Here is a 922,746-nt window from a genome sequence, read left to right on the forward strand (position 1 = left end):
GCTACTGGGACACCGACGGCGGCCACCAGCCGGACGGGGCCGGCCGGGCCGCCAACGAGCTGACCATCACCGACTGGGACGCCGCCTCCAAGCAGCCCATCTTCAAGACGGCGGCGGCACGCATTACCCGGGTTTCCGGCGGTGACGGGCCGTCCCCGGCGCCCACCACCACTGCGTCGGCCCCGGCCGGGGACTTCCCGGAAGAGGCCAGGACCAAAGGCATTGCCTCCGCCCTGGCGGACGAAGCCATGGACACGGCAGGAGGGGCACGATGAAGTTCGGGCTTGTACTTGAGGAAATGCACCGCTCCGAAAATGACCTGGCGCACCACCTGCTGACCATCTCGGAGCGGCACAAAGTGGACCATGAGATCTACCACCTGGCCCGGGACCTGGCGCGCTGGTCACAGCAGCATGTGCGGGATATCGCCGCGATCGCCGGGAACTACGGCCAGGACCTGGATCCGGAGCCGCGCGGCGAAGCAGGGCTCATGGAAACCCTCCGCGAAAAGGGCAGCGAGATGGTGGGCCGCCGCCCGGAAACCGGGATGCTGCTGCTGCGGGACCTCCGGGAGCTGTACCTGAAGGCCTGCGGCGTCTCCGCCGACTGGGAACTGCTGGCCCAGGCTGCCCAGGGAATGAAGGACAAAGACCTCCTGGCCCTGGCCGAAAAATGCCACCCCCAGACCATCCGGCAAATGAAGTGGGCCAACGGCAAACTGAAGGAATCCGCCACCCAGGTCCTGGTCAGCTGAAAGGCCCGGGACCGGGGGTTACCCGGCGATGCGGGCTTCCTGCAGGTGCGCCACCAGGGCCTGCATCTGCTGGGCGGTCCAGGGCAGGGCCTTACTTAGTGCCGCGCTGTTCTCGTTCCACATGGCTCGGGCTGCCTCCTTGGTGCCCTCGCTGCTGTGGAAGCGGGAGCCCAGTTCGTCCCAGCGGCGCACCAGGTCCCTGGCCTCGGGGCTGTTGGCGGGGATCCCGGCGTCGATCTGGCACAGTCCCTCCTCAACCATGCCGGCCCACTCGGTCCGTGCGTCCTCCGTGGCCTGCCGGCCCAGTTGGGTGCGCCGCTGGGCGAGTTCCCGGCGCTGATCTTCGGTGAAGTAGTTCTCAAACATGCTCATGCTTTCCAATACGGTTACGAAGTAGGCGGGGGCGGCGTCCCCGTCGTGGTTGATTCGGTCCAACAGCTCCCTGATGGTCCGCTGGAGCTGCTCCAGTTGCCGGGCCTGCCTGCCCAGGGCGTCCAGCTGGCGCTGCAGCAGCTGACGCATGGACTCCGGACCCCCGCCGGACTGGTCCAGTACGGCGGCGATCCCGCCCAGCGGCACGCCGAGGCTGCGCAATGTCCGGATGCCGTAGAGGCGCTGGAGGTCCTGCCTTGTGTAGCGGCGGTGGCCTGCCGTGGTCCGGACGCTTGCCTGGAGCAGCCCGATGCTGTCGTAGTGGTGCAGGGTCCTGACGGTGACGCCGGTCGCTGCGGCCAGCTCGCCAATGCTCCAGCAGTGTTCGTCCGAATGGTCCATATCCCCACCGTAGGACCTGACGCTGCGTCAGGTTCAAGTCCTCGCCTTTACCGTTTTCAACCCGGTGTCGGATGCTTCCCAAACGGGTTTCATTCAGTGAAACCGGCGGCGCGTCCGGACCCTCCCATGGCCCAGAGTTAAGTCCATGAAGGCGGACGCCGGTATTGGTCCGCTCCCAGCAACACAGGACAGAAACGGCGCGGCACACATGGAGTCAACGATGACGGCACTGCGGATCCAGCGGGGGATCGAGTTCGCCCGTCCACAGAATGCCGGGCCGCTGCTGCTGGACCTCTACCTCCCCGGCTCCCCGGCTGAGGGCCAGGACCAGGACGGCCGGCCTGCCGTGATCCATTTCCATGGAGGCGGCTGGCGGATGGGGGAGCGGTCCTCGCTTGGGCCGGGCGTGGACGGCTTTGGCCTGGGCCCCATCGAACAGCTTGCGGACGCCGGGTTCGTGGTGGCCTCCGCCGACTACCGGCTGACGGGCGTTGCCACTTTTCCCGCCCAGCTGCATGACGCCAAGGCGGCCGTCCGCTGGCTCCGCACCCACTCCGCTGAGTACGGGGTGGATCCGCGCCGGATCTACGCCTGGGGCGATTCGGCAGGCGGCCACCTTGCCGCCCTCCTCGGCCTGACCGCCGGAGCCGCGGAATTCGCTGACCCGGAGGGCTCCCTGGAGGCTGACGGGGACGACTATGTTGCGGCGGTTGTGGCCTGGTACCCGCCGACAGACCTGGAACGGATGGGTGAGCAGGCCAGGCCGGACGCCATTGCCCGCGCCGATGACCCCGGCTCCCGTGAGGCGCTGCTGCTCGGCGCCCAGCCGGCCGCCGCCCCGGACAAGGCCAGGGCGGCCAGCCCCCTTACCTACGTGCATCCGGACGCGCCGCCCTTCCTCCTCATCCACGGAACGGCGGACCGGTTCGTCCCCGTGGAGCAGTCCACCGGCCTGGCCGAGGCGCTGGAAGGTGCCGGTGCCGCCGTCGAACTTCTCCTGCTGGAGGACGCGGACCATATGTGGCAACTGCCGGACGGCAGCAGCGCCGCGGCGGGGCAGGCAGCCGCCGCCACCATCGATTTCCTTTGCCGCCAGGCAAAGCAGCACTGATCATCACTTCCTCCGGAGCATGCGCCCCGGAACAGACCGAAAGGCCCCTCCATGCAGTTCATTGGCATCACGCACAACGGCGAACCCTGGGCGGCAGCGCTCGCCGGCTCGCGCATCCTCCCGCTCGCTGCCGTCGCCGATTTCTGGGCGGACGCGGAGGGCTGGCAGGACAAGGCAACAACCCTGGTGGCCGGCACGGCACAGCATGACGCGTCCGACGTCGGCGCCTGGCTGGAGCGGGGCAGCGTCACCGAAGTGCCGCTGGTCCCGGCCTCCGCGCGGGTCATCTGCGTGGGCCTGAACTACAAGGCGCACGTGGCGGAAGGCAGCTTCAAGGACCAGGAGCTGCCGCCCTACCCCACCCTTTTTGCGCGCTGGACGGCGTCCCTGTCCGTGGGCAACGTCCCGGTTCCCGTCCCCGCAGGCGAGGCGGGGCTGGACTGGGAGGGGGAGGTGGCCGCGTACATCGGCCGGCGCGTGGAGTCCGCGGACGAGGACACCGCTGCCGACGCCGTTTTTGGCTACTCCACCTTCAACGACATCACCTCCCGCAAGGCCCAGAAACTCACGTCGCAGTGGACCCTGGGCAAGAACGGCGACTTCAGCGGCCCTCTAGGCCCCCTGGTCAGCCGGGATGAAGTGGGCGACCTGCGGGACGGACTGCAGGTCCGCACCCTCGTAAACGGCATCGAAGCCCAGAACGGCAACACCCGCGACATGATCTTCTCCGTCCCGGCCATCATCGCGCTCATCAGCCAAACCTTCACGTTGCACCCCGGCGACGTCATTGCCACCGGAACCCCGGAAGGCGTGGGGTATGCCCGCACCCCGCAGTGGCTGCTGCAGCCCGGCGATACCGTCGAGGTGGAAATCGAGAAGCTCGGCACCCTCACCACGCCGGTGGGCGATCTTTCCCTCCGGAGCCGTGCCTGATGAGCACGTTCCAGAACGCCAAGTCCGCGGAGATCCCTGCGGAGGTACGGGTCCTGGTCTCCGGCGGCGGCCCCAGCGGGCTGTTCCTGGCCCTGGACCTCGCCTCCCGCGGCGTCCCCAGCACCGTCATCGACCCGCGGACCACCGTTGACCCCACCCGGCCCCGGGCCAAAACCACCAACGCCCGCACCATGACGCACCTGCGCCGGCTGGGCCTGGCGGACGCACTCCGGAAGGCTTCACCGCTGCCGGTGGACTATGCCCAGGACGTCATCTTCTGCACCGGACTGACCGGCCCATCGGCCCATGAACTGCGCAGGTTCCGCAACGCCTTCCAGCTGGTTCCCGGCACCTACGGGCCCCAGCCGGAGTGCGGCCAGCAGGTCCCGCAGCCGGTCCTCGAGGAGGTGCTCCGCGCCGCCGTTGCGGACAACCCGCTGGTCACGTTCGTGACCGGATGGGCCGTCCAGCAGGTGCGGGGGCCGGGCATTGCAGGAGGCGACGCCGGCCTTCCGGGCGCTGGTCCTGACGCCGGCACTCATGGGGAGGCAGCCACGGCGCCGTACGCCGTCGTCGTCTCCGACGCCGCAGGCGAGCGCCGCACCATCCGCGCAGGCTATGTGATTGGAGCCGACGGCGGGTCCTCCGCGGTGCGCCGCAGCCTGGGCATCCGCCTGGAGGGCGGCTCCGCGGCCCTGTCCAACATCAGCATCCTGTTCCGCTCGCAGTCTCTGGCCTCCGCCGTTTCGCTGGATCCCGCCGTGCAGTACTGGGTGGTGGGGTCGGAGACCTCGGGGATGGTGGGGCCCATGGACCTTGCCGAGACCTGGTGGGCAATTGTCCAGGGCGTTGATCCTGCCGTCACCGTCACTGCCGGCGATGCTGCCGCGATGGTCCGGTCCCTCGTGGGTGTTGACGTGGACGTCGAGGTGATGGCCACCGATCCCTGGACCGCCCGCATGCTGCTGGCCCCGGGGTACAGCCGCGGGAGCGTCCTCCTGGTGGGCGATGCAGCGCACCTCAACCCGCCCTGGGGCGGCCACGGCTTCAACACCTGCATCGGTGACGCCGCCAACCTGGCCTGGAAGCTCGCCGCCGTTATCAACGGCTGGGCCGGCCCCAGCCTCCTGGCCAGTTACGGGGATGAACGCCGGCCGGTGGCGGCCCGTACTATCCGCGACGCCGCGGAGAACGGCAAGGCCCTGGCCTACCACTTTGCTGATCCGGACCTTGCGCTCGCCGGTCCTGCCGGTGATGCCGCGCGCCGGGCCGCCCACGACGCCCTCGCCGTCAAGCAGAGCGAGTTCGACTCACTGGGCCTGGTGCTTGGCTACGCCTACGCCGGCTCGCCCGTGGTGGTGCCGGACGGTTCCTCCCTCCCCGCGGAGGACCCCATCCACTACGTCCCGTCCGCGGTTCCCGGGGCCCTGCTGCCGCATGCCTGGCTGGCGGACGGCACGTCGCTGTACAGCCAGTTGGGAAGCGGATTCACGCTGCTGGCCGACGCCGGCGCGCTGGGCGGGGTGCCGGCGGCGACAGTGTTCGAGCCGGTGCTGGCGGCCGCTGCCCGGCAGGGCATCCCGGTGACCGTCACCGCCGTCGGACCCTCCGTTGAAGGAACGGCGTTGTCGGCGGTGTGGGGCGCCGAGTCCGTGTTGGTCCGCCCGGACCAGCACGTGGCCTGGCGGGGCAACTCCGCCGCCGCTGCGGCTGATGCCCTTGCTGCCGCCGCGGGCTGGGCCAGGCATCCCCTGGACCGCTTTCCCGAACCATCAGCTTCCCTTGAGAACACCAGGAGTCCCCGTGTCGATGCCGTCATTCCGTGATTACCTGTTTGCCCCCGACCACCCGCGCGTGGCGGTCATCCGGGGCCTGAACGCCCGCGAGTACGCAGAAGCAGCCAAGAGCGACCCGTTCGCCGGGCCCATGATCGAAGGCTGGCAGAAGCTGTACCCGCAGCCCTTCACCGGCATCACCAGCGATGGCGTACGCCGCGAAGGCTTGTATCCGCTGGTACCGGCGCGGCCCGGGGAGGAAGGGCCCACTGCGGAGATGGTGGCCGCGGCCCGCAAGCTGCTCGGCGCGGTCACTCCTGGCCAGGCCCGGAAACTCAGCTACGCCGTGGAAGCGCCGGAATGGCAAAGCTGGGCCAATCCTGAATTCATGCAGCACGACACCGGGCTGCGCCTGGACGAAGTGGAGCTTCCTGTCCGCGACGCTGTGCTGGGGGTGGTGGAGGCGTCCCTAAGCCCGGCCGGTTTTGAGCTGGTGCGGAACCTGATGCGCATCAACGGATTCCTTGGCGACCTGGTGGAGCTGCCGCTGTTGATGAACGAATTCAGCTACAACTTCGCGCTGTACGGGGAACCGTCCGAGAGTGAACCGTGGGGGTGGCAGCTCTTTGGCCACCACGCGGCGCTGAACTGCCTGGTGGCGGGGACGCAGCTGGTGATTTCGCCCGTGTTCATGGGCGCGGAGCCGGACATGATCGACGCCGGCCCGCACCGTGGCGTGAAGGTGTTCAAGGAGCGCATCGCGCTGGCCCGGCAGTTGATGGGTGCGCTGCCTTCAGAGCTTCGCGCCGGGGCTGTTGTGTACGGGTCGATGGTGGACCCGGCCATGCCCGAAGGCCGCCTCCACCCCGGCGACGAACGGCACCTGGGCGGCTGCTTCCAGGACAACCGGGTGATCCCTTACGAGGGCATCCCGGTGGCTGACATGCCTGCCGATGCGCGGAAGCTGCTGGACGCGGTGGTGGATGACTTCATCGCCTACCTGCCGGACGGACCCCGTGCCGCCCGCCGTCGGGAAATCCGGGAGCACTACGGGGAATCCTTCTTCAGCTGGATCGGTGGCTGGGAAGGGGAGGAAGCCTTCTATTTCCGGCTGCAGAGCCCGGTGGTGGTGCTGGAACTGGACCATCACACCGGAGTGTTCCTCAGCAACGACCAGCCCGCCCCGTTCCACATGCACACCGTGGTCCGCACCCCCAACGGCAACGACTACGGCCGCGAACTGGTGAAGCAAGCCACCTCCTAACCCCCTCCCATCGATTGCTGAGTAACTGTCGTTTTCGGGTCCGATAACGGCAGCTACTCAGCAATGGATTAGGTATTAGGTCCGGCCCTACTGTTTCCCGTATTTGCGGTGCACGGCCTGCTTGCTTACGCCCAGGCACAGGGCGATCGCTTCCCAGGACAGGCCAGCCTGCCGTGCACGCCGGACCAGGGATGCCTCGGCCCGGCCCACCTCTTTTTGCAGTTCGGCCACCGCATACAGGGCCTCCGCGGGCCCTTTCCCGTCCATTGATCCCACCAGTGTCTTCATCCGCTCCACCTCCATGCCGTCAACATTAGTTGACGTCCAAATGGCCCGTCAACAGATGTTGACGGGCCATTTCTGTCCGGCGGTTTGGTCCCGGATTTCCTTTCGGAAGCCCGGGCCTTCGCGTTGAATGAAGATCTCATCGAGTGCTCCGTAACTGCCGTTATCAGCGCTCAAAAGGGCAGGTACGGAGCAATCGATGGGGTGTATGGCCGGGCTACGGGATGTCGAGTGCGGCGCGGCGCTGCGGCGGCGGGCCCACCACTGTCAGGTCCATCTCGGCCTGGGCGCGGCCGAAGCCTTCCATGTCCATGTAGGGTTCGCCGCCTTCGGTGTACATGTAGTCCTCAGTGGGCTGGTTGAAATACTCGAAGAACCCGTTGAAAACAGACGGGGTCAGGAAGCCCACCATCTGGGTGTTGTGGGCGTCGAACGCGAAGGAGTGGATAGTCCCGGCGGGGGCGTGGACAAAGTCGCCCTTGGTCAGGAGCATCTCGCGGCCGTTGGCGTAGAGCCACATGCGGCCCTCGGTGCAAAGGAAGTTTTCGGTGTGCTGCGAATGGAAATGCAGCGGAATGTAGGGGGACTTGGCTCCCTTGGTGTGCACGGCAAAGTAGTTGGAGTCCGTGTTCGCAGGGCGGGACAGGTACGTGAACATTGTCTGGTAGCTGACCAGCCGCTCACCCTCCCCGGCACTCAGGAAGTAGGGGCTCTGGGCAGGCGGAAGGCCGGCGTCGTGCTTGAACGACGGCGCCACGCGCTCCACATCCGGGAACGTGATGCCGAACTCGGCACCCACCTCGGCCTGCTCCTGCAGGCTGGCCTGGTGTCCGGCGCGCACCGGCGGGACGTGCGAACCGATGGGCGTGCCCAGGCGCTCGTAGTACTTTTCCCCGCCGCCGGGCGTCATCCAGTTCAGGAAGCGGGTGTAATGGCTGGCCATCCGGTAGGCGTGCGGGGTGTTCGGCGGGATGACCACCGAGTCGCCCGGGGTGAGGATCCTGCTCTCGCCGGGCAGCCAGACGTGCAGGATCCCGTCGAAGACGTAAAGGGTCTTGTGCTCGATGCTGTGGCTGACGAAGGGGGACTGCGCCCCTATGCCGCCGGAGATGTAGGCCGCGCTGAAGATGCCGCCCGTATCGGCGGCGCGGGCGATGACCGTCACCAGCTGGCCGTTGATTTCGTACCGTGCGCCCTCGCCCGACGCCATGTAGTACGGGACCGCCTCTCCGGGCAGCGCGTTGGCCGCCGGGAGCTGCTTGTTCATTTCCTCAACGCTGAGGGACATGGTTTCCTTCTTTCCAGTCGGCCGGCCTTTGCCGGAGCGTGACCTACATCATGGCTGCCCATCGCTCCGGCCACGAGTGGTGATTCCAATGGTTGAAATCCAAACGCGGCTGGCCGTCGTCCCCCTGCTAGCCCTCACATTCCTTGCAGTACTTCCTGCCATCCTTCTCCCGGGCCAACTGGCTGCGGTGGTGGACCAGGAAGCAGGACATGCAGGTGAACTCGTCTGCCTGCACCGGGACCACTTGGATGAGGAGTTCCTCGTTGGAGAGGTCCGCGCCGGGCAGCTCGAAGCTGTCCGCCAGGTCCGTTTCGTCCATGTCGGGAGCAGCCTCCCGGCGGGCGGACTTGTCGGACTTCAGCTCCTCCAGTGCCACGTTCGGCTCTTCCTCGGGCGTCACCCGCGGAGCGTCGTAGTCAACTGACATGTGGTGTGTTCTCCTGTCCAGCTGCTGTTGTCCAGATTGTTCCGGACAGATCGACAACGCCGGACGCGGGCAACAAATTCCCGTGCCGGGCTGGACGCCGGCGATAGGCTCCGGCAAGCGGTGCGGCCGTTGGTTCCGGGCCGATGGTGTTCATGCGGAAGGATTGTCGCGCAGCGCCAGGGCGGCCTGGACCATTGCGGCGTGGGTCAGGCACTGCGGATAGTTGCCCAGGAAGGCGCCGGAGGCCGGGTCCACTTCTTCACTGAAGAGGCCCAGCGGGGACGCCAGGTTCAGCAGCGCGCCGAAGGTTTCCAGTGCCTCCTTTGTCTGGCCAGTCGTGGCCAGCGCTTGCACCAGCCAAAATGAACAGGGCTGGAAGGCACCCTCGCCGCCCTCCAGCCCGTCCTGGCCGGGCGGGTACCGGTACAGCAGGGGCCCGCCGGCGCCCAGTTCCTTCCACACTTCGTCAATGGTTCGCCGGACCACCTCGGATGCGGGGTCCTCCAGCCCAATCAACGGAAGGACCAGCAGGGCGGCGTCGAGATCCTTGGATCCGTAGGTCCGCGTGTAGCAGTTCCGGTCCGGGTCCACTCCTTTGCTCCGGATCTCAGTCCCAAGCTCGTCCAGGGCGGACTGCCAGCGCCGCCGTTGGCGGTTGCCCAGGCGGTGCGTGGCGCCAATCCGCAACGCCCGGTCCAGCGCGAGCCAGGCCATGAGTTTGGAGTGGACGTGGTGGGCCGCGTCGGCCCGGATCTCCCAGATCCCCGCATCCGGCGCGGACCAGGTGTCCGCCACCATGTCCGCGAACCCGCGCATGGCCCGCCACGTCTCCGAATACAGCCCATGGCCGCCGTCAACGAGCACCCAGGCTGCGTCCAGCACCCAGCCATAGCCGTCAAGCTGGTGCTGCCCGGCCGCGCCATTGCCCGTCCGCACCGGCACGCTGCCTGCATATCCCGGCCACCCGCGTAGAACCCGCTCCCGCGGCACGCGGCCGCCGGACAGCGTGAGCAGGGCCGGGAGCCTGGGCCGCTGGAGCCGGCTGGCATGCAGCAGCCACCCCAGGAACCCCAGGGCTTCGTTCGTTTTCCCCGCGTGCAGGAATGCGGCCACGCCGATGCTGGCGTCCCGCGGCCACGCGAACCGGTAATCCCAGTTCCGGATACCGCCCGGATTCTCGGGCAGTGATGTGGTGGGGGCCGCCACCGGTGCACCTGACGGCGAATAGGTCAGCAGCCGCAGGGTCAACAGGCTCCGCAGTACCTGTGGACGGAAGGGGATGCCGCCGTCCACCTCCGCGGCCCAGTCCTCCCACCGCCGCTCGTCATTGCACGCCAGATTCCAGGCCGCTTCCGGATCCACGTGGATGAGCGGTTCCCCATAGGCGACGGCGAGGACAAGCGTCACCGGCCGCCCGGGGTGCACCACCACCGCCTGCTGGTCGCCGGCCGGCAGCGGGCATCCCTCGCTGAAGCCCAGCGACACCGCAAGCGGACCCCATTCACACACCAGGTCCTGGCCGCGCCTGCTGACGCGCGGCCGGCGGTGATTCTCGCCGAGCCGGGGTGTGAAGCGGACGACGGCGGCGACCGGACCACCACGCGCGCTCAGCCGCCGGACGAAGAGCGTGGTGGGCAGGAGCGCGCCGGACACCTCCGCAACCATGGCCTCGGTCAACGTCAGCTGGCCACCACCGGAGGACCATGTTGTTTCGAGCGTGGCGGTGTTGCCGCGGTAGCGCCTGCTTTCAAGGTGTGCAGCTCCGGCAGGCCCGGCCACGAACTGGCCCGCCTCCCGTCCGCCGAGCAGGGCACCGAAGATTGGCTCGCCGTCGAACTTGGGGGCGCACATCCAATCCACTGACCCCGTGGAGGAGACCAAGGCTGCGGTCCGGGTATCACCGAGCAGGCCGTAGTCGCCGATCGGCGGGGGCTGCCAGGAATCCGCAGGGAAGGGTGCGACGGCGGCGCGCGGCTCAGGAGTCGCGTGCAGCCCGGGTGTGGCCGGCTTCGGTCCGGGTGCGGTTTTCACAATGCCCTCAGCAGGAGGCCAAGCACGGCGCCGTACGCAACGTGGGCGAGGATCGCCATGGCCGGGGTTTGGATGCCGTAGTTCAGGCCCAGCAGGCCCGGCGGTTCCAGCACCGCTGTGCTGGAGGGGCCCGCCCGGGTGGAAGCCATCCTTGGATGAACGCCGGGCAGCAGCGGCAGGATGACCGTCAATGCCACCCCCACGTGGAGCAGTCCCAACAGTGCGCCGATCCACCAGGTGGCCCTGCCCAGGAGTGCGAAAACCGCGGCATACCCCAGGGCGAAGACCTGGCCCACCGCGAGATGGATGAAGAAGCCGGCAACCCGGGCCCGGTCGGGATCAGGCGTCACCAGGCTGCCCAGCACCAGCGGCAGGTCCAGCCGGGTCAGGCCGGCCATCTGGGCCGCAATCATGATGAGCGTCAGGAGGGCGGTTGCCAGGAGGCCGAAGAGCCCCCAACCTTGCCAGTCCATCTCACACCGCCCAACCGTGTAGCCGCTGGGCCGGGGAGCTGCTTCCGCCGGAGGGGAAGCGAAGTTCTCTTTGATTGAGCATCGGTGCCTCGCTCTAAAAATAAGTATCTTGAATTTAGAACCGGCAGGCCAAAGTGTCAAGTAGGTATACTAGGTTACCTACCGATGCCGTAAGGAGCCCCAATGACCCTTTCAAGCCCTGCATCGCCGGGCCGCCGTCCTGCCCGCGAACTGCTGCTTGAGGCGGCCGCACGCCTTTTCTATGCGAATGGCGTGGCTGCCACGGGCATCGATGCGATCACCGCGGAAGCGGGAGTGGCTAAGAAGAGCCTTTACAACAACTTCAGGTCAAAGGCGGATTTGATGGCCGCATACCTCGAAGCCCGGCACGGGGAATGGCTGGGGCTTTACCGCAACCGGCTGGAAGCGGCCGGCACTCCGCGGGAAGAGGTCCTGGCCGTCTTCGACGCCTACCTGGACCACGCCAACTTCGCCTACCAGAACGGTTTCAGGGGCTGCGGGCTGCTCAATGCCGCGGCGGAACTGCCGGCCGGGGATCCCGGCAGGGCTGCCGTGCGGCGCCACAAGGAACAGGTTCAGGAGCTCCTGTCGAAGCACGTGGCCGCGCTGTTGCCGGGCCGGGAAGAGCAGGCTCCTGGTCTTGCTGCACATTTGGCTTTCCTGCTTGAGGGAGCCATGGCCAGGGCGGGTCTCGAAGGAAACGATGCACCGCTGCGGGATGCCCGGTCCATCGCCACGCAACTCCTGGATGCCCTGTGAACTACACGCCTCACCACCAGCAGGCCCGGCGTTGGGGAGCGTTGTCCGTCGTGGCAGCATCGATCCTCTGGGGGACCACCGGAACGGCGGCCACCTTCGCGCCGGCAGTGAGCCCGCTGGCCATTGGCGCCGTGGCCATGGGGCTGGGCGGACTGCTGCAGGCGGTGTACGCCGCGCGCCATATCGGCGCCCAGTGGGGCAGGCTTCATGCGCGGTGGCGCCTGGTGTTGCTCGGCGCGACGGCGGTGGCTGTCTACCCTCTGGCCTTCTACAGTTCCATGCACCTTTCCGGAGTGGCCGTGGGAACCGTGGTCTCCATCGGTTCGGCGCCGGTGGCCGCGGCCCTTATTGAACGTTTCGCCGATGGAAAGCTGCTAAGCAGGCAATGGATTTTGGGGGCGATGGTTGGAATCGGCGGAGCCGCCCTGCTGTCCCTTGCCGGACATTCGCCAGCGCCCAACGAGCCGGGCCCCGGACCGGATTCCTGGACCTCGACGGCGGGAATCCTCCTGGGCCTGCTGGCCGGAACCACGTATGCCCTGTATTCCTGGGCGGCCCATCGCCTGACCGGCCAAGGTGTCACCTCCCGGGCCGCCATGGGGGCCGTCTTCGGGCTCGGCGGCATCCTCCTGATGCCGGTGCTTGCCGCGACGGGCGGCCCGCTGCTGGAGTCCTGGCAGGCCGCTGGTGTGGGCACTTATATGGCCGTGGTGCCGATGTTTGCCGGGTATCTGCTGTTTGGCTGGGGGTTGGCCCGGGTGGGGGCGAGCACGGCCACCGGCATCTCCCTGCTCGAAACCGTGGTAGCAGCCGTCCTGGCCGTATTCGTGGTGGGCGAACGGCTCCCGGCACTTGCCTGGCTTGGCGCCGCCGTCGTCCTGGCTAGCCTGTTCATCCTGACGCCGCGGCGGCAACCCGGGGCAGCAGAAGGGCGCCGCGCAGGCGCAACAGCTGCGCCAAGCGCACCACCACCCAGGTAATTAACCGGTGATTTGCCGGCCCCCGCTCCGGGCCAGCAGCGTGGGACCGAGCAGCAGGCAGGCACCCAGCCCCAGCAACAGAACCCCCAGCACCACCGCGCCGGGAGCCGGCAGCCCGGCCCCTGCAATGATGAGCACCAGGCCGACCAGCGCCGCAGCCGTCCCCGGGAACAGCCCGGGGGGGAAACGGCGCGCCGGATAGCCGGACAGCAGTTCCATGGCCAGATGCGGATCGTCCGCGATCAGCCCCAGTTCCAGCTCCTTGAGCAGGCGTCGCTCCTCATCGGACATTGGCATGGCGGGCCCCTGTTTCCTTGGGCAGCGGTATCGGTATCGACCGTAGGAGTCTTCTACCGGTTAGTCAATAGTCCCGGGCGCAGGGCTGGAAGCGACCTACCGCCGTCGCAATTCCGCGAACTCGATGGACGGGACAATGGCGCCCGCGTCCCTTTCCACGAAGTTGATTCCCGGCGGCACCAGCTCATCGATGGCGTCCAGTACGGTCTCGCCCAGCTGGACATCCGCCGCACGCAGGTACGCCTGGAGGTGCTCGCTGCTGCGCGGGCCGATGATCACGCTGCTGATGGCGGGATGGGTCAGGGCAAAGCCCACGGCCAGGTCCACCAGGGACAGCTCCAGCTTGTCCGCCAGCCGGGCGAGCGAGTCAGCGGCAAGCAGCTTCCGCTCACTCGAGGGCCCGGAGATGTCGTAGCGGCCGGGCAGTGTGTGCACCCGGGTGGGCGGCTTGCCTGATTCGAGGACAAAGCTGCCGGACAGCCAGCCGCCAGCCAGCGGACCGTAGGCGAGCACGCCAAGGCCGTACTGCTGGGCGATTGGCAGGACGTCCCGTTCATTGCCACGGACCAGCATGCTGTACGGAACCTGGTTGCCCAGCGGCGGGATCAGGTGGTTCGTGGTAGCGAGCCACTGCGCCTCCACGAGCTGCGCCGGCGTGAATACCGAGGTGCCGTAATACAGGATCTTGCCTTGGCGGATCAGGTCGTTAAGGGTGGTGATGGTCTCCAGGACGTCCGTGTTGTAGTCCGGCCGGTGCGCTTGGTACAAGTCGATGCGGTCTGTCTGCAGCCGTCGGAGGCTGCCCTCGACGGCCTGCATGATCCAGCGCCGGGAGTTCCCGGAGTGTGCCGGATTGGGACTCATCTGGCCGTGGAACTTGGTGGCCAGGAAGACGTCGTCCCGGCGGCCGCGCAACGCGCGGCCCACCACCTGCTCGGACTCGCCCTGGGAGTAGACGTCAGCGGTGTCAATTGCCGTGATGCCGGCATCCAGGGCCGCATGGATGATGCGGATGCTTTCATCCGCACCGGTGGGGGCGCCCTGGGAGCTTCCGTTCCCCTCGCCGAAATTCATGGTGCCAAGGGTGAGGGGACTGATGGGGGTTCCCGACCGTCCGAACACCCGCAGTTCACTCAGGCTCATCTGCGGTTTCCTCCATTCAGTTGCCGTGCCTTGGATCGTCATGAGGCTACACAGCTGGGAGGGAGCACCGCAGATTTCCGCCTTAGTCCTTCTCTTTTCGTCGCACAGAGTAACCGGGGCCAGCGGGGATGACGTTTTGTGGCGCGCAAACGGCCGGGCATCATGCCTATATTGGGGGATGGGAACCATCAAGAGTGACGACCAGTTCGTCCAGCTGCACGACCTCATCATCGGCAGCAGCAACGTGGCTGACTTCCTGACGGAGCTGTCCACTTTTGCGGCTTCCACACTCAGCGATGACGCAGGCGCGCCCATCGAGTGCGGGGTGACCCTCCGGCGCCGCAAACGCAATGTCACCATTGCCGGCAGCAGTGAACGCGCGGTGGTCCTGGACAAGCTGGAGCAGGCCCTGGGGGAGGGCCCGTGCCTCGCGGCGCTGGAGGTCATGAGGCCCATGGTCCTGTCCAACGTGGAGACTGATAACCGCTGGCCCAACTACCAGAAAGTCCTGGCCGAGAATGGCTGCGGCAGCGTCCTGGGCGTCCCCCTTGCCCTGGACGAGCACCAGTCCGCGGCGTTGAACTTCTTTGCCGCGGAGCCGGACGTCTTTGCTCCCGACACCGTCCACCGGGCTGAAGCGTTTGCCGATCTCGCATCCCGCGCACTGCGGCTGGCGCTGCGGATTGCCGATACCCAGAACCTCGCGGATGACCTAAGGGCGGCCATGGCGAGCCGTACCACCATAGACCTTGCCTGCGGCGTGATCATGGGCCAGAACCGGTGCAGCCAGGACGAGGCCATGGCCCTGCTCACCAAGGCGTCGAGCCACCGGAACCAGAAGCTGCGGGACGTTGCCGCCGGGATCCTGGGCCGGGTCAGTGACGGGGCAGTGAGCACGCACTTCGATCCGTAGGCCGTGCCCGGGACCTGTCAAGACCCGCCCGCGTGCAGTCCGGGTTTCGCCTCCGCGCCGCCCTGCAATAATCTGAACCAACGGTTGTGCACGGGGGTGTCGGCGCCCGGTACAACAGCAGCACTGTAAGTTCCGGGACCATCACAGACGAGGCGGACGCCCATGACGGCTTCAGACCAACAGCATGCAGAACGGCCAACCACCACGGCAGGGCCTCCAGCCACTGCCCCTGGGCCGGTCGATCCGCACCTGCTGCAGCGGCTGGCGGACGCGCACGGCGTGGGCACGTCCTTTCAGGGCTGGGACGGGCTTCCGCACGCCGTTGCCCAGGAGACGCTGATCAAGGTGCTGGCCGCCCTCGGCGTTGAGGCGCACACCAACGGGCACGTCGAGGCTGCCCTTGCGGAAGCGGAACTGGCGCCGTGGCGGCGGATGCTGCCGCCCGCCGTCGTTATCAAACAGGGCGAGCCGGCCCAGGTGCCGGTCCACGTCCGTGACGGTGCCACTGCGCGCCTTGCCGTCAGCCTGGAAGGGGGAGCCGGGGAGCGGGCGGCGGTCCAGCAGGATCTCTGGGTCCAGCCCAAGGAGGTCGACGGCGTGTCCATGGGACGTGCCACATTCTCCCTTCCCGAGGACCTTCCTTTGGGCTGGCACACCCTGCACGCGGAGTCGGAAGGTGCCACCGCCACCGCCACCCTGGTAGTGACGCCGGCACGGCTGGCCACGGCAAAGCCGCTGGAGGAACGCCGCGGCTGGGGGCTGGCCACGCAGCTGTATTCGGTCCGCTCAAAGCGGTCGTGGGGCATCGGCGACTTTGCGGACCTGGCCGATCTGGCCGCCATCAGCGGCGCACGGGGCGCCGATTACGTACTGGTGAACCCGCTGCACGCGGCTGAGCCCGTTCCGCCGGTCCAGCCTTCGCCCTATTCGCCGTCCACCCGCCGTTTCTTCAACCCGCTGTACATCCGCGTTGAGGCCATTCCTGAGCTCGCTTACCTGAAGCCGCGCAGGCGCGCCGCCGTGGAGAAGCTTCGCGACGAAGTGTCCGGCCTGAACAGGGAGGGCGCCCGCCTGGACCGCGACGCCGTTTATGCCGCGAAGCTGCAGGCACTGGAAATGCTCTACCACACGCGCCGTTCACCCGCCCGGCAGGCCGCCTTCGACGAGTTCTGCCGCGTTTCCGGCAGCGGCCTGGAGGACTTCGCGCTGTGGTCGGCCATCCGCGAGGACCTGGCGCCGGACGATCCGCTCTGGAAAGACCCCGCCTACGCCATCGGAACCCCGGAAGCGGAAGCCCTCCGCACCAAGCTGGCGGACCGGATCGGATTCCACCGCTGGCTGCAGTGGATCTGCGACGAACAGCTGGAAAACGCACAGCGGGCTGCCCTGCGGTCGGGCATGCGGATGGGCGTGGTGCACGACCTCGCGGTGGGCGTGGACCACAGCAGCGCCGACGCTTGGACGCTGCGCGGCGTGCTGACCCCCAACACCAGCGTGGGGGCCCCGCCGGACATGTACAACCAGCAGGGCCAGGACTGGGGACAGCCGCCGTGGCACCCCGCCCGGCTGGCCGAGGCGGGATACGAACCGTTCCGCAACATGCTGGCCAACGTGCTCCGGCATGCCGGCGGCATCCGTGTGGACCACATCCTGGGCCTGTTCCGGCTGTGGTGGATTCCCATGGGGAATGCTCCGGGGGACGGCGCGTACGTCCGCTACGACCACGAGGCATTGATCGGCATCCTCGCCCTTGAGGCGCACCGTGCCGGCGCCGTGGTGATCGGGGAGGACCTGGGCACCTTCGAGCCATGGGTGCGTGACTACCTTGCGGCCCGCGGGATCCTTGGCACGTCCATCCTTTGGTTTGAGTACGACGGCGATTCGCCCCTTGCGCCGGAAAAGTACCGCACGCAGGCACTCGCCAGCGTCAACACCCACGACCTCCCGCCCACCGCCGGTTACCTCGCCGGAGACCACGTGGGGCTGCGGAGCCGGCTGGGCCTGCTGGAGCGGTCCGAGCAGGAGGAGCGGGCGGAGCACAACGCGTCCCTGGAGAAGATGTTCGCACTGCTGCGTGAACGAGGTTACCTCTCCGAAGGCGCGGCCGGTGGTGCTCAGGGGCAGGCATCGGAGGAGCACACCATCGAGGCGCTGCACCTCCTGCTGGCCCAGGCGCCGTCGGTACTGCTCGGCGTGGCCCTGGTAGATGCGGTGGGGGAGCGGCGGGTCCAGAACCAGCCCGGAACCACGGAGGCCCTCTACCCCAACTGGCAGGTGCCGTTGGGCGGCCCGGACGGCAAGCCCGTCTACCTCGATGACCTTCCCGGGAACAAGCGGTTCAACTCGCTGCTTGCGGCGGTGGAGGGAGCCCTGCACGGCTCCTAAGCGGGAAATGGAAGCAACCAGGCCCCGCCGCTTTGGTAAGCGGCGGGGCCTGTTGCTTTTTGCTTGCCTTATATCGGAGGGTGAACCTAACCCGCCGTGATCACGTGGGTGAAGTGGTCGTAACGGAAGGTGACCGGGCCGCCGTCGTGCTCAAACACGATGTTGGCCCCCGGCGTTGCCCCACCGGCCCCGTAACTGACGTCCCACGATTTATTGAGGGCCGCCTTGAACTCGTAGCTTCCCGCCGGCAGGTCCGGAACGGAGAGCTTCCACACGAGGTCGGCCGGGTCCAGCACCAGCTGCGCCTGGCCACAGGCAGGCTCCCAGTCCGAGGTGCAGCCCAGCTCGCTGTCCATGCTCCCGGCAGCGGCCACCGCGGCCGGCTGCTGTGAGGCATAGACGGCGCTCAGCAGGTGCGTGCTGTTGTCGTAGCGGAAGGTCACAGGCCCGCCGGGGTGGTCCAGCACGATGTTCTGCCCGTTCAGCTGGCCGTCGGCGCCGTAGTTTTCGTCCCAGCCGCCGTTGAGTGCCGCCTTGTACTCGTACTTGCCGGCCGGGAGGTCTACGGTCAGCCGCCAGATGCGGTCAGCTGGATCCAGGGTCATCCGTGCCTTGCTGCAGCCAGGATCCCAATCTGCGCTGCAGCCCATTGCCTGGTTCAGGGACCCGGCCACCGTGACGGAGTCGGGCTGCGGGGCCTGCCCAACCGTGACGGTCCTGGTGTCGCTGGTGACGTTGAAACCCGGGCCGGCCATCGTTGCGCGGTACTGGACCTTGGTGCCGTCGGCCAGGGCGGAGACGTCGTCAGTTGCGGAGTAGACGGGCGACGACGAGTCGGTGCCCACCGCGGTCCAGCCGCCGCCGCCAACACTGCGTTCGAAGGACACCACGTGGCTGGCCTTTTCCGGATCAGCTGTGGCGCTGAGCTCAACCTTGCCTTCCACGCTGCTGCCCTCGGCGGGCTTTTGCAGGGTGACGACGGGTGCGGGAACGCTTGCTGATCGGCTTTGGCTGGTGGCGGCATGCCCACCGTTGTCCAGCACGGTGGCGCGGTACTCCAGCGGCGTGCCGGCGTCCAGCGCCGCAACGTCGTGGAACACCTGGTACGGCGCGGTGTCGTCCGTGCCGATGGGCTGCCACTGGCCGCCGGCCGTCTTCGCCTCAAAGGTGACCTCGTAGAACGAAGCACCGTCGACGTCGGCCGTTACGTTGATGCGTCCGTTGTCATCCGGTGCGGCGGCCGGCTGCTGGAGGGCGACGGCGGGAGCCTCCTTGGAGTGCGGGATCCGTCCCGAGGATTCGTAGACGACGGCGGAGAGCGGCGGGACGGTCACGGTCAGTTTGGCGTCGTCCGAGGTTTTGGCTTCGTCGACGCCCTCGCCGTAAATTCGCGTGTAGCTGCGCTTGGCGATGTAGGTGGGGACCTCCGCTGTCTGCGGCTGGGCGCTGTTGTTCAGGGCCACCACGTATTCGCGCTGGTCCTGCCCGTCGGTGCGGGAGAAGGCGTAGATGCCGGGCCCGTCGGAGGCGTAGCGGTGCTGGTGCGCCCCGTTCCGAAGTGCCGGGTGCTCCTTGGTAAGGGCGGCCAGTTCACCGATCTTGGCGTAGAGGGGGTGGCCCGGGTTGAAGTTGTCGGTGGCGTGGGTGGCGTCCGTGCCCAGCAGGTCGTCGTCCAGGTACTCCGGCACCTTGCTGGCGAAGAGCGTCTGGCGAGCGTCCTGGTCGCCGCCGGGGCCGGTAAAGCCCTGTTCGTCACCGTAGTAGACCACCGGGTTGCCGCGGGAGAAGTACATCAATTCGTGCGCCAGTCCATCGCGGGCCACCTTCTCGGCGTCGCTTGCGGCCGGGTTGTCCTGGGCGATGAAGCTGCCGATGCGGCCCATGTCGTGGTTGCCCAGGAAGGTGGGCAGCTCGTAGACGTTGGAGTCGGCGTCGGTGTACCAGTCGTCGCCGGCGAAGAAGGCCTGCAGCGCCTTGGCGTCCTGGCTCTTGGAAGCAAAGTTGCGGGCAGCATCCTGGAAGGGGAAATCCAGCACGGCCTGCATCTTATTGCGGGTGGTGAACTGCGACGTGAAGCTCTTGGTGGTGTCAAAGACTTCGCCGAACATGAAGAACTCGTCCTTGCCGTGTTCCTTGGCATAGTTGAGGACATTTGGGCCGAACTCCTGCCAGAACTCGTCATTCACGTGCTTCATGGTGTCGATCCGGAAACCGTCCACGCCAAAGTCGCCGATCCAGGACTTGTAGATGTCCTCCATGCCGTGCACCACCTTGGGGTTCTCGGTGAAGAGGTCATCAAGGCCGAAGAAGTCGCCGTACATGGAGTCTTCACCGGTGAAGGTGGTGTCGCCGCGGTTGTGGTAGAGCGTGGGGTCGTTCAGCCAGGCAGGGACCTTGAGGTTTTCTTCACCGGGGGCCAGGAGTGGCTTGTAAGGGAATGATGTGTTCGCGTCCAGCTTGGGGAAGGTTCCGGTGCCGGCGTAGTCGCGGTCATCGAATGCTTCGCCCGAGGCCGTCTTGTAGGGGAAGGCGTCCTTGGAGGCGTAGCCTTTACGGGCGCCCTCCTGGTAGCCGATAACGTCCGCCGTGTGGTTGGTGATGATGTCGAAGTACACCTTCATGCCGCGGGCGTGGGCCTCCTGGATCAGGGCTTTGAGCTCGTCGTTGGTGCCCAGGTGCGGATCGATCTGGGTGAAGTCGGTGACCCAGTAGCCGTGGTAGCCGGCTGACTTGTCCTCCGGCTGTACAGCCTTGTTCTTGAAGCTGGGGGTCAACCAAATGGATGTGGTGCCCAGGCCCTGGATGTAGTCAATCTTGTTGCGCAGGCCGGCCAGGTCGCCGCCGTTGTAGAAGCCCTTCTTTTCGGGGTCGAATCCGGAGACCATCGGGTCAGGCCCCAGGCCGCCCTGGTCATTGGCGGTGCTGCCGTTGCTGAAGCGGTCTGCCATGACGAAGTAGAAGTTCTCGTCCGTGACGGGACCGCGGAGCGAATGGAGTGCGGAGGAGGAGCCCTGGCCTCGGCTGCCGGGATTCTTTGGATCCTTAAGGCCCACCCCGGCATGGGCCGGGAGGACTGCCGCCGAAACTGCCACGGCGGCTGCCAGAAGGCCGGCTGCGGACCTGGCCGCGACGGCGTGGCCAGAGGTTGATCGACGGGCTGTGGGGTGGAGTTTTCCTGCGGGCTTTGGCCGCAGTTGGGCGCGTGGGGGCGCGCCTGGAGGGGTGCGGAATAACAAGGGTGAGACCTTCCTGGGAAGCAGCGCTGCTGTACAGGCTTGCCGTTGACAAGGGATGCGGCAGGAGGGTTCGAAGGTCAGCATGCTGATCTGTGAACCAAGTCACAACTGTAAGCGCTTGCACTGAATTACTCCAGTGTTTGTGGGAGCGCCGTCTTGTGTCGGGGCTCCAGCCCTCGCAGGAAGTCCCGGGTGTGTTTACGGTCAGCCGGCGGACACCAGGGCAGTGGGGGATGGGGTGCCCAGATTATGAAGCCTCGGGCCGGGGAGCCCCGTGACGGGATCCACCTCAAACGTGGCGATGTTGTCCGATTTCTCGTGGCCCACATGCAGCCAGCTTCCGCGGACCAGGTGGTGCCGCGGCCAGTCCCCACCGCTGTCGAAGTCCTTGACGGGGATCAGTTCGGTGCCGCCTGCTGCTACTTCCAGGACGCTGATGATGTTGGACCCGCGGACGCCGGCGTAGGCGAAGTTCCCCTGCGGGCCAAGGCAGATTTCGGCGGCGGAATCACCGTCCTGGCTCCCGCCGGCGGTGGCGGGTCCGCGGAATACCAGCTCGTAGGTACCGGCTTCGGGCCGGACCACGAAGACCTCCACGGAGTACTCCGACACGATGAAGACGTTGCCCGTAGGGTGCTCCACCATATGCCGGGGACCGCTGCCGTAGGGAAGGATCACCTCGTGGTCAGCCACCAGCCCCCTGCCCGGCTCATAGTTCCAAATTCGAAGGGTGTCATGGCCCAGGTCCGTGGTCATGACCCGCCCGTCACGCAGCATCAGGCTGGCATGGGCACGGCTTTGCCTGGGGCTGCCGGGAGAAAGGCTGGCGTGGGAGTCAACCGACGGTGCGGTGGGAAACCGCCCGGCCAGGCCGCCGTCGTCATTCAGCTCGTAGAGCAGGACCTGCCCGTCGCCCCAGCACGCAGCGGTGGCAAACCGGCCGCGCGGGTCCACGGCCACATGGCAGGTGGCCTCTCCGGCCGGTTCGGGTGCCCCAAACGGTTCCAGCGCAGAGTCGCCCCGGCGGCGGTAGGCCTGGACCTTTTTGCGCTGCTCCGCTGCCGCATATACCAGCGGCAGTGTCGGGTGGACGGCCAGGAACGACGGCGACTGCGCCTCGGCTGCGGTGCCCAGCCATTCAAGGCTTCCGTCCTGGTGCTCCCGGACAGCGCCGATGCCCTTGGCGCGGCCGCCGCCGTCGGGGGTGTAGGTGCCGATCCAAAGAATGTCGCTGGCTGTGCCCATGGTCATGATTCCATCCTGCCAAGAATTGCTGCTCATTCCCGTGCATAACGCCACCTATTAGCATGGGATTTCCAGCAACGGACGAAGGAGGCGGGCCCATGGCCGCGGTAACAGCAGTGGGTGTCCACGCCCGGCGCCGTCGCGAGAGCGTGACCTAGCAAACATGGGGATGCCCACCAGCGCAACGGAGGGCGTTGCCGTGCCACGTCCTGAATCACGGGCTGTTCGCGGTCCCTCACCGTCTCCCGGTTCTTCCCAATCAAGGGGCTTCGACGGCGTTGTCTCGGCCCTAAGGTCGGCGGGCTGCGTCTTCGCCGAGGAAGAGGCCCGCCTGCTGCTCGCCGAAGCCTCAACTCCCGCTGACCTTGACCGGAACGTCCAGCGCCGTGTGGCAGGCGTCCCCCTGGAACTCATCCTGGGCTGGGCCGAATTTGCCGGCCGCCGCATTTTGGTGGAACCGAATGTCTTCGTCCCTCGCCGCCGTACCGAGCTCCTGGTCAGTGAAGCCCTGGCGCTGCTGCCGGAGTGGCCCCGGCAGGCACCCGCCGCTGTCGTTGACCTCTGTTGCGGGTCCGGAGCCGTGGGAGCGGCCGTCATTCATCAGGCACCGTGGGTGGAACTGCATGCCGCGGACATTGAACCTGCGGCTGTTCGGTGTGCCCGCCGAAACGTTGGGCCAATGGGCGGTCAGGTGCATGCAGGGGACCTGTTCGATGCCCTGCCGCCGGAGCTGCGCGGCCGGGTCCGGGTGCTGGTGGTCAACGCTCCGTACGTGCCCACAGAAGCTATCCGCACCATGCCGCCCGAGGCGCGCCTTTACGAACCTTTTGCCTCCCTCGACGGCGGTGCTGATGGCCTGGACTTCCACCGCCGTGTTGCTGCCGGAAGCCCCGGATGGCTGGCCCCCGGTGGTCATCTGCTCATTGAAACCAGCAAGCGGCAGGCAGCCGGTACATCCGCGATCCTCGCCGCCGCCGGTTTCGACACATGGACGGTCCGTTCAGAGGAAGTGGACGGCACCGTGGTGGTCGGGCGCGCTGTGGCAGGGGACCCGCGGGCATAGGCATCCTGCCCGGCTTTGTCAGTCCCGGCTCCTTGAACCGGATAGTGATTCGGCGCAGGACGAACCTGAATGGCGGTCTATCGGAAAACGCGGTCCGGCAACTGTTCAGCACCCTTGCCTCATCCGCTTGCCTGCAGGTTTGCGGGTGGTGGGGGGTGGGGGTGGTTTGAAGTAGTGGTTTTGTTGTGGTGTTTGGGTGGGGTCGATGTGGGGTGGGGGTATGAAGATGGGTGTGCCGTTGGTGGTGGTGGTTTTCCATTGTTCTTTGTGGATGAGGTGGTGGTGGTGGCTGCAGAGCAGGACGCCGTTTCCGGTGGTGGTGGGTCCGCGGTGTGACCAGTAGGTGATGTGGTGGGCTTCGCACCAGGGTGCGGGGGTGGTGCAGTTGGGGAAGGCGCAGCCTTGGTCGCGGGCGGTGAGGGCGGTTCGTTGGGCTGGGGTGAAGAGGCGGGTTTTGCGGCCGAGGTCGAGGATTTCGCCGCCGGTGCCCAGGAGTGCGGGGATGATGTCGGCGTCGCAGGCGATTTTGCGCAGGGTGGCTGCGGCGACGGGGCCGGTGAACGCGAAGGTCCCGGTGCCGGTTTCTGTGGCCGCCCCTGTCCCGGTGTCTGCGTTTGTGTCTGTCTTGAAGAGGTCCTGGTAGTGGATGGTGGCGATGATTTGGGGGCGGTTGCCGCCGGTGGTGGGCAGGGTGTTGGTGGCGAGGGCGGTTTTGGCGGCGGTGATGATGCCGTCGAGTTGTTTTTGGGCGCGGGTGCGCCGGTCCAGGTCAATCTGGGCGGTGTGTTCGGCTGGGGTGTTCGCCGTTGGGCTGTCCCCGGTGCCCGTGCCTGTGCCTGCGGTGCTGCCGTTTCCGGTGCTGGTGTCGGGGGTGGTGGTGCGGGGGTTGGTGGCGGTGTTCATGACGGTGAGGAGGTGTTCGTATTGGTCGGTGGTGGCGAAGATTTCGACGTGGTGCAGGCCGTGGCGGGGTTTGCGGATGAAGGCGCCTTGGGTGTGGCGGAGGGCTTCTTCGGTGGGTTCGGTGCCGTCGGCGTCGATGGTGTCGGTCCAGCGTTGGGCCAGGCGGGTGAGGAAGTCGGGGTCGGTGGTGGTGGCGGCGTGGGTGAGGTGGTGTTCGATCCGGTCCAGGGTGTCCGGGTTGGTGTGGTGCTGGAGCCGGTCCAGGGTGGCGGTGATGAGGGTCGCGGCGTGCGAGGACGCCGCCGGTGCCTGGGGGTTGGCGTCCGATCGCGGGCCCGGGGTGAGGGCGGCGGCGAGGTGTGGGCGGGCTGGTGGGAGTGGTTCGCCGGTGAGGGTGGTGCCGGGGAGGACCTGCCGGGCGAGGGTGAGGCGGCGGCGGGCTTCGCGGATGGGGATCCGCAGGCGGAGGCGGAGGAACTCTGCGGTGTTCCGGCAGCCGTCGTCGGCCGGAGACGCCGCGGGGTGGCCGGGTGCAGCGGCTGGCCCGGGCCGGGAGGGCGATCCGGGCCACTCGGCGTCGGTTTCGCGCACAGCTGTTGGGCCGGTCTTCAGGGTTTCGGCACCGTTGGCGTCCCATCCGGTGATCCAGCCCCGGGCCCGGCTGCCGCGGGTCTTGGCCGTGGCGGTGTCGTTGATGGCCTGGGTGCGGGTCCGGTCCACGGCGCCGGCCGAGAGGATCTGCAGGTATTCCGCGGTGCGGACCAGCTCTTCAACCGCGTCGGCGAAGTCGGCGGCCTCGACATAGGAGGCGGCGGCCAGCACGTCGGGGGCGGCCAGGGCAGCGGCCGCAAGCCGCGCACCCAGTCCGTCCAACAAATTACGTGCAACAGGTGCCACGTCCCGTCCAACAGGTGCCGCGGCAGCCGGGAGACCATGGGATGGCCGTGCGGGCTCCTCGCCGGTGACTGCAACCTGCCGGGGGACTGCCTGAAGGTGGGCCGGGCGCGGCAGCCAACTGCCGGCGTCGTCCGCCTGCCCAAGATCTTCCCCGATGGCCTCCATAACCCAACTCTGCCAGCCACCACCGACAAAGAAGAGACCCCAAAACCCCTATGTGGAAAACCCGGGCTGGTGTTGTTTCAAGGCCAGTTAAACGTTACCGGCCGCCGCGTCCCCCAAGGATCGCGACGGCCGGCAAGGCGATTCAGTTGTAGCACAAAGCCTGCATCCCGCTGTGTCAAACGCAGCTCCCCGCGTAATGATCAGGGCGAGAGCAATGATCAGGCCTTGGTGCCGGTCCCGTCGGAGGTGCCAAGGTTGGTGGTCTCCGGGTGGGTGCTGTGCGCGGGGATATGGTCCTCACCCGCGCTGTTGGCGTCGCCCGCCTCGGGGGCGACTGTGGACGGGGTACTGGAAGTACCGGCAGTCCCTGACGTCTGGCCTCCACCGGAGCTGCCGTCCCGGTGCATCGCCGAGCCAATGACCGTGCCTGCGCGGCGTGCGGCTTCGGTCAACTGGTCCGCCACCTCGGGGGCCTTTTCCTTGATGGTCTCCGTAGCCACGGATACCTTGTCCTGGACAGGCTTGCTGTCCCAGATGCCGGCGGCGCGGGCCTTTAGCTTGTCATAGGCCGCACGGCCTGAGCGCGAGCCGAGGACATAGCCGACGGCAACGCCGACACCCAAAAGAAGCTTGTTTTTCACGATGAACTCCTGCTCTGCGAGAAGGTTGTCAGTTCCGGCCGGCGTAGAGGGCGCCCTTTGCCGGAGAAAATGAAAGCCGGCCTGGGGATGGTGTCCCCAGGCCGGCCTCCTGGCATGCCCGTACAGTTATCCGCGGGCGCTTCGCTTGGTGACCATGCCGTAGATGGCAAGGACGATCAGCGAGCCGACGATTGCCAGCAGCCACGTCTGGATTGAGAAGAACTCCTGCAGTCCACTGCCGAAGATCAACCCGCCCAGCCAGCCGCCGAGGAAAGCGCCAACGACGCCCAGGATCAGAGTGATGACCCAGCCGCCACCCTGCCTGCCCGGGAGGATCGCCTTAGCGATCGCACCAGCAATAAGTCCGAGAATCAGAAATGCAATAAATCCCATTTGTTGCTCTCTTCCTAAGTAAAGGAGGCCTCCAGGTTCCGGAGGCACTTCATCCTTCTGCCCCAATAGTAATCATGCTTACTATCTTTTTGCCAACCCCGTTTTGAGAAAAAAGTCCTGTTCAGGCAGGTTTCAGTGCCCTGTTATGTCTGAATCGTTGCCGGCGTTGGGACCCTCGTCCAGGACCGATAATTCCGCTAGATCCTGCGGGTCCAGGGCGAAATCGAACACGTCCAGGTTCTCCGCCATCCGCTCCGGTGAAGCCGTCTTTGGAATCGTTACCAATCCGTTTTGTATGTGCCACCGCAGGACCAGTTGGCCAGGGGTTTTCCCATGCTTTTCCGCCAATTGGGCAAGGAGGGGAGCACTTAATAAACCTGCACCGGATCCGCCAAGCGGACTGTAGGACTCCGTGACGATCCCGTGCCGTTCGTGGAATTCCCGCTCGGCGGACCGGGTAATTGCAGGGCTGAGCTGGATTTGGTTAACGGCCGGCACCACATCAGTCTCAGCCAACAACCGTTCCAGGTGGGCCGGCTTGAAGTTGGATACCCCGATGGACCGGACTTTTCCCTCAGCCTGCAGCCGTTCAAACGTCCGCCAGGTGGAGATGTACTGGTCCCGTCCCGGGAGCGGCCAGTGGATCAGGAGCAGGTCCACATAATCCAAGCCCAGCCGCTTCAGTGAGCCCTCCAAGCCCGCCACTGCACGGTCGTCGCCCTGGAACTCACCGTCCAGCTTGGTGGTGATGAAAAGCTCGCTCCGGTCCACGCCGCTGGCGCGGATTCCGTTCCCTACGCCGCGTTCGTTGCCGTACTTCACGGCGGTATCGATGTGCCGGTACCCGGCTTCCACGGCTTGGACGACGGCGGCAGCCACCTGTTCGTCGTCCAGAGGCCAGGTGCCAAGCCCCAGCTGGGAAATTCTGTTGCCGTCATTGAGTTCGATGAGCGGTGCAAGTGTCATGCCATCAGTCTCCCTTTTATCGGCCGTCCCTGCCCTCACTGGCCTGGATTCGAGAAGGCCCGGAGGATGTTGCCGGCGTTGTAGTCCAACGCCACCCGGGCCGTACTTGATACCGTATCCGGCCCCTTCTGCTGGGCAAGGAAGTCTGCAAACCTCCGCATGGCCTGGCCTGCCTTGGCCGGGTCGCCGTCCTGGACCGCCTTCGCTGCCTGCTGAATACTGGCGTCGAGCTGGGCCCCCACGGGTCCCGCCACATCCCCGGAGTCCACCAGGTCCGAAAGGATGTCCTGTAGTGCCTTGAGGCTGCCCGGCAGCCACGCGGCCCGCAGGGGTACGTTGCCGAAGGTCATGTCGGAGGCAAGGTAGAAGTCGGTGTAGGCAGGCTGGTTGTAGGCCGTGTTCTGGCGGGCAACCTCGGCGCGGTACTGCGGATCGTGCATCAAGGTGTAGAGCTTGTGGTTGGTGACCTCCGTGCTCAGGTAGATCCGGAGCGCTGAGCTGTCGGCCGTCCGGACCACCATCTCCTCGCGCCAGTCACCCAGGATGTCCGCCACCAGGCTGGGAGTGCCCTTGGTGCTGTTGTTGGTGCGGGTGCCGTCCGCCGTGAGCAGCCGCCCGCGCTTCCAGTCATCGATGGTGGGGGTCTGGTCGCCGGAGCCATTGATGATCTGCGTGGTCATGTCCGCGGCCCACTTGATGCTCATGTTGGTTCCGGGGGCGCTGCTGGAAAGCTTGCGGCCGTCCGCGGACTGCATGCCGATGGCCCAGTTCTCGATGCCGGGAACGGACGGATCCACGTCGCCGATCATGCCTCGGCCGGTGTCCTTGCCCGAGTAGGCGCCGAACAGTACCTCCCCGGTGGCGGCGTCCCGCATCGCGTAGCCGTACGGGGCATAGGCGGCCCCTTCATGCACGGTGAAGATCTCCTTGCCGGGGCGCGCCGGGTCGATGTCCGCCACATGCATGGCATCGCCATGTCCCAGCCGCGCCTCCCCGCCGGGAGCGGCGCTGCCGGTGGGCAGCGTGTCGAACGACGTGTACAGGACTGATCCGTCGTCGTCGAGCGTTGCCGATCCGTAGACGATCTCCTGCTTTCCGTCACCGTCCACGTCGGAGGCACTCAACGAGTGGAAGCCCTGGGTGGTGAGCTTGCCGTAGGTGGGGTCCGTGCCGTCGCGGCCGTGCGGGGAGTCGTTGAAGGGGTTGGTCATAGGCGTCCAGCCGGAGTCCACGTTCCAGACCGGCGACAGGTTGGTCCCGTCCCAGGTGTAGGTGGCCAAGGTGGTGCGGGTGTAGTAGCCGCGGGCGAAAACGGCTGCGGGCTTTTTGCCATCGAGGTAGGCGACGCCGGCCAGGAACCTGTCCACGCGGTTGCCCGGCTCGATCCGTGCCATGGCGTAATCGCCCCACATCAGGCCGTCGTCCGTCCGGCCCGGCATATAGGCCACCGTCTTCAGCTCCTTGCCCGTGCCGCCCTCGAAGACCGTCAGGTACTCGGGCCCGGAAACTATGAAGCCTTCAAACGCGCGCAGGTTGTTGCGGGCGCTGCGCGACGGGGCGTAGACGTCCATGAAGTAGTCGGTGAGTGCTTCGGCGTCGGGCTGGGACAACGGGTACTTGTACTTGGGCGCGATGCCGAACGCTTCCTCAAGGGTGGCGGGCCAGTGGCCGGCCTTCACCTCGGGGTGCTCTGTCCAGCCTTGGAAGGTCTTCACCATGTGCCGGTAGTAGTCGGCGGCGCTCATGCGGTAGTCGTCAGCGTTGGAGTAGCCGGCGTCGATATCGGACTGGAGCAGCGAGATGAAGGAACTCGCCGCCACGCTGCCGTCGGCGTTGAAGCTGGTGCTCATGGTCCCCGGCGCCGTCTTCATCATCATCTCTGCCCGGCCGTCGCCGTCGAAGTCGTTGACCAGCATTTGGGTGTAGTGGGCGCCGGAACGGATGTTGACGCCCAGGTCGATGCGGCTGAGGAGGGTGCCGTCCGCCTTGTAGGTGTCCACGTAGGTGTTGCCCGTGTAGCCCACCTGTGAGACGTCCTTGGAGTTGTTGGGGTCCCACTTGACGATGAATTCGTATTGGCCATCGCCGTCAACATCGCCCACGGAGGTGTCGTTGGCGGAGTAGGTGTAGGCCTGGCCTGCGGGGGTCACGCCGTCCGCCGGCTTCTTGAGCGGGATGTCCTTGAAGTTGCTGCCCCAGGGGGTGGCGGCTGCGCTGCGGTCCACTTCAGCGCCCCCGACGACGGCGCGCACCTGGTAGGCCGAGGCGGCCGTTCCGGTACGGTCCAGGAAGTTGGTGCTGTCCGTGACGGTGGCCAGCTTTTGCCCGTCGCGGTACACAGTGAAATCGGTGCCGGTGAGGCCGGTGGCGGAGGACCCGGTGGCTTCGTTGCCCAGCAGGCGCCAGCTGAGGACAACGCCCTCCGAGGTGCCGGCGGCCACCAGCCCCCGGTCCAGGTGGTCCAGTTGAATGCCGGGGTTCCCGGGCTTGGGGGAGGGTCCGACGGCGGAGGCCGGGGCGGCGAGGCAGCCCACCGTCAGTGCCAGGCCGGCGCCGACCGAAAGAAGGCGTATGGGGGTGAGGCGGGGATTCATCAGTGAATCCTTTCAATTTTGAGACCGGAAAACGCTTCCCCAGCAATCTAGGCCTGGGGGAGGGGCGAAGGCAACCCTTGTATTCCTGACCCGGTCAGGGTATTTAGAACGTTGTAGAAGCGGCAAGCCGATGCCCGCCAAGCATGCTTGGCGGGCATCGATGCGGAGCCCTGCCGCGAGGCGCCGGCCTTGCCCTGTCCCGCCTCGACCCGCCCTGGCCTGCCTCGACCCGCCCTGGCCTGACCTGACCGGCCTTGATATACCCGAATGCCCTAGGCGGGGTCGCCGGCCAGCTTCCGCTTCAGGATCTTCCCACTGGGTCCCAACGGTAGTTCGGAAAGGATCCTGACCACCCGCGGGTACTTGTAGGCCGCGAGCTGGTTGCTGGCGAAGTCCACTAACTCGGTTTCACTGACGGTTGCGCCGGCGTCCAGCACGATCGCGGCCGCAATTTCCTGCCCGTGGACCTCGTCGGGGATGCCGTAGACGGCGGCGCTCACCACTGCCGGGTGGGTCAGCAGGACTTCCTCCACTTCCCGGGGGTAGACGTTGTAGCCGTTGCGGATGATCATGTCCTTCTTGCGGTCCACGATGGTGAGGTAGCCGTCGTCGTCCTTTGTTCCCAGGTCTCCGGTGCGGAACCAGCCGTCCACCACGGCCTCCGCGGTGGCCTCGGGCCGGTTGAGGTAGCCCTTCATCAGCAGGTGTCCGCGGACGACGAGTTCACCGAGTTCGCCGTTGGGCAGCAGCTCGATGGCCTCCACCGTCTCCGGGCGGGCGATTTCGATATCCACGCCCCAGATGGGGACCCCAATGGTGCCGGGCCGGGGTGCGGTGCCCACGTGGTTGAAGGAGGCCACCGGCGAGGTCTCGGTCAGGCCGTAGCCTTCGTGGATCTCCACACCGAAAACGTCCCGGAACCTGTCCATGACGGCCAGCGGCAGGGATGCGCCGCCGGAGATGCCGTACCGGAGCGCGCCCGGACGGTCCGGTACCGTCTTCGCAGCTTCCAGAAGCGCCACATACATGGTGGGCACCCCCAGGAAGATGTTGACCTTATGCCGCGCCAGCAGCCTCAGCGCGTCCTCGCCGTTGAACCGCGGCATTAGGACGATGGTGGCTCCGGCACGCAGGCCCGTATTGAGGACCACCGTCTGGCCAAAGGTGTGGAAGAGCGGCAGCCCGCCGAACAGGACGTCGCCTGGCCGGAAGTCCATCACGCTGGTCAGCAGCACGCTTGTCTGTTCCACCAGTGAGAAGTGCGTGCCCAGCGCTCCCTTCGGTTTGCCGGTGGTGCCCGAGGTGTAGAGGATGGTGGCCGTATCCGAGGGGCGGCACGGTTCATACGTCCGGATGGGTTCGACGGCGGCTGCTTCCGCTTCCAGCCGGGGGAACCCGCCGTCGTCGGGAGCCATTACCGTCAGGACGCCGGTTCCGTTGGCCGCGGCGCCTGCAGCGCCCTCCGTGAGCAGGGGAGCGGCGCAGACCAGCAGCCTTGCGCCGCTGTCCTGCAGGACGTATTCGATTTCGCGGGCCTTCAGCAGGGCGTGAACGGGGACCACGATGGCGCCGAGCGACAGGATGGCGTAGTACACCCGGGCGAAGTCCGGGACATTGGGGATCAGGACGGCGACGGCGTCCCCCGGGCCAATGCCGCGGGCCCGCAGCGCACCGGCATAAGCACGGGTCTGGGCCCAGAGGTCGGCGTAGCTGACCTGGTCCTCACCCACCACGAGGGCGATGCTGTTTGGAGTCCTTTTGGCTGATTCGGCCAGGACGGCTGCGACGGAGATGGTGGCGAAGCCGTCGGCGGAGGGGTTGTTGGTCATGGCCTGCTTCTTCGTTGGGGTGGTCATGCTGTGAGGATGAGGGCGTCGCCCTGGCCGCCGCCGCCGCAAAGGGCCACGACGCCGGTGCCGCCGCCGCGGCGTTTCAGCGCAAGCGCCTGGTGCAGCACCAGGCGGGCACCCGAGGCGCCCACGGGGTGGCCCAGGGCAATGGCCCCGCCGTCGGCGTTCACGGCCTCTGTATCGATGCCGAGGTCGTTGGCGGAATGGATGAGGACCGAGGCGAAGGCTTCGTTGATTTCCACCAGGTCCAGTTCCTGCACCGTGAGCCCCTGGTCCTTCAGCGCGCGCTCGATGGCACGGGCCGGCTGGGAATGGAGGGATCCGTCCGGTCCCGCCGTCTGCCCGTGGGCGCCGATCTCGGCGATCCACTCCAGCCCTGCCGCTTCGGCCGCCGCCTTGCTCGCGATGACCAGCGCCGCGGCGCCGTCGGAGAGGGGCGACGCCGAGCCGGCGGTGATGGTGGCAGTCTCCTCCCTGGAGAATGCCGGCCGGAGCTGCGCCAGGGATTCGGCCGTGGTTTCCGGGCGGATGCCCTCGTCGTGCTCAATGGTCAGCGCCGGGCCCTTGCGCTGCGGCACCTGGATCGGCGCGATCTCCTCGGCCAGAACCCCGGCGGCCCGGGCTGCTTCGGCGCGCTGGTGCGAGCGGGCCGCCACGGCGTCTTGTTCGGCGCGGCTGATCCCGCGCTGGGCGTTGCCGGCGTCTGTGGCCTCGCCCATGAGCTTGCCGCTCACCGGGTCCTGGAGTCCGTCGTGGTTCAGGGAATCGAGCATGGGAGCATCGCCGATGACGACGCCGGCGCGAAGCCCGGGGACCAGGTGCGGTGCGTTGGTCATCGACTCCTGGCCGGCGGCCACAATGAAATCCGCTTCCCCGGTTCGGATCATCCGGGCGGCGTCGATCACGGCAGTCAGCCCGGACAGGCAGAGTTTGTTGATGGTGATGGTGGGGACATCCCAGCCGATGCCCGCGGCCAGGCTGGCCTGGCGTGCGGGCCCCTGCCCGGCGCCGGCCTGGATGACCTGCCCCACGATTACGGCGCCGATTTGTTCTGGCGCCACGCCGGTCCGTTCCAGGGCCGCCCGGATGGCATGGGCGCCGAGCTGGCTGGAGGAGAAGGGCGTGAGGCCGCCGCGGAACCGGCCGAACGGCGTGCGGGCGCCGCCCAGGATGACGGGGATGTTGGCGTTCTGGTTCAAGAACAGTCCTTTCAGGGATGACGGGCGGCGGAAGCCACGCGGTAGGTTTCAGGCGAACGCTGACATGCCGGTGATGCCCCGGCCGATGATCAGGGCCTGCATGGTCTCGGTGCCTTCATAGGTGTGGATGGCTTCGATGTCGGCCAGGTGCCGGGCCACGCGGTTCTCCAGCAGGATGCCGTTGCCGCCCAGAAGGTCACGTGCATTGGACGCAATGCCCCGGGCGGTCCGGGTGCAGGTGTACTTGGCCAGCGACGCCTGCTCCGGAGCAAGCATTCCGGCTTCATCGAGCCGGGTCATCTGCACCACCATCAGTTGCATGGTGGCCAGCTCGCTGAGCATGCGGGCCAGCCGTTCCTGGACGATCTGGGAGGCGGCCAGGGGCCGGCCAAACTGCTTGCGCTGCTTGGCGTACTGGACGGCGGTTTCGTAGCAGGCGGTGGCATGGCCGACGGCGGACCAAGCGACACCCAACCGGGTCGCCAGCAGGACACGGGCGGTGTCCTTGAAGGTTCGGGCGCCCGGGAGGACGCTTGCTTCCGGGACAAAGACATCCTCCAGCCGGATGTGGGCCTGCCAAATGGCGCGCAGGGCCAGTTTGCCCTCGATCCTGGTGGCGGTGTAGCCGGGGGAGTCCTGCGGAACCAGGTAGCCGTGGACCTGGCCGTCGTCGCCCCGCGCCCACACAATGCTGACGCCGCCAACGGAGCCGTTGCCGATCCATTTCTTTTCGCCGTTCAGCAGGTAGCCGCCGTCAGTACGGGTTGCCGTGCTTTCCAGGGCCACCGAGTCTGAGCCGTGGGTGGGCTCTGTCAGAGCGAAGGCGGCGTATTCGGTGCCGCCGGCGATCGCGGGCAGCCAGCGCTCCCGCTGCTCAGCGGATCCACATTCCGCCACGGAGCGCAGGGCCAGGCCGCCCTGGACCGCGATCATGGTTGCCACGGAGCCGTCGCCGCGGCTGATTTCCATGTTCACCAGCCCGGCGGCCATGCTGCTCATCGGAGCGTAACCGTCCACTGGCACGCCATCGCGCAGCAGGTCCAGTTCGCCAAGGCGGCGGAGCAGATGCAGTGGGTACTCGCCGCGTTCCCAGTAACCATCGATGACCGGGAGGACCTCCTCCTGTACGAAGCGGCGGGCCCGGTCCCAGTACATGCGGTCCTCATGGCTGATGCCGGTCAGGACGGACGCGGGGTCGGTGCCGAGGGCCTCGGTCAGGAAATAGTCCGGCTCCACGGTGCCGGCAGGAAAGCCCGCAGGGCTTTCGGTGCGGGCGGGCACCTGGGTGGGCGACGTCGTCGTCATGTATCTGCATCCTCTAAATCAGCGGCGGTGGAACTGATGTGGCTTCCGCCACACCGACACTAAGGATGCATTGAAACGCAGTTCCACGTCAAGAAACTCAGTGTCACCGGCGGGTTAGGGGAGGGCGTCCAGGACTGCCTGGGCGATCGCTTCCCTGCCTGCCTGGCCCGGAAGGACGGTCACGACGACGGTCGGCGCAGGTTGGGCGGTGGCGGCGCCACCAAGGAGTGCGGGCCTGAACGTTTCCGCCAGCGCCCGGAGTTCGGCTGCGAGGGCGGGAGCCCTTTTCCGGTCCCCATCCCCGGTTTCGCCGGCACCGGGCGCCCGCAGCCACTGCCGCAGGAAGGCGTTATGCACCGCCACCACGGCCGCGGCGAAGGCCACGGCCTTGTACCCGCCCGGCCCGTCCTGGGGCAGCTTGTCATTGAGGTACTGCAGGAAGGCCCGCTCGTACCGGTGCGACGTGACCAGTTCCCGGTCCCGAAGGGCCGGAACCGCCTGCAGCAGTTCGTACCGGGCCAGGGACGTTTCGCGGTTCCGCAGGTGGTGCTCGAAGACCAGCAGTGCTGCATCGGCGACGGCGGCCAGGGGTTCCAGCCTCGATTCCGCAAGCCGGTCATTCACCTGGCGCAGGATCCGTTCATGATCGGCGAAGACCACGTCCTCCTTTGACCCGAACCGCCGGAAAAACGTGCTGCGGCTCATGCCCGAGACTTCAGCCAGTTCCTCAACGGATGTTGCATCGAAACCCTGCCTGGCCAGGAGCCCGATGGCGGCGGCCACAGGCTTATCGGCGGACTGTTCGGAAGGGGGCAACGTCATGCGCCGAAATTAGCACAGCCGGCAAGTAGCGCCGGCCCGCCGCTGGATGCGGCAGGCCGGCGCCACCGGCTCAGGCTCCCTGGCGGGACCAGCTGGTGAGTTTGTCCGAGAGCTGCATGTAGGCCTCGTTCACCTGCTGCAGCTCCGGGTGGCTGTCATACCACTCGACGATTTCCCGGGCGCCGTCCGCGAACGGGATGGTGGCGGTGTAGTCCGGGACCAGGGACTTGATCTTGGTGTTGTCGAAAACCACCGAATGGGACCTGTCGCCCAGGAGGTTGGAGCCCAGTTCCTGGTCGTGGGCGGCGATGGTTTCAGAGGCCACGTGCACCAGTTCCGGCTCCCGGACTCCGGCTGCTCGGGCGAAGAGCGCGTAGATCTGGTTCCAGGGCAGGTACTCGTCGGAGGTGATGGTGTAGCTCTCGCCCACCGCCTGCGGCCGTCCCAGTACGCCGACGAATGCCTTGGCGAAGTCCCTGCTGTGGGTCAGCGTCCACAGTGAGGTGCCGTCGCCATGGACCATGACCGGAAGGCCGTTGCGCATCCGGTGGATGTCCGTCCAGCCGCCCACCATTGCAATCTTGGTGCGGTCGTAGGTGTGCGACGGGCGGATGACGGTCAGGGGGAAGTCCTGCTCCCGGTAGGCCAGGAACAGCAGTTCCTCGCATGCGATCTTGTCCCGGGAGTACTGCCAGAACGGATTCTTCAGCGGCGTCGACTCCCGGATGGGAAGCCTGGTGGGCGGCTTCTGGTAGGCGGAGGCGGAGCTGATGAAGACGAACTGCCCGGTCCGTTCCCGGAAGAGCTCCATGCTTGTTTGCGCCTGGTCCGGAGTGTAGGAGATGAAGTCCGCGACGGCGTCGAACTCCCTCCCGCCCAGGACTTCCCGGACCGAGGCCGCATCCCGGACGTCCGCGTGCAGCACTTCTGTCCCGTCCGGGACCGGCCTGCTGGACTGGCCTCGGTTCAGGATGGTCAGCCGGTGGCCCAGCGCGACGGCGCGTTCGGCTGCCGCCGCGCTGATGACCCCGGTGCCGCCGATGAAGAGGATGCTCCGGGATGCCACGGTATCGCCCACGGGTGGGGTTACCACGCGTAGTCCTCCGGTGCCGTGCGGTGTCCCGGGAAGATGTCGTCCAGCCGCTTGAGGGCGTCGTCGTCGAGGGAGACGTCCAGGGCGCGGATGGCGGCGTCCAGCTGTTCCTGCGTGCGCGGGCCCACGATCGGTGCGGTTACGGCGGGCTGGTGCAGGAGCCAGGCAAGGGCAACGTCGCCGGGCTCGTGGCCCAGTTCGTCGGCGAAGTCCTCGTACTGGCGGATCTGGTCTTCGTGCTTCTTCAGCGTCTCCGCGGCGCGGCCCTCGGTGCGCCGCACGCCTTCACGCTCCTTCTTCAGCACCCCGCCCAGCAGCCCGCCCTGCAGCGGCGACCAGGGGATCAGGCCAAGGCCGTACTGCTGTGCCGCCGGGATGACTTCCAGCTCCACCTGGCGCATGAACAGGTTGTAGATGGACTGCTCGCTGACCAGGCCGGTGTAGTTCCGCCGCCGGGCCGCTTCCTGCGCCTGGGCGATGTGCCAGCCGGCAAAGTTGCTGCTGCCCGAATACAGGATCTTGCCCTGCTGCACGGCCACCTCGATGGCCTGCCAGATCTCGTCCCACGGGGTATCGCGGTCGATGTGGTGGAACTGGTACACATCGATATAGTCCGTCTTCAGGCGCTTGAGGCTCGCGTCCAGTGCCCGGCGGATGTTGAGTGCCGAGAGCTTGGATTCGTTGGGCCGGTCCGTCATGGTGCCGTAGAGCTTGGTGGCCAGTACGGTGTGTTCGCGGCGCTCGCCGCCCTTGGCGAACCAGCGGCCGATGATTTCCTCAGTCCAGCCGCGGTGGTCCACGCCGCCATAGACGTTGGCGGTGTCGAAAAAGTTGATGCCGGCCTCGTGGGCCGAGTCCATGATGCCGTGGGCGTCCGCCTCCTCCGTCTGGGGGCCGAAGTTCATGGTGCCCAGGCAGAGGCGGGAAACTTTCAGGCCGGAACGGCCCAGGTGGGTGTACTGCATGGAAAATCCTTTCGGTGGTGGAGCTTGTCGGAACCTACATCTGGGTGAATGCGGCGACGGCGGGATCGGAGCCAATGCGGGCGCCGGACTCCAGTGCGGTGATGGCGGCAAGTTCGTCCTGGGAAAGCTTCAGGGACGATGCTGCGAAGTTTTCCCGGATCCGGTCCGGGTTGGCCGACTTGGGGATGACGATGTTTCCGTTGGCCAGGTGCCAGGCGAGCACCACCTGGGCGGTGCTGGCGTTGTGGGCGTTGGCGATTGCCGTGACGGCGTTTCCGTTCAGGTCCCCGCCCTGCCCCAGCGGGCTGTAGGCCTCCACCGCGATGCCCAGGTCCCGGCATTTCGCCGCGAGGTCCGCCTGCTGGTAGCTGGGGTGCAGCTCGATCTGGTTGACGGCCGGAACGGTTTCCGCCGACTCAAGGAGGGTGTCCAAGTGGTCGGAGAGGAAGTTGGAGACGCCGATGGCGCGGATTTCCTTGTTTTCGTACAGCCGCTCCATCTCCTTCCAGGCCTGGATGAAGAGCCCTTGCGAGGGGACCGGCCAGTGGATGAGGTAGAGGTCGATGAAGTCCAGGCCCAGTGCCTTGCGGCTGTTCTGGAATGCTTCCTGCGCGCGGCCCTGCTCGCCGTTCCGGAGCTTCGTGGTGATGAAGATTTCCTCGCGTGCTATTCCGGTGGCGGCCAGGGCTGCGCCCACGCCTGCCTCGTTCCGGTAGGCTGCGGCGGTGTCAATGTGGCGGTATCCCGCTTCCAAAGCGTCCTCCACGGTCCGCTGGGTTTCTTCCGGCGGGACCTGGAAAACGCCGAAGCCAAGCTGCGGGATCGTGACGCCGTTGTTGAGTGTCAGCTCTGACATGGGTGTGCTCCTTGGAACGATATGGGATGGAACGTGGTGCTTAAGTGCCGGCTGCTCGACGGAATGAGAAAGCGGTTTCCGCCGGCTCACTCCTGAGCCTATGCACTTTCCGCCGCCAAGTCAGCAAACAAGGCTGTTCCTGTTTTTCCTAGGACTGCCAGTCCTACCTTCGTTGTAGAGCAGGACACTCATCGCAGGCAGAATGGTTTCCATGGGTCAAAGCGCAGAGTTCGGAAAATTCCTCAAGGCCATGCGGTCGCGCTTGAGCCCGGAGGTCGCAGGAACGGGTCCCAGCACGGGGGCCCGGCGGGTTCCGGGGCTGCGCCGGGAGGAAGTGGCGCGCCTTGCCGGTGTCAGCACCGATTACTACGTCCGGCTTGAGCAAGGGCGGAACATCCACCCCTCGCGGACCGTGCTGGACGCGGTGGCCCGGGCGCTGCGGTTGGACAGCAGCGAACACGCGCACATGTTGGACCTGCTCGAGAACTGCGCCGGTGCTCCCCGCGAGCCCGGCAGCAATGCGGCCCAGGGGGTCCGCCCGGCCCTCCGGCAGCTCCTCGACGCAGTGGGGGAGGTGCCCGCGATGGTGCTGGGCCGGCGCAGCGACGTCCTGGCGGGCAACAGGATGGCATTCCTGCTGTTCACGGATTTCCCGGCGCTGCCGCCCGCCGAGCGGAACCTCACCCGCTGGACCATCCTGGACCCTGCAGCCCGGGAACTGTTCAGGGACTGGAAGACGGTGGCCGCCGAAGCCGCGGGATCCCTCCGGCTGGACGTGGGGCGGCACCCCAATGATCCGCAGGCCAACCATCTGGTGGGTGAGCTGGCGGTCCACAGCGAACATTTCCGCCAGTGGTGGGCCGGGCACCGGGTGGCCACCCGATCGGCCGGCACCGTCCGGCTTCACCATCCCGCGGTGGGGGACCTGGAACTGAACTTTGAAAACCTCGTCCTGCCGGAGGACCCGGACCAGACGCTGAGGGTGTACTCCGCGCGGCCGGGATCGCCGTCGTCGGACGCCCTTGCCCTGCTGGGCAGCCTCGGTGCGGTGCCGGACGCCGGCTTGGAGCACGGCGACACCGTGGTGGTCGAACGCGGTGAAGCGGGCTGACGCCGCGCTGCTGCTGTTCATTCGTCCAGGGAAGGGCGTTTATTCTGGCCAGCCGCCCATTGGCCGCTGACCAGGCGTTTCCTAGGGTGGGAGTACACGTTTTCCCTGCCCAGTCTTAATCACCAGGATGGTCTCAACGATGAAACGCATCGCCCTGCTGAAGGAGCGCCAGGCGTCAGCCGGCGCCGCCTCCACCGCCACCGGCTCGCACTGCCCGGCTTCCGGCCTCTGGAGCCCGGACCTCGATCCGCACACGGTTCTTTCCTTCTTCGAAGGGCATGTCTTCCCCGCGTTCGACGGCGTCCCCACCGTGTGGCGCCGCCGCAGCCCGGGCACGGCAAACTAGGACAATCAGCGCGCAATAAAACAGGTCGTGAAGCCAAAGGCTTCACGACCTGTTGTGTTTGGCTGGATCAGCCCTGCTCTTCCAAGCGGAACCCGATCTTGATGGTGACCTGCCAGTCTGCGATCTTCCCGTCCTCCAGGTGGCCGCGGACCTCCTTGACCTCGAACCAGTCGAGGTTTCGCAGGGTCTGGGATGCCTTGGCAATGCCGTTCCGGACGGCGTCGTCCACGCCCTGGGTGGAGGTGCCGACAATTTCAGAAATGCTGTACGTGTGGTTGGACAAGTTCGCTCCTCGTGGTCATCGTTGCCCCCGGTTGCGGGCCGTCCCTGAAGCCTAGTGGGACCACTGGAGCGTTGAACAGGCCCAGTCCGCGCGCCGGCTACTTGGCTTCCAGCACCAGCTGCTTGAGGTCGTCGAGGGTTTGCTGCATGTGGGCGTCCATGGCCTGGCGCGCCCGGGCGGCGTCGCGGGACTGCAGGGCCTCGGCAATGTTCCGGTGATGGCCGATGGCGTGCTCCTGGATTGCCGGAACGGCAGAAGTCTCAGCCCTGCGCTTTTCCAGCACCCGGTGCAGGGGCTCGAACAGGACCGAAACGAAGACGTTCCCGGATGCACGCAGGATGACGTCGTGGAAAGCCAGGTCCGCCTCCACGAAGGCTGCCACATCGTTGATGCTGTGGGCCGCCTTCATCGCCGCGACGTAATTGAAGAGAGCTTCGATGTCCTCCTCCGCGATCCGTCCGGCGGCAAGCTCACAGGCCCCCGTTTCCAGCATCCGGCGGAGCTCGATGAGCTGGATGGAGGCGTCTGCGTCGTTCTTTCCCTCGGCCGCGGCCCGGAGCACTGCTTCCAGCGAAGCCCAGCTGCTCAGCGGGTTGACGAAGGTCCCCCGGCCGCGCTCCACACTCAGGATGCGCTGGGCCTGCAGCGTCTTCATCGCTTCGCGGACCGTCATGCGGCTGACCTCGTGGCGTGCGCTCAGTTCATGCTCACCCGGAACGGTGGAGCCGGGCGGAAACTCGCCTTCGATGATGCGGTCCAGCAGCTCGTCGGCCACTACGCCTACCAGTGACTTCCTTGCCAATGTTGCCCCCGATCCCTGTTCCAGGCCGTCGCCTGGCGGATATGTCAGACAAGTCTACTTGCGCGTCCGTATGCTCTGTGCCACACTAACTTTCAAATGCAAGATGTCAGACATCTTACAGTTATCTACACATCAGGATCCGCACGCCCGGATCCATACACAACGGAGTGCACTGTGACGCTTGAAGCAGACGTTCTGGCCGCCTATCCGGCAGACATGGAAATCCCCGCCGGGCTGGTTGCCGGCGCGCTGGCCGCTTCCAACGCGGAGGTGCCCCGTGTCCTGGTAGTGCTCGACGACGACCCCACCGGCACCCAGTCCGTGGCGGATCTGCCCGTGCTCACCCGCTGGGACGTGGCGGACTTCGCCTGGGCCTTTAGCCAGGGCAAGCCCGCCGTGTACGTCCTGACCAACACCCGCAGCCTGGACCCCGCAGAGGCCGCCGCCCGCAATGAGGAAGTGGTCCGGAACGCCCTGGCCGCCGCAGGATCACCCAGGAAGCTCCGCCTGGGCTTCGTCAGCCGCAGCGACTCCACGCTCCGCGGCCACTTCCCGCTGGAACCGGACGTCATCGCAGCCACCGTCGCAGAGGTCAGTGGGGAAAAGACCGACGGCGTGGTCCTGGTGCCGGCATTTCCCGACGCCGGCCGCGTCACCATTGGCGGCGTGCACTACATGCGCGGCACCGGCGATGCCCAGGGCAGCCTGGTCCCCGTTTCCGAGACTGAGTTCGCCAAGGACGCTTCCTTCGGTTTCAGCACCTCGGTCATGGCGGACTACGTGGCAGAGAAGTCGCAGGGCAGGTTCCCCGCCGACTCCGTGATTGTCCTGGACCTGAACATCATCCGGGCCGGCGCTTCGGCCCAGGATCCGGCCATTTCCGCCAAGGCCATTGCCGACGCCATCGAGCCGGCCACCGACTCCACGCCCATCGTGGCCGACATCGTCACGGAGAACGACTTCCGCGCCCTGGCCCTGGGACTGGACGAAGCGGAACGCCGCGGCAAGAAGCTCCTGTACCGCGTGGGTCCGCCTTTTGTCCGCGGCCGCATTGGTCAGGAAGTCCGCACCGCGCTGACCGCCGAAGAGGCATATGAGGGCAATACCCCGTCGGAGGCGGGCGGCCTGATCGTGGTGGGCTCGCACGTCGGCGTCACCACGCGGCAGCTCAACGTCCTCACGGCGGAACACAACTCCGCCCGCATTATCGAGATCGACGTCGAGAAGCTCCTTGGTGGCGAGCAGGACGCCAAGGCGCACCTGGACCAGACCGTGGACGCCGTCGTCGATGCCCTCCGCGCCGGTGACGTCATCGTTCACACCAGCCGCCTGCTCATCAAGACGGACGACCCCGCCGAAAGCCTGCGGATCGCACGGACCGTGTCTGCCGCCGTCGTGAACGTGGTCAACCGGACCCTGAAGATCTTCCCGCCGCGCTTTGTCATCGCCAAGGGCGGCATCACCTCCTCCGACGTGGCAGCCCACGGCCTGGAAATCCGCCACGCCATTGTCCGCGGCCCCATGCTGCCCGGCATCGTCAGCCTCTGGGAGCCGGTTGACGGACCCGCCAAGGGCATCCCGTACATCGTGTTCGCCGGGAACGTGGGCGACGACGATTCCCTGGCGCAGGTCACCCGCAAACTCAGCAACACTTTCTGAGCCCACTGGCTCCCAACAAGCCCCGCAAAAATTCAACGGAGAACACCATGACCAGCAACTACACCGTCACCGTCCTGGGCCTTGGCGCCATGGGCCTGCCCATGGCCACCCGGCTGGCATCCCAGCTGACCGTCCACGGCTTCGACATTGCCGAGCCGCGCCTGGAACTCGCCCGGGAAGCCGGGATCGCCACCTTCACCACGGCACGCGAAGCCGCCAAGGGCGCCAACGCCGTCCTCCTGGCCGTCCGCAACGGCGAGCAGCTCAACGACGTCCTCTTCGGCGAGAACGGCGTGGCCCCGGTTCTCGAGCCCGGCGCCGTCGTTATCCTGGGCAGCACCGTGGGCACGGACGCCATTCCCGCCACCGTGGCCAGGCTTGCCGAATACGGCGTGGACCTGGTGGACGCCCCGCTCTCCGGCGGCCCCAAGCGCGCCGGCGAAGGTGACCTGCTGATCGTCGTCGGCGCTTCTCCGGAAGCGCGCGAAAAGGCCGCCCCCGCACTGGAGCTCCTGGCTTCCACCCTGACGGTGGTGGGCGACAACCCCGGCGACGGCCAGGCCCTGAAAACCGTCAACCAGCTGCTGTGCGGCGTCCACATCGCCGCCGCAGCCGAGGCCCTGGCCCTGGCCGACGCCCTGGGCCTCGACCAGGCCAAGACCCTTGCCGCCCTGGAAGCGGGTGCGGCAGGTTCCTTCATGCTCTCCAACCGCGGCCCCCGCATCCTGGAGGCCTATGACGAGGAAGGCGCCGAGGTCCTGTCCCGCCTGGACATTTTCGTCAAGGACATGGGCATCGTAGGCAAGGCCGCCCGTGCCGCCGGCCTGGCAGCCCCCGTTGCCGCCGCCGCCGAACAGCTCTACCTCCTGGGCCAGGCCCAGGGCCTCGCGGCCGCCGATGACTCCGCCGTCATCAAGGTGGTCGCGCCCACTAAGCGCACCAAGTAACCACTGCCGCGCTGGCCACCCCCCCCACCGGTGCGACGACGGCGGTCCCCCCTCCGCCGTCGTCGTACCTCCCAGCGTTGCCGGGTCCGTTCCGCAACGTTTGTTCCACCCCTCACCATGCCCTGATGCCGACCTGCCCCGGGACCGGCACGTCAAAGGAGACACCTCCCCGTGAACCACCTGATGAGTCCGCTGATACAGCGGGCGGCCGACGCCCCGGCCATCAAACCAGCCGCTGAGCTGGGCACCCCGGTACTGCTCACCATCGCGGCGGTGGGCATTGCCATCCTGCTGGTGATGATCATCCGCTTCAAGATCCAGGCCTTCGTGGCGCTGCTCACCGTCAGCATCCTGGTGGCCGTGGCTGCCACCATTCCGCTGCAGCACATCTTCACCGTGGTGTCCGGCGGCGTAGGCAGCACCATGGGCAAGGTGGCCATCCTGATTGCGCTCGGCGCCGTGCTGGGCCGGATGATCGAGGTGTCCGGCGGCGTCCAGTCCCTCGCGGACCACTTCACCCGCAAGCTCGGAGCCAGGCGCGTGGCCGTAGCGCTCACCGCCGTCGGCTTCCTGGTGGCCATCCCCGTCTTCTTCGAGGTGGGCATCATCGTGCTGGTGCCCATCGTGTACGCCTTCGCCAAGATCGCCAAGGTCCACCCCATCAAGTTCGGCCTTCCCATGGCCGGCATCATGCTCGCCATCCACGTGGCCGTCCCGCCGCACCCGGGCATCGTTGCAGGCGCCGGCGTACTTGGCGCCGACATTGGGCTCATCGCCCTGATGTCCCTGCTGATCTGCATCCCGCTGGGCTTCCTGTCCTACTGGGTCGCCTCGATCATGAACCGCAAGGAATATGAGCTGCTGCCCGCCGTAAAGACCCAGGTGGAGGAGTTCGGCTCCGACTCACTGGTCAAGGTAGGCCATGACGGACCCGGTGCCGCCGCCATCGCACCGCCGCGGCCGGGCCTGATCATCTTCCTGATCGCCGCACCGATCGTGCAGATCCTCCTGGGCACCGCCGGCACCCTCATCCTCCCCAAGTCCCACCCGCTGTACGGCCTTGCAGCCTTCGTCGGCAACCCCTTCCTTGCACTGCTGGTGGCCGTGGCGCTGTCCTTCTTCCTGCTGGCGGTCCGCCGCGGCTGGTCCTTCAAGGAAACCGGTGAAATCTTCGAAGGCTCGCTGCCGCCCATCGCCTCCATCCTGATGGTGGTGGCCGCTGGCGGCGTGTTCGGCAACGTCCTGCAGGTTTCCGGTATCGGTTCCGCGCTCTCCAAGACCCTGGACACGCTCGGCGTGCCCCTGCTGCTCCTTGGCTTCATCATCTCCCTGGCACTGCGCGCTGCCCAGGGTTCGGCCACCGTGGCCATCGTGACAACCACCGGCCTGCTCTCCGCAGCGGTCAGCGGCGGAGGCTACAGCCCCGCGCAGATTGCCGTGATTGTCATCGCCATCGGCTTCGGCGCCCTGGGCCTGTCCCACGTGACCGACGCCGGGTTCTGGGTTGTGGTCCGCTACTACGGACTCACGGTTTCCGACGGATTGAAGACCTGGACGGTCCTGACCACCGTCCTGGGCCTGGCCGGCTTCGCGCTGACCTTCGTTGCCTGGATCCTGGTGGGAGGCCTGGGCGTCTAATGCGTACCCGACTGGACCACCTGGTCACCTCCGCCCTGCAGCAGGGCTCCGCGGTGCCCGCCTTCACCTGCTACGACTTCACCACCGCGCTGGCCATGGTGGGCGCCGCCGAGGAATCCGGGCGGGGCGTGATCCTGCTGGTGGCACCCAAGACCGCCGCCACCGCCAACGGCCTGCGGCTCATCGCGGCACTGCGCGGCCTGGCCGACGCTGCCACGGTGCCCGTGGCGGTGCAGCTCGACCACGCGTCCGACCTCAACGTCATGGCCGACGCCGTGGCGGCAGGCGCGGATTCCGTCCTGGCTGACGGTTCCTCGCTCCCTTACGAGGAGAACATCGAACTGGTCCAGGCGGCCCGCGCCCTGCTGGGCGCCGAGGTAGTGCTGGAAGCCGAACTGGGCGGCCTGGCAGGGGACGAGGACCGTGCCTTTTCCGCCGACCAGCCGGCCGGCCAGGCCGGCGTGGACGTGGCCGGCCTGACCGACTCCGCGCAGGTGGAGGACTTCGTGTCCCGCACCGGCGCGGAACTGCTGGCAGTGGCCGTGGGCAACGTCCACGGCAAGTACAAGGGCGAGCCGCGGCTGCGCTGGGACGTACTGCAGGACATTGCCGCGCGGGTGCACATTCCCCTGGTCCTGCACGGTGCCTCCGGCATCCCCGCAACGGAACTCGTCAAGGCCGCGGCCATGAACGTTGGCAAGGTCAACTTCAATACAGAACTGCGAACCGGGGTGCTGGCCACCCTCCAGGACCAGCTTCCCGGCCACCGCGCGGACGGCGAGAACCTGCAGGGCCTGCTGGCCACCTGGAACCAGTCCGCCAAGGGCTTTGCCGCCACCACGCTGGCCACGCTGGCACGGTAACGTCTCAAGAAACACCACGGGAAGCCGCACCGCAAGCCGCACAAGAAGCCTCATAGACGGGAGGCCAGGATCAAGCAGCCAGTCCTGGCCTCCTTCCCGTTGACGGGTTTCCGCCGCTCTTATGCCTTTCCCGGAGGCTAGGATCAAGCAATGACCCTGGCCTCCCTTCTTTTTGCCTTCCTTGCCGGCGCGCTGCACGTCTTCATCTTCACCCTGGAGTCGCTCACCTGGACCCGGCCCGCCACGTGGAAGCGCTTCGGGGTTGCTTCCCAGTCCGATGCCGAGACCACACGGTCCCTGGCCTACAACCAGGGCTTCTACAACCTGTTCCTGGCCACCGGGGCTTTCATCGGCGCAGGGCTCGTGGCGTTGGGTGGCGAGGGGTCCGCCCAGGCCGTGGCAGGCTGGACCCTCATCTTCAGCTGCTGCGGATCCATGCTGCTGGCGGCCGCCGTCCTGGCCTTCACCGGACGAAAGTACCTCCGCGCCGCCATAACCCAGGGCATCACGCCCCTGATCGCCGTCGTGCTGGGACTGCTGGCAATACTGCCGTAGGAAGATCCGCAACCGGCCAAAGTCCTTAATCCACACCGGCGCCTGGGGGCACAATGGTGCCATGGGCAGCGTCGAGCCTTTGTAGGGTCCCATGCGAAGCACCGGCACGCGGGGGACAGGAAGCGGGGCGGACACGGCAAGCCGTGATCCGGTGATCGATATTGTCCGGTTCATCTGCCTGGTCCTGGTGGTGGTGGGGCACTCCACGATGGTCAGCCCGGTCCTGCACCCAGACGGGACCGTGACAACCGAAAACACCTTGGCCGAACAGGACTGGTTCGAACCCGTCATCTGGATCTTCATGGTCATGCCCCTGTTCTTCGTCACCGGCGGCATCACCGGCCTGCAGTCCTGGCGCCGGCTCAAGGCAAGCGGCGGGACCGGGGCGCAGTTCATCCGCGCGCGCCTCCTGCGCCTGGTCCGCCCGGCCGCCGCCCTGCTGGCAACCATGGTGGCCGGCCTGTCCGTGGCCGCAGCGCTCGGCGTGGACCGGCAGGTGGTCCAGCTTGTTGCCACCGGGGCGGGCATGCCACTGTGGTTTCTTGCGGCCTACCTTGCAGCGCAGCTGAACATTCCGGTCCTGGCAGCGCTCCATGACCGCGCACCCTGGCTGACCCTCGGCCTGCTTACCGGGCTGGTGATTGCCGTGGACTGTCTCCGCGGTACCGTGCCGGACCTGGCCAACGCGAACCTGGTCTTCGTGTGGTGCGCAGTCCAGCAACTGGGTTTCCTTGCCGCGGACGGGCAACTTTCCCGCCTCTCCCGCTCCGGGCTGCTGGGCATCGCGGTGGCGGCACACCTGCTGCTGGGACTCGTGACCGGACTTGGCCTGTACCGCGGCAACATGCTGGTCAACCTCAACCCGCCCAACCTGTCCCTGGTGCTCCTGGGCGTTTCGCAGCTGGCGGCGATGGAACTTGCGCGGCCCGTCCTGGCGCCGCTGGCCGGCATCCGCTGGATCAGCCGGCTCCTGCAGGTGGCCGGCGCCCGGTCCCTGACGGTCTACCTGTGGCACCTGCCGCTGCTGGCGGCCATGTCCGGATTGCTGCTCCTGGCACCGATCGCCAAACCAGCATCGGGTACGCCCGAATGGTGGTGGTCACGTCCACTGGTGGTCCTCGCGCTGGTCTTCCTGCTTCTGCCGGTGGCCGCAGCCTTTGGCCGCCTGGAGGAACGGACGACGGCGCTCCAGGCTTTCCGCTGCAGGCCCGCCGTGGCGGGGACCGCCGTCGTAGTGGTCTTCATTCCCGTGGCGGACGCCGCGCTCAGCGGCCTGTCGTTGGGGCTGCTGGCAGCCGGCGCCCTGTGTTTTTGCGTGGCGATCCTTCTGCTGGGCGGACTGCCGCTGCCGCGGCGCGGTGCTGTCCGCAGGGGCCGGAAGCGGGGGCCGGGGAAGAGGGGCCCAAGGGGCATTGCCAGCGGCGTGAAGTAGTGCCAGTGTCGAACCATGACCGAGAACACCGCGTCCGCAGAGGACACCTTCACCGCCAATGTCTCGCTGCTGCGCAATGACGAACAGCAACGGTATGAGCTCCTGGTGGATGGCAGGTTGGCTGTCCAGGCCTTTTTCCGCGACCTTCCCGGGCACATTGATTTCACCCACACCGAGACCGGCGAGGACTTTGAAGGCCAGGGCCTGGGCAAGGTCCTGGCGCATTTTGCCCTGGATGATGTGGTGGCCACGGGAAAGCGGATCATCCCGCACTGCCCGTTCATTTCCAGCTACCTCCGCAAGCATGAGGGCTACGGCCAGTTCGTCGACTGGCCCGAACGCTGACCCCTCCTGGCCACACCTGGTGGTTATTCCCCGGCCTGCACCGGGTACAGCCTGCATACGTGCGCGTGTGTAAAAGGCATATGCAGCTGGCCGGGAAGGGCAATGTGGCGGGAAACCAGGAAACCATTTTCGATGTGGCGGTCATTGGCGGGGGACCGGCGGGCCTAAGCGCGGGCACCGCCTTGGCGCGGGCGCTGCGTTCCGTGGTGGTGATCGACGGCGGCGAGCAGAGGAACCTGGGGGCGGAAAGTGTCCACGGCTTCCTGAGCCGGGAGGGGATGCATCCCCGGGACCTTCTGGCGGCAGGCAGGGAGGAACTGGCCAGGTACGGCGGGACGATGGCTTCCGGGTTTGTCAGATCGGCCAGCCGGGACGGGGATCGGTTCGTGCTGGCTTTGGGGGACGGCTCCACCCGGGTTGCCCGGCGCCTGCTGATCGCATCAGGAATCATGGATGAGCTTCCCGACCTGCCAGGCGTAGCCGACCGCTGGGGACGGGACGTGCTGTATTGCCCCTACTGCCACGGATGGGAAATCCGGAACCAAAGAATCGGAGTCCTGGCGGCCGATTCCCATTCCGTCATGCAGGCCCTGACGTTCCGGCAGTGGAGTCCGGACGTGACGCTCCTGCTCAACGACGCCCTGGAACTCAGCCCGGGCCAGGAGGAACAACTCGCTGCGCGGTCCGTCCGCGTGGTGGAGGGAAAGGTCCGGGCGCTGGAGGTCCGCGATGACCGGCTTACGGGCGCCTCCCGGGATGCGGGCCGGACGGTGCCCCTTGATGTCCTGGTGGTCAGTCCGGCCACCACGAGTAAAGCCAACATGCTTCAGCGGCTGGGACTGGAACCGGCCGCCCTGCCGGATGGTCCGGGGAGCCGCCTGGAGACCGACGAAAGCGGCCGGACGTCATGCCCGGGAGTGTGGGCCGCGGGCAATGCTACAGATGTTTCCGCCCAGGTCATGACGGCGGCCGCAGCGGGGCTTCGCGCGGCGGAGGCCATCAACGCGGACCTGGTCCTGGCCGACACCCGGCACGCGGTTGAGGCTGCCCGCGTTCCAGCTGGGCAGTAACCGCGGCGCTGCCTAGCTTGCGAGGGCCTGGTCGGTGACCGGCATGGCGGCGCCGGGGTCATCAATGGTGAAGCCGCAGGCGCACCGGTAGGTGACCACGCTCTCCGGGACGGACCCTGGCCGCAGGGCAACCACTGAGTTTCCGTCAACGTAGACGGGCTCTCGGACAGGCATTTCGCCGTGGTCTACAAGCTGCATCGGCATGCGGCAGTGCATGCGTGAATTCAGGGTCATCAGCAGCCCTGCGTCCACGGGTACGGTGGCGGTCATGAGCTGCTCGCCAGCTGCCTCGCTACGTTCCCCAAACGCCGTCAGCTGGTTTTCCATTGCGGTGGTCATTATGTTCTTCCTTGGGCTTCTTTCACGGAGCCGCCGGCTTTGGCAGCCCCGCCGCGAACTGCTTGCGGAGGTTCATCTACGTCATAAGCAAAGCATGCTTACTAATTAATGCACAAGTCAGGATGGGCGGGAGTGCCTGCACTGCGCGGCCGTCTCTCTGGCTAGGCTTGCAGCATGACGCCATCGAGTTCGCGCACCACAGCACTTGTCACCGGGGCCAGCGCAGGGCTGGGCCATGAATTCGCAAAGCAGCTTGCGGCCCAGGGGCATGACCTGGTCCTGGTGGCGCGCAACGCGTCCCGGCTGGCGGAAACAGCGGAGGACCTCCGGCGCCGCTACGGCATCATGGCTGAGGTGCTCCCCGCAGACCTGACGGACGACGACGACGTCGCCGCCGTCGTCGAACGCCTGGAAGACACCAGCCGGCCGGTGGGGATCCTGGTCAACAACGCAGGGATCGGGCTGCTGCACAACTTTGAGGACAACCACGCGCCGGAGGAGAAGAAGCACCTGAAGCTGCACGCGGAAACGTCCATGGTCCTGACCCACGCGGCGCTGAAGGGCATGCTGGAGCGCGGGGAGGGACGGATCATCAATGTGGCCAGTGTGGCCGCGTTCCTGCCCCGCGGCACCTATTCCGCGGCCAAGGCCTGGCTGGTCAGTTTCAGCCGGTGGGCGAACCTGGCCTACCGCACGCGGGGCGTCAAGGTCACGGCCGTCTGCCCCGGCTTCACCCACACGGAGTTCCACGACCGGATGGGGATGGACAAGTCCGTGGCGCCGTCGTGGACTTGGCTGCGCGCCGAGCGGGTGGTCAGTGAAGGCCTGGCGGACAACGAGCGCGGCAAGGCGGTGTCCATCCCGTCCAAGCGCTACAAGGTGCTGGCGGCGGTGGCCAAGGTGGCTCCGGCGCGGCTAATGGCTGGGCCGGCGCGGAAGCCGAAGTAGGCCCGGGAGCGGAGTCCGGGTGCGGGCTCCCGGCCGGCGGACAGCCACCACCACCAGGATCCCCAACAGAGCACCCACCAGGGTTTCCACCGCGCGCTCCAGGATCAGGACCTGCGGTTCGGTGGGGGCGGCCAGCTGCGTCATCAGCAGGATGACCGGCGTAAACCAGACCATGGCCAGGCCATAGTGCCGGGTCATGAACAGCTCGGTGGCGAACTGGAAAAGGATGACCAGGAGGGCCAGCACCGTGGCCTGGTGCACCGGCTCCTGAAATGCCGGATAGAGGGCGGCCAGTGCCCAGGGCCCCGGCAGGATTACGACGGCGGTAACCACCAGGCCCAGGAGCGTCCCCACGATGCGGTGGATACCCCGCCGGACGCTGCTGGGCAGGTCGGCGCCGGCGAGCGGTACGGCGGCTGCCGCCATGGCCCAGTGCGGGTGGCCGCTGCCGCTTAGGACACCCACTGTTCCGGCAGCACCCACGGCCAGGACGTACCGGGCGGCGTGGACGCTCAGTTCCCGCTGCCCTGCGGCCGAACGGGACGGCACGTTCCTGGTGGCCCCGGCTTCCCATGCCCTTTGCCGCACCCAGCCGCTGAAGCCGATGAGGATGGAGAATGCTGATGATGCCGCGGCGATAAGCAGCGCGGCATACCAGGGGACTGTGGTGGGAACGGAGGCACACGCCCCAAGGGCCAGGATTCCGAAGAAGGGCCCGTTCGGTTTCAGCCGTACGCGGTCCGAGTACACGGAGCCCACTCCGGCCAGGATGGCCTCCACCGCCACCAGCCACCACGAGTGGATGTGGTTGATGGACAGCGTCACGCCCACAGCCACGCCACTGAGCAGCACCAGGGCACCCTGCCCCTGGTGGCGGAGCCGCAGCTGGTGCGGTTCCAAGCGGCCGTACATGCCGGTCAATGCGCCGAACACGGCGTAGATGATGAGGTCGGTCCGCCCGGCGGCCAGCAGGAGCAGCGAGGGGGCGGCAACGCTGAGGGCCACGCGCAGTGCGGCAAGGTGGTCATTGGTGGCAGGCTCCAGCCGGTGGAGTGCGCGCACCTGTGCCACTACGCGCTTCATGTCCGGCGACACCTGTCCTGTCTTGTTGTCCTGCGGCGGCCCGAAGGCCTTTGGGAACGTATCACCGGCATGCGGCAGAGTCATACTGCCGGCAGTCACAATAGGAAATCCGCAGGCACGCAAAGGCCCGTCCCTGTGCTTCCCCCAAGGAAGCACAGGGACGGGCCTGTGAGCGTGGGCTACAAGAGTGCCCGGGTGGCCGGCTGGAGGCTAGGCTCCCGCCGGAACCCCGCGGTGTGCCTGGGTGTCCAGGGCGTCCTGGGTTTCGAACGGCAGTTCGTCCAGGTTGATCAGCGGGTTTTCATCCTGGGTGGCCACCAGTTCCCTTGCCTCTGCCTGCGTGTCCACGCTGGGCATGGATCCCGGCAGGGGGCGGTTGGCCGATTCCTTCAGGAAGTAGATGGCGATGGCGCCCACGAGGGAGGTGGCCATGAGGTAGTAGGCGGGCATCATGTCGTTGCCCGTGGCGCTGATCAGGGCTGCCACGATGAACGGTGTGGTCCCGCCGAAGATGGCCACGGCGAAGTTGTAGGCAATGCCCATGGCTCCGTAGCGGCTGGATGTGGGGAACTGGGCCGGGAGCGCCGAGGCCAGGTTGGCCACATAAAACGTCACCGGGAAGGCGATCAGGGCCAGCCCGGCAAGGGTGGACCAAATCTGACCAATGCCGATCAGCATGAAGGCGGGCAGAGCCAGCACGATGGTGCTCACGGCGCCGATCCAGAGCACGGGGCGGCGGCCGATCCGGTCTGACAGCTTGCCGGTCAGCGGAATGCACAGGCTCATGACCACCAGCACCGGAATGGTGAGCAGGGTGCCGTGGACTTCGTCGTAGCCCTTGGACTCCGTCAGGTAAGTGGGCATGTAGGAGGTGAGGGCGTAACCGGCCGTGTTGGCGGCGGCCACCACCACCATGGCAACGACGATGGGGCGCCAGTAGGCCTTGACGATTCCCACCGGTCCCTTGGCCGTGGCAGTATCACCAGCGGATGCGTTCTTGGCGATCTCTTCCTGGGCATCAAGGGTTGCCTGGAACTGCGGCGATTCCTCGATCTTGCTCCGGAAGTAGACGGCGATCAGGCCCAGCGGGCCTGCCACCAGGAACGGGATGCGCCATCCCCAGTCCTCCATGGTGTCCTGGCCGAGCGTCAGCTGCAGGACGGAGACCAGGGCGGCGCCAATGGCGAAGCCCAGGTAACTGCCCAGGTCCAGGAAGCTGGCAAAGAAGCCGCGGCGCTTGTCGGCCGCGTATTCGCTCACGAACGTGGTGGCACCGGCGTACTCGCCACCGGTGGAAAAGCCCTGGACCACCTTGAGGAGCACCAGCAGTGCGGCAGCCCACAGTCCGATCTGTGCGTACCCGGGCAGGAGGCCGACGGCGAAGGTGCTTGCCGCCATGATCATCAGCGTGGTGGCCAGGATCTTTTGGCGTCCCACCTTGTCGCCCAGCCAGCCGAAGATCACGCCGCCCAGGGGGCGGGCGATGAAGGTGGCGGCAAAGGTTCCCAGCAGGAACAGCGTCTGGGTGGTGGGATCGGATTCCGGAAGGAACACCGGGCCCATGGTGGTGATGAGGTAGCCGAAGACGCCTACGTCGTACCACTCCATGGTGTTGCCAACGATGGTTCCGCCGAGTGCCTTTTTGAGCATGGGCTGGTCCACCACGTTGACATCGGATTCCTTGAGCCGGCGGCGTGGCAACAGCCTGGGCTTCTTGGCGGCCACGGGGGCTGCCGGGTCTGTTCCGCGGGCGTTCCTGGCGCCTGCTGGAGAGTCGGTCCTGCTTCGGTCTGTGGGCATTTGGGCAACTCCTATGGAGGTCATTTGCTTGCGACTTGTAGCTGCCCCGCTCTGGGCAGGCCTTCAATTTTACGTGATGCCTGTAGCGCGCGGACAGTTCGATGGCGTAGAGTGCGCCCTTTTGGGCCGCTTCAGGGGTGGTTTCCACAATTTTTTGTGCCGCCGTTTCCCGCGCCATTACTGGGAAGCACGCTGCTCAACGGCGGCGTTACCAAAAATTTTCCGCCGGGAACCGTTTTAGGGCCCATTTCTTGGTGATCGCGGCCGCGAAAGTGATTGGGGCCACCGTCCCTGGAGGGGGTTCACAGGACCTCCTGGCGTGCCTATGGTGGAGCGATGAAGACACCTCTTTCCGGGCAGTAGTCCGCGCGCGCCCGGACGCTTTCGTTGGCGTTTCGATTCAAGGAAGAACGAAGGAAAGAAGGGAAGAACCACAATGGGTGAAGAGTCCAACCAGTTCCACATCAACCCTGAGGTGGCGGATCACATTGCGGCTGCCATGGATGCGCCGACGGCGCCGGGCCCTGCGGCCATGGGCGCCCCCCTCGGGCAGCAAAGCGGCTGGCCGGACGGCTACGGAAAGCGGCGGCATCCCAAGGACCGGGCCGCGGGCCACGGCCGGATGGGACATGAAGCGGCCGTGACCGCCGTCCACCGCACCGGCCGGCCGCAGATGCCGCACTCCTCGTAGCCGGTACCGAAAACACGTAGCCGGCACCTAAAACCCGTCCACACACAAATTACCTGGCGCCCCACAATGTTGCAGGTGCCAGGTAATTTGTGCGTCGTGGGGTTACCTGCGCATCTAAAAACGCCGGTCAGCCTTCCCTGACCACCTCGGACGGGTCCTTGTCCACCCGCCAGCCGCGCCAGCGGGGATGCCGCAACCTCCCGGGCCCGGTCCACTCGCTGTAGGTCACCTCGCCGACAAGCTCGGGCGACACCCAGTGGGCGTCTGCAGCATCGGGGCGGGGGACTTCATGGAAGGGTGAGGTTTCCCGGCCAAGCCGCTCCAACGTTTGCCGCAGTTCCGTAAGCTCCCGCATACTGAAGCCGCTGCCGACGCGGCCCACGTACTGCAGCTTGCCGCCGTCGGGAATGCCCACCAGCAGCGACCCCACCGTGTCCTGCCGCCCGCCCTTTCCTGGCCGCCAGCCGCCCACCACCACTTCCTGGGTCTGCTCCGTCTTGAGCTTGATCCACGTCCGGGTGCGCTGGCCGCTCACATAGCGGCTGTCCGTCCGCTTGGCCATGATCCCTTCCAGGCCAAGTTCCTGCGCGCTCTCCAGGAGAAGCTTCACGGGTTCGTCCAGCACGACGGACAGGTCCACCGGGCAGCCGGACGGGCGGAAGAACTCCTCCAGCCGCCGCCGGCGGGTGCTAAGCGGCAGGCGCCGAAGATCTTCCCCATCGTCGAACAACAGGTCGAACAGCATCAGCTGGACCGGGATGGCGGTGCGTGCCTTGGCGACGTCGGCGGCCCGGGTCAGTTTCATCCGGCCCTGCAGCAGGCCAAAGTCCGGCTTCCCGCCGGGCCCGACGGCGATGATCTCGCCGTCCGCCACGAACGGATGCTCCGGCCAGCAGGCCCGGTCCGTGAACTCCGGATAGGTTCGGGTGACGTCGTTGCCGTTGCGGGAAAAGATCCGCACCTTCTCCCGGTCCGCCACCAGGATGGCCCGGACCCCGTCCCATTTGAGCTCGTACTGCCAGCTGCTGCCCTGCAGGTCGGCGGCGTCCCCGGACGTTGCCATCATCGGTTGATACTCCAGTGGCTCGGCAACGGTGGCGGCGGCGGAGCCGGCCGGCTCCCTAAGGCTGGCTCCGGGTGCAGCCGCCCCACCGCCGTCGTCCTCTTCCCGCTCTTCCGCTGCCGGTGCCCGCGTCGCGGCGGGAGCTGCCTGCCGCCGTCGTCCCCCTTGATGCTCCTGGTCCATCAGGTGGATGAGCCACTGGCCCTCGGCGTCCTTGCCCTGTCCGCGCCCCGTGTGGATGAGCGCGATCTTCCTGCTGCCGCCCAGCCCCCCGCCGTCGGAGCCGCTCAAGGTGACGATGACTTCCTTGCCGTTGATCCACTTGTGCAGCTCGTAGGTGCCGGTGTCCCAGATGGTCATGACACCCGCCCCGTACTGGCCCTTGGGAATGGTGCCGTGGAACGTGAGGTAGTCCATGGGGTGGTCCTCGGTCTGGACCGCCAGGTGGTTTTTCGTGCCTGACTCCGGAATTCCCTTGGGCAGCGCCCACGACACCAGGACGCCCTCGTGTTCCAGCCGGAGGTCGTAGTGCAGCCGGCTGGCGTGGTGCTCCTGGATCACAAAGCTGTTGCCGCCGGACGCGATGCCTGCGAACGGCTCGGGCGTTGCCTTGGGATCGCGCATCGCGCGGTACTTGCCCAGGCGCGGATCGCCGTCGTGGGGTGCTTCCCCCTGGCCGTGGCGAGCGTCCTGACCACCCTCCTGAGCGCTCTCCCCGGCGCCCGCCGCAGCACCGGCCGCAGCGTTGACGACGGCGGCGAAAAGGTCCTTGCCGTCCTGCACCCGCCGCAGGACCTCGTGGTAGTCCAGGTGCTTGAGCCCGGGAAATTCGATTTCCCGCCAGGTCCGCGGTGCGGCCACCAGCGGCGTGGGCCTTCCCCGCAGTGAGTAGGGGACAATGGTGGTTTTCGCTGCGTTGTTCTGGCTCCAGTCCACCAGCACCTTGCCCTTGCGGAGCGACTTCTTCATGTCGCTGACGGCGAGGTCCGGGTGGTCGGCCTCCAGCGCCCTAGCCAGTTCCCGGGCGAAGGCCGAGATCTGCTCCGAGGTCTGCGTACCATCCAGTGCCGCGTAAAGGTGGATGCCCTTGCTGCCGCTGGTCACCGGCACCGGGTCCAGGCCCACATCCTCCAGGATGGACCGCGCCAGGAGGGCCACTTCGCGGCATTCCGGCAGGCCGGCCCCCTCACCGGGGTCCAGGTCCAGCACCAGCCGGTCCGGATTCAGTTGGTTCCCGTGCGAATCCACCCGCCACTGCGGCACATGGATTTCGAGCGAGTTGATCTGGCCGAACCAGGTCAGCGTGGCGGCGTCATTGACCATGGGGTAGTGGATGGTCCGGTCCTTGTGCGTGATGGCCGCCCGCGGCAGCCAGCCCGGGGCTGAGTCCTCCAGGTCCTTCTGGAAGAACACCTCACCCGGCTTGTCCGCCGTCCCCACCCCGTTGACCCACCGCTTGCGGGTGGCCGGACGGTTGGCCGCCGCCGGAATCAGGACGTGGGCCACCGCAGCGTAGTAGGCCAGCACGTCCGCCTTGGTGGTGGCGGTCTCCGGATAGATGATTTTGTCCAGGTTGGTCAGGGTCAATTCGCGTCCCGCAACCCGGACACGTTCCCTACTGGCGGCCATGGGGCTTCACCTCCGGCCCGCTCTGATGTTGACTGTATGAATGAGAGCCATCTGGAAAGGTGCCATCGCGTTCGGGCTGGTCAACGTGCCAGTGAAGGTCTACAGCGCCACTGAAGATCATGACATCAGTCTGCACCAGGTTCACAATGCCGACGGCGGCAGGATCCGTTACCAGCGCCGTTGCGAGGTGTGCGGCGAGGTGGTGGACTACTCGGACATCGAGAAGGCGTTCGAGGAGGACGGCCGCACGGTGGTCCTGTCCAAGGACGAGCTCAAGTCCATTCCCGCGGAGAACAGCCACGAAATCGAAGTGGTGCAGTTCGTCCCGTCGGAGCAGCTTGAACCCATGATGTTCGAGAAGAGCTATTACCTGGAACCGGACTCCAAGTCGCCCAAGGCCTACGTGCTGCTTAGGCGGGCGCTCGAGGACACGGACCGGGTGGCCATCGTCCAGTTCGCACTGCGGGAGAAGACCCGGTTGGGGGCGCTGCGGATCAAGGACGACGTGCTGGTGCTGCAGTCCCTCCTTTGGCCCGATGAGGTGCGGGAGGCGAACTTCCCGTCCCTGGAAGCGTCCATCAAGATTTCTTCCCAGGAGCGGGACATGTCAGCGGCCCTGGTGGAATCCATGGCTGCCGACTTCGACCCCACCTCCTTCACCGACGAGTACCAGGTGCAGCTCCGCCAGCTCATCGACGCCAAGCTCGAGCAGGGCGAATCGCTGGACACGGAGGAAACCTTCGGCGTCGAAGCCGGCGAAGGCGGGAAGGGCGAGGTCATCGACCTCATGGAGGCCCTCAAACGGAGCCTGGACAGGAAGCGCGGCGGCGGGGAGGCCGCCTCCAGCGGGAATTCCGACGACGAAGCGGACACCGGGGACGAGGAAGCGGAGGCGGCCAAACCTGCGCGAAAGTCTTCCGCTACCAAGGCATCGGGCACCAAGACTGCCGCATCAAAATCGACGGCTTCCAAGACAACAACCTCAAAAGTAACGGCGTCCAAGTCGGCCGCAGCCAAATCAACGGCCGCCAAATCAACTGCTTCCAAAGCGGCGGACACCAAGTCCGCTGGAACAAAGTCCACGGCAGCCAAGTCCACGGGTACCAAGACGGCAGAAAAGCCTGCTGCCAAGACCACCAGGGCCCGCAAGCCCGCCTGACCCTGGTGTTTCACGGCGTCGGTGCCTTTACACCGGCCGGTATCGCGTCCACAATGAGTCGCATCGCAGCCTCCGCTGTGCCAAACAGTGTGCTGCCGCTCATTTGAACGGACACGTAGAGGGGCACGGACATGGACAACCAGACCGACTTAGTGGACGCTGACCGGGAGCTCAAGAAGAAGCACCGGGCCATGTGGGCGTCAGGGGATTACCCGGCCCTCGCCGACGAGATGCTCCTGGAACTGGGCGCCGTCCTGGTCGAAGCCTGCGGCATCAGGTCCCGTCAGCGTGTACTGGACGTCGCGGCCGGAACCGGCAACGCCGCCATCCCGGCAGCAATGATGGGCGCCAAGGTGGTGGCCAGTGACCTCACCCCCGAGCTGTTCGAGGCAGGGCGCCGGGAGGCCGCAAACCGCGGCGTCAGCCTGGAGTGGCAGGAAGGGGACGCCGAGGCCCTGCCATTCGGCGATGCGGAGTTCGACGTCGTGATGTCCTGCATTGGTGTCATGTTCGCACCGCACCACCAGGCGGCCGCCGACGAACTGCTCCGGGTGTCCAAGCCGGGCGGTTCCGTAGGGCTGCTGTGCTGGACGCCGGAAGGATTCATCGGCCGGATGTTTGCAGTCCTGAAGCCGTTCGCTCCACCGCCCCCGCCGGGCGCGCAGCCGGCGCCTCTGTGGGGGAGTGAGGAGCATATCCGCGAACTTTTGGGTGACAGGGTCACAGGGATCCATACCCGGAAGCAGAACCTGGCCGTCAGGAGCTTCCACCAGCCTGCGGACTTCGTCAGGTACTTCAAGTCCCACTACGGCCCCATCATCTCCGTCTACAAATCACTCGGCGAGGACCAGGACAAGGTCAAGGCACTGGACCAGGCCCTTACGGAACTGGCTGATTCCTTCGGCGACGCCCACGGCGATGTCCCCTTCCAAATGGAATGGGAGTACCTGATTTTTACGGCCAAGAAGGCTTGAGCGATGGCGGAAGACCACGTGGCAACATCCGCCACCACCATCAACGCAGGTCCCGGACGCGTGTGGAAGGTGATTACGGACCCGGCTGCCGTCAGGGAGTTCATGTTCGGGGCCACGCTGGAGACAGACTGGAACGTTGGAAGCCCCATCACCTGGCAGGGCGAGTGGGAGGGAAAGGCCTACCAGGACAAGGGCGAAATCCTGGCGGTGGAGCCGGGACGGAAACTGGTGCACACCCACTTCAGCCCGCTGTCCGGCCAGGAGGACAAACCGGAGAACTACCACACGCTCGAATGGACCCTTGAGGCTCAGGGCGGCGCCACCCGGCTGACCTTGGCCCAGGACAACAACCCCAGCGAAGAAGCCGCCGCGCATTCGAAAGCCATGTGGGACAAGCTCCTGGCCGGCGTCAAAGCACTCGCCGAGAGCGGTTGAACTCCGCCAGCCCGCCCAACGCTTAAATGCCAAGCGGCCGCCGTCGGGCTTCCTCCTAATGGTGAAAGCCCGACGGCGGCCGCCTGCGTTGTGCTGCCGTCAGACAGCGTGGCTGCTACTCGGCGTCGTGGTCCGTTTCCAGGATCTGCACCAGGTGGTTGAGCGCATCGTCTGCGCCGGCACCTTCGGCGCGGAGCACCACAACGTCGCCGTGTGAAGCGCCCAGGCTCATGAGGGACAGGATGCTGGCGGCGTCCATGGCCTCGTCGGCCGGTTCGCCTTCACGGGCGATGGTGATGTCCAGGTCGTACTCGCCGGCTGCCTCCGCGAAGATGGCGGCGGGGCGGGCGTGCAGGCCCACGCGGCTGGCGACGGTTGCGGTGCGTTCTGGCATTGTTGCTCCTTTGTCTTTCGGCCCGCTGACGGTTCAGCGGCCGGTGAGGTTTGTGGCTATGCCGGCTCAGACGGTTACGGGAACCGGTTCAACCGTATCAACGGTCTTCTTGGCTGCCCAGCGCTTCAGGGCCACCACTGCCACCGCGCTGACCACGGTGCCGGCGATGATCGAGATCACGAACATCAACAGGTTGCCAATGGCGAAGAAGACGAAGATCCCGCCGTGCGGTGCCTGGGACGTCACGTTGAAGGCCATGGTGAGTGCGCCGGTGAGTGCGCCGCCCAGCATGCTCGCGGGGATGACGCGCAGGGGATCGGCCGCGGCGAACGGGATGGCGCCTTCGGAGATGAAGGAGGCACCCAGCAGCCACGCAGCCTTGCCGTTCTCACGTTCAGCCAGGCTGAAGAGCTTCTTGTCCAGGACCGTGGCCAGTGCCATGGCCAGCGGCGGGACCATGCCCGCGGCCATCACGGTGGCCATGATCTGCCATGGTGCCTGGTTGGCTGCGCTGCCTGCGCTCAGGCCGGCCACGGCGAAGGCGTAGGCCACCTTGTTGACGGGACCACCGAGGTCGAAGCACATCATCAGGCCAAGGATGATTCCCAGGACGACGGCGGAAGCGCCGGTCATGCCGGACAGCCAGTTGTTGAGCGCCGTGGTGAGTCCGGCGATGGGGCCGCCGAGCACCAGGAACATCAAACCGGAGGCAACGATCGAAGCGAGCAGCGGAATGATCACCACGGGCATCAGGCCGCGGAGCCAGCGGGGCACCTGCCAGGTTCCGATCAGGTGCGCAACGTAGCCGGCGAGGAGGCCGCCTACGATGCCGCCGAGGAAGCCGGCACCCATGAATCCGGAAACTGCGCCGGCAACGAAGCCCGGTGCAATGCCGGGGCGGTCAGCGATCGCGTAGGCGATGTAGCCGGCCAACGCAGGAACCAGGAATCCCATGGACAGCGCGCCGATTTTGAACAGGACGGCGCCGAGGTAAATGGCGAGGCCGCCCTCGGGAAGGTTGCCAAAGTTGTTCGCCAACACCACCTTGTCTGCCACGGTGGTGATGTTGTAGCCGCCCAGGAGGAAGCCCAGCGCAATCAGCAGGCCGCCGCCGGCAACGAACGGGATCATGTAGCTGACACCGGTGAGCAGCGCCTTCTTGAGCTTCTGGCCGATGTGCTCGCCCTTTTCTTCTGCCTCGTGCTCGGCCTGCTCTTCGGCACCGAAGTGAGCCACGCGGTGGGCGTTGGGGTTGTCAGCCGCGGCAAGTGCTTCCTGGACCATCTTTGCCGGCTCGTCGATGCCGCGCTTGACCGGAGCGTTGATGACGGGCTTGCCTGCGAAGCGTTCCTTGCCGCGCACGTCCACGTCCACAGCGAAGATCACTGCGTCCGCTGCTGCGATAACCGCCGGGTCCAGTGGTTTGGCACCGGAGGAACCCTGGGTTTCCACCTGAAGGTCAACACCCATTTCCTTGGCCGCAGCCACCAGCGAATCCGCGGCCATGTAGGTGTGGGCAATGCCGGTGGGGCACGCAGTAACGGCTACCAGGCGCTTGGGCCCGCGGCCCGCGCTTGAACCGGTCGAGGCCTCCCCGGCGACAGGGGCAGCGGATGAACCCGCTGCGCCTGCCGCGCCAACGCTGGCGCCAACCGGGACTGCGTCAGCCGGAGCGGCTGCGGCATGCGCGGCCGGCTTGTCCGCCAGGGCACCGTCGACGAGAGCCACAATTTCGGCCTCCGAGGAGGCGTTGCGGAGGGCCGCGGTGAAGTCCTTCTTGATGAGGGAGCGGGCCAGCTTGGAGAGCAGCTTCAGGTGCTCCTGGTCCGCCCCGTCCGGAGCGGCGATGAAGAACACCAGGTCGGCGGGACCGTCCTTGGCGCCGAAGTCCACCTTCGGGTTCAGCCGGGCCATGGCCAGGGTGGGTACGGTGACTGCGGCAGAGCGGCAGTGCGGGATGGCGATGCCGCCGGGAATCCCGGTGGCGGTCTTCTGCTCGCGGGCGAAGGCATCGGCGAAGAGGCCTTCAACTTCTGACGCGCGTCCGGTGGCAGCTACCTTGCTTGCCAGATGCCGGATCACCGCTTCGGGGGCATTGCCCAGGTTCTGGTCGAGCTCGACCAGTTCCGTGGTGATGAGCTGGGTCACTGTCAATCCTTTCGAAGGGCCGTGATGGTTACGGCGTCCGGGGTTGTTTGGTTTACTGCCGGAACCGTGGAACCCGGCAGGGAGGCAGCGGCGGCACCGTGGGCCACCGCCTGGCGAAGGCAGTCGGCCGGGGCGGCGCCCCGGCCGTGGGCAAGCAGGTAGCCGGCAAGTGCGGAGTCGCCCGCGCCGACCGTGCTGACCGCGGCGACCGGCGGGTGCGTGGCCAGCCACGCGCCGTCGGCCGTTACAAGGACAGCTCCCTTGGAACCGAGAGTTGCCAGCACAGCACCCACACCGGAACGTACGACGGCTGCTGCGGCGGCTGCGGCAGCAGCCGGGTCCGCTTCCAGTTCGTCACCGGAGGCCGGGGTGAAACCGGCGGCTGCGGCCAGCTCCGCCAGTTCCTCGGCATTGGGCTTGAGCAGGTCCGGTTTCCCGGAACCTGTGGTTGTTCCGCCGCCGGCGCCTGTTCCGTCGTCGGGGGTTCCGGCGTCAGTCAGTGCGGCGGCGAGGGGCGCCCCGGAGGAGTCGACGGCGATCAGCGGCGCAGTTCCGTTGCCCGCCTCCCGGATCCGCCGGGCCACCGTGGCGTAGAAGTTGTCCGGGAATCCAGGCGGCAGGGAGCCGGCAAGGACCACCCAGCCGGCACCGCGTGAGCTTTCCAGCAGCAGCTTGATAAGCGCTTCCTGCTGGTCGGCGGCCAGGACGGGGCCGGGTTCGTTGATCTTGGTGGTGACGCCGCCGGGCTCGGTGAGTGCCACGTTGGTGCGCAGCGGCTCATCGATGGGAAGCGACACGAAGGGAACTGCGCTTTCACGCAGGCCGGCAAGGACGGGATCGCTGTCCGCCCCGGGAAGGACGGCGAGCGACTCCAGGCCGGACGCCACCAGGGCGCGGGAGACGTTGACGCCCTTGCCGCCGGATTCCTGGCGGACAGAGACGGCGCGCTGCACCTCACCGCGCTGCAGTGGGCCGGGGAGGGCCACGGTGCGGTCAAGGCTGGGGTTGGCCGTGAACGTGATGATCATGCGACCACCACGTCTACGCCGGCATCTTCCAGGGCGGCTGCTAGTTCAGGTCCGGGTTCACTGTCTGTGATCAAGGTGTCCAGATCTTTCAGGGAGGCGAACTGGACCAGGGTTTCCGTGTCCAGCTTGGAGGAGTCGGCCAGCACCACAATGCGGCGTGCCGACTGGACGAAGGCTGCCTTGACGGCGGCTTCTTCAGGATCGGGAGTGCTGACACCAAATGTGGCGTGGATGCCATTGGTGCCAATGAACGCTATGTCCGGGCGGATGCGGCCGGCGGCGCTCACGGTCGCCTGCCCCACTGCCACCTGGGTGATGCCGCGGACCCGGCCGCCAAGGATCTGCAGGGCAACGCCGGGAACATTCGAGAGCTTGCTGGCGATGGGTACCGCGTGGGTGATGACCACCAGTTCGTGGTGGGGCCCGTTCCCGTCGGAGGGTTCGACGGCGGTGCGCCGCGCCAGCATGTCAGCCAGCACTTCGGTGGTGGTGCCGCCGTCCATGAGGACACTGGCCGGCGAGTTCCGGGGGATCAGGGCGAGGGCAGCTTCAGCGATCCGGATCTTTTGGTCAGGCCGCTGGATGGCCCGTTCAGTGATGCTTTCCTCGGTGGTGCTGAAGCGATCCGCCGCCACCGCGCCGCCGTGGACGCGGCGGACGGTGCCCGCGTTTTCCAGGGCGGCAAGGTCCCTGCGGACTGTTTCAGTGGTGATGCTGAAGCGCTCAGCAAGCAGGGTCACGCTGACCCTGCCACTGCCGGCTACAAGCTCGGCAATCTTGTGCTGGCGCTCTTCGGCGAACACGTACCCTCCGTTGCGTAGGTCCTGGTGTTTCGGGTGCCCGGTAGATTCCCCGGGCTTTGGCGTGACTGGCATCACATCGATGTTGAGTTACTTGACTTTATCTTTGCTTCTGTTGGTTTGTCAATGGAAACCAACATGAAACAAAATTTTGCTCCTGGTGGTCCTGTCCGGGGAAAGCTAAAGCCGGGCTGGACAGGTTCTGTCCAGCCCGGCTTGCCGGGTTTTCATTGGGGCGCTCTCCGGGATCCCCGTCCCGTTTATGCCTCTGTCAGACGCCGCCGTCGCGGCTTTCGTGGCGGGTAATGCGCTCGCCGGTATTGGGATCCACCACTGAGCGGGACTCACTCACGCGGCGGCTGCGCCCGGGGGAAGCGAGGATGAGCGAAGCGATCAGCCCAATCACGCCCACGGCCATGAGGATGTAGCCCACCAACTGCTGGTCCACGAACGGGATCAGCCCGGGAGCAACGGCCCAGGCAAGGATGGCGCCGAGGGCGATGAGGAAGATTGACGAGCCGATTCTCATGACTTGCTCCTTATGGCCGCGTTTGCGGCGCTTGTTGGGCGTTACGGGACCTGCGTACACTGCCAGAGCTAAGCCTGCTGTCTGTTAAGCGTCACGCTACCCCGCCGCGATACGGGATTCAATGACCTGGCCGGGGCGGCGCGCCCGGCGTTTAGGCTGGTCAAGTGGAAACAGTTGTATGGTCCAAGTCGGAAGGCCAACGCGCCGGCACGCCCTTGCTGGTGATGATGCATGGGTATGGGACGGACGAGTCGCGGATGGTGCGCCTTTTCGAATACCTCCCGCAGGAGTTCACCTTCGCCGCCCTGCGCGCGCCCATGCCCATCGGCGACCACTGGGGCTGGTTCCTCCTCGACTACTTCCTGGCCAACGACTTCGCTGACGTCATCTCGGCCGCCAATGCCGTGCAGGCCTGGATCAACTCGGTCAAGGACCGGCACACCAGCGTCAGCTTGATGGGGTACTCCCAGGGCATGGCCATGGCCAGCACGCTGCTGAGGTTGCACCCTGACGACTACAAGGCCGTCGTGGGACTGTCCGGCTTCGTGCTCAACAACGAGCTCCTCTCCGTGATGGATTCCTTCGAAACCAAACCGCCGTTCTTTTGGGGCCGGGACAAGGCGGATCTGGTCATCAACGAGGACGCCGTTGCGTACACCGCTGAATGGCTCGAAAAGAATACCCAGCTGACGGCCCGGACCTACCCGGGGATGGGGCATGCCATGTCCAAGGCCGAAATGGTGGACGTCAGCGCCTTCCTGCGCCATTACGTGCTGGCCTGACCCGCAGGCGGTTGTTAAGACAGCCAAAAAACATTTGCAAGTCAAATTTGCAAGCGCTTACACTCGTCTACGGCCATAGTCGGTCCTGCAGTGGGCGGACAGGAAGCGATGCTGTGCGCATGCCGCGCCAGCAGCACCTCCTGCAGGCCGCCCCGGCAGGACCGGCAGTCCGTAAACCGAGAGGACACCGCACTGCCGATGACATCACAAACTGCAGCTGGCACCGCCGCCTGGACCGGCGCGGCAGCAATCCTGTTTGACCTGGACGGGGTGCTCACGCCTACGGCCACCGTCCATGAGCGTGCCTGGCAGGAACTGTTCGACGGCTACCTTGCCTCGCAGCCGGGCGTCGCCGGTTACAGCGAAAGCGACTACTTCGACCATATCGACGGCAAGCCCCGCTTCGATGGAGTACGCGACTTCCTGTCCTCCCGCGGGCTCACGCTCCCGGAGGGTCCGCTGGATGACGACCCCGTCAACGACACCGTCCAGGGCCTTGGCAACCGGAAGAACGCGATCTTCAACGACATCGTGAGCACCGGCGTGGAACCGTTCGAAGGCTCGGTGCGCTTCCTCCAAGCCGCGTTGGAACGCGGACTCAAGGTCGCCGTCGTCTCCTCCTCCCGCAATGCCCCCGCCGTCCTGGCGGCCGCCGGACTCAGCCGCCACTTCACCGTCGTGGTGGACGGGGTGGTGGCCGCGGAACAGGGCCTTCCCGGCAAGCCAAGCCCGGCCACCTACGAATACGCGGCCAAGCTGCTGGACCTGTCCAGCTCGGAGTGCGTGGTGGTGGAAGACGCCGTGTCAGGTGTGCAGGCCGGACACGCCGGATCCTTCCACTCGGTCATTGGCGTGGACCGGGGCGCCGGACGGCAGACGCTGCTCGACGCCGGAGCCACCCTGGTGGTCAACGACCTTCAGGAACTCATCCCCTAAAAAGCCCCGGACCCCCGTTGCCTTCCCCGGGCAACCCTGCTGCTTCCCTGGCAGCACCAATCCCAGTACCGCTCTTCCCCGAATACACCGTGCCGGCCTGCCCGGCAGCACGGCAACGCCAAAAGGACCCCGACCATGGCACTCATCTCCGCGGACCGCGAACGGTTCCCCGACACCCCCTGGCAGCTCGTTGAAACGCGCTACGAAACCGACAACGCGGGAACACTCGAGACCCTGTTTGCGCTGGGAAACGGGCACCTTGGCATCCGGGGTGCCCATTGGGCCGCGGCCGACGCCGCACTGCCGGGCAGTTTCATCAACGGGCTGCACGAAATCTGGGACATCAAGCACGCGGAAAACGCGTTTGGGTTCGCCCGGACGGGCCAGCGCATCCTGTACATCCCGGATGCCAACAATTTCACCGTGGTAGTGGACGGCGAAAGCCTCAGCCTGGCCGAATCCGAGGTCCTGGACTACCGGCGCACCATCGACTTCTGCACTGGCATCTATGAATGCCGCGTCACCTGGCAATGCCGGTCCGGCGCCTCGGTGACCACCACGGAACAACGGGCGGTGGGCTTCGCCTCCCGCGGCAGCCTTGGCATCTCCCTGGAAGTTGCCACGGACCGGCAGGTCTCCCTGGACGTCATCTCCTCGGTCATCAACCGCCAGGACCAGCCGGTGGAAGACCACTCAGTGCATGATCCGCGCCGCGCCGGCCGCCACGCCGGGCGGGTGCTGCTGCCCCTGCGGCTTGACGGCGGCGACGGCTCCCTGCGCCTGTCATGGGAGGCATCAGAATCCAAGCAGCGCGTGGGGATAGCGGTTGACCACTGGACCTCCGCCGGGCACCAGCCGTTCGAGACCCTGGTGGACCAGGACGACAGCAGCGTCCGGTATGTCCTGGCCGTGGATGCCGGTGAACCGTTCCGGCTGGAAAAGAGCGTCAGCTACGCGGCCGGCCGCACGGTGCAGGAGCCGGACGTCGATGCAGCCGCGGTGGCGGAAGAGAAACTTCGTCCCGTGAACGAGATCTTTGCCGAGAGCGAGGCCCACTTCCGCAGCTACTGGGCAACGTCGGACATTCAGGTTGAGGGAGGCCGGCCGGGACTGCAGCAGGCCATCCGGTGGAACCTGTTCCAGCTGGCGCAGGCAACGGCCCGCGCCGATGTTGCCGGCATTCCCGCCAAGGGTGTGACGGGCTCGGGCTACGAGGGGCACTACTTCTGGGACCAGGAAGTGTACCTGCTGCCGTACCTGACCTACACGAATCCCGACGGCGCCCGGCAGGTCCTGGAGTTCCGCCACGGCATGCTTCCCGAAGCCAAGATCCGGGCCAAGGAGCTGAGCGTTGACGGCGCCCTTTTCCCGTGGCGGACCATCAACGGGCTCGAGGCCAGCGCCTACTACGCTGCCGGCACGGCCCAGTTCCACATCGCGGCCGCGATCGCCTTTGCCACCAACAGGTACCTGTGGGCCACCGGCGACTCCGCCTTCCGGGAGGGAATGGGCGCTGAGCTGCTGATCGAAACCGCCCGGATGTGGATCTCGCTGGGCTTCTTCGGCAAGGACGGGCTCTTCCACATCCACGGTGTCACGGGCCCGGATGAATACACCGCCGTGGTGAACGACAACCTGTATACGAACGTGATGGCCCGCTTCAACCTGCGCGCGGCCGCCGCGCTTGAGCACGCCGAAATCACGCACGAGGAGCGGCAGCTGTGGGAGGCCGCCGCCAGCCGGATGCAGCTGCCGTACGACGAGCGGATGCAGGTGCACTCCCAGGACAATGACTTCATGACCCTGGAGGCCTGGGACTGGACCACGCCGCGGTCCAAATACCCCTTGCTCCTGCACTTCCACCCGCTGGTGATCTACCGCCACCAGGTCCTAAAACAGGCGGACACCGTCCTGGCCATGTTCCTGCAGTGGCAGGATTTCACCGCGGAGGAAAAGCAGCGAGCCTTCGACTTCTACGATCCCATCACCACCGGCGACTCCACCCTGTCCGCCTGCGTCCAGGGGATCATGGCGGCGGAGGTGGGCTATTCCAAGGAAGCCCTGGACCACTTCACCAACGCCGTCTTCATCGACCTGGACGACACCCACGGCAACACCATCGACGGCGTGCACATCGCCTCCACCGGGGGCGTATGGAGTTCGTTGGTCTGCGGCTTTGCGGGGCTGCGTGACCAGGGCCCGGTCCCGTTCTTCGATCCCCGCCTCCCCGCGGAGTGGGACGCGCTGGCCTTCCACCTGAAGATCCGCGGCCGCCTGCTGCTGGTCCGGCTTTCGGCCGACGCCATCACGCTCGCCGTCCAGGAAGGCGGGCCGCTGGAGCTCGACGTCCGCGGCCAGCGGGTTACCGTGGCGGGCCAGCCCGTGCAAGTCCACCTGGAGCGCGTCCCGGAGCCGGAGCCTACGGTCTTCCCCAGCGGCCTGCCCACGGCGAGCATTCCCGTGGTGCGCGGCAACAGCTGAGCGGTTTGCCAGGCTGGGAGGACGCGTTCGACGGCGGGCCGGCAGGAACTTCCGCCGGCCCGCCTTAGCCTCCTGCCGCCGTCGTGCATTCCTCCGCTCTCAGCCAGCCAGAAGGGTGGCGGCTTCCTGGCGGGTGGTGCCGGAGTCCTGGATTCCGTCGGCGATGTGGGCGAGTTCGGCGGGGATGTCCCGGCCTTTTTCCCGCATGGCGGTGGCCCAGAGCCGGCCGGCGCGGTAGGAGGAGCGGACCAGCGGCCCGGACATGACGCCGAGGAAGCCGATTTCCTGGGCTTCGTGCTGGAGGTCCACGAATTCCTGGGGTTTGACCCAGCGGTCCACGGGCAGGTGCCGTTCGGACGGGCGGAGGTATTGGGTGATGGTGATCAGGTCGCAGCCGGCGGCGTGGAGGTCGCGGAGGGCCTCTGAAATTTCTTCGCGGGTTTCGCCCATGCCCAGGATGAGGTTGGACTTGGTGACCATGCCCAGGTTCCGGCCCTGGGTGATGACGTCCAGGGACCGTTCGTAGCGGAACGCGGGGCGGATCCGCTTGAAGATCCGGGGTACGGTTTCGACGTTGTGCGCGAAGACCTCGGGGGCGGAGTCGCAGATCGCCTTGATGTGGTCGGGGTTGCCGGAGAAGTCCGGGATGAGCAGTTCCACGCCGGTGCCGGGGTTCAGTTCGTGGATTTTGCGGACGGTTTCGGCGTAGAGCCAGACGCCTTCGTCTTCCAGGTCGTCGCGGGCCACGCCGGTGACGGTGGCGTAGCGCAGGGCCATGGACTGGACAGAGCGGGCCACCTTGGTGGGTTCGAACATGTCCACGGGCGAGGGTTTGCCGGTGTCGATCTGGCAGAAGTCGCAGCGGCGGGTGCATTCGGAGCCGCCGATCAGGAAGGTGGCTTCCTTGTCTTCCCAGCATTCGAAGATGTTGGGGCAGCCGGCTTCTTCGCAGACGGTGTGCAGGCCTTCCTTTTTCACCAGGTTCTTCAGCCCGACGAACTCCGGACCCATCTGGACCTTGGCCTTGATCCATTCCGGTTTGCGTTCCACCGGGACCGCAGCGTTGCGCTGCTCGATCCGCAGCATCTTCCGGCCTTCAGGTGCCAATGTCATGGTTGTTTCCTTTGTTTGATCTGGGGCTCTTGCCGGGCGGGGTTGGTGGTGGTCAGCATTCGACGACGTTGACGGCGAGGCCGCCCATGGCGGTTTCCTTGTATTTGGAGGACATGTCCTTGCCGGTTTCGCGCATGGTGATGATGACTTCGTCCAGCGAGACGCGGTGGGTGCCGTCGCCCCAGAGCGCCATTTTCGCGGCGTTGATCGCTTTCGCGGCGGCGATCGCGTTCCGTTCGATGCAGGGGACCTGGACCAGCCCGCCGATCGGGTCGCAGGTCAGGCCCAGGTTGTGTTCCATCGCGATCTCCGCGGCGTTCTCCACCTGCGCCGGGGTCCCGCCCATCACCTCGGCCAGGCCCGCGGCGGCCATCGAGGACGCCGAACCCACCTCGCCCTGGCAGCCGACCTCGGCCCCGGAAATGGAGGCCTGTTCCTTGTAGAGCACCCCGACCGCGCCGGCGCCGAGCAGGAACCGCACCACCACATCGTCCCGGTCGGCCTGGCTGGCCTGGTCCATGCCCGGGGCGAAGTGCAGCGCGTAGAACAGCACCGCGGGAATGATCCCGGCCGCCCCGTTGGTGGGGGCGGTGACCACCCGGCCGCCGGAGGCGTTCTCCTCGTTCACCGCCAACGCCACCAAGTTAACCCACTCCTGCCAATACCTGGGGTCGAAGCGGACCGCGTCCCAGTCCGCCTCCTGGCCGCTGTGCTGTTCCTCGTCCTGGGTGTGCGCGGATTCCTTCTTGAGCCGGTCGTACCAGTCAGGGGCGCGGCGGCGGACCTTCAACCCGCCCGGCAGCACCCCTTCGCGCTTCAGCGAGGTGGCCACGCAGTTTTCCATCACCGACCAGATCTGCAGCAGCCCCTCCCGGATCTGCTCCTCATCCCGGGAGGCTTTTTCGTTCACGAGCATGACATCGGCGATGCCCAGCCCGGTCACCGCGCAGTGCTCCAGCAGTTCCGCGGCGGTCCGGAACGGCAGCGGCAGCTCCTGTTTGGACGCGTCCAGTTCCTGCTGCGCCGCGTCCTCCTCACCCTCCCGGACAATGAACCCGCCACCGACCGAGAAGAACGTCGCCGCATGCAACACCGAACCTTCCGCGTCAGAGACCGTGAACGTCATCCCGTTCGTGTGCCGCGGCAACACCGTCAACGGCCGCAGCACCATGTCCTTCACCCCATACGGCAACGGCACCGCACCGGCCAGGTTCAACGTCCCGGTCTCCGCGATCGAGGCCAGCCGCTCCTCCACCTCATCCGGCAGGATCAGCTCCGGATGAAACCCCTCCAACCCCAGCAGGACCGCCGTCATCGTCCCGTGCCCGTGCCCCGTCGCGGCCAACGACCCATACAAATCCACCCGCAACGACCCCACCCCAGCCAGCACCCCCGAGGCCTTGAGTTCCTCAGCGAACACCGCAGCAGCCCGCATCGGCCCCACAGTATGAGAAGACGAAGGGCCAATACCGATCGAAAAGAGATCAAAGACTCCGACTGCCATAACTAAATCCTTACTGAAACTGTGGTGAGGTGCGTGGCTGGTTTGGGCTGGAGCGGGCAGGACATCCTCTGCGTGCCCGGGGCCCACGCCGTCCGGGTTCCCTGGCCGAGCTTGCGAGGCTAGGGGGACGGTGGGGAGCACGCTGCCGGATACCCCGCCCACTCCGAGGGCACGTCACCTAAGCGACAGGACCAGCAGCGACGACTTACTGGACAGGCATGCAAGCACGTCCAGGACACGGGTTGGGCGGAGCAGGAAAACACACGCACGTGGTCCGCGGCCGACCGTAGCCTGTACTGCACCCCTTCGTCGCTCGCCTTGGTGACTGCCCCACGCCCCATCGGGTGCGGCCTCCGGCAGCATGCGTCTAAGGGAGCGTCACGTCCGCTTAGCGGGCGTCAACGCGACCGAGCATGCAGAGGAGGCCGGACCCGACGGGCAAAGGTGGCCACGGCCGAAAAACTCAGGCGAGGGGCGCGATGCCCGGGTAGAGCGGGTGGGCCTTCGCCAACTCCTCGACGCGGTGACCGAGCCCGGAAAGGTCCGCGTCGGCGTCGGCAATCAATGCCTCGGCGATGATGTCCGCAACCTCGCGGAAGGCATCTTCGCCGAAGCCGCGGGTGGCCAGGGCGGGGGTGCCGATACGGAGGCCGGAGGTGACCATCGGCGGGCGTGGGTCGAAGGGAACGGCGTTGCGGTTGACGGTGATGTCGATGGCGGCGAGCCGGTCTTCGGCCTGCTGTCCGTCGAGGTCGCAGTTCCGCAGGTCGACGAGGACCAGGTGCACATCCGTGCCGCCGGAGACAACGCTGATGCCTTTGGCCGTGACGTCGGGCTGGACCAGCCGTTCTGCCAGGATGCGGGCACCGGAGAGGACGCGTTCCTGCCGTTCGCGGAACTCTTCGGATGCGGCGATCTTGAACGCCACGGCCTTGCCCGCGATCACGTGTTCCAGGGGGCCGCCCTGCTGGCCGGGGAACACAGCCGAGTTGATCTTCTTGGCGATGTCGGCGTCGTTGGTCAGGATGATGCCGCCGCGCGGACCGGCGAGGGTCTTGTGCGTGGTGGATGTGGTGACGTGCGCGTGCGGGACAGGGGACGGGTGCAGGCCCGCGGCCACCAGGCCGGCGAAGTGCGCCATGTCCACCATGAGGTAGGCGCCCACGGAATCAGCGATGCGGCGGAACTCGGCGAAGTCGAGCTGCCGGGCGTAGGCGGACCAGCCGGCAACGATCAGCTGCGGCTTGTGCTCCTGGGCCAGGCGCTCCACTTCAGCCATGTCCACCGTGTGGGTGTCCTCGCGGACGCCGTAGGGCACCACGTTGTAGAGCTTGCCGGAGAAGTTGATCCGCATGCCGTGCGTGAGGTGGCCGCCGTGGGCCAGGTTGAGGCCCATGATGGTGTCGCCGGGCTTGATTAGTGCGTGCATCACCGAGGCGTTGGCCTGCGCGCCGGAGTGCGGCTGGACATTCGCGAAGCCGGCCCCGAACAGGGCCTTCAGCCGGTCAATGGCAAGCTGCTCGATCACGTCGACGTGCTCGCAGCCGCCGTAGTAGCGCTTGCCAGGATAGCCTTCGGCGTACTTGTTGGTCAGCACCGAGCCCTGCGCCTGCATTACTGCTGCGGCAGTGTGGTTCTCGGAAGCGATCATCTCCAGGCCATCGCGCTGCCGGCCCAGTTCGTCGTCGATCTTTGCCGCAATCTCCGGATCCAGATTGGCGAGGTCGGCGTTCAGGCTGGGCGAGACTACCTGCTCAAAGGCGACGGTCCCCGCCGCTGCAGCCCCGCTCACAGCTCGCCGCCGTTCGCTGCTGCGTACTCCGCGGCCGACATCAGCGGGCCTTCCTCGGTAACGGCCACCTTGAAGAGCCACCCGGCGCCGTAGGGGTCGCTGTTGATCAGGGCGGGGTCCGAGACCACGCCGTCATTGATCTCGATGACCTCACCGGTTACCGGGGCATAGAGGTCGGAGACGGATTTGGTGGATTCCACCTCGCCGCAGGTATCGCCGGCCGTCACCGTGGAGCCGACCTCGGGAAGGTCAACGTACACGATGTCACCCAGGGCATCGGCAGCCACGGCGGAAATCCCGATCCCTGCAGGGCCGGATCCGTCAACCGCAACCCACTCGTGTTCGGCGGAGTACTTCAGTTCAGAAACAACTTTGCTCATGATTCTTCCTTACGTTTGAAAACTGTTGGATTACTTTTGGCGCTTGTAGAACGGGAGGTTGACGACTTCGAAGCGCTCGGGCTTGCCGCGGAGGTCGATGTCCAGGACGGTGCCGGCTTCAGCGAATTCGACGTCGACGTAGGCCATGGCAACGGGGTAGCCGAGGGTGGGGGAGGGCTGGCCGGAGGTCACTTCGCCCACCAGGCTGCCATCCTTGAGGACGGGGTAGTGGGCACGTGCGGCGCGGCGGCCGGTGCCCTTGAGGCCCACCAGCTTCTGCCCGATGGTTGAACCGACTCCGGCAGCCCTGATGGCGGCCAGTGCTTCCCTGCCCACGAAGTCGCTCTCCTTTGCCAGCGACACCACGGGGCCCAAACCGGCAGCGTAGGCGTTGACGTGGCGGGAGAGCTCGTTGCCGTAGAGCGGCATGCCTGCCTCGAGGCGGAGGGAGTCGCGGCAAGCCAGTCCGGCGGGGACCAGGCCGGAGCCGTCGCCGGCTTCAAGCAGTGCTTCCCACAGGGCGGGTGCGTCCACGTTGGGAACGTAGATTTCGAAGCCGTCCTCGCCCGTGTAGCCGGTCCGCGCCACGAGCAGGTCCTGCCCGTTAAGTTCCACCTCGACGGCGGCGTAGTACTTCAACTCCCGGACCAGTGCGTGCTGTTCGGCCGCGACCAGCTTCAGGAGGATCGCCTCGGAATTCGGTCCCTGCACGGCAATAAGCGAGGTCTCAGCGGAGGCGTCCTGCACAGTGACGTCGAAGTTGGCGGAGCGCTCCAGGAGTTCCTTCGCCACAACAGCCGCGTTGCCAGCGTTGGGAACCACCAGGAAGACGTCGGTGCCATCCTGTGCGGCGGGGCGGCGGTAGGTGATGAGGTCATCGATGATGCCGCCGTCGGCGTCGCAGATCAGCGAGTATTTCGCTTTTCCGATCGCCACCGCTGACAGTTTGCCGGCCAAGGCATAGTCCAGGAACGCGGCGGCATCGGGCCCGGTCACCCAGACCTCACCCATGTGGGAAAGGTCGAACAGGCCGGCCGCGCTGCGCACGGCATGGTGTTCGGCCAGCTCCGAGCTGTACTTGAGCGGCATCTGCCACCCGCCGAAGTCGGTGAAGGAGGCTCCGGCCTTCTTGTGCTGCTCAAAGAGAGCGGTGTAATTCTCAGTCATTGGAAGTCCTTAGTTCTCAAATTCGGCTGTGCTGTCCTCAAACGCTTCGAGGGGCGGGCAGGAGCAGATCAGGTTCCGGTCGCCGGCGGCGCCGTCGATCCTGCCCACTGGCGGGAAGTACTTGTCTTGGCGCAGCGAGGCAACGGGGAAGACGGCCTGCTCGCGCGGGTAGGCGCGGTCCCAGTCGGAGCTGACGACGGCGGCTGCCGTGTGGGGTGCGTTGCGCACCGGTGATGCCTCCAGGGTGAAGTCGCCGCTGGCTACCTGCTGGATCTCGCCGTGGATGGTAATCATGGCCTCGATGAAGCGGTCGATCTCCGCCAGGTCCTCGGACTCGGTGGGCTCCACCATCAGGGTGCCCGCAACCGGGAAGGCCAGGGTGGGGGCGTGGAAGCCGAAGTCGATGAGGCGCTTGGCCACATCCTCCGCGGTAACGCCGGTCTTCGCGGTGAGTTCGCGCAGGTCCAGGATGCACTCGTGGGCCACCAAACCGCCCTCGCCCGTGTACAGGACCGGGAAGTATTCGTTCAGGCGGGACGCGACGTAGTTCGCTGCCAGCAGTGCGGACTTGGTGGCCTCGGTCAGGCCATCGCCGCCCATCAGCTTCACGTAGGCCCAGGAAATGGGCAGGACACCGGCGGAACCAAAGCGCGAAGCGGAGATCGCGACGCCATGGCCGGCCTCGTGGGCGGCCTTGTTGGCATCGCCCGGCATGAACGGTGCCAGGTGGGCCTTGGCAGCCACAGGCCCGACGCCCGGTCCGCCACCGCCGTGCGGGATGCAGAAGGTCTTGTGCAGGTTCAGGTGCGACACGTCGCCCCCGAACTGGCCCGGCTGCGCCAGGCCGACCAGGGCGTTCAGGTTGGCGCCGTCAACGTACACCTGGCCGCCGGCAGCATGCACGGCGTCGCAGACCTCGCGGACGTCGGAATCGTACACACCGTGGGTGGAGGGGTAGGTAATCATGATGGCCGAGAGGACGTCCTTGTTGGCTTCGATCTTCGCCTGCAGGTCCGCGTGGTCTATCGTCCCGTCAGCGGCGGTGGCGACAACGACGACCTTCATCCCGGCGAGGACTGCGGAGGCCGCGTTGGTGCCGTGCGCCGAGGCAGGGATGAGGCAGACGTTGCGCTGCTGCTCGCCGCGGGAGTGGTGATAGCCGCGGATCGCCAACAGGCCTGCGAGCTCGCCCTGGGAGCCGGCGTTGGGCTGGATGGACACCTGGTCGTAGCCGGTGATCTCGGCGAGGTCGGCTTCCAGTCCGGAAATCAGTTCACGCCAGCCTTCAGTCTGGGAGTCCGGGGCGAACGGGTGGATCGAGGCGAACTCCGGCCAGGAGATGGCTTCCATCTCGGCCGTGGCGTTCAGCTTCATGGTGCAGGATCCCAGCGGGATCATGGTGCGGTCCAGCGCCAGGTCCCGGTCAGAGAGCTTGCGGATGTAGCGCAGGAGCTGGGTTTCCGAGCGGTGGGTGTTGAACACAGGGTGCTGCAGGTAATCGGAGGTGCGCAGCAGAGACCCGGGCAACTCGAAACCCTGGGCGTCACCCACGGGACCGGCACCAAAGGCGACGGCGACGGCGGACAGGGTTGCCGCCGTCGTCGTTTCATCAACGGAGACGCCTACCGTGTCCGCGTCGATGAAGCGCAGGTTGATGCCGCGGGCTTCGGCTGCGGTGATCACCTTGGCGGCCTTGCCGGGAACGCGGACCGTAAGGGTATCGAAAAAGGAGGCACTGACCAGTTCGCGGCCCATGGAGGTGAGCGCGGTGGCCAGGACGCGGGCCTTGCCGTGGACCGCTTCGGCGATTGCCTTCAGCCCGTCCGGGCCGTGGTACACCGCGTAGAAGGAGGACACGATGGCCAGCAGCGCCTGGGCGGTGCAGATGTTGGAGGTGGCCTTCTCGCGGCGGATGTGCTGCTCGCGGGTCTGCAGGGCCAGACGGTAGGCGGGGGCGCCGGCGTTGTCCCTGGACACGCCCACAATCCTGCCGGGCAGGGTCCGTTCCATGCCCTTGCGGACAGCCATGTAAGCGGCGTGCGGCCCCCCAAAGAACAACGGCACGCCAAAACGCTGGGTGGAACCGACGGCGATGTCGGCGCCCTGCTCGCCCGGAGGGGTGATGAGGGTGAGGGCCAAAAGGTCCGCGGCCACGGTCACCAGCGCACCGCGGTCCTTGGCCTCGGCGATGACGGCGGACTGGTCCCAGACCCGGCCGGAGACACCGGGCTGCTGCAGCACCACCCCGTTGATGGCACCGTCAGGCAGTCCCTTGGACAATTCGGCGATTTCCACCTCGAAGCCGAGCGCCTCCGCACGGCCCAGCACGATGGCGATGGTCTGGGGGAGGCAATCGGCGTCGAGCACCGTCCTGCCGTCCTTGGCATCCTTGTTCTTGTTGGCCCTGCGCATCAGCAGCACGGCCTCAGCCACCGCCGTCGCCTCGTCGAGGAGGGAGGCGTTTGCCACGGGGAGGGCTGTCAGGTCCTGCACCATGGTCTGGAAGTTCAGCAGCGCCTCCAGCCGGCCCTGGGAAATCTCCGGCTGGTACGGGGTGTAAGCGGTGTACCAGGCCGGGGATTCAAGGATGTTGCGGCGGATCACCGGAGGCGTGACGGTGTCGTAGTAGCCCTGGCCGATCAGCTGGACCGCGGTCTTGTTCCGGCCGGCGATCCGGCGGAGTTCGGCCAGGACCTCCACCTCGCTGAGGGCGTCGGTCAGCCTGAGGGCAGTGTCCTGACGGATGGATGCGGGGACAGCCATGTCAACGAGGCCATCCACGCTGTCATAGCCCACGGCCTTGAGCATGGTGTCGACGTCGGCTTGGCGGCGCGCGCCGATATGGCGGTCAACAAACGATGTTGGATGCGGATGAATCGTCATGAGGAACTCCAGTTCTGGCCGGCCGAAGGTGGCACGGCGTGGGATGGGTTCCTCCCCGCTCTGTATTGGACCTGAGAGATTCCGCGTTGCCTGCTCTTGGCAGGGGGCCGCTTGCACCGTCGGTGAACCAGGCAGAAGCCCGGTTGCTTTCCAGAGTCGCCTCGCCATGACGGTACGTGGGCCTGAGAGATTCCTGGGGAGGATTTGCTCCTACGGCGCCTGCCCGGTGTTTCGCGGGAGGACTCTCCCGTCACAGCTCGAAAGGCTTATTAAAATGTGGGTGATTCGGCTCACAAGGTATCGGGATTAGCTGCCGGTGGCAAATCGGACGGCTGCCACAGGCGGATGCATCCGGCCCGTGACGCCCTTCTGTCCCGCTTGTGTCGGAGCAGGTTTGACTTTCGATGGTGACGGACACCACACTGAACCCCGGGATTGGCACCGCCGGTGGCCGGCTCAACGTATCCGGAGCGGCCCACCAGCCGGCGTCCATCCCAATGCATGACCCGCCGCGGCCCCCAGGGCTGCGGCTTCCAACTGAACACGCCTTCGACCTGCGGCGGGAGAGCCCTGCCCGGTACATTCAGCAGGCGCCGTAGGAGCAAACCCTCCCCAGGAAACTCTCAGGCCCACGTACCGCCGCGGACAGGCAACTCTGGAAAGCAGCCAGGCAAGTCCTGGCTCACCGACGGTGCAAGCGGCATGGGCTGCGGAAACTCTCAGGTTCACTACAGAGCGGGGAGGAATCAAATCTTTTGCGGTACCCAAGTGCCGCTTTATCGATGGAGTTCCTCATGGCGATTCATCCCCCCACGTCCAACGGCGAACCTGCGCGCAACGAAGCCGTAAACACGCCCGCCCGCAGCGAGCCACCCCACCTTGAACGGCAGCTCAGCAACCGCCACATCCAGCTCATCGCCATCGGCGGAGCGATCGGCACCGGCCTCTTCATGGGCTCCGGCAAGACCATCTCCGCCGCCGGCCCCTCCGTGATCTTCGTGTACATGATCATCGGCTTCATGCTCTTCTTCGTCATGCGGGCCATGGGCGAACTGCTGTTGAGCAACCTGAACTACAAGTCCTTCAGTGACTTTGCCGCCGACCTCCTGGGGCCGTGGGCCGGCTTCTTCACCGGCTGGACCTACTGGTTCTGCTGGGTGATCACCGGAATCGCGGACGTGATCGCGATTGCCGGCTACTCCAAGGAGCTCTGGCCGGGGCTTCCGCTGTGGATCCCGGGCCTGGCCACGGTGGGCATCCTGCTCCTGCTGAACCTCGCCACTGTCAAGGCTTTCGGCGAGACCGAGTTCTGGTTCGCCCTCATCAAGATCATCGCCATCGCTGCCCTCATCATCGTGGGCCTCTTCATGATTTTCACCGGGTTCCAGAGCGACGCGGGCACGGCAAGCTTCACCAACCTGTGGAGCCATGGCGGGTTCTTCCCCAACGAGTTCATGGGCTTCGTGGCCGGATTCCAGATCGCCGTGTTCGCCTTCGTGGGCATTGAGCTGGTGGGCACCACGGCAGCCGAGGCCAAGAACCCCGAGCGCACGCTGCCCAAGGCCATCAACGCCATCCCTGTCCGCGTGCTGCTGTTCTACGTCGGCGCGCTGGTCATCCTGATGGCGGTCACCCCGTGGACCCAGTTCGCCGCGGGCCACAGCCCCTTCATCGGCATGTTCTCCCTGGCCGGCCTCGGCGCCGCGGCCACAGTGGTCAACCTGGTGGTCCTCACCTCGGCCATGTCCTCCGCGAACTCCGGCATCTACTCCACCTCCCGCATGGTCTTCGGACTGGCCCAGGAAGGCGACGCCCCCGGCATGTTCGGCCGCCTGTCCACGAGGAAGGTGCCCAGCAACGCGCTGTTCCTGTCCTGCGTCCTGCTGCTGTCCGGCGTCGTACTCATGTATGCCGGCCAGGACGTTGGCAAGGCCTTCGAAATGGTGACCACCGTGTCCGCCGTCTGCTTCGTCTTCGTCTGGTCGATCATCCTGGCCAGCTACATCTCCTTCCGCCGCCGCCGGCCGCATCTGCACGCGGCGTCCAAGTTCAAGATGCCCGGTGGCATCCCCGCCGTGTGGGTGGTTTACGTGTTCTTCGCCTTCGTCCTGTGGGCCCTGACCACCCAGCCCGACACCCTCGTTGCACTGCTGGTGACCCCCATCTGGTTTGTCGTCCTTGGCGTGGCGTGGGCCATCCTGCGGCGCCGTCCCGCCCACCTGGCCCGCTTCGAGGTCTTCCAGGCTGAACTTCGGGCCGACCAGGCTGCCGCCGGGCACAACGGCGGCGTGGATTCCGGCGCGGCAGGGCATGATGTCCAGGAGGCCAGGAAGTAACGGCCGTCGGCGGGTTGCGGCGCAGGCGCTTGGCTTCAGTTGCCGAATCCTGCCGCCGCAGCCCGCCAGTCGTGAGCTGCAGACCGAAAAGTTCAGCATGCTTAGTGTTTGTCCACATAGGATGGAAAGAGCACGGCAGCCTACCCGCTGCAGGTCGATTTGAATGAAGGTGACCATGGCCCGGCGCAGCAACCCCGCAGTACGTATCGCACAGGAAACCGCCCACAGTGCAATGTTCGATTCCGAGGGCAAGCCAAAGCCCGGGGTCCACAACATGCTCCTGAAGGCGGTACAGATTCAGCGGCCCCTGGTGGTTGGCTACATCCGCCGGCTCCAGAAGAAGCATCCACGGGCCACCGCTGCCCAGCTGGCGGACATCGCAGAGCGCGACTACCTGCGTGCGGTCGCCGGCGGGGGTGCCTTGGTGGGTGCAACCGCCGTCGTCCCCGGTGTTGGAACCGTGGCGTCGCTGGGACTTTCCGCCGCCGCCACCGTCGGTTTCCTGGAAGCAACGGCCCTCTACGCCACCTCGCTGGCTGAACTCCACGGCATTCGCCTCACCAATCCGGAGAAGGCCGGCACCATGGTCATGGCCATCATGCTTGGCGAGGAGGGGACCGCCCTGCTGGGCACGCTCAGCGGCCAGGCATCCGGCGGCCCCAACAACACGTGGGGCAATGCACTCTCGAAGTCCATGGTGGTGCCCGGGTTCGGCAGCGTCCGGAAGCGGATCCAGCATGCCTTCCTCAAAAACCTGCTTAAGCGCCAGGGAACTGCGCTGTTCGGCAGGGCCCTCCCGTTCGGAATAGGTGCCGTGGTGGGTGGAGCCGGTAACCTCGTGATGGGCCGTGCGGTGGCCAAGAATGCCCGGGAAGCGTTCGGGCCAATGCCGGACACCATTCCCGGGGAGCTGACTGCCGCCGCCGGGCCGGACAACCTGACGCTGGAAGGCAACACATTTGGATCTCAACGCTGACGTAGGCCAATCATTCGGCCCCTGGACCACCGGCGGTGATCCGGCGATGTTCCAGCTGGCCACCAGCGTCAACGTAGCCTGTGGCCTCCACGCTGGCGACCCCGTCACCATGCTGGACAGCTGCAGGGCGGCATACGAACTTGATGTCACCGTCGGTGCGCACCTGGGCTACCGGGACCTGGCCGGCTATGGGCAGCGCTCGCTGGGGATGAGCTTCGATGAACTTTTCGGCGACGTGCTGTACCAGCTGGGGGCGCTCGACGGCGTCGCGCACGCCGTGGGTGCCTCCGTGGACTACGTGAAGCTGCACGGAGCGCTGTACGGCACCACAATTCATGACGCCGAGCAGGCCTCCGCCGTAGTCGCGGCGGTAAACGCTTACGATCCAGGCCTCCCGTTCCTGGGCCTCCCGGGCTCGGAGCTCCTGAAGCAGGCCAAGGAAGCAGGGCACCCGGTATTCGTCGAGGCCTTCGCGGACCGCGCCTACCTCGCCGATGGCACCGTGGTGCCGCTCTCCGAGGAAAATGCAGTCCTTCACGACGTCGATGCAGTGGTTGAGCGGGCTATCCGCCTGGCCACGCAAGGCGAAGTGGTGGCTGCGGACGGCACGGTGGTAGCGCTCCGGCCCGGCTCACTGCGTCTTCAGGGCGGGAGCCCCGCGGCGGTAGAGATGGCGGCCAGGATCAGGGCAGGACTCGAAGCTTGCGGCGTAGGACTGGAGTCTTTCGCATAGAGGCCTGGACTCCTTCGCGTAAGGGCTAGCGCACGAGCACAGGCCAGCCTCAGCCGGACAGTACGAATGGTTTGGTGAAGAACTCCGCCCAAACCGGATCCTCCGGCGAGAGGTCGTTGAGGTCTATGAGTTGGTCGTCGTCTGGTTCCCACTGCGGAAGGTCTTCAGGGCTGGCATCCAAGCACAGGCGTTCACCCGGCATGAGCCATTGCGGCCACTGGGTCGGGTTGGGGTCGGGGTGTTCGGGTTTGTAGTGGCGGCCTGTTGGTGAGGTCCAGCCGGGCGGTGAGTTTTCCGTTGCGGCGTCCGGGACCCATGGCCGGGCGTGCTTGAGCCGGTGGTGTTTTGGGCAGAGTTGTCCCAGGTTCCGGACGTCTGTTCTGCCGCCGTGTTTCCAGGCGGTGAGGTGGTCGGTGTCATTGTCCGGGGTGCGGTTGCTGCAGCCGGGGAAGGTGCATTTTCCGTCGCGCATCCGGATCCACTGTTTGATGGTTTCCGTGAGCCGGTAGCGGGTGCGGCCGATCTCCAGCGGGGCCCCGTCGCGGGGGTCGACCAGGACCCGGTAGAACGATTCCGCCCCGTCCGTGACGAGTTTGCGTGCCATCGATGCCGGGATGGGGCCGTGGCCGTCCAGCTCTGCGGGTTCGTCCGTGACACTGAGCAGGGAGAACACTGGCACCATGACCAGGACGTCGGCCCGCGGGGTGGGGACTCGTCCAACATCACTATTGCTCCCCGCAGCGCTCCCGGTACCGGAAACGCTGCCTGCGCCTGTTCCCGCAGCATCACCCGTCCTCCCGGCCGCCTCACCCGCAGCAGCCTCACGCGCAGGCGTTCCGGTCCCGAGGAGCAGGGATGCTGCGATGTCTGGGCGGAGCTGGGTGAGGGTGCGGGGTTCGTTGGGGCCTTGGAGGCCGCGGGCGGTGGCGGTGGTGCGGTTCCAGATCGCCGAGGCGGTGTCGCCGGGGAGGCGGAGCGCGATCCAGGCCATGCCGTCGCGGTCCGGGGTGTATTCCATCCGCCGGTCCGCGACGCCTTTGGCGTGGCGCTTCTGCAGGCTTTCGGGGTGGTGGCGTTCGCGCCACGTGCGGACTTTGACCCGGAATCGCGATGGCACGAGTTCACCGGGGGCGGCCCCGCGGGCCGGCTTGGAGGCGTCGGGGTCGAAGAAGTGCGCCACCAGGGCGGCGGCGCCGTCGGGGGTGAGGCCTTCGGTTTCGTCGGCAACAATCCTGGCGTGCTGCCAGGACAGGGCCCCGGCGGCCAAAGCGTCCATCACCGGCGGCAGGGAACAGGCCCGCCGGGACTGCTCCACGAACGCCCCGGCCGCGCCTGAGCTGATGGTCAGAACCCCGGCGATCTCCTCCACCGCTGACATCTCCGCATAGGTGCATTCGTGCATCGGCGCGTCGGGGGCAAGCATTGCGTGCTGGATCTCAACGGCCTCGGCAACATCAACGGCCTTGACCGCGGCGAGCTGCGCCTCCAGCCGCTTCACCACCTCCAGCCGGGTCAGCCGGAGCTCGTACCGCCGCTGCAACACATCCACATCAGCCCCAATACCAACCCCGGCAGCCAGGAAATTATCCTCACAGTCCAGCGCATCGAGGGCAGCAACAGAGGAGTGAACCCCCTCCAAAACCACCCCGCCACCGCTGCTGATTTCCATACGAACATCATCCATCGAGGCACTGACATTCGAAGCGGCGGCTAACGTTCCTGAGTCACACCGCTGGACCGAGACCGCTCATCGCGAAGGGATTTACCCAAAGACCAGGTGCGCCACCGTGAAGATCGCCAGGCCGGCCAGCGACCCCACCACGGTGCCGTTGATGCGGATGAACTGCAGGTCCTTGCCTACCTGGAGCTCGATTTTCTGGGACGTTTCTTCGGCATCCCAGCGTGCCACGGTGTCCGTGATGACCCCGGCGATGTCCGAACGGTAGGTCCGGACCAGGTACCCAGCAGCGTCGCCGATCCAGGCGTTGACCTTCCCGGCCAGTTCCGGGTCCTCAACCAGCCGCGACCCGAAATCGCGCACCGCTGCCTTGAATTTGATGGTGAGTTCGCTGTCCGGATCGTCTACGGCGCCCAGCAGGGCGTTCTTGACCGTGCCCCACGTGCGGGAGGCGAGTTCACGGACCTCCGGGTCACCCAGGACCTGTGCCTTGATGTCTTCGGCGCGCGCAATCATCGCGGGATCATGCTGGAGGTCCTGGGCCAGGTCGTTGAGGTACTTGTCGATCGACTGCCGCACCTGGTGCCGGGGGTCAGCCTGGACGGCCCGCACAAACTTCAGGATCTCGATATAGACCTTGTCGCCCACCAGCCCGTCCACGAACTGCGGAACCCAGGTGGGGGAGCGGTCAGACACCAGGTGGGTGACCGTGTCGTGGTTGTCGTCCACCCAGTCCGCTGCCCGGTCCACCAGCAGGTCCACCAGAGTGTGGTGATGCCCGTCATGGAAGATGCGCTCCGCAAGCCTTCCCACCGGAGGTCCCCACGGCGGTGTGAGCAGGTGCTTGCGCACCATGCCCTCGATAACGGCCTGGACGTCGTCGTCATTCAACACCTTGAAAGCACCGCGGATGACGGCAGCGCCCTCCTTGGCCACCCGGTCCGCACCGCCGGGGGCGGCCAGCCATTCACCTGCCCGGCGTGCAATGTTGACGCTCGCCAGCTTGTCCTGGACTACCTGCTCAGAGAGGAAATTGGTCTCCACGAACTCGCCCAGCGAGGCGCCGATCTGGTCCTTCCGGCGGGGGATGATGGCGGTGTGGGGGATCTTGATGCCCATCGGGTACTTGAACAGGGCCGTCACGGCGAACCAGTCTGCCAGTGCACCCACCATGCCGCCCTCGGCCGCCGCACGCACGTACTGCAGCCACGGATATTCCTTCTGCAGCGCGAACGCAAAGACAAAGACCACGGCCATGGCAATCAGCAGGCTCAGCGCCAGCAGCTTCATCTTCCGCAGCGCTGCCGCCTTTTCGGCGTCGCCGGCACCGGGTTGGCGGCGTACGACGGCGCCTGCCGCCTGGGTGCCCGGCCGCACCTGCTGCGGGGTTTCGGTGGGGGATTCCTGCGTGGTTGGCCCAGTAGTTGCCTCAGAGTTCACCTGCATGTGCCAAGCCTAGCCCCGAAGGCGGGGGCCGGTCGGCTACCGTGTGTCCATGACAACTGACGAGTCAGTGCCGCACCGGCCGCTGGTCTTTGCCCACCGTGGTTCGAGCGGCGCCTACGCCGAACACACCAGAGCCGCTTACTTGCAGGCTTTGGCTGACGGCGCCGACGGGGTTGAATGCGATGTGCACCTCACCCGGGACCAGCACGTGGTCCTGCTCCACGACGCCAACCTGGACCGCACCTCGGACGGGACGGGCCCGGTGGCCGAACGGACCCTGCGCGAGCTGCACCAGCTGGATTTCTCCTCCTGGAAGGGTGTCCGCATCCCCGAAGCGTACGGGGCGCGTTCAGAGCAGCTCCTCACCCTCCCGGAACTGCTGGACATCCTCAGGGGTGCGGGCCGTCCGGTACAACTCGCCATCGAGCTCAAGCATCCCAGCGCCTACCAGCTCAAACTTGAGGACCGCGTGCTGGAGGTGCTCCGCAGCGAGGGCTGGAACCCGCAAAGCTCCACCGTGGACAACGTGGCCGTGACCTTCATGAGTTTCAGCCCGGATTCGGTCCGCCATCTGCTCCGCTCCGTGCCACCCCAGTACATTTGCCAGCTGGTGGACGATCTCACCATCCACGAGATCCGCGGCGGACTGGGCGTGGGGCCAATTGCCGGCGGCGCCATCGCCAACTTCATGAAGGCCACGCAGATGGAGGGCGAGCGGATCCTGGATGACCGGGAGGTGGGCATGGCCGGCCCCGGGATCGACTACGTCAGGGAGCGGCCCGCCACCGTGCGCCGCTGGCTGGACTCCGGCCGGCGTTTCCGTGTGTGGACCGTGGACAGCCCGGAGGACGTGGCGCTCTGCCAGGAACTGGGCATCCACGAGATCACCACCAACGTGCCGGGCCGTGTCCTGGACCAGCTCCACGCGGCCTCGACCCAGGGAAAGTAGCGCGGAGATGGTGGCCGCCGGCCGGGACTGGCCAAGGCCGTATTCGTCCAGCCCGCATTTACCGGGCGGATATTCCCCGCGCCGCTGGTGGGCCGGGCCGCTCGACGTCGAAGGCCTTGCCCTGCACTCCGTGGCAGCCGCGGCGGAGGCGCTGAATCAGTACGCGCGCACCCCTGGCCGGTTCAGCACCACATCCGGGCTGGCCGCGGCTGCCTTTGATTCCTTCGGCCACCTGCGGATTGCCGGGCGGAAACCGCAGGGCTTCGCGCCCCTGTCGGGCTTCCGGCAGACAAGCGATGGCTGGATCAGGCTCCACGCGAACTACCCGCACCACGAGCAGAGGCTGCTGCAGGCGCTGGATACCAGTTCTGCGGAAGGAGCTGGACACGCCCTTCGTTCCATGACGGCGCTGGAGGCCGAGACCGCCATCCAGGGCCAGGGCGGTATCGCTGCGGCCGTCAGGACGCGCGGAGAATGGCTGGGCTCGGAGATGGGCCAGGCGGCGGGCGAGGGGCCGTGGGTTGCGGTGGAACTGTCCGACGGCAGCACAGCCGGTTGGGGGCTGCAGGAGTTCGCAGCGGCCACCGGCGGGACAGGCGACGGCAAGGACAGAGGCAAGGGCGAAGAACGCAAGGGTGACGACGGCGGCAACGGCCTGCCACTCGAGGGGCTGCGGGTCCTGGACCTGACCCGGGTGATCGCAGGGCCGGTGGCCACCCGCCTGCTGGCGGCACTCGGAGCCGACGTCCTGCGGATCGATCCGCCGGCCTTCCCTGAAATCGAAGACCAGTTCGTGGACACGGCCTTTGGCAAGCGCAGCGCGGAGGCCGATCTGGGGCTCCCGAAGAACCAGCGCAGCCTCCAGCAGCTCCTGGCCGGCGCCGACGTCCTGGTCACCGGCTACCGGCACGGCGCCCTGGACCGGTTTGGCCTCAACCCGCGTGACCTGCTGGCATCGCATCCCGGGCTGGCGGTGGTCACCCTCGACAGCTGGGGGAGCGCAGGGCCATGGAGCGGTATGAGGGGTTTTGACAGCATCGTCCAGGCAGCCTGCGGAATCGCACATATCTACGGAAAGGAGAATGACGACGGCGGGTGGCACCCGGGTGCCCTGCCTGTCCAGGCGCTGGACCACGCCACAGGGTACGGGGTGGCTGCCACTGCCGTCCGGCTTCTGGACGGACGCCGGGAGACGGGGGTGGGCGGCTCCGCGCGCCTGTCGCTGGCCCGTACCGCCGAGGAACTGTTTGCCCTGCCTGCCAACAAAGAAAGCCCAGGGGAAGTGCCCGCGCCCCGCTACATGTCCATGGACAGCACGTATGGGGAGCTCCGTTATGTAGGTCCGCCGTTGCTGGCAGGGGGCCGGACGATGGATTACCTGTCCCCGCCGCCCCCGTACGGAAGTTCAACGCCCACTTGGGTGTAAGGGCTGCAAAGCCGCCTCCCGCCGTCGCCCGTTTTGCCTCAAATGGCGGGTTTCCAGCCACCGCTGTGGCTGTGATTGAGTGGTTCCATGTCTTTTCCCTGGTCCGGCCCTGCTGGAAACGGCCTGCCCGCCCCGAACTTGTCTCTGCACGGCCCAGCCATTCAGGGCCTGTCCGCAGCCGCCATGGGAGCCCTGCTGCTGGCCAGTGCCGGCAAGCATTTCAGGGACCCCGGCTTTTACCGCGACGTGGTTCCGGAATACCTCTGCCGCCCGGATCCGGAACCCGGCGGGGATCAAAGCGCCGGGGCCAATCATCCACTGGCCATCCTGTCCCGGGACGAATGGATCGCCGTGAGCGGCATGCTGGAGCTGGCAGCCGCCGTCGGCATCCTCCTCCCGCCTACCCGAAAACTGACTGCCACCGCCCTCACCGCGATGTTCACCGCATTCCTGGCCGGGCACATCGATGCCCTGAGGAAGGCCTACGGCCCGCAGGGGACACCCCTCCGGCGGAAGATCCACAGTGCCAGGCTGCCCCTCCAGGCGCCGCTGATCCTCTGGGCCTGGAGCCTGCGGAAGCCTGTACAGCCCGCACCCCAACTGGGCGGCGTGGTGTGAAACTGCTGGCTTCGCCCGCGGTCAGGGTGGGCATCTCCATCAGCATCGCCACCGGCCTCTACGGGGTGTCCTTCGGGGCGCTCGCAGTGACTTCAGGGCTCGACATCTGGCAGACCATGGCCCTGAGCCTGCTCCTCTTCAGCGGCGGTTCGCAGTTCGCGTTCATCGGCGTGGTGGCGGGCGGAGGTTCCGGCATCGCCGCCATGAGCGCCGCAACCCTTTTGGGCATGCGCAACGGCATCTACGGCATGCAGCTGAACGCCCTGCTGCGCCCCACCGGCTGGCGCAAGTACGTGGGCGCGCAGCTGACCATCGACGAATCGACGGCCACCAGCACGGGCCAAACGGACCCGGCCGAGCAGCAGCGCGGATTCTGGACCGCCGGCGTTGGTGTCTACGTGCTGTGGAACCTCTTTACGGCGGTGGGTGCGCTCGCCGGGAGCGGGTTGGGCGATCCCAAGCAGTGGGGACTCGATGGCGCCGCTGTTGCCGCTTTCCTGGCATTGCTCTGGCCGCGCCTCAAGGGCCGGGAGCCCATCGCCATCGCGGTGGTGTGTGCCGCGGCCACCGTTGTGGCCGTTCCCTTCGTGCCGGCGGGGGTGCCCATCCTGGTGGCCGCCCTGGTGGCAGCGTTGGTTGGCTGGTTCAGCCACGGGCGCCGCGATGAAGGCCTTGAGCCGGACATCGAGCCCTACGGCGGGCATCACTCCGGCGGTCATTCGGGCCATCATCACCAGGACGAAACCGGGGCGCGTCCCGGTGCGGAGCGGGCAGAAGGCAAGGATCCGGGGGCAGGCGCATGAGCCTGTGGTTCTGGCTGTTTCTTGCCTGCGCGCTTGCCTATGCATGGAAAATTGTGGGGTACTTCGTGCCCGCCAGGTTCCTTGAGGACCCCCGAACATCACGGATCGCAGGGACCATGACCATCGGCCTGCTTGCCTCCCTGACCGTGGTGAACGCTGTGGTGTCGGGCCAGGGGCTCGCCGCAGACGCCAGGCTCGGCGCGCTTGCCGCGGCCGGAATCGCACTGATATTCCGTGCGCCCTTCCTGGTGGTGGTCATCGCCGGCGCCGGCGCCGCGGCGCTGCTGAGGGCCCTCGGCTGGAACTGATACAGCCTGCAACTGCAGGTATTGGTGACGTGGATCACGTGCCGGTCCACATGGCGGTTGTAGTATGAAAATGGCTTATGCAATTGGCCATGGCATTCCTATGAACGGCCACCATGGAAAATCAGCTGCATCCTGCAGGAGGCTTGGCGGGCAGGCCCCGCCACAAGGACGCCCGACGTCGGGCAGGCCTCCCAGCTAAACGCTTCTTCAAACGCTTTTCCGGGCTTTCGGACGTACCGGAAGAGGACCTGGAAATTCTCTGCCGAAGGCTCCGGGAGGCATTCGACCTGGACCCGTCGTCGTCCGTTCCGGCCTTGCAGGCCTTGGTGCGCCAGGAAATCCGCAAGCGGGCGGACGCAGGGAACACCTAGCGGCCCAGCATTCCAGGTGCCATGTGTGGTGGACTGGAGGAGATGCAGCCCACACCAGGCGGCCCCCAAAGGAGGAATCGAGATGGACGAACAGTCGCGGCCTGTCGAGCCGCAGGACGGCCAAGGCACCGAGGAGACCGGAGAGCGCGCTACCGAAGCGCACGGCACCGGAGTACCTGGCGCAGAGCAGACCGGGAAGCATCGGGTCGCCTACCTGGACCCCCGGGGCTCCGAATCAACGCGTGAACTGCGGGACACCGCACGTCGGCGCCGGGATGCCGAGGAGAAACTCCAGCAGCACTTGATGGAGGCCAAGCACCACGTCCCCAACGAGTTCCATGAGCACCACGGCCACGAAGAACATGGCCACGAAGAGCATGGCCACGAACATGAGGGGCACGGGCAACAGGCCACTGAACAGGCCCAGCCTGACACTCAGGATAGTACCCGGGGCGGAGAGACCGGGGAAAACTCCTGACAGCCGGGCAGCGCCGGCCGGCTGTCAGGGGGTCATAAAGCGTTAGCTAAGCTACGCCGTGGGCGGCGCCGCCAGGAGAGACGGACCTGCGGCAGCTTTCTTCTACGCCCATCTCGTACCACACCTGAGCTCCGAACTCGGGCTCAGGGGTATCAAGGTTCTGGTAAAGGGCGTCAAGCAATTGGACGAGTTCCCCGGTTGTCAGCGTAGGCAGGACTTCCTCCGGCCCCCGGGGATCATTGAGGTACTGGAGTAGTTTTGAGCTGTTCATCGCAGCGTGGCCATTGCAGGGCGGATACGCACGAAATTATGCATGGTTCGGCTCCATCTCGGAATATTCGAGGCTGGCTGCCTAACCCCGCTCTGAGTTTATTGCACCTGCTGTGTGCCGACAATGGGGCCGGCCGGAGTCCCGGCTGCTGCAGCCGGGACGGGCACCAGTACGGGAAGCGGGCGTAAAGGACGGACCGTGCGGATGGCGTCCTCGACCAGCGCCAGCGGGCGGCGCCATGCGTCAGAGCCCGGTTCCATCGTGTCCACTACGCCAATGAGCATGGCGAGCAGCCGGAACATGTCCGTCATGGAGATGTCCGGGCGCAGGCTTCCCTGGCCTTGCCCGCGGACCAAAAGGACACTGATTGAATCCATCAGGGATCCGGTGATTCCCGTGAGGAGTTCGCGGCGCCCGGCCACCGCGCAGAGCAGGTTGGCGTCGTCGCTTGCGGCAGCCATCAGGGCCTCGAGAACGCGCAGCAGGCCGGCAGCGGCATCGATGTCGGCCAGGGCGTCGTCCATGACGGGGTCCACGGTAAGCCGGAGCTGCCGGTTCAGTGCTGCCAGGACCAGTTCTTCCTTGTCTGCAAAGTTGCGGAACAGCGTTGCCGGGCCCACGCCCGCCGTGGTGGCAATGGTCTGGAGCGGTACTTCCGGACCGAATTCACGGAAACACTGGCGCGCCGCCGTGATGATCTTGTCCACGTTCCGCGCTGCGTCTGCGCGGAGGGGCTTTCGGGCGACTGCGAGGCTCATGCCCAAAAGGGTAGCAACGGAGCCCCGGGCCAACACCGTTACCGCGGGGTAGGCGCTTATGTGACGACGGGCAGCCGGACCGGCCCCTGCGCACCTCCCGAGCCGCATGCGAAACTGGGAGGCATGTTGCTTGCATTTTCTGTTGCTCCCTCAGGCGTTCCCAGCGAAGGTTCCCGACCCAACGATGCGTCCGTCCACGACGCCGTTGCAGCCGCCGTGAAGATCGTCCGTGAGTCCGGGCTGCCCAACCAGACGGATTCCATGTTCACCACCATCGAGGGTGAGTGGGATGAAGTGTTCGACGTCGTAAAGCGCGCCACCGAGGCAGTGGGCCGCTACGGCAGCCGCGTCTCACTGGTGATCAAGGCCGACATCAGGCCGGGATACAGCGGTGAGCTGACGGCAAAAGTGGACCGCCTCGAAAACGCGTTGGTACAGGAGTCCTGAGTCTGCGTGGCGGGGTTGAAGCGGACCGGCTGAAGTGTCTGGACCGCCGGAACGCCGCGTGCCAAACTGTGCCCATGTTCGAGCACAAACCCCGGCCGGAGTGGATTGCCACTGAGGAGTTCTTGTCCCGCACGGTGGTGCACCCGGATGATGCCGTCCAGCAGGCCATCCACACTGCGGCTGACGCCGGGATGCCCGCTATCGAGGTGGCGCCGAACGCCGGCAAGCTCCTGAAGCTGCTGGTCCAGCTGTCCGGCGCCCGCCGCATCCTGGAGATCGGGACCCTGGCAGGCTACAGCACCATCTGGATGGGCCGCGGGCTTCCGCACAACGGCAAGCTTGTCACGTGCGAATACCTTCCCCAGCACGCAGAGGTGGCGTGGGCCAACATCGACGCTGCCGGCTTGGGTGAAAGGGTGGAGATCCGCCTGGGCCCTGCGCTGGAAACCCTGGCTGCCCTCGAGGAGGAGGACAGGGAACCGTTCGACTTCATCTTCATCGACGCCGACAAGCAAAACAACAGCCGCTACCTTGACTGGGCGGTCAGGCTGGGCAGGCCGGGTGCCGTGGTGGTCCTGGACAACACGGTCTGGGAAGGCGCCGTCCTGGATCCGGACATGGACCCGGTCAACGCGCCGGGCATTATCGACGCTCTCAAGCTGCTCGGCGACCACCCGCGGCTGGACGCCACCGTTATCCAGACCGTCGGCTCCAAGGGCTGGGACGGGTTCGCCCTGGCGCGCATCACGTGAGGCGCCAGGAACTTTATACAAGAAAGGTGGAGCTGTTGCCTTTCGGCAACAGCTCCACCTTTTTTCGTCTTAGTCCAGGCTAAAGCGTTCTGCACTCCGGCCAGCCGGCTTGGCCGGTCCTGGCCTCGGATGCAGGCGGTTAGACCAAGTCCGGAGCGCTGGCCACGATGTAGTCCGCCGCAGCAGGTCCGGTCATGGAAAGGTTATTGCTGTCCGGGTTGATTCCGGCGTCCTGCATGGCCTCCCAAAGGGCGGCCGGTTGCTGGAGTTCTGCCTTCTGCAGAAGACACCAGCTGGTGTAGAGGCCGTATAGCTCGTCGCGTCCGAGGCCCAGTCCGGGCTCCCTGTCCGGGACAACTGCTTCGGCAAGAAACTGTTCAAAATGGGTAGCAGGCATGTCCGCTCATAAGGGTCGACCGTAATGCCGCCGTCTGCTTCAGCGGACCTGCCGGTCTCCAAAGGATTCCGGCGAGGTATTCAAGAAAGTATTGCAGTTCTCCGTATTTTGTCCAGTTACGGGCGGAAACGGGGGAGATTGAGGGGGGCCGACGGCGACTGGGGGGACTGGCCTCGGTCTCAGAAGAGGCCATCTCACCGCCGACCCCGCATTGCCCCGGGAGATATAAAACCCGGGAAACCTCAACAGGACCTTCAAGATGAATTTTCCTCCATCCTGAAGGTCCTGCCTAGTCCCACTTACGGCAAAGCCTGCACCCGCCGGCTAAGCCCTCCCACTTGGCCGGCCGCCGTCGTCGGTTTCTCCGTTGCCCGCACGGTGCTGGACCTTCTCGCGGACACGGTCGCGGTGGGGCTCACGTTGACCGCCGCCGTTCTGCCCGTCGCCGTTCTGCCCTTGGCCGGCAAACTGCCCGTCCTGGCTTTCGCCGTCGCCCTGGCCGTTCTCCGAGGCGTACTTCTCCCGGAGTTCACGGCCGTGCTTGATGTCTTCCTCGATCTGCTGCTGCAGCTTTTCGCTCTTCTTGGTATCCCGTGGCGGCAGCTGGAGGGTTTCCTCCGCCTCGATGCCCGCCTGGAGTTGACGGCCGCGCTCCACTTCGGCGTCGAACTCAGCGCCAAAGAGCAGGGACATGTTCAGGATCCAGAGCCACAGCAGCATGATGATCACGCTGCCCAGCGCGCCGTACGTCTTGTTGTAGTTGCCGAAGTTGCCGACGTAGAAGCCGAAGCCCAGCGATGCGATCAGGAACACGAACAGCGCGATCCCGGAACCCATGCTCATCCAGCGGAATTTAGGCTGCTTGACGTTGGGCGTGGCGTAGTACAGGACGGCAATGATGGCGATGATCAGGACGATCATGACCGGCCACTTGGCGATGTTCCAGACCATGAGGAAGGGACCGCTGAGGCCGATCAGGCCGCCCACCGCCTCGGATACCGGGCCACTGAGGACCAGCATGCCGGCCAACAGCGCCACGATGACCACGGCGAGGAGCGTGACGGCCAGCATGGTGCCGCGGAGCTTCACGAAGGCGCGCCCCTCATCCACCTCGTAAACCCGGTTCATGGCCCGGCCGAAGGCACCCACGTAGCCGGATGCGGACCACAGGGCGGTGACAAGGCCGATTACCAGGGTGAACCCGGCCGCGGGGGCACTGGTCAGTTCAGAGATCGGGCCGCTGATCGTATTGACGGTTTCGGCAGGAGCGAAGCCACTGACGATTTTCAGGAGCGCGTCGGTGGTCTTCTGCGGGTCACCAAAGAGTCCTATCAAGGACACAAGTGCCAGGATGGCCGGGAACAGCGACAGGACCGCGTAATACGTCAGTGCCGCCGCGAGGTCCGGGCACTGGTCCTTATTAAACTCCCGCAAGGTCCTCTTGAGGATGTATTTCCAGGACGGCTTGTTCAGGTCCTTGGGGCTGCCGGGTTTCCTTGCGTCATTTGGATCCGGAGCCTGGCCCGCCTTGGCCGTGCTGGTCTCGGAGCTGTCGTGAGTGGCCATGGGGCGTCCTCTCAATAAAGGTGCGAAGCGAACAGGCCGGCCCGCGGGTGGCGGTGCCGGCCTGTCGAACAGAACTGTTGCCTTGCGGAGCCGCGATGGGCAGGTTAGGTGTTTTGGACGTTGTCTTTGGCGTCGGTGGCGCGGTCCTTGACGTCGGCTGCGGCCGTTTGGCCTTCGGCTTTGACGTTTTGGGCGGCGTCGGTGGCGGTTGCCTTGACGTTTTCCATGGCTTCCTGGGCTGGTTCCTTCAGGTCCTGGGCCATGTTCTTGGCGGCGTCGGTGACCTGGGTGGCCAGGGGCTGGGCTGCGGTTTTGAGTTGGTCCGCGGCTTCGCGTTCCTTCTGGCTTGCCGGGATCAGCGAGGAGACCAGCATGCCGGCGCCGAACGCGATCAGCCCGGCGGCCAGGGGGTTGCCGGCGGTTTTGGCTTTGACTTGGTCCGGGGCTGCGGAGACGGCCTGGCCGGCGTCGCTGAGTTTGGCCGAGACGGTGTCCTGTGCCTGGTGCAGGCTGTCGCCGGCGGAGTGCATGGCGTTGGTGGTGTGTCCGGCGCCGGTGGAGGTGGTGTCGTGGACCTTGGTGGTGGCGGTGTCTGCTGCTCCCATGATTTTCTCCTTCACCCCGGTCACGGCGTCTTTTACTTTGTCGGTTTGGCGGTGGACGATGTTGGACGGGGTGACTTTGTCCGCTACGGCGTCCACGTTGGTGCCCAGCCGTGCCCGGGTGGCTTCTATGTCTGCGCGGATGACGTCAGGGTTTTCGCTCATCGGTTTACCTCACCTGGTTTTAGGGTTGGGGGAATTTCTGAGAGGGTTTCCCCGGTTTGGGGCATGCCCTTGATCTGCTTGAGTTCCTTGCGGCCGATGGAGGCCAGGACCGCGGCGATGATGGCCCAGACCACGGCGACGATCAGCGCGGACCAGCCCAGGGGCATGATGGCGCCGAGGGCCCACATCAGGGCCAGGGACAGGAAGAGCAGGACGAAGTGGCCGCCCACGCCGGCGCCGGCGAGCATGCCGGCGCCTTTCCCTGCCCGGGAGGTGGATTGCTTGAGTTCGGCCTTGGCCAGTTCCACTTCCTGACGCATCAGGGTGGACAGGTCCCGGGTCACATCCCCCAGCAACTCACCCAGGGATGCGTTGTCGGCTTTCATATGCGCCTCACTCGGCGGCATCTCCGGAATCTGGCTACTCATCACAGACCACCCGTCTGGCCACCCCGGGTGCGGTCCTGGGTGAGGGGGTCGTTGGCCATGGGATCGTCGGCGAGTGCGCGGTCACGCAGCGGGTCGTCGGACAGCTGGTTCCCGGACCAGGGCTCCTCCACCAGCTGCGGGCTGTCGAGGCCGCTGGCCGGACCCGCTGCTTCGGGATAGCTGCTGCCCGGCGCACCACCGTCGTACCCTGCGGTCGTGGTGGCCGGGCCGGGGAGCTGGACCGGCGGCGGGGGCACAGTTCCACCGGCAACGGGGGTTGTCTGGCTGTACTGGTCACCGTAGGGGGTTCCGGAGTACTGGCCGGAGAGACCCGCCCTGGAGCCGGTAGAGGTACTGGAGGATGAGCCGGGGGCGCCTGCGGTGAGGCCGCGGGTGAGGCGTCCGGCCAGGACGCCGGCGCCGGCGGCGAGGAGCAGGAACGTTCCGGGCCGGTTGCGGGCGAACCGCTGGACCTCGTTCAGGAGGTCACCCGGCTCCCGGTTCTCCAGCCAGGAAGCCATGGAGGACGTGCGCTCGGCCGCCTGCCGGACGAGGTCGCTGGCCATGCCCTGCTGGTCAGGTGAGCTGGCCATGCTGTGCAGCTGGCTGGAAATGTTCCGAATGCCCTCGGCGGCCTTCTGCTGCTGCGTGCCGGCCTGGCTGGTCAGGCCAGACTTCGCCTGGTGGAGCAGGTCCTGGGCATTGGCCTTGGCTTCGTGGGCCACGTTCGCGGCCTCGCCCTTGGCCGTCTGGGCCACATTCTGCGCGGACCCGGCGGCAGTGCGGGCAACGTCGGCTGCTTCTTCCTTGGCAGCCTCTTTGCGCGAGGATCCAGAGGTTTCGTCGGTCGTGGCGTAGCCGGTTCCGGCCTCGCCCGTGTAGGGGCCGGCGGTTGACGGGAAGGTAGCGGCCTCCCGCTCACCCGGGATTCCTGTACTGCCCGGAGGAGTCGTGTAAGCGGGGTCCTCGGGCCATTGGTTCTCTGTCATCTTCGCTCTCTCTTTCCAAGAAGGCCGGTTGTTGATCAAGAACCAGCAATACTGGCCGTAAAATGATAAGCATGGTTACTAATAAAAAGTAAGTACCCTTGCTAAGCGAGTTATAACCGTTCCAAAAATGTCAGCCGGAATGGCGAGGGCCTGCCCGGTCACAACGAAGTGGAAAGTGGTGGGAAACATGGATACAGCTCCATGGGTATGGGTGATAGTTGCCATTGTTGTGGTGGCGCTGATTGTGGTGCTTCTTCTGGCCGGCGGAAAGCGCCGCAAGGCCATGCAGCAGAAACGCGACCAGGAGCACCGGGAAAAGGCCGCCGAGATCCGGCGTGAAGCCGAGAACATGGAAATCGATGCCCGCGAGCGCGAGGCCAAGGCCATCCGTGCGCGTGCTGATGCGGAGCAGGCGCAGGTTGACGCTGCCCGCCTTCGGCAGGAGGCCGAGCAGCGGGCCAATGAGGCCCAGTCCCTGCGGGGTGATGTTGCCAGCCGCGCCCGGAAAGCGGATGAACTGGATCCTGACGTAGGAAGGGATGGCAGCCGGCGGGACCGTGTTGAGGGCAATGATGGACGGCCGGTGCAGCATCGTGACGCCGGCCATGACGGCCGTGGACCTGCCGACGCGGGACAGGGTAACCATGGAAGCCATGACACTGTTACCGGCGGCACCAGGACGGATATGCCTGCTGACATGACGGAAGCCGAATCCGGGCGGCGGCGCAACCGCGACGCGAAAGACACCGCGACGGGAAATACAGGCACCTCCGCGGAGCATGATGTCCGCGGGGAGGAAAATCCGCGCATCTGAGGCCGGTGCGAAGACGGCCCACATGCCGGCACTTCCCGGGCGATACAGCGGCCGGGTTTGTGCCGGCTGCAGGAGCTGCGGGAGCTAGGGCCGCCGCGGTTTGAGGACGGGGGATGGCTTTATGCCTTCCCCCGTTCCCATGCCCGCGAGAAGTTCCTTGACCGCGTCCACCGATGACACCCGTGGTTCCCATCCGAGGATCCGTTGTGCGCGGCTGGTATCCATGATGGGCGCGCCTGCCGCCATCTCCACCCATCCGGAGTCCGTGGGCTGGATGCGTGCACGCCAGGTGAGGTCCACCACGGCGTGAAGCAGCCGCATGGGAATGGGGAGGATTCTCTTGGCGCCCAGGATGCGGGCCAGTTCCTGGGGGTTCAATACCGGCTCGGCGGCGATATTGAAGGCACCGCTGGCCCGCTGGTCCACCACCCGCCAGTAGGCCTCTGCCACGTCGTCCGCGTGGACCGCCTGGAAGATCAGGTTATTCGGAGCCGGCAACAGCGGAACCCAGGGTTTCCGCGGTACCAGCCGCGGAAATATGTTTCCCAGGAAATACCTTCCGACTTCACTTCCCGCCTTGCCCTGGAAAATGAGCGCCGGCCGGAGCCTGGCAACGGAAATTTCCGGTTCCGCGGCCGCGAACTGGTCAAGGAGCTTTTCCTGCTCGGCCTTGTGGCGGCTGTAGTGCGAGCCGGCCATTCCTGTTGCCGGCCAGGACTCATCCCTGCGCTGGTCCTTGTCCGCCTTGCTGTAGGCGCCAACGGAAGACGCGCACACCACCTGCTTCACGCCGGTTTTTGCTGCAGCTTCCAGGACATTTTTCGTGCCGGTGACATTGGTCCGGTGCAGGAGCGGGAGGTTGTGGTTCGGTTGGATTTGCCACGCCAGGTGGACCACCGAGTCCACCCCTTCCAGTGCTTTCTCCAGCGCCGGCCTGTCCTGGTCCAGGCCCACATCGAGGGTGTGCCATTCCACGCCGGCATAAGGCTCCCGGGACGTGTAGGGCAACCTGCGGCTGATCCCCACCAATTGCAGGCTGCCTGGCTTTTGGGTGAGGTGGCCCTGCAGGTTGCGCAGCAGTGCTGTTCCCGCATTTCCGCTGGCCCCGGTGATGGCAATGCGCATGGCAACGACTCCTTAGCAGGTTTGGGCTGGTTGCGGCCCTACATGACGAGCGTATAGCGGAGAAGCATTGTTTTATAAGCAACCTTATGATTTCCTACTTCTAAGTCTTGCCGCAGGCTTTCGGAACCAGACCGAGGGAAACCAACACTCATGCCCGAATCCTTTGCCGCATTTGCCGTGGACGCTTCACCCGTCCACGGCCAACAGTCCCAGCCGGCACAACAACCAACTCCTCCCGCCACCTCAGGAAGGCTGCGGGAAACGTTCGAAAACGACTTGGTCCTACGGTACCTGGACCTCGCCGAAGCCCTCGCTGCCCGCTTTGAGGCCCGCGGCCGGGAGCGGGCGGACCTGAACCAGGTGGCCTATCTGGGCCTGGTGAAGGCCGCCCGCGGCTTCGACCAAGCCAAGGGCGAGAGCTTCCCCGCCTACGCCGCGCCCACCATCACCGGCGAACTCAAGAGGTACCTGCGCGACCGGACCTGGGTTGTACGCCCGCCGCGCCATATCCAGGACCTGAGGACCCGGCTTTTCCGGGCAGAGCCGGAGTTGACCCAGGCGCTGGGACGGAACCCGAGTGTTGCCGAACTGGCAGGGGAGCTGGGAACTGATCCGGGGGAGGTGCAGGAGGCCATCTCGGCATCCAGCAGCATGCACCCGGATTCCCTTGACGCAGTGAACCCTAATTCCGATGCTCCGTCCATCGGCGAGATCCTTGCCTGCCCTGACACACCCCTGGAACGGCTCGAGGAACTGGCCTGCCTGCGTGACGCCATGCAGGACCTGGACGATTCGGACAGGGAGCTTTTGTACCGGCGCTATTTCTGTGAGGAGACGCAGGTGCAGCTGGGCAAGCGGCTGGGAATGTCCCAGATGCAGGTGTCCCGCCGCCTGGCCAAGGTGCTGGTGGAGCTTCAGCGGCGCCTTGAAGCCAGCGCCCAGTTCGGTGCGGAGGAAGACACCGCGGGCGGTGGGGTGTCGTCCCGGGTTGTGCACGCAGACCGGTCAGCCAACCAGGTTGCGTCCTTCCGCGAGGCCAGGAACGGGCACGCCGGTGTGGGTGCCGGCCGCCGCCTGGGCGGTACCAGGACCAGGTAAGGCCAGCCCCGCCCGGGCAATGGACGACGGCGGGCGGCAGCTTCCGGAGGCACGTGATCGCCGGGAGCGCAGAGGGGCTGCTGAGGGCCCCGGGAGGAGTATCTGCACCAGCCGAATTCCTATCTTGCCTGTTCAACCGGCCAAAAGAACCCGGTCCTGCTGCTGAAAAAGCCTGCGGCCCTGTTTAGGAGCAGCAGCAGGAGGGAACGGTTCGTTTATGGGAAGCTCTGAAACCTCCAAGCTCCGGGCTGTCCTGTTCGACCGGGACGGGACCCTGGTGGTCGATGTGCCCTACAACGGGGACCCCGGCAAAGTGCGGCCGATGGCCGGCGCCAAGGCAGTACTGGACGACCTGCGGGCGGCCGGCATCGCCACCGGCGTGGTCAGTAACCAGTCGGGCATTGCGCGCGGGCTGATCACGGCAGCGGACGTGGCAAAAGTCAACGCCCGGGTGGAAGAACTGCTCGGTCCTTTCGACGTGTGGGAAGTGTGCCCGCATGCCGAGCAGGACGGCTGTGCCTGCCGCAAACCCGCCCCGGGAATGGTCCACAGCGCCTGCCGCAAACTGGGCATCCATGCGTCCGAAGCCGCCCTGATCGGGGACATCGGCGCCGACGTGGGTGCTGCCGAGGCGGCCGGTGCCACCGGCGTCCTGGTTCCCACACCCGTGACCCGTGCCGAGGAAGTGGCTGCGGCGCGGCTGGTGGCCCCGGACCTGGCGTCCGCCGTCGGCCTGCTGCAGGGGACGCCCTGATGGGGAGCGTCCTGGTGGCCCGGCTGGACAGCATGGGCGACGTCCTGCTGTCAGGCCCTGCCGTGCGGGCGGTAGCCAACGGCCGGGCCCAATATGGCGGCAGCACCAACCATGTGGTGATGCTGTGCGGCCGCCAAGGTGAAGCGGCCGCGGCGCTGCTCCCGGGCGTGGCCGAGGTTTACAGCTGGGACAGCCCCTGGATCATGAACCCGGCGCCCAAAATGACTGGGCCGCACGCCGACCGGCTGATCGAATACGTCCGTAATTCCCGGATCACCGAAGCTGTCATCCTCACGTCCTTCCACCAGTCGCCGCTGCCGCTGGCCCTGCTGCTGCGGCTGGCGGGCGTGGAGCGCATCACCGGCGCCTCCACCGACTACGCCGGCTCCCTGCTGGATGTGCGCCTCAAACCGGGTGAGGACTTCCCTGAAGACCAGCCTGAGGCGGAGCGGGCACTGGGCATTGCCGGGGCGGCGGGCTTCCGGCTTCCCGCCGGCGACGACGGGAAGCTGCACGTGAAGTCCGTTCCGGACGTAACAGGCCTGGTAGGTGAGGAACCCTATGTTGTGGTCCACCCCGGAGCCGCCGTCCCTGCCAGGGCCTGGCCCCCGCTGCACCATGCCGCCGCCGTCGAACTCCTCCAGGGCGCAGGCTACCGGGTGGTGGTGACCGGCGGTCCCGGCGAAAAGTCGCTGACCGCCACGGTGGCCGGCCCCTCGGCCCTGGACCTGGGCGGGCGTACCGACCTCTCCACCATGGCGGGCGTCATGGCCGGCGCCGATGCCGTGGTCAGCGGCAACACCGGACCGGCCCACTTGGCTGCCGCGGTGGGAACACCGGTGGCGTGCCTGTTCTCGCCCGTGGTCCCGGCCATCCGCTGGGCCCCTTATGGCGTACCCCTGGAACTCCTCGGGGACCAGAACGCGCCCTGCCGCATGTCCCGCGCCAGGGTTTGCCCCGTGCCGGGCCACCCCTGCCTCGACTCGGTATCGCCGGAGGAAGTGGTGGCAGCGGTGGAACGCCTGATCAGCGGAGTGAGCTCCTTCAGCACCCACGTCAGTACCCGTAGAAAGGCCCGCAACAGATGAGAATCCTGCTCTGGCATGTCCACGGTTCCTGGACGGACGCCTTTGTCCGAGGCCGTCATGAGTACCTGCTTCCCGTCCTGCCTGGAGGTGGCGCCTGGGGGCTGGGCCGCGCCGGCAGGGACTGGCCTGAATCAGTGCGGGAGGTGGACCTGGCGACGCTCGACCCCGAGGCGGTGGACGCCGTGGTCCTCCAGCGCCCGGAAGAGATCGACGAAGTGCTCCGAACCCTGGGACGGATGCCCGGCGCCGACCTTCCGGCGGTGTTCGTGGAGCACAACACGCCCAAAGGCAATTTCCCCAACACCAGCCACCCGCTCGCGGACCAAAGCAGCATCCCCGTGGTCCACGTAACCCACTTCAACAGGCTGGCGTGGGACAACGGCTCCGCTCCCACCACCGTGATCGAGCACGGAATCCCGGACCCCGGACAGCTCTACACCGGCGAGCTGCCCGAACTGGGGGTAGTGGTCAACGAACCGGTGCGCCGCGGCCGGGTAACAGGAACAGACCTGCTGCCGGCCTTCGCATCCGTGGCACCCCTGCAGGTGTTCGGCATGAAGACGGAGGGTCTGGCCGCAGCCACCGGAATCGAGGCTTCCCGCGTGACGTCCCGGGGCGACCTGAAAACCCGGGAACTGCACCGGGAACTTGCGCGCTGCCGGGTCTACGTCCACCCCATGCGCTGGACCTCGCTGGGACTGTCCCTGCTCGAAGCCATGCACCTGGGCATGCCGGTGGTGGTGCTTGCCACCACTGAGGCCCCACGGGCGGTGCCGCAGGAAGCGGGCGCTGTCTCCGCCGACGTCGACGAACTGCTCCGCTGCGCCGCGCGGCTGGTGGCCGATCCGGAGGAAGCACGACGGCGGGGAGTTGCCGCCAGGGAGGCGGCGCTGGAGCGATACGGCCTGGGCAAGTTCCAGGACCGGTGGGACGGGCTGCTGGCGGACCTGCGGATCCGGCCGCGGCACCCCGTCAACGAGCGGCCGGACGAGAAGATCCTCGTTCCGGCGCGGGAGAGGAAGACACCATGAAGATCGCCATGATTTCCGAACACGCCAGTCCGCTGGCGGCATTGGGCGGGGTAGATGCCGGCGGGCAGAACGTTCACGTTGCCGCGCTGTCCGAGGCCCTTGCCAAGCGCGGCCACCATGTCACCGTCTACACCCGCAGGGACGCAACGGAGCTCCCCGCACGGGTCCGGGTGGGGAGGCGCCTCGAAGTGGTCCATGTGGACGCCGGGCCCGCCCGGCACGTGCCCAAGGACGAGCTGCTGCCCTATATGGGCGAACTCGCTGACGGCGTGGCCAGGGACTGGGGGCACCGGCCGCCGGACGTGGTGCACGGCCACTTCTGGATGTCCGGCCTCGCTGCCCTGGACGCGGCCAGGCGCCCCGACACGGGGTACCGCGTGCCCATGCTGCAGACGTTCCACGCGCTGGGCACCGTCAAGCGGCGGCACCAGGGCGCCGAGGACACCAGCCCCGAGGCGCGCCGCTGGCTGGAACCCGGAGTGGGCCGCTCTGCCGACCGGATCATCGCCACCTGTTCCGACGAGGTCTTCGAGCTGAAAGCGATGGGCATCGCCACCGGCAAGATCTCCATTGCGCCCTGCGGCGTGGACCTGGGCTTCTTCTCGGCGGAGGGCCCGGCGGCACCGAGGAAGCGCCGCTACCGCATCCTGTCGGTGGGGCGGCTGGTGCCACGCAAAGGCGTGGACCTGGTGATCCGCGCGCTCCCGTACCTCAAGGCGGCAGGATTCGACGACGTCGAACTCCTGATCGTGGGCGGCGGCGGAGACGCCAACGTGATGCACGCGGACCCCGAAATCCGCCGGCTGCTGGACCTCGCCGCCCAGCTTGGCGTGTCTGAACAGGTGACCCTGCAGGGGCAGGTATCCCGGGCGGAGATGCCGGGCATCTTCCGCAGCGCCGATGCCGTGGTGTGCGCACCCTGGTACGAGCCGTTCGGCATCGTTCCGTTGGAGGCCATGGCATGCGGCATCCCCGTGGTGGCAGCAGCGGTTGGCGGGCTCCGGGACACGGTGGTGGACCACACCACGGGCCTGCACGTCCCGCCGCGGGACCCGGAGGCCATCGCATCGGCCCTGTCACTGCTGCTGGAAAACCCTGCCCTTCGAACAAAACTCGGCCAGGCCGGAGAGCGCCGCGCCCGCACCCGGTACTCCTGGGACCGGGTGGCAGCGGAAACCGAAAAGGCATACCAGCTGGCCATTGCCGGCGCCCCGGCCGGCGCTTCGGCCGGCACTGTACCTATGGAAGGAGCCGCACTGTGACTGCCGAATCATCCTTGCGTGAATCGTCCCTGCGCGAAGCGTCCCTGCGACAGGCAGACCTCCGCACCCTGACTGCAGCCCCGTCGCTACCCGCAGTGCTCCCCGGCGCCACCTTCGTGGATGCGGCCAGCGCCGACGCCGTGCGCACCCACTTGGACAACGTGGTTCCTGCCTTGGATTCGCTTCGCAGCCAGTCCGGCCGGCTGGCCGCCTGGGGCGTGGAGCTGGCGGCGCGCCTGCTCCGGGGGCAGCGGTTGCTGGCAGCCGGCAACGGCGGCTCAGCCGCGGAGGCCCAGCACCTCACCGCCGAGCTGGTGGGCCGGTTCGACAGCGAGCGGGTTCCGTTCTCCGCCATCTCCCTGCATGCCGAATCGTCGGCGGTCACCGCGATCGCCAACGACTACGGCTACGACGAGGTCTTCGCCCGGCAGGTCCGGGCCCATGCCCGTTCCGGCGACGTGCTGATGCTGCTGTCCACCAGCGGCAAGAGCCCCAACCTGCTGCGCGCCGCGGAAACGGCGTCCCGGCTCAACGTGACCACCTGGGCGCTCACCGGTTGCGGACCGAACCCGCTGGCGGAGGCCTGCGATGAGGCTGTCATGATTGACGCCCTCAACGCCAACGCCCAGGAAGGGCACCTGATCGCCCTGCATGCCATCTGCCGAGCCTTCGACCTTGAAGTTGCGCGCCACACCCCGGCCGTTGTCCCCGGCTTCCCGAGAGGGGGCCGGCCATGAGGATCGTGGTTGTGGGCGACGTGATGCTCGACGTCGACCTTTCCGGTGAGGCCACCCGGCTGAGCCCGGACGCCCCCGTACCCGTGGTGGACGTTTCCGGCGTGCGCCGCCGTGCCGGCGGCGCAGGCCTGGTGGCGCGCATGCTGGCCCAGGACGGCTGGCCCGTCACCCTGGTGACAGTCCTGGGCAATGACGACGCCGGAAGCCAGTTGCGTGCGCACCTCGCCGGGGTGCGGCTCGTCGCAGGGACCAGCGGCTATCCATCGCCGGTCAAGACCAGGGTCCGGGCGGGTTCGCATCCGGTGGTCCGCTTTGACCAGGGCTGTGAAAAGACGCCGGTTCCGGATGTCAGCCCCGCCATGCTCCGCGCCGTGGAACATGCCGGTGTGGTCATCGTTGCAGACTACGGCAGGGGACTGGCTGCCAACCCGCAGCTGCGGGACGTGCTGGCCCGGCTCGCCGGTGAGGTGCCGATTATCTGGGACCCGCACCCCTCGGGGCCGGAGCCCGTGCCCGGTGTGGCCGTCGTGACTCCGAACATCTCCGAAGCCACCAAGGCCGTGCAGGCTGGTCCCGGAAGCGCGGCTGGCTCGGCGGACGCCGTGGCGGAAATCCTGCTCCAGCGGTGGCGCAGCCAGGCTGTGCTGGTGACCAAGGGCGAGGAAGGGGCGGTCCTGTTGCGGCAGGGGGACACCGCTGCCCGTGCCGTTCCTGCGCCCCGCGTGGAGGCGGGTGATCCGTGCGGGGCAGGCGACCGCCTGGCAGCCAGCCTGGCCGTGCACCTTCTCGCCGGCCGGGACCTGCCCGACGCGGCGGCCTTGGCAGTGCATGACGCCGCGGATTTCCTGGCAGCCGGCGGAGTCTCGGCCCTGCCGGACACTGCAGATGCTGCCGCCGGGCATTCGGCGCCGGCCGCGGGCAGGCGGACCACCGAACCGCTGCTGCTGGCCCGCTCGGTGCGCGAAAGCGGCGGAAAGGTTGTCGCCACCGGCGGCTGCTTCGACCTGATCCATGCCGGTCACATCCGGTCCCTCACGGCAGCCCGCGAGCTGGGGGACTGCCTGATCGTGTGCCTCAACTCCGACGACTCGGTGCGGCGGCTCAAGGGGCCGGAGCGTCCCATCATCGGCCAGCACGACCGGGCGGAGCTGCTCCTGGCAATGGAATGCGTGGACGCGGTGATGGTCTTCGACGAGGATACCCCCGAGGCCGCGCTGGACCGGCTTCGTCCCGACATCTGGGTCAAGGGCGGCGACTACAAGGGATCCCGGCTGCCGGAAGCGGACCTGGTGGAAAGCTGGGGCGGCCGTTGCCTCACCGTCCCCTTCCACCCCGCCCGCTCCACCACGGGCCTGGCGGACGCCCTCGCCAAGGTCAGCTGAACCGCCCCTGCCCGTTGATTTGTTTGCCCCATTTGACTTGTTTTCCCTCTTGAAAGGAACACCATGACTGCAGAAGCAACTGCAACCGCAACCACCACCCCCGGCCGCGTCCTGGTTACCGGAGGTGCCTCCGGACTCGGAGCCGCCGTCGTCGACGCCGTCCTCCGCGCAGGCGGTACCCCGGTGGTCCTGGACCGCGACATCAGCAGCGTCTCCGGCGTGAAGGCGTTCGAGGTGGACGTAGCGGACCGCGCGGCCGTGGAGGAGGCAGTCCGTGAAGCCGCGGAGACCTTGGGCGGCCTGGACGCGGTGGTTACGGCCGCTGGCATCGACCGCTGCGGCAAGCTCGCCGACGTCGAGGCGACCGAATGGGAAAAGGTCATCGGGGTGAACCTGATGGGCACCGTTTCCGTGGTGCGCGCCGCCCTGCCCTACCTCAAGGAAACCCACGGCCGCGTGGTGACGGTGGCGTCCACCCTGGGCAAGCGCGCCGTGGCTGATGCCACGGCCTACTGCGCCTCCAAATTCGGTGTGGTGGGGTTCAGCCACGCACTGGCCGCGGAAACCGGCGGCGAAATCGGCGTCACCACCATGATCCCCGGCGGCATGAAGACCAGGTTCTTCGACGACCGCACCGAACAGTACAAGCCGCAGGACGATTCCCGGCTCAACGACCCCGCCAACACTGCGCAGGCCATCCTGTTCGCCCTTAACCAGCCCACCGGCTGCGAGGTCCGCGAAATGTTGATCTGCCACGAGGAAGAGGGCTCCTGGCCCTAAGCCGTCACCGGCCGCAACACCCTTGACGGCTGTAGCCGAACCAGCAACGTTACGACATATCCAGCACTTGAAAGGCGGGAGGAACACCATGCCCACCACAGCCACTGAAACAACCGCAGGCAACCAGACAGCCGAGGGCTCCGGCATCACCATCCAGGATCCGCGCACCGGGGAAGTGCTTTGGACGGTGCCCGAAGCGGGGCCGGAGGCAGTCAGCCATGCCGTCAGCGTGGCGCGCGGTGAGGCAGCGGGCTGGGCGGCAACCGCACCTGCCGGGCGGGGCGCAGCCCTCAAGGCGGCCGCCAAAGCCCTGGAGGCAGCGGCCCAGGAGCTCGCGGGGCTGAACGCCAGCGAAACCGGCCGCCCGAAGGACGAGGCCCTGGCAGGTATCGCCGCCGGTGTTTCCACCCTGGAGCAGTACGCGGAACTGGGTCCGGTCCACCGCGGCCACAGCCTCCGCGGCAACCGGCTGGCCTCCGACTACACCCGGGCCGAACCCAGGGGCGTGGCCGTCCTGCTGACGCCGTGGAACGATCCGGTGGCCGTGGCCTGCGGGCTGATCGGCGCCGCACTGGTCACGGGCAACACCGTCATCCACAAGCCCAGCGAGCGCTGCCCCCGGCTGGGGGAGGCGCTGGGCGAGGTCCTGGCACCGGCGTTTCCAGCCGGCGTGTTCCAGACCATCTCCGGCGGTGCCGATGTGGGTGCGTCGCTGTCGCAGGCTGAGGTGGACGTGATCGCCCATGTGGGATCCAGTGCCTCCGGTGCCCGGATCGCGCGGGCCGCTGCGCTCACGGGTGCGCACGTGCTCAGGGAAAACGGCGGCAACGATCCCCTGCTGGTGGACCGCGACGTGGACCCCGGGTGGGCCGCGCAGCAGGCTGCCATCGGAGCTTTCAGCAACAGCGGCCAGATTTGCACGTCCGTGGAACGGATCTACGTGCACAAGGACATCGCCGCCGAGTTCTGCAAGGCACTGGAGGCGGAGGCCGCACTCCGGAACAACAGCGGCAGCGTGGCGCCGCTGGTTGACCTGCGGATGCGCGACGCCGTCCATGCCCACGTCACCGAGGCACTGGCCCAGGGGGCGCGGACGGTTGAGGGCGGTGTGCTTCCGGACGGACCGGGCTCGTTCTACCCGGCTACTGTCCTGCTGGACTGCACCGAAACCATGCAGGTCATGACCGAGGAAACGTTCGGACCCGTGGCTCCGGTGCAGGTGGTGGACACGTTCGACGACGGCCTGCGCCTGGCGTGCAGCGGCAGGTACGGACTGGCTGCCACCGTCCTGAGCGGCAATATCGCGCACATCCAGCAGGCAGTGGCCGCGCTCCCGGTGGGGACCGTCAAGGTGAACGCGGTGTTCGGCGGTGCCCCCGGCGGCGCAGCCCAGCCCCGCGGCGAGAGCGGCGCCGGGTTCGGCTACGGGCCCGAACTCCTGGACGAGTTCAGCCAGGTCAAGGTGGTGCACATTGCGGCGCCGCCCGCGGCCGGCTCCGGGGATGGCGCGGATTCCATCAGCAGTGAAGGACAGGACCTGCCATGAGTGAGTCCCCCGAGTCAATCGACCTTTCCACCCAGCGGGCGCTGTCAGACTGGCTCCCCGGCCGGCTCGCCGCGGAACAGCCCTCCATCCTGGTCATCGGCGACGTGATGCTCGATGGCTGGTGGAGCGGCAGCATCGAGCGGCTCTGCCGGGAAGCCCCGGCCCCCGTGGTGGACATCCAGTCCCGCGAATCCGTTCCCGGCGGCGCAGCCAACACCGCCATGAACCTCGCCGCCCTGGGAGCGAAGGTGTCGGTGGCAGGAATCGTCGGCTCCGACGACGCCGGCGAGGACCTCCGCGGACAGCTTGCCGCCGCCGGCATCGATGTCCAGCACCTGCACACCCACCCGGACATGGTGACCACCACCAAGATCCGGATCAGCAGCGGCGGGCAGGTGATGCTGCGCCTCGATGACGCGGCCAGGACCGTCCCGGCCGGCGCGCTGGCCGCGCTGGCCGCATCGGTGCGTGCCGCCGTCGAACGCCAGGACGCAGTGCTGGTGTGCGACTACGGAACCGGCGTGGTGGCGGACCCTGTCCGCACGGCACTTGCCGGCGTCCTCGGACCTGACGCTGCCGGCGGGAACCGTCCTTTGGTGGTGGTTGACGCCCACGATCCGCGGCCCTGGGCAGCAGTGCGGCCCGATCTGGTGACCCCGAATGCGCAGGAAACTGCCCGGCTCCTGGACCGGAAACTGCCGGAAGGGCAGGAACGGGTGGAGGCCGTGGCCGCGGAGTCTGCGGCACTGTTGCAGGAAACCGGTGCGCGGGCCGTGGTGGTCACCCTGGACCGGGACGGAACCGTGCTGTTGATGCCCGACGGCGTGCGGCACCGGACGTGGGCGCGGCCGGCCGCTGAGAAGCAGGCGTCCGGGGCAGGGGACACCTTCGTGGCTGCCCTCACCCTGGCCCGTGCCGCCGGGCTGCCGCTGACCGCCAGCCTGGACCTGGCCCAGTCGGCCGCGGACGTGGTGGTCCACCAGCCAGGCACCTCCGTGTGCAGCACCGCCCAGCTCAGCCGGTACCTGGAGGCCTTCGCTGATACCGCGTTGACCGGGGACGAGCTGGAGCGGCAGATCGAGGTGCACCGCGCGCAGGGGCAGCGGATCGTGCTGACCAACGGCTGCTTCGACGTGCTGCACAGCGGCCACACCAGGTACCTCAACCAGGCCAAGCAGCTGGGCGACATCCTGGTGGTGGCGCTGAACAGCGATGATTCGGTGCGCAGGCTCAAGGGCCCGGGCAGGCCCATTAACAACATGGCGGACCGGGCAGCAGTGGTGGCCGCGCTGAGTTGCGTGGATTACGTGACGGTGTTCGACACCCCCACGGCCACCCCGCTCATCAGGCGTCTCCGGCCCGAGGTCTACGCCAAGGGCGGGGACTACACGCCCGAGATGCTGGCGGAGACCCCGGCGGTGGAGGAGTACGGCGGCCGGGTAGCCATCCTCGACTACGTCGCTGAACGGTCCACCACCGCGGTGGTGAAACGGATCCGCGACGGCGAAGGAGCAGTGCCCACCAACTAAGGTTGAAGCATGACTGAAGCGCGGCACGGGTAATGGCAAAACGCGGAAGGTCAGGCGGCCGGAACAGCATCCGTTCGGTGGCAGGTGTGGTGGACGTGCCCGCCGGCTCCCGCCAAAGTGGACCGGTGGAGGGCGTCTACTACATAGACACCGGTGACTGCGAGCTGGTGGCGGACCAGGACAACTCCACCGGCTGGCTCCTGAAGATCAACGGGGTCATGAGCTCGCACATCGACCTCGCCGATCCGTTGTTCCTGGACTTCGAGTACATGCGGTGGATGGCGGCGCTCGTCGAGTCCCGCTGGCCGCCGTCGGACGCGTCGTCGGCAAAGCTGCGCGGGCTGCACCTGGGTGGCGGCGCCTGCTCCATGGCACGCTACTTCGCCGCAGCATACCCGGACGCACGCCAGGTGGTGGTGGAACTGGACGGGAAGCTCGCCGAGTACGTCCGCAACTGGTTCGACCTTCCCAAGGCGCCCCTGCTCCGGATCCGGGTGGGCGAGGCCCGGGCCGTGACGGAGACCCTGACGGCGCACACCCGCGATTTCATCGTCCGGGACGTTTTTGCCGGCGCCCACACCCCGCGACCGCTGACCACCGCCGAATTCAACCGGCACGTCAAACGGGTCCTTGCCCCGGGCGGCCTGTACGTGGCCAATTCCGGTGACGCCCCAGACCTCCGGAACGCCCGGGAGGACGCTGCCACCATCGCGGCCGAGTTCAGGCACACGGTGATCATCGCCGACCCGGCCATGCTGAAGGGCCGGCGGTACGGAAATATGGTGATGGCGGGCAGCGACGAGCCGATCGGTGACGACCCCCAGCTCAGGCGCCGGCTGCTAGGCGGTGCGGTGCCGGCGCACCTCTGGGACGATGCCCAGGTCCGGGCCTTCGCCGCCGGGGCACCAGTCCGCCACGACCCGCCGTCACCCCCGTCGACTGCTGAGTAATTGACCCTTCTATGGTTCGTCAAGCCTGGGAGGCGCTGGGTGTGGCGGCGTTGAGGGTGCGGTAGATACGTCGGGCGAGGTAGCGTTTCACGCAGCGGCGGATTTCCCTTTTGGTGCGTCCTTCGGTTTGTCGTTTGGTGACGTAGTTGCTGGTCTCGGTGTCGAACGTCATTCTGCTGAGGGCGACCATGTGCAGTGCCCTGTTCAGGGTTCGGTCACCGCCGCGGTTGAGTCTGTGCCGGACGGTGTTCCCGGAGGAGGCTGGGATCGGGCTGGCCCCGGCTAGCGAGGCGAAGGCGGCTTCGGACCGGACCCGGCCGTGGTGTGACCAGGCGGTGAGGCAGATGGCGGCGGTGACGGGGCCGAAGCCGGTTTCCTGGAGCAAGGGTGCGGCTTCGCTCACTTCCACCAGTTCGGTGATCCGGTCGTTGTTGGTTTTGATCTCCGCGTCGAGCTCGCCGATCCGCTTGGCGAGCCGGACTGCTTCTGAGCGGGCGATCGACAGTGCCAGTGGTTCTTCACGGGCGCGCCAGCGGCAGACTTCACGGATCTGGGTTCCCGTGAGGGGTTTGCGGGCGTCAAGGCCAAGGTCGTTGACCCGGGCCAGCGCTGTTAGGGCGTTCACGGCCCGGGTGCGCTCGGTCGTCATCGACTCCCGCGCGGTGACCAGGACCCGCAAGGCGGCCCGGATACCTTCGTTCAGTCGTGGCCTGCGCAACTGATCCGTTTCCAACGGCAGGACGGCCGCGGCGATCCGGTGGGCATCCAACAGGTCGGATTTGCCAACCCCGTGATGGGACCGGGCATCCATCCTCGGTGCTTCGGCGACGTCGTAGCCGGCGGCGCCTGCAGCTCCGGCGAGGAGGGCACCATAGGACGCGGCTCCCTCGATCACCCACAAGGTGGCCAGGTCAGCTCCGATGTGACGTGCCACCCAGGCCAGGGCGCGGTTGATCCCAGCGCTGGTGGTCGGGAAGTCCCGGGTTTGAAGCAGTTCCCCGGTTGTGGTGGTGATGATCGCGTAGACATGGTTTTTGGCGTGGGTATCGACGCCGACGACAAACGGGTGCGAATGCGTAACGATAGACATAGCGGTTCTGGCATCTTCCTCTAGACCGGATAGGGTCAGGCCGCGTTCGGCCGGTACCAGTCCGGGTAGAGGTCACTTCGGAACAGCACTGTGACGAGCCACGCCCCCTTAGAGGGGCCGGGCAACCTTCTGATCAAGTCACCGAGGTGGGCCGGGCAGGTGCCGGCCGTCCACCCCAGCGGACGGACAAGTCAATTGAAAGGCACCCACAAGGGGGCCAATCGTTTTGTGAGTCACGACCACAGGGCGGAACGGCCAACACCTACTCTGCCAGCCAGTCCCGGACCAGCCACCCCAATCCTCACAGTCGTATTGGGCGGGCGGATTCATACGGTCATTGCAACGAATCCGTGAAGGGGTGTTGCGATGCCGGCGGGGCACGTATTTGGGGATGAGGTCAGGGACGGGTTTTTTGCCTTGCTGCGGCAGGGTATGTCGATCAGTGAGGCGTGCCGCGTGTCGGGCCTGTGGTCGTCAACGGTGCTGCATTGGGTCCGGAAGATGGGCCCTGTGGAGATGTCCAGAGGTAATCGTGGAGGACCAGCAGGCGCACCGTTTCCAGACGGCGTCCCTGGTTCAGGCAGATTGAGTCTGTCCGAGCGGGCGGTGATCATGGTGCGCCTGCGAGATGGCTGGTCCTACTCGGCGATTGGCAGGGAACTAGGCCGGGACCGGTCGGTGATCTGGCGCGAGGCCAAGCGGAACTGCTGCGAGGACGGCACTTACCAGTCAGACGTGGCGCAGCTAAAGGCCGGGCAGATCGCCCGCCGGCCCAGGGAACACAAACTCGCCCACAAACCGCTGGCCCGGTTCGTGGAGTCCGCCATGGACGAGGGCTGGTCCCCGCAGCTGTGCTCGCTGGTCCTGGCCAGTGCTTTCCCGGACGATAAGAGGATGCAGATCAGCCACGAGACGATCTATCAGGCCATTTACGTCCAGGGCCGCGGCCATGTCCGCCAAGACCTGTACCGGCAGTTGAGCACCGGTCGGGCCAAACGGGTCGCCGACGGACGCGGCCGGGGCCGGAACAACAGCCCATTCAAGGACGCGCTGAAAATCTCCGAACGCCCGGCTGAAGCCGCCGACCGGGCCGTACCCGGTCACTGGGAATGCGATCTGATCCTCGGCTCGGTCGCCAGCAACTCAGCGATCGGAACCTGCGTTGAACGCTCCACCCGCTACACCATGCTGCTTCACCTGCCCGATGGCCACAGTGCAGACGAGGTCGCGAAGGCCATGATCAACGCGTTCGGCGAACTGCCCGCGGACCTGCGCAAAACCCTGACCTACGACCGCGGCGTCGAGATGGCCCGCTACGCCCAAATCCAGATCGCGATCGATACGGACATCTACTTCTGCGACCCGCACTCACCTTGGCAACGAGGAACCAACGAGAACACCAACCGGCTCCTGCGGCACTGGTTCGCTAAAAGCACCGACCTGTCCGTCCACACAGCCAAGGACCTCAAAAGGGTTCAGGACAGCCTGAACAACCGGCCACGCCCCACCCTCGGCCTCGCAACACCCAAGCAGAAATTCAACGAACTCCTCCTCGCCGCCGCAGCCTAACCGTTGCAACGACCACTTGACTTTCCAGCGCTGAAAACGCCGTTTACTCAGCAATCGATGAAGCTTTGCCTTTTTCCCAGGAGCGCTTCACGGTGCTCCGCCATGCGTTCCCGGAGGGCCTGCACGACGGCGGCCACGGCAGGGCGGCGCAGCGAATCCGGGCGCAGGACCAGCCAGTAGGGGAGGAGCTCGCCGATCTTGTCGGGCAGCAGCCGGACCAGGTCATCGTGCAGGTCCGCCATGAAGCAGGGCAGGAACCCAACGCCCGCCCCGGCCCTGGTGGCCTCCACGTGGACGAACACGTTGGTGGAGGTGAGGCCGTCCCGCATGGCCGGAACCAGCCGCCGCGGCGCATCAAGGTCGTCCACCTGCAGCATTGAATCCACGAAATAGACCAGCGGGTGCGTATTGAGTTCGGCCACGGTGGTCGGCGTCCCGTGCTCCGCAAGGTAGGCGCGGGAGGCATACATCCCCAGGCGGTATTCGCCCAGCCGGATGGCCTCCGCACGGTGCACCTGCGGCTCGCCCACCACCACCTCGATGTCCAGCCCGGACCGCTGCTGCAGGGCGCGGCGGGTCATGGTCACTACCTCCACGCTCAGGCCCGGATGGTCCCGGCGCAGGCGCGCCACGGCCGGGGCGGCAATATAGGCGCTGAAGCCGTCCGTCGCCGTCATTCGCACGACGCCGGTAATCGGGTCGGGTGCCTGGCCCGCCGGTCCCAGCGTGCCCAGCACCTCCTCCACCTGCTCCGCCGCCCGCACGGCCCGTTCGCCCAGCTCCGTCAGTTCCCAGCCGCCGGCGGCCCGGGACAGTACCCGGCCGCCGAGCGCTTTCTCCAGGGCGGCGATCCTGCGGGAAACCGTGGTGTGGTTCAAGCCCAGCGCCTGCGCCGCCGTCGTGAACTTTGCGGAGCGTGAAACCGCAAGGAGGACCAGGAGGTCATCAGGATTGGCATTCATATCTGCAATTGTGCACAGGTTTGGTGCCGCATTGGGCATTGAAGTGCCCCGATTGTGCAGCAATACTCATCTGAGTCACTTGTGCTGGAGATCACAGCGCGTGTCAATGTGGACACTAGGAGAAACCATGAGCGTAGAGCAGCGTCCGGCCAACGAGGCCGGGCATGCACCCAAAGGATCAGGACTGAAGAAAATCGTTGCCGCCTCCATGGTGGGGACGGTGGTGGAGTGGTACGAGTTCTTCCTTTACGCCACCGCCGCCACCCTGGTCTTCGGCAAGTACTTCTTCCCCGCCACCGGCAATGAGCTGGACGGGATCATCCAGGCCTTCCTCACCTACGCCGTGGGCTTCATCGCGCGGCCGCTCGGTGGCATTGTCTTTGGCCAGATCGGCGACAAGCTTGGCCGCAAGCCCACCCTGCAGCTCACCATCGTGATCATCGGCGTGTCCACGTTCCTGATGGGCTGCCTCCCCGGCTTCGCGGACATCGGCTACCTGGCTCCCGCGCTGCTGGTGTTCCTGCGGTTCATCCAGGGCTTCGCGCTGGGCGGCGAATGGGGCGGTGCGGTCCTCCTCGTGGCCGAGCACAGCCCGAACAAGACCCGCGCGTTCTGGTCCAGCTGGCCCCAGGCCGCCGTTCCGGTGGGCAACCTGCTGGCCACCCTGGTGCTGTACATCATGTCCACCACCCTCACCAGCGAAGCCTTCCTTGGCTGGGGCTGGCGCGTGGCCTTCTGGCTCTCCGCCGTGATCGTCTTCGTGGGCTACTACATCCGCACCAACGTCAGCGAAGCACCCATCTTCCTCGAAGCCAAGGAACTGGTGGACAAGGAACAGGCCGTCAGCTACGGCGTGTTCGAGGTGCTCCGCAAGTACCCCAAGGGCATCTTCCAGGCCATGGGCCTGCGGTTCGCGGAGAACATCATGTACTACCTGGTGGTCAGCTTCGCCATTGTCTACCTCAAGAGCGTGCACAAATACGACACCTCATCGCTGCTGCTTGCACTGCTGATCGCGCACGTCATCCATTTCGCCGTCATCCCCCAGTACGGCCGCCTGGCGGACCGGATCGGCCGCAAGCCCGTCTACCTGGCCGGCGCCATCCTGGGTGCCACCTGGCCGTTCTTCGCCTTCCCCATGTTCGACACTCGGAACGCAGTGGTCATCGTCCTTGCCGTCACCATCGGCCTGTGCCTGCACGGCCTGATGTATGCAGGGCAGCCGGCCATCATGGCCGAGATGTTCCCCACCCGCATGCGGTACTCCGGCGCCTCCCTCGGTTCCCAGGTCACCTCCATCTTCGCCGGCTCGCTGGCGCCGCTGCTGGCCACCCAGTGGCTCAAGGACACCGGCTCCTGGGTGCCAACCGCCATCTACCTGGTGGTGGCCTGCGCCATCACCTGCGTGGCCGTCCTGAGCCTGAAGGAAACCAAGGGCATCGCCCTGGAGGACGTGGACAAGGAAGACGCCGCCCGCGAGGGACTGCTCAGCGCCACGCACCGCTGAGCCGCTGCTGGACTGGCACGGCCGGGCATGGCCGTGCCGCCTCCTAAATTATTGAGCTGATGGACCGTTCGGGCGCACAAAGGAGAACTGCCATGGACAACACGTTGAATGGACGCAAGGCGCTGGTCACCGGGGGTGCCAGCGGAATCGGCGCTGCGTGCGTGCGCGCGCTTGCCGCGCGGGGAGCGAAAGTGGTGGTGGCCGACGTCGACTCCGCCGCTGCGGCGACGCTCGCCGATGAGGTGGGCGGCACCGCATGGAGTGTAGACCTGCTGGACGTTGACGCCCTGTCCACCCTCAGCCTGGACTGCGACATCCTGGTGAACAATGCCGGGATCCAGCGCATTAGCCCCATTGAGGAGTTCGATCCCGCGGAGTTCCGCAGGATCATCACCCTGATGCTGGAGGCCCCGTTCCTGTTGATCCGGGCGGCACTGCCGCACATGTATGCCAACAAGTTCGGGCGCATCATCAATGTCTCCTCAGTGCACGGTATCCGTGCCTCCCCGTTCAAGAGCGCGTATGTCTCCGCCAAGCATGGCCTGGAAGGGCTGAGCAAGGTGACGGCGCTGGAGGGCGGGGAGCACGGTGTCACTTCGAACTGCGTGAACCCCGGGTACGTGCGCACGCCGCTGGTGGAAAAGCAGCTCGCGGACCAGGCCCAGGTGCACGGCATTCCCGAATCCGAGGTCCTGGCCAAGGTGATGCTCACTGAGTCCGCCATCAAGCGCCTGGTGGAGCCGGAAGAGGTTGCCTCCCTGGTGTCCTGGCTCGCTTCCGCGGACGCGGGCATGGTCACCGGCGCCAGCTACACCATGGATGGGGGCTGGTCCGCGCGGTAGGCCCACCTGGACCGGCCCCCGGCAGCCTCAATCCAGGGGTTTGACCAGCCTGTGGTCGAAGAAGAAAACGCCGTAGGTGGTCTTCACCCCCACCGAACGCCGGTCCCGCCATACGACGACCCCTTCGCGCCTGCCGCTGAAGGGGTCGTCGCCGATGACAGTGTCACCCACGCGGTAAGGGCACCGCGGGCTGAAGGTGTCCAGCGTCCGGCGCAGGGCCCGGGCCAGGGCATCGCCGACGCTGAGCGGCTGGCCCAAATGCGAAAGATCCGGTGCGTAGTCGTCCCTGGCCATGTGACCAACTCCTCCAGGCGGCAGCCTGCCGCCCGCTAACGGTGGTGGTTGGCCGGAACGCTCCCAGCGGAGGATGGTCCTCCCATTCCGGCCGCCACCGTATGCCCACGCTAGGCGCTAATCACACCAGCAACATCAGTAACAGGTACTCGAGTTTTCGGAGGGGCATTACTTGCTCCCTGGAACTCCGTTGATGATCTCCTCGGCGTTGTCGAATGCCCATGCCACGAGCGGCACCAGGAGGGCGCTCAATTCGTAGCCCCGCTCCGTGAGGCTGTAATCCACCCGGGGCGGGATGACCGGTTGGGCCTTCCGGCTCACCAGGCCGTCACGCTCCAGCGTCTTCAACGTCTGGGCCAGCATTTTTTCGCTGATGCCCTCGGCCCGCCGCCGCAGGTCGCTCCACCGCTGGTCACCCTCGGACAGCGCGATCAGGATCAGGACGCCCCATTTGCTGGTGATGTGGTCCAGCAGGGTCCGGCTGGGGCACCCGGCCGGGAACACGCCGTCGGCAAAGGCCTGGGGGAGGGGGGCCGCGTGTGCCGCTGTTTCCATGTGCACAAGCTTACCAAAAGTACTGTTACTTACCCTTAGGTCAGTACCTTACCTCAAAGTGCGTACTCTCCTTCGGGAAGTTCTGCCGTCCGGCCATGGTTGTGCCCTTCGACAGAGTAAAACCCCCGAAAGGAACCATCGTGAGCATTGTTGTGACAGGCGCCACCGGACAGCTGGGCCGCCACGTTCTTGAAGCCCTCCTGGAACAGGGGGTACCGGCTGAGGATATCGTGGCTGCCGGCCGGTCGGTGGAAAAGCTGGCGGACTTCGCAGCACGCGGGGTACGCGTGCAGCAGATGGACTACGCCGATGCCGGTTCCGTGGCCGCCGCCCTGAGCGGCGCCAAGCGGGTGCTGCTGATCTCCGGCAGCGAAGTGGGACAGCGGGTGGAACAGCACCGCACCGTGATTGATGCCGCCAAGGCCGAAGGCGTGGAGCTGCTGGCCTACACCAGCATCGCCAATGCGGACACCACGTCCATGAAACTGGCCGGCGAACACAAGGCCACGCAGGCACTGCTGCGTGAATCCGGTGTCCCCTTCGTCCTGCTGCGCAACGGCTGGTACCTGGAAAACTACACGGAGCAGCTGCCGGGGACGCTCGCGCAGGGCGCGCTCGCGGGCAGTGCCGGGGAGGGCAAGATCAGCGGCGCCGCACGGGCCGACTACGCCCATGCCGCCGCCGCGGTCCTGGTGGCCGATGACCAGGCGGGCAGGGTCTACGAGCTCGGCGGCGATGAGGCGTTCAGCATGGCGGACCTCGCCTCCGAGATCAGCGCGGCCACCGGAAAGACCATCAGCTACAACGACCTGCCCGCGGACGACTACGTTGGCCTGCTCACCGGCGTTGGCGTGCCGGAGGCGTTCGCAGAGATCCTTGCTGATTCCGATCTCGGCATTGCGCGCGGTGACCTCCTGGTCAGCACCGGCGATCTCCGGAAGCTCATTGGGCGTCCGACGACGTCCCTCCGCCAGGCGGTCCGGTCTGCCGCCGCTTCGGTATAAGGCCGGAAGACAAAGGTGCCCGGCCCCTTGCGGGGCCGGGCACCTTTTGCGCCGCGGGACGTGCCTACCCGCCGTCGCGGGCAGTCCTGACCACCGGCAGCGGTGACGTCTGGTCCTCAAGGTGGGCCCGTCGTCGGCCGTCACCTTTGATCCACAGGCGATATGCCACCACCAGCAGTCCCAGCCAGGCGGCACCCACGTACAGGGCAATCCGGGTGTCCTCGAAGGCGCCCAGGACGGCGATCACGAGCACCATGAACGCGATGGTGAGGACCGACGCGGCAGGCCACCACGGGGAAGGGAATTCCGACGCCGGCAGGCCGCCGCGGGCGATTTCCCGCTTCATCGCGACATGGGAGGCGAGGATCATCACCCAAACCCACACCGTGGCGAAGGTGGCAATCGAGGCGATCACCAGGAAGACATCCTCCGGAATGACGGCGTTGAGGACCACGCCCACCAGGAGGATTCCCGCCATCATGACCACGGTCATCCAGGGGACGCCGTGCCGGGAGACCTTGCCGAAGGCGGCCGGCGCGTGGCCCTGGTTGGAGAGTCCGAAGAGGATCCGGCCGGCGCCGAAGATGTCGCTGTTGATGGCGGAGAGCGCGGCGGTAATCACCACGGCGTTCAGGATGTGCGGGGCCGCGGGAATGCCCAGCCCGCTGAAAATCTGGACGAAGGGACTGCCGTTGCTGCCGATCTGGTCCCACGGGAAGAGGCTCATCAGGACTCCCAGGGTGAGGACGTAGAACAGCAGGACGCGCACGGGGACGGTGTTGACTGCCTTGGGGATGACCTTCTTGGGATCGGCGGCCTCACCGGCGGTGATGCCGAGGGTCTCGATCCCGCCGAAGGCGAACATGACCACGGCGAAGGAAGCGAGCAGCCCTTCAAAGCCGAACGGGAGGAACCCGCCATGTTCCACGAGGTTGCCCAGGCCGGGGGCGACGGTTGAACCGCCGGCCTGGAAGCCGAAGACGATGATGGCAGCGCCGCCGGCGATCATGGCAATGATGGCCGCGACCTTGATGAACGAAAACCAGAACTCGAGTTCGCCGAAGACCTTGACGCTCAGCAGGTTAAGCCCGGCCAGGAAGAAGATGATCGCCAGGATCCAGATCCACCGGTCCACCTGCGGGAACCAGAAGCCCATGTAGATGCTGAAGGCGGTGACATCCGCGATGGCTACGATGGCCATTTCGAACACGTAGGTCCAGCCGGTGATGAAGCCTGCCAGCGGGCCGAGGTAGCGGCTGGCGTACTGGCCGAAGGAGCCGGAGACCGGGTGCCGGACGGCCATTTCGCCCAAGGCCCGCATCACCATGAAGACCGCGGCGCCGCCGATGATGTAGGCCAGCAGGACGGCCGGGCCGGCTTTCTGGATGGCGGAGGCGGAGCCATAGAAGAGACCGGTGCCGATGGCCGATCCCAGGGCCATGAAGCGGATGTGCCGCACGTTCAGGCCCCTGTTGAGGACGTGTCCGACGACGGCCGTTGGGTTGTGCTGTTCCGCCGCGGTTTCGTTCCGGGTTGGGGTTGGAGCTGGTTGCATGCAAATACCTTCTCGTCATTGGGAGGGGAGCCGCTAACCAGCAGACCATTTTCGGATGCACCGTGATGAGGCTCACGGCGGGTTGGTGTCTTTCATTCCAGACGGACAGCTTCTTTTCCCGACCGCCCCGCACACCCCTTGACTCGACTCCGGCTATTCCATACCGTGAGGGGCCGCCGGAAACCGGGCGGATGCACTGCTTGGCGTTGTGCCCCGTACCAGCAGCCCGAAGGAGACCGATGATGAAAGCAATGGTGCAGGACGTCTATGGATCGGCAGACGTGCTGGAGCTGCGGGACATCGCCCGGCCCGAGCCCGGCGACGGTGAGGTGCTGATCCGGGTGCGGGCAGCGGGTGTGGACCAGGGCGTGTGGCACCTGATGACCGGGCTGCCGTACCTGGTCCGGCTTCTCGGCTACGGCCTGAAGAAGCCGAAAGTTCCCGTCCGCGGCCGGGAAGTGGCCGGTGTTGTGGAAGCCGCGGGGCCCGGGGTGGCCCGCTTTTCTCCCGGGGACGAGGTGTTCGGGACCTGCGACGGATCCTTTGCCGAGTACGTCTGCGCCAAAGAGGACAAGGTGGCCCGCAAGCCTTCCGCTCTCTCCTTTGAAGAAGCGGCGGCTTCGCCAATCTCCGGCGTCACCGCCCTGCAGGCCGTCCGCGACGCCGGCCAGGTCACCGTAGGCCAGAAGGTACTGATCCTTGGCGCGGGCGGGGGAGTGGGCTCCTTTGCAGTCCAGCTGGCCAAGGCCTTTGGAGCAGAGGTGACAGGCGTGTGCAGCACCGGCAAGGTTGAGCTGGTGCGTTCCCTCGGGGCGGACGCCGTCGTGGACTACACCAAGACGTATATCGCGGACGCCGGAAAGGTATACGACCTTATCCTGGACGCGGCCGGCAACCGGCCGCTGTCTTTCCTGCGCCGGTTGCTCGCACCCAGGGGCACCCTGGTGATCATTGGCGGCGAAGGCGGCGGCAAGCTGACCGGAGGATTTGAGCGGTCCCTTGTTGCCCCACTGGTCTCCCTGTTTTCCGGCCGGACGTTCAAGGGGCTTGTGGCAAAGGAAACGCACCTGGATCTGGAGTCTCTTGCATCGCTGATGGAAGCCGGCGGCGTCAAGCCCGCGGTGGACAAAGTCTTCCCCCTTGCCGAAGCGCCGGCGGCCATTCGGTACCTCCATGAGGGGCGGGCACGCGGCAAAGTTGTGCTTAGGGTCTGAGCGGGCCTGGTGATTCGCATAGCCCCGAAGGCAGGACGATGAGGGGTCTGGTATTTCAGACAGTGGGAGCCTTTGGGCGGACTTTGAAAGCCGGGGGAGGGTGCAAGCTTAAGTACGGGATACCGGACATTGCTACCCAGAAAGAACCTTCCAGGCCATGAGCACTGCACTAAGCACGGACAGCCAGGTGCCACGCGCCGCGGCCAAGGCGTCCTCAAAAGTTCCTGCCGCCGAGAACACGCTGCGCATCCTTAAACTGCTGGCTTCGCGGCGTGGCCCCATGGCGGCATCCCAGATCGCGTCCAGCCTCGACCTGCCCAGGTCCAGCGTCTACCACCTGCTGGGGGTTATGGAGGCCAATGGCTTCGTCCTCCATCTCCATGAGGAGCAGCGGTACGGGCTGGGCATCAGCGCGTTCGAACTCAGTTCGGCGTACTCCAGGCAGGAACCGCTGTCCCGGCTGGGACGTCCCCTGCTGGCCGGTTTGGTGGACACCATCGGCGAGAGTGCACACCTTGCCGTCCTGCATGGCCGCGACGTCCTGTACATCGTGGAGGAGCGGGCCAAGAACCGTCCTTCCCTCGTGACGGACGTTGGCGTCCGGCTTCCCAGCCACCTCACTGCCAGCGGCCGTGCCATCCTGGCAGCGTTGCCCAAATCGCAGGTGCGCGCCCTGTACCCGAATGCGGCCGCCTTCACCGCCCGGCACGAGGTGGAGGGCGCCATCATGAAGTATTCCGCGCTGTCCTCCCACCTCGACCAGGTGAGGCAGCGCGGATATGCCACCGAACACGGCGAGGTGACCCCCGGCTTCGGCTCCATTGCCGCCGCGGTCACCGACCATTTGGGCTGGCCCACCGCCGCCGTTGCAGTCACCTTCCTGGAGGACAAACTGCCGAATGACCAGTGGCCGGTGCTGGCCGCCCGCGTTCAGAAAGTGGCCGACGAACTCTCCGTCCGAATCCACGGCCGCCCGGGAAAATAACCCTCGTTGCTCCATCACTTACGGCTGCTAAAACCCCGGAATGGGAGCCATAAGTGATAGAGCAACCTGGCCAGCAGAGCTTGTCTGGAGTTCCGGACAGCACCCTCTTGAAAGCCCTGTCAAGCCCCTTCTCCAGGCGCTTTAGTTGTTTCAGAACTTCTTCGAAACCTCAGACACCAAGATAAGGAGCCCATCATGGCACCCGCCGATTTCACCACCGGTGCCCGCCCGGTCAAAGCAGCCCGCGGCACCGAGCTCACCGCCAAGTCCTGGCAGACCGAAGCGCCGCTGCGCATGCTGATGAACAACCTGGACCCGGAGGTGGCCGAGCGCCCCGACGACCTGGTGGTCTACGGCGGCACCGGCCGGGCCGTCCGCTCCTGGGCCGCCTTTGATGCCATAACCCGCACCCTGGAAACCATGGAAAAGGACGAAACCCTCCTGGTCCAGTCCGGCAAGCCGGTGGGGGTGTTCCGCACCAACGAGTGGGCTCCCCGCGTCCTGCTGGCCAACTCGAACCTGGTGGGCGACTGGGCGAACTGGCCCGAATTCCGCCGTCTCGAGGCCGAGGGCCTGATGATGTACGGCCAGATGACCGCCGGTTCCTGGATCTACATCGGCACGCAGGGCATCCTGCAGGGGACCTTCGAAACCTTCGCCGCGATCGCCCGCAAGCTCACCGGGGACGACAACGGCACCCTCGCCGGCACCCTCACCTTGACCGGCGGCTGCGGCGGCATGGGCGGCGCCCAGCCGCTCGCCGTCACCCTGAACGACGGCGCCTGCCTGATTGTCGACGTCGACGAAACCCGGCTGCGCCGCCGCGCCGGCAAACGCTACCTGGATGAGGTGGAAACCGACCTCGACGCCGCCATCGCCAAGGTGCTCAAGGCCAAGGAGGAGCGCCGCGGCTGGTCAGTGGGCTACGTGGGCAACGCCGCCGAAGTCTTCCCCGAGATCCTGCGCCGCCACAAGGCCGGCGAACTGACCGTGGACATCGTCACGGACCAGACCTCCGCCCACGACCCCCTGTCCTACCTGCCTGAGGGCATTTCGGTGCAGGAGTGGCACCGCGAAGCCGAGGCCGATCCTGAAGGTTTCACCAAGAAGGCCCAGGCGTCCATGGCCCGGCACGTGCAGGCAATGGTGGAATTCCAGGATGCCGGCGCCGAGGTGTTCGACTACGGCAACTCGATCCGCGACGAAGCCCGCAAGGGCGGCTACAGCAGGGCCTTCGAATTCCCGGGCTTCGTTCCGGCCTACATCCGGCCCCTGTTCTGCGAAGGGCTTGGCCCGTTCCGCTGGGTTGCCCTGTCCGGCGACCCGGAAGACATCCGCGTCACGGACGAGGCCATCAAGGAGCTCTTCCCGGAAAACAAGCACCTGCACCGCTGGATCGATGCCGCCCAGGAACGCGTCGAGTTCGAAGGCCTGCCGGCACGCATCTGCTGGCTCGGCTACGGTGAGCGCGCCAAGGCCGGCCTGCTGTTCAACCAGCTCGTGAAGGACGGCAAGGTCAAGGCCCCCATCGTCATCGGCCGCGACCACCTGGACTCGGGCTCGGTCGCCTCGCCGTACCGCGAAACCGAAGCCATGCAGGACGGCTCGGACGCCATCGCCGACTGGCCCATGCTCAACGCCCTGCTGAACACCGCCTCCGGTGCCACCTGGGTGTCCCTGCACCACGGCGGCGGCGTGGGCATCGGCCGGTCCATCCACGCCGGCCAGGTATCCGTGGCTGACGGCACCGACCTCGCCGCCCGGAAACTCGAACGCCTCCTCACCAACGACCCCGGCATGGGTGTTATCCGCCACGCCGACGCCGGCTACGAGCGCGCCCTCGACGTCGCCAAAGAGCGCGGCGTCCGCATCCCCATGAACGAGAACCGCTAACCGCCACCCCGCTAACCCCGGCCCACCCCCTCATCGATTGCTCCGTACTTGTCGTTTAGAGCCTCCAAAACGACAAGTACCGAGCAGTCGATGGGAACCCCACCACAAGGAACTTTCCATGACCGTCCCCACGAACTCCCTAACCTCGCAAGCTCGGCCAGGGAACCCTGTCCGCGTGGGCCCAACTCACGAACCGCTGACCGTCGCCCTTGGCTCCGTCGGCGTCACGCCTGAGGATGTGCTCGCCGTCGCGCGCCACAACGCCAAGGTGGGCATCTCCCCGGACGCCCTGGACACCGTCGCCAGGGTCCGCGCCCACATCGACGGCCTCGCTTCCAGCGACGTCCCTGCCTACGGCATCTCCACCGGTTTCGGCGCCCTGGCCAACCGCCACATCCCCAACGAACTGCGCACGCAGCTCCAGAAAAGCCTGATCCGCAGCCACGCCGCGGGCATGGGACCGGCGGTTGAACGTGAAGTGGTCCGCTGCATCATGTTCCTGCGCGCCAAGACCCTGGCCTCCGGCCGCACCGGTGTCCGCCCCGTGGTCCTGCAGACCATGGTGGACGTCCTCAACGCCGGCATCACCCCGGTGGTCCGCGAGTTCGGCTCGCTCGGCTGCTCCGGTGACCTGGCACCGCTGTCCCACTGCGCCCTGGTCCTGATGGGCGAAGGGGAGGCGGAAGGGCCCGACGGCGTGACATACGGCGGGCGGGGAGAGCGGACTGTCGCTGAGCTGCTGGCAGAACACGGCATCGAGCCGGTTACGCTGGCCGAAAAGGAAGGCCTGGCACTGGTCAACGGCACCGAGGGCATGCTGGGCATGCTCCTGATGGCCATCGCAGACCTTCGCCAACTGCTGACGACGGCGGACATCACCGCCGCGCTCAGCGTCGAGGCGCTGCTGGGCACCGACCAGGTATTCCTGCCCGAGCTGCACGCCGCGCTTCGGCCGCACCCCGGCCAGGCCGCCAGTGCGGACAACATGCTGCGGGTGCTGTCCGATTCACCCATCGTCGCTTCCCACCGGGTGGGGGATTCCCGGGTTCAGGATGCATACTCACTGCGCTGCGCCCCGCAGGTTGCCGGTGCCGTCCGCGACACTGTTGACCACGCCGAACTGGTGGCCACGCGGGAACTGGCTGCAGCGATCGACAACCCCGTGGTCCTTCCCGACGGCCGCGTCAGCTCCAACGGCAACTTCCACGGCGCGCCCGTGGCTTACGTCCTGGACTACCTGGCCATCGCGGTGGCGGACCTCAGCTCCATCGCCGAACGCCGCACCGACCGCATGCTGGATCCTGCCCGTTCGCATGGCCTGCCGGCTTTCCTCGCGGCTGACCCCGGCGTGGACTCCGGGCTGATGATCGCCCAATACACGCAGGCCGGCCTGGTCTCGGACAACAAGCGGCTTGCCGTTCCGGCGTCCGTGGACTCGATCCCGAGTTCGGCCATGCAGGAGGACCACGTATCCATGGGCTGGCACGCGGCACGGAAGCTCCGCAAGGCTGTGGAGAACCTCCGCCGGGTCCTGGCCATCGAACTGGTCACCTCGGCCCGCGCGCTGGACATCCGCACGCAGCTCTCCGGTGGGGTCCTGACGCCCGGGCCTGCGGGTGCCGCTGTGGTGGCCGCGCTCCGCGAGGTGGTGGAGGGACCGGGGACGGACAGGTTCCTGTCGCCGGAACTGGAAGCGGCGGACCGCCTGGTGGCCTCCGGTAACGTCCTTCGGGCGGCTGAATCCGCCGTCGGGCCGCTCGCCTGACAGCGAAGAATCTTCAGCGCTTTTGGACTGTTGGTCCAAAAGGTGGAATTTCCGGCGCCACGGCCCACCGTGGCGCCGGGAGTGTAGTAGAACTGAAGATGTAGTGAAAGTCACATCAAAGAGGCTGTGGCAGCAGAACGATACAAAGGGGTAGAAGTTCAAATGAAAGCACGTGGGGCAGTCCTGTCGAAGCGAAATGCCCATTCCGCCGTGGTTTCGGACTGGAGGTCCCTCCAGCCCGGCGATCACGTCGAGATCATCAAGCAGGCACATGTTGTAGCCGCCGGGGAGGTGGAGGAAGTGTCCCAGAGCGGCAACGTTCTGTGGCTTGTGCCGGCCGGTCCCACCGAAAAGCAGCTCTTTTTGAAGTCTGACGGGGTGCAGGTCCGCCGCGGCTAGCGGTCCCGCCAGCAGCAAAAAATCCCCGCTCCGCCGTACGGCAGAGCGGGGATTTTTCGTTGCCGGACACCCTGACGGCTGCAGCCGTGGGTGAGGCCGTGGCGGGCGGGTCAGGCGGCGAAGGATTCGTACGTTTCGCCGAAAGGCACTGATGCATCCAGGGCTACCGTGTAGCGTCCCGGGTGCAGCCGGGTGACGCGGATGCCGCACTCGGCATCCTTTGCCGCCACCTCAATCATCTCGGCCACCGCTTCTTCCAGTCCTGCATGGACCTCGCTGGCGCTGGAGAACTCCAGGCTGATGGACCGGACGGCAGGTCCTTCGGTGGGCTCGGCAGCGGCGGGGATCCGCTCCAAAGTGGCTGTAGTCATTACTGAACTTTCTGTGTTTCGTGCCGGGGTGGCTCCACCATTCTACCGACTGCTCCTGCCAGATGTCAGATGACTGTCCTTTTGAGGGCGGAGGAGAGCAGTCATAAAGCGTCCGTTAGCGGCACCTGCCGACTATCAACGACCATGGAAAAGCGGGCCCGCAAGGCCCCGGAAGCACCCCGACCGATACAGCTGGAGGAGAATTCGGTATGAAGATCATGCGCCTTGGCGAAAGCGGCAGAGAACAGCCTGCCGTGCTGGTGTCTTCGGCGGACGGAACCAACCGGTACTTCAGCCTGCTGCCCCTGACCGCGGATGTGGATGGAGCGTTCCTTGGCGCGGGCGGACTGGGCAGGGTGCGCAAAGCACTGGAGGCCGGGGAACTGCCGGCCCTGGAAGGCGCGGCTGCGCTCCGGGTTGGTTCCCCCGTAGCCCGGCCCGGCTCGGTGGTGGGCATCGGGATGAACTATGCCGCCCATGCCGCGGAGTCAGGGGCCGAGCCGCCCGCCATTCCCGTCGTCTTCCTCAAGCCCAGCAATACCGTCACGGGCCCCTGTGATCCCGCCCCGTTGCCGCCCCGCTCCACACACTACGACTGGGAAGTGGAACTGGGCATCGTGATCGGCAGGGAAGCCAGCTACCTCGGCTCGGTGGAAGAAGCCGCGGGATGCATTGCCGGGTATGTCACGGCCAACGACTTGTCTGAGCGGGAATACCAGTTGCCCGGAGCGGCCGGGCAATGGACCAAGGGCAAGTCCCTTCCCGGGTCAACGCCCCTGGGGCCCTGGCTGGTTCCGGCTGACGGGATCGACGGCGGCAACCTGCGGCTGCGCAGTTGGGTGAATGGTGAGCCGCGCCAGGATTCCTCGTCCTCGGAGCTTATCTTTGATGCGCCCACGCTGGTCCACCACTGCAGCCAGTACATGCGGCTGGAACCGGGCGACGTGATCCTCACCGGAACGCCCCAGGGGGTGGCCCTCAGCGGCCGCTTCCCCTACCTTCAGCCGGGCGACGTAGTGGAGGTGGAGGTGGAGGGACTGGGCCGCCAGCGCCAGGAGTTGTTCCGGGCACCGGCGGCCGTTTCGGCCTAACCCGCTTTGACGGCCAGGACCGGGCAGTCCGCCTCCAGCAGGATGCGCTGGGACGTGCTGCCCATGATCAGCTTGCCCACGGGCGTGCGGCGGCGCAGGCCGATCACGATCAGGTCGGCGTTGTGTTCCTCGGCGGCGTCCAGCACCTCAGCCGCGGCATCGTGGCCGCGGACCGGCCGCTTGATCACGTACTCGATGCCCTGGCCGGCCAGCCGCTGCTCGATGTCCTGGATTTCGCCGTCCGGGGCAAAGCGGCTGTCCACCGTGGACTCACCCTTGGAGGAGTTGATCAGCACCAGTGTGCTGTTGCTCTTCCGGGCTTCGGTGATGGCCTGGGTCAGGGCAGCTTCGCCCTCGGGGGTCGGGACGTATCCCACAACGACGGTCATGGTGTCTCCTTAGTTTCTGCTCGATGTGGGTAGGTTGGCTTGCCGGGAGGCTCGCCTGCTCAGTCGCTGTAGTCCGCCGCGCCCGAATTGGCGGGAACCAGCGGCTTGCGCTCCGGACTGCTGCGCCGGAACAGCTTGTAGGCGAAGGGCCAAAGCAGGATGAGGCCAATGATGACATAGATGCCGACGGCGATCGGCTCGCTGAAGAGCCCTGCCGGGTCACCCGCGCTCAGCTGCAGCGTCTTGCGGAGCTGCCCTTCGATCCGCGGCCCCAGGATGACGCCGAGGATCAGCGGCAGGACGGGAAGCCCGAAGCGCCGCATCATGAACCCGAGTGCGCCCAGGACCAGCAGGATCACCAGGTCGAACGCCTGCAGGTTTACCGAGTAGGCGCCCAGCGTGGCGAAGAACAGGATGCCCGCGTACAGGTACGGCCGGGGCAGCTGCAGGAGTTTCGCCCACATCGGTGCCAGCGGCAGGTTGATCAGGAGCAGCAGCAGGTTGCCGATGAAGAGGCTGGCGATCAGCGCCCACACCAGGGGGCCCTGGCTTTCGAAGAGCTGCGGACCCGGCTGGATTCCGTACGAGGTGAAGGCAGCCAGCATGACGGCGGCTGTGGCGTTGGTGGGCAGGCCCAGGGCCAGCATGGGGGTCAGGGTGCCGGCGGCCGCAGCGTTGTTGGCTGCTTCCGGGCCGGCTACACCTTCGATGGCACCCTTGCCGAACTCTTCCGGGTGCTTGCTCAGCCGCTTTTCGGTGACGTAGGAGAGGAAGGTGGGGATCTCGGCGCCGCCTGCCGGCAGTGCGCCGAACGGGAAGCCGAAGGCGGTACCGCGCAGCCACGGCTTCCAGGAGCGCTTCCAGTCGGATTTGCCCATCCAGGGCTGGCCCACGGGAATGGCATGCAGGGGGGTGCGGCGCAGGTGGGCGGCGACCCAGAGGGCCTCGCCCACGGCGAAGATGGCCACGGCCACCACAACAATGTCCAGGCCGTCCGCGAGGAGCGGCTGGCCGAAGGTCAGGCGGCGCTGGCCGGTCACGGAGTCCATGCCCACCAGGCCGATGGCCAGGCCGAGGCCCAGGGAGGCAAAACCGCGCAGCCGCGACGAGCCGAGCACGGCCGTGACGGCCAGGAGGGCCAAAACCATGATGGCGAAGTAGCTGGGCGCGCCGAGGCTCACGGCGAACTTCACCACGATCGGTGCGCAGACGGCCAGCAGCGCCGTGCCGATGGTGCCGGCGACGAACGAGCCGATTGCCGCCGTCGCAAGCGCCTGCGCGGCCCGGCCCGCCTTGGCCATCTTGTTGCCCTCGATGGCGGTGACCACGGAGGACGATTCGCCGGGGGTGTTGAGGAGGATCGAGGTGGTGGAACCGCCGTACATGCCGCCGTAGTAGATGCCGGCGAACATGATGAAGGCGCTGGTGGGTTCCAGGGCGTAGGTAACGGGAAGCAGCAGGGCTACGGTCATTGCCGGGCCCAGGCCGGGGAGGACGCCGACGGCGGTGCCCAGAATGACGCCGATGACGGCGTACAGGAAATTCATGGGGGTCAGGGCGGTGGCGAAGCCGTCCATCAGGGAGGACCAGACGTCCATTTAGAGGATTCCTTCCAGGAGGCCGGCCGGCAGCGCGATGCCCAGGCCGAGGTAGAAGCCGTAGAAGGTCAGCAGGGACAAGGCCACGGAGATCAGCCCGTCCCGGACGTAGCGGCGGCTGCCGAGGGCCAGGACGCTGCCCCAGAACAGGATGGTTCCGGAGATCACCCAGCCGGCCCAGTCGATCAGCAGGATGTTCAGGATAAAGGCGCCGGCCAGCGGCAGGATGGTCTTCCAGTCGGCGGGGTGCGTGAGGTCGACGTCTTCGCCGCCCTCAGCCTCGCCCTGGCCGCCACGGAGGACGTTGACGGCCAGCAGCACGGCGCAAACCACCAGCAGCCCGGCCACGATGAACGGCACGGTCTTGGGGCCGACCGGATCGGACTTCGAATACGGGGTTACCAGGCCGTTGGCGTCCAGGAAGACCAGGACGCCGGCCGCCCCGAGCAGGAGTGCAACTCCCAGCTCGGAGCGGCCTTTGAGGCCTGTGGTCAGGGAGGTCACGCCAACCCAAGCTTGGTGAGGACGTCCGCCACCCGCTTGTCCTGCTCGGTGAGGAAGGTCTTGAACTGGTCACCGGTGATGAAGGCATCGGTCCAGCCGTGGGTCTTCAGCGCTTCCTTCCAGCCGGCCGTGCCGTGCATCTTCTCCAGGGCCGCGATCAGGGAAGCCTTGTCCTTGTCGCTGATTCCGGGAGGGGCCACGACGCCGCGCCAGTTGGTGAACACCAGGTCGATGTTGGATTCCTTCAGCGTGGGTGCGTCCACGCCTTCCAGGCGCTTCTCGCCGGAGGTGGCCAGGACGCGGACCTCACCGGATTCGATCTGCTTCAGGTACTCGCCGGCGCCGGACGCGGCGAAGCCAAGCTTGTTGCCCAGGATGGCGGGCAGGAGGTCGCCGCCGCCGTCGTAGGAGACAAAGTTGACCTTGGTGGCGTCGATGCCCACGGCACCGGCCAACTGCATCGGCAGCAGGTGGTCGGGGCCGCCGGGGGAGGAGCCGCCGCCGACGGCGATGGAACCCGGATCGGCCTTCCAGGCCTTCACCAGGTCATCGATGGTCTTGTACGGGGAGTCCTTGCCCACCATGATGGCGCCGGGCTCTTCGATAAGCCGGGCAAGGGGAGTGGTGTCGGTCAGCTTGGACTCGGACTTGTTGGTGTAGCTGGCGCCCACCACGCCCAGGCCCATGAGCATGGCCAGGTCGCCGTTGCCCTTTTCGTTGACGACGCGGGCCAGGCCAACGGTGCCGCCGGCGCCTGCGAGGTTGAAGACCTCCGTGTTGGTGGAGATCTTCTCGTCGTCGAGGACCTTTGCGGCGGCGCGGGCGGTGGTGTCATATCCGCCGCCGGGGGTATTGGGGACCATGATCTGCAGGCCGGTGATGGGCCCGGCGGCGGCGCCGGAGCTTTCGGCACCGGTGGAGCTCTTGCTGGTGGCACCGCAACCGGTGGCCATCAGGGCGATGCCGGCGGCAACGGCGGCAATTCGCAATGCGCGGATCTGGCGCATGGGTTCCTCTTCTCTCAACACAAATCTGATCAGCAGCGGCTGACTTGTGGTTTCGATGCTAGGGGCGTCCGTGACCGGGATCACTCTTGTGTACGCAGAGAAAGTTGTGTTCATTGCGTTCACGTTTCCAAAACCCCACAACGGCCCTGCCCCGGGCTTTGGGATATAGTTCCCGGTACCACCCCCGGCCCCGCGCCGCGTACTTTCGCGCGCCTGAGGGCCAGCCACACCGCCGGAACAAACCCGGCCCGCCAGCAAACACCAGGAAGCCCATTGTGACTCGACGACGAGGAATGTCCCTCGCGGGGCAGTACCTTCTGCTGCAGTTGCTCATTGTCCTGGCCGTCCTGGTGGGCGTCGTGGCCATTTCCCTGGCCCAGTCCGCTGCGGCCTTTGAACGGATCGAAGGCAGGCGTGCCCTGTCCGCCGCGGAGGCGCTGGGCGGCAATCCGATCGTCCGCGAGCTCCTGCCGAACACGGAACCCCGGGGCGGCGCGGTGCTCCCGGCAGTGGCGGAATCGGTGCGGATCGTGTCCGGCTCATCCCGGGTGGCCCTGGCAAAACTGGACCGGACCGTGGTAGCTTCCTCGGACCCCAGCCTGCTGGGCGAGCCGCTGGAACTCGGCGCCAGCAGGGTGATGGAAGGCAGGGCCTGGACCGGAGTGGTGGGCGGGACGCCCGCCCCGCTGCTGTCCGCCCACGTTCCTGTCCTGGACGACACCGGCCGGATGATCGGCATCGCCTCCATCAGCCGCAACTATCCCACCGTGCTCGAGCGGCTGGGCGATGCCGTCCCCAATCTCCTCACCTACCTCGGCGTTGCGAGCGTCCTGGGCATCGCCGGGTCCCTGCTGCTGTCACGGCGGGTCAAGCGGCAGACCCTGGGGATGGAACCGAGCGAGATCACCAGCCTGGTCGAAAACCGCGAAGCCATGCTGCACGGGCTCAAGGAGGGCGTGGTGGCGCTGGACCTGCACGAGCGGATCACCGTGGCCAACCACAGTGCGCGCGCCCTGCTGGGCCTCCCGCCTGACTGTGTGGGCAAGCGGGTGGCGGGCCTCGCCGTCGAACCCGCCCTCAAGGAAGTCCTCACCCGTGACCAGCCCGGGCCGGACCAGTTGGTGCTCGTGGGGGACCGGCTGGTGGTGATGAACCGGGTGCCCATCCAGTCCAGGGGCAAGGTGATTGGCTCGGTAACAACGCTTCGCGACCGCACGGAGCTCTCCGAACTGGAGCAGGAACTTGGCACCACCCGCACCGCCACGGACACCCTGCGGGCCCAGGCACATGAGTTCGCCAACCAGTTGCACGTCATCTCCGGCCTGATCCAGATCGGAGAGTACGATTCCGTGGTCCAGTTCGTCAACGGAGCCACCGTGGACCGGACCCGGCTCAACGATGAAGTGACCGGCCGGATCAAGGATCCCGCGCTCGCTGCCCTGCTGATTGCCAAGTCGAGCCTCGCCACCGAGCACGGCGTTGCCCTGCAGCTGGACCCCGACTCCGCGCTGGACAAGGTGGACGACGAGCTGTCCCGGGACCTCACCACGGTGGTGGGGAACCTGGTGGACAACGCGTTCGACGCCGTCACCGGGCTTCCGCAGGCAGCCGTCAGGGTGCTGGTGGAGGGCAAGGCCGGAAAAGACGTTGTGGTGACAGTGCGGGACAACGGCCCCGGCGTTCCCGGCGGCTCCACGGACCACATCTTCCGCCAGGGCTTCACCACCAAGGAACCCGGACCGGCTGGCAGCCGCGGCTTTGGGCTGGCGCTGTCCCGGGTGGTGTGCCGCCGGAGTGGCGGGAACCTGACGGTGGCCAACGATAATGGGGCTGTCTTTACCGCCGTGCTGAAACAAGGGAGTACCCAGCCATGATCAAGGTCCTGATCGTCGATGACGATTTCATGGTGGCCAAGGTGCATGCCGGCTTTATCCAGCGCACGCCCGGATTCACGGTGGTGGGTGCCGCGCACACCGGGGCCCAGGCCGTTGCGGAGACCGAACGGCTCCAGCCGGACCTGGTGCTGCTGGACATCCATCTGCCGGACATCAATGGCCTGGACCTGATGGGTCGCCTGCGCGCTGTGGCCCCGGAGCTGGACGTGCTGGTCATCAGTGCCGCACGGGAGGTGGAAACCGTGCGGAAGGCGCTGCGGGGCGGCATTGTCCATTACCTGATCAAGCCTTTTTCGCAGACAGACCTGCAGGAGCGGCTGGAGCACTACCGCAACGCTTACCAGAGCCTGGATGCCTCAAAGGACGTGGCCGAACAATCGGACGTCAACCGCGTGTTCGGCCTTGACCGCAGCGAACGGCCACTGCCCAAGGGCTGCAGCATTGAGACGCTGCGGCTGGTGGAGGCGGCGGTCAACGCCGCCGACGGTGACGTCTCGGCCGCCGAAGTAGCCCAGGAGCTGGGGACCTCCCGCGTCAGCGCCCGCCGCTATCTGGAGTACCTGCATGACGAGGGCACGCTGGACGTGCGGCTCAAGTACGGCGTGGGACGGCCCGAACGGCGGTACGTCCTGAAGGGGGCCTGAGGCCAGCTGCGGCTATTTCAGCGCAGGAGGGTGTTGATCAGCCGTGCAGCGGTTTTGGCGGTCCGGCCATCCACGTCGTACGCAGGGTTCAGCTCCGCCACGTCCAGGTGCAGGAGCTTCCCGCTCAGCGCCACCTGCCGGCAGGCCGCCGAGATGACGGGCAGCGGCACGCCGTAGGCTGCGGGCGCGCTCACTCCTGGCGCCACCGCGGCGGGCAGCACGTCCAGGTCGATGGTCAGGTACAGCACGTCGATGTCCGCCAGGAACGCGGCCACGAAGTCCCGGACCCGGTCCGCGCCGCAGTCCTCGTCCAGCAGGTACCGGACCCCCAGCTTGTCCGCGGTGTCGAACAGGACCCGGGTGTTGTTCGGCTCCGAGATTCCGACGACGGCGTACCGGAATCCGCGCCCGGCGTCCGCTTCAGCACGGGCCATCTGCAGGAACGGGGTCCCCGAACTGGGCACAGGCTCGTCGCGGAGATCGAAGTGGGCGTCCAGGTTCAGGACGCCAAGGCGCTGCCCGTCCCGGATGGCCGCTGATCCGCTGACGCCAAGGTAACTCGCGTAGGCGGTTTCATGGCCGCCGCCCAGGACAACGGTCTGGTGGCCGGCGTCGAGCAGGCCTGCCACCGCCCGGCCAAGCCGTTCCTGCCCGGATTCCAGGTCCTCACCGGATACCGTGACATCGCCGACGTCAGCCACCGGACGGTCCAGGTGGAAAGCCAGCGGGCCCAGCGCCTTCCGCAGGGCTGCGGGGGCGGCCGACGCGCCGGTGCGGCCCTTGTTCCGGCGTACCCCCTCGTCGCTGGCGAAGCCCAGCAGGGCCACGGGCCTGCCGCCTGCCGCCCCCTCAACGTCAGCGCCCGCGGTTCCCGGCGTGGTGTTACCCGACTGGTTCACGGCCTGCCACCATCGGCGGTGGCCGGGGCCGTCGCCGTCGAACCTCCCTGTCCAGGGCTGGGGCGGGACATCGACGGCGGGGAGCTGGAGGGACATGCCTCAAGCTCACCGCATACGGGACACGAAAACCAGCAACGCCGCCGTCGTCCTGTCCGGGATCCAAGAACCCGTGCGCCGGGGAGATGTCTGGTGCAGGGGATATGGTGAGAGCAGTCCGCCCATCGAAGCGTGGCGTGTCCGCTTCAGGATCCGCGCAACCATTCCAGGCTGGAGAGCCTTTCCCCATGTTTGAAGCCCCAGACATCCTTTTTGCCGCAGCCGGCCTGGCCGTCTTCATCGCCGCGGTCCTGCCCAAGCTGCTGCGCGATATGCCCTTGTCCATGCCGATGGTCTTCCTGGGCGCCGGCATGGGAGCGTTCGCGCTGATTCCCTCGCTGCCGGACCTTGACCCGGTGGAACACGGCGACTTTGTCATGCACCTCGCGGAAATCTGCGTGATCATCTCGCTGATGGGAGCAGGGTTGGCCCTCGACCGCCCGGTGGGACGCAAGCGGTGGTCCACCACATGGCGGCTCCTGGGGATCGCCATGCCGCTGTGCATCCTGGCCCTGACCCTGCTGGGCATGTGGTTCCTGGGCCTGGGCCTCGGCGCGGCACTGCTGGTAGGCGCGAGTCTTGCCCCCACGGACCCCGTCCTGGCATCCGAAGTCCAGGTGGGAGAACCGGCGGACCAGGACGAGCACACTGACAAGGAAGATGAAGTCCGGTTCGGCCTCACCTCCGAGGCCGGGCTCAATGACGGCCTGGCGTTCCCGTTCGTATACCTCGCCATTGCCATCAGCATCGCCGGCGCAAACCCCGCTGAGTGGTTCGGCGAATGGTTCGGGATGGATGTGCTGTGGCGGCTGGCCGTCGGGCTGCTGGCGGGCTTCCTCACCGGCAAGCTGCTCGCCAGGGTGTTCTTCTCCGCGCGGGCGGAAAGCCTGAGGTTGTCCAACCATTCGGAAGGTTTCGTGGCCCTGGCGGCGACGTTCCTGGCCTACGGCCTGACGGAGATGGTGGAGGGCTACGGGTTCATTGCGGTGTTCGTCTGTGCCGTGACCATCCGGACCGCTGAACGCACCCACGGCTACCACCGGGTGCTGCACTCCTACGTGGAGCAGCTGGAGCGGCTCCTGACCGTGGTGATCCTGGTCCTGCTCGGCGGCGCCATCGCCCGTGGGCTGCTCGCCGGGATCGGGCTGGTGGAGGTGCTGGTGGCGCTGGCGTTCCTGCTGCTGGTCAGGCCGCTGGCCGGGTGGCTGGGCCTGCTGGGCGGCAAGACCGGTCCGCGGGAACGCGTGGCACTCTCATTTTTCGGCATCCGCGGAATCGGGTCGTTGTACTACCTGGCCTACGCGTTGGGGGAAGGCCGTTTCGCGGACCAGGCACACTGGCTCTGGTCCTTCATTGGACTGGTGGTGGCCCTGTCCATCGTGATCCACGGCGCCACCACCTCGCCGCTCATGAACCGGCTGGACCGGCTGCGCCAACGGAAGGCCCTGGCGGTGTCCGGCGACGAGGGTCTCGCACCGAACACCCCGGTATAAACAACAGGGCCGGCGCGGCATCTGCCGCACCAGCCCTGTGTCCATACCGGGGGAGTTACATGCCCAGTGCGGCCTCGATGGGGCCGATGGCGAAGAACAACGCGAACGCCGCTGCCACGGCCCACATCAGCGGGTGGATGTCCTTGACCCTGCCCTGGACAGTGCGGATCAGTACGTAGGCGATGAACCCTGCGCCCAGGCCGTTGGCGATGGAGTAGGTGAACGGCATCAGGGTGAACGTCAGGAACGCCGGGATGGCGATGCCCCAGTCCTGCCAGTCGATCTTGCCCACCTGGGACACCATCATGAAGCCCACCACCACCAGGGCCGGGGCCACGGCCTCGAAGGGCACCAGGTTGATCAGCGGGGTGAAGAACATGGCTACCAGGAACAGCAGCCCGGTAACGATCGAGGCGACGCCGGTGCGGGCGCCTTCGCCAATGCCGGCGCCGGCTTCCACGTAGATCTGGTTGGAGGAAACGGACGCGCCGCCGCCGATGATGGCGCCCAGTGCGTCCACCTGGAGCACGCGGTCGACGTCGGGAATGTTGCCGTGCTCGTCCACCGTGCCGGCCTCGTTGGCCAGGCCCACCATGGTGCCCATGGCGTCGAAGAAGATGCTGAGCAGGATGACGAAGGCCAGCAGCGTCGCGGCCACGAAGCCGAGGTGCTCGAAGGCGCCGAACGGGTTGGCCTTGCCGATCAGCGAGAGGTCAGGAGCAGCCCAGCCGGAGAACGCCGGCGCCACGAGGGACCAGCCCTGGGGGTTGAAGGTCTTGCCGTCGAAGCTGGGCCCGATGTGCAGGGTCATCTCAAGGATCACGGACAGCACGGTGGCGGTGATGATGCCGATCAGGATGGCGCCCTTGACCTTGCGCACCACCAGGGCGATGGTCAGGATCAGGCCGAAAACGAAAACGGCCGTCGGCCAGCCCAGCAGCTTGCCTTCAAAACCCAGTCCGACGGGCACCGTGGTGCCTGCAACGTCAGGGATGCGTCGCACGAATCCGGCGTTGACCAGCCCGATCAGGGCGATGAACAGGCCGATGCCCACCACGATTGCGGTCTTGAGGCCGTCCGGCACGGCCTTGAAGACGGCGGTGCGGAAACCGGTGAGGACCAGGATCAGCATGGTGAGGCCGGAGAGGACCACAAGGCCCATCATGTCCGGCCAGGTGAGTCCCGGATTTGTGGCCACGGTGACGGCCACGAAGGCATTCACGCCCAGGCCGGTGGCCAGGGCGAACGGGTGCCGGCCCCAGGCGCCCATGAGAATGGTCAGGATGCCCGCCACGAACGCGGTGACGGCGGCCACCGCGGTGAAGCCCAGCGTGGTGCCGTTCGAGTCCGGACCGGACAGGATCAGTGGGTTCAGCACCACGATGTAGCTCATGGCGAAGAATGTGGCGAACCCGCCCCGGATCTCGCGGGAAAGGTTGGAACCGCGCTCGGTCACCCTGAAATACCGGTCCAGGGCAGAGCCTTGCTTAAGCATTAGTCCTCCGGGGAAGTGTGTGGGAATACCTGCATCCTAAGGGTGCGGCAGGGAGTGGGCCTGCAAATGCGCCTAGTCTGTAAGGAAGCCAACACCAGGAGCCCCAATATGCGCCACGTCCGCCGCCGGTTGCCGGGCCTTGTGCCCGGTTTCCTTGTCCTCGCCCTTGTCCTCGCCGCCGCACTGTTGGGTTTGGCTGGGCCGGCCTCGGCCCATGATGCTGCCGAGTCCACCAGTCCCGCCCAGGGCGCCGCGCTGGCGGCACCGCCCGCCGAGGTCTCCGTGACCTTCAGCAGCAAGCCGCTGGGTATCGGCTCGTCCTTCTCGGTCAAGGATGCCGGCGGCACCGAATGGGCGGACGGGGCGGTGCGGATTGTGGACAACGTGGCCACGCAAAAGCTGCGGCCGGGCGGGCCCGCAGGGAAGTACACCGTGGCATGGCGTGTGGTCGGCTCGGACTCACACCCCATCGAGGGCACGTTCACCTTCACTGCGGCGTCCGGCGCCGCCGCGCCGGCAACGTCCGGAACGTCCCCGGTGGGAAGCCCGACGGCGGCGGGTGCGGTTCCAGGTATGGGGACGGCACAGCCCGGGATAACGGAGGAACCATCCGGGCCCGCCAATGCGGGCGAGCCCTTCCAGTGGAGCATTGTGCTTTTTGCAGTCGTCGTCGTGGGGCTGTTGGTGGCCCTGGGTGTCCTGGCCCGGCGCCGGCTCGGCGTTGACGGGGACGCGGGGGATGACGGGGATACCGCTGAGGACGGGCGGGGGTAGCCCGGACCGGCCGGTCCGGGCGGGTCCGGCCGGGCGGGCACCGGGAAGGCGGTCAGCAGGTCAGCACCGCAAAGCTTCCCGTTGCCGGGAAGGCGCCGCCGGATGAATGGGCGCTGTCCGGATTGACCTTGGCGGAGATGGCCTGGCCCACCGTCTTGGCCTGGCGCAGGACCTCTTTGGGTGACGGCGTGATCAGCTCGCCCACACCCACCAGGTAGATGCCGATGGCGCGCATGGCCGCTGCCACGTTGCGGCCAACGGCAATCCCGAAGTCACTGAGCATGCGCCGCAGCTGGCTGTGCGCGCACCTGGTCAGGACAATGTGGTCGGCCACCAGGATGCCCGTGGGAGTGTGCACCTGCCACTGCGGAGCGGTGCCGTGCGCGGGGTCTTCCAGCATGGTCAGCTGGACCGCCCGGGTTGTGTTCCGGACGTCCACGCTGTGGCTTGCCGCGTAATTTCGGAGGTGGCGCAGGATCTCGTTGCGCTCCCGGAGAGTGTCGCTGTCCGCCGCATCGCAGCGCTGCAGTGACGAGGTGTTTGCGGGTTGGCCGGCGCCCAGGATGTCCAGTCCGTCCACCACGATGGAGTCCACGCCGTGGCGGCGCAGCTCTGCGGCCACGGCCAGCCCGGACAGGCCGGTGCCAATGATCACAGTGGTGGTCTGTTCGGTCCCGGCATCCGCGGGCATGCTTGACACCACAGTTTCCCTCCTTTGAAGCTTTCGGCAGGTGCCGGCATCCTCGCCGGCCCGCGTCCCGTTACCCCCAAGTACGGCCGCAGCGCGTGGCCGGGACAGTTTGCACAGAAAGTTGCAGTTGGCGTCCCGGACCAACAATGTCCTGAAGACTACAGAACAAATGCGGCCGTGGATAGCCCACTGAAGAAAACATTCCCGATGACGTGAAGGCGCTTTCCGAGCCGGGCGGGAGGGGCTGTGGATAACCCCTCCTTACCGCTCCTGAACAGGCTTGCTAAGCCTTGGAGGACGGAGAATAGTGGGAAACAGGAACGGCCCTTTTCCTGCCCGTGCCGTTGGGCGTCGGGGTGCGCGGGGAGCGGTCCGTTGTCTGGCAGAATAGCCGCAACATCAGGCGTATCGCGAGGAGGCGGCCCCCATGGGCTCACGAGAGTTGCACCCGGACCCGGCCCGGGACGGTGGTGGTGCTTCTGCCGCTCCGCACGGCATCGTGGTGGGCGTCGACGGTTCGGACCATGGCCAGTGCGCCTTGGTATGGGCCGCACGGGAAGCCCAGCGCCGGCGTCGTCCGCTCCACATCGTCACCGCCTATTCCGTGCCGATCTTCGCCGCCTCTGGACTGGACGGTGGCTATGCCACGGTGGACGATTCCGTCATCCGTGAGGGTGCCGAAGCCATCGCCAAGCAGGCTGTGGAGAAAGTCTCCGCCTACGACATCGACGTCAGTTCCGCCGTGGAGAACGGCGACGCCGCAGGAGTACTGCTCGAAATCTCCGAAACCGCCGAACTCCTGGTGGTGGGCACCCGCGGCCGCGGCGGCTTCGTGGGCCGCCTGCTGGGATCGGTCAGCAGCGCTCTGCCTGCCCATGCAAAATGCCCTACGGTAACGGTGCCGCTGTTTTGTTCGGACCGGCTCGGCGAAAGCACGGAGGACCGCCGCGTAAAGGCAGAGCAGGCCAAGTCCGGCCACAGGCCGGTGGAGAACGTGGTGGTGGTGGGCGTCGACGGCTCCGAGCAGGCACGCGTTGCGGTCCTTGAGGCAGCCGACCAGGCCGAACGGCTCGGTGCCTCGCTCCGCGTGATCTGCGCCGTCCCCCAGTACAGCGGCTCCCTGGCATGGGTTCCCGCACCCATGGACCGGAAAGCGTTGTTTGACGACATCCGGGTCACCCTGGAAGCGGGCATGGCGTGGCTCCGCAGCCACTACTCCCACCTGCAGGCCGGCTACGAACTCAGGGACGGTTCGCCGGTGGACGTGCTCGTGGAGGAGAGCCGGCACGTGGAGCTGGTAGTGGTGGGTACCCGCGGCCGTGGCGGCTTCACCGGAATGCTCCTGGGCTCAACATCCGACGGCGTGCTCCACCACGCCAAGGGTCCGGTCATGGTGGTCCCGGACCGTGAGGACCCCCGCCTGGCGGACCGTGCGCGGTTTGGTCCCATCCTGGGCGACGCCGCCTAGCCGGCACCGGCCAGGCAGCAAGGCATCACCGGGATACCGGCCCCTCGGATAAGGCATCTGGGACATGGAGCAGCCAGGGTTGCGGACAGCCGCCACCGGCACGGATGCCGGGCTGGTCCTGGATCTGCGCCGGCTCAATGCCGGAATGCTGGCTCTCGCGGGCGCCAAGGCGGCCAACCTCGGAGAGCTGTTGTCCGCCGGATTGCCGGTCCCGGAGGGTTTCTGCCTCACCACTGACGCATACCGGCAGGCAGTCGGGGTCGCCGGTTCCCTGCCACCCGCGCTGGCCGCGGTTTACGCGGCCTTGTCGGACCCGGCGCCGGCCGCTCGACGGGACGCAGCGCAGACGGGCGCTGCCGAACCGCCCGACATAGCCGGGCTGGCTGGAGCGGCACGTGCCGCTATCCGGGCAATTCCTCTTCCACCGGCAGTTTCGCGGGCAGTGGAAGAGGCCTACGCAGCCCTCGGCCCGGATGTACCGGTGGCGGTCAGGTCATCGGCCACGGCAGAAGACCTGCCATTCGCCAGCTTCGCCGGGCAGCAGGACACCTACCTCAACGTCATCGGAGTGCCCGCCCTGCTTGAAGCCGTCCGTGATTGCTGGGCGTCGCTGTGGACGGACCGGGCAACCGCCTACCGGGCAAGCCTTGGCATCGATCCGGCAGGCGTGGCGCTCGCGGTGGTGGTCCAGCGGATGGTGGACGCTGACGCCGCCGGCGTCATGTTCACGGCGAACCCCCTGACCGGCCGCAGGCGGCAGGTTGTCATCGACGCCAGTCCCGGGCTGGGTGAGGCCGTTGTCTCAGGTGCCGTCAATCCGGACCACTTCGTGGTGGACGCACTGAGCGGCAAGGTCCTGGAGCGGAAGCTGGGCGATAAGGGCGTGCAGGTGCGGCCCCTGCCCAGCGGTGGGACGCAGACCCGAAATGTTTCCGCGGCCGGCAGCACTGCCTGCCTGACGGACCGGCAAATCGCAGGGCTGGCACGCCTCGGCCTGCAGGCCGAGGACCATTTCGGGGCCCCGCAGGACACGGAGTGGGCCATCGACCGTTCCGGGTGCCTGTGGCTCACGCAGTCCAGGCCGATCACCACGTTGTACCCAGTCCCGAAGAGCAACGGCGCCGCCGGCAGGACCCCGGAGGGCCGGTCCGCCACCCGGGGGACCAGGGCCTATCTCTGCTTCAGCCTGGCCCAGGGGCTTACCCGGCCGCTTACGCCCATGGGCCTTGCAGCGCTTCGCCTCATCGCCTCCTCCACCGCCACAGCTGCCGGCTTCCCCGTTCCTGATCCCCGGGGCGGGCCATCCCCCTACGCGGAAGCCGGGCAGCGGATCTACATCGACTTCACCACTCCCATCCGCAGCACCGTGGGCCGCCGCCTCGTTCCCCGGGTTTTCGACATCATGGAGGCCCGGACCGCAACGGTCATGCGGCAACTGTTCGAAGACCCCGCCTTTTCGGTGACCAGGAAGACGCCCTTCGGGCTGCTGCGGCACGTTGCCCCGGCAGCCGCCCGCGCCAAGGTTCCCGCCGCATTCCTTCGGGCGCTCTTCCGGCCAGCGGCAGCCCTCCGGCGGCTGGACCGCTTCACGCAGGACTTCGAGGCCTCGCTGCGTTCCGGTGACGTTCAGGGAGCGGTGGCACGCCTTGACCACGCCGAGTTCCTCCTGGGGCAGCGCCTGTTTCCGATCGTTCCGGCCATTCTTCCCCTCCCTGCCGTGGGTTTTGCGATGCTGGGCATTGCGGGAAAGCTCCTGGGCGGAAATGCCTGGGAAGAACTGCAGCCCGTGATCCGTGGCCTGCCCAACAACGTCACCACTGAAATGGACCTGGAACTGTGGCATCTTGCCAAGGAAATCCGGGAAGACCGTGAATCACGCACCGCGCTGATAATGGGTGACCCCAGTGTCCTGGCCGCCGCGTTCCAGGGCGGGCAACTGCCGGCACGCCTCGAAGCGGGCCTGGCCCGGTTCCTGGACAGGTACGGCCACCGGGCAGTGGGCGAAATAGACGTCGGCCTGCCGCGGTGGTCGGAGGAACCGGCGCACATCCTGGGGATCCTTGCCAACTACCTTCGGCTGGAGGACCCGGTCCTGGCACCCGATGCCCAGTTCAGCAAGGCCATCGAAGATGCGGAAGCGCAGGTGGACAGGCTCGTTGCCCGCGCCGCCGCCCGTGGCTGGATCAGGGGAAGGCTGGTGCGTGCCGCACTGCAACGGGCACGGCTGTTCGCCGGCCTGCGCGAGCTGCCAAAATACGAGCTGGTTGCGGGCCTTGCGGAAGTCCGCCGGCAGCTGCTGGTAGTGGGCAGTGAGCTGGCGCAGGCGGGCGCCATCGAACGGCAGGACGACGTGTTCTTCCTGGACTTCATTGAAGCCAGGCAGGCATTATCCGGGACCGCAATGTCCGGGCCCTCCACGGCCAGCGGAGCGCCCAGCCGGGACCTCCGGGCGCTCGTGGCCGGCCGCCGCCAGGATTATGCCCAGGAGCTCAGGCGCCGGCACATTCCCCGGGTGCTGCTCTCGGATGGGACCGAACCCGAAGCGGTGCGGTCCGGCGTCGGGATGTCAGCTGAAGGCACGCTCACCGGCAGCCCTGCCTCGGCGGGAACCGTGACTGCTGCGGCACGCGTCATCCTGGATCCCGTCGGAGCCCGCCTTGAGCCGGGCGAAATCCTGGTTGCCCCGTCAACAGACCCCGGCTGGACTCCGCTGTTCCTGACTGCGGGAGGCCTGGTGATGGAGATGGGCGGAGCCAATTCACACGGCGCCGTGGTTGCCAGGGAATACGGCATCCCTGCGGTAGTCGGGGTTGCAGACGCCACCGGCTTGATCAGCACCGGCCAAAAAATAACGGTCGACGGCGGTGCGGGCACCGTGGTGCCGGAGCAACCAGGGCCCGCGGTGCAGGACGGGGACGCTGCGGATGGCCCCTATCCACCTGCACCGGCGTAGTCTTTACCTATGGGCTCCAACACGCTGGATTCCAGCGGACGATCGCAGGAAGAACGGTCATGGCGGAACGGCACGGACGGCCGCCGGGTGTGGCTGCGGTGGTTGCCCGCCGTCGCGGCCCCGCTGGTGATCGCTGCCGGCGCCCTGGCTGGCTCCCTTCCGGCCGGTGCCAGCAACCCGCTCCCGGCCAAGACGCCCGCGCAGGTCCTGGAACTGGCGGCAAGCCACCAGGTGCACTCGTTCTCCGGGACGGTGGAACAGTCCGCTGAGCTGGGACTTCCAGAGCTGCCGGCAACCGGCAAGCCATCCGCTCCTGCCGCTGCCGGGAGCGCCGCCTCCGTCATTGAGCTGCTGTCAGGCAAGCACACTGCGCGCGTCTACCTTGACGGCAAGGACAATGCCCGCGTGCAGGTGATGGACCAATTGGCTGAACGGGACGTAGTCCGCCACGGCAGCGACGTCTGGTTGTATTCGTCCAAAGACAACACGGCCGCCCATTTGACCCTGCCGGAGCATGCCAAGGACCCGTCGCGTTCCGACGCGCACCAGATGGCGGGCGGAATGCCCACGCCGGCAGAACTGGCGCAAAAATTCCTTGCCAAGGTTGACCCCACCACGGCCGTTTCGGTGGGACCGGACGTTTCCGTTGCCGGACGCGCCGCCTACAACCTGCTGATTGAACCGCGTACTGACGCCACCCTGGTAGGCAAGGTGGCCATCGCCGTCGATGGTCAAAACGGGATGCCGCTATCCGTCCAGGTGACCGCACGCGGGGCGGACACTCCCGCGTTCCGCTCAGGTTTCACCAGCCTCTCGCTGGACGCCCCGGATCAGTCCGTGTTCAACTTTGCCCCGCCCCCGGGCAGCACGGTCAAGGAACTTCCCGTTCTGGACAAGTCCCGTGACGCCCCGGATATGCACAGTCCGGGCGGCATGCATCCAGACGCCAGGAAGGACGTTTCCGTGACCGGTACCGGCTGGGAGACCGTGCTGGGCACAGCCCGTGGGTCCGCTGCGGCAGCGGAATCGTTGCTGCAGGACCCGCTGCTGTCCCAGGCCGCCGTCGCCGTCCCCGGCGGCCGGCTGCTCTCCACCGCCCTGCTCAACGTCCTGGTCACGAACGACGGACGGATCTTCGCCGGAATGGTGCCGCCGGAGAGGCTGCAGGCCGCAGCAGCAGCGGCCCAATAAGTGTTGGACGGACGGGGGAGCGTTGCCGGGACGGGGGCCGGCCCGGTGAACGCCGGCCTGGCTATCGAGACCCGCGGGCTCAGCAAGCACTTTGGCAGGCAGGCCGCCGTCGACCGTGTGGACCTTGCCGTCCCGCATGGTACTGTCTTCGGCTTCCTGGGGCCCAATGGCTCCGGCAAGACCACCACCATCCGCATGCTGCTCGGCCTGGCTGCCGCGTCCGAGGGAACGGTGAACCTGCTCGGACAGGAGATGCCCGGCAAGCTCCATGACGTGCTTCCGCGCGTGGGCGCGCTGGTGGAAGGCCCCGCGTTCTACCCCTTTCTGTCCGGCGCCGCCAACCTGCACCGGCTCGACGCCGCAAGCCCGCACACCATCCCCGGCACACGCAGGAGGCGGGTGCAGCAGGCGCTGGAGCGGGTGGGCCTGGAGCACGCGGCCGGGAAGCGGGTGCACGCATACTCCCTTGGAATGAAGCAGCGGCTGGGCATTGCCAATGCGTTGCTCTCGCCACGGGACCTGCTGGTCCTGGATGAGCCCACCAACGGGCTGGATCCGCAAGGCACCCGGGAAGTCCGCAACCTGGTGCGATCGCTGGCGCATGAAGGCACCACTGTCTTTGTGTCCAGCCACCTGCTGGCCGAAGTGGACCAGATGTGCACCCACGCTGCCGTCATGAGCGCCGGAAAGCTCGTGGCGCAGGGGCCCCTTGCCGAGCTGCGGCAGGCCGGGAGCACCCGGCTCCGGCTGGTGACGCCAGACGCCGGCGCAGCCCGCCAGGTTCTGGCGCGGCTGGGGATCGTACCGGAACCTGCCCAGGCTGAACCCGGGCAGGGTGAACCGGCGCAGCCGGGGGGCGGGACAGTCCTGGCGGCGCTGCCAATTGGCGCCCAGTCCCCGGCAGTGCTTCCCGAGGACGTCGTGGCGCACCTGGTCAAGGCCGGCGTCCGCGTCCGGGGATTCGCCGTCGAGCGTGAAAGCCTTGAGGACCGCTTTGTTGCCCTGACGGGGGAAGGATTCGACGTTGCCCAGTAGTGTGCCCGCGAATATTCCGAAGGCTGCCGGAACTGCCCTTCCGGCCGCGACGCCACGCAGCTCGGGATTGTCCCTCCTGGCGTCCGAACTCAAGGTCCTGTTCGGCCGGCGGCGGACGTGGGCGCTGCTCCTGGCGCTCGCCGCCATCCCGGTCCTGATTGCCGTTGCAGTGAAGGTATCGTCCGCGGTCCCGCCCGGAAGGGGCCCAGCCTTCCTTGACCGGATCACCCAGAACGGCCTGTTCGTGGCCTTTACCGCCATGCTGGTCTCCGTGCCGCTGTTCATGCCGCTCACCATAGGTGTGGTTGCGGGGGACACGATCGCCGGGGAGGCAAGCCTGGGCACCCTGCGGTACCTGCTGGTGGCGCCGGCCGGACGGGTCCGGCTCCTCCTGGTCAAGTACGCGGGCGCGCTGGCCTTCTGCATCGCCGCTCCGTTGACCGTTGGCCTCGCGGGCGCCGCCATTGGCGCGGCCCTTTTCCCGGTGGGTCCCGTGACGCTGCTCTCCGGCGGGGTGGTCCAGCCGTCCGAAGCCGCCCTGCGCACAGTGCTGATCGCTGCCTACCTGGCGGTGTCACTCGCCGGGCTTTCGGCCATCGGGCTGTTCCTGTCCACCCTCACGGTGGTGCCGGTGGGAGCGATGGCCGCTACGGTGGTGGTTTCGGTGGTGTCCCAGGTCGCGGACCAGCTGCCGCAGCTGGAGTGGCTGCATCCGTGGCTCTTCAGCCACTACTGGCTTGGTTTTGGCGACATGCTGCGCCAGCCCCTGGTGTGGGATTCCTTCGCCAGCAACGCCCTCCTGCAAACCGGCTATGTGGCGGTGTTCGGGGCGCTCGCCTACGGCCGGTTCGTCACCAAGGACATCTTGAGCTGACGACGGCGGCGCGAACCGTTAGGCCTTTCAGGCAGGACCTGCAATGGGTAAGGTCAGCCGTGCCGCTCAGTAGCGGGCCGCATAGGGGTAGAGGTCCATTCCCACCATGGAGCTGATGGTGGAAACGGTAATGCCCTCCTGCGGGTTGAGTGCCTGCACTACCTGGCCGTTCCCCAGGTAGATGGCCACGTGGTAGAAATTCGGCGCCGAACCCCACACGAGCAGGTCGCCGCGGCGCGCCTGCGAAAGGGGGACGTGGACCGGGGCGGCGGCATATTGCTGTGAAGCCGTGCGGGGGAGGTACTTGCCGGCTGCCGCGAACGCGTTCTGCACCAGCCCGGAGCAGTCAAAGCCGTAAGGGCCGGTACCGCCCCATTGGTAGAAGTACGGGGCCCCCACCTTTCCCAACGCGACGGAGATGGCTGCCTCGTAGGTGCCTGATCCGGTGGATGGCGCGGGTGCGGGCGCGGGTGCGGGTGCCGGGGCCGGCGCGGGTGCAGGCGCGGGGGCAGGTGCAACCGGCGCTGGAGGAGCCGGTGCTGCGGGTGCAGGAGCAACGGGCGCCGGAGCAGCCGGTGCGGGTGCAGGGGCAGCTGGTGCCGGCGCGGGGGCAACGGGCGCGGGAACAACGGGTGCAGGAGCGGCCGGTGCCGTGTCCTGTCCACGGCTGTTCTGGCCCGCTGCCTGGTTCTGCACGGTCTGGTTCTGTGCAGACTGGTTCCGGCTTGCCTGGTCTTGCGCCGCCTTGTCCTGTGCGGCCTTGTCGGCGGCGGCGGACAGGGCGGCCAGGCGTGCCTCCTCGCGCTGCCTCTCCAGTGCATCAACGCGCGCCGATTCCAGCGCCACGGTGGTGTTGCGGAGCTGTGCCAGTTGGTCCACCAGGATGGTCCGCTGCGCTTTCGCGTCTGCCACGGCCTTGGCCTGCGCGGCGTTGGCCTGTTCCGCCTGGGACTTGCGTTGTTCCGCCGTCTTTGCGGCGTCGTCGGCCGCTTTGGTGGCGTCGTCGGCAGCTGCGGTCAGGGAACGGTAAGCGGTGGCCGCGGTGTCGGCGGCTTCAAAGGCGCGGCTGCGGCTGGCTGAAAGGGCCTCGAGCGTGGCTGCCTGCTGGAGGCTTTCCCCGCCGCTGGCAAGGGTCCCGAGGGTGGGGTTCAGGCCGCCGTTGCGGTACAGGTCCCCGGCAAGCTGCCCCACCTGCTTCCGCGCCTTGTCCTGCTGTTCACGGGCGGACGAGGCCCTGGCAGAGGCAACGGATGCCGCTTCCGTCCTTTGCTGCAGCTCAACCAGCGCCTCGCTGTACGAATTATTGGCCTGCATGGCCACGGCGAACGCTGCCTGCTGGGCGGTGGATGCGTCGGCAAGGATGCGCTCAATCGCAGTGACCTGGTCCGCCGTCGCGGCCTCGCTGGCCTTTGCTGCAGCGATGTCCTCCGGCGAAGGGATGTCCGGCGAGGCGGAGACGGCCAGCGGGGCAGATGGCGCCGGTACAGCGGCTGCCGGCGTTGCCACGGATGCAAAAAGGACGACGGCGGCGCACAGCACGGCCGTCCTGCGGCCGGATCCGGATAATGCCATCTGCAGAGACCTCGCAACGGTAAGGCCGGGAGTGAGTTTCTGGATGCGGCATGACGATGCCCCTCAGCTGCTCCCCAGCAGTCCGAGGTTACGTGACCATCTGCACATTAGCAACAGCAGTCACATCAATAACATAAACCACAACAGTGTCATTAGGAGGAGGCCCGAGGGTGTGTCATGGTCAGGCGTGCTGGTGTGCCTCATGCTCGGAGTGGCTGGCAGGTTCAAGCTGGAAGGTGCAGTGGTCGGTATCGAAATGGGAGCCCAGGCAGGTGATGAGCTTGTCCAGCAGCTGGTCGGCACCCCGTGCGTTAAGCACTCCGTCCTCCACCACAACGTGGGCCGAGAACACGGGGACGCCGGAGGTGATGGTCCAGATATGGATGTCATGCACGTCCGTGACGCCGGGAACTGACAGGATGTGTTCGCGGATCATCTGAACCTCCACGCCTTTGGGGCTGGCTTCCAGCAGCACATCAACTACATCGCGCAGCAGGCTCCAGGCCCGCGGCAGGATCATCAGGGCGATCAGGACGGAGGCAATGGTGTCCGCTGCCTGGAACCCAGTCAGCATGATCACTGCCGCCGCGATGATGACGGCCACCGAACCGAGGAGGTCGCCCAGTACCTCCAGGTAGGCACCGCGCACATTCAGGCTCTCATCCTGTGCCGTGCGCAGGATGACGAGCGACACCAAGTTGGCCACGGCGCCCAGGATGGCGGCAAAAAGCATGATGTCCGTCTGCACTTCCGGCGGTGCACCGAACCGGCGGACCGCTTCGGTGAAGATGACCACGGAGATCACGATCAGGATCAGTGCATTGGCCAGGGCCGCGAGGACCTCCGCGCGCTGGTAGCCGTACGTCCGCTGGGCGCTTGCCGGGCGGCCCGCAATCCAGGAGGCGAGGAGGGCGATGGTGACACCTGCCGCGTCCGACAGCATATGTCCTGCGTCTGCGAGCAGCGAGAGTGATCCGGACAGTACAGCCCCGATGATCTGGATGACCACCACGCCAAGCGTGATCCCCAAGACGGCCACGAGGCGTTTCCGGTGCCGCCCGGTGGCGGTTCCGTGGCTGTGGCTGTGGTCATGTCCCATGCCTACAAGGCTAGCCCCAGCCCAGCTCGTGCAGCCGGTCATCCGAGATGCCGAAGTGGTGGGCGATCTCGTGCACCACGGTGACGGCCACCTCATGGACCACGTCGTCCCTGGATTCGCAGACCCCAAGGATCGGTTCGCGGAAGATTGTTATCCGGTCCGGCAGGGAACCGGCCTCCCACCAGGAATCACGTTCCGTCAGCGGGACTCCTTCGTACAGTCCCAGCAGCACCGTGTCCGGGTCTTCGCCCGGGCCCGGCACGTAGTCGTCGTCGATGAACACGGCCACATTGTCCATGGCCCGTGCCAGTCGGTCCGGAATGCTGTTGAGGGCATCCTGGACGGCGGCCTCGAACTCGTCAGGCGACATGGTGAACCCGGATGGCTCACCCGGACCGGAGGGCAGAATCGGAAGCCCCGGCGGAAGGCTGGCTGGCATACACCCGACTCTAGCGCCGAAGCGGCCGTTGCCGTCCGCGGACCCGGGTCCGGCGCCGGGTGAGCCCCACTCCCGCCAGGCACACCAGGCCGCCAACCAGTCCCCAGACGGTGGGGATCTCGCCAAGCAGGAGCCATGAGATGAAAACCGTGGTGCCGGGGACCAGGTACGTGGTGGCGGCCAGCTTCCCTGCGTCCACCAGGGACAACGCATATGCCCAGGTGGTGAAGGCGATGGCGGTGGGGAAAACACCCAGGTACACCAGCCCCAGCGTGGCCTGTGCGGGGGCTGCCTGCACTTCGGACGCCAGTTGGCCGGCGAAGGGCAGGCAGCACAAGGCTCCCACCACGATGCCAAACCAGGTTGCCTGCGCGGCCGGGAACTTCCGGACCACCGGCTTCTGGATGATGACGCTGACTGCGGCGAGCACCGCGGCAAGGAGGCAAAGCGCCACGCCGGCCAGGTCCGCCGTCGAACTTTCCCCGGAACGTGGCTGCCCGGAGCCGAGGGCGATCAGCGCGACACCCGCGAATGCCACGGTGCTGCCGATGAGCAGCCAGCGTGGGAAGCCTTCCTTGAGGAAGATGCCGGCCATGATTGCCACCAGGATGGGGTTGACATTGATCAGCAGGGCACTGGTACCGGCATCGAGGATGTGCTCGGCGGCGTTCAGGGCCACGTTGTAGCCTCCGAACCACATCACGCCATAGGCGAGGATGGGCAGCCATTCCCGTCCCCGCGGCAATACCCGGCTCTTGAGCAGTTGCGGCACCACCAGGAAGGCCAGCACGACGGCGGCAATCGCCAGCCTGCCCAGTGTCAGGGAGCCGGGGGAGAAATGGGGGCCAATGGCCCGGATTCCAACGAACGCCGACGCCCACAGAACCACCGTGACCACCATGGCGGCCGCGCCAAGGGCCGTCACGGGCTTCAGCGGTGCAGGGGCGGTGGTCAGCGGTTCATGGGGGCTGGTCGGCGGCATGAGACAAATGTACGGCGGCAATGAGTCGCGGGCTGGCGGAAATCGGCCACGCCGGTGTCCTCGGCTAGGATGCCCACTATGTCCTCCCCCCAGGCTCCTGCCCGTAATACCCCGCGCCTTGTCAGGAAAACCATCTGGATCCTGCTGGCCGTCATCGTGGTGTGCGGCGTCGCCTGGTACGCACTCTTCACCGCCACCAAACCCCGGCAGGCCGCAGCCCCGGCCGCCGGGATGGAACAGTTGGTCCGGGCGGACAGCCACATGCTCACCACGCCACGTGAGGAAAAGGCGCAGTTGGTGGAGTTCCTGGATTTTGAGTGCCCGTCCTGCGGCGCCATCCATCCCTTCGTGGAGGAGCTCAAAGCCGAGTTCGGTGACAGGATTACTTTCGTCAACAGGTACTTTCCGTTGTCTGCCCACCCCAATTCAGGCCAGGCGGCGCTGGCAGCGGAAGCTGCCGCTCAACAAGGCCAGTACCAGCAGATGGCAGGGAAACTGTTCGACAACCAGGCCCAGTGGGCCGGAAACCAGCAATCCCAGGCGCCCCTGTTCCGGACCTATGCCGGGCAACTGGGCCTCAACCTCGAAAAGTTCGATGCCGCCGTCGCCGATCGGAAAACCGAAGAACGCATCCTGGCCGATATCGCCGACGGCAATGCCCTGGGCGTCAGTGGCACGCCCACCTTCTTCCTCAACGGCGAGAAACTGGCACTGAGCACCAAGGCGGACTTCCGGCAGAAGCTGGCCGACGCCGTCAAGTAGCCTGCGCTCCCCGGAGGATCCCGGGGACCGCCCACGCCGCCGGCCCTAGCCCTTGCCCGCCCAGGCAAGCAGTTCTTCCACCGGCCAGGTGGTGATGATCCGTTCGGCCGGCACGCCGTTGCGGGCCGCCCGTTCGGCGCCGTACTGCAGGAAATCCAGCTGCCCGGGTGCGTGGGCGTCGCTGTCGATCGAGAACAGGCAGCCGGCCTCCAGTGCCAGCTGGATCAGGGCATCGGGTGGGTCCTGGCGTTCGGGCCGCGAGTTGATTTCCACCGCCACGTGATGCTCGGCGCAGGCTGCGAACACCTCCTTCGCATCGAATTCGGACGGCGGCCGGGTTCCGCGTGAGCCCTCCACCAGCCGGCCGGTGCAGTGGCCCAGGACGTTGGTGTGCGGGTCCTGGATGCCGCCGAGCATCCGGGCGGTCATGGTCTTCCTGTCGGCGCGCAGTTTTGAATGGACGCTGGCCACCACGATGTCCAGGCGGTCCAGCAGTTCCGGTTCCTGGTCCAGTTGGCCGGACTCCAGGATGTCCACTTCGATTCCCGTCAGGAGCCTGGTGCCCCCGCCGTTGCCGTTGACCGCTGCCACCACGTCCAGCTGGTCCTTCAGGCGCTCGGCCGACAGCCCGTTGGCGATGGTGAGGTTGGGGGAGTGGTCCGTCAGGGCCAGGTACTCCCGGCCCAGCACCTCCGCCGCAGCCACCATCAGCTCAATGGGGGAGCCGCCGTCGGACCATTCGCTGTGGCTGTGCAGGTCCCCCCTCAGCGCCTCGCGGATCTCCGTGCCCCCGGAGGCCAGCGGCGTGGCACCCTTCTCCCGGAGGTCCGCCAGGTAATCGGGGACCTGGCCGTCCACCGCCTGCCTGATCACCGCGTAGGTGCGGTCGCCGATGCCCTTCATGGACTTCAGCCGCCCGGTCCGGGCCCTGTTGGCCACTTCATCAGGGCCAAGCGGGCTGATGGCGGCCGCTGCTTTGCGGAAGGCCTGGACCTTGAAGGTGGCGGCGCGTCCGCGCTCCAGCCAGAAAGCAATCTCGTTGAGCGCTGCGACGGCATCCATCCGTCCATCTTGGCCTGTACGGCGGCCAAACGGCGGTTTTTCGCCGATTTTGGATAATTCCTAATGAGGCCCTATAGTTTTAGAGTCCAGTTCGGAGAAACGCAAAGGACAAAGACGGAAAGCCTTGCTTGACGCCTTTTATTTTGTTCCGAACGGGTTCTGGCCCCCATCGTCTAGCGGCCTAGGACACCGCCCTTTCACGGCGGCGGCACGGGTTCGAATCCCGTTGGGGGTACGCAAGGAACTGGTCAAGCAGGCTGAAAAAGTCTGGTAGGCTGGAAGCCTTGAAAAAAGCGGTAGAGATACTGCAAAAGCAAGAAACGCAAGGCCCTGTAGCGCAGTTGGTTAGCGCGCCGCCCTGTCACGGCGGAGGTCGCGGGTTCAAGTCCCGTCAGGGTCGCTCTGATTGTTGGAAGAAATTCCGGCTGTCATGGTGACTAGTCACCTAGGCTCTGTAGCTCAGTTGGTAGAGCGTTCGACTGAAAATCGAAAGGTCACCGGATCGACGCCGGTCGGAGCCACCACTGGGAAGCATCAGCTCTTCGGAACTGGTGCTTTTCTTCATTTAACCCCTCTTCATCGACTGCTCCGTAGGTGTCGTTTTCGGGGTCCTAAACGACACCTACGGAGCAACCGATGGGCGTCTTCCGGGTCAGCCGGCCATTCGCCGCCGTCGAGGCATGCGCCGGCACTGCCCAGGGAATGAGGACCTGAAGCGCGAGGGCTTACAACGGGCCCCGTTCGTGCTGCGCGGCGCGGTAGCTGTGACCGCGGCGACAACGGCGCTCCCACTCAAGATTTCTCTGGGGGGCCCATGAAACATTTGATATTTGCCAAACCGATGTGGCACGTGCGCGCGTTGGGTTGCGTAAGCGCTTGCACTCTACTCGGCAGTAGCCGGATTCGGCCGGTGAAACAGGGTTTGAACTGCCTGCGGCGCCCCGTCTAGCGTGGAACGCGGCGGAGGGGAAGCATGCTTTCCATCTGCCACCAGGGCCGCACCCAGGCCCTGATACCCCAACACAACGGCGTCCCTGATGACGCCTGCGGTGTTGCCGGGTCCGCGGTTGTTTCGGGGTATGGGCATACGCCCGTCTTCCACGAACAGTTACAACTCCGCGAGAAGAGCAAGAAATGCACAAGCACCCCCAACACCGGCTGCTGCGGTGGCGCCCCGCCGCCGCGGCGCTGGCGGCAGCCGTTGCGGCCTCGGCCTTCCTGGCCGTCCCCTCGGCCCAGGCCAACGAGCCCTCCGACCCGCCCGCCGTCCAGCAGATGCCGGCCCCCACCCCAGGCTTCCCCCTGCCGACGCAGCACACCCAGCAGGCCCTCGACCCGGCGTCGAACTTCACCTCCAAGTGGACCCGCGCGGACGCCAAGCAGATCATGGCGCAGAGCGACGAGTCGGTCTCCCCGGGCACGAACTCCATGAGCCAGGACGTCACCATGCCGGAAATCCCGGAGGATTTCCCCACCATGAACGACGACGTCTGGGTCTGGGACACCTGGTCCCTGACGGACGAGAACGCCAACCAGATCAGCTACAAGGGCTGGGACGTCATCTTCTCCCTGGTCGCTGACCGCCATGCCGGCTACGGCTTCGACCAGCGCCACTGGAACGCCAGGATCGGCTACTTCTTCCGGAAGACCAATGCGGACCCGGCTAAGGACAAGTGGAACTACGGCGGCCACCTGTTCCTGGACAACACCTCGATCGGCAACACCGAGTGGTCCGGGTCGACCCGCCTCATGCAGGGCAACCACGTAAACGTCTTCTACACGGCCACCACCTTCTACGACGTGGCTGAGCGGAACGCGGGCGGCGGCGGGATTGCTCCCGACGCAGCCATCGCCAAGGCCCTGGGCAACATCCACGCGGACCAGAACGGCGTCACGTTCGACGGCTTCCAGCACACCAAACTGCTGGAGCCGGACGGAAAGATGTACCAGACCAAGGCGCAGAACCCCGGCTTCGCTTTCCGCGACCCCTACACCTTCGCCGACCCGGCCCATCCGGGCAAGACCTTCATGGTGTTCGAAGGCAACACCGGCGGCAACCGCGGCGACTACCAGTGCAAGGGCGAGGACCTCGGCTACCAGCCGGGCGACCCCCACGCCGAAAACGTCAACGACGTCCAGAACAGCGGCGCGTACTACCAGACCGCAAACGTGGGCCTGGCCGTGGCGGACAACAAGGACCTCACCAAGTGGTCCTTCCTGCCGCCCATCCTCTCCGCCAACTGCGTGAACGACCAGACGGAGCGCCCGCAGATCTTCATCCAAAATGAGGGCGGCAAGAACAAGTACTACCTGTTCACCATCAGCCACCAGTTCACCTATGCAGCCGGCATGCGCGGTCCCGACGGCATCTACGGCTTCGTGGGCGATGGTGTCCGCTCCGACTACCAGCCCATGAACAACAGCGGCCTGGCGCTGGGGTCCCCAACGGACCTCAACCTTCCCGCCAATGCCCCGGAGAGCCCGTCCGCCAAGCAGAACGGCCGGCAGTTCCAGGCATATTCTCACTACGTCCAGCCCGGCGGCCTGGTGCAGTCCTTCATCGACAACGTCAACGGCGTCCGCGGCGGTTCCTTGTCACCGACGGTGAAGATCAACTTCCGGGACGTCGTATCCCAGGTGGACAGGAGCTTTGGCCGGAATGGCCTCGGCCCGTTCGGCTACCTGCCCACCAACGTCAGGGTTGGCGGTGAGGGCCTCTACAAGTAGGCCCGCACCGCACCCGCCGCTCCACGCGGCACTGATTCAGGCGGGGAGTCCTTTAGGGCTCCCCGCCTGTTCCTTCTAACCGGGTTGTTCCCCGCCGGGACGTCCCAATTCCCTGGCGGCGGCCCGCGGACTTTCCAGCCCATCTGCCGCGGGCTGGGGATAGGGTGGAAACAACAGAAGGGGGAGTGCCTGATGGAATACCAGAACCCACAACCCGTGGTGCCAAACCGTCCCGTCGCAAGCCCGGCGCAGGGTCCGGGCCGGACGGTAATTTCAGAGACTGCCGTGGCAAAGGTGGCGGGAATCGCCGCGCGTTCGGTTCCCGGCGTCTACTCCCTGGGTTCGGGCCCGTCCCGTGCCCTGGGCGCCATCCGCGACGCTGTGGGAAGTTCCGACCACGCTGCCGGCGTCCACGCGGAAGTGGGCGAAACGCAGGTAGCTGTTGATATCACCCTGGTGGCAAGTTACGGCACACCGCTTCATGCACTTGCCAATGATGTCCGGGCCGCTGTTTACCGCGCCGTCGAGGAACTGGTGGGGCTGCAGGTCATCGAAGTAAATGTGGAGATCACAGACGTCTACGTGCCGCCGCCGGTCAAGACCACGGCGCCCGCTGCACCTGAACGGGAGGCGCTGCTGTGAACCTCACCGTTGCGGGCACCGCTATGGGCGCCTTCGTGGCCTTCATGTCCCTGCAGTTCGGCCTGTGGGGCTTCCTTGTCTCCCTGCTTTTCATGGCCATCGGAGCGCTCCTGGGCCGTGCCGCCGAAGGGAAGCTTGACCTGCGCGGCGTGTTCGATGCCGTCACCGGCCGGCGCTCGTCCTCATGAGCTCGCCCGCGCCCGTTGTGCGTGGGCAGGCGCTCAGCGGCCATAACCGGATCAGCACCCAGGCCCTGACAAGCCTTGCCAGAGCTGCCGCGGCCCAGGCCCTCGGCGTGGACGCCGAGGACGTGCGGGCGGACTGGACGGACGACGACGGCCTGCTGGCTTTGTCCCTCGTCAGCCCCATCAGCGTCCCGCCGTTGCAGTCCGTGGTACTGGATCCGGCAAGGGTGGAGGCGTTCGGCGGGTCCATCTGGGACCGCACTGTCAGGGCCAAGGCAAGCATCCTGGCCACGGTCTCGGCATTAAGCGGTTCCCGGCTGAGCCGTGTGGACATCCGCATCAGCGGGGCAAGGATCAGCACAGGAGGACGGGTGCAGTGAGCAGCACAGTGGAAGACCGCCGGGCGGACAGCGCACAGGGCAGAAGCAATGGGCCGGACATGCGCAGGATCGTCCACCGCGAGACCCATTCCGCGCGGGCCGCGGTGTCCGTTGTTGCCGCTGTCCTAGTCCTGGTGCTGGCCGCATACGGTGTCCTCGAATCGGGAGTCCACGCCGTGGGTCAGCCGGCCTGGCTGATTGAGCCCCAGGTGGCGGCCCAGCGCATCGTGGATCTTCCTGCCGGAACCTCACCGCTGTTGCTTGCCGCGCTCGGTGCAGTGCTGGCAATGGTGGGCCTGATCTTCCTTCTTAACGGCATCCTCCCGGGAAAGCGGGCCCGCCATCTCCTCACCGGCGCACGTGGGGAGAGGCTCCCGGCCGTGGTGGTGGACGACGAGGTAATAGCGTCCTCCCTCGCCCGCCGCGCCAGGCTCGCCGCCAACGTCACTCCCGAACAGGTCATGGTGGTGGTTTCCCAGCGGCAGGTGCTGGTCAACGTCCGGCCCACCTCCGGTGTTCCCGTGGACCAGGACAGGGTGCTTGAAGCCGTCCGCGACGAACTGGACCAGATGCTGCTGGAACCTGCACCGGTTCCCCGCGTCAATGTCACTGCTTCCGGGGTGATCGGAGCATGAACAGCACGCCCGCGCTGCTCAACCGCATCCTGCTCACCGTGCTGGGCCTGATCCTGCTGGGGGTGGGCGTCCTTCTGGTGCTGCTGGCCACCCTTCCTCCGGTGGCTTCCTGGTGGCACTCCTGGTCCGCCGGGGCGTGGAGCGGCATTAACCGGCTCTTCGACTCGACCCGGTTCCCCGGCCGGCCGGAAAGCTGGCTGTGGATCGTGGCCGCACTGGCGCTCCTGGCACTGATGGGGCTGATGGTTGCCTGGATTGCGCAGCAAGGAAAAGGGCGGTCAAACCTGCTGGCCGCCGAATACGATCCCGGCGACACCCCGGGCGATGTCCGGATTGGCGGCGGGGTAGCGGAGCAGGCGTTGCGGCAGGCCCTCGAGGGACGGCCGGACCTTGCCGGTGCAACCGTGACCACCTACGACGTGAAAGGTTCGCTGGCGTTGAAGGTACGCCTGCTGCCGCGCCAAGGGGTGGCCCCACACCTGCTCGCAGCCGAGGTCGCTGGGCTGCTGGCCGCCCTGGAAACTGTCGTGGGCAAGGAGACCCCCGTCCTCATCCACATCGGGGCAGGGGCGCGGACCCGCTTCGGCCGCGCCGAGCGGGTCCGCTGAAGCCTTTTTGCCGCTACACCCTCTGCAGGTACACGGTGCAGTCCACGGGGACCTCCCGCATTCCGGCCCAGTCTTCGGCAGGTCCAGGGCCGCTGGACAGCACCACGGCGTAACCTTCGGGCACGGGGGCTGAGGCGAAGCCCATGTTGGACAGCACCACCACCTGGCCGTTCCGGAAGGCCAGCAGCCCGCTGTCCGGCGCGTGCCCGTCAGTCCACTCCACGCTGCCGCGGCCCAGCTGCCGGGCTGACCTGAAGGCCAGCGCGGCCCGGTATAGCTCCAGCGTTGAGCCCTCCTCGCCGTCCTGCTGGTCGGCGGCCAGGGGACCGAAACTTTCCGGCTGGGGGAGCCACGGTGCGGGAACGTCCCCGGACAGATCTTCAGAGAAACCGAAACCGGGTTGGTCCGCAGCCCACGGCAGCGGGACGCGGCAGCCGTCCCGGCCGATCTCGGCACCCTGGGTGCGGAAAAAGGTTGGGTCCTGCCTGGCGGAGTCGGGAAGGGTCGTGTGCTCCGGAAGGCCCAGTTCCTCGCCCTGGTAAAGGTAGGCCGACCCCGGAAGAGCCAGCGCAACCAGCGTGGCCGCCCGTGCCCGGGCAAGGCCCAGGGCCGGATCGGGTTGTTCGTCTCCAGCGCCGATGCCCTTGGGGAACGTGGTGGGATCCTTAAGCCCAAAGCGCGTGCTGTGCCGGACTGTGTCGTGGTTGCTGAGGACCCAGGTGCATGGCGCCCCCACGGATGCTGCCGCTGCCAGGGATGCCTCGATGGCCTCAGCCATGCGTTCGGCGTCCCAACCGGCCAGCAGGAAATCGAAGTTGAAGGCCTGCTGCATCTCATCGGGCCGGACATACCTGGCCAGCCGCTCGGCCGGTTCCACCCAGGCCTCGGCCACCATCATCCGGTCCCCGCCGTATTCTGCCAGGACCCGGTTCCAGTCGCGGTAGATGGCATGGACGCCGTCCTGGTCGAAGAACGGTGACGGCGGATACATCGGGGAGACAGCCCGGTGCGGTTCCTCGGCGTCGGTGTGGGCGTGTGGAGCATCGCCGGGCAAGTGGCTCTCCCGGCGCAGAGCGGAAGTTCCTTCCACCATCGCAGCTGCTCCCTCCCAATCCGGAAGTCCTGCCTCCTTGACCAGGCCGTGGGCAACGTCCACACGGAAGCCGTCCGCGCCGCGGTCCAGCCAGAAGCGCAGTACCGAACGCATCTCCTCGTGTACTTCCGGGTTCTCCCAGTTCAGGTCCGGCTGCTTGGTGTCGAAGAGGTGCAGGTACCACTGGCCGGGAGATCCGTCCGCCCCGGTCACGCGGCTCCAGGCGGGCCCGCCAAAAATGGATGTCCAGTTGTTGGGTGCCCGCCTTCCGTCACCGGATCCCGGCACCTCATCCTTGCCTTCGCGGAAGATGTAGCGGTCACGTGCAGGACTTCCCGGCGCTGCCGCCAGCGCTTCCCGGAACCAGGCATGCTCGTCCGAAGTGTGGTTGGGCACCAAGTCAACGATGACCTTCAGTCCGCGGCGGTGAGCTTCCTGCAACATGGCGTCGAAGTCCGCCAGCGAACCGAATAGCGGGTCCACCTGCCGGTAGTCCGCAACGTCGTAGCCGCCGTCGGCCTGCGGCGACTTATAGAACGGCGACAGCCAGATGGCGTCCACGCCCAGCCCTTCGAGATAGGGTAGCCGGTCCCGGACGCCGCGCAGGTCGCCCATTCCATCACCGTTGCCGTCGGCAAAGGAGCGGGGGTAGATCTGGTAGACAACGGCGTCGGCCCACCAGGGTGATGGTGTTGGGCGGGGCGCCGGAACGGATGTATCGGGCATTTGGTTCCCCTCTGGTAACTTTTTGATGTAAACGCTTGCATTCCCGGCAGCAACCTTACTAGTGTGATGGTCACCACATCAACCTCACCTAGCAAGCGCACTGTCGACTTACTTGTCACTCAGCGAGGAGCTTCAAGCTAATGAAAACCCCGAGATTCCTGCTTCCGGCTGCCACTGCCGGCATTCTGGCCCTTACGTTGTCCGCCTGCGGCGGTGGAGGTGGAGGTGGCACCACGGGCGGTGGTGGCAGCGATGCTGACGCCAACCTCGACGGCCGCGGCCCCATCACCTACGTCCAGGGCAAGGACAACAACAATGTTGTGCGCCCCTTCATTGAGAAGTGGAACGCGGCGCACCCTGATGAAAAGGTCACGTTCAAAGAGCAGACCGACCAGGCCGACCAGCAGCACGACGACCTCGTCCAGCATTTCCAGGCCAAGCAGTCCGACTATGACGTGGTCAGCGTCGACGTTGTGTGGACGGCCGAGTTTGCAGCCAAGGGGTGGCTGCAGCCGCTGAAGGACAAGATGGCCATCGACACTTCCAAGATGCTCAAGGCGCCGGTGGAAGCAGCATCCTATAAGGGCACGCTCTACGCTGCACCCAAGGATTCCGACGGCGGCATCCTCTTCTACCGCAAGGACCTGGTCCCCAACCCGCCCAAGACCTGGGACGAGATGATGGGAATGTGCTCCATCGCCAAGCAGAACAACATGGGCTGCTATGCGGGGCAGTACAGCAAGTATGAGGGCCTCACGGTGAATGCTTCCGAGGCCATCAACTCTGCCGGCGGTTCCGTCCTGGGCAAGGACGGCAAGCCGAACCTGAACACGCCGGAAGCCAAGGCCGGCCTGGAGAACCTGGCCAAGGCATACGCGGACGGCAACATCCCCAAGGAAGCCATCACCTTCAAGGAAGAGGACAGCCGCCAGGCTTTCCAGAGCGGCAAGCTGCTGTTCCTGCGCAACTGGCCCTACGTCTACAGCCTGATGAGCACTGAAGGCTCGTCTGCCGTAAAGGACAAGTTCGGCATGGCGCCCCTGCCAGGCAAGAATGGCCCCGGTGCTTCCGCCCTTGGCGGGCATAACGCAGCCATCAGTGTGTATTCCAAGAACAAGGCCACGGCCTTGGATTTCATCAAGTTCATCGAGACCGAGGAAAACCAGAAGTTCTTTGCGAACCAGGCCTCGCTTGCTCCGATCCTGACGTCACTGTACGAAGACCAGGCACTCGTGGCCAAGCTGCCTTATCTGTCTGTTCTCCAGACCTCGATCCAGAACGCAGTACCGCGTCCCGTGACGCCGTTCTACCCGGCAGTCACCAAGGCAATCCAAGAGAACGCATACCCGGCCATCAAGGGAGAAAAGTCAGTGGAAAGCGCGCTTACTGATATGCAGAAGTCCATCGAATCCGCTGGTGCGGGACAGTAGTTCTGCCATGGCAACCGAACTAGGCCCGACGCCGGTTAAGAAGCCGGCGTCGGGCGGTACCCCCGTCCATCAGGCGCCCAAGGGCGTAGGGGAGGACAATAGGATTGCAAGCCAGGGCCGGTGGGCATCCTGGCTCCTGGCCCCCACCATCGTCGCGCTGGGCGTAGTGATCATTTACCCCATCATCAGCGCCATCGTCATGTCCTTCCAGAAGGACGCCGGCCTGGATCCCGCCACCGGCCTCTTCACCGCCGGCGGCTCGGCGGGCATCCAGAACTACGTGAACTGGCTGGCGCAGCAGTGCTCGGCGCCGGGCGGCGGAACCGTAGCCTGCCCGCCGGGCACACTGGGCGGCCAGTTCTGGTCCGCCACCGCCACCACGTTCTTCTTCACGATCGTGACGGTAACGCTGGAGACCGTCCTGGGCTTCTGGATGGCCATGATCATGGCCCGCACGTTCCGCGGACGCAGCCTGGTCCGTGCCGCCGTACTGGTGCCCTGGGCCATCCCCACGGCCGTGACGGCCAAGCTGTGGTTCTTTATCTTCGCCTTCGAAGGCATTGCCAACAAGCTGTTCAACACCACCATCCTGTGGACAGGCAGTGAGTGGCCTGCCAAATGGGCTGTCATCATCGCGGACGTCTGGAAGACCACGCCGTTCATGGCACTGCTGATCCTGGCCGGCCTGCAGATGATTCCGGCGGAAGTCTACGAAGCAGCGAAAGTGGACGGCACCACTGCCTGGCAGCGGTTCCGCCTGATCACCCTGCCGCTGGTCAAGCCGGCGCTGATGGTGGCAATCCTGTTCCGTACCCTGGACGCACTGCGCATGTTCGACCTGCCCTACATCCTCACCGGCGGTGCGAACAACACCACCACCTTGTCCATCCTGGTGATTAACCAGATCAGGCAAGGGTTCAATTCGGCCGCCGCGCTGTCCACCATCACCTTCATCATCATCTTCCTCGTCGCCTTCATCTTCGTCCGCTTCCTCGGCGCCAACGTGGTTGAGCAGAGCGGCGCCACCGGAAAGGGGAAGAAATGACCACGGCAACAGCAGACGCCTCTGCCCTGCGGGCACGGCAGGACAAGGGCCGCAAAACTGCGCAGAACCGCGAGAAGTGGGCGCAGGGGCGCACCTACATCAGCGCCGCCGTCATCCTGATCTGGTGCCTGGCGCCGGCGTACTGGATGGTAGTCACGGCGTTCCGTGAGGTGGGCTTCACCTACGACACCTCGATCCTGCCCACCCACGTAACCCTGGACAACTTCAATACAGCCTTTGATACGTCCTTCGGCAACAGGTTCGGCCAGGCACTGCTGAACAGTGTTTTCATCGGCGGGGTGGTTACGGCCATCTCGCTGCTGATCGGCGTATTCGCGGCCTACGCCTTGGCCCGGCTGAACTTCCGGGGCAAGTTCCTGGTACTCGGCTTCATCCTGGGAGCGTCCATGTTCCCCGGCGTCGCCCTGATCACCCCGCTCTTCCAGCTTTTCACCAACATCGGCTGGATGGGCAGCTACCAGGCTCTGATCATCCCCAACATCTCCTTCGTCCTCCCGCTGACGGTCTACACCATGACCTCGTTCTTCCGGGAAATGCCGTGGGAACTGGAGGAATCGGCGCGCGTTGACGGCTGCACCCAGGGCCAGGCCTTCCGCAAGGTCATCATGCCCCTGGCAGCACCGGCGATCTTCACCACGGCCATCCTGGCCTTCATTTCCTCATGGAATGAGTTCCTGATCGCCAGCCAGCTGTCCAGCGACGCAACCCAGCCGGTGACGGTGGCCATCGCCAACTTCGCCGGTGCCCAGCCCAACCAGATCCCGTACACGGCCATCATGGCCGCGGGCACCATCGTCACCATCCCGCTGGTGATCCTGGTGCTGGTGTTCCAGCGCAAGATTGTCGCCGGCCTGACCGCTGGTGCAGTCAAGTGACACACAACGGTTCCCGCCCCCGCACAACGGGGGCGGGAAACCGCAGCAAGCTGGTCCGCTCGGGCGAGGACTTCGACATCATCATCGGCTTCCTTGCGTTCTGGGCACTGGTCCTCCTGGTGGCCACCGTGTGGATGGAAGTCACGGCCCAACCCGCCCTCGGCTGGGCCCTGGGCCTATTGGCAACACTGCTGGCGCTGTACGGAATGATTCGGCTGCGCCGAAAGCTTCCCGCCCGCAGATAGGGCGGACGGCGGCGGCTCCACGCTGCTGTCATCTTTGCCCGGGTTATCACCGCCTGGCCGCAGAGTGGGAAGATTCATGGCCGGGGGTAAACGCAGGGCTATCCGGCCCTACGCCGAAAAGGAGTTAAAGAGGGGGACACGGTGGCACGGACAACGGAAAGGTCCCAGCGGGGCGGCCATAACGGTGTCAGCATCGAGGACGTGGCGGCAGCCGCCGGAGTCTCAACAGCCACTGTCTCCCGTGCCGTCCGCGGACTGCCACGGGTCTCGCCGGCCACCCGGGAAAAGATCCTGGAGGTGGCCGGGAACCTGGGCTACGTCGCCTCCTCCTCCGCCTCCGGATTGGCCACGGGCCGGACCAAGACCATCGGCGTACTGGCTCCGTTCGTCAGCCGCTGGTTCTTCTCCAAAGCCATCGAGGGCGCTGACCGGGAGCTGCATGCCCGGCACTACAACCTCTCCCTCTTCAACCTCGGCGGTCACGGCAGCAACCGTGAACGGCTCTTCAGCAAGACCATGGTCTACAAGCAAATCGATGCCCTGCTGGTGTTGTGTATGGCGCTCAGCCACGAAGAGATCGAGCACCTGCAGAAGATTGACATCCCGCTGGTTGTTGTTGGCGGCCATGTTGAGGAATGCCCCTACATCGGGATCGACGATTACGCCGCCGCCTCCACCGCCGTCAGGCACCTGATCGACCTGGGCCACCGGGACATTGCCCTGCTGCATGGCGACGACGAGACCGACCTGAACTTCGACGTCCCCCGGGTGCGCATCCTGGCGTTCCAGGACGTAATGGCCGCAGCCGGGCTGCCCACCCGGCCGGAATGGGACGAGTGGGGGGACTTCACCGTGCGCAGCGGCCAGGAGGCCTTCCGCCGCCTGTGGTCCCGTCCCGGCCAAAAGCCCACAGCAATCTTCTGCGCCTCGGACGAGATGGCCATGGGCGTCATCTTCGAGGCCAACCGCGTCGGCGTCAACGTGCCCGGCGAACTGTCAGTGGTGGGCATCGACAACCACGACTTCGCCGACGCCATGGGCCTGACCACAGTTGGGCAACGCCCCGACGAGCAGGCTGAGCTGGCCACCAAGATGCTGCTTGACGAACTGGACGGTGAGACCGGAGCTGTCCATTCCACCGTCGCGCCCCATGAGCTGATCATCCGGCGCACCACCGCACCCCCAAAGAACTGAAGCGCCAGGAACTGACGACGGGTCAGGACGCGCGGGCCAGCTGCCGGATGGGGATCCAGCGGGAGGCGAGCCTGCGGTAGGCCGCCGCGGCCCCGGTCATGTCACCCTCCGCGAGGCACTCGATGCCCAGCCGGATGTCCATGGGCGATTCGTCAGGGTAGACCTTGTCCGCCACGGCCCCGTAGTCCAGTTCCACCATGGAGTTCACGTGGAACTGCTCAAGCCATTCCGTCAGCTGCGCCAGGTCATCAAGCATGTCCAGGTCCGGGGCGGCGAGTGCCAGGTTGGCCACCGCGTAGCGGGCCCGCTCCAGGGCATCGGTGATGGGTGCCCAGACCCGCACGGTGAGAATCCGTCCCGCGGCTTCAACCACATCCTTGCGGTCCGATTCCATGAACAGTGAGAACCAGCTGAATGGGATTCCCCAGGTGGATGCCCTGGTGTGCACCCGGATTGATCCGTCCCGGGCCTTCACTTGGTCAATCCGCTCCTGGTGCCGGTCACGCTGCTCCTCCGGGATCAGCAGCTCGGCCAGCGGGCCGTGGATTCCCTCCATCAGGGCGTTGGCCGCCAGCCCGGCGCGGAGGACCAACTGGCTGGGGCAGTAGAGGAGGACAGGCTCGGTGTCCGCGGCAGCACCGTCGTCGAACGTTCCGCCATCCGGGGCCGGCACGGTGGTGACGCGCACCAGGTCCGTGCGCCCCGTGGGGAAGGGGTCGCCACCGGAGCGGGTGATGCGCCCCAGCGAGGCCAGCAGCTCAGCGTTTTCGACGGCGGCACGCGACATGGCATGAGCCCCGGCTGCCTGGATGGCCGGGCGTTGTTCCTCCGGGAAGGCTTCCAGGGGTTCGTAGACGCGCAGGGTTGAGGAAAAAGGCAGGCCGGCCTGGCCCCGGTAGAGGTTTCCCGTCATGACGGTCTCCTTGAATGGGTCCAGGTTGCAGTCATCAGTCCGCCAGTTCCACCAGCACGGGAGCGTGGTCTGAGGCGCCCTTGCCCTTGCGTTCCTCGCGGTCGATCGAGGCGCCGGTGACGCGTGCGGCAAGGGCGGGGGAGGCCAGGATGAAGTCGATCCGCATGCCTTCCTTCTTGGGGAACCGCAGCTGTGTGTAGTCCCAGTACGTGTAGACGCCGGGGCCGGGGGTGTAGGGGCGCACAACATCGGTGTAGCCGGCTGCTTCGAAGGCGTGGAACGCCTCGCGCTCTGACGGGCTGACGTGCGTGGCCCGGTTCCTGATGAACAGGTCGATGTCCCAGACGTCATCGTCGAAGGGGGCGATGTTCCAGTCGCCCATCAACGCCACCTGCGCCTGCGGGTTGTCCGTGACCAGCGACTGGGCGTGCGTCTTGAGGCTTTCCAGCCACTTGAGCTTGTACGGCATGTGCTCGTCGTCAAGGGACCGGCCGTTGGGGACGTAAAGGCTCCAAATGCGGATACCGCCGCAGGTGGCAGCCATGGCCCGGGCTTCCTGCACGGGATCCTTGCCCGCCTTGCCGAAGGAAGGCTGGTCCAGGAACGTCCGCTCCACGTCCTCAAGGCCCACGCGGGAGGCGATGGCGACGCCGTTCCACTGGTTCACCCCGAAGTGGGCCACCTCGTAGCCCATCCGTTCAAAGAGCTCCCACGGGAAGTTGTCGTCCTTGCACTTGGTCTCCTGGATCGCCAGGACGTCGCAGTCGTTGCGCTGGAGCCAGGCTTCAACGCGGTCGGCGCGGGCACGGAGCGAATTCACATTCCAGGTAGCTATCTTCACGGTTCCTAACTTACCTTGGCGGCCGCACGCCGGGTAAAGCCTGGGCGCGCCGGCACCCGCGATCCGCCGCGGTTGGTTCCCGGCAGGAAGGGACGGGTATATTCGCAACAGAATGACCTGGATCACGCATCCGGCCACCATGCGAAGGAGCACCCCGCCGATGACCGAAGCCAAGGACAGCACAACGGACAGCGCGGCAGGGAACGGCGGCGCCGACGTACTTTTTGAATGCCGCGGCCGGCTGGGCGTGATCACCCTCAATCGGCCACGCGCCGTCAACGCACTCACCGCCGGCATGGTGGACCTGCTCCTGCGGCAGCTCACCGCGTGGGCAGGGGAGGACGACGTGGCTGCCGTCCTGGTGCAGGGCGCCGGGGAGCGGGGCCTGTGCGCGGGCGGAGACATCGTGGCCATCTACCAGGACATGCTGCACGGCGGAAACGGAACGGCTCATTTCTGGCAGACCGAATACCGCGTGAACTCGTTGATTGCCCGCTACCCCAAGCCGTACGTGGCCCTCATGGACGGGCTGGTCCTGGGCGGCGGGGTGGGGATTTCGGCGCACGGGAACGTCCGAGTGGTCACCGAGCGGACCAGGATGGGGATGCCGGAAACCACCATTGGCTTTGCGCCCGACGTCGGCGGGACCTTCCTCCTTGCACGTGCACCAGGCGAATCCGGAACCCATGCCGGCCTGACAGGAGCACACTTGGGAGCGGGGGATGCCTTGTTCCTGGGCCTTGCGGACCATTATGTCCCATCGGACGCGCTGCCCCGCCTCGTGGCTGCGCTGGAGCATGAAAGTCCGGACGCCGCCGTCGGCCGCTTTGCCGAACAGCCCCCGGCCTCGGTACTGGCCGGGCAGCGGGACTGGATCGATGCCTGCTACGCCTCCGACGACGCAGGGGAAATCGTCGCCCGGCTCCGGTCCTGGACCGGGCCGGGGCAGCAGGAAGCCCTTGAAGCCGCTGCCGCGATCGAAGCGAAGTCGCCTACCTCGGTCAAGGTCACCCTGGCGTCCCTGCGCCGCGCCGCGGCCATGACCCTGGACGAAACCCTGGCCCAGGAGTACCGGGCGGGCATCCGCTTCCTTGCCGGCCCTGATTTCCGTGAAGGAATCCGCGCCCAAGTGGTGGACAAGGACAGGAACCCGCAATGGAGACCCGGCACGCTGGCAGAGGTGCTTCCCCGCCACGTGGACAGGTTCTTTGAGCCCCTGGACGGCGGGGAACTGGATTTGCATCCACAGACTGGACCGCACTCCCTGCCTGAACTGGACTCGCGGCCTGACGTGCAGGTAAAGGAGGCCGGCCATGCCTGAAAAGAGCAGTGTAGCCTTCCTGGGCCTTGGACACATGGGCGGTCCCATGGCCCTGAACCTGGTCCGCGCCGGTTACCGGGTGGCTGGCTTTGATGTGGTGCCCGAAGCCCTCCAAGCGGCCCGCGCCCTGGGTATTCCGGTGGCAGGGAACGCCCTGGATGCGGTTGACGGTGCCGACGTGGTCCTCACCATGTTTCCCAGCGGCCGCCACGTCCTGGATGCCTACCTGGGCGGCCCTGACGGACCCGGGCTGCTGGGTGCGGCGTCCCTTGGAACGATGTTCCTTGACTGCTCCACCATCAATGTGGACGAGGCCCGGGAGGCCGCCCGGCTGGCCATTGAGGCCGGCCACCGTTCGATTGATGCCCCCGTTTCCGGCGGCGTGGTGGGGGCTGAGGCGGGCACGTTGACGTTCATGGCCGGCGGCGAAGGGGCTGATTTTGAGGCTGTGTTGCCGCTCCTGGAGGTCATGGGCAAGCGGGTGGTGCATTGCGGCGGACATGGAGCCGGCCAGGCTGCCAAGATCTGCAACAACCTCATCCTGGGCGTCTCCATGATCGCGGTCAGCGAGGCTTTCGTGCTCGGTGAAGAGCTGGGCCTGACCCACCAGGCCCTGTTCGACGTCGCATCCGCCGCCTCCGGCCAGTGCTGGGCGCTGACCACCAACTGCCCGGTCCCCGGACCGGTTCCCACCAGCCCTGCCAACAGGGACTACCAGCCAGGCTTCGCCGCAGCGCTCATGGCCAAGGACCTTAATCTCGCCGTCAACGCCCTGGACAGCACGGGGGTGGCGGGAGAGATGGGAGCGCTGGCCGCCCGCATCTACGGTAGGTTTGCCGCGGAAGGCGGGGCCGGCCGCGACTTCTCGGCCATCATCACGGACATCCGCGATTCATCCAGGCGCCATGCCCCTGGACAGCATGGCCCGGGGCAGCACGACGGCGGGGACCCGGTGGGGGAGCGCGCCGGCACCCAGTTGCCGGACCGGCGCCGCACTACAACAGCACACGACGACGGGAGCCCCGAATGACGGAGTACGCCAATATTCTGGTGGAGCAGCAGGGGAGGGTGGGGCTGGTGACCCTCAACAGGCCCTCTGCATTAAATGCGCTGAACAAGGCCACCATGGAGGAGTTTGTCGCGGCCGTGACCGCCATGGATTCCGATCCTGGAATCGGGGCCGTGGTGATCACCGGCTCCGGCAAGGCCTTCGCAGCGGGAGCCGACATCAAGGAGATGGCGGACCAGGGCTACATGGACATGTACACGGCGGACTGGTTCCGGGGCTGGGAGGACTTCACGCGGCTGCGCATTCCCACCATCGCGGCGGTGTCCGGGTTTGCCCTGGGCGGCGGCTGCGAACTGGCCATGATGTGCGACCTCATCATCGCTGGAGACAACGCCAAATTCGGGCAGCCGGAGATTAACCTTGGCGTGCTTCCCGGCATGGGCGGCTCGCAGCGGCTCACCCGTGCAATAGGCAAGGCAAAGGCGATGGATCTGATCCTGACCGGCAGGTTCATCGGCGCGGAGGAAGCGGACCGGTGCGGCCTGGTGTCCCGGGTTGTGCCGGCCGAGGACGTGATGAGTGAGGCCATCAAGGCCGCAGAAGTGATCGCGTCCAAGTCCAAACCGGTCACCATGGCGGCGAAAGAGGCGGTCAACGCCGCCTTCGAAACCGGGCTGGCCCAGGGGGTGGTGTTCGAACGGCGGCTGTTCCACTCCCTGTTCGCCTCCGAGGACCAGAAGGAAGGCATGGCGGCGTTCACGGGAAAGCGCCAACCGGAATTCAAGCACCGGTAACCCCGGTGCCGTTGCCGGTGCGCTGTCCGGCCGGCTGCCCGGTCGGCCGAATGCACCCGCACGGCACGCCGCCGACGGCCCGTAAGGTAGAGAAGACGGGCCGCTGCGCGGCCAAGGCATGCAGGCGGATGGGATGGGCGTATGTGGACAATCATGACCGGTGCAGCCAGCCCCACAGAGGGACTCACTGGAATCGTCGGCTTCGCGGCGAGGGCCATCGACACCCTCGGTGAGTGGGGCGTTGGCGGGTTTACACTTGCCGAAACGGTGGTGCCTCCCATCCCCAGCGAGGTGATCCTCCCCTTGGCGGGCTACCTCGCCAAACAGGGCTCCCTGAACCTCATCCTCGTCTTCGCCACCAGCACCCTCGGCGCATACCTGGGCGCGCTGCTGCTCTATTGGCTCGGCGCCAAACTGGGGCTCGAACGGTCCATCCGGTGGTTGTCCAAACTGCCCTTGGTTGACCGCGAAGACTTCGAGCACGCGGCAGGCTGGTTCCGCCGCCACGGCAGGTCATCCATCTTCTTTGGCCGCCTGTTGCCCGGCGTCCGCAGCCTCATTTCGCTGCCCGCCGGGGCGGCGGCCATGCCGCTGGCCACCTTCAGCCTCTTCACGCTTGCCGGGAGCGGGCTGTGGAATGGCGCCCTCATCGGCCTCGGCTACCTCCTGGGCACCCAGTACCGGCTCATCGAGGAGTACTCCCGCTTCCTGAACTACGCCGTCTACGCCGCACTGGCCGTTGCCGTGGTGTTGCTCGTCATCCGCCGGACCAGGCGGGCTAAGCAGGCCAAGGCTGACCGGGCCGGCGCCAGCCGCTGACTACCAGCCACCCAGTCCCTGCCACAGCAAGCTTCCCGCGCTGGAAACCGGGCCGCCGGAACCTTGTCCCGGAGCGTGCCTCCCGATACCATCGCACTGGTAAGCATACTTAGTGTTTTTGTTGGCGCCCCCAAGGAGCGCGGGACGGAGGCGGCATGCGGGTCAAGAAAGCAGTCGTGGTCATCACCGGAGCGTCAAGTGGCATCGGCCGTGCCGCGGCGCTCGAATTCGCGAACAAAAGTGCCCGCCTGGTCCTTGCCGCCCGCAGCGCCGGTGCGCTGGAAAGCCTGGTGCACGAGGTGCGGAAGCGGGGAGGAAAGGCCGTCGCGGTCCCCACGGATGTGACGGACGCCGAAAACATGGACGCCCTGGCGGCCCGTGCAGTGGAGGAGTTCGGGCACCTCGACGTATGGGTGAACAACGCCGCCATCGGCCTCTTCGGCCGGATCACTGACGTTCCCCTGGCGGACCTTCGGCGCGTCCTGGACGTAAACATCGGTGGATACGTCAACGGAGCACGGGCCGCCCTGCCGCGGTTCCGGGCCCAGGGTTCCGGAGTCCTGATCAACGTCGGATCCATTGTGGGTGAGGTCTCCCAGCCCTACACCGCGGCCTACTCCATGTCCAAGGCTGCGGTCCGTGCCCTCAGCGTGAGCATCCGTTCCGAGCTGCAGCTGGACGGCATCCGGAAGGTGAAGGTCTGCACCGTTTTGCCGGCGGCCATTGACACTCCTTTCTTTCAGCACGCCGCCAATTACACGGGACGAAAAGTGGTGGCCATGCCGCCGGTCTACACCCCGGAACGGGTGGCCCGAACCATCGTCAGCCTTGCAGCCAAACCACGCCGCGAAGCCGTGGTGGGTCCTGCCGGCCGGCTGCTGGTCCTTCAGCACAAGGTCACGCCGGCAAAAGTGGAGGCGGCCATGGCGGTGCAGGTGGAGAAAACCCACTTGTCGCGGAAGAAGCCTGCCGCGGCCTCGACGGGAACCCTCTATGAGCCATCGGGCCATACGCGCAAAGCCGCGGTCAGCGGTGGCTGGAACGGCGGACGGCGGACGGGGCGGCGCAGGATGGTTGCTGCCACGGCGGCGGCCGGGGCTGCCGCCGTGCTGTGGAAGCGCAGCCGCTGACACTGACGCCGCCGCAGCCTCCGCCCTAGAGGGACTTCTCCACGAAACTGCGAAGCGCAGCCCGGACGAAGCCAGCCCCTTCCACTCCGCCGTAATTGGCGGCGAAGCGGGGGTCGTCCACGTACATGTCGGCCAGCCCCAGCACATATGCCTTGGTGCTGCCGGAGTGGTCGGCTGCGGGAGTACCGGGAATGGACTTCAGCCACTCGACGTGCCGGGCTGCCAGCTCGCGGGCTTCCGGACCGTCCGCAGCAACTCCGGAGCGGGCTGCAGCCTGCCAGTCCCGGCCAAGAGCCTCCACCCTGGACTTCCATTCCCGCTTTTCGTCCGCCGGCATGCCGCGCCACCACGCGTCGGATGTTGCGTAGGCGTCCTTGCCCCACCGTTGCTCCACCTCCTCCTTGTACTGGGTGTGGTCGAAGCCCTCGAACATGTCCTCTGCCATCAGTTGGCCTCCTGCCCTTACTGTTTCGATTGTTTGCCGCACCGACCGGATTTGCCGTGCCAGCCGCTGCTGCTCCTGGCCAAGCCACTCGAGATGGCGGGTGAGCGCGGTGACCGGATCGGCCTGGCGGTGGAAGACGTCCGCGATGGCCGGCAGGCCCAGCCCCAGCTCCCGCAGCAAGAGAATGCGCTGGAGCTGAAGGAGGGCGGCGCCGTCGTAATAGCGGTAACCGTTGTTGCCCACCCGGCTGGGCTTCAGCAACCCGATGTCGTCATAGTGGCGCAGCGTGCGGCTGGTGGTGCCGGCAATCCTGGCGACGTCCTGGATGGACCAGTCCCTTCCGCCCGTTGCGGGGATTTCTTCCATGCTCCGAGCCTAGGGTTTGACGTTGCGTCAAGGTCAAGGCCAAAGTCGTGGTTAAGGGAGCCGGGCTGTCAGCGCGCCTGAGGCCTGCGCGGAGAGCGCCGCCGGGCCTGGGCCACCAGCCTCGTGAAAGCGAAGACGAAGACAGCCTCGAACACCAGCATGAGCCCGGTCAGCAGCCACTGCTGCCGGCTGATGAAGACGATGCATCCGGTCAGGGCCAATATGGTTCCCAGCGCCAGCGCGTAAACCGCAAAACCGACGGCCACCTTGGCGCTGCGTACCCCAGTGCGGAAGCCAAAACCGTGCGGCTCCCCACCGGGTTGGCCCGGCACACGGTCCGGCGCCGCGGGTCCAAGGGCGTCAAACTCGTCCCAAGGATCCCTGTCCTGGTCCTGTCCGGTCATGGATCAATTATCCCAAAGAGAAAACCGAGGTGCGCTGAACCACAAAATCAGCGGCACCCAAATCAGCAGCCCACAAAACAGCGGCCCCTCCACCTGGGTGGAGGGGCCGCTGGATGGGGTCCCGGCAGTTGCCGGAGGCCGCCGAAGACTTAGAGCGGGCGGATGTTCTCTGCCTGCGGACCCTTGGGGCCCTGGGTCACATCGAATTCGACCTTCTGGTTCTCGTCCAGGGAGCGGTATCCGCTGGAGGCGATTGCCGAGTAGTGGGCGAAAACGTCAGCGGACCCGTCATCGGGGGCAATGAAGCCAAAACCCTTTTCGGCGTTGAACCATTTAACTGTGCCTGTTGCCATGGCTGCATTCCTTCATGTGACTCTGATTCTCTCCCCGGGTTATCCGCCCAGAGTTGCGGAGAACGTCCCCCGCAGTCCCCAACGTACGGGTCCCGGCGCCGTGGTGCAAGGGTAATGGCCATAAAGCGCCGTTACCGCATCCCCTCGCGCCGGATTGCAGTGGCAATCGCGGCCGCCCGGGTGTCCACTCCGAGCTTGGCGTAGATGTGCGCCAGGTGGGTTTTGACGGTGGCCTCGGAGATGAAGAGCCGCCGCCCGAGTTCGCGGTTGCTTAGCCCCTCCGTGAGCAGACTGAGCAGTTCGGCCTCCCGGGGTGTGAGGACCTCGTCCGGGTTGCGCAGCTGCTGGAACAGCCGCGAGGCCACCGGCGGGCTCATGACACTCCTGCCCTGTACGGCGCCCCGGATGGCGGCAAAAATCTCTTCCGGGGCGGCATCCTTCAAGAGGTAACCCATGGCCCCGGAGTCCACTGCCCGGACAATATCGGCATCTGAGTCGTAGGTGGTGAAAACCAGGATCGCCTGCCGGCTGTTGAGGTCCCGGATCCGCCTGATGGCTTCGATTCCATCCATGCCCGGGCCCATGGCAAGGTCCATCACCACCACCGCCGGGGAGTGGGCGCGCACCAGCTCCAACGCCTCACCGCCCGATGCTGCCTCGGCTACGACCTCCATGTCAGGCTGCGTTCCCAACAACGCGCGTAGTCCGCTCCGAACCACCAGGTGGTCGTCCACCAGCAGGACTGTAATGCCGCTCATTTACCGCCCTCCAACGGCAGTTGCGCCGCCACGATGGTCCCCTCACCGGGAGCGCTTTGCACCGAGAAAACGCCACTCAGCTGCTCCACCCGCTGCCGCATGGCCCGCAGGCCGTACCCTCCGGCGGCCGACGGCGGAACTGCCGCCGCAGGGTCAAAGCCGGTACCGTCGTCGTAAATGTCCAAGGTGACGGCGTCCGGAAGGAAGCCCACCGTCAGGGCAGCGACCGAAGCTGAAGCATGCTGCGCGATGTTGGAGGCCGCGCTTTGCACCACCCGCAGCAGGGCGTGCCGGACCTCCGGCGGGACCGCCACCGGCCCGCCCGTCACCGTGAGGGTGGCTCCCGGCACATACTGCCTGGCGGCAAGCAGCAGCGCCTCCGGCAACGGCGTCGATTCCAGCCCGGGGGAGGCAAGCTCGTGGACCAGGCTCCGGGTTTCCGCCAGGTTGATGCGGAGCAGGTCAGTGGCCTGATGAAGATCCTCCCGGGCTGCGGCGCCCGGCCACGCGCGGCCCGCGGCTTCGAGCAGGAGCAGGCTGCTGGCGAGTCCCTGGGTCACGGTGTCGTGGATTTCACGGGACACCCGCTCCCGCTCGGCGGTGGTGCCCGCACGGCGTTCACTGGCTGCCAGCTGGCCCTGGGCAAGCGAAACCTCCGCGTGCAGGCGGCGCTGCTCCTCGGCGTCGTGCTCTATGCGGTCGTAGATGAGCGTCAGCATGATGCCCACCGCCACAGGTCCCAGCAGCATGGCCACGTCTGTGCCGTTGCCCAGCCGGAACAGTCCGGCGGCGGTCGCCAGGGTGATGGTACCCGCCAGGATGTAGGACGCGGCACCGCGCAGCGCACTCCTGCACAGGAAGAACAGGGCAAAGGAACACCACGCGAAGCTCGGTGCTGCCACCACCAGGACCGCCCAGACCGCCACCAGCGCAACCATCCAGGGGGCAGGATGCCGGTCCCGCAGCGGGAGCAGGGCCACGACGGCGTACAGCAGGCAGGCGGCGGCGGCGAGTCCCAGGACCATGAGGTTGTCCGCCGGCGAGTGCCTCAGGACGTACCGCACCACCGATGCCACCAGGAGCACTGCGAAGCCGAGATGGACTGCGGCCTCGATGCTGCCCAGGCGTTCCTTCGGGGTGGGTGCCGCCGGACGGGACCCGGTGGTGTTGCCGTCAGCAGCAACGGCGGCTGCGGCGCCGGTGGTTGGGGTGGTATCTCTGCCAGGCATGCGGGGTCCGGATCTCATGGTGGGATTCACTGCCTTCCATGCTAGGGCTCCGGGGCCGTCCGATCCCTCAACCTTTTGGCTGATACGGCTGGCCTTTCGGGCCAGCCAGGGACAGACGAACGCCCGATGCCGCGCCAACCGTGGCCCGGAAGGATGGAAACCGGCAACGAAGACCACCCAACCCAAGGAATGCATCATGAAGAAGTCCCACAAAGTACTCGCCGCGGCAGCAGCCGGAGCAATCCTGGTGACGGCGGGAGGCACCGCAGCCGCCAACGCCGGTACTGGCCGTGTCAGCGGCTCTGAAGCACCCGCCGTCGTACCAGCCGTAGATGTCCAGCCGGCGCCGGAGACGGTGGTGCAGCAGAACCGCATCTCTGCCACAGCTTCCGCCCAGGCTGTCTCAGCGGCGCTCGCCAAGTGCCAGGCGGACAAACTGCCGTTCGTCACCGTTGCACTCGTTGACCGCTTTGGCACCGTCCAGGCACTGCTGCGGGGAGACAACGCCGCCGCCCACACCATCGAGGCCGCCAAGCAAAAGGCCTACACCGCCGCAGCTTTCGGCACCCCCACCAGCGAGCTGGCCAAGCGCGTCAACGGCAACGGCCCCTCGATCGCGGACCTGCCAGGCACCCTGTTCCTGGCGGGCGGTGTCCCGCTGAAGGTCAACGGCGTTTCCGTGGCTGGCATCGGTGTGGGCGGCGCGCCCGACGGTGCCCTGGACGAAGCCTGCGCCACCGCCGGCGCCGAGGCCATCGCCGCTGCCGGAACTGCAAAGTAGGCTGCGCTTATGGGGCGGAACCGCACTGGGGCATTCATCATGACCGGCATGGGCATGGCCATGTTCCTGGCCGGGTGCCAGGCCAATCCAGGTAAACCTCAAGAAGTGGACTCTCCGCCGCCCGTCGTCTCTGTCAGTCCCGGTGGCCCGGACACCGCCTCGCCATCAGGTGGCCGCGCTTCCTCCGAGCCGGCTCCCGCCACAGCCACTGCTGCCCTTTCAGCCGCTGAACAGGCGCAGCTCGACCAGGACTTGATCAAGGCAGCGAAGGCCAACAACGCACCCTTGGTGGCCCAACTCATCAGCCGCGGAGGGAACGTCAACGCCAAGGACTCCATCCAGGATTCGGCGTTCCTGTACGCCGGTGCCGAAGGCTTCAATGAGGTGCTGCAGCTCACGCTGGCCGCCGGGGCGGACGTGGCCGCCACTAACCGCTACGGCGGCACCGCCCTGATCCCCGCCAGCGAGCACGGGCACGTGGAGACGGCCAGGATGCTCATTGCCGCCGGCGTCCCCGTCAACCACGTGAACAACCTGGGCTGGACGGCCATGCAGGAGGCCGTGCTGCTCAACAACGGCGGCCCCCGCCAGCAGGAGGTGGTGCGGCTCCTCCTGGAAGCCGGGGCGGACCCGGCCATCCGCGATCCGGAAGGGCGGACGGCCCTGCAGAACGCGGAGCGGCTCGGTTTCAAGGAGCTCGCGGCGGTGATCCGGGGCGCCGCCTAACGTGTCCGGACCCCATCGGCCGTCGTGGGGCACTTTGGCACGGACACGCCGTCGTTATTGCCCAGAAGGGCCGCTGGCGGCGCCAAAGTGCCCGACGACCGCGGATCCCACCGCAGGATGCTAGACGGCTTCGAGGATGCTGACGTAGTTGGCGATGCCCACGCCGCCCATGTTCTGTATGGCTGCCCGGCGCGGGGCGGCCAGCTGCATGTCCCCGGCCGTCCCGGTCAGCTGCATGGCTGCCAGGACGTGCTGGGAAACACCGGTGGCGCCTACCGGGTGGCCCTTGGACTTGAGTCCGCCGGAGACGTTGACCGGCAGCTTTCCGTCCTTGTGGACCCAGCCTTCGCTGAGGGCGCGGGAGCCCTGGCCGGGTTGGGTCAGGCCCATGGCCTCGTACATGAGCAGCTCGGCGATGGTGAAGCAGTCATGGACTTCGGCCAGGTCCAGGTCCTCGATCCCGACGCCGGCCATGGCCAGGGCGCGCTGCCACGAGACCCGGGTTGCCTCGAAGGCGGTAGGGTCGCGGCGGTCGGTGGGGAAGAAGTCGTTGGCCTGGCCGAAGCCGGCCAGGCGCACCGGATCCGTGGCGCCACCGGTAGGTGAAACGGACAGCACGACGGCGGCTGCCCCGTCGGAGACAGGGGAACAGTCCGTGCGGCGCAGGGGATCAGCCACCAGCGGGTTCTTGTCCGAGACGGTTTGGCAGAACTCCTCGCCGAGGTCCTTGCGGAGCTGGGCGTACGGGTTGTCCACGCCATTGCGGTGGTTCTTCGCTGCGATGGTGCCCAGCACGTCGCCCAGCTTCCCGCCGGCGTCGTAGCGTTTGGCGTAGTGCTTCGCCACCTCGGCGAAGAGCCCGGTGAAGCCGGTGGTGGAAGGCTTCCCGGCCATGTCATAGTCCGCGCCCAGCAGTCCGGCGCCCACCACATCCGCTCCGGCATGGGTCATCTTCTCGGCACCGATCACCAGGACAGTCCTGGCGGTGCCGGCCAGCAATGACTTGGTGCCCTGCTGGAAGGCCGCGGAACCGGAGGCACAGGCGTTCTCAACGCGGGTGGAGGGCACATTGGCCAGGTCGGGGGAGACCTGCAGTGCCAGGGAAGAGGGAAACGCCAGCGGCATCATGCCGGAGTTGAACTGGCCCACGTAGATTTCGTCGACCTGGCCGGGCTCGATGCCGGCGGTGGTGATTGCGTCCGTGGCCACCTGGACAATGAGGGATTCCAGGGTATCGTCGCTGAGTTTCCCGAATTTGCTGTGCCCCCAGCCGGTAATCAGGACATCCTTGCCGAACTGTTCCTTCAGGCTCATGCCGCCACTTCTCCATTCTCGAGCCGGACCTGGAAGTCGGCTTCGGTCTTCTCCCGGATCTCCGCCACGGTGACCCCCGGTGCCAGCCGGGTCAGCGTGAGCTGCCGCCCGCCGTCGTCCGTCTTTTCAAGGTCAAAGACCGCAAGGTCGCTGATGATCCGGTCCACGCAGCTGAGCCCGGTCAGCGGGAGGGTGCATTCGCGGACGATCTTGGCGGTGCCGTCCTTGGCGTTGTGTTCGGTGAGGACCACCACCCGCGGGGTCCCGGCGACGAGGTCCATTGCGCCGCCCATGCCCTTGACCATCTTCCCGGGGATGGTCCAGTTGGCCAGGTCCCCGCTGCCGGAAACCTGCATGGCTCCCAGGATGGCCACCTTGACGTGGCCGCCGCGGATCATCCCAAAGGAGGTGGCGGAGTCGAAGATGCTGCCGCCGGGCAGTACCGTCACGGTCTGCTTGCCGGCATTGATGAGGTCGGCATCCTCTTCGCCCTCATACGGGAAAGGGCCCATGCCCAGCAGCCCGTTCTCGCTCTGCAGGACCACCCGCACGCCGTCGGGCAGGTTGTTGGCCACCAGCGTGGGGATGCCGATCCCCAGGTTCACGTAGTCGCCGTCGTTCAATTCTTCGGCCGCGATCGCAGCCATTTCATCCCTGGTCCATCCCATGGGGTTCTCCTTTAGTGGTCTTGGCTGTACTTAGTTGGGCGGACGGCGCCCGGTTGCAGTCAGGCAGAGACCAAGCCGGCGCGCTGCCTGACGGTCCGCTGCTCGATGTCCTTGACCCGGTCCGTGGCCTGCACCAGCCGCTGGACAAAGACGCCGGGGGTCACAATGTGGTTCGGGTCCAGGTGGCCGGGCTCCACGATCACTTCCGCCTCGGCGATGGTCAGCTTCCCGGTGGTGGCCACCACAGGGTTGAAGTTCCGGGCGGTGTAGCGGTAAATGAGGTTGCCGTCCGTGTCCGCGGTGTGCGCGTGGACCAGTGCGACGTCGGCCCGGATGGCGCGCTCCTGGACGTAGGTTTCGCCGTCGAACACCTCATGCGGCTTGCCATCGGCAACCAGGGTGCCCACGCCGGTCTTCGTGTAGAAAGCCGGGATTCCGGCGCCGCCAGCGCGAAGCCGCTCAGCCAGCGTGCCCTGCGGGGTGAATTCCACCTCAAGCCTGCCGGCAAGGTACTGCTCCGCGAACAGCTTGTTCTCACCGACGTAGGATGCGATCACTTTGCGCACCTGGCCGGCCTCGATCAGGATGCCCAGCCCTTTGCCGTCCACACCCATGTTGTTGGACACCACGGTGAGGTCCCGGACGCCGGAACCACGAACGGCTTCAATCAGGTCGGCCGGAATGCCGCTCAGGCCAAACCCTCCTACGGCGAGGGTCATGCCGTCCTGCAGGGCCCCTTCCAGGGCGGCGGCGGCAGAAGCCTGGAGTTTCTTCATGTCGTCTCCTCGTTGAGCGCGGCGGTGTCCACTAAGTGGATACCGGGGATCTGAATTTGGAGACTACGGGCGCTTGCTTTCGTCTGTCAAGGATCCGCAATAGCTCATTTACAGTGTGGACAGTACGATTGCAGGTATCCATATTGTGGACGTTAGGGAGGGTTTATGGCGGCTATGCCGGTGCAGGGCGCGCAGGTGGTTACGCGGATCGCCGGGCTGATGAGGCTGGTGGGCCGGAGCGCGGAGGGGATGCCGCTGGTGGGGCTCGTGCGGGAGTCGGGCCTTACCCGTCCCACGGTCCACCGGCTCCTGACATCCCTTGCCGCGGAAGGCCTGCTGGACCATGAGCCTGTCACGGGCAACTGGGTGCTGGGCCCGGAAATCCTGCTCATGGGTTCGGTGGCTTCGGCGCGGTTCCCCATGGAGGACATCGCCCGGCCCAGCCTCCGGCGGCTGGCCCAGGCCACCGGCGAGAGCGCCTTCTTCTCCATCCGCCGCGGCGCCGGGACGGTCTGCCTGCTGCGTGAGGAGGGAAGCTTTCCTGTCCGCTCCTTCGTCCTGCACGAGGGTGTCCGGTTCCCGCTGGGGGTCGCATCGGCCGGGACCGCCATCATGGCCTTCCTTCCCGAAAGCGAGCAGGAGGAGTTGCTGGGCCGCTGGAGCGGACACGCAGGAGAGTTTGCCGGGAACCACAGGCCCGGACTGGTGCGGGAGAACCTGGCCCGCACCCGGCTGGCCGGCTATTCGGTGAACCCCGGGCTGGTCCTGGAGGGAAGCTGGGGGATGGGTGCCGCGGTGTTCGACCGCTCCGGGAAACCTGCCTGGGCGCTGTCGTTGACGGGCATTGAGCCGCGCTTCAAGCCGGAACGGCAGGAGGAACTGGGCGGCCTCCTCATGGCGGAGGCGCACCGGATCACGCAGCAGCTTGGCGGCGGTCGGCGGGCCCGCTGAGTCTCCAAGGCAACGGCGGGGAACGACGACGGCGGGCGGCGCCTTTTCGGTGCCGCCTGCCGTCGTGCTCCCCAAGGGTGGGGATTCAGCGAGGCTGCCTAGAGTCCGGCGCGGGGCTCCTCCGGGCCCTCGTGCTTCCACCAGGTGTCAAAGATGGTCACCGGCACGGTGCGCTTATGGCGGGTCCGGAGGTATTTCTGCTCGATCGATTCGGCAACCGCCTCCGGAACCTCCCGGCCTTCGAGGTAGTCGTCGATCTGGTCGTAGCTGAGGCCCAGCTCGTCCTCGTCCGTGCGGCCGGGCCGGTCATCGAGCAGGTCGGCGGTGGGCACTTTTTCCCAGACGCGGGCGGGCGCTCCCAGTTCAGCCAGCAAGGCCCGGTTCTGCCGCTTGTTCAGGCCGAACAGGGGCAGGATGTCCGCGCCGCCGTCGCCATACTTGGTGAAGAAGCCGGTGACGGACTCGGCGCCATGGTCCGTGCCGAGCACCAGGTAGTTGAATTCGCCAGCCAATGCATACTGGGCGATCATGCGGGTGCGTGCCTTGGTGTTGCCTTTGTGGAAGTCGGAGATCTCCGAGCCCACGGTCTTTTCAAACTCGTCTTCAAAACCGTCAACCGCAGCGGAAATGTCGAACGTCCATTCCGTCTTGGCCTTGATGAAGTCCAGCGCTGCCTGGGCGTCTTCCTCGTCATGCTGCACGCCGTACGGCAGGCGGACGGCCACGAAATTGGCCTCCACGCCCTCGGCCTCAAGCTCATCCACCGCCAGCTGTGCCAGCTTTCCGGCCAAGGAGGAATCCAGGCCGCCGGAGATGCCCAGGACAAAGCCCTTGGTGTGGGTTGCCTTCAGGTATTCCTTGAGGAACGTGACGCGTTTGCGCACCTCCCCTGCGGGATCGATCCGGGGCTGAACGCCCATTTCTTCAATGATCTTGGCCTGGAGTTCGCGCATGTGGTCCAGCCTAGCCAGCGCAGTCAACAACCCTCAACTGTTCCGGGCGGCCCGTCCGGGGCGTAGCGTGAACGCATGGAGCGGACAGGGTGTGCCGTGGTGGGCGGGGGCCCGGCGGGAATGATGCTGGGGCTTTTGCTGGCGCGCGCCGGGGTGCACGTGACGGTCCTGGAGAAGCACCGCGACTTCCTGCGCGATTTCCGCGGCGACACGGTACATGCCTCCACCATCCGCCTGATCGACGAACTTGGCCTGGGAGCCGGGTTCCGCAGCCTGCCGCAGAGCCGGCTGACCAACGTGGCGGTCCCGGTCCCGGGGGCCGGGCTGGTCACCCTGGCGGCCTTCGACTCTTTGAAACCCCCATACAACTACGTGGCCATGATGCCCCAATGGGACTTCCTGGATTTCCTCGCGTCCGCTGCCGCTGCGGAACCGACGTTTACGCTCCTCATGGAGAGCGGGGCCACCGGCCTGGAGTTCGACGGCGGCCGGGTCACCGGCGTGCGGTACCGCGCCGCCGACGGGGCCGAACACGTCCTCCATGCAGACACCGTGGTGGCCGCGGACGGCCGGCATTCAGTGCTGCGCCAGGCCGCGGGAATGCGCACGAGGGAGTTCCCGGTGCCGTTCGACACCTGGTGGTTCAGGCTCCCGCGCCGCGGTTCAGAGCAGGGCGAAGTGGCGGGTGTGGTTCCCTCACTGGGTGACCGGGATGCCATGATTGCCCTCAACCGCACTGACTACTACCAGCTGGGGTACCTCGCTCCCAAGGGCTCGGATGCCACGATCCGGGCCGGCGGCGTGGAACGGTTCCGGCAGCGCGTGGCGGCACTTCGTCCGGACCTCGCCGACCGCGTTGACTCGATCCGCAGCCTGGATGACCTGCATTGGCTGGACGTCAAACTGAACCGCCTGCGGCGCTGGTATATCGACGGTTTCCTGTGCATCGGGGACGCCGCCCATGCGATGTCACCGGCCGGGGGCGTGGGCATCAACCTGGCCATCCAGGACGCAGTGGCCGCCGCGGAACGGCTTGCACCGGACCTGCGCCGGGGCCGGGTGCGGACCCGGACCCTTGCCGCGATCCAGCGCCGCCGCAGCATGCCCACGGTGATGGTCCAGACCGTGCAGCGGGTCATGCACCGGGTGGTGTTCGTTCCGCTCTTCGCGGGGAGGTTGTCCGGTGGGGTCCTGGGCCGCGATCATGCCCGCACCGCGCTCTCGATCCAGCGGCTGGCCTTCTTCGTCCTGCGCCACAACCCGGTGGTCAAGCGCGTCCTGCCGCGCGTCATCGCCTTCGGGCCGCGCCCCGAACATGCACCGGGCTTTGCCCGCCCGCTGACCGTCAACCCACCCACTAAACTTGAGCCCATGACTTCGCCCACTGACACTGCGGTCGACACCGCAGCTGCCCGCGCCCGCCTGCTCGAACTCATCAAGGAACTCGCCGTGGTCCGCGGCAAGGTGATCCTCTCGAGCGGAGCCGAGGCTGACTACTACATCGACCTCCGCCGCATCACCCTGCACCACGAGGCGTCCAAGCTGGTGGGCCAGGTAATGCTCGCACTGGCGGACGACGCCGGGATCGACTTTGAGTGCGCGGGCGGACTGACCATGGGCGCCGACCCCGTTGGCACCGCCGTGATGCATGCTGCCGCTGATGCCGGCCGGGCCGTTGACGCCTTCGTGGTCCGCAAGGCCCAGAAGTCGTACGGCATGGGCCGGCAGGTGGAGGGCCCGTCGGTCGAGGGGCGCAAGGTCCTGGTCCTGGAGGATACCTCCACGACCGGCGGTTCTGCGCTGACCGCAGTGGAAGGCGTCCGGAAAGCCGGCGGCAACGTGGTGGCGGTGGCCGTCATCGTGGACCGTGATACCGGCGCCAAGGAAAAAATCGAAGCCGAAACAGGCGTTCCGTACCTGTTCGCGTTCGGCAAGGACGAGCTGGGACTGGCTTAGTCCTGCAGGGCCCCCGGGCAGGAGTCCGGGGGCGGCAAGAGGATGGCAGTTGGCCGGGCTGTTGGCGCTGTTTTATGATATGCGGTAACACTTTTTAGTTGCTTGGAGACCCCGCACCTTGCTCCCCCCACAACAGCCTTTGAGCGCAACCGACCAGGTCCAGAACCTCATCCTGGAAAGCGCCGACTTCGAGGACTTCCTCAACGAACTGGCCCGTTTCTCCGCCCACCAGATGGCCGGCGACGGCGACGACGCCCTGTGCGGCATCACCCTGCTGCGCGACCGCAAGGCGGCCACCATCGGCTGGAGCAGCGACTCCGCCCGGGAAGTGGACGAAATCCAGTATTCGCTGTCCCAGGGCCCCTGCCTTACGGCCGCTGAGGAGGAACGTGAAGTCCACGTTCCCGACCTCCTGGAGGAGAACCGGTGGGGGCCCGATTACGCCACAGCCGTCGCGTCCCACGGGCTGCGCTCGGTGCTCTCCCTCCCGTTCACCCTGCAGGGCGAGGCCAAGGCGGCCCTGAACCTCTATTCCGATGTTCCCCGTAAATTCGAGGGGAACGCCGCGGCCAGGGCAAGGGACTTCACCCGCGAGATTTCACAGGCCCTGCGCCTTGCCGTCCGGTTCTCACTGCATGCCGACAGCGCGTCAAACCTCCGGGCCACCCTGGAGTCCCGCACCATCATTGACATCGCCGTTGGCATTGTCATGGCACAAAACCGCTGCAGCCAGCAGGCTGCCGTCCAAATCCTCACCGAGGCGTCCAGCAACAGCAACACCAAGCTGCGGGACATCGCCAAAACCCTGGTGGATTCGGTGGGCGGCACCGGTGCCCGGACGCACTACGAGGAACCGGGCAAGGTAAGCCAGGGCACACGCTCCTAAGGGACGGGTTGTGCGGGGGCTCCCGTGAAGGTTACGCTTGCGGAGGTTGAGCCGTCGGCCATAGACCTCTTTTGGAGTACCTATGGACCGAGCATTAGAAGCAGTTGTTAACTATGATGTCCCCGCAGACGTTGTCCGGATTGAAGTCCGGGGCAGCCTGACGTGCGGTTCCCGCCCCCACCTGATCCACATCATCCGCCGTGTCCGGCGAATGGGCATCCGCTGCCACATTTGCGTCGACCTGTCGCAGGCCGAACTTGTGGAGTCCTCCGCCCTGGCCGGACTGCGCAGTGACCTGAACGTTCTGGACGCCAACACCCTGGCCGGTGGCAGCGCCGGGGTTTCCCTCCAGCTGACACCCCTTGCCCGCACCGCTTCCTTGGGCGGTCCCTCCAGTGACCAGCCGCTGCCCATGGACGATGACATCCGGGAACTGTTCCCTGGCGGCCGCTTCGCCGGTGAGTATCCGCACCTGCCCGTCATGTGGATCGAGGAGCTGTACGGCCGGCCACTCACGGAATATTCGAATGACGAGCTCCTTGCGGCCAGTGACGCGCTCTTCGCGCTGCTCGACAGCCCGCAGACCCAGGACAGCGCGGACCTGCTGGGCCGCTATAACGACATCGGACTCGAAATCCACCGCCGCCAGCAGGAACCGTCAGCCCCCCTCCCCGCCACGGAAGGCCAGGCAGCCAGCTGACCCCTGCGTCACCCAAGGGTTGAACCCGCCCGTTGCGGAGGCACGTTTGGGTGGGCTTACGGTAGGAGTGTGCCGTATGAGGGGGAGGTCAGTCCGCAGAGCCGGCGTGGGGTATCCGGTGCCCGGCTGCTGTCGGAGGCGGCTGCCCTTAAACGCTTCTCACGCCGCACGTTCCTGGCTGGCGCGGGGGCATCGGGGCTGCTCGCTGCCGACATGCTGGTGACCCGCGAGGTCCAGTCCCAGCGCCGCAGCACCAGGATCCTCAGCATTGCCGACGACTTTGCCGACGCCTACTACCCGGATGCCAGCTGGTTCCTGTTCCCGGGGTACAAGACAAGCTGGGAAGAGGCCCAATGGATCCTCAACACCATGCGCGGGGCGCTGAACAAGCGCGCCCGGCTCGCCGCCGTCGGATATTCCAACCTGGGGCTGAACATCGCCGAGGTGGTCAACGCGATCACCGACTACATCACCGCTGAGAAGATCACCAAGCTGTTCTTCTACGGGCACAGCTTTGGCGGGATGCTCGCCACCCAGGTGGCCGCCCGTCTGCTTGCCCTGACGGGAGTCCAGGTGCAGTTCATCCTCCTGGACTCCAGTCCCTACAGTGCCCACGACGTCCTGGACCAGAGCTGGTTCGACGGCGTGGTGTTTCTTTACGAACGCGGCGTCAGGTTCCCGTCCACGCTGCGCGGCGGGTACGAGCTGGGGGAGCGCATCATCCACAAGGACGAACGGAGCTGGCGCCAGATCCTGGACCAGACGCTGGAGCAGCTGTCCCCGATCGCCCCTTCAAATGTGCTGGTTCAGACGGAGTCCGCGTACATCTACCACTTCGAGGGACGCCAATTTGCCGGGAAGCTGGGGACGGCAAAGATGGCCTACATCGGCAACCCCAAGGACAAAACAGTCGATTACGAAACCGCGGCGGAAACCTGGGCGGTGGTGTTCAAGGACAACATGGTCTCCAGCAACCTGCAGACAACCGGTGCGGCGCCTGCCCACGCCAGCCCCGGCTGGAATCCGCAGATCTACCGGCCCCTGGTGGCGGAACTGCTGGACGGTTTCTTCCCGCTGCCCCGGGGCGGTTCCCGGGTGAGCATCTTCTAGATCTGGTTTTTCAGGTCCGCCACGGAGTTCAGCACCTGGTTTGGCCGGAACGGATACGCGGCAATGTCGTCCTTGTGCGTGATGCCGCTGAGGACCAGGACGGTGTGCAGTCCCGCCTCCATGCCGGCGATGATGTCCGTGTCCATGCGGTCGCCGATCATGGCGGTGGTCTCGGAATGCGCATCGATCTGGTTCATGGCGGAACGGAACATCATGGGATTCGGCTTGCCCACGATGTACGGCTCGCGTCCGGTGGCCTTTGTGATCAGCGCCGCGATGGCTCCGGTGGCCGGCATGGGGCCATCCTTCGAGGGGCCGGTGGCATCCGGGTTGGTGGCGATGAACCGGGCACCGGCAAGGATCAGGCGGATGGCCGTGGTGATGGCCTCAAAGGAGTACGTACGCGTCTCGCCAAGCACCACGAAGTCCGGGTTCTGGTCGGTGAGGATGAAGCCGGCCTCGTGCAGCGCCGTCGTCAGCCCTGCCTCGCCGATGGTGTAGGCGCGGTTCCCGGACTCCGAGCGCACCTGGTCCTTGAGGAACTGGGCCGTGGCCAGCGCGGAGGTCCAGATGTTCTCCTCAGGAATCTCCAGGCCGGAGGACCGCAGCCGGGCGGCAAGGTCGCGGGGGGTGAAGATGGAGTTGTTGGTCAGTACCAGAAAGCGCTTGGACGTATCCACCCACCGCTGGATCAGCTCTGCGGCGCCGGGGATCGGCTGGTTCTCGTGGACCAGGACGCCGTCCATGTCCGTCAGCCAGCACTCAATCTCCTGGCCGCTGCGGTAAACCGCGGGGTTTCCTGCTACCTGGTCTTCTTCTGCCACGACTACCTCCACCGGTGATGAATGCTCCAGTGGTCCAGTCTAGTGTTGAGGGGTGAACCAGACGCCCGGCCTGCCAGACGAACCCCGCCACGAGCCCGGGGAGGCCGAACCCGCAAAGGCGGAGGTCGGGGTCGGGCCCTGGGAGGGGGAAATGCCCCAAGGCGACCACTGGGACCCCGACCTCCTGGCCGACGGCGACCGGCGCAATGTCCTGGACAAGTACCGCTACTGGAAGCACGAGGCGATCGTGGCGGAGCTGGACTCCCGGCGGCACAACTTCCACGTGGCCATCGAGAACTGGCAGCACGACCTGAATATCGGCACGGTGGTGCGCACCGCCAATGCCTTCCTCGCCAAAGAGGTGCACATCATCGGCCGACGGCGGTGGAACCGGCGCGGCGCCATGGTCACCGACCGCTACCAGCACGTCCGCCACCACCCCACCGTTGAGGACTTCGTCCAGTGGGCGCAGGGGGAGGGGCTGGCGATCATCGGCATCGACATCTTCCCGGATTCGGTCCCGCTGGAGACGTACGAGCTGCCGCGCGACTGCGTGCTGGTGTTCGGGCAGGAAGGCCCCGGCCTGACTCCGGAAGTCCACCAGGCCGCCGCCGCCACCCTGTCCATCGAGCAGTTCGGCTCCACCCGCTCCATCAACGCGGCCTCCGCGGCCGCCATCGCCATGCACGCCTGGATCCGCCGGCACGTGTTCAACCAGCACGTCTGAGTGTTACTGCGCGGTGACCCGAAACACCCTCCCGCCCCGGGAATGGCTAGGATGGTGCCTAGCCGTAAGCGGTCTACTTGAGGGTCTTCCACCCACAGACGAAACTCAGCAGAGGAGCCAGCATGCCCATTGCAACCCCAGAGATCTACTCCGAAATGATCGACCGCGCGAAGGCGGGCGGCTTCGCATACCCGGCCGTGAACGTCACGTCCTCGCAGACGCTGAACGCAGCGCTCCGCGGGTTCGCCGAGGCGGAGTCTGACGGCATCGTCCAGGTTTCCACCGGTGGCGCCGCCTACTGGTCCGGCGCATCCACCAAGGACATGGTTGCCGGTTCCCTGGGCTTCGCAGCGTTCGCCCGTGAAGTGGCCAAGAACTACGGCGTCAACGTCGCCCTGCACACGGACCACTGCCCCAAGGACAAGCTGGACGGTTTCGTCCTGCCCCTGCTCGAGGCTTCCGAGGCTGAGGTCAAGGCCGGCCGCAACCCGCTGTTCAACTCCCACATGTGGGACGGCTCGGCAGAGACCCTGCAGGAGAACCTGAAGATCGCTCGCGACCTGCTGGCCCGCACCGCCGCCGCCAAGATGATCCTCGAGGTGGAGATCGGCACCGTCGGCGGCGAAGAGGACGGCGTTGAGAACGCCATCAATGACAAGCTGTACACCACGGTGGAAGACGCCCTGGCCACCATCGACGCCCTCGGCTCCGGCGAGAACGGCCGCTACATCACGGCCCTGACCTTCGGCAACGTCCACGGCGTCTACAAGCCCGGCGGCGTCAAGCTCCGCCCGGAGATCCTCAAGGACATCCAGGCCCAGGTGGGCTCGAAGATCGGCAAGGACAACCCGTTCGACCTGGTGTTCCACGGCGGCTCCGGCTCCTCCGACCAGGAAATCGCCGACGCCGTCTCCTTCGGCGTGATCAAGATGAACATCGACACGGACACCCAGTACGCCTACACGCGTCCCGTGGCCGACCACATGTTCAAGAACTACGACGGCGTCCTGAAGGTGGACGGCGAAGTGGGCAACAAGAAGACCTACGACCCCCGCGTGTGGGGCGCTTCCGCCGAAGCCGGCCTGGCAGCCCGCGTGGTGGAAGCCACCAAGCAGCTCGGTTCGGCCGGAAAGACCTTCTAAATGTCGGACGAGTTCCGCCGGAACCTGATGGGGCCGGAGCCCACGCTCCTGCCCGCCGAAACCGAGGTGTACGGACAGCTCGCGGCCGGTCACGAGGCCCTGGACCTGGTGGAAAAGCACCCCACGTCCTCGCTTTTGTGGGCCGTCCTGGCCGAGGAGGCATGGACAGAGGGCCGCACCATCGATTCCTACGCCTACGCCCGGGTGGGTTACCACCGTGGACTGGACGCGCTGCGCCGCAACGGCTGGCGGGGTGTGGGCCCCATCCCCTGGGAGCATGAGCCGAACCGCGGTTTCCTGCGGGCCCTCTACTCCCTGGGCAGGGCCTCGGCGGCCATCGGCGAGGCTGACGAGCCGGAGCGGATCGAGAAGTTCCTGAACGACTCCGACCCCACGGCGAAGGCAGCCATCGAGGGCAAGTAGCCCTGGGCGCTTAGACGACGACGGCGGGTGGCCACCTTTCTTGAAAGGTGGCCACCCGCCGTCGTCTGTTTGAAGCTGTTTGCTTAAGCTTTGGCGATACCCGTGCGGGCCATGGCGTCTGCGTAAGCCGCGCGCATGTCTTCCAGGTACTCCTCCTGGCGTGCCGGGGAACCGGCGAAGGCGCGGCCGCTCAGGGAGCGGACCTTGTAGGTCTTCAGGCCGCGGCGCCAGAGCAGGGGCACTTCGGTCTTCAGCAGGAGGTTGGCCAGGCGGTTGGCCTCCGTGCCGTGCGCCACGATCACCGAGGCGCGGGGGACCAGGGCCAGGAACTTCAGCAGGGGCTTCAGGCCTGCCTGGATCTGGTCCGGAGTGAACTTTCCGTTGGCTTCGCCCGGAAGGTGCCAAGGGTGGACGTTCCACGGCATGACGAACTCGGGGCGCAGGCCCAGCTTCCACTGGATCCCCAGCATCCGGGTAGCGGCATCCTGGTCTCCGGCCGTGATGAACCCTGACGGATCCGTCTCACCGATGTTGGAGAACAGGCTGATGATGCGGGTTTCCTCCACATCGTGCATCGGGTCCACATAGGGCACCACGGTTCCGGGCTTGGCCTCCTGCAGGGAATCGCACAGCTCGTTGACGGCGGCAACGCTGGGTTCGTAGCGGCGGCTCATGAGCTGTTCGTGGAATGTTTCGGGTGCCAGGGCTGTCATGAAGTGCTGGTTCTCCTGCGGGGATTGATATTGCTTCCACCGGCGAAAATGGGCGCACGGCGGCGCGGATCATCAACGGTGGTTAGTTGGGGTGGGCCGATTCCTGGTCGGCCTTTGCCAGTTTACCAAGCCTGGGGAAACGAAACGCCGGGCGCCTTCCACCAATGGAAGGCGCTGCCCGGTATTTTCGCTGCTCACAGGTGTGCTTTCAGGTTTTGTCCAGCGTATTGACAGTTTTCGTTAGGCTTGCTTGGCTGGGTGTCACATGCCGCCGCCGTGATGAAGCGGCTGGGCGGTACCCGAAGCACTCGAAAGAGGTAACGCACTGTGACGAAATCCTTCAGGATCCTTGCCGTAACCGGAGCCTTGGCGCTCGCCGTCGTGGCAGGCCCGGCGCCGCTGGCCAATGCCGTGGGCGAAGGGCCCACCTACGACGGCAATGGCCAGATCACCACGTCGAAGCTGGCCACCTATGACCAGCTGGTCTCGTTCCTGAAGGACCAGGACGCACGCCAGCCGGCCATGGAGCTGGAGGTCATCGGCCAGACCGTCAAGGGCCGCGACATCCACCTGGTGAAGTACATCTCGGATCCGGCCAAGCCCACCATCCTGTACCTCACCCAACAGCACGGCAATGAACAGCTCACCACCGAAGGTGCCATGGAGTTCATCAAGCACCTGGGGACGGGAAAGTCTGCAGGCATCCTGGACGGCGTGAACATCCTGATCGTGCCCATGCTCAATGCGGACGGCGCCATGGGGGACGTCAACTTCTCCCTGGAGGACTATCTGGCCAAGGGGGACCGGCACCTCACCCGCTACAACGCAGAGGGTGTGGACCTGAACCGGGACCACGTGGCCAAGATCCAGCCGGAAACCCAGGCGCTGCACAACAACGTGATGCGCAAGTACCGCATCGACTACATGATCGACCTGCACCACCAGGGCACCCGGGCCGAGCGCGACGGAAAGCTGGTCTCCGGCTCCATCCTGTATCCCACCACCCCGAACGCCGACCCCGCCGTCGTGGAGAAATCCAAGCAGCTCGGCGCCGTGGTCTTCAACAATGTCGACTCCACCGGCTGGGGCCACCTGGGCAAGTACCAGGGCGGCAGTGCCGAGACCATCAGCCGCAACGGCCTTTCGGTGGAATACGGAATTGCCACCCTGCTCTTCGAGATGCGCGGCATGTCGGACCACTACGTGGACGGCTATGCGCTGGGGCAGCGGAGCAACGGCTACCTGATCCAGCAGACGGTCACCACGCTGACCTCCACTGCCGCGGCCATCGCGGATGGATCAATTGCCGACGCCGACACCTCCTTCTGGGACACGCTTGCCGAGCAGACGTCCCGGCCTGCAGGGGAAGCCGAAGACGAGTAACAGCCCGGCGCCGCCGCGGCCCTTTCTTCAGCAAGGGCCGCGGCGGGCCCCAACCGTGGACAAAGTGTCCCATCGGCTAAACTTGGGTGGTAAGAGCCCCGGAACTCTTGCTTCGCCGTGCCGCCCCGCGGACCAGCGAAGACCGGTCGATTCGGGGCATTCTCATGAACGGTGCAGCATGGGCCCCGCCACCAGGTGGCAGGACCCGGGCAGCCCGAACGAATGGGGGAGGATCCCATGCCAGCAATTGTGATCGTAGGAGCCCAGTGGGGCGACGAAGGAAAAGGCAAGGCCACCGACCTTCTGGGCGGCCGCGTTGACTACGTCGTCAAGCCCAACGGCGGCAACAACGCCGGGCACACCGTCGTCGTAGGCGGTGAAAAGTACGAACTCAAGCTGCTGCCGGCAGGCATCCTCAGCCCCAACGCTGTTCCCATTATCGGCAACGGCTGCGTGGTGAACCTCGAGGCCCTCTTCCAGGAAATCGACGGGCTCCAGGCCCGCGGCGCCGACACCTCAAAGCTTCGCGTTTCCGCCAACGCCCACCTGGTGGCCCCGTACCACCAGGTCCTGGACAAAGTGACGGAGCGCTTCCTGGGCAGCCGCGCCATCGGAACCACCGGCCGCGGCATTGGCCCCGCCTACATGGACAAGGTGGCCCGCCTGGGCATCCGCGTCCAGGACGTCTTTGACGAGTCCATCCTCCGCCAGAAGGTGGAAGGCTCGCTGCGCCAGAAGAACGAACTGCTGGTCAAGGTCTACAACCGCCGCGGCGTGGTGGTGGACGAGATCGTGGAGTACTTCCTGTCCTTCGCGGACCGGCTCCGCCCGCTGGTCATCGACAGCACCCTGGTCCTGAACACCGCCTTGGACGAGGGCAAGGTAGTGCTCATGGAAGGCGGCCAAGCGACGTTCCTGGACGTGGACCACGGCACCTACCCGTTCGTCACCTCCTCCAACCCCACCGCCGGCGGTGCGTCAGTGGGCTCCGGCATCGGCCCCACCCGCATTTCGCGCTCGATCGGCATCATCAAGGCCTACACCACCCGCGTTGGCGCCGGACCGTTCCCCACGGAACTGTTCGACGAGATGGGCGTCTACCTGCAGAAGACCGGCGGCGAATTCGGCGTCAACACTGGCCGACCGCGCCGCTGCGGCTGGTACGACGCCGTGCTGGCCCGCCATGCTTCACGTGTGAACGGTTTCACGGACTACTTCGTCACCAAACTGGACGTGCTCACCGGCATCGAACAGATTCCCGTGTGCGTGGCCTACGACGTGGACGGCGTACGGCACGACGAAATGCCCATGACGCAGACCGAGTTCCACCACGCCAAGCCCATCTTCGAGTACTTCGAGGGCTGGACCGAGGACATCACCGGCGCCCGCACCCTGGCAGACCTGCCGGAGAACGCCCGGAACTACGTGCTGGCGCTGGAGAAGCTCTCCGGAACCCGCTTCTCCGCCATCGGCGTGGGCCCGGACCGGGACCAGACCATCGTGGTGAACGACCTCATCAACGACTGACACGCCCCTCCAGGGCAGGATGACGACGGCGGCAGGCCACCTTTGCAGGTGGCCTGCCGTTTGCGCGTCATGGGTTGTTCCTGGCGGGTGGTAAGCAATTTACACAGGCTTAACGCGCACGGTCTTGTGAGGCTGCACGCGCACCGGTGAGACTCGTTAGTACCCCTGGTGCCCAAGGAAAGACCGTCATGGCCGGAAAATTTGAAGCATTTATCGACGCTGATTCCTTCTTCCGGTTCCGGCTCCTGGCCCCGGATGGCGCAGTGGTGGCTGTCTCCGGGCCGTACCAGGACAAGCAGGCCCTCGCGGCCGGCATCGCTGCTGTCCGCGAGTGTGCCGGCACCGGTTTGGTCACGGACCTCTGTCCCGCAGGGGCCGCGGCGCGTCCCGCAACCGTGCCCGTTGCCACTGCTGCCGCCGCTTCCGCGGAGCGGCCCGCCGCCGTCGTACCCGTATGCAGCGAGGAGCGCATGCCCGCGAGATTGAACCCGTTCGCGCTGGCAAAGGCACCGCGCCGGCAGGCGACGCTGCCCCGGTGGACCAGGGCCGCTGCCCGCTGACAGCCGCGGAACAAACCATAAGAATTTTTTTTGATATCGCGTAACCCTTTCGGGGTGCGCAGCGATTACCCCTATGAAGTGCCGGTCTGGAACCTGTCCCCCATCACGTTCCAGACCGGCTCTTTTGTCTTTCCGCTCAACCGGCAGCAGAGGCCGGACCCGGTAACGGCGCGTTTGCCCGGCGTCGTGGCGGTTCCGGCAGCGGTAGTTACTGAAGGGTAAAGTAGGGGCAGCGTTCCGGATGTGCTGAGCGCCTGCCTTGCCAACCCCCTCCTTGACGGAAAGCACTACGTCAGTGACTGATGCACAGACAGATGAGGCTCCGGACCAGCCAGCTCCCGGGACCCCTGCCTTCAACGTCGTCTACAAGACATACGCGTCGCAGGTACTGGGCTACCTCACCGCCCGGGGAGTAGAGGATCCGGAGGCGGCCATGCAGGAAGTGTTTCTTTCAGTCCTGCCCCGGCTCGACGCTGTGCACGGAGGAGATGCCGGGCTGCGCACTTTCATCTTTTCGGTTGCCCATGCACGGATGGTGGACGACCACCGCCGCCAAAGCCGAAGCCCCGTCAAGCTTCCGTTCGAGCCCGAGCTTGACCAGCGCCAGGACAGCTCAGCGGAAAGACAAGCCCTGCAGCGCATCTCACCCCAGGAAATCCTCGGGCTGCTGGACGCCCTGCCCCAGGACCAGCGGGAAGTGCTGTCGCTGCGCCTGGTGGGCGGCCTGACGGTGGAACAGACAGCGGAGACCATCAATAAGAGCGCCGGCGCCGTGAAGCAGCTCCAGCGGCGCGCATTGCTGAAACTCCGGGAACTTGCGGCAGTGAGGGAGTATTTCACGCCATGACATCCGCTTCGGACAACCTCGTCACGCTCGTTGACGATATGCTCCAGGACGCCGGCCTGGGCCGGGACGCGGAACTTCGGGACGCCCTGGTCACGCTGGGTACCCTGGCTTCGCTGCCCGCTCCGGCACCTACCGGGGAGCTCGCGGTGCTGATTGCCGCCGGCAGTGCGCCAAAGGAGGCTGCTTCCGATGGGCGCTCCGCTGAAGAGCCGGGTGATGCACCGTCCGAGGACCAGCCGGACCATGACGATTCGGCCGATGACCAGCCGTCCGATGACCGGCCGGACGATGAACTCGCGCGTCGCCGTCGCCGGCACCGCCCCACAGCGCTGGGCCTGGTCCTGGTGGCCGGGATGGGGCTGGGTGTTGGGGGAGTAGCCGCCAGCACTACTGCACCCGGAAACAGCGCCATTGGGCACCTGCTGGAGGATTGGACGCCGTGGGTCAACCCCGACGCCGGCCCGCCAGCCGCCGCCCCAGGCAATCCCGCGGCAGAGGTGGACGCGCATGCGGACGTTATCGCCACCGCCTCAACCCCGGCCCCGGGCGGGGCTGCGCTGCCGGGAAGAAGCGCGTTCCGCCTCCTGCACGGTCATGCCGGCCTGGCCGGTTACACGGGCCCGCCGGCCTGCCTGGGCCCGGTGGTGCACGACGCCGGCATGGGATCCGGGAAGTGCTTGGCCGGGCCCGCTTGGGCTGCTGAATTGGCCGGAACCGGCGGCAGCAAGGATGGCGGTGGAGCGGCTGCGACCGCAGGAACACCGTCGGGCCCGGCTGCGGACGCCTCCGGCAAGGATGGGGTGCCGGCGCCGGATGCTGCGGCCGGCGGTGCGGAGCCAGCCGGGGAGGCGCCGGCCGGGGCGGCCCGGAATGCGGCAGGCTCCGCGGGGGCTGGAGACACCGTGCCGGGCAAAGGCCAGGGCGCAAGCCAGGGAAACAACCAGAAGCCGGCGCCCCCGGCAAAATAGCTGACAGACACCAAAGCGGGCCCGTCCAACGGGCCCGCTTTGGTGTTGTCAGGCGGAAACAGTCAGGACAGGACCTGCCGCTTCGAGGAAATGACCCCGGTATCGAACCCGGCCAGGTGGAGGCCGCCGTGGAAGCGGGCGTGCTCGATCTTCACGCAGCGGTCCATCACCACCTTGAGCCCGGCGGCTTCCGCGTCCGCGGCCACGCCTTCATGCCAGGACCCCAGCTGCAGCCACAGCGTCTTGGCTCCCGCAGCCACTGCCTCCGCAAGCACGCCGGGCAGGTCGTCGTGCTTGCGGAACACGTCCACGATGTCCGGGCTCTCCGGCAGGTCCGCAAGCGAGGCGTAGGTGGGCTGGCCCAGGATTTCCTTGACCACCGGGTTGACGAAGTACACCTTGTAGCGGGTGGAGGACAGCAGGTAGGTGGCCACGAAGTAGCTGGCCCGCGACGGTTTGTCTGACGCGCCAACAATCGCAATCGACTTCGCCTGCCGGAGCAGGGCCAGCCGCTCCGGTGCTGACGGGCCGGACCACGTACGTTCAGCGGTGCTCATGCGTTTGCTCCGATCGTGCAGGCGTCTGCAGGTTCTTCATTGAAGGGTTCCGGCGCGGCCGCCACCGCCGACGCCTCGGTCAGCGCCTGGTCCAGGTCCCACAGGATATCTTCGATGTCCTCGAGGCCCACCGAAATGCGGACCAGGTCCTCCGGCACGCCCGCCGATTCGAGCTGGGCGGGGCTCAGCTGCTGGTGCGTGGTGGAGCCCGGGTGGATCACCAGGGTCCGCGAGTCACCCACGTTGGCCAGGTGCGAGGCCAGCTGCAGCGACTCAATGAACTTCCGGCCCGCGGCCCGTCCGCCCTTCACCCCGAAGGAGAAGACCGATCCCGGGCCCAGCGGCAGGTACTTCCGTGCCCGTTCGAAGTGCGGGTGCGAGGGCAGACCGGAGTAGTTCACGTACGCCACCCGGTCATCGTTCTCCAGCCATTCGGCCACGGCCTGCGCGTTCTTCAGGTGCTCATCAAGCCGCTGGGGCAGCGTTTCCACACCCTGGAGGAGCTGGAACGCCGACTGCGGGGACAGGGCCGGTCCGATGTCGCGCAGCTGTTCACTGCGGAGCTTGGTCAGGAAGCCGTACTCGCCGAAGTTGCCCCACCAGGAGACGTTGCCGTAGGAAGCCACGGGCTCGGTCATGGTGGGGAACTTGCCGTTGCCCCAGTTGAACCGGCCGCTTTCCACCACCACGCCGCCCAGGGTGGTGCCGTGGCCGCCCAGGAATTTCGTGGCGGAGTGGATCACGATGTCGGCGCCGTGCTCGATGGGGCGCACGAGGTACGGCGTGCTCAAGGTGGCGTCCACCACCAGGGGGATCCCGGCGTCGTGCGCCACCTTCGCCAGCCCCGCCAGGTCCTGGACCTCCGAGGACGGGTTGGCCACCACCTCCACGAAGATCGCCTTGGTGTTCTCCCGGACCGCCGCGGCATAGTCAGCGGGGTCGGTACCGGGCACGAACGTGGTATCCACGCCAAAGCGGCGCAGGGTCACGTCCAACTGCGTCACCGTGCCGCCGTACAGCTGGGAGGCTGCCACGATGTGGTCCCCGGCCTGGGTCAGCGCGGCGAAAGTGATGAACTCGGCAGCCATGCCCGACGAGGTTGCAACAGCGCCGATGCCGCCTTCGAGGGATGCGATGCGCTCCTCGAAGGCCGCGACCGTGGGGTTGCCGATGCGGGAGTAGATGTTGCCGTACTTCTGCAGGGCGAACAGGTTGGCGGCGTCGTCAGTGTCCTTGAAGACGAAGGACGTGGTCTGGTAGATGGGGACGGCGCGGGCGCCGTGTTCGGCGTCGGGGGTGCCGCCGGCGTGCAGCGCGCGGGTACGGAACCCGAAGGTGCGGTCAGCCATCAGACAGCCACCGCCTGTGCGACGGGAGTGCTGGACAGGTCCAGTTCGGTCCCGTTCTTCCGGGCCAGGTCCGCCTCCAGTTCGCGCACGATCGGCAGGATGTCCTGGCCGAAGGCCGCCACCTCCTCCTGGAAGTGCAGGTAGCAGGTCAGGAACAGGTTCACGCCGAGCTTCTTGTACTCCACGATGCGTTCGGCGATCTGCTCCGGCGTGCCGATCAGCTGCGTCTTGAAGCCGTCGTTGTATTGGATCAGGTCCTCGAAGGTGGAGTCTGCCCACATGCCCTTGCCGTCCTTGGTGGCGGCGCCGGCTTCCTGGACAGCGTCCCGGAAACCCTGGACAGCTGGCTTGTGTGCCTTCTCCACGATCTCGCGCAGCGTGTCACGGGCTTCCTTCTCTGAATCCCTGGCGATGACGAAGCCGTTGAGGCCGAACCGGGGTGCGGCCAAGGCGCCTTCGGTGCCACGCCGGGTTTCGCCGGCGGCGGCCACCACGCCCGCGATGTTTTCCTTGAAGCCTTCCAGGTCCTTGCCGTTGGAAAAGTACCAGTCGGCTACGCGGCCGGCCGTGGCCTGGGCCGCCGTCGAATTTCCGCCGAAGAAGATTTCGGGGTGGGCGCGGCCGGGAACGTCAACCGGCGCCGGGTTCAGCGTGAAGTCGGTGATGTTGTAGTACTTGCCGGACTGGCTGTACTCCTTTTCGGTCCACAGACCGCGCAGGACGTTGATGAACTCCTCGGTGCGGACATAGCGCTCATCGTGTTCCAGCCATTCCAGGCCGAAGTTGGTGAACTCGCTCTTCAGCCAGCCGGAGACGATGTTGACGGCGGCGCGGCCGTTGGAAATGTGGTCAGCGGTGATGATGTACTTGGCCAGCACGCCGGGGTGCCACATGCCGGGGTGGACGGCAGCGATCACCTTCAACCGTTCGGTGGCGGCCAGCAGGGCCAGGCTGAACGAGGTGGCCTCGTGCTGCTTGTCCGCTCCGTAGGAGGCAGCGTAGCGGGTTTGGGTCAGGGCGTACTCGAAGCCTGAGTCCTCGGCGATCCGGGCGAGCTTCTTGTTGTAGTCGAAGTCCCAGCCGGTGCGCTGTTCGATGGTGGACACCACCAGGCCGCCGGAGACGTTCGGAACCCAGTACGCGAACTTGAGGGGTTCGGAGAGTCGGGCGACGTTGCTGATCTCGGTCATGAATTTTCCTTTGCTAGGGTCCGCTGGTGCAGGACGTGCTGGATGCCTGCGATCGCCGGTTCGTTCTGGAGTGAGGTGGTATCGCCCAGCGCGGTACCTTCGAACAGTTGGGTGAGCAGGCGGCGCATGATCTTGCCGCTGCGCGTCTTGGGAACATCGGGGACCACGACGACGTCGCGTGGCTTGGCGATGGGCCCGATCTCCCTGGCCACGTGGTTCCGGAGCTCTTGGGCCACGTCCGCGGCAAGGCGGGCTTCAGCGCCGGTTTTCAGGACGACGAAGGACACCACCGCGTGGCCGGTTTTCGGGTCCGGGACCGGACAGACCCCGGCTTCCACCACCTCCGGGTGGGACACCAGCGCTGACTCGATCTCGATGGTGGAGAGCAGGTGGCCGGAGACGTTGAGGGTGTCGTCCACCCTGCCCAGGATCCAGATGTCGCCGTCGGCGTCGTACTTGGCGCCGTCGCCGGCCAGGAACCAGCCGCGGTCCGCGTACTTGCTCCAGTAGGAATCGAAGTAGCGGCGCGGGTTGCCCCAGACGGTGCGCGCGATGGCGGGCCCGGGGGAGTCAACCACGATGTTTCCCTGAACGCCGGGCGCAACTTTATTGCCGCCGTCGTCCACGATCCTGGTGCTGACCCCCGGCAGCGAACGCGCGGCACAGCCGGGCTTGAAGCTGGTGTCCGTGGGGGCGGGGGAGAGGATGGTGGCGCCGGTCTCGGACTGCCACCACGTGTCCACGACGGGGGCGCTGCCGGCGCCCACGTTCTCCCGCAGCCAGCGCCAGGCTTCCGGATTGACGGCCTCGCCCACTGTGCCCAGCAGGCGGATGGAGGAGAGGTTGTAGGTATCCGGCACGCCGTCCGGGAACCAGCCCATGAGGGAACGGACCAGGGTAGGCGCGGTGTAGTACTGCGTCACGCCGTAGCGTTCGATGATTTCGAAGTGCCGCCCCGGGTGCGGGGTGTTCGGGGTGCCCTCGAAGATCACCTGGGTCACGCCGTTGGAGAGCGGGCCGTAGATCTCGTAGGTGTGCGCCGTGACCCAGGCGAGGTCAGCGGTGCACCAGTGCACGTCCTGGTCCCGGAAGGCCGGATCCGGGTTGCTGAACAGGTGCTCGAAGCTCCAGGACGCCTGCGTCAGGTAGCCGCCGGAGGTGTGCACCAGGCCTTTGGGCTTGCCGGTGGTGCCGGAGGTGTACATGATAAACAGCGGCGTTTCGGCGTCGAACGCTTCGGGCTGGTGCACGTCCGCGGCATTGTCGACGACGTCGTGCCACCACACATCGCGGCCTTCCGTCATGTGGACGGCCGCCAATTCATCAGCTGGCGTGGTGCGGTTGACCACCAGGACATGCTCGATGGCGTTGTCACCGGCCACTGCCGCGTCCGCGTTGTCCTTCACGGGGACGGCCACGCCGCGGCGGAACTGGCCGTCCGTGGTGACCAGGAGCTTGGCGCCGGTGTCCTCCACCCGGAACTTCAGCGCCTCCGCGGAGAAGCCGCCGAACACCAGCGAGTGGATGGCGCCGATGCGGGCCACTGCGAGGGTGATGATGACCGTTTCGGGGATGACCGGGAGGTAGATGACCACGCGGTCGCCCTTGCTGATGCCCAGGGCCAGGAGGGCGTTGGCTGCCTTGGACACTTCGCGCTGGAGTTCGGCGTAGGTAATGGATTTCCGGTCGCCCGGCTCGCCCTCGAAGTGGAGGGCCACCTTCTGTCCGCGGCCGGCGGCGACATGGCGGTCAACGCAGTTGGCGGCCACGTTGAGTTTCCCGCCCTCAAACCAGGTGATCTCCGGGCCGCGGCCGGCCTCCGGGTCCGCCGGGACCCAGCCGTGCGCGGTGTGCCAGGGCGTGTCCCAGTCCAGGCGCAGCGCCTGCTGCTCCCAAAAGACGACGTTGTCCCGGCGCACGCCCGCGTTCAGGTCAAAGGTTTCGGTGGTGCTCAGGCCCATCGTTTCACCGCCCATTTTTCGGCCAGCCCCAGCAGGGCGTCGGTAATTTTTCCAATCACGGCCAGCATCACGATGGCCAGGAGCAACCGGTCCGTGCGGCCGTTGTTCTGCGAGTCGATCAGCAGGAAGCCCAGCCCCATTGAGGAAGCGATCAGTTCCGCCGCCACCAGGAACAGCCAGGCCTGGGCCAGCGCCAGGCGCAGCCCTGAGAACACTGCGGGAACGACGGCGGGCAGCTGCACGGTGGTCAGGAGGCGGACGCCTTTCAACCCGAAGGCGCGTGCGGCTTCCACCAGGTTGCGGTCCACATGGCGCAGCGCCAGGGACACCGTGGTGAATACCGGGAAGAACGCGCCGATGATGATGAGCGTTGCCTTGGAGTCCTCGCCGATCTTCATCCACAGGATCAGCAGCGGCACCCAGGCCAGGGACGGCACGGCGCGCAGCGCACCGATGGTGGGCGCCAGCAGTGCGTCGGCGAGTTTGGACAGTCCCACGCCGGCACCCAGGACCAGGCCAAGGGCGGCGCCCACCAGGAATCCGATCAGGACCCGCTGGGTGGAGATGGCGATGTGGATGCCCAGTTCGCCGCGTTCCACGAGTTCGCCGGCCGCGGCCAGCACCATGGCGGGCGGAGGCAGCTGGACTACCGTGAACAGGCCGCTGGAGGAAGCTGCCTGCCAGGCGACCAGGAGGGCAGCCGGGATGATCAAGCCAAGGGGCAGACGCGCCCAGTTCCTGGTGCGGACTCCGGCGGGAGACCATCCCGTTGCCGGAGCGGGTGCCGGTACGGCACCCGCCTGGGCTGCGTCTGCCGTTGTTGCGGGGGCGGCTGCAGCACGCCCGTCCGCAACACTGTTGCCGGTGATCTTTGGCTCTCCTGGGTGGGTCATCAGGAGGCCTTAATGGCTGACGGATCAGCCTTCTTCACCAGCGAGTCGTCGAGAAGGGAGGCCACGGCGTCGTCAATCTGCTTCTGCGTCTTCACGTCACCGGTTTCCACGAAGGTGGGCCCGATCTTCTCCAGTACTTTGCGCTGCGCGTCCCCCGGTGCCGGATCGACGTCCAGGTTGCTGCGTTCCAGCACCACGGTCTTAGCGACGGCGGGGTCCAGGCCGGCGGCGTCGGCCAGGATCTGCGCGGTCTGGTCCGGGTTCTGTGCTGCCCAGGCGCGGGCCTTTTCATAGGCGTTCACCACTGCCTGGGCCAGTTCAGGCTTGTTCTTCAGGAACGGTTCCGTGGCGTTGAGGAAGCCGTAGGTGTTGAAGTCCAGGTTGCGATAAAAGAGTTTGGCGCCCTTCTGCTCAGCCCCGGCCATGATCGGATCCAGCCCGGACCAGGCCTGGACTGAGCCGTTTTCCAGGGCGGTGCGGCCGTCCGCGTGCTGCAGGTTCTGGACCGTCACGTCACCGGGCTTCAACCCCGCCTGCTCCAGTGCCTGCAGCAGGAAGAAATAGGGGTCGGTGCCCTTGGTGGCGGCTACGGACTTGCCCTTGAGGTCGGCCACGGAGGTGATGTCCGAGCCGGCGGGCGCCACCAGGGCCGACCACTCGGGCTGGGAATAGATGTCGATGGTCTTGATTTCCGAGCCGTTGGCGCGGGCCAACAGGGCTGCGGACCCGGCGGTGGAACCCACGTCGATGGCGCCGGAGCGCAGGGCCTCATTGGCCTTGTTGGACCCGGCGGACTGCACCCAGTTCACCGTCACGCCCTGGTCTTTGAGGCTGGCCTCCAGCCACCCCTGCTTCTTGATCACCAGGCTCAGCGGGTTGTAGGTGGCGAAGTCGATGTTGAGTGTGCCGCCCTTGCTGCTGCCGGCCGCGGCTGCGCTGCCGGAGGAACCTTCCCCTGCAACGCAGCCCGTGAGTGCCAGGACCGCGGAAGCGGCAAGGGCTGCTGCGCCAAGGACGGAACGGCGGGTGATGGGCAATGCGTGCGGCATGGGTTTCCTTTGAAAGCGGGGATGGAACGGTATGAAACAGGGGGAGGCCAGGCTGGTGTTGCCGGCCTGAAGATGGGTCCGACGGCGGCCCGGGCCAACAGGGCGGGTTACGGCAATGGGAGGGGAGCCGGCGGCGTGCCTGTCAGTGGCTTGGCCGTCAGCGGGATTAGTGCCCGTCCACGCCGAGCGTTTCCAGCAGGGAAGCCCGCATGAGGGCGAGTTCGGCTGAGGCGCGCCCCCGGGGACGGCTGCCGGGCACCTCAACAGTCCTGGCGATCGATGCGCCCTCTCCGGCGGCATCAGCCCCAAGCACGATGATGCGGTCTGCCAGCTGAAGGGCTTCATCCACGTCGTGAGTGACCAGCAGGACGGTGGTGGGCTCTGCCCGGTGGATATCCAGGAGCAGGTCCTGCATCTTGATCCGGGTAAGGGCGTCGAGGGCACCGAAGGGCTCATCGAGCAACAGGACGCCCGGGTTCCGGGCCAGCGCCCGCGCCAGTGACGCACGCTGCGCCATCCCGCCCGACACCTCGCGGGGGCGGTGCTTGGCGAAGTTTTCCAGCCCCACTAGTTCCAGCAGCCGGGCCACCTTGGCTTTGCCCTCCTTTGCACTGCATCCGGCCGGCAGCCCGATGGCCACGTTGGCCTGCAGCGTGTGCCAGGGCAGGAGCCGGGGTTCCTGGAATGCGAAGGCGCACCGCGGGTCGATGCCGTGCACGGGGGTGTCCTCGATGACGACGGAGCCGGCGCTGGGGTGGTCCAGGCCGGCCGTGGCGCGCAGGAGCGTGGATTTTCCGCAGCCGGAGGGTCCCAGGATGGCGAGTACTTCGCCGGCTGCAACATCAAAGGTCACGTCCCGCAGGACGGTCCGGGCTGCGGAGCCGGTGCCGAACGTGCGGCGCAGGCCCCGGAAGGACACCGGAAGGGCAGGGGCATGGGCGGAGGTGGCGGCGCCGGCCCCGGCAGGCGGGGGCGACAAAACTGCAGTCATAGGATCACTCCATCGGTCCTGGCAGTAGCACCCTACGGAGGCAGCCTTCGCCGGAGTGGTCAGCTCCGGACGCCTGTGGCTGGAATCCTTGCTATCACCGGGGCTGTTGGGGAGCGTCCGGCGACCAGGGTTGCTGCGGCGTCATCGATCCAGGTCTCTCGGCCGCTCGGGATGGTCAAAGACCACTACACAGCAATGAATCTGCGAGAGCAAACTCTCGCTGGAGCTGCGTAATATTCGTTCACACCTCCTTCTGCTTCTAGTCATCGTTCTTTTATTCGATGAATGCCTGCTGCTTGGGCGGAAGCGTAGTCTGTTGCGATGGGCCACACGAACGATCCTGCAGTCATCGAACGCCTTCTGCGAACCAAGGGCCGCTGGGCAATCGTCGGACTCACCACCAATGAGTGGCGCTCCGCCTATGATGTGTCGCTGATGATCCGTGACCGGCTCGGCATGGAAATCATCCCCGTCAACCTGCCCGGCGACCCCGTCCACGGCGAAACCGGCTACCGCACCCTCGGGGACATCCCGCCGGAAAAGCAGCCCATCGACGTCGTGGATTGCTTTGTGAACTCGCAGAAGGTGGGCAGCGTGGTGGACCAGGCCATCGCCGTGGGGGCGAAAGCGGTGTGGCTGCAGTTGGGGGTCCTCGACGAGGCGGCCGCGGAACGCGCCAAGGCTGCCGGTTTGGATGTGGTGATGAACGCCTGCCCCGCGCAGCTCGCCTGGAAATACAACCTTTAACGCTTCATCAGGTCCGGATAGTGCCGTTCGGTCACGTCCGGGTGGGCCCGCATCCGGCCCTTGAGCATGTTGAGGCCGAAGGATGCCAGGAGCGGGTTATCCGGATCGTCCGTGATGCCCCGGGCTGCCGCCTTCAGTTCCGGAGCCAGCGGGACCGGTTCGATGACCGCGTCAAGCCGGGGCGACCAGAAGAACGGCACCGAGTAACGGTCGACGCCGGGCGGCGGCGCCTGGACGCGGTGGATGGTGGCTGCGAGGTATCCCTCCGTGGCAACTTCAAGCATCTCGCCAAGGTTCACCACCAGCGCTCCCGGAAGGGGCTCCACAGGCAGCCACTCGCTGGTGCCGGGCGGCAGCACTTCCAGGCCGCCCACGTCGTCCTGCAGCAGGAGGGTCACGAAGCCGTAGTCCGCGTGCGAGCCCACACCCTGGTCTCCGGCCGCCTCCACTACGCCGCCCACGTAGTGCACCAGCTTGCCCATCCAGGCCGGTGAATCCCGGAAGGGTTCGTCGAAGTAGTCTTCGGGCAGCTGCAGCGAAACGGCGATGGCCCTCAACAGTTCCATGCCCACCCCGGACATCAGCTCCGCCCATTCCATGGCAGCAGGCCTCAGTTCGGGGAAGGCTTCATCAGGCCAAAGGTTGGGGCCCTGCAGGAGCCAGTAGGGCTGTTCGTCCGGATAGTCCTTCACCGGCTGGAGCTCCGGTGAATAGTCGATCTGCTCACGGGCGTCCGCACGGCCCTGGGTGACCTCCGTGCCCATGCGCGTGTACCCACGGAAGTGGGGGGACAGGCGGTTGTCCAGCTTCATCCGCTCCTCAAGCGGAAGGTCAAAGAAGCGGCGGATGGTATCCAAAAGCTGTTCGGCCTGGCCCGGCCGGCCACCGTAGCCTGTCACCTGGAAGAACCCGACGTCATGGGTGGCGTGCCGCAGCTGTTCGATGAATTCCTGGCTGAAGGTGCCGTATGGCTGCCGTGCGGAACTTAGATCCAGAACAGGTATGGCTCCCTGGTCGTGTGACATCCTCGCAGACTAGCACCGCGCAGGTCCGCTTTATAGGCTTCCCTTATGGACCCAAGTGCGCTGCGGGAGATCTGCCTTTCGTTTCCGGGAGCTTATGAGGATTTTCCGTTCGGGCCGGAGACCTCGGTGTTCAAGGTACGGGCGCACGTTGCCGGCGGAGCCCGCCACGAGGCCAAGTTGTTTGCCTTGTCCTCCATGGACGAACGCGACTTTTACGTGAACCTGAAGTGCGAACCGGCCCTGGCCGTGCAACTGCGCGCGGTGCACCCTGCGATCACCGGAGCATGGCACATGAACAAGACCCACTGGAATGGCGTGCGCCTCGACGGCTCGCTGCCGGACGGGATGGTCCGTGACATGGTGGAGGACTCGTACGACCTGGTGGTGTCAGGCTTGAGCCGGAAGCAGCAGGAGCAACTGGGGTGGGCACGCCTCGAAAGGGCAGGCGGCAATGACTGACGCGGGAAAGCTCAACTATCCGGGAATCGGCGGCACGGAGCACGGCAGCGCCCCGCAGGGGTATGGCCACGTCCTGGAGGAAGCGCGCCTTGGCGCCGGACTGGACGTCTACCGGCGGGTGGCGGACGGCATCCTCGGCTGGGAACTGCAGCGGCGGGCAGGGCTGCGTGTCCGCGCCGATTCGCCGAGGGCAGTGCCGGGGGCGCACGTGGTGAGCGGATTCGGCGTCGGACCCTTCCGCCTGCCCGCGCCCTGCCAGGTGGTGTGGGCACGGGAGCCGGCGCCGGAGGGTGTTCCCCAGTCCGCCGGTTTTGGTTACGGGACCCTGCCGGGGCATCCTGCCCTGGGGGAGGAATCCTTCGAAGTGGAGATCAACAGCCACGGGGAGGTGTGGCTGAGGATCCGCGCCTTCAGCAAGCCTGCCAACTGGTTCTATGCCGCCGGCGGCATAGTCACCCGCGCGGCGCAGCGCTACGTTACTTCCCGGTACATTGAAGGGGCACGCAGTCTCGCCGCGGAAGGAACGTCCCAGTGATTTTTATCGTCGTCAAGTTCAAGGTCAAGCCTGAATGGTCGGAGCGCTGGCTCGATCTGGTGGGGGACTTCACCCGGGCCACGCGCGGGGAGCCGGGCAACCTGTGGTTCGACTGGTCCCGCAGCGTGGATGATCCCAACGAGTTCGTCCTGGTGGAGGCGTTCAAGGACGACGCCGCAGGGGACCACGTCAACAGCGGGCACTTCAAGAAGGCCATGGCCGACATGCCGCAGGCGCTCGCCGAAACGCCCCGGATCATCAGCCGCCAGCTCGACGGCGAAGGCTGGGACCTGATGGGCGAGCTCACCATCTAACCCCATCGATTGCTCCGTACCTGTCGTTCTGGCCGTCCTAAACGGCAGGTACGGAGCACTCGATAGCATGAGACATGTGGATTGGGTGGAGTGAGTTCGACATCCTCCTGGGCGACGTGCACAGCCTGAAGGAGAAACGCTCGGTAGTGCGGCCCCTCCTGGCTGAGCTCAAACGCCGCTTTGAGGTCTCCGTGGCCGAGGTGGGGGACCACAGCCAGTACCGGCGTACCCAGCTCGGTGTTGGGCTGGTGGCAGCCGACCGCCGGCACCTCGTGGAGGTGCTGGCCGCTGTCGAACGCTTCGTGGCGGGCAGGCCGGAGATCGAACTGCTCAGCGTCCGCCAGCGCGAGCTTCACAGCGAGGACTAACCCTTATCGACTGCTGAGCAGCTGTCGTTTTCATGCCGCAAAAAGACATCTGCTCAGCAATCGATGAGGGGTGTGGATAACTTCTGCGGTCTTTGCCCGGTTTTGGTCTTATTGACCGATGAAGACCCCACGCTCATTACCGGATGAACTCCGCGGCCGTCCCTTCACCCTCGTTGACGCCTCGCTCGCCGGAATATCGCCGCGTCGCTGGCGGCACGGTTCCTTGGAGCGCTTCGGCCGAGGCATCAGGATGGAAGGCGCGACGGCGGCACTTCCCTTAAGCGTGCGGGTCCGGCCTTTTATCGAAGTCAACGAGCGATGCGCCGCATCGCATTTAACCGCCGCGGAGCTCATTGGCCTGCCGCAGCGCCGGCAGACCGAAAGCCCCGAGGTCTACCACCTCATCCGACCCGAAGGCGCAGCACATCTTGCGCGCCCGTACGTCATCGTCCACCGGATGAAGCTCTTCGACGACGAGGTGATGTTGGTGGACGGACTTCCCGTCACCACCCCTGAGCGCACCTGGCTGGACATGGCGGAAATACTGTCCGTGGATGAAATCGTGGCCATGGGGGACTCCTGTGTACGAGTGCCCAGGCCGGAGCTCGAGGGCCGGGACATGCCGCTCTGCTCCATCGCGGATCTTGAGCGGGTGATCGAGCGGCACAAAGGCAAGCGGGGACTCCGCAAGGCCAAAGAGGCCCTAGAGCTCGTCCGGGTGGGGGCCGATTCGCCGCAGGAGACGTTGCTGCGGCTCGCCTTGGTTCGGGCGGGCCTGCCCGAACCGGAACTGAATGTGCCCATCGTTTCTGGGGATGGGGTACGCCATCATGAGCCGGACCTGAGCTACCGGAAGTACCGCATCGGCATCGAGTACGAAGGAGAACACCACGGCGAAGAGGGGCAGATTGTGCGGGACATCGACCGGTCAGAGCGCTATGCCGCCCTCGGCTGGACCGAAGTCCGGATCTCCAAGCGCCACATGCTCAACGACGCCAAGCCCGCCGTCGTCAAAATCCGGACGGCTTTGATTCAGGCGGGGTGGCGAAAAGGCCGTTAACCATCGAATGCTCCGCACTTGTCGTTCTGAGAGGTCAAAACGACAGGTACGGAGCAATCGATGGGTGGGCCCACGCCGCGAGGGTGGTGGTGGGGATCAGCCGAAGTATTTCGGCAGCGTCCCTTCGTGGGCTTCGCGGAGGGCGTCCAGGGACAGGGCCTCCACGCCGTTGATTTCCAGTTTGCCGCTGGCTGCATCCACCACGCCGATGCGGGTGTGGGCGAAGCCGCGGGCAGTGCACATGTCCGTGAAGCGGACCTCCTCGGAGCGCGGGACGCCCACAACGGCGCGGCCCTGCGACTCGGAGAAGAGCGCCGTGAACAGGTCCACGCCGTCCCGGTCCATGACATCCTGCAGCGCGATGCGGGCACCCACGCCGTAGCGCAGCGAGGACTCCACCAGCGCGGCCGCGAGGCCGCCTTCGGAGAGGTCGTGCGCGGAGTCGATCATGCCGTCGCGGGATGCGTTGATCAGGATCTCACCCAGCGCGCGTTCGGCTTCGAGGTCCACCTGGGGCGGCTGGCCGCCCAAGTGTCCGCGCATGTTGGCCCATTCGGAACCGTCCAGCTCGGCATCCGTGGTGCCCAGGAGGTAGATGGCCTGGCCGTCCTCACGCCAGCCCGACGGCGTGCGGCGCGCGACGTCGTCGAGCTTGCCCAGGACCGCCACCACGGGGGAGGGGTGGATCGGCGTGGTGCCCGTCTGGTTGTAGAGCGAGACGTTGCCGCCGGTGACCGGGATGCCCAGCACCATGCAGGCGTCGGACAGGCCGCGGATGGCCTCCGCGAGCTGCCACATGACGTCCGGATCCTCGGGGGAGCCGAAGTTCAGGCAGTCGCTGACAGCCATGGGGATGGCGCCTGCGGTGGCGACGTTGCGGTAGGCCTCGGCCAGTGCCAGCTGTGCGCCGTGGTACGGATCGAGGTAGGTGTAGCGGCCATTGGCGTCCGTGGCCAGGGCAACGCCCAGCCCGGTTTCCTCGTCCACGCGGACCACGCCGGCGTCGTCCGGGAATGCCATGGAGGTATTGCCGCCCACGTACCGGTCGTACTGGTTGGTGATCCAGGACTTGGAGCACATGTTCGGCGATGCCACGAGTTCAGTCACAGCGGCAGCGAGCTCAGCCGGAGCGGCCGGACGCCCGGCATCCTGGACGGACCCGGTGAAGGTGTCAGCCTGGACGGAATCCTGCCACTCGGGACGGGCAAACGGGCGGTCGTAGACCGGACCGTCGTGCGCCACGGTGCGGGGATCGACGTCGACAATCACGTCGCCTTCCCAGGTGATGATCAGGCGGCCGGTGTCAGTGACCTCGCCGAGCCAGGAGTACTCCACGGCCCACTTGTCCATCACGGCCTCGAACGCTTCCACGTTCTCCGGCGTGACAACGGCCATCATGCGTTCCTGCGACTCGGACATCAGGATTTCGCCCGGTGTCAGGGTGGGGTCGCGCAGCAGGACGGAGGTGAGCTCAACCTGCATGCCGCCGTCGCCGTTGGAGGCGAGCTCGGACGTGGCACAGGAGATGCCTGCCGCGCCGAGGTCCTGGATGCCTTCCACCAGCGACCCCTTGAAGAGCTCGAGGCAGCATTCGATGAGGACCTTCTCGGCGAACGGGTCGCCCACCTGGACGGCGGGGCGCTTGGAGGGCTTGGTGTCGTCGAAGGACTCGGAGGCCAGCACCGAGGCGCCGCCGATGCCGTCGCCGCCGGTACGCGCACCGAACAGGACCACTTTGTTGCCCTTGCCGGAGGCGTTGGCCAGGCGGATGTCCTCGTGGCGCATGACGCCGACAGCCAGGGCGTTGACCAGCGGGTTGCCCTGGTAGACGGAGTCGAACACCATCTCGCCGCCGATGTTCGGCAGGCCCAGCGAGTTGCCGTAGCCACCGATGCCTGCAACGGCGCCGTGCATGACGCGGGCGGTGTCCGGGTGGTCGATGGCGCCGAAGCGCAGCGGGTCCATCACGGCCACGGGGCGGGCGCCCATCGAGATGATGTCCCGGACAATGCCGCCAATGCCGGTTGCCGCACCCTGGTAGGGCTCAACGAACGACGGCGAGTTGTGCGATTCGATCTTGAAGGTCACGGCCCAGCCGTCCCCCAGGTTGGTCACGCCGGCGTTTTCGCCGATGCCCACCAGCATGTCCTTCTTCATTTCCTCGGTGACCTTCTGGCCGAACTGGCGCAGGTGGTTCTTGGAGGACTTGTAGGAGCAGTGCTCGCTCCACATGACGGAGTACATGGCCAGCTCGGCGCCGGTGGGGCGGCGGCCCAGGACCTTGACGATCTCGTCGAACTCGTTCTGCTTCAGGCCGAGCTCGGCCCAGGGCAGTTCGGTGTCCGGGGTCTTCGCCGCGTGCTCGACGGTGTCGATGTTGAACTTCTTGGTGGTTTCCGTGGTCACTTGTCGCCTCCCACAATGTTGTTCAGTACGGAGGTGAAGAAACCCAGTCCGTCGGTGTCGGAACCGCCGATGCCGTCCAGCGATTCGGGGCCGAAGCCGGGTTCCACGGCGTGCTCCGGGTGCGGCATGAGGCCCACCACGTTGCCGGCGGCGTTGGAGATGCCGGCGATGTCGCGGCGGGAACCGTTGGGGTTGAAGCCGACGTAGCGGAACACCACGCGGCCCTCTGCCTCCAGGGCGTCAAGGGTCTTCTCGTCCGCGATGTACTGGCCGTCCTGGTTCTTCAGCGGGATGGTGATCTCCTGTCCCGCCTGGTAGTCCAGCGTCCACGCCGTGTTGCTGTTCTCGACGCGCAGCACCTGGTCGCGGCAAAGGAACTTCAGGTGGTCGTTCTTGATCATCGAACCGGGCAGCAGGTGCGATTCGGTGAGGATCTGGAAGCCGTTGCAGATGCCCAGGACGGGCAGCTTGGCGTCGGAGTTGGCGGCGTCGATGATCTTGGACATCAGCGGCGCAAAGCGGGCAATGGCACCGGCGCGCAGGTAGTCGCCGTAGGAGAAACCGCCGGGGATGACGACGGCGTCCACGTCACCGAGTTCGCTGTCACCATGCCAGAGCTCGACGGCGGTGCCGCCGGCGAGGCGGACGGCGCGGGCAGCGTCGCGGTCGTCAAGAGTGCCGGGGAAGGTGACGACGCCGATCCGGGCGCCGGCGAGGCGCGGCTCCGCGGCGACGGCGACGGCTTCGCCGATCAGGGGAAGTTCAGTCATGTCAGGCCTCGACGACCTCGACGTTGACGACGTCCTCGATCACCGGGTTGGACAGGAGGGTCGCTGCGGCATCACGGGCCTGGGCCAGGATATCCTCGGTCACCTCGCCGTCGACCGTCAGTTCAAAACGCTTGCCCTGGCGGACAGAGCTGAAACTGGTGAAGCCCAGGCGGGGGAGAGCACCGACAATAGCCTTCCCCTGCGGGTCCAGAATCTCGGGCTTGGGCATGACGTCAACAACGATCCGGGGCATCCGGCAACTCCTGTGCGTGAGCTTGGGTAAGGGCGCAGCGGAGTGGTGCCGTCTCACGCCGTACCGGGGTGTTGGGGACAGGTGGTCACCTGCATTGGTTCACCATGAGGTCGGGCGCTCCGCGAGCTTGCCCTATCATTCTACCGGGCCGGGCGCACCCCTTTGCATTCGGCGGTTTTGGGCAGCGGGAAGGCCGGTAAGGACCGGGACCCGGGGACGCTGTTGGCGGGGTTCTGGAGTTGCCGGAGGGCCTTCACTAGGATTGCTGGATGGCTGAGAATTCGAAGTCCGTGCTGTTGCCCGTGGTTGCTGCGGCGGTGTTCGCCGGCCTGGGCAGAATGGTGTTTCAGAAAATAAAGGCGGACCGCATGGCCCGCGAGACACGGGTGACCGGCCCCGTGGACGAAAAGACCAGGCAGTGGATCAGCGACGTGGTGCGTACTCCCCGCCAGTAGCAGCTCCCGCCATCCTGACTCCTTGCCAGGGCGTCCTTCAGGGCGCCCTATTCCGTGCCCGTTTCGATGCCTTGCGTGCCCGCAGCCCACCGGTTTGACAAGCGAAAATTTCCCGGATGTGCCCTATGTCATATCGCGCTCTCAGTCTGTACTCTGTGAACAGTCTGGTCTCAGCAAATTACAAAACCTGTAATTCCCTCTGCAGTTCCAGTCGTCAGGGCTGCCCACCAAGGCTGGGCGGTACATCGTGAAAGGGTTGCACGTGAAATCAACTGGAAAGAGCCCCTCGCGGGCTGGGGGACTCCGGAAGGCGGCCGCGCTGGCTGTCGGGTTGCCCCTTCTCCTTAGCTCCCTGGCAGTGGGTCCCGCGTCCGCGGCACCCGGCGGCCAGGGTGCGGAGAACGCCTCCTCCACCGCAAAGGACACTCAATTCAAGGACGGCCGGTACATCGTGGTACTCGCTGGTCCCGCTGCTGCGGCGTACGAAGGGGGAGTTGCCGGACTGGGAGCCACGAAGCCACAGCAGGGCAGGAAGCTCGACGCCGGCAGTCCCAACTACCAGGCCTACGATGCCCACCTGCGCAAGCAGCAGCGTGACGTCGCAGCGGCCCAGGGCATCAGCCCCGCCAAGCAGTACACCGCGGCCCTGAACGGGTTCACTGCCCAGTTGACCGCGACGCAGGCGGCAGCCCTGTCCAAGGACAGCCGCGTCCTGGTGGTGGCGCCCGACGTCGAAAACAAGCCTGACTACACCACCACGGACTTCCTCAAACTCACCGGTCCGGACGGCGCGTGGGCCAAGCAGTTCGGTGGGCAGGCCAATGCCGGCAAGGGCGTTGTTGTAGGCGTCATCGACTCCGGTTACGCCCCGGACAACCCATTCCTGCAGGGCGAACCGGTGAAGCCGCTGAAGGGTGATCCCCAGGTGGGCGTTCCCTACCGCACCGGCGACGGCAGGATTGCCATGCTCAAGGCGGACGGCAGCACCTTCGAAGGCGAATGCCAAAAAGGCCAGGGCACCGGAGCCTCATTTGACGGCTCGCTCTGCAATTCGAAGGTCATCGGTGCCCGCTACTTCGCCGATTCCTTCCTGCAGTACGTCGCACCCGGCAACCGGGCACCGCAAGAGCAGATTTCCCCGGTGGATGTTGGCAGCCACGGCACCCACACCGCCACCACGGCAGCCGGCAACGCCAACGTCGAGCAGGTGATCGACGGAGCCAGCTTCGGAAAGAGCTCCGGCGTTGCCCCTGCCGCCAAAGTCTCTGTGTACAAAATCTGCTGGGAGGACACCAACCCGGACACCGGCGGCTGCTACTCCTCAGCCTCAGTTGAAGCCGTGGACGCAGCCATCAAGGACGGCGTCGATGTCCTGAACTACTCCATCTCCGGCAACAACAACAGCACCACCGACCCCGTGGCGCTGGCATTCCTCAACGCTGCCGCCGCCGGTGTCTTCGTTTCGGCCTCGGCCGGCAACTCCGGTCCTGCAGCCTCCACCGTGAACCATGCCTCACCCTGGCTGACCACGGTGGCTGCTTCCACCTTCCCCAGCGACCTGGTGGGAACCGTCAAGGTCTCCGACGGATCGCTGTACCGGGGTGCTTCCATCATGAAGTCCGAAGTGGCGGACAAGCCCGCCGTCCTCGCTGCGGCCGCCGCAGCCCCGGGCGCTGCCAACCCCAACCTTTGCGGCCCGGGTACCCTCGATGCCGCGAAGGTGGCCGGCAAGGTTGTGGTCTGCGACCGCGGCGTCATCGACCGGACCGCCAAGAGCCAGGAAGTCCTGGACAAGGGCGGTGTGGGCATGATCCTGGTGAACCTCACCAGCAGCTCGGAGGACGCCGACAACCACGTTGTCCCCACCGTCCACGTCAACGCCCCCAATAGCCTGGAACTGAAGTCCAAGCTGGAAGCCAACCCGGCGCTCACTGTCAGCCTGGTCAAGGGCGACCTGACCGGCCTGCCTCCGGCCGCGGCACCGCAGATCGCAGGGTTCTCTTCCCGCGGCCCCACCCTGGCATCCGGCGGTGACCTGCTCAAGCCTGATATTTCCGCTCCGGGCGTCAATGTCCTGGCGGGTGTCTCCACGATCGGCAACGACGGTGACCAGTTCGGATTCATGTCCGGCACCTCCATGGCCGCACCGCACATCGCCGGTTTCGCTGCCCTGGTCCTCAGCAAGCAGCCCAAGTGGACCCCTGCGATGGTGAAGTCCGCCATGATGACTACCGCCTACCCGCTGGTCAATGCCGATGGTTCGCCCAACACCGACCCGTTCCAGGGCGGAGCCGGCCACATTGATTCCACCCGCGTCCTTGATCCCGGACTGGTTTACGACTCGGGAATCCAGGATTGGCTGGGCTTCCTGAACGGCCAGGGTGTTGAAACGGGTGCCCCGCAGGCGGGCAGCATTGCCGCCCGCGACCTCAACCTGCCTTCCATCGCGCTGGGCAGCCTGGTGGGAGAAGTACAGGTGAAGCGCAAGGTCACTGCACTGGTGCCGGGGATGTACCACCCCGAGGTGAACATGCCGGGCTTCAACGTCAACGTCGAACCCAAGGCGCTGAATTTCGCCAAGGCCGGCCAGACGCGTGAAGTGACCGTCACCATCCGGAACGCCAGCGCACCGGTGGGCAAGTTCAGCACGGGAAGCCTCACTTGGAAGGGGCCCCGGACGGTGACGTCACCCATCGCCGTCCGGCCGGTTGATGCCCAGATTGCCCCGTCGTTCTCCTTCAGCTCGGCCACAGGCACCGGCAGCGGCTCCATGGAGCTCGTTTCCGGCTCCGACAGCCCTATCGCTGTCGGCGTGGAGGGCCTGGCGCCGCTGAGCCAGACCGCCATCACCAAGACCCCGGGCGAGTACTCACCCACGAACGACGCGCACAACGCCGTGCTCCAGGTCAAGGTGCCGGCCGGTGCCTCGTTTGCGCGGCTGGGTATCCAGGCGCAGTCGAACGACGTCGACTGGGACATGGTGGTTTACGCACCGAACGCGTCGGGCGGGCTGACCCCCACCCAGGTGGCGACGGCATCGGCCAGTGAATTCCTGGACCTGGAATCGCCGCGGGCCGGCACCTACTATGTGGTGGCCAATCTGTACGCCACGCCGGACAACGGCCCGGCCACCGCTTCGGTCCAGGCTGTGACCTTCGCCGGCGACGCGGGCAACCTTACCGTGGACCCCAACCCCATCGTGGCGCCGAATGGAACCGCCACCTCGGCGACGCTGAGCTGGGCGGGACTCCAGGAGGGGTCCTATCTCTCCCGGTTGAGCCTTGGCAGCAACGGCATCAAAACCTGGGTGAACGTTCAGGTGGGTCAGGGACCGGCCCCCGCTCCGGCCGACGCTCCGCAGCTTGACCTGGCCCAGGCGGTACCCGGAACCTGACCGGGAAAGCATGGGGGGAGGTCCCGGGCGGTCATCAGGCCGCCCGGGACCTTTTTCCGTTCCTGCCCCGGAAGGCCAGGCAATGCAAAAGCTAGGTGGCCGTACCGCCCAGCAGAGGGCCCATGGCCTTCCACCGTGCGATCTCGCATCCGTCGGTGCGGGTGAAGGTCGAGTTGACGGGGCGGCCATGGAAGGTGCCGGTAACCACCGCAACCTGCGGGCCGCCGTACTGCTGGGTGCACAGTTTGGGCGGGCCCGGTTTCGGGAAAAAGATGTCCTCACCGAACCGCTCCAAGGCGGCCAGGGCGGCCCCGGGCCCGGGAAGTGTGGTTCCGGCGGCGGGAGTGCCGTCCGCGGCCACAAGCCGGAACACATGCTCAGGCCCGTCGGGGTCCTCCCGGATCGTGATGGTCAGGTCGATCACTGTGGCACCCGGTCTGCCAGGGCCCCGAGTTCCGCGGCAAGGCGCTCCCGGAGGATCCCCGCTTCCGAGGCGAATGCCCGCTGGTGCTCGACATAAGCTGCCTTGCCCTGGGGCGTCTCGATGGGGATGGCGGGGTAGCCCCAATCGGCGAGGTCGTAAGGGGAGGCCTGCATATCCATTGCCCTGATCCGCCAGGAGAGTTCAAAGCAGTCCATGACCAGTTCGCTGGACAGCGCCGGCAGCAGCTTGTACGCCCACTTGTAAAGGTCCATGTTGGCGTGCAGGCAGCCCGGCTGCTCCAGGTGGCGCTGCGTGTCCCTGCTGGGGGAGTGCTCGTTGAGTGGGATGGCGTCCGGGGTGTAGAAGCGGAACGCGTCGAAATGGGTACAGCGGATCCTGTTGTCCTCCACCACCCGGTCCGTGCCGGCCGCTCCCAGGCGCAGCTGCAGATACTCGTGGCGTAGGTCGAACTTGTCCTGGCGGTACACCATGGCCCACTCGTGGAGGCCAAAGCAGCCGAACTGCGCCGGCCTGGCCGCCGTCCCGCGGAGGATGATACCGGCGAAGTCCATGGCCTCCTTGCGGTCGGCAAGGAAGGCGGGCCGGTCGAAGGTGACCGCGGTGCTTCCCGCAGCCAGCCCCAGGGAGGCAAGTTCGCCGTCGTCGAGCATCCGGTAGTGCTTCCACCCCAGTCGGGCGGCTGCCTGTCCGCCTGTGAGGACCGCTCCGGCACCGGGGTGCCAGCGCTTCAGCTGGCCTGGCTTCTGGGTGTAATAGGTGAAGAGGAAGTCCTCCACCGGGTGTTTCTGCCCCGCCGAGCGCCGGGCCAGGTAGGGGTCGGCGTAGCGGCTGACGCGCCGGATGTGGGCTTCTTCCCGCGCCAACGCGTCCTCCGCCGCCAGGGGCTTAAGAGGCTCCACCGGCAGCACCCAGCACATCCTTGGCAGCATCCCAGGCGCTGATTTCGCATCCGTTGCTCCGCGCAAAGGAGGATTCCACCGCTACACCGTCCACCATGCCCGTGACCGCGGCTTTTTGTGGGCCCCCGTACTGCTGGGTGCACGGCCGGGACGTTCCGGGCTCCGTTGGTGACAGGATGCCCGGGTTGGCCTTCAGGGCTGCGCAGGCCGCGGCCGCGTTGGGGTGGCTGCTTTCCGCGGCCGGGGTGCCGGAGGCGCAGACCAGCGTGTAATCGAGTTCGGCCGCGCCCTGGGACGGCACCACCGTGATGGCGAGTTCCGCGTTTCCCTGCCCGGGGCCGGCACTTGGCTGCGACGTGGCGGGAGCGGGTGCCGCTACCGAGGTTTCGGTGTCGGGGGAGGGAGTGGCAGAGGCGGCAGGTGAACTTCCTGTGGATGAGGAAGGAGGCGCAGTTGAGGCCGATGCGCCATTGTCAGGAGTGCCGCTGCAACCGGAAATCAGCCCGGCGCCAACCGCCAGGACCGCTGCGAGCATGCGGAAATTACGCATCGGGCTTCCTCTCCTTGGTCCAGTTATTCTAGTCGCTTGTGCCGCTGGCAACAGGCCGGGGCTGGTTCTGGTCCTGGCCGCCGCTCACTGGGACGTGGCGGCGATCAGGCCCATCATGGTTGCGTGCAGCTCCGTGACCTGGTCCCGGGTCAGCCCCAGCCGATCCATCATGGTCCCCGGCACCTGCAGGGCCTGCTGCCGTAATGCCGCACCTTTGGGCGTCAGTTCGACGGCGAGTGCACGCTCGTTTCCGTCCGCGCGGCGCCGCGTGATCAACTCCGCTGCCTCCAGTCTGCGGAGCAGCGGGGATATGGTGGCCGGCTCCTGGGCGAGGGACTCGCTGATGTTCCGCACCGTCCGCGGGCTGTCTTCCCACAGGCAGAGCATCACCAGGTACTGCGGATGGGTGAGGTTGAGTTTCTCAAGCACCGGCTTATAGGCCCCCACCACGCTTCGGGCAGCGACTGTAAGGGCAAAGCAGAGCTGGTGTTCCAGCAGCAGGTCTTCGTCCTGGACTTCACCCGGCTCTGCTGCGGCAGGCCCCGCCTTGTCCGTTTCTGCTGTCGTGGTGCGCATGCGTCCTCCCATTGTTAGTGCACTAATTATTAGTGTACATTTGTTGCAGGTTGACGGTGAGTGGAAGGAACTTCTTCATGGGCAGGGACAAGTCCGCGGACAAGGGCAACGCCTCCCAGCGCTTCATGCGCGCCACAGGAAAGCTGCGCGCTGTTTTCGGCCCCGCAAGCCGCACCGCCCTGGGGCACGATATGACCGAAGAGAACCGCAGGCTGCTGGCACAGCGCCAGGCCGAAACCCAGCAGTGGGAAACCATCACCAGGCCGGACGGCAGCACCTATGTGGTGCCACGCAACCCCGAAGACCGCTCGCTGCGCTAGGAGTTTCCTTCCGCCGCACACCGGCGCCTTTTTCCTTCTGCGGGCTTAAGATAAGGGCACTGGCTCCTGCCGGAGCCACGTGCGCTTTCGCCCGAGCAATCGGGAAGGGGGTGGAAAACAGTGGCACATGTGATTGATAGTTTCATGGGCCTGACTGAGCGGCTCCGCTTCTTCTTCGGTCCTGCCACCCGATTGGACGCTGATACGCCCGTGGTGCACAAACACGATGAATTCGAACAGGCCTCCGAAGAGGACCTCTCGCATTTCGTGGTCGAGACCGACTCAACCGGCCATCACTACGCGGTGCGCCGCGAAGACCTGGAACGTGAAGGCTGATCCTTCCCAGGCGCACCCTAAACCAGGAAAGCCGGGCTGCCCTTCCCCGGAGGGAAAGGCAGCCCGGCTTTTTGATGCGCCTAGCGGCCGGTGCCGCCGTAGACGGTCGCTTCGCTTTCGGTGTCCAGGTCGAACGCCTTGTGGATCACGCGCACGGCCTCATCCAGCAGGTCGGCGTGCGTCACCACGGAGATGCGGATCTCGGAGGTGGAGATCATGTTGATGTTGATGCCGGCGTCGGACAGCGCCTTGAAGAAGGTGGCGGAGACTCCCGGGTGGGAACGCATTCCGGCGCCGATCAGGGAGAGCTTGCCAATCTGCTCGTTGTATTCGATGGTCTCGAAGCCAATTTGGTCCTGGGCTGCATGAAGGGCGGCCAAGGCGTCTGCGCCTTCGACGATGGGCAGGGTGAAGGAGATGTCGGTCTTGCCCGTGCCGTGGGTGGAAACGTTCTGGACGATCATGTCGATGTTGGAGTGTGCGTCGGCGATGACCTGGAAGATCGCGGCGGCCTTGCCGGGGATGTCCGGGACGCCGACCACGGTGACCTTCGCTTCGGAACGGTCATGCGCAACGCCGGAGATGATTGGCTGCTCCAAGGCAACTCCCTCTTGAGTGGTGATCTTGTCGTCGGCGCTGGGGATGACCCAGGTGCCTTCATGCTGGCTGAATGAGGAACGGACGTGCAGGGGGACGCCGAACCGGCGGGCGTATTCCACGCAGCGCAGGTGGAGGATCTTGGCCCCTGATGCGGCGAGTTCCAGCATCTCTTCGCTGGAGATGGTGTCGATCTTCTGGGCTGACGGCACCACGCGCGGATCGGCGGTGAAGATGCCGTCCACGTCGGTGTAGATCTCGCAGACGTCGGCCTCGAGGGCTGCCGCCAGCGCCACTGCCGTGGTGTCAGAACCGCCGCGGCCCAACGTGGTGATTTCGTTGGTGGTCCGGCTCATGCCTTGGAAGCCCGCCACGATAGCGATGTTGCCCTTGTCCAGGGCGGTGCGGATGCGGTGCGGGTCGACGTCGATAATCCGGGCCTTGCCGTGGATACCGTCGGTGATCATGCCTGCCTGCGATCCGGTAAAGGACTGGGCGGAGGCGCCGAGCTTGTTGATGGCCATGGCCAGCAGAGCCATGGAAATACGCTCACCGGCCGAAAGGAGCATGTCCATTTCGCGGGCGGGGGCGGAGTCGGTCACCTGCGCAGCAAGGTCCAGGAGCTCATCGGTGGTGTCGCCCATGGCCGAGACCACCACTACAACCTCGTTGCCGGCTTCCTGGGCATCAACCACCCGCTTTGCCACGCGCTTGATCCCGTCAGCGTCTGCCACCGAGGAGCCCCCGAATTTCTGCACGATGAGCTGTTTGGTCACCGCGCCGGCGGCGGGGGCGGCCTGCGGCTGCGTTGCGTTGTGCACTTCGGTAGTGGGCGTACTCATGCGCGTACCTTCATTGGATCAATTGGAGTTCTGGAGGCCAGGCAGCCTGACGCCGGGACGGCGCGACTTTCCTCCGACAGTTTATCGCCGTGCCCGGAGCGGCGTTGAATTGTGACCACATACCGGCCATGGACCTATGGACAGACCGGCCGGGGCGGACCACGATTGGACCAGTTGCCCGGCCCCCGGCAGCAGCACGGACCGGTGCAGGCCCAGGGCCAGGTCCAGTGCTTTGGAGACATGGAGGATTCCGTGGTGGCCGACGACCCGAAGCCTGCTGCAGGGTTGCACCAGGAGCCGGTTTTCGAACCGATCGGCCCGGGAACGGATAATGACGCCCGCGCGGCTGGCCCCCATGAGGATGCGGATACCGGTCTGCACGGGTTTCCGCGTGCTCGCTTTGCCAGGGCAAACCTGGATCGGGTGCTGGCCGACTGGCTGGCCGGCATTAGGACAATCCGGTTCTGGTTCAGTGTCGCAGCCGCGGTCTTGGGTACCTGGGCTGCTACCGGCGCGGTGGTCCTGCTGGCGCCCTCGGGTGGCGAGGGAAGTCCACTGGTCCAACCCCTGCTGGTCTACTCCCTTGCCTCAGCCCTGATGCCGGCCACCGCCGCATTCCTGGCTGTTATCTGGGGCGTGCATGCGGAGGGCCGATTCCGGGCCAGGCCAGGGCGTCCAGGAGGTTCTCTCCTTAATCCGGTGCTGGCCACCGCCTTGAGGGGGATGGCCTTGGGAGCTCTTGTCTTGGGTGTACTGCTGGTGCAGGCCTGGATTGCGGGGGCCCCAGGCACCGTGGCGGCTGTGTCGGCCGGCATCGTCCTGGTGGAGTGCCTGGTGTTTGGCGCCATCGGGGCGGGGCTTTCGGCGTGGGCTGGAGGACGGCGGCTGGCGCCTGCCACCGGATGGATGCTGTGCATTGCCTTTGTGGCGGGAGCCCCGGCTGCGGCCATCGCATTGCTGCCCCTGGTCCGGGCGGAGGAACCGGTCACGGTGGCGCTCAATGTCGAATGGGCGCCCGACGGAACCCGCCTGGCGTTTCGATGCTCCGAAATCGACGGCGGGGTCAGTGAGATATACCACACCGAGCGTCTGATGTGGCTCCCGGCGCTGAGCCCGCCCGTACTGTTCCTGATGCTGGGCGCGGAGGTAGACAAGGCCGGCCACGTCCTGGGGTGGGTGCCTGCAGCACTTCAGGAAGCCGCGGACGCCAGGCAGGTGCCGTGCGTGCAGGGGCAGCCGCGGAGCCGGGACGAGCCCCGCATGCCCATGGCCTTGGTAGGGTTCCTTGGCCAGGCCGCGGTAGCCGGCGCCATCGTGGCAGGGGGATACCGCAGAAAACGGAACCTTGACATGGCGCGGGACGATCCGGCCCGAATAAGCCCGAGAGCTTAGGTCCGGGACGCGTCAGCCCAGGGCGTTGCGCCGGCCCTCGAAGGCACGGCCCAGGGTGACTTCGTCCGCGTACTCCAGGTCACCGCCCACGGGGAGTCCGGAGGCAAGGCGGGTCACGGCGATGCCGATCGTCTTGAGCATGCGGGCCAGGTAGGTGGCCGTTGCCTCACCCTCCAGGTTGGGGTCGGTGGCGATGATCACTTCCTGGATTTCGCCGTCGTTCAACCGCGTGAGCAGCTCACGGATCCGCAGCTGTTCCGGTCCCACACCGGCAATGGGATTGATGGCGCCGCCCAGCACGTGGTACCGCCCGCGGAAGGAACGCGTGCGTTCCACGGCCAGGACATCCTTGGATTCCTCCACCACGCAGATGACCGCAGGATCGCGGCGCGGGTCACGGCAGATGTTGCACAGCTCCTGCTCGGTGACGTTGCCGCAGACAGTGCAGAACTTCACCCGTTCCTTGACCGTGGTGATGGCTTCCACCAGCCGTTTCATGTCCTGGGGGTCGGCCTCAAGGATGTGGAACGCCAGCCGCTGCGCGGACTTGGGGCCCACCCCCGGAAGGCGTCCGAGCTCATCGATCAGCTCCTGGACAGCACCTTCGTACACGTTTCCCTCTTTAGCTTGGAGTGGATGGCGGGTGGAACAAAAAGTTGGTCATGCTGCCGGTGCTGCCTTGCGGCCATCAATAGCGTGGCGTGACCGGGCTTCCGTCCAGGGACCGCTCCTCGATCAATTTTCCGCCCAGGATGCGTTCCACGGCGGCCCGGCCGAACACGCCCGATTCTTCGATGGTCTCATCGTCAGCGCTTGGCACGTCCTGGACGAAGGTGCCCGGCGCGGCGGCGGCCCTGGCCGGTGCCTTGGCCCGTCCGGCCTCAGCTTCGGGACTGTTGGAGAGCCGCTGGTAAAGGCTTTGCCGCGATTCCGTTCGTCCGGCTGCCGGTGCAGGTGCCGATGCCTGTGACGGCATCGCGGGCCGTGAGGGCGCAACGGTGGGCTGGGAAACCGGGGTGGGTGCAATCTGGGCCGGCACCGTCATCGAGGGGGCAACCGTGGCGGGTGCGGCGGAGGCCATGGCGAACTCGGGCACAGGCGTGCGGTCAGGGGATGGCACCTGGTACGTTCCCGCCGGTGCTCCGTGATCCGGACTCGAAGCCGCGATGGACGCCGCGGCCGGCCCCCAACCCGACACTGCTGCCGCAGCAGCCGTTGCTGCCGGTGCAACGGGAATTGAGGGTGGCACCTGGGCTGTCGCCGGGGGGTAATGCGGGACATCGGCCTGCGTCCCAATGTGGTCAGGCACGGACCCGGGGGTGGATGTGGCGCCGACGTTGCTCTTGTCTCCAACCACCCACACCCCGGGGGCCTGTTCCACAGCCCGTGTCCAGGGATCGTGGGCGACCGCATTCTGGCTCACCGGCTGGGGCGCGCTGCCCGTGCCGGAACCGCCGGTTGGTGTCTCCTGGGGGTGCGCGGCTGCCTCACTGCGGGAGCCGGAGGCTTCCGTGCGGGTGCCCATCACCGGGGATGATGGCGCTGTCCTGTTGCCGGGACGCGTGGCGGGCTCCCAGTCCATGGGAGGCTCCTCCTCCAGCGGGGGAGCGTCCTCGTCCCGCGGGGGACCCCAGTCGTCATCGGAGTACGAGTAGTCGCCGCCGGCTGACGGGTACGCGGACAGGCTGGCGTTGGCGCCGGAGCCGGAGCCGGAGCCCGGGGTTTCCGTGCCCTGGGCTCCGGGCGGGACAGAATTTGTGTCCTGGCGGCCGTCCGGGTTGGCGCCATGTGCCGGACGTAACGCTGGAGAGGCGGCTCGCGCGCGGGTTCCCTCCGGTGCAGCCGCGGGGCTGGCAGCAACAGCAGTGCTGCCGGAACTTCCGCCGGCAGTTGAGCCGTGGACCGAGGTGTTGCTCCGGGCAGCAGCGGCCCGCTCAGGGTTTCCATCCGCGGGCGCCGCGGAGCCAACACCGGCCGCGGGAGCCGGTGCCGGCGGGGCTGGTTGAGCGGGGGCAGGAGCAAGCCCCCAGGCAACGTCAGCTGACGTGGCCTGAACCACCGGGCTGACGGGCACTTTTGGGTTTGGCTCAGAGCTCGCTTGGGTGGCGCCGCCGGCAACCGCGTTTATCTGGCAGTCGATGCCAACGGTCTTGTGGATGGCCTGGCGCAGGTTGTCCGAGTGGTCCGCCCTGCCGAAGGCTCCGGCCAGTCCCTGGGTAGTGAAGGACAAAGTCACAACGCTGCCATCGAAGGCGCTGACCTGCGCATTGGGTTCAACGAGTGCCCAGGTACTGCGCTTGATTTTGGACAGTGCCTGCAGGACGTCTGGCCAAGCCCGGCGGAGCACCTCCACGTCGCCCATGGCCGGGGGAGCGGCAGGGGCGGACGTGGCGGGCGCTTCCTGCTGTGCCGATGGCGCCCCTGCCTGAGCAACTGCCTGCGTGCCGGGGAACGGGCGGCTGGCCTGGTCTTGGCTGGCTGCCTGGTTGCCGGGTACCTGGTGGCCAGGGGCCTGCTCGCCGGGCATCTGCCGGGTTGGTACGCGGGGGCCGGGCGCCTGGCGTGTTTCCTGTGCCGGCTGCATGGCTGCCTGGCCGGAAGCCCGCCGGTCTTCCTGGAACTGCGGTGCTGCACCAGCTTGCTGTGCCCCATTGCCTTGCCGCGCTGCCTGGCCGGGGCTGGCAACTGCGGGGCCCTCTGATGCCCGGGCGCGCGCGGCGTCCTCCACAGGCCAGTCGTTGGTGCTTACCCGCGGTGGTGTCAGCGGGCTTCGAGGAGCATCGGCGGGAGGCTGGGAGGGCGCGGCTTCTGCCGGCGCTGACCCTGCAGCGGCAGGCCGGGCGGATGCGGGCTGGGACGGCTGCTCCGGCGCCGCCTGCGCGGAAGGGCCGGCCGCCGCAGTCACACGCGACACGGGCGAGGAGGGTTCGCTTGATGTGGCTTCGGGGACGTCGGCACGCGCGGCTGCCGGCGCTGCCTGGGCAACTGGAGCGGTGACGTCATTCCCTGTGTAGTTGAGGCGCCGCTCCACACGGTCGATCCGGGCGGCGATGCCGCGCTCATTCTGTTCCGAGCTGGGCAGCAGGATCCGCGCGCACAGCAGCTCCAGGTGCAGCCGGGGGGACGTGGCTCCGGTCATTTCGGTCAGGGCCGTATTGGTGACATCCGCGGCGCGGGAAAGTTCCGCGGCGCCAAGGTTGTGGGCCTGGTTCTGCAGGCGGGCGATCTGGTCCGCTGGCATTCCGCGCAGGATGGCGTGCGCGCTTTCGGGCATGGCCTGGACGATGATCAGGTCCCGGAAGCGCTCCAGCAGGTCTTCCACGAACCGGCGGGGATCGTGGCCGGTCTGGATGACACGGTCCACGGCACGGAAGACCGTGGCGGCGTCGGAGGCGGCTACGGCCTCCACGACGTCGTCCAGCAGTGAGGCGTGGGTGTAGCCCAGCAGGGCGACGGCGAGCTCATAGTCCAGTCCGTTGGGACCGGCACCGGCCATGAGCTGATCCAGGACGGAAAGCGAATCACGGACGGAACCGCCGCCAGCCCTGATGACCAGCGACAGCACGCCAGGGGCGACAGGGACGTTTTCCTGGCGGCACAGGAGCTCGAGGTAAGCCATCAGCGGCTCCGGCGGCACCAGCCGGAACGGGTAATGGTGGGTCCGGGAACGGATGGTTCCAATGACCTTGTCCGGCTCCGTGGTGGCGAAGATGAACTTGATGTGTTCCGGCGGTTCCTCCACGATCTTCAGCAGGGCGTTGAACCCGGCGGAAGTCACCATGTGGGCTTCGTCGATGATGAAGATTTTGTAGCGGTCCCGCACCGGGGCGTAGGTGGCGCGCTCGCGGAGGTCGCGTGCGTCGTCAACACCGCCGTGGCTTGCGGCGTCAATCTCGATGACGTCAAGGGAACCCGAACCGCCACGTGCCAGCTCGACACAGCTGGGGCAGGTACCACAAGGGGTGTCCGTGGGGCCCTGGGCGCAGTTCAGGCAGCGGGCAAGGATGCGCGCGGACGTGGTCTTGCCGCAGCCTCTGGGGCCGGAAAAAAGGTAGGCGTGGTTGACGCGGTTCTTCCGCAAAGCCGTCATCAGCGGCTCGGTGACATGCTCCTGGCCAATAACGTCAGCGAACGAGTCGGGACGGTATCTGCGGTACAGGGCGGTAGTAACTGTCACAGAGAAAACCCTACCAATCCGGGCTGACATCACGCCGCCCTGTGGGGGAATAGTAAAGACCCCCCATGCACCCGCCAGAGCCCGTCTACCCTTGCTACCTTCCGGTCCTGGGGGAGTTCAACAGGATGACGCCACATGAGGGGCCGTCAGATACTTTACCCGAACATTGGGCTCGACTCGAATCGGCCCCCGCTCCCTTCCCGGACCCCCGGTCCAGGGGTGCCGCAGTGCCGAAAGGCCATTCAGATCGCCGATTTCATTGCTTATCCCGGCGCCAGCCGCGATCATGGATATGTACACCGATTGGGGCAATCTCAAGGTTGTGAGCTGCGTGGCCTGGTGGACGGGACGGACCCGGCAGCTCAACGGTGCAACAGGGAATGGGCGCATTGGGGGCGTCCATTTTCAGGTTAAAGCGCCATGTGGGTGCCGCCGAACGGCCTGCATGGAGCGCGGAAGTCCTGCCCCTGAGCAGCCCAATTGGGCGATGGGGAAAAGTTCAGGTAATCTAATACCTGCTTTTGATTCAGAAGCAGTTGGAGAATTCGCCTAGCGGCCTATGGCGCACGCCTGGAACGCGTGTTGGGTTAACGCCCTCGGGGGTTCAAATCCCCCATTCTCCGCCGGTTAAGAACCCGGCCCCGGTACTCCGGGGCCGGGTTCTTGCGTTTTCGCCATGACGGGCCGCGGCCCAGGGGGCGGTTAGGCCATATCTGCCACAGGTTCTCCAATCCGCCTCAGGCGCTCCCTCGCTGCCAGTTCGCTGGGTCCCATCCGACGGCGGGGTCCGCCCAGGGCGAGATGGACGACGCCGAGCACCACCTTTGTGGCCAGTTTCACGGGCAGGGGAAAGGGGCCCAGCCGTGGAACGGAAAGCCCGAGCATCGCGCGGTACCGGGGTTCCAGGCTGTAGACGGCAGCTGCAAACAGGATCCGGTAACCGGGCTTTAGCAGGGGATGCAGCGGAGCGTTGCGGATGAACTGAACGGTTTCCTTCACCCTGGCGTCCGACCGCAGCGCGCCCTGTGTGTACCACTGGTCCAGCTGGCTGCGCATCTCCGCTTCGGACAGCGGCGCGTTGTCCACTCCCATCAGCCGCCCGGCCTGTGCCCACTCCCTGACGTAGGCATCCGGGCCACCGGGAATGGGTCTGCCCCAAATCTTGTGGGCCGCGAGGAAGCCGTCCGTAAAGGCGATGTGAATCCAGCCGGCCAGTGCGGGATCGTTGGCACTGTAGGTACGGATGCCGCCGTCGTTGTCCTGGTAATCGCCCTGGACAGGCTCGTGCAGGCGCCGGACGCGGCGCGTTGCCTCCTCCGCGGCTGCCGTTGACCCGTATGTCACCGTGAAGATCCACCGGATGGTGTTGGCCAGCCGCCGCAGGGGATCCTCCCGGAAGTTGGAGTGTTCGTGCACTCCCGCCAGGGCGCCCGGATGGAGCGACTGCATGAGGAGCGTGCGGATTCCGCCAACGATCGGCGTCATGGAGCCGTGCACTGCCCACACGGCGGAACCGGGCAGGTGGTAGCCGGCGTCCTCACCGTCCGCCAGCCGCAGCGACCATTCGGGTGGGGCATCAGCCTTCCCGGAGAAGGTCTTTTTGACTTCGTCCTGCCAGATACGAAGGACATTGCGCATAAAACATTGTTGCCCATTTCAGCGAAGGTGCCCGTATCCACCGCCTGAACAGCGGAAACTCCCACCCCCTAATGCCCGCAAAAAACCCGCAAACTGCCCCTATGGGGTTTCCACCCCTGCGGCGCTGTGGTCCCATGGGACATACCGTCGAGACAACGTGCGGCAGGCCACGTCGTGGAGTCAGTCAATTGGGCAAGAATTCAGTGCCCGGCTACAGGAAGCCGGACCAGCGCAGCTTTCCCCCCGTTGCCCGCGCCGTGGCCGCTGCAGGGGTGCTGGCGGCCTCCGTTTGTGCCGTAAACCTTTCTGCCGGCTCCGCTGAGCGGGTGCAGTTGGCGGGAGCAGTTGCCGGGACCGGCGCCCAGGGTGCAGCTGTTCCCGGTGGTACCTCCGCGGGGGACAACCCCCGGGAAGCGCGCAGGGAACCGGCCCAGCCCGCGTCTGACCAGGTGGGCGCAGGTGTCGTTCCGCCGGCCATCCTGTCCAATCCGCTGGTGACCCTTGCCTTCCCGCACACTTCAATAGGGGGTGCCGTCCAAGGTGCTGACGGGGCGCTGACTGTAGGCCCCGCAGGCATGGGCAGGCCCGGAGCCGGCTTTCTCATGGCCCCGCTTCAACTTCTCAATCCGAGTTCGCCGTTCGGTTTCCGGGTCAGTCCCATCAGCGGGACCGCCGGTGATTTCCACCTGGGCCAGGATTATGCAGCGGCTTGCGGCACCCCCGTGCACGCAGCTGATGCCGGTGTTGTGCGCGCTGCCGGGTGGCATCCCTGGGGTGGCGGCAACCGCGTGGAAGTCGATCACGGCGATGGACTCATCACCACCTACAACCACCTAGAGTCCATCGGCGTCAGTTTGGGCGACACCGTCCAGGCGGGCCAGGTCATCGCGCGTGTTGGTACCACCGGCTGGTCCACGGGCTGCCACCTGCATTTCGAGGCCATCCTGGACGGTCGCTATATCAACCCGCTCAGATGGAGCTTCCTCCAGCTCCGCGACGTGAACTGGGCACTTCCTGCCGGCATGGTTTCCTACGCACCCGGCCAGACGCCGGCCGGCGGCAGGATCACCTGGACCATCCCCCTCAAAGTGGACACAGGCGATGGGTTCCCTGCAGCCGGGCTGCTGGCCCCGCCCTTCCCGCCACGCCTGCCGCTTGCTCCGGCACCTGCCCCGTCGGAGGCAACGGGTGTGGTGCTTCCGCCCCCTGATGTGCAATTGATGACGACGGCCCCGACATCCGCTGAATCTTCGGGAAGTGCCGCGTCGCCGCCGCCCACGGACCCTGCGCAGAGCCCGACCCCCAGCGATGCGACGCCGACTCCCACCGATACGGCGACTCCGGCTCCGTCTGGTTCTGGTACTGCGACGCCGTCGCCGACCGCCGCGGATACCGTGACTCCGGCGCCGTCTGGTTCTGGAACTGCTGCGCCGTCACCAACTGATTCTGGTACTGCGACACCGACGCCCACGGACCCTAGTCCGACCCCGACACCGTCGCCGACTGATTCTGGTACTGCTGCCCCGTCGCCTACTGATTCTGGAACTGCAACGCCATCGCCCACCGGTCCGTCGCCGAATGCTCCGGCACCGACTCCGACTGAACCTGAACCTGAACCTACTCCGGCGTCGAGCGAACCGTTGCCCCCAGCGACTGAACCACTGCCGAGCGCCCCGGTGGCCACAACGCCGGCCCCGCCACCTGCGATCGTTGCGCCTGCGCCCGCCCCGACCGTGGTTGAGCCTGCGCCCGTGCCCGCGCCGACCGTGGTTGAGCCTGCGCCTGCGCCCGCCCCGACGACTCCGGCTCCGCCTCCGGTGGTTGAGCCTGCACCCCCTGCCGCGCTGCCGCCCGCGGAACCCGAGCCCACGCCAACCGCGACGCCAACCGCAGCGGCATCGACGCCGCCGGCCTAGGAAATCTCCACCCGGGACCCGTCCACCGGGGCATTGGCGACGAACAGTCCACATGAACAACCTTCCGCAGACCCGGAGGCCGGGGCCGCTGTACCAAATCCCCCTGGTCCTTAACGACGGCGCCAGGACAGATTTCGGCCGGTTCAGGAGAAAGGCGGTATTGGTGGTCAACGTCGCCTCCAACTGCGGCTTCACTCCCCAGTACGCCGGGCTGGAAGCCCTCTACGGTAAATTCCAGGACCGCGGATTCGAGGTCCTGGGCGTTCCCTGCAACCAATTCGCGGGGCAGGAGCCGGGCAGTGACAGCGACATCGTGGAATTCTGCGAGCGGAACTTCGGCGTGACCTTTCCGCTCACCGTCAAGTCCGACGTCCGCGGCAGGAACCAGCATCCGCTGTACACGGAGCTCACCAAGTTCAAAACCGGGCTGCTGCCCGGGCTGGTGAAGTGGAATTTCGAGAAGTTCCTGGTCAACCGTGACGGCGAGGTGGTGGCCCGGTTCGCCCCCACGGTTGAACCGGATTCCGCCGAGGTCATCGACGCGGTGGAGCGGGCGCTCGGCTAAACGGGGCTTTGGGCCGAATTGGACCTGCAAAAGCGCAGGTCTTTCAACTTTTTCCACATCAGCTACGGCGATTCACCCCAAGTTTGCCAAATGTCTGATTGGATAAATATTACTGAAGGGTACAAGGGAAGAACGGCTTCCCACCGACCATAGAGGTAGCAATGGAGCACATCGAGGCCGAACATCCCCGGCCACGCCACTTCCTACTCCACCTGAGCGATCCCCACCTGCTGGGGGGTCCGGACCCCCTCTACGGAACCGTTGACAGCGAAGCCAGGCTTATTCAGCTCTTCGACGAAGTCAAGGCGTCAGGGGCCCGGCCTGAGGCAGTCATCTTCACCGGCGACCTCGCCGACAAAGGCGATCCCCGGGCCTACGTGAAACTGCGGGCCATCGTGGAGCCTGCCTGCAGGGAGCTCGGAGCCCAGGTCATTTGGGCCATGGGCAACCACGACAACCGGGCCAACTTCCGGAAGGGCCTGCTGGACCAGCCCGGCAGCGACGAGCCGGTGGACCACAGCTACTTCATCAACGGGCTGCGCGTGATCACCCTGGACACCACCGTTCCTGGTTTCCACCACGGCGAACTGAGTGCCGCCCAGCTGGACTGGCTGGCCCGGCAGCTGGAAACCCCTGCGCCGGACGGCACCATCCTGGCCCTCCACCATCCTCCGGTCCCGTCCGTGCTGGACCTTTCCGTGCTGGTGGAACTGCGCGACCAGGCGTCGTTGGCGGCAGTGGTCCGCAACTCGGACGTCCGCACCATCCTGGCCGGCCACCTTCACTACTCCACCACGGCCAGCTTCGCCGGCGTTCCCGTCTCGGTCGCTTCCGCCACGTGCTACACCCAGGACCTGAACGTGCCTGCGGGAGGAACCCGCGGACAGGACGCCGGCCAATCCTTCAACCTGGTGCACGTCTACGAGCACACGATCGTGCACTCCGTGGTCCCGCTGGGCAGTTCACCAACAGTGGGGGAGTACGTCTCACCCGAGGAGACTGCCCGGCGCCTGGAGGCTGCGGGAGTCCGGATCCCGGAGACCACCAAGCAGCGCGCCAACGCCAAATTCGGAGTGTCCCCCGGGCGGTGAACACGGGCAGTCGGTGAACACAGGCAGGCGGTGGAGACAGCCGGCCGGTGAGTACAGGCTGCCAGTGCAGCCTGTACTGGGGCTACTTCTCCCAGGGCGCCTTGATGGGGAAATACCTTTCCAGGAAGTCCGTCACTACTTCGGCCCGCTCGTCGGCGCTGACCTCCGGAAAGCTGCCGTCGTTGAGGCAGAAGAAGTCCATGTTCCGCTTGGCGAGCAGCTTGGGCAGGTACTTCAGCCCTGACCGCATGGTGGTGTCCACGTAGCGCACCTTGGCAGCCGTCTGCGTGACAGCCCGGCCCATGAGCAGTGCGTAGTAGTGGTAGAACGAGTTGGTCACAGAGATGTTGTCCGCTGCACGGAACCGGCTGGCCGCCGTCTTGTGGAACTCCGCCGGGAACTCCTCCTCCATCTGGGCCACCACGCTGCGCCGCAGGGGTGCCGCGGTGTGCTCCAGGTGGCGCGTCGTGATCCGGCCGAACCGGTTCCACAGGAGCTTCCGGTTCACGCGGGCGGCGTTTTCGAACCCGCTGCGCTCCGCGGCGTTCTCGCCCAGGCCGATCCTGGTTTCCGCCTCGATGAACTTGGTGATGCCACCGGGGGTGAAGAACATGTCGGGTCCCACGGAGCGGCCAAAGAACATGTCGTCATTGGAGTAGAGGAAGTGTTCGGACAGCCCTTCAATGTGGTGGAGCTGGCATTCCACGGCCTGTGAATTGTGGGTGGGCAGCACGGAGGGGTCGGCGAAGAACTCCTCGCTGCGCACGATCGTGACCGCCGGGTGTTCTGCCAGCCAGGCAGGGGCGGGGGAGTCCGTGGCAATGAAGATGCGGCGGATCCAGGGCGCAAACATGTACACGGACCGCAGCGCGTACTTCAGTTCGTTGATCTGCCGGAAGCGGGCTTCGTGGTCGTCGCCTTCGCCCAGTACAACACCCTGCTGCTGGGCGCGGCGGGCCGCGATGTATTCCGGCGAGCTCCCATCGACCCAGGAGAAGACGATGTCGATGTCGAAGCTGATGTCGCTTGCGTGGTCGGCAAACATGTTCTCGATGGTGGGCCACGTGTGGCCGTAGCGTTCCACGGTGCCGCGGACCGCGTCCTGGCGGAGCAGGGTCCTGCGGGTCAGGGAGTTTTCGATGGGAAGGGTGAGTTCCTCGCCCTCGAAGGACCACAGTTCGATCTGCACGCCGGCAGAGGCGCCGAATTCGAAGCCGCCCACCGGCTCCACCCGGGGCCGGTACAGGCGGAAGATGCGGCCCTGCCGGTTGGGTGAGAGCTCACCGTCGGCCACCAGGACGGACGTCTTCTTCTTGGCGTCCACGGTCATGGAATAGAAGGGTTCGTCGCGGCAGGCCTCCACCAGGGCGGCACGGAGCTTTTTCCGGTCCTGCCAGTCGAGGGCCAGGACGGGCCGATCATTGTTGCCGCGGACCAAGAGGTAAGCAAGGCCGGCGTTGGCCAGGACATTGCGCAGGAACAGCAGGTCCTCCACCATGGCCTGGTAGGGGGTCCTGGTGTCATTGATCAGGGCATAGCGGCCCTTGTGCCGGATGACGTCAGGCCGGTGCCTGAGCCGCTGCTCCGCCGCCGCCGAGGTGATCTCGGCGTGAAATTGTTCCTCCATGGACGCCTGGCCGCCGTAGTAGACCTCGTCCTGGACCGGTGCTTCTGTAATGGTTGTCTCCGAGCTGGTGGAAGTGGGCATTCTTACCTGCATGATAGTCCTGCCGGAGTAACGGAAGGTTTCGGGGCGCTGTTGGGCGCCATGGTGAACGCCCGACGGCGGCCCGGCAGGGGCTCAGGCGTCCAGCGCCTCACGCCAGCTGCGCAGGAAGGCGCCGCCGGCGTCGTCGTGGATTACTGTCGCGTCCAGCCCCAGGTCCGCTGCGGTCAGCACCGGATACGGCTTGGCCGGCACGCCGTCCGCCGGCCGCACGTCCACATGCTTCACCTGGTGGTCGTTGTGGTGCAGCCAGTCCGCCATGGCGTAATCGGTGCGGGAGTCGCCCACCGTCCGCCAGGCCTGCGGCGTGATCCCCTGGGCTGCCAGCAGCTCCACCGCCCGGCTGGCGCCAAGGTCCTTCCCCAGCCGCACCGATTCGATGTCAGTGGAGATAATGGTGGGGTCCACCCGGTAGTCCACCTCGTCGTCGGAATTCGGTGCGTGATGGTCCAGCCGGACCACTCCCAGCCCGTGGCGGCCCATGAGCTCCATGGCCTCGGCGTCGAACAGCTTCTGCTCTGCCAGGTAATCGGCACTGGGCACATCGATGTGCTGCTCCACGGACACCATGGCCCGCTTGGTTTCATCGAAGAACATGTGGGCCGCGTAGTCCTCTGCCACCAGCCGGCGGACGTCGTCGCCGTAGGCCGCCGGAACGGCAAGCTCCCGGTCCACGTGGATGGGGCCGGGGCCGGCAGCGGTGTAGCTGAACCAGACCGCGCCCTTTTCGCAGACGGCGTGGATGATGGTTCCTGCCGGAATGCCGGCCGCGATCATTGGTTCCATGACCTGCTCGCGGATGAAGGCGTCGGAGCGGCCGGTGTTGAAGATGACGGGGATCCCCGCGGCTGCCAGGGCCACCAGGTCAAGGATGATGTCCGGCTTGACGTCCCGCGTCACGGGGCTGGCCACCGGCCCGTCCACGTCAAGCAGGAGCGCCAGCGGCGGTGCGGACGGCAGGCGGATTCCGGGCACGGGCAGGGCAGGGGACTCGGATGCTGTCATGGCTCCATTCTGTCAGCAGGAGCGGCCCGGCCCGGCCTGCGCACTTGGCGCATGACCCATGGTCACTGTTTGGCTACAACCTGGCGCCGGTCCGCCCTGCCACTTTCGCTGGGGCAGCGCGGTGCCTACTGTGGCATGGTGATATTCAAAGCTGTGGGCGAGGGCCGCCCTTACCCCGACCATGGTTACAGCACCCCCAAACAGTGGGCGTCGCTGCCGCCGCGACCGGTCCGGCTGGACGAACTGGTAACCACCAAGCGGACCCTTGACCTGGAAGCGCTGCTGGCGGAGGATTCCACGTTTTTCGGTGACCTGTTCCCGCATGTGGTGCAGTACCAGGGGACCCTTTACCTGGAGGACGGCCTGCACCGCGCGGTCCGGACGGCCCTGCACCAGCGCACTGCGATCCACGCCCGGGTCCTGGTGCTCGATGGCTAGGAAGCGGCCGAAGGACCCCGGTGTCCTGCACGGCCACCATGTAGTTTCCGGTCCCGAGCTGCGCGCCGCCATGGAAGCGGCTGCCGATGCCGATGAGACCGCCCGGGTCCGCCGCCGCGTGCTGCACGGGGTGGTGCTGGTCCTCCTGACGGGACTGATCGCCGCAGGCATCATCGTTGCGCTGGCCATCATCAACGGCCGGCTGCGGATTCCCGCCGCCGAGCCGGCCCCAACACCGGTGTCATCCTGCCCGGCCTCGATGTTCGACTACACGCCCAACGAGAAGATCAACCTCAACGTCTACAACTCCACCAGCAGGCCCGGGCTGGCCCGCACCGTTGCGGACGACCTCCTGGCACGGAAGTTCGTGGTGGGAAACGTCTCGAACATTAACGCGGGGTACCGCGGGGTGGCGGCCGTGGTGTCAGGGTCAGCCGGACAAGCCGCGGCATTTACCGTGCAGCGCAATGTGCAGGGGTCTGACTACTTCCAGGACGGCAGGACCGATGCCAGCGTGGACCTGATCCTGGCTCAGGACTACAAGGCTCTCGTCCCGCCGGACCTGGTGGACCAGACGCCCGGAAAGCTCAGCTGCCCGCGGGAAAGCCGGCGCACAGCGGACACCGAGAAACTGCCCGTGACCCCTGCGGCTGCCTCCGCGCCCTGACGCTTACTCAGCCGGCCACCGCGGGAAGCTGTGCCACGCGGATGGGCCGCCCGTCGTCGTCGAACCGTGCACCCGCGCCCAACTGGATGAAGCGCACCGTCCTGGCGACGCGGGCCTCCAGCTCGGCAGGCTCATCGCTGCCCCGCGCCGCGCTGGAGGAGAGGGTGCCCAGGATCAACTGGGACTGCTGGCCCACGTCCGCCACGGGCAGGTAGCCCTGCTCCATGCCGTCACGCAGGATGCCCTGCAGCAGGACGCTGAGCTCACCGACGTGGTCGGAGAGCTTGGCAAAGGACGACGGCGACAGCACCGCCCCCATGGCAGGTCCGGGCGGGAGGTGGCGGCGGCTGAGGTCAACCACCTGGGCGCGGACGTACAAGGCCAGCCGCTCCACCGGGTTCTCCAGGCGGGCCAGCGACTCGCGCAGGTCGGAAAGGAACTTTTCGGTCTCATCCAGCGCATAGGAGATGAGGAGTTCCTCGATGTCCGCGTAGTAGTTGTAGACCGCGGTGCGGCCAATTCCGGCGTGCCGGGCCACGTCGGTCATGGTCAGCCCTGGAAGGCCATGGGTGAAGAGAAGTTCGCCGAAGGCGGTGAGGATGCGGCGCTGGGTCTCCGCTCGTTGTTCCGCGTTGCTGGCCGCTGAAATCCTGGGCATACAGACACTTTACCGCGATGTGTCAGTAAAAGATGCTACAGCGCACAGCCGTCGGGGCCGCACGCCTCCCCGTCGGCGGAATTGACCAGGACCAGCGGGTTGGCGTCCTGCCAGGCCTGGTTCAAGGCGGCCGTGAACGTCCCGGTGGGCTGGGCGCCGGAGAGTCCGAACTTGCGGTCGATCACGAAGAACGGGACGCCGCTGATGCCCAGTCCCCGGGCCTCCTGGATGTCGAACCGGACCTGGTCCGTGTACTTGTCGGTAGTGAAGAGTTCATCCACCTCGTTGGCAGGCAGCCCAAGTTCCCCGCCAAGGGAGGACAGGTAGTCCCGGCTGCCGATGTCCTTGCCGTGCTCGAAGTGGTCGCTGAGCAGGCGCTCCTTGGCTGCATCCTGCCTGCCGTGCGCCGCGGCAAGGTGGATCAGGCGGTGGGCGGTGAAACTGTTGGCCACCACTACTTTGTCGAAGTGGTAGTCCAGGCCCTCGTCCTTTGCCTGCTGCGCCACGTGCTCGAACATCTGTGAGACCTGCCCGGCCGGCATGCCCTTGCGGCTGCTCAGGTACTCCAGTTCGGTCCCGTCGTAGTGTTCCGGAAGCGTGGGATCCAGCTGGTAGCTCCGCCACACCACCTCAACGGCATCACGGTGCGGGAATGCTGCGAGGGCCGCCTCGAACCGGCGCTTGCCAATGAAACACCACGGGCAGGCGACGTCTGACCAGATCTCAATCTTCATGCCTTGCACAACCTGCCTGGCCGGGTCCGGATTCCTTTGGTGCGCCATGACATCCATCACATCCGGGTCTTGTTGCGGGGGCCCATCGCGGGTAATAGTCGGATCAGAGGTCAAACAGTAGGCCCTTCGAATCGAACTGCGCTGCCGCGGGACACGAGCCCGGGTGGTGTGTTCCTGCCCGGCCAGCTGGGGAGCCCGGCCTGTAAAACCTGGGAGGCCAGGAATGCGGATTGGACTTGTTACGGGACCGTGGATTCCGGTCCCACCGGCAACATACGGGGGAACCGAAAGAGTAGTGGACACCCTGGCCAGGGGCTTTGCCGCCGCCGGCCACGAGGTGCTGCTGGCGGCGCCGGCAGACAGCACCTGCCCGGTACAGCTCGTTCCCGGTATGAGGCCCACCGACTACGAGGGACTGGGCACCACGCTCGCGGAACTCAGCCATGTGGCCAGGGCCTATGACGGGCTCCAGGACGTGGACATCATCCACGACCACACGTTGGCGGGACCCCTCTACCTGCACCAGCCGGCCGGCGTGCCCCTGGCCACCACCATCCATGGCCCTATCCACGCCGAGGCCGCGGACATCTACCGGGCCGTGGCACGGAAGGGCGCTGTCATCGCCATCTCAAGGGACCAGGCGTCGCACGCTCCCGATGTTCCCGTCACACGGGTAATCCACCACGGCATGGACCTCTCGAAGGTTCCGGTGGGAACCGGGAAGGGCGGCTACCTGTGCTTCGTCGGCCGGTCGTGCCCCGACAAGGGACTGCTTGAAGCCATTACCATCGCCCGGCAGGCCGGGATGCACCTGAAAATCGCTGTCAAAATGCGGGAGCCGGACGAGGTCCGCTACTTCCGGGAAGTCATTGAACCCATGCTGGGCCCCAACGAGGACTTCGTGGGGGAGGTGGACGACGCCAGGAAATACCGGCTGATGGGCGAAGCACTGGCCTTCCTGAATCCCATCCAGTGGTCCGAACCGTTCGGACTGGTGATGATTGAAGCCCTGGCTACAGGGACACCGGTGGTGGGGACATCCATTGGTTCCGCCCCGGAAATCGTTGACCATGGGCGCACCGGATTCCTGGGAGGCACCGCTGAACTGGCGGGCCTGGTTCCGGCAGCAGCCGCGCTGGACAGGGCCGTTTGCCGCAAGGACGTGGAGGAGAGGTTCAGCGCGGAACGGATGGTTGCGGAGCATCTTGAACTTTATGCCGACCTTATCGAAGGCAGGATTCGTCCAGGGGTTCCGCAGGATTCCCGGGTGTACCAGAATCGATAGGGACCATGCTGCTTCTCCCGACCCCCCGGGGGCAGCCCCTCAGGAGGGAGCCCTTCCATGACCGCCTGGAATGAAGACAACGAAGCCTCCGGTTCCGACGTGGGCGCCGTTACCGTCCTGGAGGGTTCTTCGTTTTGTATTTCCGCCGGAACCGGTGACATCAGTCCGGACGCCGGGACGAACGGGGTGTTCTTCCAGGACACCCGGATCATCTCCCGCTGGGTGCTGCGCATCAACGGGTCGCTGCGGGAGCCGTTGTCAGCCCAGCGGCCCCAACCGTTCGAGGCAACCTTCGTTGGCCGTGCCACCTGGCCGGGCGGCCGGTTCGACAGCCCCCTGGTGGTTCGTCAGGTCCGCCACATTGGACCGGGCCTGCAGGACGACATCACGCTGCAGAATTACGCGGCTGAGGACGTCGAGTGCGACATTGAACTCCTGGTCGATGCGGACCAGGCTGACCTGTTCGAGGTGAAGGGCGGGCGCACTACGGGCCCGGACGACACCACCCGCACCGTGGTGGATGGAAAGCTCATTATTGAAGCTTCCCGGCATGGCCAGCAGCGGGGTTCCGCCATCGGTGCACGGGGTGCGGAAGTGGGCACGGATGGCCTGCGTTTTCGAATCACCGTTCCGGCCAGGGGCAAATGGGCCACCAGCGTGATCGTGGTGCCGCTGGTGAACGGGGAAGCCCCGGAGAAGCCCTTCAAGGAAGGCCAGCTTCCGCACCACCGCGAGGGCGTGCGGCGGCACCTGGCCTGGGAGGAGAATCTTCCGCGGATCAGCATCGAGGACTCCAGCTTCCAGAACGTGCTCAACCGGAGCCAGAGTGATCTTGGTGCCCTGCGGATCTTCGATGCGCATCATCCCGACCGGGCCGCGGTTGCCGCCGGTGCCCCCTGGTTCATGGCGTTGTTCGGACGGGATTCGCTGCTGACGTCCTATATGAGCCTGATGGTCAACCCCAACCTGGCGCTGGGCACGCTGCAGACCCTGGCCGGAATCCAGGGAAAGAAAGTGGACCCCGATTCCGAGGAGGAACCCGGCCGCATTCCGCACGAGGTCAGGCTTGGTGTCACCGCCGGGCTGTCGCTGGGCGGCACGGCCTATTACGGGACAGCGGACGCAACGCCTCTTTTCGTGTCCACCCTGGGCGAGTTGAGCCGGTGGGGGTTGTCCCGGGATGCGATCCAGCCGCTGCTGGCGCACGCGGACCGGGCGCTGGAATGGATCGAGAAGTACGGCGACCGCGACGGCGACGGCTTTGTGGAATACCAGCGGCCCAACGACCATGGCCTGGTTAACCAGGGCTGGAAGGACTCCTGGGACGGGATCAACTTCGCTGACGGCACCATTGCGGAAGCACCAATCGCACTCTGCGAGGTCCAGGCCTATGTCTACTCCGCGTACCTTGGCAGGTCCTTGCTGGCTCACTGGAGCGGGGATTCTGGCCTGGAACAGCATTGGGCCGGGAAGGCGGCGGCCTTCAAGGAGGAGTTCAACAAGAGGTTCTGGCTGCCGGACAAGGGCTATTTCGCGGTGGCGCTGGACAAGGACAAGCGGCACGTTGATGCGCTGACTTCCAACATTGGGCATTGCCTGTGGACCGGCATCGTGGACGAAGACAAAGCGGAGTCCGTCATGGAGAACCTGATGTCCCCGCAGATGTTCACCGGCTGGGGCATCCGGACCCTGGCGTCCGACATGGGCGCCTACAACCCGGTCAGCTACCACAATGGCTCGGTATGGCCGCACGATACGGCGCTGGTGGCCACCGGCCTGATGCGGTACGGGTTCGTGGACGAGGCCAAACGGGTGGCCCTGGGCGTCCTCGATGCTGCCGAACATTTCGACGGCCGGTTGCCGGAGCTGTTCTGTGGGTTTGACCGGGGCGAGTTCCCCGGGCCTGTTCCCTATCCCACCGCGTGCTCACCGCAGGCCTGGGCGGCGGCGGCGCCGGTGCAGCTGGCGCGGATCCTGCTGCGCTTCGACCCCGTCTTTACCCGCGGGGTAGTGCACCTGGCACCGATCCTGCCGGAGACCGTGGGAAGTTTCCGGGCGGAGAACGTCCTGCTGGATACCAGCCGCGTGACCATTAGCGCCGCCGGATCCACCGGCACCATTGACGGCCTTCCGCCGGGGCTGAAGCTCCTGGCCGAACCGCGGCCGCCGCTTGCCTACCCCGTGGAAGGAGTGGCGGCCGGCATGGACGTGCGCAGGCTGCACTGATGGCGGCGCCGCTGTTGCCTGTGGCCGGAAAGCGGTGGACCGCCTACGGCAGGGGGCGCTCCAGCACGAAGTCGTGTTCCACCGTGCTGCCCAGCCGGAAGGACTTGGTCCCCACCTTCCGGAAGCCTGATTTGTCGTAGAAGCGGATGGCACGGGCATTCTGGCTGTTGACCCCCAGCCAGGCTCCGGCGCCGCCCAGGGCTGCCGCTGCCTGCAGGCTTGCGTGCATCAGTTCAGCGGCGGCGCCCAGCCCGTGATAGTCGGGATGGACATAGCATTTGCTGATCTCCACGGACGGCAGCAGGGTCAGGACTGAGGTTACGTCCGGATCCGCCGCGGGCCGGTCCACCAGCAGGCTGTAGCCGTTAAGCTGCCCGTCCGCGTCGATGACCAGGATGGTGGTGTCCGGGTCCGCGAGGTACTCCTCAAAGTGGTCCTCGCTGAGGGTGTCGGCCAGGTGGGCGGCAATGTCGGCAGGCGACGACGACGGCGGGCAGGCCAGCGGAAAGGTGACGGCCGCCAGCGCGGCCAGTGCGCCGGCGTCGTCCGTTGTCGCTGTACGGATGGTGTGGGTCATGCGTGCTTCCAGGTCAGGCGCTGATGGTTCGGATGGGGGAGCCGGCGAGCCAGGCGGTGATGTCTTCAAGGGCGCAGCCGTAGAACTGCCGGTAGCTTTCCTGGGTGACGTAGCCCAGGTGGGGCGAAAGGACGGTGTTCGGTGCGGCCAGCAGCGGATGCCCTGCCTGCAGCGGCTCCTGGTCGAAGACGTCCAGGGCGGCTCCGCGGATCCATCCCTGGTTGAGCGCCTTGACCAGGGCCTCCTGGTCAACCAAGGGCCCGCGGGCGGTGTTCACCAGGATGCCTTCCGGGCCCAGCAGCCGCAGCTCGGCCTCGCCCACGGTGTTCTCCGACCGCGGGGAGAGCCGCAGGTGGAGGGTGGCGACGTCCGCGACCGTGAAGAGCTCCTCCTTGGACACCAGCCGGGCACCGGCTTCCGCGGCAGCGCCGGCTGTGAGGTTTTGGCTCCACGCCACGACGTCCATTCCGAACGCCTGTGCGTACGCGGCCACCCGCCGGCCGATCTTGCCAAGACCCACGATGCCCAGGGTTTTTCCGGCCAGCTCCACTCCCACCGTTGACTGCCACGTGCCGGCCCGGAGGGAGTTTTCCTCCGCCGGGAGGTGCCGGGCAATGGCCAGGAGCAGGGCCCAGGTCAGTTCCGGCGCGGCCGTGGGTGAGCCAGGCGTGCCGCACACCGTCACCCCGTGCTCGGCTGCTGCGGCAACGTCGATCGAGGCGTTGGCCATGCCGGTTGTGACCAGCAGCTCAAGCGCCGGCAGCTTCTCGAAGACCTCCCGCGGGAACGCCGTCCGCTCGCGCATGGCGATGACCATGGTGGTGTCCGCCAGAGCAGCCACCAGCGCAGCTGGCGACGTAAAGGGCTCGCGGTAGGACGTGACCGTGACACCTTCGGCCTCCAGGGCCGCGAAGTCGGCGAACCCGTGGGACACGTCCTGGTAGTCGTCGAGGATGGCAAGGCGGTGCGTCATGGCTGTCCTTCGCGGTGTCCTGTGTCCGTGGGTCACGTTCATCGTATGGCAGGGGCGGCGGACAGGGAGCCTGAAACTCCCGCCGCGCCGGTCGTGATAGCAATGGGAGTGATGAACTCACCTCTCTTTCCCGGCCGGTCTTCGTGAGCGGACGTCAATTGGCCCGCCTTCCCAGCAGTTGGATCCTTCTGGCCTGCATAGGGCTGTTGGCACTGAACCTGCGGGGGCCATTCGTGGCAGTGGCCCCCGTGGTTGGCCTGATGCAGGCCGACCTGGGGTTTTCGCCTGTTGTCCTGGGGCTGCTCACCAGCATTCCCGTGCTCTGTTTTTCGCTCGCGGCTCCGCTGGCGTCCCTGGCAGCCAGGAAGTTCGGAGCAGAGTTCGCGGTGACCCTGACCATCCTGGGCGTGCTGGCCGGGGTGCTGGTCCGATCCGCGGGCGGTCCCGGGCTGGTGGTAATTGGCACGGTGGTGATCGGGCTGGCCATCACCGTGGGGAACATCGCTGTTCCCCTCATCATCCGGCGCGACTTCTCACCCCGGCGCCAGGGCGCGGCCATGGGGATCTACACAGCCGCCCTGAACATCGGCTCGTTCGTGACCTCCGTGGTCACCGCACCGCTGGCCGAAGCCGTTGGTTGGCGGACCGCCCTGGCATCGGTGGGGGTGCTGGCGGGTGCTGCGATCATCTTCTGGATCCTGGCGGTGGGGCCACGGACCGCGTTCCTGCCGGAACCCGACGGAGACGGCGATGAAATCCGGCAGGCCGCGGTCCAGGGTTCGGCGGGGATAACCGCCGGGCTTACCGCCGGATTCGCCGGGCAGGCATTTTCCTACTACGCGGTGACGGCCTGGCTGCCGAGCTACCTCAACGACGAGCTGGGGATGTCAGCTTCCGCGGCAGGTGCCGGTTCCTCGCTCTTCCAGATCCTCGCGATTGTGGGCGGACTGGGCGTGCCGCTGGTGGCCCGCTCCATGAGTACAACGGCGGTGGCGGTCACCTTGGGAGTGCTGTGGACAACTGTCCCGGCGGGCCTGCTCCTGGCGCCCGGGTGGTGGTGGCTGTGGTCGGCCTTTGGTGGCATTGCCCAAGGGGGCGGCATCACCCTGATCTTCATCGCGATCATCAAGCTTGCCCGCGACCAGGCGTCAGCGGGGCGCATGTCCGCCACCGTCCAAGGGGTAGGCTACTGCTTCGCTGCCGTGGCCCCGCCGCTGGTCGGCTTCGTCCATGACGTTTCAGGGTCCTGGACCGCGCCCCTGCTGCTGGTCCTGGTTTCGGTGCTCACCTTCTTCGCCGCCACCACCCTGTCCGTGCGGAAGGTGCCCAAAGGTCGCTAAGGGGCCTCCCGCCGTCGAGCTTTACCCGCCCGTTAGGACGCCCGCTCACTTTCCTGACGAAAGTGAGCGGGCGTTCCGAGCTTTGCCGCATCAAATGAGCGGGCGTTTGATGGTGCTCCGTCGCCGGGCCGGCGCCCCGGATTTCGGGGGGCCTGTTGCGGAGGGCGTGCCGGCCCGGCGGACGGAAATTTACTGCGGGTCAGGCCGCAGCCAGTTCCTCCACGGTGGCCTTCTCGCGGGCCTCGGTGAGGTAGCGGGCGTAGGCGGGGAGGGTGAGGAAGGACGGGAACTCGCGGGCGAGGGTGACCTCCTCGAAGATGTCCCGGGCGTCCTCGAACCGGTCGCCGTCGAAGCGCTCCAGCCGTGCGAATTCCTCGTCCAGGAGTTCCTCGACCCACTCGTGGCTGATGATCTCGCCGTGGTCCGTGATGGCCCGGGCGTAGATCCACTGCCACAGCTGGGACCTGGAGATCTCGGCGGTGGCGGCGTCCTCCATCAGGTTGTGGATGGCTACCGCGCCGTTGCCGCGCAGCCAGGACTCGATGTAGCGGATGCCCACTTCGATGTTGTTCCGGATGCCCTGTTCGGTAATGGTGCCGGTGGTGGCGGCAACGTCGATCAGGGCGCGGTCATCGGGAGTGACGTCCTCGCGGAGGCGGTCCAGCTGGTTGGGCTTGCTGCCCAGGGCGCCGTCGAACACCTCGCGGCAGACGGGCACCAGGTCGGGGTGGGCCACCCATGAGCCGTCGAAGCCGTCGTTGGCCTCGCGGGTCTTGTCCGCGCGGACCTTCTCGAGGGCGTTGGCGTTGGCCTCGGGGTCCTTGCGGTTGGGAACGGCTGCGGCCATGCCGCCGATGGCCATGGCGCCGCGCTTGTGGCAGGCCCGGACGAGTTGTTCGGTGTAGGCACGCATGAACGGCTGGGTCATGGTCACCTGGCCGCGGTCCGGCAGGACGAAGCGGGGCCCGCGGGTGCGGAAGTTCTTGATCAGGGAGAAGATGTAGTCCCAGCGGCCCGCGTTCAGGCCTGAGGCGTGGTCGCGCAGTTCGTAGAGGATCTCCTCCATTTCGAAGGCCGCGGTGATGGTCTCGATGAGCACCGTGGCGCGGATGGTGCCCTGGGGGATGCCCAGCAGGTCCTGGGCGAGGATGAAGATGTCGTTCCAGAGCCGGGCTTCGAGGTGGTTCTCGATCTTGGGCAGGTAGAAGTACGGGCCCTTGCCCTGTGCCAGGAGGCGGCGGGCGTTGTGGAAGAAGAACAGGCCGAAGTCCACAATCCCGCCGGCGATGGGGGTGCCGTCGATGAGCATGTGCTTCTCCGGCAGGTGCCAGCCGCGGGGGCGCACCACGATGGTGGGCAGTTCCCCGGCGGGGCGGAGCTTGTATTCCTTGCCCTCTTCGGAAGTGAAGTCGATCCGGCGCTCCAGGGCGTCGGTGAGGTTCAGCTGGCCCTTGATGACGTTGCGCCACGTGGGGGTGGAGGAATCCTCCATGTCCGCCAGCCACACCTTGGCACCGGAGTTCAGCGCGTTGATGGTCATCTTCTTGTCCACCGGACCAGTGATTTCAACGCGGCGGTCCTCGAGGCCGGGGGCCGGGGGAGCGACCCGCCAGGACGGGTCATTCCGGATCTCCTCGGTCTCCCGCAGGAAACGGGGATCCTGGCCCGCGGCGATGTCAGCCCGCCTGGTCCGCCGTGCCTGCAGCAGTTCCTGCCGACGCTCAGCGGTGGCCCGGTGAAGCTTGGCGATGAACGCCAGCGCATCCGGCGTCAGCACCTCGTCCTGCCGACAAATCGGCTGCGCGGTCAGGGTAATGCCATTGATCGTGAAGCTGTCAGTAAAGCTGTTCATCTGAAGTCTCCTTAAAGACAAAAGGGAAGTTCGACGGCGGGTGGTGACGTACCTGAAGAGGCGGTGAACCGGACATCCGGCAGCGTGCGTAAAAGGGGCCCCAAAGCCGCCTCGCCGAGCGCAAGCGAGGCAAAGGCGGCTTTGGGGAATAGCACGCAGAGGATCGTCCGGTTTGCCGACGGACGCAAGCGCCGCCGTCGGTGGAAGTTAGTGGAACTGGCCCTCTTCGGTCGATCCGACCAGTGCGAGGGTAGAGGCGTTGGGGTTGAGCGCCGTGGAGATGGTGTCGAAGTAGCCGGTGCCGACTTCGCGCTGGTGCTTGGTGGCGGTGTAGCCGCGGGATTCGGAGGCGAATTCCTTTTCCTGGAGCTCGACGTAGGCGCTCATGCCTTCACGGGCGTAGCCATGGGCGAGGTCGAACATCGAGTAGTTCAGGGCGTGGAAGCCGGCCAGGGTGATGAACTGGAAGGTGAAGCCCATGGCACCGAGTTCACGCTGGAACTTGGCGATGGTGGCGTCGTCCAGGTGCTTGCGCCAGTTGAACGACGGGGAGCAGTTGTAGGAGAGCATCTGGTCCGGGAACTCGGCCTTGACGGATTCGGCGAACTTGCGGGCGAGTTCCAGGTCCGGGGTGCCCGTCTCCATCCAGATCAGGTCCGAGTAAGGAGCGTAGGCCTTGGCGCGGGCGATGCAGGGTTCGATGCCGTTGCGGACCTTGTAGAAGCCTTCGGCGGTGCGCTCACCGGTGATGAATTCCTGGTCGCGTTCGTCCACGTCCGAGGTGATCAGGGTGGCTGCCTCGGCGTCCGTGCGGGCAATCACGACCGTGGGGGTACCGGCGACGTCGGCTGCCAGGCGGGCGGCGTTCAGGGTCCTCACGTGCTGCTGGGTGGGGATCAGGACCTTGCCGCCGAGGTGGCCGCACTTCTTTTCCGAGGCGAGCTGGTCTTCCCAGTGAACACCGGAGGCGCCGGCCTGGATCATGGATTTCATGAGCTCGTAGGCGTTCAGCGGGCCGCCGAACCCGGCCTCTGCGTCGGCAACGATCGGGACCAGCCAGTCTTCGACGCTCTGGATGCCCTCGGAGAATTCAATCTGGTCGGCCCGGAGCAGGGCGTTGTTGATGCGGCGGACTACGGTGGGAACCGAGTTGGCCGGGTAGAGGGACTGGTCCGGGTAGGTGTGGCCGGAGTTGTTGGCGTCTGCGGCGACCTGCCAGCCGGAGAGGTAGATGGCGCGCAGGCCGGCTTTGACCTGCTGCACGGCCTGGTTGCCGGTGAGGGCGCCCAGGGCGTTGGTGTACTTGCCTTCCTTGTGCTCTTCGGTGAGCTGCTTCCACAGCTTCTCCGAGCCGCGGCGGGCGAGCGTGTGTTCTTCGGAGACGCGGCCGCGGAGGCGGACGACGTCGGAAGCTGAGTAGTCCCGGGTCACACCTTCCCAGCGGGGGTTGGCGGCCCACTCGAGCTCCAGGGCGGCGGCCTGCTGTTCGGGCGTCTGCTGGGTGGGCTCAAATGCTGCAGTCATCGTTGATCTCCTTGATTGAGCTCCGGAGGGAGTAGGTGGGAACCGCGTCGTTGAGGTTCCCACCGGCTTTTCCGGTGCGGTGTTTCTTTCCGTAGCCACTACTTTTCAGCACTTTCAACCCCCTTTCTAGATAAAAACACTGGAAAGAAATGCACTTCTTCACGTATCCTTCAGAAATGCCACCTTCAAGCTGGAACAGGGACGTTTCCCAGCCGCCCTCCACCGCCGCAGCCGAACTGGACGTCATCGCCTTGGGCCGCCGCGTCCGCCATCTGCGCAAACAGGCTGGGCTGACGCTCGATGGCCTCAGCGCCGCCGTCGGGACCGCTCCAAGCCAGCTCAGCCTGATCGAAAACGGCAAACGTGAGCCCAAGCTGACCCTGCTCCAGCACCTTGCGGGGGCGCTCAACGTCAGCATTGACCAGTTGCTTGGCGCCGAGCCGCCAAGCCGGCGCGCGGCCCTGGAAATCGAGCTGGAGCGTTACCAGCGCGGCCCGCTCTACGAATCCCTGGACCTGCCCAAAATCCGCATCAGTTCGCGGCTTCCGCTGGATGTGCTGGAGGCCCAGGTGGGGCTGCTGCATGAGCTCGAACGGAAGATGAACGAGCAGGTGGCCACCCCTGAGGAAGCCCGCCGCGCCAATGGTGAACTGCGGGCCATGATGCGGGAGCGGGGGAACTACTTTCCGGAGTACGAGGCCGAGGCCCAGAATGTCCTCAAGGAGGTGGGATACACCACGGGTCCACTCAGCCAGCATGTCATCGCGGACATCGCTGCGCACCTTGGGTTCACCCTCCACCACGTGGGTGATTTGCCGCATTCCACCCGTTCCGTGACTGATTTGAAGAACCGCAGAATTTACCTGACGCAGAGCCAGCGGCAGGACCACGACCCCCGCTCGGTGCTGCTGCAGGCCCTGGGCCACTACGTCCTGGGCCACGAGACGCCCAAGAACTACGGCGACTTCCTGGCCCAGCGGGTGGCCACCAACTATTTCGCCGCCGCCCTGCTCCTGCCAGAGCAGGCCACCGTGGAATTTCTGCAGAAAGCCAAAGCTGCCAAGGAAATCGCGGTGGAGGACATCCGGGACGCCTTCGCCGTTTCCTACGAGACCGCCGCACACCGCTTCACCAACCTGGCCACCAAACATCTGGGCATCACCACGCATTTCCAGAAGACACACCAGAGCGGCATCATCTACAAGGCCTATGAGAACGACGGCGTGAATTTTCCCCAGGACCACACCGGCGCCATCGAGGGGCAGCCGTCCTGTAAGGCATGGACCTCCCGGGCCGTGTTCGACGTTCCGGACAAGTTCAGCGCCTACAGCCAGTACACGGATACGCCGTCGGGCACCTACTGGTGCACCGCCCGCACGGAACGGTCTGCCAGCGGGGAGTTCTCCCTGAGCATCGGGGTGCCGTACCAGCACGTGAAGTGGTTCCGCGGGCGGGAGACCACCGCCCGGGCCACGTCCAACTGCCCGGATCCCACCTGCTGCAAGCGGCCGCCTGCCACACTGGCCAGCGAGTGGGCCGGCAACGCCTGGCCCTCGGCCCGGGCGCATTCGCATCTCCTGGCCGCCATGCCGCCCGGCGCGTTCCCAGGCGTGGACGAAACCGAGGTGTACAGCTTCCTGCAGGCCCACTCAGGGAGCTAGGCATGGCATGGCAGCGTCGCCACTCTGGGTCCTCCTAATGCTTGGGGGAAGCCCGTAATCATGTCTTCGAAGATCGCAGCGCGGAGAATGGCCTGGGCCTCTGCATACGAAGCCGAGCTGCCGGACCAGCGCTTCGTATCCCTGAGGAATCGAAAGAAGTCATAGACGTTCGTGGCAATCAGAACGGCACACTTTTGGTGGACCGCAAAGAGCGCCGCCATCATCTCGAGCAACCATTCAGGATCCATCGCGGTTACCGTGGGCGGTCGCAGCCTTGAAGCCCCATAGGCGTTGTAGAACCCTGTCAGCTGTTCAAGAACGAGCTTGAAATCGCATGTGCCCTCATGCTCTCGATACCACTGCTGGAAAGCGGGCAGCAACGCGTCCAGCTCTTGTGTTACAGCGCCACGCGCCAGCAAATTGATCCGGTTTTCGTCCTCGTTTTCTTTTCTTGTCCGGTTGGTACCTGCCATTGCTCTGCGTTGCTCCCTGGCCACCTTGATCCTCACCTTGTTTGCTGTTGCGGATAAGACCAAACGGTAAGGAGGAAGCATCCCGGACTACTACGCCCCGAGAACCGTATGTGGAAAGCGCCGGAAGCGCACTCGGGGCCTCATTCGATCCCCGCTCAGATCTTGGCTTTATTCCAGACGCGCCGGCTCACTTTCTTTCCGAAAGTGAGCGGGCCCTTGGGTTGGAGTCGCCAGAGGTGAGCGGGCGTTTGGGAATTTGGTGCCAAAGGTGAGCGGGCGTCGGATCAGCCGTGCAGCGCCCGGTACGCGTCCGCCGCAGCCGGATGCAGGGGGACGCCGGCGGTATTGATGAGGCTTTCCGCGCTGAGGAACTGCACACCCAGGCTGGACTGCGGGATCAGCTCGGCGGCGGAGTGCACCAGCAACTGCACCGTCCGCTCCACCGTGGCGTTGTCCAGGTCCCTGCGGCACAGGAGCAGGTTGGGAGCACCCACCGTCCATACCGCGGGCACCCCTGGATAGCTTCCCTCCGGAATGAGCACGCGGTCGTAGATGCCGCCGTACCGCCGGCGCAGTTCCGGCAGCAGTCCAGACAGGTCCAGGAGGGCCAGTGCCACGTCCTGTTGGGCAGCGGCGATGGCCGCGGTGGGAACTCCGCCTGACCAGAACAGGGCGTCCACCGTCTCCGCTTTGAGCGCGGCGATGCCATCGTTCAGGCCAAGGTTTTCGACGGCGGCGGTTCCGGCCGGAGGCGCAGCGGCACCTTCGGAGGTGGCCAGTCCCGCCGCCTCGAACAGCCGTGGCGTGGTCAGCGACGTGCCGGATCCGGGCTGGCCCACGGCGACCCGGCGTCCGGCCAGCCCGGAGATGTCCCGGATGCCACTGTCCTTCCGGACCACGCAGTGGACGTAGTTTTCGTACACCTTGCCGATCGCGGCGATCTCCGCTGCGTCCCCTCCCGGCTGGTCGGTGGCGGCATCCGCAAGTGCCACGGCAAAGGCAGCCCGCCCGGCCCGCAGTTCCGCGATGTTGTCCAGGCTTCCTCCCGTGGCCACGGCCCTGGCATGGTTCGCCAGTCCGTGGCGTTCCAGCGCTGAGGCCAGGAGCGTTGAGAACTCGAGGTAGAAGCCGCCCGGTTCGCCGCCGGCAACGATCAGGGTCTCCGGCCGGGCTCCGCTGGTACAGGCAGCGAGGGCAGACGGCAGGCATGCGGAGAGCCCGACGGCGAGGGCTGACTTGAGCACGGACCGTCGCGGCCGGAGGGCGGCTGGACCGCCCGGGGCACCTGAACCCGTTGGGGCGCCGGGTTCACGCACGGGCACCATCCCTGCCGGAGCCGGCTGCCAGTTCGGCGGCCGCTGGCACCGGAAACTCGATCCGGGCCGCCAGTCCGTGCGGGGCCGCTTCGGCCAGAACCAGGCGGCCCCCGTTCGCGGCGGCAAGCTCACCCACGATGGTCATGCCCAGTCCGGTCCCCGGAACAGCGGAGTGCTGAGGGGACCGCCAAAACCTGGTGGCAGCCAAGGCGCGCTCGGAATCGGAAAGCCCCGGACCGTCGTCGGAAATTTCCACCACCACCTTGTCCCGTTCCGTCCGCACCGCAGCTGCAACGGTGGCATCCGGCGCGTATTTGATGGCGTTGTTGAGGAGTTCATCTGCCATCTGGGCCAGCTCTGCAGGGTGGCAGGCAACCAGCGCCGGCGGCTGAGGCGGCGGAGCAAGGACCAGCCGGCATCCGGACTGTTCCGCCAGCGGCGCTGCCCGCTCCAGCTCACCCTGGAGGATGGGGAACGGGTCCACCGGTGGGGCAGGCGCACGGCCTGCGGGACTGCCGGAAGCCCGCAGGTAACCTTCGGACGCCCGGTGTTCCGCGGCCGCGAGCTTCAGTACCCCATCCAGGATCTCCTCCACCCGCTCGAGCTCTGCCAGGGCCTTCTCGGCGGCATCGTGTTCCCGGGCTGTCTTCAGCTCAAGCTGGAGCAGGTCCAGCCGCAGCCGGAGCGCCGCCACCGGGTTCCGCAGCTGGTGGGACGCGTCAGCGATCAGCTGCCGCTGCGCCGCCATGCTGGCGCTGACGGTCCGTGCCATGGCCGTGAAGGACCGGCTCAGTTCCCGCAGTTCAGGTGGGCCATCCTCCGGGAGGCGTCCCGCCTGCCCGGTCCGCTCCAGCTGGTGCACGGCCGAATCAAGCCGCAGGACCGGGCGCAGAACCCATCCGGTGACCCGGGCGGCCCCCACCAAAAGGACGGCGGCCAGTGCAAGGGCAGCGATAGCCACTGCAAGCCACCGCTCCCGGAGTTTCTGCTGCGCCGTTGCGGCGTCTACGTCCAGGACCACGGCGCCCAGAACCTGGCTGGCGCTGCCGAAGGGCCGGAAGATGACCCGGGAATTGGAGCCAAAAGGCTCCAGTGGTTCCAGGGATGTGTTGCTCACGTTCAGCCGGCCAAGGGACAGGGCATCCTGCACCCCTGGCTGCCCTGCATCAAGGCCGCCGGAAGCCAGGGTCTGCTGCTGCACCCGCACCACGATTCCCTCGCCGTAGAGCCCCGAGTAGGTGTCCATCTCCCGCTGCAGCCGCACCGTATCGCCGTCGCCCGCGGCGTCAAAGGCCACCTGTGCCAGCCGGTTCAGGGACGCTGCCCGGTTGATCTGCAGTTCCTGGGTCAGTTCCCGGGAGGCCGAACCCAGGATGGTCCCTGAAATGAGGAAGACCACCGCCAGGCAGAGCACGCTGAGGATACCCAGGACCCTCAGCCTCATGGGGAAGCCGCCTCCACCCGGTATCCCACGCCGCGCACATTGATGATGAAACCGGGCTTCTGCAGTTTCGCCCGCAACCCGGTGAGGTGCACGTCCAGGGACCGGGAGGAGGCCAGGAACGCGTCACCCCACAGGGCGTCCAGGATCTGCTCGCGCGTCACCACGGAGCCCGCATGCCGTGCCAGCAGGGCCAGGAGTTCGAACTCCGTGGCGGTCAGGGGGAGGGGGAGGGCTGCCCTGGAAGCGGTGCGCCGGTTGAGGTCGATCACCAGGTCGTCCAGGACAATAACGTCCTCCTGCGGTGTCCCGCGGCCCCGTCCCGCCCGCCGCGTCACCGCTTCAATCCGGGCCAGCAGTTCCACCAGCTTTACGGGTTTGACCAGGTAGTCGTCGGCGCCGGAGCGGAGCCCGAGCACCACGCTGCGTTCGTCGTCGCGGGCGGTCAGGATCAGGATGGGGACATCGGTGACCTGCCGCAGCTTGCGCAGCACCTCCAGCCCATCCATGTCCGGCAGCCCAAGGTCCAGGAGGATCACCTGGAAGTTCCGGTGCGAGAGCAGCGCGTCCACGCCCCGGGACAGCCGCTGCGGGTGGTGCCCGGCGCTTTCCACGGCGGCGGCCAGGGCGCCGGCCATGGCGTCGTCGTCTTCGACGATCAGCACGTCCATGGCCATCTTCCTTGCTGTTGTGCGGTGTCCGTTTCACGCCCGCTTGGTGAGATTACCCCGTGGCGGCCCAATTTGCCCGGCCGCAGCCGGCAGAACCAGCGGGGCCCGTCGCCGAATCCTAAGGAAGTGTTAGGAAATGCCCCGCCGCGTTGGTTGTGCGGTGGATCACCCATACCTTGGATGAGGCCCTCCGGCGTTGGAGGCCGAAGTCACCACAAGGAGAAACTCACCGATGAGCACCCAACATACCGCGCCCCGCACGGAGGCAGCCCAGACCCGTCGGGCGGTGGGCAACATCCTCAAAGGCTCGGCCGGCAACCTCGTGGAGTGGTACGACCTCTACGTCTACACGGTTTTCGCCGCCTACTTCCAGGCCCACTTCTTCAACTCCAAGGACGAGCTGCAGGCCGGCCTGGAAGCGATGGCCGTCTTCTCGACGTCGTTCCTGATGCGCCCCATCGGAGCCTGGTTCTTCGGCCGGTACGCGGACCGCAAGGGCCGCAAGGCTGCGCTGACGCTCAGCGTCACCCTGATGTCCGCCGGCTCCTTCGCCATCGCCATCCTGCCCACGCAGCAGCAAATCGGCCTGTGGGCCATGATCCTGCTGGTCATCGTCCGCGTGATCCAGGGCTTCTCCGTCGGCGGCGAGTACGGCACCAGTGCCACCTACATGTCCGAGGCAGCAACCAGCAAGCGCCGCGGCTTCTTCTCCAGCTTCCAGTACGTCACCCTGATCGGCGGCCAGATGATGGCGCTGCTGGTCCTGGTGATCCTGCAGAACGCCATGCCAAAGGCTGACCTGGGCGAGTGGGGCTGGCGGATCCCGTTCGCCATCGGCGGCGTGGCTGCCCTGGTGGTGCTGTGGCTGCGCCGCTCCATGGAGGAGACTGTCTCGGCCGAACAGATCGAGGCGGCCAAGACCCCTGCAGTGGCCGGCCAGGCCCAGCCCGGGACCATGAAGCTGCTGTTCACCAGCTACTGGAAGCCGCTGATGGTCTGCATCGGCATTACGCTGGGCGGCACCGTGGCCTTCTACACCTACACCAACTTCATCCTGAAGTTCATGAACGATACCTCCGGCATCGCCAAGACCGACACCTCCGTGATCAACTTCTGGGCCCTGTTCATCTTCATGCTGCTGCAGCCCGTCTACGGCATCATCTCGGACAAGGTGGGCCGCAAGCCCCTGCTGCTCTGGTTCGGCATCACAGGCGTGCTGTTCACCTGGCCGCTGCTGTCCACGCTGGCCGGCACCAAGGATCCGTTCACCGCGTTCCTGCTCATGATGGGCGGCCTGCTGATCGTGGGCGGCTACACCTCCATCAACGCCCTGGTGAAGGCTGAGCTCTTCCCGGCCTCCATCCGTGCCCTGGGCGTGGGCCTGGGCTACGCGATCGCCAACTCGCTCTTCGGCGGCACCGTGCCGCTGATCGGCGCCGCCTTCCAGAAGGCGGAACGCGAGGACCTGTTCTTCACCTACGTCACGGTGGCCATCGCCATCTCGCTGCTGGTCTACATCTTCGCGCTGAAGAACAAGAAGGCAACCCACCTGGACGACGAACAGGGCCACGCCTGGGACCAGGCACCTGCTGCAGGCGGCAAAGACAAGGATGCCCTCGGCGTGTAGCGCCCGGCAGGAACCAGGGCGCTTGTTACCAAAGGAGGCGTACGACGGCGGCTGCCCGGCCGCCGTCGTACGCCTCCTTTTGTGCCCGGTCCACATGGCCGCCTCTGCCGGGCGGACTATATTGGCCCTGTCAGAACACCACCACAATCGCGGGAGTCTGCACCCATGGCCAAGGAACTTGCCACCCAGCTCATCGAACAACTCAAGGCTGCCGGGGTGCAGCGGATCTACGGGATTGTCGGTGACAGCCTCAACCCGATCGTGGACGCGGTCCGCCAGACGGGAGGCTCGGCGAAGGGCGGCATCGACTGGATCCACGTCCGCCATGAGGAAGCCGCCGCCTTTGCTGCCGCGGCCGAAGCCCAGCTCACCGGCAAGCTCGCCGTGTGCGCCGGTTCCTGCGGCCCCGGCAACCTGCACCTGATCAACGGCCTGTACGACGCCAACCGCAGCGGCGCTCCGGTGCTGGCCATCGCCTCGCACATTCCCAGCAAGCAGATCGGCAGCACCTTCTTCCAGGAGACCCACCCGGACCGGCTGTTCAATGAATGCTCGGTCTATTCGGAACTGGTCAGCACGGCCGAGCAGGCGCCGCGCGTGATGCACAGCGCCATCCAGCACGCGCTGGGACTGGGGGGAGTCGCCGTCGTGACCCTTCCCGGTGACATCGCCGGGCTGGAGGCAACGGCACCCACGCCGCTTCCGGCCACGTTCCGCCCTGCCGCGCTGGTCCCGGACCCGGCAAGCGTGCAGGCCCTGGCGGACGCCATCAACGACGCAGGGAAGGTGGCCATCTTTGCCGGCGCCGGCGTGGAAGGCGCGCACGCGGAACTGATGGCGCTCGCCGAGCTGGCGAAGGCGCCCGTGGGGCACTCGCTGCGGGGCAAGGACTTTGTCCAGTACAACAACCCGTTCGATATCGGCATGACCGGCCTGCTGGGGTACGGCGCCGCCGCCGAGGGGATCGAGGACGCCGACCTGCTGATCCTGCTTGGCACGGACTTCCCGTACGACCAGTTCCTGCCGGACACCAGGACCGCCCAGGTGGACCGCGCGGCGCAGCGGCTGGGCCGCCGGACCGATGTCGACATCGCTGTCCACGGCGACGTCCTTCCCACCCTGCGCGCGCTGCTGCCGCTGGTGAAGGCCAAGAAGAGCCGCCGGTTCCTGGACCAGATGCTGAAGAAGCACGACCGGCTGATGAACAAGGCCGTGGGCGCCTACACCCGCAAAGTGGAGAAGAAGCAACCCATCCACCCGGAGTATGCGGCCTCGCTGCTGGACCAGGTGGCCGCTGAAGATGCCATCTTCACAGCGGACACTGGCATGTGCAATGTCTGGACGGCGCGCTACATCAACCCGCTGGGCACCCGGCGGCTGATCGGGTCCTTCCTGCACGGCTCCATGGCGAATGCCCTGCCGCACGCCATCGGCGCGCAACTGGCGTTCCCGGGGCGCCAGGTCATCTCGGTGTCCGGGGACGGCGGGCTATCCATGCTGCTGGGCGAGCTCATCACAGCGGCAGCCTACAAGCTGCCGGTCAACGTGGTGGTCTTCAACAACTCCACCCTGGGCATGGTCAAACTCGAGATGCTGGTGGACGGGCTGCCCGACTTCGGCGTGGACGTGCCGGACGCCAATTACGCTGCCGTGGCGCAGGCCCTGGGCTTCCACGCGGTCCGGGTCACCGATCCCACACAGATCGAGGCCGCCTACCGGGAAGCCTTCGCGCACCCGGGTCCGTCGCTGGTGGAACTGATCACCGATCCCAAGGCGCTGTCCATTCCGCCCAAGATCTCCGGCTCGCAGGTCATCGGGTTCGCCACGGCCATGTCCAAGGTGGTCCTCAACCGTGGAGCGGGCGAGGCCGTGAGCATGGCCCGCTCCAACCTCCGCAACATCCCCCGGCGGTAGGCGCCTCCAAACCCGCCATCAGATATTGCCCCTAAATCCGGAACGCCTCTGCAGCAACTGCAGAGGCGTTCCGGATTTAAGTGCGAAAAATGATGGGGCGTTGGGCTGGCTTAGCGGGCGCCGCCCTGCCAGAGGGCGTCGAAGGGGGCGCCGGAGGCAACGCGGTTGCGGATGCCGGCGGTGACGAATTCCTTGGCGGTCCGTGCCGCCTCCAGCGGGCTGGCGCCCTTGGCCAGTTCGGCGGTGACGGCGGCCGCGAGGGAGCAGCCGGCGCCGGACACGGCAACCTCGCCCACCTTCGGGGCGCTCAGGACTTCCAGGGTCTCACCGTCGTAGAAAACGTCGACGGCGTCCCGGCCTTCCAGCCGCACCCCGCCCTTGGCCAGCACAGCCGCGCCGCTGAGCTCATGGATGCGGACGGCGGCGGCCTTGAGGGACTCAACGTCGGTGATCTCCAGCCCGGACAGGGATTCCGCCTCGAAGTGGTTGGGCGTGACGAACGTGGCAAGCGGCAGGATCTGTGCCTTCAGGGCCTGGTCGGTGTCCAGCGCGTGGCCGGGCTCCTGGCCCTTGCAGATCAGCACCGGATCCAGGACCACGTTGGCAAAGCTGTTCTCCTGCAGGGCGCCGGCCACCGTGCTGATCGTCGCCGGGCTGCCCAGCATGCCGATCTTCACCGTGTCCAAAGCGGACGGCGCGCCCGATCCCGGACCGTACGCCGCCGTCGTGGCCTCCAGCTGGTCCGCAATCACCTGCTGGTCCACCGGCACGAAGCGGTGGTTCCAGCTGTCCTTCGGGTCGAAGGAGACAATGCAGGTGAGGTTGGCGATGCCGAAGACACCCAGTTCCTGGAAGGTCTTCAGGTCCGCCTGGGCCCCGGCGCCACCCGTGGCTTCAGAGCCTGCGATGGTGAGGACGACGGCGGGACCGTCGGCGGACAGCGTTGCGTCAGGGGAAGCGGAAGTCATGCACCCATCCTGCCATCGGTCGTCGAACGGTTTCCATGTGGTGAAGTACAGCGGAAGGCGCGGGCAAGTGTTCAGGGCCACAAAGCCGGGCGCTTTCCGGCGGGTTCGACGACGGGCCGCCGGCTCAGGCCTTCAGGGCCCCGTCCAGCAAGGCCCGCAGTTCCTTGAAGTGCCGCTCGGTGGCATCAGGGTGGAAGGCTGAGGTGTCGGCCATGGTGTAGCCGTGCGGCGCGCCTTCGTAGATGACGTTGGAGGCTTCAAGCCCGGCAGCCTGCAGCGCTTCGCCCAGCCGGGCGACGGCGTCGGGGGCCATGCTCCGGTCATGGTCCGCATGGCCAAAGACGAAACGGGCCCGCGCATTCGTCAGGCCCAGGTGCGGGCTGTCCGGCTCGTCAGTGGCCAGGCCCCCACCGTGGAAGCCGCCGCAGGCTGCCACCACGCCGGGGTGGGACGTGGCGGTGCGGACGGCGAGCCGGGCACCCATGCAGTAGCCCACGGTGCCGATGGGGCCGGGCGCCACGCCGTCGAGCGCCACCAGCGCCGAAACCCAGGCATCGATGTCCGGCAGCGCCTTGTCCGAGGTCAGGCGGCCAACACGCGGGAAGGCGGCCTTACCCGCGGCTTCGCGGCCTTCCTGGCTGGACATGTCCCCGGTGGGAGCGAGTTCCGCGGCCGTTCCTTCACGGTAGAAGACGTTGGGTGCCAGCACCACGTAGCCCCAGTCGGCGATGCGCTGGGCCATCTCCTGGATGCGGGGGCGCAGGCCGAAGGCATCCATGTAGAGGATGACGCCGGGAAACGGACCGGTTCCGGTGGAGGGGCGGGCCACCAGGGCCTCTGCGGTGCCTTCTGAGGCAGGGATTTCGATGGGCATCCGCCCACCCTACCGGAGCTTCCAGGCGCACAGCCTAGGAGTAGTACCGGCCCAGGGTTTCTGCCTTGAAATCGAAGAAGGTGCCGGACTCGATGGCCAGCCGGGCGTCGTCCACCATCTTCACCACGAACCGCTCGTTGTGGATGGAGATCAGGGTGGCGGACAGCATCTCCTTGGCCTTGAACAGGTGGTGGATGTACGCCCGGGAGTAGTTGGCGCAGGCGTAGCAGTCGCAGCCGTCCTGCAGCGGCCCGAAGTCGCGTTTGTACTTGGCGCCGGAGAGGTTGAACCGGCCGTAGGGGGTGTAGAACGCGGAGTTCCGGGCCACCCGGGTGGGGGAGACGCAGTCAAAGGTGTCGGCGCCGTTTTCGATGGCCGTGAAGATGTCGTCCGGCTCGGAAATGCCCAACAGGTGGCGGGGCTTGTCCTCCGGCAGCTCCTCGTTGCACCACCTGACGATGGTGCCCAGGTTCTCCTTCTCCAGCGCGCCGCCGATGCCAAAGCCGTCGAACGGCATGGCGCCCAGGTCCCGGCAGGCCTTCCGGCGCAGGTCCTCGTACTGGGCGCCCTGGATCACGCCGAACAATGCCTGGTACGGCTTCCCCGCCCGTTCCTCCGTGAGGCGGAAGTGCTCCGCGATGCACCGCTCCGCCCACAGCCGCGTGCGCTCCAGCGATTCCTCCTGGTACCCGCGGGAGTTCTGCAGCGTGGTGAGCTCGTCGAACGCGAACATGATGTCGGCGCCGATCCGGTGCTGGACCTGCATGGAGATCTCGGGGGAAAACCGGTGGCGGTCCCCGTTGAGGTGGCTCTTGAACCACACGCCGTCGTCGTCGATGTGCGCCAGGCGTTCCTTGCCCGGCGCCACGGCGTCGTCGGGCCCGGGCGCGCCGGCGGCGGCAACAGTCTTCATGTCGATGACCTTCTTGAACCCCGAGCCCAGGCTCATCACCTGGAAACCGCCGGAGTCCGTGAAGGTGGGCCCGGACCAGTTCATGAAGGCCCCCAGGCCGCCGGCTTCATCCAGGATGTCCGCGCCGGGCTGGAGGTACAGGTGGTAGGCGTTGGCCAGCAGCGCCTGGGCGCCCAGGTCCGCCATGGATTCCGGCAGGACCGCCTTCACCGTGGCCTTGGTTCCGACGGCGATGAACGCCGGGGTCTGGATCTCACCATGCGGCGTGGAGATGGTGCCTGTACGCCCCAGGAATTCCCCGCCGTTGTCGCCCGCCTGCGCCCCGGTGGGCGGGCAGGTTTCCGCCAGGCGCGTGCCTACCGTGTAGGAAAACTGTGACCGGGTATCAGGCAGGGCGAAGGCGGGGTTGGCTGGCACCGTACCAGTGTGCCAGCAATTGGCGCCGCCTCAAGAAACCGGGGCCGGCAATGCACCTGCCGCAAAAATTAGCAGACGGCCTCAGCTGACCGGATCCGAGTCCCGGTAGTTCCGGGAACGCCAGGAGTCCCAGGCGGACCGGGTGGCCTCGAGCTTGCCTGCGCCCAGGTCGTAGGTGGAGGCGATGACCAGCGAGCCTTCGCCCTCCGCCCGGATGTCCTTGATGGCGGGGTGGTCGGCCACCACCAGCAGTCCCTCGCCGTGCTCTGCATAGCTGTGCACCGTGAGGCCCACCTGGTGGCTGGTCCGGTACCAGACCTTGCCGCTGATCTCCTCGCCGGTGTCCAGTGTTACCTGGTACGGTTCGCCCGGGGCAGGGAGATCGGCCAGCCCGAGCTTTTCGATCGCGGAGCCCTCTCCCTCCGTCAGGTGCAGGAACAGGGTGTGCCGCTTGCCGTGCGGGTGGCGTTCCAGGGCGAAGCGGAGCTGCTGCAGGAAGGTCAGCCAGCCCTGCGTGATGTCCTCGTCCCAGGCAGCCCACTCGGAGTCGTGGTCCATGGCCCCGCGCGTCACGCTGACCCGGGTTCCGCCGGCTTCCGGGTGGAGCTCAAAGGTGTCCCCGCCGTGGACGGTGAGGCGGGCATGGTCCGCGGATTCCTCCACGTCGCCGGAGAAGTAGATCTCCTTGATCTCGGACTCCAGGTCCTCGGCCTGCCAGCCGTGCCACTGGGCCACCTTGGACGGTTCACGCAGCATGGTCCAGACCTGCGGCGCGTCGGCGTTGATCACTACGCTGAGATTGTTGGTCATAGCCCCGAATGTACAACTCCGGCTACGCCCCGGGTAGGGGCAATTTCCCCCGCCCGGACGCCGCTCCAGCGACTAGGAGCGCACGGCCTCCAGCTCGTTGCTGATCCGTCGTTCCAGCTCGGACATCCCGATGGTTTCCGAACCGCCGTGCGCCCGCAGGAACAACAGGGATTCGAGCCTCAGCAGCCGCCATTCACGCTCGGCGTCGTGGTTGGAGTTGTCGATGGAGCGGAAGATTTCCTTGTCGTACAGGTTGGGCTCGTTAAGTGAGCGCTGGCGCACCTTGGCCGCCATGCGCGCCTTGAACGGGTCCGTTTCCTGGTTCTCAGGGGTGCGGATCAGCTTTTCGTAGACCTCGGCGCGCGCGTTCTGGCCGTCCTGCCGGCAGATGTAGCTGGCCAGGGCAAGGGAGGCCTCCACGGAGGTCCACCGGCCGGGGTTCCCGTCGTACGGCAGCACGGTGAGGAGGTCGGCCACGGCCAGGGCCCCGTCGGCGTCCTTGAGCGTGATGAACAGTTCGTGGGCCAGGTCGCTGAGGTCCTTCAGGCAGCTTCCGGACTTGAAATTGACGCCCTTGGACAGACGGTCGGCCAGGAGCAGGACGCCCTCCGCATCCGGATGCGCCTCGGCGGCGGCTTCCACCACGGATTCGGGGGTGCCGGCGGGCGCCGGGATGAGCGCGAGTTCCTCCTCGCCGGGCCCGGTCACCGCAGGCGGCACCGGCGGCAGGGGAGGGACGACGACGGCGGGCGCCACATTTATGGGTCCCGTCCCGCCGCCGGACTGCTCCTGCCGGCCATCGTTGGGTGCGGCGGCCTCCAGCGGCGTGGCCTCCGGAAGGTTGGCCGGCAGCGGAAGCTGGGTGACGTCGTCGGGCATTCCGTCCACCACGGTGACCATGGTGCCGATGGCCACCCGCAGCGTCCCGCCCCCGGAGAGGCTCGCCAGCACCAGTGCCGGGGAGCCGAAATCGTCACGCTCAAGCTCCACCTGGTCGATTTCGGCGGTGCGGTGGCCGTCCGGAAGGAGGATGTGGGTGCCGGTGGTCAGAGATCCAGCCTGCTGTTCACGGTGGTGCCTGGCGGCTGGTGATTCGGTCATGGGAGTCCTTAAGTTCTCTTGCGGTCCGCCCTACAGTCTACAAAGGCGGGCGCCTAAAACCGGGGACCCCCACGTCCCGGCGGGGTTGTCAGAAGCCCACACCTGCGAACGCCAGGGCCTGGCGGATGAGGCCGCCGCGGCCGCCCACGAATTCCATCTGGACGCCCGGGCTGAGGACTTCCTCCGGAGTCATCCACGTCAGTTCCAGGGCGTCCTGGCGGGGCTCGCATTCGCCCGTAACCGGGATGACGTAGGCCAGGGACACGGCGTGTTGCCGCTCGTCCGTGAATCCGGTCTGGGACGGCGCCGGGAAGTATTCGGCCACCGTGAACGGCACGGGACTGAGCGGCAGCTGCGGAAACGCCAGGGGGCCCAGGTCCTTCTCCATGTGACGCAGCAGTGCGGCCCGGATGGTTTCGCGGTAGATGACCCGGCCGGAGACCAGCGAGCGCACCATGGTCCCGTCGGCGTCGGCCTGCAACAGCGTGCCCACCTCGTTGACGTATCCCAGCGGATCCAGCCTCACCGGCACTGCCTCCACGTACACCATGGGCAGCCGCCCCCGCGCCTCAAAGAGGTCTTCTTCGGAGAGCCAGCCGGGATTCGGGTCAGGTGTGCGCACGTTCATGCTTAAGTTCTACCCCATGGGGCGCCGCTGGGAGATCCAAAGCGTGGCGGGCGCGTTGGGGCTGCCCGCGTCCGGATTGGCCACGTGGAGGGTGCTGCCAAAGGCCTCCTCGGTGAGGCTGGCGGCGAAACCAGCTCCGGTGAGCCGCTCCTGCAGCGGTTCCAGGCCGCCGTCGTACTCGAAGCCCAGGCCTGAGCGCGGGGTCCCCGATGCTGGCCGTACCAAGAGAATCCCGCCGTTCTTGGCCGTGAAGTCGGCGGTTTCGTCGTTGTCCGGCACAGGGCGCGGGCGCGCGCCGACGTGCAGCAGGGTGCGGACGGCAGCCTCGGGTTCGGCGGTGTACCAGACGGCGGCGACCGCCAGCGCGGGATCGGCATCGGCGCACTGGGCGCCGTGGAGGGCTTTGTCCGCCAGGAAGCTGAACCCGTCCGGCGCAGTGATCCGGCAGGCCTGGCCGTGGTCCGCCGTGACAAGTTCCGCCGGCTGCGCTGCCTGTGTCCCGTCTTCCCGTGTCCCGTCCTCCTGCGCCGACAGGTTGGTGCGGCGGGCGAACTCCGCCACGTCGCCCACCTCCACGGCAAACACGGTGCGGCCGTCCTGGCCCGACCCGGCGTCAGCGCCGTGCAAAGCCAGGCGGCCGGAGGCGGAGTCGAAGACCTGCCACCCGCCGTCGTCCTCTGTCTGGACCATTCCCAGGGCGGTGAGGAACTGCTTCCAGGACTCAATGCGGGAGGTGAAGTGGACGGGACGGACTCGAAGCATGGCATTGTCCTTGGTCAGAAATGGTGTGTGCTGCTGTATGGCCATGATGCCACCGGACGCGCCGGCGCACACGGGGCTTGTGGCAGGGGATTGCACGGGCAGAATTGGGCCATGGCCGATGACCTTGAGGAACTGCTGGTACCTGACGCTGCTGCCTGGCGCGCCTGGCTGGAGGAAAATCACAAAACCAGCCCGGGCGTGTGGCTGGTCCTGCACAAGAAGGGCGGCACCGTCACCGCCCTCGACTACCCGGCCGCGCTGGATGAGGCCCTCTGCTTTGGCTGGATTGACGGGCAGCTGCGGCGCCGGGACGCGGAAAGCTCCTTCCAGCGGATGACGCCGCGGCGTCCACGCAGCGTCTGGTCCGCCCGGAACGTGGGGCACATCGCCCGCCTGGAAGAGGCGGGAAAGATGACCGACGCCGGCAGGGCGGCCGTCGAGGCGGCCAAGGCTGACGGCCGCTGGGATGCGGCCTACGGCGGGCAGGCAGACCTGGAAGTTCCGGCGGACCTTGCCGCCGCCATCGCCGCGAACCCCGCGGCCCAGGCGATGTTCGACGTCCTGACCAAAACCAACCTGTTCGCCCTGGTCTACCGGACCAACTCCGCCAAGCAGGCAGCCACCCGGGAGCGCCGGATCGCCGGGTTTGTGGACATGCTGGCCCGGGGCGAAACCCCGTTTCCGCAGAAGAAGCGTCCTGCCGGCCAGGACTAACAGCGGCTGCATGACGCCGCGGGATTCGGTTCCCGGCGGCCGGGCCGGTAGGATTGACGGCTTACTTGCGCTGGTGCCGTTCCCCGAACCCGGGGGACGGCACCTGTGCGTTCAGCGACGGATCGACACAACCATGCCTCCCACCTTTTTCCGAACCGTTCCAGGCGCCCTTCGGCGCCGGGGCCTCCTCTGGGTCGCGGCAGCCGTGGCCGTGCTGGTGGTGGCCGGCGCGCTGGTGCTGGCAGGAAATGACCGGCGTGGCGACGGCCGGCCGGGAGCCGGGGAATCTACTGCCGCGCCCACGGGGGCTGCCCCGGCTGAGGACCCCGGCTACCGCCCTGCCTACCACCTCACCCCGGACCAGCGCTGGATGAACGATCCCCAGCGGCCCTTCCTGCTGGACGGCGTCTGGCATAACTACTACCTCTACAACGCTGACTACCCGGAGGGGAACGGGACCGAGTGGTTCCACGCCACCAGCACGGACCTGGTGCACTGGAAGAACGAGGGCGTGGCCATCCAGAAGTTCCGTAACGGCCTGGGTGACATCGAGACCGGCTCCGCGGTGGTGGACACGGAGGGAACGGCCGGCTTTGGCAAGGGGGCGGTGGTCGCGGTCCTCACCCAGCAGGATGACGGCATCCAGCGCCAGTCCCTGTTCTACTCCACCGACAAGGGCTACAGCTTCCAGGCCTATGGGCAGAACCCGGTGATGGAGAATCCCGGCGCGGAACACTGGCGGGATCCGCGCATCATCCGGGACGACGCCACCAACCAGTGGCTGATGCTGCTTGCCGAGGGATCCAAGATTGGCTTCTACACGTCAAAGGACCTTAAGCAGTGGACGTACGTGTCGGGTTTCCAGCAGGACGGGCTGGGCATCCTTGAGTGCCCGGACTTCTTCCAGATGGACGTCGACGGCGATCCCGCCAAACGCACCTGGGTGCTGGCGGCCAGTGCCAACGGCTCGGCAGAGGGCCGCACCACCGGGCTGGCCTACTGGACCGGCAGGTTTGACGGCAAGGCCTTCACGGCGGATGGGGGCCATCATTGGCTCGACGGCGGCCCGGACTTCTACGCGGCCGTCACCTGGGATGATCCACGGCTTGGCGACGGCCGGCGGAAAGCTTCCCGGCACGCCATCGGCTGGATGAACAACTGGGCCTACGCCCGGCAGCTTCCCACCGAGAGTTGGTTCGGTTCCGCCTCGCTGGTGCGCGACATCCGGCTGGTATCCGACGGCGGCCGCCCGGCTTTGGCGTCATCGCCCACCAGCGGGCTCAAGGCCTTGGAGGGGGAACCGACCCGGGTGCCGGCCGGCAGCCTCAGGAACGGACAGCCACTGCCGGTTCCGGGCAGCGGCGCGTTCAAGGTGGACGTCGAGCTGGAAGAACCCGGAAACGGCACCGGCGAAGCCCGGCTGCTCCTGCAAAGCGGCGGGACCACCTACGCCACCATGGGCTACGACTTCCGGGACGGCCGGGCGTTTGTGGCCCGCGACGGCGATGCGGTGGCAGGCGGCCAACGCAAGGCTGGAGGTCCGGAAGTGGCCGGCGAGTACCGTAAGGCGCGTTCCGTCGAGGCAAGGGCCGCCAGGGACACCGTGCGCCTCACGGCCTACGTGGACCGCTCCTCCGTCGAGGTCTTCGTGGACGGGCAGACCCTGACCGCCCTGGTGTTCCCGCCGGCGGGACACCGGGAGGCCCGGCTGGCAGCCGACGGCCCGGTCTCGCTCAGGACCGGCACCGTCACCCCGCTGGCCGGCATCCGCTAGGTTCCGGCCGGGGCGTTGCGGGCGGAAAGTGACGCGGTGAGGGCCGCGGCGGCCTCCAGCGTCATCCACGCCTGCAGCTGCGTGGAAAGTTCGACGACGGCTCCCGGCGGGTACGTCGCAGCGGCAGGCTGGGCGGCGTGCAGCGAGAAGATGCTCCTGCCCACCAGCCTTGACCGGCCTTCCTTCGGTTCCACGGGGCGCCGGCCGGACCAGAACGCCTCCGCGGTGTCCGTGACCAGCCGGGCAGCCGTGGCCCGGGTTTCCTGCGGCAGCCGGGTGTCGGCTGCCGCGAGTGCCAGGTAGCGGCAGAGGATCCCGGTGAACAGGCCGCCGTCGCCCGTTCCTTCACAGCGAAGAACGGTACTGCCCGGAGCCGCGAGTCTCGTGTTGACCGCGTCCACCAGCACGGCAGCCCGGGCCAGGTTCTTCTCCCCGCCCAGTTCCAGGAGGGCGCCCAACACCGGACCCTGGTTGTAGGTGTACACCGCGCGTTCCAGCACCACCTCGCCCGCGGGGTTCAGGCGGGCGCCGTCCAGGTACAGGCCCTGGTCCTGGTCGAAGAGGGTGGCGTCCAGCCAGTCCAGCAGCGCCTGTGCCTTGCCGTGCTGCCCGGTACGGGCATAGAACAGCGACACCGGGGCCGTGGCCGGAGTGTTCTTGAAGTCCCGCTTCTTGCTCCAGAAGGCACCTCCGCCCAGGTCATCGGTGCATGCGGCATCGAACTGCAGCGCCAGCGACGCGCGGACGGTGGCGTTACGGCGGCGGCCCGGGCGCCGCGTCTCCTCAGCCAGCCTGTCCAGCCGCAGCGTTGCCAGCGCCAGCCAGGCCATGTCGTCGTAGTAATTGTTGACGAAGGTCAGGGCGTTGCGGAGCCGCATTCCGGTGACCAGCCGTGAGGCCAGGCGCCCGGCGCTGGGCCGGTCCGGGCCGTTGAACCGGGCTGCGGGGGTGGCCCCGCCGCCCAGCTCCCGCCGGCCGGTGTCCACCAGGCAGTCCACATAATGGGCCTGCCACCAGTAGTGCCAGGGGAGGACCAGCGATGCGGCAGGCCGGACCCGCCGGAGCGCTGCGAACAACCATCCCCGCCGCCCGCCTGGTTCCTGGCCCAGCCCCGCGCCGGGCTGAGCCTGCCCCGCCGGGTGCGTGCCCTGCCACAGTACGGCGCCCAGGTGGGTTCCGGGCAGGAACAGCAGTTTCCGGCCGAACAGCGCGGTCACCGACCGGGCCGCGTCGTCCGCCCTGTCCTGCCAGGTGGTCAAGGTGGTGCTGCTGGAAGTCATGCCGTCCACCCTAACCGTGGCACCACGGCCCGGGTGCCGCCTGAAGCCCGGGGGCGTGCGGCAGCGCCTAATTTCAGTTAACATGCATTAACTGTTGCTCGAGGTCGCGCCGCGGCACGGGGACACGCATCAAGGAGGATGGATGGACATCAAAGGCAGCGTCGCACTGGTGACAGGCGGTGCCTCCGGGCTGGGAGCAGCCACAGCGCAGAGGTTGTTCGACGACGGCGCGTCCGTAGTGCTCGTTGACCTCCCTTCCTCCAACGGGCAGGCAGCGGCGGACGAACTCAACGGCCGTGCCCAAGCCGGCCAGGCCGCCGCCTTTGCCCCCGCCGACGTGACCAGCGAGGCTGACGTGCGGGCCGCCGTCGGGACCGCTGCAGGGATGGGGCCGCTCCGGATCGTGGTGAACTGCGCCGGGATTGCCACCCCGGGCAAGGTGCTGGGACGCGACGGCGTGCTGCCCCTGGAAGCATTCAGCCGCGTCATCCAGGTGAACCTGATCGGCACCTTCAACGTCCTGCGGCTGGCCGCCGAAACGATGGTGGCCACCGAGCCGGCGGTCACTGACCTGGGTGGCCCGGAGCGCGGCGTCATCATCAACACCGCCTCCGTTGCCGCCTTTGAGGGGCAGATCGGCCAGCCCGCGTACTCCGCTTCCAAGGGGGCAGTGGCCGCCATGACGCTGCCCATCGCCCGGGAGCTGGCACGCTCGCTGGTCCGCGTGGTCACCATTGCGCCGGGAATCTTCGAGACGCCCATGATGGCCGGTTTGCCACAGGAGGCGCAGGACTCGCTGGGCGCCCAGGTTCCGCATCCGTCCCGGCTGGGCAAGCCGGCCGAGTACGCCAACCTGGTGGCGCACATCGTGGACAACGCCATGTTGAACGGCGAAACCATCCGCCTTGACGGCGCCATCCGGATGGGGCCGAAATGAGCGCGGCGGACGTGTCACAGCTGCCGCAGGCCGACTTCTTCGCCGTCGAGTCACTCCTGGGCCAGGCCGAGCGGAACAAGCTGGCCGAACTGCGGGACTTCCTGGCAGCCGAGGTGGCACCGCACGCCGCCGACTGGTGGAACAAGGCGGAGTTTCCCGCCCACATCCTGCCCAAGCTGGCCGCGCTGGAACTGAGCACGCCCGCCCACCGCGGCTACAGCCACCTGTTCGCGGGGCTGGTCATCGCGGAGATAACGCGCGTGGACACGTCCCTCGCCACGTTCTTCCTGGTCCACCACGATCTCTTCGTCGAGTCCCTGCATACCTTCGGCAGCGGGGACCAGAAGCAGCGGCTGCTGGCTGACGCCTCGGAGCTGCGCACCACGGGCGCCTTTGCCCTCACTGAGCCCCTGCACGGCTCGGATGTGGCGGGCGGGATGGAGACGCGGGCCCGGCGGATCTCCTCCAGCACCGGGGATGCGGACGACGACGGCGACACCTGGGTGCTCAACGGTGCCAAGCGGTGGATCGGCAACGGGACTTTCTGCGACTACATGCTGGTGTGGGCACGGGACGAGGCGGACGGTGCCGTGCGGGGCTTCATCGTGGATGCCACCCTGCCGGGGGTCAGCCGGAGCAGGATCGAGAACAAGATTGCCCTGCGCACGGTCCAGAACGCGGACATCGTGTTCCATGACGTCCGGGTAGCGGAGGCGGACCGGTTCAGCGGGATCAGCAGCTTCGAGGACACCAAGGAACTGCTGCGCAGCTCCCGGATCATGGTGGCCTGGCAGACGGTGGGCCAGCAGTTGGCGGCGTTCGACGTGGCCAGGCGGTACGCCGTGGAACGCGAGCAGTTCGGCCGGCCGCTGGCACACTTCCAGCTGATCCAGCAGCAGCTGGTGACCATGCTGGGCAACGCCGTGGCCAGCATGGCCATGATGGCCGGGATTGCCAGGCTCCAGGACCAGGGCGCGGCCGACATGGCGCAGGTGGCTCTGGCCAAGTCCTACCTCAGTGCGCGGATGCGTGAGACGGTGGCGCTGGGCCGGTCCATCCTGGGCGGAAACGGCATCGTCACCGATTACCGGATGGCCAAGATCTTCGCCGACGCCGAGGCCATCTACACCTACGAGGGATCGTTCGAGGTGAACACCCTGATTGTGGGCCGCGCCATTACCGGTATCTCGGCCATCTCCTAAGCGGGGTACGGCTGCTTCTCGCCCGCCTCCACCCTGATGTCCAGGCTGTTGTTCCGTACCGGCATGGGGCAGGTGCCGTAGGGGGTGAAGGCGCTGGGGTAGTTGATGGCCCGGTTGAAGTCCAGCACCACCGAGCCGTCCGGGCGGGGCCTGGGGAGCGAGAGCTTCCGCCAGTCGTCGGTGGTGTCGCCGTTGGTCTCGTCATGGAACGTGACGGTCAGGGCGCCGAGTTTCTCTTCCTCCGCCTGGAGCCGGAATTCATGGGGGCTGCCGGGGAGGCGGAAAACGACCTCGCCCACGCTGCGGTGCACGCCGTCCACCAACGGATTCGCGGTGCCGATCGGTACGTCCGCCGGCACCGGGTAGGGCTCAAAGCGGCCCGTCACCTCCCAGTCGGGGTTGTAGGGATAGGTGGGCACGCCGTCGAAGTCCGTGAAAACCGGCGACGACGAGTCCCGGGTGCGGATGGCGTACCGCCCGCCGCGCATGGCCAGTTCCACCACCACCCGGTTCCCGTTGGGCCCGCCGAACTGCACCCACATCAGCGACTCCTCGTCGGCCAGGACCGCGGAAATGGTGCCGTCCACCCTTTCCCCGGTCTCCACCAGCGTGAGCCCGTCCGATGCCGCGGCGGTGAGGAACGCCGTCGTGCCCGCGCCGTCCGTGGACCACAGGCCCGGGGCCAGGTCGACGGCGGCGGGGGAGTCTTCGAGCCACTGGAAGGAGGTGAGGGTGAGCCAACCGTGCGGCGTTGCAAGGGCTTTGTCGCGGTTGGTGCGGAAACGCTGCCAGCGTTCCATCCTGGCGGTTGACGTGGCGGCGGCTGGGGTGGTGGCCATGGTTCCTTCCGGTTGCGTCTGCCCCCGCTACAACCCCCGCCGCATGCTGCTTGTTCCCGCCGGCTGGGAGAGTAGCGTTCTGTCATGAAGATCGCAGTTCTTGGCACAGGCACTGTAGGGCGGGCGCTGTCGGCAGCGTTCAACAGGCTGGGACACGAGGTTGTCCTGGGTACGCGCGACCCCGGGGAAACCGCCGCCCGCACCACCCCGGATGCCATGGGCGGCCCGCCCTTCAATGAGTGGCTGGCAGGACACCGCGGCATCAGGCTGGCGACGTTCGCGGAAGCGGCAGGCGACAGCGAGGTGGTGGTCAACGCAACGAACGGGGCGGCGTCCCTGGCGGCGCTGGCAGCGGCCGGCGAGGCGCGGCTGGCAGGAAAGATCCTGGTGGACGTGTCGAACCCGCTGGACTTTTCGCAGGGCAGGCCGCCGGTGCTGAATCCAGTGAACACGGAGAGCCTGGCCGAGCGCATCCAGCGGGCGTTTCCCGAAGCCCGCGTGGTGAAGACGCTGAACACCATGAACGCCGGGCTGATGGTGGAACCCCGCAGGCTCGCCGACGGAGAGCACTCCGTGTTCGTCTCCGGGGACGACGCCGGGGCCAAGAAGGTGGTCACCGGACTGCTGGCGGAACTGGGCCACCGGGACGTCATCGACCTCGGTGACATCACCTCCGCCCGCGGCGCCGAGATGGTGCTGCCGCTCTGGTTGCGGCTCTTTGGCGCGCTGGGAACCCCGGACTTCAACTTCAAAGTGGTCCGCCGGGGTTGAATGGGTGAGTGGACATCCTTGAAGGAGTAAACCGGGAATGGCTGGCCGCACTGACCTGGCTGGCGGCGCTGCTCGCCGGCGCGGGGGTGCTGCTCTGGCGACGCCGGCGTGCGGACCTCGCCGCGCTCACCGCCGTCGCCGTCTTCATGGCAGCAAACGTGGGCGCCGGCATCTATGTCCTGAACCACCTGGCGGACGGGCGCTGGGGCGGGGACGCGCAGGCGAGGCTCGTCCCGCCGTCGCTGTCCGGAACCCCGGTGGTGGGCCAGTTCCTGGCGCCGCTCGACGGAGCCATGGCAGGCATGGCGGGCGGAGTCAACGACTTCATCGACTTCCGCGCCGCGCTGCCTGTGGCGCTGGACTTCTTCGCAGCCGCCGGCTGGGCCCTGGCCGTTTCGGTGCCGGTGGCGCTGGCAGCCGCCGCCGTCCAGGCGGGAAGGGCCCGCCGCCGGAACGCTGATGGCTGCCTGGCGCACCGAGGTGGCGCAACTCCGTGCCGAGCTTGACGGCGTCAAACGCCACGTAGGGTACCGCGACATCTTTTGAGACGGATTCCACTGCTGCACCGCGCCGGGGGTAGCATCTTTAGCTAGTAACGTGGCTCACAGTATCCAGCGCAGTGTACGAGCCAAGTCCAAAACCCTCGAAAGATTGCGTCAATGGCACACACTGCAACAGCGCCCGAAACAGATCTCGCCTCCGAACTGCGCGCGGACGTCCGGCGCGTCTCCACCCTGCTGGGGGAATCACTGGTCCGCCAGCACGGACCGGAACTCCTGGACCTCGTGGAGCAGGTCCGGCTCCTGACCAAGGAATCCAAGGAAGCGGCCCGTGGCGGTGCGCATGCCACCGGTCCATGGAGCGCGCACGACGTCGTTGCCCAAGTCCGTGAACTCCTCGGCTCGCTGCCCATCGAGCAGGCAACGGACCTGGTGCGCGCCTTCGCGTTCTACTTCCACCTGGCCAACGCCGCCGAACAGGTCCACCGGGTCCGCGGCCTGCGGACCCGCGCCGAAAAGGACGGCTGGCTGGCCAAGACCGTGGCGGACATCGCCGCCCAGGCCGGCCCCGAAGTCCTGCAGGAAGTGGTCAACGGGCTGGACGTGCGCCCCATTTTCACGGCACACCCCACCGAGGCCTCCCGCCGCTCCGTCCTGGACAAGATCCGCAAGCTCTCCGACGTCCTGTCCCAGCCCACCGCCGAAGGGTCAACCGCCCGGCGCCGGCAGGACCGGCAGCTGGCCGAGATCATCGACCAGATGTGGCAGACCGACGAACTGCGCCAGGTCCGGCCCACGCCGGTCGATGAAGCCAGGAACGCCATCTACTACCTGGGCGGCATCCTCACCGACGCGATGCCCGAAATGCTCACCGAGCTCTCCGAACTCCTGGGCGAGCACGGCGTCACCCTGGCCTCCAAGGACGCCCCCATCCGGTTCGGCTCCTGGATCGGCGGCGACCGCGACGGCAACCCGAATGTCACAGCCGCCGTGACCCGCGAGATCCTGCAGATCCAGAACCAGAGCGCCATCCGCATCAGCATCGGCATGATCGACGAACTCATCTCCATCCTGTCCAACTCCACAGCGCTGGCAGGCGCGGATGAGGCATTGCTCGAGTCCATCGATGAGGACCTGAAGAAGCTGCCCGGCCTGGACAAGCGGGTCCTGGAACTGAACGCCCATGAGCCGTACCGGCTGAAGCTCACCTGCATCAAGGCCAAGCTCATCAACACCGGCAAGCGCGTTGCCGCGAACTCCAACCACGAGCACGGCCGCGATTACAGCGGCACCGATGAACTCATGGCGGACCTGCAACTGCTGGAACTGTCGCTGCGCAACCACTCCGCTGCCCTGGCCGCGGACGGCGCCCTGGCCCGCGTCCGCCGCGCCATCGCCTCCTTCGGCCTGCACCTGGCCACCCTGGACATCCGCGAACACGCGGACCACCACCACGACGCCGTGGGGCAGCTGATGGACCGAATCGGCGGCCCCGGGCTGCGCTACGCCGAGCTGAGCCGTAAGGAGCGCTTCGAGGTGCTGGGCTCCGAACTGGCCTCCCGCCGCCCGCTGTCCGGCCACCCGATCAAGCTCGACGGCGCCGCCGACGGCACCTACGACGTGTTCCGGGAAATCCGGCGGGCCCTGCGCATGTACGGCCCGGACGTCATCGAGACCTACATCATCTCCATGACCCGCGGCGCCGACGACGTCCTGGCCGCCGCCGTCCTGGCCCGTGAAGCCGGCCTGGTGAACCTCTTCGGTGACAAGCCCTACGCCAAGCTCGGCTTCGCGCCGCTGCTGGAGACGGTGGAGGAGCTGCGGGCCTCGGCCGAGATCGTCGACCAGCTGCTGTCCGACCCCTCCTACCGTGAACTGGTGCGGCTGCGCGGCGACATCCAGGAAGTGATGCTGGGCTACTCGGACTCCAACAAGGAATCCGGCGTGATGACCAGCCAGTGGGAGATCCACAAGACCCAGCGCAAGCTGCGGGATGTGGCGGCGAAGCACGGAGTGCGCGTTCGCCTGTTCCACGGCCGCGGCGGCTCCGTTGGCCGTGGCGGCGGGCCCACCTATGACGCCATCCTGGCCCAGCCCAACGGCGTCCTGGAAGGCGAAATCAAGTTCACCGAGCAGGGCGAAGTCATCTCGGACAAGTACTCCCTGCCGGAGCTTGCCCGCGAAAACCTGGAGCTTTCGCTGGCCGCGGTGCTGCAGGGTTCGGCCCTGCACCGCGATCCGCGGACCTCCGAGGACCAGCGGGAACGGTACGGGCACGTCATGGAGGCCATCTCGGACGCCGCCTTTGAGCGCTACCGCAAGCTGATCGACCACCCGGACCTGCCCGCCTACTTCATGGCCTCCACCCCGGTCGAGCAGCTGGGCTCCCTCAACATCGGCTCCCGTCCGTCCAAGCGCCCGGACTCCGGCGCCGGGCTGGGCGGCCTGCGCGCCATCCCGTGGGTCTTTGGCTGGACCCAGTCGCGGCAGATCGTGCCCGGCTGGTTCGGTGTGGGCTCCGGGCTCAAGGCCGCCCGTGAGGCCGGACATTCCGCCCAGCTGGTGGAGATGATGGACCACTGGCATTTCTTCCGCTCCGTGCTGTCCAACGTGGAAATGACGCTCGCCAAGACAGACATGGACATCGCGGGCTACTACGTGGCCACCCTGGTCCCGGAGGAGCTGCACCACCTGTTCCGGGCCATCCGGGAAGAGTATGAGCTCACTGTGGCCGAGGTCCGGAAGCTGACCGGCGAGAACCTGCTCCTGGACGCACAGCCCACGCTGAAGCGATCCCTGGAAATCCGCGACCAGTACCTGGACCCCATCAGCTACCTCCAGGTGGAACTCCTGCGCCGCATCCGCACCGAGGCCGAAATCAGCGGAGCCGAAATTGACGAGCGCCTCCAGCGGGCCATGCTGATCACCGTCAACGGCGTGGCGGCCGGCCTCCGCAACACCGGCTAAAACCCCCTTCGTTGCCCCATCACTTATGGTCCCTAACCGGCGGGAATAGGGACCATAAGTGATGGAGCATCCGGCGGTTTGGATAGGGTTGGAGGCATGCCTTCCTTCCAGACCCGCCTCAAGATCACCGGGCTGCGGCCGGGCAATCCGCCCGAGGCTGTGATGGACGCGGCCGTCGAGGCGCTGGGCACCCGCCACCACGTGGAGGCACACCAGCTCCAGATCGCCGGCGGCGTGCCGCAGCTGAACCTGCGCTTCCTCGTCGAAGCCAGCGAGTACAGCGGCGAGAACCGCCAGGCATTGGAGTCGGCAGCCATGATGCGCGACGCCGTCGAACGCGTTGCGCTGACAGGCTCGCTCAGCGTGCTGCGGCGCAGCCGCGGCAAGTGGCTGCCCGTCTAGCCTGCGCCGGGGAGGGAATCGGGTTCATCCACCACCGGTGACCGGTTCCCGCGCCGCCGGGTGACGATGATGCCCACCACGGCGCCGATCACCAGGCCCACGGCCACGCCGATCAGCGAGCTGGCCCAGAACGGCAGCTTGGTGGCTGATCCCGTGAAGTAGCCAAGCCCCACCAGCCAGCACGCCCACAGGACCGCGCCCAATCCGGCACAGAGGCTGAAACCGCGGACGGAGACGTTGGCGATGCCGGAGGCGGCCGACGTGGCCAGCCTGCCGCCCGGGATGAACCGGGCCCCGATGATGGTGCCGTAGGTGGACGAACGGCCTGCCTTGGCCAGTGCCGCATGGATACCGGAATGGACGCGGCGGCCCCATTTCCAGCGGTCCAGCACGTGGCTCAGCCGCCGCCGGAAGAGGTGGAACACCACCATGTCGCCCAGCCAGGACGCCAGGGCGGCGAGGATGAGGACCAGGAACACGTTGGCCCGTCCGTCCGCGGACAGCGCGCCGCCGGTGATCACCACCATTTCCGACGGGATGGGCGGAAAAATGGCATCGCCGAGGACCACCGGGATGACCCAGAAATAGAGGGCCGTCCCCCAGCTGTCAACGCTGCCGAAGTCCATTGCCTCAACGTACCGCACTTGGGAAACTGGCCGCATGCGGGTTGCGGTTCTGCAGGGTGACATTACGGAGCGGCGCGTTGACGTGCTGGTGAACGCCGCAAATGCGTCGCTGTTGGGCGGCGGGGGAGTGGACGGCGCTTTGCACCGGGCGGCCGGGCCGGAGCTGCTGGCCGCGTGCCGGGAACTGCGGGCAACGCAGCTGCCCCATGGCCTCCAGACCGGGGCCGCCGTGGCAACACCGGCTTTCCGGCTGCCTGCCCGCTGGGTGATCCACACGGTGGGACCCAACCGCCACGCGGGCCAAACCAACCGCGCGCTCCTGGTGTCCTGCTTCAGCGAAAGCCTGCGGCTGGCAGACAGTCTGGCGGCGGGAACGCTTGCCTTTCCGGCGGTGGGAGCCGGTGCCTACGGCTGGCAGGCTGCGGCGGTGGCGCAAGCAGCGCTGGACGCGGTTGTGGGCTTCCGGGCGTCGCATCCGGCGAGCGGGCTGGAGTTGGTGGAGTTCGTACTGCACACCGGGGAGGCGGAGGCAGTGTTCAGGGACGTGCTGGAGCCGCTTCGCTGAGTTCCAGGCTGCTGCGGTACTCCACCGGTCTGCCGGAGACCGGATCCACGAACCGGATGCCGCGGGCCAGGAGCTGCAGGGGTTTGGCGTAGTTGTCCGGTGCCTTGTCCAGCAGGTCGGGGTAGAAGGCGTCGTTCACGATTCCCAGACCCAGCGAGGCCATATGAACCCGGAGCTGGTGGGTCTTTCCTGTGTGCGGTTCCAGCCGGTACCTGGCCAGGCGCTGCCCGGCGTTGTCGGCACCTGCCGCAGGCCCGCCGTCGAACGTTTCGAGCCGCTCAATCCTGGTTTCCGCGTTGGGCTCGCCGTCAATGACCTCGGCCAGCAGATAGCTGCGGGACTTGGTCATCCGGTTGCGGACCACCACGGGAAATTCGACGGCGGGGTACCCCGGCGCGGGCTCGGCGGCCGACACGCACTCGTACTCCTTCTGCACCTGCCGTTTCTCGAACAACACCTGGTACCTGCCGCGGGTGGCCGGGTTGGTGGAGAAGAGCAGGACGCCCGCGGTCATCCGGTCCAGCCGGTGCATGGGGATCAGGTCCGGCAGGCCCAGCTGGTTCCGCAGCCGAACCAGGGCCGACTCCTGGATGTAGGTGCCGCCCGGCGTGGTGGGCAGGAAGTGGGGCTTGTCCACCACCAGCAGGTGTCCGTCCTGGTGGAGGATGCTGATGTCCACGGGCAGCCGCGTCTCCGGCGGCAGGGTGCGGTAGTACCAGATGAAGGTGTGGTCTTCGAGCTTGGTGTGCCGGTTTAGGGGTACGCCGCCCTCGCCAACGATCTCGCCGGCGTCGAACCTGTCCTCGATGCCCTGCGGATCGATGTGCCCCCAGCGGTGCATCATGTAGTCCATTGCGGTGTCCCACGGCCCCTCTTCCGGGAGGCGCAGGCGGGTGGCGTTGACGCCGTCGCGCACGGGGAGGGGGGATTGCATCACCGGTCCATTCTACCGGCGCCTGTGTGGGCGGCTCCCAACAGGTGTTGCAGCCGCCGAATCGTGGGAAGCGTCCAGCTTGCCGGAATGTTCCGGCGGTCCCCGGCCCTTTCCGGCGGCTCCGCTTCCGACAATAAAAAAGTTCTTGACAATAAAAGTTGTCGGTTGCGACACTGGAGGCATGCAGGACATCGCAGTCATCGAGGACCCGGCCGCAGCCGAGGTATCGCTGGATCCCATCCGCACCCGGATCCTGCGGGAGCTGGTCCAGCCGGCCTCCGCCACGCAGTTGGCGGTCCGGCTGGGACTGCCCCGGCAGAAGGTGAACTACCACCTCAAGGCGCTGGAACGGCATGGGCTGGTGGAGTTGGTGGAGGAACGCCGCAAGGGCAACGTCACAGAGCGGGTCCTGCAGGCCACGGCAGCCTCCTACCTCATCTCACCCTCAGCGCTGAACGACGTTTCCCCGGATCCGCGCCGGTTCGCCGACCGCTTCTCCGCCTTCTGGCTGCTGGCGCTCGCGGGCCGGATGGTGCAGGAGGTGGGGAAGCTGATTGCCGGCGCCACCGCTGCCCGGCAGAAGCTGGCCACCTTCGCCATCGACGGCGAGATCACCTTCCGCACCGCCGCCGACCGGGCAGCCTTTGCCGAGGAGCTCGGCACTGAGGTCACCCGGCTGGTGGACAAGTATCACGACGGCGGGGCGTCACCGAAGGGGCGGCGGCACCGGCTCGTCGTGGCGCTGCACCCTGCACTCAAAGAGACCAGTGCCTTCGAGGCAACCGATGAATCCCATCCAGGCAACGAATCCCATCCAGGCAAGGAGCAGGACAAATGACCGACAACCGCAACTTCGAAATCGTCTACGACACGGAGCTCCCCGGCACTCCCGAGCGCGTCTGGGAAGCGGTAACCAATGGGACGCCCGCGTGGATGTTCCCCACGGACCAGTGGCCGGACGTCAAGACCGTGGAGGAGTACCCGAACCACCTGGTCTCCCGGATGGACGGGCCAGACGGCTGGTTCAACCAGCTGGAACACGTGCTGGAACCGCTCGACGGCGGCAGGGCCCGGCTGCGCTACGTCCACAGCGGCATTTTCGCGGACAACTGGGACCAGCAGTACGACGGCGCGAGCCGCCACACCGAGTTCTACCTGCACACGCTGGGCCAATATCTGCAGTACTTCGACGGCAGGCCGGTGGTGTTTACGGACATCCAGGCGCCGTCGGCCTCCCAGGCCCCGGACGGCTTCATGCGGCTCCGCGAAGCATTGGGCGTCAGTTCGGCCATGCAGGGGGCTCAGGTGGAGGCGGAGCTCGACGGCGTAGGCCGGCTTGCAGGCAAGGTGGACTTCTCGAACGAGCACTTCATGGGTCTGCGCAGTGCGGACGCCCTCTACCGGTTCTTCGGCCGCAACGCTTTCGGAGCCCCTGTGGGCATGACCGTCCACGACTTCAGCGGCGCCGGTGATTCCGAAACCACGGCCAAGGCCTGGGGCGGCTTCCTGGAGCGGGTTTACGCGTAAAGCGCCCTGGAGTGCAGCGACGCACAAAATACTTATCGACTCGGTAAATACCTGGCGTGGTGGATATATCACCCGCGTCAGGTATTTTGCATGCCGCGCTCGAATATGCGCCTCGAAAAGCGGTGGCGTCAGGCGGCCCAGCCGCGGGCTATCGCGTCCAGGGCGGAGTTGTAGGCGCCGGACCAGTCGGCGTCCGGCGGACCTACCTGCGCCAGTTCGAGGCTCACAAGCCCGTGCACCTGGCCCCATATGGCGATGGCGACCACTTCCACAGGTTCACTCCTCAGTGTGCCCGCGTCTTGGGCCGCGGCCACGGCCTCCATCAGGGGATCCATCGCGCCCGCAGTGACTTCAGGGCTCGGCTCGCAATCCACGTAGGCGGCAAGGGCTCCGCCGAACATCAGCCGGTAGAGCGCCCTGTGCTTCAGTGCCCATGTCCGGTAGGCAGCCCCAAGTCCCTGCAGCCCATCCGGGGCTGCCGCCAGTTGCGAGTCCCGGAAGGAGCGGAAACCATCCTCCACTACGGCAGTGAGGAGCTGGGACTTGCCGCCGAAGAGGGAGTAGACGGCGGTGGTGGACGTTCCCGCGGCAGACGCCACATCCCGCAAAGTCACCTTGGCCGGCCCGTCCCGGTCTACCAGCTCGGCGGTCGTCACGAGCAGTTCCTGCCGCAGGGAATCGTTATGGATCACAGGTCTTGCCATGCCCTCCATTGTTTCATAACCTTGTTTCGTAACGTCGTTACAAAACTTCTTTGCCACAACCCAAGGAGCTTCCCATGGCGCAAAGTGTCTTTCCCGGCCGCTACACGGCCGATCCTGGCCGCCACTCAGTGACGGTCTTCCTGATCGGCATGCGGGCCAACAGGTGGTGGAAGCTGTGGACGGTCGGCAAGGTGGCAAGTGCCATGCCCCGGATGCTCCAGCACCTGGCCGGGGACCCGGCGTCGGGAATGCTGGGGTACCAGCAGTGGTTCGGCCGGACCACCATGCTGCTCAGTTATTGGGAAAGCCCGGAACACCTGCGGAAATTCGCCGCCGACCGGGAATCCCCCCACCTTGAACCCTGGCGGCGGTTCATGAGAGAGACTGCCGGAAGCGGAGATGTCGGCGTGTGGCACGAGACCTACCAGGTGCCTGTTGCCGGAATTGAAGTTATTTACAACGGGATGCCGCTCTTTGGCCTGGCCAAAGCGACGGCCCATGTTCGGGTGGGAGCCGGGACCAATACTGCCAAGCAACGGATGGGCAGGTTTGGCAGGCACCCGGCACCGGTCAGGCAATAGCCACGTCCGGGGCCTTCCTGAGGCTCCGGCGCAGTTGCGGGGCGGCGTCGAGCCGGTCCTGTGCAGAACGCAAGGCCAGCACTGCGGTTTCCAGCTTTTCCGGCGGCAGCGTAAACGGCAGGCGGAGATACCGTTCGAACGCACCGCCGATTCCAAACCGTGGCCCCGCCGCCAGCCGGATGCCGAAGTCCGGAGCAATGACCGTCAGGGCGGTGCTGGTGGGGCCGGGCAACCGGCACCACGCGGACAGGCCCCCTGACGGGTAGAGGGTTTCCCATGCCGGGAGGTGGCATGCGAGGAGTTCCAGCAGGACTGCCCGGTTCTCCCGGAGCCCAGCGAGGCGGGCCGGGAGCGGTTCGTCCAGGGCGCGGACCAGGTGGGCTGCCGCAAGCTGCTCCATGACGGGGCCGCCCAGGTCCAGGGATGTACGGGCGGCTGCAAACCGCTGGATCATGTCCCCTGACGCACGGATCCAGCCGGTCCGCAGGCCGCCCCAATGGGACTTGCTGAGCGTACCGATGGTCACCACTGCAGGACTGAACGCCGCCACCGGAGTTGTGGGAGCGCCGTCGAGGTTCAGTTCCCGCAGGGTCTCGTCCACCACCAGGATGGTACCGGCCACAGCAGCCGCCTTCACCAGCTCGCGGCGCTGGCTGTCCGGCATGAGCTGGCCGGTGGGGTTGTGGAAGTCCGGCACCACATAGGCCATTTTGGGCCGCTGCTGCACTAGTGCGGCCTTGAGCCCCTGCATGTCCCAGGCCACGGTGGCCAGGTTGCCTGTCCTGCTGGAGCCTGCGGGTTGGAGGACGTGGGTGGGTGTGAATGCCACGGGTACTGCACGGCACCCCGCAGCACGGATGGCATCCAGCGCGTTCGGGTAGCTCGGATGTTCCACCAGCACCTTGTCCTGCCGGCTGGTCAGGGCGCGAAGGATGATGTTCAGGGCGTGCTGCGCCCCGGAGGTCACCAGTACCTGGTCTGCCGTGGTGGGCACGCCCGCAGCCGTGTAGCGTGCCGCGACTGCTTCGCGCAGGGGGAGCAGGCCCATGGCGTCGTAACCGAACCCGGGCAGCAGCGCCGGAAGTTCGGTCAGGGCCGCCGCGAAGGCCCGGTGGACCAATTCACCACTGGCGGGCAGGGATGAATAAGCCAAGTCGATCAAACCCTCCGGCGCTGCCAATCCGGGTGCTGCCAGCCCGGGTGCTGCCAGTCCCACCGCGCCGGGGCCCGGCGCGTCGGCTACTTCTGCCGCCTTTCCCTGCCGGGACCGCCCCGGGTTGCCATTCAGTGGGCCACGAAGCACCATGGTGCCCGCCGCCGTCGTGCGTGGAATCCTGGTGCGGCTCCTGCTACCCTGTCCGCCGCTTAGGAAGCCCTGTTCGCGGAGTTGGCCATAGGCCGCCGTCACCGTGGTCCGGCTGACGCCCAGGGCTGCGGAAAGGGCACGTTCGCTGGGCAGCGCCGTGTCCAGGGCTACCCGGCCGTCCAGCACCAGGAGACGGACGACGTCGGCGAGCTCCCGGTAGGCGGGCGACGTCCCGGGATTCCAGGTGCCAAGGAGGCGCGCAAGTGCCGATGCGGTGAGGGAAGACATCAGGCCAGTATCTCAAACTGGCTATGTATTCCAATGCCAGTTGCGTGGAAAGGTTGGCTGCATGATGACCCGCAGACTCCTCCAGCTCTTCACCGGCCTTGCCATGTACGGCATCTCGCTCGCCATGTTCATCCGTGCGGGCCTTGGCCTGGATCCCTGGGATGTGTTCCACCAGGGCCTGGCCAACCGGACCGGCCTAAGCATCGGCGTGGTGGTCATCATTGTGAGTTTCCTGGTCTTGCTGCTGTGGATCCCGCTGCGGCAGTGGCCAGGTTTCGGAACGTTGTGCAACGCGGTGCTCGTGGGAGTGTTTGCGGATGTTGGACTGGCGCTTATCCCGGCCGTGTCCCAGATCGCAGGCCAGTTTGCGCTCCTGGGCGGCGCCATTGTGCTTAATGGCATCGCCTCCGCATGCTACATCGGGGCGCGTTTCGGACCAGGGGCGCGGGACGGGCTGATGACCGGGCTGGCCCGGCGCACCGGGTGGTCAGTCCGGCTGTCCCGCACGCTCATTGAGGTGTGCGTCCTGGCCATCGGCTGGCTGCTGGGTGGTTCGGTGGGCCTGGGCACCGTGGCCTACGCCCTGGCCATCGGTCCTTTGGTCCATGTGCTGCTGCCGCGCTTCATGGTTCCCGCTTCCCCGCTGAAGACCGCCGCCGGGGCCACTGCCGTCAAGGCTCCGGAACACTGTGCCTGAACAAGCCTGTGCCTGAACAGGTCAAACACTGAACAGGTCAAGCCCTGAACGGATCTGGCCCTGAACGGATCTGGCCCTGAACGGATCTGGCCCTGAACGGATCAAGCCGGCGCGGGCTGGCACTTCGGGCAGAAATAGATGTCGCGTTCCTCCTCGCCGTTCGGTTTGCCCAAAAGTCCGCACTGGATGGGGGTGCCGCATTTCAGGCACGGCTGGCGCTCCCGGCCGTACACCCAGTAGCCGGGCCTGCCCGCCATCCTGCCCACCGGCATGCCGCGGGCGTTGAGGATGGTCACGCGGCGCCCGGGCCCAAGGTTGACCTCCAAAAGCTGTTTGGCGTCGCTCATCAGGGTCCGCACGTCCGTGACCCCGGAAACAGGAGTAGCGGGATGGACTGCGGACAGGAAACATGCCTCGCAACGGTAAATGTTGCCGATGCCCGCGAGGTTCCGCTGGTCCAGGAGCGCAACTCCCACCGGCACCTCGGGCTGGGAGCGGACCCGGCGTTCCGCCTCGTCAAGGTCCCAGTCCGGGCCCAGGAGGTCCGGCCCGAGGAATCCCACGATGGAGTCCTCGTTGGCGGTAGGCACCACTTCCACAATGCCCAGGGAGAAGCCGACGGCGTCGGCCGCGGCGGTGCGCAGCACGCACCGGGCGGTGAAACCGGGCTTCCGCCACCGTCCGCCGGGCGGATAGACCTGCCAGGCGCCTTCCATCTTCAGATGTGAGTGGATGGTCAGCCTCTTGTCCTCCGGGCTGACCACCCGCATCAGCAGGTGCTTGCCCCGGGGGATTACCTCGTCAACGGTCCAGCCGGCCAGGTTCAGCGTGGCGAACCGGGGCACCCGGAAATCGGATGCCAGCAACGTCTGTCCGGCCAGGGCCTGATGCAGCTGGCGGGCGGCCCGCCAGACGGAATCGCCCTCAGGCACGGATCCTCAATCCCTTCGGAGTGGAGTAGGCGCCGGCGGCGCTGAGGGCCGCAGCGACCGGGGTGTCCAGGATGCCCTGCCCGTTCACTTTCTCCATGATCAGCTTGTCCACGGCTCCCCGGGTCACAACACCCGCCAGCGCCGCCCCCGCAGCGGCGAGGACGGCCTCGTCATCACTGAACGACAGCAGTGTCTTTCCGCCCCGCTCCACATAGAGGACCAACGCACCGTCCACCAGGACAACCAGCGCACCGGCTTTCCTGCCCGGGCGGTGACCCGTTCCGGCGTCGTCCTGCAGTGCGGGCCAGGGGAGGGCCGCACCATAGGGGTTGGCGGGATCGGTGGCGGCGAGTGCCAGGGCCACCGGTTCCGCCTTGGCCAGTTGCGTGTCTTCCGAGTAGGAGCGCAGCCGGTCCACGGTGGCGGGAACGGCGAACTGGGCGGCGCCCAGGTGTTCGATGAAGTAACCGCGGCGGCAGCGGCCGGCCTCCTCCAGCCGGGCCAGCACCTTGTACATGAGGCCGAAGCCGCCCAGGATCTGTTCGGCCATGACAGAGCCCCTGGTGACCACGCCGTAGCGGTCCAGCAGGAGTTCCGCGGTGGCCCTGGCATGGATGGTGGGATCGAGTTCAGGTTCCGGGAGCGCGGACCAGCGGCCTGCGGCAGTGGGCGGGGCGGCGGCACCCTGCGGTCCGTACCTGCCCCCGGCCAGTCCCGGGGACCCCATCAGGCCGGTGCCGTGGGAACGTCCCAGCCGGCTCAGACGCGGCGCCCGGGCACGCGGTGCCCGGGCCACCTGCCGGTGGGCCGTGTGGCCCCCGGCGATCAAGGACCGCACCGGGGCGAAAGTGTCCCCGGTGATCCTGCCGGCCCACGCGAGGTCCCACAGCGCAGCCACCACTTCCTGGTCCCCCAGCACGGCGTCCATGCCGCCCGCCACTTCGGTCAGCTGGCGGAAGAAATACCCGCCGCCGTTGTTGCGCAGGTGGTCCAGGAGCCGCTGGCCGGCGTCCCCCGGTTCGAACCCGGGCGCGGGGTTGAGCGTCAGTTCCACCGAATCCGCCAGGTGCAGGCTGATCCAGCCGTCGTTTCCGGGAAGCGCTCCAGCCCCGGACCAGATCACTTCACCTGCGGCCATCAGTTCATCCAGCATGGCGGGCTGGTAGTTGGAGACCCTGGTGGCCAGCACCAGGGGTTCCCAGGCCGAGGCAGGAACGGGCACCCCGGAGAGCTGGTCGATGGCGGTGATGATGCCGTCCAGGCCGCGCAGCGAAGGCTGGCCGCGGCCGCCGCCGGGAGTCCGGACATGCTGCCACGCCGGCAGGAAACGTCCATAGGCGGCGGCATCCACCGGTTCCACTTCTGCCCGCAGCGCGGCCAGGGAACGACGGCGGAGCTTGCGCAGCACCTCGGCGTCGCACCATTCGCTGGAAACAATGTGCGGAACATCGGAGGTAGGAGAGACGGCTGCAGGTCCATCCGCTGGAAGTGGTCCGCCCGGTTGTCCGGCATCAAGCGACGCGTCCCCGTCACCGTTGGAATCCGGCTCTGCGGCCTCCGGCGGTGCGGCATGCGGCCGGAACTCACCCTCCACCACACGTCCATCCGCTGCCAGGCGTTTCAGGGCCGTACCCACCACGGCCACACCGAGGCCCAGTCGGGCGGCAGCCTCGGCTGCGGTAAAGGGCCCATGTGTCCGCGCATACCGGGAAACGAGATCGCCCAGGGGATCGGACACTGGCTCGATGAAAGCCAGCGGAACTCCCATGGGCAGGGGAACACCAATGGCGTCGCGGAGGCGGGCTGCGTCCTCCACCGCGGCGAAGCGTTCCACGCCGCCGATGTTCACTTTGATGGCGCGGTTGGCGCGCTGAAGCGCGGCCAGGTGCGCCACCGCCTCTTCCACGGTGGCGGCAGGCTCGACCGGCGCGGTTTCATCGGGCCCGGCCTCCACGGCCCCATGCGCGAGATCCTGCCCAACTCCACCGGCATCGTGCCCAACCACCGCCGCACCCTGGAGCCGTGCCGCCGTCTCCTCGGGCGCGAGCGGGCCCAGCAACCGCAGGAGGTCGGCGACTCCTTCCATCCCCCGTGCGCGCCGGTCCGGCGCCAGGCGCTGCAGTTCGCGTTCGGTGGCCTCGATAACCTTGGCGTCCAGGAGCTCGCGCAGCTCCACCCGGCCCAGCAACTCGTTCAGGAGGGTGGAGTCCAGGGCCAGGGCGGCGGCCCGCCGCTCCGCGAGCGGGGAGTCGCCCTCGTAGAGGAACTGCGCCACATAGCCGAAGAGGAGGGACTTGGCGAACGGCGAGGGCTGCTGGGTGGTGGTCTGGACAATCCGCAGTTCCCGCCGTTCCACGGACGCGGCAATGTCCTTCAACGCAGGCAGGTCGTAGACGTCCTGCAGGCATTCGCGCACCGTTTCCAGCACGATGGGAAACGTGGGGTACTTCCTGGCCACGTCCAGCAGCTGTGCCGACCGCTGGCGCTGCTGCCACAGCGGCTGGCGTTTGCCGGGGGTCTGTCGGGGCAGCAGGAGCGCGCGGGCTGCGCACTCCCGGAACCGTGAGGCGAACAGGGCACTGCCGCCCACCTCGGCCGTGACGATCTGCTCAAGTTCCTCGGGATCGAAGAGGAACAGCTCGGCGCCGGGCGGCTCGTCCTCCATCATGGGCACCCGCAGCACGATGCCGTCGTCGGCTGCCATGGCGGAGCCGTCCAGCCCGTAGCGCTGGTGCAGCCGTTGCCCCACGGCAAGGGCCCACGGCGCGTGCACCGGCATACCGAACGGACTGTGCAGGATGACCCGCCAGTCGCCCAGTTCGTCATGGAACCGCTCCACAACCAGTGTGGTGTCACTGGGCACCACCTCCGTGGCCTGCTTCTGCTCGCTGAGGTACTGGATAAGGTTGTTCGCGGCGAATTCATCCAGGCCGCTGGCCTTGCAGCGCTCGGTGGCAGGCCCGGCGTCGGACGCGGACAGTTCACGCACGAAGGCGCCCAGCGCGCGGCCCAGGTCCACGGGCCGGCCCAGCGAATCGCCCTTCCAGAACGGCAGCTTGCCGGGCTGCCCGAACGCGGGGGACACCAGGACGCGGTCGTGGGTGATGTCCTCGATCTTCCAGCTGGTGGCACCCAAGGCAAAGACGTCCCCCACCCGGGACTCGTAGACCATTTCTTCGTCCAGCTCGCCCACCCGCCGGCCGCCCTTCGGCGCGCGTGCCGGTTTGCCGTCCTCCGAGGGGGAGGCGGAGCCCTCCTGTTCGGTGCCGATGATGTAGACGCCGAACAGGCCGCGGTCCGGGATGGTGCCCCCGGATGTGACCGCAAGGCGTTGGGCCCCGGGCCGTCCCTCGATGGTGCCGGCATTTCGGTCCCAGATGATGCGGGGCCGGAGTTCGGCGAATTCGTCTGACGGGTACCGCCCCGCCAGGAGGTCGAGGGTGGCTTCGAACGCTGACCGCGGAAGCGAGGCAAATGGTGCGGAGCGCCGGACGGTGCTGAACCATTCCTCCACATCGATCCTGCCCAGGGCGGTTGCGGCCACGGTCTGCTGGGCCAGGATGTCCAGCGGGTTGGCCGGGATGCTGAGCCGCTCGATCTTGCCGCCCAGCATCCGCTCGACCGTGATGGCCGTGTGGACCAGGTCCGCCCGGTGCTTGGGGAAAAGGACGCCCTGGGAAATCTCGCCCACCTGGTGCCCGGCGCGGCCCACCCGCTGCAGCCCACTGGCCACGGATGGCGGCGATTCCACCTGCACCACCAGGTCCACGGCGCCCATGTCGATGCCCAGCTCCAGGGACGAGGTGGCAACGACGCACCGCAGCCGCCCGGATTTAAGGTCGTCCTCGATCAGGGCACGCTGGTCCTTGGACACCGAGCCATGGTGGGCCCGGGCCAGCACCGGATCGGCGCCGGCGGAGCTCCCGGCCTGCGCCATCATGTGTGCAGGGGTGGCGGTGGAAGCGGGAATGCCCGACGCCGGTCCCCCTGGCGTGCCGGCTGCGCCTATCTGCCCTTCCGGGCCCGGGTCATCCCAGCCTCCGCCCACGGCAATCAGTTGGCGTTCGGCGTAGATCTCGTTGAGGCGTGCAGTGAGGCGTTCGGCGAGCCGCCGGGAGTTGGCGAAGACGATGGTGGACTGGTTGGCCAGCACCAGGTCCACGATCTTTTCCTCCACATGCGGCCAGATGGACGCCTGCGGCTGCAGCCCGGACGCGGGGCCGGAATCAAACGCCCCGGCCGCTCCCTGCAGGTCCGACATGTCCTCCACCGGCACCGACACAGTGAGGTCCCAGTTCTTCCTGGCTGGCGGCGCCACGATCTCGACGGGGGCCGAACCGGCAAGGAACTGGGCCACGAGTTCCCGGGGCTCCACCGTGGCGGAAAGCCCGATGCGCTGCGCGGGTTTGGGCAGCAGCGCGTCCAGCCGCTCCAGGGACACGGCAAGGTGGGCCCCGCGCTTGGTGCCGGCCACCGCGTGGACCTCGTCAATGATGATGGTGTCCACCTCGGCCAGGGTTTCGCGGGCCTTCGAGGTGAGCATGAGGAACAGGGACTCGGGGGTAGTGATGAGGATGTCCGGCGGGTTGGTCAGCAACGCGCGGCGGTCGTTGGCGGGAGTGTCCCCGGACCGGACTCCCACCGTGATCAGCGGCGCGGGAAGTTCCAGCCGCTTTGCCGTCTGGGTGATGCCGATCAGTGGGGAGCGCAGGTTCCGTTCCACGTCGACGCCGAGGGCCTTGAGGGGCGAAATGTAGAGGACACGGGTCTTGCGTTTGGGCGCCCGGACCCGCCTGCCTTTCACCGGTGCCTCAGCAGCGGCGGGGTCAGGGGCGTGGGATGCCGAGACCAGTAGCCTGTCCAGGGCCCAGAGGAAGGCTGCGAGGGTCTTTCCCGAACCGGTTGGGGCCACCACCAGCGCATGCGACCCCGAGGAGATGGCGTTCCAGGCGCCTGCCTGCGCAGGTGTGGGCGCCGAAAACGCGCCCAGGAACCAGTCCCTGGTGGGCCGGCTGAATTGGCCCATTGAGGCGGCCGCGCCGGAGACACTGCTGCCGGCAGGACGCTGTTCCTGGTTCATGCCTCCATCATGCCCCAAGGCACTGACAGTGAACTCCCGGATGGCCTGTTCACGCAGGCGGAGCTTCCGGCAGGTCCCTGGTGGCGGGGCCCTCGAGCAGCTTGCCCTGGTTGGTGAAGCGCGAACCATGCAGGGGGCAGTCCCACGACTGTTCGTTGTCATTCCAGTGCAGGATGCCGCCCATGTGGGTGCAGACTGCCGAGAGCCGGCACGTGGTTCCGGCCACAGTGGATACAGCCACGGGCAGGTTGCCCTCGCGGTAGACCTTGCCCTGGCCTTCGGCCGGGACTCCGGCAGCTGCGGAGCCCACAGGAACAGGTGGTGTCGGTACGGCACCCTCGGAAGCCGGAACAGCGGATCCACCCGCGCCCCGTTTCAGGCCATCAAACTTCCGGCCCTCGGTGGTCACCTTCCCCCAGTCCGAAGCCAACCGTGCAGCCACTCCGGCATTGAGAGCCACGGCGGACAACGCACCTGACGGGGATGTGACGCGGTGGTGGATGGTGTCCGCCCAGGGCACCTGCCCGCCCAGGATGTCCGCTGAAATGCCCAGCGCGGCAGCGACGGCGTTGGTCATTCCCCATTTGTTGTAGCCGGTGCCGAAGTAGATCTGGCCCTTTCCGCGCGGGAGTTTGCCGAAGAAGGGCATGAGGTTGGTGGGCAGGTAATCCTGCGCGGACCACGTGTGCGTGGCGACTGCACCGGGGTAATGCCCGCCCGCCCACTCAAGCAGGCCGGAAAGGTGCGCCTTTTCCGAATCCGTCCGGCCCACCTGATGCCCGTGCCCGCCCACGAGCAGCACGTTCCTGCCGTCCACCCCGTAGTCGCGAAGGGAGTGGGTGGGCTGTTCAACCGAGATGTACATGCCCCGCGGAGGCGCTTGGTCCTCCTGCAGCTCAAGGGCCGCCGCGTAGGATCGGCTCGGCTTCAGCTTGGCGAAATACAGGCCGCGGTCCAGGACGGGGATGCCCGTGGCAAGGACCACCTTGTCCGCCCTGACGCTGCCGTGGTCGGTCTTGACTGCGGAGGGCGCATCGCCGGTCACGTCCCTGAGCCGCACGCCGCTGACGATACGGCCGCCACGGCTGCGGATATCAGCCACCAGTGCGTCCAGGACCTCCAGGGGGTTGATCTGGGCCTGGTCCCTCAGCCGCACCGCGCCGTGGACGGGGAACGGCAAACCGGCGTCGCGCACGTAATCCACATCCAGCCCGGCAGTGGTGGCGGCGCTGACTTCTTCACGCAGCTTCTTCGTGCCTTGCGCCGATGAGGCGTAGGTGTAGGCGTCGCGGCGCTGGAAGGGCACGTTGTGTTCCTCCAGGTAGCGCAGCAGCCACGCCTGGCCTTCCCGGTTCCCGTCCACGTACGCCTGCACCTGCTTCTGCGAATACTGGCGTGCGAGCTGGGACAGGAACGTTCCTTGCAGCAAGGTCACCTTGGCGGTGGTGTTGCCGGTTGTCACGGCCCCTGGAAAGCGGGCTTCCAGCACCAGGACGCTTTGTCCGGACCGGGCCAGCAGCAGTGCGGTGACCAGGCCCGTGAGGCCGGCGCCCGCCACCACCGTGTCATACCTGGTGTCCGGTTCGAACGGATCAGAAATGAAGGGTTCCCTGCGGTCCAGCCAAATCGACGTCATGCCAGTCCAACCTGCCTACGCTCCACGGCCCTCGCAGGCCAGTTTGTGATGGGTCTGTTATCAGCCTCTACTATCCGCTGCGGATTTGCTAAGTATACTTACGATGTCGGGGATTAAGTATATGGTCAGGCACTATCGGTCACGCTTCGCCCGGCAGTTAGAAACGTCAACGACACAAGCAGGAGAAATCATGACAACCATGAATTCCGGCGGTCGCACTGTAGGCCGGACCAACATCCAAAAAGCCACCCTTGCCGTAGGTGTGGTCTTCCTCCTGGTAGGGGTCCTGGGGTTCATCCCCGGCATCACTTCCAACTACGACTCCCTGGGGTTCGCGGGGCACGGATCCGGGGCGATGCTGCTGGGCCTCTTCCAGGTATCGATCCTGCACAACATCGTCCACCTGCTGTTCGGCGCCGCAGGCATTGCCATGGCCCGCAGCGTGCCCGGCTCAAAGAACTACCTGGTGGTGGGCGGCGCCATCTACTTGGTGCTGTGGCTCTACGGCCTGCTCATCGGCCAGGACACTGCTGCCAACTTCGTCCCGGTCAACACGGCGGACAACTGGCTGCACTTCGTCCTCGGTGTTGCCATGATCGGCCTGGGCGTGGCCCTGTCCCGCGGCACGGCAGGCGCCGGCCGCACCACCACGGCCACCAGGTAACAACCAAAGGCGGTAACACTGCCGAGGGGCAGCCGGCGGGAATGTTCGACGGCGGTCCGGAAGTATGAAGGCGGCCCGGCTTGATTGCCGGGCCGCCTTTGGCCGTCCAAGGTTGTCTTCGTTGGGTCAGGCGGGCTGGAACGCACCAATGCTGAGCAGGGTGATGTTTGCGTTGCTGCAGGCGCGCGTTGGCTGTGGGATGAACAATGACTCGGTCTCCTCGGGCGGATAGATCCGGTATCCGGCCGCATCGACCGGGGAGCAGTCCATGTAGTTGCCTGCCTGGGTGTAACGCAGCACAGCAGTGCCGGTCTGGCCCGGGGCCAGCAGGACGTCGACGACGCCGGCGGAATCATCCCGTGTTGCCGGGGCGCCAATGGGGGCGCCGGCGGCGTCTGCCACCAGGGAGACGCCCGGGTAACCCCTGAGGATGCAGGGCTCGGAGCCTTTGTTGGTGAGGTTGAGCTTCATGTAGACACTGCCGGCAGCGCCGCCGCCGGAGGCGTCGGTTGCCGCCGTGAGCCCGGCCGCTTTACAGAGGGTGGGGGTGCCGGCAGGGGTGGTGCCCGGAGCGGGGGAAGCAGGCGTCGACGTGGCCGGCGCCGAAGAGGCCGGAGGCGGCGTTGACGCGGTTGGCGACGGGGACTGGCTGGCCTGCCCGGTGGCGGGCGACGTCGTTGTCTGGGACTGCGGCTGGCTTGGACCGCACGCGGTGAGCAGCAGCGCTGCCGCTGCGGCCGCCGTCGTCATGGCAAACCCCTGGGAAATTTTCTGAGACCTCATGGCACCACCTTCGCGGTACCCGTTGCCCGCGTCAACGATGCCACCGGCAGTAGACGCAATTTGATGCCCGGATCGTGATGATCCCGGCATCAGACATGCCCGCAATGGGACCTGCGCGGCCATTTCGCCGGCCGGGCTGTCCCCCCGGCCCTCAGTCAGTCTCCGGCCCGCTGCAGTAGGGGCAATCGTCGGGGCAGTCCGTCATGCCGGCACCCCTGCCAGGTCGAAGCCGTCGGCGATATGGAACAGCCGCCGGCCGCCCGCCGGCGCAGTCACCCACACCACGTCGCCGTCGTCGGTCCGGGCATCCACCAGCCCGCTGAACGCGGTGTATCCATTGCTTCGGAGCTCCACTGCGTCGCCGATGTCGACGTTGTCCCAGCGGACGGGGCTTTTTACGCGGCTCGTCATTGAAGTCACGGTTCTTCCTTTGGGGAGAATGGGCCAGGCAGCCACTGCCGCCCGGTGATGCCATCAAACAGCCCGGCGAGGGTCCGGCTCAATGGAGGAATGGCCACCCGTCCCGGAACTGCTTTGTGCAGCCCTCCAGCAGGGTCCTTGTGCCGGCGTGGAACGGCAGGGTTAGACTGCCTGCGTACGTGTTGGCGATCGAAGGAGAAGTTCATGGACTACACCGGAAGCCAGTCGGAAAAGGCGGTTCCCGCCGGTGAACTGGGCCGCAGCCACATCGGGCAGACAATCAGCTTCCAGCCGAACGAGTTCACAGTCGTCTTCGGCAAGCTCGCCGGCATCGCGCGGACTGAGGCCATGGTCTACCTGTCCCTGACAGGGGTGGGAAGCGGCACCCACCTGAAGGATGAATACGACCTTCCCCTGACCCATGAGGTCTACGTGCCGGTGGACGTCATTTCCAACGCGGAATCCACCATCAAGGACCTGTTTGGGAAGGTCCAGGAGAACCTCCGCGGAGCCGGCCACAAGGGCGGCGAGGACCGGACGGACCGGCTCTAAGCCGCCCCGAACCTTAAGGACGTGGACGACGGCGGGAGGTCCCGCCGTCGTCCACGTCACCGGGGGTACCGCCCGGCCCGGCATCTGTTAGTCCTAGTACGCCTTGACTCGCTGCTCCACCACGAGGTGGATGAGGGCGAACACGCCGTCCCGGTCGATCGCTGCCAGGGCGGAATCCAGTGCGGCCGGGACGTCCCGGTCCTCGGTTACCGTGACTCCGAACCCGCCGAAAGCCCTGGCCATCAGCGCAAAATCGGGGTTTTTCAGCTGGGTGCCCGACACGCGCTGCGGGTAGTGCCGCTCCTGATGGGTGCGGATGGTGCCGTACTCCTGGTTGTCCATGACCACCACCAGCGGGGTGGCGCCGTACTGGGCAGCCGTTGCCAGCTCCTGCCCGTTCATGAGGAACTCGCCGTCCCCGGCGATGGTAACCACGCGCCGTCGCGGTTCGGCCAGGGACGCAGCGATGGCCGAGGGGACGGAGTACCCCATGGAACCGTTCCGCGCGCTGATCATGGACGCGTAGCGGCGGGTGGGGAAATACCGGTGCGCCCAGTTGGTGTGTTCACCTGCACCAAAAGTCACCATTGCGTCCTCCGGCAGCCGTGGGACGAGATTGGCCATCAGGGTGTCCATCCGCGCCTGTCCTGCCGCCGGCGCAGCGGGAGGAAGCGCGGCAAATCGCTCCTGCTCAGCGCGCATCCGGCCCGTCCAGGCCTTCCACTCTTCCTTCACGGGCAGGCTGATGTCGGCCAGGCCGCGCACGAACGCTTCCGGCTTGGCCAGGATCTGCCGCGACACCGGGCCGGACCTTCCGCGGAGCGACGGGTCCACGCTGACCAGGAAATTCTCCTTGTTCCAGTCCTGCCTGCAGACGAAACCGTCCGTGATGACGTCCCCCGGCACCGTTCCCACGAAGACCAGGAGGTCGGTCTCCTCCAGCAGGTCATAGGTGGGGCGGGGACGGCCGTAGCCGATGGGGCCCACATAGGAGGGCGAATCGAAGGGCACCGTACCCTGCGTCCGCCATTCCGCCGCGGCCGGGATGTGGTGCCGTTCCAGCCATCCGGTGAGCTGGTCCGCGGCCTCCTGGGTCCAGTCATTGCCGCCGGTGACGAAAAGGGGCTTGCTGGATTCAGCCAGCGCCGCTTCCAGCGCTGCTGCATCCGTGCTGGCCATGCCGCCGGCGGCAACGGGAATGGCAGGGTGCAGGGCGGGGCTCACCTGCTGCCGGATGATGTCCTCGGGCAGGCCCACCACCACGGGCCCGGGCCGCCCGCTCATGGCCGCGAACATCGCTTCCGCCACGATCTCGGATGCCCGCTCCGGGTGGTCAAGGACCATCACACGCTTGGCTCCGGTGTCGAACCAGGACTTGATGTCGAATTCCTGGAAGGCCTCGCGGTCCCGGTGGGCGAACGGGATCAGCCCCACGAACAGCAGCATGGGAGTGGAATCCTGCCACGCGGTGTGCAGTCCCACGTGGGCATTGGCGGCACCGGGCCCCCGGGTCACCATCGCCACCCCGGGACGCTGGTTCAGCTTCCCGTCGGCTTCCGCCATGTAGGCGGCGCCGCCTTCATGGCGGCAGACGATGGTTTCGATCGTCGAGTTGTGCAGGCCGTCCAGCACGTCCAGGAAGCTCTCGCCGGGAACCACGTAGGTGCGCTCCACGCCGTGCGCCACCAGCGAATCAACGATCATGTGCCCCGCGGATTTCAGGGCGGGCACCGCGGCGTCCCGGTGATGGACGACGGCGGCGGGCCGGGTAGGGGAGGAGGTCAGGGTGGGCTGCGGCTCTGGTGTCATGTTCTTTCTTTAGCTCGGAGGGTGGCGGAAGCGCCGGGGTCAGGAAATGGGCGTGCGGTTGGCGATGACGGGGGACTTCCCGGTGTAGCCGTCGCGGGTTTCGGCGATGTCGCGGATGCGTTGGCGGCAGGCGTACCAGCCGATGACCATGAGGATGGAGGCGATGGCGGTGACGAGCATGGTCAGGGGTGAGTCGATGAAGACCATGATGAGGACGCTGATGAGGAAGAGGAGGGAGAGGTAGCCGGTGTAAGGGGCGCCGAACATGCGGAAGGAGGGGCGGGTGACCCAGCCTTTGTCGGCCCAGCGTTTGAGTTGGATTTGGCAGAGGACGATGGTGGCCCAGGTCATGATGATGCCGACGGAGGCGATGTTCAGGACGATTTCGAAGGCTTCGGCGGGGACGAGGTAGTTCAGGGGGACGCCGAGGAGGGAGACGACGGCGGTGATGGCGATGCCGCCGTAGGGGACGCCTGCTTTGTTCATGCGGGAGGCGAAGCGCGGGGCGGAGCCGTTGACGGACATGGAGCGCAGGATCCGGCCGGTGGAGTAGAGCCCGGCGTTGAGGGAGGACAGGGCGGCGGTGAGGACCACGAGGTTCATGATGACGTCTACGCCCTGGACGCCGATGGAGCCGAAGAAGGTCACGAAGGGGCTGACGCCTTTTTGGTAGGAGGTGAAGGGCAGCAGCAGGGCCAGGAGGATGACGGAGCCGACGTAGAACACGGCGATGCGGAAGACCACGGAGTTGATGGCTTTGGGCATGATTTTTTCGGGGTTTTCGGTTTCGCCGGCGGCGGTGCCGACGAGTTCGATGGAGGCGTAGGCGAACAGGACGCCCTGCATGAGGATGATCATGGGGAGCAGGCCGTTGGGGAAGATTCCGCCGTTGTCGTTCAGGAGGCTGATGCCGACCTGTTGGCCGTCCACGGGGGTGCCGAAGATGACGAAGTAGGTGCCGATGATGAGGAAGGCGACGAGGGCGGCGACCTTGATCAGGGCGAACCAGAATTCCATTTCGCCGAAGACCTTGACCGAGACGAGGTTCAGGGCGAGGACGACGATGAGGGCGGTCAGTGCCCAGGCCCACTGCGGGACGTCGGCCATCCAGGGGATGTAGTTGCCGAAGAAGTGCATGTAGAGGGCGGCGGCGGTGATGTCCACGATGGTGGTGGTGGCCCAGTTGATCCAGTAGAACCAGCCGGAGACGAACGCGGCTTTTTCGCCGAAGAATTCCCGGGCGTAGGAGACGAACGAGCCGGAGGAGGGCCGGTGCAGGACCAGTTCGCCCAGGGCGCGCAGGATCAGGAACGCGAAGAACCCGCAGACCGCGTACGCGATGACGAGGGACGGGCCGGCCGCGTTGAGCCGGCCGCCGGCGCCCAGGAACAGGCCGGTGCCGATCGCACCGCCGATCGCGATCATCTGGATCTGCCGGGGCTTGAGGTTCTTGTGGTAACCCTTGTCCTCCGCGTGCAGGGAGGTCTCGGACGCATGCGTGTGACCACCATCAATAATGTGGTCGAAACCAACCTCGTCATTGGGGTTGTTGGGCATGGGTATTTCCTTTCGATCCGGGGGAGATCTGATGGGGTGGGAAAATCTAGAAAACGGACCAGCCGGTGCGGTCCGAGAGGTCGGCAAGGGCTGCCGTGCCGGCGAGGGAATTGCCCTTCGCATCCAGGCGGGGGCTCCACACACAGATGGCGCACTGGCCCGGCACGATGACCAGGATCCCGCCGCCCACCCCGCTCTTGCCGGGCAGGCCCACGCGGTAGGCGAATTCGCCGGCGGCGTCGTACATGCCGCAGGTCAGCATGATGGAGCCGATCCTCTTGGCCTCGCTTGGCGACAACACCGTGCCGGAGGTCCCCTGGCCGTCATTGGCAAGGAACAGGCCGGCCTTGGCCAACTCGGTGCAGGTCATCATGATGGAACACTGGCGGACATAGTTTTCCACCACTGATTCCGCGGGCCGGCAGAGGTTTCCGAAGTCCTTCAGGAAGTGGGCCAGGGCCAGGTTGCGGCTGCTGCCGGCCAATTCACCGGCGGCCGCAGCCTCGTCAATGAACGGCCCGGACTGTCCCTGCTTCCCTGTGAGTCCCTGCCGGCCCGCTTGTTCGGTGAGGAACCGCAGGAGGTGCGCAGCGGCGTCGGGCGTCCCTTCCATCAGGTGGTCGGTGACCACCAGTGCGCCGGCATTGATGAAGGGGTTGCGGGGGATGCCGTGTTCGGCTTCGAGCTGGACCAGGGAGTTGAAGGCGGTCCCGGACGGTTCGCGCAGCACCCGTGACCACAGGCGGGCCGATCCGCCGCCCTGCAGCGCCATGGCAAGGGTGAATACCTTGGAGATGCTCTGGATGGAAAAGGGGACGTCCGCGTCGCCGGAGCAAAAGACGTCACCGGTGGTGGTGGCGACGGCGATTCCAAACCGGTTGAAGGGAACCTTGGCCAGGAAGGGGATATTGCGGGGTACTGCACCCGTCTCCTTCCGCGGCCGGTGATGCCGGACGATGTCCTCGAGGAGGACGTCCAGGGGTGGTGCGCCGAGCGTGGTGGTCATTTCCTGCCTGAAGTGTCGTAGGAGGTGGAGGCCCACTCCTGGAGGTGGAGCAGTGCCACCAGGGAGTCCCTGGGACTGCTGAAGTTGAGGCCGGTCACGCGGGTGGCTTTGGCTACCCGGTAGTACACGGTGTTCTTGTGCAGGTTCATCCGCCTGGCGCATTCGGCGACGTCGAAGGACGCGTCGAAATACGCGCGGAGGGTCTCGGCGAGTTCGGCGTCTTCCTGCAGGAGTGTTGCCAGGCTGCGGTGGCGGAAGGGGGACGAGTGGAAGTTCCGTACCGCCTCGCGGTAGAGGATCTCGGCTTCGAAATCTCCTACCGAGGCAACCGTGCCGGATTCCGCGGTGCCCACGCAGGCCAACAGCGCCTCCGTAATCCGGGTCACCGTGTGGAGGGACAACAGGTCCGGCGCCAGGGGGCCGACGGCTGCGAAGGGACTGATGCCGAGGTGTTTGCCCGCATCCCGGACGATCGCTTCGGCCAGCGACCGCAGCCCCGATTCCGCGGTGCTTGACTGCAGGTCGGGCACGATGATGGCGGTGTCACCGTTGAACTGGCCCACGACGGCGGTGGGCTTGTACGCGGCCGCGTGGATGGAGGCGAGGTTGGCAAGTTCCCCGTGCTTGAGCGCTGCGTCATCGGCACGCGAGTCGGCATCGGACATGCCGATGAGGATGAGCGCGGCCGGCCTTTCCGAAGGGATCTTTCCGCTGTGCGCGCTGGCGGCGGCCTCCGCGGGGCCGGACAGGATCCGCACAACCCGGTCCTCCCGCATATGGACGGACTGCTGGTTCCGGTAGCGGATCAATTCGGCGGAAACGCGGGCCGCGGAGCCCGTAAGGACGTATTCAACATCCGGCCCAAAGCCGCCGCCGGTCTCCTGGAGCCAGATGTAGCCCATGATCCGCTCACCCGCGAAGAGCGCGATGGCAACCCGTTCCCGCAGCCCGTCCTGGGGCCTGGCGGGCATGCGGACCGGCTGGCGGGTGCGGTGGAGTTCCCGGTAGGCACCGAGGTCCTTGAGCAGCAGTTCATACTTGCGGGGGCCGCGGCGGGCCAGGATGGACGCCTTCCGGAGTTCATCAATGTCGTTGGTGACGGTGGAATAGGCCAGGACCTTGTTGGCCGCATCCTCGATGAGCACGTGGCTGGACGTGAGCCGGGCCGTGGTCTGGGCGATCGCGAAGAGGTCTTCCTCGAGCAGCGTCAACACTTCGCTCTGGTAGCTGCGCGGCTGGATCCGGTCCTTGGCAATGGACAGCAGGCGGTCCCAGTCTGCCGCCGGGTCCACCAGCAGCAGCCCGGACCCGGCTGCGCGGAGGAGTTCCTCCGCTTCTGCGAGGTCTTCACGCTGGCCCTTCACGGCGACCACCGGGGGCGGATCCTTCAGGAGGCGCCGGAGGGCAGGCAGTGCAGAACGTCCACGGACCCCGATGAGCAGGACAAAGGCTTTGGCGGGCTCGATCGCTTCGTCGTCCGCGTCCACAATCAGGAACCGCTCGATGGCCGGCGCCGTAGGGGCAGGCCGGAGGATGAGGCTGGCGAAGCCAAGGGGAAGATCCGAGAGGATGTCCTCCACCGTAACCGCGGCCATGGCATTTCCTTTTGTGTTGATCCCAGCGGACGGCTCTGTCCGGTCACATCATGCTATCCAGCCTCAAGGCGCACGATTATGGAATTCATTCCAAGCCCGCCGACATGTTTTTGGTTTCCGGTCCATGGAAGGAGGGGGCCCTATAAGGCGCTGCCGGGGCCCCGCCAGGAAAAGTTGTTCAACAATACCTTGCCAAGATTGTTCAACAACCTGTATCGTCGCTGGGGACGATAATTGTGACTACGGTCACCCAAGGCAATGGATGGAACCATGGCAGCAGAACCTGGCATCAAACTGAACCTAAGCACGTCCGCCCGCCGCACAGCGCTCCTTGGCGCCATGTTCCTCATGGCCACCAGTGCCATCGGACCGGGCTTCATCACCCAGACCACGGTGTTCACCGCCCAGATCGGGGCCGCGTTCGCGTTCGCGATCCTGGCCTCGATCCTGATCGATGTGGCCGTGCAAATGAATGTCTGGCGCGTCATCGGCGTCACCGGGCTCCGGGCCCAGGAACTTGGCAACAAGGTCCTTCCCGGCATCGGCTGGCTTCTCTCCGGCCTGGTGTTCCTTGGCGGGGTGGTCTTCAATATCGGCAACATTGCCGGCACCGGCCTCGGAGCCAACGCCATGATGGGTGTGGATCCGAAGGTGGGCGGCATTGTCTCGGCCGTGGTCGCCATCCTGGTCTTCCTCAGCAAGAAAGCCGGCATGGCACTGGACCGGATCGTGGTGCTGCTGGGCGCCGTCATGATCCTGCTGATGATCTACGTGGCCATCGTCGCCGCCCCGCCCCTGGGAGAGGCGCTGAAGAACACGTTCCTTCCCGAAAAGGTGGACTTCCTCATCATTACCACCTTGGTGGGCGGCACCGTGGGCGGCTACATCACCTACGCCGGTGCCCACCGCATGCTCGACTCCGGCGCCACCGGCATCCGGCACGTCAAGGAGATCACCCGCAGCTCCGTCCTGGGCATCCTGACCACCGGCCTGATGCGCGTGCTGCTCTTCCTGGCCATCCTCGGCGTCGTGGCCGGCGGGACCGTCCTCACCAGCAGCAACATGGCGGCCGAAGCCTTCGGCGCGGCAGCCGGTGAAATCGGCCTCCGGATGTTCGGTGTGGTCCTTTGGGCCGCCGCCATCACCTCGGTGATCGGCGCAGCCTTCACCTCCGTCTCCTTCATCACCTCCTCCCGCACGCCCGAGCGCAAGCGGAACCTCATCACCGTCGCATTCATTGCCGGCTGCGCCATCGTGTACTTCTTCCTCGGCCAGGCGCCCCAGCAGCTGCTGATCTTCGCCGGCGCCTTCAACGGACTGATCCTGCCGGTAGGCTTTGCGGTCCTGCTCTGGGTGGCCTGGCGCCGCCGCGACCTGATGCACGGCTACGCCTACCCCAAGTGGCTGCTCCTGGTCGGTACCGCCGCATGGCTCCTCACCGTGTTCCTCGGCTGGACCTCGCTCATGGGACTGGCAAAGCTGTGGGCATGATGGACCGCCCCAGCATCCTCCCCGCCGCAGCACGCGAAGCCTTCCGAGGCGGCCTGGTGGAACCGACGTCGGGCTGGTCCCGCGGGTACGCGCAGGCGAACGTGCTTGCCATTCCGCGGGACCACGCCTTCGATTTCCTGCTGTTCGCCCAGCGCAATCCCAAGCCGTGCCCCATCCTGGGCGTCCTCGAGCCCGGCGAGACCAGCGGCCCGCTGCTGGCAGGCGGGGACATCCGCACGGACGTGGCGAAGTACACGGTGTACCGCGACGGGGAGAAAGTGGATGAGCCCACCAACATCACAGACTACTGGCGTGATGACCTGGTGACGTTCCTGATCGGCTGTTCCTTCACCTTCGAGGCAGCCCTGCAGGACGGCGGCATAGGCATAGCCCACATCGAGCAGGGCGTGAACGTGCCGATGTACCGCACCAGCCGCCAGTGTGCCCCCGCCGGCACCATGTCCGGTCCGTTGGTGGTCTCCATGCGCCCCGTCCCCGCCTCGCAGGTGGCCGACGCGGTCCGCATCACCTCCCGCTACCCGGCCGTGCACGGCGCGCCCGTCCACGTGGGCAACCCGCACGAACTGGGCATCAGCGACCTGGCCCGGCCGGACTTCGGGGATGCCGTGACTGTCCCGGATGGGCACATTCCGGTGTTCTGGGCCTGCGGCGTCACCCCGCAGGCTGCCGTGATGCAGTCACGCCCGCCGCTGGCCATCGGCCACGCCCCTGGCCACATGCTCATCACCGACGCGAGGGACAGCGACTACCTGGTTCCGTGAACCCGCGACTAAAGAAGCCGGGAGGAGCCCGCACCAACCGGTGCGGGCTCCTCCCGGCTTTAACAGCCTCCGGTCAGTGCCCCGGGCCGGCCAAGTGGCCCAGCAGTTCGGCCTCGGCGGCGTCGAGGTAGGTGCGCAGCCCGGCGGCAGCTTCCTCCCGTTCGCCTGCCCGGAGCCGCTTCACGAGCTCCACATTGCGCTCCACATAGTGGCTGTGGAAGTCGGGGGCCGAGGCCATGGCATAAAAGACAAGCCGCATCTCGGCGAGCACGCGGTCCATCAGTTCCTGCAGGGTGCCGCTTCCCGTCAGGCCCACTACCGCCCGGTGGAGGGCCTGGTTGGCGTCTGCCATATCCATGACGGAACCGGCATTCCGGGCCGCCTGGGCGCGCTGGACGATGGCTTCCATCTCATCCAGGATCTGCGGCGAGAGCTCGCCCCAGAGCACGGCGGCGGGTTCGATGGTTCGGCGGATGCGGTAGATTTCCCGCACCTCCTCCGCGCCCGGCGACGCGACAAAGACGCCCCGGTTGGGAATATGGGTGACGATTGACTCGCCGGCAAGGATGGTGAAGGCCTGCCGCAGGGTGTTGCGGGAGACGCCCAGCGAGGTGGACAGGGATTGTTCGGACAGCTTGGACCCGGGGGTCAGCTCGCCCGCAGCGATGCGCCTGCGCAGAACGGACGCGATCCATGCCGTGGTGTGCGCGTGTTCCGCCGCACCGTGTGTCCCGCTGTCCATGTCCGTTCCCCCGCTTTCGTCAACATCCGATGTTAGCTGACCGTCCCCAGCACCTCGCCACGGACAACGACGGCCCCCGGCGCCTGTTCGCCGCGGCGGAAGGTGCCGGCCGCGGAAGAGGCAACAACGGTCTCCATTTTCATCGCCTCAACGACGGCGAGCGGCTGGTCGGCGCCAACTTCGGCGCCGTCGTCGGCCAGCCACTTGACCAGGTTGCCGCCCATGGGCGCCGTCACCTTGCCGTTGGCCGCGTCACTGCCATGGCCGGCGGCCTCGCCTGCGCCGGCCGAAACAGCTCCGGCCCCTCCGTGCATGAGTGCGGCATAAACCTCTGCGGGCAGTCCCAGCTGGACAGCCTTGCCGTCGATTTCCACGGTAAGGGTTTCGCGCCGCGCCACGGGTCCCGCAACGCCGCTCTTCAGCGAGGCCGCCAACCGGCCGGAGAACTCTGATTCGATCCAGGTGGTGTAGACGCCCAGCCGGTCCGGTGCCGTGAAATCCGGGTCCCGCACCACGGCGCGGTGGAACGGGACCACCGTGGGCACGCCTTCGATCCGCAGTTCGTCCAGGGCGGCACGGGCACGGCGCAGCGCCTGCGCCCGGTCCTCGCCGCGGACGATCAGCTTGGCCATCAGGGAGTCGTACTCGGCAGGGACGACCGAGCCGGAACGGACCCCGGAGTCCACGCGGATGCCGGGGCCGGTGGGTGCTTCGAACACGTCCACGGGGCCGGGGGAGGGCAGGAAGCCACGGCCGGCGTCCTCGGCGTTCAACCGGAACTCGATGGCGTGGCCGGTGGGCTCTGGATCCTCGGTGATGGAGAGCGGCAGCCCGGCAGCAATCCGGAACTGTTCGCGCACCAGATCGATGCCGGAGGTTTCCTCGGTAACCGGGTGCTCCACCTGGAGGCGGGTATTGACCTCGAGGAAGGAGATGACGCCGTCAGGTGCCACCAGGTACTCCACGGTGCCTGCTCCGGTGTAGCCGGCTTCCCGGCAGATGGCGCGGGCGGATTCGTGGATGCGGCTGCGCTGCTTCGGCGTGAGGAACGGTGCGGGTGCTTCCTCCACCAGCTTCTGGTTGCGCCGCTGGAGGGAGCAGTCACGGGTGCCCACCACCACCACATTTCCGTGCGTGTCCGCGATGACCTGGGCTTCGACGTGGCGGGGCCGGTCCAGGAAGCGTTCCACGAAGCATTCGCCGCGGCCGAACGCCACGGTCGCCTCACGCACCGCCGATTCGAAGGCATCGTCGATGTCCTCCATCCGGTAGGCGATCTTCAGGCCGCGGCCGCCGCCGCCGAAGGCCGCCTTGATGGCCACCGGAACGCCGTACTCCGCGGCGAACGCGCGGACCTCGTCCGCGTTAGCGGCAGGCCCGTCCGAGCCGGGCACCAGCGGGGCGCCGGCCCGGACGGCAATGTCCCGCGCCGTCACCTTGTTGCCCAGGCTCCGGATGGCTTCCGGTGACGGGCCCACCCAGGTGAGTCCGGCGTCGAGCACTGCCTGCGCGAAGTCGGCGTTCTCGGACAGGAAGCCGTAGCCGGGGTGGACGGCGTCGGCACCGGCGCGGGCCGCGACGGCAAGGAGCTTTTCGATGTTCAGGTACGTCTCCGAACTGGCGGAGCCGTTCAATCCGTAGGCCTCGTCGCTGAGGCGCACGTGCAGGGCGTCGGCGTCGGGATCCGAGTAGACGGCAACGGATGCCAGGCCTGCATCAGCGCAGGCGCGGGCGACGCGGACGGCGATCTCACCGCGGTTGGCGATCAGGACTTTTTTCATGGCTGCTTCTTTCACAGGCTGTTTGTGGCAGGCGTGGGAGTGGTGGGTTCTGGCTGCTGCAGGGCCCCGGGCCCGAGCGGCTCCATGGTTCCCGGATCCACGGCCTGGAACCGGATGAGGGCACCGGGCGGGAGCTGCGCCGCCACCGGCAGGTCTTCCGGAACGACGACGGCGATCACCGGGTAGCCGCCGGTCACGGGGTGGTCGGCAAGGAAAAGGACGGGAAGGCCCGACGGCGGTACCTGCAGTGAGCCGGCTACCACGCCTTCGCTGGGCAGTTCCTCCGGCCGCGAGCGTTCCAGCGGCATCCCTCCGGCTGTTGTGTCCAGCCGTACGCCGATGCGGTTGGATTCGGCGGTGGCGGTCCAATCCTGCCCGGTCAAAGCCTGGAGGGACTGCGGGGTGAACCAGTCATCGCGGGGCCCGGGGGTGACCCGAAGCACCACGGTGGCATTGCCGGCCCCGCCCCCGCTGAGGGCCGGATGCAGGGTGGGCGGTTCGGGCTGGCCCACCACGCGGCCCTGGTCTGCCGGGCCGATGGGCAGCACGGTTCCGGCGGCCAGCGGAGCCGGTCCGATCCCGGACATCAGATCGGTGGACCGGCTGCCAAGCACTGGAGGCACGTCGATTCCGCCGCGGACGGCAAGGTAGGTGCGCAGGCCTGCGTCGGGGGTGCCGAGGTGGAGGCTGTCGCCGTCGTGCAGTGGGAAGGGGGCGTACATCGGGGCCGGGCGGCTGCTGCCGCCGGAGCGGATTTCGGCCCCTGCGGGGGCGCCGGTGAGCGCGGCCGTCAGTTCACCGCGAGCCTGTACCGACAGGCCGCCCAGGACGGTTTCGAGCACGGCGTCGCCCGGCGGGTTTCCCACCAGCCGGTTCGCCTGGCGGGCGCCCGCGGCGTCGGCAGCGCCTGCAGGGGAGACACCCAGGTCGCCATAGCCGGGGCGGCCAAGGTCCTGGATGAGAGACTGCGGGCCGGGCGTGATGATCTCGATGGCGGGGCCGGAGGCCCGCGCGCCGGCAGGGGTGTCCTGCTGTCCGGCGGGTTCGGTGATTTCCACGACTTCCCGCACTGCGACATACCGGACGGTGCTGCCGGGCCGGAGGAGGGCTGGCTGTTCACGGCCCAGGTCCCACATCCGCGCTGCGGTGCGGCCGATCAGCTGCCAGCCGCCAGGGGAGCGCCGCGGGTAGACGGCGGAGAAGTTGCCGGCCAGGGCCACGGATCCGGCGGGAACGGCGGTCCTTGGCGAGCTGCGCCGCGGAACGTTCAATGCATCGTGCTCGCCTACCAGGTAGGCGAAGCCGGGGGCGAACCCGCCGAACGCCGCTGTCCACAGCTGCCCGGTGTGGGCGGCGATCACGCCGTCGGCGCCCAGCCCGGTCAGCCTGCCAACGTCGGCGAGGTCGTCGCCGTCGTACACCACCTCAATCCTGACGGGCTCGGAACCGGTGTGGCCCACCGCCGCCGCGTCCCTGTCCAGCATGGCGACGGCGGCATGGGCCGCCTGTGCCGACGCGCGGGAGTCGAAGACGGCCAGGACGGTCCGTGCGGCGGCCAGGACATCCACCTGGCCGGGCAGGGGCGCCTCCTGCAACCGGGCGTGGACGGTCAGAACCGTGTCCAGGGAGTCGAGTTCGAGGAGGAGGGCGCGCGGGCCGGCCCAGCGGATGTGGAGGGGGCTCACACGAAGCTCCGGATTTCCACGCCGGCGGCTTCCAGTTCCCGCCGGACGGCGGCGGCCATGGACACGGCGCCGGCGGTGTCACCGTGAAGGCAGATGCTCTCCGCTTCCGCCTTGATGGTGGACCCGTCCCGGGCGATGATGGTCCCCGCCGTGGCAAGCCGGACCATGTTGGCGGCGACGGCGTCTTCGTCGTGGAGGACGGCGCCGGCCTCGCGCCGGGAAACCAGGGTGCCGTCGGGGTTGTAGGCGCGGTCGGCGAAGGCTTCGGCCACGCCGCGGAGCCCGGCGGCTTCGGCTCGGGCCAGTGCCACGGAGCCGGGGAGCAGGAGCAGCGGCAGGTCGCCGCCGAACGCCTTGACCGCGTCGACGACGGCCTGGGCATGCGTTTCGTGGGTCACGATGGTGTTGTAGAGGGCGCCGTGCGGCTTGACGTACTGGATGCGGCCGCCGGCGGAGGTGGCCAGTGCGCTGAGGGCGCCCAGCTGGTAGAGCACGTCATCCGCCAGTTCCGTGGCGGAGCAGTCCAGGAACCGGCGGCCGAACCCGGCAAGGTCGCGGTAGCCCACGTGTGCACCGATGACGACGCCGGCCGCGACGGCATCCCGGCACGTGCGGGCGATGGTGGAGGGGTCCCCGGCGTGGAAGCCGCAGGCGACGTTGGCGCTGGAGACTGAGCGGAAGATTGCTGCGTCATCGCCCATGGTCCAGTTGCCGAAGGATTCCCCGACGTCGCTGTTGAGGTCAATGAAGGCCATAGTGATTCTCGTCTCGTTGAAGTGGTCTCTCTAGGATGCACGAGAATCAAGGATTGTTCAACAATCTTGGGGTGACGATTTTGCCTAAAAAGAAGCCCGGGGCCGCGCGTCGGACGGCCCCGGGCGTTGAACCGCCGGACGAAAGGCTAGATCCAGGCAGGCGCCGGCGGCGCAGGGGTGACCAGTCCGCCGTGGCGCTTTGCCGTGGTTCCGTCCGTGCCGCGGCCGGTGGCCCACTGCGCGACGGCCGGCAGGGAGCCGGAAACGACCGTGGGTGAGGCGGCGGCCGTGTCACCGTAGGTGAGCGGCCGCGCATGGCCGGTGACCTCCACTACCAGGTCCTTGTCCGTCCCGCGGGCGTGCCAGGCACCGGTGATGTCGGCCAGGAGCCGTTCCAGGACCAGTGCGGGGATGTCCTTGAACGTGGCCCCGTTGTCCAGGTCCACCGCGTGCACCCACACTTCGCGGGTGCGCATCCACACTGTTTCCTCCGCCGGGACAATGCGCCCCTGGGCGGTCTTGATCTTGTGGTGCCAGTTGTCGGCGGGCAGGTCGCGCCATTCCACGTTCAGGTGCACGGCGGAGTGGTCGAACAGGTTCCGGAGTGCGATGGGACTCAGGGTGGCGCCGAAGTCGATCTCGTGGTTGCGGACCTCGACGGAGGGGTACATGGGTGTCTCCACTCCAGTGGCTGCCCACTCCACCAGGCGGGCGATGGCACGGGCGTTGTAGCCCACGTGGGCTACAACGTGGCGGCGGCTCCAGCCCGGCAGCAGCGAGTCCCCGTCGAGTTCCGCGTCGGTGAGCTCGTTGAGCTTGCGGGCAAAGAACGCGGTGCCGCGCCGTGCCTGCAGCAGCCCGTCGAGCAGGACGGGATCGGTGGCCTGGTCGTGGCGGGCAACCATCAGGCTTCCTTGACCACGCGGTTCGTCAGCTGGCCCAGGCCCTCAATGGTGGTCACCAGGACCTGGCCCTCCTGCAGGTAGCGCTTGGGGTCCTGCGCGTGGCCCACGCCGCCGGGGGTGCCGGTGGCAATGACGTCGCCTGGGTTGAGGGTGATGATCGTGGAGATATAGGAGACCAGGAACTCGGGGGTGAACACCAGGTCCGAGGTGGGGGTGCTCTGCTGGACTTCACCGTCCACGGCCGAGGTCATCAGCGGTCCGGCAGTGAACTCGTCCTGGGTGACCAGGGCCGGGCCGAACGGGGTGGACTTCTCCCAGGTCTTGCCCTGCAGCCACTGAATGGTGCGGAACTGGTAGTCACGCATGCTGATGTCGTTCAGCACGGAGTAGCCGGCGATGTACCCGGCAGCCTCTGCCTCCGGGATGCGGCGGCCGGACTTGCCGATCACCACGGCGAGCTCCGCTTCCCAGTCCACCGTGTCCGATTCCTGCGGCAGCGCGAGGTCGTCGTTGGGGCCGATCAGGGATTCGGCGTACTTGGCGAACAGGGTGGGGTGCTCCGGGACTTCGCGGCCCATCTCCTTGATGTGATTGCGGTAGTTGTGGCCCACGCAGATGATCTTGCCGGGGGCCGGCACGACGGCGGCGAGGTCGGCGCCGTCGAGCGCGTGCGTTGCGCCGTGGGCTTCCTTGGCCGTGGTTTCCCAGTGGGGGTCCTTCAGCAGGGCCCCGACGTCGGAGAAGCCCGGGATCTCGGTGAGGGTGTCACCGTCCTGGCGGACCGCCGTCGTGCTCTTGCCGTTGCCTGTGTCTGCGGAATTCAGGCGGAGGGTGAGGAGTTTCATTACTTGGTGCGTCCTTAGATGTAGGTGCGGTTGAAGTTCAAGCGCTCAAAGATGGGTGCGTCGCTGAACCGGAAGAGGTCAAACTCTGATTCGGCCTGCAGGGACCAGGCGGCCCAGGACGGCACCACGAAGAGGTCGCCCTTGGCCAGGACCTTCGTTTCGCCGTTGAGGGTCACGGTGCCGGTGCCTTCGAAGACCTGCCAGACGCTGGAGCCCACCTCGCGGACGGTCTCGGTCCAGGTGCCGGCGCGCAGCCGGTGGAACTCGGCCCGGATGGTGGGCATAACGTCCCCGCCCGTGGTGGGGTTGGTGTAGCGGACCGCGGCATGGCCCTGGGAGACCGTGGCCGGGTGGCCCTCGTCCTCGAGGAGCAGCTGTTCGCGCAGGGCGGCGTCGGTGTACTTCCACCGGTACGCGGCGATGGGGGAGTTGGTGGTGTCATCCAGCCCGGAGAGCGGGCGCAGGCCCGGGTGGGCCCAGAGCCGCTCGGAGCGGGAGATGTCCGGGGTGGCCTCGTCGGTGACGCGCTCGGTGCCGAACTCAAAGAAGCCGGCGTCGGCGTAGTGCACGAACGGAATGTCCAGCCCGTCAATCCATGCCATGGGCTCATCGGTGTCGTTGTGGTGGCCGTGGAAGTTCCAGCCAGGGGTGAGCAGGAAGTCGCCGCGGGACATCCGGACGGGGTCCCCGTTCACCACGGTCCACACGCCCTCGCCCTCAACCACGAAGCGGAAGGCATTCTGCGAGTGCCGGTGCTCCGGGGCTGTCTCGCGGCCGCCCAGGTACTGGATGGCTGCCCACAGCGTGGGGGTGGCGTAGGGGGTGCCGGCCAGGCCCGGGTTGGCCAGCGCGATGGCGCGGCGTTCCCCGCCGCGGCCCACCGGCACCAGGTCGCCGGCGCGGGCGGCCAGGGGGTACAGGTCATCCCACCGCCAGACGTGCGGCACTGCCCTGGGGGACGGGACCATAGGCATCAGGTCCGCGATCTCCGTCCACAGCGGAATCAGGTTCTCTTTATCGAAATCCCGGTACAGCTGCTCCAGCTGGGCAGCCTCCTCCGGGGTGGGCTCGGGAACATGGTGTTCCTGCGCTACGGACTCGTGCGTTTGGTTTTCAGCGCTGATCGACACTGGCCTTCTCCTTGCGTGCGGACTGACTGCGACGTGGATTCGACCCTAGGGAAGATGTGCTGTGATCCCCAGCATATTCTGGCTGCCAGAATTCCTTCCGGCGCCGCTGCCGGCCCTGCTCAGGCGCCCTCTGCGCCGTCCGCCGGATTGGCGGCGATATCTATTTCCAGCTGCCGCCGGGTTTCCATCATGACGCCCACCAGTCCGGCATCGAACAGCGGCCGGAACCGTGCCACCGGAGTGGCCACGCTCAGGGCGCCTACCACCATGCCCTTGCCGTTGTGCAGGGCCATCCCGAAGGCGCTGATGCCCTCCTCGGTGCCTTCGAAGTTGGCGGCAAACCCGTTCGCGCGCACGGACTCCAGCTCGCGCAGGAAGGCCGGATACTCGGAGTCCGGAATGTAGTCGCCGCCCAGCTCCGCATTGGGGCTGCGGAACAGCTGCTCCAGCACGGCGGGATCCAGTTCGGCCAGGATGGCTTTGCCGCCCGAGGCTTTGTGGGCAGGGAGCAGGGTGCCCTGGCGGTCTCCTACGCGCAGGATGTTGGTGCTCTCCACCGTGTCCAGGAAGCGGACCTTGGTGCCCACCCGGATCATGAGGTTGACGGTCTCGTTGGTGCGGGCGCAGAGCAGTTCCATGTGCGGCCGCGAGATGTCCCGCAGCTTCCGCGTCCAGCTGAAGCCCGCCGGGCCCGCCCCCATCGCCGGACCGGGGACATACCGGCGGGTTTCGTCCTGGACCGCAAAGCCGCGGTACACCAGCATGGCCAGGAGCCGGTGGGCGGTGGACGGTGCCACGTCCAGTTCCTCTGCCGCGTCCTTGAGCCGCAGGCTGCCAACGTCCCGGAGGAGCTGGAGGAGCTGCAGGGCGTTGTCCACCGCTTCGATGGAATAGGTGGGCTTCCGCCGGGCCGGAAGATTCTGCATGACAGAATCTTATGGGCGGAGTGCTATGACTGCCAGCACAGTGGTGGGATGAATCACACAACTTCCGCTGCAGCGCCGCAGCGCACGGCCGCCCCCGCTCCGGGCGCAGGCCGTTCCGGGTTCCCCCGGCGTTCCGTGCTCGCCGTCCTGGTGTGCTGGCTGCTGGTCGTTTTCGACGGCTACGACCTGATCGTCTACGGCACCGTCCAGGGCTCGCTCATCAACGACACCGGCTGGGGCCTCACCAAGGCCACGGCCGGAACCATTGGGTCCATGGCCTTCGTCGGCATGATGATCGGGGCGGTCTTCGCCGGCCGCATGTCCGATACCTGGGGCCGGCGGCGCACCATTATCGGCTGCGCCGTCGTCTTCTCCGTCTTCACCATTCTCTGCGCGTTCGCGCCCAACGCGCCGGTCTTCGGCGGCCTTCGCCTGCTGGCCGGCATCGGACTGGGCGGCCTGGTGCCCTCAGCCAATGCCCTCGTGGCCGAACTGGTGCCGGAAAAATGGCGGTCCACCATCGCCACCCTGATGATGTCCGGCGTTCCCATCGGCGGCTCCCTCGCCGCACTGGTGGGTATCCCGCTGATTCCGGCCTTCGGCTGGCCCGTCATGTTCCTGGTCGCCGTCGTCGCCCTGGTGGTGGTGATCCCGTTGGGCCTTCGCTTCCTGCCGGAAACCCTGGCACCCAATCCTGGCGCAGAAGCCGGAGGCACAGCCAAGGCCTCAGTGGGATTCGGCTCGCTGCTGCGGGCGCCCTACCTTGGCATCAGTGTCCTGTTTGCCATCGGCACCCTGGTGACCCTGTTCGCTTGGTACGGGTTGGGCACCTGGCTGCCCAACCTCATGCAGCTGGCCGGCTACAACCTGGGCTCCGCCCTGACCTTCGCGCTGGCGCTCAACCTGGGTGCCGTTGCCGGTTCGGTGCTGACCGCATGGGCCGGCACCAGGTTCGGTCCCATCCCCACGGCCATCGCGGCAGCCGCCGTGGCCGCCGCCGCCCTGGTGGTCCTGGTGACCGGGCCGCCCGTCGCCGTCGTCTATTTTATGCTGGTGCTTGCCGGCGTCGGAACGCACGGCACCCAGTGCCTCATCATCTCCGCCGTGGCCAGCCACTATCCGGCGCACCTCCGCGGTACGGCACTGGGCTGGGCGCTTGGCGTGGGCCGGATCGGCGCCGTGGCCGCACCGCAGGCCGGCGGGCTCCTGCTCGCTGCGGGCCTGGGCGTCAATTCAAACTTCCTGGCGTTTGCCGGAGCAGCGGCCGCGGCAGCAGTCCTGATCGCGGCAGTCGGCATCAAAATCAAGAAATCAACAGCAGTAGGAGTTTCCAATGTCTAACGTCAAAGAGTCCACCGACGTCCTCGTGGTGGGCGGCGGCATGGCCGGACTTGCCGGAGCCCTGGCGCTCCGCGAAAACGGCGCCGACGTCACCTTGGTCGAAGTGGCGCCGGCCTTCGGTGAAGTGGGTGCCGGCCTGCAGATGGCCCCCAACGCTTCCCGCGTCCTCAAGCGCTGGGGCCTGCTTGAGAAGGCACTGGAAATCGGCGTCCAGCCCAAGCACCTGGTGTTCCGTGACGCTGTCACCGGCGAGGAACTGACCCGCCAGACCCTGGGCGGGGAGTTCGAGGAACGCTACGGCGCCCCCTATGTGGTCATCCACCGCAGCGACCTGCATCGGATCCTGCTGGAGGCCTGCCAGGAAGCCGGCGTCACGCTGGTGAACGACGTCCTGATGCAGAAGGTGGAAACCGACGGCGACCGGGCCCGCGCCTACACCGCCAAGGGTGAGGTCTTCGAAGCCGACGCCATCCTGGCGGCCGACGGCCTGAAGTCCACCCTCCGTGGCACAGTTGCCAACGACGGTCCGGTCAACTCCGCCTACGTGGCGTACCGCGGCACCGTGCCCATCACGGAGGAGACCCCCGCGGCTGACCTGGAAGACGTGATCGTCTACCTCGGCCCGAACTGCCACCTGGTCCAGTACCCGCTCCGCAAAGGCCAGCTGCTCAACACCGTGGCAGTGTTCAAGTCCCCGTCGTTCGAACGCGGCGAAGAGCAGTACGGCGGCGTGGACGAACTCCAGGCGGCTTACAAGGACTGCGTCCCCGCCGTGCAGGAAGCCCTGAAGAACCTGGCCACGGGCATCCGCTGGCCCATGTATGACCGCAACCCCATCGGGAACTGGGTTTCCGGCCGCATGGCCCTGATCGGCGACGCGGCCCACCCCATGCTGCAGTACCTGGCCCAAGGGGCCTGCCAGGCCTTGGAGGACGCCGCGGTGCTCCAGGACGTGGCGCGCAACAACGTCTTCACCCCCGAGGGGATCGACGCCGGCGCCTGGGAGGCGGCCTTCCGAGAGTTCAATGAAGCCCGTGCCGCCCGCACGGCCCGCGTGCAGCGGACCGCCCGGATCTGGGGCGAGTCCTGGCACGTGGACGGCGTGGCCCGCGTCCTGCGGAACATGCTGTTCAAGAGCCGCGGTGACAACAACTTCCAGTACAACGACTGGCTGTACGGCCGCAACGAGCCCGGCGTTCCGGCAGAGGTTCCGGCCGGGGCCAAGCTGGTGGAAGCCTAAGCACCGCTTTCCAAAGGCGGGCGTACGACGGCGGGTGGCTCCCGCCGTCGTACGCCCGCCTTTGGTCTGGGCTGCCTAACACAATCCATTGCTCCGTATCCGTCCTTTTGACGCCTGAAAACGGCAGATACGGAGCATTCGATTCCTCTAGTGGGGCGCGGGGCCGGTGGACTCACGGATGGTCAGGTGGGTGGGCATGACGGCCAGCTGGCGGCTGGCGCTTCCCGACAGCGGGTTGAGCTGGGCCAGCAGCATGGACACCGCCACCCTCCCGGCCTGTTCAATGGGGCTGGAGATGGTGGTCAGGGGCGGGTTGCAGAAGTCGGCGCCGAAGATGTCGTCCGATCCGATGATGCTGATGTCTGCTGGCACCCGGATGCCGCGCGCCTGCAGGCGCTGGAGCATTCCGATAGCCAGCAGGTCGTTGAAGACGATGCAGGCCGTGGCCCCCGTCCTGACCGCCGCGTCCGCCGCGGCGGCCCCTGAGGTCGTCTTCGGGGTGTAGGGGCCGATCCGGTGGACCTCCATGCCCCGCCTTGTGGCGTCTTCCTCGAAGACCTTCCATCGCGCCTGGTTTGACCATGACGTGGGCGGCCCGGCGACATAGCAGACTCTGTGGTGGCCCAGGGAGGCCAGGTGCTCCAGGGCCTGGATGATGGCGGACGGCGTATCGATCATCACCGTGGGGGCGCTGGTGGAGGCCCGGTTGAAGGTGACCAGGGGCTGGGTCCGGGAGACCTCTGCCAGTTGGGCGTCCGTCAGGCGCGAGGCGGCAAGGATGAAGCCGTCCGCGGATTTGCGCATCTTGTGCAGCGCATCCAGTTCCATCTCGCTTGATTCCTCGGTGTCCACCAGGAGCTGGGTCACGCCAGCGGCCTTGAGCTGGTGCTGGGTGCCGCGGATGATGTCGAAGTAGAACGGGTTGGTGATGTCAGGCACCAGCACGGCTACTGCGTTGGTCCGGCCGGAACTGAGCCCGCGCGCCTGCGAACTTGGCACGTAGTTCAGTTCCGCTGCCGCCTCTTCAATGCGGACGCGCGTGCGGGGATTGACCCGGTCCGGTCGGGCAAGGGCCCGTGACACGGTGGACGTTGCCACCCCGGCCAGTTCGGCAACGTCGCGGATGGTGGGCGGGCGGTCCCGCCGGGCATCCCTTTTGGGCGCGTCCTGGGCGGTGTCTGTAGTCCCTGAATCAGCCACGGCAGTGGGCCTTTCCTTGCTGGCTGGACGAACCGCCATCCCCAGTTTCCTGCCGGCGTGCCCTGTCTTTTACTGCATCCATCTGAGCACTTATGGCAACTTTTGGCAACCGCTTGCCACGTGCTTGCCATCTTCCTAGACTGGCTTTCGAGTCGCCTGCAGTGATTTCCGCCACAGGACGGATGTGGCCATGTGGGTGTCCTAGAGGAGAAAAACAATGAGGTTTAAATCGACTACTGGGCTTGCGGCGATTGTTACGGCTGCAGCACTCGCCCTGACCGCTTGCGGTTCAGGTTCCGGGGATGGCGGGGGAGGTTCCACGAATGCGGACGGCAAAGTGGACGGGACGGGCAAAACGCTCAACGTCCTGGTAGGCGTCCTTCCCCAGTACCCCGAACAGCAGAAGCAGTGGCAGAGCGATATCGCTGCCAAGTTCAAGGCTGAAACCGGGGCCGACGTGAAGTTCGAAACCTTCGCTTCGGCCAATGATGAACTCACGCGAATCCAGACCTCCGTGGTCTCCGGGCAGGGGCCGGACGTCTACGGACTGGGCACCACGTTCACCCCCACCGCGTACGCCACCAAGGCATTCGTCACCCTCTCGGATGACGACTGGAAGAAGGTTGGCGGCAAGGACCGCTTCAACCAGGCTGCACTCGGTATTTCCGGACCGGACAAGGACCACTTGGCCGGCATCCCCTTCGTCAGCCGTCCGTTCGTCATGGCGTACAACAAGGACCTCCTCGCCGCCGCAGGCATCGACAAGCCCGCAACCAGCTGGGACGAACTTGCCGCCCAGGCCAAGAAGATGACCAAGGACGGCACCTATGGCATCGCTACCGGCTACAAGGACAACTTCGATCCCTGGAAGTTCATCTGGGCCATGTCCGTCCAGGCAGGCAACCCGTTGGTGGACGGCAACAAGCTGAAGATGGACGACCCCGCCGTCAAGAAGGCCTACGAGACCTACTTCGGCTGGCTGACCAACGACAAGGTGGTTGACCCCGCTGCAGTGGGCTGGAGCAACAGCAACGCCGTGGCGGCCTTCGCCAGCGGCAAGGCCGGCTACCTGATGATGACCACGTCCAGCTCCATCCCAACCCTGGACAAATCGGAAGTTGCCGGCAAGTACCAATACACCCTGATGCCCACCATCGCGCCAGGTGAGACGCAATCCAAGTCCGACGGCGACGCCGCCAGCATCCTTTCAGGCGACAACCTGGTGGTGGCTGACTACTCCAAGCAGAAGGACCTGGCATTCGCCTACATCAAGCTGATTACTTCCAAGGACGAGCAGCTGAACTACCAGAAGACCTTCGGTGATTTCCCGGCCAACGCCGAGGCCCTCGCCACCCTCACTGACGCCAAGCTCAAGCCGCTCGCTGAGGCTGCCGCAAAGTCCAAGGCCACCCCCTTCACCGGTGCCTGGGGCGACATCCAGCTCGCCCTGCTCAACGTCACCGTCCAGTCCGTCCCGGACCTGGCCGCCGGCAAGGTGGACGAGGCCGCCCTCGAACAAAGGATCAAGGACGCCCAGAACAAGGGCCAGGCTTCCCTGGACCGGGCCTCCAAAGGATAGTTCCGATGTCAACTGACGCCTCTCATGAAGTCCGGCCTGCGGCGGATTCCGCCGCAGGCCGGGCGGCCCGGACTGCCGATGCAGCCGGCCATAGCCCCGAGCACCACGGCGGTCCCCGCCGCAAAGGCCTGAGCGAACGCAACCGGCCGCTGTGGATGCTCATCCCCGGCGGGGCCCTGATGATCATCATCATCGTGGTCCCGCTCCTGCTGGGCATCTACATGTCCGCCCTGAACCTGGACCAGTACACGCTGCGGAAATGGATCAGCGCACCATTCATCGGAGTGGAAAACTTCGTTGAAGCCGTCACCAGTTCGCCGTTGCTGCACGCAGTATGGCTCAGTGTCAGCTACTCGCTCCTGGCCATGGTGGTGACGCTGCCGCTGGGCATCGCTGCCGCCATCGCAACCCAGAACGCCTTCAAGGGCCGCGCCGTCATCCGGTCGGTCTTCCTGATCCCCTACGTCCTCCCGTCCTTCGTGGTGGCCACCGTCTGGCGGACCATCCTCCAGCCGGGCGGCATTATGGACGAGGCCCTGGGAACCGTGGGAATCAATGTTGGGCTGTGGCTGAACGGGCCGCAGACCTTCTGGACGCTGGTCCTGGTCCAGATCTGGGCGTCCTGGCCGTTCATCTACCTGCTGGCGCTGTCCGGCCTGCAGTCCGTTGACCATGAGGTGCATGAGGCCTCGGCCCTGGACGGCGCGCTGTGGTGGAACAAGCTGCGTTACGTGGTGTTCCCCTACCTGAAGGGCCCGCTGGCGCTGGCCTTCCTGATCGGGATGCTGCACCACATCAACAACTTCACCCTCCCGTACGTGCTGTTCGGCGTTCCGGCGCCGGCCGACGTCGAGGTCCTGCCCATCCTGACCTACGTCACCAGCTTCCAGAGCTTCCGGTTTGGCCTGAGCGCCGCGATGGCCTTCATCTCCCTGGTGCTCATCGCCATCCCGCTGTTCGTCTACCTGCGTGCCGTCAAGCTTGACGACGCCGAAACACCAGGAGGCAAGAAATGACCACCACGACAGCCACACGGCAGAGTGCGGCCACGGCCCACGTCGACCGTCCCGGCTCGCACCGGCAACACGAGGTCCTGCGCCTTCTTCCCACCCCTTTGCTGATCTTCGTCCTGGTCTTCCTGGGCGCCCTTGTCCTGACTCCTGTGCTGTATATCTTCCTGGCCTCGGTGAACTCGGACATCGGCGTGGCCAACGGGGAGTTCTGGCCGTCCACGGTCACGCTCGAGAACTACTCGAAGATCTGGACCAGCGTGGGCCTGGCCACCGGCCTGACCAACAGCGTCCTGGTGGCCGGGGCAACCGCGGTGGTTTCGGCGGCGATGTCCATCTCCACGGCGTTCGTCCTGGTCCGCTACAGCTTCCGCGGACGGCTGACCATCCTCCGCGGACTGCTGGCACTGCAGTCCGTCCCCGGCACCCTCATGGTGCTGCCGGTCTTCGTCCTGTTTTCCTCGGCCTCGACCTATCTGGGAATCCAGGTCATTGGGACCCAGTGGGGCCTGTTCGTCACTTACCTGACGTTCGCCATGCCGTTCTCCACGTGGGTGATGGTCACCTACCTCCGCGGGCTCCCCAAGGAGCTTGAAGAGGCAGCAAGGATCGACGGCGCGTCCCACCTTGGCGTGCTGTTCCGGATCATCCTGCCGCTGAGCTGGCCCGGCATCGTTGTTTCCGGCATCTTCGCCTTCCTGCTTGGCTGGAACGACGTGCTGTTCGCCTCGGTGATGACGCGTCCGGAAAGCCAGACCGCCGCCGTCGCGCTTCAAATCTTCGGCGCTTCCCAGGAAGGCGGCGCCATTCCCTACTACGGCCAGATGATGGCGGCGGCGCTGGTGTGTGCCGCTCCCGTGGTCATTCTTTACCTGATTTTCCAGCGTTACCTAGTAGGCGGGCTGACCGCCGGAGGAGTTAAATAACCATGGTTTCGACCAACCAGGTCACCTGGCAGCTGTCAGGCTTTGGCGACGAGATCGACGACGACCCAGCGGTCCAGATCGCAGTGCTGCAGGCGCTCGGCGCCAACCACATCGAAGTCCGCAGCGCCTGGGGCACCAACATCGTGGACCTCAGCGATGAGCAGTTGCAGGCATTGGCGTCACTGCTGAACGAGAAGGGCATGAAGGCCTCAGCCATCGCTTCCCCCATCGGGAAGGTGGACGTCAGCCTTCCCGTGGAACACGAGGTTGAGCGGCTGCGCCGGGCGGTCAACGCCGCCAAGGTGCTGGACGCCAGGTACATCCGCATCTTCTCCTTTTACTACGGCGAGTCCGTGCAGGTGGACAGCATCCGCGACGCCGTCATGGAACGGATGCGGGCGCTCGCCGACGTGGCGGAGGAAGCCGGCGTGATCCTGCTGCACGAGAACGAGAAGGACATCTTCGGCGACGTTCCCGATCGCGTCCTGGACATCATCGAGACCGTCAACTCGCCGTCGCTGAAGGTGGCGTGGGATGCCGCGAACTTCGTCCAGGTGGGAGTCAAGCCCTTTGACGAGGGGTACGCGAAGCTGCGTCCGCACCTGGAGTACCTGCAGGTCAAGGACGCCTTGTTCGAAAACGGCCACGTGGTGCCGGCCGGGGAAGGGGACGGGGACGTGCTCCGCACCGTGGAGGCCCTCAAAGCCGACGGCTACCAGGGCTTCGCCTCCCTGGAGCCGCACCTCGCCGGCGCCCACGGCCTGGGCGGCTTCTCCGGCCCCACCGCCTTCGGCATTGCAGCACGCGCCTTCGCAAAAGTCACAGCAGAAGCAGGAGTCCAGACCGCATGAGCACCTTGAACGTAGCCATCACCGGGTGCGGCGTCATTGGCCGCACCCACGCCGTAGCCCTCCGCGAGTTCCCGGACGTACGCATCGTGGCGCTGGTGGACGCCATTCCCGAGGCGGCCGAAGCGCTCGCCGGGTTCATAGAGAAACAGGGCGGGCAGCGGCCGCCGCAGTACAGCACGCTGGCGGACGCCTTCGCGGCGGAGGACATCGACCTCGTGGCGCTGGCAACGCCCAGCGGCCTGCACATCCAGCAGGGTCTGGAAGTCCTGGCCGCCGGCAAGCACGTGGTCATTGAAAAGCCCTTGGACGTTGACCTCACGCGGGCCCAGGAAATCGAAGCCGCGGCAAAGGAAGCCGCTGGCAAGGGGATCGTGGCCTCCGTTATCAGCCAGCACCGGTTTGACCAGTCAAGCGTGGCCGTTGCCGATGCCATCGCGAAGGGCCGCTTCGGCAGGCTGACGTCTGCCATCGCTTCCGTGGCCTGGTGGCGCAGCCAGGGGTACTACGACTCCGGCGACTGGCGCGGCACGTGGGCCATGGACGGCGGCGGTGCCCTGATGAACCAGGGTGTCCACACAGTGGACCTGCTGCTGTGGTTCATGGGGCGTCCCGTGGAGATCCACGCCCACACCGCCAGGCTGGCCCACGAACGGATCGAGGTGGAAGACACCGCCGTTGCCACCGTCACCTTCGAAAACGGGGGCCTGGCCGTGCTGCACGCCACCACTGCCGCCTACCCCGGTCTGACCGTCCGTGTGCAGCTCATGGGATCCGAAGGATCAGCCGTGGTGGACAACGACCGGTTGCAGTACTTCCACAGCAAGGACGCCGGCGGCGAATCCGCGGACATGGGCCTCCAGGGCGGGGGCAACCAGGCCGAGGAAGAACTGGCCAAGTACCCCGAGGAGGACTACAAAGCCGCCGACCCCACCACGTACCCCGCGGGGCACGTCCGGCAGTACCGGGACATCCTGGCCGCCATCGCAGCAGGGCGGCAGCCCGGTGTCACGGTCAGTGACGCCGTCAACGCGCTCGCCGCCGTGCGTTCCGTCTACGTATCCGCCACCCTCGGCCAGCCCGTCCTTTTCGACGACGTCCTGGCGGGCAAGTACAACGACCTCGAAGTCCGCACCGGAACCGCGGCAGAAAGCGCCTGAGGCTATGAAGTTTTCAGTATTTACCGCATCAACCCCCGAATGGACTCCCGAAGAAGCAGTGCAGCACCTGACTGAGCAGGGCTGGGACGGCGTGGAGTGGCGGATCACCGACCAGGCCGGTGCCCCCGAGCCGGGATTCTGGGCCGGCAACAAGGCCACCGTCCCGCTCACCGGCATGGAAGACCACCTGGACCGCATCGCCTCCCTTACATCCGGCGCCGGCCTGGAGTTCTCCGGCGTCGGCGGATACGCCCGGTGCGACAACCATGAGGATGTTGACCGCATGCTGGCCGCCACCGCCAGGCTGGGCGCCGGCCAGGTCCGGGTGACCACACCGCCCCTGGGAACCGCGGCATGGGGAAACGAGCCTGCCAGCGGGACGCCCTACCCGGAGCTCTTTGCCAGCGCGCGCCGTGATTTCGAGTGGATCGCCGAACGGGCCGCCCACCATGGGGTGAAGGCCCTCGTGGAACTGCACCACCGCACCATCACAGCGTCGGCCTCGTCCGCGCTGCGGCTGCTGGACGGCCTGGATCCGCGGCACGTGGGCGTGATCCATGACCTGGGCAACCTGCTGATCGAGGGACAGGAGGACTACCTCCCGGCGTTCCAGCTCCTGGGCGACTACCTGGCCCATGTCCACGTGAAGAACGCGGTCTGGGTCAACAGCGGCGAAACCGATGAGTCCGGCGCGGCCGTCTTCCGGAACGAGTGGGCTCCGCTGCGTTCGGGCCAGGGCAGCGTGCTGCAGTACTTCAAGGCACTCGCGGCCTTTGGCTACGACGGGTGGGTGACCGTGGAGGACTTCTCCACCGAACTCCCGCTGGCGGAACGGACGGCGGGGAACCTTGACTACCTCCGCTCCACGGCGGCCCTGGCGGGGCTGTCCGTCCCTGCAGGGAGGCGTTGACCGATGGGAACGCCGATAGCGGACCACCCTGACCGGCTCCTGCCGGCCGATCCCGGTGTCCGGGACATCGCACGCTCGCTCTTCAAAACGGTGGAAGGGCTGCCCATCATTTCCCCGCACGGGCACGTGGACGCTGCCGTCATCGAGCGGAATACGCCCTTTCCGGACCCGGCTGCCCTGCTGGTCACCCCGGACCACTACGTCACCCGGCTGATCCACGCCGGCGGTGTGCCGATGGACCAGCTGGGGCTGGGCAGCCAGCCAACCGATTCGCGGCAGGTGTGGCGGCGCTTCTGTGAGGCCTGGCCTGCCTTTGAAGGAACGGCATCGGGCTACTGGATCCGGCAGGAGTTCGCCCACGTGTTCGGCCTGGCAGAGGAACCGTCCGCGGAGAACGCGGACCGGCTGTACGACGCTCTGCAGGCCAAACTTTCGGAACCGGGCTTCCGGCCGCGCGAGCTGTTCAAGGAATTCAACATCGAGGTGCTGGCCACCACCGATGATCCGCTGGACACACTGGACAGCCACGCATCGCTGCACGCCGACCCCGCGTTCGCCGCGCGCGTGTTGCCCACCTTCCGGCCCGACCAGTACCTGAACATGGCGCATCCGGCGTGGCAAGACAACGTGGAACGTCTCGTCGACTCGGCCGGCGAGGGCGCTTCCGGGTATGCCGGCTACATCAGGGCACTTGAGGCCCGGCGCCGGCACTTCGTGGAGCGCGGCGCGGTCTCGGCCGACCACGGCGTCTTCACGCCTGCCACCCTGAAGCTGGACGACGCCGAGGCGGAGCGGCTTTTCGAGCGGGGGCGGGCGGGCCAGGCAAGTGGTGCTGACCGGGACGCCTTCGAGGCGCACATGATCTACCAGATGGCGCGGATGTCGGTGGAGGACGGGCTGGTGATGACTATCCATCCCGGGTCCTTCCGGAACCACCACGCACCCACGTTCGATGCGTTCGGTGCGGATACCGGCCACGACATCCCGGTGGCGGTCAACTACACCGAGGCCGTCCGGCCGCTGCTCCAGGATTTCGGGACCGCCAAGGACTTCCACCTGGTGCTGTTCACGCTCGACGAGACGGTCTTTTCCCGCGAACTTGCCCCGCTGGCCGGTTTCTACCCGTCGGTGTACCTGGGGGCGCCGTGGTGGTTCCTCGATGCCCCGGATGCGATGCTGCGCTTCCGGTCGGCGGTGACGGAGACGGCTGGCTTCTCGCGGTCCTCGGGCTTCATTGATGACACCCGTGCGTTCTGCTCCATCCCGGCCCGCCACGACACCGCCCGGCGAATCGAGGCGTCCTTCCTGGCCCGGCTGGTTGCTGAACACCGGGTCACCGAGGAACGGGCGCATGAACTGATCGTGGACATCGTGGACGCCTCGCCCCGGCGGGTGTTCAAGCTGTGAATGCGGCCCCGCCTGTCCCGGACCCTGTTCCTGCCCTGAACCCTGTTCCTGCGCTGGACCGGAGCCTGAAGCCGCTGCCCAAGGCCCCGGTGCGCATTGTCCACCTGGGCCTGGGAGCCTTCCACCGGTCCCACCAGGCCTGGTACACCCAGCATGCGCCGGACGCGGCCGAGTGGGGGATCGCGGCGTTCACCGGACGCCGGCCGGATGCCGCGGAGGCGCTCACCGCCCAGGACTGCCTTTACACCCTTGTGGAGAGGTCCGCCGGCGGGGACAGCTTCGAAGTGATCGGCAGCATTGTTGAAGCCGTGGATGGGGCCGACGTCGCCCGGCTCTGCCAGCTCGTCGCCGCCCCGGAAACTGCGGTCGTCACGCTGACCATCACCGAGGCCGCCTACGGCTTGGCGGCGGATGGAACGTTCGACGCCGATGCGCCGGGTGTGGCGGATGACCTCCGCGCGCTGTCGGCAGCGGCGGCCGGGGAGACTTCCACTTCCGGGGAGCCTTCCGCGCCCGGTGGGACTGCTGCTTCCGGCGAGGCAAGGGTGCCCGGCACTCCGTTGGGACGCCTGGTGTGGGCCCTGGCAGCCCGGAAAGACAGCGGCGCCGGACCGATCGCCGTCGTCAGCTGTGACAACCTTTCGGCCAATGGTGACGTTGCCCGCCGTGGCGTCCTGGGCATGGCCGCAGCCTGGGGCCAGGACCTGGTGGAGTGGATCGCGGCGAATGTCAGCTTCGTCAGCACCTCCGTGGACCGGATCACCCCCCGGACCACGGACGCGGACATGGCGGAAGTGGCGGAGCAATGCGGTTACCGTGACAGCTCGCCGGTGGTTGCCGAGCCGTTCCGGAACTGGGTGCTCAGCGGCGATTTCCCGGCGGGAAGGCCGCGCTGGGAAGATGCCGGCGCCGTGGTGGTTGATGAGATCGAGCCCTACGAAAACCGGAAACTGTGGCTCCTCAACGGTTCACATTCAATCCTGGCGTATGCCGGTCAGCTGCGGGGGCACGCCACTGTGGCCGAAGCCCTGGCCGACCCACTGTGCCGGAAGGCAGTGGAAGATTTTTGGGACGAGGCCGCCAACCACCTGCGCGCCGAGGGCCTGGACATCCCCGGGTACCGGCAGGCGCTGCTTGAGCGTTTTGGAAACGCCCGGATCGCCCACCGGCTTGCCCAGATCGCTGCCGATGCCACCACAAAACTGCGGATGCGCGCCGTACCTGTCCTGGCAGCCGAACGCGCCGAAGGCCGCAGCGGTTCCGGCGCAGCCCTGATGCTGGCCGCCTGGATCGACTACGTGGCCGCGGCCGGGGAATTCCAGGATCCGCTGGCCGGAGAGATCCGGGCGTCCGCTGCCCTTGAGGGCACAGAACGGGTCCAGGCCCTGCTCCGTCTGGTCAATGCCGGCATCGCTGAGGACACGGACATAGTTTCCCTGGTCCACAGGCTGTGCGGGTCCTTTTCCGCAACAACTGCGGCCTCCGCCGCCCACACGCATACCTGACCCTGCTTTTTGAACCCCGCTTACTTGAATCCTGCTTTTTACTTCCGGAAGGAACAGTTAATTCCCATGAAGATCGTTGCCGCCGATGTGTTTGTGACCAGTCCGTCCCGGAACTTCGTGACCCTCCGGATCACCACGGAGGATGGTGTGACCGGTATTGGTGATGCCACGTTGAACGGGCGTGAGCTGGCTGTTGCGGCGTATTTGAAGGAGCATGTGGCGCAGCTGTTGATCGGCAAGGATCCGCACCGGATCGAGGATACGTGGCAGTTCCTGTACCGCTCTTCGTATTGGCGGCGGGGTCCGGTGACGATGGCGGCGATCGCTGCGGTGGATATGGCGTTGTGGGATATCAAGGGCAAGCTGGCGGGGATGCCGGTGTACCAGTTGCTGGGTGGGGCGTCGCGGAACGGGTTGCGGGCGTACGGGCACGCGTCCGGGGCTGATATTCCGTCGTTGTTTGATTCGGTGCGGGAGCACCTGGAGCTGGGCTATAAGTCGATCCGGATCCAGACGGCGGTGCCGGGGATCAAGGCGGTGTACGGTGTTGCGGCGCAGGCACAGGCGTCGGGGGAGCGGTATGACTATGAGCCGGCCGGGCGGGGTGCGTTCCCGGTGGAGGAGGACTGGGACACCCGGGCGTACCTGCGGCACTTGCCGACCGTGTTTGAGGCGGTGCGGAATGAGTTTGGGCCGGAGATCCCGTTGCTGCATGACGGGCATCACCGGATGACGCCGATCCAGGCCGCGAAGCTGGGCAAGGCGTTGGAGCCGTATGACTTGTTCTGGTTGGAGGACTGCACGCCGGCGGAGAACCAGGAGGGCCTGCGCCTGGTGCGGCAGCACACCACCACGCCGCTGGCGATCGGGGAGATCTTCAACACCGTGTATGACTTCCAGACGCTGATCAAGGAACAGCTGATCGATTACGTCCGTGCCGCGTCCACGCACTTTGGCGGCATTTCGCCGTTGAAGAAGGTGATGGATTTCGCCGCGCAGTACCAGATCAAGTCCGGCTTCCACGGGCCGACGGATATTTCCCCGGTGGGCTTCGCGGCGCAGCTGCATGTCGGGTTGGCGATCCATAACTACGGGATCCAGGAATACATGCAGCACTCGGACAAGACCAACGAGGTCTTCGAGCAGTCCATGACGTTCACCGACGGGTACCTGCACCCGGGCGACAAGCCGGGCATTGGCGTCGAATTCAACGAAGAAGCCGCCGCAGCCTATCCCTACCAGCAGGCCTACCTGCCCTACAACCGCCTCGTCGACGGCACCGTCCACGACTGGTAAGGAACAAACAATGACCAAGCACCGCATCATCGTCATGGGCGTTTCCGGCTGCGGCAAGACCACCATCGGCGACCTCGTGGCCCGTGAGCTGGGTGTCCCGTTCCTGGACGGCGACTCCCTCCACCCGGTGGAGAACGTGGCCAAGATGGCGGCCGGGACACCGCTGACGGATGAGGACCGCTGGCCCTGGCTCGCCACGGTGGGGACCGAGCTGGCAAAGGCCGGTGACGGCGGACTGGTCCTGGCGTGCTCCGCATTGCGCCGCAGCTACCGTGACGCTATCCGGAAACAGGCGCCGGACACCATCTTCCTGCACCTGAAAGGCAGCAAGGAGGTCCTCAAGGCGCGGACGGAAGGCCGCACCGGGCACTTCATGCCACCGGCACTGCTCGAATCCCAGCTCGCCACCCTGGAACCACTGCAGGAGGACGAACGCGGCGTGGTGGTGGACATTGCCGCGCCCGTCGCAGAAGTGGTGGCCGAGGCACTCAAGGGGATCGCCGCCGTCGTACGTCCTGCCAATGCCGCGCCGGGCACCCGGCCGCGGCAGTTCGACGTCGACCTTGCGGCCGCGCCGTTCAATCTCGACGCCGACGCGATCGCCTGGGTGGAGGGCACCCTTGGTGCCATGACGCTCGAGGAAAAGATCGGGCAGCTGTTCATCAACCACAACAACGACTATTCACCCGAATACCTCGATGGTGTGCTGGAGAACTACCACGTGGGCGGCATGCGGTACCGGCCGGGTCCTTCCGCTGCCGTGCAGGAACACATACGTTACGCACAGTCCAAGTCCCGCATTCCGCTGCTGATTGCGTCCAACCCGGAGATGGGCGGCGCCGGCAGCTGCGACGACGGCACGTTTGTGTCCACGCACCTCCAGGCGGGTTCTCACCCGGACAAGTCCATTGCCCGGCAGATGGGCCAGGTGGCTGGGGTGGAGACCGCGGCGCTGGGGTGCAACTGGGCGTTCGCGCCGATCGTGGACATCCACTACAACTGGCGGAACACCGTCATTTCCACGCGGTCCTTTGGAAACACGCCGGAGATTGTGGTGGAGCGCGCCAAGGAGTATTTCGACGGCATCAGCGAATCCCCCACCGCCTGTGCCATGAAGCACTTCCCCGGCGACGGAATCGATGAGCGGGACCAGCACGTGGTCACGTCCTACAACACCCTTGGCTACGAGGAATGGAACCGGACCTACGGGCACGTGTACCGGGAGATGATTGCCCACGGCGTGCAATCCATCATGGTGGGCCACATTGGTGCGCCTAAGGTGTCCCGGCATTTCCGGCCGGACCTTTCCGATGCCGAAATTCTGCCGGCCACTCTGTCCCCGGAGCTCCTGCAGGACCTGCTGCGCGGTGAGCTTGGCTTCAACGGCCTGGTCCTCACCGACGCCTCGCAGATGGTGGGCCTGACGCAGGCGATGAGGCGCAGGGACCTGGTCCCGGCCACCATTGCCGCCGGCTGCGACATGTTCCTGTTTTTCCGGAACCCGTCCGAGGACTTCCAGTACATGCTGGACGGGTACAAGTCCGGGGTCATCACCGAGCAGAGGCTTCATGATGCGCTGCGCCGGATTCTTGGGCTGAAGGCGTCTTTGGGGCTGCACCTGAAATCTGCGGACCAGCTGGTACCGCCTGCCGGGGCGCTGGCCGTGATTGTGAGTGCCGAACACCGTGCCATCGCCGCGGAGATCGCGGACAAGACCGTGACGCTGGTCAAGGACACGGCCGGGAACCTGCCCATCACGCCGGCCACGCATCCCCGGATCCGGTTGTACGGGATCTCCGGCGGGGCCGACTTCACCCGCTCTGACCCATTGGCCTACCTGGAGGTGGTGAAGGAGGAACTGGAAGCTGCCGGATTCGAGGTGTTCTTGTTCCGGACGGCTGAACAGCGCGAGGCGGCGGGGGAAAAGGGGGTGAACTTCATGTCCATCATCTCCGAGGAAGCCACCGGCGACTACGCCGGGAAGTACGACGCCGCGTTTGTCTTTGCCAACGTGAAGGGCTTCGCGCAGGAGGCAGCCATCCGGATCAAGTGGTCCTCGCCGATGGCGGCGGAAATCCCGTGGTACGTGACGGAGGTGCCCACGGTGTTCGTGTCCCTGAACCAGCCGAACCACCTGATCGACGTGCCGATGGTTAAGACGGCCATCCACGCCCATGCGGGCACCCGGGAAGCCATCCGGGCGGCCGTGGAGAAGATCCAGGGCAAGTCCGAATTCCAGGGCACGTTCAACGAGAACGTATTTTGCGGGTCATTCGACACCCGGCTGTAGGAAAGAACCGAAGGAGGCGCCACCGCAGCAGCGGTGGCGCCTCCTTCGTTCGCAGTCCTGGGAGCGCTTAGGCGTCCTCGCGGTCCGGGTTCTCCAGGCGGAAGAAGTTGGACTGGTTTCCATCAGTCCGTTGCTCCTGGTAGATGAAATTGAGGCGGCGCTCGTCAAAGGTTTTGAACCATTCTTCCCAGCTGACTTCGCGCAGGTTGCTGTCCTTGTCCCGGAAATCGATGCGCAGGACGCCAAGGTGGTCGCCATGTTCTGTGCCTTCAACTGTTGCAGGCACGCCGCCGCGTTCTTCGGCCCACTGCCTGATCACCTCGTGGTGGGTGGTTGCCAGGCTTCGGCCCTCGCGTTCGGGCTCTTCATCGGTGGAGGTGATTTCCTGTGAGTACTTCAGCGATTTGGAGGAGTCGTCGCCGTAGCGGACCTTGCCGCCGTCGGGGCCGGCGCCCAGGTCCTGTGCGTCTTCCGTGTCTTCTGATTGGTTGCCGCCGCCTTTACCCTGGCTGTGGTCCCCGCCTTCCTGCCGGGCCTTGGCAACCTCCTTCACCAGCTCTTCCTTGCGCAGGCCGGACGTGCCAGGGATGTTCTCCGCCTTGGCCTCGTTGCGGAGTTCGTCCACCTTCATGTTGCGCAGTTCCGTTTCACTCACATCAGGGGTATTCGGCGTCTGGTTACCAGGCTTCTCACTCATGGCAGGTCCTCCTTGTGTTGAGCTGTTCGGCAGAATCGACAAATGATAAGGCTGCTTACTTTTCTAGCCGCTGCCGGATGATGCGTCAAGCACAGGCGCCCGGTGACAGATGCTCCACACATCCCGGCTCGGTCCGGTGCATGGGCACCCGCGTATTGTGAAGCAGTGAACTTTTCCTGCAAAATTTCTGAGGACGTTGTGCTCCGGCCCGTTGAGCAGGCGGATGCCGGGGCGCTGGCGGCGGCCTTTCAAGCGAACCGCTCACATCTCGCCCCATGGGAGCCGGTCCGGCCTGCGGAGTTTTACACCGTCCAGGGCCAGCAGGGACTGGTTGAACGACGGCGGGCTGAACTGGATTCGGGCACGGCACTTCCCATGGTGCTGGCGCGGGACGACGGCATCGTCGGGCTGCTGACCCTGAGCTCGATCGTGCGCGGTGCATTCCAGAACGCGCACCTGGGCTACTGGATCTCCCACGCATTTCAGGGCGCAGGGCTCATGACAGCGGCTGTGGGTGCCGCCGTCAATATCGCCGCAACTGGCCTCGGCCTCCACAGGCTCGAGGCCGCAACCCTGGTGCACAACACAGCATCGCGGCGGGTGCTGGAAAAGAACGGGTTTGAGGCCTATGGCATGGCGGCCGCCTACCTCCGGATAGCGGGCCAATGGCAGGACCACCGGATGTATCAGCGGATTCTCCAAGGCAATTGAACACCATTGCGGACTGCTCGGTGATGACGTTACGGGTCCTAAGATCAGGCGGCCGTTTCCTTCGACTGCTGATGGAAACGTCCGAGCCGCTGGAGGTACAGATACATCCCGAGGAAAGTGATGGCCCCCAAAACCGCGCCACCCCAGATTGCTATCGCCACAACGCTGATGGCCACCCCGTACATTGCGGTTAAGGCCAGCCAGTAGTTCCTGACGATGTTGTTGTCCATCAGCATCCTCATCTAAAGGGGCAAGTGGTTCACGCTATTCCTCCTGCCGGGCCCACGTATAGGGGTTTGGTTCGTGCCCGCCGCGCCGGCCTTGCTCAAACCCCTGTTGCCACGCCTTCCCAACCGCGGACACCAGGTCAGCCAGCAAGGGATAGTAGGGATGGTCAGGGCCGATGTAGATCATTTCGTCGGCGGCTCGGTCCACGGCGGCGCGGACCTGGTTCTCTGCAGCAGTACCGGCCATGGTGCCGCCTTCCTCCACGAAACTCCTGTGTCCGAATCGAAGGTAACGCCGAACCGCGGGAAGTGTCCACGGGTACTGGCCATTGGCCCCGTCTAGAAAGACAAGGAACCGCCTTACCACCCGAACAGGGCAGCGGACGAGGCCAGGGCAGGATCAAGCATGAGGAGAAGCGCCGGCTGGCGTAGGCTCGGGCTATGTCACAACTTGGGGGAGTACGACACTGTCGTCTGTGGGCCGTTCCGGCGGCCATGGCTCTGCTTGGCGCCACAGTGGCGGGCTGCGAATACCAGGATCGGTCCACGCCAGCTGCAGGCGCCACGCCTTCGGCGCCTGAAACGAACCCCTTGGCGGGGCCGCCCACGAAGCCTGCCGAGGTGGCAGCTCTCGAACAGGGCAACCGGACGAAGCTGGACGAGGTACTTGGTGTTCCGGTCTCGGACACCTACCTGGATGTAACGGAAGCAATCAGTGGCAGGATGACTTCCTTTCTCACGCGGGCATCCCTGCCCGCATCAGGCACCTATGTCATCACCACAGCCTGCATCGGCACCACTAACGCCAGACTGGTCCTCAGCCAGCGAAAACCCGGGAACGCAAGCGGTCAGGTTGACTTTTCCGAGGCGTTCGCGTGCGCCGAGCCTTCCAGCAGGACTCTTGACCTGCACGGCGGTGATGTCACTGTCGACGTCATCAACCTCAGCCCGGATGGATCCACTTGGGGGACCGGTGCCTTCGCCAATGTCCGCATCACTTCTTGGAAGCCCTAAGAAGGAAACCCGTAGCAGCCGCGCAGCAGGAGGCGTGCTGTAGACAAGCAGTTGACATGCAAGCGGTTAGGGGACAGGTGAAGTTCATGTCTGAAACGACCCGTCGGTGGGTGGGGATAAGCGCCTGGATCCTGCTCGTGCTCACCTCGATGATCGTAATCGGCTACGGCATCGTGCACGCCGGAATCTGGCTCTGGATGCCGACGCCGGCCGAGCAGGAGGCGTCCTGGATCGGCAGCCTCTACATCTTCTTTGGTTGGCTGCTGTCCATTGGGGCCTCCGTCTGGTCACATCTCCGAGGCAATCCGGTGTGGGTGAGCATCTGTGTCGCACTGCCAGGGTTTCTCGTCGGCTGGGCAGACCTCGTCAGCCCATACACCCTCCTGCGCTTCCTGGCCGCCGTCGTGGCGTTCCCGCTGGCCATCGGTGGTGTCGCCGAGGTCATTTGGGCCCGCGGCCACCGGCAGCGGGGATAGGAAAGGAAAAGCCGTGGCACACCTTGTCGAGCATCTTGACCAGGATCTGGACTCCATCTCCAAGGTAGGTGCGGAACGGCCCGAGCGGGGGAGCTTCGTCGAGGACCCCGGGGCGCGCCACCTCAGGCAGGTAGTGGTTGGACCCAGGCTACGGGAGCGGCAGGATTTGAAGGTGCTGGCGGATGAGCGGCGCTGCCCAGGAGGCCTCGTCGGTCTCGCGGTCGACGCCTTTGGGTTACCGTCATGATTGGGGGGGTAAGGCTTCGGAGAATCGGGACGGCATGGACAGCGCGAACAAAGTGGACATCAAAGGCAAAGGCACCATGGAGTTGTCCGGCGGAGTTCTTTACGTGCGCTGGAAGCCAGGGGCATACATAGGCGTCGACGTAGCCAGGGCAGGCATCGCAGCCATTTCCACCCTCGGCCAGGGTGCCAGGTTGCCGATGCTGGTCGAAATCCAGGGTGTGACTCACTCCGCGGCTGCTCGAAAAGTCTTTCCCGACTCGTCCAGCGTCTCGCGCATGGCGCTCTTGGGTTCCTCTCCCGTTGACCGGGTGGTCGCCATGTTCCGCCTGCCCCTGTTGCCGGCCGGGTTCCCGATCAGGTACTTCACATCCGAAGACAAGGCACTGGCGTGGCTGCTTGAGTCATCGGAGGAGTCAGACGCGACGAAAAGCATCTATTAGCCTGCTCTATCAGGTAAGCGGACTGACGCTACGTCCGTGCCGCCATCACGTCAGGTTTTCGGGCCTCCACACCGGCGCTCCTGACATCGGCTGCGGTCGCGGCCAGGAATACCAGGCCGATCGCCGCTCCTAAGGGTGCGTACCGGAGGTCCATGATTGGATGTCGCCAATGACCCTCCCGGCTGAACCGGGTCCTGCTACCGCCTGCTGCGGTCCAGGAGCCACGATGCGTCCACGTCCGCCGGCGGTCGCCGGTGAAGTTTTTTGATCAGGATGGAGAAGGGCAGGAGCAGCAGTTGCAGCACTCCGGCGACGACCAGCAGCGCAAGGAACAAGATGATGTCCGGGAGGTATAGGAGGAAGATGCCTGCCGCAGCGGCGAAGTAACCGAAGGTGTACCCGAGGATCGTCCCGGTATCCATGTCTGCTCCAAGGAACGGCCACCGTCGAAGGGTGGGTGCTATTGAATTGGTGGCTGCCCGGTCTCTTACCGGGCCTCGTCAGTGCGACGGGGGTCTCCTCGTCAGCCAGGGGCCTTTTTGATGCGCAACCTGCGTCGTCTTCGGGACGGGGCTTGATCGGTCACGGGCCGGGCCCTTCGCCAGGCCCTATGGGGGCGATCGCTGGTGGGGGGGGAGGCGGTAGGGCCGATGCCACCCTTGAGGACCCTCTCCTACGACGCCTCATCTCCAAAACAACGAGAAGGGTCAAGCCGATCCAGGCGAAGGCGGCAACGAATATCAGGACTACCGATTGAGGCGTGCTCACGACGGCGTTCCTTGCCGCGCGGCGCTGAACAGCTGAAGATTAGGAGCTGGGGGATGGATGGACATGATGTCCCGGCTTTCCGCGGCTACCGCTTCGGCCGGCTTCACAACCAATGAGTAAACTATCCGCCTGTCACGGCAGCTGAGCAAGACGTAACGAATTTGAAGCAACTGCAGTGCGGGTGGAGGCGGAAAGGGTGCGCCCCGTTCGCTGAGCGCACCCTTTTCGATTCCCCTCGCACCGGATCCCCATCCGACTGAGCCCATCATAAGCATGCTTAGCATTGCATGCGCAAGCCCATCGAGTATTTGGTGACGTACTGCGCGTGCCGGGTCTCAGAGAGGGGGTCGCCTGGATTGAATCCTTTGTCGCGTGCATCTGGCCGAACCTGACCGGTTCGCAGAACATGTCGCCGAATTTGTGAACTCGGTCCGGTGTTACTGCTGCCTTATCGCTGAACCATTCCAGGCAAGGAAAAAGGCTCTGATTCCCTCAGTTATAAGGGAATCAGAGCCTTCCTCATCAGCGGTGACGGTGGGATTTGAACCCACGTTGGCTTTTACACCAAACAACATTTCGAGTGTTGCACCTTCGGCCGCTCGGACACGTCACCAACCTCAATAGGGTACCGGAGCATGGCCCGCATCCCCAAAACGGGGGCCATGCCGGTGCCGTCCGCTGGATCATTCAAAGGCCCGCTGCCTTCGGGACGCGATGGAGGCAGTTCATCAATGTCAGACCCCCTTGTCATGATGGGTTTATGGGGAAAGCGGCGGTGGTGAGGGCGTTTGAGGACATCAAGGCTGCCCTCGCTGTGCTTGATGCGGAAGTTGATGGGGCGGGGTCGTTGCCGTTTTCGTTGACTGATCCGTTGGCGGGGTTGGCGGATGGGTGCCTGGATATTCTGGCCGGTGCACGGGAGGTCGAGGCGGGGATCGCGGGGCTAAAGGCGAAGGCCGCGGTGCGGTACGCGGACAGCGCCTGGGCTGTTGCGGGGCCGGGGATGCTGGTGGTGGCGCAGGAGATGGCGGTCGCGGCGGAGATCGGGTGCGTGCTGGCGTTGGGTCCGCGGGCTGCGGGGTCTTTCCTTGCCACGTCCCACGCCGTGACCGTCAGGTTGCCGCGGACCCTGGAGGCTTTGCGGGCCGGGGTGATCTCATGGCAGCACGCCGTGGCCATGGCCGATGAGACGGCAGGTCTTGATGCTGCGGGGGCGGCGGCGTTGGAGGCGCATTTCCTGGATCCTGACGCACTTGACGCGGCCCGGGGGTGCCCGGTGGGGCAGATGCCGGCGCACCGGTTTAGGGTCAAGGCCCGGCTCTGGCGGGAACGCCACCACGCCGAAAGCATCGAGAAGCGCCATGCCAAGGGGGTGGCGGACCGGCGGGTGGAGTTCCGGCCGGACCAGGATGGGATGGCCTGGCTCAGCGCGTGCCTGCCCGCGGACCAGGCCTTGGCGGGCTGGAACCGGCTCACCGCTGTTGCCCGTGGGATGCAGGGCCCTAACGAGTCCCGCACCATGCCCCAGTTGCGTGCCGATACCTTTGCCGAAGCGATCCTGAGTGGTGGGCTGGGCGCGGGCGGTGACAGCAGTGGCAACATGAGCGGGAGCGGTGCCAGAATGACGGGTGACGTCGCGGATAGCATCGTCGCGGCCGGTGGCGGCGACGGTGGGAGTGACGGCGCCGGGCGGGAACACCTGTCGACGCACATCCAGGCGCAGGTTCTGGTGACGGTTCCGGTGTTCGCGCTGCTTGGGTTGACGGAGGAGCCGGCGGTCCTGGACGGGTATGGGCCGATCCCGGCGTCGATGGCCCGGCGGCTTGTCGCGGACGGCGCCGATTCGTTCCACCGGGTCCTGGTGGACCCGCGCGACGGTGCACCGCTGGAGATCGGCAGGACCAGCTACCGAATCACGAAAGCGATGCGGGCCTGGTTGAGGATGCGGGATGGCAAGTGCCCGTTCCCCGGTTGCAGCAACAACTCGCTGGACAACGAGGCCGACCACATCCTCGCCTGGCACAAAGGCGGCACCACCGGCATCAGCAATTTGGGACAGCCCTGCCCCAAGCACCATCGGCTCCGGCACACCACCGGATGGACACCCACCTCGGCCGGCAAGACCGAACCACCGGGCTGGACCTCACCCACCGGTCGCCGCTACGCCAGCGAACATCAGGACTGGGAACCACCACACTGGCCTCCCGGGTTCCTGCCCGGCCAACGAAGCCTCCTCGAAGAAGCACTCGTTCAGTACCTCGCCTCATGAGCCGAAGCTGCCGGAATGCGGAGTGCTAATCCGTTTGCGTGACATGTCGACCTGCCCGCCTAACCGCCTGCCCGGCCGGCGCGGGCGGCAGCCGGTCGCTGCACGGCGTCAGCGCAGGCCACGACACCCCGACACCCCGCCACCCGCCGTCCGACTTTCCCCGTCCACGCACGTCCGGTTAGATTCATCAGCAAGATGACAAATTCACAGACTCCAATCCACGCAACCGCATACTGGACCACTGCCAGGGAACACGGCGAGCTCAGGGCCGAAGAGGTGCCCGCACCGGGACCAGGCGAAGCACTGGTGCGGGCCCTGTACTCCGGCATCAGCAAGGGCACCGAAATGGTGGTCCATGCGGGAGCCGTGCCGCCGCGCGTTGCCGAAGAGATGCGCGCCCCACACCAGGAAGGAAAGTTTCCCGGGCCCGTGAAGTTCGGATACCTCTCCATGGGAGTGGTGGAGGAAGGACCCCAGGAGTGGAAGGGCCAGCGCGTCTTTTGCCTGAACCCGCATCAGGACCTTTACGTGGTCCCGGTCGCGTCCCTGACCAGGATTCCCGACGACGTTCCATCCCAGCGCGCTGTCCTCACCGGCACGGTGGAAACGGCAGTTAATGGCCTGTGGGAAGCGGGACCGCGGCTGGGTGACCGGATTGCCGTCGTCGGCGCCGGCCTGGTGGGCGGCATGGTGGCGACGCTGCTGCGCACCTTCCCGTTGCAGCGCCTGCAGCTGGTGGACCTCGACCCCGGCCGGAAGCAGCTCGCGGACACTCTGGGCGTGGACTTCGCGCATCCGGATGATGCTTTGGCGGACTGCGACATCGTGTTCCACTGCTCGGCATCGCAGGAAGGCCTGGCGCGCAGCCTGCAGCTCGCCGGCGATGAAGGCGAGGTCATCGAAATGTCCTGGTACGCCAACCGTGAGGTCACTGTGCCGCTGGGAGAGGATTTCCACGCGAGGCGGCTGTCCATCAGGGCGAGCCAGGTGGGGATGGTCTCACGTGCACGCAGACACCGCCGCACCAATGCGGACCGCCTGGACCTTTCCGTATCGCTGCTCAAGGACCCCGTCTTCGACGCGTTCCTGACCGGATCGTCCCCGTTCGAGGACTTGCCAAAGGTGGTCCAGAGCCTTGCAGACGGCAGCCTGGAAGCCCTGTGCCACGTCGTCGAGTACCCCTCCGGTGCTCCCGAGCCCGCACCAGCCGCCCACAACCCGGAAAACTCGAGGTAACCCATGTTCAGCCTGACCATCCGCCGCCACTTCATGATCGCCCACAGCCTTCCCCGTGAAGCTTTCGGACCCGCGCAGGGCCTGCACGGCGCAACCTTCGTCGCCGAGGTGGCCTTCCGCCGCCGCGCCCTGAACGCCGACGCGATCGTCCTGGACATCGGCGCCGCCGGAACCATCATCGAGGAAGTGCTCGCCGGCCTGAACTACCGCAACCTGGACGAGCACCCGGACTTCGAAGGCAAGCTCAGCACCACGGAAGCCTTGGCCGAGTACATTGCACAGAAGGTGGCCGCACAGATCAAGGACACCGACGACGGCCGCGAACTCGCAGGAATCGACGTCACCCTGCGCGAGAATCCGGACGCCTGGGCCACCTACTCCCTGGACCTCAGCGCCTAGCCATGCGCCCCATCCGGCTGCTGGTCCCCGGCAACATCCGCCACAGCTCAGGCGGCAACGTCTACAACGCGCGCCTCGTTGCCGGGTTGCAGGAACGTGGGTCCCAAGTCGAAGTGGTCGCCGTGGAGGGCAGCTGGCCGGACGCCGGTGCGAAGGACCGGCGCCGGCTGGGCACCTTTCTCGGGGCATGGGGGCCAGGGGAGGGCCCGGGGGAGGCAGTGACCATCGTGGATGGGCTGGTTGCCGTGGGTGCCCCGGATGAAATGGAATTCGCGGCAAAGGCTCGTCGGGAAACATGGGTCTTGGTGCATATGCCTGTTGAGGAAAGTTCCGGAACTGCAGCACTGGAACGTGAAGCCAGGGCTCTCCGCGCGGCAACAGGCGTGGTCTGCACCAGCAGTTCTTCAGCAACGCTCCTCCTGGACAGGGGGCTTTCGCGGGCGGACGTTGTCCTTCCGGGAGTCAGTCCCGCACCGCAGGCACACGGATCGTCGCCCCCGCATGTGGCGGTGGTCGCCGCGCTGCTGCCTAACAAGGACCAGTTGCTGACGGTGGAGGCGCTGGCCCAAATCCAGGACCTTGCCTGGACGGCATCGCTCGTGGGCTCAGACCAGGCGGACCCGGACTACGCGCAGCAGGTCCGGGCTGCCATCACGGCCAACGGGCTCAGCAGGCGAGTCCAGCTCACCGGCGAGCTCAGCGGCGAAGCCCTTGAGGCTGAATGGGCGCGCACGGACCTGACTTTGCTGGTTTCACGGGTGGAAGCGTTCGGCATGGCCGTCACCGAGTCCCTTGCCCATGGCATCCCCGTCCTGGTTCGCCAAGGGACAGGGGCGGTGGAGGCGCTGGGGATGGCCGGACTGGCAACGGACGACGGCGAATCCCGCCTCCCGGGGGCAGCGCTTTCACTTCCGGCCGGGGGACAGGAGAGTCCCGGCCGGCTGGCCGACGCCCTTCGCGGGTGGTTGGTGGACGCAAGGACGCGCGACAACTGGAGGACAGCTGCGGTTGATGCCCGGACCAGGCTGCCGGCATGGAGCAAAACGGCGCAGGACGTGCTGGCCCTCCTCCAGGGACGCAACGAAGAAAAAGAGCGGCAACAGAACTAGCGGATGCTCCGGTGCGCCGCGAAAAACTCCCGCAGCACCAAGGCGCATTCTTCTTCGCGGACCCCGGGATACACCTCAACCCAGTGGTTGAGCCGGCGCTCCCGGAGGATATCGAATACGGATCCCGCGGCACCGGCCTTCTCGTCCCAGGCCCCAAAAACAACCCGGGGGATCCGGGCCAGGACAATCGCGCCCGCACACATGGCGCAGGGTTCCAGGGTGACCACCAGCGTGCAGTCGGACAACCGCCAGCCGTCGCCCCTGCCGCCGTCGAGCCGTGCCCTCTCCTTCAACCGCGCGGCAGCCTCCCTGATGGCCACCACCTCGGCGTGGGCTGTGGGGTCGCCCAGCTCCTCCCGCTGGTTCCGTCCGGAACCCAGCACATCGCCGTCGGGCCCTATGACCACGGCGCCGATGGGCACATCCTCCGTAGCCAGCGCGCGGCGGGCCTCCGCAAGGGCAAGGCCCATCCAGGCGTCATGTTTCTTTTCGGGCAACCGCATGGCTCAATGATAGTTTCGGGGTTAGTCAGGTTACTTGCCGATGCCGGGAGGCACCATGGACACTCTGAGGGACCGCCTAGGTACGTGGTTCAAACCGTACGCGGCGCTGATCCTCACCATTCTGGTGGGCGGTGTGGTCATCGTGTCCCTGGCGCTGCTTGGGTCCGAGGTCTACGACGACGTGGTGGACTCCGCCGGGCTGGCCAACCTGGACAAACCTGCCCTGTCGTTCGCCGAGACCCTGCGCAGCCCCTGGCTCGACGCGCTTGTCACGGGGTTCACCAACATCGGTGGCGGCATCGGAATGCCGATCCTTGCCAGCATCCTCACGGCATGGCTGACCTTCCTCAGCCGGAACTGGCGTCCCCTGGTGCTGATCGGCGGTGCAGCCGCAGCCTCCGTCAGCGCCACAACCTTTGGCAAGAAGCTGGTGGGCCGTACCCGCCCGGACCACGCGGACGCCGTTCCCCCGTACGAGGATTCGCCCTCCTTCCCCAGCGGCCACACCCTGAACACCACCGTGGTGATCAGCCTGGTGATTTACCTCATCTGCCTTCAGTTCCATACGATGCGGGTCCGCGTCACTGCCATCACCGCCGGTTCCCTCTTCATCATCGCCATGGGACTGAGCCGGGTCTTCCTGGGCCACCACTGGCTGACGGACGTCATGGCCGGGTGGATCCTGGGACTGGCCTGGGTGGCCATCGTCATCCTGGCCCACAGGCTGTTCCACCTGGTCCGCAGGCGCGAACACATCGGCGCAGCGCCGTCGTTCGACCGTCCGATTGTCCGCGACGTGGTGGCCGAGGAACTGCACGACGGCGGATCTTCCAGACGTGGGAAGGACAGCGGCGGGTGATAGTTTTGGGGGATGCGCACTCTCGTTGTTGACCACCCCCTGGTCGCCCACAAGCTCACCGTCCTGCGGGACAAGAACACGCCGTCGCCGGTCTTCCGCCAGCTGACGGAAGAGCTGGTGACCCTGCTGGCGTACGAAGCGACGCGGGAGGTCCGCACGGAGCCCGTCACCATCCAAACGCCGGTCAGCACCACCATCGGCACCGCGTTCACCAAGCCCACCCCGCTGGTGGTTCCCATCCTCCGCGCGGGTTTGGGCATGCTGGAGGGCATGACCAAGCTCGTTCCCACCGCTGAGGTGGGCTTCCTGGGCATGGCCCGGGACGAGGAAACGCTGGACATCATCACCTACGCAGAGCGCCTGCCGGAGGACCTCACCGGCCGCCAGGTCTTCGTCCTGGACCCCATGCTGGCCACCGGCGGAACCCTGCGCGAAGCCATCAAGTTCCTGTTCAAGCGCGGCGCCTCCGACGTCACCTGCATCTGCCTGCTGGCCGCCCCCGAGGGCCTGGCCCGGCTGGAAGAGGAACTGTCAGGGGCCAACGTGCACATCGTCCTGGCCTCCATCGACGAGAAGCTCAACGAGAAGTCCTACATCGTTCCCGGCCTGGGCGACGCCGGCGACCGCCTCTACGGCATCGCCGGGTAGATTTCACCCTTTTTCAAAAGAGTTCCCGCCGCTAGCCTGTGCGGATGGACTGGAAACTCGAGCTTGTCTTTCTCCCCGTGTCCGACGTTGACCGCGCCAAGGACTTCTACGTCAATAAAGTGGGCTTTAACGCCGATTTCGACGAGCGGCCCTCGGACTCCATCCGCTTCGTGCAGCTGACGCCGCCCGGTTCGGCCTGCTCCATCTGCATCGGCGAAGGCCTCACCGACGCCCCTCCCGGCACCGGTTCCAACCTGCAGCTGGTGGTCAACGACATCAAAGCCGCCCATGACCACCTGAAGAACAACGGCGTGGATGTCAGCGACGTGGACGTGCAGGATTGGGGTCACTTCGTCTACTTCGCCGACCCCGACGGAAACAAGTGGGCTGTCCAGTACATCCCGTGGCGGAACACCGGACAGGACGCCGGTTAACCACAAACGCGGGCCGCATCATGAAGATGCGGGCCCGCGGTTGAAGGTGGCTTGCCTAGTACCAGTTGTGCGCCAGGTGGAAGTTCAGCGCGCCGCAAGGCGACTGGTAGCGCTCCTGGATGTAATTCAGGCCCCAGTTGATCTGCGTGCGGTAGTTGGTGAGGTAGTCCGGGCCGGAGCTGGCCATCTTCTCGGCAGGCAGGGACTGGACAATGCCGTATGCCCCGCTGCTGGCATTGGTGGCCGTGGTGGTCCAGTCCGATTCCTTGGTCCACAGCGTCTGCAGGCACTGCATCTGGTCCGGTGCCCAGCCAAAGGTCCCCAGCTGGCTGGCGGCGTAGGCTTGGGCCCCGGCGGGATCGTTGACCGCGACGGCGGGAGCCGGCTCGGGTGCGCGGGCGGGCTCGGGAGCTGGCGCCGGGGCAGGGGCGGGCGCTTCGGGCGCGGCCGGTGCTGCAGCGGGGGCCGGTTCCGCTGCCTGCGGTGCCATGCTGATGGCGGCGGGAGCCGGGCTGGCCGCCGGGTTGGAACGGATTTCGCTCTTCTCGATGCTCATTTGAGCGTCTGACGCTGTAGTGGAAGAGTTCGACCCGGTGGATGACACCGGAGTCATACTGCTGGTGGCCTGTCCTGCCGCGCCAACCCCCACCAGCACCGCACAGGATGCTGCAAGGACGGCCGCGCGCTGGCCCAGGGTGGTCTTCTTTGCCTGCTGCTTGGCCCGGTGTTTAGCCTTTGCCTGCAGCAGACGTGCTTCTGCCGTGTTCTTGGACATGATTGATCGCCTCTCACACCTGCGGAGTTAGCTGTCGGGTTCGGATGAGGGCATCCGGCCGTACGGAAAGATCACGTACTGGCTTAACCCCAAGGGCATTCAGTGCCCGGGACGGTGGGTCCCCCGCCTCTGCCGTAGCTCAATCGGAATCCGGGGAAGCGGCAGAGCTTGGCGTCAACCCGGGATATGCGGCCCGAACGGGGACCGCACCCAATCGACGGTACAGGAAGAACACGCCAAAGTCACATTTAGGTAACGGAAGTCACGAGGCACAGCGCGTCGAATTGCGGGACCTGCCGTGGGCTATGGCAGTTTGGCGGCTCACCAATACCAGACCGTTACCAGGCCAATGGTGTCCTACCGGGTGAGTTGGTACACGGTGGAGTTACCTACGGACTGGGCCTGGAAGTTGTCCTGGACCCACGCAGCAACCTCGGAGTTGCCGCTGCGGCCGCCCATGCCGCCCCCGCCCATACCGCCGCCTTCGATGAAGTAGCCGATCTCTCCTTTGGCCACCATGGCCTGGAACCCGGCGAGCGTGGGGTATGGGTCGCCGCCGTTCCAGCCGCCCAGGGAAATGACGTCCGTGTTGGTGGCGAGTTCCAGGTTGGCTGCCTGGCTGGCGCCGGACACAATCGCCGACCATTTTGTGGTGGTACCCGCCAGAAGTGCCGTCACTGCGGCATCTGCCGTTCCTTCACCCGGGCCGCCGGATCCATCCGTGGCACCGCCGGGGCCAGTTGCACCGTCGAAACCACGGGAGGGATCAAGCCCGCCAGCGCCTGGGGCAGAGTCCATAGCGGCGGCATCCCTGCCGCCTGCCCGGTTGCCGCCCAGCCCCGCGGCCCGGCTCCCGAAGCCAGCCGCCGACGAACCCGCGGGCCCCGACGTCGGAATGGAGCCTGAGTGTGCAGAGGCAGCGGTGGCGAGTGTCCACGCGCCGGTTCCGAGTCCTCCGGCCAGGAGGGATACGACGACGACGGCGGCCGCGCCGGCCCGCCGGAACCATCCGGAGGTGCCCAGTGCGTCGAGGCGGAGGAGGATTGCGGCGGCCGCCAGGACACCCAGGGCGATGATGGTGACGCGAAGCCAGGGGAGCCATGACGCGTCGCGGCCCAGCAGGACGGCGGACCAGATGGAGGTGCCAAGGATGGCGGCGGCCAGGACGGTCCGGGCCGGCCAGTAATCCCGGCCGCGCCACAGTTCCACGCTGCCGATGCCCACCAGCGCTGCGACCGCCGGTGCCAGTGCTACCGAGTAGTACGGGTGGACGATGCCGCTCATGAAGCTGAAGACGCCCGCGGTGACCAGGAGCCAGCCGCCCCACAGGATCAGCGCGGCACGGCCCGGGGAGGTCCTGACTTCGCGGCGCGTGAACCACAAGCACGCCACCAGCAGGACCAGGGCGGCAGGCAGCAGCCAGGACACTTCGCCGCCAAAGCTGGTGCCGAACATCCGCAGCAGGCCCGCAGCCCCGCCGAACCCGGCGTTCCCGCCGCCTAAGCGGCCTCCGGGTCCGCCGGCGTCCCCGGCTCCGCCGTCGGGCATGCCTTCGCCGGAACCGGTGATGCGGGCCAGTCCGTTGTAGCCGAAGGTCAGTTCCAGGAAGCTGTTGGTGCTGGATCCTGCCATGTACGGTCGCTCGGAGGCCGGCGTCAGCTGGAAAAGGGCGATGTAGCCGCCGGCAACCACGACGATCCCTCCCAAGGCGCCCAGCAGGTGCGCCAGCCGGCGTCCGGTCGACGTGGGGGCGGCCCAAAGATAGGCGAGTCCCAGCGCCGGGACGATCAGGAAACCCTGCAGCATCTTGGTGAGGAACGCCAGGCCAATCACGGCCCCCGCAGCGACAAGCCACGTCCATCCCGCCCGCTCGATGGCGCGGGTGGTGAAGTAGGCGGCGAGCACCCGGCACAGCGTGAGCATGGCGTCCGGGTTGTTGAACTTGAACATGAGCGCAGCCACCGGCGTCAGCGCCAGGGCGCCGCCGGCGAGCAGGCCCGCAGCCGGTCCGGAAACGCGCTTTACGGCCAGGTAGAGAAAGCCGACGGCGGCCACCCCCATGAGTGCCTCCGGCACCAGCATGCTCAGCGGCGAGAATCCGAAGATGCGCCCTGCAAGGGCGGGGATCCAGAGTGCTGCCGGCGGCTTGTCGACGGTGATGGCGTTGCCGGCGTCGAGCGGGCCGAAGAGGAACGCGGTCCAGTCCTTGGTGCCGGCCTGGATGGCTGCCGCATAGAACGGGTTTCCGTAACCGGTTGCTGCCAGGTTCCAGAGGTACAGGACCGCCGTGGCCACCAGAAGCCCTGCGGCGGACGGCCGTACCCAACGGGGCTGGGCACCGAATATGTAGCGGCTCCAGCGGGATCCCGGCACAGCCGACCCGGTCATGGACACCGCTTGTCCGGATGACGAGGGTTGCCGGCCTGCGGCTGAACCGGCGTCCGCGGGGGAGACGGTGCAGGTCATGATGCTGCCGTTTATCTCGAAGGCGTGGTGTCTTTCGTGGCCCTGTTGCTGAGGTTGCCGCGGAACACCCACAGCCGGAACAGCAGGAACCGGGCCGCCGTCGCCGCAAGGTTCGCCGCCACAACGGTGAGGATTTCCACCCACCGGTCGGGCGCCGTCGTCCGGTGGACCAGGGCGAGTGCCCCGGAGGTGAGCAGCAGGCCGATGCCGAACACGATCAGCCCCTCGAAGTGGTGCCGGATCGGGTTGCCGCCCTGGATTTCGAACGTGAAACGCCTGTTGGCGCCGGTGTTGGCCACGGCGGTGACCAGCAGCGCCAGGAAGTTGGCCAACTGCGGGTCCATGAAGCCCCGGCAGGACACGAAGATCAGCAGGTAGGCCAGGGTTGAGGCGGCGCCGATGGCGGCGAAACGGATCAGCTGGCCAAAGAGGCTGCTGCCACGTGTCTGCTCGGCCGCCCGTGACGACGCCGGAACCGGGCCCCGTGCCAGGGCCGCCCGCAGCTCCGGCACCGGGATGCGGCCCAAGACCAGGTCACGGGTGAGCCGGGCCATTCCCCGGACGTCGGAAAGTGCCGTGCGGACCACATCCACACTGGAGTCTGGATCGTCAATCCAGTCGACGGGGACTTCGTGGACGCGCAGGCCGCAGCGTTCGGCGAGGACCAAAAGCTCAGTATCGAAGAACCAGGAGGTGTCCACGGTGTATGGCAGGATCTGCTGGGCGACGTCCGTGCGGATGGCCTTGAACCCGCACTGTGCGTCGCTGAACCGGGCGCCCATGAAGGAGTGCAGCATCAGGTGGTAGCTGCGTGAAATGAACTCCCGCTTGGGCCCGCGGACCACACGGGAGCTGCGGGTCAGCCGGGTGCCGATGGCCAGATCCGAGTGCCCGGAAATCAGGGGCGCCAGCAGCGGGGGCAGGGCGGCGAGGTCGGTGGAGAGGTCCACGTCCATGTAGGCCAGGACCGGTGACGGGGAGGCCAGCCACACTGTGCGCAGGGCATTCCCGCGGCCCTTCCCGTCGAGGTGGACCACGACGAGCTCGGGAAACTCCCGGGCCAGCCGCTCAGCGATCTTCAGGGTTCCGTCCGTGCTGGCATTGTCCGCCACGGTGATCCGGAAGCTGTGGGGGAAGGTGTCGACCAGGTGCGCGTGGAGCCTGCGGAGGCATTCCTCAAGGTCTCGTTCCTCGTTGAAGACGGGAACGGTGACATCGAGGACGGGGACGGCGGTGCGGGTGTCCACGGCGGCCCGCCGCGCGGAATGCGCCCGGGACGGAAGGCCCGGCGACGCCACCGCGGCGTCCTGCAAGGTTCCTGAAGTGGAGTCGGTGAGCGTCATGCATCAAGAGTGGCGCCGCCGGATTTGAGGGCTTTAGGCGCAACCTGTGACGTGCCTGTGTAGTCTTGCCCCGCCGCCGCTATCAGGGCGTGGCGGGGCCCGCAGCGGGAAGGCGGACGGCGAACTCGGTCCTGCCCGGCCGGGACACCAGTTCCACGGTGCCGCCGTGGGCCATGGCGATCGACTCGACGATTGACAGGCCCAGGCCGGACGAGCCCTCGGAGCCGGAGCGGGCGGCGTCAGCCCGGGTGAAGCGCGAAAAGATGCTGCCTTGGAATTCGGCGGGGATGCCGGGCCCGTCATCGGTGACCGTGACCACCACGCTCCCGTCTGCGGAGCGCATCAAGCCGGTGGCCACGGTGGTCCCGGCCGGGGTGTGCTTCCGGGCATTGGAAAGCAGGTTGGCCAGCACCTGGTGCAGTTGGGTGGTGTCCCCACGGACCGTGACCGGTTCGTCGGGCAGCTGCAGCTGCCAGGTGTGGTCCGGGGCCATGACCTTTTCGTCACTGACGGTTTCGATCACCAGCTGGGTAAGGTCCACATCGGTGGTCTCGGTTGCCTTGCCTTCATCCAGCCGGGCCAGCAGGAGGAGGTCCTCCACCAGCGCAGTCATGCGTTCCGACTGGCTCTGCACCCGCCCCAGCGACTTCCGGCCGTCCTCGGTGAGGGTCTCGGTCATGCGCATCAGCTCGGTGTACCCGCGGATGGCGGTCAGCGGCGTCCTAAGCTCGTGCGAGGCGTCGGCAACAAACTGGCGCACCTTCATCTCGCTGCGCTGCCGGGCTTCGAGCGCCCTGGAAACGTTGTCCAGCATCAGGTTCAGGGCGTGGCCCACGCTGCCCACTTCCGTGTTGGGATGGGCGGCCGACGGCGGCACTCGGACGGCGAGCGCCACCTCGCCGGCGTCGAGGGGCAGCTTGGAAACCTTGGTGGCGACGTCGGACAGCTGTTCCAAGGGGCGCATGGTCCGGCGGATCAACGCGGTGCCAACCAGGCCGATCAGGACCAGCCCGCCCAGCGAGACCAGCACCATGGTGAGCACCAGTGAGGCTTCGGTGGCTTTCTTCGTGGCCAACGGAAGGCCGGTGATCACCACGTCGCCGTACGGCGTCTCGGTGGCCATCAGCCGGTAATCGCCGTTGGACAGCTGGCGGTCCACCGGCACGCCGTTATGGGGAAGCGCCTGCAGGGCCGCCACATCCGAGGAAGTCAGGGCCGTGCGGGTGGCGTCGGAGGACAGGAAGCCTGCCTCCCGGCTGATCTGGCCGTTGATCACGCGTGCGTTGAGCGTGCCCACGCTTTGGCCGCGCGCATCGAGCGGGTCAGGCCGCCCGGAAGGGTTGCCTTCCGGCGGCCGCCCGCGGGAAGCCTGCATCAGCTGGTTGTCCAGCTGGTTGGTGAGGACCACGTCCATGGAGGCGTAGCTGACCACGCCGATGGCGCCCGAGATGGCGACCAGCAGGGCCATGGACAGCAGGATCAGGCGGGTGCGGAGGTGCCAGGTGGAGGGGTTGAACCAGGACCGGCCGGTGGGCCGGGGGACACCGGAAAGAGACACGCGTTTCCTTTGGCTAGTCTGCAGGCTTGATGACGTAGCCCGCCCCGCGCACGGTGTGGATCATCGGCGGATGATTGGCTTCGATCTTCTTGCGCAGGTAGGAAATGTACAGTTCCACGATGTTCGCCTGGCCGCCGAAGTCGTAATCCCACACATGGTCCAGGATCTGGGCCTTGCTGACCACGCGCTTGGGATTCTCCATCAGGTAGCGGAGCAGCTCGAACTGGGTTGCCGTCAGCTGGATCCCTTCCCCGGCACGGGTAACTTCCCGGGTATCCACATTGAGCACCAGGTCGCCCACCACCAGTTCGGCGGTATCCATGGCGGCCACTCCGGAACGCTGGACCAGGCGGTGCAGGCGCAGCAGGACTTCCTCCATGCTGAAGGGTTTGGTGACGTAGTCGTCCCCGCCCGCGGCCAGTCCCACGATGCGGTCCTGGACGTCGTCCTTGGCTGTCAGGAAGAGCGCAGGCACCTCCGGCGCAAAGGCGCGGATCCTGCCCAGCAGCTCCACGCCGTCGAACCCCGGCAGCATGACGTCCAGCACCAGGACATCCGGATGGAAGTCCTTGGCTAGCTTCACGGCAGCGGGTCCGTCCGCGGCCACGGCCACAGACCAGCCCGCCATGCGCAGGCCCATGCTCATGAGTTCGGACAGGCTCGGTTCGTCATCCACCACCAGGGCACGGATAGGGGAGCCGTCCGGGTGGGTGAGCTGGGGAAGGTTGTTGGTCATGGAGTGCGGGGATGCCATGGGACAACTCTCCGATCTGTCGGTTTGCCAAGGCTTTGCCATTGCTGTGTTCCAGCTGTGAGGTCCAGCCTAGCCACCGGGGACGGAGGCAGCCGCTGGGCCTGCCCCCGCGGGCCCGGCAGGTCACAGGCTGGCTTGGCCTGCCGCACAGCCCCTGCACAGCCTGGCGGCAGAGCTTGTGGGGACAACAGCATCACCACCATCAGTTCCGACCTTTTGGAGAAAGCCATGGATCAGCAAGACGACCACGCCGTACCCCCGGCCTCCGGGCAAAAGAACCAGCCGGCTCCTGTCTGGGGCGGAGCAGCTGACGGCGCCACCGGCCCTGACAATGCCGCAGGGTGGGGCACGACGCCGACAGACGGCCAGGTGCCCAACGCCGGCACGGGCTGGGGCGCACCACAGCAGTACCCCGCCGGCGCTTCCTCCCGTTCCGGGAAAGGGAACTGGACGGCGAAGAAAGGTGTACTGGTGGGCGGCGTGGCGGTGGTTGTGGCTGCCGCAGCCGGTGCCGGTGCATACGCGGCCGGAAACGGGACGGCTGCTGCTTCCACGAACAACGGCGTGGGCACCGGTGCCACCGGCCAGTCCGGAACGGGAGGGCAAAGCGGCATGACCGGGCAGGGCGGCATGACGGGGCCGGGCGGCCAAGGCGGCGTGGACGGCGGCATGGCCGGCGGCACGGGGATGGACGGTGGCCCGGGGGCCTGGGGGATGGGTTCGGCGGCTCTGAACGCAGCCGTCCATTCCAATACGTGGTTCTCCAGGACTCAAGCTATGTGGCCATGGCCGGCCAGACAGGCACCGTCACGGAGGTCTCCGCCACCTCCCTGACCGTCAAAAGCGAGGACGGCTTTTCCCGGACCTATGCGGTGGGTTCCGATGTGCAGGTGATGCAGGGAATGCGGCAGCGGGGCAGCGGGACCGCTTCCAGTTCGCTCAGCCTGTCCACCGTGACCACCGGAGCCACCGTCCGCGTGACAGCGCTGAGGGATTCGGACACCTACACTGCGCAGACCATCCAACTGGCAACGGCCGGTTCCGGCACAGTCCCGGCCCCGGGCACCAGCAGCAACTGACACGCACAGCCAATGCTTGTGCCCCCTGCGATGGGCAGCGCAGGCCGTTCAAACCCAAAAAATCGGCAGAGGACGGGACGTCGGCTGGACAGGAAGGGTCCCTGTCCGGCCGATTCTATGTCAAACGGTTGAATTTCGGCGCAATTCGAAAAATTGAGGTTTCAGCAAAGAAAGTTCGGGGATTGAGGAGATGCAAGCCCCTTTTCCGGATAAGCAGCAAAGAAATTTCACTCTTCCGAAATAGTGATCTGCGGCACAATTCCACGTTTTGTCTCACGATGCGGACGATCCGGTCCATTGTTACTTGCAAGTTCGCATTGTTACGCTGCACACTTCCAATGTGAACAAGAACTCAACAGCACCTGCAGCCGCAGAATATTGGCCCAGCACATCAGCTGCTGCCGACATGCGCTGTTGTCGAATGCACGCCTGACCTTCCCACCCACCGAAGTTCTTAGGCATTCGCCCCCAAGCCCAGCGTCGGGCGCCCCTCCCCGGTCCGCTGACGGGGAAGCCAGCATTCGAGCCGCGAAGACGGCCATTCACATTGAGGTAACCACACATGTCAGTTGCATCCGGATACGTCCACATCTCAGTCCGTAACGCCGCCAAGGCAGGACAGCCCTCCGGTCTTCGTCCCGGCTTCGCTCCCCGCCCGTCGCTTGCTCCCTCCACGTCCGGCAGCAGCTTCCCCGGCCAGGGTTTCGCCCCGCAGGGATACAACCCCAACTCCTACGGCCAGCTCCGTGCCGTGCACCCCGCAGAGTCCGCACCCGTTACCGCCCCTACCCCTGTGGTGGCCGGTCCAAACGCAGTCCGCCCGGTAGCCAACGAGAACGTGGCCCGCGGCTTCGTCCTCTACATGGGCATCGACGAGGAGACCGCAGCAGCAGCCGGAACCTCCATCGCCAAGCTCGCACAGGAAATCCGTGCCTACGCCCAGTCGCTGGTCTCCGGCGCCGAGAGCTACGCCGCCGTGGCAGTAGCCCCCGCCGGCACCCCCGGTTCCGCTCTCGACGTCGTCCGTTCCACCTTCGGCGACCCCACCGTCAACTCCCGCCAGCGCACCGAAACCCCGCGCGCTGCCCAGCCGCAGGAACCGCGCCCCTCCGGCGTGCTCATCGACCTCGCCCGGCGCGAAGTCCACCTCGACGGCGAATCCCTGAACCTGACCTTCAAGGAGTTCGAGCTCCTCAACTACCTCGTCGAAAACGGCACCCGCACCGTTGGCCGCGACGAGCTCCTCGAAGGACTCTGGCGCAACGCCGAAGAAGTGCCCAACGAGCGCACCATCGACGTCCACATCCGCCGCCTCCGCTCCAAGCTCGGCCGCCTCGCCAATACCGTCCGCACCGTCCGCGGCCAGGGCTACCGGTTCTACGAGCACCCGGAAGTTGTTGTCTGGGCCGCTCCGGAGTACTCGATCTAGTCTTGATCTTCGGTCGAAAGGCGCCTGCCCCCCTGGTGGGCGCCTTCGCTTTCGCGAGGCATCCTTCGGCGCCTGCGCTCGTTCCGCCCCACCGCCTCCCTCGCCTCGCAAGCTCGGCCAGGGAACCCGGGCGGCGTGGGCCCAGCCATAACGGCGCTGTCGGGACATCCCGCCTTTCAACGTCGGGGCTCTCCGGGCGCTGTGCCTACGCGGCTGCACGTTCCTCGTGTCACTGTGGGCACGTTTTCGGGCTGTTGTCTGCTGCCGGGGTCCGGGATTCCGCCAATTTTGTTTTTGCTGGTGCCTAAAGCGTGCTTGGCGTGACGTTCTCCGGCCAAGGAACTGTGCGCTTCCTCGTGCTTTTGCTGGCGCTAGGCTTGGGCCATGAGTTCGCACCATGTCCGACGCCTTGTGATCATGCGGCACGCCAAGGCCGACTGGCCCGGCGGGGTGGCCGACCATGAGCGGCCACTCGAAGAGCGCGGGCACCGGGAAGCGCCGCTGGCCGGGCGCTGGCTGCTCAAGCACAACATCATCCCGGACTTCATCCTGTGCTCCAGCGCCCTGCGCACCCGTCAGACCTGCACCTGGGTCTGCTCCGAACTCGGCGACAAGGCCCCCACCCCCAAGCTCGAAGACGGACTCTATGCGGCGTCGGCCCTCCGGATGCTCACCGTGGTCAACCACGTGCCGGACACCGTGACCACGCTGATGCTGATCGCGCACCTGCCCGGCGTGCAGGACCTGGTTATGCACCTGGCCTCTCGCGATTCCGACCACGACGCCTACATGGACGCCGCCACCCGCTTTCCCACCAATGCGCTCACGGTCCTGGAGACGGAGAAACCGTGGGCGGAACTCGACGGCCAGGATGCCCGGATCATGCGGTTCGCGGTGCCCCGGGGCCACTAGATACAGGCCCACTAGACAGAGCCGCACTGGCGCCCGTCCCACCGGTCCCGGTCCCACTGCCCGCGATCTCCCGCAGAAGTCCCGCCACGTGCCTGATGCCGGGGCTGGCCGTCATGGTCCTGCGGTGGACGAGTCCCACTTGCCGCGCCTGGACCGGATTGACCACTGGAATGGCGACGACGTCCGGAGGCAGCGCCGGGCGGCCCAGGCGCGGCACGAGCGCTACAGCCACCCCCTGCTCCACGAAAGCGATATGCGTCGCAAAATCGGGGTCGTAAACCCTGATGTCGGGGACGCGTCCCAGGTCGGCGAAGATCCGCAGCAGGGCTTCGTTGCAGATCGCTCCTGCCGGCGTGCTGATCCACCGCTCGTCCACGAGCTGTGCGGGTTCAACCTCCGGCTGCTGGGCGAGCGGATGCCCGCTGTGGACCAGGACGTCCGCCACGTCCTCGCACAGCCACTCCAGCGTGAGGTGCTCCGGGATGACCAACGGCACGGAATTCCAGTTGTGCACCAGGCCCAGGTCTGCTTCGCCGTTGGCGACCCTGGCCACGGCCTCGCGCGGGTCCTCGGCCAGGACGGAAATATCCAGCGCTGCCCCCGATTGCCCAACCTGGGCCAATAGGGGGCCCACTAACCCCCGGCAGGCAGTGGAAAAGGAAACCACCCGCAGGCTGCCGCTGGGCTTGGCAGGGTCGGCCATCAGCGTGGACTCCAGCTCCTCCAGCTCCGCGAGGATGCGCCGCCCATAAGCAGCCAGGGCCAGTCCGCGCTCGGTCAGCAGGACTCCGCGGCCCCGGCGTTCCAGGACAGCGAAGCCGCCCTCTTTCTCCAGCTTCTTCACCTGCTGGGAGACGGCTGACGGGCTGAACCCCATGGCTTCCGCGGCGGCAATGACGGTGCCGTGCTGCTCAATGGCCGCGAGCGCCCGCAAGGACCCTATGTCGATCATGAAGCAAAGGTACATGATTGAACGCCGAATAAGGCGCTGGTGCTTCATTTGCCGCTCTGCCAGAGTAGGAGCGTGAGCTTCCGCGATTCCCTCCTTGCCCTTCTCGTCGCCCTGCTGTGGGGCCTGAACTTTGTGGCCATCGACATCGGACTCCACGCGGGCGGCCAGAACTTTCCACCCCTGTTGTTCGTTGCGCTCCGCTTCGTCCTGGTGGTTGTCCCCTGGATCTTCTTCGTCAGGAAACCGGAGGTGGGCTGGAAGGCCATTGTCGGCGTCGGACTTTTCATGAGTGCCGGCCAGTTCGGCCTCCTCTACCTGGCCATGGCGCTCGGCATGCCGGCGGGTCTCGCGTCGCTGGTCCTGCAGGCGCAGGTGCTGCTGACCGTCCTGCTTGCCGCTGTGTTCCTGAACGAACGGCCAGCCATGCGCCAGCTGGCAGGTGTTGGGCTGGGCGTTGCAGGACTCGCCCTGGTGGCCGTGGGGCGCAGCGCGGTGGCACCGCTCCTGCCGCTGGTCATCGTCCTGGCGGCAGCGCTGTCCTGGGCGGCCGGAAACGTCATCGCCCGGAAGGCCAGGGCCGCCTCAGGCCTGGGGCTGGTGGTCTGGTCGGGCGCCGTGGTGCCGCTCCCGCTGGGAGCATTGTCGGTGCTGGTTGACGGGCCGGGCCAGGTCTGGACCTCGCTGTCCACTGTCCAGATGCCCACCATGCTCAGCGCCCTGTACACCGCTGTTTTCGCCTCGCTGGTGGGCTACGGAATCTGGAACCGGCTCCTGGCCAGCCACCCGTCGTCGGCCGTTGTTCCGTTTACCCTGCTGGTCCCGGTGGTGGGAATGAGCGCTGCCTGGCTGGTCCTCGCGGAAGTGCCGTCGCCAACGGAACTGGCGGGCGGGCTGCTCCTCCTGGGCGGCGTGGCGACGGCGGTGCTCACCGGGGCAGGAGCGCGGCGTCAGCGGCGGGAGGCCGAGCCGCTGCCGGACCTGGGGGCCGGCCGGGCTGAGGGTGGAGCGGACGACGGCGGGCGCTTGGCCGGCGGGGAGCCGGCGGGCGGGGTGCGGGTGACGGAAGTCCGTTGACGGACTGCGGCTTGGCTGCCCGGGCGCGGGGCGGCAGTGCGCGCCGGCCGCGGACTCCCGCGCCGTGCGGCGGAAGGCCGGCGGCCCGCCGCGCTCCCTCCCCGTCCCGGCCACACGGCACCCAGGAAGAGGATCCCGAAGGTTCCGGCCAGCGCACAGGCGGCACCGAGGAAATAGTTGTCGGGGTCGTCGGTGGGGAGTGGGGTGCCCAGGAAGGAGGACTGGCCGTCGAACGCGAGCTCCCATGTGCTGAGGAACGCCAGGGAAAAGCCGAGGGCAAGGGCAGTCCCGGCGCCGGCGGCCAGCAGGGCAAACCGCCGCCGTCGGAACAGGATCTCGGCAAGCGCTGCGAGGTAGGCCAGGCCCAGCACGCCGAGGAACGCCATGAACACCGGCTCGGCCAGTGTCATCGCCGTAAGGACCAGCAGCCCTGCTGCGACGATGCCGCAGATTACCGCGAACTTCCCGCTCTTCCCCGTATGGCGCATGTGCTCCATCATCCCCGAGAAGCAGGTCCCTTGAGGACGTAGCCGCGCATGATGGCCATGATTGCTGCAACGCTCTGGTCACGTGTGCGCTCGGGGTTGTAGGTCTGCCGGTCCAGGCCCACCACGAAGCAGGCACCGAAGATGGCGGTCTCCAGGCTTCCCCTGGACACTGAACCGTCCACGGGGTAGGCCTCGGCCACACGTTCCACGGCCTGGCCGATCACTTCCAGGAGCTCGCCGCGCAGGACCGAGAAGGTGCCCTGCCACTCGCTGGGAATCCGCCAGTTCTCGCTGACCCACAGGCGGGCAAACGACGGGTACTCGGCCATGAAATCCATGGCCTGGCCAATCATCGCTTCCATGCCCAGCAAGGGGTCACGGCCGGTGCCTTCGCTGTCGGCGGCCTCGAGCAGCTGCGCCTTGAGGATGTCCACCCCATGCCGCAGCAGCTGCGCGATCAGCTCCGACTTGCTGCCGAAGTTGTAGTAGACGGTGCCCTTGGAAACGCCGGCAGCAGCAGCGATCTCGTCCACCGTGACGCTTGCCGCCCCGCGCTCGCCGATCAGCTCCATGGAGGCGTCGAAGAGTTTCTGGCGGGTGGCGTTCGTGCGGGCGGGCCGGAGCCCTTTGGCAGCGGCCGTGGGTTCGGTGCTCATACCGCGATCTCCGGTTTCAGTGTCTTGAGGTTCCAGTATTTGTTCTTGCGAACCGCGAGCGTGGACATGGCCGCGCCCAGCACCGTGTAGCCCAGCAGCCCCGCCAGGGTGGGGACAATCATGGACAGGTCGCCGCCGTAGATCAGGTGCCGCATCCCGGTCACCACGTACCCCATGGGCAGGACCTGGTGCACCACGTGCAGCGGCTGCGGCGTGGTCTGCCACGGGAACGTGCCGCCGGAGGACACCAGCTGCAGGACCAGCAGGATGAGCACCACCAGCTTGCCTGGCGAGCCCAGCAGCGCCACCACGCCCTGGATGAGCGCGCTGAAGGCCATGGCGGCAGCCATCATGAACAGCCACATCAGGATCGGGTGCGCCGGGTTCAGCCCCAGCGCCACGTCCACCACCAGGGTCAGCAGCGATGCCTGCACCACTGAAACCAGCAGGAAGGGCAGCCACCCGCCCAGGGCGATCTTCCACGACGGCGCATTGGAGGCCAATGCCCGCTGCGTAATGGGGCGCATGGCCTGGACCAGCATGAAGATCCCAATCCAGAGGGCGAGCGTGAGGAAGAACGGGGCCAGGCCGGCGCCGTAGGATCCGGCTTTGGCCTGCGACACGTTGCTCACGGCCACGGGATCGGCCATGACCTGGGACAGGTTGCTCTTCTGGGCGTCGTCTGGGTTGGGGACCTGGCCGGCGCCCTTCCCGATTTCATCGGCGAGCGTGCGGGAGCCCGAGGCGGCCTGGCCCGCGCCATCGGCAACCTGGGCCGCTCCGGCATCCACTTTGTGTGCGCCGTCCGCCAGGGCGGCGGCCCCGTCGACGGCGGACTGCTCACCGGCTGCCAGCGCGGCGGCGCCCGTGTGCAGCTGGTCAGCCCCTGCCGAGGCCTGTGCGATAGCGTCCTTCAGGGCGGGCATCCCTGCAGCCAGCTGGGCCGCGCCGACACTGACTGCTTCAGAACCGTTGGCCAGCTGCTGGACCTGGGCCGCATCCGTCTGGATTTTGCTCTTGGCGCCTGCCACCGGACTGGATGCCGCGGCGGCGTCGAAATCGGCAAGGACCTTGTCCGCCTGCTCCTGGGTCAGGACGCCCGAAGCGACCAGCCTGCTGTTGGACTCCGCAACCCTGGAGCGGAGTCCTTGGTCCGCTGCGTCCAACTGTGCCGCCACGTCCTGGATCTTCGCGTTCAACTGGGCGTTCCCGGCAGCCACCTGGGCGGCACCGGACGCGAGCGTCTGGGTATCCGTGGGCAGGGTGGCCGTCTTGTCCTTCAGGACTGACAGGCCGCTGCTGAGCTGCCCGGCGCCGTCGGTCAGTTGGTTGGCGCCGTCGCGCAGCTTCAGCTGGCCGGCGTACAGCTGGTCCGCCCCGCTGCTCAAGGCCGCAGTCCCTTCGTGGAGGGTGAGGGTTCCGTCCCTGAGGGTGGCCACACCGTCGGCCAGCTGGGAGGCGCCGTCCGCGGCCTGGACCATCTTGCCGTGGATGGTGCCGAAGCCTGTGAGCAGCTGGTTGGCGGTTTCCTCACCCACTTCCTTGGCAACGGTGGAGTGCACGGCAGTGGTCAGCTTGTCCACGATGGTGCTCAGGAGGTAGTTGTTGGCATCGTTCGTGGTCACGTTCAGCATGGCCTGGCTGGCGGAGTCGAAGCTGCCGGGCGAAACCAGGTTGGCTGAAAAGTCCTTGGGGATCTTCAGCGCGAAGGCGTACTGCCCGCTGCTCACTCCGGCATCAGCTTCCGTGGAGCTGGCCACGGGCACCCAATGGAAGACGTTGCCTTCCACCAGGCTGTCCGCCACCTTGGCCCCCGCCTCCAGCCGGGTGCCGTCGGCTGTGGTTGCGCCCGAATCCTCCACCACAAGGGCGGCGTCCAGGTTGTTGAGGTGCCCGTACGGATCCCAGTTGGCGTAGAGGTATACCGCGCCGTAGAGCAGCGGGACCATGGTCAGCGCCAGGATGGTCAGCTTGGGCAGCAGCCCGCCGGTCATGCGCTTGAGTTCGGAGCGGGCCAGCCGCAGGACAGTCACTTGGCAACCTCGGTTTCGAGTGGGGTTTCCTGGTTTTCGGGGGTTTCCGCGTCGTCCGGTTCCGCCCTGGCTTCCGCGGCCGGTGCCGCTTCCGGTGCCGCATTCCCGATCACAGCAGCCGGCCCGTCCCACGAGCCGGGGACGGCACTGACTGCCGCCACGACGGCGAGTGGACGCCCGGCGTCGTACGCCAACTCCTGCAGGCGCGGCAGCCAGGTGAGCTCATCGCCGCTGTGGCGGTCCGGGGAGTCAACCACCAGCAGGTCCGTGCGGGGGTTGGCCAGGGCCAGCGCCGTCAGCAGCTCCAGCCGCCGCTGCGGTTCCAGCTGTTCTGTCCACAACCCCGCGATGTCCTCGAACCGGTTGACCTTGAGCCACGGGCCGCTGAGCAGCGCCCCGCGGTAGCGGCGGGGTATCAGGGCCAGGTCCTCGGTTACCAGGTCGCGGACGCTGAGGTGTTCCTCAGGTTCGTTAACGCCGGGGGAGTCCACCAGCGCTGCCGCCACGCGGAGGTGCTTGATCCGCGTGCTGTTGTCCCAGCTCACTTGTCCACCTGAAGCCTTCATCCTCCCGCTGAGCAGGAGGGACAGGGCGGTGCGCTGGTCCTGGCGGTCGCCGGCAACGAGCAGCAGTTCACCGCGGCCCACGGCCAGTGAGGTGGGCGGAAGCAGCGGGTCCCGGCGTCCTTTGGCGTGGAGCTGGTGTGCTGAGAGCAAGGCATGCCTTTCACAGAAATGGTCTGCATCAAGGCTAACCGAACTGACTGGTCAGTTCAAATAAGAATCAGAGCCCATACTTTTCCAGCAGCCGGAGCCACACCTCGCTGATGGTGGGGTAGGAGGGGACGGCATGCCAGAGGCGCTCCAGCGGCACCTCGCCCACCACGGCGATGGTGGCCGCATGCAGCAGTTCCGCCACATCCGGCCCGGCGAACGTGGCACCAAGAAGGACCTTGCGGTCCTCATCAACCACCAGCTGGGCCCAGCCTTCATAGTTCTCCGAGTGGAGGGAGGATCCAGCCACTTGGATCGGCAGCTCCACGGAGGACGCGTTGTACCCGTCCTTCCTGGCCGCCTGCAGCGTGCGTCCGACGCTGGCCAGCTCCGGGTCCGTGAAGACGACGCTGGGCACGGCATGCTGATTGGCCGTCTGGGCATAGCGGGACCAGTCATCGGGGGTTCCCTTGAGCTCACCGTTGGCCCGCGCCGTGATGGCGGCGCCGGTGGCGCGGGCCTCGTACTTGCCCTGATGGGTAAAGAGGTTCTTGCCCGCGGCGTCCCCCACTGCGTAGAGCCAGGCGTCCTCTCCAGGGGTTCCCTGGACCAGCCCTGATGTGTCCGTTGTAAGGGAAAGGTGCCCGGAATCATCCGGCTCGAAGCCCAGGCTCTCCAGGCCCAGGCCTTCCAGGGCCGGATGCCTGCCCGTGGAAACCAGGACCTTCTCCGCCGTGACGTCGGTTCCGTCGCTGAGGCTGACGGTGAGGGTGCCGTCGTCGTTCTCCCGGATGCGTTCCGTGGCGGTGTTCAAGCGAAGCTCCACCCCGTCCGCGCGAAGTCCTGCCGCAACCAGTGCGGAGGCTTCCGGCGGAAATTTGCCCAGCAGTCCACTGCGCGCCACCAGGGTGACGCTCGAACCCAGCCGGGCGAAAGCCTGGGCCAGTTCAGCGCCGGCCACCCCGCCGCCCAACACCGTCAGGCGCTCCGGGACCTCACCCGCCGATGTGGCTTCGCGGGTTCCCCATACCTGTACATCCTGCATGCCCTCAATGGGTGGGGTGTTGGGGGTTGAGCCCGTGGCGAGTACCACGGCATGCCGCGCCCTTAGCAGGTGCCGGTTTCCGTCCAGTCCTGCCACCTCCACGGCCTTGGGTCCTGTCAGCCACGCGTGGCCGCGCACCAGGTCAATGCCTGTGTCCTCCACCCAGGAGACCTGGCTGTCATCCTGCCAGTTGGAGGTGAAATAGTTACGGCGTTCCAGGACGGCGGCGGTGTCGAGGGTGCGGGTGACTGCCTCCTTGGCGCCCGGCGTCGTCTGTGCCCCGTGTAGAGCGGTGCCGGGTCGAAGGAGTGCCTTCGACGGCATGCATGCCCAATAGGAGCATTCACCGCCCACCAGTTCCGCTTCCACGAGCACGGCGGTAAGCCCGCCCTCCACGACGCGGCCTGCCGCGTTTTCCCCTACGGCGCCTGCGCCGATGACAACAACATCAAATTCGCGCTCAGTGGCGTCGGGCATCATGTGCACAGCCTAGCCGGGGGACGATGGGGTTGGCGGCACAAAAAAGGTCCGCACCGGCGAACCGGTGCGGACCTTGTTGGTGCGCCCAAAGGGATTCGAACCCCTGACCTTCTGTTCCGTAGACAGACGCTCTATCCAGCTGAGCTATGGGCGCATTCCGTGTCCCGGGAGAAGAACCGCACTCCCCGAACCTCGAATTACTTTACGCGAGGGTTGGCCGGGATGCCAAATCGAAAGGACTGTAATCTCGGCAACTAGACCGGTATAGGTGACCTTTGTCACTTAATCGGCCGTTTCGCCGCAATAATTCCTTGATTTTCCGCGGAATTCACTTTTGGTGACGGCAGATGTCAGTCAAGCTCCCCAAAAACTCCACTGGTCCGGACCATAGCATTTAGCTCACACCGATGAACCCGAGGAAGGGAACTGCAATGGGCGATCTGGCGCAGAAGCCGCTGCTTGAGAAAGCACCCACCACACATGCCGGCCTGCTGGCATGGGTCGAAGAGGTTGCTGAGCTTACGCAGCCGGACCGCATTTACTGGGTTGACGGGTGCGAAGAGGAATACACCCGCCTTACCGACGAGCTAGTTGCTGCCGGAACCCTGACCCGTCTCAACCAGGATCTCTTCCCGAACTCCTTCGCCGCGTTCTCGGATCCCGCTGACGTTGCGCGCGTTGAGGAACAGACCTTCATCTGCTCGGAAAACAAGCGTGACGCCGGGTTCACCAATAACTGGATGGAACCGCGGGAGATGAAGGACAAGCTGCGCGGCCTGTTCGCCGGTTCCATGCGCGGCCGCACCATGTATGTCATCCCGTTCGTCATGGGCCACCTGGACGCGGAGGACCCCAAGTTCGGCGTGGAGATCACCGACAGCGCCTACGTTGTTGCCTCCATGCGCATCATGGCAAACATTGGCACCGAGGTCCTGGACAAGATCACGGCCACCAACGCCTTCTTTGTTCCCGCCCTGCACTCGCTCGGCGCCCCGCTGGCCCCGGGCCAGGAGGACGTGGCATGGCCCTGCAACCCGGACAAGTGGATTGTCCACTTCCCCGAAGAGCGGTCCATCTGGTCCTTTGGCTCCGGTTACGGCGGCAACGCCCTGCTCGGAAAGAAGTGCTACGCCCTGCGCATCGCCTCGGTCATGGCGCGCGACGAAGGCTGGCTGGCGGAGCACATGCTCATCCTCAAGCTCACCTCGCCGGAGAAGAAGTCGTACTACATGTCCGCAGCCTTCCCCTCGGCCTGCGGCAAGACCAACCTTGCCCTGCTCGACCCCACCATCGAAGGCTGGGAAGTCGAAACCCTTGGCGATGACATCACCTGGATGCGCATCGGCAAGGAAGGCGAACTGCGCGCCACCAACCCGGAGGCCGGCCTCTTCGGCGTAGCCCCCGGCACCGGCTGGGGCACCAACCCCAACGCCATGCGCGCCATTGCCAAGGGCCACAGCATCTTCACCAACGTGGCCTTGACCGACGACGGCGGTGTCTGGTGGGAGGGCATGACGGATGAAGTTCCGGCCCACCTGACCGACTGGGAGGGCAACTCCTGGACCCTCGATTCGGGCCGTCCCGCCGCCCACCCGAACTCCAGGTTCTGCACCCCCATCTCGCAGGTGGACATGCTCGCTGAGGAGTACTACAGCCCCGAAGGCGTGGAGCTCTCAGCCATCCTGTTCGGCGGCCGCCGCAAGACCACCGTTCCGCTGGTCACCCAGGCGCGCAGCTGGACCAACGGCATTTTCATGGGTTCCACCCTGTCCTCCGAGACGACGGCCGCTGCTGCCGGGCAGGTCGGCGTGCTCCGCCGCGACCCTATGGCCATGCTGCCCTTCATCGGCTACGACGCCGGTGACTACCTGAAGCACTGGATCAGTGTCTCCGGAAAGGCCAATCCCGAACGCCTGCCGCACATCTTCCTGGTGAACTGGTTCCGCCGCACCGCCGACGGTGACTTTGCATGGCCTGGCTTTGGCGACAACGCCCGGGTCCTGAAGTGGGCCATCGAGCGCCTCGAGGGCAAGGCAGACGCCGTCGAAACCCCCATAGGCTTCGTTCCGGCCGGACACTCACTGGACCTCACCGGCCTTGACCTCACCCACGCCCACGTCGAGGACGCCGTCCGGGTTGACCGCGAGGAATGGGACACCGAGCTGGCCTCCATCGAGGATTGGTACGCAAAGTTCGGCGATTCACTGCCGGATGCCCTGCGCGCGGAGCTCGACTCCCTGAAGGAACGCATGGCCAAGCATTAGCCCCTGGTTAAAGCAACGACGGCGGCCCGCACCTTTTCGAAAAGGTGCGGGGCCGCCGTTTTTCCATCCATCGATTGCTCCCCACCGTTGTCGTTTTCAGGCTTCAAAACGACAAGTACGTGGGCCCACGCCGGCCGGGTTCCCTGGCCGAGCTTGCGAGGCCAGGGGGCCGGTGGGGAGCAATGGAATCAGCTGGCGAGCCAGATGTCCGGGCCGAAGACCTCGTAGTGGATCTTGGTGGCCGGGATGCCGGCGTTGATGGCTTCGTTGCGGATGTTCTTCATGAACGGCAGGGGACCGCACAGGTAGAGGGAGGCGTCGGCCGGAAGGTCCACTTCACGCAGGGTCATGAATCCCTCCTTGGCGCCGTCCACCGGCTTCTCGAGCCAGAGCTGCAGTTCGGCACCGTCAAGGCGTTCGACGTCGTCCGTCATCTGGCTGCGCAGGGCCCAGCTGTCCAGGGTGCTTTCGGCGTGCAGCACCAGGACCTGGCGGTCGGAGCCGGACTCGGCGAGCGAGCGGAGGATGGAGGCGGTGGGGGTGCAGCCGATGCCGGCGGAGGCGAGGACCACCGGGCCGTCGTCCTCCTTCAGGGTGATCTCGCCGTAGGGGTTGGAGATTTCGACGACGTCGCCCACCTGGACAGTGTTGTGCAGGACCGGGGAGACCTCGCCGCCGTCGTCCAGCTTGGTGGTGAAGGTGCGGCTGGTGCCCGCATCCCCGGAAAGGGAGTACTGCCGGACCTGGCGCAGGCCATCCGCGACGGCCACCTTCACGCTGATGTACTGGCCGGGAAGGGCCGGGGTTACAGGGGTGTCGTCGGCGGGCTCCAGCGTGAAGGTCATGGAACCGGTTCCTGCCGGTTCCTTGGCTGCCACGCGCCAGGGCATCCACATCCTGTCATTGGCCTGTGCGGCGTAGAGGCCCTTTTCAAGCTTGATCAGGGCGTCCGCCATCAGCCAGTACACCTCGGTCCAGGCTTCGGCGATCTCGGGCGTGATGACCTCGGCCAGGTCTTCGGCGATCGCCGCGAAGAGGTGCTCGTAGACCACCTGGTACTGCGGTTCGGTGATGCCCAGGGAGGCGTGCCGGTGCGCGATGCGCGAAAGGACGGTTTCCGGCAGGGTGCCCGGGTTGTTGACCAGGTGGGTGGCGAAGGCGGCGATGCTCCCGGCCAGGGCCTGCTGCTGGTTGCCTGAGCGCTGGTTGGAGCGGCTGAACAGGCCATCCATCAGTTCAGGGTGCGCCGCGAACAGGCGGGCGTAGAAGTTGGGGGTGATGGATCCGATCCTGGAACCGACCAGCGGCAGGGTGGCCTCAATGACGGGGCGGGACTTGTCCGAGAGCATCTGAACTCCTGAGGTTATGGCCGGGGCCTTCGTCCGGCCGGATGAAAACTCATATTTCAAATACAAGTATTTCTGCCTCAGTTCTACACCTTGTAGAAGTTTGAAATCAAACCGGGAGCCGGCACCCGGATGGCAAGGTCAAAGCCCTGGACGCAGGCCGATCATCTGGAAGACCGGCGCCATCTGCCGCTCCTGCGGGAGGTCCGCGATGACCACGGAGTCCAGTTCCGCATAGAAGGCCTCGCGGGCGCGGGCGAGCGCGCCGCGGAGTTTGCACTCGTTGATGAGGGGGCAGTTCCCGCCGGGCGCCACGCAATCAGCAGGGTCAGTGCGGGTATCAAGTTGCCGCAGGATCTGGCCCACGGTCGCGATGCGGCCAGCATGGCTGAGCCGCGAACCGCCGGAGCGGCCGCGGACAACCTCAATGAGCCCCATGCTCCGCAGCTTCGCCATGGCCTTGCTGACGTGGTTGTAGGGTGTTCCCACGGAGTCCGCGATGCTCTGGGTGGTGAGCAGCGTACCGTCCGGAACGGCTGCGAGCACCATGAGTGCGCGCAGGCTGACGTCGGCGAAGGCATTGATCTTCATGGCTGCAGTCCGGTCTAGTCCACCCAGATCGCTGGTTCGCTGGCGTCCGCGCCCAGCTCGCCGAATTCCCAGGACTGGGTGGTTGCATTGGCGGAGTACGGCAGCACCGCGGCAAACAGGGAACCGTCCCGGTGCTCGGCAGCCACGTGGATGGCGTCCGAATCCTCCTCCACCAGCAGGATGTCGCAGACCACGGCGGCGGCGCGGAAGTCGTCCCGGTTCTGGCGGAGGAGGGCCTGCAGGTCGTGGATCATGGCATCGGCGTCGAAGTCCCCGTCGCTGCCTTCCGTGGCATCCGCCGGGGAAACGGCAACCAGCCGCACCTCGCCGTCGTTCTGGACCGTCAGGGCAAAGGGCAGGAAACCGCCGTTGCGCTGGAGCTGCTCCTGGGCCGCGCTGACGCCCGTGCCCAGGAGGTTTTCCAGGTCGGTTGCCGTGGCCTCGGAAACGGAATCGCGCCAGCCTTCCTGCCCGCTGTTTCCGTCCGCTGCCTGCCCGGTGTGGTCTGCCATCCGCTGTTAGGCCCGCACCAGGGACAGGACGCGGTCGCGGATGCGTTCCATGGTGGCCCGGTCCGTGGCCTCGGCGTTGAGCCGCAGGAACGGTTCGGTGTTGGAGGGGCGCAGGTTGAACCAGTAGCTGCCGTCATTGGCCGTGAAGGTGCTGCCGTCCAGGTTGTCGATGGTGAGGTCCTCATCCGCGAAGGCCTGGCGCACCCGCTCCACCGCTGCCGGCTTGTCCTCCACCTCAGAGTTGATTTCGCCGGAGCTGATGTAGGGCTCGTATTCGCGGGCCAGGTCGGAGAGCGGGCCGTCCTGCTCGCCCAGGGCTGCCAGGACGTGCATGGCTGCCAGCATGCCGGTGTCGGCGTTCCAGAAGTCGCGGAAGTAGAAGTGGGCGGAGTGCTCGCCGCCGAACACCGCGCCTTCCTTTGCCATGACTGCCTTGATGAAGGAGTGGCCCACGCGCGTGCGGACGGCGCGTCCGCCGTCGTGTTCCACCAGTTCCGCAACGGCGCGGGAGGTCAGCAGGTTGTGGATGATGGCGGGCTTTTCCTCGCCCTGGGCCTTGGCTCGGGCGATCTCGCGGCGCGCCACCATGCCGGTAATGGCCGACGGCGACACGGGCTCGCCCTTCTCGTCGATGACAAAGCAGCGGTCGGCGTCGCCGTCGAAGGCCAGTCCGATGTCCGCGCCGTGTTCGGTCACGGCGGCCTGCAGGTCGCGGAGGTTTTCCGGCTCCAGCGGGTTGGCCGGGTGGTTGGGGAATGAACCGTCCAGCTCGAAATACAGGGGGACGATGTCGAATGGCAGCTTGGGCAGCAGCGCGTCGCCCAGGACGGCCGGGGTGGTCAGGCCGGCCATGCCGTTGCCGGCGTCCACCACAACCTTCAGCGGGCGGGAGGCAGAAAGGTCAACGAGCTTGCGGAGGTACTCGGAGTAGTCCTTGAGTACGTCGCGGACGCTGATGAGGCCCCTGGTGCCGGTTGCCGGGATGGACCCCGAGTTGAGGTACTGCTCCGCGAGGGCCTGGATCTCCTTGAGGCCGGTTTCAGAGGAAATGGGGACAGCACCCGCCTTCGCCATCTTGATGCCGTTGTACTCGGCGGGGTTGTGGCTGGCGGTGAAGGTGGCCCCGGCGCGGTTGAGGAACCCGCAGGCAAAGTAGAGCTCATCGGTGGAGATCAGGTCCAGCAGCTCCACATTCGCGCCGCGGGCTGCTGCCCCGTTGGCGAAGGCCTTGGAGAACTCCGGGGAGGAAGGACGCATGTCCCCGCCCACTACGATCGTCTGGCCTTCAAGCTGCAGGACATCCACGAACGCGGCCCCCACGGCTTCGACGATTTCGGCAGTGATCGACTCGCCTACAATCCCACGGACGTCGTAGGCCTTGAAGGATGCCGAAAGGTCAAATGTCGCTGTCTGTTCGCTAGTCACGGGCTTTATCTTACGTGGGCAGCGCGGGCGGCCAATGTGGTTGGGGGAGCTCTTTCGTAACAGGTCCGCCCTTAGGGGCCGCTTTCCACATAGCAGCCGGCCGCTGTGCAGGGTGTCGGAGGGTGCTGGGATACTGAATCAATGGCCGATAACAAGTACACGTCCCCAGTTTCCGCTACCGCCGTTGCAGACATGGCAGGTCCCGGCGCACCCGGCACCGCCACCCACGCCGAGGCGCTGGAGGTCCTGCGCGGCCTGGTGGGGCACCCGGACGCGGTCTTCCACGACGGGCAGTTTGAAGCCATTGAGGCATTGGTCGACGGCGGGCGGCGGGCTTTGGTGGTCCAGCGCACCGGCTGGGGCAAGTCGGCCGTGTACTTTGTGGCATCCCTGTTGCTGCGGCGCAGGGGCGCCGGGCCCACGCTGATCGTCTCGCCGCTGCTCGCCCTGATGCGGGACCAGGTGGCCGCCGCCGCCCGCGCCGGGGTGCGCGCCGTGGCCATCAACTCCGCCAACCAGCTGGAGTGGGACAGCGTCCGTGAACAGCTGGCCGCCGATGAGGTGGACGTGCTCCTGGTTTCCCCGGAACGGCTGACCAATCCCGCGTTCCGGGAAACCCAGCTGCCCGAATTGATCCGGCGGACGGGCCTGCTGGTCATCGATGAAGCCCACTGTATTTCCGACTGGGGCCACGACTTCCGCCCCGACTACCGGCGGATCGCGGACCTCATCACACGGCTGCCGGATTCGGTCCCGGTCCTGGCCACCACCGCCACTGCCAACTCGCGTGTGGTGCACGATATCGAAGAGCAGCTCGGCGCCGGGGTCCTGACCATCCGCGGTTCGCTGGGCCGCGACTCGCTCCGGCTTGGCGTCCTGTCGCTCCCCGACTCCAAAGAGCGGCTGGGCTGGCTCTTGACCCACCTGGCGGATCTGCCGGGCAGCGGGATTATTTACACCCTTACCGTTTCCGCGGCCGAGGACACTGCCCGCCTGTTGTCCGAAGCAGGTCACAATGTGCTGGCCTACACCGGGCGGACCGATCCCGCGGACCGTGAGCGGGCCGAGCAGCTGCTGAAGGACAACCAGGTCAAGGCGCTGGTGGCCACGTCCGCCCTGGGGATGGGCTTCGACAAGCCCGATCTTGGTTTCGTGGTCCACCTCGGGGCGCCGTCCTCGCCCGTGGCCTACTACCAGCAGGTGGGGCGTGCCGGCCGTGGTGCTGCCAACGCTGACGTCCTGCTGCTCCCCGGCGCGGAGGACCGGGAGATCTGGCAGTATTTCGCCACCGCGTCCATGCCCTCGGAGGAAAAGGCCGCGGCGGTGCTGACTGCTTTGGCCGAGGCCGGAGCTGCCCTGTCCACGGTGGCACTGGAAGCAAGGGTGGATCTTCGCCGCACACCGCTTGAGCTCCTGCTCAAGGTGCTGTCCGTGGACGGAGCTGTGGAGCGGGTGGGTGGTGGCTGGCGGTCCACCGGCCAGCCGTGGGTTTACGATGCCGAACGCTACCGCCGGATTGCCGAGGCGCGGGTGGACGAGCAGGACTCCATGGTGATCTACCAGGACACCGCAGGCTGCCGGATGGAGTACATCACCTCGGTCCTGGATGATGAGACGGCCCGTCCGTGCGGGCGGTGCGACAACTGCGCGGGCCGGTGGTTCCCGGCGGAGGTGGCAGCCGATGCCACAGCGGCGGCCAGCCAAACCCTGAGCCGCGCCGGCGGCGTCCTTGAACCGCGGCTTCAGTGGCCCAGCGGCATGGACCGGCTGGGAGTGCCGGTGAAAGGAAAACTCAAGGCCGGAGAGGGCCTCTCGGAGGGGCGTGTCCTGGCCCGGCTGACGGACCTCGGATGGGGCGGCGCTTTGCGGGAGCTGTTTGCCGCCGGTGCGGAGGACCGTCCGGTGGACCCCGGGATGCTCCAGGCATGCGTGCAGGTGCTGCGCGAATGGGGAACCGGCGACAGCCGGACCCCTGGGTGGAGCGGAGCGGGCAGGCCGGCCGCCATCGTGGGGGTGCCGTCCCGCAGCAAACCGCAGCTGGTGGGTTCGCTGGCGCGGGGAATTTCCGATATCGGGCGGATCCCCTATCTCGGTGAGCTGCAGCTGGCACACGGAGGCCCCACCGGCGGCCGCGGCGGAAACAGCGCCTACCGGCTGGCGGGAGTATGGGACCGGCTGGTGGTGGGACCCGAGCTTGAAGCCGCCCTGCAGTCCGTCCAGGGCCAGACAGTCATGCTGATTGATGACCTGGCCGACAGCCGGTGGACCCTTACCGTCGCCGGGCGCGCCCTTCGGCTTGCCGGGGCGGGACCGGTGCTTCCCCTGGTTCTGGCCCAGGCCGGCTGACGGCAGCCCCTGCATGGCGGGGGAGCAGGAGGCTGTCCGCGGTACTGGCCAGCATCAGGACCGCCATCGCCACGAATGCGCCCCGGAAGGGCCCGGCCTGGTCCTGTGGCGCGAGGGACAGCCCGTCGAAAGTCCGGATGAGCAGGGCCGCCACCGCGATACCCGAGCCCGTGCCGAGTTGAACCAGTGTGGCGGAAACAGTGTTGGCGGAGGTCAGCTGTGCCGGCGGGATATCGGCATACTGCACGGAGGCATAAGCCGAGAAGCCGATGGAGCGGAAGGCTCCGCTGCACACCAGCAGAACCACCATCAACGCTTCAGGGGTCTCCGGTGTGAGGAGGGCGCAGAGAGCGAAGGTGACGGCGGACCCCAGCGAGGCGAACACCAGCATCGCCTTGAAACCGAACTTCCGGATCAGCGGGGTGGTGGCCGGTTTGATCCCGATGTTCCCAATGAACACGGCTGCCACCAGGGCGCCGGCATGCAGCGGAGACCAGCCGAACCCGGTCTGGAGCATCAGCGGAAGAAGGAACGGGACCGAACTGATGGTCACCCGGTACACGAACCCGCCCGTGGCCATCGCCCGGAAGGTCCGGGTACGGAAGACCTGCAGGTTGAACAGCGGATGCGGCGTCCGCCGCATCCAGAACACGGCTCCGGCCAGTGCCGCAATTCCGGCAGCGGCACTGATTCCGGCCCAGGGGAGGTCCGGAAGGCTGCTGGCCAGCTCCAGGCCGGCCACCAGGGCACCCACCCCCACGGTGGTCAGGACCATCCCGGGCCAGTCGAGCCGCCGGCCGGAATCCCCGGGTGCTGCTGGGACCAGGCGCAGGGCGGCGAGGAACGCGGCGGCACCCAGGGGGAGGTTCACCAGGAAGATCCAGTGCCAGGAAAGGTACGTGGTGAGCGCCCCACCTACCAGCGGTGCCAGGACCGGCGCCAGGAGCCCGGGCCACACCAGGAAGGCGGTGGCGCGCAACAACTCAGATTTCGGGGTTCCGCGCAGGACCACCAGGGTCCCCACTGGAACCATCATGGCCCCGCCAACGCCCTGGGCGACCCGGCTTAGCGTCAGCGTGGCCAGGTCCTGGCTAAGGGCGCAGGCCAGGGAAGCGAGCGTAAAGACGGCGATGGCCGCGCAGAAGATCCGCCTTGCGCCGAACCGCTCCGCCAGCCAGCCGCTGATGGGAATGCCGACGGCTACCGTCAACAGGTACGCGGTCATGGTGATGTTGACGTCAGCGGCGGCAACGGCCAAATCAGCCGAAATGCTGGGGATGGCCGTGGTGAGGACTGTGCCGTCCAGGAATTCCATGAAAAACGTTGCCGCCACGAGAAGTGCCAGTCGTGGGTTCCATGCCGCCCGGGCGACGTCCGGTTGGTGTGAGTTGCTGCGTGCCGCCATGGGCCAATCCTGCCACTGCGGTGGAGGCAGGCGCCTTCCCCGTCCGCTGTCCGGACAGCGCGTTCCCGCGGGAGGCGAAAGCCGCGCCCACGCTTTCAGAAGCTTGTCCGCGCATCCGAACCTATAACGCTCTGATCCGCGAACGGGCTTATGGCCGGCCGCGGGGCACCGGGAAACGCAAAAGGCCCCGGTCCAGTGGACCGGGGCCAAACGCGGAGACGGGGGGATTTGAACCCCCGGTCGAGTTTAACCCCGACCCTTCATTAGCAGTGAAGTCCATTCGGCCGCTCTGGCACGTCTCCAATTGCTATTCCTAGCCCACCAAGGATACGCAGATCCGGCCATGCAGTGCAAAACGGTCACTGCCAAAGCCCTGGGACGCCGGCCGCGATCCGGGCAGCTTACGGGAAACGCTGCACGGGGCGCACCATGCGGATCTCCGGCAGGTCCTCCCAGTCCGGCAGGATGTCCCGGGCGCCATCGGGTTCAAAGCCGAAACGGCGGTAGAAACCGATGGCGCGGCCGTTCCCGGCGGCCACCCACAGGCTTGCCGCCTCGGTGCCGAGGGCCGCCGTGAGCAGGCGCCGGCCCAGCCCAAGGCCCTGGTGTGACGCCAGCAGGTACAACCCCCACAGTTCCAGGTCACCCGAGGACGGCGGCGGGTGCCCTTCGGGGGAACCGGGAGCCGGCAGGAGCCGTGCACCCGCGAACCCGACCACCGTCGCGCCGTCGCAGGCCACCCACACCTCGGCAGGTTCGGGCCGGCCCAGCAGGTGCCGCCAGAGCCGCAGCCTGTCTGCCGGATCCACTGCAGCGAGGAAAGCATCGGACAGCATGCCCCGGTAGGTTTCCTGCCAGCAGCGGACGTGCACCTGGGCCAGCTGTTCGATGTCCCCGGCGCCAGCCGGGCGGACGGCCACCCCGGATTCCAGAGCGGTCAGCCTGCCAGCGCCTTCCACAGGAAGTGCTGGCTGCGGGCCTGGAGCGCGGCGGCCTGACGGTTGTCCGAGGCGCCGGCGTGTCCGCCTTCCAACGCTTCGTGGAACCACACGTTGGGAATGCCCATGGCCAGCATCCGGGCTGCCATCTTGCGCGCCTGCACCGGGCCCACCCGGTCGTCCGATGTTGCAGTCCAGATGAAGGTCTCCGGGTACTCCACCGCGTCCTTGAGCAGGTGGTAGGGCGAGAAGGTCCTGAGGTACTCCCACTGTTCGGGGACGTCCGGGTCCCCGTACTCGGCAATCCAGGAATGCCCGGCGGAGAGCTTGGTGTACCGGCGCATGTCCAGCAGGGGCACACCGCAGGAGACGGCCCGGAACAGTTCGGGGTAGCGGGTGAGCATGTTTCCCACCAGGAGGCCCCCGTTGGAGCCGCCCACGCAGCCGAGCCGCCGGGGAGATGTGACGCCGCGCGAGATGAGGTCCCGGGCCACGGCGGCGAAGTCCTCGTAGGCCCGGTGCCGGTTTTCCTTCAGCGCGGCCCGGTGCCATGCCGGCCCGTACTCGCCGCCGCCACGGATGTTCGCCACCACATACACTCCGCCGCGGGAGTGGGGTGCCTTCTCGCGGCTTCCGTACGACACCGTGGTCCGCCGCTCCAGCCACGCCCGGCCCACCGTGCCGCTGTAGGCGGGCGTCCGGGAAACCTCAAACCCGCCGTAGCCGGACAGCTGGGTGGGGTTCTGCCCGTCCAAAGCCAGCCCGCGCGGAGCTATCTGGAAGTACGGGACCCGGGTGCCGTCGTCGGACACGGCAAAGTGCTGCTCCACCTCATAGTCACTGTCGGCAAAGAACGACGGCGAGGTCTTAATGGTGGCATGACGGCTCACCACGCCGGACGTCCCGGCGTCGTCATGCCCGTCCCCGGCCCTTTCAAGGGTGCCGCGCATGAGGGTGGTGGGGGTGGTGAAGCCGGTGACCACGAGCCAGAAGTCGTCGCCGGCGCCGCCGTCGGCCGGTCCCTCGTCCTCGTCGTCCACGGCGTAGGCGTTCACGTCATGCAGCGGCGGGCAGGCATCAAGGAGGCTGGCCGCCCAGCCGCCGTCCGCGTGGCCGGTGGGCCGGGATGGGTCCAGCACCCGGATTTCCGAGGAAACGTTCCTGAGGAGGTTGAGCAGCAGGAAGTTCCTGGTCCAGCTCCAGGACTGAAGCGACGTGTGGTCATCCGGAGTGAACAGCACAGTGAGCCGCCGGCCACCGGCGAGGTAGTCCTCGAAGTTGGCGGCGAGGAGCGATCCTGACGGGTAGGTGGTGCCGCCCAGGACCCAGTCCTGCTGCGGACGGAAGAGCAACCATTCCCGGTGCGCGCTGATGTTGACGTCGGTGGGCACATCAATCTGCACCCAGTCACCGTCCCGCAGCACAAAGTTGGTCCGGTTGAAGAAGTCTATGTAGTCCACGGCGAAGGTGCGCTCAAATCCGGGTGTGGAATCGTGCGCCGCAAACGCCATCATGTGGTCTTCCGGCACCTCGAACAGGCGCGGGGCCGCGGACAGGGAGTCACCGCGCTTCAGGGTCACCGCCGTGCGGGCATAGGAGGATGCAGTTTTGGGCAGGCCCTCTGCGGTGGAGGACACCAGGAGCGTATCGGCGTCCAGCCATGACACGTTGCCCTTCGCGGTGGGCAGGTCGAACCCGCCCCGGGCGGGATCAACGAAGCCGCGCGCCTCGACGTCGAACTCACGGTAGCGGTTGGCGTCGCCGCCGTCGGGGGAGAGGGCAAGCAGCGCCAGGCGGTAGGGCTGGCCGGCCGCGGGGCGCAGGAACGTGGCCCCGTGGAACACCCACTCTTCGCCTTCGGCCCGGGACAGTTCGTCAACATCCAGCAGGACGTCCCATTCGGGGGAGTCGGTGAGGTAGCTCTCCCAGGTGGTGCGCCGCCAGAGGCCCTTGGGGTTCCGGCTGTCCTTCCAGAAGTTGTAGTACGAGTCGCCGCGCTTGCCCACCATGGCGATCCGGTCCGTGGAGTCCAGGACCTCCAGGATGCTGTTCTCCAGTTCGGCGTAGCCGGAGTCCTCCAGCAGGTCCTCGGTCCGGGAATTCTGCTCCCTGACCCAGGCCAGCTGTTCCTCGCCATAGATGTCCTCCAGCCACACATTTTCGTCGACGGGCACCGGTGCCGTTCCCTGCGGTGCGGTGCCGGGGGTGTCCTGGCCGGGACCGGGAAGGGACGCTTGATCAGCTGCTGTGGTGGTCATGTGGCCCATCCAAACAACATCCCCCAAGGCTGGCAAGTCAAGCGGCCGCGGCATACTCCGCTTCCAACCCGTACGCTGGATGCCGTGGAATTATCGCAGAGCAACCGGGCCGTCATCATCGGCGGCGGCCCCCGTGGCACCAGCGTGCTGGAGCGGCTGCTCGCCCACACCGCCGCAGCGGGCGCCTCCGTGCGGCTGCACATCGACGTGGTCGACCCCTACCCGGCAGGCCCCGGACACGTGTGGCAGCCCGGTCAGTCCCGGCTGTTCCTCATGAACACCCAGTCGTTCTACCCCACCCTGATCCCGCAGGACCCGTCGCTGCCCGCACCGGTTGCCGGCACCACGTTCGACCAGTGGCGGGCGCAGCAGCAGCGGGACCCGCTGCCGGCCCTCACCGGCGAGGAACGGGCGGAACTGGCGGTGCTCGAGTCGAACGACTTTCCCAGCCGTGCCCTGTACGGACGCTACCTTCAGTGCGCGCTGGAGGAACTGCTGGGCAACGCTCCCGACGGCGTCACGGTCGAATTCCACGAAACGTTCGCACAGTCGGTGCGTCCCGTGGGGGACGGAAGGTTCGACGTCGGCCTGGCCACCGGAGCGACGCTGCGGGCCAACGCCGTGGTGCTGGCCCTGGGGCACATCCCGTCGCGGCTGAATCCGGAACAGCGCGAGCTGCAGGCCGCAGCCTCGCAGCTGGGTCTGCAGTACTTTCCCCCTGCCGTGCCCGCGGACGTGGACTGGTCCCGGATCCCCGCGGGCGAGCCCGTCCTGGTGCGCGGCATGGGCCTGAACTTCTTTGACACGATGGGGCAGCTCACCGAAGGCCGCGGCGGAAAATTCGTGTCCACGGGCAGCCGCCTCGAGTATGAACCGTCCGGCCAGGAACCCCGGATCATTGCTGCTTCCCGGCGCGGGACCCCCTACCGCGCCAAAGCAGCACTCGACGGCTACTACGCCAGGTCCGTCACGCTCCGCTACCTCACGGAGGCTGCCTTGGAGCGGCTGGCGAAGGCGGGAATCCGGCCCTCGTTCGACCACGACCTGTGGCCGCTGCTGCACCGCGACGCCATCTGGGCCTACTACTCGACGCTCGTGCGCTCGCAGCCGGCCGCGGTCCCGGATGCGAAGGCCTTCCTCGCGGCGCTGGAGGAAGCCCTGCAGCCGCACGCGCACAGCGCCGCCAAATGGGAAGACAACGTGGAGAGCGTCCTGGCCGTCCACGTCGGTCCCCGGCACCGCCTGGACCTGCCGGGCCTGGCGGCCCCGCTGGCCGGCCGGTCGTTCGCGTCCCGTCGCGAGCATGACGCAGCAGTGGTGGAATTCCTGCTGGACGATGCGCGCCGTTCAGCCCTCGGCGAGGACGACCCCGTCAAAATGGCCATCGCCGCGCTGCACCACGGGCGGGCCGTCCTCAAAACGGCAGTGGCCGACGGCGGCATCACCGACGAGTCCTGGGTCGCCGGGCTGCGTGGCTGGTTTGAGTCCTTCGTGGAGGGCCTCGCCAGCGGGCCGCCGGCGCTGCGCGCCGAGCAGCTCGCTGCGCTGGCCAGGGCCGGCGTGGTCAGCTTTGTTGGGCCGGACCCCAAATTCGGTGTGGACCGGAAGTCCGCGATGTTCACTGCTTCCTCGCCGTGGGTTGCGGGTCCCCCGATAATGGCACGGACCATGGTGGAGGCCCTTGCCCCTGGCAACCGGGTGTCGGCCAACGATTCGCCGGTCCTGGAACAGTTGCTGTCCGATGGGCTGGTGCGGCCCCGGCTCATGATGGCCGCGGAAGGTGCTCCGGTCGAGTCCACCGGCCTGGACGTGCAGCCCCACCCGTACCGCCCGGTTGCGGCCAACGGGTCGGTGACGGAAAACCTGTACGTGCTGGGGCTCCAGTTGTCCTCCACGCAATGGGGCACCGCCATCGCGGCCGAAGCCCTCCAACCGGGCAGCCCCGCCTACCGCAGCGGCCAGCGAACCCTCCGGGATGCCGACGAGATCGCGGCGGCCATCCTCAACAGGGCTTAAATGCCGATGCGCCATCACTTGTGGTCCCTAAACCGGCGGAATAGGGACCAGAAGTGATGGCGCATCTGGAGGTTAGCCCCGCAGGCAGGCGCGGTAGGCGGCCATGGCCTGCCCGTAGTTCGCCTGGCCCTTCAGATCGGCCGGGCGGGTGGGCTTGACCGGCGGCACGCACACCGGCTGCGACGGGGTATCGGCTCCCACCAGGACGGCGACGTTCACCACGGTGCCGGACTCGACGGCGGTGAGCACCAGTGTGGCCCCGCCCTCCGCTGCCCCGGCCGGGACTGCCAGGTTCACCGTGGCCGCCCCGGAGGCGACCGGAACGGTGCCCAGCTGGGTCACGGTCCCGGCGGAGTCCGTGAACGAAGCCTCGAGGGCCGTGTTCACCGGGCTGCCGAGCGAGGTCAGGTCCAGTTTGGACACTGCCGCCGTGACCGGTTCGCCGGGCTTGACCCCAGCGGCGGTGGTGCTGGTGACTGCCACGGAGCGGCGGGCGAAGTCCGGGGAAACGGGGCTGCTCTTCTGGAGGTACCCGATCCAGGCATCCCGGTCCACCAGCCCGGAATCGCGGGTGTTGGTGCCCTCGGTGAAGATCCGGAAGTTGTCGCCGCCGGTTGCCAGGAAGCTGAACGTGCCCACCCGGTAGGACCTGGCCGGGTCCAGCAGTTCACCGTTCACCCGAACCGAGGTGATGCGGTCCCCGGCTGCGCGGGCGGCGTCATAGGTGTAGTTCACGTTTTTTGACAGGCCCAGCTGCAGGTACGCGCGGCTGGGAACCGTGCCGTCCGGGTTGGTCTGCCACTGCTGTTCCAGCAGGGTCTTGAACTGGGCGCCGGTCAGGGACGTGGTCCACAGGTTGTTCACGAACGGCAGCACCGCATTGGCCTCGGCGTAGGTGATGGTGCCGTCCGGAGCGTAGTACAGCTCGTTGCGCAGGCCGCCGGGATTGACGACGCCGATCTCCGCCCCGCCGAGGTCGGCGGGCTTGAGCGAATCAAGCAGGGAGTCGGCCACCAGGTTGCCCAGAGTCGATTCGCTGCCACGGTCATCGCGCTTGGCTGTTCCGGAGGCATCGGTGGTGAACGCGGTGGTGATGTCCTTGGTGACCGAGCCGATGGGCTGGTTGCCAACAACAGCGGCGTCCGCCAGGGCTTTCTTGACGATGGTGTCGACGGTGGCCACGCGCGGGTACGCGGCGACCAGGCCAGCAGCAGCATCCGTGGTCCGTTTGACGTTACCGGCCTTGTACGCCGTCACCTCCTTGCTGGCGGTGTCCACGGTCAGCTGGATCTGGCCCACGTTCTCGCCGTAGTTTCCGGTCTGCACAATCGGCCGGGTCTTGCCCGCCACACCGGGAACGGGTGCGTCCCAGGCGTATTCCTTGTGCGTGTGGCCGGTGAAGATCGCATCCACCTCGGGAGACGTTTCGGTGACCAGCTTCGCGAAAGGCCCGCCGGCTGCCACTTCCTGCTCCAGTGTGGCGCCTTCCACCACACCCGAGCCGGCGCCGTCGTGATCCTCCACGATGATCACGTCGGCCAGCTTGTCCGCCGTGATCTTTGCGGCCACCCGGTTGATGGCATCCACCGGGTCCCCGAAGTCGAGGTCGGCGATGCCGGCCGGTGTGACCAGGGACGGGACCTCCTGGGTGACGGTGCCGATTACGGCGACCGTGATGCCGTTCAGGTCCAGCACCGTGTACTCGGGCAGCACCGGTTCGGTGGTGCCCTTCCTGTAGACGTTCGCACCCAGGTAGGGGAACTTGGCGTTGGTGCCATCCGCGACGACGCGGTCCCGCAGGTCCGCCCAGCCGCCGTCGAACTCGTGGTTGCCCACGGCAGACGCCTTCAGTTCCAGTGCATTGAGTACATCGATGGTGGGCTGGTCCTTGGCAACTGCCGAGGCGAACAGGGAAGCGCCAATGTTGTCACCGGCGGACAGGAACGCGGTGGCGCCGGGGGCGGCCGCGGCCCGCAACTTCTCGATGGTGCCGGCGAACTGGACCGTGTTGGTGTCGATCCTGCCGTGGAAGTCGTTGATGTTCAGGAGGTTGAGGTCAACGGTGGCAGGTGTGGACGCCAGGTTCAGGCCGACCACCACGGGGTCGTGGTCGCTGGCACGGAACTGGTCCGGGGCGTAGTAGTTGGTGATGTTGTTGTTGTAGCGGCTGTATTCCAGCGCCACGGATTCCACGGAGTTGATGTTCCAGATGTCGGCCCCGGTGACCACGGCATTGGCTGCCGGAGAGGCAAGGATGTGGTCCAGGGACCCCACCAGGCCGCCGAACAGGTAGGAGTGCTTGGCTGAGCCGTCGGCGTTGCGGGCCTTGTCGTCCTGGTTGACATAGCCCGCGGCGGTCAGGACGTTGATCGGGTCTTCTTTGCCGTAGGAGTTGAAGTCGCCGGCCAGGAACACCTTGTCGGTGCCCTTGGACTTCTGCAGTTCGTCGGAGAAGGCAAGCAGGGACTGCGCCTGCGCAGTGCGGGCAAGGTTCGAGGCGCCCTGGCCCTTGTCGGTGTCGTCCGGGGTAGCAGCCGAGCCCTTGGACTTGAAGTGGTTGGCGATGGCGATGAATTCGGTGCCGGCTCCGCCGCCCACAGGCTTGAAGACCTGGGCCAACGGCTTGCGGGCGCTCGCAAAGGCCACGGTGTCGTTGTGGATGATGGATTCACCTACGGGTTCGGCCACGGCCTTCTTGAAAATGAACGCGGTGCGGATCATGTCCTCGTCAGCCAGCGGCGGAGCGTTGGCGGGGGAGCGGACGTAGTCCCAGATACCGGGGCTGGGGATGTTGAGGGCTTCCACCAGCCTGGCCAGGGCATCGTCCCGGTTCTTGCCGAACTGCGCGGAGTTCTCGACTTCCATCAGGGTCACCACGTCGGCGCCGGACTTGGTGATGGCGGAGACGATCTTGTCCTGCTGGCGCTGGAAGTTCTCGGCGTTGGCAGCCCCGCGGGCGTCACAGCCGCCGCGGACCGTGATCGGGTTGCCGTCGCGGTCCTCATGGAACGTGCACCCGGACAACGTGTCGCCCGTGGTGGGGAAGTAGTTCAGGACGTTGAAGGACGCAATCTTTACGTTGCCGCCCACCGGCGCGGGAGCCTCAGTGCGGGTGGCTCCGAAGGTGGCCGGCTGGACCGTAGCCTTGTTGGCTTCGGTGAGGTGGGTCAGCGGCTGGAGCTTCCAGGAGTTGTTGGCGTAGCCCAGCACCACGTTGGTGTTGAAGGTAGCCGGGGAGCCCACGCGGACGGGGTCTGCAGTTGTGAGGTACGGAAGCACCTCGGCCTTGGTGGTGGCGTCCTTGAGGAAGTTGGTGCTGGACCCGTCATCGAGCTTGATGCCCCGGGCAGCATTGTCCGCGACGACGGCGGCGTACTCAGGTGAGCCGTACGGCGCCACGGCGGTGGGCTGCACCAAGGGAGTGGTTCCGCCGGCCAGGCCGATCTCGCCGTACTGGTTCAGGCTGTAATTGTCGCTTACGGTCAGAGGTCCCTGGGGTGCCAGGAGCATGCCCTCCAGCGACTCACGGAAGGCCTCGGTGGCGGGCAGGGTGAAGAGTGCCGGCTTGACTTCGGGAGCCGCGTCGCTGAGCTTGGTGAGCCCGGATTCGGCTGTGACGTTGAGTTGGGTCATGCCGTAGTACTCGGCCACCGTGCCGGTTACCTGGACGTAGTCGCCGGCCTGCACTGAGGCCACCGTGGCGGGGGAATAGACGAAGATTCCGTCGGAGGCTGAGTGGTTGGCGGCCGTCAGGTCCCCGCCGGTGCCGGGGGTTTGGAGGTAGTAGCCGTTGAGCCCGCCCGTGGGGAAGGCCGCTGTGACTTTGCCCATGGTGGTGACAGTGGCGCCGGCCAGGGGGCTCTCCGTTCCGGTGCCCTGGATTTCCGCGATGGCCTTGGCCACAGGGTCGGGGGTGGGGACCGGCGTCGGATCCGGAGCGGTGCCGCCGGAGGAAGCCGGCGTGATGGCGGTGTTGAGCGTGAAGTCTGCGGCGTTGCTGTTGCTGTCCGCGCCCGCTGTCCGGTTGAGGCTCTTCACGTCCGTGTTTGATGAAGGTGCCGCGGCGGCCCGGGTCTCGAAGGTGTTGGAGGTGCCGTAGTCCAGGAGGTCGGCCACGCCAGCCGTTTCCACCACGGAGCCGGTGGGGAGGCCGACGGCGGTGGGCTGTTTGGCGAGCACGATGGTGCCGCTGCTGCCGCTGAAGTTCAGGGCGCCGGCAACGAGGTCCGGCGCCGGCAGGTCGGCGCCGTTGGTGCCGTTGCTGCTGCCCTGTACCAGGTAGTAGCCCTTGGCGGGAATCGAACCTGACAGGGCGGCCACCCCCGTTGGAGCCGCGGTGCCGGTGCCGGAACGGTACTGCACGGACCAGCCGTCCAGGGAAACAGGAGCGTCGGAGCTGTTGTACAGCTCCACGAATTTGTTCTTGTAGGCGGCGCCGGTGTTGCCGCCGCTCAAGTAGGCCTCGTTGATGACAACGGGGGAGGTGCCGGCCGCGGCAGAGACCTCCGCGGCCGCCGGGACAGCTGTCAGCGGGGCTGCGATGAGCCCCGCTGACAACGCTGTGCCCAGCGCTAACTTCCAAGGTGTTTGATGCATCCGCTCTTACTTTCATTGAGGTGTCCCCGGTGGGGGACCCGGTGGAGTGCGTCCGGCTGTGCCAATCGGACTGGGCCCGGATCCTGCTCCTGGTCAAGTGGGTGTCCGGCACATGACAACAGCACTGAATGAACGCAGGGTGGATGGAGCGTGCATTCGGCGGGACGTTCCCCAGCGGAGCGGCCCGCTCTCCGGCCCGGATCCTGCCTGGCCCGAACAGGAGGTGCTGTTGGCGGGAGTGATGGCGCCGGCAAACCCCAGGTGTGCCGGCAATCACAAACGATACCCGCGGGTAGCTTTCGGTCCAGGGTTTGGCAGCGGATTAATCCAAAGAATTTACGCGCCTGCAACAGGCGCGGACCGGAAGTTCAGGACCCGGGAAGTTAAAGCAGGAAACCCCTGGCGGCCGTTGCCGGCTGCCAGGGGTTTCTTCCGCGGAAGGTAAGAGATTCGAACTCTTGGTACGGGGTTACCGCACACTGGTTTTCAAGACCAGCTCCTTCGGCCGCTCGGACAACCTTCCTCAGCTAGTAGTGTTTCATAGGCACTTGCCTGCAACAAAACAGGCCGGGGTTGGTGACCGGTGCACACTGGTTGCAGCCAGGATTTGAGTCAGGAACGGGAGAGGTCCATGAAAGCCGTCTACATATCGGAACCGGGCGGCCCGGAAGTGCTGGAAGTCCGGGACGTGGATGCCCCGGTGCCCGGCCAGGGCGAGGTGCTCATTGATGTGGTGGCCGCGGGCCTGAACCGGGCTGATGTCCAGCAGCGCAGGGGTTTCTACCCGCCGCCGCCCGGAGCCTCCGAAATCCCCGGCCTGGAAGTGTCGGGCCGGATCGCAGGCTTTGGCCCCGGTGTCAGCAAGCCCTTCTCGCTGGGGGACAAGGTGGTGGCCCTGCTGGCCGGCGGCGGCTACGCCCAGCAGGTGGCGGTTCCGGCCGAACAGGTCCTGCGGGTGCCGCAAGGGGTGGACCTGGTCACCGCGGCGTCGCTGCCGGAGGTGGCCGCAACGGTCTACTCCAACCTGATCATGACCGCGCAGCTGCAGGCTGGTGAAACTGTCCTCATCCACGGGGCTACCGGCGGGATCGGCACCATGGCCATCCAGCTTGCCAAGGCCTTCGGTGCCAGGGTGGCCACCACGGCCGGCACGGAGGAAAAGGTCAGCACTGCCAAGGCCTTCCTTGGAGCTGACATTGCCATCAATTACGCCGAAGAGGACTTCCCGGAAAGTCTTCGGCGGCAGAATGACGGCAAGGGGGCGGACGTCATCCTGGACGTGGTGGGTGCCAAGTACCTGCAGCAGAACGTGGATGCCTTGGCAGACTACGGGCGCTTGGTGGTGATCGGCCTGCAGGGTGGCACCAAGGGTGAGCTGGACCTTGGCCTGTTGCTGAAGAAGCGCGCGGCCGTGGTGGCCACCGCCCTGCGGCCCCGGCCCGTGGCCGAAAAGGGCGCCATCATGACTGCTGTCCGGGATGCTGTCTGGCCGCTGGTGGCCGATGGCAGGATCCGCCCGCTGGTTGCCAAGACGTTCCCGCTGGACCAGGTGGCCGCGGCGCACCGCTATTTCGACAGCGGCGACCACGTGGGCAAAGTCCTTCTGGTCACGTAGCACCGCGTTACATACCGGGTATTGCCTTCAGGTGCCATCCGCATTAGGCTCCCTATACGCGGTATGCACGGGTCTTGGGGGACTGTGCATACCGGTATTGACCAGCCCGGGGGAGCACAATGTCCATTCGTCACAGCCTCCTCGCCCTGCTGCAGGACCAGCCGCGTTACGGCTACCAGCTGCGGGTCGAGTTCGAGAACCGCACCGGAGCCACGTGGCCCCTGAACATCGGGCAGGTGTACACCACGCTTGACCGGCTGGAGCGCGACGCCCTGGTGGCGAAGGAGGGCGACGACGGCGAAGGTCACGTCGTGTACAGCATCACCCCCGCCGGCAAGGCCGAGGTGCGGAGTTGGTTTGCCGCCCCCGTGGAGCGGAACAACCCGCCGCGCAACGAGCTTGCCATCAAGCTTGCGCTCGCCGTCACCCTGCCCGGTGTGGATGTCCAGGCCATCATCCAAGCGCAGCGTGTGGCGTCAATCAGGGCGCTCCAGGACTACACCAAGGCGCGCCGCGACACGGCCGGCAATCAGCGGGCCACGGACACCGCCTGGCTGCTGGTCCTCGATTCGCTGATCTTCCAGACCGAAGCGGAAGTCCGCTGGCTGGACCTCTGCGAGGCAAGGATGGTCCAGCAGGCCCAGGCCACTGCGGCGGGTGGAGCACGGAAAACGTCCAGCGGGGCCACCGAAGACGCCCCGCTCAATGCGGACAGCCGCCGGTGAGCGTGCAGGGTCAGCAGCAGGTCCTTGAACTCGCCAAGGTGGACAGGACCTTCGGGGAAGGCGCGACGGCGGTCGCCGCACTACGCGACGTTGACCTCGCCATCACAGCAGGGGAGTTCGTGGCCGTCATGGGCCCCTCGGGCTCCGGCAAGTCCTCCCTGCTGGCTCTCGCCGGCGGACTGGACCAGCCGACGTCGGGCGCTGTCTATGTGGAGTCCACGCCCCTGGCAGGGCTGGGACTGAACGAACTGGCCCGCTTGCGCCGCCGCGCCGTCGGATATGTCTTCCAGGACTTCAACCTGGTCCCCACACTGACTGCCGCGGAAAACGTGGCGCTGCCGCTGGAACTGGACGGAATATCCACCAGGAAAGCGCACCGGCAGGCGGCCGATGCGCTCCGGCAGGTAGGAATTCTGGAACTGGCAGACCGGTTCATGGACCAGATGTCCGGCGGCCAGCAGCAGCGCGTGGCCATTGCCCGGGCCATCGTGGGCCAGCGGCGCCTGATCCTGGCGGACGAACCCACCGGTGCCTTGGACTCCACCACGGGCCAAGGGGTCATGGAGGTGCTGCGCGCCAGGGCCGACGCCGGTGCAGCCGTCATGCTCGTAACCCACGAACCCAGGCACGCCGCCTGGGCGGACAGGGTGGTCTTCCTTCGCGACGGACGCATCATCGACCAGGCCGCCGCTATGCACGACCCAGCCATGCTCCTGACGCAGGGCGGACTCTGATGCCCCTGGACCTCGCTCCGGTGCTGCAAGGGCGCCGGAGCAGCTACCGGGTTGCCCTGCGGCTGGCACGCCGCGACATCGCACGGCACAAGGGACGGTCGCTCCTCATCGTCCTGCTGATCATGCTGCCCGTGGCCGGAATGACCGGCGCCGCCACCCTCTACCAGAGCTCGCAGCGGACACCGGACGAAATAGTCCGTTACGAACTGGGCAGCACCCAGGCCAGGTTCAGCGCCCTGCCGGTGCCTAGTGCCGATTCCCTTCAGGACCCGCTCAACGACGCCATGGTCGCTTCCAGCACGGGCCGCTATGATCCGGAGTTCCACGCGACCGACCCCCGCGATATGCTTCCCGCCGGCTACGACGTCCTGCTGCGACGCGAACTGCCGCTGACCACTGGAGTAGGGGATGCCCTGGTCGCCCTCCAAGGCGTTGAGGTGGACGCGCTCCACCAGGCCTTCACCGGCAAGTTCACCCTCCTGGAGGGGCGGGCCCCGCGCGGCGGGGCGGAGGTGTTGGCGTCAGCCGGGCTGATGGCGCGTTTCCACCTCGCTTTGGGGCAGGAATTTACGACGTCGGCAGGAACGTTTGTGCCGGTGGGAACCCTTCGCGACGCCGGCGCCGTGGACAGCAATAGCATTCTGTACCTGAAGGCCAGCCAGGTCCCCGCGGACCTTGCCCGGGGACCGCAGACCCACCAGTCCGTGTCGTACTACCTGGTGGGTCCGGAGCCGGTCACCTGGCGGCAGATCAAGGCGGCCAACAGCAAGGGGGTGGGCGTCCTCTCACGCAGCGTGGTGCTGAACCCGCCGTCCCTTCCGGAGCACGCGGTTCCCGGTTCCCTGCCGCGGGACGATTCCTCCGCCCTGGTGGCGGTCTACGCCACCTTCGGTCTGGTCGGCTCCCTGGCCCTGCTGGAAGTCGGTTTGCTCGCCGGGGCTGCCTTCGCTGTCGGAGCAAAGCGCCAGGTGCGTGAACTTGCGCTGCTGGCGTCCGCCGGGGCGGAAAGTTCCACCATCGGCGCCGTGGTCACGGCGGGTGGCTTGTGGCTAGGCGGCATCGCAGTTGCCGTGGGAGTCGCGGTGGGGCTGGGAGCCGCTGCCGGCACCGTCCACGTGGTCCGTTCCACCGGCTCTGTCCGGCTGGCCGGCCTGCATCCGGACTTCCCGCTGACCGGGGTGGCCGTGGCCATGGGGCTGGCGGCCTGTATCCTCGCGGCGATGGTGCCCGCGCGCCAGGTGTCCCGGCAGGCGGTGCTGGGCGCACTCAAATCCGGCCGGGCGCCGGCACCAAGGGGACGGCGCGCAACACTGGCGGGCGTCGCCACGCTGATGCTCGCAGTTGTGCTGCTGGCAGCCGGCCGGCTGCTGGGCATGTCCACCACCGACCCTGACCGGCAGGCGGAGCTGCTGCCGCTTGCGGTCACGATGCTGACTATTGGCGCGGTGCTGGCGGTAGTCGGCCTGGTGCTGCTGACCGGCTGGCTGATCCAGTGGCTCACCTCACGGACCCACCGGTTGTCCCTGTCCCTTCGCCTGACCGCGCGCGACTCGGCCCGGAACCGCGGGCGCAGCGTTCCCGCCGTCGCCGCCGTCCTTGCTGCTGCCGCGCTCGCCAGTGCCGCGCTGGTGCTGTCCGCCAGCCAGCAGGCGGGACAGCGGGAATCGCATTACTGGGGCGCGCTGGAAAACCAGGCGTATCTTCCTCTGGTGGTGGATTCACCGGTGTCGTCTGATGGCAGCAGGCCACCGTCGCGGCAAATCGATGCGGAGGAACTGTCCACGGCCCTCTCCGTTGCCCTGGAGACGGTGGAATGGACACGGGTGATGATGGCCCCGGAAAGCCTGCGCACCTGCTCGGACGGGCCCGCTGACCTTACGGTGCCTGCCCGGACGGCAACCTCCAACTGCCTCATGTACTCGTTGGCAAAGCCTGCAGCCAACCAGTGCCCGCGGACACCACAGGGAAGGATGGTGGATGCCGGTGACTGGCGCTGCCGCGGGGCTCTCGTGGGTGACCAGCCGTCCGACCGGGCCATCCTGGTGGGCGGCGCGGACGACATCCGGGCAGTACTGGGCCGTTCCCCCTCCGAGGAGGCACTGGCCGTGCTGGGCGCCGGCGGGATGGTGGTGACCAACCCGGTGTTCGTCGGTGACGGAAGGGTGCTGCTGGAGGGGAAGGATGTGCGGACGCAGGTGCCGTCGGCGTCGGGCCAGGCCTCCGTCCACGCAACGGTCAGGAGTGACTCCCTCCCAGCGGCAGTGCTTGAACCGGCCGTCCCCGTTCCCTATTACGGCGTTGTCTCACAGGAAACTGCCGCGCGCCTGGACCTGGGCGCGGCACCGGCCGGATTGTTGGTGCAGTTGGCGGGCTACCCTTCTGACGCGGAAGCAGACGCGGCCACCGCTGCTGCGGCGGCGGTCTACGGGCAACCCGGCATCCCTTTCCAGGCAGAGCCGGGAATTTCCCAGGGCACCCAATGGGCCATCTGGTCCATTGTCGCCGTGGCCGCACTCATCACGTTCAGCGCAGCAGGCATCACCACCGGCCTGTCCTTGGCCGACGCCCGCGCCGACCATGCCACACTTGCCGGGGTGGGCGCCTCGCCACGGCTCCGCAAGGCGTTGGCCGGGTCCCAGGCCCTCTTTACCAGCGGTATCGGTATTGTCCTGGGAGCGTTGGCGGGATCGGTGCCTGCCGTCCTGCTTGTCCTGTCCACGGACATGCGGACAGCCCTGGAGGTTCCGTGGCTGCACCTGCTTGCCCTCGTGCTGGCTGTACCGGCGACGGGTGCGGTGCTTGCCTGGGCCTTCACCCGCTCCGGTCTCCCCCTGTCCCGGCGCAATTTGGCCTGACGGAGCCTGGCCCCGCGGCATTAGGACACATAGTTGGGTCTTTTTGATCGCTGGGATCAGGCCTACGGTGGGTTCCGGGAGCTGCCCGCCGGGTAGCGGAACTTACGGAGGAACCTCATGACAACACATGTTGCCGACTGCAGTGTTACCCGTTGTTCATTCAACGACCACGAAGGCTGCACCGCGCACGCCATCACTGTTGGCGGAAGCCAGGACCATGCATCCTGCGCCACGTTCATCGAGACCGGCATCCACGGCGGCCTGCCCAAGGTCCTGGCCGATGTGGGAGCGTGCCAGCGCGCCGAGTGCGTCCACAACGATCACCTGATGTGCAATGCCCCGGAGGTGCACGTGGGGCCCGGCGCCGACAACGCCGACTGCCTCACCTACTCCCACGCCTGACTGCCCCTGCCCCCGCAAGCTTGGAGGCTCCTGCCCGGAACACCGGACGGGAGCCTCCGCTGCGCCGCCTGCCCGCCGCCGCCCGCCGTCGTCCACGTGATCCTGCTCATTCGCCGCCTGGTCGCCGCCGCTCGCCGCACGGGCCGGCGCCGCGCCGCTGTCGGGCGTTCCCGGCATGTTACCCCTTGGTAGGGTTCCCAGTAGCAAAAGTGGGAAATCTCTCTCAAGGAGGAGACATGGCCGAAGCGCCTGACCAGCGGAAGAACGGATCCCGGGCGGAGGGCGGACTGGCGACGGACCCGGATCTTCCCCCACCCGCCGTGGACGAGGCACGGCTTGAAGCCGAGGACCGGAGGTGGACGCCGGGCAAGATCGCCCTCTGGGCCGCGATCGCACTCCTGGGCGGGGTCGCATGGTTCATGCTGGCGATCGTCCGCGGGGAAACCGTCAATGCCATCTGGTTCGTCTTTGCCTCCGTGTGCACCTACCTGATCGGGTACCGCTTCTACTCCAAGGTGATCGAGCGCTACATCACCAGGCCTGACGACCGCCGCGCCACGCCTGCCGAATACAAAGCCGACGGCAAGGACTACGTCCGTACGGACCGCAACGTCCTGTTCGGCCACCACTTCGCCGCCATCGCCGGCGCCGGCCCGCTGGTGGGCCCGATCATCGCTGCCCAGATGGGATACCTCCCCGGCACCATCTGGATCATCCTCGGCGTCGTCCTCGCCGGCGCGGTCCAGGACTACCTGGTCATGTTCTTCTCCATGCGCCGCGGCGGCCGCTCCCTCGGCCAGATGGCCCGCGAGGAACTCGGCGTCATCGGCGGCACTGCCGCCCTCATCGCCACCCTGCTGATCATGGTGATCATCGTGGCCATCCTGGCGCTCGTCGTCGTCAACGCCCTGGGTGAAAGCCCGTGGGGTGTGTTCTCCGTGGGAATGACCATCCCCATCGCCCTGTTCATGGGCGTCTACCTCCGCTTTTTGCGCCCCGGCAAGGTCATGGAAGTCTCGATCATCGGCTTCGTCCTCCTCATGGCGGCCATCATCGGCGGCGGCCTGGTGGCCCAGACGGAATGGGGCGCCACGGTGTTCCACCTGGACAAAGTGACCATTGCCTGGGGCCTCCTCATCTACGGCTTCATCGCAGCGGTCCTGCCCGTGTGGTTGCTGCTGGCCCCGCGCGACTACCTCTCCACGTTCATGAAGATCGGCGTCATCGTGATGCTGGCGCTGGCCATCATCGTGGTCCGGCCCGAAGTCAGCGTCCCGGCCTTCAGCGAATTCGCCGGCCGCGAGAACGGACCGGTGTTGTCCGGCGCCCTGTTCCCCTTCCTGTTCGTCACCATCGCCTGCGGCGCGCTCTCCGGTTTCCATGCCCTGATTTCCTCCGGCACCACCCCCAAGCTGGTGGAAAAGGAACGGCAGACCCGGTACATCGGCTACGGCGGAATGCTCATGGAATCCTTCGTGGCCATCATGGCGCTGGTGGCAGCCATCTCGATCGACCGCGGCCTCTACTTCGCCATGAACGCCCCCGCAGCCCTGACGGGCGGGACCGTGGAAACGGCAGCAACCTGGGTCAACAGCCTGGGCCTGAGCGGCGTCAACATCACCCCCGGCCTGCTCAGCGAAACGGCGGCAAACGTTGGCGAGCAGAGCATCGTCTCCCGCACGGGCGGCGCACCCACGCTGGCCGTGGGACTGGCGCACATCATGCAGCAGTTCATCGGCGGGACGGCCATGATGGCGTTCTGGTACCACTTCGCCATCATGTTCGAGGCACTCTTCATCCTCACCGCCGTGGACGCCGGCACGCGCGTTGCCCGTTTCATGCTGCAGGACTCAATCGGCAACTTCGTCCCCAAGTTCAAGGAAGCCTCCTGGCGCCCGGGAGCCTGGCTCTGCACGGCCATCATGGTGGCTGCCTGGGGCGCGGTGCTGCTGATGGGCGTTACCGATCCGCTGGGCGGCATCAACACCCTGTTCCCGCTGTTCGGTATCGCCAACCAGCTGCTGGCCGCCATCGCGCTGGCTGTATGCCTGGCGATCGTCGCCAAGCGCGGCACCTTCAAGTACCTGTGGGTCGTTGCCCTGCCGCTGACCTTCGCCGCCGTGGTCACCATCACTGCCAGCTTCCAGAAGATCTTCTCGCCCGTCCCCGCCGTGGGGTACTTCGCCAACAACGCCGCCTTCAGCAAGGCGCTGGCCGACGGCAAGAAGGAGTTCGGCACCGCCAAGACCGTGGCCGCCATGGAAGCCGTGGTCCGCAACACCGCCATCCAGGGCTGGCTGTCCGTGATCTTCGTGGTGCTCACCATCATCGTGATCGCGACGGCGGTGCTCGCCACCGTCAAGGCGTTCCGTGACAGGGCGGCCGGGAGAGCCACCACGGACAACGAGGACCCGGCCGTTCCGTCGCGGGTCTTCGCCCCCGCCGGGCTGGTGCCGACAACGGCCGAACGGGAACTGGCAGCCGAATGGGAAAGGGTGCCCGCAGACGCACGGCTTGAACGGGCCGGGCACTGATGAGCGCCGGCATGGCCCTGGTGGCCAATGGATTCCGCGGCTTCGCCCGTTACCTGGGCGGAGTCATGGGCGCGGACGCTTATTCCAAGTACCTGGAACACCACAGGGCGGCCGGGCACCAGGAAACACCCCTCACGGAACGCGAGTTCTGGCGGGACCGCACGGATCGCCAGGACGCCAACCCGCAGGGGAGGTGCTGCTGATTGAGCCGGCAGCGGACAAGCCCGCCACAGGCCTTCATGCGTGGACCCCGGGCGGATGGGCCGTGAGAGTATGAACGCATGAGCGATCCCAATGACACTCAGGCACCTGAGGACCTCCCGGTAGAAGGCACTCCCGTTGACGACACCCAGGACCCCGTGCAGGTTCCGTCCGCCGCCGATGGCAAGCCCAGGGGCAGCAGCCTGCAGGACCTCGTGGACGAGCCGGCCAAGGTGATGCGGATCGGCACCATGATCCGGCAACTGCTGGAAGAGGTGAAGTCCGCGCCGCTGGACGATGCTGCCAGGGGCAGGCTGGCGGCCATCCACGCGCGCTCCATCAAGGAGTTGGAGGACGGGCTTGCGCCCGAGCTGGTGGCGGAACTGGACAGGATCAACCTGCCGTTCTCCAACGAGGCCACCCCCTCTGATGCCGAGCTCCGGATCGCCCAGGCCCAGCTGGTGGGCTGGCTGGAGGGCCTGTTCCACGGGATCCAGACCGCCATCGCCGCACAGAACGCCGCCCGCGAACATGCCGCAGCGCAGCTGCAGCTTCGCCAATTGCCGCCGGGCACCATGATTGCCCCGGGCGTCGTGATTGGCGAAAACGGTGAGCCGCAGCGTGCCCCGGCCGGGGCCCGCCCGGGTCCGCAGGCGCGGCCCGGCCAGCGTGAGGACCCGGACCACGGTCCGGGGCAGTACCTGTAGGTTCCGCTTGGGCCTTTTCAGCGCTGCCCGACAGGGGCGCAAAGATGACGCGGAATTGGGCAAGGGGCTGTGGCGCCGCGCGCACGACCGCTTCCAACGGGGACTTGACCGCTTCCACCAGGTGCTCGAGGGCGTGGAGGACGACCAGCTGTACGGCGAACTGCTGGAGATCGCCAACGAACTGGCTGCGGTCCTGCAGCGCGTCCGGGGGGTGTGCATGGAGGCACAGCGGCGTGCGCCCAGCGAGGGCCTGGACATACCGGCAGGCCTGGCGGACGTGCACCGGTCCCTGTCCAAGGCAGGCAATTCGCTCGCGACCACCGCGGAAGCGGCGGCTATGCTTCGGCTCGCTGTGGGCCCGGTGCCGGTGGGTGCCGCGTCGGTGCGGCGCCGGGCTGAAGCCGTCTTTCAGCAGGTGGACGACGCCGAGAGGCGGCTTCGCGGGGACTAGCTGGGCCGGTGCCACGAAAATATTCCCGCTTGGGCAGGAGAATTTTGCGGTTAAGCGGGTGGCTTACATTGACCGAAACGGGGGCGTGGCCGGGGGGACGTTTGGCAGGATGAGGGAATGACTTCTTCACCTACCTTGACTTTCAACGACGGAAACACGATCCCCCAGCTCGGCTACGGTGTGTGGCAGGTTGAGGACGACGTGGCTGAAAAGGTTGTCCGCCAGGCGTTCGAAGCCGGCTTCCGCCACATCGACACCGCGAAGATTTACGGCAACGAGGCGGGCGTGGGCCGTGCCATCGCCAGCTCCGGCCTGTCACCTGAGCAGATTTTCATCACCACCAAGCTGTGGAACGCGGACCAGGGGTACGAGTCCACCCTCGCCGCTTTCGAGGATTCCATGGCCAGGCTTGGCCTCGAAACGCTTGATCTCTACCTGATCCACTGGATGCAGCCCAAGCAGGACAAGTACGTCGACACCTGGAAGGCGCTGATCGAACTCCAGAAGCGCGGCCGGGTCAAGTCCATCGGCGTCTCCAACTTCACCGCCGAGGGCCTGCAGCGCCTGATCGACGAAACCGGAGTGGTCCCGGCCATCCACCAGATCGAGCTGCACCCCTACTTCAACCAGCGCGAACTACGGGACTTCGGAGCCGAAAAGGGCATCCTGACCCAGGCCTGGTCCCCGCTGGGCCAGGGCGGGGAACTGCTGGAGGACCCTGTTGTCGCCTCGATCGCTGCGAAGCACCAAACCACCCCTGCCCAGGTGGTCATCGCATGGCACCTCGCCATCGGCAACGTGGTCATCCCCAAGTCCGTCACCGAGTCCCGCATCAAGGAGAACTTCGCGGCACTTCAGGTTTCCCTGGACGCTGAGGACGTTGAAGCCATCAACAACCTGGACCGGACCGCCAGCGGCGAAGGCCGCATCGGCCCTGATCCCGCGGTCTCCGACTTCGCGTAACCCGCGACGGCGGCACCGGCCCAACAGGCCGGGGAATCCGCCAACCATCGTCAGCCCGTGCTGCCGGCAACCGCCGGGCAGCGCGGGCTGACGCCTTTAACGTCGATGGTGCGGAACAGTAGCTGCTGGCCCGGGCCTTTCCCGGCGGCGGTCAGGCAGCGATCTGGACGTGCTCTACTGTGACGGCGTCCACCATGGCCCAGCTGTCTTCGCCATGGCAGTGGCGGCACGCGAAGCGTTCGGCCTCTTCAAGCGATTCAAAGACCTCTGAACGCGTGCGGCCGCAGTCGGCGTCAAAGTACGTTACGTGAAATTCCTGTACAGCGTGGGTTTCCATAAATCCAGTGTGCAACCAGGGTCTGACATTCCCAGGAACCAGCGCGCCGCGTGTTGCAGGGACCTGCCACGGCGGCGGGTCTGGCGGCGCACCTGGAGGGTCAGTTGGTCCCTGAATCCGGGATGGCTTCCGGCGTCGGCCGCACCTTCAGCGCGAGTCCGGCCAGCGACAGCATTGCCAGTCCGCACCAGGTGAGGGTCCCGGTCCAGATCTCGGGCTGGAAGCTGAGAGTCCCGTCATGCAGTGCCACAGCGGCGAAATACGGGGCCCAAAAGACGACCGGTGCCAGGCCTGCCGCGGTCATGAGCCGCGCGGGCCGGTCCGGGGCAGGACGCACTGCTGCCCACACCAATCCCACGAGTACGGCACCGGCGAGGGCCGCCGGAATGAACCAGGCATCCCGCAGGGCCACCATGATCTGCAGGACTGCGGAGGGAACCAGCGCCATCGCCGCAGGCACCACGGCCGGCAACCGCCACCGCAGTGACAGCAACAGGACGGGAACGAAGAGCACCACGGTCGAGACAAGGAATGAGGCCAGGGAAACCATGATGCTCGACGACGTCGGAACCGTCACCGCCGGCAGGGTCCCGGCGGCGCTGGAGTATGTCTGGATGAGGCCATGGCGGGCAAAGACCGCAAACTCCTGCAGGATGAACGCCGCCACCATGCCGGCCAGCATGGCGCTCACGAACGCCGGCACCAGTTGCGGCCAGGCACGGTCAGGAGAGTGCCATGCTGCCGAGAAAGGGGCGCCCAGGATGAGGAAGGCGCCGGTGGCGAGTCCCAGATGGGACGGGCTGAACAGTGCGCTGATGTTCTGCTCGATGCCGAACAGCGAATGCCAGGCAAAGTCGCCCATCCCCGACGCCAGGAAGAGCATGACGCCGGCCGCCGCAGCGCCGTAGCCGGCGGGGATTGCATCCTGCCATCGGGTCCCGGGGGCGTGCCGGCGCCAGGTCAGGGCGGCGATCCAGACGGCGCAGGCCGCGAAGCCCGAGTAGAGGATGGCGTGCCACGGTGTGAAGAACGTCTCCAGGCCGCGGAGGTTGTTTGTGGGCCCAGCCGTCGACGTAGGTGCCGGTAATCAGCCAGACACCGGCCGCGAGGGTGACGGCGTCTTCCGCGGCCGTCGTGGGGCGGTGAACTGCTACCGGTGGAATCGCAAAGGCATGTGCTGCTGCGGCGTCCATGGCTCCAGAGTAGGTCCTGCCGGCACCCGGGGCGAGGGGACTTCCACAATACGTTGCCGCCTCTCAGCTGCTGGCCAGGCGGAGGACGCGTTCCTGCGCCAGCATGGCAGTACGGCTGGCCTTGCCGGCCGCCCGCACCGCCTGTTTCGCCTCCGCCGAAGTGGCGGCAAGCCCCTTGCGGGAGCGTTCCAGGCTTTCCTCGGCGGCCTTGAGCCGGGTTCGAAGTTCAGCCGTTTCCTGCTGCAGTTCCGCGGTTTCCGCCCGCATCCGTTCCTCCTGCACCTGCAGGTCACGTGCCAGCCGGGAGGCTTCCTCCTCGGTCGCCTGGGCCTCGGCCAGCGCGGCCCTGGCCCTTTCCAGCGCCGGCAGCGACGCCGGCCGCGGTGTCTGTCGCACTGCCTCAAGCCGGGGTTTGGCGCGCGGTGGCTGCGACGCCTGCTCCGCCGTCGTCCGTGTCTTTGCCGCTGGTGCCTTTGCTGCCTTCGCCGCTGTTCCCTTCACCGCAGGCGGGGGAGGGCCGGCACGGTTGCCGGCGGGCGCTGCCGGGAGCAAACCGGGGAGGGCCACTGCCCCGTCCAGGTCCACGTCGTTGATGCCGTCGGCGGTCAGCACTTTCAGCAGCCGGCCACTGCCCACGGCAGCCGCAGCACGCTCGTCTGCCGTCATAGCGCGCAGGGTCTCCTCAACGTCGGCGGCGATGGCGTCGCTGATGGAGCGGCCCTGTTCTTGGGCAACAGACCGGGCAACGTCGACGGCGTCAGCCAGCACGGAGCGGCGCTCCCGCCCCAGTTCCCGGAGGGCAGGCGCATCCAGCGACTCCTGGGCCGCCCGCATGCGCTCCCCAAGCCCGCCCAGGCCAGCCAGCACGTCCGGCCGGAACCGGGCGAGCATGTTGACTGCCCACGCGGCCACGGATGGTTTGGGCAGGGCCCGGACCGCTGCTGCCAGCTCCTTGTCCCGGCGCGCAACGTCCTTTGCCGCTGCGGTCCGGGCCGCAACGAAGTCGTCCAGCGGCCCGCCGTACAGCCTGTCAGCAATGTCCGCCAGGGCTTCGTCTTCCATGCCGCCATCTTAGGTGCCGTGCTGCGGCCGGCCGGCCGGTCACCCGTCCGGCTCGGCGGACAGGACGCCTGCCGCCTGCAGTGGCAACGGCACCCTGTTGTTCATCGCCCCGTAGGGGTATGTTGCACGAATGGACGATTCATACCAGGTCATCGTGGTTGGCGGCGGCTTCGCCGGAAAGACGGCGGCTGAGGAGCTGGGCCGCAAGGGCGTCCGGGTGCTGTTGCTCGATGCCAACAATTACCAGCAATTCCAGCCGCTCCTCTACCAGGTGGCGGCCTCCCAGATAGGCGTCTCGGCGGTTACCCGGCCGCTCCGCTCCGAATTCCGCAAGATCAATAACGTGCGGGTCCTGACGGCGGAAGTGACCTCGATCGACGCGGCCAACCGCGCCGTCACCACCGCAGACGGCTCAAGCTACCGGGCCAGGATCCTGGTCATCGCCACCGGGGCCGTGCCGAACTTCTTCAACACCCCGGGCGCTGAAGAGCACGCCTACCCGCTGTACTCGGTGGCGGATGCAACGCGGCTCAGTGCTGCCATCACCGCCGTTTTGGACGAAGCCGACCGCGAGCCGGCGGCAGCGGAAGCCGACGTGATTGTGGTGGGCGGTGGTCCCACCGGTGTGGAGACTGCCGGCGCCTTGGCGGAAAACGTCAAGTACATTCTGCCCAAGTACTTCACGCCGGGACTGGCCGCCCGGTGCCATGTCCACCTGGTGGATATGGTTCCGAACGTGCTTGCCGCCTTTTCGGAGAAATCGCAGGCGTACGCCCGCGACCGCCTGACCAAGCTGGGCGTGCAGTTGCACATGGGGCAGGCAGTCGGCGACGTGCGTCCCGACGGCGTGAGCCTCAAGGATGGCACCGTCATTCCTGGCCGCATTGTGGTGTGGGCCGGTGGCCTGCAGGCCGGCCGGATCATCACGGAGTCCGGCCTGAAGCAGGGCAGGGGCGGCAGGGTGGACGTGCAGCCCGACCTGACAGTCCCCGACTTCGAGGGGGTGTATGTGCTGGGGGACTCTGCCAACATCACCGATGCCGCAGGAAACAAATTGCCGCAGCTGGGTTCGGTCGCACAACAGTCAGGCAAATGGGCGGCCCGCAACATCCATGCTGACCTTACCGGGGGCGTGCGGCAGCCCTTCCGCTACGTGGACAAGGGCTATATGGCCATGGTGGGCCGCGGGGCAGCCGTGGCGGAGCTGGGGCCCCGGCGCCTGCAACTGCAGGGACCCCTGGCATTCGTGTCGTGGCTGGCGGTCCACCTCGCCCTGCTGCCCGGATTCCAGCAGAAGGTCAGGGCGCTGTTCTCGTGGGCCAACGGCTATGTCACCCACAGTCCCGCGCAGGTCGTGGTGGGCAGACCGGACTAGGTTCGCCGCGCGGATCTGGGTGTCTCGCCCCCGACCCCCGGTCATTGTTGGCCAAGCCGGGCCGCCGCCGTCGTCAGCTTTTTGTGAAACTCAGGAGGCGGCCCGCCACGGTCCAACCGGATGCCTCGTAGCGGTCAGCGACGTCCGGGTCCACCACCATGTGCAGGTACTCGGCGCCATGGAGGAATGCCTCCTCAGCCATGGCCGCAAGCAGGCCCTGTTCGAAGGCCGCCTGCTGCGGACCGTCCGGGAGTTCCGTGATGGCCACCGCCGCGAAGTCGTCCCGCACCTGGATGCGGCCCCTCGCCGCGGGGCGGTCAAAGACAGTAATTTCGACGGCGTCGTAGGTCTCCATGGGTGCCAGGGCCACCTGGGAGTTTTCCGGCAGTTGCACCGCTGTGTTCAGTTCGGCGGTCGGAGCCATGAGCAGGACCCGCTCCGAAACCCGGTTGAGCCCGTCCGGGTCGCCAATGGCCTCAGCCTCGGAGCAGACCAGGGTGAGGCGCGCGCCGGCCCCGCCCACCGGTTTGGTGGCCAGCTCCTCGGTGGCAGGACCTGGCCAGGCCGCCACGTACTCCTGTCCCCCGGCCGTTTGTCCTTCGCCCATCTGCCCATTGCCCGCCTGCCCGGCATCCCCGACGACGAAGCCTCCATTAACGGGCTCCGCCGTGCGCTCCTGAAGATCGGCCCAAGCCGGGACCCAGCCGATGGTGGGGGTGCTGCGCTGTTCCGGCATGGCGGGTTCCTCACGTTCGGCGCCGGCTTACTGGTTTAGCCGTACGCTGCTGGGCAGGGCTTCCTTGTCAACGTATCGGATCGACGGGGACCCCGCCAGCCGGCGTTGTGTTCATTCTCAGGGCAGATGGGTGAAGGACAATCCGGCCGCCAGGAGCTTGTCCAGCGACTGCTTCATGCCATCCGCCGTTCCACCGTTGGGGTGGTTGCCGTGGCAGATGACCACGTCACCTGCCTGTGCCCTTCCCACCTCTTTGGCTACGACGGCGGCAGGATAGGTTGCGCCGCCGTCGCCATTGATGCTGAATCCCGCAGGCTTCACACCCAAGGCGTTCAGGATGTCTACGGCGACATCGTCCATGTAGGCGGTGCCGGGGCGAAAGTACCGGGGACGCTTGCCCGTGATTCCGCAAAAAGGGCCTTGGCATCACTTATCAGCCGTGCCGTGAGCGTGCCTTGCCCTTAGGCAGTACCACCCGCTTAACCAGCGAAAAACCCCGGAAACCCCTAAAAGAAGGGCTGTCCGGGGTTTATCCCGAGCTTCCTATCAGAATCGAACTGATGACCTTTTCATTACGAGTGAAACGCTCTACCGACTGAGCTAAGGAAGCACCGCATGAAATCCCCGGCGGAACCGGGCGCTTCATGCAAGAGTCAACTGTAATAGAGTCGCGCCGCCGCGGTCAAAATGGCCGGGCAAGGGCTTCTGCGATCCTCAACACACCGTGTTGTCGGCCGGCAGTTTGCCGCTGACCAGATAGTTGTCCACCGAATCCTCCAGGCAGCTGTTGGCCCGGCCGTAGGCGGTGTGCCCTTCGCCCCTCCACGTCAGCAGGGAAGCGTTCCCCAGCTGCTTGCGCAGCGACGCGGCCCAGTCAACGGGCGTGGCGGGGTCGCCCGTGGTGCCGATGACCACAATGGGGGAGTCACCGCTGTATTCCACCGCGGCCGGCGTACGCACGTTCTTGTAGGGCCACTCAGCGCATGTGACCCCGCCGTACGCGAAGAAGTAGCCCAGGGTGGGGGAGTCCTGTTCCAGCCGCTTCTCCTCCGCGCGCATGCCTTCGGTGTCCGAAACCATGGGGTAGTCCAGGCAGTTGATCGCGTTGAAGGCGAACGTCGAATTGGACGTGTAGGAACCATCGGGGGAACGGTCGGCCCCGAGGTCGGCAAGCCGAAGCATGAGGCTGACGTCGCCGGACACGGCAGCTTCCAGGGCCTGGGTTAGGGCCGGCCAGCTTTGGTCGTTGTAAAGCGGGGTAATCAGGCCGCTCACCAGCGTGGTGCCATTCACCAGCCGGCCGTCCTTGGCAGTGCGGGGTGTCTGCTGTACGGAATTGATGAGGTCCCGGATCTGCTGTACGCCGGAGTCGACGTCGCCGCCGAGGGGGCACTTGCCCTGCCTCTGGCAACTGGCTACGTAGCTGTGCAGGGCTTTTTCGAAGGCGCGCGCCTGGCCGCTGGTCAAGTCCTCATTGCTGATTGATGGATCGAGGGCGCCGTCGAGGACCATCCGGCCCACATTGTCCGGGAACAGCGAGGCATAGGTGGAGCCGAGGAAGGTGCCGTAGGAGTATCCCAGGTAGTTCAGCTTGGAGTCGTTGACGACGGCGCGGAGCACGTCCAGGTCCTTCGCGGAGCTGACGGTATCGATGTGCGCCAAAACCGGGCCTGTCTGTGCCGCGCACTGGTCGGCGATGGCCTTGGTGTCAGCCAGTGCCTCCGCCAGCCCGGCGTCGGTTTCATACGAGTAGGTCTTGGCACGCGCGGCGTCACGTTCCGCGTCCGTCAGGCAGGTGACCGGGGCGGAGCGCTTCACGCCGCGCGGATCGAAGCCCACCAGGTCGTAGGCGTTGCGGACAGCCGCTGAAAAATGTGTCCCGGCAGCATCTTTCACAAAGTCGTACCCGGAGGCCCCGGGGCCGCCGGGATTAACCAGGAGGCTGCCGGTCTTCTTTCCTGTGCTGCCGGCCCGGAGCGCTGCAATCTGGATGGTATCCCCGCCTGGATTGCCGTAATCCATGGGCACGGTCACTTTGGCGCACTGGAATTCCCCTTCGCAGGGCTGCCACACGACTTCCTGCGAGTAGAACTTCTCCAGCCCGGCAGGAGCCGACGCCACGATTGAGGGGTCGGCCTTGGCGGTGGCAGCCTCCGGCGGGTTCTTGTCGCCGCCATTAAGGAGACTGCATGAGGCCAGAACCATCGCCAGGGCCATTGCGCCGGCGGCGCGGACGGCGACACCGATGGACCTGTGGCGTGCGGGCAGGGGGCGGGCAGTCATCGGGTCTCCTTGGAGGGCTGGATCAGGCTGGCAGCCATGGACTCAATGGTCAGCAGCGGGGCAACGTTGGTGGTGGTGATGCGTTCACGGGCTTTGTTGATGGCATCCATTCGCGCCAGCGTGGCTTCCGAAGTGGAGCGGGCGGCAAAGTCTTCCAGCTCACTTCTCAGCTCAACGTTGACCAACTCCACGGCGTTCCCAAGCTGGATGATCAGGACGTCCCGGTAAAAGGACAACAAGTCCGTCAGCGTCCGGTCCAGGGAGTCCGTAATGGATCTCTTGGCCCGCCGTTTCTGGTCGTCTTCAAGCTGTTTGAGCTGGCTGCGCATGGCCGGGGGGAGGGTTCCTGATTCCGGTGCGCCCAGGGTCGCCAGGAGGGCAGCCTTCTCCGCCGCATCCCTCTCCTCGTTGGAGCTGTTGGCTTCTGCCGTGGCGATCTTGACCAGCTTGTCCGCCATCATGACCGCAGCAGTTACACCGCGCAGCCCAAGCGGAAAGCGGACTGTCTCCAGGCGGCGCTCCCGTGCGGCGGGATCCCTGGCGAGTCGCCGGGCAATGCCCACATGGCTCTGGGCAGCACGGGCGGCCTGCTCAGCAAGGGCAGGGTCCACGCCGTCGCGCCGGACCAACAGCGCTGCCACGTCCGAGGCAGGCGGCAGCCGCAAGGCAACGCTGCGGCAGCGGGAACGGATGGTGACCAGGACATCGGCGGGGGAGGGTGCGCAGAGCATCCACACGGTCCGCGGTGTGGGTTCCTCGATGGCCTTGAGGAGCACGTTGGTGGTCCGCTCGGCCATGCGGTCGGCGTCCTCCACCACGATGATCCGCCAGCGCCCGGACGATGGCCGGTTGCCCGCGGTCGCCACCAGTTCGCGGGCCTCGTCAATGGTGATGGTGACCTTCTCGGTGCGCACGAACGTCACGTCCGAATGGGTCTCACCCAGGATGGTGTGGCAGGCCTGGCACTGCCCGCAGCCACGCAGGCCCACGTCCTCCTGGTCACAGTTCAAGGCGGCAGCGAATGCCTTGGCGGCGTTGGACCGGCCGGACCCCGGCGGACCGGTGAACAGCCACGCGTGCGTCAGGCCTTCGCCGCTTGCGGCGTGGCGCAATTGTTCGACGACGGCGGGCTGGCCCTGGAGGTCATCCCAGACGGTCATGAGGCACCGCCGTCCGTGGCCGCTGCCGGGGCGGGAACGGCCAGGAGCGTATCCACCCGGGCGAGGATCTGCCCCGCCAGCTCATCCACCGGCAGGTGGGCCGGGAGGACCAGGTACCGCTCCGGGCGGCCGGCGGCGAGGCTGAGGAAAGCTTCCCGGATCCTGGTGTGGAACTCGTCGGCCTCGGATTCCAGGCGGTCTTCCGCTGCCTGGCCGGCAGTGCGGCGCCGGCGGCCAAGTTGGGGGTCTACGTCCAAGAGGACAGTGAGGTGGGGCTGGAGGCCCGAGGTGGCCCACTCATTGAGGGAACGTACCGCCTCCAGGCCCAGGTTGCGGCCGGCCCCTTGGTAGGCCACGGAGGAGTCGATGTACCGGTCCGTCAGCACGATCTCACCGCGGCTCAGAGCCGGGCGGATGACCTGGCTGGCGTGGGCGGCACGGGAAGCGGCAAATATGAGGGCTTCCGTGTGGGCATCGATGTCGCCGTTGCCGTGGTCCAGCACCAGCGACCGCAGCTTCTCGCCCACCGGGGTGCCGCCGGGTTCACGGGTGCGCAGCACGGTGTAGCCACGGGACTCCAGTGCCGCCGCAAGCCTGGCCGCCTGGGTGGACTTGCCGGCACCATCGCCGCCTTCGAAAGCGATGAATGCGCCGGCCCTCTGTTTATTCACTTCTCAAGCCTACCGAGGCGTGCCGACATTTCCCGACCCGGAACTGCCTGGAAGGCGGCTGCCATGTGAACGGCGCCAGTCCACAAAGCGACACCGCTTTCCGGCGGATCCGGGAGGAACAGTACGCTTTTCACCATGAGTCTTTCCGAGCATCAGGCCGCTTCCCTTTCACCCGAGACCGTGGTGGTGGCGTCAGGGCGGCCGCCGCGGGAAAGGGACCAGCCGGTTAATCCTCCCATTACCCTTTCCTCCACCTACTTCGGCACCGGCCCCCTGGGGGACGGGGACCGGGGTTACGGCCGCTACTCCAATCCCACCTGGGATCCGTTCGAGGAGGCGCTCGGCCAGCTTGAAGGATCCGCTCTTCCCGGCCTGCTCTACGCATCGGGGCTGGCGGCGGTCAGTTCGGCGCTGTCCCTTATTCCCGCCGGGGGCGTGCTGGTCATGCCCAACCACAGCTACTCCGGTTCGCTGGTGATGGCCTCGGAACTCGCCGAAAAGGGCTTCATCGAACTCCGGACCGTTGACATCGCGGACACCGGTGCGGTGAAGGACGCCCTGGCGCCGAGAGGCCCGTCGTCGAAAGCCGCGGCCATGCTGTGGCTGGAAAGCCCTACCAACCCCATGCTGGGGATCGCGGACATGTCCGCCGTCGCGGAGGCCGCCCACGCTGTCGGGGCAATCGTTGTCACGGACAACACCTTCTCCACGCCCCTGGTGCAGCAGCCCCTGCTGCTCGGATCCGACGTCGTCCTCCACTCGGTGACCAAGTACCTCGCCGGGCACTCCGACGTCGTTCTTGGTGCGCTGGTCACCTCCAACCCGGCCATCCGTTCATCGCTGCTCCACCACCGCATCATCCACGGCGCCATCGCCGGTCCCTTCGAAGCCTGGCTCGCACTGAGGGGCCTGCGGACCCTCGCGTTGCGCGTGGAACGGTCGCAGGAGTCGGCGATGGTCCTCGCGGAACGGCTCGCCGGGCACCCCCGCATTGAATCCATCCGGTTCCCCGGCCTCGACACCGATCCCGGGCACGCCCGGGCCAAAGCGCAAATGAAGGGGTTCGGCTCCATCATCTGCATCCAGGTGGCACCCGCGGCGGGCCTGGGCGGTGCCGACGCCGCGGACAAACTGGTGGAGGCGCTGGAGCTCTGGCTGCCTGCCACGTCCCTGGGCGGGGTGGAATCCCTGATCGAACGCCGGCGCCGGCACGCAGCCGAACCCGCAAGCGTGCCGGAGAACCTGGTCCGGCTCAGTGTCGGCGTGGAAAACGTCGAGGACCTCTGGGCCGACCTGAAACAGGCGCTGGACACGCTGGAGGGCTAGGCTGGGCTTGTGGACGGTCGAATAATCATCGCGTACGTAGAGCAGGCAGTGTTCTTTATTCTTGGCCTGGTGGCGCTGGGGCTTGAACTGTGGGCGTTCGTCGACTGCGCCCGGCACCGGGCCAACGCCTTCGAAGCCACGGGCAAGCGGACCAAGACGTTCTGGCTTGCTTTGACCGGTGGCGCGCTGCTGGTGGGCATCATCTCGCTGTTCGGTGCCGGCGGCGGCATCATCAGCACCCTGGGCCTCTTCGGGCTCGCTGCAGTGGTGGCCGCCTCCGTCTACCTGGCCGACGTCCGCCCCGCGGTAAAGGACGCCGGCCGCGGCGGCAGCCGCAACATGGGCCCCTACGGCCCCTGGTGATCAGCGCTTAACCCGGCTCCCTAACCCAGCGGGGCCACCGCCTCCCAGTCCACCGTGAGTTCGCCCAGCCGCCACCGGGCCGGTCCATCCTGGAGCGGCCATCCGGCGTCGCGCACGCTCTGGCACATCCCCACCCAGCGCTGCCTGTTGCCAAACGAGGCAAGAGGTGCACTTTCAAGCCACGCCCGGTCCATCGCCTGCATGAAGGCATGAACCTGCTCGCCTGGGACGTTGCGGTGGATCAATACCTTGGGAAGCCGTTCGGCCACGTCCGAGGGCAGGTCAAGGCTGCCGAAGCGCACGGAGATGCTGAGGGACAACGGACGCTGTTGGTCCAGCGCCACCCAGGTCACGCGCCGCCCAATCTCGTCGCACGTGCCGTCAACGAAGATGCCGTCCGGCGACAATCTGTCCTGCACCAGCCGCCAGATGCCCTGGACATCGGCTTCCTCGTACTGGCGCAGGACATTAAAGGCGCGGACCAGGACCGGACGGCCTGGAACAGGGAGTTCAAAGCCGCCCACGTGGAAGGACAGCCCGGGCCGCTGCAGGGGAAGCGCAGCGCGGACGCGCCCGGGTTCGATTTCGATCCCGCAGACCCGCACGTCCGGCCGGACGGCAGCGAGCCTTTCATGGAGTTCGACGGCGGTGGCAGGGGTTGCGCCGTAGCCCAGGTCGACGACGAGGGGGTCGGCCGCGGACCGCAGGCGCCAGGCCTGCGGTCCGGTCAGCCAGCGGTCCACGCGGCGCATCCGGTTGGGATTGGTGGTGCCGCGGGTGACGTTGCCCACCGGACGGCCCTGCCGGGCGCCGGGCGTCCTGCCGGAAAGTTGCGGGGCGTTCACCCGTTCAGCCTTTTGAACCACCGCACAACCCTATCCCCGCCGCTTGGGGAGGCGGGCGTACGGCAGCCGGCCTTGTAACGCTGGGCGGGCGGCAACACTGCTCGGCTAGGATGAAAATCATGACTTACAAGCTGATTCTGCTGCGCCACGGCCACAGCGAATGGAACGCCAAGAACCTGTTCACCGGCTGGGTGGACGTTGACCTGAACGATCAGGGCCGCGCGGAAGCAGCGCGTGGCGGTGAGCTGCTGGTGGAGAACAACATTCTCCCGGACGTGCTCTACACCTCCCTGCTGAAGCGGGCCATCAACACCGCGAACATCGCCCTGGACAAGGCCGACCGCGGCTGGATTCCGGTCAAGCGCGACTGGCGCCTCAACGAACGCCACTACGGCGCGCTGCAGGGCAAGGACAAGGCCCAGACCCTGGCCGAATACGGCGAAGAGCAGTTTATGGAATGGCGCCGTTCCTACGACACCCCGCCGCCGCCCCTGGATGACGACTCCGAGTTCTCCCAGGCCCACGACCCCCGGTACGCGGACCTCGGCGACGCCCTGCCGCGCACTGAATGCCTCAAGGATGTCCTGGTGCGGCTCCTGCCCTACTGGGAATCGGACATCAAGGAAGACCTCAAGGCCGGCAAGACGGTCCTGGTCACCGCGCACGGCAACTCTCTCCGTGCCCTGGTCAAGCACCTTGACGGCATCAGCGATGAAGCCATCGCAGGCCTGAACATCCCCACCGGCATCCCGCTGGTCTACGAACTGGACGAGGACTTCCAGCCGGTCAAGCCCGGTGGAACCTACCTTGACCCCGAGGCTGCCGAAGAGGCCATCCTGGCCGTCGCCAACCAGGGCAAGAAGTAGGACTTCGCGGTTCTTCGCCGGGTGCTCGGTCGTTCGCCCCAACGTCTCCCTGACCTCGCAAGCTCGGGCAGGGAACCCTGACGTCGTGGGCCCACCCTTAGACGCACTCCGGCCGAAGAACGCGCTGCGTCAAAGGTGAAACGACGACGGCGGGCTGGTCACCTAAGTGGCCAGCCCGCCGTCGTATGTACCGCTTATACGCTCTTGATGCCTCAGCTGTGCTCGGTGGCGTTCGGCTGCCATGCCCCGGTGACCAGGTAGGTCACCTTCTGGGCGACGGAGACGCCGTGGTCGGCGAAGCGCTCGAAGTAGCGGCTGGCGAGGGCGACGTCTACGGTGGTGGCGGGGGATTCGTTCCAGTCAGGGGCAGCAATTGCCTTGAAGACGCTCAGGTGCAGGTCATTGATGGCCGTGTTGGCCTTGAGGATATCCCTGGCCACCTCAAGGTCGCGGCTCTCCAGCAGGACCGTCAGCTTGTCGGCGATCTCCTGGTCGAGTTCGGCCATCCGGTTGAAGGTCTCCCTCATGGACTCCGGAATCACCGTGGACGGGTACCGGAGACGGGCCAGCTGGGCGATGTGGCGGGCCAGGTCACCCATCCGCTCGAGGGATGCGCTCATCCGGAGCGAACCGACGATCATGCGCAGGTCGCTGGCGACGGGACCCTGCAACGCCAGAATGTCGATGGCCCGCTCATCGAGGCTGTTCTGCAGGAAGTCGATGCGCGCGTCCGCGGCGATGACATCCTGCGCGAGATCGACGTCCGCTACCTGGAATGAGGTAGTGGCCTTGTTGATCGCTTCGCTGACCAGCCGGGAGATCTCCACCAGCTGGTCACCGACCTGGGTGAGCTCTTCCTGAAAAACCTTACGCACGTAGGCGTCCTTTCCTTGGAACTCCCGCGGCCGCTCCAGGGCAGCAGGAATCGTGTCGCCATGAGGCGCTCTGACCACCAACTCTGTCACCGCCGGGTAAACGATTATGCCCCCATAGATGAACGTTAGTTGAACCGTTTGCCGGATGGGCCTGAAGGCGGCAGGGGGTTGAAGGCGAGAGCATAAAGTGGAGCTGTGGATCCTATGCTCATTGGTCTGGTAGCCGGTCTTGTCGGCCTGGCGCTTGGCACGTTCGGCGTGCTCGCCTACCGGGTCAGCGAGAAGCAGCGCGAGCTGCTCGATGTCGACGCCGGGGAGCTGGCGCTGCCGGCCGGCGCAGCGGAAGTGCTCGCCGTCGTCGGACGTGCCTTCGTGGTGCTGGATGACGTGGACGGCGTGGTCCGTGCCAGCCCCGCCGCATACGCCTACGGCCTGGTCCGCGGGCACACCGTGGTGCACAAGGAACTCCTGGACATGACGGCCGGAGTCCGGAGGGACGGCGTCATCCTGGAAAAGCAGCTCGAACTCCCGCGCGGGCCGCTGGGCAAGGGAACCATCATCGTCCAGGTCCGTGCCGCCATGCTCGGCGAGGAATACATCCTGCTCCTGGCCGATGACCGGACGGAAATAACCCGCACCGAAGAGATCCGCAACGACTTCGTCGCAAACGTATCGCACGAACTGAAAACCCCCGTGGGTGCCATCTCCCTGCTGGCAGAGGCGCTGGAATCCTCCGCCGACGACGAAGAAGCCGTCCGCCGCTTCGCCAAGCGCATGCACAAGGAATCGGCCCGCCTTGCTGCCCTGGTCCAGGACATCATCGAACTTTCCCGCCTGCAGGGCGCCAGCGTGACGCAGGAGGGCGGCCCGGTGGACATCAACGCCGTCATCACCGAGGCCGTGGACCGGTCGCAGCTTCCCGCGGAGAGCAAGAACATCAGCATTGTGGTGGGCGGCCGCGCCGACGGCAAGGTCTTCGGCGACCAGGACCTGCTGGTGACGGCGCTGCGGAACCTTATCGACAATGCCATCCGCTATTCGCCAGCCAACACCCGGGTGGGGATCGGTGTCCGTTCCCGGGAAGGCCTGGTTTCGATTTCCGTCACGGACCAGGGGGACGGGCTGAGCCCCGAGGACCAGGAACGCGTCTTTGAACGCTTCTACCGCGTGGACGCCGCCCGGTCCCGCCACACCGGCGGCACCGGCCTGGGCCTGAGCATCGTGAAGCACGTGGCATCGAACCACGGCGGCGAAGTGACCCTGTGGTCCCAGCCCGGGCAGGGGTCCACCTTCACCCTCCGGCTGCCCGAGATGGAAGGCCAGGACGACGAGACCGTGCCGGCCGCAACGGAAGCACCGGCGTTGGCGCCGGAGAAGCTAACTCTCACTCAAGTACCCCGCGCCGCCGGCGCAACAGAACGAGGAGCCAGCGCTTGAGCAGGATTTTGATTGTCGAGGACGAGGAGTCGTTCAGCGACCCCTTGTCCTATTTGCTGGGCAAAGAAGGGTTCGAGGTTGAGGTGGTGGACAACGGCCTTGACGCCATCACCGAATTCGACCGCAACGGCGCCGACCTGGTCCTGCTTGACCTGCAGCTGCCCGGGCTCTCCGGCACCGAGGTGTGCCGCCAGCTCCGCCAGCGCTCCAGCGTTCCCGTCATCATGCTGACGGCCAAGGACTCGGAAATCGACAAAGTGGTGGGCCTGGAGCTCGGTGCGGACGACTATGTCACCAAGCCCTACTCCTCACGGGAGCTGGTGGCCCGTGTCAGGGCAGTACTGCGCCGCCAGGGCGAGCCGGAGGAACTGATCTCCGCAACCGTCCAGGCGGGTCCGGTCCGCATGGACATCGAACGGCATGTGGTCAGCGTGGACGGAGAGCAGGTCCTGCTTCCCTTGAAGGAGTTCGAGCTCCTGGAGATGCTCCTGCGCAACTCGGGCAGGGTACTGACCCGCGGCCAGCTGATCGACCGGGTATGGGGCTCCGACTACGTGGGCGACACCAAGACCCTGGACGTTCACGTGAAGCGGCTCCGCGGCAAGATCGAACCGGACCCCTCCGCACCGCGCTACCTGGTGACCGTCCGCGGCCTCGGGTACAAATTCGAGCCGTAGGCCGAGCCGGGACAAGCCCGGAAGGCATAACAAAAGGGAGGGCCTGGATGGCCCTCCCTTTCGTTATGCCTGCTTCGGGCGGCGACCCGCTGTTCGCCTAGCGGCTGGTGGCGGTTGCCGTAGCGCTCGGGGTGGCGCTGGCTGATGAGCCGGCCCCGGCGGAAGCGCTCGGGGTGGCGCTGGCTGAGGAGCCCGCGCTGGGGCTCGCGGACGACGAGGATGTCGCCGAGGAGCTCGGGGTAGGCACGTAGTCCTTGTATTCCGCCAAGGTGGCGTCCAGGACGGGAACCTTCACCGTATTGCTGACGTTGGTGCCGTTCTCGCTGATCTTGACGTCCACCAGGGAGCCGGGCTTGCCGCCGGTGGTGCTCAGGATGGCCTCGTCGGAGTCCTCGTTCAGGAGCGTGTACGAGTTGGCCTTCACGGGCACCTCGGTCTGTGAACCCTTGGCGCCGTTGACCGTGAGCTTCACGTCCTTGGAGGAGGAGTTGTAGACGGCGCCGATGAGGCGGCCGGGCTGGTCCTCGCCCGCGGAAACAATCAGGATGTTCCGCAGCTGGAGGGGACCAAGGTCTGCGCGAATGCCGTCTGAGGCGGAGTACTGGTGGCTGGTCTGCTGGGGTGTGATGTAACCGCAGCCTGCGGTCAGCAGGCTGGCGCCAAGGGCAGCAGCCGTCAGTGCCAGTTTGCCGCGCTGGGCCCGGTTCATCGCAGTGGAACGCACGTCACGTACTCCTCAAGAATTTTGAAGTCTTTTTCAGCCATAGCCTATCCGCAATGAGGGGCAAACGAGGATTCGGCAGTGTCACATCTGCCGTGGGAGCGCTCACGCGATGCACTAATCTTGCCATCCGTCAAGGGGGCGGAGGGGGTTGATTGGGCCCATTTTCCGCGTATTTTCGCGGTTGGAAGCCCTTTCTCCGGCCGGTCATATGCCTGAATCGTGATAAACTGGTCTGCGGGAAAGGGGAAATGTCCACATGGTATTTGAGGTCGGCGAGACAGTAGTTTACCCTCACCACGGTGCTGCGAAGATTGAAGAAATCAAGATGCGCACCATCAAGGGCGAAGAGAAGATGTATCTCAAGCTCAAGGTGGCTCAGGGTGATCTGACCATTGAAGTTCCAGCAGAGAACGTTGACCTTGTTGGGGTCCGGGACGTAGTGGGCAAGGAAGGCCTGGAGCACGTGTTTGATGTGCTCCGCGCCGAGTTCACCGAAGAGCCCACCAACTGGTCACGCAGGTACAAGGCAAATCTGGAGAAGCTTGCTTCCGGTGACGTCATCAAGGTGGCAGAGGTTGTTCGCGACCTGTGGCGCCGGGATCACGACCGGGGCCTTTCCGCAGGCGAGAAGCGAATGCTGGCCAAGGCCCGTCAGATTCTGATTTCAGAACTGGCGCTGGCTGAAAAGACCGACGAGGAGAAGGCTGCAAGCGTTCTCGACGAGGTCCTGGCTTCCTAAGAATTTAGCCCCGGCGGCACGCAAGTGCCGCCGGGGCTTCTTTTTTGCGCCCTTCCGGCGGTGCCCTGGGCACCTGACCGAAGTGGCGGCGTCGTAGGCTTGTCCGCATGAGTGATTCATCCACGCGCCTGGTCACCGCCGTCATCCTTGTAGCCGCCGGTTCCGGGCAGCGCCTAGGCTACGGCATGCCCAAGGCGGCTGTGCCGCTCGGCGGCGAGCCCATCCTGATGCATGCCCTCCGGGGAATCGTCGCGTCAGGAGTGGCCAGCCAGGTGTGCGTGGCACTGCCCGCCGGGGACCAGGGCCTGCGCCAGTTGTGTGACAGTTTCCGTGGCGAGCTTGCCGACGGCGGCCCGCTCCTGACGATTGTCGACGGCGGATCCACCCGGGCTGATTCCGTCCGGGCCGGGATCGAGGCGCTGATGGACGGCATCGAGGCGGTCCTGGTCCACGATGCCGCCCGCGCACTGACGCCCGAATCCGTCTTCCACCGCGTATCCGATGCCCTTGCCGCCGGTGCTGCCGCCGTCATTCCCGCAGTCCCGGTAGTGGACACGGTCAAGACCGTGGCCGCCACCACCGGCGGGGACACTGCCTTTGCGCCGGAGGTTGTCACGGGGACGGCCCGCCGTGAGGAGCTGAGGGCTGTGCAGACGCCCCAGGGTTTCACGATCAGGACCCTGTTACAGGCCCACCAGGCCGCACAAGCGCTGGATCAGCAGCAGTCCGCGGCCGTGACCGACGACGCCATGCTGGTGGAGATGCTCGGCACACCCGTCCATGCCGTCCGCGGCTCAACACAGTCCCTCAAGATCACCACACCCCTGGACCTGATCTTCGCCGAAGGACTCCTGGAAGGTCCGCTCGGAGCCCGGTGGGTGGAAGGATGAGCGCGGACATGGTCCTGCCGCGCACCGGAGTGGGAATCGACGTCCATGCCTACGCGCCGGAAGACTCACCCCGCCCGCTCTGGCTGGGCGGACTCCTTTGGCCCGGCGAACGCGGCCTGGCGGGACACTCTGACGGTGACGCCGTGGCCCACGCTGCCGCGGACGCCCTGTTCTCTGCCGCCGGCATCGGCGACCTTGGCACCCACTTCGGTACCGACCGCCCCGAGTTCGCCGGCGCGTCCGGCGCCACCCTTCTTGCGGAAGCTGCGCGGATCGTCCGGGCCGCGGGTTTCGAGATCGGCAATGTTGCGGTGCAGTTCGTAGCCAACCGGCCCAAGTTCGGGCCGCGGCGGGAAGAGTCCCAGAAGGTCCTCAGCGAAGCCGCCGGCGCCCACGTGGGTGTCACGGCCACCACCAGCGACGGCCTGGGATTCACCGGACGCGGAGAGGGTATTTCCGCGGTGGCCACCGCACTGGTGTACCCGCAGCAGCCCCAAGCCATCAGCTAGTCTGGAGCGGTGACCCTGCGCTTCTATGACACCGCCTCCGCCGAAGTCCGGAACTTCGTCCCCATCGTCGACGGCAAGGTCAGCCTCTACTACTGCGGTGCCACCGTCCAGGGCATGCCGCACGTGGGCCACATCCGCTCCGCCATCGCCTTCGACCAGCTCACCCGCTGGCTCGAGTACCGTGGCCTGCGCGTCACGGTGGTCCGCAACGTCACGGACATCGACGACAAGATCCTTGCCAAATCTGAGGCATCCTTCGCGCCGGACTTCAGCCCAGAGGCAGGCGAAGTGCCACGCGAGGAGTGGTGGGCGCTGGCGTACCGCTACGAGCAGGAATTCCTGAAGGCCTACGACACCCTGGGCGTCTCGCGGCCCACCTATGAACCCCGGGCCACCGGACACATTCCCGAGATGCATGCCCTGATCCAGCAGCTCATCGAGCGCGGCCACGCCTACCCCGCCCTGGACGATTCGGGGGACGTGTATTTCGATGTCCGTTCGTGGGACAAGTACGGCGCCCTGACCCGGCAGAACATCGACGACATGCAGGCAGCGCCCGACGCCGATCCCCGCGGCAAGAAGGACCCCCGCGACTTTGCGCTGTGGAAGGGCTCCAAAGAAGGGGAACCGGCCACCGCCAGCTGGGCTTCGCCCTGGGGAGCCGGCCGGCCCGGCTGGCACCTTGAGTGCTCCGCCATGGTCACCAAGTACCTGGGCACCGCGTTCGACATCCACGGCGGCGGCCTGGACCTGCGCTTCCCGCACCACGAAAACGAGATGGCCCAGTCACAGGCGGCGGGCCACCCGTTCGCCAACTTCTGGATGCACAACGGCATGGTGACCTACCAGGGCGAAAAGATGTCCAAGTCCATCGGCAACACCATCAGCCCGGCAGAAATGCTGGAACTGGCATCCCCCCGGGTGGTGCGCTACTACCTGGGCCAGGCACACTACCGCTCCGTCCTGGACTACCGGCCCACCTCCCTGCAGGAGGCTGCGGCCGCCGTCGAACGCATTGACGGGTTCCTTGCCAAGGCCGGTGCCCGGTTCGGCGGCGACGCGGGAGCCATGGACGGCAACCACGGCTCCTCTTCCCCGGCCATGAACGCATTTTGCGAAGCCATGGACGATGACCTCAACGTCCCGCGCGCCCTGGCCGCACTCCACGAGACAGTCCGCGCGGGCAACACGGCCCTTGCCGAGGGCGACGACGACCCTGCCCGGAACGCGATGCACGCCGTCGTCCTGATGACCGGAGTCCTGGGGCTGAACGCCGTCGAAGGTTCCGCCGCGGCGTCAACCCGTGAGGCCGAAGCCTTGAGCGTGCTGGTCGAAGCGCAGCTTGCCGCCCGCGCTGCTGCCCGGGCTGGAAAGGACTGGGCAGCGTCCGACGCCATCCGGGACACCCTCAACCAGGCCGGCGTCGTGGTGGAGGACGGCCCTGACGGCGCCACCTGGAGCCTCAAGCGGGACTGATCCGCCGGACCGCCTGAGCTCCGCCAATGGCCGGGGCCTGCCGATTTTTCTTCGGTCAGTAGACTGGTATGCAGACTCAGTCAACACAATCAAGGGTGGAACATCATGGCCAACAATGGTCGCCGATCGGTTAAAGCGAAGAAGGGCCCAACCATCGGAACCGGTGGCCATGGCCGCAAGGCCCTGGAGGGCAAGGGCCCCACGCCCAAAGCCGAGGACCGTCCCTACCACAAGGCGCACAAAGCCAAGCAGCTTTCCGAGCGGTCCGCCGCCAAGCGCGGAACCGGTGCCCGCAGCGCGGGCGCGGCGAAGTCCGGGCCCAAGGGCCGTGCCACCGAGGAAGTGGTGACCGGGCGCAACTCTGTGGTTGAAGCGCTCCGCGCCGGCATCCCCGCCAAAGCCCTGCACGTTGCCATCCGCATCGAGATGGACGACCGCGTCAAGGAATCCCTGAAGCTCGCCGCCGAACGCGGCATCCCGCTGATGGAAACGGGCAAACCCGAACTGGACCGGATGACGGATGACGCCGTCCACCAGGGGCTGGTGCTGCAGATTCCGCCTTACGAGTACCAGGACGCCTACGAACTGGCCGAGGAAACCGTGGAAAAGTGGAAGAAGGGGCACGTCAAGAATGCGCCGCTTTTTGTTGCACTGGACGGCATCACCGACCCCCGGAACCTGGGCGCCATCATCCGCTCCGTCTCCGCCTTCAGCGGCCACGGCGTCATTGTGCCTGAACGCCGCTCCGTGGGTGTCACCGCAGCGGCCTGGAAGACCAGTGCCGGTGCTGCCGTCCGCGTGCCGGTGGCCCGCGCCTCCAACCTGAACAACGCCCTGAAGCAGTTCAAGAACATGGGCATCTTCGTATTGGGGCTCGACGGCGACGGCGACGTCTCGCTGCCTGACCTCACCCTGGCCACCGAACCCGTCTGCATCGTGGTGGGCTCCGAGGGGAAGGGCCTGAGCCGCCTAGTCCGCGAGAACTGCGACCAGATCGTCTCCATCCCCATCGATTCCGCCATGGAGTCACTCAACGCTTCAATGGCCGTGGGCATCTCGCTGTACGAGGTCTCCCGGCAGCGCGCAGCAGGGTAAGCCTCCAGGCCCGGGCATTCCCGGGTTGGTTACCCGGCGCCGCAGCGGCGAACGGGCAGGTCAGGTGCCGCTGGCGGCTACTATTTAGGTGATGGTCATGCCGCTCTTCGACACTGCTTCCGCCATGGACGCCTCCTCGGCCGTTCCCCTTGGTGTCAGCGTTCCGCGCGCTGATTCCGGCGGTACCCGGCACCACGCCGGCGCGCGGGCCAACGTCGCTTGCCTGGCTCCCGGGGTGTCCAGCCTGGACATCGTTTACTGCCCTCCCGGGGGCCGGTGGCGGGTCCAGACGTTGCCCAATGTGACCCGGGGCGTCCATCACGGCATTGTGGAGGACCTGCCGTACGGATCCCGCTACGGCTTCCGTCCCACTACGGACGGCCATTCACTGCCTCCGGGGGCCGCCTCGGTCAACGGGAACGGTTCCGTTAGGCAGCCCCTGCTCCTGGACCCTTATGGCCGGGCGGTGGACCAGCACGACGGCTTCCTCACCAGCGTACGGACTGCCGCCGATTTCGACTGGGGGACGGACGAACGCCTGCGCCTTCCCTGGCGGAACACCATCGTTTACGAAGCGCATGTCCGCGGCCAGAGCATGCTCCACCCCGATGTTCCGGAAGAGCTCAGGGGCACCTACGCCGGCCTGGCCCACCCCGCCGTGGTGGAGCACCTGACCAGCCTGGGCATCACATCCGTCCAGCTCCTGCCCGTGCACTTCCACATCGATGAGCCGCACCTGCAGGACCTCGGCCTGGCCAACTACTGGGGGTACAACACCGCCGCGTTCTTCGCCCTGCACCCGGGTTATGCCACCAGGGCGGCACGGGAGGAAGGCCCCCAGGCCGTCCAGGACGAGTTCAAGGCCATGGTCAAGGCACTCCACGCTGCCGGACTCGAGGTCATCCTGGACGTCGTTTACAACCACACCGCCGAAGGCGGGCCCGATGGTCCGGTCCTGAGCTTCCGGGGCCTGGGGGAGGACACGTACTACCGGGTGGACGGCCACGGCAAGTACATCGACACCACCGGCTGCGGCAACTCGCTCAACTTCGCGGACCCGCGCGTGGTCCAGCTGGTGACCGATTCGCTGAGGTACTGGGTGGACGAGTTCCACATCGACGGCTTCCGGTTCGACCTCGCCGTCACGCTTTGCAGGGACGCCGCCAATGAGTTCGACCCCGAACATCCCTTCCTCACGGCCGTCGCCGCCGACCCCGTGCTGTCCGAGGTCAAGCTGATCGCCGAGCCCTGGGACATTGGCTATGGAGGCTGGCAGACCGGCCGGTTCCCGCCCGGATGGGTGGACTGGAACGACCACTTCCGCGACGCCGTCCGTACCTTCTGGCTGGCAGACCGTGGGGCCATCGATTCCGGCGGCCACGGCGGGACCATGGCCAAACTCGCTGATGCCCTTTCCGGTTCCGCCAGCCTCTTCCAGGCGTCCGGACGCTCGCGGCTGGCATCGGTCAACTTCGTCACCGCCCACGACGGCTTCACCATGAACGACCTTGTGTCCTACGACCGAAAGCACAACGAGGCCAACGGCGAAGAGAACAGGGACGGGCACGGGGACAACCGCAGCTACAACCATGGCGTGGAGGGTCCCACCGAGAACGGCGTGATCCTGGAAAGACGGGCACAGTCGCGGCGGAACCTCATGGCGTCATTGATGGTTTCACTGGGCGTTCCCATGATCACCGCCGGCGACGAGCTGGCCAGGACACAGCAGGGGAACAACAACGCCTACTGCCAGGACAATGCCATTAACTGGCTTGACTGGACCATGACGCCGGAGGCGCACGAAATGCTGCGGAGCACCAAACGGTACATCCGCTTGCGCAAGGAGTTCCTGGCCGCCCAGCCGCATGACTTCCCCGTCCGGGACGAACAGTCTTACCTTTACTGGTTCGACCAGGATGGCCAGCCCATGTCCGCCGAAGGCTGGAACGATCCGCATCACAGGGTCATGCAGCTCCTGCTCGGGGACGACGAAGGTGACCTGGCCGGCCTGGTGGTGGTCAACGGCAGCGCGTCGGACGTGTTGGTCACCCTGCCGGATGCCGGGAGGAAAGTTCCAAGCCTGTTCGAGCTTCGGCTGACCACCTCGCCGCGCCACAAGCAGCGGCAAGGCATCCAGGTGGCTTCGGGGGAAACCGACCTTGCCGAGGCCAACTCCATCAGCATTTACCGCACGTAGGCCATCAATGCGCAACCGCTCTGTCCTTCCCCTGCTCCTGGCCGCCCTGGTGGTGCTGGCCTTGGTGGCGTTCGGCGGCGCCGGCCTCCTGGGCCAGCAGACGGAACGCACGACGCCGGAAACGGCTTCCAGCCCCAGCAGCTCCACGCCGGGTGGAACGGCCGCGTCCGCGGCAGCGAAGCAGTCCCCGCCACAGCGGAGCGCCAACCCGTCCGGCCTGCCGGAGATCCGCGAATCGGCCCTCCCCGCGGAGGGCCGCCGGGTGCTGGGTCTGATCCGGGCGGGCGGCCCGTTCCGGTACAGCCAGGATGACCAGGTGTTCGGCAACTTTGAGCGGGTCCTGCCCGTCCGGAACCGCGGCTACTACCGCGAGTACACCGTTCCTACTCCCGGGGAAGCAGACCGGGGCGCGCGGCGCATCGTGGCCGGCGACGGCGGGGAGAAATATTACACCAGTGACCACTACGCAACGTTCAAGTACATAGCGGAAGGCAACTAGCACAACCATGAGAATCTTCTCCGGCGACACCTGGACCCTGGAAGAACTGCAGGAACAGGTGGCCGACGCCGGCCGGCGCAGCGTGGTGGTCCCTCCCGCGGACAGCAAACGCGCTGTCCTGGAAACCTTCGGTGAGGTCCTGGACTTTCCCGAACACTACGGCGTGAACCTGGATGCACTGAACGATTCGCTCCACGACTTCGCGGACAGCATCACCGACAACGGCAACCCGCCCATCACGGTCCTGTGGCAGGTGGCGGCCCCGTTCCGCAGCGACAGGTCGTTCGGCATCATCTGCGAAATCCTGCAGGACGCCGAACGGTACGCGGGCAAGGACCTTGCCGTTACCGCCGTGCTGCTCTGAAGCCGGCCTGCGGCCCTAACGCCGTCCCCGGCTTCCGCGCCTAGCCCTCGCGGCGTTCCTCGTGCGAGAGGTAGGTGTCCAGCAGCGCCGAGGCCCGGCCGCCGTCGTCCTCCGCCGCCAGTCCCTTGCGCATGCTTTCCGCCTTCTGGCGCCCGGCCGGGAACGGCGGAAGCAACGGGATCTCGGGGTCGGTCAGGACCTCGATCACCACGGGGCAGTCCGCTGCAAACGCCTGGTCCCAGGCGTCTGCGATCCGCTCCGGGTCCTCCACCCGGATGCCCTTCAGCCCCAGCAGGTCCGCGTAGCCGGCGAACGGAAAATCGGGCAGTTCCTGGCTGGCGGCAAAGCGTGGTTCGGCCTCCGACTCACGCTGCTCCCACGTGACTTCGGTGAGCTCCCGGTTGTTGAAGACGCACACGACGAACCTCGGATCCTGCCAGTCGCGCCAGCGGTGCGCCACCGTGACCAGTTCGGCGGTGCCCAGCATCTGCATGGCACCGTCTCCGGCCAGGGCCACCAGGGGACGGTCCGGATGCGCCAGCTTGGCGGCAAGTCCGTACGGGATGGCGCAGCCCATGCTGGCCAGCGTCCCGGACAGATGTGCCGGGACGCCCTGGGGCAGCATCAGTTGCCGGGCGTACCAGTAGACGCAGCTTCCGACGTCGACACTCAGCTGGGCGTTCTCCGGCAGCCTGCCGTTGAGCTCCCGGACCACGCGTTCGGGATTGACAGGGCTGGCGGGCACGGCGGCCCGGTCTGCCGAGAGTATCCGCCAGCGGCTGACTTCCTCCTCCACAACTGAACGCCATGGGGTGTTCTGGCGATGTTCCAGCCGTTGATTCAAAGCTTCCAGTGCAGACGCGGCATCTCCCGCCAGGCCAACCTCCACGGGATACCGGTTGCCGATCTTCTTCTCATCGATGTCGATCTGCACGGCGCGGGCAGCCCCGGGGGGCGGGTAGAACTCCGTCCAGGGGTCATTGGACCCCACGATGAGGAGCGCGTCGCAGTTACCCAGCAGGTGGGCGCTCGCCGTGGTGCCAAGGTGGCCCATGGTTCCCACCGCAAAGGGCAGGTTCTCATCAAAATATGGCTTCCCCAGCAGGCTCGTGGCGATGCCTGCCCCAAGCTTTTCCGCTACGGCCACCACTTCCCCGGCGGCATGCCTGGCGCCCTGGCCCACCAGGAGGGCCACCCGCTCCGCAGAATTCAGGAGGGCGGCTGCGGCGGCCAGGTCCTCCTCCCGCGGGGTCTTGGCTGCAGCACTCCAGGAGGGGGCAGTGACCACGATGCCGTGCTGCTGTTCCAGCTGCGGGGCGGGAGCGGACTGCACGTCGTGCGGAATGATGACCACGCAGGGGGAGGAGGTGGCCTTCGCCGTCCGGAAGGCACGGTCCAGGACCATGGGCACCTGCTCCGGTGCGCTGACCTGCTGCACGAACTGCGACGCGACGTCCTTGAACAACGCCATGAGGTCGATTTCCTGCATGTAGGCCGAACCCAGCACCGTGCGGCTCTGCTGTCCCACGATGGCCACCACCGGCACGCCGTCCAGCTTTGCGTCATACAGGCCGTTGAGCAGGTGGACCGCGCCGGGGCCCTGGGTGGAGGTCACCACCCCCACACCGCCGGTGTACTTGGCGTGGCCCACGGCCATGAAGGCCGCGGACTCCTCGTGCCGGGCCTGGACGAACTCCATCTGCCCGTCGGTCCGGCGCAGGGCGCCCATGAATCCGTTGATGCCGTCCCCGCTGTAGCCGAAGACCCGGCCAACACCCCATGTGGTGAGGCGCTCCACGATGACATCGGCCACTGTACGTTCGGTCATTGAGCCCTCCTGCGTCGGGTTGGTTCCGTGCCTGCGAGGAGCCTTACCCATCCGGCAAAGGGGCTAAGCGTTGACGATCAGTCCCAGTTCCGCTTTCGAGGCCAGGGCTTCATGCCGGGGCAGGACGCGGACCGTGTATCCGAACGGTCCCGAGCGGTCGATGACAAGCGAACCGCTGAACAGGTGCCGGCCGCTGCCCAGGTCCTCCTTCACCTGCAGTTCCATCATGGTGATGTCAGCAAGGGCGTCATTTTCCTCCGCCCGGCCGTAGGCCACTTCCACGGAGACGTCGTCGGGGGTCAGCGCGTTCAGGGCCACGTAGGCGTTGACCTGGAGGGTATCGCCGATCTGGGGGTCCTCCGATACGCCCACCGAGTCCACGTGCTCCACGTGCACCTGGGGCCAGGCGCCGCGGACCTTCGCGGACCAGGATGCCAGGGCACGGGCCTGGGCGAACGAGTTGGCGGTGGCGCTGCGGCCGGCCTCCGCGGCGGGGCGGTACAGGATGTTCACGTAGTCACGGAGCATTCGCTCCGCGGACACGGCCGGGCCCAGGTGGGACAGGGTGTGCTTGATCATGGACACCCAGTGCGTGGGGACCGTCTCGCTCCTGGTGGTCGAGGGCCCCGCAGCTCCTGCCCCTTCGGACACCGTGCTCCCGTAGAAGCGCGGCGCCACCTGTGTTTCCAGCAGTTCGTACAGGGCCGCGGCCTCGATGTCGTCGCGTTCCTCGGGGGAGGCGTCATTGTTGGCCGTGGGGATCGCCCAGCCGTTCTCGCCGTCGTACATCTCATCCCACCAGCCGTCCAGGACGGACAGGTTCAGGGATCCGTTCAGCGCCGCCTTCATGCCGGACGTCCCGCAGGCCTCCAGCGGCCGCAGCGGGTTGTTCAGCCAGACGTCGCAGCCAGGGAACAGGGTCCTGGCCATGGCGATGTCGTAGTTGGGCAGGAACGCGATGCGGTGCCGCACCTCGGGATCGTCAGTGAAGCGCACCAGGTCCTGGATCATCTTCTTGCCGGCATCATCGGCGGGGTGGGACTTTCCGGCGATGACCAGCTGGATGGGGTGCTCCTTGTGCAGGAGCAGTGCCTTGAGCCGCGCCGGCTCGCGCAGCATCAGCGTGAGCCGCTTGTACGTGGGCACGCGGCGGGCAAACCCGATGGTCAGCACATCCGGGTCCAGGACGTTATCCGTCCAGCCAAGCTCGGCGTCGGCCGCGCCGCGCTTTTTCCAGGCTGCGCGCAGCCTGCGGCGGACGTCCTCCACCAGGGCAGCCCGCATCTCCCGGCGCAAAGCCCACACATCGGCGTCGCTGACGTTGTAGGCCAGGTCCCATTTGCCCAGCGCTTCCGCCTCGCTGCCGAACTGGTCACGGGCCAGCTTGGAAATGCGGCTGTCCACCCAGGTGGGCACGTGCACGCCGTTGGTCACGGAGGTAATGGGCACCTCGGAGTGGTCGAAGCCCGGCCACAGGGCGGAGAACATGCCGCGGGACACCTCACCGTGGAGCTTGGCCACGCCATTGGCGCGCTGGGCCAGGCGCAGGCCCATCACCGCCATGTTGAACACCGCAGGGTTGCCGTCCGCGTAGTTTTCGCGGCCCAGTTCCAGGATCCGGTCCACCGGGACCGCGGGCGCCAGCCCGGCCTGGAAGAAGTGGCTGATCTGGTTGATTTCGAACCTGTCAATGCCGGCAGGGACGGGGGTATGGGTAGTGAAAACCGTGGAGGCGCGCCCGGCGGCCAGCGCTTCGTCGAACGTCAGCGCCTGCTCCCCGGACATCAGTTCCTGGATGCGTTCGATCCCGAGGAACCCCGCGTGCCCTTCGTTGGTGTGGAACACCTCGGGTGCGGCGCAGCCCGTCAGCTTCTGGAAGGCGCGCAGGGCCTTGACCCCGCCCATGCCCAGCAGCAGCTCCTGCTGCAGCCGGTGGTCGCCGCCGCCGCCGTACAGCCGGTCCGTGATGCTGCGGGCGGCGTCGTCGTTGCCCGGCACGTTGGAGTCCAGCAGGAGCAGGGGAACGCGTCCGACGTCGGCACGCCAGATATGTGCCAGCAGTCGCCGTCCGTTGGGGAGGGGGAGGGAGATCTGCAGGGCTTTGCCGTTACCGTCAGGGGAAGGTTCGCGGAGCAGCGTCAGGGGCAGCCCGTCCGGATCGAGGACGGGATAGGTCTCCTGCTGCCAGGCATCGCGCGACAGTGACTGCTTGAAATAGCCGGCCTGGTACAGCAGGCCCACCCCGATCAGGGGAACACCCAGGTCGGAGGCAGCCTTCAGGTGGTCACCGGCCAGGATGCCCAGGCCGCCCGAATACTGCGGCAGGACCTCGGTGATGCCGAACTCGGGGGAGAAGTAGGCAATGGAAGCCGGGGCCTCCGGGCCCAGGCCCTGGTACCAGCGCGGCTCCTCAAGGTACCGGTCAAGGTCCTCCTCCGCAGCACGCACCCGGTCCACCACCGACTGGTCCGCGGCGAGCTGCTGGAATTCCTCGCGGCTGACCATCCCCAGGAAACCCACGGGGTCCTGCCCGCTTTCCTCCCACAGCCGCGGGTTCAGCCCGGCGAAAAGTTCCCGGGTGGGACGGTGCCAGGACCACCGCAAATTGCTGGCCAGCCGGGCCAGTGGCCTGATCGGCTCGGGGAGGACTGTACGGACCGTAAACCTGCGGATTGCCTTCACCTGCGTCACACTAACCGACAACATGCGCGGCTGGAACCAGCTTTCGGTTTCTTTTGGGTAAATGACAGGGGCATGAAGAAATTACGCCACGGCACAAGGAATTTAGTGAGCACGCTTAGCAATCCTGGCCATTTCTCGCTAACGTCGAGCCTGTGACGACTAACTCAGGAACCAGTGCCGCATCCACCAAAATGCCCCAGCGCCGCATCACCGAGGGCCTGCGGTTCGGGCGTTTTCCCATCACCGCCGTGCAGCCTGTCGTCGAGGACGGCAAGTTTCCGGCCAAAGCCCTGCCCGGCGAGTCCATTGTGGTGGGTGCCACCGCCTTCCGGGAAGGGCACGACCAGCTCGGCGTCAGCGCCGTACTCCTGGATCCCTCCGGCGCAGAGCGCCAGCGCGTGCGGCTTGCGCCGCCCCGCGGGGAACGCGGAATGGGAACGGACCGCTGGGAAGGCGTGCTCACGCCGTCGGAAACCGGAAACTGGTCCTTTGTGATCGAAGCCTGGCACGACCGCTACGGCACCTGGCACCACAACGCGGAGGTGAAGATCGACGCCGGGATCGACGTCGAACTCATGCTCGCCGAAGGTGCCAAACTGCTGGGCGAAGCGTCCGCGGAAGACTTCCGCGACGAAGTTGACCGGGCCGCCCTGCGGCATGCTTCCGGCGTCCTGGCCGACCAGTCCCGCAGCACCGAGGAACGGTTGGGCGCCGGGTTCAGCCAGGAAATCGCAGACATCGTGGCACGCCAGCCCATCCGGGAACTGGTCACGGTTTCCGAGAAGTATCCGCTGCTGGTGGAGCGGGACAGGGCCGGCCGCGGCGCCTGGTACGAGTTCTTCCCCCGCTCCGAAGGCGCGGTCAAGGATCACAACACAGGGGAGTGGACGTCCGGAAACTTCCGGACCGCGGCACAGCGGCTCGACGCCGTGGCCGCCATGGGCTTCGACGTCCTGTACATGCCGCCCATCCATCCCATCGGCGTCCAGCACCGCAAGGGACCGAACAACACCCTGGTCGCCGGGCCCAACGACCCCGGCTCACCCTGGGCCATCGGAGCCAAGGAGGGTGGCCACGATGCCATCCATCCCGACCTCGGTTCCTTCGAGGACTTCGACGCCTTCGTGGCGCGGGCCAACGAACTGGGCCTGGAAGTCGCCCTGGACCTTGCGCTCCAAGCGGCCCCGGACCACCCCTGGGTGCAGTCCCACCCGGAATGGTTCACCACCAGGGTGGACGGCAGCATTGCCTATGCCGAAAACCCGCCAAAGAAGTACCAGGACATATATCCGCTCAATTTCGATAATGACCCCGAAGGGCTTTCCCAGGAAATTCTGCGGATTGTCCTCTTATGGGTCAGCCACGGCGTAAAGATTTTCCGGGTGGATAACCCGCACACCAAACCGGTGTGGTTCTGGGAATGGCTTATTGCCGAAGTGAATAAAACAGAGCCCGGCGTGGTGTTCCTCGCCGAAGCGTTCACCCGTCCTGCCATGATGCACGCACTGGGCCGCGCCGGCTTCCAGCAGTCCTACACCTACTTCACCTGGCGCAACACCAAGAAGGAGATCGAGGCCTACTTCGACGAAGTCAGCCACGAATCCCCGGCGTTCTTCCGCCCCAACTTCTTCGTCAACACCCCGGACATCCTCACCGAGTACCTGCAGTACGGCGGGCCGGCGGCGTTCCGGATCCGGGCTGTCCTTGCCTCCACCGGAAGCCCGCTCTGGGGCGTCTATGCAGGTTACGAACTGTACGAGCACGTCGCCCGGCCCGGTGCCGAGGAGTACATCGACAACGAGAAGTTCGAGTACAAGGCCCGCGACTGGGATGCGGCCGCGGAATCGGGGCGCTCGCTGGCGCCGTACATCACCCGGCTCAACCACATCCGGCGTGACCACCCTGCGCTGCTGGACCTGCAGAACCTGACGGTCCACCAAAGCACCGACGAGTCCACCGTGGTCTACTCCAAGCACAAGACCCTTCCGGACGGGTCCAAGGACACCATCATCGTGGTGGTCAACGTGGACCCCCATGTCACCAAGGAATGCAGTGTGGTCCTGGACCTGGCAGCCCTGGAGCTGGACCCGCAGGACCGCACACCGGGCGGCGGCTTCTACGTGGACGACCTGATCTCCGGCCAAAGCTGGGAGTGGGGCGAGTACAACTACGTGCGGCTTGACCCGCACGTGGAACCGGCCCACATCCTGAGCGTGAGGAGAATGCATTCGTGAATTTCAATCCGCAAAGTTCCGGCCACTTCACCCCAAAGAGCACGTTCGAGCTAAATGCGCCTGGCCTCCAGCATGACCCGCTGTGGTACCGCAAGGCCGTGTTCTATGAAGTGCTTGTCAGGGCCTTTGCGGATGCCAACGGCGATGGGTCCGGGGATTTCTCCGGACTCATCGACCGGCTGGACTACCTGCAGTGGCTGGGCGTGGACTGCCTGTGGCTGCCCCCGTTCTTCCAGTCACCGCTGCGAGACGGCGGCTACGACATTTCCGACTACAACTCGGTCCTGGACGAATTCGGCACGATCAGCGATTTCAAGCGGCTGGTGGCAGAAGCCCACGCCCGCGGCGTCCGGGTCATCATCGACCTGCCGTTGAACCACACCTCGGACCAGCACCCCTGGTTCCAGGAGTCACGGAAAGATCCTGACGGCCCCTTCGGGGACTTCTACGTCTGGAGCGACACGGACGAGAAGTACCAGGACGCGCGCATCATCTTCGTGGACACCGAGGAATCCAACTGGACCTTCGATCCCATCCGGCGGCAGTTCTTCTGGCACCGTTTCTTCAGCCACCAGCCGGACCTGAACTTCGAAAACCCCAAGGTCATCGAGGCGCTCTTTGATGTGGTCCGGTTCTGGCTGGACCAGGGCATTGACGGGTTCCGCGCGGACGCCATCCCGTACCTCTACGAGGAGGAAGGGACCAACTGCGAGAACCTTCCGGCAACCCACGAGTTCCTCCGGCGGCTCCGCACCATGGTGGACGAAAGCTACCCCGGGCGCGTCATCATCGCTGAGGCCAACCAGCCGCCCAACGAAGTGGTGGAGTACTTCGGCACCGAGGACGAACCTGAATGCCACATGGCGTTCCACTTCCCCATCATGCCGCGCCTCTATTACGCACTGCGGGACCAGAAGGCCGCGCCCATCATCGAAACCATGCGCGACACCCCGGACATCCCGGAGGGCGCACAGTGGGGCACGTTCCTGCGCAACCACGACGAGCTGACCCTTGAAATGGTCACGGCGGACGAGCGCGCCGCCATGCTGGGCTGGTACGCCCCGGATCCGAGAATGCGCGCGAATATCGGCATCCGGCGCAGGCTGGCTCCGCTGCTGGATAACTCGCGGGCCGAGATTGAGTTGATCAATGCCCTCCTGCTCTCGCTCCCGGGCAGCCCGTTCCTGTACTACGGGGACGAGATCGGCATGGGGGACAACATTTGGCTTGAGGACCGCGACGCCGTCCGGACCCCCATGCAGTGGAACCCGGACCGGAATGCAGGTTTCTCCAGCGCGGACCCCGGCAAGCTGTACCTGCCGCCCATCCAATCACTGGTCTACAACTACAGCATGGCCAATGTCGAAGCCGAGGCCGCCCATTCCGGCTCCCTGCTTCGCTGGACCCGGCAGATCCTCAGCGTCCGCAAGAACCACCCCGCGTTCGGGCTGGGCGGATTCAAGCACGTCGAGGCAGACCACGACGCCGTCGTGGCCTACCTTCGTGTACTGCCGGACAGCAACCCGGCGGGAGTCGACGGCGAGACCGTCCTGTGCGCCTTCAACCTCTCCCAGCACCCCGTCGCAGCCACCCTGCGCATCCCCGAATATGCCGGGCGCGGGTTGCGCGACGTCTTCGGTGGACAGATCTTCCCCGGCATCGGCGATGACGGAACCCTCACCCTGACCATCGGAAGCCACGATTTCTTCTGGCTCCGAATGCGCTCGGCGGGATCCAATCCGTCATCGCCCTACACCCAGGCCATGCCCATCCTGTCGATAGAGAACTGAGATGAACCAGCCAATCCTCACTCCTGCCCTCACCGCGCTGCTCAAGGAATGGCTGCCGCAGCAGCGGTGGTTCCCCGTCAAAACCCCGGATTTCACCATCTCCCAGGCCGGCAGCCTGGGGCTGGAGGACCCCAGCGGGCACGCCGCGCTGGCCGTGTTCCTCCTCAACGTCACCGTTGAGGGGCCCGACGGCGGCCCGCGCACCGCCGTGGTCCAGGTCCCCTTGAGCTTCCGGCCGGCACCGGCCGGCGGCATGGAACGCGCGCTGATGGGCGAAGCCGCCGGAATGGATCCCACCCGCCCCTGGGTCTACGACGCCGTGCACGATCCCGACTTCGTGGGCGCGTGGCTCGAGCTCATCCGGGAAGAGTCAAAGGCCACCAGCGGCACTGCCACTGGATTCCGGGTGGAGGGGCCTCACCGTCTGCCCACGGCCAAGGGCGTGGTGAAGGTGCTCTCCGGCGAGCAGTCCAATAGCTCCGTCATTGTGGACGACGGCGAATCGGCTGCCATGGTGAAATTCTTCCGGGTCCTGTCGGACGGGACCAACCCGGAAATCGAAGTGGGCGCAGCCTTGACCAAGGCCGGCACCGCGGAAGTCCCCGCCACCCTGGGCTGGGTTCGCGGCGAATGGCTCGGGAAGCCCGGCGACGCCGGAGAGGGCAGCCGTTACGTCCAGGGCGAGCTTGCCGTGGCCCACGAATTCCTCGCCGGCGGCCGTGACGCCTGGCGGCTGGCGGTGGACGCGGCCCGCTCCGGCACCGACTTCACGGCAGAAGCCCGCGCCCTGGGGGCGGCCACCGCCACAGTGCACAAGCGCATGGCGGAGGCACTGGGGCAATCAGCCGAGCCTGAACCCGGCAAGGCGCCCGGACCTGCTGTTGCCCAGCGCGTCCGGACTGCCTGGGCGGAAGCCCATGCCGCCGTCGGACCTTACGACGACGCCCTGGACGCTCTGCTGGCCGACGTCGACAAGGTTCCGGCCGGGCCCCTGCAGCGGATCCACGGCGACCTGCACCTTGGCCAGATCCTCCTTGTGACCGGGCAGTCCGGCGACGAGTCGCGCTGGGCCATCCTGGACTTCGAAGGCGAGCCGCTGCGGCCCATCGCCGAACGGAACGTCCCGGATGTACCCCTGCGCGACGTGGTAGGAATGCTCCGGTCCTTCGACTACGCGGCCGGAGCAGCGCAGCGCGAGCAGGAAGGTGCCCAGGTCCACGACAGCTGGGTTGATGATTGTTCCGACGCCTTCCTTGCCGGCTACGCAGGGGTCATTCCCGGCACGGTGGACCGGTCCTCGCCCCTGTTTGTGGCATTGTGGCTGGACAAGGCGCTGTACGAAGTTGTTTATGAAATGCGAAACAGGCCCGACTGGCTGGCGATTCCAGTGAACGCCTCCAGACGGCTCCTAAGCGGTAACGGCGCCGGCGAACACGCCGGCGCAGCATCGGAAGGTAACAAAATGACAGGCTCAGCACGAACTGACCGCCCGGGGGTGCCGCTGCACGTGGATGAAGGCACCCTGGGCAGGATCGCGAACGGTGAACACCACGCCCCCCACTCCGTCCTGGGTGCGCACCTGGACGATTACGGGCACGTCACCATCCGCACGGTGAAGCATCTGGCCGAAGCAATCACGGTGGTCACCCAGGCCGGTGAAGTGCCCATGCAGCACGAGGCCCACGGCGTATGGGTAGCGGTCCTGGAGCCGCTGGAACACGGCCACGTACCCGACTACCGGCTCACCGTCACTTACCCGGGCAAGGACCCGGTGACCGTTGATGAGCCATACCGCTACCTGCCCACGGTAGGCGAAGTGGACCTGCACCTCATCGGCGAAGGCCGGCACGAGAAGCTGTGGCAGGTGCTCGGAGCCCACGTCCGTCACTACAAGTCATCGCTCGGGGACGTCAACGGCGTGTCCTTCGCCGTCTGGGCCCCCAACGCCCAGGCTGTCCGCGTCAAGGGCGATTTCAACGCCTGGGACGGACGGGAAAACTCCATGCGGTCACTGGGTTCCTCCGGCGTCTGGGAAGTCTTCATCCCCGGCGTTCCGGCAGGCGCCTGCTACAAGTACGAGATCCTGACGCGCGGCGGCTACTGGGTTGAAAAAGCCGATCCGCTGGCGTTCGGTACGGAAGTTCCCCCGTTGACGGCCTCCAGGGTGGTGGAACCGTCCTACGCTTTCAAGGACGACGAGTGGATGGAAGCGCGGGCCAAGCGGGACCCGCACAACTCGGCCATGAGCGTCTACGAAGTACACCTCGGATCCTGGCGCCTGGGCCTTGGCTACCGGGAACTCGCCAAGGAACTCGTTGACTACGTCAAGTGGCTCGGGTTCACGCACGTGGAATTCATGCCTGTGGCGGAGCACCCGTTCGGCGGTTCCTGGGGTTACCAGGTCACGTCCTACTTCGCCCCGACGTCCAGGTTCGGGCATCCTGACGAATTCCGTTACCTGGTGGACGCCCTCCACCAGGCGGGCATCGGCGTGCTGCTGGACTGGGTTCCCGCACACTTCCCCAAGGATTCCTGGGCGCTGGCCCAGTTCGACGGCGAGCCGCTCTACGAGCACGCGGACCCCAACCTTGGCGAGCACCCTGACTGGGGCACCCTGATCTTCGACTTCGGCCGCACCGAGGTCCGGAACTTCCTGGTGGCCAACGCCCTCTACTGGCTGGAGGAGTTCCACATTGACGGCCTGCGCGTGGACGCGGTGGCCTCCATGCTCTACCTTGACTACTCGCGGCAGGAAGGCCAGTGGCGGCCCAACCGCTTCGGCGGCCGGGAGAACCTCGAGGCCATTTCCTTCCTGCAGGAAGTCAATGCCACCGTCTACAAGACGCACCCCGGCGCCGTCATGATTGCGGAAGAGTCAACGGCTTTCCCGGGCGTCACCGCTCCCACCAGCCATGGCGGCCTTGGTTTCGGCCTGAAGTGGAACATGGGCTGGATGCACGACTCCCTGAAGTACATTTCGGAGGACCCGTACAACCGCAAGTGGCACCACGGAACGGTCACGTTCTCCCTGGTCTACGCCTTCACCGAGAACTTCCTGCTGCCGATCAGCCACGACGAGGTTGTCCACGGCAAGGGCTCCATGCTCCGCAAGATGCCCGGTGACCGCTGGCAGCAGCTGGCTAACCTCCGCGCCTTCTTTGCCTACCAGTGGGCGCATCCGGGCAAGCAGCTCATCTTCATGGGAACCGAGTTTGGCCAGGAAGCCGAGTGGTCCGAGCAGCACGGCCTGGACTGGTGGCTCGCGGACATCCCGGCCCACCGTGGACTGCAGCTGCTGACCAAGGACCTGAACGAGCTGTACGCCGCAACGCCTGCCCTCTACACCCAGGACAATGTTCCTGCCGGGTTCCAGTGGATCAACGGGGGAGACTCCGACCGGAACGTGCTGTCCTTCATCAGGCGGGACACCGAAGGCAATCCGATTGTCTGCGCCATCAACTTCTCCGGTTCGCCGCACGTCGGCTACACACTGGGCGTTCCCCTGGCAGGCGCGTGGACCGAGGTCCTGAACACGGACCACACCACCTACGGTGGATCCGGGGTTCTGAACAGTGGAGAGCTGAAGGCCACGAACGAAGGGCAGGATGGCCAGCCGGCCACATTGAGTGTCACGCTGCCCCCGCTTGGAGCGTCCTACTTCAAACCCGCTACCTCGTCCGCCAGCTGAGCCCGGCTCATGCGTTGTCCCGGTAGGGACTGAGAACGAAAGGCCCGGGATCCGCGCGATTCCGGGCTTTTCGGGCCTAGGTGGGAGGCCTCCTGACGGCGGACTGGCGATCCAGGATGAGTGGTGGTAGAGTTTATTTCCGCGCTGCTCCACGGAGTCAGACGGAAAACCGAACCCCCCGAAGCTTACGCTGAGGATGGTCGCGGAAACCGGTTTGACACGCAGGAGGTCAGCGGGTAAGTTTGGAAAGTTGCTCCGGAGCGATCCTGAACGGAATGTTTGGGTGGTGCCGGGTGTGTCTGTTGTTTGAGAACTCAATAGTGTGCCAAGTTTGTTGATACCGATTTTTTATGAATTGGTTGAATTTGCTGTGCCGCCACCCCGTGGTTGGCATGGTTTTTACAGCTGGTTTCAAATTTTGTGCAGCCGTGGTCGCCGTTATTTCCGGTGGTTGTGGTTGTGTCTGTTTTACTTCAACGGAGAGTTTGATCCTGGCTCAGGATGAACGCTGGCGGCGTGCTTAACACATGCAAGTCGAACGATGAAGGGAGCTTGCTCCTGGATTAGTGGCGAACGGGTGAGTAACACGTGAGTAACCTGCCCTTGACTCTGGGATAAGCCTGGGAAACTGGGTCTAATACCGGATATGACTGACTATCGCATGGTGGTTGGTGGAAAGCTTTTGTGGTTTTGGATGGACTCGCGGCCTATCAGCTTGTTGGTGGGGTAATGGCCTACCAAGGCGACGACGGGTAGCCGGCCTGAGAGGGTGACCGGCCACACTGGGACTGAGACACGGCCCAGACTCCTACGGGAGGCAGCAGTGGGGAATATTGCACAATGGGCGCAAGCCTGATGCAGCGACGCCGCGTGAGGGATGACGGCCTTCGGGTTGTAAACCTCTTTCAGTAGGGAAGAAGCGAAAGTGACGGTACCTGCAGAAGAAGCGCCGGCTAACTACGTGCCAGCAGCCGCGGTAATACGTAGGGCGCAAGCGTTATCCGGAATTATTGGGCGTAAAGAGCTCGTAGGCGGTTTGTCGCGTCTGCCGTGAAAGTCCGGGGCTCAACTCCGGATCTGCGGTGGGTACGGGCAGACTAGAGTGATGTAGGGGAGACTGGAATTCCTGGTGTAGCGGTGAAATGCGCAGATATCAGGAGGAACACCGATGGCGAAGGCAGGTCTCTGGGCATTAACTGACGCTGAGGAGCGAAAGCATGGGGAGCGAACAGGATTAGATACCCTGGTAGTCCATGCCGTAAACGTTGGGCACTAGGTGTGGGGGACATTCCACGTTTTCCGCGCCGTAGCTAACGCATTAAGTGCCCCGCCTGGGGAGTACGGCCGCAAGGCTAAAACTCAAAGGAATTGACGGGGGCCCGCACAAGCGGCGGAGCATGCGGATTAATTCGATGCAACGCGAAGAACCTTACCAAGGCTTGACATGAACCGGTAAGACCTGGAAACAGGTCCCCCGCTTGCGGTCGGTTTACAGGTGGTGCATGGTTGTCGTCAGCTCGTGTCGTGAGATGTTGGGTTAAGTCCCGCAACGAGCGCAACCCTCGTTCTATGTTGCCAGCACGTGATGGTGGGGACTCATAGGAGACTGCCGGGGTCAACTCGGAGGAAGGTGGGGACGACGTCAAATCATCATGCCCCTTATGTCTTGGGCTTCACGCATGCTACAATGGCCGGTACAAAGGGTTGCGATACTGTGAGGTGGAGCTAATCCCAAAAAGCCGGTCTCAGTTCGGATTGGGGTCTGCAACTCGACCCCATGAAGTCGGAGTCGCTAGTAATCGCAGATCAGCAACGCTGCGGTGAATACGTTCCCGGGCCTTGTACACACCGCCCGTCAAGTCACGAAAGTTGGTAACACCCGAAGCCGGTGGCCTAACCCCTTGTGGGAGGGAGCTGTCGAAGGTGGGACTGGCGATTGGGACTAAGTCGTAACAAGGTAGCCGTACCGGAAGGTGCGGCTGGATCACCTCCTTTCTAAGGAGCACCTACAAATCGTTCATGCCGCGTATGTGGTGGTGGGGGTTTGTCAGGAAGCAAAGCCCGTTGCGCAGACGCAAGTTCTGCGGCGGGTGCTCATGGGTGGAATATCAACAAATAGCGGCCGCGTTGTTTTCTTCTTGTCCTAGTACGAGCCAGTGATGGTTCTGGAACGGTGGGTGGGGGACGGGGTGGTTTAGTGTTTGGCACACTGTTGGGTCCTGAGGCAACAGGGCCGCGGGTCTTTTGGCTTGTGGGTTTGTTTGTTTCTGGTTTCCCTGCCATGACGCCTCCGCGCATGCTGGCTCCCTTTTGGGGGTTGTGTGTGGGGGTGTGTGGTGTGGGGTTGTTGTTTGAGAACTACATAGTGGACGCGAGCATCTTGTATAAGAAGCAATTTCCAAGATAATGAACCTGGATCTGGCTGTGTTGTTGATGCCCTTTTGGGGTGTTGGGAGCGTGGTTGGTTTTCATGGTTCTCTCGAGTGTTTTTTGTTTTTGATCTTTGTGGTCAAGTTTTTAAGAGCACACGGTGGATGCCTTGGCATTAGGAGCCGAAGAAGGACGTAGGAATCTGCGATAAGCCTGGGGGAGTCGATAACCGGACTGTGATCCCAGGGTGTCCGAATGGGGAAACCCCGCCAAGCGCGCGAGTGACTTGGTGACCCGTACCTGAACACATAGGGTGCGTGGGGGGAACGCGGGGAAGTGAAACATCTCAGTACCCGCAGGAAGAGAAAACAATAGTGATTCCGTTAGTAGTGGCGAGCGAACGCGGATCAGGCTAAACCGTTCCATGTGTGATAGCCGGCGGGCGTTGCATGGTCGGGGTTGTGGGACTTTCCGTACCAGTTCTGCCGGGCTGGTGGGGTGTGATGTGCGCGCATAGGTGAACGGTTTTGAAAGGCCGGCCAGAGAGGGTGTTAGTCCCGTAACCGTAATGTGTTTGTACCGCCTGTGAGAGTATCCCAAGTAGTACGGGGCCCGAGAAATCCCGTGCGAATCTGTCAGGACCACCTGATAAGCCTAAATACTCCCTAATGACCGATAGCGGACCAGTACCGTGAGGGAAAGGTGAAAAGTACCCCGGGAGGGGAGTGAAACAGTACCTGAAACCGTGTGCTTACAATCCGTCGGAGCCAGTCTGATTCTGGTGACGGCGTGCCTTTTGAAGAATGAGCCTGCGAGTTAGTGTTACGTCGCGAGGTTAACCCGTGTGGGGCAGCCGTAGCGAAAGCGAGTCTGAATAGGGCGTTGCAGTGGCGTGATCTAGACCCGAAGCGAAGTGATCTACCCATGGCCAGGTTGAAGCGACGGTAAGACGTCGTGGAGGACCGAACCCACTTCAGTTGAAAATGGAGGGGATGAGCTGTGGGTAGGGGTGAAAGGCCAATCAAACTTCGTGATAGCTGGTTCTCCCCGAAATGCATTTAGGTGCAGCGTTGCGTGTTTCTTGCTGGAGGTAGAGCTACTGGATGGCTAATGGGCCCTACAAGGTTACTGACGTCAGCCAAACTCCGAATGCCGGTAAGTGAGAGCGCAGCAGTGAGACTGTGGGGGATAAGCTTCATAGTCGAGAGGGAAACAGCCCAGACCACCAACTAAGGCCCCTAAGCGTGTGCTAAGTGGGAAAGGATGTGGAGTTGCCCAGACAACCAGGAGGTTGGCTTAGAAGCAGCCACCCTTAAAAGAGTGCGTAATAGCTCACTGGTCAAGTGATTCCGCGCCGACAATGTAGCGGGGCTCAAGTACACCGCCGAAGTTGTGGATTTCGGATTTTAGCTAAGCTGCTTCCTTGTGGAGTTAGTTCAGGCGTCCGGAGTGGTAGGGGAGCGTCGTGTGGGCGGTGAAGTCGCGGTGTAAACCAGCGGTGGAGCCTACACGAGTGAGAATGCAGGCATGAGTAGCGAAAGACGGGTGAGAAACCCGTCCGCCGAATGATCAAGGGTTCCAGGGTCAAGCTAATCTGCCCTGGGTAAGTCGGGACCTAAGGCGAGGCCGACAGGCGTAGTCGATGGACAACGGGTTGATATTCCCGTACCGGCGAAAAACCGCCCATGCTGAGCGGGGGATACTAACTGCCCGAAACCTGCCCGATCACCCTTGTGGTGTGAGGGTTTTGGTGGAGCGCAGGACCTGATCCCGGGAGGCAAGCGTATTAACAGGTGTGACGCAGGAAGGTAGCCGAGCCGGGCGATGGTTGTCCCGGTCTAAGGATGTAGGGCGAGTGGTAGGCAAATCCGCCACTCACGAAGCCTGAGATCTGATGGGACCCCCGTTTGGGGGGATTTGGTGATCCTATGCTGCCGAGAAAAGCATCGACGCGAGGTTTTAGCCGCCCGTACCCCAAACCGACACAGGTGATCAGGTAGAGAATACCAAGGCGATCGAGAGAATTATGGTTAAGGAACTCGGCAAAATGCCCCCGTAACTTCGGGAGAAGGGGGGCCCCAACCTTGAACGGTACTAGCGACCGGGAGGGGATCGGGGCCGCAGAGACCAGGGGGAAGCGACTGTTTACTAAAAACACAGGTCCGTGCGAAGTCGCAAGACGATGTATACGGACTGACTCCTGCCCGGTGCTGGAAGGTTAAGAGGACCGGTTAGCCGCAAGGCGAAGCTGAGAATTTAAGCCCCAGTAAACGGCGGTGGTAACTATAACCATCCTAAGGTAGCGAAATTCCTTGTCGGGTAAGTTCCGACCTGCACGAATGGAGTAACGACTTCCCCGCTGTCTCAACCATAAACTCGGCGAAATTGCAGTACGAGTAAAGATGCTCGTTACGCGCAGCAGGACGGAAAGACCCCGAGACCTTTACTATAGTTTGGTATTGGTGTTCGGAGTGGCTTGTGTAGGATAGGTGGGAGACGTTGAAGCCCGGACGCCAGTTCGGGTGGAGTCATCGTTGAAATACCACTCTGGTCACTTTGGACATCTAACTTCGGCCCGTAATCCGGGTCAGGGACAGTGCCTGATGGGTAGTTTAACTGGGGCGGTTGCCTCCTAAAAAGTAACGGAGGCGCCCAAAGGTTCCCTCAGCCTGGTTGGCAATCAGGTGTCGAGTGTAAGTGCACAAGGGAGCTTGACTGTGAGAGAGACATCTCGAGCAGGGACGAAAGTCGGGACTAGTGATCCGGCGGTACATTGTGGAATGGCCGTCGCTCAACGGATAAAAGGTACCTCGGGGATAACAGGCTGATCTTGCCCAAGAGTCCATATCGACGGCATGGTTTGGCACCTCGATGTCGGCTCGTCGCATCCTGGGGCTGGAGTAGGTCCCAAGGGTTGGGCTGTTCGCCCATTAAAGCGGTACGCGAGCTGGGTTTAGAACGTCGTGAGACAGTTCGGTCCCTATCCGCTGCGCGCGCAGGAAATTTGAGAAGGGCTGTCCTTAGTACGAGAGGACCGGGACGGACGAACCTCTGGTGTGTCAGTTGTACTGCCAAGTGCACCGCTGATTAGCTACGTTCGGATGGGATAACCGCTGAAAGCATCTAAGCGGGAAGCTCGCTTCAAGATGAGATTTCCATACACCCTCGGGTGTGAGAGGCCCCCAGCCAGACCACTGGGTTGATAGGCCGGATGTGGAAGCGAGGACTAACGACTCGTGAAGCTGACCGGTACTAATAGGCCAACAACTTACACCACACAGATATATACAAACTCTGCTTGCGTCCACTATGTGGTTCCCAACCAACAACCCCCAACACCAGGGGAATGGTTGCACGGAACCAACACAACTGAATAACAACACCACAATGTTGTAACCACACAAGTCTTCCCACACCACCCCCCACGGGTTGGTGACGGGTACAAGGGTTACGGCGGTCATAGCGTGGGGGAAACGCCCGGTCCCATTCCGAACCCGGAAGCTAAGACCCACAGCGCCGATGGTACTGCACCCGGGAGGGTGTGGGAGAGTAGGTCACCGCCGGACACACATTGAGTAGGACCCTGACAAAGGAATGTCAGGGTCCTACTGCTTTAACCACTCGTTTTACTACTTGGCTGTGAGCACCCAGCCCCTCCTCCTGGTTCGCGTGCCGCCCTCCGCAGGATTGCGCGGGTAAAGTATTTCCCCATGAGCAGCATCTTTAGCCACGCACAGGATTCTTTTGATGACGCCGGACAGCGGGCAACTGATCCCTTGGAACCGGTGGTGAACACCGTCGTTGTCCCCGGCCCCGTCGCGCGGGCTTTTGCCGGCTTTACGGACCACGCCCACTTGTGGTGGCCCTTGGAGCAGCATGGCGTGTACGGCGCCGGCTCATATGTCGAGTTTGAAGAGAACCTGATCCTCGAAACTGCAGATGACGGCCGCACCAGTATCTGGGGAACCCTTGATGACTGGCAGCCGCCCCTGTCGTTCCACGCCAGCTGGCATCCCGGGACTACGGCGCTGTGGTCTACTGAGCTCCTGGTGGTATTCCGCGCCGTCGACGCGGGAACTGAGGTCCGGGTATTCCATGAAGGGTGGGAGGGCGCCGAGGACCCTGCTGCCGCGCGCCAAGAGTACGTGGAGGCCTGGCCGCTGATCCTGGACAGGTATGCACGCTTCATGGGAGCGGAGGACACCCCGGATGACTCCGTGCGGTAACGGTTGACCTAACCCCGGTGCGCGGCTGTGTCCGGCGGTACTGCGGTGCTGCTCCTGATCACAAACTTTGTCGGATATTCCTGGTCCCGCTCTCCATCCCCTGCCGGGCCGCCGTCGGACTCTCCGCCGGGGCCGTCCAGCAAGGCCAACGCTGTGGCAGCCGCCAGCCTTCCCTGGCCCTTCGGATCCTGGCTGATGGTGGTCAGGCCGAACGTTTCTGCAAGTTCGTGCCCGTCAATGCCCACGACGGAAAGATCCCGCGGCACCTGAAGGCCGAAGTCCCTTGCGGCGAGCATGATGCCCACGGCCATCTCGTCGGAAGCCGCAAAAACGGCGGTGGGACGTTCAGCGGACGTCCCCAGCAGCCGGCGGCCCGCTGCATATGCACCTTGGATGGTGAAGTCGGCCCTGGCCTGCCACTCGTGGCGCAGCGGCAGGCCCGCGGCTTCCATTGCCGCAGCAAAGCCCTTTTGACGGAGCTGCGGAAGATTGAAATCGCGGTTCAGTGCCGCGTCCCCCGTGACATGGGCGATCCGGGTATGGCCCAGCCCAATCAGGTGCCGGGTGGCCATCATGGCCAGGCCCTCGTCATCGATTCTTATGGTGGAGGCGCCGCGCAGCGCCCCTCCGATGCCCACAATGGGACGGTGCACGGCAAGCAACTGGCCGATTTCTTCCTCGCTGAGCACCAGTGCCACCGCAATCACCGCATCCAGGCGTTTCCGCAGCAGGAAGTCGTTCAGGATGCTGCTGCGGTGCTCCGGCTGCTCGCCCACGTTGTACAGCGTCAGGTCGTAGCCTGCATCCAGGAGGGTTTCCGAAACGCCCTCAAGGACTGAGGAAAAGTACCAGCGCTGGACGTTCGGCACCACCAGCCCGATATTGTGGTTCCGCCCCGAAGCGAGGCTGGACGCGTGGTATGACGGGACGAACCCCAGTTCCCGTGCTGCCTCCTGGGCAAGGCGGCGGCTCCTGGACGAGACGTTGGACTTGCCGCTGAGCGCCCTGGAGACGGTGGCTACCGACAGGCCTGCCCGGCTGGCAACTTCTTTGATGCCCGCCATTGTCAGTCTGCTGCAGGAATACTGATCCAGGCTGTTTCGCCCGAGGCCAGGAGTCCTTCCGTGCCTGACAGGTTACTGCGGACAAGGACGCGGCCCGCGGGAATCTCCAGCGGCTCGTGGTTCAGGTTCATAAGCACCAGCGTAGTGCCGTTCACATACCCCAGCGAGGACCCGGTGCACCAGTATTCTGCCCAGGACAGCGAGCCCCTGCCCAGGTCCAGGTCCCGGCGGCAGGCCAGGGCGGTGCGGTAGAGGGAGAGGTGCGACGACGGCGACTCCGCCTGCAGGTCCCGCGCCAGGCCGCCAAACGAGGCAGGAATGGGCAGCCAGGGATCGCTGCCCGAGCTGAAGCCCAAGTGCTTGTCTCCGGCCCGCCAAGGCAGCGGCACCCGGCAGCCGTCACGGCCAAGCCGCTGACCCCCGGTCCGCGCGAAGGTGGGGTCCTGGCGCAGGTGGCCGGGGATGTCGATGCCGTCCGGCAGCCCAAGCTCCTCGCCCTGGTAGAGATAGGCGGCGCCGGGCAGGCCCAGCATGAACAGCGAAGCGGCAGCTGCGCGGCGCCGGCCCAGTTCCTCATCCGGCTGGGGATCGGCCACCCCGATGCCGTCGCCGTCGCGGGGGCCATGGCCGTTATAGCCAAACCGGCTGGCATGGCGGACAACGTCATGGTTTGAGAGTACCCAGGTGCTCGGGGCGCCCACGCCGTCCAGGACGGTCAGGGAATCCGTGATGACCGAGCGCAGCCGGTATACGTCCAGCCCGGCATGGAGGTAAGGGAAGTTGAACGCCTGGTGCATCTCATCCGGCCGCACCCAGTGGGCCAGCCGGAGGAGGTCCACGCTTGCCTCGGCGCAGAGGATGCGGTCCGGGCCGTACTCGTCCAGGATCAGCCGCCAGTTACGGTAAATGTCATGGACGGCGGGCTGGCCGAACATTGGTGCCTCGTGGCCTGGGTACCCGTCGCTGCTGCCGCCATCGGCACGGCCACCCCAGGCGGGCAGGCCGGGGGCCTTCACCAGGGCGTGGGCTACGTCCACCCGGAAACCGGAGACGCCCCGGTCCAGCCAGAAACGAAGCACGCGCTCGAACTCGGCGTGGACGGCCGGGTTGTCCCAGTTAAAGTCCGGCTGCGAAGAATCGAAGAGGTGCAGGTACCACTGCCCCGGCCGGCCATCCGTGCCTGCTACCCGCGTCCAGGCGGGTCCGCCGAAGTGGGACTGCCAGTTGTTCGGCGGTTCCTGCCCGTCGGGGCCGGTTCCGTCGCGGAAGATGAACATGTCCCGCTCCGGGCTTCCTGCCGGCGCGGCAACGGCTGCCTGGAACGCGGGATGCTGGTCGGAGCAGTGGTTGGGCACCAGGTCCACAATCACCCGCAGGCCCAGCCGGTGCGATTCAGCCATCATGACGTCGAAGTCACCGAGCGTTCCGAAAATCGGATCCACGTCGCAGTAGTCGCTGACGTCGTAGCCTGCGTCGCGCTGGGGGGAACGGTAGAAGGGTGAGAGCCAAACGGCATCGACACCCAGGTCTGCAAGGTGCGGCAGTTCCTCGGTGATTCCCGCAAGGTCTCCCACGCCGTCGCCGTTCAGGTCCCGGAACGACCGGGGATACACCTGGTAGATCACTGCGGAGCGCCACCAGCCGGGGGCATTGTCGGCAGCATGGATGAGCGTCAGGGGACCGGCAGCAGTGGAAGTGGCCTGGGTCACAGTATCGACAGACATGAGAGTCAGCATAGCGTTGGCGGCGCCTTAATGGAAACGCTTCCATTCAGCGTTACGGACATAGCTCCGCCGCCTTCCTGGTGAGGAAGTCAGCGAACTGGAAGCGGTTGCAGGAAAGGGCATCCAGGGGTCCAGCGGGCAGCACGTCCTAAACTGGGGAGATATGTCCGACGACGGGTGGAGGCTTTGTGGGAAGCATCGTTGATGAGCTGGATGCCATCCTGGCGCAGGGGCAGGTGGACGTCGGCGAGGTCTCGCTCCGGCGGTACGCCATCGACCAGGCACCAGTCGTCGATTTCCAGCTTCCCCTGGCGGTAGTGTTCCCGGAATCAGTTGCCGACGTCCAGGCAGTGGTAAAGGCCTGTGCCGGCAGTGGTGTGGCAATTGTCGCCCGGGGCGCAGGCACTGGAGTATCCGGCGGGGCCCATGCCACCAGGAACTGCATCATCCTCTCGCTGGAGCGGATGAACCGGATCCTCGCCTTGAATCCCGACGACGAGACTGCCGTGGTGGAGCCCGGAGTGGTCAATGCCGTCCTCAATGAGGCCGTTGCAGCGCATGGGCTCATGTACGCTCCGGATCCGGCCAGTTTCCGAAGCTCCACCCTCGGCGGCAACGTCGCCACCAACGCCGGCGGCCTGCGCTGTGCCAAATATGGGGTCACCAGGGATTCGGTCCTGGCGCTGGACGTCGTCCTGGCCGACGGATCCCTCATCCACACAGGCCACCAAACCTTCAAAGGCGTGGCGGGCTACGACCTCACGGGCCTTTTCGTGGGGTCTGAAGGAACCCTGGGCGTCGTCGTCGGAATTACCGTGCGGCTGAAGTACCTGCCCCGGGAAGTCCACACCGTGGCCGCCTTCTACCCGGACTTCAGGAGCGCCGCAGCAGGGGTCCTGGCCGTAGGCAAGGCGCGGGTCCAGCCCGCCATCATGGAACTGCTCGACGGCGGCACCCTGGCCCAGCTGGACGACATCCACGGCTCCGACCTCACCTCCCGCGGAAGATCATTGCTGCTGATCCAGACGGACGGGTTCGGGGCCGCCGCCGAGGCGGAGGTGGTGCGCCAGGTCCTCCGTGAAGGCGGGGCAACTGTCAGCACGGAGGCAAGTGCCGAGGCGGAGAGGCTGGTGGAACTCCGCCGGCACAGCAGGGGGACAGAGGTGGACGACGAATACCGCGTCGGCGAGGATGTGGCTGTTCCCCGGTCCCGGCTGGTGGACTACGTCGCGGAGCTCGAAGCCATGGCCGCCAGGCAGCAGGTGCACCTCAAGGTGGTGGCCCACGCCGGTGACGGCAACCTCCACCCCACCTTCTGGATCGACCGGCAGGGGGCAAGCGTGGACTCCGCGGCGATGCAGCGGCTGCAGGTGGCGCTGGACGAGTCCATCACCGCGGCCCTGGCCATGGGCGGCACCATCACCGGCGAGCATGGTGTGGGGCAGTACAAGCTCCGGTGGCTGGGCCAGGAGCAGCCGGAACCGGTCCGGGAACTCCAGCGCAGGATCAAGGACCTGTTTGATCCTGCGGGAATCCTCAACCCCGGTAAGGCGATCTAGGACTTAGTCGTCCGAGTCCGGATACTCGTCCGCGGATTCATCAGCACCGTAGCGGGACTCCTCGTTCTCCACCTCAAGGATCTTCAGCAGTTCGGTGTCCGGGTTCAGCATGATCGCGGCTTCATCCCGCCGGTGCCGGAGGATGGAATCGATGTAGGACTGCACGGCCTCCGCCAGCGGAATGTGGCGCTCCTGCTTCTCGGACATGTACCAGCGGTGTTCAAGGACCTCGTGGACCACCTCTGCGTGTTCCAGCTTGCCGGACAGGTCGCGGGGGATCGCGCGCACGATCGGTTCGAAGATCTGGCTGACCCACAGGTGGGCGCTGTATTCCTCATCCATTTCCGGGTTGTTGTCCGCGCGGAAGGAGTCCATGTCGTTCAGGAGGCGGCGGGCCTGGTTCTCCTGGGCATCCAGGCCGGTGAGGCGCAGCAGCCGCCGCTGGTGGTGCCCCGCGTCCACCACCTTGGGCTGGAGCTGGATGGTGGAGCCGTTCTGCGTGGTCTTGATGGCGTATTCCTCGACGTCGAAGCCGAGCTCGTTCAGGCGGCGGATACGGGCACTCACCCGCCAGCGCTCGCCCAGTTCGAAGGATTCCTTCTCGGTCAGCTCGGCCCACAGCCGCCGGTAGCTGTCCATGATCAGCTCACTGGTGGCCACCGGGTCCACCTTCTCCTCGATGAGCCCGCCGTCCAGGAGGTCCATCAGCTCACCGGCGATGTTCACGCGGGCAATTTCCAGGTCGTATTCGCGCTGGCCCGTGGAGAGGTCAGGGTAGAGCTCACCCGTTTCGGCGTCCACCAGATACGCGGCGAACGCTCCGGCGTCACGGCGGAACAGGGTGTTGGAAAGCGAGACGTCGCCCCAGTAGAACCCGATCAGGTGCAGCCGCACCATGAGGAGAGCCTGGGCGTCGATCAGGCGGGTGAGGGTGTCCTTGCGCAGCATCTGGGAAAAGAGCGCGCGGTACGGCATGGAAAATTTCAGGTGCCGGGTTACCAGGACGGGGTTCAGCGGGCGCCCGTCCGGGGTGGTGCGGCCGGTGATCACGGCTACGGGCTCCACGCAGGGCACGTCCAGCCGTGCCAGCTTGCGCAGCATGTGGTACTCGTGGCGGGCCACGTGTTCGGACGTTTCCTTGATGGCAATCACCGAGCCGCCAAGGTGGGCGAAGCGCACGATGTGCCGGGAGATGCCGCGGGGGAGTGCCGCCAGGTATTGGGCCGGCCACTCTTCGAGTGCAATGTGCCAGGGCAGGTCCAGCAGCTCGGGATCAGCTGCTGCTGCCGTGATGCTCAATGATGAGGCTACCGAGGCTGCCTTGTTGTCATCGGCGCTGGCGGCCACGAACCGCGGCAGCTTACCCACCTGGGCGTAGTCGGTGGGTTCGTCGTGCCACTGCGCGCTGTGTTCCTCGGTCATGGGCTCAATTCTTCCGTAGATGGGCGCGGCCAGCTAATTCTCCTGCAGGCACGGTTAAACGCCGACGGCGGCCGTCCGGTAAGGAGGGCCGCCGTCGGTACTGCGGTTGGGGTGCCGGTGGCGATCAGTCGCCCAGGCGCAGGCCGGTCTTGGTGTCGAACAGGTGCACGTGGCCCGACTGCGGACGGACGTAGATGACCTCGCCCTTCATCGGGGGGCGGCGGCCGTCGACGCGTGCCACGATGTCGTGGTCCTTGCCGTCCAGGGTGGTGTGGCCGTAGACGTAGGCGTCGGCGCCGAGTTCTTCGACGACGTCAACCTCAACCTTCAGGCCTTCACCGTGCGGAGCGGTCTCCAGGTCTTCGGGGCGGCTGCCCAGCGTGACCGTGGAGCCGTGTGCCTCTTCGAGGACGTCGCGCGGCACCGGGTAGACGGTACCGCCGAACTGGACGCCGCCGTCGACGACGGGAAGTTCCAGCAGGTTCATGGCGGGGGAGCCGATGAAGCCTGCAACGAAGACGTTCTTCGGGCGGTCGTAGAGGTTGCGCGGGGTGTCAACCTGCTGCAGCAGGCCGTCCTTCAGCACGGCGACGCGGTCGCCCATGGTCATGGCCTCGACCTGGTCGTGTGTCACGTAAACGGTGGTGACGCCCAGCCGGCGGGTCAGGGATGCGATCTGGGTGCGGGTCTGGACACGGAGCTTGGCGTCCAGGTTGGACAGCGGCTCGTCCATGAGGAAGACCTGGGGGTTACGGACGATTGCGCGGCCCATGGCAACACGCTGGCGCTGGCCGCCGGAGAGTGCCTTCGGCTTGCGGTCCAGGTACTGCTCGAGGTCCAGGAGCTTGGCGGCTTCACGGACGCGCTCGGCGCGCTCTTCCTTGGAGACCCCGGCGATCTTCAGGGCGAAGCCCATGTTGTCGGCCACAGTCATGTGCGGGTACAACGCGTAGTTCTGGAAAACCATCGCGATGTCGCGGTCCTTCGGCGGAACATCGGTGACGTCGCGGTCGCCGATCAGGATCCGGCCTGCGTTGACGTCCTCGAGGCCTGCGAGCATCCGCAGGGAGGTGGACTTGCCGCAACCGGAGGGTCCAACGAGGACCAGGAATTCGCCATCGGCGATGTCGATGTTGAGCTTATCGACGGCGGGCTTATCTGTGCCCGGGTACAGACGCGTAGCGTTATCAAAAGTAACTGTAGCCACAGTTATCAATCCCTTCACCGGCAGGTACGTGCCGGACGATCCGTTGTGAATGGTTCATGTTTATTCAGTTGTGTTCCCACAAAATGCTCCGCGGCTAAGCGCGGAGCACCACGTGACGCCGCACGGTTGTTGTGCGCCACATCACACCCAAGAGTATGCCAGAAGTTGCTTCTTTTATCGCAAATGTTACGAATGTCACATGTGCTGCCGGCCACGGCTACCCGGAAGCTGCCTGGGGGTCTTCCTCGGCGACGGCGAGACTCCGCTCCTGGAGCAGGGTCTCCAGCAGCTCTGCGATGTGGACAGGCGCCTCCACCCGGTATTGGGCCTGGGTAAAATCGAGACCCACCTTGACCCCCACATCGCCTGGTTCGAGCCGGCCGAACGCGTCCTCGTCCGTGACGTCGTCACCGGCAAACAGCACGGCTGTGGCCCCGGTGGCCTGCCGCAGGAAGGTGACGCCTTCGCCCTTGGACGCATTGACCACTGAGGTCTCCAGGACGCGCTTGCCCTCCTTCAGGAAGACACCCTTGCGGTCCTGGAGCACGGACCGGGCTGCTGACACCGCGTCCCCGGCCACGTCGTCTCCAGCCTGGCGGGTGTGCAGGACGACGCCGGCGGGCTTGTATTCGAGCGACGTGCCCGGCGCCTCCGCCACGATCGCCGCCAATTCGGCCCGCACCTCTTCAAGGAGCGCTTTCTGGCCGTCATCCAGCGCCAGTTCGGTGGAACCCGGTCCCAGCCAGGCTTCGGCGCCGTGGCTGCCAATCAGCAGGGTATCCACTGGCGGGGAAGCAACCTCCCGCAGGCTGGCGAGGGCGCGGCCCGAGATGAGTGCCGTCGTCGTGCGGGGAAGCACGGCGAGCCCTGCGAACGCCGCGGCCGTGCGTGGAAGCGGCCGTGCATCCTGGGCGCGGTCCACGATAGGCGCCATGGTGCCATCAAAATCCATGGCCACGAGCAGGTGCTCCGTCGCGGCGATCCGGTGCAGCGCTTCCCGGAGTTCCGGGGTGAGCGCCAGCGATGCCTTGGTGCGGCCGTCAGGAGTCATCGCGGACCACTTTCTCGTCCAGGGCACGCAGGAAGTCGGCAGACCAATGGTCCACGTCGTGGTCCAGGATCTGCCGGCGCATGGACCGCATGCGCCGGGATGCTTCGCGCGGGTTGAGCTCGACGGCGGTCATGATGGCGTTCTTGAGGCCTGCGATGTCGTGCGGGTTGATCAGCAGCGCCTGCTTGAGCTGGTCCGCGGCGCCGGCGAACTCGCTCAGGACCAGCGCGCCATCATTGTTGTTGCGTGCGGTGACATACTCCTTGGCCACCAGGTTCATCCCGTCCCGCAGCGCGGTGACCAGCATGACATCCGCAGCCAGGTACAGCGCCACCATCTCCTCTACGGGGTAGCTGTGGTGCAGGTAGCGGACGGCGGTGTTTTCCAGGGTGTCGTAGGTGCCGTTGATGTGGCCTACGGTTCCTTCCACCTCCTCGCGCAGGAGCCGGTACTGCTCCACCCGCTCCCGGCTGGGGGAGGCCACCTGGATGAGGGTCGCATCGCCCACCGTGAGGCGGCCGTCCGCCAGGAGCTCCTCAAAAGCCTTCAGCCGGTGGCGGATGCCCTTGGTGTAATCCAGCCGGTCCACCCCGAGCAGGATGGTCTTGGGGTTGCCCAGGTCCTGACGGATCTGCCGGGCGCGTTCGATGATGTCGGGCCTGGCCGCAAGTTCGCTGATCTGCTTGACGTCGATCGAGATGGGGAAGGCCTGCGCCCGGGCGATGTGCGTGATCCGGCCGTCATGGCCCTTGACGTGCACCTGCTGCTGCTTAACGCTGGCGCCCAGGAACCGGCGCGCGGAACGCATGAAGTTTCCCGCGTCGCTGGGCCGCTGGAAGCCCACCAGGTCTGCGCCGAGAAGGCCGTCGATGATGGCCTGGCGCCAGGGGAGCTGGGCAAAAATCTCCGGCGGCGGGAACGGGATGTGGTTGAAGAACCCGATCCGGAGGTCCGGCCGGGCTTCGCGGAGCATCCGGGGGACCAGCTGCAGCTGGTAGTCCTGGACCCAGACGGTGGCGCCCTGGTCCGCGTGGTGCGCGACGGCGTCGGCGAACCTGCGGTTGACCTTGCGGTAGGCGTCCCACCAGGTCCGGTGGAATTCCGGCGGAGCGATGACGTCGTGGTACAGCGGCCACAGCGTGGCGTTGGAGAAGCCCTCGTAGTACAGCTCCACATCGTCCGTGCTGAGCTGGACGGGGACAAGGTCCATTCCGCCATGGCTGAATGGCTTCACGGTCTCGTCCGGTGCCCCGTGCCAGCCAACCCACGCGCCGTCGGTCTTGGTCATCATCGGGGCCAGCGCAGTCACCAGGCCGCCGGGGGACCTGCGCCAGCCTGATTCGTCGTCAGGGCCGTCGCCTGCTGCAACCCGGTCGACGGGCAGCCTGTTGGAGACCACCATGAAGTCATACTTGGTGTGGCCCGCGTGGCCGGAACCGGAACTGCCGGCTGTTGCTTTGCCTGCGGGTTTTTCCTGGACGGGTGTTTGCATTGCTGCCCCCTGGGGTTGCTTGTGCCTCTAAGCCACCCTAGCCGGACGGAATCATCGGGGCTATTCGTCCGTTGGTCAACCCGAAGGAATAGTTGAACCCGCAAGCTCTCAGCTTTCTCCCCTAAAATGTTGGAGGTGCCACGAAGTGGTCCCCCTACGTCGACCGACCCAAGGAACTCATGAGCCCCGCAAACGAAGTACGTAAGTCCAAGGCTGAGCGAACCGCGGAGGCGCGCGAAAAGGCGCGCCTGATCCGCGAAGCGCAGCTAAAGAAGGACAAGCGCAACAAGCTGCTGATCGGCTGGGGCATCGTGGCGGCAGTCGTGGCCATCCTGGTGGTGGTGGCCCTGGTGGTGACGAACAGCCTCAAGCAGAACGCCCCGGTTGCGGACCAGGGCCCCACTCCGGCCAACGCCAACGTGCATGGCGGCGTCACCCTGCTGGCCAACACAAACGTGGCCAAGTCGGAGCCGGCCACTGTGGACGCCGCCTCCCTGGGGGAGGCCCCGAAGACTCCGCCGGCCGAGGTAGTGGCGCCCGGGGCGCAAGCGGAGGCCGGCAAGCCGGTCAAGGTAGTCCTGTACATCGACTTCATCTGCCCCATCTGCAAGAACTTCGAGACCCAGTACAACGAGCAGCTCACGTCGCTGCGCAACGAAGGCAAGATCACCGTTGAGTACCGGGCCCTCGGCTTCCTGGACAGCCGGTCCACCACCAACTATTCGTCCCGGGCCGCCAACGCAGCAGCCTGTGTGGTCAACGAATCCCCGGAAAAGTACTCAGACTTCGTCAACGAACTGTTCGCCAAGCAGCCGGCGGAGGGCACCGCGGGTCTTTCCGACAACGACCTGAAGAAGATGGCGTCCGACATGGGCGTCAAGATCGACTCCTGCGTGGATGACAAGACCTACCGCCCGTTCGTGAAGTTCACCACGAAGGAAGCGTCGGCCATCGGGGTCACCGGCACGCCCACCGTGTTCGTGGACGGCAAGCAGTGGGGCAAGGGGGACAGCGCCCAGACGCCGTTCCCGGACTTCCTGCAGGCAGCCATCGCCGCCAAGGGCTAAGGACCACCAGACAGGGCAGGGGCCCGTCCCGGAGCGTTTCCGGGGCGGGCCCCTGCCGCTTCCGCAGCCCGTACCGCCGCGTTTTTACGCCCGGCGGGAGTTGGGCTAACCTTATCTAGCGCCTTCACGGCGCACGCCCGCAGGGGCGCGCCTCCTTAGCTCAGTTGGCCAGAGCACCGCTCTTGTAAAGCGGGGGTCGTCGGTTCGAATCCGACAGGGGGCTCCATACAACGTCCGGGTTTAAGCTGGATCCATCCAAGTAATCAGCGTGCTGACTAAAGGAGGATGGGTGCCATGCCCAAGACCGGCAAGAACGATCACGCCCGCAAGGAAGAACTTCCTTCCACTCTTCAGCGTTCAGAGCAAAAGGCGCAGGACACCTTCGCCAAGACCTACGATTCCGCCCTTGAGTCGTACGACCAGGACGAGCAACGGGCGGCCCGCGCAGCATACGCATCCCTGAAGCACAGCTACGAGAAGGTGGGCGACCACTGGGAGCCCAAGGAAAAACGCGGACCGTCGGACAAGCGGGCGGAACAGGGCCTCCGCTCCTCCGAACCCACCGCCGGCGGTGTCGATGCCAACGCATCCAAGGACCACCTCTACAAACTGGCCAGGGAACTGGACGTCAAGGGCCGCTCGAAGATGGACAAGGACGAGCTGGTGAAGGCCATTCAGAAGGCCAACGACGCAGCCACCCGCAAAGCCCGCAGCAAATAGCCTGCGCTCTTGCCGTCCCGCCGTCCAAGGTGTCGAATCAGAGGACACGTCCGGTCGGGTGGCGATGATGCCAGGAGGTTCCAATGTCGGTGAAGAGCACCAAGGAGTCAGCGCGGGCGGCAGGCGGCAGGAACGGGCCTGAATCAAAGCGGGCTGACCAAGCCACCGGCATCGCAGCCCAGGACCCGGCGCGGATCCGGAACGTGGCCCTGGTGGGTCACTCCGGCGCCGGGAAAACAATGCTGATCGAGGCCCTCCTGGCGGCCAACGGCATGATCACCCGGAAAGGCTCCATCGCCGATGGATCCACGGTGAGCGACTCGGACCCCGCCGCGGTGCACCAGCAGAGGTCCGTCACGCTGTCCCTGGTGCCCCTGATGCTGGATGACGTCAAGGTGAACCTCCTGGACACGCCCGGCTACCCTGATTTCATTGGTGAGCTTCGTGCGGGCCTGCGCGCCTCCGACGCCGCGCTCTTTGTCGTCTCCGCCGTGGACGGAATCGACGCCACCACCACCGCGCTCTGGGGCGAGTGCGGGCACATGCAGCTGCCACGCGCCGTCGTAATCACCCGGATGGACCACCCGCGGGCAGATTACGACGGCGCCCTGGCCGCCTGCCGCAAAGCGTTCGGCGACGGCGTGCTGCCGCTGTGCGTCCCGGTGCGGACAGGGGAGGAGGCCGCCGGCCCGCTGTCCCTGCTTGACCTGCTGCCGCAGGAGGTGACGGACTACGCCTCCGGAGATACAACCCCTGAGGTCCGGCCTGCAACGCCGGATGAATGTGCGGCTGCCGGTCCGGCCAGGGGCGACCTGATTGAGGGCATCATCGCCGAAAGCGAAGACGAGACGCTGATGGACCGCTACCTGGAAGGCGAGGACATCGATACGGAGGTGCTGGCAGCCGACCTGGAAACCGCCGTCGCCCGCGGCTCGTTCTTTCCCGTGCTGCCCACATCCGCCGTCACCGGGCTGGGCACCGCTGAACTGCTGGACCTGCTGGTCCGCGCCTTTCCACCGCCGGGGGAACGCAGCCTGCCGGACAGCACGGATCTCGCGGGGGAACCTGCCGGAAGCCTTTCCTGCGATCCGTCCGGCCCGCTCGCCGCCGAAGTGGTGCGCACTTCCAACGATCCCTTCCTGGGCCGCATCTGCCTGGTGCGGGTTTTCTCCGGGACGCTCCGGGATGACTCTCCGGTCCATGTGGGTGGCCACGGCCTGGCGGACCGGGGCCACCAGGACCATGACACCGATGAACGGGTGACCCACATTTACTCACCGCTGGGTGCCGCCCTTCGGCCCGTTCCCTTCTGCGTGGCGGGGGACATGTGCGCGCTGGCAAAGCTGGGCAGCGCCGAAACAGGGGACACCATTTCCGCCCGGGAAAACCCGTTGCTGCTCGCCACCTGGGAGATGCCGGAGCCGCTGCTGCCGGTTGCCGTGGAAGCCGATTCCCGCAGTGATGAGGACGCATTGGCCCGCAGCCTGGGCCGTATCGCGGCAGGGGATCCCACGCTGCGCGTGGACAGGAACGCCGAAACGCACCAGCTGGTGCTGTGGTGCATGGGCGAAGCGCATGCGGAGGTAGTCCTGGACAGGCTGCGGGACCAGGGCGTGAAACTGCACAGCGTGGACGTGGTGACGCCGCTGCGTGAAACCTTTGCGGGCGCCGCCGCCGGCCACGGCCGCCACGTCAAACAGTCCGGCGGCCACGGCCAGTACGCCGTGTGCGACATCGAGGTGGAACCGCTGGAGCGCGGCGGCGGGTTCGAGTTCGTGGACAAGACGGTGGGCGGTGTCATCCCCGGAACGTTCATCCCGTCGATCGAGAAGGGGGTCCGGGCCCAAATGGAGAAAGGCGTTTCAGCCGGCTTCCCCGTGGTTGACCTGCGGGTGACCCTGGTGGGCGGCAAGGCCCACAGTGTGGATTCGTCGGATGCGGCGTTCCAGGCGGCCGGTGCCCTGGCACTCCGGGAGGCCGCGGCGGCGGGGAAGATCCAGCTGCTGGAACCGGTGTCCTCCGTCTCCATCACCGTGGCCGACGAACACGTGGGGACGGTGATGAGCGACTTGTCCGGCCGGCGGGGACGCCTCACCGGCACCACCTCCTCCGGCGGGGGGCTCACCGAGATCAGCGCCGAAGTCCCGGACCAGGAACTCCTGCGGTATGCGGTTGAACTGCGGGCCCTGACGGCCGGCACCGGGCGCTTCCGCCGCCAGTACCTGCGCCATGACCCCGTGCCCCCGAACTACAGCCCGTCCTGAGCCCGCCGTGGGAACAGGCATCAAGAGCGCCGTCCGCCGGTGAACGCTGCAGCACGGAAGATTCAGACCGTCTACCTGACGCTGACGTTGGGCAACACCCTTGCGGCATCGTTCATTTGGGGGATCAACACGCTGTTCCTGCTCGACGCCGGGCTGACCAACCTGGAGGCCTTTGCCGCGAATGCCTTCTTCACGGCCGGGATGGTGCTTTTCGAGGTGCCCACCGGGGTGGTGGCGGACAGCTGGGGGCGGCGTGCATCCTTCCTGCTGGGGACCGTGACCCTGGCCGCCTCCACCTACCTCTATTACCTGCTGTGGCAGTTGTCCGCGCCGTTCTGGTGGTGGGCCGCGGTGTCGGCGCTGCTGGGACTTGGATTCACCTTTTTCTCGGGGGCAGTGGAAGCCTGGCTGGTGGACGCCCTGCACTTTTCCGGTTACGACGGCGGGCTGGAAGCTGTCCTGGGCCGCGGCCAGATGGTCTCCGGCATCGCCATGCTGGCCGGTTCAGTGGCCGGCGGCGTGATCGCGCAGGCAACAAACCTGGGCGTACCGTTCCTGCTGCGCGTTGGGGTGCTGGTGGCCATGTTCGCGGTGGCCTTCCTGCTCATGCACGACGTCGGCTTCATACCGGAGCGTTCGGCCCACCCCGTCCAGGCCACCCGGGCGGTCCTCAAGGCCTCGCTGGACGGCGGCCTTCGGAACCCGCCGGTGAGGTACATGATGCTGGCCGCCCCGTTCACCGAAGGCGTGGGGTTCTATGTTTTCTATGCCCTCCAGCCCTACCTGCTGCAGCTGTTCGGCGATCCCAAGGCCTACGCCATCGCAGGCCTGGCAGCGGCCATCGTTGCGGGCTCGGAGATCGCAGGCGGCTGGCTGGCCCCGCTGGTCCGCAAACTGGTCCGCCGCCGAACCACCGTGCTGATCGCTTCAACCGTCACCAGTTCCGTGGTCCTGGTGGTGCTGCTGGCCACCAGCATCTTCTGGCTGGCCCTGGTGCTCCTGGCACTCTGGGCCGTGGTGGGGTCCGCCGGCACCCCGGTGCGCCAGGCCTACCTGAATGACATGATCGGTTCGAAGCAGCGGGCGACCGTCCTGAGTTTCGCCTCGCTGATGGGCTCCAGCGGGGGAGTGGTGGTGCAGCCGGTGCTCGGCAGGTCGGCCGACGTCTTCGGATATCCCGCGTCACTGGCACTGGGCGGCGTGGTGCAGTTGCTGGCGGCACCCTTCATCCTCCTCAGCCGGCGCCGGCGCTCGCCGGCGGATGTTGCCACGGGACTGGCCGCAACGCCGTAAAGAGCCAGGACGCACGTGAAGGCCCTTGGCCCCGAAATTAATCCGGGTCCAAGGGCCTTCAAAGCGCGTCCTACTTAACGCCTGCCTCCACCGTTTCGCTGGCAGCCGGCGTCGGCTTTTCCTCCGCGGGCGGGGGTGTGGTCTTCAGCTTGAACCGCTTGCCAAGGTCCCCGCCGCCTCCGCTGCGGTTCTTGTTGAAGATATCGAACCCGACGGCGACAAGGAGGACCAGGCCCTTGATGAGCTGCTGGTAATCGGTGCCCAGGCCCAGGATGGACATACCGTTGTTGAGCACCCCCATGATCAGGCCACCGATCATGGCTCCCGCCACCGTTCCGATGCCGCCGGTGACTGCGGCGCCGCCGATGAAGGCCGCGGCGATGGAGTCCAGTTCGAAGCCCGTACCACCGGCGGGCTGCGCCGAGTTGAGCCGGGCGGTGAAGACAAGGCCCGCCAGCGCGGAGAGCACTCCCATGTTCACGAAGAGCCGGAACGTGACGGCCTTGGTCTTGATGCCCGACAGTTCAGCCGCATGCAGGTTGCCGCCGATGGCGTAGGTGTGCCGGCCGAAGACGCTGTTGTTCATCAGGGCGGTGTAGGCGATCACCAGCACGGCCAGGACCACCAGGACGATCGGCGTGCCACGGTAGGAGGCCAGCAGGAAGGTGATGATGAGCATAAGCAGGGCCGTGAACGTGGTCTTGATGATGAACCAGACCAGGGGCTCGCTTTCGAGGTCGAACTTCCTGCGGATCCTTCGCTCCTTGAAGGCCTGGATCAGCAGGGCCGCCGTGGCCCCGACGCCCAGGATGACAGTGAGCCATTCCAGGACGGACGTGCCGCCGGAGATGTCGGGAAGGAAGCCGCCGCCCAGGGCCCGCAGCTCGGCGGGGAAGGGGGTGATCTGCTGGTTCTTGAGGGTGATCAGCGTCAGCCCGCGGAAGATCAGCATGCCCGCCAGCGTGACGATGAAGGCGGGGATCCCCACGTAGGCGATCCAGTACCCCTGCCAGGCGCCTACAAGGGCGCCGACCAGCAGGCAGGCAGGGATTGCCGCCCACCAGGGCCAGCCCCAGTGGACGATCATGACGCCGGCCACGGCGCCGATAAACCCGGCGACGGACCCGACGGAAAGGTCGATGTGCCCGGCGATGATCACCATCACCATGCCGATGGCCAGGATGAGGATGTAACTGTTCTGGACCACCAGGTTGGTCACGTTCTGCGGTTCCAGCAGGATTCCGCCGGTCAGCCCCTGGAACAGCAGGACGATCAGGATCAGGGCAACGAAGATGCCAACCTGGCGGAGGCGGCTTGTGAGGAATCCGAGCGATTCTCGTAAGGCGGACATTTCGCTATTCCTTCTCTTTGGTCATGTAGTGCATCAGGGTTTCCTGGGTGGCCTCGGCAATGGGCACTTCACCGGTGATGTGGCCGGCGGCGAGCGTGTAGATGCGGTCGCAGATGCCCAGGAGCTCGGGAAGTTCCGAGGAAATGACGATTACGGCTTTTCCTTCGGCCGCGAGTTTGGCGATGATCGTGTAGATCTCGTACTTGGCGCCGACATCGATGCCGCGGGTGGGTTCATCGAGGATGAGCACGTCGGGGTCAGAGAACATCCACTTGCTCAGCACCACCTTCTGCTGGTTTCCGCCGGAGAGCTTCCCGGTGATGGCGGCCACCGAGGGCGCCTTGATGTTCATGCTCTTCCGGTAGCCGTTGGCCACCACGGTCTCCTGGTTCTTGTCCACGAAGCCGCGTTTGGCGAGCTTGCGCAGCGCTGCCAGGGAGATATTGCGCTTGATGTCCTCGATGAGGTTCAGGCCGTAATGCTTGCGGTCCTCGGTGGCGTAGGCAATGCCATGCCTGATGGCGTCCGAGACCGTGGCGGTGTTGATTTCCTCGCCGTACTTGTAGACCTTGCCGGACGTGGCGGTGCCGTAGGTGCGGCCGAAGACGCTCATGGCAAGTTCCGTGCGCCCGGCGCCCATCAGTCCGGCAAGTCCCACCACCTCGCCTTTCATGACATGGAGGTTGGCGTTCCTCACCACCATGCGGCTGTGGTCCTGGGGGTGCCGGACAGACCAGTCTTCGATCCGGAGGACCTCTTCGCCGATGTTCGGCTCGCGGTCCGGGTACAGGCTCTCCAGGTCCCGGCCCACCATGCCCCGGATAATCCGTTCCTGGGTGATCTGGCCTTCATCGAGCCGGAGGGTCTCAATGGTCTTGCCGTCGCGGATGATGGTGACGGCGTCGGCCACCTTGCGGATTTCATTGAGTTTGTGGCTGATGATGATGCTGGTGACCCCTTGGCCCTTCAAGTGGAGGATCAGGTCCAGCAGGTGGCCGGAATCCTCATCGTTGAGGGCGGCCGTTGGCTCGTCCAGGATGAGCAGCTTCACTTCCTTGGACAGCGCCTTGGCGATTTCCACGAGCTGCTGCTTGCCCACGCTGATGTGCTGCACGGGGGTGACAGGGTTTTCGTCGAGGCCCACGCGGGCCAGCAGCTTTGCGGCCTCCAGGTTGGTCTTACGCCAGTCCACCCACCCGTTGGTGGCCTGTTCGTTGCCAAGGTAGATGTTCTCGGCGATGGAGAGGAACGGGCTCAGCGCCAGTTCCTGGTGGATGATCACAATGCCCCGCTTCTCGCTGTCCGAGATGCTGGCGAAATTGCAGGGTTCATTTTCGAAGAGGATTTCCCCGTCGAAGGTGTTGTGTGGATAGACGCCGGACAACACTTTCATGAGCGTTGATTTGCCGGCTCCGTTCTCACCGCAGATGGCGTGGACCTCTCCACGGTTCACATCCAGTGTGACGTCCTGCAGCGCTTTCACGCCGGGGAACGTCTTGGTGATTCCTCGCATTTGAAGAATGGGTGTGTTCATCGTCAATTCCCACTGACTGGTCGAAGCTTGGCCTTCCTGCTGGTGCAGGAGGCTGCGGGCGGGGCTGTGGCCGGATGGAGGTCCGGCCACAGCCCGCGGACGTTGACTACTTGACGTCGGAGTCCTTGTAGTAACCCGAGTCGATCAGTTCCTTCTTGTAGTTGTCCTTGGTGATGATCACGGACTTCAGCAGGAATGCCGGGACAACCTTGACCTTGTTGTTGTAGGTCTTGGTGTCGTTGGTTTCAGGTTCCTGGCCTTTGAGGACGGCGTCAACCATCTTGACAGCCTGCGCGCCGAGCTGGCGGGTGTCCTTGAAGATGGTGGAGTACTGCTCGCCGGCGATGATGGACTTCACGGAGCCCTTTTCGGCGTCCTGTCCGGTGACCACCGGCAGGCTTCCCTTGGCGTAGCCGCCGGTGCTGGTGAGGGCGGAGATGATGCCGATCGACAGTCCGTCGTACGGCGAAAGGACGCCGTTCAGCTTGGTGCCCGAGCTGTAGGCGGAGGTGATGATATCCTCCATGCGCTTCTGTGCCACGGGTGCCTGCCAGCGAAGGATGGCCGCCTGCTCAAACTTGGTCTGGCCGCTGGGAACCTTCAGGGTGCCGGCATCCATGTACGGCTTGAGGGTGTCCATGGCACCGGTCCAGAAGAAGTTGGCGTTGTTGTCGTCCGGGCTTCCGGCGAAAAGTTCGATGTTGAAGGGCCCCTTGCCCTCCACCTTCTTGCCGCTCGCATCCACCAGGCCCAGGCCCGTCAGCAGCGAGGTAGCCTGCTGGACGCCCACGGTGTAGTTGTCGAAGGTGGTGTAGTAGTCCACGTTGGCGGTGCCGTTGATCAGGCGGTCGTAGGCAACCACCTTCACGTTCTGCTCCTTGGCCTTTGCCAGGACGTCGGTCAGCGTGGTGCCGTCAATGGCAGCGATGATCAGGGCCTTGGCGCCCTTGGTCAGCATGTTTTCGATCTGCGAGACCTGTGTTGGAATGTCGTCATTGGCGAACTGGAGGTCCGTCTTGTAGCCGAGGTCCTTCAGGGACTTCTCAACGTTGGCGCCGTCGGCAATCCACCGTTCGGATGTCTGGGTGGGCATCGAAATGCCAACCAGCGAGTCGGCCGGCTTCGCCGCGCCGCTGGATTCACTGGTTCCGCCACGGGAGCCACAACCGGTAGCCCCCACGGTCAGGGCGAGGACAAGGGCCACCGCGCCCATGAGTTTTTTGATTCTCACCATTATCTCCTTCCGCGGCAGCATTGCCGCGAAGTGTTGTTGGACGGGGAAGCGGCGACGCTTCCGGTCCTGGCCACATTGTTGATGTGTCGGTTCAATATAGACTGATTTGTGAACGCTAACAAGAGCATCCTCCCAGAATCCCGAAACTCTTTCGACTTCATTGACTTCTGCTTTGTTAGCGTTCACACTTGCTGCAGCACTTAGCTTGACCCTGACCCTACAAAACCCGGTAATGAGGCCCTTGCCTCCCGGATGGAGGCAACCCCATGCCAGATGCGTTGTTCACTTCCAGTTCCGAGCCCCGCCACGACCACTGCGTCATTGGGGTGGACTACGGAACGCTCTCAGGCCGCGCCGTGGTGGTACGCGTCCGCGACGGCAAGGAGCTTGGCAGCGCCGTCCACGAGTATCCCCATGCAGTGGTGACCGGCTCCCTGCCCAAAGACGTGGCGGGCGACGACGGGGCACGGCTTCCCGGGGAATGGGCACTTCAGGTGCCCAACGACTACCGGGACGTCCTGCGCAACGCGGTCCCGGCCGCGGTGGCGGACGCTGGGATCGACCCGGCCGCCGTCGTCGGCATTGCAACCGACTTCACCGCCTGCACCATGGTGCCGGTCAAAGCTGACGGCACGCCCCTGAACGAACTGCCTGGCTATGCCAACCGCCCGCACGCCTATGTAAAGCTCTGGCGGCACCACGCCGCCCAGGGGCAGGCGGACCGGATCAACCGGCTGGCGGCCGAACGGGGCGAAGACTGGCTTCCGCGGTACGGGGGCCTGATCTCCTCCGAGTGGGAATTCGCCAAAGGCCTGCAGCTCCTGGAAGAGGACCCGGACGCCTACGCCGAAATGGACCACTGGGTGGAGGCGGCCGACTGGATCGTCTGGCAGCTGTGCGGCCGTTACGTCCGCAACGCCTGCACGGCCGGCTACAAGGGCATCTACCAGGACGGGCGGTACCCATCGGAGGAGTTCCTGTCCGCCCTGAACCCGGACTTCAAGGACTTTGTCAGCTCCAAACTCGAGCACACCATCGGACGGCTGGGCGACGCCGCCGGCACCCTGACGTCGGAGGCGGCGGCCTGGACCGGCCTTCCGGAGGGCATCGCCGTGGCCGTGGGAAACGTTGACGCCCACGTCACGGCACCGGCTGCGAAGGCAGTGGAGTCCGGCCAGCTGGTGGCCATCATGGGCACCTCCACCTGCCATGTCATGAACGGCACCGAACTGCATGAAGTACCGGGCATGTGCGGGGCTGTTGACGGCGGCATCGTACCCGGGCTGTGGGGTTATGAGGCAGGGCAGTCCGGCGTGGGGGACATCTTCGGCTGGTTCACCAAGTACGGCGTCCCGCCGGAATACCATCAGGCGGCCCGGGAAGCCGGAATGGGTATCCACGAGTACCTCACCGGCCTGGCGTCGCGGCAGGCCATCGGGGAGCACGGCCTGATTGCGCTTGACTGGCACTCGGGCAACCGCTCAGTCCTGGTGGACCACGAGCTGTCCGGCATCGTGGTGGGCCAGACCCTCGCCACCAGGCCCGAGGACACCTACCGGGCCCTGCTTGAAGCCACCGCGTTCGGTACCCGCACCATTGTTGACGCATTCCGTAACGCCGGCGTTCCGGTCAAGGAATTCATCGTGGCCGGCGGCCTGCTGAAGAACAGGCTCCTGATGCAGATTTACGCTGACGCCACCGGCCTGCAGTTGTCCACCATCGGCTCTGAGCAGGGTCCGGCCCTGGGGTCGGCCATCCACGCGGCCGTTGCCGCCGGTGAATACGCGGACATCCGCGAAGCTGCTGCAGCCATGGGCGCCGAACCCGGCGAGGTCTACACCCCGATCCCGGAAAACGTTGCTGCCTACGACGAGCTGTTCCAGGAGTACAAGGCCCTGCACGACTACTTCGGCCGCGGCGGCAATGACGTGATGCACCGGCTTAAGGCCATCCAGCGCAGAGCTGCCCGGACCGTCCTTCCCGGCACCGGCGCCGGTTCTGCAGCCGAAACGGCCGTGGAGGTGTCCGCATGAGCACCGATGCAGGAATCCTGGAGACCATTGCCCGGGTCCGCGAGGAAGTGTGTGCGCTGCATGCCGAGCTGACCCGCTACGAACTGGTGGTATGGACGGCGGGCAACGTCTCGGCCCGCGTGCCGGGCACCGACCTGATGGTCATCAAGCCTTCCGGCGTCTCCTACCAGGACCTGACTCCCGAGCAGATGATCGTCACCGACCTCCACGGCACTCCCGTGCGGGGCACCAACGTCGGTGGCGGCGGCACTGTCGATTGGGGCAATCCGGCGCTGTCGCCGTCGTCGGACACCGCCGCGCACGCCTACGTGTACCGCCACATGCCTGAGGTGGGCGGGGTGGTGCACACGCACTCCACCTACGCCACCGCGTGGGCTGCCCGGGGCGAGGCCATCCCGTGCGTGCTGACCATGATGGGCGATGAGTTCGGCGGCTCCATCCCCGTGGGCCCGTTCGCGCTGATCGGGGACGACTCGATCGGCCACGGCATCGTGGAAACGCTTAAGAACTCCAATTCCCCGGCGGTCCTGATGCAGAACCACGGCCCGTTCACCATCGGCAAGGACGCCCGGTCCGCCGTGAAAGCGGCCGTGATGTGTGAGGAAGTGGCCCGCACCGTCCACATCTCACGGCAGCTCGGTGAACCGCTGCCCATCGACCAGGGCTCCATCGACTCCCTCTACGCCCGCTACCAGAACGTCTACGGCCAGTAACGCCGTCACCCAATAACTTCCAGGAGAATCCATGAGCACCGCAGCAAACACCTCCCTCGACGGCTACGAGGTCTGGTTCCTCACCGGCAGCCAGCACCTGTACGGGGAGGAAGTCCTCAAACAGGTTGCCGCCCAGTCGCAGGAGATCGCCAACCAGCTCAACGCCAGTTCCGCCGTCCCGGTAAAGATCGTCTGGAAGCCGGTCCTCACCGATTCTGACGCCATCCGCCGCACCGCCCTTGAGGCCAACTCGGATGATTCCGTCGTCGGCGTCACCGCCTGGATGCACACGTTCAGCCCGGCCAAGATGTGGATCCAGGGCCTGGACCTGCTGCGCAAGCCCCTGCTGCACCTGCACACCCAGGCCAACCGCGACCTGCCGTGGGCGGACATCGACTTCGACTTCATGAACCTGAACCAGGCCGCGCACGGCGACCGCGAGTTCGGATACATCCAGTCCCGCCTGGGCATCGCCCGGAAGACCGTCGTGGGGCACGTCTCCAACCCCGAGGTGGCACGCCAGGTGGGTTCCTGGCAGCGCGCCGCCGCCGGCTGGGCCGCCGTGCGGACCCTGAAGCTGACCCGCTTCGGAGACAACATGCGCAACGTGGCCGTCACCGAAGGCGACAAGACCGAAGCGGAGCTGCGCTTCGGCGTCGCGGTCAACACCTGGTCCGTCAACGAACTCGCGGACGCCGTGCACGGCGCGGCAGAGTCCGACGTCGACGCCCTGGTGGCCGAATATGAGGACCTTTACGACGTGGTGCCGGAGCTCCGCGCAGGCGCGGACAGGCACGATTCGCTGCGGTACGGCGCCCGGATTGAACTGGGCCTGCGCAGCTTCCTGGAGGGCAACGGCTCTGCCGCGTTCACCACCTCCTTCGAGGACCTCGGTGCCCTGCGCCAGCTTCCGGGCCTGGCGGTGCAGCGTCTCATGGCCGCCGGCTACGGGTTCGGCGCCGAAGGCGACTGGAAGACCGCCATCCTGGTCCGCGCTGCCAAGGTGATGGGCGCAGGCCTGCCCGGCGGCGCCTCCCTCATGGAGGACTACACCTACCACCTGGAACCCGGGTCCGAAAAGATCCTGGGCGCCCACATGCTGGAGGTCTGCCCCTCCCTCACGGCATCCAAGCCCCGCCTGGAAATCCACCCGCTGGGCATCGGCGGCAAGGAGGACCCGGTCCGCCTGGTGTTCGACGCCGACGCCTCCCCGGGCGTCGTCGTCGCCCTGTCCGACATGCGGGACCGTTTCCGCCTGGTGGCCAACGCCGTGGACGTCGTTCCCCTGGACCAGCCGCTGCCCAACCTGCCCGTTGCCCGCGCCCTCTGGGAGCCCAAGCCGGACTTCGCCACCTCCGCCGCCGCCTGGCTCACCGCCGGCGCTGCCCACCACACCGTGCTCTCCACCCAGGTGGGCATGGACGTGTTCGAGGACTTCGCGGAAATTGCCCGGACGGAGCTGCTCACGATTGACGAGGGCACCACCATCCGGCAGTTCAAGAAGGACCTGAACTGGAACGCCGCCTACTACAAACTCGCCGGCGGGATCTGACTCCGTGGCACGGCTGAGCTCCTGGCCCCCGCCAATGGCAAGAACCTCGTGACGCCCGGCAAGCCGGTACGGCTGCCGAGGCTTGAGGACGTGGCGGAGCTGGCCGGGGTCTCACACCAGACGGTGTCACGCGTGGTCAACAGCCACCCCAATGTGAGCGCCGGGACACGGGAAAAGGTGGAAGCGGCCATTGCCCGGCTGGGCTACCGCCGCAACACCGCCGCCCGGAGCCTGGTCACCCGGCGCTCACAGACCATCGGCGTCCTGGGCAGCGAACTTTCACAGTACGGGCCCGCCAATACGATGCTGGGAGTGGAACGCGCTGCGCGGGACGCAGGGTATTTCGTCAGCGTTGCTGCCTTGCGGGAGGTCAGCCGGGACACCATCCTGGACGCCGTCAGGCACTTCCTGGACCAGTCGGTGGACGGCATCGTGGTGATCGTTCCGCACCTTCAGACGCTGGCCGCGCTGGCCGAACTTCCCATCGGCGTGCCGGTGGTGGCCGTGGGACCGGAGGGGAATGACGCAGTTGGCGGCGTCAGGGTGGACCAGCGCCGCGGAGCCGAACTGGCGGTGTGGCACCTGATAGGGCAGGGGCACGTCCGGATCGGTCACGTCGCGGGGCCGCAGGACTGGATTGATGCCGTGGCCCGCGCTGACGGCTGGCGGTCCACCCTGGCGTCGGCCGGGCTCGATGCGGACCTGATGATCGAGGGTGACTGGAGCGCCGGCAGCGGCTATGAAATCGGGCGGCGGATTGCGGCCACCCGCCGGGCCACCGCCATCTTTGTTGGCAACGACCAGATGGCCCTGGGGGTGCTGCGCGCCCTGACAGAGGCCGGCATCAGGGTGCCGCAGGACGTGTCCGTCGTGGGCTTCGATGACCAGCCCGAGGCCGGCTACTTCAGTCCGCCGCTGACGGTGATCCGGCAGGACTTTGAAGAACTGGGCCGGCGGTGCATGCAGATGATGCTTACCGCATTCGATGGCGCAGGCGGACCACGGACGCTGGTGGTGCAGCCGGAACTGGTCCTGCGCAGCAGCACGGCGCCGCCGGCCTGACGAATCCACGTGGACAACCTGCCCGGAAGTCCGGCCGCCAGCTGATTTAATCCGGGGGAGACCGCGCCGAAACGTGGCCACAACAATCGCTGCGTAGGTTTCAGGGCATGATGGCTGACCTGCTCATCCGGCTCCGCGACTGGCTGCTGGATACGTTCACGTACGATTCCGAATCGGCGGCCGCCGGCGCCATGGCTGATGCCACCCGGTGGGGCTGGCTCCCGGCTCTGAGCGGGGTGTCCGCAGGCGCGGACCAGGCCCGGTCCGAGCACGCCCGGTCAGAGCATGCTGAACAGCGGGTGGAAGCGGCATGATGTCTGCTTAGCCACACTATTGCGCCGGTAGCGGGAGAATGCCCTAAACTGCTGCACTGAGGTGCCTGAAATGGCGCTGCGCAGCAACGAAAGTGAACACGTTATGGCTACCGATTACGATGCTCCACGCAAGCAGGAAGAAGAGTCGCCCGCCGACTCTCTCGAGGCCCTCCAGGCGTCACGGAGCGGCAACGCGCAGACCGCTGTCATCGATGTCGAGGAGAACGACACCGCTGAGGGTATCGACCTGCCCGGCGCGGACCTGTCCAACGAGGAACTGACGGTCATTGTGGTTCCCGAACAGTCCGATGAGTTCACCTGCTCGTCGTGCTTCCTGGTCCGCCACCGCTCACAGGTTGCCCGCGAAAAGGACGGCCTGAAGTACTGCCGCGACTGCGAAGGCTGAATTTCTCCTGATCTTTTTTGCCGGCGCCGGCCACCTCCCCGAGGTGGCCGGCGCTGCTTTGTCCCCGGACGCCGTCGTTATCAAAATGCTCACTCGTTTCCCGGACCGAACACTCCTACGCTGGAAGCATCCAATGGCCTTCTTTTCCGGATGGCACCGCAATGAAAAAGTTCTTTATCTGGCTCGCAGCCATCGTTATGGCTGCTGCGCTGGGAATCGTGGTTTCAGCGCCCGCCTCGGCAACAACGCCGTATTGCGGGCTCACGTGGGGTTCGCTGATGAAACAGGACACCAGCATGGGCACCGCGCCCGTCACCAACGTGCGGACGGGACAGCACTACTGCTTCGACCGGCTGGTGGTCGACCTCGGCGGCGGCACGGCCCCCGGTTACACAGTCCGCTACGTTCCGGGCATCGTCCAGGACGGCTCCGGTTTCCCGGTGCCGGTCCGGGGCAATGCAAAGCTGCAGGTGACCATCAATGCCTCGTCCATGGACAGCAACGGCAAGTCCACCTACAATTCGGCCGACGCGGCAGAACTTGCCAACGTGGCTGGCTACCAGACATTCCGCCAGGTAGCTTCCGCCGGTGGGTTCGAGGGCTACACCAGTCTCGGCCTGGGCGTCCGTGCCCGTCTTCCGTTCCGGGTGTTCACCCTGGACGGACCGGGTTCCGGTCACCGCCTGGTGGTGGACGTGGCGCACTTCTGGTGACAAGCCGCCGTCGTAATGCAAAGGTGCCGTGCCCCTGATTGGGGCACGGCACCTTTTTGCGGTGGGACCTACTCCGGGACCACCAGCGCGGGGGTGTCCTGCTTCAGGGTTTCGCCGCGGAAGAAGCCGGGGTGGGTGCGGGACATGACCAGCATGACCACGGCGCCCAGGGCCAGGATGCCGACGCCCAGGATGAACACCAGGCCCACGCCGAAGACCTCGGAACCGCTGCCGAACTCCGGTGCCAGGCTGTCAACGGCGGTTTGGGCGAACACCACGAACAGCCCCACGCCGCCCACGACAGGGCAAACCAGCCGCAGGACCAAGTGGCGCATGCTGTTGAACAGGCTGTGGCGGAAGTACCAGGTGCAGGCCAGCGCGGTGAGGCCGTAGTAGAAGCAAATCATCAGGCCCAGGGCCAGGATGGTGTCATTCAGGACGTTTTCGCTGACCACGTGCATCACTGCGTAGAACCCTGCGGACATCACACCGGCTGCGATGGTGGCGAAGCCCGGGGTGGCGAACTTCCTGCTGATGCGGCTGAACGGTTCCGGCAGGGCGCCGTAGTGCGCCATGGCCAGCAGGCTCCGGGACGGGGACATGAACGTGGACTGGAGGGAGGCCGCTGAGCTGGAGAGCACGGCGAGGGACATCAGGATGGCGAAGGGGCCCATGATGGGGGAGGCCAGGGCCGTGAAGATGTTTTCGTGGTTTTCGGCGTTGTTCAGGCCGTTGCCGGTATCCCCGACGCCGGCGAACATCATGGTGGCGATGCTGACCAGCAGGTAGATGGCCAGGACGATGACGGCGGTCAAGGTGCCGGCCACGCCGGCGGTCTTCTTGCCGTTGGCCGTTTCCTCGTTGACGGTGAGGCAGACGTCCCAGCCCCAGTACACGAAGATCGACAGGGAGATGCCCGCGGCGATCTGGCCGAATGTCTCGATTTTGGTGACGTCGAACCAGTCCCAGCTGAACGGGATTGCCGTTTCGGAGGTGGACCAGTTGGCGAAGGCCATGGCGACGAACAGGCCCAGTACCAGCAGCTGGAAGCCCACCAGGCTGTACTGAACCATCTTGGTGGTGTGCAGGCCGCGATAGCTGACCCAAACGGCCAGCGCCACGAACACGAAGCAGGTGAGGACGTTCAACGCTTTGTTGTCGGCCAGGTCCGCCAGTTCCGGGGAGCCGGTGAGCTGGGACAGGAAGAGGTAGAAGAAGTCGACGGCGACGCCGGCCAGGTTGGAGAGCACAATGATGTTGGCGGCCAGCAGGCCCCACCCGCCCATCCAGCCGATCCAGGGCCCGAATGCTTTGGTCACCCAGGTGAAGGTTGTGCCGCTGTCCGGGGAGTCGGCGTTGAGCTCCCGATATGCGAGCGAGACCAGGATCATGGGGATGAACCCGATCAGGAAGATGACTGGCAGCTGGAGCCCGGCTTCATTGACGGTGGGTCCGAGTGCGCTGGTGAGGGTATAGGCGGGGGCGATGGTTGAAATCCCGAGGACGACGACGGCAAGAAGCCCGAGCTGCCCGCCCTTGAGTCCCTTGGCGCTGACGCCGTCCGCGGAGGGTGCGTGGGCGTGCGGCCCGGGTTTGGCGGTACTGGTGCGGATTATCTCTGTCATGGCACCACTTTCTGGAAGGGGATGAGACGGAAGTCACTATATGAATGGCGTTCATTTAGTATGGGGGTGCGGGTCGTGTGATGCAAGACGCAATATGAATCGCGTTCGTTTATGACTGCCTGCCTGAAATTAGTAAGCTCACTGAGAAATTGCCGCAGGCCCTGCCGCCACGTGGCGGGCGGCTGGTAGCGTCGGCCGTATTGGACCACTTGAGGAGGATGCATGAAAGCTTCACCGACACTGACCAACAACCTGCAGGCTGTCCTGGCGGACCTGATCGAACTCCACGTTCAGGGCAAGCAGGCGCACTGGAACATCGTGGGCACCAACTTCCGCGACCTTCACCTGCAGCTCGACGAAATCGTGGACGCTGCCCGCCAGTTCGCCGACGACACTGCCGAGCGCATGCGTGCCCTGCACGCGCTCCCGGACGGCCGCAGCTCCACGGTTGCCGAAACCACCAGCCTGGCCCAGTTCCCTGACGGGCTGATCAGCACCACGGATGCCATTGAGCGGATCGTTGCCGCCATGGAGGCCGCCGTGGGCACCATGCGCAAAGTGCATGACGAGGTGGATGAGGAGGATCCCACCTCCGCCGACCTCCTCCATGAGTTCATTGCCCGGCTGGAGCAGTTTGCGTGGATGGTGCAGGCTGAGAACATGAAGCCCACCGCCAAGGTAACCGCCGCCGACTCCAAGTAGCGGGATCAGCGGGCAGCCGGCTGCCATTTCAAAGGGCGCCCGGCGCCGGGGTATTCCCTCGGCGCCGGGCGCCTTTGTGCAGCCGACACGGCACACCCTCGGCTGCTAGGCCGCTTTCGGCACTTTCCGCAGCACGACGGCGGCCAGGACTGCCGCCGTAGCCATCAGTACCAACCCAATCGCCGCAGTGATGTGGACGCCGGAATCAAACGCTGCCGCCGCAGCTTCGCGGACGGCTTCCGACACTGATTCGGGCACCAGGTTTGCCGCTTCAATTGCGCCGGCGAGCGTTTCACGGGCATTGTGCAGGGTGGATCCGGGCAGCATGCCGTCAAGTCCCGCGGGCAGCCGCAGGTTCTGCTGGTAGGACGCGGTCAGGATGGAGCCCAGCACTGCGGTCCCCAGCAGCGAGCCCACCTCGTAGCCTGTCTCCGAGATCGCCGCGGCAGCACCTGACTTCTCCGGCGGGGCGGACCCGAGGATGAGGTCGTTGGAGATGGTTTCGGCCGTGCCCACGCCCAGTGCCAGGACCAGGAGCGCCGCCAGCAGCAGCGAGGGTCCGCCGTCGTGGTTCCCGAACGCCACTATCGTGTAGCCCGCAGCGCTGAAGGCCAGTCCCGCCGCCACCACGTAGCCGGGACGGACCTTGCGGACCAGCGGCACCACCACCAGCCCGGCCACCACCGTGGCGGCCAGTGCCGGGATCATGGCAACGCCCGCCGCGGACGGGGTCATGCCCTCGAGGAGCTGGAGGTGCTGGGCAAGGAACAGGATGAACCCGTTGAAGGAGAACAGGGCAAGGATGTTGGCGCTGATGGCCATGCTGAACACCCTGTTCCGGAACAGTGACATATCCAGCAGCGGGTGCTTCAGCCGGTGCTGCCGCCGCACGAACACGGTCCCCATCGCCAGGCCGAAGGCGATTGCGCCCAGCCCTGCAGTCCCCGGGCCTTCGGTGGCAACTGCCTTGATTCCGTAGACAACGGGCACCATGACCAGCATGGAGAGCACGATGCTGGGGATGTCCACCTTGCCGGGCGCCGGATCCTTCGATTCGGGGATGACGGCCGGGCCAAAGGCCAGAAGGGGGAGCATGAGCGGGACCGCCACCAGGAAGACGGCGCCCCACCAGAAGTGCTCCACCAGCCATCCGCCGACGATCGGACCCAGCGCCGCGCCGCCGGAGAAGCCGGCAGCCCAGATGGCCACGGCCAGCCTCCGGCGGTTGGGCTCCGGGAAGATGTTGCGGATCAGCGACAGCGTGGAAGGCATCAGCATGGCCCCGAAGAACCCCAGGGCGGCGCGGCCGGCGATAAGCCACTCCGGCGCCGGTGCAAAAGCGGTGGCAACGGACAGTCCGGCGAAGCCGATGCTGCCAAGGATCAGCAGCCTCCGCCGCCCGATCCGATCGCCCAGGCTACCCATCGATACCAGCAGCCCGGCGAGTACCAGTGGGTAGGCGTCAACGATCCACAGCAGCTGCACGCCGCTGGGTTCCAAGGCGCGTGCGATGGCGGGCAGTGCGAACGTCAGCGCCGTGTTGTCCACCGCCACCAGCAGTACCGGGAACATCAGCAGCCCCAGCGCCAGCCAGTCCCGCCACGGGGAGCGAGTGGAGGTGCTGGGCGCCTGCGGGGACGCGGAACTCTTGATGGAAGCGGTCATGGGAATAACTATACCGTCCAGACGGTATAGTTTGGAATGGTAGGAATTTCCGTTTTCCTGCCTGGTGGAAGGCATGATGGAAGGCATGCCCCGAAAGCCTGTTGCCCGTGACGCGGTCCTTGACGCCTTCGAGTCCCTGCTGATCGAAGTGGGGGAGCGCGCGGCCACCCTTGATGCCGTGGCCCGCAAGGCGGGGGTGTCCAAAGGCGGCCTCCTTTACCACTTTCCCAACAAGGAAGCGCTCATCGCCGTGCTGCTTGACCGGCTGGAGGGCCTCGCCCGGGAAGACGCCGACGCGATGGCTGCTGCCGCTGAAGGCGCCGCGGCATACTTCATCCGTTCCTCCGTCTGGGCCGATACTCGGCTGGACCGCGCCATCGTGGCCGCCACCCGGCTTGCAGAGGTGGCCCACGAAGAGACAAGGCGCCGGTTCGCGGCCATCCAGCAGCGCTGGCTGGACGAGATAGCTGCCGACGTTGGGCCGGGCCTGGCCAAGGCAGTCCTCTACATGGGGGACGGCCTGTACTTCAACGCCATGCTGTCCGTTGCCCCCGCCCCGGCAGGGGGAGCGGCCGCCGACGTGGAGGAACTCCTGGCCGCTTTGGAGCGGCTCCGGAGGTAGTTCCGGTCATTTGCCGCGAGGGGCTGCGGCGTAGGACAATAGAGAGTTGTGAGGGCTGTCACCGGCCTTCATGGTTCGACAAATGAATAGCCTTTGATCTGCGGCGGGAGAGTTCTGCCGGAAGTACAGGCAGGCGCCGTTGGAGCAAATCCTCCCCAGGAATCTCGCAGGCCCCTGTACCGCCGCGGCGAGGCACCTCTGGAAAGCAGCAGGCAGTCCACCACCCTTTGGGAATGCAAGGACTGTTGTGCTCACCGACGGTGCAAGCGGGTCCTGTCCAGGCAGGCAACGCGGAAACTCTCAGGTCCAATACAGAGCGGGGAGGGACCCGAATAGCTGTGGCGTACCCTTCGCCGCCTGAGTAAATGGAGTTCCTTCGTGTCGGTTACCCCAGCCTCCACCACTTTCGTAGACCGCCATATCGGCGCGCGCCGCCAGGCCGACGTCGACACCATGCTCAAAGCCGTAGGCTACGACTCGGTCGACTCCCTGGTTGATACGGCCGTTCCCAAGGTCATCCGCCAGGACACCGCGCTTCGCCTGCAGGACGCCCTCAGTGAGGTTGAAGTCCTCACCGAGCTGCGGAAGCTGGCCGCGAAGAACAAGACGGCCGTGCAGCTGATCGGCCAGGGCTACTCCGATACCGTGACTCCGCCGGTGATCCGCCGCAACATCCTCGAGTCCCCGGCCTGGTACACCGCCTACACCCCTTACCAGCCCGAGATTTCCCAGGGCCGGCTTGAGGCCCTGCTGAACTTCCAGACCATGGTGCAGGACCTCGTCGGGCTGCCCATTGCCAACGCATCGCTGCTCGACGAAGCAACCGCGGTGGCTGAGGCCGTGCTGCTGATGCGCCGCGCCAACAAGGCCAAGCCCGCGGCCGACGGCAAGACCGTCCTGGACATCGACGTGCTCCCGCAGACCATCGCCATCGTCAAGGGCCGTGCAGAAGCGCTCGGCTTCGAGGTGGAGGTGGCCGATCTCTCCAAGGGCCTGCCCGACGGTGACATCAACGGCGTGGTGCTGCAGCAGCCCGGCGCTTCCGGCCGGGTCTGGGACCAGTCCGCCGTCATCGCCGCTGCGAAGGAGCGTGGCGCGCTGGTTACCGTGGCCGCGGACCTGCTGGCACTTACGCTCATTACCCCGCCGGGCGAGCAGGGCGCGGACATCGCGGTCGGCTCAGCCCAGCGCTTTGGTGTTCCGCTGTTCTTCGGCGGCCCGCACGCTGCCTACATGGCTGTCCGCAAGGGCCTGGAGCGCTCGCTTCCCGGCCGCCTGGTGGGCGTGTCCAAGGACGACGCCGGCGTTCCCGCCTACCGTCTGGCCCTGCAGACCCGCGAGCAGCACATCCGCCGCGAGAAGGCCACGTCCAACATCTGCACCGCCCAGGCGCTCTTGGCCATCGTGTCCTCCTTCTATGCGGTGTATCACGGCCCGGACGGACTGAAGGCGATCGCCGAAACGGCGCATGGCCACGCCCGTGCCCTGGCGGCCTCGCTTGCCGCTGCCGGCGTTGACGTTCTGCACAAGAGCTTTTTCGACACCCTGACCGTCCGGGTGCCCGGACGGGCTGCCGGCATCATTGCCGACGCCGAGGCGCGGGGCATCAACCTGCGCAGCGTCGACGCCGATACCGTCGGCATCGCCCTCGATGAAACCACGACCCCGGCCATTGTCGCCCAGGTGGCCGATGTCTTTGGCGCCAAGGTTGCCGACGACCAGGGTGAGGACCAGGGCTTCGGTCTGGAGGCCGCCGTCGAGCGTTCCTCCGACTTCCTGCAGCACCCTGTGTTCAACACCCACCGGTCCGAAACCCAGCTGCTGCGTTACATCCGCCGCCTGTCCGATCGGGACTTGGCGCTGGACCGCACCATGATCCCGCTGGGCTCGTGCACCATGAAGCTGAACGCCACCGCGGAGATGGAGGCCATCTCCTGGCCGGAGTTCGCTTCCATCCACCCGTTCGCCCCGGACTCCCAGACTGAAGGCTGGCGTGAACTCATTGCCGACCTTGAGGCGGACCTGACCACGATCACCGGCTACGACCAGGTGTCCATCCAGCCCAACGCCGGCTCCCAAGGCGAGCTCGCAGGCCTGCTGGCCATCCGCGGCTACCACCACTCCCGCGGCGACCAGCAGCGCAACATCTGCCTGATTCCCGCCTCGGCACACGGCACCAACGCCGCGTCCGCCGTGCTCGCGGGAATGAAGGTGGTCGTTGTCGCCACCGCCGCTGACGGGACGATCGACCACGATGACCTCACAGCCAAGATCGAGGCCCACAAGGATGTCCTGTCCTGCATCATGATCACCTACCCGTCCACCCACGGGGTGTATGACGGGGACGTCCGTGAGGTCTGCGATGCCGTGCATGCTGCAGGCGGCCAGGTCTACATCGACGGGGCCAACCTGAACGCCCTCGTGGGGCTTGCGCAGCCGGGCCAGTTCGGCGGCGACGTGTCGCACCTGAACCTGCACAAGACCTTCTGCATCCCGCACGGCGGCGGCGGCCCCGGCGTCGGACCGGTTGCCGCCAAGGCCCACCTGGCCCCGTTCATGCCCGGCGATGCGAACAAGGCCGCCCACGAGGACGGGCATGGAGTTGCGATTTCCGCGTCCCGGTTCGGCTCGGCGGGCGTGCTGCCCATTTCCTGGGCCTACGTGAAGTTGATGGGCGGCGAGGGCCTGACCGAGGCCACCAAGTCCGCGCTGCTGGCAGCGAACTACGTCGCCTCCCGCCTGAACGAATACTTCCCGGTTCTGTACACGGGAGAGGGCGGATTGGTGGCCCACGAATGCATCCTTGACCTGCGCGAACTCACGGCGAAGACCGGCGTTACCGCGGAGGATGTGGCCAAGCGGCTGATCGACTTCGGCTTCCACGCCCCTACCCTTTCGTTCCCGGTGGCGGGCACCCTGATGGTGGAGCCCACCGAGTCCGAGGACCTGGCGGAGATCGACCGCTTCATCGAGGCCATGGTCAGCATCCGCAAGGAAATCGACCAGGTAGCCAACGGCGACTTTGCCGTGGCGGACTCACCCTTACGCCGCGCACCCCACACGGCGGCCGCCGTCGTCAGCTCTGACTGGGACCGCGCGTACCCCCGTGAGCAGGCCGCCTTCCCTGCCCACCACAAGCAGGACAAGTACTTCCCGCCAGTGGGCAGGATCGACGGCGCCGCCGGCGACCGGAACCTGATCTGCTCCTGCCCGCCGCTGGAAGACTTCGAAAACTAAGGACCGGCACCAATGACCGAGAAATACACCGCGCTTTACGACGAGCACAAAAAGCTCGGCGCATCCTTTACGGACTTCGGCGGCTGGCAGATGCCGCTCAAGTACAGCTCTGAACTTGCCGAGCACCACGCCGTCCGCAACGCTGCCGGCCTGTTCGACCTCTCCCACATGGGCGAGGTCTGGGTGACCGGCCCGGATGCGGCCGCCTTCCTGGACTACGCCCTGGTGGGAAAGATCTCCGCCATGGCCGTGGGCAAGGCCAAGTACTCGCTGATCTGCAACGAGGACGGCGGCATTATCGACGACCTCATCACCTACCGCCGCCCGGCGGCTGCGGGTACCGCACAAGGCAGTACCGACGTCTTCCTGGTTGTCCCCAACGCTGGCAACGCCGCCGTAGTGGCCGCAGCCCTGCAGGAACGGGCCGCGGGGTTCGATGTTGTGGTGGATGATGCCTCAGCCCGCACTTCCCTGATCGCCGTCCAGGGTCCCAAAGCCCAGGAACTCCTGCTGCGCCTGGTTCCGGCCGCGCAACACTCCCTGGTGACGGAGCTGAAGTACTACGCCGCGGTCGCCGTCCCGCTCCTGGTAGGTGGCACCGGCAAAGAACTGCTGCTTGCGCGCACCGGGTATACCGGTGAAGACGGGTTCGAGATCTTCGTGGACAACGACGATGCGCCCGCGCTGTGGCAGTCGCTGATCGCCATCGCCGACGACGGGGAACTGATCCCGGCAGGCCTCGCCTCCCGCGACTCCCTCCGCCTCGAAGCAGGAATGCCGCTGTACGGCAACGAACTGTCGCTGCAGGGCGACCCGTTCGCCGCCGGCCTGGGCGCCGTCGTCGCACTCTCCAAGGAAGGCGACTTCGTTGGCAAAGCCGCCCTGGCAGCCATGAAGGAAGCCGGCGCCGGCAGCACCTCCGGACGCCGCCTCGTGGGGCTCAAAGGCCAGGGCCGCCGCGCCGGCCGCGCGCACTACCCCGTCCTCAAGGACGGCACCACCGTCGGCGAAGTCACCTCCGGCCAGCCCTCGCCCACCCTCGGCTACCCCATCGCCATGGCCTACGTCGACGTCGAACACTCGGCCCCCGGCACGGCCCTCGACGTGGACCTGCGCGGCAAGGCCGAACCGTTCGAAGTCGTCACCCTCCCGTTCTACAAGCGACTCAAGTAGTCCTTCGTGCCGTGACGTGCCGTGGCTGGCTCCGGGGCCGACGGACCGGACATTTTCACGCGTGCTGCTCCTTCGTCGCTTTGACGCACGCTTTCGAAAAGTCCGGCTCCGCTGGCCCCTCGTGCCAAAGTGCGGTGGTGCGGGGAAGACAGCAGGGCGTAGAGGAAGCGGGTGGCGGCGGACTATGTACGTTTTCCTGTCCGGGCAACCCGTGTCCTGTGCGTACTTGCCTGCTTGTCCTGTCGCTTTGGTGACGTCCGTTGGCGACTGGGCGGATCCGGAGACGTGCGTCTAAGGGAGCGTCACGTCCGCTTAGCGGGCGTTTTCGCGACCGAGCACGCGGAGGAATTCGGCCAGCCGCACCCAGCCCGGCCACCGCGTCACGTCCGCTCAGCGGCGTTTTCGCGACCGAGCACGCAGAGGATGTCCTGCCCGCTCCACCCAAACCACCCGTTTTAGTTAGGAACCAATCCCATGGCTGTTGGCGTTTTTGATCTCTTTTCGATCGGTATTGGGCCGTCGAGTTCGCATACTGTGGGGCCGATGCGGGCTGCTGCGGTGTTCGCTGAGGAACTCAAGGCCTCGGGGGTGCTGGCTGGGGTGGGGGCGTTGCGGGTGGACCTGTATGGGTCGCTGGCCGCGACGGGGCACGGGCACGGGACGATGACTGCGGTCCTGCTGGGGTTGGAGGGGTTCCATCCGGAGCTGATCCTGCCGGAGGAGGTGGAGGAGCGGCTGGCCTCGATCGCGGAGACCGGGACGTTGAACCTGGCCGGTGCGGTGCCGTTGCCGTATGGGGTGAAGGACATGGTGCTGCGGCCGTTGACGGTGTTGCCGCGGCACACGAACGGGATGACGTTCACCGTCTCCGGCGCGGAAGGTTCGGTGCTGCATGCGGCCACGTTCTTCTCGGTCGGTGGAGGGTTCATCGTCCGGGAGGGTGAGGAGGACGCGGCGCAGCAGGAACTGGACGCGTCCAAACAGGAACTGCCGCTGCCGTTCCGGACCGCCGCGGAACTGCTGGAGCACTGCGCGGTGACCGGGCTGGGCATCGCCGATGTCATGCTCGTGAACGAAAAAGCCTCCCGGGATGAGGAGCAGATCCGGGAGGGGCTGCTGCAGATCTGGTCGGTGATGGAAAACTGCGTGGCCACCTCGCTGAAGCGCGAAGGGGTGCTGCCGGGCGGGTTGAAGGTCCGCCGCCGCGCCCCTGACTGGTACGACCGGCTCAAGAAGGAATCCGCGCACACCCAGGACGAGGAACAGCACAGCGGCCAGGAGGCGGACTGGGACGCGGTCCGTTTCGATCCCCGGTATTGGCAGGAGTGGGTTAACTTGGTGGCGTTGGCGGTGAACGAGGAGAACGCCTCCGGCGGCCGGGTGGTCACCGCCCCGACCAACGGGGCGGCCGGGATCATTCCCGCGGTGCTGTTCTACGCGCTGCACTTCGCTCCGGGCATGGACCAGGCCAGCCAGGCCGACCGGGACGATGTGGTGGTGCGGTTCCTGCTCGCCGCCGGCGCGGTCGGGGTGCTCTACAAGGAACAGGCCTCCATTTCCGGGGCCGAGGTGGGCTGCCAGGGCGAGGTGGGATCAGCGTCGTCGATGGCCGCCGCGGGCCTGGCCGAGGTGATGGGCGGGACCCCGGCGCAGGTGGAGAACGCCGCGGAGATCGCGATGGAACACAACCTGGGCCTGACCTGTGACCCGATCGGCGGGCTGGTCCAGGTCCCCTGCATCGAACGGAACGCGATCGCCGCCGCGAAAGCGATCAACGCCGCGAAAATGGCGCTCTGGGGCGACGGCACCCACCGCGTCTCGCTGGACGAAGTCATCATCACCATGCGCGAAACCGGCAAGGACATGTCCTCCAAATACAAGGAAACCGCCATGGGCGGCCTCGCCGTCAACGTCGTCGAATGCTGACCACCACCAACCCAGCCCGGCGCCGCAGCTGACCGGTGTCCCGGCGCTAGTTATGCACTGCCGCCCACCAGTTCAGGCTGGCTGCGAACACCAGCCATGACACGTAGGGCAGCAGGAGCAGTCCGGCCGTCCGGCTGATGGGGCCGAAAAACAGGACCGTTACCGCGACAGCGGCAATCAGGGCAAGGATGATGACCAGCCCCAGCCACAATGCCGGCGTGCCGAGGGCGGGGTAGAGGGCAAAGAACGCCGGGGTCCATGCGAGGTTGAGGACCAGCTGGATGGCGTAGGCGGTCATCGCCGGCCGTGTCCTGTTGGTCCGCTTGCGCCATACCAGCCAGGCGGCCACGGCCATTGCCGTATAGAGGATGGTCCAGACGGGACCAAACACGCCGTTGGGAGGGGACCATGGTGCCTTGTCGGCGGTGGCGTACCAGCCCGTGACATTGGCCGCAGAAGCGAGCCCTCCCAGCGCCGCCACCAACAGGGAGGCCACCAGGAATCCGATGAGCGCTGCCACCTGGACTCCAGCGCTGTAGGGCTGCCTGCCGGTTCCCATGCGAGTTGTGGTTTCTTCCCTATCCGGCCTCATGCCTCAACCCTTGTTGAAGGCGAACATTGCCGTCAAGCCGGCGCCGGGCAACGCGGAAGGCACGCTGTCCCGCCATGCGGGGAAAAGCCGGAAGCACATCAGGCTTTAGACTTGAGGCTGCATGTCCGCACGCATCCAGAAGTACAGAAACCGCGCACAGACCCGATTGGACAAGGCCCCCTTGCGACAACTCAACGCACGTTTTGCCACCGCCGAGGAAATCGAAAACTGGGACAAGCACGTCACGGCCAACCCGAACGGCGGCAATATGCTGCAGTCCGCAGCCTATGCATCGGTCAAGAATGGAAGTGGCTGGAAGGTCCGGTTCCTGGTGTTGGAAGGCGACGGAAACGCCAGCTACAACCTGGTGCTGGAGAAGAGCTTCCCCGTCCTGGGACGGTTGTGGTACCTGATCAAGGGCCCTGACCTGGCGGCTGCAGCGGACCTTGGAGCCGCCCTTGAAGCCTGTGCATCCTTTGTCCGCAGCAGCAAGCTGAACGTCTTCACCATCAAAGTGGAGCCGGACATTGTCGATTCCGACGAGGCACAGAAGGAACTGCGCGACGCCGGCCTAGTCAAGGCACCCAATATCCAGTCCAACGACTCCACGGCCCTGCTGGACATCTCGGGCTCCGAGGAGGAAGTCTTCAAAGCTATCTCCTCGCGCGCCCGCAACGCCGTCCGGCGCGCCGAGCGCGAGGGCTGCCAAGTGGTCCGGCAGGAACAGGGACCTGAAACCTACCGCGCCCTGTACGACCTGATGGCCAACACAGTCAACGCCAAGGGATCCATGCCCCTGCGCAGCTACGACTACTACGCACGGTTCTGGGACGAGTTCTGCAACCGGGGCCAGGGGAATTTCTTCTTCACCTACGAGGACGGAAAGCCCAGCGTTGGCGCATTCGTCATCAACTACGGTGCCAAGGCGACCTACAAGGACGGCGGTTCCACCCAGAACCGCAAGCAGTACGGGGACTCGCACCTGGTGCAGTGGGCCGCCATCCGGCGCATGCAGGAACTCGGCTGCACGGAATACGACTTCTGCGGAACCCCGCCGGCCGCGCGCATCAAGGACAAGACCCACAACCTGTACGGAATGGGCATGTTCAAGACCAGCTTCACCAAGACAGTCACCGACTTCGTGGGCTGCCACGACTACGTCCTGTCCCCGCTGCGGCACCGGCTCTGGGTCAAGGGCGGCGAAAAGGTCTTCCGCCGCATCGAAACCGCACGGACCGGCCGGCAGTTCTACTGACCTGCCGCCGCCGCACCCCACAGCCAACGCGACCCCAAAGGTCCGCCCGACCCCGTGCGGCCCTGCCCCCGAACACCTCCCGTCCAGCGCGTGCCCGCCAGGCCGCGACGAGTCCAGAAGAAGGTCACCCCTTGAATCCAGTTTCCGCCGCTACCGGGCTTGAATACGCCAACCTCAGCGACGCCGAATTTGAGGCCTTCGCCCTGAAGCACCCGCAGAACAGCTTCCTGCAGTCTGTCGATTTTGCCCGTTTCCAGCGCTCCCGCGGCCAGCAGGTGGAACTCTTCGGGGTCCGGCGCAACGGGGAACTCCTGGCGGCGGGGAAGCTCAACTACACCACTACGCGCCTCGGCTACACCGTCTGCGAATGCGCCAAGGGTCCCCTCATGGACTACACGGACCGTGAACAGGTAAGTGCCGTCGTCGAAGTTCTCCGCAAGCACGCGGCAGGCCGCAAGGCCGCCGAACTGCGGATCTCGCCGAATATCCGTTACATCGCCCGCGACGCCGACGGCGTCGAACACCCTGACATCGAGGACAACCGGCCGCTGGTGGCCGGCCTGGAACGGCTGGGATTCCGGCACCAGGGCCTGGACATGAACTTTGTCAACGTCAACTGGATGTTCATCAAGAACCTGGTGGGCATCCAGGACGCCGAAGAACTGATCATGAGCACCAGTTACCGGACCCGCAAAGCCATCCGTAAGGCGGAAAAGAACGGCGTCTTCCTGGAACAGGCCACCCTGGAAACCCTGGATGATTTCTACGGCGCCCTGAGCCGGGCCGGTGACGAAAAAGGATTCGTCTACCGTGAACGCGAATACTATGAACACCTGCTCCGCACCACCTCTGCGGAATTCACCAAGCTGATGATGGCCAAGATCGACATCCCGGCCTACCGGAAATCCATTACTGAGCGCCTGGCCACGGAGTCAGCCACCGCCGCAGATCTCCGCCGTGAAGTGGAGGAGACGGGCAGCAAGAAGAAGGCCAACCGCCTCAAAGTGGTCCAGGACTTGGTGGACAGCTACGAGCGCAGCCTGAAGGACATCGAAAGGTTCCCCGATTCCGTGGGGACCGCCACCGTGGCAGCCATCCACTTCGTCTGTTACGGGGACGAGGTGGTGTGCGTCATCGGCGGCACCGTGCAGGACTACATCTACTTCAATGGCGCCACCTCCCTGTACTGGGGAATGATGCTGCATGCGCTCGAGAAGGGATACCCCAGGTACAACTTCTACGGCACCTTCGGCATCTCCGGCCAGGACGAGGAAGGCCACGGCGGCTACGAATTCAAGAAGGGATTCGGCGGGGAAGTGGTCCAGCTGGTGGGCGACTTCGTCCTGCCGGTGCGGCCGGCCGTCTTCCACGCCAACCGGCTTGCCAGGTCCGCCGCGGCGGCTGCCCGCACGCTGCTGGGCAAGCTGCCTTCGAAGCGTGCAGCCTGACCGTCCATAAACCGCGTACAGGGAGGAAACGGGCATGACCGACCGGCCCCCACGGCCAGGCCACAGGCCGAAGACTGACGGCCTGCCCAAGACTGAATCGCTAACCCCTGCGCAGCTTCGCCAGGACGCAGCCGCCAAGAGGATGCTGCGCCGCCTGGTGCAGGGGGAGAACCCGCCAACGGCACCGTTGAGCATCGTGGACCGGCTGGCGGGCAGCCCGTATGCCAACCCCACCATCCAGGTGGGCGGCGTGGACACGTCCGCCCGGAAGACCCTGGACTTCGCCCTGCACCTGGCCGAGACCATGTTCCGGTACGGTGCCGGCGCCCTGGAGGTGGAGACCAGCATCATCGCCGTCACCGCGGCGCTGGGGCTGAAGAACATCGAGGTGGACATCACCAACCAGTCCGTGGGCATCAATTACGCGCCCAAGGACCAAACGCCCATCGCCTTGCTGCGGGTGGTGCGGTCCTGGACCAACAACTATGCCGGCCTGGCCAAGGTGCACCAGCTGGTCACGGACATCGTGGCCGGCGGCGTGGGCCGTGACGAAGCGATCCGCCGGCTCAACGAGGCCATCACCAGCCCCAAACCGTACCCGCGCTGGATGGTCACGGTGGCGTTCGGCATCTTCGCGGCCGTGTTCGTCGGCGTTCTGGGCGGCGGTCCCGTGTCCTCGGCAGTGGCGTTCGCGGCCAATATCGGCATCAGCCTGCTGGCCCGGCAACTCGGGCGCTGGCGGGTGCCGGACTTCTTCATCACCGCCAGTTGCTCCTTCGTGGTCACCATGCTGGCGCTGCTGCTCTGGCAGTTCGGCCTCACCGCGTCGCCGTCCATCGTGGTGGTGGGCGGCATCCTGCTGCTCCTGCCCACCGGACGCCTGGTGTCCTCTGTGCAGGACGCCATCAACGGCTTCCCGGTGACGGCGGCCGGACGGTTCCTGTCCACCCTGCTGACGTTCGGCGCGATCGTTGCAGGAATTGCTGTGGCCTTCGTGGTGGGGGAGTTGACCGGGCTGCAGCGCATCGACGTCACGCAGACCTTCCCGCCCGCCTACGATCTGTGGGTCCTCATCATCTTCGTGGCCACCGCAGTGATGGCCATCGGCATCACGGAACAGACCACCTGGAAGCTCCTGCTGCCCACGGCAGGCGTCGGCGTAGCGGGCTACCTTGTGCTGCTCGGCTGCGGCCTGCTCGGCATCGGCGACCGTTTCGCCCCCGCCATTGCCGCCGTCGTCATTGGCCTGCTGGCCAGGGTGGTGGCGCTGCGGATGGGGGCGCCCCAGCTCGTGGTGGCAGTTCCCGCCGCCCTGATCCTGCTGCCGGGCCTCACAATATTCCGTTCCATGTATGTCTTGACCGTCGAGGAGTCCGAAATCCTGGCCGGCGCGGGAGGAATGCTCAGTGCCGGGGCCATCGTGCTGGGAACGGCAGGGGGAATCGTCCTGGGTGACGTGCTGGCCCGTCCGCTGACCCGCAGCCTGGCGAGCAACGAGCGGCGCCGGGCCCGCCGCCGCTAGCTGCCGCCGCCGGTCCCCTAGATCTGGCCGACGGGAAGCTTCTTCTCGGCCTGGAATACATCCTCTACCCGGCCCTGCGCCCAGTATCCAGAGAGGGACACCTGCCGGCGCTCCAGGCCGCGCTGCTTGAAGAAGACTTCGCGGAGGGACTTCATGTAGCCGCGTTCGCCATGCGCAAACACATCCACAGTGCCGCCGGGCCACTCGGCCTCCGCCACTGCCTTGAGCAGCAGGTCGCTGGAACCTGCCGGAGTCCCGTTGCGGACCAGCCAGGTGATGTCCAGCCCGCCAGGAGCGGAGATGGGTTGGATGTCGGCCTCGGAACCAACCTCAAGGAAGGCAAGGCCGGTTGCGTCTGCCGGCAGCGCCTCGATGCAGGCGGCGATGGCCGGCAGCGCCGCTTCATCTCCGGCGAACAGGTACCAGTCGGCGTCCGGGTTGGGGTTGTAGGCCCCGCCGGGGCCTGTGAAGATGAGGGTCTCGCCAGGCTGGGCCGCGGCCGCCCAGGGACCAGCCAGGCCTTCGTCGCCATGGACTACAAAGTCGATGGCAAGCTCCCGGGCCTCCGGATCAACCCACCGCAGCGTGTAGGTGCGGGTGAACGGCCACTGTTCGCGCGGCATCGTTTCCCGGACAGCCCACAGGTCCAGCGGGGAGGGGTAATCCACGCCGGGCTGGGGGAAGACGATCTTCACATACCTGTCCACGAAGCCGTTGTTGGTGAAGTCGCTGAAGCCCTCGCCGCCGGCCACGATCCGGACCATGTGCGGGGACAGTTGCTCCTTGCGCAGCACGGTCAGGTTGACCTGGGGACGGCTCTTCTTCGTGGCGCTGGTGGCGGCAGGGACGGTGCTCATAAGGTAAGCCTAAGCTAGGGCGACGGCGGGAGCTCCCAGGTTACGGTCGACGCACCTTGTTCACGCAGCAGCTGGTTGACGCGGCTGAACGGCCGGGAGCCAAAGAACCCGCGGGAGGCGGACAGGGGGCTTGGGTGGGGACTGGCGACGGCGGGGGCACCGGCCAGGAGCGGCCGGACGCCCTCGGCCTCCTTGCCCCACAACACCGCCACGAGGGGCATCCTGGACCCGTCCGGGGCCCGGCGGCCGGCGAGCGCGGTGACTGCCGCCGTCGTAATCTCCTCCCAGCCCTTGCCCCGGTGGGACCCCGCGGCTCCTGCCCTGACCGTGAGCACGCGGTTCAGGAGCAGCACGCCCTGGTCCGTCCACGCCGACAGGTCGCCATGGGCGCGTGGCGGAACTCCGAGGTCCGATTCGAGCTCACGGTAGATGTTCACGAGGCTGCGGGGGAGGGGGCGCGTGCGCGGGTCGACGGAAAACGACAGCCCCACGGCGTGTCCCGGGGTGGGGTACGGATCCTGCCCAACAATGAGGACCTTCACCCGGTCAAGCGGCTGGCGGAAGGCGCGCAGGACGTTCGACGGCGGCGGCAGGAGTTGGTGCCCCGCCGCCTCTTCAGCGGCCAGGAAGGCCAGGACCGACCGGAGCCTGCCTTCCACTCCCTGCAGGGCTGCCGCCCAGTCCGGAGCCATCAGCTCTGCCAGGGGCAGGGCGGCCAGGTCAGCGAAGCGGATTCCGTCCGCCCGGTCCTGCTCCAGCTCGAAGAGCGCGTCCGATTCAAACATCGTTCCATTCTTGCAGGCCTCCTTGCAGGCGCTCGGCCCAAGCCCTCCCGCCGGCACCATCGGCTGCCCGCACGTGCGCAAATGACACTCGTGTTGTTCCACCGGTACCATGGGGGTGAGACATTACCGTAACCAGCGAAGGAGTGTGCCGTGGCGGAACCGGCCCGGGAACATCTGCCGGAGCAGGATCCACGGAAGTCCCTCCTGGCGGATTTCACCCTCCGTGAGTCCTCCCTCTCAGAGCGGGAACAGCAGATGCTGGCCCTGGAACGGCAGTGGTGGAAGTACGCAGGGGCCAAGGAACAGGCCATCCGCGACCTCTTCGACCTCTCCGCGACGCATTACTACCAGCTCCTCAACGCACTGATCGACCGCGAGGATGCCCTGGCCCACGATCCCATGCTGGTGAAGAGATTGCGTAGACTACGTACGTCGCGCCATCGCGCGCGCACTGCCCGGCGCCTGGGATCAGACGCTTAACACGCCCCAGGCCGGGAGAACCGCCGCAATCAACAAGGATGTCCTTCCACCATGACCAGATACGCCCGCGATGAATTCGACAAGGTCCCGGAGGCCGCGTCGCGACAAGGTGTCCACCGGACGGCTTCGGCCCCGTCACGGGTACGGCTGTGGCCCATCCTGGCGGTGGGAATGGCGGCCCTGGCCATTGGGCTGGTGTCCTTCCTGATCCTTCCCAAGCTGGGGCTCAACGCCACGGTCAGCCAAGCCTCGGCAAACGTGGAGGCATCACCGCTGGCCGGCACCGGAACCACCCCACCGTCCACGCAGGCATCCGCTCCCCCTGCCGCGACCGGGCCGTCTGCCTCGTCCGTGCAAACCCCGAGCAGCGACCCCGAGCCCCTGGCGAGCCCTTCTGCCACTCCCCAGGCCGCCGTCGACAGGACCCAGGCCGTTGCCGTCTATAACGCAGCAGGGACGGCAGGGCTGGCCAGCCGGGTGGGCGGAACGGTCCAAGCGGACGGGTGGCGCCTGGGCCAGGTAGGCAACTGGTCCGGAGCCCCCCAGAAATCCTCCGTGATCTTTTACTCCGGCCCCCAGCAGCTGGCCAGCGCGCAGGCCCTTGCTGAGCTGCTCAACATCCCCACCGTGGTGAGCAGCACCGAATTCCAGGTGCCGCTGGTGGTAGTGCTCGGCCCCGGGTACCGGTAACCGCACCCTCTCCCGTCACACCTGCATAACGTTCCTGGTTCCGGGCAGGCCGCTGTCAGGGTCGGGCTGCGGGGATTGGCTAGAGTGATTTCCAGGCCAGGGCCTGCCCGGCTTGACGCCCCACGGTCCGGTCCCGCCCGGCCCCCAACGGAAAGAGTTGTTCATCATGGCACTGGGAACCGTCAAGTGGTTCAACGCTGAGAAGGGCTATGGCTTCATCACCGTTGACGGCTCCGGTGACGACGTCTTTGTCCACTGGTCCGCGATTCAGGGGGAGGGCTACCGTGCCCTCGATGAGGGACAGCGGGTGCAGCTGGACCTCGGTGAGGGCGAAAAGGGCCCGCAGGCGGAAAACGTCCGGCCCGCCCAGTGACCCGGTTGTACCGTTCCACAGTCCGCGTCCGCCCGGCGCTGGCCGTTTCCCTGGGAGCCGTCCTGGCGGTCACGGCATGCTCGGGGGCCGGCGGCAACGCCCGGGTGGACACACCGGAAGCCTCCGGAGACGGTGTGCTCCGGGTTGGCCTGATCCTGGACAACACCGGGAACAACGCCTTCCTTAATGCGCCCCAGCTGGCCGCCGCCAAGCTGGCCATTCAGGAGATCAACGCCGCGGGCGGACACAAAGGCCGTCCGGTGGAGCTGCTCCCGGCGCATCCGGACCATGAAGCCGCAGGGCAGGCGAAGGACCTCGCGGCTGCCAAAGCGGATGTGGTCATTGGACCGACAGATTCCAGCCACGCGACCGCCGCTGTGGACGTCCTGTCCCGTGCGCACATACCCCTCATCTCGCCGGCCAACACCGCTGCCGCCCTCTCCGGAATCGCCAGCGGAGGCTACTACTTCCGCACCGCTGCCGCTGACGTCGCACAAGGACCCGTGCTCGCCAAACTCGCCAGGGACGCCGGGGCCGCCACCATCAGCGTGCTGCACCAGGAAGGCGCCTACGGCAAGGACCTCTCGGCTGCCGTCACGGAGGCTGCCCAACAAGCCGGCCTCACGGTCCTGCCCGGGGCCGGCTTCAAGCCAGGCGACCCCGCCCAGGCCGCGCGCTCCACCGCCAAGGCCAACCCGGACGCCGTCGTCCTCATTGCCCGGGAAGGTGCACAGGGGGCATTGGCCGAGCTGAACAATTCCGGCCTCAACGGTTCGAGAATCATCCTCAGCGACGGCGGCTTCGCCCGCTACGGATCCGGGCTCGCCTCCCGGGTCCTGGACGGAGCCCGCGCCGTCGTCCCCGGCCAGCTGCCCACTGCCGCCTTCCAGGGGAGACTCCTGGGCGTGGATCCTTCCCTGAAGGACGTTTCCTATGCTGCTGAAACCTACGACGCCGTAACGCTGGCGGCACTGGCTGCTGCCAGGGCCCAGGACGACGCGGGGCGCTCCATCGCCGCCAACCTGATCCCGGTATCGGGCGGAACTGCACCTGCGGGCGGTGGCAGTGCAGGTGCATCGCCGCCGGCCCCGTGCCTGACATACAAGGAGTGCCTGGGCGGGCTGGCTGCCAGCAAGGACATCAATTACGACGGGGAATCGGGGTCAGTTGCCTTCGATTCCAACGGGGATATCACCAGCGCCGTTTTCTCCGTCTATAAATACGGCCCGGACAACAACCCCAGCCCCACAGGCCGGGAGACGGCCGGGCGCGCCGGCTGATCGCCCTGGGCGAAGCGGCTCCCTTCACCCGTCTCTGCGGCGTCTTTTCGCTTGCACTCTCACCTGGGGAGTGCTAATTATTGAGTTAGCACTCTGACGTACCGACTGCTAAAGCAAAGCCTGGTTCCGGCCGGCAGCGCCTGGCAACCGGTCGAGGAGCGAAAGAAACACCTCACTTCAGTGAGATCCCCACCCGGAGGCATACAGAGGCCGCCGCCAAAGGATCGTCCGTCGCGGGCACTGCAGCGGAGGTTCATTCTTAACGACTGTCCCGAAAGGACTACTGCCGTTATGGCCAAGATCATTGCATTTGATGAAGAGGCACGCCGCGGCCTTGAGCGTGGCCTGAACACCCTCGCCGACGCCGTTAAGGTCACCCTCGGCCCGCGGGGACGCAACGTCGTCCTCGAAAAGAAGTGGGGCGCCCCCACGATCACCAACGATGGTGTTTCCATCGCCAAGGAGATCGAGCTGGACGATCCTTACGAGAAGATCGGCGCCGAGCTGGTCAAGGAAGTTGCCAAGAAGACCGACGACGTTGCCGGTGACGGCACCACCACGGCTACCGTGCTGGCACAGGCCCTGGTCAAGGAAGGCCTGCGCAACGTTGCCGCCGGCGCCGACCCGCTGTCCCTCAAGCGCGGCATCGAGAAGGCCGTTGACGCCGTCACCGCCGAGCTGCTGAACTCCGCCAAGGAAATCGAAACCAAGGAAGAGATCGCGGCCACCGCCTCCATCTCTGCCGGTGACGACGAAATTGGTGCGCTCATCGCCGAAGCCCTGGACAAGGTGGGCAAGGAAGGCGTCATCACCGTCGAGGAGTCCAACACCTTCGGCCTGGAGCTCGAGCTCACCGAAGGCATGCGCTTCGACAAGGGCTACATTTCCGCCTACTTCGTCACGGACACCGAGCGCCAGGAAACGGTCCTCGAGGATCCGTACATCCTGATCGTCAACTCCAAGATCTCCAACGTCAAGGAACTGGTTGCTGTCCTGGAAAAGGTCATGCAGTCCAACAAGCCGCTGCTGATCATCGCGGAGGACATCGAGGGCGAGGCCCTGGCCACCCTGATCGTCAACAAGATCCGTGGCACTTTCAAGTCCGTCGCCGTCAAGGCTCCGGGCTTCGGTGACCGCCGGAAGGCCCAGCTGGCTGACATTGCCGTCCTCACCGGCGGCCAGGTCATTTCCGAAGAGGTTGGACTCAAGCTGGAGAACGCCGGCCTGGAGCTCCTGGGCCAGGCCCGCAAGGTTGTTGTCACCAAGGACGAGACCACCATCGTCGAAGGTGCCGGCGACGCCGACCAGATCGCCGGCCGCGTTTCCCAGATCCGCGCCGAGATCGAGAACTCGGACTCCGACTACGACCGCGAGAAGCTGCAGGAACGCCTGGCCAAGCTGGCCGGCGGCGTTGCAGTCATCAAGGCCGGTGCCGCCACCGAAGTTGAGCTCAAGGAACGCAAGCACCGCATCGAGGACGCAGTCCGCAACGCCAAGGCTGCAGTTGAGGAAGGCATCGTTGCCGGTGGCGGCGTGGCCCTGATCCAGGCCGGTGCCAAGGCGTTCGCCAACCTGCAGCTGTCCGGTGACGAAGCAACCGGCGCCAACATCGTCCGTGTTGCCATCGACGCTCCGCTGAAGCAGATCGCCTTCAACGCGGGCCTCGAGCCCGGCGTGGTTGTGGACAAGGTCCGCGGGCTCCCCGCAGGCCACGGCCTCAACGCAGCAACCGGCGAGTACGTCGACCTGCTGGCTGCCGGCGTCAACGATCCCGTCAAGGTAACCCGCTCTGCCCTGCAGAACGCGGCTTCCATCGCCGGCCTGTTCCTCACCACCGAAGCAGTGGTGGCTGACAAGCCGGAGAAGAACGCTGCCCCCGCAGGCGGAGACGACATGGGCGGCATGGGTGGCATGGGCGGCTTCTAAGCCTTCCTGCCGGGACCTGTCCCGCTAAACAAAATGCGGCCCCCTCGTTCGCGAGGGGGCCGCATTCTTGTGTCCGGTGGGATTACTTCCGGGCCGAGTCCAGCATTCCTTGGACTTCCTTCTTGAAGGCTTCCGCCGCAGCCTGGGGAGTCATCCGGTCATACAGCACTTCATCCGTGTACCGCTTGATGACGTTCTGGACACTGCCCGCACCCACTGGCGGGACCGGCGGTGCCTCCTTGATGTCCGGCGCGATGTCCTTCAGGAATCCAACCACGGTGGTGTCGGCCGGCTTGAGTTGCGGAGTGATGCCGGCAACGATCTCCGAATTCGTGGGGACGCCCCTGTCCGTCATCAGGATGGCGCCCGCCTCGGGGCTGTTGGTGAGGTAGTTGATGAACTCGGCAGCCTGCTGGGGATGCTTTGAGCGGGAGGAAGCTGACCAGAACATGGTGGGCTTGTAGTACATGCCGTTGCCGGCCGAGGTGCCGCCGACGCTGGGGGCCCGCAGCATCTTGATGCTGCTGCCGGTGGTGGCTTGAAGCGAACCAAGCTGGTTGGTCCACCACCAGGCCATGCCCACCCGGTTCGTTCCAAACAGGCTTTCCTCCAGGCCGGCGCCTGCGTCCTCGGTGGCCACGGTGGCCGGCGGGCTGGCCTTGGAGTCGCGTTGTTCCTTGAGCCGTTCCCAGAAGGATGCCGCAGTGGCGGTCTCAAAGTCGAGCTTGCCGTCCGCCGAGTACAGGTTCTCCCCGTGCTGGCGGAGCCAGATGATCAGGTCCGCTTCGTTGCTCCCATAAGCGGCCCCGTAGCTCTTTCCGTCTCCTGCGGCGCTGATCTTCGCCGCCGTCTCCACGAAGTCTTTCCACGTCCACGTCTTGTCGTCCGGAACAGGCACTCCCGCGTCCTGGAACACCTTGGTGTTGGCCATGATGACGTAGGCGTTCTGGCCTGTGCTCAGGCCGTACTGGGCGCCGTCGTACTGGCCGGAGGCCAGTGCTTCCTTGTCGAGTTTTGAGGTATCGATGCCGTTCTGCTTGGACAGGTCCAGCAGCGCTCCGCGCCCGCCGTACTCGGCGATGTATTTCTGGTCCATCTGGATGACGTCCGGCGCATCATTGGCGGCAGTTTTCGTTGCGAGCTTGTCCCAGTAGCTGGACCATTCGCCCGGTTCCGCCTTGATCTTGATGTTGGGGTGCGATGCTTCAAAGGCCGCGATGACCTTGTCCGTCTGTGAGTTCAGGTATTCATTTCCCCACCAGGCGAACCGCAGGGTGACCTGGCCGTTGTCGCCTGACCCGCCGGGGGCTCCGCAGCCCGTGGCCAGGATGGAAAGGGCCAGTGCGGCGGCACCCAGCTGGAAGCGGCGCCGGCTTACGGCTGGAGTCGTCATTGATGTTCCTTCCGGATTGGCTCCTCCTGGGCGGGGCAGCAACCGCCGCTAACCCACTTGCGCGAGAAACCGTTTTCTTAACTAGTGCTGTGATTGTTTCGCGCGATCGCCGCTCGAGTCAAGAACTTTCGGTAAACGTTTTCCCATCGCTTCGACCGGCCACGCCTGTTTGCCGCTTTCCTCGCCCTTGGCCTGGCCCCGCCCTGCACGCCCCGCTCAAGTGTGCAACGGCGCGGTTGAACGCCCATGATGCCCCCCGCCAATGGCATTCCGTTGTCGGTGGCTTCTGGCAGGATGGATTGGTGACGATTACTGCAGCGGCTGATGGTTCGGCCTTGGGAAATCCCGGTCCGGCCGGTTGGGCCTGGTACGTGAATGACGATTGCTGGCGGGCCGGCGGCTGGCCGCACGGCACCAACAACCAGGGCGAGCTGATGGCTGTCCTGGATCTCCTGCGGGCCACCGCGCATCTGCCTGGGGAGGACCTGCGCATCCTTTGCGACAGCCAGTATGTCATCAACTCAATTACCAAGTGGATGCCGGGCTGGAAGCGCAAGGGCTGGCGCAAGGCCGATGGCAAGCCCGTCCTGAACGTGGAACTCCTGAAGGAACTCGACCGAGAACTGGCCGGCCGGACCTACACGTTTGAGTGGGTCAAGGGCCACGCCGGACATGAGCTGAACGAGGCCGCCGACGAACGGGCCAGGGCCGCGGCGACCGCGTACCAGCAGGGAGTGGCAGCGAGGTCCGGCCCCGGTTTCCCCGGCGGGCACCATCCGGGCACACACCAGGCCGCTTCCGGGCGAAGCGCGAATGCCCATTCATCCTCGGGCAGGGCGTCGCAGCCCGCCACCCTGGGCATCCCTTCCGCAACCTTTAACATCCCGGCCAGCGCGTCTGCACGCCGGGCAGCCGGAGCCGGCGCCAGCGCACCTGTGGCGGGGGGCGGCCAGCCCCGGATTACCCCTGAACCGGTCACTGCCTTCGATGAACTTGACCTGTTCAGCGAACTGGACAGCGAGGCCCTTGAAGAGGCCGAGGCAACGCAGCAGGCCGGCTCCATCCCGCCCGAGGCGCTGGTGGAGGAGCTCGAACGCGAGCTGCTGGGCCCACTGGTCCGGGGGGATATTGGCCGGACCGCTGTCCTGCTGCACCCGGACTTCATGGAGATCGGCAGCTCTGGAAGGGTCTGGACCCGGGACGCCATGATGATGGCCCTCGAAGAGGACCCAGGGGAACGGACCGACATCGAGATTCTGGGCGCTGACCGCATCGGTGCCGGCGCCGTCCTCCTGACGTACCGGAGTTTCGCCCGCTCCGGCACCACGCTGCGCAGCTCGCTGTGGGTCCTGGACGGCGACCGGTGGCGGCTGCGGTTCCATCAGGGAACGCCGGAAGCCTAAGGCCCCTCCGGCTGGGGGGACTGTCAGCTGAACCGCTGCGTGTTTCCCTGCTCGGCTTGGGCATACGTGGCGGCGGCAGAGGCCAGGGCCGCGTTGATGGACGCCAGCGACGCCTCCACCCGGCCTTGGGTGATGGTCCATTCGGTGACGAGCGCCTGGAAGCTGGTGGCCGCGGAACCGCGCCAGGAACCCTGCAGTTCGTCGAGGCCGCGCTTCATTGTCTGCACGTCCGCACTGATCCGGTCCACGGTTGCCTGGACGTTGGCGGACTTCAGCTGCAGTAATTCGGTGTCGACGGAAATGATGCTCATGGCTGTCCCTTTCGAACGGCGGGCTGAACGCCCGCGCCCGGCGGATCCGGGCTGCTGGGACGAGCCTACGGAGCATGGGCAGGAGGCAGCCATGGGCGGCAGGCTATATGTGGATAACCGATCCGCCGCTGGCTTCGGCAGCGGCAGCAACGTCCTGCGCGTCCGCGCCGTCGGTGCCGGCTGCATCCTCACGCCGCGGAAGGCTGACCACCAGCGTGGCGCCGCCGCCGTCGGTCCTTTCCACCCTTACCGACCCGCCGTGTGATCCCACGATCGCCGCCACGATGGCAAGCCCAAGGCCGCTGCCGCCCGTCTCCCTGGTCCGGGACGTGTCAGCCCGGTAGAAGCGTTCAAAGACCTTGGCGGCGTCCTCTTCCGAAATGCCCGGACCATGGTCCCGCACTTCGATGACCGAGCGTTCCCCGCCGTCGGTCCTGCGGACCCCAACGGCGAGTTCGATGGGGCTGGCCTCCGGGGAGTAGCGCAGCGCGTTGCCCACGAGGTTGCCCACTACCTGGCGCAGCTTGGCCTCGTCCCCAAGCACGGGGGCCGGTGCCGCTGGTCCGCCGTCGAGCCCGGTGAGCGAAATCAGCCGGGACCGGTCACTGGCCTGGGTGTCAACCACTGCGTCGTGTGCAATGAGCTGAAGGTCCACAGGCTTCTGCTGCAGCGGCCGCTGTTCATCGAGGCGGGCCAGCAGGAGCAGGTCCTCCACCATGGACCCCATGCGTTTGGCTTCGCTTTCTATCCTGCCCATGGCTGTGGCAACGTCTTCATCTGTGGCCAGGGCGCCATGGCGGTACAGCTCCGAGAATCCCCGGATGGTGACCAGGGGAGTGCGCAGCTCGTGGGAGGCGTCAGCGGCGAAGCGGCGCATCCGTGCTTCGGAGGCAGTCCTGGCAGCGAACGCGGTCTCGATGTGCGCCAGCATGGCATTCAGCGAACTGCTCAGCCTGCCAAGCTCGGTAGCCGGGTTCTCCACCTCCACACGGCGGGAGAGGTCGCCGGCGGCAATCGCAGCCGCCGTTTTCTCCACGCGGGCCAGCGGCCGGAAGGACCGCGACACGGTCCAGCTGGCAATCAGCGAGGCCAGCAGCAGCGTCAACAGGCCCACGCCGGTGACTACCAGGGTGGCATGCTTGAGGACATCGTCAACGCTCTCCAGGGGCAGTCCGATGACCACCACGGCGGTGGTCTGGCCGTTCTGGACGGTCACTGCAACCACCCGCCAGTTTTCCCCGTCAGTCCCGCGTACCTGGAAGGGAACCAGCCCGCGGGCCTGTGCCTGCTCCACGGTGATGGCGCTGATGTCGGGGTGGTCGGCGGGATCCCCGCCGAACGTGTACGGCTCCTCACCCGGGGCGAAGAGCATCAGCGAATAGTCGGTGGGAATGGAACTGGGCGCCTGCAGCTGGGTGAACGAGCGTTGTTTCCGGGCAGAGTCGACGGCGGCATTCAGCTTGTCGTCCACCTGGCCTTGGAGATAGCTGTGCAGCAGCGTCAGCGTGACCGCCCCGGTTACCGTCAGGGCCACGATCAGCAGGGCCATGATCATGGCCACCAGCTGGGACCTGAGCGAGGCCGACTTCCACCGCTTAAGCAAGATCAGCGCTTTTCAGCCGTCCGCAGCACGTAGCCCACGCCGCGCTTGGTCTGGATGAGGGCAGGCGCCTCCGGGTCGATGTCCACTTTCCGCCGGAGGTAGGAGATGTAGGACTCCACGATGGAGGCGTCGCCGTTAAAGTTGTACTCCCAGACGTGGTCCAGGATCTGCGACTTGGACAGGACCCGGTTGGGGTTGAGCATGAGGTAGCGCAGCAGCTTGAATTCGGTGGGGGAGAGTTCGATGACGGTACCCCCGCGCCGCACCTCGTGGGCGTCGTCGTCGAGTTCCAGGTCGTCGACCCGGATCACCGCGTCATCGTCCAGGAGGGGCTGCGTCCGGCGGAGCACGGCGCGGATCCGCGCCACCACTTCGTCGAGGCTAAATGGTTTGGTCACGTAGTCGTCGCCGCCTACCGTAAGCCCGGTGACTTTGTCCTCGGTGTCGTCTTTCGCTGTGAGGAAGAGGACAGGGAAGTGCTTTCCGGAGGCACGGAGCCGGCGGGTGACGGTGAACCCATCCATGTCCGGGAGCATGACGTCCAGTACGGCCAGGTCAGGGGCGTGGGTATCGGCTGCGGCCAGGGCGTCGCGCCCGTTCGCAGCGGAGACCACCTCGAAGCCGGCGAACCGCAATGAGGTGGAGAGGAGCTCCCGGATGTTGGGTTCATCATCGACGACGAGCAGCCTGGCTTCTGGACCGTTCTTGTTCATGCTCCCATCATGCTCCCAGTGTCTGGGAGTTGTCTGGATATTCGTTGTGAGCATGATGGGCGGGCGCCTGCCCTTACCAGTCCATGGTTCCAGGGTCTCCCTTGAAGGGCCCCACCACGCGGCTGGTGATCCAGCCGCCGTAGAAGCGGCCGGGCTGCGCCCGCACCCGTTCGCCGTCCACTTCGCAGTAGTCCATCCTTCCCGGGTAGACGGCAACCCGGTCAGCGAGCACCTCAAACCCGGAGGCCGGCTGGGGATACGACCAGGCAGCGCCCTCCGCCTCTTTCCCGCCGCCGCGCACGGTCAGGTAGTCCGCCGCGCCCTTGAATTCGCAGAAGCTGCTGCCCGCAGCGGGCTCCAGCGCGCCGGGGACAAATGCAGACTGCCGGACGTAGTACACCGGCGGATGGCTGGTCTCAAGAACGCGGAGGGAATCGGTGGTGTCAAGGATTACCTCGCCGCCGAGGACGATGCGTACCCGTTCCGTGCTCGGTTCGATCCGCGGCGGACGGGGATAGTCCCAGGCGGACTCCTGGCCGGGTCCGGGCACATCGGGAATGATTCGTGGACTCATGCTTCCAGTGTGCGTCCCGGACCGCTGTTGCGCACGCTTGCGCTCGCGGGAACCCAATTCTCGGCAAGAACGTTCCGCGCCCCGCGTCTTCCGCAGCCATGTCCCCGGGAATACAGTGATGCTTGCCGGGCGGTCAAGCCGGCACCAGCGTTCCAACGGATCACCTGTTGCTGCCTGTACCTCTGCCGGTGACCCTGCGCCAACCACGGTAGTTACCCGATTGTTCCTGGCCCATCGAAGGGGATAGACCATCATGACTGACCTGAGTGCTTCTGAAAACGCAACTGCCAACGAACGCAGCATCCGTGACTGGGCAGACCTTGCCGAGGAGATGTGGTCCTATCTCACCGGCAAAGGTGCTGCGATCAATTACCAGTTCATCGATATGACGGTGGAAGTTCCACGGGACATTGGCCCTGATGCGCCGCGTGCCACCTGGAAGCTCAACGGCAGCCTGCGCGTCACCACCAGTGACAGGGATGCCGCCGGGTCGGACGCGAACCGCGGCTGACGGACATGCCGGAGTACCGTCTGGACCTTGACCTGGACTTCTCATACACGGACGGGGCCGGCGCTGTCACAACGGGCAGCGCCAAGGCTGCCGGGACCGAAGTAACGGTGTCCCTGGCGGGCCTGGCACCCTTGACCGGCGGTGGGCTGCCCTCCCTGGAGGAGATCAAACCGCTGGCAGAGCTGCTGGCCGGCAAAGGGGTCAGCATCACCGTGGCCGGCCCTGACGGAAACATCCTCAGCCTGGGCAAGGTGGACGGCCCTGCCTCACAGCGGCTGATTACGCGTTCGCCCCACATCAAGCTCGGGAAGCTCGGCTCCCTGCTGCCGCTGGTCCGGCAGGGCAGGCGGAAGCCCAAGGGCATGCCGCTGTTGCCGCCGTCCACACCCCTGCCGCTGGTGCCTACCGTCCAGCGGAAGATCAAGCGCCGCATCACCACCACCCACTACGCCAGGGGCGGTGGCCGGCCGCGGCTGATCTTTGTCCAGGACGCCGCGACCTGGACCGGACAGATTCCGCGGGAGGTGACCCTGACGGCAGACGTTACAACGATCGGTAGCGGCGCGGGGGCGGATGTGCGGCTGGACGGCCTGGAGGAGCTGCACGCCGAGATCAGGCACGACGGGCAGGACGAATATGTCCTGGTGCCAAACGGGCCCGTGAGCGGCAGCGTCTCCCGGACCGGGCCATCTGTCCTGCGGACTGGGGCAAGGATCCAGATGGGGCAGTGGTGCCTGGCCTTTTTCCGGGAGGAGTTTGCGGACCACGGCCGTCCCTACGGCGGCCGCAGCGGCGGGGAGCTGGCCTACGAACGTCCGCAGCTCGACCCCAGGACAGGCACCATGGAGCGGGACAGTTCCGAGGGCGTGACGTGAACGGCGTGCGGGGCGGCTACTCCGCCGCGTGCACGTCCTTGGCGTCCATGATCCGGTAGGCATACCCCTGTTCGGCCAGGAACCGCTGGCGTTTAGCGGCGAAGTCCTGGTCCAGGGTGTCGCGTGCCACCAGCGAGTAGAAGCGTGCCGCCCGGCCGTCTTTCTTGGGCCGCAGCAGCCGCCCCAGCCTTTGCGCCTCCTCCTGGCGGGAGCCAAAGGAGCCGGAGACCTGGATGGCCACCGAGGCCTCCGGCAGGTCGATGGAGAAGTTGGCCACCTTGGACACCACAAGGGTCTGCAGTTCCCCGGCGCGGAACGCGTCAAAAAGTTTCTGCCGTACCTTGACGGAGGTATCGCCCTTGATCACCGGTGCCTGCAGGCGCTCGCCGAGGTCGTCCAGCTGGTCGATGTACTGGCCGATCACCAGCAGCTGCTCTCCGGCGTGCCGTGCCACCAGCTGCTCCACCACCTGCGTCTTGGATTCGGAGGTGGCGCACAGCCGGTACTTGTCGGCGTCGTCGGCCATGGCGTAGGCAACGCGTTCGTCCTTTGGCAGGTCGACGCGGACCTCCACACAGTCGGCAGGCGCGATGTAGCCCTGGGATTCGATGTCCTTCCAGGGCGCGTCGTACCGCTTGGGCCCGATCAGGCTGAACACCTCGCCCTCGCGCCCGTCCTCCCGCACCAGCGTGGCGGTCAGCCCAAGGCGGCGGCGGGCCTGCAGGTCCGCCGTCATCCTGAAGATCGGTGCCGGCAGCAGGTGGACCTCGTCGTAGATGATCAGTCCCCAGTCATGGCCGTCCACCAGCTCCAGGTGGGGGTAGATGCCGCCGCGCTTGGTGGTCAGTACCTGGTAGGTGGCGATGGTCACCGGCCGGACCTCTTTCAGGGCTCCGGAGTATTCGCCCACTTCCTCCTCCGTGAGGGAGGTGCGCCGCAGCAGTTCGTCCTTCCACTGCCGGGCGGCGACGGTGTTGGTGACCAGGATCAGAGTGGTGGTGGACCCGGTGGCCATGGCGGCAGCCCCCACCAGCGTCTTGCCGGCGCCGCAGGGCAGCACCACTACGCCGCTGCCGCCCGCCCAGAAGTTTTCGCTGGCCAGGCGCTGGTACGGGCGCAGTTCCCAGCCGTCCTCGTTGAGCGAGATCAGGTGCGGCGTGCCGTCCACGTAGCCGGCCAGGTCCTCTGCCGGCCAGCCGAGCTTCAGCAGCAGCTGCTTGAGCTGCCCGCGCTGGGAGGCGTGCACAACCACCGTCTCGCCGTCGATCCTCGGGCCCAGCAGCGGCGCAATCTTCTTGGCACGGATCACTTCCTCCAGGACCGGATAATCGTCCGTCCGCATGACCAGTCCGTGGCGCGGGTCCTTTTCGAGGCGCAGCCGGCCGTACCGGGACATGGTTTCCTCCACGTCGATCAGCAGCGAGTGTGGAACCGGAAAGCGCGAGTACTTCAGGAGCGCGTCCAGCACCTTTTCCGCGTCCAGTCCGGCGGCACGGGCGTTCCACAGTCCCAATGGGGTCAACCGGTAGCTGTGCATGTGCTCGGGCGCCCGCTCCAGCTCCGCGAATGGCGCGATGGCGTGCCGGGCCTCGGTGGCCAGCTCATGGTCCACCTCGAGGAGGATGGTCTTATCGCTTTGGACGATCAGGGGTCCGTCGGTCACGCGGGGAATCCTTTACTGGCGCAGTTCCTCTGCGGCCTCAATGTCGATGATGCGGTGGACGGACAGGACCCGTTCGGTGTCCTTGGCAGGATCGAACACGCGGACCCGGCCCCCGCTTACAGAGAGCGGAACAACAACTTCCAGGCTGGCATTCCCCAGGTTGTCCACCACATTCATGTTGATCCGTTGCTTCAGCCGGATGGCCCGTTGCAGCGCTTCAAGCCCCAGCTGGGTGGCTGCCTCGCCGTCCGCGGCGCCGGAGTGGTGTCCGACGGCGGGGCCGGCCTGCCGCAGGACGTCCAGCTGGGCTTCGACCTCCTCCGCCGCCGGCGCAATCCCCGGAGCGCTGTAGACAGGACGGGGGCTTTCCTGCGCTGCGGCAGCCCGGCGCAAGTGCGCGGCGGGTTCGGTCCCGTCGATGGACGGGGAGAGGCCTAGGTTCTTGAGTGCGGCGGCCAGTTCGCGCGGCGGTGCCGATGACGTCAGGACCGTGGGGGAAAGCCTGGCCAGGCCAAGCTGCGCCGCCTTGGGTCCTGCCAGCAACTCCCGGAGTGCGGCTTCATCATCGCTCTGGATGAAGCTTGCGGCCTGGCCCACCCGAAGGCTGCCGTGCCGGGAAGCGGTGTCCTCCACCAGGTACTCCAGCGGCTGGGGAACAGCGGTGGCGGAGTGTTCCCGCAGGAATGCCAGCAGGCCGGCGGCGTCGTAGCCCTCGTCGAGTGCGCGTTTGATGGACGTCGCCGAGAACCGGTAGATGGTGGCCGGCCCCCGCCCCTCGGCATCGGCCATGACCAGGAGTTTTTCGGTCAGGGCGGGAGCGAGGTAGCCGGGCGCCACAGCGGTGAGGTCGGCCTGCAGCAGCACGTGGTTCAGGGCCGCCGGGAGGTGTTCACCCAGGATGGCCAGGGCGGCATCGGGGTCGTCTTCGGCGAAGGCGCTCCCTAATTGGCTCAGGGCCCCCGATCCCACCAGGCCCAGCAGCTCCGCCTCGGCGAGCACCCCGCGGATGAGGGAACTGAACCGCCGGGCCATCCGCGGCTGTGACCATTCCGCACGCTCCAGGACCGCAGCGGCGTCAAGGACGGGCACGGCACCGTCCGGCTCTTCGGCTTCGAGGGTGAGTTCGTGCAGGATCTCCAGGATGCGCTTGCGGACCACGGGCGCGTCAGGCCGCTGCGCCCCGGCGGACAATGCCGCGATGGTGGTTCCTGCTGCGCCCCGGGACGGGGCCCCCGGCGCCGTGTTCACGGGCTGGCCCACCATGGAGGGCACGCGCTCGCTGGCCAGCCAGGCGTTCACCAGCCACAGCCACTGTTCCTGCCGCGGCAGCACCAGCCACTCCAGCTGCGGCGGCTGCACCCATGACGACGAGTCGACGTCGAGGCGGATCAGCCCTGCCAGGCCGCACAGCTCCAGCAGCCGGCCGGCTGCGTCCTGGTCAATGCGCAGCTGGTCGGACAGCCGGCGCATCTCGCGGACCCCCACGCCTCCGCTGCGCAGCGTGGACAGCGGGGTTTCCCTGACGGCATGCAGCAGTTCGGAGACCAGTCGCAGGGTTTCCGAGATGGCGCTGAGCGCTGCGTTCCTGCGCAGCGCCGCGGTGGTCCGGCCCAGCTCCGGAACCGGCGGTGACAGGGTGAAGTCGTTGATGATTGCGCCGCCGCGCAGGGCCAGCCCCACGCTGTGCGGCAGCTCCACGTGGGCGGCGTCCAGCGGAACCAGCAGCCCGCGCGCAAGGAGCCAGTCAACGGGCCCGACGTCGGCACCCTCCGTGGTGACCGATGCCTTCCGTTGCGCCTGGGGGACGGCACCCATGGCCCAGTTGCGGAACCGGGCGAGCAGCGCCGTCGTCCGTTCCGGAGCGTTGGCGAGGATGTCCCGCAGTGCCTCGGGGGAGGAGGTCCAGTGCTGGAGCGCAAGGGCCGCCTCCATGGGCGTGGTGGCATCGTGGATGGCAAAGCCGCTGCGGTGCAGCTCGGATACCAGCTGGACCACACGTTGGGCGAAGGCAGGCTGAAGGCGGACCAGTTCCGTGTAGCTGCGGCCCAACCCGGCGGGATAGATTCCCACCACATCCTTGAGGGAACCGACGGGAAGGTAGAAGTGTTGCGCGGCAGCCTGGGGCGGGGTGCCGTGCGGGGGAATGGCAGGGTGTGCCAGGGCAAGTTCCTGCAGGGTCGCCATGATTTGTTCGACGACGGCCAGCGACGCACCCCGCACCAGCTGGTGCAGGTGCTCGGTCGAGGCGCTGTGGCCGGTATCTGTGTTGGTGCACAGGTGGAGGGTCTCGAGGACCTGCATCTGCGGCCGGTTGAGGCGCTCCAGGGCGCGCTGCACGCTGACTCGTGAACTGGCCCGGGCCGCCAGCGCGGCGAAGTCCGGAACAGGCGGGGAAATGAGGTCCGGCCGCGCGGCGAACAACGCGCGCAACGAGTCGTTGCTGCGCGCCTCCAGGTCCTTGCCGAGCGCACGAATGAGGGACATTAGTTCAACGTTACCGCGGCTCCCGCTTCCCCGCCCGGCGCCGGGCGGCAACCCCGTCCAGGACCAGCAGGAGCATCAGGATGAAGGCGACCGGGAGGCCGTACAGGGCCGAGTAGGTGACCCATGCCGGGGCGACGGAGTTCCCGAAGGCCAGCGCCATGACCGTCCCCACGGCGACGAGGGAAAGCACGGCAATAACTGCGGCGAGGACCATCAACGGCCGCCGGTAACGCGATGGAGTCATGGACGTAACCGTACAGCGGCCGGGCCGCCGCCCGTGAAAGCCGTGGAGCTTGCGCCTGGGGCGGAACGGTGCGGCCGGAAGCATGATTAGGGCATGCGGCAGGATAACCTTGAAGGATACAGACCAACACGGTTTGCGCTGGCCATACCCTGAACCCGCACGACAATGCGGACGCGGTGGCAGCGGGCCGTGTCTCATGACAGCAGAACGAAGAAGGTTGATTACGTGCCTACCGGCAAGGTCAAGTGGTATGACAAGGACAAGGGCTTTGGCTTCCTCGCAGGCGAAGACGGCCAGGAGGTCTTCCTGCCCAAGTCGTCACTGCCCGAGGGAGTGACGGAACTGAAGGCGGGCACCCGGGTGGAATTCGGGGTGGCGGACGGCCGCAAGGGCGCCCAGGCCCTGGGACTGCGGGTGCTGGACAAGACACCGTCCATCGCCAAGGCCAAGCGCCCAAGTGCGAAGGACCTCGCCCCGCTGGTGCAGGACCTCGTGACCGTCCTGGACAACCTGTCCGGCACCCTGTCCAAGGGCAAGTACCCGGACGGCAACAAGGGCAAGGCCATTGCTGCCGCCCTGCGCAAGGTCGCCGACGAGCTGGACGTTTAGGCGCCCATGGACCCCCAATCTGAACAGCCGGGCACGCCAGTGCAGGAGCAGGCTGCCAAGACTCCGCCCAAGCGCAAGGCAGGCGTGCCCGTGTGGCGTACGGGCAAGCCCGATGCTTTCCTGGCCGCGGCGGTGGACACTGCCCGGACCGCAGTGGAAGGCATCACCCCGGCCGGCACCATAGGGGCGCACCTGGCAGCCAAGAGCGAGGGCGACCGGTTGGTCACGCACCTGTTCGAGTCCCGGCTGCCCGGTTACGTGGGCTGGCAGTGGTACGCGGTGCTGACCCGCAACTCGCGCTCCAAGGCTGTCACGGTCAACGAGTTGGGCCTGCTGCCGTCCGAGGAGTCCATCCTGGCGCCGGAGTGGGTGCCGTGGGCCGAACGTGTCCGTCCCGAGGACGAGCAGCAGCAGGAGCCTGAGCAGCAGGAGCCCGAACAGCAGGAGCCAGGGCAGGAGACTCCGGAAGAGCTTCCGGCAGGGCAGCAGGAACCTGGCGGCCAAGGGCCTGACGACGACGGCGGCGGGCCTGGCGGCGTCGCGGAGCATGGCGATGTCGCGGAGCCTGGCGATGTCGCGGAGCCTGGCGACGAAGCAAGGACTTCCTGACCACAAACAAACGGCGCCGCCCGGGAAAACCCGGGCGGCGCCGTCGTGCATTAACTTTGGTTACTTGCGCAGCTGGCCCACCACGTAGTCGATGCTGGCCAGCAGCGCCGAGACGTCGCTGGGCTCGATGGCCACGAAGGTGGCGATGCGCAGCTGGTTGCGGCCCAGCTTCCGGTACGGCTCGGTGTCCACAATGCCGTTGGCGCGGAGGACCTTGGCCACGGTGGCAGCGTCAACCGACTCGTCGAAGTCGATCGTGGCGATGACGTTGGAGCGCTCCTCCGGATTGGTCACAAACGGGGTGGCGAACTCCGAGGCGTCGGCCCAGCTGTAGATACGGCCGGCGGAATCGGCGGTCCGCTTGGAGGCGAAGTCGAGGCCGCCGTTGGAGTTCAGCCACTGAACCTGGGCATCCAGGGTTACCAGCGTGGACAGCGACGGCGTGTTGTACGTCTGGTTCACGCGGGAGTTGTCGATGGCGGTCTGCAGGTCCAGGAAGTCCGGGATCCAGCGGCCGCCGGCCTTGATGGCGGCGGCACGTTCCAGCGCCGCGGGGGAGAACAGGCCCAGCCAGAGGCCGCCGTCGGAGGCAAAGTTCTTCTGGGGGGCAAAGTAGTAGACATCACTTTGGGCGACGTCCACGTCCAGCCCGCCGGCCGCGGACGTGGCGTCCACGAGGACCAGCGATTCCTCGTCCGCCCCGGGCACCCGCTGGACGGGGGCTGCAACACCTGTGGAGGTTTCGTTCTGCGGCCAGGCATAAACGTCCACGCCGGCCTCGGCCTGGGCTGCGGGCCGGGTTCCGGGCTCGGACTTGATGATGGAGGAGGCTTCGAGGAAGGGTGCCTTGTTGGTGGCGGCGGCAAACTTGGAACCGAACTCACCGAAGGACAGGTGCTGGGCCTTCTTCTCCACGAGGCCGAAGCTGGCAACGTCCCAGAAAGCGGTGGAGCCGCCCACGCCGAGGACCACCTCGTAGCCGTCCGGAGCCCGGAAGAACTGGCTCAGCCCTTCCCGGACCGACTTGACCAGGTTCTTGACCGGCGCCTGCCGGTGTGAGGTGCCAAGGATCGTCCTGGAAGCCGCTGCCAGCGCGTCGATCTGTTCCTGCCGGACCTTTGACGGACCGGCCCCGAACCGCCCGTCCTGGGGCAGGAGGTTGGCGGGGATCGTGATGCTGGTGTCGCTCACAGGTGCTCCAATTCGGCGGGGACGAAAGCTATGGTCCGGAAGGGCGGGCAGTGGTGGCCGGCAGGGCGCGCGGTGGCTGGGCTGCCGGCTACTCCCATTCTGCCTGAACCGCCGCCGGGGGCGGGAGCCGGGTACGTCATAGTCCGGACAGTGAGACGTGCCCGTCCCGCCCAGCCCTTGGGGCGCAGCTATTCGGACAAAGTCAAAATAGGCTAAGCTTTCCCCCGGACTATTTCGCGGGAAGAGGCGATACGGTGGGACAACGCAAGGTACTGCGCTCGAGGAGCTGAGCTGGATGACGGATCTGATCGACACTACGGAGATGTACCTCAGGACCATCCTGGAGCTTGAGGAAGAAAACATCGTTGCCCTCAGGGCCCGTATCGCCGAACGCCTGCGCCACTCGGGGCCCACCGTCTCCCAGACCATCGGCCGCATGGAGCGGGACGGGCTCGTCGTTGTCTCCGGTGACCGCCACCTGGAACTCACGGATACAGGCCGCAAGCGCGCCACGGAGGTCATGCGCAAGCACCGGCTGGCCGAACGCCTGCTGGCAGATGTCATCGGCCTGGACTGGGCCTACGTCCATGACGAAGCCTGCCGCTGGGAACACGTCATGAGCGAGCGGGTGGAGCGGCGCATCTACGAAATGCTGGGCCACCCCACCGAGTCGCCCTACGGCAATCCCATTCCCGGCCTTGCTGCGCTTGGAGGCCAGGCGGGCCGCGGCTTTGCCGACGGCGCCATCAGCCTGGTGGAAGCAATGAAGAACTACGGGCCCGCCTCGGGCGTGACCATCAGCCGTCTGGCGGAGCCAATCCAGGTGGAACCGGAACTGCTGGCCCAGTTGGATGAGGGCGGGATCCGGCCCGGTGCTGCGGTGACGCTGGAACGCGTGGGCGAGTACATTTCCGTCCGGGTCGCGGGGATCGAAGGGGCGCTGGAGCTGCCGCCCGAGGTTGCTGCCCACGTCTTCGTTGCCATCAACCAGGACTGATCGGGCACTTTCCATACCCCAGACAGGCACGTCCACGCAAAGGTAACGGAATTGTTACCTAGGGACTTAAGCCCCTATAGTGGAACCAAGCGTTGATACATAAGCGTTACCTGACCCGGAGCCGAGCTCTGCCAGCGGGCCAGGTGAACGAGTTCGTTACTGGCAGAGGCGGGGGAACCACAAGCGGCAGCGGGGGACTGCCTTGGGGTGAAGTCCGTCAGCAGCAAGCCTCTCCAGTGAAGGATTCTTCCGGGAATACCCCTGCGCAGAAGCTTGCCTACGGCGGACCGGGTCTTTGAACTCTCTGACCCGAATCCGACAGCTAACTCCGCAGGCTTCTTCCAGAGAGGAACCCTTCTTGACCATGCAGACCCCACGGGGCCGCCGACGCGCGGCCGGCCCCCCTTCGGCACCCCGGGCTGCCGAAGTCGTCGCAGCGGAGCGCCCCCGCGACCTGCATCGCGACGCGCGCCGCCGCCGGGGTCCCTTCCGGCAGATGACGGAGTTTGCCGCCGCCAGCGGCATCGGCCAAAAAGCCGGTATGGCCCTTGCCGCAACGGGCCTGGTGCTGACGGTTACGGTGCCCGCCACGAGTCCCGTCATGGCCACGGACGCCGCCGGCAGTACCCCCATGGCTGCTTCCGCCGTCAGCCCGCAGCCTCAGATTTCCGCTGATATCGGAGCCCAGGTCGACTTCAGCCGCTCCGCGGTGGTGACGCAGGCGGACCCGGACGGGAAGCTGAAGCAGCTCCTGAGCGCGCAGTCCGCCGGCTCCGTCACGCGTGCCGCTTCGGCCGGCACCCTGGCTGCACCCCTCGGGTCCCTCGCCACCGCTTCCCCCTTCGGTTACCGGGTCAGTCCCATCACCGGAGGTTCCGGAGACTTCCACAGGGGCCAGGACTTCGTGGCGCAGTGCGGCACCTCGGTCCTGGCGGCCGCAACAGGGACGGTCACCTTCGCGGGCTGGCACCCGTTCGGCGGCGGAAACCGGGTGGTCATCGACCATGGCAATGGGCTGGAAACCACCTACAACCACCTCTCGTCCTTCAGCGTCAAAGTCGGCCAGACCGTCTCCCGCGGGGATGTCGTGGCACTGAGCGGCACCACCGGCGCGTCCACCGGCTGCCACCTGCACTTCGAGGTCCAGGTCAATGGCGAAGTGGTCGATCCAATGGGCTGGCTGTAACCGAATGATTGCTCACTCTCAGATCGTCGTGACTCGTCGTGACCTGAATGTGACATTGAAACAAAACTGCTGTACCGTCTAACTCGCGTCAACTTTTCCGAAGTTGACGCTCTTGAGTGGATTGCCTAACTCTGCCACCGCTCAAGGTCCGTTCGCATTTCATCGTCTGGCAGGGGCGGGGGAACCAATTTTGGCCTTCATTTCCAGAAGGCCTTGGGGTTAAGACACAAAGCTTCCCAGGAAGCAGCGTGGCCGGGTGACTCCCATCCGAATCCGACAGCTCACCTCGCAGGCATTGGGAGAGGCTACTTCGTGTCTTCACGCCATCATTCTGCGCGCCACCGTGCGCAAACGGTTCGCACCAACCCGCTGGACGCCATGTCCAAGGCTGTCACTGCAAATGCCGGGACCGTAGGCCGCCAGGCTGCCGTTGTGGCAGCGGCTTCGGGCCTCATCCTGAGCATGGGCCTGCCCGCCACGGCAGCTGACACCACTGCCGGTGTCTCTGCCTCCACCGAGTCCGGTTCGGCCCAGACGGCACTCGCCGTCACCGCTGCCCCCACGGCCACGGTGTCCTTCGAGCGTCCGGTCGTCAAGACCACCGCCGCTCCCAAGGTTGAAGCGCTACGTACCCAGTCCACGGCAGCAGCCAACCGCGCGGCCAACACCGCCACTGCAGGCCAGGAGGCGTCCCCGGCCGCAAAGGCGGAAGAGTCCGTATCCGCTGCGGCAACCTCGGGCATTGCCGCTATCGCCTACACCGGCATCGGCCACTCCTACGTGTGGGGCGGCACCAGCCCCGTCACCGGCTGGGACTGCTCCGGTTTCGTGCAGTGGGTTTACGCCCAGGCCGGAATCAGCATCCCCCGCACCAACGCGTGGAGCATCATGACCCCCACCTCCGCACCGCAGCCGGGTGACCTGGTTGTCCAGAACGGTGGCGCGCACGTCGGCATCTACGTCGGTAACGGCATGATGATCAGCGCCCTCAACCCCTCGCAGGGCACGCTGCTCCACTCGCCCGCGGCCACCGGTTCCTCCACGTACTACCACTACAGCAAATAGTTCTTGGGCTTCACGCTCCAGGGGCTTTTTCTTTGCCCAAAGCTTCTTCGCTAAAAACCACATCCCCGTTCGGGACGCGCCGGCGTACCCCCAAGATGCCGGCGCGTCCAACACCCTTCGCCTGCCCACCTGCGGTTCGAGGGAAAACGAAAGAGAGAACTGATGACGACTCGTGCCACCGCACGGCATCGCGCCGAGGTCACCAAAACCAACTCAATCGCTGTCATTGCCAAGGCTGTCAGCGACAACGCAGGCGGCATGGGCCGCCAGGCTGCGGTCATCGCTGCCGCTTCCGGCCTGGTCCTGACCTCCGGCATCGCTGCCAACGCTGCCGACGCCAACGTCAAGCGTGATTCCGCGCCGGCCTCCGCGCTGGAAGTTGGATCCGCCGTTGACGCCCCGATTTCCGCGGCTTCCACCATCTCCATCAGCTACGAGAAGCCTGCCGTGACCACCACGCCGGCTCCCGTCGTCGAGCCTGAGCCCGAGGTCGAGGTGCAGGAAGCCGCTCCCGCTCCTGCCGCGCAGCCCGCTGCTGCCCCCAAAGTCACGGCCAAGGTTGCCACCGCCGCCGCTCCTGCCGCTCCCGCAGCCCAGGCATCCGCCAGTGGTAAGGGTGCCGCCATCCTCTCCGCCGCGTACGCACAGCTCGGCGTGATGCAGGACTGCACCATGCTGGTCACCAACTCGCTGGCCGCCGTCGGAATCCACTTCCACGACTGGCCCGCCGGCTACCTGTCCCTGGGCCGCACCGTCAGTGCAGCCGAGGCGCAGCCGGGCGACCTGATTTACTACGCTGACGGCGGCGCGGGCATGGCCCACATTGCTGTCTACGCCGGAAACGGCATGGCCGTCCACGGCGGCTACAACGGAAACCAGACGGTGGTCTTCAGCGCAAACGTTGGGTCCGGCCCCGTCTTCATCCGCGTCAACTAGGCATTCCGGCGCTGGCGTGAACGGCCGCCAGCCTCAAAATGTCCCAAAGACCCCCGCCCATGAGGTGGGGGTCTTTGGTGTTTAAGTGGGGTGCCGCCGCCGGGGCGGACGCCTCCTGACGTGTCAGCCGCTGGTTGGCTCCCGGGCGGAGATTACCTGATTCTGCATTTCTTTGTTTACTCTTGTGATGTCGATCCATAGCCCGGACATGCCGAGGGCAGCCGGCCCTCGTGCCCCTGACGGGTGCGGCCGTGAAGAGGTAAGTGCATGCGCACTCTCGTTCTGAATGCTGGATATGAACCGCTGGCGGTTATTACTTTCCGCCGGGCGCTGGTGCTTGTGCTGACAGGCAAGGCCAGTGTGGTGGCCGAAGGGGACGACCCCGTGGTGGGCCCCACCGACGTCCTGGGGCGCCCGTCCGTGATCCTCCTCAACCGCTACATCCGACCCCGGTACAACCATTCCACTGCCGTCAGCCGCAGGGGAGTGCTCCGGCGCGATGGGCATAAATGCGCCTACTGCGGGAAGGCTGCGCACACCATTGACCACGTGCATCCGAAATCCAGGGGCGGGGCAGATTCGTGGGAGAACCTGGTGGCCGCCTGCCTGAGGTGCAACAACGTCAAAGGAGACCACACTCCCGCCGAGATGGGATGGACCCTGCGGTTCGTGCCGGCACCTCCGCATGGAACCATCTGGCAGATCAAGGAGCTGGAGAAACCCACACCGGCGTGGGATCCCTTCCTGCTTCCGGAACGCGCTGCCTGACCCGCTGCTCCGGCAGCGACCTGTCTGCGGCGTGACTTGTCGTTTCGCCCTGACCTCTCAGGCCGCCCTGATCCCACGTGCTGCCGGCCGGCACGCGGGTAGTTAGGCTGGGGGAGTGGAAGTGAAGAGCCCTGCCTTTGACGCCCTGGTCCTGGCCGGCGGGAGGTCATCACGGCTGGGAGGCATGCCCAAGCAGTCGCTGGTCTTCCAGGGCCAAACCCTCCTGGAACGGGCTGTGGCTGCTGCCGCGGGGCCCGGGCTTACTGTCGTCGTGGGCGACGCGGAGTTCCTGCCGCAGCGGCCATCGGCCGCGCAACCCCTGCCGGCCTTGCCTGCCAATCTTCTGACCTGCCGGGAGGAACCCCGCTTCGCCGGTCCCGCGGCTGCCATCGCCGCCGGTCTGGAGGCGCTGGCGGCCCACCACGCCCGGACGGGCGACGGCGGCGGGCTGCCCTACACCCTGGTGCTGGCCTGCGATATGCCGTTGGCATCCCAAGCGGTGGCCGTGCTGCAGGACGCATTGGGCGCCTCCATCGAAACGGCGTCCGGAGGTGTCATGGCCTGTGCCGAAGACGGCAGGGCCCAGCCGCTGGCAGGTTTTTACCGCACGTCTGAGTTAACTAAAGCCTGTAAGACCCTTGCGGCCCGCGACGCGTTGGTCAACGGCTCTGTCAGGGCGCTCCTTGCTAGTCTGGACGTGCAGCTTGTCACAGTCCCTGCCGGGTCCACCGCCGACGTGGATACCTGGGATGACGTTGCCGCGCTGGGGATTGCCGCCGGGAACCAGCGTGATGGCCAGGACCGGCATTCGGGCGAGCAAACGTGGGAGGCAATTCGTGAAGAGCCAGGACGAAACGCTGGAAGAGTGGTGCAGGGCCCTTCTCCAGGCGTACAAGCTTGAGGATGTCCAGGTGGATGTCAACGCGGTGCTGGCGCTTGCCGGTGTTGCCGCCCATGCTGTAGTCCGTCCGGCTGCCCCGCTCACCACTTTTATCGCCGGATTCGCAGCAGGCCTGGCTGCCGCTCCCGGCAGGGAAATGGATGCCGAAGCAATGGACGCGGCATTGGCCGTTGCCCGCACGCTGGCAAAGGACTACGAGGCTGAGGCCGCCGCCGGGACTCCCGGCGAATGACTGCAGAACCCCAGGGCGATCCTGATGCGCCACCTGGCAGTGACATGGATATCCCGGCCGGCAAAACCGAACCGGCAGCGACTGAACCCGGTACCGCTGAAGCCGGTATGACTGAACCCGGTACCGCTGAACCAGGCACCGGAGGATCCGGGGCTCCGGATGTCCGGTCGGCTGAAGAAGGACATGCGGACCATCACCATCTGGCCCATACCTGGGAAGAAGCACGGCGGGCTGCGTTCGATGCCGCAACACCGATTCCCCCGGGGCCGGTGCCCCTGCGGATCGCCTTGGGCCGCAAACTCGACCGCGACATCGTTGCCCTCCAGGACATGCCCCACTACGCCTCATCAGCCATGGACGGCTGGGTGGTCAACGGAAGCGGCCCCTGGATACCGGTGGAGCCCGGCACCCGGCTGGCGCCGCACCAGGCCAGCCCCATCGCCACGGGCGGGCTGATCCCCGCCGGCGGCAAGGCGGTTCTTCGCACCGAGAACGCGGTCCTTGGCCAGGATGATGAAGGACTTCCTGTCCTGATGACCGGAGGCAAGGCCCGGCCCGGCGAACCCCGCGCCGGGGAGCATATCAGGAAGGCCGGGGAGGAAGCCCTGGAGGGGGACGTCCTGGTCAAAGCGGGGGTGGAGCTGAATCCGGCCCACCTGGCACTGGCCGCCTTGGCCGGCTACGACGAACTGCAGGTCCAGGGCAAGCCCGTGGTGCGCCTGGTGTTGACCGGGTCCGAGGTGGTGGAACACGGTACGCCGGCTCCCGGCCAGGTGCGCGACACCTTCGGTCCGCAAATGCCGGACGTCGTTTCAACGCTGGGGGGCATCCCCGGCGGGCAGCAGCGGATCGGCGACTCGTACGACGAATGGCTGGCGGCGCTTGAGGACGTGCTGCCGGAGGTGCCGGGCGCGCCGGACCTGCCGGCCGACGTCGTCATTACGACCGGGGGCACCGGGCGCTCGGGAACGGATCATCTCCGGCGGGCGGTGGCCGAACTCGGCGGCCGCCTCATTATCGATGGCGTGGCCATGCGGCCGGGCCACCCCGCGGTCCTCGCCGAACTGCCGGACGGACGCTTTGTCCTGGGGCTGCCGGGCAACCCGTTGGCGGCAATGATGGCGCTCTCCACCGTGGGTGCACCGCTGCTGGCAGCGCTGGGGCACCGCGCCATGCCGGCGGTGGAGGAGGTGCCCTGCGGGACGATGATCGAGCCGGATCCCGGCCGTACCCGCCTGATGCCGTTCCGGTTGCTGTATGGCATGGCGTCCCCGGCACAACATACGGGCCCGGGGATGATGCGGGGACTGGCCGCTGCCGACGGTGTGCTGGTAGTGCCCCCGCATGGCGTGCAGCTTGGGGAGCCGGTGCCGGCATTCGCCCTGCCGTGGGGGCCGCCCATACCCCGCGTCCAGGAGGGCCGGGTTAAAACCAAACCGCGCAGCAACGCACGTGGCGCCCAGCCCAAGGGCAAACCGGCAGCGAGTGGACCCGTGGACTGGAGCGCGCTCTTGGGCTGAGGCGGGTGCTGTTGGTGCCATGATGGAGTAATGAACAGGCAGGGTGGAACATGGGACGAGTAACCCAGCGCCGCAAAGTGCACAAGTATGTTTTGGACGGTTCGCCGAAGGCCCTGGAATACCCGGTCCGGCATCGCGAGGACGTCCTCGCCGTCGAGGAGCCGCTGGAAATCCGGCTGGGCAGCCTTTCCTATTCGGTCACCATGCGGACTCCGGGGGACGACTTTGACCTGGTGGCCGGGTTCCTGGTCTCCGAGGGCGTCATCTGGGCTCCCGAGCAGCTGGTCTCGCTCCGCTTTTGTGCCGGCGAGGACGAGAACGGCGTCCAGACATTCAACGTAGTGGAAGCCCAGCTGCGGCCGGACGTCCCGCTTCCCGACACAGGCCGCAAGGTCTACACATCCAGCTCCTGCGGCATCTGTGGAACCGACTCCATCGAGGCCGTGCAGAAGTCCTCCCACTTCAGCCCGCGGGCGGACCCGTTGACCGTGGATGCCAAAGTCCTGGCCGCCCTCCCGGGGCTGTTGCGGAAGTCCCAGCGCGTCTTCGAGGACACCGGCGGCGTGCATGCGGCTGGCCTGTTCAGGATTGGGGACGACGGCGACCCGCAGCTCCTGTGCCTGCGCGAGGATGTTGGACGGCACAACGCCGTGGACAAAGTGGTGGGTTGGGCACTGCGCGAGGGCCTGCTGCCGCTGACCGGCACAGTCCTTCAGGTATCCGGCAGGGCATCCTTTGAACTGGTCCAGAAAGCGTCCCTTGCGGGAATTCCCGTCCTGGCCGCTGTCAGTGCCCCCTCCAGCCTTGCGGTGGAGCTGGCGGAGGCGAACGGGCTGACTTTGGCGGGTTTCAGCCGGGAAACCAGTTTCAATGTCTACGCCGGGGACGCGCGAATCCTGCGCCCCGCGCCCGCCGTGCCCATTGCCTAGGCCGTCTCTGCCGGGATGGCCAGTGCCTGCCCTGGAAGGGGGGTTGGTTGAGGTGCTCCCAGCGGGTAGATTTGTCCATCGAATGGACGCGATGATCCAGCCACGAGCCTAAAGAGGATTCATATTGCATGACGACCGCAGGATCACGGAAGTCCGCATGGCCAGGTTTGTGCGCGAGCGCATCGCCCCTGCCGTGTACAGCCGGACAGTTCCGCTTGCCCTGAGCAGCTGGGAAGTCCCCGGCGAACCGGTTCCCGCGCTCGAAGCAATGCGGCAGGAGTTCCAGCCGCAGGAGCACGGCGCCGCGTGGGGCCGGCCCTGGGGCACCACGTGGCTGCGGCTGCAAGGGGAGGTACCGGACTCCTGGGGCGGCGGGCCGGACACCACCGTTGAGGTGGTGGTGGATCTTGGGTTCACCACCGAAGCGCCCGGGTTCCAGTGCGAGGGCATTGCCTGGCGGCCGGATGGGACCATTATCAAGGCCATCTCACCCCGTAACCAGTACATTCCGCTGAAGCTGCTGGGCGGCGGCATGGCGGTGGACTTCTACGTGGAGGCGGCAGCGAACCCGGACATGGCGCAGGGCTGGACCTTCGCCGCCACCCCGCTGGGCGACAGGGCGACGGCCGGGGAAGCGCCGCAGTACCGGCTGGGGAACATCGCCATCGCTGAACTTAACCAGTGTGTCTGGGAACTCCAGCAGGACGTGTGGACGTTGGCCGGCCTGATGGAGCAGCTCCCGCTGGAGCTTCCCCGCCGGCATGAGATCCTCCGGGCCCTAGAACGCATGATGGATGTGATGGACCCGGACGACGTTGCCGGCACCGCCGCGGCAGGGCGGGAAGCTCTCGCCGAGGTCCTGGCCCGGCCCGCGTACGCGTCCGCGCACCAACTGGTGGCCACGGGGCATGCGCACATCGACTCGGCGTGGCTCTGGCCGGTCCGCGAGACCATGCGCAAATGCGCCCGGACGTTCTCCAATGTGGTGGCACTGATGGATGAAGACCCCAATTTCGTCTTCTCGTGCTCCTCAGCCCAGCAGCTGGCGTGGATTAAGGAGTTGTATCCGGAGCTGTTCAGCAGGATCCGGGAAAAGGTGCGGGCGGGCCAGTTCGTCCCCGTCGGCGGCATGTGGGTGGAATCGGATACCAACATGCCCGGCGGCGAAGCCATGGCGCGTCAGTTCGTGGAGGGCAAGGGCTTTTTCCTGGCGGAATTCGGCATTGAATGCAGGGAGGCGTGGCTGCCGGACTCCTTCGGATACAGTGCGGCACTGCCGCAGATCGTGAAAGCCGCGGGCAGCCGGTGGTTCCTCACCCAGAAGATCTCCTGGAACCAGACAAACAGGATGCCGCACCACACCTTCAACTGGGAAGGGATCGATGGCACCCGGCTGTTCACCCATTTTCCCCCGGTGGACACCTACAACTCGGACCTGAGCGGCAGGGACCTGGCCCACGCCGAGCGGAACTACCGGGACCACGGCCGGGGGAACGTGTCACTGGTGCCGTTCGGTTATGGCGACGGCGGAGGCGGACCCACCCGTGAAATGCTTGCGGCGGCTGCCCGGACCGCTGACCTGGAGGGATCACCCAAAGTCAGGATCGGCTCCGCGGAGAGTTTCTTCCGGCAGGCCGAGGACGACTACCCGGCCCTGCCCGTGTGGGTGGGTGAGATGTACCTGGAGCTGCACCGGGGCACCTACACCAGCCAGGCCAGGACCAAGAAAGGCAACCGGCGCAGCGAGCACCTGCTGCGTGAAGCGGAGTTGTGGTGCTCCACGGCTGCGGTCCGTGCGGGCGGCGCTTTCGATTATCCGGAGGCAGAGCTTAAGCGCCTCTGGCAACTGGTGCTGCTGCAGCAGTTCCACGACATCCTTCCCGGCAGCTCCATCGCCTGGGTCCACCAGGACGCCGAGCGGAACTACCAGGCCATCGAAACCGCACTCGAAGCGATCATCAGCCAAGCTGCTGCGGCCATGCTGGGCCCGGGTGACCGGCAGTTCGTCCTCAACGCGGCACCGCATGAGCGGAACGGGGTGCCTGCACTGGCTGCAGGTGAAGCCTTGGCGGTCCGGGACCCGGTGCAGGCCACAGCCCACAACGGCGGCTACATCCTGGACAACGGAGTAATCCGGGCCGTGGTGGACGCCGACGGGCTCCTTGCTTCCCTGCGCGACCATGCCAGCGGCCGCGAGGCCATCGCGCCCGGCCAGCGTGGCAACCTGCTGGAGCTTCACCGCGACACCCCCAACGAGTGGGATGCCTGGGACATTGACGAGTTCTACCGGCGCAACGTCACACCGCTGGTCCACGCGGAGTCAGTCCGGCTGTCCGGTGAGGGCGGCAGTGCCGTGGTGGTGGTGGAACGGCTGGCAGGCAACTCCCCGCTGATCCAGCGAATCACGCTGGCCCCCGGCAGCCCGTCGTTGGAAATCACCACTTCCGTGGACTGGCAGGAGCGCGAAAAGCTTCTGAAACTCGGGTTTTCCCTCGATGTGCGGGCAGACCGTTCCGCCGCTGAAACCCAGTTTGGCCACGTCTTCCGGCCCACCCACACCAACACCTCGTGGGAAGCCGCGAAGTTCGAAATCTGTGCCCATCGGTGGATCCACGTAGGTGAACCCGGGTACGGCGTGGCGGTGGCAAACGCATCCACCTACGGCCATGACGTGGGCAGGACCATCCGGGAATCCGACGGCGGGACCACCACCACCGTGCGCCTGTCCCTGCTGCGGGCGCCGAAGTTCCCCGACCCCGATGCCGACCGCGGCCACCACGAGCTGACAGTCACCATCCGGCCGGGTGCTGACATTGCCGCCGCCGTCCAGGAAGGGTACCGAACCAACCTGGCGCCGCGGCTGGCCGGGGGTGGCTCCGCGGTGGAGCCGCTCTTCTCCGTCAACAACCCCGCCCTTGTCATTGAAGCCGTGAAGCTCGCCCAGGACGGATCGGGCGATGTGGTGGTCCGGCTTTATGAGTCGCTGGGCGAACGGTCCGCCGGAACCCTCACAGCCAACTTCCCAATGAAGGGCGCGGTGCCGACGGATCTCCTGGAGCGTCCCACCGACGCGCCCGGAATTGTTCCTGCGGACAACGGCGCCCAGCTCACGCTCCGGCCGTTCCAGCTGGTGACGATGAGGTTTACCCGGAAATAGTCTGGGGCCGGGGCAGCGGTTAGAGGCCTTAAATAGGCTGAGTGGGGGCGGTCCCCAACGATCCGCCACCACTCATCCCCCCAATGTGTGCAAAGGCCCCCGGGGCGGCCAGCGCCTTGAATTTATCCCCGTTCGAAAACGCTCGGGCGGCCCCGCCTTCACACATTCATGATTGTTTCACATTCTAATGATTTTGTGAAAGTCGGCGGAAGGTTACATTTCGGTAGATGTCCTGCGGTGTTGTGCGGTCCGGACATTGACGATCCTTGCCACCCAGATCAAGGCCAGCCCAACGACGAAGCACAGCACGGCCGTGTAGTTGATGAGGAACTCTATCTGGCCCAGGGCGGGTGGGATAAGGGGGAAGGACAGGCTCAGTCCCGTGGCTACGGCGCCGAGCCCCAGCAGCCCGGCGGCAACCCGGATCAGGACCGGCAGCCGGCTGGCGACGGCCCGTACCATGGCCGGCAGCAGGGCCAGCGTGATGTAGGCAGGGTAAGCCCGGCCGGCGGCCCCGTAATACTCGAGCAAGGCAGAGTTCCAGGGGTCAGTAGGCACCACCCCTGTGAGGCCGGCCGATGACCCGCTGGTGCCCATCATGAAGAACAGTGCCACCATGACAACAGAGATGACCACGAGGACCGAAACCCCGGTGCGCCCGGTGATGAGCCTGTACGCATCTTTTGCGCCGAAGCCCCTGGAAATCCGGATGCCCATGAAGAAGATGGCGCCAAAGATGACGAAGCGCAGCAGCAGGTTGGCCAGGTTGATCCCGCCCAACGCCTGGTCGATGACGATGTAGGGCTCCTGGATGCTTAGCAGGATGGCCAGCGTCATCAACGCGAAAATGCCAAAGAGGGAGCGGTTCTCACCCCGGAGGGTGCTGGGGATGCGGGCCGCCGCAATAAGGGCACATATCGCCAGCGTGGTCCACTGCAGTGTCGCGATCATCCGAGGTTCTCCCAAATTTTTTCTGTCTGCGCTTGGTCCTGCTCCTGGCGGCGCAGCACTTTGCCCATCGCCTGAAGCCGGTCTCCAGCAAGGGCTGTAAGTTCGCCATCCGAGAGGCTGTCCAGCGCCGCCTGCCGGGCACCGGGAGGCCAACCGGCCTCCTCCTCCGTAATGATTCCGGTGGCCACCAGCCCGCCTGCCGGCCCCACTCCGGCTGCCAGCGCGGTGGCGACGGCGAGCTCGGGGGACAGCCGGTTGGCGGTCAATTGGGCGGAATAATTTTGCGGTGCCACTCCTGTGGAGGCCGAAACGCGGTGCCGCACCTCGCCGTCGTCTATGGCATCCACCCAGTTCTTCACGGAGGTGGCGTGCGGGGCATGACTGAGGGCCGGAGCGGCTGCTCCCAAAGCCGCGTCCATGGCCGGACGGGCCAGCAGCGCCCGGAGAAGGTCCGGGGTGGAAACCTGGCTGACCAGCTCGCTTCTGGTGGGTGGGCGCTGCGGCCCCGCCAAGGCGGTGTAGGCGTCAAATCCGGCCAGTGCGGCGACGGGGTTGATCTTGTACGCGCGGCTGATGCTGACCACTGTGCTCACGGAAACCTTGCCCCGGACCAGCTGCTGCGCCAGCGTGGTCCGCTTGATTCCGGAGACCCTGCAGACGTCTGCAGTGCTGGCATCGGGCGCGATGCCTTGCAGCCAGCGCTGGAACGCCTTGGCGGAAAGGGTCATGGAGGGCTCTCTGCAGAACGGGTGGTGCGCACGATTTTACCGTGCCGCCGGCCCCGTGCCGTGACGGACGATTTTGCCCATTGAGTCGGTTCGTCTATAGTTGATGGTCGAGCCCGCTGGTCCGTACACCCCCCAAGTCCGGACCAGCGGGTTCTTCTATGTCCTGCAGCCCCAGCGGCGCCGCGGCCCGGTTTACGCCGCATCTGCCGGCCGCCGACGGCTGTCCGGGCAGCGGCGAAAGGACGAATCGATGACTGCAACCCTTGTTGCCAAAGACATCTCAGGTGGCCATGGCCACCGTGTGCTCTTTTCCGGGCTCTCGCTGACGGTGGCACCCGGCGACGTGGTGGGCGTCGTGGGAGCCAACGGCGCCGGGAAATCAACGCTGTTGCGCCTCCTCTCCGGCGTCGACCAGCCGCAGCAGGGCACGGTGAGCCTTGCCCCGTCCGACGCCTTCGTTGGCTGGCTGCCACAGGAGCACGAGCGGGTTGCCGGCGAAACAGTGGCGGCCTACATTGCCCGCCGGACCGGCTGCACGGAAGCCACCCTGGAGATGGAGTCCACGGCGGAAGCGCTGGGTTCCGGCGCACCGGGAGCTGACGATGCCTACGCCCGTGCCTTCGACCGGTGGATGGCCTCCGGCGCCGCCGACCTGGATGACCGCATCCCGGCCGTGCTTGCAAACCTGGGGCTGGACGCCGGCTCCGAAGCGCTGATGACGGGACTTTCCGGCGGCCAGGCCGCCCGGGTGGCCCTGGCTGCCCTCCTGCTGAGCCGCTTCGACGTGGTGTTGCTGGACGAGCCCACCAACGATCTTGACCTTGCGGGCCTGGCCATGCTGGAGGGCTTTGTGAACGGGCTGCGCGGCGGAGTGGTGCTGGTCAGCCACGACCGCGAATTCCTGGCCCGCTGCGTGACCCGGGTGGTTGAGCTGGATCTGGCCCAGAACAGTGTGGCCGTTTACGACGGCGGCTACGACGCCTTCCTCGAGGAACGCGCAGTGGCGCGGCGGCACGCACGCGAAAAGTACGAGGATTTCGCCGCCACCAAGTCGGACCTGGTGTCCCGCGCACGGACCCAGCGTGAGTGGAGCTCACAGGGTGTCCGGAACGCCATGAAGAAGAACCCCGACAATGACAAAATCCGGCGCGCGGCCAGCACCGAGTCCTCCGAAAAGCAGGCGCAGAAGGTCCGGCAGATGGAGTCCCGGATCGCCAGGCTGGATGTCGTGGAGGAGCCCCGGAAGGAATGGCAGCTCCAATTCAGCATCGGCCAGGCACCACGCTCCAGCGCCGTCGTCGCCACCCTGCGCAACGCCGTGGCACGCCAGGGTGAGTTCACGCTGGGACCTGTCAACCTCCAGCTCAACGGCGGCGAACGCGTAGGCATTACGGGCCCGAACGGAGCTGGCAAGTCCACCCTGCTGCGGCTGCTGCTGGGCACCCAGGCGCCGGACGACGGCGATGCCTCCATGGGTGCCAACGTGGCCGTAGGCGAGATAGACCAGGCCCGCGGGCTGCTCGACGGTGCCCTGCCGTTGGGCGACGCGGTCGAAGCAGTTTTGGCGGATTGGAACAGCGCCGATGTCCGCACCCTCCTGGCCAAATTCGGCCTTAAGGCGGACCACACGTCGCGGACCGTGGATTCGCTGTCGCCGGGGGAGCGGACGCGGACAGCCCTGGCGCTGCTCCAGGCGCGCGGCGTGAACCTGCTGGTGCTGGACGAACCCACCAACCACCTCGACCTGCCGGCCATTGAGCAGCTCGAAGAGGCCCTGGAAAGCTACGACGGAGCGCTGCTGCTGGTCACCCACGACCGCCGGCTGCTCGAAAATGTCCGACTCGACTACCGGTGGCATCTGGAAAACGGCACGGTCCAGGAGCTCCACCACACTGCAAGCCAGGAGAAATAACCATGAGCATGGACCGCGTGGCATGGAGCTCGCTCTACAACATCAGCACCGCCAAGAGCGGCTCCAAGCCGTTCTCCAAGGAAACCCTGAAGCGGGTGCTGGCCTTCGCCGCTCCCCACAAGGGCAAGCTCATCGCCTTTGTGCTCTCCTCCATCGCAGCGGCCTTCCTGGCCGTCGCCACCCCGGTGCTCGCCGGGCAGGTGGTTGACGCCATCATCGACAAGGCTGCCGCCAGCACGGTGATCTGGCTGGCCGTGCTGATCGCCATCGTGGCCGTGGGCGAAGCGGGAGTGGGGCTGCTGACCCGCTGGCTGTCCTCCACCATCGGCGAAGGCGTCATCGTGGACCTGCGCACCCGGGTGTTCGACCATGTGCAGCGCATGCCCATTGCCTTCTTCACCCGCACCCGGACGGGAGCGCTGGTCAGCCGCCTCAATAATGACGTCATCGGGGCACAGTCCGCTTTTGCCGGCACCCTCTCCGGCGTGGTGAGCAACTCCGTGGCGCTGGCCCTGACCCTAATCGTGATGCTCAACAAGTCCTGGCTGGTCACCGTGCTCGCCATGGTCCTTCTGCCGATCTTCCTGATCCCTGCCCGGCGCATGGGCTCCAAACTGGCGGACCTGCGCCGCGAAGCTGCCGCGCACAACGCCGCCATGGGCACCCAGATGACGGAGCGGTTCTCCGCGCCCGGCGCCACGCTGGTGAAGCTGTTCGGCCGCCCGGATGAGGAATCCCGCGAGTTCGCTGCCCGCGCGGGCCGCGTCCGCGACATCGGCGTCCGCATGGCGATGCTGCAGTTCACGTTTGTGACCGCCCTGACGCTGGTGTCCGCGCTCGCACTGGCGCTGGTCTACGGCCTGGGCGGCTGGCTCGCGCTGGGCGGCCAGTTGGCGCCAGGGGACGTGGTGGTCCTGGCACTGCTGCTCACCCGCCTCTACGCTCCGCTCACGGCATTGTCCAACGCCCGGGTGGAAGTCATGAGCGCCCTGGTCAGCTTTGAACGCGTCTTTGAAATCCTGGACCTGCAGCCGCTGATCCAGCAGAAGCCGGACGCAGTGCCGGTACCGGCCGGTCCGGTGTCGGTGGAGTTCGACGACGTCCGCTTCGCTTATCCCTCCGCGGACAAGGTCTCCCTGGCCTCGCTGGAGGAAGTGTCCACCCTGGATACCCGCGGCGGCGAGGAGGTTCTGCACGGCGTCAGTTTCCGGGTGGAGCCCGGCCAGACGGTTGCCCTGGTTGGTTCCTCCGGCGCCGGCAAGTCCACCATTGCCCAGCTGCTGTCGCGGCTGTACGACGTCGACTCCGGGGCCGTGCGGCTTGGCGGTACCGCTCCGGGGACCGGGCTGGACGTCCGCGATGCCACCTTTGATTCACTGCGCGACACCTTGGGCATGGTGACCCAGGACGGCCACCTGTTCCACGAAACCATCGCGTCCAACCTTCGGCTAGCCAAGCCCGGCGCAAGCGAAGAAGACATGTGGGACGTCCTGCGCCAGGCCCGGCTGGAGACCATGATCAGGTCCCTGCCCGACGGGCTGGAAACGGTGGTGGGGGAGCGCGGCTATCGGCTTTCCGGCGGCGAACGCCAACGGCTGACCATCGCCCGGCTCCTCATCGCCCAGCCCCGCGTCGTCATCCTCGATGAGGCCACCGCCGCGCTGGACTCAACAAACGAAGCCGCCGTGCAGGCAGCCCTGGGGGCGGCACTCGAGGGGCGGACCGCCGTCGTCATTGCCCACCGGCTGTCTACCGTCCGGGCGGCCGACGCCATCCTGGTGGTGGAGGGCGGCCGGATCGTGGAACGCGGCACCCACACCGAACTGTTGGCGGCCGGCGGCCGCTACGCCGAGCTCTACCGGACGCAGTTCGCGGAGGCCACCGCCGTGGCGCAGGAGTCCGTCCCCGAGTTCTAGGGCTTCCGGGGTCCGGCGCTGTTTCTCAGACTGCCCGTGCCGCCAGGAGCGGAAGGATGTGGTCCGTCAGCAGCGGGGCAAGGTCCTGGGGGAGGGGCGCGCCCGCCGGCCCGCTGATATCCAGCCAGCGGACCTCGGCGATTTCCGCCGCGGGCGTGGCCTGCCAGGTGCCCGGGGCGAGGAACACGGTGGCTTCGATGTCGGTGGCGGCCTCGTTCGCGGCGTCCGCGATCCAGACACCCATCAGTTCAAGCTCCTCGGGGTGGACCATGATGCCCACTTCCTCGGCAAGCTCGCGGGCGGCGGCCTGCACGGCCGTTTCGCCCGGCTCCGGTTTGCCACCTGGGTGCATGAACATGGCGGTTCCGCGCTTCCGCACGGTCAGCAGCCGCCCGGCTTCATCGAACACACAGACGGCGGAAACCACAATCCGGTCCTTCATGCGGAAATCCTTTCCAAGTGCGAGACCAGCAGCAGGTCCTTGCGGGGGCCGGTCACATCCCAGCTGTAACTGAACTGGTCAGGCCCCTGGCGGGTGTAGGACACGCGGTAGGTATCCGGATCGCACCAGTGGGTGTCCAGGCTGGAGTCGGGGGTGAAGCTCATGCGGTGGAACGGCCTGCCGTCGGGGAAGAACACGTCCAGCGCGTCGGGCCGCGGCGCGGGTTTCAGGACGTACTCCCGCGAGGCGGGGCCGGTGAAAGAAGGCCAGCGCATGGTTCCTTCCTCGCGAAGGGCCAGGCCGCCGTCGTCCACTGAAGTGAAAATGACGACGCCGGAAAAGGTTCCCTGGGTGCCATCCGACCTGTCCAGCAGGTCCCGCTCCACCCGCCAGCGGCCTGACTGCCGGGGCGGTGCCGGCTGGCCGGCTGCGTTGCCGGCGGGGCTGCCGAGGAGGTAATCGCGGAGGCTGGGCTCCGGGGAACGGGAGTTCAAGTGCCCTCGATTGGAATCGAACCAACGACACCGGCTTTAGGAGAGCCGTGCTCTATCCACTGAGCTACGAGGGCGGGCATCCGGTGGTTCGGGTTCGGCGGGGCCGGTCCGTCCGGACACGGTTACAAGCATACAAGGTGCGGGGCCGTACTACGCTCAAGGCATGAGTCCAGCCCCCACTGCCGCTCCCACTGCCTTCATTCCGAATGTAGCCTCCACCCGCCAGTACATCGGGGCCTGGGCCATCCTGAGCGTGCTGCAGTACTTCGCCGCGGAGGCCGCCGTGGCCCTGGCCTGGGCGGGACCCCGTCCCTACGACCTGCGCACCGGGTACATCAGCGACCTGGGCGCCCTCCACTGCGGGACATTCTCCGGCCGGGACGTCTGCTCCCCGTTGAACTGGCTGATGAATGCCTCGTTCGTGGTCCAGGGGCTCGGGATGCTGGTGGGGGCGTTGCTGCTGACGTCGGGGCTGCTGCGCGTGGCCGCCCGGCCCGGTATCCGGATCAACTGGGGCCGGAAGGAACCGTGGCTCGCGGCCGCGGCGGTCCGGCTGCTCACGGGAGCCGCGGGCGCCGGAACGGTGGTGGTGGGCCTGGTGCCCGAAGACGTTGGCTCCCCATGGCACTACTGGGGCGCGGTCACGTACTTCCTGACCGGCGGCGCTGCCCTGCTGGTGCTCGGCCTGCTCTGGCTCCGCAAAACCGGCATGGCATGGTTCATCCTGGCATGCGGCGTGGTGTCACTGGCGGCGGTGGCGACCGGCGGCCTGACGCACATGATGGTTCCGGAGCCCGGCACACTGGAACGGCTGATGGGATATCCCGTGACGGTCGGCATGGCCGCCTCGGGGCTGGTCATTGCCCAGCGGGTACACCGGCACCGGAAGGAACGGCGGGCTGCTGCCAGCCGGGTAACTGCCGCCTAGGCCTCGTTCCGCATCCGCCTGTTCAGGAAGACCGCCGCGGCCCCGGCCAGGAGGCTCAACACCAAAAGCACCCAGCCGGCAACGGTGAGGCCGGACGCCATGGCAACCTGGCCGCCGTCGGGACCTTCCGACGCCAGCATGGCGTCAATCGCCACGTTCCCCCACAACCGGACCACCACGAACAGCATGGGCACGGCCCACAGCGCCCAGCGCAGAGCCTTCCGCGCCACGTTGGTCCCAATGAGCAGCAGCCAGGTGAACCCGAAGATCAGCGGGAAGAGGGTGCCGGCGGTCTTGTGGACGTAGTTCAGCTGGCCCAGGGCGTCGCCGTTCATCTCCCCCTGCAGGCGGCCGATGTAGGCGGGGTCGAACCCGCCGATGAGCGAATCCGGCATGGCCAGGCCCTTGGTGAGTTGCGTGAGCTGGTCCAGGGTCAGCAGGTGCAGGTACCAGAAGAGGAACAGGCTGGCCACGACGCCCGCAATGACGATCAGGTTGCTGTTGCCCTGCGCCTTCTCCGGCGTCCGGTTGGTGGTGGGGTTGACCACCGGTGGCAGTTGGTGTTGCGGTACAACCGCTTTGGCGCCGTGCTTCTTGATCCGCTGGGCAGGGGTTTTGGCCATGGCACCATTATCCCGCCCCATAAACTGAAGCCATGACCACTGGCCGACACAGCGCAGCTGTTCTTGACCCCTCACTGGACGACTATGAACTGGCGGCGGCGCTGGTGCGTGAAGCCGGGCAGTTGGCGCTCCTCATGCGCATGGCCGGCCTGCAGTCGGAACAAAAAACCTCCGTCTCGGACGTGGTGACCGCGGCGGACCACGCCGCCGAGGCCTACGTGCTGGAACAGTTGCAGCGCTGCCGGCCGGAGGACGGCATCCTGGGGGAGGAAGGCGCCTCCGTCCAGGGAACCAGCGGCCGCACCTGGGTGATCGACCCCGTGGACGGCACCTACAACTTCCTGCACGGCTCCACCTACTGGTGCTCCGCCATCGCCCTCAAGGACCGGGACGACGCAGTGCTGGGCGCCATCTTCCAGCCGGAGGAGGACAAGCTGTGGCTGGGCGGCCGTGACCGGCCCGCCACGCTGAACGGCGACCTCCTCACCGTTTTCAGCGACGACGGCGGCAAACGCAACGCCACCAGTGTCGCCGAACTTGGAGCGGCCACCTACATCCACCCCACCTGGCTTATGGACCCGATGTGCGCCATGCCCTGGCACGCCGCCGCCACCTCCGCGGCGTCCCTCCGCATGCTGGGCTCCGGGTCCTGCGACCTGGGCCGCGTTGCGGACGGACAGCTGGGATGCTGGTTCCAGCACAGCTGCCCCGAATGGGATTGGCTGCCGGGCAAGGCGATCGTCCGTGCCGCCGGCGGCGCCGTGGACACGGTCCGGGTCAACGGCCTGGAGTGGTTCCTGGCAGGAGGAACGACGGCGGTGCAGCAGTTGCGTGCGGCGCTCCAGTCAGGCTCGGTGGCCTGAGGCGCTGCCTCCACAGGTTCCCCGCGCAGGGAAGTAATCCACAGGCTGGAAGGCGTTGTCGGTCCCACCGCCTAGACTTGTATGCACCATGGATATGTTGTTTGACCCGTACTCTGACGGACCGTTCAAGGCCGCTCCTGCCGCCGCCGCCCGCACCAGGACGGGGCCTGAGGGCGTTGCCACCACGGCCGGGCCCGGCGGAATGCCGGGCAACGGCGGCCTGCAGCACCGGAACAATCCGGACCAGGACAACGGGGGCTGGAACCACGGGGACAGGCACGACGCCGGACGCCACCACAGCCGCCGCCCGGACGCCGCCCAGCTGCTGGAGGGACTGAACCCGCAGCAGGAGGAAGCGGTCAAGCACGCCGGGTCGGCGCTGCTGATCGTCGCCGGTGCAGGTTCCGGCAAGACCCGCGTGCTCAGCAACAGGATCGCCTACCTGATCGCCACCGGCCGTGCCCACCACGGCGAAATCCTGGCCATCACCTTCACCAACAAGGCGGCCGCGGAAATGCGGGAGCGCATCGAGGCCTTGGTGGGCGGGCGCGCCAAGATCATGTGGATCTCCACGTTCCACTCGTCCTGCGTGCGGATCCTGCGGCAGGAAGCGGCCAACGTCGGCCTGAAATCAAACTTCTCCATCTACGACTCCGCCGACTCCCTGCGGCTGGTCACGCAGGTGTCCAAGGCCCTTGACCTGGACCCCAAGAAGTTTGCCCCCAAGGCCATCCAGCACAAGATCTCGGCGTTGAAGAACGAACTCATTGACGCCGATTCCTTTGCCTCGGCGGCCAACTACAACGACCCCTTTGAACACGCGGTGGCGGACGTCTACAAGGGCTACACCCAGCGCCTCCGGCAGGCCAACGCCATGGACTTCGACGACCTCATCGCCGAAACCGTCTACATGTTCCGCGCCTTCCCCGCGCTTGCCGAGTCCTACCGCCGCCGGTTCCGGCACGTCCTGGTGGACGAATACCAGGACACCAACCACGCCCAGTACGCCCTGGTGCGGGAAATCGTGGGGGAAGGACCGGGTTCGTCGGAACTTACCGTGGTGGGTGACTCCGACCAGTCCATCTACGCCTTCCGCGGAGCGGACATCCGGAACATCGTGGAGTTCGAAAAGGACTACCCGGAAGCCCGCACCATCAAGCTGGAGCAGAACTACCGCTCCACCCAAAACATCCTGAGCGCCGCCAACTCAGTCATTTCGCGGAACCCCAACCGGCCGGAAAAACGGCTGTGGACCGCCGAGGGCGAAGGCCACAAGATCATCGGCTACGTCGGCGAAAACGAACACGACGAAGCGCAGTTCATCGCCAAGGAAATCGACCGGCTCCAGGACGAAGACAACCTGCGGCCGGGCGATGTCGCCATCTTCTACCGGACCAACGCCCAGTCCCGCTCCATCGAAGACGTCCTGGTTCGCGTGGGCCTGCCGTACAAGGTGGTGGGCGGCACCCGCTTTTACGAGCGGAAGGAAATCAAGGACGCCCTGGCGTACCTGCGCGTCCTGGTGAACCCGGATGACGACGTCAACCTCCGCCGGGTGCTGAATGAGCCCAAGCGAGGCATCGGCGACCGTGCCGAAGGCGCCGTCGCAGCCCTGGCCCAGCGCGAGCGGACGTCGTTCATGGAAGCCGCCCGCCGCGCCGACCAGGCACCCGGCATGGCCACCCGGTCCGTCAACGCAGTCCTGGGCTTTGTGAAAATGCTGGACGACCTCGCCGAGGTAGCCTCCGGATCCGGAGCCGCCGCCGCACTGGAAGCCGTCCTGGAACAGACCGGCTACCTTGCCGCACTGCGCTCCAGCACGGACCCGCAGGACGAATCCCGCGTGGAGAACCTGGCCGAACTCGTGGCCGTGGTGCGCGAGTACGAGCAGGAGAACCCGGAGGGCAGCCTCGGCGCGTTCCTGGAACAGGTGTCCCTGGTGGCCGATGCCGACCAGATCCCGGATGCTCCCGGCGCGGATATTGACGCCGCCGTGGCAGAGGCCAAACGGTTGGGCGTGGTGACCCTCATGACCCTGCACACGGCCAAGGGCCTGGAATTCCCCGTGGTCTTCCTTACCGGCATGGAGCACGGACTCTTCCCGCACCAGCGCTCCGCCACTGACCCCAAGGAACTGGCCGAGGAACGGCGCCTGGCCTATGTGGGGCTGACCCGTGCCCGCAAGCGGTTGTACGTAACCCGGTCCGAGGTACGCAGCATGTGGGGCCAGAGCCAGTACAACCCCGCCAGCCAGTTCCTGGAGGAAATCCCGGCCGAGCTCCTGGAATGGAAACGGGAAGGAACCAGCAGGCAGGCCGGCGGTTGGGGCGGCGGCTCCATCGGATCCGGCCGCTACAGCGGCTCCTTCTGGGGTGCCGGCACCGCCCGCGGCGCGGCCGCGGACTCCTCCGCCGGGTTCAACGCCGACGTTCCGGCGTTCATCGCCAAGAACCGGGTGCAGCCGCAGAAGGAAATCATCGCCGTCAGCGTGGGGGACAAGGTCAACCACACCAGCTTCGGCAATGGAACCGTCCTGGCGCTTGAAGGCGCGGGGGACAAGACCGTAGCCAAGGTGAAGTTCGACGTTGGGGAGAAGCGCCTGCTGCTCCGGTATGCGCCGCTGACCAAGCTGGACGCCTAAGCCGGCCGGCGGCGGGCATAATGGAGCCCATGCGACGCACAGTATGGGGGATGCTCGCCGCCCTTTTCCTTGCCACCGCCGTGACCGTTACGGGGTGCAGCGTGACCACCGAGGACCCCTCCTATATTCCGCCGGCGCCGCTGCCTCCCTTGGAGCAGCTGGAAAAGGCGCCCCTGGCCGATCCAAAGAACTTCTCCAGTGGAGGGGACGTCCTGTCCTTCATCACCGCGGACCGGACCATTTCCTGCTCACTGACGTCCGCGCGCGGGGAACATGTGAACCTGCCGTACGAACAAAACGGCTACAGCGATGCTGCCAACAACAAGCTGCCCATTGTCCCGGTGGCCCACTGCGGGCTTGTCACCTATCAGCCTCCCCAACCCGGCGACGTCAAGGATGACTGTGCCGGCACCCACCTTGGTTACCTGGGCGGTGTGGCCCTGCTGGCGCCGGACACTGCACGCTACGGGGAATGCCGCTCCGGCGTCACTCCGATGGAGGCGGCCTACGGGCCCGGGGGGACCAAGGCCGGTCCGCTGACTCAGCTGACTGTGCTGGCGGACGGGCAGAACCTCGAACGCAACGGCTTGCGCTGTTCGGCCTACAACGGCGGCGTGGCATGTGGAAATGTCTCCGCCGGCGTCGGATTCTTCATTTCCCCCGAACGTTACGAACTGGTCCCGGCCCCCGCCATAAGCAGCGCATCCCCGCAGGCAGAAGGCCCAAAAACCCCGTAAATCCGCGGTTTTTCTACGCTCCATAGAATAGTGTGCTTACTCACATAAGAGGTAGTCTGGGACGGCCCGGTCCCTCCAAAGGACTAGAGTTCCCCATGGAGCATCACGCCGCGTGGCTCGTTTCCAAACAGGCCGCCGGTGCGTGCAATCCGCAGCCCGGTCATTGTCCTATTCGATGGTGTCCGGCTGTATAGAAACTACTTCGACGTAGAAGGACACTAAACCGTGGACCTGTTTGAATACCAGGCGCGCGATATGTTCGAGGCGCACGGTGTACCCGTGCTTGCCGGCATCGTGGCGTACACCCCAGAAGAAGCAAAGGCAGCTGCCGAGAAGATCGGCGGCGTAACCGTTGTCAAGGCACAGGTCAAGGCAGGCGGCCGCGGCAAGGCCGGCGGCGTGAAGGTGGCAAAGTCCGCCGACGAGGCGTTTGAGCATGCCACCAACATCCTGGGCATGGACATCAAGGGCCACACCGTCAACAAGGTGATGATCGCCCAGGGTGCCGACATCGCGGAGGAGTACTACTTCTCCGTTCTGCTGGACCGGGCCAACCGCAACTACCTGGCCATGTGCTCTGTTGAGGGCGGCATGGAAATCGAACAGCTCGCCGTCGAACGCCCCGAAGCGCTGGCAAAGATCGCCATCGACCCCGCCGTGGGCATCGACCAGGCCAAGGCTGACGAAATCGTCGCAGCCGCCGGCTTCGCCGAGGAACTCCGCGGCCAGGTGGCAGGCGTCATCCTGAAGCTCTGGGACGTCTTCAAGAAGGAAGACGCCACCCTGGTGGAGGTCAACCCGCTGGTCAAGACCGGCAACGGTGACATCCTGGCCCTCGACGGCAAGGTTTCCCTCGACGAGAACGCCGACTTCCGGCACCCGAAGCACGCGCAACTCGAGGACAAGGACGCTGCAGACCCGCTTGAGGCCAAGGCAAAGGCGCAGGACCTCAACTACGTCAAGCTCGACGGCGAAGTAGGCATCATCGGCAATGGCGCCGGCCTGGTCATGTCCACGCTCGACGTCGTCGCCTACGCCGGTGAAAACCACGGCAACGTCAAGCCCGCCAACTTCCTGGACATCGGCGGCGGAGCCTCCGCAGAGGTCATGGCCGCAGGCCTGGACGTCATCCTGGGCGACGAGCAGGTCAAGTCCGTCTTCGTCAACGTCTTCGGCGGCATCACCGCCTGCGACGCCGTTGCCAAGGGCATCGTCGGTGCACTCGCCGAACTCGGCCACTCCGCGAACAAGCCGCTGGTAGTCCGCCTCGACGGCAACAACGTCGAGGAAGGCCGCCGCATCCTCACCGAGGCCAACCACCCGCTGGTTACCCTGGCCGCCACCATGGACGAGGGCGCCGACAAGGCCGCCGAGCTCGCCAACGCAGCGAAGTAAAGGGACGCACCATGTCTATTTATCTGAACAAGGACTCCAAGGTCATCGTCCAGGGCATCACCGGCGGCGAAGGCACCAAGCACACCGCCCTGATGCTCAAGGCCGGCACCAACATTGTTGGCGGCGTGAACGCCCGCAAGGCCGGCACCACGGTCCTGCACGGCGACAACGAAATCAGCGTCTTCGGCACCGTCAAGGAAGCCATGGCTGAAACCGGCGCCGACGTCTCCATCGTCTTCGTGCCGCCGGCATTCACCAAGAACGCTGTGGTTGAAGCCATCGAGGCCGGCATCGGCCTTGTGGTTGTCATCACCGAAGGCGTTCCGGTCCAGGATTCCGCCGAGTTCTGGGCACTGGCCCAGTCCAAGGTTGACGCCGACGGCAACCAGGTCACCCGCATCATCGGCCCGAACTGCCCCGGCATCATCACTCCGGGCGAGGCACTGGTGGGCATCACGCCGAACAACATCACGGGCAAGGGCCCCATCGGCTTGGTTTCCAAGTCCGGAACCCTGACCTACCAGATGATGTACGAACTGCGCGACCTGGGCTTCTCCACCGCCATCGGCATCGGCGGCGACCCCGTCATCGGCACCACCCACATCGACGCCCTGGCTGCGTTCGAGGCTGACCCCGAGACCAAGGCGATCGTGATGATCGGTGAAATCGGCGGTGACGCCGAAGAGCGTGCAGCTGACTTCATCAAGGCCAACGTCACCAAGCCGGTTGTTGGCTACGTGGCAGGCTTCACGGCTCCCGAAGGCAAGACCATGGGCCACGCGGGTGCCATCGTCTCCGGCTCCGCCGGTACCGCACAGGCCAAGAAGGAAGCCCTCGAGGCCGCCGGCGTCAAGGTCGGCAAGACGCCGTCCGAGACCGCCAAGCTGCTCCGCGAGGTCTACGCAGCCCTCTAGCAGTACTGCACAACGCGGGGTCACCCCCGCCCGGTCCGCTCAACGGACCGGCAAGGGGTGGCCCCGCGTTTGCTGTTTAACGAACTTCCTTGTTTAACGAATGACGGCGGCCGGGCAACGGGTGCCCCGGTGCGTCGAGTAATGTTGAGGAAGGTAAATCAGGGGCGCCCAGGGCGCGCAGGCAGGGGAAAGACGGATGGCAGAGAAGCGACCCACCCTGGTCGACGCCGTCGTGGACAAGGTCCTTGAGCACATCCTCAGTGGCGAGATCAAGGCCGACGACGCCCTGCCGCCGGAGGCTGATATCGCCAAGGAGTCCGGCGTCAGCAGGCTGACGGCCCGCGAAGCCATGAAAGTGCTGAAGGCGCAGGACGTCGTGTACGTAAAGCGCGGCCTGGGCACCTTCGTCAACCCGCCCGAGCGCTGGACGGGACTGGACGCCATTATGCGCTCAGCTTCCCGGGGAGTGGCCTCGGACCAGGTGGCGCTTCGTTTGCTCGAAGTCCGCCGCATGGTGGAGACCGGCGCGGCGGAACTCGCTGCCTCCCGCCACCGGCCGGCTGACCTCGCCGCACTGCAGGACAGCGTGGAGCAGATGGAAGCGGCGCATCACGCCGGCGACGTGGACGCGCTGACCGTGGCTGACATCGCCTTCCACGACACCGTCCTGCGCGCATCCGGCAACCCGTTCGTGCCGGCCCTGCTTGGCCAGCTGTCCACCTTGCTTTACGCGATGCGGCGCGAAACCTCAGCGTTCCCTGACGTGCAGCGCCACGCCATCCACCATCACAAGATGGTCCTGGCCGCCATTGCCGCCGGGGACCCGGCCACCGCCCGCTCCACCATGGACGCGCACATCACCCAGACTTTCGAGGACTACGAGCGCTACCTCGCCGTGTCCAGCCCCACCGGAGCAAGTGCCCGCTAGGCCTGTCTGAACCTCTTCCAACTGGGTATTTTCCTGCTATCGGCATGCCGTCCGGTCGCGTCGGCACTCGTGTTTGACGCTCCCGGTCCCTGTGATTAGAATCTCATACAGACATCAGACATCTGATATCAGTTTTCCCCAAAAAAATGCCGCCAGCCAAAGGAGTCGTTATGCGCGCGCATTCCCCTTTCGAGGGTTTCCTCACCGCACTGGGAGGCCGGCGATGACCTCCCGCGCCACTGCCCCCGCCCTCAGCGAGTTGGGCGAGACCACCCTCCGCAAGGTCCGCCGGAGGCTTATGCCCCTGATCGTCCTGCTGTACTTCATCGCCTACCTGGACCGGAACAATGTGGGCTTCGCAAAGCTCGGCATGCAGGGGGACATCGGCCTGACCGAAGCCGCCTACGGCCTGGGCGCCGGCATCTTCTTCCTCGGCTATGCGCTGCTGGAGATTCCGTCCAACGGCGGCATGTACCGCTATGGGGCCCGGAAGTGGATCGCCCGGATCCTGATCAGCTGGGGCATTTTTGCCACGGCCATGTTCCTGGTGAACGGTGAAGCCACCTTCTACATCATCCGGTTCCTGCTTGGAGCCGCCGAGGCCGGCTTCTTCCCCGCCATCCTCTTCTACCTGACCCTGTGGTTCCCCGCAGCGCAGCGGGTGACGGTGCTGGGTATCTTCATCCTGGCCCAGCCCATCTCCAACGCCCTCGGCGCACCCGTGTCCGGCATGCTCCTGAACCTGGAAGGCGTGGCAGGCCTGCACGGCTGGCAGTGGCTGTACATCCTTGAAGGCATTCCCGCCATCCTGCTGGGCATCATCACCCCCTTCGTCATGACGGACCGGCCCGAACACGCCAAGTGGCTCAAGCCGGAAGAACGTGAGTGGCTCTCCACCACGATGGCCGCCGAACTCGCCCACAAGCAGAAGTCCGGCAACCACAACTTCCTTGCCGGCCTGAAAGACCCCCGCACCATCGCCTACTCGGCGCTGTACTTCGGCCTGGTCTGCGGCATCTACGGCCTGGGGCTCTGGCTGCCCACCATCGTCAAGGCGCTGGGCAAGTTCGACTCGACCCAGGTGGGCTTCATCGTCTTCATCCCGTACGCCATCGCAGCGGTGTTCGTCTACTTCTGGAGCAAGCGCTCGGACCGGACCGGCAACCGCGTATGGCATGCCAGCATGAGCATGGTGCTCGCCGCCGTCGGCCTCCTGGGCGCAGGCTTCCTGCTGCCGGTCAACGCCGTGCTGGCCATGGTGTTCCTGACCCTCGCGGCCATGGGCATCTACTCCGCCATCGCACCGTTCCTCGCCATGCCCTCCGCAGCCCTCACCGGTGCTGCTGCTGCTGCCGGGCTTGCCATGGTCAACTCCCTTGGCAACCTGGGTGGCTTCGTGGCGCCCTATATCGTGGGCATCCTCAAGGACGCCACCGGAAACAGCCAGAGCGGGCTGGTGTTCCTGGCCGCCTGCCTCGCCATAACCGCTGCAGCCACCTACCTTTACGCACGCAAACGGCCGGAAGGTGTCTCCGCCCCCGGGGCCACAATTCCTGCCGCCGAAACACACTAGGACACACCAATGACTACACAGCACACCTTTCCCGCAGAACGCACCGCGGTCCTGACCGGGGCTGCATCGGCCCGCGGGATCGGCCGGGCAACCGCAGACCGGCTGGCCAGCGAAGGCTGGTCCATCGCCATCCTGGACATCAACGACGAAGATGCCAAGGCGGCGGCGGCAGAAATCGGTGCCAACCGCGCCGTCAAGGCCATCGGCGTAGGTGCCGACGTCTCTGACGAGGCATCCGTGGACCGCGCCATTACAGAGATCGAGCAGGCGCTTCCGCCCATCGTCGGACTGGTCAACCTTGCGGGCATCAGTTCGCCCACCACCTTCATGGAAACCACGGTGGCGGAATGGGACAAGGTCTTCGCCATCAACATGCGCGGCACCTTCATCGTTTCCCAACGGGTCCTCAAGGGCATGATCGAGCGCGAACTCGGGAGGATCGTCAGCATCTCCTCCATCTCAGCCCAGCGCGGCGGCGGCACCTACTCCAAGGTGGCCTACAGTGCGTCGAAAGCCGGCATCCTGGGCTTCACCCGTGCCCTGGCCCGCGAGGTGGGCGGGCACAACATCACCGTGAACGCCATTGCCCCAGGTCCGATCGACACGGACATCATGGGCGGCACGCTGACAGACGAGCGCAAGGCCCAGATGTCCGAGGGGATCATGATGGGCCGGGTGGGAACCCGTGAGGAAGTAGCCGCGCTGATCGCGTTCCTGCTTGGCGAGGATGCCGGTTACATCACCGCCGCCACGTACGACATCAACGGCGGCCTGCAGGTTTCCTGACCCCCGTTTCCTGCTGGTGCCGTGCAGCCGCCCGGCCGCACGGCACCAGCAGGCGTGCCCGGGACCACCACACCCACGCGCTCCCGCGCATCTTCCGGCTATAGGATTTCTACATGGCAACCAAGAACCAGGCCTCCGGCGGCGTGAGCAGGCAGGTCCTCGCCGACCACGTGTATGAAGCGCTTCTTGTTGCCCTGATGGACGGCCGGCTGGAAGCCGGCACCCCGGTCAGCATCGACGGGATGGCCCGGGAACTGGACGTTTCCCCGACACCGGTGCGCGAGGCGCTCGCCCGGCTGGAAGCGACCGGGATGGTGCGCAGGGCCGCCCTGCGCGGTTACCGCGTGGCCCCGCTGTTCTCCCCGGAGGAACTTGCCGATCTCATGGACGCCCGCCTGGTCATCGAACCGGCCAATGCTTTCATGGCCTGCAAACATGCGGACCCGCAACTGACAGGGCAACTGGAGCAGGCCATCGAGGACCTGAAGGCAGCGCCGCGCGGGCCGTCCTTCGCGGAGTTCCGCGCCTACTGGGAAGCCGACGAACGCTTCCACCGGCTTATCGCCGAGTCCGCGGACAACCAGTTCCTGCTGTCTGCCTACAACGCCTTGGGCGGCCAGGTGCAGCGCTTCCGCTTCTTCGGCGGCCTGGGCGTGACGGATGCCGACTATGCCATCTCCGAGCACACCGAAATCCTCAAGGCCTTCGAAGCCGGCGACGCCGAGCTTGCCCGGCAAAAGATGATCGACCACATTGAAGGGGTCAAGCAGCGCTCGCAGCACGACAGCGAAGTGCGCAGCTAGCACGTCCCTCAGGCCCCTGTAGGCCCTCCCTGCACAAGCTCCCGCAAGGGAGCAACAAACACCCCCTTGACAGGACCCACGTAAAGCGTAGATCCTATAGGAAATGCGATTCTAGATCTGGAGTGACAATGCCGTACACCGCTGAAAACTGGCCCATCGCCGCTGCCCTGCTGCAGTTCCCGGGAACCAAACCCGACGGAACCTCTATCCAGGATGCCCCTGCCAGTGACTGGCAGCAGGTCTTCGAAGAAGTGGCAGACGCCGGCTTCACCAACGCCGACCTCACCGATAGCTGGGTGCGCCCCGGCGATCTCTCAACCGCCCGGCTGGACGAACTGAAGGCGGCCGCCACCGCCGCCGGTCTGGGGCTTCCCTCCATCTCCGCCATCCGCCGCAGCGTGATCGAAGAAGGCAAGTGGGAGGAAAACCTGGCCTACACGCACCGGACCCTCGAGGCCGCCGCCCAGCTCGGTTGCGAGGTGGTCTCGATCGGCCTGCACCAGGCCATCACACCGGAGCAGCAGAAGCAGCTCTGGTTCTGGACCGTCGAGGGCCACAAGGACCCGGCAGGGGACAAGGAAACCTGGAACAACGCCGTCACCCGCATCCGCGAAGTGGGCAAGCACGCCGCGGAACTGGGGCTCCTGGTCTCGCTGGAGATGTACGAGGACACCTACCTTGGCACCGCAGACTCCTCGGTCCAGCTGGTCCAGGACATCGACCTGCCCAACGTTGGCTTGAATCCGGACCTGGGAAACCTGATCCGCCTGCACCGCCCCATCGAGGACTGGCGCGAGCTGGTCCACAAGACGCTGCCCTACTCCAACTACTGGCACGTCAAGAACTACATCCGTGACGAGGACCAGGCCCGCGACCACTATGTTGCAATGCCGGCGCCCATGGAGTCCGGCCTCATCAGCTACCGCGAGGCCTTCCAGTTCGCCATCTCGGTGGGCTTCCAGGGCATCATCTGCACCGAACACTATGGGGGCGACGGCCTCAGCGTTACGGCCGCCAACCAGGACTACCTGCGCCGGCAGGTCCTCCCGAAGCGGGACAGCTACGCACTGGGCACCAGCCTGGTGGCCCAGGGCCGGCAGACGCCGGCGGCCGTTCCGGCACGCTAGCACCGGCAGGCATCCCAACCGACCCAACGGGTTCAACGAGGAATCATGACAAAAATATTTGACGATCCAGCGCAGTTCGCTGACGACGCCCTCGACGGCTTCGTTGCAGCCAACCGCCAGTACGTGGCCCGGGTGGACGGCGGCGTTGTCCGCTCCACCGAATCACCCGAGGGCCAGGTGGCAGTGGTCATCGGCGGCGGTTCCGGCCACTATCCGGCCTTCGCCGGCCTGGTTGGCGCCGGGCTTGCCGCCGGAAGCGCCTGCGGCAACATGTTTGCTTCCCCCTCCGCCGGGCAGGTGTACCGGGTGGCCAAAGCCTCCCAAACCGGCGGCGGTGTCCTGCTCAGCTACGGCAACTACGCCGGCGACGTGCTCCACTTCGGCCAGGCGCAGGAGAAGCTGAACGCTGAAGGCATCGAAACCCGCACCGTGCTGGTAACCGATGACATCGCCAGTGCGCCCCTCGAAGAAATCGGCAAGCGCCGCGGCATCGCCGGTGACCTTACCGTCTTCAAGGTGGCCGGCGCGGCCGCAGAGGCCGGGCTGGACCTGGACGAGGTGGAGAGGCTCGCCATCAAGGCCAACCACCGCACCCGCTCCCTCGGCGTGGCCTTCGCCGGCTGCACACTCCCCGGCGCAAGCGAGCCCCTCTTCACCGTGCCGGAAGGCATGATGTCGGTGGGACTGGGCATCCACGGCGAACCCGGGATCTCCGAGCAGCCCCTGCCCAGCGCCAGCGAACTGGCCAAACTGCTGGTGGACGGTCTGTTGAAGGACAAACCGGACGCCGCAGGCCAACGCGTGGTACCCATCCTCAACGGACTGGGAACGGTCAAGTATGACGAGCTCTTCCTGCTGTTCGGAAAGGTCGAAGCCCTGCTCTCCGCAGCCGGACTGGACATCGTGGAGCCTGAGTGCGGTGAACTGGTGACCAGCCTGGACATGTCCGGCCTGTCCCTGACGCTGTTCTGGCTGGATGAGGAACTGGAGAAGTTCTGGGCCGCGCCGGCTGACACCCCTGCCTTCCGCAAGGGTAATCTTGCCCAGCGCCGGGCACGTTCGGTGGAGTCCCTGGCTGAGGCTGCCACGGCGCCTGCGCTGGCCGCCACCGCCGCCTCCACTGCCTTGGCCGCCACCGCCGTGGACGCTCTGAAGGAGGCGCGCGCCGTCGTCGTCGAACACGAGGAGGCACTCGGAAAGCTGGATGCCATCGCCGGGGACGGCGACCACGGCATCGGCATGCGGCGCGGCGTGGACGCGGCCGTTGCTGCAGCGGAGAAGTCCCACGCAGGCGGCGCCGGCCTGGAGGAAGTCCTCGCGGCGGCGGGGGAGCAGTGGGCCGAGCGCGCCGGCGGTACCTCCGGGGCCCTTTGGGGCGCGGCCGTCACCGCCGTTGGCAGGACCCTTGGCAGCAAGGACGCCTATACCGCCGCTGACGCAGCGGCGGCCGTCAACGCCCTCCGCGATGCCATCATCACCCTGGGCAAGGCGGAAGCGGGAGACAAGACCATGGTGGACGCGCTCCTTCCGTTCGCTGAGACCTTCACCAAGGCAATTGACGACGGCGGCAGCTTGGCCGGCAGCCTGCGTGCGGCAGCGGAAGCTGCCGCCAAGGCCGCTGACGCGACTGCCGACCTCAGCCCGAAGAAAGGCCGTGCCCGGCCGCTCGCCGAAAAGAGCCTCGGCCACCCGGATCCCGGCGCCGTCTCGTTCGGCCTTATCGCCCGCAGGGTGGCGGACTACGCCGCCACCATCGAAAGCTCCTAAGGAGAATCGCATGACTGAGCAAACCCAGCCAGGCTGGCGCATCGTCGTCGGCAACGACGAAGCCGGCGTCGAATACAAGAACGCCCTGCGCGAGATGCTTGAGGCGGACCCCCGCGTTGCGTCGGTGGAGGACGTAGGAGTCGGCGCCGACGACTCCACGGCCTACCCGCACTTGGCCGTCGCCGCAGCCCGTAAGGTGGCCGCCGGCGAAGCGGACCGCGCGCTGTTGATCTGCGGCACCGGCCTGGGCGTGGCCATTTCGGCCAACAAGGTACCGGGCATCCGGGCGGTCACGGCCCACGACAGCTACTCCGTGGAACGCTCCGTGCTGTCCAACAACGCGCAGGTGCTGACCATGGGCCAGCGCGTCATCGGCCTGGAACTGGCCAAGAAGCTGGTGGGCGAGTGGCTCAACTACCGCTTCGATGAAAACTCCGCATCCGCGGCAAAAGTAGACGCCATCTGCTCCTATGAGGGCGCGTCGGAAGGACTTGAAACCAAATGAGCACCCGTAACATCGCCGTCGTCGGCTCCGGCTACATGGGCGGCGGAATCGCCCAGGTCCTGGCACTCGCCGGAGCCCGCGTGGCACTGGCGGACGTCTCCGCCGAAATCGCCCAGAGCAACTACGAGCGCCTGCTGAAGGAATCCGACGAGTTCGTCGCGGCCGGCCTGTTCCCTGCGAACGCCACCGACCTGCTCAAGGAAAACCTCTGGGCAGCCAAGGACATCGAAGAAGCCGTGGCCGGCGCCGAGTACATCGAGGAGGCAGTGCCGGAGGTCCTGGAGATCAAGCACGCCACCCTGGGCAGGATCAGCGCCGCCGCCCGCCCCGATGCCATCATCGGCTCCAACACCTCCACCATCTCCATCGCCAAGCTGGCCGAGGTGGTGGACAACCCGGAGCGCTTCCTGGGCGTCCACTTCTCCAACCCGGCCCCGTTCATCCCCGGCGTGGAAGTCATCCCGCACGAAGGAACTTCCGAGGCAACGGTCCAGGCCGCCCGCACCATCGTGGGGGAGACCGGCAAGGAAACAGCCACCGTCAAGGACGTCACCGGCTTCGTGCTGAACCGGCTCCAGTACGCCCTCTTCCACGAAGCCGCACAGGTGGTGGAGGAAGGCATCGCCACCGCGGAGGACGTGGATACCCTGGTGCGCACCACCTTCGGCTTCCGGCTGCCCTTCTTCGGGCCGTTCGCGATCGCCGACATGGCAGGCCTGGACGTGTACGCCTTCTGCTATAAGTCCCTGCAGACCGGCTTCCCGGAGCGGTTCGCCACCCCCAAGATCCTGCAGGACAAGGTCGACGCCGGCCAGCTGGGCACCAAGACCGGCTCCGGCTTCCTGGACGTCCCGGCTGACCGGACCGCTGCCCTTGTTGCCTACCGGAACAAGGCATACGTCGCCATGCAAAAGCTCATCGAGGACCTGGGCCCCGCCCCGCTGTCCTAGCCAGACCACCGCACGGTAAAGGCGCCGCCCCAGGCGGCGCCTTTACCGCGACCGAAACCTGCCTCACCGGAAGGAACAATCCATGACAGCATTTCCCGCAGACCGCACGGTGATCGTCACCGGGGCAGTCTCAGAGCGAGGCATCGGCCGGGCCACCGCAGACTACCTTGCCGAACGTGGGTGGAACATCGGCGTGATCGACCTCGATGACGCTGCCTGCAAGGCAGTCGCCAAGGAGTTGGCGGAAAAGCACGGCGTCAAAGCCCACGGGGCCGGCGCCAATATCGGCGACGAGGCTTCCGTACGTGCCGCCATCGACGAGATCGAGGCAGAACTGCCCCAGCTCGTGGCCCTTGCCAACATCGCCGGCGTCAGCTCTCCGGTTCCCTACCTTGAACTCGACGGCGCCGAGTGGGACCGCGTGATCAACATCAACATGAACGGTGTCCACTACGCCACCCGCCGGGCAGCTGAATCCATGGTGAAGAACCGGCTGGGGCGGATCGTGAACATCTCCTCGGTCTCCGCCCAGCGCGGCGGCGGAACCTTCAGCAAGACCCCGTACTCCGTGGCCAAGGCCGGCGTCATCGGCCTGACCCGCGCCACCGCCCGTGAACTGGGGGAGTACGACATCACCGTCAACGCCATCTCACCCGGTCCCATCGACACCGACATCATGGGCGGCACCCTCAGCGAGGAACGCAAGGATGAGCTCGTCAAGGACCTGGTGGTGAACCGGGTGGGCACCACTCGAGACGTCGCCGCAGCCATCTCATTCCTGATCGGCGAGGATGCCGGCTATATCTCCGGCCAGACGCTGAACGTCGACGGCGGCCTGTACATGCACTGACGGCACCCCTACCGGGTGCCACCGCAAGACCCGCGGGCCGCCGGCCCGCGGACAACACCAACCCACCACTCGAAGGAGAGTGTTGTGTCCGAAACCACCGCAACATCCAAGGAACTTCTGGCCCGCCCGGTCCTGAAGTCCGCGATCTTCAAGGCGGCCCGCCGGCTCATGCCGATGCTGGTCATCCTGTATGTCGTTTCGTTCCTGGACCGCACCAACGTCGGCTTCGCAGAGGCCGCGCTGGGAGCGGACAAGGGGGTGTCCGCCGCGGCCTTCGCCCTGGGCGCAGGCATCTTCTTCATCGGCTACGCGATCTTCGAGATCCCCAGCAACCTGCTGCTCAAGAAGGTCGGCGCCAAGATCTGGCTGGCACGCATCGCCATCACGTGGGGCATCGTTTCGGCATGCTTCGCTTTTGTGCAGGGCGAGACGTCGTTCGTGATCCTGCGTTTCCTCCTCGGCGTGACCGAAGCAGGGCTGTTCCCCGGCGTGATCATGTACCTCGCCGAGTGGTTCCCCAACAAGGTGCGCGTGCAGATGTTCGCCATCTTCTACCTGGCACAGCCGTTCTCCCAGATGATCGGCAACCCGCTGTCCGGCTGGCTGATCAACATCGGCGACCAGGTGCCCGGCCTGCGCGGCTGGCAGGTCATGTTCTTCGTCGAAGGCCTCCTGGCCGTCCTTGCCGGCATCGCAGCGTTCTTCTTCCTGATCAACGGTCCGGAGAAGGCCAAGTTCCTCAACAAGGAAGAGAAGTACGCGCTGAAGGAAGTCATGGCGCTTGAAGACACCATCAAGGACGAAACCGGGCCCCGCGGCATCCTGGCCGCCATGCGCAACGGCCGCGTCTGGTATTTCACCGCCATCTACTTCTGCCTGCAGATCGCCGTCTACGGCGTGACGTTCTTCCTGCCGCAGCAGGTGTCCTCCCTGACCGGGCAGAAGGTTGGACTGGCCGTCGGCCTGCTGATCGCGGTCCCGTGGTTCTTCGGCATCTTCTCCTGCTACTTCATCGGAAAAGCCGCAGATACCGTGGCCAAGCGCCGCAAGTTCGGCACCATCCTGTTCATCTCAACAGGCCTGTGCATCTTCGGGTCGGCCTGGGCAGGCACCAACCACCAGCCGGTCATCGGCATGATCTTCATTACCCTGGCGGTGTGCAGCTTCCTGGCCGTTGGCCCGGTGGTCTGGTCCTATCCGACCGCGTTCCTCGCCGGATCGGCCGCCGCAGCCGGCATCGGCCTGATCAACTCCCTTGGCAACCTGGGTGGCTTCGTGGCCCCGATCCTGCGGACCGCGGTCAACGAGGCCACGCAATCGCCCACCGGATCCATGGGCGTCTACGCCCTGGGCGTCCTGCCCTTCGTGGCCGCTGCGATGATGTTCGCCACCAAGCGGTTCAAGAACAAGGCCGACGACCTGCTCGACTGAGCACGTCACCCCTCTCCACAAAGGAAAGCCATGAGCACCTCCGGCAGCAGCACAGGGAACGGCACCCTCTACATCGGTGTCAGCACCAAGATGTACCTGGGATACCAGGCAAGCCTGCGCTGGCTGTCGGAGGTCCGCTCTGTTGTCGACGACAGGCCCGGACTGGGCACGAATTCCGCCAAGGATTCCGCGGTCCGGGTCTTCGTCATCCCATCCTTTCCGGTCCTGGAGCCTGCCGCGCGGATCCTGGCCGGCTCGCCCGTCCTGCTGGGAGCGCAGAACTGCGCCTGGGGCGACGGGCCCCTGACCGGGGAAGTCAGTCCCGGAATGCTGGCCGAACTGGGCGTTTCGCTCGTCGAAATCGGCCACGCGGAACGTCGCAAATTCTTTGCCGAGGATGATGCCGTGGTGGCACGCAAGGTGCGCGCCGCCGTCGGCCATTCCCTCACCCCGCTGCTCTGCATCGGCGAGGCGGACAAGCTCGACGCCGGCGCTGCCGCCGCCTTCTGCGTGCAGCAGGTCCGCGCCGCCACGGACGGCGACCCCGCCCTGCTCAGCAGCCTGCTCCTGGCGTACGAGCCGGTCTGGGCCATCGGTGCGCAGGAACCCGCCCCGCCGGAGCACGTCAACGCCGTCCTGGCCCACATCCGTGCCGAGCTGGGCAGGGACTGCCCCCTTATATACGGCGGCAGCGCCGGCCCGGGCCTGCTTCCACTGTTGCCCGCGGCGGATGGACTCTTCCTGGGCCGCTTCGCGCACGACGCCGCCAACCTGGGCCGCGTACTGGACGAAGCCCTCGCCCTTGCCCAGACCCGCGGCTCAGACGCGCGCGCCTGCCAGTAATTCCTCGAGCCGCTCGTAGCCTTCAGACATTCCGCCCTCCATGCCCGACTGCGCCATGCCGTCGCGCGCCTCCTGGCTGGGGTACACCGAGTGCCCCCGCAGCCGGGTCCGTCCATTGCCCAGGTCTTCAAACGTCATGAACTCCAGGCTGACGATGTCCGGGTAACCGCCGAACTCAAACGTCTGCAGGGCGAACTCGTTCTCGCGCACCGTATGGAAGATGCCACGGAACTCGTAGGCCACCCCGTCCGGTCCCGTATGCAGGTAGCTGTAGCTGCCGCCCGTGCGGAAGTCGTAGTGGTCGATCGCCATCTTCATGCCCCGCGGGCCCAGCCACTGGACAATGAGGTCCGGCTCTTTGTGCGCGCGGAACACATCCGCGACCGGGAAATCGAACTCGCGCTCAAAATCGATGAAGGGGACGCCCTCGGGAACGCTGAGTTTCAGGGAATTGCTCATCATGACTCCTTGGATGATTCATCGCCGCTGTCCGCGGTGTTTGATTTGAGTACGGCATCCAGGCTGCGGAACTGCCCTTCACGCACCAACCGGTAGCGGTCGATCCATGCGGTCAGCGCCTCAAGCCGCGCCGGGTTCAGGTGGACGGGCCTGCGCTGCGCGTCCCTGCTTCGGGTCACCAGTTCCGCCTGCTCGAGCACCTGGATATGTTTCGAAACCGCCTGCTTGGAGATTTCGAACGGTTCTGCCAATTCGTTCACTGTTGCCGGGCCCCGGCTGAGCCGTGCAATGATGCTCCTTCGCACGGGATCTGCCAAGGCCATGAAGGCCGAGTCCAAGGCCGCACTTTCAGAGTTCATCGTTACCCGTTTCTAGCCAACCTTTCGGTTTATCAAGCAGATGATTGTCTAAGGATAGTCCCCTCCATGTGCCGCTTCAAGACCTAAAGCCCTTGTCTCGTGGATTCTCAGTTTGTTAGTATGTCAGCACAAACTATGTGAAGGAGAAGTTCCATGCCATTGGTTCGCATCGACGTTAATGAAGGGCGCAGCGCGGAGGACCTGCAGCAGCTCAGCCGCGGAATCCACGACGCGATCCTTGCCGAGTACGGCATTCCGGAGCGGGACTACTTCCACATCCTGACCGAGCACCCGCAGGGCCAGATATTCGCCCAGGATGCCGGACTGGGGTTTGAGCGCACCGGGGGAGTTGTGATGATCCAGATCTTCACCCAGGGCGGGCGTTCGCAGGAGGCCAAGCAGCGGCTCTTCGCGGCGGTGGCCGAAAAGCTTGCGGCAGTTGGCGTGGCCGGGGAGGACGTCTTCATTGGCTATGTCGAAAACACGGCCGGTGACTGGTCCTTCGGCTTTGGCCGCGCGCAGTACGTAACGGGCGAATTGGCCGTTCCGAGGAAGTAGAAGAAGCGCCCATTCGTTGGGGGGTGGGCGTATCGCAAATCTCGTTGTAAGTATGTCAGTACAAACTTTTGACAGGACATTCGATCTAGGGCAAAGTAGTGCCTGTGGCCCACACCACGGCCTGCCAGTCCCGGAACTCCTGCCCCTCAAAGGATTCGAGTTCCACACCAGAAAGGTCCACGATTCACGTGACCCACGAGCTTCTTACGATCGGGCGCATCAGCGTTGATATCTACCCGAACGACATCGGGGTTGGCCTGGAGGACGTTAATTCCTTCGGCAAATACCTTGGCGGTTCGCCCTCCAACGTCGCCGTTGCAGCAGCCCGCCACGGACGCCGCACCGGCGTCATCACCCGCACCGGGGATGATCCGTTCGGCACCTACCTGCACCGCGAACTGCACAAGTTCAACGTCGATGACACCTACGTCACGCCGGTCAAGGACTGGCCCACCGCGGTGACCTTCTGCGCCATCAAGCCAGCCACGGACGAGTTTCCGCTGTACTTCTACGGCCGGTTCCCCACCGCGCCGGACCTGCAGATCGAGGCCGGGGAACTGGACCTCGACGCCATCCGCGGAGCCGGGATCTTCTGGTCCACCGTCACGGGCCTGTGCCAGGAACCCTCCCGCAGCGCCCACATCGCCGCCCACCAGGCCCGTCCCCGCACCGGCCTGGCCGAGGGGCAGTTCACTATCCTGGACCTGGACTACCGGCCCATGTTCTGGGCATCGGAAGAGGAGGCCCGCACCGAGGTCGCCAAGATCCTGCCGCACGTTACCGTTGCCATCGGCAACGACAAGGAATGCGCCGTGGCCGTAGGCGAAGGCACCCCGGATGAGCAGGCAGACCGGCTCCTGGCAGCCGGCGTGGAAATCGCCGTCGTCAAGCTTGGCGCGGAAGGCGTGATGGCCAAGACCCGCACCGAACGCGTGGTCTCCGCTCCCGTCCCGGTGGAAACCCTGAACGGCCTGGGTGCCGGCGACTCCTTCGGCGGCGCCTTCTGCCACGGGCTGCTGTCGGGGTGGCCGCTGGCACAGGTCCTGGACTACGCCAACGCCGCCGGCGCCATTGTGGCTTCCCGCCTTTCCTGCGCCGATGCCATGCCGACGCCGGATGAGGTCACCTCGCTGCTGGCCGAACGCGGCCGCGCGGTTCCCGGCGCCTCGATTCCCGAAGGAGCAGCACTGTGACCCTCACTCCGTTAGCGTCGAACAACGCACTGGACGACGATCCGCGCCGCTATGAGCACCTGAGCACCATCCGCCTGGAAGACCCGGATGCCGTGGCCCGTGCCGCCAAGTCCCGCAGGCGCCACCCCGGCCTGAAGTCGGGCCGGCAGAACTTCATCGTCGCCGCAGACCACCCCGCCCGCGGCGCCCTTGCCGTCGGCAGCGACCCCGTGGCCATGGCCGACCGGCGTCAGCTACTGGACCGGCTGCAAATCGCCCTGGCCAACCCCGCCGTTGACGGTGTCCTGGCGTCCCCGGACATCATGGACGACCTGCTGCTGCTGGGCGCCCTGGACGGCAAGCTGGTGTTCGGTTCGATGAACCGCGGCGGCCTGTCCGGGCTGGTCAACGAGTTCGACGACCGCTTCACCGGCCACACCGCAGCAGCGCTGGAGGCTCTGGGAGCTGACGGTGGCAAGATGCTGACCCGCATCTGCCTGGGCGACCCCGACACCGTGGCCACGCTGGAAGCGACCGCGAAGGCCATTGATTCGCTGGCGGAGCGGAAGCTGATCGCCATGGTGGAACCGTTCCTCTCTGTCCGCGAGAACGGTAAAGTCCGCAACGACCTGTCCACCAACGCCGTGATCAAGTCCATCGCGATCGCCGAAGGCCTGGGTTCCACCAGCGCCTACACCTGGATGAAGCTTCCCGTGGTAGCCGAAATGGAACGCGTCATGGCCGCCACCACCATGCCCACCGTCCTGCTGGGCGGGGACCCGGACGGCACCCAGGACGAGGTCTTCGCGTCCTGGCAGGCCGCACTGGCTCTGCCCGGCGTCCAGGGCCTCACGGTTGGCCGGACGCTGCTTTACCCGGCAGACGGGGATGTCGCGGGCGCCGTCGCCAGCGCCGCCTCGCTGCTGCACCACACCACTGAAATCCCGGAGAACTAGCCATGGGCACAACAACAGGAACGCGCAGGATGACGGTGGCGCAGGCCGTCGTCGAATACCTTTCCAAGCAGTACACGGTTGACTCGGTCAACGGCGTTGAGTACCGCGAACGGCTCATTCCGGGCACGTTCGGTATTTTCGGGCACGGCAACGTGGCCGGTGTGGGCCAGGCCCTGAAGCAGTACCAACAGCTGGACCCGGCCATCATGCCGTACTACCAGGGCCGGAACGAGCAGGCCCAGGTCCACCAGGCCGTCGGGTACGCCCGGCACACCCGCCGCCGCCAGACGTTCGCGGTCAGCACCTCGATCGGCCCGGGCTCCTCGAACCTGCTGACCGGTGCCGCGCTGGCCACGACCAACCGGCTTCCGGTGCTGCTGCTGCCGAGTGACACGTTCGCCACCCGAGCTGCAGACCCCGTGCTGCAGCAGCTGGAACAGCCCTACGCCTACGACCTCACGGTCAACGACGCGTTCCGGCCGCTGTCCAAGTTCTTCGACCGCGTCACCCGCCCCGAGCAGCTGTTCTCCGCGTTCCACCACGGCCTGCGGGTCCTCACCGACCCTGCCGAGACCGGTGCCGTGACCATCTCGCTGCCGCAGGACGTCCAGGCCGAGGCCTTCGACGTCCCGGCGGAATTCCTGGCCGAGCGCGAGTGGCGGATCCGCCGCCCGGAGGCTGACGATGACGACATTGCCCGCGCCGCGGCCGCTATCCGGGCTGCCAAGCGCCCGCTGATCATCGCCGGCGGCGGCGTCCTTTACGCCTATGCCAATGACGAACTCGCGAAGTTCGTGGAGCTGACCGGCATCCCGGTGGGCAACACCCAGGCCGGCGTCGGCGTCCTGCCCTGGGACCACCAGCACTCACTGGGTGCCATCGGCTCCACAGGCACGACGGCGGCCAACGCCATCGCAGCTGAGGCGGACCTGATCATCGGCATCGGCACGCGCTACGAGGACTTCACCACCGCGTCCCGGACCGCCTTCCAGAACCCTGACGTGCGCTTCATTAACGTCAACGTGGCCCCGATCGATGCCTACAAGCACGGCACCACGCTCCCGATCGTGGCCGATGCCCGCAAGGCACTGGTGAAGCTCAACGCAGCACTGGGCGGCTACCGGGTAGGCGCCGACCTGGAACAGAAGGTCGCGGCCGAGAAGAAGCGCTGGAACGACACGGTGGACGAGGCGTTCGACACCCGCTACACCCCGCTGCCCGCCCAGAATGAGATCATCGGCGCCACCAACCGGGCCATGGACCCGCGCGACGTTGTCATCTGCGCGGCCGGGTCCCTGCCCGGGGACCTGCACAAGATGTGGCGCGTCCGGGACCCGTTCGGCTACCACGTCGAATACGCCTACTCCTGCATGGGCTACGAGATCCCCGGCGGCCTGGGCGTCAAGCGTGCAGCGCTTGCAGAAGCGGCGGAAAGTACGACGGCGGGCGGCGAGGGCCGCGCTGACGTCCGTGACGTCGTCGTCATGGTGGGGGACGGCTCCTATCTGATGATGCACACCGAACTGGTCACCGCCGTCGCCGAACGCATCAAGCTGATCGTGGTCCTGATCCAGAACCACGGCTACGCCTCCATCGGCTCCCTCTCCGAATCCCTCGGCTCACAGCGGTTCGGCACCCAGTACCGGGCATTGAACGAGGAACAGCACAGCTTCGACGAAGGCGAGACCCTGCCCGTGGACCTGGCCCTGAACGCCGAGTCCCTGGGCGTGAAGGTCATCCGGATCGAGCCGGGGGAGAAGGTCATCGCCGAACTTGAGCAGGCCATCCGCGATGCCAAGGCCGCTCCCGAGCGCAGCGGACCCATCCTGATCCACGTCGAATCCGACCCGCTGCTGGACGCACCGTCCTCCGAGTCCTGGTGGGACGTCCCCGTCTCCCAGGTCTCCGAACTCGACTCCACCAAGCAGGCCTTCCAGACCTACGTCGACCACAAGTCACGCCAGCGCAAACTGCTCGGCTGACGCCTGCTCCCTCCAAGACCCACCACTCAAGGAAGAGTCCCATGACTGCCACCACCACTGAAACTGTCATCAACCACTTCATCAACGGCGCGGAGACCGCCGGCGAGGGTGAGCGCACCACCCCCGTATACAACCCCGCCACCGGTGCCGTGTCCGCCACGCTGCGCCTGGCCAACCGTGCCGACCTTGAGGCCACTGTCGCGGCCGCCCGCAAGGCCGCCGATACTTGGGGGGACATCTCCCTGGCCAAGCGCACCGCGGTGCTGTTCAAATTCCGCGAACTGGTCGCCTCCCACGTCGAGGAGCTGGCGCAGCTGGTCACGGCCGAGCATGGCAAGGTCATCTCCGACGCCAAGGGCGAAATCGGCCGTGGCCTGGAAGTCATCGAGTACGCCTGCGGCATCCCCACGCTGCTCAAGGGCGACTACTCGGACCAGGTCTCCACCGGCATCGATGTGTTCAACTTCCGCGAACCCCTCGGTGTGGTGGCCGGCATCACCCCGTTCAATTTCCCGGTGATGGTGCCGCTGTGGATGGCGCCGATGGCGATCGCCACCGGCAACGCGTTCATCCTCAAGCCCTCCGAACGCGACCCCTCAGCCTCGCTGCTGCTGGCCAAGCTCTGGAAGGAAGCCGGCCTGCCCGATGGCGTGTTCCAGGTCCTGCACGGCGACAAGGAAACCGTGGACGGCCTGCTGACCCACCCGGATGTGGACGGCATCTCCTTCGTCGGGTCCACCCCGATCGCCCAGTACGTCCACGAGACCGCCACCAAGCACGGCAAGCGGGTCCAGGCCCTGGGCGGGGCGAAGAACCACGCCATCGTGATGCCCGACGCCGACCTGGACAACACCGCCGACCACCTCGCCGCCGCCGCCTTCGGTTCCGCCGGTGAACGCTGCATGGCGATCTCCGTCGCCGTGGCCGTCGGGGACGCAGCCGACCTCATCGTCAAGAAGGTCGAAGAGCGCGCCCTGGCCGTCAAGGTCAAGAACGGTACCGAACCCGACGCCGAAATGGGTCCGGTCATCACCCCGGCCTCCAAGGAACGAATCGTACGGATCGTCACCGAAGCCGAAGCTGCCGGCGCCGCCATGGTGGTGGACGGCCGCGACCTGGTGGTCCCTGGCCACGAAGACGGCTTCTGGGTAGGCCCCACCGTGATCGACCACGTCAAGACCGAAATGACGGCCTACACCGAAGAAATCTTCGGGCCGGTCCTCGTTGTGGTCCGCGTTGACACCCTCGAAGACGGCATCAGGCTGATCAACGCCAACCCCTACGGCAACGGCACCGCCATCTTTACCTCCTCCGGTGCCGCCGCGCGCAAGTTCCAGCGCTCCGTGACCGTCGGCATGATCGGCATCAACGTGCCCCTGCCCGTCCCGGTGGCCTACCACTCCTTCGGCGGCTGGAAGGCATCCCTCTTCGGTGACAAGCACATCTATGGCCCCGAAGGCGTATCCTTCTACACCCGCGGCAAGGTGGTCACCTCCCGCTGGCCCGAAACCCACCACGCCTCCGGCGCCTCCTACAACTTCCCCTCCAACTGATCCCCACTACCACCACCATCGATTGCTCCGTACATGTCGTTTTGAACGACCAAAACGACACCTGCGGAGCAATCGATGCAAAGGAACAGACAATGACTGAGAACAAGCTGATCATCGGCACGGCGCCGGACTCCTGGGGCGTCTGGTTCGCAGACGATCCCAAGCAGACCCCGTGGGAACGGTTCCTCGACGAAGTGGCCGAGTCCGGCTATAAGTGGATCGAGCTGGGCCCGTACGGTTACCTTCCGAACGATCCCACGCGCTTGGCGGAGGAACTCAAGCAGCGCGACCTCAAGGTCACCGCCGGTACCGTGTTCACTGCCTTCCACCGCGGGCTGGACCAGTGGGAAACCGCCTGGGAGCCGGCCCGCAAGGTGGCCGAGCTCACCGCGGCCATGGGCGGCGAGCACATCGTGGTCATCCCGGCCATGTGGCGCGACGACGTCACCGGCGAAGCCGTGGAAAGCGGTACGCTGAGCGAGAAGGCCTGGAGCGACCTGTTCGCCGGCCACAACCGTCTGGGCAAGACCCTGCTGGAGGACTTCGGCCTCAAGCAGCAGTTCCACTCCCACGCCGACTCCCACGTCGGCGCGCAGCAGGACATCGAAACGCTGCTGGCCGCCACTGACCCGCAGTACCTGAACCTCTGCCTCGACACGGGGCACGCCGAGTACTGCGGCGCCTCCAGCCTGGACCTGATCAAGAACTACCCGGACCGGATCGGCTACCTGCACCTGAAGCAGATCAACCCGGACATCCTCAAGAAGGTCAACGAGGAAAACATGACCTGGGCCGCGGCCAACCTGGCCGGCGTCATGACCGAACCGCCCAACGGCCTGCCAGACCTGCGCGCGGTCATCGAAGCCGTGGAAGCCCTGAACCGGCCGATCTTCGGCATCGTGGAGCAGGACATGTATCCGGTGGCCTTCGACGTGCCGATGCCCATCGCCAAGCGCACCCGCAATTACCTGCTGTCCTGCGGCTCCCGCACAGCCGTAAGCTAACCTCCGCCACACACCAAAGGACGAAAACAATGACTGAAAACCTCCGCGTCGCCGTCATCGGCGCAGGCCGCATGGGTGCGGACCACATCCAGCGCCTCAACAAGCGCATCCACGGAGCTGAAGTTGCCGCCGTCGTCGACGTCGACCTCGCCCGCGCCCAGGCCGCCATCGAAGGCATCCCCGGCGCCGTGGCCCTGGGCGACGCAGACGAAGCCCTGAAGAATGGCGACGTCAACGCGGTCCTGATCGCCACCCCCGGCTTCCTGCACGAGGACATCCTGCTCAAGGCGATCGCCAAGGACATCCCGATCCTCTGCGAAAAGCCGCTCACCCCGGACGCCGAGTCCTCCTGGAAGATCGTCCAGGCAGAGGTGGCGCTGGGCCACAAGCGGATCCAGGTGGGCTTCATGCGCCGCTTCGACGCCGAATATGCCTCGCTGGGCAAGATCATCCGCGACCACGAGCTGGGTGAACTGCTGATGCTGCACCACCAGCACCGCAACCCGAGCACCCCCGAGGGCTTCACGAATGAGATGCTCATCAACGACTCCGTGGTCCACGAGTTCGACGCCATCCGGTTCTTCACCGGCGAGGAAATCACCAGCATCCAGGTCCGCCTGGGCAAGGCCACCCGGAACGCCCCGAATGGCCAGCACGACCCCCAGCACGTCCTGCTGGAGACCGAATCGGGCGTCCTGGCCGATGTTGAAATCTACGTCAACGCCAAGTTCGGCTACGAGGTTGCCACCCAGGCCTCCTTCGAGGACGGCATCGTCAGCATCGGCGGCGACAAGGGACCCTACACCCGCAGCGCCGGCCACTGGGGCGGCAATGTCACCCCCGGCTTCGAGGAGCGCTTTGGCGCAGCGTACGACGTCGAAATCCAGTCGTGGGTGGACGCGGCACTTAAGGGCGAAATCGGTGGCCCCTCCGCCTGGGACGGGTACGCCACCGCAGCGTGCTGCGAAGCAGGCGTCGAAGCGCAGAAGAACGGCGAAAAGGTCGCCGTGAAGCTGGCCGCAAAACCCGACCTCTACAAGTAGGACAGGAGAAGGGGACGGAGCCATTTCCGTCCCCTTTCCATTCCCCTGACTGATCCACAATGGAGTGTTTTTCGTGAAAATCGCACTTGACCCCACCCCGTTCCACCACTCGCACAGCCTGCTGGAGTTCCCCAAGGCGGTGGCGGACCTTGGCTACAAGTACATGCAGATGACCCCGCACGCGGACTTCATCCCTTTCTTCAACCACCCCAAAGCGGATGATGAACTGGTGGGCCAGCTGAAGAAGGCCTGCCGCGACGCCGGAATCGAGATCGCTTCCGTCCTGCCGGTGCTCCGCTGGTCGGGCCCCGACGAGGATGCACGCGAAGCAGCCGTCCGCTACTGGAAGCGTGCCATCCAGATCACCGTGGACCTGGGCGTCAGCACCATGAACACGGAGTTCAGCGGCCGGCCGGAAAAGGCGGAGGAGTCCGAGCGGGCGTTCTACCGTTCCATGGAGGAACTGCTGCCCATCATCGAGCGTGAGGGCATCGACCTGCTGATCGACCCCCACCCCGACGACTTCGTGGAAGAGGGTCTTGCCGCCATCCGCGTGATCCGCGGCGTTAACTCGAAGAATGTGGGCATGGTCTACGTGGCCTCACACAGCTTCCACATGAAGAACTCGCCGCTGGACATTATGAGGGCCGCGGGGGACAAGCTGCGCCTGGTCCACGTGGCCGACACCATGGACCACCACGCGTCCCACGGCCTGCGGTACATCACCAACCCGCCGGGCAACCCCGTCCGCGTTCACCAGCACTTGAAGATCGGCGACGGCGACGTCAACTGGGACGAGTTCTTCGGCGGCCTGAAGGAGATCGGCTTCCTGGACCGGGAGAATACTGTGACGGTCTCCAGCGTCTTTGCCGAAAACGAACATGCCGAGGAGGTCTCCCGCTACCAACTGGAGACCATGAAGCAGTACGTCCAAAAGGTCACCGTATGAGTTCGCCTGTTTCCGGTGAAGCAGCCGCAAAGCAGCCCGGCAACCACCAGCGCGCGCTGCGGACCGTCACCATCATCTCCACGTTCGGCGGGCTGCTGTTCGGCTACGACACCGGCGTGATCAACGGCGCCCTGCCGTACATGCAGGAAGACCTGGGCCTCACGCCGCTGACCGAGGGCCTGGTCACCTCGTCCCTGCTGTTCGGTGCCGCCTTTGGCGCCCTATTCGGCGGACGCCTGGCGGACCGCAACGGCCGGCGCAAGATGATCATGGTGCTGGCCATCGTCTTCCTGCTGGGCACGCTGGGCTGCACGTTTGCACCCAGCACCGAAGTGATGATCGCCGCCCGGTTCGTCCTGGGGCTCGCGGTGGGCGGTGCATCTGTCACGGTTCCCGTGTACCTGGCAGAGGTATCGCCAAGCAACCGGCGCGGCCGGATCGTCACGCAGAACGAGCTCATGATCGTCACCGGTCAGCTACTCGCCTTCATCTTCAACGCCTACCTGGGCAACTCGTTCGGCGAGTCCCACGGAATCTGGCGCTGGATGCTGGTCATCGCCACCCTGCCGGCCATCGCACTCTGGATCGGGATGAACTTCATGCCCGAGAGCCCCCGCTGGCTGGCCTCCATTGGCAGCTTCGGCGAGACCCTCAGCGTGCTGCAGCGGATCCGGTCGCAGGAGGAAGCGCGGAGGGAGTTCGAAGAAGTCAAAGCCATGGCGGTGGAGGACTACAAGTCCAAGATGGGCTCCTGGAAGGACCTGGGCATCCCATGGCTCCGCAGGATCTTCTTCGTGGGCCTGGGCCTTGCGGTGATCCAGCAGATCACCGGCGTGAACTCGATCATGTACTACGGAACGCAGATCCTGTCGCAGTCCGGCTTCGGCCGGGAGGCGGCGTTGACCGCCAACATCGCCAACGGCGCCATCTCGGTCCTGGCCACGTTCGTCGGGATCTGGCTGCTGGGCAAGGTGGGCCGGCGCAGGATGCTCATCACCGGCCAGGTGGGAACCACGACGGCGCTGCTGCTCATTGGCCTCTTCTCCCTGATCCTGCCCGAAGGGTCAGCACGAGGATTCGTCATCCTGTCGCTCACCGTGACGTTCCTGGCCTTCCAGCAGGGTGCCATCTCCCCGGTGACATGGCTGATGCTCTCGGAGATCTTCCCGTTGAAGATCCGTGGTCTGGGCATGGGCGCCTCCGCGTTCCTGCTGTGGATTGTGAACTTCCTGATCGGCTTCGGGTTCCCGCAGCTGCTGGCGGCCATCGGGATCTCCAACACGTTCTTCGTGTTCGCCGTGCTGGGTGTTGGCGCCATCGCCTTTGCCGCCAGGTACGTGCCCGAGACCAAGGACAAGAGCCTTGAGGACCTGGAGCACTACTTCAAGAACGTGGCCGGCAGCAAAGCTGAGGCGGCCGCGGCAAAGGCTTCCTGACGCACCAGAACCACCCGTTCAACAGCAGCGCCCCCTTGAGCATCGTCAAGGGGGCGCTGCTGTTCCTGCACTGCTGCCTTACGTGCGGGCATGCAGCCGCGGCAGGGCATCCACCAGCGGTGCCAGCTCCGGAATGGCCCTGGCTTCATCGAGGGCGCGCTCCAGCGTTGCGTCGTGGACAGGCCGAGCATCCGCCAGCAGGGTGCTTCCGCTGGGCGTGAGCTCGGTGTAGATACCCCGCCGGTCGTCGTCGCACAGGATCCTGGTCAGGAGGCCGCGGTCCTCCATCCGGTTCACCAGTCGCGTGGTGGCACTGGGACTCAGCGCAGTGGCACGCGCCAGCTGCTGCATCCGCATGTGCCAGCCGTCCTGCCGGCTGAGGGCGTCCAGCACTGTGTACTCCACCACGGAGAGCTTCGACTTTGCCTGGAGGGAGCGTTCCAGTTCGTTCTCGATCAGCCCGTGCAGGGCCGCCAGGGTGCGCCAGCCCTGGGAGCGGACCTCGACGGCGTCGTCCTTGATGCCCATGGTTTGCTCCTTACGGAATGGCCCGGCAGGAGGGCCAACGGTAGCTGCGGTCAGAGATAGTTGCTTGCGCGGCATATTTGCATGTGCAACAATAAATACCGCGCTTGCAAATATCTTAGGCGCCTTCCCCAGAGGGAACAACCACACGTACAGCTCAAAGGAGCATTCGCATGCCTGTTGGCCTGATCACACTCGCCCTTGGCGGGTTTGGCATAGGACTCACTGAATTCGTCATCGCGGGCCTCCTGCCGCAGGTGGCGGCCGACTTTGGCGTCACCGAAGCGGAGGCCGGCTGGTTCATTTCCGGCTACGCGCTCTCCGTGGTGGTGGGCGCGTTGGGCCTCACGGCCGCCGTGACGCGCTTCCAGCGCAAGCCGGTCCTGGCCGCCCTGTTGGTCCTGTTCATCGCCGGAAACCTGCTCTCCGCCACGGCGGACGGTTACTGGTCCATGATGCTGGGCCGGGTTGTTGCCGCCCTCTCGCACGGCGCCTTCTTCGGAATCGGAGCCGTGGTGGCTGCCGGTATGGTCCCGCCGAGCAAGAAGGCAGGAGCCATCGCGCTCATGTTCACCGGACTGACCGCAGCCAACGTCCTGGGCGTGCCGTTCGGGACGCTGCTGGGCCAGGCCGCCGGCTGGCGTGCCACCTTCTGGGCCATCACTGTCATCGGCGTGGCCGCGCTCGCCGGGATCCTGGCGCTCGTTCCCAAGGCGGCGGGTGAAGCGGAAGAGGCAGCCAGCCTCCGCACCGAGCTCCGCGCCTTCCGCTCCGGCCAGGTGTGGCTTTCCATCGTGGTGACCATCCTGGGCTTCGGCGGCATGTTCGGCGCGTTCACCTACATCGCGTACGCCCTGACCGAAGTCTCCGGGTTCGCGGCGTCCACCGTGCCGTGGCTGCTCATCGTCTTCGGCGCCGGCCTCTTCGCGGGCAACACCCTGGGCGGCAAGGCCGCAGACCGCAACGTGGACCGGACGCTCCTGGTGGTGCTCGCCGCGCTGGCCGTGGTCATGGTGGCATTCGCCCTGACCGCCGCCAACCCCGTCCTGACAATCGTGTCCCTGGTCCTCATGGGAGGCTTCGGCTTCGCCACCGTGCCGGGACTGCAGATGCGCGTGATGAAGTACGCCTCCGGGGCTCCCACCCTGGCCTCCGGCGCCAACATCGGTGCCTTCAACGTGGGCAACGCCCTGGGCGCGTGGCTGGGCGGGGTCACCATTACTGCCGGCCTCGGCTACACGTCACCCATCTGGGCCGGCGCGGTGATTACCCTTGCAGGCCTGGCGGTCATGGCGTTCGCCGCCGCAGGCGCCAGGCGGAAGGAGCAGCGCCGGGAGGGCCAGGCGCCAGCGGCCGTGGTGGAGTTGGCCAGCCGCTAGGCAGTGGGGCCGGAGGAGCGGCGCACCATCAGGGCGGGTTCGAGTTTCCGGGTGGTGGCCGGTCCTGCCGTACCCGCGATCCTGTCCAGCATGGCTTGTGCGGCCAGGCGGCCCAGCTGGCCGGCGTGCTGGTCAATGGACGTCAGGCCAATCAGGGGGGAGGCCGCCACTTCGATGTTGTCGCAGCCGACGATTGCCACGTCGCCCGGGACGGACAGTCCGTGCGACGCCAGGGCCTCCATGATTCCGATGGCGGTGAGGTCGTTGTGCGCAAAGACTGCCGTGGGGAGGATGCCGCCCGAGTCCAGGAACTGCTCCATCACGGCCCGGCCGCCGCGTTCGGTCATGTCGCTGTGGACCAGCTGGGGCTCCAGGCCGAACTGCCCCATGGCGTGCAGGTAGCCTTCCCGCCTGGCGGTGTAGGGGAGCCAGTCCGAGATGTCCACGTGTGCAATCCGCCGGTGCCCCAGTCCGTACAGGTGCTCCACGGCAAGTGCTCCGGAACGGAAGTCGTCCGTCAAGACGGAATCCACGCCGTCGACCTCCATCTCCCGGGTGATGACGACGGCGGGTGTTCCGCGCAGTGCCGCAGCCAGCTCTGCCGAGGTGCCCGTGTAGCCGGCCAGGAGGACACCGTCCACGCGCAGGTCCACGAAGGACCGGACGGCCTCCAGTTCCGTTCCCGGATCAGCGGAGCCGACGGCGACCATCACCTGGTTGCCGCTTCCCGCCAGGCCTTCGGTGATGCCGTCATAGATGTCCGCGAAGACCGAGTTGTGCAGGTCGAGGAAGAGGACTCCGATGGTGTTGGTCCGGTGGCTGGCCAACCGGCTGGCCAGCCTGTTGGGGGAGTAGCCCAGGGCGGCGGCTGCTTCCAGCACGGCCGTCCGCTTGGCGGGAGAAACCTTTGGGGAATCCCGCATCACCAGGGACACCAGGGCGCGGCTCACTCCGGCGTCCCGTGCCACATCCTCCATGGTCACGGACCGCGGCGCAGGAGATGTCTGTTTCACAAGACTCCACTATGCCAGCCTGCCGCCCCTTGCCGGGCGAGGTTCCTTACGAGCCGAACGGCAGCCGCGGGTCGATGTTCTGGCTCTCCCAGGTCTGCCGCACCCAGCCGTGGTGCGGATCGTCGCTGATCAGCCACTCCCGCACGGGGCCGGGGCCGGCCATGACATTCAGGTAGTACATGTCGTAGCCGGGCGCGGCCATGGCGGGACCGTGCCAGCCATAGGGAACCAGGACGACGTCGCCGGTGCGCACTTCCGCCGAAACATCGATGGGGCGCTCGTCCGAGGCGTAGACGCGCTGGTAGCCGATGGCGTCGGCGTCGGAGGGGGCGCCTGATCCTGCGGCTGCCTGCGTCTCGAAGTAGTAGATCTCTTCGAGGGAGGTCTCGCCGTCCTTCTCCTCATCATGCTTGTGCGGCGGGTAGGAGGACCAGTTCCCGGCAGGGGTGAGGACCTCGCACACAATGAAGCGGTCCGCCTCGAGTGCTGCAGGTGTACCGAAGTTGTGGACCTGGCGTGAGCAGTTGCCGGCGCCGCGCAGTTCCACCGGTGTTTCGGCCGCCGTCACGAGCCGGGTGGGGTAAGCGGCCTTGGCGGGTGCCGTGGCCACGGCGACGCGGCCGCCGTCGGCCGAGCTGATGCTCACGGCACGGCCCGTGCCTGAGTAGAGCACGTCGGAGGGCCCGGAAAACACCGAGGGCCGGCCGTTCAACGGATAGTTGGTGCCGTCAACGGTGACGGTGAAGGACCCGTTGAGGGGCACCACGATCCGTTCCTCGTCCGCGGCGGGGAGTTCGACGGCGGCGCCGGCAGGCACGCTGGCCACCTTCAGGCCGGTGTGTGCCCAGCCGTCCACGGTGAAGGAGGAATCGGAAGTTCCGATTGAGACGTCCCATTTGCTGTCGGCGGCAGTGCCCAGGGGGTAGACCCAGTTGGTCATGGAGTTGGCTCCTTGGATTATCGCTGTACGAGTGTCATTTCAAAGCTGTAGGAATCGGCGCGGTACACATGGTGGCCCGTTTCCACCCGGCGCCCGGTATCGTCCACGGCGGTGCGTTCCATGGTGACCAGCGCCGATCCTGCCGGGGTGTCCAGCATGGAGGCCTGGTAGTCATTGGCCGTCATGGCGCCGATGCGTTGCGTGGCCAGCCGGAAGTTCACGCCGCCGCGGCGGAGGATCGAGTACAGGCCCTCGGCACCCAGCATCGCCTCGTCCATCTCGGCGATGTCGTCGCGAACCCAGTTCTCCATCAGGGCGAGCGGTTTGCCGCCCACTTTCCGCAGTCGAGTGAAGTGGTACACCTTGGAGCCCGCGGGAAGCTGGAGCGTGGCCAGCGTGGGGTCGTCCGCTTCCAGGTGCGAGAAGCTCAGGACTTCCGTGGTGGGTTTCTTGCCGTTGTTGGTGAGGTCGTCGTAGAGGCTGGACAGTTCGAGTGGCCGGCGCACCTGGCTGGAGACCACCTGCGTTCCCACGCCCCGTTTGCGCACCAGCAGGCCGGAGCGGACCAGCTCGTCCATGGCCTTGCGCATGGTGGGCCGGGAAAGGTTCAGCTGGGCGGCAAGGTCGATTTCGTTGTCCAGCCGGCTGCCCGGTTCAAGCACGCCACTGTAGATCGCAGCCTCGATGCCCTGAACCACCTGATGGTACAACGGCACGGGGGAGGAGCGGTCGATGCTGAGTCCCAGGTTGTTCGCCACAGTGCATTTCCTCATACGTCGGTGTCAGCACCTTGATCTGCTCTCGACGCCGGCGCTGGCGGGCCTCTTCGGCACTTATATGTCCGCTTGATAGGACATACTTTCTCCCTTGATCGTAGCAGGTGGGTCTCGCCGGTCAAGGGATTTTGGCGGCACTCGGTCGGGCGGAACCGAGAAAATCTTTGTGCTGACATTAGGACGTTCTATTGACGCTGGGCGTTAGAGCGCTCTAACGTTAGTGCCACGCATCACATTCCTGACCGGCCTTCCGGTCCCCGAGAGAATCTGAGAGGCAACAATGCTGTTGCAGAAACAAACGATGGCCGCACCAGGCACCCAGCGCCGCGGCTACCTGGCCCGGCTCACCGTCATCTCCACCCTGGGCGGCCTGCTCTTCGGTTACGACACCGGCGTCATCTCCGGCGCCCTGCTGTACATGAACGACTCCCTCAACATGACCGCCGTCGAGGAAGCAACTGTGGTGAGCGCACTGCTGTTCCCGGGTGCCGCCGTCGGCGCCCTCACCGGCGGCCGCATGGCCGACAAACTGGGCCGCCGCGGCTCCCTGCTGGTCTGCGCCCTGCTGTTCCTGCTCGGCGCCATCGGCTGCGCCATCGCTCCCAACGTGACCTTCATGGTCGCTGCCCGCATCGTGCTGGGCCTGGGCGTCGGTGCCGCCGCCGTGACCTGCCCGCTGTACCTGGCCGAAATGGCACCGGCCCACCTCCGTGGCCGAATGGTGACTATCAATGAGCTCATGATCGTGACCGGCCAGATGCTCGCCTTCGCCATCAACGCCCTCCTGGATGCCCTGATCCACGACAACGAGGTCTGGCGCACCATGCTGGGCATCGCCTCAATCCCGGCACTCGCCCTGCTCGCCGGCATGCTGATGCTGCCTGAATCGCCGCGCTGGTACGCCATCCGTGGCCGCCTTGAGGACAGCCGCCGCGTCCTGAACCTCAGCCGCAGCCCACAGGAAGCGGCTGCCGAATTCGAGGAGATCGCCCGGGCGGCACGCACCGCCAAGGAAGAACGGGGCCACGCGCTGCGGGACCTGAAGAACAACCCCTGGATGCGCCGCCTGCTGTGGATCGGCATCGGGCTGGCCACCGTCCAGCAGGCCACCGGCATCAATACTGTGAACTACTACGCTCCCACCATCCTGGAAAAGAGCGGGCTGGGCGTCAGCGCTTCGCTCGTGGCCACCATCGGCGTCGGCGTCACCTCCGTGCTGATGACCATCCTGGGCATCTGGCTGCTCGGCTTCGTTGGCCGCCGCAGGATGCTGGTGATCGGCTTCTCCGGAGTGGTTGGTTCCCAGGCCCTGCTGGCCGTCGTCTTCCTCCTGCCGCAGTCGGACCTGGCCAGCTACACCGTCCTGGCGGCCATGATGCTGTTCGTCGCCTTCGTCCAGTGCTTCATCGGCACCTGCGTGTGGCTCCTGCTCTCGGAAATGTTCCCGCTGGCCATCCGCGGCTTTGCGATGGGAATCGCGGTCTTCGCCCTGTGGACCGTGAACGCCGCCATTTCGTTCCTCTTCCCCATCGTGGTCAACGCCCTGGGCTCCACTGGCACCTTCGGCCTGTTTGTCCTGGTCAACCTCGCCTCCCTGGCGTTCGTCATCAAGTTCGTTCCGGAGACCAAGGGCCATTCGCTCGAGGACCTGGAAGCGCACTTCCGTGACGGCGCCGTGCCGGCCAGGCTCCCGGCCTAGGCAGGCAGCGCTTCCCGGCAGCCGCTGACCTACGCGGGGCTGGACCCGGCAATTTTCCGTCATTGACGAAAAGGGCAGGGTCCGGTCCCGCGTTTGCTTTCGGTGGCCTAGGCTGGCTCCATGATGTGGACTGTGAGGCAGCAGCCGTGAATTACGCCGGTAGCCTTGGTCCCCGTCCCCGCACCCTCGAAGTTCAGGACCTGGCGAGCTTCGACCGCCTGGTGGCCGGGGGTGCGGTCAATCTGCACGGCTGGCATGCGCAGTCCCTGGACCTGCGGGGCCGGTCCGCCGCACTGAAAAGCGTCAGCGTCGAAGGCGCCATGTTCCTTGGCTGCCTCTTTGATGACGGCATGGAGACCAACCTGCGCAGCCGCGGTGCCCTGATCTTTCCACGGCTTGATGGCGTCCCCTTCGACCCCTACCGGGCCTCGCTGTACTCACCGGCCGAACTGTATGCCGGACTTGCCAGGTCCCCGTACGAGGAACTGCCGGATGCCCGCATCTACCACTGGAGCATCCAGCCGGGGCAGCGGCACCGCGTGGACGCCACCCTGGCCTCTGCCCTGCACGACCATGCGATCGGGGACGCCCTGGAGGAACTGACACGGTCAGCGGCGTGGACCCGCCGGTCCATCGTCGGCGTCATGGGTGGCCATGCGGCGCCCAGGGGAAGCCGGGAGTTTGCGGACGCGGCGCGGCTCGGAAAGCTGCTGGCCCTTGAGGGCTATTCGGTGGCCACCGGCGGCGGCCCCGGTGCCATGGAGGCGGCAAACCTGGGTGCTTACCTGTGCCAGGCGTCCGACGGCGACCTGCAGGCGGCGCTTGCCACGCTCGCGGAGGTCCCGGGGTTCCGGCCGTCCGTGTCGGCGTGGGCGCGGGCGGCGGCTGCCGTCGTCGAATGCCATCCGGACGGGACTCCGTCGCTCGGGATCCCCACTTGGTTTTACGGGCATGAGCCGCCCAACTACTTTGCCACGCACATCGCCAAATACTTCGCCAACGCCATCCGCGAAGCCATCCTGCTGGAACTGTGCCACGGCGGAATCGTCTTCCTGCCGGGGGCGGCCGGAACTGTCCAGGAGATCTTCCAGGACGCGTGCGAGAACTACTACGGCGCCCGCGAAAAGGTGGCCCCCATGGTCCTGGTGGGTCGGCACCACTGGGAGCAGGAGTACCCGGCCTGGCCCATGCTGCGCAGCCTTGCCGCCGGGCGGCCCATGGCGGACTACATCTTCCTGGTGGATACGGTGGACCAGGCCGTGGAGGTCCTCCGGGGCTGAGCGTTATCCGACTGCTGTGCCGAAGAGCAGGCCCAGCAGGTAGGTGATGGCGGCGGCGCCCAGGCCGATGGCGAGCTGCCGCAGGCCACGGGTCAACGGGGACGTGCCGGACAGCAGGCCCACGGCGGCACCGGTGGCCAGCAGGGCAACACCGACCAGGACCCCGGCCACCACCAGCGCGGCGACCCCGGTCAGGCCGAACAGGAACGGCAGGATGGGCACGATGGCGCCGGAGGCGAAGAAGCAGAAGCTGGACAGCGCCGCGCCCCAGGCCGTCCCCACTGCCTCGTGCTGGTCCTCTTCCTCCGGCAGGTCCGGCTGCAGGGACAGGCTGGGGTCGCAGTCGCAGGACAGCAGCCCCATCCGCTCGGCCACTCTGTGTTCCGCCGCCTCACGGGACATGCCGCGGGCCAGGTACACCAGGAGGAGTTCGTTGTGTTCAAGGTCCAGCTTGGGTGCGGCGGCCAGGGTGATCTGCGTGGGTCGGGTGGCGGCCAGCAGTTCGCGCTGGGAACGGACGGAGATGAATTCGCCGGCGCCCATGGACATGGCACCCGCCAGGAGCCCGGCGATGCCGCTCAGCAGCACTACGGTGCTGGCAACACCGGACGCCGCCATGCCCATCACCAGGGAGAGGTTGCTGACCAGGCCGTCGTTAGCGCCGAAGACAGCTGCGCGGAACGTGCCGGCCAAACGGTTGCGGCCGCGGGTGGCCAGGCCCCGCACCACTTCTTCATGGATCTGCTCATCGGCAGCCATGGCCGGAGTGGCGTTGGGGTCCTTGGCGTACGGGGACCGGCCTTCGGCGCGCTGGGCGAGGGCCAGCACAAACACGGAGCCGAAGTGCCGCGCCAGGAACCCCAGGAAACGGCTTCGCGCGGAGGCTCTTTTTGGTTTGCCCGCATGGTCCCCCAGCAGGGCCAGCCAGTGGGCCTCGTGCCGGCCTTCAGCCTCCGCCAGGGCCAGGAGGATGGCCCGTTCTTCGCCCTCGCGGTTCTGGGCGAGGTCCCGGTAGACCGCGGCTTCCGCACGCTCATCGGCCAAGTACTGGCGCCACCGTTTGATGTTCGACGGCGAGGGCTGGCTTTGCGGGGTGTGGGCGGCCTCCGGCGGGGTGGCATGGGAATTGGGACGGGCGTGCTGCGACACTGGTAACTCCTGGGCTGGAAAGGGCATGTTTTTCGCGCCTTTGCCCTGCCAGCGTACTGCGAAATTCCGCGGTTTTTTGGCTGGCAAACCTCGCTGGGAAGTTTCGGTTCGCCGTAAAACTTCGGCTTACGGCGCCGTCATTCAATGCTCTTCCAGGCGCCGCGGCGTCTATTGACCCGTCCACCCGGCCGGTGTTGTGATGAAGGTGTGGCGCAGGCTGCGCCCTACCTGAAAGAGCACGTCAGGCGAATATACGGAGGTTGAATCATGAGCACCACCGGACAGCACCCGGACATGCCGCACCTGGACGCCGTCGAAGCGGACCCCGCCTACGATTACGCCGAGGATGCACCGGTAGACGATGCGGACTGGGACGCGGAGGACGGGTTGATTGACGAGGAAGAACCGGTGGTCCAGCCGCAGCCGGTAGTCATCGATGCCGAGGACCGTGAGGTCCCGCTGGACGACGACGAGCCCCGCGACACAGGCGAGTAGGACTTACGGCGGCGGCGCCTCCTTTTCGCTTCACGGTGAAAGGAGGCGCCGCCGTCGTGCTTAATGCTTTTGCAGCTTTGCGCTTGTGCAGGGTCAGCGGCCGGCCAGGACGTCCTCGGGCGCTTCCTCCGCCTCCTGCCCGGCAACGCGCAGCTGCCAGGCGCGCATCACCGCGGGATCCGTGGGGCGGCTGAGCAGCGAGGCTGCGATGTAGACGACCGCGGAGGCGATCAGGCCGTAGTAGATGGGCTCGTTGGCGTAGATGCCGTCCAGCGGCGCCTCGGCGTTCACTTCCAGGATGATCATGGTTCCCAGGGTCACCACTGATCCGACGGCCATGGAGGCCGCGGCCGCCACGCCGGTGCCGCGCTTCCACACCAGGCCGCCGAGGATGGCCACCAGCAGGCCGCCCACCAAGATGTCGTAGGCGATGGTCAGCGCAGCCACCACGTCCTTGGTGATGATGGCGATGACGATGGCCACGATGCCCAGTGCCAGGACCCAGAGGCGGTTGGCCTTGACGTCATGCTCCGGGTTCTCCGTTTCGCCGGTGTTGATGTCCTTGCCGAACCAGCCGGCGACGAACGGCAGCACGTCGGCGCGGGCAACGGTGGCGGCGGCGATGAGGGCGCCGGATGCCGTGGACATCATGGCTGCCACCGCCGCGGCCAGGACCAGCCCGCCGATGCCGACGGGGAGCAGGTTCTGGGCCACTTCGGCGTAGACGTCGTCCTTGGTGGCAATCTTGACGTTGGACAGGGCCACGTTGGCCGCCATCCCGATCAGCGCGCCGGCCACACCGTAGACGATGCAGTAGATGCCGGCGGTGGCGCCGCCCCAGCGGGCCACCTTGGGCGTCTTGGCCGTGAACACCCGCTGCCAGATGTCCTGGCCGATCAGCAGGCCCAGGGTGTAGACCACGAAGTAGGTGATGATGGTCTGGACGCCGATGCCGTCCATCTGGAAGAAGCTGGCATCCACACGGCTGCGGATGCCGTCCAGGCCGCCGGCGGCGTTCAGGGTGAACGGGAGCATGAGGAAGAAGATGCCCACCGTCTTGATGACGAACTGGACCTGGTCGGCAAGGGTGATGGACCACATGCCGCCGATGGTGGAGTACACCAGGACGATGGCGCCGCCGATGGCGATGGCCAGTGCCCGGTCCAGGCCGAACAGCACGACGAAGATGGTGGCGTAGGCGCCCGTTGAGGTGGCGCACAGCATCAGCGTGTAGGCGAGCATGACGATGCCCGAGGCTTCGGTGGCCTTGCTCCCGTAGCGGAGGGTGAGCATCTGGGACACTGTGTAGATCTTCAGCTTCTGGATGGTCCCGGCAAAGAGCAGGCTCAGCAGCAGGACGCCGGCGCCAATCGCCACCACCAGCCACATGCCGGAGATGCCGAACTTATAGCCAAGCCCCACGCCGCCCACGGTGGAAGCCCCGCCCAGGACGACGGCGGCCATGGTGCCGGTGTAAAGGAACGGTCCCAGGCGGCGGCCGGCAACGAGGAAATCACTGTTGTTCCTGGTGCGGGATTTGCCCCACCAGCCGAAGGCCAGCATTGCGAGCAGATACACCACCACGATGGCGATGTTGATGGAACTTGCATCCATAGTTGGCTCCTTGGAGCTGTTGGGGGTGTGGTGCCGGGGGCGAACGGCGCCCGGCACCGCCGTGGACGAACGAAGAGGGGATTCTGCTTTTCACCTATAGGCAACAGGAGTTTCACAGATTAGGGTGTGACGGCCGCAACAGTCAAGGGGCGGGGATACCGGCGGCCGCTCCCGTGTGGCATGGGCGTGTCACAAAAGCGCCGCCGATTAGTATGGCTCGAGAGTGGAGCCGGACTGCCGGCCATGAAAGGTTCGTAGATGAAGGCACTGCCAGTTGAGCCCAGCAACGTCCCTGTTGCCATCGGCTCCAGGATCCGGGCCGCCCGGCAGTCCCAACGGCTCACCATCGAGCAGGTTGCCGACGCCACCGGCCTGACCAAAGGCTTCCTCAGCCGGGTGGAGCGGGACCTCACCTCCCCGTCGGTCGCCTCCCTTGTAACGCTCTGCCAAGTGCTGTCCATTTCCATCGGTGATCTTTTTGCGGCGCCGGAAACCCACCTGACCAAGCGGAACGATGGCCCGCGGATTTCGCTTGGCGGCCAGGGCATCGTGGAGCGGCTCCTGACGGCACGCTCGGAACGCCGCGTCCAGATTATCCAGGCCGTGATCGAGCCCCATGGCCGCGGCGAGTCCGAGCTCTACGCAGTGGACTGCGACGTGGATGTGCTGCATGTGATCAAGGGGTCCATCAAGCTGATCCTCACCAACGAGGAATACGAACTCAATACCGGCGACACCGTGACCTTCCCGGGCCGCGAGCCGCATACCTGGGTCAATCCCACGGACAAGCCGGCTGAGGTGCTCTGGGTCCTGGTCCCCGCCGCCAGCCGCTAACTGTGCATTCCTCCCCGGTTACTTTCCGCGGCCTGCGGCGGTCTCCGCCCTTTCCGGGGAGGTTGTCCCCCACGCGTGCCCAGGGGCCGGGGTAACTGGGCTGGAATGGACACCCGTCAGGAAGCCGGCCTGCGGCGGTCCGCCAATACTGCCCTGATGTCATCCAGCACCTGCTGTTGGTTGAACCAGATGTGCTCCGGCATATTGCGCAGGACGGCAAAGCCCTTAACCGTTGATGAATTATTCCGGTCCCTGTCCCTGAACATGTCAGCCCTTTGTGAGTGGAATGCGAAGCCATCGATTTCGACAATGAGGAAGCCGTCCAGCAGGAAGTCCACCCTCCCAATGCCCGGCAGAAACACTTGTGCCTCGTAGGAAATCCCGTTCGTGCGGAACAGGTGCTGCGCATCGACCTCAACCATGGACTCGGCGCGCAGGTCGAGTTCCCGCAGCATCCGAAGCGCCGTGCCCGAGCGATCCGCGCGCAGTTGCTCCGCCAAAAGTTCCCGCGGCACGCCGTGCAGACGGATGGCCGAGGTTGCCAGTGCGGTGGAGGCCGGAGGGGTAAGGCAACCCAACGCATGCAGTGCGACATCTTCGACCGCTGCTACTGGCGACCAGGCTTGCCCTTGGAACCTGACGGTGCGGTGACGGACGAAACCGGTTCCGTGGCCATGGTTGCAGGCCAGATGAAGCCGCGTTGGCGGTCTTCTTAGCCAGAGACCGTAATGGGAGGCCGCGCTCGCGCAGCTGAGCCGGCCATTGTGCTCGATTGCAGCCCGAAAGTCCTCGTCGCAGCCCGGCAGCACAAAGAGCCCGCGCTTGGGTTGGGTTGCACCGACTTCCTTGAGCCGCAACAGGTCCCGCCTGGAGAATCCGGCGTCGAGGAGTTGGGCCGACCGGGCAACCCCGCCAGCCTTGTGAAGATACTCAAGAATTTCCACGCCGCCATTTGATCTCCCCGGTCGGCGTAGCGGAAGCCCACGGTCGCCCTAAGTGGACAAGCCCGGGGCTGTGGCGTGGGCTCCTTCCCGGTTGCCTGCCGAGCCCGCATTTCCTTGCAGCGCGAAGTCCCGGAATCGCGGGGGATAAGACGCAGACCAAGTGTGCGCAGCGGGAGTAACTGGGCAGGAATGTGCGGGCCAACGATGCTAAGTAAACACCTGGTGCCTCATAGAAAACAGGGGTGTATGATTGCAGTCACACCAGTCCCCTCAACTCCTCGAAGGAGAGGCCTCCATTGGAAGAGCTGCGCATTGAAGCCAACGGCAACCTTGGCCCCATCGATTCATCCCGGATTCCCCGTTACGCCGGGACTGCCACCTATGCCCGCCTTCCCCGCCTTGACCAGGTTGAAAAAGCCGATGTGACTGTGGTGGGCGTGCCCTTCGACTCCGGCGTTTCCTACCGGCCGGGAGCCCGCTTCGGCGCCAACCATGTTCGCGAGGCCAGCAGGCTGCTGCGCCCCTACAATCCCGCCTGGGACGTCAGCCCGTTCGAAAACATCCAGGTGGCCGACGCTGGGGACATGGCCGTCAACCCGTTCCACATCAATGAAGCCATCGAGACCATCCAGCAGAACGCGCTGGACCTCACCGCCGCCGGGAGCAAACTGCTGACCCTCGGCGGGGACCACACCATCGCGCTGCCGCTGCTTCGGGCCGCTGCCGAGCGCGCCGGCGGACCCATCGCCATGCTCCACTTCGATGCCCACCTGGACACCTGGGACACCTACTTCGGCGCCGAATACACCCATGGCACGCCCTTTCGCCGCGCAGTGGAGGAGGGCATCCTGGACACCGAGGCCATCAGCCACATCGGCACCCGCGGCCCGCTCTATGGCAAGAAGGATCTCGACGACGACCACCGTTTCGGCTTCGGCATCGTCACCTCCGCGGACGTCTACTACCAGGGCGTGCTGGAAACCGTAGCCAAGGTCCGCGACCGGATCGGCGACCGGCCGCTCTACATCTCGGTGGACATCGATGTCCTGGATCCGGCCCACGCACCGGGCACCGGCACCCCGGAAGCCGGCGGCATCACCAGCCGCGAACTGCTCGAAATCATCCGGGGCTTCCGCGGGATGAACCTGGTGGGCGCCGACGTCGTCGAAGTCGCCCCCGCCTACGACCACGCCGACATGACCGGTGTCGCTGCGAGCCATGTCGCCTACGAACTGGTGACTCTCATGGCTGACAACGCGGTGCCGGGGAGCCGCTTTGGCGCCGAGACCGGCTACCAGGCACAGGCCCTTGGCCAGGAAGCCCGCCGCCCCGCAGGTTTCGCAGGCGTCACCACGGAGTAGGCGGTGAGCGAATTGGGCGTGCCCGCCGAAGGGCAGGGGAGCGGTGTACGTAATGGCGGGGACCTCGTCGTCGAGACCCTCGAAGCGCTGGGCGCGAAGACCGTGTTTGGCATCCCGGGCCAGCATGCCCTGGGACTGTTCGATGCGATGGGCCGGGGCAATCTGCACTTCGTCTCCTCCCGGATCGAGAACAATTCAGCCTTTGCCGCCGACGGATACTCCCGCGCCACCGGGGAAGTGGGCGTGCTGTTCCTGTCCACCGGGCCCGGCGCGCTGACCTCCCTGGCAGGCCTGCAGGAGGCGTACGCCACGGGTGTGCCCATGGTGGTGGTGGCCAGCCAGATTCCACTGGAGGGTCTGGGTGCCCGGCGCAAGGGAATGCTGCACCAGCTTGATGACCAGAAGGCGTCTGCGGCGAACGTGACCAAGAGCCAGCGCTTGATCCAGCACGCCTCGGGCATCCCGTCCGCCATCCAGGATGCCTGGACTGAGGCTATCTCCTCACCGCAGGGTCCGGTGTGGCTGGAGATCCCGCAAAACGTGCTGCTGGACCCCATCATGGTGCCTCCGGTGGAGGATGCCTTGGCCGAGGCGGCGGACAACCCGCCCCGGATCGAACTGGTGCGGGAGGCCGTCAAGTGGCTGGAGACAGCCAAGCGCCCGGCCATCATCGCCGGCGGCGGAACCCGCCGCGGCAAGGCGGAGAAGTCCCTGCTGTCCATCGCGGAGAAACTGCGCGCCCCGGTGATCTGTACCCCGGGCGGCAATGGTGCGTTCCCCTGGAACCACGAGCTGTCGCTGCAGGCGTGGATCGAGGACCGCTACATGACCGACGTCCTGGAGGACGCCGACGTCCTGGTGGTGGTCGGCTCCTCCCTGGGCGAGGTGACCTCCAACTACTTCACCTTTGAACCGCGCGGGCGGATCATCCAGATCGACGCCGAGCCGCGGGTCCTCGAGTCCAACCGGCCCGGCCTGGGTATCCGTGCCGACGCTGGCCAGGCGCTCGCAGCCCTGGACGAGGCACTGCAGTCCGGCAGGACCACAAGTCCTGACTGGCATGGTTCCACTCCCGAAGGGCTGGTCAAGGAGTCCCTCGCCAAGGTCCGCGCCCGGCTGGAATCGCAGGACTTGGCCAAGGAGCTGAAGTTCATGGCCGACATCCGCGAGGCCGTCCCCGCGGACATGCAGACGTTCTGGGACATGACCATCGCCGCCTACTGGGGCTGGTCCTGCTGGGACGCCCGTGAAGGTCAGTTCCACTCCGCGCAGGGCGCCGGCGGCCTGGGCTTCGCGTTTCCCGGTGCCATCGGAGCGGCCGTGGGACTGGAAACCACGGGCAGGCCCGGACGCGTCCTGGCCGTCTCCGGCGACGGCTCGTCGATGTACTCCATTGCCGAGCTGGCCACCGCGAAGCAGCACAACGTTCCGGTCACATGGCTGATCGTGGACGACGGCGGCTACGGCATCCTGCGCGAATACATGGTGGGTGCGTTCGGCATGGCAACGGCCACCGAACTGGCCCGCCCGGACTTCGTCAAGCTTGCCGAATCGTTCGGCGTGCCCGCCACCAGGGTTGCGCCGGAGGATGTGGGGGACGCGCTTAAGGCCGGCTTCGCTGCGGACGGGCCCAACGTCGTCGTGGTTGAAACCCTCCTGAAGATGTTCGCCCCCACCCACGTGGACGTTTGAACGCACCCTCGGCCAGCAACGCTCCCTCACCTCCCGGTTCGCCCGGTGAAGTGGGGGAGCGCTGTTGTAAAGGCACTTCCCCAACAACTTCGTTTCCCTAAGCAACCTTTTTCCGATACAGTTGCTTGCAGCAACTAATTCTTTAGGAGGATCATGTCTGTCGCACCGGCCACCGCAGCCGACCTCGTCAGCCATATCTATGACCTCCAGCGTGCACTGCGCTGCGTCACTATGGCCAACATCAAGGGCCAGGACACCGGCATCGCCCTCCAGGGCGTGCTCAGGTTCATCGGCGAAGGGGAGACCCGGGCCGCGCACCTGGCCGAGCGCCTTGGGGTCAGTCCTCCGGTGCTCAGCCGGCACGTGGCTGAGCTGGCGGACGCGGGCCTGGTGGTCCGCACTCCGGACCCGCACGACGGCAGGGCGCAGCTGCTGGCACTCTCCCCGCGGGGGCAGGAAAAGCTCGCAGAGGTGGTGCAGCACCGGACGGAGACGCTCCAGGCGTACCTCGCCGACTGGAACGAGGACGACGCCGCTGCAACAGCCGCGATGTTGAGCAAGCTCACCTCATCCTTGAAGAATTCCATCCGGGCAAGGGCGGCCGGAACCATCACTGAACACGAAAAGCAGGAGTCCATCAATGGCTAACGTCACCGCCGCCGCGGACCAGGAACAGGAGCGCCAGCGCCAGCGCAGCGCCAAACAGGAGTCGCGGCAATCCAAGCGCCACGAACCCGGCGCAGTCATGAACCACCGGCAGATCATGGAGGCCCTCACCGGTCTTCTCGCTGCCTTCTTCACGGCCATCCTCAGCAGCACCATCGTGGCCAACGCGCTGCCAACCATCATGTCCGAGCTCAAGGGCACCCAGACGGACTTCGCGTGGGTCATCACGGCCGCGCTGCTGGCCAACGCAGCCACCACCCCCATCTGGGGCAAGCTCGCCGACCTTTTCGACAAGAAGGTCCTGGTCCAGCTGAGCATCGTGATCTTCGTGGCCGGCTCGGTGATGGCAGGCTTCTCCGAGAATATTCCGTTCCTGCTGACCGCCCGCGTGATCCAGGGTATCGCCATGGGTGGGCTCACTGCCCTGGCGCAGGCAATCATCGGCTCCATCATCCCGCCGCGCGAACGCGGCAAGTACTCCGGCTACATGGGCGCCGTCATGGCGGTCGGCACTGCCGGCGGTCCGCTGCTCGGCGGCTTCATTGTCGACAGCTCGCTCGGCTGGCGCTGGACGTTCTTCGTCTGCGTGCCGCTCGCCGTCGTCGCCCTCATCCTGCTCCAGGTGACGCTCAAGGTTCCGCACGTCAAGCGCCCGGCCAAGATCGACTGGCTCGGTGCCATACTGCTCACCTCAGGCGTCAGCCTGCTCCTGGTCTGGGTCTCCTTCGCCGGCAAGGCCGACTACTACGACTGGTGGTCCTGGCAGTCCGCGGTGATGGTGGGCGGCGGCGTCCTGCTGCTCGCACTGCTGGTGCTGGTTGAATCGAAGGTGTCGCAGCCGATCATCCCGCTGAAGATCATCTCCGAGCGCACCACGGCCCTGGCCATCGTGGCTTCCGTGGCCGTCGGCGTGGCAATGTTCGGCTCCTCCACCTTCCTGGGCCAGTACTACCAGGTGGCCCGCGGCGCCACGCCCACCGAGGCCGGCCTGCTGACCCTGCCCATGATCGCCGGCAACCTGGTGGGTTCGGTGGTGTCCGGCCAGCTGATCAGCCGCTACGGCAAGTGGAAGCGCTTCCTGATCGGCGGCACCATCCTGCTGATCGGCGGCCTGGCACTCGCCGGAACCATGGACCACACCACCGAACTCTGGCTGACCGGCCTCTACACCGGCATCTTCGGCATCGGCCTGGGCATGCTGATGCAGAACCTGGTCCTGGCCGTCCAGAACACGGTCCAGGCAAAGGACATCGGCTCGGCCAGTGCCTCCGTTGCCTTCTTCCGCTCCGTGGGCGGCGCGATCGGCGTGTCCGTCCTGGGCGCTGTCATGGCCAACCACGTCAAGGACCTTGCCACCGACGGGCTTTCGAAGCTTGGCATCCAGGCTTCCGGCAACAGCGGTGCCACCCTGGACCTCAAGGACCTGCCCGTGCCGGTGGCGGACGTCATGCGCGCCGCCTACGGTGACGCCACAGCCGGGATCTTCATGATCTCCGCCATCGTGAGCGCGGTGGCCCTCCTCGCCGTGATCTTCATCAAGGAAGTACCGCTGCGCAAGACCGTGGACATCACCCCTGAGGCCACGCTGCAGGCGAACGCCGCCGGCGAAGCGGGAATGACCGCGATGACCGGCCAGCTGCCCATGGTCTCTCCCGGTGCGAACGGCAACGCCGCAGCCGGGAGCGCGATGCCCGCCAGGAGTGCCGCGCGTGCAGGCACTGCCGGTGCACCGGCAAAGATGTACGACGGCGGTGCTGCCGCTGCCGCCGCGGCGTCCGGCCGGGTGGCTACGGAGGACTTCGAGGAAGCCTTTGCCCAGAGCTTCCGTTCCGATGGGCTCGACCTGGGATCCGTTGACGCGGGCTCCGTTGACGCCCTCTCCGCCGGGACCGTCGACAAGGCTGCCGACGCCGTGGCCAGCGCCGCTGCCACACTCCAGAAACTGCAGGACACCCAGCACCTGCTGGCCCGCCAGCAGGTGGAACTGGGCGGCCTGGTGCTGGACATCCAGGAGCAGCTGCGCTCCCAGCAGGAGGTGGCAGCCCAACAGGCAGCCACGGCCGCGGAGCTGAGTAGGCTCCAGCGCAAACTGCTGAAGGAGCGGAAGGTCCAGGCGGCTGCCGCGCTGTACCTTGCAGGGCGCGGCAAGCACAGTGCTGCAGCTCCGTCCGCTGCCGCTCCGTCTGCCAATGCCCCATCCGCGGGCGCCGGTTCGGAACAGGGCCGCGCGCAGTAGCCTCTCCCTGCCGGAGCCGCCTGACCCCGCGAAGGCAATACCGAAGCCGCAGCCCGCACCGGGAAAACACTCCCGGTGCGGGCTGCGGCTTTTACCGCTGCTGCCGGCCCGGGACCCATCCGCGCAGGGGTTCCGTCCGGAAAAGTAGCATCCAAAGGGACCCAATGTCGGTGGGCGTCACTAGAGTTGGGTCCATGCTCCTCACCCTGATACGGCGCTACTCCAAACCGTATTTTCCCTACATCCTTGCTGTGGTCATTTTCCAGCTCGCATCCACGATCGCCGCCCTCTACCTGCCCAGCCTGAACGCGCAGATCATCGATGAAGGGGTGGCCCGCGGGGACACCGATTTCATCTGGCGCACCGGCGCTGTGATGCTCCTCGTGGCGTTCGCCCAGGTGGCTGCGGCCATCGCCGGCGTCTACTTCGGCTCCAGGACGGCGATGGCGGTGGGCCGCGACCTGCGCCGCGCTGTATTCCGGAAAGTCACCAGCTTCTCCGCCAAGGACGTCAACGCCTTCGGGGCACCCACGCTGATAACCCGCGGCACCAATGATGTCCAGCAGGTGCAGATGCTCCTGCTGATGGGGTTGAACTTCATGGTTGCCACCCCCATCATGTGCATCGGTGGCATCATCATGGCGCTCCGCGAGGACATCAATCTGTCCTGGCTGGTGTGGGTGTCCGTCCCGCTGCTGGCCGTGGTGGTGGGATACCTAGTGGTCCGGCTCATGCCGCTGTTCCGTTCCATGCAGCGGAAGATCGACCGGATCAACGCCGTCCTGCGTGAACAGATCATCGGTATCCGGGTGGTCCGGGCCTTCGTCCGCGAACCGTATGAGACGGACCGGTTCGGCGGCGCCAACAAGGAGCTCACGGACGTCTCGCTGCGCATCGGCGCCCTGTTCGTCCTGATGTTCCCGGCCATCAGCATGATCCTGCATCTGTCCACTGCCGCGGTGCTCTGGTTTGGCGGTCAGCGGGTGGACGCCGGTGCCATGCAGGTGGGGTCGTTGACCGCGTTCCTGCAGTACCTGCTGCAAATCCTGATGGCCGTCATGATGGGCACGTTCATGGCCATGATGATTCCGCGTGCCTCAGTCTGCGCGGACCGCATCGGCGAGGTGCTCGGCGTCGAACCTTCCATCCACGACCCCCTGCGTCCGGTGGCGCCGGCCGCCCTGGAAGGTGTGGTCGAATACCGCAACGTCACCTTCGCTTACCCGGGCGCCGAGTCACCCGTGCTCAGCAACATCAGCTTCACTGCCCGCCCGGGACAAACCATCGCGATCATCGGGTCCACGGGTGCCGGCAAAACCTCCCTGCTGTCCCTCCTGCCGCGGTTGTACGACCCCGCAGAAGGCCAGGTGCTGCTGGACGGCGTCCCGGTGGACAGGCTCGACCGCGCGGAGATCACCAAACGCGTCGCCCTGGTGCCGCAGCGTCCCTACCTGTTCTCCGGCACCATCGAGCACAACCTCCGATTCGGCAAGACCGAGGCAACGGACCAGGAACTGTGGGATGCGCTGCGGGTAGCCCAGGGTGAATCATTTGTCCGGGAAAAGAAGAACGGGCTCGATTCCCGGATCTCCCAGGGCGGCACCAACGTTTCCGGCGGCCAGCGCCAGCGTCTGTGCATCGCCCGCGCGCTGGTGACCAAACCGCGCGTCTACCTGTTCGACGACTCCTTCTCCGCCCTGGATGTTGCCACAGACGCCCGGCTCCGTGCCGCCCTCAAGCGCACCACCTCGGACGCCACCGTGATCATCGTGGCCCAGCGGATCTCCACCATTACAGAGGCCGACCAGATCCTGGTGCTGGACAACGGGCGGATCGTGGACCGCGGCACGCATGAGGAACTCCTGGAAACCTCGCCCACCTACCAGGAAATCGTCGAATCCCAGCTAAGCGTGGAGGAAGTGGCATGACCCCGCGGAAGAAAGACTCCACCCCAGTGGAAGAGATGCCACTGTCCGCCCAGGCACCTGCAGGGGAGGCGCAACCTGGTGCCGTGCAGCCGGAGGATGACGACTTCTTCGAGGAGGAGTTCACGCCCTCCGAAGCGGACGGGGACATGTTCGGCGGCATGCCTGCCAAGAAAGCCGCGCATTTCTGGCCTTCCGCCAAACGGCTCATGGGCCTGCTCAAGCCGGAAGCGGTGGGCATCTACGCCGTGGTGGGCCTGGTAGTCATTTCCGTGGTCCTGAACGTGATCGCCCCCAGGATCCTGGGCCAGGCCATGGACGTCATCTTCGCAGGGGTGGTGGGCAAACAGTTGCCCGCGGGAGCAAGCAAGGAACAGTTCGTGTCCGGCCTGCGCCAGCAGGGGCAGGACAACTTCGCGGACATGGTGTCCCGCATGGAACTGGTGCCAGGTACCGGCATCAACTTCGACAAGCTAAGCATGCTCATCGCCATCGTCCTGCTCATGTACTTCGTTTCGAACATCTTCATGTGGCTGCAAGGGTACGTGCTGAACCGGATCGTCATGAAGGTCATCCGGCGGCTGCGTGACGATACCGAGAGCAAGCTGAACCGGCTGCCGCTGAACTACTTCGACACGCGGCAGCGCGGCGACGTGCTCTCCCGGGTGACCAACGACGTCGACAACATCCAGCAGGCGCTCCAGCAGGCCTTTGCCCAGCTGGTCAACTCTGTGCTGACAGTGGTGGGCATTGTGATCATGATGTTCATCGTCTCCTGGCAGCTGGCGCTGATTGCCCTGGTCGCCCTTCCGCTGTCCGGCGTGGCCGCGGGCCTGATCGGGGTCCGGAGCCAGAAGCTCTTCGCAGCCCAGTGGAAGAACACCGGCTCACTGAACGGCCAGATCGAGGAGTCCTTCTCCGGGCACGACCTGGTCCGCGTCTTTGGCCGTGATGCGGACATGCTGGCCCGGTTCGAGGAACGCAACGAAGCCCTGTACAAAGCAAGCTTCGGAGCACAGTTCGTGTCCGGGATCATCTTCCCGGTCATGCAGTTCGTCTCCTACCTCAGCTACGTGGGCATCGCCGTGGTGGGTGGCCTGCGCGTGGCATCCGGTGCCATGTCCCTGGGCGATGCCACCGCCTTCATCCAGTACTCCCGGGAGTTCACCCAGCCGCTGGGCCAGATGGCGGGCATGGCCAACATGCTCCAGTCCGGTGTTGCGTCCTCCGAGCGCGTGTTCGAATTCCTGGACGCCGACGAACAGGACGCCGAAACAGCCACCGAACACTTGCCGGCCAAGACCGACGGGCACGTGGACTTCCAGAACGTCACGTTCAGCTACACGGAGGACAGGAAGCTCATCGAGAACCTGTCCTTCACGGCCGAACCGGGTAACACCGTGGCGATCGTGGGCCCCACCGGCGCCGGCAAGACCACGCTGGTAAACCTCGTCATGCGGTTCTACGAGCTCAACTCCGGCTCCATCATGCTCGATGGGGTGGACATCACCCACCTCAGCCGCTCGGAGCTGCGATCCAAGGTGGGTATGGTCCTGCAGGACGCGTGGCTGTTTGGCGGCTCCATCTACGACAACATCCGCTACGGCAACCTCGACGCCACCCACCAACAGGTGATGGCCGCCGCGAAGGCCACCTTCGTGGACCGATTCGTCCGGGCGCTGCCCGAGGGCTACAACACCGTGATCGATGAAGAAGGCAACAACGTCAGTGCCGGGGAGAAACAGCTCATCACCATTGCCCGGGCGTTCGTGGCAAATCCCTCGCTGCTGATCCTGGATGAAGCTACCAGCTCCGTGGATACCCGCACCGAACTCCTGGTGCAGAAGGCCATGGCGGCGCTCCGCTCGGACCGGACAAGCTTCGTGATCGCGCACCGGCTGTCAACCATCCGCGATGCCGATACCATCCTGGTCATGGAGAACGGACAAATCGTGGAACAGGGCAACCACCAGGTGCTGCTTGAAGCCGGAGGCGCTTACCACCGCCTCTACATGTCGCAGTTCGCGGGTGCGGACGCCGGGGAAGTACCCGTGGATGATTCGACGGCGGTGCACAGCTGAGCGCGCAGCAGGCCCAGGCAGCCCAGCGGCTGCAGCGGCAGGACGATGGACAGGAAACCGCGGAGGGCTCCGGGCAGCATGGCGGCGGTCGGATTGAGGTCCTGGTGCCCATGCGCTGGGGCGACATGGACGCCTACGGCCATATCAACAATGTGCAGATCGTGCGGATGCTGGAGGAGGCGCGGATCGCCGCCTTCGGGCCGCCCCGGGGCGCCGGCCTCCCCGGAGTTGAGCCCCCGGTATCGCTGTTCAACGACGTTCCGGAGGGAACCCTGGCGCTGGTGGTGGACCATAAGATCCGCTACGTCCGGACGCTGGAGTACCGCAACATTCCGGCGGTGGTGCAGGTCTGGATTGGTGCCGTCAAGGGGGCCAGCTTCGACATCCACTACCTGCTCCAGGACCCGGTCACCCGGGAGGACTGTGTGAAAGCGAGCAGCCACCTGGCGTTCGTCGACGAAGCCACCGGCCGCGTGCAACGGCTCACCCAGGAACAGAAGGACCGGATGGCCCCCTACAGGCAGTAAGCCTCTGGACAGGGGTGCACTGGACGCACTGGACTGGAACAACCACGAACTGGAACCACCACAGAACTGGAACCACCACCCACTCGAAAGGAAAGCCCGATGGCCAGGAACAAGATCAGTGCCGGCAGGAAGAAGAAGACCTGGAAGGAAATGTCCCCGTCCGGCAAGGCGGGAATCATCATCACGGCGGTCGTCCAGATGTCCCTGTTGGTTGCCGCCCAGCGGGACATCTCGCGCAGGCCTGCTGAGCTGATCAACGGGCCCAAGGCCGCGTGGCGGGCAGCGTCCTTCATCAATTTCATTGGCCCCATGGGGTACTTCGTCTTCGGCAGGAAGCGAGAGGCCACGGGCCAGTAACCCTGGTTTGGCGTAAGGCGGCCGGTCGCGTGGAGCGGCCGCCCAGTTGAACCCTGTAAATTTGAGGGCATGACCCCCACTGCCACTGTTGCCATGACCCGCGCCCTCGGCATCTCCAAGGAGATAGAGGATGCGGCGTGGTTTGTGCTGGGACCGGGTCTCCAGGGGAAGGCTTCACCCCTGGACGGCCGCACCAGGACATGGTCGGTTCCGGCGGCCGCGGAGTTGCTTGACCGGCTGGACCGGGGCATCGCTGACTCCAAGGCCCCCATGATGACCAACCTCCGCGAAAACCTGGAGGGCGCCACCCGCGGGGCCAAGCAGTTGGCCGTGGAACTGCTTTTCCTGCAGTCACTTCCGCTGGCCCACGAGGTGAAGTCTCTCAAGGTCAAGCGCGCCCGCGTGGCCGAGGCCGCCGGGTGGCTGGAGCCGCCGCTGGAACTTCCCGATGAGTTGTATGCGGGCATGACGGACCACGGCGTGATCCGCGACCGGACCGCTGAATTCAACTGGACCATCTGGGACCACCTCAAGTGGCTGTGCCGGTTTGTGCAGAACGTGGCGCAGCGGCCTGCAGGCGTGGTGCAGGCCGCCATCAAGGATCCCCAGCAGTTCCACCTCCTCGCGGCCTCCACCCCGGACGACCAGCCCGCCATTCGCCGCAGCATCGAGTTCCTCGCCTGGCCCAGCTACTTCGAGCCGGTGGTGGCGGACGTGGAGCGGCAGGAAATCCGGGACGCGTTCGCCTCGCTGGTGGGCGGGGCCAAGGGCGACAGCGAAGAGGACATCACCGCGGACATCCACCGCATCCGGCTGCACTTGGACGAGCAGGCCGGTCAGCGCATCGACTGGTACTCCCGGCAACTGGTCAGCCAGTGGCGCAAAGTGGGCGACCCCGGCCGCCGCGCCTGGCTGTTGCGGACGCACAGCGACCACGGCGAGCTGCTCACGGCCTGGCACAGCGAGGAAAAAGTGACCCTCGACGTCGAACATCTCCGACACCTGGGTCCCGGCGTCACCGCCGGCCTGGTCCAGCACGCCGTGGACGAGGACTACAAGCACCTTGGCTACGTGGAGCGCGAGGACACCAAGACGGCGGTGTTTGCCTTCCTGACCGTCATGAAGCCCGGCGACCTGGTGCTCTACCAGCACGCCGGCAGCGTCCGGCTGGGCGGTGTGCTGGGGGAGCCCGAGTACAACGATGACAACCGCCGGCTCCGGCGCAAGGTGCGCTGGTTCGACGACGGGCACACCACCACCAGCCTTCCGCGGCACGTCCAGCGCCAGCTCGCCACCCCCGGCATCGTGGTGGACGTGACCCGCGTGGTCCAGGCGCTGCAGGCGCTGCTGCCGGCCGAGGCGGAAACCGAGCCCGACGGCGACGCTGACGCTGCCGCCGTCGTCATCCCTGTCCAGGAGGGCTTCCGCCCGCTGACGCAGGAGTTTGCGGCGTCGCTGCATATGGAGCTGGAACCGCTCCAGGAGATCGCCGACCTGCTGGAGGAGAACCGCCAGCTGGTCCTGTACGGGCCTCCGGGGACCGGCAAGACTTACCTGGCCAAGCACCTCGCCGCGGAACTGGCGGAGGACAGCACTGACGAGCGCGTCAAGCTGGTGCAGTTCCACCCGTCCTATGCCTATGAGGACTTTTTCGAGGGCTATCGGCCGGACAAGACGGACGAGGGCCAGGTGTCCTTCAAACTGGTGGCCGGCCCGCTGCGGCGCCTGGCGGAGGAGGCCGCCAAGCCGGGCAACGAGAAGAAGCCCTACTTCCTGATCATCGACGAGATGAACCGCGCCAACCTGGCCAAGGTGTTCGGCGAGCTGTACTTCCTGCTGGAATACCGCGACGACCGGATCTACCTGCAGTACAGCCCCAACGAACCGTTCACGCTGCCGGACAACCTTTACATCATCGGCACCATGAACACCGCGGACCGCTCCATCGCCATGATGGATGCCGCCATCCGTCGGCGTTTCTCCTTCATCGAGCTGCACCCGCAGACTGAGCCCGTGAAAGGCTCCCTGCTCCGGTTCCTGCAGGCCAGGGAGCTGGACACCACTCCGGCGTTGCTGCTGGACGCGTTGAACGAGGCCATTGACGAGTGGGACCGCGACCTGATGATCGGGCCGTCCTACTTCATGAAGCCGGCGGCCCAGACCACGGCCGGGCTGCGGCGGATCTGGAAGTACGAGCTGATGCCGCTGCTGGAGGAGCACTACCACGGCCAACTCACGCGGGCGCAGCTGGAGGAGCGCTTCGGGCTGGACCAGCTGCTGGGACGCGTTGCGGCGCGCTGACCCCCGGGCGTCCGTGCGGCACCTGGTCCTGGACGAGCTCTCCGGCGGCCTGGTGGAGCGGCTGGACGCCCCGAGCGCTTCCTTCCTGAACTCCAGCGGCCTGGCCAAGGCGTCCCCCATGGGCCTGGGGCTGTACCGGATTGAACCAGTGGGCAAGGTTGGCTCCGTGCGGACACCCACAGTCCAGCTGGACGTCCGGCCCAAGGACCGGCTGGGACTCAGCCGGCTCCTGTTCCTGCTCAGCTACGCGGGGGAGCAGGGCTTCCGGCCGGACCTGGTGGCAGCTGACGAGGACCTGGACCTGTGGAGCGCCCTGGCCGAATCGCTGGCGCAGCTGGCCGAGCGGGCGCTGGGCCGCGGCGTCCTGCAGGGCTACCTCACCGTGGATGAGTCATTGAGGACGGTCAAGGGCAGGATCCGGATTTCGGACCAGATCTCCCGCCGTCCCGGGATGCTTGTCCCCTTGGAGGTCTCCTACGACGAGTTCACCGAGGACATCGCGGAAAACCGGATCCTGCGCGCCGCGCTGGAGCGGATGGGGCAGGTGCCGGGGGTCCGGCCCCAGGTGCTGGGCCGGCTGCGGCAATTGAAGGGAAAGCTCGACGCCGTTACGCGCCTTCCTGCCGGAGCGACGGTGCCGCCGTGGAAGCCCACCAGGATGAACCTGCGGTATCACGCCGTGTTGCGCCTGGCAGAGCTGATCCTGCGGAATGCATCCGCCGAAGCCGGGGAGGGTAAGCATCAGACGGCCTCGTTCGTGGTGGACATGGCCCAGGTGTTCGAGGACTTCGTGGGGACGGCCCTGCGCGCGGCGATGGCCGCCTATCCGGGAGAACTACGTCTCCGGTACAACGCCCTCCTCAGTGAGGCGGTGCGCGATTCGGACCGCCTGTCCGTGCGGCCGGACGCGGTCCACATGCTCGGTGGCCGGCCGGTGGTGGCCTACAACGCCAAGTACCGCGCCGCCTCGGATTCCGGTGCTTCCCTCACCGCCGACCACTACCAAATGCTGGCGCACTGCACCGCGCTGGCGGTACCCACCGCCTGGCTCGTCTACGCGGGCAGGGGCGACATAAAACTCCGCCGCATCCTGAACACCGACATCGACATCGTGGAGTTCCCGCTGGATCTCAGCCAGCCGCCGTCGGCCATCCTGGCCTCCGTCCGGGAACTCGCCCGCCAGTCCTGGGGCGAAGTGGTCCGTCAAGCCCGGAAAGACTGACGCATCCGGCCGCCCGTCGCCGTCGTCCTTTCACACCGGCCTTTCACACCGGCACCCGGAACGTAAACGTCGTTCCTTCGCCCAGGGTACTGTCGACGCCGATGGTGCCGCCGTGTGCCTCGACGATTGCCTTGCTGATGGGCAGGCCCAGTCCCACGCCGGGGATGGCGGTGCGGCGGACACTGCTGGTGCGGAAGAATTTGGCGAACACCTCGGAGGAGTCCTCCGGGCTCATGCCCATGCCGGTGTCGCTGACGCGGCAGGCCAGGTGCCCGTCCTCCTGGGCCAGCGACACCACCACCTCACCGCCGTCCGGTGAGTACTTGATGGCGTTGGACACCAGGTTGTCCAGGACCTGGGAGATCCGTGCGCTGTCCACGTGGGCTTCCAGGCGGTTGGGCGTTTCGGCCCGCAGTTCAACCCCGGCGACGGCTGCCCGCGGCAGGGCCGAGGACACGCTGCTGCGCACCAGTTCGGCCACATCCACGGCGTGGGGCGTGACGACCAACTGGCCGTTCCGGCTGGACAGCAGGTCCGAAACCAGGGTCAGGAGCCGGTCGGAGTTCCGACGGATGATCTCCAGCATGTCCCGCTGGGGCCCTTCCGGGTCCTCGGCGAGCAGGATCTCCACGTACCCAAGGATGGAGGTCAACGGTGTGCGGAATTCATGGGAGACGCTCGAGACGAAGTCGTCCTTGGCGGTGAGGGCGTTCACCAGGTCCGTCACGTCGCTGAAGACGATCACGGAACCGGCGAAGTTGCCGTCGGAATCCTTCATGGCGCGCGCCGTGGTCACCAGGGCCCGCTGGTCCTTCCCCTCACCCAGCCAGACCAGGTAATCGGTGAAGGTTTCGCCCAGGACAGCCCGGCGCACCGGCCGCTCCTCCACGGGAACCAGGGTCTTCCGGTCCGGGCCATAAACCAGCAGCTGTGACTCGTTGGGGTCGGCTATATCCTTGGGCCGGGCCAGTTCGTGGTTGGCGCGCTGCTTCCGGTTCATCAGGATGTCATGGCCGTCCGCGTCAACAGCCAGCACGCCAAGGTGCACGGTTTCCAGCACGGTGTTCAGCAGTGACTCCTGGCGTTTGCTCACGCGCAGGTTGGCCCGTAGCTGCTCGTCCTTTTCCTCCAGTTGGCTCTGCTGGCGCATCATGCTCAGGGTCAGGACGCTCACGGAGACGCCGATCCCCAGCATCATGACCGGCAGCAGGAGCGACCGGGCGAAGTCCTGCGGCGTGTAGGTCCCCTTCAGGAGCAGCGGCACCCAGATGATGGCCAGGGGTCCCAGAAAGGAGAGCCACAAGGCAGCCCGCGGGTAGTAACTGGATGTGCAGAGCCATATCACCGGGAACACGGCCAGCAGGCTGATGCCCGCCAAGCTTTCCTGGCCGCCTTCCCGTCCAGCTGCGATGGAAAAGAAGTCCAGCAGCGGGATGGCCAGGAAGCTGGTGTAGGGCAGCCGCTCCCATGGGATGAGGTAGCAAAGCGCCATGAGAGCCAGCTGCGAGATGAGGAAGGTGACGAACAGCGGGTTGTCCATGGTGTCCGGGAAGAAACCCCACACCAGCAGGGCAGTCAGGATGGTGGTCACGAACAACGGCATTTGGCTCAAGGCCACCCGGTCCGTCAATCGGTATTCATGAAAGGGGCGCTTGAAAAACCGCAGCCGTCCGGAGGACCAGGCTGTGGGGTTGCTCATGGCGTGGAAGACGCGGTTGTCGGGGTGTGCAAGGCCATAGCAGCAGGATATCGGCAGCCAGCTATACTTCTGACGTTGGCACTGAGGGGGCTCTATGAGTGAGGCACGTGTGGGTCTGGTCATCGAGGATGACCACGACATTCGGGAACTGGTTCGCACTGTGCTGACCCAGGCTGGCTTTGACGTGAGTGTCGCCAGCGGCGGCGCGGAGGGCGTCCTGATGGCCAAGAGCCTGAATCCTGATGTCATCACCCTGGACCTGGGGCTGCCGGACATCGATGGTTTCGAGGTTTCGCGACAGATCCGCGAGTTTTCCGATGCTTACATCGTGATGCTCACGGCGCGTGCCGAGGAACTGGACACGCTGATCGGGCTTGAATCGGGTGCGGATGACTACCTCACCAAACCGTTCCGGCCGCGGGAACTGCGGGCCCGGGTTGCGGCCATGATGCGGCGGCCGCGCTCCGTTCCCGACCCCGGCGAGGTTGCGGTGGACGCTTCTTCCCCGGACGGCTCTGCCCATCCCGAGCGCGGAAACTTCAGCCACAACGGCCTGGAGCTCAGCTACGCCTCCCGCACTGTGGCCGTCGACGGCCAAGAGATGAACCTGACCCGCACGGAGTTCGAACTCCTGTACGCGCTCCTGGAAGCCGGCCGGACAGTCCGGACCAAGTCGGACCTTGTGCGGCGCCTCCGCGACGAGGATTACGACGTCGGCAGTTACATCAGCGAGGCAGACGAACGTTCCGTGGAGGTCCACATGGGAAACCTGCGCAAAAAGCTGGGCGATTCGCCGCAGCATCCGCGGTGGCTGCAGACTGTCCGTGGGGTGGGTTACCGCTTGGCGCCGGGGCAGCACTGAGCCTGCAGCCGGTGCGTGGTTTGCCTGCTGCACTGGGTGATGGGCCGCAGGTAGGTGGCCGCCAGCCTGGGCAGTGCCATCGACATGTCAGCGTGGCGCGCCTGGGCCCGGATCTCGTTCTCCAACTCCAGGGCAAGTCCGGCAAGCCGCTCTGCTCCCACCATTTGGCTTGAGGTTTTCAAGCTGAGGACGGCGTCCATGGACCCGTCCAGGTCTCCCGTGGTCAGGGCCAGCCGCAACTTTCCCAGCCGTTGTGGCAGGTACTCGATGAAGTTCCCTACGAAGACCAGGGTGTATCCTTCTTCCTCCTCGAGTTCTTCCCGCAACCGGTCCAGGACGGACTGGTCAACCAGCGGCTTGGGCGCATCATCTGACGTGCTCATGACACTCCTTTCTGCTGGAATTGCGGACCCGGGAAGCACGGCGGCTAGGTGGAGGTGCTTCGTCTTTTCAGGTTAGGACCGTTCCCCTGAGCCTGCAGAAGACCCGGCAAGAATTGTGGTTTTCTTGATGGGGCCAGCAGCTTCTGCCCATACAGCAGTTAGTGGCTTCCTCAGGAAGCGTGCCTCATCCGGCGGCTTCGAGGAAGTCCACCAACTGGGTTTCGAGGGCAGACCGGTCCTTAAGTTCGCATTCCCAAACCGTGAGTACTTTCCAGCCGGCGTCTTCGAGCTGGCGGCGCTGGCCTTCGTCGCGCTCGCGAGTCCTGGTGCGCTTGGCGGCCCAGAAGTCGGCGTTGGCTTTCGGCGCGTGCAGTCCCACCCTGCAGTCATGGAAATGCCAGAAGCAGCCGTTCACAAAGATCACCTTGTGCCGGGCAGCAAAGACGAGGTCTGGATTGCCTGGCAGTTTTGTGCTGCCGGATTTGCCGTGCAGGCGGTAGCGATAGCCCTTGGCGTGCAGGAGGCGGCGGACCAGCAACTCAGGTTTGGTGTTCTTGCCGCGGATCCGGGACATGTTCCAGCTGCGCTGCTCTGGGGTGAGCTTGTCTGCAGTGGGCCGGTCCGCCATCCTTCCAGTCTAGGAGGGCCTAGATCTCCCGTTCGGGCTGTTCGCCGAACACGAAGTGCCGACCGCTGACGGACTTCGGTTCTATCTCCACGTAGAAGTCCTTGAGTGTTGGAACCCAGGTCTTCAATCCGAGTTGCTCAATGGCTGCGAGCTCATCCGAATTGCTGAGGACCCGTGCTGTCCCCCTGAGGACCACGGACCAGGCCTCCTGCGACAGGATGCCGTCCGTCTCGAACAGCACCTGGGCATTGATGGTGAGCTGCGCGAGTTTGTTTCCCGGAGCCGTTCGAAGATAAAGCTTCCGGTTCGAGGTCACATAGTTCACGGGGAAGATGTCCGGTTCCCCTGCAACAGAAACCACCAGCCGCCCGTGCTGCGTTGCGGCCAACAGACGCCACGACTGCTCATCATCGAGTTCCAGGACGGGATTGCCGTCCGCGTGTTCAAACATCATGCGGTCATTCTTCTACTAAGGGTAGAAATACGCCAGAGGCTTTGTACCCCACCTCCCGCCTCTTTGTGACAGGCCGTCAAGGCTTAACACTTCGGAAACAGGCCTGTGACCGTGCTGTCTTTCCCGCTGGATAGCGTCGCACGCAGGGCCGTGACGGCATCATGCAAACGAAAGCGAGGCACCCAAATGGGCAGCGACTTGGATTCAACGCAATTACTGGAACCGGAGGCACCCGCCGGTGCCGCCGTCGTCGGACGTTCTCCGGCAAGCACGACGGCGGGCACTACCGCCGCGCTCAACGCCACCAAGGAAAGCCTGGAGGACTACACCCTGCGGTTCGCGCCGCGCTCCTACCGCAAGTGGAGCGCCGGGGTGGTGGCCACCAGTGCGCTGGGCGGCATCGCCTACCTGGCGGACTTCTCGATCGGCGCGAACATCGGCATCGCGTACGGCACGGTCAACGCAATCCTGGGAATCCTGGTGGCCGCCGTCGTCATCTTCGCCACCGGATTTCCCCTGGCCTATTACGCCGCCCGGTACAACATCGACCTGGACCTGATTACCCGGGGATCCGGCTTCGGCTACTACGGCTCGGTGGTCACGAACGTTATTTTCGCGACCTTTACCTTCATCTTCTTTGCGCTGGAGGGCTCCATTATGGCGCAGGGGCTGGAGCTGGGGCTCGGCATCCCGCAGTGGCTGGGGTACGCAGCCTCCACAGTCATCATCATTCCGTTGGTGATTTACGGGATGAACACCCTGGCCAAGCTGCAGGTGTGGACCACCCCGCTGTGGCTGCTGCTCATGGTGGTTCCCGTGGGCTACCTGCTTGTTTCGCACCCGGAGAGCATCGACAGCTTCTTCGCGTACACGGGTGCGTCCGGCGACGGTGGGCCGAACCTGGCATCCGTCATGCTGGCCGCCGGCGTGTGCCTGTCCCTCATGGCGCAGATCGCCGAGCAGATCGACTACCTCCGGTTCATGCCGCCGCGCACCGACGCGAATAAGGGTGCCTGGTGGCGCGCAGTGATCCTCGCGGGCCCGGGCTGGGTGATTTTTGGTGCGATCAAGCAGATTGTGGGCCTGTTTATCGCCATCTACCTGATCGCCACGCTGGATCCCGCCGCCTCAGCTACTGCCAATGAGCCCGTGCACCAGTTCCTGGGCGTCTACCAGGAGATGATGCCTGCCTGGCTGGCCATGACGCTGGCCGTGGTGCTGGTGGTCATCTCGCAGATCAAGATCAACGTCACCAACGCCTATTCGGGCTCCCTGGCGTGGACAAACTCGTTCACCCGCATCACCAAGACGTACCCGGGCCGGATGGTGTTCGTCGTAGTGAACCTGCTGATCGCGCTGGTCCTGATGGAAGCCAACATGTTCGATTTCCTCAACACCATCCTCGGGTTTTACGCCAACTGCGCCATGGCCTGGGTAGTCACGGTGGCGTCCGACATTGCCATCAACAAGTACCTGCTCAAGATCTCGCCGAAGGTGCCGGAGTTCCGCCGCGGCATGCTGTACGCAGTGAATCCGGTTGGATTCGTGTCCATGCTGGTGTCCGCCGGGGTTTCGATTGCCGTGTTCTTTGGGGCGTTCGGTGCCGCCATCCAGCCGTACTCGCCGATCTTCGCGGTGGGCCTGGCACTGGTGCTGCCGCCAGTGCTTGCCGTGGTAACCCGTGGCCGGTTCTACCTGCGGCGTTTTGACGACGGGATCGACCTGCCAATGTTCGACGCCGACGGGAACCCGAGCGACGCCAAGTTCCTGTGCCACGTGACAGGGCTGGAATTTGAGCGGCCGGACATGGTGCGTTCCGCGCAGGACGGGCCCGACGGCGGCATCCAGTATGTTTCTTCGCTCGCCTTGTCTACGGACAAGACGGGGGAGTTGGTGCTGCCGGCCCAGAAGTAGGGAGGCTGGTTCTGGGTGGTCATCTTATGAGGGAAGCCGGTGCCTTGGTATGCGCCGGCTTCCTTTGTGACTTCGTCTGTTGCATTTCGGGGTGGTAGAACCGGGAGCGAGTTATGCCTGTGGATAAGTTTAATCGCCGTGGTGTGACGTGGGCTACCCTTAACTCACTGTTCGGAGCAAGCCGTCTTGAAACTACTGGGGGAATAGCGGCCCATGACATCACAGAACTTCTTTTCGTCCCGCGCTGTGCGGTCTGGGGCAGCAGCGCTTGTCATTGGTTTTGCGGTGGTTTTGTCCGGCTGCAATTCCGGTGGCTCTCCCGGGGCCGGCGGCACGTCATCCCCCGTGGCGGCCGAGACGCCCACGGCCAGTGCCACACCAACCCCCACGCCCACACCCAGCGCCATCTACAAGCCCGCCGACGCGTCAGGCCCGGCCCAAAACGTGCCCGTTCCCGTGCTGCCCGAAGTGGCCAAGACGGAGACGAAGGAAGGTGCAGAGGCTTTTACGAAGTATTGGTTCTCCGTTCTCAGTTATGCATATGAAACCGGTGACCTTGGCCTATTCGAGAGTATCGCCCCAAATCCGTGCGAAGCCTGCCAGAAGGTCAGCAAAGTGATTAAAGATTGGCACTCGGAAGGTCGGTGGTTGGTCGGCGGGACGTTATCGACACCAGTCACAAATTCAACCTTCACTAAAGGTCAGAATGCGACGTACCAAGTCGCAGTGCAGGTTCATCAAGAGCCCCTGTCGTACATGAGAGCTGACGGAACTGTGGCGCGGACAGACCCCCAAGCCCCAGATCAAGGCAACCTGCTCATCCTTACTTATGGTGAGGATGGATGGTCGGTGGTCGAGCTCGGAAGCATAGCTGGATAGCAAATGTTCCTTCTGCGGCTGCTCTCTCTCCTATTCGTGGTCGTCATGACTGTTGGATCTACTGCTGGGGCAGCCCGGGCGGAGGGCGCTGACGATCCAGAATTTGGTGGTGCTTGGAGTCCCGGTCTCACTATGGGGGCTCACACTTGGGACCCCGAACGAAATGAGTTCGTCCCGGCGGACCCGATGGTGCCCTCAAACGACCCCAACGAGTACAAGTACGAGCTCCAATGCCACCTCGGCGGAGGGGATTTCGACACTCCGTGCCTTGCCCGCCAGCTCGACTGCAAGGACCGGGAGGACGGCGCCAAGGGCATTCCGGTCATGTGGCTGTCGCGGCCAAGAGGCGTACCAGGCGCGGTTTGGGCGCACCACTCGGGACCCACCTGCCTTTACGATCCCAAGCCCGAGGATCTCCTGCCCCGGATCGCCGCCGATATCCAGCGGCAGTTCCAGAACCTGCCGGTCAGTGCGGGGAAGGTCGTGGCGCAGCCCAGCCCCAATACCTTGAGAGGCGCTGAGACCAACTTCTACGCGGAAGCGGCGGAACAGCAGTTCGACATCACCATGTTCGGCCAACAGGTTCACGTTGTGGCAACGCCGGTCCAGTACACCTGGAATTACGGGGACGGCACGGTCTTCGGACCGCAACCGTCGATGGGTGGAGCATTGCCCCAGGACCGGTGGGGCGAGAAGACCCGGACCAGCCACGCATACGCATCCACCGGTGACTTCCAAGTGGTGCTGACGACGTCGTTCCAAGGCACCTATTCGGTGAACTCCGGCCCGCCCCTTCCAATCCCCGGCCAGGGCCAGTTCAGCGCCCCGCCGCAAGGCATCAGCGTCTGGCGGTCGCTCACCCGCAACTACGCGGACGATTGCAACGCCAATCCCCGGGGGCAGGGGTGTCCGGGTGCCGGAGCACCGCGCTAGGGCGGGAGTGAAAAGACAGCACTCTGTGATCCCCGTCGCACCAGCAAAAGTTCGGAATAGTTGCACGCGCCCCACAGTTGGCATAGGCAGTACGTCTTCAGCCTTCGAAAGGAACTGCGCATGCTGTTTTCCCCTCTCACCCTCGGCGAACTGGAACTTCCCAACCGGCTGGTGATGGCACCCCTCACCCGCCTCCGCGCTGGTGAGAAGGGCGTCCCGGGCCCGCTCGTCGTCGAGCACTACCGCCAGCGCGCGTCCCTTGGCCTCATCGTCAGCGAGGGCATTTACCCCACCCCCGTGGGCCAGGCTTACCCCGGACAGCCTGGGATCGTCACTCAGGAGCAGGTGGCCGGGTGGAAGAAGGTTACTGACGCAGTCCACGCCGAAGGCGGCCGCATGTTCGCCCAGATCATGCATGGCGGCCGGGTTTCCCACCCGGACATCATCGGTGGGCTTCCCGTCGTAGGTCCCAGCGCCGTAGCAATTGACGGTGTTGTCCGGACGCCGGCCGGCAAACAGCAGTACCCGGTGCCGCATGCACTCACCACGGACGAGCTCCCCATGGTCATCCAGGAAATCGTCAACGCCTCCCTGAATGCCATGGAGGCAGGGTTCGACGGCGTGGAGCTGCACTCGGCCAACGGCTACCTGCTGCACGAATTCCTGGCGCCAAACTCCAACATCCGGACGGACAGCTACGGCGGATCGCCCCAGAACCGTGCCCGCTTTGTCATCGAAACCATCAATGCCGTGGTTGCAGCCCTTGGCGCGAACCGGGTGGGCCTGCGCATTTCCCCAGAGCACAACGTCCAGGGCATTGCCGAGACGGATGCCGCGGATGTTCGTGCCACTTACGAGGTCCTCGTGGACAGCATCGCGGCGCTCAACCTGGCATACCTGAGCATCCTGCACCACGAACCTGCCGGTGAACTCGTCCAGGACCTTCGCGCACGCTTCGGCGGCACCTTCCTGGTCAACACCGGCTTCGGCGTGATCACCACAAGGGAAGAAGCCGTGAGCCTGGTGGCCGAGGGCCACGCGGACGCTGTGGTGGTTGGCCGCCCCGCAATCGCCAACCCGGACCTCGCCCGCCGTTGGAAGGAAAGCCTTCCGCTGAACGAGCCCGACGCCTCCACGTTCTACGCAGAGGGCGCCACCGGTTACACGGATTACCCGGTGTACCAGGGCTAAGAGGCTGATCAGCCACTTTGAACAAAACGACGACGGCGGCGCCCATCATGGGTGCCGCCGTCGTTGGCTGTCTGGGGTGCTGGTCCCGGGCAGCGGCGCCGTGGAGGCCATCCGACGGCCTCCCGGCTGAAGACTTATGTGGCCCGCCGGACTCCATCGGATGCCGGCGGTGATCAGATGCTACTCCATCGAATGGACTCTTACCAGAGCCATTTTTGCCATGCGGAAAACGGGCTAAAGCACCGCTTCGCGGCCGGTGCCTTCCTTCATCACCAAGCGTCCGTCCTCGATGGACACCAGCACGCTTTTGGGCCTGCCGCTGACCTTGGTGATGGCTTTCAGGCCACGGTTGGTGACCTCGACACCAACCTGGGCACCTTTGGCCGGCAGCTCTACGGAGACCTCTGATGCGATGCCGAGAAGCGGATTCGTGGAGATGCCCAAATCCCTCCGCACTGCCTTCCCGTTCACGGTTACGGTGATGTTCGCCTCGTCGAACCCGTCCTGGAACACAACCAGCAATTCCCGCATGGTGGCCTCTTCCTCGAGCATGGGTGCCAGTGATGGCAAGTCCACTACAGCACTTTGCGCGCCCCAGGGGAATAGCTGCTGTTCCCGGCGGCACCTCCGCGGGCTTGGTGGCGGTGGAGCCCCGCAGGCCCGTAAGGCAAGATGTTCTGGTGACTCAACTGCCAGCATCTTCCCCCGCGTCCGCCCGCTCCAGCGCATCAGAGCCCGACGCGATCTTTGCCCAGATCGCTGCCGAGCTGGGGGTCAAAGCCTGGCAGGTGAAGGCCGCCGTTGAGTTGCTCGACGGCGGGTCCACAGTTCCGTTCATCGCCCGGTACCGCAAGGAGGCCACCGGGACACTGGATGACACCCAACTGCGCGACCTCGACGAGCGGCTCCGCTACCTCCGTGAGCTGGCGGACCGCCGTCGTGCAGTCCTCGAAGCGATCGAGGCGCAGGGCCAGCTGACATCGGAACTGCGCACGGCAATCCTGGCAGCGGATACCAAGTCGCGGCTGGAGGACATCTACCTGCCGTTCAAGTCGAAGCGGCGCACCAAGGCCCAGATTGCCCGGGAAGCAGGCCTGGAGCCGCTCGCCGACACGCTCGTGAAGCGGCCGGATCTGGATCCCGAACGGGAAGCCGCGAAGTACCTCAACAGCGGGCATGCCATCGATGATGCCGCCGCCGCTCTCGCAGGTGCCAGGGCGATCCTGGTGGAGCGGGTGGCGCAGGATCCCGACCTCGCCGCGAATCTGCGGGACCGGCTGTGGAGCCAGGGCCGGATGGTGTCCCGCGTCAAGAAGGGCAAAGAGGCGGAGGGCCAGAAATTCGCGGACTACTTTGAGTTCGCCCAGGCGCCCGACAGGATGCCGTCCCACCGGATCCTTGCGCTGTTCCGCGGGGAGAAGGACGGGATGCTTGAGCTGGACCTCGCCGAAGCCGACCCGTCGGACGACGCCGCCCTTTCCGCCGCCCGCGCCCGCTACGAGTCCGCGGTGGCAAAGTTCCTCGGTGTCGCCGACCGCGGCCGGCCCGCCGACGCCTGGCTGATGCAGACCGCGCAGGTGGCCTGGCGCTCCCGCGTGCTGTCCCGCCTGACCTCTGACCTTCGCGCAAGATTGTTCTCCGCGGCGGAAGACGAAGCCGTCCGGGTCTTCGCCGCCAACCTCCGCGACGTCCTGCTGGCCGCCCCCGCCGGAAATCGCGCCACGCTGGGGCTTGATCCCGGACTGCTGACCGGGGTCAAAGTCGCCGTGGTGGACGGCACCGGCAAGGTGGTGGCCACTGACACGGTCTATCCCCACGCACCCGTGCGGAAGTGGGACGACGCCCTGGCCACCCTGGTGGGTTTGGCGCGGCAGCACGCCGTCGAACTCATCGCTATCGGCAACGGAACGGCGTCGCGTGAAACGGACAAACTGGCAGCCGAACTGATCAAGCTCCTTCCCGGCGTCGACCGGAAACCGCAGAAACTCGTGGTATCCGAGGCCGGCGCGTCCGTCTACTCTGCCTCCGCCCTCGCCGCGGCGGAACTGCCGGGAATGGACGTTTCACTCCGGGGCGCCGTCTCGATTGCCCGCCGACTGCAGGACCCGCTCGCCGAACTCGTGAAGATCGACCCCAAATCCATCGGCGTGGGCCAGTACCAGCACGACGTGACGGCATCGAAGCTGGACCGGAGCCTTGACGCCGTGGTGGAAGACTGCGTGAACGCCGTGGGTGTCGACGTCAACACGGCGTCGCCCGCGCTGCTGAGCCGGGTTGCCGGCGTCGGGCCTTTGCTGAGTGAAAACATCGTGGCCTACCGGAACGAACACGGGCCCTTCAAGAAACGGTCGGACCTCAAGAAGGTACCGCGGCTGGGTGCCAAGGCGTTTGAGCAGTGCGCCGGCTTCCTGAGGATCACCGGGGGAGCGGAGCCGCTGGACGCGTCGAGCGTGCACCCGGAGGCGTACGCCGTGGCGCGGAAGATCCTGGTGGCCGCCGGTTCCGCCCCCGCGTCCTCCCTGGACCCGCAAAAGTTCGTTGACGATATCTTCGGTCTGCCGACAGTCAGGGACATCCTCGCCGAGCTGGACAAACCCGGGCGCGACCCCCGGCCCGCCTTTGCCGCCGCCACCTACTCGGAGGGGATCGAAAAGATCGCCGACCTGGTGCCGGGCATGATTCTCGAGGGAACCGTGACCAACGTTGCGGCATTCGGTGCGTTCGTGGACGTCGGGGTCCACCAGGACGGCCTGGTCCACGTCTCCGCCCTGGCCAACCGCTTTGTGTCCGATCCGCGTGAAGTGGTGAAGTCCGGGCAGGTGGTCCGGGTGAAGGTCCTGGAGGCTGATCCGGAGCGGAAGCGGATTTCGCTGACGCTAAGGCTCGACGACGAACCGGCCGGCGGCGGTGCAGGTTCCGGACGGCGCGATTCAGCGCAGCCGGGCCCCGGGAAGCCGGGCGGGAAGGACAACCGCGGGGGAGCAGGCGGAGGAAAAGACGAGCGCAGCGGGCGCCCGGAACGGCAACAGCCGGGGAAGCAGCCATCGGGCAGGACCGGCGGCAGTGGCCGCCCCACTCCTCCAGCCCAGCCGGCCAACACGGCAATGGCTGAGGCGCTCAGGAAGGCCGGGCTGGGCAAGTAGCCCTCCGGGTCCTTTGGCAGCGGCCGATTTTCTGCAAGGGTGGAGTATGACCTACTTCCTGGAATACACCGTTCCTACTGCCCCCGGTGATACCGAATTCGAGTTCCCGCATGACGAGATCAACTCAGGCACCACGGTCCCGCTGACCCAGACAGGCGCCGACGTGGTGCACACTCCCGACCTCCCGGCCCGCACCGGAATTATTGGGGCCACCGTTCCGGAGGCCAAGCTTGAGGCTGAGCAGCTGATTACCCACAGCCGCGCCTCGGAAGCATCCCTGTACTTTGACCCGTCGAACTCGCTGCAGGCGGGTGTGGGCACGCTGGTGAGCACTTTCAGTGAAGGCCGCGGCTGGCAGGACGTCTAGCCTCAGGCGTTCAGCCTGGATTTTGGCGTTCAGGCAGTGCCGCTGATCAGGCGTGGCCGCCCGAATCGCGTGCGTACTCCCGGCGAAAAGAGGACAGACTCCGGCGAACCGCTAACGGTGATGCCTGCCGCCTTGATCAACCCGTCCTTGAGCTCGTGGACCTCCGCACCGAAGAGCGGCCATGCCTGATGGCTGTTTGGTATGTAGGCGCTCCTGCCAAAGAAGCGGCCGTGCATGCCGAACCTGGCAGTCAGAAAGACGGATAGGGGATCACTTGCGGCCGTACGAAGCCTGGGAACTACCGTGAAGTCGCTTCGTGCTGCTGTGGAACCAAACCGACGCACGGAATAGCCCACAGGGAATTCGTCCGTGATGGAAGCAGCCTCCGCCCCGCCGTTCTCATGCTGCCGGCCGCTACCGCCGGGAAAGGGCGGCCATTGCCGAATGCGCGACCATACGTAGGGAATTTCCACCGCCCGCGTAGCCAGAACGACCGGCAGCCGGTCCGCATCCAGGCTCAGGAACACCACGCCGCGGGTGCCGTTTGGTTCCCGTGAGTAAAGCCGCACGTTGACCTCGTTGAAGCTTCCCAAATAGGGAATGCCCGGGCCTCGTCCAATTCCGGCCTGCTCCATGCGAAAGCCGATCAGTCCCACCCATGAACTGCCGTCAAACACATCCGGCCGTACCCCGTCAGGCATGAAAGCCGCTGCCTCTTCCACCGGGATGCGCCAGTGGAGGAAAACGGCGTCAAGCCACCGCTGGTCGGAGAACACCGGCGCGGGAAGTTCCGGCGGCCGCGGCCACGCTGCTGCCGCATTCAAATGTTCAGTCAAGGTCCGTCTGCTCCTTCGCTCGGCCCACCAAGCTTAACGGGCATTGCCGCCGCCAACGGCGGCTGAGCGGTACTTACTCCTTCGACGCGGCCACATGTCCCTGCCGGAGGGACATGTGGCGCTCTGGAGTCCTCTTCGTCGCATCGTTCATCCGCTTCCCTGGGGGTTTGCGGGTGGTGGGGGTGGTTTGAAGTAGTGGTTTTGTTGTGGTGTTTGGGTGGGGTCGATGTGGGGTGGGGGTATGAAGATGGGTGTGTGCCGTTGGTGGTGGTGATTTTCCATTGTTCTTTGTGGATGAGGTGGTGGTGGTGGCTGCAGAGCAGGACGCCGTTTCCGGTGGTGGTGGGTCCGCGGTGTGACCAGTAGGTGATGTGGTGGGCTTCGCACCAGGGTGCGGGGATGGTGCAGTTGGGGAAGGCGCAGCCTTGGTCGCGGGCGGTGAGGGCGGTTCGTTGGGCTGGGGTGAAGAGGCGGGTTTTGCGGCCGAGGTCGAGGATTTCGCCGCCGGTGCCCAGGAGTGCGGGGATGATGTCGGCGTCGCAGGCGATTTTGCGCAGGGTGGCCGCGGCGACGGGGCCGGTGAACATGAAAGTGCCTGTCCCTGTTCCCGGCCGGGTTTCTAGCTGTACCCCTGTTGTTGATTCTGTTCTTCCAGAGGTGCTGAGGGTTTCGGGGAAGAGGTCCTGGTAGTGGATGGTGGCGATGATCTGGGGGCGGTTGCCGCCGGTGGTGGGCAGGGTGTTGGTGGCGAGGGCGGTTTTGGCGGCGGTGATGATGCCGTCGAGTTGTTTTTGGGCGCGGGTGCGCCGGTCCAGGTCAATCTGGGCGGTGTGTTCGGTTGCGGTGTTCGCCGTTGGGCTGTCCCCGGTGCCCGTGCCTGTGCCTGCGGTGCTGCCGTTTCCGGTGCTGGTGTCGGGGGTGGTGGTGCGGGGGTTGGTGGCGGTGTTCATGACGGTGAGGAGGTGTTCGTATTGGTCGGTGGTGGCGAAGATTTCGACGTGGTGCAGGCCGTGGCGGGGTTTGCGGATGAAGGCGCCTTGGGTGTGGCGGAGGGCTTCTTCGGTGGGTTCGGTGCCGTCGGCGTCGATGGTGTCGGTCCAGCGTTGGGCCAGGCGGGTGAGGAAGTCGGGGTCGGTGGTGGTGGCGGCGTGGGTGAGGTGGTGTTCGATCCGGTCCAGGGTGTCCGGGTTGGTGTGGTGCTGGAGCCGGTCCAGGGTGGCGGTGATGAGGGTCGCGGCGTGCGAGGACGCCGCCGGTGCCTGGGGGTTGGCGTCCGATCGCGGGCCCGGGGTGAGGGCGGCGGCGAGGTGTGGGCGGGCTGGTGGGAGTGGTTCGCCGGTGAGGGTGGTGCCGGGGAGGACCTGCCGGGCGAGGGTGAGGCGGCGGCGGGCTTCGCGGATGGGGATCCGCAGGCGGAGGCGGAGGAACTCTGCGGTGTTCCGGCAGCCGTCGTCGGCCGGAGACGCCGCGAGGCGGCCGGGTGCAGCGGCTGGCCCGGGCCGGGAGGGCGATCCGGGCCACTCGGCGTCGGTTTCGCGCACAGCTGTTGGGCCGGTCTTCAGGGTTTCGGCACCGTTGGCGTCCCATCCGGTGATCCAGCCCCGGGCCCGGCTGCCGCGGGTCTTGGCCGTGGCGGTGTCGTTGATGGCCTGGGTGCGGGTCCGGTCCACGGCGCCGGCCGAGAGGATCTGCAGGTATTCCGCGGTGCGGACCAGCTCTTCAACCGCGTCGGCGAAGTCGGCGGCCTCGACATAGGAGGCGGCGGCCAGCACGTCGGGGGCGGCCAGGGCAGCGGCCGCAAGCCGCGCACCCAGTCCGTCCAACAAATTACGTGCAACAGGTGCCACGTCCCGTCCAACAGGTGCCGCGGCAGCCGGGAGACCATGGGATGGCCGTGCGGGCTCCTCGCCGGTGACTGCAACCTGCCGGGGGACTGCCTGAAGGTGGGCCGGGCGCGGCAGCCAACTGCCGGCGTCGTCCGCCTGCCCAAGATCTTCCCCGATGGCCTCCATAACCCAACTCTGCCAGCCACCACCGACAAAGAAGAGACCCCAGAACCCCTATGTGGAAAACCCGGACAGCCGCGCTTATCCCCCTGGAACGGTGGCACCGGAACGGGCCGGGGCGGCCTCCTTTTGCCAAGGCCAGCGTCCCGTGATTTCAAGTTCCAGGGAGAAGCTGAGGAACGTCCTGATGAGCACGATGACGGCCAGCACCCCCACGCTGGTGAACGTGGGCGTGACGGCAACGGTGCGGATAATGTCGGCGGCGACGAGCAGTTCGAGGCCCAGCAGGATGGACCGGCCCAGCAACTGCCGGTAGGACCGGTAGAAGCTTAACTTTTCGGCGCCTTGTGGGAGCTGCCGCGGCTGATGTCCACGGATGGCCAACGGGAGGGAAACCACAGCTCCAATCACCATCACTGCTACTCCAGCGAAGTCGACCAGTTGCCCAACCGTCTCAATGACCTGCCGAAAATCCATGCCCCGCCTTACCTCGGGCCAGGCGTCCCGCCGCCAACCTGGCTGTGACCATTTGGACGGCGGCACCCGTTATGGATGGCGGATGCCGTTCCCCGCCATGACGTCCTTGTACCCTTCCCTGAACGTGGGAAACGTGAAGGTAAACCCCGTGCTTCGCAGCAGGTCGTTGCGGCAGCGTTTGTTGCCTCCGCGTGCGGGGCCAGCATCACCCACAGGGGGTTTCGGCAGGCCAAGGTCGGCGGCAAGGAAGCGCAATACGGATCCCAGATCGGCGGGCTCATTGTCCACTCCGACATAAGCAGGCGCGGGTGAATCTGCCATTGTGGCGAGGTGCACGATGGCCGCCGCGGCATCGTCACGATGGATCCGGTTGGTGTAGCGCACGTCTTCAGGGACGACTGCAGTGCCTGTTTTCACCTGATCGATCAACCGCGTCCGGCCCGGCCCGTAAATTCCGCCAAGCCTGAGTGCGGTGGCGGCGGTGCCCGTTCCTGCAAGCCTGGCATGGAGCAAGTCCTCGGCTTCCACCAGCACCCTGCCCGAGAAGCCGCCCGGATCCGGCTGCGTCGATTCATCCACCCAGCCCCCATCTGCGTTGCCGTAGATGGCCGTCGAGGAAACAAAGATGACCCGGTCGGGCCGCACGCCGTCACGCTCAAGCGCGTCCAGGACGTTTTCCACTCCGCGTACATACGCTGCGCGGTATGCCTCCTCGGAGGGGGAATCGGCAGCGACGGCAATGACGACGGCGGTGGTGTCCGCAGGGACCGGCGGCAGGTCAGGCGAGCCCAAGTCCGCCGCGGCACCTTCGATCGCTGCCGGCAGTTTTGCGGGGGACCGGCGCCATCCCACCACCCGATGCCCCAACCCGGCGAACCTGAGCCCCGCCTCCGTGCCCAGGTCCCCGCACCCCGCCATAAGAATCGTCATGGCCTACGGTGCCTCCACCGGGAAGAAGACACGGGGGTCCTGCAAGAGTGCGGGGTAGGCGAATGCGGAACGGTCGATGATCTCCGTGACCTCGAAGTTCCTGCCGAACCGGCCGTCGTCGAGGGTAATGGGACGCCCCACCACCTGCCCCACCGCGAACCTGGCCCCGTTCTCGAACGGAACCGCAACCGGCGTCTTCCCCGGGAGGGTCCGGAAGGCCTCCTCCTGCGCCTGGCGCTTGCGGGTGGGCTTCTTCTGCTGCGGCTTGGGCGGCGCCTTCTTCGGCGCCCGGGACGGCCGGCGTGAGCCGTCGTCCACATAGACGGGGGAGTAGTCGTCATCTCCGGCGGACATGGCGGCCGCGGCAGCAGCGCTCCTGTTCACCGGCGGAAGCGCCACTGTGCTGAGCCGCTGCGGGTCGACGTCGTCATGCGGGTCCCTGAGGATCCACAGAATGTCTCCTTCCGGCTCCTGCGGCAGGAATTCGTGCCGGGGCTCGGGCCAGACGTAGTCCATCTCCGGAACGGCGTCGGGGAAGAGGGAGGCGTAGAACTTCGGTTCCTTGTGCACCAGCTTGGAACGGTGGCTCAGGTGGAAGTCGGGGTCCCCGAGCCATGGCGGCAGGATGATCCTGTCCGCGTAGTCCGGATGGGCCGCCTGGGGTGCGAACTCGGCGATGTTGGCGCGGGTGTTGTCAGGGTGTCCACGCTCGATCCACTCGTCCGCCATGGCCAGTCCATACATGGTGAGGGCCGGCACGTGGCCCATCCACATGCGGATCGCGGGGTGGCTCTGCCAGCCGTAGTCCGGAATCACCAGCGCCCGGAGCGTTTGCAGTGCTTCGACCCGCTGCTTACCCAGCCGTGCGGTGTCAAGGGCTTTGGCGCTTTGGCGGAAGTCGGGGTAAGGGAGGAAGGTTTGCATTCATTCAGTCTGACGGTCCCCGGCGGAAGTGCCAATTGCTGTGCCGGCTGCCACAGCATTGGGTGCGTTCTGTCCAAATAGTGGACACATGCATACGGCGTCCAGGTTGAACCACTAAGATCACCGCAACCCCAACCGCGTTTCGGAAGCTCTCTCATGACATCTACACCTGACAAAGCCGTCACCCACGCCCGCACCGCCCTGCCCCGTTACGGGCAGTTGCTGGGCCCGGAAGCCCAGGGAATCCTGGTCCTCGACGAGTTCACCATCGATCCCGCCGCCGCGCGCAAGGACCAGCACCGGTTCCGCGACGGCATGGCCGCCGTCGCCAGGACGGTCCGGCGGATTGCCGCGCTTCGAGTGGTTATTGCGCTCGTGGCCATCGGCAACCTGCCGCTGTTCCTGCTGTCCAGTGGCTGGTGGATCTATGGAGTTTCGCTCACCCTTGTTGTTGCGGTCCACGCGGCGGTGACGCTGCTCAACCGGCACGAGCCGCGTCTCAAGCAGCGTTCTGCCCTGGAACTGCACATGCACCGCGAACGCAGCGCCAACTACCGCAAGATGCGCGACGCCGTGAAGTACATGATCGACACCCCCACCCGCATGAACGAACACCTCTACCTGGAGTTGCTCGCCGTCAAACGGGTCGCCCTGAACCTGGCGCACGGCACGGTTGCCCTGCTGGATACCAGCGACGACTCCGCCTGGAAGGTGCGGATCGTCCGGGAACTGCCGGCCAGCTGAGCGCCTCTTCACTGCTGCTGCGGCGGCGGGCTGAGCATTAAAGAACGACGCCGGCACATCCCTTGTGGGGGTGTGCCGGCGTCGTTTTTGGTCAACGGAATTTGTCTATCGCCGACCTGTCTGTGTTGCCTTCAAAGAGGCGGGGCGGCCAGGGCCGCCGGTGATGCTGCCGAGGCTGTTACGCGGGAAGCTGGATGACCTGTCCCTCGAACACGAGGTTCGGGTCCGTGATGGTGTCCAGGTTGGCGTCGGCAAGGTGCTGCCAGCCGCCCTGGATGCCCAGCTTCTGGGCAACAATGCTCAAGGTGTCCCCGGCCTGCAGGGTGTAGGTCTCACCGCTCAGGGCAACGGACGTTGCGTGCCGCGGTGCCTGCTGGACCGGAGCGCTTTGGACAGGTGCGCTCTGAACCTGGACGCTTTGCACCGGAGCAGCCTGGACCGGGGCGGCCTGGACTGGCGCACTCTGGACTGGAGCGCCGCCGCCACCGCTCAGGCCGAGCTGTGAGGAGCAGGACGGCCAGGCGCCCCAGCCCTGGGAGGCCTGCACCCGCTCGGCCACCGCGATCTGCTGTTCACGGCTGGCGTTCTCCGGCGAACCGGTTCCGCCGTAGGCGGCCCAGGTGCTGGGGGTGAACTGCAGGCCGCCGGAGAAGCCGTTGCCGGTGTTGATCGACCAGTTGCCGCCGCTCTCGCACTGCGCGAGTGCGTCCCAGGTGGATGTGGGGGTGGCTGCGTTGGCCGCCGTGGCTGAAAGTGCCAAACCTGCCGCGGAGACGGCGGCCAGGGTGACTCCGCGGCGTGCGGCAGTACGGAATTTGGTGTTTTTCATGATGGTGATGCTCCTGAAGGCCACCAGCGCTGGTTCCGTCCCCGGAGATCGTCGCGCCACTGCCCGCCTCTGACGAATAGAGGTCACTGTCGGTGGCTGCCGCTGGGCAGTTCTGGTGGAGGCAGCACCGGGCAATCAAAGAGCCCGCTGAACGGGCATACATTTCACGCTAGGACATCGCGGGGGCGTTATCAAATCGAGATTCCAGCGGGTGTGTCGGATTGTGGTCCTGGCATCCGCCGGGCCAAGCGCTGCTAAGGCCCTGAAATGCCGGGAAGGCGCGAAACCGGGAGGGGCACTATTCTGACCGGATGGACAACTTTGCCGGCGGCAGCATCATGCCCGAAACCGAAACGGACCCAGCGGAACCCGTAGCCCCTGCCATGCCCCTCCCTGTGGCAGAACTGCACCTGCACATCGAAGGCACGCTGCAGCCCGAGCTCATCTTCACCTTGGCCGAACGCAACGGCATTGAGCTGCCGTACTCGGGACTGGACGAACTCCGCGATAAGTATGAGTTCACGGACCTGCAGTCCTTCCTGGACCTCTACTACGCCAATATGGCGGTGCTGCGGACCGAGCAGGACTTCGCTGACATGACTCGGGCATACCTGGAGCGGGCTGCTGCCGCCGGGGTCCGGCACGCGGAAATCATGATGGACCCGCAGGCGCACCTCTCCCGCGGCATTCCCCTGGAAGCGTGCGTCAACGGTGTCGCTTCGGTGCTGGCAACGTCGGAGGAGGAGTACGGCATCTCCACCCTCCTGATTGCGGCCTTCCTGCGCGATCTGCCGGAAGACTCGGCCCTGGAAGTACTGGACCGGCTGCTGGCCATGGAAGCACCCATCGGTGCCATTGGCCTGGACTCGGCCGAAGTGGGGAATCCTCCATCCAAGTTCGAGCGGCTGTATGCGACGGCGCGTGAAGCAGGCCTGCGGTTGACGGCGCACGCGGGGGAGGAGGGCCCGGCGTCGTACATCATCGAAGCCCTGGACCTTCTGGGCGTGGAGCGGATTGACCATGGAATCCGCTGCATGGACGATCCCGACCTTGTGGAGCGCCTCGTGGACGCCCGCATTCCCCTGACGGTCTGCCCCCTCTCCAACGTCCGGCTCCGCGCGGTGGACACCCTGGCCGACCACCCGTTGCCGGCGATGCTGGCTGCGGGGCTGAATGTTTCGGTCAACTCGGACGATCCTGCCTACTTTGGCGGTTATGTGGACGACAACTTCGCGCAGCTGACGTCGGTGTTTGACCTCTCCGATTTCGACAAGGCCCGCCTGGCAGCGAACTCCATCCATTCCTCCTTCGCATCCGAGGAGCGGAAGGCGGAACTGCTGGCGGAATTGAACGGCAGGGAAGTGTCCGACTGACCGCCGCTGTGTCGGGGGCAACAGCCGGGCTTTCGGCCCGGTAAACTAAGTGCCGCAGGCGTGTCTGGGGAGTGCAAGGCAGCACCCATGTCAGCGCTTGAGGGTTATGCAGACGGCCCTTACCCGAGACCTCCGCCTCACTTGCGGCGCTATCCGCTTCATAGTCGGTCACGACACGCAGAGTTAACCAATTAAAGTCGCGCGATTTAATGGGCTGTTGGCAAGATGCCTAAGACCGATCGCTTTTATATAAGGGGAATCATGGCCAAGTCCACCGCAGAAAACACCTACCTTCGACTCAAGACCGTGCTGGATGTCCTGACCGAAGGCGTGTGGTCCGGCGATGCACTGAACGCAGGCCAGGTCCTGGCGGAAGCAACGGCCCGCGTGCCGTTCAACGAGCACGAGTCCGAACTCCTCAGCGGCGGCATCCCGCGCGGGCACAAGACCCTCACCTCGGCCACTGCCAAGCTTGTCAAGGCAGGCTGGCTGGTCAAGGGCCGGTCCGGCTGGACCATCACCGAGGACGGCATGCGCGCCACAGTTGCTTTCCCTGATGCTGATTCCTTCGCAGCAGCGCTCGACGCCGGCACGCCCGTTCCTGCCGACACTCCCGTTCCCACGGCTCCCGAAGGTTTTGTCCGCCCGGTTTCCGCCGCCGCGGCAACGCTGCAGGTTCCGGCCAAGGAGGAGGCTCCGAAGAAGACCGCCAAGAAGGCGCCTGCGAAGAAGGCAGCGTCGGCTGTGGGCAAGGCAGCCAAGGCTATCGAAGACGCCGTCGAGCCTGTGGTGAAGGCGGTCCGCAAGGGCAAGGCCTCGGCCAAGGACAAGACTGAAGCGGCGCCCGCTGCGGCTGCCGCCGAAACCTCCGGCGCCACCGAGCCGTTCGAAGGCCCCGACGTCGAAACCCTTCCGCAGCCCGAAGCTGTGGCCGTGGCCGGTGACTTCAACACCATCCTGGGTGCGCCCGAGAACTGGGCACCGCAGTACGACGAAGCGCAGATGGAGTTCGACTTCCTGGACCAGCTGTGGAAGAAGAGTGCTGAGCTTCCCGCCGGCTTCTACACCTTCAAGATCGCCCTGAACCGGTCCTGGACGGAGAACTACGGCGCTTTCGGCGTGTTCGATGGCCCCAACCACGAACTCCACCACGGCGGCGGCACTGTGACCATCCGCTACAACCACGCCACCCGCGACATCACCATCAACTAACGGATTGCCCTCCCGCCCAACTGGGTAGCAGTAAATGTCGTTTTGGAGGCTCAAAGCGACACTTGCTGCTACCCAGTTGGGAGGGGGGCGTCAGGTGCGGGAGGAGCATTATGGGCAGGCATGAACGCCCTGCGCGCGATGAGCCGGGTCAGGAAGCGGTGCGGCTGGACGCCCGCGTGTCCGGGATGGTGCAGGCTGTGGGCTTCCGCTTCTGGACAGTGGGCCAGGCTGAGGAACTTGGATTGTCGGGCGAGGTGAGGAACCTCGACGACGGTTCGGTTTCGGTCGTCGCCGAGGGGCCGGAGCCGAAGGTGCGCCAACTTCTGGAGTGGCTCAACTCCGGCCGCACACCGGGCCGCGTGGACGACGTGGAAGCCTCGATGTCCGAGGCCTCAGGGACATTCCGCGGCTTCCGGGCGCACTGAAACTCTGCCGGCCGTCCTGAGGCTTATTTCCCCTCTATTCCCGCGGACTCAATCCGATAAAGGCCCCCAATTCCTCCAAGGCGGCAGGCTTGTGTGGCATGTAGCTTGTGAGTTCGGGGGAGCGGATGATGACGGCCCGCCACTGGCCTCGGGATACCGCCACGTTGATGCGGTTCCGGTTCAGCAGGAACTCCGCACCGCGGGGAGCCTCTGATACCGCCGAACATGCCATGGAAACCAGCACCACCGCCGCTTCCTGGCCTTGGAATTTGTCCACGGTGCCCACTCGGACATCGGACAGTCCTGCCTCTGCCAGGTACGTGCGGATCAGGTGGACCTGGGCATTATAGGCGGCCACCACCAGCAGGTCCTGTTGCTCCAGGGGGTGGGCGTCGCTGTCCGGACCACAGGTCCATTTCAAGCCCAGGTGGCGGCGGACCTGGTGAACCACTTCCCCGGCTTCTTCCTTCGATGCGGTGGTGTTGCCGCTGTGGTTGACGAAGACTGTCTCCACCCCGGGGGGAAGGACCTCCAGTTCACGGAGGGACGCGGCAGGAGCTGACTTCAGCTTTCCTTCGTAGCTGAGGTTCGACACCGCCCGGCACAGCTCCGGATGCATCCGCCAGGTATCGGCCAGGAAGTAGCCCAGGTTCGCGGGCAGGGTAGCGTGTCCGGCCGCGAGCCAGCCGAGGGCGGACTCATCCACCGGTTCCGGGTGCGCGCCCTGGGTGACCTGCGGGAGCTGCTGGGGGTCACCCAGCAGGAGCAGCCGGCCGCTGGCACGGCTGACCGCAAGGGTGTTGGCCAGGCAGAACTGGCCCGCCTCGTCAATGACCAGGAGATCAAGGGACCCGGCGGGGACTTCCTTGCCGGTCATGGTCCACGCTGTGCCGCCCACCAGGCATCCGCCGGGTGATGCCAGCAGGCGGGACACGTCGCCTTCGGAAGTGAGGCTCCAGGGAACCGGATGAGGAGCGGCCAGTTTCTTGCCCACCACCTCCGGGTCCACTCCGCCGGTCTCGATGGCCCGGCAAAGCAGGTTTTCCACCACGTTGTGGGACTGGGCCACCACGCCGATCTTCCAGCCCTCAGCCACCAGCCTGCCAATGACGTGGGCCCCCACGTAGGTCTTGCCCGTCCCCGGCGGACCTTGGACGGCGAGGTAGGAATGGTCCAAATCCCGCAAGGACTGGGTAATGGCTCCGGCGTAGTCGGCGGCGCCATCGTCCCCATGCTGGACCTCTGCCGGCCCTGGCAGCGAGCGGAACCGCGGCGGCAGCTTGCGCAGGATGTCCAGGCCAGGCTGCGCCGGGAGGGACGGCACGGAGGAACCAACCGCGCAGGCTATTTCCGCGATGGCCGCTTCAATGCTGGCAGTCCCCAGAGGCTGGTCCTCCGTGAGTGCCACCGGCAGGTGCGGGTAGGCACGGACCTTTCCGGACTCCCGCTCCGCAATCGTGACGAAGTGCTCAGGGCCGTCCGGCGCCGCCTCCAGGTCACTGATCCTGGTACCGAAAGAATAGGCCCGTGTCCCGGGCGCAGCCTCCGGAGCGGTCATGCCATCAGGTCCCGGGGCGTCGTACAGCCGGCACCAGCTGGAGTCAGCCCGGAAATCGGAGCCCTCTGTCATGGTGCCCCGCAGCCTCAGGACGCGGGTTTGCATCCGTTCCCGGGGCTTGGCCAACGCCCAATCGGACACCACTTCCGCTGACGACACAACGAACACGTTCCGCTGGTCGGACCAGTTGTCCAGCGGTGCCTCGACCCGGTCGAAGTGCTGCCACCAGAACTGCTTGCGCTCACGCCGGTGGTATCCGGTGGCGGCCGCCACCATGGCGATGGCGCGCTCGTCATCAGTCCAGGGGCGGTCGTCCGGCAGGCCGGCAAGATACCCGCGGAGCCTGCTTTCCTCCGGCGTCTCCTCGGCAGGGTTTGCATCATCCGAGTCGGTTGCTGCCGGAGCCGGAACGTGGGCTGGCTGCGGAGCAGCATCACGGGGATCTGCAGCCTCGGCTCCGCCACCCTGCCTGCCACCGGCTCCCAACTGGAGCAACCAGTCCCGCAGCCGCAGGGTGGAGAGGCAGTCGTACTGGTTGTAGTCGGAAATCGAGTTAAGGATCCTGTCGGCTTCGTCCTGACGCCCCTCGTCGCGTGCGGCGCAGTAGGAGGCATAGGCCACCACGGAAGCACCAGCATCCTTGACGTCACCGGAGCGGAGGTTGTCTCCCATGTACAGCGGTTCCAGCTTCTTGATGGAGTACGACGCTTCCGAGATCCGGAGGGAATGCCGCACCGTTGCGTACAGGTCCACCAGCAGCCCCTGTCGGAGCCAGTCATCAACCGTGTCCTCGCCGGCCTGGTGCACGAGGGAGAGATTCCGCAGCGCCGTCTTTTCGTATGGGGCGTAGTGGTACACGTGCATGTCCGGATACCGGGCACGCCGCTTCTCCACGTAGTCCAGGAAGTCCAGGAAGGCGCGGCGTTCCCCGGAACGGGAGTGTGCCCAGAATGGGCGGAACACCGGCTCGCTTTCCGTTCCCGCAACCGGCGCCTCGACCACGCCGAAGAGGTATTCAATGCCCCAGGCGCCTGTGGCGGGTTCCTGCCACAGCGGATCGCCCTCGAAGTCGAAGAAGATGTCCCCGGCACTGGGTGCAGGCAACGATCCGATGGTGTGGTCAGGCAGGACCGTGTAGGAGACCGTGTGCGGCAGGCCATCCTTGGTAAACGTCCGCGAGCCGGCCGGCTGCTCCAGGCCCAGCTGCATCCGTGCCTGCGCCCGGAGCCGGACCACTGAGTTCCTGGCCTCGCCGGCCGGCATGGCCGCGAGTTCATCGATGGTGGTGATGTTTGCGTCATGGAGTTTCCGCCGCTGGACCACGGACATGCCCGCAACCATCAGCAGGTCCCGGTGGAGCTGCACCTGCTCCGCACAATAGTCGCAGCGCCCGCAATGCACGATGCCGTCCTGCTGCCACTGCACAGGGACGTCAGCGGCCCTGTGGCCGGCTGTGAGTTGGCGGAAGCGCCGCCGTCGCTCGCGGAAGACGGGCAGCAGGTCCGGCAGGGAATGGCTGCTCCGCAGCCAGTCGTCGCCGAGGCGGGTGCCGAGCACCAGCGTGACGACGGGCGAGGGATCCAGCCCCATCCCGAGGAGCTGGTCGCCGTAGGCCGCAAGCTGCAGTAATGCGCCTACCTTTGCGTGCCGGGCGAGCTTGGTGTCCCAAACCTCGTAACGGCCCGGACTCCCGGTACCCGCGGCCTCGTTGACCAGGAAATCGGCGTAGCCCAGGAATTCGCCGTCGAAGAAGGTGGCCTGGAATACGACGTCCGCTCCGGATCTTAGGGCGAGTTCGGTCTCTGCGTGTTTGGCCTGCAGCTCGCCACGCAGGTTGTCGCCGCGCTCCAGCGAGTAGACGCCCGACCCGCGGCTGGCATCCCATTCGCCGTACTTGGCCACCAGGCTTGCGAGCACGGTCTGCTCGTGCCGATCGCCCAGCTCACCGGCACGCCTCTGCATCTCATCAGCGGGGAACTCTGCCTTGGGAGCGCGTCCCAGCTTTTCGTCCAGGATGCGGAGCGTGCGGTATTCACACTCGGATGCAGCAACAAGGTCGCTGGCTGAGAAGACCAGGTCCGGCGGCGCAGCGGATCCGTCATGACCAACGGCAGCGTCCAGCAGAAACACGGGGCCTCCCCAACTGTTTGCAGGCCCGGAGACGATTCCCCTGGCCTTTAATCAAACCTAGCAAGAGGGACTGACAAACAGGCGGGCCAGCCGGTCAGCCCTCGGCGGCAGCAGCCCGGACCTGGGCCTTGTCGTGTTCGGCATGGGCGTTGCGCAGCAGCTCCATGAACTCGGTTTCGTTGCGGACCAGCCGCTTGTACTTCTCGGGAAGTTTGCGGATCTGGGCCTCTTCGCGGCACATCCGCGCGAAGATCTTGTCGCGTTCGGCCATGTCCGTTTCGTAGTTGAGGTCCAGGTATTCGGTGGCGTGGCGCCGCGCCCCGGACACGGCGTTCTTGGCTTTGCCTTTGGGACTGAAGATGGACGCCAGGATTGTCATCACCAGGACACCCAGGATGACGCCCAGCGAGACGCCGGTGCTGACCTCCACCACGTTGACGTGCTTGCCGTCATTGATGAAGGGAAGGGTGTTCTCGTGCAGGGCGTGCAGGATGAGCTTCACGCCGATGAAGCCCAGGATGACCGCCAAACCGTAGGAGAGGAAGATCAGCCGGTCCAGCAGGCCGTCGATCAGGAAGAACAGCTGGCGCAGGCCCATCAACGAGAACGCGGTGGCGGTGAACACGATGAACACGTTCTGGGTGAGGCCGAAGATCGCCGGGATGGAGTCCAGGGCGAACAGGATGTCCGTGCCGCCGATGGCCACCATCACCAGCAGCATTGGGGTCAGGACCCGTTTGCCGTTCTCCACCGTGAAGAGCTTGTCGCCGTCGTAGTGTTCCGACGCCGGCAGGAACTTCTTGGCGAGCCGGACCACCAGGCCTTCAGAGTCGTCGTCGTGGTTGTCCGGCTTGAGCAGGTTGCCCGCGGTGACCAGCAGGATGAGCCCGAAGATGTAGAACACCCAGGCGAAACTGTTGATCAGTGCCGCGCCCAGGAAGATGAACGCCGTGCGGGCGATCAGCGAGAAGACGATGCCGAACAGCAGCACCTTTTGCTGGTCCGCGCGGGGCACTTTGAAGCTGGCCATGATGATGAGGAAGACGAAGAGGTTGTCCACCGACAACGCCTTCTCCGTCACGTAGCCTGCGAAGTATTCGGTGCCCATCTCGGGTCCGCCGAACAGCAGTACCGCCAGCCCGAACAGCACCGCAATGCCCACGTAGATGGCGGACCAGGTGGCGGATTCCTTCAGGGAAGGGGTGTGGGCCTTCCGGACGTGGAAGAAGAAATCGAAGGCCAGCAGCCCCACGATTCCCGCGATGGTCAGGGTCCAGACATAAGCAGGTACTTCCACGCGGCGGGCCTTTCGTCGGAGGGTCCCTCCAGCGTACCTAAGCGGGCTTCAGGAGTTCATTCTCCACAACGGCGGACCGGGACAGCGTTTTGTACCCCTCCTGTTCAAAGAGCACCGTGATGACATCGTCCTCGTGCCGCATCACCAGGCCGGGGCCCCACTCCTTGTGGACCACCGCGGACTGCAGCGGGAATGGTTCGTCGGCGGCGGAAGCCGGCCCGCCGCCGTCGGACGCCTTGCCTGGCTGCTCCACGTCCCCTGCAGCGGCCGCAGCAGCGCACCCGTCACAGTTTCCGCAGGGCTCCGGCAGGTCCTCGCCGGAGTAACCCAGCAGGAACTGCCGCCGGCAGCCGTCCGTCTCCGCGTAGGCGCGCATCATGGTGAGCCGGGACTGGTCCACGCGCTGCCGGGCCTCGGCGAGTTCGACGGCGTCGCCCACCAGTGTGGGCAGCTTGGCTTTGGAGGTCAGCCGGATTCCGCGCTTGCCCGTGGTGACGGCGCCAATTTCCTCCAACTGGTTGATGAGTCCGGTGATGCGGCGGGCGGGTAACCCGGTCAGCTCTGCCAACGACGCCTTGGGTGCGGGAGCCTTGGCGGTCTTGAGGATCTTCAGCACAGCCATCAGCGAATCCGTGTCGGGGGAGTGGGTGCTGAAGAACTTCCGAAGCCCCAGGTCCTCGGAGCGGTAATGCAGCACGGCGGATGCGGGTTCGCCGTCCCTGCCTGCCCGTCCGATCTCCTGGTAGTAGGAGTCCAGGGATTCCGGGATGTCCGCATGCACCACAAACCGGACGTTCGGCTTGTCGATGCCCATGCCGAATGCGGTGGTGGCGACCACGACGTCCAGTTTGTCGGCCAGGAACAGCTCGTGGATGTGTTCCCGGTCCTTGGCGGAACGGCCTGCATGGTAGGCCTCAGCGCGCAGCCCCTCCTTTTCCAGCTTGGCCGCGTACTTCTCCGTGTCCTTCCGGGTGGCCGCATAGAGCAGGCACTGCCCCTCCCCAGCCAGGTCCGCCACCTGGGCAAGCACCGCCTTGCGCTTGCCCTTGTCCTCGTGGTGCCGGACCACGTCCAGGCTGATGTTGGGCCGGTCGAAGCCGTGGACCAGGACCAGGGGGGCCTCCATGCCCAGCCGCTCCACGATCTCGTCCCTGACCGGCGGGGAGGCAGTGGCGGTCAAGGCAGCCACGGGCGGGTTCCCCAGCTGCTCCCGGACATTGCCCAGGGCCAGGTAATCGGGGCGGAAGTCGTGGCCCCAGGACGAAACGCAATGGGCCTCGTCCACCACGAACAGCGAGATGTCCAGGGCTTTGATCCGGTCCACGGTGGCCTGCTTGGCCAGCTGCTCCGGCGCGAGGAAGAGAAACACGGTCCTGCCGTCCTCAACGGCCTGCCATGAGGCCTCGACGTCGGTGTCGCTGTGCGAGGAGTTGATGGCCACCGCCGCATCCGGCCCCAGGACCTGGACCAGCCCGTCAAGCTGGTCCTCCTGCAAGGCTATAAGCGGTGAAACAACGACGGCGGGACGTCCCGTGGTCCTGTGCAGGTGCAGGGCGGCGATTTGGTAGATGGCGGACTTGCCGTATCCGGTGGGCATGACGGCCAGGACATCGCGGCCGTCCGAAAGGGCCGCCATACCGGCTAGTTGGCCGTCCCGCAGGTGGGGCAGCGAGAAGGGAGATTCAGCAAGGGCACGAAGGGCTGGTTCGTCGGACATGAAAAGTGGCTCCGCACAGACGCAATCTGGGGCCGCTTGCTTCAGCCGTAGGAACCACCCTACGCCAGCCCTGCCCCGCCGTCGCAACCTCCTGCGTTGGCAACTCCCTGCCATGTGGACTTTTCCCCTCGGCATGCGACGGGGATTTGTCCATAAGGCGGGGATAGGGCGCCTGGGTGCGTTTGGCAGAACAGCGGGCGCGGGTTGTGCAGCGCAGGCCACAATAGCGCTTTCCCCTATGGAATGCTCCCCTAAACAAGGGGCTTCCTACCCCTAGACCACTGTCAGGGCCCCTCCCTAGACTGGGCGGATCCCCACCCGGGAACCGGTACCTGACCGCGCTAAATCTCCAAGACCCATGGGCCAGCACTGTTCCCACGCGGGATGTCTCACCTACCCAGATCACGGCCGTCCCACCGGACGCCTGACTACAGGAGCGATAGATGACAGGGAACAAAGCCGTTGCCTACAAAGAAGCCGGCAAGGTGGAAGTAATCGATATTGACTATCCGACGTTTGAGCTCAAGGACGGGCCAGGCGTCAACCCCGCGAATGTGGGACGCCCGGTCAACCATGGAGTGATTCTCAAAACGGTGGCCACCAACATCTGCGGCTCGGACCAGCACATGGTCCGCGGACGCACCACGGCCCCGCCCAACCTGGTGCTGGGCCACGAAATCACCGGCGAAGTGGTGGAAGTGGGCCGGGACGTCGAGTTCATCAAGGTGGGCGACCTCTGCTCGGTGCCGTTTAATATCGCCTGCGGCCGCTGCCGGAACTGCAAGGAGCGCAAGACCGGCATTTGCCTGAATGTCAATCCCGCCCGGCCCGGCGCCGCCTACGGCTACGTGGACATGGGCGGCTGGGTTGGCGGCCAGGCCAACTACGTCCTGGTTCCGTACGCCGACTGGAACCTGCTGAAATTCCCGGACAAGGACCGGGCCATGGAGAAGATCATGGACCTGGCCATGCTCTCCGACATCTTCCCCACCGGGTTCCACGGCGCCACCACCGCGGGCGTGGGCGTCGGCTCCACCGTCTACATTGCCGGAGCAGGTCCCGTGGGCCTGGCAGCGGCGACCAGTGCACATCTGCTGGGTGCCGCCGTCGTGATTGTCGGCGACATGAACGAAGACCGCCTGGCGCGTGCACGCGGTTTTGGCTGCGAAACCGTGGACCTGACCCAGGGCGAGCCGAAGGACCAGATTGAGCAGATCCTTGGCGTGCCCGAAGTTGACTGCGCCGTTGACGCGGTGGGCTTCGAAGCGCGGGGCCACGGCAAGGGCGCGCAGGAAGCACCCGCAACCGTGCTGAACACCCTGATGGACATCACCGCGGCGGGCGGTGCCCTGGGAATCCCCGGACTGTACGTGACCGGTGACCCGGGCGGCATTGACGAGGCGGCACAGAAGGGATCGTTGAGCCTGAGCCTTGGTACCGGTTGGGCAAAGTCGCTGAGCTTCACCACCGGCCAGTGTCCGGTCATGAAGTACAACCGGCAGCTGATGATGGCCATCCTCAATGACAAGGTCAGCATCGCCAAGAACGTCAACGCCAAGGCCATCCCCTTGGAGGAGGCGCCCCAGGGCTACGCGGAGTTCGACGCCGGCGCAGCCACCAAGTACGTCCTGAACCCGAACGGCTACTTGAGCTGACGGGTCGGCGGGCGGGGATGCCACCAAGGACCCCTTGCTTGCGGAAATAAGTGCTGCCCGGGCCGGGTTAGGCTTTGCACGGGCAGCACAAACCCGCAAACGAAGGAGTTTCCCTTGAATGACATCACCGTCCGCCACAACCCGGGACGCGAACGTTTCGAGATCCTCGACGCCGGCAACGTCATTGGCAAGGCGGCGTACAAGGAGTACGACGGCGGGGAGTCGCCTCAGCGGATCTTCTACCACACGGTGATCAACGAGGAATACGGCGGGCAGGGCCTGGCCGGCGTACTGGCCACGGCTGCGCTGAACAGGACGGTGGCCGCCGGGAGCGGCATCATTCCGGTGTGCCCGTTCATCAAGAAGTTCCTGGCCAAACACCCCGAATATTCGGCCAGCGCAGTGCCCGTGGCACCGGCCCACCTGGAATTCCTGGACGCAGCGCTGGCTGCCCGAACCCGCGGCTAGGCGAACCTTAAAACAGGGGTATGGAACACTCCGCCAGCCTTCAGGAAGCTCCCAACGTCCGGTGATTTAATCAGCATCTGTCAGCGAGGTTCATTGCCGCGCTGACGGTGTTTTGATTGCCGAGGCGGGACAGGAGCCCTTGTATGTCCGTGCACCCCGTGGTGCCCAAGCCAGGCCGCGGTGCTCCCTCGCCGCCGCCGGGCACGCCGTCCTCCGGCGGGCCGTCTTCCAGCAGGAAACGGGGCCATAGACGGCTGCTGGTTCTGGCCCTTGTGGTGGTGCTGGTCATTGTCGGCACCATTACCCTGGCCGTGGTCCGGTCCGTGCCGCCCACGGGCGCAGTGGTTCCCACCCAGCCGGCCATCCCCGCGTCACCGGTGGCGGCAGCTCCGCCGTCGTTGCAGGACAGCGTGGACGACATCCTCAGTGAGGCGGACGAGTACCGGATCGGGCTGGCGCTCGCGGACGTGTCCGGTGGCGCGGAACGGACGTTCGGCGACGGGGACACATTCACGGCTGCCAGCACGGCCAAGATCCTCACCGCCGCCGCCTACTACCACCTCGTGGAAAACGGGCAGGCGAGCCTGGATGACGCGATGGGTGACTACGACGCCGCGTTCCAGCTCAAGGCCATGGTCAATGACAGCAACAACGACTCTTGGCTGCTGCTGATGGACGCCGTGGGCTACCCGGAGTTGATCGCCTACGCGGACTCCATCGGCGTCACTTATGACCCTGAACAAAATCTCCTGACCGCGGCCGATATGGCCCTGATCCTGAAGAAGCTCTATGCGGGAGAGCTCCTGGACAAGGACAACACGACGGAGCTGCTCAGCTACATGCGGGACACGAACAACGAAGACCTCATTCCGGCCGGCTCAAGATCCGGCGTGGACGTTCACCACAAGTACGGGGAAGTGTCCGGGGAACTGCACGACGCCGCACTCCTGAGCTACCGCGGCTCGACGTTCGCGCTGGTCATCTACACGGAGAACCCTGACGGCGCGCCGGATGACGGCCAGGCCCAAGTGATCCGGGACCTGACCCGCGCCGTGGAGGACGCACTGTTCCCGGTGGTGCCGGCGGGCAAGTAGCGCCCGCCACACCAAAGCAGGAAGCCCGCCAGGTCGCCCCGGGCGGAAGCTTTAGGCCAGACTGTTACCGTGAGCAACAACCCCCGGACTGCCCTGGCCGTCGCCGGCCTCAGCCTGGGCACGGCACTGAACCCGCTGAACTCCTCCATGATCGCCGTGGCCCTGGTAGTGCTGCGCGCCGACTTCGGGCTCGACGTCGCCGCCGTGACCTGGGTGGTGACCTCCTTCTACCTTGCCTCCGCAGCCGGGCAGCCGGTAATGGGCAGGCTGGCCGACCGGTTCGGGCCGCGGCGGATGTTCATGCTGGGGATGGGGCTGGTGGCCGTCACCTGTGCCCTGGCTCCGCTGGCCCCGAACTTCGCGCTGCTCTGCGTGGCGCGGGCGGTGATGGCGCTGGGAACAGCCACCGCATATCCCAGCGCCGTGGTGATGGTGGGCGCCCTCGCGCATCAGGCCAAGGTGGATTCGGCCCGGCCGCTGGGCCGGCTGCAGATGGCCAACACGTCCGCAGCCGCCGTGGGCCCGGTGGTCGGCGGCCTGCTGGTGGGATTCGTGGGCTGGGAGTCGCTGTTCCTGATCAACGTCCCGCTGGCGCTCGCGGCATTGCTGATCGTGCGCAAGGCCGCGCCGCCGGACAAGGTCCGGGAACGGGGCAGCGTCGCGGAACTGGTGCGGGACTCCGACGTCCCAGGCATCGCCGGGTTCATCGGTGCGCTCCTGCTGGTCATGATGGCGGCCCTGAACGTGGCCCCGGACTACCGCTGGTTGATGCTGGCCGGCGGGACCGTCACCGGGGCACTGTTTGCCTGGCGGGAGCTGCGGTTCGCCAAACCCTTCCTGGACCTGCGGCTGCTGGGCCGGAACAGGCCGCTGATGCTGGTGTACCTGGCCTTCGCGGTGTTCAGCAGCGTCTACTACTTCGTCTTCTTCGGCCTCCCGCAGCTGCTGCAGGAAGCCGGCGGCTACGATCCCGGCGTAGTGGGCCTGCTGATGCTGCCCCTGGCGGGCATGTCCGTGGTGGCCACGCCGTGGGCAGTCTCCGCCATGGGAAGGTTCGGCGTCCGGCGGGTGCTGCTTGCCGGCGTCGTCCTTTTGACTGTGGTGGCGGCACTCATGTGGCTGCTAACCGGCACGCTGGCCATCCCTTTCGTGGTGGTCCTGACAGCCCTCATGGGCATCCCGTACGGCACGGTCAGCATCGCCTCCAACCAGGGCATGTTCGTGTCCACGCGGCCCCAGGACCGCGGGGTGGCTGCCGGGATCTACCAGACCTGCCGCTACGTGGGCGCGATTACCGCCACTGTGATGATCGGTGTTTTTGCGTCCGGCGGGGTGCACCAGGACAGCTGGATGCGGATGGTCCTGGCCATGCTGGTGCTCTGTGCCGTGACATTCGGAATCTCTGTGTTCTGGCGGCCGCAGAAAGTGTAGGCGTGCTCCCCGCGAAGCGTCGGGGAAACCCCTATAAAGCGTGCGGTGGGCGTGCCATGCTGGCCGAATGGGAAACATGATGGCTCTGGGTAACGCTGAAACGTCCGTCCAGGCGTACGTCAGTGAACCGGCCGGCACTCCCAAGGGCGGGCTGGTGGTGGTCCATGAAGTGTGGGGCCTGGTCCGGCACACCAAGGATGTGGCGGACCGTTTCGCAGCTGAAGGCTATGTGGCAGTAGCCACGGACCTGCTGTCCGGGGTCGGGGGCGTGCCCGATCTCAGCGGGGAACTGCAGGAGGCCGCCTTCGATCCCCAGCAACGCAGCAATGCCCAGCCGCGCCTGCGGAAGCACATGGCGCCGATGCGCTCGCCGGAGTACGCCAAGCACGCCGTGGCCGCCCTCCGTGTGTGTTTCGACCATCTGGAAGGCGTGCCGGGACTGGCGGGGCGGGTGGCCGCCACGGGCTTCTGCCTGGGCGGCACCTACACCTTTTCACTGGCCGTCGCCGAACCCAGGCTCCGGGCCGCCGTTCCCTTCTACGGCCACGCAGAGTTCAAGGATGCCGAGCTGCGAGCCATCAACTGCCCGGTCCTGGCCTTCTATGGGGAGCAGGACAGCGCGCTCATGGAGGAACTGCCCGGGCTCAAGCATCGGATGCGGGCCGCCGGCGTGGATTTCGAAGCGGCGGTGTATCCCGGAACCGGCCACGCCTTTTTCAATGACACCAACAGGTACACCTACAACGCTGAGGCCGCCGAAGACTCCTGGCGGCGTACCCTCGCATTCCTCGAGCGGAGCCTCAGCGCGTAGGTTACCGCCGGATCTTCAGCTGCAATGGCCTGTCTCGCGCGGCGTCAGCGCCGGATCCATACAGCGTTGTCCGGCTGCAGCCAGCCGTCGTGTTCCAGCGGAAATGCGCTGAAAAGGACGACGCCGGCCGGCAGCTTCACCGGTTCACTGCCCATGGCAAGCGCCACAAGGAAGCCGGGGCTGCGTTCGCAGGTCAGCAGGTTCCCTGCCTCCACCCGCCAGGTGCCGCCGTCGTCCGCCTCAGCCTCAGCCGGGCGGGCCGGCAACGGGTGTGACCCTGACCCGGGCGATCCGCAACCGGTCCATGCTGAGGACGGTCAGGACGTATCCGGGGATCTGCACCCGGTCACCTGCCTTCGGCAGCCGGCCCAGGCGGTCCAACATGAACCCCGCCACCGTTTCGTAGTGGCCCTCAGGGAGCGCGATACCGGCGGCGGCCTTGAACTCCTGCAGGATCAGGCCGCCGTCCACATCGATGGTTCCGTTGGCCACATTGACCCGGTCCTCGTGCTCGGCACCGGTGTCGTATTCGTCGTAGATCTCGCCCACCAGTTCCTCCACCAGGTCCTCGAGGGTGACGACGCCATCGGTGCCGCCGTATTCATCCACCACCAGGGCGATGTGCTGGTTGGTCTTGCGCATCCGGGAAAGCGACGGGAGCACGCGGTTGGTCCCGGGCAGCGGCAGGATCTCCCGCGCGATGTCCCTTACAGGTGCCTGGTCCTGTGCTTCGTCCCGGGGCATCAGGTCGCGGATGTGCACGAAGCCCAGGACGTCGTCAGGGCTCCGCCCGATGACCGGGAAGCGCGAATACGGTCCGTCCCGGACCATCCTGCGGGCCTCGGCAATGGTCAGCGCGCCGTCGATGAAGGTCACCTCCGTGCGCGGCCGCATCACCTCCTGCAGCGTCCGGTCCCCGGCGCCGAACACATCGGCCAGGATGGTGCGGCTGTTCTCTTCGAGGAGTTCGTTCTCCGCCACCAGGTCCCAAAGTTCCTCGGAACTGATGCCTTCCCGTTTGATGCGCGGGTCGCCGCCAAAGAGCCTGACCACCGCGTCTGTCGACACGGAGAGGAGCCAAATGACCGGCCGCATGGCACCCGAGAGGGCAATCAGCGGCGGGGCCAGGATCCTGGTGAAGGCAACAGGCCTTTGCAGCGCAAGTCTCTTGGGGGCGAGCTCGCCCAGAACCAGGGAAAGATAAGCAACCAGCAAGGTCATGCCGACGACGGACACGGGCCCAGCCGCCGCGCCCAACCCGATGGCTTCGAGGAGGGGCACGACGGCCGGCGCGATCGCCGAGGCGCCATAGGCTGCCGAGAAAAAACCGGACAGGGTCACGCCAATCTGCACGGTGGAGAGGAAGCGGTTGGGGTTGCGGGCAAGGGCGGCCGTCCGGGCGCCGGTGTCCCCGGATCTCTCGATGCGGCGCACCTGGCTCTCGCGCAGCGATACCAGCGCCATCTCCGCCGCCGCGAACACCCCGCCCAGCAGCACGAAACCGAGAACCAAAGCGATATTAACCAGGGCGCCGCTGTCCATGGGACGACCTTACCCAGCCGCGGAACCGCTTGCGCGTTCTGGGCCCGGCGTCAGGAGGCTACGGAGCGGGGCCGGAGCCGGAGCGCCTGCATGCCGCCGTCGACAGCCAGGTCCACGCCCGTAGTTGACCCGGCGAGCGGGCTGGCTAAGTAGGTGATGGCTGCAGCGACCTCCTCCGGGCATACCAGCCGGCCGTGCGGCTGGCGGGCCTCGAGCGCGGCACGCTCAGCTTGGGGGTCTGCCGCCGTGGACAGCAGCCGGCCGATCCACGGAGTGTCAGCGGTGCCGGGGTTTACGCAGTTGACCCTGATCCCTTCCTGGAGGTGGTCGGCAGCCATGGCCAGGGTGAGTGACAGCACGGCGCCCTTGGTGGCGCTATAAAGGGCCCGCTGCGGGATCCCTGCGGTGGCCGCCACGGAGCAGGTGTTGACGATGGCAGCATGCGCCGACTGCCGCAGGTATGGCAGGGCGGCCCGTGAGACGCGGACCATTCCCAGCACATTGATATCGAACACCCGGTGCCACTCGTCGTCGTCGTTGGATTCAATGGTGCCCTGCGCACCCACGCCGGCGTTGTTGGCCAGGATGTCGATCCCGCCCAGTTGCCCCGCAGCCTCTTCCACAGCCTGCCGGACCGAGGCGTCGTCGGAGACGTCGCAGTGGAGTGCCGTGAGCCCTTCCGGCGCCTGTTCGGGGCGGAGGTCCAGAACGGCGACGGCGGCGCCGCGCTCCTGCAGCAGCTGGGCCGTTGCGGCCCCTATTCCGGAGGCTCCTCCGGTGACGATTGCCTTAAGTCCCGCAAACTCCATTGTTTGGTCCTTTCGTGGTTGGGCTGGCTAGCCCTGGAAGAATTCCTGGCGCTGGCGGCCGAGTCCGGCTACTTCAATTTCGACGACGTCCCCGGCCTTCAGGTAGGGGAAGCGCCCGGACAGGGCCACGCCCTCCGGAGTGCCGGTGCAGATCAGGTCTCCCGGCTCAAGGACCAGGAACTGGCTGAGGTCGTAGATCACCTGGTCCACCCCAAAGATCAGGTCGCGGGTGGAGGAGTCCTGGCGGATGTCGCCGTTGACCCAGCTCCGCAGCTGCAGGTCGCCGGCTTCCACTTCGTCCGGGGTTACCAGATACGGGCCGGTGGGGCAGAACCCGGCGCAGCTCTTTCCTTTGGACCACTGGCCGCCGGATACCTCCAGCTGGAAGGTGCGTTCGGAGAGGTCGTTGACGGTGGCATAGCCGGCGATGTGGTCGCGGGCCTGTTCGGGGGATTCCAGGTAGGAAGCCCGCCGTCCAATGACCACGCCGAGCTCCACCTCCCAGTCCGTCTTGGTGGAACCGCGGGGGATCGCCACTGCATCGAACGGGCCGGCCACGGTGTTGGGGGCCTTGTGGAAGATGATGGGTACTGATGGGGGAGCGGACCCTGACTCGGCGGCGTGTGCCGCGTAGTTCATGCCCACGCAGATGACCGATGACGGCCTGGCGATCGGGGCGCCGATCCGGGCACCCTCAACGTCAATCTCTGCCAGTTCCCCCGCCGCAAGGGCCGCCGCTGCCCGCCCCGGCCCGTCGGACTCCCAGAAACCGGCGTCGATGTCCGCCGCCACCTGTTCCAGGGAGTAGTACTTCTTTTCGTGCAGCAGGACTGGTATTTCCTTGCCCGGTTCTCCGATGCGTGCAAATTGCATGGTTCTTCTTTCGTGAATTGGGGTGTTGGCCTTCGGAAGTTAGATGATGAGGCCGCGGTGGCGCAGGTCATCCCAGAGCTGGTCCGGGACGGCCTTCGATGCCAAATCGAGGTTTTGCTTGACCTGTTCCGGCGTTCGCATGCCCAGGACCACGCTTGTCACGGCGGGGTGTAGGTACGGGTACTGGAGGGCGGCCGCGGGGAGTGTGGTTCCGTGTGATTCGCAGATGTCCGCGAGCAGGTTGGCGCGGTCCAGAAGCTCCTGCGGGGCTGGTGCATAGTTGTAGGTGGCGTCGCGGGCCGGACGGTCCTTGGAGAGCAGGCCGGAGTTGAAGACCCCGACGTTTACCACTCCCACTTCCCGCTCAAGGCACGCCGGCAGCAGTTCCTGCGCTGCTCCCTGTTCCAGCAGCGTGTACCGGCCGGCCAGCATGATCACATCGATGTCTGTTTCCGTGACGAAACGGGCGAGCATTTCGGATTGGTTCATGCCCGCGCCCCACGCGCCGATGACGCCCTCATCCCTGAGGGCGGACAGAGTGGGTGCGGCGCCGTTGACGGCTTCGGTCCAGTAGTCGTCCGGGTCATGAATGTAGACGACGTCGATCCGGTCAGTCCCGAGCCGCTGGAGGCTTTCCTCGATGGAGCGCAGCACTCCGTCCCGGGAGTAGTCGCGGACCCGGGCCAGGTTGTCGGGAACGTCGAACCCCTCGCTGTCCTTTCCATTAGGGGACGGATTGGGCCGCAGCAGGCGCCCCACCTTGGTGCTGAGCACGTAGCTGCTGCGGTCCTGGCCAGCGAGGGCTTTTCCCAGACGGTGTTCGGAAAGTCCCAGCCCGTAGTGCGGTGCTGTGTCGAAGTACCGGACACCACCCTCCCAGGCTGTTTCGACGGCTTCGACCGCCTCCTGTTCCGGCACTTGCCGGTACAGGTTGCCGATGGGGGCGCCCCCGAACCCGAGGACGGGCAGACGCACCGCAGTGCCGGGGATGGTGCGGGTTTCTGTTTGCATGGTTAGTCCTTCTCCTCTTCCTGGTTCGCGGGACCTCGGACAGCCTCCAGCCGGTAAACGCGAACTGCGGTTCCATGTGCCACGGACTCGCGCTCGCTTGCTGACGCGCCGGTCATCGCCTGCTCCACCGTTGTGATCCAGTCCTGGTACCCGGCCGGTTCCGTGAGCGAGACGGGCCAGTCGCTGCCGATCATGCACCGCCCGGCGCCAAAGAGGTTCAGGGTTTCCCGGATGAAAGGCAGGGCCTGCGGCGCAAATGGACGCGTCGGGTCGGCTTCCGCGCCCGCCCCCGAGATCTTTACGACGACGTTGGGCTGCCTGGCCAGTGCACGCATCGCGGTGCTCCAGTCGCTGAGTTCACCGGCAGCAATGGGTGGCTTGCCCATGTGGTCCAGGACGATGTCCAGCTCCGGTACCAGGGCAGCAAACTCTGCAAGCTCCAAAAGTTGGGACGAGCGGATGCAGGCGTCAAAGGTAAATCCAACCTTTCCTGCCTGGCGCGCTCCGGCAATTGTTTCCGGTGCCAGCATGAAACCTGCCTCCCTGTCCTGGAACAGCTCGCGCACCCCGCGGACCAGGGGCCGCTGACGCAGCTCGTCAAGGTCATGGGACACACTGTCCCCGCGGCTGATGGGGGCGAAAGCCACAACCGCCGCCAACTCGGGCCAGTCGGCCGCCAGGCCGGCCACCCAGTCAACTTCCCCCAGAGCCTGGTCATCACGGCAATCGGCCTGCACAAAGACGGACCGTGTCCCGGGCGGGTGCGGAAGTTGGTGTGGAAGGAATGGCCGGTTCATCCCGGGAACGCCGTTCAACCAGTCGTAGCGGAGCACGGCCGGGTCCCAGACATGGACGTGTGAGTCTACTAACTGAAGCAACTGCCGGCCCTCATGCCGCTCCATCGGGCCGGACCCCAATGGTCAGCAGCAGGTTCGCGTAGTGCCGGGTGTCCCCACTGGCGATGACGACGGCGACGTTCGGCGACCGCGCGGCGTCGTAAAAGTCGAAGCGCTGGTGGGAAGTGATGGGAACCCGTGCACCCAGTGCGCTTTCGTAGCCTTTGACTGCCTCTGTCCAGTTTCCGTCCGGGGGTGCCATGACCGCGGCGGCTTCGAGCGGAACGGCGTCGATCAGTACTTCCAGGATCTGGTCGATGGTCAACAGGCCAGGCCTCAGGTTCAGGGATATCCGCCGGGCAGCTGCAGGGGCGCCGGTATTGTGCGGGTAGTTGGCATCCGCCAGGAGGATCTGCGAACCGTGCCCGGATTCGGCGAGGGCCGCCAGCAGGCCCGGGTGGGTGAGCGTGTAGTTGATCATGCCTTTTCCCCTACCCTTTTCCTGGACTGCCCTGCTGTTCATCTGATGTATTTTGAAGTATTCGATGAGATTATAGGCAGAAGCAGGTTCTTCCAAGTGATACATCTGATGAAAGCCAAATATGCTCGTCGGAGTACTAGGAAAGGCGGCTGCCGTGAGTAACGGCAATTCCATTGGGTCGATGTCCCAGACAGACGTCGTGATTTCAGGCGTGAAACAGATGCTGTCCTCCCGGCGGCTGCGGCCGGGCGACCGGTTGCCCATTGAGAAGGACCTGGCAGCGGAATTGCAGGTTTCCCGGGGCTCCCTTCGGGAAGGCGTGCGCGCACTGTCCACCATGGGCATCCTGGAAACCAGGCAGGGTGCCGGCACCTTCGTAACCCGACTGGAGCCGTCCGCCCTGCTGTCCGCTATGGAATTCTGGGTAGGCCTGCAGGATGGAGAGCGGGCGAATCAGGTGCATACAGTCCGCCGGGCCCTTGAAACGGAAGCGGCAGCGGCGGCGGCGGTGTGTATCGACAGCTCCCAGCTTGATCAGGCCGAAAATATCTTGGGGCGGGCGAACGCTGCCATCCAGGCCTCACCCATCGACCATGCCGGCGCCATGCAGTGTGACATCGAATTCCACCGGCTCATCGCGGAGGCTTCAAGGAACCACGTGCTGTCAGCGCTGATCGAGACTGTATCCACGAACACGATTCGCGGCCGGATGTGGCGGTCCATCCATGACAATGAAGGCCTGGCGGACACGCATCGGGAGCATCTGGGAATCCTGGAAGCGCTGCGGCAGCATGACGCCGACAGGGCCAGGACCCGCATGGCAAACCACCTCTATGCGGTGGAGGACTACATCTCGGCCCTCCCTGATCACACATCATCCTTCAGTGGTCCTTCCACCGTGCGGAACGCTTCGAACCAAGAATTGGAGTGATCTAATGACCGAGCCGTTGGCCACCCCCGAAGAATGGAGCAAGTTGTCCCGGCCCGTTCCGGAATGGTTCCAGAACGCCCCCTTCGGCATCTTCATCCACTGGGGCGCCTACTCCGTTCCCGCCTGGGGCGAACCCATCGGCGCCCTCGGCACCATCGAGGACCGCGAATGGTTCACCCACAACCCCTATGCAGAGTGGTACTACAACACCATCCGCATTGACGGCAGCCCGGCCCAGCAGCACCACCGGGACGTGTTCGGCGGCGAGGACTACGATGCCTTCCTGGACCAGTGGAAGGCAGAACAGTTCGATCCGGCGGAGTGGGTAGAGCTGTTCAAATTCGCCGGGGCCGATTACGTGGTGCCCACTACCAAGCACCATGACGGCATCGCGCTCTGGGATGCTCCGGGAACAGGGGAGCGCAACACCGTCCACCGCGGACCCCGCAGGGACCTCATCGGAGAGATCGCCCAGGCCGTCAAGGATAAAGGCATAAAGCTGGGCCTGTACTATTCCGGCGGCCTGGACTGGCATGTGCGCCCCTTCCCGCCGCACACCACCAGCGAAAGTGTCCACGACACTTCCCGCCCAAAGGACGCCGGCTACGCCGAATACGCCTACAATCATGTGGCCGACCTGGTGGACAAGTACCGGCCCGATGTCCTGTGGAACGACATTGAATGGCCCGACGCCGGCAAGCATTTCGGCGAGCATGGACTCGGAACCCTCTTTGAACAGTTCTACGCAGCGGTTCCGGACGGCGTGGTGAACGACCGGTGGGGCGCCACCCACAAGGACTACGCCACCAGCGAGTACGAAGCGGCCAGGGAGTCCGAGTCTGAGTCCGAGTGGGAGAACTGCAGGGGCATCGGATTCTCCTTCGGCTACAACCAGGTGGAAGGTCCCGAGCAGTCACTGTCCGGAAGCCAGTTGGCCCGGCACCTGACGGACGTCGTTTCCCGTGGCGGCCACTTCCTGCTGAATGTTGGGCCGCGGGCGGACGGAACCATCCCCGAGATCCAGCGCCAGGCCCTGACCGACCTTGGCCACTGGATGGCAACCGCAAAGCAGTACCTCGTGGGTGCCCGCCCGCTGGCATCGGGCGCAACGGAAGGCCAGGGCGATACCTGGGTCCGCTGGGTTGAGCGTGGTTCTGAGGTGGTTGCCTTTGTTGATTCGCTCAGCGAGGGGCATGAAGCCGTGCTGAGGCTCAGCGGGGAGGGGCTGTCAGCAGCCGAAGCGTCTGTCGAGGGCGCCGGGGGCAGCCTGGACCTTGACGGCCAGGAACTGAAGGTGACTCTGGACGCGGCCCGCCCGGGGCCGGTCATCGTCCGCATTCCGCGCCGATAGTCCCACCAAAGGTTCGACGGCGGCGGGCAGCACGCGCCGCCGTCGAACCTTTGATGGAGGAGCTTTAGGTGTACAGAAGTGAGCCGGGCGTGGTGAGCTTTTCGCCGGTTTCCAGCCAGGTTTTCAGGCCGGAGAGGATCATCGGCCAGCCGCCGTAGAGCTGTTCATTGGCGCCCTCGCGCAGGTCGCTGTGGGTGACGGTGAGGTGGCAGGAATCGCCTACCGGTTCGATCTCCCAGGTGATGGTGGACGTACCCTCGGCCTTGACGTCCTCGCCCCACAGCGCGCGCATGGACTGGACGAGCCGCCGCGGCGGATCGACCTCAAGGTTTTCGCCTTCGCCCAGCAGGTCTCCGGCCTTGGGATTGCCCATCTCGAAATGCCCGCCGGGGACCCAGTCGGATGTGATGGTGTTCCCGAACTGGTACTTGCTGCGGATATCGCTGTCCGTGATGGCTTCCCAGAGCCGTTCGGGCGTGGTCTTGATGTAAATCTCGAAGATCTTTTCCATGGGACTTTCCAATCTGGATTTGAGGTCGCTGAGGGCAGCGGCCCATGGTTCTGCATATTTGCTGACCCAGCGGTCGTGGACCAGGCGGATGGGGACTGGATTCAGGAAGTGCAGCTTTTCCCGGCCCCGACGGCGGGGTACCACCAGGCCTGCGTCCTCCAGGATGCGGAGGTGCTTGGCGATCCCAAAGCGGGTCATGTCGAACCGTGCTTCAAGGGCGCTCAGGGTTTGGCCGTCCTCGCGGAACAGTTCATCGAGCAGGTCCCGGCGGGTGGGGTCGGAGAGTGCCTTGAACACGTCGTCCATGACAGCAATGGTAGGTGACTAAATGGTCACATATCAAGGGGTTGCCGCCGTCCGATCAGTTGCGTGACGCGAGGTTCCTGTCCCGCTCCTCGAAAACCTCCTCGCCCGGCCCGGTGAACGCCCGCGACCGCTCCACTGCCTCGATGGAGCCGGTGAACAACTGCGATCCGTGTGGATCTGCGGGCGGATGCGCGCCGTCGGCAGAGGGCGAACCCAGCCCGCGCAATGGTGCCCTGCGACGGTTGGCGGTGCCGGCGTCGTCCGTTGCCTGCTCCCAGCGCTGGTGGGGGAGGGCTTCCGGATGGTGCTGCTGCAGGAACGTGACCATGGTTTCGCGGACCAGACAGCGCAGGTCGAAGAGCGCGGCACTGTCCGCCGCGCTGATCAGGATCCGGACGCGGACAAAACCGCCCGTGGCGTCGGTGATCTGCAGGACGCCCACCCGTTCGTCCCACAGGTCGGTACCGGCCAGGACGCGGCGCAATTCGGTACGCATGTCCTCCACCGGGGCGCGCCAGTCGAGGTCGAACTCCACCGTGCCCATCACCTCGGACTGGCGGCGGGTCCAGTTCTCGAAGGGAGTGGTGGTGAAATAGGTGGACGGCAGGATGAGGCGGCGGTCATCCCAGAGATGCACCACCACGTAGGTAAGGGTGATCTCCTCGATCCGGCCCCACTCCTTCTGCACCACCACCACGTCATCCACCCGGATGGCATCGGTGAACGCCAGCTGCATGCCGGCGAAGACGTTCACCAGGGACGTCTGCGCGGCGAGGCCGGCAACGATGGAGATCACGCCGGCTGACGCCAGCAGTCCGGCGCCCAGTGCCTGGATGGCCGGGAAGGTCAGCATCGCGGTGCCGGCGGCGAGCACCACCACTAGCGCCACGGCGATCCGGCGGGCCAGGATCATCTGCGTGCGCAGCCGCCGTGCCCGCCGGTTGTCCGCCACGTCCACGCTGTGCCGGGTCAGCACCACGGCTTCCACGATGAGCAGTACTGCGATGGCCAACCAGGCCACCGCACCTATGAGGGCAATCAACAGGAAATGGTCGACGCCGGCGTGCCAGCTTTCGTGGTCAGCCGTCAGCCCCAGCGCGGTACGGACGCCCGCCAGGCAGAGTGCCAGGCGCAGCGGCCGGCGCGCCACCCGGGAGGTTGCCTGCAGCTCTGGCCGTTTCCGGTTCAGCCTCAGGACGACCTTGCGGAGCAGCCAGGACAGCGCCAGTCCGGCCACGACGGCAAGGATAGTGGCGATGAAGGGCAGGGCGGGATTCAGGACGTCTAGCATTCCTTAACCTTTACCAAGCCTGTTACCGGCCTTCGAAATCGGTGGACTGTGGCGTGGCGCCAAACCCTGTCGCCAAGGTTGCCGCTGGTGGGTAGCCTTGGGCCCATGCAGAAGATATCGATCGATGCACTGGCCCGGCAGCAGCTCGAGGCCGCCATCGGCTCCACCAACGGCAGGGCTGCGGACACAGTGTACGGCGGCCACGAGAAGATTCTTCGCCAGACGGTGATGGCCATGACGGCCGGAACCCAACTGAGTGAGCACCAGAATCCGGGGGACGCCACCGTGTTCGTGATCCAGGGCTGCGTTAGCCTTCGCGCCGGCGGGGAATCCTGGCAGGGCAAGGTGGGCGACCTGCTCATCGTCCCGCCCGGCCTGCACAGTCTTCACGCGGAGGAGGATTCCACCTTCCTGTTCACGGTGGCCAAGTACCGCGACTAAGTCCCATCGATTGCTCCGCAACGGTCGTTTTGAGCCCTGAAAACGACAGGTATGGAGCACTCGATGGTGTTCGGCGCATAAAGTTCGACGGCGGCCGCCGGCTTTCGTTCCGAAGTCCCGCGGTCGTTCTGGATGCCTGCGGATCAGCGTGCCGTGCTTGGCTTGGCCTTGGAGGTGGGAGGCGCCGAGTGTGTGTCCGGCCGGTCTGCCGTCCCTTTGCCGCCGGCCTTTGGTTCGGTGGCATCGATGGCGGGGGCGGTGGCCCCGCCTGCCTCAGGAGGAGCGGCACTGCCGCGTGGTCCTGCGGCCCTGGCACCGGACCCAGCCTCGCTGCCAACATCTGCCGGCACGCGTGTCGTGTCACTCAACGGAACCTCCGGTGCATCCGCGCCCCGCTCGTGTAGATCCCGCTGTTCGGCAGTAAACGGGGTGGCGGACTGAGCGGGTTCCGAAGGAGGAGCAGGCAAAGGCTCACGGATCAGCGCAGCAGGGGGCATGTCTGATGCAGGAGCGGAAACGACAGCGGTCCCGGGCGTTGGTGCGCCGGTGGAAAGCGTGGGGGCAGGAGTCGCAGGGGCCGGAGGCGAGAACCACTCAATGACGGCTCGGATGCTTTCCCCACCTTCACGGCGGACGTTTTCGTTTCCTGCCGCGGCGCCGCCGGCAATACTGAAGGAAGCGGCGACTGCCAGTGTCGTGAAGACAACGTGCTTCCTCTTCCGTGGTTTGCCCGGTTCCAAACCGACCACGTCAGCCGTTTTGGACTCTCCCAAAAGCGCTGCAAGCTCGGCTGACGGAGTAGGGACTTCGGAAACCCTGAGCGCCCGCAGCTGCAGCAACGCCTTCCGAAGTCCCGGATCATCCTGGACGCCGGCCTCGGCCAGCAGCGCCTCGACGGATTGTTCGTCGCTGAGCCTGCGCTTCTGCCGGGCCTTGTCTTCAGTCGTCATTACCGGTCCTCCCGTAATGGGGTACAGAGCTTGCGTAGGCGGCAGAGGGCCCGGCGCTGCAGTTGTTTGATGGCACCCGGGGTCTTGCCCATGATCTCCGCCGTCGTCTCAACCGAAAGGTCCGCCACGATCCTCAGCGTGATCACATCCTGTTGGTCCTGCTGCAAGTCACTCAGCAAGGCTTTGACGTTGCCCGAGCTTTCCACCACCAGCAGGTCGTCCTCGGCCGAACTGCTGCAGCGGGGGTCCTGATCGGGGTCATAGTCGGTGGTGTGTGGCGTCTTCAGCCTGCGCCGGTGCTCGTCAACGTAGCGTGCATGGGCGATGGAGAAGACCAGGGACTTGACGCCCTTCATCCCGCCGCGCACGTCCCCAAGCTGCGGAACGAGGGCCAGGAAGACCTCCTGGGTCAGGCCCTCGGGGTCCTCAACGCCCCGTGAGCGCAGGTAGCTGAGCACCCCGGGCGAGAATTCGCGGTAGGCAGCACAAAAGATGCTGTCGTCCGTCTCTCCGGACGGCCCTGCCCCGTGCTCAATCCTTTGCATCCGCCCCCCCCTGCGGCAGACTTCCCTGCAACACTCTCCAGATTGGCTGCTGCGCCGGGAGGGTGAGCCCGCCCCGGCGCAGCCGAACCATACGACAGCTACCGCTGGCCGTTGTTGGAGTGCTTGGCGCCGTTACCGGCCTGGTGCCCGGCGCCGTCGAAGGAGGCTGCGCCCTGACGCTGCTCCTTTACCGGCTGCTGTTGCTGGTCCTGCCCTGTCATGGCAGGCGAGTCGCCGCTTTCAGCGTCCTCAATGTCCGGAGCCGCAACAGCGGCGCAGTAAGCGCCGACGCCATCCTCCCCGCCGGCAGCCTGGACCAGGGCGGTGTAGGCCGTGGACGTGGTGCTCAATCCGCCGTTGGTAAAGGCATTGCACAAACCGAAGGCCGCAGGGCCGGTGGCGTCAGGTCCCGCGGCCGTGGACGTAGGCGACGGCTCGGGGTCAGCCGTTTCCGTGGGAGCAGGTTCTGGTGACTCCGTTTCTGTTTCCGTTGGCGTAGGTTCCGGCGCTTCCGTCTCCGTTTCCGTTGGCGTCGGCTCCGGCGCCTCGGTTTCGGTTTCCGTAGGAGTTGGCTCGGGGGATTCGGTTTCCGTTGCCGTGGGGCTTGGCGACGGCGATTCCGTTTCTGCAAGGACGGACGGTGTGTCGGGCAGCGACTCGGCCATGGCGGCCACGCCCGTACCGCCAACCGCCAAGGCTCCTGCTGCAAGGACAGTCATGGCGAGCTTGTTACCCGAGAAAGTGAAGAAAGACATAAGACCCTCCGTTGACGAATTTTATGGATTGCGATCAACTGCGCGGGTTGCCCCGCACTTAGTGGATCGAAACACAGGTCACAAAGGTTACGGGTTTGCGAAAAACTTTTGACTAACTTGTCATCCCAGCGCCCATCGATTGCTCCGCAGATGCCGTTTTGTGCCGTGAAAGCGGCATCTACGGAGCAATCGATGCAGGAATTAAGCCCGGTCCTTGACGCTTTCCTTGATGGGCCGCGGCTCCAGCCAGATGCGTTCGCGGGGGCCCGGCGGGTAGGCGTACCGCTTCCCGGCGAGGGTAATCACAAACGCGGCAACCACGGGTACCGCGGCCGCTGCCGGGACCAGCAGCGGGCCGCCCACCACCAGCGCCGCGGAACCGTACAGCGCACCGATGGTGATGCCCAGCTGGATGGTCAGGACGGTGAGCCCGTTCGCAGCCTCGCTGTACTCGCCGCCGGCCCGGAGGATCGCCGACTGGTTGTAAATCCCGATCGCGCCCAGGCCGGCCCCCCAAATGGTCATCAGGACCAGGGCCAGGGGCAGGTTCCCCACCGCGAAAGGCAGGAGGAACATCGATGCGGCGATGGCCGCCGTCGTGATCAGCAACGAACGGCGCGGCCGGGAATCCACGGTGAGTCCCGCAATCCAAATGCCCAGCAATCCGGACCCTCCCAGCACCGTGAGGGAGAGGCTGATGGAGTAATCCGGCAATGCCGCCTGGCGGATGAAGGGGGCGATGTAAGTGAACAGCGCGAAGTGGGCCAGGACCAGCAGCGGCCAGGCAACCGCCACTGATTTCACGCCCGGCTGGCCGATGGCCTTGCGCAGGGACGGCCGGGCGGCATCGGAAATACGCCGGACGCGGGGGAGCAGCCAGAACGCAAGCACGGTCAGGACCACGCCGAACCCGGCCAGCACCAGGAACGCTGCGCGCCAGCCCAGGAATCCGCCCAGTGCTGTACCCACGGGGGCGCCGATGGCCAGGCCCAGGCTGTTGCCGCTGAACACGATCGCCAGGGCCTTGCCCACCTTGTCTGCCGGGACCACTCGGGATACGAACGGCGCCATGGTGGTCCACAGCAGCCCATGCGCCAGGCCGCCTACCAACCGCGCGATCATCGCCGCGGTGAAATCCGGTGCCAGGCCCACCATGGCATTACTCAGTGCGAAGGTCAGGACCAGCCCCACCAGCAGGGCGTGCCGGGGAATCTTTCCCAACAGGCGGGCCGCCGGAACCACCGTGACAACGATGACGGCGGCGTAGGCGGCGGCAAGGTAGCCGGCCACCGGCTCGGAGACCCCCAGCCCGGTGCTGATCTGGGGCAGCAGGCCGGACGGCAGGAGTTCGGTGGTGATGGCAGTAAAAGCGATGGTGGCAAGGACCATCATGGCGGCATACGGAAAACGGGCAGGCACGGGCGCGGAAGTCGCGGAGGACATGGGGGTGTGGATCCATTCAAGGGGGAGGGGCGGAATGCGGCGCTGCTCGCCTGACAATTCCTCCCTTAAATTTACCGGATCGAAGGGCCTGTCACGGACATGACACAGTGCGCCGCTCCTGCTGTGCGGAGCCACCACACGGTCCCCGAACCGCCCCTCGCAAAGGATGCCTTACCGGCGGCCGAAGTCGGTGTCCGTGTACGAACCTGGCCGGACGGAATCAGCGGCCTGCCGGTTCCGTTGCCTTCAAGGTCTCGTTAAGGCGCGCGTCCAGCAGGCCTGCTGCGACTGCGGGGGCCAGGCCGGGCGCCAGCGGAAGGCGCGGGACCACAAGGCAGTGCCAGAGGTGGTAGATGTCCGCCTTGCCCGACCACACGGTGGACGTGACATTGCCATGCTCGTCGAGTTCCTGCTTCCAGGAACCATGCTCGTAGTCGATGAACCAATCGCGAGCGTGGTCCCAGATCCGCTCGTACCAGTCCGCATACTTCTTCTCCCCGGTGGCGATATACAGCGCTGCCGCACCTCCGATGGCCTCCGCGGGAACCCAGCGGATGCGGGTGGTGACCACCGGCTTGCCTTCCCAGTCCACCGTGTACACAAAACCGGGATTGCCGTCCGGCTGCCAGGCGTCGCGGATGGCGGCGTCGAACAGACCCCGGGCGTCGTCGAGCAGCCAGGCGGGGACGTCCAGGCCGCGGGCTTCGAGTCCGGCCCGGAGGTGGAGGAGCAGACGGGCCCATTCCACCCAGTGGCCGGGGGTTCCGCCGTATGCACGAAACTGGCTTGCCCGGTCGTCAGTGTTGTATTCCGGCATCGGGTTCCACTCGGGGTCGAAGTGCTCGAATACCCGGTAGTTGTTGTTGCGCGCAAATTTGTGGATGAGCACCTCGGCGATGTGCAGGGCCCGTTCCAGCCATCGGTTCTCCCCGGTTACGTCGGCGACGATCAGGTAGGCCTCGACCGAGTGCATGCTCGCGTTGCCGCCACGGTAGGCCTCGGTTTCCGTGAACTCCCGGTTCCACGAGTCGAAGCACATGTTCGCCTCGTGGTCCCAGAACTTCGTGTCGGCTATCCGGAGCGCCTCGTCCAGTAATTGGCGGGCCCCCGGCCGCCCTGCGGCTACGGCACTGGCAGCGGCGAGGAGTACGAAGGAGTGCTGGTAGCCGGACTTCGTATCGTTCACGGGACTGTTCCCGTCCACCTCGGCGTACCAGCCCCCGAACTCATCATCGTGGAGGGGGCCGTTGAGCGCTGCGATGCCGTGGTCCACAAGCAGTGCAGCGCCAGGCCGTCCCATCAGTGCGGCCACAGCGAAACTGTGCGTCATCCGGGCGGTGATCCAAAGATGGGTGGGCTTATCCGCGAACACTTTGCCGTAGTTATCCAGCCAGCCGAATCCCGTGGGGACCTTGGAAGCCTCGGCGAAGTTAATCAGCCGGTCGGTTTCGGCCTCGAGCCATCGTGCGTGGGCGGCATTGTCGAGCCACGTCATGTTGTTTCCTCTTTCTTTGCAGGTGCGGATGTTGGGCGGGTGCAGCAATTTTCAGCCAACGGCGTCGAGCACGCCGCGGATGATGGTGGCGGCCGCTCCCAGGTACGCCAGGACGATCAGCAGGATCTGTGCGGCGCGGGCGGGAACGTGTTTGGAGGCAAGATCGCCGAGCACAAGGCCAGCCAGGCAGGCGACGGCCACGGCCACCCACATGGCCAACGGCAGCACGGGGAACGAGGCAGGTGCCGTGATCGCCTTGGAGATCAGGGAGAACGTGCCGATGGTGAAGAAGTACGGCTGCATGGTGGCGGCGAATGATTTGTGCTGCCAGCGGGTGGCGATGGAGTACATGCTGACGGCCGGGCCGCCCACGCCCGCCGCCGTGTTCATGAACCCGCTCAGGCTGCCGGCGGTCAGCAGGTAGCGGCGGTGAGCGGGCAGGGTGGCGGACTTGAGGACCAGCAGGACGGTCAGGCCGACGGCGAGGATCACGCCGATGGAGATCTCAAGGACCGCAGGTGGGATGAAACGGATCAGGATGGCCGCCGGAACGATGCCCAAGAGTGCCGAGGCCGTCAGCGCTCCATAGCGCTTCCAGTCGATGTCCCGCACCACCCGGAAGATGATGGCCCCCGCGGTGACGGCGCCGCACACGTTCACCAGCACCACCCCCTCCACCGGGCCCAGCAGAAGGACCAGGAAGGGCGCGGCCACCAAGGCGAACCCCATGCCCGTGACGCGCTGCATCCCGGCACCCATGACGACGGCGCCCAGCACCAGCCCGGTGGTCAGCACCTAGGGCCTCCAGGCCACGTACTGGACCTCCTCGAACTCCTCGAGGCCCAAACTTGATCCTTCCCGGCCCAGGCCGGACTGCTTGGCCCCGCCCATGGGGGCGAAGGCGACAGAGGGCAGGGGATCGTTGACCCCCACAATGCCGGCTTCGAGGCGTTCGGGGATATCCCAGCCGCGCTTGGGGCTGCTGCTCCATACGTAGGCGGCCAGGCCCATCTCGGTGGCGTTGGCCTTGCGAACGGCGTCCTCTTCCGAGGAAAAAGTGACGACGCCGGCCGCCGGGCCGAACACTTCCTCGGTCACCAGTGGTGCGTCGTCGGGGACGTCCGTGAGCAGCGTGGGTGCCATGAAGGCGCCCTGCCCGGGGACATCGGTCCGCTGCGTGACGCGCCGGGCGCCTCGGCTGAGGGCGTCATCCACCAGCGCCTGCACCGCGGACACCCTTTCGGCGTCGATCACGGGACCGAGGTCCGGAACCGGTGCGCCGTCGTCGGGAACTCCATGCCCAACGGTCATCGCATCAAAGCGGGCGCCCAGCTTCCGGGCGAACTCCGCGGCGATGCTGTCCTGGACCAGGAACCGGTTGGCGGCCACGCAGGACTGGCCGGTGTTGCGGAGCCGGCCCAGCACGGCACCTTCGACCGCGGCGTCCAGGTCGGCGTCCTCGAACACGATGAAAGGTGCGTTGCCACCCAGTTCCAGCAGCGGCCGGACCACGCGCTGGGAAGCCGAAACCATGATCTGCCGCCCCACCCCGGTGGAACCGGTGAAACTGACCGCCCTGACCGCCGGGTGGGACATCAGGGCCCCGGTGATTTCGCGGGAGGGCCCATGGACCAGGTTGACCACCCCGGCGGGGAAGCCGGCGTCATGCAGGACCTCGAAGAGTCCAGTGGCAGCCAACGGGGCCTTTTCGGAGACCCTGCCCACCACCGTGCAGCCAGCCGCGAGCATCGCAGCCAGCTTCCGGGCCTGGATGGACACCGGGAAGTTCCAGGGCGTGAGGCTCAGGGCCACGCCGATGGGCCTGCGGCTGCTGAGATGGCGGCGGCCCTGGAGCTCGGGCGGGCTGACGGTGCCGGTGGCACGGCGCGCTTCCTCGGCAAACCAGCGGAAGTACTCCACCGAGAAGTCCACCTCGCCCTGTGCTTCGGGCAGCCGCTTGCCCGCCTCGAGCGCCAGGGTGTGTGCGAGTTCGTCGCGGCGTTCGGCCAGGAGGTCGGCGGCGTTGCGCAGCAGGTCTGCCCGGTGCCGGACCGTGGTGCGGGACCAGGAACCAAAAGCCTCGGCGGCGGCGTCCGCGGCTCTGGTGGCGTCTTCGGCCCCGCCCCAGGCCACCTCGCCTACGGTGCTGCCGTTGCCCGGGTCAATCACGTCCTTGGTGGTTCTGGCGGCGTGCCATGTGCCGTTCACGAGGTGCCGGGCTGATTTGAGGTTCACTGGGTGCCTTTCGTTGGCTGGAAATTGTACGCCGGGCGCAAAGCCAGGCGCCGTCGTCGTACTCATCCCTTACTCGCGCCTGCGGTGATGCCGGCCACGAAGTAGCGCTGGAGGAAGACGTAGGCCACCACCACGGGCAGGGACGCCAGGATGACGCCGGCGAACAGCAGCGGGTAGTTGGTCTGGAACTCGCCCTGGAAGCTCAACAGCGCCAGCGGCAGGGTGCGGTTGCCGGGGGTTTGGATGAACAGCAGCGGGTACAGCAGTTCGTTCCAGTGGATGACGAACAGGAAGATCGCGGCGGCGGCGATGGAGGGGGCGGACAGCGGCAAGGCGATGGAGGCGTAGGTCTTCCACGGCCCGCTGCCGTCGATGGAGGATGCTTCATAGAGTTCCTTGGGCAGGGTCCGCATGAACCCGCCCAGGATGAACACGGCGATGGGAAGCGTGGACACCAGGTTGGCCAGGATCAGGCCGCCCAGGTTGTCCAGCAGGCCCAGCCGGCCGAAGAGCACGTACAGCGGCACCATGTTGGCCTGCGCCGGGATGGCCATGCCCAGCACCAAAAAGCCGAAGATGGCCCAGGACATGAACCCCTTCAATCGGGACACTCCATAGCCGGCCAGGCTGGCCAGGAACAGGGTCAGTGGCACGGAGATGCCGGTGACGATGACGCTGTTGACGAAGGACGAGCCCAGGTTCTGGCCGCCTACCACTTCGGCAAAGTTATCGGCGGAGGGGGAGTGGGGCAGGCTGAAAGGCCCGGCGAACAGTTCCTGCGTGGTCTTGAAACTGCCGAAGGCCACTACGGTAAGCGGAACGATGATGATGACCGCATAGATGGCCAGGATGGCGCGGCGGCTTAGCGAGGTGAGCATGCTGCTATTCCCCCTTCGGGGTCAGCCGGAGCAGGCGGCGCTGAAGCCACGTGACCAGGGCGATCATCGCCATGAAGATGATCGACTGGGCGGCGGCGTAGCCGAACTCCGAGTTGGCAAAGGTGCTGTAAATGCGGGTGGACAAGATGTCCAGCGAGCTCTTGGGCGGGTTGCCCGCGATGCCCAGGATCAGGTCGAACGCCTTGAACGACTGCACGGTGGTATAGGCCACCACAATGGAGGTGGCGGGGGCCACGAACGGCCAAGTAATGGACTTGAACTGCTGCCACTTGTTGGCCCCGTCCATTTCCGCTGCTTCATAGAGTTCCCGCGGGATGGCCTGCAGCCCGGCGATGTAGACCACCATCATCTGGCCCGAGTGGAACCACACCTGGGTGACAGCCACCCAATAGAGGGCCTGCGCGTCGTTGCCGAGGTAGGCGCCGCCGTCCACCCCAACGGTTCGAAGGACAGAATTGGCCAGCCCGAAGTTGGGGTCGTAGATGAACTTCCAGATGAAGGCCACCGATACGGAGGACAGGATGGTGGGGAAGAAGAACAGGGCACGGAGCAGGATGCTGCCCCGCGAATTCTTCGTCAGGAGCAGGGCGAGGATCAGCGAGAAGAACGTCTGCGCGATCACCACCAGCAGCACGAACTTCAGGTTGTTGGTCAGGGCGTTGGTGAACAGCGAGTCGTTGGTGAACGCGCGGATGAAGTTGTCCAGGCCCACGTAGTTGAATGCCGCGGAGAAGCCGTTCCAGTCGGTGATGGCGTATTGGAAGGCCTGCAGCGTGGGCATCACCAGGAAGAACGCAATGACGGCGACGGCGGGGAGCGGGAACAGGTACAGTGCCGGATTCACCCGGGTGGGGGAGCGGCGGCGCACCTTGGGAGCGTTCGCGGCGGCCTGACTGTCCGGTGCCTTGTGCTTGGCGGCGGTTCCGGGATGGATGCTCATAGCCGTTCGTCAACAATCTTCTGGGCGGCAGCGGCTGCCTGCTCAGGGCTGGTGCCCGAGATGACGGCGGTGGCGCTGGCTTCCACCGCGTTGCGGACATCGAGGTTGTTGAACTGGAAGCGGGCTGCGAGCGCCGTCTTCTTCTGCAGCCAGGGGCTCAGCCGCTTCAGGTCCGGGTTGGTGTACTCCACCTTGTCCACGGACACGTGCTGGGCTGTCTGGTTGGCGTAGTAGCCGGCGTTCTCCGGCTCGGAGAGGAAATCGATCCAGGCTGCCGCGGCGGCCTGGTTCTTGCTGGCCGAGTTGACGCCCAGGATGAAGGTGGCGTTGTAGGCGCCCTCATACTTGCCGTTGCCGTCCGAGGTGGTGTTGGGGAACACCAGGTCGATGGGGAACTTGGCGCCGAGTCCGCGGACCGCGGCGAGGTGGTACGAGCCGGTGGCCAGCATGGCGGCCTTGCCCTGGGAGAACAGGTTCTGTGCCGGCTCCACCGCGGTGCCCGTGGCGTTGGGCTGCACGAAGGGCGTCAGGTCCTTGTACTGGTTGAGCATCTTGATGAACCAGTCGTCGGTGCACTTGAGCTTGCCCTGTTCAATCTGCGCGCACATGTCGTCAACGGGGGCGTTGTTGGCAATCATGCAGTTGAACAGCTGGCCGCCGTTGCCCACATCGCCGCCCGGCCAGGAGATGGGGATGACGCCGGCGGAGGCCAGCTTTTCGCACATCCCCAGGAAGGCGTCCCAGTTCTTCGGGGCGGTCTCCGCCCCGGCCTTGTCGAAAATGTCGAGGTTGGCCATGGGCATGGGGAAGACCACCTGGTAGGGCAGGCCTAGCTGGCTGTCGCCGTTCTGGCCGGCCGACAGCAGCCCCTTCTGGTAGTTCTTCACTGCCTGGCTGTCTTTCAGCTCAGTGTAGATCCCGGCTTCGGTGAAGTTCTTGAACTGGGCGCCGCGGAAGGTGGCGAAGGCGTCGCCGATGGAGCCGCCGCGCAGCTTCTGCAGGGCCTGGGCGTTGTAGTCGTTGGAGGTGGAGATGTCCTGGGCGATCTCCATGCCGTCGTGCTTTGCCACGAAGCGCTTGATGAGCTCGTCAAACACGGCTTTGTCCTCGCCGCGCCAGTGCGCGAAGGAGACCTTGCCGGTGATCGCGCCCGTTGATGGGGCGGCCGGTCCGCTGGCGCCTCCGGGTGCGGTGGAACCGCCTGGCCCGGCGCACGCCGCCGCGGTGGCGCCGAAGCCCAGGGCGCCGAGAATGGCCATGGCCTGCCTGCGTGAAATCTGACTCACAATAATCTCCTCGTTGAGTGTTTGCTGTGCCTTGTTTGCTTGCTACAGAGAGGGGTTGCCCCGGCTACGTTTCGGCGCTCCAACCGCGCCTAGGCGTGGGTCCGTTGGCTGGAAACGACGTCGTCCACCACGGCGCAGAGGCGCTGCAGCCGCCGGACGGCGTCCGTGGAAAGGGATTCGACGACGTCGGGGGCTCCAATGCAGGAGGCCCACACGGCGCGTCCGGAGAGGAAGCCGCTGGCGCCTTCCAGGCAGGCCCAGCGGACGGCGTCGGGGAAGACGTCTTCGGGGACACCCGAGGACAGGACCACCCAAGGCCCGTCGATGGCCTTGGTCAGTTCGGCGCACGCGGCCCGGACCTCGGCTTCGGAGGCCTGGCCCTTGAAGGGGACCTCTGCCTTGTAGAGGTCGGCGCCCAGGCTGCCGAGTTCCTTGGCAGCGGCGAGGATGCCGGCGTTCCAGTCGAAGTCGCCGCCAGCAAGGGGCTTGCGGGAGACGGGTTCGATGATGCTGATCAGTCCGGCGGACCGGCAGCTCTCCACGAATTCGCGGACCATGGACACCCGGCCCTCGGCGGGCTCGTCGGGGCGGTAGAGCACCAGCAGCTTGAGGGCCTTGGCGCCGAGGGCCTTGTACTTGTGCGGCTCCACCAGGGGGTCGATGGTCACTTCGCCCACCAGCTCGTCGTGCGCGGACTCGAAGTGGTCCGCCGAGGCGATGAGTCCGCAGCCGGGGTCCACGACGCCGGCCTCGATGGCCTGGTCAAGGGCAAACTGCCGGTCGATGAGGATTCCCGAGGCATAGGGGCTGAGGATCCGGGCGGCCTCCAGCTTGAAGTCCTGCAGGTCCTGGTCGGTAACGGGCTTGTCCGTGTGCTCGGCGAACATGTTGCGCATGGCTTCGCGCTGGTCCACCGCGAGCATCGCGAAGGCGCCTGAGGGGCGCTGCAGGGGGGAAAGGTCGGTGTGGCTCATGGGCTGCTTCTTTCAGCTGGCTGGTGATATGGCTAGGCAGGTTGGTTGGTGGCAAGTTCGGAGGTGACGGCCTGGTGCGGGATGGCTGAGCGGCCGTCCAGCCCGGCGCAGGATGCGGCGGCGGTGCGGCCGGCGAACGCGGCGGCGTCCACCAGCGGGAGCCCGGCCGCGACGGCGGCGAGGAGCGCCCCGTGGTACACGTCGCCGGCGCCCAGGGTGGAAACGATCTCTGCCGGCGTGGCCGGCACGTGGACCGGTTCACCGCCGCGTTCCATAACCCAGGCACCTTCGGAGCCGGCGGTGGCGACGACGGCGGCGGCGCCGTCGTCGAGCGCTTTGCCCAGGAGGGCCTCGGGGGAGAGGTCCGCCCCGTACTCTGCCTGGAGCCTTTCGATGGTGGGTACATACAATGCGACGCCCCGGGGGCTGAAGGCGGGAATCGGGTTGCCCGCGTCAACACTGATGTTCAGGGTCGCAGGGTTGAAGCCGGGCACCGAGGCGACGGCATTCCAGCCCAGGTGGTCCGTGTGGACCCAGGCCGCAGACTGCAGCAGCTCTGTAAAGCGGCTGGCGGCGGGAAAGGTGACGGGCGGCACCGGCCGGGTGACGATGGCCCGGCTTTCGGTGGCCCGGCTGACGATGATCACGCTGGCGCCGGTCTTGACGCCGGGATCGCGGATGACGGCGGAGGTGTCCACGCCCTCGGCCTCAAGGCCGTGGATGATGCGGTCACCCTCCTCGTCGGTGCCCAAGACGCCTGCAAAGGCGGTCTTGGCTCCGGCCCGGGCGGCTGCGACGGCTGCAGTAGCAGCGGGGCCGCCGCCGGCCGTCGCAAAGTCGGTGGCAACCGTGCGGCTGTCCGCGGCGGGGTAATCCTGCACCAGGGCAATGGAGTCAAGAGTGGCGCATCCTACAAAGAGCAGGGTTCCAGTTGACGGTTGGGGCACGTTCCACCTCGTTGTAGTTCCGGCTGGTACTGAAGAAATATACACACGCTATGTTGGAAAAACAACACTTTCGGTATAGTTGTGTTTGGGACGCAACGCCGCGGTCCCGCCCCCTCAACGTAGAGAAACGGAGCAGCTCAATGTCATTGCCTACTGCGGAATCACCCCGGATCATCCGGTACGGCCTTATCGGAGCCGGCCACATGGCCCGCGAACACGTCCGGAACCTTGCACTGATTCCGGGCAGCCTTATCACCGCAGTCTCTGACCCCACGCCGGCATCGCTCGAAGAGACGGTGAAGGAGATCGGCTATGAGGCGAAGACCTTCCCTTCCCACCAGGAACTGCTGGCTTCAGGCCTGGTGGATGCCCTGGTCATCGCCAGCCCCAACGACACGCACCTGGGCATCCTGAAGGACATCTTCGCCAGCGGCGCCAACCTGCCCGTGCTCGTGGAAAAGCCTGTGTGCACCAGCGCGGAGCAGGCGGACGAGCTGGAGGTCCTCGCCGCCAACTACTCGGCTCCGGTATGGGTAGCCATGGAGTACCGCTACATGCCGCCGGTGCAGGAGATCATCCAGGCAGCGCACGGCGGCAAGCTTGGGACTATCCGCATGCTCTCCATCGTGGAGCACCGCTTCCCGTTCCTGCACAAGGTGGACGCATGGAACCGCTTCGCCGAACGCACCGGCGGCACGCTGGTGGAAAAATGCTGCCATTTCTTCGACCTGATGCGGCTGATCCTGCAGGACGAACCCGTCCGCGTCTACGCCAGCGGTGGCCACGACGTGAACCACATGGACGAGGTGTACGACGGCCGGGTGTCTGACATGGTGGACAACGCGTACGTGATCGTCGACTTCAAGGGCGGCCGCCGGGCCATGCTGGAGCTGTCCATGTTCGCCGAAGGATCCAAGTTCCAGGAACGGATCTCCATCGTGGGTGACGCTGCCAAGATTGAAACCCTCATCCCGGTAGCCGCCAACCACTGGATTCCCGGAGATGAGGCTGAGGCGACTGTTGAATTCAGCCCACGGTCCCCGCTGGGCCCCGAAAAGCATGAGGTTCCGGTCGATGAGGCTGTCCTGGCGGCCGGCGCGCACCACGGCTCCACCTACTATGAGCACCTGGGCTTCCGGAAGGCCATCCTCGGTGAAGGTCCGGTGGAGGTCACTGTGGCGGACGGCCTGCAGTCCGTTCGGATGGGCCTCGCTGCCGAACGTTCTATTACGGAGGGCCGCCCCGTTGAGCTTGGTAATGCCGCCGTCGGGGTACGTTCATAAGAAGATACGTGTTGGAATTGCAACATCCCGCCAGGCTCCTGCCCGGCGCATTGGGGAGGGAGAACGGCCGATGAGTACCGCACATGAAGAGGCGCCGCTGACACCCCGCCAGCGCACCATCCTGGACGAGCTGGGCCGGAGGGGGTTCATTTCGACGAACGACCTGGCGGAGACATTTGCCGTTTCCGACATGACCGTGCGGAGGGACACCCGCGTCTTGTCCAGGCGTGGACTGGCGCGGGTGGTCCACGGTGGCGTTAGTGCCGTGGACGGGCATGGGCAGAACGCAAACTTCGCGGCGCGCGTCCGTGAGGACGCCGACGCGAAGCTGCGGGTGGCCCGCGCCTGTCTATCGCTGGTCGGCGAGCGGGATGCCATCATCCTCGATGCCGGCACCACCACCTACCAGATCGCGCAGGAACTCCCCACGTCCTTCACCGGCACCATCATCACGCACTCCGCGCCCGCCATTCAGCGCTGCCTGCAGCTGACGGCGGCACGCACCATCTGCCTGGGTGGGGAGTTGCTGCTTGACAGTCAGGCATTCAACGGCCCCATGACCATCAGCGCCGCCGCCGGGCTGCGTGCCAAGACAGCCTTCATCGGAGTCAGCGGCATCCATGACGAGGCCTTCTACATTGAGCGCGATGTCGAGCGCGCCACTAAGATCGCCCTTATGAATTCAGCGGAACAGGTGGTGGTGGTGGCAACCCACCAGAAGATGCTGCGGTACGCACTGGCGCGGCTGGAGGGTTTCGACGCCGTGGACATCCTGGTGACGGATGCGCCGCCGCCGCAGGAAATCGAGAATGCCTTGAGGGCCGCCAACGTCAAGCTGATGGTGGCCGCATGACCACCCGCCTGCGCGTCTGCCTGCCCGCCCAGAATCTGCTGGACGCACTGGCGCCGATGGACGACGTCGACTTTGTCCTCTGGGACCTGACCGGGCCGGCGCCGGAAGGCCGGCTGGACCTGCTGGTCCCCGGCTACATGGGCAAACCGACGGCGCTCGCCGCGCTGGAGGGCGTCGACGTCGGGCTGGTGCAGAGCCAGTCCATCGGGTACGACGGCGTTGCCTCGGTGTTGCCGCCAGGCGTCACCTTCGCCAACGCGGCGGGAGTCCATGAGACGTCGACGGCGGAACTCGCCGTGGGCATGATGATCGCCGCCCAGCGTGGCATTCCGGACTTTGTCCGTAACCAGGAGGCTGGTGCCTGGGACAACAGCCAGCGGCCCAGCCTCGCCGACCGGCGCGTGCTGCTGGTGGGTTACGGCGGAGTGGGCAAGGCCATCGAGGCCCGGCTCCTGCCGTTCGAAACCGAGGTCACCCGGATGGCCAGCCGCGCCCGGGACGATGAGCGCGGCACCATCCTCGGGATTGACTCGCTCTACGAGCAGCTGCCGCTCCACGAGATTGTAGTGGTCAGCGTCCCCCTGAGCGAAGACACCCAGCAGTTGGTGGACGCGAAGTTCCTGGCCGCCATGCCGGACGGCGCCCTGCTGGTCAATATGGCCCGCGGTCCGGTAGCGGACACCGGGGCGGTGCTGGCCGAGACGTCAAGCGGGCGCCTCCGGGCGGCGCTGGACGTCACCGATCCGGAACCGCTGCCCGCTGACCATCCCTTGTGGATAACCCCCGGCGTGCTTATCACCCCGCACGTGGGCGGTGCCAGCTCGGCCATGTTCCCCCGGATGGTCCGGCTGCTCCGGAAGCAGATCGGTCTGCTGCTGGAGGGCAAGGACCCGGTGAACGTGGTCCTTCCTTAACCGCTGCGGCTCCGGCCCCTATGCTTGGCCCATGTCCACATTTGAAGTCCGCCGCAGTACCGTCATCCCTGCCGCCGCCGAAGAGGTCTTTCCGCTGGTCAACAACTTCCACGAATGGACCGCATGGTCCCCATGGGAAACGATCGACCCCGGCATGAGCCGCCGCTACTTCGGCAGTGACTCCGGTGCGGGGGCAGGGTACGAATGGAGCGGCAACCGCAAGGCGGGCAGCGGCACCATGGAGATCGAGGAGTCCCTGCCTTCGAGCCTGGTCCGGATCCGGCTGCAGTTCACCAGGCCCTTCAAGGCACTGAATCCCACCACGTTCAGCTTCACCCCTGTCCAGGGCGGCACCGAGGTGACTTGGCGGATGACCGGGGAGAACAAGGGCATGGGCAGGGTGTTCGCGCTGTTCATGGACATGGACAAGATGGTGGGTGGCGACTTCGAGCGGGGACTCGCAGCGTTGGCTTCCACCGTTGCGGCACGGAAGAGCTGAGGCGTCCAGGTGGGCGCTGTGGACCAGGCGCTGTCCCAGGTTGAGGAACCGGACCGCAGCTGCCTGCAGCACGTGGTGGAGCTTGCGCGGTCCCTGGCGCCCGACGCCACGGAGGGCATGAGCTACGGCATGCCCGCCCTCAAGCTCGACGAAAAACCACTGGTGGCCGCCATAGCCACGGCAAAGCACCTCTCGATCTTTCCGTTCTCCTCCGCCGTGGTGGAGGCGGTGGCGGACCGGCTCGAGGGGTACTCGCTGTCCAAGGGAACCATCCGCTTCACCGCGGACCACCCCGTGCCCGACGACGTGCTGGCGGACATCGTCCGGCTGCGGATCGCCGAAATCCGGAAGTAGCAGTGCTGCAGGCGGGACCTATGGTCCTTCCCGCGCGTTGCCCGCGTGCCTAGCCTGTTGCCATGGCTGACACTCTCGCGTCCCTTGCAGACTCCTTCAAGAACATGGGCGTTGCCCGCGCATACGGCCCGCCAGTGAACCTGGGCGGGGAGGACATCGTGCCTGTCGCACTGGTGTCCTTCGGCTTCGGCGGCGGTATGGAGTCGGACCAGGGCGCATCCGGCGGCGGGGGCGGCGGCTTTGTGGTGCCGCTGGGGGTGTACCGGACGGTTAATGGACGCGCTGCTTTCCGCCCCAACACCATCGCCATGCTGGTGTTACTCGTCCCCTTGGTCTCTGTCGCCGGTGGGGCGATGCGCAAAGCGGTGCTGGCCGCCCGGAAATAGGCCGCCGCCACGTGCCCGGCGGCGGTCAAAAATTCCCCTATATCGCCCCGGCGCATTCGGTTCCATAATGGCCTCGTAGACTTCGGGAACCTCCCGCCGCTGTCCTGTGCCACGGCGGAAGCAGGGGTTCCAGGCGGCCGCCCCGGCAATCGGCGGGAAGGACGGCCACGAGGCCCGGCGGGGCACGGCCGGACTGTTTCAGGGGGAGAGCAACGCCATTAACGCACAAGGAGAGTCCGTCATGCTCAAGGATCTGCAAGTCATGCCTGTACTGCCCGCAAAGGACATTGACAGGGCAAGGGAGTTCTACAGGGACAAGCTGGGCCTCGAACCCACCCAAACCATTGACAACGACAACCTGGTTTACCAGTGCGGCAACGGCACCGGGTTCCTGCTTTACCGGACGGACAATGCCGGTTCGGCCAAGAACACGCAGATGGGCTGGGGAGCCGAAGACGTGGAACGGGAAGTGGAAGAGCTGCGGAGCCGCGGCGTCGTCTTTGAAGAGTACGACATGCCGGGGCTCAAAACCGAGAACGGCATCGCGACCATGGAAGGCATGGGGAAGGGTGCGTGGTTCCTCGACAGCGAGGGCAACATCCTGAACATTTCCTCCATCCCCGTCACGTAGCCGACCACCGACAACAGGCGCATACTCGAACACCTGGCAGCACAGCCAGAAGGACGACGCCGGCACTTGCCGCCTAAAGCACCCGCACCCGGGTGCCCGGCAGCGGCAGGCCGGCGCCGCCGTCGTAAGCGGGCTTAAGGAAGGCGACGGGCATGGGTGCGGAAGACGTGGCCCCGGAGACTAAAGGCGTCTCGGTGGAGTTGCTGGCGACCGTTGACCTTGCCGGCGAAATCGAAGGAATGGAAGGCCGGCAATTGCGGATGCGGATGGTCACGATCGAGCCCGGCGGGGTCTTCGGTCCACTGCATGACCACGCGGGGCGGCCCGGCACTGTGTACATCCTGCAGGGATCCATCACCGACCACCGCGCTGGCGAGGCCCGGGAATACGGGCCCGGAGTGGGCTGGCCCGAGGACCGGAACACCAACCACTGGTTGGAGAACAGGGGAACGGTTCCGGCGGTGGAAATCTCCGTGGACATCGTCAACAAGCCTCCGTCATAAATCCACGGGTTGTAGAAACCGGTGGCCTAACGGCTTTGTTCTGGGTATCTTGTCCATACCCGTGGTTGAGCAGTCAGCTGGCAAGTTACTCATGGGAGCTGATGATGGACGCCGCTGCTGACCGACCACCTGCCGGAACCATTCGTGCCGGCGCCCACGCACAGGGCAGGGTATTCCATGCCTTCCGCCGCTGGCCGCTCGTTCCGGCCGCCGATCTGCTCCTGCTGCGGCACGCACTCGAAGACTGCGATGTCTCCCTGGAACCGGACCAGTCCTACGCCCTCCGATGCCTCGTTGAGGACGAGCTCATGCGCCGCTCGGCGCTTCCGCCCGCCCCAGGCGACTAGACCGCCGTGGGCCGGCGACGCGTGATGTTGGGGGACCGGCCCACGGCCAAAACAGGGAGCCAGGAGCCCGCCGCACGTCAGACGGCGGGCTCGCGGCGTCCCAGCGCCATCCGCAGCGCGCCCAGGAGGGTGAGCCGGTTCCGCCTGGTGACCGCAATAACCGCCGCTATGCCGGCGAGCAGCACCACGAGTCCACCGCAGGCCACGGACCAGCGGGCGCCGAACTCGCTTCCGATCCAACCGACCAGCGGCGAACCCAGGGCGGTGCCGCCCTGCAGGATGGCCAGGTACAGGGCCAGCACGCGCCCGCGGAACTCTGGCTCCACGGACAATTGGATGCTGGTGTTGCAGCTGTTCAGGAAGGTGATGGATGCCAGCCCTACGGGAATGAGGATGGTGGCGTAGACCCAGAAAGACGGGGCCACGCTGCCCAGGACCGTGAAAATACCCAGCCCCAGCGCGCCGCCCAGCAGGAACCTCAGCCGCGGACGGGACCGGCGTGCCGCCAGGAGGGCCCCGGCCAGCGTTCCCACCGCCATGATTGACCCCAGAAGCCCGAATTCGCTGGGGCCCATGCGGAACTCGGTGGTGGCCATCAGGGAGTTGATGACGGGGAAGTTCATGCCGAATGCGCCCAGGATGCCCACCAGGACCATGATCAGCATCAGGTCCGGCCGGCGGCGCACATACCGGACACCCTCGGCCACCTGGTGCTTGTTCCGGTCGCCTTTTGCGGGCGGGGCGGGTTGGCTGACGCGGATCCGGAACAGCGAGACCAGGACTGCCGCGAAGCTCGCCGCGTTCAGCAGGAACACCGGGCCGGTACCCACCCAGGCGATAAGTACCCCGGCAATGGCGGGGCCGGTGAGCCGGGCGGTGTTGAAGGATGCAGAGTTCAATGCCACCGCGTTGGAGATGTTCTCCTGCCCCACCAGTTCCGAGACAAAGGCCTGGCGTGCGGGCGCGTCCACCGCACTGGCGACGCCCAGGCAGAAGGCCGCCACGTACGCGTGCCACAGTTGGGCGGACCCGGTGACCACCAGGAGGCCGATGGCGAGGCCGGTGAACGCCATGGCCAGCTGCGTCCACATGAGGATGATGCGCTTCCTGTACCGGTCGGCGAGTACACCGCCGTAGGGGCCGAACAGCAGCATGGGCAGGAACTGCAGGCCCGTGGTGAGGCCGACGGCGGCGCCGGAGTGGTCGGTGAGGACGGTCAGGACCAGCCAGTCCTGGGCCACGCGCTGCATCCAGGTGCCGATGTTGGAGACGATCGCGCCGCCGGCCCAGATGCGGTAGTTGGGGTTTTCGAGGGCCCGGAACATCGCACTCATTTGCCGCTCATTTCCTGCATGATGCGGGCCGCCCGGCTGAGGGTGAGCCGGTCTTCCTCGCTGAGCCCGGCCACGCGCTGGGCCAGCCAGGCCGTGCGCTGGTTGCGCGCTTCGGCGAGGACCGCCCTTCCCGCATCGGTGATGTCCACGCGGACCTGCCGGCCGTCGTCGGGATCGGCGCTTCTGGTAACAAAGCCCTGGTCGGCGATCGCGTTGACGATCCTTGTCATGGACGGCGCCTGGACATGTTCACTTTCCGCAAGTGCCCGCAAGGTGCTGGGGCCGCTGCCGTTCAGCAAGGCCAGAACGGTGTACTGGCCCGGAGTGATGATGTCACCGGTTGCTTCCACACGGAGCCTGCGGGAAGTACGCATCACGGCGGTGCGGAGATCGATGGCGAGGGTGTCCGGGGCGGTGGGGTCTGCAGCTGTCTTGTTCTTCGTTTGGGTAGGGGACATGTATGCGGGTGCGCCTCCTGCTGACGTTCCTTAGCAGTGCTAATTAGTTCTGCTAACTATTATGGTCCGCTTGCTTATCATTGGGCAACAGTCGGTGGAGTGGGTTCGGCAACATCTTCCGTGAGCCGCGGGGGTGATGGCCGTGCCCCCGGCTCTGGCCACTCAGGCTTCGCGGGCGTAGGCTCTGTCCACCATGACCGAGCAGCAGCCCTATGAGTTGATCCGGCGCTATCCGCATTTCGAACTGCGCCGGTATCCGGATTACGCCGTGGCCGAAGTGACGGTCACGGCGGACTTTGACCGCGCCGGCAACGCCGCCTTCCGGCATCTTTTCAACTACATCAGCGGCAACAATGCTGCCCGGCAGAAGCTGGCCATGACCGCCCCGGTGCTCCAGGAGCCGGGACCACAGAAGCTGGCCATGACCGCCCCGGTGATCCAGAGCGGCCCGCTGCCCGGGTCCTCGGCGCCCGCCGAATTTTCGGTGGCCTTCGTTCTTCCGGCTGGAGTGACTGCCGAAACTGCTCCACTACCTACGGATCCCAGGGTCAGGGTACGTGCTGTGCCTGGTTCCCTTGCCGCAGTGCTGGGTTTCTCCGGCAGCGGGTCCGCAGCGGCCTTCCAGAAGCGCAACGAGGGACTGCAAGCGGCGCTCACCCTGGCCGGGCTGACGCCTGCTGGTGCGCCGAGGTTCGCCCGTTTCGACCCGCCGTTCAAGCCGTGGTTCCTGCGGCACAACGAAGTGCTCCAGGATGTGCTCGAACCTGAACCGGGTGGAGCGGCGTCGCGCTTCTAGGCGGAAATAGCAGGGCCCCTTCATCCCACCCCAATCCGATACTTTCCTTATGCTCCGGAAAGATCGGCGGCAGGACAGGTCTGCGCGTAACGTCAGCATTCCCATTCAGGGTCCTTTGATGCCGTCTTTCTGCGCCTTCGTCTGCCGCGGCCTGCGCTTAGGAGTCTTCTCCCACTTCCTTTTTCCTGTTGTTATTGCTGAAACTTTACGATAGTTTCTCACTGTGATGCAGGTCGCACTGGTGGGAGTCCGCGGCCAACATGCCAACCAAAGGACGATGATGACCAGCGAGCACAGCATGAGTACCTCGGAACACCGCCTCAAACACCTGCACCAACGGCTGGGCGGCATCGCCTATGGGGGCGACTACAACCCCGAACAGTGGCCCCGCGAGGTGTGGGACGAGGATGTCCGCCTCATGAAGGAAGCGGGCGTCAACCTGGTCACGCTGGCCGTCTTTTCCTGGAGCCGTCTTGAAACGGAGGACGGCGTCTACGACTTCGGCTGGCTGGACGAGATCATGGACCTGCTGCATGCGAACGGGATCGGCGTGGACCTGGCCACTCCGGACGCCGTCCCGCCGGCCTGGCTGATCACCCGGCACCCGGACATCCTGCCGGTCCTGGCGGACGGTTCCACTTTTGGTTTCGGCTCCCGGCAGCACTTCGACGTCTCCCACCCTGTCTATCGGGAAAAGTCCCTGGCCATGGCGGAGAAGATGGGGGAGCGCTACGCTGCCCACCCGGCCCTGTGCATGTGGCATGTCAACAATGAATACGGGCCGGTGTCCTACGGCCCGCACGCAGACCGTGCCTTCCGGTCATGGCTGCAGGCAAAATACGGGGACCTGGAAAACCTGAACCGCGCCTGGAGCACCGATGTATGGGGCCAGCGCTACTCCGACTGGTCACAGGTCAACGCCCCTGCCCAGCCCCGCACCTGGTCCAACCCGTCCCGCCGCCTGGATTACCACCGCTTCACCTCGGACAGCATGCTGGAGCACTACAAGGCCGAACGGGACATCCTGCGCCGGTACACTCCGGACCTGCCGATCGTCACCAACTTCATGCGCTTCTACAAGAACAACGATTACTGGGCCTGGGCTGCCGAGGAAGACGCCGCGGCCCTGGACATCTATCCGGACCCACGCGAAGAAGACGCCCACGTGGCTGCGGCCCTGAACTTCGACCTGATGCGTTCCCTTCGCCGCGGCCAGCCCTGGCTGGTGATGGAGCAGGCCACCGGGGCAGTCAGCCAATGGCCGGTCAATGTCTCCAAACTCCCCGGCAAGATGCGGCTGGGTTCCTACCAGGCCATCGCCCAGGGGGCTGATTCCATTCTTTTCTTCCAGTGGCGCCAGGCCAGTGGCGGCACCGAACGCTTCCACTCGGGCATGGTCAACCACGCCGGACCCAATACCCGCATCTTCCGGGAAGTGTGCGAACTGGGTCAGGAACTCAAGGGCCTGGGCGGCATCACAGGGACCCGCTCCAGCGCCAAGGTGGCCATTGTCTTCGACTGGGACTGTTGGTGGGCCCTGGAATTGGGTAATTCCCCGCGCTCTGACCTGAACTACACCCAGGAAGTCCTCCGCCTTTACCGGCCCTTCTTCGACGCCAATATTCCCGTGGACTTCGTGGACACCAAGAGCGACCTCAGCCAGTACAGCCTGGTGGTCCTGCCGGCGTCGTACCTGCTGACCGACGAGTCTGCGAACCGGTTCGAGGACTACGTTGCCGGCGGCGGCCATCTGGTGGCCAGCTACCTCTCCGGCATTGTGGACCCGGACAACGCCATCCGCCTGGGTGGCTACCCCGGGGCGCTGCGCAACGTCCTGGGGGCCTGGAGTGAGGAGATGCATCCGCTCTCCGGTGAGGGCGAGGCAGTCAAGCTTTCAACAACCGACGGCGGCACGGCCTCAGCGGATTACTGGACCGAGCACCTGCACACCACCACGGCGGACGTAATAGCGAGCTATGCCTCCGGCCGGCTGGACGGCTCGCCCGCTGTCACACGTAACGGCTTCGGCGCCGGTACGGCCCTGTACCTCTCAGCCCGCGTGGACTGCACCTTCCTGGCGGAACTGCTCGACGCCGAATGCAGCGCCGCGGGGATCCGTCCCGAACTGGACGCGCCGCTGGGAGTGCAGGCCCGCCGTCGTGCCGGCAACGGACGCAGCTACCTGCTGGTCCTGAACCACAACGACGCACCCGCCAGGGTGGACGTGAAGTCAGGTGGCAGAGACCGGCTCACCGGAGCGGACATCACCGGCACAGTGGAACTCGCCGCCAACGGCGTCCTGGTGCTGGAGGAAAAACCCATAAACGACGCAACCGCAGGAACGGGCCGGTAGGAGGCAGTCATGGCCATGCGATTGGAAGTACCTCCCGAGGCGGCCTCCGCGGACGCCGACGCGGGAACCGACAAACCGCGGAACAAACCCGGCGGCTGGAAGCTGGCCATCAAACGGGACTGGCGGCTCTACACCCTGGTGCTGCTGCCGCTGGCCTACTTCGCCGTCTTCCGGTACCTGCCCATGGCCGGCAACGTGATCGCTTTCCGGCAGTTCCAGCCCGGCGGGAGCATCTTCGGTGAGAAATGGGTGGGCCTGAAATACGTCACCCTGTTCATCAATGATCCCAGCTTCTGGCAGGCATTCCAGAACACCATCATCCTGGGTGTGTTGACGCTGCTGTTCTGCTTTCCCATGCCCATAATTTTCGCGCTGATGCTCAACGAACTGCGCTCGCAGAAGTTCAAGAAGTTCGTCCAGACCGTGGCGTACCTGCCGCACTTCATGTCCGTGGTGATCATTGCCGGCATGATCCTGCAGAACTTCTCCATGACGGGCACGGTGAACCAGATCGCCAACACGGTGTTCGGCACCACGGTGAACTTCACCCAGGACGCCGCCTGGTTCCGGCCCATGTACATCAGCTCGGAGGTTTGGCAGACCATGGGCTGGGGCGCCATCCTCTACCTGGCGGCCCTTACCCGGGTGGACGAGTCCCTGTATGAGGCGGCCCGGATTGACGGCGCGAACCGCTGGCAGCAGACCTGGCATGTGACCCTGCCTGCCATCCGGCCCACCATCATTACCCTGCTGATCCTTAACATCGGCACGTTCATGGCTGTGGGTTTCGAGAAGATCCTGCTCATCTACAACCCGCTGAACTACGAGACCTCCGACGTCATCTCCACCTACCTGTACCGGGTGGGCCTGGAATCCAGCAACTTCAGCTATGCAGCGGCGATCGGCATGTTCGAATCCGTCATCGGCCTCACGCTGATTCTCTCCGCCAACGCCATTTCCAAGCGGGTCGCAGGAACGAGCCTCTGGTGAAGGGGGCAACTGTGAAAGGGACTGCCGTGAAAGCAACCGGCGTGAAAGCAGCACCAAAGGACACCGGTGTCCTGATTAAGGACATGAAGGTTTCACGAAGCATGCAGGTGTTCCGCGTGGTGAACCTGGCCTTCCTGCTGGTGGTGGTGTTCCTGACCGTGTATCCGTTCCTGAACATCCTGGCGCAGAGCTTCTCCAGCGAGGGGTTCATCAACGCCGGCCAGGTCAACCTGTTCCCCATGGGCTTTAACACCGAGACGTACCAGCTGATCCTGGCCGACTCGACGTTCTGGCGGAACTACGGCAACACGGTCCTGTACACGGTGGTGGCAACAGCCATCTCGATGGTGCTCACCACCAGCTTCGCCTACGCCATTGCCAAGAAGGACCTGAAGGGCCGCAGCGTGTTCATCGGCATCGCAGTGTTCACCATGTTCTTCAACGGCGGACTGATCCCCAACTATGTGCTCATCACCTCGCTGGGAATGCGGGACACCCTCTGGGCCGTGGTGCTGCCCAATGCCATCAGCGTCTTCAACCTGCTCATCATGAAGTCCTTCTTCGAGAACATGCCGCGGGAACTGGAGGAAGCGGCGGCCATTGACGGCCTCACCCAGTACGGCGTGCTTTTCAAGGTGGTCCTGCCCCTGAGCAAGGCCATCGTTGCCACCATGGTCCTGTTTTACGCCGTAGCCAACTGGAACTCCTGGTTCCAAGCGTTCCTTTACCTGGACAACCCGGACCTGTTCCCGGTAACCATCTACCTCCGAAACATGATTGCCGGCGTCACCACGGCAGGCTCTGCCGGCGGTACCGCCGAGAACGTGGGCCAGATCGCCGCGAACATCCAGTCGGTCACCATCGTCCTGACCGTCATCCCCATCCTTTGCGTCTACCCGTTTGTCCAGAAGTACTTCTTTTCGGGCGTCATGCTCGGCTCCGTCAAGGAATAACCCGTTATGAAAGGAAAACCCATGATCCGCAGACGAGATTTCCTCGGCCTGTCCGCGCTCGCAGCCTTCGGCCTGGTGATGGCGGGGTGTGACTCCGATTCCGGCAGCAAGGCCGACACCTCCAAGGCCCGCAATGGCGCGATGGACAGCTTTGGGCTGGGGGATACGTTCAAGGCGACGACCCCGCTGAGCTTCACCTTTCTGTTCAGTGACCAGCCCACCTATCCGTACAAGAAGGACTGGCTGCTGTTCACCAAGATGGCCAGCGACAACAACGTCACGCTGGAACCCACCATCGTCCCCAACAGTGACTACGAACAGAAGCGCAGCCTGCTCATCAGCTCCGGCAAGGCTCCGGAGATCATCGCCAAGACATACCCGGGGCAGGAGAGCGCATATGTGTCCTCCGGCGCCGTCCTTCCGGTCAGTGACTACGTGGACCTCATGCCGCACTACCAGGACAAGATCAAGAAGTGGAAGCTGGAACCTGAGATCGCGGGCCTCACCCAGCAGGACGGCAAGTACTATGTCCTGCCCGGCCTGCACGAGGAACTTTGGCCGGACTACACCCTGGCCTTCCGGACCGACATACTGGAAAAGGACGGCATTGCCGAGCCCAAGACCTGGGACGAGTTCCGTGAGGTGCTGCGCAAACTCAAGAAGAACCATCCCGACGTGGTGCCGTTCTCCGACCGGTTCAACGGCAACAGCGTGCTGAATATTGCCGGTACCGCGTTTGGCACAGTCGCAGGATGGGGCCTGGTGGACGGCTTGACGTTCGATGAGGGCAAGAAGGAATTCGCCTTCGGTGCCGGCAGCAGCCAGTTCAAGGACCTCGTGACCTACTTCAACTCCCTGGTCTCAGAGGGCCTGATGGACCCGGAAAGCTTCACCCAGACCGATGACGCTGCCATCCAGAAGTTCACGTCCGGCAAGTCGTTCGTTATCAGCGCCAACTCCCAGAACGTCATCACGTACCGCACCTCGATGGAACAGTCGCTGGGCAAGGGCAACTTCGCCGTCCGCAAGATCACGGTGCCCGGTGGTCCGGCCGGCGACATCATCGGCGGCTCCCGGCTGGAAAACGGCATCATGCTGAACTCGTCCGTCAAGGACAAGGACAGCTTCGTGGCGCTGATGCAGTACATCGACTGGCTGTTCTACAGCGACGAAGGCCAGGAGTTCGCCAAGTGGGGCGTGCAGGGCACCACCTACAACAAGGAAGGGGGCAAGCGCGTCCTGGCCAAGGACATCAACTTCCAGGGTCTGAATCCGGCGGGAACCAAGGACCTGCGCGTGGATTACGGTTTTTCGGGCGGCAACTTCGCCTACGGCGGCACCACGGACCTGCTCCAGTCCACCTTCAACGAGGAGGAGCTGGCATTCCAAAAGGCCATGAAGAGCAAGAAGCCCAGGCCCGTTGCCCCTCCCGTGCCGTTCAGCGACACTGATCGGGAACAGGCAACACTGACCCTCACGCCCCTGAAGGACCACGTCAAGCAGAACACCCTGAAGTTCATCACGGGCCAGCGAAGCCTCTCCGAATTTGACGCCTACGTCAAGGAGCTGGACAGCAAGGGCATGGGCAAGTACGTAGAGTTGGCCAACAAGGCCTACAAGGCATACGCCGACAAGAAGTAGGGCGTACGACGGCGGCCGCGGGCTGTCAGCAGTGACCGAAAGGCAGTCAGTGGTTCAGAAGAAGGCGGAGTACGGTGCCGGCCCCCTGTTCAGGGCGGCCGGCACCGTGGCCGGCGTGATGATGGGCTCGGCCCTGCTGGTGCTCGCCAACGCACTGCTGCTGGTGGCACTGCCCGCGGTGCCACTGGTTGGGGCATTGTTGCCCGTCGTCGCCCTCCTCCCGGCGGGACCGGCCCTGGTCGCATGCATGTATGCGTTCAACCGGCTGCTGGCCGGGCAGGAGACTGCGGTGTACCGGGACTTCCTGCGGGGCTACCGGATGAATGCCGGCCAGGCCGTCAAGATCTGGACGCCGTACCTGCTGGTCCTGGCCGTGGTCGGCGTCAACCTGGCAGGGCTGCCCTTCCTGCTGGGTCCTGCCAATCCCGTCGAACCGGCCCTGCGGCTGGCGTTGCTGGTCCTCGGACTGCTCGTGGCCACCGCGGGCCTGAACGCGCTGCTGCTGTTGTCCCGCTTTTCGTTCCGAACCAGGGACCTTTACCGTCTGTCCCTGTACAGCTTCAGTGCAAGCAAACGCGTCTCCTTGGGCAACGCCGGCATCCTCTTCCTGGCCGCAACCCTGCTGCTGATGACCACCACGTACCTGCTCCCCGTCCTCGGCGGCGCGGTGGTGTTCCTGGTGTGCCTGAACTCCCGGCCGCTGCTGCGCCTGGTGGAGGAGAAGTTTACCGCTGCCTAGGACCTATTGCTGCGTCACCGTCACCGGCGTCAGCATCTCCCGCCCGTAACCCACCACGCGGCGCCCGCCTTGCAGGATTACCTCGTGTGTGTGGACGTCTGCGGTGCTGGAGGTTGCAACATGAAGTTTCACCACGCCCGGCGTCACCACCCGCTTCAGGTCCACACCCGTAAATGATGTGCGGTCGGCGTGCACCCTGAACTCCACCCGGGCCGATGCGCCGGAAGCCAGTTCCACCCTGGCGTAGCCAATCAGCTCCCGGACCGGCCGGACCACCTCGCCCACCGGGTCCTCCAGGTACAGCTGCACCACTTCGGCGCCGTCGGCCGGGCCGGTGTTGGTCACCTTAAGTGCCACGGCGACGGCATCCGCGGTCGACATGGTGGGCGCACTGGCCGCGTGGTCGGAGAACTCGAACGAGGTGTAGGAAAGGCCGTGGCCAAAGCCGAACAATGGCGAAGGGTCCAGTGCGCTGACACCGGATGGTCCGGCCAGTCGGCTGTGCAGATAGGTGCCTGGCTGTCCGCCGGAGGTTCGAGGTACCGAAACCGGCAGTTTGCCGGACGGGTTCACGGCCCCGGTCAGGACGTCCCAAAGCGCTTCCGCTCCCTCCTCGCCGGGGAAAAAGCCCTGGATGATGGCCCCGGCCCGGTCCGCGAAGTCGCCCAGGGCGTACGGCCGGCCGCTGAGGACCACGACGACGGAGCGTGTCCCCGCAGCCTGGGCTGCGGAAAGCACCTGGTCCAGCATGCGGTGCTGGTCACCGGGTAGTTGAAGGGCCGCTGCGTCATTGCCTTCACCCGATGTGCCGCGTCCGAAGAGGCCTGCGTTGTCGCCCACCACGATCACGCAAGTGTCCACCGAGGCTGCAATGTGGCAGGCCTCCTCAATCTGTTCGTCAGTGATGGTCTCGCAGGTGCCGGTTGCCGCGCTGCGCAATGATCCGAATCGTTCCCTGCCGGCCGCGGCCACGGTGGGAACCCGGATGCCCATGGGTACGTCCGGGTGGGACGCGCCCACATGCGCGTCAAAGGAGTAGCAGCCCAGCATGGCGAACGGATCTTCCGCCAGTGGCCCCACCACGCCAAGTGATGCCAGCGCCTGGGCGGGCAGCGGGAGGCTTGGACCGCCGTCGTGCATCCTGTTGGTCAGCAGCACCAGGGACTGGGCGGCCATCTCGCGGGCCAAAACGCGGTTGCCGGCCGGGTCCAGGTCGATGGCTCCGGATGCAAGGACCGGGGGAGCGGGGTCAAAATCCGGTGCGAGCAGCCCGGCCTCCTGCTTCTGCCGCAGCACGCGGCGAAGGGCGGTGTCCACCAGGGATTCGGAAACCTCGCCGGACCGCACGCGTTCCAGCAGTGGCCTGCCGTAACAGTTCACCGTTGGCAACTCCACGTCGACGCCAGCTGTGAGGGCAAGGGCAGCTGCCTCCCCCGAATCGGCGGCCACGCCGTGGGTTACGTTCAGGAAAGCGACGCCGAAGTAGTCCGCCACCACCGTGCCGGCGAATCCCCACTCCTCGCGCAGCAGCGAGGTGAGCAGGGCGCGGTTGGCGGCTGCAGGGATGCCGTCGGTGTCCGTGTAGGCATGCATCACAGAGCGGGCGCCGCCATGTTTGAGTGCCATCTCGAACGGTGGGAGCATCACGTCCGCCAACTCGCGCGGGCCCATGGACACTGGAGCGTGGTTCCGTCCGGCACGCGAAGCGGAATAGCCGACGAAGTGCTTGAGCGTTGCCACGATCCCGGCCCCTTCCAGGCCGGAGACATAGGCGCTGGCCACCGTGCCCACCAGATAGGGGTCCTCGCCGATGGTTTCCTCCACGCGGCCCCAGCGCAGGTCGCGTACAACGTCCAGCACGGGAGCCAGTCCCTGGTGGACTCCAAGCGCCCGCATCTGCTCACCGATCAGCCCGGCCATCCGCCGCACCAGCGACGGGTTAAAGGTGGCGCCCCACGCCATCGGGACGGGGAAAGCGGTGGCCTTCCATGCAGCCAGGCCGGCCAGGCATTCCTCATGCACCTGGGCAGGGATCCGGAAACGGGAGGCAGCCATGATCTGTTCCTGCGCTGCGGCAAGCCGCCGGGCGCCCTCAAGTGGTTCCAAAGGGACTGTGCCGTACATCCGCGTGATCTGCCCTAGCCCCGACGCGATCATCTCCTCCCAGGAGCGGGAATCTCCGGCCATCTCGTTCTGCAGCGGCGCCACAGAGTCCCCGTCCGTGGACGCGTTGACCCACACGCCTGCCAATTGGGCCAGCTTCTCCTCCAAGGTCATGTGAAGGACGAGATCATCAATGGAGGGACCTTGGGCGTGTTCACCGGGGTTCTTGCCGACGGTTGGTGAGGGGATGACGTGCTTTTCGGCGGCACCGCTGGTCACGGGCGTCTCCTGTTCGTAGGACTTTTCTAAGAAAGTATCAGAAACTTAATGTTAGTTTCTAGGTGTAAAGGCATTGACCCGTACCCAAAAAAGCTCCTACGTTAGACAGCGGAACCGGTGAAAAAGGCAGAAATGGCCAGTGAAACTTTGAGAACCGCTTGGAAAGTTTCCATTCCCTATTGAGGCAAGTGAGCCGGCACCTTCGGACCTACCAACATTCACTGCAACGACGGAGAGAACATGCGGACGTACAGAGTGGCCATTGTCGGAACCGGCGGGATTGCGGCGGTCCATGCGGACAACCTGGACCGGACGGACGGCCGGGCACAACTCGTGGGCGCCTGCGACGTGGACCAGGGACGGTTGGACGCGTTCGCGGAGAAGCACGCCATCCCAGGCACCTACCTGACCCTGGGCGGCCTTCTGGCAGAGGCCAGGCCGGACATCGTCCACCTCTGCACTCCGCCCATGTTCCACATCGACCAGGCCATGGAATGTCTCGAGGCAGGCGTCCACGTCCTATCCGAGAAACCCCCGGCGCTGAGCCTCGCGGACTTCGACCGGCTTGAGACCGCACAGGCAAAGGGCGGAGCGCAGTTCTCCTGCGTATTCCAGCACCGTTTCGGAGATGCAGCAGCCGCGGCGAGGCAACTTATTGGTGGAAATGAGTTCGGCCGTCCCCTGGTGGCACGATGCGACACACTCTGGTATCGGCCGGACAGCTACTGGGACCTGCCCTGGCGGGGTACCTGGAACGCCGAAGGCGGAGGACCCACCATGGGTCACGGCATCCACCAGTTCGATCTGCTCCTGCACCTGCTGGGGCCATGGGAGGAAGTGACCGCCGTCGCCGCCCGGCAGGCGCGGGCCACCTCCACGGAGGACCTGTCGGCCGCCATTGTCAGGTTCCGTAACGGTGCCGTGGCCACCATGATCAACTCGCTGCTCTCGCCCCGGGAAACCTCCGACATCCGGATCGACTGCGAGTTCGCAACCGTGGAACTGAGCCACCTCTACGGCTACAGCACAGACAATTGGACCATCACCGCGGCGCCGGGCCATGAGGACCAGGTCGCAGGAGCCTGGAACGGCGTGCCCCTGGAACGCGGAAGCGGACACTCGGCGCAGTTCCTGGCCATGTATGACGCGCTCGACGCCGCACTCCCACTCCCGGCCGGCTCCGCCTCCGCACGGCAAACGCTGGAGCTCGCGGCCGCTGTTTACGCTTCCGCTTTCACCGGGCGGGCAGTGCGGCGGGGCGAAATTGTTCCCGGCCACCCGTTTTATGGCGGGATGGACGGCGACGGGATGGGCACCCATGTGTTGGACGCCACCGCACTTAACCGACCCGCCGTCGACGCCGCTGTCTGAACCCACACCAAGGAGCCACCAGCATGACCACCCCCACGTCAACCGCACGATCTTCCGTGTCCCCTGCCGGGCTCGGTTTCGAGGACGATGGAACTGCCCTGACCGTCACCGCCAGCGGCCGGCCCATCGCCACCTACACCTACAAGCCGAAGGACGAACAGTACGAGAGCCCCCGGCCGTTCTTCCACCCGCTCACCACCCTGGGCGGGGACGTGGTGACCATTTCACGCCCCTGGGACCACGTCTGGCACAAGGGACTCTCCTGGGCACTGCCCAATGTGGGTAAGCACAACTTCTGGGGCGGGGCCACCTACACACGCGCCACTGAGTACGCCAACCTGGACAACAACGGCGCCATGACCCATGGGTCCTTTACGGGCATCGACCAGTCCGGCGCCGGCATTACGGCGTCGGAATCCCTGACCTGGACCTCACAGGAAGGGGAACCGGTAATCAAGGAGAGCCGCCGGTTCAGCTTCCAACTGCTTGAGGACACGGTGACGGACGGCAGCGAAACCGAAGGGGCCTACGCCATCCTCTTTGAGACCAGGATGAGCAATATCTCCGGCGAGGAGATCCGCATCGGCAGCCCCACCACGGAAGGCCGGCACAACGCCGGATATGGCGGCCTCTTCTGGCGGGGCCCCCGGTCCTTCACCGGCGGCGTGTTCCGCAACAAGGAGGCCACCGGTACGGATGAATTCATGGGCACCCGCTCACCGTGGATCGCCTTCACGGGCAAGCATGACCTCACATGCAGGTCCTCCACCATCGCGTTCGTGGAGGACGGCACCAACCCCGGTGCACCCAATCAGTGGTTCGCCAGGTCGTCCATCTTCGCCTGCCTGGGATCGGCCCCCTTCTTCAGTGAGGAGGTGCCCCTCCACGAGGGGGCGCCGTTGACGTACCGCTACGCCGTGGTGATTGCCGACGGCGGCGTGGATGCCGACCGCGCCCAGGCGCTGGCGGATGCTGCACAGGCAGCGCTTCGCAGCTGGGCGTAGAGCATGGGCTCCACTTTTCCCGGTGCAACGGGGCTCTCCGAGATCAGCATTTATGACTGGCCGGGCGCTGACGGCGCCGCCGGCGGGTCGCCGCACGTGCATACCGCCTCAACCGAGGCATACGTGGTGCTGGAAGGTGCCGGGCGGCTGGAGACGCTGGATTCACGTGGCTTCACGTCCATCCCCTTGGTTCCGGGCGTGGTCCTTTGGTTCACTCCCGGCACCGTGCACCGGGCCATCAATGATTCGGGCAACCTGAGGGTCCTGGTGGTCATGCAGAACGCGGGGCTGCCCGAGCACGGTGACGCCGTGATGACCTTTCCGCCCGAGCACCTCGCGGACGCGGAAACCTACCGTCGTGCGGCGGCTTTGGAGCAAAAAGATACCGACGTAGGACTCGCCGCAGGGGAGGAAGCCGCGCGCCGCCGTCGTGATTTGGCGCTCGAGGGCTACTTTGCGCTGAAGCAGGCCGTGCTTGCCTCCGGCCCGGCAGCCCTCGCGGAGTTCCACGCAGCGGCAGCCCGGCTGGTGGCTGACAGGACCGGGACCTGGGGCGAACTGCTCGCCGGGGGAGCAGCCCGTCAGGCGGAGGTCACCCGGCAGCAACTGGCTTCCCTGGACTTGGCAGAAAGTGCCTATCTGGGGAACGCGCGAACTACGATGGGAAAACGGGAAAACCGCAGAATTTACGGCATGTGCGGCCGGATCCAGACGTGGGAACTTTCCGATAACTAGCACCGGGCGCATGACCCGGGTGAAAGGGCGGTTTCCGTGGTGAGCAAGCAGGACACCAGGCGCGCGACGATCAGTGAGATCGCACGTGAGGCAGGGGTTTCGGTTCCCACTGTGTCCAAGGTGCTGAACGGGCACGCCCATGTGGCGGCCGAGACCCGGGCCCGGGTGGAGGAGATCATCGCACGGCGCGACTATGCCCGCCGCCCCGCCAAACGCAGGCAGAAAGCCGGCCTGGTGGATCTGGTGTTTCCGGGACTGGGCTCGGAGTGGGCGCTGGAGATCATCGAGGGTGTGGAACGCGTGGCACAGGACGCGGGCTACGGAACCGTGGTGAGCAGCCTGAACCTGGACGGCTCGCGCATCCGGCCCTGGCTGGCCAACCTAGCGGAGCGGAAATCGGACGGGCTGCTCATGGCCGTCTACCAGCTGGACGCCAAGCAGATCCAGCGCGTCAAATCCCTGGGAATACCCGTGGTGCTGATCGATCCCGTCGGCCAGCCCGGACCGGACCTGATGACTGTAGGCGCCGCGAACTGGGAGGGCGGCTACTCGGCCACGGACCACCTGCTGCAATTGGGGCACAAACGGATCGCCATGATTGGCGGCCGCGAGGACCTGCAGTGCAGCAGCGCCCGCGAAGACGGCTACATCTCGGCACTGCGGCGCGCGGGCATAGCCCTGGACCCGGCGTTGATGGTTCCCGGCGACTTTTCCATCGAGGCGGGGGAGGCAGCCACGCGCAAACTCCTGGAGCTACCGGACCGGCCGACGGCGATTTTCACCGGCAATGACGACCAGGCCCTCGGTGCCTACCGGGCTGCGCGCTCTGCCGGGCTGCGCATTCCGGAGGACCTGTCCGTCGTCGGCTTTGACGACATTCCGGCTGCCGAGTGGATCGAACCCGGACTGACCACCATTAGGCAGCCAGTGGTTCAGATGGCCGAAACCGCCATGCGGGCCCTGCTCCGGCACCTGGATGGGGACGAGGAACTGCCACAGCGGATCGAACTTGGCACGGAGCTGGTAGTCCGGGGCTCCACAGCGCCGCCGGCCAAAAAGTAGCCAGCCCCTCCCGACGCCCGCTCACTTTTGGCAGCGTTTCCGCCGACGCCCGCGCACTTTTTGGGCAGCCGCATCTATGGTTTGTGTACGTCCCGGATGTCCGGCGGTGTCTGGCCCTGCATGACCCAGCGGTTGCCGTCCGGATCGCTGAAGTAGGCGAAGAGGACCCCGCCGAGGTCCTGGATCTCGCTGATGTCCGCGCCCCGCCTGACCAGTTCGGTTCGGACATCGGCGATGTCCGGGACCACCAGCTGCAGCCCTTCCAGGCTGCCCGGTGCCATGGTGGTCATCCCGGTGCCGATGACCACTGATGTGGCCGAACCCGGGGGAGTCAACTGGACCACCCTCATGCCCGGGATGTGCTCCACGTCGTGGTCCAGCACGAAGCCCAGCTTTTCTGTATAGAACGCCTTCGATCTGTCGACATCGGAAACCGGGACCTGGACAACCTCGAGCCGCATCTGCATCCGGCCACTCTATCTTTACGTCCTGTCCCAGGGAATGGCCGGTGCGTAAGCGGGTTTTGGCATTATGAATGCCACAAATTGTTAAGCACTGAAACCGTATTGCGTCGGCCTTTCCTCAAGGTCCCATCAAGACTGGCTGAATGTTGGCCCAGGACGCTTCGGGCAGCCGTTTTCAGCCCGCATCGGCCAATAAACTCATGGCGATGAGTTTGCCGGGCTAAGCAGCAGGCCCGGCAAATGTGGGGTCCCTTTTATGGGGACCCCTCGAAAATGGGGAAAGAATGTCCGACTACGAAACCCTTTCAGGGTTTGTTCCGCCTTCGCCGGCACCGAAGCCGCCGCGGAACCCACGCATTTCAACATTCATTGTTGCCAGCCTCACCGCACTCTTCATGCTCTTGGGATCACTGAGCGGCGGCATCGGCGGAGCCCTGATGTTCCTGGGCATTTCGGCTGCACTCACGGGCCTGTACGTCCTGCTGACAGGGCGGCGTTCCTGGGCCTGGCTCCCGGCAAAACGCAAGGCCGGCGCCGTTGCGCTCGCCGCGTCCTTCGCCCTCTTCATTGGCGGGGCTGTCGCGTTGCCGCACGTCGCCAGCGCGGACTTGAAGGCGGCATCCTCGGGGAGCACCGCGAAGGCAGCGCCCACCAATGCCAGCCCAACCGCAACAGCCAAGGCATCGCCGTCGTCCACCCCTACTCCCACCGCTGACAGCGGTGGGGAGCCCCTGGACCCGGAGACCCCTTACGTCCTTGCGGCCGGCGTCACCGCCACCGCCCCCAACGCCCAGCCCGCTTACGCCACAAAGGCGACCGAGCTGCTGGCCACCCTTCCCATCAAGGGCCGGGCGCCGAAGACCGGCTATGACCGGGCGCAGTTCGGCCAGGCGTGGGCGGACGTGGACCGGAACGGCTGCGATACCCGCAACGACATCCTCAAACGCGACCTCTCCGGTATCACCTACACGAACAGTGTTCCCTGCAAGGTCCAGACGGGGACCCTGGCCGATCCCTACACGGGCAAGACCATCAGCTTTGTCCGCGGCTCGGGCACCAGCACTGCCGTGCAGATCGACCACGTGGTGGCGCTCAGTGACGCCTGGCAGAAGGGCGCCCAGCAGCTGAGCACGGAGCAGCGGACGGCGTTCGCCAACGATCCGCTGAACCTGCAGGCCACCGATGGTCCCATCAACCAGCAAAAGGGCGACGGCGACGCGGCCACCTGGCTGCCACCGAACAAGGCCTTCCGGTGCGAGTACGTGGCCCGGCAAATCTCGGTGAAGGCAACGTACGGGCTGTGGGTCACGCAGGCGGAGCACGACGCTATGGCGCGCATCCTTGGCGACTGCTCCGGGCAGCTGGCCCCGACGAACCAGCAGGCTCCGGCTCCCGCGCCGGCAGTGGCTGAACCGGCTCCTGCCGCGGTTGCTCCTGCTCCCGCACCGGTTGCTCCTGCACCGGCTCCGGTCGCACCCGCTCCTGCACCCGTTGCACCCGCCCCCGTCGCGCCAGCTCCGGTGGCACCGGCGCCAGTGGCACCGGCACCTGCCGCCGCTTACTACGCCAACTGCGCTGCGGCGAGAGCTGCCGGTGCTGCGCCGCTCTACGCCGGCCAGGCCGGCTACCGGTCCGCCCTGGACCGTGACTCCGACGGCATCGCCTGCGAGTAGGCCCACCTTGTCCGGATTCTCCGGACGCACCTTTACCACCATCACGCATTCCTAGGGGGAATCATGAAAGTAAATCCCAGTCCTGCACTCACCAGGATGAACAAGACGCTGGCGCTGGCTGTGCTGGCCGGCCTGATGCTGACGGGTTGCGGCGGCAAGGAAGCGGCAACTCAGACCACCGCAACGGCAACCGCTGTGGCTGCGGTTGCGGAGAATGTTGCCGTTCCCGGCGTAACCGGCCTGACCCTGGACAAGGCCACGGAGCAGCTGGAAAAGCTCGGGTTCAAGGTTGAGGCTGTGGACACCGTCAAGGGCAAGTCGATCGTCCTCAAGAAGAACTGGGAGGTGACAACCCAGGACCCCGCCAACGGTACACAGGCCGCGAAGGGCTCCACCGTGCATCTTGGTGTCAGGAACCTCGACGACGTGGCCGCTGAGAAGGCTGCTGCCGAAAAGGCCGCAGCTGCCAAGATTGCGGCCGAGAAGGCTGCAGCCGATCAGGCAGCCGCGGCGAAGGCTGCCACTGAGAAGGCCGCAGCGGATAAGGCTGCTGTGGACCAAGCCGCTGCCGATCAGGCTGCCGCCGCAAAGGCTGCAGCTGACCAGGCCGCGCGGACCGCGGCTGCTCAACAGGCAGCGCAGGCACCAGCACCAGCGCCGGCAGCTGTGGGAGGCGCAACGCCCGGGGCCTTTTGTTCACCTACGGGATCGGTGGCGCTGAGCAGCAAGGGAGTTACCTACACCTGCAAGCCGTCTGCTACGGATTCACGTTCACGGTGGCGGCAGTAGCTGAACCAGCTAAGACGAGCCGCGGTGCCTCCTTTTGGGTGGTGTCCGCGGCTCGTCCAGTTTAAGAACTACTGCAGGACAGGAAGCCCCGGAGGGGGAGAAACGGGGGCCAGGCGTTCTGTGCTGCAGCACACAGAAGGGAATTACGACGGCGGGAGGTGGCTGGGAGCTTCAGTGAGCGTTCCTGCCCCGGAATTCCGCGGAATTTGAGTCACCAGGGGTCGATTTGCGGTGGGGGTTGTGTGCGGGTATTGTTTTCTGAGTCGCCGCCGCTGAAGCGGAAAGATAGCGGCCAACCCCCTTACCAGACAGCCTGAAAATGGTTCGCCTCTTGGCGTGCCGGACGTGGGTGGGGCCGGTTTCAGAGTAGAGAAGATCGCGGAAACGCTGATTTGCGAAGCTCCTTGAAACCGGGTAAGTTTGGAAAGTTGCTCCGGAGCGATCCTGAACGGAATGTTTGGGTGGTGCCGGGTGTGTCTGTTGTTTGAGAACTCAATAGTGTGCCAAGTTTGTTGATACCGATTTTTTATAAAATTGGTTGAATTTGCTGTGCCGCCACCTCGTGGTTGGCATGGTTTTTACAGCTGGTTTCAAATTTTGTGCAGCCGTGGTCGCCGTTATTTCCGGTGGTTGTGGTTGTGTCTGTTTTACTTCAACGGAGAGTTTGATCCTGGCTCAGGATGAACGCTGGCGGCGTGCTTAACACATGCAAGTCGAACGATGAAGGGAGCTTGCTCCTGGATTAGTGGCGAACGGGTGAGTAACACGTGAGTAACCTGCCCTTGACTCTGGGATAAGCCTGGGAAACTGGGTCTAATACCGGATATGACTGACTATCGCATGGTGGTTGGTGGAAAGCTTTTGTGGTTTTGGATGGACTCGCGGCCTATCAGCTTGTTGGTGGGGTAATGGCCTACCAAGGCGACGACGGGTAGCCGGCCTGAGAGGGTGACCGGCCACACTGGGACTGAGACACGGCCCAGACTCCTACGGGAGGCAGCAGTGGGGAATATTGCACAATGGGCGCAAGCCTGATGCAGCGACGCCGCGTGAGGGATGACGGCCTTCGGGTTGTAAACCTCTTTCAGTAGGGAAGAAGCGAAAGTGACGGTACCTGCAGAAGAAGCGCCGGCTAACTACGTGCCAGCAGCCGCGGTAATACGTAGGGCGCAAGCGTTATCCGGAATTATTGGGCGTAAAGAGCTCGTAGGCGGTTTGTCGCGTCTGCCGTGAAAGTCCGGGGCTCAACTCCGGATCTGCGGTGGGTACGGGCAGACTAGAGTGATGTAGGGGAGACTGGAATTCCTGGTGTAGCGGTGAAATGCGCAGATATCAGGAGGAACACCGATGGCGAAGGCAGGTCTCTGGGCATTAACTGACGCTGAGGAGCGAAAGCATGGGGAGCGAACAGGATTAGATACCCTGGTAGTCCATGCCGTAAACGTTGGGCACTAGGTGTGGGGGACATTCCACGTTTTCCGCGCCGTAGCTAACGCATTAAGTGCCCCGCCTGGGGAGTACGGCCGCAAGGCTAAAACTCAAAGGAATTGACGGGGGCCCGCACAAGCGGCGGAGCATGCGGATTAATTCGATGCAACGCGAAGAACCTTACCAAGGCTTGACATGAACCGGTAAGACCTGGAAACAGGTCCCCCGCTTGCGGTCGGTTTACAGGTGGTGCATGGTTGTCGTCAGCTCGTGTCGTGAGATGTTGGGTTAAGTCCCGCAACGAGCGCAACCCTCGTTCTATGTTGCCAGCACGTGATGGTGGGGACTCATAGGAGACTGCCGGGGTCAACTCGGAGGAAGGTGGGGACGACGTCAAATCATCATGCCCCTTATGTCTTGGGCTTCACGCATGCTACAATGGCCGGTACAAAGGGTTGCGATACTGTGAGGTGGAGCTAATCCCAAAAAGCCGGTCTCAGTTCGGATTGGGGTCTGCAACTCGACCCCATGAAGTCGGAGTCGCTAGTAATCGCAGATCAGCAACGCTGCGGTGAATACGTTCCCGGGCCTTGTACACACCGCCCGTCAAGTCACGAAAGTTGGTAACACCCGAAGCCGGTGGCCTAACCCCTTGTGGGAGGGAGCTGTCGAAGGTGGGACTGGCGATTGGGACTAAGTCGTAACAAGGTAGCCGTACCGGAAGGTGCGGCTGGATCACCTCCTTTCTAAGGAGCACCTACAAATCGTTCATGCCGCGTATGTGGTGGTGGGGGTTTGTCAGGAAGCAAAGCCCGTTGCGCAGACGCAAGTTCTGCGGCGGGTGCTCATGGGTGGAATATCAACAAATAGCGGCCGCGTTGTTTTCTTCTTGTCCTAGTACGAGCCAGTGATGGTTCTGGAACGGTGGGGGAGTGATGGCATGGTTTAGTGTTTGGCACACTGTTGGGTCCTGAGGCAACAGGGCCATGGGGGGTTTGTTCTCCTTGTGGGTTTGTTTGTTTCTGGTTTCCCTGCCATGACGCCTCCGCGCATGCTGGCTCCCTTTTGGGGGTTGTGTGTGGGGGTGTGTGGTGTGGGGTTGTTGTTTGAGAACTACATAGTGGACGCGAGCATCTTGTATAAGAAGCAATTTCCAAGATAATGAACCTGGATCTGGCTGTGTTGTTGATGCCCTTTTGGGGTGTTGGGAGCGTGGTTGGTTTTCATGGTTCTCTCGAGTGTTTTTTGTTTTTGATCTTTGTGGTCAAGTTTTTAAGAGCACACGGTGGATGCCTTGGCATTAGGAGCCGAAGAAGGACGTAGGAATCTGCGATAAGCCTGGGGGAGTCGATAACCGGACTGTGATCCCAGGGTGTCCGAATGGGGAAACCCCGCCAAGCGCGCGAGTGACTTGGTGACCCGTACCTGAACACATAGGGTGCGTGGGGGGAACGCGGGGAAGTGAAACATCTCAGTACCCGCAGGAAGAGAAAACAATAGTGATTCCGTTAGTAGTGGCGAGCGAACGCGGATCAGGCTAAACCGTTCCATGTGTGATAGCCGGCGGGCGTTGCATGGTCGGGGTTGTGGGACTTTCCGTACCAGTTCTGCCGGGCTGGTGGGGTGTGATGTGCGCGCATAGGTGAACGGTTTTGAAAGGCCGGCCAGAGAGGGTGTTAGTCCCGTAACCGTAATGTGTTTGTACCGCCTGTGAGAGTATCCCAAGTAGTACGGGGCCCGAGAAATCCCGTGCGAATCTGTCAGGACCACCTGATAAGCCTAAATACTCCCTAATGACCGATAGCGGACCAGTACCGTGAGGGAAAGGTGAAAAGTACCCCGGGAGGGGAGTGAAACAGTACCTGAAACCGTGTGCTTACAATCCGTCGGAGCCAGTCTGATTCTGGTGACGGCGTGCCTTTTGAAGAATGAGCCTGCGAGTTAGTGTTACGTCGCGAGGTTAACCCGTGTGGGGCAGCCGTAGCGAAAGCGAGTCTGAATAGGGCGTTGCAGTGGCGTGATCTAGACCCGAAGCGAAGTGATCTACCCATGGCCAGGTTGAAGCGACGGTAAGACGTCGTGGAGGACCGAACCCACTTCAGTTGAAAATGGAGGGGATGAGCTGTGGGTAGGGGTGAAAGGCCAATCAAACTTCGTGATAGCTGGTTCTCCCCGAAATGCATTTAGGTGCAGCGTTGCGTGTTTCTTGCTGGAGGTAGAGCTACTGGATGGCTAATGGGCCCTACAAGGTTACTGACGTCAGCCAAACTCCGAATGCCGGTAAGTGAGAGCGCAGCAGTGAGACTGTGGGGGATAAGCTTCATAGTCGAGAGGGAAACAGCCCAGACCACCAACTAAGGCCCCTAAGCGTGTGCTAAGTGGGAAAGGATGTGGAGTTGCCCAGACAACCAGGAGGTTGGCTTAGAAGCAGCCACCCTTAAAAGAGTGCGTAATAGCTCACTGGTCAAGTGATTCCGCGCCGACAATGTAGCGGGGCTCAAGTACACCGCCGAAGTTGTGGATTTCGGATTATAGCTAAGCTGCTTCCTTGTGGAGTTAGTTCAGGCGTCCGGAGTGGTAGGGGAGCGTCGTGTGGGCGGTGAAGTCGCGGTGTAAACCAGCGGTGGAGCCTACACGAGTGAGAATGCAGGCATGAGTAGCGAAAGACGGGTGAGAAACCCGTCCGCCGAATGATCAAGGGTTCCAGGGTCAAGCTAATCTGCCCTGGGTAAGTCGGGACCTAAGGCGAGGCCGACAGGCGTAGTCGATGGACAACGGGTTGATATTCCCGTACCGGCGAAAAACCGCCCATGCTGAGCGGGGGATACTAACTGCCCGAGACCTGCCCGATCACCCTTGTGGTGTGAGGGTTTTGGTGGAGCGCAGGACCTGATCCCGGGAGGCAAGCGTATTAACAGGTGTGACGCAGGAAGGTAGCCGAGCCGGGCGATGGTTGTCCCGGTCTAAGGATGTAGGGCGAGTGGTAGGCAAATCCGCCACTCACGAAGCCTGAGATCTGATGGGACCCCCGTTTGGGGGGATTTGGTGATCCTATGCTGCCGAGAAAAGCATCGACGCGAGGTTTTAGCCGCCCGTACCCCAAACCGACACAGGTGATCAGGTAGAGAATACCAAGGCGATCGAGAGAATTATGGTTAAGGAACTCGGCAAAATGCCCCCGTAACTTCGGGAGAAGGGGGGCCCCAACCTTGAACGGTACTAGCGACCGGGAGGGGATCGGGGCCGCAGAGACCAGGGGGAAGCGACTGTTTACTAAAAACACAGGTCCGTGCGAAGTCGCAAGACGATGTATACGGACTGACTCCTGCCCGGTGCTGGAAGGTTAAGAGGACCGGTTAGCCGCAAGGCGAAGCTGAGAATTTAAGCCCCAGTAAACGGCGGTGGTAACTATAACCATCCTAAGGTAGCGAAATTCCTTGTCGGGTAAGTTCCGACCTGCACGAATGGAGTAACGACTTCCCCGCTGTCTCAACCATAAACTCGGCGAAATTGCAGTACGAGTAAAGATGCTCGTTACGCGCAGCAGGACGGAAAGACCCCGAGACCTTTACTATAGTTTGGTATTGGTGTTCGGAGTGGCTTGTGTAGGATAGGTGGGAGACGTTGAAGCCCGGACGCCAGTTCGGGTGGAGTCATCGTTGAAATACCACTCTGGTCACTTTGGACATCTAACTTCGGCCCGTAATCCGGGTCAGGGACAGTGCCTGATGGGTAGTTTAACTGGGGCGGTTGCCTCCTAAAAAGTAACGGAGGCGCCCAAAGGTTCCCTCAGCCTGGTTGGCAATCAGGTGTCGAGTGTAAGTGCACAAGGGAGCTTGACTGTGAGAGAGACATCTCGAGCAGGGACGAAAGTCGGGACTAGTGATCCGGCGGTACATTGTGGAATGGCCGTCGCTCAACGGATAAAAGGTACCTCGGGGATAACAGGCTGATCTTGCCCAAGAGTCCATATCGACGGCATGGTTTGGCACCTCGATGTCGGCTCGTCGCATCCTGGGGCTGGAGTAGGTCCCAAGGGTTGGGCTGTTCGCCCATTAAAGCGGTACGCGAGCTGGGTTTAGAACGTCGTGAGACAGTTCGGTCCCTATCCGCTGCGCGCGCAGGAAATTTGAGAAGGGCTGTCCTTAGTACGAGAGGACCGGGACGGACGAACCTCTGGTGTGTCAGTTGTACTGCCAAGTGCACCGCTGATTAGCTACGTTCGGATGGGATAACCGCTGAAAGCATCTAAGCGGGAAGCTCGCTTCAAGATGAGATTTCCATACACATTTATGTGTGAGAGGCCCCCAGCCAGACCACTGGGTTGATAGGCCGGATGTGGAAGCGAGGACTAACGACTCGTGAAGCTGACCGGTACTAATAGGCCAACAACTTACACCACACAGATATATACAAACTCTGCTTGCGTCCACTATGTGGTTCCCAACCAACAACCCCCAACACCGGGGAATGGTTGAACGGAACCAACACAATTGAATAACAACACCACAATGTTGTAACCACACAAGTTTCCCACACCCACCAAGGTGTGCGGACAAAGGGTTACGGCGGTCATAGCGTGGGGGAAACGCCCGGTCCCATTCCGAACCCGGAAGCTAAGACCCACAGCGCCGATGGTACTGCACCCGGGAGGGTGTGGGAGAGTAGGTCACCGCCGGACACACATTGAGTAGGACCCTGACAAAGGAATGTCAGGGTCCTACTGCTTTAACCCGACATCCACCCAACAAACCCCCACACCGGCGCCCAGGCAAACCCGCAGGAACTGATGGGGCGTTACAGGAAACCTGCCAAAAGTGAGCGGGCGTCTCGGGGAAGGAACACCCGTCAAAGGGCAGTCACACTCCGTCCCGCGGGCGCCGGGTGTGCATCCGGGAGTATCGGCGCGTTAGTCTTGCTGCACCACGTGTGAAACGTGACCTGGGAGCAGCGGGCAGGGTTGTAATGAGCTGACCATCCGCCCCGAGCCCAAGGAAACCGATGCGCCAGCAGTCCACCACCTGCCCCTCAGACCCTGCACCGGCAGGAGAACCCAGCACGCTTCGGCCCCGGAGGAAGCGGACCAGGCATCCACGGCTGGCGGTGGGGGACCGGGTCCGGTTCGCCGAAGGAACATTGGCCGGCACGGGCGTGGTGGATGCCGTCACGTCCGACTACTCCATCATCTGGGTGTGGACGGACGAAGGCCAGGGCCGCCGGATGTTCCTGCAGGGTTACGGAAGCATCGTGTCCGGGCTGCCACACGAATCCGCGGCCGCGGACGAGGACATTTACAGCAGCTGAACGTCCTCCTCAGGCCAGTACTCCTGAATGCCGGCAGCGGCGTCCCGCAGCCGCCCGCCGTCGAGCGTTACCGAGGTTTCCGCCAGGCCGAAGTCCGTCCACTGCGCAACCAGCCGGAGGTCGCCGGCAGGGGGAAGGGGCCACAGCCAGAGCGTCCCGGTGCCCGAGAACTCGTCCTCGCCGCCGCTGCCGCCGCCATTGTTCAGCGCCAGGACGGGTGGCTCCGGCTGCTGGTCACGTTCAATGAAGACGTGGGGCCCCAGAGCGCCGGTGCTGGCTGTGGAACCATCGGGGAACTGGACGCCGAACATCAGGCCGGTCTGCTGCCCACTGCCGCGGCGGATGCCCATCCCCGGCTGGAAGAACAGGTGCTGAAGGTCGGCCCAGTCCTCGTCGGATTGACTGCTGCGGCGGAAGAGCCAGGACAGGCTGAATACGCAGCCGGTGGAGAATACGTCCGCGCTCTTGATTGCCAGCACCATCCCCGGGGTCCGGGAGACAAACATGCCCACGTGCACCACGGCCGGCAGTTCGTAGGCCGGAGCGGCGGCCCAGGGCGGCGGGACGTACCGCTGTGAGCGCGGCCGGGGTGGCAGGGGAGGGACGGGAAAGTCCTGGAAGAACGTCATGATGGTCCTTGGGTCCGCTGGCTGCGACCGACCAGTGGAACGGCGGCAGCGCCGCCGTGGATCCCCCAATCCGTCCTTACCGGGCCAGTCTAGCCCTCCGTGTTTGCGTGCCGGCCGTTTGACGTTCGGGACCGGGACGGGGGCGACTCGCCCAGGGAGGACTGCCGCCGTTGGTGGGAGAATGGACCCAGGACAACTGCCACGGGGCCGGCCCGGCACCGGCATGTCCGGCTCAGCTAAATAGGAGGGGATCCTGATGGACCCCACCATTATTGTTCTCGTCGTTCTCGTCGTCCTGCTGCTCATCGTGGCGAAAATGGCCATCCGGATCGTACGCCAATATGAGAAGGGCGTGCTCTTCCGGCTTGGCAGGGTGGTGGGCATCCGGGATCCTGGCCTGCGGCTGATCATCCCGGTCATTGACCGGCTGCCGCTGGTCAGCCTGCGGATCGTCACCATGCCCATCCAGTCTCAAGGCATCATCACCCAGGACAACGTGAGCGTGGACGTGTCCGCGGTTGCCTATTACCGGGTTGTGGACGCCGTGAAGTCCGTCATCGCAATCGAAAATGTGGCCGCGGCGATTGACCAGATAGCCCAGACCACATTGCGCAAGGTCGTGGGCCGCCACACGCTGGACCAGACCCTGTCCGAGACCGAACGGATCAACGTCGACATCCGTGAAATCCTTGATGTTCTGACGGTCGAATGGGGTGTGGAGGTAACCCTGGTGGAATTGAAGGACATCCAGCTGCCCGAAAGTATGAAGCGCGCCATGGCCCGCCAGGCTGAGGCGGAGCGTGAAAAGAGGGCGAAGATCATCGCCGCCGAAGGCGAAGCCATCGCCGCTGCAGCCCTTGGTGACGCCTCCGACACCATGATGGCCCACCCGCTGGCGCTGCAGCTGCGCAACCTGCAGTCCCTGGTTGAAATCGGCGTCGACAAGAACACCACCGTGGTCTTCCCGGCCCCGCTCATGAGCACCATCGGCGAGCTCTCAGCATTCCTGGCCCGCGAAAGCCAGGCCGCGGCCTCCGGCGGCAAATCACCGGTGAAGGCGGCCTGACCCGTACAAGCCCAGCACCAGGAGGACGCTAAGGTCATTTCATGACCACTGCTGCTCTACGTCCTGTCTACTTCCTGTCGGACAGTACCGGCATCACCGCGGAAACCCTGGGGAATACGCTGCTGACGCAGTTCCCGGTGGACAACTTTGACCGCGTCACCATTCCGTTTATTACCACCCCCGAACAGGCGCGGTCAGTGGTGCGCACCATTGACGGCCTGGCCGCCGCCGGACCCCGGCCCCTGGTGTTTTCCACCGCGGTCAACGGCGAGATCCGGCAGATCCTGGCCGGCTGCAACGCTGTGATCGTGGATCTGATCGGCACCCACGTGGGCGTCCTTGAACAGGCTCTGGGCACACCCGCGAGTGGAGAGCCGGGCCGGGCGCACGGGCTGGGGAACGCCGCGCGCTACCAGTCCCGGATGGCCGCTGTCGAATATGCCATGGAGCACGACGACGGGCAGAGCCTGCGTGCGCTGGAGAAGGCCCAGGTGATCCTGGTGGCCCCGTCGCGCTGTGGGAAAACGCCCACCACCATGTACCTGGCGCTGCAGCACGGGATCTTCGCCGCCAACTTCCCGCTGGTGGATGAGGACTTCCAGCGGGACGGGCTGCCCAAACCGCTGCGGCCTTTCGTGTCCAAGTGTTTCGGCCTGTCCTCCAACCCGCTGCGCCTGAGCCAGATCCGTACGGAACGGCGGCCAAGTTCGCCGTACGCGTCCCTGCGCCAGTGCGGGTTTGAGCTGCGCAGCGCCGAGCAGCTGTACGTTTCGCACCGGATTCCCTACCTGAACTCCGCCACCGTCTCGGTGGAGGAAATGGCCGCCACCATCCTGCAGCGGATGAACCTCAAGCACTAGTGGTTGTTTCACAAACGTGGTGTGGACCACATCATGTGGAAAGTACGCTGCAGACCTGAAACTGTTAGCAGGGTTTTTCTTCCGGCCGGCACTACCGTGGCGGCCGGCATTGCCTACGCCACCCACTGCAAAGGAGCAGCAATTATGACGACAGACGTTCTGTGGTTCTCTGAACTTGGACTTAAGGACCTGGACAAGGTGGGCGGCAAGAACGCCTCCCTGGGCGAGATGGTGCAGAACCTCACCTCCGCCGGCGTCCAGGTCCCGGACGGCTTCGCCACCACGGCAGACGCCTACCGCCGGTTCCTGGCCGATTCGGGCCTGGACCAGAAGATCGCCGACCGGCTCGTCGGACTGGACACCGATGACGTGACGGCCCTGGCCTCGGCCGGCCAGGAAATCCGCGCCCTGGTCCGGGACACCCCGTTCCTGCCCGACTTTGAGGCACAGGTCCGCGAGGCGTACCAGCAGCTGGTGGACAAGCACGCTGGCTCCGCCGACCTGTCCTGGGCGGTTCGGTCCAGCGCCACGGCGGAGGACCTTCCCGATGCCTCGTTCGCCGGGCAGCAGGAGACGTTCCTGAACGTCCGCGGGATCGAGAACATCCTGCAGGCCATCAAGGACGTCTTCGCGTCGCTTTACAACGACCGCGCCATCGCCTACCGGGTGCACCACAAGTTCGAACACGCCGACGTGGCACTCTCGGCGGGCATCCAGCGCATGGTGCGCTCCGACGTCGGCGCTTCCGGCGTCATGTTCACCATGGACACCGAATCCGGCTTCCAGGACGCCGTCTTCGTCACCTCCTCCTACGGGCTGGGCGAAGCGGTGGTGCAGGGCGCTGTGAACCCGGATGAGTTCTACGTGTACAAGCCCGCCCTGGAGGCAGGCCGTCCGGCGATCCTCAAGCGCGGCCTGGGCGAGAAGGCCCTGCAGATGACGTACACCAACAACAGCGAGATCGGCCGCACCATCGACTTCGTGCCGGTGGAGGCTTCCCTGCGGTCGCGCTTCAGCCTGACGGACGACGACGTTGAGCAGCTTGCACGCCACGCCATCGCCATTGAGAAGCATTACGGGCGTCCGATGGACATTGAGTGGGGCAAGGACGGCATTGACGGGGGCCTGTACATCCTGCAGGCCCGCCCGGAAACCGTGCAGTCCCGCCGCGCTCCGGGCAGCCAGAGCCGCTTCCGCCTGAACGCCACTGGCCCTGTACTGGTGGAAGGCCGCGCCATCGGCCAGCGGATCGGCGCCGGCAAGGTCCGGATCCTCACTGCGATCGACCAGATGGCCTCGTTCCAGACCGGCGACGTGCTGGTGGCGGACATGACCGACCCCGACTGGGAACCGATCATGAAGCGCGCCTCCGCCATCGTCACCAACCGCGGCGGACGCACGTGCCACGCGGCCATCATTGCCCGCGAACTGGGGATCCCCGCCGTCGTCGGCACAGGCAACGCCACCGACGCGCTCTCCGACGGCCAGGAAGTCACCGTGTCCTGCGCCGACGGCGAGACCGGGAGCATCTACGAGGGCCTGCTGGACTTCAGTGTGGAGGAGACCGGCGTCACCCAGCTGCCCGAGGCGCCGGTGAAGGTCATGATGAACGTGGGCACCCCGGAACAGGCCTTCACCTTCGCGCAGCTGCCCAACCACGGCGTGGGCCTGGCCCGGCTGGAGTTCATCATCAACCGGCAGATCGGCATCCACCCCAAGGCCCTGCTGAACCTGGACAGCCAGCCGGAGGACGTGGCCGCCGAAATCCGGGAACGGATCAGCGCCTACAGCAGCCCGCGCGACTACTACATCAAGCGCCTGGCCGAGGGCGTGGCCACCATCGCCGCCGCGTTTGCGCCGGAACCGGTGATCGTCCGCATGTCCGACTTCAAGTCCAACGAGTACGCCAACCTGATCGGCGGCCCGGCCTACGAGCCGCACGAAGAGAACCCGATGATCGGTTTCCGTGGCGCGTCCCGTTACCTGGAGCCGTCCTTCCGGGACTGCTTCGACCTTGAATGCGAGGCGCTGTCCTTCGTGCGCAACGAGATGGGCCTGACGAACGTCAAGCTCATGATCCCGTTCGTGCGGACCCTGGACGAGGCGCGGGGCGTCATCGACCTGCTTGCCGAGAACGGGCTCCGCCGCGGCGAGAACGGCCTTGAGGTGATTATGATGTGCGAGCTTCCGTCCAACGCGCTCCTGGCCGACGAGTTCCTGGAATTCTTTGACGGCTTCTCCATCGGCTCCAACGACATGACCCAGCTGACCCTTGGCCTGGACCGGGACTCGGCCATCGTGGCCAACAGCTTCGATGAGCGGGACGCGGCCGTGAAGAAGCTGCTCAGCATGGCCATCAAGGCCTGCCGGGCGCGCGAAAAGTACGTGGGCATCTGCGGCCAGGGCCCCAGCGACCACCCCGACTTCGCCGAGTGGCTGGTGAAGGAAGGCGTCAACTCCATCTCCCTGAACCCGGACACCGTGGTGGACACCTGGCTCCGGCTTGCCGGGGTATCAGAGGATGCGTCCGACGTCGTGGAGGTTGCCGCTGCCGTCTGACCGGTAACGCTGCTGCTTTAGGGGGCGGCTCCGCCACGGCCTAGCGGGTCGTGGCGGAGCTGCCCCTCACTGTTTGGACAATTCAGGAAGCAGCCCCAGCTGGCCAAGAAGCTCCAGCTGGTCGAAATAGGCGTGATGGGTGCTGACCAGGCCTGCGTCCACCGTGGCGACGTCGCAGCTTCGCACCCGGACCCGCCTGCCGGTGGGCGGCAGCGTCCCGCCGGTGGGCCGGCTCAACGGCCCGGTGTTCGTGCCCGCCACGAAGCCCTCGATGATCACCACGTTCCCCGCCTCGTGAGTGGCCAACTGTTCATACCTGACGTCCGGCATCGCCTCCCAGAAGTGGAAGAAGTAGTTGGTGATCGCTTCACGGCCCGCGACCTCGCCTTGGTCAGGGGTCTGGATCACGGCGTCAGCGGCATAGCAGCCTGCCAAGGCGTCCCGGTCCTTTGTATCCATGGCCGTCATCAGCCGATCCATGACCTCGCGTGCCTGTCCCATTGCAGCCTCCCTTGGTACGTCAACGCCGATCCGGGTGCGGCGCCCATGCAAGAAAAGTACGACGGCGCCAGCCACCGCCGCGATCCCCCCACCAGGGGTTTCAGCGGGCTGAAAAAACCCCCGAAATGGGGGATTGCCGCACCGGCCGGCGGGACGATACTGGAGGTATGTGGGAGGAGCGCGCGGAGCGTGCCCGGCGGGAGATCGCGGCCATGGCAGCCGCCGGGATGGACTTGGCCGACCTCTACACCTCCGCGCTCGCCGTCGTGCAGCGGGAGGTGCCGTTCGCGCAGGGGTGCTGGGCCGGCGTCGACCCCGACTCGATGGCGATGACCTCCATTACCAACTGGCAGCCGTGGCCGGTGGGCGGGCACCAGTTTGAGGAGTACTTCCTCCGTTTTGCCCAGTCCGAGTACTCGGGCCGGGAACCCAACACCTTCATGGAGCTGCTGCGGCGGACGCACCCCATCGCCAGGATTTCGGATGCGCCGCACCGGGAGGTGGTCCGTAGTATCCGGATCAACGACCTGCTCAAGCCGCTGGGCCTTGACCATGAGTTGCGTGCCGCGTTCCGGGTGGATGACCTGTGCTGGGGCGTGGGGAGCATTTTCCGCGAAGGCGGCCGCGACTTCACCGACCGGGAGGTGGAATTCCTGGGCGCGGTCACGGCCACCCTGGCTTCGGCCACCAGGGCCGCTGTCCGCGTGGCGCACCCGGCGGGACCGGCCGCCGTCGGCCCTGTCATTGTCCTGGCCGGGCTGCACGGCGACCTGCGCGCGGCCACGCCCGCCGCAGCCTCCTGGCTCGCCACGGTGGAGGATGCCGCGCCCGGCCGCTTCAACCAGACGCTCTATGCGGTGGTGGCACAGGCGCACGCGGCCGCATCGGGGACGGCGCGGGCCAGGATGCGCGACGCCGCGAACAATTGGGTGGTGCTGCAGGCCAGCCGCCTGATCACCGGCGATGACCCCGACCAGATGGTGGTCAGCGTGGAACCGGCAACCACCCACGATCTCGTGGCCCTGCTGCTGATGGCGTTCGGCGTCACCGCGCGGGAACGGGACGTCTGCCTGGAGGTACTGGCCGGAAGTTCAACGGCGGAGATCGCCGGGCACCTGTTCATCTCCCCGCACACGGTGCACGACCACCTGAAGTCTCTCTTCGAAAAGGTGGGCGTCGGCAGCCGGGGCGAGCTGGTGGCCAGGCTCACCGCATGACTGGCACTGACTGAGCGTGTCCTACAGCCGGACACCGTCGTTCACCTGCCTCTGCGCAAAATGGAGCGGCGTCCTGGTGGCCCAGTAGCCGATCATCAGTCCGGCAACGGTGGCGCCCCCGGCGTAGGTGAACAGCGACGTCCAGGACCCGGGCTGGTTGGGAAGGGTTATGGCCGGGACGACGGCGGCCACGGCCAGGAAGATCTCCAGGGCCGGACGCAGGGGGTTTTCCCTGTAATACGGGTGGGCGGCACGGACCAGGCTGATCACCGGAAGGAGGAGCACGGCAGGTGCGAAGAGGAACAGGTAGAAGCCTGTCAGCACCAGGACCAGGGAGCCCACAACCAGCAATCCCAGGAACGTGAGGATCCGGGTTGTGGGCAGTCTCCCTTCTGTGGGCCACCGGGCGAGCAGCACAACCCAGCCCGGGAGCCCCAGCAGCCACAGCCCGCACCAGAAGCCGGTCCCCAGAAGCGCAAGGAGCGCCAGCACCACGCCCGGCAGCAGGAATGCCGCAGTTTGCGCCGGCGACGGCCACTTCCCGGCGGGGCCGAAGATGCAGATGCCCATCAGAAGGTAGGCCGCGCAATACACCGGCGCCAACGCGTCCGCCGGACCCCAGGACAGCCCGAACAGCAGGACCGTCATGGCGATCACCATGATGCACACCGCGGCGAACGTCCAGGGGCGGCCTTCGCGTGTCATGGTCCACACCCTACCCCGGTGCCGGTGCGACCCCGGCGGTCGACGGCGAAGCCCGGCGGCTTAGGCCGTCTTGCGGGCGGTGGCCGGAAGATGCTGCGCGGGGTCGAACTGGTCGAAGGACGATGCGCCGATCACGAAGATGCCCCGCTGGGGGATCCAGAAGTCGCCCAGCCTTGTCTGGTCAGGCAGCGGCTTGGGGCTGCCGAAGTCCTCCCCTGCGAGCATCGCGGAGCTTCGGGAGATGAACCACATGCGCCTGGGTTTGGCCCGGAAACCCTGCCGGTTGGGCACGCTGCCTTCCAGCCCCAGCCGGCCCGCGCTGAGCATCGGCCCGGCGGTTGAGCCCATGGCCTTCAGGAACGCCTTGCTGGACAGGAGCGTGTTGGGCAGCGCCGTCATGACCGCGCTCATGGCACCGGTCAGTGGTGTGGCCTCCAGCTCAACCTTCCACGTCAGGTCCACGTCCCCGGCGATGGACACGGTGAAGGCATTGTCCGCGCTCCAATCAACGCTCATCTGGCACTGGATTGCGCCCTCCAGGGCAGACCCGAAGTAGCGGGCGCAGGACACTTCGGGAGCTGTGTCCGCGTAGATGGTCCAGGAACCGGCGGGCCGGCGCAGCCACACGGACGTGTAGCCGGGGCCGACGCTGGTGACGGGGAAGCGGCGCAGGGCCAGGACGTAGCCGGAACTGAACGGCAGGCCCATCACGCCGTAGCCGGAAAACTGCTCATCGCCTCCCGGCCCAAGTGCGGCATCCCGTTCAGCGTCAATAACCTGCGCCCGGATGCTCTTCATGGCTTCCCGCCTCCGCCTGGATGGTGGGCTGAGTCTACGCCCGGGCCACCGGAGCTACAACGGAAACCCGGGCCCGGAGGGCATGGGCTATGGCCGCGGTTCCGGGGAGCGCCGGTGCCGGTGGTGGAGCTCGTAGTGGTCGAACACGTCCGAGGAGGTGCTTCCCACATGGCCGAACTTTCCCCGCAGGACTTCGGCCAGGTCCTCCAGCGCCGCGTAGAGCATCCGCCCGGCGAACCGAAGCTCAGGGTTGTCGCTGCCCTGGGCGTCCGACGCCAGCTGGTGGGCGTAGGCGATGGTGGCGGGAAGCGAGCCGCGCTGCTCCACCTCGTGGAAGTAATAGCTCTCGTGGAAGGAAAGAAGATCAATGCTGACGGACGCTACGTTTTCCGCCATCGATTCCAGCAGCCCAGCCGCATGCCGGGCCTCCAGCGAGGCGATCCCGGACGGTCCTGCCGCTTCCCGGAACAGGTTCAACTGGTGGGCGAGCGCGCGCCGGCGGCTCAGGGCGGGATAGGTCTGCAGGATCCACGAGACCGTGGCGGTCAGCAGGCCAAAACCGGCCACGGCCTGGAACGCCATTACCAGCCGGAGCAGCGGGTGCGTGGCCACGATCTCGCCAAATCCCGCGGTAGAGAGGGCCACCAGCGAAATGTACAGTGCCTCGGCAAAGTCAGCCTGCTGGGGCACATCCGCTGAGTAGGAGAACCCGTCGGTCAAATGGGGGAGGTACAGCAGCGCCCACCCCACAGCAGCCAGGGCGGCCCACGCGGCGATGACGGCCGCCATCGCCAGCGGCGCGGCCACCGAAGAGGCCCCGCCCCTGAGCTTCCTGGACAGCAGCCAGAACCCGCGCATGATGGTCCGGCCCACCGGACCCGAGCCGTGGGGGTACAGCAGGGTATGGAACACGTCGGCGACCATCAGCAGAATCAGCGCGGAGCCAACCGCCGTCAGGAGCGCGTCCTCAAAGGTCATGCCTCATCTTAAGTGCCCTGGACCGCAGCCTAAGTGCGCAGGACCTTTGGCCGAGGGGTGGGGCATGGCGGAGGGTACGACGGCGGCGCACGGCTTGGGAGCGTCACTGGTTAGGCTGGCGGAATGGACTTTCAGCTTCGCCAGGCCACGCCCGAGGACGCGGAGGCGGTGGTGCTCATGCAGACGCAGGCGCACGAGGAGTGCTACCCGCACCTGCTTTCAGCGGAATTCTTCCGCCGCCGGAGGGCCAGCGTCCCGGAACGGGTGGAGCGCCGGCGTACGTTCCTGGCCACCGACCAGCCGCGGATCCTCGCCCTGGACGCCAACAACCAGGTTGTGGGCTACGCGGACGCGGGGCCGGGCCGGGATGATGACTCTCCTGAAGCGCTCGAACTCTACTCGATCTACACCCTCCGGCACACCTATGGGACGGGCCTGGGGGCAGCGCTGGTGAGTGCCGCCGTCGGCTCCGGCCCGGCCTATCTTTGGGTGGTGGAGGACAATCCCCGCGCCCTGGCCTTCTACATGAAGCAGGGGTTCCGGCCCGACGGCAAGCACAACACCCTTCCGCCCGAGTGGGAGGCGCTGCCGGAATTCCGGCTGGTCCGGCGCGGCCAGCACTAGCCTTTCGGACGAACCCTGTTTACAGTGTGCGGGCCAGGGCCCGGCCCACGGTCAGGCCGGTAAAGAGGCAGCCGCCCAGAAACGTCCCTTCCAGCGCGTTGTAGCCGTGCGCGCCGCCGCCACCGAAGCCGGCAGCTTCACCGGCGGCGTACAGGCCAGGAATGGGAACGCCGTCATGACCGAGGGCCTGTCCGGACAGGTTGGTCTGGATGCCGCCGAGGGTCTTACGCGTGACCACGTGCAGCCGGACGGCAATCAGCGGACCGGCTGCGGGGTCCAGGATCCGGTGCGGCTTCACTGTGCGGAACAGCCTGTCGCCGAGGTAGCGGCGGCTGTTGCGGATACCGGCGACCTGGATGTCCTTGGAATAGGGGTTGCGGATCTCGGCGTCGCGCTCCTCGATCTGCCGCCGGATCAGTGCCTCATCCAGCAGCGGCACGTCCAACAGAGGCTCGTCGGTCAGCGCGTTCATTCCGCGAACCAGTTCCGCCAGGTTGTCCGCCACCACGAAGTCCGCACCTCGCTCCTTGAAGGCTTCGATGGGGGCGCCGGCGCCGCGGCCCAGCCGGGTCCGGAGCAGCAGCTTGAGGTCACGGTTGGTGATGTCCGGGTTTTGCTCCGAGCCGGAGAGGGCGAATTCTTTTTCGATGATGCGCTGGTTGAGGATGAACCAGGAATGGCTGTACTGCTGGAGCCCGGGGGTGGTCCGGAGGAGGCGGAGGGTGCCCAGGGTGTCGTAGCCCGGCAGGCCGGGGGAGGGGAGCCGCCGGCCCAGCGCGTCGAACCAGAGCGGCGACGGGCCAGGCAGGATCCGGATGGCATGGTCCGGCCAGATCGGGTTCCAGTTCTGGATGCCCTCTGTGTAGTGCCACATGCGGTCGCGGTTCACCAGCCGGACGCCCGACTCATCAGCGATGTCCAGCATCCGCCCGTCCACGTGCTGCGGCACCCCGGTGACCATCTTCTGCGGCGGCGTCCCCAGCCGGTCAGGCCACCAGCGCCGCACCTGCTCGTGGCTGCCGCCGATCCCGCCGGACGCGACCACGACGGCCTGCGCCCGCAGCTCGAACCCGCCCACCATATTCCGGTTGGAGGACACACCCCGCGGGGAACCATCAGGCGCCAGCACCACGCCCCGCACGCCGGTGACCGTGCCGCCGTCGTACATCAAAGCGTCTACCCGGTGCCTGAAGAAAAACCGGACGCTGCCCGCCGAAGCAGCCTCCCGGGCCTTGTCCGCAAACGGCTCCGACACGCCGGTGCCGGTGCCCCACGGGACGTGGAAACGGGGGACCGAGTTGCCGTGGCCGCCGGCCCGGCCGTCGCCCCGCTCGGCCCAGCCCACCAGCGGCGTGAACCGGATGCCCTGTTCCCGCAGCCACGCGCGCTTCTCGCCGGCGGCGAACTCCACATAGGCGCGGCCCCACTGCTGCGCCCACTCGTCCTCGGGGTGCGGCCCGGACAGCCGGTCCCACTGCGCGGAACCCTGCCAGTCCTGCCATGCCAGCTCGAAGGAATCCTTAACGCCCAGGCGCCGCTGCATGGGAGTGTCCACCAGGAAGAGCCCGCCCAGGGACCAGAAGGCCTGCCCGCCCAGGTTTGCCGCGTTCTCCTGCTCGACGATGGCCACGCGCTTGCCGGCACGGACCAGTTCATTGCTTGCGACCAGCCCGGCCAGCCCGCCGCCGATGATGATGACGTCCGCGTCCATGCCATACCTGCCCGGGGTTCGAAGCTGCTGTGAATACTGGCCCAAGCTATCGCACGGCTGGGCGTGCCTGTAGCCGCCTGGCCGCGCCCGTTTGTCGCGCTGGGGTGTCAGGATTTTCCCGACTCCGCCGCCAAAACTGGTCCAGTCTGTGCGCCTGGCGTCACGCTGAGCATGCTTTCATGGCAATGCACGACGGCGGGCCCCGGGTTTCCGGGGTTTTGTCCCCGTGGGCGGGGTCAAAGTCTGCTCGGCGTGACGCGGGCCGGTACCTGTACTTCGCTAACCTGTGCCCCGGGCGGCGAGAACCAGCTTCTCGAACGACTCATTCCACCCGTCCCGGTGCAGGGCCAGCCGCTCCTTCGTGAGGAACGGTCCCTGTGAGAGCGCCACCCGTGTGCCGGTTCCGGTGCTGGCGAGGGAGAGGTCCACGACGGTTTCCCGGTCGTCCGGCGCCGGTTCCTCCCACGCGAAGGTGTAGACCAGCCGCCAGGGTGGATCGATCTCCAGGAACTCCCCGGAAAGGTGGAAGGGCTCGCCCTCCGGCGGGGCCATGCGGAACCGGTAGCGGCCGCCCGCCACCAGGTTGACGTCCACTTGGGGGATGCTGAATCCGTGCGGGCCCCACCATTCGGCAAGCCGGGCCGGGTCCGTCAGCAGCCGGAACGTTGCCTCCGGCGGGGACGCCACCGTGCACTCCAGGTTCAGGACCAGGGCGGCGGGTTGCTCACTCATCGTCCCACTCTGCCACCCGCCCCGGCGGGCCGAAAGTGGGGCACCGGGTGCAGGGCTAAACGGGGAGTACATCGGCCAGCCAGCCGCTCGCCGCGCATTTCCTGCCGCTCGGCGCGCCAACAGTACGTTTGCTGATGATTTGCATGATGATTGCCCAAGGTAATGGGCCCGGGTTCAACAGGGCCTTTCGCCTCTGGATCGATCAGACATCGACGTCATCGAGAAGTAAAGGGAATCACCATGGGCTTCCTGGACCGCGACCACTCCATCGCCCCGCCGGGCTTCAACCGCTGGCTGGTACCGCCGGCCGCGCTCGCCGTCCATCTCTGCATCGGCCAGGCCTACGCCACCAGCGTGTACAAGACCGCACTGGTCAAGCACTTTGGCGCCAGCCTGACGGAGATCGGGGTGATCTTCTCCATCGCCATCGTGATGCTGGGTCTTTCCGCCGCGGTCATGGGAACCTGGGTGGACACCAACGGACCCCGCAAGGCGATGTTTACCTCGGCGATGTTCTGGGCGGGCGGGTTCCTGATCGGCTCGCTGGGTATCTTCTCGCACCAGTTGTGGCTCGTGTACCTCGGCTACGGGGTGGTGGGCGGCATCGGCCTGGGCATCGGCTACATTTCACCGGTGTCCACGCTGATCAAGTGGTTCCCGGACCGGCCCGGCCTGGCCACCGGCATGGCAATCATGGGCTTCGGCGGCGGCGCGCTGATCGCCAGCCCGGTATCCCAGGCCCTGCTCAGGGCCTACGATCCCAACTCGGGCGGCCAGGGCTGGGTGGCCAGCGGCGACGCCGTGGGGAAGCTCTTCCTGACCCTCGCCGTCGTCTATCTCGCCTACATGCTGTTCGGCGCGTTCACCGTCCGCGTGCCCGCGGACGGCTGGCGGCCCGCCGGGTTCGACCCCGCCAAAGTCAAGGCGGCCAAGCTGGTGACCACGGAAAATGTCTCCGCGAAGAATGCCATCAAGACCAGGCAGTTCTGGTTGGTGTGGGTGGCGCTGTTCTGCAATGTCACGGCGGGCATCGGCATCCTGGAACAGGCGGCGCCCATGATCCAGGACTTCTTCCGGCAGTCCGACGGCAAGTCCCTGGTGAGCGCCGGTGTCGCCGCCGGATTCGTGGGGTTGCTGTCCATCGGCAACATGTCGGGCCGGTTCGCCTGGTCCGCCACCTCTGACGTCACCGGGCGCAAGCGCATTTACATGATGTACCTGGGCGTGGGCGCCGTACTGTATACGGTGCTGGCGTTTGCCGGTTCCTCCGCCACGGCCCTATACGTAATGCTCGCCTTCATCATCATCTCGTTTTACGGAGGCGGGTTTGCCACCGTGCCGGCTTACCTGCGGGACCTCTTCGGGACGTACCAGGTGGGTGCCATCCACGGCCGGCTGCTTACCGCCTGGTCCGCGGCCGGGGTAGCCGGGCCCTTGATCGTCAACAGCATCCTGGACGCGCAGGGCAAGCCCGGCCAGCTGAATGCCGTGTCCTACCAGCCGGCGCTGCTGACCATGGTGGGGCTGCTCGTGGTGGGCTTCCTGGCCAACCTGCTGGTCAAGCCCGTCGACGCACGGTTCCACGAACGCCGCCCCGAGCGGCACGAATCTTCCCAAGGAGGCCTGAAATGAGCAGCACTGCACACACCCACGGCGCACAGGAGCCGGCGCACAAGAAGTCCACAGGCAGGCTTGTCGTGGCGTGGGTTCTGGTGGGAATCCCGCTCGCTTATGGGGTTTTCCAAACGCTGACCCAGGTGACGGCGCTGTTCGGCTGACTCCTGCGCCGGGCCGCGTGCCACGCCGGCCCAGTTTTCACGGAGCTGTCACGGCGGGAGCCGCGGGTTTTCAAGGCTGGACCGTGAAAAGTGGGCCAGTCTGGGCGGCGCCGCGTCACGCCGGGCACGCTTTCAGGGCAGCGGGCGACGCCGGCCCCCGGCTTTCCGGGGTTTCCTTGCGACGGCCGGGTCCAAAGTCTGCCCTGCGTGACGCGGGTGCGGACGCGAAAGCAGGCTTTAGGCCGCGGCAACCCTCGCCAGCCGGCGGCGCAGCACACTGGCCGAAACCCACGTAACCACGCTGCAGGCCGCGGCTCCCCAGAGAATGTCCGTCACGGCCACCAGCGCGGTGAAATCCCTCAGCACCGCGAACCCGGTCAGCGCCCAGGTGGCGTAGGTGAAGAATCCGAACAGGGCGGCACCCGTGACCCGTTGCCGCAGCGCGAGGCCGGGGCTGTTGGGCCGGACGCCGTAGTGCACCATCCCCGCCACGAAGATGACATAGAAGAGGACTGCCCCGGGCAGGTTGGTCCTGGGTGCCAGGAGGTGGCCGATCTGGCTTTGGTACAGCGGGTTGGCCACCAGCAGGATCCACGCCACGTCCAGCACCGCGAAAATCAGGGCGCTGACAACATAGGTGGTCAGCCAGTTTTTGGTGCGGGGGCTCATGCGTGGCTCCTTGCGTCGGTAACGGTTCCAGAAGCAGTTCGCTGCCGGTGTACCCGGCGGATTGCCTGACCCATACAAACCTGCCCCCGCTCCGAAGACTAAGTGGACCGCGCTATGCGTAGTTTGGATGCAAACGTGCCCGCAGGGGTGTGTAGGGACCGGCCGTGCAGCAGAGCGCGGCAGGCCAGGGGAAAGGAACCTGTCCGTGAACGAAAAGAGCCGCAAGGCCCTCATCAGTACCGTCGTTGCCGTGGTGGTGGCGGTACTCATTGCCCTGGCCGGCAGCCAGGGCGGGTCCCGGATCGGCGGGCTCCCGGTGTTCGCGCTGGGGGTTGCCGTCGCCTTCGTGATCCAGTGGCTGGTGTTCATCCCGTCCTACAAGGCGCAGACGGAAAAGTTCTACGACCTCACCGGCGCCCTGACGTACATCTCCATCACGGTGTTCCTGGTGCTGGCCAGCCCGGGCGTGGATGCGCGCGGTATGCTGCTGGCAGCCATGGTGGTGCTGTGGGCCGCGCGGCTGGGCAGCTTCCTGTTCATCCGGATCAGCAAGCACGGCAAGGACGACCGCTTCGACGAGCTCAAGCCGGACTTTTTCCGCTTCCTGAACACGTGGACCATCCAGGGCCTGTGGGTGGTCCTCACGGCGGCGCTGGCGTGGGTGGCCATCACCTCGGACAAGAAGGTGGGCCTGGACGGATTCTTCTGGGTGGGGCTGCTGGTGTGGGCCGCGGGCATCACCATCGAGACCCTTGCGGACCTCCAGAAAAACCGCTTCAAGGACAACCTGGCCAACAAGGGCCGCTTCATCAGCACCGGGCTCTGGTCCAGGTCCCGCCACCCCAACTACTTCGGCGAAATCACCCTCTGGGTGGGCGTGGCCATCATCGCCCTGCCCGTCCTGCAGGGCTGGCAGTGGGCCGCCCTGGTTTCCCCGGTGTTCGTGGCCCTGCTGCTGATCAAGGGCAGCGGCGTGCCGCCCCTGGAGAAGAAGGCGGACAAGAAGTGGGGCGGCCAGCCGGACTACGAGGAGTACAAGCGGAACACGCCCGTGCTGGTGCCGAAGCTCAAATAGGACCTTCGCGGCAGGATGGACGACGGCGGCACCCGGGCTGGGTGCCGCCGTTGCGGTTGCAGGATGGTTGCCGGAAGCAAGTACCCCCTACCCGTCCAAGCAGGTACCCCATACTCGTGACTGCTGCTTGGCCGGAACCTAATCTCGAAAGACAGTGCGGTTAAGCAAAGGCCTTTTGCGCTGCACATGTTGCTGGGGAACATGGGGTTCAACTCCGGGGAGCGACATTGTCAGAGTATGGATTTACCAATAAAGGTTTACCCGGCCGCAAAGGCAGGCCGTCCCGGCCAGCCAGGTCGAAGGACATGCGGCCCGGTGCGCTGCTGACGGCACTCGTGCTCGCGGCTGAGGGCGGCATGGTGATGTTGCCGGTTGCTGCCACCGCGGCCGGTCCTGACCTTCCCGCGGCCACGAACTGCACGCCACGACTCCTTCCCGGACTCGGTGGCCGGGGCAGCAACGCCGTCGCATCGAGCAGCAACGGCCTGGTGGTCGGCCTCGCAGACACAGCGGCAGGCGAGTCGGCACCGGTGCTTTGGCGTAACGGCCAACCCACGCAGCTTGCGATCCCACTCCAGGCCGTGGCCCCGGCATCGGTTAACGCGTCAGGAGTCGTTGTCGGCACGGGGTATGACGCCGCCAACGAGATGCTGGTGGGCTGGTGGTGGCAGGACGGGCAGTACCATCCACTTCCAGTTAAACCCGGAGACATAGCGATACCGTCGGCAGTGTCAGACAGCGGCGTCGTTGCCGGGGCACTGGTCGCCGACGAAGAACATTCAGACGGGCCGGGCGCCGACGAAGATGAGCACCCCGCCGTCTGGCCTTCCGTGACCACGGCACCCCACGAGCTCGCCCTGCCCTCCGGAACCCGCGGCGGCCACGCCTTCGCGGTCGGCAAGGACGGTGCGGCGGGCGGTGTGGCTATTGGGGATGACGCCACTCCGGTCCTCTGGGGGCCGGACGGCTCTCCAAAGGCATTGCCCACCCTCAGCGGTAAAGGCGGTGTAGTTCTTGGGATCGATTCAACCGGGCAGGCAGTGGGCCAGAGCGGCGTAGCCGGTGGAACGCATGCCGTAGCCTGGGCTGCCACCGGCGCCGTTACCGACGTCGGGGCAGCCGCGGCCGGTGCCACGTCCAGCGCCGCATCAGCAATTGCAGGCGTGACCGTGGGAGCAGGCAGCTCGCCCAACTTCCGGGCATCGAGGCCGCAGGCGGTGATTTGGATCGGCAAGAGTGCACGGATCCTGCCGCCGGGATCCGATGCCCAGTTCGCCGGCGTGTCCGGGTCTGCGACCTCGGTCTCAGGCCAAGGTGCCAACGCCGTTGTCATTGGCTTCTCCGCAGCTGACAACGGGCTGCGCCGCGCAACCGAATGGAGCTGCAAGTGAAAGGCCAGGGGCGCTTGCGCCATCCAGTGAGTGCGGTGCTGGCCCTCCTGCTGGGCACCGCCCTCGTGCTCGCCAATGTCTACTTCCTGGGCTCGTCACGCGACTCGCAGGCCTCAGCCGCAACGTCGGTGAGCCTGGGCTTCGCCGGTGACACCGGCGGCAACACGGTGACCGGCAAGGTGATCGACGCAGCACGCAACGCCGGAACCTCGGCATTTTTCAACCTTGGCGACCTGTCCTACTCCCAGATCACCCCGGAATCGGCCTGGTGCTCGTTCGTCAAACAGCACGCCGGGACCATGCCGTACGAATTCATCACGGGGAACCACGAGGATGACGGACCAGACGGGGTGTGGTCAAAATTCGCCTCGTGCCTGCCGGACGAACTTGGGTCGGTAGGAAACTACGCCCAGCAGTTCTACACCGACTACCCGGCCAGCAGCCCCCTGGTGCGGCTGATCATGGTGTCCCCGAAGCTGACATACAGCGGCAGCGGCCTTGACTGGTCCTACAAGTCCGGCACCCAGGGCTACAAGTTCGTGACATCGGCAATCGACTCGGCGCGCGCTGCCGGAATCACGTTTGTCGTCGTGGGCATGCACATGTACTGCCTGTCGATGGTCAACTACCCCTGCGCCGCCAGCCCCGATTTGATGAACATGCTGGTCTCCAAGAAGGTGGACCTGTACCTGCAGGCACACGACCATGCGTACGCACGCAGCTACCCGCTGGCACTCAAGGGCAGCTGCACAGCCATCCCGGTCAGCAGCTTCAACCCGGACTGCGTGGCCGACACGGACCCCAACGGGCAGTTCGCGGCCGGGACCGGCACCATCCTGGCCACCGTGGGTTCAGGCGGCAGGTCGATCAACAGTGAGAGCAATACGACGACGGCGCCGTACTTCCAGAGCTTCATGGGCAGCAACAACAACCCCACATACGGCTTCTTGAACGTGTCGGTGACAAGCACCACTTTGACCGGTTCATTCGTCCGCGCTTCCGGCGGAACCTATACGGACAAATTCACCATCACGCGGGCGGCGGCACCGTCTCCGACTCCGACTCCGACAGCAACAGCAACACCGCCACCGACCACGCCTCCACCGACGACGACGCCTCCACCTACAACGACGCCTCCGCCGACAACATCGGCAATCTCCGTCCGGTCGTCCGCCACGGGATCCGGCGAGCTGACGGCAGCGGGTTCGTACACGGCGGCCCTGCCGGCCGGGTGGCAACCCGGCGACACGGTCTTCCTGTTCTCGCAGGTCACGGTGTCCGGTTCTGCCAATGTCACGGCCCCAGCTGGCTGGACTCGGGCGGTTGGTGACTTCACCAGCGCAAGCTCTGCCTCGGCGCACCAGGCGGTCTGGTACCGCGTGATGCAGGCCGGCGATACTCCGCCGAGCGTGCCTGAACCGACTTCCCGGTACGCCTGGTCAACCGTTGCGGTGCAGGGGGCAAACACCACCACACCGCTGGACGTTACGCCAGCCACTGACACCAACACCGGCGTGGCTTACCCGGATGTCCGGGCGCCGTCCATCACGCCGGTAACGCCGGGGGCGCTGCTGTTGACCGCGCACGGCGTCAGGAACGGTACCAACTCGGCCACAACGTCCTTCACCCCACCGGCAGGGACAACTGAGCTGGGCGACGCAACATCCAACATCGCGGCCAAGTCGAACGCGGCCATGGAGGTCAACGCCCTCACCCTGACCGATACGTCAGCCACTGGAACGAAGACCGCCACCGCAGCCTCAAGCCTGGGTACGCTCCTCAACCAGTGCGGCTCGGCCATCGTGGTGCGGCCTGCAGGTCCGTGACCAGACTCAGCTGAATGAAGAACGACGACGGCACCCGGCTTGGGTGCCGTCGTCGTGTTTGCCGTCAACAGCTGACGTGGGGGGACGTCCATGGTGCTGCCGGAGGGCGAACAGGAAAAGTCCCGCAGTACTTGGAGTACGCGGGGCCTTCCTGGCGACCACTCCGCCTAATGGGGGCCAGGCGGAGAAGCTGATCCCAACCCTAATAGCAAGCATGCTTACTTTTCAAGTTGCGACCTCGCCGTCCCGTAACTGGCCTAGGGTCAGCCGGGGTACTACGAGTACCAGGCTGCGAAGGACTGGTCCCTGGTTGTGCTGGCCGTTCTCCTCGTCCTGATCGGGGCGGTCTTCTACCTCAGCAACAGTTGGTGCAAGAAGGCAGTCCGCAAACTCGGCCTGCCGCCGGGCGGGGACTCCAGCAAATGGAACCGCTGGGTTTTTGGAAAGGCCCTGAACCCTTGGGGACGAGCAAGCGGGAAACCATCTGATGGCTGAAGCGCGAGCCGCCGTCGCAGGATAGGCGCAGGAACCGGGAAGGATTCGCCCACTCCGCCGGAACCGGCCTTTTCGGCAGGTGCAGAACGCTAGGCTCGTCCGTGGCGTCAGCGGCAATGGGGGGCTGACGCCCCAAACCCTTCCTGCACACAACCTGGGGAACCTGCATGTCCGGCTACACGTCCATGTCCGCAACACCGCCCGCGTCCGGCATCCGCTGGACGGCCGCCGTCGTGCTTTCCGCCCTGCTGGCGCTCTTCACGCCAAGCCTGCCGGCCATCGCCACCGACGCCCCGGACGGCACCTCCACCACCGTGGCCGGGCCGGATGCTGCCGTCGAGGCCGCAGACCTGCTGGCCACCCTTCCGGTGAAGGGCCGGGCGCCCAAGACGGGGTATGAGCGGTCGCTGTTCGGGCCGACGTGGGCGGATGTGGACCGGAACGGCTGCGACACCCGCAACGACATCCTCCGGCGGGACCTGACCGAGGTGACCTTCACCAGCAGCGTCCCCTGCACCGTCAAGACCGGCGTGCTCGCCGATCCCTACACCGGCACGGTCATCAACTTCCTCCGCGGCACCACCACCAGCAGCGCCGTGCAGATCGACCACGTGGTGGCGCTGAGCGACGCCTGGCAAAAGGGCGCCCAGCAGCTGACGATTGAGCAGCGGACGGCGTTCGCCAACGATCCGCTGAACCTGCAGGCCACCGATGGCCCCACCAACCAGCAAAAGGGCGACGGCGACGCCGCCACCTGGCTGCCGACCGCCAAGGGGTACCGGTGCGGGTACGTTGCCCGGCAGGTGTCCGTGAAGGCCCGGTACGGCCTGTGGGTGACGCAGGCGGAGCACGATGCGATTGCGGACATTTTGGCCGGCTGCCCGGGTGAACCGGCGCCGGCGTCCGTCACGCCCGCCGCGGGGACAACAGTGGTCTACTACGCCAACTGCACCGAGGTGGTCACCGCCGGGGCAGCGCCACTGTATGCGGATACTCCCGGCTACCGGTCCGGGCTGGACGGCGACGGCGACGGGGTGGCCTGCGAGGGCTGAGCACCCGCCCGACGCCGCGCTCCTCCTGGGTGCGCCATGCCGGAGGCAAGGTTAACGTGACCTGTCCGGTTGCGTCTCTGGGGGGAAGTCTTTGTTCAGCGCGAGACCTGCGACGATTGCGCCGGCAAGGAAGAGTACAAACGGTGTTTGAAGAATCGGGCCCAGAAGCGCGAACCCCGAGTCCGCAATGGGTCTTGCCGCCGCGACGAGGCAGGCAATGTCCATCGCCAGGGCCACCAGGTAGCCGGCGATGAACACGACGATCACTGCGGGCGGCGTGTAGCCCTTGGTGAAGGCCCGCACTGCGGAGTCGTAAGCCAGGAACTTGAGTCCGATGAAAACCGGTGTGAAGGTCAGAAGATCCAGGACGTCCACGTTTTCCGGGAATTTCCGCAGCGGGACGTTCGCGCCGCCTTGGTAAACGCCCTCGGAAAAGTACCACCGGGTGCCCAGGTGGATCCCGATCAGCAGGGCTGAGAGCAGCCCGTACCGCAGCCATGTTCCACGCCGTGTCATCCCCATGGCCCAGTATGGCACCGGCAGGTCCGGCATCCTGCGGGATTTGAGGCAAACTTGAGACTGCTCCCACCAACGAAAGCGGATTCCCATGATCACTCTCCAGCAGGACGCCGACGGCTTCATCCGAATGAACCGGCACTACCCGGCCGGCGTCCGTATCCGTATCACCTTCAATGACGGCAGCACCGGCGAGTTCCCGGGCCGGACCCTCAACAACGCCTACGACGCGGCGCTCGCGGAATTCCGCGGCAGGAATGGGTTCGACGCGCGGGGCTACAACCGGACCCCCGCAGGCCGCACCAACTCTGGCAACAAGATCGACTTCGTTCCTGTGCACCCGGGGATGGGGGAGTAGCCGGCTCACCATCGTGCTGTTCGGGCTCATTGGGGTGGCGCAGGCAGACCCCCAGGCGGTTGCGGTTAGCTTCCCCCACGGGACGTGGGGGACGGGACGGCCCGGAGTTGCGGGAAATCCGCTTCGCCTTCAGCGGCACGCGCAGAAGGATCCGGACCGCCGAATGATGGGCGCCGGCCGGTCCGGTAGGCAGAGTCGATGATGGGTTCGAGTTCGTCAATCACGGTGTGGTTTCCGGGGAGGACCACATGGGCCAGGAATTCCGATTCAAGGGTGGCAATGCCCGCCGCCGCCGCTCCGAGCTTGGCGTCGATGGCCTGGGCCAGGGCATGCCAGGATTTGCGGTTGGCGCGTTCCAGGATTCTTGCGTTCGCTTCATGGAGCCGGCTGTCCGCAATGTCCCCCCGGACCGCCAGGGCGCCTTCGGACTGCAGGATGGGCATGACAATCCGGAACTGCCGCCCGTCACCCCTGAAGGCGACGGCACTCAGGTTTCCCCGTTGAGTGAACACGACGTCCGTTGCACCGTAGTTGGCGAGCGCCTGCCTGATGTGTTTCCGGGAAGCCTCGCTGCTGAAGGAGTCGCCCCGGGTGTAAGGACTGGTCATCTCCCAACTATGCTCCTCCCGGCCCCTCTTTCCTAACCTTGCCCGCTGGTGGCCGGGTGCCTGATGGTGACCGTACCGGCGTCGCCATCAACCGTGACCTGCTGAACGGCGGCCAGCCGCTGCGTCGCCACCCCGGTGCCCAGGACGGCCGGGATGCCGTATTCGCGGGCCACGATGGAGCTGTGGCTGAGCGGTCCGCCCACGTCCGTCACCACCGCTGACGCCATCGCAAACAGCGGCGTCCACGCGGGAGTGGTGATGCGGGCCACCAGCACCTCACCGGGCTGCAGCAGCCCGAAATCCCCGGGGCCCCGCAGCACTCGGGCCTGCGCGGTGACCTTGCCGGAGCTCGCGCCGGCGCCCTTGATCACATCCCCGGCCTGATGCTGGGAACCCGAGGGCATCCACGACCCGAACGACCGCTCCATCCACCTGCTCTCGGGCAGCATCTGCGGTGCCGCGGCCTTCGCCTGGCCCCGCCACAGCATTTTCCGCTCCTCCACGGCGGCGGCCCGAACCGGACGGTCAGCCCCGGAAATGGCAGCGCCCCTACCGGGACCGGCTTCGGCGAGGCCGAAGTCGACGGCGGCCCGCAATTCCTGGTGCCGCAGCCAGAACACGTCCTCCGGCGCGGCAAGCACCCCCGAGGACGCCAGCCGTAGCCCGAGTTCCAGCAGCATGCGCCGCAGCAGCGGCCAGGCCAGTCCGACGTCGGCCAGCGCGTCTTCGCGGATCGGCGCCGCCTCCTGCGCCCAGCGGAGCAGGCGGAAGAACAGGGCACGGCGACGGGGCCCCAGCCGGGCGGCCATCTCCCGGGTGAGTTCCTCCCGGCGTTCGGTCAGCTGTCGCTGCCGCTCATGCGGATCGATGCCCTGTCCCCGGAGGTAAAACCTCACCGTTTCGAGCTGTGCGGACGGGTCATCGGCCGGAACGGGGGTAGCGAAGTCCAGGTTGTAGACGGCGTGGCCGTAGAGGTCCAGGTGCTCCTGGAAGGTGAAACGCCATTCCTGCCACAGGACGTCCTCCACCCCATCCGGCGCGGAACCGGTCCGCTGGCACACGGCGAGTTCCGCCGTCGGCGGTTCCAGCAACGCCGCAGCCAGCGCGGGATCGCTGCGCGCCCACCCCGCAAGGTCGTAGAGGGACTTTTCCCCCCGGATGGGTTCGCTGTCGAAGCCCAGCAGGAACTCCTGGGCCGGGGGATCGCCGCGGCGCCGCACTGCCTTGTCATAGAAGGCCCGGAAGGAGAGCTCGCTCATGGCGGCGAGCGGGATGATGGACTGCACAGCGGTGTAGTAGACGGTTCCGGCGTCCAGGAGCGCTTGCACCCCGGCCAGCAGCCGATCGCCGGAGAGCTCCGACGGCGTGGTCATGGACCAGTCCCTGACCACCCGTTCGTAGCGTGGGTGCGAATAGTCGCGCCAGCCGGTGATGCCCATGTGCGCCTTGCCGCTGAACAGCGCGCCCAGCGCCGGGACCGTCTTTCCCGTCATCCGCAGCATGGCCAGGTTGCGGTAGTAGTAATAGGCGTAGCCGTTGATGGTGGGGAACCGCACCTCGCCGTCGCGCACGGATTTAGCGCCCAGCATCTGGTTCATCAGGGCCGACAGCGAGCGCGTCACGGAGCCGTCGATGAGGTCGGCGAAGAGCGGGGTGAGCGGGTCCGGCATCTGCTCCACGATGCTCGCCCGGAAATACATCCCTTTGGGATAGGGCACCGGCCAGGTATCGGGGACGTCGGCCGCGGGTTCGGGCAGCGCCGTGATGGGCCGGGACTGCAACAGGAAGAACCGGCGGCCGGCCCGCGCCCATTCGATGTCCTGCGGCGCGCCAAAGTGGTCTGCGCTCCGCTGGCCGTAGCGGGCGAGGTCAGCTGCCGCGGCATCGTCCAGGACGGGCGCACGACGGCGGGCTTCCGCCACCGGCTGCTCGGCCGTTCCATTTTCCGTGGGCACGGTCATGACGTCCTTGTCGGCTGTTTGCCGCGAGAGGACCTTGCCCGTGGCGGACTCGACCACCAGGTCATCCGTGGTGACGGTGCCGCTGACCACGGCCTCGCCCAGGCCCCACGCGGCGCTGATCACCGTCTCGTCGCGGCGGCCGTTCGCGGGATTGGCGGTAAACATGACCCCGGCCGCGTCCGCCTCCACCATCCGCTGGACCACGACGGCGAGCCGCACCTGGTCGGGACGCACGCCTGCGCGGGCACGGTAGGCCATGGCCCGTGCCGTCCAAAGCGACGCCCAGCAGTTGATGACGGCCCGGGTCAGTGCCTCCGTGCCGTGGACGTTCAGGTAGGTTTCCTGCTGGCCGGCGAAACTGGCGGAGGCGAGGTCTTCGGCGGTGGCGGAGGAGCGGACCGAGACCCCCGTTTCCGGGCCGAGCTGTGCGTAGGCTGCTTCGAGTTCCGCGGCGATTCCGGCGGGCATGGTGCCGCCCTTGAACAGCGAACTGATCCGCGCGGAGGCATCCTCATAGTCCTGCGGCACGGCGCTCGGCTGCAGCGTGGCGAGCTCCTGGATCGCCGCCTCGAGGTTGTTGACGGCGACGAACTCGGAGTAGGCGGCGGTGGTCAGGACAAACCCTGGCGGGACGGGCAGCCCGGCCTGGATGAGGCCGCCCAGGCCCACCGCCTTTCCGCCGGCCAGGGCCACATCCTCCCGCCCCACATCGCCCAATTCCTTGACGTACGTCATGAAAGATGCGTCCTTGGTGCCCGTTCCCGGACGGATGAAGAAAGATGGTGCGCAACATTCTGGCACCGTGAACCTCGCGCCGCTATAGGGGGTTTAGGTAATGGCGGGCTGGTCGGGGCCAGCGCCGCCGCCGCGGAGCAGCTCTCCTCCAGGAGCGGGTCCACGGGCGCGGCGGTGGATGAAGAACTCGGCCACGGCCAGGCTGAGCACCCAGGACGCGCCGATCAGCAGAGCCCGGCTGAGCTCGGTGACCGGCCCCACCAGCGCGATCCAGGGGAGGGTGACCACCACGATGGTTCCCTGGGCAATGCCGATGGCGTACGCCCGGGACATCCACTCGCTGTGCCGGACGTAATTCCGGCGCCGCACCGCGATGAACCCCAGGACGATGAACGCCACCATCACGGACCCGAACACCAGCCGAAGGGCCAGCAGCAGTGGCCCGTCCAGGGGTGGCAGGTCGTAGAAGACGGCCATCCACAAGCCTGACAGGGCGGCGAGCAGGCCGGTTGGTGCGAGGACGCGGCCGGCAACCTTGTGCCAGCTGGCCCTGCCGCGCTCGCCCCGGCGGAGCGGGGGAACGAACTGGAAGGCGCCCAGCACAAGGTACAGAGTGACTGTGGGGATATGGATCAGCACCGGAAGTGGCGAATCGAAGAACCTGGCGTTTTCCGGTGTTATCTGGCCGCCCGCCAGCTGGGTCAGGCGTAGTGTGCCGGCCAGGATCGGTACGAGGCTGAGGAGGATCAGGCCGGTTGGAACGAACCAGCGGGCCTTGGCGGCGGGGCGGGAACGGGGAATAGCTGCGGTGTTCATGGGTTGGCTTTTCTGGTCGAGCCGGTGGCGCGTGGCCGGGCTTTGACCTTGGGCTCGATTGGTCGTGCAGCGGGCTGAGGGCTGGAATTCCAGCGGAGATGGCCGGAACAACAGCGCCCAGCAGCGCCTATTCATACGGCCTCCGCTCAACGTACTGCACCTGGTTGCGGTAAGCGATAGGCGGCGGGCGATTCCAGAGCGCGGCGCCAAGGACGGCAACCCAGAGCAGGAACGCCCCGATGCTGATGCGCTCGCCGATGCCCAATACAAGGTTCGGGCCCGGCGCCGCCATGAACGCGATCATGCCCATCAGCGCCGACACGGCCAACGAGACGATTGAGTAGGCTCGCATCCGGCCGCGGAATCCGGCAGCTACGAAGCACATGGCAGCCACCATGAGGGCCAACTGGATGTTGGTGGCGACGATATGCATGGGAATGGACGTGTCATCGCCCAGCCTCAGCGGGTAGATGCTTCCCATGATGTTCCACAGCCCGTAGGCAATGAGCAGCCCGGCGCCCACCCGCAACGCCCGGTTCCCGCGGACGGAGGCCCAGACGCCTACCCCGAAAGCAATAAACAACACGGTGTACATCCAGGTGAACGGGGCCAGGACGTCGCGGCCGGGGGAGCCGACGGCAAACAGTTCGCTCACCATCTGTTCGGTGCGGCGGTACCCGTCCCACCGGGAGGCCGCTATGGCGTCGGTGAACACCACGTACAGGAGTGAAGACAAGGGGCCGGCAGCGAGGAGGCTCTTTCGCACGGCATCGCGGCGCGGGCCTTCGGACGCGGAAAGTCCCTGGCGTCGCTGGAGGTGTCCTTTCCGGATCGACATGTCCGAAGATTCCTCAGAGCCCGCAGTTCTGCCATGGCCCGACGCGGGGCCAGCGGGCATCCTGCCCGGCGCCTGACTGTTTCAGCCTTCGCCGCACCGCTGCATCGTGGTAGGGCCGAACGGCCTTGGACTGCTGATTCCCGGGAGGTTGGGGGATCGGCAGTGCACCCCCTTGTAGGTTGCTTCTTAGGTGGCCGCCATTAGGTATCCCGGCATATTGACTGCCGGCAGCGGGAGGAATAGCTTCAGCCTTAGCGGGGCCATCCACCCCGTTTCCACGGATAAGGGGCCGGATCTGGGCCGCTCCTGCTCGGCCATTGAGCCAGGTGAGGAGGACTCTGTGCGCACCTCATCCAGCACCAAACGCACCCGGGCTCCGCAGACGCCTTCCGCACGGCCGCAGCACACCGTAGTAAGCACACCGCTGTGAGGATCCAGGGAAGGACGAACCATGCCGAAGTATCTGTTTGAAGCCACCTACATGGGCCAGGGCATCAAGGGGCTCATGCAGGAGGGCGGCACCGCGCGACGCGATGCACTGACGGAGGCCTTGAAATCCGTGGGCGGAACGCTGGACAGCTTCTACTACGCCTTTGGCTACTACGACGTCCTGGGCGTTTTCGACGTGCCGGATGACGCAAGTGCAGCAGCACTGTCGCTGCTGATCAATTCCAGCGGCAGCGTTAACGTTCGCCTAAAGCCGCTGCTGAGCGTGGAGGACCTGGACGAGGCCGCCAAGAAGACGCCGTCCTACCGCGCCCCTGGACAATAGGGCCCGGGACGGTAGGGGAGCCAGGCACAGTAGGGGAGCGGAGGCACCTCTTGCCAGGGGGCCGGCGTCGTGAATTACGACGGCGGCCCGTCAGCTTAGGCGGCAAGGTTGCCTTGGGCCTGTTCCAGCCACAGGCGGAATCGCAGGTGAACTACACCAGCTGCAGCCCGTCGGCCACCACCCGTCCACGGTGGATCACGGTGCGGCCGGGGAGCCTGTCCATGACGGCGGCGGTCACGGAGTCACCCTCCAGGAGCACCAGCTCAGCAGGATCACCAACAGCAAGCCCCGGCCGGTCCGCGACGGAGCCAAGCCGCTGCGCCCTTGGGTCGATGACACTGGCACCGCCGATGGTGGCCACGGCCGCGCAGTGCTCGATCTGTTCGTCCGCCCGGAATTTGTTGGTGAAGGCCAGCTGCCAGGTGCGGTCCAGCATGTCCGCGTTCCCGTAGGGGGACCAGTAGTCGCGCTGGCCGTCCTCGCCAAGGCCCACCCGGACACCGGCGGCCACCAGCTGCTGCAGCGGCAGCGGCCACCCGGCCGGGGCCACGGTGGCAACGGAAACGTCCAGGGCGCCCATCTGGCCGATGAGCTCCTGGAGCTCGCCGGCGGGAAGTTCCGCCAGGCAGAAGGCGTGCGAGATGGTCACCAGCCCCTGCATGCCCAGCGCCTTGGTGCGGTCCAGGATCAGCTGGGTGCTGAACAAGCCCAGCTGGCCCGGTTCGTGCAGGTGGAAGTCCACCGGCAGGCCGTACTTTTCCGCCAGGCCGAACACGATGTCCAGGTGCCGCACGGGGTCGCGGTCCAGGGCGCAGGGGTCAATCCCGCCCACCACATCGGCACCCAGCTTCAGTGCCTCCTCCAGCACCTCGGCGCTGCCCGGCTCCCGGAGCAGCCCGGCCTGCGGGAAAGCGATCACCGCGACGTCCGCACGGTCCCGGTGCGTTTCCCAGGCGGCGAGGACGGCCTCGAAACGCTCCAGCCCGGCGTCGGCGTCCACCTGGGCGTAGCTGCGCACGCGCGTGGTGCCGCGCTCGATCATCGCGCCCAGGGTGTGCGTGGCCCGCTCGGTGATGGAGGCCTCGGCATCACGCCAGTTCCGGCGGTCGTTGAGCATCATGTTCCACACGCCGGGCGATCCCGTGTGCGGGCGGAACGGCAGGCCCAGCCGGGTGGAGTCGAGGTGGACGTGGACGTCGGAGAAGGACGGCAGCAGGATCCGGCCGCGGCCGTCCACTGCGTCAGCGCCGGCTGAAGCAGCACCGTCCAAAGCAGCGGGCCCGACGGCGGCGACCGCCCCGCCGTCGAGCGTTACGTCAGTGGCGTCCCCGCCCCAGGGACGGACGTTGGTGAGAACCAGGGTCATGCGGTTCAGTCTAGGGCTGGGTCGGCGCGGGTACCGCCGGAGCGACAGGTAGGATCGGAGGGTTGCCGAGGGGGTCGGCAGCCTTTCTGGGGGAACTACATGACATCCAAGCCTGCACGCCCGTTTACCATGCCGCTCCCGGCTGCCCGGAGAGCGCTGCAGGCCGGCGCCGCGCTCTTACTGGCGTCCGCCGTCGTGGCCGCTCCTGCGTCCGCAGACGATGCGAAGGCGCTTGACGCCGTCGGCCAGCCGGTGGGTGTTGCCACCGGGCCGGACGGCACGCTGTATGTCAGCGACGAAACCTACCCCGGCGGCGTCAGCGTCTACAAGCCGGGGGAGACCGCGCCGTCGCGCACCATCACCACGGGTAATGGTCCTTCGTCGCTGGCTGTGACGCCGGACGGGACGCTGTACGTGGCGCAGAGCGAGGGCGCCCAATCGGAAATCGGCTTGGTGGCCCCCGGCGCGGACCGGGTCTCGCTGGTCATGAAGGTGTCCTTCGGCAGGCACCGGCTGGTGGTGGGGCCGGACGGATCGCTGTACGTGGTCAATCCGGAGGAGAACTCCCTGTCCGTGGTGAAGCCGGGCGATGCGTGGGTGCACCGGACCATCCAGGCAGGCCGGTATCCAGTGGAGGTGGCCCTGGCCAAGGACGGGACGGTGTATGCCGCCAACCAGCTCGCGGGCACCGTGACCGTGATTCCCGCCGGTGCTCCGTCGCCGTCGCACACCATTGACGTGGGCGCGGGGACCCACCCGCACGGGGTTGCGGCGGCTCCGGATGGAACCGTCTACGTGGCCAACATCATGACCAACGAGGTGGCGGTGATCGAGCCCGGCGGCACCGCGGTGGCGCGGCGGATTCCCGTGGGCAAGGCGCCGCAGGAGGTGCTGGCTGCTGCCGACGGGACGGTGTACGTGACCAACAGCCTGGACGACTCCGTCTCCGTCATTCCCGCCGGCGCGGCGGCTGCCACGCGCACCATTGCTGTCGGCGATGATCCCAGCCGGATGGTTGAGCGCGGCGACGGATCCGTGGTGGTGGTGAACAGGCGCGGCAGGTCCCTGACAGTGCTCGACGGCGGACAGGCCGCGGCCGTGGCGTCGCCGGTCACGCCGGGCGGGGAAGAGACAGGCGTGGACGACGGCGGTGGCATTCCCGGCGACGCCGTGATCGCCCAGGGTTCCTTCGACGTGGCCCTGCCGGCCGTCGCCGCCGGAGCCGGTCTATTGTTCCTGGCTGGCGCTGCTGCGTTGGTTGTGATGCTGCGGCGTCGCAGGAAGGTGAGCGGAGCGGGCGGCTCTGAGGCTTGGTTGCTCGACTGAGGGCACTGATGTCCTAAGGCTCCGGCAGAGGCGGGTCCTGGATGGCGAGGCCCAAGGACTGGGAGCTGGAGGACGGGTAGGCCGACCACTTTCGATGACGGTGCGGCAGTGACAGGATGATCACAAGTGTTGGGCTCCTGCCAGCCGGACCGGCCGGAAGAACGACGGCGTGTGCCCAGCGTGTTGAGCGAGGCGGCGGTGAGCGTGGCCATGACAGAGCACAATGGGCAGCAGCGGCGGCTGAAGGTATCCGACGTCAATGTGGTGAACCACCGGACGCTGCAGAAGGCGCTGGGCGGGACCATCGTCGGCAACACGATGGAGTGGTACGACGTTGGGGTGTTCGGCTACCTGATCACCACCATGGGGCCGGTGTTCCTGCCCGAGGCGGACAAGGCGGTGCAGAACCTGTTCCTGCTGGGAACGTTCGCCGCCACGTTCATCGCCCGGCCGCTGGGCGGCATCTTCTTCGGCTGGCTGGGGGACAAGATCGGCCGCCAGAAGGTGCTTGCCATGACGCTGATGCTTATGGCCGCCGCAACGTTCGCCGTCGGCCTGCTCCCGGGATACGAGGTGCTGGGCCTCTGGGCGGCGGTGCTGCTGGTGGCCACCAAGCTGGTGCAGGGGTTTTCCACCGGCGGCGAGTACTCGGGAGCCACCACTTTTGTGTGCGAGCACGCGCCGGACCGGCGCCGGGGCTTCTACGTCAGCTTCCTGGACATGGGCAGCTACCTGGGATTTGCGGTGGGCGGGGCGGTGGTGTCCGCCCTTCAGCTGACCTTGGGCCAGGAGCAGATGGGGGCGTGGGGCTGGCGGATCCCGTTCCTGGTGGCCGGTCCGCTGGGTATCGTCGCCGTCTACTTCCGGATGAAGATCGAGGAGTCGTCCGCGTTTAAGGCCACGCTGGAAGCCGAAGCCGTAGCGGCTAAGCATCCGGAGACAGGAGAAGAGCTCCGGCCGGTGGGGCCGGTGGGCATTGTGAAGGCGCACTGGCGGCCCCTCGTGCTGGCCATGATCCTGGCGGCGGCCGCCAATACGGTGGCCTACGCCCTGACGTCCTACATGCCCACGTACCTGACCAGCAACAAGGGGTACGACGAGGTTGAGGGGACGCTGCTGACCCTCCCGGTGCTGGTGGCCATGGCGTTGTGCATTCCCTTCACCGGGCTACTCTCAGACCGGATCGGCCGCCGTCGGGTGCTGTGGATCGGGGCGTTGAGCACCGTGGTGTTCGCTGTTCCCGCGTCCCTGGCGATAGCGGTGGGCAGCGTCCCGGCAACGCTCCTGGGCCTGGCCCTCATCGCCTTCCCGGTGGCGTTTTCGGTGCCGAACCTCGCCTCGGCGCTGCCGGCGCTGTTTCCCACCGAGCACCGCTACTCCGCCATGGGCATCGCCTACAACCTGGCGGTAGCCATCTTCGGAGGGACGGCCCCGTTCATCATCGCGTCCCTCATCGAGCTGACCGGCAATGACATGATGCCGGCCTACTACCTGATGGCAGTGGCCGTGGTTGCCGCCGTGGCCATCCGGTTCCTGCCCGAATCAGCCGGCCGGCACCTGCCTGGGTCCATGCCCAGCGTGGACTCGGAGGAGGCGGCCCGGAAGTTGGTGGAGACCCAGGACAACAACCCGCTGCTGGACCTGGACTCGCTGCCGTTCGAGAGCAGTTTCGAGACTGCACGGGCGGAGCACAAGGGGCGGCCCGGGAAACCGACCGTGATGTGAGGCGGGAACGTCCCGCGGGATGTTCAGTCCTCCCTCTAACCGGTCATGCCGTTCCGTACGGCGAACAATGTGGCACCCACCCGGTTGGTTGCACCGATCTTGGTGTAGATGTGCTCCACGTGGTTGCGGACGGTCTTGCGGGCCAGAAACAGGCTGGCGGCTATCTCCGCCGGAGTCATTCCGCGGCACAGCATGCCCAGGATTTCCACTTCCCTGGGCGTGAGCCCGGCCGGAGCGGCAGGCCGGCGGTGGGGCTGCTGGCCTGCCGCTGCAAGCACTGCATCAGCAGCCTCGCGGCTGATCCGGCCGGCTGAAACTTCCTGCCGCAGTCTGGCAGCTGAATCGGCCGGCGTGAGTGCGGTCCGGTGCGGACGCGGCTCCAATGAGGCATGGTAGGAGTCTGCGGCCGCCAGGATCCGCTGCTTGATCCCGAGTTCCGTTCCGCCAAGTCCGCGGGGGTAGCCGGACCCGTCCAGCCGTTCATGATGCAGGCCGGTCAGGGCCGCCTCGCCCTTCAGCCCGGGGACGCGGCTGAGGATCCGTTCGCCCAGGTACGGATGCATATGGATACGTTCCATGTCCGCCCGGGAGAGGGGCTCCTTCTTGTCCCACACCTGGTTGGATACTCCCAGCCGGCCAATGTCATGAACCCATCCCGCCCGGCGGAGCTGCGTGACATCGTCGGCCGGCAGCCCGTGCTCCTCGCCCGCAGCCGCGGCAAGGGCGGCCACGGCGCGGGAGTGTCCCGCGGTGTACGGAGACTTGAGGTCCGCGAAGTCACCCACCGCCTGGAGTACCGCGTCCAGCTGCGGGCCGGACAGGGGAGCGTCGGTGGGGGCCAGCTCCAGGGCCGCCTGCCAGCAGTCGACCTCGAGGAGTCCTTCGGTCAGCGCCTCGGCCTGGTCGATGAACAGCCCGGCCAGGGCTGGATCGAACTGGCTCCCGCGGCGCGCCCGTACCATCGCCACCGCACCGGTCACGCCCTCCTGGCGCAGGAACACCTCTGCCGTATCCGCGAGATGCATGATCCGCATTTCCAGCGGGATGTCCGGCCCCGCGACCCCCTCCGGCAGGCCCTTGCCGTCCCAGCGCTCAAAGGTGTGGGCAAGCAGTCCTGCCACGCCGCCGTCGAGCCCTACATTGGTGGCCAGCACACCGGCGGAGCTGCAGTGCGAGGCAATCATGGTGCGTACCGCGGCGCTGCCCGTCGCCGCGAAACGTGTCCAGTAGGCAACGCGGGCCAGTGGCGGGAGGCCCGCGCCAGCATGGCTGAACATGCCGGCGTACATGGGCAGTCCGTGCTGGTCGCGGTTGTAGTAGTCGGCGCGGAAGGCGATATCGTCCGTGAACAGTGCTGCCAGTTCGAAGGAATCCGCGTGGCAGCCGATCCAGGCCACCTGGTTGGCGTAGTAGAGCCTGCCCTGGCCGGCGGCGTCCACCCCTGCTGCCTTGGCGATCCGCAACGCCAGCAGGCAGGACCGCAGCATGTGCTCCATCGGTTGCCCCAGGCCCAGGTCAATGGCGAGCGACAGCGCGGCCAGGACTTCACTGCGGCGGGGTCCAGCCGGTGACTGCTTCACACGTGCCATTCTAGGGACGCCACTACGGCGGGCAGTAGGGACGAGCGCGTTATGTGGCGTGGTTCTTCCCCGCGCGTGCGCTCGCGGGTTCCGGCGCGTTGGGCTTGGCAGCGGAGGGGAACCGCACGCCCACCCGGGCTCCGAACAGTCCACGTTGGGGAAGCCAGAAGTCCGCCAGGTGGTCCTGCACCTCCAGGGGCCCGGGCTGTCCCGCGTCCTCACCCAGGATGGTGGCCTGGGAATCCGTGACCAGCCACAGCTGCCGGGGCTGGGCCTGGAATGTCTGGCCGTTGGGCACCAAACCGGAGACCTTCATCTTGGCGGCGTTCAGCAGCGGCCCGGCGAATGCTCCCATGGCGCGGAGCACCAGCTCGTTTCGCCACAGGCTTTCGGGCATCCGGACGGCCATGGCGGTCAGCATTGAGGTGGCCGCGGAGGTGCCCAGCTGAAGGCGCCAGTCAAGGACGCCCGGGACCGTGATCAGGGCGGTGAACGGCCCGCTCCACTGGATGTCGACGTCGGTCTCCACCGTGTGCTGCACGGCGGAACCGAAGTAGCGTGCGCAGCTGAACTCCGGCGCCGTGTTGGCGTAGATGGTCCAGTCGCCGCCGGGCGTGCGGTGCCAGACGGAGCGGTAGCCGGGGCCCACGGAGCTCACCGGGAAATCCCGGAAAGCCAGATAGTGGCCGCTGGTGAAAGGCAACCCCAGGACGGCGTAGCCGGCGAAATGCTCCGCGGCGTCGTAAGGAAGTTCCGCAAGTGTCGGTGTTGCCTCTGCTGATGACTGCGGCTGGTAGATGGTCATGGCCGCCTCCTTTTCTCTATGCGATGAGATTAGGACCGGGCCGCAGCAAGGGCATGGGGCAAGTGCCCCATTTAGGATCGTCTTCTACGCGGCGTCGATGGCTTCGAGCCATTCCAGGAACGTCTGGCGTCCGACGGCGGAGCCCGGCGCCGGGATCAGCGCGCCGTTGCGCATTGCCCTGCCCATGGGGCCGGGCACCACCCGGAGCGGAACGATCCGTTTTTTCTGCCGGGTCCTGGCCAGATAGGCCGCGACCAGGGTCTTCAGCTGTTCGGCCCGCGGGCCGCCGAGATCCGGGATGCGTCCCTGGGGGGCGGCCTCGGCGGCGTCCACCAGGGCAGCGGCCACCTCCTTCGCCGCCACCGGCTGGGTGACCATGGTGGGCACGAAGACCAGCGGGCCCACGGAGGCGGCCTTGATGGACATCGGCACGAACTCGTGGAACTGGGTGGACCGGAGGAGGGTCCAGGGAATGCCGCCGTGCCTGACTTCGTCCTCCTGCACCAGCTTCCCGGCGTACAGGCCTGTATCGGCGTGATCGATGCCCACGATGGACAGCGCCACATGGTGCGTTACGCCGGCCTTCTTTTCCGCCGCCAGCAGGTTCTGGGTGGCGTTGGTGAAGAAATCCACGGCCTTCTTGGTGGACACGGTCTGGATGCCGGAGACGTCGATGACGGTTTCGACATCCTGCAGTGCCTGGTCGAGGCCGCGGCTGGTGACCAAGTCCACCCCTTCCGTGCGGCTGAGGCTGACCACGTGGTGCCCGCGATCCCTGGCAATGGCCACAACGTGGCGGCCTACTGTACCGGTTCCCCCTGCGACGGCAATCCTCATGGAAGGAATCCTAAGCCGGTTCACTGACAAAAAACGGCTGCCGGCCTTCCGTTCCTGATGGGCCTTACCCCGCCACCGCAGCTTTCGCCGCCCGGGTGGCGTTCATCCACTCGGTCAGCCACGGCGCCCGGACGCTGGAGGTGATCCGGCAGTCGGCCACGAAGGTGCCCTGGGCGCCGGCCACGATCCAGTGCTGCAGCGCGGCCAGATCGGACAAAAAACGAATCACCGCGGATTGGGCACCCAGTGCCCGCGCAACACTGCTGAAGTCCACCTCCGGGATCAGCATCGGCTTCTCGGTTAGGCCCTGGGTGCCGTACTGGTGGATCTCGGCTCCGTAGGCGGCGTCGTTGTAGATCACCACGATCGCACTGCGGGCGGCGCCGATCAGCGATTCGAGGTCGGACAGGCCCATCAGGAAACCGCCGTCGCCGGAGGCCAGCACCAGGGTGCGGCCGTCCTCCAGCGCGCGGGCTGCCCCGACGGCACTCGCCAGTCCCAGCCCAATCGACTGGAACGCAGTCCCCACCATCACCAGGTCCTGCGGCCGCGGGATGTTCCAGTACATGGGTGCCCAGCCGATGAAGTGCCCGCCGTCCTGGACCACCGTCCGGCGCTTCGGCAGCACGGCATCCAGCGCCGTGGCGAGGGCGCGCGGGTCCAGCCGCCCGTCCGGAGTCTCGGTGGTTCCGGCATCATGCCCCGGCCCCGCAGCCAGGCGCATGGAAGCTTCCTCACGCCAAGCAACAGCCGCAGCCGCTCCTGCAACCAAAGAGAGAAGGCGCGAAGCAGCAGCCTTCACGTCCGCCTGAACGAACAGGTCCACCCGCGGATTCGTCGGCTCCACCGCCGTGTCGATCTGGATGACGGTGGCATCGGTGCCGAGCAGGTGCCCGAACCGCATGGTGAACGGGCTCAGGCTGGCCCCGGCCACCAGGACCACGTCGGCCTCGCCCATGATGCCGGCCGCGGTGTCGGTGCCGAAACCGCCCGCAACGCCCAGGTACCCCTCGCCGTTGAGGAGGTTGAGCGCCAGGGCGGTTCCGGCGGTCAGTGCGCCGAGCCGGTCGGCGAGTTCGCGGAGTTCCGGGCCGGCCCCGGCCAGATGCGCGCCCCGGCCGGCGAGGATCAGCGGCCGCCTGGCCCCGGCGAGCAGGCGGGCCACCTGCCCAAGGTCCGTGCCGCCGTCGTGCGTCACCTTGGGTGCGGCCGGCGCGGCAAGGTCTTCTTCCTCAGCCTCGAGTGCCGCGAGATCGTAGGGGATGGCAAGCACGACGGCGGTGCGCCGGGTGAGTGCGTACTCCACCGCCTGCCGGCTGACGGCGCCCGCGGCGTCGCGGGTGACGGTGAAGGTGGCCGCGCCAAGGCCGGCGGCGATGGCCGCCTGGTCCACGTCCCAAGGGCGGGCGCCGCTGCTGGGGGCGTCGCCGGTGACCAGCACCACCGGGATCTGCGCCTGGACCGCCTCTGCCAGGGCGGTGAGCGCGTTGGTGTAGCCGGGGCCGTACGTGGTGGTGCCCGCGGCTAGCCGTCCCGAGGTCCGGTAGTAGGCGTCGGCCGCGGCGATGGCGGCGCCCTCGTGCCGGACGGCGGTGAAGCGCAGGCCCTGCTGCTCCGCGGCGTCCAGGAAGTAGACGTTGCCGTTGCCCATGACGCCGAAGACGTCGCTGACATAGCTGCTGAGAACCTGTGCCACACGGCCGGAGACGGTAAGTGAAGTCATGCAGGAATCCTGCGGCCCGGTATAGAAATCGGCAACACACAGAAATGCAGGTGGGACTTTTGGCAGCAGGGAAGCAGGAGAACTGCCAAAAAGCGCACTTGTGGCGCGCATCACCCCAGGTTAGCTGGAAGCGGCGGACTCCTGCTCGGACAGCCGGCTGATGAGGCCGTCGTAGCGGGGCGGCATGAGTTCCATGACGGAGATGGCGGTGCTGGTCCGCTGGATCCCGTCGATCTCCAGGATCTGGTTGGTGATGCGGTAGAGGTCGCTGGTGCCGCGGGCCACTACCTTGGCCATGAGGTCCGCGTCCCCGGTGGTGGCGTGCACCTCGATGACCTCCGGAATGGCGGCGAGCCCGCTTTCCACCGAGCCGAACCGCGTCTGGCTGATTTCCAGCGAGAGGAAGGCCATCAGTTCGTAGCCGAGTGCGGCGGGGTCCAGCCTGCGGCTGAAGGAGCGGAGCGCGCCGCTGCGCTCCAGCCGTGCCAGTCGGGCGTGGACGGTGTTGCGTGCGACGCCGAGTGTCCGGGAGAGTGCCAGGGCGCTGGCTTCGGGGTCCTCGTCCAGGGCCAGGATGATCCTGCCGTCGAGTGAATCGAGGGTGCGAGAGTTCGCGATGGTCATATTTTCACCACACACAGTAGAAGTTGAGCAGAAGTCCCAATGGCTAGAGCGTATCTTGCATTGTGGGCGGGGTCACAATCATGATCGGTCCTCATGACCCTTGACCAGATCGCGGCCCACCCGGCCCCTGTCCTTCCGGACACCGCGCTCCCCACCCTTCGGGACGCCGTGGCCGGACTTCCGGCCTACGTCCCCGGCCGCCGGGGTGCCGGCGCGGACATCGCCGCCCTCGCCAGCAACGAAAGCCATTACGACCCCCTGCCCGCAGCCGTGGCTGCGGTGGCCGACGCGGCGGGCAGGATGAACCGCTACCCGGACATGGCCGCCGTCGAACTCCGCGAACGGATCGCCCGGCACCTAGGCGTCACCGCCGGGGAGATCGCGGTGGGTCCCGGCAGCGTGGGCGTCCTCCAGCAGATCATCACCGGACTGTGCGACGCCGGGGATGAGGTGGTCTTCGCGTGGCGCTCCTTCGAGGCGTACCCCATCCTGGTGGAGCTGGCCGGTGCCCGGCCGGTCCGCGTCCCGCTGGACGAGTTTGAAGGCCACGACCTGGACGCCATGGCCGCCGCCGTCACCGAGCGCACCAAGGTGATTCTGCTCTGCACGCCCAACAATCCCACCGGTGTGCCGATCAGCCACGAGCGTGTGGAGGCGTTCCTGCAGGCTGTGCCGTCCAGCGTCCTGGTGGTGATCGACGAGGCCTACGTGGAGTACGCCGACGCCGGCAGCGGCCCCGATTCCCTGGCGCTCTACCGCCGGTACCCGAACGTCTGCGTCCTGCGCACCTTCTCCAAGGCCTACGGACTCGCCGGCCTCCGCGTGGGGTATGCAATTGCCACGCCGGTAATCGCCGAAGGACTGCGCCGCACCGCCCTGCCCTTCGCCGTGAGCGCGCTGGCCCAGAAGGGGGCCATCGCGTCGCTGGACGCGGGGAAGGAGATGGCAGCCCGGGTTTCCCTGGTGAAGCAGGAGCGTGCGCGCATGGCCGCTTCGCTGGAGGCGCAGGGCTGGAAGCTGCAGCCGAGCCAGGGCAACTTCCTGTGGATCCGCGCCGATGACAGCCTCCGGGGCCGGCTGGTCGAGGCGTTCGATGCCGCCGGCATCTTGGTCCGGGCGTACCAGGGCGACGGCGTGCGGATCACGGTTGCCGACCCCGCCTCCAACGACCGCGTGCTCCAGCTCCTGGCAGCCCACGCGGCCTGACACCTTACTAACCCAAACCCCAACTCCGTTCCACCTACAACCAGAGGAATCCCCATGGAACACCAGACAACGACGTCTGCCCGCGCCCTCGGCGCGGCCCTCAAACCCCGGCAGCTCACCATGATGGGCCTGGGCAGCGCCATCGGTGCCGGCCTGTTCATCGGCTCCGGCGCCGGCATCCAGGCCGCCGGTCCGGCGGTGCTGATCTCCTACCTCGTGGCCGGCACCCTGATCATCCTGGTCATGTGGGCGCTCGGCGAGATGGCTGCCGCCAACCCGGACAGCGGTGCGTTCTCCGTCTACACCGCCAAGGCGTACGGGCCGGTGGCCGGCGCCACGGTGGGCTGGCTTTGGTGGCTGCAGCTGGTGGTGGTCATCGCGGCCGAGGCGCTCGGTGCTGCGGGCCTGCTGGCCACGATCTTCCCGGCGCTGCCGGTGTGGCTGATGGCCTTCGTGTTCATCGTGGTGCTCACCGCCGTGAACCTGACCAGCGTGAAGAACTTCGGCGAGTTCGAGTTCTGGTTCGCCCTGCTGAAGGTGGCGGCCATCGTCGGGTTCCTGCTGGTGGGCTTTGCGCTGCTGTTCGGCTGGCTGCCGGGCGTGCAGTCGCCGGGCCTGTCCAACTTCACTGGTGCCGGTTTCGCGCCGAGCGGGTTTGCCGGGATTGCGACGGCGCTGTTCGTGGTGGCGTTTGCGTTCGGCGGCACTGAGATTGTGTCCGTGGCGGCAGCTGAGACGGCTGAGCCTGCGCGCAGCGTGAAGAAGGCTGTCCGGACGGTGCTGTGGCGCATCCTGGTGTTCTACATCGGCGCGATCTTCGTGATCGCGGCCGTGGTTCCCGTGGGTTCTGCCGGTTTGAAGAGCCCGTTCGCCGCGGTGCTGGATGCCGCGGGCTTGCCCGGTGCGGCGACTGCCATCACCCTGGTGGCCGTTGCGGCACTGCTCTCCGCGCTCAACGCCAACCTTTACGGTGCTTCGCGGATGGCGTTCTCCCTGGCCGAGCGCGGTGAAGCGCCCCGGTGGCTCGCTTCCGTCTCCAAGGCCCGGGTTCCGGTGGTGGCGGTCCTGGCGAGCGTTGCCTTCGGCGTGGTCACGGTGGTGCTGGAGCTGGCCTTCCCGGAGAAGGTCCTTCCCGTTCTGCTCAACATTGTTGGCTCGACCTGCCTGCTGGTGTGGACCTCCGCGCTCCTGGCCCAGCTCGGGCTGCGTCTTCGCGCGGACCGGAACGGAACGGAGCTTCCGTTGCGGATGCCCGGCTTCCCGTGGCTCACGTCCCTTGGCCTGCTCATCCTGGCGGCGATCTTCACGGTGGGCTTCATCGGCGAGGATTCCCGTCCCCAGCTGTTGAGCACATTTGGACTCGTGGTGCTGCTGGCTGTGGGGTGCTGGGTGAACCAGCGGTCACGGAAGGTTCCGGGCCGAGTTAAAGCGTTGGACGAGGTCAAGCAGTCGGTGCTCGTCGACTGAACAATTCGCCGCTTCAAGCAGCACTAAGGGTGCGTCCGGTATCTTGACCGGGCGCGCCTTTGGCGCTCTACCGGCAATCGGGTTTTGTTAATGATTTCCCGGTCGCTGGCCTGTGACGTCCAGCGGGGGTGTCTGCCTAGAATGAAATCATCCGGGTCGGCCCTGCTTGGATTCGCGGCGGAGTACATCGATGACCGCTAATTTCCCTCCGCCATTCACCCGGAATGCAGTGCGGGTGGCTGTATCTGAGTACGATCCCAGCCGTCATGCCCACCCCCAACAAGAAGTCGAGTACCAATTACGCGTGACTGCTTTTGCGCGACGGTGCGAAGGTTGACGTTCGAAGATGGAAAGGGGGAAATTCGGGTGAAGAGAACACAGCGTTTACTACGAACGCTATCCATCGGTGCTATCTCCGTCGTAATGCCGTTCGTGGCCGGTTGCTCCGGTTCTGTCACGGCCGCCCCGCTGTCGTCGGAGACGGTGTCGGCGGTACCACCGGCTACAGCAGAACCGACGGCGAGCCGGAAGAGTCAGAGCACGGGCAGCGAATCCTTGCCAACCCCAACAGCCACGAGGTCCAAGGCGCCAGCGAACGCCTGGATTGAGTACGTTCGCGACCGCGCGGTTAGCGGTACGGTCCGAGGGCAGACAGACGACGAACTTGTGGCGAGCGCTAAGAAGATGTGCGACCGGATGCGCGACGGAGAGCTATTCGAAGAGATGGCCATTAACTTGGTCGCCGCTGGACTGCCGGCGACCTATCAGTCCGACATGCAACTCGTCTTTGGCACCGGGACCGTTGAGTTCTGCCCTGAGTTCCGAGCCACTACCGGCACAGGAGACGACGCAATTCTTAAGCGGCTGCGCGAGGTTGCTCCTACCATTGCAGCAAACCCTGACTCCGCCATACTTGGCCAAGCCCGAAGCGCATGCCCAGCTGTTTCCAAGGGCTTGGCGGGCAGTGCCGCGACGGTCCAAGAGGCACGCCGCGCCTGGGGCCAAGAGCAAGGATACAAATTCATTTTGATATCAGTGCTGAGCTATTGCTCCAGTCAGATAAACAACGTGATCGCAAGTAAGTAACCACCTTCCTAAAGCATCTGGATGACGTAAACGAAGTACTTTGTACCTTCGGGAAGACGGGATGTTTTGAATCGGTTGCGCCTGCCAAAACCGGCGCCAGGCCTTGACGCATTCTGGTTTGGGGCACACAGAGGGCGCGTCAGGCTTTGGTCGGGCGCGCCATCCTCGAGCCCACATTATAGGGCAAGGCTCCGGGTGTTCGGCTTAGAGAGTTCCCACTGCCGCCTCCGCGTGATGCCTTAGCCATTGCGCAACTGCATGATGCCCTGCGGTAGGGAAGTCGATAAATCGATTGTCCGTACAAACCGGGCCATGACAGCTCCTCGGGTTTCGGATCAGCCTGTCCCGGCGTCAGTCTGTGCTTGGGGGAGAAGTGCACGCTTTGGCCGCTAGTTGTAATTACAGCCACTGAAGATCTTGGTGCCTGTCGGTTCGAAGACTTTGCGAGTAAAAGTCAAATGTTACGCAGAAACGGCTTCGAAGGTACCCCTTTGCTCAAGAATTCCTCAAGGCTCACCAAGTTTTTATCAAGGACGCCCTTTGCGTGATCTAGCTGTTGCCTGGAACAAAATACGCTTTTCAAAGACGCGATTTATCCGGCAAGAAAGTCTCTGTAACCTCGGGCGAGCAGTCCTTCACTCTTGGTCGATAAGTCGTAGTTGAATCTACGAACTCGCACGACCATTGGGGGCTATCGCCGTGACCGACATCAATCCCACTCTTGGAGTACCTCCCAAGCCAGAGGGCTCGCCTAGTTTCACTGCGTCAGGCAATGCGCCAGGCGCCAAACCTTTCATGTCCTCTCCAACGAAGTCGGTTTCCGGGAAACGCCGTTGGCTTGGGCTCGGTAGCAAAACGTCTGCGCGGGGCAAGACGAGGCCGGGTTTGACCCCAGCCTCCCCGTCCGGTGGCAGTCAGGGTCGGCGATCGGTGAGGATTGCGTGGTACTGGGCTGCTACGGCTGCCATTCTGTTCCTCATTGGTGGAACGGTGCTTGGCACGACTCTCCCTGACCCGAAGAAGAGCAAAGAATTCGTTGCTCTACAATCCGAAAAGGACGGAGTCAGCGCAGACCTTTCGAAGCTGCAGAGCCGCTACAACACTTTGAATTCGAGTATTAGCGGGCGTGAAACCACGATCTCCACTAAAGAATCTGCTATCACCGTTCGAGAGTCCGCCGTGAAAGCCGCCGAGGAAAACGTTAAGAAGCGCGAAGAAGCTGTGACGGCGGCCGAGAAGACTAAAGCCGCGAACACAATACGAGAAGGAACCTGGACCGTTGGCAGGGACGTCGAACCAGGGACTTATCGAACTACCTCCGATGTCTCCGGAAGCTGCTATTGGGGTATTTACCGCACTGGTTCCAATGGCTCGGACATTGTTGACAACGACATCGTGACTGGGGGACGTCCTTCTGTGACGCTCTCTGCCGGGCAGGATTTCAAATCATCTCGCTGCGGTTCTTGGGTGAAGCAATAGATAAGCTCTCTGCACTACGGATCGGTGTGGTTGGAGCCGGTCTTGGACTATATGTCGTTCTAGGTTCATCTTGAAATCGAACCAGTTTGTGGTCCTGCGTGGCCCGTTGCTGGAGGAGCTGTCTTCTAACTCACTGGTAGCGGGGGCGCTGAAAGACTGACGATGAAGCGGATACCTGTGCAGTTCAAGGAAAAGTCCGCAGAGCGAATTTTACTCGCTTATTCGTTCTCATGCGCCATTAAAAAGGGGGAGGAACCCAAGAAGTGTTCTCAAAAAGTATTCACTCTATTGGTGTGTTGACGGGAGTGCTCGCTCTCTTCGGTTGTGCAGGCTCTACCACAGATGCCACGCCAGCAGTGAAACCGACACCCACGCCGACTGTCAGCGCGCCTCCGGCCGATGGGGGCACCTACGCAACTGTCACCGCGCTCAAGGCCGCGTTCGTCAAGGCTGGCGGTGCGTGTCCCGACTTCAAGCAAACTAACAAGATTACTCTCGCTGCAGAGTCTGCCGAGTGTTCGACTAACACGGTCATTTCGACATATGTCTCAAGTAATGACATTAGTCAGCTTATTCAAACCGTAAAAAAGCTGAACGCCGATTTGAAGACGACCGGAGGGAATTCCTGGCTCGTAGGTGCAAACTGGGTGATCAACAGTCCGGTATCGGCCAACATGCAGGAAAAGCTCGGCGGGAAAATTGTTAGCTTTTAGCTAGGTGAAAAATGCGCGAATCTTAATCATTAACTGAGACTGGCCCCAGAGTGATTTTTCTTCGGTCCGCCACACGCGCGCATGTATCAGCCGAGATTCTGCCTTGTGTCCCTTTTTGGCTATAGTTTATCCCGGGGGACGGACCTGTCATTAGATTGACGAGGGCTATAGCTGGGTGACACCACAGGCAGGAAATGCACCAGAGAATTGGATTTCGACTCGGGGGTCAGCGGTCGATTGAGGCCATGTTGGTTTCGTCGTGGCGTTCTCCGGCGGCGGGCCGGAGCGCGTTCAGCCGTCCCAGCTGGTCGGCGGTGAGTTCGATGCTGTATGCCGCGGTGTTCTCCTCGACCCGGGCGACCCGGCGGGTGCCGGGGATCGGGGCGATGTCGTTGCCCCGGGTCAGCAGCCAGGCAAGGGCAGTCTGTGCGGGAGTTGCTCCGACCTCGGCGCCGATAGCCTTCACTTCGTCGACGATCGCGAGGTTCCGGTGGAAGTTCCCGCCGGTGAAACGGGGGTTGGTCTTGCGCCAGTCGTCGTCGGGGAAGTCCTCCACGGAGCGAATTTGACCGGTCAGCAGGCCATGTCCGAGTGGTGAGTAGGGGACGAAGCCGATGCCGAGTTCGCGCAGCAGCGGCAGGATCTCCTCTTCCACGTCGCGGGTCCACAGGGAGTATTCCGTCTGCAGCGCGGTTACGGGCTGCACGGCGTGTGCGCGGCGGATGGTTTCCGGGGAGGCCTCGGACAGCCCGAAGTGCAGCACCTTGCCCTCGGCGATCAGGTCCGCAACGGCGCCTGCGGTTTCTTCGATGGGGGTGTTCTTGTCGACCCGGTGCTGGTAGTAGAGGTCGATGTGGTCGGTGCCGAGGCGCTGCAGGGACCCCTCCACAGCGGTGCGGAGGTTCGTTGCGCTGCTGTCGATCACGCCGGCGCCGCCACTGGAGTGGGAGACGAGCCCGAACTTTGTGGCGATTTTGACCTGGTCCCGGCTTCCCTTGATCGCCTGGCCGACGATCTCTTCGCTCAGGAAAGGCCCGTAGATCTCGGCCGTGTCGATGTGGGTGACTCCGAGATCGAGTGCGCGGTGGATCGTGCGGATTGACTCCGCGTTATCCAGAGTGCCCTCGCTGGTGTAGGTGCCGGCCATAGTCATGGCGCCGAGTCCGATGGCGGAGACTTCCAGGTCTCCAAGGCGTGCGGTCTTCATTGTGTGTTCCCTTTCGATAAGAAGTGTTCTGGTGTTGTCTACTGGGCTTGGACGAAGCCCAGGGATTCTTCGAGATAGTTGACGAAGGCGGGGCTTCGTCCCTGGTCGCGGAAGAATGAAGCCGGGAGCGGCGGGCGGGGAGTCTCGTAGGCGTGGTCCGCCAGGGCCCGCTGGGGGAAGTCGTGGTGCACGACAGCGCCGCTGGCCACGAAAACGAAATCACTGCCGTGATCGAGGGCTCGTTGTGCGCCCGCGGCGCTCATGACGTCCCCGGAAACACCCACCACGGTTGTGCCCCTAGGGAGATCTGTGAAGAGATCGACAAGCACCTCGCCGGTGTGGAGGCCGCCCTCTACCCGGGTGTCGAGGCTGCGGACGACCAGATCGAGGTAGTCGACCAGGCCGCGTTCGAGGAAGACGGCGACCAAGTCCCGAAGTTCGGGCAGGTGGGGGTCCTGGCCGCTGAGGGCGAGTCGCAGTCCGATATGGAAGTCGGGGCCGCAGCCCGCCCTGATTCCCTGAATGATTTCCCGGAGCAGGCGTGAGCGTCCCTCCGGGTTTTTGCCGTAGAGATCGGTGCGGCGGTTCGTCTGAGGAGACAGGAACGCCGACAGGATGAAGCCGAAGGCCCCGTGAAGTTCGACGCCATCGAAGCCGGCCCGTTGGGCGCGTCCGGCTCCTGTAATGAAATCATCCCGGAGCTGTTCGACTTCCGGAAGGGTGAGCGCCCGGGCACCGGTTTCCTCGTTGTCGGAGGGTCCAACGAGTGCTTCGGATCCGATCAGTTCCTGACGCGCGAACATGCCCCCGTGGTGCAGCTGGACTGATGCGAGAGTCCTGTGGCGGTGCGCGATTTCTGCCATGGCTGAGAGTCCGGGGATGTGGCGGTCGTCGTAGATGCCAAGCTGGCCGGCGAAGGACTTGCCGTTTGTCTGCACGTTGGCAGCGGCCGTGGTGAGCATCGAGTACCCGCCGCCGGCCAGTTGCTCAAACCAGTGGAGGTCGTGTTCTGAAGCAGTTCCGTCGTCGTGGCTCTGCTGGTTTGTCAGCGGGGCGAGAGCGAACCGGTTCTGCAACACCGAACCCGTGGCGAGTGTCAGTGGATCGGTCAGAATTGGCATAAGTGCTTCCCTAAGAGTCGTAGGACAGTGCCGCGGAGAGCTCGCGGTTCGCTTCGATTTGTTGCTGGACTGCTGCTTGTTTCTGCTCGATCATCTGAGCTGCGTCCGCGCCGGCGATGAAACGCAACGGGAGGGTGCCGCCGTCGGAGAGGGTGACGATGGCCTGGCCGAGCTTGGCGGGGTCGCCGGGCTGGGTGCCGTTCATGCCCTCGAATGCGGCCAGCGTCTGAGCGGTCGCTTCGGCGTAGTCCTCGATGTCGAGCTCGGCAGCGATCGTGGAGGAGCCCGCGACAAGGAGCTCGGTGCGGAAGAAGCCGGGCTCCACGGCCATGGATTCGATGTTGAACTGGCCCAGTTCCTGAGCCAGGGACTCCACCCAGCCCTCAAGGGCGAATTTCGATGCTGCGTATGCGGACTGGAATGCGCCGCCGACGAAACCGGCTGTCGAGGTAACGGTGATGACCTGGCCGGATTTCTGCTTTCGGAGCACCGGCAGGACTGCGCGCGTGACATTGAGCGGGCCAAAGAAGTTGGTGTCCATCTGAGCACGGAATTGCGCGTCGGTGATGGTCTCGAAGAAGCCGGCGTAGAAGTTGCCGGCGTTATTGACGAGGACGTCGATCCTGCCGAAGCGCGCGATTGCTTTCTCAACTGCTTCCTCGGCCGCCTGCTGGTCGGTGATGTCCAGGGCGACGGCCAGTAAGTTCTCGTGGGCGCGGACGGCAGTCTCGACCTTGGCGGCGTCGCGGCCGGTGGCGACGACTTTGTGGCCTGCAGCGAGGGCCGCCTGGGCGATGTCGATGCCGAGTCCGCGTCCTGCTCCGGTGATGAACCAAACGTTCTTTTCTACCATGACTGTGTGTGTCCTTCTACTTTGTGGATCCGGCCCGTTGCCCATCCGATGACCTGATAGATCCAGTAAAGAAGAACCCAGCGGCCCGAGGCAGACCCGCTCTATAGGGTTAATAAGCGGGACCCCCTCGGGGGTGGTGCCTGACGTAGATTTGAAGCATGACCACCGCCGCCAACATCCGCGAGTTCCTTATTACGCGCCGGTCGCGGCTGACCCCTGCAGAGGCCGGACTGCCCGACTTCGGAGGCCGTCGCCGGGTGCCAGGGCTCCGCCGCGAAGAGGTGGCCCTGCTCGCGGGAATGAGCGTTGAGTACTACGTGCGCCTGGAACGGGGGAACGCGTCAGGAATCTCGGATGCCATCCTCGATGGCATCAGCCGCGCGCTCAAGCTCGACGACGCCGAGCACGCCCACCTGTACGACCTGGTCCGGGCCGCGAACCGGGGCACGAGGACACCGCAACGAAAGCCCGCCTCCCGCACACATCAGATCCGTCCCGGCACCCAGCAGATCCTGGACGCCATGACGTTTCCCGCGATCGTACAGAACGGGAGAATGGACATCGTTGCCACGAACACGCTCGGTCGTGCGCTCTTCTCTGAGATGTTTGTAGAGCCTCATGAGCCCGTGAACTTCGCCCGTTTCCTCTTCCTCGATCCCCGGGGCAGGGTTGCCTACCGCGAATGGAACGACTCGGCCGAGCAAATTGTCGCTCTGCTCCGCGCCGAATCAGGGCGCGTGCCCTCCGACCGTGCCCTCCGCAGCCTCATCGACGAGCTCTCAAACGGCAGCAGCGAGTTCGCGGCCCTCTGGGAAGCCCACGACGTGCGGATACACCTTGCTGGCAAGAAACTCTTCCATCACCCGGACGTGGGCGACCTCGATCTCAGCTACGAAGCCATGCAGCTCATGACCGATCCGGGGCTCCAATTCGTTGGCTTCACAGCCGAACCGGGATCCGCCACTGACCACGCTCTCCGCCTGCTCGGAAGCCTCGCGGCGCGCCACCCCGAGGAAATCAGGCTCGAACGGTAGGAAAGCGCTCAACCTGCCGGTCCCTCGGCATGTTCCCTGGGGGTAGACGAGGTTGACTGCTCAGCAGGCCGGGATGTTGGCAGTTTGATCGACCAACCATTGGCGGTAGCTCTTGGCGAGAGCATCGTTACGGATAAGGCCTCGTTCCAGGCTGGAGATTTTGGAGGGCCAATGACCGAGCTCGCGGGCTGCGGTCGCGATGGTGAATCCCAGCTGGGTGCGCAACTGGCGCAGGTCGGCGTTGTTCGGTGCAGGCCGAGGGTCGGTGATTGGCGGTAGATTTCCCGGGCTGCGTACCGCTTAAGACAGCGCATGATTTCGCGTTTGCTCTTGCCCTCCGCGGTGCGTTTGGCCACGTAGTCCTTGGTCCGCGGGCACGAGCCCATACGCACCAGCACCACCTGATGCAAGGCACGGTTGGCATTGCGGTCACCGCCTCTGCTGAGCCGGTGACGGGTCGTCTTGCCTGAGGACGCGGGCACGGGCGCAACCCCGGCGAGGGCAGCGAACTGGGCATCGTTCCCAAGTCGATCCGCATTGTCCCCAACAGTAACCAGGAGCTGACTGGCCACTTCCGTTCCGACGCCCGGAAGGTCACAAAGCATCGGTGCGTAGGTGTCGACGATTTCCTGGAGCGCGGCGTCGGCGGTGGCGATTTCCGCCGCGAGAGACTGGCAACGGGTGGCCAAGGCCTTTAACGTCAGTAGGGTCACGTACTCAGGGTCAGCAATATGGCCCGAAGGCCTGCAGCGCTGCAGAGCAGTGATCAGTGCAGAGCTTCCCAACCCTCGGTATTTCGCCCGGAGGTTGTCCGGAGCCGACACAAGAAGGCCTTTGATCTGATTGATTGCGGCGGTGCGGGCCTTCACTGCCGATGTGCGCCCGGCACGCAGGATGCGCAGGCATTCCACGGGTCCGTCTTTACCTTTCGGGATCGATTTGCTCCGCCCGTCCAGCACCGATTGGGCGGCCTGGTAGGCGTCCAACGGATCAGATTTGCCCTTCAGTCGGCGTGCAGCCCGGTTCGGGCGGTTCACCTCGAACACGGACAGACCTTCATCGCGCAGAGTCCTTGCGATTTCGGCGCCGTATGAGCCTGTCCCTTCGACTCCTACAGCGGAAACACGACCGTAGCTCGTGATGAATTCCACGATCTTCCGGTACCCGGATCCCACGGCGAGGAATTCCTTGTCCGCAAGGGGCTTGCCATATTCGTTAATGACAGCCACATGGTGCGTGTCGGCATGGGTGTCGATACCTGCGATGACTGTCGTTACTTCACTTGCCAATGTGGAAGCCGTCCCTTACTCGAGATCAATGCTGAACGGAGCGCGGGCCAGGTGGGCAGACAAAACGGTAATGGGACTGGTCGAATCAGGCTCCTATGAGGTCATGTCCGCCTGGCTCGACACCCTTTGACGGACCTTGAGCCGGCGGACTGATCGTCGCTAAGACAGTGCCGCCAGGCACGTCAGTTTTTTGGCGGGTCACGCCGACTCAAGGACTTTTCCAGTATTACCGTTTTTTGGATGGCCTATGGGCGGCGCCAGGCAAGCAGGATGGCAGCACCTATGCTGCGAGTTCATTGGCTTAGGCGCCCTCCGCCAGGCCCATAAACATTGTCCTGTGCAGGATGTCCACATGTTTTCGGGCCACCTCCACCGCTTCCTCAACCTTGCGGGCGCGGAGGGCTGCCACGAGTGCGATGTGGTCGCGGTTGGACGTGTGCAGCTTCTCGATGGGGTAGGGGATGAAGTAGTCGTACAGCTCCGCCAGGGTTTGGTGGTAGACCTCGACGGCGGTTTCCAAGCATGATGCCGTGCCCACCAGCTGATGGAACTGCTCGTCCATGCGGTGGTAGAAGGACCAGTCGCTGGCCCCGGCCATCTCACGGGTCAGCCGTTCCAGCTCATCCAGTTGCTCAGTGGTGGCATTCACTGCCGCGTAGTGGGTGACTGCGCATTCGAACAGCAGCCGCCGGTCCACCAGTCGGTTCACCGCCTGGGACTCCGCGGGGGAAGCGGAAAGTGACGCCAAAACATCATTAGGCGGCGAGTCCGCCACAAACGTCCCGCCGGCCCGGCCGCGCCGCCGCACCACCACGCCCTGCTCCGCCAGGCTCGCCAGCGCACGTCGGGCCGTAATCGGGCTGACCGACAGACCCAGGGCCACGTCCTCCTGGTCCGGCAGCCGCTCGCCCGGTTTCAGCAAACCCAAAGAGATAGCCATACCTATCCGCATCCGGACCGCGTCCATGGCGCTGCGCCGCTCCATCCCGGTCATCCTGCCGGTACCCAGGCGTGAGGGCTCGGCGGTGTCCTCCAGCTGATCCGTCATAACCGCTACTTTACGGCCCACACCGGCCCCCTTCCCTTTATTAGATCATTCTGATCTAATATAACCCGGATCACACCCCACAGCGGAGAAAAACCCATGCAACGCATCCTTCCCCTCGTCGCGGCCCAGGCAAGGCCCCGGCTCATCGGCGAACCTGTCTCGGCCTTCGCCGACGAGGTCAAAGCAGCCCTCGAAGCCCAGCCGCACAGCAAGCTGGTAATCTTCCCCGAGCTGCACCTCTTCGGCGACGAAGACCCGGACCTGCAGCGCGCCGAAATGCTCCAGGCCAGCGCCGAACCGCTGGACGGGCCACGGGTCACAGAGCTCAAGCAGCTCGCCAGGGACCTCAACATCTGGCTGGTCCCCGGCAGCGTCTGCGAACGCGGCCCCGAAGGCCAGCTGTTCAACACCCAGCTGGTCCTGTCGCCGGAGGGGGAGCTCGCGGGCTACTACAGGAAGATCTTCCCGTGGCGCCCGTTCGAGCCCTACGATCCCGGCGACCGGTTCACCACGGTGGACCTGCGCGGCATCGGCAGGCTAGGCCTGAACATCTGCTACGACGCCTGGTACCCGGAAGTGTCCCGCCAGCTCGCCTGGATGGGCGCCGAGGTGATCCTCAACGTCGTCAAAACCACCACGCCGGACCGCAGGCAGGAGCTAATCCTCGCCAAGGCCAACGCGATCGTCAACCAGGTGTTCATGGTCAGCGTCAATTGCGCCGGCCCCACCGGCAAGGGCCAGAGCATCATCGTGGACCCGGAGGGCAACACCCTCGCCGAGGCCCCGGACGCTGAACCGGTGCTGCTCACCGCGGAACTGGACCTGGCCGCCGTCGAGCATGTCCGCACGCACGGCACGGAGAACCTCAACCGCCCCTGGTCCCAGTTTCGCGAGGGGGAGCCCGCCGTCGAACTTTCCGTCTACCAAGGCCGGATCAATCCGGCCACCTGGACACCGCCGTCCTACAAGCCGTAAGGAAACCACCGTGACAACAACCCTCACCCGCACGCTGAAGCTGCCGTCGCTGGTCCTGTTCGGGCTGGCGTACCTGACGCCGATCATCGTCCTGGGGATCTTCGGCATCATTGCCGAGACCACCGGCGGCGCCGCGCCCGCCGCATACCTCGTGGCGCTGGTAGCCATGCTGTTCACCGCACACAGCTACGGCCGGATGGCCATCGCCTACCCCGTGGCCGGCTCCGCCTACACGTACGTCCGCCGCTCCATCGATCCCCGGGTTGGCTTCCTGGTGGGCTGGGCCGTCCTGCTTGACTACCTCTTCCTGCCCATGGTCATCTGGCTCATCGGCGGTTCCTACCTGACCGCCCAGTTCGCCGGCATCCCCATCGGCGTCTGGATCGTGGGCTTCATCGTCATCACCACGCTGCTGAACATCCTGGGCATCAAGGTGGCGGACAAGGCCAACTACGTGCTGATGGCCTTCCAGCTGCTGGTTCTCGTGTTCTTCGTGGCGCTGGCCATCGGCAACGTGGTGTCCGCCAACGGGGCCGGGGGACTGGCCAGCGGGGAGCCGCTCTTCAACGACACGTCCAGCTTCGCGACCATCTCCGCGGGCGCGGCCATCGCCGCCTACTCCTTCCTGGGGTTCGACGCCGTCACCACCCTCACCGAGGAAACCATCGACCCGCGCCGGACCGTGCCGCGCGCCATCATGCTCGTGGCGCTGATCGGCGGCGGCATCTTCGTGGCCGTGTCCTACGTGACCCAGCTGGTGCACCCTGGTGGCGTGTTCGAGGACTCGGCGTCCGCGGCCAGCTCGATCGCCCTGCAGATCGGCGGGGAGCTGTTCGGTGCCGTGTTCCTGGCCGGCCTGGTGGTGGCGCAGTTCGCCTCCGGCCTTGCCGCGCAGGCCAGCGCCTCCCGGCTGATGTACGCCATGGGCCGCGACTCGGTGCTGCCCAAGGCCGTCTTCGGCAGGCTCAGTGAGAAGTACCACACCCCGGTGGCGAACCTGGTCATCACCGGCATCATCGGCCTGATCGCGCTGTTCCTGGACGTGGCCACGTCGACGTCGTTCATCAACTTCGGTGCCTTCACCGCCTTCACGCTGGTGAACGCCTCGGTGGTGTTCCACTACTTGCGCCAGCGCCGGGCCGGGCAGCAGCTGAACCCCGTGTCCTACGTGGTGGTCCCGGTGGTCGGCGCCATCATCTGCGCCTACCTGCTCTCCCAGCTGGACAGCAACGCCATTACGCTGGGATTGTCCTGGCTTGCTTTGGGCATAGTGGTCCTGGCCCTGATAACCCGGGGCTTCAAGGCCGCGCCGCCGGAGATGACGGCCACCGAGAAGGCGACGGTCGAGGCGGCCGCCTGAGCCTGTTTGCTTGTTGTGTGGCCCGTTGGGGCCGGGGAAGGAACGCTTGTGAGGATAGCGCTGGGGCAGCTGAAGTCGGGTGCCGACATCCGGGCCAACCTCGCCGCGATCGACCGGTTCGCCGCCGAGGCAGCGCGCGACGGCGCCGCGCTTGCCGCTTTCCCGGAGTACGCCACCTATGAGAAGAAGAAGGTGGACGCCACGTTCCCGGCGGTGGCCGAGCCGCTGGACGGGCCTGTCTGCCGGGAGCTTGCCGCTATTGCCCGCCGCCACCGCATCGCGCTGGTGGCGGGCGTGGTGGAAACCTCGGAGGAGCCGGACAAGGCGTACAACACGCTGGTGGCGTTCGGGCCCGACGGCGGCCGGCTGGCTTCCTACCGGAAGATCCACCTTTTCGACGCGCAGGGCTTCGGGGAATCCACGTTTATCAAGCCCGGCCCGTCCACGGAGCCGGTGGTGTTCGAGCACGGGGGAGTGCGGTTCGGGCTGATGACCTGCTACGACCTACGGTTCCCGGAGCTGGCCAGGTCGTTGGCCGACGCCGGCGCTCAGGTGCTGCTCGTCTGTTCGTCCTGGGTGCCGGGCGAGCACAAGACTGAGCAGTGGCTGGCCTTGAACGCCGCCCGGGCGATCGAGAACAGCGTGTATGTGGTGGGGGTGTGCCAGGCACCGCCGGTGTCCGTGGGACGAAGTGTGCTGGTGGACCCGATGGGGGTTATCGAGGCTGACCTGGGGGTGGTGGCAGGTGTGCGGGCGGTGGAGGTGTCGCTGGAGGCGGTGGACCGGGTGCGGGAGTCGTTCCCGATGTTCCGGCAGCGGCGGCTTTAAGGCCGGCAGTACGAATGCTCAGGGAGGGCCGCTATCGACTGGTGCCGGTGAACTTGGTCGCTGACGTCTTCTGAGGGCGGCCGTTTCCGGCGGGAAGACGAATCACTGGCTAGCCAGCGCTTACGGTTATCGTCGCCAAAAACAGGCTTGCCGACAACGCCGCGATGGACCCGCTAGCGGAGCGTCATGCCGCGGCCAGAGTCTGTTCATCAACTGGGGAAGGGATTGGAGATCGTAGGGGCCACCAGAAACCGGATCCGGAGTCAGGGCAGCTGGCGAGCTACGTCATGATCACAAATAAGACAAATTTGCTCATGGCACTCTCCGACCCCGGCGACTATCCGAAAATTGTGGGAGGCTAGTGCCATCCCCAGCGGTTGTAGAGTGCGGTGCTCATTCTGTACTCGTAGAACGAGTAGGAACTCTGTATGTCTGATACGCAATTTCAAGCTGTCATAGCTTGCGTAATCCTGTTGCTTGTTATCGCATCCGCAATCATCTTTGCGCGTTGGAACCATTCACGACTCATGAGTAGAGCGCGGGCGGAGATCGAACCCGACGAAGCCCTGTCCCTTCGTTCGGAGTTTCTTGATGCTATAACAGCCGCAAGCGCCAATCAGAGAACAGTCGTAAACACGCTTCCCTTCTGGAGAGGAACCGGATACCGCGGATATCAAAGAACGATGGTAATCGAACCGCTACTCACTGAGCACATAGTTTCTACTCCTCCCAGTAGCGGCAATGCGTTCGCGAACTTGTTCGACAGAGCTGTCAACTATGCTTTCTGCATTCCAGCATCTTCGTTAATTCTTAGCGACCGAGATTGGTTACGAATGGTTCACGATGGGGTTAGTGCTAAGAATCTCGTTATAGAAAGGATGAGAATTACTTTGAAATCGGACAGTCATGATCGCACCAACATTATCAATAGCGGCGGGGGCAACGTCTCAGCAAATCAGGCCGGCGGGAACGGAAAACAGACTGTCCGGAATGTATCCCAAGAGCATCGGAGCCTACCTATGGGTGAGTTCGTCGAGCTGATAAAAGCGTTGCGTCTGGATGCTGTAAGTGCGCCAACACGAGAAGTAAGGCAGCAAATAAACGAACTTGCCGATTCCATGGAGGACGAAGTTCAAGCAGACCAGCCAGACGAACTTCGGCTCGAAGGACTCCTGGCGCGAGCGACGCGTTACGTGAAGAATTTCGGATTGGCCATGACAACGACAAAGGAAGTTATCGATGCCATTGGCAACTTTGGAAAGTAGAACGGCCTCGTCGCGCCGTATCGCGACATCGCACTGACGTCGACGAGCAGCACTACCACTCTTGCGAAATACAACGTGCTCTGCTGAATGGGTCCGAGACAGCGACGTCCGCTGATCCCTTTGGTGCTCGAGCGCGGAAGAACGCGGTTCGGCTGATCACCGGCTGCGAACGGTGCGGAAAGCAGTTCGCGCAGCGCTCTGGCGCCTTTTGGGCTTCGACACCGATGCGATTTGACCTTTCACTGACTTGGCCGGGCAAAGACAACGTATGGAAGGTACTGCCGACACGTCGAGCCCGTCGTTACCAGCTCCGTTCGTGATCGTGTCGAACGGGATTGGGTTCTGGGTGAAGGCATAATTGCGGCATGACTGAACCATCGGCGTACGAGCTCGAAGCATGGCACAACATCCAGCGGTTCAAAGGCCGACCGCTCTCACAGGCGATACGAAATGCGGGCGAGCAGGTGGCCATCGGCGCTGAGAAGATCGGTGAGCGCGCCACGCAGTATTTGGAGGAAAGGCCAGGAGCTCAAGCTACCGTTGTTCGGGGACAGGAGCTCGTTTCCAAGGGAGCTCACGCGCTCGGCACCGGGGCTCGAAAAGCGGCCGAGGCCATTCCGGACGGAATTTCCGATTGGAGCGGCGCTGCATTTACATCGATGCGCAAATCGGTGGCGAGGGTCTCAAGGGCAGGACTCTCACCAAAGCAAGTGGTAGCGAAGCACAAGAAGCGAAAGCATGCCGTCAGTAACCTTTCCGACCTGCGACGTCTGGACCTCGAGCAGATCGACGCTGTTCGTGGACGAGGGGCGAGCTGGGGATATCCACTTGCTGCTGCGCTTTCTGGAGCCGGTGCAGGGCTGGCGATCTCCGGCGGGGAACTTGCAGTCCCCCTCACTGGTGGTGCCTCGGCAGCACCTTCGGGCGCCGTAATCGCCGGCGCCTTCGTTGGCGACGCCGCATTAGTTCTGGCACTCGGGTCCCGCTGCGTCGGCGAAGTGTCGTTGCACTACGGCTACGATCCGGAAGAACCTGCTGAAAAGCTCTTTATCATGTCTGTCGTCAATGCCGGAACGGCTGTGTCCGCCGGTGCGAAGTCTGCCGCACTGGCCGACATGTCACGCCTCACCCAAGCTCTTGTCCGCAAAAAGACGTGGGAAATTCTGGATAGATCGATCGTCTCTCAGGTCTCGAAGCAATTCGCGAAGGCCTTCGGCGTTCGCCTCACGAAGCAGGGGCTCGGCAAGGTTGTCCCCGTCGCAGGAATTCTCGTGGGCGGGACCCTTAACTGGACCACTTTGGAAGGGATCTTTGACGCCGCCAATATCGCGTACCGTCGGCGGTTTCTCCTTGAAAAGTACCCGCACCTTGAAGAGGGGGAAGCACAAGGATGGCTTCCTTATGACGACCAATCCGGCCTAGACGACTCCGACGAACCTATCAGCGTGCTCGGTGAGATCGTCGAGGCGGGCGGCCCCGACCTGCACTGATCTTGGCGTCTCCGCCCGAAGGAGTGTGGTGCAGATCGGTCCAGGCCGTGGACGCCGACCTCAAAGCTGGGCCACACAACAGTGACAGTGTGAAACGGACCGGCTGGTTACAAAAAACGCTTGGCGATAAGAACTTTTTGTAAGTCGGGGAAATGTCCACGCCAGCCTTCATATTGCTCGTATGGCTAAAGAGGGCGCGACAAGGAAAAGAGCTGTGACGAGGAAGTGTCCGGTTTGCGGGCATGAAGCTTGGCGCATCATGTATGGCATGGTGATGCCCGATGCCAAGGAGGAGCATCCGAGAACGGTATTTGCCGGCTGCGTCGTACTCACTGAAGAGCGCTATTACCTAGGGTCCGGTAAGACAGAACTTGGCGTCCCGCAATGGGCTTGTCAGGACGCCGAGTGCGGCCACCGCTGGTGGTGATTGTACTCGGGGCTAGGTCTCACTGACCTCGTAGACATTTCCAAGCGCCGGGAAGTGGATCAGGGTCCGCAACACCGGTTTTCCCGTCGCAGCGAGAACAGCGCCGCGGTAGGCAGCCATTTGTCCAAGGTACATTTCCCGAATATGGCCTTCGGGATCGCTGCCCGGATACGTCTTGTGATCCACAAGCACATATCCCTCCGGCCCCTCAAGCAGAAGGTCAATCCACCCCTCCATCACCCTGTTCTCCGGCCGCCAGCCGATGGCGGCCTCACGGTGCCGGATCCAGCCGGGGAACTCTGCATTCAAGTGCTCTTCGAAGCGGGTTCCTGATGTCACGAGGAGCTCAGGGCCGACCAGATGTCCGATCTTCCAACGCCCAATGATTCGTTCTGCAAGGTCAAGCTGCTGCCCGGAGTCGAGGGCGCCGTATGCCGTACCGAGGTAGGCATGGACGGCGCTGCCCACGGCTCCCCATTCGTCTGCACCATGCCCTGCCAGACGGGAGCCCAGTTCCGCAGCCAGGAACACGGTTGTCTTGTCCCCGTCCGAACCCTCGGAGCTGGCGGTCAGACGCGCCGGAAGATACGCGACGGGGGGTACTTGACTCGGCGCGTCGGTGAACTGCGCGGCCCCTGCGGGTACGGCCGCAGTCTGCTCCGCCGGTTCGAGTGTCGCAACCCGGGCCGGAAAGACGCCGCCGCCGGCAACGTTCAAGGTCCCCGAGGCGCCTGGCGACTCCGGGTCCTCGAACAGGTCCGCCCCGGGGTCCCGGGCTTCGGGTTCCCCGGCTGCAGACCAGGACAGAAGGGATTCGACGCCGAGATTGTTCAGCAGGCCGGGGACGTTTCCCTTGCCCGTCAGCACATTGGTCTCCACGGCCCGGGTCATTCCGACGTACATCAGCCGTGCCATGTTCCGCCGCTCGCGCTCCTCGGCGTTCAAGGCCACCTGGCTCTCCTTGCCGCGGGCATCCAGCGGTGAGCCCGAATAGGGGAAAGGGCTGGGCCAGAAGCGGATCCAGCGTCCGGCGAGGGGCTGCTCAAGATCAAGCGTTCCGTCCTGTTCCACGGCGGCACCGAACGCCGCGAAGCGCAGGTCCTTGTCTAGCGCCTCCATGACCACCACGGGCCACTCCAGCCCCTTGGCTTTGTGGTAGGTGAGGACGTTGACGACGTCCGGGCCGGCGTTCTCAGCCGACTGCTGCTGCTCCGAACCGAAGAATGTCAGGAATCCCCGCAAGGTGGCGGGCGAGCGGAGCGCCAGGCAACGCTCGTAGTAGTCCTCAAGGGCGCCGCGGAGGGCGTCGAGATTGCGTAGCCGTGTCGCCGGCGCGGACCAGGACTTGATCAGCCGCGGAAGGTCCAGCGCCCCGACCACCGCTTCGAAGATTTCGGTCGGCGTGGCCGTCTTGGCCTGCGTGCGCAGCGCATCCAACGCTGTCAGCAATGGTTCCGTTCTCCAGCGGTCCAGCACCGGTGCGGGGTCGACGGCGGACAGCAGTTCCCGCTGCCATGTCAGGTTCGCAGAATGGCCGGGGTGGAGGGCCACAATCTCGGTGAGTGCCACCGTGTCGTAGCCGTCCGCCACATACGCCATGCCTGCGCGGGCCAACTGGATTTCACGGGCGTCGGCAAGCTTGCGCGGATTGCGGCTTGCCCGGATACCCAGGCCGTCAAGGGCCGCGGAGAGCGCCTCGACATCGGCGTTGGACCGGGTCAACACAGCAACGTCTCCCGGGCGGAACTCTGTGCGGCGCGCCAGGAACTCAGCAACGCCGGCCGCCGTGGCACGCAAGCGCTCGCCGTCGTTGCTTTGCGGACGTGTCCAGGCCTCGAGGCTGCCGGGTGACCAGTCTTTGTGATCCTCCGGCAGCTCGAGGTGCACGGTGTCGTAAGCCATGCCGTGCTGGGCGAACACGGGCTCGAAGACCGCGTTGGACAGCTCGACGACGGCCTGGTGGGACCGCCAGGACTGTGAAAGCTGCTGTCTTGTTGGCACGCGGTCAACGACCGCCTGCATCAGGTCCGGGTCGGTGCCGCGGAATTCGTAAATCGACTGCTTCGGATCGCCCACCCACACGGCCTCTTTCACCAGGCTGCTGAGCTGGAGGAAGAGTTCCAGCTGCAGCGGGCTCGTGTCCTGGAATTCGTCGACAACAAGGAAGCTGATGCGCCGGCCAAACGACGCGCGGAAGGCCTCGCTGTTCCGGGCGAGCTGGAGGACGAGGGTCTCCTGGTCCACGAAGTCCATGAGTCCGTGAAGCCGCTTGAACTGGGCGTAGGTCAGGAGGCATTCGTTGGCACAGGCAAAGATGCGCCGGATGTATTGCTCCAAGTCGGAGTGGAACGCCGGGTTGGAGAGAAGTCCCTCATGAATGCGTTCCCGCAGGTCCCAGAAGATCGACTTGATCGGTGCGGCAGGGGCGGACGCGATGAAACCGCGCCAGATCTCCCACGGTGTGTCATCGACGTTGACCGCCTGGTCGAGCTTCTGGATCACCTTGGGGTACTGCTCGCAGAAAGCCTTCGTGGTGATTTTCGCGGCTTTTCCGTCCGGGCCGATTCCCGTCCTTGCAACGGTATCGAGGTGGATCCGCCGCTCGATGAACTCCCGGTGCCAGACCTGCCGGTCGTCCTGGCCCGGCTCGTCCAGCAGTTCCCGGAGCCCGCGCCAGGACTGCTCGGCGCAGGCAGCCAGATCGTCGGCATCAAGGAGGTTGGTGCGCGCGGCGTCTACGATCGCGCGAACAGTCTCTTCCCACGGCTGGGCGTCCCGGGCTCCGTTTCCGTCAGTGCCCATCCTGCGGGCGATGGGCAGGATATCGGCTCCGTGCTCAGCGAGGATGGTGTCTGTGGCCAGGTGGAAGATCCCGTGGAGTTGCTCCTCTCCGATCACTTCAAGTGCCGGGGAGAGCCCTGCATCGATGGCATGCTCCTGAAGCAGTTTTCCGCAGACGCTGTTCACGGTCCCGATAAGGCTCGCCGGCAGTTGCTGCGCCGCGAGCTGCAACGACTCGGCCAGCTGGAGCTCTCCAGACGAGGAGGCTGAGCCCGACTGGTCCAGAAGCCGCGCCCCGATGCGCTCCTTCAGCTCACCGGCCGCCTTCTTGGTGAAGGTTGTCGCCATCACGGCGTCGGCAGGCAATCCGTCCTCGATCTTCTCGGCGATGACCTGGGTGAGATGGAACGTTTTGCCGGTCCCGGCACTCGCCGAGACCATGGTGACGTTGTCCAGCAGGTTCATGAAAAGTCCCCCTTCAATCCGCAGAGCACACCGTAATCGCAGAAACGGCAAGGCGGCTTTATGTGGTGCCTGCCAGCGTCGGCGTCCACCTGGGCGCGGTCAGGCGCGTCTGCCGTGCGGGCGTCGTCGGCCGGCTGGGCTGCGGTGATCCGGCCCGCGAGCACCTCTTCAACAGTGAATTCGGCGGCCGCCACAGCCTGTGTCCAAAGCAGCGCGGGCTCAACCGCCCGGGGCAGGGGCGTTCCGAAGTGCGGATGGGCCGACGCGAAAGCGCCCTGTTTCAGCAGATAGAACGCCGTCGGGTCATCGGGCGGGGTGTCCCCGGAATGGAGGGCCCACTGGTAGAGCGCTAGCTGGAGCGCGGTGCCCTGCTGGATTTCCTCGCGGCGGTACTTCGCGTTGTTGGTCCATTTGAGGTCGACGACGACGGTGCGGCCTTCCGCGTCGATGCCCACGGCGTCTGCGCTGCCCTTCACGTGGACCTTGAATACCTCGCCGTCGGCGGACAGACGTACGTCTTTTCCGAATTCCCGCTCGACGTCCTGGAGCGTTATGCCGCCCCTTGAGAGCTGTCTGAAGAAAGTTCCGATCGAGGCCACGAGGGTGGCGGTGACGGCGGAACGGCGGCGCAACTGGCCCGGCAGCAGCAGTTCCGAGGCGTAGTGGGGAATCAGTTCGTCGACGGTCAGCCGGATCTCTGTTTCGTCTGGAACTGCGCGATTCCCGGGGCGAAGGCGGTGGTGGAGGACCTCCACCACCTTGTGCGCGAAGCTCCCGAGCATTTGGTTGTCCATGGGGATGCCGGCGGCGTCGGCAACGTGCAGCTGTGACTTCTTCTGCAGCACCCAGGCAAGGGAACAGCCGAGCAGCGTCGTTAGCTGGCTGAAGGACAGCCGCTCCGGTCGTAGCGAGGGATTCGGGCCAACTTCGTGGACAGGCGGGGGCGGAACGGGCAGGTTCCGGTCCACGGGAACCAGTTGGGCGCTCCGCCCGGCGAACCGCCAGCGGCCGTCGGGGCCGGTGAGCTCGGCCGGCGTCGCGCTCAGTAGGGCGATGCGCTCGGACAATGACTTCGCAGTTCCCTCTTCCGGGCGCGGGGGCTGGGCGGCGGCCAGTGCCTCCAGGAGCGGATTGCTTTCGCTCCGCTCGCCATTGATCTGCTGGGCCTGGATGATGACCAGGTTTCGGCACCGGCCGGCGGCTGCGAGCGTCTGCCCGGCCGAAAGCGCCGCAAGGCCTTCCGGTGACGGCAGGTGGACACCCACCCTGGCAAGGGTCTCGACATCGTGCGCGTCCCAGCGCCGCCCCGGAGCCGTGGATCCACTGCGGAAGCCCCACCACAGCACGTTCTCGACGTTTCCACCGAGTTCGTGCAGATGGTTGAGCCGGAGCCAAGGACTGGCTTCCGCGGCGACTAAGGGGCTGGACGTTGGCGTCACCACGGCGGAGATGATGCGCCGCAGCTCACGGCGGGAAACCGACGGGAGGGGCGCGACGAGCTCCAGAATCCGCTGCAGTTGGGTGGACGTGGCCTGGAAAACGGGGTCGACGGCGGCGCGGGCCCGCAGCCGGCCGGCGAACCACACCGCGCTCCCCGCCAGGTCGGCTCCGCTGGCGCTGTCCCCGCTGATCAGGCCGGCGTTGAACGTACGGTCGAGGATGGCGGCCAGATCATGACCTAGCTGTTCGTCGTCGGCGATCTTCCGAATGGCCTCCTTCCAGGCGGCGCCGCCTGTGCCGGGTGCCTGTTGGAGAGCCTGCAGGAGGTGGTGCGCTGCCCGTCGCTTGACCGGGCTGCCGGGGAGCGACAGGAACTCAGCCAGGAGCCGTACGTCGGCCGGGGCCCAGATGAGCTCGAAGAAGAGGGGAATTAGCTGGTCCTGTACCCGCCACGGGGAGCGGGCGCCCACACCCAGGCGGGGCAGTCCATGCCCGGCAAGGTACTGGTCAAGGACGGAGGTGCTGTCCGAGCACACCACAGCTGTTCTGGCGTTGTATCCGTTGGAAAGCCAGCGGGCTGCCTGCTCGGCGGCCTCCCACTCTGTTTCGGCTGTGAGAATTGTCAGGCGCGGCTGGACAGTTGCCTGAGTCGCATCGCTGACTTGGACGCCGTGCCCGCGAAGTCTGGCGATAATGCGTTGCCAGATTGCGGGGAAGGATGTCTCGGGGTGCTGGAGGATCAGCTGGTCGATCCCGAGCGGCAGGGGAGTGTCGAGGGCGTCAAGCAGTTCCAGGGTGTCGTCCGCAAGCGAGGGGGCCAAATATCCTGCGGCATGTTCCGCGGCAGCAAGTGTGCGAAGCAACGGTGAAGGACCCGTGACGTCGGGACCGTTTTCGGGCAGCGTGCCGTCCCAGCCGTTGCTGACGGCGTCGTCCCGGCCGTCGAGGAGCTCCCGGGCGGTGGACCATGGATCCACTTGGAGCGAGGCATGGAACCATTCGGCCGGTGTGTCTATGGACTGCAGTCGCTGGAGGTACTGGCCGATGCGCTCGGCGTGCGGGGTTTCGGGGCGGGTAATGCCCAGCCGTGTCTGCAGCAGGGTGGTGAATCCCTTGCGGCCTACCCGCACGCGGTTCAAGCCAGGTTCGGTGTAAGCCCACGGGGCTCGGTCCAGAAGCCATCCGAACTCAACGATCATTGTTGCCCCAAAGTTTTTGTCTGCTGGCTTTGTACTACGGTATGGCAGGGTCCGTGCGGTCGTGCCATCGGCCTACCGTGCCCTATTCTGCGCGCTGCTGTCCCCACCAGATTCTGTGGCTGCGGCAAGCAAGCGGTCAAAGCTCGTTATTCCGTAGTCGGGAGGGGTGGCGGTGATGGCGATGCGCGTCGTCCAGACAACGTTGTCCACGCGCTTGATGACGGCATTCCGCTCCTGCGCAGGCGATTGCTCCCTGATCGACACAAGCTCTAGCCCGGGAACACCATTGACGAGGAGGGGAAGGGGTTTGCCGGTTTCGATCAGCGACCTGAACTGCTTCGCCGACAACTGGTCGGCAATATTTCCTGTCAGCCCCGCGATTATGTCGTTGACCGTGCCTGTCAGTCCCTCCAGGAACCTGCGCTCGGCGGAGGCCTTACCTTTGATTGCCAGTGCGGTGAAGACAAGGGCGAATACCCCGGTAAAGAGAGTGAAAGCCCCGCCGCTCCTGAGCCCGGGAATGAAAATCATCAGGACCAGGCACAGCACTGCGCCGATGACAGCGCATCCGACGAACATGTTTCCGGCGTCCTTTGCCGGCTTGCCGCTCCACTGTTCGGACGTAAAAGCTCTGAGGACGCGCGACTCCGGCTGGAATTTTGGCATCATTTCTCCCGTTTCGCTTCGAGCAGGGCCTCGGCCAGGATGATGGCGTGCCGTGCGTCCTGGAGATCGCTGCGCAGGCCCGGGTCCGGATTGACCACTCCAGGCACGTCCGCCGTTCCGCTGAGTTCGCCGATCGCCCGGCTCAGGTTCTCGCGCTCCTGCGAGAGCATCCGGGATGACGTCAGCTTGGTCCTGCTCTTCTCCAGCGCCTGGAGGGCGCTGTTGATTTCGTCCCAGCGCGCCCGGACGGCGGCTAATCGAACATCGACCCGCTGCACCCGGTTTCTAAACAGGGGCTCCATCTTGAGCGCAACCGCATGGAGCTCAACCAGGGCAGTTCTCCGTGTGGACTTTCCAGCGGTACCTGCCTGCAGCTCCTCGCACACGTGAAGCCGCTGCTCCCAGAGCTGAAGACCTGTGGTGTTCTGCCTCATCAGCCGAGCCAAGATTTCAACAATTTCGTTCAGGGTGTTGCGCCGGGCCTTGAGTTTGGCACTGGCGGCATCAAGACGGCCAATGAATTCCTCGTAGTTGTCCACCGGCGCCGCACTTTTGGTCGGCCACGGCAGTTTTCGTGGCTCCGCCATCATGCTGCACCTGCCTCGGTGCTTGTGGATCCGTCGACGGCGTCATAGTTGTATTCGCGTAGGGACTGGCATCGTTCTGGTTCTCTGAGCAGCGCCATGGTCTTCGACTCGATCTGGCGGATGCGCTCGCGGGTTACGCCGTAGGCCCTGCCGATGGCATCGAGGGTCTTCTCCTCGCCGTCGTCAATCCCAAAGCGCATAGCGATGACGCCAGCCTCCCGCTCGGTCAGCGTATCCAAGACCGCATGCACTTGGGCCTTCAGCTGTTGCTGGGCGATCTGGTCAAGAACATCCACGTGGCAGGGATCGAGGAGTTGGTCGGACAGCGGCTCCAGGCCGCTCTTACCGTCCGAAACGAGATAGTCCAGCGAAAGCACGGGCTTGTCGAGGAGCAGAAGATGCACCACCTTTTCGGCCGACTGATCCGTGTGTTTGCCGAGCTCGGCAACGGTGTACTCAACGCCCCTGCGGAACGCGTCGCTTTGAACAGACTTCACTTTATTGATCTGCTCCACCATATGGACCGGGAGCCGGATGACCCGGGCTTTGTCGGCCAATGCCCGAGTGACGGCCTGCCGGATCCACCACGTTGCGTACGTGGAGAACTTGTTGCCAAGGGTGTAGTCGAACTTGCAGACTGCCCGGTGGAGGCCGATGTTCCCTTCCTGGATCAGATCAAGCAGGTCCATGCCGTGGAACACGTACTTCTTGGCGATGGATATGACCAGACGGAGATTCGCCTCCAGCAGGGCGTCGGAGGCACGCTCACCCAGCAAAGCAATGGCGCGCAGCTCCCGGGATTCCTTGCGGCCCCGGGGAGTGCCATCGGCCAGCAGGTGCGCGGCGTAAAGCCCCGCCTCGATGTCCTTGGCGAGCTCCACCTCCTGTTCGGCTGTCAACAGGGCAGCGCGGCCGGCACGCTGCAGGTAGTCCGAGACTCCGTCGTCGCTAAACCCCTTGAGCCCCTGAAGTTCCTCCAGCCAGCCAGTATCCCCAAGATCGAATGACGTCGGCGTGCCCTCGTCGTCCTCCACTGGAGGTTGCACCATCACCGGTTCTGGCGTTCCGGGTCTGCCGACTTCTGGTCCAACGCCGTTTCCGGGCGTGCCCGCCGCCGTCGGCTCACCGGGCTCGGGCGCCGAAGGCTCCTCAAGTTCGGCCTGGCGGAGGAACTCCTGTAGCCCGTCCAGGTCGGACTTGATGTCGAAGAATTCAACGTTCCGTGCGAAAGGCAGCACCTTGCCGAGGAATTCCTCGCCCTGGACGTCCGGGTCTTCCACGGTGCGCTTGGAATAGAGGACAACCAAGCGGCCGGGCCCCCCGTCCGCCTTCTTGCGGATGACGCGGCCAAGCCGCTGCACCATCTGCCGCTGGCTGCGGTTGGCGGCAACGATGATCCCGAGGTCGGCCTCGGGCACGTCAATGCCTTCGTCGAGGAGCCGCGGCGCGGCCAGAATCTGCGATGTGCCGGTACGGAAGTCTTCCATGCCCTGCCGTCGGTCGTCCTTGGTCATGCCACTGAACACTGCCGAGGCCTTCGAGCCCAGAGCCGTGTACAGCTCCTGCGCCCGGCGTGCGGACTCCTGGGTTTGGGTAAAGACCAGCGTTCCGCGGGATTGGTCGACAGTCTCCTTCAGGGCTGCCAGCGCCAGGTATTTCGTCTTGGCCGCAGCCAGAAGGGTGAGACGCGAGGACATGGCACGCATATACTTCCGCGCAATGGTTGCTTCGCGGCTGGACGAATCAGAGGCCGCGAGAGCAGCCACAGCGGCAATGAACTGCGGAAACGGCCGCCGCGGGATGCCGGCGTAGGACTCAAGATTCCGTGCCGCCTCCACCATCACAGCAGAGAACTCGTCGTAGGCCGCCTGCTCCGAGGACACCAGGTCAACGCCAACCAACGCGATGTCGAAGGGCGCAATAACCTGGTCTTTCAGTGCCCGGTCGTACCAGAGGTTGTAGATGACGCCACCGAAGTAGGGCGTCAGAAGGTTCTCATGTTCACCGTCGGCCCGCTCGAAGGTAGCAGTCAGCCCAAGGCGCCAGGCGTACCCTTCCTGCAGGGCACCGGCGAACATTGGTGCCGCGTAGCGATGGCACTCGTCAGCAATAATCAGGCCGGCCTTGTGCGAACGCAGCGTTTCCCGGTTGGACGCCGAATGAACGATGGCCACGAGGATGTCGACGTCGTCAAGGGAATCGGAGCGCCCATCGCCAAGGGCACCACGCCGCGCAGCCGGAAGGTCGCGGCGCAGGGACACCAGCCACTGGCGCTGCAGCTCGGCTGTGGGAACCAGGATCAGGACCTTGATGCCCTGCCGGACTGCCTCGAAAGCCGCTGCAATCCCCACGCGTGTCTTACCTGAACCGGTGACGGCTTCCACAACGCCGCGGCGGGCGTTCGAGTGCCATGCCTTCAGGGCTTCCTGCTGCCAGGGATAGAGGAAGGCGTAGTCGTAGGCGGCTGGCACCGTCGGGGGCGCAGCCGGGACGGGCACCTGCGGAAGCGTCGCAATCGGGTGTGGCCCGGCGTCGGCTAATTCTGGCATTTCATCCCCCATTGGACGGTTCTGATCTGGTGCCTGAAGAGTATGCGGAGGCGCTGACAATTTAGGTGAGCGCCGCCACTACTCGCCGGACAGCACCGGTCTCCACGCCTGCGTATGCGACAGCGCGAGCTTAAGTTCGCGGCCGCCTGCCTCCTCCAGCAGCCCGGAATCACCTACAACCACCAGCAGGCTCCGGGCCCGCGACAATCCGACATATAGCTGTTCCCGGGCCCTGCCCATGTCCTTGAATCCGTTGACGCAAAGGACAACAACGGACCGTTCCAAGCCCTTGAAGCCCAGCACATGGCCGTAGAACTCGCCGTCGTTGGCGTGGAAGTCCCGCCAGTACTCTTCCGTGGCGCCGCGCTTGAAGTAGTCCAGGTGGATCGGGTGGCGGTCCTTGGTGGTGAGGAGCGCGATCTGGTTGTTGGCCCAGCCTTCCTCGATCAGCGCGTCCACGCAGTCTCCGGCGACCTCGAGCGCGTCCTCGGTCGGGCAGTCCACGAACCGTACTGGCAGGCCGGTGCTGCCCCGGGGCGTGAAATATTCGCCGGCGAAGGGCTTGAACGTGTCGGCGATCTTGCGGGTGTTGCGGAGGTTGTCGTCAATGTGGATGGGCACGAACGTGGCCATCGGCCCATTGGTAAGGTCCGCCGTCGCGCCTCCCCAGCGCTGGTAGACGTCCTGCCGGTCATCCATGAAGGCGTACACCTCGCCAGCGGAGGGGTCTGTGGTGCAGGCGAGCAGCGCGTCCCACCAGAGCGGCGCAAAGTCCTGCGCTTCATCAACAATCACAGCGTCCAGGCGTTCCTGCGGTCCCATCTCAGCGGCGAGTTCCTTCAGGAGGCGGGGCATCTCCACGTCGAAGTAGTCCTGCCCCTGCCCGTCGGGAACGCCAATCCCGCGCACGTACTCGTGGAACTCGCCCGTGAACACCGGCTTCGCTTGGCGCCACGTCGCCACCCTGTCCTGAAGGTATTGCCCCAAGCCTTTGTTGTAGCAGAAGAGGCCGACGCGTTTGCCCTGTTTGCTGAGCATGCGGGCCTTTTCGACGGCGAGCCACGTCTTTCCGCTGCCGGCGCCGCCGGTGAAGCGGATCCGGGGGAGTGACCGGGTCGCCTGGAGCAGCACGGACTGGCGCTCGGTGAGGTGGTCCTGTGCTGCTTCGTCCTCCTGCGAGGTGGTTGAAGGCACGACGGCGGTGTCCAGGTTTCCGCCCAGCTTGCGGACGATGCGTTCCAGGAAGGCCGGCGCCAGTGGGGAGGCTCCGCCGCCTTCGTTTTCGATGGCCTGGCGGACGAGGTCGGCGGGGGATTTGCTGTCGGTCTGGTCGAGAATGAGCGACCGCGGGCAACCTGCCATGGTCCAGTCCCGCGGCACGCCGGTGTAGGGGAGGCTGACCATGTAGACGCAGCGGCTGCTCAGGCGCGTACCGAGCTGGTTCTCCAGCCAGTTCTTGAGAGCGTGGAGTGCGCTCTGGGATTGCGCCACGGGGCTTTGGATCTTGCGTCTCTGGGTGCGGTCCGACTGGTACCACTGCCCGTCCGTGATGCTGACCTGGCCGCCCTTGACCTCGATCGCAGCCATGCCAACGTTGGGCCAGAGGACCAGCAGGTCAATTTCATATTCGTTCCGGCCGTCGCGGACGTGGACCGAGTGGGCCAGGACGCAGTCGTCGGGGAGGCTGCTCCGCAGGGCAGTCCAGACGGCCTTCTCCGCGTGGTGTCCCTCACCGAACTCCGGTTCTTCCGGAATGCACCTCATTGCTGCCCCCATATTAACGAACCGGCTCCCCGGTTTTGCGCTGTTCCAACGTTAGCTGGGCGGGACTGATTCACCATGGCGACACGGACAGGTCAAACTTCCCTATGTCAGGAGCGCGACTTGGCGGTGTCCTTGAAAGCGGAAAGTCCAAACTGGGCGCGGATATCAGCCAGGTCGCGCGTGTTCCGGTCAATCTGCCGAACCTGCTCTTTTTCGATGAACCAGGCAATGATTCGAACTGCGATCACCAGCGGCAACAGCAACAGGAAAGCCCAGCCCGCCGCAATGATGAAATCCGGCATGGTCAGGAACGCGTTCTTCAATCCGATGACGTTGTTCAGACTTCCCGTCAGGCTGCCCAGGATGTCATTCAATGTATCGGTGACCGGCTGGAAGAACGGCCCGGCAGACAGCTGGGGACTGTCCAGTTTTGGGTCCTTCCCGACAGACCAGCGCTGATCCGTGAGGTGCGCAAGGATATAAAACACCACTGCCAGATTGGCGGCAGCGAATGACACCGTTGCCGCAAGCAGGGCACTAACCGCCCTCGCGGTTATTCTCAGTGGAGAAGACACTGGGCTGCCGATGACAAACAAACCGCCGACAATAAAAGCAGCGAGCCATACGAGATTCTTGAATGTATCGACGCTGACACCACTCAGCATTTCCATAGCACGTTCCATCTTCCTAATGCAGTGTAAGAACTGCGGCCGTTGGCCGCAGAGTTTGGTCCGCCCCGAAGGGGCCGATTCAATGTGACTAAGTTGGGCGGATAGAACTGTCCGGGAGACGTCCGGATGGTCCAGCTCATGGCCTTCGGCGGACGCGGTACTTTCGTTATGCACGCTGCGGGTTTGACCCCGATGAGAGTACTTCCTTGATCCGGGACAAGTAAGGCCGCATTTGGGCGTCCCACCACTCATCTGGATTCCCGGCAAACTCGGTGTTCGCCGGGACCTCGAAGACGGTTCCAACGGTGAGTGTACATCCAGAGGACGTCGGTTCCAGCCGGTAGGTTGAGCGGCTGTTTACCTCGCTTTGGGCAATGGGACGCGTAGTTGCCCACCGAGGGCTTTCCTCGCCAATGACTTCGATAATGGAGACGGAGCCGTCGCGGCTTATGAAGCACTGTTGTTCTCCCACCCCGGAAGGGGTGCCGGGGACTGTGAAGGCCTTCACCGCGTCGGAAAGGAGAACTGCGCTCTCAGCCGGTCGGATCAGTGACCATACGGTGCGGGCATCGTGCTCGTAGGTTTCCGAGGCATGCGCGCTGTAAGTCTTGGTCCGGTCGGAAGCCTGGGAGGCTTGAGCTGTCTCGAGCGCCCGCTTATGTCGGCGATTCACCACCGCCGACAGTAGGAGGAGCATAACTAACAGCGCGGTCGCGGCTATGAGAATTCCAAGCCCCAGGGCTTGATTCCCAAAGTAGCTAATTGCCGAGGCAAGCACGGCGATGGCAAGGTAACCGGCGGTAAAGAGTGTGTCATGGAGGATCTTGATGAACTTGATCAGTTTGTCATTATGAAGGTCCGGCTGTGGCAGTCCGTACATGGCGCGTTTGCTCACATAGTTCGAGGCCAAAGCGCCGCGCAGGAAGACTCTTGCCGTGAGCAACTCTCCGCATACTGGTTTTGCTCAGGCCAGCCTCAGTTGAAGCTGCTGACACGTGTGTCGGCGTATACAAGCGTTGCGATGTCTCTTAGCTCCAGGCGAATCAGAATGGATGGCTCCGCGCACGCGCGGTCAGGCTCCGCTCGGACGGCGGCGTCGCTTTTCTTTCGCAATGTAGGCAAGCACCTTGTGAAGTTCCACGTCATACAATTCCGTAACCAGCGTGACGCGCCGGCCACATGCTTTCAGCAGCACCATTCGCGCCTCCTCGGCACCACTCAAATGAAGTGAACGAAGCCCGACCATCACTTGTGCGACTTGCTTCGCATTCAGTCGTTGGTGTCTGAAAACCAGTTTGTTGTGCCCCGTACCAAAGACTTCATATCCGTCCGCCATTTTGGTTCCTCCTGAATATTCCGCGGCATCTTTGCGAGGCCTTGAGGGCATTATGAATACGAGGTCCGACAATGGTTGTGAGGCAGTGCCGGTTCCCGGCAATACACTTTCTTCCAGTCCTCACCCGCGATCGGAGATTTACCCATGGATGACCGCCCCATAATGCTCGGGACGCTGCCTGACGGCCGTCGTCTCCACCTCGGTGATGCGGCTGGCCAATGGCCAGCAGGCGGAGGTGTTCTGCTGATCCGTGGTCAAGCTCCAGCCACGGCGGGGAGAACATATTTCGACGAGATCATCAGCCAGTCTTGCCGCACGAGTGCGACACACGTCATCGACCTCGTTGAAGGTGACTACAGCTGGATGTTGGAAGGCATGAGGACACTTTCCAGATCCATGGGGGAAGCCTGTATGAAGGTCGGCGAGATCTTTGGGGGAATGCATGAGGATAGGCGCGGTACAACGGTCATCGTCAACGGCGCTGAGTCACTCCAAGCAGATGCCCATTCATACTCATCCCTACTTGCCGAGAAGCTCAACCATCTGATCGCTTCCCCGCCTCAAGGAGGTGCTTCCTTGGTGCTGGCCGGTCGCGACTTGGATGTCTCCATGCTTCTGGTGGAAGGCTTGAACGGTGCCCACCGGATCCAGTTCAGCGGCTGCGGTCAGACGAATTCCACCCAGTATCTGCTCGGCGATCTGCAGCACGCTGTCATTCCTGGGTCCACGGCCATCTATGAAGGGCCCTTCGGGTCTCCGTCGACGTTCTTCAGCCCTCTTGTAGGCTCCGGCGGCAGGTCCACGGAGGATGCGTTTTTGGAGCTGCCAATCGGTATTGAAGGGGCCAGCTTCTCGACAGCTTGGGCACAAAACCTAGTGGTACGCGGCGGATCACGTTCCGACAGGTCGCAATTGATTGCAGCGATGGCCAAGGCTGCGCAGGAGTCTTGTGTGTTGACCTGGGTCGCCGCGTCAGCCCCGGATTCCGCTCCCAGCGCCAATTGGCGACACCATCGGGAGACTATGTCCACGGGAGTCGTGCAGGGGCGAGAACTCCTGCGGCTCGTTTGCGATCAAGTTTTCCCGCGCATGGATGCGTGCCGAGAACTAGGCACTAAAGACGTCAGGGACTTACGGATCCCTGCGGACCTGGCACGCCCCATCGCCATCTTCGTTGACGATCTTGATGTCCTTACAAAAGAAACTGCAGACCAGCCTGAAGTTGAGGAATCAGCTAAGGCCGTGGAAACCCTGATCGGGTTTCTTGCCCAGACGGCCAGTCAAACTAATGTCTCGCTGATTGTAGGCACTGCAGCCGATTTACAGTCGCAATCAGCTGACGTTGGCTTGCTGTGGACCAGTGCAGCCCAGTTACAGCTGGCCCCGTACGGTTCCGCTCCAGGCTCGGATGAAGCACCCCTGTACTTTGCTGCACCAGGACTTCCGGCTATCACGCTCGAGGTAACAAGGGTGTAGCAATCAGTCCCGACGCTAATGCATTTTCTTTCTTTCGCTCTAGGCCGCATTCCGGAGTGACTGGACTTCGCCTTCCAAAGCCCGTTCTATTGTGACGCCTCCATCCGGCCCCGGTCCCGATGGAAACTCGCCAGTGCTCCAGCGGAGTTTATTTGCGTCTTGGCAGCGCCGTCCGTGCCTTAGACCACGTACGATCGCATGTCCCGCCTCGCCCGCTGGGACCCGCTCCTTGCGCCAGTTTGGAACCTCTTCGTCCGGTGCTGACCAGCGGCTTTTCTCCAGGTAGCGCCTATCGATGGGCCACTCAGCCGCCGGCAGGTATTGCTCAGACACAATTTCACACCACACACCGTCGGCGCTCGGCGTCGCCTGCGCATAGGGCCGAGTCGTGATCTCCTCATTGCCGTCGTATTCGACGCGGAGAAAGCTGTTCCACGGCATCTTTGCCAAGAGTTGACCGATGAGTTCGCCTGCTTGGTGCCATTCCTCCGTCTCACGTTGGAATTTCGCCTCATTGATGGCCAGGCTTTCATCCTCAAATCCAAATGGAAAGCCCCAGTAGAACTCGTGGGTGTCCGGCTCTTCGTCGACTTCTTCCTCTTGCGGGAGAATGACTTCGATGGCGGCTTCCCAGCTACCGTAGCGACGGATGAGCTCTACGGCTGAAGGATGTTCTTCTCTCACCGCGGCGGCCGCGATGATCCACTGGTCGTAAAACTCTACGTCCATGGGATTCCCGAATTGCATGCATTCCTCGGTGGAACGGTCGAGGACGTCCAAGTAGTCCAGCTCAGTGAAGCGGTGGTCACTGGACAGAAGTCGCATACCTACCGAGTTCAGCAAACTTTCCCAGGACCCGTGACCGTAGCGTGCGCGCAAGGTTCGTCCCGGAACGGGCCAGGGGTCATCCGGGTCGTTCGTAATCGAACCAAGGCGCCTCGATACTGCCCGCGTAGCGCTCTCGTAGTCCTCGTGAGAAATGGTCGTGATTGTTCTAGCTCGGATAGCAAGAGCTGTCGTTTCGATTACGGCTAGAATCTCGGCCATGCGCCGATACGGCAAGCGCTGATTCAACAGGCCCCGGAGCTCTGATACTGCGGGCAGTGATATCTTTCCCAGTGCCAATTGATAATCTGGTTTGACTTGATGGTGCACTCCTGCCACATACAGCAGGCTTAGCTTGTCAACCAGCCGGCGTGAAGGAAGTTCGTCAACTGATTGACCACCAGGAATACCAGGAATGTGAAGAAGCTCCGCGGCGATTTGAACATCAATTGAGGTACCCAGCGCAGTCAAAACTTTGGGTATCTCGTCGCGGTCAATCCCCGAGGCAAAAAGCCGCTCGACCATTTCCTCATTGCCTAACAAGGCCTCGTTGGTGGCCAGGCAGCGCCGACGAACCGCACGTGAGCGCTCCAACTCGTCATTCGTGTCAGCCTGGGTCAGGGCCAGAAGGGACACTTCTTCAGTGCTGCACCCCTTCGCCTTCGCGATAAAGCGGAGCGGATCACCCCGGCGATAGGGTTCGCGCACGTCAACTGACGCTAGATCTTGGCTGTGCACGTCCTCATGCTGTTCCAGCAAGTCTTCCCCCATCTCCAAGTGCCTATTCCTGTACCGAACGCACGGCGTTCGACCACGAGCCGTAGATTCCTCGTACCGCGGCTATGGATGGTCTTTCTCGGCCCTCAGCGCGCTCTGCCCTTGCCCACGCGTCATATCCCGCGTTCGTCGCCTTCGTATTGGCTGCCCGTGCAGCCGAGCAATAGTTTCGAACAGCATTGTCATAATCTTCGCGCGTGAATTTGACCAGACCCTTCGGCCGGCCCTGTCTTGTGGTTCCAATTCCCATGGCTTCAAGCGCGTCATTCCAGCTTCCGAAGCGCTTCATCAAGGTCTGGCCCGTTGGTGGCCAAGCGTTCGAACCTTTGCGAGAGACCAAGCCCAGGCCGGGAATCAGCTCCCCACGAAGCCGGTGATAGCGCTGCGCCGTGATGCTGGCAGACGGGTTCTCTTCGACGTGCTTCTGCGCCGCTCCGATGACCCCGAGGATGGTGGCCACATCATCTGGTGTCACTTCTGCTGCTTCAAGCGCGCCACGGAGCTCGGACATCAGGGACAGTTCAAGATGTACAGCCGCCCACTCCCTATCCGGGGGGAGGCCCAAATCAGAACCCAGCAAGTACCAGATGCCGGCAGCTACCGCTTCCTTAGAGAAGATATCGTCCGTTTGGCTGGAGTCAAAGACGATATCGGAGGACCTGAGTGCGTCTTCAGCGAGTTCTATATTGATGCCCGGATAGAGACTTTCAAGCCTGTTGATAGCGTCTACACGGGTGCACCCACGGCGTGCCATATGCCGGGCGAGTTCTTCATAACTAAAGAGGAAGGCTCTGTAACTGTCCTGAACGAGAGCTTCTCGATCGGCGGCCCTTTTCTTGCGGGATTCCTCGGCGTTCGTCCCACCCACTTTGGCGATGATCTGCCGGACCCGCTCACGGGTAATGCCGAAGCTCTGGCCGATAGCGTCCAGCGTCTCACCATCGGCGTAGCGCTCAACCATCGCAGCATCGCGCTGCTCCCGGCTGAGTTCAGGAGTTGTTGTCATGGTCATATTCCTATCAGCAGCCTCGGACATTTATTGGGCACCTGCGCGCGTGGCACCACCGGCCACCGGATTGGTGGTGGTTTCGGCTTCTGCCAGCATCCTGGCGAAGAGAGGATTTGGCCGTGCGTTAGGCAGTGCCCGCCGCACATCCTCCAGAGCCACTAGCGGAGAAATGCCGGCAACGCGGGCACCATACAAAGCAGCGACAGTCGGCGTCCGGGATTCCGCCCGGACACAGTGCAGCAGCACAGTCTTGCCTTCCGAGCGGTAATGTTCGACGGCGGCCGCCGCTTCCCCGAGGACAAAGGAGGCATGCGCGTTGTCGCCTTCAACAGCGGAGTCGACCACCCAGAAGCTGGCATGGTCCTCGGGCTCCACGCCCGGCACGTCCAGCGTCCCCAGCCGGCAAAGCGACACCACCGCATCAATCCCCAACTCAGCCACCCGCTCAAGTGAGCGAACCCCGCCCAGCCACACGCCGTCGTCGTGCGGGTGCCGGACCAGCGCGTCTGTGCGGCCCCACATGCTGTAGTCGTGTCGTTCAGCCCGCGGCCAGGACGCTGCCCGCCTGCCCTCGCCGCGGCCCAGCTCCATGCCCAGCACCATCAAGTCACGGGCGCGCAGCCCCGGCCAGCCATGAAGGCGCTGCCGCCACTCGAAAGGCACCGCGGTGTAGCCGTACGCCGAACCCAGCAGGCCGCCGGCGATGGCGGCCACAGTATCGGTATCGCGTCCACCCCGCACCGCCTCCTCCAAAGCAGCCCGAAGGTGGGCGGGGCCAACAGTTGAACGGCCCGCGTAATGGATGGCACTCCAAGCGCCCTGGAAGGCCTCCACCACCCAGCCGTTGCGGGTAAAGTCGCGGGGCCGGCACCGCTCGGCCGTTTCAATCCGCTCAAGCCAAACCGAAGCCCGCTCCTCGGACAGCAGCGGCAGACCCACCCGGACATCGAGCCGCCCGGTAAGAACCGCGTGGCGGACGGCAACGCACCACAACCCGCACGCCTCCTGGGCATCAGGGTCGGCGTGAGTCAGGGCGCTCACCACCCCGGCGGCAGCCACCAGTTCGGAAGGCTCCCGCTCCAGGTAGGCGAGGGCCAGCGGGGCGGTGCGCATCAGCGACCCGTTGCCGGCGCTGCGGCCGGTCCGGGCATGGAAGTCCGCGGCCGCGGCAGTGAAGTCGGCGGCTGTGACCTTCCGCCCGGCAGCAGCAGCCAGCCGACGGGCGGCAGCGATGACGGAGCTCGTCTGTGCCCCGACGTCCTTCGCTTCCGCCGCCCAAGATGTCCAGGCCCGGACCACCATGGTGAGAGCTGCAGGGGAGGAGGGGGTGGCGCCGGACGCGGACTCCAGCAGCGCCTCGGCGATGGGGATGGCCATGGAGGTGTCGTCCGTCCACTCGGCCGGCGCGAACCCGAACGGTCCGCCGCCCTTCATGGTCACTTCGGCGCCGTCCGGCAGCGGGGCGCCGAACTCGTAGCCGGCGCCGAGGGCGTCGCCGGCGGCCAGGGCGACCAGGACGCCGGCGGCACGGTCATTCTGCAGGGGGTTCAGTTTCATGCCATCTCCATCAGGGGGTGTTGGGTGTTCCAGCCGGTGAGGTGCGCCAGTTGCGGGCGGCGCTGGGGGAGCGCGACGGCGATGCCAGCGGCGGTGACAGGCCCTGCGGTGCGGGAGACGTTGCGGCTGCGGAGGGAGCCATGGTCCCGGACCTCCAAAGCTGCCGGGCCGTCGTCGAACGTTCCGAAGTCCACGGCCTGCACGTGGGCGGCAAAGTCGCGGGCCCGCTGGCCGGGCATCGGACCCAACGCCAGCGCCTGGGGCGGCAGGAGTTCCAGATCCAGCAGCGCCGCCTCGATCAGCTGCCGGTAGTGGCGGCGGAACAGCGTGCTGGTGCCGAAGACCTCCAGGAGCAGCGGCTGGTTCCCGAGCCCAATCACCACGCCGCGCTGGCCCTCGAGAGGTTGCGGAGCCTCCGCGGGGTCGAAGCGGTTCCGTTCCTCCTTGTCGTCCTTGAACCAGTCCAGGTGCTGAAGCAGCGAGCTGGTGGCGGAGGCACCCCGGACGTTGTCGAAGCGGTTGACGCGCTCCCAGATGCGGCCCTGCCGGTTGCTTCCGCGCCCGCTGCCGGTGCCGGTCAGCTCGGCCCGGACGTTAAGCGGGGCACGGCGTGCCTGGCGTCGGTGGCTGCTCTGCCCTTCTTCCCAGCGGCCGGCCTCGACGCAGAAGGTGTCGATGTCACGTGTCTCTCCCGGGCCAAGGACGACGTCGCGGGCGCAAGTCCGGTGCTGCTGGCCGCCTTCGAGCAGCTCACCCTCGAGCAGCAGTGCCGGGTTTGGGCCCTTGTTTGTGACGGTGAGGCGGGATACCTGGGCGCCGCTGGCCAGTTCGGTGACAGCGACGTTGGCGTGGGTGCCGGTGCTGATGCCGAGGCTTCCGGGATCGGGCGTCCAGACGGGGAAGATGCTGAGCGGGCCGAGGTGGGTGCCGGCGCCGACGTGAAGCTGGGGAACTTTCATGGTGACCTCCAGATGCTTTATCGCATTTCTGCGCTAATTGACTCCAGTATGCACGCCTTGCTTCTTTAGCGCAATACTGCGATAAATGGAGATGTGAAGGATTCCAAGAACGGCCCAGGCATGTCCCTGCTCGACTATCCGCGCCCGTCGGTGGCGGTGGATACCGCGGTGTTGACTGTTTCCGGAGGGAGCCTCTGCGTGCTGCTGGTGCGCCGCGCCGATGACCACCAGCACGGAAAGTGGGCGCTGCCGGGAACGTTCCTGCGTGAGCGCGAGACCCTGGCGGACGCCGTGCTGCGGTGCCTGCGGGAAAAGGCGGGGATTTCCGGCCGGGTGCCGCGGCAGCTGGAGGTGTTCGACGAGCCGGGCCGCGACGACCGCGGCTGGGTCCTGTCGGTGGCCCATGTGGACGTGGTCCCGCTCGCGGAATTGCAGGAGGCGTTGAAGTCCGACGGCGTCCGGCTGGCTTCCGTGGACAGGGAACCGGAGCTGATCGCCGGACTGCCGTACGGGCACGCGGACATCGTGGCGAAAGCGAAGGAGTGGCTACGGGCTGCCTATGAGGAGGCGCCGGATCCCGGGGCGTTGCTGGATGAACCTTTCACGCTGAAGGATCTGCGGGATCTGCATGAGGTGGTGGCGGGCGTGCCGTTGATGCGCGACACGTTCCGGCGGTTCATGGAGCCGAAGTTGGTTGGGACCGAGCAGATGTCGGACGGGACGCGGGGGAGGCCTTCGCGGTTGTGGCGGCGGGCGAACTGAGCTGACCTGCGCACCCTAAATTTCGCCAAGGCCGAGCGAGCTCTATCGCAGGTCTCCCAGCCCCAGTTCCCGGAGCGCCTTGTCGAGCACAGCCCACACTTCTGCCGTCCCTGCTGATCGCTCTTCGCGTGCGAGGGCAAGGAGCTGCCGTCGTAAGTGGAGTTCGTCGTCGCCAAGTCCTTGGTTATAAGCGGGGGCCAACAGATACGAATGGTTGTCCGTCGCGCAGGTGGCCATCATGTCCAAGAATATTTCGAGCTCCCTTCCAGCTGTTACGAGCGCGGTGTGAACGTCGGCCGGGCCGGCGTCGGACGCCGGCGCGCCGGCCATAGGGAGGATGTCCAGTTTCCCTGCCCAGACCAGCTTTTGCAGTGGTTCATGAAAGAGCGAGAGCACCGTGCCCATCTGGTGGTTCTTGGAGGCGTCGATAGGAAGTGCGCGCCGGACGTCGTGGACGATCTCATGGAAATGGTCGTCGGCGAGCCCGAAGCCGACAAACAGCAAATGATGGGTCAGCAAGTGCGCCTTGACCAGCGCGGATAGCGCATCGCGGTTGCTGTTGTAGCCGAGGTAGTCGTCTCGGGTCAGCACGATGCTCTCCGGCTCGCTCACGGACCCGTGAAGTTTCAGTAGCCAGTTGTTGCCGACTGCGGGAATGTTCTCAGGTATGACGGTCCGCGGACGCTGGGCGTCGCTGCAAGCCATTTCGAAAAGCCGATCGTAGTTCAAGGTGATCGCCCCGGGGGAGGGCAGCGTGGCAAGCAGAGCGGGCGCCAGCCCGTACCTCGGCAGATCGACTGCTTCCGCCACCGCCTGTCCGAAGGCCGCAGTGGACCCGTGCTGGTCGGCATAGAGTTGCTCGAGCACCCCGGCCTGGTCAAGCAGGCCGAGCCCCTGAAACGCCTCCGCCTCTGCTTCCTTCAAGTGGATACCGGCCCGCAGCGTGTCGAGAAGCTGGCCCCAGCTTGGCGCACCGGCGCTGACGCTGACGCCGGCGCCTAGGAACGGCACGAGGTGTCCGGCTCCTGCAATTTGGCCAAGCGACTTCGCTTTCTCCTGGAGGTGGCCATCGAGGGATGGCCAGGACGAGGGAGCGGTCGCCTCCCGCCGGAGCTTCTGGGCCAGTGAGAACGCGGACCTGTCCCGCAGCACTAGCACGAGGTCGACGCCGAATCGGGCCGCAAGTTCGGTGGCAGAATCCAGGATTGCGCGCAGGGCGGCGCCAAGGTGACCCCCGGCGCCGCCGCCGGCGGTCCCAAAGAAGGGCAAGGCAAGAAGCCGGTGAGGCCGGTGATCGGACCGAGCAGGTAGCGCCGTAAGGGCGCTGCGAACAAATGCTTCAAGGCGTTCGGCGACGGCGGTGGCGCCCCACCTGCCGTCGTCCGGGACTGCGGTCATGATCGGTAACGGTTCCGCCGGGTCCCAAGGACGGATTGGCTCGGCCAGCACCGTTCCGTTACGGAACTCTGCCGAGGCTGACGCCAACGCCATTGTCCGCAGATTTGGATGGGCCATAAGCCAATGTTGCTCGACGGTGACCCTGGAGTCGGTGGGGAGCAGCCACGCGTCACATTGGAGGTTGAGGATATCAGCCATGGCTACGAAAACGTGCGGTTGAGTCATTGAATCTGTTTATCAGATGCGGGGACGCGGTTGCCGAAAGCCAATCAGTGGGGATCTACGGCCGGTCAGTACAGGCATGACAATGATTCGGTCGTGGGTCCATCACGTGGTGATCGAAAACGCGTAGGAAAGCCAAAGAACTGGGTCCGGAACATGATGGTCGAGTTGTCGGCAATCAGATGTAGCTATCTACAGCGCAATAACGTCCAGCAGTTGCTGGCGAATCTCGATCGCCGACCTTCCGAGGTCAACCGTGACTACCGCGAACCGATGGCCGCTCGAGTCGAAACTCTCCCGGATTGATTGGCCAACAGAGGGATACAGCAGGATGCCTTCCGCAGACAGTGAGAGAGGATCGTTTGCGGCTTCTTGAGACCGGACATAAGTGTAAATCTGATAGAGATGGCCGCTCTTGAAGGTCTCTCCACCGAACTGGCCCTTAGCTAGTGCAGAAGTGAATTTTGTGTCGATGATGATACGCCGCTTGGCCGTGGAGTTTTCCAGCAGAATATCCGTCTGCATTTTAGGAATGAACGCGGCGGCGCCTGGGGTTGCATGCGCGGAGTTCCAGGAAATGAACTGTCCCGCCTTGGTCTGCCAACCGGATGTAACCGCCGTGGCCCGGTAAAAGCCTCCCACCGCCCGTTCGAACAGGCGCCGGAACTCATGGTCAGTGAGGCTTGATCGTCGAAGCCTTCCGGTTCCTTCGTCGCTTGGCAGTATGAGTTGCAGGGCCAGGCGAGCCGCGAGCAGGACCGCCCTGTCCTGCACATCGTTGCGTGAGAACCGAACGGTCGTGTCGCGGACAGCCGATCGTGTATCGGTGCCCCTGACGCCAAGATCAGACAACCGCCTAGCATCGGCTCGGCACCGATGGCTCAGCGATTTAGAGACGACCAAGGGAGCCAAAAACGTCAAAGCGGCCTGAACCAGCCGATTTCTGGGAGTGTCGACGGTCAATTCCTCGTAGCGGCACGCCACTTGCCCCCGGCTCAGCAGCTGATGAGACTCTGTTCGCACGACGTCAATTCGGCCGCGGACTCGCCGGAGGTCGCTTTCAGTAGGAGCAAATCCCGGTGTTAGCGGCTTCTTCAGGCGGTCCGTTACGCTCGCGACAAGTATCTCACCTAGTAGGTCTGGTAGTCGCTCCGGATACTCTTCAATGCCGCTTAGCGAGGGGCTTCCAGTTTTATAGAAATCGGATGCATACAGCAAAAGCAGCCAGAGGTTTCTGACTGGAATACGGGTTTTTCCGGAAACGACCACGAAAGCATCCGGACCCACTTTTAATTCAGTCCCTCGACGAGCTTTGACACTTCTGCCTCCGCTGACGAGGGATCTTCAAACCAATATTCCTTGAGTGTCGGAGCAATTTCTGTCGTTACTACGGCTCGGAACCAGCTCACGTACGAATCGACACGCTCCTCTGCCGGTGGCGTCACGAAGCTGTGGCCGAGCATAAACTCTGCTCCCAGCGTCGAGTCGTCCTGGATGGATGCGTTTAGAGCGTCAAAGCGGCGGCGGACGGTCTCGAGGTGGGCTACGTCGACGTTGTGTTTGGCTTTCATCCACTGCAACCAGCTCTCGTTCAAGGCAGGCGCGAGCGAAACGAACCCGAATCGCCGGCGGAACGCCAAGTCCATGATGGCAAGGGAACGATCTGCGAGATTCATCGTGCCAATGATGTAGAGATTGCTTGGGACATGGACCGTCTCGTCGGATGCACGCGGATAAGCAAGATGGAGAGCTTCCCGGGGAGAGCGCTTCCCAGCCTCGATGAGTGTAAGGAGCTCACCGAAAACCTGGACGGGGTTTCCGCGGTTGATTTCTTCTATGAGAACGACGTGAGGCACCTCGGGAGCTGCGTTTGCGCGCTCAACCATCTCAAGGAAAGGCCCGTTCACCAAGGTTAACTTGCCGTCAGAGCCGGGACGCCACCCTCGTACGAAGTCTTCGTATGACATGTTCGGATGGAACTGCACGGCGCGGATAGCCGACTTCAGGTCTTTACTGCCGATCAATGCGTATGCCAGTCGTCGCGCCAGCCAGGTTTTGCCCGTGCCGGGAGGGCCCTGGAGGATGATGTTCTTTTTTGACCGCCAACGCCCCAGGATGTCCGTTAGCTCGGATTCCGACACGAAGCAACCGTCGAGGACAATGTCGGCGACCGAATATGGCTTTATTGGGGACGCTGGTGCCAACTCCACTGGATCACCGTCCGCCTCGTCACTCGAATCGGTCCGCCCGGCCGGGTCGAGGAATGCCGTCCACGAAAGCTCAGGGAAGGAATGCACCGGATATTCAGGATCATCGAACTTGGCTACCAGAGTGTCCAATATGTCCAGGTATCGGCTGCCGTCCGCCTGGAACAGGTTCCCGTCCAGCATTAGAGCGGTCTTGAGGTAACGTCGCGACTGACCGTCGAGCGGCAAGAAGTTCCAAGGGCTGATCCAGAACATGCCCATACTCAGTTTTCCGCCGACACCACGAATACTGCGGGCACGGTCATAAGCTTCGGCAAACCTGATTCGCGCCTGATCCTCTGAGGAGCTGGCCAGGTGAAGCGCTGCTTCAAAAGCGTCCCACAGTGCATCGATGTCGCCGGGCGCCCTTTCAGGCTTGTAGGAAAAGAACCACGAGTTCTGGTTGTTCAGCAGGGGTACTGCATCGAAAGCAGTAGGCGGGGGCGTCGACACGCCCAAGGCCTTGGCCCAGTCTCCGGCCAAAGCCGTACGTTTCGTATGGGTAATTCCGCGATTGAAGGACCCGAGTACAGTAAACGGGCAGATATCGTCAAGCGGCATGGAAACGCCGTTCTCATCCTTGTCCGTCAGATAGTTAAGATTCTCGTGACGCGTCTGTAGGTTCTGGAGAGCTGCCAGGAGCTCGCCCCGACGATCCTTGTACGAAAGCAACGCAGTGGCCAACTCTTCATAAAACGGCGTCCACTGGAAGTCCTCTTCGGGACTCGGGTCCTCATCGCCAAACCGTTTGGACCAGGCCGCATCGTTGCGGAACCTGCTGATGTCCTGCTGCTCATTGTCAAAGGCGAAGCGGATCAGCGCTTCGCTCATCCAGCTCCCGGGAGCCACCTTCCAGATGGTTGCCCGTCCCGTGTAGAAGTACCATTCGCGGGGCTGCTCCAGCGGGTTCCAGTCGACGTCGACTCTGCGGCCATCGCCGTGGTTACGTGTGACACGTCCTGTTGCCTTGATGGCCATGGTTGAGACGAGGTGGCCGCGAGTGTCGAAAGGGACGCCGTGCTTCCGCACGTAGCTCGCCTTTATCGCGATGCGGTCACCGGGCCGCATGGATTTTACGAGGTCGAGGTGACGGTCCTCAAAGCCGTTCTCCCAGACTCCTTCGGCCAAGAACCGGGCGGTTTGGTCCTGGGGGTCCCGATCCGAGAAAAACGCTCCGACGAACCAGTTTTGCTTCGGGGTATTTACCTCTTCTGACAACATGCCTCGGAAACTCCTGTGTTCATGTAACGGCCCGATCCGGCCAAGGATCATTAGACCACCACCCAGGGCAATCTTGAGTGCATGACGCCTGAATGATCTTTCGCAGTGATTGCGGTTTTGCACGCTAACCTGGCGCAGTGACTAATTCCATTGGGGGAGGGGCGGCGCAGCAGCTGCCCGCAGGTTTATACGAACTACTGAATACGGACCTGCTTGGCCAGCGATTGGGCCGCAATGCAGAACTTGAGCCCATGTTTGCGGACGTAGAAGACGATGACGTCCCTGATATCCTCTCCCGTCATGTCGCCGACGCCGTTCGCGACGCTCTCGCTGCCGCGCAGCCCGCAGGCAGAGTTGCCCTGGCCAACCGGTTGCTCGAAACGTTGCAGCAAAAGGACCGCATAGCGGACGGCCCAACAGTGCTTCACTCGCTGCACCGCCCGGATACGCTCAAGCGCCGCCAGCTCCGTCGCCCCACAACAAGACTCAGCGACTCCGCGCTCCTGACCAACAGCAACGAGGACCCCAACCTGGCCGCAGAACTGCGCGCAGAAATCGAGTCAGCGGACACGGTTGACCTCCTCTGCGCCTTTGTTCGCTGGACCGGCATCAGACTCCTCGAGCCGGCCCTCGAGCAGCTCAGGGACCGGGGCGTGAAACTTCGCGTCATCACCACCACTTACATGGGCGCTACGGAACGCCGGGCCATCGACGAACTTATCAACCGGTACGGGGCCGAGGTCAAGATCAGCTACGAAACCCACTCCACCCGGCTCCACGCGAAGGCATGGCTGTTTCGCCGCAACTCGGGCTTCCACACCGCCTACGTGGGCAGTTCGAACCTCAGCAGCGCGGCCCTCCTCGACGGACTGGAATGGAACGTCCGGCTCAGCTCGGTAGCCACGCCCGCGCTCCTGCAGAAATTCGAGGTCACGTTCGACAGCTACTGGGAGCAGCGGACCTTCCAGCCTTACGACCCGCAAACGGACGGGGACAAGCTGGACGCGGCCCTGGCCCGCAACGGTGGAAGGGCCACCGGCGCACCGGAGATAGACACGGGGCTGGAAGTCCAGCCCTTCCTCCACCAAAGTGAAATGCTCGAAGATCTCGAGGCGGAACGAGACAAGGGCCACCATAGCAACTTGCTCGTCGCAGCCACAGGCACAGGCAAGACCGTCATCGCGGCCCTGGACTACAAGCGGCTCAACGAAGCCGCCGGCCGGGACCTCAAACTGCTGTTCGTCGCCCACCGGCAGGAAATCCTAAAGCAATCGCTTCAGACCTACCGCCGAGTTCTTCAGAAGGGATCTTTCGGGGAGTTGTTCGTCGGGGAACACAAGCCAAAAGATTGGAAGCACGTCTTCGCCAGTGTCCAGTCTCTAGCCTCCCTCAGACTGGACAAGATCGCGCCGGACGACTTCGACGTCGTTGTCATCGACGAGTTCCACCACGCCGAAGCACCCACCTACCGCAGGATCATCGACCACCTGCGCCCCCAGGAGCTCCTCGGCCTGACCGCCACGCCCGAACGCGGTGACGGCGTCGACGTCGCCAAGCAGTTCTTCGACGGCCGCCGGGCCAGCGAGCTGCGCCTCTGGGACGCGCTGGACGCGGACCTCCTGGTGCCGTTCCACTACTTCGGCGTCTCCGACGACGTCGACCTCAGCCGCCTGGAGTGGAAGCGCGGCAGCTACGACGTCGCTCAGCTGGACGCCCTCTACACCGGCAATGAGGCGCGCGCCGGCAAGGTGATCCGCGAGCTCCGCGACAAGGTCACCAGCACCACGGACATGCGGGCCATCGGCTTCTGCGTCTCGGTGCCGCATGCGCTCTACATGGCAGAGGTCTTCAACCGTGCTGGCATCCCGTCCATCGCCGTCTCCGGGAAGACCGACGACGGCGAACGCGCCCTCGCGCTGCAGCAGCTGCGGGACAGGACCATCAACTGCATCTTCGCTGTCGATCTCTTCAACGAGGGCCTTGACCTGCCTGAAGTGGACACCATCCTGCTGCTCCGGCCTACTCAGAGCGCTACAGTGTTCCTGCAGCAGCTGGGCCGGGGTTTGCGGCGGGCGGAGGACAAGTCCGTGCTGACGGTACTGGACTTCATTGGCCAGCAGCGCCGCGAGTTCCGCTTTGACCTTCGCTACCGCGCCCTCACAGGATACGGGCCCAAGGAGTTGGAAAAGGCTGTGAAGGACGAGTTCCCGTTCTTGCCGTCCGGCTCCCAGCTTGTTTTGGACCGGGTGGCGCAGAAGGTGGTGCTAGACAACATGAAGGCACAGCTGCAATTCAACCGTCAGGACCTGGTTAAGGATGTAGCTTCGTATGCCGAGACGGAGTTGGCGGCCTATCTGGAGCGGTCAGGAAACGACGTGAAGTCAATTTACCGTTCTATCGGAGACTCCTGGACTGACTGCCTTCGTCGGGCCGGAGTGATTGAAGGGTTGTCACCGTTGGAGACCGTGCTGCGCGGGAAGGTCATGCAGCTGTCGAACGCGGACGAGGAGAATCTGCTGCGCCGCATGGCCGCGCTGATTCATGTCGACGATCCTGAACGTGCCGCCGCCTATTCAATGCTGGTTGCTCCCGAGGCGCCCCCCTACGCAGAGCTTGGACCCCGCGAGCAGACCTTCGCCCGGATGCTTTTTTTCACCCTGTGGCCAGACGGTGGTGGATTCAAGACTTACGACGACGGCCTGGACCATCTGCGCGGCTACCGGTTTGTGTGCGGCGAGATTCGCCAGCTGGTGGAATTCGGAGTGGCAAGGTCAAGGCATGCGGCGAAGCGGCTGGGTGCCGGGCTACAGCATATTCCGCTGCTGACTCACGCCACCTACCGGCGGGAGGAGATCTTGGCCGCCCTGCAGTACGGCTCACTGGAGCTGGGCAAGAACGTTCAGCACCGTGAGGGCGTTGCCTGGTGCCCGGCGACGGCCACGGATGCCTTTTTCGTAACCCTCAACAAGGACGCCAAGAATCACTCCGCCACAACTATGTACAAGGACTATGCAATCAGCCCGGAGCTGTTCCATTGGGAGTCCCAGAATGCTACCTCGCCTAGCAGCCCGACCGGCCGACGCTACCTGGACCGGTTGAAGCACGAGTCTCACATCCTGCTATTCACCCGGGACACAGCCAAAGACGAGACGGGAGTGACCGCGCCTTTCACGTGCCTTGGTCCAGTCGACTACGTCCAGCACGCGGGGGCGAAGCCTATTGGCATTACCTGGAGGTTGCATCGATCAATGCCGACGGACGTATTCGCTACGGCGGCGGCGGTGGCTCAGTGAATCCGATTGCCCGGGAATGCCCTATGTGTGAAAAGCCCTGGGCACCTTGAGTGACGATGCCAGGATCCCTGATCACTCGAGTCCTCGAGGCCGATATTGTTCCTCATCCGGACGTTCGTTCTCCGCTATCGAGGCACAAATGAATCCGGTAATCATTGAACCTGAACCAGACAGGCCTATACGGATGGGCCGTTGCCCATCCTGTGGGCAGGAGAAACAACTACTCTCTGGGTCAACGCTTCTGCCAGCACACAGATGGAAGACGGGGCCAATATGTTCCGGTGGAGGCGGGGAGGCAGAGCGGGTTCGTATACGAAGGCCGTTCAGACCGAATTTTGGCTTACCCGAACTCGGCTCAACAAGTGTCCGAGCAACACCCTCCTCACCTCCAGGAACTGGGAAACGCCGTTAATATCTCGATCTGTCGTCGTTGGCCTGCACCTTGGTACTCGATCACACCGGCGGTCGCGCTGGCGACACGCGTCGTGAAGGCCCTGCAACAAATGCATGACCCCTACTGGTGTCGTAGGTCGGTCAATGTTTCGATCTTCAACTTCCTTGGGGGAAAGATGGCGCATTCGGCCCGCGCAGGCGACTCAAAATGGCAGTGTCCTGCTTGCAACAGAATCTTGGCGGCCAGGCCTCTGGCTGGAAGGGTTACGAAGCACGCAAACGGCCAAGGAGATTTGTGTAGCGGCGTGGGTAAGGCGGCAGTAAACCTCTCGGCAACAGCGGCACCAAAAGTGGGTCAGGGGGCTCGAGGAGGAATCAGAGCCCGTAAGAAAAGCCCGAAGCCCTCACCCCGGCCGACGCTGAAAATAAAGCCATCAGAACGATCCGTCCCCGGAAACAGGGAACGCCCCGACATGCTTCCGAGTAAGAAGGCCCAGGGCTCCTTTAGCCTCCCTAAAACCGCATAAAGGACGAAGAGCACTGGACGTTGATTCAAGGCAATGCTCGGCAGGACATTGAAACCGATGCCGGCTGGCGCAGAGTGAGGCTCGGCGCTTCACAAGGCACAGGGAAACGCCGCTGATCCGTCGTAGCATTATGGGCACAGCATTCAGCGCCTCATCTGCGATCGCTCGGCCATACATTCATGGGCGCCAAGCTGTTGCAGCGACAAGTTGAGTGTTAGCTACCCTGCCAGCTCCGTGAGTAGGAGAGCCGTAGCAGGCACAATCTGTATAGGCGGTCATTCAGGTCGCATCGCTGACAGCACCATATTGAAGGACAGTGGGAGTGATCATGGCGAAGTACACGGTTCAGCAGCAGCAAGTGGACACGCTTCTTGGGTGGGTCCGCAGCGGGCAGGTGGCGATTCCCGAGATGCAACGGCCCTTCGTATGGAATTCCACCAAGGTTCGTGACCTCATGGACTCGCTGTATAACGGCTTTCCTATTGGTTACTTGATCACGTGGCAAAGCCTGGACGTTGGATTGAAGGACGGAAGTAAATCAAACTTCAAGCAGATCCTCATCGATGGACAGCAGCGCATTACGGCCATGACGGCAGCGCTGGTCGGGGAGCCAGTTGTTGATAAGACATACGCAAGAAAGCGAATCAAGATTGCTTTTAACCCGGTGACCGAGGAATTCGCCACCCTGACCCCGGTGCTTGCCAAAAGTCCAGAATGGATTCCCGACGTGGCGGAGTTTATTAGTGCTCCGTCTGTCCTCGGCCTCATGAAGACTTACATTGCCGCTAACCCCGGGGCGGATGAATTAGCGGTCGAACAGGCTTTCGGTAGGCTCGGGGCGATTAAGACAGCGCAAGTGGGCATTATCACTCTGGCGGACGACCTGGACATCACCACGGTGACAGAGATCTTCATCCGCATCAATTCTAAGGGCGTTCCGCTGAGCAGCGCGGACTTTGCCATGAGCAAGATCGCGAGCCACGGCGAGTTCGGGTCTAACCTTAGGAAACTCATCGATTACTTCTGTCACCTGGCGGTGTCCCCTCATGTATACGACGACATCGCGCAGAACGATACTGCTTTCGCTTCCTCCGGGTACATGAAGAAAATTGCCTGGCTCAGGCGGGATGCTTCCGACCTCTACGATCCCACTTACACCGACGTCATCCGTGTAGCCGGAATCAAGGAGTTCAAGCGAGGTAAAGTGGCCGCCTTGGTTAGCCTTTTGTCTGGGCGTGACTTTGAGACGAGAACTTTTGACGAGCAACTTGCTGTGGAGTCATTTACCCGGCTCGAAAAAGTTCTGCTTGAAATCGCTAACGAGTACAACTTCCAGCAGTTCATCATGACTATTAAGTCTGCCGGTTTCATTTCTCCTGGCATGATCAGTTCTAAGAACGCATTGAACTTTGCTTACGCCTTGTACCTGCACTTGCGTAGCGAGGGACGGCTCACAGAGGGCGACATTAAACGCGTCGTTCGGAAGTGGTTCGTTATGTCCCTTATCACCAGCCGGTACACGGGTTCCTTCGAGACTGCCTTCGAAGCAGATATACGCAGGATTTCAGAGTACGGAGCCAGCGAGTTCCTTGCCAACATCGAGCGGTCTTCTATGAGCGAGAACTTTTGGGATGTAGCGGTGCCTATGTCGATGGAGTCTTCCAGCATCCGCAGCCCCTTCTTTCAAACGTACCTTGCTGCACAGGTGCACTCCAGTGCGCGGGGATTCCTCTCCAAGAACATCACCGTGGCCAACATGCTGGAGGAGTCCGGGGATATTCATCACCTCGTCCCGAAGAATTACCTACAAAAGAACGGTATTCGTGACCGCAGCGACTATAACCAAATCGCAAATTATGCGTTGACAGAGACGCCCATCAATATCGGCATAAAGGATTCTGCACCCGCGGACTACATGGAAAGGGTGAAACAGCAGATCGATGACGGTGAACTACGGCTTGGCGAAATCACCGAACGTTACGAGCTGAAGGAGAACTTGGCAGCGAACGCTGTTCCGGAATCCATTTTTGACACCACAGCGGAGACTTACGGACAGTTCTTGATAGAACGCCGCCTGATGATGTCGCACTACATTCGGGATTACTACCGCAGCCTCTGACCAAAGCACTGGGGCTGACCTCATCTCGGCATGGTTGCTCTCACGCTCTCTGCCGATTGCAGGCTGGTGTCCGCCGGCTTGTTGGTGCGCTAGAACGGCTCAGCGTAATTCACATCGTCCGCGATGCAGGTCCATCGAGAACGTAAAAGCCGCCGCTCCCGTGCACAATTGACAGGTATATATGCATCTCAGGGGGCGCGCGTGACCACGGACTACCATGCCAAATATTGGGCGAACCTGCTCAAGGCACAAACATCCACCACCAGCGACGTCATGGCTGCCGTGTCGTCGGCGCGGGTGGACCTCAACCCCCACCAGGTGGAGGCGGCGTCCTTTGTTCTTCGCTCGCCTCTGAGCAACGGCGTTGTCCTGGCCGATGAAGTGGGCCTCGGCAAGACCATCGAGGCCGGACTGGTGCTGCTGCAGCTGTGGGCCCGACGCAAGCGGCGCTTGCTGATCGTTGCTCCCGCAACCCTCCGCCGACAGTGGGCATCGGAACTGTCCGAAAAGTTCGGACTTCCCGCCCGTGTCCTTGACGCTGACTCCTACGGGGGCAAAGGGAATCCGTTCGACGACGACAGGTCGGTTCTGATCTGCTCATACCACTTTGCGGCTCGTCATCAGGGTGATGTCCAGATGGTCGCCTGGGACCGCATCGTTTTTGATGAGGCACACCAGCTGAGGAACGTCTGGAAGTCCCAGAACCAGCGGGCCAAGGCGCTCGCAAGGGCAACCCGCCATGCTCCAAAGCTGCTACTAACGGCCACGCCTCTGCAGAACTCGCTGATGGAACTCTACGGTCTCGTCCAGATCATCGATGAACACGTCTTCGGTGGCCAGAAAACATTCCGCAGCGCCTACTCCAGTGCTGCCACGGACGCGCGCACCATGCTGGAGTTGAAGGCGCGTCTGCAGCCGCTGGTCAAAAGAACTTTGCGTCGCCAGGTACGGGAGTATGTGAAGTTCACCAGCCGTATCCCCATCACCCAGGACTTCACTCCCAGCGACGACGAGCAAGCGCTCTATGACCTGGTGTCTGAGTATTTGCAGCAGGATGACTCCTATGCGCTGCCCAAGGCGCAGCGCACTCTGATGACACTGATTCTGCGCAAGATTCTGGCGTCCTCGTCGGTGGCAATCGCAGCCACTCTGGAGAATATGGCAGCCAAGCTGGAGGGCCAGGTGCGCCGCCTTTCCGGGGAAAAGTCCGACGGCGGGACTCGCCACTCCGAGGCGGAGGACCTGGCTGAGGAGCTGGAAATCGATGAGGATTACGATGGCGAGCTGGAGGAATCCCGCGGGGTCGAGTTTGTCGATTCAGAGTTTGCGGGGGACGTCGCCGGCAGGCGGTCGGAAGCATCCCAGCTGCGGCAGTTTGCCGACCTGGCGCATTCGATCCAGCTCGATGCGAAGGCGAAGTCGTTGATCGAGATCCTGCCCAAGGCCCTTGCCATGGCCCAGGAACGGGGAGCCCAGGAGAAGGCGGTCATTTTCACAGAGTCGCGCCGGACTCAGCATCATCTGGTGGAGCTCCTCGAAGCAACCGGCTACGCGGGCAAAGTGATCACCATCAACGGGCAGAACACCGAGGCGCAGGTCCAGGCGGTTTACAGCAAGTGGCGGGCTAAGCGGCTGGAAGCCGGGCTGGCCGTGGCCAACCGGGTATCGGACACAAAGTCTGCGATCGTGGACGCTTTTCGGGACGATTACCCGATCCTGGTGGCGACTGAAGCGGCGGCAGAAGGCCTTAACCTCCAGTTCTGTTCCCTTGTGGTCAACTTCGATCTGCCGTGGAATCCCCAGCGCATCGAGCAGCGTATTGGACGTTGCCACCGCTACGGCCAGAAACACGATGTAGTCGTGGTGAACTTCCTGAACACGTCCAACGAGGCGGATAAGCGCGTCTTCGAACTCCTGGATGAAAAATTCAAGCTGTTCAGCGGGGTCTTCGGCGCCAGTGACGAGGTGTTGGGGGCGCTGGCATCGGGTTTCGACCTCGAGAAGCGGATCGGTGCCGTTTACCAGACCTGCCGCACGGCGCAGGAAATCGAGGAGCAGTTCGACAAGCTTCGCAGCGAACTTGAGACCGAGATTGAATCCAAGATGGATTCCACGAAGGCCACGCTGTTGGAGGACTTTGACGACGAGGTCATCGAGCGACTGGACGTACAGCTTGGCGAGAGCAAACGATCGCTCGGACTCCAGCAGGCGGCGCTCTGGTTTCTGACGCAGCACGAATTGCAGCAGGCAGCCGGAGCAGCTGCGGTGTTCGACCGGGACCAATTGCTGTTTGAACTGGATGGCGACGAACACCCAGGGCGCTATGTCATGGATTGGGCAAGAGCCGATGAGCTCAGGGCCACCTTCTACCATCACTTGTCACCGCTCGCGGAGTTGCTGAGCGCAAGGGCGGCGGCCCGGCAGCTGCCCGAGTCCGAGGTGGTCTTCGACTATTCGTCCCACGGCAGCACTGTGGGTGCCCTGGAGCAGCTTCGAGGAAAGTCAGGGCTCATGGCGGCCCAACTAGTTACCGCCGAATCGGCGGACAGCGTGCTCGAGCTGATCCTCACTGGTGTGACCGATGGTGGCGACGTGCTCGACGGCGAGCAGCTGGCCCGGATGTTCAGCCTGCAGGCCGCCGAGCTTGGCAGGGCTTTGGCGCCCGGAGAGGTCCGCTCCGTCCTGGCCAAACACATCAATGGCGACGTCAAAGCTTTCGAAATGGCGCAGCGTGAACGGCTGGACGTGTTGCTCTCCGAGGAATCGGAAAAGCTGGACCGCTGGGCGGATGATCTCCGGCAGGGGCTGGAACTTGAGCTGAAAGAGATCGAGAAGACGCTTAAGGAAGCCGGCCGCGAAGCCCGCCAGTCGGCCGGGATGGGTATCCAGGAGAAGCTTCTTGCCCAGCGGAAAAAGCAGGAGTTGGAGCGTAAGCGGAACCAGAAGCGCAGGGAACTTTACGAGGAGCAGGACAGGATCGACGCCCGCAGGGATGAATTACTGTCCGAGGTAGAGGCTAAGCTCGCCGCCAAGGTGATGGTGGAAGATTTGTTCGCCATCCGCTGGACGTTGGCCTAAAAATCGCTGTCGAGGCTGGACACTACTGATCGATGGTCTGTCGGTGATGACCAGATCGATTAGTTCCTGGGATCGATCCTGTAGAAGCTTGCCCTGAACGAGTGTGGCCACGGTGACGGCGGCATGGATGCCGCGCCTTAGTCCAGGTGTTGAGGTACCAGCGTTCGGTCCTGTCGCGAATTCCGGCGAGGCCTGCCACCTCCGCCTGAGGCCAGGCGGATCCCTGGGTGTCTCTGCAACCGAGGCCGTGGAGCTTGGTGCTTCGAGACCCAGCTTGGGGTGCGACACGGCGTCAAGCTCGGTGCAAAGCGGCGAGGTTAATGCCATATTTGTATGTCATTGTTTCCGCGCTCGGCGTGCTACGCCCTGCTCGGATTGTCTTACTCAACATGGGGTGCGATTTATGTCTGACGGCGCATGGAAGATTCAGGAACTGGCGTCGGAAGGCTTGACGGACCGGGCCGCCGAACTGGGGCAGCTGTTCCCGGAGGCAGTAACTGACGGCAAGGTGGACATCGAGAAGCTGAAACTGCTCCTCGGTGAGGCCGTCGAGGAGTCCCCAGAGCGGTACGGGCTCACCTGGCCTGGGAAGCGCGATGCCATCCGCCTGGCACAGAAGCAGTCGACCGCCACACTCAAGCCGATGCTGGCCGAGTCAGCCGAATTTGACACCACCAAGAACGTCATCATCGAAGGCGACAACCTTGAGGTCCTGAAGCTCCTGCAAAAGAGCTACTACGGCGAGGTCAAGGTGATATACATCGACCCGCCGTACAACACAGGCAATGACTTCGTGTATAAGGACGATTTTGCCCAGCCCATGGTCGAGTACCTGCGCGTCTCAGGGCAGACCGACGAAGATGGGCGCCAAACTTCAGTAAATACGGAAACCTCGGGGCGATTTCACTCGCACTGGCTCAACATGATGTACCCGCGTCTAGCTGCGGCCCGTAGCCTGCTCCACGAACAGGGTTTGATCTTCATAAGCATTGATGAAGTGGAAATCTCGCGACTAAGACTGGTTTGCGACGAGGTCTTTGGTGAGGAAAACCACGTCGCTGACTTTGTGTGGCATAACAAGCGGGGCGGCGGAAATGACGCTAAGCACGTGGCAGTAGAACACGAGTACGTTGTCGCCTACGCGCGCGACAAAGTCCGTCTGGCGCACTTGTTTGTGCCATATGATCCGGCGTATCTCACGCGCTATCGTGAGAAAGACTCCGTGGGACGCTTCTTCTGGGACACTTTCAAACGAAAGTCGGGAAAACAGTACTATCCGATTATTTGCCCTGACGGCACGGTCCTGGAATTCGACGAGAGGGGCAACCCGCTGAGTTGGCTTCGTTCTGAGGCACGATTCCTGCAAGACCAGAAAGAGGGCGAAGTCCGGTTCGTCCGCTATGGAGATAGATGGTCAGTCCAATTTAAGCAGCGTCTGCCGGAAGGCAAAAAACCGCGGACGGTCTTCCTCGAGGAATCTATCCTGGGAAGCCAGGGAACCACCAGTGACGGAAGCACCGCCATGTTGGATCTTTTTGGCTCTAACATCTTCGACAATCCGAAGCCTGTACCCCTGCTGAAACACCTGCTTTCGTTTCAGGGGGATCAAGACAGCATCATTCTCGACTTCTTCGCGGGGTCTGGAACCACAGCCGATGCAGTTATGAATTTGAACGCCGAGGACAGTGGTAACCGACGCTTCATCCTTGTGCAGCTTCCTGAGAAAACCGACAACCCGGAGTACCCGAGGATCTCGGACATCACCCGTGAGCGCGTCCGCCGTGCCGGGAAAAAGATCAAGGGAAAAGCCGGAAATAAGGCCGCGAACCTGGATGTGGGTTTCCGGGCGTTCAAGCTGGCAGAGTCGAACTTCCGGAACTGGGATTCGGATACGGACACATTCCTAAGTGAAGAGCTCGACTTCTACGTCGACAACATCAACTCGGGTGCTTCCGACGACGATGTCGTCCATGAAATTCTGCTCAAGGCTGGCGTGCCACTGAACGTTGACCTGCAAAAAATCCAGATTGCCGGCGAGGCTGTTTACGTGGCGATGGGCGGCCTTTTCATCGCAAGCGCGGCACGAAAGATCAGCCAGGAACTGATCGACGGCCTGCTCGCGCTGGAGCCGTGGCCCGTGCAGGTAGTGCTGCTGGACGCCGGGTTCGGGGACAACGATTCCCTCAAACTCAATGCCCGCCACCAATTTGCCAGCCGCCGCCCGGAATCGGATCCGGACAAAGACAACGCCCTCCGCACCGTCTAAGGCACTGAACATGAAACTTCAGTTTGACGCCACCCAGCCGTACCAGCGCGCGGCCGTTGACGCCGTCGTCGACCTTTTTGCCGGGCAGCCGCTGGCACAAAGCGCCTTCGAAACGTCGTTCGTGGAGGAAGGTGCGCTGCTGACAGAAACCGGCATCGGGAACCGGCTCGCCATCAGCGACGACCAGATTCTCCAGAACCTCCGGCTTGTGCAGGGCCGGGAAGAAAATTTCATACCCCCGGACGCACAGGACCAAGAGTTGATCTCCAACAACTTCACGGTCGAAATGGAAACAGGCACAGGCAAAACCTACGTCTACCTGCGGACCATCCGCCGGCTGCACGAGCTCTATGGCTGGCGAAAGTTCATCATCGTGGTGCCATCGGTTGCGATACGTGAAGGTGTCAAGCAGAGCATCGAGGGCATGGCGGAACACTTCGCCGAGGTCTTCGAACGGCAATCCATGGACGCCTGGGTCTACGACTCCAGGGACATCAACAAGGTCCGCAGCTTCAACCGGGACAGCGACCTCAAGGTCATGATCATGACACTGGCCTCGTTCAACAAAGCCGGCAATGTGCTGTTCAAGGACATCGAAGGCCTTGGCCAAGGCATCGATCTGATCGCAGGCACGCGCCCCATCGTCATCCTGGACGAGCCGCAAAAAATGGAGAGCAAGAAGAGCAAGGAAGCCCTCGGCCAGCTCAACCCGCTGTTCACGCTGCGCTACTCCGCCACCCACAAGGAGCACTACCACCAGATCTACAAGCTGGACCCGGTCCGCGCCTACGACCTAGGACTGGTCAAGCAGATCATGGTCCGCTCCGTGGTCCAGGAACAGAACCTGAACGCCACAAGCGTCAAGGTGAAGAAAATCCTTGCCACGAAGACCAAAGTGATCGCCGACGTCGAAATGTTTGTGCTTTCAAACGGCAAAATCGGCAAGAAGAATGTGAAGCTGGATCGCGAGGGACAGAGTCTTTACGAACTTTCGGGCGGACTGAGCCAGTATGCCTCCTGGGTGGTGGAAAACATCAAGGCGGACACCCGGGAAGTCATTTTCGCGAACGACAAAATCCTCCGTGAAGGCGAGGAGCTCGGTGTCGACCGCGACGCACTGATGCAGGCTCAGGTCCACGCAACCGTGGAGAAGCACCTGCAGCATGAGGAGTACCTGCGGAAGAAACTCACCGCACCTGGGGAACGGATCAAAGTGCTTTCCGTCATCTTCATTGACAAGGTGGCTCACTACGCCGGTGCGGAATCATCCCAACCCAAGATCCGCCGCTGGTTCGAACGGGCTTACGCCGAGCTGAGAGTTCAGGACCGTTTTGCAAAGTTGAACCTTCCGGACGTCGATGCGGTCCACGGGGGATACTTCGCCGCAGACAAATCAGGCAAGGCCAAGGACTCCCGGGGCGACAGCGCAGATGACCAAGTTATCTACGACGAGATCATGCGGGATAAGACCAAACTCCTAAACCTGGACAACCCGCGCCGCTTCATTTTCAGCCACTCCGCGCTCCGGGAAGGCTGGGACAACCCTAACGTTTTCCAGATCTGCACCCTGAATGAGTCGGTCTCTGCGGACCGCAAACGCCAGGAAATCGGCCGGGGGCTGCGCTTGCCAGTGAACGAATCGGGCGTGCGCTGCTTCGACAAGGCCGTGAACAAGGTGACCGTCATTGCAAACGAGCACTATGAAGACTTCGCTGCGGCACTGCAGTCCGAGATCGAGGAAGAGACGGGAGTGAAGTTCGACGGTGGCCGCATCCGGAACGAGCGTGACCAAGTTTCCGTCATGTTGGACCCGGGCTTCCGCCATAACCCGTACTTCAAGGAATTGTGGGACAGGATCAAACCCCGGACCCGCTATGAGGTGACCATTGACAGCGACAAGCTGCTGGCTGACGTCGTACAGCGGCTCAAGGAAGCGGATGACATCACCGCGCCGAAGTTCGTGATCGCTGACGCCTCCCTGGCCATCAAACGTGGAACGGAACAGGCTGCCGGTGGTGTGAAGGCACAACTGGCAGGGGCCCTGCACGAGGTGGATACCGTGCAAGCCAAGGTCCGCATTCCGGATGTCTTGGGCTACCTTCAGCGAGAGACCGGGCTGACCCGCGGAACGCTGGCCAAGATTGTCAAGGCCTCAGGGCGGACAGCCCAGTTGGGCATCAACCCGCAGGGTGTGCTGGACCTCCTGGCCCGAACCATAAACGAGTCCAAGCGTGCCCTGATGGTTGAAGGAATCGTCTATCACCGTATCGAGGACCATGATGATTCGGAATGGCAGCTGGACATCGTCATGGACGCTGAAGGCCCAGTTGACCGGAAGTACCTGGTGGAAGTAGACGGTTCCATTTTTAGCCATGTGCGTTTTGATTCGGCGGTGGAGGAGCAGTTCGCCTTGGACCTTTCCGGGCGTCTCGCCGACGGCGACACGGACGGAGACATTCGGATGTTCATGAAACTACCGCCCAGGTTCAAGGTCCCCACACCGCTTGGCGGTTACAACCCGGACTGGGCAATCCTCAAGATCGATGTGCAGGACGGGCGCGAAACCGATGTCACCATGGTGGTGGAGACCAAGTCGACACGTGAGATCGAGAAACTTCACTCTGAAGAGGTGCGGAAAATCGCCTGCGGCCGAGCCCACTTCGGTGCGATCGATGTGCGGTATGAAGGACCGGTGGTATCAGCCGCGGAAATCTAGCCGTTGCTGGAGAAACTCCTGTTGGCGTCGTCTTTTCGCTTTCGTGCAGCCTTGGCGCTGAAGGGAACGAAACGTTCGGACAACGGCAGCGATTCGTAAATACGTTCCGTCTTTTCGGCTGCAGCCCGACCAGTTGCCTGGACATATGAAGATGCGACGTCAGAGCCGATCCACCCGAGGCTCACCATATGGCGTAAGACCGTGATTGTTATGGCCTTCACATCCGGAATACGGTTTTGTTCAACCGATACGTCGTGCTGAGGATCGAGGAGCCGCAACGGCTCCTCTCGTATTCGCACGACTTTGTACCCGGCGTCGCGAAGTCTCTTCGTTTTCAACGCGTCTCGCTGTTCGTGTGCTTTGCCCTTGTGGGAGTACGAACCGTCGAACTCGACGGCAATCGCCAAGGACTTGATGAGGATGTCCACGCTGTGCGGTCTATTGTGGCCCAGATCGAGACGTTCTTGTCGCAGAGGGTCTACATCTCCCGGAAACGCGACTTCAAACTCGCACGCTAGTGCAACGTCGAGCTTAGATCGTATGGCGGGGCAGCCGCGGCCAGAGCGCCGTCCACCATCCCGCCTAGGATTTCTCTGACCGATGTATTCCGGCCATTGTATTGATTGGTTGTGTTCGGCATGAGCGCCAAGACAAGTGAGACGCTCAACCACGAAATGACAGCCGAATATGCCAAGCGCAAAGCCTGACGGCTCCAGTAGATGCGGTTCAGTTCCACAATAGAGTCGTTCTCCCAAATTCCTTCTTCAGCCTCAAAAATCGTACCCCCGAAACGGGCAGCGGACCCACAAGAACGGAGACGGGCTGAGCGGCCGCATCCTCACAGATTGTGTTGGCGCCCCGTCGAATTGTGTTGGCGCCCCGTCGAAAAGAACACAAGTCGGCCGCTGCTGTGGCGGAATCCGAAGTTGTCAGAGCTAAATGAAATAGTTGCCGCAGTGGCGGATGAGAATGTTCGCTTCATCAAGCGTAGTAATTCTATTTGGGGACAAGACCATGAACGCAGGATTCGCCGTCATCGACGTGGAGACCACAGGACTCTTTCCGGGGAGCCATCGCATTGCCGAGGTCGCTGTGGTGCATGTAGAACCGGACGGGACAGTCAGTAACCGCTGGGAAACGCTGGTAAATCCACAGCGCGACCTGGGAGCACAACATATCCACGGCATTCGGGCAGCCGACATCCTGAACGCACCGGTCTTCGGTGACATCGCACAGGATGTCATGGAGCTGATGGCTGGTCGTGTGCTGGTCGCACATAACGTGCACTTCGATTACCGCTTCGTCTCACATGAAATGGGCCGCGCCGGATTGAAATTGCCCTTCGAAGTCCACGAGTGCATGTGCACGATGAAGCTTGCCCGCCAATACTTGCCTGGCGCGGGGCGCTCCTTGAAAGATTGTTGCGACAGCTTCGGGCTGGATTTGAAAAACGCGCACTCAGCAGGTGACGACGCAGAGGCAGCTGCACACGTCCTTAGTAACTACATCCGTATGGATGGGGAGAACCCACACTGGATTTCGGCCTTGGACCGGGCGTACCTTGCATCGTGGCCGGCTGTGAACCCAAGACGTTTGCCGCAGGCCTTCCGCAGTTCCGGAAGCGAGCCCCAAGCCCACTTCCTAGAGCGGCTTGTGCACCGCCTGCCGGAGGTCGTGGGCCCGGACGAGCACAGCGCCTATCTTGCAATGCTTGACCGGGCAGTCTTGGACCGGCACATTTCGGCGTCCGAGGCGGACGGGCTAGTGAACCTTGCCGATTCGTTGGGCATAAGCCGAGGCATGGCTGAACAGCTGCACGTCAAGTACATGATTGCCATGCTGGCGGCAGCATGGGACGACGGAGTCATTACTGACGAGGAGGCAGCTGACCTTCGGATTGTTGGCGACCTCCTCGACATCAGCCAAGAGTCCGTTACACAGGGACTCGCTGCGCCCGTCGTGGGGCAGGACGAACAAACGGGTGCGGCTGCGCAGTCTTTCGCGCTGGCCGCAGGCGACAAAGTGGTACTCACGGGCGAGATGTCTCGGGATCGTGATGACATCGAGGCTGACCTGCGTGCTGCTGGGTTTGTCCCTCATCCTGCGATTACCAAAACGGTCAAGCTGTTGGTAGCGGCAGATCCGGACAGCTTGTCCGGCAAGGCGAAGAAGGCACGCAGCTACGGGATTCCGGTAGTGGGCGAGGGCTACCTGCCACAACTGCTGGGGAATAGGGAGGCCCGTTCTTAGCGATGTCCATGACGATGCTCGGGACGTACTTCTTCCCGACTTCCCCCGGCTACAACGAAGTGCATTCCCTATGCCGAGGCTGCCGGGGTCCTCGCGCAGAGCGTCGTCGGTGAGCACCAGCAGGTGCCGGCCGGAACTGGAATCGTCGGCCAGCAGGTCCTGCAGCATCGGCATCACTGGCTGCAGGCGGTGCTCGTGCCGCAGCCGCAGCACCTCGGACGGATCGTGCAGGTGCCGGGGCTGTGCTGGTCCGGGCTGACGGCTCTTTCTCCGTGCTCGTAGCCTCGGGAGGGCCGAAAGGGTCTCAAACGACGGGTTCAATCGGTCCGGGCCGTAACTTACCGGTTTTCCGGGTCGGTGAGCGGAGCCAAAACCAGCAGACAACCAGGATTGTCAGCGCCGGATGCCATGATTGGTTGCATTGATTGAATGACGGTACTGATGGCGGTGCCGTAGATGGGGGAATTTGATGAGTCTGTCCAACCGCGAGTATGTGGGCCGGGCGCTTGAGGCCTTGGCGGTTGGTCTTGAGCCCTACATCGCCGGAGTGCTGGCGGAGATAGCGCCCGGCGTGGCCTGGATAAAGATCATTCAGCACAAGGACGAGAACGCCGGCCGCGCTGCGCAATCCTACGCACCCACGGATCTCAGCCTGCAGCTGCGCATCATGACTGAATCCATGGGCTCACTTGGCTACCCCTTCAACCTCCCGCATGACGCACGCAGCCATACCTCCGAGCTGCGCCAAGCACGAAACCGCTGGGCCCACAATGAGATCTTCGACGACGCCGATACCTTCCGTGCCTTGGACACCGCAGGTCGGCTGGCCAAAGTGATCGGGCTGGACCAAACTCAGACCGAGTTGACTGCGCTTCTCACCGAGTACCAGAACCGGTCTTCCCCGACCCGGGAACAAACGGAAGAGGAGCAGCAGGCTCTGCCGGCCGCCGTCGCGCAGTCCGACCACCCGGAGGAAAGCCTTCCGGGTGAGCCCTCGGTCCCTGGACCGGCTGCATCCGCTGCCCACGTTGTGGTGGAGGTGACCACAGCAGATGCCCTGAGCTACGCGATGGCGCACAACGGCTTCCGCTTCGTCAGGCAGGTCAAGATCACCAACAACGGCGCGGAAATCCGCGGTGCAGTGGTCCAAGTGGAGGCCTCCGCGCAGTCAGGCCGGATCTCCGGCGACTTCCAGCAGTACGTGGACCTGGCGGCAGGCCAAATCATCACGCTCGATGATCTCGACGTTCCAGTTCAGGCCGCCACCATGTATGAACTGGCTGACCGCCAGATGGGAAAGCTGCTGGTGACCGTCCATTCGGCGGGCGCCGATGCCGCCGTGGTGGAGCTGGGCCGCGCAGAAGCGGACCTGACGCTCCTGCCCGCCCAGTTGTGGATCGCCGGACGGGGACTCGTCTCCTACGAGTTCCTGGCCGCGTACGTGCAACCGCACCATCCCAGCATTGCCAAGCTCATGTCCGAGGCCGCCGACCTCCTCATGCAAACGACGGGCAGCGGCAGCTTCGACGGGTACCTGGAAGACGGGGACCGGGTTGATCAGATCGTGTTCGCCATCGCCCAGGCCATGAGCGCCCGTGACATCCGCTACAGCATGCCACCCGCCAGCTGGGGATTGGAAGGCCAGCAGGTACGCACGCCGGTGCAGGTCCTTGACGACCGTTTGGGCACGTGCTTGGACACCACGCTGGTCCTGGCCGCCGCTTTGGAATTCTGCGGCATCAGACCTCTGCTCTGGTTGGTGGACGGCCACGCCTTCCTCGGCTACTGGCGCGAGGAAGGCAGCCTCAGCACTGCGGCCTCCGACGACGTGCCCGAGCTGGTCAGCCTTGTACAGCGGGGCTTCATCGGCCTCGTGGAAACCACGCTTCTCACCGGCAGTCAGCCGATCTCGGCGGCCGCACTCCGCAGCAGCCCGCTGAACCGTTATGTGGAAAGCGGAAATGACGAGATCAACGCGGTGACTGATATCAGGCGCGCCCGCCTCGATGGCATCTACCCGCTGCCGGCCAGGACCACGTCCGACGCCGGAACCTACACCGTGGTCAACTACGTCCCGGAGACCAAGACTGCGCCGGCCCTGCCGAAGAAAGCAGCCTCAAGCGGGCTTCCGGCCAGGACCACATCCGATGTTCCACCCCGGGTGGTCCAGTGGAAGAACGCCCTGCTGGACCTGAGCCTGCGGAACAGGCTCATCAACTTCACTGACACCGCCCGGTTCCCACTGGCAGTGCCCACCGCGTGGATGGGTGCCTTCGAGGACCTCATCAGCAGGGGTACGCCCGTCACCCTGCTTCCGTCCAACCAGATCAGTGCCGTCCACCAGGAGCGCGGCGTCCGCTTCGGCAGGGACCTTCCCCAGGACGAACTCGCCGACCTGCTCAGCTCTAAAAAGGCCGTGTTCGCGGAGGTCAGCGAAGACGGTTACAACGCCAAGATGCGCGGGCTCGCCTACAAGGCGAAGACCCAGCTGGAGGAAACGGGAGCCAACAACCTCTATCTGGCCATTGGCAGCTTGATGTGGGAACTGGACGGGCGGGCGCTTCGGTCCCCGCTGGTTTTGGTCCCGGTGAAGCTGGCTTCTGCAGGGAAAAACGGTCTGTACCGGGTCACACTCGATGAGACCGGCCAGTCCACGCCCAACTATTGCCTCCTCGAGAAGCTGGCGCAGTCCCATGACCTGCGCATTCCGGGCCTTTCGGAGCCGGTTGAAGATGGAGCCGGGATCGATCTGGACGCCGCGTTCGCTGCTGTGCGGGCTGCCGTTTCGGCCAAGGGCCTGGCTTTCCGCGTGGAAAACACCGTGGACCTGTCCATGTTGCAGTTCGCCAAGTTCCGCCTGTGGAAGGACCTTGACGAGAACTGGAAGGAATTCACCGCAAACAGCCTGGTCAAACACCTGATCAGCACCCCCACGGAACTCTATTCAGACAGCGTTGCCGTTACGCCCGACGTCGATTTGGACGCCTTGGCTGCCCAGTGTCCAATACCAGCGGACTCGTCCCAGTTGGAGGCAGTCGCGTCTGCAGTCGCCGGCCAGACGTTCGTCCTGGAAGGCCCTCCGGGCACCGGAAAGTCACAAACCATCACCAACCTCCTGACCCGCGCCATTGCTGACGGCAAACGGGTTTTGTTCGTTGCGGAGAAGCGGGCAGCCCTGGATGTTGTCCAGAGGCGGCTCGACGACGTCGGGATGGGGCCGTTCTCCCTTGACCTGCATGACAAGGGCAGCAAGCCGGCGGTGATCAGGGCGCAGATCAAACATGCCCTGGAGCTGAGCCTGTCCGCGAATAAGCAACAGCTTGAGACTGCCTCCACCGACCTTGCCTCAGCCCGGCGTGGACTGGTCCGCTATGCCAACAACGTCCATGAAGAGAATGGCGCACAGCTTTCCCTCTACAGTGCGCGGACCAAAGCTCTGACCTATGAACCTGACCATGCGACGGTTCCGCTCAGCCCGGAGCTGACAGCGTCCTTGAATGACTCCACCCTGAACTCGGTTCGGCAGGTGTTCCGGGAACTTCCTGAGTTCACCGACCCCGTCCGTCCTGGGCCTGACCTCCCATGGCGGTTCGTCTCTGTTGCGGCGGGCGAGCAGCAGGAGCAGCAGCTGCTGGCTCTGGGACGTCGCCTCAACGAGGCGCTGAACGCCTTGCGGCCAACCCCCGGGCTTCCGTCGGTTCTGGACGCAGCGCAGACGCCGGCCGACGTCGGAACGCTCGCCACACTGCTGCAGGACCGGAACCTACCGTTGGGGACCCTGGATGTGGTCCGCTCCGGCGACTGGTCAGTTAACGCTGAACAGTTGGAGAAACTGGTGACGGCCTTTGCATCCGTCCAGCATCCAGGCCTTGAGCAGGTGGCGCCGGAGGCCATGGATCTTCCTCTGCCGGAAATCCTCGGCCGTGCGCGGCAGGCCGCAGCATCCGGGTTCTGGGGACGTAAGAAGCGGTTGCTGGCGGTGGCCGCCGAACTGTCTCCCGTGCTTGTTTCTGGAGCTGAAGTCCGCCACAAGGAGCTGGTGCCGCTGCTGGAGAAACTGGTGGCCGTCCAGCACGAGGTCTCCGGCCTGCGGGCAACGCGGGGCTCGTTGCCGGGGCTTCCTGCGGACCAGCACTGGAACCCGCTGACGCCGGACGCCCAAGCCGACCTGCGGCACCGCATTTCCTGGCTGCGCTGGGCCGCGCAGGCGGTGCAGCCGTCTCCGGAGGCCGCCGTCGTGAGCTTCCAGAGCGAGCTCCGTACGTTCCTGAAGGACGCCCCGGACGTCCATCAGAATGTTGTCGGCTGGCTGCGGGAGCTTTCGCAGGCCTGGGAAGAGTTCCTTCAGATCCAGGGTGTGGTTAGTGCTGACCTACGTACGTGGACCGGTGAGCAGGGCTTCCTGGCCCGCTGGTGGGAGACGTCCGTGCCGCGGCGACTGGACGCGGCGGGGTCGGTACCGCTGACGCGGTGGCTTGAGCTGATCCGTCATGTCGAACCGCTGCGTGCCGCGGGACTGACCGACGCCCGTATCGCCATCCTTGACGGCGAGCTGGAGGCTGATGACGCAGCAGCGGCCTTTGAACGCGGCTTGGCTGAAGGGTCGCTGGCCGAACGGCGCATCGCTACAGGGTTGGCCGACTTTGATGCCGCGGTGCACGAGCGCACCATCGAGCGGTTTACCACGCGCGCAGAAACCGTACGCGAGCTGCTCAAAACCAACCTCCCCGCCGGGGTCCTGCGCTCCCGGACGGTCTCGTCGTCGTCGACCTCGGGGCGGATGGGCGAGCTGCAACGACAACTGACTAGGCAGCGGGGTGGCTTGTCCGTCCGGAAACTGATGGAACACTACGCAGACCTCATAACGGGAATCATGCCCTGCACGCTGGTCAGCCCGGATTCAGTGGCGCGGTTCTTCCCCGCCAAGGCCGGTCTGTTCGACATCGTGGTGTTCGATGAAGCCTCACAGATTCGGGTTGCCGACGCGGTGGGTGCCATGGGCCGCGGTGCATCAGTGGTGGTGGTGGGTGACAGCAAGCAGATGCCGCCCACGTCGTTCGCGGAGATTTCCTCCGACGCCGGCAGCGACGGCGACGCCGAGATCTCCGTGGTGGAGGATATGGAGTCGATCCTTTCCGAATGCGTGGAAGCGCGGGTGCCGCGGCAGTGGCTGTCCTGGCACTACCGGAGCCAGGACGAATCGCTGATTGCTTTCAGCAACCAGCAGTACTACGACAGCAAGCTTTCCTCGTTCCCCGGCCCGTCCCACGGGGCTGCAAATGCGGGCGTCCGCGGACACGGCGTGAACTTTGTGAGGGTTGATGGCCAGTTCCACCGCTCGGGACCATCCAAGGTCCTCCGGACCAATCCTGTGGAGGCCACTGCGGTGGTGGCCGAGATACGCCGCAGGTTTGATGCTGATCCAGCCGGAACTCCTTCCGTGGGTGTGGTGACGTTCAACCTGCAGCAACGCGCGCTCATCGAAGGTCTGCTGCGTGACACCGAGGATCAGCGTATCGTCGCTGCCCTTGATGAGGATGCAGAAGGGCTGTTCGTCAAGAACCTTGAGAACGTGCAGGGTGATGAGCGGGACGTCATCCTGTTCTCCACGGGGTTCAGCAAGAATGACAAGGGCTACCTGCCGCTGAACTTTGGTCCCTTGAACCGGTCTGGTGGCGAACGGCGCCTCAACGTTGCTGTCACCCGTGCACGCCGGCAGGTTATTGTCTTCTCCAGCTTCAACCCGGCCGATCTGCGCTCCGAGGAAACCAGCTCCGTTGGCATCAAGCACCTGAGGTCCTACCTTGATCTGGCCGAGCAGGGGACTGCCGCGCTTCCTTACGACGGGCGCCGCGCCGCCAGTATTGACCTGCACCGGGAGGAGATCGCCGACGCTCTCCGGGACCGCGGGTTCGTGGTTTCTTCAGATGTGGGATTGTCCGACTTCAAGGTGGATTTGAGTGTTGCGCTGGCGGAAGACCCGTCCCGCCAGCTGATGGCCATCTTGCTGGACGGTCCGGCCTGGGCTGCACGCCGGACCGCTGGCGACCGGGACGGGCTGCCCCGGGATGTCCTGACGCGGATGATGCGTTGGCCTTCAGTGGAGCGCGTCTGGTTGCCGGCGTGGCTTGCGGACAGTGAGGCGGTACTCGATCGGCTGGAACTCTCTCTGCGGGAAGCTGCCGGCGACGTTTCGGAAGAGGCTGTCGATGAGCCGTCTCCACGGGAGGTTAGCGTTCCCGGATTTGCCGGTGGTGAGGCTGTCGAGGAGCCCGCTGGAATTGACACAGACCCGATCGGAACCCTGCCGCTGTTTGAGGAGCTTCGGAAGCCAGCAGCGGTGTCGTCGTCGGGGCTTGCTACCTCGGAAGTCGCCACGTATCAGCCGTGGAGTGTGCAGGCGTTCGGAACCACAGACGTTCTTGACAGCCTGCACTCACGACGTTCGATCGCGGCCGTCCGAGATGCCATTGGTGTTGTTGTCGCGGCTGAGGGTCCAATACATCACGACCGATTGGCAAGGCTGGTCTGTGCTGCGTTCGGACTCAATAAGGTCAACGGTACCCGTGCGGACTCCGTGCTTCGTCTGGTCGAACCGTCGGCCCACGTTATTGATGATGATGGATTTGTTTGGGATGCCACCGTGGATCGGCGCGCTTGGAGCATCTTCCGGTCTAATGACGCTGACATCGTTCGTAAGCCGGAGCACATCAGCGTTGTGGAACTACGGAATGCGATGGTGGATATCGTGAGTGCGAGAGGTGGCATCGGAGTGGGTGAGCTGCATCGGGAAACGATTCAGACGTTCGGCGGGAAGCGCCGCACTGCTGGCATCACGGCCCGCCTGAATGAGGGGCTGCAGCACGGTGTGGAAACGGGACGCCTGGAACTGCTCGGCGACATGGTGCGGCTAGTCAAGTCGTTGTAATCCTAGAAGAGACGCCCTGATCTCTTTCCATCCGCACCGTACGGCGCAGCAACGGCGGTCACTGGCCCGACCGCAAAGCATACAAGCTCGTCATTAGGCGGCCCGGCGAATTACTGGACGAGGCACGGGCGGAGGAACTCGTGGAGTGGCTCGTGATTTCGGAGCACACGATCGCGCGGGTCTTGTCCAAGTACCCTTGAAAACACGGGTAATTGGGGGGAATCAACGCCGTCTTGGTGACCTGGCGGGAATCCAACCCTCGGCTATTTCTTCCGCATCTTGTGTATTACTTCCAAGGACTTGCGGTAGGCCTCTTTGGCTTCGGGGCTTGTTGCTGCCCGGTACAACTTCTTGCCGTCCTCAAGCAACTTCCCTGCCTTCGCCTGCATTTCGGGGTCTTGAGCGAGAGCGTAAAGCTTTGCGGCGGCATCTTTGGCCTTCTGCCCGCCGTCCTTCATAACAGCAGCGGCTTTGTCTGCTTTTTCCGGCCATGGTTGCTCCGTAAAATCGTAGGTGTTGTCTTAGCGAGCTGAGTATGCCTCAGATGGTGCTAAGGGCTTTTGCCCACCCGAGTTGATTAGGCTGCGACTGCAGGGAATACGACGAGGGATCCGTCACGCTTCCGTTCAATTTCAATTGCAACGTCATCCCGGTGGCCAGATACCTGTAGACCGTCTCCCAGAGCGCGAAGTCGGTACGAGGCTTGTAGAAGTTGGTCTACCTCGCCAGCCGTAAACGCAGGAAGGCGGAAGCCGCCGTCGCGCTTCACCTGGAGCGCAGACAGTCGAAGGAGCACCTGGTTGATACCTGACTCCAACTCGTCGGTGCTGCGCCCGTCGTCGTGGAGCGTCCCGATGAAACTCTTGAAGGAGTTGCCGGTGTCCTGCTGGGCGTGCTCGACTGCCTGAAGCACGAGCACCCGCCGTTTGAGAGCGATGGCCAGCCGTGCAATCTCCAGGTGCGCACGGAAGGTTCCGCCTTCCTCGGTGATGCCGGGAAAAGGCTTTTTCAATTCGCTTACCTCGACTGCGCCGCCGGACAGCGCATCCAGTGCCGCTTCCCACTTCTTCAGCCGCCGCCGAGTGGCAGCGATAGCGGTATTGATGCCGTGCACGGAGGAATCCAGACCCAGCGAAAGGCCAATCCGGCCCTGGTCAAGGAGGATCGACGTTGCCTTGTCGATCGCTTCACGGCAACCGTCCAACTCGTTGCGTTCTTTATCGAGGTTGTCCTCGTGCAACTGCTCCAAGAGGTCAGTGATCCGCTCAATTGCTTCCTGGCGCTGGTGCTCCGCGTATGCGCTGACGCTGACGGCCACGGCCATCAGCACGAGCGGCGCGGCCACCGTCAGAGCTCCAGCGCTGGCTACCGCAACGCCAGCCGTTGCTGCCGAACCAGTTGCAGCGCCGGCAGTGCCTGCAGCTGCGGCTTTGCCTGCAACAGGCACGAACTTCGCCGCACCTACAATTCCGGTCGAGCCCATCAGAGGACCATGAATAGCTCCAGCGACTCCTTTGGCCGCCATGGGCCGCACAAGCCCCTTGCCCACCTGCGCGGCAACCTTGGCAGGGACTACCATCCGGTACAGCACCTCTCCGGTATCAGCCACGTTCAGTTGCGGGGGAGCGGATTTCGCTGTTTGGGTTACCAGCTGCGCCAATTGCTTTGCCAGCGGGCTTGCAACGTCAAGTGGGATCCCGCCTTTACGGTCACGAGTCGCTGGCATGGAATGCATCTCGAGTGTTGCGATCGGGGCGTCCGCAAGTGCTGCCAAAACCGTCCGCAGTTCTGCAAGGCGAGCCGGCGTTAGGCGCTCGGTGCCAAGCAAGTCAGACACGCTGACCGCCTCTGTGGCCAGTGTCCACACCGGTACGAGTGCCTTGCTGTCAGTAGTAGTCACTTGTTTCCCCTCGTGAAATGAAGCCGCCGTGGGCGGTGCTAGCGACGGCGCCTGGGGAGCCAAGAACGTGATCCTTGCCCAATTGTCACCGGTCGTTATCGTCCCACATAGAGATCAGAATTTATGAAAGTGTCGTTGCCGCGCCCGTAGGTTGGTCCCGCTACACTGATGCTGAATTAGCCATCCAGCAGTTCTGGAAGGCAACCACCAGGAACGGAACCCGAGCCGTTTCAAGGCAAAAGGGGTCCAATGTCCGCCGCCAAATCATTCAAGCCGGTCGCGCTCCCTGCATCTGCGGTGGCGGTACTTCTGGCTGTACTGCTGGCCGCGAGCATGCTCGGGTTCGGCCCGTTTTCGAGCAAGAGCGAGCGGAACCAAACCGTTCTTCTGAAGTCCGTCAAGAACGTAAGCCAGTACCACGCTGCGGTCGGTAATTTTGAGCTTTTGTTGGACGAGAAAGAAAGCGCCGGGGGGCTTCCCGATTTCATAGCAGGACGACGGACGCTCTTTGTGGCCGCTGGCACCGTAAATGCCTACGTCGACCTTGCAGGCCTCGCCGAAGATGACCTTACTCTGTCAGCTGACGGCAAATCGGTGACCCTGCGACTGCCCGAGTCGCAGCTCGACAAGCCAAATATCGACCATGACCGGTCCTACGTGTACAGCCAGGATCGGGGCATTGCTGACCGAGTCGTAGATGCGTTCACGGCGCCTCAGCAAACGGAGCTCTATCTCCTCGCCGAATCGGACATGGCTGACGCTGCTGAGAACTCCGAGCTGCGGCAGCGAGCGGGTGAAAATACCAAGAGCATGCTGACTGGTCTGCTCGGGTCGCTCGGATACGAGGTTACCTTTGAGGGCGGCACCTCTAGTTAGGTAATGCTGATCGACCGGTTTGGCTCAAACTTGCTGCTGTATCACCCGGTTAGCTGGCAGCAACGGGGGCGGTGATGGCGCTCACCGTTGACGACTTCGGGCTTATCGGGCAAGGAATCATTGTCAGTGCCATTGGCTAGTGTGAACCCATGACTGTTCTCCGCGCCGCACTCACGGCTTCTCGCTTGTTGAGCGAGGATCCAGCGTGGCGTCTGCTCCGGACAAATAACGCAGCGATTGCAGTAGCTGTGCTGAGCAAGCATCTGGGCGGCGAGCAACGTCGGTTGGCGGCGCCGGCGCTTTTTGAGCACGTTGAGGAGGATCTGGAGGAGCTGCGGGGCAACGGGTTCGATCTGCCACAGACGGCTCAGGCCTATTGCACAGCGTGGCGCAATGACGGCGTCCTGATCCGTCGCACTGCAGAGGGATCCCGCGAGGAGACCTTTGAATTGTCGCTGGGAGCGCTGCAGGCCATTCGCTTTGTCGCGGAGCTGTCCCAGCCGCGGCAGGCCGTCACCGAATCGCGTCTTGCCACAATCCTGGACAGGGTGCGCGTACTGGCCCGCGAAACAGATCCGGACAGTACGTCACGGCTGCGCGCACTGCATGAGGAACGCGCCCGCATCGATGGCCAGATTGAGCGGGTCGCCGGCGGGGACATTGACGTGCTGTCCGCCGAGCAGGCCGCTGAACGGCTGCGCGACGTACTATCGCTCATCGAAGAAATACCCAGTGATTTTGCCCGGGTCCGGTCCGAGCTTGAGCAACTCAACAGGGACCTGCGGGAACGGCTGATCGAACAGGATGGCCCGCGCGGCAGCGTCCTGGATGACATCTTCCGCGGTGTTGATCTCTTGGCCGAGTCCGAGGCTGGACGGAGCTTTTCCGGCTTCTATGCTCTACTGCTCGACCCGGAACAGGGACGTGATTTCGAGGACAGCATCGACACCATCATGGACAGGCAATTCACGTCCCGGCTCTCCGCAACGCAGGTGAGGACTCTGCGCCGGATTCTGCCCACGCTCCAGGACCATAGCTCCGAAATCCATGCCGTCATGACTGCGTTCAGCCGCAGCCTGCGCCGCTTTGTCCAGTCCCAGGAACTCGAACAGGACCGGTTGATCAACCAGCGGCTGCGTTCTGCATTGCGGCAAGCTTTAGAGACCTCGCAGTCGGTGAAACCTTATGCCAAGACAGAATTGTCGCTGGACCTGACCAGTGTTCCGCTCAATTCAGTGGCCGCTCTCAATCTGCATAATCCGGCCGACTTCGAAGCCGCTGGAGAGATCATCGAGCATGACGCCGAGACAGTGGACATTGAGGAACTCCGGGCTCTGGCCCGCGCCTCCGAGATCGACATGATCGAATTGACTGGCAATATAAATGCCGTCCTGAGCCGGCAAAGCTCTGCAACCATTGCCGACGTTTTGGCTGATCGTCCGGCCACCCAAGGTGTGGCAAGCGTCGTCGGACTCCTAGTTCTAGCCGAAGAGCACGCCATCGCGCTGGGCGGCCGTGAAGACGTCACCTGGCGGCCCCCCGGACGCTCCACCGATGGCTCCGGCACCACGCGCCGCGGGACTGTGGGCCGCTATCTCTTCACCGAAAGGATTCACCCGTGAGCGAATCAGGCGTACCCGGACCGGCCGGAGGCGAGGGAACGTTGTCCGATGTCGCGCTGTGGGAGGGCGACACGGGCACCCTGCGGGAGCCCTCCCGCCGGGTCCTCGTCCAGCTTCTACGCGGCCCCTATCTCTCCGCCTCCCGGCACGGCAATCTATGGACGGCTCTCTTGTCCGACGAGGACGCCGTCCGGTCCAGCTTGGCAGACCTGTTCCTGGACCTAGTCATCGATCACGCCGCACAGGTCGCCTTTGTCCGCAACACCTCCGCGGACGTTGACACGCCAAAGGTGATGCGCACTGCCACACTGACGTTCCTGGACACGGCGCTGCTGCTCCACCTGCGGCAGACGCTACTGCAGGAAGGCGGCGGTCGGAAAACCATCGTCGGCGCGGACGAAGTGGCCGATCAGCTGCAGGTTTACCGAGGGAAAGACAACGCCGACATCGCGGGATTCTCCAAACGCATCAACTCGTCCTGGCAAAAGATGGTCAAATACGGGCTGTTGGCTGCAACCAGCACGGAGGGCCGTTTCGAAGTTTCGCCCGTCTTGAGGCTCGTTTTCGGTGCGGAGGAGATTGCAGCCGTGCAGACGGAGTACCGGCGGCTGGCTGCGGAGGTAGAGCCCAGCTCCGCAGAGCTGCTCGACACCATTGAGGAGACAGAATGAGCATGACGATGGCGGCCACGGCACCAAGTACCCGGACCGGTCAGTGGCGGCTGGAACGGGTAGAGCTGCTCAACTGGGGGACGTTTCAAGGCCACCACGGCCTGGACATTGCACGAAAGGGCTTCCTGCTGACTGGACATTCCGGCTCGGGAAAGTCCTCGCTGGTCGACGCCATCTCAGCCGTGCTGACGCCTCGAGGAAAGCTGCATTTCAACGCGGCCGCCCAGGACACCTCCGCCCGGGGGGAAGACCGGACGATTGTGAGCTACATCCGCGGCGCGTGGCGGCGCAGCGCCGATGACGAAACGGGCGAAGTGCGTGCGGAATATCTGCGCACCGGCGCCACGTTTAGCGGCATCCTGCTGCGCTACAACGACAACACAGGGGCTAAGCCGGTGCTGTTGCTCAAGCTGTACCACCTGCGCCGAGGTTGCAACACGCCCGCTGAAGTCAGCGAATTGAGCATCCTCCTGCAGGAGGATGCGACGCTCACCGATTTTATCGACTACCTTCGCAACGGCATCGAGACCCGGCGCATCAAGAGCACCTGGCCGGCCGCATACGTCACCGACAAGCATTCGGCCTTTGCCAGCCGCTTCTGCCGCCTGATGGGCATCTCCGGCGAGAATGCCGTCCTTCTGCTGCACAAGACGCAATCGGCCAAGTCGCTGGGCAGCCTTGATGACCTATTCCGGCAATTCATGCTGGACAGGCCGAAGACGTTCGACATCGCCACTACCGCAGTGGCGCAGTTTGGCGAATTGTCCGAAGCCCACCGGCTGGTGGTGGAGGCGCGCGAGCAGGTGGAACATCTGCGGAGCATGGAGGAACCGGCCCGCGCGTTCGGGCTGAACAGCGCCCGCGCCACCGAGGCCGCTGCACTTTCCGCGGCGCTGCCCAGCTTCAAGGATGAATGGAAGCTCAAGCTAGCGAAGGACGCCAAAGCGGCCGCCGAGTCTGCCGCACTGACCGCCCAGCACGACGTCGATTTAGCCACCGCCACTACGGCGGAATTGGAAGAGGCCCATTCGGCAGCCCGCCGACAAGTGGACGGCCATGGCGGGCAGGCCCTCCGCGACCAACAGATGCAGGTGGACATGGCACAGGAACGCGAACGCGATGTCCTGAGCCGGCGAGCGGAGCTGGCCTCAAGGTTGGAGGCGGTAGGCATCAGTTTCCCTGCCAGCTTCGAAGAGTACGAGGAACTTCGGGCCGCGGCCCGCACCGAACGCAGCGGCCTGGAGGCCGCCCGCGCGGCCAGCAGACAGACCATCAATGAGCTTCATGAGGCCCGCAGCGCCGCCAAAGCGAACGTCCGCGACCTCGAAACGGAGCTCAAATCGCTGCGCGGAAGACGGTCCAATCTCGACGACAAGCTGGTCACAGCGAGGTCCGTTGTAGCCGAGGCGGCGGGCCTTCCGGCGTCGGCGTTTCCGTTCGCCGGTGAACTGTTAGAGGTCCGGAAGGACTTCGCGGACTGGACCGGAGCCATCGAGCGGGTGCTGCGTCCGCTGGCCACCGTCATGCTCGTCCCGGAGAAGCACATCGACCGTGTGCGCGAGGCCGTCGATGGGCTGTTTCTGGGCTCGCGGCTCGTCTTCGAGTCCGTCCCCAGCCGGTCAGAACCGCCGCGGCCCGCACGGACCGAGCGGTCCTTGGTCTCGCGGGTCCAGGTTGCCGATGGTCCGATGGCCGGCTGGCTGCACGCGGTCCTGTCGGGCAACTATGACTATGAATGCGTCGATTCGCCCGCGGAACTAGGCGGTTCGGAGAAAGCCGTCACCCGTGCCGGGCAGGTCAAACGCTCACGCACCCGACACGAAAAAGACGATCGGTCACGGGTGGACGACCGCTCAACGTGGGTGCTCGGATTCGACAACGCCGACAAACTGGAGCTACTGAGTTCACTCGTCCAGGCTGCCCGAGCCACGGCTGACCAACTCGCCGACAAGGTCGACGCCGCTGAGAATCGACGCGAGTCCGAACGCCGGCGCGCCGAGGCACTGGCACTGACTGAAAGCCAAGGCTGGGACCAACTGGATGCTGGCCGGGCCCGCACCCGGGTGGAAAGCCACAAAGAACGGCTGGCGGAGATCCTCGCGGCGAGCGGCGACCTTCGAGCAGCCGAAGCTGTCGCGAAGGAGGCCAGGGCGCGCTGGGCGGCTGCCCAGAAGGCCCAGCAGACCGCCATGGAGTCGCTGGCTGACGTCAGAACTCAACTGACGGGATTGGACCGCATCGTGTTAGGCCTTGAACCGCGTGTTGCGGCGTCGGCCGACGTGCCTGAGGAGTTTGCTGCCAGTCTCCGGGAACGATTCCTGAAGCAGCGCCGCAGCATAATCCACGAGGTGATCGACGACGTCGCACTGACGGTGACCACTGGGTTGAGCGCGGAGGAAAAACAGGCCACGTCCCAGGCCGTGGCCGCCCGGACAGCCTTCGCCTCGCTGGCGGGAGAGTTCCGTCGTCGTTGGTCCGCCAAAGCCGGGGACTTGACCGACCAGGTGGAGGATGGTGGCGGATACCTTGCCCTGTTGGAGCAGCTCGTCGCGGACCGCCTGCCGGACTTTGAGACCCGGTTCTTCGAACTCATGGAACGCCAGTCGCAGCAAAATGTGGCCACGTTGGCCAATGAGATCCGCCGCGCGCCCTTGGAGGTGCGGGACAGGGTGGCCCCCATCAACGGCTCCCTCAAACGGTCTGCCTTCGACGCCGGGCGGTTCCTGAAGATCGTCGTCAAGGAGAACCGGGGCGAGCTGGGCCGGAAGTTTCTCAGCGATCTGCAGGACATCAGTACGGGCTCCTGGGTGGCCCAGAACCGCGACGATGCCGAAGCCAAATTCGAGGTCATGGGCCGCATCATGGAGAAACTCGCCTCCAGCGAACCTGCCGACACCTCCTGGCGGAACCAATGCCTGGACACGCGGCTGCACGTGCGCTTCACCGCCACGGAGGTGGACTCCGCCGGCGGGCAGCTTAATGTGTACGATTCCAGCGCTGGCCTCTCCGGCGGTCAGCGACAAAAGCTTGTCACGTTCTGCCTGGCCGCGGCCCTGCGCTACCAGCTGGCCGGCGATGGCGAGGACGTGCCGCGCTACGGAACCGTCATCATGGACGAGGCGTTCGATAAGGCGGACAGCAACTTCACCCGCATCGCCATGGACGTCTTCACCGAATTCGGGTTCCACATGGTGCTCGCCACCCCGCTGAAACTCCTGCAAACGCTGGAAGACTACATCGGGGGCATGGCCGTGGTCACCTGCCGGGAGTTCCAGGACTCCCGCATCGGGGCCCTGTCCATGGACGACGACGGCAGCCAGGACTCTACGCCACCGGCTGCCGCGGTGCCGGGCCGCGAGCGGTCAGCCGGTGCAGGAGTGTTGGCAACCGGGGACGCTGAAGATCCGGCAGAGACGGGTGCACTGTTTTGAGCCCCACGCCTGTGACTCCTGCCGGGGCGGCCGCGCAGGCGCTCAAGAAATACAACCGCCACGTTGGCTCGTGGTCCGTGGGCGATGGCGCGTCTCTTCCCTTGAGCATCCCCTTGCATCCGCCCACAGAAGCACAAGCATTAGCCTCCCTGCCGGCCGCCGTCGCCTGGGCCAAGTCATGGGAAGGGACAGCAGACGTGTTGTGGACTGAACGCCGCTGGGCCAGCCTGGGCCAGCAGAGGATTCCCGAGCGTGTGCAACTCGATACCCCCGCGGCTGTCGCGGCATTTGCCGGCAAAACCACCCACTGGCAACGCGCATCCTCCAGGGCCCAGACGCTGCTCGACTCGGTGCCTCTTCCTCACCGGGATGGGTTCGCGACCGCGGTGGGCCGCAGCGCCGTCGAACTTGCCGCTTTGGCGCCGGCAGACTTCACCCGGCTTGGCGGGGTGCTGGAATGGATCAGGGATCACCCGGCATCGGGACTGTACATCCGCCAATTGCCCATCCGCGGGGTCGACACCAAATGGGTCCAGAAGTACAGATCCCTCGTCACGCGGCTGCATGAAGCGGCCACCGGTGGGAGTGGGTTGGGTCTGGCAGACAAGCCGGATCTGGTCCGCGTGCGTTTCCTCGACCCCGGTCTGGCCCCGGGTGGGCTGAGGGATCTGGCCGCACCGGTCACGGAGTTGGCCGCCATGGCCCTGACCCCTGATGTTGTCTACGTGTTTGAGAATCTGGAGTCCGTATTGGCCATGCCACCTTTAAGGGGTGCTGTGGTGGTTCATGGCTCGGGCTACGCGGTTGACCGGTTGGCACGTATCCCCTGGATCCGTGATCTTGGCGTGGTCTACTGGGGTGATCTGGACAGCCACGGTTTTGGCATCTTGAACCGGTTACGTGCCCAAGGCATTGCTGTGGGCACTGCGTTAATGGACCTGGACACATTGGAAGCATTCAAAGATCTCTGGGGGCACGAGCCCAAGCCGGCCGTTGGGACGATGCAGCATCTTCTGCCGGAGGAGCTGGCCGTGGTGGAACAGCTGGCGGTACTCGGCAACGTGCGGCTTGAACAGGAACGGATCAACTGGACGACAGCCATGGCAGTGCTTATTTCGACACAGCGCTGACCGGCGCGCTCAGTCTACTTTCCATTTAAAACAGTCGGAGCCGTGTTGGTGCTTGGTCCTGTGGGCCGTGACCCGGATGCCGAATTGGAAAGGCTCCTCGCCCTCGGCGCGCGCCCGGTCGACGTCCGGTAGGCCCGCGACCAGCCTCGGCGTGTCTTCGCCCACCCCGAGGGCAACGGCTCCTGCCTACTGCGCAAGCGCCTTGACCCCCGATGAGGGGCGGGAATCAGAGCCTGGCCATCATGCTCGCATGGTAGGCGAGGTACCGCGCATCCCCTTGTCCCACCAGCCGTCTCAGCGCTTCCACCGCTTCAGCATCCCAACGCCCATGTCCGTAGTTAGCCACTGCATCAGCAAGCTGACGTCCGCGCTGGCCCGCACGGCCGAGCCCACGGCCATATCCAGCTGGTCCCGGAGCAGCTGCACCGCCAGGACACCGGACCTGCTGAGCAGGGGAGCGGTGTACGCCTCCAGCGCTTCCGCTACAAGACCCTCGCGCAGCAGCCGCAGCAGCCGCAGCACCCGCCCCGAGTCCGAGCACCCGGTCAAACCAGGAGCCAATCGGTACGGGTTCGACTCCACCGCGTCGCTGAGCAGCGACCGGACCCGGAACATCTCCGTCCGGATGGCCTGCGGCGTACCCCCGTCGCCGTGCAGCTCGTACGCCAGTTCCTCGGCACTCCACCCTTGCGAGCGGGAATCCAGCAGCGCCAGGATCTCCGCCCGGCGCAGCGTCAGCGGCAACCTGCTTCCGTAGGCAAGCACGGCGGCGGGTTTGTCCCCGAGCAGCTCCAGCAATGAAACTGCAGCCGAAGGCCCGCGGACACCCCCGCCGCGACGCCCGCACGGAAGAAGACGAACCCAAGGCGGCTCCGCCGTCGGACGTTCCCAGTAGCGACTCCGCCACCCTGACTGCGCACCGCACCATCCGCAGCGTGTCCGCGCTGATGGTGTCCAGCGGCCCGGAAACGTCCAGCACGCCCGGCAGCCGGCCGGTGGCCGGGTCCGCGACGGGCGCCGCGGTGCACGCCCAGTCGTGGTGGGTGCGGACCAGGTGCTCGGCGGAGAACAGCTGCACCGCCCCGCCAGTGACCAGGGCCTCGCTGATGGCGTTGGTACCGATCCCCGCCTCGGACCAGTCGGCCCCCCGGAGAACTCCAGCCGGTCCGCCCGCCGCAGCGCCTCCCGGCTGCCCACCCGCCACAGGATCTCGCCGCCGGCGTCGGTGAGCACCAGCAGGTGCCGGCCGTAACGGAATCGTCGGCCAGCAGGTCCTGCAGCGCCGGCATCACCCGCTGCAGCCGGTGCTCCCGTCGCAGCTGCAACACCTCGGACGGATCGTGCAGGTGCCGCGGGCTGTGCTGGTCCGGGCTGATGCCCCCAGCGCCATGGACCGGCGCCACGACTCCGCCAGCGGCGTGGGGATCTCCGGGCCCGGAACACCGGAGATGACCAGTTCGTGCGCCCGGCGGCCGGATCGCGCTGGAGGACCTGGTGGAGCAGGGCTTCAACACCCTCATCAACCACAAAGACACGGCGGTGAAGGTGCTGGTGCACCCGTAGCGCCCGGCATGACGACGGCGGGACGCAGGTGCCGCCGTCGTGCCGCCTACCCTGCCTGCTGTCCTATGCCCGGGTAGCCGGAAACATAACAAGGGACATTTCCCCCTACCTAGCCGGGGCCTCGTCTGCGGAAGATTACCCCAATGAAAATACTCGTGCTCGCCAGTCTCGCCGCACTTCACAACAGGTAGTACCGGTCCAAAAGACAGGTACGGGCCAACGGTGACCATAGTTTTACCTGGTTTGTAGACTCCGCTCACGCGTATTTTCGGCCAGCCTTCAGAGGGTGGCTTCCGAAGTCCGCACGCTCCACAACAGGATTCGCTCTTCAAGCAGGGGGAAACGTGATGCAGCTACTCAGTACAGGGTCCCGGCGCTACCCAGGTCCACGGTCGTCAGCTGCCCGCCTTCGCGGCCGACGCGCGGGCATCCTCGGTACCATCCTGGCGGCCCTCGTGCTGGTCGGCCCTGTCCCCGCAAACGCTGCAGCCGCCGTGACCTCCATTATCCCGGTCGGTCCAAGCCCCAGGGAGGTGGCGTTCACCCCGGACGGATCGAAAGCCTACGTCACCAACTGGGAAGCCAGCACGGTGTCGGTCATCGATGTCGGCTCGGGCTCGGTGACTTCCACGATCCCGGTCGGGGTGTCTCCCCTCGATGTGGCGGTATCCCCGGACGGGTCGATTGCCTATGTCACCAGTGGCGATTCCGACAAGGTGTCCGTTATCGATGTCGGCTCGGGCACTGTGACTTCCACGATCGCGACCGGAGCCGCTCCGTTCGCCGTTGCCTTCGCCCCGACCGGGTCGATCGCCTACGTCACCAGCGGCGACAGCCGTTCCGGCACGGTGTCGGTCATTGAGGTCGCCTCGAGCACGATGACCTCCACGATCCCGGTCGGGCCGCTGCCGAACGCCGTTGCGTTTGCCCCGGACGGGTCGACGGCTTACGTAACCAACGGGCAGGATTCCGACATGGTGTCGGTCATCGATGTAGCCGCGGGTGCCATGACCTCCACGATTCCGGTCGGGTCATCTCCCACGGCCGTTGCGTTCACACCCGACGGATCGGCAGCCTACACCGCCAATAACGAGGGGGACTCTGTGTCCGTCATCGATGTTGAGTCGGGGACGGTGAGCGCCACCATCCCCGTCGGGTGGGCCCCGGACAGCGTCGCCGTCGCCCCGGACGGGTCCGCAGCCTATGTCACCAACTCCGCTGCAGACACGGTGTCGGTCATCGATGTCGCGTCGGGCGCGGTGACCTCCACGGTCCAGGTCGGGTCGCATCCGGAAGGTATTGGGGTCTCCCCGGACGGGTCCGCTGTCTACGTCGTCAACACCTTTTCCAACACGGTATCGGTCATCACCGTGCACGCAGCACCGCTGGTGTTCACCGCGGCCACACCGCCCACAAAGGCGAACACTCGTGCAGCCTACAACTACTCCTTCGCCTCCACAGGTGCCCCGGCCCCGACCTTCCATGTTTCCTCCGGTGCACTGCCTGCAGGCCTTAGCCTGGATAAGGCCACAGGAGTCCTGTCCGGAACCCCCACCAAGGCCGGCAAGTTTACGTTCAAGGTGACCGCCACCAACGGACTCAGCCCCGACGCGGTCACGGACCGCATCACCATCACCGTGACCAAGGCGAAGGTCCGCTGATGGAACGCGTGCTGGAGCGCCGTTGTAGGGTCATGGCGTGATCGTCCCCGATATCTCCCAGGACGCCGTGGCGGTGGCGGATCACTACGACGAGCTCGATCCCATCTACCGCCGGGTGTGGGGCGAGCATGTCCATCACGGGCTGTGGGAGACGGGCCGCGAGACACCCGGCGAGGCCGTCGAGGAGCTGGTGGACACGGTCGGCGACCGGCTGGGCCTTCTGCCAGGCCAGGCGTGCGTTGACATCGGCTGCGGATACGGCTCCACCGCAAGACGGCTCGCGGTGACGCGCGGGGTCCATGTCACCGGCTTCACGCTGTCCGCCGAGCAGGCCCGCCACGCCGCGGTGCATTCCATGCCGAGCGTGGACATCTATGTCCGCGACTGGCTCGGCAACGGGCTGCCCGATGCATCAGCCGATGCCGCCTGGTCGATTGAGTCGAGCGAACACATGGTGGATAAGCCGAGGTTCTTCGCCGAGGCGCACCGCGTGCTGGCGCCTGGCGGCCGCTTCGTCATCTGCGCGTGGCTCGCCGAGACCGATGCCAGCGGCTGGAAGGTCCGCCACCTGCTCGAGCCGATCTGCCGCGAAGGGCGCCTGCCCTCGCTGGGGATGCGCGAGGAGTACGAGGCGATGGCAACTGCGGCGGGCTTTGCGGTCACCGGCTATGAAGATGTCAGCCGCCGGGTCGCCCGCACGTGGCCGATCTGCGCCGTCCGGTTGGTGAAGGCCATGCTCGTCGATCCGGAGATCCGCCGCCTCGCCCTTGGCACACGCAATCGCGGTGCCATTCTGAGTATTCCCCGCCTGATCCTGGCCTACCGCACCGGTGCTATGCGCTATGGGATATTCAGGCTGTCGAAGGCTGGGGAGAACGGCCGGTAATCCGGCACATCTAGGCAGCAGGGCCGGGACTAGGGGCGAACCGGGGTGGCCGCGTCATTTCCCAGCACGGTTGTCCATGGGCTGGCGGTCCAGGATGTCACGACGCCATTGATGACGTAGGGGTCTGCGGCTGCAAAAGCTTTGGCGGCTTCGACTGGGTTGTCGCCGGTGAAAATCAGCAACCCTTTGTAGGGTCCTTCGCCGACAGCCCCGCCCAGGAGAAGCTCGCCGCGTTCGACTGCCTCCCGCCCCGCCCGGAGATGGTCGGCGCGGTACTTCTCGCGGGTTTCAAGGTAGTTGTCCTCGTAGGTGTATTCGAGCACGGCGTGCATGGGTATTCGTCCTTTTCTTAAGGGGTTTCCCTTGTTGGTAGCAGTAGCGTACCCATGTCAGGCGCCCGGGGAGAGCGTGTGGAGTCCTGCTTGGGTTGCTGCCCCCACAAGCTCTTTGTCGAAGGCGACCAAGGTCTGCGTTTCAAGTCGGATCGCAGCGGCGAGGTGGATCGCGTCGGCGCTGCGCAACTTACCGGGGAGGGCGGCCGCGTACAAGAGGTCTGAACGCGTCAGGTCCACGAGGTTGATTGCGTCGAGCACAGCATTGACCAGTTCCGGCGGGAGGCCGCGGCGGTTCGCGGCGCAGTGCAGTTCCGTGTGAAGGAGCATCGAGGCCACGAGCCTGTCGCCCCGTTGTCCTGCCGCTGTGAGGAATTCCGCGGTGGAACTGGATTCCGGTTCCTCAACCACCAGCTTCAGGGCGGCCGACGTGTCGACGTAGATGATCACCGGTCGCCGCGAAGGTCGTCAATCATTTCGGCCGTGCCGACATCTGAGGCCACGCGCTGGAGCAGGCGGAAGTCGACGGGGCCTCCAGCGGCCTGCCGCACGCTGCCGGACAAAAGCAGGCGCTCGAAAGGTGACGCTGCAGGCGGGATCAACGTAGCCGCAATCTCACCGTTGTTCGTCACGTCGATGGTTTCGCCGTTCTTCACCCGCTCCAGGATTTTACTGCTTTGGTTTCGCAGCTCGCGGTGGGGGATTGTTGTCATCGGGTGCCTCCGTAGCAATCGTAGCATTGGCTTCGAAGCAAGAGCCTCAACTGCTGACCGCAGCCACCTCAACCTGAACCCCCACGTCCCGGAACTTCTGCACCTGGGCGGGGTCGGCGCCGTCGTCCGTCACCAAAGTCCAAGGGAGAGCCAAACGCGCCCAGGCGTGGAACGGCCGCAGCCCGAGCTTGGAGGAGTCCGCCAAAACGTAAACGGAACGGCCGCGCCGGGCCATGAGTTCCTTCAGCCGGGTCTGGGCGTGGTCGGCTTCGCAGATGCCGTCCTCGGCGGTGACGGCGTCGGCGCCCAGGAACACCCGGTCGAAGCTCATGCGCTCCAGCGCCGCCTCGGCCAGGGGCCCCACAAAGCTCTGCGAGAGGCTGCGCAGCCGGCCGCCCAGGCAGTCCACCTCGATGCCCTCGGACTCGGCCAGCTCCTGCATGGTGTTGATGCCCGGCGTGGTCACGGACAACTTCTCGAATCCGCGCAGCTCGTGGGCCAGGGCACCAACGGTGGAGCCGGCGTCGAGCAGGATGTTCTCCCCGGGCCGGATCACGGACGCCGCCCAGCGGGCAATGGCATGCTTCTGCTCAAACGCCTCGCCGGTGCGCTGCCGCAGCGATGCCTCCGGGTGCGCGCCCAGGGCCATCGCCCCGCCATACGTGCGGGCCAGCCGGCCCTGCCCGTTCAGCAGCGCCAAGTCGCGGCGGATGGTGGACGCGGTCACCTCGAACCGGGCGGAGAGTTCCTCCACGGAGGCCAGGCCGGTGGTCACGGCGAGGTGGTAGATCTCCTCGCGCCGCGCGTTTGCGCTCAGCATTCCCGGTCTCCTTCCCGTGGGCATGGCGGTGGCAGTGGTAACCATGCTAGTTCCGGCCCCGGCAAGTCCCCGCAGCCAAAGGTCAGCAAAACGGCCGGTCAGCAATCCTACGCTGACCGGCCGTCCAATAGGCTGACGCTACAGAGCTTCGTCGCGGGCCGGCGCCAGGTCCACTGCCTGCCGCAGCGCCTCCAGCAGCGACTCGTGGTCCGCGATGTTCTTGCCGGCGATGTCGAACGCCGTGCCGTGGTCAACGGACGTGCGCACCACGGGCAGGCCCACGGTGATGTTCACGCCGTTCTCCAGGCCCAGGACCTTCACCGGGCCGTGGCCCTGGTCGTGGTACTGGGCCACCACCAGGTCGAAGTCGCCGCGGCCGGCCAGGAAGAACAAGGTGTCCGCCGGGAGCGGGCCGAAGGCGTCGATGCCGTCCGCCTGGGCCTTCTCGATGCCCGGCTGGATCTTCTCCGCCTCCTCGCCGTAGCCGAACAGGCCGTTCTCGCCCGCGTGCGGGTTGATGGCGCACACGGCGATCCGGGGGTTCTCGATACCGGAGGCGCACAGCAGTTCATAGCCGCGCTTGATGGTCCGGTACACCAGGTCCCCGTTGATCTTGGCGATCGCATCGATCAGGCCGATGTGGGTGGTGACGTGGATGACGCGCATCTTGGGCGCGGTGAGCATCATGGACACTTCCTCGGTGCCGGTCAGCTCGGCCAGGAGTTCTGTGTGGCCCGGGAACTTGTGGCCGGCCGCGTGCAGCGCTGCCTTGTTCAGCGGCCCGGTGCAGATGGCGTCCACCTGGCGGTCCATGGCCAGCTGGACGGCCTTCTCGATGAAGAGGTAGGAGCCGTGGCCAGCGGCGGCCGAGAGCTCGCCCCAGGCGAGGTCCTCCGGGATGCAGTCGATGTCCAGCACGTCGATGGTGCCCTCGTCGAACAGCGCCTCGGAGGGCTCGGAGACCGGGCGGAGGGTCAGCGGGCTGGCGACGACGTCCGCGGCGAGCTGCAGCCGGCGGAGATCGCCGATGACCAGCATGCGCGCCTTCGACCGGAGCTCCGCGTCAGCAAGGGCCTTGACGATGATTTCCGGGCCAATGCCGGCCGCATCGCCCATGGTGATGGCAACAATCGGGCGTCCCATTATTTGATACTCATTTCAGTCGTGGTTCCAGTAAGAAATCGTGTAGTCCGGGCCAGCGTTCCGGCGTCCCCGAACGCGCCGGCCTTGGTGACCAGCAGGGGGAGGGGCTCGGGCAGCAGGCTCATCACGACGCCGGGTTCAATCTCCCCGAGGACCGTGAAGCTGCCGGCGCCGAGGGCTTTCAGGACGGCAGTTGCCGTTTCCCCGCCGGTGAGGACCAGGGCGTCGCAGTGCCCGATGCCCGCAGCGGTGGCTCGGGCCAAAGCCTCTGCCACAACGAGTGCCTGGGACTTGTCCACGGCGCCCATGGGGTCCGGCGTCAGCACGACGTCCGTCCGCGCCATCGCCTGGGCAACCAGGTCCGGAACGGCCGTGCCGTCGAGGGTGGCGTGGTCCAGGGTGATGTGTTCGGCGCCGGCCGCCACCAGCGCATCGGTCTGCTGCCGCGCTAGGCCGGAGTAGCTGCCGATCACGGTCAGGGTCCGGCTGACGCGCCGTATCTGCGCATTTCGCGCAGCTGCAGCTTCTTGGCGGGGTGCGATGTGCCCTGCCAGGCCGCCGGAGCCGACCAGGAGCGCCGGAAAGTCCAGTAGCTCCGCAGCGGCGGCGATGGTTTGCAGGTTGTCATCGGAAGCGGCGTCCAGTACGACGGCGTCAATCCCGCGGTCCTGCACGTCCCGCAGGTGCCGCGCGAGTTCCTCAGGCTTGCGTCCGCTTGTTCCTGCGACTTCGGCGGTGAGGCCGCCGGCGGCAAGCGCCGCCGCGACGTCGCCGGCGTAGTTTCCTGCCGTGTGGGGGACACCGTTGACGTGGACGATGCCGCCGAGGGTGGTCCGTCCCGTGCCCGGGAACGCCGGAGCCACCACCGCCATGCCCTTGCCGCGGCCCTGCGCCAGTCGGGCCAGTGTTGCCGCGACTTCCACGCCCACGTTGCCGCGCAGCAGTGAATCAATCTTCTTGAAGATCCGCCGGTGCTGACGCAGAGACTGTTCTACCGCCGTCGTCACCGCCTTGGCTGCTTCCGCCGGCGCCAGGTAGCGGCTCTCGGTGTTGATCGAAAGGATCTGGGCGTCGGGCCACTTGCTGTCGACGTCGAGAACGACGGAACTGCTGTGCGTGGGCCCGTAGGCTGCGGCCGCATCCGCCGCTCCCGTCAGATCGTCGGCGATGATTGCCCAGCGCGTGGCTGCGGTGGTGTTCATACTGCTCGGGACACCTCGGGAGTTTGCACGGTCTGCTTGGCTTTCAGGCGCTTAGCGTACCAAGCGACCATGAGGGGGCAGCCGATGGCGGTGACCACCACGGAGGCGGCCACCAGCACGGTGGCGGGACCGGCCGCGGGAGCATATGTCGGGTTGGCTGCGGCCACCAGCATGGGAACGGTGGCTGCGTTGCCGGCGGTGGTGGCTGCGGCAAGGCCGGCAATGCCGGAGCCTCCGGTCAGCTTGTCTGCGAAGAAGAGCACGGCGCCGCCGGCGATCAGCACGAACAGGCCGAGCGCCACTCCGAGCAGGCCTGCGTTGACTACCTGTCCCAGGTTCAGGCCGAAGCCAAGGGCGAGGGCGAAGAACGGGATCAGGACGGGGGCCGCGGAGGAGAGGAACTTGCGCATGGCGGGGTCCAGGGCGCCGAGGATGGCGCCGAGGAGCAGGGGGATGATGGCACCCACCAGTGCCTGCCACGGGAAGGCGGAGAGGCCGGCGACGCCGAGGGTCACCATGGTCAGGAAGGGGCCGGATTCCAGCGTCATGACGGAGTACGCCGCCACGTCCTTGGGCTTGCCGTACTGGCCCATGAGGGCCATGTACATGCCGCCGTTGGTGTCATTCAGCGCCGCCAGGATAGCCAGGACGGAAAGTCCCGAGAGGATCCCGCCGTCGATGGGAAGTTCACCCAGGAACCTGCCGGCGACGACGCCGATGATGATGGCGAACAGGACCTTGCTGCCGAAGAGGACGCCGCCCTTTTTCAGGATGTACGGGGTGGCCTTGATATCAATGCTCGCGCCCATGCAGACGTAGAAGACCGCGAGGATGGTGGTGCCGCCGGTGAAGAGCGCGCCGGTGAAGGAACCGAAGAATTTGGCGGAATCCGGTGCGAAGGTGCCGAGGATGGCGCCGATGAGCAGGGGGATCAGCATCATGCCGCCGGGAACTTTTTCCATGGTGGCCTTGATGGGGACAGACATGTTGCAACCTCATTGTTGTTGGGGGAGAGGGGCCGAGCACTTGGCTCGAAGCATGATGTAGATCATATGACGTGTTGCGCGTTAAGCGCAAGTAGTTGTGCGTGAAACGCGCAGGGTCGCTTCCGGTGGGGTGGGTCAGCAGGAGGACTGGCACGGTGGCAGCCGGCGGCAGAAGAAGTGACCGTCTGTAAGGATGGACCCATGAACCAGGGCAGCATCCGCCAACACCAGGAATCCGTCACGGTCGAAGCATCAGCCGAGACACTTTACGACTTGGTCTCCGACATCACCCGGACCGGTGAATGGAGCCCGGTGTGTACTTCGTGCTGGTGGGACGACGAGGACACCCCCGGCCACGTCGGCGCCTGGTTCACCGGGCGCAACGAGCTCCCGCACCGGACCTGGGAAACCCGCTCCCAGGTGGTGGCTGCCGAGCGCGGCCGCGAGTTCGCCTGGGTGGTGGGCGGCAAATTTGTCCGCTGGGGCTTCACCCTCACCCCGTCAGACTCAGGCACCACCCTCACCGAGTCCTGGGAATTCCTGCCGGACGGGATAGCGATGTTCGGGGAGAAGTACGGTGCTGAGGCTGACGCGCAGATCGCCGAACGCACCCGGCAGGCGCTGGACGGCATCCCGAAAACGCTCGCCGCGATCAAGCGGATCGCTGAGGGACAAGGGCAGACCCGCAAAGGGTGATGCCGCAGGCGGGATGCGTGCCCGCCACCATGACTGTCGGCCCCACCCCCAAACCCCCCTCCTTCTGGATTCACAGCGCCCCGCCCTTGACAGCCGGTCCGGCCCGTTAGGAGGATCAAGGTGCCGGCGTGCGTGACTGTTCCACGTACGCCGACCTGCGGTTCTGCTGCTGAAAGGGGATATGGGATGCGGTCAGCACTCCCTGGTGAAAAACCCTTCCGGCGCGTGGCCGCAGTTTCCGTAGCCCTGCTGGTGCTCCTTGCCACGGCCTGCACGCCGAAGCCGCCCGAGCCCCCTCCCGCTCCCGATGTCCATATCGCCGCAGTGGGCGACATGAACCCGGCCGACAACGCTGACCCCGAAACCCCGTCCGGCAGGAACGCCACGTTGATCGCCAAACTCGTGGAGAAGAACGAGATTGACGCCTTCCTGGGGCTGGGGGACTTCCAGTACGAGACCGGCTACTGCGACAACTACGTGAACACGTGGGCGAAGTTGTGGGGCGGCACCATGCCCAAGCTGTACTGGGTGTCCGCCCCAAACCATGACTGGGAGCCTGGCCGCAACGAAGACCTGGCGAAGTTCATGAACGGCCAATGCAAAGGCTCCACGGAGAAAGCTGCCATCAACCAGGAGCGCGGGTTCATCCCGAATGGGGAACCGTACTCCAAGGACTTCGGAAACTGGCACTTCGCGTTCCTATCGTCCGCGCTCTGGCGGTACGACGAAAAAGAGGCTTCGGATGCCACCAAGTGGCTGGACAAGGACCTCGCCGCCGCCCAAAAGGCGGGCAAGCACCTGGCGGTGGTCTACCACGAGCCGTATTTCACCTCCGATACGGAGGAGCATGGGCGGGCTGATTACCAGAAACCGTGGATCGACGTGATGTGGAAGTACCGGGTCCGGCTGACCCTGTCCGGGTCGCAGCACAACTACGAACGGTCCTGCCCCGTGAACAACGCGGACAAATGCGTCGATGACGGGATGACGGCGTTCCAGGTTTCCACTGGAGGCATCGATACGCGCCCCTTCACCAGCAAGCCGCGGTACATCGCCAAGCGGTTCAGCGACACCCGCGGGTTCCTCCGGCTGACGCTGCACGGCGACGGGTCCTTCGACTGGAACTTCGTTCCCACTACGGGGTCCAGCACGGACTCGGGCAAACGCTCCGCACCCTAGAGTCGCGGCCGGAGCTCTCGCCGTCCCTGCCCACAAATGACAACGACGACGGCGAACCGGGCTTGGGAGCGCCCCCGCAGCAGCATCGTGGTCCGCTACGTCGTCCGGACAAGAGCGGCGATCCAGGTGGCGGCGAGCCAGTCCGAGAACCTCTCGTCGTTCCATCCGCGTTGCCCCACGAGCTGGGCCCACAGGGTGCCGTCCATGGTCGCGTACACCACGTCCCTGCATTCCTCTTCGCTGACGCCGAGCTGTCCGGTCGCGGCCGCGGCGTGGGCGTAGCGGGTGGCCACGTCCAGCCGCCGGTCAGTCCACTCGGCCAGCATGGCGGCGGCGTCGGGCTCGCTCGCAGCAGCTCCGGCAAGGGCGTCGAGGAGCGGAAAGATGCGGCGGTTGCTCGCCGTCACGAACACAGCATGCCGGCGGATCCTGTTCGGCAGGTCCGGCTCGGCCAGGATTGACTGCATCTCCTCACGGTCATACAGGGTCACGTCCGCTTCGTCCCCGCGGAAATCGACGTACCAAACGTGCCTCAGCAGCGATGCTTTGGTACCGAACGCGGCGTACACGGTCTCGACAGAGACTCCCGCGCGCTCGGCCACCTGCTTGATTGTGGTCTGGCCGTACCCCTGGGCAATGAAGAGTTCGTTCGCCGCCGCGATGATGCTCCGCCGTGTTTCGGCAGCCTGCTCCTGGCGGCGACGGGAATCGTACTGCCTCTTGATCTTCCGTTCCATTGAATGCATTATAACTGTATTAAAAACAGTCTGGCTGTAATGGAGTTGGCCATGTCAACCGAAACGGATGCATTCCTTGCCGAAATGATTCCCAAGCAGCGAGCGGCGGACGGTGCGATCCACGAGGGCGACGCCGCTCCGCGCCTCGCCCTGTGGTCGCGGAACGATCCTGTAACGCTCTTCGGCGCGCAGCTCAGCGGCTCCGGCTGGGACGAGTTGGAGCCGGTGTTCCACAACGTGGCCTCCTGGTTCACCCATGCCGACTCCTTCGACCTTGAAATCATCGCTGCCGGAGCAAGCGGCGACCTCGCCTACACCGTGGGCTACGAGCACACCTCCACAACCGTGGAGGGGACGCCACGGCAGTACACCTTGCGGGTGACCCACATTTACCGCCGCGAAGACGGCGAATGGCGGATTGTGCACCGGCACGCGGACTACCCGCCAGGGGAGGCCCCTGTCCCCTTCCCTGACGCCGCGACGGGTGTGAGCGGTTGAGCGCGGACGGACATGCAAGAGGAGACGGCAGCCTTCCTGGCCGAGATCCTGCCAAAGCAGCTTCTTTGAAGGCGTCGGTTCAACGGAACGCACGACGCCGGCACTCGCCTTAGCGGGTTCGCCCGGCCTGACGCCCGGGTCCTCCGGATACCTGCCGTTGGCCCCTATGCAGGTGTTACTGGTGGGGCGCAGGATAACGGAATGAAAAGAACAGTTCTGGCAGGTCTCGCAACGGTCGTGATGGTGCTCGGCGCCGCCACGGCCGTTGTGCCCGGCAACGCTGCCGCATCATCCTCGCCCGCATCTTCGTTTCCCGTACCCGGACAGATCATGGTCAAGTTCCATGACAACGCCGCGGCCCGCGGTGTCCTCGGCCGGCATGGCCTCAACGACGGCCCGGCCATCGGCAGCACGGGCGCGCACCTGATTACAGTGCCGGCCGGCAAGGAGCTCCAACTCATTGGGGCGTTGAGCCGCAATCCGGCGGTGGAGTACGCCGAACCGGATGAACTCGTCACGGCTGCCTCAAATGACGAGTACTTCCGCCGCCAATACGCCCTGCAAAACGTGGGCCAGGAGTTTACGAACACGGCCGGCAACAAAACCGTGGCGGCGGGCACTGATAACGCTGACGTGGACGCCGTCGAAGCCTGGACCGTGACCACCGGCGGCGGGACACGGGTTGCCATCATCGATTCCGGTGTCGCCATCAACCACCCGGACATCTCGTCGAAGGTTGTTGAACGGGCCAACTTCAGCGGCAAAGACATCGTTGTGGATGAGGACTACGACAGGTACGGCCACGGCACCCACGTGGCCGGCATCGTTGCCGCCGCCCGGGACAACACCATTGGCGTTGCAGGTGTGTGCCCGGACTGCATCATCCTGGACGCAAAGGTGCTCAACGACAGTGGGTCCGGCTCCAGTTCAGGCATTGCCAACGGCATCAACTGGGCCGTTAAGAGGGGGGCGAAGGTGATCAACATGAGCCTCGGGCTGCGCGTTTCCTCACGGACCCTCGAAACTGCCGTCAACGACGCCTGGAATGCGGGAGTGGTGATTGTTGCCGCTGCCGGCAACGCGGGCACCCAGGCCCAGGTCTATCCGGGCGCGTACCCCAACGTCATTGCGGTCGCCGCCACGGACAACAATGATGTGAAGGCATCGTTCTCCACCTACGGAAAATGGGTGGATGTTGCCGCGCCCGGCGTGGGCGTTTACTCGACCTTCCCCACCTACCCGTTCACCCTGGGAGGCCAGAACGGCCGGTCCACGGGCTATGACATAGAGACCGGGACGTCCATGGCATCACCTATAGTCGCGGCAACTGCCGCATTGGTATGGAACACAGCGGCCGGGACGTCCAACATCGAAGTTCGCAAAAAGATCGAATCTACGGCCAACCCGATCAAGGGCACGGGCACCTACTGGAAGTACGGCCGGGTGGACGCCTGCAGGGCGGTGGGCTGCACAAAGTAACCTTCCGGAGCGCCTGAAAATCAGTGGCAAGGACCGCAAGTACCTGCCGGTGTACGGGTACCAGGCAGTGACGCTGCTGACCAACAGCGGCAAGTTGCAGCTCGCAGCAAACCCGGAATCACTGGACAAACTCGCGGAAGCTGTGGCGTCTGGCCCTGCACAGCCAGCATCATGAAGGAGCGTTAAACCTACGTGGCATCTTGCCGGAGACCCGCAGCAAGGTGTTCAGTTCGATCATGCAGCGACCCGCCACGGGGCCCGAAGGCGCCGAGCCTCCGGCATCCAAAGAGGCAGCAGACGAAGGCTAAACAGGATCACCTACTGGTCGTTGCCGTTCGTGTTCATTTTTGGAGTGGAGTGACTGGTGGGGCCACACCGGGCGTAGGACTTCCGCCAGGTTCCTACCGGCTGCGTGGCGCCAGCGCACAGTTCCCACATGGCGGCGGTGGGAATGGTTACCTCGCTGCCAGGTTCTACCCAGTCGTTCGGGCCCGACTTCTCGTAGATGTAGCTCAGGTTGTAGGCGGCGGAGACGAGGGGCGCGGGCAGGTGGCCAAGAAGATCAGATGCAGGAGTAGTCGTAGTCGAAGGTGCCCGAGACATACTGCGTGAGGGTAACTTTCCCTCCACCGGTCAGCGGAGCTTCCGAACACATCCGCTTCGCGGCAGTCAGGGACCTGCCTCCGGCCAGCCAGCTATTCACTGTATAGAGCGGGCTCGAGGCAGGGACCGTGCCTGCGATCTGCGACCATTGGCTCGCCGTGGAGTACAGCCCGGTTGTCGCGCCGATGGACGTGAAGTACGCCATCATCCCTTCCAGGTCGGCGCGGTTGGCCGTCTTGTCTGCTGACCAGCTGTTCCCGGTTTCGACATCGAGCCACCAGGTGTAGGTGCCGGGATTGCTGACGCCCCGAATGTTGGCATCGTCGTGCGCTTTGGCGTAGCCATACATGTATGAGCACGCGGGCCCGAAGTCTCCGCTGCTGCACTTGCCGTACGGGTTCGTCACAGTCTTACCGCCATAGGTGTTGCTGGTTGGCCACCAGGAGCCTGCGGATCCTGGATTGGCGGTGTTCACGTACAGAGCCACCTTGGGCTGTCCCGTCCCGCCTGTGGACGAAGCAGCCCAGGACAGCTCCCAATCCAGACAGGGATTGGTGGTGTTCGCCAGCCCTTTGTTAACGCCCACGATCCCGAAGGCTTGACCGTTCGGCAGCGATTTGTTGCACTGCGGCCAGGAAACGTCATTGCCTGTTCCGCCGGTGGCGGCGACAGCTTCCGCCGGGACAGTGCACAGCATCAGGAACATGGCTAGGACCCCTGCCAGGGGAAGGCGGGACCGGAATGACCACGTGCTGCGGAAGGTGTCCACGGTGAAGCTCCTTGGGACGAGCAGATTTAGGGTTCAGCATGACCGCCGCCCTCCCGAGAGGTCAAGAGCTTCCGGGCATCGGCACATCTTGACATGGCGTCCTTGTCGAGCCGCTGCTGGGTTCCCGACGTCAGTTGCCGCGACTCCGCTACTGTTCCACGGCGGCGGCCACCCGCGTGGCGTTCGACGGGCGTGTTCGTGCGGTCGGACATTTCCACGGCCGTCCACACGCAGCCTTCGCCTAGGACTGCAGGGATTGCATGACCGACAGGTGCCCTGCGCGGGCCGAGACCAGGCACTTGGCCAGGTAGAACGGCCGGTTCGAGTGCCGGACGAACTGCGTCAGCACCAGGACCGGGTCCGACGGGCGCAGGTCCAGCAGTTTCGCGCGGCTGGGGCCCACCTGGCTGAGGCTGATCTGGCACTCGCCCGGACCGGCCAGCCGGCCCAGCTGGTTGTTGAGCGTGGCAAGCAAGGTGGCGCCGCCGTCGTCCTTAATCTCAAGGGGTGCGGCGGCGCCCTTGCCGATGCTGACTGGCTGGGCGGTGACGTTTTCCTGCAGGTGGGCAATGGCCTCGCCGTCGCGGATGAGGACGGATTCCCACAGCCAGCAGTCCGTGCCGGGCTCGATGCCGATGCCCGGTGCGATGAACTCGGAGGCGGCCTGCCGCACCACCTGGGTGCGCTTGACCTACAGCGTCTGTGCTATGGCCGGCGCAGGCTGGCCGTCATCGCAGCCAAGTCCGCCATGGCATGGACGGCGTCCGGATTTGAAAGCCCGTTGTCATGGCAGAGGGAACGCCAGGTCCAGAACGACACCGCGTGCGCCACGACGGCGCGCAGGCGTGCGTTGCCTGGGTCCGGGAAGGCCTCAAGGAGCTGGTCGCGGAAGAACGTGTCACGCTTTTGGAGGTCCGTGCGGTGCCTTTCCGGAAGGGCAGCCCAATCCGCGTAGATGCGCCTGAGCATTGGCTCGCCGTCACGATAGAACCGGTACAGGTCCGCCAGTCCGGCGTGCAGCCGTTCCAGGGGATCAACCACTTCGGACCACGCCGCAGGGTCCGGCAGCTGCTGTTGGGAGAGCCAATGCGAGGAGCAGGCGGAGAACAGCGCCTCGTCGTCGGCGAAATGGCGGTAGACCGTCAGACGCGTGACCCCGGCCTGTTCGGCGACGCCTGAAATGGTGGTCCGGGCGGGACCGACTGATCCATGCAGGGCTACTGCCGCGTCCACGATCCGCTGACGCGTTGTGTCCACCTGCTCGGCACGCTTGTTCATCTGGTACTTGCGGGCTTTGGTTGAACGCCCATGTTCACTCAACTATTGACACTGATCCTCGGTGGGCCGGATAATTCGATATACATTATTGTATATCGAATTGATAGGGTGAATCCCATGGGCATTGAGGAGGCTCCACGGCTTACGGTCGTGCAGCCTGGGGAAGGACGCAACGGCAGTCTCGGAAGCATCGGGGTTGTCTTCAAACTGTTCGGCGAACACACGAATGAGCAGATCTCCATCGTGGAACATCCGTTTCCCGTGGGAGCCCTGGTTCCGCCACACATGCACAGCCGTGAGGATGAGTATTCGATCATCCTGGAAGGCGAGATCGGCTTCCGTTCCGGTGAACGTGAGGCAGTACTGGGCGCCGGAGGCTACATCACCAAGCCCCGCGGCGAACTGCACACCATGTGGAACGCCGGCAAAGTGCCGGCACGCATGATTGAAATAATCAGCCCGGCAGGATTCGAGCATTTCTTTTGGGGGCTGGCCGACCAGCTTGAAGCCGGGGGACCGCAGGATCCTGAGGCCATCGGCAAACTGGCAGCCGAGTATGGCCTCCAGTTCGGCGAGGCGCCCTGGCTGCCGGGCATCATCGCCCGGTACGGTCTGACGCCACCAATGGGCTGACGGGAAGCGTCATGGGCCTCCAGGCTCCACCTCGGCGAAGCCGGCTGCCGTTTGCCGAAGCCGCCCGGAGGCCGGGGGCGCCGCTGGCTGGCATGGCCGCCGTCGTACTTCTGCTGCATCTCGTGGGCTGGGGCGTGCTGGTACTGGGTGTCGTGCCGCAGAACCTTACGCTGGGCTCAAGTGGAGTCTTCGGGCTGGGGATCGGGCTAGGCGCCTATCTGTTGGGCATGCGACACGCTTTCGACGTGGACCATATTGCCGCCATCGACTGCACCACCCGGAAGCTCATGGGTGAGGGCCTTCGGCCAGTCTCCGTCGGCTTCTGGTTCTCGCTGGGCCACTCCAGCATCGTTTTTGGCCTGTGCCTGCTGCTGGCGGCGGGAGCCCGCCTCCTGGGAGGCCAGTTGGGCAACGACGCCTCCAGTTGGCGCGATCTTCTGGGAACACTAGGCGCTACTGTCTCGGGATTGTTCCTGTATCTCCTGGCGTTCCTCAATCTTGCCCTGCTGACGCGCGCCGGTTCAGGCCTTCGCCGCCTTGGGGGAGGCGAGCCTGAAGCAGGGGTGCCCGCCGTGGCCTCCAGCCTCCTGGTCCGCTTGCTGCAGCCGGTCATGCGGAGCATCAGCCAGCCCTGGCAGACGTACGTGGTGGGGCTGCTATTCGGCCTGGGATTTGATACAGCAGCTGAGGTGGCGCTGCTTGTTGTGGCGGGCGGAGCCGCCGCGGTGGAGCTTCCCTGGTACGCCGTCCTCACGTTGCCCGTCCTCTTCGCCGCGGGCATGAGCCTGCTGGACGGCCTGGACGGATGGTTCATGAATGCAGCCTTCGGCTGGGCCTTTTCGCATCCGCGCCGGAGACTGCTGTACAACCTCGTCCTGACCGGGTTCTCAGCCGCAGTGGCTCTGGGCGTCGGCACCGTGGAACTGCTGTCCGTCGTCCGACCGGATAGGTAGCGCGTCTGGTTCCTACAGCGTCTGGGGAATCGGCCGTCCCGGGAAGAGCGTTGCGTACTGTTTCCGGTACATGCGCCGCCCCACCAGGCGGTAGGCGAGCCGGACCGGGGGAGGGATCTCATTGAACAGCTCCTTGCGGTCCGCCGGCGGGTTCGTGGCCAGCACCATGCCGAGGTAGCCCACCAGGAATTTCCTGTCGAGCTCCTGGATCCCGTGCTGGCCGGTTTCCTTCATCTCCTTCTCGGACATGACCCGGTCCGCGACGGGCATCATCTCGGTGACCTCCCGGCGCAGATGCGTGTTGAGGACCCGGGCCAGGTCCTCGTAGCGGGCAGCAAGATCGGCCGCCGACTCTTCGTCCGCCGTCCGCATCCAGCGCAGCCGGACCGGTTCGATTGCCCCAAGCCTGAGGGTGACCTGCCGGTGCTGTTCGAGCATCTGCCCTATGTGCAGGGCGCATGCCGGTGCCCGCTCCTTCAGCTGCGGGTACATCAGCAGGTCCTCGCCGTCGTGGTGGATGTGCAGCACCTTGTCGAAGTTCCCCAGCACTTCCCCCACGTAGGCTGCGCGTGAGGCGTCACCTGCCGCGGCGGAGCGCACCAGCCCCGGCGCTTCCCCGTAAGCCCAGAGGAAGAAGCGGTGGATGCGCCGCATGCCAGCGGTTCCGCCGCACAGGATGGGCCCTGCCGGCAGGGGAGGGGCAGTCTCACCGGGCTGCATGGTGAAGAAGTCGGTCATGTCCTGGCCCCTGTCGTCGAGCAGTGAGACGAAGGACCTCTCCCCGGCAGCATCGTAGCCCCGGGCCCGGAGGCGCACAATGGCCGGGAGAAAGGTCGACGGCGGGACCCGCCGTCGACCTTCATCCCGGAAGTATCAAGCCCGCGCCTGCAGCCCCGGCACGCCGTCCCGGATCTCGAAGGACCCCTTCGTGGCCACCGGTGCGCAGGCCTTTGGCCTCTGGCCCGCCCCCGGACTGGCGCGCAGAGTGAATCCAAGCCCATCCAGCCAGGGAAAGAAGACGCCGTGCCCCGCATCTCAGTCATCACCGGATCCGCCTCCGGGATCGGCAAGGCCACGAAGGAATTGCTCGAGCAGCGTGGCGAGCGTGTCATCGGCGTGGACATCCACGACGCCGAAGTGCTGGCGGACCTCTCCACGGCTGAAGGACGCAGGGCCTTGATGGATGCGGTGCGGAAGGTCAGCGGCGGCAGGATCGACGCGATCTACGCCGTGGCCGGCCTTGCCGTCCCGGGACCCGCCACCGTTTCGGTGAACTTCTTCGGGGCGCTCGCAACGCTTGAAGGGCTCCGCCCCCTGCTCGCCGGGTCGGACGCGCCGCGGGCCGTCGTGGTTTCATCGATGGCAGCCCTGATGGCCAGCGATGAGGAACTCGTTGCCCTGCTGACCGCCGGGGAAGAACAGCCGGCAATGGCCCGCGCCGAAGTGCTGGCGAAGGAGCCGGCCACTGGCGGGCTCATCTACTGTTCCACCAAGCTTGCATTGTCCCGCTGGGTCCGCCGCCAGGCCGCCGGCCCCGAGTGGGCAGGAGCCGGAATCCCGTTGAATGCGGTAGCGCCCGGCGTCATCGCCACCCCCATGACGGCGAACCTTATCGCCACGGAGGACGCTCGAAAGTCACTGCTGGAAGTGGTTCCGATGCCGCTGAACGGCATCGCCGACGCCATCGTCGCAGCCCGCCTGCTGGCCTGGCTCAACAGCGTGGAGAACACGCACCTGTGCGGACAAATCGTCTACGTCGACGGGGGCAGCGACGTTGTGCTGCGCGGCGATTCGGTCTGGTGAGGGCTGGGCTCCCTAAAGCTCAGCCACGCACCCGGACTTTAGTCCCTGTTTTGGACTAACCCTCAGGCGTAGCTTGAAGACGGGTCCCGCAACCGTGGGCCCCGTCTTCAAGGGGGCACCATGACCAGGCCCAGGCTTTCGGCACTCAGCATTCTCGGGCTCAGCAGCCTGCTGGTCCTCACCGGATGTTTCGGCCCGCCCAGCCCGGCCCCCTCCACCAGTTCCGCGGCCCCGAGCCCCACCACCAGCAGCGCTTCCCCAAGCACGACGGCGACTCCCACCACGTCGGGGAACCCCACCACGACGCCTGGCAGCTCAGTCGCGCCCACCACCCCGGCCGCCCCACCGCCGTCGTCCACTCCTGCAAGCCCGCCGCCCACGGAGGAACCCACGCCCACCGGACTGCCCGAACAGGTGGCCCCGCTGACCATCTACTACGTGGCCGTGGGTGACAACGGCGTCTCCGGACCCGCGATCGGCTGCGGCGACAGCCTCGTGGCCACCACCACAGCCCCCGTCCGGTTCACCGACCAGGTGGGCCCCAGCATCGGGACCCTGCTGGCCAACAAGAGCCGCGACATAGGGCAATCCGGGCTCATCAACGTCCTTTACCAGTCGAGCCTGACGTACCTGGGCGGCGAACTGAACGGCAGCACCATCACCATCTGGCTCTCCGGGCAGTTCATGCTCGGCGGTGTGTGCGACGTTCCGCGGGCCAAGGCGCAGCTGGAATACACGGCCATGGCGGCGTCCGGGGCCACGAGCGCGCAGGTTTTCGTCAATGGCCGCCCCATCGACGAGGTGCTGAGCCTTAAGTAGGGTCCCGTGAACCTACCCAGCATGTGGCGCCGGGCAGCCGCGGCCCTAATTCCCGCCGCGGTGCCCGCCCTGATGGTCCCCGTCTTCAGGTTCACCGTCCGCCGGTTCGGAAAGCGCCGCGGCTACCAGTCGGGGTTCGCAGCCTACTGGGCGGTGTGCTGGAGCGTGGCACTCGTGCTGGCCGGCCGACGTCGGCTGGTGGATCTTTGGCATGCACCCGCCGCGGCACCCCAGGGCAGGGCGCTGATGTGGAGCATCCTGCTCGTCCCGCCGGCCGGCGCCATCGCCACGGAACTGATCCCCAACGCCCGGAAGGCGGGCACCACGGCTGCGCTCGCCGCCGTGGGCATCGGCGTCACCAACGCCCTGGCCGAGGAAGCCCTGTGGCGCGGCGTGCCGCTGGCCGTCTTCCCGGACCGTAAGGTCCTGGGCTGGCTCTGGCCTTCCCTCGGTTTCACCGCATGGCACCTGGTCCCCCTCGCAGTCCGTCCCCATGCCCGCGGCCGGTGGCCCGTGCTGCTGGGCGCGGGCCTGATCGGAGTTGGGTACGGGTGGGCCGCCCAGCGCAGCGGCTCGCTCCTGGCGGTGTCCATCGCCCATGCCGCCACCGACTCCTGCGGCGTCCGCGCGGCCCGCAACGCCTGGCTGCCGCAAGGGCCCGGGCGAGAATAGGGGCCCTTGCCCCTACCCGACCCTGCAGGCCGCGTTGCACCATAACGCCATGAAGAAAGTCGTCACCGCCGGTCTCACGGCGGCAGTCCTCTCGCTTGGATCACTCACCATGGCACCCGTAGCCAGCGCGGCGCCGTCCACGTCGCCCGCAGGAGCGGAACAGATCCTGGTCAAAACGTACGACGGCGCCGCAGCCCCCGGCGTGCTCCACCAGTACGGTCTTCCGGCCGGCTCGGCCGTGGGCGGCACGGGCGCCCGGCTGGTCCCGGTGCTCTCCGGCCAGGAAGCCCGGCTGATCGACGCGCTCAGCCGTGACCCGTCGGTTGAGTACGCCGAGCCGGACGAACCGGCCACAGCGGCCGCCAGCGACACCTACTTCCCCCGCCAGTACGCGCTGCAGAACACCGGCCAGTCCTTCACCAACACCCGCGGTGACATCACCATCCCCGCCGGTACTGCGGACGCCGACGTCGACGCCGTCGAAGCCTGGAATATCACCACAGGCTCCGGTATCAAGGTGGCCGTCCTGGACTCGGGCGTTGCCAGCGACAACCCTGACATCGCCCCCAAAGTGGTGGCACGCGCCAACTTCAGTGACGCTGCCACTAAGGCCGGCGACCCGGTGGCGGAGGACTATTACGGCCACGGCACCCATGTGGCCGGCATCGTTGCCGCCACCTCCAGCAACTCGGCAGGCGTGGCAGGGGTGTGCCCGGGCTGCACCGTCCTGGCCGGGAAAGTCCTGAACGACAGCGGGGTGGGGTCCAGCTCAAGTGTTGCCAACGGCATCAACTGGGCCGTCAGCAACGGCGCCAAGGTGATCAACATGAGCATCGGGGTCCGTGCCTCGCGCACGCTCGAGGCCGCCGTCAACAACGCGTGGACCAAGGGAGTGGTGCTGGTGGCGGCCGCCGGAAACGGTGGAAACCAGACCAAGATCTACCCCGGCTCCTACCCGAACGTCATCGCGGTCGGGGCCACGGACAACAAGGACCTCAAGGCATCCTTCTCCACTTACGGGGCCAGCTGGGTGGACGTGGCGGCGCCGGGCGTCAATGTCTACTCCACCTTCCCGAACCACGCCTTTGCCCTAGAAGTTCCCAACAACCGCTCCAGAGGCTACGACGTGGGCAACGGCAGTTCCATGTCCTCGGCGATCGTGGCCGCCACCGCCGCGCTCGCCTGGAGCTCCCACCCCGGCGCCACCAACGCCTCGATCCGGGCCAACGTGGAATCCACCGCGGACAGGGTGCCCGGGACCGGCACCTACTGGGCGTACGGCCGGGTGAACGCCGCCAACGCCGTGAAGGCTGTGAAGTAGAACGGTTCCTTAGAGGCGCCGCGCACGGAGCCGGAGGCTGTCCGCGGCTCCGTGCACATCTGTGCAGTGCGCCCTGCACTCCCCGCCAGCTGCCCGCTGCGGTAGCCGCAGGCTTTGTGCTGGTTCGAAGTAGCTACTCAACAGTAACAATATTGCTGGCGGCGTCCCCAAATCGGGCCAGTAGACCCGGGTGGGAGGGGAATTCATTCCACGCACGTTCGTGCAGGCAGGGCCACCCGGCGGTCCTTGCTGCCTAGCATTTCTAGGACCGCAGCAGGGCACCTGGCTGGTACAACCAGCTACACCGCCACCAGCAGACCCGGCCGCGACACCATTCCTGACACGCGAACAAAGAGGTTTATATGTCACTGCTTAAACGCGCCCTGTCCGTCGCCGCAGCCGCAGTCCTGGCCGGCTCGCTCTCCACGGTTCCCGCGCAGGCCGACACCCTGGACATCGCCCCGCCCGGCGCCAACGACTGGACCTGCAAGCCTTCCGCCGAGCATCCGTACCCGGTGGTCCTGGTACCCGGAACCTTCGAAAGCATGGCGAAGAACTGGTCCACCCTCTCGCCCTACCTCAAGAGCGCCGGATACTGCGTCTTTGCCCTCAACTACGGCGAGACCAACGGCGTATACGCAACAGCCCCGGTGGCCGAGTCCGCAAAGGAACTGGCCCCGTTCGTTGACGCCGTCCGCGCCGCCACCGGCGCTGCGAAAGTTGACCTGGTGGGCCACAGCCAGGGCGGCATGATGCCCCGCTACTACATGCACCTGCTGGGCGGCGCCAAGTACGTCCACCACCTGGTGGGCATTGCGCCTTCCAACCACGGCACCCAAGGCCTGATTGTGCCGCCGCCGGACGCCGTCCCCGACCCCGCCTACACCACCCTGGGCTGCGCCGCATGCGCTGACCAGCAGGCCGGGTCCGCCTTCATGCAGGAACTCAATGCCAAGGGCGACACCGTGGCCGGGCCGTCCTACACCGTGATCTCCACCGTCTATGACGAAGTGGTGATCCCCTATAACAGCCAGTTCCTGGTGGGACCCTCCAGGCAGGTCACCAATATCACCATCCAGGACAAGTGCCCGGCCGATGTCTTCGAACACGACCAGACTCCCAACGATCCCGTGGTGCACCAGTTCGTGGCCAACGCACTAAGCCAGCCCTCCGGCCCCGCGGACCCCGCGTACCAGCCGAGCTGCCTGTAGCCCCAGGCCGCCTTCAACCGGCAGCGCCCCGCCTCCGCACTCCGTGCCATGATGGGAGCCAGACCAGTCCCAAGGAGGTATCCGGATGGACAGAACACCTGGCGGCACGGAGGGCGGGGCGGGCCCGGACCCGCTGCAACACCCGTTGTTCGCCCGGGCGTTCGCCCGGGCCGTGGGCGGAATGGACCGCCGCGGTGCCGCCGAGCACCCGCGCCGTATCCTGGCCGGACTGCGTGGCTCCATCATCGAAATCGGAGCCGGCGCCGGGTCCTCCTTCCCGTTGTACCCTCCCGCCGTCACCCGCGTCCTGGCACTGGAGCCTGATGACTACCTCCGGGGCGTGGCAGAAAAACAGGTGGCCGCCGCCGGTGTTCCGGTCACCGTGGTGGCCGCGGCCGCAGAGGACATACCGGCGGAATCTGGCAGCGCCGATGCCGTGGTGGCCAGCCTTGTCCTCTGCAGCGTGAAGGACCAGTCCGCCGTGCTTGCGGAGATCCGCCGCGTCCTGCGCCCCGGCGGCACCCTTGCCTATTACGAGCACGTCCGGTCTGGGCACCCGCTGGTGGCCCGGGCGGAAGATGTACTGACTCCCGTGTGGGGGCGGTTCATGGGCGGATGCCACCTCAACCGGGACACCCTGGCCGCCATTACGGCAGCAGGATTCACGGTCAAGGACAACGAGCGCTTCGGTTTCGCGGTGCAGCGGCTGAATCCTCCGCTCGCGCACATCCTGGGCACGGCCGCCAGCCTCGGCCCGGCTGACGTGGACTCCCCGCCATGAAGAAGCTGGCCCTGCCGGGTGCGGACGGTGTCACCCTCAGCGTCCAGGTGTCCGAGAATTCGGACGCACCTCCTGTGGTGCTGCTGCATGCCCTCGGTGACAGCGCGGAGGACTGGGGCGCGGTGGCTGCGGCCCTGGCCCCGGACTTCCACGTATTCGCCGTCGATCTTCGCGGCCATGGCGGCAGCGGGCAGCCCGGGCAGTATTCCTTTGAGCTCATGTGCGGCGACGTCGTGGCGGTCCTTGCCGGCCTGGACCTCCATCGCGTCACCCTGGTGGGCCACTCAATGGGCGGTGTTGTGGCTTACCTCGTCGCGCTGGCCCAACCCGTCCGAATCGCCCGCCTTGTCATTGAGGACGCCCCTCCGCCATATCCGCGAACCCGGCCGCTGCCCGATCGCCCGCCCGGCCAGCTGCCCTTCGACTGGGCTGTGGTCCCCGCAATCGCGGCGCAGGTCAACGACCCCTCGCGCCGCTGGTGGGCCAGACTGCCTGGGATCATCGCACCCACGCTGCTCATCGGCGGCGGAGCCGGCAGCCACATCCCGCAGGAGTTGCTGGCCGAGGTGGCGGAGCTTATCCCGGACTGCACGCTGGTCACACTGGATGTGGGGCACAACATCCATGCCACTGCCCCGGACCAATTCTTCAATGTCCTGACGGAGTGGCTAACCCAGCGGGCGCTGTGAGGGGAAGATCCTGCAAACGGCATAAACACACCTGTCGCCCGGCGTCGTACCCTTGCCCTAGGCTATCGCCACAATCCAACGTGTCCGATCGGATCCGGCATGACAGACCTGAACATCCGGCAGCGCAGTTCCCTCCAGCTGCCCATCACCGATGCCGCGGCCCTGACGGCGGAGCAGACGCTTGAGCGCCTGGGATCGGTCCTGGAAGGCCTGAAGGGGGAAGAAGCTGCCGCACGGCTTGAAAGCCTCGGCCCCAACGCCGTCCGCACCCACCGCGCCAACGCCTGGGCCGTCCTGGGCCGGCAATTCGCCAGCCCCATCCTCATCCTGCTGATCATCACCGCGGCGCTGTCCCTGTTCCTGGGCGACGCCACCAACTCGATCGTCATCGGCGTGATCCTGCTGGTCAGTGTTGGCCTCGGCTTCAGCAACGAATACCGCGCACAGCGGGCATCCGATGCCCTGCATGAGCGTGTCACCCACAAGGCCGCCGTGCAGCGCGACGGAACCACCACGGACGTGGACGTCACCGCCCTGGTGCCCGGCGACGTCGTCCATCTTTCCCTGGGCGCCATCGTCCCGGCAGACATCCGCCTGCTGACCGCCGACAACCTCCTTTGCGACGAAAGCATCCTCACAGGGGAGTCCCAGCCTTCAGCCAAGGACCCGGCGCCCGTGCCGGCGGGCTCAGCCCTGGCCGACCTCGCCTCCTGCGTGTTCATGGGCACCGTGATCCAGTCCGGCGGGTGCAGCGGAGTGGTGGTGGCCACCGGCGGCCGGGCCGAATTCGGCAGGATCGCGCTGGGCCTGGGCGAACGCCAGCCACAAACCGAGTTCCAGCTGGGCCTCAAGCGTTTCTCCTTCCTGCTGCTGCAGGTGGCCGTCGTGCTCACGTCGCTGATCTTCGTGGCCAACCTGCTCCTGCAGCGCCCCCTGCTTGAATCGCTGTTGTTTTCCCTGGCCATCGCCGTGGGCATCACGCCGCAGCTGCTGCCCGCCGTCGTCAGCACCAGCCTGGCCACCGGCACCCGCCAGCTGGCCAAGCGGAAGGTCCTGGTCAAACGGCTGGTGTGCATCGAGGACCTGGGCGATATGGACATCCTGGTCACGGACAAGACCGGCACCCTCACGGAAGGGAAGATCAGCTTCACGGCTGCCCTCCCGGCCACCCCGGATGTGTCCGACGGCGGCCTGCTTACCCTGGGTTTGCTGGCCACCGAGGCGGACTATGCGGGAGCGAAGGTTTCCTCCGCGGGCCAAAACCCCCTGGATGCCGCGCTGTGGGAGAGCGCCGGCGCCGCGGCTTTCGAACCGGGGCGCTATGACCGGCTGGACCTGATCCGCTTTGACCACCGGCGCCGCCGCACCACGGTGCTGGTCCGTGACCGGGGAGGTCCGGCACAGCTTGTGACCAAGGGGGCGCCGGAGGACGTCCTGGCCCTGTGCGGTCCCGTCCCGCCCGCCGTGCAGGCCATGCTGGAGGAACAGTTCGACGCCGGCGCCCGGGTGGTGGCCGTAGCCACCCGTCCGGCCGCGGGGCTTGCCAGGCTGACGCCGGCCGAGGAGCCCGGCCTTGCCCTGGCAGGTTTCCTGGTCTTCCTGGACCGGCCCAAGGCCAACGCCCGGCAGTCCCTGGACCGGCTGGAGGCGCTGGGAATCTCGGTGAAGATTGCCACCGGGGACAACGCCAAGGTGGCCGAGAAGGTCTGCGCTGACCTTGATGTGCTCTCCGGCGGCACGTTGACCGGCACCCAGGTTGGGCAGATGTCCGACGCCGACCTTGCCGCCGCCGCGCGCACGGCCACCATCTTCGCCCGCGTCTCGCCGGAACAAAAGGCGCGGATCATCAGCCTCCTGCGCCAAAGCGGCGGTGCGGTGGGCTTCATGGGCGACGGCGTCAATGACGCCCTGGCACTGCACAAGGCGGACATCGGCATCTCCGTCGATACGGCGACCGACGTTGCCAAGGACGCGGCCGACGTCGTCCTTTTGGACAAGGACCTGGGCGTGCTGGCCGACGGCGTCATGGAGGGGCGGCGGATCTTCGCCAACACCATCAAGTACGTGCTGATGGGCACGTCCAGCAACTTCGGCAACATGTTCAGCGCGGCAGCCGCCTCGGTGGTGCTGAGCTTCCTGCCCATGCTCCCGGGCCAGATCCTGCTGAACAACCTCCTCTATGACTCCGGGCAGCTGGCCATCCCGGGGGACCGGGTGGACAAGGAGCAGCTGCGGGCGCCGTCGCACTGGAACATCGCCTTCATCCGGCGGTTCATGCTGCTCTTCGGCCCCATCAGTTCGCTGTTCGACTTCGCCACGTTCGCCCTGATGCTGTTCGCGTTCAACGCCGTTCCGGGGGAGTTCCGCGCCGGCTGGTTCATCGAATCCATCGCCACCCAGACGCTGATCATCTTCGCCATCCGCACCCGGCGCGTGCCGTTCCTCCGCAGCCGGCCCTCAGCAGGGCTAATTGCCGCATCGCTTGGCGTGGTGGCCGTGGGGATCGTCCTGCCGCTCTCGCCCCTGGCCGGGGTGCTGGGCTTCGACCCGCTGCCGGTCCCGTTCTTCCTTGTCCTGCTGGGCATGGTGGTGGTGTACCTGGTGCTGGTAGAGCTGGCCAAGCAGTGGTTCTTCGCCCGCGATGCCCAGCAGCTGCCAGCCCCGCCACCGCCCGTCCGGCCCCGGCACGCCACGCACCACATCGCCCGCAGGGCCTTCAGGTTCAGCGCCCCGATCAGGGTGCCCCGGCCTCCAGCGCAGCCGGGGAGCCGGCGCCGCACACGGCTGCGGGGACGGGAGGCAGCCAGGACGTAACTTATAAGCCGCTGGGTCGCCGGGGTTGTTAGCATGGTGGTGAGAGACACTGGGGGCTGTCACAAATCGGATCCAGGGCGATGGGGCCCTGTTCTATGACTGAGGTGTTTTCTTTATGTGGCGTGAACCAATCCGGCGACGAACCCGGGAGCTTCTGCGTGAGTTCGTGGACCGGGCAGATGAGCTGGTCCGGACCCAGGAACACGTGGAGGGCCTGCTCGGTGCCGTCGTTTCCCTGACGGAAGACCTCAGCCTCGAAGTGGTGCTGGACCGGGTGGTGCAGTCCGCCTGCGAGCTCGTGGGGGCGCGCTATGGTGCCCTGGGCGTCATCGGTGACGACCAGCAACTCAGCCACTTCATCACGGTGGGCATTGACGAAGAAGGTGCCCGGCTCATCGGCGACCTTCCCACCGGCCACGGCGTGCTGGGGCACCTGATCCGTGAGCCCAGCCCGGTGCGCCTCCATGACCTCGGCGAACACCCCATCGCGGTTGGCTTCCCGCCCGAACATCCGCCCATGAAGACCTTCCTGGGCGTCCCGGTCCGGGTGCGGGACGAAGTTTTCGGGAACCTGTACCTGACGGAAAAGACCGACGGCCAGGACTTCACGGCCGAGGACGAGGACCTTGCCGTTGCCCTCGCATCCGCCGCCGGTGTAGCCATCCAGAACGCACGGTTGTTCGAGGACAGCAAGAGCCGCCAGCGGTGGCTGGAAGCGGGCATGGACGTCAGCGACAGGCTCAAGGCCAACCCGCGGTCCGATACGAACAACCTGGACATGATCGCCGAGCGTGCACTGCACGCCTCGGCCTCGGCACTGTCAATCATCGCGTCGGTTGCCGGGGACGGGAGCCTGCGGTGCCGGACCTCCCTGGGAGTCCAGTCCATACCCGCCGGGCAGGAGCTTCCGGTGGGCGAGGCCGTAGCCGACGTGCTCGCCACGGGGGAGTCCAGGATCGTCAAGGACCCTGCCCAGGTGTTCGACGGTGCGTCCGCCGAAAAGCTCGGACCGGTCCTGCTCGCTGCGCTGGGCAACAACATTGACGGACACCGGGACACGGTGCTTATCCTGGCGCGCCCGTCCAGCGGAAGCCGCTACACGGATGTCGATGTTGAACAAAGCGCGGTCTTCGCGTCCAGGATTGGCCTGACGCTGGATCTGCTGCGGGCCAACCAGCTGCGGGAAGAACATGCGCTGTTCATCGACCGGGAACGGATTGCCAGGGACCTGCACGACCTGGTGATCCAGCGGTTGTTCGCGGCGGGGTTGAGCATTCAGGGGCTGCGCCGCTACACCGGGGACCCCCTCGCGCACGAGCGCCGGATCGCCGGCATCACCACCGAACTGGACGACTGCATCCACCAGCTTCGCGACACCATTTACGCCCTGCAGGCCCGGGAACAGGACGGGGAGCTCCTGAGCGGACGCGTCCTCCGCGCCGTCCAGGAAGCGGCCAACGCGGCCGGGGTCCTCCCGAGGATCCAGCTCTCGGGCCCCGTCGATGACGTCGTCGGTGACGAGGTGGCCGAACAGCTGCTGCCGGTGCTGTCCGAAAGCGTCAGCAACGCCGTCAGGCATTCCGGCTGCGAGGAAATCTATGTGCACCTGTCAGTGCAGGAGGGCCATGTGGTGCTCACCGTCCGCGACCGCGGGCGGGGCTTTACGAATCCGGGCCGGATCAGCGGACTGAACAACATGAAAACCCGGGCCTCCCGTGTGGGCGGGACCTGCATTATCGACAGCGCCCCCGGCAAAGGCACCAGTGTGACCTGGACGGCGCCAATCTCCGCGTGACTGCGAAGGGCCGGCCAGGGGGGATCAGTGCAGCAGTTCCCACGCGCGCGGGATTGGCACCGGAATCAGCTGGCTGCGGCGCCGGAAGCCCAGCTTCTGCAGTACTGAGGATACACAGGCAGCCACCGACTCATCTGCCAGCACCAGCTCCTGCCCGATCTGCCGGTTCGTCAGGCCGCGGGCCATGAAAGCAAGGACGTTCCGCTCCCTCTCCGTCAGGCTGTCCAGCCAGGACGCGGAGGAAGCTGCGTAAAGGCTTTCCGCAATCCTCTCCCTCACCCCCGGCCGCAACAGTGAACTGCCGGCGGCGGCGCTGCGGATGGCATCCACCAGTTGGTTGTTGTCCCGCACCTGCTTCAGCACGTATCCAGAGGCGCCCGCCAGAACGGCTGCCCGCACGGCATGCGGTTCATCCCAACTTGTCAGGATCAGGCACCGGACTCCGGGGGCGGTGGCGCGAAGCTCGCGGCAGACTTCGATCCCGGTCCCGTCCGGGAGCCTGTCATCCAACACCGCGAGGTCAGGTTCCAGGAGGGGAATCAGGCGCGCGGCCTCTGCCGCCGATCCGCTTTCACCAGCGATAACGAACCCATCGCTTTCGAGCAGGTCCCTCAGTCCCCGCCGCACCGGTTCATGGTCATTGAGGATGAAGATCCGGGCGGTCCAGGCCGGAGACCGACGTGAATCCAGTGGTGCTGCAGGTATTTCCATGAAGACGCTCTCATCGGGTCGATGGCCTCCCCAGCCGCCTTGTCAGCGCGCCCGCCCCGTTCGGAAGGATCCTCAAATGATCATTTCGTGTCCGCTACTTTAGCAGCAGGGCCAAAGGTCCGGTCCTGCCGTTTACCAGCCGTCATCAGGGATCGCCATTGTTCCGGAAGGGTCCGGAAGCCGGCGGGTGAGGCTGCAATGGGAGCACGTGGAGGTGTATTCCAGCCCGTTGACCCATTGGTGGGATTCCTCCAGCCGGTACTCAAACCGGCCGCCCAGCTTTTGGAGCCGGTTGAGGGCGCGGCTGGCCATCTCCCATGAGCTCCAGCTGCCGATCACGCCGCCCGTGTCCCTGAGGATCACGTTGCATCCGCCGTTCCCCAGATCGGCGGTGTCATCCTCAGCGGCAAGGGGTTCGTTCCCGCCGTAGACCGCCCTGTACTCATCCACGGTTGCCATTTACACCAGCTCCCAAGCCGGATTTCAGGACGGCGTCGGCGGACGGCGGCCGAGGAAAGCCTCCACTGTTTGGAGGGTGACAGCTGCGTCCTTGAAGGCCGGGCTGCCGTGCGGGTGCAGCCGGTCCAGCAGGCCCCCGTTGTACTGGAGGCGGCGGAGGGCCGTGGACACCGCGCGGCTGGCATAGGCCAGGTCGCCCTGGTGGCGGAGCAGTGCCAGGGTCATGCCCTGGATCGAGGTCAGTGCGACGGCAAGGACGTTTGCGTCCATCTGCCGGCCGGCGGCCCGGTGCCGGCGCAACTGCGATGCAAACCCGTCCCACACTTCCCGCGCCGCAATCCGTGCCACTTCCGTGCGGGCTTCGTTTTCCGGCAAACCGCGGCACACCAGGTCCTCATGAAGGCAATCGAACCTGCTGCCCAGTTCTTCGGCCATCCTGTCCGCCTCGCTGCCGGGGGAGGTCGAAGGCTTGAAGTTGGAAGGATGGAGGAGCATGGCGCGGCGGCGGGCTGCTTCCTCCCGCGACAGCGGGGCGTGCTCCTGGATTGATGGTCGTGCGGGACGGAGCGTGCGGATTTCAGGCATGCCGGTCCTTTCGGAGTCCAAGCGTGTGTGCATGGGAAAGTCGTGTGTGCATGGGAAAGGGGAGAAGGGGGAAAGCCGCTCCGGCCTCGCAAGCCTGAGGACCCGGACGGCGCCTCTATAAGGATGCCAAGCGTCCCGGCCCGGTTATAGGGCTGAAAGTCCCAACCTCGCAGCGGATTGGGAAAAGGATGGCGGTTCGGGCTGCAGGCGGGGGCTTTGGGCCCTGTTTCCCCTTTGTCCCCGCCCGTAGCGTGGTTTAAGCAGCCCGCGCATGTTGGCTGCCGGAACCGGGAGGCACACGGTGAAATCAGCGAACGCAAGCATCATTGCAGGCATTGTCCTCATTGGGCTCGGTGCCCTTCTGCTGCTGGACCGGCTGGGTGTCATGGACAGTGCCGCCATTGTTGCGCCGCTGATCTTCGCGGCCATTGGGGTTCTGTTCCTGTCCCTGTTCGTCCGGCGGCGGGAAAACTGGTGGGCGGCCATCCCTGGATCCGTGTTCCTGGGCCTGGCAGCCGTCATCACCGCCACCCAGCTCACGGGCGGGGCATGGGGCGCGGCCTTCCTGTTCCTCTTCATGGGGGCCGGCTTCGCCGCGGTGTTCGTGCGGGAACGCACCAACTGGTGGGCGCTGATCCCGTCCGGCGTCATGCTCACGCTGGCGGTCATCGTGGCCCTTCCGCGGGAGCTGCAGGGCATGCCCACCGCCGCGGTCCTCTTCCTGGGCCTGGCGGCCACCTTTGGCCTGCTTTCCCTGGTCCCGGTCCACAGCGCCGGGCACGTTGCCGACCACCCCGCGGAAAGGATGAAGTGGCCGCTGATCCCGGCGGCGGTCCTCACGGTCATGGGGTTGATCTTTGCCCTCCAGGCAACGGTGGTGTTCATTTCTCTGGACTTTGCTTTCCCGGCCATCATGATCGCGGCCGGGATCACCCTGATGGTTTATGCCTATATCGCCCACCGGGACGGACGGCAGAAGACACACCGCACCGGTCCGCGGGCGGGCTGAGCCTGCCGCCTACCGTACTTGGCTGGAGGGGCGCAGCAGCGTGGCCCACAAATGCAGGAACATTCCGGCGAAGGTAGCCAGGAATGCCGCGAGCGCCAGCCACAGCTCCGCCCGGCCGATGGCTGTCACCAACGGCAGCTGGTCGGCGCGGCCCAGATAAATCCCGGCCACCGCGTACATGCCGAGGGGGAAGATCACGCTCCACAGGCCCGGCTCGTAGGACAACGGCACCCGGTGGACCATGTGCCGCCACCAGCCGGCGGCGATGAGTACCGGCAATAGCCACGATGCGAAGGACCAGAACACCACGGAGGCACCTGCCACCAGCCCGCGGGTCGCATCGACCATGGGGGCTCCGGCCATCTCCACGATCCGCGCTCCCGCCAGGACGCTGATGGCCATGGCGCCCATAGCCACGAAGTACTGCGGGCGCAGATCCTCCGGCCGGATGGGATATGTCATGAGCCGGAGCGAGACGAAGATCCCCACGGCGGCATACAGGATGAGGCCCCACCGACCAGGCAACGACGGCGACGAGCGCCAGGGCGGCGCGCCAGTCCGGCGCGGCGAGCGGCTCGATGGAGGCCGCCGCGACAGCCACGGACTGGCTGGCCACGCACCAGATGAACCATGAGCCGTTGGCATCCTTAACCACGGGGCGCTCGGACCGGCCGAGCACGGCGGTCCACGGCACGACGTAGCCAAGCACCACCCAGGCGAGGACCGCGACCGACAGAAGGACCGCCGTCGTGCCCTGCGATCCCGCCATGCCAAGCCGCGTCCCCAGCACATTTGTTCCGGCGATGAAGGTGAAGAATCCGAACGCCCGGCCGGGGTCCAGGAAGTCGCCGCGCATATCGTCGGGGAATTTGGCCAGGCGGAGCAGGCTGAGCGCAAGAATCACCACGTAGGAGAGCGCGCACACCACCAGCAGCGCCACGGATATGGCATGGAACCCTTCGAGTTCGAGCCCCACGGAGATGATCCCGCTGGCCATGGTGAGGGCGAAGTAGCCGGGGGTCAGCGTCCGCACCGCCTGGTTCGCGCGGGAGGCGAAGGAGTGCCGCGCGTCAGTGGCCGTGTCCATGCCCCCAGCTTAGGCCGCTGCATCCGGCACAGGCGCGTGTGGTTACTGTTCCCCGGGGCGGCTCTCGGCCTTTGCCCAGTGCTCCCTGAGCAGCGCAGCAACCCGTTGCGGCTCGATCCGGTGCGGCGGATCAAAATGGTGGCGGTCCGGAAACACCTCAAGCCGGAAGTCAGGGAAGACCTGGCCCAGGCGCCTGGCGTTGTCGGCGTAGTCATCAGGATTGCTTTTGCCGCCCAGGATGAACAGCACCGGACGGTCGAAGGAGGCCAGGCGGTCCCGGTCCAGGTTGTACGACGTGAAGGTCCTGATGAACGCTCCGATCCCTGCCGGCCGCTTGGCCATCCACGGCGGCGGCGGGCCGGGCGGCGGAGGCGGCAGGACGACGTCGTCCCTCACGCCCAGCCGCATGAAGGCGCGGATGAACTCCTCCGGCGGAAGTCCGTCCAACTGGTCATATTTCTTCCACAGCGCCCTGTGCCCTGGGCTCCAGTCCCAGGTGCCTGCCCATGCGGGTTCGAGCAGTGCCAGGCTGCGGAGCCGTTCGGGGTGCGATGCCGTCAGGGCCAGGGTGGCTGAGCCGCCGCCGGAGTATCCCACCACGTGGAAGGTATCCCAGCCGCGCCGGTCGGCCTCGCGGAGCACGCCGTCCGCCTCGGTGTCCAGGCTCCAGTCCCGCGGCGGTGCATCCCCTGCGTAAAGCTCCAGGTCCTTTGCAGCGGCTTCCACTCCTGGTCCCAGCGCCTCCAGCAGGCCGCCGTAGGCAGGGCCGGCGGGAAGGACACTTCCCGGCAGCAGGATCACCCGAACCGGTTCCATGGCAATCACTTCCGCAGGCTACTTCGCTGCCGCCCGGGCAGTCCTGGCAGTCCTTGCCTTGGGCTCCCTGGGCTCTTTGGGCGGCAGGGACGCGATGTAACCCAGCGCCTTTTCGGCCCATGCCCGCGCCCGGGTGTCATCGCCGTCGCCCTCTTCGTTCCAGACCTCCGGCAGCCCGGTGTATCCGCCCATGGGCCGCTCCGCCGGGCCGAACGGCACGGTCCGCTCGGATGACTCCAGCATCTCCTTGTCCTCCGGGGAGAGCTTCACGCCGATGGTGGACCCGAACAGCCCGGCGAACATGTTGCCGTTGATGAACGCGCCGAGGTTGCCGAACATCGGCTTCACCACCACCCCCGGATGGTCAGGGACCACGCGCCGGAACCGTTCTTTGTCTTCCTCGCTTGCCTTGGGCATCTCCATGGCTTCATCTCCCGGTGGCAGGGTATTTCCGCAGGATCTGGATGCAGGATATGCCTATTCGCAGGCGGGGTCGAGGGTCTGTGGAGCCCATGGCGCAGGCCACAAAAGTCCCGGGCTGAGCAGGTCAAACTTCCCTGCGGAGTGCTATATATAGCTCAAGGCAACTATTTTTTGGCTGCCCCGCCAGGTCGCATGGATCCGGGAGTTTCCGGGGGCTGGAGGCAACGGTGCTGAACATGCCGGACTCCGCCCCGGCCGAAAAGATTCCCGCCCGGCCCGCCGCCTTCCCCGCCCGGCCCGCTGCCAGGGGCGCGCTCGTGGCCCTCGCCGCGCTCGCCATGCTTACGGGCTGCAGCGGCGGCGTTGGCGGGTCGGTGTCCACGGCCGTGAAGGACAGCTCCTCCGCCGTGGCCACCGCGCGGATCGCCCTCCGCCAGGACATGGACGGCAACCTCACCCAAGCGGCCACCGCCACCAGCCTGGACGACGGCCTCAAGGAGGTGGAGACCAGCAGGAGCAGTGTCCTGAAGCTCTCACCGGCAACGCAGGAGGAGCGCGTGGTGCAGAAGCAGGCACTGGACGTGCTGGACCAGTGCGCCGCGGGTTTCGCCACGGCGCGTGCCGCCCTGGCAGCGAACGACGGCGGCAGCCCCTCGCTCTCCGACGGTGACAAGGCGCTCGCGGACGCGCAGGACGTCCTGAAGCAGCTCGAAGACACGGTGGGGTCCCAATGAAGCGGCTCCTCGGCGTCGCGCTCGGGGTCCTCACTGCCATCGGCGGGTTCGTGGACATTGGGGATTTGGTGACCAACGCTGTCGTCGGTTCCCGCTTCGGAATGTCAATGGTGTGGGTGGTGGCCGTCGGCGTGGTGGGCATCTGCCTGTTCGCCAACATGTCCGGCCGGGTGGCGGCGGCATCGGGGCGGGCCACCTTCGAAGTGATCCGCGAACGCCTTGGCGCGCGGGCAGGGCTGGCCAACCTCTCGGCGTCCTTCCTGATCAACCTGATGACCGTCACCGCGGAGTTGGGCGGCATTGCCCTTGCCCTGCAGCTGGCCAGCAGTCTGTATTACCTTCTGTGGATCCCTGTAGCGGCACTGGCCGTGTGGCTGGTCATCTGGCGCGTGCGGTTCACCATCATGGAAAACGTGACGGGGTTGCTGGGCCTGTCACTGATCACCTTCATCGTGGCGCTGTTCCTGCTGAAGCCCGATTGGGGCGCCTTGGCGGGGCAGCTGATGCCTGCCGTCCCGGAGCAGGAAACCTTGTGGACATACAGCTACTACGCCATTGCCCTGTTTGGCGCAGCCATGACTCCCTATGAAGTTTTCTTCTTTTCCTCCGGCGCAGTGGAGGAAGGCTGGACCGTGAAGGACCTGGTGCAGGAACGGATCAACGTCCTGGTGGGGTTCCCGCTGGGCGGCCTGCTGTCCGTGGCCATCGCCGCGTGCGCCACGGTGGTGCTCCTGCCGGCCGGCATCTCCGTTACGTCCCTGTCCCAGGTGGTGCTCCCCGTGGCGGAGGGGGCCGGGAAACTGGGCCTGGCCATCCTGCTGGTGGGCTTCGTGGCCGCTACCTTTGGCGCCGCCCTGGAGACCACCCTCTCGTCCGGCTACACCCTGGCCCAGTTCTTCGGCTGGTCCTGGGGCAAGTTCCGGCGGCCGGCGCAAGCCGCCCGATTCCACCTTTCGATGATCGTTTGCCTGCTGATCGGCATCGCGGTCCTGGCTACCGGCGTGGACCCGGTGCAGGTGACCGAATACTCCGTGGTGTTCTCCGCCATTGCCCTGCCGCTGACGTACCTGCCCGTCCTCATCGTGGCCAACGACCCCCAGTACATGCGCGAGCACGTGAACGGGCGCGCGGTCAACGTGCTGGGGATGGTCTATCTGGTGATCATCATGGTGGCTTCGCTCGCCGCCATTCCGCTCATGATTGTGACAGGAGCCGGCTCATGACACCGCCGTCAGCCCCGCTGCCGCCGGTGCCGCGCGTGGCCGGCCGCATCCTCGACGCGCAGCTTCACCTCATGGACCGGCAGGTCCTGGACCACGACGGCGTCCCGGTCACCACCGTGGATGACCTCGAGGTGAGCGGGCCTGCTTTGGACGTGGAGATTGAGCCGGGGACGGCGCCGCCAGTCATCACGGCCCTGCTGACCGGGGCGGTGCTGGGCACGCGCATCTTTGGCGGCAGGGCGCCGTCGTCCAGGCTGATCCGCATCCCATGGAAGGACGTGGCGGAAGTGGAGGTGGTGGTGCGTCTTGGCGTGAGCGGCGAACTGCTGGACGCCAGCTGGGTGGAACGGTGGGTGCGGGACAAGATCATCGCGCGGATTCCGGGAGGCCGCCATGATCCTCGGTGACCTGCTGGGGACGCCGGTCCACGACGCCGACGGCGGACGGCTGGGCCGCGTTGCCGACGCCCGGTTCGTGCTGGACGGGCCGCCGCACCAGCTGATGGCGGAGCCGCGGCTGCTGGGGTTGGTGGTCAGCCCGCATAGCGTTGCGTCGTTCCTGGGGTACGAGCGGAACGGCCTCACCCGGCCCTGGCTGCTGGCCCGGATACTGCGCTGGCGGCACCGCGGCTCATTCCTGGTGCTGTGGGAGGACATCGCGATGGTGGGCCCGCGCTCGGTCCGGCTCCGCCCCGGATTCACCCGTTACAACACGATGCTGGAGGGCGGCGGGCAGGTTTAGTGGCGCTGGACAGGTGCGGAATTAGGTGTGGGGCGAATCTCCTGTAGTGTTGATCCTGTTGTTGTGTTTATGCAGTTGGTAGTTCAGGCAGTACGCGCGGTCGAAAGTCCGTGTTCTTCTGAAGTAGCGGTTTTTGAACACCCCACGCCGGAGGGCCCGAAAGTCGGGATTTTCCCTCCACCTTCACGAAGGACAAAAATAATGGCTACTGGTACCGTCAAATGGTTTAACGCTGAAAAGGGCTTCGGCTTCATCTCCCCGGACGACTCCTCGCAGGACGTTTTCGCGCACTACTCCGCGATCAACTCCTCCGGCTTCCGCTCCCTCGAAGAGAACCAGAAGGTTTCCTTCGACACCGAGCAGGGCCCCAAGGGTCCCCAGGCCACCAACATCCAGGCTCTCTAATTTCCTAGAGTTCCGGGACCGTTAGGTTTCCAAGCAGGGCTTGCCGTTCATCGGCAGGCCCTGCTTTTGTTTAACCCAGCTGTGCCAGTTCGCCCACGGGTGTGGCCCCTGCCAGAATTGTCAGCATGCCAACAGCTGGAACAGTCCAGGGTCTGGACCTTCAAATCAGCATTGAGGACAGCGAGCCGCTGATTTGGCGCCGCGTGCACCTCCCCGAAACTCTGACTATCGGCCAATTCCACCTGGCCGTGCAGGCAGCCTTTGGATGGGAGAACCGCCATCTCTACGGCGTGCGCGGGACAGACTCTGCGGGCCGTGAGCGCAGGATCGTTGGGATCGACGACGAAACGGAGGACCTGCACGCAGAGCCCGCGTCCAGCGTCGTCCTCTCCGAACTTCTTAATCCACAGAAGCCAGGGACGTCTTTCGATTACGACTATGACTTCGGGGATTCGTGGATTCACCGTGTGGAACTCGTGGGAACAGCAGAGCTTCAGCCGGGTGAGATGTTGTGTGTTGAGGGTGCCCGGCGCGGGGCGATCGAGGACTCAGGCGGCCCACACGGTTATAGGCAACTGGTCGAAGCGGTTCAGGACTCATCGCATCCGGAGCACCAGGAGGCTACATCCTGGGCTTAGGCATGACCGGGTTGTACGGCCACCGATTCGATCCCGCTGCCTTCGATCTGCACGCCGCCAACAGGAAGCTGCGGATGCTCAGCCTGCAGTGGTGGCCACAGCCGTTAGGGGATCGGGAGCGGGACAGCGTCCTCCGGCCGGTCCGGTGGCTCCTGCATGAAGCGTCCGGCGATGGAGTGGAGCTCACCAAGGACGGTTACCTCAAGCCGGCCCTGGTGAAGCGGGCCATGGAGGAGCTTGGCTGGGCGCACCCGGCCATGGGCAAGGGCAACCGTGAGACGCATGCCCGCCAGGTCGCTGAATTGCGCCAGCACCTGATGGACTGGAAACTCCTGTCCAAACGAAAGGGCCGGCTGGTCCTGTCCCCGCGTGGACGGCGGGGACTCGAGCGGCCGGAGGACTTGTGGGACTACGTGGTGGACCAGATCACCCACCCGCAACATCCGGGTGTTTACCTGGTGACGCTGCTGCAGGTGCACTGGCACCTTACCGGCATCGAGCCGCCGTACGCGTTCCAAGCAGAGATTATCGGCGAGGACCTGCGGATGGCGGGCATGGTCACCCGCTCAGGGGACCCGATACCTGAGGAGTGGGCTGCCGACATCAACCGCACCGTCCGCTGGACGCTCGAGTGCCTGCACCTGACGGAGCCCGCACGGGACTCCATGGGCCCGCTACTGCTCACCGACGGCGGGGTGAAATTCCTTCTGGACGTGTTGGACCGGGCCCGGACTTTCCCACCCGCGGGCCTGCGCGTTGCACAGTAATTTCTTTAGCCGCGCCGTCTCGACAAGTTCCAATTACAGGAGCACTGTTGAAGGTGCACGCGCCTTTAGCATGCACACCAGCGCCGTGGGCGGTGTCTGGCGAAATGGATACTTGCGCGGCACCAGTTGGGGTGGTGCATGTCCGGCCCGAAAATCGGCCGACACTGGCTGCCCGCGCTCCCCGGCATCGGCAGCCAGCACCTTCACTCCGACAAACAGTGGCCGGTTCGGCCAAACATGCAACGGGTTAAATCGGCTACAGCTGCACATCGGCATTTATCAGATCGCCGTTTAAGAAAGCATTGCTATGAAGCACTATCGGGGAAACACACCGAGATCCAACAAACTGGCATTCATTGTCGCATTCGCTGTTGCACTACTCGCCTCCTTGGCTGCAGCCGGCCCCGCATCGGCGGACGGAGGGGACCACCGGACCTGGCAGGTGCAGGTGGGCTCTGAATCCTGGGACCAGGAGATCCAAGGCATGGCGTTCCTCCCGTCAGAGATTTTTATCAATGAGGGAGACACCATTCATTGGCGGGCCAACTCCGCAGAAATCCATACCGTCACGTTCCTGGCGTCGGGCCAGTCGCTGCAACCATTCGATCCGTTCAATGACGATGAGCTGCAACAGCGCGGAAAGAATCACTATGACGGAAAGTCCTACTACAACTCGGGCATCATGGCCAACGTGGACGTGCCCGGCTTCCCGACTGTCAAGGACTACAGCCTGACGTTCCCCTGGAAAGGTGACTTCACTTACTACTGCCTGGTCCATGGCATGGTGATGAAGGGTGCAGTCCATGTACGGGATCGTGGGACGGACTACCCCTACAGCCAGGCGGACTACGATCGCAGATCAGCGGCGCAGGAGCATTCCATCATTCGCGACGGCGAACGGCTCGACGCCTCGCTGGCTGACGACGCCACGAACCATAGGGTCATCGCCGGCGGTGACGACGGCGTGGCGATGGTCATGCGCTTCGTCCAGCCGACCGTGACGGTCCACGTGGGCGACTGGGTGACCTTCGCGAATACAGGCATGGGCGCTCCCCATACCGTCACGTTTGGTACCGAGCCGGCGAACATTTTCGCCCCATCCGGCACGCCTGATAATTTCACCGGCGGTGACCTCAACTCTGGATTCATGCCTCCCGGGGCGGTCTTCAAGGTGAAGTTCCAGACCGAAGGAACGTTCAGGTACATCTGCGCACTCCATGACTACATGGGCATGGTGGGCAAGGTGAAAGTCGTCGACTGACGCCGAATTCACATGCGGTCCGGTCGGTTGCCCCGACCGGACCGTCTGCTTTTCGCAGGTCTTGATAGGGGTCAGTGCAGCCCCATCGCCTCCCGCACCTCATCGAGGATGTGGTGCATGGCCCGTTCCGCCTCTGCGGTATCGCCGCCGGCTACGGCTGTCGCAACGGCCTCATGCGCCTGCAGTGCCTCGCTCCGCGGTTTGAACGGCATGAGCCCCTGCCGGGTCCGGCTGGTCAGGACCTCCGCGATCATCCCTTCCAGGGCGCGGAACATTTCATTGCCGCAGCTTCGCAGCAGCAGCTGATGGAAAGCGATATCGGCGGCCAGGAAGGCCTGGAGGTCGCCGGCCTCGCCCAACCGGCGGAGGTCGTGGGCCAGGGACACCAGTTGTGCACGCTCCGCGGCGCTGGCCCTGCGTGCCGCGCCCGCGGCGGCGATGGGTTCGACGGCGATGCGCAGCTCGGTGAGGCTGCTGTACTGCAGGTCCCGCCGGTCCGAGGCCAGCCGCCAGCGCACCAGGTTCGGGTCGAAAACGTTCCAGAGTGAGGGTTCCTGCACCACAATGCCCACGCGGCGCCGCGAGTAGACCAGGTTCATCGATTCCAGGACCTTCATGGTGTCCCGGGCAACCGTCCGCGAGATTCCGTACTCGTGCTGCAGCCCTTCGAGGGTGAGCCGGGTGCCGGGGACGAGTTCCCCGGAAGCTATGGCAACCCCCACCGCCTCAATAACGCGGCCCTGCGCCGCCGGGGAGGGACCGCCGTGGTGCACTTCATCGCCGTCCTGGACTGTCGCCGTCGACATTCTTCTCCCCGTTCCGTTACGCGCCGCTGCGCCTCTCCAGAATAGCGGGGAAACCGACAAAGGTATGACTTGTGACACGAATAGATAGCATCTTTGAGCAAGAAAGGTGATACCTTATCGCTTGGCCTGATGAACACCGGGCCGCAGTGAGCTTCTTCGAAAGCCAAAGACGTCTTCTCCGGAGGTATGACATGCAGTATCCAGCCACACACCTGGTGGTCATGGGCGTCGCCGGTTCCGGCAAATCCACCCTGGCAGCTGCCTTGTCCCAACAGTTGGGATGGGCCTGTGCCGAAGCGGATGAATTCCACCCGGAAGCGAACATCACCAAGATGAGCCAGGGCATTGCCCTCCAGGATGAGGACCGCTGGCCCTGGCTTGAGGAGATCCGCAGCTGGATGACCGCTCAGGCTGCTGCCGGCAAGAGCACCGTCCTCACCTGCTCCGCGCTTAAGCGAGGCTACCGTGAGCTGCTCTCCGGCGCCGAAGGCCGGGTCATCTTCCTCCACCTCGACGGCGGTCCGGACCTGATCAGCCAGCGGATGCAGGGGCGCGTGGGCCACTTCATGCCGCCCACCCTGCTGCCCAGCCAGCTGGCAACCCTTGAGCCACTCAGCCAGGAAGAGCTGGACGCAGGCAGCCTCCGCCTCGACATCTCGCGCTCACCCGAAGAGCTGGTCGCCGTCGTCGTGCGGGCCCTCAACCTCCCCTCCGGCCAAGCGCCCACAGCGTCCTGACCCTCCCATTCCCCAACCCTGTTTCAAAGGAGAACCATGACCATCGAAGGATGGACCCAGACAATGGGCGCAGGCCCCCTGCTGCTCATCGCCGCGGCGGCAATTCTTGTGCTGCTGTTCCTGATCATCCGGCTGCGGATGCACGCCCTGATCGCCCTGATCCTCATCAGCCTCGCCACCGCCTTCGCCACCGGCATCCCCGCCAACCAGGTGGTCCCGGTCCTGGTCAACGGCTTCGGCACCACCCTGGGAACGGTGGCACTGCTGGTGGGCCTGGGCGCCATGCTGGGCCGGATCGTGGAAACCAGCGGCGGCGCCAAGGTGCTGGCCGATTACCTGATCGGCGTCTTCGGTGAAAAGCGCGCGCCGTTCGCACTGGGCCTGGCTTCGCTGATCTTTGGCTTCCCCATCTTCTTCGACGCCGGCCTGGTGGTCATGCTGCCGGTGGTCTTCGCCGTCGCCCACCGCCTGGGCGGGGGAGTGCTGCGCTACGGGCTCCCCGCGGCCGGCGCCTTCTCGGTGATGCACATCTTCCTGCCGCCGCACCCGGGTCCGGTCTCCGCCGCGGCCTTCTTCGACGCCAACATCGGCCTGGTGCTGATCGCCGGCCTCATCACCGCAATCCCCACCTGGTACGTCACCGCCTACCTGTACGGCCTGTACACCGGCCGGAAGCTGGTCCTCCCGGTTCCCGAAATCCTGGGCCATGCCAGTGCCGACGCCGAGGCCCACCCGCCGAGGTTCCGCACCATCATCGGGCTGCTGCTCCTGCCGCTGGTGCTGATCTTCCTCAACACGGGACTGAACACCCTGGCCTCCTCCGGCGCCCTGGATGAAGTCGTCAAGAAGGAACAGTGGTTCCAGATCCTGCGCACCATCGGTGAAACCCCCGTGGCGCTGCTGATCGCCGTGCTCGCGGCACTGTTCGTGCTCGGTACCCGCCGCGGCCGCGACGCCGGGGCCCTGGAGCAGCTGCTCGAATCCTCCCTGGGGCCGGTCTGCTCGGTCATCCTGATCACCGGCGCCGGCGGCATGTTCGGCGGCGTCCTGCGCACCTCCGGCATCGGCAAGGCGCTGGCGGATGTCCTGGGCAACCTGGGCATCCCGCTGATACTGGCCGGATTCCTGATCTCCGCCATCCTGCGCATCGCCCAGGGCTCAGCCACTGTGGCCCTGACAACCACCGCCGGCCTCATTGCCCCCGCCGTGGCAGCGGGCGGCCTGAACGGCATGCAGATTGCCGCCATGGTGATCGCCGTCGCCGCCGGATCCGTGGTGGTCTCCCACGTCAACGACTCCGGCTTCTGGCTGGTGGGCCGGTTCTTCGGGATGGACGTCAAGACCACGCTGAAGACCTGGACCGTGATGGAAACCCTGATCGGCGTGATGGGCTTCGCCATCGCCGCTGCCATCTTCCTGGTGGCCGGTGTGGCGGGCTGACGCTTCACGCTCAGTGGCGGCGGGGGCGGCTGGTGGGAACACCGGCCGCCCCGCCGTCGTTGTTCCCCTTGGCGTGCTTTCCCTATGCGCCGCCCGCCAAGCAAAGGACACCCCTTGACTCCTCGCACCATCGTGATCACCGGCGCCAGCGACGGCATTGGAGCGGCAGCCGCACGGACGCTGGCCAAGGCAGGGGAGCAGGTGGTCGTCGTCGGCCGTTCCGCCGAAAAGACCCGCACCCTGGCGGGGGAGATCGGTGCAGACTTCTACCTCGCCGACTTCGCAGACCTGGCGCAGGTGCGTGAACTCGCCGCCAAACTCGAGGAAAAGTACCCCCGGATCGATGTGTTGGCCAACAACGCCGGCGGCATCATGGGCAGGCGCACACTCACCGTGGACGGCAACGAATCGACATTCCAGGTCAACCACCTGGCGCCATTCCTGCTGACCACGCTCCTCATGGACACGCTCACCGCAAGCAAGGCCAAGGTGGTCAACACCTCCAGCGCCGCCAACAACTTCGGCAAGCTTGACCTGTTCGACCTCACCGCCGAGTACGGCTACAGCACCAACCGCGCCTACGGCACAGGCAAGCTGGCCAACATCCTCTTCACGTCCGAGCTGCACCGCCGCTTCCATGACCAGGGAATTACGACGGCGGCGTTCCACCCCGGCGTCGTCCGCACCAACTTCGCGGCAGAGTCGGGGAGCCCGTGGCGGCACGCGTACACCACCCTGCTGAACCGCTTCATGCTCAGCCCCGACCAGGGCGCCGACACCATGCTCTGGCTCATCAACGGCACTCCCGGCACGGACTGGATTTCCGGCGCCTACTACGCCAAGCGCGCCCTGGCAAAGGCCAACCCGCAGGCGTACGACGCCGAGCTGGCCCGCGGACTGTGGGAGAAGAGCGAAGAGCTGGTCAAGGCGTTCGTCTAGCCCTACCGCTCGCAGGCCAGGCCATCGTGGTCAGCGTCCAGCCCATAGATGTCGCTGCCAATAACCTGGATGGGACCGCGGACGTAAGCCGGCCCGTTACCGCTTCCCCCGGCGCAGTCCACATCGGAGGCGATGGGAACGCAGCCTGAATAGTTCGGGTCGCAGCCCGGGTTGGTGCCCGGAACGGCAGGCGCAACGGGAGCCGGAGGCGCAGCGGCCCTTGCGGCCGCATCCGCCGCTGCTTTCTGAGCGGCGGCCTGTGCTGCCGCAGCCTCCTGGGCGGCCTTTACTTCGGCTGCCTGCCGGGCAGCGGCCTCTGCAGCGGCTGCGTCAGCGGCAGCTTTGTCCGCCGCGGCTTTGTCGGCTGCCGCCTTATCTGCTGCCGCCTTATCTGCAGCTGCCTTGTCCGCGGCTGCCTTCGCTGCGGCAGCGGCCGCCAGCTTCTCCGTGACCCGCTTGGACTGCGCGGCGTCCAGCCACACCAGCCTGCCGGATTCATCCTTGGTACAGACATAGGTGGTGCCGGCGGAAACCCGCTGCGCATTCGCGGTGGTGCAGGGCGTATCGGCAACGGGTGCCGCCGTAGGTGTTGCGGTGGCAGTTTCGCTGGCGGGGCCGGCAGCGGCGGTCAGCGAGGCCTGGGGTGCGCCGCAACCTGCCAGCAGGAGCGCGACGGCGGCAGAGGCCCCGGCGGTCAGCGCTTTGTTGGTGCCCTTCCGCCAGGCAGACCCGGCGCTCAGCGCGTCTTCCTGCTGGCGGATGCGGGGTGCGGAAGGGCTGTGAATTTCAGGCATGGTTCCCCCAAATGCGTGTGCTGGATGCGGATTGCACGGCCAGCGTAGCCACGGCCGCGTGGCCGGAACCGGGTGAAGCGCAAATCTTGACGCATTCCTTCGCCAACCCTGCAGCTTCCGGCTTTGTCCTGCACGCCATGACCGGATTGCGTCACTTATCGGCACTTTCCGGTCAGCCCTCCCCGAAGAGAAGGGCGCCCGCTCCCGCGGAGGCGTAAAAGTCGCGCATTTACGGCACCGTGGGCCTCAGCCCTGCCGCGCCAGCACCTCGCCGATCACCCGCGCACCCTCTGGATAGGCGCCCGGATTCGGGCCCGAGTAATTAAGCCGGATGAAGGCGCCGGCGGGTTCGGCCGGGAACCATTCCGTGCCGGCGGCGATGATTACCCCGGCATCCTCACAGTCGCGCACCAGACGCGGAAGGTCCGTGGCGTCCGGGAGGCGCAGCCACAGGTTCAGTCCGCCCTTGGGCAGGGCATCGATGTGCGCCTGGGGGACGTGTTCGCGGATGCTGGCGGCCAGCAGGTCGCGGCGTGACTGGAGCTGCTGGCGGAGGCTTCGCAGGTGCGTCTGCCACCCGGGCTGCGTCACCACGTCCAGCGCGGCGGCCTGCAGGAGCCCGCTGACGTACATCGACTCGGCGGCCCGCTGGCCCAGGATGCGTTCCCGCGCCGGTCCCCGGACAACCACCGCGGCAATCCGGATGGCGGTGGAAACACTCTTGGTCAGGGACCTGATGTACACCACGTGCCCGGAATCGTCCCGGGTTGCCAGCGGAACAGGGTGCGAGGTGATGCCGAAATCGTGGGCCCAGTCGTCCTCCACCAGGAAGGCGCCATGGCGGCGGGCCACGTCCAGGATCTCGTCGCCACGGCCTGCCTCCCACTGCGCCCCGGTGGGATTGGAATAGTTGGGCTGCACGTAGAACGCCCGGGCGCCGGTCTCGGCAAAGGCGCGGTCCACGTCCGCGGGGTCAGGCCCGTCCGGACCGGTGGGCACCGGAACCACCCGCACCCCGGTCTGGGCGGCGGCAAGGATGGCGCCCCAGTACGACGGCGACTCAATAAGCAGGGGCTGTCCCGCGCCCACCAGCGCACGGAAGATGGAGCTCAGCCCGCTCTGGCTTCCCGGCAGCACCACCACGTCATTCGGGGTGGGAGGGGTGATCCCCACGGGGGTGGCCAGTCCCAGTTCCTGCGCGAACCATTGCTGCAGCTCGGGCATGCCGGCGGCCGGCGGCCGCGACAGGGCGGCATCGCCACGGGCAGCACGCGTCAGCGCGGCGCGGACCAGCCGCTCCGGCAGCAGTTCCCGGTCCGGGTAGCCGGAATGGAACCAGATGGCATCGCCGGGAACGTTGCGCATGGTGCCTGACGACGACGGCAGTGGGGACGACGGCGACCTCAGCGCAGCCGTTTGCCAGCCATAGTCCGAGGGGCGTGCCGTGCGCACGGCACGGACGAACGTCCCAACCCCGGGCCGGCTTTCGACCAGCCCTTGGGCCGTCAACGCCTGCAGCGCCTTCTGCACTGTGATCGGGCTGGCCTGGTACTCGGCCACGAGCTGCCGGGTGGACGGCAGTTGGGCTCCCGGAGCCGCGCCCGCGATCCATTTCCGGAGTGCCGCGACAATCCGCGAACTGCTATCGTTATTCATGAAAGAACATAGTAGCGCTACTGTCCTGAGCGGCCCAGTGATACTGCCGGGAAAAGCCACCGGAATCGGGTGGGGCCTGCTGGGCGTGGCAGCCTTCTCCTTCACCGTTCCCTTCACCCGCGTGGCCGTCGCCGGCATCCCGCCGCTGTTCATCGGCTCCGGCCGGGCCGTCGTGGCCGCTGTTCTTGCGGTTGCAGCACTTGCCATCACCCGCCAGCGGCTGCCGCAACCGCGCACTTGGCTGCGCCTGGCGCTCGTGGCCGCGGGCGTCGTCGTCGGCTTTCCGCTGTTGACGTCCTACGCGCTTACCGCAGTCCCAGCGGGGCACGGGGCCGTGGTGATCGCCCTCCTGCCGGCCGCCACGGCAACGGTGGCGGTCCTGCGCTCCGGCGAGCGGCCCCCGGCCGTCTTCTGGGGCGTGATGGCGCTCGGCTCGCTGGCGGCGGTCTCCTTCGCCTTCCTGCAGTCCGGCGGTGTGGGGCACCTGCACTGGGCCGACCTCCTGCTGCTCGGCGCCGTTGCCTGCGCCGCGGTGGGGTACGCCGAGGGTGGCCTGCTGGCGCGCCAGCTTGGCTCCTGGCAGACCATCGCCTGGGCGTTGGTCCTTGCCGCCCCGGCCATGCTGGTCCTGGCCGTGCTCTCCGTCCTGGACCAGCCGCCGTCGGCCACGCCCGTCCAGTGGGCGGCCTTCGCCTACCTCGCCGTGGTCAGCATGTTCCTGGGCTTCTTCGCCTGGTACCGCGGACTGGCCATCGGGCCCATGGCGCAGGTGAGCCAGATCCAGCTGCTCCAGCCCGTCCTCAGCATCTGCTGGGCCGCGCTCCTGCTGGGGGAAGCGCTCACCTGGACCACCCTCATCGGCGCCCTTGCCGTCCTCCTCTGCGCCGCCGCGGCGGTCCGCGTCCGGCTCAACCACCCTGCCCCTTAACCACGAAAGGAATCCCCATGTACATTCCCGCCCACTTCGCCGCCGACCCCCAGGCCGTCCAAGACCTCCTTACGGCGCCCGGCGCGGCCAACCTGGTCACCATGACGGATCAGGGCCTGCTGGCAACGCTGCTGCCCTTCGCCTTCAACCCGGCGGTGGGAGAGCACGGCGCGCTGCAGGCCCACATGGCAAGGAACAACCCGCAGTGGTCCGCCACGCCAACCGGCGAGGCGCTGGCCATCATCCAGGGCCCGGACGACTACATCTCGCCGTCGTGGTACGCGTCCAAGGCCGAGCACGGCCGCGTGGTCCCCACCTGGAACTACAGCACCGCGCACGCGTACGGGGAGTTGGTGGTCCATGACGACGCCGGCTGGCTGGCCAGGCATGTCCGGCATCTGACCGGCCTGCACGAGGAGGGCCGGGAGGACCCCTGGGCCGTGGACGATGCGCCGGAGAAGTTCATTGCCGGGCAGCTGCGGGCGATCGTCGGTGTGGAACTGGTGATCACCCGGATCGAGGCGAAGGAAAAACTGAGCCAGAACCGCTCCGACGCCGACGCCCGGGGAGTGGCGGCGGGCCTCCGGGTCGGCGGGCGTGAAGCCGGCGCGGCCGCCGTCGAACGTGTGCGCGGCAGGTGAGCCGGGGACTTAAGCAGCCCGTTCCAGCAGCACCATCACCTCGTAGTGCGTGGTCTGCGGGAACATGTCCAGGACCCGGGCGCGCCGGGCGGTGAACGACGGGAGTGCGGCCAGGTCGCGGGCCAGGGACTGCGCGTTGCAGCTGGAGTACAGCAGGTGCTGCACGTCCGACGATTCCAGCCAGCCGCACAGCTCCTTCCCGATGCCCCGCCGTGGCGGGTTCACGATCACCAGATCCGGCGACTTCTCGCTGGCAAGGGCAAACGCGGTGGCGTCACCGGCCTGGAAGTCCATTCCCTCCAGGCCGGCTTCGCCACTGCTGATGCGGGCGGACACGATCGCCTCGCTGCTGGTTTCAATGCCGGTGACGGTGCGGGCCGGGGCAGCGCTGTGCAGGGCGAAGCCGCCCACGCCGCAGTACAGGTCCCACACCGAGGCCGGTGCCAGTTCGTTGACCCACTCGCGCCCCTGCCGGTACAGGGCCGCGGCCATGTCGGTGTTGGTCTGGAAGAAGCTTTGCGGGCGCAGCTGCAGGTTGATGTCGTTGACCCGCATGTTCAGGGTGGACTGCTCCGTCAGCAGGATCTCCCGGTCGCCTTCCAGCACGGCTTTGTGTTCCGGGTGCAGGTTGACCGAGACCACCTTTACCTGCGGCAGCGCGGCCAGCAGTTCCGGGAGGTGCTTCCGGATGCGGGGCACCGTTTGGTCCGAGCGCAGGACCAGCCGGAGCATGACCTTCCCGTCGGGAGATTCGGTAACGATGACGTGCTTGAGCTCGCCGGTCCGGCGCGGAACGTCATAAGGCGTCAGGCGGACCCGCCGGATGAAGTTCGCCAGCACAGGGAAGCAGGCCAGCAGGCCGGGGGAGCAGACACCGCACTTGCGCAGGTCCACGCCGTGGCCGTCGGCGTCGAGGATCCCGATGGTGGGGTTCTGCGCGGTTCCGCCAACCACCATTTTGGCCTTGTTGCGGAAGCCCGACTCCTGGCTCGCCACCGGCGGAAGCCATTCGAGTTCGGCGTGGCCGGACAGCAGAGCCTGGCAGTGCAGCTGCTTGCCGGCCAGCTGCTCGCCGTAGGGCCTGCCCATGTGGGTGCAGGAGCGGCAGGTGCCGGCATCAAAGTAGGAACAGCGCATGACCGGACAAGTTTACCCGGTGCGCCATCCCGGCCACGACGTGAAGGTCCGACGCCGGCACCCGGCCAGGTGCCGGCGTCGCCCTTCTTCATGGCGGGGCCCTTTTCGATCCGGGTCCGTGAACCGGCCGGTTCCGGCGCCGACGTATCATCTCTTTGTGCTTCCGTTCTGGAGCCGGGCCGACTCTCGTCTGCTGTTGGATTTCTTGCGGTGAAGGATGGACATGGAGCGGGCTAGTCTTGACCGGATCGATCAGAGCATCCTTGCGGAGCTGACGCGCAACGCCCGGATCAGCCATGCGGAGCTGTCAGCAAAGGTGCTTCTGTCCCGGAACGCCGTGCGGCAGCGGATCGACCGCATGGAACGGCAGGGGTATATCCAGGGCTACACGGTGGTCACCGGTGCCCCCGGACAAGGGCCGGTCTCGGCCTTCCTGATGGTCTACCGGAAGGACAGGGTGCGCGGATCCGATGTGATCTCCCTGCTGCAATCCATCCCCGAAGTGGTCCTCTGCGATGTTGTCAGCGGCGACTTCGACCTGCTGGTCCGGGTGGAAGCCCGTTCCTTGGAGCGCATCCAGGAAATCTGGGAGCAGATTGCTGCCGCTCCAGGAGTGACGGACACGGTGACGGCCATGACCCTGTCCAACTACGTCCGGCGGGGCACGGCAGTCCAGCCCACCTAGGTCCTGCTATCACTGGTGCTTGATGCAGACAACCTTCGGTTGGGTCATCTCCTCGTAGGCGAACCGGACACCTTCGCGGCCCATGCTCCCGTACTTGGATCCACCAAACGGCATGCCGTCGAAACGGTAATCCGAGGAATCATTGATCATCACGCCACCTGCATCGATACGGCCGGCGGCTTCCAGTGCAGTACCGAGGGACCGCGTGAAGATCCCGGCGTGCAGGCTGAAGTCCACCGCATTCGCCAGGTCCACCGCCTCGTCAAAGGTTGTGAACGGCTGCAGCAGCACCACCGGCCCAAAGACTTCTTCCTTCCAGAGTCTGCTCCCCATGGGTACGTTCTCCAGCACCGTGGGCTGCAGGACATTGCCGTCCCGGATATTGCCGGCCAGGACCACGGCACCTGCGCTGACGGCCGCAGCAATTTTGGCTTGGAGGTGTTCCACCGCTTCGGAAGTGATCATTGGACCCACATCGGTGCTTTCCCCTGCAGGATCGCCCGCCACGAGCCGTGACGTTTCCTGCAGGAAGCGCCGCCGGAACTCCCTGTACAGCGGCTCGGCCACGAGAATGCGCTGCGCTCCCACGCAGTTCTGGCCGGCGGCCCAAAAGGCACCGGAGACGCACGCTTCCACGGCGGCAGGAATGTCAGCGTCGTCCATCACGATCACGGGTGCGTTGCCGCCCAGATCCATGGACAGCTTCTTCAGCCCCGCTGTCCGGGCGATGGCCTCCCCGGTGGAAAACCCGCCGGTGAAGGACACCATCCGTACGTCGCGGTTCCTGACGATCGCCTCCGCAACTTCCCGGCCCCCGTGGACAACCGTGAGCACTCCGTGGGGCAGACCCGCTTCGGTGAGGACGTCCGCCAGCATTTGCGCGGAGAGCGGGGTCAAGGCGGACGGCTTGAGGATCACGGCGTTGCCTCCCGCGATGGCCGGGCCCACCTTGTGCGCCACCAGGTTCAGCGGGTCGTTGTACGGCGTGATGGCCGCGATGATGCCCAGCGGTTCTCGGGAGTACCAGCCAATGCGGTCTTCCGAGCCTTCATAGGAGTCAAAAGGGATGGTTTCTCCTTCATTCCGGCGTGCTTCTGCCGCCGACAAGCGAAGGGTGTTGACCGCCCGCAGTACTTCCTTGCGTGCCTGGCGGATGGTCTTCCCGCTCTCAGCGGTGATGGTCCGGGCAAAATCCTCCGCCCGCCCGTCCATCAGCATGGCAGCAGCGTCCAGGAGCTTCCCGCGGGTGTGGCGGGACATTCCCCGGGCCCGCACGGCCCCCGCGCGGGCTGCCTCGAAGATCGTTTCCATGGCGTCCGGTGGGGTCAGGGCGACCGCTCCCACCACCCGGCCATCGTAGGGGCTCTGCACGTCGCCGCAGGCGGGCAGCGCGTTCTTGAGTGGGGCCAGTGTCGATTCATGCATTGGCAGTCACCTGGTTCCCCGCACCGTGCATGGCGATGATGTCCGAGAGCAGGGCATACGCCGTCTCCACCCGTCCGGCCCCGGGACCGGAAACCGTTACCGGGCCGAGGAGGTCGGTGTTGAAGGACACCGCGTTGTTGGCGCCGGAAACTCCCGCGAGCCCGTGGTCGAGGGGGAGTGCGGCGGGGGCAACACCGGCGGTTACTGTCCCATCCGGGTTTCGGCGCGCAGAGCCAACCAGTTTCCACCTCCGGCCCTGGCCGGCAGCTTTGCTCAGGTCCTCGCGGGTCAGCGCGGATATGCCCTGGCGCTGTACGTCAGCGAGCGTAAGGTCCGCTCCCAGCAGTTCGTTTGCCAAAATCAGGACTTTGAGCTGGACATCGTAGCCTTCAATGTCAGCGGAGGGATCCGCCTCGGCGTAACCCCGCTGCTGGGCTTCGCGCACTGCCTCGTCAAAGCTGAGGCCTTCCTCCATCCGGCCCAGGACGTAGTTGCTGGTGCCGTTGAGGATGCCCTCAAAGCCAGTGAGTATCAGGCCTGGAAGCAGTTGCTTCGCGAAACGGAGCACGGGGGTTCCACTCATCACCGCGCCCTCGAATTCGAAATGCAGGCCTTCCCTTTGCGCAAGTTCCGCCAGTTCCCCTCCCCGCAGCGCAACGGGGCCCTTGTTGGTGGTGCAGACGCTCTTACCTGATTCCAGGGCCCAGCGGACGTGCGAGGCCGCGGGCTCACCGTCCGTGGGGTTGGTGAAGGTTGCTTCGCAGATAATGTCGGCAGGGCAGGTTCGGATGACACGCTCGTTGTCCGGCTCTGCGGACCCCCCGCATGCTGCGAAGGTCTCCACACCTGGCTCGAGCCGGAAGGCTGCGTCCAGGTCAATCCCCCCGGCCTGCACCAGCGAGCCGAGGCGAAGGTCCGCAATGGCCACCACCCGCAGGCCGAAACCCAGTTTGAGGCTGAGCTCATCCCCGCGGGTGGCGATCAATTCGGCAAGTGTTCTGTTGACGCCGCCGAAACCGATCAGCGCGATGTCGTACGTGGTCATGGTGCTCCTTCGATCTGTCCAGTTGGTGCTCCCATCGTGGTCCCACCCGCCGTCCGTCGGGACATGCCCAAATGCCCAAACGGGGAGGCAGAACGACCATTGACCTGAGGAATCGACATGCCGCCCCCACGTAGTAAACGTGCAACATTTGCATCTTCGTATGATTTTGATGACTAAAAAGGGGTCTTTGTGTTACTTTCGTCACTGTCGACGCACTCATAGCCCCTTTCGGACAGGCAGGCGAAATGCGGCCGCCCTTCCGACCCTTCCCCCAACTGGAGGCATCCCTTGGAATCTTCGACCCCCCTGACCCTCAAGCCGGAGCCTGGCGCTCCCCCTTCCGGAGAACCCGGACTCCACCGCTCCATGGGCCCCAGGCACCTGGTCATGATCGCCGTGGGCGGAGTGATAGGTTCCGGCTTGTTCCTTAGTTCTGGCTACACCATTTCGCAGGCAGGGCCACTCGGCGCCGTTCTTGCCTACCTCGTTGGCGCCTTTGTGGTTTACCTGGTGATGGCATGCCTGGGTGAGCTCGCCATCGCGTACCCCGTCTCCGGCGCGTTCCACATTTACGCTGCCCGGTCCATCGGACCGGCCACCGGCTTCGCAACTGCATGGCTGTACTGGTTGTGCTGGGCAGTGGCCATCGGGTCGGAATTCACCGCCTCGGGCCTGCTGATGCAACGGTGGTTCCCCGGCGTTGACGTCTGGGTGTGGTGCCTTGTATTTGCCGTCACGCTGTTCGGTCTGAACGCCGTTTCGGCCAGGTTCTTTGGCGAGTCGGAGTTCTGGTTTGCCATCATCAAGGTCGCGGCGATCATCGCGCTCATCGTCCTTGGCGGCGCAGCCCTGCTGGGCTTCCATCCGCTCAGCGAAGGCGGCAGCCATCCCTTCCTGTTCGAAAATTTCAATACCGAGGGAGGCCTGTTTCCCAATGGATTCACCGGCGTTCTGATCACCGCGCTTGCCGTCTTCTACGCCTTCTCCGGGTCGGAACTGATTGGTGTGGCGGCCGGGGAAACAAAGGATCCCGCCACCAGCATTCCCAAAGCGATGCGAAGCACCGTCATCCGCCTGCTGGTGTTTTTCGTAGGGGCCATCGCTGTCATTGCCGCCACTATTCCGTACCAGGAAGTAGGGCTTGACGAGAGCCCGTTTGTGACCGTGTTTACGGCCACCGGTGTTCCTTTCGCCGCTGACCTGATGAACTTTGTCATCATCACGGCGCTGCTGTCCGCCGGCAACAGCGGATTGTTTTCGTGCGCGAGGATGCTCTACTCCCTTGCCAATGAAGGCCACGCACCGCAGGCGCTCAAGAAGCTGACCCGCCGGGGCATCCCCATGACCGCGCTGTCGGTGAGCATGCTCGGAGGGCTGGCATCCCTCATCAGCAGCGTGGTTGCTCCCGAAACTGTCTACCTGGCACTGGTGTCGGTGGCAGGCTTCGCAGTGGTGGGTGTGTGGATGTCCATCACCGCTTCCCACTTCTTCCACCGTCGGTCCTTCGTCAGGAACGGCGGGAACGTCGCTGCACTGGGCTACAAGGCCCCGTTCTTTCCGCTGGTGCCGATCCTGGCATTTACCCTCTGCGCCATCTCACTAGTCGGCATAGCCTTTGATCCCAACCAGGTCGCGGCCCTGTACTTTGGTATTCCTTTCGTTGCGGCCTGCTACGGCTACTTCCACTTCAGGTACGGGCGGAAGCGCTCTGCCGGCGTGCCCGCCTAGGACGTGAACCACAGCTGCGGCCCGGCGCAGACGCGCAAAGCGTCTGCGCCGGGCCCTGGCTGCATTCGGGACGCGGAGAAGGGTGTGGCATCAGGGGGACCCTCCCGTGTGAAGATAGACCGGTTGACGGTGGGAAGGAGCAGCAAGGGTGGACGATACTGCCCCGGAGGCGTCGTCGCTGGCGCAGGGACTGCGGATTGTGCGTCTGGTGGTTGACCGGGAAAAGACCGGCAAGCAGCTCCTGGGCGTTTCGCAGCTGGCCGCTGAGCTGGGCATGGACCAGAGCCGGGTGTCCCGCCTTACCCAGGAGCTGTGCGAGCTTGGCCTCCTGGAGCGGCCGGAACGCGGTCCGTTCCGGGTAGGGAGGGGCTTTTTCGGCCTTGCGGCCACGCTCAATACGGGCTGGATACGGCACGCCGGGGCTGAACTGGAGAGCCTGGTGGCCGCCACCGGTCTCCGCGCCCGTGTGTCCGTCCGGGACGGTTACCGCGTCATTTTGCTGCTGCCATCGAGCAACGATTCACGTGCCGGCAGCTTTGTCCAGCCCGGCATGGTGACGCCCGTTTGGTGCACGGGATCCGGGCGGGCCTTGCTGTGGGACCATAAGCAGCGCGGCTTCGAGGCATTGCTTTCCGACGTGAATTTCATCGGCGTTGGCGGTCCCGGTGCTGCCCACTCCATCCCGGAGGCCTGGGAGTTGATGGCCCGGGATAAAGCCGAGGGCTATGTTGCTGCCGTGGAGGAATTCGAACACGGCATCGTCGAAGTTGCTGTCCCCATCCGCGATCCCCAGGGCGGAATCGTTGCTTCGCTCAGTGCTCTTGGCAGCCGGGCGGAGATGGGTTCCCCGGCCCGGGAACTGGCCGATCTCCTCGCCGAGGCCGCGGCCAGGCTGGGGGCTGCCCTGCCCACCCCTGAAGGGTAGCGGGCCGGCACCTAGGGCTGTTTGCTGGGGGGCGGGCAGCCCAGCATGGCTTCAAGCCACGTCCCCTGCGCTGCCAACGCCTTGGCGTGGTCAGCCTGGCGGGGCTCGAGCCGGCTCTTCGGGCCTACGATCTGCAGGGCGGCCACCACCTCGCCCCTGAAGTCCCGCACGGGAACGGCCAGCGAGTACAGGCCCGGTTCAGCTTCCTCATCAACAATGGAATAGCCGCGCCGCCGCGCCGCCTTCAAGCGCGACAGGAAGTCCTCTACGTCGCCCGGTGTGTTGGGGCCGTGCTTCACGAAAGGGACCTGCGCGAAGACCTTACGCACCTGCATTTCGGAGGCCTCCCAGAAGAGTGCCTGGCCGGCATCGCTGCAGTAGGCAGGGTAGGGCCGGCCCAGCCATGACCCCACCATTTTGCTGGTTGCGGGAATACTTTCGCCCACCGTAACGGTGCTGTCCCCGCTGAGGACGCCGAGGAAGCATCCTTCGTCGGTCTCGCTCGAGAGCCGCTCCAACGCGGCCGCACCGTCGGTGTGCAGGCGGCGCCGGGTCAACAGGTGGGCATCGGTCAGCACGCTCCAGTCCAGGGCAAAAGTGCGTTGCGCTGTTCGGCGCAGGAACCCTTCCTGCTCTGCGGTCCGCAGGCTCCGGGACACCTGGCTGCGGTCCTTGCCGAGGTCAGCGGCAATTTCGGCCACGGTGCCGCCGGGGAGGCCATGGGCGTGGCGCTCCCCGGCAGCCAGCACCGCCGTGATTCCCCGTCCCATGCTTGTAGTCCTCGACATGGTCCGAGTCTAAATGACTGTTGCCTGCCGTCAGGAGATGGCAAAGACGCGGGCGGGAAAACCGCTTCCCTGAAGTGGTTTGGCCCAACTGGCCACAATTACGGCTCCTGCCTCCGGAAGGCCGGTGAGATCCGCCAGCAGTTCAATCTGCCAGCGGTCCTGGGCGAGAATGTACGTTTCCAGGCCGAAATCCCCGTTGGAGGTTGCCAGTCCGGGATCTGTATCTGTTTGCTCGTGCCCGATGGCGGAAATTGAGCGTTCCTCGACGAGGAAGGACAGTACTTCCCGTGACCAGCCGGGAGTGTGGCTGACCCCGTATACATCCCGGTTGGCCATGGCCTCGCTGTCCGGCCAGCGCCGGCTCCATCCGGTCCTGAGTGCTACAAAGGAACCGGCGGGAATCCTGCCATTCCGTTCCTCCCAGTCCCTGACATGGTCCAGGCCGGGTGTGGCGTCGGGGTTGCAGGCGACATCGCTGGTGATGTCCAGCACCACCAGCGGCAGGATCATGTCCTCGACAGGAATGCAGTCCAGGGTGCGGCCGCCCCGGATGAAATGGGATGGCGGGTCCACGTGTGTTCCCCATTGGCCAACAATGGAATACCTGTGCGCCGTGAACCCGTCGCCTTTGTCGAGATCGAAAAGCGCTTCCCGGGTTTCGTTCGGAAAGGCGGGAAAGTGCGGCTGGCCGGGATGAAAGGCGTGGGTGAGATCGGTAAACTGCCGTCCCTCCAACACGGACTGCAGCGCCGGCCAGAGACCGGTGGCGGTGTCCATCATGAGGCAGCCGCACCTGAACGGTCTTTGGCGCCAAGGCCTCCGGCCACGCTCACAGGCCCGGTTACCTCAATGACCGGCAGCTCCCAGGGATGGATGTCCACCAACTCCTTAATGAACTGTTCCACCACGTGGTCCTCAAGGGCAGCATCAAAGTACGTGGTGAAAACGAAGGTGGGCGAAACCATGTGTTCCCCCACCGTGCCCAGCGTGGGTACGGCACCCTCACCGCAGGTGAACCCTTCCAAGCCAACGCCTGACTCAAATACGTGTTTGTAGTTCCCAAAGTCGCCGAGCTCGCGGAACTGCTCCACAGTGTGCAGGAGCGCCGCCAGGCCAGGGTCCTGCTGGAGAGCGGCGACCTCTCCGGCCGCTATTCCTGCGAAGGTTTCTGTGCTGATGGGCCAGTGCACCCGAAGCTTGCGGACTGTATTCAGCTGCACACTCACGTGTGGTCCTCCTATATGGGTCGTAGATGCCTGTCATCGTGGCACAGAGTGATGTTCAATACAAGCATGAGAAATTGTTTATAATGATTATTGTCAGCACAGTTATCCAGTTCGGAGTCGGCATGCCCAGCCACGCACCCCTGTCCAACCTCCTTTCGCAGGAAAGGCCCCTGGTCTCCGATGGCGCCCTTGCCACCGAGCTGGAGGCCCGCGGGTGCAACCTGGCAGATCCCTTGTGGTCAGCCAAAGTCCTGCTGGAACAGCCGGACCTCATCAGGGACGTCCACCGCGACTATTTCGCGGCGGGCGCCAACATCGCCACCACCGCCAGTTATCAAGCCACGCCCCAGGGTTTCGCCGCGCGGGGGATTGGTGGCCCGGAAGCCCTGGAACTGGTTGCCTTGTCCGTCCGGCTCGCGGCTGAAGCACGCCAGGAGCACTTGGCCGGGCATCCCGATGCCGGGCCCCTGCTGGTCGCCGGTTCCGTGGGACCCTATGGCGCCTATCTCGCTGATGGTTCCGAATACCGCGGTGACTACGTGCTCAGCCCGGCGGAGTTCGAGGACTTCCACGCCCCCCGGATCGCCGCCCTGGTCAACGCCGGCTTTGACCTCCTGGCCTTGGAAACACTGCCTTCCTTCGCCGAGGCCGAAGCCCTGCTGGCACTGAGCCGGGAACACGGCGTCGACACCTGGTTCTCCTTTTCACTGCGCGACGGCGGGCACATCAGCGACGGAACTCCGCTCGCCGACGTGGCCCGGCTCCTTGACGGCCAGCCCCACGTCGCCGCAGTGGGCGTGAACTGCGTCCCGCTCAACCTCGTCACGCCGGCGCTCGCAGCACTGCGGGAGCACACGGACAAGCCGCTGGTGGCCTACCCCAACTCGGGGGAGACCTATGATCCGGCAACAAAGACGTGGAGCCGGGACCGGACCGCCGCAGCCGGCGCCCCCGCCAGCCTTGGCTCAGCCGCCCCTGAGTGGAGGAAGCTTGGTGCCCGGATCGTGGGTGGCTGCTGCCGCACCACACCGCGTGACATCGCCGTGTTGGCCGGCCTGGCGGGCAACGCCTAGCTTCACGTCATCGCGCCGGTCCAGGGAACACTGGCGGATCCACAGGTGTTAAAACCTATGGAGCAACGAGCAATGGACAACAGAACTTACACAGCACTTGTAGTACCGGCCGGCAATTCCGAACCGATCCGCCTCGAGCAGGTGCCTGCGGATCTGCAGGCCCTGGAAGCCCTGGTGGGGGGGCCTCTGGAGTCGGTGATCCGCGGCGACTGGCATGTCTACCTGAACGCCGAAAGCGTCACCCTGCTCCTGCCGGTCAACGTCCGCGCCGGGCAGCTCATGCATGAATGCGGTCTGGATCTTGGCGGGATCCGCGGCACGGCTGTCTTCCTTGGCCGCGGCGAACACGGGGGCGAAGCGGACATCCCGGACCATCTGGCCCGGCTCGCGGAGGAGCTGTTCGGGACGCCGCTGGCCGCGTAGGTCCGCCGACTCCCGGTGCCACCTGCCGTCGTGGGGCACATTGAGCGGGAAACGGGCCGTACAGGCCCTGATCTTCGGCGCGTCCGTGTCAATGTGCCCCAATTCGGGGCGGCTCCCGCAGCAGTTCGGGCTAAACCTAGTCCCCGCGGACCCCATAGGTGCTCAGCACGTTGCCCTTGCTGGTGGTTGACTGGTCCTGCAGCGCCAGCCGGGTCAACGGGTCACCGTCCTGGAACAATTTGCGGCCGCTGCCGGCAATGACCGGGTGCGTCATCAACTGCAGTGAGTCCAGCAGCCCGGCGAAGAGCAGCTGCCGCACCACGGAGATGCTCCCGCACACGGCGATCTCGCCGCCGTCGCGCTCCTTCAGCCTGGCTACGAACTCCTCCAGCGGCGCATCCATCAGCTGCGAATTCTGCCATTCCAGGGGCCCGGTGAGGGTGCGTGAGGCAACAAACTTCTCCACCGGGTTGATGAACGCGGCGAAGTCCTGGTCAGCCGAGGCGTTAGGCCAGTATTCGGCCCACTCCTGGTAGCTGACGCGGCCCAGGACCACCGTGTCCACCGTGTTGATCATCCTGGTCAGGCCCGCGCCAAGTTCCTCGTCGAAGCTGTCGAACTGGAACTTGAAAGGTTCGGACACCACCCCGTCCACGGAGTGGAACAGGCCGGCAGTGAGTTTGCGCATGGGAACCTCCAGTTTTTTGGGCGGACAGCCATTACGGTATTCGCCCCAGGCCGTTCCGGGAAGGGCACGGGAGGGGCATTTTTGGCCCGGGAATCCGTACGACGGCGGGTGGCTGCGTTAGCTTCATCACTCGCCGTGTCGTCTTGCGCAGTTTCGTGCCGGCCGGGCCCCATACTTGTGTTTGAGCGGCTTTTGCCGTCCCCCGGCCAGGCAGGAGGAAGTGCATGGAGACCCTGAAAAAAGTCGTGACCAACCAGTATTTTCCTGCCGGCGCCGTACTGACGGCCGTGGTGCTGTTCTGGGTCGTGGGCATGCTTGGCGGGCTGTCCCTGCTTAACAACAACCAGCCGCCGCTGACCACCCTGACCTGGATGCTGTTCGTCTACGCGGCAGCTGTCCTGACCCCCCTCGCAGGGCTGCTGGCCGCTGTCGACCTGGTCCGCCGCTGGCGCCGCAACCGCGCCGCCGCACCTGTCCTGGAGGCCGACCTTTCCTCAGGGACTGGGGAAGCGTTGGAGCTTGAAGCTTCCCCTGCACAACCCGCCGTTTCCCAGCAGGCGCCGGCCAAGCCGCAGCGTCCCGGCCGGCAGGAAGCAGCCTAGGCGAAGCAGCCCCGGTTGCGGGCCACCTGCTTTAGCGCCCCTTCAAAGCGTTCAGCGCTTCCTCCGCGTGGCGCAGTGCCTGGCCAAGCCGGTCCCCGGGCTCCGGCAGTGAGAACAGATAGCCCTGCAGCGAATCGCATTCCAGGGCCGCCAGGTAATCAGCCTGTGCCACGGTCTCGATCCCTTCCGCAGTGACGGTCAGCCCCAGGCTGTGCGCCATGTTGATCATGGAACTGAGAATGGGCAGGCGTTCGTTGCCCGTCCGCACCATGGACACGAACGACTGGTCGATTTTCACCGTGTCCACCGGCAGGTCCTGCAACCGGCCCAATGAGGAGTAACCGGTGCCGAAGTCATCCAGTGCCACCCTGGCCCCGGCGTCCCGGAGCGTGCTGAGCTGCCGGATCAGACTGCAGTCGGCGTCGAAAAACACACTCTCGGTGACTTCCATGACCAGCTGGTAGGGGGCCACGCCGCTGGCTTTCGCGAGCCTCAGGACGGTCTCGGCGAAGTCCGGTTCCTGCAGCTGGACGCCGGAAACGTTGACGGCCAGGGAGCGCGAGGGATCCTCGCTGAGCCACCGCGCCAACTGCACCATTCCGGAAGCCATCACCTCGGCCCCGATTTCGCTGATCAGCCGGGTGCGCTCGGCCAGCGGGATGAAGATCGACGGCGGCACCCGCTCGCCGTCGCGGTCCCACCTTGCCAGTGCCTCCAGTTGCACCACCTGTCCCATGCGGTGCGACACGATGGGCTGGAAGTCCACGGTAATTTCGCCGCGCGGAACGGCCAGCCGCAGTCCGCTCTCCATATGCGTGCGCTGCACCAGGGCCTGCATCATGTCCGGGTGGAAGCGCAGGAACCGGTTCTTGCCGGCCGCCTTGGCCGCATACATCGCGATGTCCGCGTGCCGCAGCAGTTCGGACGGACCAACGCTGTCCTGCCCCAGGGAGGCGAGGCCCAGGCTCAGGCGCGGCCGCAGGACGGTGCCGTTGATGGTCACCGGGACGTGCAGGCAGCGCACGATGCACGCCGCGATGGCGTCGGCGTCCGGGCACGCCGTCAACAGCACCACGAACTCGTCCCCGCCCAACCGTGCAACCACGTCTGCGGTGGGGACGCACCCGCGGAGCCGGCGTGCCACTTCGATGAGCATGTCATCGCCTGCCTGGTGGCCAAGGATGTCATTGACCTCCTTGAAGTCGTCCAGGTCGAGAAGCAGGACGTCCACCGTCTTCAGCCGGGGTTCCAGCAGTGCTTCGGCCAGGGCGTCGTTGAACACCGCCCTGTTCGCGAGCCCGGTCAGCGGGTCCTGGAACGCCATGGCCCGCAGCTTCTCAGCCTGGACGGCCAGGTCCATCATGGCCCGGTGCGCCTGCTCCTGCGCTTTCCGCCGGGGCGTGACATCGCGGAAGCTCCATACCCGGCCGACGATTTTTTCGCCCACCCGTTGGGGGCGGGAATACCGTTCGTATGTACGGCCGTCCCTGAACTCAACCACGTCATGGCTTTCGGCGGCCGGGTCCTCCTGGAGTTCGCCGAGCCGGGCGGTGAAGGCCACAGGATCCGCCACCTGCTCCACGATGAGCCGCATGACGGGTTCTTCGCTCTCCGCCTCCATCAGTTCCGGCCGGATACCCCACATGGTGAGGAATTGATCGTTAAAACCTGCCACCCTGCCGTCATTGCCCATCACCAGGATGCCGTCGGCAGTGGATTCCAAGGTGGCCGTCAGCAGGGACATCGCCTCCCGCAGGCCCTCGTCTGCCTTGCGGTGTGCCGTTCCGCGGGCGGAAAGCAGCAGCCGCGCTGCGGAGGGCGCAACCTGTTCTTCCGGTTGCGCCGGCGGTCCAGCCTCCCCTTGAGTGCCGGCCGCGGTTGGCTGGGGAAGGAGTGCGGCGGCCACCTCGATGGGGATCTCGACGCCGTCGTGGCGCAGCCCTATGATCTCCCGCGGCCGCGGATACGCCTCCGGCTCGGCAAGGAGTTGGTGGAACAACATGTCCACCTCGTCACGGAAGCCCTCGGCGATCAGTTGGCGGTGGTCCCTGCCGGGAAGAGCTTCCCCGGCGAAGCCGAAGAGCCTCGCTGCTGCCGGATTGGCTGCAAGAATGATGCCCTCTGCGGTCAATGCCAGCAGCGCGTCCGGGCTCGCGTCCATGACCACGCCAAACGTTTGTAATGCCACATTGTTGGCACGGCCCATAAAACTGGTCATCACACCACCCCTTCGCCATCATAAAGGCCATCCGCGCCAATTGGGCGGGTACCGGGGGCCATAAATTAAGTCACGTTGGACGTAAAAAGCGCCGTCCTCCTTTTGGGGAGTCCGGCGCTTCTTACTGAATTATTTATGTGCTGCGGCTACACCCGGCGGCCACTGCGGTTGGTGACTGCTCCGTAGATCAGGAGAACGATGATGGAGCCGAGGATGGCCAGCAGCCACGTCCTGAGATCGAAGAATTCGGCCAGTCCACCGCCAAAGATGAGCGATCCGATCCAGCCGCCCAGGATGGCTCCGACGACGCCGAGGACCAGGGTCACTACCCAGCCGCCGCCTTGGCGACCCGGCAGGATGGCCTTCGCAATGGCTCCAGCAATCAGGCCCAAAATGAGAAATCCGATAATGCCCATGTTGCCACTCCTTGTCAGTAAGTTGTGCCGGGCCCCCATTTCCGGTTCCATCATTCAATCAGCAGGCTTACTACTGTGCAAGACTTTGAATATCACAGGATGACTGTCAGTTTCGCGGCAGGAATGCGGATCTTTTATTCAGGGCGGCGGAATGGAGCGGTGTCCGCCAAATAGAAGAGTGGCCGCTAAGGGAACAGTGTCCGCCGATAGGATGCAAGTCCCGGATCAGACCAAGGAGTGCAGGCATGCCCAGTCAGACCGCCAGGCCCCGTGCCATCTTTCTCGACATCGACGGGACGTACGCCGACCACGGGCTGGCTCCGGCCGCGCATGTGGACGCGGTGCGGACCGCCCGGAAACTCGGACACCTGGTCTTTGTCTGCACCGGCCGGCCACTGTCCATGGTCCCGGCCCACATCCTGGACGCGGGGTTTGACGGCACCATTACGGGGGCCGGTGCCCGCGTGGAGGTCAACGGGGAGATCCTGAAGGACGCCCGTTTTGAGCCGGACCTGGCGGCCCGCATTGTGGAGGCCCTGGATGCGCACCACGCCGCCTACATCCTGGAAGCTCCGGAGGCCCTGCACGGCCGGATCGGGGTGGACCGGCGGCTGAGGGAGGTGCTGGGCCCCGTCTTCGCCGGCCGTCCACAGCACGACGGAGTCCTCAGCACGGACGTGGATCCGCTCGAGGACATCCTGGGACCGATGCAGTACAGCGATGACCTCCACAGCATCTCCTATGCCAAGGTCTCCTGCTTCGATTCACCGGTACCCTTGAGCCACCTGATGGAATCCTTCGGTCCGGACGTGGGGCTGATCCCCAGTTCCCTGTCGGCGCTGGGTGACCGCGCGGGGGAGATCTTCATGGCCGGCACCCACAAGGCGGTGGGCATCCAGGCGGTGGAAGCCCGGCTCGGCCTGGACCGGGCGGACATCATTGCCATCGGCGACAGCGCCAACGACATTGAAATGCTCGAGTACGCCGGCGTGGGCATCGCCGTGGAGGGCGGTCATCCCGCCGTTCTTGCCGTGGCGGACAGGATCACCGCCCCTCCCGCCGGTAACGGCGTCGCGCTGGCCTTCGCCGAACTCGGGCTCCTGGGCTGAACCAGACTGGTTTGGAGCGCCGGGCGGGCCTCAGCCCACCGCGGGTACCGTGACCGTCGCCCCGGCGGGGGTGCCAAGGCCCCGCACTGCCCAGCCTTCTTCCTGCCACGCCGCTGCATCCAGCACGTTCCGGGCATCCAGGACCACCCGCCGTCGTACCTGCTGGCCGGAGACCGCGGGACAAAGCTGCCGGTACTCGTCCCATTCGGTGAGGAGCAACACCAGTTCGGCGCCCTGTAACGCCCTCCCCGTCGACGCCTCGAAGCGGAGGCGCGGGTAGCGGCGCCAGGCTAGATTCACGGCTTTTGGGTCCGTGACGGTGACGCTGGCCCCGGCAGCGGCCAGCCGGTCCGCCACATCCAGTGCAGGGGAATCCCGGATGTCATCCGTATCGGGCTTGAAGGAGGCACCCAGGACGGTGATCGAGCGCCCGGCCAACGAACCGCCGCACAATTCCGTGGCGAGGTTGACCGTGCGCTCACGCTGGCCAAGGTTGACCGCATCAACCAGGCGCATCCAGTCCTGCACCGCCGGCACACCAAATGTGGCCGCCTGGGCGCGGAAGCTCCGGACGTCCTTCGGCAGGCAGCCGCCGCCAAAGCCCAGCCCCGCGTGCAGATACCGGCCGCCGATCCTCGGGTCCAGCCCCATCGCCTCGCTGAGCTCCGTCACGTCCGCGCCTGCAGCATCGCACAGCCCGGCCACGGCATTGATGAAGCTGATTTTGGTGGCCAGGTACGCATTCGCGGCCGACTTGATGAGCTCGGCCGTGGCAAAGCTGCAAACCAGGCGGGGGATCCCGGCAGCCAGCAGCGGTTCATAGACCGCATCCAGCGCTGCCGCCACCCCCAGCGGCGCACCTGTTGCCGCGTCGAAGGCAGCAGCCCGGCCACTCTCCACGCCATAGACCAGCCGGTCCGGCACCAGCGAGTCCTTCACGGCGGTGCCCTGCCGCAGGAACTCGGGGTTCCAGCCGAGCAGCACGTCGGGGCGCGACGCCAGGATGCCGCGGAGCATGTCCACCGTTCCAACGGGCACGGTGGATTTGCCCACGACGACGGCGCCCGCAGCCAGGTGCGGCAGCAGGGTTTCGAGGGCGGAGACCAGGAAGGTCAGGTCGGCGGCGTCGGACATCTTGTCCTGCGGTGTCCCCACGCACAGGAAGTGCACCTGCGCATCCGCGGCATCGCGTGGATCGGTAGCGAACCTCAGCCTCCCCGTGGCGCGGCCGTCCTGGAGGAGCTCATCCAGCCCGGGCTCGTGGAACGGCGCGGCCCCCTGCGCCAGCTGCCGCACCTTCCCGGGGTCGACGTCGATGCCCACCACCTTGTGGCCCATTGAGGCAAGGGTTGCCGCGTGGACAGCGCCCAGGTACCCGCAGCCGATTACTGAAATCCTCATGACGATGCTCCTGCCCTGGACGTTTTCTGGGGGGATGCCGGGACCGCCGCCATGACGTCCCGGTAGTGCTGCACCAGTTCCGTACACAGCGCCAGCCAGGTCCTGTCCTGCACCGAGGCGTGAGCGGCGGCCGCGAATGCCCGGCGCTTGGCGTCGTCGCCCATCAGGTCCTGCACCCTGGCGCGCATGGCGGACAGGTCGCCCGGTTCGTACAGCCACCCGGTCCGCGAATTCTCCACCAGGTCCAATGGTCCGCCGCGCCCCGTGGCCACTACCGGAACACCAGATGCCATGGCCTCCTGGATGGTCTGGCAGAAAGTTTCGAACTTGCCGGGATGGACGAACAGGTCGAAGGAAGCCACCGCCCGCGCCAGCTCCCCGCCGCCCAGGAAACCGGTGAACACCGCGCGGGGGAGTGCATTCTCCAATGCTGTCCGCTGCGGCCCGTCGCCCACGATCACCAGCCTCGTGTTGGGCATGCCGGCCAGGGCGGCCAGGTCTTCCACCTGTTTTTCCACCGCCAGCCTGCCCACATAGCCGATGATCCGTTCACCGTTGGGGGCAACCGAGGCCCGCCACCCGTCGTCGCGTTTTTCCGGCGAGAACCGTGCCGTGTCCACACCCCGCCGCCACATCCGCACCCGCGGGATGCCCCGGCCGCGCAACTGGTTCAGCGCGAACGTGGAGGGCGCCAGGGTGCGTGTTGCCAGTAAGTGGATGTTCTCCACCCGGTTCCAGGCCCAGTTCTCGAGGAAGGGCACACCGTACCTGGCGGCGTAGCCGGGGACTTCGGTCTGGTAGATCGCCACGGTGGGAATCCCCAGCTGGCTGGCGGCCTGGGCCGCGCGCCAGCCCAGCACGAACGGCGATGCAAGATGCACTACGTCGGGCGCGTACTCGGCAAGGATTCGCTTGACCCGGTAGACCCCTCCCAGTGCCACCCGCACGTTCGCATACCCTGCCACCGGAACCGCTGGAAGCCTGTGGACATCGGCGCCGTTGACCTGGGCCGCCGGCTCCCCGTCGTGGGCGGAAGGCGCGATGACCAGAACTTCGTCGCCCCGCTCCTGGAGATGGTCCAGGACCCGCAGGATGGAGTGGGTGACACCGTTCATCAACGGCAAAAAAGATTCGGCAACAATTGCAATCCGCACTCCTCAACCGTGTGCGCCTTCCTTGAAATGGCGGGGGAGAAAGCGTTACCCGAAGGCGAAGCCCGGGTGAACAACTCGCCGCCACGATCAAAAATATTTAGTAAGTAGGCTTGGCATCTGATGCTAAGCATGCTTACGGTAGTGGGGCAGTCAGCGCAAAGCCTCAAGCAGACGGGGCGGAAGCCGGGCGTCGGGGACAACCCGCGCCAGGACATCCATTGCTGGCAGACCCAGTGCAAAGACACATCCAAGGAGAGTCATGCTCAACAGGGAAAATCTTGAAAACCTGCTCACCAAGGGCGGCAACGTCGTCGGTTCCGATGGCACCAAGATCGGTTCGATCGGACAGCTGTACGCAGACGACGACACGGGTGAGCCCACATGGGTCACGGTCAAGACCGGCCTTTTCGGCACCTCGGAGTCATTCATTCCGGTTGAAGGTGCACACAACCAGGGCGAAGACCTGGTGGTCCCGTACACCAAGGAACACGTCAAGGACGCTCCCCGCGTAGACGCCGACGGCCACCTCACCCCCGAGGAAGAGGACCGGCTCTACACCTACTACGACCGTGGCGCACGGACCTACACTGAGGCAACGTCCGGCACGGCAGGCGACGTTGACCTTCAGGGCGACGCCGACCTGAACGCAGGCACACCGACGGCAGGCATCACGTCCGATCGTGACACCTCCGACCGGGACACCTCCGCCCGGGGAGCGGTTGGCCACGACACCTCCGGTCCCACCACGGACGACGCCATGACCCGGTCCGAGGAAAAGCTGCACGTGGGCAAGGAGCGCGAGGCCACCGGCCGCGCACGTCTGCGCAAGTACGTCACCACCGAGAACGTCACCAAGACCATCCCTGTGGAGCGCGAAGAAGTCCGCATCGAGCGTGAGCCCATCACCGACGCAAACCGCGGTGCCGCCCTCGACGGACCTGCCATCAGCGAGGAAGAGCACGAAGTGGTCCTCCACGAGGAGCGCCCCGTCGTGGATAAGGAAGCCGTCCCGGTGGAGCGGGTCCGGCTGGACAAGGACGTTGTCCGCGACGATGTCACGGTCAACGAGGAAGTCCGCAAGGAGAACATCGAATCGGACGGCGGCGCCCGCCGCTGACCTGGACGGGGGCCTCGGCCCCCGTCCAACGGGCCAGCTGGTTGAACCAGCAGCCCTGACACGGTGAACGGCGCCGGGAGCCACCTTGGGGGCTCCCGGCGCCGCAGTCGTTTAAAACGCTGGTGCAGCCCCGCCGATGGCGTTGGCTGCACCAGCCAGTAGGACGAATATCTTCAGAACTTACGGTTCATCTTTCATTCGCGGCTCCTGTTTTCCCGGTTTACGGTATCCGGGTCCTTGGCTGGCGCCGTGTCAATGGCGGTGGCCAGCAGAAATCGCAGTACGCCCTCCGGGGGGTTTCTGGTGTTGGTTGCTACCAATTTTACGGCGGGGCTTCGGAAAAAGCGCCCGCCTGCCGGTCATTTGATTGTTCATCCATGGCCGCGTGGAGCCTGTCGTTCGCGGGCAGAGCGCACCCGGCGTGACACCATGGGACACGATGAAACTGCGCGCTGACCAGACCGGAGACCGTGGCCTTCCCATGCCTTTGTGGCTGCAGGGCGGCCTTGAAACGGCGCAGGCAGCCATCATTTCTGCCTTGGCGGTGGTGGCGCCTATCGTGGCTGTCTGGGCCACTGCCGGTTTCCAGAACGGGCAATTCGAGGCCCTGGCGCGGCTGGCCGGCCAGTCCTGGCTCCTGGTCCACGGCGTGCCCCTGGAGCTGGCGGGAGCGGGGGCCGAAGCGGCCTCGCACGGGGGAACCGGTGTCCTGAGCCTGATTCCGCTGGGCCTGACCCTGATTCCGTTCCTCCTGGCCTGGCGTGCAGGCCGACGGTTGGCCCGGGCCTCCTACACAGATCAGCTGTGGCAGGCGCTTTTGGGATCGTGGATGGTCTACGGGGCGTTCGGCGCTGCCACCGGATTCGTCTGCCGCAATGCCGACGTCATCATCAACCTTTGGTACGCGCTGCTGGTTCCGCTGGTTCCGTATGGGCTCGGAATGGTGATTGGGGCCCGCAGGGAGGCAGGCTCCTGGAGCCGGCTCATCGGGGTCGACGCCGTGGACTGGATTTCGCGTACCAGCCAGCATTCCCGCTGGGCGGGTTCGTACTTTGCATCGGCGGCGAAGGCAGGGTTCGTGGCGGTGATGTCTGCGCTTGCCCTGGCAGCAGGGCTGCTGGCTGTTGACCTGTTCATCCACTGGAACCTTGTGGTGTCTGTCTATGAAGCGCTCGACGCCGGGCCGGTGGGAGGTGCCGCCCTCACCATCGCGCAGCTCGGCTTCCTGCCCAACCTTGTGGTCTTCGCGCTCGCCTGGACTTCCGGCGCCGGATTCGCCATGGGAGTGGGTTCCCAGGTGGGTCCACTGGGCACCGCCGTGGGGCCGCTTCCGTCCGTCCCCGTCCTGGCGGCCATCCCGTCGGGCCCGCTGGACTACGCCTTGGTGGCCATGATCGTCCCGGTGCTGGCCGGCGTCATGGCCGGCTGGTGGTTCCTGCGGGAGGGGGAAAACCATTTTGACGAGTGGCTGGCCATCAAGATCCACGCCCGCTGGTTCACCGCGGCTGTCTCCACCCTGGTGCTTGGCGTGCTCGCCGGCCTGGCCGCTGGCCTGCTGACCATGTGCCTGGCCTGGGTTGCCCGGGGCTCAGCCGGCGTGGGCCGCCTGACAGCCATCGGACCCGACCCGCTGTGGACGGGACTGTGGGTGGCTGCCGAGGTGGCTGCCGGCGTCGTGATTGGCTACGCGGCCGGACCCTGGCTGGAACGCGAGAAGACCGCGGCAGTGGAACACGACGCCGAGCTGGTTCACTAGGGGTCAGTCCGGGGTCAGCGCACCTTGGTGGGCAGGACTTCCTGGAACTGCACCATGCATGCGTTGGTGGCCCGGTCCGTCAGGGCGCGGCCAAGGCAGGCCTGGTACTCGCGGACCTGGTCAAAGAGGACCACGGTGGTGGCAATCAGCAGCACCATGACAGCCGCAACCACCAGGCCCGAGATGGTGCCGAAGAGAACCAGCTTGGATTCCTTCAGCCGGACTGCCCGCACCAGCAGGACAATTCCCAGGACCAGGCCCGCGGCAGTGAGCACCGTGGTCAGCCACAGGTAGCCCACATCCAGCTGGTACACAAAGAACGCGCCGAGCACCGAAACCACGAACATCCGGAACAGGGTATGGGTCTTGGCGAGGGACGCTTTTGCCGCCTCGCTGAGCGGTGCCCTGACCCGCTGTTGCCCGCTCCGGCCCGGTTCGCTGTTCATGTTTTCCAGCGTACGCGAGCCTGCACCTAAGCTGGACCAATGCGTATCGTCGTCCTCGTTTCCGGCACCGGGTCCAATCTCCAGGCAGTTATCGACGCCGTCAAAGCCGGCGAACTGCCCGTGGAGATCGCGGCGGTGGGCGCGGACCGCGAAGGAACGTACGGCGTCGAACGGTCAGCTGCGGCCGGCATCCCCACGTTCGTGGTGGACTTCAAGGCCTACCCGGACCGGGCAGACTGGAACGCCGCGCTGACCGAGGCCGTGGCCGCCTACAAACCTGACGTGGTGGTGTCCTCAGGGTTCATGCGGATCGTCAGCCCAAGTTTCATCGACGCCTTCAACGGCAGGTACCTGAACACGCACCCTGCGCTGCTGCCGGCATTTCCCGGTGCCCATGGCGTGCGGGATGCGATGGCGTACGGGGTGAAGGTCACGGGCTGCACCGTTCACTGGGCAGACGCAGGCGTGGACACGGGGCCCATCATTGCCCAGGAGGCCGTGGCCATCCAGGACGCGGACACCGAGGAATCCCTGCACGAGCGGATCAAGGTGGTGGAGCGCCGGCTCCTGGTCTCCACCCTGGCCGCCCTCGCCGCAGACCCCTCGTTCTCCACGCCCTAGCCCCCGGCCCTATGCGACGCGCATACTCCTTGTCGACGCGCGAATTCCTTCACGTACCTGAAATTTGGGGTGGGCAACGGAACCTGTCCGTCGAAACCGAATAAGCGCGTCGAACTTACCCTTTACTGCAGGCGGCGCTGGCGGGTTTCGGGGGAGAAGAACGCCATCCACAGGACTGACGCCAGCACCAGGGCTCCGGCCAGCGCAAACGACGTGGCCAGTCCGAGCTCCGGCCAGAAGTAGTTTGCGAAGATCAGCGGCCCAAAGCCGGCGCCGAGGCGCGAGAACGTGGACGCCCAGCCGAACCCGGTGCCCCGCAGTTCGGTGGGATAGAGCTCGGAGACATACGCATAGAGCACCGGGATGGCCACCTGCACCACGAACCCGAACACCAGCAGCCAGAACACTGCTGCCGTGGGGATGTCCACCACGAACGCCACGATCACCAGGGTCAGCGCGGACAGCGGACCGGTGATGGCCAGGATCCATTTCCGGCCCACGCGCTCCACCAGAAGTGCCGCCACCACCACGCCAAGGAATCCGACGGCGGCCATGGAGGCTGTGGTGACGAATGCCTTGTACTCCGCGAAGCCCGCCCCGATCAGGATGCGTGGCATCCATGTCAGGGACAGGTAGTACACCAGCAGGATGCTGAAGAACAGGGACCAGGCTGCGGCGGTGATCTTCCAGTTGAATTGCCATACCGAGCGCAGCTGGGTCCAGGCGCTGCCGGCGGAGAGCCGCGGGACGTCCCTGGCATCGGGAAGGCTGTAAGCGCGTGGTTCCGCACCGGTTGCTTCCACCAGTCCGTCGATGATGCGGGCTGCTTCCTCTCGCCGGCCCTTTCGTATGAGGAACAGCGGGGATTCGGGCACGCTGCGCCGGACCCAGAAGACCAGCAGGGCGGGCAGGACCATCACCAGCATGGTTAGGCGCCAGTCACCGTAGAGGGCCACCAGTCCGGCGGAAACAAAGCCTGCCAGGGCAGCGCCGATGGGCCACCAGCCATCCATGGCCGTCAGCACCTTGCCGCGCTGCTTCCGCGGCGTGAACTCACCCACCAGGGCATAGTCCACGGGTATACAGCCACCCAGGCCGAACCCTGCCATGAACCGGAAAACGCAGAACCAGGCGAAGTCCGGGGCGAACGCGCCAAACACGGTGAACACGGAGAACAGCAGGAGGGTGGCCGTGAAGGCCTTCTTGCGTCCCACGGTGTCCGCGATGGTTCCCCAGATGAAGGCGCCCAGCGCCATGCCAATGAGGTTGGCCGTGCCAACCCAGGCCGCCTCCCCTGCGGAGAGCGACCAGTGCTTGGACAGCAGTGGAATCAGGATGCCGTTCAGGGTCACATCCCAGGCATCGAACATGAAGCCGAGGCCCCCGATCAGGAAGATCCTGCCCTGGACTTTCCATCGCCAGGGCAGTTCCTGGACCACCTGTTCGCCGCTGGGCACAGTGGTGTAAGTATTCATCGCCGCCTCCTGTCCAAAACTTTAGCCCGGCCCCACCCCGTTCACACTCCGGGGGCCACGCCGGGCAACCGCGCCCTTCGCGATAAACTGGCCCTATCCCCACCAACCGCGGCCTTGTACCGCGAGATAAGACGGAGACATTTGTGAGCTTCACGCAGCATGAGCGCGTATCCATTGACCGTGTACCCATCCGCCGGGCCCTGATCTCGGTTTACGACAAAACCGGTCTGGAGGAGCTCGCCCAGGGCCTGCACGCAGCGGGCGTGAAGCTCGTTTCCACCGGGTCCACGGCCAAGAAGATCGCCGCCGCCGGCATCCCCGTGCAAGAGGTGGAAGAGGTCACCGGTTCACCCGAGATGCTGGATGGCCGCGTGAAAACGCTCCACCCGCGCGTGCACGGCGGCATCCTGGCGGACCGGCGCGTCCCGGCCCACATGGAAACCCTTGCCAGCATGGACATCGAAGCCTTCGACCTGGTGGTGGTGAACCTTTACCCGTTCGTGGAGACCGTCAAGTCCGGTGCCGCGCAGGACGATGTCGTGGAACAGATCGACATTGGAGGCCCTGCCATGGTGCGGTCGGCCGCCAAGAACCATGCCGCCGTCGCCATTGTGGTGGACCCGTCCTTCTACGGCCAGGTGGTGGAAGCTGCCGCCGCAGGCGGCTTCGACCTTAAGACCCGCCGGCGCCTTGCCGCCAGGGCCTTCGCGCACACTGCTGCCTACGACAATGCCGTGGCCACCTGGACTGCCAGCCAGTTCCTGGATGAGGACGGCGACGGCGTCATCGATTGGCCCGCCTACGCCGGCCTGTCCCTGGAACGTTCGGAAGTCCTGCGCTACGGCGAGAACCCGCACCAGCAGGCTGCGCTGTATGTGGACAAGGCCGCGCCGATGGGCATCGCCCAGGCGGACCAGCTGCACGGCAAGGCCATGAGCTACAACAACTTCGTGGACGCCGATGCCGCCCTGCGGGCTGCCTATGACTTCAGCGAACCCGCCGTCGCCATCATCAAGCACGCCAACCCCTGCGGTGTGGCGGTTGGCTCCAAGGATGCCGCGGACCCCATCGCCGATGCCCACGCCAAGGCGCACGCCTGCGATCCCGTCTCCGCGTTTGGTGGCGTCATCGCCGCAAACCGCACCGTCACCGCCGGCATGGCCAACACGGTCAAGGACATCTTCACCGAGGTTGTCATCGCCCCCGGTTTCGAACCTGAAGCCGTGGAGATCCTCTCCAAGAAAAAGAACATCCGCCTTCTCGCCCTCCCCGAGGGCTACGGCCGCTACCCCACGGAGTTCCGCCAGGTTTCCGGCGGCATGCTGGTCCAGGTTGCGGACAAGGTGGACGCCGACGGCGACGACCCCGCCAACTGGACCCTGGCTGCCGGCGAGGCCGCAGACGAGAAGACCCTCGCGGACCTCGCTTTCGCCTGGACCGCCTGCCGGGCCGCCAAGTCCAACGCCATCCTCCTCGCCCAGGACGGCGCGGCGGTGGGTATTGGCATGGGCCAGGTCAACCGCCTCGATTCCTGCCGGCTGGCTGTGGAGCGGGCCAACACGCTGGGCGTCACGGTGGAGTCCGACGTCGAAGGCGCCGGCGGTGCGTCCAACGCCAGCGGTGCCGGCGCACCCCAGCGTGCCCGCGGTGCCGTAGCAGCTTCCGACGCGTTCTTCCCGTTCGCCGACGGCCTGCAGATCCTGATCGACGCCGGTGTCCGCGCCGTGGTGCAGCCCGGCGGATCCGTCCGCGACGAAGAAGTGATCGCGGCAGCCAACGCGGCCGGCATCACCATGTACTTCACCGGAGCGCGGCACTTCTTCCACTAATCCCCACCGCCGCCCTCACCTCGTCGGCGCGCGGCCCACCCACCCATCGATTGCTCCGTAGATGTCGTTTTCCGGAGCGAAAAGGACATCTACGGAGCAATCGATGAAGTAGAACCAACGACGGCGCCCGCCCCCTTCGAAAGGGGACGGGCGCCGTCGTCGTTGTGCCGGGTTAGTCCTGGTCATCTGGAGGCGGGCCGGGCTCCGGAAGCTGAATTTCCCTGGGCTTGGCCTCTGCCATCCGCTGCCTGGTCCAGTACTCGAGGACCTCCTCGTGGGTCTGGGTCAGGTCCACGTGGCTGACAGGGTCCTCGTCGTGGTTGGGTTCCTTAGGATTTTGCTGCACTGGCGTAGGTGGACTGGATGACGGAGCCCCAGTAAGGGCCGTACATCACGGCGGAACGGTTGTAGCCATAGCTGTTGATGGAGTTCTGCACTCCGGCAGCCCCGGTGGAGGAGCTCGTCTGGATGAACCACGGGCCGCCTGAGGAACCGCCCGTCATGTCGCAGGGGATGCCCTGGGTGTTGAACTGCGGGTTGTTGGGATCGTTGCTTGCCTTGCCGGTGCAGCTCTTCAGGGTCTCGCCGTTGAAAGGTGCAGCGGCGGGGTAGCCATAGGACTTGTAGGTCAGGCCGCGAGCCTGGTTGAAGGCGACGCCGGACCCGCCAACGACGGACGTCAGGGCCTGGTTCTTCGCGTTGCGGTTCAGCACGGCGAAGCCGGTGTCGTAGGTCATGTCGCCGTTGGAGACCCACTGGCTCGGAGCGTACAGGGCCCGCGCAGACCACTTGCCATAGGGCGCCGCGCCGTTCTCATAGGCAGGAACAAAGATGAAGTTGGTGGCGTACGCGCCGGGGCCTTCGTTCACGCAGTGTCCTGCGGTGGCTACCGTGCTGCCGTTGGTGGAGGAGACGGCGTTGCCTGAGCAGACGTAATTTGAGCCAGCCAGGGTGAAGAACACCTTGCCGATGTGGCTGACCGGCTGCTCGCTCTGGGCCGTGGCAGTTGTGGTCCCCGTGCCCTTGGTGCCCTTGGTGGAGGACGGTTTGCCTTTCTCCACGAGCACAGCGCTGGAACGGTTGCCGCGTTCGAGCGCCTTGCCCGCGAGTGCGTCGCCCGGGAGGGCGCTCTGCATCCGCTCGGGCGTCCAGTAGTCAGCCGCGCCGGCGGCGTTCAGGACAGCACTGGTCACGGAGGGGTTTTTGCCGTCGTCCGCCGCTGCAGGCGCAGCCGTGGCAGCACCCGCGCCGGTGAGAGCCAGAACGGTGGCTGCGGAGAGGCTCAGGAGGGCGGAAGCCAGAGACCTTGTGCTTGTCATTGTTGTCCTGTCTGAACGGGGAAAAAGGCCTGGTAAGGCCAAGTGTGACCCTGCGAATTTATCTCTTTCATGACAGGTTTGTAAATAGTAGTGACGTATCATGTATGGCTGCGCGGCCGGGGGAGGCGGCCCTGTGCGGGGGACGCCCAGGTGCCCTGTGCACCTCGGTTCCTGCCGCCGTCGCCCGTTCTCCATCGCTGTAATCCTGCGCACCGCAGGGGTAACGCTGGGACTCCGGTACGGTTCAAGGCGGCGTCCTCGGGTAAGTTGTACATGGTGAAATAGACCGAATTTTTCACAACCAAGCCGACCCACAGGGAGACGCCCGCGCATGTCCAAAATTATCTACACCCACACCGACGAAGCGCCGATGCTGGCTACCTATTCGTTCCTGCCAATCATCGAGGCGTTCGCTTCGACAGCAGGTGTGGAGGTGGAGACCCGCGACATTTCGCTCGCCGGCCGCATCATTGCCCAGTTCGGTGATTACCTGACCCCCGAGCAGCAGATCGGTGACGCCCTTGCTGAACTCGGTGAGCTGGCGAAGACGCCGGAAGCCAACATCATCAAGCTGCCCAACATCAGTGCTTCCATCCCGCAGCTGAAGGCCGCCATCGCCGAGCTGCAGGGCCAGGGCTACGCTCTGCCGGATTACCCGGACAACCCCTCGTCGGATGAGGAAACCGCCGTCCGCTCCCGCTACGACAAGATCAAGGGTTCGGCCGTGAACCCGGTCCTGCGCGAAGGCAACTCGGACCGCCGTGCGCCGCTGTCCGTCAAGAACTACGCCCGCCAGAACCCGCACTCCATGGGCGCTTGGACCCCTGACTCCAAGACCAACGTGGCCACCATGGGCCAGGACGACTTCCGCTCCAACGAGAAGTCCGTCATCATCGAGTCCGAGGGCACCATCGCCATCCAGCTGGTCCGCGAAGACGGCTCCGTGAAGGTCCTGAAGAAGGCCTTCCCGGTCCTGGCCGGCGAGGTCATCGACGGCACCGTCATGCGGGCAGCAGCCCTGGACGAATTCCTGAAGGCACAGGTTGCCCGCGCCAAGGAAGAAGGCGTGCTGTTCTCCGCGCACCTGAAGGCCACCATGATGAAGGTCTCGGACCCCATCATCTTCGGCCACGTAGTCAAGGCCTACTTCACCGAACTCTTCGACACCTACGGCAAGCAGCTCTCTGCAGCCGGCATCAGCCCGAACAACGGCCTTGCCGCGATCCTGAGCAGCCTCGAGGACCTGCCCGAGGACGTGCGCGACGGCGTGCAGAACCTCATCAAGAAGGGCCTGGAAGACGGCCCCGCCCTGGCCATGGTGGACTCGGACAAGGGCATCACCACCCTGAACGTCCCCAGCGACGTCATCGTGGACGCCTCCATGCCTGCCATGATCCGCAGCTCCGGACACATGTGGGGTCCGGACGGCAAGGAAGCGGACACCCTGGCCGTCCTGCCGGACAGCTCCTACGCCGGCATCTACCAGGTGGCTATTGACGACTGCCGCGCCAACGGCGCCTATGACCCCACCACCATGGGCACCGTGCCGAACGTTGGCCTTATGGCGCAGGCGGCTGAGGAATACGGCAGCCACGACAAGACCTTCGAGATCCAGGAAGCCGGCAAGGTCCAGATCGTTGACGGCGCAGGCAACGTCCTGATCGAACACGAGGTGGCCGAAGGCGACATCTGGCGCGCCTGCCAGACCAAGGACGCCCCCATCCGCGATTGGGTCAAGCTGGCCGTCACCCGTGCCCGCGCCTCCCAGACTCCTGCCGTGTTCTGGCTGGACGAGGAACGCGCCCACGACGCCAACCTCATCGCCAAGGTCAACGAGTACCTGAAGGACCACGACACCGAGGGCCTGGACATCCAGATCATGTCCCCGGTCAAGGCCATCGCCTTCACCCTGGAGCGCATCCGCAAGGGCGAGGACACCATCTCCGTCACGGGCAACGTGCTCCGCGACTACCTCACGGACCTGTTCCCCATCCTGGAACTGGGCACCAGCGCCAAGATGCTCTCGGTTGTTCCGCTGATGAACGGCGGTGGACTCTTCGAGACGGGTGCCGGCGGTTCCGCCCCGAAGCACGTCCAGCAGCTGCTCAAGGAAAACCACCTCCGCTGGGACAGCCTGGGTGAGTTCCTGGCACTGGCCGTCAGTTTCGAACACCTGGCCACCACCACGGGCAACGCCCGCGCACAGGTCCTGGCCGACACCCTGGACCGCGCCACCGGCACGTTCCTGCTGGAGAACAAGTCCCCGAGCCGCCGGGTGGGCGAGCTGGACAACCGTGGCAGCCACTACTTCCTGGCCCGCTATTGGGCGGAGGAGCTGGCCAAGCAGACGGACGACGCCGACCTGGCCGCCGCATTCAGTTCAGTCGCCAACGAGCTTTCCTCCAAGGAGGAAGCGATTGTGGGCGAGCTGGCCAAGGTCCAGGGCTCACCCGTGGACATCGGCGGCTACTACCGCCCGGAGGACGCCAAGGCTTCCGCCGTGATGCGTCCTTCCGCCACCCTCAACGAGGTCATCGCCAGCCTCGCGTAAGGCGGCGGCTGCTGCGGCAGCTGCGAAAAAGAGGTGGTGCTCCGGATTGCTCCGGAGCACTGCCTCTTTTCTATACGCTTTGTGCCGGGGCTAGTCCTTGCCCTTGCCCTTGTCGCCGTTGTTGTTCTTGCCGGTGTCGGCACCGTTTCCCCCCGCGTTGCCCTGGGCGGGCGCGGGCGCGGGGGCTGGCTGGGGTGCGGGCACCTCGGCGGTGGGGGAGGGACTTTGAGATGCCTGGCCGGTCCGGGCATCCTCGGCGGCTTTTGCTGCCGCCTGCTGCGCGTCAACGGCTTCCTTGAGGTCCGCACGGACAGCGGTGGCCACGGTGGTGATGCTCCGGCGCCGCTCCTCGGACACCTGGCCCTTTGCCTGAAGCGCCGAGAGGTCCGCCTCAAGACCCTCCAGCGCCTTCAGTGCCGTTGCCGGCTCATTTTGGGACGACGCCTGGGTCACTTCCAGCACCCGCGCCTGGAGTTGTGCCGCTGCCTCGCGCTTCAGGCCGCTCCCTGGTCCGGCACACGCGCTGAGCAAACCCGCCGCCAGGAGGGTCGCCGAGCAGGCCAGGACCATCCGCCCGCGCCTGGCATACCGCAGGGTCACGGCTCAACACTCTTCTGGAGTTCCTGCAGATGGTCGCCCAGCACGCCGGTCACCGTGGGGTAAGGGACGACGTCGGCCGGCGGGGCGGAGAGGCTCATCATCACCGCAGCGGCGGCTGCAGCAATCACCAGGACACCGAGCACGACGGCCAGCCAGATCCGTTGGGTCCGGGACAGGCGGGATTTGCGGGAAACCTTTCCGGCGGCGGGGCTGCTAGCCACTCTGGACGCTGCCTCTCCAGAAGCAGATGGCGGGGCCGCAGGCCGGCCGCCGGGTGCAGGATCTTCAGCCTCCGCAGCTGCTGCGGCCTCGCGCACCTCTTCCACCGATTCTTCAGCAGTGATGGAGGGCGGGTGAAAGGGCATGGCCGGAAGTACACGCGTGGTTTCCGGTACCAGTTCTCCGGGCGTGGAGGCCGGCGAAACCAGGGCCTGGCGCAGCGCCGTCTCAATGTCAGCGGCGGCCGGACGTTCCAGCGGCTCGATGGCAGTCATGGAACGAATAAGGCCGGCCCATTCCGCGGGAACGTCGTCGGGGATTTCCGGGGCGCGGTGGAGCCGGGCAACGGCGGATTCCACTGCACTGCCCGGATACTCAACGGTGCCCTTGATGCATTCCAGCAGCACCAGACCCAGGGAGTAGATGTCCGTGGCAGAAGACAGTGGTTTGCCGAGGGCCTGCTCGGGACTGAGATAGGCAGCCGTGCCTACCATGGTGCCGGTGGCCGTGAGGCGGGTGGAATCCACGATCCTGGCGATGCCGAAGTCCGTGAGCTTGGGCCGCAGCGGCTCGCCCGGGCGGATCTGGACCAGGAGGATGTTCCCCGGTTTGATATCGCGGTGGATGATGCCCAGGCCATGCACGTACGCCAATGCGTCGGCGATGCCCGCGCCGATGACGGACAGCTCCTCCAGCGGCACTCTGCTGTGCCGGATGCGGCTGCGCAGGTCCTGGCCCTCGACGAGTTCCATAGTCAGGAAGGGGCGGGGCTCGTCCGGAATACGGTCATCGATTCCGGCATCGAAGAGCGTCACGAGGCCCGGATGGTTCAGGGTGGCAAGGAGCTGGATTTCGGCTTCCTGCCGCTTGAGCTCTTCGGCGTCCGGAGCCTGGGGGGCGAAGAGTTTCAACGCCACGTCACGGCCCAGTTTTTCGTCGTGGGCGCAGTACACCGATGACATTCCACCGCGGCCTACAACTTCGCCCAAACGGTAGCGACCGCCGACAACTTCATTTTTGATGGAGCTAGGCGATTCCGCCACCATGACCGTTCCTCCCGGTGCGCTGCGGCACTGTCGTACCTCAAATTATACGGGCGGTCCGGTTAAACCAACGATTGACCTAGGCGCTCGCCTTGCGCACGCCGACGGCCCGGCGGCGATTTGAAACAGCTCCGCCGCCGGACCATTGGCTACAAGGACATGTGTGCTGAAGACATGTTTTGTACTGTTGCTTGGTTGTTTGGTTTATGTCCTCCTTTCGTCAGCCCGCTGAATGCTGCCGCTTCAGGCGCGTGCGCGGGCGGTTTCCGTTGCTGCCTTGATGTTTCTAGGACACCTTGCGCTTGCGGAGCATCAGGAGTCCGCCGGCCAGGAGCAGCAGGGCCAGGGGAACCAGCGATCCATCCCAGCCGGTTTTGGCCAGGCCCGTGTGGGCAGAATCCGTGTTGGCAAGGGCGGAGCTTCCGCTGGCCGGGGTGCTGCGGGGCGCCGTAACCGTGGCGATGGCTCCGCTTACCGCGGTGGAGCCTGCCGGGGCCGCCGTGAAGTTGCCGCTGCCTGCGGTGCCGGTGCCGCCGGTGCCGCCGTTGCCGCTTGCGGAACCATCGCCGGCAGTGGTGCCGCCGTTGCCGCTTGTGGAACCATCGCCGGCAGGGGCACCTGAACCCGGAGTACCGGTACCTGGAGCAGTGGTTCCTGGATCAAGGGTGCCGGTGTCCCCGCTGGTGCCGTCTCCCGGATTGGTGGTTCCCGGATCAGTGGTGCCGGGTGCGTTCGTCCCCGGGGTGCCCGTGCCGCTGTCACCACCAAGTCCGATACCCAGGTCAACGCCCAGGTCCACAACAGCATCCAGTCCGCCGGTACCTGCAGTTCCGGTACCGAGACCAGCTCCGAGATCAACCACTGCGTCGACTCCACTTGCCACGTCACCGTTGGTGACACCGCCAATTGCCAGGTCCACGGCTGCATCGACGGCGAGGTCTGCCGTGGTGGCGTCCGTGGTCCCCGTGCCCGTGCCTCCGAAGCCGAGGTTGATGTCGGCTGCGGCGGCCAGGTCGGTGGTGCCGGTGGTGGCGGGGTCGGTGGTGATGCCGCCGAGTCCGAGGTTTACGGCTGCATCGACGGCGAGGTCTGCCGTGGCGGCGTCCGTGGTCCCCGTGCCCGTGCCTCCGAGGGTGACATCCACTGCGGCGGCCAGGTCGGTGGTGCCGGTGGTGGCGGGGTCGGTGGTGATGCCGCCGAGTCCGAGGTTTACGGCTGCATCGACGGCGAGGTCTGCCGTGGCGGCGTCCGTGGTCCCCGTGCCCGTGCCTCCGAGGGTGACATCCACTGCGGCGGCCAGGTCGGTGGTGCCGGTGGTGGCGGGGTCGGTGGTGATGCCGCCGAGTCCGAGGTTTACGGCTGCGTCGACGGCAAGGTCTGCCGTGGTGGCGTCCGTGGTCCCCGTCCCCGTCCCCGTGCCCGTGCCCGTGCCTCCGAGGCCGAGGTTGATGTCGGCTGCGGCGGCCAGGTCGGTGGTGCCGGTGGTGGCGGGGTCGGTGGTGATGCCGCCGAGTCCGAGGTTTACGGCTGCGTCGACGGCGAGGTCTGCCGTGGTGGTGTCCGTGGTCCCCGTGCCCGTGCCTCCGAGCCCGAGGTTGATGTCCACTGCGGCGGCGACACCCGTTGAACCGGCCGGCGTTGGGTCACCCAGCAGGCCCAACGACGTCGATTCGGAAGGTGCCGCCGCCGAGATGAGGGCGGAGGCGGAAAGATCCGTCCCGCTGGTGGTGTCCGCTGCGTTTGCGGCAGCGCAACCGAAAGCCAGAAGGCCGCCGGCAAAGAGGGTGCTAAGCAGCCCCCTGCGAAGGGTGCAGTTCATGATGGATACTCCTGAAAAGTTGAGGTTGTTCGGGCGCAGCTCAGCTGCCCGTAAAGCCACGTGCTGCCCAATATTGGGCAGGGTGCCTCAACTAGTCAGGGGAAGAACCGGGGTCGAATGACACCGGTGCGGGAGCGTGCTCAGACGCCTCGATGGCGGGAACAGCGCCCGGACGTTCAAAACCAAAGCCGAAAGGGCTAAGCCATGCAGCGGCACCGGACGGGCTGCCGGAAGACCCGCCACTGCCCGCGCCCGATGCCGGGGATGGAACCTGGGCAGGCAGCGGGGCCTGGTCAACGGGAAGGGGCTCCTCATAATCCGGAGCAGCGGGCACAGATACTGCAGTTCGCGGGCCGGAAGTGTCTGCCAGGACTGAAACGCCTGACGCTTCCGACCCCGAGTCGCCGCCGGTATCCTGCCCGGAATCCGGGGAGCCCGCGTCAACATCCGCCTCCGCTGCCGTCTCGGATGCTTCCGGAAGTGTTTCCACGGCTGCGCTCTGAGCTGCGGCGGAATCAGGGATTACCCCTGCAGGAAGATCCACGGGCACCGCGCCAACGGGCGGATCCGGAAGGGGGAGGGGCAGTGGAGCAGTGCCGGTCAGAAGGTCGGAAACCGGTTGGAGCACCGGCTCGAGAACCGGAAGGGCATCTGCTGCAGGGGCTACAACAACCTGCGCCACACCGGTCGTCACGCTGTCGGCAAGCTCAACAACGGGGGCGGAGACCGCGGAAACAGTTCCCGCCGGAACCACCTGGTCCACGACGGGAACGGCGGCGATGAGGTTATCTGCCAGCCCGGAAACCGGGGTTACTACAGGCGGCACCAAGCCGGGCCCTGCAGCAGGTCCCGCCGCAGCCGGTGAAACCGAACCTGCAACATCCTGGACCAGCGATGAAACCGAGCTGGTGACATTGCCGAACAGCGACGAAGAGTCAGGACCGGAGTCGGCGGATGCTCCCGTTGACGACAGCGTCAGCCAGGTGACTGCGGCTGCCCCGGCAAGGATCACCGGGCGCAGGGCACGCCATGGCGAACTCATACGAGCCATGCATACCACCCCCCAGTGACCGGTGCAATCGATACCGTCTAAATGGTAAGACTGCTTTTTACTTGAAGTCCAGAGATCTCTCAAGGGAATTTACAAATGGCGGGAAAAGCAGCGCTACGTGTCACGGGCGAAAGCAGGAAGTCACATGCGTGACGGTCTTGGGAAAGCCGGGCTCGCCGCCGTCGTTCGTCCTCGCGTGCCCGCTAATGGCTGTCGTTGGGGTAGCTCACGCCCAGTTGGGCGCGAACGCCGTCGAACAGGCGCATGGTGTTCAGCGTGTCTTCAAGCAGCATCACCGGGCTTTCGGTCAGCCCCTGCTGGACACACCGCATGACTTCGCGCAGTTCGTAGGCGTAGCCTTTGCCCACCACGTCAAAGGTTTCGGTCCGGCGCTCGTCCCATCCTTTGGTGATGATGAGTTCGCGGGGGTTGTTGATGGAGCCAACGCTCTGCAGGAAGCCCAGGCTCCCCGCGACGGTTGCCGTGCGCGGACCGTGGGCCAGGAGCGAGGAGGTGAGCTGGACCTGGGCCGCGTGGCCGTAACCAAGGGTCATGGCGTTCTGTGCGTCCACGCCGTCATCGTTGACAAAGCCGGTGGCGCTGACGGTCTGGGGAAAGCCAAGAGTGCCCAGCGCCCACAGGAGTGGGTAGACGGACAAATCCAGCAAGGCCCCCCCGCCGTCCTTCCGGGCCCACAGCCTGGCTGTGGGGGAGTACGGCGCCGGGAACCCAAGGTCCGCGGTGATCCAGTGGATGTCTCCCAGTTCACCCGAAGCTGCGATCTGGAACGCCCGCTGCATCGAGGGCAGGAAGCGGCTCCACACCGCCTCCATGAGGAACAATCCGCGGCTGCGGGCAAGGTCGATGAGCTCCGATGCTTCGCGGGCGTTGATGGTAAAGGCCTTCTCGCAAAGCACATGCTTGCCGGCGTTGAGGGCGGCGAGGACAATCTCGTGGTGCTGCGCGTGCGGCGTGGCGACGTAGACAACGTCCACGGCGTCATCGGCGAGCAGCCGCTGGTAGCCGGGAACACCGCCGTCGTCCCCGTAGGCCTTTGCAAAGTCATAGGCCACGGCAAAAGCGTCGGCAGTGTCCTGTGTCCGGGAGCTGACCGCATACAACTCGGCGTCTTCAAGCAGCGCGAGGTCCTGCGAGACGGCGCGGGCGATACTGCCCGTCGCGATAATTCCCCAGCGAAGGCGAGCACCGGTAGCAGAACGCGGATCCTGGTCGGGCTGGCTGGAAAGCCATGGCGTGGCGATGGGAGCAGTCATAGCTGCAATCCTGTCACAGCGGCGGGGAGGCACGGGGAACCTCCAGCGGGACACACAAGTGAGCAAAAAGGGCCAAAGATGGGACGGGATGTCCTCATCTTCGGCCCCCTTGGACTGATGTCAGGCGTTGGCAGCCACCGCCCTGCCCCGGACCGGCTCCTCCGTCAGCTTGCCCTGCTGCAGGCGGAACCGGCGGTCCGTCTTGTTGGCCAGGGCCCGGTCGTGGGTGACCACCAGGATGGTGGTGTCATGGTCCCGCACAAGCGAACTGAGGAGCTCGATGATGTGGTCGCCGGTCTGCTCGTCAAGGTTGCCGGTGGGCTCATCGGCGAGGATCAGCTTGGGCTCGTTGGCCAGGGCCCGGGCGATGGCCACGCGCTGCTGCTCGCCGCCGGAGAGCCGGTTAATGCGCCGCTCGTGCTTGGACGGATCCAGCTGGACCTGTTCAAGCAGCTCCCTGGCTCGCTGCGCCCTGGCCGCCTTGCGCACCCCGGCGAATTCCATGGGGAGCATGACGTTGTCGATGGCCGACAGGTTGGGGATCAGGTTGAACTGCTGGAAGACGAAGCCGATGTCCCGGCGGCGGTATTCGGTCAGCTTTGCATCGGGCAGGCCGGCAAGACCGACACCATTGACGACGACGTCTCCGCTGGTGGGCTTGTCCAGCGCGCCAAGGAGGGACAACAGCGTGCTCTTGCCGCTGCCGCTCTTGCCCACGATCGAGGCCAGGGTGCCCTGTTCAAGGACGAAGCTGACGTCGTTGACCGGTTTGATGGTGCGGTCACCGGAGTTGAAGGTGCGGACCAGGTTCTTGACTTCAATCATGGCTATTCTCCTCGCAGGACTTCGATGGGACGGATGCGTGCCGTGAGCAGCGCCGGAACCAGGGCACCGGTAATGGCGACGCCGAATACGGCGGCGATGCCAGCAGCGATCACTCCGGGTGATGCGCTGGCGGTGACGGAGTTCAACAGCTGGGAAGCGCCGCTAAAGGGTCCGCCCTGGCCGCCCGGGAAGCCGGCGCCGCCGCCGGCTCCGCCCGGGAAGCCCCGGCCTGTGGTGGCAGCGGTTGTGGTGGTGTTGCTGCTGATCAGGGCGGAGGCGATGCCGCCGCTGGCGAACGATGCGATGGCGGCCCCCACGGCGCTGCCCAGGGCTGCCAGGACCAGGGCTTCGAGGACGAACTGCAGGCCGATGGTGCGGTTGGGTGCACCAATGGCCTTCAGCACGCCGATTTCGCGGCGGCGCTCGCGGACCAGCATCACCATGATGAGCAGGATGATGAGTCCCGCGGTGCCCAGGGCGGCGACGAACGCGATGAAGGAGATGTTCTTGACGCTGTCCAGGGAGCTGACCGCGGTCTGCAGGTTCTGGCCCTGGGTGACGTCAGCCTTGTCCGCGCCAAGGGCTGTCTGCAAAGCCGTCTTGGCAGCGGCGACGTTGTCCGTGGAATTGACCGTGACGATCATGCTGGACAGTTCACCGGGTGTTCCGGCGAGGGCCTGGGCAGTGGGGAGGGTGACATAGACGGCGTTGTTGCCGAAGGTGGTGCCGGCGTCGAACAGGCCGGAGACCGTGTAGGCCTGGTCATTGATGGTGAAGGTGGATCCGACGGTGAGGTTGTTCTTCTCCGCCAGGGTGGTGCCCAGCAATGCGGCGGTGGACGTCGTCGAGTAGTCGCCGAGGCCGGAGCCTTGGGTAATGTTCAGCGCCTTGCCCGTGGTGTCCACTTCGGCGCCGATGCCGGTGGCGGTGATGGGCAGGGACCGGACGGGCTGCTGTGTGCTTCCGGTGGCGCCTGTGGTGCCGTTGGCCTGCTGGTTGCGGTTGCCTAGGGTGCCTGCATCCACCGCGGCCGTCAGGCTGGTGGTCAGCGTGGCTGCCGTCTGCCCGCCCGGGCCGCCCTGCCCGGCTTGGCCTCCCGGCCCGGTCTGGCCCGTCTGTCCCGCTTGTCCGGCAGCGGCCTGTGCGGCGGCTTCTGTAGCATTTCGCAGCCGCAGTGAGGAGGTCCCGACGACGGCACTGACGTTGGGCACGCCGTCGGCCGTGGCTGCCTGGTCGGTGGTGAGCGGCTCGCCGCCGCCTTCGAAGCCCTGCCCGCCGGCGGGGTTGATGGTCAGGACGGTGCCGACGGAGGCATTGAGCTCCTGGACTTTCGCCCCGACCGCCTGGTTGGCCACCAGCATGGCCAGGGCAAGGCCTATGGCGACGGCCAGCACCGCGACAACTGCTGCGGTGCGGACCTTGTTTCGGAAGGCATTGCCTACGCTTCGGGCAAGGACGCTCACGTTACTCCTATGACTCAGGTGTCGGCGCGGAAGGCCGGCTTCGCCTCAACCCTCGTCGGGCATCCTGTGCAGGAATCCGGCCCAACCTGTGCCTGGGCTGTGAAGTGCTTGCGGCTGTGCCAGGACGCAGGAATGCCCGGCCCCGCGAAGGGACCGGGCATTCCGGTTGCCGGGTGTACCGGCTGGTTCTAAAAGGGTGTTACTTGGTGATCGGGCCGAGTACGGGATCGTCCTTGTAGGCCGTCTTCACGTTGGCGGCGGTCACAATGACCGGTTCCAGCAGGTAGGCCGGAACGGTCTTGACCTTGTTGTTGTAGGACTTGTCGTCGTTGACCTCAGGCTTCTTGCCTGCCTGGAGGTCCTTGACCATGGTGATCGCGTGCTCAACGAGCTTGCGGGTGTCCTTGTTGATGGTGGAGTACTGCTCACCCGCGAGGATGGACTTGACGGACTCAACTTCCGAGTCCTGGCCGGTGATGACGGGGGTCGGCTTCCCGGCTGCCTTGACCGAGGTCAGGACGGCGCGGGCCAGGGTGTCGTTGGGGGAGAGGACGCCGTCCAGGCTTGCGCTGCCGTAGCTGCCGGTGAGCAGCGTGTCGGCACGGCGCTGGGCGTTCTCTGCCTTCCAGCCCTGGGTCACAGCCTGCTCAAAGTTGGTCTGGCCGGACAGGACCTTGAGCGTGCCGTCGTCGATCTTCGGCTTCAGGACGCTCATGGCGCCGTCGAAGAAGACCTTTGCGTTGGCGTCATCGGGGGAGCCGGCAAAGAGTTCGATGTTGTAGGGACCTGTCGGCTTCTTGGCCTTCATGCCCTCCAGTAGGGCCTGGCCCTGGAGGACACCGACCTTGAAGTTGTCGTAGGCCACGTAGTAGTCCACGTTCTCTGTGTTCAGCAGCAGGCGGTCATAAGCGATGATGGTGGCGCCGCTGTCCTTGGCCTGCTTCAGCTGGGTTCCCAGCTGGGAGCCGTCGATAGCGCCCACGATGATGACCTTGGCACCCTTGGTGACCATGGCGCTGATCTGGTTCTGCTGCTCCGACACGCCGCCGTTGGCGAACTGGACGTCAGCCTTGAACCCTGCACCATTGAGGCCGTCGTTGAAGAGCTTTTCGGCCAGGACCCAGTTTTCACTGGTTTTCTGCGGGAGTGCCACGCCGATGGAGGAGTCCTGCGGGAACCCGCCTGCTCCTCCGCTGGCTCCGCCCGAGGGGGATTCCGAGCGTCCACAGCCCGTCAGCGCCAGTGCTGCGATGGCAGCAACCGCTGCGGCCTTTCCTGCTTTACCAAACATTCGCATTGTTGGTTCTCTTTCTTTGTTGTGTATAACTCGGTCAGGTCGCGGGAGCTCAGGCTTCCCTGGCGATCGCTTCCTTGGTGGAGGTGGTTTCGTCGGGCTGGAGCGGGTTGCTCGGGCCACCGCCGGAGGGGCGGTTGAAGTTCCTGGTCAGCATGCCGATGATGGACGTCTTGCCCTGGCTCTTGTTGTAGACGTCGAAGGCGACGGCGATCAGGAGCACCAGGCCCTTGATGATCTGGGTGAGGTCTGCACCTACGCCGAGGAGCTGGAGGCCGTTATTCAGGACTGCCATGACCAGGCCACCGATGATGGATCCGATGACGGTGCCCACGCCGCCGGTCACTGCCGCGCCGCCGATGAACACTGCGGCGATGGCGTCCAGTTCCCAGCCGACGCCGTCGAACGGACCTGAGGCGGTGGACCGCCCGACGAAGATCATGCCGGCCAGGCCCGCGAGGATGGACATGTTCATCATCACCAGGAAGTTGACCTTCTTGGACTGGACGCCGGACAGCTCTGCTGCATGCCGGTTGCCACCCACTGCGTAGACGTGGCGGCCGATGACGGTGCGGGAGGAGATGAAGCCGTAGATCAGGACAAGGACGGCCAGGATCAGGCCGGGGATGGGGAAGGAGGTGCCCGGACGGCCAGTGGCGAACAGGTACGTGGCGTAGAGAATGGCGGCGCAGATGAGGACCAGCTTCAAGACGGTGACCCACATTTCGGGAACTTCGGCACCGAGTGCCTTGGCCCTGGCGCGGGAGCGCAGTTCGCTGACAACCACGAACGCAGCGGCGGCAAGGCCGAGGAGCAGGGTCAGGTTGTTGTAACCTATGTTGGGTCCTACTTCGGGCAGGTAGCCGGAGCCCAGGTACTGGAAGTCCGAGGGGACCGGGATGGTGTTGGACTTGCCCACGAACTGGTTGAAGCCGCGGAACAGGAGCATGCCTGCCAGCGTCACGATGAACGCCGGAATCCCGACGTACGCGGTCCACCAGCCTTGCCAGGCGCCGATCAGGGCGCCCAGGAGCAGGCCAAGGAGGACCCCGGCATACCAGGGGATACCCCAGTCGCGGATGGCCAGGGCCACCGTGACGCCCACGAAGGCGGCGACGGAGCCGACGGAAAGGTCGATGTGTCCTGCAATGATCACCAGCACCATGCCGATTGCCAGGATGAGGATGTAGGAGTTGCCGTTGAAGAGGTTGATGACGTTGCCGGAGGTAAGCGTCCGGCCTTGGGTGGCAATCTGGAAGAAGATGATCAGTGCCACCAGGGCGAAGATCATGCCGAATTGGCGGGTATTCCCGCCAAAAAGCTTCTTGAGGGCATTCATGGTTTCAGTCCTTGTGTCCGGAAGGTTCTGGAATGGGCCAGAGGGTCAGGCGGCTTTTCGGGTGGCGGAGGTCATCAGCTTCATCAGGCTTTCCTGGGTGGCCTCGTCCTTGTTCAGGACGCCGGTGATGGCGCCTTCGAAGATCGTGTAGATACGGTCGGACAGGCCCAGGAGCTCGGGGAGCTCCGAGGAGATGACGATGACTCCCTTGCCCTGGTTGGCCAGCTGCTGGATGATGCCGTAGATCTCGTACTTGGCGCCGACGTCAATGCCACGCGTGGGCTCGTCCAGGATCAGCAGGTCGGGATCGGTGAACATCCACTTGGCCAGGACCACCTTTTGCTGGTTGCCGCCCGAGAGTTTGGCGACGCCTTCTTCAACGGAAGGTGTTTTGGTGCGGAGGGACTTGCGGTACTCCTCGGCCACCGTGAACTCCTGGTTGGCGTCCACCACATAGTTGTGGCTGATCTTGCGCAGGTTCGCTGCCACCGTGGTGGTTTTGATGTCGTCCAGGAGGTTCAGTCCCAGCGACTTGCGGTCCTCCGTGACATAGCCCAGCCCGGCGTCGATGGCCTGGCGGACATTCTTGAGTGTGACCTCGCGGCCGTCCTTGTAGATGTGGCCGCTGATGAACCTGCCGTAAGAGCGTCCGAACACCGAGCGGGCCAGCTCGGTTCGCCCTGCGCCCATGAGGCCGGCAAATCCCACGATCTCGCCACGGCGGACAAAGAAGTTGGAACCCTTGCATACGAGGCGGTCCTGGATGGCGGGGTGGCCCACCGTCCAGTCCTTGACCTCGAAGAACACTTCGCCGATCTTTGGGGTGTGGTCCGGGAACCGGGACTCGAGGGTCCGCCCCACCATGCCCTTGATGATCCGGTCCTCGTCCACGCCGTCGGCCTTCACGTCAAGGGTCTCGATGGATTTGCCGTCGCGGATGATGGTGATGGAGTCGGCGATCTGCTCAATCTCGTTGAGTTTGTGGGAAATGATGATGGACGTGATGCCCTTGGCCTTGAGCCCGAGCATCAGGTCCAGCAGGTGCTGGGAGTCGGACTCGTTGAGGGCGGCAGTGGGCTCGTCCAGGATCAGGATCTTCACGGACTTGTTCAGCGCCTTGGCGATTTCCACCAGCTGCTGCTTGCCCACACCGATTTCCTTGATGGGGGTGTCCGGATCATCCCGGAGGCCCACCCTCGCCAACAGGTCCAGTGAGCGCAGCCTGGCTTCGGCCCAGTCGATCACGCCCCGCTTGGTGGGTTCGTTGCCAAGGAAGATGTTCTCCATGATGGACAGCTCCGGGATCAGCGCCAGTTCCTGGTGGATGATCACGATGCCGGCGTGTTCGCTGGCCCGGATGTCCCTGAACTGCTGGACCTGCCCCTGGTAGACGATGTCGCCGTCGTAGCTTCCGTACGGGTACACGCCGGAGAGGACTTTCATCAGGGTGGACTTCCCGGCGCCGTTCTCGCCGCAAATGGCGTGGATCTCACCGGCCTTGACCCGGAGGCTAACGTTATCCAACGCTTTAACGCCCGGGAATTCTTTGGTGATGGACCGCATCTCAAGGATGACCGGGTCCGTCTGCGTGGTCTGGGACGTCATGTTGCCCTAACCCTCCAATGCAATGACTTCTTTGTCCGGCCGGCAAAGCGCAGGGCCGTCTGAACCAAAAGTAAACTGGATCACAGCTGTTGTCGTCAAGTCTTTAACGCAATTGCTGGGTAACGATGTGGTCTAGGACTTTCTAATCCCGGCGTGCTGGAACACCAGGGCGGCTGCCCCGAGGGCCTCTGCGCGGTCTCCCAGGGAGGACATGGTGAGGGTTGTGGTTTCGCCGATGACCGGCACCGCATGGCGGATGAGCCCCCTCCGAATGGGGTCCAGCAGGATGTCTCCAAGGCCTGCCAGCGGTCCGCCCACCACGATCACCTCGGGATTGATCAGGTTGGCCACATTGCCCAGCGCGCGCCCTACCGCCAACCCCGCATCGTCCACCACGCGGAGGGTGGCGGAGTCCCTGTTCAGGGCCTTGCGGACAATGTCCGCAGGTGTCAGGGGAGGGTCATCGCCCCGGCTGAGGAGTTCAATCATGGTGGTGGTGGACGCTATGGTTTCAAGGCATCCGCGGTTGCCGCAGCGGCACACCAGGCCCTGCTCGTGGATGGTGGCGTGGCCGATTTCGCCGGTGATCCCCACGTTGCCGTAGTAGGGCGAACCGTTGAGGATCAAGCCGGCGCCGATGCCGGACCCGATCTTCAGGAACAGCAGGTTGCTGACCCCCGAATGTTGCCCCCACGTCACTTCGGACCAGGCCCCCAGATTGGCGTCGTTGTCAACAAAGACGGGGATTCTCAAGGTTTCCTCAAGATGCTGAAGGATGTTGATTCCCACCCATTCGGGAAGGATTGCGCCCTGGGCCACCGTCCCGGTCCGCCGGTCGATAGGGCCGGGAATGCCGACGCCGGCGCCCACCACCGAGGTGCGTTCCACCCCGCTTTCCCGGAGCAGTTTCTCCAGCAGGTCCACCGCCGCCTGGATGCCTTCCTCCGCCTGGTGCCCCAAGGGGAGGAGGACCGATTCTTCGGCGATGACATGGTAGCTGAGCGAGGCCAGCACCACCCGCAGGTGCCGCCGCCCGAAGTCGATTCCCACTGCTACCGCACCATTGCTGTTCAGCCGTACATTCAGGGCCCGGCGGCCGGAGCTGGTGATGGGTTCGGTGGACGCCAGGCCGGAGTCCAGCATGATTTTCACGATGTTCGAGACAGTGGCCGTGGAGAGTCCCGTCTGCCGGGCGAGCTCCGCCTGCGTGGACGGGCCGCCCATGAGTGCCTCAATGATCCGCTGCTGGTTCAGCTGCCGCAGGGCGGATTGCGAACCGGGGTTCTTGGGCTTGCTCCTCGTTGAGCGCGTGGTTGCGGACATGCTAAGAAGATTGCCCTATCGCTGCTCTTGTAGTCAAGAAGTTAACGCAAGGCCGCGCGGGTGTGGGGCGAACCCACGGCCAAATAACCGCTCCGGCGTTTCCGTGCATTCCGTCCCGCGCCGGCCCCGGCCGGGTCCAAACGACCCGCCGTCCTTTCCATGCGGCTGGCTAGGCTGGAACATGAGATCAGTCCGGCCCTTCCATTTTTTGTGGACAGGGATAAAGAAGGTGGTAACGATGCTGCTGTCCGTCCTGCAGGCGAACGCTGTGGTCCTGGACGTCGAGGCCAATCTTCGGACCATTGAGGACGCAGCCAAAAGGGCCGCGGATGCGGGCGCCCACCTGCTCCTGACACCGGAACTGTTCCCCGTCGGCTACGCCCCGCTCCGGGTGCGGGACGAGTTGGACGCGGCAGGCATTCCGGCCATCCGCGAACGGCTGGCCGGCATTGCCCGCCGGAACGGCATCGCACTGGTCTACAGCCTGCCCGCCGAAGCGGCCGGTGGCAGCGGCGGTGACGTGGGGGGCGCCAGTACGCACGGGTGGCACATTTCAGCGACCCTGGTGGATGCCGCCGGGACCGAAATCCTGAGATACAACAAGGTGCACCTCTTCGGCGATGAGGAACGCAAGGCGTTCGTGGCAGCCGCGGAACCTCCCGCCGTCGTGGATTTCAATGGTGTCCGCACCTCACTGCTGATCTGCTACGACATCGAGTTTCCTGAGGCTTCCCGGGCGGCCGCCGGCCGCGGCGCGGAACTGCTCCTGGTCCCCACGGCGCTGTCCGCCGGTTACGAGGCCGTACCCCAGGTACTTATCCGCGCCCGGGCCCTGGAAAGCCAGCTGAACGTGGCATATGCCAACCACTGTGGCTCCGAGGACGCCTACACCTTTGGCGGAGGCAGTGTAGTGGCAGGGCCCAACGGCGGACTCCTCGCCGAAGCAGGCGACGCTCCGGCACTGCTTTTCGCAGAGGTGGGACCGGACGCCGTCCGGGCAGCCAGAAACGACGTGCCGTACCTGCGGGAGCGCCGGCCGGACCTGTACCGGGAATGGGAGGCCGGCCTGGCAGCGGAAACAGGCCAGCCCGGGGATGGCAGGCCCTAACCGCCACCGCCGTCCCGCCCGGTTAGCCCGTCCCGCCGGTCAGCCCATCGGTGTACTGCAGTGCGATCCATAGCTCCGCCCGGACCTGCGCCTGGTTCAGGTCCAGCTGGAGCATCTCGGCGAGGACCCCGATCTGCCGCCGCACGCTGTTGCGGTGCAGCCCCAGCAGCTTGGCAGAACCGTCCCAGCTGCCGTTTTCGCCCAGCCAGCCGCGGAGGACGGCCAGCAGCGGATCACGCCGGTCCGGTTCAAGCGCCAGGACCGGCTGCAGGAGCCGTTCGGCCAGCAGGGTCCCGGCCTCACGGCCAAGCAGGCCGGTGACCGACCAGGAGACCTCACCGGCCCGGATGCTTTGCCCGCTTCTCTGGACCCGGGTCCGCAGGGAGGTGGCCCGCTGGTATGCGGCGGGAAGGCCGGCCAGCTCGGTGGGTTCGCCAATGACCAGGCGCCACCCGAGCTTCTCGACGTCGGCAAGCAGCGCATCGTCCACCTTGAGCCGGGTCATTGCGGCGAACCCGTAGTCCGTGATCTCCACCAGCTTCGTATCAAAGATCCGTCGCCACTGCAGCAGTTCCCTGACGGGGCTGTCTCCCGCCGGCCACTCCGGTGCCTCCACCTTGACGCCCTGGAGGACCCGGACAGGCGCGGACCGGGTGGAGGACAGGCTTTGGGCCAGCAGGTCCTTGAGTCCGTTGAGGTGCTTGCTGTCCCCGCTGCTGAGGCTTTCGGGATGCAGCAGGACGGCGGTGGCAAGCTGGCTGGGAGCCAGGGACCCGCTGGTCCGCTGCCGGACCAGCAGCTCCAGCAGTCCCACGGCGGACTGGACCATGTTGTTCTGGGCGGGGGTCAGCGGAACGTCGGAACCCAGGATCAGGGCGCCGAGGTTGGCGTCCCGGGTGCTTCGCAGGGGGTGTCCCACCACCAGCGCGGAGCCGGGCTGGTCAAAACCGTCCATTTCCACGCGGGGGCCGCGGCCGGACAACAGCCGTTCCAGCATGGGTTCCAGCAGGGAAAGTTCGACGGCGGTGCTGCCGCCGGCACTGGTGCCGCGCGCCCGTACCCGGCCGTCCGCTCCCACCATCACCGCCCAAACGGGCACGCGCTGGACCAGCGCGGCCAGCAGTTCATGTTCCGCTTTGGGGGAGAGGATGGCGCGCATGAGTTGCCTGTTGGTCTCTGCCAGCTGCCGGAAGACCCTGGCGTTGTCGGTCTCCAGGAGTTGTGAAAACTGCAGCCCGATCGCCGCGAAGGGGAGCGACTCCGGCACCTCGAACAAGGTGAGGTTGTGCCGCCGGCATGCCTCAAGGACCACGTCCGGGACGGCGTCGAAGTATGGCCTGATCCCGAAGCCCAGGGCCGCGACCTTGGCGTCGACCAGCCGCCGGACATAGGCGTCAACGCTCGCGGCTGATCCGCCGTCGCCAAGGAAGGGAAGGCCGGCGGTGAGCAGGAATTCGCCCTCCGGAAGGTAGGGCGTGGGGTCCTCCAGCTCGCTGGGCTCAACCCACCGCAGCAGGCGGCCGCCGCTGCCGCCGTCGTGAAGCATTTTCAACACCGGCGGCAGCTGGTCAAGGAACTGCTGTAGGGTGACGAAGCTCAGCCGTCCGGACGTGGCAGCCTCAGCGGGCATGGTTGGATACGTCCCGCCAGCCGCGTCTTTTGACCGCTCCGGCCTCATGGCGGCCCTGTGCATTAAGTCTCATGGTGGATCACTATAAGTCATTTTGCACCGGGCTGAGAGTTGGCTCACATGCCAACCTTGGGGAGGGGAAACCGACAACTACTTCTGAAGGGACGTCAACGGTGACTGTGCCTGTGACCACCGAAAAAACCATTGCGCCCAGCGTCGGGCGGCCCGGCCTCCGGGCCCAGCTGCTGCGCCGCAAACCGATCGGCCAGATGGTCAGCGAGGCCGGAAGCAGCGAGGGCGGGACCGCGCTGGTGCGCAGCTTCGGCGTCCTCCACCTGACCATGATCAGCGTCGGTGCCACCCTGGGAACCGGCATCCTGGTGATCCTTGGCGAATCGGTTCCGCTGGCCGGCCCGGCCATCTGGATCTCGTTCGTCATAGCCGGCCTGGCCGCGTTGCTCTCCGCGGTGTCGTACGCCGAAATGGCCGGCCTGGTCCCCGTCGCGGGCTCGAGCTACTCCTACTCCTACGCGACGATGGGCGAGGGCATGGCATGGATCTGCGGGTGGTGCCTGGTCCTGGAGTACGCCGTCTCGGTCGCCGCGGTTGCCGTGGGCGCCGGCCAGTATGTCAACGAGACGCTGGCGGTCTTCGGCCAGGTGCTCCCTGATGCCATGTCGCAGCCTCCCGGGGACGGGGGACTGGTGAACCTTCCAGCGATGGCCATCGTGGTGCTGGCCACGGTCCTGCTGGTCCGCGGTGCCCGTGAAAGTGCCTGGATCAACACGGCCATCGTCATCATCAAGGTCGGCATCCTGCTGTTCTTCTGCGCCGTTGCCTTTACCGCCTTCAACGCCGGCAACTTTGAACCGCTCCTGCCCATGGGCGCCGCGGGTGTGTCCGCAGCAGCCTCGCGGGTGTTCTTCTCCTACATCGGCTTCGACGCCGCATCCACTGCCGGTGAAGAGGCAAAGAACCCCAAGCGCGATCTTCCCCGCGCCATCCTGCTGTCCATGGTGATCGTCACCAGCATCTACGTCCTCGTGGCCGTCGCCGCCATCGGCGCCCGGCCCTGGGGCTGGTTCGACGGAACCGAAGCCGCCCTGGTCCAGATCCTCGAGGAGACAACCCACCAGCCCTGGATCGCCCTGGTCTTCTCCGTCGGTGCCGTCCTTGCCATCGCCAGCATCGTGCTCACGGTCCTGTACGGCCAGACCCGCATCCTGCTCTCGATGTCCCGGGACGGCCTCGTGCCCAAAGTCTTCGGACGCGTATCTGCCCGGACCGGCACCCCGGCAGCAGGAACCCTGATCGTTGGCACCGCCGTCGCACTGACCGCGGGGCTGGTCCCGCTCGGTGCCCTCGCCGACGCCACCAGCATCGGAACCCTGTTTGCCTTTGCGCTGGTCAACGTCGCCGTCATCTACCTGCGGCGCAACCGCCCGGACCTGAAGCGCAGCTTCCGGGTGCCGCTGTACCCCATGACTCCCGTGCTGGGCACACTGATGTGCGCCTACCTGATGGCGAACCTTGGCGCCGATACCTGGGTTGTCTTCGGCGCCTGGATGCTCGTGGGAATCGCCATCTACTTCGGCTATGGACGCCGGAACTCGAAGGTAGCGGCTCTCAGCGAGTCCGACTACCGTGAACTGACCGCAAAGGCCCCGAGCCAGGAACCTGTGAAAGCAGAACTATCATGACCACCGCTACCGAACTGCCGGCCTTCGACCCCTCCAGCACTTCCGCGGCTCCTACCGATGCCGCCGGACGGGTCATCGACCGGCACCCGGCCCCCATCACCATGCTGAACCCCGACTTCCCGTTCAGCTACGACCACTACCTGGCCCACCCGGCTGGCCTGGGCTCCGTCCCGCCGGAGCTCTACGGTACGGAAGTGGCCGTTATCGGCGCCGGCGTCTCCGGCCTGGTGACCGCCTATGAACTGATGAAGCTTGGGCTGCGGCCCGTGGTCTACGAAGCGGACCAAATCGGCGGCCGGCTCCGCACCGCCGCCTTCCCCGCGGCCCCCGGAGTGGTGGCGGACCTGGGCGGCATGCGCTTCCCGGTGTCGGGCAAGGCCTTCTACCACTATGTGGAACTGCTGGGCCTGGAAACCCAGGACTTCCCCAACCCGCTTGCCGAGGCCACCTCCAGCACCGTGATCGAACTGGCCGGCAGGAAGCACTACGCGGAGAAGCCGGGGGACCTGCCGCCGTTCTTCCGGGAGGTAGCCGACGCCTGGAAGGCCGCGGTCAATGACGGTGCCAAATTCGTGGAAATGCAGGAGGCCATCCGTGCCCGGGACATGGCCCGCATCAAGGACCTCTGGAACGAACTGCTCCCGCTCATGGACGAGCAGACCTTCTACGGCTTCATCGCCGCCAGCGACTCCTTTAAGAAGGCAGGGTTCGCCCACCGGGAAGCCTTTGGCCAGGTGGGGTTCGGCACCGGCGGCTGGGACACCGACTTCCCCAACTCCATCCTGGAAATCCTGCGCGTGGTTTACACCGACGCGGACGACCAGCACCGCTTCATCCGGGGCGGAGCGCAGCGGCTGCCCGAGGCACTCTGGCAGCACGCGCCGTCGGACATGGTGCACTGGCCTGCCGGCACCTCCCTTTCCTCGCTGCACTCCGGCTCGCCCCGCGGAGCCGTGGGAAGAATCAGCCGCGACCCGGACGGGAACCTGCGGATCCGCGAACGCTGGGGCCGTGAGGCCAGCTACCCGGCCGTGGTGGCCACCTGCCAGTCCTGGCTGCTGTCCACCCGGATCCACACCGAGGAGGCACTGTTCCCGGCCGAGCTGTGGACCGCCATGGAGAAGTCGCACTACATGCAGTCCTCCAAGACGTTCGTCATGGTGGACCGGCCGTTCTGGAAGGACATCGACCCGGACACCGGCAACGAGGTCCTGTCCATGACGCTGACTGACAGGCTGAACCGGGCCACCTACTTGCTGGACAATGGCCCCGACCAGCCCGCCGTCATCCTGCTCTCCTATACCTGGAACGACGACGCGCTGAAGTGGCTGGCGCTGGACGCGGACGAACGCGTTGAGCTGATGCTGCACTCGCTGGAACAGATCTACCCCGGTGTGGACATCGCCGGCCACATCGTGGGTCAGCCCATCACCGTGTCCTGGGAGGCGGACCCCAACTTCATGGGTGCCTTCAAGGCCAACCTGCCCGGGCACTACCGCTACCAGCAGCGGCTGTTCACGCACTTCAAGCAGGACAGGCTTCCGGAGTCCCAGCGCGGCATCTTCCTGGCCGGCGACGACGTCTCCTTCACCGCCGGCTGGGCGGAAGGTGCGGTCACCACGGGGCTGAACGCAGTATGGGGCGTCGTGAAGCACCTGGGCGGATCAGCCGCGCCGGGCAACCCCGGCCCGGGCGACCTGCTGGACGAGTTCGGCCCGGTCAGCCTGGACTAACTGTGCATATCGCGGTGCTTCGCCGCGAGCTCCACGTACCGGGTGGCGTTGGCGCGGACGCCGTCGAACTCTTCATCTGTGAGTTCGCGGCGCACCTTGGCGGGCACGCCCGCCACCAGTGACCTGGGCGGAACCACCGTTCCTTCGAGCACCACGGCGCCGGCCGCCACCAACGAGCCGGCGCCGATCACCGCGCCGTTCAGGACCGTGGCGCCCATGCCGATCAGGCAGTCGTCCTCCACAGTGCAGCCGTGCACGACGGTGGCGTGCCCCACGCTGACCCGCTCGCCCACCGTGCAGGGGAAACCGGGGTCGGCGTGCAGCACCACGTTGTCCTGCAGGTTGCTGCCGGCACCCACGGTGATGGCCGCGGTGTCGGCGCGGACAGAGACACCGTAAAAGGCGCTGGAGTCCGGGCCCAAGGTGGCGTTGCCGATGATCGACGCGGACGGGGCGACGAAAGCTGAGTCGTGGACAGCCGGGGAGTTTCCGGCGAAAGGGTACAGAGGGGCCATGGGTTCACCCTAAGCCACCCCTGCACCCAACTGAGTAGCAGTAGATGCCGTTTTGGGGCCCCAAAACGGCATCTACTGCTACTTAGTTGAAGACCACTGTCCGGTTGCCGTCCAGGAGCACCCGGTGCTCGGCGTGCCACTGCACGGCCTGGACCAGGGTGCGGCCCTCGACGTCGCGGCCCATCTGCACGAACTGCTCAGGGGTGCGGGCGTGGTCCACCCGGATGACTTCCTGCTCGATGATGGGGCCCTCATCCAGGGCGGCCGTCACGTAGTGTGCCGTGGCACCGATGAGCTTGACGCCACGGGCGTGGGCCTGGTGGTACGGCTTGGCACCCTTGAAGGACGGCAGGAACGAGTGGTGGATGTTGATGGCCTTGCCGGTCAGCTCGGTGCAGAGTTCGTCGGAGAGGATCTGCATGTAGCGGGCCAGGACGGTCAGCTGGATGTCGTGCTCGGCGATGATGGCCCGCAGCTTGTCCTCCGCCTGGACCTTGGTGTCCCTGGTTACCGGGATGTAGTGGAACGGGATGCCGTAGAACTCGGCCAGCCCGGCGAGGTCCTGGTGGTTGGACACGATGGCGGGAATGTTGATCGGAAGGGTGCCGGAGCGCTGCTGGAACAGCAGGTCGTTCAGGCAGTGGGCCGAGGTGCTGGCCATGACCAGGGTGCGGACCTTGTCGCCGACAGTATTAAGGTTCCACTGCATGGAGAAGGCCTCCGCCACCGGCTCCAGCGCCGCACGAAGTTCGGACTTGGCCGCTGCCGTGGTCACTTCGACCCGCATGAAGAAGTTTCCGGTTGAAGGGCTGCCGTACTGCTGCGAATCCATGATGTTGCACCCTGCCACCAGCAGTGCTCCCGTCACCGCGTGGACGATTCCGGGACGGTCCGGGCAGGACAGGGTGACAACGTACGCTTGGTTCAGCTGCTCTTCATTCACGCGTAATAGCCTACCCGCGCTGCGGGCGCCGGTTTTGGTAGGCTGGAATGGTCGCAACTGGCGTTGGGTGGCTAACCACCAGGGAGCGGCAATCACGAAGACCACGGATCGTACGCCTGGGCCGAGGGTCATGTCTTGCCGGAATTGGGGCTGCACCTGCGCCAGCAGATCAGAGCCCTGCCCGCTCTTTCACGTCTCGTCACATGGGGGTGTGAAGTTGCGTAAGCCGGTAGCCTGACCTAAGCAGTGCCCGTATCCCTAGCCAGGAGTTCCTCGTGACTACTACAGCCACCTCAACAACCGCCGTCAGCAACCAGCCGCTGGCTGAGCTTGACCCCGAAATCGCCGCAGTCCTGGACCAGGAGCTCGGCCGCCAGCGCGGCACGCTGGAAATGATCGCCTCCGAGAACTTTGCACCCCGCGCCGTGATGGAAGCCCAGGGCTCGGTCCTCACCAACAAGTACGCCGAGGGCTATCCGGGCCGCCGCTACTACGGCGGCTGCGAATATGTTGACGTTGCCGAGCAGTTGGCCATCGACAGGGTCAAGGCCCTTTTCGGCGCCGAGTACGCCAACGTCCAGCCGCACTCGGGCGCACAGGCCAACGCTGCCGCGCTTTCCGCCATGATCACCCCGGGCGACAAGATCCTGGGCCTGTCCCTGGCCCACGGCGGGCACCTCACCCACGGCATGAAGCTGAACTTCTCGGGCAAGCTGTACCAGGTTGCCGCGTACCAGGTCGAGGAAGACAACTTCCGCATCGACATGGACAAGCTCCGCGAGCAGGCCATTGCCGAGAAGCCGCAGGTGATCATCGCCGGCTGGTCCGCCTACCCGCGCCACCTGGACTTCGCGGCCTTCCGCTCCATCGCCGATGAAGTGGGCGCGCTGCTCTGGACCGACATGGCACACTTCGCCGGACTGGTGGCCGCCGGACTGCACCCGAGCCCGGTGCCGCACTCCGACGTCGTCACCTCCACCGTGCACAAGACCCTGGCTGGTCCCCGCTCGGGTGTGATCCTGGCCAAGGAGCAGTGGGCCAAGAAGCTGAACTCCAACGTCTTCCCGGGCCAGCAGGGCGGGCCGCTGATGCACGTCATCGCCGCCAAGGCCGTGGCCTTCAAGATCGCCGGCACCCAGGAATTCAAGGAGCGCCAGGAGCGCGTCCTCGAAGGTGCCCGGATCATCGCCGACCGCCTCAACCAGGCCGACGTATCAGAAGCCGGCGTCTCCGTCCTCACGGGCGGCACGGACGTCCATCTGGTGCTCGTGGACCTGCGGAACTCGCAGCTGGACGGCCAGCAGGCAGAAGACCTGCTGCACTCGGTGGGCATCACGGTGAACCGCAACGCCGTTCCGTTCGACCCCCGCCCGCCGATGGTCACCTCCGGCCTGCGCATCGGCACCCCGGCCCTGGCCACCCGCGGTTTCGGTGCTGCCGAATTCACCGAGGTTGCCGAGATCATCGCCACCGCCCTCAAGGCCGGCAACAGCACCGACGTCGAGGCCCTGCAGGCACGCGTGGACAAGCTGGCAGCCGACTTCCCGCTCTACCCGCAGCACGAGCAGTGGTGATCCCATGACTGAAACCACCACCGCACAGATCCTTGACGGCAAGGCTACCGCCGCCGCCATCAAGGCGGAGCTGACCGAACGCGTCGCTGCACTCAAGGCCCGGGGCGTCACTCCCGGCATCGCCACCGTACTGGTGGGCGCGGACCCTGCCTCGCAGCTGTACGTTTCCATGAAGCACAAGCAGTCTGAGCAGATCGGGATGAACTCCATCCAGCGCGAGCTCCCGGCTGATGCCACCCAGGAGCAGGTGGATGCCCTCATTGACGAACTCAATGCAGACCCGGCCTGCCACGGCTACATCGTCCAGTTGCCGCTGCCCAAGCACCTGGACCAGGACGCCATCCTGGAGCGCATCGATCCCGCGAAGGATGCCGACGGCCTGCACCCTACCAACCTTGGCCGGCTCGTGTTGAACGTCAACAACAAGATCGACACTCCGCTGCCGTGCACGCCCCGAGGAGTCATCGAGCTCCTGGAGCGCAACGGCTACAGCCTGGCGGGCAAGCACGTCGTGGTGGTGGGGCGCGGCGTCACCATCGGCCGCTCGATCGGCCTGCTGCTCACGCGGCGGGACGTGAACGCCACCGTGACCCTGACGCACACCGGCACGAAGAACCTGTCGGAGCTGCTGCGGCAGGCGGACGTCATCGTGGGCGCGGCCGGTGTGAAGCACATCGTCAAGGCCTCGGACGTGAAGCCGGGCGCGGCGCTGCTGGATGTCGGGGTTACCCGAGAGACTGATCCGGAGACGGGCAAGAGCCGCGTCTACGGCGACATCGATCCCGCCGCCGCCGACGTCGCCGGCTGGATTTCGCCGAACCCCGGCGGCGTAGGTCCCATGACCGTGGCGCTGCTGATGACCAACGTCGTGGAGGCCGCGGAACGCGCGGCAGCCCACGCGGGCTAGTCCCGGTATTTAGCGCCCGACGGCGGTACGGCACCTTTCGCATGGAAGGCGCCGTGCCGCCGTCGTGCGGTTAAAAAGGAATCTGCAAGCACACTTCCAGATGCGCCGCGCCTCCATTAGTCTGCACAAGTGCACAACCACGCCCTGACGCCCTCCGGCACGCTGACCGGGGGCCCGCAGTCCGGCACCGTCATCTCCGCCCGGAACCTGACCAAGACCTATGGTGACGCGGCGGCTGTGGACGGCATCTCCTTTACCGTGCCCGCGGGGGAATCCTTCGGACTGCTGGGGCCCAACGGAGCGGGCAAGTCCACCACCATGAAGATGATCGGCGGCGTGACCCGCCGGACCGCTGGACAGCTCAGCATCATGGGCCTGGACCCGGACACCCACGGGCCCGAGGTGCGCGCCCACCTGGGCGTGGTGCCGCAGCAGGACAACCTGGATGAGGAGCTGCGCGTCCGCGACAACCTGCTGGTCTACGGCCGCTACTTCGGCCTGCCCATGAGCTACCTCAAGCCGAAGGCTGACGAACTGCTGGACTTCGCCCAGCTGACGGACAAGGCCAGGTCCAAAGTGGACGCGCTCTCCGGCGGCATGAAGCGCCGGCTCACCATCGCCCGCTCCCTGATCAACGAGCCGCGGATCCTGCTCCTTGACGAGCCCACCACCGGACTGGATCCGCAGGCCAGGCACATCCTGTGGGACCGGCTGTTCCGGCTCAAGGAGCAGGGCGTCACCCTGATCCTCACCACCCACTACATGGATGAGGCCGAGCAGCTCTGCGACCGGCTGATCGTGGTGGACAAGGGCCGGATCATGGCGGAGGGCTCACCCGCGCAGCTGATCCGCCAGCACTCCACCCGGGAGGTGGTGGAACTGCGCTTCGGTTCGGAACGGAACGCCACCATCGGGGCGCAGCTGGAAGGGATCGGGGAGCGTCTGGAGGTGCTGCCGGACCGGGTGCTCGTCTACGCGCACGACGGCGAGTCAGCCCTTGAGCAGGTAGCGGCCCGCGGCCTGAGGCCGCTGACATCACTGGTGCGCAGGTCGTCGCTGGAGGACGTGTTCCTTCGGCTCACCGGCAGGAGCCTCGTTGACTGAGGACACGTTGGCGGGCGCGGGCCGCCGTGCCCACAGCCCTGCCGTCGCGGCTGCGAAGGCGCGGCGCTGGGGCGCCTTCTACTATGCCGAGCAGGTGCTGCGGGTGATGAAGGGCTACACCTGGTCCATCCTCATGTACAGCGTGGGACAGCCGGTGGCCTACCTCTTCGCCATGGGGGTTGGCCTGGCCACCCTGGTGGATACCGGCAACTCGGCGTTCAGCGGGGTGTCCTACCTGGTCTTCATCGCCCCTGCGCTGCTCGTGTCGGCCGCCGTGATGACTGCAGCCAACGAGTTCACGTTTCCGGTGATGGCCGGATTCAAGTGGCGCCGGACGTACTTCGGGCCGCACGCCTCGCCGCTCACCCCGGGACAGATCGCCGCCGGGCACATCATGGCCGTGACGCTGCGCCTGGTCCTGCAGTCAGCCCTATACTTTGCCGCGGTGGCACTGTTTGGGGCCTCGCCCTCAGGCTGGGGCTGGGCCGGGATCCTGGTGGCCACCCTGACGGGACTGGCCTTCGGGCTGCCCCTGATGGCGTACTCCGCCTCGATCACGGAGGACAAGGGCCAGTTCGCGCTGGTGATGCGGTTCATCGTGATGCCGCTCTTCCTGTTTTCCGGGACCTTCTTTCCGCTGGACAACCTGCCGCCGGCTGTCCGCTGGGTGGGGTGGGTCTCGCCCATCTGGCATGGCACGGAACTGGGCCGGGTGCTCGGCTTCGGATACGGGGAACCGCCGCTCCTCACGGTCCTGCACGTTGCCGTCCTGGCGGCGATGGCAGCCATTGGCTGGGTCCTGACCCGGCGCCGCTTTGCCCTGAGGATGGGCCAGTGACCGCCGCCACCGAGCAGGCCCGCAGCCGCACCTTCGGGCCCCTGTATTCGCACAATGCCAGGGCGGTCATTGCCCGCGGCTTCATGGCCACAAGGAGCAGCAACTGGCTGGTGATGGTGTCCGGGTTCTTCGAACCGGTCCTGTTCCTCATTTCCATGGGCGTGGGACTGGGCGGCATCGTGGGGGACGTCCAGGGGCCTGACGGCACCACCATCAGCTATGCGGCCTACATTGCCCCGGCACTGCTGGCCGTCTCCGCGATGAACGGCGCAGTCTACGACTCCACGTGGAATGTTTTCTTCAAGATGAACTTCGCCAAGCTGTACCAGGGGATGCTGTACACGTCGCTGGGACCGCTGGATGTGGCGTTGGGCGAGATCTTCCTGGCCCTGCTGCGGGGGATGCTCTATGCCACCGGCTTCACGGCCGTCATGGGAGTGATGGGACTGATCACCACGCCCTGGGCGGTGCTGATGATTCCTGCATCGGTGTTGATCGCCTTTGGGTTCGCCAGCCTGGGCATGGGCATCACCAGTTTCCTCAAGACCTTCCAGCAGATGGACTGGATCAACTTCATCCTGCTGCCCATGTTCCTCTTCAGCGCCACGTTCTACCCGCTCAGCGTCTACCCGCAGCCCATCCAGTGGTTCATCCAGGCCATGCCGCTCTGGCACGGCGTTGAACTACTGCGGCAGATCAGCGTGGGCAGTTTTACGGCAGCCACCCCGGTTCATGTTGGCTACTACCTGGTGATGACCGCCGCCGGCATGCTGCTGACCACCCTGCGCCTGCGAAGCCTGTTCCTGAAGTAGCCCTGTTCGCCGGGGGTGGAAGGCGGCGGGAGCACAGCCCGCCGTTTGAGACAATAGCTGCATGCGAACTTTGGGCAGCTCCTCGTCATCCGCCAAACCCGTCCGGGGCGGCTTTTCGATGTTCCGGATCAGCGGGCCGGGCCTGATGGTCCTGGTGACGGCGTTCATCGTCGCCGTCATCTTCGCCGCAAACCAGAACGACGTCGTGGGCTGGGTCGTCGCAATCATCGCCACCTTCTGGCTGGCGCTGGCTGCGTTCGTGGTCTTCAGCATCCAGCGTGCAGCCAAGAAGGCGGGCGCCAAGCTGTCCGAGGCCCAGAGCGCCTTTAACACGGCAACGGGCCGGGCGCCGGCGCGCCAGTCCGCCGACCACGGCGGCACCCGGGTGGTGTACGAGCGTTCCGGGGCTGACGAGGTGCGGGACCTGAAGCTGGACCACTCCTTCAAGATCGTCCAGGTGCAGATCCGTGTGGTGGAGGAGGAGCGCGCCAAGGGCGCCGCCGCCAACCAGGACACCATCAACCGGGCCCTTGAGACCATTGAGATCACAGCCACCAATGCCAGGGACATGATCAAGTCCTCCGGCGGCAGCGGGGAGCCGGTGACTGGAACCATCATCGACTAGAGTGGAGCGGGTGAGCTCGGCATTGAAGAAGGACCACCTTCGCATCGCATCCGTTAACGTAAACGGCCTCCGGGCTGCCTACAAGAACGGTATGGCGGCCTGGCTGGAGCCGCGCGAAGTGGACATCCTCTGCCTGCAGGAAGTCCGCGCCCCTGATGCCATCGTCCGGCAGCTGCTGGGGGAGGGCTGGCATATCCTGCACGCCGAGGCCGAAGCGAAAGGCCGTGCCGGCGTCGCCATAGCCTCCCGGGAAGAGCCGCTGGAAACCAGGAACGGCATCGGGGACGACTACTTCGCCACCGCCGGGCGCTGGGTCGAAGCAGATTTCCGAGTCCGCGATACCGCAGGGAACCCTGTGCAGCTCACCGTTGCCAGTGCCTACGTGCATTCCGGTGCAGTGGGGACTCCCAAGCAGGACGACAAGTTCCGATTCCTGGACGTCATGAGTACCCGCCTGCCGGAGCTGACCAAGCACAGCGACCATGCCCTGGTAGTGGGGGACCTGAATGTCGCCCACACACCCCGGGACATCAGGAACTCCAAGGGCAACCTCAAGAAGGCCGGGCACCTGCCGGAGGAACGTTCCTACTTCGACCGGTTCTTTGGCGAGGAGATTGGCTGGCACGACGTCCACCGGACCCTGGCGGGCGATATCGACGGGCCGTACACGTGGTGGTCCTGGCGCGGAAAGGCATTCGACAATGACACCGGCTGGCGCATCGACTACCACCTGGCCACTCCCGAACTGGCCGCATCCGCCATTTCGGCGGTCGTGGACCGTGCAGCCACCTGGGACACCCGCTTCTCCGATCACGCCCCGCTGGTAGTGGACTACCAGCTCTAAGCCCGAAAGTTTTTCCATGACCAGCCAGACTTCCCCCACTGCCAAGAAGCGCATTCTTTCCGGCGCCAAGCCCACTGCCGACTCCCTGCACCTGGGCAACTACATCGGTGCCGTGCGCAACTGGGTGGACATGCAGGCCGAGTACGACGCCGTCTTCTTCATTCCGGACCTGCATGCCATCACGGTGGACTTCGACCCTGCCGAACTGGCCAAGCGGACCCGCATCGTGGCTGCGCAGTACATTGCGGCCGGTATCGACCCGGACAAAAGCATCTTTTTCGTCCAGTCCCATGTCCCCGAGCACGCGCAGCTCGCCTGGGCGCTGAACTGCATCACCGGGTTTGGTGAGGCCTCCCGGATGACCCAGTTCAAGGACAAGACCCAGAAGTCCGGCGCGGATTCCGCCACGCTGGGTCTTTTCGCCTATCCCACGCTCATGGCCGCGGACATCCTCCTCTACCAGAGTGACCTCGTGCCTGTTGGCGAGGACCAGCGGCAGCACCTGGAGCTCACGCGGAACCTGGCGCAGCGGTTCAACACCAGGTTTGGCCAGACGTTCACGGTTCCCGAGGCCACGATCGTGAAGGAAAGCGCCAAGATCTACGACCTCCAGAATCCCAGCGCCAAGATGTCCAAGACGGGGGAGTCCCCCAACGGCGCCATCCAGCTGCTGGAGGATCCCAAGATCGCGGCCAAGCGCATTAAGTCGGCAGTGACCGACGCCGGCACGGACATCCGCTTCGACCCCGAGGAAAAGCCCGGGGTGTCCAACCTGCTGACCATCTACTCGTCGCTCACCGGCAAGTCGGTGGCGGAGCTTGAAGCCGAGTACCAGGGCAAGATGTACGGCCACCTCAAGGTTGACCTCGCCGAAGTGGTGGTGGACTTCGTTACCCCGCTCCGCAACCGGACCAACGAGCTGATGGCCGATCCCGCCGAGCTTGACCGGCTGCTGGCCCTGGGCGCGGAACGGGCACGCGAGATTGCCTCCGTCACCCTTGGCCAGGTGTACCAGCGGATGGGCTTCCTTCCGTCCCTCAGCCTCGCAGGGGTCCGCTAGCGCCATGTCTTCGCGAAACGTCACCGCCAGGGGAGGGGCCTGCTCTGCCGGCCAGGTGGAACGGATCCTGGCCGACAGCTTCGATGACAAATCGGACCGGCGCGCGGCCACGGACCATGACATGGCGGGCAGCGAAGAAATCAGCGTTGGCGTCATCCTTGGCTTTCCAGCCGAAATCGCCGGGGAACTGCAGCGCTGGCGGGCATCCTTTGGCGACCCCCTGGCAGACGTTGTACCGGCGCACATCACTCTGGTCACCACCACCCCCACCCAGGACTGGGAAGCAACCCGCCGCCACGTCCGTGAAGTTGCCCGCTGCCAGAGTCCCTTTATGGTGACCATCTCCGGGACCGGAACCTTCCGGCCCGTCTCTCCGGTGGTCTTCATTAACGTGGAGGACGGGTTCGATGAGTGCGTGGACCTGCACCGCAAGCTCCAGCAGGGCCCGCTCCACCGCGAACTGCCCTTTGCCTACCACCCGCACGTCACCATCGCCCATGACGTCGCCCCGGAAAGCCTTGATGAGGCCGAAACGGTGCTGAAGAACTACAGAGCGACCTTCCCCGTGGTTAGCATGGGACTCTATGAGCATGATGCCGACGGCATCTGGCAGCTACGGGAAGAGCTGGACTTTGGGACCGAAACTGACAACCACGCCCGCGCCCGCTTCACGGACGCTGCCGCGGACTCCGCAACCGAAGACGGCTGACCAGCAGCCGCTGCCTACCGAGCACGCCCAGCTGAAGCTGGCGGTCATCCAGAAAAGGATGGAATGGGGCAAAATCAGGAGATCCGGGGGCGGGCTGTTGCCGAGTCTGATGGCAACGATCCAGTGGCTGCAGGCCAAGCTCAACACCCTGCGTCCCATGCGGGCGTTCCAGCACTACAACCTCCAGCACGGTCCCTTGCTGAGCGCCGGCATTGGGTTCCGGATGTTCTTCTCCATCACAGGCCTCCTGACTACCGGCTTCTCGGTTGCCGGGCTTGTCCTCAGGAGCCAGCCGGCCCTGCTGGACACCATTATTACCACGGTGGCGCAAAGTGCCCCGGGGCTCCTCAAGGTAGGTAACGGGGAAGGACTGGTGGACCCGAAAGACCTCCTGAACCCGGACGGCCTCGGCTGGACCGCGGTGATTGCTGGCGTGGTCACCGTCATCACGTCGCTGGGCTGGATCAACGGCATCAGGGACGGCCTGCGCGGCGTGCTGCAGATGCCTCCGCTCGTGGTTAATCCCATCCTGATGAAGCTGCGCGACGCCGGAACCCTCCTGCTGCTGGGCGTGGCCCTGGTAATCAGCGCCGGAGCTTCACTGGTGTTCGGGACGCTTGCCGGGTGGGTAGCGGACTTCCTGAACCTCACCGATGCCGTAGCCGGCCCCCTGACGACATCGGTCAAAATAGGTGTTCCGCTGGTTCTGAACTGGGCTACGGCGCTGATCATGTTCCGGCTGGCCGCCGGGCTCAAGCTGTCCCGCCGGGCCCTGATCGAAGGCACTGTCCTGTCCGCCGTGGGCACCACCGTCCTGCAGATCTTCAGCACCGAACTCCTTGGCGGTGCCAGCCGCAACCCCATCCTGGCGCCGTTTGCCATCATCATCGGCCTGCTTATCTGGTTCAACCTGGTCAGCCAGGTCTACCTTGTCTCTGCGGGTTGGGCAGCCGTCCGCGAGGCGGACCTGGAATCGGACACCGGCCCCCGCAAGACCATCCTCGGAGCCCGGCGGACCACACCGCAGACCTGAGGCGCAGGAGAGCGGTAGGATCCCACTACTCCTGACAGTTAAGGAGCCCGCACCAGGCCCTCCCACGCTACTGTCCAGTCGGACGGAAAGCCTGGTGCATGCCGGTCCGGGCCGTTGTCCCAACCTGCAGCCATCAGGGCGACGGCGGCGAGAAGGCCGCCATTACCGGGAAGGTACAGCGGCAGGGAGTCCGTCTGCCGGTTGTGCCCGTTGACCAGGACGGTGTTCTTGGGTGCTTCCTGCAGGAGTGCGTCCACAGCCGTTTCAGGTTCGCCCAGCCGGGCGGCGGTCATGGCCATGACCGGATAGTCCCAGCCCCAGGTGCTGTCCCAGTCCCAGTCAGCAAGGACGTCGGCGAGGGTGGCCCGCATGACGCCTTCGTCGATCAGGTCCGTCAGCGGGAGGACGCCAAGTGCGCAGAGCATCGAGGGGTGGTCTGTCCTGATGGTGAATGGTTCCACATCCATGGCCGCGTACACGCCATTGATCACGCGCGGAGGCACCAGTGCGTCGGCCACCGCCAACCATGATTCGACGGGTTCCAGGCCCAGCCGCCCGCGCCATGCCGCGGCAATCCGGAGGCCCCACTGCCAGTAGGCCAGTTCGAATGTCGGGTTGGTGACGGTGCTACGGAGCGGCCCATAGCTCTCCTGCGCGGGAATGAGCGGCGGCCCCAGTTCGAACCCCCGCGCAGTGGGGTGGGCGAAACTGGCCATGAAAGCAGCGGATTCGAAGACGATCTCGGCGAATTCCTCGAGTACCGCCGGGCTGGGGTTGGCCCGGTAGACCAGTTCCGCCAAGTGGATGGGATGCGGCTGCTGCCAAATCAGGAAGGTTCCGATTGGGCTGGGGCTCTCCCTGCCATCCGGTCCTACCTGCTTTGGCCAACGGACGCCGTCGAACCCCTGCGTCCTGGCCGTCTGCCGGGAACTTTCCAGCACCGTTGAATACCAGCGGAGGGAGGCCAGGAGGAGTTCCGGCCGGTTCCAGTGCGCAAAGTGGGCAGCATGCCACCAGTGCATCTCCAGGTGGAAGCGGCCCCGCCAGGAGTTGCATACGAGACCGGTTTCCTGCGGGGGCAGCGACCCCGAACAATTGACCGCCGTGAGGTATTGGGACAGCACGATGCGGCGCTCCAGCTCGCTGGCACGGGGATCGTCCGTTGCAGCAAGTTCAATCGCGCCGCCGGAGGACCAGAATTCCGGCCAATACGCCGCGGACGCTGAAGCCACGCTGTCCGCCGGTGAAAGCACGACGCCGCTACCCCCTGGGCCGGGCCTGCTTCCCTTGGCTGGCCCGGCAGTCAACCTGTTGTTCCCCCGTGGAATGCAGTCACCGTCCTCGCCGGAGCTGAAAGCAACGGAGAAGTCCAACACTCCCTCCCCCGGCCGGTCCGGAGTACCGGGTACGATCCGCAGACGGTGTTGTTCCGTCTGGATCACCGTAAAGTCCTGCCCAGTGATCTTCACCTGATAGCGGGAGTTGTCCAACTCCCGGCTGGCGGTCCACATCCTGGCGTCACCGCGGTTTTCTGCGGTCACCGTTTCAGTGAGTGAAGTTGTGTGGGCATCCGGGCTGTTCCAGTCGGCGGCGTCGTGCCAGGCCTCAGAGCCATAGGGAAAGCCGACGCCGACCACCAGGCCGGAGCCAAGAGCGGGCGACTCCACGCGGAAGCCAAGTTCGTCCCGGTCCGGGTGGCATGCAGTCGTGACTCTTACCGGCTGGCCTGCCACTGTGAAGTGACTGGTCACCACCCCAGTCCACAGATCCAGGGTTTGTTCAGTGTCCGTCACCTCAGCCCCGGTGATGGCGCGCTCTGAACCGTCCTCCACCCAGCGCAGCCCAATCCGTCCCAGATCCAGTCGATGGGCGTTCGCGCGGAGCCAGGTTTCAGCTGCTGAGGTATCGGTCTCGCGGTCGTTGACGATATCGCCCACCATGTCCACGTAGGGCACCGGACCCCGGGGTGAATCATAGAGAAGTGTCGAGTCGTCCAGGTGGTAAGTGTGTGGAGCGGGCACAGAGTGCCATCCCCATTGGGCCTGGGTGCCCAGCAAAGTGCCCGGCGGCAGGTCGCCGCGGGCGCCCAGCGGGTACTCTTCGGGGAGGCTCTGAAGGCCGGTGAGGTCCATGGTGAAAGCGAACTCGCCGTTGCCCACCGATACCGGGCTTCGCGGATCGAGGTGCTGCTGCCGGACGTTGTGCCGCCGCACGAGTTTCCTGCGGTCAATGCCGGCGTGGGATGCCGAACTGTCGCTGGTGTTCTGGCTGTGCACTCTGCACGCCCTCCTGTTGCTGGGTGCTTTGAGGCTGGGAAATCGATGTGAATACTTCGCGCGGCATGACCACGGGGACGCGCGGACAACGAGCGCAGAAACCGGTTTCCGAGCCGTTTCAATAGTTGTGGTGACTTTCGATGATGTCAACCCCACGTCTGGCGTGAGCCCTCCCGCGGGTCTGCCGACACCGGCGACAACCGGACGGATGGCTGCGCTGGGCAACCTTCGCTCCACGGCGAATAGTTCAGAGCCGAAACTATTGACCCGCCGATACGGCTTTGATACGTTTCAGGAACCGTTTTCCAGACCACCTTCTGATTGAGGAAGAAGCCTGCCCAATGACGCGTCAAGGTATCCGAGGCATTCGTAAATCCATCGCTGTCCTATCGGCCGCGGCCCTGCTGGCCAGCACCGCCGCCTGCTCGAGTCCCTCCTCCAATAAGGCCGAGGACGGGCCGGTTGAAATCCGTTTTTCCTGGTGGGGCAACGCGGGCCGCGCGGACCTGACCAACAAGGCGATCGCGGAATTCGAAGCGGCGAACCCCAACGTTAAGGTTAAACCGGAATACGGCGATATCAGCGGCTACTTCGATAAGCTCGCCACCCAGATGGCCGCCAACGATGCTCCGGACGTCATCACCATGGGCGGCGCCTATCCAGCCGAGTATGCCAACCGCGGGGCCTTGCTGGACCTGTCGAAGGTGGAGGGTTCGCTCGACCTGTCCAGGATTGACCAAGGGGCGCGGGAGAACGGGCAGATCAAGGGCAAACAGTACGGCGTCTCCACCGGAGCCAACGCGCTGGCCATAGTGGTCAATCCGGCCGTCTTCGCTGCAGCCGGCGTTCCCCTTCCGGATGACAGCAACTGGAGCTGGGACGACTTTGCCAGGATCGCAAGTGAGATCACCACCAAGAGCCCGAAGGGCACGTATGGAACGGCGACCGTCCTCACCCATGACTCCCTGGACGCCTTTGCCCGCCAGCGCGGGGAATCCCTCTACACGCAGGACGGCCAACTGGGATTGGGCAAGCAGACGGTACAGGACTACTTTGATTACTCGCTGAAGTTAAGTGATTCGGGTGCAGCTCCGAGTGCCTCGGAAACGGTGGAGAAGCTCAACGTCAGCACGGAGCAGACACTTATGGGCATGGGGAAGGCCGGGATGATGCTCACGTGGAGCAATTCACTGACCGCCCTCAGCAAGGCCTCGGGCGCGGACCTGAGGCTGCTCAAGCTTCCCGGCGAAAAGCCCACCCCGGGAATCTGGCTTCAGTCCTCGCAGTTCTACACCATCTCCGCGCGCAGCAAGCACACCGACGCCGCCGCAAAGCTGGTGAACTTCCTGGTCAACAACCAGGCCGCGGCCAAGATCATCCAGAGCGACAGGGGCATTCCCGGTAACACTGAAATGCGGGCAGCCATTCAGGACCTGCTCACACCCCAGGGCAAGGTGGAAGCGGAATACATCGACCAGATCGGCAAGATGGACTTCGCCCCCACGTACATTGGTCCCACCGGATCAACCGCTGTTTCGGAGATCACTGCGCGGATCAATACCGACGTCTTGTTCAAGCGGCTCACACCCGAGAAGGCGGCGGAGCAATGGATCAGCGAGAGCAAAGCGGCCATCGGCAAGTAGGTACCGGCACCAGGCGCGGCCACTGACGGCAGGTCCGGGTCAGGCGGGTGCTGCGTCGAGGTACTGGTCCGCCCAGGCGGCGATGATCCGCGCCGCCCGGGCCGCTTGCCCCCTGCCGGTCAGGAGATGGTCACTTCCCTCAAGGGAGACGAAGTTCCGCGGATGCCTGGCCGTCTGGAAGATGGTGCTGGCATTCTCGATCCCCACGGTGTTGTCGGTGGGAGAGTGCAGCACCATCAACGGCTTGTGCAGCTGTTTGATGCAGTCCGTCAGGTCCGCGTTCTCCAGGTCCTCCACGAAGTGCCGGCGGATCTCCACCCGTTTGCCGCCCAGGTCTACTTCAGCGCTGCCCTCGCTCAGGATCCTGTCCAGTGCCGCATCGAAGACGTGGGCCACGTGCTTGGGGGAGAAGGGCGCTCCGACGGTGGCAACGGCATCCAGCTCAGGAATCTCCCGCGCGGCGGCAAGGACCGCCGCACCGCCGAACGAGTGGCCCACCAGCAGGGAAATTTCCTTTCCCTGGCTGCGCATGAACTCCGCAGCCTTCACTGTGTCCGCCACCTTGTGGCTGAACGAGCCTGATGACCATTCTCCGGCCGAGCCGCCCAGGCCCAGGTTGTCGAAGCGCAGCATGCCGATGCCGCTGTCCGCCAGCGCCTTGCACATCCGGGACGCGGAGGGGCTGTCCTTGCCCAGTGTGAAACCGTGCGAGAAGACGCCCCAGCCTTTGACGGGACCCTCGGGGACGTCAATGATGCCGGACAGCGTCTCGCCGGTGGAACCGGTGAATGACACTTTTTCGGAGCGGGACAAGGAGGACCCCTTTCTAGGTACAGCTTGCTCCATCACTTTTGGTTCCCAAAGCGGACGTTTAGGGACCAAAACTGATGGAGCATCCGGCTGGGTTAGCGCTGAAACGACGACGGCGCCGCCACCACACGTGGTGAGCGACGCCGTCGGCCGTTATATATCTATTGGTGAACGTGCCTAGATCTTGCGGGCCAGGATGGCCTGCTTGACCTCCGCGATGGCCTGCGTGACCTGGATGCCGCGGGGGCATGCCTCGGAGCAGTTGAAGGTGGTGCGGCAGCGCCACACGCCTTCCTTGTCGTTCAGGATCTCCAGGCGCATGTCACCGGCATCATCACGCGAGTCGAAGATAAAGCGGTGCGCATTGACGATTGCGGCGGGGCCGAAGTACTGCCCGTCCGTCCAGAACACGGGGCAGGAGGACGTGCACGCGGCGCACAGGATGCACTTGGTGGTGTCGTCAAAACGCTCACGGTCCTCAGCGGACTGCAGGCGTTCCCGGGTGGGCTCGTGGCCCTTGTTGATCAGGAAGGGCATGACCTCGCGGTACGACTGGAAGAAGGGCTCCATGTCCACGATGAGGTCCTTCTCCACCGGCAGGCCCTTGATGGGTTCCACCGTGATGGGCTTGGACGTGTCCAGGTCCTTCAGCAGGGTCTTGCAGGCAAGGCGGTTGCGGCCGTTGATGCGCATGGCGTCCGAGCCGCACACACCGTGGGCGCAGGAGCGCCGGAAGGACAGCGTGCCGTCCGTCTCCCACTTGACCTTGTGCAGGGCATCCAGGACGCGGTCCGTGCCATACATGGTCAGGTGGAAGTCATCCCAGGTGGCTTCTTCGGAAACCTCCGGGTTGTACCGGCGGACCCGCAGGTGGACGTCGAACGTGGGGATTTCCCCGCCCCCGCCAACGCCGGCAGGAAGTTCAACCTTTGAGGCTGGCTCAGCGATTTCAGCGGTCATCTTAGTACTTCCTCACCATCGGCTCGTAGCGGGTAAAGACAACCGGCTTGGTGGCGAGGCGGATGCCGGCGATTGATTCCGCCGACCCGTCAGCCGGTGCATGGTCATCCTTGTACGCCATGGAGTGCTTCATGAATTTCTCGTCGTCACGCTCGGGGAAGTCCTCGCGGAAGTGTCCGCCACGGGATTCCTCACGGTGCAGGGCGGCCACGGTCATGACCTTGGCCAGTTCCAGCAGGAAGCCGAGCTCAACGGCCTCAAGCAGGTCCAGGTTGAAGCGCTTGCCCTTGTCCTGGACGTTGATGCGCTTGTACCGCTCCTCGAAGGAGGCGATGTCCCGCAGCACCTGGTTCAGGGTGTCCGCCGTGCGGAACACCTGCATGTTGGCGTCCATGGTGTCCTGCAGTTCCTTGCGGATCTGCGCCACCTTTTCGTCGCCGGTGCCGTTGCGGGCAATGTCCAGCAGCTCGGTGGTGTAGGCCAGCGGGTTCTCCGGCAGCTCCACGAACTGGGCGGTCTTGGCGTATTCCGCGGCGGCGATACCTGCCCGCTTGCCGAACACGTTGATGTCCAGCAGGGAGTTGGTGCCAAGGCGGTTGGACCCGTGCACCGACACGCAGGCCACTTCGCCGGCTGCGTAAAGACCGGGGACCACGGTGTCGTTGTCCTGGAGCACCTCGGTGGTGATGTTCGTCGGGATGCCGCCCATGGCGTAGTGGGCCGTGGGGAACACCGGAACGGGCTCCGTGTAGGGCTCAACGCCCAGGTAGGTGCGGGCGAACTCGGTGATGTCCGGCAGCTTCGCATCGATGTGCGCCGGCTCCAGGTGGGTCAGGTCAAGGAGGACGTAGTCCTTGTTCGGACCGCAGCCGCGGCCTTCGCGGACCTCGTTTGCCATGGAGCGGGCCACGATGTCACGGGGGGCCAGGTCCTTGATGGTGGGGGCGTAGCGCTCCATGAAGCGCTCACCCTCGGAGTTGCGCAGGATGGCACCTTCACCGCGGGCGGCCTCGGACAGCAGGATGCCCAGGCCCGCCAGGCCTGTCGGGTGGAACTGGAAGAACTCCATGTCCTCCAAGGGGATCCCGCGGCGGAAGGCGATGCCCATTCCGTCGCCGGTAAGGGTGTGGGCGTTGGACGTGGTCTTGAAGACCTTGCCGGCACCACCGGAGGCGAACACCACGGACTTGGCCTGGAACACGTGCAGTTCGCCGGAAGCGAGGTCGTAGGAGACCACGCCGGCCACGCGCTTCTGCTTGTAGGGCGTGCCGTCTGCGCGGACAGCGTCCTCTTCGACCGTCAGCAGGTCCAGGACGTAGTACTCGTTGTAGAACTCAACGTTGTGCTTGACGCAGTTTTGGTACAGGGTCTGCAGGATCATGTGGCCGGTGCGGTCCGCTGCGTAGCATGCGCGGCGGACCGGAGCCTTGCCGTGGTCACGGGTGTGGCCGCCGAAACGGCGCTGGTCAATGCGGCCTTCGGGCGTGCGGTTGAAGGGCAGGCCCATCTTTTCCAGGTCCAGCACGGCGTCGATGGCTTCCTTGGCCATGACCTCGGCGGCGTCCTGGTCAACCAGGTAGTCGCCGCCCTTGACGGTGTCGAACGTGTGCCATTCCCAGTTGTCTTCCTCGACATTGGCAAGGGCTGCGCACATGCCACCCTGCGCCGCACCAGTGTGCGAGCGGGTGGGGTAAAGCTTGGTCAGTACTGCTGTGCGCGCACGCTGACCGGACTCGATCGCGGCGCGCATGCCAGCGCCACCGGCACCGACGATGACGACGTCGTACTTATGGACCTGCATACCAGACGCTCTTTCTCTCAAAATTCGCTATAAGACAACGGGGCGGCTTTGCCTGCTCCGCAAAACAGGGCCCGCGGAAAAGCCCGCGGGCCCGGGGTTGTGCCAGTGCTAGGCAGGGCAGAATCCACCAGGAAGGGCAACACCGTTCACCACAGGGCACGGGTTGAAGGTGAAGATGACCAGCGTGCCCAGGAGGATGATAACGACGGCGGCCGCGTACAGGACGGTCTTCAGCCAGCGGCGGGTGGAGGTCTTCTCGGCGTAGTCGTTAATGATGGTCCGCACGCCGTTGGTGCCGTGCAGCATGGCCAGCCAGAGCATGGCGAGATCCCAGAACTGCCAGAACGGGTCTGCCCACTTGCCGGCAACAAAACCGAAGTCGATGGCGTGGATGCCTTCGCCCACCATGAGGTTCACGAACAGGTGGCCGAAAATGAGGACCACCAGCACCACGCCGGAAAGGCGCATGAACAGCCAGGCGATCATCTCGAAGTTGCCCCGGGAGCCGCCACTGCGGCGGTACTGGGGGGCGATCCGCCCGCTGCGGGGGCTCTCGATCGTTGCAGTCATGGCTTAGTGACCTCCGAGGGCGAGGGACAGGTGGCGGATGGAGAAGGCGACCATGGTCACGACCCACAGGGCCAGGACTGCCCACAGCATCTGCCGCTGGTACTTGGCGCCCTTCTTCCAGAAGTCGACCGCAATGATCCGCAGGCCGTTGAAGGCGTGGAACACGATGGCGGCAACAAGGCCGGTCTCGCCCAGCGCCATCAGGGGGTTCTTGTAGGCGCCAATCACAGCGGTGTAGGCCTCCGGTGACACACGCACCAAGGAGGTGTCCAGGACGTGGACCAACAAGAAGAAAAAGATCACTACACCGGTAATACGGTGTCCTACCCAGGACCACATGCCTTCACGGCCGCGGTACAAGGTGCCAGCTGGTTTTGTCGGCACTGATAAACCTCCCTGCAACACAGCGGCGCTGGCATGAGATCCATGCGGGGGGAACGCCTGCTGCGAGAGCACTCGTAGCTCAGGCCTAAATCTAGGCTCCGCTAACAGCTTATTCAATTTAGGAGTTTCTTGGTGCCCAGTACTGGAGCGGATTTTCCGGGGAAATGAGACGAACGCCACACCCCTGCACGCTTTTGGTCGGGACGGTCCCGCAAAATGGGGGTCTGGTGCGTCTCCAAAGGAACCGGTTGCGGCCCTTCCGCTAAAGTAGCCCTGATGAGTACAGACAAAGTGACAAGCCCGGCTTCACCCCTTGACCGCTTCATTGCGGTGATTCCGGCAGGCGGAGTGGGGACCCGCCTCTGGCCCCTGTCACGTGCAGCAGCTCCCAAGTTCCTTCACGATCTCACGGGATCGGGCAGCACCTTGCTGCGCGCCACCTATGACCGGCTGCACCCGCTGGCAGACAGCCGGATGCTGGTAGTCACCGGCAAGGCGCACCGCGAAGCCGTGTGCCGGCAGTTGCCCGAGCTTCAGGATTCGGACCTGGTCCTCGAATCAGAGCCCAAGGACTCCGGTGCGGCCATCGGCCTTGCCGCGGCCATCCTGCACGAGCGCGATCCCGATACCATCATGGGTTCCTTCGCCGCGGACCAGGTGATCAGCCCGGACGACCTGTTCCAGCAGGCGGTCCGCGAAGCCATCCACACCGCTGCCGCCGGCAAGATCGTCACCATCGGCATTAAGCCCACGCACCCGTCCACCGGGTTCGGCTACATCCGTTCCGGCAAGGCACTGCACATCGATGGTGCCCCCAGCGCCCACGACGTAGTGGAGTTCGTCGAAAAGCCGGATGAGGTGGTGGCGCAGCAGTACGTGGACAGTGGTGACTATGTGTGGAACGCCGGCATGTTCGTGGCGCCCGTGGCGCTGATGCTCAAGCACCTTGAGGCGAACCAGCCCGAGCTGTTCCAGGGCCTGCAGGAAATCGCCCGCGCATGGGACACTCCGGAGCGCGACGAGGTCACGGCGCGCGTATGGCCAACACTGCCAAAGATCGCCATCGACTACGCCGTGGCCGAACCCGCCGCCGAAGCCGGGGACGTCGCCGTCGTCCCCGGGACCTTCCGTTGGGACGACGTTGGCGACTTCGCCTCCGTGGGGCGCCTCAACAGCGCCAAGGAAGTGGACGACGTCACGGTCCTCGGCGAAGGCGCCCGCGTGTTCACCGAGAACTCGAGCGGCGTTGTGGTCACCGACACCAAGCGCGTGATCGCCCTGATCGGCATCCAGGACGTTGTCATCGTGGACACGCCGGACGCTTTGCTGGTGACCACCATGGCCAATTCACAGCGCGTCAAGGCTGCCGTTGACGCACTCAAGGCAAGCGGCGACACGGACGTCCTCTGAACGGGAAACCTGCCGGCTCAACTCGTGCCGGCAGGTTCCGGGATGTAATGAGGCGTGAGTGAATGGGCACTAAAGCCGGCACCCTCGCTAGAGTGAAGCAGTGCGCAATTACACTACTGAAGCCGAGCCCACCGCCCTGGTGGCTCCCTGGCTCGAACCGCTCTTACCGGAACTGATCGAATTCCGGCGGGACCTGCATGCGCACCCGGAGCTGTCCTTCAAGGAGTTCCGCACCACCGACAAGCTCGCCGAGCGGCTCGAAGCTGCCGGCCTGAGCCCCCGCCGCCTGGAGGGCACCGGGCTGACGGTGGACGTGGGCGACGGCCCCATCGCCACGGCGCTTCGCGGGGACATCGATGCCCTCCCCATCATCGAGGAGACCGGGCTCCCGTTCGCGTCGAAGAACCACGGCGTCACGCACGCCTGCGGCCACGACGTGCACACCGCCACCATGCTGGGCATCGCCCTGGTCCTGCACCGGATGCACCAGGAATCACCCCTCGGCGCCACCGTCCGGATCATCTTCCAGCCCGCTGAGGAGACCATGCCCGGTGGGGCGCATTCCTGCATTGAGCAGGGTGTGCTGGACGGCGTCCCCCGGATTTTGGCGCTGCATTGCGATCCCCGCATTGAAGTGGGCAAGGTGGGAACCCGCATCGGTGCCATCACCTCGGCGTCGGACACCATCCGGATCGAGCTCTCCGGCCGCGGCGGCCACACCTCCCGCCCCCACCTGACCGAGGACCTGGTGTTCGCACTGGCCCAGATTGCCGTCAACGTACCGGCCGTGCTGTCCCGCCGGGTGGACGTCCGCAGCGGCGTCTCCGTGGTGTGGGGCCAGATCACCGCAGGCTCGGCACCCAACGCCATCCCCGGCAGCGGCTACATGGCCGGGACCATGCGCTGCCTGGACCGGGACGCCTGGCACGCCGCCGGCGAACTCCTCGACGAAGTGGTCCACCAAGTGGCCGCGCCCTACGGCGTGGATGTCCACCTGGAGCACACCAGGGGAGTGCCGCCGGTGGTCAATTCCGAACACGAGACGGCCATCATCGAGGCTGCCGCCCGGGCCGAAATCGGCGAAAGCGCCGTGGTGCTGACGCCGCAGTCCATGGGCGGCGAGGATTTCGCCTGGTTCCTCGCGGAACTTCCCGGCGCCATGATGCGCCTGGGCACCAAGACGCCGGGCGGCGAGGACTACGACCTCCACCGCGGCGATTACATTCTGGACGAGCGCTCCCTTGGCCTGGGCATCCGGGTCCTCACCGCAGCGGCGCTGCGCACCATCCGCGACCTGGAGCAGACCCAGGCTTCCTGATAACCCTTGCCTGGTATCCCCGCCTCCGCGGCAGGGATACCGGGCATCGCTGTTCCAGGACAACAAGGAAAGTACGACGACGGCGGCGAACCAGGGCGGCCGGAGGTGCGGTAAGTTGTGCACAACTTAGTTGTGGACTATCGTTCTATCCATGACCGAAGCACCCCGCTTGGACCGGCAAGTCTGCTTTGCGCTGTACTCGGCCTCCCGTGCCGCTACCGCCGTCTACCGGCCTGTCCTGGACGAACTGGGCCTCACCTACCCGCAGTACCTGGTGATGCTGGTCCTGTGGGAAAACGAACCCCGGGGCGTAAAGGAGCTCGGCGGGGAGCTGGGCCTTGACTCCGGCACCCTGTCACCGCTCCTGAAGCGCCTGGAAGCCCTGGGGTTCGTGGATCGGCGGCGCTCCGGCGAGGACGAACGCCGCGTTGCCATCCACCTGACACCGGCCGGGCGAAGCCTCAGCGGCAAGGCAAGTGCCATTCCGCAGCGGCTGGCCGACGCCGCAGGTCTCTCCCTGGACGAACTTGAGCAGCTGCGGACCACGCTGGGCAAGCTCACGGCTGCCCTGCATGAATCGCTGTGACCCGAAATACTGCACCATCCCACCAACAGGACGGATATTTTTCGTGAAGACTCTCTACACCGCCGAGGCCCTGGCCTCGGGTGAAGGCCGTGACGGCGCTGCGCGCAGCAACGACGGCAAGCTGGCAGTGGCCCTCGCCAGCCCGGTCGAACTCGGTGGCAGCGGCCAGGGCACCAACCCCGAACAGCTCTTCGCCGCCGGGTATGCCGCCTGCTTCCACTCCGCCCTACGCCTGGTGGGCCGGAAGGCAGGAGCCGACCTGACGGATTCGGCAGTGGCGGCGAAGATCCACCTGGGTCAGTTGGACGGCGCTGCCGGTTTCGGTCTGGCCGCCGAGCTCGAAATTGCCCTGCCCGCGCTGGACCTCGCTGCCGCAGAAGAGCTGGTGGCCAAGGCGCATGAGGTCTGCCCCTATTCGAATGCCACGCGCGGCAACATCACCGTTGACCTCAAGATCCTGGAGTACGCAGCATGAGCACAGCCCTTGCAACCACCACCCGCGAAATCCGCCTGGCCTCGCGCCCGGTAGGACGTCCCACCGGCGAGAACTTCGAACTTGCCGAGTCGCCGCTGCCCGCACTTGAAGACGGCCAGATCCTGGTGCGCAACCTTTTCATGTCCGTTGACCCCTACATGCGCGGCAGGATGAACGACGTCAAGTCCTACTCAGCACCCTTCGCCGTGGGGAAGGCGCTCGACGGCGGCGCGGTGGGCGAGGTGATCGCGTCCCGTTCATCCGCACACCAGGAGGGCGACGTCGTCGTGCATTCCCTTGGCTGGCGCGAATACGCAGTAGTGGACGGCTCTGCCGCCACCCCGGCCCGCACCGATCTGGCCCCTGCTTCAGCTTTCCTGGGCGCGCTGGGCATGACCGGCCTGACTGCCTACTCCGGGCTTTTGAAGGTCGCCGAATTCGAGCCCGGGGACGCAGTGTTCGTTTCCGGCGCCGCGGGTGCCGTGGGCTCCCTGGTGGGCCAGATCGCCAAGGCCCTGGGCGCGTCCCGCGTCATCGGCTCCGCCGGCTCGCCCGCCAAGGTGGCCCGGCTCCTGGAGCTCGGCTTCGACGCCGCGTTCGACTACCACGACGGCCCGGTTGTGGAGCAGTTGGAGAAGGCAGCCGGCCCGGCCGGCATCGACGTCTACTTCGACAACGTGGGCGGCGATCACCTCGAGGCAGCCCTGGCAGTCCTGAACGTGGGCGGCCGTGTGGCCATGTGCGGTGCCATCGCGCAGTACAACTCCACCGAACCCACGCCCGCACCCCGCAACCTGATGCAGGCCATCGGCAAACAGCTCACCCTCAAGGGCTTCCTGGTGGGCGGGCAGCGCCAGCATGCGGCAGAGTTCGCGGAGAAGATGGCCGGGTGGCTGGCGGACGGGACCGTGCGCTACGACGAGACCATCGTCGACGGGCTGGAGAACGCTCCGCAGGCATTCATGGACCTCCTGGACGGCGCAAATACCGGCAAGATGCTGGTCCGGCTGTAGCCTGCAGCAGCATGAATCAGCAGTTGGGGCACCGCATTCCGCGGTGCCCCTACTGCTTGGTAACAACTTGTAAACAATCTCCCGGATGGGCTCCCGCCGTGCTATTGGGACGTGGCGCAGGCCACTAAAGTAAGTGCCATCAGTGCGCTACGGCGCAGTGCTGCGTGCCTTCAATGAAAACAGAATTTCAGCGCCGAAACGTCACACTCATTGAATTCCAGCCCGTAGCGCCACTCGCATCATCCCTGGAGGAAAATTGAAGAAATCACTGCGTGCCGGCTTCAAGCGCGGTTCAATGGCCGGTGTGGCCACCCTCGGTGCGTCCGCGCTTGTGCTCACCGCCTGCGGTGCGGCCCCCGAGGCCGGCAGCACCGCATCCGCCGGTGCCAGCGACTACACGGGCTGCATCGTTTCGGACTCCGGTGGATTCGATGACCAGTCCTTCAACCAGTCCTCCTACGAGGGCCTGAAGAAGACCGAGAAGGACCTGGGCATCAAGGTCAACCAGGTGGAGTCGAAGACCAACAACGACTTCGAGCCCAACCTGCGGGCCATGGTCACCGCCGGCTGCAACCTCACCATCACCGTGGGCTTCCTGCTCAAAGACGCCACGAAGGCGCAGGCCACCGCCAACCCGGACAAGCACTTCGCCATCATCGACGCCGGCTACGACCAGCCCATCAGCAACGTCAAGCCGATCATCTACGACACCGCCCAGGCGGCATTCCTGGCCGGCTACCTGGCGGCAGGAACCACCAAGACCGGAACCGTGGCCACCTTCGGCGGCATCAAGATCCCCACTGTCACCATCTTCATGGACGGCTACGCGGACGGTGTGAAGTACTACAACCAGCAAAAGGGCAAGAACGTCAAGCTCCTGGGCTGGAACAAGGACGCCCAGGACGGCAGCTTCACCGGTGACTTCGAAAAGCAGGACGTGGGCAAGCAGCTGACCAAGAACTTCCTGGACCAGGGCGCGGACATCGTCATGCCCGTGGCCGGTCCCGTAGGCAAGGGCGCCGGCGCAGCGCTGAACGAGGCCAAGGCTGCCGGAAAGGACGTCAAGCTGATCTGGGTTGACTCCGACGGCTACCTCACCGCCCCGGACTACAAGGACATCATGCTCTCCTCCGTCATGAAGCAGATGGGCGAGGCCGTGGAAACCGTGGTTACCGAGGACAAGGACGGCAAGTTCAACAACACCCCGTATGTGGGCACCCTTGCCAACGACGGCGTGCAACTGGCGCCCTTCCACGACCTCGATTCCCAGGTCCCCGCGGAACTGAAATCCGACCTCGAGAAGATCAAGAAGGACATCGTCGACGGCAAGCTGAAGGTTGAGTCCGCAGCGAGCCCCAAGGCCTGATCCACCAACAGGAAGCGCCACCGCCGGTCCGTCACCCACTGGCCGGCTGGTGGCGCTTTTTGCTGGCCGAACGTTTACCGCGCCCGGCCGGCTCCTCCCGGTACTGCAGCCACTAGGCTGGTGCTGCAGCCATATATCCCGTCCGGTCGATCACCGGACGCTTCGAGATTGGTCAGAGTTTTGAAACTTGAACTCAGAGGGATCACCAAACGCTTTGGCACGCTCCTGGCCAACGACCACATCGACGTGGTGGTTGAGCCGGGCCAGATCCATTGCCTCCTTGGTGAAAACGGGGCGGGTAAATCCACCCTGATGAACGTGCTGTACGGGCTCTACGAGCCCTCCGAAGGCGAAATCCTCATCGATGACAAGCCGGTCACCTTCAGGGGTCCCGGTGATGCCATGGCGGCAGGGATCGGCATGGTGCACCAGCACTTCATGCTGGTGCCCGTCTTCACCGTGGCCGAGAACGTGGCACTGGGTGCCGAACCCACCAAAGCGGGCGGGTTCCTCAACCTGGACCAGACCCGGCAGCGCATCAAGGAGATCTCGGACCAGTACGGCTTCGACGTGGACCCGGACGCCCTGGTGGAGGACCTGCCGGTAGGTGTGCAGCAGCGGGTGGAAATCATCAAGGCGCTGGTCCGCAACGCGAAGGTCCTGATCCTTGACGAGCCCACGGCCGTACTGACCCCGCAGGAGACCGACGAGCTCCTGGACATCATGCGCCAGCTAAAGTCCCGCGGAACCTCCATCGTCTTCATCTCGCACAAGCTGCGCGAGGTCAAGGCAGTCTCGGACACCATCACCGTGATCCGGCGCGGCAAGGTGGTGGGCACTGCCGATCCTGCCGCCTCCACCACCGAGCTTGCCTCAATGATGGTGGGCCGTGCCGTGAGCCTGACCCTGGACAAGGCACCGGCCCAGCCCAGGGAAACCACCTTCGAGGTCCGCGACCTCACCGTCGTCGCGCCCAACGGGCAGCACGTGGTGGACCACCTCAGCTTCCACATCAAACGCGGTGAGATCCTGGCCATTGCAGGCGTCCAGGGCAACGGGCAGACCGAACTCACCGAGGCCATCCTGGGCCTGCAGGAGCGGGTCACCGGTTCCATCGTCCTGGACGGCAAGGAACTCGTGGGCCGGTCCGTCAAGGAAGTCCTGCAGGCCGGCGTCGGGTTTGTGCCCGAGGACCGCAAAGTGGACGGCCTGGTGAGCACCTTCTCTGTGGCGGAGAACCTGGTCCTTGATCTTTACGACAAACCGCCCTTCGCCAAGGGAATCAGCATGAGCCCGGCGAAAATCATGGAGAACGCCAAGGCACGGATCGGCGAATTCGATGTCCGCACCCCCTCGGCCGCGGCGGCCGCCGGAACGCTGTCCGGCGGCAACCAGCAAAAACTCGTGATGGCCCGGGAACTGTCCCGCCCCCTGCGCCTCTTCATTGCTTCCCAGCCCACCCGCGGCGTGGATGTCGGGTCCATCGAATTCCTCCACCGGCGGATCGTCGCGGAGCGTGACCAGGGGACCCCGGTCATGATCATTTCCACCGAGCTGGACGAAGTGATGGAACTGGCCGACCGCATCGCGGTGCTCTACAAAGGCAGGCTGGTGGGCACTGTCCCCGCCGGGACAAGCCGCGACGTGCTGGGCCTCATGATGGCCGGCATCCGGCCCGAAGAACACGCCCAGACCCCGCAGGCCGGCACCCCGGCCGCCACCTCCAACGCCGAGGGAGCCGACCATGCCTGACCAGCCTTCCCCCAAAAACGCCAAGGACGACCCACAGACTGAAGGCAACCGGCACGCCGACGGCCAACGTCGCGGCGCCGAGGGCCAGGACAGCCCGGCCGTGGAGGACACGGCCGCCGTGGTGGCCGTCGATACGGCCGGCGGCGCGATGCAGCCCTCGGCTGTTCCGGCCACGGCCCAAAGCGGGCAGCTTGCCGGTGGCTCCGAGACCGTACTTCGCCGGATCTTCACCGGAAGCGGGATCGTTTCCGTGCTGGCAGTGCTGCTGGCGCTGATCATCGGCGGCCTGCTTATTGCCAGCACGGACAAGCAGGTGGCCACCACGGCCGGCTACTTCTTCGCCCGGCCCACGGACATGCTGGCGGCTGTCTGGAATGCCGCCACCCGCTCCTACATTGCACTGTTCCAGGGCTCGGTGTTCAATCCCCGCGGCAACGGCCTGGCCGCCCAGTTGGCACCCTTCATGGAGACCCTCACCATCGCCACGCCGCTCATCACCGCCGGCCTGGGCGTGGCACTGGCATTCCGGGCCGGGCTCTTCAACATCGGCGCACAGGGGCAGATCATCGTGGCCGGCATCCTGGCGGCCTGGGCGGGCTTTGCCCTGCACCTTCCGTTTGGCCTGCACCTGCTGCTCGTGCTGGTGGCCGGCATCGTCGGCGGCGCCCTCTGGGGTGGGCTGGCCGGGCTGCTGAAGGCCCGCACCGGAGCCCACGAAGTCATCGTGACCATCATGTTCAACTACATAGCGCTGTACTTCCTGCGCTACCTGCTGAACACCCCGGCATTCCAGCGGCCGGGGGAGTCCAACCCCATTTCGCCCATCCTGGATCCCAGCGCCGTGTACCCGCAGATCCTGGGGAGCCAGTACCGGCTGCACCTGGGCTTCGTCCTGGCGATCGCCGCCACGGTGCTGGTGTGGTGGCTCCTTAACCGCTCCACAGTCGGCTTTGAGTTCCGTGCCGTGGGTGCCAACCCCAAGGCGGCGCAGACCGCCGGCATCAATGTCTCCCGCTCCACCATCCTGGTCATGGCCATAGCCGGCGGGCTCGCCGGCATGTCAGGTGTGGCCCAGGTTGCCGGCACCGAGAAGGTGCTCACGGACGGCGTCGCCGCCACATACGGTTTTGACGCCATCACGGTCGCCCTGCTGGGACGTTCGACGCCGTGGGGCACCTTCGCTGCCGGCCTGCTGTTCGGCGCCTTCCGCGCCGGCGCGGTCCAGATGCAGATCCAGACCGGCACCCCCATCGACATCGTCCTGGTGGTCCAGTCCCTGATTGTCCTTTTCATCGCCGCACCGCCGCTGGTCCGGGCCGTTTTCGGACTGAACCCGCGGCGCAGGAAGCCCGCGCGCACAGCCAAGTCCGGGCAGGCAGCCACAACCGGAGGTGCCGCATGAGCACTACAGTTTCTTCGTCCAGGCCCGGCAAACCCCAGCCGGGAGGATCAAGAGCAGACGCTCCGTCCGCAGCGCCGGCCATCAGGCCAGTCAGCTGGAAGACTCCCGTCCTGCTCAGCGTCTTCGCCCTGGTCTCCCTGGTGTTCTTCGGATTCCTGGCCCCCAGCCAGACGGCCAGCTTCGGCATCTCCACCGGGGAAGACTTCTTCCAGCTGCCCGCACTGGAAATCAACGCGTTTGCCGGCGGCATCGTCCTATCGGTACTCCTCGTGGCGCTGGCGGGATACGCCGTCTACCTGAAGACAAGGAACCAGCCGGCTCCGGGCTGGCTGGCCGTCACCTTCATCGTGATCTTCGTGGCCGCCTTCCTTATTTGGGTGGTGGGCGGCGCCCGTACGCCCGCCATCTCGCTGGCCGGGCTCATCGCCGGATCCGTCACGCTTGCTGTTCCGCTCGTGTTCGGGTCGCTGTCCGGTGTCCTGTGCGAGCGGGTGGGCGTGGTCAACATTGCCATTGAAGGCCAGCTCCTGGGCGGCGCCTTCACCGCAGCCATCGTTGCCAGCATGACAAAGAACGCCTTCGTCGGGCTGCTGGCGGCGGCCATCGCCGGTGCCCTTGTATCCATGGTCCTGGCCCTGTTCAGCATCAAGTACCTGGTGAACCAGATCATCGTCGGCGTGGTCCTTAACGTCCTGGTCTCCGGGGTAACGGGGTTCCTGTTCAGCACCGTCATGCAAGCCAATAAAGCCCAGTTCAACTCACCCCCGGGCCTGGACGTCATCGACATTCCCGTCCTTTCCAGCATTCCGATCATCGGTCCCATCCTGTTCCGCCAGTCACTGGTGGGCTACCTCATGTACGTGGCGGTGGCCGTGGTCTGGATCGGCCTGTTCAAGACGAGGTGGGGGCTGCGCGTCCGGGCAGTGGGGGAGCACCCGCAGGCGGCGGACACCCTTGGCATCAACGTCAACGCCACCCGGTTCTGGAACGTGACCCTCGGTGGTGCCGTCGCCGGCATTGGCGGCTCCTTCTTCACCCTGGTGGCCATCGACAGCTTCACCAAGGAAATTTCCGGTGGCCGCGGCTTCATCGCCCTGGCGGCCCTCATCTTTGGCCGCTGGAACCCGGTGGGCGCCTTCTTCGCTGCACTCCTGTTCGGCTTCGCCGACAACCTCCAGAGCATCGTGACCATCATCGGCACCCCGGTGCCCAGCCAGTTCATGGCCATGCTGCCCTACCTGGTGACCGTCCTCGCCGTCGCTGGCCTGGTCGGCAAATCCAGGGGCCCCGCAGCCAGCGGCATCCCTTACGTCAAGGGATGACCGCAATGGACAACGCCCAAACGGTGGACTGGGCGGCTCTCGAGGCAGCCGCCGTCGCCGCCATGCAGAACGCCTACGCCCCATACTCCAAGTTCCCGGTAGGGGCAGCGGCCCTCACCGGGGACGGCCGGATTGTCAGCGGCTGCAACGTGGAGAACGCCAGCTATGGGCTGACGCTCTGCGCGGAATGCGCCCTGGTGGGAAACCTGCACATGACCGGCGGCGGCCTGCTGCGGGCGTTCTACTGCGTTGACGGGGCAGGCAATGTGCTCATGCCCTGCGGCCGGTGCCGCCAACTGCTGTACGAATTCCGTGCCCCGGACATGCAGCTCATGACCACCCACGGCATCAAGACCATGGACCAGGTGCTCCCCGACGCCTTTGGTCCCGAACACCTGGAGGAGACCCCTTGACCGAGAGCAGGACCGAGGCGTTCGACGCCGTCGACATCATCCGCATCAAGCGGGACAAGGGAACACTGAGCCCCGAACAGATCGACTGGACCATCGACGCCTACACCCGCGGCGCGATCGCGGATGAGCAGATGGCAGCACTGAACATGGCCATCCTGCTTAACGGGATGGACCGGGCAGAGGTTGCCCGCTGGACCGCTGCCATGATCGCGTCCGGGGAGCGGATGGACTTCTCGAGCCTCCGGCGTCCCGACGGGGGCCTGAAGTACACCACGGACAAGCATTCCACCGGGGGCGTGGGGGACAAGATCACGCTGCCGCTGGCCCCGCTGGTCGCCGTGTTCGGCGTGGCCGTGCCGCAGCTGTCAGGCCGCGGGCTGGGGCACACCGGCGGCACCCTGGACAAGCTGGAATCCATTCCGGGGTGGCGGGCCAATCTTTCCAATGAGGAGATCCTGGCCCAGCTCCAGGACGTCGGGGCGGTGATCTGCGCCGCCGGTGCCGGCCTGGCGCCCGCAGACAAGAAGCTCTACGCCCTGCGTGATGTGACCGGCACGGTGGAAGCCATCCCGCTGATCGCGTCGTCCATCATGAGCAAGAAGATCGCCGAGGGCACCGGATCGCTGGTCCTGGACGTCAAGGTGGGCAGCGGCGCGTTCATGAAGGACGAGGCCAAGGCCCGGGAACTCGCCCAGACCATGGTGGCGCTGGGCAAGGATGCCGGCGTCAACACTGTGGCGCTGCTGACCAACATGGACACCCCCCTGGGCCTCACGGCCGGCAACGCCATCGAGGTGGAGGAGTCTGTTGAGGTTCTGGCCGGCGGCGGCCCCGATGACGTGGTGGAGCTGACCATCCGGCTCGCCGAAGAGATGCTCGCCTGTGCAGGAGTTCACGACGCCGACCCCGCCGCTGCACTCAAGGACGGCCGGGCCATGGACGTCTGGAACCGGATGATCGAAGCCCAGGGCGGCGACCCCCGGGCCGCGCTCCCGGTGGCCAGGGAATCCGAGGTTGTCTACGCTCCGGCGGACGGTGTGCTGGTGGAACTCGACGCCCTGGCGGTTGGGGTGGCTGCCTGGCGGCTGGGCGCCGGCCGCGCCCGCAAGGAGGACGCTGTCCAGGCGGGGGCCGGCGTGCGGATGCACGCAAAGCCCGGCGCCACCGTCCGCGCCGGGGAACCCCTGATGACCCTGCTCACGGACACCCCGGAGCGGTTTGCCCGTGCCAGGGAAGCCCTGGAACACGCCGTGGTTATCGCACCGGAAGGTTCGCGGCCCGCCCAGCAACTCATCATCGACCGCATAGCATAGGCACCAATGCAGGCCATCAATGACTTCATCCTCGCCGCAGCCGGGCAGCCCTGGGTGCTCGTCCTGGTGTTGGCCTGCTGCATCATTGACGGTTTCTTCCCGCCCGTCCCCAGTGAATCCGTGGTGGTGGGCCTTGCAGCCGTTGCCGCCACCGCCGATGTTCCCAATCCATTGCTCCTGGCCTTGGTCGCGGCTGCGGGTGCCTTCTCGGGTGACAACATCGCCTACCTGCTGGGACGGCGGGTGGGCACCACGCGCTGGGCCTGGATGCGCGGGCCGCGCATGCAAAGTGCATTCCGCTGGGCGGGCCGCGAACTGCGGAAGCGGCCCGCCTCGCTGATCCTGGTGGCCCGCTTTGTCCCCATCGGCCGGGTGGCCGTCAACCTGACCGCCGGGGCCACCCACTATCCGCATGTCCGGTTTGTCGGCCTGACCGTCCTCTCGGCCAGCCTCTGGGCCGGCTACTCCGTGGCGATCGGGCTCTTCTTCGGCCAATGGTTCGAGGACAACCACGTCCTTGGCGCGGCAATCGCCATCGTCTGCGCAATTGCCCTGGGCATCGTGGTTGACCTGGTGATCAACAAATTCCGGGGCAAACCCAACGTTGTGGAACGGATCAGGGAACCAGGTGCCTGAGCAGCGCGTTTAAGGGGTAATTCCGGGCATTGGGGCGTAGCGGACTGCGGACCCCGCGTGGGACACTTAGGAACGATTTCCGCTTTGGCTGCGGCACTTTGGCTGTGTCATTTTTAATACAGGAGCAACACCGCGTGGAGTTTATTAATGAGGCCGTGCTCCATGCAGCGGGCCAGTGGTGGATTTACCCCGTCCTGCTGGTGTTCTTCTTCGTGGACGGCTTCGCCATGGTGGTCCCCAGCGAGACCCTCATTGTTGCGCTGGCGGCGTTCTCCCGGCACAGCGGCGAACCCAACCTCTGGATCCTGGGCCTCACGGCCCTGATCGGTGCCATCTGCGGCGACAACATGGCCTACCTGCTCGGCCGCAAGATCGGCCTGGACCGGTGGGGGTGGATGCGTCGGCCCAAGGTCCGGAAGGTCTTCGCCTGGGCGCGCTATGAGCTGGAAAAGCGCGGCGCCGTCCTGATCTTCACCGCCCGGTACATCCCCTGGGGCCGGGTGGCCGTCAACTACGTCGCCGGCAGCACCGGCTTCTCGCACCGCAGGTTCTTCGTCTTCGATGCCTTCGCCTGCGTCACGTGGGTGGGCTACTCCCTGGGAATCGGCGTTCTTGCCAGCTCGTTCCCCTGGCTGCACCACAACCCCCTGCTGAGCGCGGGCATCGCCGTCGTGTTCGCCATCGTCCTGGGCATCGTCATCGACCACCTGCTGCGCTGGTGGCACAAGCGGCTGGGCCGGAACGACGCCCCTGATACAGACGGCTGGAGCGATGACACGCCAACCCCGGGCCATGAGGGACGCCCGGGCACCCAGGCCCTGGTAATGCCCTCGGCGGAGGCCGGCCCGGCAGCCAAGTAGCGGCTGGCTTTGAATCCCGCCCCACCCTAAGGTGGGAACGTGACTGAGCCCATTGTTGACGCTGCCCCTGCCATCGATTTTGACCTGAAGAGCCTGCCCAAGGTTTCCCTTCACGACCACCTGGACGGGGGACTCCGTCCTGCCACCATCATCGAACTGGCGGGGGCCGTTGGCCACCCGCTCCCTTCGACCGACCCCGTGGCCCTGGGGCAGTGGTTCCAGGAATCAGCGGATTCCGGATCCCTGGTCCGCTACCTGGAAACGTTCGACCACACCGTTGCCGTGATGCAGACCTACGACGGCCTGTTCCGGGTGGCGAAGGAATTCGTCGAGGACCTTGCCGACGACGGCGTGGTGTACGGCGAGGTCCGCTGGGCCCCCGAGCAGCACCTCCAGAAGGGCCTCAGCCTCGATGAAGCTGTCGAAGCAGTCCAGGACGGCCTGGAAGCCGGCGTCGAAGCTGTCTCTGAAAGCGGCCGCGAAATCCAGGTCGGCCAGCTGATCACCGCCATGCGGCACGCTGACCGCGGCCAGGAGATCGCCGAACTGGCCGTCCGCCACCGCAACAAGGGCGCCGTGGGCTTTGACATCGCCGGGGCCGAGGACGGCTTCCTGCCCAGCCGCTTCAAGGACGCCTTCACCTACCTTGCGCAGCACAACTTCCCCGCCACGGTTCACGCCGGCGAGGCCGCCGGACTGGACAGCATCCAGTCCGCGCTGGTGGACGGCCGGGCCCTGCGGCTGGGACACGGCGTCCGCATCGCCGAGGACATCATGGTGGAATTCGACGACGACGACGAAGCCGGCGACACCGTGGGCCTGGTTACCCTCGGGGACCTCTCCAGCTGGGTCCGCGACCGCGGCATCGCCCTGGAAATCTGCCCCTCCTCAAACCTCCAGACCGGCGCCATCGCGGAATTCGGCGAAGGCATCGAAAGCCACCCGCTGGACATGCTCTACCAGCTGGGCTTCAACGTCACCATCAACACGGACAACCGGCTGATGAGCGGCGTCACCCTGACCGATGAGTTCAACCTGCTGGTGGAAACCTTCGACTATGACCTCGACGACCTGCTGGAGCTGACCCTCAACGCCGCCGAGGCATCCTTCCTGCCCCTGGAGGAAAAGGAAGCGCTGGTGGAATACATCAACGACGCCTACGCCAACCTTGGCTGACCATCCAGCGGCTGAACAGCTGGTCACCATCGTCGCGGAGCTGCGCGAGCACTGTCCCTGGATGGGGGCCCTGACCCACGCTTCACTCGTGGAGTACCTCCTGGAGGAGGCGTACGAGGTGGCCGAGGCCATCGAGGACGGCCACCCGGACGCCGAACTCCGGGGCGAGCTGGGAGATGTCCTGCTCCAGGTGGTGCTGCATGCCCGGCTGGCTGAGGAGCGGGGCGCGTTCACGTTCGACGACGTGGCGCGCGGCCTGGGTGCCAAGATGATTCGCCGCAACCCGCACGTCTTCAAACCCGACGGTTCCCTGCAGGACAGCTTCCCGGCGACGGTCGAGGAGATCGAGCAGAAGTGGGATGCGGTCAAACGGGCCGAACGCCCGGAGCGGCTCAATGCCTTTGAAGGCATTCCGGACGCGCTGCCTGCGCTGGCCAAGGCCCACAAGTCGCTGGACCGGGCCGCCCGCGCGGGCCTGGGGCTCCCCGAGGGGGCTCCCGTTCCCACAAGCGAGGATGAACTCGGAAACCTGCTGCTCGCCGTCGTGCGCTCCGCCCGGGACAGCGGCATGGACGCCGAGCGCGCCCTGCGCGCCGCGGTCCGCCGTTACCAAAGCGACCAGGCTGACCAAAGCGGCCCGGCAGCATCATGACGTCCCGGTCTTGCCCGGTTTGAGTAACCCGGAGCACTCTCGACTACGCTGGTCCCAGACGAGTACGTCGAGTTTTCTGCCTGATTCCCCCCGTTAATCGCCCATAAGGAGCAAATTCATGGCGCTTATCGATGCCATCCACGCCCGCGAGATCCTCGATTCCCGCGGCAACCCCACCGTAGAAGTTGAAGTCCTGCTTTCCGACGGCCAGATCGGTCGGGCGGCGGTTCCCTCCGGCGCTTCCACCGGTGAGCACGAGGCCGTCGAACTGCGCGACGGCGACAAGGGCCGCTACCTCGGCAAGGGCGTGCAGAAGGCCGTCGACGCCGTGATCGACCAGATCGCCCCCGCCCTGACCGGCTTCGACGCCACCGACCAGCGCAGCATTGACCAGGCCATGCTGGACCTGGACGGCACCCCCAACAAGGGCAAGCTCGGCGCCAACGCCATCCTGGGCGTCTCCCTGGCCGTCGCCAACGCCGCCGCAGCCTCCGCCGACCTGCCGCTCTACAAGTACCTGGGCGGCCCCAACGCCCACGTCCTGCCCGTGCCGCTGATGAATATCCTCAACGGCGGATCGCACGCGGACTCGGACGTCGACATCCAGGAATTCATGATCGCCCCGATCGGCGCCGAGACCTTCTCTGAAGGCCTGCGCTGGGGCGTCGAGGTCTACCACAACCTCAAGTCCGTGCTCAAGGAAAAGGGCCTGTCCACCGGCCTCGGCGACGAGGGCGGCTTCGCCCCGAACTTGCCGTCCAACCGTGCAGCCCTGGACCTGATCCAGGAAGCCATCAAGAACGCCGGCTATACCCCGGGCAAGGACATCGCACTGGCCCTGGACGTTGCCTCCTCCGAGTTCTTCAAGGACGGCGCCTACCAGTTCGAAGGCAAGTCCCTGTCCGCCACCGAGATGAGCGCCTACTACGCCGAGCTCGTGGCAGACTACCCGCTGGTCTCCATCGAAGACCCCCTGGACGAGAACGACTGGGAAGGCTGGAAGACCCTCACCGACTCGATCGGCGACAAGGTCCAGCTGGTGGGTGACGACCTCTTCGTCACCAACCCCTCCATCCTGCAGCGCGGCATCGACACCAGGACCGCCAACTCCCTGCTGGTCAAGGTCAACCAGATCGGTTCGCTGACCGAGACCCTGGATGCCGTGAGCCTGGCCCAGCGCGCCGGCTACACCACCATCACCTCACACCGCTCCGGCGAAACCGAGGACACCACCATCGCCGACATCGCGGTGGCCACCAACGCCGGCCAGATCAAGACCGGCGCCCCTGCCCGCTCCGAGCGCGTTGCCAAGTACAACCAGCTGCTGCGCATCGAAGAGGAACTGGACGACGCCGCACGCTACGCCGGCCGCAGCGCGTTCCCGCGTTTCAAGGGCTAGTAACCGCCTAAACCCATCCGCGGTGGCTATGGTTGAAAGACCATAGCCACCGCTGTTGTTTCCAGCAGCATTTGTCCAGCACAGATAGTGGCGGCCCCAGGCAGGCTGCGTTTCAGGAGTGTCATGGCTACCCGCCGCCCCAAAGTTCCCAAGGTTGCCCCCGCCCGTCCAGCCAAGGAAACGGCCGACGACGGATCCTCCGGCCGTGCCGAGGTCATCCGGGCGGATTTTCGCCCGGGCAAGGGTGCGGACGCCAAGGCGCATACCGCACCTTTGGGCGGTAACCAGGTGCATGGAGCAGGGAGCCACGCCGCCGGGAAGGCGGCTAAGGCCCGGCCTTCCGCCGGACGCAAAGGCAGCAGTTCCGGTGACGGCAAGGCCCCCCGGACCGGTGACGAGGAGCAGCACCCGGTCCCGGCCAAGGCGTTCTCCGGCCGAATGCTGGCCCTGGCCGTTGTCATGATCGCCATCACCATCATGCTGGCGCCCACGGTGAAGATCTTCTTCGACAAGAAAGCCGAAATCGACGCGCTGAACGCCGATATCGCCGCACGCCAGGCCGAAGGCGACGCCCTCCGTCAGCAGGTTTCGCGGTGGCAGGACCCCAACTACGTCAAACAGCAGGCCCGCGACCGCATTAACATGGTTATGCCGGGCGAAACCGGCTACTGGGTTTTTGGCAGCGATGAGCCGGCCGGAGAAAGCAGTAGCCCCGCCGGCGCAGCAGCACAAGACCCCGCCGATCTGCCGTGGGTGGATTCCCTGTGGGAGTCCATCAGGCGCGCGGCCACAGACTGAACCGCACAGGAAGGACGGCCCGCGACAGTGGAACACAACACGGCAGCCGCCCGGGACGAATCCCGCCAACCGACAGCACACGACCTTGAAGTACTGAGCAGGCAGCTGGGACGTCCCGTCCGCGACGTCGTGGAGATTCCGGCGCGCTGCGTCTGTGGAAACCCACTGGTAGCGGCCACCGCACCGCGCCTCAGCAACGGCACCCCCTTTCCCACCACCTTTTACCTGACGCACCCGGTCATCACCTCCGCGGTTTCCAGGCTTGAAGCGGCAGGCGTCATGAACAGCATGAACGACCAGCTGGCAGGCGATGCCGGGCTCGCAGCTGACTACCGGACAGCACACGAGGAGTACCTGGCCGCCCGTGCCGCCATCGGCGAGCGTTCAGGCATCGGTCCGGTGCCTGAAATCGACGGCGTCTCCGCCGGCGGAATGCCCACCCGCGTCAAATGTCTGCACGTCCTGGTGGGTCATTCCCTGGCAGCAGGCAGCGGCGTCAACCCCCTCGGTGACCAGGCGCTGGACATGATCAGCGAATGGTGGACCGCGGACAGGTGCTACTGCACCGGCGCCTGGGACACCACCGGCGAGGCGCCATCCAGGGACCTTAGCCGCCACGGACCCCAAGGCCTGCCCGATATCGTCGGACGCCCCGCCCCCGTGCGGAAGTCCGCCGGCGCCACGGAGGCCGGCGAATGACCCGCGTGGCCGCCATCGACTGCGGCACCAACTCCATCCGCCTCCTGATCGCGGACATTAACCGCAGTAACGGCAACGCGGCCCTTACCGACGTCGTCAGGGAGATGCGCGTGGTCCGGCTGGGCCAGGGCGTGGATGCCACGGGCGAACTGGCCCCGGAGGCCCTGGAACGCACCTTCGCCGCCACTGCTGACTACGCCCGCCTCATCAAAGAACACGGCGCGGAGCGGATCCGCTTCGTAGCCACCTCCGCGAGCCGCGATGCGCGCAACCGGAACGTCTTCGTCGACGGCATCAGGGACCTGCTGGGAGTGGAACCGGAAGTAATCTCCGGGGACGAGGAAGCGGCCTTGTCCTTTGCCGGTGCCAGCAGCGTCCTGCCCATCCTGGACGGCCACCAGGTGCTGGTGGTGGACCTCGGGGGCGGAAGCACCGAGTTCGTCCTGGGCACCGCCGCCGGGGTCACCGCCGCGAAGTCCGTGGACATCGGCTGTGTCCGCCTGACCGAACGGCACCTGCGTGCCGATCCACCCACGGCGGAACAGATTGCCGCCGCGGAAGCCGACGTGGACGCAGCCATGGCCCGGGCAGGACGCGACGTGCCGCTGGAACGCGCCACCGCCGTCGTCGGTGTTGCCGGCTCCGTCACCACCATCACCGCCCATGCGCTCCGCCTGCCGGAATATTCGCCGGCCGCCATCCACGGTGCAGTACTGCCCATCGGGGACGTCCGCGCCGCCGCCACCGACCTGCTGTCCATGACCCGGGCAAGCCGCGCGGCACTGCCGTACATGCACCCCGGACGTGTGGATGTCATCGGAGCCGGGGGGCTGGTGTGGCGCCGCATCCTGGAACGGATGGGGGAGTTGAGCGGCGGAAGGATCACCGAGGCCACCGCAAGCGAACACGACATCCTTGACGGCATCGCGCTGAGCATCGGTTAGGCCATGCACTCCACCCCAGCTTCCACCCCCTTGGTGCCCCGGGCGGCGGCCGCCGTCCTGGCCGTCCTCCTGGCGGCGTTCTGCCTGTGCGCGGGCCTCTTCACGGCGCCCGCCGCAAATGCTGATGAATGGCGTGACAAGGAATACTGGCTGGCAGATTCCGGCATCACCAAGGCCTGGGAAGTGTCCAAGGGTGCCGGCGTCAAGGTGGCCGTTATCGACAGCGGCATCGACGCGCAGCATCCGGACCTCAAGGGCGCGGTCGTGGGCGGTTATGACGCGTCCGGCTCAGGACAGCCGGACGGCCAGAAGAGCGTCGGCTCCAAGCCCGAGCACGGCACCCTGGTGGCTACCATGCTGGCGGGCCGCGGACACCAGCCCGCAAGCCCCAGCCCCAGTCCCAGTCCCGGGCCGCAGGGCACGCCGCCGGACGGCATCGTGGGCGTGGCACCGGAGGCGCAGCTCCTTTCCGTCTCCACCTGGCTCGGTTCAGCCAATCCTTCGGGCAAGAGCGACCAGGACCAGATTCCCGAGGCAGTCCGTTGGGCCGTGGACAACGGCGCCAAGGTGATCAACATTTCGCTGGGCAGCACAACGCCGCAGTGGCCTCAAAGCTGGGACGCGGCGTTCCTGTATGCGGAGCAAAAGGACGTGGTCATCGTGGCCGCCGCCGGCAACCGCGTGGGCGGCAACACCCAGGTGGGAGCGCCCGCAACCATTCCCGGTGTTCTCACCGTCGCCGGCCTGGACCGCAGGAACCTGGCCAGCGTTGACGCCTCTTCACAGGGAATCAGCATCGGGGTGGCTGCCCCTGCCGAGAACCTGCTGGGAGGCCTCCCTGGCGGAAGCTACGCGGAATGGGCCGGGACCTCCGGGTCCACGCCGATCGTTGCCGGCGTCGCCGCCCTGATCCGGTCCAAGTGGCCGGACATGAGCGCCGAACAGGTGATCAACAGGATCGTCTCCACGGCAAAGGACGCCGGCGCTCCGGGCAAGGACCCGCTGTACGGCTACGGCATCCTCAACGCAGAAGCCGCGCTAAAGGCCGACGTCCCCCAGGTGTCCGTCAACCCGCTGGGTACTGTCGCCGAATGGATCCGGGTGCACCGGCGGGGCAACGCTGCTCCTGCCGCCCCGCTGCCCACCGCCACCTCTGTACCCAGCGCGGCACCCACCCTGCCCGAAGCTACCGTTCCCGCTGCCAAGGCGCCTTCGCAGCGTGACAGCGCCATTGGCGCCACCGTCGTCATCGGTTTTGGACTCCTCTTCGCAGCCATCATCGCTGCTGCTGCCATCCAGCTCCGGAGGGCCGCCCGGAACCCTGCCCTTGCCGGGGAAGAGCCGGAAACCGGGGTGGTGGAACGGGTGCATTCGCGCACTAATCCACACGTTACGGACCGGGGTGCCAGCTAGTGAAGATTTTCACAAACTGCGCTATCCTTAAACTATGGCAACCACCCCACAGCTCCAGGACCGTCCCAGGGTACTCGTCGTCGGCGGCGGGTACGTCGGCCTGTACGTAGCACTGAAACTGCAGAAGAAGATCGCGAATGCCGGCGGCATCGTCACCGTCGTTGATCCCCTGCCCTACATGACTTACCAGCCCTTCCTCCCCGAGGTGGCCGGCGGCAATATTGAAGCCCGCCACGCGGTGGTTTCCCACCGCCAGCACCTCAAGCAGACGGAACTGATCCAGGGCCGCGTCACCTCAATCGACCACGAGAACCGCACGGCTGTGGTGGCACCCGCCGATGGCGGCGAAAACTTTGAAATCCCGTACTTCGACGTCGTGCTTGCAGCCGGCGCCATCACCCGCACGTTCCCCATCAAGGGCCTGGCGGACAAGGGCATCGGCCTGAAGACCATCGAGGAAGCCGTTGCGCTGCGCAACAAGCTGCTGGAGCGCATCGAGGTTGCCTCCACCATGACGGACCCTGCCGCACGCGCCCGGGCCCTCACCTTCGTGGTGGTCGGCGGCGGCTTTGCCGGCATCGAATGCATCACCGAAATGGAAGACCTCGCCCGCGCAGCCGTGCGCAACAACCCGCGCATCAAGCAGGAGGAAGTCCGCTTCGTCCTGGTCGAAGCCATGGGCCGCATCATGCCGGAGGTCACCGCCAAGCAGGCTGACTGGGTGGTTGAGCACCTCCGCAGCCGCGGCATCGAGGTCCTCCTGAACACCTCGCTGGACAGCGCCGAAGGCACCCTGAAGCTCATCAATCTGCCGGACAAGACCCCCGCCCAGGAATTCGAAGCCGACACCCTGGTTTGGACTGCAGGCGTGCAGGCCAACCCGATGGTCCGCTCCACCGACTTCCCGCTCGAGCCCCGCGGCCGCGTCCGCGTCCTGCCGGACCTGCGCATCGCCGGTGACGAAGGCATCGTGGAGAATGCGTGGGCCGCCGGCGATATCGCCGCTGTCCCGGACCTCACCGGCAAGGGCCTGCCGGACGGCACTTGCGTACCCAACGCCCAGCACGCCCTGCGCCAGGCCAAGCGCCTCGCCAAGAACCTGTGGGCCTCCCGTTGGGACAAGCCGCTGGCGGACTACAAGCACAAGAACCTGGGTGCTGTTGCCGGCTTCGGTGAGTGGAAGGGTGTTGCCAACATCAACCTCCTGGGCCGCATCGGCCTCAAGGGCGGACTGGCGTGGCTGGCCCACCGCGGTTACCACGGCATGGCCATGCCCACGTTCGAGCGCAAGTTCCGCGTCATCCTGAACTGGATCATCGGCTTCTTCGCCGGCCGCGACACCACCCAGCTGATGGACCTGGACAACCCCCGCGGCGCTTTCGTCTCGGCAGCAACCCCCGCCCCGAAGCCCGCGGCTGCACCGGCAGCCGCTCCGGCGGCCGGATCCGGTTCAACCGCCACTGCTGCTCCCAAGGAAACGGTGGCGGCGAACGCCAAGTAGCGCGTCCGTTCCACCGCTTTACAGCGCACGACGGCGGCCGGCCCCTTGTGGGGGCCGGCCGCCGTCGGCGTTTCCAGCCGATGCGCCTTTCACGGGTACCATTGACCCGGCGCCCCAGTAGCCCAATTGGCAGAGGCAGCGGACTTAAAATCTTCCTCCTATGTGCTTATCTTTTTGCCCTAACGGCCTTACTTCCCAGTCATGACGCGGAAGTTGGTTCAGGCTGGGCTTCCAAAAATCCACCGTGCTGTGCCTATTGTGCTTACGGTTGTGCCGAACTGGCCTCGCGGAGTGTCCTGAAGGGGCAAAATTGTGCTTAACTCGGGGCTCTGAGTGGGATTGAACCGGGCTGACATCATAGGATGTGGGGGACACAAAACGCCCCCGTAGCCCAACGGCAGAGGCAACCGACTTAAAATCGGTAAAGGTGTGGTTTCGAATACCACCGGGGGCACCAAGTAGAGGAGTCAGGCTTACCGTCTGACTCCTCTTCCTATATCCAGAGCCATCCTGAGTGTTCCTGGGGTTGTTTCAACGTCCCGGATGTCCGGATGCTGGTTCGTAGCACCGTAGGGCCTTAGAACCACACAGGAGGCTTCCCTCTTGGCGGGAGGTAATACTTGCCGCGTCCATAGCCAGCGTTTCGCGGGTACCAATGCCAGCAGTGTAATTTTGAAGCCTAAAGTATTCTCCTTGAGCGCCGGTCTTTCGGCCTGCTGAGAATTGCGTGTATTGGGGGGCTTGTCGTGCCAGCGGAGGAAATGCCTCCCACCGTTTTGAGCACGGTGGTGGAGGAATTCGACCATGCCATCCCCTTGCTCGGAGTTTGTGCAGGCCATGAGGATGCACAGTGGCGTTTTCGAGCGCTGTCCAACGATCTCATCGAGTGGGCGATGGACTGGATTCTTCCCCATGAGGAACTAGCCAACATCTCGCGTGCGAATGCCTTCAGACTCATGGGAAAGGCTCTCGGCCGAATTTACAAAACCAAGGACACTGAACTCCGGGGCGAAATTGGCGAACTGCTCCTGCACATCATCCTCAGGAAGTTCCTGAACTCACAGCGGGCCATCAGTCGTATCTATTTCAAGGACGCGGCCAACGATACGGTCAAGGGTTTCGATGCTGCCCATATCGTGGAAATTCCTGGCGATGGCTCTGATGGTGGACTGGAACTCTGGCTAGGAGAGTCCAAGTTTTTCAAGAACAGTTCCCAAGCCATTGGTGCGGTGCTGGATGAGTTGGAAGACCATCTGGAAACGCAGTACCTCCGCTCAGAGTTCGCCGCCATCTCGGACAAGATTGAATCCGGCTGGCAGCACGCGGACAAGGTGAAGGCTCTGCTAAGGCAGGAAATCTCCCTTGATGAGGTGTTCGAGCGGGTGGTCATCCCTGTATTCATCACCTTCGACAGTGAGGTGACTGGCCGGCACAAACGCAGTAACCAAGCCTACCGAGATGAAATCACAGCCCAGATGAAGCGGGAGTGGGAAGCATTCCAACGGAGGTTTGGGAAGCGGACCATGCCCAGGGAGGTCAAGATTCACCTGATTCTCCTGCCCATGGCAACCAAAAAAGATCTGCTGGATGCGTTTGATGAGAGGCTCAAGGCGTGGCAACTAGCATCGATGCCATAAGGACTGCACTCGCCGCCCCAACGTTGGAGGAAGGTCAGGAGTTCTCAATCCTGGCGGGTATCGCTGCACTGAAGGCTACCGATGGTGACAGCCGTATTGTGCAGGACCTCGTTATCCGGGCGTTGGACCGTTCTGAGGACTTCGAACCCGAGATGCCCCTCCTCATGGCACTGGCACGCGGGCTTGGACTTTTTCCTTACGTTGAGAACATCGCCCCTGACCTGCTCCCGTTGGCGGACCAGATCGCTTTGGAAATGAACCGACCCGACAATCTGGATGGTGTCGTCTTCCATCGGGTACAAACCGAGGTCTACCGGAAACTGATGGCGGGGGAGAACGTCATCCTGTCTGCTCCCACCAGTTTCGGCAAGACCGTCATCCTTGATGCACTAATTGCCTCCGGGAAGTACAACAACCTTGTCATCATCGTGCCCACCATCGCCCTCATCGATGAACTGCGGCGACGGCTGGCACGCTTCACCGACTTCAAACTCATCACTCACCCTGGACAGACCTACGGGGATAGGAACCTGTTCGTCCTGACCCAAGAGCGGTATCTGGCGATTGAGGACATGCCCACCCCGGACTTCTTTTTCGTGGATGAGTTTTACAAGCTTGATGACCACAACGGCAGGGAAACCCTGGTCAACGACCGCAGCGAACTGCTGAACCGGGCGATGTACAGGCTTCGGAAGACCGGGGCTCAGTTCTACCTTGCGGCACCCATGATTCAGTCCCTGTCGGAGTTGTTGCCGGCCGAACTGCGTGCCAGCCTTATCGTCACCAACTTCAGCACCGTGGCAGCGGACACCATCCCTGTCACTGCCGAAACGGAGGAGGATGAACGGCGGGAGATTCGGCGAATCCTTTCTGAGGTTGACGGCCCCACACTCATCTTCTGCCGGAGTCCAAATCGGGTGCGGATGGTCGCCAAGTGGCTGCAAGAAGACGCTCCCGAAGGCGGCTACGGCGAAGGGATGCCGAATACCGCCAAATGGCTTGAGGACAATATCAGCGCCCGGTGGAGCCTTCCGAGGAACCTGCGACTGGGCATCGGTGTTCACCATGGCCGGCTCCCACGATGGCTGGGTCCGCTGGTCATCAAGGCATTCGATGCGGAAGACATCGGTGTTCTCGTTTGCACAAACTCCCTGATTGAGGGCGTGAACACACGGGCCAAGAACATCATCATTCTGGATAAAACCATCGGGAACGCTGGCTACAACTACTTCACGTTCGCAAATATCCGGGGACGCGGCGGGAGGATGCTAAAGCACTTCATTGGGCGAATTTTCATGTTCAATCCACCACCAGTTGAGGTACTGCCCAGCATCGATATCCCCGGCCTGAGCCAGAGCGATGGGGCTTCTGACAGCCTGCTTCTGTCCATTGATGAGGAAGACCGTTCAGAACGGACACGGGCACGCCTGCGTGAGGTGATCGAGCAGCCAATCCTCTCGGTGGAAACCATGCAAAAGAACGCGGGAGTCAGCCCTGCGGAGCAGATCGAACTAGCGAAGCATCTTGCGACAGTAAATCCCCGCCTCCTGGGCGAAATCCTGTGGACTAAGCCGTACCCAACGTATAAGGAGCTGCTCGCTGTCGTCAGCCTTGTTTGGGATTACATCCCGCCTCGGGGAAGGACCAACCATCTGGCCACCACAGCCAAGCAACTTGCCTACCTCGTGAAAAACCTTTCCGATGTCAACGGCGATGTTCGGGCGTTCCTTGCCACGGTGACAGAACGGGCTGAGGGAGACGATGCTTACGACAGCAAGGTGGAGGATGCCTATAACTTCCTTCGGTTCTGGATTGACCATAACCTTCCCGCTCGTATCAGGGCACTGGATTCCATAGCGAAAGAAATCTTGCCGCCTCGCGGAATCAGGCCAGGGAACTACGAAGCGTTCGCGGCACGTATGGAGGCTGGCTTCCAAGCACCCCTGTTGCTCACAGCGGAGGAGTTTGGGATTCCCTCTCAGGTCACCAAGAAATTGCTGCGTCGGATACCACGGGCGGACACCTTGGATGCCCTGATCTGGGGCCTCCGGAGTCTGGATCTTAGTAAGATTCCGGAATTGACCCAGTACGAACGGGACCTGCTGGACTACGCCTTATCCAGCGATTAGGTCCTACTCGGGGGACAGTGTGCCCCTGCTCACAAATAGTAAGCAGGCTGATTAATTCCGGCTATGCTTGATTCGTCCGGTTTCACAAGCCCCCCAATATTGTGGAACCGGACCCGCCGCGCCTCGGTCGCCCCCAGTACTGAGGCAGGCAAAGCAGAACCCCCGCCTTGCACTTATGCGAAGCGGGGGTTCTCTTGCTTATTTAGACCGTAGCCTTTGCCTTGCGGCCTGTGCGGTAAAGGTAAGCACCAACAGCGGTCATTGTCGCCCCACCAAATCCAAGAAGCAACAGGAGTTCTTCCATGGACTGACCGGTGTAGGCAATGTTCTCATCTGCCGGCACCGGAGCCTCCGCACCATCAGATTCATCCTCAGTGCTGTGTTCCACTGTGGTTGAGGTACCAGGAAGATCCTGCTTGATGGTGGTGGTTTCCGGAGTTGGTTCCTCGGACGGGGTTGGCTTATCCGGGGTAGTGCTCAGGTCCGGGGTTGGGATTTCCTCTTCCGGAGTCGGAGTTTCCTCTGGAGTCTCTTCCGGGGTCTCCTCGGGGGTCTCCTCCACAGGAGGCAGTTCCGGGAGAGTCGGAGTAGGAACTTCTTCTACCGGAGGCAGTTCAGGCTCTGGTTCCACAGGAGTTTCTTCCGCAGGAGGAATCTCAGGCAGTTCAGGGGCTGGAGTCTCTTCTACCGGTGGGAGCTCGGGCTCAACAGGAACCACATCATCCACCGTCACGGCAACGGTTCCAATGGTCTCAGCACCGTACAGTTTCTGAGCGTATGGGTAGAGCGGTGAAACCTGGTCAGCCTCTGAGCCAACCCAGCGGTCAACGATGGAGTACTTCACGGTCGCTGTTCCCTTGTAGCCGGCAACAGGAGCGAAATCCACCTTTGCGGCTTCCTTGTTGACGGTCCATGTTCCAACCTTTGAATCAGTCAGGTTCTCAACGAGGTTTCCGTCAGTATCGATAAGACGCAGGGTGGAAGCAACGTAGGCATACTTTGGTGCTTCGGACTTCGCAGTGAGAGTGATTCCCTCAGCTGTCCTATCCAAATTCTTGTTTACCCATGTGACAGCAGGAGCGGGGGTGGATGCAGTCTCACCAGTGAACCGGGCGTAGGCGATTGCTGACCAGTTGCCGTATGGGTCGTTTTCAATGGTCTCGGTGAGAACCCATTTGCCACCAGGAACAGCGAGCTCCTTGACCAATGTGCCGTCAGCGGCCTTGAAGCCATATTCCTTCTGCCCGGAGTAGTTGCCTCCCACGTAGGAGGTATCGGTGTTGACTGCTTCCCCTGCGGTGGTGTCGTTCTTGGTGACATCAACGGAAACAGCGGTGTCCGCCTTGACCTGAACCGCATCCTTGGCTCCATAACCGATGAGTGGTGCCTTGCTTCCACCGCCGGCAGTGGTGCCGAAATTGATGTAGTTGGCCGGGTTGAAGGTTGCGGAAAAGCAACTTTCGCAGGGTTCATAGCAGCGGCACGGCCAGTGGCTGTGGCTGTAGTCAGGTCGGGTGCCGTGTAAAGGATGTGGATCTTGCTCTGGCCAACCAGTTCTGACCCTGCACCTGTTGCATCGTAGTTAGCCCAGAATGCCTTGATGTCAGCAGTCTTCTCACCGTAAGCAACGGTCTTCCAGCGGGAGGTAATGACAGGTACTTCGCCTGTGTATCCATCCTCAGGAGCAAAGGTGATGTAAGGGCGGTCGTATTTGTTCTGAGCCGCTACAGCCTTACCGTCCACGTAGTTCACGGGGACAATATCCTGCGTTCCAGTGGAAGGAACAACACTGACGGTTCCAACGCCTTCAATGTGGACAGATTCACCCATGCTGATGGTCTCGCCAGTCGAATCAATGACAGCCTGAAGGCTTGCATCCTCGGCAACCGTGGCCTGAGCCTTGGGGTCAAAGTCAAAGTTGTTGGCAAGGGTTATTCCGGCGTTGGACTTCGCAAGGGTATCGATGGCGAGGTTGGTGTTCACGCTCGGGGTCAGAATCTCATCCAGGGCTGTTGGAGCAAAGGCTGAGGTTAGCCCATACGTTGGGTTGTACTTCCCAGCCCTAACTGCGTCCTTATTGATGAAGGATCTGAGGTTGCGGCTAACCGTGTAGTTGTTAGCAGGGTTGGATGTATCCAATGTGGACACGTCCGTAGGAACGGTCTGCTTGAAGCCTTCCTGCGGAGTGTGTGAGATGGTCACGGTCGCACGGTAGACATTGTTGGCCGTATCCATGAACTCATAATCCAGCTTGAAGTCCGTGAAGGACTTGTCGGACTTGATGTACAGGGAGTTGCTGTACTGGGTATCGAAGGTTCCCAAGTCGTTTGTGTACTTGCTGACCCGTTCACCGGTCTCGGGGTTGATGGGGCGGACGGAGCCTTCCACGATGCTTGCGCCTTCAGTGGCGATGTCATTTGCAGTCAGGTCAAAGCCACCGGTCTTGCCGGCGACAGAGGTGAAAGTGTCATTGACAGCCTTGCCCGGAGCAACAGGTGCCTTGATGTCGGTGTAGGTGATGCGGGTAGCAGGCTTGGAAGGCAGAGCCTCTGAGAGGACTACGTCCAGAGTCAGCACACCGGCCTCGGAGTTGGAAGTGACTGTTGCGTTTCCGGTGATGCCGTTGAAGGAGACGGGGAGAACATCGCCTACCTTGTAGTCAATGCCTGCCTCGCTTTCCCATACCTTGCTTGAGAAGGTGGAGTTTTGAGCAGTGTAGGTCAGGGTGAACTGTGAGAGGTCTTCCCGTTCAGTGGTAGCGGCTGCAAGTGTGGCTTCCGCAGTACGGACGGCTGAGGTGAGACGGTCCGCCTCGGCGGTTTCACGATCCGCACCGGCAGTTGCTGATTCCCGGGCAGTGTCAATTGCCTCCATTGATGGGTACCAGCGAACACTACCGTCGCTGAAGGTGACCTTGAATTCAGTCTCCTGGCCGGATGGGTAGTCGATGTGGACGCTTGGCATCCAAAGGTTCAGGATTTCGTTTGCACTCTGAAGGATGGGTGCGTGCTGAGCCAACTTGGCTTCAGCGTCGGCAAGTGCCTGCTTCTCGGCTGGGGCTTCAGGGGTGTAGGTCTTGGCAGTAACTTCTGAAGCAATAGATAGGTTAGAACCTTCCTGACGGAAACCGTCAGCGAGGAAGCCAATGTTGCCATTGAAGTTCTCAAGGTTGACCTTCTTGATGGTGTTAGCCTTCACGATGCCCTGGGAGACGTTCAGGGACCGTTCAACAGAGGCTGCGATTGCTGATGGCGCAAGTCCAATTCCGGGAATGGCCATAGCTAGAGTTGCTGCAACGGCTGTATTGATGAAGCTCTTGCGAATTTTCCTGTTCTTCCTCTTTTCCGTAAGCTCAGCTGCACGCTTGGCATTGCGGGATTCATAAATCATCTAAAGTCCTTTCGTCGGGTGAATGGGTATTGTTTTTCTGTCACAATTTATATCGGTCAGTGGAGGCGAGATGCTGGGCCTGACGGAGGATATTTCTGTTACCGGCCCGTTTATTTTTTGATGCAAAAAAGTCCCCCGCGGATTCGCACCAGCGGGGGACTTTTTATGTCAGGTTTTCACCTGTTGAACGACTAGATGTTCTTCTTGCGGCGGCGGGTAAGGAGCGCACCCAGTCCGGCAAGCAGACCACCTGTACCAAGCAGCAGTCCAACATTCTTGGCACCAGTCTCAGCAAGATCCTCGGTGGGAGCAGCCTCTACTCCATCTGAGTCGTCCTCGGGGATGAATTCCTCGGTGATGGAGGTGTCAGGAGTTGGGTCCTTCTTGATGGAGGTGTCCGGGGTCGGGTCCTTCTTAATGGAGGTGTCCGGGGTTGGCAGGTCTGGGATGGTGGTGATTTCGGGAGTTGGCTCCTTGGGGATGGTAGTGATTTCGGGAGTAGGCTCGTCTTCCTTTACAGGAGGTGTACCAGGGGTGTATTCCACCTTGTAGCCCGGAGCAAACTCGATGGCGGTTGGCTTGGAAGCGGCGGCGACACCTGCTGACAGGGCAGGGATACTATCGCTGCCGAATGAGAAGTAATCAGGGACCGTGTCAAAAGATACGAGGAATCGTACGGTGTTGTTGGCCATAAATGGATACTTGTCCACGGAGCCAACAGTGTTCTCAAGAACCTTGATGGTGTAGTTGTGACCGTTGAGAGTGCCCTTACGTCCTGTGTACAGGTCAGCAGGAACTTCCCACTTTTCCTTGAAATCAGGGTGGGCGATAGAAACGTCCAAAACGAAGTTCTTGGCACCGTTCACACCATCAGCACCGGGACCGAACTGGGTAGCACCATCAGCTGTACGGCTGAGAACTTGGTAGTTCTGGACACTAGTGCGTTCACCTGAAGCATCAACGGCGTGAGTCCATGACTTCATCACACTGTTAGGTGCTGACACAACATCATTAACCTTGATACGGAAGTTGTTGTCCTCGGCGCTGGCGACAAGATCCACAGCAGCGGTCTGTCCTGCACGCTCCACGTTTGGAATGACGGGGTTAGCCAAATTCCAGAAGTTGCGGGCATAGTTGCTGGTTCCATCGTTCAGGAACTGCCCAATTTCCTCAGCCTTGGAAATAGGGGAAAGCCAGACAGTCGCACCGTTCTCGGCAGTTACAGCGTTCTCCTTGCCAACAACAGAAGGGCGCTCAGCGTGGAGGGTGGTTTCGACCTCAAGGAAGATGGGATCAGTGGTTGCAACCGTGCGGTGCTGGTCATCCACTGAGTAGGACATTCCTTCAGGGATCTTGCCTTCCGCCTTCGCCTTATTGAAGGCATCCATGGACGGGAATGTGGTTCCATCCTCAAGGTGAACTGTGCCGTCACCAGTACCGGCGAACTTACCCTGAAGCATGATGCCGCACTTGGTTCCTACAATCGCACAGGAAACAGTGCCTTCAGTAACGGAACGCTGCTTTCCATCTAGCGAGATGTCAGCCTGGCGCTCGGCAGTGGGAAGCTTGTCATCCAGTACCAAAGTTTGCTTGGCATGTGCTTCGTTAGCGGAACCTCCTTGGAGGTCTCCTGCAACACCACCGCTAACGATGGTGGAGGTGGGGTTAGCCCAGGAAGCCACTTCACCTTGGGGAAGTTTCTCAATGCCGCCCATCGGATCAATCCCGGTTCCAAACACAGGGTTGAACAGCATGACGTTGACTGCACCGAATGCGCCGCCGCTCGGGTCAACCTCGCCTGCAACTAGACCGCCGGCATCGATGTTTTCCTCAGTGGTGATGTTCCAGTTCATGACTTCAGCGAAGGGACCGTAGCGGAACATGCCGTCGTTGATGAGGTTCTTAGTGGATTCGTGCTGAGCCTTGATGTACTCAGGGTCCAGAGGTTCCTCCAGAACGAGGACGATTTCGAAGTTCACATTGCCGGTGTTGCGTTCAGCGGTTGCCTTGTTGGATGCAGCGTAGGCAATCTTGATACCAGCCTTGCGAAGGGCAGCGTCCTTGACGGCATCGTACTTAATCTGGGGAACCTGGCCGACGTACTTGGTTTCAAACTTTGCAGCGGCTTCAGGGGAGAGGGTGACTCCAGCAATGTTCGGAATCTGGCGGCTGTCATCCCACATGGCTGCATTTGCAATGCCTGCGGTTCCCGCGAGGATGCTAACTGCTAGGGCACCTGCACCAATACGGGAAAAGTTCTTGGTTGCCTTAGCCTTGCGTGCTTTCGCCCTGCGTTCGGAGCGTGAGGAGAATTCGAGAGATTTCATAAGGTAATTGATTCCTTTCTAAAAAATGGGTTTCTGTCACTTCTTATATCGGTCCGTCCGCCTCGAAAAAGTGAGGAGAAAGTGGGGAATGGTAAGTTATTTCCGTTACCGACCAAAGTGGCCATAGGAACGCAAAAGGACCCCGGCGTTTACCGGGGTCCTTTGTACGACTGGGGGATTATCCCTGCATCAGAGTCCTGGCGGACTTGTTGGGTACGGGACTGCTGAACTGCTTCAGGCGTTCCCTCGTGGAGTTCAGTGGCTCGTAGTCACCGAATATGAGCCAGTCAGAGTAGTTCACTGAGACATAGTTCTCGTCTATCAACCGCAGCCATGCTTCCCTGACAGCGGCCTTGATGGCGGGTGAGCCCGTGATGATGAGCCACTTGGCAGGGCGGTGGTTGCTCCTGAAAAGATTCCACAGCGTGTACTGGTAGGACTTGGTGGGCAGAACGTCACCTGACTCAACCCTGCCAACGATGCATCCGTTATGGATGCTTGTTTCTTTTGTCCTAGGGTTTGTGAGGCGGATGTTGGGTTGCAGGATGACAAAGTGCGCCAGTGGCTCAACTTCCGGCTTGCCCTTGCGGGTGTAGGTGTTGAACAGGAACGCCGGTAGGACTTCCCTCTGAACCTCCCGTCCGCGGATCTCGGATTCAACCTTGAACGACTGGTTGATGCGGTGGGTGAAACGCTCGGTGTCGTCGGTGCGCATGTCGGTCATGTTCCACTCGTGGTTATTCACAACAGGCAGACCTGAACCGTTGCCAAGTTTCAGCCACGCTTCGCTTGCGGCCTTTTGGAAGGCAACGATGTCGGAGTTCCTGAAGGACTCAACGTGGGAAGCCGCATCAGCGATACGCAACCCTGTGACTACAGGCTGTGCAGGAGGTGTGAAATGGGTGCGTTTCTCATCAGCGTTGTCCTCCTGAACATGGCAGTTTGGTTCAGGACCGGTGTGACGGCTTGAGTCAGGACCACCCAGGACTCGCCGGTTGCTTGTGACGGTTTGATTCAGGACCACCCCAGTGTTGTTTTCATCTGATGAAAGCGAGCATTTGGAGGTCCGGATGAGGGTGCGCATGGAACTGTTTGCCAATATCCGCAGGGACGCCCGCGTGGAGGGCTTGTCAATCCGTGGGCTGGCAAAGCGGTATCAGATCGGCAGGGACACCGTCCGGCAGGCTTTGTCGGATCCTGTTCCGCCGCCGCGAAAGACGCCCGAGAGGTCATCGCCCCGGTTGGACCCGTTCAAGCTGGTGATCGATGCCATGCTGACCGAGGACACGACGGCGCCGCGGAAGCAGCGCCATACCGCGCGCAGGATCTTGGCCCGGCTCATTGAGGAGCAGGGCGCGGAGGAACTCTCGTATTCGACGGTGCGTGACTACGTGCGGGTCCGCCGGGCGCAGATCGATGTTGAGGCCGGCCGCCGCGTTGAAGTTTTCATCCCGCAGGAGCACGCGCCGGGCGCGGAGGCGGAGGTGGACTTCGGCGAAGTCTGGGTCATCCTGAACGGGGTGAAGACGAAGTGCCACATGTTCATCTTCCGGCTCTCCCACTCAGGCAAAGCCGTCCACCGGATTTACCCGACGCAGGCCCAAGAAGCCTTTCTGGAAGGCCACATAGAAGCCTTCAATGTTTTGGGCGGCGTCCCGACCAAACACATCCGCTATGACAATCTCACCAGCGCCGTCACTGCGGTGGTGTTCGGGCAGGGCCGGCAACGCCAGGAGAACGACCGCTGGGTGCTGTTCCGCTCGCACTACGGCTTCGATCCCTTCTACTGCCAGCCCGGCATCGTCGGGGCCCATGAAAAAGGTGGGGTTGAGGGCGAGGTGGGCTGGTTCCGCCGCAACCGTCTCTCGCCCATGCCTGTCGCCGAGTCCCTCGATGAGCTCAACGACCGGATCCGGGCCTGGGAAACCCAGGACGATGGCCGGAGGATCGAGGACAGGATCCGTACCATCGGCCGGGACTTCGAGGCCGAGCAGCCGTTCCTGGCACCAGTGCCGGCAGAGGTCTTTGATCCGGGGCTGGTGTTGAACCCCAGGGTTGACAGGTCATCGATGATCACGGTGCGGATGGTGAAGTACTCCGTCCCGGCCCGATTCATCGGCCGGAAGGTCCGGGTTTCGTTGAGGGCGTCCGAGGTGGTGGTTTTCGACGGCAGTGCCGTGGCCGCCAGGCATCCGCGAATTGTTGCCAAACGCGGGCAGTCAGTCCAGCTGGACCACTATCTGGAGGTCCTCAAGACCAAGCCCGGCGCCCTGCCCGGCTCCACCGCCCTGGCCCGGGCACGGGAGTCCGGGGCGTTCACCAGCGCCCACGAGGCGTTTTGGGCCGCCTCCCGCCGGGTCAACGGCGATGCCGACGGAACCCGTGAACTCATCGACGTCCTGCTGCTCCACCGGTCCATGGACGCTGGAGACGTTGAAGCTGGGATCACCGCGGCCCTGGGAGTGGGTGCCGTCAATGCCGACGTCGTGGCGGTCGAAGCCCGCAGACACGCAACGATGTCTTCCGTGGGTGGGTCCGGTCCGGACCGTCATCCCGGTGCTCACGCTGACGTGAATGTGCAACGGGTTGTCAGTCTCACCCAACGCCGGCTCATGGACCCGGCAGCGGTCATCGCCGGACTCCCGCCGGACACCCGATCCCTGCCATCGATCGGTGCTTATGACGAGCTGCTGGCCAAACGCACCGAACACCCCGCAGGAACACCGTCGAAGGAGAACACCTCATGAGTCCCACCGCACCGGCCATCACCATCACCCCGACGCTGCGCCGGCGGCGCGGCCTGACCGAACAGGCCGCCGTCGCTGCGGTGGACCAGGCTTGCAGACGGCTAAGGCTGCCGACTATCCGGGCCGTGCTCGATGAAGCCCTCACCATCGCTGGCAAAGAACAACTCTCCTACCAAGGCTTCCTGGCCGAGTTGCTGCTGGCCGAGTGTGATGACCGGGACCGGCGCTCCTCCATTCGCAGGGTCAAAGCTGCGAACTTTCCGCGGGACAAGTGGCTCGGGGACTTCGATTTCGACGCGAACCCGAACATCAACCCCGCCACGATCCACACCCTTGCGACCGGGGACTGGATCCGCAAGGGATCGCCCCTATGCCTGATTGGTGATTCCGGGACAGGGAAGTCCCACCTGCTCATCGGGCTCGGCACCGCGGCCGCCGAGAAGGGCTACCGCGTCAAATACACCCTCGCCACCCGGCTCGTGAACGAACTCGTCGAAGCCGCTGATGAGAGAGTCCTCGCCAAAACCATCGCCCGCTACGGCCGGGTGGACCTGCTCTGCATCGATGAACTCGGCTATATGGAACTGGACCGCCGGGGCGCCGAACTCCTCTTCCAGGTCCTCACAGAACGCGAAGAAAAGAACTCCATCGCCATCGCAAGCAACGAATCGTTCTCTGGGTGGACCAAAACCTTCACCGACCCGCGCTTGTGCGCGGCGATCGTCGACCGGCTCACCTTCAACGGTGCCATCATCGAAACCGGCACAGACTCCTACCGGCTCGCCCACACCCTCGCCCAACAAACCGGAGGCTAGCCGGGAGCCCTTCGACTACAGATACAAACTATCCGCGAGTGAGATCCCTGGTTAGGTACTGATTCCGCGTCTCAATTAGCTTCCTGAGGTAGCGAGCCAGCACCAGCTTCTCGACAAGACGCCCTATGGGTCCGAAGGGGGCCGCGAACTCGATTCGATCAACCATCGTGGTGCCCGCCGGATCCTGACTGAACTCATGGACGTGCCGGAACCGCCGAAATGGACCTTTGACCTGCTCGTCGACAAAATAGTCAGGCGACTCCATCTCGGTAATCCGGCTCGTCATCTGAAGCGGAACGCCGAAGTGCCAGGCTCGCCACGTGACTTCCTCACCCAAGGAGATGAGACCGGACGTCACGCCAGCAACCGCCTCTTCTCGAGACTGCGCCATCGAGTCCTTGTGGGCGTCAATGCTCCGGGCACGGTCAAACAGCTCCGATTTAGGCGTGCTTGTCCGTGTTGTGCACTCAAAGTAAACGGCCATTTTCAGAGTATGGCAGTTCGTTCGTGGTCTGCTTGAATCGCGGAAGCCCGAGGCCACTGCGCCCGTCGCGTCGTGAGATGGCAACGCCGAGCCCTCATGCCAGCAGGGCGTGGGTGGTCCTGGATCAGGCCGTCTCAGTGGTCCTGAATCAGGTTGACATACTCATCCTCCAGGAGAATCGTTCCGGTCCTGATCTGAAGGATGACGGATGCCAGATTGCTGATGGTCTTGTGTTCAAGAACGTCAAGGCTGTTGTGGTCAAAGGTGGGGGAGAGAAGTTCGTTGTTCACGGGCAGCCTGTAATCAACGTGCTCTGCCCCAACACGGGTGAGGATGAAAAACGGAGTGATCTTCCCGGTGGGGGAGATTTTCTTGATGCTTCCGTTGTTCTGGAGCTTGACGAGGTTTGTCCTGCGGAGGCTCTCAGATACGCGGGGAATATCGCTGAGAGGACGATTTTGCTGTGCCACTAGGACGAAGGCAATCTGGTCACATGTCAGCCTCTGGACCTCGTTCAGCAATGTGAGGATAAGCAAGTCCCGCTGGGTGGGGACGAACTTCTCGGCAGGAGTGGCCTCTTCTGTCTGCTTCTGCTTGGACTCCATAATCTTCTGGATAGAAGGCATGACAGCCTTGGTGGGGGACGGAAGGGCTGGGGCTGACCTCTTGATTTGGAGCTCCTCCTGCTCAGCCTCCGCAAAAATCCTGATGGTCTCCTCAAGTTGTTGCTGGACAGGCTTGATTGCTTCATCCTTCTTACCGATGACTAGAACCCGAGATGACTGGGGTTCGGTCGCACGGAGTTGAGGGCTGGAAAGTGCCGCTGAGCTCGCGCTCCGTCTCTCAGGGCGTTTAGGTAGGTTGGGGAGCTTGGATGTGGCGGGTGCGGGGGATGGTGCCGACATAAGTGGTTCGTCGTTCAAGAAATCGTTCATAGGGTTCCTTTCGTTGGGGATGGTGGTCTTGTAGCAGGGTGGATCTGTACCGGATGTCCAACCGGATCTTTTGCCGGATACGAAGTTCCATGAAGTTGTATCGGCCCTATTGAGAGGTTTCCCATGACCTCAGTAAAAGAATTTTCTGGAAGCCCTGGATATGACGAAGCCCGCTCACTCCAATCCCAGAAGAGGCAAAGGTGAACGGGCTGTCAGTGGCTGGGTGATTACTGTGCTGAGTCCTGGCTTTGCTTGTCCCTGTGCAGCATCAGGAAGTAGATGGCAGCCGTGAACAGGTAGACAGCGAGTACCGGGTCCCACATCTGTCGGTACTGCTCTGAGACACCATGGCCTGCAATCAGGGAAGGCGGTGCCGGCAGGAGTCCAATCATCAGGGTCAGTTCCCACGTCAGCATGAGCGTCTTGAGATTGATGGTGAGGTGGGGACGGATGACATTGAGAAGAATCATGGTTCCTTTCGGTGGGCGAGGAGTGGATGGGGTTTCTGTCGGTGGATGTTTCGGTAGAGCTCCCGGTGATGTCAGAGTGAGCAGGATTCCGGTGTTCACCTGAAAGCAAGAGAAAACCCGCCCCAGTTCTCCTTGTGGAGGTGAGGCGGGTTCTTGGCTGTGCAGGTTCTTATCCGAGAAAACCATGAGCGTTGGCGTTTCCGTTCAAGAGGAAGAACGGGCGAATCTTGAAGTGCTCGTCACGCATCACCTGAGATAGCTTCCCGGCTTTCACCAGCTCATCAAGTACTCCGTTGATGGCACGACGGATCTCGCGGTTGTTTTCGTCAACGAACCACAAAACGCCGTCAATGATGCCAGCCTTAACCATTTCTACTTCCTGCGCCAATGTGCGTCGGTACACAGTCCGGCCCTTTGGCTTCATGGTCACCTCTACCTCGTACAGCCAGGTTCCTGAGCGTCGTTTCTCATTGTCATCACCGAACATGATGTTAGGGAGAGCGACAGCACCATCAGCGCGGTGCGTCTGTCCGTGCTGTCCAAGGTGGTCGGGGTGTGTGAGGAGATGCAGGTAGCCTGCATTGCTGCCTGAGCCAACCCAGATATCTTCCATGGTTTTCATCCAACCCTGCTCGGCATGTTCGTATGCTGCCCTGTCCAATGCCTTCATGTAGTCCTTCCGGTTCGTTTCCACTGATGGATATGCCTTCTCGGAAAGGAACTGCATGCGGTCTGGGAGCCAGTTGGACTTCAGGATTTGCTGGTCACGAAGTTTGGGCGAGGTTGCCAGCTGCAGCAGACGCTCCGGGAAGACCACCTTCGGCTTTGCCGTGAACAGGCCATCGGTCAGCAATGCGGCATTAGGACCACCCTTGGCAAGGATGATGCCTACGGAAGCGGCAAGGAGG

The 922,746-nt window shown here is 65.6% G+C and carries 813 protein-coding genes, 12 tRNA genes, 6 rRNA genes, 1 other RNA gene, 3 pseudogenes and 8 riboswitches (2 of these 843 running past the window's edge); of the genes and pseudogenes, 462 read left to right on the forward strand and 373 right to left on the reverse strand.

The window, feature by feature from the left end:
• Together FBY36_RS10890 and FBY36_RS10895 are read left to right on the forward strand one after the other, a co-directional pair.
• Positions 1-275, forward strand: partial view of a molybdopterin oxidoreductase family protein gene (locus FBY36_RS10890; protein WP_142119306.1) — the end only. It extends 2,191 nt beyond the left edge of the window; 275 of the gene's 2,466 nt are visible here — the last part of the coding sequence; its start codon lies beyond the left edge, outside the window; its stop codon occupies positions 273-275.
• Positions 272-754 (forward strand): hypothetical protein, encoded by a 483-nt coding sequence (locus tag FBY36_RS10895; RefSeq protein WP_056337926.1) that lies wholly within the window; start codon positions 272-274, stop codon positions 752-754. Before FBY36_RS10890 ends, FBY36_RS10895 begins: the two co-directional genes overlap by 4 nt.
• Positions 755-772: 18 nt before the next feature.
• On the opposite strand, the gene FBY36_RS10900 is transcribed toward FBY36_RS10895, so the two are convergent.
• Entirely contained in the window at positions 773-1,528 is a 756-nt protein-coding gene (locus FBY36_RS10900; RefSeq protein ID WP_142119308.1) for a MerR family transcriptional regulator, read from the reverse strand.
• Positions 1,529-1,673: 145 nt separating this feature from the next.
• On the opposite strand from FBY36_RS10900, the gene FBY36_RS10905 reads away from it, so the two are divergent.
• The 4 genes from FBY36_RS10905 to FBY36_RS10920 are packed head-to-tail and all read left to right on the forward strand — an operon-like array spanning position 1,674 to position 6,611.
• Positions 1,674-2,639 carry an alpha/beta hydrolase gene (locus FBY36_RS10905; RefSeq protein ID WP_327436694.1) on the forward strand — a complete coding sequence of 322 codons (966 nt, stop codon included), beginning with the start codon at positions 1,674-1,676 and terminating at the stop codon, positions 2,637-2,639.
• A 51-nt stretch (positions 2,640-2,690) separates the two neighbouring features.
• A complete protein-coding gene (locus FBY36_RS10910; RefSeq protein WP_142119312.1) occupies positions 2,691-3,572 on the forward strand; it encodes a fumarylacetoacetate hydrolase family protein in 882 nt (293 codons plus the stop codon).
• Positions 3,572-5,398, forward strand: coding sequence for an FAD-dependent monooxygenase (locus FBY36_RS10915; protein WP_142119314.1), 1,827 nt, complete (start codon positions 3,572-3,574; stop codon positions 5,396-5,398). The genes FBY36_RS10910 and FBY36_RS10915 overlap by 1 nt, the downstream gene beginning before the upstream one ends.
• A complete protein-coding gene (locus FBY36_RS10920) occupies positions 5,376-6,611 on the forward strand; it encodes a DUF3500 domain-containing protein (protein WP_142119316.1) in 1,236 nt (411 codons plus the stop codon). The genes FBY36_RS10915 and FBY36_RS10920 overlap by 23 nt, the downstream gene beginning before the upstream one ends.
• Before the next feature lie 87 nt (positions 6,612-6,698).
• On the opposite strand, the gene FBY36_RS10925 is transcribed toward FBY36_RS10920, so the two are convergent.
• The 5 genes from FBY36_RS10925 to FBY36_RS10945 form a co-directional block, all read right to left on the reverse strand.
• The gene (locus tag FBY36_RS10925; protein WP_142119318.1) at positions 6,699-6,914 is read right to left on the reverse strand and encodes an AsnC family protein; all 216 of its coding nucleotides are present in this window, start codon (positions 6,912-6,914) and stop codon (positions 6,699-6,701) included.
• A gap of 199 nt (positions 6,915-7,113) precedes the next feature.
• Complete coding sequence (locus FBY36_RS10930; protein WP_142119320.1) at positions 7,114-8,184, reverse strand: quercetin 2,3-dioxygenase; 1,071 nt, start codon at positions 8,182-8,184, stop codon at positions 7,114-7,116.
• Positions 8,185-8,311: 127 nt separating this feature from the next.
• Positions 8,312-8,611 (reverse strand): DUF4193 domain-containing protein, encoded by a 300-nt coding sequence (locus tag FBY36_RS10935; protein WP_142119322.1) that lies wholly within the window; start codon positions 8,609-8,611, stop codon positions 8,312-8,314.
• A 150-nt stretch (positions 8,612-8,761) separates the two neighbouring features.
• On the reverse strand, positions 8,762-10,642 hold the full coding sequence (locus FBY36_RS10940) for a glycoside hydrolase family 15 protein (RefSeq protein ID WP_235008801.1): 1,881 nt from the start codon (positions 10,640-10,642) through the stop codon (positions 8,762-8,764).
• Positions 10,639-11,115, reverse strand: a complete 477-nt coding sequence (locus tag FBY36_RS10945) for a hypothetical protein (RefSeq protein ID WP_142119324.1) — start codon at positions 11,113-11,115, stop codon at positions 10,639-10,641. Before FBY36_RS10945 ends, FBY36_RS10940 begins: the two co-directional genes overlap by 4 nt.
• 183 nt (positions 11,116-11,298) lie before the next feature.
• Between FBY36_RS10945 and FBY36_RS10950 the strand changes: the two genes are divergently transcribed.
• Together FBY36_RS10950 and FBY36_RS10955 are read left to right on the forward strand one after the other, a co-directional pair.
• The gene (locus FBY36_RS10950; RefSeq protein WP_142119326.1) at positions 11,299-11,895 is read left to right on the forward strand and encodes a TetR/AcrR family transcriptional regulator; all 597 of its coding nucleotides are present in this window, start codon (positions 11,299-11,301) and stop codon (positions 11,893-11,895) included.
• Positions 11,892-12,875: a DMT family transporter gene (locus tag FBY36_RS10955; RefSeq protein ID WP_142119328.1), complete on the forward strand. Its 984-nt coding sequence runs from the start codon at positions 11,892-11,894 to the stop codon at positions 12,873-12,875. The genes FBY36_RS10950 and FBY36_RS10955 overlap by 4 nt, the downstream gene beginning before the upstream one ends.
• On the opposite strand, the gene FBY36_RS10960 is transcribed toward FBY36_RS10955, so the two are convergent.
• Both FBY36_RS10960 and FBY36_RS10965 read right to left on the reverse strand, forming a co-directional pair.
• Complete coding sequence (locus FBY36_RS10960) at positions 12,876-13,172, reverse strand: DUF3040 domain-containing protein (protein ID WP_235008802.1); 297 nt, start codon at positions 13,170-13,172, stop codon at positions 12,876-12,878.
• 96 nt (positions 13,173-13,268) lie between these two features.
• Positions 13,269-14,315 (reverse strand): aldo/keto reductase, encoded by a 1,047-nt coding sequence (locus FBY36_RS10965; RefSeq protein WP_142119330.1) that lies wholly within the window; start codon positions 14,313-14,315, stop codon positions 13,269-13,271.
• A gap of 178 nt (positions 14,316-14,493) precedes the next feature.
• Between FBY36_RS10965 and FBY36_RS10970 the strand changes: the two genes are divergently transcribed.
• Positions 14,494-15,228, forward strand: a complete 735-nt coding sequence (locus FBY36_RS10970) for a GAF and ANTAR domain-containing protein (RefSeq protein WP_142119332.1) — start codon at positions 14,494-14,496, stop codon at positions 15,226-15,228.
• 162 nt (positions 15,229-15,390) lie between these two features.
• Positions 15,391-17,613, forward strand: coding sequence for a 4-alpha-glucanotransferase (gene malQ / locus FBY36_RS10975; RefSeq protein WP_142119334.1), 2,223 nt, complete (start codon positions 15,391-15,393; stop codon positions 17,611-17,613).
• Positions 17,614-17,699: 86 nt separating this feature from the next.
• On the opposite strand, the gene FBY36_RS10980 is transcribed toward malQ, so the two are convergent.
• A complete protein-coding gene (locus FBY36_RS10980) occupies positions 17,700-20,849 on the reverse strand; it encodes an alpha-amylase family glycosyl hydrolase (protein WP_142119336.1) in 3,150 nt (1,049 codons plus the stop codon).
• A 204-nt stretch (positions 20,850-21,053) separates the two neighbouring features.
• Complete coding sequence (locus tag FBY36_RS10985; protein WP_142119338.1) at positions 21,054-22,100, reverse strand: lactonase family protein; 1,047 nt, start codon at positions 22,098-22,100, stop codon at positions 21,054-21,056.
• A 163-nt stretch (positions 22,101-22,263) separates the two neighbouring features.
• Between FBY36_RS10985 and FBY36_RS10990 the strand changes: the two genes are divergently transcribed.
• Positions 22,264-23,157 carry a putative protein N(5)-glutamine methyltransferase gene (locus tag FBY36_RS10990; RefSeq protein WP_142119340.1) on the forward strand — a complete coding sequence of 298 codons (894 nt, stop codon included), beginning with the start codon at positions 22,264-22,266 and terminating at the stop codon, positions 23,155-23,157.
• 105 nt (positions 23,158-23,262) lie between these two features.
• On the opposite strand, the gene FBY36_RS10995 is transcribed toward FBY36_RS10990, so the two are convergent.
• The 12 genes from FBY36_RS10995 to FBY36_RS11050 all read right to left on the reverse strand — a co-directional run bounded on the left by FBY36_RS10995 (position 23,263) and on the right by FBY36_RS11050 (position 37,806).
• On the reverse strand, positions 23,263-25,122 hold the full coding sequence (locus FBY36_RS10995; protein ID WP_142119342.1) for an HNH endonuclease signature motif containing protein: 1,860 nt from the start codon (positions 25,120-25,122) through the stop codon (positions 23,263-23,265).
• Positions 25,123-25,340: 218 nt separating this feature from the next.
• Positions 25,341-25,763 carry a YtxH domain-containing protein gene (locus tag FBY36_RS11000; RefSeq protein WP_142119343.1) on the reverse strand — a complete coding sequence of 141 codons (423 nt, stop codon included), beginning with the start codon at positions 25,761-25,763 and terminating at the stop codon, positions 25,341-25,343.
• 126 nt (positions 25,764-25,889) lie between these two features.
• Positions 25,890-26,156: a GlsB/YeaQ/YmgE family stress response membrane protein gene (locus FBY36_RS11005; RefSeq protein ID WP_056331329.1), complete on the reverse strand. Its 267-nt coding sequence runs from the start codon at positions 26,154-26,156 to the stop codon at positions 25,890-25,892.
• Positions 26,157-26,288: 132 nt separating this feature from the next.
• Positions 26,289-27,122: an aldo/keto reductase gene (locus tag FBY36_RS11010; protein WP_142119345.1), complete on the reverse strand. Its 834-nt coding sequence runs from the start codon at positions 27,120-27,122 to the stop codon at positions 26,289-26,291.
• A 35-nt stretch (positions 27,123-27,157) separates the two neighbouring features.
• Complete coding sequence (locus FBY36_RS11015) at positions 27,158-29,716, reverse strand: rhamnogalacturonan lyase (RefSeq protein WP_142119347.1); 2,559 nt, start codon at positions 29,714-29,716, stop codon at positions 27,158-27,160.
• A gap of 272 nt (positions 29,717-29,988) precedes the next feature.
• Entirely contained in the window at positions 29,989-31,572 is a 1,584-nt protein-coding gene (locus FBY36_RS11020; RefSeq protein WP_442858237.1) for a long-chain-fatty-acid--CoA ligase, read from the reverse strand.
• Complete coding sequence (locus tag FBY36_RS11025) at positions 31,569-32,765, reverse strand: acetyl-CoA C-acetyltransferase (protein WP_142119349.1); 1,197 nt, start codon at positions 32,763-32,765, stop codon at positions 31,569-31,571. Before FBY36_RS11025 ends, FBY36_RS11020 begins: the two co-directional genes overlap by 4 nt.
• A gap of 48 nt (positions 32,766-32,813) precedes the next feature.
• Positions 32,814-34,070 (reverse strand): acyl-CoA dehydrogenase family protein, encoded by a 1,257-nt coding sequence (locus FBY36_RS11030; protein ID WP_142119351.1) that lies wholly within the window; start codon positions 34,068-34,070, stop codon positions 32,814-32,816.
• Between the two features lie 114 nt (positions 34,071-34,184).
• Entirely contained in the window at positions 34,185-34,892 is a 708-nt protein-coding gene (locus tag FBY36_RS11035; protein WP_200830480.1) for a TetR/AcrR family transcriptional regulator, read from the reverse strand.
• Positions 34,893-34,962: 70 nt separating this feature from the next.
• Positions 34,963-35,985, reverse strand: a complete 1,023-nt coding sequence (locus FBY36_RS11040) for an NAD-dependent epimerase/dehydratase family protein (protein WP_142119353.1) — start codon at positions 35,983-35,985, stop codon at positions 34,963-34,965.
• Entirely contained in the window at positions 35,979-36,950 is a 972-nt protein-coding gene (locus FBY36_RS11045) for an aldo/keto reductase (protein WP_142119355.1), read from the reverse strand. Before FBY36_RS11045 ends, FBY36_RS11040 begins: the two co-directional genes overlap by 7 nt.
• A gap of 34 nt (positions 36,951-36,984) precedes the next feature.
• Positions 36,985-37,806, reverse strand: a complete 822-nt coding sequence (locus FBY36_RS11050) for an aldo/keto reductase (RefSeq protein ID WP_142119357.1) — start codon at positions 37,804-37,806, stop codon at positions 36,985-36,987.
• A 211-nt stretch (positions 37,807-38,017) separates the two neighbouring features.
• Here FBY36_RS11050 and FBY36_RS11055 point away from each other — a divergent pair, with 211 nt between their 5' ends.
• Positions 38,018-38,917 carry a helix-turn-helix domain-containing protein gene (locus FBY36_RS11055; RefSeq protein WP_235008803.1) on the forward strand — a complete coding sequence of 300 codons (900 nt, stop codon included), beginning with the start codon at positions 38,018-38,020 and terminating at the stop codon, positions 38,915-38,917.
• A 139-nt stretch (positions 38,918-39,056) separates the two neighbouring features.
• Positions 39,057-39,263, forward strand: a complete 207-nt coding sequence (locus tag FBY36_RS11060) for a hypothetical protein (protein WP_056331347.1) — start codon at positions 39,057-39,059, stop codon at positions 39,261-39,263.
• A 67-nt stretch (positions 39,264-39,330) separates the two neighbouring features.
• On the opposite strand, the gene FBY36_RS11065 is transcribed toward FBY36_RS11060, so the two are convergent.
• Both FBY36_RS11065 and FBY36_RS11070 read right to left on the reverse strand, forming a co-directional pair.
• The gene (locus FBY36_RS11065; RefSeq protein WP_056331348.1) at positions 39,331-39,546 is read right to left on the reverse strand and encodes a dodecin; all 216 of its coding nucleotides are present in this window, start codon (positions 39,544-39,546) and stop codon (positions 39,331-39,333) included.
• Positions 39,547-39,643: 97 nt separating this feature from the next.
• Positions 39,644-40,348 carry a FadR/GntR family transcriptional regulator gene (locus FBY36_RS11070; protein ID WP_142119360.1) on the reverse strand — a complete coding sequence of 235 codons (705 nt, stop codon included), beginning with the start codon at positions 40,346-40,348 and terminating at the stop codon, positions 39,644-39,646.
• A gap of 174 nt (positions 40,349-40,522) precedes the next feature.
• Here FBY36_RS11070 and FBY36_RS11075 point away from each other — a divergent pair, with 174 nt between their 5' ends.
• From FBY36_RS11075 to FBY36_RS11110, 8 genes are all read left to right on the forward strand, one after another.
• Complete coding sequence (locus FBY36_RS11075) at positions 40,523-42,007, forward strand: four-carbon acid sugar kinase family protein (protein WP_142119362.1); 1,485 nt, start codon at positions 40,523-40,525, stop codon at positions 42,005-42,007.
• Between the two features lie 47 nt (positions 42,008-42,054).
• Positions 42,055-42,954, forward strand: a complete 900-nt coding sequence (locus FBY36_RS11080; RefSeq protein WP_142119364.1) for an NAD(P)-dependent oxidoreductase — start codon at positions 42,055-42,057, stop codon at positions 42,952-42,954.
• Positions 42,955-43,125: 171 nt separating this feature from the next.
• Positions 43,126-44,592, forward strand: coding sequence for a GntP family transporter (locus FBY36_RS11085; RefSeq protein WP_142119366.1), 1,467 nt, complete (start codon positions 43,126-43,128; stop codon positions 44,590-44,592).
• Positions 44,592-45,455: a class II fructose-bisphosphate aldolase gene (locus FBY36_RS11090; RefSeq protein ID WP_142119368.1), complete on the forward strand. Its 864-nt coding sequence runs from the start codon at positions 44,592-44,594 to the stop codon at positions 45,453-45,455. Before FBY36_RS11085 ends, FBY36_RS11090 begins: the two co-directional genes overlap by 1 nt.
• A 150-nt stretch (positions 45,456-45,605) precedes the next feature.
• Positions 45,606-46,010, forward strand: coding sequence for a DUF1304 domain-containing protein (locus tag FBY36_RS11095; protein ID WP_142119370.1), 405 nt, complete (start codon positions 45,606-45,608; stop codon positions 46,008-46,010).
• A 91-nt stretch (positions 46,011-46,101) separates the two neighbouring features.
• The gene (locus FBY36_RS11100) at positions 46,102-47,442 is read left to right on the forward strand and encodes an acyltransferase family protein (RefSeq protein ID WP_142119373.1); all 1,341 of its coding nucleotides are present in this window, start codon (positions 46,102-46,104) and stop codon (positions 47,440-47,442) included.
• 15 nt (positions 47,443-47,457) lie between these two features.
• Positions 47,458-47,787 carry a GNAT family N-acetyltransferase gene (locus FBY36_RS11105; RefSeq protein ID WP_142119374.1) on the forward strand — a complete coding sequence of 110 codons (330 nt, stop codon included), beginning with the start codon at positions 47,458-47,460 and terminating at the stop codon, positions 47,785-47,787.
• A gap of 80 nt (positions 47,788-47,867) precedes the next feature.
• On the forward strand, positions 47,868-48,857 hold the full coding sequence (locus FBY36_RS11110; protein ID WP_142119376.1) for an NAD(P)/FAD-dependent oxidoreductase: 990 nt from the start codon (positions 47,868-47,870) through the stop codon (positions 48,855-48,857).
• Positions 48,858-48,869: 12 nt separating this feature from the next.
• Here the strand turns inward: FBY36_RS11110 and FBY36_RS11115 are convergent, their stop codons facing one another.
• Positions 48,870-49,196: a hypothetical protein gene (locus FBY36_RS11115; RefSeq protein WP_142119378.1), complete on the reverse strand. Its 327-nt coding sequence runs from the start codon at positions 49,194-49,196 to the stop codon at positions 48,870-48,872.
• A 174-nt stretch (positions 49,197-49,370) separates the two neighbouring features.
• Between FBY36_RS11115 and FBY36_RS11120 the strand changes: the two genes are divergently transcribed.
• Positions 49,371-50,144, forward strand: a complete 774-nt coding sequence (locus tag FBY36_RS11120) for an SDR family NAD(P)-dependent oxidoreductase (RefSeq protein WP_142119380.1) — start codon at positions 49,371-49,373, stop codon at positions 50,142-50,144.
• Here FBY36_RS11120 and FBY36_RS11125 read toward each other — a convergent pair.
• Both FBY36_RS11125 and FBY36_RS11130 read right to left on the reverse strand, forming a co-directional pair.
• Entirely contained in the window at positions 50,112-51,227 is a 1,116-nt protein-coding gene (locus FBY36_RS11125; protein WP_142122597.1) for an FUSC family protein, read from the reverse strand. The genes FBY36_RS11120 and FBY36_RS11125 overlap by 33 nt on opposite strands.
• A gap of 210 nt (positions 51,228-51,437) precedes the next feature.
• Positions 51,438-53,027 carry an MFS transporter gene (locus FBY36_RS11130; RefSeq protein WP_142119382.1) on the reverse strand — a complete coding sequence of 530 codons (1,590 nt, stop codon included), beginning with the start codon at positions 53,025-53,027 and terminating at the stop codon, positions 51,438-51,440.
• A gap of 436 nt (positions 53,028-53,463) precedes the next feature.
• Between FBY36_RS11130 and FBY36_RS11135 the strand changes: the two genes are divergently transcribed.
• Entirely contained in the window at positions 53,464-53,718 is a 255-nt protein-coding gene (locus FBY36_RS11135; RefSeq protein WP_142119384.1) for a hypothetical protein, read from the forward strand.
• A gap of 127 nt (positions 53,719-53,845) precedes the next feature.
• On the opposite strand, the gene FBY36_RS11140 is transcribed toward FBY36_RS11135, so the two are convergent.
• On the reverse strand, positions 53,846-56,410 hold the full coding sequence (locus FBY36_RS11140) for an ATP-dependent DNA ligase (RefSeq protein ID WP_142119386.1): 2,565 nt from the start codon (positions 56,408-56,410) through the stop codon (positions 53,846-53,848).
• Between the two features lie 40 nt (positions 56,411-56,450).
• Between FBY36_RS11140 and ku the strand changes: the two genes are divergently transcribed.
• The 3 genes from ku to FBY36_RS11155 all read left to right on the forward strand — a co-directional run bounded on the left by ku (position 56,451) and on the right by FBY36_RS11155 (position 58,978).
• Positions 56,451-57,569, forward strand: coding sequence for a non-homologous end joining protein Ku (ku, locus tag FBY36_RS11145; protein ID WP_142119388.1), 1,119 nt, complete (start codon positions 56,451-56,453; stop codon positions 57,567-57,569).
• Between the two features lie 131 nt (positions 57,570-57,700).
• Positions 57,701-58,543, forward strand: coding sequence for a class I SAM-dependent methyltransferase (locus tag FBY36_RS11150; RefSeq protein ID WP_142119390.1), 843 nt, complete (start codon positions 57,701-57,703; stop codon positions 58,541-58,543).
• Between the two features lie 3 nt (positions 58,544-58,546).
• On the forward strand, positions 58,547-58,978 hold the full coding sequence (locus FBY36_RS11155) for an SRPBCC domain-containing protein (protein ID WP_142119392.1): 432 nt from the start codon (positions 58,547-58,549) through the stop codon (positions 58,976-58,978).
• Positions 58,979-59,093: 115 nt separating this feature from the next.
• Here FBY36_RS11155 and FBY36_RS11160 read toward each other — a convergent pair whose 3' ends face one another.
• From FBY36_RS11160 to FBY36_RS11180, 5 genes are all read right to left on the reverse strand, one after another.
• Complete coding sequence (locus FBY36_RS11160) at positions 59,094-59,372, reverse strand: HPr family phosphocarrier protein (RefSeq protein ID WP_056333115.1); 279 nt, start codon at positions 59,370-59,372, stop codon at positions 59,094-59,096.
• Positions 59,373-59,438: 66 nt separating this feature from the next.
• Positions 59,439-61,520, reverse strand: coding sequence for a PTS fructose transporter subunit IIABC (locus FBY36_RS11165; RefSeq protein WP_142119394.1), 2,082 nt, complete (start codon positions 61,518-61,520; stop codon positions 59,439-59,441).
• Between the two features lie 2 nt (positions 61,521-61,522).
• Complete coding sequence (locus tag FBY36_RS11170) at positions 61,523-62,548, reverse strand: 1-phosphofructokinase family hexose kinase (protein ID WP_142119396.1); 1,026 nt, start codon at positions 62,546-62,548, stop codon at positions 61,523-61,525.
• Entirely contained in the window at positions 62,545-63,351 is an 807-nt protein-coding gene (locus tag FBY36_RS11175) for a DeoR/GlpR family DNA-binding transcription regulator (protein ID WP_142122598.1), read from the reverse strand. The genes FBY36_RS11170 and FBY36_RS11175 overlap by 4 nt, the downstream gene beginning before the upstream one ends.
• Before the next feature lie 268 nt (positions 63,352-63,619).
• Complete coding sequence (locus FBY36_RS11180) at positions 63,620-63,877, reverse strand: DUF6458 family protein (RefSeq protein ID WP_056333125.1); 258 nt, start codon at positions 63,875-63,877, stop codon at positions 63,620-63,622.
• Positions 63,878-64,041: 164 nt separating this feature from the next.
• Here FBY36_RS11180 and FBY36_RS11185 point away from each other — a divergent pair, with 164 nt between their 5' ends.
• The 3 genes from FBY36_RS11185 to FBY36_RS11195 all read left to right on the forward strand — a co-directional run bounded on the left by FBY36_RS11185 (position 64,042) and on the right by FBY36_RS11195 (position 68,076).
• A complete protein-coding gene (locus tag FBY36_RS11185; protein ID WP_142119398.1) occupies positions 64,042-64,659 on the forward strand; it encodes an alpha/beta hydrolase in 618 nt (205 codons plus the stop codon).
• A 198-nt stretch (positions 64,660-64,857) separates the two neighbouring features.
• The gene (locus FBY36_RS11190; protein ID WP_142119400.1) at positions 64,858-65,595 is read left to right on the forward strand and encodes an HAD family hydrolase; all 738 of its coding nucleotides are present in this window, start codon (positions 64,858-64,860) and stop codon (positions 65,593-65,595) included.
• Between the two features lie 135 nt (positions 65,596-65,730).
• Positions 65,731-68,076, forward strand: coding sequence for a glycoside hydrolase family 65 protein (locus tag FBY36_RS11195; protein WP_142119402.1), 2,346 nt, complete (start codon positions 65,731-65,733; stop codon positions 68,074-68,076).
• A 99-nt stretch (positions 68,077-68,175) separates the two neighbouring features.
• Here the strand turns inward: FBY36_RS11195 and lipA are convergent, their stop codons facing one another.
• The 6 genes from lipA to gcvP (FBY36_RS11225) all read right to left on the reverse strand — a co-directional run bounded on the left by lipA (position 68,176) and on the right by gcvP (FBY36_RS11225) (position 76,915).
• Entirely contained in the window at positions 68,176-69,189 is a 1,014-nt protein-coding gene (gene lipA, locus FBY36_RS11200; protein WP_142119404.1) for a lipoyl synthase, read from the reverse strand.
• Positions 69,190-69,241: 52 nt separating this feature from the next.
• The gene (locus FBY36_RS11205) at positions 69,242-70,693 is read right to left on the reverse strand and encodes an L-serine ammonia-lyase (RefSeq protein WP_142119406.1); all 1,452 of its coding nucleotides are present in this window, start codon (positions 70,691-70,693) and stop codon (positions 69,242-69,244) included.
• Positions 70,694-71,156: 463 nt separating this feature from the next.
• Complete coding sequence (gene glyA, locus FBY36_RS11210; protein WP_142119408.1) at positions 71,157-72,485, reverse strand: serine hydroxymethyltransferase; 1,329 nt, start codon at positions 72,483-72,485, stop codon at positions 71,157-71,159.
• Complete coding sequence (gene gcvH, locus FBY36_RS11215) at positions 72,482-72,865, reverse strand: glycine cleavage system protein GcvH (protein ID WP_142119409.1); 384 nt, start codon at positions 72,863-72,865, stop codon at positions 72,482-72,484. The genes glyA (FBY36_RS11210) and gcvH overlap by 4 nt, the downstream gene beginning before the upstream one ends.
• 30 nt (positions 72,866-72,895) lie before the next feature.
• A complete protein-coding gene (gcvT, locus tag FBY36_RS11220; protein WP_142119411.1) occupies positions 72,896-74,032 on the reverse strand; it encodes a glycine cleavage system aminomethyltransferase GcvT in 1,137 nt (378 codons plus the stop codon).
• Between the two features lie 9 nt (positions 74,033-74,041).
• On the reverse strand, positions 74,042-76,915 hold the full coding sequence (gene gcvP, locus FBY36_RS11225) for an aminomethyl-transferring glycine dehydrogenase (protein WP_142119413.1): 2,874 nt from the start codon (positions 76,913-76,915) through the stop codon (positions 74,042-74,044).
• Positions 76,916-77,075: 160 nt separating this feature from the next.
• Positions 77,076-77,175: riboswitch (glycine riboswitch) on the reverse strand.
• Between the two features lie 290 nt (positions 77,176-77,465).
• A riboswitch (glycine riboswitch) is annotated at positions 77,466-77,564 on the forward strand.
• Positions 77,565-77,659, forward strand: a riboswitch (glycine riboswitch).
• 50 nt (positions 77,660-77,709) lie between these two features.
• Here gcvP (FBY36_RS11225) and cycA point away from each other — a divergent pair.
• From cycA to FBY36_RS11240, 3 genes are all read left to right on the forward strand, one after another.
• The gene (gene cycA, locus FBY36_RS11230; protein ID WP_142119415.1) at positions 77,710-79,251 is read left to right on the forward strand and encodes a D-serine/D-alanine/glycine transporter; all 1,542 of its coding nucleotides are present in this window, start codon (positions 77,710-77,712) and stop codon (positions 79,249-79,251) included.
• A gap of 175 nt (positions 79,252-79,426) precedes the next feature.
• Complete coding sequence (locus FBY36_RS11235; RefSeq protein ID WP_142122599.1) at positions 79,427-80,227, forward strand: hypothetical protein; 801 nt, start codon at positions 79,427-79,429, stop codon at positions 80,225-80,227.
• Complete coding sequence (locus tag FBY36_RS11240) at positions 80,211-80,960, forward strand: LamB/YcsF family protein (protein WP_142119417.1); 750 nt, start codon at positions 80,211-80,213, stop codon at positions 80,958-80,960. The genes FBY36_RS11235 and FBY36_RS11240 overlap by 17 nt, the downstream gene beginning before the upstream one ends.
• Before the next feature lie 49 nt (positions 80,961-81,009).
• Here the strand turns inward: FBY36_RS11240 and FBY36_RS11245 are convergent, their stop codons facing one another.
• Both FBY36_RS11245 and FBY36_RS11250 read right to left on the reverse strand, forming a co-directional pair.
• The gene (locus tag FBY36_RS11245) at positions 81,010-82,629 is read right to left on the reverse strand and encodes an HNH endonuclease signature motif containing protein (protein ID WP_142119419.1); all 1,620 of its coding nucleotides are present in this window, start codon (positions 82,627-82,629) and stop codon (positions 81,010-81,012) included.
• A 93-nt stretch (positions 82,630-82,722) separates the two neighbouring features.
• The gene (locus tag FBY36_RS11250; protein WP_142119420.1) at positions 82,723-84,084 is read right to left on the reverse strand and encodes a DUF445 domain-containing protein; all 1,362 of its coding nucleotides are present in this window, start codon (positions 84,082-84,084) and stop codon (positions 82,723-82,725) included.
• A 49-nt stretch (positions 84,085-84,133) separates the two neighbouring features.
• Here FBY36_RS11250 and FBY36_RS11255 point away from each other — a divergent pair, with 49 nt between their 5' ends.
• The 6 genes from FBY36_RS11255 to FBY36_RS11285 all read left to right on the forward strand — a co-directional run bounded on the left by FBY36_RS11255 (position 84,134) and on the right by FBY36_RS11285 (position 89,037).
• Positions 84,134-85,033 (forward strand): glycerophosphodiester phosphodiesterase, encoded by a 900-nt coding sequence (locus FBY36_RS11255; protein ID WP_142119422.1) that lies wholly within the window; start codon positions 84,134-84,136, stop codon positions 85,031-85,033.
• 7 nt (positions 85,034-85,040) lie between these two features.
• A complete protein-coding gene (locus tag FBY36_RS11260; RefSeq protein WP_142119424.1) occupies positions 85,041-86,459 on the forward strand; it encodes a CoA transferase in 1,419 nt (472 codons plus the stop codon).
• Positions 86,460-86,546: 87 nt separating this feature from the next.
• The gene (locus tag FBY36_RS11265) at positions 86,547-87,077 is read left to right on the forward strand and encodes a DoxX family protein (protein ID WP_442858238.1); all 531 of its coding nucleotides are present in this window, start codon (positions 86,547-86,549) and stop codon (positions 87,075-87,077) included.
• Positions 87,074-87,880 (forward strand): AzlC family ABC transporter permease, encoded by an 807-nt coding sequence (locus FBY36_RS11270; protein WP_142119426.1) that lies wholly within the window; start codon positions 87,074-87,076, stop codon positions 87,878-87,880. The genes FBY36_RS11265 and FBY36_RS11270 overlap by 4 nt, the downstream gene beginning before the upstream one ends.
• Positions 87,877-88,188: an AzlD domain-containing protein gene (locus tag FBY36_RS11275; RefSeq protein ID WP_142119428.1), complete on the forward strand. Its 312-nt coding sequence runs from the start codon at positions 87,877-87,879 to the stop codon at positions 88,186-88,188. Before FBY36_RS11270 ends, FBY36_RS11275 begins: the two co-directional genes overlap by 4 nt.
• A 453-nt stretch (positions 88,189-88,641) precedes the next feature.
• Positions 88,642-89,037 (forward strand): hypothetical protein, encoded by a 396-nt coding sequence (locus tag FBY36_RS11285; RefSeq protein WP_142119432.1) that lies wholly within the window; start codon positions 88,642-88,644, stop codon positions 89,035-89,037.
• Positions 89,038-89,083: 46 nt separating this feature from the next.
• Here the strand turns inward: FBY36_RS11285 and FBY36_RS20845 are convergent, their stop codons facing one another.
• Both FBY36_RS20845 and FBY36_RS11295 read right to left on the reverse strand, forming a co-directional pair.
• Positions 89,084-89,308, reverse strand: coding sequence for a hypothetical protein (locus FBY36_RS20845; RefSeq protein WP_142119434.1), 225 nt, complete (start codon positions 89,306-89,308; stop codon positions 89,084-89,086).
• 98 nt (positions 89,309-89,406) lie between these two features.
• Positions 89,407-90,066 carry a TetR/AcrR family transcriptional regulator gene (locus FBY36_RS11295; RefSeq protein ID WP_142119436.1) on the reverse strand — a complete coding sequence of 220 codons (660 nt, stop codon included), beginning with the start codon at positions 90,064-90,066 and terminating at the stop codon, positions 89,407-89,409.
• Between the two features lie 123 nt (positions 90,067-90,189).
• On the opposite strand from FBY36_RS11295, the gene FBY36_RS11300 reads away from it, so the two are divergent.
• Both FBY36_RS11300 and FBY36_RS11305 read left to right on the forward strand, forming a co-directional pair.
• The gene (locus tag FBY36_RS11300) at positions 90,190-90,513 is read left to right on the forward strand and encodes a thiamine-binding protein (protein ID WP_142119438.1); all 324 of its coding nucleotides are present in this window, start codon (positions 90,190-90,192) and stop codon (positions 90,511-90,513) included.
• Positions 90,514-90,587: 74 nt separating this feature from the next.
• Positions 90,588-91,265: an O-methyltransferase gene (locus FBY36_RS11305; RefSeq protein WP_142119440.1), complete on the forward strand. Its 678-nt coding sequence runs from the start codon at positions 90,588-90,590 to the stop codon at positions 91,263-91,265.
• 139 nt (positions 91,266-91,404) lie between these two features.
• Here FBY36_RS11305 and FBY36_RS11310 read toward each other — a convergent pair whose 3' ends face one another.
• From FBY36_RS11310 to FBY36_RS11330, 5 genes are all read right to left on the reverse strand, one after another.
• Positions 91,405-91,662, reverse strand: coding sequence for a hypothetical protein (locus FBY36_RS11310; RefSeq protein WP_142119442.1), 258 nt, complete (start codon positions 91,660-91,662; stop codon positions 91,405-91,407).
• Between the two features lie 324 nt (positions 91,663-91,986).
• The gene (locus FBY36_RS11315) at positions 91,987-93,228 is read right to left on the reverse strand and encodes a YihY/virulence factor BrkB family protein (protein WP_142119444.1); all 1,242 of its coding nucleotides are present in this window, start codon (positions 93,226-93,228) and stop codon (positions 91,987-91,989) included.
• A 104-nt stretch (positions 93,229-93,332) separates the two neighbouring features.
• Positions 93,333-93,995 (reverse strand): DUF3618 domain-containing protein, encoded by a 663-nt coding sequence (locus FBY36_RS11320; RefSeq protein ID WP_142118696.1) that lies wholly within the window; start codon positions 93,993-93,995, stop codon positions 93,333-93,335.
• Complete coding sequence (locus FBY36_RS11325; protein ID WP_200830469.1) at positions 93,992-94,423, reverse strand: phage holin family protein; 432 nt, start codon at positions 94,421-94,423, stop codon at positions 93,992-93,994. Before FBY36_RS11325 ends, FBY36_RS11320 begins: the two co-directional genes overlap by 4 nt.
• Positions 94,423-95,412, reverse strand: a complete 990-nt coding sequence (locus tag FBY36_RS11330) for a hypothetical protein (protein WP_142119446.1) — start codon at positions 95,410-95,412, stop codon at positions 94,423-94,425. Before FBY36_RS11330 ends, FBY36_RS11325 begins: the two co-directional genes overlap by 1 nt.
• A gap of 187 nt (positions 95,413-95,599) precedes the next feature.
• On the opposite strand from FBY36_RS11330, the gene FBY36_RS11335 reads away from it, so the two are divergent.
• Positions 95,600-96,226, forward strand: a complete 627-nt coding sequence (locus FBY36_RS11335; RefSeq protein WP_142119448.1) for a hypothetical protein — start codon at positions 95,600-95,602, stop codon at positions 96,224-96,226.
• Between the two features lie 84 nt (positions 96,227-96,310).
• Here FBY36_RS11335 and FBY36_RS11340 read toward each other — a convergent pair whose 3' ends face one another.
• Positions 96,311-97,351 (reverse strand): NAD-dependent epimerase/dehydratase family protein, encoded by a 1,041-nt coding sequence (locus tag FBY36_RS11340; protein WP_142119450.1) that lies wholly within the window; start codon positions 97,349-97,351, stop codon positions 96,311-96,313.
• Positions 97,352-97,501: 150 nt separating this feature from the next.
• Between FBY36_RS11340 and FBY36_RS11345 the strand changes: the two genes are divergently transcribed.
• The 11 genes from FBY36_RS11345 to FBY36_RS11395 all read left to right on the forward strand — a co-directional run bounded on the left by FBY36_RS11345 (position 97,502) and on the right by FBY36_RS11395 (position 109,508).
• On the forward strand, positions 97,502-98,449 hold the full coding sequence (locus tag FBY36_RS11345; RefSeq protein ID WP_142119452.1) for a sigma-70 family RNA polymerase sigma factor: 948 nt from the start codon (positions 97,502-97,504) through the stop codon (positions 98,447-98,449).
• Positions 98,450-98,666: 217 nt separating this feature from the next.
• Positions 98,667-99,203, forward strand: a complete 537-nt coding sequence (locus FBY36_RS11350; protein ID WP_142119454.1) for a D-glycero-alpha-D-manno-heptose-1,7-bisphosphate 7-phosphatase — start codon at positions 98,667-98,669, stop codon at positions 99,201-99,203.
• On the forward strand, positions 99,203-100,291 hold the full coding sequence (locus FBY36_RS11355) for a glycosyltransferase family 9 protein (protein ID WP_142119456.1): 1,089 nt from the start codon (positions 99,203-99,205) through the stop codon (positions 100,289-100,291). The genes FBY36_RS11350 and FBY36_RS11355 overlap by 1 nt, the downstream gene beginning before the upstream one ends.
• Entirely contained in the window at positions 100,288-101,322 is a 1,035-nt protein-coding gene (locus FBY36_RS11360; RefSeq protein ID WP_142119458.1) for a glycosyltransferase, read from the forward strand. Before FBY36_RS11355 ends, FBY36_RS11360 begins: the two co-directional genes overlap by 4 nt.
• Complete coding sequence (locus tag FBY36_RS11365; RefSeq protein ID WP_142119460.1) at positions 101,319-102,584, forward strand: glycosyltransferase; 1,266 nt, start codon at positions 101,319-101,321, stop codon at positions 102,582-102,584. The genes FBY36_RS11360 and FBY36_RS11365 overlap by 4 nt, the downstream gene beginning before the upstream one ends.
• A gap of 95 nt (positions 102,585-102,679) precedes the next feature.
• Positions 102,680-103,321: a D-sedoheptulose-7-phosphate isomerase gene (locus tag FBY36_RS11370; RefSeq protein WP_235008949.1), complete on the forward strand. Its 642-nt coding sequence runs from the start codon at positions 102,680-102,682 to the stop codon at positions 103,319-103,321.
• On the forward strand, positions 103,318-104,703 hold the full coding sequence (locus tag FBY36_RS11375; RefSeq protein WP_142119462.1) for a PfkB family carbohydrate kinase: 1,386 nt from the start codon (positions 103,318-103,320) through the stop codon (positions 104,701-104,703). Before FBY36_RS11370 ends, FBY36_RS11375 begins: the two co-directional genes overlap by 4 nt.
• Before the next feature lie 63 nt (positions 104,704-104,766).
• On the forward strand, positions 104,767-105,483 hold the full coding sequence (locus FBY36_RS11380; protein WP_142119464.1) for an SDR family oxidoreductase: 717 nt from the start codon (positions 104,767-104,769) through the stop codon (positions 105,481-105,483).
• A gap of 88 nt (positions 105,484-105,571) precedes the next feature.
• A complete protein-coding gene (locus FBY36_RS11385; protein ID WP_142119466.1) occupies positions 105,572-107,029 on the forward strand; it encodes an aldehyde dehydrogenase family protein in 1,458 nt (485 codons plus the stop codon).
• The gene (gene rfaE2 / locus FBY36_RS11390) at positions 107,026-108,558 is read left to right on the forward strand and encodes a D-glycero-beta-D-manno-heptose 1-phosphate adenylyltransferase (RefSeq protein ID WP_142119468.1); all 1,533 of its coding nucleotides are present in this window, start codon (positions 107,026-107,028) and stop codon (positions 108,556-108,558) included. The genes FBY36_RS11385 and rfaE2 overlap by 4 nt, the downstream gene beginning before the upstream one ends.
• Positions 108,559-108,590: 32 nt before the next feature.
• Positions 108,591-109,508 carry a spermidine synthase gene (locus tag FBY36_RS11395; RefSeq protein WP_142119470.1) on the forward strand — a complete coding sequence of 306 codons (918 nt, stop codon included), beginning with the start codon at positions 108,591-108,593 and terminating at the stop codon, positions 109,506-109,508.
• A gap of 19 nt (positions 109,509-109,527) precedes the next feature.
• On the opposite strand, the gene FBY36_RS11400 is transcribed toward FBY36_RS11395, so the two are convergent.
• Positions 109,528-110,598, reverse strand: coding sequence for an IS110 family transposase (locus FBY36_RS11400; RefSeq protein ID WP_142119472.1), 1,071 nt, complete (start codon positions 110,596-110,598; stop codon positions 109,528-109,530).
• Between the two features lie 366 nt (positions 110,599-110,964).
• Between FBY36_RS11400 and FBY36_RS11405 the strand changes: the two genes are divergently transcribed.
• Positions 110,965-112,167: an IS30 family transposase gene (locus FBY36_RS11405; RefSeq protein WP_142119474.1), complete on the forward strand. Its 1,203-nt coding sequence runs from the start codon at positions 110,965-110,967 to the stop codon at positions 112,165-112,167.
• A gap of 47 nt (positions 112,168-112,214) precedes the next feature.
• On the opposite strand, the gene FBY36_RS11410 is transcribed toward FBY36_RS11405, so the two are convergent.
• Positions 112,215-113,129 carry a LysR family transcriptional regulator gene (locus tag FBY36_RS11410; RefSeq protein ID WP_142119477.1) on the reverse strand — a complete coding sequence of 305 codons (915 nt, stop codon included), beginning with the start codon at positions 113,127-113,129 and terminating at the stop codon, positions 112,215-112,217.
• A gap of 127 nt (positions 113,130-113,256) precedes the next feature.
• Here FBY36_RS11410 and FBY36_RS11415 point away from each other — a divergent pair, with 127 nt between their 5' ends.
• Together FBY36_RS11415 and FBY36_RS11420 are read left to right on the forward strand one after the other, a co-directional pair.
• Entirely contained in the window at positions 113,257-114,636 is a 1,380-nt protein-coding gene (locus FBY36_RS11415; protein ID WP_142119479.1) for an MFS transporter, read from the forward strand.
• Between the two features lie 92 nt (positions 114,637-114,728).
• Positions 114,729-115,478: a 3-hydroxybutyrate dehydrogenase gene (locus tag FBY36_RS11420; RefSeq protein ID WP_142119481.1), complete on the forward strand. Its 750-nt coding sequence runs from the start codon at positions 114,729-114,731 to the stop codon at positions 115,476-115,478.
• A 27-nt stretch (positions 115,479-115,505) separates the two neighbouring features.
• Here FBY36_RS11420 and FBY36_RS11425 read toward each other — a convergent pair whose 3' ends face one another.
• Both FBY36_RS11425 and FBY36_RS11430 read right to left on the reverse strand, forming a co-directional pair.
• Complete coding sequence (locus tag FBY36_RS11425; protein WP_142119483.1) at positions 115,506-115,772, reverse strand: hypothetical protein; 267 nt, start codon at positions 115,770-115,772, stop codon at positions 115,506-115,508.
• Positions 115,773-115,940: 168 nt separating this feature from the next.
• On the reverse strand, positions 115,941-116,327 hold the full coding sequence (locus FBY36_RS11430) for a winged helix-turn-helix transcriptional regulator (RefSeq protein ID WP_142119485.1): 387 nt from the start codon (positions 116,325-116,327) through the stop codon (positions 115,941-115,943).
• 140 nt (positions 116,328-116,467) lie between these two features.
• Between FBY36_RS11430 and FBY36_RS11435 the strand changes: the two genes are divergently transcribed.
• Positions 116,468-117,331, forward strand: a complete 864-nt coding sequence (locus tag FBY36_RS11435; protein ID WP_142119487.1) for an SDR family oxidoreductase — start codon at positions 116,468-116,470, stop codon at positions 117,329-117,331.
• Positions 117,332-117,395: 64 nt separating this feature from the next.
• Here the strand turns inward: FBY36_RS11435 and FBY36_RS11440 are convergent, their stop codons facing one another.
• On the reverse strand, positions 117,396-118,886 hold the full coding sequence (locus tag FBY36_RS11440) for an amino acid permease (RefSeq protein ID WP_142119489.1): 1,491 nt from the start codon (positions 118,884-118,886) through the stop codon (positions 117,396-117,398).
• A gap of 239 nt (positions 118,887-119,125) precedes the next feature.
• On the opposite strand from FBY36_RS11440, the gene FBY36_RS11445 reads away from it, so the two are divergent.
• The 5 genes from FBY36_RS11445 (at position 119,126) to FBY36_RS11465 (ending at position 125,142) form a co-directional block, all read left to right on the forward strand.
• On the forward strand, positions 119,126-120,100 hold the full coding sequence (locus tag FBY36_RS11445) for an NAD(P)-dependent alcohol dehydrogenase (RefSeq protein ID WP_327436696.1): 975 nt from the start codon (positions 119,126-119,128) through the stop codon (positions 120,098-120,100).
• 157 nt (positions 120,101-120,257) lie between these two features.
• Complete coding sequence (locus tag FBY36_RS11450) at positions 120,258-121,085, forward strand: IclR family transcriptional regulator (RefSeq protein WP_142119491.1); 828 nt, start codon at positions 120,258-120,260, stop codon at positions 121,083-121,085.
• Positions 121,086-121,280: 195 nt separating this feature from the next.
• Complete coding sequence (gene hutU / locus FBY36_RS11455) at positions 121,281-122,978, forward strand: urocanate hydratase (protein WP_142119493.1); 1,698 nt, start codon at positions 121,281-121,283, stop codon at positions 122,976-122,978.
• A 118-nt stretch (positions 122,979-123,096) separates the two neighbouring features.
• Positions 123,097-124,743 carry a histidine ammonia-lyase gene (gene hutH / locus FBY36_RS11460; RefSeq protein ID WP_442858239.1) on the forward strand — a complete coding sequence of 549 codons (1,647 nt, stop codon included), beginning with the start codon at positions 123,097-123,099 and terminating at the stop codon, positions 124,741-124,743.
• A 162-nt stretch (positions 124,744-124,905) separates the two neighbouring features.
• Complete coding sequence (locus FBY36_RS11465; RefSeq protein WP_056336992.1) at positions 124,906-125,142, forward strand: hypothetical protein; 237 nt, start codon at positions 124,906-124,908, stop codon at positions 125,140-125,142.
• A gap of 110 nt (positions 125,143-125,252) precedes the next feature.
• Here the strand turns inward: FBY36_RS11465 and FBY36_RS11470 are convergent, their stop codons facing one another.
• Positions 125,253-125,513 carry a hypothetical protein gene (locus FBY36_RS11470; RefSeq protein ID WP_142119496.1) on the reverse strand — a complete coding sequence of 87 codons (261 nt, stop codon included), beginning with the start codon at positions 125,511-125,513 and terminating at the stop codon, positions 125,253-125,255.
• A 209-nt stretch (positions 125,514-125,722) separates the two neighbouring features.
• On the opposite strand from FBY36_RS11470, the gene FBY36_RS11475 reads away from it, so the two are divergent.
• Positions 125,723-126,604, forward strand: a complete 882-nt coding sequence (locus tag FBY36_RS11475; protein ID WP_142119498.1) for a fumarylacetoacetate hydrolase family protein — start codon at positions 125,723-125,725, stop codon at positions 126,602-126,604.
• On the opposite strand, the gene FBY36_RS11480 is transcribed toward FBY36_RS11475, so the two are convergent.
• From FBY36_RS11480 to FBY36_RS11495, 4 genes are read right to left on the reverse strand one after another with little or no spacing between them, the layout of a single operon-like run.
• Entirely contained in the window at positions 126,601-126,993 is a 393-nt protein-coding gene (locus FBY36_RS11480) for a universal stress protein (protein ID WP_142119500.1), read from the reverse strand. The two genes, FBY36_RS11475 and FBY36_RS11480, sit on opposite strands and share 4 nt — an antisense overlap.
• Positions 126,994-127,052: 59 nt before the next feature.
• The gene (locus FBY36_RS11485) at positions 127,053-128,591 is read right to left on the reverse strand and encodes a tripartite tricarboxylate transporter permease (protein WP_142119502.1); all 1,539 of its coding nucleotides are present in this window, start codon (positions 128,589-128,591) and stop codon (positions 127,053-127,055) included.
• Positions 128,592-129,095, reverse strand: coding sequence for a tripartite tricarboxylate transporter TctB family protein (locus FBY36_RS11490; RefSeq protein ID WP_142119504.1), 504 nt, complete (start codon positions 129,093-129,095; stop codon positions 128,592-128,594).
• Positions 129,092-130,102, reverse strand: a complete 1,011-nt coding sequence (locus tag FBY36_RS11495) for a Bug family tripartite tricarboxylate transporter substrate binding protein (protein WP_142119506.1) — start codon at positions 130,100-130,102, stop codon at positions 129,092-129,094. The genes FBY36_RS11490 and FBY36_RS11495 overlap by 4 nt, the downstream gene beginning before the upstream one ends.
• Positions 130,103-130,395: 293 nt before the next feature.
• On the opposite strand from FBY36_RS11495, the gene FBY36_RS11500 reads away from it, so the two are divergent.
• Positions 130,396-131,976 (forward strand): sensor histidine kinase, encoded by a 1,581-nt coding sequence (locus tag FBY36_RS11500; protein ID WP_142122603.1) that lies wholly within the window; start codon positions 130,396-130,398, stop codon positions 131,974-131,976.
• Complete coding sequence (locus FBY36_RS11505; protein WP_142119509.1) at positions 131,973-132,641, forward strand: response regulator; 669 nt, start codon at positions 131,973-131,975, stop codon at positions 132,639-132,641. Before FBY36_RS11500 ends, FBY36_RS11505 begins: the two co-directional genes overlap by 4 nt.
• Positions 132,642-132,658: 17 nt before the next feature.
• Here FBY36_RS11505 and hutG read toward each other — a convergent pair whose 3' ends face one another.
• The gene (hutG, locus tag FBY36_RS11510; RefSeq protein WP_142119510.1) at positions 132,659-133,636 is read right to left on the reverse strand and encodes a formimidoylglutamase; all 978 of its coding nucleotides are present in this window, start codon (positions 133,634-133,636) and stop codon (positions 132,659-132,661) included.
• Between the two features lie 188 nt (positions 133,637-133,824).
• On the opposite strand from hutG, the gene FBY36_RS11515 reads away from it, so the two are divergent.
• Complete coding sequence (locus FBY36_RS11515) at positions 133,825-135,129, forward strand: cation:proton antiporter (protein ID WP_142119512.1); 1,305 nt, start codon at positions 133,825-133,827, stop codon at positions 135,127-135,129.
• A gap of 55 nt (positions 135,130-135,184) precedes the next feature.
• Here FBY36_RS11515 and FBY36_RS11520 read toward each other — a convergent pair whose 3' ends face one another.
• Positions 135,185-136,624 (reverse strand): NCS2 family permease, encoded by a 1,440-nt coding sequence (locus FBY36_RS11520; RefSeq protein ID WP_142119514.1) that lies wholly within the window; start codon positions 136,622-136,624, stop codon positions 135,185-135,187.
• Between the two features lie 108 nt (positions 136,625-136,732).
• Here FBY36_RS11520 and FBY36_RS11525 point away from each other — a divergent pair, with 108 nt between their 5' ends.
• Positions 136,733-137,398 (forward strand): copper resistance CopC family protein, encoded by a 666-nt coding sequence (locus tag FBY36_RS11525; RefSeq protein ID WP_142119516.1) that lies wholly within the window; start codon positions 136,733-136,735, stop codon positions 137,396-137,398.
• A gap of 52 nt (positions 137,399-137,450) precedes the next feature.
• Here FBY36_RS11525 and FBY36_RS11530 read toward each other — a convergent pair whose 3' ends face one another.
• Positions 137,451-138,089 (reverse strand): NAD(P)-binding protein, encoded by a 639-nt coding sequence (locus FBY36_RS11530; protein ID WP_142122604.1) that lies wholly within the window; start codon positions 138,087-138,089, stop codon positions 137,451-137,453.
• Between the two features lie 427 nt (positions 138,090-138,516).
• Here FBY36_RS11530 and FBY36_RS11535 point away from each other — a divergent pair, with 427 nt between their 5' ends.
• From FBY36_RS11535 to FBY36_RS11555, 5 genes are all read left to right on the forward strand, one after another.
• Entirely contained in the window at positions 138,517-139,557 is a 1,041-nt protein-coding gene (locus FBY36_RS11535; RefSeq protein WP_142119518.1) for a universal stress protein, read from the forward strand.
• A gap of 64 nt (positions 139,558-139,621) precedes the next feature.
• Positions 139,622-142,510, forward strand: a complete 2,889-nt coding sequence (locus FBY36_RS11540) for a PEP/pyruvate-binding domain-containing protein (protein WP_142119520.1) — start codon at positions 139,622-139,624, stop codon at positions 142,508-142,510.
• A gap of 9 nt (positions 142,511-142,519) precedes the next feature.
• Positions 142,520-143,701, forward strand: a complete 1,182-nt coding sequence (locus tag FBY36_RS11545) for a LolA family protein (protein ID WP_235008804.1) — start codon at positions 142,520-142,522, stop codon at positions 143,699-143,701.
• Complete coding sequence (locus FBY36_RS11550; RefSeq protein WP_442858240.1) at positions 143,702-144,736, forward strand: ABC transporter ATP-binding protein; 1,035 nt, start codon at positions 143,702-143,704, stop codon at positions 144,734-144,736.
• The gene (locus FBY36_RS11555) at positions 144,726-145,610 is read left to right on the forward strand and encodes an ABC transporter permease (RefSeq protein WP_142119522.1); all 885 of its coding nucleotides are present in this window, start codon (positions 144,726-144,728) and stop codon (positions 145,608-145,610) included. The genes FBY36_RS11550 and FBY36_RS11555 overlap by 11 nt, the downstream gene beginning before the upstream one ends.
• Before the next feature lie 66 nt (positions 145,611-145,676).
• On the opposite strand, the gene FBY36_RS11560 is transcribed toward FBY36_RS11555, so the two are convergent.
• From FBY36_RS11560 to FBY36_RS11575, 4 genes are all read right to left on the reverse strand, one after another.
• Complete coding sequence (locus tag FBY36_RS11560; RefSeq protein ID WP_200830481.1) at positions 145,677-147,182, reverse strand: C40 family peptidase; 1,506 nt, start codon at positions 147,180-147,182, stop codon at positions 145,677-145,679.
• Positions 147,183-147,363: 181 nt separating this feature from the next.
• On the reverse strand, positions 147,364-148,281 hold the full coding sequence (locus tag FBY36_RS11565) for a cation diffusion facilitator family transporter (protein WP_142119524.1): 918 nt from the start codon (positions 148,279-148,281) through the stop codon (positions 147,364-147,366).
• Positions 148,282-148,291: 10 nt separating this feature from the next.
• Complete coding sequence (locus FBY36_RS11570; RefSeq protein ID WP_142119526.1) at positions 148,292-148,720, reverse strand: metallopeptidase family protein; 429 nt, start codon at positions 148,718-148,720, stop codon at positions 148,292-148,294.
• Between the two features lie 10 nt (positions 148,721-148,730).
• Positions 148,731-149,702: a DMT family transporter gene (locus FBY36_RS11575; RefSeq protein ID WP_235008805.1), complete on the reverse strand. Its 972-nt coding sequence runs from the start codon at positions 149,700-149,702 to the stop codon at positions 148,731-148,733.
• A 78-nt stretch (positions 149,703-149,780) separates the two neighbouring features.
• On the opposite strand from FBY36_RS11575, the gene FBY36_RS11580 reads away from it, so the two are divergent.
• The gene (locus FBY36_RS11580; protein WP_142119528.1) at positions 149,781-150,464 is read left to right on the forward strand and encodes a DsbA family protein; all 684 of its coding nucleotides are present in this window, start codon (positions 149,781-149,783) and stop codon (positions 150,462-150,464) included.
• A 45-nt stretch (positions 150,465-150,509) separates the two neighbouring features.
• Here the strand turns inward: FBY36_RS11580 and FBY36_RS11585 are convergent, their stop codons facing one another.
• Positions 150,510-151,526: a PHP domain-containing protein gene (locus tag FBY36_RS11585; protein WP_142119530.1), complete on the reverse strand. Its 1,017-nt coding sequence runs from the start codon at positions 151,524-151,526 to the stop codon at positions 150,510-150,512.
• Between the two features lie 162 nt (positions 151,527-151,688).
• Here FBY36_RS11585 and FBY36_RS11590 point away from each other — a divergent pair.
• From FBY36_RS11590 to FBY36_RS11630, 9 genes are all read left to right on the forward strand, one after another.
• Positions 151,689-151,761, forward strand: a tRNA-Glu gene (locus tag FBY36_RS11590).
• Between the two features lie 91 nt (positions 151,762-151,852).
• Positions 151,853-151,926, forward strand: a tRNA-Asp gene (locus FBY36_RS11595).
• A gap of 48 nt (positions 151,927-151,974) precedes the next feature.
• Positions 151,975-152,050, forward strand: a tRNA-Phe gene (locus FBY36_RS11600).
• 610 nt (positions 152,051-152,660) lie between these two features.
• Positions 152,661-154,253, forward strand: a complete 1,593-nt coding sequence (locus FBY36_RS11605; protein WP_142119532.1) for a glycoside hydrolase family 68 protein — start codon at positions 152,661-152,663, stop codon at positions 154,251-154,253.
• 192 nt (positions 154,254-154,445) lie between these two features.
• A complete protein-coding gene (locus FBY36_RS11610; protein WP_142119534.1) occupies positions 154,446-154,895 on the forward strand; it encodes an Asp23/Gls24 family envelope stress response protein in 450 nt (149 codons plus the stop codon).
• Positions 154,892-155,083 carry a hypothetical protein gene (locus FBY36_RS11615; RefSeq protein ID WP_142119536.1) on the forward strand — a complete coding sequence of 64 codons (192 nt, stop codon included), beginning with the start codon at positions 154,892-154,894 and terminating at the stop codon, positions 155,081-155,083. The genes FBY36_RS11610 and FBY36_RS11615 overlap by 4 nt, the downstream gene beginning before the upstream one ends.
• Positions 155,080-155,460, forward strand: a complete 381-nt coding sequence (locus FBY36_RS11620) for a hypothetical protein (protein WP_142119538.1) — start codon at positions 155,080-155,082, stop codon at positions 155,458-155,460. The genes FBY36_RS11615 and FBY36_RS11620 overlap by 4 nt, the downstream gene beginning before the upstream one ends.
• Positions 155,457-156,095, forward strand: a complete 639-nt coding sequence (locus tag FBY36_RS11625) for a hypothetical protein (protein ID WP_142119541.1) — start codon at positions 155,457-155,459, stop codon at positions 156,093-156,095. Before FBY36_RS11620 ends, FBY36_RS11625 begins: the two co-directional genes overlap by 4 nt.
• The gene (locus FBY36_RS11630; RefSeq protein ID WP_142119543.1) at positions 156,092-156,703 is read left to right on the forward strand and encodes a hypothetical protein; all 612 of its coding nucleotides are present in this window, start codon (positions 156,092-156,094) and stop codon (positions 156,701-156,703) included. The genes FBY36_RS11625 and FBY36_RS11630 overlap by 4 nt, the downstream gene beginning before the upstream one ends.
• Before the next feature lie 13 nt (positions 156,704-156,716).
• Here FBY36_RS11630 and FBY36_RS11635 read toward each other — a convergent pair whose 3' ends face one another.
• Positions 156,717-158,522, reverse strand: coding sequence for a glycoside hydrolase family 13 protein (locus tag FBY36_RS11635; RefSeq protein ID WP_142119544.1), 1,806 nt, complete (start codon positions 158,520-158,522; stop codon positions 156,717-156,719).
• 140 nt (positions 158,523-158,662) lie between these two features.
• On the opposite strand from FBY36_RS11635, the gene FBY36_RS11640 reads away from it, so the two are divergent.
• From FBY36_RS11640 to FBY36_RS11660, 5 genes are all read left to right on the forward strand, one after another.
• Entirely contained in the window at positions 158,663-159,952 is a 1,290-nt protein-coding gene (locus FBY36_RS11640; RefSeq protein ID WP_142119546.1) for an ABC transporter substrate-binding protein, read from the forward strand.
• Positions 159,953-159,959: 7 nt separating this feature from the next.
• Positions 159,960-160,997 carry a carbohydrate ABC transporter permease gene (locus FBY36_RS11645; RefSeq protein ID WP_142119548.1) on the forward strand — a complete coding sequence of 346 codons (1,038 nt, stop codon included), beginning with the start codon at positions 159,960-159,962 and terminating at the stop codon, positions 160,995-160,997.
• Entirely contained in the window at positions 160,994-161,893 is a 900-nt protein-coding gene (locus FBY36_RS11650) for a carbohydrate ABC transporter permease (protein ID WP_142119550.1), read from the forward strand. The genes FBY36_RS11645 and FBY36_RS11650 overlap by 4 nt, the downstream gene beginning before the upstream one ends.
• Positions 161,890-162,138: a hypothetical protein gene (locus FBY36_RS11655; protein WP_142119552.1), complete on the forward strand. Its 249-nt coding sequence runs from the start codon at positions 161,890-161,892 to the stop codon at positions 162,136-162,138. The genes FBY36_RS11650 and FBY36_RS11655 overlap by 4 nt, the downstream gene beginning before the upstream one ends.
• A 141-nt stretch (positions 162,139-162,279) precedes the next feature.
• Positions 162,280-163,332, forward strand: coding sequence for a LacI family DNA-binding transcriptional regulator (locus FBY36_RS11660; RefSeq protein WP_142119554.1), 1,053 nt, complete (start codon positions 162,280-162,282; stop codon positions 163,330-163,332).
• A 22-nt stretch (positions 163,333-163,354) separates the two neighbouring features.
• Here FBY36_RS11660 and FBY36_RS11665 read toward each other — a convergent pair whose 3' ends face one another.
• Together FBY36_RS11665 and FBY36_RS11670 are read right to left on the reverse strand one after the other, a co-directional pair.
• Positions 163,355-164,245, reverse strand: coding sequence for a hypothetical protein (locus tag FBY36_RS11665; RefSeq protein WP_142119556.1), 891 nt, complete (start codon positions 164,243-164,245; stop codon positions 163,355-163,357).
• 34 nt (positions 164,246-164,279) lie between these two features.
• Entirely contained in the window at positions 164,280-165,086 is an 807-nt protein-coding gene (locus FBY36_RS11670; RefSeq protein WP_142119558.1) for an exodeoxyribonuclease III, read from the reverse strand.
• Between the two features lie 160 nt (positions 165,087-165,246).
• Between FBY36_RS11670 and FBY36_RS11675 the strand changes: the two genes are divergently transcribed.
• The 5 genes from FBY36_RS11675 (at position 165,247) to FBY36_RS11695 (ending at position 170,159) form a co-directional block, all read left to right on the forward strand.
• Entirely contained in the window at positions 165,247-166,407 is a 1,161-nt protein-coding gene (locus tag FBY36_RS11675; protein ID WP_142119560.1) for an enoyl-CoA hydratase/isomerase family protein, read from the forward strand.
• On the forward strand, positions 166,400-167,437 hold the full coding sequence (gene mmsB / locus FBY36_RS11680; RefSeq protein WP_142119562.1) for a 3-hydroxyisobutyrate dehydrogenase: 1,038 nt from the start codon (positions 166,400-166,402) through the stop codon (positions 167,435-167,437). Before FBY36_RS11675 ends, mmsB (FBY36_RS11680) begins: the two co-directional genes overlap by 8 nt.
• Positions 167,434-168,210, forward strand: a complete 777-nt coding sequence (locus FBY36_RS11685; RefSeq protein ID WP_142119564.1) for an enoyl-CoA hydratase — start codon at positions 167,434-167,436, stop codon at positions 168,208-168,210. Before mmsB (FBY36_RS11680) ends, FBY36_RS11685 begins: the two co-directional genes overlap by 4 nt.
• 141 nt (positions 168,211-168,351) lie before the next feature.
• Complete coding sequence (locus FBY36_RS11690) at positions 168,352-169,029, forward strand: DedA family protein (RefSeq protein ID WP_142119566.1); 678 nt, start codon at positions 168,352-168,354, stop codon at positions 169,027-169,029.
• Positions 169,030-169,184: 155 nt separating this feature from the next.
• Entirely contained in the window at positions 169,185-170,159 is a 975-nt protein-coding gene (locus FBY36_RS11695) for an SDR family oxidoreductase (RefSeq protein ID WP_142119568.1), read from the forward strand.
• 25 nt (positions 170,160-170,184) lie between these two features.
• On the opposite strand, the gene FBY36_RS11700 is transcribed toward FBY36_RS11695, so the two are convergent.
• The 5 genes from FBY36_RS11700 to FBY36_RS11720 all read right to left on the reverse strand — a co-directional run bounded on the left by FBY36_RS11700 (position 170,185) and on the right by FBY36_RS11720 (position 173,714).
• Complete coding sequence (locus FBY36_RS11700) at positions 170,185-170,970, reverse strand: MerR family transcriptional regulator (RefSeq protein WP_142119570.1); 786 nt, start codon at positions 170,968-170,970, stop codon at positions 170,185-170,187.
• Between the two features lie 68 nt (positions 170,971-171,038).
• The gene (locus tag FBY36_RS11705; protein ID WP_142119572.1) at positions 171,039-171,374 is read right to left on the reverse strand and encodes a hypothetical protein; all 336 of its coding nucleotides are present in this window, start codon (positions 171,372-171,374) and stop codon (positions 171,039-171,041) included.
• A 149-nt stretch (positions 171,375-171,523) separates the two neighbouring features.
• The gene (locus tag FBY36_RS11710; protein ID WP_013599688.1) at positions 171,524-171,727 is read right to left on the reverse strand and encodes a cold-shock protein; all 204 of its coding nucleotides are present in this window, start codon (positions 171,725-171,727) and stop codon (positions 171,524-171,526) included.
• Between the two features lie 131 nt (positions 171,728-171,858).
• The gene (locus FBY36_RS11715; protein WP_142119574.1) at positions 171,859-172,485 is read right to left on the reverse strand and encodes a response regulator; all 627 of its coding nucleotides are present in this window, start codon (positions 172,483-172,485) and stop codon (positions 171,859-171,861) included.
• Positions 172,482-173,714 (reverse strand): sensor histidine kinase, encoded by a 1,233-nt coding sequence (locus FBY36_RS11720; RefSeq protein ID WP_142119576.1) that lies wholly within the window; start codon positions 173,712-173,714, stop codon positions 172,482-172,484. Before FBY36_RS11720 ends, FBY36_RS11715 begins: the two co-directional genes overlap by 4 nt.
• Before the next feature lie 196 nt (positions 173,715-173,910).
• On the opposite strand from FBY36_RS11720, the gene FBY36_RS11725 reads away from it, so the two are divergent.
• Positions 173,911-174,495 carry a GlcG/HbpS family heme-binding protein gene (locus tag FBY36_RS11725; protein WP_142119578.1) on the forward strand — a complete coding sequence of 195 codons (585 nt, stop codon included), beginning with the start codon at positions 173,911-173,913 and terminating at the stop codon, positions 174,493-174,495.
• Between the two features lie 9 nt (positions 174,496-174,504).
• Positions 174,505-175,221, forward strand: a complete 717-nt coding sequence (locus FBY36_RS11730; RefSeq protein WP_235008806.1) for an ankyrin repeat domain-containing protein — start codon at positions 174,505-174,507, stop codon at positions 175,219-175,221.
• A gap of 120 nt (positions 175,222-175,341) precedes the next feature.
• On the opposite strand, the gene FBY36_RS11735 is transcribed toward FBY36_RS11730, so the two are convergent.
• From FBY36_RS11735 to FBY36_RS11745, 3 genes are read right to left on the reverse strand one after another with little or no spacing between them, the layout of a single operon-like run.
• Positions 175,342-176,535 carry an acetyl-CoA acetyltransferase gene (locus FBY36_RS11735; protein WP_142119580.1) on the reverse strand — a complete coding sequence of 398 codons (1,194 nt, stop codon included), beginning with the start codon at positions 176,533-176,535 and terminating at the stop codon, positions 175,342-175,344.
• A complete protein-coding gene (locus FBY36_RS11740) occupies positions 176,532-177,203 on the reverse strand; it encodes a CoA transferase subunit B (RefSeq protein WP_142119582.1) in 672 nt (223 codons plus the stop codon). Before FBY36_RS11740 ends, FBY36_RS11735 begins: the two co-directional genes overlap by 4 nt.
• Before the next feature lie 59 nt (positions 177,204-177,262).
• Positions 177,263-177,979 (reverse strand): CoA transferase subunit A, encoded by a 717-nt coding sequence (locus tag FBY36_RS11745; RefSeq protein ID WP_142119584.1) that lies wholly within the window; start codon positions 177,977-177,979, stop codon positions 177,263-177,265.
• Between the two features lie 165 nt (positions 177,980-178,144).
• On the opposite strand from FBY36_RS11745, the gene FBY36_RS11750 reads away from it, so the two are divergent.
• Positions 178,145-178,930: an IclR family transcriptional regulator gene (locus tag FBY36_RS11750; protein WP_142119586.1), complete on the forward strand. Its 786-nt coding sequence runs from the start codon at positions 178,145-178,147 to the stop codon at positions 178,928-178,930.
• A gap of 98 nt (positions 178,931-179,028) precedes the next feature.
• Here FBY36_RS11750 and nadE read toward each other — a convergent pair whose 3' ends face one another.
• Positions 179,029-179,883 (reverse strand): ammonia-dependent NAD(+) synthetase, encoded by an 855-nt coding sequence (gene nadE / locus FBY36_RS11755; protein WP_142119588.1) that lies wholly within the window; start codon positions 179,881-179,883, stop codon positions 179,029-179,031.
• Positions 179,884-179,958: 75 nt separating this feature from the next.
• On the opposite strand from nadE, the pseudogene FBY36_RS11760 reads away from it, so the two are divergent.
• The 5 genes and pseudogenes from FBY36_RS11760 to FBY36_RS11775 all read left to right on the forward strand — a co-directional run.
• Positions 179,959-181,206, forward strand: a pseudogene (locus FBY36_RS11760) (FAD-dependent oxidoreductase); the annotation flags it as partial.
• A 48-nt stretch (positions 181,207-181,254) separates the two neighbouring features.
• On the forward strand, positions 181,255-181,839 hold the full coding sequence (gene pyrE / locus FBY36_RS20705; protein ID WP_200830576.1) for an orotate phosphoribosyltransferase: 585 nt from the start codon (positions 181,255-181,257) through the stop codon (positions 181,837-181,839).
• 139 nt (positions 181,840-181,978) lie between these two features.
• Entirely contained in the window at positions 181,979-182,725 is a 747-nt protein-coding gene (locus tag FBY36_RS11765; RefSeq protein WP_235008807.1) for a GAF and ANTAR domain-containing protein, read from the forward strand.
• Between the two features lie 82 nt (positions 182,726-182,807).
• Positions 182,808-183,425 carry a hypothetical protein gene (locus FBY36_RS11770; RefSeq protein WP_142119594.1) on the forward strand — a complete coding sequence of 206 codons (618 nt, stop codon included), beginning with the start codon at positions 182,808-182,810 and terminating at the stop codon, positions 183,423-183,425.
• Positions 183,426-183,494: 69 nt separating this feature from the next.
• Entirely contained in the window at positions 183,495-184,535 is a 1,041-nt protein-coding gene (locus FBY36_RS11775) for an alpha/beta fold hydrolase (RefSeq protein WP_142119596.1), read from the forward strand.
• On the opposite strand, the gene FBY36_RS11780 is transcribed toward FBY36_RS11775, so the two are convergent.
• On the reverse strand, positions 184,532-185,371 hold the full coding sequence (locus tag FBY36_RS11780; RefSeq protein ID WP_056337160.1) for an HAD-IIA family hydrolase: 840 nt from the start codon (positions 185,369-185,371) through the stop codon (positions 184,532-184,534). The genes FBY36_RS11775 and FBY36_RS11780 overlap by 4 nt on opposite strands.
• A 40-nt stretch (positions 185,372-185,411) precedes the next feature.
• Between FBY36_RS11780 and FBY36_RS11785 the strand changes: the two genes are divergently transcribed.
• From FBY36_RS11785 to FBY36_RS11795, 3 genes are all read left to right on the forward strand, one after another.
• Positions 185,412-186,086, forward strand: a complete 675-nt coding sequence (locus FBY36_RS11785) for a TrmH family RNA methyltransferase (protein ID WP_142119598.1) — start codon at positions 185,412-185,414, stop codon at positions 186,084-186,086.
• 122 nt (positions 186,087-186,208) lie between these two features.
• Positions 186,209-187,228 (forward strand): class II fructose-bisphosphate aldolase, encoded by a 1,020-nt coding sequence (gene fbaA, locus FBY36_RS11790; protein ID WP_142119601.1) that lies wholly within the window; start codon positions 186,209-186,211, stop codon positions 187,226-187,228.
• Complete coding sequence (locus FBY36_RS11795; RefSeq protein ID WP_142119603.1) at positions 187,229-187,651, forward strand: DUF3151 domain-containing protein; 423 nt, start codon at positions 187,229-187,231, stop codon at positions 187,649-187,651.
• 83 nt (positions 187,652-187,734) lie between these two features.
• Here FBY36_RS11795 and FBY36_RS11800 read toward each other — a convergent pair whose 3' ends face one another.
• Positions 187,735-188,364 carry a uracil-DNA glycosylase gene (locus FBY36_RS11800; RefSeq protein ID WP_142119606.1) on the reverse strand — a complete coding sequence of 210 codons (630 nt, stop codon included), beginning with the start codon at positions 188,362-188,364 and terminating at the stop codon, positions 187,735-187,737.
• Between the two features lie 327 nt (positions 188,365-188,691).
• Here FBY36_RS11800 and FBY36_RS11805 point away from each other — a divergent pair, with 327 nt between their 5' ends.
• The 5 genes from FBY36_RS11805 to FBY36_RS11825 all read left to right on the forward strand — a co-directional run bounded on the left by FBY36_RS11805 (position 188,692) and on the right by FBY36_RS11825 (position 193,649).
• Positions 188,692-189,747: a M14 family zinc carboxypeptidase gene (locus tag FBY36_RS11805; RefSeq protein WP_142119608.1), complete on the forward strand. Its 1,056-nt coding sequence runs from the start codon at positions 188,692-188,694 to the stop codon at positions 189,745-189,747.
• A gap of 237 nt (positions 189,748-189,984) precedes the next feature.
• On the forward strand, positions 189,985-191,274 hold the full coding sequence (locus FBY36_RS11810) for an adenylosuccinate synthase (RefSeq protein WP_142119610.1): 1,290 nt from the start codon (positions 189,985-189,987) through the stop codon (positions 191,272-191,274).
• Positions 191,275-191,462: 188 nt separating this feature from the next.
• Complete coding sequence (locus FBY36_RS11815; RefSeq protein ID WP_142119612.1) at positions 191,463-191,834, forward strand: YegP family protein; 372 nt, start codon at positions 191,463-191,465, stop codon at positions 191,832-191,834.
• Positions 191,835-192,129: 295 nt separating this feature from the next.
• Positions 192,130-192,681: an RNA polymerase sigma factor gene (locus FBY36_RS11820; protein ID WP_142119614.1), complete on the forward strand. Its 552-nt coding sequence runs from the start codon at positions 192,130-192,132 to the stop codon at positions 192,679-192,681.
• Positions 192,678-193,649: a hypothetical protein gene (locus tag FBY36_RS11825; RefSeq protein ID WP_142119615.1), complete on the forward strand. Its 972-nt coding sequence runs from the start codon at positions 192,678-192,680 to the stop codon at positions 193,647-193,649. The genes FBY36_RS11820 and FBY36_RS11825 overlap by 4 nt, the downstream gene beginning before the upstream one ends.
• A gap of 62 nt (positions 193,650-193,711) precedes the next feature.
• On the opposite strand, the gene FBY36_RS11830 is transcribed toward FBY36_RS11825, so the two are convergent.
• From FBY36_RS11830 to FBY36_RS11860, 7 genes are all read right to left on the reverse strand, one after another.
• Positions 193,712-194,206 (reverse strand): CoA-binding protein, encoded by a 495-nt coding sequence (locus FBY36_RS11830; RefSeq protein ID WP_142119617.1) that lies wholly within the window; start codon positions 194,204-194,206, stop codon positions 193,712-193,714.
• The gene (locus FBY36_RS11835; protein ID WP_142119619.1) at positions 194,203-195,555 is read right to left on the reverse strand and encodes an O-acetylhomoserine aminocarboxypropyltransferase/cysteine synthase family protein; all 1,353 of its coding nucleotides are present in this window, start codon (positions 195,553-195,555) and stop codon (positions 194,203-194,205) included. Before FBY36_RS11835 ends, FBY36_RS11830 begins: the two co-directional genes overlap by 4 nt.
• A complete protein-coding gene (gene sfnG / locus FBY36_RS11840; RefSeq protein ID WP_142119621.1) occupies positions 195,555-196,745 on the reverse strand; it encodes a dimethylsulfone monooxygenase SfnG in 1,191 nt (396 codons plus the stop codon). Before sfnG ends, FBY36_RS11835 begins: the two co-directional genes overlap by 1 nt.
• A complete protein-coding gene (gene acs / locus FBY36_RS11845) occupies positions 196,742-198,721 on the reverse strand; it encodes an acetate--CoA ligase (RefSeq protein ID WP_442858241.1) in 1,980 nt (659 codons plus the stop codon). The genes sfnG and acs overlap by 4 nt, the downstream gene beginning before the upstream one ends.
• Positions 198,697-199,599, reverse strand: coding sequence for an ABC transporter permease (locus FBY36_RS11850; protein ID WP_142119625.1), 903 nt, complete (start codon positions 199,597-199,599; stop codon positions 198,697-198,699). The genes acs and FBY36_RS11850 overlap by 25 nt, the downstream gene beginning before the upstream one ends.
• Positions 199,599-200,648, reverse strand: coding sequence for an aliphatic sulfonate ABC transporter substrate-binding protein (locus FBY36_RS11855; RefSeq protein WP_142119627.1), 1,050 nt, complete (start codon positions 200,646-200,648; stop codon positions 199,599-199,601). The genes FBY36_RS11850 and FBY36_RS11855 overlap by 1 nt, the downstream gene beginning before the upstream one ends.
• Positions 200,649-200,814: 166 nt before the next feature.
• Positions 200,815-201,639 carry an ABC transporter ATP-binding protein gene (locus FBY36_RS11860; RefSeq protein WP_142119629.1) on the reverse strand — a complete coding sequence of 275 codons (825 nt, stop codon included), beginning with the start codon at positions 201,637-201,639 and terminating at the stop codon, positions 200,815-200,817.
• 321 nt (positions 201,640-201,960) lie between these two features.
• Here FBY36_RS11860 and FBY36_RS11865 point away from each other — a divergent pair, with 321 nt between their 5' ends.
• The gene (locus tag FBY36_RS11865) at positions 201,961-202,386 is read left to right on the forward strand and encodes a CoA-binding protein (RefSeq protein ID WP_142119631.1); all 426 of its coding nucleotides are present in this window, start codon (positions 201,961-201,963) and stop codon (positions 202,384-202,386) included.
• On the opposite strand, the gene FBY36_RS11870 is transcribed toward FBY36_RS11865, so the two are convergent.
• A complete protein-coding gene (locus FBY36_RS11870; RefSeq protein ID WP_142119633.1) occupies positions 202,383-203,411 on the reverse strand; it encodes an isopenicillin N synthase family dioxygenase in 1,029 nt (342 codons plus the stop codon). The two genes, FBY36_RS11865 and FBY36_RS11870, sit on opposite strands and share 4 nt — an antisense overlap.
• 45 nt (positions 203,412-203,456) lie before the next feature.
• On the opposite strand from FBY36_RS11870, the gene FBY36_RS11875 reads away from it, so the two are divergent.
• The 5 genes from FBY36_RS11875 to FBY36_RS11895 all read left to right on the forward strand — a co-directional run bounded on the left by FBY36_RS11875 (position 203,457) and on the right by FBY36_RS11895 (position 206,147).
• Complete coding sequence (locus tag FBY36_RS11875; protein WP_142119635.1) at positions 203,457-203,870, forward strand: MmcQ/YjbR family DNA-binding protein; 414 nt, start codon at positions 203,457-203,459, stop codon at positions 203,868-203,870.
• The gene (locus FBY36_RS11880) at positions 203,863-204,405 is read left to right on the forward strand and encodes a DUF1990 family protein (RefSeq protein WP_142119637.1); all 543 of its coding nucleotides are present in this window, start codon (positions 203,863-203,865) and stop codon (positions 204,403-204,405) included. Before FBY36_RS11875 ends, FBY36_RS11880 begins: the two co-directional genes overlap by 8 nt.
• Positions 204,402-204,719 (forward strand): putative quinol monooxygenase, encoded by a 318-nt coding sequence (locus FBY36_RS11885; RefSeq protein ID WP_142119639.1) that lies wholly within the window; start codon positions 204,402-204,404, stop codon positions 204,717-204,719. Before FBY36_RS11880 ends, FBY36_RS11885 begins: the two co-directional genes overlap by 4 nt.
• 74 nt (positions 204,720-204,793) lie before the next feature.
• A complete protein-coding gene (locus tag FBY36_RS11890; protein WP_142119641.1) occupies positions 204,794-205,087 on the forward strand; it encodes a DUF503 domain-containing protein in 294 nt (97 codons plus the stop codon).
• A gap of 118 nt (positions 205,088-205,205) precedes the next feature.
• Positions 205,206-206,147: a hypothetical protein gene (locus FBY36_RS11895; protein ID WP_235008809.1), complete on the forward strand. Its 942-nt coding sequence runs from the start codon at positions 205,206-205,208 to the stop codon at positions 206,145-206,147.
• A 96-nt stretch (positions 206,148-206,243) separates the two neighbouring features.
• Here the strand turns inward: FBY36_RS11895 and purL are convergent, their stop codons facing one another.
• The 3 genes from purL to purS are packed head-to-tail and all read right to left on the reverse strand — an operon-like array spanning position 206,244 to position 209,576.
• Complete coding sequence (gene purL, locus FBY36_RS11900) at positions 206,244-208,553, reverse strand: phosphoribosylformylglycinamidine synthase subunit PurL (RefSeq protein WP_142119643.1); 2,310 nt, start codon at positions 208,551-208,553, stop codon at positions 206,244-206,246.
• A complete protein-coding gene (purQ, locus tag FBY36_RS11905; RefSeq protein WP_142119654.1) occupies positions 208,550-209,323 on the reverse strand; it encodes a phosphoribosylformylglycinamidine synthase subunit PurQ in 774 nt (257 codons plus the stop codon). Before purQ ends, purL begins: the two co-directional genes overlap by 4 nt.
• Position 209,324: 1 nt before the next feature.
• Positions 209,325-209,576 carry a phosphoribosylformylglycinamidine synthase subunit PurS gene (purS, locus tag FBY36_RS11910; RefSeq protein ID WP_050056479.1) on the reverse strand — a complete coding sequence of 84 codons (252 nt, stop codon included), beginning with the start codon at positions 209,574-209,576 and terminating at the stop codon, positions 209,325-209,327.
• A gap of 269 nt (positions 209,577-209,845) precedes the next feature.
• On the opposite strand from purS, the gene FBY36_RS11915 reads away from it, so the two are divergent.
• Together FBY36_RS11915 and FBY36_RS11920 are read left to right on the forward strand one after the other, a co-directional pair.
• Positions 209,846-210,031, forward strand: a complete 186-nt coding sequence (locus FBY36_RS11915) for a hypothetical protein (protein ID WP_142119656.1) — start codon at positions 209,846-209,848, stop codon at positions 210,029-210,031.
• A 262-nt stretch (positions 210,032-210,293) separates the two neighbouring features.
• Positions 210,294-213,425: a S8 family serine peptidase gene (locus FBY36_RS11920; protein WP_200830482.1), complete on the forward strand. Its 3,132-nt coding sequence runs from the start codon at positions 210,294-210,296 to the stop codon at positions 213,423-213,425.
• Between the two features lie 91 nt (positions 213,426-213,516).
• Here the strand turns inward: FBY36_RS11920 and FBY36_RS11925 are convergent, their stop codons facing one another.
• From FBY36_RS11925 to FBY36_RS11940, 4 genes are all read right to left on the reverse strand, one after another.
• On the reverse strand, positions 213,517-213,849 hold the full coding sequence (locus FBY36_RS11925; RefSeq protein ID WP_142119658.1) for a serine protease inhibitor: 333 nt from the start codon (positions 213,847-213,849) through the stop codon (positions 213,517-213,519).
• Entirely contained in the window at positions 213,846-214,787 is a 942-nt protein-coding gene (locus tag FBY36_RS11930; RefSeq protein ID WP_142119660.1) for a 3-methyladenine DNA glycosylase, read from the reverse strand. Before FBY36_RS11930 ends, FBY36_RS11925 begins: the two co-directional genes overlap by 4 nt.
• Positions 214,756-215,319 carry an SSI family serine proteinase inhibitor gene (locus FBY36_RS11935; RefSeq protein WP_142119661.1) on the reverse strand — a complete coding sequence of 188 codons (564 nt, stop codon included), beginning with the start codon at positions 215,317-215,319 and terminating at the stop codon, positions 214,756-214,758. Before FBY36_RS11935 ends, FBY36_RS11930 begins: the two co-directional genes overlap by 32 nt.
• An 84-nt stretch (positions 215,320-215,403) precedes the next feature.
• Positions 215,404-215,895 (reverse strand): MarR family winged helix-turn-helix transcriptional regulator, encoded by a 492-nt coding sequence (locus FBY36_RS11940; protein WP_235008810.1) that lies wholly within the window; start codon positions 215,893-215,895, stop codon positions 215,404-215,406.
• A 77-nt stretch (positions 215,896-215,972) separates the two neighbouring features.
• Between FBY36_RS11940 and FBY36_RS11945 the strand changes: the two genes are divergently transcribed.
• Both FBY36_RS11945 and FBY36_RS11950 read left to right on the forward strand, forming a co-directional pair.
• Positions 215,973-216,215: a hypothetical protein gene (locus FBY36_RS11945; protein WP_142119663.1), complete on the forward strand. Its 243-nt coding sequence runs from the start codon at positions 215,973-215,975 to the stop codon at positions 216,213-216,215.
• A 120-nt stretch (positions 216,216-216,335) separates the two neighbouring features.
• Entirely contained in the window at positions 216,336-216,551 is a 216-nt protein-coding gene (locus tag FBY36_RS11950; protein ID WP_142119665.1) for a hypothetical protein, read from the forward strand.
• Positions 216,552-216,631: 80 nt separating this feature from the next.
• On the opposite strand, the gene FBY36_RS11955 is transcribed toward FBY36_RS11950, so the two are convergent.
• Complete coding sequence (locus FBY36_RS11955) at positions 216,632-217,990, reverse strand: aspartate kinase (protein WP_142119667.1); 1,359 nt, start codon at positions 217,988-217,990, stop codon at positions 216,632-216,634.
• Positions 217,991-218,155: 165 nt separating this feature from the next.
• Here FBY36_RS11955 and FBY36_RS11960 point away from each other — a divergent pair, with 165 nt between their 5' ends.
• Entirely contained in the window at positions 218,156-219,382 is a 1,227-nt protein-coding gene (locus FBY36_RS11960; RefSeq protein ID WP_142119669.1) for a hypothetical protein, read from the forward strand.
• 12 nt (positions 219,383-219,394) lie between these two features.
• On the opposite strand, the gene recR is transcribed toward FBY36_RS11960, so the two are convergent.
• From recR to ffs, 3 genes are all read right to left on the reverse strand, one after another.
• On the reverse strand, positions 219,395-219,994 hold the full coding sequence (recR, locus tag FBY36_RS11965; protein WP_141158226.1) for a recombination mediator RecR: 600 nt from the start codon (positions 219,992-219,994) through the stop codon (positions 219,395-219,397).
• A 76-nt stretch (positions 219,995-220,070) separates the two neighbouring features.
• A complete protein-coding gene (locus FBY36_RS11970) occupies positions 220,071-223,589 on the reverse strand; it encodes a DNA polymerase III subunit gamma and tau (RefSeq protein ID WP_142119670.1) in 3,519 nt (1,172 codons plus the stop codon).
• Between the two features lie 21 nt (positions 223,590-223,610).
• Positions 223,611-223,707: signal recognition particle sRNA small type (gene ffs / locus FBY36_RS11975), an RNA gene on the reverse strand.
• A 390-nt stretch (positions 223,708-224,097) separates the two neighbouring features.
• Between ffs and FBY36_RS11980 the strand changes: the two genes are divergently transcribed.
• Positions 224,098-224,182: transfer RNA gene (locus FBY36_RS11980), tRNA-Ser, on the forward strand.
• A gap of 79 nt (positions 224,183-224,261) precedes the next feature.
• On the opposite strand, the gene FBY36_RS11985 is transcribed toward FBY36_RS11980, so the two are convergent.
• Entirely contained in the window at positions 224,262-225,197 is a 936-nt protein-coding gene (locus tag FBY36_RS11985; protein ID WP_142119672.1) for an oxygenase MpaB family protein, read from the reverse strand.
• 518 nt (positions 225,198-225,715) lie between these two features.
• Positions 225,716-226,030, reverse strand: a complete 315-nt coding sequence (locus FBY36_RS21015; protein WP_268815580.1) for a hypothetical protein — start codon at positions 226,028-226,030, stop codon at positions 225,716-225,718.
• On the opposite strand from FBY36_RS21015, the gene FBY36_RS21020 reads away from it, so the two are divergent.
• From FBY36_RS21020 to FBY36_RS12000, 3 genes are all read left to right on the forward strand, one after another.
• Positions 225,920-227,113, forward strand: a complete 1,194-nt coding sequence (locus FBY36_RS21020; RefSeq protein WP_268815573.1) for a peptidoglycan DD-metalloendopeptidase family protein — start codon at positions 225,920-225,922, stop codon at positions 227,111-227,113. The two genes, FBY36_RS21015 and FBY36_RS21020, sit on opposite strands and share 111 nt — an antisense overlap.
• A 52-nt stretch (positions 227,114-227,165) precedes the next feature.
• Positions 227,166-227,678, forward strand: coding sequence for a glutathione peroxidase (locus FBY36_RS11995; protein WP_142119674.1), 513 nt, complete (start codon positions 227,166-227,168; stop codon positions 227,676-227,678).
• Between the two features lie 161 nt (positions 227,679-227,839).
• Positions 227,840-228,769, forward strand: a complete 930-nt coding sequence (locus FBY36_RS12000; RefSeq protein ID WP_142119676.1) for a phosphodiesterase — start codon at positions 227,840-227,842, stop codon at positions 228,767-228,769.
• An 82-nt stretch (positions 228,770-228,851) separates the two neighbouring features.
• On the opposite strand, the gene FBY36_RS12005 is transcribed toward FBY36_RS12000, so the two are convergent.
• Positions 228,852-230,489, reverse strand: coding sequence for a stealth family protein (locus FBY36_RS12005; protein ID WP_142119678.1), 1,638 nt, complete (start codon positions 230,487-230,489; stop codon positions 228,852-228,854).
• Between the two features lie 81 nt (positions 230,490-230,570).
• Positions 230,571-231,500: a hypothetical protein gene (locus FBY36_RS12010; RefSeq protein ID WP_142119680.1), complete on the reverse strand. Its 930-nt coding sequence runs from the start codon at positions 231,498-231,500 to the stop codon at positions 230,571-230,573.
• Between the two features lie 138 nt (positions 231,501-231,638).
• Between FBY36_RS12010 and FBY36_RS12015 the strand changes: the two genes are divergently transcribed.
• Complete coding sequence (locus FBY36_RS12015) at positions 231,639-231,938, forward strand: type II toxin-antitoxin system VapB family antitoxin (protein ID WP_026264985.1); 300 nt, start codon at positions 231,639-231,641, stop codon at positions 231,936-231,938.
• Positions 231,931-232,605 (forward strand): LytR C-terminal domain-containing protein, encoded by a 675-nt coding sequence (locus tag FBY36_RS12020; protein ID WP_142119681.1) that lies wholly within the window; start codon positions 231,931-231,933, stop codon positions 232,603-232,605. The genes FBY36_RS12015 and FBY36_RS12020 overlap by 8 nt, the downstream gene beginning before the upstream one ends.
• A gap of 7 nt (positions 232,606-232,612) precedes the next feature.
• Here FBY36_RS12020 and FBY36_RS12025 read toward each other — a convergent pair whose 3' ends face one another.
• The gene (locus FBY36_RS12025; RefSeq protein WP_142119683.1) at positions 232,613-233,263 is read right to left on the reverse strand and encodes a TetR/AcrR family transcriptional regulator; all 651 of its coding nucleotides are present in this window, start codon (positions 233,261-233,263) and stop codon (positions 232,613-232,615) included.
• 35 nt (positions 233,264-233,298) lie between these two features.
• Positions 233,299-233,997: a DsbA family oxidoreductase gene (locus FBY36_RS12030; RefSeq protein ID WP_142119684.1), complete on the reverse strand. Its 699-nt coding sequence runs from the start codon at positions 233,995-233,997 to the stop codon at positions 233,299-233,301.
• A gap of 223 nt (positions 233,998-234,220) precedes the next feature.
• Here FBY36_RS12030 and FBY36_RS12035 point away from each other — a divergent pair, with 223 nt between their 5' ends.
• Both FBY36_RS12035 and FBY36_RS12040 read left to right on the forward strand, forming a co-directional pair.
• Entirely contained in the window at positions 234,221-235,282 is a 1,062-nt protein-coding gene (locus tag FBY36_RS12035; RefSeq protein WP_142119686.1) for a glycosyltransferase family 4 protein, read from the forward strand.
• Between the two features lie 57 nt (positions 235,283-235,339).
• Positions 235,340-237,508, forward strand: a complete 2,169-nt coding sequence (locus tag FBY36_RS12040; protein ID WP_142119688.1) for an amylo-alpha-1,6-glucosidase — start codon at positions 235,340-235,342, stop codon at positions 237,506-237,508.
• Between the two features lie 43 nt (positions 237,509-237,551).
• Here FBY36_RS12040 and FBY36_RS12045 read toward each other — a convergent pair whose 3' ends face one another.
• Both FBY36_RS12045 and FBY36_RS12050 read right to left on the reverse strand, forming a co-directional pair.
• Complete coding sequence (locus FBY36_RS12045) at positions 237,552-238,085, reverse strand: GNAT family N-acetyltransferase (RefSeq protein ID WP_142119690.1); 534 nt, start codon at positions 238,083-238,085, stop codon at positions 237,552-237,554.
• Positions 238,086-238,098: 13 nt separating this feature from the next.
• Entirely contained in the window at positions 238,099-239,058 is a 960-nt protein-coding gene (locus tag FBY36_RS12050; protein ID WP_142119692.1) for a D-2-hydroxyacid dehydrogenase family protein, read from the reverse strand.
• Positions 239,059-239,201: 143 nt separating this feature from the next.
• On the opposite strand from FBY36_RS12050, the gene FBY36_RS12055 reads away from it, so the two are divergent.
• Positions 239,202-240,398, forward strand: coding sequence for an MFS transporter (locus FBY36_RS12055; RefSeq protein WP_142119693.1), 1,197 nt, complete (start codon positions 239,202-239,204; stop codon positions 240,396-240,398).
• Between the two features lie 199 nt (positions 240,399-240,597).
• On the opposite strand, the gene aceB is transcribed toward FBY36_RS12055, so the two are convergent.
• Positions 240,598-242,250 carry a malate synthase A gene (gene aceB, locus FBY36_RS12060; RefSeq protein ID WP_142119695.1) on the reverse strand — a complete coding sequence of 551 codons (1,653 nt, stop codon included), beginning with the start codon at positions 242,248-242,250 and terminating at the stop codon, positions 240,598-240,600.
• Between the two features lie 207 nt (positions 242,251-242,457).
• Entirely contained in the window at positions 242,458-243,774 is a 1,317-nt protein-coding gene (gene aceA, locus FBY36_RS12065; RefSeq protein WP_142119697.1) for an isocitrate lyase, read from the reverse strand.
• A 149-nt stretch (positions 243,775-243,923) separates the two neighbouring features.
• Here aceA and FBY36_RS12070 point away from each other — a divergent pair, with 149 nt between their 5' ends.
• Positions 243,924-245,435 (forward strand): helix-turn-helix transcriptional regulator, encoded by a 1,512-nt coding sequence (locus FBY36_RS12070; protein ID WP_142119699.1) that lies wholly within the window; start codon positions 243,924-243,926, stop codon positions 245,433-245,435.
• On the opposite strand, the gene FBY36_RS12075 is transcribed toward FBY36_RS12070, so the two are convergent.
• From FBY36_RS12075 to FBY36_RS12090, 4 genes are all read right to left on the reverse strand, one after another.
• The gene (locus tag FBY36_RS12075; RefSeq protein WP_142119701.1) at positions 245,432-245,908 is read right to left on the reverse strand and encodes a hypothetical protein; all 477 of its coding nucleotides are present in this window, start codon (positions 245,906-245,908) and stop codon (positions 245,432-245,434) included. The two genes, FBY36_RS12070 and FBY36_RS12075, sit on opposite strands and share 4 nt — an antisense overlap.
• 284 nt (positions 245,909-246,192) lie before the next feature.
• Positions 246,193-247,233, reverse strand: coding sequence for a TAXI family TRAP transporter solute-binding subunit (locus FBY36_RS12080; protein WP_142119703.1), 1,041 nt, complete (start codon positions 247,231-247,233; stop codon positions 246,193-246,195).
• Positions 247,217-248,668: a sensor histidine kinase gene (locus FBY36_RS12085; RefSeq protein ID WP_142119705.1), complete on the reverse strand. Its 1,452-nt coding sequence runs from the start codon at positions 248,666-248,668 to the stop codon at positions 247,217-247,219. Before FBY36_RS12085 ends, FBY36_RS12080 begins: the two co-directional genes overlap by 17 nt.
• The gene (locus FBY36_RS12090; RefSeq protein WP_142119707.1) at positions 248,665-249,336 is read right to left on the reverse strand and encodes a response regulator transcription factor; all 672 of its coding nucleotides are present in this window, start codon (positions 249,334-249,336) and stop codon (positions 248,665-248,667) included. The genes FBY36_RS12085 and FBY36_RS12090 overlap by 4 nt, the downstream gene beginning before the upstream one ends.
• 232 nt (positions 249,337-249,568) lie before the next feature.
• Between FBY36_RS12090 and FBY36_RS12095 the strand changes: the two genes are divergently transcribed.
• Both FBY36_RS12095 and FBY36_RS12100 read left to right on the forward strand, forming a co-directional pair.
• A complete protein-coding gene (locus tag FBY36_RS12095; protein ID WP_142119709.1) occupies positions 249,569-250,963 on the forward strand; it encodes an MFS transporter in 1,395 nt (464 codons plus the stop codon).
• Between the two features lie 165 nt (positions 250,964-251,128).
• Entirely contained in the window at positions 251,129-252,877 is a 1,749-nt protein-coding gene (locus tag FBY36_RS12100) for a pyruvate dehydrogenase (RefSeq protein ID WP_142119711.1), read from the forward strand.
• 110 nt (positions 252,878-252,987) lie between these two features.
• Here FBY36_RS12100 and FBY36_RS12105 read toward each other — a convergent pair whose 3' ends face one another.
• From FBY36_RS12105 to FBY36_RS12135, 7 genes are all read right to left on the reverse strand, one after another.
• Positions 252,988-253,845, reverse strand: a complete 858-nt coding sequence (locus FBY36_RS12105; RefSeq protein ID WP_142119713.1) for a hydroxymethylpyrimidine/phosphomethylpyrimidine kinase — start codon at positions 253,843-253,845, stop codon at positions 252,988-252,990.
• A 124-nt stretch (positions 253,846-253,969) separates the two neighbouring features.
• Positions 253,970-254,719, reverse strand: a complete 750-nt coding sequence (locus FBY36_RS12110) for a dienelactone hydrolase family protein (RefSeq protein ID WP_142119715.1) — start codon at positions 254,717-254,719, stop codon at positions 253,970-253,972.
• Between the two features lie 34 nt (positions 254,720-254,753).
• Positions 254,754-256,049 carry a tRNA guanosine(34) transglycosylase Tgt gene (gene tgt / locus FBY36_RS12115; RefSeq protein WP_142119717.1) on the reverse strand — a complete coding sequence of 432 codons (1,296 nt, stop codon included), beginning with the start codon at positions 256,047-256,049 and terminating at the stop codon, positions 254,754-254,756.
• Positions 256,050-256,130: 81 nt separating this feature from the next.
• Positions 256,131-256,859: an SRPBCC family protein gene (locus FBY36_RS12120; RefSeq protein ID WP_142119719.1), complete on the reverse strand. Its 729-nt coding sequence runs from the start codon at positions 256,857-256,859 to the stop codon at positions 256,131-256,133.
• 72 nt (positions 256,860-256,931) lie between these two features.
• Complete coding sequence (locus FBY36_RS12125; RefSeq protein ID WP_142119721.1) at positions 256,932-257,960, reverse strand: DUF6707 family protein; 1,029 nt, start codon at positions 257,958-257,960, stop codon at positions 256,932-256,934.
• Positions 257,961-258,048: 88 nt separating this feature from the next.
• The gene (locus FBY36_RS12130; RefSeq protein ID WP_056337381.1) at positions 258,049-258,588 is read right to left on the reverse strand and encodes an NUDIX hydrolase family protein; all 540 of its coding nucleotides are present in this window, start codon (positions 258,586-258,588) and stop codon (positions 258,049-258,051) included.
• Between the two features lie 9 nt (positions 258,589-258,597).
• Positions 258,598-259,350, reverse strand: a complete 753-nt coding sequence (locus tag FBY36_RS12135; protein ID WP_142119723.1) for a VOC family protein — start codon at positions 259,348-259,350, stop codon at positions 258,598-258,600.
• Between the two features lie 111 nt (positions 259,351-259,461).
• Here FBY36_RS12135 and FBY36_RS12140 point away from each other — a divergent pair, with 111 nt between their 5' ends.
• The gene (locus FBY36_RS12140) at positions 259,462-260,064 is read left to right on the forward strand and encodes a YdeI/OmpD-associated family protein (RefSeq protein ID WP_142119725.1); all 603 of its coding nucleotides are present in this window, start codon (positions 259,462-259,464) and stop codon (positions 260,062-260,064) included.
• 133 nt (positions 260,065-260,197) lie between these two features.
• Positions 260,198-261,838, forward strand: a complete 1,641-nt coding sequence (locus tag FBY36_RS12145) for a glycoside hydrolase family 32 protein (protein WP_142119727.1) — start codon at positions 260,198-260,200, stop codon at positions 261,836-261,838.
• Here FBY36_RS12145 and FBY36_RS12150 read toward each other — a convergent pair.
• The gene (locus tag FBY36_RS12150; RefSeq protein WP_142119729.1) at positions 261,835-263,118 is read right to left on the reverse strand and encodes a glycoside hydrolase family 76 protein; all 1,284 of its coding nucleotides are present in this window, start codon (positions 263,116-263,118) and stop codon (positions 261,835-261,837) included. The genes FBY36_RS12145 and FBY36_RS12150 overlap by 4 nt on opposite strands.
• 142 nt (positions 263,119-263,260) lie before the next feature.
• Between FBY36_RS12150 and FBY36_RS12155 the strand changes: the two genes are divergently transcribed.
• Entirely contained in the window at positions 263,261-264,055 is a 795-nt protein-coding gene (locus FBY36_RS12155; protein WP_142119731.1) for an SDR family NAD(P)-dependent oxidoreductase, read from the forward strand.
• Entirely contained in the window at positions 264,052-265,257 is a 1,206-nt protein-coding gene (locus FBY36_RS12160; protein ID WP_142119733.1) for an acyl-CoA dehydrogenase family protein, read from the forward strand. Before FBY36_RS12155 ends, FBY36_RS12160 begins: the two co-directional genes overlap by 4 nt.
• Here FBY36_RS12160 and FBY36_RS12165 read toward each other — a convergent pair.
• Entirely contained in the window at positions 265,254-266,096 is an 843-nt protein-coding gene (locus FBY36_RS12165; RefSeq protein ID WP_142119735.1) for a DUF1684 domain-containing protein, read from the reverse strand. The two genes, FBY36_RS12160 and FBY36_RS12165, sit on opposite strands and share 4 nt — an antisense overlap.
• A gap of 84 nt (positions 266,097-266,180) precedes the next feature.
• Between FBY36_RS12165 and FBY36_RS12170 the strand changes: the two genes are divergently transcribed.
• The 4 genes from FBY36_RS12170 (at position 266,181) to FBY36_RS12185 (ending at position 270,736) form a co-directional block, all read left to right on the forward strand.
• Positions 266,181-266,867, forward strand: a complete 687-nt coding sequence (locus FBY36_RS12170; RefSeq protein WP_142119737.1) for an NADPH-dependent F420 reductase — start codon at positions 266,181-266,183, stop codon at positions 266,865-266,867.
• A gap of 8 nt (positions 266,868-266,875) precedes the next feature.
• Entirely contained in the window at positions 266,876-267,373 is a 498-nt protein-coding gene (locus tag FBY36_RS12175; RefSeq protein WP_235008812.1) for a hypothetical protein, read from the forward strand.
• Positions 267,374-267,526: 153 nt separating this feature from the next.
• Positions 267,527-270,334 carry a phosphoenolpyruvate carboxylase gene (gene ppc / locus FBY36_RS12180; protein WP_142119739.1) on the forward strand — a complete coding sequence of 936 codons (2,808 nt, stop codon included), beginning with the start codon at positions 267,527-267,529 and terminating at the stop codon, positions 270,332-270,334.
• Between the two features lie 96 nt (positions 270,335-270,430).
• Positions 270,431-270,736, forward strand: a complete 306-nt coding sequence (locus tag FBY36_RS12185; RefSeq protein ID WP_142119741.1) for a hypothetical protein — start codon at positions 270,431-270,433, stop codon at positions 270,734-270,736.
• Here FBY36_RS12185 and FBY36_RS12190 read toward each other — a convergent pair.
• Positions 270,733-271,362 carry a DedA family protein gene (locus FBY36_RS12190; protein ID WP_142119743.1) on the reverse strand — a complete coding sequence of 210 codons (630 nt, stop codon included), beginning with the start codon at positions 271,360-271,362 and terminating at the stop codon, positions 270,733-270,735. The two genes, FBY36_RS12185 and FBY36_RS12190, sit on opposite strands and share 4 nt — an antisense overlap.
• Before the next feature lie 34 nt (positions 271,363-271,396).
• On the opposite strand from FBY36_RS12190, the gene FBY36_RS12195 reads away from it, so the two are divergent.
• Positions 271,397-271,927, forward strand: coding sequence for an O-acetyl-ADP-ribose deacetylase (locus FBY36_RS12195; RefSeq protein ID WP_142119745.1), 531 nt, complete (start codon positions 271,397-271,399; stop codon positions 271,925-271,927).
• Here FBY36_RS12195 and FBY36_RS12200 read toward each other — a convergent pair.
• Complete coding sequence (locus FBY36_RS12200; protein ID WP_142122614.1) at positions 271,899-272,861, reverse strand: RluA family pseudouridine synthase; 963 nt, start codon at positions 272,859-272,861, stop codon at positions 271,899-271,901. The two genes, FBY36_RS12195 and FBY36_RS12200, sit on opposite strands and share 29 nt — an antisense overlap.
• Before the next feature lie 181 nt (positions 272,862-273,042).
• Here FBY36_RS12200 and FBY36_RS12205 point away from each other — a divergent pair, with 181 nt between their 5' ends.
• On the forward strand, positions 273,043-273,699 hold the full coding sequence (locus tag FBY36_RS12205) for a winged helix-turn-helix domain-containing protein (RefSeq protein WP_142119747.1): 657 nt from the start codon (positions 273,043-273,045) through the stop codon (positions 273,697-273,699).
• Positions 273,696-274,388, forward strand: a complete 693-nt coding sequence (locus FBY36_RS12210; RefSeq protein ID WP_142119749.1) for an SRPBCC family protein — start codon at positions 273,696-273,698, stop codon at positions 274,386-274,388. The genes FBY36_RS12205 and FBY36_RS12210 overlap by 4 nt, the downstream gene beginning before the upstream one ends.
• 128 nt (positions 274,389-274,516) lie before the next feature.
• On the opposite strand, the gene FBY36_RS12215 is transcribed toward FBY36_RS12210, so the two are convergent.
• Positions 274,517-275,092, reverse strand: a complete 576-nt coding sequence (locus FBY36_RS12215) for a TetR/AcrR family transcriptional regulator (RefSeq protein WP_235008813.1) — start codon at positions 275,090-275,092, stop codon at positions 274,517-274,519.
• Positions 275,093-275,166: 74 nt separating this feature from the next.
• On the opposite strand from FBY36_RS12215, the gene FBY36_RS12220 reads away from it, so the two are divergent.
• Positions 275,167-275,673: a DUF4188 domain-containing protein gene (locus FBY36_RS12220; protein WP_142119753.1), complete on the forward strand. Its 507-nt coding sequence runs from the start codon at positions 275,167-275,169 to the stop codon at positions 275,671-275,673.
• Here FBY36_RS12220 and yczR read toward each other — a convergent pair.
• Positions 275,663-277,267, reverse strand: a complete 1,605-nt coding sequence (yczR, locus tag FBY36_RS12225; protein ID WP_442858242.1) for a MocR-like transcription factor YczR — start codon at positions 277,265-277,267, stop codon at positions 275,663-275,665. The two genes, FBY36_RS12220 and yczR, sit on opposite strands and share 11 nt — an antisense overlap.
• Positions 277,268-277,328: 61 nt before the next feature.
• On the opposite strand from yczR, the gene yczE reads away from it, so the two are divergent.
• The gene (gene yczE, locus FBY36_RS12230; protein ID WP_142119757.1) at positions 277,329-277,964 is read left to right on the forward strand and encodes a membrane protein YczE; all 636 of its coding nucleotides are present in this window, start codon (positions 277,329-277,331) and stop codon (positions 277,962-277,964) included.
• A gap of 101 nt (positions 277,965-278,065) precedes the next feature.
• Here the strand turns inward: yczE and FBY36_RS12235 are convergent, their stop codons facing one another.
• Genes FBY36_RS12235 through FBY36_RS12245 form a run of 3 tightly spaced genes read right to left on the reverse strand, consistent with a single transcriptional unit; the run spans position 278,066 to position 285,612 of the window.
• On the reverse strand, positions 278,066-278,896 hold the full coding sequence (locus FBY36_RS12235; RefSeq protein ID WP_142119759.1) for an Fpg/Nei family DNA glycosylase: 831 nt from the start codon (positions 278,894-278,896) through the stop codon (positions 278,066-278,068).
• On the reverse strand, positions 278,889-283,976 hold the full coding sequence (locus tag FBY36_RS12240; RefSeq protein ID WP_142119761.1) for an Lhr family ATP-dependent helicase: 5,088 nt from the start codon (positions 283,974-283,976) through the stop codon (positions 278,889-278,891). Before FBY36_RS12240 ends, FBY36_RS12235 begins: the two co-directional genes overlap by 8 nt.
• Positions 283,977-284,025: 49 nt before the next feature.
• Positions 284,026-285,612 (reverse strand): FAD-dependent oxidoreductase, encoded by a 1,587-nt coding sequence (locus FBY36_RS12245; protein ID WP_142119763.1) that lies wholly within the window; start codon positions 285,610-285,612, stop codon positions 284,026-284,028.
• 190 nt (positions 285,613-285,802) lie between these two features.
• Between FBY36_RS12245 and FBY36_RS12250 the strand changes: the two genes are divergently transcribed.
• Complete coding sequence (locus FBY36_RS12250) at positions 285,803-286,276, forward strand: DUF4383 domain-containing protein (protein ID WP_142119765.1); 474 nt, start codon at positions 285,803-285,805, stop codon at positions 286,274-286,276.
• A 126-nt stretch (positions 286,277-286,402) separates the two neighbouring features.
• Here FBY36_RS12250 and FBY36_RS12255 read toward each other — a convergent pair whose 3' ends face one another.
• Both FBY36_RS12255 and FBY36_RS12260 read right to left on the reverse strand, forming a co-directional pair.
• Complete coding sequence (locus FBY36_RS12255; RefSeq protein WP_200830483.1) at positions 286,403-287,059, reverse strand: DUF4232 domain-containing protein; 657 nt, start codon at positions 287,057-287,059, stop codon at positions 286,403-286,405.
• Between the two features lie 201 nt (positions 287,060-287,260).
• Positions 287,261-287,470 carry a hypothetical protein gene (locus FBY36_RS12260; protein WP_142122615.1) on the reverse strand — a complete coding sequence of 70 codons (210 nt, stop codon included), beginning with the start codon at positions 287,468-287,470 and terminating at the stop codon, positions 287,261-287,263.
• 213 nt (positions 287,471-287,683) lie between these two features.
• On the opposite strand from FBY36_RS12260, the gene FBY36_RS12265 reads away from it, so the two are divergent.
• Positions 287,684-288,031, forward strand: coding sequence for a hypothetical protein (locus FBY36_RS12265; protein WP_142119769.1), 348 nt, complete (start codon positions 287,684-287,686; stop codon positions 288,029-288,031).
• A 93-nt stretch (positions 288,032-288,124) separates the two neighbouring features.
• On the opposite strand, the gene FBY36_RS12270 is transcribed toward FBY36_RS12265, so the two are convergent.
• From FBY36_RS12270 to FBY36_RS12285, 4 genes are read right to left on the reverse strand one after another with little or no spacing between them, the layout of a single operon-like run.
• Positions 288,125-289,840 (reverse strand): thiamine pyrophosphate-dependent enzyme, encoded by a 1,716-nt coding sequence (locus FBY36_RS12270; protein ID WP_142119771.1) that lies wholly within the window; start codon positions 289,838-289,840, stop codon positions 288,125-288,127.
• 39 nt (positions 289,841-289,879) lie between these two features.
• On the reverse strand, positions 289,880-291,397 hold the full coding sequence (locus FBY36_RS12275; RefSeq protein WP_142119773.1) for an amino acid permease: 1,518 nt from the start codon (positions 291,395-291,397) through the stop codon (positions 289,880-289,882).
• Between the two features lie 46 nt (positions 291,398-291,443).
• Positions 291,444-292,403: a glutaminase gene (locus FBY36_RS12280; protein ID WP_200830484.1), complete on the reverse strand. Its 960-nt coding sequence runs from the start codon at positions 292,401-292,403 to the stop codon at positions 291,444-291,446.
• The gene (locus FBY36_RS12285; RefSeq protein ID WP_142119775.1) at positions 292,400-293,998 is read right to left on the reverse strand and encodes a PucR family transcriptional regulator; all 1,599 of its coding nucleotides are present in this window, start codon (positions 293,996-293,998) and stop codon (positions 292,400-292,402) included. Before FBY36_RS12285 ends, FBY36_RS12280 begins: the two co-directional genes overlap by 4 nt.
• Positions 293,999-294,268: 270 nt before the next feature.
• Here FBY36_RS12285 and FBY36_RS12290 point away from each other — a divergent pair, with 270 nt between their 5' ends.
• Positions 294,269-295,489 carry an NRAMP family divalent metal transporter gene (locus FBY36_RS12290; protein WP_142119777.1) on the forward strand — a complete coding sequence of 407 codons (1,221 nt, stop codon included), beginning with the start codon at positions 294,269-294,271 and terminating at the stop codon, positions 295,487-295,489.
• A complete protein-coding gene (locus FBY36_RS12295) occupies positions 295,486-296,271 on the forward strand; it encodes a putative hydro-lyase (RefSeq protein WP_200830485.1) in 786 nt (261 codons plus the stop codon). Before FBY36_RS12290 ends, FBY36_RS12295 begins: the two co-directional genes overlap by 4 nt.
• A 73-nt stretch (positions 296,272-296,344) precedes the next feature.
• Here FBY36_RS12295 and FBY36_RS12300 read toward each other — a convergent pair whose 3' ends face one another.
• The 8 genes from FBY36_RS12300 to FBY36_RS12335 form a co-directional block, all read right to left on the reverse strand.
• Entirely contained in the window at positions 296,345-297,013 is a 669-nt protein-coding gene (locus tag FBY36_RS12300) for a GntR family transcriptional regulator (RefSeq protein ID WP_142119779.1), read from the reverse strand.
• A gap of 32 nt (positions 297,014-297,045) precedes the next feature.
• A complete protein-coding gene (locus tag FBY36_RS12305) occupies positions 297,046-298,794 on the reverse strand; it encodes an acetyl/propionyl/methylcrotonyl-CoA carboxylase subunit alpha (protein ID WP_142119781.1) in 1,749 nt (582 codons plus the stop codon).
• An 11-nt stretch (positions 298,795-298,805) separates the two neighbouring features.
• Positions 298,806-300,479 carry a 5-oxoprolinase/urea amidolyase family protein gene (locus FBY36_RS12310; RefSeq protein WP_142119783.1) on the reverse strand — a complete coding sequence of 558 codons (1,674 nt, stop codon included), beginning with the start codon at positions 300,477-300,479 and terminating at the stop codon, positions 298,806-298,808.
• Complete coding sequence (locus FBY36_RS12315) at positions 300,476-301,234, reverse strand: LamB/YcsF family protein (protein ID WP_142119785.1); 759 nt, start codon at positions 301,232-301,234, stop codon at positions 300,476-300,478. The genes FBY36_RS12310 and FBY36_RS12315 overlap by 4 nt, the downstream gene beginning before the upstream one ends.
• A gap of 146 nt (positions 301,235-301,380) precedes the next feature.
• On the reverse strand, positions 301,381-302,139 hold the full coding sequence (locus FBY36_RS12320) for a maleylpyruvate isomerase family mycothiol-dependent enzyme (protein ID WP_142119787.1): 759 nt from the start codon (positions 302,137-302,139) through the stop codon (positions 301,381-301,383).
• Complete coding sequence (locus FBY36_RS12325; protein WP_142119789.1) at positions 302,139-302,984, reverse strand: fumarylacetoacetate hydrolase family protein; 846 nt, start codon at positions 302,982-302,984, stop codon at positions 302,139-302,141. Before FBY36_RS12325 ends, FBY36_RS12320 begins: the two co-directional genes overlap by 1 nt.
• A 14-nt stretch (positions 302,985-302,998) precedes the next feature.
• On the reverse strand, positions 302,999-304,114 hold the full coding sequence (locus tag FBY36_RS12330; RefSeq protein WP_142119791.1) for a cupin domain-containing protein: 1,116 nt from the start codon (positions 304,112-304,114) through the stop codon (positions 302,999-303,001).
• 119 nt (positions 304,115-304,233) lie between these two features.
• Entirely contained in the window at positions 304,234-305,040 is an 807-nt protein-coding gene (locus FBY36_RS12335; protein WP_142119792.1) for an IclR family transcriptional regulator, read from the reverse strand.
• Between the two features lie 48 nt (positions 305,041-305,088).
• On the opposite strand from FBY36_RS12335, the gene FBY36_RS12340 reads away from it, so the two are divergent.
• Positions 305,089-306,381, forward strand: coding sequence for an MFS transporter (locus FBY36_RS12340; RefSeq protein ID WP_142119794.1), 1,293 nt, complete (start codon positions 305,089-305,091; stop codon positions 306,379-306,381).
• Positions 306,374-307,621, forward strand: coding sequence for an FAD-dependent oxidoreductase (locus FBY36_RS12345; protein ID WP_142119796.1), 1,248 nt, complete (start codon positions 306,374-306,376; stop codon positions 307,619-307,621). Before FBY36_RS12340 ends, FBY36_RS12345 begins: the two co-directional genes overlap by 8 nt.
• 147 nt (positions 307,622-307,768) lie before the next feature.
• On the opposite strand, the gene FBY36_RS12350 is transcribed toward FBY36_RS12345, so the two are convergent.
• Positions 307,769-308,821 carry a LacI family DNA-binding transcriptional regulator gene (locus FBY36_RS12350; RefSeq protein ID WP_142119798.1) on the reverse strand — a complete coding sequence of 351 codons (1,053 nt, stop codon included), beginning with the start codon at positions 308,819-308,821 and terminating at the stop codon, positions 307,769-307,771.
• Positions 308,822-309,038: 217 nt separating this feature from the next.
• On the opposite strand from FBY36_RS12350, the gene FBY36_RS12355 reads away from it, so the two are divergent.
• The 10 genes from FBY36_RS12355 to FBY36_RS12400 all read left to right on the forward strand — a co-directional run bounded on the left by FBY36_RS12355 (position 309,039) and on the right by FBY36_RS12400 (position 321,752).
• The gene (locus FBY36_RS12355; protein ID WP_200830486.1) at positions 309,039-310,400 is read left to right on the forward strand and encodes an ABC transporter substrate-binding protein; all 1,362 of its coding nucleotides are present in this window, start codon (positions 309,039-309,041) and stop codon (positions 310,398-310,400) included.
• 5 nt (positions 310,401-310,405) lie between these two features.
• Positions 310,406-311,416 carry a carbohydrate ABC transporter permease gene (locus FBY36_RS12360; protein ID WP_142119800.1) on the forward strand — a complete coding sequence of 337 codons (1,011 nt, stop codon included), beginning with the start codon at positions 310,406-310,408 and terminating at the stop codon, positions 311,414-311,416.
• The gene (locus FBY36_RS12365) at positions 311,413-312,336 is read left to right on the forward strand and encodes a carbohydrate ABC transporter permease (protein ID WP_142119802.1); all 924 of its coding nucleotides are present in this window, start codon (positions 311,413-311,415) and stop codon (positions 312,334-312,336) included. Before FBY36_RS12360 ends, FBY36_RS12365 begins: the two co-directional genes overlap by 4 nt.
• Positions 312,337-312,338: 2 nt before the next feature.
• Positions 312,339-313,187: a sugar phosphate isomerase/epimerase family protein gene (locus FBY36_RS12370; protein WP_142119804.1), complete on the forward strand. Its 849-nt coding sequence runs from the start codon at positions 312,339-312,341 to the stop codon at positions 313,185-313,187.
• Positions 313,184-314,344 carry a Gfo/Idh/MocA family protein gene (locus FBY36_RS12375; RefSeq protein ID WP_142119806.1) on the forward strand — a complete coding sequence of 387 codons (1,161 nt, stop codon included), beginning with the start codon at positions 313,184-313,186 and terminating at the stop codon, positions 314,342-314,344. Before FBY36_RS12370 ends, FBY36_RS12375 begins: the two co-directional genes overlap by 4 nt.
• Before the next feature lie 4 nt (positions 314,345-314,348).
• Entirely contained in the window at positions 314,349-315,254 is a 906-nt protein-coding gene (locus FBY36_RS12380; RefSeq protein ID WP_142119808.1) for a sugar phosphate isomerase/epimerase family protein, read from the forward strand.
• Between the two features lie 3 nt (positions 315,255-315,257).
• A complete protein-coding gene (gene uxaC, locus FBY36_RS12385; protein WP_142119810.1) occupies positions 315,258-316,661 on the forward strand; it encodes a glucuronate isomerase in 1,404 nt (467 codons plus the stop codon).
• Entirely contained in the window at positions 316,658-318,166 is a 1,509-nt protein-coding gene (locus tag FBY36_RS12390; RefSeq protein ID WP_442858243.1) for a mannitol dehydrogenase family protein, read from the forward strand. The genes uxaC and FBY36_RS12390 overlap by 4 nt, the downstream gene beginning before the upstream one ends.
• A gap of 66 nt (positions 318,167-318,232) precedes the next feature.
• Entirely contained in the window at positions 318,233-319,462 is a 1,230-nt protein-coding gene (gene manD, locus FBY36_RS12395) for a D-mannonate dehydratase ManD (RefSeq protein WP_142119811.1), read from the forward strand.
• 10 nt (positions 319,463-319,472) lie between these two features.
• Positions 319,473-321,752, forward strand: a complete 2,280-nt coding sequence (locus FBY36_RS12400; protein WP_142119813.1) for a gluconokinase, GntK/IdnK-type — start codon at positions 319,473-319,475, stop codon at positions 321,750-321,752.
• A gap of 67 nt (positions 321,753-321,819) precedes the next feature.
• Here FBY36_RS12400 and FBY36_RS12405 read toward each other — a convergent pair whose 3' ends face one another.
• On the reverse strand, positions 321,820-322,449 hold the full coding sequence (locus FBY36_RS12405; RefSeq protein ID WP_142119815.1) for a Rho termination factor N-terminal domain-containing protein: 630 nt from the start codon (positions 322,447-322,449) through the stop codon (positions 321,820-321,822).
• Between the two features lie 165 nt (positions 322,450-322,614).
• Between FBY36_RS12405 and FBY36_RS12410 the strand changes: the two genes are divergently transcribed.
• Complete coding sequence (locus tag FBY36_RS12410; RefSeq protein WP_142119817.1) at positions 322,615-323,160, forward strand: GNAT family N-acetyltransferase; 546 nt, start codon at positions 322,615-322,617, stop codon at positions 323,158-323,160.
• A gap of 44 nt (positions 323,161-323,204) precedes the next feature.
• On the opposite strand, the gene FBY36_RS12415 is transcribed toward FBY36_RS12410, so the two are convergent.
• Positions 323,205-323,390 (reverse strand): hypothetical protein, encoded by a 186-nt coding sequence (locus FBY36_RS12415; protein ID WP_142119819.1) that lies wholly within the window; start codon positions 323,388-323,390, stop codon positions 323,205-323,207.
• Positions 323,391-323,424: 34 nt separating this feature from the next.
• Positions 323,425-323,634, reverse strand: a complete 210-nt coding sequence (locus tag FBY36_RS12420) for a hypothetical protein (protein WP_142119821.1) — start codon at positions 323,632-323,634, stop codon at positions 323,425-323,427.
• A gap of 374 nt (positions 323,635-324,008) precedes the next feature.
• On the opposite strand from FBY36_RS12420, the gene FBY36_RS12425 reads away from it, so the two are divergent.
• From FBY36_RS12425 to FBY36_RS12435, 4 genes are all read left to right on the forward strand, one after another.
• The gene (locus tag FBY36_RS12425; RefSeq protein ID WP_142119823.1) at positions 324,009-324,401 is read left to right on the forward strand and encodes a hypothetical protein; all 393 of its coding nucleotides are present in this window, start codon (positions 324,009-324,011) and stop codon (positions 324,399-324,401) included.
• 86 nt (positions 324,402-324,487) lie between these two features.
• On the forward strand, positions 324,488-324,877 hold the full coding sequence (locus tag FBY36_RS12430; protein ID WP_235008814.1) for a hypothetical protein: 390 nt from the start codon (positions 324,488-324,490) through the stop codon (positions 324,875-324,877).
• 13 nt (positions 324,878-324,890) lie between these two features.
• The gene (locus FBY36_RS20565) at positions 324,891-325,124 is read left to right on the forward strand and encodes a hypothetical protein (protein ID WP_160141889.1); all 234 of its coding nucleotides are present in this window, start codon (positions 324,891-324,893) and stop codon (positions 325,122-325,124) included.
• A 34-nt stretch (positions 325,125-325,158) separates the two neighbouring features.
• Complete coding sequence (locus FBY36_RS12435; RefSeq protein WP_160141890.1) at positions 325,159-325,563, forward strand: DUF7793 family protein; 405 nt, start codon at positions 325,159-325,161, stop codon at positions 325,561-325,563.
• A gap of 197 nt (positions 325,564-325,760) precedes the next feature.
• On the opposite strand, the gene FBY36_RS12440 is transcribed toward FBY36_RS12435, so the two are convergent.
• Together FBY36_RS12440 and FBY36_RS12445 are read right to left on the reverse strand one after the other, a co-directional pair.
• Entirely contained in the window at positions 325,761-325,985 is a 225-nt protein-coding gene (locus tag FBY36_RS12440; RefSeq protein WP_142119826.1) for a hypothetical protein, read from the reverse strand.
• 872 nt (positions 325,986-326,857) lie between these two features.
• Positions 326,858-326,944 (reverse strand) — tRNA-Ser (locus FBY36_RS12445).
• A gap of 147 nt (positions 326,945-327,091) precedes the next feature.
• Between FBY36_RS12445 and FBY36_RS12450 the strand changes: the two genes are divergently transcribed.
• From FBY36_RS12450 to FBY36_RS12465, 4 genes are all read left to right on the forward strand, one after another.
• Positions 327,092-328,600 (forward strand): HNH endonuclease signature motif containing protein, encoded by a 1,509-nt coding sequence (locus FBY36_RS12450; RefSeq protein ID WP_142119827.1) that lies wholly within the window; start codon positions 327,092-327,094, stop codon positions 328,598-328,600.
• 195 nt (positions 328,601-328,795) lie between these two features.
• Entirely contained in the window at positions 328,796-329,836 is a 1,041-nt protein-coding gene (locus tag FBY36_RS12455; RefSeq protein ID WP_142119829.1) for a zinc-dependent alcohol dehydrogenase, read from the forward strand.
• A gap of 3 nt (positions 329,837-329,839) precedes the next feature.
• A complete protein-coding gene (locus FBY36_RS12460) occupies positions 329,840-330,235 on the forward strand; it encodes a 6-pyruvoyl trahydropterin synthase family protein (protein WP_142119831.1) in 396 nt (131 codons plus the stop codon).
• Between the two features lie 2 nt (positions 330,236-330,237).
• Positions 330,238-331,344 carry a glycosyltransferase family 4 protein gene (locus tag FBY36_RS12465; protein ID WP_142119833.1) on the forward strand — a complete coding sequence of 369 codons (1,107 nt, stop codon included), beginning with the start codon at positions 330,238-330,240 and terminating at the stop codon, positions 331,342-331,344.
• On the opposite strand, the gene FBY36_RS12470 is transcribed toward FBY36_RS12465, so the two are convergent.
• Complete coding sequence (locus FBY36_RS12470) at positions 331,341-331,847, reverse strand: nucleoside deaminase (RefSeq protein ID WP_056330132.1); 507 nt, start codon at positions 331,845-331,847, stop codon at positions 331,341-331,343. The genes FBY36_RS12465 and FBY36_RS12470 overlap by 4 nt on opposite strands.
• A gap of 55 nt (positions 331,848-331,902) precedes the next feature.
• On the opposite strand from FBY36_RS12470, the gene FBY36_RS12475 reads away from it, so the two are divergent.
• From FBY36_RS12475 to FBY36_RS12485, 3 genes are read left to right on the forward strand one after another with little or no spacing between them, the layout of a single operon-like run.
• The gene (locus FBY36_RS12475) at positions 331,903-332,706 is read left to right on the forward strand and encodes a phosphatase PAP2 family protein (protein WP_235008815.1); all 804 of its coding nucleotides are present in this window, start codon (positions 331,903-331,905) and stop codon (positions 332,704-332,706) included.
• Positions 332,707-332,718: 12 nt separating this feature from the next.
• A complete protein-coding gene (upp, locus tag FBY36_RS12480; protein WP_142030188.1) occupies positions 332,719-333,354 on the forward strand; it encodes a uracil phosphoribosyltransferase in 636 nt (211 codons plus the stop codon).
• 44 nt (positions 333,355-333,398) lie between these two features.
• Positions 333,399-333,788 (forward strand): glyoxalase superfamily protein, encoded by a 390-nt coding sequence (locus tag FBY36_RS12485; protein ID WP_142119835.1) that lies wholly within the window; start codon positions 333,399-333,401, stop codon positions 333,786-333,788.
• A gap of 55 nt (positions 333,789-333,843) precedes the next feature.
• On the opposite strand, the gene FBY36_RS12490 is transcribed toward FBY36_RS12485, so the two are convergent.
• The 5 genes from FBY36_RS12490 to FBY36_RS12510 form a co-directional block, all read right to left on the reverse strand.
• Positions 333,844-334,563, reverse strand: a complete 720-nt coding sequence (locus FBY36_RS12490) for a hypothetical protein (RefSeq protein ID WP_142119836.1) — start codon at positions 334,561-334,563, stop codon at positions 333,844-333,846.
• Between the two features lie 5 nt (positions 334,564-334,568).
• A riboswitch (cyclic di-AMP (ydaO/yuaA leader) is annotated at positions 334,569-334,729 on the reverse strand.
• Positions 334,730-334,920: 191 nt separating this feature from the next.
• Positions 334,921-337,029 (reverse strand): ArnT family glycosyltransferase, encoded by a 2,109-nt coding sequence (locus FBY36_RS12495; RefSeq protein ID WP_142119838.1) that lies wholly within the window; start codon positions 337,027-337,029, stop codon positions 334,921-334,923.
• An 11-nt stretch (positions 337,030-337,040) separates the two neighbouring features.
• Positions 337,041-338,372 carry a bifunctional glycosyltransferase family 2/GtrA family protein gene (locus tag FBY36_RS12500; RefSeq protein WP_142119840.1) on the reverse strand — a complete coding sequence of 444 codons (1,332 nt, stop codon included), beginning with the start codon at positions 338,370-338,372 and terminating at the stop codon, positions 337,041-337,043.
• Between the two features lie 82 nt (positions 338,373-338,454).
• On the reverse strand, positions 338,455-339,930 hold the full coding sequence (locus FBY36_RS12505) for a sensor histidine kinase (RefSeq protein WP_142119842.1): 1,476 nt from the start codon (positions 339,928-339,930) through the stop codon (positions 338,455-338,457).
• Positions 339,931-339,943: 13 nt separating this feature from the next.
• Positions 339,944-340,684, reverse strand: coding sequence for a response regulator transcription factor (locus tag FBY36_RS12510; protein ID WP_142030193.1), 741 nt, complete (start codon positions 340,682-340,684; stop codon positions 339,944-339,946).
• 228 nt (positions 340,685-340,912) lie between these two features.
• Between FBY36_RS12510 and FBY36_RS12515 the strand changes: the two genes are divergently transcribed.
• The 4 genes from FBY36_RS12515 (at position 340,913) to FBY36_RS12530 (ending at position 344,104) form a co-directional block, all read left to right on the forward strand.
• Positions 340,913-341,518: a hypothetical protein gene (locus FBY36_RS12515; protein ID WP_142119844.1), complete on the forward strand. Its 606-nt coding sequence runs from the start codon at positions 340,913-340,915 to the stop codon at positions 341,516-341,518.
• The gene (locus FBY36_RS12520) at positions 341,470-341,763 is read left to right on the forward strand and encodes a hypothetical protein (RefSeq protein WP_142119846.1); all 294 of its coding nucleotides are present in this window, start codon (positions 341,470-341,472) and stop codon (positions 341,761-341,763) included. The genes FBY36_RS12515 and FBY36_RS12520 overlap by 49 nt, the downstream gene beginning before the upstream one ends.
• A 562-nt stretch (positions 341,764-342,325) precedes the next feature.
• Positions 342,326-343,192 carry a winged helix-turn-helix domain-containing protein gene (locus FBY36_RS12525; RefSeq protein WP_142119848.1) on the forward strand — a complete coding sequence of 289 codons (867 nt, stop codon included), beginning with the start codon at positions 342,326-342,328 and terminating at the stop codon, positions 343,190-343,192.
• Between the two features lie 384 nt (positions 343,193-343,576).
• Positions 343,577-344,104 carry a SixA phosphatase family protein gene (locus FBY36_RS12530; protein WP_142119850.1) on the forward strand — a complete coding sequence of 176 codons (528 nt, stop codon included), beginning with the start codon at positions 343,577-343,579 and terminating at the stop codon, positions 344,102-344,104.
• Here the strand turns inward: FBY36_RS12530 and FBY36_RS12535 are convergent.
• Positions 344,073-345,056 (reverse strand): LysR family transcriptional regulator, encoded by a 984-nt coding sequence (locus FBY36_RS12535; protein WP_235008816.1) that lies wholly within the window; start codon positions 345,054-345,056, stop codon positions 344,073-344,075. The two genes, FBY36_RS12530 and FBY36_RS12535, sit on opposite strands and share 32 nt — an antisense overlap.
• A 72-nt stretch (positions 345,057-345,128) precedes the next feature.
• Between FBY36_RS12535 and FBY36_RS12540 the strand changes: the two genes are divergently transcribed.
• A complete protein-coding gene (locus FBY36_RS12540) occupies positions 345,129-346,130 on the forward strand; it encodes an EamA family transporter (protein WP_142119852.1) in 1,002 nt (333 codons plus the stop codon).
• A 496-nt stretch (positions 346,131-346,626) separates the two neighbouring features.
• Here FBY36_RS12540 and FBY36_RS12550 read toward each other — a convergent pair whose 3' ends face one another.
• The 5 genes from FBY36_RS12550 to FBY36_RS12570 all read right to left on the reverse strand — a co-directional run bounded on the left by FBY36_RS12550 (position 346,627) and on the right by FBY36_RS12570 (position 351,699).
• A complete protein-coding gene (locus FBY36_RS12550) occupies positions 346,627-347,274 on the reverse strand; it encodes a TetR/AcrR family transcriptional regulator (protein WP_142119854.1) in 648 nt (215 codons plus the stop codon).
• Positions 347,271-349,307, reverse strand: coding sequence for a YhgE/Pip domain-containing protein (locus FBY36_RS12555; RefSeq protein ID WP_142119856.1), 2,037 nt, complete (start codon positions 349,305-349,307; stop codon positions 347,271-347,273). The genes FBY36_RS12550 and FBY36_RS12555 overlap by 4 nt, the downstream gene beginning before the upstream one ends.
• Entirely contained in the window at positions 349,304-350,023 is a 720-nt protein-coding gene (locus tag FBY36_RS12560; protein ID WP_142119858.1) for an ABC transporter ATP-binding protein, read from the reverse strand. Before FBY36_RS12560 ends, FBY36_RS12555 begins: the two co-directional genes overlap by 4 nt.
• 67 nt (positions 350,024-350,090) lie before the next feature.
• Positions 350,091-351,545: a dihydrolipoyl dehydrogenase family protein gene (locus FBY36_RS12565; protein ID WP_142119860.1), complete on the reverse strand. Its 1,455-nt coding sequence runs from the start codon at positions 351,543-351,545 to the stop codon at positions 350,091-350,093.
• Between the two features lie 77 nt (positions 351,546-351,622).
• A tRNA-Arg gene (locus FBY36_RS12570) sits at positions 351,623-351,699 on the reverse strand.
• A gap of 277 nt (positions 351,700-351,976) precedes the next feature.
• Here FBY36_RS12570 and FBY36_RS12575 point away from each other — a divergent pair.
• Positions 351,977-353,809 (forward strand): phosphoenolpyruvate carboxykinase (GTP), encoded by a 1,833-nt coding sequence (locus FBY36_RS12575; protein ID WP_142119862.1) that lies wholly within the window; start codon positions 351,977-351,979, stop codon positions 353,807-353,809.
• A gap of 188 nt (positions 353,810-353,997) precedes the next feature.
• On the opposite strand, the gene FBY36_RS12580 is transcribed toward FBY36_RS12575, so the two are convergent.
• The 4 genes from FBY36_RS12580 to FBY36_RS12595 all read right to left on the reverse strand — a co-directional run bounded on the left by FBY36_RS12580 (position 353,998) and on the right by FBY36_RS12595 (position 357,683).
• Positions 353,998-355,158 carry a globin domain-containing protein gene (locus tag FBY36_RS12580; RefSeq protein WP_142119864.1) on the reverse strand — a complete coding sequence of 387 codons (1,161 nt, stop codon included), beginning with the start codon at positions 355,156-355,158 and terminating at the stop codon, positions 353,998-354,000.
• Between the two features lie 138 nt (positions 355,159-355,296).
• Positions 355,297-355,746 (reverse strand): RrF2 family transcriptional regulator, encoded by a 450-nt coding sequence (locus FBY36_RS12585; RefSeq protein WP_142119866.1) that lies wholly within the window; start codon positions 355,744-355,746, stop codon positions 355,297-355,299.
• Between the two features lie 14 nt (positions 355,747-355,760).
• Positions 355,761-356,258: a hypothetical protein gene (locus FBY36_RS12590; RefSeq protein WP_142119868.1), complete on the reverse strand. Its 498-nt coding sequence runs from the start codon at positions 356,256-356,258 to the stop codon at positions 355,761-355,763.
• Positions 356,259-356,264: 6 nt separating this feature from the next.
• On the reverse strand, positions 356,265-357,683 hold the full coding sequence (locus tag FBY36_RS12595) for a phosphomannomutase/phosphoglucomutase (protein WP_142119871.1): 1,419 nt from the start codon (positions 357,681-357,683) through the stop codon (positions 356,265-356,267).
• 141 nt (positions 357,684-357,824) lie between these two features.
• Here FBY36_RS12595 and FBY36_RS12600 point away from each other — a divergent pair, with 141 nt between their 5' ends.
• Positions 357,825-360,029: a RecQ family ATP-dependent DNA helicase gene (locus FBY36_RS12600; RefSeq protein ID WP_142119873.1), complete on the forward strand. Its 2,205-nt coding sequence runs from the start codon at positions 357,825-357,827 to the stop codon at positions 360,027-360,029.
• On the opposite strand, the gene FBY36_RS12605 is transcribed toward FBY36_RS12600, so the two are convergent.
• The 4 genes from FBY36_RS12605 to FBY36_RS12620 form a co-directional block, all read right to left on the reverse strand.
• The gene (locus FBY36_RS12605) at positions 359,953-361,434 is read right to left on the reverse strand and encodes an MFS transporter (protein ID WP_142119875.1); all 1,482 of its coding nucleotides are present in this window, start codon (positions 361,432-361,434) and stop codon (positions 359,953-359,955) included. The genes FBY36_RS12600 and FBY36_RS12605 overlap by 77 nt on opposite strands.
• 213 nt (positions 361,435-361,647) lie before the next feature.
• Positions 361,648-361,736 (reverse strand) — tRNA-Ser (locus tag FBY36_RS12610).
• A gap of 99 nt (positions 361,737-361,835) precedes the next feature.
• Positions 361,836-362,354: a GNAT family N-acetyltransferase gene (locus tag FBY36_RS12615; RefSeq protein WP_235008817.1), complete on the reverse strand. Its 519-nt coding sequence runs from the start codon at positions 362,352-362,354 to the stop codon at positions 361,836-361,838.
• 17 nt (positions 362,355-362,371) lie between these two features.
• Positions 362,372-364,630 carry a prolyl oligopeptidase family serine peptidase gene (locus FBY36_RS12620; protein WP_142119877.1) on the reverse strand — a complete coding sequence of 753 codons (2,259 nt, stop codon included), beginning with the start codon at positions 364,628-364,630 and terminating at the stop codon, positions 362,372-362,374.
• Between the two features lie 84 nt (positions 364,631-364,714).
• On the opposite strand from FBY36_RS12620, the gene FBY36_RS12625 reads away from it, so the two are divergent.
• Positions 364,715-366,646, forward strand: coding sequence for an FAD/NAD(P)-binding protein (locus tag FBY36_RS12625; protein WP_142119879.1), 1,932 nt, complete (start codon positions 364,715-364,717; stop codon positions 366,644-366,646).
• A 72-nt stretch (positions 366,647-366,718) separates the two neighbouring features.
• Here the strand turns inward: FBY36_RS12625 and FBY36_RS12630 are convergent, their stop codons facing one another.
• Complete coding sequence (locus tag FBY36_RS12630; protein ID WP_142119881.1) at positions 366,719-371,242, reverse strand: ExeM/NucH family extracellular endonuclease; 4,524 nt, start codon at positions 371,240-371,242, stop codon at positions 366,719-366,721.
• A gap of 435 nt (positions 371,243-371,677) precedes the next feature.
• Positions 371,678-371,765: transfer RNA gene (locus FBY36_RS12635), tRNA-Ser, on the reverse strand.
• A 108-nt stretch (positions 371,766-371,873) separates the two neighbouring features.
• Here FBY36_RS12635 and FBY36_RS12640 point away from each other — a divergent pair.
• The 10 genes from FBY36_RS12640 (at position 371,874) to FBY36_RS12685 (ending at position 382,429) form a co-directional block, all read left to right on the forward strand.
• On the forward strand, positions 371,874-372,857 hold the full coding sequence (locus tag FBY36_RS12640; protein WP_142119883.1) for an NAD(P)H-quinone oxidoreductase: 984 nt from the start codon (positions 371,874-371,876) through the stop codon (positions 372,855-372,857).
• A 119-nt stretch (positions 372,858-372,976) separates the two neighbouring features.
• Positions 372,977-373,582 (forward strand): PadR family transcriptional regulator, encoded by a 606-nt coding sequence (locus tag FBY36_RS12645; protein ID WP_142119885.1) that lies wholly within the window; start codon positions 372,977-372,979, stop codon positions 373,580-373,582.
• Positions 373,579-374,316 carry an ABC transporter ATP-binding protein gene (locus tag FBY36_RS12650; protein ID WP_142119887.1) on the forward strand — a complete coding sequence of 246 codons (738 nt, stop codon included), beginning with the start codon at positions 373,579-373,581 and terminating at the stop codon, positions 374,314-374,316. The genes FBY36_RS12645 and FBY36_RS12650 overlap by 4 nt, the downstream gene beginning before the upstream one ends.
• Positions 374,316-377,171, forward strand: a complete 2,856-nt coding sequence (locus FBY36_RS12655; RefSeq protein ID WP_142119889.1) for a hypothetical protein — start codon at positions 374,316-374,318, stop codon at positions 377,169-377,171. The genes FBY36_RS12650 and FBY36_RS12655 overlap by 1 nt, the downstream gene beginning before the upstream one ends.
• Before the next feature lie 117 nt (positions 377,172-377,288).
• Entirely contained in the window at positions 377,289-377,573 is a 285-nt protein-coding gene (locus FBY36_RS12660) for a DUF1540 domain-containing protein (protein WP_142119891.1), read from the forward strand.
• A gap of 236 nt (positions 377,574-377,809) precedes the next feature.
• A complete protein-coding gene (locus FBY36_RS12665) occupies positions 377,810-380,107 on the forward strand; it encodes a carbon starvation CstA family protein (protein ID WP_142119893.1) in 2,298 nt (765 codons plus the stop codon).
• On the forward strand, positions 380,107-380,310 hold the full coding sequence (locus tag FBY36_RS12670; RefSeq protein WP_142119895.1) for a YbdD/YjiX family protein: 204 nt from the start codon (positions 380,107-380,109) through the stop codon (positions 380,308-380,310). Before FBY36_RS12665 ends, FBY36_RS12670 begins: the two co-directional genes overlap by 1 nt.
• A 78-nt stretch (positions 380,311-380,388) precedes the next feature.
• On the forward strand, positions 380,389-381,015 hold the full coding sequence (locus FBY36_RS12675) for a bacterial proteasome activator family protein (protein WP_142119897.1): 627 nt from the start codon (positions 380,389-380,391) through the stop codon (positions 381,013-381,015).
• 7 nt (positions 381,016-381,022) lie between these two features.
• Positions 381,023-381,466, forward strand: coding sequence for a hypothetical protein (locus FBY36_RS12680; protein ID WP_142119899.1), 444 nt, complete (start codon positions 381,023-381,025; stop codon positions 381,464-381,466).
• 117 nt (positions 381,467-381,583) lie between these two features.
• Positions 381,584-382,429, forward strand: coding sequence for an aldo/keto reductase (locus tag FBY36_RS12685; RefSeq protein WP_142119901.1), 846 nt, complete (start codon positions 381,584-381,586; stop codon positions 382,427-382,429).
• A gap of 151 nt (positions 382,430-382,580) precedes the next feature.
• Here FBY36_RS12685 and FBY36_RS12690 read toward each other — a convergent pair whose 3' ends face one another.
• The 3 genes from FBY36_RS12690 to FBY36_RS12700 form a co-directional block, all read right to left on the reverse strand.
• Positions 382,581-382,766 carry a hypothetical protein gene (locus FBY36_RS12690; RefSeq protein WP_142119903.1) on the reverse strand — a complete coding sequence of 62 codons (186 nt, stop codon included), beginning with the start codon at positions 382,764-382,766 and terminating at the stop codon, positions 382,581-382,583.
• Positions 382,767-382,866: 100 nt separating this feature from the next.
• Positions 382,867-383,628 (reverse strand): hypothetical protein, encoded by a 762-nt coding sequence (locus FBY36_RS12695; RefSeq protein WP_142119905.1) that lies wholly within the window; start codon positions 383,626-383,628, stop codon positions 382,867-382,869.
• 394 nt (positions 383,629-384,022) lie between these two features.
• A complete protein-coding gene (locus FBY36_RS12700) occupies positions 384,023-385,021 on the reverse strand; it encodes a hypothetical protein (protein ID WP_142119907.1) in 999 nt (332 codons plus the stop codon).
• Between the two features lie 130 nt (positions 385,022-385,151).
• On the opposite strand from FBY36_RS12700, the gene FBY36_RS12705 reads away from it, so the two are divergent.
• Positions 385,152-386,396: an NAD(P)/FAD-dependent oxidoreductase gene (locus tag FBY36_RS12705; RefSeq protein ID WP_142119908.1), complete on the forward strand. Its 1,245-nt coding sequence runs from the start codon at positions 385,152-385,154 to the stop codon at positions 386,394-386,396.
• Between the two features lie 73 nt (positions 386,397-386,469).
• Here FBY36_RS12705 and FBY36_RS12710 read toward each other — a convergent pair whose 3' ends face one another.
• From FBY36_RS12710 to tmk, 6 genes are all read right to left on the reverse strand, one after another.
• The gene (locus FBY36_RS12710) at positions 386,470-387,132 is read right to left on the reverse strand and encodes a hypothetical protein (RefSeq protein ID WP_142119910.1); all 663 of its coding nucleotides are present in this window, start codon (positions 387,130-387,132) and stop codon (positions 386,470-386,472) included.
• A 117-nt stretch (positions 387,133-387,249) separates the two neighbouring features.
• Entirely contained in the window at positions 387,250-387,492 is a 243-nt protein-coding gene (locus FBY36_RS12715) for a hypothetical protein (RefSeq protein ID WP_235008818.1), read from the reverse strand.
• A gap of 177 nt (positions 387,493-387,669) precedes the next feature.
• A tRNA-Thr gene (locus FBY36_RS12720) sits at positions 387,670-387,742 on the reverse strand.
• Positions 387,743-387,846: 104 nt separating this feature from the next.
• Positions 387,847-389,415, reverse strand: a complete 1,569-nt coding sequence (locus FBY36_RS12725) for an alpha/beta hydrolase (RefSeq protein ID WP_142119912.1) — start codon at positions 389,413-389,415, stop codon at positions 387,847-387,849.
• The gene (locus FBY36_RS12730) at positions 389,412-390,575 is read right to left on the reverse strand and encodes a DNA polymerase III subunit delta' (RefSeq protein WP_142119914.1); all 1,164 of its coding nucleotides are present in this window, start codon (positions 390,573-390,575) and stop codon (positions 389,412-389,414) included. The genes FBY36_RS12725 and FBY36_RS12730 overlap by 4 nt, the downstream gene beginning before the upstream one ends.
• Positions 390,572-391,246 (reverse strand): dTMP kinase, encoded by a 675-nt coding sequence (gene tmk / locus FBY36_RS12735; RefSeq protein ID WP_142119916.1) that lies wholly within the window; start codon positions 391,244-391,246, stop codon positions 390,572-390,574. The genes FBY36_RS12730 and tmk overlap by 4 nt, the downstream gene beginning before the upstream one ends.
• Positions 391,247-391,381: 135 nt before the next feature.
• Between tmk and FBY36_RS12740 the strand changes: the two genes are divergently transcribed.
• Both FBY36_RS12740 and FBY36_RS12745 read left to right on the forward strand, forming a co-directional pair.
• Positions 391,382-392,572 carry a trans-sulfuration enzyme family protein gene (locus FBY36_RS12740; RefSeq protein WP_142119918.1) on the forward strand — a complete coding sequence of 397 codons (1,191 nt, stop codon included), beginning with the start codon at positions 391,382-391,384 and terminating at the stop codon, positions 392,570-392,572.
• Between the two features lie 9 nt (positions 392,573-392,581).
• A complete protein-coding gene (locus tag FBY36_RS12745) occupies positions 392,582-392,935 on the forward strand; it encodes a DUF2516 family protein (RefSeq protein ID WP_026266062.1) in 354 nt (117 codons plus the stop codon).
• A gap of 20 nt (positions 392,936-392,955) precedes the next feature.
• On the opposite strand, the gene FBY36_RS12750 is transcribed toward FBY36_RS12745, so the two are convergent.
• A complete protein-coding gene (locus FBY36_RS12750) occupies positions 392,956-393,801 on the reverse strand; it encodes a class I SAM-dependent methyltransferase (RefSeq protein WP_142119920.1) in 846 nt (281 codons plus the stop codon).
• Positions 393,802-393,899: 98 nt separating this feature from the next.
• Between FBY36_RS12750 and FBY36_RS12755 the strand changes: the two genes are divergently transcribed.
• Positions 393,900-394,646, forward strand: coding sequence for a phosphoglyceromutase (locus FBY36_RS12755; protein WP_142119922.1), 747 nt, complete (start codon positions 393,900-393,902; stop codon positions 394,644-394,646).
• Positions 394,647-394,858: 212 nt separating this feature from the next.
• On the opposite strand, the gene phoU is transcribed toward FBY36_RS12755, so the two are convergent.
• The gene (gene phoU / locus FBY36_RS12760) at positions 394,859-395,521 is read right to left on the reverse strand and encodes a phosphate signaling complex protein PhoU (RefSeq protein WP_142119924.1); all 663 of its coding nucleotides are present in this window, start codon (positions 395,519-395,521) and stop codon (positions 394,859-394,861) included.
• 204 nt (positions 395,522-395,725) lie between these two features.
• On the opposite strand from phoU, the gene FBY36_RS12765 reads away from it, so the two are divergent.
• Together FBY36_RS12765 and FBY36_RS12770 are read left to right on the forward strand one after the other, a co-directional pair.
• Entirely contained in the window at positions 395,726-396,958 is a 1,233-nt protein-coding gene (locus tag FBY36_RS12765; protein WP_142122623.1) for a sensor histidine kinase, read from the forward strand.
• On the forward strand, positions 396,955-397,635 hold the full coding sequence (locus FBY36_RS12770) for a response regulator transcription factor (protein ID WP_142119926.1): 681 nt from the start codon (positions 396,955-396,957) through the stop codon (positions 397,633-397,635). The genes FBY36_RS12765 and FBY36_RS12770 overlap by 4 nt, the downstream gene beginning before the upstream one ends.
• A 97-nt stretch (positions 397,636-397,732) precedes the next feature.
• Here the strand turns inward: FBY36_RS12770 and FBY36_RS12775 are convergent, their stop codons facing one another.
• Entirely contained in the window at positions 397,733-398,344 is a 612-nt protein-coding gene (locus FBY36_RS12775; protein WP_142122624.1) for a hypothetical protein, read from the reverse strand.
• A 271-nt stretch (positions 398,345-398,615) separates the two neighbouring features.
• Between FBY36_RS12775 and FBY36_RS12780 the strand changes: the two genes are divergently transcribed.
• The 8 genes from FBY36_RS12780 (at position 398,616) to FBY36_RS12815 (ending at position 406,128) form a co-directional block, all read left to right on the forward strand.
• Positions 398,616-399,098 (forward strand): CarD family transcriptional regulator, encoded by a 483-nt coding sequence (locus FBY36_RS12780; RefSeq protein ID WP_011690592.1) that lies wholly within the window; start codon positions 398,616-398,618, stop codon positions 399,096-399,098.
• Between the two features lie 107 nt (positions 399,099-399,205).
• Positions 399,206-399,988: a 2-C-methyl-D-erythritol 4-phosphate cytidylyltransferase gene (gene ispD / locus FBY36_RS12785; RefSeq protein ID WP_142119928.1), complete on the forward strand. Its 783-nt coding sequence runs from the start codon at positions 399,206-399,208 to the stop codon at positions 399,986-399,988.
• An 8-nt stretch (positions 399,989-399,996) separates the two neighbouring features.
• Positions 399,997-400,497 (forward strand): 2-C-methyl-D-erythritol 2,4-cyclodiphosphate synthase, encoded by a 501-nt coding sequence (gene ispF, locus FBY36_RS12790; protein ID WP_200830578.1) that lies wholly within the window; start codon positions 399,997-399,999, stop codon positions 400,495-400,497.
• 9 nt (positions 400,498-400,506) lie between these two features.
• On the forward strand, positions 400,507-401,973 hold the full coding sequence (gene cysS, locus FBY36_RS12795) for a cysteine--tRNA ligase (protein ID WP_142119932.1): 1,467 nt from the start codon (positions 400,507-400,509) through the stop codon (positions 401,971-401,973).
• Between the two features lie 105 nt (positions 401,974-402,078).
• Entirely contained in the window at positions 402,079-403,068 is a 990-nt protein-coding gene (rlmB, locus tag FBY36_RS12800) for a 23S rRNA (guanosine(2251)-2'-O)-methyltransferase RlmB (protein WP_142030242.1), read from the forward strand.
• Positions 403,069-403,159: 91 nt separating this feature from the next.
• Positions 403,160-405,265, forward strand: a complete 2,106-nt coding sequence (glgX, locus tag FBY36_RS12805; protein WP_142119934.1) for a glycogen debranching protein GlgX — start codon at positions 403,160-403,162, stop codon at positions 405,263-405,265.
• Between the two features lie 7 nt (positions 405,266-405,272).
• Positions 405,273-405,764 carry a ribonuclease domain-containing protein gene (locus tag FBY36_RS12810; protein ID WP_142119937.1) on the forward strand — a complete coding sequence of 164 codons (492 nt, stop codon included), beginning with the start codon at positions 405,273-405,275 and terminating at the stop codon, positions 405,762-405,764.
• A gap of 7 nt (positions 405,765-405,771) precedes the next feature.
• Complete coding sequence (locus tag FBY36_RS12815) at positions 405,772-406,128, forward strand: barstar family protein (protein ID WP_142119939.1); 357 nt, start codon at positions 405,772-405,774, stop codon at positions 406,126-406,128.
• A 40-nt stretch (positions 406,129-406,168) separates the two neighbouring features.
• On the opposite strand, the gene FBY36_RS12820 is transcribed toward FBY36_RS12815, so the two are convergent.
• Positions 406,169-407,956: a thiamine pyrophosphate-requiring protein gene (locus FBY36_RS12820; RefSeq protein ID WP_142119941.1), complete on the reverse strand. Its 1,788-nt coding sequence runs from the start codon at positions 407,954-407,956 to the stop codon at positions 406,169-406,171.
• A 63-nt stretch (positions 407,957-408,019) separates the two neighbouring features.
• The gene (gene glgP / locus FBY36_RS12825; protein WP_200830488.1) at positions 408,020-410,638 is read right to left on the reverse strand and encodes an alpha-glucan family phosphorylase; all 2,619 of its coding nucleotides are present in this window, start codon (positions 410,636-410,638) and stop codon (positions 408,020-408,022) included.
• Positions 410,639-410,829: 191 nt separating this feature from the next.
• Here glgP and FBY36_RS12830 point away from each other — a divergent pair, with 191 nt between their 5' ends.
• From FBY36_RS12830 to FBY36_RS12860, 7 genes are all read left to right on the forward strand, one after another.
• Positions 410,830-412,872 carry an alpha-1,4-glucan--maltose-1-phosphate maltosyltransferase gene (locus FBY36_RS12830; protein WP_142122626.1) on the forward strand — a complete coding sequence of 681 codons (2,043 nt, stop codon included), beginning with the start codon at positions 410,830-410,832 and terminating at the stop codon, positions 412,870-412,872.
• Complete coding sequence (treS, locus tag FBY36_RS12835) at positions 412,869-414,662, forward strand: maltose alpha-D-glucosyltransferase (RefSeq protein WP_142119942.1); 1,794 nt, start codon at positions 412,869-412,871, stop codon at positions 414,660-414,662. The genes FBY36_RS12830 and treS overlap by 4 nt, the downstream gene beginning before the upstream one ends.
• A gap of 1 nt (position 414,663) precedes the next feature.
• The gene (locus tag FBY36_RS12840; protein WP_142119944.1) at positions 414,664-418,350 is read left to right on the forward strand and encodes a 1,4-alpha-glucan branching enzyme; all 3,687 of its coding nucleotides are present in this window, start codon (positions 414,664-414,666) and stop codon (positions 418,348-418,350) included.
• A 473-nt stretch (positions 418,351-418,823) separates the two neighbouring features.
• Positions 418,824-420,345 (forward strand): 16S ribosomal RNA (locus tag FBY36_RS12845).
• A gap of 512 nt (positions 420,346-420,857) precedes the next feature.
• Positions 420,858-423,997, forward strand: a 23S ribosomal RNA gene (locus FBY36_RS12850).
• A 172-nt stretch (positions 423,998-424,169) separates the two neighbouring features.
• Positions 424,170-424,286: ribosomal RNA gene (gene rrf, locus FBY36_RS12855) — 5S ribosomal RNA — on the forward strand.
• Together the 16S, 23S and 5S rRNA genes form the textbook arrangement of a ribosomal RNA operon.
• 144 nt (positions 424,287-424,430) lie before the next feature.
• Positions 424,431-424,946 carry a hypothetical protein gene (locus FBY36_RS12860; RefSeq protein WP_142119946.1) on the forward strand — a complete coding sequence of 172 codons (516 nt, stop codon included), beginning with the start codon at positions 424,431-424,433 and terminating at the stop codon, positions 424,944-424,946.
• Between the two features lie 8 nt (positions 424,947-424,954).
• Here FBY36_RS12860 and FBY36_RS12865 read toward each other — a convergent pair whose 3' ends face one another.
• On the reverse strand, positions 424,955-426,010 hold the full coding sequence (locus tag FBY36_RS12865) for a LacI family DNA-binding transcriptional regulator (RefSeq protein ID WP_142119948.1): 1,056 nt from the start codon (positions 426,008-426,010) through the stop codon (positions 424,955-424,957).
• A 2-nt stretch (positions 426,011-426,012) separates the two neighbouring features.
• Positions 426,013-427,734, reverse strand: coding sequence for a glycoside hydrolase family 13 protein (locus tag FBY36_RS12870; protein WP_235008819.1), 1,722 nt, complete (start codon positions 427,732-427,734; stop codon positions 426,013-426,015).
• Between the two features lie 188 nt (positions 427,735-427,922).
• Here FBY36_RS12870 and FBY36_RS12875 point away from each other — a divergent pair, with 188 nt between their 5' ends.
• Positions 427,923-429,293, forward strand: coding sequence for an FAD-binding oxidoreductase (locus tag FBY36_RS12875; RefSeq protein ID WP_142119952.1), 1,371 nt, complete (start codon positions 427,923-427,925; stop codon positions 429,291-429,293).
• Positions 429,294-429,296: 3 nt separating this feature from the next.
• Here the strand turns inward: FBY36_RS12875 and FBY36_RS12880 are convergent, their stop codons facing one another.
• The 4 genes from FBY36_RS12880 to FBY36_RS12895 all read right to left on the reverse strand — a co-directional run bounded on the left by FBY36_RS12880 (position 429,297) and on the right by FBY36_RS12895 (position 434,465).
• On the reverse strand, positions 429,297-430,715 hold the full coding sequence (locus FBY36_RS12880; RefSeq protein WP_142119954.1) for a DUF4032 domain-containing protein: 1,419 nt from the start codon (positions 430,713-430,715) through the stop codon (positions 429,297-429,299).
• A gap of 124 nt (positions 430,716-430,839) precedes the next feature.
• Positions 430,840-431,922 (reverse strand): ABC transporter ATP-binding protein, encoded by a 1,083-nt coding sequence (locus tag FBY36_RS12885; protein ID WP_018772048.1) that lies wholly within the window; start codon positions 431,920-431,922, stop codon positions 430,840-430,842.
• A 217-nt stretch (positions 431,923-432,139) separates the two neighbouring features.
• Complete coding sequence (gene otsB, locus FBY36_RS12890) at positions 432,140-432,973, reverse strand: trehalose-phosphatase (protein WP_142119956.1); 834 nt, start codon at positions 432,971-432,973, stop codon at positions 432,140-432,142.
• Entirely contained in the window at positions 432,963-434,465 is a 1,503-nt protein-coding gene (locus FBY36_RS12895; RefSeq protein WP_142119957.1) for an alpha,alpha-trehalose-phosphate synthase (UDP-forming), read from the reverse strand. Before FBY36_RS12895 ends, otsB begins: the two co-directional genes overlap by 11 nt.
• Before the next feature lie 179 nt (positions 434,466-434,644).
• Here FBY36_RS12895 and FBY36_RS12900 point away from each other — a divergent pair, with 179 nt between their 5' ends.
• The 5 genes from FBY36_RS12900 to FBY36_RS12920 all read left to right on the forward strand — a co-directional run bounded on the left by FBY36_RS12900 (position 434,645) and on the right by FBY36_RS12920 (position 439,809).
• Positions 434,645-435,532, forward strand: coding sequence for a DsbA family protein (locus FBY36_RS12900; protein ID WP_142119960.1), 888 nt, complete (start codon positions 434,645-434,647; stop codon positions 435,530-435,532).
• A 149-nt stretch (positions 435,533-435,681) separates the two neighbouring features.
• Positions 435,682-435,758: transfer RNA gene (locus FBY36_RS12905), tRNA-Thr, on the forward strand.
• A 68-nt stretch (positions 435,759-435,826) separates the two neighbouring features.
• Positions 435,827-436,252 (forward strand): ChaB family protein, encoded by a 426-nt coding sequence (locus FBY36_RS12910; RefSeq protein ID WP_142119961.1) that lies wholly within the window; start codon positions 435,827-435,829, stop codon positions 436,250-436,252.
• 83 nt (positions 436,253-436,335) lie between these two features.
• Positions 436,336-438,516, forward strand: a complete 2,181-nt coding sequence (locus tag FBY36_RS12915; protein WP_142119964.1) for an elongation factor G-like protein EF-G2 — start codon at positions 436,336-436,338, stop codon at positions 438,514-438,516.
• Between the two features lie 39 nt (positions 438,517-438,555).
• Positions 438,556-439,809, forward strand: coding sequence for an MFS transporter (locus FBY36_RS12920; protein WP_142119966.1), 1,254 nt, complete (start codon positions 438,556-438,558; stop codon positions 439,807-439,809).
• 70 nt (positions 439,810-439,879) lie between these two features.
• Here the strand turns inward: FBY36_RS12920 and mmsB (FBY36_RS12925) are convergent, their stop codons facing one another.
• The 3 genes from mmsB (FBY36_RS12925) to chvE form a co-directional block, all read right to left on the reverse strand.
• Positions 439,880-441,160 (reverse strand): multiple monosaccharide ABC transporter permease, encoded by a 1,281-nt coding sequence (gene mmsB / locus FBY36_RS12925; RefSeq protein ID WP_142030259.1) that lies wholly within the window; start codon positions 441,158-441,160, stop codon positions 439,880-439,882.
• A 4-nt stretch (positions 441,161-441,164) separates the two neighbouring features.
• Positions 441,165-442,694 (reverse strand): multiple monosaccharide ABC transporter ATP-binding protein, encoded by a 1,530-nt coding sequence (gene mmsA / locus FBY36_RS12930; protein ID WP_142119968.1) that lies wholly within the window; start codon positions 442,692-442,694, stop codon positions 441,165-441,167.
• Between the two features lie 106 nt (positions 442,695-442,800).
• The gene (gene chvE / locus FBY36_RS12935; protein ID WP_373427689.1) at positions 442,801-443,928 is read right to left on the reverse strand and encodes a multiple monosaccharide ABC transporter substrate-binding protein; all 1,128 of its coding nucleotides are present in this window, start codon (positions 443,926-443,928) and stop codon (positions 442,801-442,803) included.
• 266 nt (positions 443,929-444,194) lie between these two features.
• Here chvE and araB point away from each other — a divergent pair, with 266 nt between their 5' ends.
• From araB to FBY36_RS12970, 7 genes are all read left to right on the forward strand, one after another.
• A complete protein-coding gene (araB, locus tag FBY36_RS12940) occupies positions 444,195-445,961 on the forward strand; it encodes a ribulokinase (RefSeq protein WP_142119970.1) in 1,767 nt (588 codons plus the stop codon).
• Positions 445,958-446,674, forward strand: a complete 717-nt coding sequence (locus tag FBY36_RS12945; RefSeq protein ID WP_142119972.1) for an L-ribulose-5-phosphate 4-epimerase — start codon at positions 445,958-445,960, stop codon at positions 446,672-446,674. Before araB ends, FBY36_RS12945 begins: the two co-directional genes overlap by 4 nt.
• A gap of 31 nt (positions 446,675-446,705) precedes the next feature.
• On the forward strand, positions 446,706-448,226 hold the full coding sequence (gene araA, locus FBY36_RS12950) for an L-arabinose isomerase (RefSeq protein ID WP_142119974.1): 1,521 nt from the start codon (positions 446,706-446,708) through the stop codon (positions 448,224-448,226).
• Positions 448,227-448,274: 48 nt separating this feature from the next.
• The gene (locus tag FBY36_RS12955) at positions 448,275-449,288 is read left to right on the forward strand and encodes a LacI family DNA-binding transcriptional regulator (protein ID WP_142119976.1); all 1,014 of its coding nucleotides are present in this window, start codon (positions 448,275-448,277) and stop codon (positions 449,286-449,288) included.
• A gap of 107 nt (positions 449,289-449,395) precedes the next feature.
• The gene (locus FBY36_RS12960; RefSeq protein WP_142119977.1) at positions 449,396-449,602 is read left to right on the forward strand and encodes a hypothetical protein; all 207 of its coding nucleotides are present in this window, start codon (positions 449,396-449,398) and stop codon (positions 449,600-449,602) included.
• A gap of 103 nt (positions 449,603-449,705) precedes the next feature.
• The gene (locus FBY36_RS12965) at positions 449,706-450,008 is read left to right on the forward strand and encodes a DUF4193 domain-containing protein (RefSeq protein ID WP_142030266.1); all 303 of its coding nucleotides are present in this window, start codon (positions 449,706-449,708) and stop codon (positions 450,006-450,008) included.
• A 161-nt stretch (positions 450,009-450,169) separates the two neighbouring features.
• Positions 450,170-450,721 carry an AMIN-like domain-containing (lipo)protein gene (locus FBY36_RS12970; RefSeq protein WP_142119981.1) on the forward strand — a complete coding sequence of 184 codons (552 nt, stop codon included), beginning with the start codon at positions 450,170-450,172 and terminating at the stop codon, positions 450,719-450,721.
• Positions 450,722-450,789: 68 nt separating this feature from the next.
• Here the strand turns inward: FBY36_RS12970 and FBY36_RS12975 are convergent, their stop codons facing one another.
• Positions 450,790-452,346 carry an APC family permease gene (locus FBY36_RS12975; RefSeq protein ID WP_142119982.1) on the reverse strand — a complete coding sequence of 519 codons (1,557 nt, stop codon included), beginning with the start codon at positions 452,344-452,346 and terminating at the stop codon, positions 450,790-450,792.
• Between the two features lie 222 nt (positions 452,347-452,568).
• Between FBY36_RS12975 and FBY36_RS12980 the strand changes: the two genes are divergently transcribed.
• Positions 452,569-453,048 (forward strand): Dps family protein, encoded by a 480-nt coding sequence (locus FBY36_RS12980; RefSeq protein WP_043451386.1) that lies wholly within the window; start codon positions 452,569-452,571, stop codon positions 453,046-453,048.
• Positions 453,049-453,153: 105 nt separating this feature from the next.
• Here the strand turns inward: FBY36_RS12980 and FBY36_RS12985 are convergent, their stop codons facing one another.
• Positions 453,154-454,713 carry an MFS transporter gene (locus FBY36_RS12985; protein WP_142119984.1) on the reverse strand — a complete coding sequence of 520 codons (1,560 nt, stop codon included), beginning with the start codon at positions 454,711-454,713 and terminating at the stop codon, positions 453,154-453,156.
• A gap of 85 nt (positions 454,714-454,798) precedes the next feature.
• On the opposite strand from FBY36_RS12985, the gene FBY36_RS12990 reads away from it, so the two are divergent.
• The 4 genes from FBY36_RS12990 to FBY36_RS13005 all read left to right on the forward strand — a co-directional run bounded on the left by FBY36_RS12990 (position 454,799) and on the right by FBY36_RS13005 (position 461,671).
• Positions 454,799-455,335 (forward strand): TetR/AcrR family transcriptional regulator, encoded by a 537-nt coding sequence (locus tag FBY36_RS12990; protein WP_142119986.1) that lies wholly within the window; start codon positions 454,799-454,801, stop codon positions 455,333-455,335.
• A gap of 94 nt (positions 455,336-455,429) precedes the next feature.
• Positions 455,430-455,527: riboswitch (glycine riboswitch) on the forward strand.
• Positions 455,528-455,713: 186 nt separating this feature from the next.
• Positions 455,714-458,572 (forward strand): aminomethyl-transferring glycine dehydrogenase, encoded by a 2,859-nt coding sequence (gene gcvP, locus FBY36_RS12995; RefSeq protein ID WP_142119988.1) that lies wholly within the window; start codon positions 455,714-455,716, stop codon positions 458,570-458,572.
• Positions 458,573-458,584: 12 nt separating this feature from the next.
• Positions 458,585-459,745 carry a glycine cleavage system aminomethyltransferase GcvT gene (gcvT, locus tag FBY36_RS13000; RefSeq protein WP_142119990.1) on the forward strand — a complete coding sequence of 387 codons (1,161 nt, stop codon included), beginning with the start codon at positions 458,585-458,587 and terminating at the stop codon, positions 459,743-459,745.
• A gap of 474 nt (positions 459,746-460,219) precedes the next feature.
• Entirely contained in the window at positions 460,220-461,671 is a 1,452-nt protein-coding gene (locus FBY36_RS13005; RefSeq protein WP_142119992.1) for an L-serine ammonia-lyase, read from the forward strand.
• A 46-nt stretch (positions 461,672-461,717) separates the two neighbouring features.
• Here the strand turns inward: FBY36_RS13005 and FBY36_RS13010 are convergent, their stop codons facing one another.
• On the reverse strand, positions 461,718-462,230 hold the full coding sequence (locus tag FBY36_RS13010) for a TspO/MBR family protein (RefSeq protein ID WP_235008820.1): 513 nt from the start codon (positions 462,228-462,230) through the stop codon (positions 461,718-461,720).
• A gap of 154 nt (positions 462,231-462,384) precedes the next feature.
• On the opposite strand from FBY36_RS13010, the gene FBY36_RS13015 reads away from it, so the two are divergent.
• From FBY36_RS13015 to FBY36_RS13025, 3 genes are all read left to right on the forward strand, one after another.
• Entirely contained in the window at positions 462,385-463,518 is a 1,134-nt protein-coding gene (locus FBY36_RS13015; RefSeq protein ID WP_142119996.1) for a lipid II:glycine glycyltransferase FemX, read from the forward strand.
• 131 nt (positions 463,519-463,649) lie between these two features.
• A complete protein-coding gene (locus FBY36_RS13020; protein WP_142119998.1) occupies positions 463,650-464,966 on the forward strand; it encodes a peptidoglycan bridge formation glycyltransferase FemA/FemB family protein in 1,317 nt (438 codons plus the stop codon).
• A 34-nt stretch (positions 464,967-465,000) separates the two neighbouring features.
• Positions 465,001-466,488 (forward strand): threonine/serine ThrE exporter family protein, encoded by a 1,488-nt coding sequence (locus FBY36_RS13025; protein WP_142120000.1) that lies wholly within the window; start codon positions 465,001-465,003, stop codon positions 466,486-466,488.
• Between the two features lie 17 nt (positions 466,489-466,505).
• On the opposite strand, the gene FBY36_RS13030 is transcribed toward FBY36_RS13025, so the two are convergent.
• Together FBY36_RS13030 and FBY36_RS13035 are read right to left on the reverse strand one after the other, a co-directional pair.
• A complete protein-coding gene (locus tag FBY36_RS13030; RefSeq protein WP_142120002.1) occupies positions 466,506-467,345 on the reverse strand; it encodes a siderophore-interacting protein in 840 nt (279 codons plus the stop codon).
• A 14-nt stretch (positions 467,346-467,359) separates the two neighbouring features.
• Positions 467,360-468,130 carry a uracil-DNA glycosylase gene (locus FBY36_RS13035; RefSeq protein WP_142120004.1) on the reverse strand — a complete coding sequence of 257 codons (771 nt, stop codon included), beginning with the start codon at positions 468,128-468,130 and terminating at the stop codon, positions 467,360-467,362.
• 150 nt (positions 468,131-468,280) lie between these two features.
• On the opposite strand from FBY36_RS13035, the gene FBY36_RS13040 reads away from it, so the two are divergent.
• From FBY36_RS13040 to groL, 5 genes are all read left to right on the forward strand, one after another.
• Positions 468,281-468,610, forward strand: coding sequence for a DUF3263 domain-containing protein (locus tag FBY36_RS13040; RefSeq protein WP_018769531.1), 330 nt, complete (start codon positions 468,281-468,283; stop codon positions 468,608-468,610).
• Between the two features lie 51 nt (positions 468,611-468,661).
• Positions 468,662-469,300, forward strand: a complete 639-nt coding sequence (locus tag FBY36_RS13045) for a LytR C-terminal domain-containing protein (protein WP_142120006.1) — start codon at positions 468,662-468,664, stop codon at positions 469,298-469,300.
• A gap of 166 nt (positions 469,301-469,466) precedes the next feature.
• Positions 469,467-469,673, forward strand: a complete 207-nt coding sequence (locus tag FBY36_RS13050; protein ID WP_142030282.1) for a cold-shock protein — start codon at positions 469,467-469,469, stop codon at positions 469,671-469,673.
• A gap of 5 nt (positions 469,674-469,678) precedes the next feature.
• Complete coding sequence (locus FBY36_RS13055) at positions 469,679-470,953, forward strand: ABC transporter substrate-binding protein (RefSeq protein WP_235008821.1); 1,275 nt, start codon at positions 469,679-469,681, stop codon at positions 470,951-470,953.
• Positions 470,954-471,244: 291 nt separating this feature from the next.
• Complete coding sequence (gene groL, locus FBY36_RS13060; RefSeq protein ID WP_056331105.1) at positions 471,245-472,879, forward strand: chaperonin GroEL; 1,635 nt, start codon at positions 471,245-471,247, stop codon at positions 472,877-472,879.
• Positions 472,880-472,961: 82 nt separating this feature from the next.
• Here groL and FBY36_RS13065 read toward each other — a convergent pair whose 3' ends face one another.
• On the reverse strand, positions 472,962-474,272 hold the full coding sequence (locus FBY36_RS13065; RefSeq protein WP_142120009.1) for an ABC transporter substrate-binding protein: 1,311 nt from the start codon (positions 474,270-474,272) through the stop codon (positions 472,962-472,964).
• Positions 474,273-474,574: 302 nt separating this feature from the next.
• Between FBY36_RS13065 and FBY36_RS13070 the strand changes: the two genes are divergently transcribed.
• Positions 474,575-475,675 carry a ribonuclease HI family protein gene (locus tag FBY36_RS13070; RefSeq protein ID WP_142120011.1) on the forward strand — a complete coding sequence of 367 codons (1,101 nt, stop codon included), beginning with the start codon at positions 474,575-474,577 and terminating at the stop codon, positions 475,673-475,675.
• Between the two features lie 23 nt (positions 475,676-475,698).
• On the opposite strand, the gene FBY36_RS13075 is transcribed toward FBY36_RS13070, so the two are convergent.
• From FBY36_RS13075 to FBY36_RS13090, 4 genes are all read right to left on the reverse strand, one after another.
• The gene (locus tag FBY36_RS13075) at positions 475,699-475,986 is read right to left on the reverse strand and encodes a WXG100 family type VII secretion target (RefSeq protein WP_142120013.1); all 288 of its coding nucleotides are present in this window, start codon (positions 475,984-475,986) and stop codon (positions 475,699-475,701) included.
• Positions 475,987-476,089: 103 nt separating this feature from the next.
• A complete protein-coding gene (locus FBY36_RS13080) occupies positions 476,090-477,589 on the reverse strand; it encodes a sensor histidine kinase (protein ID WP_142120015.1) in 1,500 nt (499 codons plus the stop codon).
• Between the two features lie 2 nt (positions 477,590-477,591).
• Complete coding sequence (locus tag FBY36_RS13085; RefSeq protein WP_056331118.1) at positions 477,592-478,302, reverse strand: response regulator transcription factor; 711 nt, start codon at positions 478,300-478,302, stop codon at positions 477,592-477,594.
• Between the two features lie 73 nt (positions 478,303-478,375).
• Positions 478,376-478,876 (reverse strand): DUF427 domain-containing protein, encoded by a 501-nt coding sequence (locus FBY36_RS13090; RefSeq protein ID WP_142120017.1) that lies wholly within the window; start codon positions 478,874-478,876, stop codon positions 478,376-478,378.
• 253 nt (positions 478,877-479,129) lie between these two features.
• On the opposite strand from FBY36_RS13090, the gene FBY36_RS13095 reads away from it, so the two are divergent.
• Positions 479,130-479,387 (forward strand): hypothetical protein, encoded by a 258-nt coding sequence (locus tag FBY36_RS13095; protein WP_142030288.1) that lies wholly within the window; start codon positions 479,130-479,132, stop codon positions 479,385-479,387.
• A gap of 5 nt (positions 479,388-479,392) precedes the next feature.
• On the forward strand, positions 479,393-480,262 hold the full coding sequence (locus FBY36_RS13100; protein ID WP_142120019.1) for an FHA domain-containing protein: 870 nt from the start codon (positions 479,393-479,395) through the stop codon (positions 480,260-480,262).
• A 16-nt stretch (positions 480,263-480,278) separates the two neighbouring features.
• Here the strand turns inward: FBY36_RS13100 and FBY36_RS13105 are convergent, their stop codons facing one another.
• The 3 genes from FBY36_RS13105 to FBY36_RS13115 are packed head-to-tail and all read right to left on the reverse strand — an operon-like array spanning position 480,279 to position 484,653.
• On the reverse strand, positions 480,279-481,925 hold the full coding sequence (locus tag FBY36_RS13105) for a DNA repair helicase XPB (RefSeq protein ID WP_142030290.1): 1,647 nt from the start codon (positions 481,923-481,925) through the stop codon (positions 480,279-480,281).
• Between the two features lie 12 nt (positions 481,926-481,937).
• Positions 481,938-484,409 carry a helicase-associated domain-containing protein gene (locus FBY36_RS13110; RefSeq protein ID WP_142120021.1) on the reverse strand — a complete coding sequence of 824 codons (2,472 nt, stop codon included), beginning with the start codon at positions 484,407-484,409 and terminating at the stop codon, positions 481,938-481,940.
• A 10-nt stretch (positions 484,410-484,419) separates the two neighbouring features.
• Positions 484,420-484,653 carry a hypothetical protein gene (locus FBY36_RS13115; RefSeq protein WP_142120023.1) on the reverse strand — a complete coding sequence of 78 codons (234 nt, stop codon included), beginning with the start codon at positions 484,651-484,653 and terminating at the stop codon, positions 484,420-484,422.
• A gap of 225 nt (positions 484,654-484,878) precedes the next feature.
• Between FBY36_RS13115 and FBY36_RS13120 the strand changes: the two genes are divergently transcribed.
• Both FBY36_RS13120 and FBY36_RS13125 read left to right on the forward strand, forming a co-directional pair.
• On the forward strand, positions 484,879-485,262 hold the full coding sequence (locus tag FBY36_RS13120; RefSeq protein ID WP_018762148.1) for a cold-shock protein: 384 nt from the start codon (positions 484,879-484,881) through the stop codon (positions 485,260-485,262).
• A gap of 6 nt (positions 485,263-485,268) precedes the next feature.
• The gene (locus tag FBY36_RS13125; protein WP_235008822.1) at positions 485,269-485,871 is read left to right on the forward strand and encodes a DUF3027 domain-containing protein; all 603 of its coding nucleotides are present in this window, start codon (positions 485,269-485,271) and stop codon (positions 485,869-485,871) included.
• Positions 485,872-485,931: 60 nt separating this feature from the next.
• On the opposite strand, the gene serC is transcribed toward FBY36_RS13125, so the two are convergent.
• Positions 485,932-487,062: a phosphoserine transaminase gene (gene serC / locus FBY36_RS13130; protein WP_142120025.1), complete on the reverse strand. Its 1,131-nt coding sequence runs from the start codon at positions 487,060-487,062 to the stop codon at positions 485,932-485,934.
• 295 nt (positions 487,063-487,357) lie between these two features.
• Between serC and FBY36_RS13135 the strand changes: the two genes are divergently transcribed.
• The 10 genes from FBY36_RS13135 to FBY36_RS13175 all read left to right on the forward strand — a co-directional run bounded on the left by FBY36_RS13135 (position 487,358) and on the right by FBY36_RS13175 (position 498,753).
• Positions 487,358-488,059, forward strand: a complete 702-nt coding sequence (locus FBY36_RS13135; RefSeq protein WP_142120027.1) for a metal-dependent transcriptional regulator — start codon at positions 487,358-487,360, stop codon at positions 488,057-488,059.
• 140 nt (positions 488,060-488,199) lie between these two features.
• A riboswitch (cyclic di-AMP (ydaO/yuaA leader) is annotated at positions 488,200-488,411 on the forward strand.
• A gap of 12 nt (positions 488,412-488,423) precedes the next feature.
• Entirely contained in the window at positions 488,424-489,245 is an 822-nt protein-coding gene (locus tag FBY36_RS13140) for a M23 family metallopeptidase (protein ID WP_142122628.1), read from the forward strand.
• Positions 489,246-489,373: 128 nt separating this feature from the next.
• A riboswitch (cyclic di-AMP (ydaO/yuaA leader) is annotated at positions 489,374-489,554 on the forward strand.
• 69 nt (positions 489,555-489,623) lie between these two features.
• On the forward strand, positions 489,624-490,310 hold the full coding sequence (locus FBY36_RS13145; RefSeq protein WP_142122629.1) for a C40 family peptidase: 687 nt from the start codon (positions 489,624-489,626) through the stop codon (positions 490,308-490,310).
• A 162-nt stretch (positions 490,311-490,472) separates the two neighbouring features.
• Positions 490,473-491,246, forward strand: coding sequence for an NlpC/P60 family protein (locus FBY36_RS13150; RefSeq protein WP_142120029.1), 774 nt, complete (start codon positions 490,473-490,475; stop codon positions 491,244-491,246).
• A gap of 267 nt (positions 491,247-491,513) precedes the next feature.
• Complete coding sequence (locus tag FBY36_RS13155; RefSeq protein WP_142120031.1) at positions 491,514-492,014, forward strand: HNH endonuclease; 501 nt, start codon at positions 491,514-491,516, stop codon at positions 492,012-492,014.
• A gap of 115 nt (positions 492,015-492,129) precedes the next feature.
• Positions 492,130-492,915 (forward strand): molybdenum cofactor guanylyltransferase, encoded by a 786-nt coding sequence (gene mobA, locus FBY36_RS13160; RefSeq protein WP_235008823.1) that lies wholly within the window; start codon positions 492,130-492,132, stop codon positions 492,913-492,915.
• Positions 492,806-493,147 (forward strand): DUF6457 domain-containing protein, encoded by a 342-nt coding sequence (locus tag FBY36_RS20855; RefSeq protein ID WP_235008951.1) that lies wholly within the window; start codon positions 492,806-492,808, stop codon positions 493,145-493,147. Before mobA ends, FBY36_RS20855 begins: the two co-directional genes overlap by 110 nt.
• Positions 493,144-494,667, forward strand: coding sequence for a molybdopterin molybdotransferase MoeA (locus FBY36_RS13165; RefSeq protein WP_442858244.1), 1,524 nt, complete (start codon positions 493,144-493,146; stop codon positions 494,665-494,667). Before FBY36_RS20855 ends, FBY36_RS13165 begins: the two co-directional genes overlap by 4 nt.
• 50 nt (positions 494,668-494,717) lie before the next feature.
• A complete protein-coding gene (fdhD, locus tag FBY36_RS13170) occupies positions 494,718-495,596 on the forward strand; it encodes a formate dehydrogenase accessory sulfurtransferase FdhD (protein WP_142120033.1) in 879 nt (292 codons plus the stop codon).
• Positions 495,597-495,720: 124 nt separating this feature from the next.
• Positions 495,721-498,753, forward strand: a complete 3,033-nt coding sequence (locus tag FBY36_RS13175) for an alpha-mannosidase (protein WP_142120035.1) — start codon at positions 495,721-495,723, stop codon at positions 498,751-498,753.
• A 213-nt stretch (positions 498,754-498,966) separates the two neighbouring features.
• Here the strand turns inward: FBY36_RS13175 and FBY36_RS13180 are convergent, their stop codons facing one another.
• Together FBY36_RS13180 and FBY36_RS13185 are read right to left on the reverse strand one after the other, a co-directional pair.
• Positions 498,967-499,704 (reverse strand): hypothetical protein, encoded by a 738-nt coding sequence (locus tag FBY36_RS13180; protein WP_142120037.1) that lies wholly within the window; start codon positions 499,702-499,704, stop codon positions 498,967-498,969.
• Entirely contained in the window at positions 499,701-500,432 is a 732-nt protein-coding gene (locus FBY36_RS13185) for a hypothetical protein (protein WP_142120039.1), read from the reverse strand. The genes FBY36_RS13180 and FBY36_RS13185 overlap by 4 nt, the downstream gene beginning before the upstream one ends.
• A gap of 250 nt (positions 500,433-500,682) precedes the next feature.
• On the opposite strand from FBY36_RS13185, the gene FBY36_RS13190 reads away from it, so the two are divergent.
• Positions 500,683-502,344 (forward strand): ABC-F family ATP-binding cassette domain-containing protein, encoded by a 1,662-nt coding sequence (locus FBY36_RS13190; protein ID WP_142120041.1) that lies wholly within the window; start codon positions 500,683-500,685, stop codon positions 502,342-502,344.
• Between the two features lie 2 nt (positions 502,345-502,346).
• On the forward strand, positions 502,347-504,260 hold the full coding sequence (locus tag FBY36_RS13195; RefSeq protein ID WP_142120043.1) for an ABC transporter ATP-binding protein: 1,914 nt from the start codon (positions 502,347-502,349) through the stop codon (positions 504,258-504,260).
• Between the two features lie 25 nt (positions 504,261-504,285).
• Here the strand turns inward: FBY36_RS13195 and FBY36_RS13200 are convergent, their stop codons facing one another.
• The 3 genes from FBY36_RS13200 to FBY36_RS13210 form a co-directional block, all read right to left on the reverse strand.
• Positions 504,286-504,702 (reverse strand): NUDIX hydrolase, encoded by a 417-nt coding sequence (locus FBY36_RS13200; RefSeq protein ID WP_142120045.1) that lies wholly within the window; start codon positions 504,700-504,702, stop codon positions 504,286-504,288.
• The gene (locus FBY36_RS13205) at positions 504,699-505,196 is read right to left on the reverse strand and encodes a DUF6314 family protein (protein ID WP_200830490.1); all 498 of its coding nucleotides are present in this window, start codon (positions 505,194-505,196) and stop codon (positions 504,699-504,701) included. Before FBY36_RS13205 ends, FBY36_RS13200 begins: the two co-directional genes overlap by 4 nt.
• A gap of 1 nt (position 505,197) precedes the next feature.
• Positions 505,198-505,270 (reverse strand) — tRNA-Arg (locus FBY36_RS13210).
• An 89-nt stretch (positions 505,271-505,359) separates the two neighbouring features.
• Here FBY36_RS13210 and FBY36_RS13215 point away from each other — a divergent pair.
• Complete coding sequence (locus FBY36_RS13215) at positions 505,360-506,124, forward strand: DUF998 domain-containing protein (RefSeq protein ID WP_142120047.1); 765 nt, start codon at positions 505,360-505,362, stop codon at positions 506,122-506,124.
• Here the strand turns inward: FBY36_RS13215 and FBY36_RS13220 are convergent.
• Entirely contained in the window at positions 506,121-506,747 is a 627-nt protein-coding gene (locus FBY36_RS13220) for a hypothetical protein (protein WP_142120049.1), read from the reverse strand. The two genes, FBY36_RS13215 and FBY36_RS13220, sit on opposite strands and share 4 nt — an antisense overlap.
• A gap of 32 nt (positions 506,748-506,779) precedes the next feature.
• On the opposite strand from FBY36_RS13220, the gene FBY36_RS13225 reads away from it, so the two are divergent.
• From FBY36_RS13225 to FBY36_RS13300, 16 genes are all read left to right on the forward strand, one after another.
• A complete protein-coding gene (locus tag FBY36_RS13225) occupies positions 506,780-507,610 on the forward strand; it encodes an inositol monophosphatase family protein (protein ID WP_142120051.1) in 831 nt (276 codons plus the stop codon).
• 94 nt (positions 507,611-507,704) lie between these two features.
• On the forward strand, positions 507,705-510,251 hold the full coding sequence (pcrA, locus tag FBY36_RS13230; protein ID WP_442858261.1) for a DNA helicase PcrA: 2,547 nt from the start codon (positions 507,705-507,707) through the stop codon (positions 510,249-510,251).
• Positions 510,252-510,271: 20 nt separating this feature from the next.
• Positions 510,272-510,988, forward strand: coding sequence for a hypothetical protein (locus tag FBY36_RS13235; protein WP_235008824.1), 717 nt, complete (start codon positions 510,272-510,274; stop codon positions 510,986-510,988).
• A gap of 225 nt (positions 510,989-511,213) precedes the next feature.
• Positions 511,214-512,383, forward strand: a complete 1,170-nt coding sequence (sucC, locus tag FBY36_RS13240) for an ADP-forming succinate--CoA ligase subunit beta (protein WP_142120055.1) — start codon at positions 511,214-511,216, stop codon at positions 512,381-512,383.
• 11 nt (positions 512,384-512,394) lie between these two features.
• Complete coding sequence (sucD, locus tag FBY36_RS13245) at positions 512,395-513,297, forward strand: succinate--CoA ligase subunit alpha (RefSeq protein ID WP_142120057.1); 903 nt, start codon at positions 512,395-512,397, stop codon at positions 513,295-513,297.
• A 196-nt stretch (positions 513,298-513,493) separates the two neighbouring features.
• Complete coding sequence (locus FBY36_RS13250; protein WP_142120059.1) at positions 513,494-514,225, forward strand: FadR/GntR family transcriptional regulator; 732 nt, start codon at positions 513,494-513,496, stop codon at positions 514,223-514,225.
• A gap of 223 nt (positions 514,226-514,448) precedes the next feature.
• On the forward strand, positions 514,449-515,798 hold the full coding sequence (locus tag FBY36_RS13255; RefSeq protein WP_142120061.1) for an MFS transporter: 1,350 nt from the start codon (positions 514,449-514,451) through the stop codon (positions 515,796-515,798).
• A 9-nt stretch (positions 515,799-515,807) separates the two neighbouring features.
• Positions 515,808-516,584: an SDR family NAD(P)-dependent oxidoreductase gene (locus FBY36_RS13260; RefSeq protein WP_142120063.1), complete on the forward strand. Its 777-nt coding sequence runs from the start codon at positions 515,808-515,810 to the stop codon at positions 516,582-516,584.
• Between the two features lie 113 nt (positions 516,585-516,697).
• Complete coding sequence (locus tag FBY36_RS13265; protein ID WP_142120065.1) at positions 516,698-517,387, forward strand: GntR family transcriptional regulator; 690 nt, start codon at positions 516,698-516,700, stop codon at positions 517,385-517,387.
• A 128-nt stretch (positions 517,388-517,515) separates the two neighbouring features.
• Positions 517,516-518,514, forward strand: coding sequence for a sugar phosphate isomerase/epimerase family protein (locus FBY36_RS13270; protein ID WP_142120067.1), 999 nt, complete (start codon positions 517,516-517,518; stop codon positions 518,512-518,514).
• Between the two features lie 45 nt (positions 518,515-518,559).
• The gene (gene dhaL, locus FBY36_RS13275; protein ID WP_142120069.1) at positions 518,560-520,281 is read left to right on the forward strand and encodes a dihydroxyacetone kinase subunit DhaL; all 1,722 of its coding nucleotides are present in this window, start codon (positions 518,560-518,562) and stop codon (positions 520,279-520,281) included.
• A 10-nt stretch (positions 520,282-520,291) separates the two neighbouring features.
• Complete coding sequence (locus tag FBY36_RS13280) at positions 520,292-520,786, forward strand: ribose-5-phosphate isomerase (RefSeq protein ID WP_142120071.1); 495 nt, start codon at positions 520,292-520,294, stop codon at positions 520,784-520,786.
• Positions 520,783-521,736, forward strand: coding sequence for a 3-hydroxyacyl-CoA dehydrogenase family protein (locus tag FBY36_RS13285; protein ID WP_142120073.1), 954 nt, complete (start codon positions 520,783-520,785; stop codon positions 521,734-521,736). The genes FBY36_RS13280 and FBY36_RS13285 overlap by 4 nt, the downstream gene beginning before the upstream one ends.
• An 82-nt stretch (positions 521,737-521,818) precedes the next feature.
• Positions 521,819-522,586 carry an SDR family NAD(P)-dependent oxidoreductase gene (locus FBY36_RS13290; protein WP_142120075.1) on the forward strand — a complete coding sequence of 256 codons (768 nt, stop codon included), beginning with the start codon at positions 521,819-521,821 and terminating at the stop codon, positions 522,584-522,586.
• Positions 522,587-522,670: 84 nt separating this feature from the next.
• On the forward strand, positions 522,671-524,017 hold the full coding sequence (locus FBY36_RS13295) for an MFS transporter (protein ID WP_142120077.1): 1,347 nt from the start codon (positions 522,671-522,673) through the stop codon (positions 524,015-524,017).
• A gap of 30 nt (positions 524,018-524,047) precedes the next feature.
• The gene (locus tag FBY36_RS13300) at positions 524,048-524,860 is read left to right on the forward strand and encodes a triose-phosphate isomerase family protein (RefSeq protein WP_142120079.1); all 813 of its coding nucleotides are present in this window, start codon (positions 524,048-524,050) and stop codon (positions 524,858-524,860) included.
• Here the strand turns inward: FBY36_RS13300 and FBY36_RS13305 are convergent.
• The gene (locus tag FBY36_RS13305; RefSeq protein ID WP_142122633.1) at positions 524,837-525,319 is read right to left on the reverse strand and encodes an SRPBCC family protein; all 483 of its coding nucleotides are present in this window, start codon (positions 525,317-525,319) and stop codon (positions 524,837-524,839) included. The genes FBY36_RS13300 and FBY36_RS13305 overlap by 24 nt on opposite strands.
• Complete coding sequence (locus tag FBY36_RS13310) at positions 525,319-525,678, reverse strand: ArsR/SmtB family transcription factor (protein ID WP_142120080.1); 360 nt, start codon at positions 525,676-525,678, stop codon at positions 525,319-525,321. Before FBY36_RS13310 ends, FBY36_RS13305 begins: the two co-directional genes overlap by 1 nt.
• A gap of 153 nt (positions 525,679-525,831) precedes the next feature.
• Here FBY36_RS13310 and FBY36_RS13315 point away from each other — a divergent pair, with 153 nt between their 5' ends.
• The 9 genes from FBY36_RS13315 to FBY36_RS13355 all read left to right on the forward strand — a co-directional run bounded on the left by FBY36_RS13315 (position 525,832) and on the right by FBY36_RS13355 (position 536,331).
• Positions 525,832-526,236: a tautomerase family protein gene (locus FBY36_RS13315; protein WP_142120082.1), complete on the forward strand. Its 405-nt coding sequence runs from the start codon at positions 525,832-525,834 to the stop codon at positions 526,234-526,236.
• Positions 526,237-526,424: 188 nt separating this feature from the next.
• A complete protein-coding gene (iolC, locus tag FBY36_RS13320) occupies positions 526,425-527,429 on the forward strand; it encodes a 5-dehydro-2-deoxygluconokinase (protein WP_142120084.1) in 1,005 nt (334 codons plus the stop codon).
• Positions 527,426-528,364, forward strand: a complete 939-nt coding sequence (locus tag FBY36_RS13325) for a Cgl0159 family (beta/alpha)8-fold protein (protein WP_056331248.1) — start codon at positions 527,426-527,428, stop codon at positions 528,362-528,364. The genes iolC and FBY36_RS13325 overlap by 4 nt, the downstream gene beginning before the upstream one ends.
• Positions 528,365-528,393: 29 nt before the next feature.
• Positions 528,394-530,346 carry a 3D-(3,5/4)-trihydroxycyclohexane-1,2-dione acylhydrolase (decyclizing) gene (gene iolD, locus FBY36_RS13330; protein ID WP_142122634.1) on the forward strand — a complete coding sequence of 651 codons (1,953 nt, stop codon included), beginning with the start codon at positions 528,394-528,396 and terminating at the stop codon, positions 530,344-530,346.
• Positions 530,347-530,387: 41 nt separating this feature from the next.
• Positions 530,388-531,899 carry a CoA-acylating methylmalonate-semialdehyde dehydrogenase gene (locus tag FBY36_RS13335; RefSeq protein WP_142120086.1) on the forward strand — a complete coding sequence of 504 codons (1,512 nt, stop codon included), beginning with the start codon at positions 530,388-530,390 and terminating at the stop codon, positions 531,897-531,899.
• 92 nt (positions 531,900-531,991) lie between these two features.
• Entirely contained in the window at positions 531,992-532,903 is a 912-nt protein-coding gene (locus FBY36_RS13340) for a sugar phosphate isomerase/epimerase family protein (protein ID WP_142120088.1), read from the forward strand.
• A 29-nt stretch (positions 532,904-532,932) separates the two neighbouring features.
• Positions 532,933-533,946: a Gfo/Idh/MocA family protein gene (locus tag FBY36_RS13345; protein WP_142120090.1), complete on the forward strand. Its 1,014-nt coding sequence runs from the start codon at positions 532,933-532,935 to the stop codon at positions 533,944-533,946.
• 73 nt (positions 533,947-534,019) lie between these two features.
• Entirely contained in the window at positions 534,020-534,895 is an 876-nt protein-coding gene (locus FBY36_RS13350) for a sugar phosphate isomerase/epimerase family protein (protein WP_142120092.1), read from the forward strand.
• A complete protein-coding gene (locus tag FBY36_RS13355; RefSeq protein WP_142120094.1) occupies positions 534,892-536,331 on the forward strand; it encodes a sugar porter family MFS transporter in 1,440 nt (479 codons plus the stop codon). Before FBY36_RS13350 ends, FBY36_RS13355 begins: the two co-directional genes overlap by 4 nt.
• 78 nt (positions 536,332-536,409) lie before the next feature.
• Here the strand turns inward: FBY36_RS13355 and FBY36_RS13360 are convergent, their stop codons facing one another.
• Positions 536,410-536,859 (reverse strand): MarR family winged helix-turn-helix transcriptional regulator, encoded by a 450-nt coding sequence (locus FBY36_RS13360; protein ID WP_142120097.1) that lies wholly within the window; start codon positions 536,857-536,859, stop codon positions 536,410-536,412.
• 170 nt (positions 536,860-537,029) lie between these two features.
• On the opposite strand from FBY36_RS13360, the gene FBY36_RS13365 reads away from it, so the two are divergent.
• A complete protein-coding gene (locus FBY36_RS13365) occupies positions 537,030-538,235 on the forward strand; it encodes an MFS transporter (RefSeq protein ID WP_142120099.1) in 1,206 nt (401 codons plus the stop codon).
• Here the strand turns inward: FBY36_RS13365 and FBY36_RS13370 are convergent.
• The 3 genes from FBY36_RS13370 to FBY36_RS13380 are packed head-to-tail and all read right to left on the reverse strand — an operon-like array spanning position 538,232 to position 540,946.
• The gene (locus FBY36_RS13370) at positions 538,232-539,248 is read right to left on the reverse strand and encodes a LacI family DNA-binding transcriptional regulator (RefSeq protein WP_142120101.1); all 1,017 of its coding nucleotides are present in this window, start codon (positions 539,246-539,248) and stop codon (positions 538,232-538,234) included. The two genes, FBY36_RS13365 and FBY36_RS13370, sit on opposite strands and share 4 nt — an antisense overlap.
• Positions 539,249-539,294: 46 nt before the next feature.
• Positions 539,295-540,188 (reverse strand): 5-deoxy-glucuronate isomerase, encoded by an 894-nt coding sequence (gene iolB / locus FBY36_RS13375; RefSeq protein ID WP_142120102.1) that lies wholly within the window; start codon positions 540,186-540,188, stop codon positions 539,295-539,297.
• Between the two features lie 17 nt (positions 540,189-540,205).
• Positions 540,206-540,946, reverse strand: coding sequence for a GntR family transcriptional regulator (locus FBY36_RS13380; RefSeq protein WP_142120104.1), 741 nt, complete (start codon positions 540,944-540,946; stop codon positions 540,206-540,208).
• Positions 540,947-541,265: 319 nt separating this feature from the next.
• On the opposite strand from FBY36_RS13380, the gene FBY36_RS13385 reads away from it, so the two are divergent.
• Together FBY36_RS13385 and FBY36_RS13390 are read left to right on the forward strand one after the other, a co-directional pair.
• Entirely contained in the window at positions 541,266-542,663 is a 1,398-nt protein-coding gene (locus FBY36_RS13385; protein WP_235008825.1) for a sugar porter family MFS transporter, read from the forward strand.
• A gap of 146 nt (positions 542,664-542,809) precedes the next feature.
• Positions 542,810-543,943, forward strand: a complete 1,134-nt coding sequence (locus FBY36_RS13390; RefSeq protein ID WP_142120108.1) for an LOG family protein — start codon at positions 542,810-542,812, stop codon at positions 543,941-543,943.
• Positions 543,944-543,946: 3 nt separating this feature from the next.
• Here FBY36_RS13390 and FBY36_RS13395 read toward each other — a convergent pair whose 3' ends face one another.
• On the reverse strand, positions 543,947-545,092 hold the full coding sequence (locus FBY36_RS13395; RefSeq protein WP_142120110.1) for a VIT1/CCC1 transporter family protein: 1,146 nt from the start codon (positions 545,090-545,092) through the stop codon (positions 543,947-543,949).
• A 267-nt stretch (positions 545,093-545,359) separates the two neighbouring features.
• On the opposite strand from FBY36_RS13395, the gene FBY36_RS13400 reads away from it, so the two are divergent.
• The gene (locus FBY36_RS13400) at positions 545,360-545,587 is read left to right on the forward strand and encodes a hypothetical protein (RefSeq protein WP_142120112.1); all 228 of its coding nucleotides are present in this window, start codon (positions 545,360-545,362) and stop codon (positions 545,585-545,587) included.
• Positions 545,588-545,680: 93 nt separating this feature from the next.
• On the opposite strand, the gene FBY36_RS13405 is transcribed toward FBY36_RS13400, so the two are convergent.
• On the reverse strand, positions 545,681-547,201 hold the full coding sequence (locus FBY36_RS13405) for a sodium:solute symporter (protein ID WP_142120114.1): 1,521 nt from the start codon (positions 547,199-547,201) through the stop codon (positions 545,681-545,683).
• 258 nt (positions 547,202-547,459) lie between these two features.
• On the opposite strand from FBY36_RS13405, the gene FBY36_RS13410 reads away from it, so the two are divergent.
• Positions 547,460-548,035, forward strand: coding sequence for a helix-turn-helix domain-containing protein (locus FBY36_RS13410; RefSeq protein WP_142120116.1), 576 nt, complete (start codon positions 547,460-547,462; stop codon positions 548,033-548,035).
• A 116-nt stretch (positions 548,036-548,151) separates the two neighbouring features.
• Here the strand turns inward: FBY36_RS13410 and FBY36_RS13415 are convergent, their stop codons facing one another.
• Positions 548,152-548,979 carry a DUF559 domain-containing protein gene (locus FBY36_RS13415; RefSeq protein WP_142120118.1) on the reverse strand — a complete coding sequence of 276 codons (828 nt, stop codon included), beginning with the start codon at positions 548,977-548,979 and terminating at the stop codon, positions 548,152-548,154.
• Between the two features lie 296 nt (positions 548,980-549,275).
• Between FBY36_RS13415 and speB the strand changes: the two genes are divergently transcribed.
• The 10 genes from speB (at position 549,276) to FBY36_RS13465 (ending at position 563,347) form a co-directional block, all read left to right on the forward strand.
• Entirely contained in the window at positions 549,276-550,340 is a 1,065-nt protein-coding gene (gene speB / locus FBY36_RS13420; RefSeq protein WP_142120120.1) for an agmatinase, read from the forward strand.
• 3 nt (positions 550,341-550,343) lie between these two features.
• A complete protein-coding gene (locus FBY36_RS13425) occupies positions 550,344-552,032 on the forward strand; it encodes a thiamine pyrophosphate-binding protein (RefSeq protein WP_142120122.1) in 1,689 nt (562 codons plus the stop codon).
• 153 nt (positions 552,033-552,185) lie between these two features.
• Positions 552,186-552,680: a MarR family winged helix-turn-helix transcriptional regulator gene (locus FBY36_RS13430; RefSeq protein ID WP_142120124.1), complete on the forward strand. Its 495-nt coding sequence runs from the start codon at positions 552,186-552,188 to the stop codon at positions 552,678-552,680.
• Positions 552,673-554,934 carry an MDR family MFS transporter gene (locus FBY36_RS13435; RefSeq protein WP_142120125.1) on the forward strand — a complete coding sequence of 754 codons (2,262 nt, stop codon included), beginning with the start codon at positions 552,673-552,675 and terminating at the stop codon, positions 554,932-554,934. The genes FBY36_RS13430 and FBY36_RS13435 overlap by 8 nt, the downstream gene beginning before the upstream one ends.
• Before the next feature lie 194 nt (positions 554,935-555,128).
• Positions 555,129-556,862 (forward strand): ABC transporter ATP-binding protein, encoded by a 1,734-nt coding sequence (locus FBY36_RS13440; protein ID WP_142120127.1) that lies wholly within the window; start codon positions 555,129-555,131, stop codon positions 556,860-556,862.
• The gene (locus tag FBY36_RS13445) at positions 556,859-558,940 is read left to right on the forward strand and encodes an ABC transporter ATP-binding protein (protein WP_142120129.1); all 2,082 of its coding nucleotides are present in this window, start codon (positions 556,859-556,861) and stop codon (positions 558,938-558,940) included. Before FBY36_RS13440 ends, FBY36_RS13445 begins: the two co-directional genes overlap by 4 nt.
• A gap of 110 nt (positions 558,941-559,050) precedes the next feature.
• On the forward strand, positions 559,051-559,467 hold the full coding sequence (locus FBY36_RS13450; protein ID WP_142032699.1) for an acyl-CoA thioesterase: 417 nt from the start codon (positions 559,051-559,053) through the stop codon (positions 559,465-559,467).
• A gap of 99 nt (positions 559,468-559,566) precedes the next feature.
• Entirely contained in the window at positions 559,567-559,824 is a 258-nt protein-coding gene (locus tag FBY36_RS13455; RefSeq protein ID WP_142120131.1) for a hypothetical protein, read from the forward strand.
• A 69-nt stretch (positions 559,825-559,893) separates the two neighbouring features.
• On the forward strand, positions 559,894-562,125 hold the full coding sequence (locus tag FBY36_RS13460) for an McrB family protein (RefSeq protein WP_142120134.1): 2,232 nt from the start codon (positions 559,894-559,896) through the stop codon (positions 562,123-562,125).
• Complete coding sequence (locus tag FBY36_RS13465; protein ID WP_200830493.1) at positions 562,112-563,347, forward strand: 5-methylcytosine restriction system specificity protein McrC; 1,236 nt, start codon at positions 562,112-562,114, stop codon at positions 563,345-563,347. The genes FBY36_RS13460 and FBY36_RS13465 overlap by 14 nt, the downstream gene beginning before the upstream one ends.
• A gap of 43 nt (positions 563,348-563,390) precedes the next feature.
• On the opposite strand, the gene FBY36_RS13470 is transcribed toward FBY36_RS13465, so the two are convergent.
• Positions 563,391-565,046, reverse strand: a complete 1,656-nt coding sequence (locus tag FBY36_RS13470; RefSeq protein WP_142120136.1) for a sensor histidine kinase — start codon at positions 565,044-565,046, stop codon at positions 563,391-563,393.
• Positions 565,047-565,140: 94 nt separating this feature from the next.
• Between FBY36_RS13470 and FBY36_RS13475 the strand changes: the two genes are divergently transcribed.
• The gene (locus FBY36_RS13475; RefSeq protein WP_200830494.1) at positions 565,141-565,908 is read left to right on the forward strand and encodes a response regulator transcription factor; all 768 of its coding nucleotides are present in this window, start codon (positions 565,141-565,143) and stop codon (positions 565,906-565,908) included.
• Here FBY36_RS13475 and FBY36_RS13480 read toward each other — a convergent pair.
• From FBY36_RS13480 to FBY36_RS13490, 3 genes are all read right to left on the reverse strand, one after another.
• The gene (locus FBY36_RS13480; RefSeq protein WP_142120138.1) at positions 565,881-566,291 is read right to left on the reverse strand and encodes an Hpt domain-containing protein; all 411 of its coding nucleotides are present in this window, start codon (positions 566,289-566,291) and stop codon (positions 565,881-565,883) included. The genes FBY36_RS13475 and FBY36_RS13480 overlap by 28 nt on opposite strands.
• Before the next feature lie 184 nt (positions 566,292-566,475).
• Positions 566,476-566,919, reverse strand: coding sequence for a very short patch repair endonuclease (locus FBY36_RS13485; protein WP_142120141.1), 444 nt, complete (start codon positions 566,917-566,919; stop codon positions 566,476-566,478).
• A 19-nt stretch (positions 566,920-566,938) separates the two neighbouring features.
• Entirely contained in the window at positions 566,939-567,373 is a 435-nt protein-coding gene (locus FBY36_RS13490; protein ID WP_142120143.1) for a pyridoxamine 5'-phosphate oxidase family protein, read from the reverse strand.
• A 186-nt stretch (positions 567,374-567,559) separates the two neighbouring features.
• Here FBY36_RS13490 and FBY36_RS13495 point away from each other — a divergent pair, with 186 nt between their 5' ends.
• The 4 genes from FBY36_RS13495 to FBY36_RS13505 all read left to right on the forward strand — a co-directional run bounded on the left by FBY36_RS13495 (position 567,560) and on the right by FBY36_RS13505 (position 572,290).
• Complete coding sequence (locus FBY36_RS13495; RefSeq protein ID WP_142120145.1) at positions 567,560-569,287, forward strand: purine-cytosine permease family protein; 1,728 nt, start codon at positions 567,560-567,562, stop codon at positions 569,285-569,287.
• A 213-nt stretch (positions 569,288-569,500) separates the two neighbouring features.
• A complete protein-coding gene (locus FBY36_RS21145) occupies positions 569,501-570,166 on the forward strand; it encodes a DUF6318 family protein (RefSeq protein WP_442858245.1) in 666 nt (221 codons plus the stop codon).
• Positions 570,167-570,298: 132 nt separating this feature from the next.
• Positions 570,299-571,099 (forward strand): PKD domain-containing protein, encoded by an 801-nt coding sequence (locus FBY36_RS13500; protein WP_142120147.1) that lies wholly within the window; start codon positions 570,299-570,301, stop codon positions 571,097-571,099.
• Positions 571,100-571,219: 120 nt separating this feature from the next.
• Positions 571,220-572,290, forward strand: a complete 1,071-nt coding sequence (locus FBY36_RS13505; protein ID WP_142120149.1) for an alkene reductase — start codon at positions 571,220-571,222, stop codon at positions 572,288-572,290.
• A gap of 234 nt (positions 572,291-572,524) precedes the next feature.
• Here the strand turns inward: FBY36_RS13505 and FBY36_RS13510 are convergent, their stop codons facing one another.
• The gene (locus FBY36_RS13510) at positions 572,525-572,842 is read right to left on the reverse strand and encodes a hypothetical protein (protein ID WP_056331318.1); all 318 of its coding nucleotides are present in this window, start codon (positions 572,840-572,842) and stop codon (positions 572,525-572,527) included.
• A gap of 137 nt (positions 572,843-572,979) precedes the next feature.
• Between FBY36_RS13510 and FBY36_RS13515 the strand changes: the two genes are divergently transcribed.
• Positions 572,980-575,433 (forward strand): Tex family protein, encoded by a 2,454-nt coding sequence (locus FBY36_RS13515; RefSeq protein WP_235008952.1) that lies wholly within the window; start codon positions 572,980-572,982, stop codon positions 575,431-575,433.
• A 46-nt stretch (positions 575,434-575,479) separates the two neighbouring features.
• Positions 575,480-575,800, forward strand: a complete 321-nt coding sequence (locus FBY36_RS13520; RefSeq protein WP_142120153.1) for a hypothetical protein — start codon at positions 575,480-575,482, stop codon at positions 575,798-575,800.
• A 29-nt stretch (positions 575,801-575,829) separates the two neighbouring features.
• On the opposite strand, the gene FBY36_RS13525 is transcribed toward FBY36_RS13520, so the two are convergent.
• The 5 genes from FBY36_RS13525 to FBY36_RS13545 form a co-directional block, all read right to left on the reverse strand.
• Complete coding sequence (locus FBY36_RS13525; RefSeq protein ID WP_235008826.1) at positions 575,830-576,576, reverse strand: YqjF family protein; 747 nt, start codon at positions 576,574-576,576, stop codon at positions 575,830-575,832.
• A gap of 56 nt (positions 576,577-576,632) precedes the next feature.
• Entirely contained in the window at positions 576,633-578,648 is a 2,016-nt protein-coding gene (locus tag FBY36_RS13530) for an HNH endonuclease signature motif containing protein (protein WP_235008827.1), read from the reverse strand.
• 75 nt (positions 578,649-578,723) lie between these two features.
• Positions 578,724-579,119: a DUF1622 domain-containing protein gene (locus tag FBY36_RS13535; RefSeq protein WP_142120158.1), complete on the reverse strand. Its 396-nt coding sequence runs from the start codon at positions 579,117-579,119 to the stop codon at positions 578,724-578,726.
• Positions 579,120-579,188: 69 nt separating this feature from the next.
• A complete protein-coding gene (locus tag FBY36_RS13540; RefSeq protein WP_142120160.1) occupies positions 579,189-580,049 on the reverse strand; it encodes an SDR family oxidoreductase in 861 nt (286 codons plus the stop codon).
• Positions 580,050-580,052: 3 nt separating this feature from the next.
• Positions 580,053-580,973: an MSMEG_6728 family protein gene (locus tag FBY36_RS13545; RefSeq protein WP_142120162.1), complete on the reverse strand. Its 921-nt coding sequence runs from the start codon at positions 580,971-580,973 to the stop codon at positions 580,053-580,055.
• Between the two features lie 156 nt (positions 580,974-581,129).
• Between FBY36_RS13545 and FBY36_RS13550 the strand changes: the two genes are divergently transcribed.
• Positions 581,130-581,717, forward strand: coding sequence for a hypothetical protein (locus FBY36_RS13550; RefSeq protein ID WP_142120164.1), 588 nt, complete (start codon positions 581,130-581,132; stop codon positions 581,715-581,717).
• 178 nt (positions 581,718-581,895) lie between these two features.
• On the opposite strand, the gene FBY36_RS13555 is transcribed toward FBY36_RS13550, so the two are convergent.
• On the reverse strand, positions 581,896-582,546 hold the full coding sequence (locus tag FBY36_RS13555; RefSeq protein WP_142120166.1) for a LysM peptidoglycan-binding domain-containing protein: 651 nt from the start codon (positions 582,544-582,546) through the stop codon (positions 581,896-581,898).
• Positions 582,547-582,857: 311 nt separating this feature from the next.
• On the opposite strand from FBY36_RS13555, the gene FBY36_RS13560 reads away from it, so the two are divergent.
• From FBY36_RS13560 to FBY36_RS13570, 3 genes are all read left to right on the forward strand, one after another.
• Positions 582,858-583,919 (forward strand): adenosine deaminase, encoded by a 1,062-nt coding sequence (locus FBY36_RS13560; protein ID WP_200830495.1) that lies wholly within the window; start codon positions 582,858-582,860, stop codon positions 583,917-583,919.
• A gap of 261 nt (positions 583,920-584,180) precedes the next feature.
• Positions 584,181-585,131 (forward strand): pullulanase X25 domain-containing protein, encoded by a 951-nt coding sequence (locus tag FBY36_RS13565; protein WP_142120168.1) that lies wholly within the window; start codon positions 584,181-584,183, stop codon positions 585,129-585,131.
• 110 nt (positions 585,132-585,241) lie between these two features.
• Positions 585,242-585,556: an acylphosphatase gene (locus tag FBY36_RS13570; protein ID WP_142120170.1), complete on the forward strand. Its 315-nt coding sequence runs from the start codon at positions 585,242-585,244 to the stop codon at positions 585,554-585,556.
• Between the two features lie 34 nt (positions 585,557-585,590).
• Here FBY36_RS13570 and FBY36_RS13575 read toward each other — a convergent pair whose 3' ends face one another.
• The 3 genes from FBY36_RS13575 to FBY36_RS13585 form a co-directional block, all read right to left on the reverse strand.
• Complete coding sequence (locus tag FBY36_RS13575; RefSeq protein ID WP_142120172.1) at positions 585,591-589,244, reverse strand: TM0106 family RecB-like putative nuclease; 3,654 nt, start codon at positions 589,242-589,244, stop codon at positions 585,591-585,593.
• Between the two features lie 94 nt (positions 589,245-589,338).
• Positions 589,339-590,541: a TerC family protein gene (locus FBY36_RS13580; RefSeq protein ID WP_142120174.1), complete on the reverse strand. Its 1,203-nt coding sequence runs from the start codon at positions 590,539-590,541 to the stop codon at positions 589,339-589,341.
• Positions 590,542-590,578: 37 nt separating this feature from the next.
• Positions 590,579-592,258, reverse strand: a complete 1,680-nt coding sequence (locus FBY36_RS13585) for a RecQ family ATP-dependent DNA helicase (RefSeq protein WP_142120176.1) — start codon at positions 592,256-592,258, stop codon at positions 590,579-590,581.
• Between the two features lie 443 nt (positions 592,259-592,701).
• Between FBY36_RS13585 and fdhA the strand changes: the two genes are divergently transcribed.
• From fdhA to FBY36_RS13610, 5 genes are all read left to right on the forward strand, one after another.
• A complete protein-coding gene (fdhA, locus tag FBY36_RS13590) occupies positions 592,702-593,913 on the forward strand; it encodes a formaldehyde dehydrogenase, glutathione-independent (RefSeq protein WP_142120178.1) in 1,212 nt (403 codons plus the stop codon).
• A gap of 114 nt (positions 593,914-594,027) precedes the next feature.
• Positions 594,028-594,381: a GNAT family N-acetyltransferase gene (locus FBY36_RS13595; RefSeq protein ID WP_142120180.1), complete on the forward strand. Its 354-nt coding sequence runs from the start codon at positions 594,028-594,030 to the stop codon at positions 594,379-594,381.
• Between the two features lie 143 nt (positions 594,382-594,524).
• Positions 594,525-595,475, forward strand: a complete 951-nt coding sequence (locus tag FBY36_RS13600) for a serine hydrolase (RefSeq protein WP_142120182.1) — start codon at positions 594,525-594,527, stop codon at positions 595,473-595,475.
• Positions 595,476-595,544: 69 nt separating this feature from the next.
• Positions 595,545-596,906 (forward strand): MFS transporter, encoded by a 1,362-nt coding sequence (locus tag FBY36_RS13605; RefSeq protein ID WP_142120184.1) that lies wholly within the window; start codon positions 595,545-595,547, stop codon positions 596,904-596,906.
• Positions 596,907-596,982: 76 nt separating this feature from the next.
• Positions 596,983-597,717: a dienelactone hydrolase family protein gene (locus tag FBY36_RS13610; RefSeq protein WP_235008828.1), complete on the forward strand. Its 735-nt coding sequence runs from the start codon at positions 596,983-596,985 to the stop codon at positions 597,715-597,717.
• A 44-nt stretch (positions 597,718-597,761) separates the two neighbouring features.
• On the opposite strand, the gene FBY36_RS13615 is transcribed toward FBY36_RS13610, so the two are convergent.
• The 7 genes from FBY36_RS13615 to FBY36_RS13645 are packed head-to-tail and all read right to left on the reverse strand — an operon-like array spanning position 597,762 to position 603,269.
• Positions 597,762-597,983, reverse strand: a complete 222-nt coding sequence (locus tag FBY36_RS13615) for a hypothetical protein (protein ID WP_200830496.1) — start codon at positions 597,981-597,983, stop codon at positions 597,762-597,764.
• Positions 597,964-599,259 (reverse strand): hemolysin family protein, encoded by a 1,296-nt coding sequence (locus FBY36_RS13620; RefSeq protein ID WP_142120188.1) that lies wholly within the window; start codon positions 599,257-599,259, stop codon positions 597,964-597,966. The genes FBY36_RS13615 and FBY36_RS13620 overlap by 20 nt, the downstream gene beginning before the upstream one ends.
• Before the next feature lie 50 nt (positions 599,260-599,309).
• Positions 599,310-600,068 carry an SDR family NAD(P)-dependent oxidoreductase gene (locus FBY36_RS13625; RefSeq protein WP_142120190.1) on the reverse strand — a complete coding sequence of 253 codons (759 nt, stop codon included), beginning with the start codon at positions 600,066-600,068 and terminating at the stop codon, positions 599,310-599,312.
• Positions 600,069-600,095: 27 nt separating this feature from the next.
• A complete protein-coding gene (locus tag FBY36_RS13630; RefSeq protein ID WP_142120192.1) occupies positions 600,096-600,941 on the reverse strand; it encodes a fumarylacetoacetate hydrolase family protein in 846 nt (281 codons plus the stop codon).
• Positions 600,942-600,980: 39 nt separating this feature from the next.
• Positions 600,981-601,952 (reverse strand): aldo/keto reductase, encoded by a 972-nt coding sequence (locus tag FBY36_RS13635; RefSeq protein WP_142120194.1) that lies wholly within the window; start codon positions 601,950-601,952, stop codon positions 600,981-600,983.
• 2 nt (positions 601,953-601,954) lie between these two features.
• Positions 601,955-602,830, reverse strand: a complete 876-nt coding sequence (locus FBY36_RS13640; protein WP_235008829.1) for an amidohydrolase family protein — start codon at positions 602,828-602,830, stop codon at positions 601,955-601,957.
• Positions 602,831-602,840: 10 nt separating this feature from the next.
• Positions 602,841-603,269 carry an RbsD/FucU domain-containing protein gene (locus FBY36_RS13645; RefSeq protein WP_142122638.1) on the reverse strand — a complete coding sequence of 143 codons (429 nt, stop codon included), beginning with the start codon at positions 603,267-603,269 and terminating at the stop codon, positions 602,841-602,843.
• A gap of 154 nt (positions 603,270-603,423) precedes the next feature.
• Between FBY36_RS13645 and FBY36_RS13650 the strand changes: the two genes are divergently transcribed.
• Positions 603,424-604,200, forward strand: coding sequence for a FadR/GntR family transcriptional regulator (locus tag FBY36_RS13650; RefSeq protein WP_235008830.1), 777 nt, complete (start codon positions 603,424-603,426; stop codon positions 604,198-604,200).
• Between the two features lie 4 nt (positions 604,201-604,204).
• Positions 604,205-605,551: an alpha-L-fucosidase gene (locus FBY36_RS13655; RefSeq protein WP_142120198.1), complete on the forward strand. Its 1,347-nt coding sequence runs from the start codon at positions 604,205-604,207 to the stop codon at positions 605,549-605,551.
• Between the two features lie 64 nt (positions 605,552-605,615).
• Here FBY36_RS13655 and FBY36_RS13660 read toward each other — a convergent pair whose 3' ends face one another.
• Positions 605,616-606,368, reverse strand: a complete 753-nt coding sequence (locus FBY36_RS13660; RefSeq protein ID WP_142120200.1) for an ArsR/SmtB family transcription factor — start codon at positions 606,366-606,368, stop codon at positions 605,616-605,618.
• A gap of 55 nt (positions 606,369-606,423) precedes the next feature.
• A complete protein-coding gene (locus tag FBY36_RS13665; protein ID WP_235008831.1) occupies positions 606,424-607,659 on the reverse strand; it encodes a mechanosensitive ion channel family protein in 1,236 nt (411 codons plus the stop codon).
• A 105-nt stretch (positions 607,660-607,764) separates the two neighbouring features.
• Between FBY36_RS13665 and FBY36_RS13670 the strand changes: the two genes are divergently transcribed.
• A complete protein-coding gene (locus FBY36_RS13670; protein ID WP_056331862.1) occupies positions 607,765-608,100 on the forward strand; it encodes a cupin domain-containing protein in 336 nt (111 codons plus the stop codon).
• Between the two features lie 143 nt (positions 608,101-608,243).
• Here FBY36_RS13670 and FBY36_RS13675 read toward each other — a convergent pair whose 3' ends face one another.
• From FBY36_RS13675 to FBY36_RS13730, 12 genes are all read right to left on the reverse strand, one after another.
• A complete protein-coding gene (locus FBY36_RS13675) occupies positions 608,244-609,050 on the reverse strand; it encodes a hypothetical protein (protein WP_142120202.1) in 807 nt (268 codons plus the stop codon).
• Positions 609,050-609,595 (reverse strand): RNA polymerase sigma factor, encoded by a 546-nt coding sequence (locus FBY36_RS13680; protein WP_142120204.1) that lies wholly within the window; start codon positions 609,593-609,595, stop codon positions 609,050-609,052. The genes FBY36_RS13675 and FBY36_RS13680 overlap by 1 nt, the downstream gene beginning before the upstream one ends.
• Before the next feature lie 98 nt (positions 609,596-609,693).
• Positions 609,694-610,350, reverse strand: coding sequence for a hypothetical protein (locus FBY36_RS13685; protein ID WP_142120206.1), 657 nt, complete (start codon positions 610,348-610,350; stop codon positions 609,694-609,696).
• Between the two features lie 201 nt (positions 610,351-610,551).
• Positions 610,552-611,793, reverse strand: coding sequence for an MFS transporter (locus FBY36_RS13690; RefSeq protein ID WP_142120207.1), 1,242 nt, complete (start codon positions 611,791-611,793; stop codon positions 610,552-610,554).
• Positions 611,794-612,013: 220 nt separating this feature from the next.
• Positions 612,014-613,288 (reverse strand): AGE family epimerase/isomerase, encoded by a 1,275-nt coding sequence (locus tag FBY36_RS13695; protein WP_142120209.1) that lies wholly within the window; start codon positions 613,286-613,288, stop codon positions 612,014-612,016.
• A 51-nt stretch (positions 613,289-613,339) separates the two neighbouring features.
• The gene (locus FBY36_RS13700; RefSeq protein WP_142120211.1) at positions 613,340-614,083 is read right to left on the reverse strand and encodes a sulfite exporter TauE/SafE family protein; all 744 of its coding nucleotides are present in this window, start codon (positions 614,081-614,083) and stop codon (positions 613,340-613,342) included.
• Positions 614,084-615,523, reverse strand: coding sequence for an NAD-dependent succinate-semialdehyde dehydrogenase (locus FBY36_RS13705; RefSeq protein WP_142120213.1), 1,440 nt, complete (start codon positions 615,521-615,523; stop codon positions 614,084-614,086).
• Positions 615,524-615,585: 62 nt separating this feature from the next.
• Positions 615,586-616,401, reverse strand: coding sequence for a carbohydrate ABC transporter permease (locus FBY36_RS13710; RefSeq protein ID WP_142120215.1), 816 nt, complete (start codon positions 616,399-616,401; stop codon positions 615,586-615,588).
• Between the two features lie 4 nt (positions 616,402-616,405).
• Positions 616,406-617,362: a carbohydrate ABC transporter permease gene (locus FBY36_RS13715; protein WP_142120217.1), complete on the reverse strand. Its 957-nt coding sequence runs from the start codon at positions 617,360-617,362 to the stop codon at positions 616,406-616,408.
• Positions 617,359-618,648, reverse strand: a complete 1,290-nt coding sequence (locus FBY36_RS13720; RefSeq protein ID WP_142120219.1) for an ABC transporter substrate-binding protein — start codon at positions 618,646-618,648, stop codon at positions 617,359-617,361. The genes FBY36_RS13715 and FBY36_RS13720 overlap by 4 nt, the downstream gene beginning before the upstream one ends.
• Before the next feature lie 89 nt (positions 618,649-618,737).
• Positions 618,738-619,622 carry an aldolase gene (locus FBY36_RS13725; protein WP_142120221.1) on the reverse strand — a complete coding sequence of 295 codons (885 nt, stop codon included), beginning with the start codon at positions 619,620-619,622 and terminating at the stop codon, positions 618,738-618,740.
• A 32-nt stretch (positions 619,623-619,654) separates the two neighbouring features.
• Positions 619,655-620,569 (reverse strand): PfkB family carbohydrate kinase, encoded by a 915-nt coding sequence (locus FBY36_RS13730; RefSeq protein ID WP_142120223.1) that lies wholly within the window; start codon positions 620,567-620,569, stop codon positions 619,655-619,657.
• Positions 620,570-620,709: 140 nt separating this feature from the next.
• Between FBY36_RS13730 and FBY36_RS13735 the strand changes: the two genes are divergently transcribed.
• From FBY36_RS13735 to FBY36_RS13775, 9 genes are all read left to right on the forward strand, one after another.
• Positions 620,710-621,852: a Gfo/Idh/MocA family protein gene (locus FBY36_RS13735; RefSeq protein ID WP_142120225.1), complete on the forward strand. Its 1,143-nt coding sequence runs from the start codon at positions 620,710-620,712 to the stop codon at positions 621,850-621,852.
• Between the two features lie 70 nt (positions 621,853-621,922).
• Positions 621,923-622,705: a DeoR/GlpR family DNA-binding transcription regulator gene (locus FBY36_RS13740; protein WP_142120227.1), complete on the forward strand. Its 783-nt coding sequence runs from the start codon at positions 621,923-621,925 to the stop codon at positions 622,703-622,705.
• Positions 622,702-623,619, forward strand: a complete 918-nt coding sequence (locus FBY36_RS13745; protein ID WP_142120229.1) for a 2-hydroxyacid dehydrogenase — start codon at positions 622,702-622,704, stop codon at positions 623,617-623,619. Before FBY36_RS13740 ends, FBY36_RS13745 begins: the two co-directional genes overlap by 4 nt.
• 31 nt (positions 623,620-623,650) lie before the next feature.
• Positions 623,651-624,118 (forward strand): SRPBCC family protein, encoded by a 468-nt coding sequence (locus FBY36_RS13750; RefSeq protein ID WP_142120231.1) that lies wholly within the window; start codon positions 623,651-623,653, stop codon positions 624,116-624,118.
• 9 nt (positions 624,119-624,127) lie between these two features.
• Positions 624,128-624,472 carry an iron chaperone gene (locus FBY36_RS13755; protein ID WP_142120232.1) on the forward strand — a complete coding sequence of 115 codons (345 nt, stop codon included), beginning with the start codon at positions 624,128-624,130 and terminating at the stop codon, positions 624,470-624,472.
• Between the two features lie 62 nt (positions 624,473-624,534).
• Positions 624,535-624,858 carry a hypothetical protein gene (locus FBY36_RS13760; RefSeq protein WP_142120234.1) on the forward strand — a complete coding sequence of 108 codons (324 nt, stop codon included), beginning with the start codon at positions 624,535-624,537 and terminating at the stop codon, positions 624,856-624,858.
• Between the two features lie 241 nt (positions 624,859-625,099).
• On the forward strand, positions 625,100-625,489 hold the full coding sequence (locus FBY36_RS13765; protein ID WP_056331924.1) for a VOC family protein: 390 nt from the start codon (positions 625,100-625,102) through the stop codon (positions 625,487-625,489).
• A 152-nt stretch (positions 625,490-625,641) separates the two neighbouring features.
• Positions 625,642-625,992 (forward strand): cupin domain-containing protein, encoded by a 351-nt coding sequence (locus FBY36_RS13770; RefSeq protein WP_142120236.1) that lies wholly within the window; start codon positions 625,642-625,644, stop codon positions 625,990-625,992.
• Between the two features lie 104 nt (positions 625,993-626,096).
• On the forward strand, positions 626,097-626,339 hold the full coding sequence (locus tag FBY36_RS13775; RefSeq protein WP_235008832.1) for a hypothetical protein: 243 nt from the start codon (positions 626,097-626,099) through the stop codon (positions 626,337-626,339).
• 77 nt (positions 626,340-626,416) lie between these two features.
• Here the strand turns inward: FBY36_RS13775 and FBY36_RS13780 are convergent, their stop codons facing one another.
• Positions 626,417-627,673, reverse strand: a complete 1,257-nt coding sequence (locus FBY36_RS13780) for an MFS transporter (RefSeq protein WP_142120240.1) — start codon at positions 627,671-627,673, stop codon at positions 626,417-626,419.
• Positions 627,670-628,131, reverse strand: a complete 462-nt coding sequence (locus tag FBY36_RS13785) for a MarR family winged helix-turn-helix transcriptional regulator (protein WP_142120242.1) — start codon at positions 628,129-628,131, stop codon at positions 627,670-627,672. The genes FBY36_RS13780 and FBY36_RS13785 overlap by 4 nt, the downstream gene beginning before the upstream one ends.
• 193 nt (positions 628,132-628,324) lie before the next feature.
• Here FBY36_RS13785 and FBY36_RS13790 point away from each other — a divergent pair, with 193 nt between their 5' ends.
• The 6 genes from FBY36_RS13790 (at position 628,325) to FBY36_RS13815 (ending at position 635,603) form a co-directional block, all read left to right on the forward strand.
• Entirely contained in the window at positions 628,325-628,927 is a 603-nt protein-coding gene (locus FBY36_RS13790; RefSeq protein ID WP_142120244.1) for an SOUL family heme-binding protein, read from the forward strand.
• Between the two features lie 298 nt (positions 628,928-629,225).
• On the forward strand, positions 629,226-631,280 hold the full coding sequence (locus FBY36_RS13795) for a beta-galactosidase (protein ID WP_235008833.1): 2,055 nt from the start codon (positions 629,226-629,228) through the stop codon (positions 631,278-631,280).
• A 9-nt stretch (positions 631,281-631,289) separates the two neighbouring features.
• Positions 631,290-632,270, forward strand: coding sequence for an ABC transporter permease (locus FBY36_RS13800; protein ID WP_142120246.1), 981 nt, complete (start codon positions 631,290-631,292; stop codon positions 632,268-632,270).
• A gap of 83 nt (positions 632,271-632,353) precedes the next feature.
• Entirely contained in the window at positions 632,354-633,223 is an 870-nt protein-coding gene (locus FBY36_RS13805; RefSeq protein WP_235008953.1) for a carbohydrate ABC transporter permease, read from the forward strand.
• Positions 633,224-633,229: 6 nt separating this feature from the next.
• Positions 633,230-634,864 carry an ABC transporter substrate-binding protein gene (locus FBY36_RS13810; RefSeq protein ID WP_142120249.1) on the forward strand — a complete coding sequence of 545 codons (1,635 nt, stop codon included), beginning with the start codon at positions 633,230-633,232 and terminating at the stop codon, positions 634,862-634,864.
• A 49-nt stretch (positions 634,865-634,913) separates the two neighbouring features.
• Entirely contained in the window at positions 634,914-635,603 is a 690-nt protein-coding gene (locus FBY36_RS13815; RefSeq protein ID WP_142120251.1) for a DUF624 domain-containing protein, read from the forward strand.
• A gap of 3 nt (positions 635,604-635,606) precedes the next feature.
• On the opposite strand, the gene FBY36_RS13820 is transcribed toward FBY36_RS13815, so the two are convergent.
• The gene (locus FBY36_RS13820) at positions 635,607-637,985 is read right to left on the reverse strand and encodes a glycoside hydrolase family 3 N-terminal domain-containing protein (RefSeq protein WP_200830498.1); all 2,379 of its coding nucleotides are present in this window, start codon (positions 637,983-637,985) and stop codon (positions 635,607-635,609) included.
• 240 nt (positions 637,986-638,225) lie between these two features.
• On the opposite strand from FBY36_RS13820, the gene FBY36_RS13825 reads away from it, so the two are divergent.
• From FBY36_RS13825 to FBY36_RS13840, 4 genes are read left to right on the forward strand one after another with little or no spacing between them, the layout of a single operon-like run.
• Complete coding sequence (locus FBY36_RS13825; protein ID WP_142120254.1) at positions 638,226-639,356, forward strand: Gfo/Idh/MocA family protein; 1,131 nt, start codon at positions 638,226-638,228, stop codon at positions 639,354-639,356.
• A gap of 23 nt (positions 639,357-639,379) precedes the next feature.
• Entirely contained in the window at positions 639,380-640,360 is a 981-nt protein-coding gene (locus FBY36_RS13830) for a PmoA family protein (protein ID WP_142120256.1), read from the forward strand.
• Between the two features lie 3 nt (positions 640,361-640,363).
• Entirely contained in the window at positions 640,364-641,095 is a 732-nt protein-coding gene (locus FBY36_RS13835) for a cupin domain-containing protein (protein ID WP_142120258.1), read from the forward strand.
• Positions 641,096-641,131: 36 nt separating this feature from the next.
• A complete protein-coding gene (locus tag FBY36_RS13840) occupies positions 641,132-642,157 on the forward strand; it encodes a LacI family DNA-binding transcriptional regulator (RefSeq protein WP_142120260.1) in 1,026 nt (341 codons plus the stop codon).
• Between the two features lie 74 nt (positions 642,158-642,231).
• Here the strand turns inward: FBY36_RS13840 and FBY36_RS13845 are convergent, their stop codons facing one another.
• Positions 642,232-642,624, reverse strand: coding sequence for a VOC family protein (locus FBY36_RS13845; RefSeq protein ID WP_142120262.1), 393 nt, complete (start codon positions 642,622-642,624; stop codon positions 642,232-642,234).
• Between the two features lie 281 nt (positions 642,625-642,905).
• Between FBY36_RS13845 and FBY36_RS13850 the strand changes: the two genes are divergently transcribed.
• From FBY36_RS13850 to FBY36_RS13875, 6 genes are all read left to right on the forward strand, one after another.
• Positions 642,906-644,294 carry a GmrSD restriction endonuclease domain-containing protein gene (locus tag FBY36_RS13850; RefSeq protein ID WP_142120264.1) on the forward strand — a complete coding sequence of 463 codons (1,389 nt, stop codon included), beginning with the start codon at positions 642,906-642,908 and terminating at the stop codon, positions 644,292-644,294.
• A 63-nt stretch (positions 644,295-644,357) separates the two neighbouring features.
• The gene (locus FBY36_RS13855) at positions 644,358-645,083 is read left to right on the forward strand and encodes a PASTA domain-containing protein (protein WP_235008835.1); all 726 of its coding nucleotides are present in this window, start codon (positions 644,358-644,360) and stop codon (positions 645,081-645,083) included.
• Positions 645,084-645,735: 652 nt separating this feature from the next.
• A 16S ribosomal RNA gene (locus FBY36_RS13860) occupies positions 645,736-647,257 on the forward strand.
• Positions 647,258-647,773: 516 nt separating this feature from the next.
• Positions 647,774-650,913 (forward strand): 23S ribosomal RNA (locus tag FBY36_RS13865).
• A 162-nt stretch (positions 650,914-651,075) separates the two neighbouring features.
• Positions 651,076-651,192 (forward strand): 5S ribosomal RNA (gene rrf / locus FBY36_RS13870).
• Between the two features lie 320 nt (positions 651,193-651,512).
• On the forward strand, positions 651,513-651,815 hold the full coding sequence (locus tag FBY36_RS13875) for a hypothetical protein (protein ID WP_142120267.1): 303 nt from the start codon (positions 651,513-651,515) through the stop codon (positions 651,813-651,815).
• On the opposite strand, the gene FBY36_RS13880 is transcribed toward FBY36_RS13875, so the two are convergent.
• Positions 651,803-652,444 (reverse strand): hypothetical protein, encoded by a 642-nt coding sequence (locus FBY36_RS13880; protein ID WP_235008836.1) that lies wholly within the window; start codon positions 652,442-652,444, stop codon positions 651,803-651,805. The two genes, FBY36_RS13875 and FBY36_RS13880, sit on opposite strands and share 13 nt — an antisense overlap.
• A 256-nt stretch (positions 652,445-652,700) precedes the next feature.
• Here FBY36_RS13880 and FBY36_RS13885 point away from each other — a divergent pair, with 256 nt between their 5' ends.
• The 3 genes from FBY36_RS13885 to ppsA all read left to right on the forward strand — a co-directional run bounded on the left by FBY36_RS13885 (position 652,701) and on the right by ppsA (position 656,929).
• Complete coding sequence (locus tag FBY36_RS13885) at positions 652,701-653,510, forward strand: slipin family protein (RefSeq protein WP_142120268.1); 810 nt, start codon at positions 652,701-652,703, stop codon at positions 653,508-653,510.
• A gap of 41 nt (positions 653,511-653,551) precedes the next feature.
• Positions 653,552-654,370, forward strand: a complete 819-nt coding sequence (locus FBY36_RS13890) for a pyruvate, water dikinase regulatory protein (RefSeq protein WP_142120270.1) — start codon at positions 653,552-653,554, stop codon at positions 654,368-654,370.
• 144 nt (positions 654,371-654,514) lie between these two features.
• Positions 654,515-656,929, forward strand: coding sequence for a phosphoenolpyruvate synthase (gene ppsA / locus FBY36_RS13895; protein WP_142120272.1), 2,415 nt, complete (start codon positions 654,515-654,517; stop codon positions 656,927-656,929).
• A 66-nt stretch (positions 656,930-656,995) separates the two neighbouring features.
• Here the strand turns inward: ppsA and FBY36_RS13900 are convergent, their stop codons facing one another.
• Positions 656,996-657,430 carry a nuclear transport factor 2 family protein gene (locus tag FBY36_RS13900; protein WP_142120274.1) on the reverse strand — a complete coding sequence of 145 codons (435 nt, stop codon included), beginning with the start codon at positions 657,428-657,430 and terminating at the stop codon, positions 656,996-656,998.
• 167 nt (positions 657,431-657,597) lie between these two features.
• Here FBY36_RS13900 and FBY36_RS13905 point away from each other — a divergent pair, with 167 nt between their 5' ends.
• Entirely contained in the window at positions 657,598-658,647 is a 1,050-nt protein-coding gene (locus tag FBY36_RS13905; RefSeq protein ID WP_142120276.1) for a response regulator transcription factor, read from the forward strand.
• Positions 658,648-658,668: 21 nt separating this feature from the next.
• On the opposite strand, the gene FBY36_RS13910 is transcribed toward FBY36_RS13905, so the two are convergent.
• The 3 genes from FBY36_RS13910 to FBY36_RS13920 form a co-directional block, all read right to left on the reverse strand.
• On the reverse strand, positions 658,669-659,352 hold the full coding sequence (locus FBY36_RS13910; RefSeq protein WP_142120278.1) for a hypothetical protein: 684 nt from the start codon (positions 659,350-659,352) through the stop codon (positions 658,669-658,671).
• Between the two features lie 60 nt (positions 659,353-659,412).
• A complete protein-coding gene (locus tag FBY36_RS13915) occupies positions 659,413-660,150 on the reverse strand; it encodes a hypothetical protein (RefSeq protein ID WP_142120279.1) in 738 nt (245 codons plus the stop codon).
• An 87-nt stretch (positions 660,151-660,237) separates the two neighbouring features.
• Positions 660,238-661,128, reverse strand: a complete 891-nt coding sequence (locus FBY36_RS13920; protein ID WP_142120281.1) for a potassium channel family protein — start codon at positions 661,126-661,128, stop codon at positions 660,238-660,240.
• A gap of 123 nt (positions 661,129-661,251) precedes the next feature.
• Between FBY36_RS13920 and FBY36_RS13925 the strand changes: the two genes are divergently transcribed.
• Positions 661,252-661,752, forward strand: coding sequence for a GNAT family N-acetyltransferase (locus tag FBY36_RS13925; RefSeq protein ID WP_142120283.1), 501 nt, complete (start codon positions 661,252-661,254; stop codon positions 661,750-661,752).
• Positions 661,753-661,771: 19 nt separating this feature from the next.
• Here FBY36_RS13925 and FBY36_RS13930 read toward each other — a convergent pair whose 3' ends face one another.
• Together FBY36_RS13930 and FBY36_RS13935 are read right to left on the reverse strand one after the other, a co-directional pair.
• On the reverse strand, positions 661,772-663,463 hold the full coding sequence (locus FBY36_RS13930; RefSeq protein WP_142120284.1) for an FAD-binding dehydrogenase: 1,692 nt from the start codon (positions 663,461-663,463) through the stop codon (positions 661,772-661,774).
• A gap of 279 nt (positions 663,464-663,742) precedes the next feature.
• Positions 663,743-664,195 carry an SRPBCC family protein gene (locus FBY36_RS13935; RefSeq protein WP_142120286.1) on the reverse strand — a complete coding sequence of 151 codons (453 nt, stop codon included), beginning with the start codon at positions 664,193-664,195 and terminating at the stop codon, positions 663,743-663,745.
• Positions 664,196-664,435: 240 nt separating this feature from the next.
• Between FBY36_RS13935 and FBY36_RS13940 the strand changes: the two genes are divergently transcribed.
• Entirely contained in the window at positions 664,436-665,827 is a 1,392-nt protein-coding gene (locus FBY36_RS13940) for an OFA family MFS transporter (RefSeq protein WP_142120288.1), read from the forward strand.
• Complete coding sequence (locus tag FBY36_RS20710) at positions 665,824-665,973, forward strand: MFS transporter small subunit (RefSeq protein ID WP_200830499.1); 150 nt, start codon at positions 665,824-665,826, stop codon at positions 665,971-665,973. Before FBY36_RS13940 ends, FBY36_RS20710 begins: the two co-directional genes overlap by 4 nt.
• A gap of 237 nt (positions 665,974-666,210) precedes the next feature.
• Here the strand turns inward: FBY36_RS20710 and FBY36_RS13945 are convergent, their stop codons facing one another.
• Positions 666,211-666,642 (reverse strand): DUF2177 family protein, encoded by a 432-nt coding sequence (locus FBY36_RS13945; protein ID WP_142120290.1) that lies wholly within the window; start codon positions 666,640-666,642, stop codon positions 666,211-666,213.
• A gap of 205 nt (positions 666,643-666,847) precedes the next feature.
• Here FBY36_RS13945 and FBY36_RS13950 point away from each other — a divergent pair, with 205 nt between their 5' ends.
• The 4 genes from FBY36_RS13950 to FBY36_RS13975 all read left to right on the forward strand — a co-directional run bounded on the left by FBY36_RS13950 (position 666,848) and on the right by FBY36_RS13975 (position 672,481).
• Positions 666,848-667,717, forward strand: a complete 870-nt coding sequence (locus FBY36_RS13950) for a DUF1295 domain-containing protein (protein ID WP_142120291.1) — start codon at positions 666,848-666,850, stop codon at positions 667,715-667,717.
• Between the two features lie 305 nt (positions 667,718-668,022).
• Positions 668,023-669,108: a hypothetical protein gene (locus FBY36_RS13955; protein WP_142120292.1), complete on the forward strand. Its 1,086-nt coding sequence runs from the start codon at positions 668,023-668,025 to the stop codon at positions 669,106-669,108.
• A complete protein-coding gene (locus tag FBY36_RS20570) occupies positions 669,105-670,934 on the forward strand; it encodes a hypothetical protein (protein WP_160141891.1) in 1,830 nt (609 codons plus the stop codon). The genes FBY36_RS13955 and FBY36_RS20570 overlap by 4 nt, the downstream gene beginning before the upstream one ends.
• Before the next feature lie 662 nt (positions 670,935-671,596).
• A complete protein-coding gene (locus tag FBY36_RS13975) occupies positions 671,597-672,481 on the forward strand; it encodes a GmrSD restriction endonuclease domain-containing protein (protein ID WP_142120296.1) in 885 nt (294 codons plus the stop codon).
• A 51-nt stretch (positions 672,482-672,532) separates the two neighbouring features.
• On the opposite strand, the gene FBY36_RS13980 is transcribed toward FBY36_RS13975, so the two are convergent.
• Entirely contained in the window at positions 672,533-673,003 is a 471-nt protein-coding gene (locus FBY36_RS13980; protein ID WP_142120297.1) for a hypothetical protein, read from the reverse strand.
• 85 nt (positions 673,004-673,088) lie between these two features.
• Here FBY36_RS13980 and FBY36_RS13985 point away from each other — a divergent pair, with 85 nt between their 5' ends.
• On the forward strand, positions 673,089-673,355 hold the full coding sequence (locus FBY36_RS13985) for a hypothetical protein (RefSeq protein ID WP_142120298.1): 267 nt from the start codon (positions 673,089-673,091) through the stop codon (positions 673,353-673,355).
• Between the two features lie 65 nt (positions 673,356-673,420).
• Here FBY36_RS13985 and FBY36_RS13990 read toward each other — a convergent pair whose 3' ends face one another.
• The 4 genes from FBY36_RS13990 to FBY36_RS14005 all read right to left on the reverse strand — a co-directional run bounded on the left by FBY36_RS13990 (position 673,421) and on the right by FBY36_RS14005 (position 678,313).
• Complete coding sequence (locus FBY36_RS13990; RefSeq protein WP_235008837.1) at positions 673,421-673,963, reverse strand: hypothetical protein; 543 nt, start codon at positions 673,961-673,963, stop codon at positions 673,421-673,423.
• Between the two features lie 32 nt (positions 673,964-673,995).
• Positions 673,996-676,659, reverse strand: coding sequence for a PEP/pyruvate-binding domain-containing protein (locus tag FBY36_RS13995; protein WP_142120299.1), 2,664 nt, complete (start codon positions 676,657-676,659; stop codon positions 673,996-673,998).
• A gap of 93 nt (positions 676,660-676,752) precedes the next feature.
• Positions 676,753-677,475: a DUF2306 domain-containing protein gene (locus tag FBY36_RS14000; RefSeq protein WP_142120300.1), complete on the reverse strand. Its 723-nt coding sequence runs from the start codon at positions 677,473-677,475 to the stop codon at positions 676,753-676,755.
• A 127-nt stretch (positions 677,476-677,602) separates the two neighbouring features.
• Positions 677,603-678,313 (reverse strand): DUF998 domain-containing protein, encoded by a 711-nt coding sequence (locus FBY36_RS14005; protein ID WP_142120301.1) that lies wholly within the window; start codon positions 678,311-678,313, stop codon positions 677,603-677,605.
• Positions 678,314-678,764: 451 nt separating this feature from the next.
• Here FBY36_RS14005 and FBY36_RS14010 point away from each other — a divergent pair, with 451 nt between their 5' ends.
• Positions 678,765-679,085, forward strand: coding sequence for a GYD domain-containing protein (locus tag FBY36_RS14010; RefSeq protein WP_142120303.1), 321 nt, complete (start codon positions 678,765-678,767; stop codon positions 679,083-679,085).
• Between the two features lie 151 nt (positions 679,086-679,236).
• Here the strand turns inward: FBY36_RS14010 and FBY36_RS14015 are convergent, their stop codons facing one another.
• Positions 679,237-680,451, reverse strand: coding sequence for an amidohydrolase (locus FBY36_RS14015; protein WP_200830500.1), 1,215 nt, complete (start codon positions 680,449-680,451; stop codon positions 679,237-679,239).
• 99 nt (positions 680,452-680,550) lie between these two features.
• On the opposite strand from FBY36_RS14015, the gene FBY36_RS14020 reads away from it, so the two are divergent.
• Both FBY36_RS14020 and FBY36_RS14025 read left to right on the forward strand, forming a co-directional pair.
• Complete coding sequence (locus FBY36_RS14020) at positions 680,551-681,777, forward strand: virginiamycin B lyase family protein (RefSeq protein WP_235008838.1); 1,227 nt, start codon at positions 680,551-680,553, stop codon at positions 681,775-681,777.
• A gap of 210 nt (positions 681,778-681,987) precedes the next feature.
• Entirely contained in the window at positions 681,988-683,502 is a 1,515-nt protein-coding gene (locus FBY36_RS14025) for an MFS transporter (RefSeq protein ID WP_142120305.1), read from the forward strand.
• A gap of 35 nt (positions 683,503-683,537) precedes the next feature.
• Here the strand turns inward: FBY36_RS14025 and FBY36_RS14030 are convergent, their stop codons facing one another.
• The 5 genes from FBY36_RS14030 to FBY36_RS14050 form a co-directional block, all read right to left on the reverse strand.
• The gene (locus FBY36_RS14030; RefSeq protein WP_235008839.1) at positions 683,538-685,082 is read right to left on the reverse strand and encodes an HD domain-containing phosphohydrolase; all 1,545 of its coding nucleotides are present in this window, start codon (positions 685,080-685,082) and stop codon (positions 683,538-683,540) included.
• 49 nt (positions 685,083-685,131) lie between these two features.
• The gene (locus FBY36_RS14035; protein WP_142120309.1) at positions 685,132-685,887 is read right to left on the reverse strand and encodes a hypothetical protein; all 756 of its coding nucleotides are present in this window, start codon (positions 685,885-685,887) and stop codon (positions 685,132-685,134) included.
• Between the two features lie 84 nt (positions 685,888-685,971).
• Positions 685,972-686,724, reverse strand: coding sequence for an SDR family oxidoreductase (locus tag FBY36_RS14040; protein WP_142120311.1), 753 nt, complete (start codon positions 686,722-686,724; stop codon positions 685,972-685,974).
• 64 nt (positions 686,725-686,788) lie between these two features.
• Complete coding sequence (locus FBY36_RS14045; protein WP_142120313.1) at positions 686,789-688,447, reverse strand: thiamine pyrophosphate-binding protein; 1,659 nt, start codon at positions 688,445-688,447, stop codon at positions 686,789-686,791.
• Positions 688,448-688,567: 120 nt separating this feature from the next.
• Positions 688,568-689,071: an Lrp/AsnC family transcriptional regulator gene (locus FBY36_RS14050; protein WP_142120315.1), complete on the reverse strand. Its 504-nt coding sequence runs from the start codon at positions 689,069-689,071 to the stop codon at positions 688,568-688,570.
• A gap of 93 nt (positions 689,072-689,164) precedes the next feature.
• Between FBY36_RS14050 and hisC the strand changes: the two genes are divergently transcribed.
• From hisC to FBY36_RS14070, 5 genes are all read left to right on the forward strand, one after another.
• Positions 689,165-690,277, forward strand: coding sequence for a histidinol-phosphate transaminase (gene hisC / locus FBY36_RS14055; RefSeq protein ID WP_142120317.1), 1,113 nt, complete (start codon positions 689,165-689,167; stop codon positions 690,275-690,277).
• A 54-nt stretch (positions 690,278-690,331) separates the two neighbouring features.
• Entirely contained in the window at positions 690,332-691,744 is a 1,413-nt protein-coding gene (locus FBY36_RS14060) for an amino acid permease (protein ID WP_142120319.1), read from the forward strand.
• Positions 691,745-692,167: 423 nt separating this feature from the next.
• Positions 692,168-692,830 carry a DUF732 domain-containing protein gene (locus FBY36_RS21150; protein ID WP_442858262.1) on the forward strand — a complete coding sequence of 221 codons (663 nt, stop codon included), beginning with the start codon at positions 692,168-692,170 and terminating at the stop codon, positions 692,828-692,830.
• Positions 692,831-693,760: 930 nt separating this feature from the next.
• Entirely contained in the window at positions 693,761-694,309 is a 549-nt protein-coding gene (locus FBY36_RS14065) for a hypothetical protein (RefSeq protein WP_142120321.1), read from the forward strand.
• 263 nt (positions 694,310-694,572) lie between these two features.
• Positions 694,573-695,022, forward strand: coding sequence for a hypothetical protein (locus FBY36_RS14070; RefSeq protein ID WP_142120323.1), 450 nt, complete (start codon positions 694,573-694,575; stop codon positions 695,020-695,022).
• A gap of 226 nt (positions 695,023-695,248) precedes the next feature.
• Here FBY36_RS14070 and FBY36_RS14075 read toward each other — a convergent pair whose 3' ends face one another.
• From FBY36_RS14075 to FBY36_RS14085, 3 genes are read right to left on the reverse strand one after another with little or no spacing between them, the layout of a single operon-like run.
• Positions 695,249-696,229, reverse strand: a complete 981-nt coding sequence (locus FBY36_RS14075) for an aldo/keto reductase (RefSeq protein ID WP_142120325.1) — start codon at positions 696,227-696,229, stop codon at positions 695,249-695,251.
• Between the two features lie 38 nt (positions 696,230-696,267).
• A complete protein-coding gene (locus FBY36_RS14080) occupies positions 696,268-697,350 on the reverse strand; it encodes an NADH:flavin oxidoreductase (protein ID WP_142120327.1) in 1,083 nt (360 codons plus the stop codon).
• A 10-nt stretch (positions 697,351-697,360) separates the two neighbouring features.
• Positions 697,361-698,203, reverse strand: a complete 843-nt coding sequence (locus tag FBY36_RS14085; protein ID WP_142120329.1) for an SDR family NAD(P)-dependent oxidoreductase — start codon at positions 698,201-698,203, stop codon at positions 697,361-697,363.
• A gap of 158 nt (positions 698,204-698,361) precedes the next feature.
• Here FBY36_RS14085 and FBY36_RS14090 point away from each other — a divergent pair, with 158 nt between their 5' ends.
• On the forward strand, positions 698,362-699,237 hold the full coding sequence (locus tag FBY36_RS14090; protein ID WP_142120331.1) for a helix-turn-helix domain-containing protein: 876 nt from the start codon (positions 698,362-698,364) through the stop codon (positions 699,235-699,237).
• 8 nt (positions 699,238-699,245) lie between these two features.
• On the opposite strand, the gene FBY36_RS14095 is transcribed toward FBY36_RS14090, so the two are convergent.
• Positions 699,246-700,526, reverse strand: a complete 1,281-nt coding sequence (locus FBY36_RS14095; protein ID WP_235008840.1) for an IS110 family transposase — start codon at positions 700,524-700,526, stop codon at positions 699,246-699,248.
• Between the two features lie 301 nt (positions 700,527-700,827).
• A complete protein-coding gene (locus FBY36_RS14100; protein WP_142120333.1) occupies positions 700,828-701,574 on the reverse strand; it encodes a FadR/GntR family transcriptional regulator in 747 nt (248 codons plus the stop codon).
• Positions 701,575-701,670: 96 nt separating this feature from the next.
• Between FBY36_RS14100 and FBY36_RS14105 the strand changes: the two genes are divergently transcribed.
• The 5 genes from FBY36_RS14105 (at position 701,671) to FBY36_RS20860 (ending at position 707,492) form a co-directional block, all read left to right on the forward strand.
• On the forward strand, positions 701,671-702,549 hold the full coding sequence (locus FBY36_RS14105; RefSeq protein WP_142120335.1) for a carbon-nitrogen hydrolase family protein: 879 nt from the start codon (positions 701,671-701,673) through the stop codon (positions 702,547-702,549).
• 10 nt (positions 702,550-702,559) lie between these two features.
• Positions 702,560-703,909, forward strand: coding sequence for an APC family permease (locus FBY36_RS14110; protein WP_142120337.1), 1,350 nt, complete (start codon positions 702,560-702,562; stop codon positions 703,907-703,909).
• A 48-nt stretch (positions 703,910-703,957) separates the two neighbouring features.
• Positions 703,958-704,737, forward strand: coding sequence for a carbon-nitrogen hydrolase family protein (locus tag FBY36_RS14115; protein WP_142120339.1), 780 nt, complete (start codon positions 703,958-703,960; stop codon positions 704,735-704,737).
• Positions 704,738-705,165: 428 nt separating this feature from the next.
• Positions 705,166-706,002 (forward strand): hypothetical protein, encoded by an 837-nt coding sequence (locus tag FBY36_RS14120; RefSeq protein ID WP_142120341.1) that lies wholly within the window; start codon positions 705,166-705,168, stop codon positions 706,000-706,002.
• Between the two features lie 365 nt (positions 706,003-706,367).
• Positions 706,368-707,492, forward strand: a complete 1,125-nt coding sequence (locus tag FBY36_RS20860) for an EcsC family protein (protein ID WP_142120343.1) — start codon at positions 706,368-706,370, stop codon at positions 707,490-707,492.
• Between the two features lie 439 nt (positions 707,493-707,931).
• On the opposite strand, the gene FBY36_RS14130 is transcribed toward FBY36_RS20860, so the two are convergent.
• The 9 genes from FBY36_RS14130 to FBY36_RS14170 all read right to left on the reverse strand — a co-directional run bounded on the left by FBY36_RS14130 (position 707,932) and on the right by FBY36_RS14170 (position 721,377).
• Positions 707,932-711,165, reverse strand: coding sequence for a UvrD-helicase domain-containing protein (locus FBY36_RS14130; protein WP_142120345.1), 3,234 nt, complete (start codon positions 711,163-711,165; stop codon positions 707,932-707,934).
• The gene (locus tag FBY36_RS14135; protein ID WP_142120347.1) at positions 711,162-713,804 is read right to left on the reverse strand and encodes a PD-(D/E)XK nuclease family protein; all 2,643 of its coding nucleotides are present in this window, start codon (positions 713,802-713,804) and stop codon (positions 711,162-711,164) included. The genes FBY36_RS14130 and FBY36_RS14135 overlap by 4 nt, the downstream gene beginning before the upstream one ends.
• Positions 713,805-713,876: 72 nt before the next feature.
• Entirely contained in the window at positions 713,877-714,470 is a 594-nt protein-coding gene (locus FBY36_RS14140; protein WP_235008841.1) for a hypothetical protein, read from the reverse strand.
• Complete coding sequence (locus tag FBY36_RS14145) at positions 714,470-715,057, reverse strand: hypothetical protein (protein ID WP_235008842.1); 588 nt, start codon at positions 715,055-715,057, stop codon at positions 714,470-714,472. The genes FBY36_RS14140 and FBY36_RS14145 overlap by 1 nt, the downstream gene beginning before the upstream one ends.
• Positions 715,057-717,606: a sigma-70 family RNA polymerase sigma factor gene (locus tag FBY36_RS14150; RefSeq protein ID WP_160141892.1), complete on the reverse strand. Its 2,550-nt coding sequence runs from the start codon at positions 717,604-717,606 to the stop codon at positions 715,057-715,059. Before FBY36_RS14150 ends, FBY36_RS14145 begins: the two co-directional genes overlap by 1 nt.
• A gap of 78 nt (positions 717,607-717,684) precedes the next feature.
• Positions 717,685-719,370 carry a nuclease-related domain-containing DEAD/DEAH box helicase gene (locus tag FBY36_RS14155; protein ID WP_142120354.1) on the reverse strand — a complete coding sequence of 562 codons (1,686 nt, stop codon included), beginning with the start codon at positions 719,368-719,370 and terminating at the stop codon, positions 717,685-717,687.
• Between the two features lie 107 nt (positions 719,371-719,477).
• Positions 719,478-720,041, reverse strand: coding sequence for a hypothetical protein (locus tag FBY36_RS14160; protein ID WP_142120356.1), 564 nt, complete (start codon positions 720,039-720,041; stop codon positions 719,478-719,480).
• Between the two features lie 166 nt (positions 720,042-720,207).
• Positions 720,208-720,921, reverse strand: a complete 714-nt coding sequence (locus FBY36_RS14165; protein WP_142120358.1) for a hypothetical protein — start codon at positions 720,919-720,921, stop codon at positions 720,208-720,210.
• A gap of 192 nt (positions 720,922-721,113) precedes the next feature.
• Positions 721,114-721,377 (reverse strand): hypothetical protein, encoded by a 264-nt coding sequence (locus tag FBY36_RS14170; RefSeq protein WP_142120360.1) that lies wholly within the window; start codon positions 721,375-721,377, stop codon positions 721,114-721,116.
• Positions 721,378-721,521: 144 nt separating this feature from the next.
• On the opposite strand from FBY36_RS14170, the gene FBY36_RS14175 reads away from it, so the two are divergent.
• Positions 721,522-722,853: a hypothetical protein gene (locus FBY36_RS14175; RefSeq protein ID WP_142120362.1), complete on the forward strand. Its 1,332-nt coding sequence runs from the start codon at positions 721,522-721,524 to the stop codon at positions 722,851-722,853.
• A gap of 39 nt (positions 722,854-722,892) precedes the next feature.
• Here FBY36_RS14175 and FBY36_RS14180 read toward each other — a convergent pair whose 3' ends face one another.
• From FBY36_RS14180 to FBY36_RS14195, 4 genes are read right to left on the reverse strand one after another with little or no spacing between them, the layout of a single operon-like run.
• Positions 722,893-724,449, reverse strand: a complete 1,557-nt coding sequence (locus FBY36_RS14180; protein WP_442858263.1) for a TY-Chap domain-containing protein — start codon at positions 724,447-724,449, stop codon at positions 722,893-722,895.
• Positions 724,450-724,459: 10 nt separating this feature from the next.
• The gene (locus tag FBY36_RS14185) at positions 724,460-725,461 is read right to left on the reverse strand and encodes a sigma factor-like helix-turn-helix DNA-binding protein (RefSeq protein ID WP_235008843.1); all 1,002 of its coding nucleotides are present in this window, start codon (positions 725,459-725,461) and stop codon (positions 724,460-724,462) included.
• A 30-nt stretch (positions 725,462-725,491) separates the two neighbouring features.
• A complete protein-coding gene (locus FBY36_RS14190) occupies positions 725,492-727,021 on the reverse strand; it encodes an ADP-ribosylglycohydrolase family protein (RefSeq protein ID WP_142120368.1) in 1,530 nt (509 codons plus the stop codon).
• Complete coding sequence (locus tag FBY36_RS14195; protein ID WP_142120370.1) at positions 727,018-727,980, reverse strand: ARPP-1 family domain-containing protein; 963 nt, start codon at positions 727,978-727,980, stop codon at positions 727,018-727,020. The genes FBY36_RS14190 and FBY36_RS14195 overlap by 4 nt, the downstream gene beginning before the upstream one ends.
• A 93-nt stretch (positions 727,981-728,073) precedes the next feature.
• On the opposite strand from FBY36_RS14195, the gene FBY36_RS14200 reads away from it, so the two are divergent.
• Entirely contained in the window at positions 728,074-728,742 is a 669-nt protein-coding gene (locus FBY36_RS14200) for an NUDIX hydrolase (RefSeq protein WP_235008844.1), read from the forward strand.
• Between the two features lie 42 nt (positions 728,743-728,784).
• Here the strand turns inward: FBY36_RS14200 and FBY36_RS14205 are convergent, their stop codons facing one another.
• From FBY36_RS14205 to FBY36_RS14215, 3 genes are all read right to left on the reverse strand, one after another.
• Positions 728,785-730,365: an SIR2 family protein gene (locus tag FBY36_RS14205; RefSeq protein WP_142120372.1), complete on the reverse strand. Its 1,581-nt coding sequence runs from the start codon at positions 730,363-730,365 to the stop codon at positions 728,785-728,787.
• A gap of 189 nt (positions 730,366-730,554) precedes the next feature.
• Positions 730,555-731,631 carry a 5-methylcytosine restriction system specificity protein McrC gene (locus FBY36_RS14210; protein WP_160141894.1) on the reverse strand — a complete coding sequence of 359 codons (1,077 nt, stop codon included), beginning with the start codon at positions 731,629-731,631 and terminating at the stop codon, positions 730,555-730,557.
• Between the two features lie 20 nt (positions 731,632-731,651).
• Positions 731,652-733,829 (reverse strand): McrB family protein, encoded by a 2,178-nt coding sequence (locus tag FBY36_RS14215; protein ID WP_200830501.1) that lies wholly within the window; start codon positions 733,827-733,829, stop codon positions 731,652-731,654.
• A 173-nt stretch (positions 733,830-734,002) separates the two neighbouring features.
• Here FBY36_RS14215 and FBY36_RS14220 point away from each other — a divergent pair, with 173 nt between their 5' ends.
• The 5 genes from FBY36_RS14220 to FBY36_RS14240 all read left to right on the forward strand — a co-directional run bounded on the left by FBY36_RS14220 (position 734,003) and on the right by FBY36_RS14240 (position 748,221).
• On the forward strand, positions 734,003-737,122 hold the full coding sequence (locus tag FBY36_RS14220; protein WP_268815574.1) for a DUF3427 domain-containing protein: 3,120 nt from the start codon (positions 734,003-734,005) through the stop codon (positions 737,120-737,122).
• A 1,248-nt stretch (positions 737,123-738,370) separates the two neighbouring features.
• A complete protein-coding gene (locus tag FBY36_RS14225; RefSeq protein WP_142120378.1) occupies positions 738,371-740,161 on the forward strand; it encodes a GmrSD restriction endonuclease domain-containing protein in 1,791 nt (596 codons plus the stop codon).
• 123 nt (positions 740,162-740,284) lie between these two features.
• Complete coding sequence (locus FBY36_RS14230) at positions 740,285-743,239, forward strand: SNF2-related protein (RefSeq protein WP_200830502.1); 2,955 nt, start codon at positions 740,285-740,287, stop codon at positions 743,237-743,239.
• 403 nt (positions 743,240-743,642) lie between these two features.
• A complete protein-coding gene (locus tag FBY36_RS14235; protein ID WP_160141895.1) occupies positions 743,643-745,505 on the forward strand; it encodes a site-specific DNA-methyltransferase in 1,863 nt (620 codons plus the stop codon).
• Positions 745,506-745,515: 10 nt separating this feature from the next.
• Positions 745,516-748,221: a restriction endonuclease gene (locus tag FBY36_RS14240; RefSeq protein ID WP_160141896.1), complete on the forward strand. Its 2,706-nt coding sequence runs from the start codon at positions 745,516-745,518 to the stop codon at positions 748,219-748,221.
• Here the strand turns inward: FBY36_RS14240 and FBY36_RS20575 are convergent.
• Complete coding sequence (locus tag FBY36_RS20575) at positions 748,218-748,649, reverse strand: DUF559 domain-containing protein (RefSeq protein WP_160141897.1); 432 nt, start codon at positions 748,647-748,649, stop codon at positions 748,218-748,220. The genes FBY36_RS14240 and FBY36_RS20575 overlap by 4 nt on opposite strands.
• A 586-nt stretch (positions 748,650-749,235) precedes the next feature.
• Between FBY36_RS20575 and FBY36_RS14250 the strand changes: the two genes are divergently transcribed.
• The gene (locus FBY36_RS14250) at positions 749,236-750,471 is read left to right on the forward strand and encodes an exonuclease domain-containing protein (RefSeq protein ID WP_142120385.1); all 1,236 of its coding nucleotides are present in this window, start codon (positions 749,236-749,238) and stop codon (positions 750,469-750,471) included.
• Positions 750,472-750,940: 469 nt separating this feature from the next.
• On the forward strand, positions 750,941-757,399 hold the full coding sequence (locus FBY36_RS14260) for a DUF3320 domain-containing protein (RefSeq protein ID WP_160141898.1): 6,459 nt from the start codon (positions 750,941-750,943) through the stop codon (positions 757,397-757,399).
• Positions 757,400-757,662: 263 nt separating this feature from the next.
• On the opposite strand, the gene FBY36_RS14265 is transcribed toward FBY36_RS14260, so the two are convergent.
• Both FBY36_RS14265 and FBY36_RS14270 read right to left on the reverse strand, forming a co-directional pair.
• Entirely contained in the window at positions 757,663-757,857 is a 195-nt protein-coding gene (locus FBY36_RS14265) for a hypothetical protein (RefSeq protein ID WP_142120387.1), read from the reverse strand.
• 119 nt (positions 757,858-757,976) lie between these two features.
• A complete protein-coding gene (locus tag FBY36_RS14270; protein WP_142120389.1) occupies positions 757,977-759,299 on the reverse strand; it encodes a hypothetical protein in 1,323 nt (440 codons plus the stop codon).
• 249 nt (positions 759,300-759,548) lie between these two features.
• Here FBY36_RS14270 and FBY36_RS14275 point away from each other — a divergent pair, with 249 nt between their 5' ends.
• From FBY36_RS14275 to FBY36_RS14295, 5 genes are all read left to right on the forward strand, one after another.
• Positions 759,549-760,175 carry a DUF4230 domain-containing protein gene (locus FBY36_RS14275; protein WP_142120391.1) on the forward strand — a complete coding sequence of 209 codons (627 nt, stop codon included), beginning with the start codon at positions 759,549-759,551 and terminating at the stop codon, positions 760,173-760,175.
• Between the two features lie 149 nt (positions 760,176-760,324).
• Positions 760,325-761,797, forward strand: coding sequence for a DUF3375 domain-containing protein (locus FBY36_RS14280; RefSeq protein WP_142120393.1), 1,473 nt, complete (start codon positions 760,325-760,327; stop codon positions 761,795-761,797).
• A complete protein-coding gene (locus FBY36_RS14285; protein WP_142120396.1) occupies positions 761,794-762,468 on the forward strand; it encodes a DUF4194 domain-containing protein in 675 nt (224 codons plus the stop codon). The genes FBY36_RS14280 and FBY36_RS14285 overlap by 4 nt, the downstream gene beginning before the upstream one ends.
• Positions 762,465-765,899, forward strand: coding sequence for an ATP-binding protein (locus tag FBY36_RS14290; protein ID WP_142120398.1), 3,435 nt, complete (start codon positions 762,465-762,467; stop codon positions 765,897-765,899). Before FBY36_RS14285 ends, FBY36_RS14290 begins: the two co-directional genes overlap by 4 nt.
• Entirely contained in the window at positions 765,896-767,029 is a 1,134-nt protein-coding gene (locus FBY36_RS14295; RefSeq protein ID WP_142120400.1) for a DUF3322 domain-containing protein, read from the forward strand. Before FBY36_RS14290 ends, FBY36_RS14295 begins: the two co-directional genes overlap by 4 nt.
• 294 nt (positions 767,030-767,323) lie before the next feature.
• Here FBY36_RS14295 and FBY36_RS20870 read toward each other — a convergent pair whose 3' ends face one another.
• Positions 767,324-767,827, reverse strand: a complete 504-nt coding sequence (locus tag FBY36_RS20870; RefSeq protein ID WP_235008845.1) for a hypothetical protein — start codon at positions 767,825-767,827, stop codon at positions 767,324-767,326.
• Between FBY36_RS20870 and FBY36_RS20875 the strand changes: the two genes are divergently transcribed.
• The 3 genes from FBY36_RS20875 (at position 767,827) to FBY36_RS14310 (ending at position 771,139) form a co-directional block, all read left to right on the forward strand.
• Positions 767,827-768,258 (forward strand): hypothetical protein, encoded by a 432-nt coding sequence (locus FBY36_RS20875; protein WP_235008846.1) that lies wholly within the window; start codon positions 767,827-767,829, stop codon positions 768,256-768,258. The two genes, FBY36_RS20870 and FBY36_RS20875, sit on opposite strands and share 1 nt — an antisense overlap.
• A gap of 681 nt (positions 768,259-768,939) precedes the next feature.
• Positions 768,940-770,253, forward strand: a complete 1,314-nt coding sequence (locus FBY36_RS14305; protein ID WP_142122650.1) for a beta-propeller fold lactonase family protein — start codon at positions 768,940-768,942, stop codon at positions 770,251-770,253.
• A 37-nt stretch (positions 770,254-770,290) separates the two neighbouring features.
• Positions 770,291-771,139, forward strand: coding sequence for a class I SAM-dependent methyltransferase (locus tag FBY36_RS14310; protein ID WP_142120401.1), 849 nt, complete (start codon positions 770,291-770,293; stop codon positions 771,137-771,139).
• 29 nt (positions 771,140-771,168) lie between these two features.
• Here the strand turns inward: FBY36_RS14310 and FBY36_RS14315 are convergent, their stop codons facing one another.
• The 7 genes from FBY36_RS14315 to FBY36_RS14345 all read right to left on the reverse strand — a co-directional run bounded on the left by FBY36_RS14315 (position 771,169) and on the right by FBY36_RS14345 (position 776,335).
• Complete coding sequence (locus FBY36_RS14315) at positions 771,169-771,471, reverse strand: YciI-like protein (RefSeq protein WP_142120403.1); 303 nt, start codon at positions 771,469-771,471, stop codon at positions 771,169-771,171.
• A 57-nt stretch (positions 771,472-771,528) separates the two neighbouring features.
• Positions 771,529-771,921 carry a type II toxin-antitoxin system VapC family toxin gene (locus FBY36_RS14320; protein ID WP_142120405.1) on the reverse strand — a complete coding sequence of 131 codons (393 nt, stop codon included), beginning with the start codon at positions 771,919-771,921 and terminating at the stop codon, positions 771,529-771,531.
• Positions 771,918-772,184, reverse strand: a complete 267-nt coding sequence (locus tag FBY36_RS14325; protein ID WP_142120407.1) for a type II toxin-antitoxin system Phd/YefM family antitoxin — start codon at positions 772,182-772,184, stop codon at positions 771,918-771,920. Before FBY36_RS14325 ends, FBY36_RS14320 begins: the two co-directional genes overlap by 4 nt.
• Positions 772,185-772,230: 46 nt before the next feature.
• On the reverse strand, positions 772,231-773,004 hold the full coding sequence (locus FBY36_RS14330) for a DeoR/GlpR family DNA-binding transcription regulator (RefSeq protein ID WP_142120409.1): 774 nt from the start codon (positions 773,002-773,004) through the stop codon (positions 772,231-772,233).
• 138 nt (positions 773,005-773,142) lie between these two features.
• Positions 773,143-774,147 (reverse strand): 4-hydroxythreonine-4-phosphate dehydrogenase PdxA, encoded by a 1,005-nt coding sequence (pdxA, locus tag FBY36_RS14335; RefSeq protein WP_142120411.1) that lies wholly within the window; start codon positions 774,145-774,147, stop codon positions 773,143-773,145.
• A complete protein-coding gene (locus tag FBY36_RS14340) occupies positions 774,147-775,349 on the reverse strand; it encodes a four-carbon acid sugar kinase family protein (RefSeq protein ID WP_142120413.1) in 1,203 nt (400 codons plus the stop codon). The genes pdxA and FBY36_RS14340 overlap by 1 nt, the downstream gene beginning before the upstream one ends.
• Positions 775,346-776,335, reverse strand: a complete 990-nt coding sequence (locus FBY36_RS14345; RefSeq protein WP_142120415.1) for a 2-keto-3-deoxygluconate permease — start codon at positions 776,333-776,335, stop codon at positions 775,346-775,348. Before FBY36_RS14345 ends, FBY36_RS14340 begins: the two co-directional genes overlap by 4 nt.
• 201 nt (positions 776,336-776,536) lie before the next feature.
• On the opposite strand from FBY36_RS14345, the gene FBY36_RS14350 reads away from it, so the two are divergent.
• Both FBY36_RS14350 and FBY36_RS14355 read left to right on the forward strand, forming a co-directional pair.
• Complete coding sequence (locus FBY36_RS14350; RefSeq protein ID WP_142120417.1) at positions 776,537-777,031, forward strand: SRPBCC family protein; 495 nt, start codon at positions 776,537-776,539, stop codon at positions 777,029-777,031.
• 225 nt (positions 777,032-777,256) lie between these two features.
• Positions 777,257-778,210, forward strand: a complete 954-nt coding sequence (locus FBY36_RS14355) for a hypothetical protein (protein WP_235008847.1) — start codon at positions 777,257-777,259, stop codon at positions 778,208-778,210.
• Between the two features lie 95 nt (positions 778,211-778,305).
• Here the strand turns inward: FBY36_RS14355 and FBY36_RS14360 are convergent, their stop codons facing one another.
• Positions 778,306-778,947 carry a helix-turn-helix domain-containing protein gene (locus FBY36_RS14360; protein ID WP_142120421.1) on the reverse strand — a complete coding sequence of 214 codons (642 nt, stop codon included), beginning with the start codon at positions 778,945-778,947 and terminating at the stop codon, positions 778,306-778,308.
• A gap of 51 nt (positions 778,948-778,998) precedes the next feature.
• Here FBY36_RS14360 and FBY36_RS14365 point away from each other — a divergent pair, with 51 nt between their 5' ends.
• Entirely contained in the window at positions 778,999-779,445 is a 447-nt protein-coding gene (locus tag FBY36_RS14365) for a nuclear transport factor 2 family protein (RefSeq protein ID WP_142120423.1), read from the forward strand.
• Positions 779,446-779,646: 201 nt separating this feature from the next.
• A complete protein-coding gene (locus FBY36_RS14370) occupies positions 779,647-780,924 on the forward strand; it encodes a S8 family serine peptidase (protein ID WP_142120425.1) in 1,278 nt (425 codons plus the stop codon).
• Positions 780,925-781,242: 318 nt separating this feature from the next.
• On the opposite strand, the gene FBY36_RS14375 is transcribed toward FBY36_RS14370, so the two are convergent.
• From FBY36_RS14375 to FBY36_RS14390, 4 genes and pseudogenes are all read right to left on the reverse strand, one after another.
• Positions 781,243-781,527, reverse strand: coding sequence for a hypothetical protein (locus tag FBY36_RS14375; protein ID WP_142120427.1), 285 nt, complete (start codon positions 781,525-781,527; stop codon positions 781,243-781,245).
• The gene (locus tag FBY36_RS14380) at positions 781,487-782,233 is read right to left on the reverse strand and encodes a hypothetical protein (RefSeq protein WP_235008848.1); all 747 of its coding nucleotides are present in this window, start codon (positions 782,231-782,233) and stop codon (positions 781,487-781,489) included. The genes FBY36_RS14375 and FBY36_RS14380 overlap by 41 nt, the downstream gene beginning before the upstream one ends.
• A 304-nt stretch (positions 782,234-782,537) precedes the next feature.
• Positions 782,538-782,987 (reverse strand): annotated as a pseudogene (locus FBY36_RS14385) (UTRA domain-containing protein); the annotation flags it as partial.
• A 14-nt stretch (positions 782,988-783,001) separates the two neighbouring features.
• Positions 783,002-783,616: a TetR/AcrR family transcriptional regulator gene (locus FBY36_RS14390; protein WP_142120431.1), complete on the reverse strand. Its 615-nt coding sequence runs from the start codon at positions 783,614-783,616 to the stop codon at positions 783,002-783,004.
• Positions 783,617-783,691: 75 nt separating this feature from the next.
• Between FBY36_RS14390 and FBY36_RS14395 the strand changes: the two genes are divergently transcribed.
• Entirely contained in the window at positions 783,692-784,207 is a 516-nt protein-coding gene (locus tag FBY36_RS14395; RefSeq protein ID WP_142120433.1) for a cupin domain-containing protein, read from the forward strand.
• 11 nt (positions 784,208-784,218) lie between these two features.
• Positions 784,219-785,160: a HoxN/HupN/NixA family nickel/cobalt transporter gene (locus tag FBY36_RS14400; RefSeq protein ID WP_142120435.1), complete on the forward strand. Its 942-nt coding sequence runs from the start codon at positions 784,219-784,221 to the stop codon at positions 785,158-785,160.
• Positions 785,161-785,172: 12 nt separating this feature from the next.
• Here FBY36_RS14400 and FBY36_RS14405 read toward each other — a convergent pair whose 3' ends face one another.
• Entirely contained in the window at positions 785,173-785,898 is a 726-nt protein-coding gene (locus FBY36_RS14405) for a hemerythrin domain-containing protein (protein ID WP_142120437.1), read from the reverse strand.
• Between the two features lie 285 nt (positions 785,899-786,183).
• Here FBY36_RS14405 and FBY36_RS14410 point away from each other — a divergent pair, with 285 nt between their 5' ends.
• Positions 786,184-786,963 carry an SDR family oxidoreductase gene (locus FBY36_RS14410; protein ID WP_142120439.1) on the forward strand — a complete coding sequence of 260 codons (780 nt, stop codon included), beginning with the start codon at positions 786,184-786,186 and terminating at the stop codon, positions 786,961-786,963.
• Positions 786,964-787,070: 107 nt separating this feature from the next.
• Here FBY36_RS14410 and FBY36_RS14415 read toward each other — a convergent pair whose 3' ends face one another.
• A complete protein-coding gene (locus FBY36_RS14415) occupies positions 787,071-787,355 on the reverse strand; it encodes a hypothetical protein (RefSeq protein ID WP_142120441.1) in 285 nt (94 codons plus the stop codon).
• Between the two features lie 22 nt (positions 787,356-787,377).
• Here FBY36_RS14415 and FBY36_RS14420 point away from each other — a divergent pair, with 22 nt between their 5' ends.
• From FBY36_RS14420 to FBY36_RS14455, 8 genes are all read left to right on the forward strand, one after another.
• The gene (locus FBY36_RS14420) at positions 787,378-787,782 is read left to right on the forward strand and encodes a GerMN domain-containing protein (RefSeq protein WP_142120443.1); all 405 of its coding nucleotides are present in this window, start codon (positions 787,378-787,380) and stop codon (positions 787,780-787,782) included.
• Positions 787,783-787,788: 6 nt separating this feature from the next.
• The gene (locus FBY36_RS14425; protein WP_142120445.1) at positions 787,789-788,454 is read left to right on the forward strand and encodes a CPBP family intramembrane glutamic endopeptidase; all 666 of its coding nucleotides are present in this window, start codon (positions 787,789-787,791) and stop codon (positions 788,452-788,454) included.
• Positions 788,455-788,503: 49 nt separating this feature from the next.
• Positions 788,504-789,775, forward strand: coding sequence for a S8 family serine peptidase (locus FBY36_RS14430; RefSeq protein WP_142120447.1), 1,272 nt, complete (start codon positions 788,504-788,506; stop codon positions 789,773-789,775).
• A 362-nt stretch (positions 789,776-790,137) separates the two neighbouring features.
• A complete protein-coding gene (locus FBY36_RS14435) occupies positions 790,138-790,986 on the forward strand; it encodes an esterase/lipase family protein (protein WP_142120449.1) in 849 nt (282 codons plus the stop codon).
• An 85-nt stretch (positions 790,987-791,071) separates the two neighbouring features.
• Entirely contained in the window at positions 791,072-791,767 is a 696-nt protein-coding gene (locus FBY36_RS14440; protein ID WP_142120451.1) for a class I SAM-dependent methyltransferase, read from the forward strand.
• Positions 791,764-792,456, forward strand: coding sequence for an alpha/beta fold hydrolase (locus FBY36_RS14445; RefSeq protein WP_142120453.1), 693 nt, complete (start codon positions 791,764-791,766; stop codon positions 792,454-792,456). The genes FBY36_RS14440 and FBY36_RS14445 overlap by 4 nt, the downstream gene beginning before the upstream one ends.
• Positions 792,457-792,555: 99 nt before the next feature.
• The gene (gene mgtA, locus FBY36_RS14450) at positions 792,556-795,270 is read left to right on the forward strand and encodes a magnesium-translocating P-type ATPase (protein WP_142120455.1); all 2,715 of its coding nucleotides are present in this window, start codon (positions 792,556-792,558) and stop codon (positions 795,268-795,270) included.
• Between the two features lie 115 nt (positions 795,271-795,385).
• Positions 795,386-797,065 carry a GAF domain-containing sensor histidine kinase gene (locus FBY36_RS14455; protein ID WP_142120457.1) on the forward strand — a complete coding sequence of 560 codons (1,680 nt, stop codon included), beginning with the start codon at positions 795,386-795,388 and terminating at the stop codon, positions 797,063-797,065.
• 24 nt (positions 797,066-797,089) lie between these two features.
• Here the strand turns inward: FBY36_RS14455 and FBY36_RS14460 are convergent, their stop codons facing one another.
• From FBY36_RS14460 to FBY36_RS14470, 3 genes are all read right to left on the reverse strand, one after another.
• On the reverse strand, positions 797,090-797,776 hold the full coding sequence (locus tag FBY36_RS14460) for a response regulator (RefSeq protein WP_142120459.1): 687 nt from the start codon (positions 797,774-797,776) through the stop codon (positions 797,090-797,092).
• Between the two features lie 132 nt (positions 797,777-797,908).
• A complete protein-coding gene (locus tag FBY36_RS14465) occupies positions 797,909-798,235 on the reverse strand; it encodes a hypothetical protein (RefSeq protein ID WP_142120460.1) in 327 nt (108 codons plus the stop codon).
• Between the two features lie 24 nt (positions 798,236-798,259).
• Positions 798,260-798,820, reverse strand: coding sequence for a hypothetical protein (locus FBY36_RS14470; protein WP_142120462.1), 561 nt, complete (start codon positions 798,818-798,820; stop codon positions 798,260-798,262).
• Between the two features lie 301 nt (positions 798,821-799,121).
• Between FBY36_RS14470 and FBY36_RS14475 the strand changes: the two genes are divergently transcribed.
• The gene (locus FBY36_RS14475) at positions 799,122-799,829 is read left to right on the forward strand and encodes a hypothetical protein (RefSeq protein ID WP_142120464.1); all 708 of its coding nucleotides are present in this window, start codon (positions 799,122-799,124) and stop codon (positions 799,827-799,829) included.
• A gap of 9 nt (positions 799,830-799,838) precedes the next feature.
• On the opposite strand, the gene FBY36_RS20880 is transcribed toward FBY36_RS14475, so the two are convergent.
• The 4 genes and pseudogenes from FBY36_RS20880 to FBY36_RS14490 form a co-directional block, all read right to left on the reverse strand.
• On the reverse strand, positions 799,839-800,318 hold the full coding sequence (locus FBY36_RS20880; protein ID WP_235008850.1) for a hypothetical protein: 480 nt from the start codon (positions 800,316-800,318) through the stop codon (positions 799,839-799,841).
• 79 nt (positions 800,319-800,397) lie between these two features.
• Positions 800,398-800,916: pseudogene (locus tag FBY36_RS20885) on the reverse strand (tellurite resistance/C4-dicarboxylate transporter family protein); the annotation flags it as partial.
• A 42-nt stretch (positions 800,917-800,958) separates the two neighbouring features.
• Complete coding sequence (locus FBY36_RS14485) at positions 800,959-801,732, reverse strand: alpha/beta fold hydrolase (protein ID WP_142122651.1); 774 nt, start codon at positions 801,730-801,732, stop codon at positions 800,959-800,961.
• An 18-nt stretch (positions 801,733-801,750) separates the two neighbouring features.
• Positions 801,751-802,155, reverse strand: a complete 405-nt coding sequence (locus FBY36_RS14490; RefSeq protein WP_142120466.1) for a TfoX/Sxy family protein — start codon at positions 802,153-802,155, stop codon at positions 801,751-801,753.
• Positions 802,156-802,391: 236 nt separating this feature from the next.
• Here FBY36_RS14490 and FBY36_RS14495 point away from each other — a divergent pair, with 236 nt between their 5' ends.
• The 8 genes from FBY36_RS14495 (at position 802,392) to FBY36_RS14530 (ending at position 807,924) form a co-directional block, all read left to right on the forward strand.
• Complete coding sequence (locus tag FBY36_RS14495) at positions 802,392-802,889, forward strand: hypothetical protein (protein ID WP_142120468.1); 498 nt, start codon at positions 802,392-802,394, stop codon at positions 802,887-802,889.
• Complete coding sequence (locus FBY36_RS14500; RefSeq protein WP_142120470.1) at positions 802,886-804,112, forward strand: NRAMP family divalent metal transporter; 1,227 nt, start codon at positions 802,886-802,888, stop codon at positions 804,110-804,112. Before FBY36_RS14495 ends, FBY36_RS14500 begins: the two co-directional genes overlap by 4 nt.
• Entirely contained in the window at positions 804,109-804,519 is a 411-nt protein-coding gene (locus FBY36_RS14505; protein ID WP_142120472.1) for a hypothetical protein, read from the forward strand. Before FBY36_RS14500 ends, FBY36_RS14505 begins: the two co-directional genes overlap by 4 nt.
• A complete protein-coding gene (locus FBY36_RS14510) occupies positions 804,506-804,853 on the forward strand; it encodes a PRC-barrel domain-containing protein (RefSeq protein ID WP_142120474.1) in 348 nt (115 codons plus the stop codon). Before FBY36_RS14505 ends, FBY36_RS14510 begins: the two co-directional genes overlap by 14 nt.
• A gap of 201 nt (positions 804,854-805,054) precedes the next feature.
• Positions 805,055-805,258 carry a cold-shock protein gene (locus FBY36_RS14515; protein WP_015936345.1) on the forward strand — a complete coding sequence of 68 codons (204 nt, stop codon included), beginning with the start codon at positions 805,055-805,057 and terminating at the stop codon, positions 805,256-805,258.
• A 125-nt stretch (positions 805,259-805,383) separates the two neighbouring features.
• Positions 805,384-805,896, forward strand: coding sequence for a plasmid pRiA4b ORF-3 family protein (locus FBY36_RS14520; RefSeq protein ID WP_142120476.1), 513 nt, complete (start codon positions 805,384-805,386; stop codon positions 805,894-805,896).
• Positions 805,897-805,898: 2 nt separating this feature from the next.
• Positions 805,899-806,663 carry a hypothetical protein gene (locus FBY36_RS14525; protein WP_142120478.1) on the forward strand — a complete coding sequence of 255 codons (765 nt, stop codon included), beginning with the start codon at positions 805,899-805,901 and terminating at the stop codon, positions 806,661-806,663.
• A gap of 388 nt (positions 806,664-807,051) precedes the next feature.
• A complete protein-coding gene (locus tag FBY36_RS14530; RefSeq protein ID WP_235008851.1) occupies positions 807,052-807,924 on the forward strand; it encodes a plastocyanin/azurin family copper-binding protein in 873 nt (290 codons plus the stop codon).
• Positions 807,925-807,995: 71 nt separating this feature from the next.
• On the opposite strand, the gene FBY36_RS14535 is transcribed toward FBY36_RS14530, so the two are convergent.
• The gene (locus FBY36_RS14535; protein WP_200830503.1) at positions 807,996-808,730 is read right to left on the reverse strand and encodes a FadR/GntR family transcriptional regulator; all 735 of its coding nucleotides are present in this window, start codon (positions 808,728-808,730) and stop codon (positions 807,996-807,998) included.
• A gap of 191 nt (positions 808,731-808,921) precedes the next feature.
• Here FBY36_RS14535 and FBY36_RS14540 point away from each other — a divergent pair, with 191 nt between their 5' ends.
• The 3 genes from FBY36_RS14540 (at position 808,922) to FBY36_RS14550 (ending at position 811,846) form a co-directional block, all read left to right on the forward strand.
• Complete coding sequence (locus FBY36_RS14540) at positions 808,922-809,467, forward strand: gluconokinase (protein WP_142120482.1); 546 nt, start codon at positions 808,922-808,924, stop codon at positions 809,465-809,467.
• 36 nt (positions 809,468-809,503) lie between these two features.
• On the forward strand, positions 809,504-810,907 hold the full coding sequence (locus FBY36_RS14545; protein WP_142120484.1) for a GntP family permease: 1,404 nt from the start codon (positions 809,504-809,506) through the stop codon (positions 810,905-810,907).
• Between the two features lie 114 nt (positions 810,908-811,021).
• The gene (locus FBY36_RS14550; protein WP_142120486.1) at positions 811,022-811,846 is read left to right on the forward strand and encodes an SDR family NAD(P)-dependent oxidoreductase; all 825 of its coding nucleotides are present in this window, start codon (positions 811,022-811,024) and stop codon (positions 811,844-811,846) included.
• 2 nt (positions 811,847-811,848) lie between these two features.
• On the opposite strand, the gene FBY36_RS14555 is transcribed toward FBY36_RS14550, so the two are convergent.
• Together FBY36_RS14555 and FBY36_RS14560 are read right to left on the reverse strand one after the other, a co-directional pair.
• A complete protein-coding gene (locus tag FBY36_RS14555; protein WP_235008852.1) occupies positions 811,849-812,640 on the reverse strand; it encodes a hypothetical protein in 792 nt (263 codons plus the stop codon).
• 246 nt (positions 812,641-812,886) lie between these two features.
• The gene (locus FBY36_RS14560; protein ID WP_142120488.1) at positions 812,887-814,296 is read right to left on the reverse strand and encodes an aminotransferase-like domain-containing protein; all 1,410 of its coding nucleotides are present in this window, start codon (positions 814,294-814,296) and stop codon (positions 812,887-812,889) included.
• Here FBY36_RS14560 and FBY36_RS14565 point away from each other — a divergent pair.
• Both FBY36_RS14565 and FBY36_RS14570 read left to right on the forward strand, forming a co-directional pair.
• On the forward strand, positions 814,295-815,224 hold the full coding sequence (locus tag FBY36_RS14565) for a DMT family transporter (RefSeq protein WP_142120490.1): 930 nt from the start codon (positions 814,295-814,297) through the stop codon (positions 815,222-815,224). The genes FBY36_RS14560 and FBY36_RS14565 overlap by 2 nt on opposite strands.
• 17 nt (positions 815,225-815,241) lie before the next feature.
• On the forward strand, positions 815,242-815,865 hold the full coding sequence (locus FBY36_RS14570; RefSeq protein ID WP_142120492.1) for an FMN-binding negative transcriptional regulator: 624 nt from the start codon (positions 815,242-815,244) through the stop codon (positions 815,863-815,865).
• A gap of 9 nt (positions 815,866-815,874) precedes the next feature.
• Here the strand turns inward: FBY36_RS14570 and rlmC are convergent, their stop codons facing one another.
• Entirely contained in the window at positions 815,875-817,002 is a 1,128-nt protein-coding gene (gene rlmC / locus FBY36_RS14575; protein ID WP_142120494.1) for a 23S rRNA (uracil(747)-C(5))-methyltransferase RlmC, read from the reverse strand.
• A gap of 223 nt (positions 817,003-817,225) precedes the next feature.
• Here rlmC and FBY36_RS14580 point away from each other — a divergent pair, with 223 nt between their 5' ends.
• Positions 817,226-817,687, forward strand: a complete 462-nt coding sequence (locus FBY36_RS14580; RefSeq protein ID WP_142120496.1) for an Lrp/AsnC family transcriptional regulator — start codon at positions 817,226-817,228, stop codon at positions 817,685-817,687.
• Between the two features lie 9 nt (positions 817,688-817,696).
• Here the strand turns inward: FBY36_RS14580 and FBY36_RS14585 are convergent, their stop codons facing one another.
• Complete coding sequence (locus FBY36_RS14585) at positions 817,697-819,112, reverse strand: aldehyde dehydrogenase family protein (protein WP_142120498.1); 1,416 nt, start codon at positions 819,110-819,112, stop codon at positions 817,697-817,699.
• Complete coding sequence (locus FBY36_RS14590; RefSeq protein ID WP_142120499.1) at positions 819,105-820,157, reverse strand: homoserine dehydrogenase; 1,053 nt, start codon at positions 820,155-820,157, stop codon at positions 819,105-819,107. The genes FBY36_RS14585 and FBY36_RS14590 overlap by 8 nt, the downstream gene beginning before the upstream one ends.
• A 288-nt stretch (positions 820,158-820,445) precedes the next feature.
• Between FBY36_RS14590 and FBY36_RS14595 the strand changes: the two genes are divergently transcribed.
• Together FBY36_RS14595 and FBY36_RS14600 are read left to right on the forward strand one after the other, a co-directional pair.
• Positions 820,446-821,885 (forward strand): amino acid permease, encoded by a 1,440-nt coding sequence (locus FBY36_RS14595; protein WP_142120502.1) that lies wholly within the window; start codon positions 820,446-820,448, stop codon positions 821,883-821,885.
• Positions 821,886-822,033: 148 nt separating this feature from the next.
• Positions 822,034-822,810 carry an IclR family transcriptional regulator gene (locus FBY36_RS14600; RefSeq protein WP_142120504.1) on the forward strand — a complete coding sequence of 259 codons (777 nt, stop codon included), beginning with the start codon at positions 822,034-822,036 and terminating at the stop codon, positions 822,808-822,810.
• Between the two features lie 11 nt (positions 822,811-822,821).
• Here the strand turns inward: FBY36_RS14600 and FBY36_RS14605 are convergent, their stop codons facing one another.
• From FBY36_RS14605 to FBY36_RS14615, 3 genes are read right to left on the reverse strand one after another with little or no spacing between them, the layout of a single operon-like run.
• The gene (locus FBY36_RS14605) at positions 822,822-823,598 is read right to left on the reverse strand and encodes an IclR family transcriptional regulator (protein WP_142120506.1); all 777 of its coding nucleotides are present in this window, start codon (positions 823,596-823,598) and stop codon (positions 822,822-822,824) included.
• A gap of 30 nt (positions 823,599-823,628) precedes the next feature.
• Positions 823,629-824,378, reverse strand: coding sequence for a cyclase family protein (locus FBY36_RS14610; RefSeq protein ID WP_142120508.1), 750 nt, complete (start codon positions 824,376-824,378; stop codon positions 823,629-823,631).
• Entirely contained in the window at positions 824,375-824,824 is a 450-nt protein-coding gene (locus FBY36_RS14615; RefSeq protein ID WP_142120510.1) for a hypothetical protein, read from the reverse strand. The genes FBY36_RS14610 and FBY36_RS14615 overlap by 4 nt, the downstream gene beginning before the upstream one ends.
• Positions 824,825-824,946: 122 nt before the next feature.
• On the opposite strand from FBY36_RS14615, the gene mmuM reads away from it, so the two are divergent.
• Both mmuM and FBY36_RS14625 read left to right on the forward strand, forming a co-directional pair.
• Positions 824,947-825,897, forward strand: coding sequence for a homocysteine S-methyltransferase (mmuM, locus tag FBY36_RS14620; RefSeq protein ID WP_142120512.1), 951 nt, complete (start codon positions 824,947-824,949; stop codon positions 825,895-825,897).
• A gap of 72 nt (positions 825,898-825,969) precedes the next feature.
• Positions 825,970-826,320 (forward strand): DUF3846 domain-containing protein, encoded by a 351-nt coding sequence (locus FBY36_RS14625; protein WP_142120514.1) that lies wholly within the window; start codon positions 825,970-825,972, stop codon positions 826,318-826,320.
• 136 nt (positions 826,321-826,456) lie between these two features.
• Here the strand turns inward: FBY36_RS14625 and FBY36_RS14630 are convergent, their stop codons facing one another.
• A complete protein-coding gene (locus tag FBY36_RS14630) occupies positions 826,457-827,008 on the reverse strand; it encodes a dihydrofolate reductase family protein (protein WP_142120516.1) in 552 nt (183 codons plus the stop codon).
• Between the two features lie 224 nt (positions 827,009-827,232).
• Between FBY36_RS14630 and FBY36_RS14635 the strand changes: the two genes are divergently transcribed.
• Positions 827,233-827,610, forward strand: coding sequence for a hypothetical protein (locus FBY36_RS14635; RefSeq protein WP_142120518.1), 378 nt, complete (start codon positions 827,233-827,235; stop codon positions 827,608-827,610).
• Positions 827,611-827,641: 31 nt separating this feature from the next.
• Here the strand turns inward: FBY36_RS14635 and FBY36_RS14640 are convergent, their stop codons facing one another.
• The gene (locus FBY36_RS14640; protein ID WP_235008853.1) at positions 827,642-829,828 is read right to left on the reverse strand and encodes a putative bifunctional diguanylate cyclase/phosphodiesterase; all 2,187 of its coding nucleotides are present in this window, start codon (positions 829,826-829,828) and stop codon (positions 827,642-827,644) included.
• A 146-nt stretch (positions 829,829-829,974) separates the two neighbouring features.
• Positions 829,975-830,244, reverse strand: a complete 270-nt coding sequence (locus FBY36_RS14645; protein ID WP_056332502.1) for a GlsB/YeaQ/YmgE family stress response membrane protein — start codon at positions 830,242-830,244, stop codon at positions 829,975-829,977.
• 245 nt (positions 830,245-830,489) lie between these two features.
• Between FBY36_RS14645 and FBY36_RS14650 the strand changes: the two genes are divergently transcribed.
• Positions 830,490-831,353 (forward strand): HAD hydrolase family protein, encoded by an 864-nt coding sequence (locus FBY36_RS14650; RefSeq protein ID WP_142120520.1) that lies wholly within the window; start codon positions 830,490-830,492, stop codon positions 831,351-831,353.
• 30 nt (positions 831,354-831,383) lie between these two features.
• Here the strand turns inward: FBY36_RS14650 and FBY36_RS14655 are convergent, their stop codons facing one another.
• The gene (locus tag FBY36_RS14655) at positions 831,384-832,754 is read right to left on the reverse strand and encodes a UDP-glucose dehydrogenase family protein (RefSeq protein WP_142120522.1); all 1,371 of its coding nucleotides are present in this window, start codon (positions 832,752-832,754) and stop codon (positions 831,384-831,386) included.
• On the reverse strand, positions 832,751-833,908 hold the full coding sequence (locus tag FBY36_RS14660) for a glycosyltransferase family 4 protein (RefSeq protein ID WP_200830505.1): 1,158 nt from the start codon (positions 833,906-833,908) through the stop codon (positions 832,751-832,753). The genes FBY36_RS14655 and FBY36_RS14660 overlap by 4 nt, the downstream gene beginning before the upstream one ends.
• A 259-nt stretch (positions 833,909-834,167) precedes the next feature.
• Here FBY36_RS14660 and FBY36_RS14665 point away from each other — a divergent pair, with 259 nt between their 5' ends.
• Both FBY36_RS14665 and FBY36_RS14670 read left to right on the forward strand, forming a co-directional pair.
• Complete coding sequence (locus tag FBY36_RS14665; RefSeq protein WP_142120526.1) at positions 834,168-835,025, forward strand: PRC and DUF2382 domain-containing protein; 858 nt, start codon at positions 834,168-834,170, stop codon at positions 835,023-835,025.
• Between the two features lie 439 nt (positions 835,026-835,464).
• Positions 835,465-836,781: a cell division protein PerM gene (locus tag FBY36_RS14670; RefSeq protein WP_142120528.1), complete on the forward strand. Its 1,317-nt coding sequence runs from the start codon at positions 835,465-835,467 to the stop codon at positions 836,779-836,781.
• A 14-nt stretch (positions 836,782-836,795) separates the two neighbouring features.
• Here the strand turns inward: FBY36_RS14670 and FBY36_RS14675 are convergent, their stop codons facing one another.
• Positions 836,796-837,227, reverse strand: a complete 432-nt coding sequence (locus tag FBY36_RS14675; RefSeq protein WP_142120530.1) for a hypothetical protein — start codon at positions 837,225-837,227, stop codon at positions 836,796-836,798.
• Between the two features lie 39 nt (positions 837,228-837,266).
• On the opposite strand from FBY36_RS14675, the gene purN reads away from it, so the two are divergent.
• Positions 837,267-837,848: a phosphoribosylglycinamide formyltransferase gene (gene purN / locus FBY36_RS14680; RefSeq protein ID WP_142120532.1), complete on the forward strand. Its 582-nt coding sequence runs from the start codon at positions 837,267-837,269 to the stop codon at positions 837,846-837,848.
• Between the two features lie 122 nt (positions 837,849-837,970).
• Here purN and FBY36_RS14685 read toward each other — a convergent pair whose 3' ends face one another.
• Positions 837,971-839,323: an MFS transporter gene (locus FBY36_RS14685; protein ID WP_142120534.1), complete on the reverse strand. Its 1,353-nt coding sequence runs from the start codon at positions 839,321-839,323 to the stop codon at positions 837,971-837,973.
• 143 nt (positions 839,324-839,466) lie between these two features.
• Here FBY36_RS14685 and purH point away from each other — a divergent pair, with 143 nt between their 5' ends.
• On the forward strand, positions 839,467-841,152 hold the full coding sequence (gene purH, locus FBY36_RS14690) for a bifunctional phosphoribosylaminoimidazolecarboxamide formyltransferase/IMP cyclohydrolase (protein ID WP_142120536.1): 1,686 nt from the start codon (positions 839,467-839,469) through the stop codon (positions 841,150-841,152).
• A gap of 172 nt (positions 841,153-841,324) precedes the next feature.
• On the opposite strand, the gene FBY36_RS20720 is transcribed toward purH, so the two are convergent.
• Together FBY36_RS20720 and FBY36_RS14695 are read right to left on the reverse strand one after the other, a co-directional pair.
• Positions 841,325-841,498 (reverse strand): hypothetical protein, encoded by a 174-nt coding sequence (locus tag FBY36_RS20720; protein WP_200830507.1) that lies wholly within the window; start codon positions 841,496-841,498, stop codon positions 841,325-841,327.
• Complete coding sequence (locus FBY36_RS14695; RefSeq protein ID WP_142120538.1) at positions 841,482-842,471, reverse strand: trypsin-like serine peptidase; 990 nt, start codon at positions 842,469-842,471, stop codon at positions 841,482-841,484. The genes FBY36_RS20720 and FBY36_RS14695 overlap by 17 nt, the downstream gene beginning before the upstream one ends.
• Positions 842,472-842,802: 331 nt before the next feature.
• Between FBY36_RS14695 and FBY36_RS14700 the strand changes: the two genes are divergently transcribed.
• Positions 842,803-845,022, forward strand: coding sequence for an NADP-dependent isocitrate dehydrogenase (locus FBY36_RS14700; RefSeq protein WP_142120540.1), 2,220 nt, complete (start codon positions 842,803-842,805; stop codon positions 845,020-845,022).
• A 90-nt stretch (positions 845,023-845,112) separates the two neighbouring features.
• On the opposite strand, the gene FBY36_RS14705 is transcribed toward FBY36_RS14700, so the two are convergent.
• The 11 genes from FBY36_RS14705 to FBY36_RS14755 all read right to left on the reverse strand — a co-directional run bounded on the left by FBY36_RS14705 (position 845,113) and on the right by FBY36_RS14755 (position 858,877).
• A complete protein-coding gene (locus FBY36_RS14705) occupies positions 845,113-845,622 on the reverse strand; it encodes a hypothetical protein (protein ID WP_327436699.1) in 510 nt (169 codons plus the stop codon).
• Entirely contained in the window at positions 845,619-846,887 is a 1,269-nt protein-coding gene (locus FBY36_RS14710) for a serine/threonine-protein kinase (protein WP_142120542.1), read from the reverse strand. The genes FBY36_RS14705 and FBY36_RS14710 overlap by 4 nt, the downstream gene beginning before the upstream one ends.
• A gap of 283 nt (positions 846,888-847,170) precedes the next feature.
• Complete coding sequence (locus tag FBY36_RS14715; RefSeq protein ID WP_142120544.1) at positions 847,171-848,703, reverse strand: hypothetical protein; 1,533 nt, start codon at positions 848,701-848,703, stop codon at positions 847,171-847,173.
• Positions 848,704-848,794: 91 nt separating this feature from the next.
• Complete coding sequence (locus tag FBY36_RS14720; protein ID WP_142120546.1) at positions 848,795-849,745, reverse strand: hypothetical protein; 951 nt, start codon at positions 849,743-849,745, stop codon at positions 848,795-848,797.
• Between the two features lie 212 nt (positions 849,746-849,957).
• Positions 849,958-851,028, reverse strand: coding sequence for a Gfo/Idh/MocA family protein (locus tag FBY36_RS14725; protein ID WP_142120548.1), 1,071 nt, complete (start codon positions 851,026-851,028; stop codon positions 849,958-849,960).
• Positions 851,029-851,148: 120 nt separating this feature from the next.
• Entirely contained in the window at positions 851,149-851,853 is a 705-nt protein-coding gene (locus FBY36_RS14730) for an ABC transporter ATP-binding protein (protein WP_142120550.1), read from the reverse strand.
• Positions 851,854-851,855: 2 nt separating this feature from the next.
• Positions 851,856-853,316, reverse strand: coding sequence for an ABC transporter permease (locus FBY36_RS14735; RefSeq protein WP_142120552.1), 1,461 nt, complete (start codon positions 853,314-853,316; stop codon positions 851,856-851,858).
• A 199-nt stretch (positions 853,317-853,515) separates the two neighbouring features.
• Positions 853,516-854,613, reverse strand: coding sequence for a substrate-binding domain-containing protein (locus FBY36_RS14740; RefSeq protein ID WP_142120554.1), 1,098 nt, complete (start codon positions 854,611-854,613; stop codon positions 853,516-853,518).
• A 49-nt stretch (positions 854,614-854,662) separates the two neighbouring features.
• Positions 854,663-855,949: a multiple monosaccharide ABC transporter permease gene (gene mmsB / locus FBY36_RS14745; RefSeq protein ID WP_142120556.1), complete on the reverse strand. Its 1,287-nt coding sequence runs from the start codon at positions 855,947-855,949 to the stop codon at positions 854,663-854,665.
• 45 nt (positions 855,950-855,994) lie between these two features.
• Positions 855,995-857,554: a multiple monosaccharide ABC transporter ATP-binding protein gene (gene mmsA, locus FBY36_RS14750; protein WP_142120558.1), complete on the reverse strand. Its 1,560-nt coding sequence runs from the start codon at positions 857,552-857,554 to the stop codon at positions 855,995-855,997.
• A gap of 132 nt (positions 857,555-857,686) precedes the next feature.
• Complete coding sequence (locus FBY36_RS14755; RefSeq protein WP_142120560.1) at positions 857,687-858,877, reverse strand: ROK family transcriptional regulator; 1,191 nt, start codon at positions 858,875-858,877, stop codon at positions 857,687-857,689.
• A gap of 238 nt (positions 858,878-859,115) precedes the next feature.
• Here FBY36_RS14755 and FBY36_RS14760 point away from each other — a divergent pair, with 238 nt between their 5' ends.
• Positions 859,116-859,985: a nitrilase-related carbon-nitrogen hydrolase gene (locus tag FBY36_RS14760; protein WP_142120562.1), complete on the forward strand. Its 870-nt coding sequence runs from the start codon at positions 859,116-859,118 to the stop codon at positions 859,983-859,985.
• A 22-nt stretch (positions 859,986-860,007) separates the two neighbouring features.
• Here the strand turns inward: FBY36_RS14760 and FBY36_RS14765 are convergent, their stop codons facing one another.
• Entirely contained in the window at positions 860,008-861,615 is a 1,608-nt protein-coding gene (locus FBY36_RS14765) for a PucR family transcriptional regulator (protein WP_142120564.1), read from the reverse strand.
• 269 nt (positions 861,616-861,884) lie between these two features.
• Between FBY36_RS14765 and FBY36_RS14770 the strand changes: the two genes are divergently transcribed.
• Entirely contained in the window at positions 861,885-863,315 is a 1,431-nt protein-coding gene (locus FBY36_RS14770; protein ID WP_235008954.1) for an amino acid permease, read from the forward strand.
• Positions 863,312-865,048 (forward strand): flavin monoamine oxidase family protein, encoded by a 1,737-nt coding sequence (locus FBY36_RS14775; protein WP_200830510.1) that lies wholly within the window; start codon positions 863,312-863,314, stop codon positions 865,046-865,048. Before FBY36_RS14770 ends, FBY36_RS14775 begins: the two co-directional genes overlap by 4 nt.
• On the opposite strand, the gene FBY36_RS14780 is transcribed toward FBY36_RS14775, so the two are convergent.
• Positions 865,045-865,563 carry a gamma carbonic anhydrase family protein gene (locus FBY36_RS14780; protein WP_142120568.1) on the reverse strand — a complete coding sequence of 173 codons (519 nt, stop codon included), beginning with the start codon at positions 865,561-865,563 and terminating at the stop codon, positions 865,045-865,047. The genes FBY36_RS14775 and FBY36_RS14780 overlap by 4 nt on opposite strands.
• A gap of 82 nt (positions 865,564-865,645) precedes the next feature.
• On the reverse strand, positions 865,646-866,506 hold the full coding sequence (gene purU, locus FBY36_RS14785; protein WP_142120570.1) for a formyltetrahydrofolate deformylase: 861 nt from the start codon (positions 866,504-866,506) through the stop codon (positions 865,646-865,648).
• A gap of 43 nt (positions 866,507-866,549) precedes the next feature.
• Positions 866,550-866,635: riboswitch (ZMP/ZTP riboswitch) on the forward strand.
• A 146-nt stretch (positions 866,636-866,781) separates the two neighbouring features.
• Here purU and glyA (FBY36_RS14790) point away from each other — a divergent pair.
• The 10 genes from glyA (FBY36_RS14790) (at position 866,782) to FBY36_RS14835 (ending at position 876,012) form a co-directional block, all read left to right on the forward strand.
• Positions 866,782-868,080 (forward strand): serine hydroxymethyltransferase, encoded by a 1,299-nt coding sequence (gene glyA / locus FBY36_RS14790; RefSeq protein ID WP_142120572.1) that lies wholly within the window; start codon positions 866,782-866,784, stop codon positions 868,078-868,080.
• Positions 868,081-868,084: 4 nt separating this feature from the next.
• The gene (locus tag FBY36_RS14795; protein ID WP_142120574.1) at positions 868,085-868,987 is read left to right on the forward strand and encodes a bifunctional methylenetetrahydrofolate dehydrogenase/methenyltetrahydrofolate cyclohydrolase; all 903 of its coding nucleotides are present in this window, start codon (positions 868,085-868,087) and stop codon (positions 868,985-868,987) included.
• A 129-nt stretch (positions 868,988-869,116) separates the two neighbouring features.
• Entirely contained in the window at positions 869,117-870,091 is a 975-nt protein-coding gene (locus FBY36_RS14800; protein ID WP_142120575.1) for an ABC transporter ATP-binding protein, read from the forward strand.
• A complete protein-coding gene (locus FBY36_RS14805) occupies positions 870,084-870,929 on the forward strand; it encodes an ABC transporter permease (protein ID WP_142120577.1) in 846 nt (281 codons plus the stop codon). Before FBY36_RS14800 ends, FBY36_RS14805 begins: the two co-directional genes overlap by 8 nt.
• A complete protein-coding gene (locus FBY36_RS14810) occupies positions 870,926-871,741 on the forward strand; it encodes an ABC transporter permease (protein ID WP_142120579.1) in 816 nt (271 codons plus the stop codon). The genes FBY36_RS14805 and FBY36_RS14810 overlap by 4 nt, the downstream gene beginning before the upstream one ends.
• Positions 871,742-871,802: 61 nt before the next feature.
• Positions 871,803-872,366 (forward strand): hypothetical protein, encoded by a 564-nt coding sequence (locus tag FBY36_RS14815; RefSeq protein ID WP_142120581.1) that lies wholly within the window; start codon positions 871,803-871,805, stop codon positions 872,364-872,366.
• A 10-nt stretch (positions 872,367-872,376) separates the two neighbouring features.
• Positions 872,377-873,210, forward strand: coding sequence for an exodeoxyribonuclease III (locus tag FBY36_RS14820; protein WP_142120583.1), 834 nt, complete (start codon positions 872,377-872,379; stop codon positions 873,208-873,210).
• 16 nt (positions 873,211-873,226) lie between these two features.
• A complete protein-coding gene (gene trpS / locus FBY36_RS14825; RefSeq protein WP_142120585.1) occupies positions 873,227-874,270 on the forward strand; it encodes a tryptophan--tRNA ligase in 1,044 nt (347 codons plus the stop codon).
• Between the two features lie 121 nt (positions 874,271-874,391).
• Entirely contained in the window at positions 874,392-874,979 is a 588-nt protein-coding gene (locus FBY36_RS14830; protein WP_235008955.1) for a 2'-5' RNA ligase family protein, read from the forward strand.
• Between the two features lie 109 nt (positions 874,980-875,088).
• The gene (locus FBY36_RS14835) at positions 875,089-876,012 is read left to right on the forward strand and encodes a YihY/virulence factor BrkB family protein (RefSeq protein WP_235008854.1); all 924 of its coding nucleotides are present in this window, start codon (positions 875,089-875,091) and stop codon (positions 876,010-876,012) included.
• A 38-nt stretch (positions 876,013-876,050) separates the two neighbouring features.
• Here the strand turns inward: FBY36_RS14835 and FBY36_RS14840 are convergent, their stop codons facing one another.
• Positions 876,051-878,288 carry a hypothetical protein gene (locus FBY36_RS14840; protein WP_142120591.1) on the reverse strand — a complete coding sequence of 746 codons (2,238 nt, stop codon included), beginning with the start codon at positions 878,286-878,288 and terminating at the stop codon, positions 876,051-876,053.
• A gap of 341 nt (positions 878,289-878,629) precedes the next feature.
• On the opposite strand from FBY36_RS14840, the gene FBY36_RS14845 reads away from it, so the two are divergent.
• Positions 878,630-879,931 (forward strand): ABC transporter substrate-binding protein, encoded by a 1,302-nt coding sequence (locus tag FBY36_RS14845; protein WP_142120593.1) that lies wholly within the window; start codon positions 878,630-878,632, stop codon positions 879,929-879,931.
• A 39-nt stretch (positions 879,932-879,970) separates the two neighbouring features.
• Here FBY36_RS14845 and FBY36_RS14850 read toward each other — a convergent pair whose 3' ends face one another.
• From FBY36_RS14850 to sdhC, 5 genes are all read right to left on the reverse strand, one after another.
• A complete protein-coding gene (locus FBY36_RS14850; RefSeq protein ID WP_142120595.1) occupies positions 879,971-880,744 on the reverse strand; it encodes an alpha/beta hydrolase family protein in 774 nt (257 codons plus the stop codon).
• A 174-nt stretch (positions 880,745-880,918) separates the two neighbouring features.
• A complete protein-coding gene (locus FBY36_RS14855; protein ID WP_018761929.1) occupies positions 880,919-881,701 on the reverse strand; it encodes a succinate dehydrogenase iron-sulfur subunit in 783 nt (260 codons plus the stop codon).
• Between the two features lies 1 nt (position 881,702).
• A complete protein-coding gene (gene sdhA / locus FBY36_RS14860) occupies positions 881,703-883,502 on the reverse strand; it encodes a succinate dehydrogenase flavoprotein subunit (protein WP_142120597.1) in 1,800 nt (599 codons plus the stop codon).
• Between the two features lie 108 nt (positions 883,503-883,610).
• Positions 883,611-884,072, reverse strand: coding sequence for a succinate dehydrogenase hydrophobic membrane anchor subunit (locus FBY36_RS14865; RefSeq protein ID WP_142030605.1), 462 nt, complete (start codon positions 884,070-884,072; stop codon positions 883,611-883,613).
• A gap of 3 nt (positions 884,073-884,075) precedes the next feature.
• Positions 884,076-884,456: a succinate dehydrogenase, cytochrome b556 subunit gene (gene sdhC, locus FBY36_RS14870; RefSeq protein ID WP_081620212.1), complete on the reverse strand. Its 381-nt coding sequence runs from the start codon at positions 884,454-884,456 to the stop codon at positions 884,076-884,078.
• A 276-nt stretch (positions 884,457-884,732) separates the two neighbouring features.
• Here sdhC and FBY36_RS14875 point away from each other — a divergent pair, with 276 nt between their 5' ends.
• From FBY36_RS14875 to FBY36_RS14990, 24 genes are all read left to right on the forward strand, one after another.
• Entirely contained in the window at positions 884,733-885,866 is a 1,134-nt protein-coding gene (locus FBY36_RS14875) for a mannose-1-phosphate guanylyltransferase (protein ID WP_142120599.1), read from the forward strand.
• Positions 885,867-885,966: 100 nt separating this feature from the next.
• Positions 885,967-887,184, forward strand: coding sequence for an amidohydrolase (locus tag FBY36_RS14880; RefSeq protein ID WP_142120601.1), 1,218 nt, complete (start codon positions 885,967-885,969; stop codon positions 887,182-887,184).
• 151 nt (positions 887,185-887,335) lie between these two features.
• Positions 887,336-887,770 carry a MarR family winged helix-turn-helix transcriptional regulator gene (locus FBY36_RS14885; RefSeq protein WP_142120603.1) on the forward strand — a complete coding sequence of 145 codons (435 nt, stop codon included), beginning with the start codon at positions 887,336-887,338 and terminating at the stop codon, positions 887,768-887,770.
• A gap of 43 nt (positions 887,771-887,813) precedes the next feature.
• The gene (locus tag FBY36_RS14890; RefSeq protein WP_142120605.1) at positions 887,814-888,245 is read left to right on the forward strand and encodes an organic hydroperoxide resistance protein; all 432 of its coding nucleotides are present in this window, start codon (positions 887,814-887,816) and stop codon (positions 888,243-888,245) included.
• Positions 888,242-889,258, forward strand: a complete 1,017-nt coding sequence (locus FBY36_RS14895) for an NADP-dependent oxidoreductase (protein ID WP_142120607.1) — start codon at positions 888,242-888,244, stop codon at positions 889,256-889,258. Before FBY36_RS14890 ends, FBY36_RS14895 begins: the two co-directional genes overlap by 4 nt.
• A gap of 256 nt (positions 889,259-889,514) precedes the next feature.
• Positions 889,515-890,624 (forward strand): BMP family lipoprotein, encoded by a 1,110-nt coding sequence (locus tag FBY36_RS14900; protein ID WP_442858246.1) that lies wholly within the window; start codon positions 889,515-889,517, stop codon positions 890,622-890,624.
• Between the two features lie 180 nt (positions 890,625-890,804).
• Positions 890,805-892,376 carry an ABC transporter ATP-binding protein gene (locus FBY36_RS14905; protein WP_142120608.1) on the forward strand — a complete coding sequence of 524 codons (1,572 nt, stop codon included), beginning with the start codon at positions 890,805-890,807 and terminating at the stop codon, positions 892,374-892,376.
• A complete protein-coding gene (locus FBY36_RS14910) occupies positions 892,369-893,778 on the forward strand; it encodes an ABC transporter permease (RefSeq protein ID WP_142120610.1) in 1,410 nt (469 codons plus the stop codon). Before FBY36_RS14905 ends, FBY36_RS14910 begins: the two co-directional genes overlap by 8 nt.
• Positions 893,775-895,100, forward strand: a complete 1,326-nt coding sequence (locus FBY36_RS14915; RefSeq protein ID WP_142120612.1) for an ABC transporter permease — start codon at positions 893,775-893,777, stop codon at positions 895,098-895,100. The genes FBY36_RS14910 and FBY36_RS14915 overlap by 4 nt, the downstream gene beginning before the upstream one ends.
• 5 nt (positions 895,101-895,105) lie before the next feature.
• Complete coding sequence (locus tag FBY36_RS14920) at positions 895,106-895,513, forward strand: cytidine deaminase (protein ID WP_142120614.1); 408 nt, start codon at positions 895,106-895,108, stop codon at positions 895,511-895,513.
• Positions 895,510-896,826, forward strand: a complete 1,317-nt coding sequence (locus FBY36_RS14925; RefSeq protein ID WP_142120616.1) for a thymidine phosphorylase — start codon at positions 895,510-895,512, stop codon at positions 896,824-896,826. Before FBY36_RS14920 ends, FBY36_RS14925 begins: the two co-directional genes overlap by 4 nt.
• A 6-nt stretch (positions 896,827-896,832) precedes the next feature.
• Complete coding sequence (locus FBY36_RS14930) at positions 896,833-897,462, forward strand: DedA family protein (RefSeq protein WP_142120618.1); 630 nt, start codon at positions 896,833-896,835, stop codon at positions 897,460-897,462.
• A 134-nt stretch (positions 897,463-897,596) separates the two neighbouring features.
• Positions 897,597-898,322 (forward strand): DedA family protein, encoded by a 726-nt coding sequence (locus tag FBY36_RS14935; protein ID WP_142120619.1) that lies wholly within the window; start codon positions 897,597-897,599, stop codon positions 898,320-898,322.
• 39 nt (positions 898,323-898,361) lie between these two features.
• Positions 898,362-899,498 carry an adenosine deaminase gene (locus tag FBY36_RS14940; protein ID WP_142120621.1) on the forward strand — a complete coding sequence of 379 codons (1,137 nt, stop codon included), beginning with the start codon at positions 898,362-898,364 and terminating at the stop codon, positions 899,496-899,498.
• Between the two features lie 61 nt (positions 899,499-899,559).
• A complete protein-coding gene (locus FBY36_RS14945; protein WP_142122658.1) occupies positions 899,560-900,150 on the forward strand; it encodes a MazG nucleotide pyrophosphohydrolase domain-containing protein in 591 nt (196 codons plus the stop codon).
• A gap of 118 nt (positions 900,151-900,268) precedes the next feature.
• A complete protein-coding gene (gene eno / locus FBY36_RS14950) occupies positions 900,269-901,549 on the forward strand; it encodes a phosphopyruvate hydratase (protein WP_056332399.1) in 1,281 nt (426 codons plus the stop codon).
• 123 nt (positions 901,550-901,672) lie between these two features.
• Complete coding sequence (locus FBY36_RS14955) at positions 901,673-902,347, forward strand: FtsB family cell division protein (RefSeq protein WP_142120623.1); 675 nt, start codon at positions 901,673-901,675, stop codon at positions 902,345-902,347.
• Between the two features lie 27 nt (positions 902,348-902,374).
• Positions 902,375-903,046: a DUF501 domain-containing protein gene (locus FBY36_RS14960; RefSeq protein ID WP_142120625.1), complete on the forward strand. Its 672-nt coding sequence runs from the start codon at positions 902,375-902,377 to the stop codon at positions 903,044-903,046.
• Complete coding sequence (locus tag FBY36_RS14965; protein WP_142120626.1) at positions 903,043-903,990, forward strand: Ppx/GppA phosphatase family protein; 948 nt, start codon at positions 903,043-903,045, stop codon at positions 903,988-903,990. Before FBY36_RS14960 ends, FBY36_RS14965 begins: the two co-directional genes overlap by 4 nt.
• A gap of 3 nt (positions 903,991-903,993) precedes the next feature.
• A complete protein-coding gene (locus tag FBY36_RS14970) occupies positions 903,994-905,403 on the forward strand; it encodes a S8 family serine peptidase (protein WP_142120628.1) in 1,410 nt (469 codons plus the stop codon).
• Between the two features lie 34 nt (positions 905,404-905,437).
• Positions 905,438-906,904, forward strand: coding sequence for an NAD(P)/FAD-dependent oxidoreductase (locus tag FBY36_RS14975; protein WP_142030624.1), 1,467 nt, complete (start codon positions 905,438-905,440; stop codon positions 906,902-906,904).
• A gap of 380 nt (positions 906,905-907,284) precedes the next feature.
• Positions 907,285-907,361: transfer RNA gene (locus FBY36_RS14980), tRNA-Leu, on the forward strand.
• Between the two features lie 304 nt (positions 907,362-907,665).
• A complete protein-coding gene (locus FBY36_RS14985; protein WP_142120630.1) occupies positions 907,666-908,541 on the forward strand; it encodes a HamA C-terminal domain-containing protein in 876 nt (291 codons plus the stop codon).
• Complete coding sequence (locus tag FBY36_RS14990; protein ID WP_142120632.1) at positions 908,517-910,670, forward strand: DEAD/DEAH box helicase; 2,154 nt, start codon at positions 908,517-908,519, stop codon at positions 910,668-910,670. The genes FBY36_RS14985 and FBY36_RS14990 overlap by 25 nt, the downstream gene beginning before the upstream one ends.
• A 1,059-nt stretch (positions 910,671-911,729) precedes the next feature.
• On the opposite strand, the gene FBY36_RS14995 is transcribed toward FBY36_RS14990, so the two are convergent.
• From FBY36_RS14995 to FBY36_RS15005, 3 genes are all read right to left on the reverse strand, one after another.
• Entirely contained in the window at positions 911,730-914,060 is a 2,331-nt protein-coding gene (locus tag FBY36_RS14995; RefSeq protein WP_142120634.1) for a hypothetical protein, read from the reverse strand.
• Positions 914,061-914,251: 191 nt separating this feature from the next.
• Entirely contained in the window at positions 914,252-916,387 is a 2,136-nt protein-coding gene (locus tag FBY36_RS15000) for an LPXTG cell wall anchor domain-containing protein (protein WP_142120636.1), read from the reverse strand.
• A 178-nt stretch (positions 916,388-916,565) separates the two neighbouring features.
• Positions 916,566-917,471, reverse strand: a complete 906-nt coding sequence (locus tag FBY36_RS15005) for a hypothetical protein (RefSeq protein ID WP_142120638.1) — start codon at positions 917,469-917,471, stop codon at positions 916,566-916,568.
• On the opposite strand from FBY36_RS15005, the gene istA reads away from it, so the two are divergent.
• Positions 917,458-919,134 (forward strand): IS21 family transposase, encoded by a 1,677-nt coding sequence (istA, locus tag FBY36_RS15010; protein WP_142120640.1) that lies wholly within the window; start codon positions 917,458-917,460, stop codon positions 919,132-919,134. The genes FBY36_RS15005 and istA overlap by 14 nt on opposite strands.
• Complete coding sequence (istB, locus tag FBY36_RS15015) at positions 919,131-919,949, forward strand: IS21-like element helper ATPase IstB (RefSeq protein ID WP_142120642.1); 819 nt, start codon at positions 919,131-919,133, stop codon at positions 919,947-919,949. Before istA ends, istB begins: the two co-directional genes overlap by 4 nt.
• A gap of 28 nt (positions 919,950-919,977) precedes the next feature.
• On the opposite strand, the gene FBY36_RS15020 is transcribed toward istB, so the two are convergent.
• From FBY36_RS15020 to FBY36_RS15035, 4 genes are all read right to left on the reverse strand, one after another.
• Entirely contained in the window at positions 919,978-920,433 is a 456-nt protein-coding gene (locus tag FBY36_RS15020) for an SRPBCC family protein (protein ID WP_142120644.1), read from the reverse strand.
• Positions 920,434-920,567: 134 nt separating this feature from the next.
• Positions 920,568-921,368, reverse strand: a complete 801-nt coding sequence (locus FBY36_RS15025; protein WP_142120646.1) for a hypothetical protein — start codon at positions 921,366-921,368, stop codon at positions 920,568-920,570.
• Positions 921,369-921,595: 227 nt separating this feature from the next.
• Positions 921,596-921,838, reverse strand: coding sequence for a hypothetical protein (locus FBY36_RS15030; RefSeq protein WP_142120648.1), 243 nt, complete (start codon positions 921,836-921,838; stop codon positions 921,596-921,598).
• Positions 921,839-922,007: 169 nt separating this feature from the next.
• A protein-coding gene (locus FBY36_RS15035) for a hypothetical protein (protein WP_142120650.1) crosses the window boundary here: on the reverse strand, positions 922,008-922,746 show its 3' portion. Its footprint extends 458 nt past the window's final position; only the last 739 of its 1,197 coding nucleotides appear in the window; its start codon lies beyond the right edge, outside the window — the gene reads right to left on this strand; the stop codon is at positions 922,008-922,010.

Source organism: Arthrobacter sp. SLBN-122, assembly GCF_006715165.1.
GTDB lineage: Bacteria > Actinomycetota > Actinomycetes > Actinomycetales > Micrococcaceae > Arthrobacter.

Coding starts and splice junctions, on each gene's coding strand:
- FBY36_RS10895 (WP_056337926.1), top strand. CDS start 272: ATGAAGTTCGGGCTTGTACTTGAGGAAATGCACCGCTCCGAAAATGAC.
- FBY36_RS10900 (WP_142119308.1), bottom strand. CDS start 1,528: ATGGACCATTCGGACGAACACTGCTGGAGCATTGGCGAGCTGGCCGCA.
- FBY36_RS10905 (WP_327436694.1), top strand. CDS start 1,674: ATGAAGGCGGACGCCGGTATTGGTCCGCTCCCAGCAACACAGGACAGA.
- FBY36_RS10910 (WP_142119312.1), top strand. CDS start 2,691: ATGCAGTTCATTGGCATCACGCACAACGGCGAACCCTGGGCGGCAGCG.
- FBY36_RS10915 (WP_142119314.1), top strand. CDS start 3,572: ATGAGCACGTTCCAGAACGCCAAGTCCGCGGAGATCCCTGCGGAGGTA.
- FBY36_RS10925 (WP_142119318.1), bottom strand. CDS start 6,914: ATGGAGGTGGAGCGGATGAAGACACTGGTGGGATCAATGGACGGGAAA.
- FBY36_RS10930 (WP_142119320.1), bottom strand. CDS start 8,184: ATGTCCCTCAGCGTTGAGGAAATGAACAAGCAGCTCCCGGCGGCCAAC.
- FBY36_RS10935 (WP_142119322.1), bottom strand. CDS start 8,611: ATGTCAGTTGACTACGACGCTCCGCGGGTGACGCCCGAGGAAGAGCCG.
- FBY36_RS10945 (WP_142119324.1), bottom strand. CDS start 11,115: ATGGACTGGCAAGGTTGGGGGCTCTTCGGCCTCCTGGCAACCGCCCTC.
- FBY36_RS10950 (WP_142119326.1), top strand. CDS start 11,299: ATGACCCTTTCAAGCCCTGCATCGCCGGGCCGCCGTCCTGCCCGCGAA.
- FBY36_RS10960 (WP_235008802.1), bottom strand. CDS start 13,172: ATGCCAATGTCCGATGAGGAGCGACGCCTGCTCAAGGAGCTGGAACTG.
- FBY36_RS10965 (WP_142119330.1), bottom strand. CDS start 14,315: ATGAGCCTGAGTGAACTGCGGGTGTTCGGACGGTCGGGAACCCCCATC.
- FBY36_RS10970 (WP_142119332.1), top strand. CDS start 14,494: ATGGGAACCATCAAGAGTGACGACCAGTTCGTCCAGCTGCACGACCTC.
- malQ (WP_142119334.1), top strand. CDS start 15,391: ATGACGGCTTCAGACCAACAGCATGCAGAACGGCCAACCACCACGGCA.
- FBY36_RS10985 (WP_142119338.1), bottom strand. CDS start 22,100: ATGACCATGGGCACAGCCAGCGACATTCTTTGGATCGGCACCTACACC.
- FBY36_RS10990 (WP_142119340.1), top strand. CDS start 22,264: ATGCCCACCAGCGCAACGGAGGGCGTTGCCGTGCCACGTCCTGAATCA.
- FBY36_RS10995 (WP_142119342.1), bottom strand. CDS start 25,122: ATGGAGGCCATCGGGGAAGATCTTGGGCAGGCGGACGACGCCGGCAGT.
- FBY36_RS11005 (WP_056331329.1), bottom strand. CDS start 26,156: ATGGGATTTATTGCATTTCTGATTCTCGGACTTATTGCTGGTGCGATC.
- FBY36_RS11010 (WP_142119345.1), bottom strand. CDS start 27,122: ATGACACTTGCACCGCTCATCGAACTCAATGACGGCAACAGAATTTCC.
- FBY36_RS11015 (WP_142119347.1), bottom strand. CDS start 29,716: ATGAATCCCCGCCTCACCCCCATACGCCTTCTTTCGGTCGGCGCCGGC.
- FBY36_RS11020 (WP_442858237.1), bottom strand. CDS start 31,572: ATGACCACCCCAACGAAGAAGCAGGCCATGACCAACAACCCCTCCGCC.
- FBY36_RS11030 (WP_142119351.1), bottom strand. CDS start 34,070: ATGACGACGACGTCGCCCACCCAGGTGCCCGCCCGCACCGAAAGCCCT.
- FBY36_RS11035 (WP_200830480.1), bottom strand. CDS start 34,892: ATGACGTTGCCCCCTTCCGAACAGTCCGCCGATAAGCCTGTGGCCGCC.
- FBY36_RS11045 (WP_142119355.1), bottom strand. CDS start 36,950: ATGCAGTACACCCACCTGGGCCGTTCCGGCCTGAAAGTTTCCCGCCTC.
- FBY36_RS11050 (WP_142119357.1), bottom strand. CDS start 37,806: ATGTCAGAGCTGACACTCAACAACGGCGTCACGATCCCGCAGCTTGGC.
- FBY36_RS11055 (WP_235008803.1), top strand. CDS start 38,018: ATGGGTCAAAGCGCAGAGTTCGGAAAATTCCTCAAGGCCATGCGGTCG.
- FBY36_RS11060 (WP_056331347.1), top strand. CDS start 39,057: ATGAAACGCATCGCCCTGCTGAAGGAGCGCCAGGCGTCAGCCGGCGCC.
- FBY36_RS11080 (WP_142119364.1), top strand. CDS start 42,055: ATGACCAGCAACTACACCGTCACCGTCCTGGGCCTTGGCGCCATGGGC.
- FBY36_RS11090 (WP_142119368.1), top strand. CDS start 44,592: ATGCGTACCCGACTGGACCACCTGGTCACCTCCGCCCTGCAGCAGGGC.
- FBY36_RS11095 (WP_142119370.1), top strand. CDS start 45,606: ATGACCCTGGCCTCCCTTCTTTTTGCCTTCCTTGCCGGCGCGCTGCAC.
- FBY36_RS11100 (WP_142119373.1), top strand. CDS start 46,102: ATGCGAAGCACCGGCACGCGGGGGACAGGAAGCGGGGCGGACACGGCA.
- FBY36_RS11105 (WP_142119374.1), top strand. CDS start 47,458: ATGACCGAGAACACCGCGTCCGCAGAGGACACCTTCACCGCCAATGTC.
- FBY36_RS11110 (WP_142119376.1), top strand. CDS start 47,868: ATGCAGCTGGCCGGGAAGGGCAATGTGGCGGGAAACCAGGAAACCATT.
- FBY36_RS11115 (WP_142119378.1), bottom strand. CDS start 49,196: ATGACCACCGCAATGGAAAACCAGCTGACGGCGTTTGGGGAACGTAGC.
- FBY36_RS11120 (WP_142119380.1), top strand. CDS start 49,371: ATGACGCCATCGAGTTCGCGCACCACAGCACTTGTCACCGGGGCCAGC.
- FBY36_RS11125 (WP_142122597.1), bottom strand. CDS start 51,227: ATGAAGCGCGTAGTGGCACAGGTGCGCGCACTCCACCGGCTGGAGCCT.
- FBY36_RS11130 (WP_142119382.1), bottom strand. CDS start 53,027: ATGCCCACAGACCGAAGCAGGACCGACTCTCCAGCAGGCGCCAGGAAC.
- FBY36_RS11135 (WP_142119384.1), top strand. CDS start 53,464: ATGGGTGAAGAGTCCAACCAGTTCCACATCAACCCTGAGGTGGCGGAT.
- FBY36_RS11140 (WP_142119386.1), bottom strand. CDS start 56,410: ATGGCCGCCAGTAGGGAACGTGTCCGGGTTGCGGGACGCGAATTGACC.
- ku (WP_142119388.1), top strand. CDS start 56,451: ATGAGAGCCATCTGGAAAGGTGCCATCGCGTTCGGGCTGGTCAACGTG.
- FBY36_RS11150 (WP_142119390.1), top strand. CDS start 57,701: ATGGACAACCAGACCGACTTAGTGGACGCTGACCGGGAGCTCAAGAAG.
- FBY36_RS11155 (WP_142119392.1), top strand. CDS start 58,547: ATGGCGGAAGACCACGTGGCAACATCCGCCACCACCATCAACGCAGGT.
- FBY36_RS11160 (WP_056333115.1), bottom strand. CDS start 59,372: ATGCCAGAACGCACCGCAACCGTCGCCAGCCGCGTGGGCCTGCACGCC.
- FBY36_RS11170 (WP_142119396.1), bottom strand. CDS start 62,548: ATGATCATCACGTTCACGGCCAACCCCAGCCTTGACCGCACCGTGGCC.
- FBY36_RS11180 (WP_056333125.1), bottom strand. CDS start 63,877: ATGAGAATCGGCTCGTCAATCTTCCTCATCGCCCTCGGCGCCATCCTT.
- FBY36_RS11190 (WP_142119400.1), top strand. CDS start 64,858: ATGACATCACAAACTGCAGCTGGCACCGCCGCCTGGACCGGCGCGGCA.
- FBY36_RS11195 (WP_142119402.1), top strand. CDS start 65,731: ATGGCACTCATCTCCGCGGACCGCGAACGGTTCCCCGACACCCCCTGG.
- lipA (WP_142119404.1), bottom strand. CDS start 69,189: ATGACATTGGCACCTGAAGGCCGGAAGATGCTGCGGATCGAGCAGCGC.
- FBY36_RS11205 (WP_142119406.1), bottom strand. CDS start 70,693: ATGGCAGTCGGAGTCTTTGATCTCTTTTCGATCGGTATTGGCCCTTCG.
- gcvH (WP_142119409.1), bottom strand. CDS start 72,865: ATGAGCAAAGTTGTTTCTGAACTGAAGTACTCCGCCGAACACGAGTGG.
- gcvT (WP_142119411.1), bottom strand. CDS start 74,032: ATGACTGAGAATTACACCGCTCTCTTTGAGCAGCACAAGAAGGCCGGA.
- gcvP (WP_142119413.1), bottom strand. CDS start 76,915: ATGACGATTCATCCGCATCCAACATCGTTTGTTGACCGCCATATCGGC.
- cycA (WP_142119415.1), top strand. CDS start 77,710: ATGGCGATTCATCCCCCCACGTCCAACGGCGAACCTGCGCGCAACGAA.
- FBY36_RS11235 (WP_142122599.1), top strand. CDS start 79,427: ATGGCCCGGCGCAGCAACCCCGCAGTACGTATCGCACAGGAAACCGCC.
- FBY36_RS11245 (WP_142119419.1), bottom strand. CDS start 82,629: ATGGAAATCAGCAGCGGTGGCGGGGTGGTTTTGGAGGGGGTTCACTCC.
- FBY36_RS11250 (WP_142119420.1), bottom strand. CDS start 84,084: ATGCAGGTGAACTCTGAGGCAACTACTGGGCCAACCACGCAGGAATCC.
- FBY36_RS11255 (WP_142119422.1), top strand. CDS start 84,134: ATGACAACTGACGAGTCAGTGCCGCACCGGCCGCTGGTCTTTGCCCAC.
- FBY36_RS11260 (WP_142119424.1), top strand. CDS start 85,041: ATGGTGGCCGCCGGCCGGGACTGGCCAAGGCCGTATTCGTCCAGCCCG.
- FBY36_RS11265 (WP_442858238.1), top strand. CDS start 86,547: ATGTCTTTTCCCTGGTCCGGCCCTGCTGGAAACGGCCTGCCCGCCCCG.
- FBY36_RS11275 (WP_142119428.1), top strand. CDS start 87,877: ATGAGCCTGTGGTTCTGGCTGTTTCTTGCCTGCGCGCTTGCCTATGCA.
- FBY36_RS11285 (WP_142119432.1), top strand. CDS start 88,642: ATGGACGAACAGTCGCGGCCTGTCGAGCCGCAGGACGGCCAAGGCACC.
- FBY36_RS20845 (WP_142119434.1), bottom strand. CDS start 89,308: ATGAACAGCTCAAAACTACTCCAGTACCTCAATGATCCCCGGGGGCCG.
- FBY36_RS11295 (WP_142119436.1), bottom strand. CDS start 90,066: ATGAGCCTCGCAGTCGCCCGAAAGCCCCTCCGCGCAGACGCAGCGCGG.
- FBY36_RS11300 (WP_142119438.1), top strand. CDS start 90,190: ATGTTGCTTGCATTTTCTGTTGCTCCCTCAGGCGTTCCCAGCGAAGGT.
- FBY36_RS11305 (WP_142119440.1), top strand. CDS start 90,588: ATGTTCGAGCACAAACCCCGGCCGGAGTGGATTGCCACTGAGGAGTTC.
- FBY36_RS11310 (WP_142119442.1), bottom strand. CDS start 91,662: ATGCCTGCTACCCATTTTGAACAGTTTCTTGCCGAAGCAGTTGTCCCG.
- FBY36_RS11315 (WP_142119444.1), bottom strand. CDS start 93,228: ATGGCCACTCACGACAGCTCCGAGACCAGCACGGCCAAGGCGGGCCAG.
- FBY36_RS11320 (WP_142118696.1), bottom strand. CDS start 93,995: ATGAGCGAAAACCCTGACGTCATCCGCGCAGACATAGAAGCCACCCGG.
- FBY36_RS11325 (WP_200830469.1), bottom strand. CDS start 94,423: ATGAGTAGCCAGATTCCGGAGATGCCGCCGAGTGAGGCGCATATGAAA.
- FBY36_RS11330 (WP_142119446.1), bottom strand. CDS start 95,412: ATGACAGAGAACCAATGGCCCGAGGACCCCGCTTACACGACTCCTCCG.
- FBY36_RS11335 (WP_142119448.1), top strand. CDS start 95,600: ATGGATACAGCTCCATGGGTATGGGTGATAGTTGCCATTGTTGTGGTG.
- FBY36_RS11340 (WP_142119450.1), bottom strand. CDS start 97,351: ATGCGCATTGCCATCACCGGGGCCAGCGGAAATGCGGGAACAGCACTG.
- FBY36_RS11345 (WP_142119452.1), top strand. CDS start 97,502: ATGCCCGAATCCTTTGCCGCATTTGCCGTGGACGCTTCACCCGTCCAC.
- FBY36_RS11350 (WP_142119454.1), top strand. CDS start 98,667: ATGGGAAGCTCTGAAACCTCCAAGCTCCGGGCTGTCCTGTTCGACCGG.
- FBY36_RS11355 (WP_142119456.1), top strand. CDS start 99,203: ATGGGGAGCGTCCTGGTGGCCCGGCTGGACAGCATGGGCGACGTCCTG.
- FBY36_RS11360 (WP_142119458.1), top strand. CDS start 100,288: ATGAGAATCCTGCTCTGGCATGTCCACGGTTCCTGGACGGACGCCTTT.
- FBY36_RS11365 (WP_142119460.1), top strand. CDS start 101,319: ATGAAGATCGCCATGATTTCCGAACACGCCAGTCCGCTGGCGGCATTG.
- FBY36_RS11375 (WP_142119462.1), top strand. CDS start 103,318: ATGAGGATCGTGGTTGTGGGCGACGTGATGCTCGACGTCGACCTTTCC.
- FBY36_RS11380 (WP_142119464.1), top strand. CDS start 104,767: ATGACTGCAGAAGCAACTGCAACCGCAACCACCACCCCCGGCCGCGTC.
- FBY36_RS11385 (WP_142119466.1), top strand. CDS start 105,572: ATGCCCACCACAGCCACTGAAACAACCGCAGGCAACCAGACAGCCGAG.
- rfaE2 (WP_142119468.1), top strand. CDS start 107,026: ATGAGTGAGTCCCCCGAGTCAATCGACCTTTCCACCCAGCGGGCGCTG.
- FBY36_RS11395 (WP_142119470.1), top strand. CDS start 108,591: ATGGCAAAACGCGGAAGGTCAGGCGGCCGGAACAGCATCCGTTCGGTG.
- FBY36_RS11400 (WP_142119472.1), bottom strand. CDS start 110,598: ATGTCTATCGTTACGCATTCGCACCCGTTTGTCGTCGGCGTCGATACC.
- FBY36_RS11405 (WP_142119474.1), top strand. CDS start 110,965: ATGCCGGCGGGGCACGTATTTGGGGATGAGGTCAGGGACGGGTTTTTT.
- FBY36_RS11410 (WP_142119477.1), bottom strand. CDS start 113,129: ATGAATGCCAATCCTGATGACCTCCTGGTCCTCCTTGCGGTTTCACGC.
- FBY36_RS11415 (WP_142119479.1), top strand. CDS start 113,257: ATGAGCGTAGAGCAGCGTCCGGCCAACGAGGCCGGGCATGCACCCAAA.
- FBY36_RS11420 (WP_142119481.1), top strand. CDS start 114,729: ATGGACAACACGTTGAATGGACGCAAGGCGCTGGTCACCGGGGGTGCC.
- FBY36_RS11425 (WP_142119483.1), bottom strand. CDS start 115,772: ATGGCCAGGGACGACTACGCACCGGATCTTTCGCATTTGGGCCAGCCG.
- FBY36_RS11430 (WP_142119485.1), bottom strand. CDS start 116,327: ATGGAAACAGCGGCACACGCGGCCCCCCTCCCCCAGGCCTTTGCCGAC.
- FBY36_RS11440 (WP_142119489.1), bottom strand. CDS start 118,886: ATGCAACCAGCTCCAACCCCAACCCGGAACGAAACCGCGGCGGAACAG.
- FBY36_RS11445 (WP_327436696.1), top strand. CDS start 119,126: ATGATGAAAGCAATGGTGCAGGACGTCTATGGATCGGCAGACGTGCTG.
- FBY36_RS11450 (WP_142119491.1), top strand. CDS start 120,258: ATGAGCACTGCACTAAGCACGGACAGCCAGGTGCCACGCGCCGCGGCC.
- hutU (WP_142119493.1), top strand. CDS start 121,281: ATGGCACCCGCCGATTTCACCACCGGTGCCCGCCCGGTCAAAGCAGCC.
- hutH (WP_442858239.1), top strand. CDS start 123,097: ATGACCGTCCCCACGAACTCCCTAACCTCGCAAGCTCGGCCAGGGAAC.
- FBY36_RS11465 (WP_056336992.1), top strand. CDS start 124,906: ATGAAAGCACGTGGGGCAGTCCTGTCGAAGCGAAATGCCCATTCCGCC.
- FBY36_RS11470 (WP_142119496.1), bottom strand. CDS start 125,513: ATGACTACAGCCACTTTGGAGCGGATCCCCGCCGCTGCCGAGCCCACC.
- FBY36_RS11475 (WP_142119498.1), top strand. CDS start 125,723: ATGAAGATCATGCGCCTTGGCGAAAGCGGCAGAGAACAGCCTGCCGTG.
- FBY36_RS11480 (WP_142119500.1), bottom strand. CDS start 126,993: ATGACCGTCGTTGTGGGATACGTCCCGACCCCCGAGGGCGAAGCTGCC.
- FBY36_RS11485 (WP_142119502.1), bottom strand. CDS start 128,591: ATGGACGTCTGGTCCTCCCTGATGGACGGCTTCGCCACCGCCCTGACC.
- FBY36_RS11495 (WP_142119506.1), bottom strand. CDS start 130,102: ATGCGCCAGATCCGCGCATTGCGAATTGCCGCCGTTGCCGCCGGCATC.
- FBY36_RS11500 (WP_142122603.1), top strand. CDS start 130,396: ATGTCCCTCGCGGGGCAGTACCTTCTGCTGCAGTTGCTCATTGTCCTG.
- FBY36_RS11505 (WP_142119509.1), top strand. CDS start 131,973: ATGATCAAGGTCCTGATCGTCGATGACGATTTCATGGTGGCCAAGGTG.
- hutG (WP_142119510.1), bottom strand. CDS start 133,636: ATGTCCCTCCAGCTCCCCGCCGTCGATGTCCCGCCCCAGCCCTGGACA.
- FBY36_RS11515 (WP_142119512.1), top strand. CDS start 133,825: ATGTTTGAAGCCCCAGACATCCTTTTTGCCGCAGCCGGCCTGGCCGTC.
- FBY36_RS11520 (WP_142119514.1), bottom strand. CDS start 136,624: ATGCTTAAGCAAGGCTCTGCCCTGGACCGGTATTTCAGGGTGACCGAG.
- FBY36_RS11525 (WP_142119516.1), top strand. CDS start 136,733: ATGCGCCACGTCCGCCGCCGGTTGCCGGGCCTTGTGCCCGGTTTCCTT.
- FBY36_RS11530 (WP_142122604.1), bottom strand. CDS start 138,089: ATGCCCGCGGATGCCGGGACCGAACAGACCACCACTGTGATCATTGGC.
- FBY36_RS11535 (WP_142119518.1), top strand. CDS start 138,517: ATGGGCTCACGAGAGTTGCACCCGGACCCGGCCCGGGACGGTGGTGGT.
- FBY36_RS11540 (WP_142119520.1), top strand. CDS start 139,622: ATGGAGCAGCCAGGGTTGCGGACAGCCGCCACCGGCACGGATGCCGGG.
- FBY36_RS11545 (WP_235008804.1), top strand. CDS start 142,520: ATGGGCTCCAACACGCTGGATTCCAGCGGACGATCGCAGGAAGAACGG.
- FBY36_RS11560 (WP_200830481.1), bottom strand. CDS start 147,182: ATGGCATTATCCGGATCCGGCCGCAGGACGGCCGTGCTGTGCGCCGCC.
- FBY36_RS11565 (WP_142119524.1), bottom strand. CDS start 148,281: ATGGGACATGACCACAGCCACAGCCACGGAACCGCCACCGGGCGGCAC.
- FBY36_RS11570 (WP_142119526.1), bottom strand. CDS start 148,720: ATGCCAGCCAGCCTTCCGCCGGGGCTTCCGATTCTGCCCTCCGGTCCG.
- FBY36_RS11575 (WP_235008805.1), bottom strand. CDS start 149,702: ATGCCGCCGACCAGCCCCCATGAACCGCTGACCACCGCCCCTGCACCG.
- FBY36_RS11580 (WP_142119528.1), top strand. CDS start 149,781: ATGTCCTCCCCCCAGGCTCCTGCCCGTAATACCCCGCGCCTTGTCAGG.
- FBY36_RS11585 (WP_142119530.1), bottom strand. CDS start 151,526: ATGGATGCCGTCGCAGCGCTCAACGAGATTGCTTTCTGGCTGGAGCGC.
- FBY36_RS11605 (WP_142119532.1), top strand. CDS start 152,661: ATGCACAAGCACCCCCAACACCGGCTGCTGCGGTGGCGCCCCGCCGCC.
- FBY36_RS11610 (WP_142119534.1), top strand. CDS start 154,446: ATGGAATACCAGAACCCACAACCCGTGGTGCCAAACCGTCCCGTCGCA.
- FBY36_RS11620 (WP_142119538.1), top strand. CDS start 155,080: ATGAGCTCGCCCGCGCCCGTTGTGCGTGGGCAGGCGCTCAGCGGCCAT.
- FBY36_RS11630 (WP_142119543.1), top strand. CDS start 156,092: ATGAACAGCACGCCCGCGCTGCTCAACCGCATCCTGCTCACCGTGCTG.
- FBY36_RS11635 (WP_142119544.1), bottom strand. CDS start 158,522: ATGCCCGATACATCCGTTCCGGCGCCCCGCCCAACACCATCACCCTGG.
- FBY36_RS11640 (WP_142119546.1), top strand. CDS start 158,663: ATGAAAACCCCGAGATTCCTGCTTCCGGCTGCCACTGCCGGCATTCTG.
- FBY36_RS11645 (WP_142119548.1), top strand. CDS start 159,960: ATGGCAACCGAACTAGGCCCGACGCCGGTTAAGAAGCCGGCGTCGGGC.
- FBY36_RS11650 (WP_142119550.1), top strand. CDS start 160,994: ATGACCACGGCAACAGCAGACGCCTCTGCCCTGCGGGCACGGCAGGAC.
- FBY36_RS11665 (WP_142119556.1), bottom strand. CDS start 164,245: ATGACGGGAAACCTCTACCGGGGCCAGGCCGGCCTGCCTTTTTCCTCA.
- FBY36_RS11675 (WP_142119560.1), top strand. CDS start 165,247: ATGACCGAAGCCAAGGACAGCACAACGGACAGCGCGGCAGGGAACGGC.
- mmsB (WP_142119562.1), top strand. CDS start 166,400: ATGCCTGAAAAGAGCAGTGTAGCCTTCCTGGGCCTTGGACACATGGGC.
- FBY36_RS11685 (WP_142119564.1), top strand. CDS start 167,434: ATGACGGAGTACGCCAATATTCTGGTGGAGCAGCAGGGGAGGGTGGGG.
- FBY36_RS11690 (WP_142119566.1), top strand. CDS start 168,352: ATGTGGACAATCATGACCGGTGCAGCCAGCCCCACAGAGGGACTCACT.
- FBY36_RS11695 (WP_142119568.1), top strand. CDS start 169,185: ATGCGGGTCAAGAAAGCAGTCGTGGTCATCACCGGAGCGTCAAGTGGC.
- FBY36_RS11700 (WP_142119570.1), bottom strand. CDS start 170,970: ATGGAAGAAATCCCCGCAACGGGCGGAAGGGACTGGTCCATCCAGGAC.
- FBY36_RS11705 (WP_142119572.1), bottom strand. CDS start 171,374: ATGACCGGACAGGACCAGGACAGGGATCCTTGGGACGAGTTTGACGCC.
- FBY36_RS11710 (WP_013599688.1), bottom strand. CDS start 171,727: ATGGCAACAGGCACAGTTAAATGGTTCAACGCCGAAAAGGGTTTTGGC.
- FBY36_RS11715 (WP_142119574.1), bottom strand. CDS start 172,485: ATGAGCGGCATTACAGTCCTGCTGGTGGACGACCACCTGGTGGTTCGG.
- FBY36_RS11720 (WP_142119576.1), bottom strand. CDS start 173,714: ATGCCTGGCAGAGATACCACCCCAACCACCGGCGCCGCAGCCGCCGTT.
- FBY36_RS11725 (WP_142119578.1), top strand. CDS start 173,911: ATGAAGAAGTCCCACAAAGTACTCGCCGCGGCAGCAGCCGGAGCAATC.
- FBY36_RS11730 (WP_235008806.1), top strand. CDS start 174,505: ATGGGGCGGAACCGCACTGGGGCATTCATCATGACCGGCATGGGCATG.
- FBY36_RS11735 (WP_142119580.1), bottom strand. CDS start 176,535: ATGAGCCTGAAGGAACAGTTCGGCAAGGATGTCCTGATTACCGGCTGG.
- FBY36_RS11740 (WP_142119582.1), bottom strand. CDS start 177,203: ATGGGATGGACCAGGGATGAAATGGCTGCGATCGCGGCCGAAGAATTG.
- FBY36_RS11745 (WP_142119584.1), bottom strand. CDS start 177,979: ATGAAGAAACTCCAGGCTTCTGCCGCCGCCGCCCTGGAAGGGGCCCTG.
- FBY36_RS11750 (WP_142119586.1), top strand. CDS start 178,145: ATGGCGGCTATGCCGGTGCAGGGCGCGCAGGTGGTTACGCGGATCGCC.
- nadE (WP_142119588.1), bottom strand. CDS start 179,883: ATGCGCGAACTCCAGGCCAAGATCATTGAAGAAATGGGCGTTCAGCCC.
- pyrE (WP_200830576.1), top strand. CDS start 181,255: ATGACTTCGCCCACTGACACTGCGGTCGACACCGCAGCTGCCCGCGCC.
- FBY36_RS11770 (WP_142119594.1), top strand. CDS start 182,808: ATGGACCGAGCATTAGAAGCAGTTGTTAACTATGATGTCCCCGCAGAC.
- fbaA (WP_142119601.1), top strand. CDS start 186,209: ATGCCCATTGCAACCCCAGAGATCTACTCCGAAATGATCGACCGCGCG.
- FBY36_RS11795 (WP_142119603.1), top strand. CDS start 187,229: ATGTCGGACGAGTTCCGCCGGAACCTGATGGGGCCGGAGCCCACGCTC.
- FBY36_RS11800 (WP_142119606.1), bottom strand. CDS start 188,364: ATGACAGCCCTGGCACCCGAAACATTCCACGAACAGCTCATGAGCCGC.
- FBY36_RS11810 (WP_142119610.1), top strand. CDS start 189,985: ATGCCAGCAATTGTGATCGTAGGAGCCCAGTGGGGCGACGAAGGAAAA.
- FBY36_RS11815 (WP_142119612.1), top strand. CDS start 191,463: ATGGCCGGAAAATTTGAAGCATTTATCGACGCTGATTCCTTCTTCCGG.
- FBY36_RS11825 (WP_142119615.1), top strand. CDS start 192,678: ATGACATCCGCTTCGGACAACCTCGTCACGCTCGTTGACGATATGCTC.
- FBY36_RS11830 (WP_142119617.1), bottom strand. CDS start 194,206: ATGAGCACCGCTGAACGTACGTGGTCCGGCCCGTCAGCACCGGAGCGG.
- FBY36_RS11835 (WP_142119619.1), bottom strand. CDS start 195,555: ATGGCTGACCGCACCTTCGGGTTCCGTACCCGCGCGCTGCACGCCGGC.
- sfnG (WP_142119621.1), bottom strand. CDS start 196,745: ATGACCGAGATCAGCAACGTCGCCCGACTCTCCGAACCCCTCAAGTTC.
- acs (WP_442858241.1), bottom strand. CDS start 198,721: ATGGGCGGTGAAACGATGGGCCTGAGCACCACCGAAACCTTTGACCTG.
- FBY36_RS11850 (WP_142119625.1), bottom strand. CDS start 199,599: ATGACCCACCCAGGAGAGCCAAAGATCACCGGCAACAGTGTTGCGGAC.
- FBY36_RS11855 (WP_142119627.1), bottom strand. CDS start 200,648: ATGCCGCACGCATTGCCCATCACCCGCCGTTCCGTCCTTGGCGCAGCA.
- FBY36_RS11860 (WP_142119629.1), bottom strand. CDS start 201,639: ATGACTGCAGTTTTGTCGCCCCCGCCTGCCGGGGCCGGCGCCGCCACC.
- FBY36_RS11865 (WP_142119631.1), top strand. CDS start 201,961: ATGGGCCACACGAACGATCCTGCAGTCATCGAACGCCTTCTGCGAACC.
- FBY36_RS11870 (WP_142119633.1), bottom strand. CDS start 203,411: ATGTCACACGACCAGGGAGCCATACCTGTTCTGGATCTAAGTTCCGCA.
- FBY36_RS11875 (WP_142119635.1), top strand. CDS start 203,457: ATGGACCCAAGTGCGCTGCGGGAGATCTGCCTTTCGTTTCCGGGAGCT.
- FBY36_RS11880 (WP_142119637.1), top strand. CDS start 203,863: ATGACTGACGCGGGAAAGCTCAACTATCCGGGAATCGGCGGCACGGAG.
- FBY36_RS11890 (WP_142119641.1), top strand. CDS start 204,794: ATGTGGATTGGGTGGAGTGAGTTCGACATCCTCCTGGGCGACGTGCAC.
- FBY36_RS11895 (WP_235008809.1), top strand. CDS start 205,206: ATGAAGACCCCACGCTCATTACCGGATGAACTCCGCGGCCGTCCCTTC.
- purQ (WP_142119654.1), bottom strand. CDS start 209,323: ATGACTGAACTTCCCCTGATCGGCGAAGCCGTCGCCGTCGCCGCGGAG.
- purS (WP_050056479.1), bottom strand. CDS start 209,576: ATGCCCCGGATCGTTGTTGACGTCATGCCCAAGCCCGAGATTCTGGAC.
- FBY36_RS11915 (WP_142119656.1), top strand. CDS start 209,846: ATGGCTGAGAATTCGAAGTCCGTGCTGTTGCCCGTGGTTGCTGCGGCG.
- FBY36_RS11930 (WP_142119660.1), bottom strand. CDS start 214,787: ATGTGCTGGGTGCTGCCGGTGGAGCCTCTTAAGCCCCTGGCGGCGGAG.
- FBY36_RS11935 (WP_142119661.1), bottom strand. CDS start 215,319: ATGCGTAATTTCCGCATGCTCGCAGCGGTCCTGGCGGTTGGCGCCGGG.
- FBY36_RS11940 (WP_235008810.1), bottom strand. CDS start 215,895: ATGCGCACCACGACAGCAGAAACGGACAAGGCGGGGCCTGCCGCAGCA.
- FBY36_RS11945 (WP_142119663.1), top strand. CDS start 215,973: ATGGGCAGGGACAAGTCCGCGGACAAGGGCAACGCCTCCCAGCGCTTC.
- FBY36_RS11955 (WP_142119667.1), bottom strand. CDS start 217,990: ATGAGTACGCCCACTACCGAAGTGCACAACGCAACGCAGCCGCAGGCC.
- FBY36_RS11970 (WP_142119670.1), bottom strand. CDS start 223,589: ATGTCAGCCCGGATTGGTAGGGTTTTCTCTGTGACAGTTACTACCGCC.
- FBY36_RS11985 (WP_142119672.1), bottom strand. CDS start 225,197: ATGCGCAATGTCCTTCGTATCTGGCAGGACGAAGTCAAAAAGACCTTC.
- FBY36_RS11995 (WP_142119674.1), top strand. CDS start 227,166: ATGAACAACCTTCCGCAGACCCGGAGGCCGGGGCCGCTGTACCAAATC.
- FBY36_RS12000 (WP_142119676.1), top strand. CDS start 227,840: ATGGAGCACATCGAGGCCGAACATCCCCGGCCACGCCACTTCCTACTC.
- FBY36_RS12005 (WP_142119678.1), bottom strand. CDS start 230,489: ATGCAGGTAAGAATGCCCACTTCCACCAGCTCGGAGACAACCATTACA.
- FBY36_RS12010 (WP_142119680.1), bottom strand. CDS start 231,500: ATGACAGCATCCGAGTCCCCTGCCCTGCCCGTGCCCGGAATCCGCCTG.
- FBY36_RS12020 (WP_142119681.1), top strand. CDS start 231,931: ATGGCTAGGAAGCGGCCGAAGGACCCCGGTGTCCTGCACGGCCACCAT.
- FBY36_RS12025 (WP_142119683.1), bottom strand. CDS start 233,263: ATGCCCAGGATTTCAGCGGCCAGCAACGCGGAACAACGAGCGGAGACC.
- FBY36_RS12030 (WP_142119684.1), bottom strand. CDS start 233,997: ATGAAGATTGAGATCTGGTCAGACGTCGCCTGCCCGTGGTGTTTCATT.
- FBY36_RS12035 (WP_142119686.1), top strand. CDS start 234,221: ATGCGGATTGGACTTGTTACGGGACCGTGGATTCCGGTCCCACCGGCA.
- FBY36_RS12040 (WP_142119688.1), top strand. CDS start 235,340: ATGACCGCCTGGAATGAAGACAACGAAGCCTCCGGTTCCGACGTGGGC.
- FBY36_RS12045 (WP_142119690.1), bottom strand. CDS start 238,085: ATGACCCACACCATCCGTACAGCGACAACGGACGACGCCGGCGCACTG.
- FBY36_RS12050 (WP_142119692.1), bottom strand. CDS start 239,058: ATGACGCACCGCCTTGCCATCCTCGACGACTACCAGGACGTGTCCCAC.
- aceB (WP_142119695.1), bottom strand. CDS start 242,250: ATGAACAGCTTTACTGACAGCTTCACGATCAATGGCATTACCCTGACC.
- aceA (WP_142119697.1), bottom strand. CDS start 243,774: ATGACTGCAGCATTTGAGCCCACCCAGCAGACGCCCGAACAGCAGGCC.
- FBY36_RS12070 (WP_142119699.1), top strand. CDS start 243,924: ATGCACTTCTTCACGTATCCTTCAGAAATGCCACCTTCAAGCTGGAAC.
- FBY36_RS12075 (WP_142119701.1), bottom strand. CDS start 245,908: ATGGCAGGTACCAACCGGACAAGAAAAGAAAACGAGGACGAAAACCGG.
- FBY36_RS12080 (WP_142119703.1), bottom strand. CDS start 247,233: ATGGTGCCCGTGCGTGAACCCGGCGCCCCAACGGGTTCAGGTGCCCCG.
- FBY36_RS12085 (WP_142119705.1), bottom strand. CDS start 248,668: ATGAGGCTGAGGGTCCTGGGTATCCTCAGCGTGCTCTGCCTGGCGGTG.
- FBY36_RS12090 (WP_142119707.1), bottom strand. CDS start 249,336: ATGGACGTGCTGATCGTCGAAGACGACGACGCCATGGCCGGCGCCCTG.
- FBY36_RS12095 (WP_142119709.1), top strand. CDS start 249,569: ATGAGCACCCAACATACCGCGCCCCGCACGGAGGCAGCCCAGACCCGT.
- FBY36_RS12100 (WP_142119711.1), top strand. CDS start 251,129: ATGGCCAAGGAACTTGCCACCCAGCTCATCGAACAACTCAAGGCTGCC.
- FBY36_RS12105 (WP_142119713.1), bottom strand. CDS start 253,845: ATGACTTCCGCTTCCCCTGACGCAACGCTGTCCGCCGACGGTCCCGCC.
- FBY36_RS12110 (WP_142119715.1), bottom strand. CDS start 254,719: ATGCCCATCGAAATCCCTGCCTCAGAAGGCACCGCAGAGGCCCTGGTG.
- FBY36_RS12120 (WP_142119719.1), bottom strand. CDS start 256,859: ATGACCAACAATCTCAGCGTAGTGATCAACGCCGACGCGCCGCAGGTC.
- FBY36_RS12125 (WP_142119721.1), bottom strand. CDS start 257,960: ATGACCGAATCACCAGCCGCCAGGCACCACCGTGAACAGCAGGCTGGA.
- FBY36_RS12130 (WP_056337381.1), bottom strand. CDS start 258,588: ATGAACGTGCGCACACCTGACCCGAATCCCGGCTGGCTCTCCGAAGAA.
- FBY36_RS12135 (WP_142119723.1), bottom strand. CDS start 259,350: ATGCTTCGAGTCCGTCCCGTCCACTTCACCTCCCGCATTGAGTCCTGG.
- FBY36_RS12140 (WP_142119725.1), top strand. CDS start 259,462: ATGGCCGATGACCTTGAGGAACTGCTGGTACCTGACGCTGCTGCCTGG.
- FBY36_RS12145 (WP_142119727.1), top strand. CDS start 260,198: ATGCCTCCCACCTTTTTCCGAACCGTTCCAGGCGCCCTTCGGCGCCGG.
- FBY36_RS12150 (WP_142119729.1), bottom strand. CDS start 263,118: ATGACTTCCAGCAGCACCACCTTGACCACCTGGCAGGACAGGGCGGAC.
- FBY36_RS12155 (WP_142119731.1), top strand. CDS start 263,261: ATGGACATCAAAGGCAGCGTCGCACTGGTGACAGGCGGTGCCTCCGGG.
- FBY36_RS12160 (WP_142119733.1), top strand. CDS start 264,052: ATGAGCGCGGCGGACGTGTCACAGCTGCCGCAGGCCGACTTCTTCGCC.
- FBY36_RS12165 (WP_142119735.1), bottom strand. CDS start 266,096: ATGGCCACCACCCCAGCCGCCGCCACGTCAACCGCCAGGATGGAACGC.
- FBY36_RS12170 (WP_142119737.1), top strand. CDS start 266,181: ATGAAGATCGCAGTTCTTGGCACAGGCACTGTAGGGCGGGCGCTGTCG.
- ppc (WP_142119739.1), top strand. CDS start 267,527: ATGGCACACACTGCAACAGCGCCCGAAACAGATCTCGCCTCCGAACTG.
- FBY36_RS12185 (WP_142119741.1), top strand. CDS start 270,431: ATGCCTTCCTTCCAGACCCGCCTCAAGATCACCGGGCTGCGGCCGGGC.
- FBY36_RS12190 (WP_142119743.1), bottom strand. CDS start 271,362: ATGGACTTCGGCAGCGTTGACAGCTGGGGGACGGCCCTCTATTTCTGG.
- FBY36_RS12195 (WP_142119745.1), top strand. CDS start 271,397: ATGCGGGTTGCGGTTCTGCAGGGTGACATTACGGAGCGGCGCGTTGAC.
- FBY36_RS12200 (WP_142122614.1), bottom strand. CDS start 272,861: ATGCAATCCCCCCTCCCCGTGCGCGACGGCGTCAACGCCACCCGCCTG.
- FBY36_RS12205 (WP_142119747.1), top strand. CDS start 273,043: ATGCAGGACATCGCAGTCATCGAGGACCCGGCCGCAGCCGAGGTATCG.
- FBY36_RS12210 (WP_142119749.1), top strand. CDS start 273,696: ATGACCGACAACCGCAACTTCGAAATCGTCTACGACACGGAGCTCCCC.
- FBY36_RS12215 (WP_235008813.1), bottom strand. CDS start 275,092: ATGGCAAGACCTGTGATCCATAACGATTCCCTGCGGCAGGAACTGCTC.
- FBY36_RS12220 (WP_142119753.1), top strand. CDS start 275,167: ATGGCGCAAAGTGTCTTTCCCGGCCGCTACACGGCCGATCCTGGCCGC.
- yczR (WP_442858242.1), bottom strand. CDS start 277,267: ATGTCTTCCCTCACCGCATCGGCACTTGCGCGCCTCCTTGGCACCTGG.
- yczE (WP_142119757.1), top strand. CDS start 277,329: ATGATGACCCGCAGACTCCTCCAGCTCTTCACCGGCCTTGCCATGTAC.
- FBY36_RS12240 (WP_142119761.1), bottom strand. CDS start 283,976: ATGAACCAGGAACAGCGTCCTGCCGGCAGCAGTGTCTCCGGCGCGGCC.
- FBY36_RS12245 (WP_142119763.1), bottom strand. CDS start 285,612: ATGACGTCGATTTGGCTGGACCGCAGGGAACCCTTCATTTCTGATCCG.
- FBY36_RS12250 (WP_142119765.1), top strand. CDS start 285,803: ATGACAACCATGAATTCCGGCGGTCGCACTGTAGGCCGGACCAACATC.
- FBY36_RS12255 (WP_200830483.1), bottom strand. CDS start 287,059: ATGAGGTCTCAGAAAATTTCCCAGGGGTTTGCCATGACGACGGCGGCC.
- FBY36_RS12260 (WP_142122615.1), bottom strand. CDS start 287,470: ATGACGAGCCGCGTAAAAAGCCCCGTCCGCTGGGACAACGTCGACATC.
- FBY36_RS12265 (WP_142119769.1), top strand. CDS start 287,684: ATGGACTACACCGGAAGCCAGTCGGAAAAGGCGGTTCCCGCCGGTGAA.
- FBY36_RS12270 (WP_142119771.1), bottom strand. CDS start 289,840: ATGACACCAGAGCCGCAGCCCACCCTGACCTCCTCCCCTACCCGGCCC.
- FBY36_RS12275 (WP_142119773.1), bottom strand. CDS start 291,397: ATGCCCAACAACCCCAATGACGAGGTTGGTTTCGACCACATTATTGAT.
- FBY36_RS12280 (WP_200830484.1), bottom strand. CDS start 292,403: ATGACCACCACGCTCGGCGCACCACCCCTGGACGTCCTCCTCGAGGAC.
- FBY36_RS12285 (WP_142119775.1), bottom strand. CDS start 293,998: ATGGCCGCGGTTACGGTGGAGGACATCCTCTCGGATCTTCCCCTTGGC.
- FBY36_RS12290 (WP_142119777.1), top strand. CDS start 294,269: ATGGCAGCAGAACCTGGCATCAAACTGAACCTAAGCACGTCCGCCCGC.
- FBY36_RS12295 (WP_200830485.1), top strand. CDS start 295,486: ATGATGGACCGCCCCAGCATCCTCCCCGCCGCAGCACGCGAAGCCTTC.
- FBY36_RS12300 (WP_142119779.1), bottom strand. CDS start 297,013: ATGGACAGCGGGACACACGGTGCGGCGGAACACGCGCACACCACGGCA.
- FBY36_RS12305 (WP_142119781.1), bottom strand. CDS start 298,794: ATGAAAAAAGTCCTGATCGCCAACCGCGGTGAGATCGCCGTCCGCGTC.
- FBY36_RS12315 (WP_142119785.1), bottom strand. CDS start 301,234: ATGGCCTTCATTGACCTCAACAGCGACGTCGGGGAATCCTTCGGCAAC.
- FBY36_RS12320 (WP_142119787.1), bottom strand. CDS start 302,139: ATGGTTGCCCGCCACGACCAGGCCACCGATCCCGTCCTGCTCGACGGG.
- FBY36_RS12325 (WP_142119789.1), bottom strand. CDS start 302,984: ATGAAACTCCTCACCCTCCGCCTGAATTCCGCAGACACAGGCAACGGC.
- FBY36_RS12335 (WP_142119792.1), bottom strand. CDS start 305,040: ATGCAGAATCTTCCGGCCCGGCGGAAGCCCACCTATTCCATCGAAGCG.
- FBY36_RS12340 (WP_142119794.1), top strand. CDS start 305,089: ATGAATCACACAACTTCCGCTGCAGCGCCGCAGCGCACGGCCGCCCCC.
- FBY36_RS12345 (WP_142119796.1), top strand. CDS start 306,374: ATGTCTAACGTCAAAGAGTCCACCGACGTCCTCGTGGTGGGCGGCGGC.
- FBY36_RS12355 (WP_200830486.1), top strand. CDS start 309,039: ATGAGGTTTAAATCGACTACTGGGCTTGCGGCGATTGTTACGGCTGCA.
- FBY36_RS12360 (WP_142119800.1), top strand. CDS start 310,406: ATGTCAACTGACGCCTCTCATGAAGTCCGGCCTGCGGCGGATTCCGCC.
- FBY36_RS12365 (WP_142119802.1), top strand. CDS start 311,413: ATGACCACCACGACAGCCACACGGCAGAGTGCGGCCACGGCCCACGTC.
- FBY36_RS12370 (WP_142119804.1), top strand. CDS start 312,339: ATGGTTTCGACCAACCAGGTCACCTGGCAGCTGTCAGGCTTTGGCGAC.
- FBY36_RS12375 (WP_142119806.1), top strand. CDS start 313,184: ATGAGCACCTTGAACGTAGCCATCACCGGGTGCGGCGTCATTGGCCGC.
- FBY36_RS12380 (WP_142119808.1), top strand. CDS start 314,349: ATGAAGTTTTCAGTATTTACCGCATCAACCCCCGAATGGACTCCCGAA.
- uxaC (WP_142119810.1), top strand. CDS start 315,258: ATGGGAACGCCGATAGCGGACCACCCTGACCGGCTCCTGCCGGCCGAT.
- manD (WP_142119811.1), top strand. CDS start 318,233: ATGAAGATCGTTGCCGCCGATGTGTTTGTGACCAGTCCGTCCCGGAAC.
- FBY36_RS12400 (WP_142119813.1), top strand. CDS start 319,473: ATGACCAAGCACCGCATCATCGTCATGGGCGTTTCCGGCTGCGGCAAG.
- FBY36_RS12405 (WP_142119815.1), bottom strand. CDS start 322,449: ATGAGTGAGAAGCCTGGTAACCAGACGCCGAATACCCCTGATGTGAGT.
- FBY36_RS12415 (WP_142119819.1), bottom strand. CDS start 323,390: ATGGACAACAACATCGTCAGGAACTACTGGCTGGCCTTAACCGCAATG.
- FBY36_RS12420 (WP_142119821.1), bottom strand. CDS start 323,634: ATGGCCGGTACTGCTGCAGAGAACCAGGTCCGCGCCGCCGTGGACCGA.
- FBY36_RS12430 (WP_235008814.1), top strand. CDS start 324,488: ATGTCTGAAACGACCCGTCGGTGGGTGGGGATAAGCGCCTGGATCCTG.
- FBY36_RS12435 (WP_160141890.1), top strand. CDS start 325,159: ATGGACAGCGCGAACAAAGTGGACATCAAAGGCAAAGGCACCATGGAG.
- FBY36_RS12440 (WP_142119826.1), bottom strand. CDS start 325,985: ATGGATACCGGGACGATCCTCGGGTACACCTTCGGTTACTTCGCCGCT.
- FBY36_RS12450 (WP_142119827.1), top strand. CDS start 327,092: ATGGGGAAAGCGGCGGTGGTGAGGGCGTTTGAGGACATCAAGGCTGCC.
- FBY36_RS12455 (WP_142119829.1), top strand. CDS start 328,796: ATGACAAATTCACAGACTCCAATCCACGCAACCGCATACTGGACCACT.
- FBY36_RS12460 (WP_142119831.1), top strand. CDS start 329,840: ATGTTCAGCCTGACCATCCGCCGCCACTTCATGATCGCCCACAGCCTT.
- FBY36_RS12465 (WP_142119833.1), top strand. CDS start 330,238: ATGCGCCCCATCCGGCTGCTGGTCCCCGGCAACATCCGCCACAGCTCA.
- FBY36_RS12470 (WP_056330132.1), bottom strand. CDS start 331,847: ATGCGGTTGCCCGAAAAGAAACATGACGCCTGGATGGGCCTTGCCCTT.
- FBY36_RS12475 (WP_235008815.1), top strand. CDS start 331,903: ATGGACACTCTGAGGGACCGCCTAGGTACGTGGTTCAAACCGTACGCG.
- upp (WP_142030188.1), top strand. CDS start 332,719: ATGCGCACTCTCGTTGTTGACCACCCCCTGGTCGCCCACAAGCTCACC.
- FBY36_RS12485 (WP_142119835.1), top strand. CDS start 333,399: ATGGACTGGAAACTCGAGCTTGTCTTTCTCCCCGTGTCCGACGTTGAC.
- FBY36_RS12490 (WP_142119836.1), bottom strand. CDS start 334,563: ATGTCCAAGAACACGGCAGAAGCACGTCTGCTGCAGGCAAAGGCTAAA.
- FBY36_RS12495 (WP_142119838.1), bottom strand. CDS start 337,029: ATGACCTGCACCGTCTCCCCCGCGGACGCCGGTTCAGCCGCAGGCCGG.
- FBY36_RS12500 (WP_142119840.1), bottom strand. CDS start 338,372: ATGACGCTCACCGACTCCACTTCAGGAACCTTGCAGGACGCCGCGGTG.
- FBY36_RS12510 (WP_142030193.1), bottom strand. CDS start 340,684: ATGGCATCCCCGCACTCCATGACCAACAACCTTCCCCAGCTCACCCAC.
- FBY36_RS12515 (WP_142119844.1), top strand. CDS start 340,913: ATGGATCAGCAAGACGACCACGCCGTACCCCCGGCCTCCGGGCAAAAG.
- FBY36_RS12520 (WP_142119846.1), top strand. CDS start 341,470: ATGGCCGGCCAGACAGGCACCGTCACGGAGGTCTCCGCCACCTCCCTG.
- FBY36_RS12525 (WP_142119848.1), top strand. CDS start 342,326: ATGTCAGTTGCATCCGGATACGTCCACATCTCAGTCCGTAACGCCGCC.
- FBY36_RS12530 (WP_142119850.1), top strand. CDS start 343,577: ATGAGTTCGCACCATGTCCGACGCCTTGTGATCATGCGGCACGCCAAG.
- FBY36_RS12535 (WP_235008816.1), bottom strand. CDS start 345,056: ATGATCGACATAGGGTCCTTGCGGGCGCTCGCGGCCATTGAGCAGCAC.
- FBY36_RS12550 (WP_142119854.1), bottom strand. CDS start 347,274: ATGAGCACCGAACCCACGGCCGCTGCCAAAGGGCTCCGGCCCGCCCGC.
- FBY36_RS12565 (WP_142119860.1), bottom strand. CDS start 351,545: ATGATGCCCGACGCCACTGAGCGCGAATTTGATGTTGTTGTCATCGGC.
- FBY36_RS12575 (WP_142119862.1), top strand. CDS start 351,977: ATGGGCGATCTGGCGCAGAAGCCGCTGCTTGAGAAAGCACCCACCACA.
- FBY36_RS12580 (WP_142119864.1), bottom strand. CDS start 355,158: ATGCTCTCGGACAAGTCCCGCCCCGTCATTGAGGCCACCCTGCCGCTG.
- FBY36_RS12585 (WP_142119866.1), bottom strand. CDS start 355,746: ATGAAGATCAATGCCTTCGCCGACGTCAGCCTGCGCGCACTCATGGTG.
- FBY36_RS12590 (WP_142119868.1), bottom strand. CDS start 356,258: ATGGCAGACCACACCGGGCAGGCAGCGGACGGAAACAGCGGGCAGGAA.
- FBY36_RS12600 (WP_142119873.1), top strand. CDS start 357,825: ATGGCCGATAACAAGTACACGTCCCCAGTTTCCGCTACCGCCGTTGCA.
- FBY36_RS12605 (WP_142119875.1), bottom strand. CDS start 361,434: ATGGCGGCACGCAGCAACTCACACCAACCGGACGTCGCCCGGGCGGCA.
- FBY36_RS12620 (WP_142119877.1), bottom strand. CDS start 364,630: ATGACCACCACAGCAGCTGATCAAGCGTCCCTTCCCGGTCCCGGCCAG.
- FBY36_RS12630 (WP_142119881.1), bottom strand. CDS start 371,242: ATGCATCAAACACCTTGGAAGTTAGCGCTGGGCACAGCGTTGTCAGCG.
- FBY36_RS12640 (WP_142119883.1), top strand. CDS start 371,874: ATGAAAGCCGTCTACATATCGGAACCGGGCGGCCCGGAAGTGCTGGAA.
- FBY36_RS12645 (WP_142119885.1), top strand. CDS start 372,977: ATGTCCATTCGTCACAGCCTCCTCGCCCTGCTGCAGGACCAGCCGCGT.
- FBY36_RS12655 (WP_142119889.1), top strand. CDS start 374,316: ATGCCCCTGGACCTCGCTCCGGTGCTGCAAGGGCGCCGGAGCAGCTAC.
- FBY36_RS12660 (WP_142119891.1), top strand. CDS start 377,289: ATGACAACACATGTTGCCGACTGCAGTGTTACCCGTTGTTCATTCAAC.
- FBY36_RS12665 (WP_142119893.1), top strand. CDS start 377,810: ATGGCCGAAGCGCCTGACCAGCGGAAGAACGGATCCCGGGCGGAGGGC.
- FBY36_RS12670 (WP_142119895.1), top strand. CDS start 380,107: ATGAGCGCCGGCATGGCCCTGGTGGCCAATGGATTCCGCGGCTTCGCC.
- FBY36_RS12675 (WP_142119897.1), top strand. CDS start 380,389: ATGAGCGATCCCAATGACACTCAGGCACCTGAGGACCTCCCGGTAGAA.
- FBY36_RS12685 (WP_142119901.1), top strand. CDS start 381,584: ATGACTTCTTCACCTACCTTGACTTTCAACGACGGAAACACGATCCCC.
- FBY36_RS12690 (WP_142119903.1), bottom strand. CDS start 382,766: ATGGAAACCCACGCTGTACAGGAATTTCACGTAACGTACTTTGACGCC.
- FBY36_RS12695 (WP_142119905.1), bottom strand. CDS start 383,628: ATGGGCGACTTTGCCTGGCATTCGCTGTTCGGCATCGAGCAGAACATC.
- FBY36_RS12700 (WP_142119907.1), bottom strand. CDS start 385,021: ATGGAAGACGAAGCCCTGGCGGACATTGCTGACAGGCTGTACGGCGGG.
- FBY36_RS12705 (WP_142119908.1), top strand. CDS start 385,152: ATGGACGATTCATACCAGGTCATCGTGGTTGGCGGCGGCTTCGCCGGA.
- FBY36_RS12710 (WP_142119910.1), bottom strand. CDS start 387,132: ATGCCGGAACAGCGCAGCACCCCCACCATCGGCTGGGTCCCGGCTTGG.
- FBY36_RS12715 (WP_235008818.1), bottom strand. CDS start 387,492: ATGGACGATGTCGCCGTAGACATCCTGAACGCCTTGGGTGTGAAGCCT.
- FBY36_RS12725 (WP_142119912.1), bottom strand. CDS start 389,415: ATGACTGCCCGCCCCCTGCCCGCACGCCACAGGTCCATCGGTGTCGCC.
- FBY36_RS12730 (WP_142119914.1), bottom strand. CDS start 390,575: ATGACCGTCTGGGATGACCTCCAGGGCCAGCCCGCCGTCGTCGAACAA.
- FBY36_RS12740 (WP_142119918.1), top strand. CDS start 391,382: ATGAGTCTTTCCGAGCATCAGGCCGCTTCCCTTTCACCCGAGACCGTG.
- FBY36_RS12755 (WP_142119922.1), top strand. CDS start 393,900: ATGACTTACAAGCTGATTCTGCTGCGCCACGGCCACAGCGAATGGAAC.
- FBY36_RS12765 (WP_142122623.1), top strand. CDS start 395,726: ATGCTCATTGGTCTGGTAGCCGGTCTTGTCGGCCTGGCGCTTGGCACG.
- FBY36_RS12775 (WP_142122624.1), bottom strand. CDS start 398,344: ATGAACCGGGCCCAGCGCGGCAAACTGGCACTGACGGCTGCTGCCCTT.
- FBY36_RS12780 (WP_011690592.1), top strand. CDS start 398,616: ATGGTATTTGAGGTCGGCGAGACAGTAGTTTACCCTCACCACGGTGCT.
- ispD (WP_142119928.1), top strand. CDS start 399,206: ATGAGTGATTCATCCACGCGCCTGGTCACCGCCGTCATCCTTGTAGCC.
- ispF (WP_200830578.1), top strand. CDS start 399,997: ATGGTCCTGCCGCGCACCGGAGTGGGAATCGACGTCCATGCCTACGCG.
- rlmB (WP_142030242.1), top strand. CDS start 402,079: ATGGCCAACAATGGTCGCCGATCGGTTAAAGCGAAGAAGGGCCCAACC.
- glgX (WP_142119934.1), top strand. CDS start 403,160: ATGGTCATGCCGCTCTTCGACACTGCTTCCGCCATGGACGCCTCCTCG.
- FBY36_RS12810 (WP_142119937.1), top strand. CDS start 405,273: ATGCGCAACCGCTCTGTCCTTCCCCTGCTCCTGGCCGCCCTGGTGGTG.
- FBY36_RS12815 (WP_142119939.1), top strand. CDS start 405,772: ATGAGAATCTTCTCCGGCGACACCTGGACCCTGGAAGAACTGCAGGAA.
- FBY36_RS12820 (WP_142119941.1), bottom strand. CDS start 407,956: ATGACCGAACGTACAGTGGCCGATGTCATCGTGGAGCGCCTCACCACA.
- FBY36_RS12830 (WP_142122626.1), top strand. CDS start 410,830: ATGCCCCAGCGCCGCATCACCGAGGGCCTGCGGTTCGGGCGTTTTCCC.
- FBY36_RS12840 (WP_142119944.1), top strand. CDS start 414,664: ATGAACCAGCCAATCCTCACTCCTGCCCTCACCGCGCTGCTCAAGGAA.
- FBY36_RS12860 (WP_142119946.1), top strand. CDS start 424,431: ATGAGCAGCATCTTTAGCCACGCACAGGATTCTTTTGATGACGCCGGA.
- FBY36_RS12865 (WP_142119948.1), bottom strand. CDS start 426,010: ATGGCGGGCATCAAAGAAGTTGCCAGCCGGGCAGGCCTGTCGGTAGCC.
- FBY36_RS12870 (WP_235008819.1), bottom strand. CDS start 427,734: ATGTCTGTCGATACTGTGACCCAGGCCACTTCCACTGCTGCCGGTCCC.
- FBY36_RS12880 (WP_142119954.1), bottom strand. CDS start 430,715: ATGACCGAGGAACACAGCGCGCAGTGGCACGACGAACCCACCGACTAC.
- otsB (WP_142119956.1), bottom strand. CDS start 432,973: ATGACTCCTGACGGCCGCACCAAGGCATCGCTGGCGCTCACCCCGGAA.
- FBY36_RS12895 (WP_142119957.1), bottom strand. CDS start 434,465: ATGCAAACACCCGTCCAGGAAAAACCCGCAGGCAAAGCAACAGCCGGC.
- FBY36_RS12900 (WP_142119960.1), top strand. CDS start 434,645: ATGAGCCCCGCAAACGAAGTACGTAAGTCCAAGGCTGAGCGAACCGCG.
- FBY36_RS12910 (WP_142119961.1), top strand. CDS start 435,827: ATGCCCAAGACCGGCAAGAACGATCACGCCCGCAAGGAAGAACTTCCT.
- FBY36_RS12915 (WP_142119964.1), top strand. CDS start 436,336: ATGTCGGTGAAGAGCACCAAGGAGTCAGCGCGGGCGGCAGGCGGCAGG.
- mmsB (WP_142030259.1), bottom strand. CDS start 441,160: ATGTCCGCCTTACGAGAATCGCTCGGATTCCTCACAAGCCGCCTCCGC.
- mmsA (WP_142119968.1), bottom strand. CDS start 442,694: ATGAACACACCCATTCTTCAAATGCGAGGAATCACCAAGACGTTCCCC.
- chvE (WP_373427689.1), bottom strand. CDS start 443,928: ATGGTGAGAATCAAAAAACTCATGGGCGCGGTGGCCCTTGTCCTCGCC.
- araB (WP_142119970.1), top strand. CDS start 444,195: ATGCCAGATGCGTTGTTCACTTCCAGTTCCGAGCCCCGCCACGACCAC.
- FBY36_RS12945 (WP_142119972.1), top strand. CDS start 445,958: ATGAGCACCGATGCAGGAATCCTGGAGACCATTGCCCGGGTCCGCGAG.
- araA (WP_142119974.1), top strand. CDS start 446,706: ATGAGCACCGCAGCAAACACCTCCCTCGACGGCTACGAGGTCTGGTTC.
- FBY36_RS12960 (WP_142119977.1), top strand. CDS start 449,396: ATGATGGCTGACCTGCTCATCCGGCTCCGCGACTGGCTGCTGGATACG.
- FBY36_RS12965 (WP_142030266.1), top strand. CDS start 449,706: ATGGCTACCGATTACGATGCTCCACGCAAGCAGGAAGAAGAGTCGCCC.
- FBY36_RS12970 (WP_142119981.1), top strand. CDS start 450,170: ATGAAAAAGTTCTTTATCTGGCTCGCAGCCATCGTTATGGCTGCTGCG.
- FBY36_RS12975 (WP_142119982.1), bottom strand. CDS start 452,346: ATGACAGAGATAATCCGCACCAGTACCGCCAAACCCGGGCCGCACGCC.
- FBY36_RS12980 (WP_043451386.1), top strand. CDS start 452,569: ATGAAAGCTTCACCGACACTGACCAACAACCTGCAGGCTGTCCTGGCG.
- FBY36_RS12985 (WP_142119984.1), bottom strand. CDS start 454,713: ATGACCGCTTCCATCAAGAGTTCCGCGTCCCCGCAGGCGCCCAGCACC.
- FBY36_RS12990 (WP_142119986.1), top strand. CDS start 454,799: ATGCCCCGAAAGCCTGTTGCCCGTGACGCGGTCCTTGACGCCTTCGAG.
- gcvT (WP_142119990.1), top strand. CDS start 458,585: ATGACCGAGAAATACACCGCGCTTTACGACGAGCACAAAAAGCTCGGC.
- FBY36_RS13005 (WP_142119992.1), top strand. CDS start 460,220: ATGGCTGTTGGCGTTTTTGATCTCTTTTCGATCGGTATTGGGCCGTCG.
- FBY36_RS13010 (WP_235008820.1), bottom strand. CDS start 462,230: ATGGGAACCGGCAGGCAGCCCTACAGCGCTGGAGTCCAGGTGGCAGCG.
- FBY36_RS13015 (WP_142119996.1), top strand. CDS start 462,385: ATGTCCGCACGCATCCAGAAGTACAGAAACCGCGCACAGACCCGATTG.
- FBY36_RS13025 (WP_142120000.1), top strand. CDS start 465,001: ATGACCGACCGGCCCCCACGGCCAGGCCACAGGCCGAAGACTGACGGC.
- FBY36_RS13030 (WP_142120002.1), bottom strand. CDS start 467,345: ATGAGCACCGTCCCTGCCGCCACCAGCGCCACGAAGAAGAGCCGTCCC.
- FBY36_RS13035 (WP_142120004.1), bottom strand. CDS start 468,130: ATGTTTGAATCGGACGCGCTCTTCGAGCTGGAGCAGGACCGGGCGGAC.
- FBY36_RS13045 (WP_142120006.1), top strand. CDS start 468,662: ATGACCAGATACGCCCGCGATGAATTCGACAAGGTCCCGGAGGCCGCG.
- FBY36_RS13050 (WP_142030282.1), top strand. CDS start 469,467: ATGGCACTGGGAACCGTCAAGTGGTTCAACGCTGAGAAGGGCTATGGC.
- groL (WP_056331105.1), top strand. CDS start 471,245: ATGGCCAAGATCATTGCATTTGATGAAGAGGCACGCCGCGGCCTTGAG.
- FBY36_RS13065 (WP_142120009.1), bottom strand. CDS start 474,272: ATGACGACTCCAGCCGTAAGCCGGCGCCGCTTCCAGCTGGGTGCCGCC.
- FBY36_RS13075 (WP_142120013.1), bottom strand. CDS start 475,986: ATGAGCATCATTTCCGTCGACACCGAATTACTGCAGCTGAAGTCCGCC.
- FBY36_RS13085 (WP_056331118.1), bottom strand. CDS start 478,302: ATGAACAAGAACGGTCCAGAAGCCAGGCTGCTCGTCGTCGATGATGAA.
- FBY36_RS13090 (WP_142120017.1), bottom strand. CDS start 478,876: ATGAGTCCACGAATCATTCCCGATGTGCCCGGACCCGGCCAGGAGTCC.
- FBY36_RS13095 (WP_142030288.1), top strand. CDS start 479,130: ATGACTGACCTGAGTGCTTCTGAAAACGCAACTGCCAACGAACGCAGC.
- FBY36_RS13100 (WP_142120019.1), top strand. CDS start 479,393: ATGCCGGAGTACCGTCTGGACCTTGACCTGGACTTCTCATACACGGAC.
- FBY36_RS13110 (WP_142120021.1), bottom strand. CDS start 484,409: ATGTCCCTCATTCGTGCGCTCGGCAAGGACCTGGAGGCGCGCAGCAAC.
- FBY36_RS13115 (WP_142120023.1), bottom strand. CDS start 484,653: ATGACTCCATCGCGTTACCGGCGGCCGTTGATGGTCCTCGCCGCAGTT.
- FBY36_RS13125 (WP_235008822.1), top strand. CDS start 485,269: ATGGACCCCCAATCTGAACAGCCGGGCACGCCAGTGCAGGAGCAGGCT.
- FBY36_RS13135 (WP_142120027.1), top strand. CDS start 487,358: ATGACGGATCTGATCGACACTACGGAGATGTACCTCAGGACCATCCTG.
- FBY36_RS13140 (WP_142122628.1), top strand. CDS start 488,424: ATGCAGACCCCACGGGGCCGCCGACGCGCGGCCGGCCCCCCTTCGGCA.
- FBY36_RS13145 (WP_142122629.1), top strand. CDS start 489,624: ATGTCCAAGGCTGTCACTGCAAATGCCGGGACCGTAGGCCGCCAGGCT.
- FBY36_RS13150 (WP_142120029.1), top strand. CDS start 490,473: ATGACGACTCGTGCCACCGCACGGCATCGCGCCGAGGTCACCAAAACC.
- FBY36_RS13155 (WP_142120031.1), top strand. CDS start 491,514: ATGCGCACTCTCGTTCTGAATGCTGGATATGAACCGCTGGCGGTTATT.
- FBY36_RS20855 (WP_235008951.1), top strand. CDS start 492,806: ATGGCCAGGACCGGCATTCGGGCGAGCAAACGTGGGAGGCAATTCGTG.
- FBY36_RS13165 (WP_442858244.1), top strand. CDS start 493,144: ATGACTGCAGAACCCCAGGGCGATCCTGATGCGCCACCTGGCAGTGAC.
- fdhD (WP_142120033.1), top strand. CDS start 494,718: ATGGGACGAGTAACCCAGCGCCGCAAAGTGCACAAGTATGTTTTGGAC.
- FBY36_RS13180 (WP_142120037.1), bottom strand. CDS start 499,704: ATGATCGCGACACTGCAGTGGACCACGCTGGCGATATGTGCCCTTATT.
- FBY36_RS13185 (WP_142120039.1), bottom strand. CDS start 500,432: ATGACCCTTTCCGCCAAGGCGTTCCAGCGCTGGCTGCAAGGCATCGCG.
- FBY36_RS13190 (WP_142120041.1), top strand. CDS start 500,683: ATGACTGCAACCCTTGTTGCCAAAGACATCTCAGGTGGCCATGGCCAC.
- FBY36_RS13195 (WP_142120043.1), top strand. CDS start 502,347: ATGAGCATGGACCGCGTGGCATGGAGCTCGCTCTACAACATCAGCACC.
- FBY36_RS13200 (WP_142120045.1), bottom strand. CDS start 504,702: ATGAAGGACCGGATTGTGGTTTCCGCCGTCTGTGTGTTCGATGAAGCC.
- FBY36_RS13215 (WP_142120047.1), top strand. CDS start 505,360: ATGAGTCCAGCCCCCACTGCCGCTCCCACTGCCTTCATTCCGAATGTA.
- FBY36_RS13220 (WP_142120049.1), bottom strand. CDS start 506,747: ATGGCCAAAACCCCTGCCCAGCGGATCAAGAAGCACGGCGCCAAAGCG.
- FBY36_RS13225 (WP_142120051.1), top strand. CDS start 506,780: ATGACCACTGGCCGACACAGCGCAGCTGTTCTTGACCCCTCACTGGAC.
- pcrA (WP_442858261.1), top strand. CDS start 507,705: ATGTTGTTTGACCCGTACTCTGACGGACCGTTCAAGGCCGCTCCTGCC.
- FBY36_RS13235 (WP_235008824.1), top strand. CDS start 510,272: ATGGAGCCCATGCGACGCACAGTATGGGGGATGCTCGCCGCCCTTTTC.
- sucD (WP_142120057.1), top strand. CDS start 512,395: ATGTCTATTTATCTGAACAAGGACTCCAAGGTCATCGTCCAGGGCATC.
- FBY36_RS13250 (WP_142120059.1), top strand. CDS start 513,494: ATGGCAGAGAAGCGACCCACCCTGGTCGACGCCGTCGTGGACAAGGTC.
- FBY36_RS13255 (WP_142120061.1), top strand. CDS start 514,449: ATGACCTCCCGCGCCACTGCCCCCGCCCTCAGCGAGTTGGGCGAGACC.
- FBY36_RS13260 (WP_142120063.1), top strand. CDS start 515,808: ATGACTACACAGCACACCTTTCCCGCAGAACGCACCGCGGTCCTGACC.
- FBY36_RS13265 (WP_142120065.1), top strand. CDS start 516,698: ATGGCAACCAAGAACCAGGCCTCCGGCGGCGTGAGCAGGCAGGTCCTC.
- FBY36_RS13270 (WP_142120067.1), top strand. CDS start 517,516: ATGCCGTACACCGCTGAAAACTGGCCCATCGCCGCTGCCCTGCTGCAG.
- dhaL (WP_142120069.1), top strand. CDS start 518,560: ATGACAAAAATATTTGACGATCCAGCGCAGTTCGCTGACGACGCCCTC.
- FBY36_RS13280 (WP_142120071.1), top strand. CDS start 520,292: ATGACTGAGCAAACCCAGCCAGGCTGGCGCATCGTCGTCGGCAACGAC.
- FBY36_RS13285 (WP_142120073.1), top strand. CDS start 520,783: ATGAGCACCCGTAACATCGCCGTCGTCGGCTCCGGCTACATGGGCGGC.
- FBY36_RS13290 (WP_142120075.1), top strand. CDS start 521,819: ATGACAGCATTTCCCGCAGACCGCACGGTGATCGTCACCGGGGCAGTC.
- FBY36_RS13300 (WP_142120079.1), top strand. CDS start 524,048: ATGAGCACCTCCGGCAGCAGCACAGGGAACGGCACCCTCTACATCGGT.
- FBY36_RS13305 (WP_142122633.1), bottom strand. CDS start 525,319: ATGAGCAATTCCCTGAAACTCAGCGTTCCCGAGGGCGTCCCCTTCATC.
- FBY36_RS13310 (WP_142120080.1), bottom strand. CDS start 525,678: ATGAACTCTGAAAGTGCGGCCTTGGACTCGGCCTTCATGGCCTTGGCA.
- FBY36_RS13315 (WP_142120082.1), top strand. CDS start 525,832: ATGCCATTGGTTCGCATCGACGTTAATGAAGGGCGCAGCGCGGAGGAC.
- iolD (WP_142122634.1), top strand. CDS start 528,394: ATGACGGTGGCGCAGGCCGTCGTCGAATACCTTTCCAAGCAGTACACG.
- FBY36_RS13335 (WP_142120086.1), top strand. CDS start 530,388: ATGACTGCCACCACCACTGAAACTGTCATCAACCACTTCATCAACGGC.
- FBY36_RS13340 (WP_142120088.1), top strand. CDS start 531,992: ATGACTGAGAACAAGCTGATCATCGGCACGGCGCCGGACTCCTGGGGC.
- FBY36_RS13345 (WP_142120090.1), top strand. CDS start 532,933: ATGACTGAAAACCTCCGCGTCGCCGTCATCGGCGCAGGCCGCATGGGT.
- FBY36_RS13355 (WP_142120094.1), top strand. CDS start 534,892: ATGAGTTCGCCTGTTTCCGGTGAAGCAGCCGCAAAGCAGCCCGGCAAC.
- FBY36_RS13360 (WP_142120097.1), bottom strand. CDS start 536,859: ATGGGCATCAAGGACGACGCCGTCGAGGTCCGCTCCCAGGGCTGGCGC.
- FBY36_RS13365 (WP_142120099.1), top strand. CDS start 537,030: ATGCCTGTTGGCCTGATCACACTCGCCCTTGGCGGGTTTGGCATAGGA.
- iolB (WP_142120102.1), bottom strand. CDS start 540,188: ATGACCAACTGGGTCTACCCCCTGGGCACTGCCGCCGACAGCAAATGG.
- FBY36_RS13385 (WP_235008825.1), top strand. CDS start 541,266: ATGGCCGCACCAGGCACCCAGCGCCGCGGCTACCTGGCCCGGCTCACC.
- FBY36_RS13400 (WP_142120112.1), top strand. CDS start 545,360: ATGAGCACCACCGGACAGCACCCGGACATGCCGCACCTGGACGCCGTC.
- FBY36_RS13405 (WP_142120114.1), bottom strand. CDS start 547,201: ATGGATGCAAGTTCCATCAACATCGCCATCGTGGTGGTGTATCTGCTC.
- FBY36_RS13410 (WP_142120116.1), top strand. CDS start 547,460: ATGAAGGCACTGCCAGTTGAGCCCAGCAACGTCCCTGTTGCCATCGGC.
- FBY36_RS13430 (WP_142120124.1), top strand. CDS start 552,186: ATGTCTGTCGCACCGGCCACCGCAGCCGACCTCGTCAGCCATATCTAT.
- FBY36_RS13435 (WP_142120125.1), top strand. CDS start 552,673: ATGGCTAACGTCACCGCCGCCGCGGACCAGGAACAGGAGCGCCAGCGC.
- FBY36_RS13440 (WP_142120127.1), top strand. CDS start 555,129: ATGCTCCTCACCCTGATACGGCGCTACTCCAAACCGTATTTTCCCTAC.
- FBY36_RS13445 (WP_142120129.1), top strand. CDS start 556,859: ATGACCCCGCGGAAGAAAGACTCCACCCCAGTGGAAGAGATGCCACTG.
- FBY36_RS13450 (WP_142032699.1), top strand. CDS start 559,051: ATGCGCTGGGGCGACATGGACGCCTACGGCCATATCAACAATGTGCAG.
- FBY36_RS13455 (WP_142120131.1), top strand. CDS start 559,567: ATGGCCAGGAACAAGATCAGTGCCGGCAGGAAGAAGAAGACCTGGAAG.
- FBY36_RS13460 (WP_142120134.1), top strand. CDS start 559,894: ATGACCCCCACTGCCACTGTTGCCATGACCCGCGCCCTCGGCATCTCC.
- FBY36_RS13470 (WP_142120136.1), bottom strand. CDS start 565,046: ATGAGCAACCCCACAGCCTGGTCCTCCGGACGGCTGCGGTTTTTCAAG.
- FBY36_RS13475 (WP_200830494.1), top strand. CDS start 565,141: ATGAGTGAGGCACGTGTGGGTCTGGTCATCGAGGATGACCACGACATT.
- FBY36_RS13480 (WP_142120138.1), bottom strand. CDS start 566,291: ATGAGCACGTCAGATGATGCGCCCAAGCCGCTGGTTGACCAGTCCGTC.
- FBY36_RS13485 (WP_142120141.1), bottom strand. CDS start 566,919: ATGGCGGACCGGCCCACTGCAGACAAGCTCACCCCAGAGCAGCGCAGC.
- FBY36_RS13490 (WP_142120143.1), bottom strand. CDS start 567,373: ATGATGTTTGAACACGCGGACGGCAATCCCGTCCTGGAACTCGATGAT.
- FBY36_RS13495 (WP_142120145.1), top strand. CDS start 567,560: ATGGGCAGCGACTTGGATTCAACGCAATTACTGGAACCGGAGGCACCC.
- FBY36_RS21145 (WP_442858245.1), top strand. CDS start 569,501: ATGACATCACAGAACTTCTTTTCGTCCCGCGCTGTGCGGTCTGGGGCA.
- FBY36_RS13500 (WP_142120147.1), top strand. CDS start 570,299: ATGGGGGCTCACACTTGGGACCCCGAACGAAATGAGTTCGTCCCGGCG.
- FBY36_RS13505 (WP_142120149.1), top strand. CDS start 571,220: ATGCTGTTTTCCCCTCTCACCCTCGGCGAACTGGAACTTCCCAACCGG.
- FBY36_RS13510 (WP_056331318.1), bottom strand. CDS start 572,842: ATGCTCGAGGAAGAGGCCACCATGCGGGAATTGCTGGTTGTGTTCCAG.
- FBY36_RS13520 (WP_142120153.1), top strand. CDS start 575,480: ATGACCTACTTCCTGGAATACACCGTTCCTACTGCCCCCGGTGATACC.
- FBY36_RS13530 (WP_235008827.1), bottom strand. CDS start 578,648: ATGGAGGCCATCGGGGAAGATCTTGGGCAGGCGGACGACGCCGGCAGT.
- FBY36_RS13535 (WP_142120158.1), bottom strand. CDS start 579,119: ATGGATTTTCGGCAGGTCATTGAGACGGTTGGGCAACTGGTCGACTTC.
- FBY36_RS13540 (WP_142120160.1), bottom strand. CDS start 580,049: ATGACGATTCTTATGGCGGGGTGCGGGGACCTGGGCACGGAGGCGGGG.
- FBY36_RS13545 (WP_142120162.1), bottom strand. CDS start 580,973: ATGCAAACCTTCCTCCCTTACCCCGACTTCCGCCAAAGCGCCAAAGCC.
- FBY36_RS13550 (WP_142120164.1), top strand. CDS start 581,130: ATGACATCTACACCTGACAAAGCCGTCACCCACGCCCGCACCGCCCTG.
- FBY36_RS13555 (WP_142120166.1), bottom strand. CDS start 582,546: ATGAAAAACACCAAATTCCGTACTGCCGCACGCCGCGGAGTCACCCTG.
- FBY36_RS13560 (WP_200830495.1), top strand. CDS start 582,858: ATGGACAACTTTGCCGGCGGCAGCATCATGCCCGAAACCGAAACGGAC.
- FBY36_RS13565 (WP_142120168.1), top strand. CDS start 584,181: ATGGCCAAGTCCACCGCAGAAAACACCTACCTTCGACTCAAGACCGTG.
- FBY36_RS13570 (WP_142120170.1), top strand. CDS start 585,242: ATGGGCAGGCATGAACGCCCTGCGCGCGATGAGCCGGGTCAGGAAGCG.
- FBY36_RS13585 (WP_142120176.1), bottom strand. CDS start 592,258: ATGTCCGACGAACCAGCCCTTCGTGCCCTTGCTGAATCTCCCTTCTCG.
- fdhA (WP_142120178.1), top strand. CDS start 592,702: ATGACAGGGAACAAAGCCGTTGCCTACAAAGAAGCCGGCAAGGTGGAA.
- FBY36_RS13600 (WP_142120182.1), top strand. CDS start 594,525: ATGTCCGTGCACCCCGTGGTGCCCAAGCCAGGCCGCGGTGCTCCCTCG.
- FBY36_RS13610 (WP_235008828.1), top strand. CDS start 596,983: ATGATGGCTCTGGGTAACGCTGAAACGTCCGTCCAGGCGTACGTCAGT.
- FBY36_RS13620 (WP_142120188.1), bottom strand. CDS start 599,259: ATGGACAGCGGCGCCCTGGTTAATATCGCTTTGGTTCTCGGTTTCGTG.
- FBY36_RS13625 (WP_142120190.1), bottom strand. CDS start 600,068: ATGGAGTTTGCGGGACTTAAGGCAATCGTCACCGGAGGAGCCTCCGGA.
- FBY36_RS13630 (WP_142120192.1), bottom strand. CDS start 600,941: ATGCAATTTGCACGCATCGGAGAACCGGGCAAGGAAATACCAGTCCTG.
- FBY36_RS13635 (WP_142120194.1), bottom strand. CDS start 601,952: ATGCAAACAGAAACCCGCACCATCCCCGGCACTGCGGTGCGTCTGCCC.
- FBY36_RS13645 (WP_142122638.1), bottom strand. CDS start 603,269: ATGATCAACTACACGCTCACCCACCCGGGCCTGCTGGCGGCCCTCGCC.
- FBY36_RS13655 (WP_142120198.1), top strand. CDS start 604,205: ATGACCGAGCCGTTGGCCACCCCCGAAGAATGGAGCAAGTTGTCCCGG.
- FBY36_RS13660 (WP_142120200.1), bottom strand. CDS start 606,368: ATGGACGACGTGTTCAAGGCACTCTCCGACCCCACCCGCCGGGACCTG.
- FBY36_RS13665 (WP_235008831.1), bottom strand. CDS start 607,659: ATGCTAGACGTCCTGAATCCCGCCCTGCCCTTCATCGCCACTATCCTT.
- FBY36_RS13670 (WP_056331862.1), top strand. CDS start 607,765: ATGCAGAAGATATCGATCGATGCACTGGCCCGGCAGCAGCTCGAGGCC.
- FBY36_RS13675 (WP_142120202.1), bottom strand. CDS start 609,050: ATGACGACTGAAGACAAGGCCCGGCAGAAGCGCAGGCTCAGCGACGAA.
- FBY36_RS13680 (WP_142120204.1), bottom strand. CDS start 609,595: ATGCAAAGGATTGAGCACGGGGCAGGGCCGTCCGGAGAGACGGACGAC.
- FBY36_RS13685 (WP_142120206.1), bottom strand. CDS start 610,350: ATGTCTTTCTTCACTTTCTCGGGTAACAAGCTCGCCATGACTGTCCTT.
- FBY36_RS13690 (WP_142120207.1), bottom strand. CDS start 611,793: ATGTCCTCCGCGACTTCCGCGCCCGTGCCTGCCCGTTTTCCGTATGCC.
- FBY36_RS13695 (WP_142120209.1), bottom strand. CDS start 613,288: ATGACGTGGCTCGACAATGCCGCCCACGCACGATGGCTCGAGGCCGAA.
- FBY36_RS13710 (WP_142120215.1), bottom strand. CDS start 616,401: ATGCTCACCTCGCTAAGCCGCCGCGCCATCCTGGCCATCTATGCGGTC.
- FBY36_RS13715 (WP_142120217.1), bottom strand. CDS start 617,362: ATGAGCATCCATCCCGGAACCGCCGCCAAGCACAAGGCACCGGACAGT.
- FBY36_RS13725 (WP_142120221.1), bottom strand. CDS start 619,622: ATGAGCCACACCGACCTTTCCCCCCTGCAGCGCCCCTCAGGCGCCTTC.
- FBY36_RS13735 (WP_142120225.1), top strand. CDS start 620,710: ATGTCATTGCCTACTGCGGAATCACCCCGGATCATCCGGTACGGCCTT.
- FBY36_RS13740 (WP_142120227.1), top strand. CDS start 621,923: ATGAGTACCGCACATGAAGAGGCGCCGCTGACACCCCGCCAGCGCACC.
- FBY36_RS13745 (WP_142120229.1), top strand. CDS start 622,702: ATGACCACCCGCCTGCGCGTCTGCCTGCCCGCCCAGAATCTGCTGGAC.
- FBY36_RS13750 (WP_142120231.1), top strand. CDS start 623,651: ATGTCCACATTTGAAGTCCGCCGCAGTACCGTCATCCCTGCCGCCGCC.
- FBY36_RS13760 (WP_142120234.1), top strand. CDS start 624,535: ATGGCTGACACTCTCGCGTCCCTTGCAGACTCCTTCAAGAACATGGGC.
- FBY36_RS13765 (WP_056331924.1), top strand. CDS start 625,100: ATGCTCAAGGATCTGCAAGTCATGCCTGTACTGCCCGCAAAGGACATT.
- FBY36_RS13770 (WP_142120236.1), top strand. CDS start 625,642: ATGGGTGCGGAAGACGTGGCCCCGGAGACTAAAGGCGTCTCGGTGGAG.
- FBY36_RS13775 (WP_235008832.1), top strand. CDS start 626,097: ATGGACGCCGCTGCTGACCGACCACCTGCCGGAACCATTCGTGCCGGC.
- FBY36_RS13780 (WP_142120240.1), bottom strand. CDS start 627,673: ATGAGTGCGATGTTCCGGGCCCTCGAAAACCCCAACTACCGCATCTGG.
- FBY36_RS13785 (WP_142120242.1), bottom strand. CDS start 628,131: ATGTCCCCTACCCAAACGAAGAACAAGACAGCTGCAGACCCCACCGCC.
- FBY36_RS13790 (WP_142120244.1), top strand. CDS start 628,325: ATGACCGAGCAGCAGCCCTATGAGTTGATCCGGCGCTATCCGCATTTC.
- FBY36_RS13795 (WP_235008833.1), top strand. CDS start 629,226: ATGAGTACCTCGGAACACCGCCTCAAACACCTGCACCAACGGCTGGGC.
- FBY36_RS13800 (WP_142120246.1), top strand. CDS start 631,290: ATGGCCATGCGATTGGAAGTACCTCCCGAGGCGGCCTCCGCGGACGCC.
- FBY36_RS13805 (WP_235008953.1), top strand. CDS start 632,354: ATGAAGGTTTCACGAAGCATGCAGGTGTTCCGCGTGGTGAACCTGGCC.
- FBY36_RS13810 (WP_142120249.1), top strand. CDS start 633,230: ATGAAAGGAAAACCCATGATCCGCAGACGAGATTTCCTCGGCCTGTCC.
- FBY36_RS13825 (WP_142120254.1), top strand. CDS start 638,226: ATGCGGACGTACAGAGTGGCCATTGTCGGAACCGGCGGGATTGCGGCG.
- FBY36_RS13830 (WP_142120256.1), top strand. CDS start 639,380: ATGACCACCCCCACGTCAACCGCACGATCTTCCGTGTCCCCTGCCGGG.
- FBY36_RS13835 (WP_142120258.1), top strand. CDS start 640,364: ATGGGCTCCACTTTTCCCGGTGCAACGGGGCTCTCCGAGATCAGCATT.
- FBY36_RS13845 (WP_142120262.1), bottom strand. CDS start 642,624: ATGCAGATGCGGCTCGAGGTTGTCCAGGTCCCGGTTTCCGATGTCGAC.
- FBY36_RS13850 (WP_142120264.1), top strand. CDS start 642,906: ATGTCCGACTACGAAACCCTTTCAGGGTTTGTTCCGCCTTCGCCGGCA.
- FBY36_RS13855 (WP_235008835.1), top strand. CDS start 644,358: ATGAAAGTAAATCCCAGTCCTGCACTCACCAGGATGAACAAGACGCTG.
- FBY36_RS13875 (WP_142120267.1), top strand. CDS start 651,513: ATGCGCCAGCAGTCCACCACCTGCCCCTCAGACCCTGCACCGGCAGGA.
- FBY36_RS13880 (WP_235008836.1), bottom strand. CDS start 652,444: ATGACGTTCTTCCAGGACTTTCCCGTCCCTCCCCTGCCACCCCGGCCG.
- FBY36_RS13885 (WP_142120268.1), top strand. CDS start 652,701: ATGGACCCCACCATTATTGTTCTCGTCGTTCTCGTCGTCCTGCTGCTC.
- FBY36_RS13890 (WP_142120270.1), top strand. CDS start 653,552: ATGACCACTGCTGCTCTACGTCCTGTCTACTTCCTGTCGGACAGTACC.
- ppsA (WP_142120272.1), top strand. CDS start 654,515: ATGACGACAGACGTTCTGTGGTTCTCTGAACTTGGACTTAAGGACCTG.
- FBY36_RS13900 (WP_142120274.1), bottom strand. CDS start 657,430: ATGGGACAGGCACGCGAGGTCATGGATCGGCTGATGACGGCCATGGAT.
- FBY36_RS13905 (WP_142120276.1), top strand. CDS start 657,598: ATGTGGGAGGAGCGCGCGGAGCGTGCCCGGCGGGAGATCGCGGCCATG.
- FBY36_RS13910 (WP_142120278.1), bottom strand. CDS start 659,352: ATGACACGCGAAGGCCGCCCCTGGACGTTCGCCGCGGTGTGCATCATG.
- FBY36_RS13915 (WP_142120279.1), bottom strand. CDS start 660,150: ATGAAGAGCATCCGGGCGCAGGTTATTGACGCTGAACGGGATGCCGCA.
- FBY36_RS13920 (WP_142120281.1), bottom strand. CDS start 661,128: ATGACCTTTGAGGACGCGCTCCTGACGGCGGTTGGCTCCGCGCTGATT.
- FBY36_RS13925 (WP_142120283.1), top strand. CDS start 661,252: ATGGACTTTCAGCTTCGCCAGGCCACGCCCGAGGACGCGGAGGCGGTG.
- FBY36_RS13930 (WP_142120284.1), bottom strand. CDS start 663,463: ATGGACGCGGACGTCATCATCATCGGCGGCGGGCTGGCCGGGCTGGTC.
- FBY36_RS13935 (WP_142120286.1), bottom strand. CDS start 664,195: ATGAGTGAGCAACCCGCCGCCCTGGTCCTGAACCTGGAGTGCACGGTG.
- FBY36_RS13940 (WP_142120288.1), top strand. CDS start 664,436: ATGGGCTTCCTGGACCGCGACCACTCCATCGCCCCGCCGGGCTTCAAC.
- FBY36_RS20710 (WP_200830499.1), top strand. CDS start 665,824: ATGAGCAGCACTGCACACACCCACGGCGCACAGGAGCCGGCGCACAAG.
- FBY36_RS13945 (WP_142120290.1), bottom strand. CDS start 666,642: ATGAGCCCCCGCACCAAAAACTGGCTGACCACCTATGTTGTCAGCGCC.
- FBY36_RS13955 (WP_142120292.1), top strand. CDS start 668,023: ATGCGGCCCGGTGCGCTGCTGACGGCACTCGTGCTCGCGGCTGAGGGC.
- FBY36_RS13975 (WP_142120296.1), top strand. CDS start 671,597: ATGTCCGGCTACACGTCCATGTCCGCAACACCGCCCGCGTCCGGCATC.
- FBY36_RS13980 (WP_142120297.1), bottom strand. CDS start 673,003: ATGGGGATGACACGGCGTGGAACATGGCTGCGGTACGGGCTGCTCTCA.
- FBY36_RS13985 (WP_142120298.1), top strand. CDS start 673,089: ATGATCACTCTCCAGCAGGACGCCGACGGCTTCATCCGAATGAACCGG.
- FBY36_RS13990 (WP_235008837.1), bottom strand. CDS start 673,963: ATGACCAGTCCTTACACCCGGGGCGACTCCTTCAGCAGCGAGGCTTCC.
- FBY36_RS13995 (WP_142120299.1), bottom strand. CDS start 676,659: ATGACGTACGTCAAGGAATTGGGCGATGTGGGGCGGGAGGATGTGGCC.
- FBY36_RS14000 (WP_142120300.1), bottom strand. CDS start 677,475: ATGAACACCGCAGCTATTCCCCGTTCCCGCCCCGCCGCCAAGGCCCGC.
- FBY36_RS14005 (WP_142120301.1), bottom strand. CDS start 678,313: ATGTCGATCCGGAAAGGACACCTCCAGCGACGCCAGGGACTTTCCGCG.
- FBY36_RS14010 (WP_142120303.1), top strand. CDS start 678,765: ATGCCGAAGTATCTGTTTGAAGCCACCTACATGGGCCAGGGCATCAAG.
- FBY36_RS14015 (WP_200830500.1), bottom strand. CDS start 680,451: ATGACCCTGGTTCTCACCAACGTCCGTCCCTGGGGCGGGGACGCCACT.
- FBY36_RS14020 (WP_235008838.1), top strand. CDS start 680,551: ATGACATCCAAGCCTGCACGCCCGTTTACCATGCCGCTCCCGGCTGCC.
- FBY36_RS14025 (WP_142120305.1), top strand. CDS start 681,988: ATGACAGAGCACAATGGGCAGCAGCGGCGGCTGAAGGTATCCGACGTC.
- FBY36_RS14035 (WP_142120309.1), bottom strand. CDS start 685,887: ATGACCATCTACCAGCCGCAGTCATCAGCAGAGGCAACACCGACACTT.
- FBY36_RS14040 (WP_142120311.1), bottom strand. CDS start 686,724: ATGAGGATTGCCGTCGCAGGGGGAACCGGTACAGTAGGCCGCCACGTT.
- FBY36_RS14045 (WP_142120313.1), bottom strand. CDS start 688,447: ATGACTTCACTTACCGTCTCCGGCCGTGTGGCACAGGTTCTCAGCAGC.
- FBY36_RS14050 (WP_142120315.1), bottom strand. CDS start 689,071: ATGACCATCGCGAACTCTCGCACCCTCGATTCACTCGACGGCAGGATC.
- hisC (WP_142120317.1), top strand. CDS start 689,165: ATGACCCTTGACCAGATCGCGGCCCACCCGGCCCCTGTCCTTCCGGAC.
- FBY36_RS14060 (WP_142120319.1), top strand. CDS start 690,332: ATGGAACACCAGACAACGACGTCTGCCCGCGCCCTCGGCGCGGCCCTC.
- FBY36_RS21150 (WP_442858262.1), top strand. CDS start 692,168: ATGCCGTTCGTGGCCGGTTGCTCCGGTTCTGTCACGGCCGCCCCGCTG.
- FBY36_RS14075 (WP_142120325.1), bottom strand. CDS start 696,229: ATGAAGACCGCACGCCTTGGAGACCTGGAAGTCTCCGCCATCGGACTC.
- FBY36_RS14080 (WP_142120327.1), bottom strand. CDS start 697,350: ATGCCAATTCTGACCGATCCACTGACACTCGCCACGGGTTCGGTGTTG.
- FBY36_RS14085 (WP_142120329.1), bottom strand. CDS start 698,203: ATGGTAGAAAAGAACGTTTGGTTCATCACCGGAGCAGGACGCGGACTC.
- FBY36_RS14090 (WP_142120331.1), top strand. CDS start 698,362: ATGACCACCGCCGCCAACATCCGCGAGTTCCTTATTACGCGCCGGTCG.
- FBY36_RS14100 (WP_142120333.1), bottom strand. CDS start 701,574: ATGACGGATCAGCTGGAGGACACCGCCGAGCCCTCACGCCTGGGTACC.
- FBY36_RS14105 (WP_142120335.1), top strand. CDS start 701,671: ATGCAACGCATCCTTCCCCTCGTCGCGGCCCAGGCAAGGCCCCGGCTC.
- FBY36_RS14120 (WP_142120341.1), top strand. CDS start 705,166: ATGTCTGATACGCAATTTCAAGCTGTCATAGCTTGCGTAATCCTGTTG.
- FBY36_RS20860 (WP_142120343.1), top strand. CDS start 706,368: ATGACTGAACCATCGGCGTACGAGCTCGAAGCATGGCACAACATCCAG.
- FBY36_RS14130 (WP_142120345.1), bottom strand. CDS start 711,165: ATGAACCTGCTGGACAACGTCACCATGGTCTCGGCGAGTGCCGGGACC.
- FBY36_RS14135 (WP_142120347.1), bottom strand. CDS start 713,804: ATGATCGTTGAGTTCGGATGGCTTCTGGACCGAGCCCCGTGGGCTTAC.
- FBY36_RS14140 (WP_235008841.1), bottom strand. CDS start 714,470: ATGCCAAAATTCCAGCCGGAGTCGCGCGTCCTCAGAGCTTTTACGTCC.
- FBY36_RS14145 (WP_235008842.1), bottom strand. CDS start 715,057: ATGGCGGAGCCACGAAAACTGCCGTGGCCGACCAAAAGTGCGGCGCCG.
- FBY36_RS14150 (WP_160141892.1), bottom strand. CDS start 717,606: ATGCCAGAATTAGCCGACGCCGGGCCACACCCGATTGCGACGCTTCCG.
- FBY36_RS14155 (WP_142120354.1), bottom strand. CDS start 719,370: ATGAGGTGCATTCCGGAAGAACCGGAGTTCGGTGAGGGACACCACGCG.
- FBY36_RS14160 (WP_142120356.1), bottom strand. CDS start 720,041: ATGGAAATGCTGAGTGGTGTCAGCGTCGATACATTCAAGAATCTCGTA.
- FBY36_RS14165 (WP_142120358.1), bottom strand. CDS start 720,921: ATGTACGGACTGCCACAGCCGGACCTTCATAATGACAAACTGATCAAG.
- FBY36_RS14170 (WP_142120360.1), bottom strand. CDS start 721,377: ATGGCGGACGGATATGAAGTCTTTGGTACGGGGCACAACAAACTGGTT.
- FBY36_RS14175 (WP_142120362.1), top strand. CDS start 721,522: ATGGATGACCGCCCCATAATGCTCGGGACGCTGCCTGACGGCCGTCGT.
- FBY36_RS14180 (WP_442858263.1), bottom strand. CDS start 724,449: ATGGGGGAAGACTTGCTGGAACAGCATGAGGACGTGCACAGCCAAGAT.
- FBY36_RS14185 (WP_235008843.1), bottom strand. CDS start 725,461: ATGACAACAACTCCTGAACTCAGCCGGGAGCAGCGCGATGCTGCGATG.
- FBY36_RS14190 (WP_142120368.1), bottom strand. CDS start 727,021: ATGAAACTGAACCCCCTGCAGAATGACCGTGCCGCCGGCGTCCTGGTC.
- FBY36_RS14195 (WP_142120370.1), bottom strand. CDS start 727,980: ATGAAAGTTCCCCAGCTTCACGTCGGCGCCGGCACCCACCTCGGCCCG.
- FBY36_RS14205 (WP_142120372.1), bottom strand. CDS start 730,365: ATGACTCAACCGCACGTTTTCGTAGCCATGGCTGATATCCTCAACCTC.
- FBY36_RS14215 (WP_200830501.1), bottom strand. CDS start 733,829: ATGTTGTCAGAAGAGGTAAATACCCCGAAGCAAAACTGGTTCGTCGGA.
- FBY36_RS14225 (WP_142120378.1), top strand. CDS start 738,371: ATGGCGAAGTACACGGTTCAGCAGCAGCAAGTGGACACGCTTCTTGGG.
- FBY36_RS14230 (WP_200830502.1), top strand. CDS start 740,285: ATGCAGGTCCATCGAGAACGTAAAAGCCGCCGCTCCCGTGCACAATTG.
- FBY36_RS14235 (WP_160141895.1), top strand. CDS start 743,643: ATGTCTGACGGCGCATGGAAGATTCAGGAACTGGCGTCGGAAGGCTTG.
- FBY36_RS14240 (WP_160141896.1), top strand. CDS start 745,516: ATGAAACTTCAGTTTGACGCCACCCAGCCGTACCAGCGCGCGGCCGTT.
- FBY36_RS14250 (WP_142120385.1), top strand. CDS start 749,236: ATGAACGCAGGATTCGCCGTCATCGACGTGGAGACCACAGGACTCTTT.
- FBY36_RS14260 (WP_160141898.1), top strand. CDS start 750,941: ATGAGTCTGTCCAACCGCGAGTATGTGGGCCGGGCGCTTGAGGCCTTG.
- FBY36_RS14265 (WP_142120387.1), bottom strand. CDS start 757,857: ATGAAGGACGGCGGGCAGAAGGCCAAAGATGCCGCCGCAAAGCTTTAC.
- FBY36_RS14275 (WP_142120391.1), top strand. CDS start 759,549: ATGTCCGCCGCCAAATCATTCAAGCCGGTCGCGCTCCCTGCATCTGCG.
- FBY36_RS14280 (WP_142120393.1), top strand. CDS start 760,325: ATGACTGTTCTCCGCGCCGCACTCACGGCTTCTCGCTTGTTGAGCGAG.
- FBY36_RS14290 (WP_142120398.1), top strand. CDS start 762,465: ATGAGCATGACGATGGCGGCCACGGCACCAAGTACCCGGACCGGTCAG.
- FBY36_RS20875 (WP_235008846.1), top strand. CDS start 767,827: ATGAAACTGCAGCCGAAGGCCCGCGGACACCCCCGCCGCGACGCCCGC.
- FBY36_RS14305 (WP_142122650.1), top strand. CDS start 768,940: ATGCAGCTACTCAGTACAGGGTCCCGGCGCTACCCAGGTCCACGGTCG.
- FBY36_RS14315 (WP_142120403.1), bottom strand. CDS start 771,471: ATGCACGCCGTGCTCGAATACACCTACGAGGACAACTACCTTGAAACC.
- FBY36_RS14325 (WP_142120407.1), bottom strand. CDS start 772,184: ATGACAACAATCCCCCACCGCGAGCTGCGAAACCAAAGCAGTAAAATC.
- FBY36_RS14330 (WP_142120409.1), bottom strand. CDS start 773,004: ATGCTGAGCGCAAACGCGCGGCGCGAGGAGATCTACCACCTCGCCGTG.
- pdxA (WP_142120411.1), bottom strand. CDS start 774,147: ATGGGACGCCCGATTGTTGCCATCACCATGGGCGATGCGGCCGGCATT.
- FBY36_RS14340 (WP_142120413.1), bottom strand. CDS start 775,349: ATGAACACCACCGCAGCCACGCGCTGGGCAATCATCGCCGACGATCTG.
- FBY36_RS14345 (WP_142120415.1), bottom strand. CDS start 776,335: ATGTCTGTCCCCATCAAGGCCACCATGGAAAAAGTTCCCGGCGGCATG.
- FBY36_RS14350 (WP_142120417.1), top strand. CDS start 776,537: ATGAACCAGGGCAGCATCCGCCAACACCAGGAATCCGTCACGGTCGAA.
- FBY36_RS14360 (WP_142120421.1), bottom strand. CDS start 778,947: ATGGAACGGAAGATCAAGAGGCAGTACGATTCCCGTCGCCGCCAGGAG.
- FBY36_RS14365 (WP_142120423.1), top strand. CDS start 778,999: ATGTCAACCGAAACGGATGCATTCCTTGCCGAAATGATTCCCAAGCAG.
- FBY36_RS14370 (WP_142120425.1), top strand. CDS start 779,647: ATGAAAAGAACAGTTCTGGCAGGTCTCGCAACGGTCGTGATGGTGCTC.
- FBY36_RS14375 (WP_142120427.1), bottom strand. CDS start 781,527: ATGTCTCGGGCACCTTCGACTACGACTACTCCTGCATCTGATCTTCTT.
- FBY36_RS14380 (WP_235008848.1), bottom strand. CDS start 782,233: ATGTTCCTGATGCTGTGCACTGTCCCGGCGGAAGCTGTCGCCGCCACC.
- FBY36_RS14395 (WP_142120433.1), top strand. CDS start 783,692: ATGGGCATTGAGGAGGCTCCACGGCTTACGGTCGTGCAGCCTGGGGAA.
- FBY36_RS14400 (WP_142120435.1), top strand. CDS start 784,219: ATGGGCCTCCAGGCTCCACCTCGGCGAAGCCGGCTGCCGTTTGCCGAA.
- FBY36_RS14405 (WP_142120437.1), bottom strand. CDS start 785,898: ATGACCGACTTCTTCACCATGCAGCCCGGTGAGACTGCCCCTCCCCTG.
- FBY36_RS14430 (WP_142120447.1), top strand. CDS start 788,504: ATGAAGAAAGTCGTCACCGCCGGTCTCACGGCGGCAGTCCTCTCGCTT.
- FBY36_RS14435 (WP_142120449.1), top strand. CDS start 790,138: ATGTCACTGCTTAAACGCGCCCTGTCCGTCGCCGCAGCCGCAGTCCTG.
- FBY36_RS14440 (WP_142120451.1), top strand. CDS start 791,072: ATGGACAGAACACCTGGCGGCACGGAGGGCGGGGCGGGCCCGGACCCG.
- FBY36_RS14445 (WP_142120453.1), top strand. CDS start 791,764: ATGAAGAAGCTGGCCCTGCCGGGTGCGGACGGTGTCACCCTCAGCGTC.
- mgtA (WP_142120455.1), top strand. CDS start 792,556: ATGACAGACCTGAACATCCGGCAGCGCAGTTCCCTCCAGCTGCCCATC.
- FBY36_RS14455 (WP_142120457.1), top strand. CDS start 795,386: ATGTGGCGTGAACCAATCCGGCGACGAACCCGGGAGCTTCTGCGTGAG.
- FBY36_RS14460 (WP_142120459.1), bottom strand. CDS start 797,776: ATGGAAATACCTGCAGCACCACTGGATTCACGTCGGTCTCCGGCCTGG.
- FBY36_RS14465 (WP_142120460.1), bottom strand. CDS start 798,235: ATGGCAACCGTGGATGAGTACAGGGCGGTCTACGGCGGGAACGAACCC.
- FBY36_RS14470 (WP_142120462.1), bottom strand. CDS start 798,820: ATGCCTGAAATCCGCACGCTCCGTCCCGCACGACCATCAATCCAGGAG.
- FBY36_RS14485 (WP_142122651.1), bottom strand. CDS start 801,732: ATGGAACCGGTTCGGGTGATCCTGCTGCCGGGAAGTGTCCTTCCCGCC.
- FBY36_RS14490 (WP_142120466.1), bottom strand. CDS start 802,155: ATGGAGATGCCCAAGGCAAGCGAGGAAGACAAAGAACGGTTCCGGCGC.
- FBY36_RS14495 (WP_142120468.1), top strand. CDS start 802,392: ATGCCGGACTCCGCCCCGGCCGAAAAGATTCCCGCCCGGCCCGCCGCC.
- FBY36_RS14500 (WP_142120470.1), top strand. CDS start 802,886: ATGAAGCGGCTCCTCGGCGTCGCGCTCGGGGTCCTCACTGCCATCGGC.
- FBY36_RS14505 (WP_142120472.1), top strand. CDS start 804,109: ATGACACCGCCGTCAGCCCCGCTGCCGCCGGTGCCGCGCGTGGCCGGC.
- FBY36_RS14510 (WP_142120474.1), top strand. CDS start 804,506: ATGATCCTCGGTGACCTGCTGGGGACGCCGGTCCACGACGCCGACGGC.
- FBY36_RS14515 (WP_015936345.1), top strand. CDS start 805,055: ATGGCTACTGGTACCGTCAAATGGTTTAACGCTGAAAAGGGCTTCGGC.
- FBY36_RS14520 (WP_142120476.1), top strand. CDS start 805,384: ATGCCAACAGCTGGAACAGTCCAGGGTCTGGACCTTCAAATCAGCATT.
- FBY36_RS14525 (WP_142120478.1), top strand. CDS start 805,899: ATGACCGGGTTGTACGGCCACCGATTCGATCCCGCTGCCTTCGATCTG.
- FBY36_RS14535 (WP_200830503.1), bottom strand. CDS start 808,730: ATGTCGACGGCGACAGTCCAGGACGGCGATGAAGTGCACCACGGCGGT.
- FBY36_RS14540 (WP_142120482.1), top strand. CDS start 808,922: ATGCAGTATCCAGCCACACACCTGGTGGTCATGGGCGTCGCCGGTTCC.
- FBY36_RS14545 (WP_142120484.1), top strand. CDS start 809,504: ATGACCATCGAAGGATGGACCCAGACAATGGGCGCAGGCCCCCTGCTG.
- FBY36_RS14555 (WP_235008852.1), bottom strand. CDS start 812,640: ATGCCTGAAATTCACAGCCCTTCCGCACCCCGCATCCGCCAGCAGGAA.
- FBY36_RS14565 (WP_142120490.1), top strand. CDS start 814,295: ATGAAAGAACATAGTAGCGCTACTGTCCTGAGCGGCCCAGTGATACTG.
- FBY36_RS14560 (WP_142120488.1), bottom strand. CDS start 814,296: ATGAATAACGATAGCAGTTCGCGGATTGTCGCGGCACTCCGGAAATGG.
- FBY36_RS14570 (WP_142120492.1), top strand. CDS start 815,242: ATGTACATTCCCGCCCACTTCGCCGCCGACCCCCAGGCCGTCCAAGAC.
- rlmC (WP_142120494.1), bottom strand. CDS start 817,002: ATGCGCTGTTCCTACTTTGATGCCGGCACCTGCCGCTCCTGCACCCAC.
- FBY36_RS14580 (WP_142120496.1), top strand. CDS start 817,226: ATGGAGCGGGCTAGTCTTGACCGGATCGATCAGAGCATCCTTGCGGAG.
- FBY36_RS14585 (WP_142120498.1), bottom strand. CDS start 819,112: ATGCATGAATCGACACTGGCCCCACTCAAGAACGCGCTGCCCGCCTGC.
- FBY36_RS14590 (WP_142120499.1), bottom strand. CDS start 820,157: ATGACCACGTACGACATCGCGCTGATCGGTTTCGGCGGCGTCAACAGA.
- FBY36_RS14605 (WP_142120506.1), bottom strand. CDS start 823,598: ATGTCGAGGACTACAAGCATGGGACGGGGAATCACGGCGGTGCTGGCT.
- FBY36_RS14610 (WP_142120508.1), bottom strand. CDS start 824,378: ATGATGGACACCGCCACCGGTCTCTGGCCGGCGCTGCAGTCCGTGTTG.
- mmuM (WP_142120512.1), top strand. CDS start 824,947: ATGCCCAGCCACGCACCCCTGTCCAACCTCCTTTCGCAGGAAAGGCCC.
- FBY36_RS14625 (WP_142120514.1), top strand. CDS start 825,970: ATGGACAACAGAACTTACACAGCACTTGTAGTACCGGCCGGCAATTCC.
- FBY36_RS14630 (WP_142120516.1), bottom strand. CDS start 827,008: ATGCGCAAACTCACTGCCGGCCTGTTCCACTCCGTGGACGGGGTGGTG.
- FBY36_RS14635 (WP_142120518.1), top strand. CDS start 827,233: ATGGAGACCCTGAAAAAAGTCGTGACCAACCAGTATTTTCCTGCCGGC.
- FBY36_RS14640 (WP_235008853.1), bottom strand. CDS start 829,828: ATGACCAGTTTTATGGGCCGTGCCAACAATGTGGCATTACAAACGTTT.
- FBY36_RS14645 (WP_056332502.1), bottom strand. CDS start 830,244: ATGGGCATTATCGGATTTCTCATTTTGGGCCTGATTGCTGGAGCCATT.
- FBY36_RS14650 (WP_142120520.1), top strand. CDS start 830,490: ATGCCCAGTCAGACCGCCAGGCCCCGTGCCATCTTTCTCGACATCGAC.
- FBY36_RS14655 (WP_142120522.1), bottom strand. CDS start 832,754: ATGAGGATTTCAGTAATCGGCTGCGGGTACCTGGGCGCTGTCCACGCG.
- FBY36_RS14665 (WP_142120526.1), top strand. CDS start 834,168: ATGCTCAACAGGGAAAATCTTGAAAACCTGCTCACCAAGGGCGGCAAC.
- FBY36_RS14670 (WP_142120528.1), top strand. CDS start 835,465: ATGAAACTGCGCGCTGACCAGACCGGAGACCGTGGCCTTCCCATGCCT.
- FBY36_RS14675 (WP_142120530.1), bottom strand. CDS start 837,227: ATGAACAGCGAACCGGGCCGGAGCGGGCAACAGCGGGTCAGGGCACCG.
- purN (WP_142120532.1), top strand. CDS start 837,267: ATGCGTATCGTCGTCCTCGTTTCCGGCACCGGGTCCAATCTCCAGGCA.
- FBY36_RS14685 (WP_142120534.1), bottom strand. CDS start 839,323: ATGAATACTTACACCACTGTGCCCAGCGGCGAACAGGTGGTCCAGGAA.
- FBY36_RS14695 (WP_142120538.1), bottom strand. CDS start 842,471: ATGACAAGCACAAGGTCTCTGGCTTCCGCCCTCCTGAGCCTCTCCGCA.
- FBY36_RS14700 (WP_142120540.1), top strand. CDS start 842,803: ATGTCCAAAATTATCTACACCCACACCGACGAAGCGCCGATGCTGGCT.
- FBY36_RS14710 (WP_142120542.1), bottom strand. CDS start 846,887: ATGGTGGCGGAATCGCCTAGCTCCATCAAAAATGAAGTTGTCGGCGGT.
- FBY36_RS14715 (WP_142120544.1), bottom strand. CDS start 848,703: ATGAACTGCACCCTTCGCAGGGGGCTGCTTAGCACCCTCTTTGCCGGC.
- FBY36_RS14720 (WP_142120546.1), bottom strand. CDS start 849,745: ATGAGTTCGCCATGGCGTGCCCTGCGCCCGGTGATCCTTGCCGGGGCA.
- FBY36_RS14725 (WP_142120548.1), bottom strand. CDS start 851,028: ATGACTGCTCCCATCGCCACGCCATGGCTTTCCAGCCAGCCCGACCAG.
- FBY36_RS14730 (WP_142120550.1), bottom strand. CDS start 851,853: ATGATTGAAGTCAAGAACCTGGTCCGCACCTTCAACTCCGGTGACCGC.
- FBY36_RS14740 (WP_142120554.1), bottom strand. CDS start 854,613: ATGCGAATGTTTGGTAAAGCAGGAAAGGCCGCAGCGGTTGCTGCCATC.
- mmsB (WP_142120556.1), bottom strand. CDS start 855,949: ATGAATGCCCTCAAGAAGCTTTTTGGCGGGAATACCCGCCAATTCGGC.
- mmsA (WP_142120558.1), bottom strand. CDS start 857,554: ATGACGTCCCAGACCACGCAGACGGACCCGGTCATCCTTGAGATGCGG.
- FBY36_RS14755 (WP_142120560.1), bottom strand. CDS start 858,877: ATGTCCGCAACCACGCGCTCAACGAGGAGCAAGCCCAAGAACCCCGGT.
- FBY36_RS14760 (WP_142120562.1), top strand. CDS start 859,116: ATGCTGCTGTCCGTCCTGCAGGCGAACGCTGTGGTCCTGGACGTCGAG.
- FBY36_RS14765 (WP_142120564.1), bottom strand. CDS start 861,615: ATGCCCGCTGAGGCTGCCACGTCCGGACGGCTGAGCTTCGTCACCCTA.
- FBY36_RS14770 (WP_235008954.1), top strand. CDS start 861,885: ATGGTCAGCGAGGCCGGAAGCAGCGAGGGCGGGACCGCGCTGGTGCGC.
- FBY36_RS14775 (WP_200830510.1), top strand. CDS start 863,312: ATGACCACCGCTACCGAACTGCCGGCCTTCGACCCCTCCAGCACTTCC.
- FBY36_RS14780 (WP_142120568.1), bottom strand. CDS start 865,563: ATGGCCCCTCTGTACCCTTTCGCCGGAAACTCCCCGGCTGTCCACGAC.
- FBY36_RS14795 (WP_142120574.1), top strand. CDS start 868,085: ATGACTGAAACCACCACCGCACAGATCCTTGACGGCAAGGCTACCGCC.
- FBY36_RS14815 (WP_142120581.1), top strand. CDS start 871,803: ATGCGAACTTTGGGCAGCTCCTCGTCATCCGCCAAACCCGTCCGGGGC.
- trpS (WP_142120585.1), top strand. CDS start 873,227: ATGACCAGCCAGACTTCCCCCACTGCCAAGAAGCGCATTCTTTCCGGC.
- FBY36_RS14830 (WP_235008955.1), top strand. CDS start 874,392: ATGGCGGGCAGCGAAGAAATCAGCGTTGGCGTCATCCTTGGCTTTCCA.
- FBY36_RS14835 (WP_235008854.1), top strand. CDS start 875,089: ATGGCAACGATCCAGTGGCTGCAGGCCAAGCTCAACACCCTGCGTCCC.
- FBY36_RS14845 (WP_142120593.1), top strand. CDS start 878,630: ATGACGCGTCAAGGTATCCGAGGCATTCGTAAATCCATCGCTGTCCTA.
- FBY36_RS14855 (WP_018761929.1), bottom strand. CDS start 881,701: ATGACCGCTGAAATCGCTGAGCCAGCCTCAAAGGTTGAACTTCCTGCC.
- sdhA (WP_142120597.1), bottom strand. CDS start 883,502: ATGCAGGTCCATAAGTACGACGTCGTCATCGTCGGTGCCGGTGGCGCT.
- FBY36_RS14865 (WP_142030605.1), bottom strand. CDS start 884,072: ATGACTGCAACGATCGAGAGCCCCCGCAGCGGGCGGATCGCCCCCCAG.
- FBY36_RS14875 (WP_142120599.1), top strand. CDS start 884,733: ATGAGTACAGACAAAGTGACAAGCCCGGCTTCACCCCTTGACCGCTTC.
- FBY36_RS14885 (WP_142120603.1), top strand. CDS start 887,336: ATGACCGAAGCACCCCGCTTGGACCGGCAAGTCTGCTTTGCGCTGTAC.
- FBY36_RS14895 (WP_142120607.1), top strand. CDS start 888,242: ATGAGCACAGCCCTTGCAACCACCACCCGCGAAATCCGCCTGGCCTCG.
- FBY36_RS14910 (WP_142120610.1), top strand. CDS start 892,369: ATGCCTGACCAGCCTTCCCCCAAAAACGCCAAGGACGACCCACAGACT.
- FBY36_RS14915 (WP_142120612.1), top strand. CDS start 893,775: ATGAGCACTACAGTTTCTTCGTCCAGGCCCGGCAAACCCCAGCCGGGA.
- FBY36_RS14920 (WP_142120614.1), top strand. CDS start 895,106: ATGGACAACGCCCAAACGGTGGACTGGGCGGCTCTCGAGGCAGCCGCC.
- FBY36_RS14930 (WP_142120618.1), top strand. CDS start 896,833: ATGCAGGCCATCAATGACTTCATCCTCGCCGCAGCCGGGCAGCCCTGG.
- FBY36_RS14945 (WP_142122658.1), top strand. CDS start 899,560: ATGGGGGCCCTGACCCACGCTTCACTCGTGGAGTACCTCCTGGAGGAG.
- eno (WP_056332399.1), top strand. CDS start 900,269: ATGGCGCTTATCGATGCCATCCACGCCCGCGAGATCCTCGATTCCCGC.
- FBY36_RS14955 (WP_142120623.1), top strand. CDS start 901,673: ATGGCTACCCGCCGCCCCAAAGTTCCCAAGGTTGCCCCCGCCCGTCCA.
- FBY36_RS14965 (WP_142120626.1), top strand. CDS start 903,043: ATGACCCGCGTGGCCGCCATCGACTGCGGCACCAACTCCATCCGCCTC.
- FBY36_RS14970 (WP_142120628.1), top strand. CDS start 903,994: ATGCACTCCACCCCAGCTTCCACCCCCTTGGTGCCCCGGGCGGCGGCC.
- FBY36_RS14975 (WP_142030624.1), top strand. CDS start 905,438: ATGGCAACCACCCCACAGCTCCAGGACCGTCCCAGGGTACTCGTCGTC.
- FBY36_RS14985 (WP_142120630.1), top strand. CDS start 907,666: ATGCCTCCCACCGTTTTGAGCACGGTGGTGGAGGAATTCGACCATGCC.
- FBY36_RS14995 (WP_142120634.1), bottom strand. CDS start 914,060: ATGATTTATGAATCCCGCAATGCCAAGCGTGCAGCTGAGCTTACGGAA.
- FBY36_RS15000 (WP_142120636.1), bottom strand. CDS start 916,387: ATGAAATCTCTCGAATTCTCCTCACGCTCCGAACGCAGGGCGAAAGCA.
- istA (WP_142120640.1), top strand. CDS start 917,458: ATGAGGGTGCGCATGGAACTGTTTGCCAATATCCGCAGGGACGCCCGC.
- FBY36_RS15005 (WP_142120638.1), bottom strand. CDS start 917,471: ATGCGCACCCTCATCCGGACCTCCAAATGCTCGCTTTCATCAGATGAA.
- istB (WP_142120642.1), top strand. CDS start 919,131: ATGAGTCCCACCGCACCGGCCATCACCATCACCCCGACGCTGCGCCGG.
- FBY36_RS15020 (WP_142120644.1), bottom strand. CDS start 920,433: ATGGCCGTTTACTTTGAGTGCACAACACGGACAAGCACGCCTAAATCG.
- FBY36_RS15025 (WP_142120646.1), bottom strand. CDS start 921,368: ATGAACGATTTCTTGAACGACGAACCACTTATGTCGGCACCATCCCCC.
- FBY36_RS15030 (WP_142120648.1), bottom strand. CDS start 921,838: ATGATTCTTCTCAATGTCATCCGTCCCCACCTCACCATCAATCTCAAG.